This window comes from bacterium (assembly GCA_037200965.1).
Classification (GTDB): Bacteria; Patescibacteriota; Minisyncoccia; order Phycocordibacterales; family Phycocordibacteraceae; genus C7867-001.
On sequence record JBBCGK010000001.1, the window covers coordinates 109,859 to 960,259 of the forward strand.

934 protein-coding genes, 36 tRNA genes, 3 rRNA genes, 2 other RNA genes, 10 pseudogenes, 1 CRISPR repeat array and 1 other annotated feature are annotated in these 850,401 nt (G+C 57.3%); of the genes and pseudogenes, 541 read left to right on the top strand and 444 right to left on the bottom strand.

Annotation, left to right across the window (positions count from 1 at the left end; genetic code table 11):
- Positions 1 to 160: 160 nt before the first annotated feature.
- From WDN10_00665 to WDN10_00680, 4 genes are all read left to right on the top strand, one after another.
- Complete coding sequence (locus WDN10_00665; protein MEJ0053226.1) at positions 161 to 637, top strand: MucR family transcriptional regulator; 477 nt, start codon at positions 161 to 163, stop codon at positions 635 to 637.
- A gap of 352 nt (positions 638 to 989) precedes the next feature.
- Positions 990 to 1,934, top strand: coding sequence for a tryptophan--tRNA ligase (trpS, locus tag WDN10_00670; GenBank protein ID MEJ0053227.1), 945 nt, complete (start codon positions 990 to 992; stop codon positions 1,932 to 1,934).
- Positions 1,935 to 1,942: 8 nt separating this feature from the next.
- Entirely contained in the window at positions 1,943 to 3,295 is a 1,353-nt protein-coding gene (aspS, locus tag WDN10_00675) for an aspartate--tRNA(Asn) ligase (protein ID MEJ0053228.1), read from the top strand.
- Complete coding sequence (locus WDN10_00680) at positions 3,270 to 4,013, top strand: ScpA family protein (GenBank protein MEJ0053229.1); 744 nt, start codon at positions 3,270 to 3,272, stop codon at positions 4,011 to 4,013. Before aspS ends, WDN10_00680 begins: the two co-directional genes overlap by 26 nt.
- Before the next feature lie 58 nt (positions 4,014 to 4,071).
- On the opposite strand, the gene WDN10_00685 is transcribed toward WDN10_00680, so the two are convergent.
- Entirely contained in the window at positions 4,072 to 4,509 is a 438-nt protein-coding gene (locus WDN10_00685; GenBank protein MEJ0053230.1) for a hypothetical protein, read from the bottom strand.
- A gap of 154 nt (positions 4,510 to 4,663) precedes the next feature.
- Here WDN10_00685 and WDN10_00690 point away from each other — a divergent pair, with 154 nt between their 5' ends.
- The 4 genes from WDN10_00690 to WDN10_00705 are packed head-to-tail and all read left to right on the top strand — an operon-like array spanning position 4,664 to position 8,343.
- Positions 4,664 to 5,212 (top strand): SMC-Scp complex subunit ScpB, encoded by a 549-nt coding sequence (locus tag WDN10_00690; protein MEJ0053231.1) that lies wholly within the window; start codon positions 4,664 to 4,666, stop codon positions 5,210 to 5,212.
- Positions 5,209 to 6,165, top strand: a complete 957-nt coding sequence (locus WDN10_00695; protein MEJ0053232.1) for a serine hydrolase — start codon at positions 5,209 to 5,211, stop codon at positions 6,163 to 6,165. The genes WDN10_00690 and WDN10_00695 overlap by 4 nt, the downstream gene beginning before the upstream one ends.
- Positions 6,162 to 7,238 (top strand): hypothetical protein, encoded by a 1,077-nt coding sequence (locus tag WDN10_00700; GenBank protein ID MEJ0053233.1) that lies wholly within the window; start codon positions 6,162 to 6,164, stop codon positions 7,236 to 7,238. The genes WDN10_00695 and WDN10_00700 overlap by 4 nt, the downstream gene beginning before the upstream one ends.
- 1 nt (position 7,239) lies before the next feature.
- Positions 7,240 to 8,343 (top strand): putative peptidoglycan glycosyltransferase FtsW, encoded by a 1,104-nt coding sequence (locus WDN10_00705; protein MEJ0053234.1) that lies wholly within the window; start codon positions 7,240 to 7,242, stop codon positions 8,341 to 8,343.
- Positions 8,344 to 8,402: 59 nt separating this feature from the next.
- On the opposite strand, the gene WDN10_00710 is transcribed toward WDN10_00705, so the two are convergent.
- The gene (locus tag WDN10_00710) at positions 8,403 to 8,609 is read right to left on the bottom strand and encodes a hypothetical protein (protein ID MEJ0053235.1); all 207 of its coding nucleotides are present in this window, start codon (positions 8,607 to 8,609) and stop codon (positions 8,403 to 8,405) included.
- A 192-nt stretch (positions 8,610 to 8,801) separates the two neighbouring features.
- Between WDN10_00710 and WDN10_00715 the strand changes: the two genes are divergently transcribed.
- The 5 genes from WDN10_00715 (at position 8,802) to WDN10_00735 (ending at position 14,131) form a co-directional block, all read left to right on the top strand.
- Positions 8,802 to 9,716 carry an IS30 family transposase gene (locus WDN10_00715; GenBank protein MEJ0053236.1) on the top strand — a complete coding sequence of 305 codons (915 nt, stop codon included), beginning with the start codon at positions 8,802 to 8,804 and terminating at the stop codon, positions 9,714 to 9,716.
- Positions 9,717 to 9,773: 57 nt separating this feature from the next.
- Complete coding sequence (locus WDN10_00720; protein ID MEJ0053237.1) at positions 9,774 to 10,913, top strand: UDP-N-acetylglucosamine--N-acetylmuramyl-(pentapeptide) pyrophosphoryl-undecaprenol N-acetylglucosamine transferase; 1,140 nt, start codon at positions 9,774 to 9,776, stop codon at positions 10,911 to 10,913.
- A gap of 3 nt (positions 10,914 to 10,916) precedes the next feature.
- Positions 10,917 to 12,242, top strand: coding sequence for a glutamate--tRNA ligase family protein (locus WDN10_00725; protein ID MEJ0053238.1), 1,326 nt, complete (start codon positions 10,917 to 10,919; stop codon positions 12,240 to 12,242).
- Positions 12,242 to 13,591, top strand: a complete 1,350-nt coding sequence (locus tag WDN10_00730; GenBank protein MEJ0053239.1) for a peptidoglycan DD-metalloendopeptidase family protein — start codon at positions 12,242 to 12,244, stop codon at positions 13,589 to 13,591. Before WDN10_00725 ends, WDN10_00730 begins: the two co-directional genes overlap by 1 nt.
- A gap of 90 nt (positions 13,592 to 13,681) precedes the next feature.
- A complete protein-coding gene (locus WDN10_00735; protein MEJ0053240.1) occupies positions 13,682 to 14,131 on the top strand; it encodes a hypothetical protein in 450 nt (149 codons plus the stop codon).
- 50 nt (positions 14,132 to 14,181) lie between these two features.
- On the opposite strand, the gene WDN10_00740 is transcribed toward WDN10_00735, so the two are convergent.
- Complete coding sequence (locus WDN10_00740) at positions 14,182 to 14,808, bottom strand: DNA-3-methyladenine glycosylase 2 family protein (GenBank protein MEJ0053241.1); 627 nt, start codon at positions 14,806 to 14,808, stop codon at positions 14,182 to 14,184.
- A 20-nt stretch (positions 14,809 to 14,828) separates the two neighbouring features.
- On the opposite strand from WDN10_00740, the gene WDN10_00745 reads away from it, so the two are divergent.
- From WDN10_00745 to WDN10_00765, 5 genes are read left to right on the top strand one after another with little or no spacing between them, the layout of a single operon-like run.
- Positions 14,829 to 15,017, top strand: a complete 189-nt coding sequence (locus tag WDN10_00745; protein MEJ0053242.1) for a hypothetical protein — start codon at positions 14,829 to 14,831, stop codon at positions 15,015 to 15,017.
- Between the two features lie 11 nt (positions 15,018 to 15,028).
- Complete coding sequence (locus WDN10_00750) at positions 15,029 to 16,513, top strand: hypothetical protein (protein ID MEJ0053243.1); 1,485 nt, start codon at positions 15,029 to 15,031, stop codon at positions 16,511 to 16,513.
- A 1-nt stretch (position 16,514) separates the two neighbouring features.
- Positions 16,515 to 16,937, top strand: coding sequence for a prepilin-type N-terminal cleavage/methylation domain-containing protein (locus WDN10_00755; GenBank protein ID MEJ0053244.1), 423 nt, complete (start codon positions 16,515 to 16,517; stop codon positions 16,935 to 16,937).
- Positions 16,924 to 17,358 carry a hypothetical protein gene (locus WDN10_00760; protein MEJ0053245.1) on the top strand — a complete coding sequence of 145 codons (435 nt, stop codon included), beginning with the start codon at positions 16,924 to 16,926 and terminating at the stop codon, positions 17,356 to 17,358. Before WDN10_00755 ends, WDN10_00760 begins: the two co-directional genes overlap by 14 nt.
- A 12-nt stretch (positions 17,359 to 17,370) precedes the next feature.
- Positions 17,371 to 17,853 (top strand): type II secretion system protein, encoded by a 483-nt coding sequence (locus WDN10_00765; GenBank protein ID MEJ0053246.1) that lies wholly within the window; start codon positions 17,371 to 17,373, stop codon positions 17,851 to 17,853.
- A 60-nt stretch (positions 17,854 to 17,913) separates the two neighbouring features.
- Here the strand turns inward: WDN10_00765 and WDN10_00770 are convergent, their stop codons facing one another.
- Positions 17,914 to 18,510, bottom strand: a complete 597-nt coding sequence (locus WDN10_00770; protein ID MEJ0053247.1) for a hypothetical protein — start codon at positions 18,508 to 18,510, stop codon at positions 17,914 to 17,916.
- Between the two features lie 185 nt (positions 18,511 to 18,695).
- Between WDN10_00770 and WDN10_00775 the strand changes: the two genes are divergently transcribed.
- The gene (locus WDN10_00775) at positions 18,696 to 19,244 is read left to right on the top strand and encodes a hypothetical protein (GenBank protein ID MEJ0053248.1); all 549 of its coding nucleotides are present in this window, start codon (positions 18,696 to 18,698) and stop codon (positions 19,242 to 19,244) included.
- 60 nt (positions 19,245 to 19,304) lie between these two features.
- On the opposite strand, the gene WDN10_00780 is transcribed toward WDN10_00775, so the two are convergent.
- From WDN10_00780 to WDN10_00790, 3 genes are read right to left on the bottom strand one after another with little or no spacing between them, the layout of a single operon-like run.
- Positions 19,305 to 20,177 carry a M15 family metallopeptidase gene (locus tag WDN10_00780; GenBank protein MEJ0053249.1) on the bottom strand — a complete coding sequence of 291 codons (873 nt, stop codon included), beginning with the start codon at positions 20,175 to 20,177 and terminating at the stop codon, positions 19,305 to 19,307.
- A gap of 9 nt (positions 20,178 to 20,186) precedes the next feature.
- Positions 20,187 to 20,549, bottom strand: coding sequence for a response regulator (locus tag WDN10_00785; protein MEJ0053250.1), 363 nt, complete (start codon positions 20,547 to 20,549; stop codon positions 20,187 to 20,189).
- A 25-nt stretch (positions 20,550 to 20,574) separates the two neighbouring features.
- Positions 20,575 to 21,372, bottom strand: coding sequence for a hypothetical protein (locus WDN10_00790; protein ID MEJ0053251.1), 798 nt, complete (start codon positions 21,370 to 21,372; stop codon positions 20,575 to 20,577).
- An 80-nt stretch (positions 21,373 to 21,452) separates the two neighbouring features.
- Here WDN10_00790 and WDN10_00795 point away from each other — a divergent pair, with 80 nt between their 5' ends.
- From WDN10_00795 to WDN10_00825, 7 genes are all read left to right on the top strand, one after another.
- Positions 21,453 to 21,608: a hypothetical protein gene (locus WDN10_00795; protein MEJ0053252.1), complete on the top strand. Its 156-nt coding sequence runs from the start codon at positions 21,453 to 21,455 to the stop codon at positions 21,606 to 21,608.
- A 68-nt stretch (positions 21,609 to 21,676) separates the two neighbouring features.
- Positions 21,677 to 22,621, top strand: a complete 945-nt coding sequence (locus tag WDN10_00800) for a glycosyltransferase family 2 protein (protein ID MEJ0053253.1) — start codon at positions 21,677 to 21,679, stop codon at positions 22,619 to 22,621.
- Between the two features lie 107 nt (positions 22,622 to 22,728).
- Entirely contained in the window at positions 22,729 to 23,916 is a 1,188-nt protein-coding gene (locus tag WDN10_00805; GenBank protein ID MEJ0053254.1) for a Fic family protein, read from the top strand.
- A 197-nt stretch (positions 23,917 to 24,113) separates the two neighbouring features.
- Positions 24,114 to 25,226, top strand: coding sequence for a glycosyltransferase (locus tag WDN10_00810; GenBank protein ID MEJ0053255.1), 1,113 nt, complete (start codon positions 24,114 to 24,116; stop codon positions 25,224 to 25,226).
- Positions 25,223 to 26,305: a glycosyltransferase gene (locus WDN10_00815; protein ID MEJ0053256.1), complete on the top strand. Its 1,083-nt coding sequence runs from the start codon at positions 25,223 to 25,225 to the stop codon at positions 26,303 to 26,305. The genes WDN10_00810 and WDN10_00815 overlap by 4 nt, the downstream gene beginning before the upstream one ends.
- Positions 26,292 to 27,128: a glycosyltransferase gene (locus WDN10_00820; GenBank protein MEJ0053257.1), complete on the top strand. Its 837-nt coding sequence runs from the start codon at positions 26,292 to 26,294 to the stop codon at positions 27,126 to 27,128. Before WDN10_00815 ends, WDN10_00820 begins: the two co-directional genes overlap by 14 nt.
- A complete protein-coding gene (locus WDN10_00825; protein ID MEJ0053258.1) occupies positions 27,119 to 28,396 on the top strand; it encodes an oligosaccharide flippase family protein in 1,278 nt (425 codons plus the stop codon). Before WDN10_00820 ends, WDN10_00825 begins: the two co-directional genes overlap by 10 nt.
- Here WDN10_00825 and WDN10_00830 read toward each other — a convergent pair.
- Both WDN10_00830 and WDN10_00835 read right to left on the bottom strand, forming a co-directional pair.
- Positions 28,353 to 29,906, bottom strand: a complete 1,554-nt coding sequence (locus WDN10_00830) for a glycosyltransferase family 39 protein (protein MEJ0053259.1) — start codon at positions 29,904 to 29,906, stop codon at positions 28,353 to 28,355. The genes WDN10_00825 and WDN10_00830 overlap by 44 nt on opposite strands.
- 664 nt (positions 29,907 to 30,570) lie before the next feature.
- Entirely contained in the window at positions 30,571 to 31,674 is a 1,104-nt protein-coding gene (locus WDN10_00835; protein ID MEJ0053260.1) for a hypothetical protein, read from the bottom strand.
- 199 nt (positions 31,675 to 31,873) lie between these two features.
- Here WDN10_00835 and WDN10_00840 point away from each other — a divergent pair, with 199 nt between their 5' ends.
- The 3 genes from WDN10_00840 (at position 31,874) to WDN10_00850 (ending at position 33,052) form a co-directional block, all read left to right on the top strand.
- Complete coding sequence (locus WDN10_00840; GenBank protein ID MEJ0053261.1) at positions 31,874 to 32,107, top strand: hypothetical protein; 234 nt, start codon at positions 31,874 to 31,876, stop codon at positions 32,105 to 32,107.
- Positions 32,082 to 32,723 (top strand): Fic family protein, encoded by a 642-nt coding sequence (locus WDN10_00845; protein MEJ0053262.1) that lies wholly within the window; start codon positions 32,082 to 32,084, stop codon positions 32,721 to 32,723. Before WDN10_00840 ends, WDN10_00845 begins: the two co-directional genes overlap by 26 nt.
- A gap of 95 nt (positions 32,724 to 32,818) precedes the next feature.
- Positions 32,819 to 33,052, top strand: a complete 234-nt coding sequence (locus WDN10_00850; protein MEJ0053263.1) for a hypothetical protein — start codon at positions 32,819 to 32,821, stop codon at positions 33,050 to 33,052.
- 136 nt (positions 33,053 to 33,188) lie between these two features.
- Here the strand turns inward: WDN10_00850 and WDN10_00855 are convergent, their stop codons facing one another.
- Positions 33,189 to 34,736, bottom strand: a complete 1,548-nt coding sequence (locus tag WDN10_00855; GenBank protein ID MEJ0053264.1) for a glycosyltransferase family 39 protein — start codon at positions 34,734 to 34,736, stop codon at positions 33,189 to 33,191.
- A 70-nt stretch (positions 34,737 to 34,806) separates the two neighbouring features.
- Between WDN10_00855 and WDN10_00860 the strand changes: the two genes are divergently transcribed.
- The 7 genes from WDN10_00860 (at position 34,807) to WDN10_00890 (ending at position 39,144) form a co-directional block, all read left to right on the top strand.
- Positions 34,807 to 35,337 carry a peptidoglycan-binding domain-containing protein gene (locus tag WDN10_00860; GenBank protein ID MEJ0053265.1) on the top strand — a complete coding sequence of 177 codons (531 nt, stop codon included), beginning with the start codon at positions 34,807 to 34,809 and terminating at the stop codon, positions 35,335 to 35,337.
- Positions 35,338 to 35,411: 74 nt separating this feature from the next.
- The gene (locus WDN10_00865) at positions 35,412 to 36,419 is read left to right on the top strand and encodes a CAP domain-containing protein (GenBank protein ID MEJ0053266.1); all 1,008 of its coding nucleotides are present in this window, start codon (positions 35,412 to 35,414) and stop codon (positions 36,417 to 36,419) included.
- Positions 36,416 to 36,550: a hypothetical protein gene (locus WDN10_00870; GenBank protein MEJ0053267.1), complete on the top strand. Its 135-nt coding sequence runs from the start codon at positions 36,416 to 36,418 to the stop codon at positions 36,548 to 36,550. Before WDN10_00865 ends, WDN10_00870 begins: the two co-directional genes overlap by 4 nt.
- 49 nt (positions 36,551 to 36,599) lie before the next feature.
- Positions 36,600 to 36,971: a hypothetical protein gene (locus WDN10_00875; protein ID MEJ0053268.1), complete on the top strand. Its 372-nt coding sequence runs from the start codon at positions 36,600 to 36,602 to the stop codon at positions 36,969 to 36,971.
- A 12-nt stretch (positions 36,972 to 36,983) separates the two neighbouring features.
- A complete protein-coding gene (locus WDN10_00880) occupies positions 36,984 to 37,244 on the top strand; it encodes a hypothetical protein (protein ID MEJ0053269.1) in 261 nt (86 codons plus the stop codon).
- Positions 37,245 to 37,307: 63 nt separating this feature from the next.
- Positions 37,308 to 37,886, top strand: a complete 579-nt coding sequence (locus WDN10_00885) for a LexA family transcriptional regulator (GenBank protein MEJ0053270.1) — start codon at positions 37,308 to 37,310, stop codon at positions 37,884 to 37,886.
- A 4-nt stretch (positions 37,887 to 37,890) separates the two neighbouring features.
- Entirely contained in the window at positions 37,891 to 39,144 is a 1,254-nt protein-coding gene (locus WDN10_00890; GenBank protein MEJ0053271.1) for a DNA polymerase IV, read from the top strand.
- Between the two features lie 354 nt (positions 39,145 to 39,498).
- Here the strand turns inward: WDN10_00890 and WDN10_00895 are convergent, their stop codons facing one another.
- The 8 genes from WDN10_00895 to WDN10_00930 all read right to left on the bottom strand — a co-directional run bounded on the left by WDN10_00895 (position 39,499) and on the right by WDN10_00930 (position 44,664).
- A complete protein-coding gene (locus tag WDN10_00895) occupies positions 39,499 to 39,714 on the bottom strand; it encodes a cold shock domain-containing protein (protein ID MEJ0053272.1) in 216 nt (71 codons plus the stop codon).
- Positions 39,715 to 39,842: 128 nt separating this feature from the next.
- A complete protein-coding gene (locus tag WDN10_00900; GenBank protein ID MEJ0053273.1) occupies positions 39,843 to 40,076 on the bottom strand; it encodes a hypothetical protein in 234 nt (77 codons plus the stop codon).
- 97 nt (positions 40,077 to 40,173) lie between these two features.
- Entirely contained in the window at positions 40,174 to 40,581 is a 408-nt protein-coding gene (locus WDN10_00905) for a winged helix-turn-helix transcriptional regulator (protein ID MEJ0053274.1), read from the bottom strand.
- 335 nt (positions 40,582 to 40,916) lie between these two features.
- Positions 40,917 to 42,632 (bottom strand): recombinase family protein, encoded by a 1,716-nt coding sequence (locus WDN10_00910; GenBank protein MEJ0053275.1) that lies wholly within the window; start codon positions 42,630 to 42,632, stop codon positions 40,917 to 40,919.
- Between the two features lie 218 nt (positions 42,633 to 42,850).
- The gene (locus WDN10_00915) at positions 42,851 to 43,435 is read right to left on the bottom strand and encodes a hypothetical protein (protein ID MEJ0053276.1); all 585 of its coding nucleotides are present in this window, start codon (positions 43,433 to 43,435) and stop codon (positions 42,851 to 42,853) included.
- The gene (locus tag WDN10_00920; GenBank protein ID MEJ0053277.1) at positions 43,404 to 43,613 is read right to left on the bottom strand and encodes a hypothetical protein; all 210 of its coding nucleotides are present in this window, start codon (positions 43,611 to 43,613) and stop codon (positions 43,404 to 43,406) included. Before WDN10_00920 ends, WDN10_00915 begins: the two co-directional genes overlap by 32 nt.
- Before the next feature lie 5 nt (positions 43,614 to 43,618).
- Positions 43,619 to 43,861 carry a DUF5659 domain-containing protein gene (locus WDN10_00925; GenBank protein ID MEJ0053278.1) on the bottom strand — a complete coding sequence of 81 codons (243 nt, stop codon included), beginning with the start codon at positions 43,859 to 43,861 and terminating at the stop codon, positions 43,619 to 43,621.
- A 149-nt stretch (positions 43,862 to 44,010) separates the two neighbouring features.
- Positions 44,011 to 44,664 (bottom strand): hypothetical protein, encoded by a 654-nt coding sequence (locus tag WDN10_00930; GenBank protein ID MEJ0053279.1) that lies wholly within the window; start codon positions 44,662 to 44,664, stop codon positions 44,011 to 44,013.
- A gap of 114 nt (positions 44,665 to 44,778) precedes the next feature.
- Between WDN10_00930 and WDN10_00935 the strand changes: the two genes are divergently transcribed.
- From WDN10_00935 to WDN10_00970, 8 genes are all read left to right on the top strand, one after another.
- Positions 44,779 to 45,396, top strand: a complete 618-nt coding sequence (locus WDN10_00935; protein MEJ0053280.1) for a hypothetical protein — start codon at positions 44,779 to 44,781, stop codon at positions 45,394 to 45,396.
- Positions 45,393 to 46,427, top strand: coding sequence for a nucleotidyl transferase AbiEii/AbiGii toxin family protein (locus tag WDN10_00940; protein ID MEJ0053281.1), 1,035 nt, complete (start codon positions 45,393 to 45,395; stop codon positions 46,425 to 46,427). The genes WDN10_00935 and WDN10_00940 overlap by 4 nt, the downstream gene beginning before the upstream one ends.
- A gap of 4 nt (positions 46,428 to 46,431) precedes the next feature.
- Positions 46,432 to 47,502 (top strand): adenine-specific methyltransferase EcoRI family protein, encoded by a 1,071-nt coding sequence (locus WDN10_00945; protein MEJ0053282.1) that lies wholly within the window; start codon positions 46,432 to 46,434, stop codon positions 47,500 to 47,502.
- 1 nt (position 47,503) lies between these two features.
- Positions 47,504 to 48,607: a DUF262 domain-containing protein gene (locus tag WDN10_00950; protein ID MEJ0053283.1), complete on the top strand. Its 1,104-nt coding sequence runs from the start codon at positions 47,504 to 47,506 to the stop codon at positions 48,605 to 48,607.
- A gap of 98 nt (positions 48,608 to 48,705) precedes the next feature.
- Entirely contained in the window at positions 48,706 to 51,108 is a 2,403-nt protein-coding gene (locus WDN10_00955; GenBank protein MEJ0053284.1) for a DUF2254 family protein, read from the top strand.
- Positions 51,105 to 52,208 carry a hypothetical protein gene (locus WDN10_00960; GenBank protein MEJ0053285.1) on the top strand — a complete coding sequence of 368 codons (1,104 nt, stop codon included), beginning with the start codon at positions 51,105 to 51,107 and terminating at the stop codon, positions 52,206 to 52,208. The genes WDN10_00955 and WDN10_00960 overlap by 4 nt, the downstream gene beginning before the upstream one ends.
- 6 nt (positions 52,209 to 52,214) lie before the next feature.
- A complete protein-coding gene (locus tag WDN10_00965) occupies positions 52,215 to 52,808 on the top strand; it encodes a hypothetical protein (GenBank protein MEJ0053286.1) in 594 nt (197 codons plus the stop codon).
- A complete protein-coding gene (locus WDN10_00970; protein MEJ0053287.1) occupies positions 52,805 to 53,317 on the top strand; it encodes a DUF2726 domain-containing protein in 513 nt (170 codons plus the stop codon). Before WDN10_00965 ends, WDN10_00970 begins: the two co-directional genes overlap by 4 nt.
- Here the strand turns inward: WDN10_00970 and WDN10_00975 are convergent.
- The 3 genes from WDN10_00975 to WDN10_00985 form a co-directional block, all read right to left on the bottom strand.
- Positions 53,301 to 53,612 carry a hypothetical protein gene (locus tag WDN10_00975; protein MEJ0053288.1) on the bottom strand — a complete coding sequence of 104 codons (312 nt, stop codon included), beginning with the start codon at positions 53,610 to 53,612 and terminating at the stop codon, positions 53,301 to 53,303. The genes WDN10_00970 and WDN10_00975 overlap by 17 nt on opposite strands.
- Positions 53,613 to 54,420: 808 nt before the next feature.
- Positions 54,421 to 55,338: a DKNYY domain-containing protein gene (locus WDN10_00980; GenBank protein MEJ0053289.1), complete on the bottom strand. Its 918-nt coding sequence runs from the start codon at positions 55,336 to 55,338 to the stop codon at positions 54,421 to 54,423.
- 4 nt (positions 55,339 to 55,342) lie between these two features.
- Complete coding sequence (locus WDN10_00985) at positions 55,343 to 56,155, bottom strand: hypothetical protein (GenBank protein ID MEJ0053290.1); 813 nt, start codon at positions 56,153 to 56,155, stop codon at positions 55,343 to 55,345.
- A 392-nt stretch (positions 56,156 to 56,547) separates the two neighbouring features.
- On the opposite strand from WDN10_00985, the gene WDN10_00990 reads away from it, so the two are divergent.
- Together WDN10_00990 and WDN10_00995 are read left to right on the top strand one after the other, a co-directional pair.
- A complete protein-coding gene (locus tag WDN10_00990; protein ID MEJ0053291.1) occupies positions 56,548 to 56,913 on the top strand; it encodes a hypothetical protein in 366 nt (121 codons plus the stop codon).
- Positions 56,914 to 56,980: 67 nt separating this feature from the next.
- Positions 56,981 to 57,457, top strand: coding sequence for a nucleoside deaminase (locus tag WDN10_00995; protein MEJ0053292.1), 477 nt, complete (start codon positions 56,981 to 56,983; stop codon positions 57,455 to 57,457).
- Between the two features lie 224 nt (positions 57,458 to 57,681).
- On the opposite strand, the gene WDN10_01000 is transcribed toward WDN10_00995, so the two are convergent.
- Complete coding sequence (locus WDN10_01000) at positions 57,682 to 58,416, bottom strand: PaeR7I family type II restriction endonuclease (protein MEJ0053293.1); 735 nt, start codon at positions 58,414 to 58,416, stop codon at positions 57,682 to 57,684.
- 5 nt (positions 58,417 to 58,421) lie between these two features.
- Entirely contained in the window at positions 58,422 to 60,128 is a 1,707-nt protein-coding gene (locus WDN10_01005; protein ID MEJ0053294.1) for an Eco57I restriction-modification methylase domain-containing protein, read from the bottom strand.
- Positions 60,129 to 60,285: 157 nt separating this feature from the next.
- Between WDN10_01005 and WDN10_01010 the strand changes: the two genes are divergently transcribed.
- The gene (locus WDN10_01010; protein MEJ0053295.1) at positions 60,286 to 60,627 is read left to right on the top strand and encodes a hypothetical protein; all 342 of its coding nucleotides are present in this window, start codon (positions 60,286 to 60,288) and stop codon (positions 60,625 to 60,627) included.
- A gap of 91 nt (positions 60,628 to 60,718) precedes the next feature.
- On the opposite strand, the gene WDN10_01015 is transcribed toward WDN10_01010, so the two are convergent.
- Both WDN10_01015 and WDN10_01020 read right to left on the bottom strand, forming a co-directional pair.
- Complete coding sequence (locus tag WDN10_01015) at positions 60,719 to 61,561, bottom strand: DUF817 family protein (protein MEJ0053296.1); 843 nt, start codon at positions 61,559 to 61,561, stop codon at positions 60,719 to 60,721.
- A 63-nt stretch (positions 61,562 to 61,624) separates the two neighbouring features.
- Positions 61,625 to 62,908, bottom strand: a complete 1,284-nt coding sequence (locus WDN10_01020; protein MEJ0053297.1) for a hypothetical protein — start codon at positions 62,906 to 62,908, stop codon at positions 61,625 to 61,627.
- A 105-nt stretch (positions 62,909 to 63,013) separates the two neighbouring features.
- Here WDN10_01020 and WDN10_01025 point away from each other — a divergent pair, with 105 nt between their 5' ends.
- The 3 genes from WDN10_01025 (at position 63,014) to WDN10_01035 (ending at position 64,527) form a co-directional block, all read left to right on the top strand.
- On the top strand, positions 63,014 to 63,496 hold the full coding sequence (locus WDN10_01025; GenBank protein ID MEJ0053298.1) for a hypothetical protein: 483 nt from the start codon (positions 63,014 to 63,016) through the stop codon (positions 63,494 to 63,496).
- 97 nt (positions 63,497 to 63,593) lie between these two features.
- Complete coding sequence (locus tag WDN10_01030) at positions 63,594 to 63,935, top strand: hypothetical protein (GenBank protein ID MEJ0053299.1); 342 nt, start codon at positions 63,594 to 63,596, stop codon at positions 63,933 to 63,935.
- A 16-nt stretch (positions 63,936 to 63,951) separates the two neighbouring features.
- Positions 63,952 to 64,527, top strand: coding sequence for a hypothetical protein (locus WDN10_01035; protein ID MEJ0053300.1), 576 nt, complete (start codon positions 63,952 to 63,954; stop codon positions 64,525 to 64,527).
- Between the two features lie 10 nt (positions 64,528 to 64,537).
- Here the strand turns inward: WDN10_01035 and WDN10_01040 are convergent.
- Positions 64,538 to 64,717 (bottom strand): annotated as a pseudogene (locus tag WDN10_01040) (DUF3761 domain-containing protein).
- A gap of 279 nt (positions 64,718 to 64,996) precedes the next feature.
- Between WDN10_01040 and WDN10_01045 the strand changes: the two are divergent.
- The 10 genes from WDN10_01045 to WDN10_01090 all read left to right on the top strand — a co-directional run bounded on the left by WDN10_01045 (position 64,997) and on the right by WDN10_01090 (position 73,919).
- Positions 64,997 to 65,932 (top strand): IS30 family transposase, encoded by a 936-nt coding sequence (locus tag WDN10_01045; protein MEJ0053301.1) that lies wholly within the window; start codon positions 64,997 to 64,999, stop codon positions 65,930 to 65,932.
- A gap of 135 nt (positions 65,933 to 66,067) precedes the next feature.
- The gene (locus tag WDN10_01050) at positions 66,068 to 67,423 is read left to right on the top strand and encodes a hypothetical protein (GenBank protein MEJ0053302.1); all 1,356 of its coding nucleotides are present in this window, start codon (positions 66,068 to 66,070) and stop codon (positions 67,421 to 67,423) included.
- Entirely contained in the window at positions 67,423 to 68,076 is a 654-nt protein-coding gene (locus tag WDN10_01055) for a ThiF family adenylyltransferase (GenBank protein MEJ0053303.1), read from the top strand. The genes WDN10_01050 and WDN10_01055 overlap by 1 nt, the downstream gene beginning before the upstream one ends.
- 33 nt (positions 68,077 to 68,109) lie before the next feature.
- Entirely contained in the window at positions 68,110 to 68,340 is a 231-nt protein-coding gene (locus WDN10_01060) for a hypothetical protein (protein ID MEJ0053304.1), read from the top strand.
- A gap of 98 nt (positions 68,341 to 68,438) precedes the next feature.
- Positions 68,439 to 69,602 carry a hypothetical protein gene (locus tag WDN10_01065; GenBank protein MEJ0053305.1) on the top strand — a complete coding sequence of 388 codons (1,164 nt, stop codon included), beginning with the start codon at positions 68,439 to 68,441 and terminating at the stop codon, positions 69,600 to 69,602.
- 30 nt (positions 69,603 to 69,632) lie between these two features.
- Complete coding sequence (locus WDN10_01070; GenBank protein MEJ0053306.1) at positions 69,633 to 70,403, top strand: inositol monophosphatase; 771 nt, start codon at positions 69,633 to 69,635, stop codon at positions 70,401 to 70,403.
- A gap of 18 nt (positions 70,404 to 70,421) precedes the next feature.
- Positions 70,422 to 72,425 (top strand): ATP-binding protein, encoded by a 2,004-nt coding sequence (locus WDN10_01075; GenBank protein MEJ0053307.1) that lies wholly within the window; start codon positions 70,422 to 70,424, stop codon positions 72,423 to 72,425.
- Between the two features lie 82 nt (positions 72,426 to 72,507).
- Positions 72,508 to 73,149: a hypothetical protein gene (locus tag WDN10_01080; protein MEJ0053308.1), complete on the top strand. Its 642-nt coding sequence runs from the start codon at positions 72,508 to 72,510 to the stop codon at positions 73,147 to 73,149.
- Positions 73,150 to 73,247: 98 nt separating this feature from the next.
- Positions 73,248 to 73,673, top strand: a complete 426-nt coding sequence (locus tag WDN10_01085; GenBank protein MEJ0053309.1) for a DoxX family protein — start codon at positions 73,248 to 73,250, stop codon at positions 73,671 to 73,673.
- A gap of 6 nt (positions 73,674 to 73,679) precedes the next feature.
- Entirely contained in the window at positions 73,680 to 73,919 is a 240-nt protein-coding gene (locus WDN10_01090) for a glutathione S-transferase N-terminal domain-containing protein (protein MEJ0053310.1), read from the top strand.
- A gap of 58 nt (positions 73,920 to 73,977) precedes the next feature.
- Here WDN10_01090 and WDN10_01095 read toward each other — a convergent pair whose 3' ends face one another.
- The 6 genes from WDN10_01095 to WDN10_01120 all read right to left on the bottom strand — a co-directional run bounded on the left by WDN10_01095 (position 73,978) and on the right by WDN10_01120 (position 79,846).
- Positions 73,978 to 74,526 carry a peroxiredoxin gene (locus tag WDN10_01095; protein ID MEJ0053311.1) on the bottom strand — a complete coding sequence of 183 codons (549 nt, stop codon included), beginning with the start codon at positions 74,524 to 74,526 and terminating at the stop codon, positions 73,978 to 73,980.
- Positions 74,527 to 74,590: 64 nt separating this feature from the next.
- Complete coding sequence (locus WDN10_01100) at positions 74,591 to 75,445, bottom strand: methionyl-tRNA formyltransferase (GenBank protein ID MEJ0053312.1); 855 nt, start codon at positions 75,443 to 75,445, stop codon at positions 74,591 to 74,593.
- Positions 75,429 to 75,968, bottom strand: coding sequence for a peptide deformylase (locus tag WDN10_01105; GenBank protein MEJ0053313.1), 540 nt, complete (start codon positions 75,966 to 75,968; stop codon positions 75,429 to 75,431). Before WDN10_01105 ends, WDN10_01100 begins: the two co-directional genes overlap by 17 nt.
- Positions 75,969 to 76,106: 138 nt before the next feature.
- Positions 76,107 to 77,933, bottom strand: a complete 1,827-nt coding sequence (locus tag WDN10_01110; GenBank protein ID MEJ0053314.1) for a hypothetical protein — start codon at positions 77,931 to 77,933, stop codon at positions 76,107 to 76,109.
- Between the two features lie 6 nt (positions 77,934 to 77,939).
- Positions 77,940 to 79,259 carry a UDP-N-acetylglucosamine 1-carboxyvinyltransferase gene (locus WDN10_01115; protein ID MEJ0053315.1) on the bottom strand — a complete coding sequence of 440 codons (1,320 nt, stop codon included), beginning with the start codon at positions 79,257 to 79,259 and terminating at the stop codon, positions 77,940 to 77,942.
- An 80-nt stretch (positions 79,260 to 79,339) separates the two neighbouring features.
- On the bottom strand, positions 79,340 to 79,846 hold the full coding sequence (locus WDN10_01120; GenBank protein ID MEJ0053316.1) for a hypothetical protein: 507 nt from the start codon (positions 79,844 to 79,846) through the stop codon (positions 79,340 to 79,342).
- A gap of 183 nt (positions 79,847 to 80,029) precedes the next feature.
- Here WDN10_01120 and WDN10_01125 point away from each other — a divergent pair, with 183 nt between their 5' ends.
- The gene (locus WDN10_01125; protein ID MEJ0053317.1) at positions 80,030 to 81,043 is read left to right on the top strand and encodes a rod shape-determining protein; all 1,014 of its coding nucleotides are present in this window, start codon (positions 80,030 to 80,032) and stop codon (positions 81,041 to 81,043) included.
- A gap of 68 nt (positions 81,044 to 81,111) precedes the next feature.
- Here WDN10_01125 and WDN10_01130 read toward each other — a convergent pair whose 3' ends face one another.
- Positions 81,112 to 81,405 carry a hypothetical protein gene (locus WDN10_01130; protein MEJ0053318.1) on the bottom strand — a complete coding sequence of 98 codons (294 nt, stop codon included), beginning with the start codon at positions 81,403 to 81,405 and terminating at the stop codon, positions 81,112 to 81,114.
- Positions 81,406 to 81,575: 170 nt separating this feature from the next.
- Positions 81,576 to 82,331 carry a hypothetical protein gene (locus WDN10_01135; GenBank protein MEJ0053319.1) on the bottom strand — a complete coding sequence of 252 codons (756 nt, stop codon included), beginning with the start codon at positions 82,329 to 82,331 and terminating at the stop codon, positions 81,576 to 81,578.
- A gap of 368 nt (positions 82,332 to 82,699) precedes the next feature.
- Between WDN10_01135 and WDN10_01140 the strand changes: the two genes are divergently transcribed.
- The 3 genes from WDN10_01140 (at position 82,700) to frr (ending at position 84,987) form a co-directional block, all read left to right on the top strand.
- Positions 82,700 to 83,389: a hypothetical protein gene (locus WDN10_01140; protein MEJ0053320.1), complete on the top strand. Its 690-nt coding sequence runs from the start codon at positions 82,700 to 82,702 to the stop codon at positions 83,387 to 83,389.
- A 110-nt stretch (positions 83,390 to 83,499) separates the two neighbouring features.
- Positions 83,500 to 84,333 carry a hypothetical protein gene (locus tag WDN10_01145; protein MEJ0053321.1) on the top strand — a complete coding sequence of 278 codons (834 nt, stop codon included), beginning with the start codon at positions 83,500 to 83,502 and terminating at the stop codon, positions 84,331 to 84,333.
- A 102-nt stretch (positions 84,334 to 84,435) separates the two neighbouring features.
- A complete protein-coding gene (frr, locus tag WDN10_01150; GenBank protein MEJ0053322.1) occupies positions 84,436 to 84,987 on the top strand; it encodes a ribosome recycling factor in 552 nt (183 codons plus the stop codon).
- 54 nt (positions 84,988 to 85,041) lie between these two features.
- On the opposite strand, the gene WDN10_01155 is transcribed toward frr, so the two are convergent.
- Positions 85,042 to 85,485 carry a hypothetical protein gene (locus WDN10_01155; GenBank protein ID MEJ0053323.1) on the bottom strand — a complete coding sequence of 148 codons (444 nt, stop codon included), beginning with the start codon at positions 85,483 to 85,485 and terminating at the stop codon, positions 85,042 to 85,044.
- On the opposite strand from WDN10_01155, the gene WDN10_01160 reads away from it, so the two are divergent.
- The gene (locus WDN10_01160; protein ID MEJ0053324.1) at positions 85,466 to 86,569 is read left to right on the top strand and encodes a M50 family metallopeptidase; all 1,104 of its coding nucleotides are present in this window, start codon (positions 85,466 to 85,468) and stop codon (positions 86,567 to 86,569) included. The two genes, WDN10_01155 and WDN10_01160, sit on opposite strands and share 20 nt — an antisense overlap.
- A 44-nt stretch (positions 86,570 to 86,613) precedes the next feature.
- Here WDN10_01160 and WDN10_01165 read toward each other — a convergent pair whose 3' ends face one another.
- Positions 86,614 to 87,009, bottom strand: a complete 396-nt coding sequence (locus WDN10_01165) for a hypothetical protein (GenBank protein ID MEJ0053325.1) — start codon at positions 87,007 to 87,009, stop codon at positions 86,614 to 86,616.
- A 116-nt stretch (positions 87,010 to 87,125) separates the two neighbouring features.
- On the opposite strand from WDN10_01165, the gene WDN10_01170 reads away from it, so the two are divergent.
- Genes WDN10_01170 through greA form a run of 6 tightly spaced genes read left to right on the top strand, consistent with a single transcriptional unit; the run spans position 87,126 to position 92,614 of the window.
- Complete coding sequence (locus WDN10_01170) at positions 87,126 to 88,358, top strand: aminoacyl--tRNA ligase-related protein (protein MEJ0053326.1); 1,233 nt, start codon at positions 87,126 to 87,128, stop codon at positions 88,356 to 88,358.
- 2 nt (positions 88,359 to 88,360) lie between these two features.
- On the top strand, positions 88,361 to 89,413 hold the full coding sequence (locus tag WDN10_01175; protein MEJ0053327.1) for a rod shape-determining protein: 1,053 nt from the start codon (positions 88,361 to 88,363) through the stop codon (positions 89,411 to 89,413).
- Positions 89,385 to 90,179, top strand: a complete 795-nt coding sequence (gene mreC / locus WDN10_01180) for a rod shape-determining protein MreC (GenBank protein MEJ0053328.1) — start codon at positions 89,385 to 89,387, stop codon at positions 90,177 to 90,179. The genes WDN10_01175 and mreC overlap by 29 nt, the downstream gene beginning before the upstream one ends.
- Entirely contained in the window at positions 90,176 to 90,430 is a 255-nt protein-coding gene (locus WDN10_01185) for a hypothetical protein (protein ID MEJ0053329.1), read from the top strand. Before mreC ends, WDN10_01185 begins: the two co-directional genes overlap by 4 nt.
- Positions 90,427 to 92,085, top strand: coding sequence for a penicillin-binding transpeptidase domain-containing protein (locus tag WDN10_01190; GenBank protein ID MEJ0053330.1), 1,659 nt, complete (start codon positions 90,427 to 90,429; stop codon positions 92,083 to 92,085). The genes WDN10_01185 and WDN10_01190 overlap by 4 nt, the downstream gene beginning before the upstream one ends.
- Positions 92,086 to 92,143: 58 nt before the next feature.
- A complete protein-coding gene (gene greA, locus WDN10_01195; GenBank protein MEJ0053331.1) occupies positions 92,144 to 92,614 on the top strand; it encodes a transcription elongation factor GreA in 471 nt (156 codons plus the stop codon).
- A gap of 71 nt (positions 92,615 to 92,685) precedes the next feature.
- Here the strand turns inward: greA and WDN10_01200 are convergent, their stop codons facing one another.
- On the bottom strand, positions 92,686 to 92,859 hold the full coding sequence (locus tag WDN10_01200; protein MEJ0053332.1) for a DUF1328 domain-containing protein: 174 nt from the start codon (positions 92,857 to 92,859) through the stop codon (positions 92,686 to 92,688).
- A gap of 108 nt (positions 92,860 to 92,967) precedes the next feature.
- On the opposite strand from WDN10_01200, the gene lysS reads away from it, so the two are divergent.
- A complete protein-coding gene (lysS, locus tag WDN10_01205; GenBank protein MEJ0053333.1) occupies positions 92,968 to 94,461 on the top strand; it encodes a lysine--tRNA ligase in 1,494 nt (497 codons plus the stop codon).
- A gap of 58 nt (positions 94,462 to 94,519) precedes the next feature.
- Positions 94,520 to 94,870 carry a DUF2000 family protein gene (locus WDN10_01210; protein ID MEJ0053334.1) on the top strand — a complete coding sequence of 117 codons (351 nt, stop codon included), beginning with the start codon at positions 94,520 to 94,522 and terminating at the stop codon, positions 94,868 to 94,870.
- Here WDN10_01210 and WDN10_01215 read toward each other — a convergent pair.
- Together WDN10_01215 and WDN10_01220 are read right to left on the bottom strand one after the other, a co-directional pair.
- A complete protein-coding gene (locus WDN10_01215) occupies positions 94,842 to 95,477 on the bottom strand; it encodes a phosphoglycerate mutase family protein (protein MEJ0053335.1) in 636 nt (211 codons plus the stop codon). The two genes, WDN10_01210 and WDN10_01215, sit on opposite strands and share 29 nt — an antisense overlap.
- Before the next feature lie 54 nt (positions 95,478 to 95,531).
- Entirely contained in the window at positions 95,532 to 96,335 is an 804-nt protein-coding gene (locus tag WDN10_01220; protein MEJ0053336.1) for a hypothetical protein, read from the bottom strand.
- A 504-nt stretch (positions 96,336 to 96,839) separates the two neighbouring features.
- On the opposite strand from WDN10_01220, the gene mraZ reads away from it, so the two are divergent.
- The 5 genes from mraZ to murF are packed head-to-tail and all read left to right on the top strand — an operon-like array spanning position 96,840 to position 101,602.
- Positions 96,840 to 97,331, top strand: a complete 492-nt coding sequence (gene mraZ / locus WDN10_01225; protein MEJ0053337.1) for a division/cell wall cluster transcriptional repressor MraZ — start codon at positions 96,840 to 96,842, stop codon at positions 97,329 to 97,331.
- Positions 97,332 to 97,337: 6 nt separating this feature from the next.
- Complete coding sequence (rsmH, locus tag WDN10_01230; protein ID MEJ0053338.1) at positions 97,338 to 98,309, top strand: 16S rRNA (cytosine(1402)-N(4))-methyltransferase RsmH; 972 nt, start codon at positions 97,338 to 97,340, stop codon at positions 98,307 to 98,309.
- Positions 98,302 to 98,601, top strand: a complete 300-nt coding sequence (locus WDN10_01235; protein ID MEJ0053339.1) for a hypothetical protein — start codon at positions 98,302 to 98,304, stop codon at positions 98,599 to 98,601. The genes rsmH and WDN10_01235 overlap by 8 nt, the downstream gene beginning before the upstream one ends.
- Positions 98,602 to 98,610: 9 nt before the next feature.
- Positions 98,611 to 100,338: a penicillin-binding protein 2 gene (locus tag WDN10_01240; GenBank protein ID MEJ0053340.1), complete on the top strand. Its 1,728-nt coding sequence runs from the start codon at positions 98,611 to 98,613 to the stop codon at positions 100,336 to 100,338.
- The gene (murF, locus tag WDN10_01245; GenBank protein MEJ0053341.1) at positions 100,322 to 101,602 is read left to right on the top strand and encodes a UDP-N-acetylmuramoyl-tripeptide--D-alanyl-D-alanine ligase; all 1,281 of its coding nucleotides are present in this window, start codon (positions 100,322 to 100,324) and stop codon (positions 101,600 to 101,602) included. Before WDN10_01240 ends, murF begins: the two co-directional genes overlap by 17 nt.
- A gap of 83 nt (positions 101,603 to 101,685) precedes the next feature.
- Here murF and tnpA (WDN10_01250) read toward each other — a convergent pair whose 3' ends face one another.
- The 3 genes from tnpA (WDN10_01250) to WDN10_01260 form a co-directional block, all read right to left on the bottom strand.
- Positions 101,686 to 102,141, bottom strand: a complete 456-nt coding sequence (gene tnpA, locus WDN10_01250; GenBank protein ID MEJ0053342.1) for an IS200/IS605 family transposase — start codon at positions 102,139 to 102,141, stop codon at positions 101,686 to 101,688.
- 139 nt (positions 102,142 to 102,280) lie between these two features.
- Positions 102,281 to 102,514: a hypothetical protein gene (locus WDN10_01255; GenBank protein ID MEJ0053343.1), complete on the bottom strand. Its 234-nt coding sequence runs from the start codon at positions 102,512 to 102,514 to the stop codon at positions 102,281 to 102,283.
- Between the two features lie 21 nt (positions 102,515 to 102,535).
- Entirely contained in the window at positions 102,536 to 102,805 is a 270-nt protein-coding gene (locus WDN10_01260) for a hypothetical protein (GenBank protein MEJ0053344.1), read from the bottom strand.
- Between the two features lie 147 nt (positions 102,806 to 102,952).
- Here WDN10_01260 and WDN10_01265 point away from each other — a divergent pair.
- Together WDN10_01265 and WDN10_01270 are read left to right on the top strand one after the other, a co-directional pair.
- A tRNA-Glu gene (locus WDN10_01265) sits at positions 102,953 to 103,024 on the top strand.
- Positions 103,025 to 103,130: 106 nt separating this feature from the next.
- Complete coding sequence (locus WDN10_01270) at positions 103,131 to 104,084, top strand: hypothetical protein (GenBank protein MEJ0053345.1); 954 nt, start codon at positions 103,131 to 103,133, stop codon at positions 104,082 to 104,084.
- Positions 104,085 to 104,291: 207 nt separating this feature from the next.
- On the opposite strand, the gene WDN10_01275 is transcribed toward WDN10_01270, so the two are convergent.
- From WDN10_01275 to WDN10_01290, 4 genes are all read right to left on the bottom strand, one after another.
- Complete coding sequence (locus WDN10_01275) at positions 104,292 to 104,540, bottom strand: hypothetical protein (protein ID MEJ0053346.1); 249 nt, start codon at positions 104,538 to 104,540, stop codon at positions 104,292 to 104,294.
- Positions 104,541 to 104,744: 204 nt separating this feature from the next.
- The gene (locus WDN10_01280; GenBank protein ID MEJ0053347.1) at positions 104,745 to 105,236 is read right to left on the bottom strand and encodes a hypothetical protein; all 492 of its coding nucleotides are present in this window, start codon (positions 105,234 to 105,236) and stop codon (positions 104,745 to 104,747) included.
- 34 nt (positions 105,237 to 105,270) lie between these two features.
- On the bottom strand, positions 105,271 to 105,609 hold the full coding sequence (locus WDN10_01285) for a hypothetical protein (protein MEJ0053348.1): 339 nt from the start codon (positions 105,607 to 105,609) through the stop codon (positions 105,271 to 105,273).
- Positions 105,610 to 105,699: 90 nt separating this feature from the next.
- On the bottom strand, positions 105,700 to 106,155 hold the full coding sequence (locus WDN10_01290; GenBank protein MEJ0053349.1) for a GatB/YqeY domain-containing protein: 456 nt from the start codon (positions 106,153 to 106,155) through the stop codon (positions 105,700 to 105,702).
- Between the two features lie 35 nt (positions 106,156 to 106,190).
- Between WDN10_01290 and WDN10_01295 the strand changes: the two genes are divergently transcribed.
- Complete coding sequence (locus WDN10_01295) at positions 106,191 to 107,273, top strand: DNA recombination protein RmuC (protein ID MEJ0053350.1); 1,083 nt, start codon at positions 106,191 to 106,193, stop codon at positions 107,271 to 107,273.
- Here the strand turns inward: WDN10_01295 and WDN10_01300 are convergent.
- A complete protein-coding gene (locus tag WDN10_01300) occupies positions 107,247 to 108,242 on the bottom strand; it encodes an IS30 family transposase (protein MEJ0053351.1) in 996 nt (331 codons plus the stop codon). The two genes, WDN10_01295 and WDN10_01300, sit on opposite strands and share 27 nt — an antisense overlap.
- Before the next feature lie 115 nt (positions 108,243 to 108,357).
- On the opposite strand from WDN10_01300, the gene WDN10_01305 reads away from it, so the two are divergent.
- The 4 genes from WDN10_01305 to rplU all read left to right on the top strand — a co-directional run bounded on the left by WDN10_01305 (position 108,358) and on the right by rplU (position 113,159).
- Positions 108,358 to 110,079 carry a hypothetical protein gene (locus tag WDN10_01305; protein ID MEJ0053352.1) on the top strand — a complete coding sequence of 574 codons (1,722 nt, stop codon included), beginning with the start codon at positions 108,358 to 108,360 and terminating at the stop codon, positions 110,077 to 110,079.
- A gap of 61 nt (positions 110,080 to 110,140) precedes the next feature.
- On the top strand, positions 110,141 to 110,872 hold the full coding sequence (cas1, locus tag WDN10_01310) for a CRISPR-associated endonuclease Cas1 (GenBank protein MEJ0053353.1): 732 nt from the start codon (positions 110,141 to 110,143) through the stop codon (positions 110,870 to 110,872).
- Between the two features lie 6 nt (positions 110,873 to 110,878).
- Positions 110,879 to 111,922 (top strand): integrase core domain-containing protein, encoded by a 1,044-nt coding sequence (locus WDN10_01315; GenBank protein MEJ0053354.1) that lies wholly within the window; start codon positions 110,879 to 110,881, stop codon positions 111,920 to 111,922.
- 303 nt (positions 111,923 to 112,225) lie between these two features.
- Positions 112,226 to 112,692: direct repeats of the CRISPR family, unit length 40 nt; unit sequence GTAACGGTACTCTGGTCCGTCGAGATGAGGGGGATGCTAC.
- 149 nt (positions 112,693 to 112,841) lie between these two features.
- The gene (gene rplU / locus WDN10_01320) at positions 112,842 to 113,159 is read left to right on the top strand and encodes a 50S ribosomal protein L21 (protein ID MEJ0053355.1); all 318 of its coding nucleotides are present in this window, start codon (positions 112,842 to 112,844) and stop codon (positions 113,157 to 113,159) included.
- Between the two features lie 63 nt (positions 113,160 to 113,222).
- On the opposite strand, the gene WDN10_01325 is transcribed toward rplU, so the two are convergent.
- The gene (locus WDN10_01325) at positions 113,223 to 114,158 is read right to left on the bottom strand and encodes an IS30 family transposase (GenBank protein MEJ0053356.1); all 936 of its coding nucleotides are present in this window, start codon (positions 114,156 to 114,158) and stop codon (positions 113,223 to 113,225) included.
- 150 nt (positions 114,159 to 114,308) lie between these two features.
- Here WDN10_01325 and WDN10_01330 point away from each other — a divergent pair, with 150 nt between their 5' ends.
- Positions 114,309 to 114,611 carry a hypothetical protein gene (locus WDN10_01330; GenBank protein ID MEJ0053357.1) on the top strand — a complete coding sequence of 101 codons (303 nt, stop codon included), beginning with the start codon at positions 114,309 to 114,311 and terminating at the stop codon, positions 114,609 to 114,611.
- A 75-nt stretch (positions 114,612 to 114,686) separates the two neighbouring features.
- On the opposite strand, the gene WDN10_01335 is transcribed toward WDN10_01330, so the two are convergent.
- Genes WDN10_01335 through WDN10_01350 form a run of 4 tightly spaced genes read right to left on the bottom strand, consistent with a single transcriptional unit; the run spans position 114,687 to position 120,315 of the window.
- A complete protein-coding gene (locus tag WDN10_01335; GenBank protein ID MEJ0053358.1) occupies positions 114,687 to 115,289 on the bottom strand; it encodes a toprim domain-containing protein in 603 nt (200 codons plus the stop codon).
- 2 nt (positions 115,290 to 115,291) lie between these two features.
- A complete protein-coding gene (locus tag WDN10_01340; protein MEJ0053359.1) occupies positions 115,292 to 117,928 on the bottom strand; it encodes a replicative DNA helicase in 2,637 nt (878 codons plus the stop codon).
- Positions 117,929 to 117,941: 13 nt separating this feature from the next.
- The gene (gene cysS / locus WDN10_01345; GenBank protein ID MEJ0053360.1) at positions 117,942 to 119,396 is read right to left on the bottom strand and encodes a cysteine--tRNA ligase; all 1,455 of its coding nucleotides are present in this window, start codon (positions 119,394 to 119,396) and stop codon (positions 117,942 to 117,944) included.
- A gap of 4 nt (positions 119,397 to 119,400) precedes the next feature.
- Positions 119,401 to 120,315, bottom strand: coding sequence for a CorA family divalent cation transporter (locus tag WDN10_01350; GenBank protein MEJ0053361.1), 915 nt, complete (start codon positions 120,313 to 120,315; stop codon positions 119,401 to 119,403).
- 47 nt (positions 120,316 to 120,362) lie between these two features.
- On the opposite strand from WDN10_01350, the gene WDN10_01355 reads away from it, so the two are divergent.
- Positions 120,363 to 121,640 carry a S41 family peptidase gene (locus tag WDN10_01355; protein ID MEJ0053362.1) on the top strand — a complete coding sequence of 426 codons (1,278 nt, stop codon included), beginning with the start codon at positions 120,363 to 120,365 and terminating at the stop codon, positions 121,638 to 121,640.
- A 52-nt stretch (positions 121,641 to 121,692) separates the two neighbouring features.
- Here the strand turns inward: WDN10_01355 and WDN10_01360 are convergent, their stop codons facing one another.
- On the bottom strand, positions 121,693 to 122,313 hold the full coding sequence (locus WDN10_01360) for a hypothetical protein (protein ID MEJ0053363.1): 621 nt from the start codon (positions 122,311 to 122,313) through the stop codon (positions 121,693 to 121,695).
- A gap of 108 nt (positions 122,314 to 122,421) precedes the next feature.
- On the opposite strand from WDN10_01360, the gene rplI reads away from it, so the two are divergent.
- From rplI to WDN10_01380, 4 genes are all read left to right on the top strand, one after another.
- Positions 122,422 to 122,865, top strand: coding sequence for a 50S ribosomal protein L9 (rplI, locus tag WDN10_01365; GenBank protein MEJ0053364.1), 444 nt, complete (start codon positions 122,422 to 122,424; stop codon positions 122,863 to 122,865).
- A 68-nt stretch (positions 122,866 to 122,933) separates the two neighbouring features.
- Positions 122,934 to 123,179 (top strand): type II toxin-antitoxin system HicB family antitoxin, encoded by a 246-nt coding sequence (locus WDN10_01370; protein MEJ0053365.1) that lies wholly within the window; start codon positions 122,934 to 122,936, stop codon positions 123,177 to 123,179.
- A complete protein-coding gene (locus WDN10_01375) occupies positions 123,160 to 123,369 on the top strand; it encodes a type II toxin-antitoxin system HicA family toxin (protein ID MEJ0053366.1) in 210 nt (69 codons plus the stop codon). The genes WDN10_01370 and WDN10_01375 overlap by 20 nt, the downstream gene beginning before the upstream one ends.
- Positions 123,370 to 123,462: 93 nt before the next feature.
- A complete protein-coding gene (locus WDN10_01380) occupies positions 123,463 to 123,816 on the top strand; it encodes a hypothetical protein (GenBank protein ID MEJ0053367.1) in 354 nt (117 codons plus the stop codon).
- Positions 123,817 to 123,869: 53 nt separating this feature from the next.
- On the opposite strand, the gene WDN10_01385 is transcribed toward WDN10_01380, so the two are convergent.
- Positions 123,870 to 124,142: a 50S ribosomal protein L27 gene (locus tag WDN10_01385; GenBank protein ID MEJ0053368.1), complete on the bottom strand. Its 273-nt coding sequence runs from the start codon at positions 124,140 to 124,142 to the stop codon at positions 123,870 to 123,872.
- A gap of 19 nt (positions 124,143 to 124,161) precedes the next feature.
- Here WDN10_01385 and WDN10_01390 point away from each other — a divergent pair, with 19 nt between their 5' ends.
- The 8 genes and pseudogenes from WDN10_01390 to WDN10_01425 all read left to right on the top strand — a co-directional run bounded on the left by WDN10_01390 (position 124,162) and on the right by WDN10_01425 (position 127,190).
- The gene (locus tag WDN10_01390) at positions 124,162 to 124,581 is read left to right on the top strand and encodes a hypothetical protein (GenBank protein MEJ0053369.1); all 420 of its coding nucleotides are present in this window, start codon (positions 124,162 to 124,164) and stop codon (positions 124,579 to 124,581) included.
- 1 nt (position 124,582) lies between these two features.
- Positions 124,583 to 124,987 (top strand): nucleoside 2-deoxyribosyltransferase, encoded by a 405-nt coding sequence (locus WDN10_01395; protein MEJ0053370.1) that lies wholly within the window; start codon positions 124,583 to 124,585, stop codon positions 124,985 to 124,987.
- Positions 124,984 to 125,583 carry a hypothetical protein gene (locus WDN10_01400; protein ID MEJ0053371.1) on the top strand — a complete coding sequence of 200 codons (600 nt, stop codon included), beginning with the start codon at positions 124,984 to 124,986 and terminating at the stop codon, positions 125,581 to 125,583. Before WDN10_01395 ends, WDN10_01400 begins: the two co-directional genes overlap by 4 nt.
- Positions 125,568 to 126,317 carry a TIGR00730 family Rossman fold protein gene (locus tag WDN10_01405; GenBank protein ID MEJ0053372.1) on the top strand — a complete coding sequence of 250 codons (750 nt, stop codon included), beginning with the start codon at positions 125,568 to 125,570 and terminating at the stop codon, positions 126,315 to 126,317. The genes WDN10_01400 and WDN10_01405 overlap by 16 nt, the downstream gene beginning before the upstream one ends.
- A 1-nt stretch (position 126,318) precedes the next feature.
- Complete coding sequence (locus tag WDN10_01410; GenBank protein ID MEJ0053373.1) at positions 126,319 to 126,471, top strand: hypothetical protein; 153 nt, start codon at positions 126,319 to 126,321, stop codon at positions 126,469 to 126,471.
- Positions 126,472 to 126,524: 53 nt separating this feature from the next.
- Positions 126,525 to 126,659 (top strand): hypothetical protein, encoded by a 135-nt coding sequence (locus WDN10_01415; GenBank protein ID MEJ0053374.1) that lies wholly within the window; start codon positions 126,525 to 126,527, stop codon positions 126,657 to 126,659.
- Between the two features lie 97 nt (positions 126,660 to 126,756).
- Positions 126,757 to 126,828, top strand: a pseudogene (locus WDN10_01420) (Flp family type IVb pilin).
- 122 nt (positions 126,829 to 126,950) lie between these two features.
- Positions 126,951 to 127,190: a hypothetical protein gene (locus WDN10_01425; GenBank protein ID MEJ0053375.1), complete on the top strand. Its 240-nt coding sequence runs from the start codon at positions 126,951 to 126,953 to the stop codon at positions 127,188 to 127,190.
- Positions 127,191 to 127,193: 3 nt separating this feature from the next.
- Here WDN10_01425 and WDN10_01430 read toward each other — a convergent pair whose 3' ends face one another.
- The gene (locus tag WDN10_01430; GenBank protein MEJ0053376.1) at positions 127,194 to 127,391 is read right to left on the bottom strand and encodes a hypothetical protein; all 198 of its coding nucleotides are present in this window, start codon (positions 127,389 to 127,391) and stop codon (positions 127,194 to 127,196) included.
- A gap of 33 nt (positions 127,392 to 127,424) precedes the next feature.
- On the opposite strand from WDN10_01430, the gene WDN10_01435 reads away from it, so the two are divergent.
- Together WDN10_01435 and WDN10_01440 are read left to right on the top strand one after the other, a co-directional pair.
- The gene (locus WDN10_01435) at positions 127,425 to 127,661 is read left to right on the top strand and encodes a hypothetical protein (protein MEJ0053377.1); all 237 of its coding nucleotides are present in this window, start codon (positions 127,425 to 127,427) and stop codon (positions 127,659 to 127,661) included.
- 213 nt (positions 127,662 to 127,874) lie between these two features.
- On the top strand, positions 127,875 to 128,543 hold the full coding sequence (locus WDN10_01440) for a hypothetical protein (GenBank protein ID MEJ0053378.1): 669 nt from the start codon (positions 127,875 to 127,877) through the stop codon (positions 128,541 to 128,543).
- Between the two features lie 16 nt (positions 128,544 to 128,559).
- On the opposite strand, the gene WDN10_01445 is transcribed toward WDN10_01440, so the two are convergent.
- The 7 genes from WDN10_01445 to WDN10_01475 form a co-directional block, all read right to left on the bottom strand.
- Positions 128,560 to 128,934, bottom strand: coding sequence for a hypothetical protein (locus WDN10_01445; GenBank protein MEJ0053379.1), 375 nt, complete (start codon positions 128,932 to 128,934; stop codon positions 128,560 to 128,562).
- 218 nt (positions 128,935 to 129,152) lie between these two features.
- Entirely contained in the window at positions 129,153 to 129,332 is a 180-nt protein-coding gene (locus WDN10_01450) for a hypothetical protein (protein MEJ0053380.1), read from the bottom strand.
- The gene (locus WDN10_01455) at positions 129,329 to 130,033 is read right to left on the bottom strand and encodes a zeta toxin family protein (protein MEJ0053381.1); all 705 of its coding nucleotides are present in this window, start codon (positions 130,031 to 130,033) and stop codon (positions 129,329 to 129,331) included. Before WDN10_01455 ends, WDN10_01450 begins: the two co-directional genes overlap by 4 nt.
- Positions 130,034 to 130,062: 29 nt before the next feature.
- Positions 130,063 to 130,521: a prepilin-type N-terminal cleavage/methylation domain-containing protein gene (locus tag WDN10_01460; protein ID MEJ0053382.1), complete on the bottom strand. Its 459-nt coding sequence runs from the start codon at positions 130,519 to 130,521 to the stop codon at positions 130,063 to 130,065.
- A gap of 2 nt (positions 130,522 to 130,523) precedes the next feature.
- On the bottom strand, positions 130,524 to 131,588 hold the full coding sequence (locus tag WDN10_01465; GenBank protein ID MEJ0053383.1) for a type II secretion system F family protein: 1,065 nt from the start codon (positions 131,586 to 131,588) through the stop codon (positions 130,524 to 130,526).
- The gene (locus tag WDN10_01470) at positions 131,581 to 132,744 is read right to left on the bottom strand and encodes a GspE/PulE family protein (protein ID MEJ0053384.1); all 1,164 of its coding nucleotides are present in this window, start codon (positions 132,742 to 132,744) and stop codon (positions 131,581 to 131,583) included. Before WDN10_01470 ends, WDN10_01465 begins: the two co-directional genes overlap by 8 nt.
- Before the next feature lie 37 nt (positions 132,745 to 132,781).
- Complete coding sequence (locus tag WDN10_01475; GenBank protein ID MEJ0053385.1) at positions 132,782 to 133,738, bottom strand: ParB/RepB/Spo0J family partition protein; 957 nt, start codon at positions 133,736 to 133,738, stop codon at positions 132,782 to 132,784.
- Positions 133,739 to 133,800: 62 nt separating this feature from the next.
- On the opposite strand from WDN10_01475, the gene WDN10_01480 reads away from it, so the two are divergent.
- The 3 genes from WDN10_01480 (at position 133,801) to WDN10_01490 (ending at position 134,902) form a co-directional block, all read left to right on the top strand.
- Positions 133,801 to 133,881 (top strand) — tRNA-Leu (locus tag WDN10_01480).
- A 35-nt stretch (positions 133,882 to 133,916) separates the two neighbouring features.
- Positions 133,917 to 134,231 carry a hypothetical protein gene (locus WDN10_01485; protein ID MEJ0053386.1) on the top strand — a complete coding sequence of 105 codons (315 nt, stop codon included), beginning with the start codon at positions 133,917 to 133,919 and terminating at the stop codon, positions 134,229 to 134,231.
- Positions 134,231 to 134,902 (top strand): hypothetical protein, encoded by a 672-nt coding sequence (locus WDN10_01490; GenBank protein MEJ0053387.1) that lies wholly within the window; start codon positions 134,231 to 134,233, stop codon positions 134,900 to 134,902. Before WDN10_01485 ends, WDN10_01490 begins: the two co-directional genes overlap by 1 nt.
- Here WDN10_01490 and WDN10_01495 read toward each other — a convergent pair.
- Positions 134,899 to 135,486 (bottom strand): redoxin domain-containing protein, encoded by a 588-nt coding sequence (locus tag WDN10_01495; protein ID MEJ0053388.1) that lies wholly within the window; start codon positions 135,484 to 135,486, stop codon positions 134,899 to 134,901. The genes WDN10_01490 and WDN10_01495 overlap by 4 nt on opposite strands.
- Positions 135,487 to 135,603: 117 nt before the next feature.
- Here WDN10_01495 and miaA point away from each other — a divergent pair, with 117 nt between their 5' ends.
- Entirely contained in the window at positions 135,604 to 136,470 is an 867-nt protein-coding gene (gene miaA, locus WDN10_01500; GenBank protein MEJ0053389.1) for a tRNA (adenosine(37)-N6)-dimethylallyltransferase MiaA, read from the top strand.
- Here miaA and WDN10_01505 read toward each other — a convergent pair.
- A complete protein-coding gene (locus WDN10_01505; GenBank protein MEJ0053390.1) occupies positions 136,433 to 136,981 on the bottom strand; it encodes a hypothetical protein in 549 nt (182 codons plus the stop codon). The genes miaA and WDN10_01505 overlap by 38 nt on opposite strands.
- Positions 136,982 to 137,012: 31 nt before the next feature.
- A complete protein-coding gene (locus tag WDN10_01510; protein ID MEJ0053391.1) occupies positions 137,013 to 137,906 on the bottom strand; it encodes a hypothetical protein in 894 nt (297 codons plus the stop codon).
- Positions 137,907 to 138,000: 94 nt separating this feature from the next.
- Between WDN10_01510 and WDN10_01515 the strand changes: the two genes are divergently transcribed.
- From WDN10_01515 to WDN10_01525, 3 genes are all read left to right on the top strand, one after another.
- A complete protein-coding gene (locus WDN10_01515) occupies positions 138,001 to 138,663 on the top strand; it encodes a hypothetical protein (protein ID MEJ0053392.1) in 663 nt (220 codons plus the stop codon).
- Positions 138,664 to 138,670: 7 nt separating this feature from the next.
- Positions 138,671 to 138,742, top strand: a tRNA-Trp gene (locus WDN10_01520).
- A gap of 22 nt (positions 138,743 to 138,764) precedes the next feature.
- A complete protein-coding gene (locus WDN10_01525; protein ID MEJ0053393.1) occupies positions 138,765 to 139,166 on the top strand; it encodes a PPC domain-containing DNA-binding protein in 402 nt (133 codons plus the stop codon).
- Here the strand turns inward: WDN10_01525 and WDN10_01530 are convergent.
- Positions 139,163 to 139,813, bottom strand: a complete 651-nt coding sequence (locus WDN10_01530; GenBank protein ID MEJ0053394.1) for an RNA-directed DNA polymerase — start codon at positions 139,811 to 139,813, stop codon at positions 139,163 to 139,165. The genes WDN10_01525 and WDN10_01530 overlap by 4 nt on opposite strands.
- A 158-nt stretch (positions 139,814 to 139,971) precedes the next feature.
- Between WDN10_01530 and WDN10_01535 the strand changes: the two genes are divergently transcribed.
- A complete protein-coding gene (locus WDN10_01535) occupies positions 139,972 to 140,214 on the top strand; it encodes a hypothetical protein (protein MEJ0053395.1) in 243 nt (80 codons plus the stop codon).
- An 18-nt stretch (positions 140,215 to 140,232) separates the two neighbouring features.
- On the top strand, positions 140,233 to 140,586 hold the full coding sequence (locus tag WDN10_01540; protein MEJ0053396.1) for a four helix bundle protein: 354 nt from the start codon (positions 140,233 to 140,235) through the stop codon (positions 140,584 to 140,586).
- Here WDN10_01540 and WDN10_01545 read toward each other — a convergent pair.
- The 6 genes from WDN10_01545 to WDN10_01570 all read right to left on the bottom strand — a co-directional run bounded on the left by WDN10_01545 (position 140,474) and on the right by WDN10_01570 (position 147,023).
- Positions 140,474 to 141,412 (bottom strand): hypothetical protein, encoded by a 939-nt coding sequence (locus tag WDN10_01545; GenBank protein MEJ0053397.1) that lies wholly within the window; start codon positions 141,410 to 141,412, stop codon positions 140,474 to 140,476. The genes WDN10_01540 and WDN10_01545 overlap by 113 nt on opposite strands.
- Positions 141,413 to 141,715: 303 nt before the next feature.
- Positions 141,716 to 142,012 carry a hypothetical protein gene (locus WDN10_01550; GenBank protein MEJ0053398.1) on the bottom strand — a complete coding sequence of 99 codons (297 nt, stop codon included), beginning with the start codon at positions 142,010 to 142,012 and terminating at the stop codon, positions 141,716 to 141,718.
- Positions 142,013 to 142,144: 132 nt separating this feature from the next.
- Positions 142,145 to 142,300: a 50S ribosomal protein L33 gene (gene rpmG / locus WDN10_01555; protein ID MEJ0053399.1), complete on the bottom strand. Its 156-nt coding sequence runs from the start codon at positions 142,298 to 142,300 to the stop codon at positions 142,145 to 142,147.
- Between the two features lie 27 nt (positions 142,301 to 142,327).
- The gene (locus WDN10_01560) at positions 142,328 to 145,039 is read right to left on the bottom strand and encodes an AAA family ATPase (protein MEJ0053400.1); all 2,712 of its coding nucleotides are present in this window, start codon (positions 145,037 to 145,039) and stop codon (positions 142,328 to 142,330) included.
- A gap of 33 nt (positions 145,040 to 145,072) precedes the next feature.
- Positions 145,073 to 145,843: a hypothetical protein gene (locus WDN10_01565; protein MEJ0053401.1), complete on the bottom strand. Its 771-nt coding sequence runs from the start codon at positions 145,841 to 145,843 to the stop codon at positions 145,073 to 145,075.
- Positions 145,844 to 145,847: 4 nt separating this feature from the next.
- Positions 145,848 to 147,023 (bottom strand): aminotransferase class V-fold PLP-dependent enzyme, encoded by a 1,176-nt coding sequence (locus tag WDN10_01570; GenBank protein ID MEJ0053402.1) that lies wholly within the window; start codon positions 147,021 to 147,023, stop codon positions 145,848 to 145,850.
- Positions 147,024 to 147,090: 67 nt separating this feature from the next.
- Here WDN10_01570 and infB point away from each other — a divergent pair, with 67 nt between their 5' ends.
- The 4 genes from infB to WDN10_01590 all read left to right on the top strand — a co-directional run bounded on the left by infB (position 147,091) and on the right by WDN10_01590 (position 149,100).
- Complete coding sequence (gene infB, locus WDN10_01575) at positions 147,091 to 148,566, top strand: translation initiation factor IF-2 (GenBank protein MEJ0053403.1); 1,476 nt, start codon at positions 147,091 to 147,093, stop codon at positions 148,564 to 148,566.
- A gap of 2 nt (positions 148,567 to 148,568) precedes the next feature.
- Complete coding sequence (locus WDN10_01580; protein ID MEJ0053404.1) at positions 148,569 to 148,892, top strand: ribosome-binding factor A; 324 nt, start codon at positions 148,569 to 148,571, stop codon at positions 148,890 to 148,892.
- A 34-nt stretch (positions 148,893 to 148,926) separates the two neighbouring features.
- Positions 148,927 to 148,998, top strand: a tRNA-Cys gene (locus WDN10_01585).
- A 13-nt stretch (positions 148,999 to 149,011) separates the two neighbouring features.
- Positions 149,012 to 149,100, top strand: a tRNA-Leu gene (locus WDN10_01590).
- 44 nt (positions 149,101 to 149,144) lie between these two features.
- Here WDN10_01590 and WDN10_01595 read toward each other — a convergent pair.
- A tRNA-Lys gene (locus WDN10_01595) sits at positions 149,145 to 149,217 on the bottom strand.
- 66 nt (positions 149,218 to 149,283) lie between these two features.
- On the opposite strand from WDN10_01595, the gene WDN10_01600 reads away from it, so the two are divergent.
- The 3 genes from WDN10_01600 to WDN10_01610 all read left to right on the top strand — a co-directional run bounded on the left by WDN10_01600 (position 149,284) and on the right by WDN10_01610 (position 150,961).
- Positions 149,284 to 149,365, top strand: a tRNA-Leu gene (locus tag WDN10_01600).
- A gap of 106 nt (positions 149,366 to 149,471) precedes the next feature.
- A complete protein-coding gene (locus tag WDN10_01605) occupies positions 149,472 to 150,479 on the top strand; it encodes a hypothetical protein (protein ID MEJ0053405.1) in 1,008 nt (335 codons plus the stop codon).
- Complete coding sequence (locus WDN10_01610; protein MEJ0053406.1) at positions 150,479 to 150,961, top strand: hypothetical protein; 483 nt, start codon at positions 150,479 to 150,481, stop codon at positions 150,959 to 150,961. Before WDN10_01605 ends, WDN10_01610 begins: the two co-directional genes overlap by 1 nt.
- A gap of 82 nt (positions 150,962 to 151,043) precedes the next feature.
- Here WDN10_01610 and WDN10_01615 read toward each other — a convergent pair whose 3' ends face one another.
- From WDN10_01615 to WDN10_01655, 9 genes are all read right to left on the bottom strand, one after another.
- Positions 151,044 to 151,313: a hypothetical protein gene (locus WDN10_01615; GenBank protein MEJ0053407.1), complete on the bottom strand. Its 270-nt coding sequence runs from the start codon at positions 151,311 to 151,313 to the stop codon at positions 151,044 to 151,046.
- Between the two features lie 65 nt (positions 151,314 to 151,378).
- Positions 151,379 to 151,732: a hypothetical protein gene (locus WDN10_01620; protein ID MEJ0053408.1), complete on the bottom strand. Its 354-nt coding sequence runs from the start codon at positions 151,730 to 151,732 to the stop codon at positions 151,379 to 151,381.
- A gap of 109 nt (positions 151,733 to 151,841) precedes the next feature.
- Positions 151,842 to 152,264, bottom strand: a complete 423-nt coding sequence (locus WDN10_01625) for a hypothetical protein (protein MEJ0053409.1) — start codon at positions 152,262 to 152,264, stop codon at positions 151,842 to 151,844.
- Positions 152,265 to 152,270: 6 nt separating this feature from the next.
- Entirely contained in the window at positions 152,271 to 152,588 is a 318-nt protein-coding gene (locus WDN10_01630; GenBank protein MEJ0053410.1) for a hypothetical protein, read from the bottom strand.
- Between the two features lie 11 nt (positions 152,589 to 152,599).
- Complete coding sequence (locus tag WDN10_01635; protein ID MEJ0053411.1) at positions 152,600 to 152,845, bottom strand: hypothetical protein; 246 nt, start codon at positions 152,843 to 152,845, stop codon at positions 152,600 to 152,602.
- Between the two features lies 1 nt (position 152,846).
- Positions 152,847 to 153,380 (bottom strand): hypothetical protein, encoded by a 534-nt coding sequence (locus WDN10_01640; protein MEJ0053412.1) that lies wholly within the window; start codon positions 153,378 to 153,380, stop codon positions 152,847 to 152,849.
- A 5-nt stretch (positions 153,381 to 153,385) separates the two neighbouring features.
- Entirely contained in the window at positions 153,386 to 154,684 is a 1,299-nt protein-coding gene (locus tag WDN10_01645) for an extracellular solute-binding protein (protein ID MEJ0053413.1), read from the bottom strand.
- Position 154,685: 1 nt separating this feature from the next.
- On the bottom strand, positions 154,686 to 155,216 hold the full coding sequence (locus WDN10_01650) for a methyltransferase domain-containing protein (protein ID MEJ0053414.1): 531 nt from the start codon (positions 155,214 to 155,216) through the stop codon (positions 154,686 to 154,688).
- A gap of 120 nt (positions 155,217 to 155,336) precedes the next feature.
- Complete coding sequence (locus WDN10_01655; protein MEJ0053415.1) at positions 155,337 to 155,729, bottom strand: hypothetical protein; 393 nt, start codon at positions 155,727 to 155,729, stop codon at positions 155,337 to 155,339.
- Between the two features lie 89 nt (positions 155,730 to 155,818).
- Here WDN10_01655 and WDN10_01660 point away from each other — a divergent pair, with 89 nt between their 5' ends.
- Entirely contained in the window at positions 155,819 to 156,439 is a 621-nt protein-coding gene (locus tag WDN10_01660) for a hypothetical protein (protein MEJ0053416.1), read from the top strand.
- Between the two features lie 64 nt (positions 156,440 to 156,503).
- Here the strand turns inward: WDN10_01660 and WDN10_01665 are convergent, their stop codons facing one another.
- From WDN10_01665 to WDN10_01680, 4 genes are read right to left on the bottom strand one after another with little or no spacing between them, the layout of a single operon-like run.
- Entirely contained in the window at positions 156,504 to 156,812 is a 309-nt protein-coding gene (locus tag WDN10_01665) for a hypothetical protein (protein MEJ0053417.1), read from the bottom strand.
- A 9-nt stretch (positions 156,813 to 156,821) separates the two neighbouring features.
- The gene (locus tag WDN10_01670; GenBank protein MEJ0053418.1) at positions 156,822 to 160,631 is read right to left on the bottom strand and encodes a DNA gyrase subunit A; all 3,810 of its coding nucleotides are present in this window, start codon (positions 160,629 to 160,631) and stop codon (positions 156,822 to 156,824) included.
- Between the two features lie 15 nt (positions 160,632 to 160,646).
- The gene (locus WDN10_01675; GenBank protein MEJ0053419.1) at positions 160,647 to 161,003 is read right to left on the bottom strand and encodes a hypothetical protein; all 357 of its coding nucleotides are present in this window, start codon (positions 161,001 to 161,003) and stop codon (positions 160,647 to 160,649) included.
- Between the two features lie 14 nt (positions 161,004 to 161,017).
- Complete coding sequence (locus tag WDN10_01680; GenBank protein MEJ0053420.1) at positions 161,018 to 161,659, bottom strand: MBL fold metallo-hydrolase; 642 nt, start codon at positions 161,657 to 161,659, stop codon at positions 161,018 to 161,020.
- Between the two features lie 372 nt (positions 161,660 to 162,031).
- On the opposite strand from WDN10_01680, the gene WDN10_01685 reads away from it, so the two are divergent.
- The 3 genes from WDN10_01685 to WDN10_01695 all read left to right on the top strand — a co-directional run bounded on the left by WDN10_01685 (position 162,032) and on the right by WDN10_01695 (position 164,596).
- A complete protein-coding gene (locus tag WDN10_01685; GenBank protein MEJ0053421.1) occupies positions 162,032 to 162,172 on the top strand; it encodes a hypothetical protein in 141 nt (46 codons plus the stop codon).
- A gap of 259 nt (positions 162,173 to 162,431) precedes the next feature.
- Positions 162,432 to 162,947 (top strand): hypothetical protein, encoded by a 516-nt coding sequence (locus WDN10_01690; GenBank protein ID MEJ0053422.1) that lies wholly within the window; start codon positions 162,432 to 162,434, stop codon positions 162,945 to 162,947.
- A gap of 509 nt (positions 162,948 to 163,456) precedes the next feature.
- Complete coding sequence (locus WDN10_01695) at positions 163,457 to 164,596, top strand: S1 RNA-binding domain-containing protein (GenBank protein ID MEJ0053423.1); 1,140 nt, start codon at positions 163,457 to 163,459, stop codon at positions 164,594 to 164,596.
- 138 nt (positions 164,597 to 164,734) lie between these two features.
- Here WDN10_01695 and pth read toward each other — a convergent pair whose 3' ends face one another.
- Positions 164,735 to 165,331: an aminoacyl-tRNA hydrolase gene (pth, locus tag WDN10_01700; GenBank protein ID MEJ0053424.1), complete on the bottom strand. Its 597-nt coding sequence runs from the start codon at positions 165,329 to 165,331 to the stop codon at positions 164,735 to 164,737.
- A gap of 102 nt (positions 165,332 to 165,433) precedes the next feature.
- Between pth and WDN10_01705 the strand changes: the two genes are divergently transcribed.
- The 11 genes from WDN10_01705 (at position 165,434) to ftsZ (ending at position 173,216) form a co-directional block, all read left to right on the top strand.
- Positions 165,434 to 165,820 carry a hypothetical protein gene (locus WDN10_01705; protein ID MEJ0053425.1) on the top strand — a complete coding sequence of 129 codons (387 nt, stop codon included), beginning with the start codon at positions 165,434 to 165,436 and terminating at the stop codon, positions 165,818 to 165,820.
- Positions 165,821 to 165,926: 106 nt separating this feature from the next.
- The gene (gene lepB / locus WDN10_01710) at positions 165,927 to 166,478 is read left to right on the top strand and encodes a signal peptidase I (GenBank protein ID MEJ0053426.1); all 552 of its coding nucleotides are present in this window, start codon (positions 165,927 to 165,929) and stop codon (positions 166,476 to 166,478) included.
- Positions 166,479 to 166,483: 5 nt separating this feature from the next.
- A complete protein-coding gene (locus tag WDN10_01715; GenBank protein ID MEJ0053427.1) occupies positions 166,484 to 167,641 on the top strand; it encodes a His/Gly/Thr/Pro-type tRNA ligase C-terminal domain-containing protein in 1,158 nt (385 codons plus the stop codon).
- A gap of 85 nt (positions 167,642 to 167,726) precedes the next feature.
- Positions 167,727 to 167,903 (top strand): hypothetical protein, encoded by a 177-nt coding sequence (locus WDN10_01720; GenBank protein MEJ0053428.1) that lies wholly within the window; start codon positions 167,727 to 167,729, stop codon positions 167,901 to 167,903.
- Position 167,904: 1 nt separating this feature from the next.
- Positions 167,905 to 168,315: a retropepsin-like aspartic protease gene (locus WDN10_01725; protein MEJ0053429.1), complete on the top strand. Its 411-nt coding sequence runs from the start codon at positions 167,905 to 167,907 to the stop codon at positions 168,313 to 168,315.
- Between the two features lie 110 nt (positions 168,316 to 168,425).
- Positions 168,426 to 168,896 (top strand): hypothetical protein, encoded by a 471-nt coding sequence (locus WDN10_01730; protein MEJ0053430.1) that lies wholly within the window; start codon positions 168,426 to 168,428, stop codon positions 168,894 to 168,896.
- A gap of 122 nt (positions 168,897 to 169,018) precedes the next feature.
- A complete protein-coding gene (locus WDN10_01735; protein MEJ0053431.1) occupies positions 169,019 to 169,987 on the top strand; it encodes an IS30 family transposase in 969 nt (322 codons plus the stop codon).
- A 56-nt stretch (positions 169,988 to 170,043) separates the two neighbouring features.
- Complete coding sequence (locus tag WDN10_01740) at positions 170,044 to 170,307, top strand: hypothetical protein (protein ID MEJ0053432.1); 264 nt, start codon at positions 170,044 to 170,046, stop codon at positions 170,305 to 170,307.
- 7 nt (positions 170,308 to 170,314) lie between these two features.
- Entirely contained in the window at positions 170,315 to 170,779 is a 465-nt protein-coding gene (ybeY, locus tag WDN10_01745; GenBank protein ID MEJ0053433.1) for an rRNA maturation RNase YbeY, read from the top strand.
- Positions 170,715 to 171,884 (top strand): cell division protein FtsA, encoded by a 1,170-nt coding sequence (gene ftsA, locus WDN10_01750; GenBank protein ID MEJ0053434.1) that lies wholly within the window; start codon positions 170,715 to 170,717, stop codon positions 171,882 to 171,884. Before ybeY ends, ftsA begins: the two co-directional genes overlap by 65 nt.
- 81 nt (positions 171,885 to 171,965) lie before the next feature.
- Positions 171,966 to 173,216, top strand: a complete 1,251-nt coding sequence (ftsZ, locus tag WDN10_01755) for a cell division protein FtsZ (GenBank protein MEJ0053435.1) — start codon at positions 171,966 to 171,968, stop codon at positions 173,214 to 173,216.
- A gap of 57 nt (positions 173,217 to 173,273) precedes the next feature.
- Here the strand turns inward: ftsZ and WDN10_01760 are convergent, their stop codons facing one another.
- Entirely contained in the window at positions 173,274 to 173,612 is a 339-nt protein-coding gene (locus tag WDN10_01760; protein ID MEJ0053436.1) for a DUF2103 domain-containing protein, read from the bottom strand.
- Positions 173,613 to 173,751: 139 nt separating this feature from the next.
- Between WDN10_01760 and WDN10_01765 the strand changes: the two genes are divergently transcribed.
- Positions 173,752 to 174,675: an FAD-dependent oxidoreductase gene (locus WDN10_01765; GenBank protein MEJ0053437.1), complete on the top strand. Its 924-nt coding sequence runs from the start codon at positions 173,752 to 173,754 to the stop codon at positions 174,673 to 174,675.
- Between the two features lie 9 nt (positions 174,676 to 174,684).
- Here WDN10_01765 and WDN10_01770 read toward each other — a convergent pair whose 3' ends face one another.
- A complete protein-coding gene (locus WDN10_01770; protein ID MEJ0053438.1) occupies positions 174,685 to 175,185 on the bottom strand; it encodes a RusA family crossover junction endodeoxyribonuclease in 501 nt (166 codons plus the stop codon).
- Positions 175,186 to 175,187: 2 nt separating this feature from the next.
- Entirely contained in the window at positions 175,188 to 175,358 is a 171-nt protein-coding gene (locus tag WDN10_01775) for a hypothetical protein (protein ID MEJ0053439.1), read from the bottom strand.
- A 121-nt stretch (positions 175,359 to 175,479) separates the two neighbouring features.
- Between WDN10_01775 and WDN10_01780 the strand changes: the two genes are divergently transcribed.
- Complete coding sequence (locus WDN10_01780) at positions 175,480 to 177,084, top strand: efflux RND transporter periplasmic adaptor subunit (protein ID MEJ0053440.1); 1,605 nt, start codon at positions 175,480 to 175,482, stop codon at positions 177,082 to 177,084.
- Between the two features lie 5 nt (positions 177,085 to 177,089).
- Positions 177,090 to 180,188 (top strand): efflux RND transporter permease subunit, encoded by a 3,099-nt coding sequence (locus tag WDN10_01785; GenBank protein MEJ0053441.1) that lies wholly within the window; start codon positions 177,090 to 177,092, stop codon positions 180,186 to 180,188.
- Positions 180,189 to 180,275: 87 nt separating this feature from the next.
- Here WDN10_01785 and WDN10_01790 read toward each other — a convergent pair whose 3' ends face one another.
- From WDN10_01790 to WDN10_01815, 6 genes are all read right to left on the bottom strand, one after another.
- Positions 180,276 to 180,899, bottom strand: coding sequence for an NYN domain-containing protein (locus WDN10_01790; GenBank protein ID MEJ0053442.1), 624 nt, complete (start codon positions 180,897 to 180,899; stop codon positions 180,276 to 180,278).
- 124 nt (positions 180,900 to 181,023) lie between these two features.
- The gene (locus WDN10_01795) at positions 181,024 to 181,161 is read right to left on the bottom strand and encodes a hypothetical protein (protein MEJ0053443.1); all 138 of its coding nucleotides are present in this window, start codon (positions 181,159 to 181,161) and stop codon (positions 181,024 to 181,026) included.
- Between the two features lie 55 nt (positions 181,162 to 181,216).
- Positions 181,217 to 181,561, bottom strand: a complete 345-nt coding sequence (locus WDN10_01800; protein MEJ0053444.1) for a hypothetical protein — start codon at positions 181,559 to 181,561, stop codon at positions 181,217 to 181,219.
- A gap of 29 nt (positions 181,562 to 181,590) precedes the next feature.
- A complete protein-coding gene (locus WDN10_01805; protein MEJ0053445.1) occupies positions 181,591 to 181,920 on the bottom strand; it encodes a phage holin family protein in 330 nt (109 codons plus the stop codon).
- A 227-nt stretch (positions 181,921 to 182,147) separates the two neighbouring features.
- On the bottom strand, positions 182,148 to 182,582 hold the full coding sequence (locus WDN10_01810) for an NUDIX domain-containing protein (protein ID MEJ0053446.1): 435 nt from the start codon (positions 182,580 to 182,582) through the stop codon (positions 182,148 to 182,150).
- A gap of 75 nt (positions 182,583 to 182,657) precedes the next feature.
- Positions 182,658 to 182,729 (bottom strand) — tRNA-Glu (locus WDN10_01815).
- A gap of 58 nt (positions 182,730 to 182,787) precedes the next feature.
- Here WDN10_01815 and WDN10_01820 point away from each other — a divergent pair.
- The 4 genes from WDN10_01820 (at position 182,788) to WDN10_01835 (ending at position 184,310) form a co-directional block, all read left to right on the top strand.
- A tRNA-Ser gene (locus tag WDN10_01820) sits at positions 182,788 to 182,872 on the top strand.
- A 153-nt stretch (positions 182,873 to 183,025) separates the two neighbouring features.
- Positions 183,026 to 183,313 carry a hypothetical protein gene (locus WDN10_01825; GenBank protein ID MEJ0053447.1) on the top strand — a complete coding sequence of 96 codons (288 nt, stop codon included), beginning with the start codon at positions 183,026 to 183,028 and terminating at the stop codon, positions 183,311 to 183,313.
- A 12-nt stretch (positions 183,314 to 183,325) separates the two neighbouring features.
- The gene (locus tag WDN10_01830; GenBank protein MEJ0053448.1) at positions 183,326 to 183,778 is read left to right on the top strand and encodes a hypothetical protein; all 453 of its coding nucleotides are present in this window, start codon (positions 183,326 to 183,328) and stop codon (positions 183,776 to 183,778) included.
- Positions 183,744 to 184,310, top strand: coding sequence for a hypothetical protein (locus WDN10_01835; protein MEJ0053449.1), 567 nt, complete (start codon positions 183,744 to 183,746; stop codon positions 184,308 to 184,310). The genes WDN10_01830 and WDN10_01835 overlap by 35 nt, the downstream gene beginning before the upstream one ends.
- A 467-nt stretch (positions 184,311 to 184,777) precedes the next feature.
- Here WDN10_01835 and WDN10_01840 read toward each other — a convergent pair whose 3' ends face one another.
- Positions 184,778 to 185,332, bottom strand: a complete 555-nt coding sequence (locus WDN10_01840) for a hypothetical protein (GenBank protein ID MEJ0053450.1) — start codon at positions 185,330 to 185,332, stop codon at positions 184,778 to 184,780.
- Positions 185,333 to 185,462: 130 nt separating this feature from the next.
- Here WDN10_01840 and WDN10_01845 point away from each other — a divergent pair, with 130 nt between their 5' ends.
- The 6 genes from WDN10_01845 to WDN10_01870 all read left to right on the top strand — a co-directional run bounded on the left by WDN10_01845 (position 185,463) and on the right by WDN10_01870 (position 189,417).
- Complete coding sequence (locus WDN10_01845) at positions 185,463 to 186,149, top strand: uracil-DNA glycosylase family protein (protein ID MEJ0053451.1); 687 nt, start codon at positions 185,463 to 185,465, stop codon at positions 186,147 to 186,149.
- A 14-nt stretch (positions 186,150 to 186,163) separates the two neighbouring features.
- Entirely contained in the window at positions 186,164 to 186,868 is a 705-nt protein-coding gene (locus tag WDN10_01850) for a prolyl oligopeptidase family serine peptidase (GenBank protein MEJ0053452.1), read from the top strand.
- 41 nt (positions 186,869 to 186,909) lie between these two features.
- Entirely contained in the window at positions 186,910 to 187,605 is a 696-nt protein-coding gene (locus WDN10_01855) for a DUF4386 domain-containing protein (protein MEJ0053453.1), read from the top strand.
- Positions 187,606 to 187,645: 40 nt separating this feature from the next.
- A complete protein-coding gene (locus WDN10_01860) occupies positions 187,646 to 188,119 on the top strand; it encodes a hypothetical protein (protein MEJ0053454.1) in 474 nt (157 codons plus the stop codon).
- Between the two features lie 84 nt (positions 188,120 to 188,203).
- Positions 188,204 to 188,929, top strand: a complete 726-nt coding sequence (locus WDN10_01865; protein ID MEJ0053455.1) for a hypothetical protein — start codon at positions 188,204 to 188,206, stop codon at positions 188,927 to 188,929.
- A gap of 92 nt (positions 188,930 to 189,021) precedes the next feature.
- Positions 189,022 to 189,417 carry a VOC family protein gene (locus WDN10_01870; protein ID MEJ0053456.1) on the top strand — a complete coding sequence of 132 codons (396 nt, stop codon included), beginning with the start codon at positions 189,022 to 189,024 and terminating at the stop codon, positions 189,415 to 189,417.
- Positions 189,418 to 189,468: 51 nt separating this feature from the next.
- Here WDN10_01870 and WDN10_01875 read toward each other — a convergent pair whose 3' ends face one another.
- Positions 189,469 to 192,066, bottom strand: coding sequence for an HAD-IC family P-type ATPase (locus tag WDN10_01875; protein MEJ0053457.1), 2,598 nt, complete (start codon positions 192,064 to 192,066; stop codon positions 189,469 to 189,471).
- A 326-nt stretch (positions 192,067 to 192,392) separates the two neighbouring features.
- On the opposite strand from WDN10_01875, the gene WDN10_01880 reads away from it, so the two are divergent.
- The 4 genes from WDN10_01880 to tsaD all read left to right on the top strand — a co-directional run bounded on the left by WDN10_01880 (position 192,393) and on the right by tsaD (position 195,262).
- Complete coding sequence (locus WDN10_01880) at positions 192,393 to 193,172, top strand: hypothetical protein (GenBank protein ID MEJ0053458.1); 780 nt, start codon at positions 192,393 to 192,395, stop codon at positions 193,170 to 193,172.
- Between the two features lie 2 nt (positions 193,173 to 193,174).
- Positions 193,175 to 193,247: transfer RNA gene (locus tag WDN10_01885), tRNA-Val, on the top strand.
- A gap of 4 nt (positions 193,248 to 193,251) precedes the next feature.
- Positions 193,252 to 194,106 carry a hypothetical protein gene (locus tag WDN10_01890; protein ID MEJ0053459.1) on the top strand — a complete coding sequence of 285 codons (855 nt, stop codon included), beginning with the start codon at positions 193,252 to 193,254 and terminating at the stop codon, positions 194,104 to 194,106.
- On the top strand, positions 194,087 to 195,262 hold the full coding sequence (gene tsaD, locus WDN10_01895) for a tRNA (adenosine(37)-N6)-threonylcarbamoyltransferase complex transferase subunit TsaD (protein ID MEJ0053460.1): 1,176 nt from the start codon (positions 194,087 to 194,089) through the stop codon (positions 195,260 to 195,262). Before WDN10_01890 ends, tsaD begins: the two co-directional genes overlap by 20 nt.
- Before the next feature lie 34 nt (positions 195,263 to 195,296).
- Here the strand turns inward: tsaD and WDN10_01900 are convergent, their stop codons facing one another.
- Positions 195,297 to 195,464 (bottom strand): hypothetical protein, encoded by a 168-nt coding sequence (locus tag WDN10_01900; protein ID MEJ0053461.1) that lies wholly within the window; start codon positions 195,462 to 195,464, stop codon positions 195,297 to 195,299.
- Positions 195,465 to 195,780: 316 nt separating this feature from the next.
- The gene (locus WDN10_01905) at positions 195,781 to 196,314 is read right to left on the bottom strand and encodes a hypothetical protein (GenBank protein ID MEJ0053462.1); all 534 of its coding nucleotides are present in this window, start codon (positions 196,312 to 196,314) and stop codon (positions 195,781 to 195,783) included.
- 144 nt (positions 196,315 to 196,458) lie between these two features.
- Between WDN10_01905 and WDN10_01910 the strand changes: the two genes are divergently transcribed.
- From WDN10_01910 to WDN10_01920, 3 genes are read left to right on the top strand one after another with little or no spacing between them, the layout of a single operon-like run.
- Positions 196,459 to 198,639: a valine--tRNA ligase gene (locus WDN10_01910; GenBank protein ID MEJ0053463.1), complete on the top strand. Its 2,181-nt coding sequence runs from the start codon at positions 196,459 to 196,461 to the stop codon at positions 198,637 to 198,639.
- A gap of 19 nt (positions 198,640 to 198,658) precedes the next feature.
- The gene (locus WDN10_01915; GenBank protein ID MEJ0053464.1) at positions 198,659 to 199,366 is read left to right on the top strand and encodes a PrsW family glutamic-type intramembrane protease; all 708 of its coding nucleotides are present in this window, start codon (positions 198,659 to 198,661) and stop codon (positions 199,364 to 199,366) included.
- A gap of 6 nt (positions 199,367 to 199,372) precedes the next feature.
- Entirely contained in the window at positions 199,373 to 199,873 is a 501-nt protein-coding gene (locus WDN10_01920) for an Hsp20/alpha crystallin family protein (GenBank protein ID MEJ0053465.1), read from the top strand.
- Positions 199,874 to 199,888: 15 nt separating this feature from the next.
- Here the strand turns inward: WDN10_01920 and WDN10_01925 are convergent, their stop codons facing one another.
- From WDN10_01925 to WDN10_01960, 8 genes are all read right to left on the bottom strand, one after another.
- A complete protein-coding gene (locus WDN10_01925) occupies positions 199,889 to 200,968 on the bottom strand; it encodes a DUF2914 domain-containing protein (GenBank protein MEJ0053466.1) in 1,080 nt (359 codons plus the stop codon).
- Position 200,969: 1 nt separating this feature from the next.
- Positions 200,970 to 201,041, bottom strand: a tRNA-Phe gene (locus WDN10_01930).
- Positions 201,042 to 201,062: 21 nt separating this feature from the next.
- Entirely contained in the window at positions 201,063 to 201,758 is a 696-nt protein-coding gene (locus tag WDN10_01935; GenBank protein ID MEJ0053467.1) for a hypothetical protein, read from the bottom strand.
- An 81-nt stretch (positions 201,759 to 201,839) separates the two neighbouring features.
- Positions 201,840 to 202,301: a DoxX family protein gene (locus WDN10_01940; protein ID MEJ0053468.1), complete on the bottom strand. Its 462-nt coding sequence runs from the start codon at positions 202,299 to 202,301 to the stop codon at positions 201,840 to 201,842.
- A 50-nt stretch (positions 202,302 to 202,351) separates the two neighbouring features.
- Positions 202,352 to 202,424, bottom strand: a tRNA-Arg gene (locus WDN10_01945).
- 6 nt (positions 202,425 to 202,430) lie between these two features.
- The gene (locus WDN10_01950; protein MEJ0053469.1) at positions 202,431 to 203,063 is read right to left on the bottom strand and encodes a helix-turn-helix domain-containing protein; all 633 of its coding nucleotides are present in this window, start codon (positions 203,061 to 203,063) and stop codon (positions 202,431 to 202,433) included.
- Between the two features lie 103 nt (positions 203,064 to 203,166).
- Positions 203,167 to 203,427, bottom strand: coding sequence for a glutaredoxin domain-containing protein (locus WDN10_01955; protein ID MEJ0053470.1), 261 nt, complete (start codon positions 203,425 to 203,427; stop codon positions 203,167 to 203,169).
- Between the two features lie 48 nt (positions 203,428 to 203,475).
- On the bottom strand, positions 203,476 to 203,994 hold the full coding sequence (locus WDN10_01960) for a M15 family metallopeptidase (GenBank protein MEJ0053471.1): 519 nt from the start codon (positions 203,992 to 203,994) through the stop codon (positions 203,476 to 203,478).
- A gap of 110 nt (positions 203,995 to 204,104) precedes the next feature.
- On the opposite strand from WDN10_01960, the gene WDN10_01965 reads away from it, so the two are divergent.
- Positions 204,105 to 205,649 carry a hypothetical protein gene (locus tag WDN10_01965; protein ID MEJ0053472.1) on the top strand — a complete coding sequence of 515 codons (1,545 nt, stop codon included), beginning with the start codon at positions 204,105 to 204,107 and terminating at the stop codon, positions 205,647 to 205,649.
- Between the two features lie 112 nt (positions 205,650 to 205,761).
- Here the strand turns inward: WDN10_01965 and WDN10_01970 are convergent, their stop codons facing one another.
- From WDN10_01970 to WDN10_02025, 12 genes are all read right to left on the bottom strand, one after another.
- On the bottom strand, positions 205,762 to 206,289 hold the full coding sequence (locus WDN10_01970; protein MEJ0053473.1) for a GrpB family protein: 528 nt from the start codon (positions 206,287 to 206,289) through the stop codon (positions 205,762 to 205,764).
- An 814-nt stretch (positions 206,290 to 207,103) separates the two neighbouring features.
- A tRNA-Gly gene (locus tag WDN10_01975) sits at positions 207,104 to 207,177 on the bottom strand.
- Between the two features lie 4 nt (positions 207,178 to 207,181).
- Positions 207,182 to 207,538 (bottom strand): hypothetical protein, encoded by a 357-nt coding sequence (locus tag WDN10_01980; protein MEJ0053474.1) that lies wholly within the window; start codon positions 207,536 to 207,538, stop codon positions 207,182 to 207,184.
- 18 nt (positions 207,539 to 207,556) lie between these two features.
- The gene (lepA, locus tag WDN10_01985; protein MEJ0053475.1) at positions 207,557 to 209,359 is read right to left on the bottom strand and encodes a translation elongation factor 4; all 1,803 of its coding nucleotides are present in this window, start codon (positions 209,357 to 209,359) and stop codon (positions 207,557 to 207,559) included.
- Positions 209,343 to 210,173 (bottom strand): LAGLIDADG family homing endonuclease, encoded by an 831-nt coding sequence (locus WDN10_01990; protein MEJ0053476.1) that lies wholly within the window; start codon positions 210,171 to 210,173, stop codon positions 209,343 to 209,345. Before WDN10_01990 ends, lepA begins: the two co-directional genes overlap by 17 nt.
- A gap of 86 nt (positions 210,174 to 210,259) precedes the next feature.
- Positions 210,260 to 211,918 carry a lipid II flippase MurJ gene (locus WDN10_01995; GenBank protein MEJ0053477.1) on the bottom strand — a complete coding sequence of 553 codons (1,659 nt, stop codon included), beginning with the start codon at positions 211,916 to 211,918 and terminating at the stop codon, positions 210,260 to 210,262.
- Positions 211,919 to 211,929: 11 nt separating this feature from the next.
- The gene (locus tag WDN10_02000) at positions 211,930 to 214,338 is read right to left on the bottom strand and encodes a tetratricopeptide repeat protein (protein ID MEJ0053478.1); all 2,409 of its coding nucleotides are present in this window, start codon (positions 214,336 to 214,338) and stop codon (positions 211,930 to 211,932) included.
- Between the two features lie 133 nt (positions 214,339 to 214,471).
- Positions 214,472 to 214,796: RNase P RNA component class A (gene rnpB, locus WDN10_02005), an RNA gene on the bottom strand.
- Positions 214,797 to 214,834: 38 nt separating this feature from the next.
- Positions 214,835 to 217,207 (bottom strand): ATP cone domain-containing protein, encoded by a 2,373-nt coding sequence (locus WDN10_02010; protein MEJ0053479.1) that lies wholly within the window; start codon positions 217,205 to 217,207, stop codon positions 214,835 to 214,837.
- Positions 217,208 to 217,296: 89 nt separating this feature from the next.
- Positions 217,297 to 217,788 carry a DUF192 domain-containing protein gene (locus WDN10_02015; GenBank protein MEJ0053480.1) on the bottom strand — a complete coding sequence of 164 codons (492 nt, stop codon included), beginning with the start codon at positions 217,786 to 217,788 and terminating at the stop codon, positions 217,297 to 217,299.
- Between the two features lie 8 nt (positions 217,789 to 217,796).
- A tRNA-Ser gene (locus WDN10_02020) sits at positions 217,797 to 217,881 on the bottom strand.
- The gene (locus tag WDN10_02025) at positions 217,868 to 218,536 is read right to left on the bottom strand and encodes an LAGLIDADG family homing endonuclease (protein MEJ0053481.1); all 669 of its coding nucleotides are present in this window, start codon (positions 218,534 to 218,536) and stop codon (positions 217,868 to 217,870) included. Before WDN10_02025 ends, WDN10_02020 begins: the two co-directional genes overlap by 14 nt.
- Positions 218,537 to 218,594: 58 nt before the next feature.
- Here WDN10_02025 and WDN10_02030 point away from each other — a divergent pair, with 58 nt between their 5' ends.
- On the top strand, positions 218,595 to 218,819 hold the full coding sequence (locus WDN10_02030; GenBank protein ID MEJ0053482.1) for a hypothetical protein: 225 nt from the start codon (positions 218,595 to 218,597) through the stop codon (positions 218,817 to 218,819).
- 85 nt (positions 218,820 to 218,904) lie between these two features.
- On the opposite strand, the gene WDN10_02035 is transcribed toward WDN10_02030, so the two are convergent.
- The gene (locus WDN10_02035; protein MEJ0053483.1) at positions 218,905 to 219,801 is read right to left on the bottom strand and encodes a M48 family metallopeptidase; all 897 of its coding nucleotides are present in this window, start codon (positions 219,799 to 219,801) and stop codon (positions 218,905 to 218,907) included.
- Positions 219,802 to 219,863: 62 nt separating this feature from the next.
- On the opposite strand from WDN10_02035, the gene WDN10_02040 reads away from it, so the two are divergent.
- Entirely contained in the window at positions 219,864 to 220,124 is a 261-nt protein-coding gene (locus WDN10_02040; GenBank protein MEJ0053484.1) for a hypothetical protein, read from the top strand.
- 54 nt (positions 220,125 to 220,178) lie between these two features.
- On the opposite strand, the gene WDN10_02045 is transcribed toward WDN10_02040, so the two are convergent.
- The gene (locus WDN10_02045) at positions 220,179 to 220,688 is read right to left on the bottom strand and encodes an NUDIX domain-containing protein (GenBank protein ID MEJ0053485.1); all 510 of its coding nucleotides are present in this window, start codon (positions 220,686 to 220,688) and stop codon (positions 220,179 to 220,181) included.
- Between the two features lie 4 nt (positions 220,689 to 220,692).
- Positions 220,693 to 221,256, bottom strand: coding sequence for a LemA family protein (locus WDN10_02050; GenBank protein MEJ0053486.1), 564 nt, complete (start codon positions 221,254 to 221,256; stop codon positions 220,693 to 220,695).
- Between the two features lie 137 nt (positions 221,257 to 221,393).
- On the opposite strand from WDN10_02050, the gene WDN10_02055 reads away from it, so the two are divergent.
- Positions 221,394 to 221,552, top strand: coding sequence for a hypothetical protein (locus WDN10_02055; protein ID MEJ0053487.1), 159 nt, complete (start codon positions 221,394 to 221,396; stop codon positions 221,550 to 221,552).
- A gap of 4 nt (positions 221,553 to 221,556) precedes the next feature.
- On the opposite strand, the gene WDN10_02060 is transcribed toward WDN10_02055, so the two are convergent.
- Positions 221,557 to 222,123, bottom strand: a complete 567-nt coding sequence (locus WDN10_02060) for a hypothetical protein (GenBank protein MEJ0053488.1) — start codon at positions 222,121 to 222,123, stop codon at positions 221,557 to 221,559.
- 309 nt (positions 222,124 to 222,432) lie between these two features.
- Between WDN10_02060 and WDN10_02065 the strand changes: the two genes are divergently transcribed.
- Entirely contained in the window at positions 222,433 to 222,645 is a 213-nt protein-coding gene (locus tag WDN10_02065; protein MEJ0053489.1) for a hypothetical protein, read from the top strand.
- Positions 222,646 to 222,892: 247 nt separating this feature from the next.
- Here WDN10_02065 and groL read toward each other — a convergent pair whose 3' ends face one another.
- Entirely contained in the window at positions 222,893 to 224,524 is a 1,632-nt protein-coding gene (groL, locus tag WDN10_02070) for a chaperonin GroEL (GenBank protein ID MEJ0053490.1), read from the bottom strand.
- Between the two features lie 11 nt (positions 224,525 to 224,535).
- A complete protein-coding gene (locus WDN10_02075; GenBank protein ID MEJ0053491.1) occupies positions 224,536 to 224,850 on the bottom strand; it encodes a co-chaperone GroES in 315 nt (104 codons plus the stop codon).
- Between the two features lie 180 nt (positions 224,851 to 225,030).
- Here WDN10_02075 and WDN10_02080 point away from each other — a divergent pair, with 180 nt between their 5' ends.
- The 4 genes from WDN10_02080 to WDN10_02095 all read left to right on the top strand — a co-directional run bounded on the left by WDN10_02080 (position 225,031) and on the right by WDN10_02095 (position 229,481).
- The gene (locus WDN10_02080; protein ID MEJ0053492.1) at positions 225,031 to 225,399 is read left to right on the top strand and encodes a hypothetical protein; all 369 of its coding nucleotides are present in this window, start codon (positions 225,031 to 225,033) and stop codon (positions 225,397 to 225,399) included.
- A 102-nt stretch (positions 225,400 to 225,501) separates the two neighbouring features.
- Entirely contained in the window at positions 225,502 to 225,732 is a 231-nt protein-coding gene (gene secG / locus WDN10_02085; protein ID MEJ0053493.1) for a preprotein translocase subunit SecG, read from the top strand.
- Positions 225,733 to 225,739: 7 nt separating this feature from the next.
- The gene (locus tag WDN10_02090; GenBank protein MEJ0053494.1) at positions 225,740 to 227,461 is read left to right on the top strand and encodes a peptide ABC transporter substrate-binding protein; all 1,722 of its coding nucleotides are present in this window, start codon (positions 225,740 to 225,742) and stop codon (positions 227,459 to 227,461) included.
- 88 nt (positions 227,462 to 227,549) lie between these two features.
- Positions 227,550 to 229,481, top strand: coding sequence for a ribonuclease J (locus WDN10_02095; GenBank protein MEJ0053495.1), 1,932 nt, complete (start codon positions 227,550 to 227,552; stop codon positions 229,479 to 229,481).
- Positions 229,482 to 229,558: 77 nt separating this feature from the next.
- On the opposite strand, the gene WDN10_02100 is transcribed toward WDN10_02095, so the two are convergent.
- Positions 229,559 to 230,059, bottom strand: a complete 501-nt coding sequence (locus WDN10_02100) for a hypothetical protein (protein ID MEJ0053496.1) — start codon at positions 230,057 to 230,059, stop codon at positions 229,559 to 229,561.
- Positions 230,060 to 230,340: 281 nt separating this feature from the next.
- Here WDN10_02100 and WDN10_02105 point away from each other — a divergent pair, with 281 nt between their 5' ends.
- The gene (locus tag WDN10_02105; GenBank protein ID MEJ0053497.1) at positions 230,341 to 230,559 is read left to right on the top strand and encodes a hypothetical protein; all 219 of its coding nucleotides are present in this window, start codon (positions 230,341 to 230,343) and stop codon (positions 230,557 to 230,559) included.
- A 107-nt stretch (positions 230,560 to 230,666) separates the two neighbouring features.
- Complete coding sequence (locus tag WDN10_02110) at positions 230,667 to 230,828, top strand: hypothetical protein (GenBank protein MEJ0053498.1); 162 nt, start codon at positions 230,667 to 230,669, stop codon at positions 230,826 to 230,828.
- Here WDN10_02110 and WDN10_02115 read toward each other — a convergent pair whose 3' ends face one another.
- From WDN10_02115 to WDN10_02145, 7 genes are read right to left on the bottom strand one after another with little or no spacing between them, the layout of a single operon-like run.
- The gene (locus WDN10_02115; GenBank protein MEJ0053499.1) at positions 230,829 to 231,638 is read right to left on the bottom strand and encodes an A/G-specific adenine glycosylase; all 810 of its coding nucleotides are present in this window, start codon (positions 231,636 to 231,638) and stop codon (positions 230,829 to 230,831) included. It abuts the gene before it with no gap.
- Positions 231,619 to 232,335 carry an HAD-IB family hydrolase gene (locus tag WDN10_02120; protein ID MEJ0053500.1) on the bottom strand — a complete coding sequence of 239 codons (717 nt, stop codon included), beginning with the start codon at positions 232,333 to 232,335 and terminating at the stop codon, positions 231,619 to 231,621. The genes WDN10_02115 and WDN10_02120 overlap by 20 nt, the downstream gene beginning before the upstream one ends.
- Positions 232,336 to 232,351: 16 nt before the next feature.
- A complete protein-coding gene (gene nth / locus WDN10_02125) occupies positions 232,352 to 233,029 on the bottom strand; it encodes an endonuclease III (protein ID MEJ0053501.1) in 678 nt (225 codons plus the stop codon).
- A 17-nt stretch (positions 233,030 to 233,046) separates the two neighbouring features.
- Positions 233,047 to 233,514, bottom strand: a complete 468-nt coding sequence (bcp, locus tag WDN10_02130; protein ID MEJ0053502.1) for a thioredoxin-dependent thiol peroxidase — start codon at positions 233,512 to 233,514, stop codon at positions 233,047 to 233,049.
- Entirely contained in the window at positions 233,511 to 234,743 is a 1,233-nt protein-coding gene (locus WDN10_02135; GenBank protein ID MEJ0053503.1) for an NAD(P)/FAD-dependent oxidoreductase, read from the bottom strand. Before WDN10_02135 ends, bcp begins: the two co-directional genes overlap by 4 nt.
- A 29-nt stretch (positions 234,744 to 234,772) precedes the next feature.
- Entirely contained in the window at positions 234,773 to 235,951 is a 1,179-nt protein-coding gene (locus WDN10_02140; protein MEJ0053504.1) for a hypothetical protein, read from the bottom strand.
- Positions 235,952 to 235,964: 13 nt separating this feature from the next.
- The gene (locus WDN10_02145; protein ID MEJ0053505.1) at positions 235,965 to 236,432 is read right to left on the bottom strand and encodes a vitamin K epoxide reductase family protein; all 468 of its coding nucleotides are present in this window, start codon (positions 236,430 to 236,432) and stop codon (positions 235,965 to 235,967) included.
- A 24-nt stretch (positions 236,433 to 236,456) separates the two neighbouring features.
- Between WDN10_02145 and msrB the strand changes: the two genes are divergently transcribed.
- Positions 236,457 to 236,870, top strand: a complete 414-nt coding sequence (msrB, locus tag WDN10_02150; GenBank protein ID MEJ0053506.1) for a peptide-methionine (R)-S-oxide reductase MsrB — start codon at positions 236,457 to 236,459, stop codon at positions 236,868 to 236,870.
- Here the strand turns inward: msrB and WDN10_02155 are convergent, their stop codons facing one another.
- The gene (locus WDN10_02155; GenBank protein ID MEJ0053507.1) at positions 236,871 to 237,728 is read right to left on the bottom strand and encodes an integrase core domain-containing protein; all 858 of its coding nucleotides are present in this window, start codon (positions 237,726 to 237,728) and stop codon (positions 236,871 to 236,873) included.
- 152 nt (positions 237,729 to 237,880) lie between these two features.
- Here WDN10_02155 and WDN10_02160 point away from each other — a divergent pair, with 152 nt between their 5' ends.
- Positions 237,881 to 238,597: a hypothetical protein gene (locus WDN10_02160; protein ID MEJ0053508.1), complete on the top strand. Its 717-nt coding sequence runs from the start codon at positions 237,881 to 237,883 to the stop codon at positions 238,595 to 238,597.
- A 50-nt stretch (positions 238,598 to 238,647) separates the two neighbouring features.
- Here WDN10_02160 and msrA read toward each other — a convergent pair whose 3' ends face one another.
- The 11 genes from msrA to WDN10_02215 form a co-directional block, all read right to left on the bottom strand.
- Entirely contained in the window at positions 238,648 to 239,118 is a 471-nt protein-coding gene (gene msrA / locus WDN10_02165) for a peptide-methionine (S)-S-oxide reductase MsrA (GenBank protein MEJ0053509.1), read from the bottom strand.
- Positions 239,119 to 239,129: 11 nt separating this feature from the next.
- Positions 239,130 to 239,576, bottom strand: coding sequence for a hypothetical protein (locus WDN10_02170; protein ID MEJ0053510.1), 447 nt, complete (start codon positions 239,574 to 239,576; stop codon positions 239,130 to 239,132).
- A gap of 7 nt (positions 239,577 to 239,583) precedes the next feature.
- Positions 239,584 to 240,168 carry an elongation factor Ts gene (gene tsf / locus WDN10_02175; protein ID MEJ0053511.1) on the bottom strand — a complete coding sequence of 195 codons (585 nt, stop codon included), beginning with the start codon at positions 240,166 to 240,168 and terminating at the stop codon, positions 239,584 to 239,586.
- 72 nt (positions 240,169 to 240,240) lie between these two features.
- A complete protein-coding gene (gene rpsB, locus WDN10_02180) occupies positions 240,241 to 240,942 on the bottom strand; it encodes a 30S ribosomal protein S2 (GenBank protein MEJ0053512.1) in 702 nt (233 codons plus the stop codon).
- Positions 240,943 to 240,973: 31 nt separating this feature from the next.
- Entirely contained in the window at positions 240,974 to 241,924 is a 951-nt protein-coding gene (locus WDN10_02185) for a PCRF domain-containing protein (GenBank protein MEJ0053513.1), read from the bottom strand.
- A 63-nt stretch (positions 241,925 to 241,987) separates the two neighbouring features.
- Positions 241,988 to 242,239: a type B 50S ribosomal protein L31 gene (locus WDN10_02190; protein ID MEJ0053514.1), complete on the bottom strand. Its 252-nt coding sequence runs from the start codon at positions 242,237 to 242,239 to the stop codon at positions 241,988 to 241,990.
- A 49-nt stretch (positions 242,240 to 242,288) separates the two neighbouring features.
- Positions 242,289 to 244,934: a hypothetical protein gene (locus WDN10_02195; protein MEJ0053515.1), complete on the bottom strand. Its 2,646-nt coding sequence runs from the start codon at positions 244,932 to 244,934 to the stop codon at positions 242,289 to 242,291.
- 54 nt (positions 244,935 to 244,988) lie between these two features.
- Complete coding sequence (locus WDN10_02200; protein ID MEJ0053516.1) at positions 244,989 to 245,525, bottom strand: type II secretion system protein; 537 nt, start codon at positions 245,523 to 245,525, stop codon at positions 244,989 to 244,991.
- A gap of 31 nt (positions 245,526 to 245,556) precedes the next feature.
- Positions 245,557 to 246,921, bottom strand: coding sequence for a lytic murein transglycosylase (locus tag WDN10_02205; GenBank protein MEJ0053517.1), 1,365 nt, complete (start codon positions 246,919 to 246,921; stop codon positions 245,557 to 245,559).
- Positions 246,922 to 246,987: 66 nt separating this feature from the next.
- Positions 246,988 to 247,641 (bottom strand): 50S ribosomal protein L25, encoded by a 654-nt coding sequence (locus tag WDN10_02210; GenBank protein ID MEJ0053518.1) that lies wholly within the window; start codon positions 247,639 to 247,641, stop codon positions 246,988 to 246,990.
- Between the two features lie 55 nt (positions 247,642 to 247,696).
- Positions 247,697 to 248,695: a class I fructose-bisphosphate aldolase gene (locus tag WDN10_02215; protein MEJ0053519.1), complete on the bottom strand. Its 999-nt coding sequence runs from the start codon at positions 248,693 to 248,695 to the stop codon at positions 247,697 to 247,699.
- Positions 248,696 to 248,742: 47 nt separating this feature from the next.
- Between WDN10_02215 and WDN10_02220 the strand changes: the two genes are divergently transcribed.
- On the top strand, positions 248,743 to 249,738 hold the full coding sequence (locus tag WDN10_02220; protein ID MEJ0053520.1) for a carbohydrate kinase family protein: 996 nt from the start codon (positions 248,743 to 248,745) through the stop codon (positions 249,736 to 249,738).
- On the opposite strand, the gene WDN10_02225 is transcribed toward WDN10_02220, so the two are convergent.
- The 12 genes from WDN10_02225 to obgE form a co-directional block, all read right to left on the bottom strand.
- A complete protein-coding gene (locus WDN10_02225) occupies positions 249,717 to 249,914 on the bottom strand; it encodes a hypothetical protein (protein MEJ0053521.1) in 198 nt (65 codons plus the stop codon). The genes WDN10_02220 and WDN10_02225 overlap by 22 nt on opposite strands.
- Positions 249,915 to 249,918: 4 nt before the next feature.
- On the bottom strand, positions 249,919 to 250,911 hold the full coding sequence (locus tag WDN10_02230) for a transketolase C-terminal domain-containing protein (GenBank protein ID MEJ0053522.1): 993 nt from the start codon (positions 250,909 to 250,911) through the stop codon (positions 249,919 to 249,921).
- Complete coding sequence (locus tag WDN10_02235; protein MEJ0053523.1) at positions 250,904 to 251,776, bottom strand: transketolase; 873 nt, start codon at positions 251,774 to 251,776, stop codon at positions 250,904 to 250,906. The genes WDN10_02230 and WDN10_02235 overlap by 8 nt, the downstream gene beginning before the upstream one ends.
- 42 nt (positions 251,777 to 251,818) lie before the next feature.
- Positions 251,819 to 252,544, bottom strand: coding sequence for a hypothetical protein (locus WDN10_02240; GenBank protein MEJ0053524.1), 726 nt, complete (start codon positions 252,542 to 252,544; stop codon positions 251,819 to 251,821).
- 34 nt (positions 252,545 to 252,578) lie between these two features.
- Positions 252,579 to 252,734, bottom strand: a complete 156-nt coding sequence (locus WDN10_02245; GenBank protein ID MEJ0053525.1) for a hypothetical protein — start codon at positions 252,732 to 252,734, stop codon at positions 252,579 to 252,581.
- 10 nt (positions 252,735 to 252,744) lie between these two features.
- Positions 252,745 to 253,086: a type II secretion system protein gene (locus tag WDN10_02250; protein ID MEJ0053526.1), complete on the bottom strand. Its 342-nt coding sequence runs from the start codon at positions 253,084 to 253,086 to the stop codon at positions 252,745 to 252,747.
- Between the two features lie 18 nt (positions 253,087 to 253,104).
- Positions 253,105 to 253,590, bottom strand: coding sequence for an RpiB/LacA/LacB family sugar-phosphate isomerase (locus WDN10_02255; GenBank protein MEJ0053527.1), 486 nt, complete (start codon positions 253,588 to 253,590; stop codon positions 253,105 to 253,107).
- A complete protein-coding gene (locus tag WDN10_02260; GenBank protein MEJ0053528.1) occupies positions 253,583 to 254,596 on the bottom strand; it encodes a glyceraldehyde 3-phosphate dehydrogenase NAD-binding domain-containing protein in 1,014 nt (337 codons plus the stop codon). Before WDN10_02260 ends, WDN10_02255 begins: the two co-directional genes overlap by 8 nt.
- Before the next feature lie 31 nt (positions 254,597 to 254,627).
- Positions 254,628 to 268,685: an immunoglobulin-like domain-containing protein gene (locus WDN10_02265; GenBank protein ID MEJ0053529.1), complete on the bottom strand. Its 14,058-nt coding sequence runs from the start codon at positions 268,683 to 268,685 to the stop codon at positions 254,628 to 254,630.
- Between the two features lie 786 nt (positions 268,686 to 269,471).
- A complete protein-coding gene (locus WDN10_02270; protein ID MEJ0053530.1) occupies positions 269,472 to 270,311 on the bottom strand; it encodes a hypothetical protein in 840 nt (279 codons plus the stop codon).
- A gap of 88 nt (positions 270,312 to 270,399) precedes the next feature.
- Positions 270,400 to 271,821: an Asp-tRNA(Asn)/Glu-tRNA(Gln) amidotransferase subunit GatB gene (gatB, locus tag WDN10_02275; GenBank protein MEJ0053531.1), complete on the bottom strand. Its 1,422-nt coding sequence runs from the start codon at positions 271,819 to 271,821 to the stop codon at positions 270,400 to 270,402.
- A gap of 16 nt (positions 271,822 to 271,837) precedes the next feature.
- Entirely contained in the window at positions 271,838 to 272,818 is a 981-nt protein-coding gene (gene obgE / locus WDN10_02280) for a GTPase ObgE (GenBank protein MEJ0053532.1), read from the bottom strand.
- A 58-nt stretch (positions 272,819 to 272,876) separates the two neighbouring features.
- On the opposite strand from obgE, the gene WDN10_02285 reads away from it, so the two are divergent.
- On the top strand, positions 272,877 to 273,164 hold the full coding sequence (locus WDN10_02285) for a nucleotidyltransferase family protein (protein ID MEJ0053533.1): 288 nt from the start codon (positions 272,877 to 272,879) through the stop codon (positions 273,162 to 273,164).
- Between the two features lie 4 nt (positions 273,165 to 273,168).
- Entirely contained in the window at positions 273,169 to 273,519 is a 351-nt protein-coding gene (locus WDN10_02290) for a DUF86 domain-containing protein (protein MEJ0053534.1), read from the top strand.
- A gap of 10 nt (positions 273,520 to 273,529) precedes the next feature.
- Here WDN10_02290 and WDN10_02295 read toward each other — a convergent pair whose 3' ends face one another.
- The 6 genes from WDN10_02295 to WDN10_02320 all read right to left on the bottom strand — a co-directional run bounded on the left by WDN10_02295 (position 273,530) and on the right by WDN10_02320 (position 281,461).
- Complete coding sequence (locus tag WDN10_02295; GenBank protein MEJ0053535.1) at positions 273,530 to 273,655, bottom strand: hypothetical protein; 126 nt, start codon at positions 273,653 to 273,655, stop codon at positions 273,530 to 273,532.
- 20 nt (positions 273,656 to 273,675) lie between these two features.
- Positions 273,676 to 276,213 carry a preprotein translocase subunit SecA gene (secA, locus tag WDN10_02300; protein MEJ0053536.1) on the bottom strand — a complete coding sequence of 846 codons (2,538 nt, stop codon included), beginning with the start codon at positions 276,211 to 276,213 and terminating at the stop codon, positions 273,676 to 273,678.
- Between the two features lie 312 nt (positions 276,214 to 276,525).
- Positions 276,526 to 277,566 (bottom strand): UDP-N-acetylmuramate dehydrogenase, encoded by a 1,041-nt coding sequence (gene murB / locus WDN10_02305; GenBank protein MEJ0053537.1) that lies wholly within the window; start codon positions 277,564 to 277,566, stop codon positions 276,526 to 276,528.
- On the bottom strand, positions 277,563 to 279,749 hold the full coding sequence (locus WDN10_02310; GenBank protein MEJ0053538.1) for an O-antigen ligase family protein: 2,187 nt from the start codon (positions 279,747 to 279,749) through the stop codon (positions 277,563 to 277,565). The genes murB and WDN10_02310 overlap by 4 nt, the downstream gene beginning before the upstream one ends.
- Before the next feature lie 15 nt (positions 279,750 to 279,764).
- Entirely contained in the window at positions 279,765 to 280,820 is a 1,056-nt protein-coding gene (locus WDN10_02315; protein ID MEJ0053539.1) for a glycosyltransferase family 39 protein, read from the bottom strand.
- Positions 280,821 to 280,822: 2 nt separating this feature from the next.
- A complete protein-coding gene (locus WDN10_02320; GenBank protein ID MEJ0053540.1) occupies positions 280,823 to 281,461 on the bottom strand; it encodes a methyltransferase domain-containing protein in 639 nt (212 codons plus the stop codon).
- Between the two features lie 70 nt (positions 281,462 to 281,531).
- Between WDN10_02320 and WDN10_02325 the strand changes: the two genes are divergently transcribed.
- Genes WDN10_02325 through WDN10_02345 form a run of 5 tightly spaced genes read left to right on the top strand, consistent with a single transcriptional unit; the run spans position 281,532 to position 285,606 of the window.
- Positions 281,532 to 281,924, top strand: coding sequence for a GtrA family protein (locus tag WDN10_02325; protein ID MEJ0053541.1), 393 nt, complete (start codon positions 281,532 to 281,534; stop codon positions 281,922 to 281,924).
- The gene (locus tag WDN10_02330; protein MEJ0053542.1) at positions 281,921 to 282,607 is read left to right on the top strand and encodes a glycosyltransferase family 2 protein; all 687 of its coding nucleotides are present in this window, start codon (positions 281,921 to 281,923) and stop codon (positions 282,605 to 282,607) included. Before WDN10_02325 ends, WDN10_02330 begins: the two co-directional genes overlap by 4 nt.
- A 24-nt stretch (positions 282,608 to 282,631) precedes the next feature.
- Positions 282,632 to 283,726 (top strand): hypothetical protein, encoded by a 1,095-nt coding sequence (locus tag WDN10_02335; GenBank protein ID MEJ0053543.1) that lies wholly within the window; start codon positions 282,632 to 282,634, stop codon positions 283,724 to 283,726.
- A complete protein-coding gene (locus WDN10_02340; protein MEJ0053544.1) occupies positions 283,723 to 284,994 on the top strand; it encodes an oligosaccharide flippase family protein in 1,272 nt (423 codons plus the stop codon). The genes WDN10_02335 and WDN10_02340 overlap by 4 nt, the downstream gene beginning before the upstream one ends.
- A 3-nt stretch (positions 284,995 to 284,997) precedes the next feature.
- Positions 284,998 to 285,606, top strand: coding sequence for a class I SAM-dependent methyltransferase (locus WDN10_02345; GenBank protein MEJ0053545.1), 609 nt, complete (start codon positions 284,998 to 285,000; stop codon positions 285,604 to 285,606).
- Positions 285,607 to 285,655: 49 nt separating this feature from the next.
- Here the strand turns inward: WDN10_02345 and WDN10_02350 are convergent, their stop codons facing one another.
- The 4 genes from WDN10_02350 to WDN10_02365 form a co-directional block, all read right to left on the bottom strand.
- The gene (locus WDN10_02350; protein MEJ0053546.1) at positions 285,656 to 286,939 is read right to left on the bottom strand and encodes a LamG domain-containing protein; all 1,284 of its coding nucleotides are present in this window, start codon (positions 286,937 to 286,939) and stop codon (positions 285,656 to 285,658) included.
- 100 nt (positions 286,940 to 287,039) lie between these two features.
- Positions 287,040 to 287,942 (bottom strand): hypothetical protein, encoded by a 903-nt coding sequence (locus WDN10_02355; protein ID MEJ0053547.1) that lies wholly within the window; start codon positions 287,940 to 287,942, stop codon positions 287,040 to 287,042.
- A gap of 535 nt (positions 287,943 to 288,477) precedes the next feature.
- Positions 288,478 to 289,011, bottom strand: coding sequence for a hypothetical protein (locus WDN10_02360; protein ID MEJ0053548.1), 534 nt, complete (start codon positions 289,009 to 289,011; stop codon positions 288,478 to 288,480).
- 677 nt (positions 289,012 to 289,688) lie between these two features.
- Positions 289,689 to 297,593, bottom strand: a complete 7,905-nt coding sequence (locus WDN10_02365) for a SpvB/TcaC N-terminal domain-containing protein (GenBank protein ID MEJ0053549.1) — start codon at positions 297,591 to 297,593, stop codon at positions 289,689 to 289,691.
- A 125-nt stretch (positions 297,594 to 297,718) separates the two neighbouring features.
- Here WDN10_02365 and WDN10_02370 point away from each other — a divergent pair, with 125 nt between their 5' ends.
- Both WDN10_02370 and WDN10_02375 read left to right on the top strand, forming a co-directional pair.
- Positions 297,719 to 297,937 carry a hypothetical protein gene (locus WDN10_02370; GenBank protein ID MEJ0053550.1) on the top strand — a complete coding sequence of 73 codons (219 nt, stop codon included), beginning with the start codon at positions 297,719 to 297,721 and terminating at the stop codon, positions 297,935 to 297,937.
- 6 nt (positions 297,938 to 297,943) lie between these two features.
- Positions 297,944 to 298,204 (top strand): type II toxin-antitoxin system mRNA interferase toxin, RelE/StbE family, encoded by a 261-nt coding sequence (locus WDN10_02375; protein MEJ0053551.1) that lies wholly within the window; start codon positions 297,944 to 297,946, stop codon positions 298,202 to 298,204.
- Positions 298,205 to 298,208: 4 nt separating this feature from the next.
- Here WDN10_02375 and WDN10_02380 read toward each other — a convergent pair whose 3' ends face one another.
- Positions 298,209 to 299,324 carry a glycosyltransferase family 4 protein gene (locus WDN10_02380; GenBank protein ID MEJ0053552.1) on the bottom strand — a complete coding sequence of 372 codons (1,116 nt, stop codon included), beginning with the start codon at positions 299,322 to 299,324 and terminating at the stop codon, positions 298,209 to 298,211.
- Entirely contained in the window at positions 299,321 to 300,379 is a 1,059-nt protein-coding gene (locus tag WDN10_02385) for a polysaccharide biosynthesis protein (GenBank protein MEJ0053553.1), read from the bottom strand. Before WDN10_02385 ends, WDN10_02380 begins: the two co-directional genes overlap by 4 nt.
- A gap of 92 nt (positions 300,380 to 300,471) precedes the next feature.
- On the opposite strand from WDN10_02385, the gene WDN10_02390 reads away from it, so the two are divergent.
- Positions 300,472 to 301,374: an integrase core domain-containing protein gene (locus WDN10_02390; protein MEJ0053554.1), complete on the top strand. Its 903-nt coding sequence runs from the start codon at positions 300,472 to 300,474 to the stop codon at positions 301,372 to 301,374.
- Between the two features lie 40 nt (positions 301,375 to 301,414).
- On the opposite strand, the gene WDN10_02395 is transcribed toward WDN10_02390, so the two are convergent.
- The 16 genes and pseudogenes from WDN10_02395 to WDN10_02470 all read right to left on the bottom strand — a co-directional run bounded on the left by WDN10_02395 (position 301,415) and on the right by WDN10_02470 (position 318,220).
- Entirely contained in the window at positions 301,415 to 302,221 is an 807-nt protein-coding gene (locus WDN10_02395; GenBank protein MEJ0053555.1) for a glycosyltransferase family 2 protein, read from the bottom strand.
- A gap of 1 nt (position 302,222) precedes the next feature.
- Positions 302,223 to 302,984 carry a polysaccharide deacetylase family protein gene (locus WDN10_02400; GenBank protein ID MEJ0053556.1) on the bottom strand — a complete coding sequence of 254 codons (762 nt, stop codon included), beginning with the start codon at positions 302,982 to 302,984 and terminating at the stop codon, positions 302,223 to 302,225.
- A complete protein-coding gene (locus tag WDN10_02405; GenBank protein MEJ0053557.1) occupies positions 302,981 to 303,772 on the bottom strand; it encodes a methyltransferase domain-containing protein in 792 nt (263 codons plus the stop codon). Before WDN10_02405 ends, WDN10_02400 begins: the two co-directional genes overlap by 4 nt.
- A 66-nt stretch (positions 303,773 to 303,838) precedes the next feature.
- Positions 303,839 to 304,957 carry a glycosyltransferase gene (locus WDN10_02410; GenBank protein MEJ0053558.1) on the bottom strand — a complete coding sequence of 373 codons (1,119 nt, stop codon included), beginning with the start codon at positions 304,955 to 304,957 and terminating at the stop codon, positions 303,839 to 303,841.
- 2 nt (positions 304,958 to 304,959) lie between these two features.
- The gene (locus tag WDN10_02415; GenBank protein ID MEJ0053559.1) at positions 304,960 to 305,592 is read right to left on the bottom strand and encodes a methyltransferase domain-containing protein; all 633 of its coding nucleotides are present in this window, start codon (positions 305,590 to 305,592) and stop codon (positions 304,960 to 304,962) included.
- Positions 305,589 to 306,623, bottom strand: coding sequence for a glycosyltransferase family 4 protein (locus WDN10_02420; GenBank protein ID MEJ0053560.1), 1,035 nt, complete (start codon positions 306,621 to 306,623; stop codon positions 305,589 to 305,591). The genes WDN10_02415 and WDN10_02420 overlap by 4 nt, the downstream gene beginning before the upstream one ends.
- Positions 306,620 to 307,756: a glycosyltransferase gene (locus WDN10_02425; protein ID MEJ0053561.1), complete on the bottom strand. Its 1,137-nt coding sequence runs from the start codon at positions 307,754 to 307,756 to the stop codon at positions 306,620 to 306,622. The genes WDN10_02420 and WDN10_02425 overlap by 4 nt, the downstream gene beginning before the upstream one ends.
- A complete protein-coding gene (locus WDN10_02430; GenBank protein MEJ0053562.1) occupies positions 307,753 to 308,850 on the bottom strand; it encodes a glycosyltransferase family 4 protein in 1,098 nt (365 codons plus the stop codon). The genes WDN10_02425 and WDN10_02430 overlap by 4 nt, the downstream gene beginning before the upstream one ends.
- 9 nt (positions 308,851 to 308,859) lie before the next feature.
- Positions 308,860 to 310,071: a glycosyltransferase family 4 protein gene (locus tag WDN10_02435; GenBank protein ID MEJ0053563.1), complete on the bottom strand. Its 1,212-nt coding sequence runs from the start codon at positions 310,069 to 310,071 to the stop codon at positions 308,860 to 308,862.
- Between the two features lie 611 nt (positions 310,072 to 310,682).
- A pseudogene (locus WDN10_02440) lies at positions 310,683 to 311,513 on the bottom strand (NAD-dependent epimerase/dehydratase family protein).
- A gap of 182 nt (positions 311,514 to 311,695) precedes the next feature.
- The gene (locus tag WDN10_02445) at positions 311,696 to 313,660 is read right to left on the bottom strand and encodes a type IV secretion system DNA-binding domain-containing protein (protein MEJ0053564.1); all 1,965 of its coding nucleotides are present in this window, start codon (positions 313,658 to 313,660) and stop codon (positions 311,696 to 311,698) included.
- A gap of 70 nt (positions 313,661 to 313,730) precedes the next feature.
- Positions 313,731 to 313,958: a hypothetical protein gene (locus tag WDN10_02450; GenBank protein ID MEJ0053565.1), complete on the bottom strand. Its 228-nt coding sequence runs from the start codon at positions 313,956 to 313,958 to the stop codon at positions 313,731 to 313,733.
- A gap of 12 nt (positions 313,959 to 313,970) precedes the next feature.
- Positions 313,971 to 314,654 carry a 16S rRNA (cytidine(1402)-2'-O)-methyltransferase gene (gene rsmI, locus WDN10_02455; GenBank protein ID MEJ0053566.1) on the bottom strand — a complete coding sequence of 228 codons (684 nt, stop codon included), beginning with the start codon at positions 314,652 to 314,654 and terminating at the stop codon, positions 313,971 to 313,973.
- A gap of 107 nt (positions 314,655 to 314,761) precedes the next feature.
- Positions 314,762 to 315,556, bottom strand: a complete 795-nt coding sequence (locus WDN10_02460) for an IS1595 family transposase (protein ID MEJ0053567.1) — start codon at positions 315,554 to 315,556, stop codon at positions 314,762 to 314,764.
- A 331-nt stretch (positions 315,557 to 315,887) separates the two neighbouring features.
- Positions 315,888 to 317,171: a Mur ligase domain-containing protein gene (locus tag WDN10_02465; protein MEJ0053568.1), complete on the bottom strand. Its 1,284-nt coding sequence runs from the start codon at positions 317,169 to 317,171 to the stop codon at positions 315,888 to 315,890.
- Entirely contained in the window at positions 317,168 to 318,220 is a 1,053-nt protein-coding gene (locus tag WDN10_02470) for a serine hydrolase domain-containing protein (GenBank protein MEJ0053569.1), read from the bottom strand. Before WDN10_02470 ends, WDN10_02465 begins: the two co-directional genes overlap by 4 nt.
- A gap of 68 nt (positions 318,221 to 318,288) precedes the next feature.
- Between WDN10_02470 and WDN10_02475 the strand changes: the two genes are divergently transcribed.
- On the top strand, positions 318,289 to 319,209 hold the full coding sequence (locus WDN10_02475; GenBank protein ID MEJ0053570.1) for an aminotransferase class IV: 921 nt from the start codon (positions 318,289 to 318,291) through the stop codon (positions 319,207 to 319,209).
- Here WDN10_02475 and WDN10_02480 read toward each other — a convergent pair.
- From WDN10_02480 to WDN10_02505, 6 genes are all read right to left on the bottom strand, one after another.
- The gene (locus WDN10_02480) at positions 319,206 to 320,414 is read right to left on the bottom strand and encodes a Mur ligase family protein (protein MEJ0053571.1); all 1,209 of its coding nucleotides are present in this window, start codon (positions 320,412 to 320,414) and stop codon (positions 319,206 to 319,208) included. The genes WDN10_02475 and WDN10_02480 overlap by 4 nt on opposite strands.
- Entirely contained in the window at positions 320,411 to 321,730 is a 1,320-nt protein-coding gene (locus WDN10_02485) for a hypothetical protein (protein ID MEJ0053572.1), read from the bottom strand. The genes WDN10_02480 and WDN10_02485 overlap by 4 nt, the downstream gene beginning before the upstream one ends.
- Before the next feature lie 45 nt (positions 321,731 to 321,775).
- The gene (locus tag WDN10_02490; protein ID MEJ0053573.1) at positions 321,776 to 322,324 is read right to left on the bottom strand and encodes a protease complex subunit PrcB family protein; all 549 of its coding nucleotides are present in this window, start codon (positions 322,322 to 322,324) and stop codon (positions 321,776 to 321,778) included.
- A gap of 55 nt (positions 322,325 to 322,379) precedes the next feature.
- A tRNA-Ile gene (locus WDN10_02495) sits at positions 322,380 to 322,452 on the bottom strand.
- 628 nt (positions 322,453 to 323,080) lie between these two features.
- Positions 323,081 to 323,647 carry an LAGLIDADG family homing endonuclease gene (locus WDN10_02500; GenBank protein MEJ0053574.1) on the bottom strand — a complete coding sequence of 189 codons (567 nt, stop codon included), beginning with the start codon at positions 323,645 to 323,647 and terminating at the stop codon, positions 323,081 to 323,083.
- Between the two features lie 267 nt (positions 323,648 to 323,914).
- A 16S ribosomal RNA gene (locus WDN10_02505) occupies positions 323,915 to 324,970 on the bottom strand.
- 733 nt (positions 324,971 to 325,703) lie between these two features.
- Positions 325,704 to 326,226, bottom strand: a sequence feature (16S ribosomal RNA rRNA prediction is too short).
- Positions 326,227 to 326,501: 275 nt separating this feature from the next.
- Here WDN10_02505 and WDN10_02510 point away from each other — a divergent pair.
- Together WDN10_02510 and pyrH are read left to right on the top strand one after the other, a co-directional pair.
- Positions 326,502 to 326,966 carry a hypothetical protein gene (locus tag WDN10_02510; GenBank protein MEJ0053575.1) on the top strand — a complete coding sequence of 155 codons (465 nt, stop codon included), beginning with the start codon at positions 326,502 to 326,504 and terminating at the stop codon, positions 326,964 to 326,966.
- A 125-nt stretch (positions 326,967 to 327,091) separates the two neighbouring features.
- Entirely contained in the window at positions 327,092 to 327,784 is a 693-nt protein-coding gene (gene pyrH, locus WDN10_02515) for a UMP kinase (GenBank protein ID MEJ0053576.1), read from the top strand.
- A 41-nt stretch (positions 327,785 to 327,825) separates the two neighbouring features.
- Here the strand turns inward: pyrH and WDN10_02520 are convergent, their stop codons facing one another.
- The 9 genes from WDN10_02520 to WDN10_02560 form a co-directional block, all read right to left on the bottom strand.
- Complete coding sequence (locus WDN10_02520; protein ID MEJ0053577.1) at positions 327,826 to 328,722, bottom strand: hypothetical protein; 897 nt, start codon at positions 328,720 to 328,722, stop codon at positions 327,826 to 327,828.
- An 86-nt stretch (positions 328,723 to 328,808) separates the two neighbouring features.
- Entirely contained in the window at positions 328,809 to 329,360 is a 552-nt protein-coding gene (locus WDN10_02525; protein MEJ0053578.1) for an AAA family ATPase, read from the bottom strand.
- 3 nt (positions 329,361 to 329,363) lie between these two features.
- The gene (secF, locus tag WDN10_02530; GenBank protein ID MEJ0053579.1) at positions 329,364 to 330,272 is read right to left on the bottom strand and encodes a protein translocase subunit SecF; all 909 of its coding nucleotides are present in this window, start codon (positions 330,270 to 330,272) and stop codon (positions 329,364 to 329,366) included.
- Positions 330,273 to 330,275: 3 nt separating this feature from the next.
- On the bottom strand, positions 330,276 to 331,577 hold the full coding sequence (gene secD / locus WDN10_02535; GenBank protein ID MEJ0053580.1) for a protein translocase subunit SecD: 1,302 nt from the start codon (positions 331,575 to 331,577) through the stop codon (positions 330,276 to 330,278).
- Positions 331,578 to 331,637: 60 nt separating this feature from the next.
- Positions 331,638 to 331,907, bottom strand: a complete 270-nt coding sequence (locus WDN10_02540; protein MEJ0053581.1) for a type II toxin-antitoxin system YafQ family toxin — start codon at positions 331,905 to 331,907, stop codon at positions 331,638 to 331,640.
- Positions 331,904 to 332,173 (bottom strand): type II toxin-antitoxin system RelB/DinJ family antitoxin, encoded by a 270-nt coding sequence (locus WDN10_02545; GenBank protein ID MEJ0053582.1) that lies wholly within the window; start codon positions 332,171 to 332,173, stop codon positions 331,904 to 331,906. Before WDN10_02545 ends, WDN10_02540 begins: the two co-directional genes overlap by 4 nt.
- A 38-nt stretch (positions 332,174 to 332,211) precedes the next feature.
- Positions 332,212 to 333,024, bottom strand: coding sequence for a bifunctional 5,10-methylenetetrahydrofolate dehydrogenase/5,10-methenyltetrahydrofolate cyclohydrolase (locus WDN10_02550; protein MEJ0053583.1), 813 nt, complete (start codon positions 333,022 to 333,024; stop codon positions 332,212 to 332,214).
- Positions 333,021 to 334,085 carry an NAD-dependent epimerase/dehydratase family protein gene (locus WDN10_02555; GenBank protein ID MEJ0053584.1) on the bottom strand — a complete coding sequence of 355 codons (1,065 nt, stop codon included), beginning with the start codon at positions 334,083 to 334,085 and terminating at the stop codon, positions 333,021 to 333,023. Before WDN10_02555 ends, WDN10_02550 begins: the two co-directional genes overlap by 4 nt.
- 1 nt (position 334,086) lies before the next feature.
- Positions 334,087 to 335,457 (bottom strand): sugar transferase, encoded by a 1,371-nt coding sequence (locus WDN10_02560; GenBank protein ID MEJ0053585.1) that lies wholly within the window; start codon positions 335,455 to 335,457, stop codon positions 334,087 to 334,089.
- A 35-nt stretch (positions 335,458 to 335,492) separates the two neighbouring features.
- On the opposite strand from WDN10_02560, the gene WDN10_02565 reads away from it, so the two are divergent.
- The gene (locus WDN10_02565; protein MEJ0053586.1) at positions 335,493 to 336,623 is read left to right on the top strand and encodes a glycosyltransferase family 4 protein; all 1,131 of its coding nucleotides are present in this window, start codon (positions 335,493 to 335,495) and stop codon (positions 336,621 to 336,623) included.
- Here the strand turns inward: WDN10_02565 and WDN10_02570 are convergent.
- The 8 genes from WDN10_02570 to rplJ form a co-directional block, all read right to left on the bottom strand.
- Positions 336,620 to 337,756 carry an FtsW/RodA/SpoVE family cell cycle protein gene (locus tag WDN10_02570; protein MEJ0053587.1) on the bottom strand — a complete coding sequence of 379 codons (1,137 nt, stop codon included), beginning with the start codon at positions 337,754 to 337,756 and terminating at the stop codon, positions 336,620 to 336,622. The genes WDN10_02565 and WDN10_02570 overlap by 4 nt on opposite strands.
- Positions 337,753 to 338,517 (bottom strand): hypothetical protein, encoded by a 765-nt coding sequence (locus WDN10_02575; protein ID MEJ0053588.1) that lies wholly within the window; start codon positions 338,515 to 338,517, stop codon positions 337,753 to 337,755. The genes WDN10_02570 and WDN10_02575 overlap by 4 nt, the downstream gene beginning before the upstream one ends.
- Positions 338,518 to 338,894: 377 nt before the next feature.
- Positions 338,895 to 339,002 (bottom strand): 5S ribosomal RNA (rrf, locus tag WDN10_02580).
- Positions 339,003 to 339,097: 95 nt separating this feature from the next.
- Positions 339,098 to 344,368: ribosomal RNA gene (locus WDN10_02585) — 23S ribosomal RNA — on the bottom strand.
- Positions 344,369 to 345,040: 672 nt separating this feature from the next.
- The gene (locus WDN10_02590; GenBank protein ID MEJ0053589.1) at positions 345,041 to 345,721 is read right to left on the bottom strand and encodes a hypothetical protein; all 681 of its coding nucleotides are present in this window, start codon (positions 345,719 to 345,721) and stop codon (positions 345,041 to 345,043) included.
- A gap of 147 nt (positions 345,722 to 345,868) precedes the next feature.
- Positions 345,869 to 346,435 (bottom strand): hypothetical protein, encoded by a 567-nt coding sequence (locus tag WDN10_02595; protein ID MEJ0053590.1) that lies wholly within the window; start codon positions 346,433 to 346,435, stop codon positions 345,869 to 345,871.
- Between the two features lie 107 nt (positions 346,436 to 346,542).
- Positions 346,543 to 346,917: a 50S ribosomal protein L7/L12 gene (gene rplL / locus WDN10_02600; protein MEJ0053591.1), complete on the bottom strand. Its 375-nt coding sequence runs from the start codon at positions 346,915 to 346,917 to the stop codon at positions 346,543 to 346,545.
- A gap of 124 nt (positions 346,918 to 347,041) precedes the next feature.
- Positions 347,042 to 347,536: a 50S ribosomal protein L10 gene (gene rplJ, locus WDN10_02605; GenBank protein ID MEJ0053592.1), complete on the bottom strand. Its 495-nt coding sequence runs from the start codon at positions 347,534 to 347,536 to the stop codon at positions 347,042 to 347,044.
- A gap of 278 nt (positions 347,537 to 347,814) precedes the next feature.
- Here rplJ and WDN10_02610 point away from each other — a divergent pair, with 278 nt between their 5' ends.
- Together WDN10_02610 and WDN10_02615 are read left to right on the top strand one after the other, a co-directional pair.
- Positions 347,815 to 348,492 (top strand): response regulator transcription factor, encoded by a 678-nt coding sequence (locus tag WDN10_02610; protein MEJ0053593.1) that lies wholly within the window; start codon positions 347,815 to 347,817, stop codon positions 348,490 to 348,492.
- A 1-nt stretch (position 348,493) separates the two neighbouring features.
- Positions 348,494 to 348,661 carry a histidine kinase dimerization/phospho-acceptor domain-containing protein gene (locus WDN10_02615; GenBank protein ID MEJ0053594.1) on the top strand — a complete coding sequence of 56 codons (168 nt, stop codon included), beginning with the start codon at positions 348,494 to 348,496 and terminating at the stop codon, positions 348,659 to 348,661.
- 58 nt (positions 348,662 to 348,719) lie between these two features.
- Here WDN10_02615 and WDN10_02620 read toward each other — a convergent pair whose 3' ends face one another.
- The 3 genes from WDN10_02620 to WDN10_02630 all read right to left on the bottom strand — a co-directional run bounded on the left by WDN10_02620 (position 348,720) and on the right by WDN10_02630 (position 353,696).
- Positions 348,720 to 350,276, bottom strand: coding sequence for a peptidoglycan-binding domain-containing protein (locus WDN10_02620; GenBank protein MEJ0053595.1), 1,557 nt, complete (start codon positions 350,274 to 350,276; stop codon positions 348,720 to 348,722).
- A gap of 182 nt (positions 350,277 to 350,458) precedes the next feature.
- Entirely contained in the window at positions 350,459 to 352,435 is a 1,977-nt protein-coding gene (locus WDN10_02625; GenBank protein ID MEJ0053596.1) for a peptidoglycan-binding protein, read from the bottom strand.
- A 538-nt stretch (positions 352,436 to 352,973) separates the two neighbouring features.
- Positions 352,974 to 353,696 (bottom strand): hypothetical protein, encoded by a 723-nt coding sequence (locus WDN10_02630; GenBank protein MEJ0053597.1) that lies wholly within the window; start codon positions 353,694 to 353,696, stop codon positions 352,974 to 352,976.
- Positions 353,697 to 353,864: 168 nt separating this feature from the next.
- Here WDN10_02630 and WDN10_02635 point away from each other — a divergent pair, with 168 nt between their 5' ends.
- Genes WDN10_02635 through WDN10_02650 form a run of 4 tightly spaced genes read left to right on the top strand, consistent with a single transcriptional unit; the run spans position 353,865 to position 358,291 of the window.
- On the top strand, positions 353,865 to 356,102 hold the full coding sequence (locus WDN10_02635; protein MEJ0053598.1) for a DNA translocase FtsK 4TM domain-containing protein: 2,238 nt from the start codon (positions 353,865 to 353,867) through the stop codon (positions 356,100 to 356,102).
- A 15-nt stretch (positions 356,103 to 356,117) separates the two neighbouring features.
- A complete protein-coding gene (locus WDN10_02640) occupies positions 356,118 to 356,444 on the top strand; it encodes a hypothetical protein (protein MEJ0053599.1) in 327 nt (108 codons plus the stop codon).
- 50 nt (positions 356,445 to 356,494) lie between these two features.
- Positions 356,495 to 357,544, top strand: a complete 1,050-nt coding sequence (gene recA, locus WDN10_02645; protein ID MEJ0053600.1) for a recombinase RecA — start codon at positions 356,495 to 356,497, stop codon at positions 357,542 to 357,544.
- A gap of 6 nt (positions 357,545 to 357,550) precedes the next feature.
- Entirely contained in the window at positions 357,551 to 358,291 is a 741-nt protein-coding gene (locus WDN10_02650) for a hypothetical protein (GenBank protein MEJ0053601.1), read from the top strand.
- A gap of 19 nt (positions 358,292 to 358,310) precedes the next feature.
- Here the strand turns inward: WDN10_02650 and WDN10_02655 are convergent, their stop codons facing one another.
- Together WDN10_02655 and WDN10_02660 are read right to left on the bottom strand one after the other, a co-directional pair.
- Positions 358,311 to 358,646: a hypothetical protein gene (locus WDN10_02655; protein ID MEJ0053602.1), complete on the bottom strand. Its 336-nt coding sequence runs from the start codon at positions 358,644 to 358,646 to the stop codon at positions 358,311 to 358,313.
- Positions 358,647 to 358,659: 13 nt separating this feature from the next.
- On the bottom strand, positions 358,660 to 359,229 hold the full coding sequence (locus WDN10_02660; GenBank protein MEJ0053603.1) for a sigma-70 family RNA polymerase sigma factor: 570 nt from the start codon (positions 359,227 to 359,229) through the stop codon (positions 358,660 to 358,662).
- Between the two features lie 90 nt (positions 359,230 to 359,319).
- On the opposite strand from WDN10_02660, the gene WDN10_02665 reads away from it, so the two are divergent.
- On the top strand, positions 359,320 to 359,895 hold the full coding sequence (locus tag WDN10_02665; GenBank protein ID MEJ0053604.1) for a hypothetical protein: 576 nt from the start codon (positions 359,320 to 359,322) through the stop codon (positions 359,893 to 359,895).
- A 55-nt stretch (positions 359,896 to 359,950) separates the two neighbouring features.
- Here the strand turns inward: WDN10_02665 and WDN10_02670 are convergent, their stop codons facing one another.
- The 5 genes from WDN10_02670 to WDN10_02690 form a co-directional block, all read right to left on the bottom strand.
- Complete coding sequence (locus tag WDN10_02670; GenBank protein ID MEJ0053605.1) at positions 359,951 to 360,502, bottom strand: hypothetical protein; 552 nt, start codon at positions 360,500 to 360,502, stop codon at positions 359,951 to 359,953.
- Between the two features lie 132 nt (positions 360,503 to 360,634).
- Entirely contained in the window at positions 360,635 to 360,841 is a 207-nt protein-coding gene (rpsR, locus tag WDN10_02675; protein MEJ0053606.1) for a 30S ribosomal protein S18, read from the bottom strand.
- A 10-nt stretch (positions 360,842 to 360,851) separates the two neighbouring features.
- On the bottom strand, positions 360,852 to 361,301 hold the full coding sequence (gene ssb / locus WDN10_02680) for a single-stranded DNA-binding protein (protein MEJ0053607.1): 450 nt from the start codon (positions 361,299 to 361,301) through the stop codon (positions 360,852 to 360,854).
- Positions 361,302 to 361,313: 12 nt separating this feature from the next.
- The gene (locus tag WDN10_02685) at positions 361,314 to 361,802 is read right to left on the bottom strand and encodes a hypothetical protein (protein ID MEJ0053608.1); all 489 of its coding nucleotides are present in this window, start codon (positions 361,800 to 361,802) and stop codon (positions 361,314 to 361,316) included.
- Positions 361,803 to 361,859: 57 nt separating this feature from the next.
- Positions 361,860 to 362,657: a TatD family hydrolase gene (locus tag WDN10_02690; GenBank protein ID MEJ0053609.1), complete on the bottom strand. Its 798-nt coding sequence runs from the start codon at positions 362,655 to 362,657 to the stop codon at positions 361,860 to 361,862.
- A 79-nt stretch (positions 362,658 to 362,736) separates the two neighbouring features.
- Here WDN10_02690 and WDN10_02695 point away from each other — a divergent pair, with 79 nt between their 5' ends.
- From WDN10_02695 to WDN10_02720, 6 genes are all read left to right on the top strand, one after another.
- The gene (locus WDN10_02695) at positions 362,737 to 363,045 is read left to right on the top strand and encodes a nucleoside triphosphate pyrophosphohydrolase family protein (protein ID MEJ0053610.1); all 309 of its coding nucleotides are present in this window, start codon (positions 362,737 to 362,739) and stop codon (positions 363,043 to 363,045) included.
- Entirely contained in the window at positions 363,042 to 364,073 is a 1,032-nt protein-coding gene (locus WDN10_02700) for an adenylosuccinate synthetase (GenBank protein MEJ0053611.1), read from the top strand. Before WDN10_02695 ends, WDN10_02700 begins: the two co-directional genes overlap by 4 nt.
- Positions 364,074 to 364,081: 8 nt before the next feature.
- Positions 364,082 to 364,834 (top strand): hypothetical protein, encoded by a 753-nt coding sequence (locus WDN10_02705; protein ID MEJ0053612.1) that lies wholly within the window; start codon positions 364,082 to 364,084, stop codon positions 364,832 to 364,834.
- Positions 364,835 to 365,068: 234 nt separating this feature from the next.
- A complete protein-coding gene (locus WDN10_02710) occupies positions 365,069 to 365,560 on the top strand; it encodes a hypothetical protein (GenBank protein ID MEJ0053613.1) in 492 nt (163 codons plus the stop codon).
- A 67-nt stretch (positions 365,561 to 365,627) separates the two neighbouring features.
- On the top strand, positions 365,628 to 366,857 hold the full coding sequence (locus tag WDN10_02715; GenBank protein MEJ0053614.1) for a DUF87 domain-containing protein: 1,230 nt from the start codon (positions 365,628 to 365,630) through the stop codon (positions 366,855 to 366,857).
- 150 nt (positions 366,858 to 367,007) lie between these two features.
- Positions 367,008 to 367,997 carry a cyanophycin synthetase gene (locus WDN10_02720; protein MEJ0053615.1) on the top strand — a complete coding sequence of 330 codons (990 nt, stop codon included), beginning with the start codon at positions 367,008 to 367,010 and terminating at the stop codon, positions 367,995 to 367,997.
- 92 nt (positions 367,998 to 368,089) lie between these two features.
- Here WDN10_02720 and WDN10_02725 read toward each other — a convergent pair whose 3' ends face one another.
- Together WDN10_02725 and WDN10_02730 are read right to left on the bottom strand one after the other, a co-directional pair.
- A complete protein-coding gene (locus tag WDN10_02725; protein MEJ0053616.1) occupies positions 368,090 to 368,380 on the bottom strand; it encodes a hypothetical protein in 291 nt (96 codons plus the stop codon).
- Between the two features lie 110 nt (positions 368,381 to 368,490).
- Positions 368,491 to 369,456: a S1/P1 nuclease gene (locus WDN10_02730; GenBank protein ID MEJ0053617.1), complete on the bottom strand. Its 966-nt coding sequence runs from the start codon at positions 369,454 to 369,456 to the stop codon at positions 368,491 to 368,493.
- A 172-nt stretch (positions 369,457 to 369,628) separates the two neighbouring features.
- Between WDN10_02730 and WDN10_02735 the strand changes: the two genes are divergently transcribed.
- The gene (locus WDN10_02735; protein ID MEJ0053618.1) at positions 369,629 to 370,492 is read left to right on the top strand and encodes a DNA/RNA non-specific endonuclease; all 864 of its coding nucleotides are present in this window, start codon (positions 369,629 to 369,631) and stop codon (positions 370,490 to 370,492) included.
- Positions 370,493 to 370,514: 22 nt separating this feature from the next.
- On the top strand, positions 370,515 to 370,802 hold the full coding sequence (locus WDN10_02740; protein ID MEJ0053619.1) for a hypothetical protein: 288 nt from the start codon (positions 370,515 to 370,517) through the stop codon (positions 370,800 to 370,802).
- A 196-nt stretch (positions 370,803 to 370,998) separates the two neighbouring features.
- On the opposite strand, the gene WDN10_02745 is transcribed toward WDN10_02740, so the two are convergent.
- The gene (locus tag WDN10_02745; protein MEJ0053620.1) at positions 370,999 to 371,406 is read right to left on the bottom strand and encodes a helix-turn-helix transcriptional regulator; all 408 of its coding nucleotides are present in this window, start codon (positions 371,404 to 371,406) and stop codon (positions 370,999 to 371,001) included.
- A 76-nt stretch (positions 371,407 to 371,482) separates the two neighbouring features.
- Complete coding sequence (locus tag WDN10_02750; GenBank protein MEJ0053621.1) at positions 371,483 to 372,466, bottom strand: LysR family transcriptional regulator; 984 nt, start codon at positions 372,464 to 372,466, stop codon at positions 371,483 to 371,485.
- A gap of 101 nt (positions 372,467 to 372,567) precedes the next feature.
- On the opposite strand from WDN10_02750, the gene WDN10_02755 reads away from it, so the two are divergent.
- The 3 genes from WDN10_02755 to WDN10_02765 all read left to right on the top strand — a co-directional run bounded on the left by WDN10_02755 (position 372,568) and on the right by WDN10_02765 (position 376,361).
- Positions 372,568 to 373,734 (top strand): GNAT family N-acetyltransferase, encoded by a 1,167-nt coding sequence (locus WDN10_02755; GenBank protein MEJ0053622.1) that lies wholly within the window; start codon positions 372,568 to 372,570, stop codon positions 373,732 to 373,734.
- Positions 373,735 to 373,745: 11 nt separating this feature from the next.
- Positions 373,746 to 373,973, top strand: coding sequence for a hypothetical protein (locus WDN10_02760; protein ID MEJ0053623.1), 228 nt, complete (start codon positions 373,746 to 373,748; stop codon positions 373,971 to 373,973).
- Between the two features lie 267 nt (positions 373,974 to 374,240).
- Positions 374,241 to 376,361 (top strand): SpvB/TcaC N-terminal domain-containing protein, encoded by a 2,121-nt coding sequence (locus tag WDN10_02765; GenBank protein ID MEJ0053624.1) that lies wholly within the window; start codon positions 374,241 to 374,243, stop codon positions 376,359 to 376,361.
- A 1,232-nt stretch (positions 376,362 to 377,593) separates the two neighbouring features.
- On the opposite strand, the gene WDN10_02770 is transcribed toward WDN10_02765, so the two are convergent.
- A complete protein-coding gene (locus WDN10_02770) occupies positions 377,594 to 378,115 on the bottom strand; it encodes a hypothetical protein (GenBank protein MEJ0053625.1) in 522 nt (173 codons plus the stop codon).
- Positions 378,116 to 378,612: 497 nt separating this feature from the next.
- Here WDN10_02770 and WDN10_02775 point away from each other — a divergent pair, with 497 nt between their 5' ends.
- Positions 378,613 to 378,981: a hypothetical protein gene (locus WDN10_02775; GenBank protein MEJ0053626.1), complete on the top strand. Its 369-nt coding sequence runs from the start codon at positions 378,613 to 378,615 to the stop codon at positions 378,979 to 378,981.
- A gap of 98 nt (positions 378,982 to 379,079) precedes the next feature.
- Here the strand turns inward: WDN10_02775 and WDN10_02780 are convergent.
- From WDN10_02780 to WDN10_02840, 13 genes and pseudogenes are all read right to left on the bottom strand, one after another.
- A pseudogene (locus tag WDN10_02780) lies at positions 379,080 to 379,502 on the bottom strand (patatin-like phospholipase family protein).
- Between the two features lie 136 nt (positions 379,503 to 379,638).
- Positions 379,639 to 381,180 (bottom strand): hypothetical protein, encoded by a 1,542-nt coding sequence (locus WDN10_02785; GenBank protein ID MEJ0053627.1) that lies wholly within the window; start codon positions 381,178 to 381,180, stop codon positions 379,639 to 379,641.
- Between the two features lie 698 nt (positions 381,181 to 381,878).
- On the bottom strand, positions 381,879 to 382,175 hold the full coding sequence (locus WDN10_02790) for a hypothetical protein (protein ID MEJ0053628.1): 297 nt from the start codon (positions 382,173 to 382,175) through the stop codon (positions 381,879 to 381,881).
- Positions 382,172 to 383,227: a CRISPR-associated endonuclease Cas1 gene (gene cas1, locus WDN10_02795; protein ID MEJ0053629.1), complete on the bottom strand. Its 1,056-nt coding sequence runs from the start codon at positions 383,225 to 383,227 to the stop codon at positions 382,172 to 382,174. Before cas1 (WDN10_02795) ends, WDN10_02790 begins: the two co-directional genes overlap by 4 nt.
- A 55-nt stretch (positions 383,228 to 383,282) precedes the next feature.
- On the bottom strand, positions 383,283 to 384,713 hold the full coding sequence (gene metG, locus WDN10_02800) for a methionine--tRNA ligase (GenBank protein MEJ0053630.1): 1,431 nt from the start codon (positions 384,711 to 384,713) through the stop codon (positions 383,283 to 383,285).
- Positions 384,714 to 385,745 carry an AI-2E family transporter gene (locus WDN10_02805; protein ID MEJ0053631.1) on the bottom strand — a complete coding sequence of 344 codons (1,032 nt, stop codon included), beginning with the start codon at positions 385,743 to 385,745 and terminating at the stop codon, positions 384,714 to 384,716.
- A gap of 65 nt (positions 385,746 to 385,810) precedes the next feature.
- Positions 385,811 to 386,326: a hypothetical protein gene (locus tag WDN10_02810; protein MEJ0053632.1), complete on the bottom strand. Its 516-nt coding sequence runs from the start codon at positions 386,324 to 386,326 to the stop codon at positions 385,811 to 385,813.
- Positions 386,327 to 386,418: 92 nt separating this feature from the next.
- Positions 386,419 to 387,816, bottom strand: a complete 1,398-nt coding sequence (locus WDN10_02815; protein ID MEJ0053633.1) for a glycine--tRNA ligase — start codon at positions 387,814 to 387,816, stop codon at positions 386,419 to 386,421.
- Between the two features lie 28 nt (positions 387,817 to 387,844).
- Complete coding sequence (locus tag WDN10_02820; GenBank protein ID MEJ0053634.1) at positions 387,845 to 389,719, bottom strand: hypothetical protein; 1,875 nt, start codon at positions 389,717 to 389,719, stop codon at positions 387,845 to 387,847.
- Between the two features lie 35 nt (positions 389,720 to 389,754).
- Positions 389,755 to 390,309 carry a sulfotransferase gene (locus tag WDN10_02825; protein MEJ0053635.1) on the bottom strand — a complete coding sequence of 185 codons (555 nt, stop codon included), beginning with the start codon at positions 390,307 to 390,309 and terminating at the stop codon, positions 389,755 to 389,757.
- A complete protein-coding gene (locus WDN10_02830; GenBank protein ID MEJ0053636.1) occupies positions 390,306 to 390,866 on the bottom strand; it encodes a recombination protein O N-terminal domain-containing protein in 561 nt (186 codons plus the stop codon). The genes WDN10_02825 and WDN10_02830 overlap by 4 nt, the downstream gene beginning before the upstream one ends.
- Positions 390,856 to 394,227, bottom strand: coding sequence for a class I tRNA ligase family protein (locus WDN10_02835; GenBank protein MEJ0053637.1), 3,372 nt, complete (start codon positions 394,225 to 394,227; stop codon positions 390,856 to 390,858). Before WDN10_02835 ends, WDN10_02830 begins: the two co-directional genes overlap by 11 nt.
- A gap of 34 nt (positions 394,228 to 394,261) precedes the next feature.
- Entirely contained in the window at positions 394,262 to 394,927 is a 666-nt protein-coding gene (locus WDN10_02840) for a class I SAM-dependent methyltransferase (protein MEJ0053638.1), read from the bottom strand.
- 119 nt (positions 394,928 to 395,046) lie between these two features.
- On the opposite strand from WDN10_02840, the gene WDN10_02845 reads away from it, so the two are divergent.
- Both WDN10_02845 and WDN10_02850 read left to right on the top strand, forming a co-directional pair.
- Entirely contained in the window at positions 395,047 to 395,352 is a 306-nt protein-coding gene (locus WDN10_02845; GenBank protein ID MEJ0053639.1) for a dihydroneopterin aldolase, read from the top strand.
- Positions 395,352 to 395,933: a hypothetical protein gene (locus WDN10_02850; protein MEJ0053640.1), complete on the top strand. Its 582-nt coding sequence runs from the start codon at positions 395,352 to 395,354 to the stop codon at positions 395,931 to 395,933. Before WDN10_02845 ends, WDN10_02850 begins: the two co-directional genes overlap by 1 nt.
- Positions 395,934 to 395,936: 3 nt before the next feature.
- Here the strand turns inward: WDN10_02850 and WDN10_02855 are convergent, their stop codons facing one another.
- From WDN10_02855 to glyA, 5 genes are all read right to left on the bottom strand, one after another.
- A complete protein-coding gene (locus WDN10_02855; protein MEJ0053641.1) occupies positions 395,937 to 396,830 on the bottom strand; it encodes a phospholipase D-like domain-containing protein in 894 nt (297 codons plus the stop codon).
- 224 nt (positions 396,831 to 397,054) lie between these two features.
- The gene (locus WDN10_02860; GenBank protein MEJ0053642.1) at positions 397,055 to 397,387 is read right to left on the bottom strand and encodes a hypothetical protein; all 333 of its coding nucleotides are present in this window, start codon (positions 397,385 to 397,387) and stop codon (positions 397,055 to 397,057) included.
- A gap of 262 nt (positions 397,388 to 397,649) precedes the next feature.
- Positions 397,650 to 399,296 carry an arginine--tRNA ligase gene (gene argS, locus WDN10_02865; protein ID MEJ0053643.1) on the bottom strand — a complete coding sequence of 549 codons (1,647 nt, stop codon included), beginning with the start codon at positions 399,294 to 399,296 and terminating at the stop codon, positions 397,650 to 397,652.
- A 70-nt stretch (positions 399,297 to 399,366) separates the two neighbouring features.
- A complete protein-coding gene (locus tag WDN10_02870; GenBank protein ID MEJ0053644.1) occupies positions 399,367 to 399,879 on the bottom strand; it encodes a hypothetical protein in 513 nt (170 codons plus the stop codon).
- Between the two features lie 124 nt (positions 399,880 to 400,003).
- Positions 400,004 to 401,266 carry a serine hydroxymethyltransferase gene (gene glyA / locus WDN10_02875; GenBank protein ID MEJ0053645.1) on the bottom strand — a complete coding sequence of 421 codons (1,263 nt, stop codon included), beginning with the start codon at positions 401,264 to 401,266 and terminating at the stop codon, positions 400,004 to 400,006.
- Between the two features lie 75 nt (positions 401,267 to 401,341).
- On the opposite strand from glyA, the gene WDN10_02880 reads away from it, so the two are divergent.
- From WDN10_02880 to WDN10_02895, 4 genes are read left to right on the top strand one after another with little or no spacing between them, the layout of a single operon-like run.
- Positions 401,342 to 402,241 (top strand): hypothetical protein, encoded by a 900-nt coding sequence (locus tag WDN10_02880; protein ID MEJ0053646.1) that lies wholly within the window; start codon positions 401,342 to 401,344, stop codon positions 402,239 to 402,241.
- Between the two features lie 13 nt (positions 402,242 to 402,254).
- Entirely contained in the window at positions 402,255 to 403,142 is an 888-nt protein-coding gene (locus tag WDN10_02885) for a hypothetical protein (protein ID MEJ0053647.1), read from the top strand.
- Complete coding sequence (locus WDN10_02890; protein ID MEJ0053648.1) at positions 403,124 to 405,538, top strand: hypothetical protein; 2,415 nt, start codon at positions 403,124 to 403,126, stop codon at positions 405,536 to 405,538. Before WDN10_02885 ends, WDN10_02890 begins: the two co-directional genes overlap by 19 nt.
- Complete coding sequence (locus WDN10_02895; GenBank protein ID MEJ0053649.1) at positions 405,522 to 406,199, top strand: HAD family hydrolase; 678 nt, start codon at positions 405,522 to 405,524, stop codon at positions 406,197 to 406,199. Before WDN10_02890 ends, WDN10_02895 begins: the two co-directional genes overlap by 17 nt.
- A gap of 57 nt (positions 406,200 to 406,256) precedes the next feature.
- Here the strand turns inward: WDN10_02895 and WDN10_02900 are convergent, their stop codons facing one another.
- From WDN10_02900 to WDN10_02965, 14 genes are all read right to left on the bottom strand, one after another.
- Positions 406,257 to 407,066 (bottom strand): IS1595 family transposase, encoded by an 810-nt coding sequence (locus WDN10_02900; protein MEJ0053650.1) that lies wholly within the window; start codon positions 407,064 to 407,066, stop codon positions 406,257 to 406,259.
- A gap of 108 nt (positions 407,067 to 407,174) precedes the next feature.
- Complete coding sequence (rplK, locus tag WDN10_02905) at positions 407,175 to 407,594, bottom strand: 50S ribosomal protein L11 (protein MEJ0053651.1); 420 nt, start codon at positions 407,592 to 407,594, stop codon at positions 407,175 to 407,177.
- Between the two features lie 18 nt (positions 407,595 to 407,612).
- Positions 407,613 to 408,185: a transcription termination/antitermination protein NusG gene (gene nusG / locus WDN10_02910; GenBank protein ID MEJ0053652.1), complete on the bottom strand. Its 573-nt coding sequence runs from the start codon at positions 408,183 to 408,185 to the stop codon at positions 407,613 to 407,615.
- Positions 408,186 to 408,196: 11 nt separating this feature from the next.
- Entirely contained in the window at positions 408,197 to 408,382 is a 186-nt protein-coding gene (secE, locus tag WDN10_02915) for a preprotein translocase subunit SecE (protein ID MEJ0053653.1), read from the bottom strand.
- Positions 408,383 to 408,469: 87 nt separating this feature from the next.
- Entirely contained in the window at positions 408,470 to 409,513 is a 1,044-nt protein-coding gene (locus WDN10_02920; protein MEJ0053654.1) for an integrase core domain-containing protein, read from the bottom strand.
- A gap of 120 nt (positions 409,514 to 409,633) precedes the next feature.
- Positions 409,634 to 410,026 carry a hypothetical protein gene (locus WDN10_02925; protein ID MEJ0053655.1) on the bottom strand — a complete coding sequence of 131 codons (393 nt, stop codon included), beginning with the start codon at positions 410,024 to 410,026 and terminating at the stop codon, positions 409,634 to 409,636.
- A 150-nt stretch (positions 410,027 to 410,176) separates the two neighbouring features.
- Complete coding sequence (locus WDN10_02930) at positions 410,177 to 410,977, bottom strand: SIMPL domain-containing protein (protein ID MEJ0053656.1); 801 nt, start codon at positions 410,975 to 410,977, stop codon at positions 410,177 to 410,179.
- Between the two features lie 47 nt (positions 410,978 to 411,024).
- On the bottom strand, positions 411,025 to 411,720 hold the full coding sequence (locus tag WDN10_02935) for a hypothetical protein (GenBank protein MEJ0053657.1): 696 nt from the start codon (positions 411,718 to 411,720) through the stop codon (positions 411,025 to 411,027).
- A gap of 222 nt (positions 411,721 to 411,942) precedes the next feature.
- Positions 411,943 to 412,203 carry a hypothetical protein gene (locus WDN10_02940; GenBank protein ID MEJ0053658.1) on the bottom strand — a complete coding sequence of 87 codons (261 nt, stop codon included), beginning with the start codon at positions 412,201 to 412,203 and terminating at the stop codon, positions 411,943 to 411,945.
- An 11-nt stretch (positions 412,204 to 412,214) separates the two neighbouring features.
- Entirely contained in the window at positions 412,215 to 412,877 is a 663-nt protein-coding gene (locus tag WDN10_02945; protein ID MEJ0053659.1) for a hypothetical protein, read from the bottom strand.
- A gap of 14 nt (positions 412,878 to 412,891) precedes the next feature.
- Positions 412,892 to 413,284 carry a large conductance mechanosensitive channel protein MscL gene (mscL, locus tag WDN10_02950; GenBank protein ID MEJ0053660.1) on the bottom strand — a complete coding sequence of 131 codons (393 nt, stop codon included), beginning with the start codon at positions 413,282 to 413,284 and terminating at the stop codon, positions 412,892 to 412,894.
- A gap of 79 nt (positions 413,285 to 413,363) precedes the next feature.
- Complete coding sequence (locus WDN10_02955) at positions 413,364 to 413,993, bottom strand: Type 1 glutamine amidotransferase-like domain-containing protein (GenBank protein ID MEJ0053661.1); 630 nt, start codon at positions 413,991 to 413,993, stop codon at positions 413,364 to 413,366.
- Between the two features lie 3 nt (positions 413,994 to 413,996).
- Positions 413,997 to 415,097 carry a M20 family metallopeptidase gene (locus WDN10_02960; protein MEJ0053662.1) on the bottom strand — a complete coding sequence of 367 codons (1,101 nt, stop codon included), beginning with the start codon at positions 415,095 to 415,097 and terminating at the stop codon, positions 413,997 to 413,999.
- Between the two features lie 71 nt (positions 415,098 to 415,168).
- The gene (locus WDN10_02965) at positions 415,169 to 415,555 is read right to left on the bottom strand and encodes a hypothetical protein (GenBank protein MEJ0053663.1); all 387 of its coding nucleotides are present in this window, start codon (positions 415,553 to 415,555) and stop codon (positions 415,169 to 415,171) included.
- A 114-nt stretch (positions 415,556 to 415,669) separates the two neighbouring features.
- Between WDN10_02965 and WDN10_02970 the strand changes: the two genes are divergently transcribed.
- Both WDN10_02970 and WDN10_02975 read left to right on the top strand, forming a co-directional pair.
- Positions 415,670 to 416,665, top strand: coding sequence for an IS30 family transposase (locus WDN10_02970; GenBank protein ID MEJ0053664.1), 996 nt, complete (start codon positions 415,670 to 415,672; stop codon positions 416,663 to 416,665).
- A 69-nt stretch (positions 416,666 to 416,734) separates the two neighbouring features.
- A complete protein-coding gene (locus tag WDN10_02975; protein MEJ0053665.1) occupies positions 416,735 to 417,592 on the top strand; it encodes an integrase core domain-containing protein in 858 nt (285 codons plus the stop codon).
- A 10-nt stretch (positions 417,593 to 417,602) separates the two neighbouring features.
- On the opposite strand, the gene WDN10_02980 is transcribed toward WDN10_02975, so the two are convergent.
- The 9 genes from WDN10_02980 to WDN10_03020 form a co-directional block, all read right to left on the bottom strand.
- On the bottom strand, positions 417,603 to 418,610 hold the full coding sequence (locus WDN10_02980) for a YibE/F family protein (GenBank protein MEJ0053666.1): 1,008 nt from the start codon (positions 418,608 to 418,610) through the stop codon (positions 417,603 to 417,605).
- 155 nt (positions 418,611 to 418,765) lie between these two features.
- Complete coding sequence (locus tag WDN10_02985; protein MEJ0053667.1) at positions 418,766 to 419,650, bottom strand: SDR family oxidoreductase; 885 nt, start codon at positions 419,648 to 419,650, stop codon at positions 418,766 to 418,768.
- Positions 419,651 to 419,719: 69 nt separating this feature from the next.
- Positions 419,720 to 420,442: a ZIP family metal transporter gene (locus WDN10_02990; GenBank protein ID MEJ0053668.1), complete on the bottom strand. Its 723-nt coding sequence runs from the start codon at positions 420,440 to 420,442 to the stop codon at positions 419,720 to 419,722.
- A gap of 14 nt (positions 420,443 to 420,456) precedes the next feature.
- Complete coding sequence (locus WDN10_02995; GenBank protein ID MEJ0053669.1) at positions 420,457 to 420,885, bottom strand: transcriptional repressor; 429 nt, start codon at positions 420,883 to 420,885, stop codon at positions 420,457 to 420,459.
- 48 nt (positions 420,886 to 420,933) lie between these two features.
- Positions 420,934 to 421,899, bottom strand: a complete 966-nt coding sequence (locus WDN10_03000; GenBank protein ID MEJ0053670.1) for a queuosine salvage family protein — start codon at positions 421,897 to 421,899, stop codon at positions 420,934 to 420,936.
- Positions 421,900 to 421,909: 10 nt separating this feature from the next.
- Entirely contained in the window at positions 421,910 to 422,536 is a 627-nt protein-coding gene (locus WDN10_03005; GenBank protein ID MEJ0053671.1) for a class I SAM-dependent methyltransferase, read from the bottom strand.
- A gap of 5 nt (positions 422,537 to 422,541) precedes the next feature.
- Positions 422,542 to 422,612, bottom strand: a tRNA-His gene (locus WDN10_03010).
- On the bottom strand, positions 422,598 to 423,092 hold the full coding sequence (locus tag WDN10_03015; protein MEJ0053672.1) for a hypothetical protein: 495 nt from the start codon (positions 423,090 to 423,092) through the stop codon (positions 422,598 to 422,600). The genes WDN10_03010 and WDN10_03015 overlap by 15 nt, the downstream gene beginning before the upstream one ends.
- Positions 423,093 to 423,152: 60 nt before the next feature.
- Positions 423,153 to 423,722 carry a cob(I)yrinic acid a,c-diamide adenosyltransferase gene (locus tag WDN10_03020; GenBank protein ID MEJ0053673.1) on the bottom strand — a complete coding sequence of 190 codons (570 nt, stop codon included), beginning with the start codon at positions 423,720 to 423,722 and terminating at the stop codon, positions 423,153 to 423,155.
- Between the two features lie 26 nt (positions 423,723 to 423,748).
- Here WDN10_03020 and WDN10_03025 point away from each other — a divergent pair, with 26 nt between their 5' ends.
- The gene (locus WDN10_03025; protein ID MEJ0053674.1) at positions 423,749 to 424,342 is read left to right on the top strand and encodes a prepilin-type N-terminal cleavage/methylation domain-containing protein; all 594 of its coding nucleotides are present in this window, start codon (positions 423,749 to 423,751) and stop codon (positions 424,340 to 424,342) included.
- A 125-nt stretch (positions 424,343 to 424,467) separates the two neighbouring features.
- On the opposite strand, the gene WDN10_03030 is transcribed toward WDN10_03025, so the two are convergent.
- The 7 genes from WDN10_03030 to WDN10_03060 form a co-directional block, all read right to left on the bottom strand.
- Positions 424,468 to 425,100: a hypothetical protein gene (locus WDN10_03030; protein ID MEJ0053675.1), complete on the bottom strand. Its 633-nt coding sequence runs from the start codon at positions 425,098 to 425,100 to the stop codon at positions 424,468 to 424,470.
- Between the two features lie 122 nt (positions 425,101 to 425,222).
- A tRNA-Leu gene (locus WDN10_03035) sits at positions 425,223 to 425,309 on the bottom strand.
- Between the two features lie 28 nt (positions 425,310 to 425,337).
- Positions 425,338 to 425,841 carry a 50S ribosomal protein L19 gene (locus WDN10_03040; GenBank protein ID MEJ0053676.1) on the bottom strand — a complete coding sequence of 168 codons (504 nt, stop codon included), beginning with the start codon at positions 425,839 to 425,841 and terminating at the stop codon, positions 425,338 to 425,340.
- Between the two features lie 58 nt (positions 425,842 to 425,899).
- Positions 425,900 to 426,628, bottom strand: a complete 729-nt coding sequence (locus tag WDN10_03045; protein MEJ0053677.1) for an RluA family pseudouridine synthase — start codon at positions 426,626 to 426,628, stop codon at positions 425,900 to 425,902.
- Positions 426,629 to 426,660: 32 nt separating this feature from the next.
- Positions 426,661 to 427,368, bottom strand: coding sequence for a polyprenyl diphosphate synthase (gene uppS, locus WDN10_03050; protein MEJ0053678.1), 708 nt, complete (start codon positions 427,366 to 427,368; stop codon positions 426,661 to 426,663).
- Entirely contained in the window at positions 427,361 to 427,639 is a 279-nt protein-coding gene (locus WDN10_03055) for an acylphosphatase (protein ID MEJ0053679.1), read from the bottom strand. Before WDN10_03055 ends, uppS begins: the two co-directional genes overlap by 8 nt.
- 42 nt (positions 427,640 to 427,681) lie before the next feature.
- Complete coding sequence (locus tag WDN10_03060) at positions 427,682 to 427,957, bottom strand: hypothetical protein (protein MEJ0053680.1); 276 nt, start codon at positions 427,955 to 427,957, stop codon at positions 427,682 to 427,684.
- A 76-nt stretch (positions 427,958 to 428,033) separates the two neighbouring features.
- On the opposite strand from WDN10_03060, the gene WDN10_03065 reads away from it, so the two are divergent.
- Positions 428,034 to 428,106: transfer RNA gene (locus WDN10_03065), tRNA-Val, on the top strand.
- 29 nt (positions 428,107 to 428,135) lie between these two features.
- Here the strand turns inward: WDN10_03065 and WDN10_03070 are convergent.
- The 4 genes from WDN10_03070 to ruvX form a co-directional block, all read right to left on the bottom strand.
- A tRNA-Leu gene (locus WDN10_03070) sits at positions 428,136 to 428,218 on the bottom strand.
- Between the two features lie 3 nt (positions 428,219 to 428,221).
- Positions 428,222 to 428,293, bottom strand: a tRNA-Arg gene (locus tag WDN10_03075).
- 56 nt (positions 428,294 to 428,349) lie between these two features.
- On the bottom strand, positions 428,350 to 428,676 hold the full coding sequence (locus WDN10_03080) for a hypothetical protein (protein ID MEJ0053681.1): 327 nt from the start codon (positions 428,674 to 428,676) through the stop codon (positions 428,350 to 428,352).
- Entirely contained in the window at positions 428,673 to 429,086 is a 414-nt protein-coding gene (ruvX, locus tag WDN10_03085; protein ID MEJ0053682.1) for a Holliday junction resolvase RuvX, read from the bottom strand. The genes WDN10_03080 and ruvX overlap by 4 nt, the downstream gene beginning before the upstream one ends.
- A 43-nt stretch (positions 429,087 to 429,129) precedes the next feature.
- Between ruvX and WDN10_03090 the strand changes: the two genes are divergently transcribed.
- From WDN10_03090 to WDN10_03100, 3 genes are all read left to right on the top strand, one after another.
- On the top strand, positions 429,130 to 429,405 hold the full coding sequence (locus WDN10_03090) for a DUF5652 family protein (protein ID MEJ0053683.1): 276 nt from the start codon (positions 429,130 to 429,132) through the stop codon (positions 429,403 to 429,405).
- 3 nt (positions 429,406 to 429,408) lie between these two features.
- A tRNA-Ser gene (locus WDN10_03095) sits at positions 429,409 to 429,496 on the top strand.
- A gap of 75 nt (positions 429,497 to 429,571) precedes the next feature.
- A complete protein-coding gene (locus tag WDN10_03100; GenBank protein ID MEJ0053684.1) occupies positions 429,572 to 430,138 on the top strand; it encodes a DNA-3-methyladenine glycosylase in 567 nt (188 codons plus the stop codon).
- A 49-nt stretch (positions 430,139 to 430,187) separates the two neighbouring features.
- On the opposite strand, the gene WDN10_03105 is transcribed toward WDN10_03100, so the two are convergent.
- Positions 430,188 to 430,880 carry an AAA family ATPase gene (locus WDN10_03105; GenBank protein MEJ0053685.1) on the bottom strand — a complete coding sequence of 231 codons (693 nt, stop codon included), beginning with the start codon at positions 430,878 to 430,880 and terminating at the stop codon, positions 430,188 to 430,190.
- Positions 430,881 to 431,020: 140 nt separating this feature from the next.
- Here WDN10_03105 and WDN10_03110 point away from each other — a divergent pair, with 140 nt between their 5' ends.
- The 4 genes from WDN10_03110 (at position 431,021) to WDN10_03125 (ending at position 432,427) form a co-directional block, all read left to right on the top strand.
- Positions 431,021 to 431,563, top strand: coding sequence for a hypothetical protein (locus tag WDN10_03110; protein MEJ0053686.1), 543 nt, complete (start codon positions 431,021 to 431,023; stop codon positions 431,561 to 431,563).
- Positions 431,564 to 431,685: 122 nt separating this feature from the next.
- Positions 431,686 to 432,159 (top strand): hypothetical protein, encoded by a 474-nt coding sequence (locus WDN10_03115; GenBank protein MEJ0053687.1) that lies wholly within the window; start codon positions 431,686 to 431,688, stop codon positions 432,157 to 432,159.
- Between the two features lie 31 nt (positions 432,160 to 432,190).
- A tRNA-Arg gene (locus WDN10_03120) sits at positions 432,191 to 432,262 on the top strand.
- A gap of 93 nt (positions 432,263 to 432,355) precedes the next feature.
- Positions 432,356 to 432,427 (top strand) — tRNA-Arg (locus WDN10_03125).
- 103 nt (positions 432,428 to 432,530) lie between these two features.
- On the opposite strand, the gene WDN10_03130 is transcribed toward WDN10_03125, so the two are convergent.
- The 3 genes from WDN10_03130 to rpsT form a co-directional block, all read right to left on the bottom strand.
- A complete protein-coding gene (locus tag WDN10_03130) occupies positions 432,531 to 432,773 on the bottom strand; it encodes a type II toxin-antitoxin system HicA family toxin (GenBank protein ID MEJ0053688.1) in 243 nt (80 codons plus the stop codon).
- On the bottom strand, positions 432,766 to 432,993 hold the full coding sequence (locus WDN10_03135) for a type II toxin-antitoxin system HicB family antitoxin (GenBank protein MEJ0053689.1): 228 nt from the start codon (positions 432,991 to 432,993) through the stop codon (positions 432,766 to 432,768). Before WDN10_03135 ends, WDN10_03130 begins: the two co-directional genes overlap by 8 nt.
- A gap of 187 nt (positions 432,994 to 433,180) precedes the next feature.
- Positions 433,181 to 433,447, bottom strand: coding sequence for a 30S ribosomal protein S20 (gene rpsT, locus WDN10_03140; protein ID MEJ0053690.1), 267 nt, complete (start codon positions 433,445 to 433,447; stop codon positions 433,181 to 433,183).
- 55 nt (positions 433,448 to 433,502) lie between these two features.
- Between rpsT and ruvA the strand changes: the two genes are divergently transcribed.
- The 7 genes from ruvA (at position 433,503) to WDN10_03175 (ending at position 437,474) form a co-directional block, all read left to right on the top strand.
- The gene (ruvA, locus tag WDN10_03145; GenBank protein ID MEJ0053691.1) at positions 433,503 to 434,057 is read left to right on the top strand and encodes a Holliday junction branch migration protein RuvA; all 555 of its coding nucleotides are present in this window, start codon (positions 433,503 to 433,505) and stop codon (positions 434,055 to 434,057) included.
- Positions 434,058 to 434,059: 2 nt separating this feature from the next.
- A complete protein-coding gene (gene murE, locus WDN10_03150; GenBank protein ID MEJ0053692.1) occupies positions 434,060 to 435,319 on the top strand; it encodes a UDP-N-acetylmuramyl-tripeptide synthetase in 1,260 nt (419 codons plus the stop codon).
- A 12-nt stretch (positions 435,320 to 435,331) separates the two neighbouring features.
- Positions 435,332 to 436,315, top strand: a complete 984-nt coding sequence (locus tag WDN10_03155) for a hypothetical protein (protein MEJ0053693.1) — start codon at positions 435,332 to 435,334, stop codon at positions 436,313 to 436,315.
- Positions 436,316 to 436,338: 23 nt separating this feature from the next.
- A tRNA-Lys gene (locus WDN10_03160) sits at positions 436,339 to 436,411 on the top strand.
- Between the two features lie 84 nt (positions 436,412 to 436,495).
- Positions 436,496 to 436,840 carry a hypothetical protein gene (locus tag WDN10_03165; GenBank protein MEJ0053694.1) on the top strand — a complete coding sequence of 115 codons (345 nt, stop codon included), beginning with the start codon at positions 436,496 to 436,498 and terminating at the stop codon, positions 436,838 to 436,840.
- A 165-nt stretch (positions 436,841 to 437,005) separates the two neighbouring features.
- Positions 437,006 to 437,236, top strand: coding sequence for a type II toxin-antitoxin system HicB family antitoxin (locus tag WDN10_03170; protein ID MEJ0053695.1), 231 nt, complete (start codon positions 437,006 to 437,008; stop codon positions 437,234 to 437,236).
- Positions 437,229 to 437,474, top strand: coding sequence for a type II toxin-antitoxin system HicA family toxin (locus tag WDN10_03175; GenBank protein MEJ0053696.1), 246 nt, complete (start codon positions 437,229 to 437,231; stop codon positions 437,472 to 437,474). The genes WDN10_03170 and WDN10_03175 overlap by 8 nt, the downstream gene beginning before the upstream one ends.
- Positions 437,475 to 437,507: 33 nt before the next feature.
- Here WDN10_03175 and WDN10_03180 read toward each other — a convergent pair whose 3' ends face one another.
- The 4 genes from WDN10_03180 to tsaE are packed head-to-tail and all read right to left on the bottom strand — an operon-like array spanning position 437,508 to position 441,691.
- Positions 437,508 to 438,110 carry a hypothetical protein gene (locus WDN10_03180; protein ID MEJ0053697.1) on the bottom strand — a complete coding sequence of 201 codons (603 nt, stop codon included), beginning with the start codon at positions 438,108 to 438,110 and terminating at the stop codon, positions 437,508 to 437,510.
- A 38-nt stretch (positions 438,111 to 438,148) separates the two neighbouring features.
- The gene (locus WDN10_03185; GenBank protein ID MEJ0053698.1) at positions 438,149 to 438,847 is read right to left on the bottom strand and encodes a hypothetical protein; all 699 of its coding nucleotides are present in this window, start codon (positions 438,845 to 438,847) and stop codon (positions 438,149 to 438,151) included.
- Entirely contained in the window at positions 438,844 to 441,264 is a 2,421-nt protein-coding gene (locus tag WDN10_03190; GenBank protein ID MEJ0053699.1) for a DNA polymerase, read from the bottom strand. Before WDN10_03190 ends, WDN10_03185 begins: the two co-directional genes overlap by 4 nt.
- Complete coding sequence (gene tsaE, locus WDN10_03195; protein ID MEJ0053700.1) at positions 441,257 to 441,691, bottom strand: tRNA (adenosine(37)-N6)-threonylcarbamoyltransferase complex ATPase subunit type 1 TsaE; 435 nt, start codon at positions 441,689 to 441,691, stop codon at positions 441,257 to 441,259. The genes WDN10_03190 and tsaE overlap by 8 nt, the downstream gene beginning before the upstream one ends.
- 50 nt (positions 441,692 to 441,741) lie before the next feature.
- Here tsaE and WDN10_03200 point away from each other — a divergent pair, with 50 nt between their 5' ends.
- Positions 441,742 to 443,418 (top strand): GspE/PulE family protein, encoded by a 1,677-nt coding sequence (locus WDN10_03200; protein MEJ0053701.1) that lies wholly within the window; start codon positions 441,742 to 441,744, stop codon positions 443,416 to 443,418.
- On the opposite strand, the gene WDN10_03205 is transcribed toward WDN10_03200, so the two are convergent.
- Positions 443,415 to 443,960, bottom strand: coding sequence for a GrpB family protein (locus WDN10_03205; GenBank protein MEJ0053702.1), 546 nt, complete (start codon positions 443,958 to 443,960; stop codon positions 443,415 to 443,417). The two genes, WDN10_03200 and WDN10_03205, sit on opposite strands and share 4 nt — an antisense overlap.
- 236 nt (positions 443,961 to 444,196) lie before the next feature.
- On the opposite strand from WDN10_03205, the gene ruvB reads away from it, so the two are divergent.
- Positions 444,197 to 445,189: a Holliday junction branch migration DNA helicase RuvB gene (gene ruvB / locus WDN10_03210; protein ID MEJ0053703.1), complete on the top strand. Its 993-nt coding sequence runs from the start codon at positions 444,197 to 444,199 to the stop codon at positions 445,187 to 445,189.
- 95 nt (positions 445,190 to 445,284) lie between these two features.
- On the opposite strand, the gene WDN10_03215 is transcribed toward ruvB, so the two are convergent.
- Positions 445,285 to 446,712: an AAA family ATPase gene (locus WDN10_03215; GenBank protein ID MEJ0053704.1), complete on the bottom strand. Its 1,428-nt coding sequence runs from the start codon at positions 446,710 to 446,712 to the stop codon at positions 445,285 to 445,287.
- A 379-nt stretch (positions 446,713 to 447,091) separates the two neighbouring features.
- Between WDN10_03215 and WDN10_03220 the strand changes: the two genes are divergently transcribed.
- From WDN10_03220 to WDN10_03240, 5 genes are all read left to right on the top strand, one after another.
- On the top strand, positions 447,092 to 447,649 hold the full coding sequence (locus tag WDN10_03220) for a YebC/PmpR family DNA-binding transcriptional regulator (GenBank protein ID MEJ0053705.1): 558 nt from the start codon (positions 447,092 to 447,094) through the stop codon (positions 447,647 to 447,649).
- Positions 447,630 to 448,130: a crossover junction endodeoxyribonuclease RuvC gene (locus tag WDN10_03225; protein ID MEJ0053706.1), complete on the top strand. Its 501-nt coding sequence runs from the start codon at positions 447,630 to 447,632 to the stop codon at positions 448,128 to 448,130. Before WDN10_03220 ends, WDN10_03225 begins: the two co-directional genes overlap by 20 nt.
- Positions 448,131 to 448,232: 102 nt before the next feature.
- Complete coding sequence (locus WDN10_03230) at positions 448,233 to 448,367, top strand: hypothetical protein (GenBank protein MEJ0053707.1); 135 nt, start codon at positions 448,233 to 448,235, stop codon at positions 448,365 to 448,367.
- Between the two features lie 59 nt (positions 448,368 to 448,426).
- The gene (locus tag WDN10_03235) at positions 448,427 to 450,514 is read left to right on the top strand and encodes a PBP1A family penicillin-binding protein (protein ID MEJ0053708.1); all 2,088 of its coding nucleotides are present in this window, start codon (positions 448,427 to 448,429) and stop codon (positions 450,512 to 450,514) included.
- 182 nt (positions 450,515 to 450,696) lie between these two features.
- Positions 450,697 to 450,948 carry a hypothetical protein gene (locus WDN10_03240; protein MEJ0053709.1) on the top strand — a complete coding sequence of 84 codons (252 nt, stop codon included), beginning with the start codon at positions 450,697 to 450,699 and terminating at the stop codon, positions 450,946 to 450,948.
- Positions 450,949 to 451,129: 181 nt separating this feature from the next.
- Here WDN10_03240 and WDN10_03245 read toward each other — a convergent pair whose 3' ends face one another.
- From WDN10_03245 to dnaA (WDN10_03270), 6 genes are all read right to left on the bottom strand, one after another.
- On the bottom strand, positions 451,130 to 452,485 hold the full coding sequence (locus tag WDN10_03245; protein ID MEJ0053710.1) for a serine hydrolase domain-containing protein: 1,356 nt from the start codon (positions 452,483 to 452,485) through the stop codon (positions 451,130 to 451,132).
- 185 nt (positions 452,486 to 452,670) lie between these two features.
- On the bottom strand, positions 452,671 to 453,045 hold the full coding sequence (locus tag WDN10_03250; GenBank protein ID MEJ0053711.1) for a VOC family protein: 375 nt from the start codon (positions 453,043 to 453,045) through the stop codon (positions 452,671 to 452,673).
- Between the two features lie 12 nt (positions 453,046 to 453,057).
- On the bottom strand, positions 453,058 to 453,708 hold the full coding sequence (locus tag WDN10_03255) for a DUF4145 domain-containing protein (protein ID MEJ0053712.1): 651 nt from the start codon (positions 453,706 to 453,708) through the stop codon (positions 453,058 to 453,060).
- A gap of 103 nt (positions 453,709 to 453,811) precedes the next feature.
- Positions 453,812 to 454,063 carry a hypothetical protein gene (locus tag WDN10_03260; protein MEJ0053713.1) on the bottom strand — a complete coding sequence of 84 codons (252 nt, stop codon included), beginning with the start codon at positions 454,061 to 454,063 and terminating at the stop codon, positions 453,812 to 453,814.
- Positions 454,064 to 454,073: 10 nt separating this feature from the next.
- Positions 454,074 to 455,174 carry a DNA polymerase III subunit beta gene (gene dnaN, locus WDN10_03265; GenBank protein ID MEJ0053714.1) on the bottom strand — a complete coding sequence of 367 codons (1,101 nt, stop codon included), beginning with the start codon at positions 455,172 to 455,174 and terminating at the stop codon, positions 454,074 to 454,076.
- A 215-nt stretch (positions 455,175 to 455,389) separates the two neighbouring features.
- Positions 455,390 to 456,739, bottom strand: a complete 1,350-nt coding sequence (gene dnaA / locus WDN10_03270; GenBank protein ID MEJ0053715.1) for a chromosomal replication initiator protein DnaA — start codon at positions 456,737 to 456,739, stop codon at positions 455,390 to 455,392.
- Positions 456,740 to 456,848: 109 nt separating this feature from the next.
- Between dnaA (WDN10_03270) and rpmH the strand changes: the two genes are divergently transcribed.
- From rpmH to WDN10_03295, 5 genes are all read left to right on the top strand, one after another.
- Positions 456,849 to 457,007: a 50S ribosomal protein L34 gene (gene rpmH / locus WDN10_03275; protein ID MEJ0053716.1), complete on the top strand. Its 159-nt coding sequence runs from the start codon at positions 456,849 to 456,851 to the stop codon at positions 457,005 to 457,007.
- Between the two features lie 9 nt (positions 457,008 to 457,016).
- Positions 457,017 to 457,328: a ribonuclease P protein component gene (gene rnpA / locus WDN10_03280; protein ID MEJ0053717.1), complete on the top strand. Its 312-nt coding sequence runs from the start codon at positions 457,017 to 457,019 to the stop codon at positions 457,326 to 457,328.
- 40 nt (positions 457,329 to 457,368) lie between these two features.
- The gene (locus WDN10_03285; GenBank protein MEJ0053718.1) at positions 457,369 to 457,794 is read left to right on the top strand and encodes a VOC family protein; all 426 of its coding nucleotides are present in this window, start codon (positions 457,369 to 457,371) and stop codon (positions 457,792 to 457,794) included.
- A 45-nt stretch (positions 457,795 to 457,839) separates the two neighbouring features.
- The gene (locus WDN10_03290) at positions 457,840 to 458,772 is read left to right on the top strand and encodes an aminoglycoside phosphotransferase family protein (GenBank protein ID MEJ0053719.1); all 933 of its coding nucleotides are present in this window, start codon (positions 457,840 to 457,842) and stop codon (positions 458,770 to 458,772) included.
- Positions 458,773 to 458,915: 143 nt separating this feature from the next.
- Positions 458,916 to 459,656: a YidC/Oxa1 family membrane protein insertase gene (locus WDN10_03295; protein MEJ0053720.1), complete on the top strand. Its 741-nt coding sequence runs from the start codon at positions 458,916 to 458,918 to the stop codon at positions 459,654 to 459,656.
- Here the strand turns inward: WDN10_03295 and WDN10_03300 are convergent.
- From WDN10_03300 to WDN10_03370, 15 genes are all read right to left on the bottom strand, one after another.
- Positions 459,651 to 460,901 (bottom strand): hypothetical protein, encoded by a 1,251-nt coding sequence (locus tag WDN10_03300; protein ID MEJ0053721.1) that lies wholly within the window; start codon positions 460,899 to 460,901, stop codon positions 459,651 to 459,653. The two genes, WDN10_03295 and WDN10_03300, sit on opposite strands and share 6 nt — an antisense overlap.
- Positions 460,902 to 460,903: 2 nt before the next feature.
- On the bottom strand, positions 460,904 to 462,181 hold the full coding sequence (locus WDN10_03305; GenBank protein ID MEJ0053722.1) for a fibronectin type III domain-containing protein: 1,278 nt from the start codon (positions 462,179 to 462,181) through the stop codon (positions 460,904 to 460,906).
- Positions 462,178 to 463,152, bottom strand: coding sequence for a hypothetical protein (locus WDN10_03310; GenBank protein MEJ0053723.1), 975 nt, complete (start codon positions 463,150 to 463,152; stop codon positions 462,178 to 462,180). Before WDN10_03310 ends, WDN10_03305 begins: the two co-directional genes overlap by 4 nt.
- A 29-nt stretch (positions 463,153 to 463,181) precedes the next feature.
- On the bottom strand, positions 463,182 to 463,673 hold the full coding sequence (locus tag WDN10_03315; GenBank protein ID MEJ0053724.1) for a hypothetical protein: 492 nt from the start codon (positions 463,671 to 463,673) through the stop codon (positions 463,182 to 463,184).
- Positions 463,670 to 465,490 carry a DUF87 domain-containing protein gene (locus WDN10_03320; GenBank protein ID MEJ0053725.1) on the bottom strand — a complete coding sequence of 607 codons (1,821 nt, stop codon included), beginning with the start codon at positions 465,488 to 465,490 and terminating at the stop codon, positions 463,670 to 463,672. Before WDN10_03320 ends, WDN10_03315 begins: the two co-directional genes overlap by 4 nt.
- Positions 465,491 to 465,508: 18 nt before the next feature.
- Positions 465,509 to 466,156 (bottom strand): hypothetical protein, encoded by a 648-nt coding sequence (locus tag WDN10_03325; protein ID MEJ0053726.1) that lies wholly within the window; start codon positions 466,154 to 466,156, stop codon positions 465,509 to 465,511.
- 1 nt (position 466,157) lies between these two features.
- The gene (locus tag WDN10_03330) at positions 466,158 to 466,592 is read right to left on the bottom strand and encodes a PrgI family protein (protein MEJ0053727.1); all 435 of its coding nucleotides are present in this window, start codon (positions 466,590 to 466,592) and stop codon (positions 466,158 to 466,160) included.
- 63 nt (positions 466,593 to 466,655) lie between these two features.
- A complete protein-coding gene (locus WDN10_03335; protein MEJ0053728.1) occupies positions 466,656 to 467,234 on the bottom strand; it encodes a hypothetical protein in 579 nt (192 codons plus the stop codon).
- Between the two features lie 11 nt (positions 467,235 to 467,245).
- Complete coding sequence (locus tag WDN10_03340; GenBank protein MEJ0053729.1) at positions 467,246 to 469,249, bottom strand: hypothetical protein; 2,004 nt, start codon at positions 469,247 to 469,249, stop codon at positions 467,246 to 467,248.
- A gap of 3 nt (positions 469,250 to 469,252) precedes the next feature.
- On the bottom strand, positions 469,253 to 470,854 hold the full coding sequence (locus tag WDN10_03345; GenBank protein ID MEJ0053730.1) for a hypothetical protein: 1,602 nt from the start codon (positions 470,852 to 470,854) through the stop codon (positions 469,253 to 469,255).
- A 2-nt stretch (positions 470,855 to 470,856) separates the two neighbouring features.
- On the bottom strand, positions 470,857 to 471,852 hold the full coding sequence (locus WDN10_03350) for a thrombospondin type 3 repeat-containing protein (protein MEJ0053731.1): 996 nt from the start codon (positions 471,850 to 471,852) through the stop codon (positions 470,857 to 470,859).
- Between the two features lie 50 nt (positions 471,853 to 471,902).
- On the bottom strand, positions 471,903 to 472,685 hold the full coding sequence (rsmA, locus tag WDN10_03355) for a 16S rRNA (adenine(1518)-N(6)/adenine(1519)-N(6))-dimethyltransferase RsmA (protein MEJ0053732.1): 783 nt from the start codon (positions 472,683 to 472,685) through the stop codon (positions 471,903 to 471,905).
- Between the two features lie 3 nt (positions 472,686 to 472,688).
- The gene (locus WDN10_03360) at positions 472,689 to 472,982 is read right to left on the bottom strand and encodes a hypothetical protein (protein ID MEJ0053733.1); all 294 of its coding nucleotides are present in this window, start codon (positions 472,980 to 472,982) and stop codon (positions 472,689 to 472,691) included.
- Entirely contained in the window at positions 472,963 to 473,244 is a 282-nt protein-coding gene (locus tag WDN10_03365) for a hypothetical protein (protein MEJ0053734.1), read from the bottom strand. Before WDN10_03365 ends, WDN10_03360 begins: the two co-directional genes overlap by 20 nt.
- Positions 473,245 to 473,287: 43 nt before the next feature.
- Complete coding sequence (locus tag WDN10_03370; GenBank protein MEJ0053735.1) at positions 473,288 to 476,281, bottom strand: UvrD-helicase domain-containing protein; 2,994 nt, start codon at positions 476,279 to 476,281, stop codon at positions 473,288 to 473,290.
- A 361-nt stretch (positions 476,282 to 476,642) separates the two neighbouring features.
- Here WDN10_03370 and WDN10_03375 point away from each other — a divergent pair, with 361 nt between their 5' ends.
- Entirely contained in the window at positions 476,643 to 477,581 is a 939-nt protein-coding gene (locus tag WDN10_03375) for a M23 family metallopeptidase (GenBank protein ID MEJ0053736.1), read from the top strand.
- A 63-nt stretch (positions 477,582 to 477,644) separates the two neighbouring features.
- Here the strand turns inward: WDN10_03375 and WDN10_03380 are convergent, their stop codons facing one another.
- Positions 477,645 to 478,547, bottom strand: coding sequence for an integrase core domain-containing protein (locus WDN10_03380; GenBank protein MEJ0053737.1), 903 nt, complete (start codon positions 478,545 to 478,547; stop codon positions 477,645 to 477,647).
- A 232-nt stretch (positions 478,548 to 478,779) separates the two neighbouring features.
- Here WDN10_03380 and WDN10_03385 point away from each other — a divergent pair, with 232 nt between their 5' ends.
- The 3 genes from WDN10_03385 to WDN10_03395 all read left to right on the top strand — a co-directional run bounded on the left by WDN10_03385 (position 478,780) and on the right by WDN10_03395 (position 481,234).
- Positions 478,780 to 479,040, top strand: coding sequence for a hypothetical protein (locus WDN10_03385; GenBank protein MEJ0053738.1), 261 nt, complete (start codon positions 478,780 to 478,782; stop codon positions 479,038 to 479,040).
- Between the two features lie 86 nt (positions 479,041 to 479,126).
- Positions 479,127 to 479,930, top strand: coding sequence for a hypothetical protein (locus WDN10_03390; protein ID MEJ0053739.1), 804 nt, complete (start codon positions 479,127 to 479,129; stop codon positions 479,928 to 479,930).
- 488 nt (positions 479,931 to 480,418) lie between these two features.
- Positions 480,419 to 481,234, top strand: coding sequence for a hypothetical protein (locus WDN10_03395; protein ID MEJ0053740.1), 816 nt, complete (start codon positions 480,419 to 480,421; stop codon positions 481,232 to 481,234).
- Positions 481,235 to 481,270: 36 nt separating this feature from the next.
- Here the strand turns inward: WDN10_03395 and WDN10_03400 are convergent, their stop codons facing one another.
- The 3 genes from WDN10_03400 to WDN10_03410 all read right to left on the bottom strand — a co-directional run bounded on the left by WDN10_03400 (position 481,271) and on the right by WDN10_03410 (position 484,339).
- Positions 481,271 to 482,011, bottom strand: coding sequence for a helix-turn-helix domain-containing protein (locus WDN10_03400; GenBank protein MEJ0053741.1), 741 nt, complete (start codon positions 482,009 to 482,011; stop codon positions 481,271 to 481,273).
- A gap of 630 nt (positions 482,012 to 482,641) precedes the next feature.
- Positions 482,642 to 482,998 (bottom strand): TraR/DksA C4-type zinc finger protein, encoded by a 357-nt coding sequence (locus tag WDN10_03405; GenBank protein MEJ0053742.1) that lies wholly within the window; start codon positions 482,996 to 482,998, stop codon positions 482,642 to 482,644.
- A 21-nt stretch (positions 482,999 to 483,019) separates the two neighbouring features.
- Positions 483,020 to 484,339, bottom strand: coding sequence for a hypothetical protein (locus WDN10_03410; GenBank protein MEJ0053743.1), 1,320 nt, complete (start codon positions 484,337 to 484,339; stop codon positions 483,020 to 483,022).
- Positions 484,340 to 484,471: 132 nt separating this feature from the next.
- Between WDN10_03410 and WDN10_03415 the strand changes: the two genes are divergently transcribed.
- Positions 484,472 to 484,981: a hypothetical protein gene (locus WDN10_03415; GenBank protein MEJ0053744.1), complete on the top strand. Its 510-nt coding sequence runs from the start codon at positions 484,472 to 484,474 to the stop codon at positions 484,979 to 484,981.
- A 55-nt stretch (positions 484,982 to 485,036) separates the two neighbouring features.
- Here WDN10_03415 and WDN10_03420 read toward each other — a convergent pair whose 3' ends face one another.
- Complete coding sequence (locus WDN10_03420) at positions 485,037 to 485,552, bottom strand: NYN domain-containing protein (GenBank protein MEJ0053745.1); 516 nt, start codon at positions 485,550 to 485,552, stop codon at positions 485,037 to 485,039.
- An 87-nt stretch (positions 485,553 to 485,639) separates the two neighbouring features.
- Positions 485,640 to 485,906, bottom strand: coding sequence for a 30S ribosomal protein S15 (gene rpsO / locus WDN10_03425; GenBank protein ID MEJ0053746.1), 267 nt, complete (start codon positions 485,904 to 485,906; stop codon positions 485,640 to 485,642).
- An 88-nt stretch (positions 485,907 to 485,994) separates the two neighbouring features.
- On the opposite strand from rpsO, the gene WDN10_03430 reads away from it, so the two are divergent.
- Positions 485,995 to 486,303 (top strand): hypothetical protein, encoded by a 309-nt coding sequence (locus WDN10_03430; protein MEJ0053747.1) that lies wholly within the window; start codon positions 485,995 to 485,997, stop codon positions 486,301 to 486,303.
- Between the two features lie 86 nt (positions 486,304 to 486,389).
- Positions 486,390 to 487,310: a site-specific tyrosine recombinase/integron integrase gene (xerA, locus tag WDN10_03435; GenBank protein ID MEJ0053748.1), complete on the top strand. Its 921-nt coding sequence runs from the start codon at positions 486,390 to 486,392 to the stop codon at positions 487,308 to 487,310.
- A gap of 4 nt (positions 487,311 to 487,314) precedes the next feature.
- Here the strand turns inward: xerA and WDN10_03440 are convergent, their stop codons facing one another.
- Complete coding sequence (locus WDN10_03440; GenBank protein ID MEJ0053749.1) at positions 487,315 to 488,007, bottom strand: queuosine precursor transporter; 693 nt, start codon at positions 488,005 to 488,007, stop codon at positions 487,315 to 487,317.
- Positions 488,008 to 488,123: 116 nt separating this feature from the next.
- Here WDN10_03440 and WDN10_03445 point away from each other — a divergent pair, with 116 nt between their 5' ends.
- Positions 488,124 to 488,870: a helix-turn-helix domain-containing protein gene (locus WDN10_03445; protein MEJ0053750.1), complete on the top strand. Its 747-nt coding sequence runs from the start codon at positions 488,124 to 488,126 to the stop codon at positions 488,868 to 488,870.
- A 117-nt stretch (positions 488,871 to 488,987) separates the two neighbouring features.
- Here WDN10_03445 and WDN10_03450 read toward each other — a convergent pair whose 3' ends face one another.
- Positions 488,988 to 489,182, bottom strand: a complete 195-nt coding sequence (locus WDN10_03450) for a hypothetical protein (GenBank protein ID MEJ0053751.1) — start codon at positions 489,180 to 489,182, stop codon at positions 488,988 to 488,990.
- A 228-nt stretch (positions 489,183 to 489,410) separates the two neighbouring features.
- Here WDN10_03450 and WDN10_03455 point away from each other — a divergent pair, with 228 nt between their 5' ends.
- On the top strand, positions 489,411 to 490,202 hold the full coding sequence (locus tag WDN10_03455) for an exodeoxyribonuclease III (protein MEJ0053752.1): 792 nt from the start codon (positions 489,411 to 489,413) through the stop codon (positions 490,200 to 490,202).
- A gap of 364 nt (positions 490,203 to 490,566) precedes the next feature.
- Here the strand turns inward: WDN10_03455 and WDN10_03460 are convergent, their stop codons facing one another.
- On the bottom strand, positions 490,567 to 492,030 hold the full coding sequence (locus WDN10_03460) for a CCA tRNA nucleotidyltransferase (protein MEJ0053753.1): 1,464 nt from the start codon (positions 492,028 to 492,030) through the stop codon (positions 490,567 to 490,569).
- Between the two features lie 67 nt (positions 492,031 to 492,097).
- On the opposite strand from WDN10_03460, the gene WDN10_03465 reads away from it, so the two are divergent.
- Positions 492,098 to 492,169 (top strand) — tRNA-Arg (locus WDN10_03465).
- A gap of 51 nt (positions 492,170 to 492,220) precedes the next feature.
- Here the strand turns inward: WDN10_03465 and WDN10_03470 are convergent.
- On the bottom strand, positions 492,221 to 492,580 hold the full coding sequence (locus tag WDN10_03470) for a hypothetical protein (protein ID MEJ0053754.1): 360 nt from the start codon (positions 492,578 to 492,580) through the stop codon (positions 492,221 to 492,223).
- Between the two features lie 132 nt (positions 492,581 to 492,712).
- On the opposite strand from WDN10_03470, the gene WDN10_03475 reads away from it, so the two are divergent.
- From WDN10_03475 to WDN10_03485, 3 genes are all read left to right on the top strand, one after another.
- Positions 492,713 to 493,516, top strand: coding sequence for a hypothetical protein (locus WDN10_03475; GenBank protein ID MEJ0053755.1), 804 nt, complete (start codon positions 492,713 to 492,715; stop codon positions 493,514 to 493,516).
- A gap of 52 nt (positions 493,517 to 493,568) precedes the next feature.
- A complete protein-coding gene (locus WDN10_03480) occupies positions 493,569 to 494,270 on the top strand; it encodes a hypothetical protein (GenBank protein MEJ0053756.1) in 702 nt (233 codons plus the stop codon).
- A tRNA-Gly gene (locus tag WDN10_03485) sits at positions 494,256 to 494,329 on the top strand. Before WDN10_03480 ends, WDN10_03485 begins: the two co-directional genes overlap by 15 nt.
- A 246-nt stretch (positions 494,330 to 494,575) precedes the next feature.
- Here the strand turns inward: WDN10_03485 and WDN10_03490 are convergent.
- Positions 494,576 to 494,649, bottom strand: a tRNA-Pro gene (locus WDN10_03490).
- 96 nt (positions 494,650 to 494,745) lie between these two features.
- Here WDN10_03490 and WDN10_03495 point away from each other — a divergent pair.
- Positions 494,746 to 494,816 (top strand) — tRNA-Gly (locus WDN10_03495).
- 136 nt (positions 494,817 to 494,952) lie between these two features.
- On the top strand, positions 494,953 to 495,489 hold the full coding sequence (locus tag WDN10_03500) for a hypothetical protein (protein MEJ0053757.1): 537 nt from the start codon (positions 494,953 to 494,955) through the stop codon (positions 495,487 to 495,489).
- A gap of 131 nt (positions 495,490 to 495,620) precedes the next feature.
- Here WDN10_03500 and WDN10_03505 read toward each other — a convergent pair whose 3' ends face one another.
- From WDN10_03505 to WDN10_03525, 5 genes are all read right to left on the bottom strand, one after another.
- Positions 495,621 to 496,946: a recombinase family protein gene (locus WDN10_03505; GenBank protein ID MEJ0053758.1), complete on the bottom strand. Its 1,326-nt coding sequence runs from the start codon at positions 496,944 to 496,946 to the stop codon at positions 495,621 to 495,623.
- Between the two features lie 98 nt (positions 496,947 to 497,044).
- A complete protein-coding gene (locus WDN10_03510; GenBank protein ID MEJ0053759.1) occupies positions 497,045 to 498,076 on the bottom strand; it encodes a hypothetical protein in 1,032 nt (343 codons plus the stop codon).
- Positions 498,077 to 498,161: 85 nt separating this feature from the next.
- Entirely contained in the window at positions 498,162 to 498,446 is a 285-nt protein-coding gene (locus WDN10_03515) for a hypothetical protein (GenBank protein MEJ0053760.1), read from the bottom strand.
- A gap of 154 nt (positions 498,447 to 498,600) precedes the next feature.
- Complete coding sequence (locus WDN10_03520; GenBank protein MEJ0053761.1) at positions 498,601 to 499,065, bottom strand: hypothetical protein; 465 nt, start codon at positions 499,063 to 499,065, stop codon at positions 498,601 to 498,603.
- An 847-nt stretch (positions 499,066 to 499,912) separates the two neighbouring features.
- The gene (locus tag WDN10_03525) at positions 499,913 to 500,653 is read right to left on the bottom strand and encodes a hypothetical protein (GenBank protein MEJ0053762.1); all 741 of its coding nucleotides are present in this window, start codon (positions 500,651 to 500,653) and stop codon (positions 499,913 to 499,915) included.
- A 149-nt stretch (positions 500,654 to 500,802) separates the two neighbouring features.
- On the opposite strand from WDN10_03525, the gene WDN10_03530 reads away from it, so the two are divergent.
- Positions 500,803 to 501,576, top strand: a complete 774-nt coding sequence (locus WDN10_03530; protein ID MEJ0053763.1) for a helix-turn-helix domain-containing protein — start codon at positions 500,803 to 500,805, stop codon at positions 501,574 to 501,576.
- A gap of 250 nt (positions 501,577 to 501,826) precedes the next feature.
- On the top strand, positions 501,827 to 502,258 hold the full coding sequence (tnpA, locus tag WDN10_03535; protein MEJ0053764.1) for an IS200/IS605 family transposase: 432 nt from the start codon (positions 501,827 to 501,829) through the stop codon (positions 502,256 to 502,258).
- 131 nt (positions 502,259 to 502,389) lie between these two features.
- Here the strand turns inward: tnpA (WDN10_03535) and WDN10_03540 are convergent, their stop codons facing one another.
- Entirely contained in the window at positions 502,390 to 502,803 is a 414-nt protein-coding gene (locus WDN10_03540; protein ID MEJ0053765.1) for a hypothetical protein, read from the bottom strand.
- Positions 502,804 to 502,927: 124 nt separating this feature from the next.
- On the opposite strand from WDN10_03540, the gene WDN10_03545 reads away from it, so the two are divergent.
- On the top strand, positions 502,928 to 504,067 hold the full coding sequence (locus WDN10_03545) for a replication-associated recombination protein A (protein ID MEJ0053766.1): 1,140 nt from the start codon (positions 502,928 to 502,930) through the stop codon (positions 504,065 to 504,067).
- Between the two features lie 72 nt (positions 504,068 to 504,139).
- On the top strand, positions 504,140 to 505,204 hold the full coding sequence (locus WDN10_03550) for a Fic family protein (GenBank protein ID MEJ0053767.1): 1,065 nt from the start codon (positions 504,140 to 504,142) through the stop codon (positions 505,202 to 505,204).
- 125 nt (positions 505,205 to 505,329) lie between these two features.
- Here WDN10_03550 and WDN10_03555 read toward each other — a convergent pair whose 3' ends face one another.
- Positions 505,330 to 505,875 carry a hypothetical protein gene (locus WDN10_03555; protein MEJ0053768.1) on the bottom strand — a complete coding sequence of 182 codons (546 nt, stop codon included), beginning with the start codon at positions 505,873 to 505,875 and terminating at the stop codon, positions 505,330 to 505,332.
- Positions 505,876 to 506,002: 127 nt separating this feature from the next.
- A complete protein-coding gene (locus WDN10_03560) occupies positions 506,003 to 506,275 on the bottom strand; it encodes an HU family DNA-binding protein (GenBank protein ID MEJ0053769.1) in 273 nt (90 codons plus the stop codon).
- A gap of 211 nt (positions 506,276 to 506,486) precedes the next feature.
- Here WDN10_03560 and WDN10_03565 point away from each other — a divergent pair, with 211 nt between their 5' ends.
- Both WDN10_03565 and WDN10_03570 read left to right on the top strand, forming a co-directional pair.
- Complete coding sequence (locus WDN10_03565) at positions 506,487 to 507,449, top strand: ATP-binding protein (GenBank protein ID MEJ0053770.1); 963 nt, start codon at positions 506,487 to 506,489, stop codon at positions 507,447 to 507,449.
- A complete protein-coding gene (locus tag WDN10_03570) occupies positions 507,446 to 507,736 on the top strand; it encodes an STAS-like domain-containing protein (GenBank protein MEJ0053771.1) in 291 nt (96 codons plus the stop codon). Before WDN10_03565 ends, WDN10_03570 begins: the two co-directional genes overlap by 4 nt.
- Before the next feature lie 6 nt (positions 507,737 to 507,742).
- Here WDN10_03570 and rny read toward each other — a convergent pair whose 3' ends face one another.
- Positions 507,743 to 509,251 carry a ribonuclease Y gene (gene rny / locus WDN10_03575; protein MEJ0053772.1) on the bottom strand — a complete coding sequence of 503 codons (1,509 nt, stop codon included), beginning with the start codon at positions 509,249 to 509,251 and terminating at the stop codon, positions 507,743 to 507,745.
- 200 nt (positions 509,252 to 509,451) lie between these two features.
- Between rny and WDN10_03580 the strand changes: the two genes are divergently transcribed.
- A complete protein-coding gene (locus tag WDN10_03580) occupies positions 509,452 to 510,201 on the top strand; it encodes a phosphoglycerate mutase family protein (GenBank protein ID MEJ0053773.1) in 750 nt (249 codons plus the stop codon).
- A 10-nt stretch (positions 510,202 to 510,211) separates the two neighbouring features.
- Complete coding sequence (locus WDN10_03585) at positions 510,212 to 511,234, top strand: hypothetical protein (GenBank protein ID MEJ0053774.1); 1,023 nt, start codon at positions 510,212 to 510,214, stop codon at positions 511,232 to 511,234.
- A 65-nt stretch (positions 511,235 to 511,299) separates the two neighbouring features.
- Here WDN10_03585 and clpP read toward each other — a convergent pair whose 3' ends face one another.
- Genes clpP through nusA form a run of 4 tightly spaced genes read right to left on the bottom strand, consistent with a single transcriptional unit; the run spans position 511,300 to position 514,178 of the window.
- Positions 511,300 to 511,908 carry an ATP-dependent Clp endopeptidase proteolytic subunit ClpP gene (clpP, locus tag WDN10_03590; protein ID MEJ0053775.1) on the bottom strand — a complete coding sequence of 203 codons (609 nt, stop codon included), beginning with the start codon at positions 511,906 to 511,908 and terminating at the stop codon, positions 511,300 to 511,302.
- Between the two features lie 13 nt (positions 511,909 to 511,921).
- Entirely contained in the window at positions 511,922 to 512,128 is a 207-nt protein-coding gene (locus WDN10_03595) for a hypothetical protein (protein MEJ0053776.1), read from the bottom strand.
- Between the two features lie 23 nt (positions 512,129 to 512,151).
- Positions 512,152 to 512,739, bottom strand: coding sequence for an inorganic diphosphatase (locus WDN10_03600; protein ID MEJ0053777.1), 588 nt, complete (start codon positions 512,737 to 512,739; stop codon positions 512,152 to 512,154).
- A 23-nt stretch (positions 512,740 to 512,762) separates the two neighbouring features.
- Positions 512,763 to 514,178 carry a transcription termination factor NusA gene (gene nusA / locus WDN10_03605; GenBank protein ID MEJ0053778.1) on the bottom strand — a complete coding sequence of 472 codons (1,416 nt, stop codon included), beginning with the start codon at positions 514,176 to 514,178 and terminating at the stop codon, positions 512,763 to 512,765.
- A gap of 187 nt (positions 514,179 to 514,365) precedes the next feature.
- Here nusA and WDN10_03610 point away from each other — a divergent pair, with 187 nt between their 5' ends.
- Genes WDN10_03610 through tpiA form a run of 6 tightly spaced genes read left to right on the top strand, consistent with a single transcriptional unit; the run spans position 514,366 to position 518,525 of the window.
- The gene (locus WDN10_03610; protein ID MEJ0053779.1) at positions 514,366 to 514,641 is read left to right on the top strand and encodes a type II toxin-antitoxin system Phd/YefM family antitoxin; all 276 of its coding nucleotides are present in this window, start codon (positions 514,366 to 514,368) and stop codon (positions 514,639 to 514,641) included.
- Positions 514,631 to 514,900, top strand: coding sequence for a type II toxin-antitoxin system RelE/ParE family toxin (locus WDN10_03615; GenBank protein MEJ0053780.1), 270 nt, complete (start codon positions 514,631 to 514,633; stop codon positions 514,898 to 514,900). Before WDN10_03610 ends, WDN10_03615 begins: the two co-directional genes overlap by 11 nt.
- A gap of 59 nt (positions 514,901 to 514,959) precedes the next feature.
- A complete protein-coding gene (locus WDN10_03620; protein MEJ0053781.1) occupies positions 514,960 to 516,699 on the top strand; it encodes a GspE/PulE family protein in 1,740 nt (579 codons plus the stop codon).
- Between the two features lie 8 nt (positions 516,700 to 516,707).
- Positions 516,708 to 517,565, top strand: coding sequence for a twin-arginine translocation signal domain-containing protein (locus WDN10_03625; GenBank protein MEJ0053782.1), 858 nt, complete (start codon positions 516,708 to 516,710; stop codon positions 517,563 to 517,565).
- A complete protein-coding gene (locus WDN10_03630) occupies positions 517,529 to 517,750 on the top strand; it encodes a hypothetical protein (protein MEJ0053783.1) in 222 nt (73 codons plus the stop codon). Before WDN10_03625 ends, WDN10_03630 begins: the two co-directional genes overlap by 37 nt.
- Positions 517,751 to 517,781: 31 nt before the next feature.
- The gene (gene tpiA, locus WDN10_03635; GenBank protein ID MEJ0053784.1) at positions 517,782 to 518,525 is read left to right on the top strand and encodes a triose-phosphate isomerase; all 744 of its coding nucleotides are present in this window, start codon (positions 517,782 to 517,784) and stop codon (positions 518,523 to 518,525) included.
- A 56-nt stretch (positions 518,526 to 518,581) separates the two neighbouring features.
- On the opposite strand, the gene WDN10_03640 is transcribed toward tpiA, so the two are convergent.
- Positions 518,582 to 519,844 (bottom strand): hypothetical protein, encoded by a 1,263-nt coding sequence (locus WDN10_03640; GenBank protein MEJ0053785.1) that lies wholly within the window; start codon positions 519,842 to 519,844, stop codon positions 518,582 to 518,584.
- Between the two features lie 184 nt (positions 519,845 to 520,028).
- Between WDN10_03640 and WDN10_03645 the strand changes: the two genes are divergently transcribed.
- Both WDN10_03645 and pgk read left to right on the top strand, forming a co-directional pair.
- A complete protein-coding gene (locus tag WDN10_03645; GenBank protein MEJ0053786.1) occupies positions 520,029 to 520,820 on the top strand; it encodes a helix-turn-helix domain-containing protein in 792 nt (263 codons plus the stop codon).
- A 36-nt stretch (positions 520,821 to 520,856) separates the two neighbouring features.
- Positions 520,857 to 521,996, top strand: coding sequence for a phosphoglycerate kinase (pgk, locus tag WDN10_03650; GenBank protein ID MEJ0053787.1), 1,140 nt, complete (start codon positions 520,857 to 520,859; stop codon positions 521,994 to 521,996).
- Here pgk and WDN10_03655 read toward each other — a convergent pair.
- Positions 521,993 to 522,253: a type II toxin-antitoxin system mRNA interferase toxin, RelE/StbE family gene (locus WDN10_03655; GenBank protein MEJ0053788.1), complete on the bottom strand. Its 261-nt coding sequence runs from the start codon at positions 522,251 to 522,253 to the stop codon at positions 521,993 to 521,995. The genes pgk and WDN10_03655 overlap by 4 nt on opposite strands.
- Before the next feature lie 2 nt (positions 522,254 to 522,255).
- Positions 522,256 to 522,525: a hypothetical protein gene (locus tag WDN10_03660; GenBank protein ID MEJ0053789.1), complete on the bottom strand. Its 270-nt coding sequence runs from the start codon at positions 522,523 to 522,525 to the stop codon at positions 522,256 to 522,258.
- A 147-nt stretch (positions 522,526 to 522,672) separates the two neighbouring features.
- On the opposite strand from WDN10_03660, the gene WDN10_03665 reads away from it, so the two are divergent.
- Both WDN10_03665 and WDN10_03670 read left to right on the top strand, forming a co-directional pair.
- Entirely contained in the window at positions 522,673 to 523,032 is a 360-nt protein-coding gene (locus WDN10_03665) for an HIT domain-containing protein (GenBank protein ID MEJ0053790.1), read from the top strand.
- Positions 523,033 to 523,199: 167 nt separating this feature from the next.
- Positions 523,200 to 523,646 carry a hypothetical protein gene (locus WDN10_03670; GenBank protein ID MEJ0053791.1) on the top strand — a complete coding sequence of 149 codons (447 nt, stop codon included), beginning with the start codon at positions 523,200 to 523,202 and terminating at the stop codon, positions 523,644 to 523,646.
- A gap of 340 nt (positions 523,647 to 523,986) precedes the next feature.
- Here WDN10_03670 and WDN10_03675 read toward each other — a convergent pair whose 3' ends face one another.
- The gene (locus WDN10_03675) at positions 523,987 to 524,730 is read right to left on the bottom strand and encodes a helix-turn-helix domain-containing protein (GenBank protein MEJ0053792.1); all 744 of its coding nucleotides are present in this window, start codon (positions 524,728 to 524,730) and stop codon (positions 523,987 to 523,989) included.
- Positions 524,731 to 524,883: 153 nt separating this feature from the next.
- Here WDN10_03675 and WDN10_03680 point away from each other — a divergent pair, with 153 nt between their 5' ends.
- Positions 524,884 to 525,387 (top strand): GTP cyclohydrolase II, encoded by a 504-nt coding sequence (locus WDN10_03680; protein MEJ0053793.1) that lies wholly within the window; start codon positions 524,884 to 524,886, stop codon positions 525,385 to 525,387.
- A gap of 13 nt (positions 525,388 to 525,400) precedes the next feature.
- The gene (locus WDN10_03685) at positions 525,401 to 526,282 is read left to right on the top strand and encodes a class I SAM-dependent methyltransferase (GenBank protein ID MEJ0053794.1); all 882 of its coding nucleotides are present in this window, start codon (positions 525,401 to 525,403) and stop codon (positions 526,280 to 526,282) included.
- A gap of 36 nt (positions 526,283 to 526,318) precedes the next feature.
- Here WDN10_03685 and WDN10_03690 read toward each other — a convergent pair whose 3' ends face one another.
- On the bottom strand, positions 526,319 to 527,140 hold the full coding sequence (locus WDN10_03690) for a winged helix-turn-helix domain-containing protein (protein MEJ0053795.1): 822 nt from the start codon (positions 527,138 to 527,140) through the stop codon (positions 526,319 to 526,321).
- A gap of 171 nt (positions 527,141 to 527,311) precedes the next feature.
- On the opposite strand from WDN10_03690, the gene WDN10_03695 reads away from it, so the two are divergent.
- Positions 527,312 to 528,460, top strand: a complete 1,149-nt coding sequence (locus WDN10_03695) for a hypothetical protein (protein MEJ0053796.1) — start codon at positions 527,312 to 527,314, stop codon at positions 528,458 to 528,460.
- Positions 528,461 to 528,880: 420 nt separating this feature from the next.
- Here the strand turns inward: WDN10_03695 and WDN10_03700 are convergent, their stop codons facing one another.
- Positions 528,881 to 529,684 (bottom strand): hypothetical protein, encoded by an 804-nt coding sequence (locus WDN10_03700; protein ID MEJ0053797.1) that lies wholly within the window; start codon positions 529,682 to 529,684, stop codon positions 528,881 to 528,883.
- A gap of 143 nt (positions 529,685 to 529,827) precedes the next feature.
- Between WDN10_03700 and WDN10_03705 the strand changes: the two genes are divergently transcribed.
- Entirely contained in the window at positions 529,828 to 530,223 is a 396-nt protein-coding gene (locus WDN10_03705) for a hypothetical protein (GenBank protein ID MEJ0053798.1), read from the top strand.
- A 121-nt stretch (positions 530,224 to 530,344) separates the two neighbouring features.
- Here WDN10_03705 and WDN10_03710 read toward each other — a convergent pair whose 3' ends face one another.
- Positions 530,345 to 530,701, bottom strand: coding sequence for an HIT domain-containing protein (locus tag WDN10_03710; protein ID MEJ0053799.1), 357 nt, complete (start codon positions 530,699 to 530,701; stop codon positions 530,345 to 530,347).
- Between the two features lie 46 nt (positions 530,702 to 530,747).
- On the opposite strand from WDN10_03710, the gene recJ reads away from it, so the two are divergent.
- The 4 genes from recJ to WDN10_03730 all read left to right on the top strand — a co-directional run bounded on the left by recJ (position 530,748) and on the right by WDN10_03730 (position 534,973).
- Positions 530,748 to 532,478, top strand: a complete 1,731-nt coding sequence (gene recJ, locus WDN10_03715) for a single-stranded-DNA-specific exonuclease RecJ (GenBank protein ID MEJ0053800.1) — start codon at positions 530,748 to 530,750, stop codon at positions 532,476 to 532,478.
- Positions 532,479 to 532,521: 43 nt separating this feature from the next.
- Positions 532,522 to 532,905, top strand: a complete 384-nt coding sequence (locus WDN10_03720) for a hypothetical protein (GenBank protein ID MEJ0053801.1) — start codon at positions 532,522 to 532,524, stop codon at positions 532,903 to 532,905.
- A gap of 103 nt (positions 532,906 to 533,008) precedes the next feature.
- A complete protein-coding gene (locus tag WDN10_03725) occupies positions 533,009 to 533,428 on the top strand; it encodes a ribonuclease HI family protein (protein MEJ0053802.1) in 420 nt (139 codons plus the stop codon).
- Positions 533,429 to 533,479: 51 nt separating this feature from the next.
- On the top strand, positions 533,480 to 534,973 hold the full coding sequence (locus WDN10_03730; protein ID MEJ0053803.1) for a ComEC/Rec2 family competence protein: 1,494 nt from the start codon (positions 533,480 to 533,482) through the stop codon (positions 534,971 to 534,973).
- Between the two features lie 5 nt (positions 534,974 to 534,978).
- Here the strand turns inward: WDN10_03730 and WDN10_03735 are convergent, their stop codons facing one another.
- A complete protein-coding gene (locus tag WDN10_03735) occupies positions 534,979 to 535,572 on the bottom strand; it encodes a Fe-Mn family superoxide dismutase (GenBank protein MEJ0053804.1) in 594 nt (197 codons plus the stop codon).
- A 118-nt stretch (positions 535,573 to 535,690) separates the two neighbouring features.
- Between WDN10_03735 and WDN10_03740 the strand changes: the two genes are divergently transcribed.
- Positions 535,691 to 535,876: a hypothetical protein gene (locus WDN10_03740; GenBank protein ID MEJ0053805.1), complete on the top strand. Its 186-nt coding sequence runs from the start codon at positions 535,691 to 535,693 to the stop codon at positions 535,874 to 535,876.
- A 71-nt stretch (positions 535,877 to 535,947) separates the two neighbouring features.
- On the opposite strand, the gene WDN10_03745 is transcribed toward WDN10_03740, so the two are convergent.
- Positions 535,948 to 536,166 (bottom strand): hypothetical protein, encoded by a 219-nt coding sequence (locus tag WDN10_03745; GenBank protein MEJ0053806.1) that lies wholly within the window; start codon positions 536,164 to 536,166, stop codon positions 535,948 to 535,950.
- A 91-nt stretch (positions 536,167 to 536,257) separates the two neighbouring features.
- Here WDN10_03745 and WDN10_03750 point away from each other — a divergent pair, with 91 nt between their 5' ends.
- Positions 536,258 to 537,115, top strand: a complete 858-nt coding sequence (locus WDN10_03750) for a hypothetical protein (protein MEJ0053807.1) — start codon at positions 536,258 to 536,260, stop codon at positions 537,113 to 537,115.
- A gap of 15 nt (positions 537,116 to 537,130) precedes the next feature.
- On the opposite strand, the gene WDN10_03755 is transcribed toward WDN10_03750, so the two are convergent.
- Entirely contained in the window at positions 537,131 to 538,033 is a 903-nt protein-coding gene (locus WDN10_03755; protein MEJ0053808.1) for an integrase core domain-containing protein, read from the bottom strand.
- A 135-nt stretch (positions 538,034 to 538,168) separates the two neighbouring features.
- On the opposite strand from WDN10_03755, the gene WDN10_03760 reads away from it, so the two are divergent.
- Positions 538,169 to 538,588, top strand: coding sequence for a helix-turn-helix transcriptional regulator (locus tag WDN10_03760; protein MEJ0053809.1), 420 nt, complete (start codon positions 538,169 to 538,171; stop codon positions 538,586 to 538,588).
- Between the two features lie 97 nt (positions 538,589 to 538,685).
- Here the strand turns inward: WDN10_03760 and WDN10_03765 are convergent, their stop codons facing one another.
- Complete coding sequence (locus WDN10_03765) at positions 538,686 to 538,928, bottom strand: L28 family ribosomal protein (protein MEJ0053810.1); 243 nt, start codon at positions 538,926 to 538,928, stop codon at positions 538,686 to 538,688.
- Positions 538,929 to 538,959: 31 nt separating this feature from the next.
- Between WDN10_03765 and WDN10_03770 the strand changes: the two genes are divergently transcribed.
- Genes WDN10_03770 through WDN10_03780 form a run of 3 tightly spaced genes read left to right on the top strand, consistent with a single transcriptional unit; the run spans position 538,960 to position 540,600 of the window.
- Positions 538,960 to 539,604, top strand: coding sequence for a site-2 protease family protein (locus WDN10_03770; GenBank protein ID MEJ0053811.1), 645 nt, complete (start codon positions 538,960 to 538,962; stop codon positions 539,602 to 539,604).
- A gap of 6 nt (positions 539,605 to 539,610) precedes the next feature.
- Entirely contained in the window at positions 539,611 to 540,204 is a 594-nt protein-coding gene (locus WDN10_03775; protein MEJ0053812.1) for a hypothetical protein, read from the top strand.
- A gap of 6 nt (positions 540,205 to 540,210) precedes the next feature.
- The gene (locus WDN10_03780) at positions 540,211 to 540,600 is read left to right on the top strand and encodes an SET domain-containing protein (GenBank protein MEJ0053813.1); all 390 of its coding nucleotides are present in this window, start codon (positions 540,211 to 540,213) and stop codon (positions 540,598 to 540,600) included.
- Positions 540,601 to 540,956: 356 nt separating this feature from the next.
- Here WDN10_03780 and WDN10_03785 read toward each other — a convergent pair whose 3' ends face one another.
- The 4 genes from WDN10_03785 to WDN10_03800 form a co-directional block, all read right to left on the bottom strand.
- Positions 540,957 to 541,376: a hypothetical protein gene (locus WDN10_03785; protein ID MEJ0053814.1), complete on the bottom strand. Its 420-nt coding sequence runs from the start codon at positions 541,374 to 541,376 to the stop codon at positions 540,957 to 540,959.
- Positions 541,373 to 542,410, bottom strand: coding sequence for an IS30 family transposase (locus tag WDN10_03790; protein ID MEJ0053815.1), 1,038 nt, complete (start codon positions 542,408 to 542,410; stop codon positions 541,373 to 541,375). The genes WDN10_03785 and WDN10_03790 overlap by 4 nt, the downstream gene beginning before the upstream one ends.
- 363 nt (positions 542,411 to 542,773) lie before the next feature.
- On the bottom strand, positions 542,774 to 544,906 hold the full coding sequence (locus tag WDN10_03795) for a hypothetical protein (GenBank protein MEJ0053816.1): 2,133 nt from the start codon (positions 544,904 to 544,906) through the stop codon (positions 542,774 to 542,776).
- A complete protein-coding gene (locus WDN10_03800; GenBank protein MEJ0053817.1) occupies positions 544,788 to 545,414 on the bottom strand; it encodes a hypothetical protein in 627 nt (208 codons plus the stop codon). Before WDN10_03800 ends, WDN10_03795 begins: the two co-directional genes overlap by 119 nt.
- Positions 545,415 to 545,608: 194 nt before the next feature.
- Between WDN10_03800 and WDN10_03805 the strand changes: the two genes are divergently transcribed.
- The 3 genes from WDN10_03805 (at position 545,609) to rpsG (ending at position 547,171) form a co-directional block, all read left to right on the top strand.
- Positions 545,609 to 546,055, top strand: a complete 447-nt coding sequence (locus WDN10_03805) for a hypothetical protein (GenBank protein MEJ0053818.1) — start codon at positions 545,609 to 545,611, stop codon at positions 546,053 to 546,055.
- Between the two features lie 238 nt (positions 546,056 to 546,293).
- On the top strand, positions 546,294 to 546,701 hold the full coding sequence (gene rpsL, locus WDN10_03810; protein MEJ0053819.1) for a 30S ribosomal protein S12: 408 nt from the start codon (positions 546,294 to 546,296) through the stop codon (positions 546,699 to 546,701).
- 5 nt (positions 546,702 to 546,706) lie between these two features.
- A complete protein-coding gene (rpsG, locus tag WDN10_03815; protein MEJ0053820.1) occupies positions 546,707 to 547,171 on the top strand; it encodes a 30S ribosomal protein S7 in 465 nt (154 codons plus the stop codon).
- A gap of 122 nt (positions 547,172 to 547,293) precedes the next feature.
- On the opposite strand, the gene WDN10_03820 is transcribed toward rpsG, so the two are convergent.
- Positions 547,294 to 547,803, bottom strand: a complete 510-nt coding sequence (locus tag WDN10_03820; GenBank protein ID MEJ0053821.1) for a hypothetical protein — start codon at positions 547,801 to 547,803, stop codon at positions 547,294 to 547,296.
- 220 nt (positions 547,804 to 548,023) lie between these two features.
- On the opposite strand from WDN10_03820, the pseudogene WDN10_03825 reads away from it, so the two are divergent.
- Positions 548,024 to 548,911: pseudogene (locus WDN10_03825) on the top strand (integrase core domain-containing protein).
- Between the two features lie 98 nt (positions 548,912 to 549,009).
- Here WDN10_03825 and WDN10_03830 read toward each other — a convergent pair.
- The gene (locus tag WDN10_03830) at positions 549,010 to 549,945 is read right to left on the bottom strand and encodes an IS30 family transposase (protein ID MEJ0053822.1); all 936 of its coding nucleotides are present in this window, start codon (positions 549,943 to 549,945) and stop codon (positions 549,010 to 549,012) included.
- 159 nt (positions 549,946 to 550,104) lie between these two features.
- On the opposite strand from WDN10_03830, the gene WDN10_03835 reads away from it, so the two are divergent.
- From WDN10_03835 to rplB, 8 genes are all read left to right on the top strand, one after another.
- Positions 550,105 to 550,533: a hypothetical protein gene (locus tag WDN10_03835; protein ID MEJ0053823.1), complete on the top strand. Its 429-nt coding sequence runs from the start codon at positions 550,105 to 550,107 to the stop codon at positions 550,531 to 550,533.
- 158 nt (positions 550,534 to 550,691) lie between these two features.
- Positions 550,692 to 552,839: an elongation factor G gene (gene fusA / locus WDN10_03840; GenBank protein ID MEJ0053824.1), complete on the top strand. Its 2,148-nt coding sequence runs from the start codon at positions 550,692 to 550,694 to the stop codon at positions 552,837 to 552,839.
- Between the two features lie 239 nt (positions 552,840 to 553,078).
- The gene (tuf, locus tag WDN10_03845; GenBank protein ID MEJ0053825.1) at positions 553,079 to 554,281 is read left to right on the top strand and encodes an elongation factor Tu; all 1,203 of its coding nucleotides are present in this window, start codon (positions 553,079 to 553,081) and stop codon (positions 554,279 to 554,281) included.
- Between the two features lie 97 nt (positions 554,282 to 554,378).
- Positions 554,379 to 554,759, top strand: coding sequence for a 30S ribosomal protein S10 (rpsJ, locus tag WDN10_03850; GenBank protein MEJ0053826.1), 381 nt, complete (start codon positions 554,379 to 554,381; stop codon positions 554,757 to 554,759).
- Positions 554,760 to 555,214: 455 nt separating this feature from the next.
- Positions 555,215 to 555,847, top strand: a complete 633-nt coding sequence (rplC, locus tag WDN10_03855) for a 50S ribosomal protein L3 (GenBank protein MEJ0053827.1) — start codon at positions 555,215 to 555,217, stop codon at positions 555,845 to 555,847.
- An 8-nt stretch (positions 555,848 to 555,855) separates the two neighbouring features.
- Positions 555,856 to 556,614 carry a 50S ribosomal protein L4 gene (rplD, locus tag WDN10_03860; protein ID MEJ0053828.1) on the top strand — a complete coding sequence of 253 codons (759 nt, stop codon included), beginning with the start codon at positions 555,856 to 555,858 and terminating at the stop codon, positions 556,612 to 556,614.
- Between the two features lie 2 nt (positions 556,615 to 556,616).
- Complete coding sequence (locus WDN10_03865) at positions 556,617 to 557,021, top strand: 50S ribosomal protein L23 (GenBank protein ID MEJ0053829.1); 405 nt, start codon at positions 556,617 to 556,619, stop codon at positions 557,019 to 557,021.
- Between the two features lie 6 nt (positions 557,022 to 557,027).
- Complete coding sequence (gene rplB / locus WDN10_03870; GenBank protein MEJ0053830.1) at positions 557,028 to 557,876, top strand: 50S ribosomal protein L2; 849 nt, start codon at positions 557,028 to 557,030, stop codon at positions 557,874 to 557,876.
- A 17-nt stretch (positions 557,877 to 557,893) separates the two neighbouring features.
- Here rplB and WDN10_03875 read toward each other — a convergent pair whose 3' ends face one another.
- From WDN10_03875 to WDN10_03885, 3 genes are all read right to left on the bottom strand, one after another.
- Positions 557,894 to 558,703 (bottom strand): IS1595 family transposase, encoded by an 810-nt coding sequence (locus WDN10_03875; GenBank protein ID MEJ0053831.1) that lies wholly within the window; start codon positions 558,701 to 558,703, stop codon positions 557,894 to 557,896.
- A 148-nt stretch (positions 558,704 to 558,851) separates the two neighbouring features.
- On the bottom strand, positions 558,852 to 559,637 hold the full coding sequence (locus WDN10_03880; protein ID MEJ0053832.1) for an RsiV family protein: 786 nt from the start codon (positions 559,635 to 559,637) through the stop codon (positions 558,852 to 558,854).
- A gap of 104 nt (positions 559,638 to 559,741) precedes the next feature.
- Positions 559,742 to 560,191, bottom strand: a complete 450-nt coding sequence (locus WDN10_03885; protein ID MEJ0053833.1) for a hypothetical protein — start codon at positions 560,189 to 560,191, stop codon at positions 559,742 to 559,744.
- 208 nt (positions 560,192 to 560,399) lie between these two features.
- On the opposite strand from WDN10_03885, the gene rpsS reads away from it, so the two are divergent.
- The 10 genes and pseudogenes from rpsS (at position 560,400) to WDN10_03935 (ending at position 564,451) form a co-directional block, all read left to right on the top strand.
- Positions 560,400 to 560,750, top strand: coding sequence for a 30S ribosomal protein S19 (rpsS, locus tag WDN10_03890; GenBank protein MEJ0053834.1), 351 nt, complete (start codon positions 560,400 to 560,402; stop codon positions 560,748 to 560,750).
- A 3-nt stretch (positions 560,751 to 560,753) separates the two neighbouring features.
- Positions 560,754 to 561,074 carry a 50S ribosomal protein L22 gene (gene rplV / locus WDN10_03895; GenBank protein MEJ0053835.1) on the top strand — a complete coding sequence of 107 codons (321 nt, stop codon included), beginning with the start codon at positions 560,754 to 560,756 and terminating at the stop codon, positions 561,072 to 561,074.
- Between the two features lie 11 nt (positions 561,075 to 561,085).
- The gene (rpsC, locus tag WDN10_03900) at positions 561,086 to 561,802 is read left to right on the top strand and encodes a 30S ribosomal protein S3 (protein MEJ0053836.1); all 717 of its coding nucleotides are present in this window, start codon (positions 561,086 to 561,088) and stop codon (positions 561,800 to 561,802) included.
- Positions 561,803 to 561,811: 9 nt separating this feature from the next.
- Positions 561,812 to 562,231 (top strand): 50S ribosomal protein L16, encoded by a 420-nt coding sequence (gene rplP, locus WDN10_03905; protein MEJ0053837.1) that lies wholly within the window; start codon positions 561,812 to 561,814, stop codon positions 562,229 to 562,231.
- 5 nt (positions 562,232 to 562,236) lie between these two features.
- On the top strand, positions 562,237 to 562,443 hold the full coding sequence (rpmC, locus tag WDN10_03910) for a 50S ribosomal protein L29 (protein ID MEJ0053838.1): 207 nt from the start codon (positions 562,237 to 562,239) through the stop codon (positions 562,441 to 562,443).
- Positions 562,444 to 562,445: 2 nt separating this feature from the next.
- A complete protein-coding gene (gene rpsQ, locus WDN10_03915; GenBank protein MEJ0053839.1) occupies positions 562,446 to 562,721 on the top strand; it encodes a 30S ribosomal protein S17 in 276 nt (91 codons plus the stop codon).
- Positions 562,722 to 562,725: 4 nt separating this feature from the next.
- Positions 562,726 to 563,103 (top strand): 50S ribosomal protein L14, encoded by a 378-nt coding sequence (rplN, locus tag WDN10_03920; GenBank protein MEJ0053840.1) that lies wholly within the window; start codon positions 562,726 to 562,728, stop codon positions 563,101 to 563,103.
- Between the two features lie 10 nt (positions 563,104 to 563,113).
- Positions 563,114 to 563,320, top strand: a pseudogene (gene rplX / locus WDN10_03925) (50S ribosomal protein L24).
- A gap of 22 nt (positions 563,321 to 563,342) precedes the next feature.
- The gene (gene rplE, locus WDN10_03930; GenBank protein MEJ0053841.1) at positions 563,343 to 563,903 is read left to right on the top strand and encodes a 50S ribosomal protein L5; all 561 of its coding nucleotides are present in this window, start codon (positions 563,343 to 563,345) and stop codon (positions 563,901 to 563,903) included.
- Positions 563,904 to 564,037: 134 nt separating this feature from the next.
- Positions 564,038 to 564,451, top strand: coding sequence for a hypothetical protein (locus WDN10_03935; protein ID MEJ0053842.1), 414 nt, complete (start codon positions 564,038 to 564,040; stop codon positions 564,449 to 564,451).
- A gap of 247 nt (positions 564,452 to 564,698) precedes the next feature.
- On the opposite strand, the gene WDN10_03940 is transcribed toward WDN10_03935, so the two are convergent.
- Entirely contained in the window at positions 564,699 to 565,490 is a 792-nt protein-coding gene (locus tag WDN10_03940) for a hypothetical protein (GenBank protein MEJ0053843.1), read from the bottom strand.
- Complete coding sequence (locus WDN10_03945) at positions 565,490 to 566,098, bottom strand: hypothetical protein (GenBank protein ID MEJ0053844.1); 609 nt, start codon at positions 566,096 to 566,098, stop codon at positions 565,490 to 565,492. The genes WDN10_03940 and WDN10_03945 overlap by 1 nt, the downstream gene beginning before the upstream one ends.
- Positions 566,099 to 566,414: 316 nt before the next feature.
- Between WDN10_03945 and WDN10_03950 the strand changes: the two genes are divergently transcribed.
- The 9 genes from WDN10_03950 (at position 566,415) to WDN10_03990 (ending at position 572,259) form a co-directional block, all read left to right on the top strand.
- Positions 566,415 to 566,810, top strand: coding sequence for a hypothetical protein (locus tag WDN10_03950; GenBank protein MEJ0053845.1), 396 nt, complete (start codon positions 566,415 to 566,417; stop codon positions 566,808 to 566,810).
- A gap of 1,006 nt (positions 566,811 to 567,816) precedes the next feature.
- A complete protein-coding gene (gene rpsN / locus WDN10_03955) occupies positions 567,817 to 568,086 on the top strand; it encodes a 30S ribosomal protein S14 (GenBank protein ID MEJ0053846.1) in 270 nt (89 codons plus the stop codon).
- A gap of 4 nt (positions 568,087 to 568,090) precedes the next feature.
- Complete coding sequence (gene rpsH / locus WDN10_03960; protein MEJ0053847.1) at positions 568,091 to 568,495, top strand: 30S ribosomal protein S8; 405 nt, start codon at positions 568,091 to 568,093, stop codon at positions 568,493 to 568,495.
- Between the two features lie 15 nt (positions 568,496 to 568,510).
- Positions 568,511 to 569,044, top strand: a complete 534-nt coding sequence (gene rplF, locus WDN10_03965) for a 50S ribosomal protein L6 (protein ID MEJ0053848.1) — start codon at positions 568,511 to 568,513, stop codon at positions 569,042 to 569,044.
- Between the two features lie 9 nt (positions 569,045 to 569,053).
- Positions 569,054 to 569,404 (top strand): 50S ribosomal protein L18, encoded by a 351-nt coding sequence (gene rplR, locus WDN10_03970; GenBank protein ID MEJ0053849.1) that lies wholly within the window; start codon positions 569,054 to 569,056, stop codon positions 569,402 to 569,404.
- Positions 569,405 to 569,410: 6 nt separating this feature from the next.
- On the top strand, positions 569,411 to 570,034 hold the full coding sequence (locus WDN10_03975; protein MEJ0053850.1) for a 30S ribosomal protein S5: 624 nt from the start codon (positions 569,411 to 569,413) through the stop codon (positions 570,032 to 570,034).
- 7 nt (positions 570,035 to 570,041) lie between these two features.
- The gene (locus WDN10_03980) at positions 570,042 to 570,500 is read left to right on the top strand and encodes an uL15 family ribosomal protein (protein ID MEJ0053851.1); all 459 of its coding nucleotides are present in this window, start codon (positions 570,042 to 570,044) and stop codon (positions 570,498 to 570,500) included.
- Positions 570,493 to 571,767 (top strand): preprotein translocase subunit SecY, encoded by a 1,275-nt coding sequence (gene secY, locus WDN10_03985; protein MEJ0053852.1) that lies wholly within the window; start codon positions 570,493 to 570,495, stop codon positions 571,765 to 571,767. The genes WDN10_03980 and secY overlap by 8 nt, the downstream gene beginning before the upstream one ends.
- Positions 571,768 to 571,869: 102 nt before the next feature.
- Positions 571,870 to 572,259 (top strand): hypothetical protein, encoded by a 390-nt coding sequence (locus WDN10_03990; protein MEJ0053853.1) that lies wholly within the window; start codon positions 571,870 to 571,872, stop codon positions 572,257 to 572,259.
- A gap of 68 nt (positions 572,260 to 572,327) precedes the next feature.
- Here the strand turns inward: WDN10_03990 and WDN10_03995 are convergent, their stop codons facing one another.
- Positions 572,328 to 572,894 carry a cytidylate kinase family protein gene (locus WDN10_03995; protein MEJ0053854.1) on the bottom strand — a complete coding sequence of 189 codons (567 nt, stop codon included), beginning with the start codon at positions 572,892 to 572,894 and terminating at the stop codon, positions 572,328 to 572,330.
- A 48-nt stretch (positions 572,895 to 572,942) separates the two neighbouring features.
- On the opposite strand from WDN10_03995, the gene WDN10_04000 reads away from it, so the two are divergent.
- The 5 genes from WDN10_04000 to WDN10_04020 all read left to right on the top strand — a co-directional run bounded on the left by WDN10_04000 (position 572,943) and on the right by WDN10_04020 (position 575,889).
- Entirely contained in the window at positions 572,943 to 573,530 is a 588-nt protein-coding gene (locus WDN10_04000; GenBank protein MEJ0053855.1) for a nucleoside monophosphate kinase, read from the top strand.
- The gene (gene map / locus WDN10_04005; GenBank protein MEJ0053856.1) at positions 573,527 to 574,303 is read left to right on the top strand and encodes a type I methionyl aminopeptidase; all 777 of its coding nucleotides are present in this window, start codon (positions 573,527 to 573,529) and stop codon (positions 574,301 to 574,303) included. Before WDN10_04000 ends, map begins: the two co-directional genes overlap by 4 nt.
- Positions 574,304 to 574,311: 8 nt before the next feature.
- Positions 574,312 to 574,875, top strand: a complete 564-nt coding sequence (locus tag WDN10_04010; protein MEJ0053857.1) for an alpha/beta fold hydrolase — start codon at positions 574,312 to 574,314, stop codon at positions 574,873 to 574,875.
- Between the two features lie 64 nt (positions 574,876 to 574,939).
- On the top strand, positions 574,940 to 575,185 hold the full coding sequence (locus WDN10_04015) for a hypothetical protein (protein ID MEJ0053858.1): 246 nt from the start codon (positions 574,940 to 574,942) through the stop codon (positions 575,183 to 575,185).
- A 95-nt stretch (positions 575,186 to 575,280) separates the two neighbouring features.
- A complete protein-coding gene (locus WDN10_04020) occupies positions 575,281 to 575,889 on the top strand; it encodes a nucleoside-diphosphate kinase (GenBank protein MEJ0053859.1) in 609 nt (202 codons plus the stop codon).
- A 60-nt stretch (positions 575,890 to 575,949) separates the two neighbouring features.
- On the opposite strand, the gene WDN10_04025 is transcribed toward WDN10_04020, so the two are convergent.
- The gene (locus tag WDN10_04025) at positions 575,950 to 576,477 is read right to left on the bottom strand and encodes a hypothetical protein (protein ID MEJ0053860.1); all 528 of its coding nucleotides are present in this window, start codon (positions 576,475 to 576,477) and stop codon (positions 575,950 to 575,952) included.
- A gap of 298 nt (positions 576,478 to 576,775) precedes the next feature.
- Here WDN10_04025 and WDN10_04030 point away from each other — a divergent pair, with 298 nt between their 5' ends.
- Together WDN10_04030 and WDN10_04035 are read left to right on the top strand one after the other, a co-directional pair.
- Positions 576,776 to 578,164, top strand: a complete 1,389-nt coding sequence (locus WDN10_04030; GenBank protein ID MEJ0053861.1) for an MBL fold metallo-hydrolase — start codon at positions 576,776 to 576,778, stop codon at positions 578,162 to 578,164.
- 9 nt (positions 578,165 to 578,173) lie between these two features.
- Positions 578,174 to 579,955, top strand: coding sequence for an ABC transporter ATP-binding protein (locus tag WDN10_04035; GenBank protein ID MEJ0053862.1), 1,782 nt, complete (start codon positions 578,174 to 578,176; stop codon positions 579,953 to 579,955).
- 2 nt (positions 579,956 to 579,957) lie between these two features.
- Here WDN10_04035 and WDN10_04040 read toward each other — a convergent pair whose 3' ends face one another.
- Positions 579,958 to 581,109: an MFS transporter gene (locus tag WDN10_04040; protein ID MEJ0053863.1), complete on the bottom strand. Its 1,152-nt coding sequence runs from the start codon at positions 581,107 to 581,109 to the stop codon at positions 579,958 to 579,960.
- A gap of 36 nt (positions 581,110 to 581,145) precedes the next feature.
- On the opposite strand from WDN10_04040, the gene WDN10_04045 reads away from it, so the two are divergent.
- From WDN10_04045 to WDN10_04065, 5 genes are all read left to right on the top strand, one after another.
- The gene (locus tag WDN10_04045; protein MEJ0053864.1) at positions 581,146 to 581,988 is read left to right on the top strand and encodes an EamA family transporter; all 843 of its coding nucleotides are present in this window, start codon (positions 581,146 to 581,148) and stop codon (positions 581,986 to 581,988) included.
- Positions 581,989 to 582,058: 70 nt separating this feature from the next.
- Complete coding sequence (locus tag WDN10_04050) at positions 582,059 to 582,460, top strand: hypothetical protein (GenBank protein MEJ0053865.1); 402 nt, start codon at positions 582,059 to 582,061, stop codon at positions 582,458 to 582,460.
- A 124-nt stretch (positions 582,461 to 582,584) separates the two neighbouring features.
- Positions 582,585 to 583,298 carry a hypothetical protein gene (locus WDN10_04055; GenBank protein ID MEJ0053866.1) on the top strand — a complete coding sequence of 238 codons (714 nt, stop codon included), beginning with the start codon at positions 582,585 to 582,587 and terminating at the stop codon, positions 583,296 to 583,298.
- 5 nt (positions 583,299 to 583,303) lie between these two features.
- Positions 583,304 to 583,876 (top strand): hypothetical protein, encoded by a 573-nt coding sequence (locus WDN10_04060; GenBank protein ID MEJ0053867.1) that lies wholly within the window; start codon positions 583,304 to 583,306, stop codon positions 583,874 to 583,876.
- Entirely contained in the window at positions 583,857 to 584,384 is a 528-nt protein-coding gene (locus tag WDN10_04065) for a DUF3750 domain-containing protein (protein ID MEJ0053868.1), read from the top strand. The genes WDN10_04060 and WDN10_04065 overlap by 20 nt, the downstream gene beginning before the upstream one ends.
- On the opposite strand, the gene WDN10_04070 is transcribed toward WDN10_04065, so the two are convergent.
- Positions 584,374 to 585,060 (bottom strand): TylF/MycF/NovP-related O-methyltransferase, encoded by a 687-nt coding sequence (locus WDN10_04070; protein MEJ0053869.1) that lies wholly within the window; start codon positions 585,058 to 585,060, stop codon positions 584,374 to 584,376. The genes WDN10_04065 and WDN10_04070 overlap by 11 nt on opposite strands.
- Positions 585,061 to 585,099: 39 nt before the next feature.
- On the opposite strand from WDN10_04070, the gene WDN10_04075 reads away from it, so the two are divergent.
- Positions 585,100 to 586,365 (top strand): MFS transporter, encoded by a 1,266-nt coding sequence (locus WDN10_04075; protein MEJ0053870.1) that lies wholly within the window; start codon positions 585,100 to 585,102, stop codon positions 586,363 to 586,365.
- A gap of 14 nt (positions 586,366 to 586,379) precedes the next feature.
- Here WDN10_04075 and WDN10_04080 read toward each other — a convergent pair whose 3' ends face one another.
- From WDN10_04080 to infC, 5 genes are all read right to left on the bottom strand, one after another.
- A complete protein-coding gene (locus WDN10_04080) occupies positions 586,380 to 587,204 on the bottom strand; it encodes a hypothetical protein (GenBank protein ID MEJ0053871.1) in 825 nt (274 codons plus the stop codon).
- 8 nt (positions 587,205 to 587,212) lie between these two features.
- The gene (locus WDN10_04085) at positions 587,213 to 588,466 is read right to left on the bottom strand and encodes an MFS transporter (GenBank protein ID MEJ0053872.1); all 1,254 of its coding nucleotides are present in this window, start codon (positions 588,464 to 588,466) and stop codon (positions 587,213 to 587,215) included.
- 71 nt (positions 588,467 to 588,537) lie between these two features.
- Positions 588,538 to 588,885 carry a 50S ribosomal protein L20 gene (rplT, locus tag WDN10_04090; GenBank protein MEJ0053873.1) on the bottom strand — a complete coding sequence of 116 codons (348 nt, stop codon included), beginning with the start codon at positions 588,883 to 588,885 and terminating at the stop codon, positions 588,538 to 588,540.
- Positions 588,886 to 588,921: 36 nt separating this feature from the next.
- Positions 588,922 to 589,107 carry a 50S ribosomal protein L35 gene (locus WDN10_04095; protein MEJ0053874.1) on the bottom strand — a complete coding sequence of 62 codons (186 nt, stop codon included), beginning with the start codon at positions 589,105 to 589,107 and terminating at the stop codon, positions 588,922 to 588,924.
- On the bottom strand, positions 589,104 to 589,676 hold the full coding sequence (gene infC, locus WDN10_04100) for a translation initiation factor IF-3 (GenBank protein ID MEJ0053875.1): 573 nt from the start codon (positions 589,674 to 589,676) through the stop codon (positions 589,104 to 589,106). The genes WDN10_04095 and infC overlap by 4 nt, the downstream gene beginning before the upstream one ends.
- Positions 589,677 to 589,775: 99 nt before the next feature.
- Here infC and cfa point away from each other — a divergent pair, with 99 nt between their 5' ends.
- Positions 589,776 to 590,903 (top strand): cyclopropane fatty acyl phospholipid synthase, encoded by a 1,128-nt coding sequence (gene cfa, locus WDN10_04105; protein MEJ0053876.1) that lies wholly within the window; start codon positions 589,776 to 589,778, stop codon positions 590,901 to 590,903.
- Between the two features lie 69 nt (positions 590,904 to 590,972).
- On the opposite strand, the gene WDN10_04110 is transcribed toward cfa, so the two are convergent.
- Positions 590,973 to 591,272: a hypothetical protein gene (locus WDN10_04110; protein MEJ0053877.1), complete on the bottom strand. Its 300-nt coding sequence runs from the start codon at positions 591,270 to 591,272 to the stop codon at positions 590,973 to 590,975.
- A gap of 122 nt (positions 591,273 to 591,394) precedes the next feature.
- Here WDN10_04110 and WDN10_04115 point away from each other — a divergent pair, with 122 nt between their 5' ends.
- Genes WDN10_04115 through WDN10_04125 form a run of 3 tightly spaced genes read left to right on the top strand, consistent with a single transcriptional unit; the run spans position 591,395 to position 593,671 of the window.
- The gene (locus WDN10_04115) at positions 591,395 to 591,796 is read left to right on the top strand and encodes a hypothetical protein (GenBank protein ID MEJ0053878.1); all 402 of its coding nucleotides are present in this window, start codon (positions 591,395 to 591,397) and stop codon (positions 591,794 to 591,796) included.
- Positions 591,797 to 591,852: 56 nt separating this feature from the next.
- Positions 591,853 to 593,106 (top strand): PQQ-dependent sugar dehydrogenase, encoded by a 1,254-nt coding sequence (locus tag WDN10_04120; GenBank protein ID MEJ0053879.1) that lies wholly within the window; start codon positions 591,853 to 591,855, stop codon positions 593,104 to 593,106.
- 10 nt (positions 593,107 to 593,116) lie between these two features.
- Positions 593,117 to 593,671 carry a SprT family zinc-dependent metalloprotease gene (locus WDN10_04125; protein MEJ0053880.1) on the top strand — a complete coding sequence of 185 codons (555 nt, stop codon included), beginning with the start codon at positions 593,117 to 593,119 and terminating at the stop codon, positions 593,669 to 593,671.
- Positions 593,672 to 593,675: 4 nt separating this feature from the next.
- On the opposite strand, the gene WDN10_04130 is transcribed toward WDN10_04125, so the two are convergent.
- Positions 593,676 to 593,969: a helix-turn-helix transcriptional regulator gene (locus tag WDN10_04130; protein MEJ0053881.1), complete on the bottom strand. Its 294-nt coding sequence runs from the start codon at positions 593,967 to 593,969 to the stop codon at positions 593,676 to 593,678.
- Between the two features lie 3 nt (positions 593,970 to 593,972).
- Entirely contained in the window at positions 593,973 to 594,281 is a 309-nt protein-coding gene (locus tag WDN10_04135; protein ID MEJ0053882.1) for a type II toxin-antitoxin system RelE/ParE family toxin, read from the bottom strand.
- 108 nt (positions 594,282 to 594,389) lie between these two features.
- On the opposite strand from WDN10_04135, the gene WDN10_04140 reads away from it, so the two are divergent.
- A complete protein-coding gene (locus WDN10_04140; protein ID MEJ0053883.1) occupies positions 594,390 to 595,538 on the top strand; it encodes an FAD-binding oxidoreductase in 1,149 nt (382 codons plus the stop codon).
- Positions 595,539 to 595,572: 34 nt separating this feature from the next.
- On the top strand, positions 595,573 to 596,790 hold the full coding sequence (locus WDN10_04145) for a class I SAM-dependent methyltransferase (protein ID MEJ0053884.1): 1,218 nt from the start codon (positions 595,573 to 595,575) through the stop codon (positions 596,788 to 596,790).
- Between the two features lie 36 nt (positions 596,791 to 596,826).
- Here WDN10_04145 and WDN10_04150 read toward each other — a convergent pair whose 3' ends face one another.
- Positions 596,827 to 597,333 carry a GNAT family protein gene (locus tag WDN10_04150; protein MEJ0053885.1) on the bottom strand — a complete coding sequence of 169 codons (507 nt, stop codon included), beginning with the start codon at positions 597,331 to 597,333 and terminating at the stop codon, positions 596,827 to 596,829.
- A gap of 173 nt (positions 597,334 to 597,506) precedes the next feature.
- Between WDN10_04150 and WDN10_04155 the strand changes: the two genes are divergently transcribed.
- Entirely contained in the window at positions 597,507 to 597,962 is a 456-nt protein-coding gene (locus tag WDN10_04155) for an SRPBCC domain-containing protein (protein MEJ0053886.1), read from the top strand.
- Positions 597,963 to 598,164: 202 nt separating this feature from the next.
- Here the strand turns inward: WDN10_04155 and WDN10_04160 are convergent, their stop codons facing one another.
- Positions 598,165 to 599,451: a methyltransferase gene (locus WDN10_04160; GenBank protein MEJ0053887.1), complete on the bottom strand. Its 1,287-nt coding sequence runs from the start codon at positions 599,449 to 599,451 to the stop codon at positions 598,165 to 598,167.
- Between the two features lie 88 nt (positions 599,452 to 599,539).
- Here WDN10_04160 and WDN10_04165 point away from each other — a divergent pair, with 88 nt between their 5' ends.
- The 4 genes from WDN10_04165 to WDN10_04180 all read left to right on the top strand — a co-directional run bounded on the left by WDN10_04165 (position 599,540) and on the right by WDN10_04180 (position 602,170).
- Positions 599,540 to 600,301 (top strand): helix-turn-helix domain-containing protein, encoded by a 762-nt coding sequence (locus WDN10_04165; GenBank protein ID MEJ0053888.1) that lies wholly within the window; start codon positions 599,540 to 599,542, stop codon positions 600,299 to 600,301.
- Between the two features lie 5 nt (positions 600,302 to 600,306).
- Positions 600,307 to 600,867, top strand: coding sequence for a hypothetical protein (locus WDN10_04170; protein MEJ0053889.1), 561 nt, complete (start codon positions 600,307 to 600,309; stop codon positions 600,865 to 600,867).
- A gap of 265 nt (positions 600,868 to 601,132) precedes the next feature.
- A complete protein-coding gene (locus tag WDN10_04175; protein MEJ0053890.1) occupies positions 601,133 to 601,639 on the top strand; it encodes a hypothetical protein in 507 nt (168 codons plus the stop codon).
- A gap of 12 nt (positions 601,640 to 601,651) precedes the next feature.
- The gene (locus WDN10_04180) at positions 601,652 to 602,170 is read left to right on the top strand and encodes an AAA family ATPase (protein ID MEJ0053891.1); all 519 of its coding nucleotides are present in this window, start codon (positions 601,652 to 601,654) and stop codon (positions 602,168 to 602,170) included.
- A 123-nt stretch (positions 602,171 to 602,293) separates the two neighbouring features.
- On the opposite strand, the gene ssrA is transcribed toward WDN10_04180, so the two are convergent.
- The 3 genes from ssrA to WDN10_04195 all read right to left on the bottom strand — a co-directional run bounded on the left by ssrA (position 602,294) and on the right by WDN10_04195 (position 604,020).
- Positions 602,294 to 602,708: a transfer-messenger RNA gene (ssrA, locus tag WDN10_04185) on the bottom strand.
- 38 nt (positions 602,709 to 602,746) lie between these two features.
- On the bottom strand, positions 602,747 to 603,190 hold the full coding sequence (gene smpB, locus WDN10_04190; protein MEJ0053892.1) for an SsrA-binding protein SmpB: 444 nt from the start codon (positions 603,188 to 603,190) through the stop codon (positions 602,747 to 602,749).
- Positions 603,187 to 604,020, bottom strand: coding sequence for a patatin-like phospholipase family protein (locus tag WDN10_04195; GenBank protein MEJ0053893.1), 834 nt, complete (start codon positions 604,018 to 604,020; stop codon positions 603,187 to 603,189). Before WDN10_04195 ends, smpB begins: the two co-directional genes overlap by 4 nt.
- A gap of 40 nt (positions 604,021 to 604,060) precedes the next feature.
- Between WDN10_04195 and ftsH the strand changes: the two genes are divergently transcribed.
- Positions 604,061 to 606,010, top strand: a complete 1,950-nt coding sequence (gene ftsH / locus WDN10_04200) for an ATP-dependent zinc metalloprotease FtsH (GenBank protein ID MEJ0053894.1) — start codon at positions 604,061 to 604,063, stop codon at positions 606,008 to 606,010.
- Between the two features lie 515 nt (positions 606,011 to 606,525).
- A tRNA-Ile gene (locus WDN10_04205) sits at positions 606,526 to 606,597 on the top strand.
- On the opposite strand, the gene WDN10_04210 is transcribed toward WDN10_04205, so the two are convergent.
- Positions 606,598 to 607,422, bottom strand: a complete 825-nt coding sequence (locus WDN10_04210; GenBank protein ID MEJ0053895.1) for a hypothetical protein — start codon at positions 607,420 to 607,422, stop codon at positions 606,598 to 606,600. It lies immediately after the preceding tRNA gene.
- Between the two features lie 112 nt (positions 607,423 to 607,534).
- On the opposite strand from WDN10_04210, the gene WDN10_04215 reads away from it, so the two are divergent.
- Positions 607,535 to 607,927, top strand: a complete 393-nt coding sequence (locus WDN10_04215; protein MEJ0053896.1) for a hypothetical protein — start codon at positions 607,535 to 607,537, stop codon at positions 607,925 to 607,927.
- 42 nt (positions 607,928 to 607,969) lie between these two features.
- Here the strand turns inward: WDN10_04215 and WDN10_04220 are convergent, their stop codons facing one another.
- Positions 607,970 to 610,135, bottom strand: coding sequence for an ATP-dependent DNA helicase RecG (locus WDN10_04220; GenBank protein MEJ0053897.1), 2,166 nt, complete (start codon positions 610,133 to 610,135; stop codon positions 607,970 to 607,972).
- Positions 610,136 to 610,187: 52 nt separating this feature from the next.
- Between WDN10_04220 and WDN10_04225 the strand changes: the two genes are divergently transcribed.
- The 3 genes from WDN10_04225 to WDN10_04235 all read left to right on the top strand — a co-directional run bounded on the left by WDN10_04225 (position 610,188) and on the right by WDN10_04235 (position 613,143).
- Positions 610,188 to 611,018, top strand: coding sequence for a hypothetical protein (locus WDN10_04225; GenBank protein MEJ0053898.1), 831 nt, complete (start codon positions 610,188 to 610,190; stop codon positions 611,016 to 611,018).
- Positions 611,019 to 611,103: 85 nt separating this feature from the next.
- Positions 611,104 to 611,937 carry a peptidoglycan-binding domain-containing protein gene (locus tag WDN10_04230; protein MEJ0053899.1) on the top strand — a complete coding sequence of 278 codons (834 nt, stop codon included), beginning with the start codon at positions 611,104 to 611,106 and terminating at the stop codon, positions 611,935 to 611,937.
- 69 nt (positions 611,938 to 612,006) lie between these two features.
- Positions 612,007 to 613,143, top strand: coding sequence for a malic enzyme-like NAD(P)-binding protein (locus WDN10_04235; protein ID MEJ0053900.1), 1,137 nt, complete (start codon positions 612,007 to 612,009; stop codon positions 613,141 to 613,143).
- Here WDN10_04235 and WDN10_04240 read toward each other — a convergent pair.
- From WDN10_04240 to nfi, 5 genes are read right to left on the bottom strand one after another with little or no spacing between them, the layout of a single operon-like run.
- Positions 613,140 to 613,880, bottom strand: a complete 741-nt coding sequence (locus WDN10_04240; GenBank protein MEJ0053901.1) for an endonuclease/exonuclease/phosphatase family protein — start codon at positions 613,878 to 613,880, stop codon at positions 613,140 to 613,142. The genes WDN10_04235 and WDN10_04240 overlap by 4 nt on opposite strands.
- A 47-nt stretch (positions 613,881 to 613,927) precedes the next feature.
- Positions 613,928 to 614,299, bottom strand: a complete 372-nt coding sequence (locus WDN10_04245; protein ID MEJ0053902.1) for a DoxX family membrane protein — start codon at positions 614,297 to 614,299, stop codon at positions 613,928 to 613,930.
- Positions 614,300 to 614,305: 6 nt separating this feature from the next.
- Positions 614,306 to 614,875, bottom strand: a complete 570-nt coding sequence (locus WDN10_04250) for a plastocyanin/azurin family copper-binding protein (GenBank protein MEJ0053903.1) — start codon at positions 614,873 to 614,875, stop codon at positions 614,306 to 614,308.
- A gap of 34 nt (positions 614,876 to 614,909) precedes the next feature.
- The gene (locus tag WDN10_04255; protein ID MEJ0053904.1) at positions 614,910 to 615,347 is read right to left on the bottom strand and encodes a hypothetical protein; all 438 of its coding nucleotides are present in this window, start codon (positions 615,345 to 615,347) and stop codon (positions 614,910 to 614,912) included.
- Between the two features lie 12 nt (positions 615,348 to 615,359).
- The gene (gene nfi, locus WDN10_04260; GenBank protein MEJ0053905.1) at positions 615,360 to 616,067 is read right to left on the bottom strand and encodes a deoxyribonuclease V; all 708 of its coding nucleotides are present in this window, start codon (positions 616,065 to 616,067) and stop codon (positions 615,360 to 615,362) included.
- 86 nt (positions 616,068 to 616,153) lie between these two features.
- Between nfi and WDN10_04265 the strand changes: the two genes are divergently transcribed.
- The 5 genes from WDN10_04265 (at position 616,154) to WDN10_04285 (ending at position 621,008) form a co-directional block, all read left to right on the top strand.
- Positions 616,154 to 616,243, top strand: a tRNA-Ser gene (locus WDN10_04265).
- A gap of 54 nt (positions 616,244 to 616,297) precedes the next feature.
- A complete protein-coding gene (locus WDN10_04270) occupies positions 616,298 to 617,392 on the top strand; it encodes an adenine-specific methyltransferase EcoRI family protein (GenBank protein ID MEJ0053906.1) in 1,095 nt (364 codons plus the stop codon).
- 8 nt (positions 617,393 to 617,400) lie between these two features.
- Positions 617,401 to 618,504: a DUF262 domain-containing protein gene (locus tag WDN10_04275; protein MEJ0053907.1), complete on the top strand. Its 1,104-nt coding sequence runs from the start codon at positions 617,401 to 617,403 to the stop codon at positions 618,502 to 618,504.
- Between the two features lie 2 nt (positions 618,505 to 618,506).
- Positions 618,507 to 619,139, top strand: a complete 633-nt coding sequence (locus tag WDN10_04280; GenBank protein ID MEJ0053908.1) for a hypothetical protein — start codon at positions 618,507 to 618,509, stop codon at positions 619,137 to 619,139.
- Positions 619,140 to 620,075: 936 nt separating this feature from the next.
- Positions 620,076 to 621,008, top strand: a complete 933-nt coding sequence (locus WDN10_04285; protein MEJ0053909.1) for an IS30 family transposase — start codon at positions 620,076 to 620,078, stop codon at positions 621,006 to 621,008.
- 77 nt (positions 621,009 to 621,085) lie between these two features.
- Here WDN10_04285 and WDN10_04290 read toward each other — a convergent pair whose 3' ends face one another.
- Positions 621,086 to 621,739 (bottom strand): hypothetical protein, encoded by a 654-nt coding sequence (locus WDN10_04290; GenBank protein ID MEJ0053910.1) that lies wholly within the window; start codon positions 621,737 to 621,739, stop codon positions 621,086 to 621,088.
- A 494-nt stretch (positions 621,740 to 622,233) separates the two neighbouring features.
- On the opposite strand from WDN10_04290, the gene WDN10_04295 reads away from it, so the two are divergent.
- The 5 genes from WDN10_04295 (at position 622,234) to WDN10_04315 (ending at position 627,597) form a co-directional block, all read left to right on the top strand.
- Positions 622,234 to 623,163: a hypothetical protein gene (locus tag WDN10_04295; protein ID MEJ0053911.1), complete on the top strand. Its 930-nt coding sequence runs from the start codon at positions 622,234 to 622,236 to the stop codon at positions 623,161 to 623,163.
- A 185-nt stretch (positions 623,164 to 623,348) separates the two neighbouring features.
- Positions 623,349 to 625,133, top strand: coding sequence for an ABC transporter ATP-binding protein (locus WDN10_04300; GenBank protein ID MEJ0053912.1), 1,785 nt, complete (start codon positions 623,349 to 623,351; stop codon positions 625,131 to 625,133).
- A 151-nt stretch (positions 625,134 to 625,284) separates the two neighbouring features.
- Positions 625,285 to 626,022, top strand: a complete 738-nt coding sequence (locus WDN10_04305; protein MEJ0053913.1) for a sulfite exporter TauE/SafE family protein — start codon at positions 625,285 to 625,287, stop codon at positions 626,020 to 626,022.
- Between the two features lie 64 nt (positions 626,023 to 626,086).
- On the top strand, positions 626,087 to 627,082 hold the full coding sequence (locus WDN10_04310) for an AI-2E family transporter (protein ID MEJ0053914.1): 996 nt from the start codon (positions 626,087 to 626,089) through the stop codon (positions 627,080 to 627,082).
- On the top strand, positions 627,079 to 627,597 hold the full coding sequence (locus WDN10_04315; protein ID MEJ0053915.1) for a hypothetical protein: 519 nt from the start codon (positions 627,079 to 627,081) through the stop codon (positions 627,595 to 627,597). The genes WDN10_04310 and WDN10_04315 overlap by 4 nt, the downstream gene beginning before the upstream one ends.
- On the opposite strand, the gene WDN10_04320 is transcribed toward WDN10_04315, so the two are convergent.
- The 4 genes from WDN10_04320 to WDN10_04335 form a co-directional block, all read right to left on the bottom strand.
- A complete protein-coding gene (locus tag WDN10_04320; GenBank protein MEJ0053916.1) occupies positions 627,566 to 628,003 on the bottom strand; it encodes an SET domain-containing protein in 438 nt (145 codons plus the stop codon). The genes WDN10_04315 and WDN10_04320 overlap by 32 nt on opposite strands.
- Positions 628,004 to 628,027: 24 nt before the next feature.
- Complete coding sequence (locus tag WDN10_04325) at positions 628,028 to 628,504, bottom strand: TspO/MBR family protein (GenBank protein MEJ0053917.1); 477 nt, start codon at positions 628,502 to 628,504, stop codon at positions 628,028 to 628,030.
- Positions 628,505 to 628,697: 193 nt separating this feature from the next.
- Entirely contained in the window at positions 628,698 to 629,159 is a 462-nt protein-coding gene (locus WDN10_04330) for a hypothetical protein (protein ID MEJ0053918.1), read from the bottom strand.
- Between the two features lie 60 nt (positions 629,160 to 629,219).
- Positions 629,220 to 629,843: a hypothetical protein gene (locus tag WDN10_04335; GenBank protein ID MEJ0053919.1), complete on the bottom strand. Its 624-nt coding sequence runs from the start codon at positions 629,841 to 629,843 to the stop codon at positions 629,220 to 629,222.
- 33 nt (positions 629,844 to 629,876) lie between these two features.
- Here WDN10_04335 and pilM point away from each other — a divergent pair, with 33 nt between their 5' ends.
- From pilM to WDN10_04430, 19 genes are all read left to right on the top strand, one after another.
- Positions 629,877 to 630,965, top strand: a complete 1,089-nt coding sequence (pilM, locus tag WDN10_04340) for a type IV pilus assembly protein PilM (GenBank protein MEJ0053920.1) — start codon at positions 629,877 to 629,879, stop codon at positions 630,963 to 630,965.
- Positions 630,966 to 631,030: 65 nt separating this feature from the next.
- On the top strand, positions 631,031 to 631,702 hold the full coding sequence (locus WDN10_04345; protein ID MEJ0053921.1) for a hypothetical protein: 672 nt from the start codon (positions 631,031 to 631,033) through the stop codon (positions 631,700 to 631,702).
- The gene (pilO, locus tag WDN10_04350; protein ID MEJ0053922.1) at positions 631,699 to 632,238 is read left to right on the top strand and encodes a type 4a pilus biogenesis protein PilO; all 540 of its coding nucleotides are present in this window, start codon (positions 631,699 to 631,701) and stop codon (positions 632,236 to 632,238) included. Before WDN10_04345 ends, pilO begins: the two co-directional genes overlap by 4 nt.
- A 1-nt stretch (position 632,239) precedes the next feature.
- Positions 632,240 to 632,563 carry a hypothetical protein gene (locus WDN10_04355; GenBank protein MEJ0053923.1) on the top strand — a complete coding sequence of 108 codons (324 nt, stop codon included), beginning with the start codon at positions 632,240 to 632,242 and terminating at the stop codon, positions 632,561 to 632,563.
- 4 nt (positions 632,564 to 632,567) lie between these two features.
- Positions 632,568 to 634,331 carry a GspE/PulE family protein gene (locus WDN10_04360; protein ID MEJ0053924.1) on the top strand — a complete coding sequence of 588 codons (1,764 nt, stop codon included), beginning with the start codon at positions 632,568 to 632,570 and terminating at the stop codon, positions 634,329 to 634,331.
- Positions 634,332 to 634,337: 6 nt separating this feature from the next.
- On the top strand, positions 634,338 to 634,721 hold the full coding sequence (locus WDN10_04365) for a response regulator (GenBank protein MEJ0053925.1): 384 nt from the start codon (positions 634,338 to 634,340) through the stop codon (positions 634,719 to 634,721).
- Between the two features lie 7 nt (positions 634,722 to 634,728).
- A complete protein-coding gene (locus tag WDN10_04370) occupies positions 634,729 to 635,787 on the top strand; it encodes a PilT/PilU family type 4a pilus ATPase (protein ID MEJ0053926.1) in 1,059 nt (352 codons plus the stop codon).
- 3 nt (positions 635,788 to 635,790) lie between these two features.
- Positions 635,791 to 636,996 (top strand): type II secretion system F family protein, encoded by a 1,206-nt coding sequence (locus tag WDN10_04375; GenBank protein MEJ0053927.1) that lies wholly within the window; start codon positions 635,791 to 635,793, stop codon positions 636,994 to 636,996.
- 99 nt (positions 636,997 to 637,095) lie between these two features.
- Positions 637,096 to 637,572: a type II secretion system protein gene (locus WDN10_04380; protein MEJ0053928.1), complete on the top strand. Its 477-nt coding sequence runs from the start codon at positions 637,096 to 637,098 to the stop codon at positions 637,570 to 637,572.
- Between the two features lie 66 nt (positions 637,573 to 637,638).
- Positions 637,639 to 638,409, top strand: coding sequence for a prepilin peptidase (locus tag WDN10_04385; protein ID MEJ0053929.1), 771 nt, complete (start codon positions 637,639 to 637,641; stop codon positions 638,407 to 638,409).
- A complete protein-coding gene (locus WDN10_04390; GenBank protein ID MEJ0053930.1) occupies positions 638,367 to 639,092 on the top strand; it encodes a prepilin-type N-terminal cleavage/methylation domain-containing protein in 726 nt (241 codons plus the stop codon). Before WDN10_04385 ends, WDN10_04390 begins: the two co-directional genes overlap by 43 nt.
- Positions 639,092 to 639,613, top strand: a complete 522-nt coding sequence (locus tag WDN10_04395) for a type II secretion system protein (GenBank protein MEJ0053931.1) — start codon at positions 639,092 to 639,094, stop codon at positions 639,611 to 639,613. The genes WDN10_04390 and WDN10_04395 overlap by 1 nt, the downstream gene beginning before the upstream one ends.
- A 2-nt stretch (positions 639,614 to 639,615) precedes the next feature.
- The gene (locus WDN10_04400; protein ID MEJ0053932.1) at positions 639,616 to 640,110 is read left to right on the top strand and encodes a hypothetical protein; all 495 of its coding nucleotides are present in this window, start codon (positions 639,616 to 639,618) and stop codon (positions 640,108 to 640,110) included.
- The gene (locus WDN10_04405) at positions 640,107 to 640,592 is read left to right on the top strand and encodes a hypothetical protein (GenBank protein MEJ0053933.1); all 486 of its coding nucleotides are present in this window, start codon (positions 640,107 to 640,109) and stop codon (positions 640,590 to 640,592) included. The genes WDN10_04400 and WDN10_04405 overlap by 4 nt, the downstream gene beginning before the upstream one ends.
- Before the next feature lie 34 nt (positions 640,593 to 640,626).
- Positions 640,627 to 642,642, top strand: coding sequence for an NAD-dependent DNA ligase LigA (gene ligA / locus WDN10_04410; GenBank protein ID MEJ0053934.1), 2,016 nt, complete (start codon positions 640,627 to 640,629; stop codon positions 642,640 to 642,642).
- A gap of 76 nt (positions 642,643 to 642,718) precedes the next feature.
- A complete protein-coding gene (locus WDN10_04415) occupies positions 642,719 to 643,231 on the top strand; it encodes a hypothetical protein (protein ID MEJ0053935.1) in 513 nt (170 codons plus the stop codon).
- 87 nt (positions 643,232 to 643,318) lie between these two features.
- On the top strand, positions 643,319 to 643,612 hold the full coding sequence (locus WDN10_04420) for an Asp-tRNA(Asn)/Glu-tRNA(Gln) amidotransferase subunit GatC (GenBank protein ID MEJ0053936.1): 294 nt from the start codon (positions 643,319 to 643,321) through the stop codon (positions 643,610 to 643,612).
- Complete coding sequence (gene gatA, locus WDN10_04425) at positions 643,605 to 645,026, top strand: Asp-tRNA(Asn)/Glu-tRNA(Gln) amidotransferase subunit GatA (GenBank protein MEJ0053937.1); 1,422 nt, start codon at positions 643,605 to 643,607, stop codon at positions 645,024 to 645,026. Before WDN10_04420 ends, gatA begins: the two co-directional genes overlap by 8 nt.
- 16 nt (positions 645,027 to 645,042) lie before the next feature.
- Positions 645,043 to 645,624, top strand: coding sequence for a hypothetical protein (locus WDN10_04430; protein MEJ0053938.1), 582 nt, complete (start codon positions 645,043 to 645,045; stop codon positions 645,622 to 645,624).
- Between the two features lie 572 nt (positions 645,625 to 646,196).
- Here the strand turns inward: WDN10_04430 and WDN10_04435 are convergent.
- Positions 646,197 to 646,613, bottom strand: a complete 417-nt coding sequence (locus WDN10_04435; GenBank protein ID MEJ0053939.1) for a hypothetical protein — start codon at positions 646,611 to 646,613, stop codon at positions 646,197 to 646,199.
- Positions 646,614 to 646,825: 212 nt separating this feature from the next.
- On the opposite strand from WDN10_04435, the gene WDN10_04440 reads away from it, so the two are divergent.
- Together WDN10_04440 and WDN10_04445 are read left to right on the top strand one after the other, a co-directional pair.
- Positions 646,826 to 647,620, top strand: a complete 795-nt coding sequence (locus WDN10_04440; GenBank protein MEJ0053940.1) for an IS1595 family transposase — start codon at positions 646,826 to 646,828, stop codon at positions 647,618 to 647,620.
- A 352-nt stretch (positions 647,621 to 647,972) separates the two neighbouring features.
- A complete protein-coding gene (locus WDN10_04445) occupies positions 647,973 to 648,431 on the top strand; it encodes a fasciclin domain-containing protein (protein MEJ0053941.1) in 459 nt (152 codons plus the stop codon).
- Between the two features lie 144 nt (positions 648,432 to 648,575).
- On the opposite strand, the gene WDN10_04450 is transcribed toward WDN10_04445, so the two are convergent.
- The 5 genes from WDN10_04450 to WDN10_04470 form a co-directional block, all read right to left on the bottom strand.
- Complete coding sequence (locus WDN10_04450) at positions 648,576 to 650,543, bottom strand: ATP-binding protein (GenBank protein ID MEJ0053942.1); 1,968 nt, start codon at positions 650,541 to 650,543, stop codon at positions 648,576 to 648,578.
- Positions 650,544 to 650,621: 78 nt separating this feature from the next.
- Positions 650,622 to 651,176 (bottom strand): hypothetical protein, encoded by a 555-nt coding sequence (locus WDN10_04455; GenBank protein MEJ0053943.1) that lies wholly within the window; start codon positions 651,174 to 651,176, stop codon positions 650,622 to 650,624.
- Positions 651,160 to 652,158, bottom strand: coding sequence for a ThiF family adenylyltransferase (locus tag WDN10_04460; GenBank protein MEJ0053944.1), 999 nt, complete (start codon positions 652,156 to 652,158; stop codon positions 651,160 to 651,162). Before WDN10_04460 ends, WDN10_04455 begins: the two co-directional genes overlap by 17 nt.
- Before the next feature lie 184 nt (positions 652,159 to 652,342).
- On the bottom strand, positions 652,343 to 653,038 hold the full coding sequence (locus WDN10_04465; GenBank protein ID MEJ0053945.1) for a class I SAM-dependent methyltransferase: 696 nt from the start codon (positions 653,036 to 653,038) through the stop codon (positions 652,343 to 652,345).
- Between the two features lie 111 nt (positions 653,039 to 653,149).
- Positions 653,150 to 653,821 (bottom strand): response regulator transcription factor, encoded by a 672-nt coding sequence (locus tag WDN10_04470; protein MEJ0053946.1) that lies wholly within the window; start codon positions 653,819 to 653,821, stop codon positions 653,150 to 653,152.
- A gap of 346 nt (positions 653,822 to 654,167) precedes the next feature.
- Here WDN10_04470 and WDN10_04475 point away from each other — a divergent pair, with 346 nt between their 5' ends.
- The gene (locus WDN10_04475) at positions 654,168 to 661,247 is read left to right on the top strand and encodes a tail fiber domain-containing protein (GenBank protein ID MEJ0053947.1); all 7,080 of its coding nucleotides are present in this window, start codon (positions 654,168 to 654,170) and stop codon (positions 661,245 to 661,247) included.
- Here WDN10_04475 and WDN10_04480 read toward each other — a convergent pair.
- On the bottom strand, positions 661,222 to 662,304 hold the full coding sequence (locus WDN10_04480; protein MEJ0053948.1) for a peptidoglycan DD-metalloendopeptidase family protein: 1,083 nt from the start codon (positions 662,302 to 662,304) through the stop codon (positions 661,222 to 661,224). The genes WDN10_04475 and WDN10_04480 overlap by 26 nt on opposite strands.
- A gap of 52 nt (positions 662,305 to 662,356) precedes the next feature.
- Positions 662,357 to 662,887, bottom strand: a complete 531-nt coding sequence (locus tag WDN10_04485) for an AAA family ATPase (GenBank protein ID MEJ0053949.1) — start codon at positions 662,885 to 662,887, stop codon at positions 662,357 to 662,359.
- A 233-nt stretch (positions 662,888 to 663,120) separates the two neighbouring features.
- Here WDN10_04485 and WDN10_04490 point away from each other — a divergent pair, with 233 nt between their 5' ends.
- The 7 genes from WDN10_04490 (at position 663,121) to WDN10_04520 (ending at position 670,666) form a co-directional block, all read left to right on the top strand.
- Positions 663,121 to 663,642 (top strand): hypothetical protein, encoded by a 522-nt coding sequence (locus WDN10_04490; GenBank protein MEJ0053950.1) that lies wholly within the window; start codon positions 663,121 to 663,123, stop codon positions 663,640 to 663,642.
- A 4-nt stretch (positions 663,643 to 663,646) separates the two neighbouring features.
- Positions 663,647 to 664,831 (top strand): hypothetical protein, encoded by a 1,185-nt coding sequence (locus WDN10_04495; GenBank protein ID MEJ0053951.1) that lies wholly within the window; start codon positions 663,647 to 663,649, stop codon positions 664,829 to 664,831.
- Positions 664,828 to 665,835 (top strand): cache domain-containing protein, encoded by a 1,008-nt coding sequence (locus WDN10_04500; GenBank protein MEJ0053952.1) that lies wholly within the window; start codon positions 664,828 to 664,830, stop codon positions 665,833 to 665,835. The genes WDN10_04495 and WDN10_04500 overlap by 4 nt, the downstream gene beginning before the upstream one ends.
- Positions 665,832 to 666,329, top strand: coding sequence for a hypothetical protein (locus WDN10_04505; GenBank protein MEJ0053953.1), 498 nt, complete (start codon positions 665,832 to 665,834; stop codon positions 666,327 to 666,329). The genes WDN10_04500 and WDN10_04505 overlap by 4 nt, the downstream gene beginning before the upstream one ends.
- 104 nt (positions 666,330 to 666,433) lie before the next feature.
- Positions 666,434 to 669,424, top strand: coding sequence for a tail fiber domain-containing protein (locus WDN10_04510; GenBank protein MEJ0053954.1), 2,991 nt, complete (start codon positions 666,434 to 666,436; stop codon positions 669,422 to 669,424).
- A gap of 36 nt (positions 669,425 to 669,460) precedes the next feature.
- Positions 669,461 to 670,264 (top strand): hypothetical protein, encoded by an 804-nt coding sequence (locus WDN10_04515; GenBank protein MEJ0053955.1) that lies wholly within the window; start codon positions 669,461 to 669,463, stop codon positions 670,262 to 670,264.
- 18 nt (positions 670,265 to 670,282) lie between these two features.
- Entirely contained in the window at positions 670,283 to 670,666 is a 384-nt protein-coding gene (locus WDN10_04520; protein MEJ0053956.1) for a response regulator, read from the top strand.
- A gap of 107 nt (positions 670,667 to 670,773) precedes the next feature.
- Here the strand turns inward: WDN10_04520 and WDN10_04525 are convergent, their stop codons facing one another.
- From WDN10_04525 to WDN10_04535, 3 genes are all read right to left on the bottom strand, one after another.
- Positions 670,774 to 671,238: a hypothetical protein gene (locus WDN10_04525; GenBank protein ID MEJ0053957.1), complete on the bottom strand. Its 465-nt coding sequence runs from the start codon at positions 671,236 to 671,238 to the stop codon at positions 670,774 to 670,776.
- A gap of 125 nt (positions 671,239 to 671,363) precedes the next feature.
- On the bottom strand, positions 671,364 to 672,530 hold the full coding sequence (locus WDN10_04530) for an NAD(P)/FAD-dependent oxidoreductase (GenBank protein MEJ0053958.1): 1,167 nt from the start codon (positions 672,528 to 672,530) through the stop codon (positions 671,364 to 671,366).
- A 73-nt stretch (positions 672,531 to 672,603) separates the two neighbouring features.
- Positions 672,604 to 673,656, bottom strand: a complete 1,053-nt coding sequence (locus tag WDN10_04535) for a glycosyl hydrolase family 18 protein (GenBank protein ID MEJ0053959.1) — start codon at positions 673,654 to 673,656, stop codon at positions 672,604 to 672,606.
- A gap of 134 nt (positions 673,657 to 673,790) precedes the next feature.
- Between WDN10_04535 and WDN10_04540 the strand changes: the two genes are divergently transcribed.
- The 8 genes from WDN10_04540 (at position 673,791) to WDN10_04575 (ending at position 679,364) form a co-directional block, all read left to right on the top strand.
- Positions 673,791 to 674,516: a G1 family glutamic endopeptidase gene (locus WDN10_04540; GenBank protein ID MEJ0053960.1), complete on the top strand. Its 726-nt coding sequence runs from the start codon at positions 673,791 to 673,793 to the stop codon at positions 674,514 to 674,516.
- 137 nt (positions 674,517 to 674,653) lie between these two features.
- Positions 674,654 to 675,205 (top strand): hypothetical protein, encoded by a 552-nt coding sequence (locus tag WDN10_04545; protein ID MEJ0053961.1) that lies wholly within the window; start codon positions 674,654 to 674,656, stop codon positions 675,203 to 675,205.
- A gap of 442 nt (positions 675,206 to 675,647) precedes the next feature.
- Positions 675,648 to 676,478, top strand: a complete 831-nt coding sequence (locus tag WDN10_04550; protein ID MEJ0053962.1) for a hypothetical protein — start codon at positions 675,648 to 675,650, stop codon at positions 676,476 to 676,478.
- Positions 676,479 to 676,491: 13 nt separating this feature from the next.
- Complete coding sequence (locus WDN10_04555) at positions 676,492 to 678,120, top strand: ATP-binding protein (GenBank protein MEJ0053963.1); 1,629 nt, start codon at positions 676,492 to 676,494, stop codon at positions 678,118 to 678,120.
- Between the two features lie 82 nt (positions 678,121 to 678,202).
- A complete protein-coding gene (locus WDN10_04560; GenBank protein ID MEJ0053964.1) occupies positions 678,203 to 678,877 on the top strand; it encodes a hypothetical protein in 675 nt (224 codons plus the stop codon).
- A tRNA-Met gene (locus WDN10_04565) sits at positions 678,868 to 678,942 on the top strand. Before WDN10_04560 ends, WDN10_04565 begins: the two co-directional genes overlap by 10 nt.
- A gap of 33 nt (positions 678,943 to 678,975) precedes the next feature.
- Entirely contained in the window at positions 678,976 to 679,230 is a 255-nt protein-coding gene (locus WDN10_04570; GenBank protein ID MEJ0053965.1) for a hypothetical protein, read from the top strand.
- A 62-nt stretch (positions 679,231 to 679,292) separates the two neighbouring features.
- Positions 679,293 to 679,364 (top strand) — tRNA-Asp (locus WDN10_04575).
- Positions 679,365 to 679,423: 59 nt separating this feature from the next.
- On the opposite strand, the gene WDN10_04580 is transcribed toward WDN10_04575, so the two are convergent.
- Positions 679,424 to 679,804, bottom strand: a complete 381-nt coding sequence (locus tag WDN10_04580) for a low affinity iron permease family protein (GenBank protein MEJ0053966.1) — start codon at positions 679,802 to 679,804, stop codon at positions 679,424 to 679,426.
- 16 nt (positions 679,805 to 679,820) lie between these two features.
- The gene (locus tag WDN10_04585; protein MEJ0053967.1) at positions 679,821 to 680,048 is read right to left on the bottom strand and encodes a DUF5668 domain-containing protein; all 228 of its coding nucleotides are present in this window, start codon (positions 680,046 to 680,048) and stop codon (positions 679,821 to 679,823) included.
- Between the two features lie 131 nt (positions 680,049 to 680,179).
- On the opposite strand from WDN10_04585, the gene WDN10_04590 reads away from it, so the two are divergent.
- From WDN10_04590 to WDN10_04620, 7 genes are all read left to right on the top strand, one after another.
- Positions 680,180 to 680,252: transfer RNA gene (locus WDN10_04590), tRNA-Thr, on the top strand.
- Positions 680,253 to 680,322: 70 nt separating this feature from the next.
- Positions 680,323 to 680,395, top strand: a tRNA-Thr gene (locus WDN10_04595).
- 52 nt (positions 680,396 to 680,447) lie between these two features.
- Positions 680,448 to 681,326 (top strand): PCRF domain-containing protein, encoded by an 879-nt coding sequence (locus WDN10_04600; GenBank protein MEJ0053968.1) that lies wholly within the window; start codon positions 680,448 to 680,450, stop codon positions 681,324 to 681,326.
- Positions 681,327 to 681,362: 36 nt separating this feature from the next.
- Positions 681,363 to 681,749, top strand: a complete 387-nt coding sequence (locus WDN10_04605) for a hypothetical protein (protein MEJ0053969.1) — start codon at positions 681,363 to 681,365, stop codon at positions 681,747 to 681,749.
- A gap of 199 nt (positions 681,750 to 681,948) precedes the next feature.
- On the top strand, positions 681,949 to 682,629 hold the full coding sequence (ftsE, locus tag WDN10_04610) for a cell division ATP-binding protein FtsE (protein ID MEJ0053970.1): 681 nt from the start codon (positions 681,949 to 681,951) through the stop codon (positions 682,627 to 682,629).
- A gap of 10 nt (positions 682,630 to 682,639) precedes the next feature.
- Positions 682,640 to 683,566, top strand: coding sequence for a permease-like cell division protein FtsX (locus WDN10_04615; GenBank protein ID MEJ0053971.1), 927 nt, complete (start codon positions 682,640 to 682,642; stop codon positions 683,564 to 683,566).
- A gap of 1 nt (position 683,567) precedes the next feature.
- Positions 683,568 to 685,223, top strand: coding sequence for a CTP synthase (locus WDN10_04620; GenBank protein ID MEJ0053972.1), 1,656 nt, complete (start codon positions 683,568 to 683,570; stop codon positions 685,221 to 685,223).
- Between the two features lie 56 nt (positions 685,224 to 685,279).
- Here WDN10_04620 and WDN10_04625 read toward each other — a convergent pair whose 3' ends face one another.
- Positions 685,280 to 685,717 (bottom strand): nucleoside-diphosphate kinase, encoded by a 438-nt coding sequence (locus WDN10_04625; GenBank protein MEJ0053973.1) that lies wholly within the window; start codon positions 685,715 to 685,717, stop codon positions 685,280 to 685,282.
- Positions 685,718 to 685,805: 88 nt separating this feature from the next.
- Between WDN10_04625 and WDN10_04630 the strand changes: the two genes are divergently transcribed.
- Complete coding sequence (locus WDN10_04630; GenBank protein MEJ0053974.1) at positions 685,806 to 686,390, top strand: CYTH domain-containing protein; 585 nt, start codon at positions 685,806 to 685,808, stop codon at positions 686,388 to 686,390.
- Positions 686,391 to 686,438: 48 nt separating this feature from the next.
- Here WDN10_04630 and WDN10_04635 read toward each other — a convergent pair whose 3' ends face one another.
- The 4 genes from WDN10_04635 to WDN10_04650 all read right to left on the bottom strand — a co-directional run bounded on the left by WDN10_04635 (position 686,439) and on the right by WDN10_04650 (position 689,266).
- Positions 686,439 to 686,882: a hypothetical protein gene (locus WDN10_04635; GenBank protein MEJ0053975.1), complete on the bottom strand. Its 444-nt coding sequence runs from the start codon at positions 686,880 to 686,882 to the stop codon at positions 686,439 to 686,441.
- A gap of 132 nt (positions 686,883 to 687,014) precedes the next feature.
- Positions 687,015 to 687,650: a class I SAM-dependent methyltransferase gene (locus WDN10_04640; GenBank protein MEJ0053976.1), complete on the bottom strand. Its 636-nt coding sequence runs from the start codon at positions 687,648 to 687,650 to the stop codon at positions 687,015 to 687,017.
- 79 nt (positions 687,651 to 687,729) lie between these two features.
- The gene (locus tag WDN10_04645) at positions 687,730 to 688,506 is read right to left on the bottom strand and encodes an ABC transporter permease (GenBank protein ID MEJ0053977.1); all 777 of its coding nucleotides are present in this window, start codon (positions 688,504 to 688,506) and stop codon (positions 687,730 to 687,732) included.
- A 1-nt stretch (position 688,507) separates the two neighbouring features.
- Positions 688,508 to 689,266: an ABC transporter ATP-binding protein gene (locus WDN10_04650; GenBank protein MEJ0053978.1), complete on the bottom strand. Its 759-nt coding sequence runs from the start codon at positions 689,264 to 689,266 to the stop codon at positions 688,508 to 688,510.
- A gap of 230 nt (positions 689,267 to 689,496) precedes the next feature.
- On the opposite strand from WDN10_04650, the pseudogene WDN10_04655 reads away from it, so the two are divergent.
- Positions 689,497 to 689,745, top strand: a pseudogene (locus WDN10_04655) (NYN domain-containing protein).
- A 15-nt stretch (positions 689,746 to 689,760) separates the two neighbouring features.
- Here WDN10_04655 and WDN10_04660 read toward each other — a convergent pair.
- Complete coding sequence (locus WDN10_04660; protein ID MEJ0053979.1) at positions 689,761 to 690,486, bottom strand: ABC transporter ATP-binding protein; 726 nt, start codon at positions 690,484 to 690,486, stop codon at positions 689,761 to 689,763.
- 1 nt (position 690,487) lies between these two features.
- A complete protein-coding gene (locus WDN10_04665) occupies positions 690,488 to 691,237 on the bottom strand; it encodes an ABC transporter permease subunit (GenBank protein MEJ0053980.1) in 750 nt (249 codons plus the stop codon).
- 73 nt (positions 691,238 to 691,310) lie between these two features.
- Here WDN10_04665 and WDN10_04670 point away from each other — a divergent pair.
- From WDN10_04670 to WDN10_04740, 15 genes are all read left to right on the top strand, one after another.
- Positions 691,311 to 691,384, top strand: a tRNA-Gln gene (locus WDN10_04670).
- 168 nt (positions 691,385 to 691,552) lie between these two features.
- On the top strand, positions 691,553 to 693,433 hold the full coding sequence (locus WDN10_04675; protein MEJ0053981.1) for a site-specific DNA-methyltransferase: 1,881 nt from the start codon (positions 691,553 to 691,555) through the stop codon (positions 693,431 to 693,433).
- Between the two features lie 2 nt (positions 693,434 to 693,435).
- Positions 693,436 to 696,066 carry a DEAD/DEAH box helicase family protein gene (locus WDN10_04680; protein MEJ0053982.1) on the top strand — a complete coding sequence of 877 codons (2,631 nt, stop codon included), beginning with the start codon at positions 693,436 to 693,438 and terminating at the stop codon, positions 696,064 to 696,066.
- Positions 696,063 to 696,311 (top strand): S49 family peptidase, encoded by a 249-nt coding sequence (locus tag WDN10_04685; protein ID MEJ0053983.1) that lies wholly within the window; start codon positions 696,063 to 696,065, stop codon positions 696,309 to 696,311. Before WDN10_04680 ends, WDN10_04685 begins: the two co-directional genes overlap by 4 nt.
- 5 nt (positions 696,312 to 696,316) lie before the next feature.
- Positions 696,317 to 696,841, top strand: coding sequence for a DUF2726 domain-containing protein (locus WDN10_04690; protein MEJ0053984.1), 525 nt, complete (start codon positions 696,317 to 696,319; stop codon positions 696,839 to 696,841).
- Positions 696,842 to 697,242: 401 nt separating this feature from the next.
- Positions 697,243 to 697,776, top strand: coding sequence for a histidine phosphatase family protein (locus tag WDN10_04695; GenBank protein MEJ0053985.1), 534 nt, complete (start codon positions 697,243 to 697,245; stop codon positions 697,774 to 697,776).
- Positions 697,773 to 698,750 (top strand): class II fructose-bisphosphate aldolase, encoded by a 978-nt coding sequence (locus WDN10_04700; protein ID MEJ0053986.1) that lies wholly within the window; start codon positions 697,773 to 697,775, stop codon positions 698,748 to 698,750. The genes WDN10_04695 and WDN10_04700 overlap by 4 nt, the downstream gene beginning before the upstream one ends.
- Entirely contained in the window at positions 698,732 to 699,490 is a 759-nt protein-coding gene (locus WDN10_04705; protein MEJ0053987.1) for a class I SAM-dependent methyltransferase, read from the top strand. Before WDN10_04700 ends, WDN10_04705 begins: the two co-directional genes overlap by 19 nt.
- A gap of 178 nt (positions 699,491 to 699,668) precedes the next feature.
- Positions 699,669 to 700,268: an HD domain-containing protein gene (locus tag WDN10_04710; protein ID MEJ0053988.1), complete on the top strand. Its 600-nt coding sequence runs from the start codon at positions 699,669 to 699,671 to the stop codon at positions 700,266 to 700,268.
- Between the two features lie 98 nt (positions 700,269 to 700,366).
- The gene (locus tag WDN10_04715; GenBank protein MEJ0053989.1) at positions 700,367 to 701,410 is read left to right on the top strand and encodes an integrase core domain-containing protein; all 1,044 of its coding nucleotides are present in this window, start codon (positions 700,367 to 700,369) and stop codon (positions 701,408 to 701,410) included.
- Positions 701,411 to 701,750: 340 nt separating this feature from the next.
- On the top strand, positions 701,751 to 702,404 hold the full coding sequence (locus tag WDN10_04720; GenBank protein MEJ0053990.1) for a hypothetical protein: 654 nt from the start codon (positions 701,751 to 701,753) through the stop codon (positions 702,402 to 702,404).
- A 32-nt stretch (positions 702,405 to 702,436) separates the two neighbouring features.
- A complete protein-coding gene (locus tag WDN10_04725; GenBank protein MEJ0053991.1) occupies positions 702,437 to 703,468 on the top strand; it encodes a hypothetical protein in 1,032 nt (343 codons plus the stop codon).
- A 43-nt stretch (positions 703,469 to 703,511) separates the two neighbouring features.
- Complete coding sequence (locus WDN10_04730) at positions 703,512 to 705,068, top strand: phosphate ABC transporter substrate-binding/OmpA family protein (protein MEJ0053992.1); 1,557 nt, start codon at positions 703,512 to 703,514, stop codon at positions 705,066 to 705,068.
- Positions 705,069 to 705,146: 78 nt separating this feature from the next.
- Positions 705,147 to 705,953 (top strand): ABC transporter permease subunit, encoded by an 807-nt coding sequence (locus tag WDN10_04735; GenBank protein ID MEJ0053993.1) that lies wholly within the window; start codon positions 705,147 to 705,149, stop codon positions 705,951 to 705,953.
- 2 nt (positions 705,954 to 705,955) lie between these two features.
- Positions 705,956 to 706,759 (top strand): ABC transporter ATP-binding protein, encoded by an 804-nt coding sequence (locus WDN10_04740; protein MEJ0053994.1) that lies wholly within the window; start codon positions 705,956 to 705,958, stop codon positions 706,757 to 706,759.
- A gap of 265 nt (positions 706,760 to 707,024) precedes the next feature.
- Here the strand turns inward: WDN10_04740 and WDN10_04745 are convergent, their stop codons facing one another.
- A complete protein-coding gene (locus WDN10_04745; GenBank protein MEJ0053995.1) occupies positions 707,025 to 707,354 on the bottom strand; it encodes a hypothetical protein in 330 nt (109 codons plus the stop codon).
- Between the two features lie 322 nt (positions 707,355 to 707,676).
- Between WDN10_04745 and WDN10_04750 the strand changes: the two genes are divergently transcribed.
- Together WDN10_04750 and WDN10_04755 are read left to right on the top strand one after the other, a co-directional pair.
- The gene (locus tag WDN10_04750; protein ID MEJ0053996.1) at positions 707,677 to 707,811 is read left to right on the top strand and encodes a hypothetical protein; all 135 of its coding nucleotides are present in this window, start codon (positions 707,677 to 707,679) and stop codon (positions 707,809 to 707,811) included.
- A gap of 77 nt (positions 707,812 to 707,888) precedes the next feature.
- Positions 707,889 to 708,323 carry a GNAT family N-acetyltransferase gene (locus WDN10_04755; GenBank protein ID MEJ0053997.1) on the top strand — a complete coding sequence of 145 codons (435 nt, stop codon included), beginning with the start codon at positions 707,889 to 707,891 and terminating at the stop codon, positions 708,321 to 708,323.
- Between the two features lie 90 nt (positions 708,324 to 708,413).
- Here WDN10_04755 and WDN10_04760 read toward each other — a convergent pair whose 3' ends face one another.
- Positions 708,414 to 708,878 (bottom strand): hypothetical protein, encoded by a 465-nt coding sequence (locus WDN10_04760; GenBank protein MEJ0053998.1) that lies wholly within the window; start codon positions 708,876 to 708,878, stop codon positions 708,414 to 708,416.
- A gap of 225 nt (positions 708,879 to 709,103) precedes the next feature.
- Between WDN10_04760 and WDN10_04765 the strand changes: the two are divergent.
- Both WDN10_04765 and WDN10_04770 read left to right on the top strand, forming a co-directional pair.
- Positions 709,104 to 709,517 (top strand): annotated as a pseudogene (locus tag WDN10_04765) (PAS domain-containing protein).
- Positions 709,518 to 709,678: 161 nt separating this feature from the next.
- Positions 709,679 to 711,193, top strand: coding sequence for a PAS domain-containing sensor histidine kinase (locus tag WDN10_04770; protein ID MEJ0053999.1), 1,515 nt, complete (start codon positions 709,679 to 709,681; stop codon positions 711,191 to 711,193).
- A gap of 66 nt (positions 711,194 to 711,259) precedes the next feature.
- Here WDN10_04770 and WDN10_04775 read toward each other — a convergent pair whose 3' ends face one another.
- Positions 711,260 to 711,706, bottom strand: a complete 447-nt coding sequence (locus WDN10_04775) for a hypothetical protein (GenBank protein MEJ0054000.1) — start codon at positions 711,704 to 711,706, stop codon at positions 711,260 to 711,262.
- A gap of 113 nt (positions 711,707 to 711,819) precedes the next feature.
- Here WDN10_04775 and WDN10_04780 point away from each other — a divergent pair, with 113 nt between their 5' ends.
- The 26 genes from WDN10_04780 to WDN10_04905 all read left to right on the top strand — a co-directional run bounded on the left by WDN10_04780 (position 711,820) and on the right by WDN10_04905 (position 730,209).
- Positions 711,820 to 712,110, top strand: coding sequence for a hypothetical protein (locus tag WDN10_04780; protein MEJ0054001.1), 291 nt, complete (start codon positions 711,820 to 711,822; stop codon positions 712,108 to 712,110).
- Positions 712,111 to 712,193: 83 nt separating this feature from the next.
- The gene (locus WDN10_04785) at positions 712,194 to 712,571 is read left to right on the top strand and encodes a hypothetical protein (protein ID MEJ0054002.1); all 378 of its coding nucleotides are present in this window, start codon (positions 712,194 to 712,196) and stop codon (positions 712,569 to 712,571) included.
- A gap of 24 nt (positions 712,572 to 712,595) precedes the next feature.
- A complete protein-coding gene (locus tag WDN10_04790) occupies positions 712,596 to 713,015 on the top strand; it encodes a hypothetical protein (protein ID MEJ0054003.1) in 420 nt (139 codons plus the stop codon).
- A 191-nt stretch (positions 713,016 to 713,206) separates the two neighbouring features.
- Positions 713,207 to 713,818 carry a class I SAM-dependent methyltransferase gene (locus tag WDN10_04795; protein ID MEJ0054004.1) on the top strand — a complete coding sequence of 204 codons (612 nt, stop codon included), beginning with the start codon at positions 713,207 to 713,209 and terminating at the stop codon, positions 713,816 to 713,818.
- Between the two features lie 36 nt (positions 713,819 to 713,854).
- On the top strand, positions 713,855 to 714,415 hold the full coding sequence (locus WDN10_04800; protein MEJ0054005.1) for an alpha/beta fold hydrolase: 561 nt from the start codon (positions 713,855 to 713,857) through the stop codon (positions 714,413 to 714,415).
- A gap of 9 nt (positions 714,416 to 714,424) precedes the next feature.
- A complete protein-coding gene (locus WDN10_04805; GenBank protein MEJ0054006.1) occupies positions 714,425 to 715,126 on the top strand; it encodes a nucleoside-triphosphatase in 702 nt (233 codons plus the stop codon).
- Positions 715,127 to 715,128: 2 nt separating this feature from the next.
- Entirely contained in the window at positions 715,129 to 715,584 is a 456-nt protein-coding gene (locus WDN10_04810; GenBank protein MEJ0054007.1) for a pyridoxamine 5'-phosphate oxidase family protein, read from the top strand.
- Positions 715,585 to 715,594: 10 nt separating this feature from the next.
- Positions 715,595 to 716,188, top strand: a complete 594-nt coding sequence (locus tag WDN10_04815; GenBank protein ID MEJ0054008.1) for a class IV adenylate cyclase — start codon at positions 715,595 to 715,597, stop codon at positions 716,186 to 716,188.
- A gap of 16 nt (positions 716,189 to 716,204) precedes the next feature.
- Positions 716,205 to 716,645, top strand: coding sequence for an NUDIX hydrolase (locus tag WDN10_04820; protein ID MEJ0054009.1), 441 nt, complete (start codon positions 716,205 to 716,207; stop codon positions 716,643 to 716,645).
- A gap of 2 nt (positions 716,646 to 716,647) precedes the next feature.
- Positions 716,648 to 717,166, top strand: a complete 519-nt coding sequence (locus WDN10_04825) for a GrpB family protein (protein MEJ0054010.1) — start codon at positions 716,648 to 716,650, stop codon at positions 717,164 to 717,166.
- A gap of 72 nt (positions 717,167 to 717,238) precedes the next feature.
- The gene (locus tag WDN10_04830; protein ID MEJ0054011.1) at positions 717,239 to 717,676 is read left to right on the top strand and encodes a VOC family protein; all 438 of its coding nucleotides are present in this window, start codon (positions 717,239 to 717,241) and stop codon (positions 717,674 to 717,676) included.
- Positions 717,677 to 717,680: 4 nt separating this feature from the next.
- Complete coding sequence (locus WDN10_04835) at positions 717,681 to 718,427, top strand: hypothetical protein (GenBank protein ID MEJ0054012.1); 747 nt, start codon at positions 717,681 to 717,683, stop codon at positions 718,425 to 718,427.
- Positions 718,428 to 718,658: 231 nt separating this feature from the next.
- On the top strand, positions 718,659 to 719,483 hold the full coding sequence (locus tag WDN10_04840) for an ion transporter (protein ID MEJ0054013.1): 825 nt from the start codon (positions 718,659 to 718,661) through the stop codon (positions 719,481 to 719,483).
- Positions 719,484 to 719,572: 89 nt separating this feature from the next.
- A complete protein-coding gene (gstA, locus tag WDN10_04845; protein ID MEJ0054014.1) occupies positions 719,573 to 720,181 on the top strand; it encodes a glutathione transferase GstA in 609 nt (202 codons plus the stop codon).
- A gap of 1 nt (position 720,182) precedes the next feature.
- On the top strand, positions 720,183 to 720,671 hold the full coding sequence (locus tag WDN10_04850; protein ID MEJ0054015.1) for a VOC family protein: 489 nt from the start codon (positions 720,183 to 720,185) through the stop codon (positions 720,669 to 720,671).
- A gap of 43 nt (positions 720,672 to 720,714) precedes the next feature.
- Positions 720,715 to 721,545 (top strand): GIY-YIG nuclease family protein, encoded by an 831-nt coding sequence (locus WDN10_04855; protein ID MEJ0054016.1) that lies wholly within the window; start codon positions 720,715 to 720,717, stop codon positions 721,543 to 721,545.
- Positions 721,546 to 721,639: 94 nt separating this feature from the next.
- Positions 721,640 to 723,610 (top strand): tail fiber domain-containing protein, encoded by a 1,971-nt coding sequence (locus WDN10_04860; GenBank protein ID MEJ0054017.1) that lies wholly within the window; start codon positions 721,640 to 721,642, stop codon positions 723,608 to 723,610.
- Positions 723,607 to 724,377: a hypothetical protein gene (locus tag WDN10_04865; protein MEJ0054018.1), complete on the top strand. Its 771-nt coding sequence runs from the start codon at positions 723,607 to 723,609 to the stop codon at positions 724,375 to 724,377. The genes WDN10_04860 and WDN10_04865 overlap by 4 nt, the downstream gene beginning before the upstream one ends.
- 309 nt (positions 724,378 to 724,686) lie before the next feature.
- A complete protein-coding gene (locus tag WDN10_04870; protein ID MEJ0054019.1) occupies positions 724,687 to 725,661 on the top strand; it encodes a transposase in 975 nt (324 codons plus the stop codon).
- Between the two features lie 24 nt (positions 725,662 to 725,685).
- Positions 725,686 to 726,456 carry an AAA family ATPase gene (locus WDN10_04875; GenBank protein ID MEJ0054020.1) on the top strand — a complete coding sequence of 257 codons (771 nt, stop codon included), beginning with the start codon at positions 725,686 to 725,688 and terminating at the stop codon, positions 726,454 to 726,456.
- A gap of 64 nt (positions 726,457 to 726,520) precedes the next feature.
- Entirely contained in the window at positions 726,521 to 726,943 is a 423-nt protein-coding gene (locus WDN10_04880) for a hypothetical protein (protein MEJ0054021.1), read from the top strand.
- Positions 726,944 to 727,027: 84 nt separating this feature from the next.
- Positions 727,028 to 727,552: an NUDIX hydrolase gene (locus WDN10_04885; GenBank protein ID MEJ0054022.1), complete on the top strand. Its 525-nt coding sequence runs from the start codon at positions 727,028 to 727,030 to the stop codon at positions 727,550 to 727,552.
- A 129-nt stretch (positions 727,553 to 727,681) separates the two neighbouring features.
- Complete coding sequence (locus WDN10_04890; GenBank protein ID MEJ0054023.1) at positions 727,682 to 728,905, top strand: peptidoglycan-binding protein; 1,224 nt, start codon at positions 727,682 to 727,684, stop codon at positions 728,903 to 728,905.
- Between the two features lie 92 nt (positions 728,906 to 728,997).
- Positions 728,998 to 729,360, top strand: coding sequence for an ASCH domain-containing protein (locus tag WDN10_04895; protein ID MEJ0054024.1), 363 nt, complete (start codon positions 728,998 to 729,000; stop codon positions 729,358 to 729,360).
- Between the two features lie 20 nt (positions 729,361 to 729,380).
- A complete protein-coding gene (locus WDN10_04900) occupies positions 729,381 to 729,788 on the top strand; it encodes a hypothetical protein (protein ID MEJ0054025.1) in 408 nt (135 codons plus the stop codon).
- Between the two features lie 7 nt (positions 729,789 to 729,795).
- Complete coding sequence (locus tag WDN10_04905) at positions 729,796 to 730,209, top strand: GNAT family N-acetyltransferase (GenBank protein ID MEJ0054026.1); 414 nt, start codon at positions 729,796 to 729,798, stop codon at positions 730,207 to 730,209.
- A gap of 28 nt (positions 730,210 to 730,237) precedes the next feature.
- On the opposite strand, the gene WDN10_04910 is transcribed toward WDN10_04905, so the two are convergent.
- A complete protein-coding gene (locus WDN10_04910) occupies positions 730,238 to 730,669 on the bottom strand; it encodes an HIT domain-containing protein (GenBank protein MEJ0054027.1) in 432 nt (143 codons plus the stop codon).
- A gap of 84 nt (positions 730,670 to 730,753) precedes the next feature.
- On the opposite strand from WDN10_04910, the gene WDN10_04915 reads away from it, so the two are divergent.
- From WDN10_04915 to WDN10_04990, 16 genes are all read left to right on the top strand, one after another.
- The gene (locus WDN10_04915; protein ID MEJ0054028.1) at positions 730,754 to 731,428 is read left to right on the top strand and encodes an NYN domain-containing protein; all 675 of its coding nucleotides are present in this window, start codon (positions 730,754 to 730,756) and stop codon (positions 731,426 to 731,428) included.
- Positions 731,429 to 731,628: 200 nt separating this feature from the next.
- Entirely contained in the window at positions 731,629 to 732,363 is a 735-nt protein-coding gene (locus WDN10_04920) for a hypothetical protein (protein ID MEJ0054029.1), read from the top strand.
- Positions 732,364 to 732,438: 75 nt separating this feature from the next.
- The gene (locus tag WDN10_04925; protein ID MEJ0054030.1) at positions 732,439 to 732,630 is read left to right on the top strand and encodes a DUF6496 domain-containing protein; all 192 of its coding nucleotides are present in this window, start codon (positions 732,439 to 732,441) and stop codon (positions 732,628 to 732,630) included.
- A gap of 33 nt (positions 732,631 to 732,663) precedes the next feature.
- Entirely contained in the window at positions 732,664 to 733,245 is a 582-nt protein-coding gene (locus WDN10_04930) for a hypothetical protein (GenBank protein MEJ0054031.1), read from the top strand.
- A gap of 1 nt (position 733,246) precedes the next feature.
- Positions 733,247 to 733,480, top strand: a complete 234-nt coding sequence (locus WDN10_04935) for a DUF4342 domain-containing protein (GenBank protein MEJ0054032.1) — start codon at positions 733,247 to 733,249, stop codon at positions 733,478 to 733,480.
- A 12-nt stretch (positions 733,481 to 733,492) separates the two neighbouring features.
- Positions 733,493 to 734,077 (top strand): hypothetical protein, encoded by a 585-nt coding sequence (locus WDN10_04940; GenBank protein MEJ0054033.1) that lies wholly within the window; start codon positions 733,493 to 733,495, stop codon positions 734,075 to 734,077.
- A complete protein-coding gene (locus tag WDN10_04945; GenBank protein MEJ0054034.1) occupies positions 734,074 to 734,439 on the top strand; it encodes an ASCH domain-containing protein in 366 nt (121 codons plus the stop codon). Before WDN10_04940 ends, WDN10_04945 begins: the two co-directional genes overlap by 4 nt.
- A gap of 2 nt (positions 734,440 to 734,441) precedes the next feature.
- Positions 734,442 to 734,798 (top strand): hypothetical protein, encoded by a 357-nt coding sequence (locus WDN10_04950; protein MEJ0054035.1) that lies wholly within the window; start codon positions 734,442 to 734,444, stop codon positions 734,796 to 734,798.
- Positions 734,795 to 735,412, top strand: coding sequence for an HAD family hydrolase (locus tag WDN10_04955; GenBank protein ID MEJ0054036.1), 618 nt, complete (start codon positions 734,795 to 734,797; stop codon positions 735,410 to 735,412). The genes WDN10_04950 and WDN10_04955 overlap by 4 nt, the downstream gene beginning before the upstream one ends.
- Before the next feature lie 33 nt (positions 735,413 to 735,445).
- Entirely contained in the window at positions 735,446 to 736,831 is a 1,386-nt protein-coding gene (gene purF, locus WDN10_04960; protein ID MEJ0054037.1) for an amidophosphoribosyltransferase, read from the top strand.
- A 26-nt stretch (positions 736,832 to 736,857) separates the two neighbouring features.
- A complete protein-coding gene (locus WDN10_04965) occupies positions 736,858 to 737,961 on the top strand; it encodes a hypothetical protein (protein ID MEJ0054038.1) in 1,104 nt (367 codons plus the stop codon).
- A 70-nt stretch (positions 737,962 to 738,031) separates the two neighbouring features.
- Positions 738,032 to 738,496, top strand: coding sequence for a hypothetical protein (locus WDN10_04970; protein MEJ0054039.1), 465 nt, complete (start codon positions 738,032 to 738,034; stop codon positions 738,494 to 738,496).
- Positions 738,493 to 739,218, top strand: a complete 726-nt coding sequence (locus WDN10_04975) for a class I SAM-dependent methyltransferase (GenBank protein ID MEJ0054040.1) — start codon at positions 738,493 to 738,495, stop codon at positions 739,216 to 739,218. Before WDN10_04970 ends, WDN10_04975 begins: the two co-directional genes overlap by 4 nt.
- A 32-nt stretch (positions 739,219 to 739,250) precedes the next feature.
- On the top strand, positions 739,251 to 739,961 hold the full coding sequence (locus WDN10_04980) for a CAP domain-containing protein (GenBank protein MEJ0054041.1): 711 nt from the start codon (positions 739,251 to 739,253) through the stop codon (positions 739,959 to 739,961).
- A 19-nt stretch (positions 739,962 to 739,980) separates the two neighbouring features.
- Positions 739,981 to 740,241, top strand: coding sequence for a hypothetical protein (locus tag WDN10_04985; protein MEJ0054042.1), 261 nt, complete (start codon positions 739,981 to 739,983; stop codon positions 740,239 to 740,241).
- Positions 740,238 to 740,513 carry a GIY-YIG nuclease family protein gene (locus WDN10_04990; GenBank protein ID MEJ0054043.1) on the top strand — a complete coding sequence of 92 codons (276 nt, stop codon included), beginning with the start codon at positions 740,238 to 740,240 and terminating at the stop codon, positions 740,511 to 740,513. Before WDN10_04985 ends, WDN10_04990 begins: the two co-directional genes overlap by 4 nt.
- A 12-nt stretch (positions 740,514 to 740,525) precedes the next feature.
- Here WDN10_04990 and WDN10_04995 read toward each other — a convergent pair.
- Positions 740,526 to 741,361: pseudogene (locus tag WDN10_04995) on the bottom strand (IS30 family transposase).
- 63 nt (positions 741,362 to 741,424) lie between these two features.
- Between WDN10_04995 and WDN10_05000 the strand changes: the two are divergent.
- The 11 genes from WDN10_05000 (at position 741,425) to WDN10_05050 (ending at position 751,135) form a co-directional block, all read left to right on the top strand.
- Positions 741,425 to 742,234, top strand: a complete 810-nt coding sequence (locus tag WDN10_05000) for a hypothetical protein (GenBank protein ID MEJ0054044.1) — start codon at positions 741,425 to 741,427, stop codon at positions 742,232 to 742,234.
- 336 nt (positions 742,235 to 742,570) lie between these two features.
- Complete coding sequence (locus WDN10_05005) at positions 742,571 to 743,287, top strand: hypothetical protein (protein ID MEJ0054045.1); 717 nt, start codon at positions 742,571 to 742,573, stop codon at positions 743,285 to 743,287.
- Positions 743,288 to 743,306: 19 nt separating this feature from the next.
- The gene (locus WDN10_05010) at positions 743,307 to 743,825 is read left to right on the top strand and encodes an NUDIX domain-containing protein (protein ID MEJ0054046.1); all 519 of its coding nucleotides are present in this window, start codon (positions 743,307 to 743,309) and stop codon (positions 743,823 to 743,825) included.
- 4 nt (positions 743,826 to 743,829) lie between these two features.
- On the top strand, positions 743,830 to 744,300 hold the full coding sequence (locus WDN10_05015; GenBank protein MEJ0054047.1) for an NUDIX domain-containing protein: 471 nt from the start codon (positions 743,830 to 743,832) through the stop codon (positions 744,298 to 744,300).
- A 142-nt stretch (positions 744,301 to 744,442) separates the two neighbouring features.
- On the top strand, positions 744,443 to 745,036 hold the full coding sequence (locus WDN10_05020; GenBank protein MEJ0054048.1) for a hypothetical protein: 594 nt from the start codon (positions 744,443 to 744,445) through the stop codon (positions 745,034 to 745,036).
- A gap of 23 nt (positions 745,037 to 745,059) precedes the next feature.
- Positions 745,060 to 745,698, top strand: a complete 639-nt coding sequence (locus WDN10_05025) for an MBL fold metallo-hydrolase (protein ID MEJ0054049.1) — start codon at positions 745,060 to 745,062, stop codon at positions 745,696 to 745,698.
- Positions 745,698 to 746,399 (top strand): pirin family protein, encoded by a 702-nt coding sequence (locus WDN10_05030; protein ID MEJ0054050.1) that lies wholly within the window; start codon positions 745,698 to 745,700, stop codon positions 746,397 to 746,399. Before WDN10_05025 ends, WDN10_05030 begins: the two co-directional genes overlap by 1 nt.
- Positions 746,396 to 747,646: an aminoacetone oxidase family FAD-binding enzyme gene (locus WDN10_05035; protein MEJ0054051.1), complete on the top strand. Its 1,251-nt coding sequence runs from the start codon at positions 746,396 to 746,398 to the stop codon at positions 747,644 to 747,646. The genes WDN10_05030 and WDN10_05035 overlap by 4 nt, the downstream gene beginning before the upstream one ends.
- A gap of 7 nt (positions 747,647 to 747,653) precedes the next feature.
- The gene (locus WDN10_05040; protein MEJ0054052.1) at positions 747,654 to 748,256 is read left to right on the top strand and encodes a hypothetical protein; all 603 of its coding nucleotides are present in this window, start codon (positions 747,654 to 747,656) and stop codon (positions 748,254 to 748,256) included.
- An 18-nt stretch (positions 748,257 to 748,274) separates the two neighbouring features.
- Positions 748,275 to 750,017 carry an L-histidine N(alpha)-methyltransferase gene (locus tag WDN10_05045; GenBank protein MEJ0054053.1) on the top strand — a complete coding sequence of 581 codons (1,743 nt, stop codon included), beginning with the start codon at positions 748,275 to 748,277 and terminating at the stop codon, positions 750,015 to 750,017.
- On the top strand, positions 750,014 to 751,135 hold the full coding sequence (locus WDN10_05050; protein MEJ0054054.1) for an FAD-dependent oxidoreductase: 1,122 nt from the start codon (positions 750,014 to 750,016) through the stop codon (positions 751,133 to 751,135). The genes WDN10_05045 and WDN10_05050 overlap by 4 nt, the downstream gene beginning before the upstream one ends.
- Before the next feature lie 43 nt (positions 751,136 to 751,178).
- On the opposite strand, the gene WDN10_05055 is transcribed toward WDN10_05050, so the two are convergent.
- A complete protein-coding gene (locus WDN10_05055; GenBank protein ID MEJ0054055.1) occupies positions 751,179 to 751,712 on the bottom strand; it encodes a GNAT family N-acetyltransferase in 534 nt (177 codons plus the stop codon).
- A gap of 62 nt (positions 751,713 to 751,774) precedes the next feature.
- Positions 751,775 to 752,479 carry a pseudouridine synthase gene (locus WDN10_05060; GenBank protein ID MEJ0054056.1) on the bottom strand — a complete coding sequence of 235 codons (705 nt, stop codon included), beginning with the start codon at positions 752,477 to 752,479 and terminating at the stop codon, positions 751,775 to 751,777.
- Between the two features lie 102 nt (positions 752,480 to 752,581).
- Between WDN10_05060 and WDN10_05065 the strand changes: the two genes are divergently transcribed.
- Positions 752,582 to 752,845 carry a hypothetical protein gene (locus WDN10_05065; protein MEJ0054057.1) on the top strand — a complete coding sequence of 88 codons (264 nt, stop codon included), beginning with the start codon at positions 752,582 to 752,584 and terminating at the stop codon, positions 752,843 to 752,845.
- Positions 752,846 to 752,943: 98 nt separating this feature from the next.
- Entirely contained in the window at positions 752,944 to 754,395 is a 1,452-nt protein-coding gene (locus tag WDN10_05070; GenBank protein MEJ0054058.1) for an ATP-binding cassette domain-containing protein, read from the top strand.
- 16 nt (positions 754,396 to 754,411) lie between these two features.
- On the opposite strand, the gene WDN10_05075 is transcribed toward WDN10_05070, so the two are convergent.
- Positions 754,412 to 755,401, bottom strand: a complete 990-nt coding sequence (locus WDN10_05075; GenBank protein MEJ0054059.1) for a hypothetical protein — start codon at positions 755,399 to 755,401, stop codon at positions 754,412 to 754,414.
- Positions 755,402 to 755,467: 66 nt separating this feature from the next.
- Here WDN10_05075 and WDN10_05080 point away from each other — a divergent pair, with 66 nt between their 5' ends.
- The 8 genes from WDN10_05080 to WDN10_05115 all read left to right on the top strand — a co-directional run bounded on the left by WDN10_05080 (position 755,468) and on the right by WDN10_05115 (position 760,475).
- On the top strand, positions 755,468 to 755,923 hold the full coding sequence (locus WDN10_05080) for a hemerythrin domain-containing protein (protein ID MEJ0054060.1): 456 nt from the start codon (positions 755,468 to 755,470) through the stop codon (positions 755,921 to 755,923).
- A 60-nt stretch (positions 755,924 to 755,983) separates the two neighbouring features.
- Positions 755,984 to 756,889 carry an MliC family protein gene (locus WDN10_05085; protein ID MEJ0054061.1) on the top strand — a complete coding sequence of 302 codons (906 nt, stop codon included), beginning with the start codon at positions 755,984 to 755,986 and terminating at the stop codon, positions 756,887 to 756,889.
- Position 756,890: 1 nt separating this feature from the next.
- Positions 756,891 to 757,613: a GDSL-type esterase/lipase family protein gene (locus WDN10_05090; protein MEJ0054062.1), complete on the top strand. Its 723-nt coding sequence runs from the start codon at positions 756,891 to 756,893 to the stop codon at positions 757,611 to 757,613.
- A gap of 6 nt (positions 757,614 to 757,619) precedes the next feature.
- A complete protein-coding gene (locus tag WDN10_05095) occupies positions 757,620 to 758,303 on the top strand; it encodes an ElyC/SanA/YdcF family protein (protein ID MEJ0054063.1) in 684 nt (227 codons plus the stop codon).
- An 87-nt stretch (positions 758,304 to 758,390) separates the two neighbouring features.
- Positions 758,391 to 759,206: a hypothetical protein gene (locus WDN10_05100; GenBank protein MEJ0054064.1), complete on the top strand. Its 816-nt coding sequence runs from the start codon at positions 758,391 to 758,393 to the stop codon at positions 759,204 to 759,206.
- A 70-nt stretch (positions 759,207 to 759,276) separates the two neighbouring features.
- Positions 759,277 to 759,780, top strand: a complete 504-nt coding sequence (locus WDN10_05105; protein MEJ0054065.1) for a VIT1/CCC1 transporter family protein — start codon at positions 759,277 to 759,279, stop codon at positions 759,778 to 759,780.
- 65 nt (positions 759,781 to 759,845) lie between these two features.
- Complete coding sequence (locus tag WDN10_05110) at positions 759,846 to 760,013, top strand: hypothetical protein (GenBank protein ID MEJ0054066.1); 168 nt, start codon at positions 759,846 to 759,848, stop codon at positions 760,011 to 760,013.
- Between the two features lie 3 nt (positions 760,014 to 760,016).
- Entirely contained in the window at positions 760,017 to 760,475 is a 459-nt protein-coding gene (locus tag WDN10_05115) for a RusA family crossover junction endodeoxyribonuclease (protein MEJ0054067.1), read from the top strand.
- Between the two features lie 358 nt (positions 760,476 to 760,833).
- On the opposite strand, the gene WDN10_05120 is transcribed toward WDN10_05115, so the two are convergent.
- Positions 760,834 to 761,529: a hypothetical protein gene (locus WDN10_05120; GenBank protein MEJ0054068.1), complete on the bottom strand. Its 696-nt coding sequence runs from the start codon at positions 761,527 to 761,529 to the stop codon at positions 760,834 to 760,836.
- Positions 761,530 to 761,675: 146 nt separating this feature from the next.
- Here WDN10_05120 and WDN10_05125 point away from each other — a divergent pair, with 146 nt between their 5' ends.
- Entirely contained in the window at positions 761,676 to 762,374 is a 699-nt protein-coding gene (locus WDN10_05125) for a thioredoxin domain-containing protein (protein MEJ0054069.1), read from the top strand.
- A 143-nt stretch (positions 762,375 to 762,517) separates the two neighbouring features.
- Here the strand turns inward: WDN10_05125 and WDN10_05130 are convergent, their stop codons facing one another.
- Positions 762,518 to 763,108, bottom strand: coding sequence for a VTT domain-containing protein (locus tag WDN10_05130; GenBank protein MEJ0054070.1), 591 nt, complete (start codon positions 763,106 to 763,108; stop codon positions 762,518 to 762,520).
- 170 nt (positions 763,109 to 763,278) lie between these two features.
- Between WDN10_05130 and WDN10_05135 the strand changes: the two genes are divergently transcribed.
- Together WDN10_05135 and WDN10_05140 are read left to right on the top strand one after the other, a co-directional pair.
- Positions 763,279 to 763,512, top strand: coding sequence for a hypothetical protein (locus tag WDN10_05135; GenBank protein MEJ0054071.1), 234 nt, complete (start codon positions 763,279 to 763,281; stop codon positions 763,510 to 763,512).
- Between the two features lie 5 nt (positions 763,513 to 763,517).
- Entirely contained in the window at positions 763,518 to 766,031 is a 2,514-nt protein-coding gene (locus WDN10_05140) for a hypothetical protein (GenBank protein MEJ0054072.1), read from the top strand.
- Here the strand turns inward: WDN10_05140 and WDN10_05145 are convergent.
- Positions 766,028 to 767,344 (bottom strand): DNA methyltransferase, encoded by a 1,317-nt coding sequence (locus WDN10_05145; protein MEJ0054073.1) that lies wholly within the window; start codon positions 767,342 to 767,344, stop codon positions 766,028 to 766,030. The genes WDN10_05140 and WDN10_05145 overlap by 4 nt on opposite strands.
- Before the next feature lie 150 nt (positions 767,345 to 767,494).
- On the opposite strand from WDN10_05145, the gene WDN10_05150 reads away from it, so the two are divergent.
- The 16 genes from WDN10_05150 (at position 767,495) to WDN10_05225 (ending at position 781,755) form a co-directional block, all read left to right on the top strand.
- Positions 767,495 to 768,496: a virulence protein RhuM/Fic/DOC family protein gene (locus tag WDN10_05150; GenBank protein ID MEJ0054074.1), complete on the top strand. Its 1,002-nt coding sequence runs from the start codon at positions 767,495 to 767,497 to the stop codon at positions 768,494 to 768,496.
- A 7-nt stretch (positions 768,497 to 768,503) separates the two neighbouring features.
- Positions 768,504 to 770,183 (top strand): AAA family ATPase, encoded by a 1,680-nt coding sequence (locus WDN10_05155; GenBank protein MEJ0054075.1) that lies wholly within the window; start codon positions 768,504 to 768,506, stop codon positions 770,181 to 770,183.
- A 30-nt stretch (positions 770,184 to 770,213) separates the two neighbouring features.
- Complete coding sequence (locus WDN10_05160) at positions 770,214 to 771,284, top strand: hypothetical protein (protein MEJ0054076.1); 1,071 nt, start codon at positions 770,214 to 770,216, stop codon at positions 771,282 to 771,284.
- Between the two features lie 97 nt (positions 771,285 to 771,381).
- On the top strand, positions 771,382 to 772,287 hold the full coding sequence (locus WDN10_05165; protein MEJ0054077.1) for an IS30 family transposase: 906 nt from the start codon (positions 771,382 to 771,384) through the stop codon (positions 772,285 to 772,287).
- Between the two features lie 77 nt (positions 772,288 to 772,364).
- Complete coding sequence (typA, locus tag WDN10_05170) at positions 772,365 to 774,164, top strand: translational GTPase TypA (protein ID MEJ0054078.1); 1,800 nt, start codon at positions 772,365 to 772,367, stop codon at positions 774,162 to 774,164.
- 56 nt (positions 774,165 to 774,220) lie between these two features.
- The gene (locus tag WDN10_05175) at positions 774,221 to 774,649 is read left to right on the top strand and encodes a hypothetical protein (protein ID MEJ0054079.1); all 429 of its coding nucleotides are present in this window, start codon (positions 774,221 to 774,223) and stop codon (positions 774,647 to 774,649) included.
- A gap of 80 nt (positions 774,650 to 774,729) precedes the next feature.
- Positions 774,730 to 774,882 (top strand): lmo0937 family membrane protein, encoded by a 153-nt coding sequence (locus WDN10_05180; protein MEJ0054080.1) that lies wholly within the window; start codon positions 774,730 to 774,732, stop codon positions 774,880 to 774,882.
- A gap of 202 nt (positions 774,883 to 775,084) precedes the next feature.
- Positions 775,085 to 776,431 (top strand): DEAD/DEAH box helicase, encoded by a 1,347-nt coding sequence (locus WDN10_05185; GenBank protein ID MEJ0054081.1) that lies wholly within the window; start codon positions 775,085 to 775,087, stop codon positions 776,429 to 776,431.
- A gap of 146 nt (positions 776,432 to 776,577) precedes the next feature.
- Entirely contained in the window at positions 776,578 to 777,468 is an 891-nt protein-coding gene (locus WDN10_05190; GenBank protein ID MEJ0054082.1) for a dihydroorotate dehydrogenase, read from the top strand.
- A gap of 171 nt (positions 777,469 to 777,639) precedes the next feature.
- On the top strand, positions 777,640 to 778,200 hold the full coding sequence (locus WDN10_05195) for a hypothetical protein (protein ID MEJ0054083.1): 561 nt from the start codon (positions 777,640 to 777,642) through the stop codon (positions 778,198 to 778,200).
- A 34-nt stretch (positions 778,201 to 778,234) separates the two neighbouring features.
- Entirely contained in the window at positions 778,235 to 778,507 is a 273-nt protein-coding gene (locus WDN10_05200; GenBank protein MEJ0054084.1) for a hypothetical protein, read from the top strand.
- A 39-nt stretch (positions 778,508 to 778,546) separates the two neighbouring features.
- On the top strand, positions 778,547 to 778,975 hold the full coding sequence (locus WDN10_05205; GenBank protein MEJ0054085.1) for a hypothetical protein: 429 nt from the start codon (positions 778,547 to 778,549) through the stop codon (positions 778,973 to 778,975).
- Positions 778,976 to 779,031: 56 nt separating this feature from the next.
- Complete coding sequence (locus WDN10_05210) at positions 779,032 to 779,607, top strand: sigma-70 family RNA polymerase sigma factor (GenBank protein MEJ0054086.1); 576 nt, start codon at positions 779,032 to 779,034, stop codon at positions 779,605 to 779,607.
- A complete protein-coding gene (locus WDN10_05215; protein ID MEJ0054087.1) occupies positions 779,604 to 780,518 on the top strand; it encodes a hypothetical protein in 915 nt (304 codons plus the stop codon). Before WDN10_05210 ends, WDN10_05215 begins: the two co-directional genes overlap by 4 nt.
- A gap of 145 nt (positions 780,519 to 780,663) precedes the next feature.
- Positions 780,664 to 781,278 (top strand): hypothetical protein, encoded by a 615-nt coding sequence (locus WDN10_05220; GenBank protein ID MEJ0054088.1) that lies wholly within the window; start codon positions 780,664 to 780,666, stop codon positions 781,276 to 781,278.
- A gap of 108 nt (positions 781,279 to 781,386) precedes the next feature.
- Complete coding sequence (locus WDN10_05225) at positions 781,387 to 781,755, top strand: DUF4383 domain-containing protein (GenBank protein MEJ0054089.1); 369 nt, start codon at positions 781,387 to 781,389, stop codon at positions 781,753 to 781,755.
- Between the two features lie 118 nt (positions 781,756 to 781,873).
- Here WDN10_05225 and WDN10_05230 read toward each other — a convergent pair whose 3' ends face one another.
- Positions 781,874 to 782,041 (bottom strand): hypothetical protein, encoded by a 168-nt coding sequence (locus WDN10_05230; GenBank protein MEJ0054090.1) that lies wholly within the window; start codon positions 782,039 to 782,041, stop codon positions 781,874 to 781,876.
- Between the two features lie 225 nt (positions 782,042 to 782,266).
- Between WDN10_05230 and WDN10_05235 the strand changes: the two genes are divergently transcribed.
- Positions 782,267 to 782,560, top strand: coding sequence for a hypothetical protein (locus WDN10_05235; protein MEJ0054091.1), 294 nt, complete (start codon positions 782,267 to 782,269; stop codon positions 782,558 to 782,560).
- A gap of 14 nt (positions 782,561 to 782,574) precedes the next feature.
- Here WDN10_05235 and WDN10_05240 read toward each other — a convergent pair.
- Positions 782,575 to 782,647, bottom strand: a tRNA-Thr gene (locus tag WDN10_05240).
- Positions 782,648 to 782,708: 61 nt separating this feature from the next.
- Here WDN10_05240 and WDN10_05245 point away from each other — a divergent pair.
- The gene (locus WDN10_05245) at positions 782,709 to 782,918 is read left to right on the top strand and encodes a hypothetical protein (GenBank protein ID MEJ0054092.1); all 210 of its coding nucleotides are present in this window, start codon (positions 782,709 to 782,711) and stop codon (positions 782,916 to 782,918) included.
- 45 nt (positions 782,919 to 782,963) lie between these two features.
- Here the strand turns inward: WDN10_05245 and WDN10_05250 are convergent, their stop codons facing one another.
- Positions 782,964 to 783,671, bottom strand: coding sequence for a hypothetical protein (locus tag WDN10_05250; GenBank protein MEJ0054093.1), 708 nt, complete (start codon positions 783,669 to 783,671; stop codon positions 782,964 to 782,966).
- 3 nt (positions 783,672 to 783,674) lie between these two features.
- Entirely contained in the window at positions 783,675 to 784,928 is a 1,254-nt protein-coding gene (locus WDN10_05255; GenBank protein ID MEJ0054094.1) for a glycosyltransferase, read from the bottom strand.
- Positions 784,929 to 784,981: 53 nt separating this feature from the next.
- Here WDN10_05255 and WDN10_05260 point away from each other — a divergent pair, with 53 nt between their 5' ends.
- From WDN10_05260 to WDN10_05270, 3 genes are read left to right on the top strand one after another with little or no spacing between them, the layout of a single operon-like run.
- A complete protein-coding gene (locus WDN10_05260; protein MEJ0054095.1) occupies positions 784,982 to 785,701 on the top strand; it encodes a phenylalanine--tRNA ligase subunit alpha in 720 nt (239 codons plus the stop codon).
- A complete protein-coding gene (locus WDN10_05265; GenBank protein MEJ0054096.1) occupies positions 785,698 to 786,102 on the top strand; it encodes an HIT family protein in 405 nt (134 codons plus the stop codon). Before WDN10_05260 ends, WDN10_05265 begins: the two co-directional genes overlap by 4 nt.
- Entirely contained in the window at positions 786,099 to 787,994 is a 1,896-nt protein-coding gene (locus tag WDN10_05270) for a phenylalanine--tRNA ligase subunit beta (GenBank protein MEJ0054097.1), read from the top strand. Before WDN10_05265 ends, WDN10_05270 begins: the two co-directional genes overlap by 4 nt.
- A 66-nt stretch (positions 787,995 to 788,060) precedes the next feature.
- Here WDN10_05270 and WDN10_05275 read toward each other — a convergent pair whose 3' ends face one another.
- Positions 788,061 to 788,408 carry a hypothetical protein gene (locus WDN10_05275; GenBank protein MEJ0054098.1) on the bottom strand — a complete coding sequence of 116 codons (348 nt, stop codon included), beginning with the start codon at positions 788,406 to 788,408 and terminating at the stop codon, positions 788,061 to 788,063.
- Positions 788,409 to 788,433: 25 nt separating this feature from the next.
- Positions 788,434 to 788,631, bottom strand: coding sequence for a hypothetical protein (locus tag WDN10_05280; GenBank protein ID MEJ0054099.1), 198 nt, complete (start codon positions 788,629 to 788,631; stop codon positions 788,434 to 788,436).
- 139 nt (positions 788,632 to 788,770) lie between these two features.
- Here WDN10_05280 and WDN10_05285 point away from each other — a divergent pair, with 139 nt between their 5' ends.
- Positions 788,771 to 790,825 (top strand): DNA topoisomerase subunit B, encoded by a 2,055-nt coding sequence (locus tag WDN10_05285; GenBank protein MEJ0054100.1) that lies wholly within the window; start codon positions 788,771 to 788,773, stop codon positions 790,823 to 790,825.
- Positions 790,826 to 790,874: 49 nt separating this feature from the next.
- Here the strand turns inward: WDN10_05285 and WDN10_05290 are convergent, their stop codons facing one another.
- Together WDN10_05290 and WDN10_05295 are read right to left on the bottom strand one after the other, a co-directional pair.
- Complete coding sequence (locus WDN10_05290) at positions 790,875 to 791,411, bottom strand: hypothetical protein (GenBank protein MEJ0054101.1); 537 nt, start codon at positions 791,409 to 791,411, stop codon at positions 790,875 to 790,877.
- 136 nt (positions 791,412 to 791,547) lie between these two features.
- Positions 791,548 to 792,342, bottom strand: coding sequence for a CARDB domain-containing protein (locus WDN10_05295; GenBank protein MEJ0054102.1), 795 nt, complete (start codon positions 792,340 to 792,342; stop codon positions 791,548 to 791,550).
- Positions 792,343 to 792,470: 128 nt separating this feature from the next.
- Here WDN10_05295 and WDN10_05300 point away from each other — a divergent pair, with 128 nt between their 5' ends.
- The 3 genes from WDN10_05300 (at position 792,471) to WDN10_05310 (ending at position 796,920) form a co-directional block, all read left to right on the top strand.
- Positions 792,471 to 793,154 carry a sortase gene (locus WDN10_05300; protein MEJ0054103.1) on the top strand — a complete coding sequence of 228 codons (684 nt, stop codon included), beginning with the start codon at positions 792,471 to 792,473 and terminating at the stop codon, positions 793,152 to 793,154.
- Positions 793,155 to 793,283: 129 nt separating this feature from the next.
- Complete coding sequence (locus tag WDN10_05305) at positions 793,284 to 794,375, top strand: hypothetical protein (GenBank protein ID MEJ0054104.1); 1,092 nt, start codon at positions 793,284 to 793,286, stop codon at positions 794,373 to 794,375.
- A gap of 103 nt (positions 794,376 to 794,478) precedes the next feature.
- The gene (locus tag WDN10_05310; GenBank protein ID MEJ0054105.1) at positions 794,479 to 796,920 is read left to right on the top strand and encodes a hypothetical protein; all 2,442 of its coding nucleotides are present in this window, start codon (positions 794,479 to 794,481) and stop codon (positions 796,918 to 796,920) included.
- Positions 796,921 to 796,983: 63 nt separating this feature from the next.
- Here WDN10_05310 and thrS read toward each other — a convergent pair whose 3' ends face one another.
- A complete protein-coding gene (gene thrS, locus WDN10_05315) occupies positions 796,984 to 798,726 on the bottom strand; it encodes a threonine--tRNA ligase (GenBank protein ID MEJ0054106.1) in 1,743 nt (580 codons plus the stop codon).
- Between the two features lie 21 nt (positions 798,727 to 798,747).
- On the bottom strand, positions 798,748 to 801,903 hold the full coding sequence (gene dnaE, locus WDN10_05320) for a DNA polymerase III subunit alpha (protein ID MEJ0054107.1): 3,156 nt from the start codon (positions 801,901 to 801,903) through the stop codon (positions 798,748 to 798,750).
- Between the two features lie 34 nt (positions 801,904 to 801,937).
- Between dnaE and WDN10_05325 the strand changes: the two genes are divergently transcribed.
- From WDN10_05325 to WDN10_05350, 6 genes and pseudogenes are all read left to right on the top strand, one after another.
- On the top strand, positions 801,938 to 802,534 hold the full coding sequence (locus WDN10_05325; protein MEJ0054108.1) for a ribonuclease HII: 597 nt from the start codon (positions 801,938 to 801,940) through the stop codon (positions 802,532 to 802,534).
- 385 nt (positions 802,535 to 802,919) lie between these two features.
- Positions 802,920 to 803,078 (top strand): annotated as a pseudogene (gene rpmF, locus WDN10_05330) (50S ribosomal protein L32).
- Positions 803,079 to 803,332: 254 nt separating this feature from the next.
- Positions 803,333 to 804,262 carry a transcription antitermination factor NusB gene (gene nusB / locus WDN10_05335; protein ID MEJ0054109.1) on the top strand — a complete coding sequence of 310 codons (930 nt, stop codon included), beginning with the start codon at positions 803,333 to 803,335 and terminating at the stop codon, positions 804,260 to 804,262.
- Positions 804,255 to 804,944: a ribonuclease III gene (gene rnc, locus WDN10_05340; GenBank protein MEJ0054110.1), complete on the top strand. Its 690-nt coding sequence runs from the start codon at positions 804,255 to 804,257 to the stop codon at positions 804,942 to 804,944. The genes nusB and rnc overlap by 8 nt, the downstream gene beginning before the upstream one ends.
- Positions 804,945 to 804,980: 36 nt before the next feature.
- Positions 804,981 to 805,268 (top strand): hypothetical protein, encoded by a 288-nt coding sequence (locus tag WDN10_05345; GenBank protein ID MEJ0054111.1) that lies wholly within the window; start codon positions 804,981 to 804,983, stop codon positions 805,266 to 805,268.
- Positions 805,269 to 805,335: 67 nt separating this feature from the next.
- Positions 805,336 to 808,581, top strand: coding sequence for an NYN domain-containing protein (locus tag WDN10_05350; protein ID MEJ0054112.1), 3,246 nt, complete (start codon positions 805,336 to 805,338; stop codon positions 808,579 to 808,581).
- 11 nt (positions 808,582 to 808,592) lie between these two features.
- Here WDN10_05350 and WDN10_05355 read toward each other — a convergent pair whose 3' ends face one another.
- On the bottom strand, positions 808,593 to 809,450 hold the full coding sequence (locus WDN10_05355; GenBank protein MEJ0054113.1) for an integrase core domain-containing protein: 858 nt from the start codon (positions 809,448 to 809,450) through the stop codon (positions 808,593 to 808,595).
- Between the two features lie 131 nt (positions 809,451 to 809,581).
- On the opposite strand from WDN10_05355, the gene WDN10_05360 reads away from it, so the two are divergent.
- Entirely contained in the window at positions 809,582 to 809,953 is a 372-nt protein-coding gene (locus WDN10_05360; GenBank protein MEJ0054114.1) for a hypothetical protein, read from the top strand.
- Between the two features lie 48 nt (positions 809,954 to 810,001).
- Here WDN10_05360 and WDN10_05365 read toward each other — a convergent pair whose 3' ends face one another.
- Complete coding sequence (locus tag WDN10_05365) at positions 810,002 to 810,247, bottom strand: hypothetical protein (GenBank protein MEJ0054115.1); 246 nt, start codon at positions 810,245 to 810,247, stop codon at positions 810,002 to 810,004.
- Between the two features lie 102 nt (positions 810,248 to 810,349).
- On the opposite strand from WDN10_05365, the gene WDN10_05370 reads away from it, so the two are divergent.
- Together WDN10_05370 and WDN10_05375 are read left to right on the top strand one after the other, a co-directional pair.
- Entirely contained in the window at positions 810,350 to 810,565 is a 216-nt protein-coding gene (locus WDN10_05370; GenBank protein MEJ0054116.1) for a type II toxin-antitoxin system HicB family antitoxin, read from the top strand.
- A 9-nt stretch (positions 810,566 to 810,574) separates the two neighbouring features.
- On the top strand, positions 810,575 to 810,769 hold the full coding sequence (locus WDN10_05375; GenBank protein MEJ0054117.1) for a type II toxin-antitoxin system HicA family toxin: 195 nt from the start codon (positions 810,575 to 810,577) through the stop codon (positions 810,767 to 810,769).
- Between the two features lies 1 nt (position 810,770).
- Here the strand turns inward: WDN10_05375 and rnr are convergent, their stop codons facing one another.
- Positions 810,771 to 812,744, bottom strand: a complete 1,974-nt coding sequence (gene rnr / locus WDN10_05380) for a ribonuclease R (protein ID MEJ0054118.1) — start codon at positions 812,742 to 812,744, stop codon at positions 810,771 to 810,773.
- 181 nt (positions 812,745 to 812,925) lie between these two features.
- On the opposite strand from rnr, the gene rpsP reads away from it, so the two are divergent.
- The 9 genes from rpsP (at position 812,926) to WDN10_05425 (ending at position 823,297) form a co-directional block, all read left to right on the top strand.
- Positions 812,926 to 813,348: a 30S ribosomal protein S16 gene (gene rpsP / locus WDN10_05385; GenBank protein ID MEJ0054119.1), complete on the top strand. Its 423-nt coding sequence runs from the start codon at positions 812,926 to 812,928 to the stop codon at positions 813,346 to 813,348.
- Positions 813,349 to 813,397: 49 nt separating this feature from the next.
- Positions 813,398 to 813,703, top strand: a complete 306-nt coding sequence (locus WDN10_05390) for a KH domain-containing protein (GenBank protein MEJ0054120.1) — start codon at positions 813,398 to 813,400, stop codon at positions 813,701 to 813,703.
- Positions 813,704 to 813,705: 2 nt separating this feature from the next.
- On the top strand, positions 813,706 to 814,368 hold the full coding sequence (locus WDN10_05395; GenBank protein ID MEJ0054121.1) for a tRNA (guanosine(37)-N1)-methyltransferase TrmD: 663 nt from the start codon (positions 813,706 to 813,708) through the stop codon (positions 814,366 to 814,368).
- Positions 814,369 to 814,438: 70 nt separating this feature from the next.
- Positions 814,439 to 814,681 (top strand): hypothetical protein, encoded by a 243-nt coding sequence (locus WDN10_05400; GenBank protein ID MEJ0054122.1) that lies wholly within the window; start codon positions 814,439 to 814,441, stop codon positions 814,679 to 814,681.
- Positions 814,682 to 814,903: 222 nt separating this feature from the next.
- Positions 814,904 to 815,590 carry a hypothetical protein gene (locus WDN10_05405; GenBank protein ID MEJ0054123.1) on the top strand — a complete coding sequence of 229 codons (687 nt, stop codon included), beginning with the start codon at positions 814,904 to 814,906 and terminating at the stop codon, positions 815,588 to 815,590.
- 253 nt (positions 815,591 to 815,843) lie between these two features.
- On the top strand, positions 815,844 to 819,029 hold the full coding sequence (locus tag WDN10_05410) for a DNA-directed RNA polymerase subunit beta (protein MEJ0054124.1): 3,186 nt from the start codon (positions 815,844 to 815,846) through the stop codon (positions 819,027 to 819,029).
- Between the two features lie 19 nt (positions 819,030 to 819,048).
- Positions 819,049 to 822,780, top strand: coding sequence for a DNA-directed RNA polymerase subunit beta' (gene rpoC, locus WDN10_05415; protein MEJ0054125.1), 3,732 nt, complete (start codon positions 819,049 to 819,051; stop codon positions 822,778 to 822,780).
- Between the two features lie 42 nt (positions 822,781 to 822,822).
- The gene (locus WDN10_05420) at positions 822,823 to 823,020 is read left to right on the top strand and encodes a hypothetical protein (GenBank protein MEJ0054126.1); all 198 of its coding nucleotides are present in this window, start codon (positions 822,823 to 822,825) and stop codon (positions 823,018 to 823,020) included.
- Position 823,021: 1 nt separating this feature from the next.
- Entirely contained in the window at positions 823,022 to 823,297 is a 276-nt protein-coding gene (locus tag WDN10_05425; protein ID MEJ0054127.1) for a type II toxin-antitoxin system RelE/ParE family toxin, read from the top strand.
- Between the two features lie 56 nt (positions 823,298 to 823,353).
- Here WDN10_05425 and WDN10_05430 read toward each other — a convergent pair whose 3' ends face one another.
- A complete protein-coding gene (locus tag WDN10_05430; GenBank protein ID MEJ0054128.1) occupies positions 823,354 to 823,605 on the bottom strand; it encodes a hypothetical protein in 252 nt (83 codons plus the stop codon).
- A 153-nt stretch (positions 823,606 to 823,758) separates the two neighbouring features.
- On the opposite strand from WDN10_05430, the gene dnaG reads away from it, so the two are divergent.
- The 4 genes from dnaG (at position 823,759) to WDN10_05450 (ending at position 827,382) form a co-directional block, all read left to right on the top strand.
- The gene (gene dnaG, locus WDN10_05435; GenBank protein MEJ0054129.1) at positions 823,759 to 825,435 is read left to right on the top strand and encodes a DNA primase; all 1,677 of its coding nucleotides are present in this window, start codon (positions 823,759 to 823,761) and stop codon (positions 825,433 to 825,435) included.
- A 35-nt stretch (positions 825,436 to 825,470) separates the two neighbouring features.
- A complete protein-coding gene (locus WDN10_05440) occupies positions 825,471 to 826,703 on the top strand; it encodes a sigma-70 family RNA polymerase sigma factor (GenBank protein ID MEJ0054130.1) in 1,233 nt (410 codons plus the stop codon).
- Between the two features lie 61 nt (positions 826,704 to 826,764).
- The gene (locus WDN10_05445; GenBank protein ID MEJ0054131.1) at positions 826,765 to 826,887 is read left to right on the top strand and encodes a hypothetical protein; all 123 of its coding nucleotides are present in this window, start codon (positions 826,765 to 826,767) and stop codon (positions 826,885 to 826,887) included.
- 81 nt (positions 826,888 to 826,968) lie between these two features.
- Positions 826,969 to 827,382, top strand: coding sequence for a carbonic anhydrase (locus WDN10_05450; protein MEJ0054132.1), 414 nt, complete (start codon positions 826,969 to 826,971; stop codon positions 827,380 to 827,382).
- 64 nt (positions 827,383 to 827,446) lie between these two features.
- On the opposite strand, the gene WDN10_05455 is transcribed toward WDN10_05450, so the two are convergent.
- Positions 827,447 to 827,989, bottom strand: a complete 543-nt coding sequence (locus WDN10_05455; GenBank protein MEJ0054133.1) for a hypothetical protein — start codon at positions 827,987 to 827,989, stop codon at positions 827,447 to 827,449.
- Positions 827,990 to 828,072: 83 nt separating this feature from the next.
- Between WDN10_05455 and WDN10_05460 the strand changes: the two genes are divergently transcribed.
- Together WDN10_05460 and WDN10_05465 are read left to right on the top strand one after the other, a co-directional pair.
- Positions 828,073 to 830,880, top strand: coding sequence for an ATP-dependent DNA helicase (locus tag WDN10_05460; protein ID MEJ0054134.1), 2,808 nt, complete (start codon positions 828,073 to 828,075; stop codon positions 830,878 to 830,880).
- A 144-nt stretch (positions 830,881 to 831,024) separates the two neighbouring features.
- Complete coding sequence (locus tag WDN10_05465; protein ID MEJ0054135.1) at positions 831,025 to 831,456, top strand: hypothetical protein; 432 nt, start codon at positions 831,025 to 831,027, stop codon at positions 831,454 to 831,456.
- 45 nt (positions 831,457 to 831,501) lie between these two features.
- Here WDN10_05465 and WDN10_05470 read toward each other — a convergent pair whose 3' ends face one another.
- Complete coding sequence (locus WDN10_05470; GenBank protein MEJ0054136.1) at positions 831,502 to 832,176, bottom strand: thioredoxin domain-containing protein; 675 nt, start codon at positions 832,174 to 832,176, stop codon at positions 831,502 to 831,504.
- A 77-nt stretch (positions 832,177 to 832,253) separates the two neighbouring features.
- Between WDN10_05470 and WDN10_05475 the strand changes: the two genes are divergently transcribed.
- Positions 832,254 to 832,640, top strand: coding sequence for a type II toxin-antitoxin system PemK/MazF family toxin (locus tag WDN10_05475; protein ID MEJ0054137.1), 387 nt, complete (start codon positions 832,254 to 832,256; stop codon positions 832,638 to 832,640).
- 83 nt (positions 832,641 to 832,723) lie between these two features.
- Here WDN10_05475 and WDN10_05480 read toward each other — a convergent pair whose 3' ends face one another.
- From WDN10_05480 to WDN10_05500, 5 genes are read right to left on the bottom strand one after another with little or no spacing between them, the layout of a single operon-like run.
- Positions 832,724 to 833,302 (bottom strand): ribonuclease H-like domain-containing protein, encoded by a 579-nt coding sequence (locus tag WDN10_05480; GenBank protein MEJ0054138.1) that lies wholly within the window; start codon positions 833,300 to 833,302, stop codon positions 832,724 to 832,726.
- A 1-nt stretch (position 833,303) separates the two neighbouring features.
- Complete coding sequence (gene hisS, locus WDN10_05485) at positions 833,304 to 834,572, bottom strand: histidine--tRNA ligase (GenBank protein ID MEJ0054139.1); 1,269 nt, start codon at positions 834,570 to 834,572, stop codon at positions 833,304 to 833,306.
- Between the two features lie 36 nt (positions 834,573 to 834,608).
- Positions 834,609 to 835,172: a PH domain-containing protein gene (locus WDN10_05490; protein ID MEJ0054140.1), complete on the bottom strand. Its 564-nt coding sequence runs from the start codon at positions 835,170 to 835,172 to the stop codon at positions 834,609 to 834,611.
- 3 nt (positions 835,173 to 835,175) lie between these two features.
- Positions 835,176 to 835,421: a hypothetical protein gene (locus tag WDN10_05495; GenBank protein ID MEJ0054141.1), complete on the bottom strand. Its 246-nt coding sequence runs from the start codon at positions 835,419 to 835,421 to the stop codon at positions 835,176 to 835,178.
- A gap of 2 nt (positions 835,422 to 835,423) precedes the next feature.
- A complete protein-coding gene (locus tag WDN10_05500; GenBank protein MEJ0054142.1) occupies positions 835,424 to 836,182 on the bottom strand; it encodes a peptide chain release factor N(5)-glutamine methyltransferase in 759 nt (252 codons plus the stop codon).
- 15 nt (positions 836,183 to 836,197) lie between these two features.
- On the opposite strand from WDN10_05500, the gene WDN10_05505 reads away from it, so the two are divergent.
- The 3 genes from WDN10_05505 to WDN10_05515 all read left to right on the top strand — a co-directional run bounded on the left by WDN10_05505 (position 836,198) and on the right by WDN10_05515 (position 838,536).
- Complete coding sequence (locus WDN10_05505) at positions 836,198 to 836,632, top strand: DUF1360 domain-containing protein (protein MEJ0054143.1); 435 nt, start codon at positions 836,198 to 836,200, stop codon at positions 836,630 to 836,632.
- Between the two features lie 96 nt (positions 836,633 to 836,728).
- The gene (gene dnaA / locus WDN10_05510) at positions 836,729 to 838,174 is read left to right on the top strand and encodes a chromosomal replication initiator protein DnaA (GenBank protein ID MEJ0054144.1); all 1,446 of its coding nucleotides are present in this window, start codon (positions 836,729 to 836,731) and stop codon (positions 838,172 to 838,174) included.
- 137 nt (positions 838,175 to 838,311) lie between these two features.
- Complete coding sequence (locus tag WDN10_05515; GenBank protein ID MEJ0054145.1) at positions 838,312 to 838,536, top strand: GcrA family cell cycle regulator; 225 nt, start codon at positions 838,312 to 838,314, stop codon at positions 838,534 to 838,536.
- A gap of 71 nt (positions 838,537 to 838,607) precedes the next feature.
- On the opposite strand, the gene WDN10_05520 is transcribed toward WDN10_05515, so the two are convergent.
- The 6 genes from WDN10_05520 to WDN10_05545 all read right to left on the bottom strand — a co-directional run bounded on the left by WDN10_05520 (position 838,608) and on the right by WDN10_05545 (position 843,331).
- A complete protein-coding gene (locus WDN10_05520; protein MEJ0054146.1) occupies positions 838,608 to 838,970 on the bottom strand; it encodes an RNA-binding protein in 363 nt (120 codons plus the stop codon).
- A 132-nt stretch (positions 838,971 to 839,102) separates the two neighbouring features.
- Positions 839,103 to 839,267, bottom strand: a complete 165-nt coding sequence (locus tag WDN10_05525) for a hypothetical protein (protein ID MEJ0054147.1) — start codon at positions 839,265 to 839,267, stop codon at positions 839,103 to 839,105.
- Positions 839,264 to 839,665 (bottom strand): DUF5666 domain-containing protein, encoded by a 402-nt coding sequence (locus WDN10_05530; GenBank protein ID MEJ0054148.1) that lies wholly within the window; start codon positions 839,663 to 839,665, stop codon positions 839,264 to 839,266. The genes WDN10_05525 and WDN10_05530 overlap by 4 nt, the downstream gene beginning before the upstream one ends.
- A gap of 48 nt (positions 839,666 to 839,713) precedes the next feature.
- Positions 839,714 to 840,946: an ABC transporter permease gene (locus tag WDN10_05535; protein MEJ0054149.1), complete on the bottom strand. Its 1,233-nt coding sequence runs from the start codon at positions 840,944 to 840,946 to the stop codon at positions 839,714 to 839,716.
- The gene (locus tag WDN10_05540) at positions 840,943 to 841,650 is read right to left on the bottom strand and encodes an ABC transporter ATP-binding protein (GenBank protein ID MEJ0054150.1); all 708 of its coding nucleotides are present in this window, start codon (positions 841,648 to 841,650) and stop codon (positions 840,943 to 840,945) included. Before WDN10_05540 ends, WDN10_05535 begins: the two co-directional genes overlap by 4 nt.
- Before the next feature lies 1 nt (position 841,651).
- The gene (locus tag WDN10_05545; protein MEJ0054151.1) at positions 841,652 to 843,331 is read right to left on the bottom strand and encodes an HlyD family efflux transporter periplasmic adaptor subunit; all 1,680 of its coding nucleotides are present in this window, start codon (positions 843,329 to 843,331) and stop codon (positions 841,652 to 841,654) included.
- Between the two features lie 113 nt (positions 843,332 to 843,444).
- Between WDN10_05545 and WDN10_05550 the strand changes: the two genes are divergently transcribed.
- The gene (locus WDN10_05550; GenBank protein MEJ0054152.1) at positions 843,445 to 844,440 is read left to right on the top strand and encodes an IS30 family transposase; all 996 of its coding nucleotides are present in this window, start codon (positions 843,445 to 843,447) and stop codon (positions 844,438 to 844,440) included.
- A 77-nt stretch (positions 844,441 to 844,517) separates the two neighbouring features.
- On the opposite strand, the gene WDN10_05555 is transcribed toward WDN10_05550, so the two are convergent.
- Together WDN10_05555 and WDN10_05560 are read right to left on the bottom strand one after the other, a co-directional pair.
- Positions 844,518 to 845,147 (bottom strand): hypothetical protein, encoded by a 630-nt coding sequence (locus tag WDN10_05555; protein MEJ0054153.1) that lies wholly within the window; start codon positions 845,145 to 845,147, stop codon positions 844,518 to 844,520.
- A 144-nt stretch (positions 845,148 to 845,291) separates the two neighbouring features.
- Complete coding sequence (locus tag WDN10_05560) at positions 845,292 to 846,941, bottom strand: FAD-binding oxidoreductase (protein ID MEJ0054154.1); 1,650 nt, start codon at positions 846,939 to 846,941, stop codon at positions 845,292 to 845,294.
- Positions 846,942 to 846,990: 49 nt separating this feature from the next.
- Here WDN10_05560 and WDN10_05565 point away from each other — a divergent pair, with 49 nt between their 5' ends.
- Positions 846,991 to 847,317: a hypothetical protein gene (locus WDN10_05565; GenBank protein ID MEJ0054155.1), complete on the top strand. Its 327-nt coding sequence runs from the start codon at positions 846,991 to 846,993 to the stop codon at positions 847,315 to 847,317.
- 8 nt (positions 847,318 to 847,325) lie between these two features.
- Complete coding sequence (locus WDN10_05570) at positions 847,326 to 847,562, top strand: type II toxin-antitoxin system HicA family toxin (protein ID MEJ0054156.1); 237 nt, start codon at positions 847,326 to 847,328, stop codon at positions 847,560 to 847,562.
- Between the two features lie 142 nt (positions 847,563 to 847,704).
- Here WDN10_05570 and WDN10_05575 read toward each other — a convergent pair whose 3' ends face one another.
- Positions 847,705 to 848,163, bottom strand: coding sequence for a hypothetical protein (locus WDN10_05575; protein MEJ0054157.1), 459 nt, complete (start codon positions 848,161 to 848,163; stop codon positions 847,705 to 847,707).
- Between the two features lie 300 nt (positions 848,164 to 848,463).
- On the bottom strand, positions 848,464 to 849,306 hold the full coding sequence (locus WDN10_05580; protein ID MEJ0054158.1) for an undecaprenyl-diphosphate phosphatase: 843 nt from the start codon (positions 849,304 to 849,306) through the stop codon (positions 848,464 to 848,466).
- A gap of 47 nt (positions 849,307 to 849,353) precedes the next feature.
- On the opposite strand from WDN10_05580, the gene cax reads away from it, so the two are divergent.
- Positions 849,354 to 850,400 carry a calcium/proton exchanger gene (gene cax, locus WDN10_05585; protein MEJ0054159.1) on the top strand — a complete coding sequence of 349 codons (1,047 nt, stop codon included), beginning with the start codon at positions 849,354 to 849,356 and terminating at the stop codon, positions 850,398 to 850,400.
- Position 850,401 lies beyond the last annotated feature (1 nt).

The following is an 850,401-nucleotide window of genomic DNA, read 5'->3' on the forward strand; positions in this document are numbered from 1 at the left end:
CCATTTTCAGTATCTTATCGGAACATGTCAGCAAGATTCCCGCTTGTCTCACCCGCAGCAAAAAAGAAGCAAACGATATTGACTTATATACAACTAAATGTTAATATCGCTTTGAGCAACCGCTCAAGGACTGTACCTCACTCAAACAAGGGAGTTTCCCATGGCCGATCCGGCCAATACCAACACACCGAATGCCTTGTCCGCCACGACAGGCACCACGGAGCTTCTGGAGCTCACAGCCCGCATCGTTGCGGCCTATGTGAGCAACAACCCGCTTCCCGTCACGGAGGTGCCTGGAATGATCAAGAGCGTGCATGCGACGCTCGGCGGCCTCGACACGGCCGACAACGCCGTGAAGACGGACCAGAAGCCAGCCGTTGCGGTGAAGAGCTCCGTGACGCCCGGCTACATCGTCTGCCTCGAGGACGGCAAAAAGCTGAAGATGCTCAAACGGTATCTGAAGGCGAACTACAATCTCACGCCCGAAGAATACCGGGCCAAGTGGGGATTGCCCGCGAATTATCCGATGGTGTCGCCCGACTACGCGGCGCAACGCTCGGCATTCGCCAAGAAGATCGGTCTCGGGCGAAATCCGCCGAAGACGGTGGTCCCCATGAGAAGAAAGGTCGCGCGCTGATTTTTCGGCGGCGCGGCTGTGTCCGGCGGCGGTCCTTCGGGGCCGCCGCTTTTTCTATACCTGGATACTTCATCCGCTTCGTGCTATAATGCTTCCCGGTTGGGTTCCGGCTGCAGGGATGCTGCGGCGCTGTGCGGGAGGCGTTGATGTGCGTACTTGACCCTGGCTCTGCTGCGCTCGCAGAAGAGTGGAGGAAGAGACTCGACGACTGGTGGAAGAACCGCCGGAAAATGCCGAGCGAACTGCTCCTGAAACTGCTTTCGATCGGACGCCGCGAAGCGGCGGGTGGGCAATGACAAGGGGCCGCGCAGAATGCGCAGGCCTCGTTCGTTTTTCTGGTATACTCGAGGCCATGGCAGGCAAACAAACGCTTCTTACCGGACTCCAGCCTTCGGGAGACCTCCATATCGGCAACTATTTCGGGGCGCTCAAGCCCTTCATCGACCTCTACGGAAACTACGAGAGTTATCTCATGGTCGTCGATTATCACGCGCTCACCTCGCTTCGCGATCCGGAAGCGCTCCGGAAAAATATCAAGGGGGTCGTGCGCGATTATATCGCGGCGGGCGTCGATCCCGAGAAAGCGACTGTCTTCAAACAGTCGGATGTGCCTGCGCATACCGAGCTTGCGTGGGTATTCGACTGCCTGGTATCCGTACCGTTTCTGATGCAGGGACATGCGTATAAGGATAAGGTCGCGAAGGGGCTCGAGCCGAATGCGGGATTGTTCACCTATCCCATGCTCATGGCCGCGGACATTCTTCTCTATGACACGGACGTGGTGCCGGTGGGCGAAGACCAGCGCCAGCATATCGAATACGCCCGTGAGGCGGCGAACAAGTTCAATAACACGTTTGCGCCACTCTTTAAGGAACCGAAAGAAAGAATCCTCAAGGCCCAAGGCATCGTCCCGGGAACCGACGGGGCAAAAATGAGCAAGAGCTATAAGAATACTATCCCGCTCTTTGGCACGCGCGACGAGATCGTGAAGGCCGTGATGGGGATCGTGACGGACTCCTCCGGCGGACGCCCGGAGAACGTGTACGTCATACACAAGCTTTTCCGCAGCGAAAGCGACCTTGATGCGCTCTATGCAGAGAAGGCAGGTAAATATAAGGACCTCAAGGAAGCCCTTATCGAAGACATCGACGCATTCATCGCCCCCATGCGCGAAAAGCGCGCTTCCATCTCGGACGAAGACGTCGCCCGCGTACTTGCGCGGGGCGGGGAGACAGCCCGGGCGGTTTCCGAAGCCAAGATGAAAGAAGTGCGCAGAGCGGTCGGCGTTAGTGTATAACTAATCCTATGGAACGTACGCTCATCGGGGAGCTTGGACAGCATGTCGGCGGGACAGTCTCCATTTCCGGCTGGGTGGACGTGCGAAGGGACCAGGGGAAGCTCGTGTTCTTCGACTTCAGGGACCGCTCCGGCATCGTGCAGGGCGTCGTCCTGCCGGGAAGCGCCGCGATCGAGACCGCGAAGGGAATCCGGAACGAATTCGTCGTGACGGTAGAAGGGAAGGTCAATAAGCGGCCTGAGAAGAATGTACAGGCTGAGAAAGCGAACGGAGATATCGAGCTTGAGATAACTGCTATCACGGTGCTTGCCGAGGCGCGGCCGCTTCCGTTTGACATGTCAGAGAGCGGCTTTAACCTCGACCTCACAGCTCAGCTCGACCACCGCGCGCTCGTTCTCAGGCACCCGCGGCTCCGGGCGATTTTCAAAGTACAGAACACGATCATCGATGCGTTTCGGGAATTCATGAGGAGCCAGGATTTCTTCGAGTTCCAGGCCCCCGCGATCACTCCCGCCACCGCCGAGGGGGGTGCGGAAGTATTTCAGGTCGATTATTTCGATAAGAAGGCGTACCTGTCGCAGTCGCCGCAGCTCTATAAGCAGATCGTGATGACGGCTTTCGAGCGAGTGTTTTCCGTCAACAAAATCTTCCGGGCCGAACCGAGCGCCACGACCCGTCACTTGACCGAAGTGGTCTCGCTTGACGCCGAGTTCGGATTCATCAGTTCCTGGAAGGATGTGCGCGATATGTCCGAACAAACCGTGCGATTCATTCTTAATGAAGTTGGCGCACGCTGCGCCGCAGAGCTTAAGCTTCTTGAAACGGAATTACCCGTGATGATCGAATCGACGCCGACCCTTTCGCTTACCGAAGCGCAGGAGAAGATATTTGAGAAAAGAGGCCGCGACTCGCGCGGCGAGAAAGACCTCAACCCCGAGGACGAACGTACGCTCTGCGAGATCATCAAGGAGGAGACGGGTTCGGATTTCGTCTACGTATACGGCTATCCGACGCGCCAGAAACCCTTCTATGTCTATCCGAACCCGGAGCATCCGGAATTCAACGAGGGCATGGACCTGTTGTGCCGCGGCGTCGAATGGCTCTCCGGCGGGCGGCGCATCAACGACTATGCCCAGCTCATGGAGCACGTGAAGGAGTGGGGGATGGATCCGGAAAAGATAGCCATGTTCCTCGAGGCCTTCAAATACGGCGTCCCGCCCGAAGGCGGCTTCGCGTTCGGCGCCGAGCGCATGACCATGCAGATCCTCGGGCTCAAGAATATCCGCGAGGCGAGCATGTTCCCGCGCGACATGAACCGTATCGACAGCCTCCTTCATGGACCAGCTTCTTCCGGCGACTAATTTCACGATCCGCACCGCGGTCTACGAGGGCCCCTTGGAGCTCGTGCTCGACCTTATCGAGAAGCGCAAGCTCCTGGTGAACGACCTGTCGCTCTCCGCGGTCACGGACGAGTTCATCGAGCATGTGAGGAGCCAGGCGGAATTTCCGATGGAGCAGGCGACCAATTTCATCGCGGTAGCCGCGACGCTGCTGCTTATAAAATCGAAGTCGCTTCTTCCGGATCTCGAACTTACGGAAGAAGAACAAGGCGACATCCACGATCTCGAGAAGCGCCTGGCCGAATACGAAAAGTTCCGCAATCTCTCGCGGGAACTCGCGAAGTTCTTCGGGCGCCGCGTCCTTATCGCCCGGGGCGAGCAGGCGCCGGATGTGATCTTCGCGCCCGCGAAAGACATGACGCTTGCGCTTATCGAGGAAGCGCTTGAACGGGCGCTACTTGAGCGGGAAAAGCCGGAGGAGCTGCCCGAAGCGAGAGTGAAGCCCCTGGTCACGATCGAGGAGATGATGGATACGCTTTCCGCCCGCGTCCAGACCGCGTTTACGCTTTCGTTCAGGGAATTCTCGGGGATGGGGAAAAAGGAGAAGGTGGAGGTAATCGTGTCGTTCCTCGCGCTTTTGGAACTCGTGAAGCAGGGAGCGGTCGAGGCGGCCCAGCAGTCTGACTTTGCGGACATAAGTATTACGAATGCCGCGGCGGCAGTGCCGAGGTACGGATAAAGCAAAACGGGGTCGTCTTCAGACGACCCCGTTGTGGCTGTGGTGGGAACTGAGCCGGTCAGCCGAACCGGACGGCGCGCCGTGAGAACAGCAAGCTGACGCCGACGATGACGGTGCCTGCGCCATAGAACCCCGTGACCCAGAAGATCGGATCCGGCGTTGCGTACGCAAAGACGCCTGCCTGATCGAGATTCAGAGCTTTCAGGACGCCGTTCGCGCCGAGGCTCATCCAGACGAGGAATCCGCCGACCGGGACGAAGAGCCCTGCAAACAGGAGCCGTTTGACGAGCTCGCTGCTGGGACGGATGTTCGGTACGAAGAGCAGAACACCGCCAGCGACGAGGAGCACTCCGAGCAGAAGCAACCCGAAACCCGGCCAGAACGCGCCTGGGCGAGAGCCGGTGAGCGCGGAAATGATTTCCGCAACTCCGCCGACACCGCTGACCGTGCCGATGATTGCAAACAAAAGACCAACAAGTGCGAGGAAGATACGCATGTGTTTAACCCTCCAAAGGATTGCTGCCTCTCCACAGACTTATCAGAGTGTGACATACTATTATACTATCTGTCAAGTACTCCCGCGGCGCATCCCCTGTCGAAACGAGTAAGCGCATTGCTCCGAGGCTTAAACCCCGCTAAAATAGGCTCTAATGCTCACGCCTCCGGCCGCTATAGAAGCTTTGCTGTTCGCCTCGGGCGAAGCGATGGAGAAGAAGGAAATCGGGAAACTCCTTAAGCTTTCGCCGGAGGAGGTTGCCATGGCCCTTGAGGGGCTTCGGGAGCAGCTTGCCGGGCGCGGCGTGGCGCTCATCGAGACGGCGGAAACCGCGGAATTGCGCACCTCTCCGGAAGCTTCGGAGATCGTTAAGGCGCTTCGCGCCGGAGAACTCGCCCGGGATCTCGGGAAAGCGGGCCTTGAGACGCTCGCCATCGTGCTCTATAAAGGCGGCTCGACGAGAAGCGAGATCGACTGGGTGCGCGGCGTCAATTCCTCGGCGACCGTACGTTCGCTTCTTCTTCGCGGCCTTATCGAGAGAGTCGAGGATCCGGAAGACAAGCGCCGGGCGAAGTACCGGCCGACGACCGAAGCGCTCGCGCACCTGGGACTTACGAGCGCCGGGGAACTCCCGCGCTACCAAGAACTCGCCGCGCTCACCGAAGCCGCAAGCACTCCCGAAGCCCCGGCCGAAACCGCATGAATACGAACGACCTTAGGGAGCTGGCGGCAAATACCCGCGTATCGCGCGAGTCGGCGCTCGCGCTCCTTGCCTGCGTCGCGATACTCGCGCTTTTCATAGTGATTCCTTCAAAGCCTAAATCGGAAGCCGCGCCGGTCGTAACCGCGGCCACGAGCGCTCCTCCCGACGCCTACCAAAACCTGCCGCTTCAGGGGAAGGCGGCGATCGTGTACGACCTCACGACGAATGAGACGCTCTTCGCGAAAAATGCGGACGCGCAGCTCCCGCTCGCATCCCTCACGAAACTCCTCACCGTCTACGCCGCGGTCCATGAGCTCGGGCTCAATACGACCATAACCATGACGCCGGAAGCGCTTTCGGTCGACGGCGTAAACGGGATAAGCGGGCTCTCGGCAGGAGAGCGCTTCACCCTCAAGGATCTCGCTTCGCTCACGCTCACGGCGTCCGTGAACGCAGGCGCGACGCAGCTTGCGCTCTCGACCGCGGAGCGCGGCGGGAAGAGTCCCGAGGATAGCCTTGCCGCCGCCGCATCCGCCGCGGGTCTTTCCGAAACCTATGCGCTTAACGGGAGCGGGCTCGACGTGTCGGAAGCGGTCTCCGGCGGCTATGGCTCGGCACGCGACGTGGCGCTCCTTGCGGGGGCGCTCCTTCGGGAAGCGCCTTCGATCGCCGAAGCGACGACGCGTTCCTCCGTCTCTATTTCCTCGGAAGCAGGGAAAGCGCATACGCTCAAAAACACCAACCAGGGCGTGATCCATACCTCAAGCGTATTGCTTTCGAAGACCGGCTATACCGACCTTGCGGGAGGGAACCTGGTCGTCGTCTTCGATGCGGGAATCGCGCACCCGGTGGCGGTCGCCATTCTCGGTTCGACGCAGGACGCGCGCTTCAGCGACGTGGATACGCTCGTTGCCGCAACGCTCGCGCACTTTTCCGGTACCGCCTCGCTATGAACGGAACCGACATCATTAAAATCTTCGTTCCGGCGACGCTCGCGTTTATCGCGGGCATCGCGCTCGCGCCTTTGCTCACCCACTATCTCTATAAATACAGGGTCTGGAAGAAGACCGAGGGCAAGATAGCGCTCGACGGCACGCGCGCGGTCGAATTCGAGAAGCTGCGCACCACGGTCCACGCCGGGACCGAGACCAAGACCCCGCGCATGGGGGGCGTACTTATCTGGGCGAGCGTCGTCGTCGTGACGCTTGGGATCTGGGTGCTTGCGCGCATAACGCCGTTCGCTTCGCTTGATAAGCTCGATTTCCTGAGCAGAAGCCAGACCTGGATTCCGCTCTTTACACTGCTTGCGGGAGCGCTCATGGGGCTTATGAACGACGCGCTCGATATCCTTCCGGGAGGAGAGCGGGGGATCCGGCTTCGGACCCGCCTCCTCTTCGTCGCGCTGGTCGCGCTTTTCATCGGCTCCTGGTTCTATGCGAAGCTCGGCGTCGTCGCGGTCGCGCTCCCGCTTCACGGCGTGATAACGCTCGGGTGGCTTATCATTCCGTTCTTCGTAATCCTCACGCTCGTCCTCTATGCGGGCGGCGTGATCGACGGCATCGACGGGCTCTCGGGCGGCGTGTTCGCGAGTATTTTCATGGCATACAGCGGCATCGCGCTCTTCCAGGATCGGATAAACCTCGCGGCTTTCTGCGCAACCCTGGCGGGCGCCATCCTCGCGTTCCTCTGGTTCAATATCCCTCCCGCGCGGTTCTGGATGACCGAGACCGGGACCATGGGACTCACTATGACCGTCGCGGCGGTCGCCTTCATGACCGATACGCTCGGGGGCGGATACGGCCTCGCCGCGCTTCCCGTGATCGCGCTTCCTCTCTTCGCCACCGTCTTTTCAAACGTGCTCCAGGTGCTCTCGAAGAAATTCCGCGGGAAGAAGCTCTTCAGGATCGCGCCCCTCCACCATCACTTCGAAGCGGTCGGCTGGCCGTCCTATAAGGTGACGATGCGGTATTGGATACTCTCGATCATCTGCGCGATTATCGGCATGAGCATCGCCCTCATCAAATAGCATGCGCTCCTTCTCCGGAGACCGGACATTCCTCGGGATCGTCACCATCCTCGCCCTTGGCGGCATCGCGATCTTCTCCTCGGCGGCGCTCGGTCTTCTCGCGCGGACCGGCAGCGCCGTCTCCCATGAGATTCTTTCGCAGGCCGTCCTCGGGCTCGGGGGAGGTATCGTCGCGTTCATCATCGCGCGGCGCGTTCCGCTCTCGTTCGTTCGCAAAGCTGCTCCGTATGCCTTCCTCGCGTCGCTTGCGCTCACGCTTCTGGTCTTCGTGCCGGGGCTCGGGACGCACGCGAACGGCGCGACGCGCTGGATCGATGTCGGCTTCACGACCATCCAGCCTGCGGAATTCCTCAAGATCGGCGTGGTGCTCATGATGGCGTGGTACCTCGCGAAGTACGCCCGGCAGCTCCATGATTTCACCAAGGGCCTTCTCCCGTTCATCGTGATCGTCGGCATCCCGGCGCTCGTGCTTCTCATGCAGCCCAACACCTCGACCACCCTCCTCATCGGCTCGACCGCGGCGGTGATGTATTTTGCGGCCGGGGCTCCGTGGAGGGATTTCGGCGTGCTGCTGGTTCTCGCGCTTGTGGCCGGAGGCGCGATCCTCTTCCTTCGCCCCTACGCGCTCGAGCGGGTCATGACGTTCATCAATCCGTCCGAGAACTCGCTCGATTCGAGCTATCAGATACAGCAGTCCCTTATCGCCGTCGGCTCCGGGGGCCTTGCGGGGCGGGGATTCGGCGAGAGCGTGCAGAAATTCAATTATCTTCCCGAGCCTGACGGCGACTCGGTCTTCGCGGTCTTCGCCGAAGAGTGCGGGTTCATAGGCGCGGTGCTGTTGGTGCTTTTGTTCGCGGCTTTGGCCGCGCGCGGGATTGTGATAGCGGGGGAGTCGCGCGACATGTTCGGCGGCCTCATCGCGCTCGGGCTTTCCTGGCTCATTGCATTCCAGGCGTTCGTCAATATGAGTGCCATGCTCGGCATTATTCCGCTTACGGGCCTCCCGCTTCCGTTCGTCTCCCACGGCGGTACGGCGCTCCTGGTGGTATTGGCCTGCGCCGGGCTTATTTTAAATATCGCGGCGCATAGGAAGCAGACGACGTAGCATTAAAAGCGAAACGGCGCGTGTTTCCACGCGCCGTTTAGTATTCATTTGTAACCGAATCAATCTTTCAGCTCCCCGATTGCTTGGGCAATCAGGAAGCTGGCGCTGAGGATGATGAAACCGATTCCGAAAGCACAGAACGCCATCGAGAATTCAAGGCTCGGAATCGGGAGGGACCTGCCATACATCGGAAGAATCATCGGCAAAGCGATTCCATGGGCGATGCAGAGTTGGCCGACGACAAAGGGAAAGAAAGCTTTTTCCATACTGCTAACCTCCTGGGCTGGTTTGAGCGGATCAGCTCCGCAAGATCAATTACTTAAATATCTTAGCATTATGCGTATATATTGTCAATACATGCACTCGAATTCCAGCCTGAAACGCAACAACTGACTTCTTGAAAAGCGCATACCCGCAGGTACGCTAGGAGCGTTGAACCACCTAAGCGCCATACGGGTATGCACACGCATCTTAACCGCGACCGCAGGGTCGCGCTAGCCGCTTTGAAAAAAGCGGGAATGAACCAGTCAAGAATCGCGAAGGAGCTCGGCGTACACCGCTCGACGATCAGCCGGGAGCTCCTGCGAAATGCACAGAAGAACGGTCGATACCATTCGATATGCGCGGATCGCCTCGCGCGCGGCCGAAGGAAAGGGTCGAAGAGAGAATCGCGCCTCCTTGAGAATGATGCGGGTCTGGAGACGCTCGTCGAGGCGCTCCTCGATCCTCTGGTATCTCCCGAACTGATCGCGCACGAACTCGGTATCAGCCACGAGACCATATACGCATGGATCTCGCGCTCAAGGCGCGATTTGCTGCCGCGGCTTCCGCAGCGCGGGAAGAAACGGAGACGATACGGCTTAAAACGCTCGAAGAAACAAGGCTGGACACGGCAGGTGCGCTGCATCGGGGAGCGGCCCGAAGCAGGAGAGAATTGGGAGGGCGATACCGTCAAAGGACGGACGAGAGCGAGACTGCTCGCGCACGTCGAGCGGCGAAGCCTCTATACGGTCGCCGATCTCATGCCGAACGGTACTGCAGATTCGGTGCATGCAGTATTGAAAAAACATCAGAAGATATCCGGTACGGTCACGTATGACCGCGGCAGCGAGTTCGCGCTCTGGCAGATGATCGAGCGCGATACCGGCGCAGCGATCTATTTTGCCGATCCGCACCACCCCTGGCAGCGCGGGAAGAACGAGAACACTAACGGAAGACTGAGAAGAATGTACCCGAAGCGTTTCGACTTCGGTACGATACGGCAACGGGACCTCGACGCCGTGGTGTCGCTCATGAACCACACCAAGCGAAAGTCCCTCTCTTGGCGGACGCCGTGTTCGCTCTTCAGGGGTGAGTGTTGCGATTCAGATTAGAATTTAAGGCGTATGCGTAGTAAAGGCCAATAAGTACGGGATGCTATACTTCTCCCCATGAAAATCGTGTTCACCGGAGGCGGCTCGGGCGGCCATTTCTATCCGATCATCGCCATTGCAGAAGCGATACACAACCAGGTGCGCGAACAGCGCCTCGTCGCTCCCAAGCTGTACTACGTCGGCCCCTCTGCCTTCGATGAGCAGGCACTGTTCGGCGAGAGCATTACTTTTATAAAAAGCGCGGCGGGAAAGCTCCGCCGCTATCCTTCGCTCTGGAATATCACCGATCTCTTCGTAACGGCGTTCGGCATCCTCTGGTGCCTCGTGACGCTCTTCCGGATTTATCCGGACGTCGTCGTCTCGACCGGCGGCTATATGAGCGTGCCGACAATACTCGCGGCGCATTTCCTTGGTATCCCGATCGTTGTCCACGAGTCCGATGCGAAACCCGGAAGGGCGAACTTGCTTGCTTCCAGATATGCGGCCCGCATCGCGATCGCGTTTGACAGCGCCGCCGCCTACTTCCCGAAGAAAGCACAGCCGCACGTCGCCCGCACGGGCATCGCGGTGCGCTCGGCGCTCTGGCGGCTCGAGCCTGAAGGCGCGAATCAGGAACTCGGGCTTGATACGAGCGTGCCGACCGTCTTTATCGTGGGCGGCTCCCTGGGTTCCAAGCGCATCAATGAGACCGTCCTCTCCGCGCTTCCAGGGCTTGTCGAATCAGTGAACGTAATCCATCAGACCGGCGCGGCGCACATCAAGGAGGTCGAGGCCACGGCGAAGGTGATTCTCGAAGGCGACCGGAACGCGACCCGGTACCATCCTGTCGCTTACTTGTCCGTCCGCGCACTCCAGCAGGCGGCAGGTGCGGCAACGGTGGTCGTATCTCGCGCGGGGGCCGGGACTATTACGGAGATATCGCTCTGGAAGAAGCCCGCGATACTCATTCCTATTCCGGAATCCATAAGCCACGACCAGCGCACGAACGCCTATGCCTATGCCCATACGGGAGCCGCGGTCGTGATCGAAGAGGCGAATCTCGCCCCCCACCTCCTTACGTCCGAAGTGAAGCGGATCGCGCTTGATAAGGAGCTTTCCGCCTCGATGGCGGAGAAAGGCGCTGGATTTGCGGATCCCGACGCCGCAAAGCTGATCGCGGGCGAGGTTCTTAAGATCGCGCTTTCGCACGAGGAATAACGTATGGTCGTCACCCGCATTCCGCCCTCGCCGACCGGCAAGCTTCACATCGGGACCGCGCGCACCGCGCTTTTCAATTATCTCTACGCCCGCAACCAAGGCGGCACGATCGTGTTCCGGAGCGAAGACACGGATCGCGAGCGGAGCAAGCGCGAATACGAAGACGAAATCGTCGAAGGCCTTTCGTGGCTCGGACTGTCCTGGGATTCCTTTTCCCGCCAGAGCGAACAGGCCCCGCGGCACCAGGAACTTCTCGAAAAGATAATCGCGGAAGAGAAAGCGTACGTGTCCGAGGAGGAAAGCAAGAACGAGGCGGGGAAGAGGGTCGAAGTGGTCCGGCTCAAAAACCCAGGCCGTTCGATATCCTTCCACGACGAGATCCGCGGGGAGATCACGTTCGATACCGCGGAACTCGGCGACTTCGTCATCGCGCGCGCGATCGACGACCCGCTCTATCACTTCGCCGTCGTCGCCGATGATTTGGATGCGGGCGTGACGCACGTCATCCGCGGCGAGGACCATATTTCAAACACGACGCGCCAGATACTCATCCAGGAGGCGCTCGGCGCACCCCGGCCCGCGTATGCGCACCTGCCCCTTATCCTCGACGCGAAGCGCGCGAAGCTTTCGAAACGAAACGGGGATACGGTGGGACTCGCAGAATACCGCGCGGAAGGTTTTCTCCCCGAAGCGCTCATAAACTATCTCGCGCTCCTCGGGTGGAACCCAGGAACGACGGAAGAGTATTTCTCCCTTGCCGAGCTTGTCGAACGCTTCTCATTCGACGGCGTACAGAAGGGAGGCGCGATTTTCGACCGGACGAAGCTGCTCTCCATAAACCAGCACTGGATGCGCGGATTGTCGGATAACGAGTATATCGCGCGCGGCGAACTCAAGGCACCGGATGAAGCGAAGCTCCGCAAGGCCCTGCCGCTGCTTCGCGACCGCGCGAAAACATTCGGGGAAGCCAGAGAAATGCTTCTCGGCGAGCTTGCCTGTCTTTTCTCCGCTCCGACACCCGAAGCAAGCCAACTCAAAGCCAAGGAACCGGAAGGGGAAGGGGAAGCTGCCAAAAGCCATTTAAGGGCAGCGCGAGCACTTGTGGAAGGGCTTAGCAGCTTCTCTTCCCCCGAGGCTATAAAAGAGGTGCTTATGCCATACGCCGACGGCATCCCGAAGGAAGCGGGCGGCAGGGGCGCGGTCCTCTGGCCCCTTCGATATGCGCTTTCAGGACAAGAACGCTCTCCGGACCCTTTCAGCCTCATCCATATACTCGGGAAAGAAGAATCGCTCGCGCGCATCGATACTGCGCTTGGTATACTGGAGTGATGCGCTCCACGCTGCGGAAGATTCCCGCAATACTCTTTCTGATTTCGCTTGCCATCTTTTCGGCATCCTTCGCGCATCCGCTTCGGGCCGCGACCGCCGACGAGATACAGGCCCAGATCGACGATCACAACAAGCAGATCGAAGCCCTGAACGAAGAGATCTCGAAGTATCAGGCGCAGCTCGACGTACTCGGGAAGCAGAAAACGACGCTCCAGACCACGATCAACTCGCTCACCACGTCCGCGCAGAAGATAACGGCGAATCTCAAGGTCACCCAAAACCAGATCGGCTCGGCGAACCTCAAGATCAACCAGCTCGCGCTCCAGATCGACGACAAGCAGCAGTCGATAACGGCCGATCACGCGGCGGTCGCCGAGTCGCTCCGGCGCATAAACGAAAGCGAAGCGGACACGCTCGTCGAGCAGCTCTTCTCGACCGGCACGCTCGCGGACGCATGGCGGGCGCGCGACGCTTCCGCCCAGTTCACCGCGGCGCTCAAAGGCCACGTATACGATCTTGCGAGCGCGAAGGCGGCGCTCGCGGAGAATCTCGGGCAGGTGAGAGCGACGCAGGCGAAGCTCGTCGAGCTCAAGAACGAGCTCACCACCCAGCAGCATTCGCTTGCGGTCAGCACGGCGGCCCAAAAAACACTCCTCACGCAGACGCAAAGCCAGGAGTCGACCTATCAGCAGCTCATCGCGACCAAGAAGGCTCAGCAGGCCGCGTTCGAGTCCGAACTCATCATGCTCGCCGACCAGCTGAAGCTCGCGGTCGATCCGTCGCACCTTCCGACCGTGGGAGCGGGTGTCCTGTCCTGGCCGTTCTCGGCGACCTTCATGCAGAATTGCGCGGCGCGCACGAAGGTATTCGGGAACGCGGACTGCATCACGCAGTATTTCGGCAATACCGCGTTCTCGACCGCCAATTCGCAGATATACAACGGGCACGGGCATAACGCGATCGACATCGGCGCGCCTATCGGTACGCCGGTGCTCTCGGCGCTCGGGGGAACCGTGAAGGGCACGGGAAATACGGATGCCGTTCCCGGCTGCTATTCGTTCGGAAAGTGGGTGATGATTGATCACCCGAACGGCATCTCGACCTTGTATGCGCATCTCTCAGAGATCGACGTATCGAAAGGGCAGGCCGTCACGCGCGGACAGCAGCTCGGCTATTCCGGCATGACCGGGTACGCGACCGGCCCGCATCTCCACTTCGGCGTTTATGCGACCCAGGGCACGCAGATCATGACCTTGCAGCAATTCCGCGGCGCGGTCACTCCCTGCGCGAACGCTACCATGCCCGTGGCGGCGATCGACGCGTATTTGAATCCGCTTTCGTACTTGTAGACAATATAGAAAAATAAAGTAGAATGATCTTGTGCTGACTTAACGCAGGAGAGTATCTTGACAATCAAACTGTTACCGGTGCGCCGCCTGATGGCACCATCCTTCCCCTCAAAGCCTGTCGAGATGGCGCTCACTCTCGATACCCCGGAAGGAGAACTATTCCTTACGGGCGAATCTCGACGGAACCTCCGTAAGAAGATCGCGAGGCAACTTGCAAGGCTTGCCTACAATTCGGTCGAATTTGGAAAGGATCGGGTTGTGTACATTGTGACTCCCGTGAACACGGAGAACGAAAGTTGCCTCGTCCTCGATTTGCGTGCCACAGAAAGCGCCTTCGATATGTGGGTGCGCGAAGGCACTCAATGCGCGGAGCAGGTTTCGCTGTTCGCCCAGGTGCTCGCAGCGGGAAACAAACCCAATCCAAGATTCCCGATAGCTTGGTGGGCTCCAAAACAACTCGTGTTCTGGTCTTTTCAGCGGAAGGTCGCCGACGCATTCTGTAACGCCGCTTCGGATCTACCGCTGATTCCGTGCATGTAACCGCTTCGTCTCCAGAACCCGCTTCGCGGCTTCGGCAGCGAAGCGGTTTCTTATTTATTCCTAAGATCGTGCGACTTCCACAGCGCAAGGCACGCATAGCTGCGGTGCGGGCTCCATGACTCTGCGATTTTTAGAAGCTTCTCGCGCGGAACGCCCTTCTTGAGTTTATAAATCCGCTCCATCGAGCGTACGAGGCCGAGATCGCCGACGGAGAAGACATCGGAGCGCCCGAGCGCGAAGATGAGGAACATCTCCGCCGTCCATGCGCCGATACCCCAAACCGAGCTTAAGGAGGCGATGGCCTCGGCTTCCGGGAGACGCTTGAGCGCGAGGAGGTCGAGAGACTTGGTTTCGACCGCCTCCGCAAGCGACTTGAGCGTCTTCGCCTTCGCTCCTGAAAGTCCCGCGGCGCGAAGGGACGGGAGGGAAGCGGCGAGGATCGCCGCGGGAGTAACGCTCCCGCCGCAGGCCGCTACGACGCGTTGCCATATCGCGCGGGCCGCGCCTGTCGCAAGCTGCTGGCCCACGACCGAGCGAGAGAGCCGCTCAAAGAGTCCTTGCCTAGTCCGTACCTGCCCGAGCTCCGGCGGAAGCTCCTTTCGGACGGCCCGGGCGGCCGCATGGAGCTTCGGGTCCGCCCGCCTGAAGTGCATAAGCGCCTTGTCCCGTCCGGTCATTACCCCCTATACTACTACCAATGCTGAAGCTCATATTCTGGATCGTCGTCGGCGTCCTGGCGCTCTCTTTCTTCGGTATTTCCCTTCGCGCCATCATCACCTCGCCGATCGGCCAGGACAACCTCGGCTTCCTATGGATGCTCGTCGTCCAGGGCTGGGATGCGATCGTGCAGTTCTTCACCTCGCTCCTTCCGCACCAGTTCGTCTAACGTCCCCGCCGATGCAGAGAGGCTTCTCGACCCTGGAGGCCGTGCTCGCGATGGCAATATTCGTTTCCGCCATCGCCGCGGTTATGCTTACCGAGTCCGGAAACCAGTCGCTTCTTGCGGACGGCGCGCTTGCCGGCAGCGCAAGAGAAGATGCCCGGGCGCTCCTTGCCGAAGAAGCGGCTCGCGCACTCAAAGATTTCAATCTCGTGAATCCCATACGGAACGCTTCTGCGAGCGCATCCGCGCGCGTGTCGCTTCTGCCCGATTATCTGACCAAGCTCGTGACGGCCGCGGCAACGTGGAAGGATGAATTGGGCCGGACGCACACCACCGAGCTTTCGACTCTTCTCACTAATTTCGAACACGCGACCGGCGGCGATACCTGCAGTTCCGCGCTCGAAGGCGACTGGAGCTCGCCGACAGCCAAAAGCTACGCGCTTTCTCCCGGAGATCTCCTTCCTGGCAATGAAATCGGCGCGGCGGTGAGCGGCCTCGATGCATACCACGACACGCTCTATGTCACAGCTGACGAAGGAAGCGGCGCCACGCTCTTCCTCTTCGATACGTCAAGCGAAGGCAAGCCCCGCTTTATCGCAAGCGTCGATAACGCGCGGGGAACCGATGGCGGGCTCGCGGGCGTCCTTGCCGCCGGAGATTATGCGTACCTCGCGGATAGCCACAGCCGCGATGCGGACTGCATGCCGGGTACCGACTGCGCGCAGCTTCAGGTCGCGGACGTGAAAGACCCGAAACGGCCGGAGATTGTCGCAAGCTATCTCATACCGACGACGACGCCCTCGTTCGTGAAAGGGTCGGGAGGACAGGCGGCGGGGAAAGCGCTCGCGTATCAGGACGGGTTTCTGTATCTCGGGCTTTCGAAGACCGCGAACGGGCCGGAATTCAATGTGATTGACGTGCGGGATCCCGGGTCCCCAAAATGGCTTGGCGGATACGGCATCGGCCGGAGCATAAACGCGATCGTTATTGACAGAGGCCATGCATACCTCTCGACCGACGATAACAAGAGCGGCGGGAGGGCGGTCGCGGTACTCGATATTAGCGACCCGAAGCATCCGTATCAGATCGCGAGCTGGAGCGCGCCCGGAGCCGGATTCGCAAACGGCATACGGAAAATCGGCGATACCCTCTATCTGGGCCGCTCGTACGCAAGCGGCGCGCAGGAAGAATTCCATGAACTCGATGCATCCCGTCCGGAAGAAGGTCTTCCGATACTTGCAGGTGCCGACATCGGAACTGCCGCACATCACGCAAGCGTGCGATCGCTTATCATCCGCGACACGCTCGCTTTTCTTCTCACGAACGATGATATCGAACTTTGGGACATCGGCGACGCGGAACATATCGGCCCCGCCGCCGCGCCGATACCGCTTCCGGAAGGAAGCCAGGGAATCGCGCTTGACTGTGAAGGCAACAGGCTTTATGCCGCTTCAAACGCGGGCGATACCGGCTACGTCACGATACTTTCCGCCCGCTAGCATGAAAGGCTTCACGCTCATCGAAATGCTCGTGTATCTGGGCCTTGTCACGCTCATCATGGCGGGCGTCACGGGAGCGGCGCTTAGTATCAGGGAATCGAACGGGCGGGATGCCGTCCGCGCGCTTATAGCCGAGGAAGGGCTGTTTCTCCTCGCAAAGATCGACCAGGCGCTTGAGGAAGGGAAAGAAGAGACCCTGGTATGGGATGCGAAGGAGGAAACGCTCTCGCGTATGAGTGACCCGGGAGAAGCCGTACGGCTCAACGGCGGAAATGTGCGGGTATCCGCGTTTTCCCTTGAAATGATACCGGCCGCCCTGAACGCGCCCGCGCACACGAACGCGGCGCTTACGCTCGCCGCGACTTCCTCAAGCGGCGCGCTTCTTCGCCAACAGTTCACGACAACCTATTATGCAAAACCTTAGGCATCCTCGCGGATTCGCCGCGCTCATCTCCGTTCTTATCATCTGCGCCATTCTCGTCTCGATCACGCTCGCCGTCGGTCTTTCGTCCTTCTTCGCCCGGGCCGATCTGCTCGATGCGGAAGGCAAGGCGATATCCCGGAATCTCGCGCGCGGATGCGTTGACGCCGCCATCCTTCGGCTTGCGAAGGACGGATCATACAGCCCGAAGGGCGAGCGGATCGCGGTCGGTGACAGGGGGTGCCGTATCGAGTCGATAACCTATGCCAGGAACAATGTGCTTGTCACCACAAGCGCGGAGGTGAACGGCACATATACGATTCTTCAAGCCGCGGTACGGGAGAAATCAGAAGCGCAGCGGATGAAGCCTGCTATCCCCATCTTCACCGTCCTCGATGTCGCCGAAATCACGGAAGCGCCGTGATACATTTCCGATATGAAAACGAACGGCTTCACGCTCATCGAAATACTTATCGTCATCGGCATGATCGCCATACTGTCGGGCGTGGTGCTCGTCGCCGTGAATCCCGTCCGGCAGTTCGCGCAGGCCCGCAACACCCAGCGGACCGCGAACGTGAGCGCGATCTTAAACGCGATCGGCGAGCGCATCGTCGACAACAAGGGCGTATTCCAGGGAGATGACGGATCGTGCAGCGCGGCGCTCCCGCAAAGCGCGACTGTCATGAAGTCGGGCGGAGGCTACGATATCCGTTCCTGCCTCGTCCCGACCTACATCAGCGAACTCCCGTTTGACCCGCTTACGGGCTCGAATGCCTGCGACGGCGGCGCTTCCTGCAAAAGCTACGACACCGGGTATACCGTCCGGCAGGATTCCGAAACGCTCCGCATCAGCGTCTGCGCTCCGGAGGGGGCCGAGCCTGCGATCGAGGGAAGTTCGGAAATGTGCCTGACGAGGTAATAAAAATGGAAAACCGCTCCGCCAGGGGAGGCTGGCGAAGCGGCTCCACATGCGAAACGGTTATGCGTCCTCGGCGACGCCCAGCCTGACCGGAATGATGCCGGACTTACCAAGGAACAGGCAGTTCAGGATCTTCTTCTCCGCGGCGTCGAGCAGCAGGAATACTACGATCCCGTCGACCCTCGTCCGCTTCGCCGCATAGGCGTTAAAGGCGTCGAGCGCGGCGTTCCTAGTGGCGTAGGAGCGGTCGTTCATCGGGTTCGAGGCGGTCATCCAGGTTTCAAGCTGGACAAACGAATATGCTTCCTTGTCCAGGTATGTTCCCCTGAGTTCGAATCTGCCGGTGTCGAAGTGAAGCAGCAGGCGCGTCTCGTCGGGCGGTCCCGGGTCCGTAAACGCGCGCGAAGCTCCCTGCCAGTTATTGGCATAGAATTGCACCGTCGAGATCGCCGGAAGCTGCATCGTCTGAAACGCGCCCGGGTACACAATTCGCATCAGCGCGTGGTCGCTCAAGTCGAAGACATCCGTGCCGCGCGCAAGCCAGAACTCGTTTTCGCCCTGATAGGGGACATCAAGCGTGACGGGTATGGTTTCACCCGGAGCATTGGCCTGGCAGGTGCCAAGGCCATAGGGCGTGATCACTCGTTTCGTTGCCATGGCGGCTATCCTTCTGTTGTGCGCTTCCAAGCGCGTTTCATCCGCTATAAAAGTGCCATTTTAGGCCCTATATGTCAAAGCCCGGGTGCTAAGAAGACCACGGCTTTCGGCTATTGACAAATTATGGTGGGTTTGCTATAGTAGCCCTACGAAGCGACCTTGCGTTGTTTCGTACCAAACCTTACATGAATCCACTTATTGCCCTAGTAGGGGCTTTTCTTTTGGCCGGTAACGCCCAGGCGGCCCCTGCGCCCGAGCCTCTTCCTGCCATCGAGACACCTGCCTATGAGGTGAAGCTCACCGCGTATAATGCGGTGGCGGCCCAGACCGACAATGACCCCTTCGTGACCGCTTCCGGCGCCTTCTCTAACCCCGAAGTCGTCGCGGCGCGCTCGAAGGACCTCGCGGACAAGCTCCCGTTCGGTACCATTATCAGCATCGAACGCACGGCGGAAGCGACGCCGACCTGCGGCCTCAACCTGGTCGCGCACCAAGTCGGATACCGCGTCATCGCCGACAGCATGAATTCCCGCAAGGTGAACCAGGTAGACGTGCTCCTTAACCAGAACGATACCGTCTCGCACGAGGGCCGGGCCGTAAACCCAAGTCTCGTGCTCGGTATCTGCGACAGCGTGACGATCCATGTCGTCGGACATGTCGACCTCAAAGACATCCCGAAGACCCAGGAAGATCTCGCCCGCCTCGTCGAAGGCAGCACGCTCGCGGTACGATAAGCGCGCGCGATATACATACGAAAAGCCGCTCCCCGGGGAGCGGCTTTTCGTATGTGCTTGCTAGTCGAAAATGCTTATCAAATACGAATCGATGGTGCGCTGGTCGAGATCGTAGAAGTTCTTGTCCTGGTTGTGGAGGTACCGGGCGAGCTTTACGCCCACAAAGCGCCAGTGCCACGGCTCGAACTGATAGTACGTGTTGCCCTGCGGATAGGAGAGTATGAAGCCGTACTTGTAGCCGTATTTCTCCAGCCAGGCGTACGCTTTCGTGGCCGCGAAGCTGTCGAAGGCGGTTCCGAGCTCGGGGGTCGTGAAGTCAAGAGCGGTCCCGAGCTGGTGCTCGGAATATCCCTGATCCGCGGAAAACTTGTTGGCTCCGGTGCCGTAGGTGACGACGTAATTCGACTTGAGGGCGGCCTGGGTTCCGAACGAGCGGTACGCGGAAATAACCCGCAAGTCGATACCGTCGTCTTCCGCATCATCGATCATGTCCCGCAGGAAGGAATACGCGTGTTCTTCGAACTGCGCGGGCTTCTTGGGGTCGAAAAGGTAGTTCGTATCGATATCCGTAAGGTCGGCGGGAACGTAGTTATCGCTCAGGAAGAAGACTTTCGAATATTTCTGAAGGAGCTCCGGATCGATCTTCGAGAGCTTGGTGAGCGTCCCGACGGTATGCGAAATCTCGCCGATCTGATCCTCGAATTCCTTGTTTTTGCCTTTCTCCGTTTCATACGCCTCGGAGAGGGAATCGCGGTCGGCATTCGCCTGCGCGAGCTCGGTCGAAAGATTCGCCGCCTGCTCCTTCGAAGCCGCGAGGTCGTTTGCGAGGGCCTGATAGCGGTACCAGCCGTAGCTTGCGCCTGCGACGGCAAGCGCTACCAGGGCAAGGAAGCCGAGAATGACGAGAATGAGGTTTGAGCGCGAGCCGTTCATGCTTGCATTCTACCCCGGAATCCCCTCAAGAAGGGGAAGGAGCTCCGAGAGGCCGATAGGCTTCGTGAGATGGTGGTCGAAGCCCGCAGCCTCCGCCTTTTCCTTGTCGCCCTCCTGGCCGTAGCCCGTGAGCGCGATGAGGAGGAAAGGCTTTCCAGCCGCCGACTCCCGAAGCCGCTTCGCCACTTCATATCCTTCGATATCGGGGAGCCCGATATCGAGAATGACGGTCCCGGGTTCTACGGCAGAGAACTTCCCGAGCGCCTCGGTACCGCTATAGGCGAGCGTAACGTCATAGCCTGAAAGCGTCAGGAGCTTTCCGAGGCTCCCTGCCGCGATATCATTATCGTCGACCAGGAGAATCCTTTTCATTGCGCCCAGTATAGCAAACCAGCTTCTACGGCCTGTTTTTGCGCCTCCGCTCGCGGAACATAAGGAGTACGACCCGGAACAGTACATACAGGATCGCGACGAAGGCGATCCAGAAGAGAATGTCCGACTGGAAGACGACGAGCGCGCCGTGGAGGACTCCGGTCCATGCGCTGCCGATCGTTCCAAGGATTCCGCGTGCCGCCTGGCCCTTCTTCCAGCCCGAATCCTGCGGCACGGGAACGGTCTTTTGGGTCGAGGTGCCGAGAATTTCGCCGGATGCGGCCGGACCGCTGCTTCGCGCGATCGCGCGCCCGATCGTATCGATGGCCGACTGGCGGACCGCTCGGACCGTCCCCAGCGTGGTGCCGGCCGCGGCTTTGACCGCCGGGGCATTCGCCGCAATAGTGTCGGCTGCCGCGCTTGCGGCCGCGACAACGGGCGAAGGCGGCGGGGGAGGAGCGACGGTGAGCGTAAGGGTGTTCGTCGTTGACAGGGCACCTTCGGCGCTCGCGTTCTCGATCGAAGCAACGGCCCGGTGTTCGCCTGTTTTCGCGGTCCACGGAAGTGAAAGTACCTGCGTCGTCCCGGGGCCGAGATTGAAATGCTTCGTGCCGAGCGTGCCGCCGTCGAGTCTGAAGACGACGTCGCCCGAAAGGGATGCGGCGCTTGAGTTATAGACGACCGTATAGAAAGCCGCGCTGTCCCCGTCGCCAAGCGTTGTTTTGGAGATCCAGAGCGTGCCCGGCTGGAAGCCCGCGGGAAGGGAAGCGGCAAGAACAGGCGTAGTGAAGAGGAGAAATAGGATGAAGAGAACGAGACGCATATCCAGATAGTATCATCCGCACGCATAATGCGGATTGAAAAACTTCCGGAATCCGCTATGGTTACGAAAGACACCTTAGTATGGAGGTTCTGATGTGGGCAATTCACGCATGGTGCCTGTACATGCTTATCGCGCTTGCGGTCACGATGTACGCCGCCTTTACTATAACCAGCATGCTCCTGCTGTTCTTTGCGGTCGGCATAATCGTTATCTTCTACAAGACGAGGCGTCTCTGAAGTTCAGAGACGCCTGTGCTGTTCTCCGCGTGGACTTAGTTTTATACTTGTGGTAAAATAGCGGCCATATGAGAGAAGAAACAATCTATTCCGCCATCGTTCCCGTCTACAACGAAGCCGGGAATCTTGCGGCGCTCCACGCGGAGCTTGTTTCCGTCTTCCGGAATCTCGGAGAAAGCTTCGAGATCGTGTATGTAAACGACGGCTCGACCGACCCCTCCCTCGCCGAGCTCCGCGCCCTTTCCGGCGCGACCATCCTCGACCTGCGCCGACGCTACGGCCAGGCTACGGCGCTTGATGCCGGATTTAAGGCCGCCGAAGGGGAGACCGTTATCACCCTTGACGGCGACGGCCAGAACGACCCCGCGGATATACCGCGCCTTCTCGCGGTCTTACAGGAAGGGAAATACGACGTGGTCGCGGGGTGGCGGAAGTCGAGGGCCGACAAGCACTCGGTCCGGATCCTGACGCGCGTCGGCCGCGCGCTTCGCCGCCTCCTTATCTCCGACGTCGTGCACGATACGGGCTGCACGCTCCGCGTCTATACGCGCGAGGCGGCGAAGAGCCTCGATATCCAGGGCGAGATGCACCGCTATATCCTCGCCCTTCTCCACTGGAAGGGTTTCCGGATCGGGGAGATCGCCGTGTCGGACCGCAGGCGCATCCACGGCATAAGCAAATACGGGGCGTCGAAGGCGGTCCGCGGCCTTATCGACCTCCTCTACATCTGGTTCATCCACAAGTATTCCCAGCGCCCGCTCCATCTCTTCGGCTATCTCTCCCTCGCGTCCTTCACGCTCGGCTTCCTCTCCCTCGTCTGGACCCTCTACGGCAAGCTCTTCCTCGGGCTCTCGCTTAACAGGAACGGCTGGTTCTTCCTCACGTTCTTCTTCCTTCTGGCCGCCATCCTTTTGTTCAGCTTCGGCGTGATCATCGATCTCCTGATGCGGGTGTATCTCAATACCTCGATGAACGAGAAGCGGTATGACGTGCGGGAGGTTATCAGGACCTAGCCGGTTGAAAATACGCCGGAGCCCTGATGATAAATAATGGATTTAGTCTTGTGGATAAATAGGCTATATTTATTGAACATCTTGGCATTATATGATACATAATAAGTATGCCTCCGGAAAATAACTCCTTCAAAAACATCCCTCTCGAGCTTTATAAACCGGACTGGGATTCTGCGCTCGCGCGGACGATTCTTGAACTTGAGAAGCTTCGCGTTAAAAAACTCGGCGGACCTGTGCCTCCTTATATTTTCTTTCAGTTGAAAAATATTTTTCACATGATGGAGAGCCTTGGTTCCGCGCGCATCGAGGGAAACAACACGACGCTTGCCGAGTTTGTCGAGAAGATCATCGACCGCACATCGGAAGAAGCCGGGGACGATCAGCTGCGCGAAATATTGAATATTGAACGCGCTATCGATTTCATCGAAACCGTCATTACCGATCAGATGCCGCTGACACGGGCGCACTTGTCTCAAATCCACCACAGTATCGTAAACACTCTTCCGCCGCCGCCAGGCGGCGAAGGTTCGCGTACGCCTGGAGTGTTCCGGTCCATGGCGGTAGCGATAAAGAAATCCGGCCTTGTCCCGCCGGAGCCGATACAGGTTCCGGAATATGTGAGGGAACTGCTCGATTTCGTGAACGCACCGGTCGACAGCCAGAATGACCTTCTGGTAACGGCGCTTGCACATCACCGCCTGGCGTGGATTCATCCTTTCGACAACGGGAATGGTCGTACGGTCCGGTTGTTCACGTACGCCTTGCTTATTAAGCAAGGCTTCAGAGTGAAAGTCGGGCGCATTCTGAATCCTACGGCGATTTTCTGTATGGACCGCGAACGCTATTACGATATGCTCGCGCGGGCGGATTCCGGCACGCGAGAAGGCGCACTTGAGTGGTGCTCGTACGTGCTTGAGGGCTTACAGCGGGAAGTAGAGAAGATAGATCGCCTGCTCGACCAGGCCTACCTTACCGAAAACTTGCTGCTGCCCGTGCTTTCGTATGCGCGAGAGCGCGAGCATATCACCGCCCGCGAATACGAAATCCTCTTTGCCGTGGTCAAAAGCGAGGAGATGAGCGTCAAATCAGTCGATCTGGAGGCTATTATCGGCCAGGAAACGCCCCTGCAGCGCTCGCGCATCATCAAGCGCCTTAAAGATAAGGGCATGCTGCGCCCGCTTAAGGAGAACGGGCGTATCTATACGATCGGGTTCGTCAATAATTACCTGCTGCGCGGCATATTCGAAACACTCACGAAGAACGGCTTTGTTCCCGAATCGCTTACCAGAAAATAATGTTGTTGCTATATGGATTGGAGTCCATGCAAAAAGTGCGGAAGTCAGAATATACTGCTAGTTGAGCACGGGCTCAACCACCCCGAATTTTATGACGGCATAAGCGAGATAGAGTGCAAATCCTGCGGGGCCCGCATCGGCCGCTGGTCCGGAAGTGAGTTGGCGCCCGGGGAAGCCGGGCCTCGCTTTGGGAGCATATGAAACGCATCCTCGTCCTTAATTACGAATTCCCGCCGCTTGGAGGAGGCGGAGGAGTGGCGGCTAAAGTGCTTGCGAAGGGATTCATCCAGAACGGCTGCCAGGTCGACTACCTCACAAGCTCGTATACGGGCCTGAAGCGGTCCGAAGTCGTGGACGGTATTAACGTGTATCGCGTATACGTTCCCGGCCGCACCGGCCTTGCCACCGCAACGATGCTTTCGCTCGTTCTCTTTCCGTTCGCGGCATTTTGCCAGGGAGTCCGTCTCTGCCGGAAGAACCGCTACGCATTCATCAATACCCACTTCGCCGTCCCTACGGGCCCTCTCGGCTTCGCGCTCTCGAAGCTCTTCGGCATCAGGAATATCCTTTCGCTCCACGGCGGTGACATTTATGACCCGACGAAGAAAAGCTCGCCGCACCGAAGCGCGCTCATGCGAAGCGCGGTCCGGTTCGTCATGAACCATGCGGACCGGGTCGTTGCCCAGTCGTCAAATACGAAGGAGAACGCGATCAGGTACTATCATCCGAGGAAAGACATCGACATCATCCCGCTCCCGTATGAGCCGTTCGAGTTCAGTCCTGCTACACGGGCCGAACTGGGGCTTTCAGACGATCTGTTCTATACCGTGAGCGTGGGGAGGCTCGTGCCGCGCAAGGGCTTCGACTTCCTTATCAGGAGCATTGCGGAGATCAGGAACCCGAAGATACACGCGCTTATCATCGGCGACGGCCCGGAACGGGAGAACTTGCTTAAGCTTGCGCACGAGCTTGGCATCGGGGATCGTATACACTTAACGGGACAGGTGAGCGAGGAGAGGAAGTTTCAGTATCTCTCGAATGCGAACGTATATGTCCTCTCATCCGTGCATGAGGGCTTCGGTATAGTGCTTCAGGAGGCGATGCAGGTCGGGTTGCCGATTATTTCGACGGATACCGGGGGGCAACGAGACTTGATTCGCACTGAGAGCGATCTGACTATAATTTATAATGATACAAATGCATTGTCCGATCTTTTGAACATACATTTAAGACAATCTCTTTATAATAACACTAAAGTAAATATGCAGGACTTCTCTTTAATGAACATTGGTGCACGATACTTACAATGAAAGTCCTTCATCTCATAGATTCGTTAACATTCGGTGGGGCCGCTAGTTTGGTGAAAGATATTTTTGAATTTCAACCCGGCAATACCAATATTTATTTATACCCACTTCGTTTAAAAGGTAATGTCGTTGATATTGTGCATCCTAACGTAATTCCTACGACTTCTAAATTCAAATACTCACTTTTCCCGTTCTTTGATCTCTATAAAATTATTCGCCAGAACAATATCGATATATTGCACTGTCACCTTTTCAGATCACAGATGTGTGGATATATATTGAAAGTCTTCTGTTTTCAGCATCTAAAACTTATTTTCCATCGTCATGGAGCACCTAATGAATACTGGTTCGCATATGTCCTATTCTTACTCTGTAGTATCTCTCAGGTAGATTACTTTATAGCTATATCTAAAATGGCTCAAGGTTTTTTATTTGAAAGAGCTCATGTTCCTAAACGAAAGATTCAACTTCTGTATAACTTTGTTAATTTAAGTAAATTTGACGTATCCTCGGTCAACGTTTCTCAAGCACGAACCAAGCTCGCTTTAAAGAAAACTGATTTTGTAGTTGGCTTTGCGGCAAGAATAGTAGAAGCGAAAGGATGGAAAGAGTTTATAGGTAGCGCTGTCTTATTAAGGGAGGACAGAGACATTAAGTTTGTTATTGCGGGCGACGGTATTGATAGACCACAATTACTTTCTCAATTGGAGAGACAGCAGCTTGAAAAGCAGGTTATATATCTTGGGTATCAGTCAAATATGACTGACTTTTATGCTGTGTTGAACTGCTTTATAATTCCTTCTCATTTTGAAACAATGGGGCTTACAGAAATCGAAGCAATGGCGATGGAAGTGCCTGTTATAGCGTCGAATGTTCCAGGGCTGAATGAAATTATCGAGGATCGTAAAAATGGTTTGTTGTTCCCAAACAAAGACATAAAGGCACTGACTGATAAAATCCAGCTTTTACGAGACAACGCAACATTGCGGAAAGCTCTTATTGAGCAAGGAAGACGGGATTTACAAAAATACTCCTTGCCTGAGTATTTGAAACGATTAGACAATATCTATGCCCAAATCTAACATCTCTGCATATTTGGTTGTATATAACGAAGGCGAGAAAATAGAGGCTTGTTTGAAAAGTCTGCGTGACGTAGTTAATGAAATAATAGTCGTTCACGACGGTCCTTGTACAGATGATACGTTAATGATTTGTGCAAAGTATGAGTGTAAGATATTTACCCGAGAGCGACTCGGCAACGCAGAACCACATCGGCCTTTCGCAATTGCACAAAGCAACTATGACTGGGTTTTACAAATAGATGCTGATGAGAGATTATCGGAAGGCCTGCGCAGTGCATTAGGAGAATTGACAAACGATCCAGAAGTTGACGCATATACTTTCAGATGGGTTACAGATATAAACGGTACCAAATCTAATTGGCTTGTGAAGCGTATTCTATTCAGAAAGAGTAAAATGTATGCGGTGGGATTCCCTCATATTCAGGCAGAGACAAGAGGAAGCGAAAAAGATCTTAGTCTCGAATTATTGCATGACACAAAAGAATATAACTCCCCAACTCAGCTACTAAAGAAATACCTTCGCAAAGATAAGGAGTGGGGTAGGGTAAGCGCCTCCATATTAAATGGACCACTGAGTGCTATTCCAACATATAACTGCGTATTCCCGAGTAAAGACACGAAAGAGTCAGGCCGATTGCTTCTGATAAAACATCACCCGCTGTTATCAATCCTGAGCATACCCCTCTATGGACTACTCTATGGATACATCATAAAAGGCTCTTTTACACACGGGTATGTTGGATTTGTATTGAGTTGTCACACGCCCTTGCATTCATTTTATACTTGCTTGTTTTTGTTGAAGAGAAAATTTCCATGGCTCTAGCAAAGTTATACCTCGAACATAAGTCGACTATCCACAATCTCGGTTGGAGGATACTTCAAATCACGAGTCAACAGGGAATGGTTCTTTTTCTGTTCATCCTATGCGCCCGTTTTCTTTCTCCGATAGAATTCGGTTTCTATAATTATACACTGGCGATAGTATTATTCTTAGTAATGTTCGGGGATTTCGGTATTTCCTCGGCAACTTCCAAATATGTTGCTGAATATAATGTTACCAATAAAGAAAAATTGCGAGCCATACCTTTCAACGCCGGTATCACTGTTTTTGGGTTCGGATTGCTTACATCCATTATTGTTCTTATATTTGGCTCATTATACCTCGGCAATCATTTTGAGTCGGTCTTATATGTTTTACCTCTTGTTTTTCTTACCCCTCTCGTTTCGCTCTATGATGGTATATATCGCGGATTAAGACGTTTCCGCTCTTTAACTTTGATATCAGCTGTCATTGCCTGCCTTTTTGTACCACTAGCTTATTTTTTGGTAAAAACACAGGGTCTTTTAGGGGCGTTACTGGCGCAAGATGTGTTCTACTTCGTACTATTGGCAGGTCTCGTTATAGGCTATAGGGATTTTGCTTTCAAAATTAATTGGAAGGTAATTAAAATGATACTAAAGTACTCGGTTATTGTTGGAATTGGTAGTGTGGGATTCTTTTTCTTTGGAAAAATTGATACGATTTTCCTTGGTTCGTTTGGTTATATCAAAGATATCGGCTATATTGAGATCCTCAATAGGCTTTTTAGCATAGTTGGAACTCTTCCCCTTATTATAGCGAGCGTCATCGGCCCCACAATTGCGGGAATCCATAGTCGGAAGGAACATAAACTTTTGCTAATAAAGCTAAATAAATATATTGTACTCTCTTTAATTATTGCGCTGATTGGCAGTCTGGCCTTTTTGTTCTTTGGCAAGTACGTTATTCAGTTCGCTTTTCCTCAATATTACGATCAGACAATGATAAATATTATTCCTTTATATTCTTTACTACTGTTTAGTTACTTATGTGCAAGTATAGTGCCCTCGGGCTTTGCTGTATATACGGGCCACGCGAAGATAAGCGCTTATTTTCTTATTGGTTTCGGCATCTTGCATGTAATATTAAATTACGTTTTTCTCTCAGCTTTCGGTTTCTACGGACTTATATTCTCAATTCTACTGACCCGTATACCTTCTGACTTATTATTTATATTTTTTTATAAAACTATTCTTTCTCGAGAACAAACAGCCGAAACGGCTGCATATTAGGCACTTCCCTAAAGCCGACAGCTGACAGCTGATTATAGGTATTCTGTGTAATGTCTGAGGGCCACGGCCTGATAAAAACAACTACGCTAAAAGGCTCATTATTCATCAAATTCTCGAGATCCTGAATATTAATATAACTTGCGTCCAAGATGAAATGTTTGCCCGACTTTGCGTTAAAAACATTACCCAGCACATTTTTTTTTCCATAATTTCCAGCGTTTTCATTATAAAAGAAAATCTCTTCGTCGTACAAAATATATTTAATTGGCAATCCGTAATCGCCAATTTGAACCCCCATGTAATTTGGAATTACGATTGTGTCCTTAGGTAGAGCATTTTTAATAAAATTTGCTGGTTGCGAGAAATCTAAAGTTTTAGACCACATAACGTCTTGAGCGTTCAATATTCCTACCGAAAAAAGAGAGGTGGCAATAATTGTTCCAAAAGCAATTCGCTGCCCTAACGAAAGACCTTTAAAGAATTCAGTAACACTTAGTGCAATTGCCAAAGCCCAGATAGGAGATGTAATAAAAAAGTACCGATACCCAGCAGGTGTACCTGCTAGCATAATAGGAATGTAAGACACCACAAGCCATATTATGAGATAGATCAGTTTATTCTTAAGAAACTTATCTCTTGCATATAACAGCATCGCTATAATACCTGATAATGCAATCGTATTTACTAAAATGGTTGCTATATTACCCCATGAATAAGAATACGGATAAAAAACACTTTCTCTATAACTTGCCCACGGAGGAAGACCGCCGATTAAACCATGATAGTAGAAAGCGATGGCGTCAGCAGGATTGCCCTTATAAGCCAGTAGAGCGCACACAGGTAAGCCTAAAGAAATAAAGAAAAATACCTGATAAAACTCCCGCTTTCTATTTAAAATAACCCACAGAAAAGAAGTGAGGTAAGCCGTAAAAACAAACCAGATATTAGTGAGATTATTATCTAATAAGATAGCAAGCGCTACGGCAGATAGAATATATTTAAGTATCCTTTGCTGAATACAAACGATCAAAAATAAGAATAGATAAAATAATGCTACGCTAAAAATATATCCACGAACCTCGTTTTCCAATGTAAGTAGAAAGTAAGAAGTAGAGTAAATTAATAGTGCTAACAAGGCAGTCCTTGAATTTGTATACTTCTTTGCTAAAGAAAATAAAGGGTATAGTGCGCCAAGGTAAAATAAAAGATTTAAGAATCGACCAGCGTGCAAATAATTATGAGTTAATACATTTGCTATATGTAGAAAAAAGAAATAAATAAATCCGGATGATATAGGATTCTCTGATGGAAAATAAGGAAACGAACTAGTGCCATAAATGCTTGCGGTTTTAATCGATATCCATTCATCTAACCAAAAGGAATGAATAAAAGGCCATTGATAGACAACCATTCCTAAATTTATTACAAATATCGAAACAATAAGAACAATATATATAGGACTGTTATCCACTTTATCAATCACATGAGGATCTATTTTTATTTTATGCAAGAAAGACCTTTGGTATACAAGAATACCTGCACAAATGCCAATAAGAACTGCGTAATATGCTGAGTCTGGATTAGTTGTCTCAACAAAGCTAAATAATTTATTTAAATCTAAGAGAAGCAGAAAAGTTAAGCAGCTCCATAATGAGGTAATAGCTACAATAAAAACATATTTATCTAAGACTTTAGAGGTAAAACTACGATACCAATTAAGAAAAGCTGCGTAACTAGATACTATCCCACATGTTAATAGAAATGTTTTAGGAATAAACCAAGTAAAATCGAGTCCGAAACACGCAATGCAGAACAGTACTATTGAAATAGTAAGAAGAAAAGGCGTGAGAAAGCGAGTCTCAAGTACTTTAAGTAACCTGAATATTTTGCTTCTACTGAACATTTAGGTTAATCTTTGAAAGATTTGTAGATGTGCCACTCGCTATCGGTATACTCGTCTGTGACCCGCTTACCTGAGTTAAGTAACCATTCGTGTTGGTATCTTTCCGTACCGGAGAAAGCGGTATTCCTTTAAATGCGAAAATTCCAGCCCGTACATACGAGCCGGAACAGGTCCGTTGCTCCCGGAGAGGTTCTTGAAAAATACGTTTTTCCCGCCAATTAAACAAGTGTTTGTATATTCGCGTTCAAAACAGGCAAAAGGGCTCGATACCTCAAGCTTTTTTGCGTATTTTGACCAACACGGAATTTAACGTAGCTCCGCTTACCTCATATTTATATTTTGCATACTTATTAATCAAATTTAGTGGGCTGTAACCTATTTTATATAAACATCCACGATAGAAAGTGGCTGTCCCATGTCCAGCCTTACCGAAAGTTAAGTTTTGATGACCATTATAATCCTTCCAAATTGTACTGGTCTCTATATACGTTCTTCCAACTAGATTTTCATCAATATACAGTTCGATATAGGCGCTCGTGTCTGGAAAAGGAGAATACGTAGCGAAAGCGCTGTGCTTGCTATTAAAAAAATCTTCCTTAATTGGATAAGTAATAACATAAAATGGACCTTGTGCGTCGGTCATACGTCCCACTTGAAAAGATACCGTACTTTTATTTTGCAACAGCTCCCAATTATAATGCCCCACAATCTCCTGAAAACCCTGCGTCGGGTCCTCCGGCGTCCACTCGGCATACACCGTAAACGGTCCGTCTTCGAACATATCGGCAGATCCGGGAAGCTCGAGCTTGCTCTTCCCGTCGAAATACTCGCACCCGTCAAAGTGAAAGGAATCGCCGACAAGATCGCCCGGCGTACTCGTCGAGAAATCCCACGAATAATCCCAGTCCACCGAGTCCGGATCGAAATCAAGATGCGGCGGGATAACCTCGATGCCCGGTCCGCCTTCGACGGAAACCGTCACCCGCGCATTCTTAAGCGCAACGCCTGGATCGAACGTGGCCATGACAAGCCCGTTGAGCTCCCGATAGGGAATTCCGTTCTCGTCAACCTTCCGCTCGCTTAGCTGCCGGGAAGGCTCGAGGCGGAAAGGACCCGACGTATCGCCCGGAGAGCCCACTTCTATAGTAAAGTTCTTCGAGTACCCGAAGGGAAGGAAATTGACGTAGAGAACATAGAGAAGGAAAACGAGCGGGATGGCATACGCGGCAAAGGTCAGCCAGAACTCGAGAGTCCGGACGGCCCGCCGGAATCTCGCAGGAGTCTCTCTAATGAAGCGCGTAACTTCCGCAGCGGCCCTGTGAAGGGCCGCTGCCGCGTAGCTAGCTACGCGCTCGTATATGCCGTTTGCGTCCATGCAATGCATTTAGCCACGATTCTCCGATTTCTGCAATGCATCTCGTCCTTAATATCCCATATAATTGAGACCACACCAAAGATACCAGCGCAATATCCGAACTGCCGCTATCCCCACGATCATTGATTTTTCACTTGCGCGCGCTATACTGCAGTCATACATAGCTTCGTCCGCTTTCCACGGAACGGAGAAATAATGCATGAAAACGAACAACCGAAAGAGGGTTCCCGCCTCGGACGCGCTTATTTCAAAGCTGGTGCAGCTTGAGATAGAGATAAGCAAACTGCCCCGCCTTTCCCCGCTTGAGCAGGCGAAACTTAACAACGGACGCGCGATCGAGCATTTGTATTATTCCAGCAAGCTGGAAGGCAGCAGCCTCAGCGAAAAGAAAATAGAACACGCCATCTATGGCCGACGGATTTCGGCCGCCTAAAGACAAGGATGAGCTCGAAGACCGCGAAGTGCGCGGCTTCTGGAAAGCTATCGCGCTTTCAAAGAAAATCGGCGAGAGCAGGGAACGCATCACCCTCGATACTATATTGCGCATCCACCGGACCATGTTCGAGTCCGTAGCCCCGGCAATGGCCGGTCGTTTTCGCACTGCCGGGGAGGATATAAAGAAGTTGGAATGCCTGGAACCTCCTCCGGGGAGGGTTGTACAGGAAAAGATGTATGAATTCTGGAAAATCCTAGACGCGCAGTTGTCAGTACTCCCGTCGCATGCCAAAGGGAATACCGTCACGCAGACAAGAAAATGGAGGACCTCCGTTTTTGACACAGCGACTTGGACCCAGCATCAGGTTGCCGCAATACACCCGTTCTGCGACGGGAACGGCCGCATGTCCCGGCTCCTCACGAATCTTATACTCAGCAGATACGGGCTCCCTCCGAGCCAAGTTAAATATGAAGGTGAGGATAAGAAAATGTATCTGAGAGCGCTTTGCCAGATTGATCTCTATGGGGACTATGAGCCGCTCAAAAAACTCATCGTGCGGAGCGTCTACGAGGAGTACCGAAAAGAACGCATTTTGAGAAGGAGAAACGGTTAGCGGCGAATCTGCGAATTCACTCATCGCTTTTTATAAAAATCTTATACGCGGGATGCTATCACATTCCTCATACAAGGAACGATAACGACATCGACATGCTATCCACGTGCGGAAGATGCGGATCATTTTCATTCGAACGAAAGGGGCTTGAGCGCGAAACCGCGTTCGCGTTCGTTCAATGCGCGCGGTGCGGGGTTCCCGCGGGGCTTGCGCAGGAGCGGATTGACGGCGCGGACTCCGTAAGCGCGCTTGCCGTCAAACTCGACGGAATTACATCCGCTCTCGCCGCGCTTACGGAAGCCGTGCGGCAGCTTGAACAACGAAACTAACTCCGCCACTTGCGTGGCGGAGTTAGTCGGCGCTTGGCTACGGTGTATGTAGTAACCGTGGGAGAACTAGGTCCTCACAAGCGCTGATAACAAAATAAGCTCTCGGTCCAGAAAATACAAATACGCCGGGACCTGCCTAGAACCGATACACCCAGATTTCGGAATAAGAATTCGTCTTGCTGTAAAACACCTCCGTAAAATGCTCCCGGATATAGGCGGTTTCCTCCTCCGGAAGGCGGCCGGGGCTCAGGGCAAGCGTATCAAGGACGAGGTAGCCGCGCGAAGAGGAGGTGAGCGCCTGAAGCGGGGCGAGTCCGTCGAGCACCCTTGCTCCGACATAGGATTCGCGCCCGTCGGGGGAAACCGCCGCAGGATCGTCAAAACCCAGATAGTCATACCGCACCCAATAGCCGGGCTCGCCGAGGAATATCTTGGTGAATTGAGGGAGAGACGAGACGATCGCGTCTCCCGGGACGCGGTGCGACTTGATGTACGCGTACGCTCCCGTCCAGTCCGGCTGCGGCGTATAGGCGTAGTAGGGGCGGGCGGCGAGCGCCGCAGGATCGTCCGACTCGAGGAAGTAGAGGCTCTCGGGCTTCCATACGCCCGTACCCGAGGCAAAGAAGGCCAGAACAACGAGAAGCCCGATACTTATCTTCTGCCACCGCGGGCGCGCCAAGCTTATAAGATCGGAAGTCCCGAGCGCGGCGAGAATGAAGATGACGGGCGTGAGGTGGAAGAGGTAGCGGTAGTGCACGATGCCCGTCAGAAATCCGAGCGGAAGGAGATACGCGAGAAGGGCGAAGAGAAGGAGCCATACGCCGCGCCGGTCCTCCCGCGTTCGCGCAAGCGCGACCAGGGCAAGAAGGAGGAGCGGCCAATAGGAGCGGAGGTAGAAGCTCAGGTAGTAGGGAAGTTCGTAGTGGAAACTTATATGGCTCATAAGTCCTGCCAAGGAAGCGGGCGCGAACGCGCAGCCGACGGCACCCGCGCAGGCCAAGGCAAGCGCTGCGAATCCCGCCTCGCGAAGCCTAAAGAGTTTTCTAAGAATCCAGCGGTCAACCAGAAACCACGCGATAAAGATGCCCGGCAAAAGCCAGCCAAGGCCGTGCGTGAGAATCGCGAGGGCGGACAGAACGAAGGTGGCGGCGCCGTACATAACGCGCGATGCCCGGCTTCCGCCCGCATAGAGAAAGCGGTAGAAACACAGGAGCGCGAGCCAGAAGAACAGCTCGAAAAGCGTATACCAGCGAGCCTGCCGCGACCAGGCGATCTGGAAGTACGAAAGGGCGGTGAAGGCGGCTGCGGCAAGTCCCGCGAAGCGCCCGAACATGCCGGCTCCCGCGAGATACGCGACAAGAATGAAGGCCGTCCCGGCGATCGCGGCGAGGAGACGGTACGAGAACGGGCCGTCTCCGAATTCCTGCGCGATAACGGCGGTCGGGTAGCAGTACGTAGGACAGGAGTACTGCTTGCCCGAATCGAGCACGGTCGAGCCGTGCTCCTTTACGGAAAGCACGGCATTTATCGTGTACCCTTCGTCCATCCAGTAGGATTGCGCGGAGAGGCCGTAGAAACGAAAGAAAGCCCCCGCGAGAATAAGGACCGGAAGGAGCGAGAGGACGAGCCAGGCCGCGCAGCCGTTACCCCCAGCCCGAAACCCCGGATGCCTTGCGTTCTTCATGGGATTGTGCAATACTCGATCACGACAGTATAGGGGGAATATTATCGGATCGCAATTTATTTTATTTCGCATGAAAAGCTTTTCAATCAAGAAATCGGCCGTTCTCGCGACGCTCGTCCTCGTGCTTTCGAGCGTCGGGTTCGGCACGGCCTTCGGCTACGGCAGGAGCGGCCAGAGCGTGCGCGTCCAGCTTCAGCCTACGGTCACGACGACGACCGGCGGCCAGGTGCTCGGCGCATCCGCCTTCAACTTCTCGACCGATCTCACGGTCGGCTCGACCGGGGATGCGGTCACCGCGCTCCAGGAAACCCTTATCGCGGACATCTATCTCAAAATAGACGCCCCGACCGGATACTTCGGGCCGATGACGCTCGCGGCAGTGAAACTCTGGCAGGCGGCGCACGGCGTTCCGGCAACAGGCTATGTAGGGCCGCTGACCCGCGCAGCTCTCAATTCCGGCAGCCTTCCGACTGCCTCTGACGAAACGAAGGCAATGGCTTCGGTTGAAGCAAAGGCACAGCTTGCGAAAGCTCTCGAGCAGCTTGCGAAACTCCAGGCCGCCTATGACGCGGCAGTAAAGGCAGGCACCCTTAAGCCGTAAAGAGCAGGGAAGTTATCCCCTCCCGAAAGCGCCCGCTTGTAAAGCGGGCGCTTTCGTGTCATGCTTATGCCAACATGGCGAGCCCCCGAAAGCCCTGGTGGAAACACCTCAAGCATACGTTCGTCGCTTCGGTCGAGAACGACCGCCATCCGCATCTCCTCAGGCGCGAAGCGGTGCTTGGCGTCCTCATCCTCGCCATTCTTATCGAGGGAGCGGTGTTCGCCCAGGAATTCATCACGTTCAGGCAAAGCGACTATCTCGCAAGCGTCCTTCCGGGGGTCGTGACCGCGCTTACGAACGATGCCCGCAGCGAAAGCCATCTCGCCGTTCTCACGCCCGACCCCGGGCTTGCCCGCGCGGCGCAGGCCAAGGCCGACGACATGTCCGCCAAGGGCTATTTCTCGCATGTGAGCCCCGACGGGACGCTCCCGTGGCACTGGTTTACGGCCGCAGGCTACGACTATACCTATGCCGGGGAAAACCTCGCGGTCAACTTCGGCGACTCCGAGCAGCTCGTCGACGCCTGGCTCGCTTCGCCCGCGCACCGCGCGAACATCCTTGGCACCCACTTTACGTCGATCGGCATCGGGATGGCGACCGGCACCTATGAGGGCAAGTCCACGCTCTTCGTCGTGGAATTCTTCGCAAAGCCCGCAGGCGGCGCGAAACTTGCGGCACAGCCTGCTCCGACGGCTCTCAAAGCCCCGGAGATCGCGAAAGCGACAGCAGTCCCCGCTACGGTTCCGGTCGTGACGGAAAAGGGAGGCGCGACGGAACCGGTCGTTCTTGGCGTGCAGGACGAACGCGTTTCCCCGGTTGCCGCAGTCCTCGCCTCGCCGCTTAAGTTCTCCGCTTACGCGTTCGGCGCGATCATCCTCGCCTTTCTCCTTGCGATCGGGCTCGGGCTCGTATTCCACCTTAAGCTCCCGCGCTTTAGCGCCCTTACCGCGGGTCTCGTCGTGATAGCGGTGATGCTCGGTCTTGGGCTTCTCAACCGGAGCCTGGCATTCCCTCCGCTTGAAATCCCGGCTGATGCGGCAAGCGCGAATGTCCTTACCGGACTCACCCTGCCTTCGCCATGAAGCTCACCTACGGACAGTCCCGAAGCGCGCGTCCCTGGATCAGGGAATTCTTCCATTTCACGGGCGGCTTTACGCTTATCCTCGGGAGCGCCCTGGTGCTGCTGTTTGTGATCCAGTCGGTATTGGAATAATCCGGGCTTTCCCTACAAATTCATCCTTGCATGCGATAAGATGAAAACCATGAACACCAGAGAATCGACCATCAAAGAATACCGGTCCAGGCTGCCGCAAAGGATAAAGGTATCGATCGAATCCTCGGAAGAGGGGCTCTGGGCGCGCATTTCCGCGGACGACGGGTCTTTGGAGCACTGCTACACGCAGGCGGCTAATATAACCGAACTCGTTCCGATGGTGAACGACGCGGTGCAGACGCACTTCGAGGTTCCCGAAGAATTCAGGAGCGAGGTAGGCTACTATTCTCCCTTGTCCGACACCCACATACAACTTGAAGACATGTTCCGAAAGCTCGTATCCATGGAACGGCAGGCAAGCGCTACCGGAAAGAGCGAAGCAATCCTTACCCTCAAGGATAACCAGCTTGAGGTTTGCTAAACCAGGGAGGATATGGCGAGGATCGGCAAACCGAAGCTCGCGGCCTGTACTCCCGAGGATGTGTTCAGGGCCTTGCGAAAGATTGGCGGGTTTGAAATCAGGTACAGCGGCAGCAAGCATACGAAAGCAGTACATCTTGTTTCCGGCAAGTGCGCCACAATTCCAAGGCATGCCATAGTCAACAAATTCCTGTTGCGGGATTTCGTGGGAGATTTTCTGGTGCGCAATATCGGTCTTGCGGAGGAGGATATCTATAAGCACCTGTGGTGCTAGCCGAAACGCGTGCGGAGGAGTTATCCACTTGCCGGTGAACCGTGGTTCACCTATCATGTATGCATGAGCGACTACCGCGCGCAGAAGGAGAAAGTCGTCGCTTTCTACGAGCAGCACTATCGCCTCCCGGGATACGGAGAACTTATGAAGCTCGCGCGGTTCAAGTCGAAGAACGCCGCGTATAAGCTGATCGGCAAGCTCGTCGAGGACGGCATCGTGGAGAAGGACGCGGGCGGCAAGCTCTCGCCCGGAGAGCGGCTCCGGAGTTCCGGCGTACGGCTTCTCGGCCTCATCGAAGCGGGCTTTCCGTCGCCCGCGGAAGAAGAGCTTCTCGATGTGATGGATTTCGACGAATACCTCACGCCCCGAAAAGAGTCGACCTATATCCTCAAGGTAAAGGGCGATTCCATGATCGACGCGGGGATCCGCCCGGGCGATCTGGTCGTCGTCGAGCGCCGGGCGACCTATAAGCCGGGGGAAATCGTCGTCGCCTCGATCGACGGCGAATACACGATGAAATACCTGCGGAAGAAGGGCGACGCGTACTATCTCGACCCCGCGAACGAAAAGTTCAAACCTATTTATCCGAAGGAAGCTTTGAGCATAGAGGCGGTGGTGACCGCGGTGGTGCGTAAATACTGACGGTATGGAGCGCGCTCTTGTCCGCGCCATTTTTCATGTCGACGGGGACGCGTTCTTCGCTTCCTGCGAGATCGCGAAGAATCCGGCGCTCAGGGGGAAGCCGGTTATCACGGGCAAGGAGCGCGGCATCGTCTCTTCCGCAAGCTATGAAGCCAAGCGGCTCGGCGTTACCCGCGGCGTTCCGCTCTCCCAGGTGCGGCGCATCTGCCCACAGGCGATCATTCTGTCTTCGGATTATGAGACGTATCAGATGTACTCGAAGCGCATGTACGCGATCGCGAGACGCTATACGCCCTTGGTCGAGGAATACGGAATCGACGAATGCTTCGGCGATCTCACGGGACTCGCTACACCCCCGGAGGAAGCGGTCCGCAGGATGCGGGAGGATCTGAAGCGGGAACTCAACATGACGTTCTCGGTCGGCCTTGGTCCGACCAAAGTTCTTGCGAAGCTCGGCTCAAAGCACAAGAAGCCCGACGGCTTCACGGTCGTGACGCCGGAGAACGTACCGGAGCTTCTTTCGAAGACGCCCCTTCGGAGGGTCTGGGGTATAGGGCCGAACATCGCGGCGAAGCTCGAAGGGGAAGGGCTTCATACCGCGCTCGATCTCGCGAATATGTCCGGGGCATGGGTTCGCGCCCGCTTCGCGAAGCCCGTACTCGAGCTGTGGCAGGAACTGCGGGGCGAATCCGTCATGCCGCTTTCGTGCGGCGCGGATACGGCCCCGCATTCGATACAGGTGACGCGCACGTTCGCGCCCCGGCAGGGTGCGGAGTATCTGCGGTCCGCGCTTTCGAAGAATATCGAGAATGCGTGCTCGAAGGCGCGGAGGAAAAAGCTTATCGCGGGAGAAGTTTCCTTTTTTCTCAAGACCCAGAGCTTCCGGTATGCGGGGACGCATTTCAAGCTTGGGGAAGCGACCGCGGCACCCCAGGAAGTCATCGCCGCCGTATTCGAACGTTTCCCGGAGTTGTTCCGGGAGGGCTCCCTCTACCGGGCCACCGGCGTGACGCTCTACGGGCTCGAGAAGGCGGAAAAGCCGCAGCTTGCGCTCTTTAGCGAACCGGGGGCCATGAACCGCTTCGGCGGGCTGTATAAGAGCGTGGACGCGCTTGCGAGGCGCTTCGGCCCCGGCACCGTCTATCTCGGTTCAAGCGCGGCGGCGCTTGAAGGCAAGGGGAACCCACAGGAAGGCCTCTTTAGCGGCGCATACGGCGCGAAACGCCTGCCGGTGCCGTATCTGGGAGAAGTGGGGTAAAAGAAAAGTTGACGGGAACGACGGGAGCCGATAGTGTCGTATTAGGCCGCACACCGTGGGAGAATTCAAATGAGCGGAGCAAACAAGCGCCGGAAGGCGAATCGCAAGAAGGGTCCGGGTAGCAGGCCCTCAAGAAAAGACAAAGCCGCGAAACGCGAAAAAGCCAGACTGCGGCGACAGCTGCCTATCGATTGGGGAAGACCGCTGTATCCCTCAGTCTACAACCGATTTTATTGATGGGAGATTTTGAAAGCCGGTTCGCAACGAATGTTGCGAACCGGCTGAATGTATCCGGCGGCAAACACAACGTCCCGGCAAATGCCGGGACGTTGTGTTTGCGTTACTGACGAAGATTTATGCGGTTGCTTCGACTTTGCTCACATTGACCGCGTTCGGTCCCTTCGGGCTTTCGCCGACTTCGAAAGAGACGGTGTCTCCTTCCTCAAGCTCGGGGAAGGTGATTCCCTGAACTTCGTTGGCGTGGAAGAAGAGGTCCTTCTCCATGCCTTCTGCTTTGATAAACCCGAAGCCTTTCTCCTTGACGAGGCGGGCGATGATTCCTGTCTGCATACGATGGTGGTTTAGATGGATAGCGCACAAGCACGCGAATAAGATATCAATTCCAGTAAGCTGAAGATCGACACCCTCTTCCGCACCCTTCACTCAGCGCCAGGTTGACTCCTCAAGTATAGCACGCTTTAGGAAACGGCGCTTTCACGGGGAAGCCAGTCAATGATCTTCTTCCGGTGGAGGTCCAGGGACCAGAGATCGCCGTGCTTAAAAAGGGAGGCGTTCGACTCCTTGAACTTCCGCAGAAGGGCGGTGGTTGCGCGCGGAAAGCTCTCCGGCATGTCCCTATTGTATGACTTCAGGAAGTCGGCAAGAGGCACCAGCATCTCGCTTATCTTCGCCTCCTCGCCGTATTTCCTCATTGGGGCTGATAATACCATATGAGAGGGGAAAAGAAAAGCCGCCTTCCCGCACGAGACGGGAAGACTGAGCTTCTCGTTCGCGCGGATAGGCGGCGGATCACTGGTTGGATTGGAAGGCGCCGACGAGCCGAACAATCCGCCTGGCGGCGAATTCGCCAGAAGACGTCAGGGTGAGGATCGAGAACTTGGGACTGGCGGGGTCTTTCTTCGCCGTCAGCAATTTCTGGCCACGCCCGCCGAGTTCACGCACCATGGTATTCAAGGTCGAATCGTCGGTTCCCGTGAGCTTCGCCAGACGGGCCTGGGAAATACCGGGGTGCGCCAGCAGGCACGTAAGCACGACACACTGTCGCGCTGGCGTTCCCTGCATACCTATGCGGTCCGCAATAGCTTTCTTTGCCTCCCTGAATTTGTGCGTTGCTCGAACGAATTCCATCAAGAGCGACTCTTCTGCGGTTTCCGACGCGGTCCGCGCAAGATGAATCACTATCATTCTCTTGGCCATGGCATCCTCTTCGCTACATGTTGCACCAACTAGACTGCTCGGATTCTAGGCCGAACCCTGCTTGCCGTCAAGCAGCAGCCCGAACCGTGTTATTGCCGAATCTTCCTTTTCCGCTAGAATGCAGAAGTCCCGCATGCGGGGCACAAACATTCCGCGGTAGCTCAATGGTAGAGCAGCTCCCTGTGGCAAACGCAGCTTCCAAAGGAAACTTTGGTCGAAGAACGAGGTGAATTCGGGGAACCCCGAGCGAGAAATCGCGGGCAATCCCGAGCCAAGTCCCGAATGTCGGGAAAGGTGTAGAGACTATCTCGCAAGAGAGTACTTGGAAAGACGGATTAATCTTTGTCTTTCCCGGGAAGCGCCTCGCACCCTTCGGGGTGATGATATAGTCCATCCCTGCCAGTAATGGAAGGAGCGATGTAAGGAGTTGGTTCCAGGTTCGAGTCCTGGCCGCGGAGCCAGATAGGATTAACATCAGCGAAAGCTGGTGTTTTTCCTTTATTGACGGGCTTTTTTGGCGGTTCGAAAGTTCTTTTTTCGTCTGTTTTTTCTCCCATCATCTGCATGACACGGTCGGAGATGATTTTGAAGGCTTTATGGTATGAAATCTCCACTTTCTTGCCGTTTATCGTCGAGTTCGAAAATAACAGCGACATCAAAAGCTTCTTGTCGTCGACCATCTCGAGCGTGCTCCGGTTTACGTAAATCTTCCGCGCCTCCTTGGCCATCTGCAAGAAAGTCGATCCCATGTCGAAGTACTTGAGATTAGCGTTCTTGTGCTTATTGAGGCTATCCATCACTTCTTCCTGCTCGAGCTTGTACTGCGCGTACTTTTTCTGATAGAAGTCCTCGCTTATTTTGCCGTCGATCTTATCGTCATATATTTTGTCGAGCCGTTGCGTCGCCGTCTGATATCGTCGCTCCAGCTCGCCGGTTGCCTTTTCCCTGAATTCTATTTCCTCGCTATGGCTTTCCTTGAGTGCTTCCTGAACCCAGGTGAGCATATGCTCGATGGCCTCGTCATGCTTCGAGCTTAACTGCTCGATATTTTCCATCACTTGCTCGTCGACCTGCTCCTGCCGGACATATTCTTTCTGCGTGCAGTTTTTATAGTGATTGCAGTGGCCATACCAATGGCCTTTCTGTATCTCCCACGTTACGCGGCCCTTGCACTCCTCGCACCGAAACACGTTTTTGAAAAGCGAGTTGTGCTTGTTGTATCTCGGCGTGCCGTTGCTGTGCATGATGTCTTGGCACCGCATGAATAATTCTTTGGTGATAAGCGGCTCATGTCCGCCCTGGGCGACTTTGCCGTTCCAGCGGTTCATGCCGTAGTAGAACGGATCGCCAAGAAGCTGATGCACGCGCGAGTGACTTACCTTGTTGCCTCCGCGCGAGCGCATGCCGAGCTTGTACATCTCATCGGCCAGTTTCTTGGTCGAGTGTATATTCGTGGCATAGAGTTCGAACATTCTTTTGACGATCGGTGCCTTATCCGGATCGAGCACGTGGATTTTGTGTCCCTTCTCGCCGACGGTTTTGTAGCCGAGCGGCGGCTTGCTCGGCAGCCAGCCTTGCGCGAGCTTTTCTTTCTGGCCTTTCTTCACGTTCTCGGAAAGGAGTCGGATGTAGTACTCGGCCGTGGCTACTTTGACGCGCCACATAAACCACTCGTGCGACTTGGAGTCCTTGTGGAGCGTACAGCTCTCTTTGACGAGGTGGATGGTGTGCTTTTCATCGGCCAGTATCCACTCGTCGATGACCGGCACGTCGGCAAAGTTGCGCGTGAGGCGGTCGGTCGTCTCGACGAAGATCGTGTTGATCTTCGTCTTGGTCACGTATTCGAGCATCTCGTGGAATATCTTGCGCTGGATTTTGCCAGCCGCCGATTCCTGGATGGCGAATACCTTGACCATCTCGTAGCCGTTGCGATCGGCATAGTCGTGCAAGAGCTTTTCCTGCGCCGGAAGCGAGTAACCGGTATCCTCCTGATCCTTGGATGACACGCGGGCGTACCCCACGGCTCGCAATGGTTGATTTTCTTGATTCATTGTCATGGTCATAATTGCTAATAATTTGTTGGTTCGAATTCGACGTTCGGTACCAGACACACCATATGCCTATTCGTTTGCGCTGCTAAGCCCGAGTTACCCACATTCCACCAGTCTTTTGCTCGAAACGTTGGGTTTTGTTGGCTTTTGTTGGGTATTTGCAGCATTTTCCGGTGGCTACTGGTGGGTTCCGGTGACTCAAAAACGGTTAAATAAGGTCAGTTGCGGTTAAATGACGACCGGCCTTTCATCGTCATTTTTGCTACCAGCTTGGCTTTCATGTCGTTGATCTTCTTGAGGTTCGCGCCGTTAACTTCTTTATAATTTTCTTTAATTTCTTTTGAACCCTTAGCTTCTCTATCTTCTCCGTGCGATGCGGTATGCGCCGCGTGCCGGCCGGCATTTCGTGCAGATCGGCCGCCATCCTGCGCCAGATGTAGGACGGAAAGCAAGGTGATGCTTCGTGGCTTGAACTTGGCATCCGCGCCACGCACTTTCGTGGTCACGATAAATGCCCACGCTTCGAGCGTGTCGAGACATTTCTTGATCGTGCGCCAGTCTTTGAGGCCACAGTAAAGCAAGAGCGTCCGGTTCGACGCCTCGATGGTTTGGCTCGCTTTGTTCGATGCGATCTCAGTCAGAGCGCAGTAGACATTCCGCAGATTGCGGTACGCATCATCGCTTACGCGCTTGTCGATCCATTCCTGTCGCATGTACCGCAAAGCCGGCTTGTCTTGATAGGCAAACGGAGCTTCGCGGTAGTCTCGGACCTTATGCTTTTGTTCGCTTTGGTTTGGTGTCATACGGTTCGATGAGCGTGCGGCCGCTCGTGATGTCCTCGAGGTAAAACCGCGACAGCGCGTCGTAGTACCTCACCAGATTGAAGGCGATGTCGTGCAGGTCTTGGTCGTTTACGTCCAAGCCAAAGTCATGCTTCAGGATCGCACGGAGCTTCTCCAGCGTTTCCGGTTTGATTTTCACAGGTCTTAGTCCTCGGCATAAATCCGTACTTTGACCTGTTTGAGCTGGTTGAAGAACGCCTGCGGTTCGACCGCAAGCTCGCGATTCCAGTATCGCTTCACCAGAGAATCCAGGTCAGGGCTCTTGCCGAAACAAAAGAGCACCTTGTGCGGATTTCCCCGATCCACGACCTCCAGAGAATCAGGAATGAATAATAAAAGCACCGCGACCAATGCCAGGTCGGCGGTTTTGTAATAATTGTTTTGCATGTGGCATTTTCATTGTCATTAACGTCCTCTCACACGCATTCATTGTGGCAATTTGGCATACGCTTCTGGAATACTGCGAGCGTGTAGTCAGACACGAAAAAAGCAGCCATTTTGCTGCTTGTCGCTCCCACTTATTAACTACATCAGAGCTACACCTCTTTTATTTTGTATTCCGGATTGAGTTTGTATCCGTTTACGGCGCGGCCAACGATAAAGCTGTCGATGCCGAGCGCGTAGCGCACCTTGCGGTTGATCATGAGCTTCGCGTTGTGGAGCGACTTGCGGTTCTTGCTTCCGGTCAATCCTACAAGCTCGTCCGTTGGCACATACCCCTTTCGTTCAAGAAGGACCCGTACGATTTTCTGCCGTTGCTTTTCCGTACCCATCGAGTAGCAATGCTTAGCTTTCGGCTCGCGGTACAGGTCGCCATCTTTTGAAAAGTAAACGGTCTTTTTACTATCTGCCGGCTTGGTTCGCTTGCCGGCAAGGCCGTATGCCGCGCCTTCGGCCGTGAGCTTCGCCACGCTTGTTTCCAAGTCCGCGATTTTGCCAAGCGCAGCCAGATACGCTCGTGTCATTGCTTCTATGCTCCGGCTGTTTTGATTGAGCGCACCCACCAATGCTTGAATGGCCAGATCGTCGGTCTTTACCAGTTCGGCCGGCCGCTCGATGTCCGCAAAGTCCCTGAGCGCGGATCGCAGTTCGCCGGTAATCGCAGAGGTAGAAAAGCGATAAGCATTCGCCATACCGACAGACCGGTTCGTATTGAATTTGTACGTCTTGGCCAATGTGGCCTTTTTCATCTTCATAATCATCTTTAAGCCGTATTGCTTATTCTGGATAAGCTACTTGTGCTTAAGCTTAGTATATCATATAATGCACTGGAAGTTAGCTTTAAACTAACTATAGGTAAGTATATGGATAATAAACCGACAAAAGGTCAATATGTAGAGGTCTTATTGAGATCTCCCAAAACCGTCTTTTCAATCAAAGACGTGGCTTTGTTATGGGGAGAAGAAGCTGAAAATGCTGTTCGCGTCAGATTAAACAGCTACGTAAAAAGCGGTAAGTTGATCCGAGTACATCGCGGCTTTTATGCTAAAGACAAGAATTACAACCGTTCTGAATTAGCGACTGCGATCTACACTCCCTCTTACATCAGCTTTGAGTCTGTTTTAACTCGTGCCGGTATCAACTTTCAATACTACGGCAATATTTTTGTTGCTTCATACGTGACCAGAGAGATCGAAGCTGATGGTCAAAAAATCTCTTTCATCCGCATGAAAGATTATGTCTTAAGTAACACTGCCGGCATCGAGCATACGGAAGGTATTGCCACAGCAACTAAGGAGCGCGCTTTCTTGGACCGGATTTATGTCAGCAAAGACTATCATTTCGATAATTTGGATGCTTTGGATTGGGATAAAGTCTTTGAGATGTTACCTATCTACCACAACAAGCGAATGGAAAAGAAAGTAAAGACCTATCTCGAGCACTATAAAAGCAACCAGCCCGATAAAGCGAAAAACGTATGACTTTAGATTACTCAAAGCACAAAGCAATATTGCTCCAAATTCTCAAGGATATTTATTCCGATACTTCGATCGCTCCTCACTTGGGTTTCAAAGGCGGGACGGCCGCGCTTTTATTCTACGGACTCAATCGTAACTCGGTAGACTTGGACTTCGATCTGTTGGACGAAAGCAAAGAGGCAGAGGTCTTTGAGAAGATTCAGAAAATCACTGCGGCCTATGGAACGATTACCGATTCCTACATTAAAAAGTTCAATCTCCTGAATGTTATCTCTTACGCACCTGGAGCACAGAAGATAAAAGTCGAAATCAATCGCCGGAACTTTGGCTCGCGCTATGAGCTTAAGACCTTGCTTGGTATCTCCATGCTGGTCATGGTGGAAGCTGATACATACGCCCACAAATTGATGGCCATGTACGAGCGCGTCGGTAAGACGAGCCGTGATATTTTCGACGTGTACTATTTCGAAAAGAAAGGCTGGGATATCAATAAAACTATTGTTGAGGATCGTTCCGGACTGTCATTCAAGGACACCCTCGCCAAGTGCATCGATTTGCTGGAAAAGATGGATAACAAGCACATCTTGGATGGCTTGGGTGAATTGCTGACAGATCCGCAAAAAGATTGGGCCCGCGCCAAGCTCAAAGAAGAGACTATTTTCTTGCTCAAAGTAAAAATGGAAGGCTTGGGCAAGATTGATACCCTGCCGCCATATACTTCGGCCGATGTTGAAGCTATACAAACCATACTCAATGATAAGTTCTTTAAGAACACTCCTTTTGCATGCGAGAAATTGACGGTTAAAAAGGATAAAGTGTTTTTCGAAAAGAACAGCTCTGACGAGGATAGCTACGGGTACGACATTGAGTGCGTGCTTTTGCAGGATGGTAAGAAGGTAGAAGTCTCGATCGATCCGATAACAAACAAGGTCGGCGCAGATCAAGTTGCCCATCTCATAGCACATACCGTTTGGGCAAAGCTGGATCAATCGATGACCAGTCAGCTTTGGAAGAATTTTCCAACCAACCTATAAATTTATGCCAAAGGAAATCGCCAAAAAGTCATTGAATAAGAACTTGCACAAGGCAAGCGCCGCGAAGAAAGATGAGTTTTATACTCAGATTGTTGATATTGAAAAAGAGTTGAAACACTACAAAGATCAATTCCGTGGCAAGGTAGTGTATTGCAACTGCGATGATCCATTTGAGAGCAACTTCTTTAAATATTTCGCAGGAAATTTCAATGCACTCGGACTGAAAAGACTTATTGCCACTAGTTACAAGCCGTCTCCTATAGCCAATACGCAATTAGGGCTATTTGGCGACATCAAGGCCATAAACACGCCCAAGGGCCGTCCTAAGGTAACCGCGAACAAATTCATTATCAATGAAGTTGATGATATAGACGGCGATGGCGCATTTGACTTGCGTGATATTGCCGAGCAACTCAAGGCTAACAAAAACAATGAATGGGCTCCATTAGAGGGTGAAGGAGATTTTAGAAGTGAAGAAAGCATAGAACTGCTGAAGCAAGCTGATATTGTAGTAACAAATCCGCCTTTTTCCTTGTTCCGCGAGTATGTCGCACAGCTAGTAGAACACAACAAAAAGTTTTTGATTCTAGGTGACCAAAATGCAGTAACCTATAAAGAAACCTTTGGCTTCATCAAAGAAAATAAACTATGGCATGGCTACGACAATGGTGGCACAAAATGGTTTCAGGTTCCTGACGATTATGACATTGAGACTGAATCAAGAATAAAAGTTGAGAATGGTATAAAGTTTTTCAGCATGGGTAGAATTGTGTGGTATACAAACCTCGAGACCACAAAACGTCACGAGAAAATAGTCTTGTATAAGAAATATACACCAGAGGAATTCCCTAAATATGATAATTCCGATGTTATAAACATCGATAAAGTCTCCGATATTCCGATGGATTATGACGGAGTGATGGGTGTACCAATTACTTTTGTTGATAAATATAGTCCAGCACAGTTTGAAATTTTGGGTATCGCTAATTCCGCAAGATGGATTGGTTACGAATGTTTTACCTTGATTAAAGGTAGGAAAATATATAATCGAATTTTAATTAAGCGTAAAAAATAATATGAAAATTGATCTAAACAAAATTACTGTGCGGGAAGTCGTGAATGGCTACAAAGATGGCTCTGAGGAGGGCGTTGTTGCGTATGGTGGAAAGCTTGATGTGCGCCCGAAGTATCAGCGCGAATTCGTATACAAAGACAAACAGCGCGATGCGGTTATTGATACCGTTAGAAAAGGCTTCCCTCTCAACGTGATGTATTGGGTGAAAACCGATGACGGAAATTTTGAAGTACTTGACGGACAGCAGAGGACAATCAGTCTAGGCCAGTATGTAAATGGCGACTTCTCGGTGGATTTCAATGGTCGCCTCGCTATGTTCCATAACCTTACCAAAGAGGAGCAGGAACAAATTCTGAACTACGAATTGATGATTTATTTCTGCGAGGGAAACGATAAAGAGAAACTTGATTGGTTTAAGACAATCAATATTGCCGGAGAGCGTTTAACCGACCAAGAGCTACGCAACGCTGTATATACCGGCCCGTGGCTTTCTGATGCAAAGCTAAAATTCAGCAAATCAAACTGTGCGGCGTATTTGTTGGCAAACGATGGCGGACAGTTAATTAGCGGCTCGCCGATCCGGCAAGAGTATTTGGAAACCGCACTCTCGTGGATAAATAACGATGAAGTGGCCAATTACATGGCCAAACATCAACACGACGAGAATGCAGAGGAATTGTGGGCTTACTTCCAAAGCGTTATTGCATGGGTACGAAAGACGTTCCCAAATTACCGCAAGGAAATGACGAGTGTGAATTGGGGTGAGCTATACAACGAATTCAAAGACAAGAAATTGAATGAGACTAAGCTCGAAGCCGAAGTTAAGAAGTTGATGCAAGACGAGGACGTGACGAAAAAGTCCGGTATCTACCCTTATGTCTTAACGGGACAGGAGCGAGAGCTTTCTATCCGCGCTTTTACCGACAAGATGAAGCGTGAAGCATACGAGCGGCAAGATGGCATCTGCCCGTTTTGCAAGAAAAAATATGACATCTCAGAAATGGAGGCCGATCATATTGCTCCATGGCATGAAGGTGGAAAGACTACGGCCGAAAATTGTCAGATGCTCTGCAAACAAGACAACCGGACGAAGTCTGGAAAATAAGGTTATGAAAGAGTCCCATGAAAATCATCCGAGCTATACAATTTTTCTTTCGTAGGATTTCATGGAGACAGAGAACCTCTCCCTCCTTTGCTTTTGAAGTGGACAAAAAACCGAACTGGCTCGTCTATGCTTGGGGTGTCTTTGCCGGCTTCTTTTACAGCATCTTTCAGCGACGACGCGAGTCATTAAGGGTACTTTACCGCAATCAGGAACGCCGGAAGACTGAGTACACCATACCGATGCAGATCGTGCGGCAGTCTATGGGTACGATCTTGGTTCTAATACTGGCACTGGTCGGAGTAACCCTCGCTGATTGGGGCGTCGAGAAGCTCGCAAATCTACTCTCTCAGGTGCAGGCCGGCTGGTTTATAGCTTTCGCCGCACACTTTAATTTCTTTACGATTCCCGACAAAGAATTCTTTAAGCTCGTGCTTGAGATATCTATTGGCGCGATCTCCGCCATCCTCGGACTCTTATTTGCTTTATACGCGGTCGGTCTCCAGCTCACGACCGATAAGTACTCGTCTAAGGTGTCCGATTACGTCAATCAGGAAACCGTCGGCAATTTCTTTTTCAAACTCCTCGTCTTTACTGATATCTTTGCGATTGCCGTCTTGCTCCGTATTCAGATTCTCGCGCTTCCGTCACCGATCAGCTTCATTGCCGTTGTCGTTCTAGTAGTTATCTGCTTGCTTGGCATCATTGTTTTCAAGAATCACTACATTCTCACCATCAAGCCGAAGAACCTTTTTGAGAGGTTGCAGTCCGACATAAAGACGAGCATCCGGCTTGCCTCGGATCGGACCCGGTATTCCTATAAAAGCTGGAGCATTGTGCAGACTTCGCGCGTGCGAACGCAGGATCATCTCTCAATACTCAAAACTCTCTTTGAAGATCTCTGGCACGCCGAAAATTGGAACGACGTGATTTACACGCCGATGGTGCTTGCAAACTTGATCACCGACTACGCCAAGCGAAAGAAATATATCGACAGAGAGCGTGGCTGGTGGTTCCCGCAAACGCAGGTGGAGGTCAAGGCAAACAGCATGTCTACGCTCACCCTGAAGCTGAATTTCGAGCTTCAGGGCAAAGGGCCTCTGCGTATAGGTAGCCCAGACTATTTGTGGTTCGAGAACGGTATTTTCGACATTCTCAAAGCGGTAGAGTCTCGTGTTGGAACTGCGCCGCAGGATACTCATCTGCTCAAATACGTCATTGATTTTTATCAGACCGCACTTGCTGGCGACTACGAAAAAGATGAGTACAGCCGCTATCAGAAAGCAGTCGCGGGTCTATATGAGAATCAGGAGACCGACGCTTTCGAGAAATATCTCGATGGCTTCTTTGCTTTGTATGAGAGAGTGCAAACCGACGACGAGCTGGGCGCGTATCTCAACGCTTACTTTGCGATCGGGCTGACTCTTATCGACGGCTTCGATTACGCCAAGTATCAGGAGGTAATAAAATCGCTCATCGGCGCAGACGGCCAGCTCACTCGCACCCGTGAGGAGCTTGCTCGGCTCGATCTGCCCGGAGTGTTTTATAACCAAATCCTCGACTACTGGGATCGCCTCGATCTTGAAGTCCAGTGTGAGGGACGCGTTATAACGCCGCAAGACCGGCTCGAAAAGGAAACGCTCGACGATGCCCATGCAAAGGAAAAGCAGTACTTCGCCAAATTCTTTGAGAAGCTGATTACGCACCACAACACCGTTCTCCAAGACCTCTACCAGAAAGGAAAACATAAGGAGCTTGCGATGTTCATCAAGGCTCGCTTCGAGTGGATCAGTCGCTTGCTTTATATCAACAAGGTTGCTCTGGCCGACGAGTATGGCGCGAAGATCGCCGGTGCTGGCGTTTACCTTCCATTTCTGCCAAAGCAGATACTTCTCGACTCGGAGTTTTGGGAAGAACTTGAAAAGACTCTATTCCCATCAGTCATTGAAAATTGCCCAACGCTTTTTAAGGTGTTGTCCGGATTGCTCACGCTCATGTTGCCAGTCATCAATGCCGACGAGAAAAATGTCGACAACATCATGTATCGCAATCGCCTCGGTCTCATTCTTGGCGGATTCGTATACCTCGTCTGCGAATTCAGGCAGGATTACAGCCTGATGATCGAGTACGTGCAAACGATTGAAGTTGCGTACCAGCCAGGCCAGTTCGTCAAAGCAATGGAGGTACTCTCGAAGCCGAAGGAAGTCGGAGGTCTCGACCTCACGCTCAAGCTCATAAACTGGGAGCTTACTCGCTACCATCACTGGTTCGGCGAAATCCTCGGCCAGATATCGGAGCTTCCTAAGACCTACGATAACGTCCGTGTCTATTCCGGCTTGCAAGAGGTCGCAGACCATCCGAGCAAGTTCATCCGTGAGTTGAGCTACCGGCCGTACCAGCCGGAGGAAGAATGCGCGGAGGCATTTGTCGAGTGGGCAAAGAAGCGAGATGCTATCCGACAATTGGTCGAAGTGCTTAAGAAAGTTCAAGAGAAAAAGATATGAGACGACGCGCTTACAAACAAAGAGTGAAAGGCTATGTGTTCGATGATCCGTTCCTCGGCTACATTCAAGGCCGCGACCGGCTAGAGAAGGCGTCATGGAACGCAATGGAACTAAGCAACGAGACCGACTCTGTACGGTACTCGCTCTTTCCGTTGCGCGATATACCGGTGGCGGATCGTCCCGGCTATGTGACTCACGAACGCAATTACTTCAGCATCGAGTGCGATGATCCAGTCTTGAAAAAAGACCTCGAGATGTATTTCACCGACGAGCATTCGTTCTATCGGGATGGCCTGTACGGTCAGGGCGATGTGCTAGGAGGCTTTTTGGAGAGCATCGCGCACGAGCTGTTTGTGGTCGGCGATTCATTCCGCATGATCGAATGGGAGGAGGTCGATATCAAAGGCCGGAAGTATCAATTTCCAGTCGACTTTGAATATCTCAGGAACGAGACGATGAAAGTGCGCCGCAAGGGAGGGTTGATCGTAGGTTATCGGCAAAAGTACAGCCTCTTTACCTATCTCAAGGAGAAGCGATTCAAGGGATACGAGGATAAAGAGAAGCCGCGATCGTTTGAGTTTGAAAAAGAGGAGGTTGTGTACTGCAAGTATCCGTTTGCTAAAAAGTCGCCGACGGCGCAGAGCATCAAATACCTTAAGCCAATCAAGAAGTTCTGGCAGTTCGGCATTGATCAATCGAAGAGTGGTGTCGAGGTAGAAAATCATTATCTGCCGCTTGAGCGAGCGCGGTACACCACCTATTCGCGAGAGAAACGGAAGTACGATATCGCTCGTGGAAAGATACGCACCATTTTCAATTACTTGATGGAAACGAACGGGCCTAAGCTCACGCAGTATTACGATATATACACCGTGATCCGCTACAAAAAATTCCTCAATGACTTTAGGGATTATTTGGTACGAGAATTCAACGAGCAGGTGCTGGCGATCGTGGCAAAAAGGAATGGCTTTACTTCCGTCCCTAAACTCGTCTATAGTGGCTTTCTCTCTAATGCCGAACTGGATGCCGCACTACAGGGTTACACAGACGGCACGATCACGTTTGATCAGATTGTTCAGCAAATAGTAAAAAAGTCTTAAAAAGATATGGGAGAAAAAGATAAACAAATTCTAAAAGATTCCGCGTTGGTCATTGCCGACCAGATAGCGTCCGCATTGCCGGGATTAAATATTGCATGGGGTTTAAGCAAGGCATTGTATGGTGCTGGTCTAAAACTTCGTGAACAAAGAGCATTGGAATGGATTGAAATGGTTAGAGATAATCCCTCGGCATTTACTGAAACAATTATGCAAGATGCGAAATTCCAAGACGGATTTGTGTACGCGTTGGAGCGTTATATCAGAGAGAAAAACGATAACAAAAGAAAAGCGATGCGCTCCGTATTTCTTGGGTTTGCGCTATCTCCGAATCAGGACACTTTTGAGCTAGAGAGGATGTACCATGTATTAGGTATTCTTAGTGCAGAGGATATGATCGTTTTGAAGGATGTCGATTTTACACGAACCGATTTTCATCAAGTGTATGAGCAGACTACCGACAAAAATGAGAACGTCTACAATTTGGTGAATGCCGGAATCTTGATGTCTGACTATTCATCTCGCATTGGCCCCATAGCCGCGCCATTTATAAAAGTAACTGCGTTTGGGAAAAGTTTTGTCGGATTCTTAAAATCAACATGACAATCTTTTATATAATTATAGGCATCATTATAGTCATCGCAGTAGCACTCGCAATTTCCCGTGGAGGTTTTGCTGACGTGGCGGAGAAAGCTAAGTATCGCTATAACCGCAAGAATTTCTTCCTTACTCGAGCAGAGCACGAATGCTATGACGCTCTCGTTGCGGCAGTCGGCGCGGAGTATCGCATTTTCGCACAGGTGCATTTGCCAACACTGGTCGATCACACGGTTCGGGGGCAGGATTGGCGCGCGGCTCTGGCTCACATCAATCGGAAGTCTGTTGACTTCGTGCTATGCGATAAGGCGTATCTCTCTCCAAAGCTTGCTATTGAGCTTGATGATAAGTCCCATGAGCGACCCGATCGGCAAGAGCGCGATCGCGAAGTCGAGCGGATTCTGCGCGAAGCCGCCGTGCCGCTTTTGAGGCTAGAGAATCATGGCCATTTTGCTCCTGACGAACTAAAAAGATTGATCGAGAACGCTCTGACACCGTCTACTCCAACAACTTAAAACGGCGCAGTTCTTTCTGCGCCGTTTCTATGTCCTCGAGGACTTTGAGATAGATTCGCTTTGTTTTCTTTGATTTCGGATTGCGCTCGGCAAAGAGGACGTCGTCATCCTCGACGAAGCCGGCGAGCGAGATGTACGCGCCCGCGAGATGTCTCATGCGATCTTTGAGCGCCGCCTTCAGTTTGGCTTTCGGCTCCGGAAGCAAAGAGAGCGGATTGAGCATGCCTTTCCGGTATTTGAGTCGTATATCTTTCGCAGCGCGGATAGCTGCGTCGATGTCCTCGGTATCTTCCATCGCAACACGACCCTATGCCTATTCGCGTGAGAAGCCAAGCTCGTTTTGGCGTAGTTACCCACATCTCGTGCCAAGGCTTCAAATTTCGTCAAACCGGTGGTCGAGGGTGCAAACTGGTATCAGTTGTGGATCGCTCCGACAAAGTTCGCTACAGGGGCACACAGGCGGGAAATCGAGGGGTTATAGGTTTTCGTACTTGGCCAGGAGGCCTTTCATTTGGTCGAGCACCACGGTCGGATATTTGTACTCCTCCGCCCAGTCAAAAGTTCGAAAGTCGTTCAGAAGGGCGAGCAGAATAGGACAGAGAGACTCGAAAGAGTCTTTTATTTACCTTGTTATTTTCGAGTTCGAAAGTCTTTCCTAGGTCTATCCTCTCTTGAACACGCTGGGCCAGCTTTTCAACTGGCTTTGTGAGTGTGTAGGCCACTTTTTCGTCCTTAAGTAGTAGGTTCGAAAAAATTTGACCCAAAAAAGTACCCTCCGCTCCTCAGGGGTTCTGCGTAGGTAGATTTCTCGTGCTCGTGTTGCAAGATCAACAATGTTAAGCCAAATCTCGAAGTATTTAGCCTCATCATCTTTAAGTCTCGAAATCTGAGACTGGGGGCTTGTTTGCTCCTCGGTTATTTCCTTCTGCTTAGTTTCCCATTGATAGACGGTAATACGTCCCTCCAAACGATCATCGTAAAGTACGTCCAAACGCCTCTGTAAGGCCTTCCAGCGGGCGTTTAGGGCACTTACGGTCTTCTCCTTGTATTCGATTTCTTCAGCAGGAAGTTTATTTCGAAAGTAAGCAAAGCACCTTAATGTATCATTTCGAAACCTTCTCGACCTTGCCAGTCGCCCGATCAAGTGAATACTGTCCGCAATCTGCGCATGTTTGTTCGCCTGCGCCGTCTCCCTTCAGATATTTGTAGAACAAGACCTGCGAGCCGTCTGTTGAGAGAGACGCGCTATCCGAGAAGCCATATGGGAAGCTCTGTACGGTTGCTGCCTTTTTATCAATAACGCAGATGCGAGAAGCACTCATATATCCAATCACTTGCAGGTCGTCGGAGAATGCGCCGGGAAATATTTGCGGTTCGATAGGATCGGCATCTGCCGGATTGCACGCCGGAGGCAGTGCCTTTGCATACTGCGCGTTGTCGGTGATGAGGCTTGCAGGACCAAATCGCTTGTCGCTTATATAAATCGCATTCTTATCCCTCGAAGCACTCTGAGGCAAAATCTCGAATGTTGTAGGGTTGGCACCGGGCAGCTCGCGCCACGTATCCCAGACGCGGTACTGATCTTTGGCATAGCTGCTTCCCGGAATCACACTGAAAGTCCTGGTATCCGCGCCGGGCACGAGGTAGTAGCCTCCGTAGACGACATGCGTTGCGTCTTTACCGTAGTTGGCATCAACAACGACAAAGGTCGCTGGATCAAAATTCGCCACGACATTTGTGCACATGTAGACATTGTTCTTGTCTTTAGCATATGCACTGTTCGACGATGCTTCAAACGTTGCGACGTCCGCTTCGCCTATGGGATTTCCCTGGCAATAAATCGTATCGCCATTCATCCAAAACCATTTGTTGTCGCTGACAGAGGGTTCATGTTTGGGCAGGGCGCTCGCCGGAATCCATGTGGATTGCTGAGAAGCTGGTGAATACATTTTCCATATCGCAAAACCGCATGCGAGTATCGCTACAATCAGTATCGTGCCAAGAATAGTTTTTCGTTGCATCTTGTTAGAAGGTTAGGTCTACTCCCCGTAGTTTTTTGTTCATCGTCTGCAGCGCATTCGGCTGAGCGTTGGGATTCTGCACGACCTGCGAACCGTCGAACACGGAAATATGTATCGAGTTGTCGGTATGCGTTTCGTCGACTAGGAGGCTGAAGTCGCCCTTGCCGTTGTGGTACGTTTCGCTGCCAGTGAGCTTTGATCCCGGCACGAGGACGAACGTACCCTGATCAAGCGTATAGGTATAGATGTCTTCGTAGCCGATATACAGCACAGTCTGTCTGCCGTTCGATGCAGGTTGTGGACGCTCAAATGGCAGGCGGTGAGCAGCATAACTCGCGGCATTTTGGAGGTAGGAGCTTTCGCCTGTCTGCGAGTCGATCAGCATATCGTAGTAGGTATGCGTAGGAACCGTGATCAATACATAGCGTTTGCCAATCGCTATCGGCCACGATTGCGAATAGTTGTCCCCGTGCCCGTTAGCGGCTGCTTTGGATGCCAAGATGTCGGCCACATCGTTCCTGATCTTTTCCTCCTGCGGAGTGAGAGACTTGCCGTCGTAGCTTCTGCTGTCGACAAAGTACGGCGTAATGCCCTGCAGATCCGTTTGTAGCTTAGTGAGCAATGCAGGATCGACCGCAGTTTTATCAACCACAATTGGTGCGGAAGTGTCAGTAGTTGAGGATGTAGAAGTCGAGGTGGAAGTGTTCGTGGTGGGCGCGTGCTTTTGAAACACGACGAGCATGGTGACGCCGATTGCTGCCACAATGATAATTATCGCCCCGACCGTTTTACTTATTGGAAATCGTGTGTTGTTCATATTTTGACGACGCAATCAAAATTAATAGCCTTATGGTACTCCTTTTCAGGCTTTTTAGCTTGTGTGAGTGTTATGACGTGCAAAGGCCTCGTTTCTTGCTGGAGTATAATGAAAGCCTACAGCGACGCGAATTCCCATCAGCTTCGGCTGATGGGAATTTTCGTATAAAAATCACTTTACAAATTCAAAGGGCGACTCCCGACGTAGCACCTTTACGGCAGCCTCCATCTCGTAGGACTTGTAGCCACTTAAAATAACGGTTCTAAGTTCTCGCACCGCTCGGAGCAAAGCTGGGCGGACCGACACGAAAGTGTCGGTTTCGTCTTTATTTGCCTAATTCTTTATTTATGATATAGTCCACTCGGCAACTTGAACACGGAAGGAATACGGCCATGCCGGTCGGATCTGTCAGACACAAACACGGTCGTGGGCTTGGCGAGCTTGCGGCGAAACTCACCGAGGCGCTGCCTGGCATCGTCGCGCCTGCGCTCAGCATCGAGGGGCGCGAAATCCACGATGGAAAGGTCACGCCTGACGAAATCATCATCCGGTGCGAAGAAGGAACTGGGGCCGACGCGAACGCGAAAGACCTCGAAATCATGATCTTCGCGCACGACTTCCCGGAACGCTCCGCGAACCTCGAAGACCGCAAGAAGATCGTCCTCGAAGGTGTCCTTGCGTTCCTCGCCGACTGGGACCGCAACGTCACGGGCTTCGTGTGGGTCATCCTTGCGCCGACCGCGTTCGGCAGCTTTTAATTCAATGGGCTTGTGCGAACAGAAGGGCCGCCGGAGCGATTCGGCGGCCTTTTGTTATACTTTGAATATGACCGACACCGACTTCATTAAGCTCGCGATTGAGGAGGCCAGGAAATCACAGGCTGCGGCCGGCGCTCCAATCGGGGCTGTCATGGTGAAGGACGGGGAAGTGATCGCGACAGGTTGGAGCTTGGTGTGGCCCAAGAAAGACCCTTCCGCACACGGAGAAACCGCTTGTATTCGTGCTGCCTGTGACAAGCTCCAGTCGCTCGATCTCTCCGGCTGTACACTCTATTCAACCCTTGAATCCTGTTCCATGTGCCTCGGCTGTGCTAGTTGGGCCGGAGTTTCGCGTGTCGTTTTCGGTGCGTACAAAGAAGACATACCGGAGAATCCATACGAACTCACTGACTATCATGCCGAGGAACATGCCAAGCGGCTTACTGCTCCGGCAGGACAGAAGGTCGGGGTCATCGGCGGCGTTTTACGCGAGGAGTGCGCGGCACTCATGGCGAAAGTGAAGAATTGGACTCCAATGGAATAAGCTACAGTTCCTGTATGCAAAACTGCATCATCATCCACGGCTGCCCCTCGAACGTCGAGAAGGCGATGAATCCCGAGACTCGGACGCATGATAAGCATTGGATTCCATGGGTTAAGAACACGCTTACAAAATTCGGAATTCCGACCGAGGCTCCGCTCATGCCCGAACCGTGGGAGCCGTCATACGAGAAATTCAAGGCAGAGTTGCGCCCGCTCCACTACCCTCTAATCGCGAGCCGCCTCTGCGGCAAGATGCCCAGCGAGCGTAGTGATGAAGGTCTTGAGACTGGTGAGCTCGCTCATGTCCGAGTAGTCGCCGGTGTCCTTGGCTGACTGCGGCGAGAGCATGATGCACGCCGACGTGTAAAGCTGTTCCTGCACGAGCTTTTTGCAGAGGATGTTGTAGCGATCGGCATAGGATGCGCCTTTGAATTCCGGAAGCAATGGGAAGTGCGGCGAATTATCCGTCACTGGCGAGCGCGAGCCCGGCGCGTCTTCGAGGAGCATGAGCCAGCCGACGAATGGCTTCGGTTGTTCCCCGAACGCTCCTTCCCGGTACGCGGTCCACAGGTCGTGCGCGGTCCCGATTGCTTCTTCTATGCGATTATTGAAATTATTGCCGAACGAGCCGACCTGCGACTTGAATTCGAGCGCGGCGACGAGACGGCCTTCGCTGAGTATGAGGAAATCCCATTGCTTAGTTGGTCTGAAGAAGCCCGGTAGGGTGACGAGACGCCCGCTATGAATGACCGTCGCATCTGTAAGGCCATTTGCTTCGGCAAGATCTGCCATCAGCGTGGCGAAGCCATCCATGTTCTTACCCGCAGTGACTGCGCCGCGGGTTCCTTGGTCTACAGTTCCGGATTCCTCCTGTTGCCGGACCGCAACACTGCGATTGCCCCAGAACAGTTCGACTGCCTGTTTAGCACGCTTCTCGTATTGCGCGAGGTCTATGGCCATACGTTTTATGCCTTGATGGTAGCACGCTCGGATGGAGAGAGAGAAAACAAGGCGGATACGGCTTCGTCGCGGGCTTCAGAGTCATCACTGCCCGCTGCCGCGCGAAGCGCCTGCTGCAGATCCTTGGAGACATCGCTCCACCGCGGCAACCGGATACGCCGCAGATACTGTGCCTGAAACCGGAGACAGTTCCCGTGCATGCGCGTCGAGTAGGTCTCGATGAATACGCGCGCGATGCCAGAGAGCAAGACGGCACGGAGCGCTTGAAGATCCCATTCGTCGGAGGTGATGTAGTAAAGATTGTGATGAGGATACAGCTTGCCCTCGTCGTAGACGATATGGGCATCGCCCTTGATATCTGGGATCAGGAGTTTCGGCTTCTGCACGAGCTCCGGATAGATACGGTCGATCGTGCGGTACCAAGCGCTCGGGTTCTTCTTGGAGACGTGCCGGTTCCTGATCGCCACTTCGTGCTGTCCGAGGTATGCGCGCAGCCGGGGATACTTCTCAAGCGAGACCGGCTTCCCGTCATTCCCGAATGGATTCACGACGCCCAGTCCGCGCCATGCTACCGTACCCGTCTGAATATCCTTGGTCATTACGAGCGGAAGTTTGCACTCGGCCTCGACATCGAGCGTATCGAAGGGCGCGATGAACACATCGTCTGCCCCCGTCGCAACGCCGATACCCACCTTGCATCCCGTTTCCTCCAGCGTTGGGAAATCACTCTCAAGGCGGCGAATGAGCGCGAGTGTGTCCGACTCCTCAAGCGTCCATGGGTCGCCGCCGGTGATGGTCGTTACTTTTACGGACTCATGGTCGGCCAATGCGCCTCGCACGAGCGCGCGGGCCAGATCCTCTAGCGCAGATGCCTCAATCTCCGGGCGCTTCGCCACATAGGTCGGACCGGCCGACTCGCGGGCGATTACGGTGATTGCCGGATATGCGATCACTTCCGAATGGAAGGCTGGGGTACCGACCATGTCGACGTATGTCCGCATGTGGAATCGCTTCGCGACAAGTTCGCGGAGGGGACCTCCGTAGCGATTCTTCATCCAGCGGTCAGCGCAGATAAAACCGAGCGTGCCGCCCTCATCGAGGAGCTTCAGCGAGTATTCGATAAAAGGGATAAAAATATCTGCTCGATCGTAAATCGTCTCGTACCGGCGACGGTACTCGGCCATCAGCACATTGGGTACCATCTCTTGCCTGATGTACGGCGGATTTCCGACAACATGAGTAAAGGAGTGCCCGAATGGCGTGAGCAGGAAGTCGCCTTGGACGAGCCAAGCCCCAAGGATTTCTTCGCTTTGATCGATAGTTAGTCCGTTCTGGAGGAGAATCGCTCGCACTTCCTTCCTCGTCTTATCAAATGACCCCATGTGGAGCTCCACCCCGCGGATACTGTCTCTCAAGAGATCTGCACTGGGCTTTATGTTCCTAGTCTTGAGCGAGGACATGAGCCGCTTCACCGCTGGTATGAGGAAATCTCCATGTCCGAACGACGGTTCGAGAAGACGTGCCGCGTACAGTTCATTGGAAGGCACATAACCGACGAGGTCGAGTATAAAATCCACCACTTCCGACCGCGTGAAAATGGCCCCGCGGTCGTCGGTTCCTGCTGCTGCAAACTCCTCTATGGCAGACGCGACTGGAGAAAGGCCGGGGAGGAATTCCTGCGCGAGCTGTCCTTTTAGCGTGCCAACTCTCATGTGTTTAATAATACCATTCCCGGGAGTGAGAGAGCGATTTCGAGGTATTGAACCATTACGAAGGACTTGACACAAGTATCTACTTATGATAGAGTCTGTCCTGGTAGTAGATTCCATTCCGGCATCTCCCCAGCCACGAACCTTACAGGAGGCTTCCATGGCACGTTCAATCATCCTCGAGTCCGACCCCGAAGCACGCGTTGGTTTCAACGCGCAGGAAGGAGCGGGACACGAGAAGACCGAATCCCGCGTCGTCATCGACATCAGCGGTTACAAGCTGGTGCATGACACGGAAACGGAAGGAGGCCTGCATGTCGTGCAGCTCTACCTCACCGTTCCTCAAATGGCACAGCTTGTGCGGATGTTTTTCTTGGAGATTGCTAAGGAAAACATCTACGCACAGCTCCTTCGTCGGCTCCTCCGGCAACGGTGGAAGGTCATGACGAATGGTGCCGCCAAGCACATGGGTTGGATGCCGCGATACGATCAAGGCGTCTGACCCTAAATATGAGTAACCGAATTGTCGCCCCGGTGGTTGTGGGCGACTTTTTTATTACCATTACTCGTTCTGGAAGTGTTGGTAAATGAGGCTAAAGCGGATCCCGTGCGCCCTGAAGTCTTTCGGAGTGTCTCGTATTTAGTGTACCCGTCCGCCCCAGCTTATCCCGGTAAATCAAGGAAACAAGCGCGAAGCTTAGTACGAGCAGCAGGAGCCACGATCCGATCTTCTCGGGCGAAACCGGATGCCAGTGTCCCACCTGATTCGGATACACCCAGATGCGCGCGAACGTCCCGATATTCTCGGCCGCCCAGACGAAGAGCGCGGTCAGAACCGCCGTTACGAGAAACGGCATGCTGCGCCTGCGGCGATACACCTCGAAACGCACCCGCGTCTTCCGGAAAACGAGGAGTATGTAGATAAAAAGGATGCCGCGGATGTCATAGAAGAAGTGGTGCGTGAAGAAGTTGAGGTAGATGAGCGCCGCAAGCAGCCAGATATGGCCATAGGCAGGGAAGCGCTCATAGGAAAGTTTGAGGAAGACGAACGCGCGCGAAATATAGCTTCCGACCGCCGAATACAGGAACCCGGTGAACAGCGGCACGGTCCCGAGTGCAAATACCGTTTCCGCAGCACCGGGATACGTCCACGACCCGATCGCAGGACTCGTCTTAAAGAGCTCCATGCCGGTCGCAAGGAGATGGAACACGACGATGACGAGAAACTCCCGCGGATTCTCGAACCGGAAGACAAGCGCACACAGCTGGAATCCGAGCGCGGCGAGGAATATGAAATCGTACCTGCTGATGAGCGGCACGGAGACCGCTTCCGTGAAAAGAAACACCGAAAGCAGGAATATGCCGAAATAGCTCGCCCGCGCGTTAGCAATAAAGAAACGCCATAACTCGATGCCGCGCCCGCGCCATGTTTCCATGAACGGATATAACGGGCCGCCCGAAGAAGAGGTTGCCGCGCCGCGGAGAACCGGCCTGTTTCTTTAAGGCAGGGATAGAGTGACTTGCCGTATCCTCTTGTACATCGTCTGCATCGCGTTTTCGGGCGCTTCCGGATTCCGGACGATCCGGGAGCTGTCGAACACGGTGAGAGTTATCGAATTATCGGTATGCGTTTCTTCCGGATCGAGATAGGCATCAGCGCGCCCGGAATGATATGTTTCGCTTCCGTACAGCTTCGCGCGGAATACGGAGGAAAACGAACCGCGGTCGAGGCTATAGGTGTACACATCCTGGCTTCCGATATAGACCGCCATCTGCGCAGCGTCAGCCGGCCGGGCCTCCTCCAGGGGCGGATAGATCGGCCGGTAGTTCGCGCCGTTCGGGATGGAGGTAGCGTGGCCGGTAGCGGAGTCTATGATCAGGTCATAACTGCTTTCCGCGCTTGGCTGCGAGACAAGCACGTATCTCGTTCCTATCGCCCGCAGCCGGAGCCGGGAATAATACTCCGCATTATCGGGTTCCCTTGAGACGAACAGGGCGACGATATCGCTTTTAATCTTTTCTTCCTGCGGGGTAAGGCGGACATCGGCAAACCCTTTGCCCGCGATAAAATGGGGAACGACTCCCTTCAAGTCGTTTTGCAGCGGAGCGAGCGCCTCGCGGGAAACCGTCGCTCCTGGGACGAACCTGAACGATTCCGCCATCTTCTCCGCAACCGCATTCCCGAGCGGATAATGGATCATCAATTTGGTCCCGATGTCGTTTTCCACGAAGATAAATCTATGGACTGCCCCTTCCGGTTCCAACATGTATCCTTCGCCTACCCCCAGAAAGCTTTTTGTGAGGGTAAAGGAATACGCCTGTCGCCCCGCGAATGTCGTTTCCACGAGATCTCCCACCCGCTTGCCGAAGGCCGCACCATCCCCATCATTCACCTGGTCTTCGCGGATTGTCTCCGCGAACTCGCGCAACGGGAGCGCGACGCGGTCGGCCTGTGTCTTGTTCGCCTCAGGAATCTCGTTGGTAAAGGGAAGTTCGGCGCTTATCCAGAATATGATCGGGTGGCCGACTCCCGGGAAGCTCATAACCGCCTCGTCCGATTCCTCGACGGGGATGGTTTCCACCAGGGCAATATAGGAAACATCCATATCCGCGGGATGCGAGACTTCATAGCCATGGACCGCATTAACGTATGCCTGCCAGTCCGCCGGAATCTTCGCGGACCGGTATTCCCAGGCGGCAAATACTCCGGCCGTGATGATTAGGAAAACCGCCAGACCGATAACCCAGACGTGATGATTCCGTACATATTCGCGCGCGGTCATATATACGCACGATATCATGATGGTCTGGAATAGACGCATGGCCTGACAAACAATGCCGTCCGTGGCACTATGCGGGAGGAAAGCTACGGAATAGAAAGGCAACGCATGAATACGAGAGAAACGCGGTCATGCGGTACCTGTACCGCATGCTGCAAGACGCACAGCGTATCCGGGTTCACGTTCGAGAAACCCGCGGGCAAGTGGTGCCAGCACTGCACGCCCGGAAAAGGCTGCAAAATCTACGAGGACCGGCCTCGGGCCTGCGTTCTTTTCAAATGTTCATGGTTGAAGGGTATCGGCGAGGAAGATGACCGCCCCGACCGACGCAAAGTCGTCCTTGATGCCGTGTATGTCGCAGGCGGACCGCCGGAAGGATATCTCCAGATGTGGGAGGTATCCGAAGGCGCGCTTCGAAAGCCATGGGCGAATGCGATGGCGCGGCTGATGGTCGCGAAAGGGGCGATTGTAACCCATATTTATAGTTCAGGACGCAAGAAGATATTCCTTCCCAAGCAATACTCGAAGGAAGACTTCAGCTTCCGAAAAGCGGATAATTTCGAAATAGGGGATCCTTCGGAACTAAGGTGATGAGGAACACCCAAGCGCTCCTGTGTCTCAGAAAAGCCGCCCCCGGAGGGCGGCTTCTTCTTTTGTTATACTTCGTATTATTCCTTAGACATTTCGTATGAAAAAATTTCTTGCTCTCTATATGGCACCCGTCTCGACGCTTGAAGAGTGGGCAAAGACCGATCCGGGTACAAGAAAAGCGACGGAAGAGAAAATGAAAGCGGAATGGCAGGCGTGGATGGGCGCACACGCCGCGCAAGTCACCGAAACGGCAGGGCTTGGCTCCACCATGCGCACGACAAAAGAAGGTACTCTGGGTACAAAGAACGGCATCATGCTGTATTCGATGGTCGAAGCGGATTCGATCGAAGACGCGACAAAGTACTTTGAACACCATCCTCATTTGGAGATTCCCGGCGCGTCGATAGAGATCATGCCGGTCAATCCTCTGGCGGGATAACCCGAATACATTCCGCATGGAAATCGATCGGGAGATACTCAAGAAGATCAACTCGCTCCCGAATCCGATGCTCATCGCAATCTCGGGCTTTGGGGGATCGGGGAAATCGACCGCCGCGGAAAAGCTTGGCGCGTACCTCGACGCTCCGGTGATAGGAGTCGACTCGTTCGCGCGCCACAGGCTTTCCGGCGGAACCGCGTGGAATTCGGTCGATTTCGGACGCCTTGAACGGGAAGTATTGAAGCCGTTTGAAGCCGGTCAGAATCCCCTCGTATACGGGCACTATGACTGGAGCAGCAACGGCATCGTGACCACCGCTCCCGTCGAACACCGGGGCCGCCTTATCGTAGAAGGCGTCGGCCTCTTCCGTCCGGAGCTGTATCAATACTTTTCATACATGCTGTGGATAGACTGTCCGCTTGAGGAAGCGGCGGCGCGGGGAAAGAAGCGCGACAGGGAAATTCATAACAATCCGCAGGACGAGCGGTGGGACGGGGTTTGGAAAAGGAACGATCTCGAATACCTTGCGGCCTACAAGCCGGACGAAATGGCGAATGCGGTAATCAAAAACGAGAAGATCGATCTGACTTAAATCAATACGTCTATAGCCACCGACTTACGCCGCCATGATGCGAGCAGGTGCCAGAACGATGCTGGCTGAAACTGTAGGTGCCGTCACGGCACTTCGCGGATGCTCCGGCGGGGGCGGAGTCGGAATAAGCAGGAGAGTGAACGCGGTTGCCGTCAACGTTGGTGTAGTAAGTATCGTTCGAGAGACTGGAAACTCCCTGCACGGCAGCGGCAGGTGCGGGAAACGAAGCCTGCGGCGAAGGGGAGGGGGAAGAAAAACCCGCGCTGCCCAGAGCGAGAGCGGCGACAACGCCTACCGGGATGAGGTAGCGCTTTTTCTTATACCAAGGGCGGTCTGATGCCGGTTCCATGGCCGAACCCTACGCTTATAAGGCCGGAATGCAACTGCCCGGCGGTGAATCCCCACCCTAATCGCAACAAAGTTTGCAGGCTAATTGCAACAGCTCTTTTGGGTTCCACACTCTCTGGATATGGCACATACCCAGATTGGGCCAGGAGACTGGCCGGTGATTGCCCGCATGCTGCGGGCAGGACACGCGATCCGAGAGATCGCACGTACGCTTGAGAAGGATGCAGGATCGATCTCTCGTCATGTGAACGAATACGGCGGACGTGAGGGATATGATGTACGCGAAGTACGCAGAAAGAAGAAGCTGAAACGCATTGCTGCAATGGACAGTATTCGCGTGCTCAAGGGTGCGCTCTTGCGCACGGTGGTGCGTATGCTCAAAGACCACCACTCTCCTGAGCAAATTGAAGGGGTGACGGGTGCAGTCTCCGCCAGCACCATATACCGATATATTGAGGAGCGTGCTCCGCACCTGAAGCAGTTCCTCAGATCATCCAAAGGCAAATACCGTCGCAGGCGCGGTACCAAAATACGCGAGAAGGCTCGTGAAGCGGCCAAGAAGCAGCGTATTGATGACCGTCCAACGATTATTGAACGACGAAGCCGGCTCGGCGACTGGGAGGGCGATACGGTGCAAGGCAGCGACAAGCGAGTCCGCATTGTCACCTTTGTGGATCGCAGGAGCGGATACCTGGTTGCATACTTGTTGCCCAAGATGCGCGCCGAGCTCCTCACGTCGCTTGCGCTCGCACGCTTCCGTCATATTCCGCGTGCCAAACGCAAGACCATCACGCTCGACAACGGTCCAGAATTTGCCGACTGGAAGCGACTCGGGAAGAAGAGCGGGGCAACCGTGTACTTCGCATACCCGCACCGTCCTTGGGAGCGTGGTACCAACGAGAATACCAACGGACTCCTGCGTCAGTACTTTCCTCGTTCGCTCAACTTCAACCTGATCACCCCTGAGGAGCTGGCGCATGTGGTGAAGAAGCTCAATGACCGGCCGCGCAAGCGTCTGAAATTCGAATCACCGCGCTCGATATTTCTGAGGAAGTGAGTGTTGCAGTTAGAGTGGGGTTCAGGCGGCAGTCGATTGACATAATCCGATATGTAGTCCAAAGTCTCGCATGGAAGAGCCCGTGTTCGCGATAACGCGGACACGTCTTGAAAACAACCAAGAAGGAAGAAGCTGATGGAAAACACGATACTCTATTTCCTGCCCTCACGGGTCGCGAAGAGCATCCCCGATCTCGGAGATGACGTCACGCTCGGCCCTGAAATGATCTTCAAGGCCGATGACGGATTCTTCGTGCGCGGACACGTGCTCGGTGGTCCCGCAAGCGGCATTCTCAGGCTGCTTCGGGAAGCCGATCTCACGTCCTGCGGCTCAAGCGCCGCAGACGGCGCACCCGTCGTTATCGTCTCGCGCAAAGCGGACGAAAACGATATCCTCATCACGCATCATCAGACCGGCGAAAACACGCCGGAGTCGGAACTCTACCCGGTGCTGCTTAACAGCTCCAGAGACGCGCTCATGCGCTTCGCCGCCTATACGGGGCTCGTTCCCCGGATGCACTTCAGGGCGACGCGCGTTTGCGAACCGTTCGCCGAAGGCGACGATTCCACGATCCACTTCATCGTCGGCGCAAGCCCGCCGGGAGCGATATCCGAGCTCGACCGCCGGGACCTGTGCGGCGTGCGTCTGCATCCAAGCGGCCTGTACCGGACTACGAACGGCCCGACGCACGGGCGGGGCTTCCTCATCAAGGACGAACACGACCAGTTGTGCGCGCAAGTGCTAGACCGGAACGTGTTCCTCTTTACGCCGCGCCTTACTCTCGAGACGTCGGCGCTGTTTTCTTCCGAAGGGGGCGACCTCCTTCTGAAGATACTCCGCCTTGTTTCGAAGGCCTTGGCCGAAGACCGGAAAGCCGAGACTGAGATATCTCTCGATTCGGCCGAGGCATATGGACAACACGCCTTCGCCAGCATGATCGCCAGCAATAAAGACGTTCTCGCGGCTATCAAGAATGCCGAGAGCGAGATCGAACGGTTACGTACCAGGTATCATGAAGCGCTCGCGACACATCGGCACTACATCGCCACCCTTGCGATGGGGAGCGCCATTCTTGAAGGCATGGTGCAGGAAAATGCGGAAAGCGACTGGAAACGGCTTTCGTCCAATCCGCTCGTCGAGGGGCTATCTGTCCTTGACGGGGCGCTTCATGTGCGGACGAAACCGATTATCGGCATACACGAAGGGCGCCGCTATGACTATGGGCCCTTCATGATCCGAATGCACTTCCGAGGAACAATCTCGATCTGGGCGCTCGCGCCCACGCATCCCCGCAAACTCCATCACCCGCATATCTCGGAACGGAGTTCGCCGTGCTTCGGGAACGCGGGACTGTATATCGAGGAAGCCCTCGAATCGTTTCGGGTCGCCGATGCGCTCGAGCTCGTGCTCGAGTGGCTCGTGTCCGGGTATGATCCGGCGCTGGCAAGCGTAAAGATCGAAGAGTGGCCTCTCTATCAGGAGGCCGCGTGATGGGCGCGCTCAATCATTCGCACCAAGTCAGAATCTTCGATCCGGCCAATGCCCGCAAGACCGTCGTCTTCGGCGTCGGTGCGGTAGGCAGCTGGCTTGTCGAATTTCTCGTCCGGATGGGCGTGAAGGATATCGAGGTCTGGGACGATGACTTTGTCGCCTCGGACAACCTGCCGTATTCGCGGTACCTGCCGAAGCACCTCCAGATGTATAAAGTGGATGCGCTCCGGCAGATACTGGCCGAACTCGGCGTGGAGCTTGCCGTACACCGGGAGCGCTACGTCGGGCAGGTGGAATACCGCAACGTCTCGGTCGTCTCGTGCGTTGACGACATGATCCCGCGAAACACTATCTGGGACATGGTGAAGCGGCAGAGGATCTCGATCGATCTCTTCTGCGACACCCGTATGGCAGGGGCGTACGTTGAAGCCTTTGCCATCGCGCCGTGCGATCCGAAGGATGTGCGGCGATACGAAGCAATGCTGTTCCCGAACGAGGAAGCAATTCTTCAAGCGTGCGGGAATCACAACATCGCCTACGCAGCAAGCCGTGCGGCCGGGATTGTGGCGGCAAACCTGACACAGTTCTGGTCTCACGGCACGAAAGAGTGGCTCCGCCGCGAGCGTTGTGATACGCTCAAAGTGGTCCCGTAACCATCAGCCGCCAAACGAGAAGGAGATATTCTCATGGCAAACACCACCGTGACCGTCAAGGTCACTCCCGCCGGGGGAGATGCCTCGGAACAGTCCGTCGAAATCGAAGCGACCGGCGCACCCGTCAGTGCGGTTCTGGAGAAGGCGGGCATCAAGTACGACCCGACCCAGCAGATCATGGTCGACGGCGAGCCGGCCGATCAGCGCACCCACGTTCCGGCAGGCGGCGTGGTATCCATGACCGAAAAGGTGCGCGGTTCCTAAACACTTCGCGCTCAGTGCAAGACAAGGCCGTCCGGTAACCCCGGGCGGCCTTTTGCTTTTTATTGCATATACAGAAAGCACGATATCATCCGGAAGATATGCTCCGCGTTCTCATCGCCGACTATAAAAACGCCGATATCTCGGCAGAGATACCCTACCTGTTCAAGAAGGCGGGCTGCGAGGTCGATGTGTATTGCAGAAAAGGTTCCTGGCTTTTAAAGAACCGCTCATGGGACAGGTGGCACGAGGCAGCGAGCGACCCTGCCGAATATGCAAAGGGCCTTATAGCCCGAGTTGAGAACGCCTCGTACGACTGGATTATCCTTACGGACGACCCGGTGCTGAGGATCATGAACGACAGGATCGGCGACGATTCGGCGGCACTCAAGATATTGCCCGTTGCAAAGCTTGCGAACAGGAATGTGATCGGCTCGAAAGCCGCACTTTCGCTTCTCTGCGAGAAATACCAACTCCGAACTCCTCCGTTCGCGATATATAACGAGGGAGACGATCTGTCCGCCCTCACGGCAACGGTCGGGTATCCGCTCCTTCTTAAGGTCGACCGGAGCGGCGGCGGGAGCGGCGTATTCCGCTGTATCGATGAATCCAAGCTCGCGGAAACACTCCGCCTCCTCGCTCCCGATCAGAGAAAGAATCTCGTATTCCAGAAATACATCGAAGGAGACAACATCGGCGTCGACGCGCTGTACCGAAAAGGAACGCTGCTCGCCTATGCCCGCTCGAAGGTCGTGCGAACGGTGACGGACGAATTCAGCATTTCTTCGGTGCGTTCGTACGCGCCGGATGAAACCATCGAACCCGAACTGCGGCGCATAGGGGAAGAGATCGGGATCGACGGCTTTTGTAATTTCACGTTCATGCAGGAGGGAAGGACGGGAACGTACTACCTCATCGAAGCCGACCTGCGCCCGCACGCCTGGTTCTCCCTCGCGCGCCTCGGCGGCGTCGACTTCTCACTTGCCATACGCAACTACTTGTCCGGTTCAAATACGCTTATAGGGCAGCCTTGCGCGGCGGAAGTCGAGATCCGGCACTTCTTCAGGGATTTCAATTGGTCGGTCGAGCGGGGGGACTGGCGCGGCATTCTCATGTGGATCTTCAATAGAGACGGCCGATGGAAATTCGTTCCGCTTCATGACCGGCGGATCTTTTTTGCGACGCTGGGGCAGCTTGCCAGGAACCGCCTGCGAAGCCTGCACCGCCTCCTACATGTATCCTTCATGAAGCGCCTGCTAGGGTAGGGAAGCAAGGTTTTATAATACTTAATCATCATGCCGGAATTCGAGCAGCTCGCGAAGAACGTCGCGCATGAGGCGGGGGCCGTGATGCTGAGGCATTTCGGCCTCAGTGTCGCGCATACGTTCAAGGCCGACCGCAGCCCCCTTACCCGAGCCGATCGCGAGATAAACGACCTGGTCCTGAAGCGCATCGGCGAGGCGTACCCGGAGCACAGCCTGATCGGAGAAGAAGGAAGCCGAATTACCGGAAGCGAGTTCTCCTGGATATTCGATCCCGTGGACGGCACGCAGAACTTCCTGCGCGGGGTGCCGGTAAACGTGTTTTCGATCGCGCTCGCGAAAGACGGGAAGCCGATCCTCGGCGTCGTCTATGATCCGCACCAGAAGCGGCTCTATCGGGCAACAAAAGGAGGCGGCGCGTACCTTAACGACGAACCGATCAGGACCGCTTCCCACACTGAACTCGCCGGAAGCTTCATAGAAGCGGACGGCTTGCGCGAATTCAAGGACATGAATTTCATCGAAACGCTCACGAAAGAAAAAGCGCGTTTCCTTTCATACGGATCGACCACGTACGCGCAGATGCTCGTCGCGAGCGGGCAGATCGACGCGGCCATCTTCCCGCTTCCGGGACGCCCCTGGGACTCGGCGGCGGCGAAGATAATCGTCGAGGAGGCGGGCGGTATCGTCACCGATCTGCAAGGAAAAGAGCAGCGCTACGACATGAATATCGGCGGTACCGTTTCGGCGGGGAACCGGGAACTCCACGAACGATTGCTTCGCGTTGTTGCGGGTTCGCTCTGATGGGGCTATAAGAGCTGCATGAGAAACGACTTCGCCATACTGTACGGAAAGCGGTGGTGGGCGGCAGCCGCGCTTTTTCTCTCGTATGCGGCGGCGCTCCTGTTTCTGGATCCCACGACCTCCGGCCCCGGCGCGCTTTCTCCGGTATCGGGAATCGCGATCAGCATCCTGTTCTTCGAAGGAGGGGCTTTGTGGCCGATCATCTATATCGCGGCGTTTGCGGCAGGAGTACTGCAGGGCTGGCCCGCCCTGACCCTTCTTTTCCTCCCCGCCGCATTCGCGCTTGAGGCACTCCTTGCCGCGGCGCTTCTCCAGAAAGCGGAGATCGATCCGCTCTTCAGGAGCAAGCGGGACGTCCTCTGGCTTTTCGCCACGATCGCGCTCGTTTCCTGCATCGTCCCCTCGGTCGAAGGGCTCCTCGCGCTGCCCGCCTTTACCCACCACGGGTACTGGATAGTCTCGCCGCTTGCGTCCTGGGCGCTTTCGTACGCCGGTACCGCGTGTTCGCTCGCGCTCATCACGCCCTTCGTGCTCAGGTGGCTCGCGAAGCCCCGCTTCAGCCGGCCGTGGCGGGAAATGATCGAAACTGTCGCTGCGCTCCTGCTCCTCGTCGGCATATCGGCGGCGGCGTTCCTCTTCGGTTTCGATACCGCTGGCGGCGTACCGCTCGCGTATTTCCTTCTCATACCACTCTCGTGGCTCGCGCTTCGCATGCGGCCGCGGTTCGTGAGCCTGGCGCTTCTCTTCGTTGCGGTATTCGCGCTTTCGGGCACGTTCGCTGGCACTTCGGGCACGACCCTCCTTACGACCGAACTCTTCCTCACGGCCCTCTCGGGCGTCTTTCTCGTCATAGCGGCGCTTGAGGAAGAACGCCGCCTCCACTCGAACCTGACGCGCTCGCAGGTCGCGACGCTTGAGAACGTCGTCGCCCGCGTCTCGTCGGAATCGAGGGCGAAGAACGACTTCATCGCCGTGCTCGCGCACGAACTCCGCAATCCGCTCGCTCCGATCCAGAGCGGCATCGATCTCCTCAAGCTCACGAGCAAGGGCAGCGACGAACAGGAAACCCTTTCCATGATGGACGGAAGGATGGCGACCATCCGGCGGCTGCTCGACGACTTGCTCGACGTCTCGCGCATCTCGGAAGGAAAGATGAGCGTGAAGAAGGAGCGGGTCGACCTTGGCGCGATCATCCGCAGGGCGACCCTTTCGACCGCGCATTATTTCGACGAGCGGCACCAGACGCTCACCATAGCCCTTCCGGCGGAACGGCTCAGCATCGAGGGAGATCCGGTCCGCCTCGAGCAGATCTTCTCGAACCTCTTTACGAACGCGTCCAAATACTCAAGGAGCGGAGGCACCATTTCGATAACCCTGTCGCTTCTCAATAACGAGGCGGAAATACGCGTGGTCGACGACGGGATCGGCATCGAGAAGCACGAGCTTGAGGCGATCTTCACGCCCTTCCACCAGGCGAACCAGGGCGTGCGGAGCCGCATGGGCCTTGGCATCGGCCTCGCGCTCGTGCGCAGCCTCGCCGAGATGCATGGCGGCAGCGTGGCCGCACGAAGCGACGGGCGCGGAAAAGGAAGCACGTTCGTCGTGCGCCTTCCCCTTGACCAGGCGCTTGCTTCAGAGGCACCGCAAAAGGACGCGCCGTCCAAGCGGGACATACGCGTGCTCGTCGTTGACGATAACGACGCTGCCGCGTGGGGTATCGGGAAAGTGCTCGAGATGCGCGGCGCGGCCGTCGACTATGCCTATGACGGAAAGCAGGCGCTTGAGAAAGTCGCAAGCCTTCCCCCGCGGGCCATCCTCCTTGATATCGGGCTTCCGGGCGAAGACGGCTATGCGATCGGGAAGAAACTCCGGTCCGGGGGCTTCGTCGGCAAGCTTATCGCCCTTATCGGCTACGGCGAAAGCGAAGACCGCCGCCGGGGCAGGGAGGCCGGATTCAACGAATACCTGGTGAAGCCCGCGGGCCTTGAGGATTTGAAGCGGGTAATCCCTGAATTAGGATAAGACAATCAAGGTTGCAAAAGTAAAAAAGGATAGTATTGTTACGCCCGGGACTGGGGCTTCGCCCTTACGTAAGGAGCCCGTCATGGACATTACGTTTATGGACGTGACGGCGCTACTCCTTGCACGAGGAGTAGACCGGGACACGTTCAATGCCAAAAGCCTCAAAACATACGACGACTTGCAGGGAGAGAACGAGAGGCACGAAGTGAGATTTATCCTTTCTCAGGACGGAAAAATCGTCTGCCTGAGGCGCAGCTCGCTCGTGCTTGCGCAAAGCCGGAAGTACCGGTATATCCAAGTCGCGTGCCTGTATCTCAAGGGCGGCGTATGGGTACCCGATACTACGGTACGGGGCTGCACCTACAGCGAGACCGCGCGCTGGGGGAAACCGGAAGATCCCCGGGACCTGGGAGAAGACCCGGTCGACGCGGCGGTATGGGGAGCGTTTGAAGAATGCGGTGCGCGCGTAAAACGCACTGATTTCCGCCGGGCGCATCTTCGCACCTGGACAAACGACAGCATCCTCCAAAGACCCCGTCCTTCAAGGGTATACCACGCCCTCCACAGCCTCACGATCCCGACGCTCCTCAAGATCAGTCCGGTCAAGCTCGGGCTGCGGCGGGAATGGACCGAGCTGAAGGACGGCCACGCGAAGCGAAGCATCATCCGGCGGATCCCGGTCCTGCACACAAAACAACATACCGGCTGCAACAACCTCGCGTAAGGAAGGGCTCCATGCCCGACTTTGCGCGGGGTTCTTCTTTTTTCCTTTGCATAATCCTGGGGTGGTGTAAACTCAAGGAATAACCACATTCAAACGATATGAACCTTCCACACTGCAGCCGGGCGTATGAGGCATGGGTGCCGGTAGTCGCCCGGGTTATTTTCGGCGGACTCTTTCTTATGGGAGCCGCGTTCAAAATCCCGATGACGAGCGGGTTCGCGGGCGAGGCGGCGATGACGGCCGCCGCGGGCGTACCGTTTGCCACCCCCGCGGTCTTCCTGGCGTTTATCCTCGAGGTCGTGCTCGGTGTCGCGCTCATCATCGGCTGGCACGCGCGCACCGCCGGGTTTCTCCTCGCGATCTTCACCCTTATCCTCGCCCTCGTCTTCTACCGGGACTTTTCGAACCCGATGATCATGGGCCAGTTCGTCTCGCACCTGGGACTCATCGCCGGGCTTCTCTATATCTCGGTGTACGGCGCGCAGCACGTAGCGGTACGAAGGGATGTCCTTCCGCAGGGCTAACGCGCGATGATCCTCTACGTAAAAACCGGGTGCCCGTACTGCGCGAAGGTGCACGCGGCCGCGCAAGAGCTTGGCATTTCGTTTGACGAAAAGAATATCGCGGACGAGGGCGTTACCGAAGAGCTTCTGGCGCTTGGCGGCAAGAAGCAGACGCCGTACCTTGTCGACACCGACCGGGAGGTCTCGATGTATGAGTCGGACGACATTATCGGGTATCTCCGGAAGCACTACCCGGGGGCCGCATAGAACGGATCAAAAGAAAACCCCGCGCCCATGGGCGCGGGGGTTTTCTTCTTTGCCTCCGCTATTTCGCTCCCCTGAGGTACGCGAGCATGGTATCCGCGTCGGAGACCGTAAACGGATCGTCCTTACAGTTATCGACCCTGCCCGGCTCGGCGAAGATCTTCTGTACGATGCCGGCCTCCACGTACATGGAGTACCGCCAGCTCCGCTCGCCAAAGCCCAGGTTTTCCTTCTTCACGAGCATGCCGACGGCGCGCGTGAATTCGGCGTTTCCGTCGGGAAGCATTTTCACTTTCGTAATGCCGAGCTTGTCCGCCCACTGCTTCATGACGAACGCGTCGTTCACCGACAGGCAATACACCTCGTCGATGCCAAGCGCCTTGAACTCGTCGTATTTCGCCTCGAATCCCGGAGCGTGGGTGGAGGAGCAGGTGGGAGTGAAGGCGCCCGGAAGCCCGAAGACGACAACGCGCCTGCCCTTGAAAATGTCGTCGCTTGTCACGTCCTGCCAGCGGAAGGGATTCTCTCCGCCGACGGCTTCGTCGTGCACGCGGGTCTTAAAAACGACGCTTGGAACGGGGGTGCCCTCGAGTATCGGTTCTTCGCGCATAGTGATCGGTATTAATGCCTGATATGCGGGCAGTATAGCAAAACGCGGATGCCGGAGCGACCGGTTACCCCAGACCCTTCAGAAAATCCCCGTACGCCATCTCACGTTTGCCCTCGGGTATGACGCGCTCGACGGCGAACGCGCCGTCCTTGAAGGATGCCTTCGTTATTTTTATGCGCATTCGCATGCCGTCTTTCTTCGTGAAAAAGTACGTGCCCGGAGACTCGGCGAATGCGCGATACTTCCTCCAGTTCGTTTCCATCGGGGCGCCAAGGTCGAGTTCGCCTTCGGTTTTCGGAATCTTTCGCGCCCGGGTCGCCAGAGTATGATCCTGGGGTGTGCCTATGAGTTCGCCCGCAAGGTACCGGGGAAGCGTACCGGCAAGAAGCCTGGCACCGGCCTTTATCAACCGCGGGCGAAGCTCCTTGGTCGTTTCATCAGAGGCGACCGCTACTTCCTCCATCGCAAGGATATCTCCCGCGTCAAGTTCAAGCGCGAGCTTCTGGAGCGCGACGCCGGTTACGGCCTCACCCGCAAGAAGCGCGGATTCGACCGGGGAAGCGCCGCGGTATTTCGGGAGCAGGGAATAGTGCACGTTTATGAGCCCTTTCGGAAAGATATCGATGAGCGCCTGCGGAAGTATCTTGCCGTACGCGACGACGATCCCGTACTCGCAACCGTAGTTCTCGATCGCTTCGATCGCGGCAGGGTCGATCTTTGGGGGAGTGAGCACGGGGATGCCGCGCTCAAGAGCCCAGGTCTTCGTTTCCGGGGGGGTGAGCACAAGGCCCCGGCCGCGCGGTGCGTCCGGTCCCGTAATGACGACGGCAGGAACGAAACCCTGCTCGCACAGGAACGCGAGCGTATCGCGGGCGACATAAGGCGTTCCGAAGTATGCGAATTTAGAGCTGTTTGCCATGGGTTTCCTCCTCCTCGCGCTTCACTTCGATAAGGTCCTCCGCGTGGTCGATAAACAACGTCCCGTCAAGATGCTCGATCTCATGCTCGAAAATCTGCGCGAGCAGTCCGCCCCCGCCCCGCTCAAACGATGTACCACCCGCATCTTGTGCCCGCACGGTCGCCCGCTCGTGCCGGAGCGCGCGGCCGTACATGCCGCGAACCGAAAGGCATCCTTCATCGACGAGCTCCCTGCGGCGGGAGCTTTTGACGAAGCCCGGGTTCGCATAGACGCCGACATCGGCGGGGCGGGGCGGGGCGCCTTCGGGAAGGGGCGGGAGCGTACGGTCGTAGCGGACGATGAAGAGCCTGAGCGAAACGCCGACTTGAGGCGCCGCAAGCGCCACGCCGTCCGGTTCCGCGTCAAGCACCTTCTCCATGTCGGCGATGAGCTTAGACAGCTCCTTCCCGCCGAACATGTCGCCGGGTACGGGCTTGCTCACCTGCCGGAGCACGGGGTCGTCTTTCTGTACGATCTTTCGCATACGGGGACTATAGCAAAAAAATAACGCCGACGTGGTGCCGGACGTTCGGGAGAAAAGGGCGCGCGCCTATATGTGCCGATGGGATCTTCGGCGACGTGGGCGCCCGGGGCAGGGACCCCCCTACCGGACTAAATCATTTCACCAAAGCGATTCGGGGTCAATGCGGATGCGCACAGCAAGAGGCAGCGCGGCGAGGCGTCCGGAGAGAGCCGCATCGGGCCACGCACCCCGCGGAAGCTTGAGGACGCTCGTAGCGGCGTAGCGGCCCTTTGCCGCAAGGCGCGGCGGAAGCTCGGTTGGCAGAAGCGGCGCAAGCACCTCCTTCACAAGGAGAGCACAAGCGGCAACGCGTTCCTTCGAGCCTTCATGGGAGAAGGTAACGAGCGTCACATACGGCGGATAGGAAAGCGTCTTGCGAAGCGCCGTTTCTTCCTCGAAAAAAGCGGCGCTCGAAGGACCGGTTATCGCGCCAAACACGCTGTCGCCTGGAAGGCGGGTGGCAACGGCGAGATGCTTTGCATGCTGGCGGAGCGAGAGGCCGAAATGGAGAAGCCGCTCCCGCGCCCTCCAGAACGGAAGAGCCAAAAGACTGTCAGCGGATGCGATAGCCGCATATTCAAACGGAGGAACTTCGGCCAGCCACGGTACGACCGATTCGGTCGCGGCGAGGATGCTGCCGGGCTCTTTGATCTTTTCCATGGCGCGTCGCGCTTCCGCCGGAGTCTTCACACTCTCCGCATCAAAGCGCACGATAGTTGCCGTGGGGAAATCGCGCTCAAGCTCAAGCGCAACCCGCTCGACCCCTATGCCAAGCGGCAGGAGGTTCCAGCTCCCGCATGCGTCGCAGAGCGCTTTCGCGTCCCGGAGCGTTTCGCCGTCGGCGGAGCGCAGCACGGGTTTCCCGGCGGCGGTACCGACAAGCGAAAGCGCGCGGCCGCGCCCGTCAAGCACCGCCTTGCCGCAGTCGCGGCAGATAACCGCGGGCGCGTATCCTTTCCTGACCGCGAACACCGCGGCACGGCCGCCTGCGGCAAGCACACTCCGCACCTCCGCACGCACTGCTTCCGGTACCGCGGTAAAGGCTGTTTTTTTGCCGGTCGGTTTCTTGCGCACGTCGAGAACCGTCACGGAACCCGGCGGATCTTTCGAAAGCGCTCTCGACGGCGACGGGCGCCGCTCAAGGCGGAGCGGATAGTCGCCAAGGATAAGCGGGACTTCGCGTGCGCGGGAAAGCGCGCGCGCGGCTATCCGGAGATCGAGATACGGGCGCTTCGGGGAACTATAGCCCGGGGCGCTGTCGCGCTCGAGGACGATTCCCGCAAGATTGCGGACCGGCGCATACGCAAAGCCCGGCGTTACAACCACGACGCCTTCCGCCGCGATCGCGGCAGCGAGGGCGGCCGCCCTCTTTTTATCACGCAGCCTTGAGGTCAGCAGTACTGTCGGGATACCGGATTCGCGGAAGTTCCGCGCGAAGCGCTCCGCTTCGACGATGGCGGGGACGATAAGAAGGAGGGCGTTCCCTGCGGCACGGGCTTTGCCCGCGCGGTCAGCATATTCGCGCATACGGTCCTTTTCCGGAGATTCCGCGAAGAACTCTTCGAACCCGGGACCGGCCGCAAGCTTCCCGAACCCTTCTTCGGGGAGTACCCCGGGAAGCAGGGCCGTGAGCGCGGCACCAAGCGGCACCGCATGATACCGGGCCGTTTCTTCCGCCGCGCGCATGAGCGCGGAGGGGAGGGAGCCGACGCGCTTGGCGTCTCCCGCCCGGAGCATATAGGAAGCGCTCCGAAGTTCGGCGCGCGCTTCCTTCACGCTCCGGCTTCGGATAACGATGCCAAATACGCGCTGCTTCCGGAGCGGCACTTCAACAAGCGCCCCCGGGGCAAGTTTCGACGAAGAGCGATAGCTCAGCGTTCCGGCCGGTGCGCTTTTGGAGAAAGTGATGACGTCGATGACGAACATTCGTAATTATGGCCCCGGCGAGAGTGCCGAGACGTCCGCGCCGATCGTCGCGAGGCGCGCGACGATGTCCTCATAGCCGCGGTTGATCGAATACACGCTCCGGAGCACCGAGCGGCCGGGAGCGGCGAGCATGGCGATGAGAAGGATGGTCGCGGGGCGAAGCGCGGGCGGACAGACGAGCTCCGCGGCCTTAAGGCGCGAAGGACCCGTGATCGCGATGCGGTGCGGGTCGTAGAGCATGGTGTCCGCGCCGAGGCGGTCGAGCTCGGTATAGTAGATGGCGCGTTTTTCGTACGACCAGTCGTGGATGAGCGTCTTGCCCCTGGCGACCGTCGCGATGACCGCGAAAAAGGGAAGGTTGTCGATATTGAGCGCGGGATAGGGGCGGGCGTGGATCTTTTCGGGAAACGCCGTGAGTTCCGAAGGCTCGAGGCGGATGTCCGCGAGCTTCGTGATGCCGTTTTCGGAAACTCCGGCGGGAGTAACGGTAAACGTGAGTCCCATCTTTTGAAGCACGAACAGCTCGACTTCAAGAAACTCGATCGGGGCCTTGAGGATCGTGAGCGCGCTTTTGGTCACGGCCGCGGCGGCGATGAAGAACATCGCGTCGGTCGGGTCTTCGGCGATCGTATACTCGGCGTCCGTATTGATATCCGCAATGCCGGTCACGGAAAGCGTACTGGTGCCGACGCCCTCGACGCCGACGCCAAGGAGCCGCAGGTACCCGCAGACTTCCTGCACCTGATAGTTGGCGGAAGCGTATTTGATGACGCTCGTGCCGGGAATCTTCGCCGCCGCGAGGAGCGCGTTTATGGTTGCGGTGTCGCTTGCTTCGTATAGAACTACTTCCGCGGGAGAGAGCCCTTCGTGCGAAACCTGGTAGCGGTCGGTCAGCGTCTCGATTGAGATGCCGAATTTCTCGAGCACCCAAAGATGCTGGCGGACGGAGCGGAGTCCTAGCGTGCAGCCGCCTGACTGCGGGATCGAAAAAGAAGGGAAGAGATGCACGAGGGAACCGATAAACATGAGGATGCTTCTCGTGCGCACGGCAGCTTCGGTGTCGATCGTCTCGAGCGTTAGTTCCCTCGGGGGGGTAATGACGATATCGCGATCCTGCCACTCTACCGAAACGCCGATCGAGCGCAACACCTCTACGAGCCGATGAACTTCTTCGATCTTCGGAACCTTGCGAAGCCGCGTCGTTCCCGCGTTCAAAAGCGAAGCTGCCAAGAGGGCCACGGCCCCGTTTTTCGAGCGGCTTATAACGACGCTTCCCGAGAGCTTCTTCCCGCCCTCTATCACGAAACTCATGCTCTCGGTCGCCATAATGGAGATATTCTAGCATTTCGTACAAAAGCAAACGGGCGCCGATTTTGTCGGCGCCCGAATTAACACTCGGAAGTCTATCAGGACAGAAGGCCGAGCTCGACTTGTTCGAGGAAAATCTTCGCACGTAGCGCATCGAGCTCGCGGAGCTCGTCTTCGCCCGGGAAAGGACCGTATTGGTCTTCGAGTTGAGCTTCCTGATCTTGGAGCTTGCCCAGCTTGCTGCCGGGCCCAGTCAAGAATGTCAAGCCGTTCGCCCGTGCGGACGAATCGATAAATCCTTCGACATTACCGTCTTCCGGACCGCTTCCGTTCACGCGCCATACCGATCCCCTGAAAGTCCATGCACGTCGGTTGGAAGTGCAATCGACGCTGGAAACGGTCAGATCGTACTCTCCCATTTTCGGAAGTTTGATCCGGACTGTACGGCCCTCGCATACCGCAAGAATACGAAACTGATAGTGCGATGCGCCTGGGCCAGCAAAGGGAACGAATCCGCGCTTGGAAATGCGTTCGCGTGCGGCTGTGTAGCCATGATCTGGAGCCAGGTAGGCGCGAGCTCCGGTGGCTGTTGTTTGTTGGGTCATCTCGACCTCCGATGAACATGGTTTCCTTGCTTGGGACGGAAACCTGATCCCCTGATCCCTTTACGGGACGACCTATCATCTCGATAGGAATTGCCTGAAAATATACGTACATACAATAAGTATGTCAAGTATTGCCGCGGCATGGCTTTGCGCCCATGCAGGCAAACGCGGTATCATACGCGCATGAGTTTTTTCTCTCCCAAGCTTGGCATCGATCTCGGAACGACCAACGTCCTGGTCTATGTCCCGGGCCGCGGCATCGTGCTCAACGAACCGTCCGTCGTCGCGGTATCTATGGAGAAGAATAAGGTGCTCGCCATCGGGATCGAGGCCAAGAAGATGGAGGGCCGTACGCCCGACAGCATCAAGGCATACCGCCCGATGAAAGACGGCGTGATCGCCGACTATCGCGTGACCGAAGCCATGCTCCGCTACTTCATGCGGAAAGCCCTGGGGAGATGGAACCCGTTCCGCCCGACCGTGCTCATTTCGGTCCCGGCAGGCGTCACTTCAACCGAGAAGCGCGCCGTTATCGAGGCAGCGGTGAAGGCGGGAGCAAAGGATGCGTATGTCGTAAAAGAGCCCATCCTCGCCGCAATCGGCGCGGGTATTCCGATCCAGGAACCGATGGGACGCATGGTGGCGGATATCGGCGGCGGCACGATCGACGTGGCCGTAATATCGCTCGGGGGCATTGTGGCGTCGACCTCGGTCAAGTGCGCGGGCAACAGCCTCGATCGCGCGATCATCGACTACGTGAAGAAGCAATACAATCTTTCGATAGGCGACAAGACCGCGGAGGAAGTGAAGATCAAGATCGGCTCGGCGGTGCAGGTCGCGGAAGAGACCGCGCTTTCGATAAAAGGACGCGACCTGGTTTCAGGACTCCCGCGCACGATAGAACTCAAGACCAACGAGCTCGTCGGCGCCATGAGCCGGGAACTCCGGGAGATGATGGGCGCGGTGCGCAAGGTCCTCCAGGAGACGCCGCCGGAGCTTGCCTCCGACATCATCGACAACGGCATCATCATGACGGGCGGCACCTCGCAGCTCAAGAACCTGCCCGAGCTCGTCTACCGCCGCACGGGCGTCACGGCAAAGCTCGGCCAGGATCCCTATTTCTGCGTCGCACGCGGTACTGGTATCGCACTCAAGCATCTCGATACATACAAGCAGAGTATTCTTTCAAAGAAATAGAACAGCGAACCGCAAATGAAAAAGGCCCGGCAATTTCTTGCGGGCCTTTTCCGTATGTCCGCGGGCGACTACGGCTTTTTGGTCGGGAGCCTCAGGTCGAGGATGGTGTAGTAGCCGGAGTTTTCGGCTCTGTCCTGCCAGCACGACAGCAGCACGACATTGTATTCCTTCACTTTCGAAGGAATATCAGGAATGCCGCGAACGGTGAGATCGCGCTTGCACGCATCCAGATCCGCGCGTACTTGCTCGAGCGTGACTTCCCCGAACCTGTGTGGACCGGCGGCAAAGACCGGATCCGTGACGGAACCGATTGCGAGACCGGTAATGACGGCGAAGAACGTGGCGGTTGTGGAAAGTCGCATGGCATGTCTCCTATCTGCGAGGGGTCGCGTAACCGTTTGATACCTGAATATACCCTAGCATAGGAGTCAAGGAATGTCAATGGTCAAAATGCGGGATTTAACCGGATACAAAAAGGGCGCCCTGTGGGGGCGCCCTTTGCTGTATAACCTCCTTTCCGGACTGAATGGAGTCAGTTGACCTTCCAGTCGATCTCGATGCTGAACGAGGTGTCCTCGCGCTGGCTCGTGGACGGCTTGTACTTGCCGATGAGCGAAACGTCTTCGCCAAATCGGATGGTACCGGAGGCGCCCGCATACCAGGGGCTGTAGCAGTTGCCGGAGAGGCAGAACACCTTGCCGCCTTCGCCCTGGAGCGTGAGCCAGTCGGTCGCCTGGTAGGTCACCGACGCGGGAATGACCCGGACCACACTCTGGAAGGGAAGCTCGCTTGTGCCGATGACTCCTTCCAGACGAGCATAGGGAGTGACCGACCAGCGGCCGCCGAGATCGAACGTGTGGCCGACGTTGAGATGCGCGTAGAACGCATCGTCGCGCAGGTCACCGATCCGATCTTTGCCGAGGGACAGGAAGTAATAGGCGCCTTTGACTTCGTAGTCGAAGAAGCCGAGCTTCCCGTCGTGCCAGCACGACAGATCGACTTCGCTTGCCGAGCCGCCAGCGCCGACCGAGCCCCACAGGTCGCAGAAGTTGCCGTTGCCGAAGGAGCGGGTCACTCCGCCCTGGACAACGGCGCTGCGGGACGCCATGAATCCGAAGTCCTGGAACATGTAGTTGTTCGAGACCCCGAGATACACCGTCGTCGAAGACGCTGTGTTGCCAGAAGATTCGAGGACGGTTTGCGGGGCCCCAATGATGATCTGCGCTTGCGCTGACATCGCAAACGTTGAGAACGCGATACTGAAAAGGACTGCAATGAATGAGCGCATGGGTTTTACCCCTCCTTTCGCGCTTCGGGTGAATCCGGTTACTGCCCCTAATATAGGACGCGCTTAATCACTTGTCAAGGCCCTTGAACTCGGCATGAAAAGCGAAAGGCCCGGCTTTGTGCCGGGCCCTGAGCGCGGCCTTTGCGGCCGTGATGATAAAGGGTTATGCAGCCTTTATCATCGAGACGATCGTAACGAAAACGATACCGCAGACCACCACGCACGAAACGAGCAGGCTCCGAAAACTCGTGTCAATTTCCATTGCCGTTCCCCCTTTACTCACGGACAGCGCGCTTGCCGTCCCCGTTTGAGACATTAGCACCGGGCCCGTAAGTAGCAAGAGCGGCCGGTGCGGTATGCTGGAGCAGATGGAACATCATGCATATCTTGCCGCGGGACCGGCCGAAGAGGGAAGAGCGGCCGCGATCGCGGCGGCCGCGAAACTCGTCGGGGGAGATTCTCTCCATAATCCCGATATCATCGTACGAGAGTACGGCCTCTTCTCGGTCGACGACGCCCGCGCCCTCTATCAGCTTGCCTGGCAGGCCCCGCTTAAAGGAGAGAAGAAGGCGATCATCATTTCCGCGACTCGCCTTTATCACGAGGCGCAGAACGCGCTCCTGAAGCTCTTCGAGGAGCCGCCCGCGGACACCGCCCTCTATCTGGTTATCCCTCACGCCGGAAGCCTGATTCCGACGCTTCGTTCGCGGCTCCTGCCTCTTCCGGACTTCGTGATACAGGCAGGACAAGGAACCGGGGACGAGGCAAAACAATTTCTTGGCGCAAGCCCGGAGAAGCGGAGCGACATGATAAAAAAGCTCGCGGATGCGAAGGGGGAAGAAAGGAAGCGCGTCGCGCGCGATACGGCGGTATCCATACTCGACGGCGTCGAGCGGGCTGCATATGAGCGATGGCAAGCAAAGAAGGAAGACGAGGCGCTTGCCGTGTTCCTTTCTGACATCAGTCTCCTTCGTGGCTATCTCCATGACCGATCCGCCCCGCTTCGCATGATTCTCGAGCATGTTTCCCTGACTCTGCCGAAGGGCTTGACTTCATAGAAACCGCATGATATAAGCTTAGGTGGGAGGTCTAGGGGCGAAATCCCGAAAACCGCAACAGATCCACCAGTCGGGCCGTAAGGCCCTTCATACAGCGAAGGAGAATTCGCATGCGTACGACATCAACCAGAAAACTCGGCGCGCTTCTTTTGAGCGCGACGGTTCTCGCGGGCTGCGCCAGCACCGGGGTTCCCGCGACATCGACAGCTCCGTCGTCGGAGAATGTCGTTTGCGCCAAGGACCCGCTGGGGCTCGCGCTTTGCGGCAACAGCCGCGAATGGATCACGATGGACTCCACGAACGAATGCGCGACCTTCGGCGACTGCACGAAGGCCGAAGTCGAGAAGGCCAAGGCGCACTGCGAAGTCGCGCGCGACGCGTACGGCATCTCGATCTGGGTGCCATCCGTGAGCGGCGGAGTCGGCGGCGGGCTCTCGGTCGCAGCAGGAAGTGCCGCCGGAAGTCTCGGCGTCGCTTTTCCGCTCAAGGTCATCTCCGACAATACCATCTTCGGCGGTTCTTCCGGCGCCGTCCAGTACGCCTACAACGGCGCGCAGATGGGCGTGCTCGACAGCCTGCAGTTCGAAGAGAAATGCGCCGGCATCAAGGGCGCGGCGTCGGGCTTCGGCGTGATCGATGTCCGCTTCGCCAAGCGCAGCGGCGTCACCCACCTCAACTACGACGGTACGGTGAAGTCGCTCACCGCCGCGTCGGCCATCGCAACGCAGGCACCCTTCCTCGATACCTCGGTGCTGACTCCGGAAGGGAAAGCCATCGTGGAAAGGTGCCGCGGGCAGTGGCGTAACGACGACCCGTATGCGATGAACAAGCTGAGCGCGTGCATCGCCGCTTCGGGCCTCAAGGTCGTGGGCAACCAGGAGCCCCCGGCTCCGGCACTGCAAAAGCCGCCCCAGACGAGCGGCAAGAAGAACGCCTGGGAATAAAACTGGCGCCATCAGACGCCACAAAGGCCGCAAGGGAGCGATTCCGAGGTTCGCCTCGGAATCGCCACCCGGCGGCTTTTTTCTTTTGGTATACTGGCTTCCATGGCATACGATTTTTCAAAGCTCGCGAAAGGAATAGAAGAGACCAAGGAATGGCTCTCGCGGGAACTTGCCGGGGTGCGCACCGGGCGCGCCTCTCCCGCGCTCCTTGATAGCGTACGTCCAGAGGCGTACGGGACGAGGACGCCCATAAGTCAGCTGGGCTCGGTCTCGATAGAAGATGCGCGGACGCTCCGCGTCATCCCGTGGGACAAGACACTCGTGAAAAACATCGAGAAGGGAATTGCGGAAGCGAATCTCGGCATCTCGACCGCGGTCGATGATATGGGACTCCGCGTTATTTTCCCCGAACTTACAAGCGAGCGGCGCACCATGCTTACGAAAATCGCCGGAGAAAAGCTCGAAGCGGCGAAGGTGACGCTGCGCAGTCACCGCACCGACGCGCTCCACGACCTCGAGGCGAAAGAGAAGGAAGGAGGAATGGGCAAGGACGAGCTCGCGCGCCTCAAGGAAGACGTGCAGAAGCAGATCGACAAGGCGCAGGAGGATCTTGCCGCGCTCGCGAAGAAAAAGGAAGAGGAGATTGCTCAATAGCATTTCTTGGGAGAGAAAAGCGGTGCCGCCCGCGACGTGCGGGCGGCCAAGGCTTCACGAAGAACTGCGTGTCTCTGCGGTAACCGTCTTGTATATTTTCCTCGCCCCGGGAAGCGGACTCTCTTTCGTCCGTCTCCCTATGTGCTCGCCTCCGCATATCTCGACTACCCTCCAGTTGTGAGCCCATATCTCGATTCGTATGAGACCCCGCTCGGCGAGTGCGTTCAGAGCGTTAGCATAGAAGGCCGCACCGGGCGGCGCACGCTTTTCGAACGCTTCCCGCAGCGTCGGCGTCCCGTCCCGGGCTTTCCCGGAAGTCGTAGGGCAACGGGCGCCGTCAAGCGCGGCGTCGACCAGAATCTCGAAAATGACCTTCAGACCCTTTCCATAGGGAGAATTGTCGTCCATGACGGTGCTCCACTCATCTACCCGACCCCACCATACCACGCTGGCGGCGGCTGTGTAGTACACTGCGGAGATGGAAGTTATCCTGCTCATCGCCGTCCTGGTCGTGCTCGTCGTCGTGCACGAATTCGGGCATTTCGTCGTCGCGAAACTCTCGGGCATGCGCGTCGACGAGTTCGGCATCGGATATCCGCCGCGCGTTGCGGGATTCAAATATAAAGAAACGGAATATACCCTGAACGCGGTGCCGTTCGGGGGATTCGTGAAGATATACGGGGAGGACCTCGAAACGCCGCGAAGCGGCGCAGATTCTTCCGGAAGTTTCGCATCGAAGCCACGTCCGACGCAGGCCGCGGTCCTCATCGCGGGAATCGCGATGAATCTTCTTTTGGCGTTCGTTCTTCTCACGCTCGTGCTCTTCGTCGGAACTCCCCGCGCGCTCGCGCCGGAAGAGATCGCAGGAGCCAAGGACGCGCGGCTTGCCGTCGCGCAAGCGCTTCCTGGCTCTCCGGCAAGCCTCGCGGGCCTTCGGGCAGGCGACTATATACTCTCCGCAACCTACGGACCGAACGTGTTTACGGGCGCATCGCCCGAAGAATTCACGGCATTCATGTCAAAGGACGGTGAAGCGATTCCGGTATCCATAGCGATAGAGCGCGCAGGGAAGCCGCTTACCCTCACCGCAACGCCGGCCAAAGGCATCGTCGCGGCAGACCCCGAACGCGTAGCGCTCGGGGTCGCGGTCGCGACCGTCGGTACCGTTCCGCTCTCTCCCTGGCGCGCGGTCCTCGAAGGCGCGCACATGACCTGGGAAATCACCAGGGAAACCGCCGCCGGGCTCACGCACCTCTTCGCCGGGCTCTTTACCCTCTCGGCCGACCTCTCGCAGGTTTCGGGGCCCGTAGGGATTGCGGGCGCGGTCGGCACGGCCTCGGCCCAGGGCTTCGGGAACCTCGTCACGCTCGCGGCCATCATTTCCATAAACCTCGCCCTTATAAACCTCCTGCCCGTTCCCGCGCTTGACGGCGGGCGACTCCTGTTCGTCATCATCGAGTCGGTGATCAGAAGGCCTATCAAAAAAGAAGTGGCGACCGCGGTGAATACGGTCGGCTTCGCGCTCCTGGTGCTTCTCATGCTCGTCGTCACGGCGCACGACGTGTATAAGCTGGTCGTATAAACATTCCGGCCGCCCTCTTTCGAAGGCGGCCGTGTTCCTGACCTTTAACTGTTGTTCGGCGACATCGGTACGATGACGAATGCAGCGCCGTCCGAGACATAGACTCCCGCGATGATGGACGTGCCGTTCGGGCCCGACACCGTCGCGCCAAGACCCGTGAACACGAGCGGCAGATGCCCGTCGAACGTGCTGCACATCCCGCTTTTCACGCGTTCATGTCCCGCTCGTTTGGGATCCGCTGCAACGTCGACCGCCGCATTGAACGCCTCGGTACCGTCTTCGCTCGCATTTCCGCACACCATCCGGCCGTGGATATCCAGGCCTTTCTGGTGCAGCAGGGGATAGTCGACGAGCTTCGCCCCGACCATCTGCCCCTGTGCGGACGGCGCCAACAGAAAGAACAACCCCGCCACCACGCCTGCTTGTGCAAGTCTCTTCATGGCACTAACTCCCCTAGGTGGACCCACTCGGTATAGCGCGTCCCGGCCCGCTTGCAAGCAGGGCGGGTGCATAACCGCTTTTTTGCAGGAATCACGCAAAGGCCTATACTGTATCGATGCGGCAATCGAAGCTTTTCACCAAAACCCGGCGCGAGGCGCCGTCTGACGAGCAGGCGAAGAATGCGCAGCTTCTCATTCGTGCCGGATACGTGCACAAGGAAATGGCTGGCTCCTACTCATACCTGCCGCTCGGCCTTCGCGTATTGCGCAATATCGAGTCGATCGTGCGCGAGGAAATGGACGCCATCGGCGGCCAGGAAACCCGCCTGGCGACGCTGCATCCTTCGGAGCCCTGGAAAAAGACCGGCGGCTGGGACAAGGTGGACGTGCTTTTCAAAATCCTGAGCCGGACCGAAAAGGAATACACCATCGGGCAAAGCGAGGAAGAAATCGTGACGCCGATCGCGGGCGAATACGCGCCTTCGTACAAGGACCTGCCGAAGGCCGTCTACCAGATCGGACAAAAATACCGCGATGAGCTGCGCGCGAAATCCGGCATCATGCGCGGAAGGGAATTCGGCATGAAGGACATGTACAGCTTCCATACGAGCCAGGAGGACTTCGAGCGATTTTATGAGATCGTGAAAGCGGCATACCTCCGTATCTACAAGCGCTGCGGACTCGTCGCGAAAGTGACCGAGGCCTCGGGCGGCAGCTTCAGCGAGAAGATTTCGTACGAATTCATGGTGCTCACCGACGCGGGCGAGGATACCATTTTCTACTGCGAAGCATGCGATTATTGCGTGAATCTCGAAGTGGCAAAAGCGGCCGAAGGCGATACGTGCCCGAACTGCGGCAAGGGAACGCTCAGGAAAGGGGTCGCGTCGGAAGTCGGAAACGTGTTCGACCTTGGCGACCGCTATCCGAAAGCGCTCGGCTTCACCTATAAGGCGGAAGACGGCAGCGACCGCTATCCGGTCATGGGCTGCTACGGCCTTGGCACGACGCGCCTCATGGGCGTTATCGTCGAGGCGCTCGCGGACGGGAAGGGAATCGTATGGCCCGAGAGCGTCGCTCCGTTCAGGTTCCATATAGCCCTGCTGATACCGGATAACGCGGAATCCGTGCGTGCCGCCGAAGACTTGTATGAGCATCTCGGAACGCGGGCGCCGGTACTGTATGACGACCGTGATCTGCGCGCGGGAGAGAAATTCGCGGACAGCGATCTCATCGGGATTCCGTGGCGGATCAATGCCGGCAGGGACGCGGCAAGCGGTATCTTCGAACTCGTGAATCGCGGGACGGGCGAGGTAACGAAAAAAACGAAGGAGGAACTCCTCGCGATTTAACCATGTCCCGCTTCTCCCGAAACTCCCTGTTCTCAAGCGACATCGGCATCGATCTCGGCACCGCCAATACGCTCGTGTACGTGCGCGGAAAAGGCGTGGTGCTCAACGAGCCGTCGGTGGTCGCAGTAAACGACAAGACCGGACAGGTGGTCGCGGTCGGGCGCGAAGCGAAAGTGATGCTCGGCAAGACGCCGCCGCATATCCGCGCCGTGCGGCCGCTTTCGCACGGGGTTATATCGGACTTCGAAGTGACGGAGGAACTTCTCGCGTACCTCATCGCCAAGGCACAGAAAGACCGCACGCGCCTCTTCGGGCCGCGCGTCGTGATCGGCGTCCCGACCGGCGTCACGAACGTCGAATCAAGGGCGGTGCGCGATGCCGCACTCACCTCGGGTGCTCGCGAAGTCTATATCCTTGAGGAGCCAGTCGCGGGGGCGATCGGCGCGAAACTTCCCATACACGAGGCGGTCGGCACGATGGTGCTCGACATCGGCGGCGGCACGACCGATATCGCCGTGCTTTCTTTGGGCGGCACGGTCGCCTCAAAGAGCTCGCACGTCGCGGGCGACCGCTTCAACGACAACATCATCGACTTCCTCCGGAGCGAATTTCATACCGCGATCGGCGAACGCACCGCCGAAGACACGAAGATCGCAATCGGCGCGGTGACGCCGCTTAAGGAGCCGCTGACAAAAGCGGTCCGCGGGAGGGATCTTGCGACCGGACTTCCGCGGGAGGTCGAACTTAACGATACCCATATCCGCGAGGCGCTTGCGCCGTCTTTGGATGCCCTTATGGAAGCCATGAAGGAAGTGATCGAGAAGACACCGCCGGAACTTCTCTCGGACGTTCTTGAACGCGGCGTAACGGTTTTCGGGGGCGGGGCGCTGCTTCGCGGGCTTCCCGAGCTCCTTGAGAAGATGCTCGGCGTGCCGGTGCACGTGGCTCCCGATCCTCTGACCGCCGTCGTGCGGGGCACCGGCATCGTGACGGAGGACCCGGAACCGTGGAAAGACGTATTTCTCAATGAAGACGCGATTCTTAAGGAGGCGTAACGCGCTGTTGGCGCCGGGGGCTCTCTCGATAGGGGCGGGCATCCTGGCCGTGGCGCTGCTGTTCGTACTGGTGCGCCTTGTGGCGCCGGGGCTTTCGATCGCGATCGCGACGCCCTTTTGGAACGCCGGCAGTTCCTTAAGCGCGGGAACGTATACGGCGATGACCAGCTTCGGGAACGCCGCGAATCTTGCCAAGGAACGCGACGCGCTTAAGGCGGAGAACGTGCAGTTGCTCGCAGAACGAGGAAAGCTTTCCGCGCAGGTAGCGGACCTTACCAAACTTCTCGGCGCGCGGCCTGCCGCGAAATCCGGCATACCCGCTTCCGTGCTCGCGCGGCCGCCGTTCTCCTCCTATGACATCCTCGTCGTCGACGAGGGAAGCGAGGCGGGCGTCGTCGCAGGAGATCCGGTCACCGCCCTCGCAGGGGTGCCGATAGGCACGGTCGCAAGCGCCGCCGGAAGCTCCGCGCGCATCGTGCTGTATAGCGCGCCGGGAACGGAGACGCCGGGCTGGGCCGGGAATGCGCGGATTCCGGTGACGCTCTTCGGAGAGGGCGGGGGAGCCTTTTCGCTTTCGATACCCAAGGACGCGAAGCTTAGCGTCGGCGACACGATATATCTTCCCGGCGAAGGCGCGATACCGGTCGCGACCATCCTGCGGCTTGACGCAGACCCGTCCTCGGCGTTCATGACCGCGCGCCTGAAGCCGGTCCTCAACCTTTTCTCGCTTACGTGGGTGGAGATTTCGAAAGGAGGCGCGCCATGATGCGCGCCGCAAGCATCGCGTTCGCCTTCATCGCCGCGCTCTGGTTCCCGTGGCCTCTTGCCATTCTTGGGATGTGCCTTGCGGCCGCGTATGAGCCGCTCGCGGCGCTTGCCGTGGGGCTCTTTGCCGACGCGCTCTATTTCACGCACGGCGCGTATCCGTTCCCCCTCATGACGCTTGTCGGGGCAGGAGCGGCGCTCGGAGCCGTACTCGTGCGCAAATTCTTCGAGACGCGTATCATAGCGGGATGAGGCGCCGCACGATACGCGACCACGAACTCGCTCCCGACGAGATATTCCTCGATTCTTCGAACCTGCCCGACTTCGACCGCTCACGGCTCGAAGGCCGTTTGGAAAAGCCCGTATCGGAGCGCTCGTATACCGCCCTTCTCGGGGCGCTCGGCGTCCTCCTCATCGTGCTCCTGGGCCAGGCGTGGAAGCTTCAGGTGTGGCAGGGAGAAGCGTTCGCCGCCCAAAGCGAACGCAACAGCCTGCGGCAGACGGTGCTTTTCGCCGACCGCGGTGCCATCACCGACCGGAACGGCGTGGTGCTTGCGGAAAATGTGCCGAGCGCGAGTTCCACGGAGCGCATTTATAAGACGCCGGGATTCGCGAACGTGCTGGGCTATGTCTCGTACCCGAAGAAGGATTCAAGCGGCAAGTATTACGATACCGAGACCACGGGCCTTGCGGGCGTCGAGGCTGCCTTTAATGCGGAGCTTGCGGGTGAGAACGGCTCGCACCTTATAGAAGAGGACGCGCTCGGAAAGCAGCTTTCCGAAGGAAGCGTTATCCCGCCAAAAAACGGCGCGACGCTCAAGCTTTCGATCGACGCGGGCGCGCAGACCGCGTTGTATGACGCCATACAGGGGCTTGCCGACCGCATCCCGTTTCAGGGAGGCTCCGGGATACTCATGGATGTCGAGACGGGCGAACTCCTGGCGCTCGTTTCGTATCCGCAATACGACCCGAACGTGCTTTCCTCCGGCGGCCCCGGAAGCGTCATCGCCGGATATTCGAGCGACTCAAGACAGGTGTACCTCAACCGTCCGGTACAAGGGCTCTATACGCCGGGCTCGGTCGTGAAGCCGGTCGAGGCGGCCGGAGCGCTCACCGACAAGGTAATCACGCCGGGATACACCATAAACGCGCAAGGGTCGATCTCGGTGCCAAATCCCTATGACCCCGCGCACCCGACGATCTTCAAGGACTGGAAGGTGATCGGGATAGAAGACCTGCGCAGGGCGATCGCCTGGTCTTCCGACGTGTATTTCTATATGGTCGGCGGGGGGTACGGCGATATCAAAGGGCTCGGGATCGAGCGCCTCAAGCACTGGTATTCCGCCTTCGGCCTCACGAGCCCGACGGGGATCGAGCTGCCGGGCGAGAAGGGCGGCTTCGTGCCCGACCCGGCATGGAAACTTAAAACATACGATGATCCGTGGCGCATCGGCGATACCTATCACACCGCCATCGGCCAGTATGCGATGCAGGTGACGCCGCTTGAAATGGCACGGGCGATCGCGGCGATCGCAAACGGCGGGAAGCTCGTGCGCCCGACGATACTCGCGGGCCAGGCACCGTCGGGGGAATCGCTTGCGGTCAATCCCGCGGACCTGCAGGTGGTGCGGGAGGGAATGCGGCAGGGGGTGACCGAAGGAACGTCGGTGGGACTTAACGATCTCGGGTTCGTAAAGCCTGCCGGGAAAACGGGAACCGCGCAGCTTGGCGTCCATAACGAGTGGTACAACTCGTGGGCTGTCGGGTTCTTCCCGTACGACCGCCCCAAATACGTGTACGTCGTCATCATGGAGCGGGGGCCTTCGACCAACGCGATCGGCGGCGTGTATGCCATGCACCAGTTCCTCACGGCGCTCCACCGGGCCGCGCCGGAGTATTTCGAGTAGCTTGCGCCTTCACCCGCCTCGCGTACAATGACTCCGACCTTTAAATAACCGACTATTCATGCCGCAAACAGAAACGCTCGTGAGCCAGGAGAAGTTTGACGAGATGGTAAAGGAGCTCGACGAGCTCAAGACCGTCCGCCGCACCGAGATCGCGAAGAACCTCGAGTTCGCGCGCTCGCTTGGCGACCTTTCGGAAAATGCCGAATACCAGGAGGCGCGGGAGCTTCAGGCCGCGACCGAGGAGCGCATCCGGAAGCTCGACGAGCTCGTGAAAAACGCGAAAATCGTCACCGACGGCAAGAAGAAGGACGTCGTCGGCTTCGGCTCGAAAGTCTCGATCAAGAAGGACGGCGCGAGTGACGTGCACGAATACACCATCGTCGGAAGCGAAGAAGCGGACATGCGGGAACGAAAGCTCTCCCACCTTTCTCCGCTCGGAGCGGCGCTCATGGGAAAGAAAAAGGGCGACACCTTTACGTTCGAAACCCCGGGAGGCAAACAGACGTACGCGGTGGAGAAAGTGGCATAGGCCTCAGGATACAAAAGCGAAAGCGCCCCGGGTACGCAGGGGCGCTTCACGTTGGTCCTGCCTGCCAACGCCTATCGACTGTGTCGAGGCACAAGCAGGCCCGCGATGAGCATGATCGCGAAAAGGACCAGGAAAACGAAGAACAGGATCTGCGCGATCCCCATCGCTACAGACGCGACACCGCCGAAGCCGAAGACCCCGGCGATAATGGCGGCCAACAAGAACATGAGAGCCCATGCGAGCATGGCAAACCTCCAGAACCGCACGCATCCGGTATGAACGCGTCTCTTGCGGCCTGAATTTTATAGCACACGACATCTCTATTGCAACTTGGCCTTGGGAGCCCCTCAAAAATGCTTCGTTCATGCTACGATATCCGCACGATGTCGGCCCTGGACGCCATACGCGCGGAAAGAATGGAGAAGCTCGCCCGCATGCGCGAGGCGGGAATGGACCCGTACCCGACGGACACACGGCGCACGCATACCAATGAACAGTTCCTTGCCGAACACGCGGCGCTTGAGGCAAGCGGCGCGGGCGCTGCCATCGCCGGACGCATCATGTCGCTTAGGGAGCACGGCGGCTCGCTCTTCCTTGACCTCTTCGACGGCAGCGGGGAAGTGCAGGCGTATATAAAAAAGGACGACTTCGGCGCAGAAGCGTTTGACCGGTTCACCGCGTTCGCCGACGCGGGCGATATCATTGAGATTTCCGGCACCGCCTTCACGACCAAGCGCGGCATGCGCTCGATCCTCGCATCCGGCTGGCGCATGCTTGCAAAAGCCCTGCTTCCGCTTCCGAGCGAATGGTATGGCATCAAGGATGAAGATGAACGCTACCGGAAGCGCTATCTCGACATCCTTCTCACCAAGGACCTCGCCGGGCGGGTGAAGCGCCGCTCGGTGTTCTGGAACAGCATGCGCGCGTTCCTGCTCGCCGAGGGGTATGTGGAAGTCGAGACGCCGGTTCTTGAGACCGTCACAGGGGGCGCGGACGCCCGTCCCTTCATCACGCACCACAACGCGCTTGATATAGAAACGTATCTGCGCATTTCCGCGGGGGAGCTCTGGCAGAAAAAACTCCTCGTCGCGGGCCTGCCGAAGGTCTTCGAGATCGGAAGGATCTTCCGGAACGAAGGAATGTCCGCCGAACATCTCCAGGACTACACGCAGATGGAATCCTATGAAGCCTTCATGGATTACGAGCAGGGGATGGAAATGATCCAGAAGCTCTATCGCCACGTCGCCCAGGCCGTCTACGGCACGACGAAATTCACCATCCGCGGCTTCGACGTCGACCTCGCGGAGCCCTGGGAGCGCTATGACTACTCCACCCTCGTCAAGAAGCATTTCAATATCGACCCGCTTGCGACGAACGTCGGGGAGATAGAAGCCGCGCTTAAAAAACATGACATTGCCTATGACGCGCCGACACTCAATATCGAGCGCGGCGTCGATCTGCTTTGGAAGCAGGTTAGAAAGACCCTTGGCGGCCCGGGCTTCCTCATCGGCGTTCCGGTCTATCTCGAGTCTCTTGCGAAGCGAAGTCCCAAGGATCCGCGCGTCGTCGAGCGTTTCCAGGTGATACTCGGGGGCTCGGAGAACGGGAAGGGCTTCAGCGAACTCAACGATCCGGTGGATCAGGCGGAACGGTTCCGGCACCAGCAGGCGCTTCGCGACGGAGGAGACGAGGAAGCGCAGATGAACGATGCGTCGTTCGTCGAGGCGCTCGAATACGGCATGCCGCCTGCGTTCGGGTTCGGCGTCTCCGAGCGTCTCTTCAGTTTCCTTGAAGGAGTGCCGGTGCGGGAGGCGCAGATTTTCCCGCTTATGAGACCGAGAGAATGAAGTCGCGGTTGCGGTAGTTAAGCAAAGCGGTCTCAAGTCATGGCAACTCCTCAATACGATCGGTCACCTTGTCGCGGAACTTGGTATACGCGAGGGAAGGAGACTGTTGTCCCAAGAAACCATCACGACCAAAGATGGCGTCGCGCTTCCGCTTAACCTGCAGCATGCGCTCATGCTTAAAGAGTCCGGTGAAGAGGGTGATCTTAAGAGTCTATTTGAAGCTGCGAAGCAGCGAGGCCTTCAGGTCGAAGTATTTACACGCGAGATGATCGAGATCACCAGCGATCGCAAGGTGATAGACCGGACCGCCGCCAAGAATCTCGACGATATAGAATTCCTCGGTGTGCTTGTGTTCGGTCCGTCTTCGGTGGTCGAGGAGCTCACGCGCGAATTTCCGTTGTATTCGTAAGCGTGAATCCTTGGAGCGGTTGATAGGGTCTTTCGTCGGGTTCGAAAGCCTTTTGAAGGGCTTCAAGCTCGGTAAAAGCATGGGGAGACCCGACATACACTTGCAAAAGCTTCACATAAAATCCGTGAGAAATGCAAAGTGCGTTCTCCCGCTCTCTCAGCATTTCAATCAAGCTTTTCATCCGAGCTTTCACGGAGGCGAGTGATTCCGTCAGTCGGTTATTGAACAGCTGTATGATGAATTGTTCGCGCGCGGTTCGCATGGCCTGATCATGGGAGAGCCGGGCAAATGCGTCTTTAGGAATGAGATTTTGCATGCTGAAGCGGATTCCATTCAGCTCCGGCAGAGAAATAATCGCCGCGCGCGGAGAACGCCCTGTCTCGATGAGCAGTTTGGCCGTGTCCAATGTCTGGCCTTTCTCGGCGATAAAAATCGTTTGAATCTTCTCGACGGGGAAATCAAACTGATAATCGCGCACGATGCTGCTCGCGTTTTCCTGCAGAGAAGCGGTCATTTCTCCGCGTGATACGAGGTCAAACGAATCATAGAGGTCGTGATCTCCGATCTGATAGCGGATCGGGGCGCTGGTTATGATCGGGATGTTCATGATTCGTTTTATAAGAATAAACCCTTCCCGAACGTTCGGGAAGGGTCTTCGGTTTCAATCGCCGGTAACCGGCATCGTTGACTGCGCCAACTGAAGGATGGGAATCGCTTCCTTTCCTTCCCGCGAGAACGGATGATTCACGCGGCTTAGATTCGGCGTGGAGTGGTTTATCATCACCGCTCCCGTGCCGAACACTTCCTCGGCAAGCCGTCCCCAGGCCATGTATTGGGCGAGTTGCCGGATTGCCATCTCTCTGCAGTACGCATGGGTCACGGTCTCGCTGGTCATCGCCTGGTAGAGAGCGATCCGACTTCCCGCGTTGCTGTCGACATTCATGCGTACCGAGCTGTCGGATTCCAGTTCGCGCCGCACCTCCGCAAGCGCAGCGTGATACGTGGTGAACCAGGTAGGGAAGGCCCGCGTAAAGCGCCGGCAGGTTTTGAGCGGTAGCGAACGGCGACTGGCCTCTTCGATAATCCGCTCGCAACTCGATTGGCAGCGTTCGAGGAACGCAAGCGGATCGCCATCGACCATCTTTCGCATGACGAAAGGGAGATCGTACTCGGTATCCGCAAGCGTTACGTGGTATTCGAGATCGATACCCCATTCTTGAAGTCGTGCCAACAAGGCATGAACGATCTCGAGATGCGCCTTGGCGATATGGGGAATGCCGCCCGATACCGCCATGTAGGTGAAGCCCCGTTCGCTGCGGGCATAATCAGGACAAACTGCGGAAACGAGGATGAGCTTCTTTGACCTGAGTCTTCTCGATATCCCCTTTTTAACCTTAAGGGGAACCTCGCATGCAAGCGACCCGATGCCATTTGGGAAAACCGAATCGAATGAGAGCGTTGACATGAGCAGGTTTCCTTTGTTTGCGGTGTAAGGTACTGGGGACAAGCGGCGATGCTTGCATGGGGAGCTCTGAATACAAAACTCCCCGCCCTTGTGCGCGTCGAAAAATGACGTGCAAAGGGGCGGGGAGTCTTACCAGATTCCGCGCGATACCACCCAATGTTCCGGAACGGGGCATGCCCGCTCCGCTTACCGCCTCGGAAGCCTTACGACTCCGGCAACGGTTGTCCCATGGTTACGGAGGAATCCGGATTTCCACTCACGCAGAAATCTCCTTGCCGCACTGGCAACCCGGGCCCAGTCCCCCGCGGCGCGAGGGACCCGGATCAAAGGATTTGTCTCGGAGCACGATAGCACCGGCGCGCACTCAGGTCAATAGCGACGGGCGGCGACGCCGTGAACACAAGAGTACGAAGAGTGAACTATAGTTCACCATAGTTATCCACATTGTGAAGGGCTCGGAAAAGACCTGGTGGGTAGTAGTGGGATATACTCCCTTAATGGTCAGTGAAGTGGGAAGCGGAGTCATGGCCGCTTCCTGCCGATCCGGCCGCTCATCAACCCATGTTCCTCGGCGAATACCTCCACACTTTCGATGCAAAGAACAGGATCTCCCTTCCGTCGAGGTTCAGGAAGGATCTTGGCCGCGCGGTGATTATCACGCGCGGCCTCGATCATTGCCTCTACGTATATGCCCGCAAGGCGTGGGAGAAGGAAGCGGCAAAATACGCCGCGAAGGCGAGCGGGAATGCCGCGGAGCGCGGACTCGCGCGCCTTTTCCTCGCGGGCTCGTCCGACGCCGAGATCGATAGCGCCGGGCGCATCCTGATACCCGAGAACTTCAAGGCGTTCGCCGGGATACAGGGCAAGGCGGTCGTCGCAGGCGTCGCCGACCGGGTCGAAATCTGGGAAGAAGAAGCGTGGAAGGCATACACCAAAGCCATCGAGCGCGATGCTGAAGCATATGCGGAGAAGGTAGGCGGGCAAGGGACTCTTTAAATACGTATGGAACCGCGCACCCTTGAAGCCAGGCACGACAGCGTCCTCCTCCCGGAGGTCCTTGAGGCGCTTCGGATAGAGGCGACTGATGTCGTGGTGGACGCGACGGTAGGCGGGGCAGGGCATTTCAAGAGCTTTTTCGAGGCTCTCGGCCCGGAGGGAACGCTTATAGGAATCGACGCGGATGCGGCGGCGCTCAAGCGGGCCAAGGAGGTGCTTGCGGCCGATCCGCGCGCTCCCGGCGCCCGCCCGCACGTTCATCTGGTCGAGGATAATTTCCGCAACCTCCCGTCGATACTCGATACGCTTGGTATAGAGCGGGTGGATAAGATCCTGTTCGACCTCGGATGGAGCGGCTTCCAGCTTGCGGAGAATCGCGGATTTTCCTTCCAGGCGGACGAGCCGTTATTGATGGCGTATGGAAGCGCGGCGGGGCAGCAGACGGCGGCAGAAATCGTTAACGGCTATTCCGAAGAGGAGCTTGCCGATCTCATTTATTCGCTCGGGGAAGAGCGCTTCGCCCGCGGCATCGCGAAGTCGATCGTCACGGCCCGAAGGGAGAAACATCTTCTTACCACCGCCGACCTCGTGCATGCGGTCGAGCTTGGCACTCCCGCCTGGTACCAGCACCGCCGGACGCACCCGGCAACGAAGACATTTCAGGCGCTGCGGATCGCGGTGAACGACGAACTCGGAGCGCTTCGGGACGGCCTTTCCGCGGCGCTTTCCCGCGCGGCAGCAGGCGGACGCATCGCGGTCATCACCTTCCACAGCATCGAAGACCGGATCGTTAAAAGCTTCTTCAAGGATGCGGCGCATACGGGACAAGGAACGCCTGTTACGAGAAAGCCCGTCGTCCCGAGCTTCGCGGCCGTGCGCGAGAACCGGCGCGCACGAAGCGCGAAGCTCCGGGTATTTGAAGTCGGCGTTTCCGGACTTGCCCGCCAGGAGGAGTCTCTCAACCATGCCTATGCGTAGCGTCGTCCATGCGTTTTCCCTGGTGCAGTGGCTCGGCGGCGTGGTCGCCGTGCTCGTCGTCGCCTATATCGCGCTCATCGCGTTCGTCATGTCCTATGCCGCGGTGCAGACGGAGACGGCACAGTCGGTCCGGGACGGAAGCGCGCAGGTGAGCCTTCTTGAAATCCGCTACCTCGAGAAAACCGCGGCGCTCGGGGCGATGGACCCGGCGAGCCTCGGATACTCCGCTCCGCTCGCGAAGAATTTCGTCGAAGGTCCGGCTCGCGCGGCGATCAATACCGGGCGCCGCTAACAGAAAGGCATGCGCGCGACATTCCGAGCACGGCTGCGCATACTTCTCGGGATCATAGGGCTTATCGCTCTTCTGCTCGTTGCCCGCCTCTATTTCGTGCAAATCGTGAACGGTTCGGAGTATGCGCTCCGGGCCGACCGGCAGTATCTTTCGCAAAGCCAGGCGCTCTTCGATCGCGGATCAATCTATTTCACGCGCCAGGACGGCACGCTCATCTCGGCGGCAAGCCTTGGAAGGGGCTTCCTGCTTTCGCTTAATCCTTCAAAGATTAAAGACGCGGAGGCGGCATACCAGGCTCTTTCCGCCCTGACGCCGCTTGACCACGACGCGTTCATCGCCGCGGCTACGAAACCGCACGACGTATACGAGGAGGTGGCGCACCGGCTTCCGGAAGATGTCGGTACCAGGATCGCGGCGCTTAAGATCCCGGGCGTAAGTCCTCTCCGGGAGCGCTGGAGGGAATATCCGGGGGGGGCGCTCGCCGCGCAATCGATCGGCTTTATCGCCTATAACGGGGGCGACACGCTCGCCGGGCGCTACGGCCTCGAGCGCTACTACGACGACACGCTCGCCCGCGACAACGGCTCGCTCTATCAGAATTTCTTTGCGCAGCTCTTCGCGAACCTCGGGAACGCGCTCGTCGACGCGCGGGCAAGCCGCCAAGGGGACATCGAGACCACCATCGAGCCGCAGGTGCAGGCGCACCTCGAGGACGACCTGAAGGCCGTGCAGGCGAAGTATGCGAGCCGGGAGACCGGAGGCATCATTATGAATCCCGCGACCGGGGAAATCATCGCGCTTGGCGCGACGCCGGGCTTCGACCTTTCCGACTTCCAGAACGGGAACGCGGAGCATTTCGGGAATCCGCTCGTCTCGAGCGTCTACGAATTCGGCTCCATTATGAAGCCCCTTACGATGGCTTCGGGTATCGACGCCGGGGTAGTAACGCCTTCGACGACATACAACGACACGGGATGCATCGAGGTGAACGGATCGAAGATCTGCAACTTCGACCTCAAGGCCCGCGGGGTTGTGCCGATGCAGGAGGTGCTCTCGCAGTCGCTTAACGTGGGCGCGTCGTATATCGCGACCAGGCTCGGGCCAGACCGCTTCCGCACCTATTTTACGTCTCTTCGCTTCGGCGAGGAGACGGGCATCGATCTCCCGAGCGAAATCCACGGGATCACGGGAAACCTCAAAAGTCCCCGCCAGCTCGAGTACGACAACATGTCGTTCGGGCAGGGTATCGCCGAAACCCCGGTCGAGATGATCCGCGCGCTCGGAACGCTCGCGAATCGCGGCAGCATGGTCACGCCGCATCTTGCGCGCGCGATACGCCTCGATTCGGGCATCACGAAGACGCTCGACTGGGGAGAGCCGGTTCCGGTCTTCAAGCCCGAAAGCGCGCAGGCCGTGACGCAGATGCTCACGCAGGTCGTCGACACGGCGCTCGCGCACGGGGCGAAGAAGATCCCCGAGATGTCGGTCGCCGCAAAAACGGGAACGGCGCAGATGGCCGCGCCCGGCGGGGGATACTACGCGAACGAGTATTTCCACTCCTTCTTCGGCTATTTCCCCTCGTATTCCCCGCACTTCATAATCCTCCTCTATACGGTTAAGCCCCAGGGCGTACAATATGCGTCCGAGACGCTCACGGACACCTTCGCGGACCTGGTGCATTTCCTCGTGAGTTACTACGGCGTCCCGCCCGACCGAGCCAATGAAAACAATCCTTAGATCGATAACGGCCGAATTGCTTGCGGTGCTCGCGCGCCTTATCGTGCGCAAGTACAAGCCGGCCATCGTCATGGTCACGGGATCGGTGGGGAAGACGTCGACCAAGGACGCGGTCGCCGCGACGCTCCATACGGCGCTCTTCGTCCGGGCGAGCGCTAAAAGCTATAACAGCGAGTTCGGCGTCCCGCTCACGATCCTCGGCGCGGCGAACCCGTGGTCGAATCCGCTCGGCTGGGCGCGGGTATTCAAGGAAGCACTCGCGCTCCTTATCCTTCCCAACCACTATCCGAAAGTGCTCGTACTTGAGGTTGGCGCCGACCGCCCGGGAGATTTGGCACGGATACTCCGGATCGCGACGCCGAGCCTCGTGATCGTGACAAGGCTCCCGGCCGTGCCCGTGCATGTGGAGGCCTATGCGAGCCCCGAAGCAGTGCGGGAAGAGGAGTTCGCCCCCGCCTATGCGCTCGCCCCCGGTGCCCCGCTCGTCCTTTCGGCGGACGATTCTTTCGCGCTCGCGCTCGCGAAGCGCCTCGACACCAAGACCGTTACGTACGGCATGGCACCGGATGCTGACGTGCGAGTCATAAATCCGGGGCTCCATATCGAAGCAGGAAAGCCGGTCGGCATGCAGGCCACGCTTCGCGCGGCGAAGGAAGAAGCGCGGATTATCATTCGCGGCGCGCTTGGCGAACAGCAGCTTCTTCCGGCGGCCGCTGCGATCGCCGCGGCGCTCGCGCTCGGTTTGTCGTTTGCCGATGCCCTCGAAGGTCTTGCAAGCTACGCCCCGCCTCCAGGGCGCACGCGGCTCCTTGAGGGCGCGAACGGCTCCCTCCTTATCGACGACTCATACAATTCTTCTCCGGCAGCGGTCGAGGAAGGACTCAAAGCGCTCAACCTGCTGCGGGCGAAGCGCCGCATCGCCGTTCTCGCGGATATGCTCGAGCTCGGGCGCTATTCGGTCGCCGAGCACGAGCGCATCGGAGCGCTTGCCGCCGAAAGCGCCGATATCGTCGTCGCGGTCGGTATTCGCGCCCGAGCGCTCGCCGAAAAGGCGCGGGAAGGGAACGAAGAGAACGTGCTTGCCTTCGACAGCGCGCGGGAAGCGGCGGGCACGCTTCGCGGCCTTATACAAGAAGGCGATGTCCTGCTTATCAAAGGCTCCCAATCGATGCGCATGGAGCGCGTAACGGAAGCGCTCCTTGCCGATCCGCTCGATGCCGCGAAGCTGGTGCGCCAGGATCGGGAGTGGAAGCGGAAGCTTTGATTGGGTTCCGTTTTATATAGTAACCAACCGCCGGACTAAGGTCCGGCGGCTTTGCGTCTGCCTGCTTGACGCAGGCTAGGCGATCAGTTTCGCGAAGAGCGAAGGCTGGTCGATCTCCTCGTGATGATGCTGGTGGCGTACGTAGCGGCGGATGATGTACTCGTCGAGTCCGATGGTGGAGACGAAGTACCCGCGCGCGCCCAGAGAGACTGGCGCTCGTAGAGGTCGTGGGTGCGCTTGATCTTCTTCTTGAGCCAGGCAGAGCTCTTGCCCTTGAGGATTTGCATGACATAGGAGACGGAGTCCCGAGGCGTCGCAAGGAGGACGAGGTGGATATGGTCGTCCTGGATGCTGAGCTCGACGATCTCCCAGTGCTTCCAACGGCAGATCGATTCGAATATCCTGCGCACCTCGTGCTTGACCTTGTCGGAAGCGAGCACCTTGCCACGGTACTTGGGCGTCCAGACGAAGTGGTATTTGAGGTCATAGAAACAGTGAGATACTGTGCGTATCGTACGTTTGTTTCGCGAAATACGTATGAGGGTTAGCCGCTAAAGCAGGGGCTGCCGCCCCTGCTTTAGTATGGCGTCGCCTTCAAACGTACTCCCCGGCTTCGCCGGGGGTTTTTGGTGATAAGAAATGGCCGCTCCCGAAGGAGCGGCCGAATTCAGTTCTCTGCTACAAGCTACTCTTGAGAGGGCGGCGTTCAATTTTCTCGACCGTGAAAAAGCAGGTGGTCTCGGGGTCTGGCAGCACGCCTTGTTCGTACTCCTGCGCGATAACGATGGCCAACTTTTTCCGGGCGAACGCTTCCAGGAACTTCTTCGCGCCCCAGCCGGGAATATCGGCGGAACCGTCAGTAATTACTTCGGAGCATTTGATTTGGAGGACAGCGCGCGGTGGCCACCTCATTCCCTTGCAAGAGCGTCTTGATCAGTTCTGGGCTTGGCGCATCCAAAGAGAACAAGACGATACTTGGGCTACTTCACGTTCTTCATCCCAGACGAACACAGTCGGGCTGATCCCGCGCTTCTTCATTTCAAGCAGGACCGGCGAGATACAAATCAGCTCGTCCAGCTTGTATTGGAGCTTGATCGCCGCGACGTGGTGATCCGTTTCCGTTTCAACGCCTACCGTCACGTAGACGGGCACCGCGTGCACGAACAGGCGCGGGTCTGGTCCGTTTAGCATCAGGACTTCCATGGGAAGCCTCCTTCTGGTTCCTTCTCAAGGGACTATAAGTATATATCTATGTGCAGTCAGCGGTTGATGCTCGGCAGCAGAGCGCATAAGCTCCGGGTCGGGCGTTTCGCTTTATATTCGCGGATGTTTCTGGTATAAAAACAACAAGGCCCTATCGTCTATCGGTTAGGACGGAAGCTTCTCAAGCTTCAAAGCCGGGTTCGACTCCCGGTAGGGTCATGCATCAGGACAAAGTCCCTAACGTCCCCTGTATTGAGAATTGCCGTTTCTAATTTCCGTGATATTGTCTTTTCAGGAATGAACACTCACACATGGGAGGCGATCAATGCCATGTCCACACGCAAGCCGTCTCGGACGACTGCCTGGCAGGCAGTACGCGACGATCGCGCGGCAACTTAGCGACGATTTTCTCTCGGGCCGGATAAGTCCGGAGGAGTTTCTAAAGCAAAACTCTCTGGCCGTTCCGAAAAGCGCGGAAGCGCGCTTCAGGATCCGTACGCAAGGTTACGCGCTGGCCAGTTTGGTTATCGAACACTTCTGGATGTATCTGCAAACCCAAGCGAAGCCGATCGAGCAGGTACTTCGGCAATTCGCGGAACTTCATCGGGGACAGTCCCATACCGAACGGGCACAGGGATTCGCCCAGTACTTCAACGTCCTGCTCCAGTTGCTCCACAACCAGTATGTTGAAGAACACCGCGCGAACAGGAGCAGAGGAGGAGCACGTTCGCTCGAGCACGATTGGCTGGTCGTGTATATGACCGTGGGGCGCGTCCAGCACCGGAAGTTCAAAAGACTCCCGATGCCATCCATGGCCGACTTGGTTATGATGCTGGCGCGGATCGCGGAAGTCGCTCCTGTAGTCTTCCTCCGTGATACGGGACGGCCCTTGTTGCAGCAAGAGTTATTCGAGCTGCTCGAGCACCCGTCTCTGCTGCAACTGTTCGTCGACATTATGATGAATGACCGTTCATCTACCCATCCGCTGATCACAAGACTCGAGGGCACCAAAAAGCTCGATCTCAACAATCCGCATCAGTCGTTCTCGCGGGACTGCTTCGAGATCTGTTCCTGTAACGACGCGTTCACTCTCCGGATCAAACCGGAAATCATCGAGCGACACCGTTTGCACTATCTCAAGGCTGCAAAAAAGCGTGACAAACGCCAGAAGCTGCACCCCCAGGTGCTCGGGTGCCCAGTGCTCTATACGGGGAAATTTGCCGATATGCACTACTGGGTAATCGAACGCTTCAGGCAGTGGTATATCGACAGTGCCTAACTAGCACAATACGCGCTCACGGCCACAAGGCTGGGGGCGCGGCCTTTTTAGTTCATGCCGTACAAAAATACATTCGCAGCAAAAGCAAAAGACCCGTATACACGTACGTCATTTGGAATGCGTACCCGAGTACGCGAGGCACCGATGTGCCGAGCGCTTTCAAGATACAGAAACGAATAAAGTAGTAATACGGGTCTTCGCCCGCAATCACGATGTGGCGTGGCGTGGCCAGCGGCCCTGCGCGAACCGATACACGGCCCGTACAGATAACGCGAGCGCGAGAGCCGCGAGAACGAGAGCCGCGTAAGCGATTCCCTTCCAGAGCAGCCGTTCGCCCATAAGCTCGAACAGATCGAGCTTTACGCGGCAGAGGTTCTGAGACTGTAGCCGGAGCAGATCTTGTCCGCCTTCTTCGAGCGTGCGCTCGACGAACGCGGCATAGAAGCTCGTAGCCAAGAGAACCACAAACGTCCAGAACCAGACCCTGCACATTATGATTGAAGGTTGCCGGCGGGAATCCGCCGGAGTTTCAGAACGTTTCAAGATACATCTCCCCTCGTTGAAACCGAGTATGAAGATACCACAGGTGTCTTAAAAAAGCAAGTCTTTTCCTGATAAAGCAAAAGGGCGGCCCGAAGACCGCCCTTTTCCATTAAAGTGTTATCCCTCGGGACGTTCCTCGTTTGAGGAGGAGGTTCTTTCCCAGGGACGGCCAGCGGTGAAAAACGTGTCGTTCTCTACGCCGTCCCTTATGCGCGCCCATTCTCGCTCCGTAAAGACGGCGTTCGCCGGAGGATTCTCTGTCCTCTGCTGCGACCGTGGTCTAGGAGCCAAAGGCATGTCTTCGACCCTGCTCTCCGCTTCTTTTTGACGAAGTCTTTTAGCGAGAGAAAACAGCGCCAGGGTCTGCGGCTCGGCCGAGAGCTTCACGCCCGCCGCCTCAAGCGCCCTGCTCGCGGCGGTACGGGGAATAAGGGCGGTACGCATTAGCGCGAGCTTCTCGACCACTTTCGCGGCCAGTTCGCGATCGACCGTCACGCCTTTTTTTTGTTCCATTACCACCAGTTCCGCTTCCCAGCCCTCGTACTTCGGGGCCGGCGCTCCTTCAGATGTGCGATTTGCACGCATCGGAGACTCCATAGGGTTACGCATTACGCTTATTGTACTACACCCACCACACCCAATGTTACGCTGACTCCGCGACGGGGTCAAAGTCTTTTGGCCAGGAACGCAAGATCCCATCGAGTTCGAGATAGCTCCGAAGTGCCCGCCCGAGGCGCTGCTGCTCGAGAAGCAGCTGCCCGGGCGTGAAAATCGTCACGGTCTGACCGATGAATATCCGTTGCTCCGGACGGCAGAAGATGAAGCGGGCCGAGGTTCCGTAGCTCCGCCAGAACGCCTGGGCATCGCTGATAGCAATGTCTCCCAGGCCTTCGATGACCACCAGAAACACGACCAGCCGACTGGTTCCGCGAGGCTTGAAGTCGCCTGGCGTTTGATCGCAGTAGATTGTACAGGTACGCATTAGGGATCCTCCAACTTTTTACTCGTTGTAAGGCCCCACAAACCCAACCCACAAATACTATAACACCCTGATTATGTATTGTCTATGAATTTAAACCAGAAGCGCATCCACGACCGCCTTTACGTCAGCCCCGTCGGCCTTACCCTTGAGCTCCTTCATGAGCATGCCGGTAAAACGGCCGGCCTCGGCCTTACCAGAAATGCCAAGCTCCGCCATCTTGGCCCTGGCTATCGTTTCGATCTCCTCGCGGCCCATCATGGAAGGCAGGAGCGTCTCGATGATGGCGAGCTCGGCTTTCTCCTTCCCGGCGAGTTCCGCCCGGCCCGCGTTCGTGAACTGCTCGATGGAATCCTTGCGCTGGTTCGCCGAACGCTTAAGGACTGCGAGGGCTTCCTCGTCGGTGAGGAATTCGTCCGGCTTCCGTTTCTTCGCGACGACTTCGTTCGTCATGGCCGTTACGAGAGACCGGAGGGTCTCAAGCCGCACGGCGTCCCGGGCCTTCATGGCTTCCGGAATGCCTGCTTTGATCGTTTCGTGAATGGTCATGGAGGCATAGTATCACGCCGCGGTATACTGGAGCCATGAATGTCCTTGCCATCGGCATCGCGGTCATCGTACTCCTCATACTCCAAGGAATCGGTTTCTGGTTCATCTTCGGGCGGGGGAAGCGGGGGAGCGTTCTCCCCGAAGATACTTCGGCCATGATGCTTCTCCAGAAGCAGGTACAGGAGATGGCGCGCGTGCTCGACACCCGCGTGTCGGAATCCTCCCGCGCCATGCAGGAAAGCGTCGACCGGCAGCATTCGGAATCGACGAGGCTCATCAAGGAAATCACGCAGGAGATCACCTCGGTCAAGGAGATCGGGCGGCAGACCGGGAAATTCGCCGAGCAGCTCCAGAACCTTCAGGATGTGCTCAGCAATCCGAAACAACGGGGAATTCTCGGCGAGTATTATCTCGAGACCGTGCTTAAGAACGTGCTTCCGCCCGGGATGTATACGATGCAGCACCCGTTTTCTAACGGCGAGATAGTGGATGCGGCCGTTTTCATAAGCGACAAGATCGTGCCGATCGATTCCAAGTTCTCGCTCGATAACTACAACCGCTTTATCGGATCACCCCTCAATACCCCCGAGCGCGCAAGCGCGGAGAAAGCATTCGTGAACGATTTGAAGCTTCGGATAAGCGAAACCGCCAAGTATATCCGCCCCGAGGAAGGAACGATGGATTTCGCCTTCATGTTCATCCCCTCCGAGGGCATCTATTACGACCTTCTCGTAAACACGATCGGAAGCGGGGAAGAGGAGAACCTCATCCAGCGCGCCGCCGCCAAATACAAAGTGATCATCGTCTCGCCCACCTCGTTCCTCGCGTACCTCCAGACCGTGATGCAGGGCCTCAAGGCGCTCCAGATCGAGCAGAAGGCGGTCGAAATCCAGAAACGGGTAGGGGAACTCGGAAAGCACATCGGCAGCTACGAGGAATTTTATAAGAAGCTCGGGAACTCCCTCGGGACGGCCGTCTCCCACTACAACAGCGGGTATAAGGAGCTCGGGAAGATAGACAAGGACGTATACCGCATCGCGGAGTCCAGGGCGGGGGTTGAGCCTACGCTCCTTGAGAAACCCTTCTTGAATTCAAACTCTAAATGCCCGCTTCTTTAATAATAGCGCAAATGCTTCTTCAGGTGTTTTGAAGCCGATAGCTTTTCTGGGCCGAGTATTGAGCTGCTTCTGCGCTTGCTTCAAATACTTAGTTGGCACCCGCCGGAAGTCCGTTCCCTTGGGGAAATACTGACGAATAAGGCCATTGGTATTTTCGTTTGTACCACGCTGCCACGGGCTTTGTGGATCAGCGAAATACACCTGCACCCTGGTCTCTTTGGTGAAGAGTTCGTGCTCAGCCATCTCGCTGCCGCGATCATGGGTGATTGATCGGAAGGCTTCGCGGGGCAAGCTCTTCACGGTTTTCGTAAGTGCCATGCGCACCGCAGGAGCGGTCTTTTCTCTGAGCGGCACCAGAATGGTCATGCGCGTGGTGCGTTCCACCAAGGTCGCAATGGCTGATTGATGTCCTTTGCCGATAATGAGGTCGCTCTCCCAGTGTCCAGGTACTGAGCGGTCTTCCGTTTCTTTGGGGCGCTCGTGAATACTCACCATATTGGGTATCTTTCCTCGCCTGTCGTGCACCCGATACCTGCGCCTGCGCCCTTCGGCGCCCTGGCGCAGGTACGACGTAAGCTCCTTGCGGAGGCTCCCGCGCGGGAGCACATAGATATAGGTGTAGATGGATTCGTGGGAGACTTGCATACGAGTATCTGTAGCGTAGTGCTGTTTCAAGTACTGCGCAATCTGCTCCGGGCTCCAGCGAAGCCGGAGCTTTGCATACACGACACGCTGAAGAGGCGCGTAGTTGAGCTTCTTCCCGCGTCTCGGGATTTTCTTTTTCTTTCGTGCATCTTTGTGTGCCCGGCTTGGTCGGTATCCTTCAAACAACGGTTTCGAGCGTCTGAGCTCTCGTCTGATGGTTTTAGGATCGCGATTGAGCTCGCGTGCGATTTCGACTGGCCAGAAGTAGGCTGCACGCATAAGACCAATGCATTCTCGTTCCTCGAACGTTAGGTGGGTATACATACGTGGTATCATATGCGGGCAGTTAGAGGTTGAGAGTAGCCTTCGCAAATATTGACTAAACCAATAACATACCGTATTCTCCCGTCGGAACCGAAGCTTTGAAAAGGAGAATTAGATGCTCGGCGACAAAAACCCGAACGTCCTCGTGCGTGCGATCGCGTTTGACATACGACCGACGCCCGATGACATCGGAACGTTCATGCGCGCCAGCGGCGTCCTTCGGGAGCTTTGGAACGAGATCCACACAAAGCGCGCCGCTATCGACGCGCTGTGGGCGATCCCGAAACAAGAGCTCAAGGAAGCGCACGAGGCGGAAAATGAAGAGCTTGCTGCGGAACTTGAAGCGCATATCGAACGGCTCAACTCCGAGCGCAAGCGCGCCGTCGACGCCCGGAAGGAACTCGATGAACGCATCGAAGCAGTCAAGAAGCGGATCTCGGAGTGCCGTACGGCAGAAGAGAAACAAACGCTCGATAAGGAACTTGAGACGCTCTATGCCGAACGACGGACCTTCTTGCACCTCGAAGGTCCGCGGCCCAGGCCGACGAAGTTCGACTGGATCAATTCCCTGACCGAACGCGACACGCAAGGGCTGAATCGCCAACTCCTCGAGGAAACGATCAAACGCTACTACGGAGCCGCCCAGAGCAAGAAAGGGAACGAGATGGGCGGGCGCAGGGCGCGGTTCGCGCAAAAACTCGCCGAACACGAGTTCTGCGAGATACGCGGGCGGACCGTGCGGATAGGCAAGGAGGGCGATCAAAGCGTGTACCTGCGGCTCGGGGAAGTGAACGGGAAGAAGGTCATGCGATACCCGATCCCCGACTACCAGTGGCGCGAGATCACGGTGGCGGGCGCTGAAGTGAAGTCGTTCACGCTGTTTCGCGCGAACTCCGACCTCAGGGAACAAAGCGGCTTCAGGATCGCCTTATCGTTTGAGATCCCGAAGCCGCCGGAAACGCGGTTCGTTCCGGAAGAAGCTGCCTTTCTCGTCACCGGGTCGGACATCATGGCCGTCGCGCGCAGATGCTGCGTTCCGGCCTTCGACCCGCAGTCATTCTGGGGGCCGAGAATCGAAACGATCGAAGCGGCGAGGGCGAAAGAAAAAGCTCGCGGCGGAAACCTGAAGAAACAGGGCAAGAAAGGCCCGAACGGAAAGGAGTATCCGAAGAAGAACTGGAGGCTCGCCCAGCTTAAGGCGGCCTCTTATCGAATGCGCCGCGAGCTCGCCGAAGATCTGGGCATTGACTGGAGGAACGTCGAACTTGTCCTCCCACTTCCTCGTCCCGACCGGCATTGGAAACCGGTCGCGGACGAAATCGGCGACCCGCGCAAGCAGGTCGGACACGAAAAACGGGGCCGCTTCGACGAAGTCGTCAAGGATTCGGCGGCATACCGCGAACTTTTGGCGGCGCGGCGCGAAGCGTATCGCCACATGCGCGAGCAGCAGAAGCTCTCGCACCGGGAAATGGCCGATTGGCTCCTTGACCGGGTGGGTCCGAATATCGTGGTACTCGATGTGTCGATCAGGGGCGGCAAGCCGGACGCGCTCGCCGATGCGGGGAAACCCGAGCAAGGCGGCGCTCCGGACGGCAGGAACTGGCGCACCCAGAACACCGGGAATATGGCCGATCTGATTCTGCAGCTTACGACCAAAGCTCCGGAACGGGGAGGCCGGGTCATCCGGCACCAGTTCTCGGTGCCGCCGACCCTTCCGAAACGGAGCCGCCGCAACGCGCATGAGATGAAGATCGCGCGCGCCCGCGCGCTGAGGGAAGATTTCCTCAGGACTCGCGCGCATATCGATCAATCTTCGCGAGGCGCGGAAACTGCATAGCCTCTAGAACTCTGAACGCCCGGACTTGTTCCGGGCGTCTTTTTATTTCATAATTCATTTCATGAACGCTCTCTGGCTTACCCGAATGTGCGCATACAAGCATTCGCGGCACGCGCTTGAGTCCGCTAAGCGCCTGATCGAGCTTAAGATCGTTCGTGAATCCATACTCCTTCAGCGATATCGGCTCGCGCCTTTTGTACCGGATTTTTCCGGTGTACGGACGATGCAGGATATCCTCCTCGTCGAGGCGCGGGCCGCGCGGTATTTCTGGAAAGCGTTCCGAGACCTGCTTCCCGGAAGAACCAGTTTCCCCGGCAGGCAGCCGGGATCCGATGATCCCGTAAACCGGCTGCTCGACATCGGATACCATCATCTCACCGGCATCGTGCGGCGATATCTTGAGGAGCGCGGTGTTTCGGCAGTACTTGGCCTTCTGCATTCGGCGCGCAAAAGTGCGAGCGCGCCGCTCGCCTACGATTTGGTGGAGATCTTCCGGGCGGATACGGTCGACGCGGAAATCCTTCGGTTCTTCCGGCTTAAAAAGAAGCCTGTGCTGTCGGCAACCGCGGAAATCGCCCATTTTCTCCACGAGCTTAACGAACGCCTTGACCGGCCGCACTATCTTAAGAATTTCAAGCGATGCCACGCCTATCGGTATTATATGGAGGTGCAGATACTGAAATTCATACGTGCGGTCGATCGCCGGGAACCGTTTTCTCCGCTGTTTCTTCCCGCCCGCCATGACAGCCGCTGCTGCACAAGTTCAGATACATATGGCACTCCTCCTAACTGAGGAGCGATGCGTCAATTCAACATACTGAAGGATACCGAGGGCTGGTTGTATATGCGCGAGCGGAGCATACGCTTCCTGCATATGAGGAACAACGACGAGGTGCGGCATCGGGTCAAGGTGCTGGACTTCTGGAAAACGCACGGGGAGCGTGCGGCCAGGGACGCCTTCAGCGTCTCTCGCCGCACGCTCTTCCGTTGGCAGGCGAAGCTCGACCGCGCGCACGGGAGACTCGACGCGCTCGATCCCAAGTCGACGGCACCGAAGAATCGGAGGAGACGCATCGTCCTCCCCGAGGTCGAGACGTTCATCCTGAAGGAGCGCGCGGAGCATCCGAGGCTCGGCAAGGCGAAGCTCGCAGCCCTGCTGCGGGAGGACGGGTACCGGGTATCCGAATCGTATGTCGGGAGGGTCGTCGCGGACCTCAAGAGGAGAGGGCTGCTGCTCCCGCACAAGCCGCTCTCATACTATGCGCGAAGCGGCACGTATCGGGAGAAGCCCGTATCGAAGCGCACGAAGCTGCGCAGGCGGCACAAGCGGGGCATGGAGCTCGACACCGTCGTCCGCTTCATCGACGGCGTGAAGCGGTACGTCCTGACCGCCATCGATGTCGAGAAGAAGTTCGCCTTCGCCGGCGCGTATACCGTCCACTCCTCCGCGTCCGCCGCCGATTTCCTCGCGCGCGTCATCGCGGTGTGCCCCTTCGACATCACGGAGCTCCAGACCGACAACGGCCCGGAGTTCGCCAAGAACTTCGAGGCGGGGTGCCGCGCCCTCGGCCTCACCCACTTCAATACGTTTCCCCGCAGCCCGAAGATGAACGCGTTCGTCGAGCGGTTCAACCGGACGATCTCGGAGGACTGCATCATGCTCAATCGGCCGCTCCTGCGGGACGACGTCGCGGCATTCAACCTGAAGCTGGTCGACTGGCTGCTCTGGTACAACGCCCGGCGTCCGCACGAGTCCCTGGGACAGGTGCCGCCGCTCCGGTATATACTCTCCTCATTAACGGCCGAGGAGTGCCAGAGGTACTGGACGCGTACAGCTGCTTGACGCGCCCGCGGAACATGCTAAGTTGATTTTGAACCGATCTTTGATATGGCGATGAGAAAAAGAAAGGGTGTTTTCGGACATCCCGGCACTTTTTCTCATCCTTGAGACGTTCCGGGACCGGAGTTATCTCCGAGTCCTAAGGGTCCACCGGCATGCCGGAACGGGACTTCTGCCCTGTAACAGGGCGGCCGCGAGGCCAACAAAACCCCGCTTGTCTTGATCACGCCCCCCTGATCTGAACGCGATATATCTTACTCTCTTCGGCCCTCCGAGAGGAGGTGCTACTACTAGAACTGCGCTTAGGTAACGGTACTCTGGTCCGTCGAGATGAGGGGGATGCTACTATACTCCGGAAAGCCTCAGCGTATCTTCATGTAACGGTACTCTGGTCCGTCGAGATGAGGGGGATGCTACCTATGCTATGCAAAGAGTGTAGAAGACGTTGGTAACGGTACTCTGGTCCGTCGAGATGAGGGGGATGCTACTATACTCCGGAAAGCCTCAGCGTATCTTCATGTAACGGTACTCTGGTCCGTCGAGATGAGGGGGATGCTACAGGGCGAGATATACATGACCCGAAGCGGGCTGTAACGGTACTCTGGTCCGTCGAGATGAGGGGGATGCTACAGTTAGACGACTTCGGATGCGGCGGACGCGATGTAACGGTACTCTGGTCCGTCGAGATGAGGGGGATGCTACCGCGTGCATGAAGAAATTCATGACCGGCCACGTAACGGTACTCTGGTCCGTCGAGATGAGGGGGATGCTACAACACGGGGAAAATGGCCGCCATGCTTCGCGCCGATGCCATCCTGTAACGGTACTCTGGTCCGTCGAGAATCGCGTTAGTTCTGTAAAGACCGCTGGTTAAATTCAGCGGTCTTGTTTTTTATACCTTCAAATGATATGGTTCCATTCTATGGAAACGGCGGTCATAAAGACGGGCGGGAAGCAGTACGTGGTCTCCAAGGGCCTCATGCTCAAGGTGGAGAAGCTTTCCGGTAGCCACAAAGAAGGCGACACGGTCGTCTTCGACGAGGTGCTCATGGTCGACAACGGCTCCGACACGACGATCGGCGACCCGGTCATCAAAGGCGCCAAGGTCTCGGCCACCGTGCTTGAGATAGGGAAGGCGAAGAAGATCGACGTGGTCAAGTACAAGGCCAAGAGCCGCTACCACAAGCGCCGCGGACACCGCCAGCCGTTCGTGAAGGTACAGATCGACTCGATTTCGTAGCCGACATCGCAACCGTTTTTACGCGTCCCGTTCTCCGCCTGAACCCCACTCTAACTGCAACACTCACTTCCTCAGAAATATCGAGCGCGGTGATTCGAATTTCAGACGCTTGCGCGGCCGGTCATTGAGCTTCTTCACCACATGCGCCAGCTCCTCAGGGGTGATCAGGTTGAAGTTGAGCGAACGAGGAAAGTACTGACGCAGGAGTCCGTTGGTATTCTCGTTGGTACCACGCTCCCAAGGACGGTGCGGGTATGCGAAGTACACGGTTGCCCCGCTCTTCTTCCCGAGTCGCTTCCAGTCGGCAAATTCTGGACCGTTGTCGAGCGTGATGGTCTTGCGTTTGGCACGCGGAATATGACGGAAGCGTGCGAGCGCAAGCGACGTGAGGAGCTCGGCGCGCATCTTGGGCAACAAGTATGCAACCAGGTATCCGCTCCTGCGATCCACAAAGGTGACAATGCGGACTCGCTTGTCGCTGCCTTGCACCGTATCGCCCTCCCAGTCGCCGAGCCGGCTTCGTCGTTCAATAATCGTTGGACGGTCATCAATACGCTGCTTCTTGGCCGCTTCACGAGCCTTCTCGCGTATTTTGGTACCGCGCCTGCGACGGTATTTGCCTTTGGATGATCTGAGGAACTGCTTCAGGTGCGGAGCACGCTCCTCAATATATCGGTATATGGTGCTGGCGGAGACTGCACCCGTCACCCCTTCAATTTGCTCAGGAGAGTGGTGGTCTTTGAGCATACGCACCACCGTGCGCAAGAGCGCACCCTTGAGCACGCGAATACTGTCCATTGCAGCAATGCGTTTCAGCTTCTTCTTTCTGCGTACTTCGCGTACATCATATCCCTCACGTCCGCCGTATTCGTTCACATGACGAGAGATCGATCCTGCATCCTTCTCAAGCGTACGTGCGATCTCTCGGATCGCGTGTCCTGCCCGCAGCATGCGGGCAATCACCGGCCAGTCTCCTGGCCCAATCTGGGTATGTGCCATATCCAGAGAGTGTGGAACCCAAAAGAGCTGTTGCAATTAGCCTGCAAACTTTGTTGCGATTAGGGTGGGGATTCACCGCCCTGAGATTGATTTTTCCCCTGGACGGGGTATACCTAGAGACTGAATCGTTCCCAACAGGAAGGACACCCCATGTCTCTGCCTACTGCCGGACAAAAGCAGGCGGCGCTCATCTGCGGCTTCACCGGTCTTGTCGCGGGAACCATGCTCGCCGTGTGGTTTACGCAGGCCGACTGGGCCGCATACCAGTATCCCGCGCTTTCCAAAACGGCTCTGATATCCGGCGCGCTCTTTTCGTTTGCGGTTACGGGAATCTGTACGACGCTCGCTTCCGGAAACGCGAAACTGACGAGCCGTTTCTGCAGCCTCGCATGCATACCGGCGCTCGGGCTCGCCATATCCGCCGGCTGGAATTTCTTTCTGACAGCCCACTGACGGGCGCGCCGACGGCATTTCGCCGCACTCTCCGGAGAGTGCGGCGATTCGTTTCATTTCCCTTGACGCACAGGGTTATGCTTCCTTCCTATTCTGCAGCGCGCCCGACAGGGTAGCGGCGTCGGAATACTCGAGTTCGGAGCCGGTCGCAAGTCCGCGGCCAAGTATCGTGAGGCGAAGGGCATCCCGAAAAGGGGCGAGAAGTTCGCGCACGCGGTCCGCCGTATGCTCTCCTTCGCTCGTCGCCGAAAGGGCGAGCACTATTTCCGAAAGGCCGCCCTTCGCCCGCACCCCGATCGTGCGCACCAGCTCCTTCTCCCGTATGGCTCCTTTGCCCGAAAGCGTAAGCACGCCGCCAAGAACGAAATACCGGCCCTTATAGGAGCCCGATCGCTCGACGGCAGCGAGGTCCTGGTCTTTTTCGACGAGCATTAACACAGAGCCATCGCGGGACGATTCGCTGCAGAAATTGCACAGATTCCCTTGCCCGCTCCAGAAGCGATAGCAGGAAGAACACTGGCGCACGTCGTCCCCGAGCTGCCTGATGAGCTCGGCCATCTTCGCGCGCTCCGCGCCGCCCTGCGCGAGAAGACTGAACACGAAACGCTTGGCTTGTCTCGGACCTATGCCCGGCAGCCGCTCGAACGCCCTGGCCAATTCTTCGACTCGGTCGATCATGCTTAAAACTCGCTCGCAAGTTCGCCGTACCCCGACTTGTCGACCGGCATGTAGCTCGTGCGCTTCTCGTCGAAATAGAGCTCAGCCTTGCCGGTCGGCCCGTTTCGGTGCTTCTCGATAAGGATCTCGGCGATGTTCGGGCGGTCGCTCTCCTTGTTCGCCTTGTCGTCGCGATGGATGAACATCACGACGTCGGCATCCTGCTCGATGCTGTTATGCACGATGACATCATTTGCGACGAAATTATGGGTTCCGGGAACCGTCGCGTCATATACTTCTTCCATACCACGCGGAGCAATGGAAGATACTTCGTCCCAATACACGTCCGATTCGGCAAGATGCATGAGCCTCTGGCTTTTAAGCGCCGCGGCGATTTTCGCGAGGCGGGGACGGGACACGCCCGTGGCCGTGAGCGCGGAGCCGTTATAGGAAACCTGAAGCTCCCCGGCCACGTCGCGCCAGCTCATGCCAGCCGCCTTCTTTTCATCAGTTACGAACAGACCCCATACTTCCTGTGGAATAGTGTCGGTGTTCGGTATGGGAGCTATCCCGGCGAGCGCTTTCCGAAGATCCTTCACGACGGCCCCCCTGGCCCCGTACGAGCCGACCAGATCAAGGAACCGCTCTTGCACCGGGGTGCTTTGCACGCGGACGTGATAGCACGTGCGGTACCCCTTTGTATTCGGCACGTCCGTAACGGTGCTCCAAATACCGAGGCGCAAAAGAAGATGCTGGACGTCTTCCGCGAGTCCCCGGCTTGTCGTTGCGTAGTAGATTGCGGCGGCCTTGCGGCGGCCGGGAAGAATCTTCCACGAGATATTGCCGTCCGTCGCCCAGAGGTGATGGAGGAACAGCTGGATCGACATGCTGCCGGACGCGAAGACTGACTGCGGAATGCGCTTTTCGTACGAGCGGACGGGTTCGAGACCAAGCGAACGATACCAGTTGGTAACAGGGTGATGCCTGCCGTGCGTGAGGCCGTACGGGGAAGGGAGGTACGAATGCCACCAATTCTTCTGCCTGATGCGGCGCGGAACGATACCGAACAGTTCCTTCGCCGCATTCTCGACCGCGTCGAGATTCTTCGGATCGGCGCTGGTGTAGTGGACAGGCTGGCGGGGAAGAACGCAGCCGTCGCCGAGGAGATGCGCCAAAAGGACGATTTCGTGTACGGAAAGGCGGCTCATCGGCTCGGTCGCGGTGAGAAGCCGCGGCGTCGCGAGCCGGTCGCCCTCGGAGAGGGCGTCGAGGCGTTGCCATCCGGCCATGGTGAGGAACTGGTGGTTGCCGGATGCTTTGATCTTTTTGCCGCTCCGGAGCGTCATTTCAAATACCTGCTTTTTTCCGCTCGGGAATATCTTCGCGGCAAGCATCGGGCGCAGATGGTATGCGGCATCCATAGAAACGATCGGCACGTTCGTCCGGCCGACAAGCTCCCTGATCGGCACGCGCTCGCCGGTGTCGGCTCGCTGCACGAGCGTGTCGCCCGTAAGGCAGCCGGAGTCGCGAAGATCGGAAAGGCGGGGCTTGCCGCCGCGCTGCTCGACCGCCCTCGAGAGCTGCGAAAGCGCAAGCACGGGAACGTTTAGCTCGCGGGCAAGTCCCTTAAGCGACCGCGAGATTTCCGTGACCTGCTGCACCATCGAGTCGGAATTCCGGGTATTGGTCGGCGCCATGAGCTGGAGATAGTCGACGATGAGGAGGCCGATGCCGTGCTCGCGCTTTAGCCTTCTTGCGACCGCGCGCATGGCGAGGATATTGTTGCCCGGCATGTCGTCGATATAAATAGGGGCCTTGGAGAGTGTCTCAAGCGCGTCACGGATGCGGTTGAAATCCTCCTCCGCGTGCACCGCGCCGGTACGGAGCTTCCAGGAATTCACGAACGACTCGGCCGAGAGCATGCGGTCGACGATCTGCTCCGCGCTCATCTCGAGCGTGAAGATGCCGACCGGGACGTTGTGGCGCACAGCGGCGTTCCGCGCGATATCGAGAGCAAGCGATGTCTTTCCGACCGACGGGCGGGCGGCGAGGATGATGAGGTCCGAAGGATGGAGGCCCGAGAGCAGGTTGTCGAGATCGGGGAAACCGGTCGGGACGCCGCGGATGCCGCCGCCATCTTTGCTGTGCGCCTCGATGCGCTCCCACGCATTCACGAGCTTGTCTCCGATCGGAATGAACTTGTGTGCGGCCGAGGCGTTGCCGATCGCGTAGATCATCTTCTCCGCCTCGTCGAGCACTTCGGGCGTGTCGCGCGATTCGTCGTATGCGGACTCGGTGATCTGGTACGACGCGTCGATAAGGGAGCGCATGGTGTGCTTCCTTGCGACAAGGTCGGCGTAGTGCGCGAAGTTGCCGGGGGTAGGGGAGCTCCCGGCGAGTTCGGAGAGATAGCTCCTGCCGCCCGCGCGCTCGATGAGTCCCTTGTCCTCAAGGCGCACCCCGAGCGTCAGCTGGTCGATGGGTTCCCCGCGGTGCGACAACTCCTGCATCGCCTCGAAGATGTGCCGGTGCTTCTCCGCATAAAAAGACTCCGCCTTAATAAGATCCGCGACGTCGTGTATCGCGTCGGGCTTGAGAAGCAGGGCGCCAAGAAGCGCGCGCTCGGACTCGAGATTCTGGGGAGGGACGCGGTCGGACATTCCCCCTATCTTATCACTCGGGCCTTTTGGTCAACAGCGTGCCTTCCGGCCCGTCATCCACACGATATCCCCTGTTTTCGAGTTCCGTCCGAAGCTCGTCCGCGCGTTCGAAATCCTTCGCTTTGCGGGCCTCGTCCCGCCCGGAAAGGAGTTCCCGGACTTCCTCCGGAAGCTCCGCGGGCGGGAGATCCGCCGCCTCCGCCGCCCGAAGCCCGAGCAGGGCATCGGCATCCTTGAGGAGTCCCCATTTCTCCTCGGCGGAATAGTCGTCATCCCTGAGCGTCTCCCAGAGAATGCCGAGCGCCTGGGGAGTCGCAAGATCGTCGTACATCGCCGCGACGAAACGGTCGCGGGCTTCCGACTTTTCCGTCTTTCCTTTGGATTCTTCCGCTACCTCGCGCGCGATCCGCCCGAGGCGCCCGAGCGCTTCGGCGGCCCCGGCGAGCGCCTCCCAGGAGAAGGAGAGCTGGGTGCGATAGTGCGCCTGATGGAAAAAATACCGGAGCGCGAGCGGAGGATAGCCGCGTTCGGTTACGTCGGAGAGAAGGTAGGTGTTGCCGAGCGATTTCGAAATCTTTTCGCCCGCGATCATGAGGTGCGCGTTATGAAGCCAGTACCTGACGAACGTGCGGCCGCTCGCTCCTTCCGACTGCGCGATCTCGTTGTTGTGGTGCACGGGGATGTGCTCGATGCCGCCCGAGTGCACGTCGATCTCGATACCGAGGAGCGCCCGCGACATGGCGGAACATTCGATGCTCCACCCCGGATTTCCGCGGCCCCAGGGAGAATCCCATTGTTGCAGATCGCGCGCGGTCGCGCTTCGCCACAGCACGAAATCATGCGGGTTCTTTTTTCCGGCGACCGCCTTCACGCGCGCGCCCTCCCTGAGTTCCACGGCCATGATATTGCCGAGCGCGCCGTAGCGGGAGAATTTCTCCGTATCGAAATAGGCGCCGTCGGCAAGCCTATAGACGAGGCCTTTTTGTTCGAGCGTCTGGATCATCGCGATCTGCTCCTTTATGTATTCGGTCGCCCGCGGAAAGAAAATATGCCCGGTATCGACATTGAGCGCCCGGATATCCCCGAGATACCGCTTGGTATAGCGCTCGGCGACTTCGGCGGGAGAAACCCTGTCTCGCCTGGCGCCCACGCTCATCTTGTCTTCGCCAAGATCGGCGTCGTCGACGAGGTGCCCGACATCCGTGATATTGATGACGCGGCGGACATGATACCCGGCAAAAAGAAGCGTGCGGCCGATGGTGTCGGCGAACACGGCAGCCCGAAGGTTTCCGATATGCTGCGGGCCGTATACGGTAGGACCGCACGAATAGAGGCTTGCGGTGCCGGGCTTAAGCGGAACGAAGCGCTCTTTCTTTCCGGAAAGGGTGTTGGTGAAGAAGATATTCGCTTCCTGAGGAGAGCGCGTGTTCGTGTCTTTCGCGGGCGAGAAGAAGGAAAACCACGCCATTTGTTTAGAGCCAGCGCTTGCGGACGACGAAGAGCGCGAGGAGGCCGGACAGGAGAAGCATGATGCCGATCACGATCCAGAAGTCGTACGGCTCGCCGATGATAGGTGTGTCGCGCATGTTCATCTGGAAGAGCGCCGCTACAAGGGTCAAAGGAAGCGTGATGAACGCCATGATGGTGAGCGTCTTCATGATTTCGTTCTGGGCGGCGGTGAGGAGAGCCATGTTGTTTTCCCGCAGTTCGGTCGCGGTTGCGCGATAGGTCGAGACGAGATGCGAAATACGCGCACGTTCGGCAAGAATACGCTTCTCGCGTACGCAAAAGCCGCTGCCGAAAAAGCCCGGGAGCGCGAGCGTCTCGAGGAATGTTTCGAGCGGCTGCTCTTCGCGGGTGAGAAGGTTCTCGAAGTGGAGGAATTCGCGTCCGACCTCCGCGATCGGGCGGACCATGAGCGCTTCGTCGCCGCGCGCGATCTCACGCTCGATGCGCACCAGCGTTCCCGCCGCGCGCGCGACTTCGCTCCTGACCGATCCGTAGAGGCGGTAGAGGACAAGCTCGAGAAGCGCGTCCGCCTTGGCTTCGCCTCCGACTCCGAGAAGCTCTTCCGTCTCGAAATCCTTGTTTAGTTTATGGAGCGAATCGACCACCTCATAGTGCGCGGTGATAAGGAAATCCCTGCCCACGATGATGTCGATCTCCTGGTCCTTAAGGCCCCCGCGGCTCCTTGGAGCAGGGAAGTGGAGCACCACGAACGCGGCCTTCCCGAAGGCGGCGAACGCCGGATACGGGGTGGGCGAGGTTATCTCATTGCCGATCCGGGGGTCAAGATCGAACTCCCTGCGCACCGCCTCCGATTCTTCCTCGGTCGCGCCCTCAAGGTCGATCCACGTGACCCCGCCGCGCGTGTGCCGTGTCGTCATGGACAAAGTATAGCAGAGGGCCGGGCGGGTACGGTATACTGCAGGGAATGGAACCTGTGGAGGATGGGCTTGAGACGGAACCGCGCGCGCGGGCCGCATACGGCGTGAGCCGCTTCGCGATAGTCGTCGCGCTCGTGGCGTTCGTGTCTTTTGGCGCCGGTATCGCGGTTGCCGGAACGAACGGCACGACGGTCAGCGTTCTCGCGAAACTCCCCTTTACCGGCGACAACCTCGACGCCACGCCCGATCCGGATATCAACCTCACCGATTTCTGGAAGGTCTATAACACGCTCCGCGCGGAGTTCGTGCAGACGCACGCTTCGACCACCCTTCCTACCGAAAAGGAAATCGTGTGGGGCGCGATCAAAGGCCTCACCGATTCCTACGGCGACCCGTACACCACGTTCTTCCCGCCCGAGGAAGCGAAACTCTTTACGGACAGCATATCCGGAAGCTTCGAGGGAGTCGGCATGGAAATCGATGTCAAAGACGATGTGCTTACGGTCATCGCGCCGCTTAAGGATTCTCCCGCGCAAAAGGCAGGGGTGCTCGCAGGCGACCAGGTCGTTGCCATAGACGGAAAATCGACCGAAGGCCTTTCGACCGATGCGGCCGTGAAGCTCATCCGCGGCAAGAAAGGCACTGTCGTGACATTCTCCATCATGCGGGAAGGCAAGCCGCTTGAGATCAAGGTGACACGCGACACGATAGAAGTTCCGGAGAGCGATACTTCGTTCGATCCGAAAACCGGCGTCTACAAGATCGCGCTCTATGAGTTCACGGCCAACTCGGACGATCTCTTTGACCGCGCATTCGCGGACTTCAAGAAGTCCGGCTCGAAGAAACTCATCATCGACCTTCGCGGGAATCCCGGAGGATACCTCGACGCGGCGGTCGATATCGCAAGCCACTTCCTTCCGAAAGGGACGACGGTCGTAACCGAGGACCACGAAGGCAAGGGGGTGAACAATGTGCACGTGAGCATGGGCTTCAACGACCTGCCAAAAGGCACCAAAGTCGTCGTCCTTATCGACCAGGGATCCGCATCCGCATCCGAAATACTCGCGGGCGCGCTTCAGGACAATCACGTCGCGACGCTTATCGGCACGCGCTCGTTCGGCAAGGGCTCGGTGCAGCAGCTTGTGAAGGTCGGCGGAGGGTCCCTTAAGATCACCATCGCACGCTGGCTTACGCCTTCGGGCCGCTCCATTTCCGACGGGGGCCTTACGGGCGATATCAAGGTGGACCGGACACAGGCGGACGCCGCGGCGGGGAAAGACCCGCAGATGGAGAGGGCGGTGGAGTTTTTGAGGACGGGGAAATAGGAAGAAGCCGCCCGTTTTCTGCGGGCGGCTTTTCGGTAAGGGAGGTGGGGTGCTACGAAGAACTGGAAAGAATAGTGCTGACGGCTCGCACGTCCGGATCCTGGGCCCGATACTTCTTATAGAAGTGACTGAGAGCCGCTGTACGCAACCTGTCGAGTCCCCACAGCAATACGCCGAAAAGAACGAGGGCCCCTACCAGCGTCATCAACCCGCCGGTCTCGGCGATAGCCAGCCGGATGAGGCCGTCAATCGCTTCGCGGCTCGGAGCCCAGACGGCCGGAACCACGTACAAGGCGATGAACGCGGAGATTACGATTCCCGCCGCGGGGGCTTGAGCTCGCTTCTGGAGTTCCTTTTCCCGTGCCGCAAGCGCTTCTTCCGCGAAACTCCTGACCGCCAACGCCCATTCGTGTTCTTCGAGCGCGCGGCGACTCCTCCGGTTGAAGATTCCGACAAGCCGCGCGATGGGATCATTGCCATGAGCGATCACAAAAACAAGCGGCCAATCCGTCCCCTTTTGGGCAGACGACCGAACGCTGTCCGTCACGTAGCCCATGGCGTCAGCTTTCCGCATCGCGTCACGGACTTTCGGCGGCGCATTTCGAAGATAGAGTGTCGCATCGAGACCGTAGGCCTCGAAGAGACGAGCTTCTTGATTTGACAACGGGCGCATGAGGGTTCCTTCCTGTTAAGCCGCGTCTGTGCGGGTTATACCATATCTTCCGTCCCGGCACCAAGCCGGGTTGCGCTTTGCGCTTCTGGCGGGTAGGATGGTCGCACAATGAAAGTCATATTGCTTAAGGACGTGCGGAAGATGGGCAGGGCGCACGAGACGATCGAGGTGTCCGACGGGCACGCGATCAATTTCCTCATCCCGCAGAAGCTCGCGGTTGCGGCGACGCCGGACGCGGCTCGCAGAGCCGAAGGATACAAGGCGAAGGGAGCGGTCGCCAAGGAAGTGCAGACGCACCTTCTCGAGCAGAATCTCGCGACCCTGGCCGAGGCCCGCATTGTGCTCAAGATGAAAGCCAACGAGCAAGGACACCTCTATAACGCCGTCGGCGAAGACGAGATTCTCGCCGCCGTCAAAGAGCAAGCGAACGTCGAGCTCCCCGAAGACGTTATCCGCCTTGAGAAACCCATCAAGGAGCTTGGCACCTACGACATCCCGGTCTCTGCCGGAAAGGATTTCGGGCGTTTCAATATTGTGGTTGAGGCGGAGTAAACAAAATCTGACTGTTTCAAAATCCGGCTTCCAGAGCCGGATTTCCGCGCTATGGTATACTGCACCGCATGATAAAAAGCGGTACGAAAAAGAACATTTCTTTTCTTGCGGTGGAGTTCGACCGCGAAGAAGACGGCCGCTGGATCGCGGAAATTCCCAAGCTCCGGGGAGTTATGGCATATGGCGTGACACGACGGGACGCGCTCCAGAAAGTGTATGCGGTCGCGCTACGCACGCTTGCGGACGGCGTGGAGCAAGGAGCTCTCTTCACTCCGGTATCCCGGCTCTTCGGGCATGGAGTGGCGCGCCGTTAAAGCGGGACGGGTACTTCGGGCGCTTGGCGCGGGCGGGTGGCGTATAAAGCGCCAGCGGGGATCGCACAGAATACTCGCGAAACCGGGCCATGCCGACGTTACGTTCGCGTTCCATGACCGCGAAGAAATCGGCCCGAAAATGCTTGCGAAAATCGCCAAATACACCGGCCTTGCGCCTGATGATTTGTAGAGAAAATTTGACGAAGCCGCTTGCGTAGTTTACCTTCAAGCCAGTCGTTCCTGCGCGAAGCGTTTGCGCAGGCCAAGACAAAAGGAGACTACGATGCCGCAGGTAAAGTCCTATGCGGGACGCAACATCCGGCTCACGCCGGAACAGCTCCGGAAACTCGAAGAGGTCTATGCTCACGGCAAGGGGGGTCTCGGAGATTCATTGTCGACTGCCGAAATCGCCGCGCTCTACGAGAGCACGCGCCTGAGTCCTTCACACCACGAATGGCGCATATGCATACAGACAAAGGTCGTCGAGTTTGACGGAAGGGACTATATGGAATTCGCCATGATCGCCCGTGAATATAGCGAGGAGAAGAGTTTATGGCTTCTTATCTATCAGTTCTCGGGCGCGCCCGAAGATCGGGGGTTCATCGACATCGAGAGCGAAGTTCTCGCGGCCGTGTAAGCGAACACCGCAAAACGAAAAGGCCCGGAGCGATCCGGGCCTTTTGTCTTTGTCTAGAGCACCGAAACGACTTTCTTGCGGATGATGCTGCCGTCAAAGCGCTTCTTGCGGCGTTCGGTGAAGGCGACGGTACCGGTCGCCATCGAGAAGAGGGTATGATCCTTGCCGACGCGCACGTTCTGTCCCGCCTCGATCTTGGTGCCGCGCTGGCGGACGATGACCATGCCCGGACGCGCCTTGGAGCCGGCCGTAAGCTTGACGCCGAGGTATTTCGGATTCGAGTCGCGCAGGTTTTTTGTCGAGCCTCCGGCTTTTGTTGATGCCATGGTGGTATAGTTTTACCCGATGAATATAGCAGAATGGGGGCAAAGGGGCAAGGAAATGCTTGATCGGGGGCTCGGGCTCCTCGACCAGGTCCCGCGGGATGTGCTCGTGGTAGCGATCGTCGTTCTTTCGGCTTCCGCGGCTTTCGGCCTTGGCTATCTCACGGGGAAAGACGCGGGGCGGGGAAGCGGTATATCCGTAACCCAGATGCCGCTCACGGATTCGCTTCCGGCCGCAGCAGGGGCGACGAGCGAGGTATCGCCGCCTGCCCTACTGCCTGCGGGAGGGCAGTATGTGGCTTCGAAAACCGGCACCCGGTACTACCTGCCCTGGTGCGGGGGAGCGAGGACGATCAAAGACGAAAATAAGATATGGTTCGACTCGAAAGCGCAGGCCGAAGCAGCCGGCTATGCTCCTGCCGCAAACTGCAAGGGGATTTGATATGAAAGCCTACGCCGGGTTTAAATTCAAGGAGGATTATAGCGATCGGGCATTCATAGAAAGCATCTGCCGCGCTATTGAAAGTGCGGGAATCAAGACGGTCGTGATGGTCAGGGACTACGAGGGATGGGGGCAGACACGTATCGCTCCCGGGGACATGATGCCGATCGCGTTTCGCGCTATCGATGACTGCGACATTGTTATTATCGAGTTTTCGGAAAAAGGTACCGGTCTTGGCATCGAAGCAGGGTACGCCTATGCGAAAGGGAAGCCGGTGCTGGTCATCGCCCGGGAAGGCGCGGAGATATCGGAAACCCTGGAAGGCATCGCATCACGCGTCATGTTCTATCGGAAACCCGAAGACATACAACGATCCTTGGAAGACTCTGGTATCATGGACGCATGATCGCCGTGGACGCCGAAATGAGCGGGCTTGATTTCGAGAAGCATTCGATACTCTCGATCGGCGCGCTCGATCTCGATGAGCCGGAGAACCGTTTTTACGGGGAATGCCGTGCGTGGGACGGCGCGCATATCGAGACGGATGCGCTCGTCGTAAACGGCTTTACGGTTACCGAGGCCACGGATCCCAGAAAGCAGGGGGAGGGCGAACTTGTGCAGAGCTTCATAGCATGGTCGCTCTCGATCGCCGAACGGACGCTTGGCGGACAGAATTGCGCTTTCGACCGCATGTTCATCGAGGCCGCGTGCAGGCGCAGCGGCATCGAGTGTCCGTTCGCGCACCGCGTCATCGATGCCCATAGCCTGACCTGGCTGCATATGCTGAAGCGGGGGCTTACGCCGCCCATCGACGAGAAGCATCGCCATTCGGCTATCAACCTTACGTTCGCTCTTTCGTATTGCGGCGTTCCGGAAGAACCGAAACCACACAACGCGCTTACCGGAGCACTCTGCCATGCGGAAGTGATATCCCGTATCGCGTATACTAGGAAACTGCTGCCGGAATTCGCGCAGTACGACATACCATGGCTCACGAACTGAACCCTCCCGCCTCCGGCGGCCAAGCGCACCCCCTGCTTACGCGCCTCATGACCGAGGGGCATGCGACGATGCCGCACAAGGACGACCGGCCTCCGCTCGTCTGCAAGCCCGCGCGCATCGAGCCGTGGCGTATCTTCCGGATTATGTCCGAGTTCGTCGAAGGATTCGAGATATTGAAGCGCTACGGGCTCGCCGCGAGCATCTTCGGGACCGCGCGCGCGAGCTTCGAGCATCCGGTCTATCAGGAAGCGGAAGAACTTGCGGCGAAGCTCGCGAAGCGCGGTTTCGCCATTATCACGGGCGGGAGCAAGGGCGTGATGGAGGCAGGTAATAAGGGTGCATTCCAGGCGGGAGGCGCTTCCGTAGGGCTCAACATCCACTTGCCGGAAGGCCAAGGCGACAACGCCTATCTTACCGAAAAGTTCGAATTCGAACATTTCTTCGTGCGCAAGGTGATGCTCACGTTCGCGTCCGAGGTCTATATTTATTTCCCCGGAGGTTTCGGCACCTGGAACGAATTTTTCGAGATCGTGACGCTTATACAGACCAAGAAGATCAGGCGCATCCCCGTCGTGCTGGTCGGCAAAGCATATTGGACTCCGCTTACGGAGCTTATCCGCGCGCACCTTTACAAGGAGCACAAGGCGATAGACGAGAAGGACATGGATATTTACAAAGTGGTGGACTCGGTCGACGAGGCGTACGACTATATCGTGAACCACGTCACCTGCTAGTATGTCTCTCGACTACAGCCAGAAGCGCCTGGTCTCCGCCCCGTTTCGCCGGAAAGGGAAGGGGAGCCAGCGCCTTCGCCTCTACGCCTTCCTTACGGGCCTTCTGAGCACTCTGGTTTCGCTTGCGACCGTCATAGTTACGCTTGAAAAATAGCGAACTGTGGACAAACAGACCTTGGGGCTCTGCGCACGCTATTCTTATAAGATATGAGCACCAAACACGGACACCGCAAGCATTTTTCGTTCATGCGGAATCTCGAGGTCTATGCGTTCTGGACGGGCTTCGCGAGTACGCTCATAAGCCTCGTGCAGGTCGTTATTATCGCGAGCAACAAGGGATAGGCCCGTATTGACAAATATCAATAGGTGCTCTAAGGTTCTATCCAGCCCTGTCCCTTGCTTCTTTAATCTCAGGGCCAAAAGAGGAGTATGTGCCGGCACAGCAATTGAATACGGCCTCATCGCAGCGGGGATCGCAGTTGCGATCATCGCCGCGGTTCACCTCATCGGACAAGGGTGCCATGCTTGGGGCTGGTGCTAACGTTCCGGGTTGAAGAACTCGCAAGGCCATCCCGCCCCCGTCGCTTCACAGCCTCGGGGGCACGCCTTTTGATACGTAGTACAATGGGGAACATGGACTTCAACAAAATGCTCAAGTTGTTTTGCGAGAGCGTGAGCATCGGGTTTGCTAAGCATGGTTTCTATTTCGGCTTCGCCTCAGGCGCGAACCAGTCGGCATTTGCCGTACCTCCCGAGGTCGCCAAAGGACTGGTCGAAGGACTTGCGCAGAAGGTCGCTGAATACGAAAAAGCCTTCGGCCCCATCGACACCTCACACAACCAGGTCGGCATCCAGAGCCCGCTCGGGAGATAATTTTTATCTGAAGTTCGCCCACGGACAGTCCTTTGTTTCCGTACCTGGCACTAGTTCCTGCGCGCCAATTACGAGCGCGTGGTCCTTCCAGAATTCGATTGTTTCCGTTGAGTCGCGACCGTCGCCGAAAGGGAACGGGGGAGTTAGACGTCCGATATAGGTCGTGAAGATATCGTATTCGTTATCTCCCGTCTTATCCATGCGAAGTACAATAGTAGTCGCGGGGCTGGGTTCATGGCCGCGCACAAAACGGCTATACCGGTCGCGATTGGGACGCTTCGCATAAAAGATATCGTCTGCTTCCGTCGTTTCTACGCAGTCCTGAATACCGATTGCTCTTCCGAATTCTATTTCAAGGCGCGGCGACGGTCCATGCGCGACAACCTGCGGCAGCGCCTCTTTCACAAGCTCCAGGAGATCCGGAACATCCTTCAATCGACCGCCTTCTGCCGTTTGGCGGCGTTCGCATAGAGGATGATGTTCTGGTGACCAAGGACGGGCACAGAAATCTTACAAGGCTATATATCTAGGGAGGCCGGAATATATATGTTTATCGTAAAGTAAACATTGTGCGCACTATAAGGAAAACAAAGGCTTTTTAAGGAGATCTTGCCCGACTAGACATTCCCGGCTTCTCTTCCCCGCTAGTCGCCCCACAAAATTGCGCCTTCGGAATTTATGGTTGTGACGGATACTTTTCCGACGGCATCGGTTAGCCGCACTTCCCCGGGCAGGGGAACTTTCCCGGTCAGGGGAGCGAAGACGATCTCAGAAAAATATGAAGAAGAGAGAAGTCCCCTGCCCTCCGCGAAACATATGAGCCTGACATTGCTAGTTGGTGTTATATTGGCCTGGATTATGGGAGTCTTTTCGCCTGAGGAGTATTTCGGCGCTATCAGGAACAATATACGCGGGAAACGCTACTTATACGCAACAATCAGGATATTTGCCGGTCTTGGCTCGCTGCTTATCTTTATTGGCGCGATTGTCGGAGCCTTCCATGCTTTTAACATATTTAACATACAAGTACACCAGAATAGAGTCGAGCTAGACTCTTACTATCGCAAAACTACTGAATTAACGAGTACGGATGGCACCTATACGACGACATTTCGAATCTTTGTTCACACTCCTCCATACTGGACTCCTCCAAATCCGAAAAATCTGGAAGCAGGTTTTAACTTTTACTGGCTAGGTAACCCTCAGGCTGAATGCAGTGACCCAGCCTCAAAAGGATTCTCAGAAAAATATGCAGGCTCTTATTCATCCAGTACCAGGGAATACGAGATGACGTGCAGGACCTATAGCCCGGTTCTCGACAACGGGCGGCTGATCATGATCAGGGAAAACTAGCGATAGGCCTCCCGATTTAATACCCTGATACTGATCGCTGGGCCGTTTCGTAGTCGAAATCGCATAGTCGGATATCCCCTTCATACGCAGACAAGAGCGTGGCTGGCGTGCTGTCCGGGCTCTGTGCGCGCTTGAAGGTCGCAAAGGACAGCGCTATGTCCTGGGTCATCGAATTGCAGGAGGTACCGCTGTCATCCTCCACAAGGCACCAGTACTGCATGGCAGATGTGAATTTTGCCGCGGCTTTGACCGTACAGGCACGGTAGTCATTGTCTATATGGGCCCGCTTCTGGGAGTTGGCGGTATTCACATACCAACTGATCACCAAGATGACACAGATCAGTATCGCACCGTTGAGAACAAATATCTTATGAGTATTGAACCAGTTCATAACGCAAGGTTGTTTTAGTACCAATAAACGCCCCAGAGCACCGCCCCGAATGCCAGACAACCTTGCGGGAAGCCAACACCGGGACGGTGCTTTGGGTGCAAGGTTGTCCTGTATGGGGGGTGTTCGTTATGAGCCTACTTCCCTCCCCTGGAGGGGTCAAGGGAGGGAACTGCACGGAACGAAAAAGACCGCCCGTACGGGCGGTCTTTTGCTGCGACTTATTTCCGCTTTCCCTGCTCCATCACTTTACGCTGTTCCGCATTTGCCTCCCGCAATACCTGGCGCACCACTTTAACCTTGTCGGCAGAGGATCGTGAAAAGAACGCGGAGAAGTCGTTGTCCGCATGTCCCTTTTTCGCGCCGGACGAGCCAAAAAAGCCTCTTATGAAGTTGGTCATATAAGTACTGTATCTAGTTCTTCCACAGAGTAGCGTCCCCTGGTAAGGCGGTCAAGTTCCACGGAACTAACGTTCAAGTGAACATCCTCAGTGCCGTCTTCATAGTCTTTTATGAGCACGTTGAGCTCGACCGCCTTGCCAAACTGCTCTTTGACGGCCACGACATTTTCACGCGCACCCTTGAAAGAACGTATGAAGACATCCCTGGACACATGCCGTGACTCTGTCACCTCGCGAACTTTAGTAAACTCCCAGGCCTTCACCGGATCCTGAAATACGAACCATATTTCAACTAAGCGGCTCCGGGACAGCGAACGGCTGATATTCTCCGGGGCATTTCCGTAAGCGAACGTACCATCAAGTATGCAGTTGAGGTTCTTTTCGAGGGCATAGTCGTATAAGATGTTCACCCCTTTATTCGCGGCGCTTTGGAAGAGGTGGGCATTTGCACCTGTATATCCGTCACAGAGCATGCGTATGTCGTCCGCATCTATGCGTATCGGCATATCCTTAAACCGTCTCATAAATCCTTTTGACACCTCAGTTTTGCCCGCCCCCGGCGAACCGGCCATAAACAGCGAAACCGGCTTATTCACGGGGCGACACGCGTCGGGGTGCGCGAACTTCTCTATGATTTCTTTTCTGTGGCTCTTAACAAAAGCAATCGCATCCCGTTCAATACGAGTTTCTTCTTCGGTCATCCCGGATATCCTAACACTCTGTAGGCCTGTCACTTTCCCCATAAAACCGCACCTTCTGAATTGATGGCTGTAATGGATATCTTCCCGGCGGCATCGGTTAACCGCACTTCCCCGGGCAGGGAAACTTTCCCGGTCAGGGGAGAGAAGACGACTTCGGCAAGTCCGGAGCGCAGGGCATCCGACTTCCCTTCCAGGATAATGTCTTCGCCCTCATGCCGTGAGAAGTAGCTGCCGCCCTCGAAAATGACGAAGCCGGAATCTCCGACGTAGACGCCATGCGCGCTGGGGCCGGTACAAACTTTCGCGGCACACACGCCGTTAAGCGCTTGCGAGCGGGCATGCAGAAGCGCGATCCGAATCGTATCCTCGTCGTTTCTCTGAAGTGTCCTTTGATAGCTCTCGAGTCCGACGATAAGCCCGATCGCGGAGATCGTGGCAACAAGCGCTATAACGATTAACAGTTCGACGAGCGTGAAGCCGCGAGGCATGGTTAGGGCGCAAGGTTCTGTGTGATGCCGTAGATCGGCGTGATTATCGCGAGCGCGACGAATCCCACGATAAGGCCCATCACGATCATGAGTACGGGCTCGATAAGGACCGCGATGCTCTTTGAGAGTTCGTCGAGCTCTTCCTCGTAGAAGTCCGCGCAGTACAAGAGGCTTTCCGAAAGCGAGCCGGTCGATTCTCCGACCGAAAGCATCTGCGCGAGCATCGGCGGGAACAGGAGCGGCTCAAGCGCGAACGCCGCCGAAACCTTTTGTCCGGTCGACACGAACTCCGCCATCTCCCCGCATGCTTTCCGGTATGCGCCGCTCCTTGTCCCGAGCGCCGCAAGTTCGACTGCGCGCACGACGCCTACCCCGCTCCCCAAGAGCGTCCCGAGCGTACGGGCCAGGCTCGCGACCGCGTATTCCCGAAAGAGCGTTCCCAGAAGCGGAATCCGCAGGAGCGCGCGTCCGGCCGCAAGCCTTATGGACGGCACGCGAAGCAAGAGAACCGCCGCAGCCACAACCGCCATGAGGGCGAGCAGGATATATAGCCCATAGCGCGCGAATGACTCGCTGAGAGAAATAAGAAGCCTGGTCGAGAGCGGAAGCGCTGCATGAAAGCCCTTGAATACCGGAATGATCTTCGGAAACACGTAGAGCGCAAGCAGGGTCGTGATGCCGAGCGTCGCCGCCACGATGATCGCAGGATACAGAAGCGCTCCTATGACTTTCCTTCGGAGTGCGCGCTCCTTCTTGATCGACTGCGAAAACCGCTCAAGATGCTCCGGAAGCGACCCGCTCGTCTCCCCCACTTCGACCAGATGTACGCCGAGATCGCCGAATACGGAGCGGAACGCGGCGAGACCCGCGGAAAGAGGGCGTCCGGCCGCGACCGTCTCCCGGAGCGTATGCAGGATATGGGATGAGGAATGCGTCCGCGCCTCTTCGCCAAGAAGCGAGAGCGCGGCGACTATCGGCACGCCCGATCGGAGCATGAGCGCGAGGCGTTTCGCGAAGAGCATCTGCTCTTCCTTGCCGAAGAGGAGGAGATACGGCCGCTTATGCATGGCGCATGCGGACTACCTCCTCGATCGTTGTCACGCCCTTCCATGCCTTGCCGAACCCGTCACGGTGCATGGGAAGCATTCCGGCGGCCGCGGAAAGCTCGCGAAGCTCGTCAAGGGATGCCTTGCGGAGCACCGCCTCGCGAAGCTCCGGCGTCATTGCAAGCACTTCGAATATCCCCGTGCGGCCGCGATACCCCGTGCCTGCGCAGCTCTCACAGCCTCTTCCCCGGAAACTCGCAGCCTCGTCCGGCAATCCTTCCGGAGAAAAGACATGCGCGAGGCTTTCCCGCTCCGCGCTTGTGAGCTCGCGACGCTCCCGGCAGTCGGCGCATATCGTGCGCACCAGCCGCTGCGCAATTACGAGACTTACGGTCGAAGCCAGAAGATATGGCTCTACCTTCATATCGAGAAGACGCGGGATCGCCGTCGGCGCATCGTTCGTATGAAGGGTCGAAAGAAGCAGATGGCCCGTGAGTGCGACATTGGTCGCCATTCCCGCAGTCTCGATATCCCGTATCTCCCCCACCATGATGACGTCGGGATCCTGGCGAAGCATGCTCCTGAGCCCGTTTCCGAATGTAAGGCCGGTGCGCGCGTTCGCCTGTATCTGGTTGATGCCCGGGATCGAATATTCGACCGGATCCTCGATCGTAAGGATGTTCACTTCCCTTCTATTAAGAAGAGCAATGAGCGCATAGAGAGTCGAGGTCTTTCCGCTTCCGGTCGGTCCCGTGACGAGAATCATGCCGTGAGGCCGGGCAAGCGCCGTCTTGATGAGATCCGCGTGCGCGGTGGAAAACCCGAGACTTTCAAGCGGGCCCGGTTCCCTCGGAGCAAGGAGGCGCAGGACCGCGTTCTCTCCGTAATAGGTTGGCGCGATCGATACGCGGACATCGATCTGCCCTGACCTGCCGCCAAAGACAAAACGTCCGTCCTGCGCCGCCTGGTGCTCGTCGGTACGGAGTCCCGCAAGTATCTTTACGCGCGCGATAAGCTCGCCATGGAGCGTGCTCGGGACTTCGTGAGCGTCAGCCAGTTCCCCATCCACGCGGAAACGGACGACTAGCTTTTCCTTCTGCGGATCGAGATGTATATCTGAAGATCCGCGCGCGTGCGCGGAAGCGAGCAGCTCCTCGACCAAGGCGATCGCCGACATGGCGATTGAAGCCTAACAATTCGGTTATAAGAAAAATCTAAACCGAGAAATTAGAAACGGAATAGAGGTCGTCTTCCGGAGCAGGAGGAGTCGCTGGCATGGCATCGACGTGCGTGGTATTCGCCGCAAGCGGCGCGGGCGCCTGTGCAGCGGCGTCTTTTGCGGCGAGCGCGGCGACGATGCTCGAAAGATCCTCGGAAGAAAAGAAATCGATCATAAGCCGCCCGCCTTTGTCGTTCGATTCGATCATTACGCGGGTGCCGAGCGCTTCGGTAAGCGCGCGCTCGATGGTCACCATCTCGGGTGTCTTGCGGTGATAGCGCTTCACGCGGTCGGGTGCGATATTGCGCGCGACCTGCTCCGCGGCGCGCACTGACATCTTCTTGAGCACGATCTCCTTGAAGAGCGTCTCCTGCTCGTCAGGCTTCCCTGCGAGCATGAGAATGGTGCGCGCGTGCCCTTCGGTCATTTCCTTGTCCACGATCGCCTGCAGCATATGTTCCGGCAAATTAAGAAGCCGTACCGTGTTCGAGACATACTCCCGGCTCATGCCGATCTTCGCGCCGATCTCCGAATGCGAAAGGCCGAATTCTACGAGCTGCTCGAGCGCCTTCGCGCGGTCGACGGCATTAAGATCCTCGCGCTGCAGGTTCTCAATGATGGCGAGCTCGAGCTTCATGCGGTCGGTCTCCTCCCCTACCCTGATCACGACCGGCACTTCCTTAAGTCCGATGAGCTTCGAGGCCCGAAGACGCCGCTCGCCCGCGATGAGCTCGTAGACGCTTGCGAGACCGCCTTCGGGCTTCTCGATCTCTTTCCTAGTTACCGTAAGCGGCTGGAGGACGCCATACTGGCGTATGGATTCGGCGAGCGCCTTGAGGCGCGCTTCGTCGAATTCCTTCCGCGGCTGATACGGATTCGGACTTATCTTATCGACCTCCACCCAGAAGATGGAATCGTACTTGGTCGGTTCGGCGAATTTCGAGTCGTGCATGATGAAAAAATAATACCATGCGCGTTGCGGCAAAGCCCAAGCGCGGGTAGGATGCATGGAAAGCCGGGGTGGCGAAATGGTATACGCAAGGGATTCAAAACCCCTCGCCGCAAGGCATGAGAGTTCAAGTCTCTCCCCCGGCACAGCGTGGATAGTGGATAATGGTAGGATGGTGGGTATGAAAGAATTAATGGAACGTATCGCGACGGTCTGGGAATGCGACCCTTCCCGGTACCCGGAACTTGCAGGCATGGATACTACCGAAAGGAAGAACTTTCTGATCAAACATTCGGTCCTCCACATAACCAAGACCGCAGGCAAGCTCGCCGCCCTCTGCGAGGACTACGACCATACCAAACAGACCTCTCCGGAAGCGGAGGAAAAACTGAAGGCGGCGTCCGTAAAGATGTTCATCAACGCGCTCAAGCTCGCCGAAGAGGCAGGGTTAAGCGCGGACGAATTGCTTGAGCGCGCGCCCGGATACGTAAAATAATGACGCTTCGCAACATCCAATTAGATAAGAAAACCCTCAAGAAGTTCGTCGCGTCGGGCTTCATCGCGTGGAAAGAGAAACCGGTCACCTTCAAGTCGGGCCTCAGCTCGCATGTCTATGTAGGCGGTCGCGACGATCTCACGCATGACCCGGAACTCTTGCTTGCCATAGGCGGCGCCCTCGCGAAGCGCGTGAAGGCGCTCACTCCAAAAGGCTTCCTCCCTTGCCTCATCGGCATCCCTTCCGCTGGCAGGACGCTCGCGCAGGCGGCGGCGATGCACCCTAAAGGCAAATTCGCGTTTGAAATATTGCGCGATAGGAAGAAAGCGTACGGAGCCCATAAGAAATGGGTCGACGGCAGGCCGCAGCCGAAACGGTTTTTCTATTTCACCATCGACAACACCATAACGGATGGCGCTTCAAAATATGAGGCGTTCGAACGCCTCTGCGAAGACGGATACCCGGCAAAACGCATGAGCCATCTCATTCTCGTTGATCGCGAAGAGGGCGGCGCCGAAAAGCTCCGGGCCAGAGGCTACCGTGTCGAGACCGTCTGGAACCTTACCGACATCGTGCGCGCCTTGGTCGCGCATAAAATATGGACTCAAAAACGCGGCGCCATAGCGCTCGCGGAAATCGCTGAAAACAGGAAAGCGGTCAGCGCGGTCTAAATCTTCCCCACGAGCCCCAACCCCGGCTCGAGCGTATCGTCGCCCGGCTCCCAGGAAGCGGGACATACGTTCCCCGGATGCGTCTCGACATATTGCGCGGCCTGGAGTTTCCTGAGCGTTTCCTTCCCCGAACGGCCGACGCTGTTGTCGTGTATCTCCATAGTGCGGAGCACGCCCGACGGGTCGATGAGGAAGGTACCACGCAGCGACAACCCCTCGTCCGCAAGGAGCGGCGCTTCCCCGCCCTCGATCAACGTGCCGAATGCGTACGCGAGCTTCCCCGAAGGATCCGCCGCCATCGGGAACTTGATCTGCTTTATCGCTTCCGATGTGTCGTGCCAGGCCTTATGCGCGAAGACCGTGTCGGTGGAGACGGAGAGCACTTCCGCATTCAGTTCCCGGAACTTCGGATAGAGAGCCGCCATCTCCTGAAGCTCCGTCGGACAGACGAAGGTAAAGTCAGCCGGATAGAACATGAGGACAAGCCACGATCCCCGGAAGCCGGAGAGCTTCATGGTTTTGATCTCCTCCCCGTGAAAAACCTCGAACTCGAAGTCGGGCACCCGCTCCCCTATCCGCACCAGGGAGGCGTATTCGCCCACCTTGTCGTGGAAATCGCCGCAATGCTCGCAATAGTTGCTTTTCTGCTCTTTCATAGCCATGTTCGATTAGCGCTTCATGCCATGATAGCATGCGCGAACATGAAGGCTAAAACCCGTATCGTCTGCATAATCGGCCCTACCGCCTCGGGAAAATCGGCCAAGGCCGTCGCGCTCGCGAAAGAAAGGAACGGCGAAGTGATATCGGTGGATTCGCGGCAAGTATATCGCGGGCTCGATGTCGGAACGGAAAAGATAAGCGCCGGTGAGATGGACGGAGTCCCGCACCACCTGATCGACATCCGCGAGCCCGAGGAGGTATATACGGCACGCGATTTCGCCCGCGATGCCGAGCGGCTGATCGGGGATATTTCCTCGCGCGGCAAGCTTCCTATACTCGCCGGAGGAACGCATTTCTACTTCGACGCGCTTCTGCGCGCCGTGCCGGAGAAAGTTCCGCGAAACGCCCTTCTTCAAAAAGAACTGGAGGCGCTCCCGACGGAGGAGCTCGCGGAACGAGTCGCGAAGCTCGATCCGCGCCGCGCGTCCGAGCTCGATCCGAAAAACCGGAGACGGCTCGTCCGCGCGCTCGAGCTCATAAGCGCGCACGGCACGGTGCCGGTGCGCGATACCGCATACCGGAGCGATTATGAAATCGAATGGATCGTCCTCGATCCCTCTCCCAAAGAGTACCGGGAACGGCTTGAGGCGCGGGAGAAGGAGAAGTTTCCGCGCGGCCTTATCGAGGAAGTCAGGCGTATCCGCGAGCGCGTGGGCGACGTACGCCTTAATGAGCTCGGACTCGAATACCGGATCATCGGGGAATATCTGCGGGGCGAACGGACCGAGGATTCGATCCTCCCCGCCCTCTCCGCCAAGCTCTGGCAATACGCCCGGCGCCAAAGGGCCTGGGTGCGGAAACTTATGGACATCAGTTCGGAAGCTTCGTCGCGCCCGGGCAGAAGCTGAGACCGAGGCTTTTCCCGGCATACGCGTCATTCACGCCCGGACCCGCCGAAACCACCGTATCGAGCGCGCATAGCTGAGTGTCGCTTAGCTCAAGCGCGGTGCGCAGGGCTTGTTCCGCCGCAAGCCGGACGGACCCGAGCGGCTCGGCAAGAAGCGTGATGAGAAATTGCGGCCGCTGCGTCGTCGGGTCGGGAAGGATATAGGTAATGACAAAATCCGACGTTACGCTCCCGGCAACCTGGTATCCGGCCGCCGGACCGGCCCAATCAGGCTGGTTACTTTTCGTAAAATCAGGAACTTGAACGGTGCTCCCGTCATTGAGAATGACGGGCAAGAGATCCGAACTGGTACCGGACGTCGTCGTAACGGTTCCTGCCGGCGTTCCGAAGGGATTCGTAGCGGGATTCTGTACCGGGAGCTCGGCGCTATGTGGCCGGATCAGATAAAAAGCCAGCACGGCTATAATCGCAACAAGTATCACTGCCGCGGTGATGATCAGTTTCGCTTTCATGGCAAGATATTCATTAGCATACCATTTCGCGCTATCCTCCCGGAGCGCATACGCCCGAGAGCGTCTTCGCGCCCGGAACGCCGCAGCGGCTTGCGGAACATGCCCATGCGCTCATTGTCGGCGTATAGAGGCCGCAGGCGGCCTGCGTGTTGATTTTCGGATCCTGAGCCGCACGAACGCACTGAGTATAGAGATTCTGGTCTTTAACGGAAGAGTCGCACCACCCTACCTTGCCCTGATTCCGTATGTACTGCCCCGAGCACGGGTGCGTGAATGCGGCCGGGCAATTAAGACTGCCGAGCTTCGTCGTCGTGAGATTGATCTGCCAAAGTCCCCAAGAATAGCTCGGTCCCTTTCCCTTATCGAGCTTGTCGGATCCGCTCGGGATCGCGGTTTGTCCGCCCGCGCTTTCGAGATTGCATACTTTCGACGCCACTTCCCCGTTTGCCGCGAAGCATGTTCCTTGGAGGCCTTGCACGCTGCAGGGGTTGTTCGCGTTTGAAGGCACCTTGCACGAACTGTTTCCCGAACTCGGCGTCGCGGAAACATTGGTCGCCGTTACTGGTGCCCGCGGCGTGCTGAGCTCAAGACAGGCAGCCTCGCCCCCGGAAATGATCGCGTTCCACGGCCCGAACGTGCCGTTATAGAGCGCATTCATGACCGTATTGACGATAAGCCATGCACCAAGGACGACCAGAAGACCGATTACCGTCTGCAGCACCACGGTTCGCGCCTGCTTCACGTTATCCGGACTCGCGGCGTTGGTTACGAACAGGAATCCCGCGTACACCAGCAGAAGCACGGCAAAAAAGACCGCCAGATACAGGCCGAATTTGAGAAGGTTCTGAACTACGGCGAAAAAACCGCCCCAGCCGCAGGCGCAATGCTGGCAGATCTCGGGGACGATGCTCCCGGTGAAGTCCATATGAGTATGTATATACTACCGTATCTTTTCGCTGCACGAACGCTCTCCCCAGTAAAATAAGAGCATCAGTCCCGTGCCTGCTACACTGGGTTCAATGAAATTGAAAGAGAAGGAGGCCGCAATACGCCTGCGCTACAAAGGGCATACGCTAAACGAGATAACCGCGATGCTGGGAGTCGCAAAAAGTTCCGTGTCGCTCTGGGTGAGGACGTTGGATATTTCTCCGCAGGCGCGGGAACGGATAGCGTCGCTGCAAACTACAGGACAGAAGACGGCCCGAAACAACAGATTGGCGCTGACTTCTCGCATACTTTCGGAAGCAAAAGAAGATGCGGATGTCCTGACGAAGCGTATCAAACTGGATAAAGATTGGGCACTTGTAGTGTGCAGCCTTCTATATTGGTGCGAGGGAGAAAAGAGCCATAATGACGGCAGGTTCAGATTTTCAAATTCGGATGTCGATATAATACGGGCGTTCGTTGTGCTGTTGCGAACGGCACTTGTTCTTGATGAAAGAAAGTTCAGAATCTGCATGCACCTTCACGAATATCATAATGAGTCAAAACTGCGATTGTTCTGGTCGGAGATAACCGGAATCCCGGAAGAGCAATTTCTTAAAACATTTTGGAAACCGCATACCGGAAAGACCATAAAACAAGGATACCCGGGCTGCATACACATTACGTACCACGATGTACGGGTAGCGCGAAAAATATCCGCTACTGCCCGAGCGTTTCTTAAAAGCATGGTACAATGATGGATACGGGTCCATAGTTTCAATGGTAAAACGCTTCTCTCCAAAAGAAGTATTGCTGGTTCGAGTCCAGCTGGGCCCGCTAAAAGTGATACACTGAGCGCATGGAAACTATTGCCGTACGTCTTACCGATGGGCAAGATTTACTGGTGGAAATCAAGGACGTAACCTTTAAACAGGATATCGAAGCGGGCGTTATTCTTTCCGGAGTCGGAAGTTTGAAGAAAGCGAAAATCCGTGTTCCGGTGATAAACGGTGAAGTAAAGTACATCGAACCACAGAACCTAGAGATCGATGCGCTGCATGGAACAGTGTCAAAAAACGGTTGTCATGTGCATATTACTGTTTCTGATATTTCAGGAAACGCCTATGGAGGGCATATAAAGGAAGGGTGTATCGTCCGGACTACATGCGAACTGGTGATAGGAATAGTGAAGAACACCCGCTTTAAGCGCACACTAGATCCCGCTACCGGATTTGAAGAGCTCGTAATCGAAACCGCTTAAACCCCTCTTGTCCGAAACCAGAAATCATTCTTTATCTCTTCCGTAAGGCGATACGCATCGGCGTGGGAGAGGACGCCAAGATATGAATTAAAAGATGAAAGGACAGTTGTTTCACTTGTATTGCCTGTCCTAAATTCCGCTGCACGCTTCCGAAGCTTCCGGATGATTCTCTGTTTTGTCTTCCGGCGTAGGGCGATATGCCCGGGCAATACGACGTATCCGAGGAAGTCGATCCCTTGTCGATACGTGCGGATAAAGACTTTATCAGGATGAAGGGAGAGGTGAAGTCGTTCTTCAAGAAACGTGCCAATTTCGGGAATCAGACTCTCAAGATACGAACGGTCTCCTGACACGATTACGAAATCATCCGTATATCGCATATAATGTTTGACCCTAAGCCCATGCTTTATAAATTGGTCGAGCTCGTTCATATACACGTTGGCGAAAAGCTGGCTCGTAAGATTGCCGATCGGCACTCCGTTCCTTGGCGTATCGTCCCCCCCCCCCCCCCCCCATTCAATCCGGCCGTATAGCTTTCGATAACTTCTTCGAGAAGCCAGAGAACTTCCGGATCGGCGATTTTCTTTCTGAGAATGCCGAGCAGTACCGCGTGATTGATGGTGTCGAAAAACTTCCGTACGTCGCACTTCAAGGCGAAACAAGGCCGCGTCCCGTTCGCACTTACCGCACGCAGCGAATGCTTCAAATATTCGACGCCTTTGTGCGTGCCCTTTCCTATCCGGCAGGAAAAAGAGGACGCTATAAAGGTCGGCTCGAAAACCGGATTGAGTATCTTAAAAATCGCATGGTGGAGTACGCGGTCGCGTACCGTCGCCTTATGTATGCGCCGTATCTTTGGGTCGCGGATCCAAAAACCCCGGTACGGCCCGTGGCGGTAATACTTGCCGCGCAGCTCCCGAGCAAGTTTGAAAAGTTCATACTCGACGTTTTGCTCGAAAGCCGCCACGTCCGGTTTGCCGCGCTTATCGCGCTTAAAGATATCCCACGCCTCGAACAGGTTTTCTGGCGAGGTTATCGATCCGTATAAGTCCTTATATACCTTCATATGAATAGTGACCTAGACATACCGATTTTCAAGAAGAGTTACGACCTGTATAAGATGTTCTACGGCTACCGCGCCGACGTGTCGAAGCAGGATCGATACACGATCTGGCAGCGTTCGGAGAATTCCATCCTCGACATCGTCGAGGCGATTCTGCTTGCAAGCCAGTCAAGTAAAGCGGAGAAACTTCCGATACTTGAGGGGGCGAGCGTGAAGCTCAACCTGGTACGGATTCTGGTTCGACTCACGAAGGACGTGAAAGCCATCGATAACAAGAAATACCTTGCGCTTGAAGCGAACGTTGACGAGATCGGCAGGATGCTTGGCGGATGGATCCGTTCGGCCAAGGAACGGTAGGAGAAATCCGCCGAGGAGGCGGATCTTCTTCCGGATAGAGAAACGACTGCCAGGCAGCGGCCAGACCGAGGTCGGAGACGCGGTAGCTGTCCCAGTAGGGGCTGACGTTGACGGACTCGGAGTCGACGCCGACATAGACGTGATTGCCGTCCGCGTCGAGACTGGACGTGCGAACGTAGAGACTCTTGAAGAGCCAAACGCCACGGACTTCGAAGAAGACCGTGATGAACCAGCTCGTCTCGGCGGCGTTCGGGACGCGTTCGGTGTTCGAGGGCAGCAGGGTCTGTTCGCCCCAGGTTTTGCTCGTCGAACCCGTGACTTCCGTCTTCTTGTGGGCGAACCACCCGGAGCCGGTGAGATCGCTCTGCGCGAACCTCGCCTGCTCGTACCAGCCGCCGGTCTTGCTGGAGAAGAGCTTGGGCTTCAGGGCACGGATGGCCAGGAGCGCGAGCATCTGCGGCGAGTGCGGCATCAGGGCATAGCCAGCGGCCTTGAGCGCGTTCAGCGTCTCGACCGGCGGAATGCTGTCCGCGAGCGCTTCGATCTGCTGCGCGCTGTAGGCGATGTCCGGACGCTTCGCCATGATCTCTTCGGCGGTGATGAAGTCGCCGCCAAGGATGGAACGCGCGAGCGTGTAATCCGGCTGCTTTGCCGAAAGGCGCGTCACCAGGGCGACGAACCCTTCGTCGAATTCACCGCGGCGCCTGAAGAGGCGCTGGTGAGCTTCGTGATCGAGGGGAACATCGCTGCGAATGCGCGCGGCGGCGGATGCGATCATCTCGTCGAGGTGGTCGTGTTGGCCTGACGTGGCCGGGGATGCCGACATGGTCATATTCCTTTTTCAATGCCCGAGTCGTCGGACTTGCGTCTTGCCTGTGTAAGGCGAGCTATTTACGGCCTAGTTGTAAAATGTTTCGACAGATACTGTCGAAAATAAGCCGTAAATAGCTCGCCTCACGAGTTCTTGGTTATCAAAGAGCCGATTGCGGTCAAGCGTACACGATATACGATATATTGTCAAGTATGCATTTAGTACGGACCGGCAGTGTGTACTTGCCGTGTAGTCCGGAAACAACAGACGCCCGACTCCAATCCTTCGGGCGACTGTCGTCAGGCATCGTATTCGCTCTTATCCCCTGGCTTTCTCCGAATCAAAGAGTTCGATCCGCCCGAGAAGCGATCGGAGCTTGAATTTCACGCGCGCATCTTTCGAGGTTCCCGTCTTCACGAGCAGGAACAGGCAGTCGGCGGCAAACGCGTCGCTCAACCCCAGAAAACTCCTGCCCAGCTCCTTCTTCGCCATTTGTTCGATGCGGCCTCTCAGTTGCTGAAGATGGCGAACCTCGTCGGGTGTCGGGTATTTTCTGCGACCCGTATCCGCCCTGATGCTGTAGTAATACTCGCGCACGGATATGCCTTGCTGCACTGCAACTCTCAGTTTCACTGTCGTAGGGTCCTTTCAGCCCGGGCTAATGCGGACGAAACCGCAAGAACGACCATGGAAAGTATACCATTTTGAAATCAGGTCAGAAAAAGCGCCCCTTCGGGGGCGCTTTTTCTATTTCTTCACCTCCTTAAAGGCGACGTGCTTTCTGATCGTCGGGTCGAACTTCTTGAGCTCAATCTTGCGCTCGACCTTCTTGCGGTTCTTGCGGGTATAGTACACGAAGTCGGACTTCGAGGACTTGATCTTTATGAGGTGATCCTGAGACATGGCCCAACTCTAGCAAAACCGGCCCGTTTAGGCAACCGCTTCGGCCGCTTGCCCTTCCCGTGCGGTACGCATCGCGCGCTGGCCCTTCTTGGAGACCGTAAATACGGGCTCGCCGTTCTTGATCGACACCGAGACCGAGCCGCCTTCCATGATCCCCTGCGAGACCATCATCGAGGCAATCGGCGTGAGGATCTTGTCTTGGATGGCGCGCTTGAGTGGCCGCGCTCCGTACTGCGGGTTATACCCCTTCTCCGCAAGCCACACCCGCACATCCTCCGAAAGCGTGAGGCTGATGCGCTTTTCGGCAAGGCGCGCGACCACCTCCCCCACCTGCTTCTCGACGATCTTTGCGAGCGCCTCCTTCCCGAGCACGTCGAACATGATGATGTCGTCGAGGCGATTGAGGAACTCGGGGCGGAAATGCTCCTTCAAAGCCCCCGTCACCTTCTCCTTCACATCGGCGTATTCCGCTTCGGCGCTTGCGGCGGAAGCCGCGAACCCGATGCGCGCCATGCGGTCGATGTATTCGGCGCCGATGTTCGACGTGAGGATAATGATGGTGTTCTTGAAATTCACCTTGCGGCCCTTGCCGTCGGTGAGGTGGCCGGAGTCGAGCACCTGGAGGAGGATGTTGAAGATCTCCGGATGCGCCTTCTCGATCTCGTCGAAGAGGACGACCGCGTACGGACGGTGCCGGATGCGCTCGGTGAGCGAGCCGGATTCTTCGTATCCCACATACCCCGGCGGCGCGCCGATGAGCTTCGCGACCGAGTGCTTCTCCATGAATTCGCTCATGTCGACGCGCACGAGCGCCTCGGGGTCGTTGAACATAAATTCCGCAAGGCGCCGCGAGAGCTCGGTCTTCCCGACTCCCGTGGGCCCCAAAAAGAGGAACGAGCCGATCGGCCGGTTCGGATCCGCGATGCCGACCCGCGAGCGCTTCACGGCGTCCGAGACGATCTTGACCGCGGCTTCCTGGCCGATGACGGACGTGTGAAGCGCCTCCTCCATTCTGGCGAGCTTCGAGGCTTCCTCCTCAAGCATCCGGAGCACCGGAATGCCCGTCCAGCGCGATACCACCGACGCGATCTCGTGCTCGGTCACTTCCTCATGAAGGACGCGCCGCGATTTCTGGAGCGTCTTGAGGCGTTTGAGTTTCGTCTCAAGCTCCTTCTGAAGCTCGGGCTGCTTGCCGTACCGGATCTCCGCGACTTCTTCGAGTTCTCCCGCGGCTTCGGCATTGTCCGCCGCGACCTTGAGCCGCTCGAGTTCCGTTTTTATGGCGCGGATACTTTCGATGACTTCCTTCTCGTTCTTCCACTTAAGCTCGAGTTCGCTCGTCTTCTCGCGCAGGTTCGCGATCTCCGTATCTATATTCTTAAGCCGCTCCTTCACCTCTTTCATCTCGAGCGACCCCTTATCCTTTCCGGCCTCTTCGTCCTTTTTGAGCGCCTGGCGCTCGATCTCGAGGCGGCGGATCTTCCGGTCCGTCTCCTCAAGGGGCGCGGGCTTGTTCTCGAGCGTAATGCGGAGGCCCGAGGCGGCCTCGTCGATAAGGTCGATGGCTTTGTCCGGAAGGAACCGGTCCGAAATATAGCGGGCGGAGAGATCGACGGCGGCGACGATCGCGCCGTCCGTGATGCGCACCCCGTGGAAGAGTTCGTATTTATCGCGAAGGCCTCGGAGGATCGCGACGGCATCTTCGATCGACGGTTCGTTCACGTAGACGGGCTGGAAGCGGCGCGTGAGCGCGGTGTCCTTCTCGATGTACTTCTGGTATTCCTTGAGCGTCGTCGCGCCGATGACGCGGATCTCGCCGCGGGCGAGTGATGGCTTCAGCATGTTGCTCGCGTCCATCGCGCCCTCGGCCGCGCCCGCTCCCACGAGCGTATGGAGCTCGTCGATAAACAGCACCACCTTTCCTTCCGCGCGCTCGACCTCCTTCATGATGGACTTCATGCGCTCCTCGAACTCGCCGCGGTATTTGGTCCCGGCGATAAGGAGGCCGATATCGAGCGAAAGAAGCTCCTTCCCCTTGAGCATCTCGGGGACATCGTTCGCCGCGATGCGCGCGGCAAGTCCTTCGGCGATCGCGGTCTTTCCGGTACCGGCCTCGCCGATAAGGACCGGATTGTTCTTGGTCCGGCGCGAAAGTATCTGGATCACGCGGCTGATCTCCTGGTCGCGACCGATGACCGGATCAAGCTTGTTCTCAAGCGCGAGCTTCGTGAGATTCCTGGTGTATTTTCCGAGTGCCCGGAAGCGCTTGGGCTCGACGGTCTGGCCGTCCTTGGTGGTCTTCAGTTCCTTAAGGACATTCGCGACCGTGTCGCGGTCGATATGGAAACGGGCGAGAAGATCCGAGGCCGGTCCCGGATGTTCGAGCACCGCGACGAAGAGGTGCTCGGTACCGACGAACGAGTCGTTCATCCTTGCGGCCACTTTCCCCGCCGCCTCAAGCGCCTGGGCGAGGTCGGGGGTGAGGTAGATCTGGTATGAGGGAGAGAGCACCGAGGAAGACTCGGGGGCTTCGAGCGTCTCCATGAGCGAGTCGGAAAGGAGCATGGTATCGACATCCATACGGTCGAGGACGGAGAAAACGAGGCTCTCCTCCTGAAGCACGAGCGCCGCGAGAAGATGGAGCGGGCTCACGTGATTCTGCCCGCGTTCGATCGCGAGCTCGTGCGCTTTGCGGACTGCTTCTTTTGCTTTCGTGGTGAATTTTTCGAAAGGCGGCATAGGTGAATTTCTTATGTATATAGTACGCGCATATTATTCGCTTGTTGCAGAAGTGGAGGTGGCGGTGAGCGCGGCCGTGACTTCCCCGGCGCTCACGTAGAGCCCCGCGCCGTCGGAAGATATGCCGATAAGGTCGCCGTCCAGATTGACCGCGCCCGAACCGACCGGAGTCGCGGGAAGCGTGGTGTATATCTTGTCGCTGTCGACGCGCGAAACGATGCCGGTCACGGCGCTGCCGTCAGCCGTGAGCGCGATGACCGTCTCGCCCTGCTTGACGTCGCTTGCGGCGACCCGGACGGGCGCGGGCGCGTCCGGAAGCGCGGCACTGTCGGCGAACCCGTAGATAGCGACGGTATCGGTCTCGCGGGCAAGCGATACGGCGGCGCTCGACCCGTCGGGGAAAACGATCGTGGCTTGCGCCGGGAGATTCTTCGCGCCCGCCGTCACGACCGCGCGCGTCTTTGGAAGATAGGTCCCGATCGCCGCAGGCGCAACGTCGGGATTGCGCTCGCGCGCGTCGGTGTCGTATACGCGCACCGTACGCGCCGCTTGCGCGGCTATCGCGGCAACGACGAGATCCTGCTGCTTGTCGACCACGGTGGTCTGCTTCGTGATCACGCTTGAGGCGCCGGGCGTGACCGTCTGCACGGTCTGCTCGACGATGCGGTTGACCGTCTGGGTAACGATCGGCGGCGCCTGATCGAGGAGCGACACCGTGAGGATGCCGGTCGCGATCGAGGTTATGAAATTCACGAGAATCGTGAGGAGGAGGAGCTGGGACTTGTTCAGGTCTTCTATATTCATAGAGCTATAGTATAGCGCTTTTGGCGGCGTCGAGAAAGCGCACGGCCTCGCGAAGCGCCCCGGCAAACCGCCTGAGTTCCGGATCGCTGGTTGACGGTCCCCAGGAGACCCGCAGCGTCGACTTCGCACGCTCGGTGTCGCCGGTAAGAACAAAAACCGCCCGGGATCCTTCGGTGCTGTTTGTTTCGCACGCGCTTCTCGTCGAGACCGCGAATCCCGCATGGTCGAGAAGCGCGATGAGATAATCGGTGTCGCGCCCAGGAAGCGACACGTTCAGTATGTTCGGAACGGTTGCCGCCCCAGTGTTCATGACAAGGCCCGGAATCCCCCTGATCTCGGAAATGAGGTCCTGTTTCGCGCGCAGCGCCCGGCCGCCAAACGCTTCCCTTCCCTCTTTTGCCTCCTCAAGCGCGGCGGCAAAACTTGCGGCAAGCGCCGGGCTTTCGGTCCCCGGCCGGAGCCCCCGCTCCTGCCCTCCGCCGCTCATGACCGCCGAGAGCGGAAGCGTCCGGTGCGCGATAAGCGCGCCGATGCCGCGCATGCCGCCGACCTTCGACGCGTCAAGCGTCACGATATCCGCATTGAAGTGCGCACGGGAGAATTTCTGCGTAAGCGGAGCCTGCGTCGCATCGACATGAAGCAGCGTACGGGTACCCTTGCACGCCTCGGCGACTTCCCGCGTATTCCAGACCGTTCCCGTTTCGCCGCATACCGCGTCCATGGAAATAAGCGAGGCTTCTTGGGTAAGCATCGGTGCGAGCGCTTCGATCTCGATCCTGCCGTTCCTGACCGGAAGTTCTTCGACACGAATCCATTCGTCCCGCAATATCTGCATGGTCCCGGCGATCGAGGCGTGGGACGACGGCAGGTACAGAAAACGGATACTTTCCGGCTTCCTTCCGGAACGGATGAGCGAGCACGCATGCCCTACGATCGCAAGCGCGTTCGCCTCGGTCGCTCCGGAAGTGAATACCACGTCGTCCGCCTTCACTTCCATAAGCCGGGCGATCTTCGTGCGAGCGGCTTCGAGTATGTCTTTCGCGGCCCGTCCTTCCGCGTGCGGCGAGGACGGATTGCCGTATGCCTTCCTGGCGCGCATATACGCGCGCGCAGCCGCGTCCGAAACCGGCGCGGCTGCGGCCCAGTCGAGATACGCGCGCTTTTTGGAGAATAAGCCCATGCGTAGGTTGTAGCACGGAGCTTCGCGCGATTGCAATCGGCCTCTTTTCGTGATGTACTCTAACCCTATGGCAAGCGCTCCCCGCCCCCCGATCGTCGCCGTAATGGGACATATCGACCACGGCAAATCTTCCCTTCTGGACTACATCCGGAAATCGAATGTCGTTGCCGGCGAAGCGGGCGGCATTACCCAGCACGTCTCCGCGTACGAAGCGGTGCATGAGCACGAGGGCAAACCCCGCGCGATCACCTTCCTCGATACGCCGGGACACGAGGCGTTCAAGGTGCTCCGCGCGCGCGGCGCGGCCGCGGCGGACGTCGCGATACTCGTCGTCGCCGCGGACGAAGGCGTGAAACCGCAGACGCTCGACGCGCTTGCGGCGATACGCGAGGCGCAGACGCCGTTCGTCGTGGCGTTCACGAAAATAGACAAAAACGGCGCGAACGTGGAGACCGCGAAGCATTCGCTTCTCGAGCACGAGGTATATCTCGAGGGCTTCGGCGGCGAAGTGCCGTTCGCGGCGGTCTCCTCGAAAACCGGCGAGGGCGTGCCCGAACTCCTCGACCTCGTCCTTCTCACGGCCGATCTCGCGGGACTTTCCGCGGACGCTTTCCTTCCCGCAGAAGGTTTCGTACTCGAGTCTTCGCAAGACCCCAAGCGCGGCCTTTCCGCAACGCTCATCGTTAAGGACGGTACGCTCTCGACCGGACAGTTCGTCGTCGCGGGAACCGCCTTCGCTCCCGTCCGCTTCATCGAGAACTTCCTCGGGAAACGGATCGATACCGCGGGTCCCTCCCAGCCGATACGCGTTTCCGGATTCAATTCCCTTCCCCCGGCCGGAACGCCTTTCAAGAGCGTCCAGAGCAAGAAAGAAGCGGAACAGCTTGCCGCGAAAGGCGTCACGCCCGCCAAGGCACAGCTCGCGCGCACCGGCGCGAACTCCGCGGAACTCCCGCTTATCATCAAAGCCGACGTAACAGGCAGTATCGAGGCGATCAGGCACGAGCTTTCGAAAGTAACGCATGAGCGGGCGAATATCGTGCTCCTCTTCGCGGATGTCGGGGCCGTCGGCGAAAGCGACGTGAAGAGCGCGATAGCTTCGAAAGGAACCGTCATCGCGTTCAACGTTCCGGTCGACGCGGGGGCGCGGGAACTCGCCCTTCGCACGGGCATAGCGATAGAGAGTTTTTCCATAATCTACGATCTTGGCATGCGCATCCAGGACCTTCTTACGACCCGCGCGCCGCGCGTGACGAAGGAAGAGGAGCGCGGCACGGCGAAAGTGCTCCGCACGTTCAGCTCTTCCTCGCACAAGCAGGTGCTTGGGGTGAAGCTCGAGAGCGGCGCCTTCGCGGTTGGCGGGCTTGTTAAAATGCTCCGCCGGGATATCGAGCTCGGGCGCGGAAAGATATCGAACCTCCAGCAGGCCAGGGCCGATGTGAAGGAAATCCGCACGGAGGGAGATTTCGGCATCGAGATCGATTCGAAGACGGAAGCGGCGCCGGGCGACACCATCGTCACGTACGAGATGGTCGAATCATAGCCATGAGCTTCAAAGTCGACCGCACTGCTTCCGAACTCACGCACCTCGCGGGCGCCTTCATCGCGGAAAACGCGAACCGCGACACGCTCATCACGCCCACGCGCGCCGAATTGGGCTCCGACCTTAAGAACGCGACGGTGCTCGTGACCGTCTATCCCTACGAAAAGACTCCGCAAGCGCTCGCATTCCTTAACCGCAATCTCCGGGAATTCCGCCAGTTTCTCAAGGACAAGGGACATCTGACCGTTCTGCCGAACGTTTCCTTCGTAGAGGACGAAGGCGAGAAGAACCGCCAGCGCTTGGACGAGCTTTTCCGCGGCACCTAGCTCAAGGCGCGCGGGCGCGCTAGTATGCAGAAACGGCCCGGTGGTGAAGGGGTAACACGACGATCTGCAAAATCGTTATGCGCGGGTTCGAGTCCCGCCCGGGCCTCAAGTCGTATCATGCCGAGGTGGCGGAATGGTAGACGCACTTCGCTTAAAACGAAGAGAGGACCTAAAAACCCTCATGTGAGTTCGAGTCTCACCCTCGGCACAGAAATCAGAAACTCCCGCATGCGCGGGAGTTTCTGATTTCTGTGCGCCTACCTGGGCTCGAACCAGGGACCGTCTCCTTAAGAGGGAGCTGCTCTACCAGCTGAGCTATAGGCGCGTCACCGAATCGTAGCAAACGGCGATCGTTTTTCAAAGCGAAGTACGGTAGCATCAGCTGGTGCGCGCCGGGGTGGTGAAACTGGTAGACACACTAGCCTTAGGAGCTAGCCCTTCACAGGATGGAGGTTCGAGTCCTCTCCCCGGCACAACAGCTCGTCCCGCGGCCGTTTTCACGGCATCTTGACTTTTCCTACGATTCCTGTATATTGGTACGCAGTACCAAATTGAACCTTGTCAGGAAAGGGCAAACTGATGAAACATGACATCAGCTCTAGCGACAGCATTAGAACTGGACTGTGGGTATCACTTCTTGCGGGACTTGTTGCCGCACTGATCGTCTACTGGGCACTTGATGATTTTGGCCCCTATATCGCAGGTGCAGGAGCTTGTGCAGCCCTCGGCATGGTAGCTGGAACGCTCAATAAGTCGGGCTATCTCGGCTATACCCCTCCCGGGGAAGTCGGCGCAGACACGATAAACGGTGAACTGACCGGCAGGATTCGCGGGCCAGGTTATCCGTGGGCAATTCCCGGTCTTGGCGGCCAAATCCCCCTGAACGTTCAGGAGCGTAAGATTTCACCGCGTATCTTTACCGAACTCGTCGGAAAAGTACCGGTAGAAGTTGAGCTTTTGAGTACAGGCCGGATCGTCGATGCACGGAAGCACTTCCAGGCGCAACAATCTGAAGATATCCTGCTGCCCGAGTTCATCGAAACGCAGGCGCGAGCCTTCATGGGCCCGTGGAAAGACGCCGGTGGCGTAATCCTGCAGAAGGATCTGGTTGCCGAATATCTCGGGCTCCCGGCAAAGGCAGATGATCGCGGCGAACATTCGAAGCTCGAGGCAAAACTCCTCGAGTGCACTGTCGTTACCGAAGAGGACGACACGCCCGATTTGCCAAAAAGCGCCGTCAGGACGCTTATGGCGAACGCGGGCAAAGTGCGCGAACAAGCCGCGAAATGGGGCCTCGAAATCGGCGTGATGCAAACCAGGCATTTCGACCTTCCGCAAAGCCTGAAAGACATCGGCGCGCTCGCGCTTATCAACATCAAGCGCGGGGAGATGATCGAGGAACTCAAGAAGCACAAGGGTATCCCCGAGCAAGATATTCTCAACTCCGTCGACATGCTGATGAAGCTGCCGATCACAAAATCGGTCTCGGACATCCAGATCCGCGATCTCGACGCAGTGGCGGCGCACTTCGGCAAAGCAATCGCCGAATTGCTCTTCCGCTACATCAAAAACACAGGAGGCAAATAATGGCTACAGCCACCACAGCAACGACAACATCCGGAACTCAAGCGAGCGATGGACAAAATCGCGGACTCCCACCCAAAGAACTCTGGCCGCGCGTTCTGAAGTGGGGCGGCCTCGGAATCGCAGCGATCATACTGATCGCTGGAGCTAAAAGTCTTTATGCTGATCATAAGACTCAGGAACAATCACGCCAAGCCGAAGCCGCCGTCCTTGTCTGCCCGCCCGCAAACGCAAGTTTGCAGCAATGCAGGATGCTCGTCGGAACGGTGAATAAGATCGACACGAGCGCATGCTCCACGGTCGAATTCCGGCCGATACCGAAGCCGGAATACGCCAAGGCGGAGTATCTTCCCGCCGGTCTCCGTGACGTCCGGCAAAACTATCAGCGCTGGACGGGAACGGAAGATCTCCCGGCTCATATCGACGCCTGGCGGATCGAGCCCACTGCGGGCGAAATCCCCCAAGGCTACCAGTGCCTCAACTAGCAGCACGTACCGCTGTCAACTTATACAACCCCCTCTCCTTTGCAGGAGCCCGGGGGTTGTTTCTTAATCCGCATCCCGCCCGCTAGGATGTAAACTTCGGTACCGACGGAATGCCGAACGTGCCCGTAATGACGCCCAATATGCCAAACACGCCGAAAATGATGACGAGGCCGACCAAGCCCCAGAGAATGGAACTCCTTCCCTCTTCCCGCGCGGTCTCGTCCCCGGCATTCGCAACGAACTTGAAGACGCCCCAGAGGAAGATGAGAAATGCCGCCGCAGCGATAAGCATGAGGAGCGGATTCACGATCTGCACCACGACGGTCTTGAGGAAATTATTCAATACGTCCATAGGCATAAGAATAACACAAAGCCCCGGCCAGCGGCCGGGGCTTTGTGTTAAAACGCCGGGAGAAACTAGAAGTCTGCCTGCGGAAGCGGAGGCGTCGCGTTATTGGTCGAGAAGGTACCTACGAGGATATTCACGAGGCCCCAGATCGAGACCATAACGAAGAAGCCGATAAGGCCGTAGAGCATGAGTTTCTTGCCCTTTTCCTTCGCGTCTTCGTCGTTCGCCCCGATGATGAAGACCTGGAAAGCGCCCCAGATGAAGACGATGAAGGCGACGGCAAAGAGCACCGGCACCAGGACGTTATTGATGATATTGATGACCGTGGTACCCACATCGGATACGCTTGAGATAGTGGCGGCACCGGCAAGGAGCGGCGTCAAAAGTGCGATTGCGGCAAACGGCGCGAGGTATTTCTTCATAATGGTGATATTCGTATAATGGCTCCCCGGCGTTGAGCGGAGTTCCCCTTATTCTAGCTTGCCTTCGCCCCAGGGCAAGCCGCGTCCCTGATTCGTGTGGATAAGAACCTTAAAGGGTCGGGTAGTCGGGCCGCGCGTATCCTCCAAGGCCGAGCGTATTGGAGAGGATATTGACCAGGCCCCACAGCGAGAACATCACCACGAAACCGATCAGCCCCCAGAGGATGAACTGCCTTCCTTCCTTGCGCTTGTCCTCGTCCGCACCGCCCACGATGAAGTAGTTGAAGACGCCCCAGAGGAATACAAGGAAGGCGATGGTAAACAGGATGGGTACGAGAATATTGTTGATGACCACGAGCACAAGATCGCCGTAGTGGCCGAAGGCGCCCGCATTAACAACCGACACCGTCGGCCCCGGGCTTATCTGCGGAGTCCCGTCTCCCGTGACAGGATCGATCGCCGCAGCCGCATAGGAACAAAGCGGCGCCCCAAGAACCAGAAGCGCGATCAGGAAAGGAAGATATCGTTTCATACGGGATTAATAAGAAGTCGGATAAGCCGGATGGCGGTACCCGCCAAGATCGAACGTGTTAACGAGTATGTTGACCAGCCCCCATACCGAAAGCATGACGAAGAATCCGACGAGGCCGTACAGGATATACGTGCGGCCCGTCTCGCGTTTCGTTTCGTCGTCCGCGCCCAGTATGAAGTATTGGAAGACGCCCCAGATGAAGACGATGAAGGCGACGGCGAAAACGAGGGGAACGGCGACATTGTTGATGAGGCCGAGAATAGTACCGGCGATGCCCTGGAGGTTGCCGCAGTTTCCTACGCACAGCGAGAATGAGAATCCCATATGGTTTAGTATTATAGCGCGATTATGCTAAGGCCGATGCGTATCAATCCCCAGACCCCGAACATGACCACAAGCCCGATCAGCCCCCAGAGGATGAACTGCCTTCCTTCCTTGCGCTTGTCCTCGTCCGCGCCGCCCACGATGAAGTAGTTGAAGACGCCCCAGAGGAATGCGAATCCCGCAAGCGCAAAGACGACAGGAATGACAATCCCGCCTATGATGGCTACGATCGAATTGACGAGTTCGGCAAAGGTCATATCAGGTGCCAAGCGCCTGTACCGTCGCCTGGATTCCGAGCGAGATCGCCTTGGCGCCAAGGAGAATGAGCGCTCCGACGACCGTCCACAGGAGCGCCTCGCGCGCCTCCTTTATTTTTTCTTCCGCTCCCTGCGCGGTCACGAATTTGAAACCTACGTAGACGAGCATCAAGACGATGACGATGCCGCCGATCTGTATCACGAGGTCGAGGACGGCATTGAGGAAATCCGGAATCGTCGAAAAGCCGAGAGGATTCGTAAGGCCGCTTCCGCCTCCCCCGCCGCCTGGAACCGTTCCCGCCGGACGGCATACTCCCGCCACGCAGGTATCAGTGCCGGTGCAGGCAGGCTTGCAGGCTGAACCGCCGGGAACGGTACCGGCCGCTTGGCATTTGCCGTTGACGCATGTATCGGTACCGGTGCAAGCAGGAAGGCAGGCGGAGTCGGCGGCCTGCGCAGGAGCAGGTACGAGGATAAACACCATGAGAAACGCGACCGTGGCCGGAACAATAAAATACTTGCCTGTAGCGTTCATGATTTTCATTGTATCGCCTGAGTCAGCGCGCGCTCGGCGGAAACAAGGGCTTCGCTTAGGGATACGCGTCCGGTAATCACGTCCATAATCATAGCGCCGAATATGCGGTCCGTATCCTCGGGCGCTGGGGACAGCCATCCCCGGCTTATAAGCGCTTCGCGATAAAAGACCGAAGCGAAAGGATCGGCGGGCTCGGTTCCAAGAAGCGACAGGCGTGCGGGCGCAAGCCCCGTGGCGCCCGCAAGCGCGGTCATAACCGCGGGATCCGCGAGCGCGACGGCGGCGCTATAGGCACCGGCGGGGTTCGGACTCCCTTTGGGGATAGCGAACGCGTAGAGGTCGCCGAACGTAATCCGGTTCACGGCATTCCCCGTCTGCGGCAAGGCCGCGACATCGAAATCGAGATTGGGATTCGCCGCACGCAGGAACGGCGCATCGGACGCGAAGCCGATATACAGCGCGAGATCGCCGGAGACGAACGCCTGCCTTGAATCCGGGAGCGACCCGTTCCAGGTATAGGAAACTTTCGAAGGATCGGCGAACTGGGTGTAGTAGCGCACCACGGCCTCCCCGGGAGAGACGCCGCCAAAGCTTTGCGTCTCGGCGCCAAGCGATGCCTTGAGGCCGAGTGTCGTGCGGGCCGAGAGCGGTACTCCGCTTTGGAGAAAGAGCGCGGAAAGAATAGCGCCCGCGTGGTCGACGTTGGCATAGGTTCCAAGACCGATGAGCCCGCGCTCGATGTTCCTCCCTCCGTCAAGCTGCGCCGTACGCGGCACGAGTCCGACAAGGGCCTCCCATGCCGACGGAGGAGCTACGATACCGGCGGACGAGAGAGTCGCGCGGTTGTAGTAGAGGACGAGCGGATCGACCGCGAGCGGAATGCCGTAGACCCCGTCGGACGCAAGGAAAAGCTGCCCTTCCTGCACGAACGCGTCGGTAAAGGCGCGCGCCGAAATCGAGCTGTACGGGATCGGTATAAGCTTGTCCTCAAGCGAGACGAGATGCTCCTGGCTTATGAGCACCAGGTCGGGGCCCGTACCCGACGCCAGAGCGTCGACGAGTTCCCGTTCGAAGGTCGCGGGCTGCTTGCCGACATACCGTATGCCCTTAAGCTCGGTATTCTGGCCCGTAATGTTCGCAAGAGCCGGGGCGATCTCGTCCTGAGGGAGCGTGCCCCATATCGTCACCGTCCCGATGGAGCCGGTGCCGGAGGAGCCGGTGAAGGTCGCGAAGACGAAGATGCCGATTAGCGCGAGGAGGACAAACGCGCCGATGATTCCCGCCTGGAAAAATGAGATCTTCATGTTAGGGAGCGGTAAATACGATGCCGTAGTGATGGGGGCCGGCGCTGAACTTCTTAACCACATGGAAACCGGCGGCGGCAAAGACCGCTTCGGCCGCTTGTTCGTTCACCACGTGTGAAGGGTCCGGGCCGAGCCCCCCGTACGCTCCGGCCCAATCGATGACCAGAAGCTTCCCTCCGGGCTTAAGAATACGGCGCAGTTCGGCCGCGACTATCGCCTTCTCTTTTATCTGAAACAGCGTGTTGGAAAGAATCGCACCGTCGACCGCCTGATCCCGAAGCGTGGTTCCGCGCGGCTTCTCGATATCGCCCCATACGGTTTCTATGGTCCGCACCCCCTGCTCCCGCGCCGTTCCCTGAATGCGCTTCAGCACATCCTCCTGAACATCGATCGCATATACCCGCCCGTCCACCCCCACGGCGTGCGCCGCGGCAAGGGAATAGTGTCCGCTCCCCGCCCCGAGGTCCGCCACTTTCACTCCTTCCCTGAGGCCCATCTGCAGTACGTTCGTCTTCGGATCGGCGAAATTCATGCGATCAGTATAGCAAGAGCGCCCGCGCTGCTGGCGCATAGTCAACAGCATATAAAAACAGGCGGTCTTTCGGCCGTCCGCGCCACAAGCATTGCTTCCGGGAGCGAAACGGCCCGGCGATTAATGAACGGTCGCCGCGGTGCCTTCAAGAACCACGCGCCCGGTCTTATAAAGCGACACATCGATGCTTCGTCCGGGAGCGACCGGAACCGCAAATGTTTCGAGCAGTTCCGCGGCGGGCGCATCGGTTTTGTGCCGCTCGTTAAAGCCCGTGATGCCGGCTACGAAATCCGTCGCGGCCATATCCGGGTCCTTGAGCGCTATCACCAGCTTCGCCGCTTCCGGAGAGAAGCGGTAGAGAGTGGTCATGTGCGCTTCCATCTGCCCGCGCTCGAGCATGAGCTGGTCGGCTGATTTTTCGATGGGCGCGAGCGTGCTCGCAACGGAAGCGGGTTCCGCCTTCTTTTCGCTTGGCACAAGCCTCCGAATCAGTCCTTCAAAGGGGTTTGCCATCAGCTAACGGTAGCACGAACCGAAACGATGGCGAAAAGCCGCTTCAGGGTGTATAAGTAGCGCGGTTAGGAAAGAAGGAGAACAGCATCATGTCCGAAGTATTCCATGTACATACCTTCGCAGGACTGAACGGTCCGCCCGTTCTCGTCGCCTGCTTCTGGCACCCTGTGCTCCTGACCGGAGGTATCGGGTTTTGCATGAAGCAAGCCGATGCGGAGAAAATCGCGGCGACAAAGTCCCTGCCTGAAGGAGACCGCACCAGTGTCTTGAGCGCGCTCAAGATGCTTCCGAAAAGCAGCCCGGAGTTGGCGTTCACGTTGAGGGGTCGATATACAGGGTCGTTTATCGGTCTCGTCAACGACTTCAAGCCACTCATCGGTCGCATCGTCGCCCGTCCGCACACGAAACCGGTTTTTTGGGCCATGTGGCCTCCGGACGCCGATGGGACGGCCGAAACGACACTGATGTGGTTCACCCCAAGCAAAGGTTACGAGGTCGGCGTCGTTTTTTCCGTCGAACAATTCGAAGCTCTTGTCCACGAACTCGATTCGGCCAATTTGCTCAACGACCAGCTTCGAGCTGAGTTCAAGGCGAACAAGTGGCGCGTCGAAGCGCGGCGCGGCGAAGTGTGGGAGCCTATTCGCGTCACCGGATCGCCAGCCCGCATCATCTGCATCGGCTCGATGGTTATAGAACGGGCGAAGATGTAAGTGAGTCGCTGCCTCCCTGAAGCCGCCGGGCATTCCTGCCCGGCGGTCTTTCTTTTTCTCCTAGCTATGCGAGTACGTAAATATCTATCACCGGTTCCTCATACGGATGTACGCGTTTGATGGCCGCGATCACCTTCTCAACGAGTTCGTCTTCGCAATTCACTTCTATTCGCTCCTCTTCCACTTCCTCGGGCTTCCCCGCTTCCCCGATGGCCGGACTCGCGCCTTCCTGTGGTACAAACCTGCCGACGCCTTTGGTACTGAAACTGCAGAATGCATAGTTACCGATTTTTCCCGCACCTGCTTCTCCCATCGCTTGCCGGACCGTATCGGCAACTTCACCCGCGGGTGCCGTGACGACGATTTTCTTCATGTATGTATGTTAAAGCGCCACCATCGACGCGATTGAATCGCCCTCGTAGAGCCGCATGATACGCACGCCCTGGGTCGCGCGGGAAAGCGACGGCACTTCCTTGGCGGTGATGCGGATAACCTGTCCCTTTTTAGAAACAACGACGATTTCCTCATCCGACACGTCCTTCCCGAGAAGCACTTTCGCGCCGATGATCTCGCCCGTCTTCGGTGTCACCTCTGCCGTCTTGATGCCGGAACCTCCCCGGCCTTGCACCTTGTATTCGGAAAGCTCGGTCGACTTGCCGTATCCTTTCGACATGATGACGAGGAGGGACGCGTCCTTGGCTGCGGCCGAAATCACTTCCGCGGAAACGACCGTGTCGCCCTTGCGCACGCTCATGCCGCGCACGCCTCCGGCGGTCCGCCCCATCGCGCGCACGTCGCCCTCCTCGAAGCGGATGCTTTGGCCCTTGGCGGTTACGATCGAAACGCTGTCGCTCTCTTCGGCAAGATGCGCGGCAACGAGCTTATCGCCGTCCTTGAGGTTGATCGCGATGATGCCCGAGCGGCGTACATCCGCGAAGGACTTTGCTTCCACTTTTTTCACAATGCCGTTTGCCGTCACGAAGAATACCGACAAGGCGTCGCGCTCGGCGCCCTTGGGGACCGGAAGTACCGAAGTCACCTTCTCGTCACCGGCAAGCGGAAGGAAGTTCATCATGCTCTTTCCCTTGGTCGCGCGCTTCCCTTCGGGGATCTCGTACATCTTGAGCTGGTATGCCTTGCCGTAGTCGGTGAAGAAGAGGAGGTCGGAGTGCGCCGAGGCCGCGAGGAAGTGCGTCACGACGTCCTCCTCCTTGGTCGAGAGGTCGACGACGCCGACGCCGCCGCGCTTCTGCGTCTTGTATTCCGACGGGTTCGTGCGCTTCACGTAGCCTCCGGCGGTGAGGACGAGGACGGACTCCTCGTCCGGCACCAGGTCTTCGACGGAGATGTTCTGAACCCCGCCTTTGACGATCTTCGTGCGGCGGTCGTCGCCGTATTTCTCGCCGATAGCGACGAGTTCCGTCTTCACGACCGCGAGGATGTTCTTTGCGGAAGAGAGTATCTTCTCGAGCTTCGCGATAAGCGCCTGGACCTCCGCCAGTTCGTCCTCGATCTTCTTGCGCTCGAGGCCCGCGAGTTTCGACAGCCGCATCTCGAGGATCGCCGCCGCCTGAAGCTCCGAAAATGCGAATTTCTTCTGGAGCGCGAGGGACGCGGCCGGGACATCGGCGGCTTTCTTGATGATCGCGATGACCTCGTCGATATGGTCGAGCGCTTTCGAAAGTCCGAGGAGGATGTGCTCGCGCGCCTTCGCCTGCCGGAGATCGAATTCGGTACGCCGCTTCACCACTACTCTCCGGTGTTCTATGAAATTCTCGAGAATGCCCTTGAGCGAAAGCGTCTGCGGCACGCCGTCGACGAGCGCAAGCATGTTGTAGTGGAAAGCGCTCTCGAGCTCGGTGTGCTTATAAATCGTATTGAGGACGGCCTGCGGGTGCGCCGTGCCTTTGAGCTCGACGACAATGCGGGTCTCAAATGACGTCGTCGACTCGTCGCGCAGGTCCCGTACGCCCTCGAGCTTCTTGTCGCGCACGAGATCGGCGATGCGGGTGATGAGGTCGGCTTTATTGACGCGGTACGGGATCGAGGTGATGACAATTTTCGAATCCTTCTTGCCGTCGTCGACGATCTCCGCTTCGCCGCGCACCACGACCCCGCCCCGTCCGCTTATGTACGCCTGCCTGATATCGGCCTGGTTAAAGGCAACCCCCCCGAGCGGGAAATCCGGGCCTTTGACGAATTTGAGGAGGTCCTCGGTCGTCGCCTCGGGCTCGTCGATGAGGTGCACGGTCGCGTCGACCACTTCCCGCAGGTTATGGGGCGGTATTGCGGTTGCCATGCCGACCGCGATACCGAGCGTGCCGTTAAGGAGAAGGTTCGGCACGGCGGCGGGAAGCACGGATGGCTCCTTACGGCTCGCGTCATAGTTGGGGTTCCATTCGACCGTGTCCTTGTCGAGGTCGTTCATGATGTCCTCCGCGATGCGCGACATCTTGGCCTCGGTATTGTGGTTTATGAATCCGTTAGCGACAAAGGAGTGGCACTCGCTTCGCACCCGGATCGAATACACAGGAGCTGGTGCCTCGTTCGTTACGGAAGCCACTACATCGAACAAATACCGGTGGCGCGAGAGTTCGCCGAACAGCGCCTCGACCGTCGGACGCACATGCGGCAGCACGGCGGAGGCGACGAGCGGGCCATGTTCGGCAAGCGCGGTGTATCGGTCGAAATTATGCTTGCGTACGAATCTCCCGATACCCTGATAGCTCGGCGGTGCAAGATGCGAACGCACGTATCCTGCGATGAACGGCACGTAGTCGGTAGCCGATGAGTCCTTGGAGAGCCGCGCGATCGCTTTGCCAAGCTTCGTTTTCTTGCGCGCGGAAACAAAACCGATCTCGCGCTCAAAGAGGCGGTAGTCATGGAGACCCCGTATATAGAGCTTTTCGATCGCGCGGTGGCAGTCGTGACGGCGCGTGCTTGCGATGCCAAGGCGCATAAGAACGACCTGCATTTCGTCGAGAAGCGCCGTGCTCTTAGATACGACGCTCAATTCCGTCATTTTCGACGAGAAGCTTATGCCGCCGTCGCCTTCAAAATACGCCTGAAGGAAAGCTGCGACGACTGGCTTCGGAGACCGCAGCACCGAGAACGGGATACGCTTTTCGGGCGATTTTACCGGCGCAAGCCCTATAGCGCGCAGAAACGCAATCACATATTGCGAGTGAATCTCGATGGTGTAGTACGGCTTCTTACCATAGGAAGACGGTTCGCGCCTGAAGTGGTGCAGGCGGCAGCCAGGAAACACGCGGGCGAAGCGCTCGACGAAGGCCTGGATGAGGTCGGGGTCGCTGTTGCAGAACTCCAACTCCTTTTCCTTGATGGTACCTTCCGATACGAGGAGGCCGAGGATGAATGCCAGGTCTTCGGTAAGCTCCGCAGGCAGCTGCTGTACTGTAATCCGTTTGTTCGCGACTTTCGGAACAAAGGGCGTGAGGGAGAGCGGGTGTTCCGGCCACAAAAGGTCGGGGGTCCGATCCATCACCACCACGTCGCCTTCGTCGATATCGGCAAGAAGCTTCCACGCGAAGCGGGGTACGCCAGTTGCCGGATCCTCGTGCCAGATAAGAAGCGGGTGGTTGCGGGAACCACGGATCCGGTATCCCCGATTGGTTTTGAGGGCTATCGTTGGATGAACGCCGCTATCGAACCACGCATCGGCCGAATTGATCCGGCCGTTCATCGAAATCACCCGCGCCTCGATTTCTTCCGTGCCGTCGTCGGATAGTTCCTTGATGGGAACCAGACCCTTATCTGTCGCAACAAGCGTGTCCCCCGTGACGCAATACCGCATGGCGGCTGGCGAGTCGCCGTCGATCGAGCCGAAATTGCCCTGCCCGATCACGAGCGGATAGCGGTGCGAGAAATCCTGCGCAAGCTTCGTCATCGCGTCATAGACGCTCGCGTCGCCGTGCGGATGGTATTTGCCGAGCACGTCGCCGACGACAAGCGCGGACTTGCGGAATTTCGCGCCCGCCGTGAGCCCAAGCTCGCTCATGGCGTAAAGGATGCGGCGGTGTACCGGCTTCAGGCCGTCGCGCACGTCGGGAAGCGCGCGGGAGGTGATCACGCTCATCGCGTAATCGACGTAGGAGGTGCGCATCTCGCCCGTGATGCTCTGCCCTATGATGCGCCCGCCAAGCGGTACGGCCGACTGTTCTTCCTTAGCCATGCAAGCCTATAAAAATCAGAACGGGATGATCGTCTGCGAGCTTGCGGCAGCAGGTTTCTCTTCGATCGTCGAGCTTGTGCCGCCGTCTACGATCTGGAGCGACGGTGCGGGCTTTGGGGTGCCAAATCCAGTCGCGGCACCAGCCGCACCGACAAGCTTCGAAAATGCCGATGAGCTCTCCGGGACGGCGGCGATCGCCGGGCGGCTCCCGCCGTCAAGCGGAACGGGCTTGAGCGCGAGCATGCCGCCGGATATGGTCGCGGCAAGCCAGCCGATCGCAAGGAGCGCGGTAAGTACGCCAGCACTTCCAAGGGCGATGTTTCTGCGTACGTGTTCCGGTTTGCTTCGAAGACGGTCGAGGTGTTCAAGCATAGGTTAAATAGTTATTACGGGGTCACTACTATAATAGCACCGTCGCGCGCAAGCGCATCTTTCTTTTTGATAGTCAACTTGTCCACTTTCTCCGCCGCCCCTCCCTCTTCTTTGAGGAAGGTCTCAAGCGCCTTGCCCTCCCCCATGCCGCTCCAGTGCATCGGCACGATGATGCGGGGCTCAAGCGATACGGCGAGCTTATGCGCGGCGGACGGATCAAGCACTCCGTCTCCGCCGACCGGTACGAACAGTACGTCGATCTCCTCGATAGCCTCCCGCGCATCGGCCGGAAGCTCCGTATCCGAAAGCGCGCCGAGAAACAGGAGGCTCATACCCTCGAGATCGACCAGATATATGGTATTGACCGCTTCCGCCTGGCCTTTGGCGAGGCCGTACTTGCTCTTAGTGAGAAAGCCCTGGATCGTGACGCCCGAGTGCTCGTATTCGCCGGGTCCCGAGATAACGAACGGGACTTTCTCGCCGTAGCTTACTTCCGCCGTGCCGTTCATATCGGGATGGTTTCTCGAGACAAGCGCGATGTCGGCGCCGAAGCGCGCGGCGGGAAGCGTCCCGCCCTTCGAGATCGGGTCGAAGGCGAGCGTAAGATCGCCGAAACTTACCTTGAAGCACTGTCCGCCAAGATGCGTGATGACCATGATGTGCATAAGTATACCCTGAATTTTCCGGGATGGTACTGTTTCGGAAGGCTGTTCCATCACTCTCCCGGAAATCAGCCGGACAAGGAGGAGCTATGGATACAGGGAACCTCTCCCGGGGAACCCATACGAGATGAAGCGACAGCGCGGTGCGGACGATCATACCGTTTACCGGCATCCTGCTGCATACGCAGAAGCCGGGGAGTTGTCTTACCAACAATCCGAACACCGCGAGAGGGGGCCTTTTGGGCCCCCTCGCCTTATTTTAAGTTATGCACATGCTGTTCACCCGAACACTTGCAGGGCAATTCTGGGTGGTATGCTGTCAAGGTTTTGGGGGACATCTCCCGAACATTAGAGGAGTCGTTTGACATGCCAGCGAAAGCGGAAATGCAGTTCGCCATCACGGCCGATGTGGCCACCGACGAAGCGAAAAGCCACCAGCACCTCGACGCCGGTCCGGACAGCCCGGCGAAGCGCGCGAAGAAGGCCGGCCAGGCTCCCACAGCGTAGGCGCAAGGCAAAGTGCGCCGCGGTTCCCGGGATTACGCGAAAGCGTTTTTCCGGGTCCCGCGGCCGCGCTCTCGCCATTTTCTCTCCTGGCATCATTCGACTCCCAATCAAAGGTCCCGTTTACGGGGCCTTTTGTTTTATTACGACATATCCACAGGGGTATTGACAATTCAGCACGGGGTGTGCTAGGGTCCCCTAATCGGACCTGGACTGGCCAGGAAGAACCGATACAGTCATCCTCGAGAAAGGGGAAATTCCAATGAAGCACCATCACTATGGCTTTGCGCTCGCAGTTGCCGCCATGTTCACGCTCTCGGCTCCGGCCTTCGCCAATGATTCCAGCTGGACGTCGCCCGCGCACTTCAAGAACACGACTTCGGTCGCCGCGATCATCGACGGCTCCTCCGACGCCATCATGAAGGACACGATCACGGCCGCCATCGGCCTCGACATGACGCTCGCGCTCATCGAACACGATCCGCAGATCAATGGCTACGACGCGATCGCGCTGAACGGCGGCGCCAAGCAGACCACCGTCATCATCCACTACGTCGATCTCGACACCGTGGACATGCCGCTGGTGATGAACGACTCCGGCAAGACCGTCGCCATGGGCCCCGCCGGCCTCGGCGCCGATTCTGACAGCCTCATCCAGAAGATCTATGATGCGGCCGCCACGCTGACCAATCAGATGCGCGCCGACTCCGCCTACCAGCTCGCTGCCGGCCTCCACACGCCGTCGCAGCTCGGGCAGTACGCCGACAAGCTGGCGTAACTTCCCGAAGCAGACTGGGTGAAAGGTCTGCATAGTAAGTAAAACGGGCGCTCCCTCGGGAGCGCCCATTGTTTTTATGCTTGCCCTTTTTCGTGCTATGCTTGCAATGCCCGGCTCGATGTTTTATGCCGGCGGCTCATCTGAGGAGAAGAACATGACTCATTCCCGCGTCGCGACGAACATCGCCTCCGGCTTCCGCCATCCGACGTACGATGGCCGCCCGAAGGCGACGGGTCTCGACCACGAACTTGATGTCCGAATCCGAACCGGGTGAGATCTCGAATCGCTCCTGACGCGTTCCGGTCGGGAAATATCCAATACGGAAGGGCGCCCGGGAAACCAGGCGCCCTTTTCCCTTATTATCTTTAAAGAAGCCGAACTTGGCTTTTTATACGGATCTTGATAAGGTGTCGGTATCGCGAGCGCGTGATTAGTAAGCGCGAGCGGGCTAACCCTCGAGGCCCCAGGGCCGACAGTACCCGCCGCCGGACCGCGCCGCCACAATTGTCATGCAAGAAGAAAAGGTTGAGGCGAAGGCCCCAAAGCCTATCGCTCCGTTTGTCATAGACCCTAGGCACGCGATGGCCCCGTTTGCGGACGCCATCCCTACCCCGCCCTCGGCCGGGGACCTGGTCGAGGGAACGATCATCGCGCTTGCGCGCGGGCGTCTCTATATCGACCTGCCCCCGTTTGGCACCGGCCTCATCTACGGACGCGAATATCTCAATGCCGCCGATGTACTTCGCAAGGCGAACGCGGGAGATACCATCACCGCGAAAGTCGTCGACCCCGCGGGCCGCGACGGATACATCGAACTCTCCCTTAAGGAGGCGCGCCAGGCCGCGATCTGGGGCGAGGCGGAGCAGGCCATCGCCGCGGGCACTATCTATAACCTCACAGTCGAGGACGCGAACAAGGGCGGCCTCATCCTTACGTGGCAGGGCATCCAGGGCTTCCTTCCCGCTTCCCAGCTCGCGAAGGAACACTATCCGCGCGTCACCGACGGCGACAAGGACAAGATCATCGGGGAACTCAAGAAGCTCGTCGGCGTCGCGCTTCCGGTTCGTGTCATCACCGCCGACGCCCGCGAGAACAAGCTCATCTTCTCCGAACGCACCGGAAGCGAGGACCAGGAGAAGGCGTCGCTCATCGACAAGTACCAGGTCGGCGACACGGTCGAGGGCGAGATCACGGGTACCGTCGACTTCGGCATCTTCGTCAGGATCGAGCAGGGGCTCGAGGGCCTCGTGCACATCAGCGAGCTCGACTGGGGCCTTGTCGAAGACCCGCGCGCGCTCTTTAAGGTCGGCGAGAAGGTGAAGGTGAAGATCATCGAGATCAAGGAAGGCAAGGTTTCCCTCTCGATCAAGGCGCTCAAGGAAAATCCGTGGAAAACCGCGGGCGACCGGTACCAGAAGGGCCAGGAGATCTCGGGCGTCATCATCAAATACAACAAGCACGGCGCGCTTGCCTCGATCGAGGAAGGAATCGCGGGCCTCGTGCACATCAGCGAGTTCGAGAGCCCGCAGGAGCTGCGCGACAATCTCGAGCTTGGCAAGACCTATCCGTTCAAGATCACGCTTTTCGAGCCGAAGGACCAGCGCATGACGCTTGCGTTTGCGGGTACGAAGAAGGCAGTGAAGAAATAGGTTCGGGAAAAGAAAGCGCGAGGCACCCTTCGGGTGCCTCGCGCTTTCTTCGTTTGCTCCAAAGAAGTCGAAGTGAGAAACGTGCAAGGAAATGGGGCGCCGGACTCTCGTCCGGCGCCATTTCTTATGTGGCGACCCCTATCTCGTATTCGCCTCCATCATCGCCTTCTCGATACCTTCCTCGGCGAACAGGTGCGCGACGAGCGCGGCTTTCTTGAGCGTTTTCTTGAGAAGCGCTTCCTCGGCGGGCTTAAATTTCCCTATCACATGCTTTATCACTTTCTCCTCGCCTGATACTTTTTTCGTCTGGTTCCTTTTTCCCTGCGCCGATATGCCGATCTTGAGCTGCGCGAAGCCTTCCGTTTTAAGCGCGCGCATGATGCTCTCGACGCCCTTGTGTCCCCCGCTCCCGCGGTTAAACGTCATCTTGAGAATGCCAAGCGGCAGATCGAGATCGTCCCGCAGGACCAGGAGCGACTCCGCCGCCTTCTTCGATTTCACGAGCGCCGCCGCGGTCTTTCCCGAGAGATTCACGAAGGTTTCCGGAAGCGCGAGAACAACCTTCTCTTTCCCTATCTTCCCTTCCGAGATAAGGGCTTGCGCGCCCTTCTTCAGCTCGAACGCGTCAAACCCTTCCGTTTTCGCGACAAGCTCGACCGCCATCCTCCCGGCGTTATGCCGCGTCTTTGCATACTCCCCTCCCGGATTTCCGAGTCCCATGAGTATCGTCGCCATCAGGTGATTGTATCACTCGCCGAGCGTTGACATCCTAGTGCCCTGCACCTACAGTCAAGGAAGAAATAGTCGGGCGCCGCCCGCATGCGAAGGATTTGAACCATGTCCACCCATTTGTTGTCGGACGCCGACGCGACCGGTGCTCATAGGGCATACGAGAAGCTCCGGAGCATTCGTGACGCGATCTCGCCGCGCGTATCCCGGAGCCCGCACGCAAGCTCTCTTTGTCTGATGCTCGAAGGTTTGCGGGCCGAGAACGGACACCTCCGCGAATTACAGCCGGGCGAAGTGGCCAATGCCTGGAGGCTCAGTCTCCTGCGCAAGCCGGACGGTTTGCCGCAACAGGTCGCGGTCTCCCTCACCGGCCTGTGCGACGGAAGCTGGAAAGCTAAGTGCTCTTCATCGGGTGCTCAGGCGAGGTTCAGCCCTGCCGAGGTCGCCGAGGCCGAGCATGCCTTCAAAGCCGCCGTCAGCGAAGCAATCGCATAAGCCCGTCGCGATCGTACGTCAGCGCCCCGTCAGAAACGACGGGGCGTTTGGCTTTGCGCGGAGCGAAAAACTTGCGCGCGGAAACGGCAAGCGTACAATGCATGCAATGCGAGTTACCGGAGTCGTACGAGAAGTTGTCATCTTCGTCCTCCTGGCCGTCGTCATCGTTCTTCCGATCCGCTTTTTCATCGCGCAGCCTTTCGTCGTACAGGGTGAATCGATGCATCCGACCTTCGAGAACGGCGACTATCTCATTATCGACGAGCTTTCCTATGATTTCAGCGCTCCCAGGCGCGGCGATGTCGTCGTCTTCCGCTATCCCGGGGATACTTCCGTCTTTTATATAAAGCGCATCATAGGCCTCCCCGGAGAGACCGTGCGGATCACCAAAGGCGTCGTGAACATCCAGCGCGCGGACGGAAGCGACCTCGCGCTTGAGAGTGAGCCGTACATTTCCGCCGAGGATGCCACCTATACTCTCTCAACAAGCCTCGGGCAGGGCGAGTATTTCGTCATGGGCGACAACCGGCCGAATAGCTCCGACTCCCGCGTCTGGGGCACGCTTCCCGAGAAGGACATCATGGGCCGCGTATTCCTCCGGCTTCTTCCGGCAAGCGCGGTCGGAGCCTTTCCCGGCGCGGCAAGCGTTCCGCAATAATGTCCATGCCGACTTCTAAGGACTCGACTACCCTTAAGGCGGAAGACGTGCTTCGGAGGGCACACGCCGTCGGCAACTACTACGGCTTCCTTCCGCTCGCCTCGCTCACCGCGATGAAGCGCGGCGGCAATACGAAGCTTCCGTTCCCCGATACGCTCCAGTTAAATTCGCTCGACGCGACCGCGCAGATCGTCGCAACGTTTTTAAAGCAAGTGCGCGACGGCGGACTTATTCCCTCAAGCACGCAACCGCTTTTCGTCTGGCATACGAACGCGGCAGCCGGGCGTCCCGCCCCCAAGCAGCTTCTTATACAGTTCCACGCAATCGGCGCCGACCGGGCGATCGCCGACGCGGTACTTATCCGCGCGGTGCGCGCGCTCGCGGCGGATATCCATAAAGGCGAGCTTTTGCTTCGCATCAACAGCATGGGCGACCGCGAAACCCGGAACCGCTTCAGCCGGGAACTCGGTGTCTTCTTCAGGAAGCGCGGCGCCGCGCTCCCGACGGACTGCGTTGACTGCGCGAAGCGCGACGTGTTCGAGGCGGCGGAGCTTCTGCTTGACAGCGAACACGAAGGCGATCTTCCGACGCCGACCGATCATCTCTCCGAAGCGAGCCGCAAGCGCTTCGAGGACCTCCTCGAATACCTCGAAGCGACCGAAACGCCCTATGACCTCGCGCCGAACCTCCTTTCCCGCGGCGCCGCGTGGTCCGAGACGTGCTTTGAGGTGCGTGCGGGCGGGCATCCGGTCGCCTGGGGTTCGCGCTATACCGACCTCACCAGGCATTTCTTCAAGGGCCAGGTTCCGGCAGTCGGTGCGGTGCTTAAAGTGAACGTGCAGGGCGGCACGACGCTTCCGGCAGCGAAAGTATCCGGCCAGCCCCGTTTCGTTTTCGTACACATCGGCGAGGAAGCCAAGCGCGCGAGCATGCTCATCGCCGACACGCTTCGCCATACGCGCATCCCGCTCATGCAGTCGATCGGCGTCGAGTCCCTCACCGAGCAGATGCGCCTCGCGGAGCTGCTCAATCCCCGCTATCTCCTCATCATGGGCCGCAAGGAAGCGCTCGACCACTCGGTTACGCTTCGGGAGCGTTCGACCCATACTGAAACCTCGATTCCCGTCGCATCCTTAGTCGAGCGGTTGCGGGCGGTGGCGTAAGTGGGGGACAAAACTGGAATACCATGATATAATGGGAGTATTGCCGCCTCATATTCCTCTCATCTGAAAACGTTATACTATTCGCATGAACATCGATTCCATAACGAAAGAGCATGAAAATAAGTGGATCGCGCTGTCCCCCGATCATAGCGAGGTGCTCGAATCCGCCGCCGACCTCATGGACCTGAAAGCCAAAGTCGGGGAGCGGGATGTCGTATACCTGAAAGTGCCCGCTTCCGGGACGTACTTCGCCTTCGCATAATATGACGAAATGGTATCCGTATACTCCCTTCTGGCAGGGAGATTATATGGTAAAGAAGCCGCTCATCGAAGTGGAGCTTTTTCATAACGGCCAGTCAATGAAACAGATGGCTCTGCTCGACTCCGGAGCGGATATCACCACGGTCAATGCTGAAATAGCCGCATACCTCGGCATCGATTTGAAAGACTGTGATGAGAAAGTTATAGCGGGAGTTGTCGGACAGCCGACGCCCGCCTATCTAACCGAAATGGACATGAGCGTTTCCGGCTTCCCCGAAACCGTGCGGCTCCGCCTGCTTTTCGTTCCCGGTCTCAAGATGAATATCCTGCTCGGACAAGAGGGCTTCTTCGACGCGTTCCGCGTTTCGTTTGCGAAATACGAAGATGCGATCGAGCTGTCGCATGGGCACTAAGTCTTCCGCCTGCCAGATCTCCACGGACGGCGGCGCAGCCTTTCGCGCTTTGTAGGGAAATGCTATAACCAGCATGGCCGCGAACCATCGCGGAGAAAGGAAGGTCTTTTATGGACAGGCTCCGTTCATTCTGTTTCTTCACGGGCATTGGCATCGCTGTGACGCTCGTCGATGCCGGAACATTCTATCTGCTCACCGACCGCTTCGGTTGGGAGAAATATCTCGCGGCGCTCGCGATTCTCTCCTTGTCCGGCGCGATCGTCGGCATGATTCGGGGCGTTCTCGACCGTGATGGCGCTTCGGGCTTGGTGGCAGGACTCCTTGCCGTCATCGCCCCGGCCTGGCTGGCCTGGATGCTTCTTGCTCCAAAGACCGACGCGTTACGGGAACCTCCGATTGGAGAACGCGAAGCGATCATCGCATCGTTCGCGTTCTACCGTTTTGCATTCTATGCGCTTGCCGTGCTCAGTAGCACCCCCTGGTCCATCGCGCTCCTGTTCTCCCTCGGCACGCTCGTCGCCTTCGTGCTCATCGCAAGCTTCATATTGAAGGTGGCGGCGCAGGAAACCGCGAAGCGATGAGTGGGATACGTACGATCGAAAACCGGCGCGTTCGGCGGCGGGTTCCCCTCGGAACCCGCCGTTATCTTTTTTTAGTGAGTTCAACAAGTAAAAGCACCACCTTCCATTAATACTGGAGGCATATGGCGCATATGAGCATCGAGGAACGCGAGCTGATACAGAAAGGGCTGTGGGAGAAGAAATCGGTGCGAGAGATCGCCCGGGAGCTCAGACGTCCGCATTCGACCGTGAGCAAGGAGATCCGACGGAATCTCCCGCCCGAGCGGCGGGTATATACGCCCCGTCTCGCCAACGAACGAGCGCTCGAGAAACGGAAGTCCCGGGGACGGCAATCGCGCCTCAAGAGTCCCGAGCTCGGGGAGTACGTGGTCGAACACCTGAAGCTCGGCTGGTCTCCCGAGCAGATATCCAGCACCGCCCCAGAGCGAATATCGCACGAAGCCATATACCAGTATGTATACGCACAGATACATCGCAAGGGATATGGGCATCCAAAGCCCGGGAAGGAAGACCTGCGCCCATACCTGGCGCGGCGTCACAAGCGACGGCAGAAGATGGGGCACCGCAAATCACAAAGAGTCCTGCGCCCAACGGGCCCGAGCATTGATGAACGCCCGCTCGTTGTCGAGAAACGCACACGCCTGGGCGACTGGGAGGGCGACAGTATCGAAGGCAAGAACCATGGGCCCGGCCTCAACTCCCTGGTCGATCGCGGGAGCGGACTCCTCCTCTTGTCGAAGCTCGAGGCCAAAGATGCGGACGCGACCTGCGCAGCGGTCGCCCGCAGGCTCGCGGGGATGTGCGCCCACACCCTCACCCTCGACAACGGGCCCGAGAACCGTCCATGGCAGGAACTTGAGACGGCAACGGGAGCCCGGGTGTACTTCGCCCACCCGTATCACTCCTGGGAGCGCGGCTCAAACGAGAACACTAATGGCTTGGTACGTCGTTTCTTCCCGAAAGGTACCGACTTCAGCCTCGTCTCCGACGAGACTGTGGCGGCAGTGGAGTATGTTCTCAATACGAGGCCTCGGAAACGGCTCGGGTATCGGACACCATTAGAAGTCTGGGGTGGTGCTTTGAGAGGTTGAATTCACCTTTATATGAGTAGACAAAAGAACGCCGGGTATGGTAAGGTAGCCCCCACATGGTCAACGCAACACGAGTCGAAGTGGTGAAGGGAAAGAACGAGAGTACGACCTCCCTCATCCGCCGTTTCTCCCGCCGCGCGCAGGGGCTTAACATCGTGCGCGGACTCCGGAAGCTCCGCTACTACGAGCGCACCAAGTCGAAGAACGTGCAGCACAAGCGCGCGATGGTTTCGAAGGCTCGCCGCGAAAACTATAACGAGCTCGTGAAGCTCGGCAAGATCGACCCGGCCGCGGAGAAGCTCGCGCGCAGGAAGCGCTAGTTCCCGGATGGGAAAGTTCGCAGTCACCAACAAGACCCGGCGTCCCGCGCCGGTTTTGCCTTTCCTGAAGGTCGCGAAAGCAGTGCTGCCCTCTTTCGAGATTTCGCTCGCCTTCGTCGGCGAAAGCGAAGCGAGAAAAATAAATGCCGCGACGCGGGGAAAGTCATACGTTCCGAACGTCCTTTCCTATGCTGCGGGTCCCGCAAGCGGCGAGATCATCATCTGCCTTCCGGAAGCGAAACGGCAAGCGCCGTCGTACGGCATGTTGCTTCCGACATTCATCCTGTTCCTCTTTATCCACGGGCTGCTGCATTTGGAAGGACGGCGTCACGGGACTACAATGGAGCGGTACGAGCAAGAGCTCCTCGCGCGGTTCGCGAAAGGAGTCAGGAGTTCGGCATCCCTTCATGAAACGACGCATCGCGACCGGCATCGACATCGGCACCTACCAGGTAAAGGTGGTGGTCGTTGAGGCTGTCGAAGGCCCGGGCGGCTCCCTCACTCCTCGCATCATCGGCACGGGACTTGCCGAATCAAAAGGACTCCGGCATGGCTATATCGTAAATAAGGAGGACGTGGCGGAAAGCGTGCTTATCGCCAAGGCCCAGGCCGAAGCGACATCGAGAATGCCTATAAAAAGCGGGTTCCTCGCGATCGGCGGGGTTTCGCTTGACGAGACGAGGGCATCCGGGGAAACGATCATCTCGCGCGCGGACCAGGAAGTGACCGAGCTTGATGTCGAGAAGACAATTGCGTCTGCGCGATCGGCGGCGTCCCCGGGCTTTCTCAACCGCCGCGTGCTCCACGAGATACCGCTCGAATACCGCATCGACGGGGCGAAGGTCCTTGGCGAGCCGATCGGAATGAAGGGCACCCGGCTCGAAGCGGATTATCTTTTCATAACCGCGCTCGCCCAGCATGCGGACAGCCTCGTCGCCGCGGTCGAGGATACCGATATCGAGATCATCGACCAGATGGCTTCCCCGCTCGCGGGCTCGTACGTGACTTTGACCAAGGATCAGAAGATGAAAGGCTGCGTTCTCGCGAACATCGGGGCCGAAACCGTTTCCATCGTCATCTACGATGAGGGCGTCCCGGTCTCCCTCAAAGTGTTCCCCGTCGGCTCGACCAATATCACCGACGACATCGCGCTCCATTTCAAAATCGCGCTCGAGGACGCGGAGCGCCTCAAGCTCGGGAAGCTCGGCGGCGCGATGTATCCCCGAAAGAAAGTGGATGATCTTATCAGCGTGCGTTTCGCGCACATGTTCAGCCTCGTCGACAAGCATCTCAAAGCGACGGGGCGAAGAGGTCCCCTTCCCGCGGGCATCGTCCTCACCGGCGGCGGCTCGGGCTCGGGTACCATAAGCGACATCGCGAAGCACTCGCTCAACCTCCCGGTGCGCATAGCCGAGACGCGCATGAGCGCGGACGCGAAAGTGCGCGACGCGACCTGGGCCGTCGCCTACGGCCTCGCCCTCTGGGGCCTTACGGGCGACACGGAAGTCGCGAAGAAGCCCGCGTTCCAAAAACTTTCGGCATCGCTTGGAAAGCTTCTCGGGCAGTTCATGCCATAAGGCAGCACGGGAGCGGATTGTGTCAAATTTGACGCTTTCGGTGCGCTCTGTATCATGAGCCGCAAGCCTTATATTTCTCATATGTCCAAACGCGTCGAACCCGAGATCGAAACCTTCGCCCGCATCCGCGTCATCGGCGTCGGAGGTTCCGGCAACAACGCCGTGAACCACATGATCAACTCCAAGGTGCGCGGCGTGGAATTCATCGCCGTCAACACCGACGCGCAGGATCTGCACCGCTCGCTCGCCAAGCGCAAGATCCACATCGGCAAGAACCTCACGAGAGGCCTCGGTGCCGGCATGAATCCGGATCTCGGCAAGCGCGCGGCTGAAGAGACGCGCCAGGAAATCCAGGAGGCGCTCCAGGGTTCCGACATGGTCTTCATCACCTGCGGCATGGGCGGAGGCACGGGCACCGGAAGCGCGCCGATCGTCGCGAAGATCGCGAAGGAGATCGGCGCGCTCACGGTCGCGGTCGTCACGCGCCCGTTCGGCTTCGAGGGAGCGCAGCGCCGCGACATCGCCGACCACGGCCTCGCGGAACTTAAGAAGGAGGTGGACGCGTACATCGTGATCCCGAACGACAAGCTCCTTTCGATCGTCGAGGCGAACACGTCCGCGAAGAACGCGTTCGCGCTCGCCGACGAAATCCTTCGCCAGGCGGTCGAGGGCGTCTCCGACATCATCACGACTCCGGGCGAGATCAACACCGACTTCAACGACATCAAGGCGATCATGGAGGGTGCGGGTCCCGCGCTCATGGGCATCGGCGTCGCCGACGGCGACAAGCGCGCATCGGAAGCCGCCTCGAAGGCCGTCAATTCCCCGCTTCTCGACATTTCCATAAACGGGGCGAAGGGTATCCTCTTCGTGGTTGCGGGCTCGGACGATCTCGGCATCCTCGAAGTGCAGGAGGCCGCGAAGGTCATCAACGAGTCGGTTGATAAGAATGCCAAGGTGATCTTCGGCATGATGCGGGACGAGAAGCTCAAGAAAGGCCAGATCCGCATCATCGTCATCGCGACTGGCTTCCCGGAAGGCATGCTCGAGACGAGAACGGCAAGCCCCGCCGAGCGCTCGCTCTTCTCCCTTCCGGCGGAGCGCCAGCAGGAGGAACGCGGCAAGATTTATAACGACCTCGCAACCCGGAAGGCCAAGGAGCCGGAAGCTGAGGAGGCGCAACCGGCCCCCGCTCCCGCGCGCAAGGAAAAGGAGGAACCGATCGTCACCGCTACTCCTTCAAAGCGCCAGGAGATTCCCGAGCCCGTACCGGACGAGAACGACGAGGCCTGGGGCGCGATCCCGAGCTTTTTGAGAAGGCATAAGAAATAGAGTGGTGTTTCTTCGGAGTACACCCAAAAGTTGAAAACACTACAGGCTCCCCGCGCATCACGGTGCGGGGAGCCTGGTTCCGAAAGAAATGTGAAATTCGGCGTTTCTCGCCGCTCGGGCAATGGCGAGTTTCGCTTTTTGCATATCGTCGGTAAAGACTCTGATTTCCTGATGAACGGAAGGTCCACGGACAGAAAGAAGTATGTTGCCCTTCTCGTCGATGATTTTTACGGCGTTCCTGCCGGTAGATGTTTTGCCTGCCGTGATGAAACCAGGGGAAATTTTCGTAACCGACTTTTCCTTGATTACGTCCGGCAAGAACCTCCATGCGGCTTCGATGACGGTTGGGTGGTTGCCGCCGAGCTTACCACCCCACCTCCTCTTTGTATGTGACATGGTTTTCCATCCTCAGACAGATAACTTGTCTCTATACTATACTACAAACCATGTGAATCTGTCAAAACAGTCCGGGTAGTGCGTCCGTGGCGACCGCCATCCACAAGACGCGGTTAGTCATCTCTGATATCTTGTACTCATGCACGACCTCATCATCATCGGCGGCGGACCCGCCGGAGTCTCCGCGGGAGTATACGCGGCGAGAAAGCAGCTCAAGACCGTGCTTGTGACCGAAGAGATCGGCGGACAAAGCACCGTGTCGGAAGGCATCGAGAACTGGATCGGTACGGTGAAGATCCCGGGCGTGGAACTCGCGAAATCTTTCAAGACGCATCTTGAAGCGTACAAGCGCGATCTCGTCGGGATAGTCGAGGGAGAACGGGTCGCCGGCCTCAAAAAGATCGAGGGAGGATTCGAATGTTCGACCAAGAACGGCGCATACCAGGCGCGCGCGGTCCTCATCGCCTCCGGCGCCGCGCGGAGAAAGCTTGATATTCCGGGGGCGGACAAGTTCGAGAACAAAGGCGTCACGTACTGCGCGTCCTGCGACGGGCCGCTTTTTGCCGGAGCCGATGTGGCCGTCGTCGGGGGCGGAAACGCGGGCTTCGAGACCGCGGCGCAACTTCTCGCGTACGCGAAGTCCGTTACCCTTCTCCACCGCAGAAACGACTTCAAGGCCGACCCGGTCACGGTCGAGGCCGTCCTCAAACATCCGAACATGAAAGCCCTTACGGGCGTCGAGCCGACGGAAGTCATGGGCGATAAGTTCGTCGCCGGGCTCAGATACCGGGACATCGCAAGCGGCGAAGAGAAAGAGCTCGCAGTCTCCGGCGTATTCGCCGAGATCGGCGTGATGCCGAACACGGATTTCGCGAAGGATGCGGTCACGCTTGATGAGGTCGGGCGCGTGAAGACCGACCCCAGGAATCAGCGCACGTCCGCCGAGGGTATCTGGGCCGCGGGAGACGTGACCGACGAGCTGTACCATCAGAACAACATCGCCGCGGGAGACGGCGTGAAGGCGCTCGAAGACATCTACGTCTGGCTCAAGACCCGCCGGTAAATCCTCTTTCTACAACACCCTTCTCGCCTTAAGTTCCTGGAACAATGTCACCGACCGCTCGAGCCCGGAAATCTTGAGGGCATCCACGTCCTGCGACGCGGTTAATCTCTTTATCGCGATATAGGCAAAATCCTGCGGTACGCGTTTCTCGAGCTTCTTCCCGACAAGCAGCGTCTTGACCTGGCTGTCGTCGCGATAGAACCTTCCCTTCAGGAGGTCGAGTACCGTCTTGCTCATATTGTCTATATCGCGCCGTCCGTATTCTTTCTCTCCCGCGAAATACTGGATGACGAAAATGAACACTTCGCCGTCGGTCGGGAACATCTCGTTTTTCACAAGCCGGGAGTCGAGCTCCGAACCTATGATCGTCTTGAAAACGCTCAGAGACTCTTTTTCCGCTTTTCGCATAGCCGCGTCAAACCCGCTCCGGTATGCTTCCTGCGTTGCGGGAATGATCTTGCCTATGCCAAAATCGAAATCTATGGAAGTGAGCGGAAGATTTTTCGGCATTTTCACTTCTTCTTCGCCTTCGCAAAGAACCGGACACCCTCCTTCGTCTTCACTTTCTGTACGGCAGCAAACGCGACAGGCTTCCCTTGTTTGGTATAGAAATTAACCACGACCGGCTCCTGCCGGGTCTTGGTCGCGATAAAGAAAACCGGGATTTTAGCGGCAACTGCCATATATGCAGGAAAGTATATCACATGCGGCGAACTCGCGAACGCGATTCTTGCGGTACGGTACGAGCCGTCACGTTTCTTGACCGGATGCAAGATATAGCGTACATTGTGCGTATTACGATCTATGGATAGATTCGGCTTCTTCTCGAATATTCGAGCTTTCTTTTTGCGCGTCGCGCGCGGCCTTCGCGCGCTCTGGACGCGCTTCCGCTCCCTCAAGCTCTGGCAGCAGGGGGCGATCGTCCTTGCGATAGTAGTGCTGATATTCGCGGGGCTTAGGCTCACGCACGGGGATGCGCCCGCAAGCGCATCCGACTCAGTCCGCACCGTGACGCTCGCGTCAGTCGCGGAACTTTCGGGCGGCGGAGACTCGAGAAGCATTATCGGCAGCGTGCGCTCGGTCACCGAAGCCGACGTGCTTTCGCAGGCCGGAGGCACGATACGGGCGGTGCACACGTCGGTCGGCGCGTCCGTTCCGGCGGGCTTCGTGATCGCCGAGATCGAAAACGCGAGCGAACGCGCAAGCGTTCTTTCGGCGGAAGGCGCGTATGACGCGGCGGTCGCCGGACGCTCCATCACCGCGCTCCAGGCCGGAAACTCAGCCACCTCGTTTGAGGAAGCGAAGACGAGCGCGCGCGATACCTATCGGAGCGCCTATACCACGGTCGACACCGTCCTTACGACCAAGGTAGACCTGTTCTTCGGCGCCCCAAGCGCCTATGGTCCGCGCCTTTTGATCAACAGCATGGATTTGCAGGCTCTCTCCCGCAGGCGCGCCACCATCGACGACATGGCGGGGCTATGGAAAACGCACCTCGCGGCGGCGGACAATACCGATCCCGAAGCGCTCCTTTCGGAAACGGACCGGGTGACCGGGACGCTGTCGGAATTCCTCGCGGATCTTGCGAGTGCCGCAAACGAGCGCGACTCGGGCGCGACCGCAGATCAGCTCGCGGCGCTCGCTTCCGCGCGCGCGAACGTCGACGGGCTGCGCGCGGCGCTTTCCGCCGCGCGCGACGCATACCGCGCGAAAGCGACGGCGGCCCAGGTCGGCGCCGAACAGTCGGTCTCGACCGGCGCGCAGACCGCGAGTGCCGACGCGGGCGTGAAGCAGGCGCTCGGGGCGCTCCGGCTCGCGCAGGCGAATCTCGAGAAGACGATCATCCGCGCTCCGATAGGCGGAACCGTAAACTTCCTGCCGGTGCGGGTCGGCGACTACGTCACCGCCCTCACCCACGTCGCGACCGTGGCACAAAACGGTGCGCTCGAGATCGTCGCCTATGTCTCGGAAGACGACCGCGCGTCGCTTGCGGTCGGCAACTCCGTGACCGTCGAAGATTCCTATACGGGAACCGTCACTTCGATCTCCCCCGCCCTTGATCCCGTGACCAAGCAGATCGAGGTGCATGTCGGCGTCACGGGCGGCGCGAAGCTCGTGAACGGCCAGTCGGTCCGCATCGGCTTCCCCGCGCTTGCAAAGCCCTCTCTAGAGAGCGCGAAGACCCTGTCGCTTCCGCTTGCGGCCGTGAAGCTGCGCACCGATTCCCGCGTCGTCTTCGGCGTCGGCGAAGACGGGCGGCTCATCGCGCACCAGGTCGAAATAGGCGCGGTTGCGGGAGACCGCATCGAGATAACGACGCCGCTTCCCGCGGATCTCAGGATCGTCACCGACGCGCGCGGGCTCTCCGAAGGCGAGAAGGTGAACGTCGCTGTAACCGGCGCGCCCTAACGCGCATGACGGGATTCTGGAAATTCTTCCTGGATAAGCGGCAGTTCACGCTGCTCCTCATTTTCGTACTCATACTCGGCGGCATCTATGCCGCCGTCCGCATTCCGAAGGAATCGGCGCCGGAGGTCCAGATACCGGTCGGCATCGTGACTACCATTCTTCCCGGGGCCTCCGCCGAGGATACCGAACGGCTCGTGACCAACAAGATCGAGGACAGCGTGCTTGGCATCGAGCGCGTCTCCAAGGTCACTTCGACCTCGGGCGCCGGGCTCTCCTCGGTCACGGTCGAGTTCGACGCCTCCGCCGATATCGACAAGTCCATCCAGCTCCTCAAGGACGCGGTCGACAAGGCGAAGCCCGATCTTCCGGCCGAAGTCGAGGATCCGAGCGTCACGGACGTGAATTTCGCCGACCAGCCGATCCTGATCGCATCCGTCTCGGGCGACCTCGCGCCTGCCGAACTCACGACCCTTGGCGAGACGCTCAAGGACGAGCTTTCCCGCGTCTCCGGAGTTTCCCGCGTCGCGCTTTCGGGTACCAGGGCGCGCGAGGTGCAGGTCGTGGTCGAGCAGGCGAAGCTCCGGCAGTACGGCCTTTCGCTCTCCGATGTCACAAACGCGATCCGGGCGTCCGGCATCGCTTCCCCGATCGGCTCGATCACGGTGCGGGGCGTCGAATACTCGGTGCGTCTTGAGGCCGGCATCACGGACACATCGGCGGTCGAGGGCGTCGCGTTTTCCGGTCCCGGCGGGACGCCGCTTCACGTGCGCGATGTCGCCCGCGTCGTCGATGGGCTCGAGAACCCCTCGACCTTTTCCCGCGTCTCAAGCGCCGGGAGTCCTTCCGCGCCCGCGCTCACCGTTTCCGTCTTCAAGAGCCGCGGCGGCAATATTCTCGCGACCGGAAGCGCGGTGAAGGAGAAGCTCGCGGCGCTTGAGTCCTCGACGCTCTCAGGCACCAAGACCGTGATCACGTACGACGCGGCGCACGACGTGCAGAAGGACCTTACCGAACTCACGCGTACCGGCATCGAGACCGTGATCCTCGTCATGCTCATGCTCTTCGCGACGCTCGGGTGGCGGGAATCCCTGGTTGCCGCCGTCTCGATCCCGCTTTCTTTCCTCATTTCCTTCATCGGCATGGCGGCGGCCGGAAACACGATCAACTTCGTCTCCCTCTTCGCGCTTATCCTCGCGATCGGCATTCTGGTCGACTCCGGCATCGTCGTCGTCGAGGCTATCCATACGCGTCTCATCAAGTCCGGAAGCCGCATGCAGGCGGCGGTCGCGGCGATCCGCGAGTATGCGTGGCCCCTTATCGCAGGCACCATGACCACGGTCGCCGTGTTCATCCCCCTCTTCTTCCTCTCCGGCGTCACGGGCAAGTTCATCGCGTCGATCCCTTTCACGGTTATCTTCGTCCTTCTCGCGAGCATCTTCGTCGCGCTTGGCATCGTGCCCCTTCTCGCGACATTCCTCGTGAAGCCGGAGCTGTCGCCCCTGGAGGCGGCGCAGGAGCGCTATAACGAGGCGGCAAAGCGCTGGTACGAAGGGTTTCTCCGCCGGATTCTCGGGAACCGCAAGTACGAGAACCGCTTCATCGCGGCCATGATCGGCCTCTTTATTGTCGCGCTTCTCCTTCCGATGTTCGGAGCGGTGAAGGTCATCTTCTTCCCCGGAAGCGACTCGGATCTCGTCTATCTCTCGGTCGAGCTGCCGCAGGGAAGCGAGCTCGCCGCGACCGACCTCTCGGTTCGCGAAGTGGAGGAGATCCTCTACAAGGACCCGAACATCGCGTCGTTCGTGACCGAGGTCGGGTCGGGCTCCTATTTCGCGGGCGGCGGGTCGGGCGCGAAGCTCGCGAACATTTCCATAAATCTCAAGACCCCGCGGGATAAGTCGAGCGACGAGATACTCGAGGATCTCCGGAAGGAGCTCGCGCCGGTCACCTCCGCCAAGGTCACCGTCTCAAGCCCCGAAGGCGGGCCGCCGACCGGAACTCCGGTCGTGATCACCTTCTCCGGGAACGACCTTGCCGCGCTTACGACCGCGACCGAAGCGGCGGAGCGCGTGCTCGCGGATATTCCGGGCGCGACCAATGTGACGACGAGCACCAAAGACGACAGCGCCGAGTTCATCCTCTCGCTCGACACGGCGAAGGCCGCCGAGCTTGGCGTCTCTCCCGCGGTCGTTGCCGATACCCTCCGCACCGCCCTCTACGGCGCGAAAGCGACCGAAATCCGTACCGGAAAGGACGATATCGAGGTGCGCACGCTCCTTAACCTCAACCCTTCCTATAAAGACCCGAGTGAGACCACGCACGTCACCATCGACGCGGTGCGGGGGCTTTCCGTACCGGGTGCCAAAGGTCCCGTGCTCCTCTCGACTATCGCTTCGGTCGATTTCGCGGCCGCGCACGCGGCCATACGGCATGAGGACGGCACGCGCGTGACGACGCTCGGGAGCGAGCTTCGCGCAAGTGCGACCGCCGCCGACGTGTCGACCGAATTCGAGAAGCGCATGCAGGGCGTCGACCTTCCAGCGGGCGTCACGATGAAGATCGGCGGCGAGAACGAGGATGTCGACCAGTCGTTCGCCGAGATGTTCATCGCGCTTCTCGCGGGCGTGGCGCTCATGCTCGCCATCCTCGTCCTCGAGTTCAATTCGTTCCGCCACGCGCTCTATCTCCTTTCCGTCATCCCGCTCTCGCTCATCGGCGTACTCGGAGGCCTCGCGCTCACCGGCTCCCCGCTTTCCTTCCCTTCCCTTCTCGGCGTTATCGCGCTTGCGGGCGTGATCATAAACCACGCCATCATTCTCATGGACTCGGTCGCCCGCATCGGACGGGAAAGCCCCGAGCATTCGCTCCAGGAGGTCGTCATCGAAGCCGCGTCCTCGCGCTTCCGCCCCATTATCCTCACGACCGTCGTGACCGTGGTCGGCATGATCCCGCTCTCCTTCGCCTCCGCGCTTTGGGGGCCGCTCGCCTTCGCGATCATGTTCGGACTTTCCTTCTCCATGATCCTCACGCTCGTCCTCATCCCCGTCCTCTATCACCGCTGGCCAGGGAGAGAGGTACGCGAGCGGTACGCCGCCCGGGGTTAGGGACGAACGCTATTGACGGCACACGCAGGGGGTGTATAGTGCATGCACTACACCTGAGCGGCATCCTAAACGGGTGCCGCTCGCTGTTTATCTCATTCGCAAACGCTCCCGCAGATATTCGAAGTCGCGAAAGTTACTTCCGGCAAATTGTTTGAGTTCTTTTGCCGTGCGGGGCCCGCGGGAAAGCACCAGCACTTCTTTCCCTCGCTCCTTAAGATGCTTCAAGACCGGCAGGAAATCACCGTCACCGGAAAGAATTAGCGCGCGATCCAGAGATTCTTCTTCCTTCATGAGACGGAATGTCATGTCCACATCGCAGTTGGCTTTACGGCGCGTGCTGCCGTCTTCCTGTTCGTATGACTTCACTGGCTTGAGGAAGAGCGTATAGCCGAATTCTTCGAGTTTCCGATAGAACCGCACGCGCTTGAGATGTCGATTGATCAGGACAATATTGGCATCATCTAATATATCCGCTCCGTCTTTGAGCAAACCGATGAGATAGTTCTCCAGCGCCGTTATCGGAACGGTCTCGGCAGCCAGATAATCATAAGGAAAGTTATGCAGTTCGACGCCGCCGAAATAGTGCGCTTGAATGACTCCGTACTTCTCTTTCAGATAGGCCAGGAGCTTTTCATAGTCTATTTTCCACCCCAAGCTCTTCTCTCCTCCATAGAAGAGGTTCGAGGCATCAATGAATGCAATGCTTCGCATGCGCCCATTTTATCACTCATGATGTTTCCACACCCCGCATGACGCACGTCGCGGCATAACAAGAATAAACGAAGGGCCATGCGCTGCGCATGGCCCTTCGTTTTGCGAGTGATTACCCTGGCGGCTAGAGATTGTCAGCCGCTTTATCCGCCTCTTTCTGCGCGTCGTCGGCGTGCTCCTGTTTCCCCGCAGCTTCGCGCTCGTCGCCCGCCTGTTCCTCGTGTTCTTGCGCGCGTTCGTTCAAGTTATCTGCATCAGCCATGGTGGTTGATCGGTTATGGGTACCAGTCCTTTATACCGGTCCCCTGCTGAAGCGATTATGAAGGCGTATGGTGCGAGTGCCTGTGCTCCGCGCTTGCCTCGCCTTCCCCGGGCATCTTTCTTCCCTTGGCTTCGTAGTATCCCTCGAAATAGCCCTCGCGGTGCCCTTCGCGTGTCGCGAACGTGTAGAGCGCATAGGCGAATATGAGGATGCCGATGAAGCTCGGGAACGCGGTCTGGAAGCACAGGATAAGCGCGATGCCGAGGATGCTGAGCGTAATAAGGACGGGGTTGCTGAGGATCCGCGGTCCCGCCCGCCACTCTTTGTACTCGCTCTCGAGCCGCTCGAATTCCTCGCCGCCGAGCCTTTTTAGATCGCTCATTGTCTTATTCGTTTTCATGGTGCGTGTTTGGTTAGTGACTTAAAGCGCTAGAACAGGACAAATGCGAGATTGACCGCGCACAAGACGATGCTGAAGAGGAGCGCCGCAAGAATCCCGTCCACCCTGAATCCCGGCACCACCATGGAGACGAGAAGTATGATGACCGCGTTTATGACAAGGGAGAAGAGCCCGAGCGTAAGGATGTTCACCGGAAGCGTAAGGAGGGTGAGGATGGGCTTGAGAAATATGTTCAGAAGCCCGAGCACGACCGCGACGATAAGCGCGGTTCCGAACCCCGCTACCGCGACTCCCGGAAGAAGGAACGCGGCGACGATAATGGCAAGGCCCGAAATGAGCCAGTGGATGAGTAGAAGCATGAATGGGTATTAGAAATAAGGACGCGCGGAGCCGCGTGCGAGCAGCCCGTAGAACAAGAGTACGGAAATCAAAATAACGGCGATCTCAAGGGGAGATGATGGGGCGATAAACCGAAATCGGGAACTTGAACTACAAAACAAAGACCGCCCTGTCAGCAGAGTTTCCGAAAGGACGGACCCTGCGACAAGGCGGTTTATGGGCAGGAACGCCCGCGCAATACTCTCCGTCAGCGCAGGCGCTTCGCCAGGCCGATTGCAGCCTTGCGAACTTCCGGCGTCAAATTGAGATCGAGGAAGTCTCGATACGACACCCATTTTAACGCCGAATGCTCATCGCTGAGCTTTTTTATTCCGCCGACGAGTCGGCACACGCTAAACAACACAACATACGGCAGACCCTTGTACGCGCCGTCGCCGATAACGTAGCTGTCTGCGAAGCATTGAAGCTCGACGGGGGTAACGAAATACCCCGTCTCTTCGATTACCTCGCGTTCCTGCGCATGAGCGATGTCTTGGCCTTGATCGAGTTTGCCACCCGGACATTCCCAGAGGCCAGCGTGATGGCTCTCGTTGGCCGATCGTCGTATGGCGAGCAGTCTTCCGTCATGGCGCTTTACGAAAGCGCGGGTGACGAGGACCACGCGCGGACGTGGTGAGGGCATGGTGCAAGCGTCCTTCGGCGCTGATTAGAACATCCCGCAATACAATGGCATAAGGATTATATAACGCAAGCGCTGTGACCCCGACGGGAATCGGACCCGTGTTTGGTCCTTGAAAGGGACCTGTCCTAACCATTAGACGACGGGGCCGTCTTCTAACCTGCGTATCCTAGCATTTTACCGCCTAAATGCTAGAATCCTTGGCGTTGGAGGCGTCGGATAGTGGTTTATTCCAGCGGTTTCGAAAACCGCCATACCGCAAGGTATCGTGAGTTCGAATCTCACCGCCTCCGCAAATCGAAGCGGGAAAGAAGTTGAAGAAGCCACAGGCGTATATTTCAAAGATAGAACGAGGCGAGCGCGGCGTTGATGCAGTCGAGCTCGCGGAGTTCGCAAAGGTTTACGGAAAACCGATGGATTATTTTATCAGGTAACGTTTCATCATTATGGAAGCAGAAGCACAAAAAGAGGTTTCAGAAAAGAAAAAATTTATAGATTTGAAACCGAACAAGCTTTCAATGGTTCTTCTTGCCGTGAGCGTAGTGGTTATATTTGTCTACGACCACTCTGACGTTATTGGCTTGCTTGGTTTTCTGTTGGGCTGGCTGGTCGCCGTCATTTTTTTGGAAAGATTGGCTCGATTTATTTTCTCAAAGGTTTCTAGGGGGACTGCTCTCAACATCGCGCTGGTTGTGTATCTCATCATTTTCTTTCTCGTGCGCGGCGGCTTCTAAGGAAGTTCGCGCATGGTACTTTTCTTTCGCAGTAAAAATGAGCTGCTGTATTTTTTCTTAGGAATAATCTTCATTGCGCTTCCCGTAGGGATCGCGCTTGAGTACGTGGGAGTTAGTTTAGACGTTTATGAAATGGCCGCGCTCGGTGCTTTTGGTGCGCTGCTTATTGTGCTACTCGACAAATTCCTTGCCCGAAGAAAAATGGAGCGGATCGCCCTTTTTTGGGTAGAGCGACAAGCACACGATTTGGCGGAAGCATCAAAACGCTACCCGATAAAAAATAAGCCGGATAATTCCGCAGCCTTTGATACACACTTGGCGTATTTCAACGAACTTAGCGATATATCAAAAAGGGAGGGCATGAAGAAATTCAAACTCTCTGAAAAAGACTGGCATGACTTCCTCGGCTATATGATAATGAAGTCAAAAAATGACAAGACCAAACCGCAGCCTGCGCGACATTGAGTACGAAATCGTAAACCAGATATACCTCTGCGAAATCTGTTTTGATGTCTGTAAGGCAGTACCGAAACTACCCGGGCGCGGAAGCGATTTTTTGCCTTTCTATTACAACCTCAACTTTTCAAAGGGTGTTATCTCGCTCCACAGTTTATTGCTCTCAAACTCGCCAGGCGAGCTATCGATAAGAAACTTCCTCGCTCAATACAAAGCAGACTATTCACGCGAAGACACCGCAGAAATTGAGGCAAAAGTCGCTTCCATTGCCGATGCGTTCAAAAAGGTTCTTCCTCTCTCATTGCGGCATAAGGTCGCCGCGCACATTGACCAAGAATTCAAGCACGCCAATTTTACAAGTGCGTATATCGTCCCCGATGCGGCAGAAAAGTATGCAGAAATTGTGCGCAAACTGAAAGATGCCATTTTTGCTTTTACAAATTACGCGCAAGACGATTACCCGCACGGCAGGATTTTAGAGCAGTCAAAGACGGCAATTGAGCAAATAATTTCGGAATCTGATGAGACGTATCGTCTTTGAGTTATGGGGAGCCAGTCCTGCCGTTTTATAATGTTTCCTAAAACGACGGGGCTGGCTGTGCGCGGACTGGGTGGGTGGGCCAAGCACATACAAACATGACTGCGCCCTAGCGCAGACCGCAGTGTATTGCGCCTCGGATCGCCTTTTGATTACGGAGCAAGGGGCTTCAATGTGGATACTTTGTTGCCCCTTGTGGAGTTTTCAAAACGCGACGCAAACCAAAAACTTCCTTTCCTCTTTTTCGCCTTTCGGCGGAGGGGTGGGGGGAGGAGCCGGAGAAAGAAATGCAAGGAAACTTTTGGGTTTGACCGCGCGAGTCCGCGAGCGCGGCCGAGGCGCGTTCAGGTCAGGTGGGTTCGCGCAAAGGTGATACACTCACCGCCCAGTACCGATATTCGAACTTGACAAAAGCTCTTTTACTAAAAAGAACAGCCCGATTTAACGGACTGCAGTTGAAAAGATTTATCTCAATTATGAAGCTGAATGTTGATAACCACTTTCTTCGGCACTTTGCCGTAGATGGCTTCAAGATAAAACCGACTGATATCCATCCAGATACCTAGCCAGAGCGTGAACACAAGCTTTTCGCGATTCAGGCCGAGATAGGTCGGCTCGAGCGAGACAGGGTCGTAACCGAGGCAATATTCGTCTGGCCTTTCACCGCCAATGGATCTGGTAGTGATTCCCGACTTCCAGAAGTGATGGAACCTCAATTCTCCTTCTTCCTCTTTCCAAAGTCGGAAGTGCCCGATTCGGTCCTTATTAACTCCGCCTTCCCATTCTTTCTCTTCCTGGCGCTCTGCATCCTTAATGGTGACCTCACCTTGGCCGGGAGAGTACCCCGATACGTCTTCACCAGAAGACCTTGTACGGGAGCGATATTTCATTTGAATACGTTTCGATTCTTTGAGTCCGGAGCCGTATTTAACAACCCTTCGTGCCGCCTCTCGATTCTCGTCGATCCGTGCGATAATTTTCTCAAGAGCGGCATTTACCGCCATTCGCTCTGTATTCGATGTCATCCAGGTTCTCCGAGGTTGAAGTTACTACCTATCCGAATACTTTATATAAGGAGCGACTGGCTCGGTCAAACATCCTCTTCAGGGGCCTGTTTCAAATCAGGAAATGTTAAAGTAAGCGGACTTATAGCCTATGAACCTCCAAATCGAGCACCTAAAAGGCAAAACGGACTTGCTGCAAAAGAAACTCGGCCATCCTGACTATCGCGCTATCTACGGCACGGGCTGTATAACGCAGCCTGATGTGTGTCTGATTTTGATGAACCCAACGGCGAGAAACGTTTCAGTACATAAACAATGGAAAGGACTCAGGGCTTCGTGGCTCGGGACAAAAAACATATGGAAACTCCTGTACCAGCTCGGTTTCCTAGACAAACAGACTTTTACAGCCACTCAAGACAAAAAGCCTCGGGACTGGGATGATGCATTTGCGAGGAGTTTGTATACGAAGCTTGCCGAAAAGAAAGTGTTTCTAACAAACCTGGGCCGGTCCACCCAGCCGGATGCGAGGCCCCTTCCGAATTCCGTATTCGCGGCGTGCGCTCCCCTGATGGAAGAAGAGATCGATTTCATCAGGCCGAACGTAGTGATTACGTTCGGAAATCAGGTGAGCTCTGTTTTGTTGCAACGGCCGATAAAGGTTTCGGAAGTGAGGAGAAAGCCGTTTGAGCTTAAGACGAAAGGCGGCGTTTATACGACGTACGCGACCTATTACCCCGTGGGGATGGGCATTATGAACATGGGTAAGGCGGCGGAGGATATCAAATGGATTCTTTCAAAGCATTCCATCAAAGAACTCCCGGCAAAGCTCCGCGCCTGAGGTATGCTTGAACCATGTCGGAACCCATACGCATAGGAAATACAGCCTTGGAATTTATACTCGATGTCCCTGACAGGCCGACGACTGCGGCCGTCGTCTTTTTGCCCGGTATAAGCGGCGGAGCCTTTTCGGATCGTTTCCAGCCTCTGGTAGAAGCCTGTTTGGAAGCGGGTTTCGCGATAGCCCGGGTGAGCGCATGGAAAGACGCGAAAGACGTCGAGCAAAGGAATTTGAACGGCATTTACCGGGACCTTGGCGAGGTAACTACCTACCTACACGCCCAGGGATATAGTTCCCTGTTCGGCATCGGAAAAAGCTTCGGCGGCGCCGTAATGCTTACATTCCCTTCCACTCATATCCGCAGGAAAGTGCTGTGGGCTCCCGCGATAGGGGTTGCGGAAGACGGCGCCACCATAGACGCGTACATGTCTGCTGCGCTTGGCTCCCTGCGTTCGCTGCTGGATTTAACGGTGGACAGGGCATATTTGGAGAAGAAAGATACGCCTGCGCTTATTATTCACGGCACGGCCGATGCCAATATCCCCTTCTCGAACTCGGAGAGGCTCGTTTCAATGCTCCCGAACGCCAGACTCCTTTCGATTGAAGGAGCCGATCATTCGTATAGCGAAAAGAAGCACGAAGAGGCCGTCATCCTGGCTACAGTGAATTTTCTTACCGAGACCCAAATACTTCCTCCAAGCTTTCAACCACTCCCGTGACGCCACACCGTATAGCGCCGCAGGCGCGCTATACTCTTTCCATGAAAACTGAAAAATTGATCGGGTGGCTCCTGATCGCCGGTGCGGTTTTGATCTTTATTCCGTACATCCTCCTTACGATACTCTTCCAGTACCCCGACATCCTCCGCGAAGCTCCGGGAGTCATCCTCACCCGCTTCCATGATGGCGGCGCGGCGCTCATCCTGTTGTGGTGGGCGTTCGCGCTTGCCGGCCTTCCGCTTCTCGCCGCCTATGTGGCGCTCGGGCAGAAACTCGAAACAAAATCCCCTCTCGTGCGGATCGCCACCACCCTCGGCGTCATTTCCGGAGCCGTGCAGATCGCCGGGCTCCTGCGCTGGACATTCGCGGTCCCGGGCATCGCCGCCACGTTCGTCGAGAGCCAGAGCGAAGCGGCGCGGGAAGCCGCGATCGTTGTCTTTCAGACGCTCCATCAGTATGGCGGCGTTGCGATCGGGGAGTGCCTCGGGCAGCTCCTGACCATCGCATGGATCGCCCTTATGTCGTTCGTCTTCGACCGCCTCCGCCTTATGCCCCGCTGGGTCACCTGGCTCGGCTACGCCGCTGCGGCGATCTATCTCCTCGCGCAAGCGGAGCTCCTGGGAACGGTGATTCCGGGCTTCCCCGTATGGGACCTCGCGGGCTTTATCGGCAGCACGCTCTGGCTTGTCTGGCTCCTGGTGATCGGCGTGCGGTTCCTGAAGCTCAAGATCGATTGAATACGGTATACTTCGCGCATTAACCAAACTCTTTCTTCCCATGAACAACGCACTAACCGGATGGATCGTAGCGCTCGTGGTGGTTGTCGCCGCAGCGGCTTTTTATTTCTGGTCTCCGACGATGCGGCCACCAGCAGGGCCTCAAGAAACAAATACGCCTGCGCAGCATGAAAACACCGGTGATCCCCTTATGTCGGGGCTCTGGCAAAGCACGATCGATGCGAAGTTCACCCGCGAGATACGTCCAGATGGCGTGATGATCGACCGATATGAGGGGGATATGGGCGCGGGTACGGGCGGCGAGTGGTCGGTAATCGATCCTGAGGGCGAGCCGGTGCTCAAAGACCGGGCAGGCGCGCTTTCGGGTATGACCGTCATTAAGGTCGTATGGGACGGCGGCGTCGAAACCACGTATTTCGCGGTCAACAAACTCGACGAGCATTCGCTTACGACGACCGATCTTTCGGGCCAGGGCGCCGTGACGGTGTATACGAAAATTAGCACTCTTCCCTAGGTATACCGAGATAGGTTTGACATCCAGGTCCGCTCGCGTACAGTTTCCCCCAGACGTGGGAAACCCAGACGGAAGGAGATTGACATGCAAGCAGTGCTTTCGGATACCCAAGCCCGCCGCTTGCGGAAGGCCGGGGATGTGCTGACCAGAACGAGTACGAAGAAGCTCCGCGATCAGGTAGCCGCGCAAGAAAAGCTTCTCCGGCAACGACAGGAGCGGGAGCGGCAGGAACGGCTTCGGACCGAGCGCGAACGCCGGGAATATGAAATTCGCTGGCAGGCGCGCCGCGCCAAGGCACGCACCGGGCTCGCAAACCTGCTCGAACTCGCGCAATCGCCGGACATGCAGCGCCTGATCGCGCTCAACAAGGAGCCTGGGGCGTGCGGAAGCTTCACCTTCTACGGGGCTTCGCGGCCAAGCGGAGACGATTGGCCCAATATCCCCGATGACCGCTTCGAACGACGGGATGTCAGGGTCGTTTTCTTTGCTACAGGCATAGACATCGATTTCGGGGCAAGATACAATGGCGATATGTCTTGTATTTCGATCTACTTCAACGAAGTACCAAGCAAAGGCGCCGAGCCTGCGTTTCTGGTCGCCTGGGATGAACGCACTCCCTATCGTACCTATGATTCGTTTTTGGACGCTTTCATCCGAGACACCGGGGACGATGACGCAGTCTTGGCGCTCAAGGTATCGCAACGTAAGCATGCCTGGTTCCCAGACTTGATCGCCGGGCAAGTAGTCGTCGACTGCGCTGACAAGCGCAAGCTCGGCTACTTCCTCAAACGAGCTTTGGCAACTATCTGACCGGGAGCAGGCGACTCATCCCCGGCCGCAACGCGGCCGGGGATGTTCTTTTTTGCTATACTGGCATTCTTATCCCCGCTCATAAAAAACCTATGAACCGAGTCGCGCACTTCGAAATACACGCAACCGATCCCGAGAAAGCCGCCACATTCTATACCGACGTCTTCGGCTGGGACATCAAGAAATGGGAAGGAGGTCAGATGGAATACTGGATGGTGATGACGGGCAAGCAGGAAGAGGCGGGCGGCATCAACGGCGGTATAACGCGCCGCATGGGCGCGGCTCCGGAGAACGGAGCGGCCGTGACGAGCTTCGTCTGCACGGTCGTCGTCGATTCGTACGACGCATACCACGAGAAGATCATAGCCGCCGGAGGGACCGTCGCGCTTCCGAAAATGGCGCTCCTTGGGATGGCCTGGCAGGGATACTATAAGGACATCGACGGGAATATCTTCGGGCTCCATCAGGCCGACGCGAACGCGAAATAATCCAGGAATTGAAAAGGAAATCGGGGTCCTCGGACCCCGATTTCCTTTTTCCTAGCGTGCCATGCGCGAGCGGAATACCCACTTCGCAAGCTCGATGGCGGTGATATTGAGAAGCGCGACGCCAAGGACGCCTATAAGCCACGGAAGCGGAAGCGGCACCGTATCGAGAATCCCCTGGAGGAACGGAACATAGAGCCCGAGGAATACGAGCGCGAGGCCGAAACCGACGCCAGCGAGCATCGCCGGGTTCCCGAAGAACGGATAGGTGAGTACGCTCTTCGTGAGGCTCCGGAGGGCGAACGCGGAGAAAAGCGTGTAGCTCGCGAAGCTGGCGAAAATGAAAGTGCGCACGATATCTCCCGGGTACCCTGCGGCAAGAAGGCCCCAATAGAGGATGAAAAGGAAGGCGCTCGTCGCGATGCCGATAAAGAGGATGAGGAAGCTCATGAGCGGGTCAAAGAGCGCCCCGCGCCCCTGCGCGGGGCGCATGCCAGCATCCTTCTCCTTTTCGAAGGCGAAGGCGATCGCCGGGAAGCTGTCGGAGAAGAAATTCACCCAGAGTATCTGGAGGGCCGTAAGCGGGATGACGAGACCGGCAAGGAGCGCGCCGCCGATAAGGAACAGCTCGTTGGCCGTGTCCGAAAGAAGATATACGAGCGTCTTGCGGAGATTCCCCCTGATCCTTCTTCCCTCCTCGACCGCCGCCGCGATGGTCTCGAAATTATCGTCGAGAAGCACGAGGTCGGCGACATCGCGCGCGACCGCGGTGCCGGAACCCATGGCGATCCCGATATCCGCCTGCCGGATGCCAGGCGCGTCGTTCACGCCGTCGCCGGTCATGGCGACCGATTTCCCGGCCGCCTGGAACGCCTTCACGATCCGCATCTTATCAAGCGGCGATACGCGCGCGACGACCTCAAGGGTCGGGAGACGGAGCGCGAGTTCCGCATCCGAGAGATTCCGCAACTCGACGGCATCAAGAACGCCGTCCCCGGAAATGCGCATGCCGGCGGCGCGCGCGACCGATACGGCAGTCCCCCGGTGGTCGCCCGTCACGAGCACCACGCGGATGCCCGCCTCCTCGACAAGCGCGAGCGCCGCCGGGACATTCGGGCGGATCGGGTCATGAAGCGTCACAAGCCCGAGAAACGACAGCTCCGCAGGCACGATATCCTTAAACGAAACTTCCTCGCCCGCCCCGAGTTCCCGCGACGCAATGCCAAGCACGAGCGCGCCCGCGCCTGCTTCGGTATTGATCCGCTCCAGGAGGCGCGCCCGTTCGGAAGCGTTAAGCGCCGAGCGGGCAAGGAGGATATCCGGCGCTCCGACGAACACGAGCTGGCGACGGTCACCCTCTTTGACGACGGACGCCGAGAATTTATTGACCGCGTTAAACGGCAGCGCCTCCTTTACCTCCCGGGCCGCGATGAGGGCGGACACGTCGACGCCGCGAAGCGCGGCCGAGCGCACGAGCGACGCTTCGATGATGCGCCCGTCGATGCGCCACTCCTCCGGAGGATCCGACGGGTTTTCGACAAGCACGTTCGCATTTTCAAGCGCGAGCCGGAGGAGGCCCGATTCGTCCGTACCGGGCTCGGGTATGAGCGCGCCGATTTCCATGCGCGCGGTGGTGAGGGTGCCGGTCTTGTCGGTGAGTATCACGTCCGCGCTCCCGAGTGCCTCGGCGGCGGCAAGCCTGCGCACGACCCCCTTGCGGCGCGCCATGCGCTGGACGCCGATCGCGAGAATGACCGTCATCGCGATCGGCAGACCCTCGGGTACCGCCGACACGGCGATCGCGACCGCCGTCACGAACATCGCCGCAAGCGGCTCCCCCGCATAAATGCCCGCGAGGAATATAAGAAGGGTGACGACGCCAAGCGCGAGACTCGCGCGCAGGCTGAACGCCCGCACTGCCGCCTGAAGCGGCGTCTCTTCGTTCTCGGTGCCGCCGACAAGTTCGGCGATCTTCCCGAGTTCGGTCATGGCCCCCGTACGGCAGACAAGCGCGGTGCCGACGCCCTGGGTTATAAGGGTCCCGGCGAACGCCATCGAGCGCTGGTCGCCAAGTCCCGCATCCGCCGCTCCCGCCTCCGTAGTCTTTCCGGAGGGAAGCGCTTCGCCCGTGAGTACCGCCTCGTCAGCCTGCAGGTCGTTTACGAACACCAGCCTCGCGTCCGCCGGGACGCGGTCGCCCTGCGCAAGCCGGATAAGATCGCCCGGCACGAGCTCCGTGGCGTCGATCTCCCGCTCCCTGCCGTCCCGTATCACCCGCGCCCTCTGGCGCAGATAGGTCTTAAGCTCGGCAAGCGCCCGTTCGGCCTTGTGTTCCTGATAATAGCCAAGCCCCGCGTTCACGATAACCGCGGCCAGAATGAACAGGGAGCCTTTGTAGTCGCCGATGACGGTCGTGACGGCTGAGGCGGCGAGCAGGAGGAGCACGAACGGGCTTTTGAACTGTCCGATGAGAGTCAAAAGCCACGGCGCCCTGAACTCCTTCTCAAGAATATTCGGCCCGAAGCGCCGGGCGCGCTCGAGCGCCTCCCGGTCGGAAAGGCCTTCTTCAAGGTCGCTTGAAAGAAGGGCGGCGACATCCTCGATGGGAAGCGCCTGATACGGCTCTTTGGGCGTCCCGAGGAGGGAAGTCATATGGGGAACAGTATACGCGAACGACAGGCTCGCGCGCCCAAAAGCGCGGCATAAACAGGGAAGTCGGAGCGGGGAAATTGCGGGAGGGAAGTCGGACAAGGGGATTGCATTGTGTCTCGTTAGAAAGGCTATGTGCTGTCACATAGGGACTGCTGCTGCGTGCATCCAAAAAGGGTCTTGATCACCGCAGCCGAGCGATAGAGAGCCTATCCGGGACTATTTGACAGTATATGAAGATTGTATAGTTATCCACAGGTGCCGTTTACGAGATAAAATCTAGATAAAATCTCGGTTAGGCAAGTTTTGTGTTTTGAGGTCATAAAATTATGACACGACTCCCCTGCTCCGCTGCTTCGTTTCAGCAAAATTATGTATCTCGTATCAAGAACTTATCGAGATCTGTATTCTTGAGTGTTTCAAATATACGGATGCATTCGCGCTTTGAATACCTAAAGAACGAGGCGGTGAAGTTGCGCAAACGTGGAAAATCGTTGAGAGCCATCGAAGGCCTGCTTGACGTTCCTCGTTCGACACTCAGCGGGTGGCTTAAGAACGTTTCCCTGAGTGCGAAACATAAAGCGTCCCTCGAGAGGAAATGGAGGCTGGCGCTCACGATCGCAAGAACCGAAGCGGTCCGTTGGCACAATACCCAGAGAAACAAGAGACTGGAAGAAGCCGCTGAGGCAGCAGAAAAGACTCTTCAAAAGATAGGAGACGACTCAGAAATGCTTGAGCTCGCACTCGCTATGCTCTATCTCGGAGAAGGCGGAAAGACAAAGACGTCTCTTACTCTTGGAAACTCAGATCCGCTCATCGTGCGGTTTTATGTCAACGCGCTTGAGCGTTTATACGGAATCGCCAAAAGCAGGCTGCGGGCCGAGTTGCATTTGCGCGCGGATCAGGACGAAAACAAGTTAAAAAGATTCTGGTCGAAAGCGACCGGAATTCCCTTGAGACGTTTTGTATACAGCGTAAAGGATCAGCGCACTTTGGGCCGCGCGACCTATCCCGGGTATAAGGGCGTTTGTGCGGTATCCGGCGGGGGTGTGGCAATCCAGAGAAAATTAATGTATCTTGCTAAAGCATTTACAAAACGACATTCGTAAATGCGCGGTTAGCTCAATTGGTAGAGCACCTCGTTGACGTCGAGGGGGTAGTAGGTTCGAATCCTACACCGCGCACTTGATGCCTAAGACTATCGTTCTCTATCACGCCAACTGCCCCGACGGTTTCGGTGCCGCCTATTCGGCCTGGAAGAAGTTCGGTAACGAAGCGATATACATTCCCGTGCGGCACGGCAAGCCCGTGCCGGAGCACCTTGCAGGCTCGGAACTCTATCTGCTCGATTTCACGTACGAGCGGCAGGAGATGGACGCGCTCAAGGCACTCGCCTCGCGCATCGTCGTACTCGACCACCATGAAGGGGTGCGCGATGTCGTCGAGAGCATACCCGAACATATCTTCGACTCGAAACGTTCGGGTGCGACGATCGCCTGGAGCTATTTCCACCCTGCCGAGCCCGTACCGGAGTTCCTCGAAATCGTCGCGAAGGCCGATCTCTATCTCCCGCTTGCAGACGACGAGCGCGCGATCATCTCGTACGCGTACGCGCAGCCGTTCACGTTTAAGAACTGGGATTCGTTCGTCTCCCTCGTCGGGAATCCCGAAGAACGGGCGAAGCTTGTCGCCCGTGGTCTCGCCTATACCGAGCATTTCCAGCTCTTAGCGGCACAGATCGCGGAGCGCGCGGAACTCGTCTCGTTTGAAGGACACGAAGTGTATTTCGTCTCCGCTCCCCGGCTCTTCGCGACCGAGGTCGGCCATTTGCTGAATACGACACAGCCGCCGTTCGCTCTCATAGCTCGCGCGGAGCCTGATGGAAGCCTGCGCGTCTCGATGCGCGCGGATACGACCGTCGACGTTTCGGCCATAGCCCGAAAATACGGCGGCAACGGGCATCCGGGCGCGGCCTCATTTTCAATCGACCGAAACGCTCCCCTTCCCTGGACGCCGATCAAGCATGAAGATTCTCGCGATTGAAACAAGCTGCGACGAGACGGCGGTCTCGATACTTGAGTGCGAAGGAGATGAGCGGAGCGCGCGCTTCACGATTCTCGGAAACGCGCTCCTGTCGCAGATAGACCTGCATCAACAGTATGGCGGCGTCTTCCCCGCCCTTGCCAAGCGCGAGCATGCGAAGAATCTGGTACCGCTTCTCGAAGCCGCGCTCGAGGAAGCGGAACTCCTGCGCGAAGACGCTCAGGCAATGCCGCAGGACGTTCACGACCGTATCGCGAAACTTCTCGAACGCGAGCCCGGGCTCTCGGAACTCTTTTTCGAATTCATACGGGAAGCGGAAACGCCCGGTATCGATGCTATCGCGGTCACGGCCGGTCCCGGACTCGAGCCAGCGCTATGGGTGGGAGTGAATTTCGCATCCGCGCTCGCGCTCGCGTGGGGCAAGCCCCTGATACCGGCAAATCACATGGAGGGACACGTGCTCTCCGCCCTGGCGGAAAGTAAAGATGAAAGGCTTCTGATCGAAGACGTATCGCTTCCGCTCCTCGCGCTCCTTATCTCCGGCGGACATACCGAGCTCGTACTCATGAAAAGCTGGCTCGAATACGAGCTCATAGGACAAACGCGCGACGACGCGGTCGGCGAGGCGTTTGATAAGGCGGCGCGTATGCTCGGCCTCCCCTATCCCGGCGGCCCCGAAATTTCAAAGCTCGCCGACATAGCGCGCCGCGACTCTTCTCCGAATCCGTTCTCGCTTCCCCGTCCCATGCTCAAGGATCCGCATTGCGACTTTTCCTTCTCGGGCCTTAAGACTTCCGTGCTGTATCTCCTCAAAGGAATGCAGGAAGTTTCGGAAGTCGAGAAGCAGCAGATCGCACGCGAGTTCGAGGACGCGGTAGGCGAGGTACTGTGGGCAAAGACCGCGCGGGCGCTTGAAGAGACGGGAGCCAAGGTCTTGGTACTTGGCGGCGGAGTCTCGAATAACAAGCACATACGGAAGCTCTTCGCGGAAAAGATAACGGATGAATATCCGAATGTCTCGCTCCACCTCCCTACCGCGAGTCTCACAACCGACAATGCCGTCATGATCGGACTCGCGGGCTTCTATCGCTTCCTTCGCGGCGAGCGGGCGCTCCCCGGCGAACTCCGGGCGAACGGCAACCTCTCGCTTGTATAAAAACCGTACCGCCTGGGTCGAGGCGGTACGGGAATCATCGATTGTTGCGCACGGCGAGGAACCGATTGTCCGAATTCCAGTCGCCATCCCAGTTGTTCAGGTCGAGCTTCCAGTTGCCGTTGTCGTCGTTCCAGAGGATCGGGACGTTGCGATCATCGCCAACCTGGGCCGATATCGTGCGAAATACCGTCAGTACCACCATCCATTGAAAGCCTTAGCTGGTCTCTGGATTGAATCTTGTTTGGGATCTAAAATCCGCCAGTATTTTGCACCAACAGTCCTTTGATTTTGGACAAGCCCCGAGACGCGCTCCGGAAAACCATGGCCGTCCGGATTCCGGCCTAGCGAGGGTTGCGGACAGGTAGCCCGAAGCCGTGGCCGCAGGAAACTGTTCACCCGTCTTCTGCAGTATACAAAACAAAACTCGCGGACGCTTTCCAGGAAAGCAGTCCGCGAGGGTCCAAGGGCACGAGGAGTCAAAGCGCAGGGAATGCGCAAAGGATTCCAGGGCCCAAGGGTTAGTTGCGCACGGCGAGGAACAGATTGCCCGAACCCCAGACGCCATCCCAGTAGCGCAGGCCGAGCCCCCAGCGGCCGCCGACGCCGCGCCAGAGGATCGGGACGTAGCGATCACCGCCAACCTGGGCCGACTGGCCAAGACACACGGTCCAGTACGTGGGCGGACCGAGGTCGAAGTCCCGGCGATTCTTCGCGAGCGCCGCGCCGTAGGCGAGGCACTCTTCGAGATTTGCGGGCCGCAGGCTGTGGGCGCGCATCTCGTCGACCGCAGTCTTCGAGGAGATCGAACGGTTGAACGAGACGATCACCATGGTCTCGACGCGCTTCGTCTTCCCTTGGACCGGGAAGGCCGTTGCGGTAATGGCGTCGTTGACCCAGTCGTAGTGCCCGGCCGCGATCATCTTCTCGTGGCTCTGGGTACTGTCGACGGTGATCTGGCGGTTTTCCGTCTTCCCCGACCCGCCGCCACACGCGCCGAGCGTGAACGCAAGCAACAATGCGGCGATCGCGCCGCTTATCGACCTATTGCGCATGAATATGGCCCTCCTTTCAGTTAGCCATGGATGGTGCGGCACCGTGCCGCGACATCTGTGTAAAATATATACATATTTGGTTAGTTGTCAAGTCTACCGGCCCGGATTCCCAAAACAAGCTTATATTTGCTATAGTTTTCGGTAATGGACGAGAAATTCAGGAAACCATACAGCCCGGCCGATACCGAAACCCGCATCTATAAAAGATGGGAGGAAAGCGGGTATTTCAATCCTGATAACCTGCCCGGCAACCGCACGGAAGACTTCACCATCGTGCTCCCTCCCCCGAATGTCACGGGCGTCCTCCATATCGGCCATGCGTACGAGGATTCCCTTCAGGATGCCGCCATCAGGTATGAGCGGATGCGCGGAAAGAAAGCGCTCTGGCTCCCGGGCACGGACTCGGCCGCGATAGCGACGCAGGCGAGGGTCGAAAAGAACATCCAGAAGGACGAGGGCAAGAGCCGCCACGATATCGGGCGCGAAGAACTCGTACGAAGAGTGAAGGAGTTTGCCAAGGCGAGCGAGGGAACCATCCTCTCGCAGGTACGGCGCATGGGAGCCTCTCTGGACTGGTCGCGCTACGCATACACGCTCGACGATGCCCGCACGAATGCAGTCACGACCGCCTTCGTCCGCATGTACGAGGCGGGCCTCATCTATCGCGGCAACCGCATCGTCAACTGGGATCCGAAGGGCCAGACCACCATTTCCGACGATGAGATCGTCCACGAGGAGCGCAAAGCGAAACTCTATACCTTCCGCTACGGCAAGGACTTCCCTATCCCGGTCGCGACGACCCGACTCGAGACGAAAGTCGGCGATGTCGCGGTCGCCGTGCATCCGGACGACGCGAGATACAAGAAATTCGTCGGGAAGGAATACGATGCGGTCTTCTGCGACGTGCCGGTGCATATCAAGGTGGTTGCGGACACAGCGGTAGAGCCGGAATTCGGGACCGGGGCGCTCGGGGTCACCCCCGCGCACAGCATGATCGACTGGGAAATCGCCGAGCGGCACGGACTTCCGAAGGACAGAATTGTGATAAACGAATACGCAAAGATGGCGGTCGAAGGACGGCTGAAGGGACTCAAGGTTGCCGACGCGCGCGAGACGGTCGCCGAGTGGCTCCGAAACGAAGGGCTCATGGAAAAGGAGGAAGATATCGTGCAGAACGTCGCGACTGCCGAGCGCACCGGCGGCATCATCGAGCCCCTGCCGAAGCTGCAGTGGTTCATGGCGGTCGACAAAGAGTTCGCGATTCCCCATTCGGAAATCCCGGGCATCGCCTCAGGGAGCGCGACGACCCTCAAGAAACTCATGCGCGCGGCGGTCGAGAGCGGCGGGGTCTCCATGCCGCAGGAGAACTTCCGGAAGGTGTACTTCCACTGGATCGACAACCTCCATGACTGGTGCATCAGCCGGCAGATTTGGTTCGGCCACCGCATCCCCATCTGGTACAAGGACGGCGGGACGTATTGCGGCATTTCGGCCCCGGAAGGCGCGGGCTGGGAACAGGACCCGGACGTACTCGATACGTGGTTCTCGTCCGCCCTGTGGACCTTCTCGACGCTTGGCTGGCCGCAAGAAACGAGCGACTTGCGCACGTTCCATCCGACCGCCTTCATGTCGCCGGCCTATGAAATACTCTCGCTCTGGGTTTCGAGAATGATACTCATGAGCGCCTTCCATTTGGGACAGGTACCGTTTCGTACCGTCCTTATACATGGCCTCGTGCGCGACAAGCAGGGCCGCAAGTTCAGCAAGTCGCTTGCGAACGGCATAGACCCCCTCGACCTTATCGAGAAATACGGCGCGGACGCGCTTCGCATGGGACTTCTGGTCGGCACCGCGATTGGGGGCGACATCCGCTTCGACGAAGACAAGGTGAAGGGATACAAGCATTTCGCGAACAAGCTCTGGAACATCGCGCGGTTCATTCTCGAAAACACCGGGAAGCTCGGGGATGTCTCGGCTGCAACTTTCTCGAAGGAAGACGAGGCGCTCCTCGCCGAATGCGGCGAGCTTGCGAAGGACGTGACGAAAGACCTCGACGAATACCGCTTCTATCTCGCCGCCGAGAAGCTCTACCACTACGCCTGGCACCGCCTCGCCGACGAAATACTCGAGCAGTCGAAACCGCTCCTGAATGGAGATGACGAAGCCGCCCGCAAGAGCCGCGCCCGGCTTCTTCTTGCGCTCCTTGACCGGATACTCCGGCTTCTCCATCCGTTCATGCCGTTCGTCACCGAAGAAATCTGGTTCTCGCTCCCGAAAAGCCCGGATAGGGAGGAAATGCTGATGATCGCATCGTGGCCCTCCTGACATGCGTTAGAATGGGTACATGACGGCTGAAGCCTTCGGCTATGCGTTCCTTGGAGGCGTCCTCCCCGCCCTCCTCTGGCTTTATTTCCTCCTCCGGGAAGATTCCCGCTGCCCGGAGCCCAAGCTCATGATTCTGGTCGCTTTCTTCGCGGGCATGATCGCCGTGCCGCTCGTGCTTCCCCTGGAGCGCTTCGCATCCCTTCATCTTGATCCGGGGCTTCCCGTGGTCGTGGCATGGGCTGCGATCGAGGAGGTCATAAAATACCTTGCCGCGGCCGTGGCGGTTTTATGGCGGTGGCGGACCGTGAACGAATCCCCCGATCTCGTGATCTACATGCTGACCGCCGCACTCGGCTTCGCGGCGCTTGAAAACGCGCTCTTCCTCGTCGCCCCGATAGCGTCCGGACACTTCGTCGACAGCCTCATCACCGGGAACTTGCGTTTCGTGGGATCGACGATACTTCACGTCATCGCCTCGTCCTCGATCGGTTTCGCGCTCGCCTTCTCGTACAAGTCGAGCCGGGCGGTGCGCATGCTCGCCTCGACCGCCGGACTTATCCTCGCGATCACGTTGCACACCCTCTTCAATGTACTTATAATCGCCAAAGAGGTTTCCCACGTCCTCGCCGCGTTCTTCACCGTGTGGAGCGCCGCGGTCGTCTTTTTCGCCCTCTTCGAGATACTGAAATACCTGCGGTATCGCAATTTACCAAGAAACTCCTGCTAACCACCTATGATCACCAAGAAACGCTCCTTCTTCGAACGCCTTTCCGGTTCCGTCTCGGCCGGAAGCGACTTCGACTCTTTCGACGATGAGCTCCCGCAGGGAGAAACGGCGCGACCCGCGACCCGCGAGATCGGTGCCGCGCGCGGCGCGATCTATCAGACCGAAGAAGAGCCGGCGGAAGGCCAGCTTCCCGTCGACGTATACCAGACGCCGAGCGAAATCATGCTCCGGGCGTTCGTCGCCGGGGTCCGCGCCGAGGACCTCAACGTTTCCATAAGCCGCGACATGGTCGTGATCGAGGGCGCGCGCTCCGCGCGCGAGCAGATTTCTGACTCGGACTATTTCAATCAGGAGCTCTTCTGGGGATCGTTCGCACGCAAGGTCCTGCTCCCGCAGGAAGTCGACGTGGACGGCTCTTCGGCAAGCGCGAAGGATGGACTTTTGACTATCACCCTTCCCAAGCTCGACAAGGCCCGCCAGACGAAACTCAAGGTTAAGTCTTCCTAGAAAAGCAGCCCGGTATCAAAGCGCCTCCGCCCGAAGCGGAGGCGCTTTGCTTACCGTTTCGACCTTGAAGCGTATCCGCCCGATCACCCGCCCGTCAGCCGTCTCGACTCCCACCCGCCAGCTTCCCGGAGCGAGATCGCTCTTGGCCGAATACCCGCGGTATCCGCCGTCGCGCCCGCCAAGGATCGGAAAGGAAATGCGGCTTTCCGTGATCCACTTCTCTTCCCGCTCATCGTAATGCTCCCAGCGGTGGACGATCGTAGTCGAGAGCTTCACGGGAGCGAAGACGGCGCTAAAGGCATACAGCGTTTCACCGGGAAGCATGTGCTCGACCGGAGCGAAGCCAAGCGATTCCCGCCAGGTCCGCGGCTCCGCTTCGCCCGCGTATCCTGCGGGGCCGCGGGAGACGGAGTGATAGGTTCCCGCGCTCTGGAGCGCGAGCGGGAGCGGCGGCAGGATATTCGTGAAATAAAAGAGGTTGACGACCGCGAGTATCGCGAGCGCGCCTCCCCGGATTCGCCAGCGTTCGGCTAGGAAGCGCGTGCGGCCGATAAGGCGGAGGAGGATAAGAAATAGCGCGAAGAGCACGGCCGCGATGAGCCCCGAAAGCAGGAATGTCGAAGTTCCCATCAAGCCCGTGAATACCGGAACGGCGAGGATGGCGTAGGAATAGAGGCCGAAGAACAGGAGGAGCGTCGTAAAGACGAGACGGTCGTGGTATTTGCCGAACACTTCGTTCCCGAGGAAAATCAACGCCAACAGAAAAAGGAATGGCCAAGATGCGGAAAGATCCGCGCTTCTCGCATAAAAGATAAGGAACCCGCTCCACATGCCGCCGAGCGCGAACTGGGTCAGAAGCGGCAGGACGAAACGGAAGCGCGGGAGCGGCCTTCCACCCCCGGCCCTCGTCTCGAAGAAATGCAGAAGCGCGATCGAGGCGGCGGCGAGCGCGATATAGCCTACGAACAGAGCCTGCGTCTGCGGCAGGTCGATGCGGCTGAAGAACACGTTGTCGGCGACGAAGCCCGCGACCATCGCCGCGGCGGACAGATGCCGCTCGTACTTCTGTATCCAAGCGAAGAGCGGACGGAACATGTGCCTGGGACAGGACTTGAACCTGCAACCCCTTCCGCTTCAAGGAAATGCTCTACCATTGAGCTACCCAGGCAATACGGGGCATAATACCAGATTAATATCCTTCTTTCACGCCCTCAATCATACCCATCAAATAGTGGAACTTTGGAGTATCATTGACCTGAATCTGAAGGGTCCCCCACGGCAAACGGTTGTATGGGCGGATTCCCTTGCTGGCACCGGTAATTAGGTAGCTGCTTTTGAAAAAACGTTCCTTGGGAAGTCTTGTAATGCTGGCCCAATAACGGAGCGCTTCGGCCTCATTGATGTGCGGGTAGAGACGCATAACGAGACGTATCTTCTCAACAGGAATTTCCATAACTTCCCGTAAAAAACGCAGGAATACCCGTATCATCTCCGGATCTGAATTAACGAAACTGATAGTGTGGCACATGCGCGCCTTGCCATCCACCACCTTAAGTCTTTTGTACCCTTCCGCCCAATAAAGAAGAGCGCCAGCAAATAGCAGGTTTGCCTTGGAAAACTTCGGGACAACCGTTCTTCCTTCCCGCGCGGCATTGCGCGCTCGACGTTCCGCGTGAACGGTTTGCATCTTGTTTCTTTTTAAGAACGCGTCCGTCACTCCAAGACGGACTCGGGCCTTAAGGCGTGCGTTCGCTTTGTCTGAAAGTACTAAGTCGCGAAGCCATAGTGACAGCGTCGATTTCGCTACCGGAACTTCCTTCCGAATTTCGTTGTAACTCTTGCCCGCTATCCGCAGTCTGACCGCCCGGTCTCGAAACGGGTTCATCGATCCTATTTTACTCTAGCCGGTTCGATTATCGCACACTATCTTTGTGGATAGAAAACTGATCTTCTATCCACTTAAACCCTACGGCACCGCGACGCAGACGCCCGTTTCGGCGTTGCAGAATACCCCGCCGCAGTTCTGGCACTCCATCTTATACACCGAATATTTCCCGGAACCGATGAGCGCGAGACCGAAGGATGCGGCCGCAAGAAGAAGCTCGAACTCGATGCCCGAGAATCCGTGCGCCGCGCCGACGAGCGCGGCCGCGACTATCATTTCAATCCCGAAGAGGACGCCGAAGGCGCGCGTCGCGATACCGAGAATAAGCGCGAGACCGCCGATCACCTCAAGCCAGCCGATGAAGTACGCGACCCAGGGCCAGAACCCGAGCGTGCCGAAGAAAACGGCAACCTGCGAGATGTTCTCCACTTTGTCCCAGCCATGGACGAGGAAGATGAGGCCGACCACGAGCCGTATGAGGAGAAGGCCGAAAGACCGCTTATAAAAGAACCTGCCCGCGCCATTGAGGGTGTCGATAAGCATGCCGTGAAGCTATGAGGATAATGCCGGAAATTATAGCACTGGTTTTTGAGTGTCCCCACCCGGAATCGAACCAGGATCGGAGGCTTAGGAAGCCCCTGTTCTATCCAATTGAACTATGGGGACGCAAGATTATACTAGCCGTTTACCTGATTCTGCGCCAATAAGACCTATGGCACTTTGCACGAATAAGCGTTCCTGTATCCCCGACGACACCCGAACTCGGCACATTCCGTACGGCAATTTCCCTTTCTTTTTCCCTTTGATTATTTCAATCCTGGTAATCTTTGCGATCGGCAACCCGGTAACTCGAGCCCAGAATATCTTCGCTCTTTGAACAGGGATATCATCATGAAGCCGGAGAGAAAGCGAGAGTCTTGCTGATGCAATGTTAAGCGTACGAAGACAGCGGAGGAAAGTACATATAAGAGATGGATCTGAATTTATCAATGAAAAGTCCTTTTTCGTACCTTCACCCCAATAAATGCCAATAAGGAGAAACAAGAGATCTCTATTTGAAAGCCTCCCCAAAGCTGACGACGAGCGCTCCAGGATACTTTCGCGTCGAGCTTGGGAGCGCTCTCGTGAACCTCCTTGTTTCCCCCTAAGCAGCGCCTGAAATTCGGGAAGGACTGAAACATGCTGAACGTAGCGCAGCACGGTTGTTTTGGAGGTTCCTGTTTCTTTAGAAATTTCCGGAATACTTTTGCCTTTTTTTCGTAAATGTACAACTCGGTTACGCTGTTGCTCGGATATTTTTCTCATATACTTAAATATACCTGACTACCTATTAGTATAGAGATGCTTTATCCACTTTCTGGAAGCAAAGATCCGGCCTTGGAATGGGTGTTTTTGCTCACCGCGCCCTCTAGCCCGCAATTCCCAGGAGCGAAGAAAGTTTCTCCTTGTCGAATCCGACGACCATCTCTTCGCCGATGTAGATAACCGGCACGCCCATCTGTCCGCTCTTGTCGATCATCTCCTGGCGCTTCTGGAGGTCAGTCGCGACGTTGTAATCGGTGAAGGCGATGCCGTGCTCCTTGAAAAAATCCTTGCTCATCTGGCAGAAATGGCAGGTGGGTGTGCTGTAGATGGTAACGGTCTTTTGGGCTGGTGCTGGTGTATCCATGGTTATTTCGTTATAGCCCTAGTATAGCATTTTCGGTTATCAACAGCCTTAGTCCGGTGTTTTCTCGAAGTGCTGCCAGTCCTTCGGGTTCCAGTCGCCACCCCACTTCCAGCCACAGGACTTGAAGATAGCGGCAATATCCTCCGTTATCGTACCCGGTACCGATATGTCATACACGGCGCCGGAAGGAGCAACTGCGCCGTCGATGCCGATATAGGGATTGAGAAGCGGATTCAGGTCGATGGCACGCCCATAGGAGTGATTCGAGAGCCTCTTCGTTTCGCCGTAAATTACCCGGTAACTGAATGCGGAAGTGTTATTCGCCGCCATCGAAGCGTCGTCGTCCCAGTTGTAATGCGTGATCGGGATAATTTGGTGGATAGGAAACCGCCTCTTGAAAAGCTCCTCGAAGATTTCCCGCATCTCCCTTGCGACATCCTTGTGCACTATCAGCTGCCCTTCATGCTTATTTCCGTCGAAAGAAATATGGGGCACAGAAATAATACTGAGCTCCTCTTTAATTTCGTCCGGAATCTCCTTGCCGCGCAAGGCCTCTTCGAGTGTCACGGGTAGTTTAGATGAAATCATACAGGCGCATGTCGGTCACTTGCTTTTTATATATCATCTGGTATGGTGGCCGCGCTAACCGCTTACCAAATATACCCCTTACTACCCCCATGTATAAATTCCTTACCGGCACGGCCATCGCGTTCTTGCTGCTCGCCCCCTCCCTCTCGCCCGCCCAGGCGCAAAGTGCTACATCGACCCCCTTCGGCTACTTCCAGCTTCCGGTAACGCAGAGCCCCGCTATGGCGGGGAACACGACGGAATTGACGCTGCAAGTAACGAAAAAGACGGTATCGGACCTGATCGCCATGCTCGATTCCGCACGCGCGGCGCACATGCATCTGTATATCCATTTCGTGGACAACGGGCCCCGCGCCAATAATCCTGACGGCAGCCTCTCGCTTGCGGGCTATAAACAGGACATGAGCGCATTCTGCCAGCAGACTGCGTCGAGCACGCCTAACTGCCCGAACCTGTCCTCGTACGTTCAGGATGGGACGCTTCTGGGCTTCCACCTCTTTGAGTATTCGCTCGACCCGACTCCGGCGCAGGTGACTGAAGGCTATCCGACGCTCGACTACATGAAACAGGGCGCCGCCCACGTAAAGACGCTCTGGCCAGCGGTACCTATGGTCATCGATAGCTCGAACCCATGCCTTCTTACCAAGCAGACATGGTCGTCAAACGACGTTTCTTCCGTACTCATCACGTTCTTCACGGCGAAACAGGATGATTTCGCAGCAGGAGCGAACAGATTCCAGAAAAATATCGCGTGCATGCAACAGGTACACCTCGGCTACGCATGGATCATCAACCCGTTCGGCGGTACCCAGCAGGCGACGTACGAGAACAATCTGCCTAACTATCGCCACTATCTCGAGACGGTACTGCTCTCGCCCGGCGCGGCGATAGCCAACCTCGTCTGGCGCTACTGGCCCAACACCGGCGCTACCGTCACCAACGGCGCCAAGGTGTTTCCAAACTTCTGGAATGAGGAGGTGAACCCCGGCGTTACCGAGACGATCGAGGAAATCGAGCGTTGCGCGAAGGCTCCCTCGGCGGCTAACTGCCCGTCAGCCACATCCCAGGCGCACGCGCCGACCTGTAAATTGTCCGCATCGCCAAGCACAGTCGCGCCCGGCAAGCAGACGACGCTTAGCTGGACGAGCACGGACGCGACGGGCGGTACCTGGGTACAAAATAGCGCGGCGAACGCACTCGGACTCTCCGGGGACGGCGTTTTGGCAAACGGCTCCATGGCCGTGCGAGTAGACGCGGCGGCAGGCACCACCACGCCGGTACTCACGGTCTATGACGCGTACGGGGACCGCGCGTCCTGCTCGACTTCCGTTACCGTCACCGCTAGCAGCACGCCTCCGAGCGGTCCTGCCGGCTTCATTACGAGCTTTATGGCGTCGCCTTCGCAGGTAGCGCCCGGCGGCTGGACGTATCTTATGTGGAATACGGAAAATGCCGCATCGTGCCAGCTGCAATCGATCGTCGGCGGTACCGTGCGATCGTCGATCCGAGCCGACCTCAATACAGGCGACCCGTTCGACACCTCCCTTACACAGACGACGACCTATCGCCTCGCCTGCACGATGCTTGACGGCGCGACCGCTACCAAAGATGCCGTTGTAACGGTCGTTCCCTAAGTAGAGCCGACCTCACCTTCATGGTCGAAAACGGAGAGCCTGACTATCCCGACCTAAAGACGCAAAGAACACCACCCCCGAGTCAAAAGTGCTCGGGGTTTTGGTTTCTCGCTCAGCTTGTATGAATTCGTGATTTAAGTCTTTCCATATAATCGTCCTTTTCCTCGCGATATCGGTCATAGTCGTTCGCATACCTCTTATAAAGGTTCCGTTTGAGTTCGGAGTAATCCGTCACTTCCTTCGGATGCGCTCGCAGGTAATCGCGGAGTTCAAGCATTTCTTCGACGTGATGGTGGCTACGCTGGAATACATGCACATTGGAGAGCAGCGTATCGTCCTTCATTTTTCTGAAAAGAATCGCACCCGGCATCACGAAAGCACCCGCGTAATCGTAGCCAGCAGTTGCCATTTCGGCGCGATGAATATCCGCTGACCCGACATCGTCAACGAGTATGAGAATATCTATCACCGGCTTGCCGTCCATGCCGGGGATCGAGGTACTTCCGATGTGTTGGATATCCGTGGCATCAGAACCAAAAATCCGCCAGAGAACCGTTGCGGCCGCCTTAAATTCCTGCGGCCAGTCCGGGTCGTAGGGAACGATTTCGTACTGACGCTTTGCGTACGAATATTTATCCATCAGCCTATTTTAACTCGGCAGTGCTGCATCATACCAACAAACCCATCAGTCACTCAAACTAGCGCTTGAGGATTGTGCCCCATCATGGTCGTGAACTAACCATAGTCAAGCTCCACAAGGATTCCTTGGCGACTTCCCCGCCAAGAGACCGAGGCGTCTCGATCTATCGCCATTTTGCGAGCTTATTGACAACATACATATTATATGATATGTACATATTAATCCCGGTTCTGGTGAACTGGTCGTCCTTCGGGATAAGGAGGTTGAGTCCTACCTCAGCAAGGGACTCGTTCAATGGAGGGTCACATGACCTTGTCAGTAAATCAGTCTTTCGTCCTCAGCGGTCCGACCAAGGAACAGCTCAAGGACTCGCTCTTTTCACCAACGTACCAAGGAGGGCGCGGCGCTTATCACGCAAAACTCCTTACCTTCACGTCAGATGGGAGATTTACGGATCACGAAGTCAGTATCAAATCCGTACAAACTCTCAACAAGCTTGGAACCCACTTCTACATTACGGGGTGGGCGCATTCCAAGACCAAGGACGGAAGGGACGATGCGGGGAGCTCCCGAGTCGTTCACCTTCTTTATCGTACTGACTCTCGCAAGGGAGGAATCAGTTTCGATGAGAACGCGCCGTCGTCGCACTGCCTGTCGTTCAGGAAGCCGGAAGAATCCAGATGGAAAGATTGCCGGCCTGATATACAAGCAGCGCTTGAGACATAGCGCACCGCCCTTTACCGCCCCACTGCAATTCGGCAGTGGGGTTTTGATTTTGGCGTTAGCCTCTCGGTCACCTTGCTTAACACTAGTATGGTGCGGGATACGAGAATCGAACTCGTGCCTCAACCTTGGGAAGGTCGCGTCCTGCCACTAAACCAATCCCGCATTCTTAAAACCAATCCAAGATACGCTGCCAGAGGCTCTTCGCCGGAGGAGTCTCTGTCGCGTTTTTGGGCGGCACCACGATGATAACCTCCTCGCCCGGGCGTGCAACCCCGAAGGATTTTCGTATAGCGGCCTCCTGCCCTCTTGGAGTATCGAGCGCGTCGAGGCTTGTTGTAAGTGCGGCTTTGCGCTTCTCGAGCGCCGCGTATTCGGCCCTGGTCTCCCCGGCCGCCTTCCAGGCTATCTCCGCCTTCTGCGCAAGCGACACCACGAGCGTCCCAAGCCATACCGCGACAAGCGCCAGAAACGCGACGAGCAGTCCCTGTTTCCAGTCGATCGTGCGTGAGGAGCGGAGCGCCATAGGACTCCAGTATAGCGCTTATCGGTCGCTTCCCTGCACCATTTTCATGAACACCTCTTCCGGAATATTTACCTTCCCCGTACCGTGCTCCTTGAGCTTCTTCTTTCCCTTCTTCTGCTTCTGAAGAAGCTTGTTCTTGCGCGATACGTCGCCGCCATAGAGCCCTGCCGTCACGTCCTTCCTCATCGCCGAGAGCGAGCGCGAAGCGATGATGCGTCCGAGTGCCCGCGCCTGAATTTTCGCGACGAACTGTTGTTTGGGAAGTATGTCGTGGAGCTTTTCGACCATCTTCTCCCCTTCCTCCTGTACCCGCCTCCTTGAAATCACGCGCGCGAACGCAGGCACCGGCTCCTCCGCGACGAGGATGTCGAGCCGTACGACATCCGCCGGACGCTCGTCGAGGAATTCATACGAGAGCGACGCATACCCCGACGATACGCTCTTTACCCGGTCGAAAAAGCCGCGCATGAGTTCCCGAAGCGGCATCTCGGCCGTCATCTCGATGCGCCCGTCGTCATAGCCGATGGTACCGGTCGTGTTCGCCTCATGCTCGTGAAAAAGCTGCACCAATGCGCTCACCGCATCCGGCGGCATAAGCACTATCACCTTCACCCACGGCTCTTCGATGAGCTCGATATCCCCGAAGTCGGGAAAGCGCGAAGGAGTATACACGACTTCCCTGCCCTTGCGGGTCGTGACCGCGTACGCGATGGTCGGGATGGTGACGATAAGGGCGAGCGAGAACTCGCGCTTCAAACGTTCGGAAATGATCTCGAGGTGGAGCATGCCGAGGAATCCGCACCGGAAACCCCGGCCGAGCACTCCGGACGACTCCTCCTCAAACGAAAGCGAGGAATCGGTGAGCCGGAGGCGCTCGAGCGCCTGGCGAAGCAAGGGAAGGTCATCCTGACTCTCGGGGTATACCGAGGCCCAGACGACCGGCCGGGGCCGCTCGAAGCCTCCCAGGGCCGGGAGAAGGCCTCTTGGAACCCCTATCGTATCTCCCACCGCCACCACCCCCGGCTCCTTGACCCCGGTGATCACATACCCGATCTCGCCGGGGCCGAGCATCTCGGCAGGAGTTTCGTCGGGCGCGAAGATGCCGACTTCAAGCGCGGTGAAGGTATTCCCCGCTGCATGGAATAGAAGCGGCTGTCCTTTCTTCAGGGTTCCGTCGAAGACGCGCAGATAGACGGTGACGCCGCGATGCGTCGAATATGAAAAGTCGAAGATGGTCGCGCGCGGTTCGTCCGCGACCGCGGCGCGCGGCGGAGGCACCCGGTCGACGACCGCCCCGAGAAGCTCGTCAACCCCCTCGCCGCTTTTGCCGGAGACCGCGAGTACCGTGTCCGGAGAAACCGCAAGGAGTTTCGCGAGCTCCTGCTTCACTTCCGGCACGCGCGCGTACGGTGAATCGATCTTCGAGACGACCGGTATGATCGTACAGCCCGCGTTCTTCGCCATCGCGAGCGTTGTCAGAGTTTGCGCCTGGACACCCTGCGTCGAGTCGACGAGGAGGAGAACGCCTTCGACCGCGGAGAGCGCCCGCGACACTTCGTATGAGAAGTCGATATGCCCCGGCGTGTCGATGAGGTTCAAAACATAACTCGTTCCGTTCTTTTCGTACTTCATCCGCACCGGCTGCATCTTGATCGTGATGCCGCGCTCGCGCTCGAGGTCCATGCGGTCGAGCACCTGGTCCCGCATCTTGCGCGTCTCTATGGTGTGGGTGGCCTCAAGAAGCCGGTCGGCAAGCGTCGACTTACCGTGGTCCACGTGTGCCACGATGCTGAAGTTCCTCAGATTATATAATTGTGCCATTGCGCCTTCGCTGTTGAATATTGCTTAATACCTTATTCGCGTCGGAAACCCTCTTTTGGTGCGTCAGAAAAGGCTTAAGCAAAAAGATGAGCACCTCAAGTGAGCTTGATTCGTTGACCGAGACTCTCCATACGTTCTGTTTCCATATCCATCCGTAATCATTGTCGCCCTTTCGCGCGATAATACGGGACTTGCTGCGAATACCAGAGCGAAGAAATAACTTGTGGATATCGGCAAGAATTGCTTGATCGTAGGCGTCAATCTTGAACCTTCCCTTTCCTTGATTCAAGCCAAACGTGCCCTCCGCGTCAATATAGCCAGCCGCGAAAGCCCATAGTAGCGTTTCGTTCGAAGAAAGCCAGCGGCGCATTCCGGGCGGATACTTTCCGAGCAGAAATGTAAAGGATCGATTGAGATAACAGTTCAGGTGGGCGCTTCGGGAATTACGAGAAATAGTAACAGTACCGTACTGGCAAAACAGCTCCTTAAAAAGTCTCTCCTGCGCTAGATGGGTGGTGTGACAACGAACAACAACTGTTTCTGACACACCCGGTGGGACATACGCGTTCAAATCTCCATATTTGAAACCGAGCAGATATGCTTTATCAATGTCTGATCCGCTAAAGTCCTTCCTTGGATACTTAGTTTGCGCAGCGCTCTTACTTTTTAGAGAAATGTCTGCTTCAATAAGGCGATTTCTGATCGTTATTGAGGTGCAACCGTATTTTTGTGCAATTTTCGCCGGACTCCATTTCCTATGAAGATATAGTTTCTCTAAATCGGTCTTTGGTATCAATATTTTTGTACGCCCCATTCTCTAATACTATCATAACGTGATCTCAGCGAGCGATCACTGATAAATAGCGCTGATACAAACGTTAGCGCAAGTCTTCTTGATTATCAGAGCCCCAGCGGCGGAAGGATGTGTTTTTTCGCGGCGCGAATAAGCGCTTCGCGCATAACCGCGAATTCGCGGTTATCGGTGAAGTACAGCACGCCGATGGCTCCCGCGAGCCCCACCATACCCGCCGCGAAGCCTTCGGTAAAGACGGCGACGGTCGTGGTAAGGGGCGCGAGCCCGCCAAGAAGCGCGAGAACGCCGTAGGCAAGGCACCCGCCGACAAGCGCCGCCGCGAGGCCCTCGAAGAGCGGACGTACGAGCGTCCTGGCAAAGCCCGGAGCGGCTTTCGAGAGCGCCGCAACCAGAAGGACAGCGATGAGAAGCTGCCCGACCGTTGCCCCTATCGCTATAAGAAGTACCGAAGTTCCGGCAACCCCGGACACCCTAAAAAGGGCGTCAACGAAAGCCGGGAGACCGGGGAAGTGCGGCGCGAGCCAGAGAAGGCCGCCCGCCGCAAAAAGCGAAAGTATGCCTCCCGCGACCTGGATCGTAAGCGGAGACCAGGACTGCTTCGCCGCGTAGAGCGCGCGGGAAAGAAGCAGCACGAGGCCCTGGGCGGCGAGCGCGACCACGAGGATCGCAAGCACCGCGGCCGTAAGCCTGGTCGCGTCCCAGCCGAACGCGCCGGTGCCGAGTATCGCGCGCACCAAGTGCGCGCGAAGGACTACCACAAGCCCGAACGTGACGATAGACCAGACCATGAGGTGCCGCGCGGCCGACGAGAGCACCGCGGAGAACTGGATTTTGTCGTCCTTCCCGGCAAGCTCGGAGAGCACCGGGAACGCCGCGACCGCGTAGGACGCGCCGATAAGCGAGAGCGGCACCGCCTCTAGATTCCCGCCGAGCGTGAAGACGGAGACGCCGCCGGTACCGGAGCGCGCGGCGAGCGCCGTAAGCGCAAGCGTCGTGGCGGCACCCGCGCCAAGCGCAAGAGAGCGCGGCACGGAATCCTTCATCACGGAGAAGATCGTCCGCCAGTCTGGCATGACGAGCCGCGGAAAGAGTCCCGCTTTTGCGACGACCGGCAGATGTATCGCGAGATGCGCCACGGCGCCGATCACCACGCCGATTCCTATGCCCGGCAATCCATAGAGCGGGTAGAGGAATACGGTCCCGAAGATGATGCCGAGGTTGTAGAGCACCGGCGAGAGCGCGAAGAGCGCGAAGCGCCGGTGCACCTGCGTCACGCTCGTCACCACTCCCGAAAGGCCGAGCAGAATCGGCTGCAGGAGGAGGATGCGCGCAAGCAGGATAAACGAGGCCCGCTCCGGGATGTCGGCGAAGCCCGGGAAGAGAAGGAACAAAAGATGCGGCGCGAAGAGCGCGAGCACGGCGCAGATGATTCCGCCGCCGACAAGCAGGAAGGTGGCCGTTTGCGACATAAGCTCGCGCGCGTCCTTCCCCGACGCTTCGGCGATCCGCGGGATGAGCACATAGGCGGAAACGAGCGACGCTACGAGCGCGAATACGAGGTCGGGGATCTTGAACGCGGCGTAATAGAGGTCGAGCGTCTGCCCCGCCCCGAAGCTGTGGGCGAACGCGCGGTCCCGGAGGATCGCGAGCGCCTGGGACGCGAGCGTAAGCGCGGCAAGCACGTACGCGGCCTCGTGGAGGCCGCGTACCGGTGCCGTGATCCGAGTGAGAAGCCTGCGGACCATTTGTTACGGTCCTACTTGGTCGAAGCGTCCGGGGACGATTCCGGGAGCGTACCGACCGCCCCGGTGCGAAGCGACGGGAACGGATTCGTTCCTTTTCTAAGCGCCGCTATGTATGAAGCGACCGCTTTCTCGTTATCAGGGGAAAGCGCGGCGACCGCCTCGAGTTCGCCAAGCGCGTTCGCGAAGTCCTTGCTTTCGGCATAGGCGACCGCGAGGAAGTACCGCGCGTTCGCGAACTGCGGATTCACGGATGCCGCCTTCGACAGCGCGGCTATCGCGCCCGGAAGATCTCCCGTGCCCGCGCGCAGTATGCCGACCTGGAAGAGCACCGCCGGGTCGTTCGGAGCGAAGTATGCGGCGCTTTCGGCCGCGGCGAGCGCGCCCTGGGCGTTCCCGCTTGCGACCTCAAGCTGCGACAAGAGGAAGATGGCCTGCGTGAAATCCTGCTTCAGCTGGATGGCCTGGACCAGGAACGCTTCGGCGGCCTTGTTGTCCTTGTTGGCGATCTCAAGCTGCGCGAGGATGTACGGCAGCTGCGGGCTTGAAGGATTGAGCTCCTGGGCCTTCGCGTACGCGGCTTTCGCGTTGTCGTAGGCGCCGGGAACTCCGAGCGGAACGACGGTGCCGTACATCGTGCCGAGCGCGACCCAGTTCTGGTAGCGGTTCGGCGCGAGCTTCGTCGCGGTAAGCGCCGCCTGGATTCCGTCGGTAAGCGCCGCCTGGATTCCGGTCCGCGCGGCATCCGCCGACAAGCCCGTGTCTCCCGCGATCTGGTTGAGACGCGCCTGGGCGATCTGGCTTTCGAGGCGATACGCATCATCGCTTTGGCTAAAGACGAGCGCCTGCGCTACCGCGGCCCCCGCGCCGTCGATGTTTCCCGCCGAGAGAGCGGAAACCGCGCGCGTAAGCGCGACCTGCGCGAGATAGCGTTCCACGACCGCGTACGCGGCCACGATCGACGCCAGAAGGAGCAGCGTAAGGGCAAAGACGATCACGAAGCCGATCCGGGGGCTTCTCCCGAAGACGATGCCGTGTTGCGACTGCCCTTTCCCGAAGCGGAGCGTCGAGGCGAACACGCCAAGCGAAATGAAGCCGAACGCGAGCACGACAGGCCCCGGCACGTCCACGACCGCCGTGACAAAGACGTACGCGGCCGCGACGAACGACAGGAGCGATACGAACCGCACGACCGGATCATTTGACGCGCGGAAGAGGAGGAACCGGAACCCGAGGAATACGAAGAGCCCGAGAAGCAGCAGCCACGCGACCGCACCCGCGATGCCCGTTGTCACGAACGAAGTCGGCAGGTAGCCGATACCGGTCGTGAAATCGATGTTCCAGAAAATCGTGCTGTTGAGCGACGCGTCGCGCGACTTAAGCCATTCGGCACCGAATGTCCCGGGGCCGGAGCCGAACAGGGGCGAAGACGCGTAGACATGGCTTCCGGTAGCGACGGTCGACTGCCAGGACGGGCGGACATCGAGCAAGTTAAGGCCGAGCGCGTTTCCAAGCGCCCCGCCGATGGTCGATCCGCCGATGAGGAAGAACAGGGAAACGACGAGCACGGCAAGCGAGGCGCCGAGCATCCGCGAGCCGCTCTCTTCGCCTCCTTCCGCGTCCTGCTCGGCAAGAAGCGTGGTGCCCGGAAAGCTTTCCCCCTCCTCTCCCCGGAACGGAGTCCGGCGCATGACCGCTTCAACGAAGAGGCCGAGTGCGGCAAGTGCGACCAGGGACCAGACGAAGAAGGAGTTCGCGACCGCGAGCAGCACGAGGCCCAGCCCGCAGGCGACATACAGCGCCTTTTTCACGCGCGCTTCAAGCGGGAGGAACCGAAGCGCGAGCATGGCTCCGATGAGGCCAAGCCCAACGAGCATGGAGAGGTCGCTAAAGGAGCCGGGGAGCGCCGTCGCAGGAGAAAGAAAGCCCGGCGCGATTTCGCCGATAATAAGGATGAGCACCTGGAGCGCCACGACCAGCGCAAACAAACCGCCCATAAGCTTGAGGAACGTGCGGTATTGGTCGACGCGCCGTACCGCAAGCGCCGAAAGGGTTCCAAGCGCCGCCATGATGATCACGAATCCGAGCGTATCCGGCTCGAGCTGACTCCCGAAGAGGGCCGCGGAAAGCGTTGTGCCGGAGAAAATACCCGACAGAAGGTACGCAAGCGGCACCGCCCACATCGCAAGCACGAGCGGAAGCGGCGGAAGGACTGCATTACCGCGCGTGAGGCGGGCAAGAATGAAGAGTGCTAAAACGACGATGGCGCCAAGGGCGAGCACCGAGACCTTGGTATAGAGGAACGGAATAGAGGCGGAGGGAACAAGCACAAGGGTTGCGATCGCGGCAGTGAGAGCAATGGCCCACACTGTTGCAGTCTCGAAAGAGACGCTGCGACGCGCAACAACATTTTCAGGATTCATGTTGTTGGATATTTTAGAACGAGTAAATAAGGAACGTCTTCCAGTATACAGGATGCGACACCCGAGGCGCGAGCCGGGTAAGTGTATAAAAGGCGCAATGAAAAAACCCCGCCAAAAGCGGGGTTTTTTCATGTATGCGGACCGGGCTATAAGCCGAATTCTGTCGTGGGACGGCCATTTGTCTTGTTCCGCCGTCGCCGGCGGAATCTTTGCGGCACTTCCCTTGCGGGACACGGCCTTGCACACGGCTAGGAATTTTGCCGTTTCATTCTTCCCTTCCGGGAAGACTCACCCCGAAGGATGCCGTCGGCTCTCGCCTCGGGCGTTTCTGCTCGCATCCCTTGCCTTGCGGCGGACAGGCGTTACCTGCTAGCGTGCTGCAAATCGCTTTGCGTGTGTTCGGACTTTCCTCGCTCCCCGCCCGAAGGCAGGGTCGCGCGACCGTCGCACCCGGTCCGCTGGTATTATCGCACGGAAATCCTATTTATCCAATACCTCAGATCTCGCACGTTCCGCCAGCGCAGGCCAACTCCTTCTTCACTTCCGTCTCGTCCTGCCGCTCGTACTGGTACAGTTTTGAATAGTCGACGTTCGCGTAGCGCGGGAGCATCTTCTCGTATTCTTCCTTGGTGATGGCCTCGTACGGCGCAAGACGGTACACGTGGTTGCTCCTCGGAAGGAATGAGAGGCCGCCGACGATGTCCCAGTTCGCGTACACCCAGTTCGCGACCGTGATCCACTCGTCGTCGCCGATCGAAATGGTGACCGAAGGATTGTGCTCTGTATACTTCGTCTTCACGAGCTTCCAGTGCTCAAGCTGGTCAAGCGCGGTGATATCGTCCTTGCATATCGCTCCTTCGGGTGCCTTGACCGGGAATTCGAGCACATAGGTGTTCGCGTTTTCTTCCGTCTGCCCCACTTCCGGATGCGCGGGCACGCCCTGGTCCCGGAGCATCTTGAAGAGCGAGTCCGTCACCGAAATGCGGATACGCTGGATATAGTACGGGGCGTGGCGCGGATGCATGCCGGAAGCGACGTCGAACGTCTTCGAGACAGTCCCCGACGGCTTTACGCAGGTGATCGCGGTCGACTGGTTCACACCGAACCGCTTTGCATACGTTTTGTTCGTCTTGACGGTCTCATCCTTCATGGCCGCGAGCGCCTCCGCATTCCGGCTCTCCCTTGAATCCCACTGGCCCGTAATGGAGACGCCAAGAAGCCGCTCGCCCTCGCAGTTGTCGACCCACTCCTTCGAAAGGTACGGAAGCTTGGTCAGGGTCGACTGGTACGTGCCGAGGATAGTCGCAAGGCGCGCCTTCCGGACGAGCGACTCCTTCGTATCGTCCGCACGGGCGATCACTTCGGTAAGGTTGCAGAACTGCTTGGACTTGAGAATGATCTCGCCGCAAGGATTCGTGCCCGGAAGCTCCTTGATGCGTCCGTTCTTGATGTAGCCGGTCTCCTCCCAGTTCCTGATGCGGCGCGCGGGAAGCTGGGTCATAAGTCCCCCGCGGTTGAATATGCCGCGCTCGCCCGAGCGGCTCTTCATGAGCGCCACCCACTCGTCCATGAATTCTTCGTTGGTCGGCTTCTCAAGATATACGGCGGAGTTGTTCGCTATGGAGCGGTGCGGATCGGAAAGGAAGAACTGGCCCTTCTTCGCGTCGCGCACCTCGGTGTCGTCGAGGTCCGAAAGCGAGATCATGGCGCTCCGCCGCACTCCCCCGGCAACCACGCACGCGCCGATATTGCAGATAATGTCGTGCGCGTCGATGTTGCGGAGCCTTCTTCCCTGGCGCGCGAAGATGCGCTCGCGGGAGAACGAAAGCAGCTGCCGAAGCGGCTCGGGGCCCGAGGCTTTCCCGCCCATGGTCTTAAGGCGCGCGCCCGCCGGACGCACGAGGGAGAAATCGAAGTCGATATCTTTTCCGGCATACCACGTTTCAAGACCGAGCGTAAGCGCGTTGCACCATCCTTCGGCGGAATCCGGCACGACGAATGTCGCGAGCTTCTCTCCGGTCTGATACGCGATTTGTGGAAGCGCTTGAATATTCTGACTCTCGACCGAATAGCCGACGCCCGTGCCGCGCATCGAGATGTACATGATCTCCGCGAAATCCTGGAGCTTCGACGGCGCGATATAGGAACAGTTGTACGCGCAGACGTTCGACTTCCTGGCCGCTTCGCCCGCGAACTGCATGAGCCGCATCGACGGCATCACTTCCTGCTTGAGGATCGCCATGCGTATCTCCGCATATTCCTTCTCCGAGAGCTTTTCTCCGAGATTCTCTTTCATAAACGCGATATACCGGTCGACGGTTTCGATCCAGGTTTCGCGTCTGCCTTCCTCCGGGATCCATTTGGAATACGTTCGTAAATAAACAAATTCTCCGAGCGCATTATCCTTGAAATATTTCTTGCTCTCTTCCGCAAGCTTCCGGACATGCTCGGGAACTTCGATCTTGTTCGCGCGCATCTGGGAGCGCTTGTCGCGATAGAGGATGTATCCCTTCGCGGCTTTCGCATAGCCGTTCAAAATGAGCTGCGTCTCGACCGCATCGCCGATACCTTCGACAGTCGGGAGGAAATTCTTATATTTCTTCGCAAAACGCGCGAGTTCTCCCGCCACCTGATGAGCCACAAGCGTGGCGTCCGCATCGGTTCCTTCGTTTTCGGCGATCATCGCCTTGTGTATCGCCGAGACGATCTTCTCGAATTCAAACGGTACCAGCCTTCCGTCGCGTTTCTCGATCTGCGGAATATGTTCGCGGTATCGTGCCGTCTCCTTGGAGACTGGTGCCGGTGCAGCATGCGCGGCGCGAGTAACGGGAACGGACTTCGAGCGAGAAAGGGCAACGGCTTTAGGCATAGAAGTACGGAGGTAAGTTGTAATAGGCGCCGGGGACGACGTAGGTATGATTCTACTCTTCTTCGGTTGATGAAGCGCTGTGGATAGCGCTAGCGCGAAACATTCCCGCTTCGTGGCAAGCCGGTGAGTACGGATCCGAGACCTATCCCATGCTCCGCCCCGAACCCTGCGCGGGTTTCAAGGACATAGGACGATGGCGCGGTCGGATAAAAGACAGTCGGATACGTTTCCGGCGAGACGCTTTCCTTCATAGTGACTACCTGTCCTTGAGCATCAAGCCAGAAGATGTCGATGGGTACCTCCATATCCTTCATCCAGAAGCCATAGTTGCCCGCCAAGGCGAATGGAAAGAGCATTCCGTAACCATCGGGTATATCCGTACGGCCTCCCAGCCCTTTTTCTTGCGACGCGACGCTTTCCGCAACCTCGATTCGGAGCGGAACGCCGCCAAATACGCCTTGGGCGACAGGATTTCCGGTTTCCGGCGTTTCTATAGGTGTCTTATATGGCTGGGTAGCTAAAAGACACAGGACGACCCCTCCGAAAACAAGAACGGCTGGCGCGATATATCGGACATTCATAGAAAGTGCGGAAACGGCGAGATTCGAACTCGCGGAACCTTTCGGTTCACACGCTTTCCAAGCGTGCGCTTTAGACCACTCAGCCACGTTTCCATTTGGCGTAGACCGACTTAATACGCGTATTTGAAGAACCGAATACTTTCAAATACCGAGCGACCCCAGCTTCCCGGTATATATAGATATCAGTTCCTCTGCCAGTAATATGCGGTACAATCCCGAATTCTTCAAATATGGCCGCGACCTGAAAAATGAGTTCGGGAGACCTACTTGAGAATGTGAGTCCTATGTTCTTATAGGGCTTCCCTGCAACGATGTGTTTGTGTATGAAGATGCAACCATCCGTGTCTACGAGGCCCCGTACGCATGCACGTTTGTACTCTGAACTCCCTAATATCCATCTCGGTATGCGGAGTCCTTGAGCCAGCTTGTCCCCACGCTTGAGCCCTTTCGACACGAGAAAGTCGACTACGGAAACGCTGCTTACGAGTATCCTTAGGGCATTCCTCGTCTTATACCTGAACTGCGTGGGCGTGACCGCGAATAGGGCTCGTATGAGATGACGGACATGCCGAGCGAACGCGATATCCTTAACGGCATTAAGGGTTATATTTGCCTGCCAGGGATTATTGATACCGCCATCGCCCAGCATTATTCCGAAAAACTCAGCTAGAAATACAGAGGACTCCGGCAAACGAGCCGGTTTGCGATTGCTTTTCTTTGGATAACTCAAGGAAGTTACATTCCCCATCCGGATATTATATCTGGGCAAAGTCGAAGGCGGCCGAGGGCCGCCTTCCGGCGAGGATATGGAATCATTCCTCGTCTTTTTGCTTTTTCTTCTTCACACAGCACCTGCAGTGCCCCGGGCGCCGCATATCGCTGCGCTTACGAACCACTACATACGCCTCGTGTTGGCGCTGTGGCGGCGCGGTTGTCACCCCACCATTATCAAACCAGTTCTTGAACGCGTCCGGCCCGAGATGCCCGTCAGGGAAATCAAGTCGGTCGAGTCTCCGAAAAGTGGTCTGTAACGGTCTACGCATGCATGCCCCCAAATAAAGGAAAGCAGGCCGGAACAAAGGCCTGCCGACTATAGTGGCGCAACGAAGAGTATTGTCAACGAGTTCCCAACAGGGCCTTGATACGGTCCTCAATCGGCGGGTGCGTCGAGAAGAGCTTCGAGAACCAGGACTGCCCCGCCTTGGCACCGAACGGTTCGCCGATAAAAAGATGCGCGGTGGCGAGATTTGCGCTTCGCATCGGTTTTCCATAGCTGCCGATCTTCCGGAGCGCCGAAGCAAGTCCTTCCGGATAACGGGTCAGGAGGGCGCCCGAAGCGTCCGCAAGATATTCCCTGCGGCGCGAGACCGCAAGCTCGATGAGCTTCGCGGCAAGGGGCGCGAGCACAGCCGCGGCAACAGCAAAGACAATAAGGATGAGTCCGGCGTTCCCGTTCTCCCTGTCGCTCCGGCCGCCCCCGAACATAGACACTCTGAGGAACATATCCGCGAGGATTGCGACGAATCCCGCAAGCACCACAGCCACGGTCATGAGCAGAATGTCCCTGTTGCGGATATGCGAGAGCTCGTGCGCGATAACGCCTTCGAGTTCGGGCCTCGTGAGCATAGAGAGGAGGCCCGTGGTCGCGGTCACGACCGCGTGTTTCTCGTCGCGCCCCGTAGCGAAGGCATTTGGCGCCGGGTCGTCTATCACGTAGAGCTTCGGGGCCTGCATCCCGGCCGTTATCGCGAGGTTCTCGGTGACGGTATAGAAATCGAAGAACTCTTCCCTTTTCGCGGGCCGCGCCTTGGTCATGGAAAGCACGAGGGAGTCCGAAAACCAGTAGCTGTAGAAGTTCATGCCGAGCGCAAGCGCCACGGCGATATAGAGGATGCCAGAAGATTGGTAGTACCAGGATGCCCCGAATCCGATAGCAACGACCACGAGGAGGAACCCGAACATGAGGGCCCAGGTACGGCGTATATTCGCGCCCTTTTCTTGGTATAGGTTCATGTATTGACAATTATAGTACACTAAGATATAGTTTCAACTGGCCCTTTGGAGGATCTATATCAATGGCTAGGAATCGCGCAATGGAATACGACGATCTCCGCGACATCTTGACCCACTCGCAGACCATTCTGCTCACGGCCGCCGTTCTCGGGTTCGCTATGGTCGCCCTTCCGCTGTTGTGCGGAGTGGGGGCTATCGACTTCTCGCCGCTCGGCTCCGAGGAGCATGGGATGACCTCGCTCGGTCTCTGGTCGCTCAAGCTCGGAGGCCCGCTCGGGTCCATCTGCTTCATAACCTACTGGTTTCGCCGAGGCCCGAACTGACGGCCTTCGCTTGTCCCCAACGACCCCACCCGAAAGAAGGCGGGGCGTTTTGTTTTATACCCCTTCTCTTTTCAGCCTTTCATCGACCATTCCGATCTCATGATCGATGCCCTGGATAAGCTCGTACTTTCCCGCTTCTTCCGCCGTCACCCACGCATACTCGGTCGCATCCTCGTCGAGCGCCACTTCCCCGCTCGCATAGCGGCAGTAGAAGCTGAGGACAATGCACGGCGTACCGTCGGGGCGGATGAACGCGACATCGAGAAGATACTCGATGCTATCGACCTCCACGCCGACTTCTTCCGTAATTTCCCGGCGCAGCGTCTTTTCAATCGCGTTGTACCATTGCGGGCTTTCGCTATTCTGATACGTCGGTTCCGCACTCATATAATCCTGCACTTCAAGTCCCCCGCCCGGCACCGTCCATTTGTTCGGCCAGGCTTTCTTCGTGGGCGAACGCTTCGTAACGAGGTAACGATATACACCGTCCTCCCCCTTCTTCCAGATAATACCTGTCACCGCGATGCGGTGCAGTTCGTTGCTGTTTGGCGCGGGGCCCGCCATAGGTTTAGAACTGCACCTTTATCGGCTCCTTGGCTGCCGCATCCCCGGCGGAAAGCTCGAAGAAATCGCGGGACGTGAAGTGGAAGGCGGGGCCGATGATATTGCCCGGGAACTGTTCGAGCTTCGTGTTGAGTTCCTGCACGGTCGAGTTATAGAAGCGGCGGGACGCCTGGATCTTGTCCTCGGTGTCGGAGAGTTCCCGCTGAAGTTCGAGGAAGCTGGCGTTCGCCTTGAGCTCCGGATACGCCTCGGCGACCGCGAAGAGGGACTTCAGAGTGCTCGTAAGCTGGTTCTCGGCCGCAAGCTTCTCCGCGGGCGCCGTTGCGCCCATTGCGGCGGCCCGCGCCTTGGTCACGTTCTCAAACGCGCTCGTCTCATGTTTGGCATACCCCTTTACGGTCTCGACGAGGTTCGGGATGAGGTCGTAGCGGCGCTTCAGCTGTACGTCGATGTCGGAGAGCGCTTCCTTCGCGCGGTTGGTAAGGATGACGAAACGGTTGAAGGCGTAGACGATCCAGATGATACCGAGAACTATAATGGCGAGAATGACGGTAAGTACGGTGCTCATGATGTGGCTTAAGAGGAATAAGCTCCCCGGTTAGTACGCTCCTTAGTATAGGAAATTGCGGGAAATGCACAAATCGTATTGGAATTTATCCCGTTCCGATATACTGGCAGCATATCGTACCAGGATATAATAAGGATATGTTACACAACACTGACGATTACATTCCCGAACACAGAGCCGAGTACGAAATCCTAGAGGAAATCTCGGCCCAGCTTCATAATATCCGCATGAATGTATCCGCTATTTCGTGGATACTTCCCATTCTCGGTATTATCGCCCTGGTGCATTTCTGGTAGTCGCTTAGTCAATGCTCATGCAGGAGAGATATATTACCAGGCGCTTGCCCCATGCCAGTGGACGGAAAAACGGATATGCTCGAAATGTTTTATTTCCAGTTTTAACAAAATAATAATAAACCTTTTCTTTCCTAACTGGTACATGGCCAGTGCCATCATGAAAGGGAAAAATCTCTGCTGGGTACTCTGGCTGAAGCAAATGTCCATGTACTATTGGCCTGTCTTCTTTCTCATAGACATCTCCGTCCCATGTTTTATATCCATACGTGCGAACCCCTACCGGAACCATTCCCACATTCCTTACGGAAAGCCTGTTCGTGAGATTCGAATCAATCTCATTGAGATCGAAGAATGACCATTCGATAATGAGCTTTTTCCACCAACCCCAATCAGGAAAAGCCGCCCTTAGTCCTGCCACTAATACTGCTATTGCACTTCCAACTACGAAGCAGACCAGGAGAAAATATAATGCGAGATACAGCCATTCTCCGGCGGCCATAGCCGTTCTTATTTGCTCAAACATATTGGCAGTACCGTCTCTGAAAGCCGTATAGAACGGTAGTTCTCCCATTCATGAAAGTATATCCCAAATACCCTAATTACCCGCGACAAGGGGATTAAGTACCAAATTGTTCCGCAGCTTTGGACCGCCTCCGGTTGCTACGCAGGGTATCAGAGCATCGCCGCCTACGTCGCGTTCGTGCGGGCCATAAAACAACAGCATTCCGACAAAATTTCTGATTTTTAGACCAACAAGCGAAATGGAGCAAGGCCCCGAGCGATCGGGGCCTTGTTTCTTTTCCGGCGAAGGCATAGATTGCTTGCACGCGCCCCAGGAAAGGCGCAAACGAGAGGCTCTGCGGAGCCAAGGAGGTCTTTGATGAAAGTAACCATTTGCACCGACATCGCCAACGGCTACGGCTGGCCCAAGGAACGTCAGATATCGGATCGCACCTATCGGAACTTATCGGTCGCCGCCTTGCGGTCTCGCCGAAAAATCAGGGAAATGAATCTTGAGCTTATCGACGTGATAAGGCTGATCCGGTTCGAAATTCGACACCAGTCCGGCGTACAATACGACCACATCCTGTAGATCAAGGTCGCGTTATCGCTTGAAGAGAAACGGCAGTTCGAAGAAACAACGACTATCCGTTGCAATCCGGAATCCGGTGCATTCGAACGGGACGTAGTCGAAGCGATCGTCACCCTCGTTCGGATAAATGTCAGAAAAATGCGGTCTATGTATCAGCAATTTGTGTTGATGGTTCCCGCAATGTCAGAAGTGTAAACGCAACAAGGCCCGGTCACCCCGGGCCTTGGTTCTTTTCCGGCGAAGATTCCTAATAGTCCATCCCGCCCATGCCCGGAGCATCCTCACCCTTCTTGGGTTCCGGGATATCGGCAACAGCGGCTTCGGTCGTGAGGAGAATCGCGGCGGCGGACACCGCGTTCTCGATCGCCATGCGCGGCATTTTGGCCGGATCGACGATTCCCGCGGCAAGCATGTCTTCCACGATCTCGTCTTTCATCGCATCGTACCCGGCATTCGCTTTTCCGCCTTGCACCTTGGAAACGATCATCGATACGTCGTCCTTCCCGGCATTAAGCGCGATCTGCCGGAGCGGCATCTCAAGCGCGCGCACGACGATCTCGTACCCGGCCTTTTCATCCGCGCTCATTTTCGCCGAGGATGCGCCGAGCTTCTTTGAAAGCTTCGCGAGCGCGGTGCCGCCTCCTGCGACGATTCCCTCTTCGATCGAGGCTTTCGTGGCCTTCACCGCGTCGTCAATCTTGTCCTTGAGGTATTTCATCTCGGTCTCGGTCGCGGCCCCGACGGAAATGACGGCCACGCCGCCGCCAAGCTTCGCGATGCGCTCCTCGAGCTTCTCCGTGTCGAACTTAGACTCGCTCATCTCGGCCTGCGCCTTAAGCTGCGACACTCTTGACTCGATATCGGCTTTCTTACCCTTGCCGCCGACAATAGTCGTCGAGTCCTTGGTAGCGACGACGCGGTTTGCGCGGCCGAGCATGCCCAGGGTCGCGCTCTCGAAGGTGAGGCCGGTATCGGCCGAAATTACCTGGCCGCCGACCACTGTGGCGATATCCGCGAGCATTTCCTTCTTCTTGTCGCCGTATCCCGGCGCTTTGACCGCAAGAACGCTAAACGTCCCGCGAAGTTTATTGACCACGAAGGTCGAGAGCGCGTCGCCCTCCACGTCGTCTGCGATAAGGACGAGCTCTTTTTTGCCGCTTGCCGCGACCTTCTCAAGGAGCGGGAGAATCTCCTGCACGTTTCCTACTTTCTTGTCGGTAATGAGGATAAGCGCGTCCTTCATCTCCGCCTCCATGCGCTCCGGGCTCGTCACCATGTATGCCGACACGTAGCCTTTGTCGAACTGGAGGCCTTCGACGATCGAGTACGAAAGCTCGGTACCCTGCGATTCCTCGACGGTGACGACGCCGTTCTTCCCCACTTTCTCGACCGCTTCCGCGATGATGGAGCCGAGTTCCGCCGACTCCGCGGAAATGCTCGCCACCTGCCGCACTTCGTTTTTTCCGGCAACCGGCTTCGCCATTTTCTTAAGCTCTGCGATCGCGGCGTCGCGCGCCGCCTCCATGCCGCTTCGAACGGCCATCGCGTTCGCGCCTTTCTGCATGTATTTGAGGCCTTCCTCGACGAGCGCCTCAAGAAGCACGACGGAGGTCGTGGTGCCGTCTCCTGCGGTATCGTTGGTCTTAGACGCGACCTCCTTCACGATCTCGGCGCCCATGTTCTCGAACTTATCCTTGAAGGAGATGTCCTTGGCGATCGAGACGCCGTCGTTTGTGATGCGCGGGCCGCCATAGCTCTTTTCAAGCACGACGTTCCTGCCGCGCGGGCCGAGCGTTACTTTGACCGCGCGGGCCGCCTGGTTGATGCCGCGGGCGATCGCCTTGCGCGCGTCTTCTGCGAAGAGAATCTGTTTTGCCATAGTCGGAAATATTATTTGCTAACGACCGCCAGTACCGAGGATTCCGAGAGGATGTAGTATTCCTCGCCGTCCACCTTCACCTCGTCATAGCCGTATTTCGAGAAAAGCACCGTGTCTCCCGTTTTCACCTGCATCGGCTGGAGCTTCCCGTCGTCGTATTTGCCGGGGCCGACCGCGACCACGGTGCCCTTGGCCGGCTTTTCCTTGTCGACCGACTCGGGAATGATGATGCCCGACGCGAGTTTCTTTTCCTCTCCCTTCCCCTCAGGCAGGACGACGATGCGGTCGCCAAGGGGCTTCAATCCTGGTTTTTCGTTTTTTGCCATGGAAAATGGTCGCAATCAAATGCGAACTGTTCAGATTTACAAAGCTGGTAAATGCCCAATGCACGCACTATACAGGAAAAATATAAGAAAGGAGATTTTCGGATGCAAGACTTGACTAGACTGTATATATAATCTAATATAAGCATCAGGTACGAAACACGTTGCACAAAGGGGATAAAAATGGCATCGGCAATCGAAACCACGCTTGACCGCCGTAACAGGCGAACCTGGCGGATCACGGGAAGCCTCTTCGCGGCCCTCGTCTTCATGGGCTATGTGGCCGCCTGGACCGTGAAGGAACAGATCGTCCGCAGGGATGAGGTGGTGAAAACCGAGGCGTGGACATACCGCGCCAACGGATTTCTGCCGTATTTCGAGCACGACGGGCTCAAGGTCTACGGAATGGGCGAGCTTCGCTTCCCTTCCGGAACGAAGCTCTCGGATGGCAACCGCTATTCCTGCAGTCTTGTGCGCCACACCCGTCTCGATTTTCTGTTCCAGACGGTGGAGCACACGGCGTGGGACGAGTGTTTGCCCGTGAAAGTCTGACCCGCCTCATCGGCGGCCGCACAACCGCGGCCGCCGATTTCGCTTTCCCCAAAAAACGGGGATTGCCCGGCTCCATGACCCATGCTATCCTTGCTCCCACAGATGGAGGCACTGACTTGGCTTTTGCCCTACGCAGAGATCGTCCTGTCCCTTCTCCTCATCCTCGGCATCGTGCTCCAGCAGCGCGGTGCGAGCCTTGGCGGAGCGTTCGGGGGCGATAACTTTGCATCGACTTTTTACAAGCGCCGCGGCGCGGAGCGTTTCCTGTTCCGCGCGACTATCGCGGTCGCTGTACTATTCGTCGCCACGGCGATAGCGAACTTCCTCGTCTGAACGAATCATGCAGGAGCGCATAGCCCGCCTCATACCCGCCTTGCGCGCTTCGCGCTCCTTCGGCCTGCTTGACCGGCTCAGGGCGCGCGTCGAGGAGCTCTCCCCGGGAGACGCGGCGATCCTTGGCGCGCTTGGCGTCTTGCTTGCGGTCACGAGCCTCATCGGAGTGTATGCGCTCGTGCGCTCGGTGCAGATAAGCATCCCTGCCGACGGAGGAATCTTGGTCGAGGGCGAGCTCGGCTCCCCGCGCTTCGTGAATCCCTTGCTTGCGGTGTCCGACGCCGACCGCGATCTCGCAAGCCTCACGTATGCGGGGCTCATGGGCCTTGGCGCGGAGGGCAACCTAATCCCGGTCCTCGCCGAAAGCTACAGCGTTTCCGAGGACGGGAAGGAATACACGTTCGTCCTCAGAAACGACCTGGTCTGGAGCGACGGGGCGCCGATCACTGCGGACGACGTCGCGTTCACCGTCGGCAAGGCGCAGGATGCGGCGCTCAAGAGCCCGGAGCTTGCGAACTGGAGCGGCGTGAAAACGGAGGCGCTTGACGCGCGAACCGTACGCTTCACGCTCGGCAAGCCGTATGCGCCGTTCCTTGCGAACGCGACGCTCGGGATACTTCCCGCGCACCTCTGGCGGGGCATCTCGACCGAGGACTTCCCGTTTTCGACCCTCGCTACCGAGCCCGTGGGCGCCGGTCCTTTCATCTTCTCGAAGATAGTGCGCGGCGACAACGGCATCATCAGGGAGTACGACCTGTCCGCAAATCCCGCATACGCGCTCGGACGCCCGCACCTCGACGGGATACGCTTCGTCTTCTACTCGCAAGCGGACGATCTCAAAAGCGCCGTACGGGGTGGAGCGGTGGAAAGCGCGTACGGCGTCCCGGCGCAAGGCGCTCTCATGGCTCCGTACGCGAGCGTCTTCGGCGTCTTCTTCAATCCGAATCAGAACGCGGCGCTCGCGCGCCTTGAAGTGCGCAAGGCGCTCTCGCTTGCGATAGACCGGGAGTATCTGACCAAGCAGGTACTCGGAGGGTATGCAGCGCCCATCATGGGCCCGGTGCCTCCCGGAAGCGGCATCAATGGCACCACGGTTCCGGCGCTTGCCGACCGCATAAGCACCGCGGCTGGCACACTCACAGCGGCAGGCTGGGCGTACGACCCGGAGGCGAGGCTCTGGACGCAGGCGAGCGCGAAGCTCACGCTCACCATGACCCTCAAGACCTCGAACGTGCCGGAGCTTAAGGCGGTCGCGGCGGCGGTGAAGGCGGACTGGGAGAAGCTCGGCGTGCCGACCGATATCGAGCTCTATGAGCCGGGGGACCTCAGCCAGAACGTGATACGCCCGAGAAAATACGATGCGCTTCTCTTCGGCATGGTCGTCGGGCGGGAGCGCGACCTGTTCGCCTTCTGGGATTCCTCGCAGCGAAACGATCCGGGCCTTAACATCGCGCTCTACGCGAACAAGACGGCGGACCAGCTCCTCGAGTCTTCAAGGCAGGAAAGCGACCCGGCAAAGCGGCTTGCGGCGCTCCAGAAAATCGACTCAGCCATCGCCGCCGACTACCCTGCCGCCTTCACGCACGCGCCGGATTTCCTCTACGTCGTACCGCAGAAACTCCAGGGGGTATCGCTTCCGCAGATCTCGACGCCTGCCGACCGTTTCGCGGGCGTCGCCGGCTGGTATGTCGAGAGCCAGTACGTGTGGCCGTTCCTCGTGCGTCAGTAGCGGGCAGTTGTGAGTCCGTACCAGGCTACGGACTGACGACTGAGCACTATTGTTCAGAATCAAATAATTATCATAACCACTTAACTGTATGAACGCAGCACCAGCACCCGCCCCGGCACCCGCTCCCCTAAACGGCGAACCGCACCGGAGTGCACCGAATGGCCCGCGCCGCGAGGGCGGACGCCCTCCTTTTAACGGACCCCGCCGCGAAGGCCCCCGGGGCGATCGCAGAGGCGGCGGCCAGGGACGTCCCGGCCGTGCAAGCCGCGATATCCGGCGCATCCTGCGCCGCCCGAGCCCCGCGAGCATGAAAGCGCGTGAAGCGGACTATTTCCCCGCCGAGCCCGCCGAGAACGTGGTGCGCGTCGTCCCCCTGGGCGGCGTCGAGGAAGTCGGGCGCAACATGGTCGCCGTCGAATGCAACGGCGACATCTTCGTGCTTGATGTCGGCTTCCATTTCAAAGCGGAAGACGACGCGCCGGGCGTCGACTACACGCTTCCGAATACCGCGTACCTCGAGAAAAACAAGGAGCGGGTCCGCGCCGTGATCATCACGCACGGCCACCTCGACCACATCGGCGGCATTCCGTTCCTTTTGCCCCGCTTCGGGAATCCCCCGATCTACACCCGCCGGCTCACGTCGATCATGATCCAGCGGCGCCAGGAAGAGTATCCGGATATGCCGAAGCTCGAGCTCGTTGAGGTCGAGCCCGGGCAAAGCGTCACCATCGCCCATACGAAGGTGAAGTTCTTCCCCGTCACGCACTCCATCCCCGACTCGATGGGCGTCTCGATCGAGAGCCCGTACGGCAACGTCGTCCTCTCCGGAGACCTGAAGCTCGACCACGAGGACGGCGTCCCTTCCGAGCGCGAGGTGAAAACCTGGGGCGACATCGGAAAGGACAAGAACCTCTTCTTCATTGCCGACTCGACGAACGCGGAGCGCGACGGCTTCTCGATTCCCGAGAAGCGCGTGCACCAGACGCTCGACGAGATCGTGAAGACCGTCTCGAGCCGCCTCATTATCGGCACCTTCGCGTCGCAGTTCGAGCGCATGATGCACATCATCGAAAGCGCGGAGAAGTACGGCAAGAAAATCGTGATCGAGGGCCGCTCGATAAAGAACAACATCGAGATCGCCGAGCGCGCGGGACTCTTGAAAATCGACAAAGGCACGATCATTCCCGCCCAGGACATGAGCAACTACCCGCCGGACAAGATTCTCATCCTCTGTACCGGAGCCCAGGGCGAGGAGTTTGCCGCGCTTATGCGCATCGCGACGAAGCAGCACAAGTACATACAATTCAATGAGCGCGACACGGTCGTCCTTTCCTCGTCGGTTATTCCCGGAAACGAGACCTCTGTGCAGACCCTCAAGGACAACCTTTACCGCCAGAAGGTGACGATCATCCACTACCGCTCCTCGGACGTGCACTCGACCGGGCACGGAAACACCGGCGAGCTCATCTGGCTCAACAAGCAGGTGAACGCGAAGTTCTTTATGCCCGGCTACGGCTACTACTCCATGACGTACTCGCATGCGCGCGCGATCGAGCAGGCCGGAAGACCCCGCGAAAGCATCATCGTCGCCGACAACGGAAGCGTGATCGACATCGAGGACGGCGAGACGCTCAACGTGCACAAGCAGAAGGTGCCGTCGGCCCCGCTCGTCGTCGACGGGTTCTCGATCGGTAATCGCCAGGAAGTCGTGATGCGCGACCGCCAGTCGCTCGCCAAGGACGGCATGTTCGTCGTCATTGCGACGGTGAACGTGAAGACCGGCAAACTGAGGAAGAGCCCCGACATCATCTCCCGCGGCTTCGTGTATCTGCGGGATTCCCAGGGCATGCTGAACGAAGCGCGGCTTCTCATCAAAAAGACCGTCGAGGACTCGACCCGTAACATGAATCCGGTCGATCTCGACTACGTCAGAAACCAGCTCGCGGATGTTCTCGCCGGGTTCCTCTTCTCGCGCACCAACAAGGCGCCGATGGTGATTCCGGTGCTGATTGGGGTGTAGCGGCGACGGCTTCCCGCTAGGTTGGTGCGTACGCGACTGAGTATAAAAAGAACCACCTCGACTCTTCTAGAGGTGGTTCAAAACAGAATGTCGTCTTCGTTTATTTCTGGCGAAACCGAGACCTCTATGTTCTCGCTCCGCAGTTGCTCAACCGCTGCTGCAAACCCGGTGCCGAGCATATTGTTCAATTCCGAAACTGATTTGAGCCAACGTTGATTGGATGCTTTGTAATACCGCGGATCATCCGGATCAATGATCAGCGCACCTTCTCCCGCCTCGAGGAGTGGAAGTCCGCGAACATGTGCTTTAAAATCTTCGATCAGGTTGAAGAAGTCTTGGTCACTTATCGCCTCTTGATACGGAATCGTTGTCTCGATCCTACATAAAGGTGTCGTGTGCCAATTTCGATCCATAAAGAGCTCGAAGTGGAGCATTCCCTCGGGAGACTCGATTTCGCCAAAAAAATCTAGAAGCTCAGATACCCCACTTCGTGTATTGAGGAAATCCTCGCTCTTCTCCTTCGGATCTCGTAATCCCAGCATCCCTTGGCATACCCACAGGAGCGTTCCGAAATGCATGTCCGAATACCAGCGAATCTCTCCCAGGTGCGTGTTGGGAGGAGGTTTCTTTACTATTTTCACAGCCTAACTCCCTTTGCTCAGGGTTTCCATTGGCAACTCTACACGAACAGTGTCAAAGGTAAAGCCGAAGGGGGAATGGTACGCTCGAGACGCTTTGTTTAGAAGCCCGAAGACTGATCAAACGGATTGAACGGAACTTTAGTCGAAGCTGGTCCGAACTCACGACGGTTCTTCCGCACTTTTGTATCCCTGAATCGCAGTATGCTATACTACCGCCCATGACCACCGCAACGCTTCTTAAAAAAGCAGCAGCAAAAGATACGGGCGTCGTCGTGCTGACGCTTGCGGAATATAACCGCCTGAAGGCCGAAAGTCTGCCAGTCGAGTATCTTACTGGCAAAGCCGCGCGGGATCTTGACAAGCTCGTCGAAGAAGGACTGCGGGAGCATCGCGCGGGCAAGACGAGGAAACTGAAATCCCTGGCCGATCTTGATTAGTTTCTTCTATGCTTTCGATCGAGACGCGGCCCCTCTTCGATAGGCATTACCGCAAGCTGCCGCGGCGCTTGAAAGAAGCAGCGAAAGAAAAAGAGCGTTTGTTTCGAATGGATCCTTTCCTCCCAAGCCTTGGGACGCACAAGCTCCATGGAAAGGACCGGGGCGCATGGGCGTTTTCCATTGACCGGAAATATCGGATCAAGTTCGTATTCATCGCGGGTGATCGTATCCTGTTCCTCGATGTCGGCACGCACGACATATACGAGTGATCAACGCGCGAGGCGGAAACGGGTGCCGCGCAGCTGTATAAGCCCTTCCTGTGTAAGCGAAGCGACCGCATTTTTGACCTGCTCGCGCCGGGAAGGACCGAGGATCTTGATAAGGAACGTGCGCTCGCACGGACTTTTGGCAAGTTCCTTAAGTAGCGCCCCGCGCGCTTGCCTCATAGAACCCTCAAATACGGATTGTTTGGCGTAGTGTTTGCTCCTGGCGTTGAGCCGTACGCCCGAGCGCTTGAGGTATGCGCCATAGTCCATAAGCGCCGCATACCATTCCCTGCTCTTCCCTTTCGGCAGGGTTTTATGAAGTACCGCAAAGACTTCCGCGTCGTCGGTCTTCTCTTTGCTCGTAAAGAAATGGTGTGTGACCGCCGTGCGGATATTCGTCTCGACGAATACGACATTCTGGTTATACGCGAACGCCGCTACGGCATGCGCGGTATAGGGCCCGACACCCGGAAGCGCCTCGAGTTCTTCGGCTGTTTTCGGGAAGCGGCCGTTATGCTTCTGTGCAAGCACTTTCGCCGCTTCGCGGAGCATCTTCGCCCGGCGGTTGTATCCGAGTCCTTGCCAGATCTTAAGCACTTCGGAAAGCTTCGCGTGCGAAAGCGCGCGAACGTTCGGGAACTTCTTCAAAAACGCTTTGTAATACGGGATCACCCGTTCCACCTGCGTCTGCTGCAGCATCACTTCCGATACCAAGATTTTGTACGGATCGCGCGTCCTGCGCCACGGCAAGCCGTGCCTCCCTTGTTTCTTATACTGCGCCCAGACTATTTTTCTAAAATTCGTATACGACATCTTTCCGTTCGACTACAACCTTCCAGCCGCGGCGCTTCGCATGCTTATACAGCAGCGCATTCGGATTGAAGCAGACCGGGTTCTCGACGAGTTCGAGCATACCGATGTCGCTTTCCGTGTCCCCCACCGCAAACGATCCTTCGAGCGTGAGGTCCTCCTTGCGCACGGCACGGCGCAGGACCGCTCCCTTGTTCGAAATGAGTTCGGCATCCGCGATCATGCCCGTGAACTTGCCGGACGCGCCCGACTCGTAGAAGGTGCCGTATATCTTGTCGAACCCGAGTTCGTATCCGAGCCCGTCAACGATGAACTTGGGCGAGTGCGAAACCGCGAGCATAAAATAACCGCGGCGCTTGAGTTTCGAAACCAGTTCGCGCGTATAGCGGTAGAGACGATCCTTCTTTTCCTCGATCACCTCCCCCGCAACGTACGAGACCTCGTCGTACGGCAGGCCCTTGATCTGCCTGCCGAATATCTCGACCACTTTGCTTATATACGAGGCATAGTCGCCCTTGCGGTCGAGCCAGCGCACCTGTTCCGTCTCGTATGCCGCGCGCGTTTCCGGCGGGAACATGCCCTTCTCTATGAGCCGCTCCACGAGCTCGATAAGTAGCGACGAGCGGAAGAGTGTCCCGTCGATGTCGAATACCGCGACCTGCCGCTTCCCGCTCCCCGTATTGCCTGCCACGGCCTTCATCCCTCCATAGTACCTCTTATTTCGCCTTCGGCCACTTAGCCGCAGCCTTAGGCCAGAGTTTCGTGAGCGGGTGATCAAGGCACTCATGAGGCCGCGCGGGACACACGTAGCGACCATAGAGCACGAGACCGTTATTTACGTACTTCCAGTCCTCTTTCGGAATCAGCCGCTCCAAATCCTTGGATATTTTCGTGAGGTCTTCCTGATCGGTGAGGTCGAAGCGCTTGGCGAACCGCTTCACGTGCGTGTCGGTCGGGATGCCCTCCCAGATGCCATAGAGCTCGCCAAGGATCACGTTCGCCGTCTTGTACGCAATGCCCGGAAGCGTCACCAGCTCTTCCACGGCTTTCGGCACTTTCCCTTTGAACTCATCCCGTATCTTTTTCGCCGTCGCGATGATGGCTTTCGCCTTGTTGCGGTGGAAGGTCACGCGGGAAATGTCCTTGTCGAATTCCGCATAGTCGGCGGCGGCGAAATCATCGATCGTCTTATATTTCCCAAACAGTACCTCATCGGTCACTTTATTCACGAGCTTATCGGTCGTCTGTGCGGAGAGCATTACCGCAGCTACGAGCTGCATCGGCGTTTTGTAGTGGAGTTCGGTCTTCGGTTTCGGGTACGCCTCTTTGAGATACGCAATCAGCTTCTTCGCTCTTGCCCGGCGCTCCTTGAATTCAAGCGTGTCCTTTTGCATATCGCAAAACGCGACGTCTAGCTCGTCAAACGTTTGAGGTCCGCAAGCACCTCGGCTACATGCTCCGCGGGCTTCACACCCTCGTATATCTTGGCAATCTTTCCTTCCGGGTCTATGAGAAACGACGTACGAAGCGTTCCCTCGTATTCGCGTCCCATGAACTTCTTGGCTCCCCAGACGCCATAGCTCTCCACGACTGCCTTCTGTTCGTCCGAAAGGAGCGTAAACGGAAGATCGTACTTCTTCGCGAATTTCTCGTGGCTCGCGACGGGGTCGGTAGAGATGCCAAGCACGACCGCGGAAAGCTTCTCGAAGTGCGGAAATTCATCCCGGACGCTCTTCGCTTCTATCGTGCAGCCGGGCGTATCGTCCTTCGGATAAAAATAAATGAGCATCCATTTGCCGAGATAGTCGGCAAGCGAACGGACCGTTCCGTTCTGATCAGGAAGCGAGAACGCGGGGGCCTTTCCTCCAATAATCATCATGTGCTGAGTATAGCATCGGCAACCTCTTTACCCATTTCGATTGCGCCATGGACAGTAGCTGCATGTCCCTGCGTATGGGCGGCTTCGCCAGCGTAATAGACTGTATTCTCTATCGGTTTGGACAGAAGAGAGCGAGCATTACCCATATGCAAGGCCGGATAACTGTAGGAACCAAGCGCATACGGATCATCTGACCATGTAAAATGTCTGGCAGCTTGGATATGCTTTTTGATATCAGAACCGAGCGCTCCGGCAAGTTCCTCAGCACCAAATGCTACGGCCTGTGTTTCCCCCATCTCGGTAAGATCACGGGCGCGCGTGCCTCCGCTAAACCCGACAGCGACAACTTGCCCGCCGAAACGGCGTACCCACCAGTGGCCAAAATGTCCTGGGGTATCAAGGATTCTGAAAACAGGCAGATTGCAATCGAACCAAAGCGTCAGTTTGGTCGAGTCGCCAAAACCAATTTTAGACACCGCCTCATTAAATGAGGCGGGTAGATCCGGATTGAAGGTGAGTTTACCAGTTTTAAGCACTCCCAAGGGGATGGTTATCACCACTTTCGCGGCGTCGTAGACCGCACCGTTCGTGCACGTTACCCGCGCCAAGCCAGGCTTCCAGGCTATGGCGGAAACTTCATGCTTGAGTTTGATAGGAAGGCCCTCTGCGAGTGCGGCTAGGACACGAGCATATCCGTCGACAAGCCAGAAATTCCGATCTCCACTGGTCGCCAGCTCTTCCTCGCGGGCGAATTCTAACAGACTTAAGTTGGTAGGGTCGGCGCCTTCGTAATCGCCTATATGGCGCCCTGAAAAGAACTTCGCGGCGGGCGAAATAGGTTGCTTCGCAAGATATTCTGACAAACTGATTTCTTCGCCTTGATACTCCGCAATACCAGCGTCCACGGCATCCATTTCTTGTAAAAGGCGTGCGCTGTCTGCGCGCAGCGAACCTGTATCGCCACCGAAGACGCGCCGCGCGCCGTTTAGAGCGGCCCATTCTTCAGTAGATAAATGAATATCTCGTATAAAATCCCATGTCGCGGCATTTTCTCCGTGAATGAATTCCGCGCCTGCTTCCACGACACCCCGGTCGAAGATGGTGTGTACACGCCCTCCGATACGATTCCTCGCTTCTAAAATAAGAACTCGCTTACCTGCTTTCATAAGACGCTGTGCGCAGGTAAGCCCGGCTGCTCCGGCTCCTAGCACGATCACGTCATACTCCATCGTGAAAGACTTTTAGAACGAGCGTCTAGTTAAGTGGATTCGAACAAGCTGGCCGACTCATCCGAACCCATCGCGTGCTCGTATGCATACGAGACGAGAGCCCCGAGCGTCACCGCCCACAGCCCGTACAGAAGTATCGGACCGATAACCGGCACGAGATACACGACCGAGAGGACGAGCATGCCAAGTACGGCGAAGCGCCAGCTGAAGTAGCGGTCGCCGAATATCTGCTTGCGTATGAGGGCGCCTGCAACCGCGCCCGCGTAGCAGTACGCGAGCGAGAGCGCGAGAACATAGGCGCTTCCCGCGATGAGCGCGACGGCAAATCCGACGAACGTGAGCGCGAGAAGGAATACCAGGATCGGCGTCGCGACCGTAAGGGCGAATCCGAGAAGCGCGTAGAGCGCGAGACGGCGGGCAGTGCCCCGAAGCACGCGGGAAGCAAGCGCTTCCGTAAACGCCGGGAAGAGCCCGGCAAGGATGCCGACCGCGATAAGCGCACCGAGAATCTTTACGAAAAGGAAAACGCCGGTCCCGGCAAGGGCGAGCGCCTGGGCTTGCTTGCTGGTCGGAAGAAACGACGCGCCGGTATAAGTCACTCCCCCGTCGACGATCGCCGAAGCGGGAACGTCGGCGGCTTCCGGAGCTTCGTAGCGAAGCGTTCCTTCGATATGCGTACCGGGAGCAAGCGCGAGCTTATCCGAGACGACAGCGCGTACGTCGCCCTTGAAAGTGCCGGAAAGAAGGACATTGCTTCCGTAGACGGTTACGGGACCACCCGCTCCGCTAAGAAGCTTCACCGTCCGTGCGGCCACGAACACGCTTCCCAGGGAACCGCTTGTTTCCGTAAAGCTTGCGGCAAGCGCGGCGACATCGCCGCCAACGGGTGCGGAAATCGCGACGCTCCCGCCAAGGATCCGGACGTCGCCCGCGACCGGTTTCTTGATATCGACGCTCCCTCCCGCAAGAAGCGCGTCGCCCGCTATCGGCGCGGAAACGGAGATGCTGCCGCCAAGGGCCGAGAAATCACCCATGACCGGGGCCGCGAGCGTGAGGGTGCCGCTTGCGAAATAAGAGTTACCTTCACCCGCTTCCGAAACGACCAGGGAACGCTCCGCGCCGAAGGTAGCGGCGGATACAGCCGAAGGAAGCGCGAGGACCAAAAGCGCGGCGAGGAGAAGCGGAAACGTGAGCGTGCGCCTAGACATGGAAATCATTGTATCACGAAGGAGCGTCTGTCAAGTGCTCCCTGCGCCAGAATTTCGATCCGGGCAGGAGGCGGGAGAAAAGCCACGCAAGAAGCGCGACGGCCCAGGAGAACGCGCAATAGATGCAAAGCGCCTGGATCACGAAAAGCTGCAAGAGAAGCGAAACAAGCGACACGGCCACGCCAAACAGCGTGAGCGCAAGGAGCATTTTCCGGAGCCTGGACGACGACCAGGCAAGCTCGAGCGCGGCGAGGATAAAGAGAAGCGCGTAAAACCCGAGGCCGTACACGGCAAGCGGAACGCCAAAGAGCTGCGAGTAGGGGCTCTGCGCGACCAGGTTGCAGCCTGAGAGCCCGTCGATATTGCAAAGAAGCGGGGCGCCGGACAATTCGCTTCTCGCAAGATAGACCGAATCGGCGAGCCCCAAAAACGCGGCGAGGAGGATCGCCCAGGGGGCGATGCGGGTGAAAAAGGCTTTCATGAACCTCCATAGTATACTGATGCTATGGATATCCAAAATACGGGTCCGGACGGCAGGAAGCCCGAACTCACGCCCGAGCAACGGCGGGTAATGCTTGAGCACGGGACCGAGACGGCGTTTACGGGCGAGTACGTCGACAACCATGAGCCCGGCGTCTACCGCTGCAATAACTGCGGAGCAGTCCTCTTCACGTCGGAAAACAAGTTCGATTCGGGCACCGGCTGGCCGTCGTTTACCGATCCCGCGGTCGCCGAAAATATCGGGACGAGCGAAGACGATTCGCTTGGTATGCGCCGTACCGAGGTGCACTGCAAGCACTGCGGGGCGCATCTCGGGCACCTTTTTAACGACGGTCCGGTAACTGCGGGTGGCAAACGATACTGCATCAACTCCGTCTGTCTCGATTTTGAAAAGGAACATCCGGCTGCCGTCTTCTAATCAACACCTTGGCACCACCTCCTTGAGTACTTGTGCCGGAGTCAGGAGATTCAGGCCGAAATGGTGCCGCTCCCGGTTGTACCAGGGGATGTATTTCTTCAGAGCCGCATTGAACGCTTCCGGACTTCTGCGCGCATGGTCGAGGCACTCCTCCTGAAGCGTGCGGTTGAATCGCTCGATATGCGCATTGTCGTTGGGTTTCCCGATGCGGGAATACCGGTGCTTCCTCCGGATGCGCTCGACGAACCACGCCCCGAACTCGGGACCATGGTCGCTCTGGAGCATTTCGAAGCGGAAGGACGCTCTCCGCTGCGCCTCCTCGACGAAGCGCACGGCGGTCGCGGCATCCATGCGCGCATAGGTCTTCGCGTACGCGGTGCGGGAATGCACGTCGATGAGGGTGAAGGTATACATCCGCTTCTTCAAATCGAGCATGGTGTGAATGGTGTCGATCTGGACGAGGGAACCGGGTTTCTCCGGCAGGGGGCGGTCGACCTGTGGGTGGTATCGCTTGTACGGGCTCCTCTTCTTGAGGAGGCCCATGCGGTCAAGCGTTCGCTTGATGGTGGAGAGTGAAATCACCACCCCTTCCTCCTCCAGTATGCGCTGAATGACTTCCGCGCTTCGCTTCGACTTGAGCCGGGTATGGAAGATCTTCCAGCGGAGTTCGTCTGAGAGCTGCCGGGGATGGCGCTTCGGACGCGACGAGCGCGTCGGTATCGGGTGGTATCCGATGCGTTCGGCCCTTCGCACCCATTTCATGACGGCGGTGTGATGGTACCCGAGATGCCGCCCGATCTTGCGCGCGCTCCAGCCTTGGCGGAAGAGATCCGCCGCTTCGCGGCGGATGCGGGGCATACGGGGGTTGGTGGTGTATGGCATGCGACTTGGCTTAGTGGTGCCAAGGTATTGAACCATTACGGGGCGCTTGACTAGGTTCATCAAGTGAAGTAGAAATCCTTGAGGCCAACAAGGGACGGCATGCGCCGCCCCCATGTACGGAGGACGTTATGGATATCAGGAAACGTCTTGTGGATGCGGCGTTCGCGGAGATGCAGCTTCGCTTCCACATAACGGACGAGAATACGCGTCGTCTTGCGCTCATGTCGGGGACGCAGCTCGCCCATCACCTGTTCCTGCCGCTGCTCCAGAAGGTGCAGCACGTGGGAGCGACGGCGTTTGCGGCCCGAGGCATGTATGCACAGATGGTCCAGGGTTCGGATGACGGCACGTTCGCGAGCATGGCACCCGCCCTGCAAGTGCTTCACGAATCCGAGCTCAACGGCGATCCGGCGAAAGCCCGCAACTGGGCCGCGGGGCTCGGGATGGAGGAAATGGACAGGATCCTGTTCCACCACCTCTTCCTCGGCAATCGTTTCGAACGGGGCGTGCCGCTTGCAAGCTTCGCCATCCCGCTCGCGACCATCGCCGCCTCGCAGGAAATGAAATACGAGATCCTGCGCCAGGCGATGTACGAGGATTTCCCCGAACTTGCTACGCCGCTCGCAACCATGTTCGGCCGTCCGCTCACGCGGATGGAAATCAGCCTTGGCTTTCTCGTCAATGCGTTCGACCTCGGGGAAATGAATCTCGAGCGCGCGATGATGTGTCTCCGTCTTCGCCCGGCGGGCCTCCTCTTCCGGGCGGTCGCGGGGATGCTTATGGAGCCCGGGCGAGTGCGTGACGCTGACTTTGATGCGCTCCATGAGCTTCTGGACGACGAATAAGACACTACACGCATCCTGAAAAAGGCCCCCTTCGCCGGGGCCTTTTGTTTTTAGATATGACACACCGCGTCGGGGTGCTTCTCGAAATACCGCTGATGATACTCTTCGGCGGGCCAGAATGCAGTCGCTTTCGTGATCTCGGTGGCGATCGTTTTCGGAAGATAATTCGATGCAAGCTCGGCTTTCATCCTCTCCGCCGCTTCCCGCTGCGCCTCGGAGAGATAGAAGACCGCACCGCGGTACTGGCTGCCGACATCCGGGCCCTGGCGATTAAGCTGCGTCGGATCGTGGAGCTTGAAGAATGCGCGAAGAAGGGTTTCGTATGAGACCCGGGACGGGTCGAAGGATACTTCGACCGCTTCGGCGTGCCCGGTCGTGTCAGAACAAACTTGTTCATAGGTAGGATGTTCGGTGTGCCCGCCGGTATATCCGGAAACGGCATCGATGATGCCCGGCACCGCGCGGAAAGCCGCCTCGACTCCCCAGAAGCAACCTGCAGCGAAAATGGCCTTTTCTTGCATAGGTATGGAAGTTATTCGGATACTGTTTCCCCGTCCGTCTCCGCGGATTCGGCCGCGGCCTTGTTCTCCGCGCGTTCTTTCCTGAGCCGGTGCTTGAACGTGGCGATGGTCGCGACGAAGGGAGAAGCTGGCGCAGCCGCAGCCTCAAGCGGCACCGCGCGGCGAAGACGCAAATGCTTTACGACCCTCGTAAGCAGGCGCTCGAGCGCACGCACCCCAAGCAGGACCAGGCGAACGACCTCATGGGCGAGCGTCTCCACGGTCGAGACGACCAGATGCCTGAGGAATGACGCGAAGTCGACATGTTCGAAGATGAACTCGACGCGGCGGGCGAAGCGATCGAGTTCGGCGCGTTCCCTCTCGAAATAACGGAAACCGCGGCGGCGTTCGAAACCGGTAAGCGCAAGAAAGCCGAGGAACAGGAATACCGTGATAAGGATGGCTATCAGGTATGCCATTGAGGGACTAGGCGCGGGCGGAGAAGCGCGCGAAGCGGGTAATCTCGACGCGCTCGCCGAACTTCTGGCTCGCCTCGGTCACGAGGTCGCGGATCGTCTTCGACTCGTCCTTGATATACGGCTGGTCAAGAAGCACCTGGTCGCTGAAATAGGAGGACAGCTTCCCTGCAAGGATCTTCTCTTTCATCTCCTCCGGCTTCCCCTCCACTTCCTTCGCGAACACGGCCATGGCCGCGGTTTTCGCCTCTTCCGGGATTTCCGCGTCGGTTGCGTATTTCGGGTCGGTCGCGGCGACCTGCATGGCGACTTCGCGCGCAAGCGCGACGAACTCGGGATTGCGGGAGACGAAATCGGTCTCCGAGGAGAGGAGCACCATGGCGCCGATGGAGCCGTCGTGCACGTAGGTCGCGACCGCGCCCGAACCGAGTTCGCGGTCAGCCTTCTTATCCGCCGCCGCGCCCGAACGCTTCTTAAGTATCACCTCCGCCTTGGCGACATCGCCTCCGGCCTCTTCAAGCGCCTTCTTGCACTGCATGACGGAAACACCGGTGCGGTCCCGGAGCGCTTTGACGATGTCGGTCGAAATTTCCATGTGTGAAAAATTATAGCATTAGGGACTAACGGGAACCGTCGTTCCGCGAGCGAAGCGGTGATCTCCGTTCATTTAGGCCGTGCGGCCCTTTTCGAACGCGTCGGTAAGTTCGGCAAGCACGAGCGTAACGGTCGCGCGGGAGGCATCGTTGCCGACGATCGGGAACGCGGCGTCGGAGAGATCGCAGTCGGAATTCATAAGCGCGATGATCGGAATGCCGGCGTCTCTCGCCTCCTTGACCGCGTGCGCCTCGGCCTTGGTGTCGACGACAAGAAGCGCATCCGGCTTTTTGGAAAGCGTCACGATTCCCTCGAGGCGCCCCTCGAGGCGCGCGATCTCGCGGTCGAGCTTCACGCGCTCGAGCTTGGTATAGAGCTTCGCGAGTTCTCCCGAATCGCGCTTTTCGGTGAGGTCGAGCAGGCGGTCGATGCGCTTTTTGATCTCGACGAAATTCGAAATGGTGCCCCCGAGCCAGCGACCGGCGACATAGGGCTGCCCCACGCGCTTCGCCGCATCTTTTACGAGCGCGGATATCTCGGGCTTTCCTCCGACGAAGAGAACGGTCTTGCCGTCGCGCGCGAGTGCCGCAACGGCCTGCTTCGCGCGGGCAAGCTGCTCGTCGGTCTTTGCGAGGTCGATGATTTCGGTGCGCGACTTAAGGCCGAGCACGAACTGCTTCATCGAAGGGTGCCTGCGGCGGCGTACCTGCGCAAAGTGGGCACCCGTCCCCAAAAGACGGTCAACGCCAACCCCTGCCATTTCCACGGCTGTCATACCCCTAAGGTATCATACTCTTTTCCGGCTATCAATCTTCCTCGACTGCGGGGGTCTTGCCCCCGGAAGCGGCGGTTTTAAGCGCCCCGACGATCGGGTCGAGGTAGCCCTCCATGATCTTCGGGAGGTTATGCCAGGACTCCTTCAATCTATGGTCGGTCACGCGGTCCTGGAGGAAATTATAGGTCCGGATCTTCTCCGAGCGGTCGGCCGTGCCGATCTGCGCTTTCCGCTCCGCCGAGTGCTTTTTAGCCTCCTCCTCTTCGGCCAGGTTCTCGAGCTTCGCGTACAAGATCTCCATCGCCTTTTCGCGGTTGGCTTTCTGGCTGCGCTCGCTTGAGGAGCGCACGTCGATGCCGGTCGGCTTGTGGATGAGGCGCACGGCGGTCTCCACCTTGTTCACGTTCTGTCCCCCCGCCCCGCCGCTTCGTGAGAACTCCATCTCGAGATCCGACGGATTCATCTCGAACTTCGTATGGGCCCGAAGCGGAAGCGCCGCGACAGACGCGGTCGAAGTATGGATGCGGCCCGATTTCTCGGTCGCGGGTACCCGCTGCACACGGTGCACACCGGTCTCGAAGCGAAGCGCGTCGTACGCGTCGGCACCCGCTATTTCAAGGGTAAGGTCGTCGATGATGCGCACCCGCCAGCCGTTCATCTCGGCATATTTCTGGTACATGTCCCGAAGCTCCTTGGCAAAGAGCGTCGCCTCGTCGCCTCCCGCCCCCGCGCGAAATTCGAGGATGATCGCGTGCGGCTTCGCCGCCTCTTCCCGGTCCTTGGCATTGATCTGCTCTATTTCGGTGAGTAATTCCCGCTGCCTCGCGGAGAGCCGCGCCGTATCTTCCTCCGCCATCTGTAAAAGCTCCGGGTCTCTCCCGGCCGCCTCAAGCGCGGACGATTTCTCGCGCTCCAGGCGCTCGTATGCCTCCGCAAGATAGGCGGTCTTGTGGTTGGCCTTGAATTCCGGCGAATAGTCCATATCCCGATAGTATCAGAAAAACCGGCATGGGAGCCGGCGGGAGCGAGTCTCACCTATCTGCCCCTACTTCTTCTTTGCGGCACGCGCCTTGAAGCGCTCCACGCGGCCCGCCTTGTCGAGGGTACGGTCTTCGCCCGTATAGAACGGATGCGAACGGCTCGAGATTTCCACCTTCACGAGCGGGTATTCCTTGCCGTCGTCAAACTTCCCCGTTTCGGTAGTGCGGATGGTCGAACCGATAAGAAAACGGATTCCGGAAGCGAGGTCCTCGAAAATAATGGGCCGGTATTCCTCCGGATGGATGTCCTTTTTCATGTCGCCCGACTATAGCAAAGGAAGCGGCCCGGAGCAAGCTTGCTGTCTCTTAAAATTCCTGGAAGCTCGGGAGGACGTTTACAATGACGGAAGTCACGACCGGGGCCGCGGCCGTCTGGCATGTAAGGGTGAACTTGGTCTGGTTATTGATCGTGCGGGAGACCGTAGTCGTCGCGATTGCCCCGCCCGCGTCTGCGAGTCTTGGCCCCGAATTGTACCCGTCGCTTCCGACTACGGTACAGGAGGTAACAGACGAAGCACTCCAGCCAACGACCGAAGCGAGCCCCGAAGCGACGCGAAGCGGAGTGGCGGTGATATACCCGCCCGGCTGGTTTACCTTTACGAGCGCCTGGTTTGAGTAGCCGATGCCACCGGGTCCCGTGCAGCGGAGCTGGTAGGTCTGGGTGCTTGTGAGCACACCCGTTTGTACTCCGCTTCCGGAAGTCGGGCCGTTATCGAACGCCGGAGGAGTCGCCACATCGACGCATGAGGCGGCGTTGGTTGATGTCCAGCTGAACGTCGCCTTCTGCCCGGCATTTATGGTTTGCGAAGCGGGCGTCAGGGAAGCGGTCGGAAGCGCGGGACAAATGCCGGCGGTTGCGGCGCAGCAATGCGCGGGATTGCCGACGGTCGGCTGGGACCCGCCCGGGTACTGACATGAGCCGCCGGGACCCGTGCAGCCCTGGCCATAGCAAGCACCGGCCGAGACCGTGATGGCTATCCATCCACTACAGTTATTGCCCTCTCCGGCGTGATTAGGACCTTCATCAATAACGCCATAGGAAGACGGAGGAAGGTCGGCACAGGCGCGCAGGTAGCGGGTTGTTCCCGCGTCGCCTGAGGAAAAAGTGTAATTGAATAACACGGGACGATTGGATCCAGCGGAAACCCCGGTACCGAAGGCAGTGGTAGCAACCGCATCGACTATGCCGGTCGCCTCGTCCGTCGAAGCATTGTATGCGGTCGCATACTGGAGTTTGTTCGTGAAGCCCGCGCCGGTCGCGGCGGAGCCGGTATTCGAGATGGTCGAGGAAAATGTGGTTGCGGTACCAGCAGTGGCCGCGGTCGGGGTGACGGCGGAGGCGGTGAGGTTGGGGAAATTTCCTGCGGGAGTAACTGTCACGATACACGAATCGCTTGCGGGAGTGGTACCGCCCGCTCCGGTACACGAGAGGTTGTAGGGCGTGTCCGAGGTAAGCGCACCGGTCGAAACACCGTTGGTATTGTTTGTCGCTCCGCCGGTCGAGAAGCCGGTCCCGGTGCAGGAAGTCGCGTTCGTCGAGCTCCAGGTGATGGTCGCGGATCCTCCCGAAGTCACTGACGGCGGCGTACAGGCAAGGTCAGCCGTCGGATTTACGGCGGGCCCCGCTACGGCTATGGCAGTCCACGCTCCGCAGTTGTCGATTTCGCTGGTTTCGTTCGTAATAGCTCCGCTTGGAGAAGGAGGTAAGTCGGCGCAGGCGCGCAGGTAGCGGGTTGTTCCGCCATCACTTGTCGGGAACGTGTAGGAGAACGAAGCAACGCGAGTCGTGCCGTTTGCGAGCGCGGTACTGAAAACGGAAGTCGCGGAAGTATCAACCACCCCGGTCGCCTCGTCCGTCGAAGCATTGTATGCGGTCGCATACTGGAGTTTGTTCGTGAAGCCCGCGCCGGTCGCGGCGGAGCCGGTATTCGAGATGGTCGAGGAAAATGTGGTTGCGGTACCAGCAGTGGCCGCGGTCGGGGTGACGGCGGAGGCGGTGAGGTTGGGAGCAGCGCCCGTCACATTCACCGTCGCGCGGGCAATGGTGGTGCCGTTGCCGTTCGTGCAGCTATAGGTATACATCGTGGTTTGCATTGGGGAAACCGGGGTGGTACCCGAAAAATCCTGCACGGGGAAATCATTGGTCCGGCGGCAGCCGCATGCGCTTTGGCCTTCACACGCCGAATACGCCGTACAGAGGTTCACGCTCTGGCCGGTCGGCGGTATAGGGAAATTGGCGGTACAGGTAACCGCAGGGCCGGGACTGCCGAAATACGGCTCCACGACGCCGCTTTCCCCCGGATACCAGACATCGTCGCGGTCGTTCGCGTGATCCCAAGTCAGCGTAACCGACTGCCCGGGAGAGATCGTATAGGAACTTGCCGTCAGCGTGTTTGAAGGGAGCGCATTCGACATGCACGCGAACGAGTCGAGGCTGGAATCGCAGTCGTCGTTTGAAGGACAGTTGTTGCTTGTCGCGGGACTGTGCTGCCAGGTTCCCCCGTTCAAGAAAATAACGGTGTTGTCACTCGGATGCGCGTATTGTCTTCCGACAATCGACCCCGAACCAAGCGAAGATGTCGGATCGACAAGAGAACACAAACGGCCGACCGCATCTTCGGAGACTTCTTTCCCGGACCGCCCGAATATATCCCAGGCTGAATTCCCATTGCCGTCAAGAGCCGGAAGCGAGAAGCCGCCATGTGCCTGCGTGTCGGCGCTTAAAGCGGCCCAGTAAGAATTTTTCGGGGCTGTCGTGTCGACCGCCCACAACAGGCCGTACTGGCCGGAGGCGGCCGGGAAAACGTACTGGCCGGGCTTTGGGGACGCCGGCTGCTCGACCACGCTCGCCTGGGCATGGACGGAACCGGTGAGTGAGAAAAAACCGGCAAGCAAGAAGGCGGCCATGAAGCCGCTTTTCAGGAGGAAACGGTTGAAATGAGTAAGCATCATCGCTTGTCATTGTACCCCGGAACGCCCGGTCCCGGGGAATGCGTGTGGATAGCTTTACGAGCCCGCGGCCAGCTGGCAAATCGTCCCGTCGCCGCCGACAGTCGAGGCCGTCGCGCCCCGCGCGCACGACTGGCTCGCGCCCGAAAGGATCCAGCTTATCTGGTAGGCGCGGCAGACAGAGCCTGTCACTTGTGTACAATTATAGGCAAATCCCAGCCACACAAGACTGCCGCCAAAGGTGACTTTGGGCCCGGCCGGAAGCCCCGGTATATAGGGCCTCAGCGCATCATCAAGCGCGGCGCTCTGCGTCGTCGGCGCAATATCCGTCCTTCCGCACTGGCCGCTCGGATAGGTCCCGAGGCAATGCGCGACCGTATCGCCCGGATACGGATACGAGCCCTGGTCCGTGAAATAGAGATTGATCGCATTTATATATTGCGTGATTTCCTGATTAGCGGAGGAATTCGTTCCTTTCGTGCGCGCGGAATTGAGCGCGACGAGCACGACTGCCGAGAGGATGCCGATAATGGCGATCACGACAAGGAGCTCGATAAGGGTAAAGCCGCGGGAACGAGAAGAAGGGATGATCATGAAAAAAGTATACCGTGGTGCGGGTAGATATCTATGAATTATCCGCAAGGAAGTCGATGTCCTGCTGGTATTTCGCGGCCTTTGCCACGACCGAGGCGCCATAGGCCGAAATCGCGCCGCCGGAGCACGCGCCGCCGGAATAGTAGCGGCAGGCAGCGTTTTGCTCGGCCGTATAGGTGCCGCCTGCGGCGCCCACGTCCTGGAGATAGAGCGCGGTCGCCATGATGGCGTGCTCGGCATTCCAGGGGTTCGTCGCAGGCACCCCGAGCGCCGCCTCGATGCGCCCCTCGAAGAGTTCCCAGGTCGACGGGATGAACTGCGTCGGACCCATCGCGCCGCCGTACCCGCCCGGTTGCGGACACGAGACCGGTGTCGTCCGCCAGTCTTTCCCGAGGGCCGCCGTGATGCGGGCGAACGGCACGGTGTCGCGGGGCGCCTTCATGACGCCCGAGAACGGCGTCCCGGTGTTCTTCCCTTTCCCGTCCCCGGTCGTAAGGTCAGTCACAAGACAGTTCCCCACATTCGTCCCGAGCGCGGACTCCTGCGAGAGGATGGCGAGGATCATGGCGGCGCGCACCCCTGTCTTCGCCGCCGCCGTCTTCGCATAGACGACCGCGTCGCCAAACGGAATGGCGCCCGTATCCCTAAGCGGGAAAAGCGCGGCGCGTATCGCCGCGGCCTTCGCCTGCTTTGCGGCGAGCACCTCCTGGTACTGCGCTTCCTGATTCGTCGTTATCGCAAGGAGCTGCTGCTGCTCGGCTTCCTTGACCGCGATCTGCTGCTTGGTCGTCTCGACCGCGTACTTCGCGTCCTGCGTCGCGTTCTGCTTCTTTGCGAGCGCCTCGCGCTCGGCCTGCGTCTGCGCCTTCGTCACCTTGATATCGGAAAAGAGCGCCTGCATCTCGCGCTTTATGGAGACGAACGCATCCACGTCCGCGAAGAAGGAAGAGATGTCCTCGTTTGCAAACGCGATCTCGGCAAGCGAGGAGTCGTCAAGCTGGCTCTCCTGCCGGAGCATCCCCGCCAAAGACTCCTTTCCCGCTTCGATGCGGTTCGCGAGCGTGGTGATGGTCTTATTCTTCGAGGCTATCTCGCTCCCGAGCTGCTTGATGGTCACCGTCTTTGCAGCAATCTGCGCCTGGGCCGCCTTGATCTGCGCGTCGAGCTGCGTGACGTTTCCCTTGAGCGTATTTTTCTTCGCCTGCGTCTCCGTGACTATCTTCTGCTGCGCAGCAATCTCCACCTGAAGCTGGTCGTACTGCTTCTGGAGCTCGGCGCGCTCGGCGGGGGTAAGCTCCTGCGCAAGCGTCTGCGGCACCCCTGCGCCGGAAACGGCAAGGAGCACTACCGGCAGCAGAAAAAGGGCGATAACAAAAAACACCGGGCTGCGTTTCATCCTATCCAGTATACCAAAACTCCGGACCGGCAAAGCCAGTCCGGAGTTTTGTCTTCATGAAAATCCCTATTCCTTCGCCTCCCCTTCGGCAGCCGCTCCTTCTTCCTCGGTCTTGCCCTTCTTCTCCACTTCGATTCCGGCCATGTCGACCGCAGCAGGAGCCTCTTCCTTCTCCTCCTCGACTTCCTGCGTAAGCGCGACGACCTCCTCCGGGTCGGTCTTTAAGGTAACGCCCTTCGGCATCTTGAGGTCGCTCGCGTGGATCTTGTCGCCAAGAGCGGCAAGCGCGGCGAGGTCGACTTCGATCTCGTGCGGGAGATCGGCGGGTGCCGCTTCGATCTCGACTTCGTGCATGACCTTCACCAGGTTCGCTCCGGCCTTGACCGCCGCCGATTCGCCGGTAAAGGAAAGCGGAACCGCGACTTCCACTTTCGCGCCCTTCTCGATCGCATAGAAATCGGCGTGGCGGGCCACACCCGTCACCGGGTCGACATCCACTTCATGGATGAGGGCCTGTACCGTGCCGCCAAGCCCCGAGATTTCGATGACCGAAGACTCGCCCGCGACCTTGAATGCGCGCTCGAAATCCTTGCTCAAAAGAGTGACCGGGGTCGATTCATGCTTCGGGCCATAGACTACGGCGGGCATCTGGCCGTCCTTAGAGAGGCGCTTGGTGCGCCTACCGATGAGTTCCCGTTTCGTAACCGCGAGCGTAATCATGAAGCGAGTATACGAAAAGCGGCCCGTATTTGCAACTTCGGGGGCCAGTGCGGACCTATTGACCCCTTGCGGCCGAAGAGACCAGGGTAAGGTGCCCCAGGTAGGCGGCGCGGGCAGCTTCGACATTCTCTTCCTTGCCCTGCCATATCTTAAGCGCGTCTTCCTGAAGGGCCCGAGCGAAACAGAACGTGAGTGGCCAGGGCGCTCCGCGTTTTTTTCCTTCGCGCACGATCGCCTGGAGATTCGCCGTCGCAACCTCAAACGACTGGCCTCCGGAGAGAAAGAGGATTCCCGGCACGTCCTTCGGAACGGTTTCCATAAGCACGTCGAGCGTGTCCAGAGCTACCTGCTCCGGCGTATCGACTCCGGAGCTGTCTGAGCCTGAGACCACCATCGACGTTTTGAGGATAAGCGCGGTGCGATCGGCCACCTGATCTTCAACAGCCTTGAAAAGCACCATAAGCGTATCGCGTATCGCGCCTTTGGCGCGAAGGCGGCTGTGCTTGCCCGCGCGCAGCACTTCCGGTTCGAGAATAGGTACGAGGCCCGCCTCCTGGCAAATACGCGCGAAGCTCGCGAGCCGTTTCGCATTCTCGACGAGCGCGGGAGCGCTTGGCACATGATCGCCGTCGATGCCGATAACGGCGCGCCATTTTGTAAACACCGCGCCCGCCGCGCGGTACGGCGCGAGGCGCTCCGGAAGGCCGATAAGACCCTTGGTGATAAGTTCGTGCGGACTTTCGGGGAACGGTTCGGTTCCCTCGTCGACCTTGATTCCAGGAGCGATTCCGTTTGACGCGAGCAGTTCGGGAAATGGTACGCCACTTTCGGATTTTTGCGTGAGCGTTTCTTCAAAGAGGATGGTGCCGGAGAGATACGATTCCGCACCCGGCGCGGCAAGGAAAAGATCGCGGAACTTCCTGCGCGATTCTTCCCCACCCTCGATCCCGTAGAGCGCAAGACGCTCGTCGGCGCTTTTGACGCTCTCGTCCGCGGCAAGAAGTCCCTTCCCTTCCGCAAAGAGTCCGCGCGCGATTTCGACGAGATCGGTCATACGCAAATGGTAGCACGCGGGAAGTTCGCGCGTGCTACACTTTCCGCATGCAAAAGCTCGATTTCCTCGCTATCGGCGACATTACGACCGATACCTTCATACAGCTCAAGGACGCGAGCGTGCACTGCGATATCGATCGCGATAATTGCACTATTTCGATGCGCTGGGGAGACAAAATACCGTTCGATTCCGCGGTTACCATCCCCGCAGTCGGCAATAGCGCGAACGCCGCTATCGCGGCGGCGCGGTTGGGACTTAGAAGCGGCCTCCTTTCCTGGATCGGCAAGGATGCGGAAGGCCGGGAGGATCTTTCCGTGCTTGAAACGGAACGGGTCGACGCATCGAAGGTCGCAGTCGTTGAGGGAGTCGATACGAATCACCACTACGTGCTCTCGTTCGAGTCCGAGCGTACGATACTCGTGAAGCAGAATGCTTTCCCGTATGCGCTTCCGACGGACCTTGAGGCGCCTTCCCTGCTCTATCTCTCGTCCCTTGGCGAAGCGTCGGGAGCGTTCCATGCCGATATCGCGCGCTTCATCGCCGCGCACCCGGAAACGAGGCTTGTCTTCCAGCCGGGAACCTTCCAGATGAAGATGGGCATCGAAGCGCTTACGGAGATCTACGCGCATACCTACCTTTTCATATGCAATAAGGAAGAGGCTGAGCGCATCCTCGGCCATACCGAGCCGCAAGAGAGGCTGACGCTTCTCGCGGAAGTCGCGGCGCTTGGTCCGAAGATCGTCGCGATTACCGACGGGCGCGCAGGAGCGTATGCGTACGACGGGAAAAACGCATACTCGGTGCCGCTCTATCCTGACGAGCGACCCCCGGTCGAGCGAACCGGTGCCGGTGACGCGTTCGCCTCGACGCTCGCCTGCGCGCTCATCCTCGGGGAACCGCTTGAAAAGGCGCTTTTGTGGGGGCCGATAAATTCAATGTCGGTAGTGCAGCACGTCGGCGCGCGCGCCGGACTCCTTTCACGAGAAAAAGTACTCGGCTATCTTCAGGCACCCCCCGAAACCTACCGGGCACGATCGCTCTGAGGAGTTTCTCCTATATTGAGGTTTCCTATGGTCGAGAGCGGATCGGTGCCGTTGTACCCGTCAAAACTCGTCGTGTCCGCAACGTGCATGATGATAAGCGCGGCGCCGGAGCCCACGACCGTGATCGCGAGTATCGCGAAGTAGCTGTTTATTTTCCTGCTTGCGAGACTGTGCATAGGGCTAATGCAGCGTGCCGGTCGCGCGGCGTACGGCATCCTGTACGGAAGAGACGCCAAGGCCGTAGTGCTCGATAAGCTCGTCCGGCTCCCCTGATTGTCCGAACTGATCTTGCACCCCAAGCCGTTCTATACGAATCGGATGAACTTCGGAAAGATACTCCGCGATCGCGGAGCCGAACCCTCCCATAATCTGGTGCTCTTCGACCGTCACGATCGAAAGCACTTCTTTCGCGACCGCGAGCACCACCTCCTCGTCAAGCGGCTTGACCGTGGGCACATGGAGCACGATGGTGCCGATGCCCTCCGCCTCAAGCGCCCGCGCCGCCATGAGCGCGTTACAGCTCATCGAGCCGGTCGCCATGAGCGCGACTTTCGGTTTATCGCTTCGCCAGAGCCGTAGCGCCTTCCCTATCGCAAACGGCGTATCGGAAGTCGTGAATACCGGAACATTCGAGCGCCCGAAGCGCAGATATACCGGCTTACCGAAAGCAGCCGCGGCAGTGGTCGCCTTCCGCGCTTCCTCGGCGTCGCCGGGAACGATAACGGTCATGTTGGGGAGCATTCGCATCATGCCGATGTCCTCGAGCATCTGGTGCGTCGCGCCATCGGGACCCACGGACACTCCCGCGTGCATGCCGCACACCACCACGTGCCGGTCGTTAAGTGCGATCGTCGTGCGTATCTGCTCATAGTTGCGGCCCGGGGAGAAGGCCGCGTAGCTTGTGATAAACGGTATCTTTCCCGCGAGCGCGAGACCTGCCGCGAGCGTCGCCATACCCTGCTCGGCAATGCCCATCTCGATAAAGCGGCCGGGGAACTCCTTCTCGAAGGATTCCGCGCGCGTCGATTCCTTCAGATCGGCGGAGAGGACAACAATGTTCTTATTTTCCTTGCCCGCGGCGATCACGCCCGCGCCGAATCCGTCGCGCGTCGATTTCTTGTCGACCTTTGGATCGAACGGATTCTGGATCAGTCTCGCTTCAGGATTAAGCATATTCGTTCGGGAGCCTGCCGTTCATAGAGCGGATTTGCTTCAGGAATTCTTTCGCTTGTTCCGGGTTCGGGACTCCTTTGCCTACCGCCCCGCCGTGCCAGTGATAATCGAACTCTATCTCGGGGACCCCTTTGCCGGAAATTGTATGGGCGATGATAAGTGTCGGCTTCTCGTAGACAGCTTTTGCTTCCTCGACGGCGTCGACAAACTCGCGCACGTTATGGCCGTCAACCTCGAGCACGTGCCAGTTGAACGCGCGGTACTTATCCGCGAGCGGCTCGAGCGGCATGATATCTTCCGTCATTCCGTCGATCTGTATGTTGTTCCTGTCTATGACAGCCGTAAGGTTATGGAGCTTGTTCTTGCCGATAAACATCGCGGCCTCCCAGATATTTCCTTCGTTCTGCTCTCCGTCGCCCATAAGGCAATACACGCGATTCTTTTTCCCATCCATCCGGAAAGCGTACGCAATGCCTGCCGCCTGCGAGAGCCCGGAACCCAAAGGCCCCGAAGTCGTCTCGAGCCCGGGAAGCCGGGCTCGTTCCGGATGTCCCTGGAGCCTGGAGCCGAACTTTCGAAGCGTCAGGCATTCGGATACGGGAAAATACCCCGCGTGCGCCATCGCGGCGTAGCGCACGGGAACGATATGCCCGTTTGAGAGTATGAGCCGGTCGCGCTCCTCCCAGTCGGGATTCTTCGGGTCGTGCTTCAGTACATGGAAATACAGGGCGGCGAAAATATCCGCCATGTCGAGCGGCCCGGCCGTGTGTCCGCTTCCCGCGGCGACGAGCATCTCGATGATCGTCTCGCGGATTCCGCGCGCCCGCGCTTCTATCGCCTGCACTTCCTCGTCGGTGAGAGCCATTGGTACAAGTATAACCCGCGGCGGCTCTCCCTCGCCCGGGATTTATTCGTAAATGCCGTACTGGCCCGCGAGCTCCTCGAGCTCTCTGAGTTCACGCGCGAGATCGCCCGCCCCCCACAGGTCGGATCCGACGATGAGCCGCGAGACGCCCGCGGAAAGGAGCGCGGGGGCGGTCGCTTTGGAGACGCCGCCGTCTACCTGGACGGGCATATCGGGATGCCGCCTGCGGAACATCCGGATTTTCTGGAGCACTGCCGGTTCAAACGGCTGTCCCTGCCGGCCGATGGTATCGATGCCCATGAACTGCACGAAATCCGCATGCGGCAGATAAGGTTCTATGAGCGCGAGATCGGTTTTCGGAGTGATGCCGATCCCGAGTTCAAGAAGGCCGGAGCTGAAGTCCTTGTCGTGCCCGTAGACATGCTCGAGGTTACGGAATACGGCGTCGAGGGGGCGAGCGGGATCGGCGTGGACGACGAGCCTTGAGGCGCCCGCCGCAAGCCACGTCCCGGCGGCGCGCGCGGGATCTTCCGTCATGAGATCGATCTCGAGCTTGAATTCCCCGCCGTGCGAAAGGCGCTCGCCGTGGTCCGCGAATTCCGCGAGTTCCGCGGCTCCTCCCCCGGTATAGGGCCAGGAGGCGGGAGACGCGAAATGCCCGTCGACCGAGTCGATCTGCACGGAAGACACAAGGCCCGAGAGGCGCGAGAGCTTTTCTTCAAGATCCTCGCGCGAGATCGGCAGTATGGCAGGGACGACGACGCTCATGCCTTCAGTATACCGCCTTGTCCCCGTCAGATTCTTAGAACATCGACCCGCCCGAAGAATACACGGCGCAGGCGGTCGCCGGACGCGTGGGATCCGCGAGACTCTTGATGATGGTCGCGCCATAGCACGCTTTCGATTTCGGGCAGTTATAGAAAAAGAGCTTATAATCCTTGCCGTCGGAACCGTACATATAGCAGCAGTTATTCCCCGCCGCGTTCAGGGAAGAATCGGTCGGAAGGCCGGGAATCGCCCCCGCTTGCGACAAGCCCCGGTATGACGTTGTTCGCGCTCACGCCACCCCACGCGCTGCACTGGCTTACGTAATTCGACCCGCCGCCGGTCGACGGATAGCCGCCGGCGTTCGTCGCGTAGACCTCGAGCGCCTGCTCGACCGACCGGAGGTTGCTGACCCGCTGCGCGTCGTAGCCTTTTTCCCGGGCGGTGTTCAGGGATGCGACGACGACCGCGGAAAGTATGCCGATTATGGCAATGACGACGAGGAGCTCTATGAGCGTGAAGCCGCGGGGAGCGGTACGGTGCATGGTCCCAGCGTAGCACGCCTAGAACTTCAAAAGGCGCCGCTTGTGCCGTTCATCCCCCGAAAACGAAGTGGTGAGGAACAGGTGCGCCGCCTCGGCCGCTTCCGAGCCGGAAAGGAAGCGCGCGCCAAGCGATAGGATGTTCGCGTCGTTATGCTCGCGTTCAAGGCGCACGATATCAAAGCCGTCGATTCCCGCCGTCTCCCGCGCGTCTGTGGCATGGACAGCGTTTTGCGGCCCGTAAAAAACGGCCGCGCGGATGCCGGGCACCCGGTTTGCGGCCATCGCCTCGCCCTGGCCGCTGCCCCCGATGACGATGCCGAAGGATCCCGGCTCGTCCGCGACTCTCCTCGCGCAGGGCGTCACGTAGTCCGGATAGTCGTCGTCAGGTTCGAGGCTGTGGGCCCCGAGATCCTCGACCTCGTAGCCGATCGTACCTATATAGGAAGCAAGCGCGGCCTTGAGCGCGAAACCGGCATGATCGGCCGCGATATATACCTTATGCATTGCCGGCCTTAAGCACGTGGCGCACCAGGGACTCCGTATACCCCATTTCGTTATCGTACCAGGCGAGGACTTTCACGAGGGTGCCGTCGACGACCCGGGTCATGCCGAGATCGGCGATCGAAGCGAACGGCTCGCCGACGATATCGCTTGAAACGAGTTCTTCGTCGGTGGTCGTGAAAAGGCCGGCAAAGCGCGGATCGTCCGCTCCCTTTTTAAGCGCTGCATTCACTTCCTCGACCGTGGTCGGGCGTTTCGCGATGAAAGTGATGTCCGCGATGGAACCCGCGGATACCGGAACGCGAAGCGATATTCCGTCGAACTTCCCGGCAAGCGGCGCGTATGCCTGGGCGACCGCGAGCGCCGCGCCGGTCGTCGTCGGGACGATATTCTGCGCCGCCGCGCGTCCTTCCTTCCGGTCTTTCCTCGACGGCCCGTCGACAAGCGACTGCGACGCGGTATACGCGTGCGTGGTCGAAAGGATCGCTTTCTCGATGCCGACCGCCTCGTCGAGTATCGCCACCACCGGGCTCGCGGAATTCGTCGTGCAGGACGCATTGCTCGTGATGGGACAGGTCGCGAACTTTTCCTCGTTAAGGCCCATGAGCACCGTGGCGCCGAGGCCCGAAGCGTCGTCCTTGACCGGCGCCGTGATGACGACGCGCTTCGCGCCCGCCGTGAGATGAGCGTTCGCTTTGCCGTAGTCCGTGAAGAAACCGGTCGCTTCGACGACAACATCGATCGCGAGATCCTTCCACGGGAGCATTGCCGGGTCTTTCTCGGAAAGGAAGCGCGCTTCCCTGCCGCCGATCCAGAGGCCGCCGTCTTTCACTTCCACCGTAAACGGCGCGCGCTTATACACCGTATCGAATTTGAGGAGGTATGCGAGATTGTCGAGGCTTCCGAGATCGTTCACCGCGACGATCTCGACTCCCCGTCCCCAGCTGCGGCGCACGAATGCCCTGCCGATCCTGCCGAACCCGTTGATTGCTACGCGAATTGGTTTCATATGAGGAATGGTATCACGGACGGTCTCCGGCTTAGGGCGCCGGTTCCGCTTCCGGACCAGGCGCGGGAGGCTCTTCCGGCGCCGGGCTTACGGGCGGCGCGATGACCGTAACGGCGCGCGAAGCGTGCGCTTCGTTTCCTGCCGCGTCCGCAACACGGTACGTGACCGTATAGCTTCCGGGTGTCGCGGTATCGACTGCGCCGTCTTTCGTGATGTCCGGCGTAAGGTCGCCGTCGCGATCGTCGGACGCGCTTGCGCCCGGATCTTCCCAGACGGCCCCTTGAGCGAGATGCGTCTCGGCATCGCCCGCGAGCGTTATCACGGGCGCCAGCGTGTCGGGAGACGACGCGCCCGCACCGCCATTGTTTCCTGTCGGAGGCGGCGGGATATCGGTTTCCGGGGTCCAATTCGCCGGGGAGGAGTCCCCCGCTTCGTCCTCTTCGCTTATGACGGCAGCCGCGGTCGAGGTCGCGACCTGCCCTTTCGTCCCGACGATGAAGTAATCAAATGACACGTCGCTTTGCTGGGCTTTCTCGAGGCGTATGCGGAACGAGCCGTTCTTCTTGTCCGCGAGATACCATCCGCCGTTTACGGCTCCGGTAAAGGTCACGAATATTTTGTCCGACGGCGCGGCATACACGTTTTCGATTTCGACGGCCGTATTGCCCGCGAGGATCATGCCGGATCCCGCGGAGGAATTCCCCGCCGAATCCGCGGCCGCGACGAACCGGTCGGCAACGAGGGTGCCGAACTGCGCGATTCCCTCCCGGACGAACGCGCCGAAACCTTCGAGCGCCGACGCGAGCGTCGACGAGGCGAAAGTACCCGGAGCCGCATCCATGCCGATCGAGCCGTCCTCGAGCCGTGCGATGCGGTCTTCGAGCGAATCCATGCGTGCGCCGATAGCCAGAAGCTCGGCGGAAATCGACTGCAGGCTTCCGAGGCTGTAGGTGGCGAGCTTGTACAGGTCGATGCCCGACGCGTCTTCCGTAAGCACCACTGACGGCAGGCTGGTGCTCGCGAAACCAAGGTTTGCCGCGACGGACGCGAAGGATCCGGCCGGAAGCGCGAAGCCGTCGGCATATACCGTGCCCGAGATTCCGATATCGCCCGAGACAGAAAGCGCCCGGTTTGTCGCTCCGGTCCTGATGCCGATGTTCCCCGCCGCGTCGACGGCGAGCGCCGGGACGGTCGAGCTTGCGGCAGCGTTTCTGATAAAGCCGGTGCGTGCGTTGAGCGCGTTCACCGCGGAAATAAGCGGCGAGACAAGTCCCGCGTAATTCACGGTGTAGTAGGTGCCGGTCACGCCGTTCAATTGCGTCTCAACGGTCCCGGTGAGCTGCGGGAACGCCTTCGCCACGTCCTGCGCGATGATGCCCACCTGCTGACCCTGGCTGAGCAACGGATCGCGCCAGTTATACGTTACGCCGCTTATGAGCGAGAGCTTCGAGAGCGCCTCTTCGCCCGTGATCGCCTCGATATTCTTCTTGAGGCGGGAGTCCGACGTACACGCCCCCGAACCGTTGATGACGCACGTACCGCCAGGACCGCTGAATGTCGCGTTCCCGGCGTTGTCGACCTTGAAGAGCGTGGTCGTCGCGCTCGCGGTCGAAGAGCCGATGGCGAAGAGATTGTTGCCCGGATAGAGAGCGCCGTTGTTCGCATGCACCGCAAGGAGCGCGCCGGGCGTCGACGAGGCGATGCCGACTTTCCCGGCAAAGTAGTTCGTGTAGGCGTCGGCCTGATAAATGGCGTAATTTCCGGAAGGAGCCGTGGCCGTGCCGAGCAGGAGTTCCGTGTTGTTCGTGCCGTTCGCAAGGCTCTCGACGTTGACGCCGATCGAGTTGGTGAGCGTGCCTGCGCCTATCGACGTATTTCGCTGCCAGAAGCCGCGGAAGTTCGTTATGAGGTTCCCGGTGTCTACCGAAGGGGCTTCGGAATGATAGTTGGAAGCATTGGTGGAAGTGGCGAGCGTGCCACTAACGGCGTTCTGGATCGTAAGACCGCTCATCTGATTCACTCCATAGCCGACGGAGGTATTTGAAACGGTGATCCGGTTTCGGAGACCGCCGCCTTGCGCTCCGCCGGATACGTTATTGGCCAAGCCCGACCATACTACTTGCGTGTTAAGTCCTTGTATAGTTGCTGTCGCAGGTGTACTCGAGGCGTTCACCACCACAAAGAGACCGCGCATATTGATGTTTGCGCTCGTTGTTCCGACGAAGAGTGTGTCATTTGTGCCGGGCGCCGTGCCTTTCACGTTCGAAGTGCCGATGACCGAGTATGTGACAGCGCCACCATTGTCCGCATAGAGATTGCCGTGTACCTCGAGAGAGTTCGCGGGAGACGTGGTGCCGATGCCGACATTGCCGTTCGCGAGTACCGTCATGAACGTACTTGTCGCCGTGCCGGCCGTCGTGGAAGCGATGGTAAACAGCGGGGTATTGGCCGGAGTGGAGACGGAGTTCGAGATGGAGAGGAGCGAATAGGGCGAAGTGGTACCGATGCCGACATTGCCCTGTACCAGGAGTCCGTTCGTCGGCGGCGCGATGCCGTAGCCGATATCGATGCCCGTGCCGCCAAGCATATGCAGGTTCCCGAGCGCGGATACTTGAAGCGCGGTCGTGGACGCAGTGGCCGTGGTGCTGCTTGCGATAACGAACAGCGGGATCGTACCGCCGCTTGCGCCGTTAACCGAAAGCCGCGCGAACGGACTCGTGCTGCCGATGGCGAAGTTGTTCGTCGCCACGTCGGCACGGGCTATCTCAACGTTGCTTTTGCCGTAAAGCTGGATGCTGTTTCCGTTCGAAGCATCAACCAAAAGTCGCAAAACACCACTCGAGGAGGAATTGGAGATGCCGAAGACGCTGTTGCTCGATCCGACCCATCGCGCATATGCCGTGCCGGAAGTGCCGTCGGTGCGTATAAAGTCTATGCCGTTGCTGTTGTTCCCCTGCTTCCCGACCTGGATGCTCCCGGCAACGCTTAAAATCGGCGAGCCCACTTGCGTGGTATAGGGAGCAGTCGTCGTACCGATCATCGTAAAGCCGCCTCCCGTTGCAAGATAGGTATTGCCCGTCGAAGTAAATTGCGTTGAAGATGCGTTAGCGCTGAATTGTTGTAGTCCGGTCCATGTATTGGGGTTCGCGACATTGAGCGAGGCGATGACCGCGCCGGTCGTCGGGGTGATAGTGAGCGTGCCGTCGACGTTCGAAACGGAAGTGACGCCGGTCGAGGAGGTCAGATAGTCGGTGCCGGGCACCGCGTTTACGATATATCCGCCCGTTGACGCCTTCAGAATGCCCGAGTTGCCGGTGATGGCGAGATTGGGTATCGAGATCGGGCCCGCGAAGGTCGAAGTCGCCGACGTCGTGGCGATAAAGAACCCGGCGGTCGCGGAGTTACCAAGAAGCGACGCGCCTTCGATCGAAAGGCGCGCGCCGGGCGTACTCGTCCCCACCCCCACATTCCCGTTCAATATCGTCCTGGCAATGCCCGTGTTTCCGAGCGTGGCGGAGTTCGAGCCGTTGCCGACGGCGTTGTACCCGATGACGATCTCGTTCGCGCCGCCGGCGGCAAGCGGGAACGCGCCGTAGCCGAGGTAGGTGGAGTCGCTTGCGGTCTGGTTGGGGGTCGTCCCGTCGGCGATAAATCGGCCGGCTCCCATGCCGATGGCGGTGTTGTGGAATCCGCTGACGTTGGTCTGGAGCGCCGCGAGCCCGACGGCGGTGTTGTAGTAGCCGGTGGTGGTGAGGGCGAGCGCGCCCGCGCCGATCGCGGTGTTGTCGAGGCCGCTCGTGTTTGAGAACAGCGCGGAGTATCCGACCGCGGTGTTCGAGTCGCCTCCGGAATTGGCGGCAAGGGCGTTGGTGCCGATTCCCACGTTCCTGATCGCGGCAAAGAGGTGCCCCGGCAGGATGTTAGCCGGCGCCGCGGCGAGCGCACCCTGGCCGATGGCGATGTTGTCCGTAATGGTCGAGGTGGCGGACATCCACGCGGCGGCGGAAGACGCGCCAAGCGCGAGCGAGCTGTTCGTCGTGCTCGCGTAGAGGACGGTGTTCCCCGCCTGCTTGTATCCCGAATACTGGTCGGTGTTGACGAAGCCGGCGACGTCGAGCGGATAGGAGGGCGAGGCGTTCCCGATCCCGAGCCGCTTGTTCGTCTCATCCCAGAAGAAGTTCCGGGGGGCGGCGGACTGGGTGAGCTTCGTGCCGTCGGAGAAGACAACGCCGCCGTTGTAGAAGGTGGTGGTGCCGGTGCCGCCGTTTGGCACCGTGAGCATGCTGGCGAGGTTGAGGGTGTTTGCGGTGAGGGTGGTGCCGTCGAAGGTGAGGTTCGCGGAGTCGGTGAGGAGGCCCGCGGTGGTGGTATAGGGGACGCGGTTGGTCGTGAGATAGGTGTTGTACAGGCCGGAGGCGACGGAAAGCTGGGTGGTGGAGGCGTTGGGGAAAACGGAGGCGGTGGTGGTGGTCGAAGTAAAATAGGCGGCGACGGCCTGGCCGGCGACGGAGAGTTTCGCATAGGGGGAGGTGGTGCCGATGCCGACGTTCCCGGCGTTCGTCACGTTAAGGAACATGGTCGAGGTGGTACCGAACCGGTTGGTCGAGGACGCGACCGCGAGGATAAAGGGCGTTATGGATCCGAACGGATTCTGGACCGCGAGATTCGCGAAGGGGGTGGTGGTGCCGATGCCGACATTGCCTTCGGTGTAGTAGATGCTTTTGGTGGAGGTGGCGGAGTGCTGGAAGAAGGTCATCGCGCCGCCCGTGACGACGTTGGTCGCGGCGATGCGGCCCATGATCTGGTTGCCGTTCTGGTTGTAGTGGCCGAGGTCGTCCTCGATGTAGTTGAGGGAGGGATAATCGAGGTCGCTCGCGAAGACGATCCGCGTGTTGAAGTCGTTCGCGGCGACGTCTTCCTGCGCCGCGCGGACCTGCGACTGGCCGAGGTCGGACATGGTGAGGAGCGTGCCCGACCGGAAGATGTAGAACGGCATGTTCGCGCCGAAGCGGGCGCGATAGTTGGCGATCATGGTCTTGAGCGCGGCTTCGTAGCTTGCCTGGGAGACGCCCGGGGTGTTGTCGTTGATCGCCACGCCGTCCGTTCCTCCCTGGCCCCACAAGACGCCCTTGAACACCGGTGTATAGCCGGCCTGCCGGAAGGCGCCAAGCGCCGCGGTGGTGGTGCCGACGGACCCGCTGAAGAACTCTCCGGTCGTGTCCCAGGTGCCTTTGCAGTTGCCGTAGCAGGCTGCGGCGACCTGGGACGTCGAGCCGCGCGCGCCGTTGACGAACGCGACCCGGCGGCCGGTGGCGCGATAGTAGGTGAGGGCGAAGGATGCCCAGGCGCCGTCGTCGTTTGAGGTCCCGGCAAGGGAATCTTCGTTGAGAATCTGTCCGTGCCAGTACTGCATGACCTGGCCCAGGGGCGCGACGGGGGCGGTCTCGGCGTCCCCGGGGCCGAGCATGTTCGACTGCCCCGCGACGAGGAACACATCGACCTGGTTCCCGAGGCCGAGGTTGAACCAGCCGTCCGTGATGGGATTGCCGGCTGCGGTCGTGGTGCCGATGCCGGCTTTCGCATAGAGGTATGTGCCGTCGAAGGCGAAGGTGCCGGGGCTTGCGGGGGTGGTGGTGGGGGTGGAACCAAGAGCAAGGAAACCGCCCACGGACAGCGTTGCGGATGGCGTGGTGCTGCCGATACCGAGCCTGCCATTAGCGTTATCCCAGAAGAGCGCCGACGAGGATGTATTGGGCGCTTGCGTCAATTTCGTACCGTCGCTGAAGACGACACCCCCGTTATAAAAGGTGGTAGTGCCGGTGCCGCCAAAAGCTGCCGAAAGGGTCGAGGTCGCGGACACAAGACCATTGATAGCCTGAAGCGGACCCGTGAGCGAACCAATGGTAAGCGATGGCGTCGTGACGGTGCCGGTCGCGGAGATGGTGGTGGTGCCGGTCGCGCCGACCGCGAGCGTGTTTGCGGAGAAGTTGGTGGTGGATGCGTTTTGGATATTGAACTGGCTTGGAATGGAAAGCGTGATGTCGCCGGTTGAAGCGGAAGCGGTGATTTGATTCGGAGTGCCCGTTAGTGAAAGGACTCCGTTGTTGCTGATCGTCACGGCGCCGGTCGCGCCCGAAAGCCCGATGCCGAGATTCCCTTGCAAAAGCGACGTGACGCCGGTGTTGGTGATGGTAAGCCCGCTTCCGATGACCGACTGCCCTGCCGTGACCGAGATGCCGGTACCGTTTGAGACCGTGCCGGTCGCAACGTTCGCAAAGGTATTCGGTCCCGAGAAGTACGGTATGTTCCCAACCACTGCCGGGGTGGAAGTCGAAAGGCCGTTGAAGCTTATGGTATTGATCAAACGAACGAGCGGCCACGCAAAGGCAAGAGGCACTTCTGGCGTTGCGCCGGAAGAGGCCGCAGTGATGAGACCCTTTCCGTTCACTGTGATGCTGGCGTTTGTAAAGGAGCCGACGTTGGCATTCACCGTCGCGAGCGTCGCGGCTGCGGAGCCCGGGCCGCTTGCAGTGACGTCCCCGGTGAGCGCGGTAATGTAATTCCCTGCCGCCTGCTTTCCGTTGAACGTACTCCAGTCGGTCGATGAGAGGAGCCCGCGATTGCTTGCGGATGCGGTCGGAAGATTGAAGGTGACCGTATTGCCCGAACCCGTGATCGAGAAGTCGGTTCCGCTCGTTGACGAGGCGAGCGTGAGTGCGCCGGTGATCGCGGAACCGAACTGCGGCGTGACCGAGGTGATGCCGCTCGCGGAGGTGAGATAGTCGGTTCCCGCAACCGCAGGGACCACATAGCCTCCTGCGCCGGTCTTGAGAAGATTCCCCGAGGCGATGTTGGTGATGGCGAGGTTGAGAGTCGAGAGCGGGCCTGCGAACGTACTGGTTGCGCTGGTCGTCGCGAGAAAGAACCCGGCACTCGCGAAATTGCCAAGAAGCGATGCCCCCTCGACGGCAAGGCGCGCGCCCGGGGTCGTCGTGCCGATCCCCACATTCCCCGTATTTTTGATTACCAGCCGCTGAACCGGCGTTGCCGATCCGTCCGGGGTCGTGAAGAATGAGAGGCGTCCCGGAGCGTCGCCGCCGGTAGCCGTTGCCGCGTCCGCTTCCGCAAGTATCTGCGCGTAGAGCTGCGACGAACCCGTGCTGTCGACGCCATAGAAGGCAACGGTGCCCAGATCGTCGTTATTGCTTATCTCCGTGCCGGAACCGCGGTATTTCTGGAAGCTTTGGACCGGACCCGAACTGTTTGCCGCCTGATAATAGAGGCTCTGCATGCTGCTATTTGTCGTCGAATACAGGCGCTGCAGGTATCCGCCCGCACCGACCGTGCCGGAACTGCCGACGGTCATATCGCCGACAACCGCGAGCGTCGCGGCGGGAACGACGGTGCCGATGCCGACGCTCCCGCCAAGAGTCGCGAAATACGCGCTTGAAGTTGCCGTCAGCTGCGACGTGGAGGCGTTGCCGAAGAATTGCTGGAGCTGCGACCAGTTATTCGCGGTAGTCGTGCCAAACGCAAGCGACACATTGTTCACCAAACGGACGAGAGGATAGGAGAACGTAAGCGGGTTTTCGAAATCGGTGCCGGGAGCGGCGTTCGTTATGTATCCTCCGGCCGATGCCTTGAGAAGACCTGAGTTCCCGGTAATCGCGAGGTTCGGTATAGAAAGCGGGCCGGCAAAGGTGGAAGTCGCGGAGGTGGTTGCGACGAAGAAGCCGGCAGTGGCCGAATTGCCGAGGAGCGACGCGCCCTCGACGGAAAGCCTCGCCCCCGGACTCGTCGTACCGATGCCGATGTTCCCTCCCGATACCGCAGAGCCGGTGCCGGTCACGCCGGTGCCGTAGATGAGGTTGCCGATGTTGAGCTGTCCCGAGAGCGTCGCGGACGGGAGCGAGATGTTGGTGCCGATGAGGATGTTCTGGCTGCCGGTGGTGAGGTTCGCGACGGCGGTCGAGGAGGTGGCGGCGCCGATGAGGATGTTGCCGGCGCCGGTCGTGACGTTGTACCCGGCCTGGGAGCCGAGGAAGGTGTTGAAGTCGGAGGCGTCGCCCAGGGAGTGGCCCGTGCGATAGCCGATATAGACGCCGTTCCTGTTGTTGAAGGAGCTGCCGGTATCAAGGACGAGGTTGCCGTTGCCGGCTTCGTACCCGATCGCGACGTTGCCGCCTATGGTCGACGAGGCGAATTCGAGGGCGGCCTTGCCGATCGCGACGTTGTTCGGGCTGTAGTAGCTCGAATAGAGGGCGCCGTCGCCGACGGAGACGTTCGAGCTGCCGCTGATGTTGTTCCACATGCTCTTGTACCCGACGGCGGTGTTGTAGAAGCCGTTGGCGGTGAAGCGGAGCGCCTTGTACCCGACGGCGGTGTTCTCCTCGCCGGTGTTTGCGGCGCCCGAGACCGTCGTGGTGCCGCCAAGCGCGTAGTATCCGAAGGCGGCGTTGTACGAGCCGGTGGTGTATTCGCGCATGGCGCCCTCGCCCGCGGCGGTGTTGTACGAGCCGGCGGTGTTGGACAGGAGGGTTTGATAGCCGAGGGCGGTGTTGTAGAAGCCGTTGTTGTTCGCGTTGAGGGCGTACCGGCCGAAGGCGGTGCTGCGGACGTCGCTTGCGGTTGTGGTCGCGTCGCCCCCGGCATTGAGGCCGAAGATGGTGGTTTCATTCGTCGTCGACGCATACCCAAGCAGGCGGTTGGCGATTTTGTATCCCGAGTATTGATCCGTATTGATGAAGCCGGCGACATCAAGGGGATTCGTGGGCGACACCGTATTGATGCCAAGCCTTCCGGCCCCGTTATTCCAGAAGAGGGCGCTTGCGGAGGTGTTGGGTGCCTGCGTGAGCTTCGTGCCGTCGGAGAAGACAACGCCGCCATTGTAGAAGGTGGTGGTCGCGGTGCCGCCGGAGGAAAGAGGCAGGGCGTTCGTAAGAGCAAGCGTGTTTGCGGTAAGCGTGGTGCCATTAAAGGTGAGGTTCGCGGAGTCGGTCAGAAGGCCGTTGGTTGTCGTGTATGGGACGCGGTTCGTGGTGAGATAGGTGTTGTACAGGCCGGAGGCGACGGAGGCGAGCGTGGTCGAGGCGTTCGGGAAAGTGGAGGCAATCGTGGTAGTGGCGGTGAAGAAGCCTGCGATCGCTTGGTTTCCAAGCGACGAGGAACCTTCGACGGAGAGGCGGTAGGCGGGAGTGGTGGAAGCTATACCGACGAAACCGGAGTTCATAATGACGAGTGCGCGCGTGCCGCTGCCGCCGGATGTCGCACCGTTGACATCGAACTCAAAACCAGGAACTACCGCGCTGGTATCTTGGTTCGTGAAATAGAATACTTTGGAACCGAATCCTTGAATCTGATGCGCGCTGCCGTTCGACTGGTTGATGGAGATATACTGGCCCGGGGCTGCATTGCGAGTGACGCGCAAACCTTCGTTTGCCGCAGTTGCGTTGATGTCAAGCGGGGCGCTTGGCGTAAAGGTGCGAATACCTACGTATCCGTTGCCGTTCGCGCTGCCGACATACAGCGACGGAGTCGAGCTTCCGGCGGCGCCGACGACGAATGCGGGAGTCGTGGACCCCATGCCGACCGAGAGCTGAGCGAATGGCGAGGAAGTGCCGATGCCGGCATTGCCTTGTACCAACAACCCGCTCACGGGAGGCGCAATACCGTAGCCGATGTCTATGCCGGCGCCCGCGAGCATATGCAGATTCCCAAGAGAGCTAACAACGAGCGCGGTCGAGGTGGCAAAACCCGCGGTCGAGGTCGAGAGAGCGAAGACGGGAGTTGTGCCGCCTGCGGTACCCGCAAGGGAGAGTTTCGCGTACGGAGAGGTAGTGCCGATGCCGAGTCTGCTGTTCGTCTTATCGAAGTAGAGTCCTCCCTGAGCGGATGCCTGCGAGAGTGTGCCGAGACCGGAGTCGTAGAACGTGACGCCGCCGTTGTAGAAGGTGGTGGTGCCGGTGCCGCCGCGGTCGACGGTGAGCGTGCCGGTGGTGTCGGAAAGTACGATGCCAAGCGAAGACGTGGCGGCAGCCGCGAGCGCGCCGTTGTTCCCGTATATAATCCCCGAAAGCGTTCCGAGGACCGGGTTGTTCGTAAACGTTTGTGTGCCGCCCCAGGTATTGCTTGTCGTGGTGCCAAATGCAAGCGATACGTTGTTCGTCAAGCGGACCAGCGGGTACGAGAATGTAAGAGGATTTTCGAAATCGGTGCCGGGGACTGCATGCTGGAAGTAACCGCCAGCGCCGACCTTCACGAGGCCGCTTGCCAAGTCGGTGACGGCAAGATTGAGCGTCGAGAGGGGCCCCGCGAAGGTCGAAGTCGCGCTCGTGGTCGCGATGAAGAAGCCGGCAGTCGCGTAATTGCCGAGCAGTGAGTGGCCTTCGACGGAGAGGCGCGCGCCGGGCGTCGTCGTCCCGATGCCCACATTGTTATTGAAATATGATTTGCCGTGCACCTCGAAGATGCTCACGAGCGAGGAAGTCGCACTGTCGCCAATGATGACAACATCTGACGTGTCGGTTGGATAGATCGCGAGACTGTCCGACGTGGTCGCCCATGCGCCCGCCCCGCCCCCTCCTCCAGTCGTCTGGTCGACTCCCCACTGCGGCAATCCGCCGCCCGACACCTTAAGCACCTGGCCGGAAACACCGAGGGGCAGTGCCGTGAGATCGCCATTGCCGTCGGCATAAAGCAGGTCGCCCGGGTTGTATGACGCGATGCCTGTGCCGCCGTTTGCCTGGCCGAGCACGTTGGTTACGTCCGGGCTTCCAAGATCGACAGAGCCGGTTGAAAGAACGCCGGCGGTCGCGCGCAGGATACCGGTCAGCGCAGTATTTACAGTACCCAGATTCGCGAGGGTCGTTATGTTCGGGAGCGTCGTGGTCGCGGTAAGCCGGTTATCGAAGAGCGTATTACTCCAATACTTGTTGACGGATCCTTGCGCTAGGGCATCGGTCGTCGTGGCGCTGAAGAAGTTGTAAAAGGGTACGCCGAAATTAGTAAGGTGGGTGGCGTCGAGATAGTAGCTTCCCTCCTGCCCGTCAAACGTGCCGGTCCAGTTGCCGGAGGCATCGGCAACGTAGTCGGTGCCAGGAACGGCATTTGCTACATAGCCGCCGGCTGCTGCCTTGAGAAGGCCGTTGTTCCCGGTAATCGCAAGCTGCGAAACGGAAAGCGGACCGGCGAAGGTAGAGGTCGCGCTCGTAGTGGCGGTGTAGTAATCGGCGACGACTTGGCCGGCGACGGACAGTTTGGCGTACGGCGATGTGGTGCCGATACCGACATTTCCTCCGGTTGTCGCAAGATAGGTATTGCCGGTAGAGGTGAACTGCGTCGAGCTTGCGCCTGCATTGAACTGCTGGAGCGCAGTCCAGGTGTTGGGGTTCGCGAGGTTGATTCCGAGATTCCCGCCGGAAACCTGGAGCGTCGCATCATTATTTAACGAAAGTGCGTATGGCGATGAGCCGAGGACGACCGGATCGGATGAGGAGAACGACAAAGCGCCGGAAGTGGTGATCGTTGTGGTCGCTGCGCTTGAAAGCGCGCCATTGTTTCCATATACAAGGCCTGAAAGCGCGCCGAGGATCGGACTATTCGTAAAGGTTTGTGTGCCGCCCCAGGTATTGCTCGTCGTGGTACCGAAGGCAAGCGACACATTGTTCGCCGAACGCACGAGCGGATAGGAAAACGTGAGCGGGTTTTCGAAGTCGGTGCCCGGTACTGCAACGGAAAGGACGCCCGCCGCGGCTTTCAAAACTCCCGTGAGTGAGGTCGACACGGTACCGAGGTTCGCGAGGGTCGTGATGTTCGGGAGCGTCGTGGTCGCGGTAAGCCGGTTATCGAAGAGCGTATTACTCCAGTATTTGTTAGTGGCACCTTCGGCAAGCGCGTCGGTCGTGGTCGCATGGAAGTAGGTGTAGAAAGAGGCGTCGAAAGAAGAGGCGTCGAATTTGGCGTTAAGCGCATTTTGCAGATCAGTCTGATCCGAGAGAATCCCGGTAATGCTCCCCCACACCGCACTGTTGATGCCAAGCGACGAGGTCGCGACATATTCCCAATTCCCGTTCGCATCGGAAAACAAGAGCTTGTTGGCGGTCGGAACGGTCGAGGTACCGGTGCCCCCGCGGTTGATAGCGAGCGTTCCGGTCGTATCGGAAAGCGCGATGCCAAGCGACGAGGTCGCAAGCGCGGCCGGAACGGCGCTTCCTCCCGTTTGGTTTGCGAGGACCGAGTTTGCCGCGATCGGCGCGAGGCCGATCTGCACGTTCGTGCCGCCGACTTGGTATCCGAGCGCGCCAGACGAGACGGCAAGACCGTTCGTGACGCCAAGCGTCGAAGTTGCCGCCGTCGCGAGCGTGCCGTTATTACCGTAGACGAGACCGGAGAGGGCGCCAAGGATGGGAGCATTGGTGAACGTCTGGACAGGGCCCCAGGTATTCGCGGTCGTTGTGCCAAATGCGAGCGTGATGTTGTTAACGGCCCGCACGAGCGGATATGCGAAGGTGAGAGGATTCTCGAAATCAACGCCCGGTACCGCCGCCGAAAGAGCTCCTGCGGTTGCCTTTAAGATTCCTGTAAGCGACGTCTTGATCGTACCGAGGTTCGCGAGCGTTGTGATGTTCGGGAGTGTCGTGGTCGCGGAGAGGCGATTATCAAACCGCGTATTCGTCCAGTACAAATTGTTCGTCCCCTCATCAAGTCCGTCGGTCGTCGTCGCGTACCAATCGGCGAGCGAGAGTTTCGCATCAAGGGCGCTTTGCAAGTCGGTCTGGTTCGAAAGCGTGCCAATGATGTTCCCCCATGAAGGATTGCCGCCCGCAGCGATCCCGAGCGACGAGGTCGCGACAAGATCGTACCCGCCCGCGCCGTCGCCAAGAAGGACCTGGCCGTATGCGGGCGCACTCGCGATACCCGTACCTCCGTTGTCTATATCGAGTATGCCGCTCAGCGTGAGCGTACCGCTTGAAGTGACCGGACCGCCGGCAAATGAGAATCCGGTCGTTCCACCGGAAGCGTCGACGGAAGTTACCGACCCCGAACCTCCCCCCGATTGCACGACGGTTGTACCGCCCCCGCGCGCCCCGCTTCGCACCGCGGAGTCGATGTTCTGGTACAGCAACGCTCGCAAACCGCCGATCGCGGCGTCCACATAGGCAATTGATGCGCCGCCTTCCGGAGCAATGTATTGATTCGTCACGTACGTGGGACCTGTCTGATGGATGACCAGGGGAACATCTACCGCCCCCGTGCTTGTCGCGCTTGTAACGACATTTCCGGATGACACATAGGCGACTTGAGGCAGAATAACGGTGGGCGGGGTCAGAATATAAGCGATTGTTTCCGCTGTCCGATCAAAGAGGCTGCGGATAGTCTCGTAGGTAAAAAGCGCAATGTATTCTGGCTCCGTAAGCGGCGCGCCAGCATACGCGGCCGCGGGGAGGGCCTGCTCGCTCCCGGAAGCTCCAAAGACCCGGGGAATGAAGGATTCGATACGCATCGAAGCTCCGGTATCAAAAGCGAGTGCGGTATTTTTTGCTCCGATCATCCGCTCGCCAATCGCGACTTCCTTTTTCGCTACATACGCAACTACGCGGGGAGACGCGTCGCTCCAAGCGTAGAGCGATCGCTCATAAGCGCCGAGAAGCGCGGGCAGCGCATTGCCGGTTCGCATGCCCAACATGTCTCCAAGCGCGTACACCGAACGGAAAATCGCGCGCGGTATTTCAAGTGCCGCGGTCAGAGATGCGGGAGTGGAAGTTCGATCCGAAACGGACAGGCGCGGAGAAAAGTTCCCTTTCGTTTCTTCCGCAAACGCTTCCGGCGGCGTCCACTCCAATGCAACGCTTGTCCACGGCGAATCTTGCGCTGGCACAATTTGCATCTGAGTCTCCCGTGCGGCGATCGTCGCGTTCGTAAGCGGAAGTAACGCTCCGTGTGCAAGGTCGTCGGTCGACTGCGCGATCGACTCTTTGAGCGCAACGCGCGTCGCGGACGTGCGGCTCTCCGTTTCAAGCGCATGCCTTGCGATCGAGGCGATGGTGGCGGCGCTCGCTGAGCGTACGACACCCGCGGATTCCGTTACCATCGCGAGAGAATGATCTGCAATCGATCCAAGAACATCGGCACGAGCAAGTGCCGCGCCGCCCGCCACTATCGCAACGGCAACCGCGAGGGAAACGGCATGGCCTGAAAATGCATATGAAAAGTATGGAGCTGGTACTGCCCGTGGCGCTTTTGACGCTGCTTCGGAGCTTGCGGGTACCGCGTCGGGTGTTGTCGGCGAAGCCGGCTTTTTTACAAACTCCGCATACTCCTTTCCGCGCGACTCAGCCAACGCGCGAGCGCGGGCCGCATTGCGGTCGGCTTGGATTTTTATAAAACGTTCAAGCGATGAACGCTCAACGAGCCACGTGCGCCCAACTCGCACTCCATCGATAGACTTTCCTTTGCAGAGTCTCGCAATATAGTCAGGACTATATCCGGATAAATCAGCGGCGACTTTCGTCGATATCAAGTTTTCTTTAAGGAGGTAAGGATCCATGTCGGATAACCGAATTAACTACAGTTTATATGGACTTTCCGGAATAAACTCCAAATTGTATGTGGATAAGGAAAATAAGGTTTTCTGAATTACCGTATCCGCAATCACTAACAAAATGGTCGGGGCAAGTTGACGATAAATTGAGCACGCGAAGCATGGTTGGTATGAAAATTGTACCGACTTCTGCAACGAAAATTGCGTATTTTAGAGGCCGAAAAAAATATAACCTTCGCCTACAGCGTAGTTTTGTAAGTTTTCTGCAATTAAATCACCTTAAACAACCGCATCAAACCAGTAATGCAACCTCGCTTATACGAGATATAATACCCTTTATTTGTTAGTCTTTTCGTACTGCTCTGCTCCGTTTAGAAACTGTATGAGGTTCGCCTGTAAGCCATCGTTAGCTGCTATAAAATCGAGTTTGCCTGTACCGATTATCGCTATCAGTACCGCAATACCGGCTGCGGTTAGCATGAGCGAGCTCAGTACATAATGCCCTTTCTTAACCTCCTTACGCTTTGCTGGAGCAAGCTCGTGTCGTGTTTCCGAAACAATGTATGTGTCCACGGGCTCAAAATCGTTTCCTGAGGAGATTTGCTCTTCGTTCCGAGAGATATGTAAGGTTATCGATGTAGCCTCTTCTATAGGCTCTGGCGCGGCTACAGGCCCTTCTTCAAAGGTTTCCGGTTCTGAAATAGGGACGTTTTGCGATTCCTGCGGCCCGACTCGATTAATAAACCAGTCTTGCCAGGCTGACTGTATGTCCTGAAGCGCGCTTTGAGTCTCTGCTGCGGGAATTTCACGTACTTCTGTCTGCTCTGATTCTTCTGAAGAGAGGAGGTTTACGCCGGGACTTTCGGTTGGAACTTCAAAAATACTCGGTACTTCCTCACTACTATAGCGAGGTGAGCCCCAAGCGGGACTTGCAGCTTTTTCCAAACCGCTTTGTTCCTCCTTAGGTCCTTGTGCACCACTTGAAACCTCTGCCTGCTTCCCAAAACGATGCTCGCGAATGGCGGATTCAAGAACGTACCAGCTGCGTCCAACAAGCGTTGCCGTCACCCTCCCTTCACGGGCAAGTTGACCGACATAATCCTTGGCATATCCCGTAATTTCCGACGCTCGCTTAGACGAGATAAACGTCTGATTTCCTATAAGTAACTCATTCATGCACTTAGTATATAGGTATCTCGTCCCGTATAGAAGAGGTTGTACACAAGCACCGAAAAAGCTGAAAATCCATCCGAATTTAGAGTCTTTACCTCGCAAGTTCCGTCGCGAGAAGGTCGCGCAGCTTCCCCGGATTCCCGGCACCTTTGGTCGCTTTCATGGCAGCACCCACAAGAAACTGGAGTGAGGCCTCCTTCCCTGCACGGTACTGCGCCACCACCTCCGGGTTCGCCCCAATGACTCCGCGGACCGCTTCGGCAAGTACGTTTTCATCATGAACCTGAATAAGGCCTTTTTCCGTCGCTATCGCCATGGGCTCACCGCCCGAGACGTACATCTCCATGAGTACGTCCTTTGCCCCCCGGGAAGAGACATCTCCGGCCTTTATCATCCGCATAAGGGCAAGGAAAGAGGTGGTGGAAAGATTTTCCTGACTCCCGCGCGCATCGGCATCCTTAAGCAACCCGACGATATCAGACGCGATGTAGTTTCCGGCAAGCCGCATGAGGTCGGCGTCACTGCCCGTAAGTTCCGCCACGCCCTCGAACATTGCGCGCAGGAACTTGTTTTCTTCCTGCAAAAACATCTCGACTGTCTCCGGCTTGAGGCCAAGCGATACATAGCGTTCGCGGCGAATCCACGGCAGTTCCGGAAGCGACGCGGCAAGCGCGTCGTATGAGAACTCTGGAACTTCGGACAGAACGAGCTTTGGAAGATCGGGCTCCGGAAAATACCGATAGTCGGCGCTTCCCTCCTTAAAGCGCTGGTGAAAAGTCTCCTGCTTCGTCTCGTCCCAGCCACGCGTCTCCTGTACTACCTTCCCTCCCGAGTCGATAAGTTTGGACTGACGGTCGAGCTCGTACGCGATCGCGCGCTCGACCGAACGGAACGAGTTTAGATTTTTCACTTCAACTTTCGTGCCGAAGGCATCGGAATCCGATACCGAGATATTCGCCTCGATACGCATCTCACCTTGCTCGAGATTCGCATCAGAGGCTCCGAGCGTCCGCAACAGAAGCTGCAGCTCGCGCGCGAATGCCCCGGCTGTTTCGGCATCATGTATCACTGGCTCGGTGACGAGCTCCATGAGCGGAACGCCCGCTCGATTAAAATCGACAAGACTTTTATCGCCGCCGTGCGTCGAGCGCGCAGTATCCTCTTCAAGATGCACGCGTGTGATCGCAACGCCGTTGAGGCTTCCGCCCGAAACGAGCGGATGCTCGTACTGGCTTATCTGATATCCCTTCGGAATGTCCGGATAGAAATAACTCTTGCGGTCGAACTCGCTGAAGTCGGCAAGCGTTGCGCCAAGCGCGGTCCCCACGCGAAGCACGTGCCGTACAGCCTCCTTGTTGATGGTCGGAAGCGTTCCCGGATGCGCGAGACAGATAGGACAGATATTCACGTTCGGCCGTACTTCCCGGGAATCGTTCTTCGAATCACAAAACATCTTGGTCCGAGTTTTGAGCTCGGCATGGACCTCAAGGCCGATGGTCGGGCGGTACTTCATTAACCCCAATCTAGCACTACTCTCTTGAGCGCAGAAGCATGGAAAGGCGGTCGGAGAAAGCTTTAAGAAGCGTGTCGTCGGCTATGGAAAGAGGAAGAACTTCAGCTCCGCTGGCCTCCCTGAGAGCCTTTACGCGCACCTCGATCTCCCCTTTCGAATCAATCAGGTCGGTTTTTGAGAGTACGACGAATTCCCTTTTCCCCTCGAGCTCGCGTCCGAAGCCTTTGAGCTCGTCCCGCACCACCCTATAGGCCGCAACCACGTCATCTTGCTCAGCCGAGACAAGATGTACAAGAAATCCGGTGCGCTCGATATGTTTTAGGAATTTGGTACCGAGACCTCGGCCAGACGAGGCTCCTTCGATAAGGCCCGGGACGTCGGCAAGAATGAAGCCATAGAAGTCACCAAGGTTCGGCTCAAGGGTGGTGAAGGCATAGGCGCCGACTTTGGACTTTGAGCTGGTAAGTGCGTTGAGGAGCGAGGACTTCCCTGCGTTCGGGAAGCCTATGAGACCCGCGTCCGCGATAAGTTTGAGGGTCAGTTCGATATCCCCAGCCTCTCCCGGTTTCCCCGGCGTTGCCCGGTCAGGATTCCTATTCTCGCCGCTTTTAAAGTGAGGGTTGCCAAAGCCTCCGGCACCCCCGCGAAGGATTACGATTCTCTGTCCTTCCTCGAGAATTTCGTACTCTTCCTTTGTCGTGCGATTTTTCGCGACGGTACCCACCGGCACCCTGAGTATCGCCGGCTCCCCGTCCGCACCGTGTTTGTCGTTATTACCGCCCGCCTCCCCGTCACCCGCACGGACTTTTTTCGTGAATCGATAGGTTGCGAGCTGTGCGAGGTCGCGTACGCCTTCAAGTATCACGTCACCCCCCTTCCCGCCGTCTCCTCCGGACGGCCCCCCCTTGTCTTTCCCAAACGCATGGAGCCACCGGACGACTCCGTCGCCTCCCCTCCCCGCTTTCGCCTGCACCCGAACCTCGTCTACGAATGCCATATGGATTCACCCTAACACACTCTTTTCACCCACGCTCGTATCATGGTATAATGTATCTATGCAAACGATTGACTCAATAAAAAAGAAGGCGGCGGCGGTGCTGCCTGATTATGGTGTAACGGAGGCATACTTATTCGGTTCCCTCGCGCGAGGTGACGGACGTGAAGATAGCGACGTCGATATTCTCGTACGATTCGATGGTGTACGCGGACTTTTCGCATTTGTTGCGGCTAAACTCGCGATGGAGGAAGCGCTTGGAGGCTGCTCCGTCGATCTGGTGCAGATAGACGCGCTTCGTCCGGAGTTCCGGGCCGATATAGAGCGCGAGAAGATACGGCTGTTCTAAACCTATGGGAAAGGATGTCCGGGTTTATTTGCACGACATACTCGAATACAGCGACCGTATTATCGCAAGCATCGGGCAGGTAACGTTTGATGAGTTCCGAAACAGCCTCGATCTTCAGGACGCTACGATGCGGCGATTCGAAGTTGTCGGCGAAGCTGTAAAACGCGTACCGGAAGCGGTGCGCGTCCGATATCCAGATATCGAATGGGCACAAGCGACCGGATTCCGTGATGTGCTTGCCCATGACTATACTGAAATCGTCATCGACGATCTATTTTTCACCGCGAAAAACGACCTCCCTGTATTTCGCGAGCAGATTCGGCAGGTACTCGAGGAGCTGAAGGCTAAAGATTAGCGGATTCAATTTACTCAATACGGACGAGCCACGCCGCATCATCAAGACGCGACCATTCGTCCGCAATGACAAGGCCTTCTTTTTTGCCTTTTATATATCCTTCTTTGAGGCGCTTGTACAATTCCGCGCGGGGCATAAAGGTGAATATCGCTCTCACTATTCAGTACTCATTACCCATCCCTCCTTAAGAAGAGATTCTGCTTTCTTATACTTCATCGTCTGCGTCTCATCTCCCTTTCTGATAGTTACCATGTCGTTCCTGCCCGGAGTCGAACCCTTCACGATCGTGGCCGGTGCGCTTGTGCCGTTTCCCGCGGATTCGCTCCCGCCCGCGGCCATAAGCTGCGCGCGAACTCTCTCCTCTTCGGCGCGGATGCGCGCGGCCTCGGCCGGGATGATGCGCGGAAGCGCCTGCCGCACGGCCTCGGCGATGCTCGCCTCCATGTGCCGGAATCGCGCAAGCCCTTCCTTCCTGTATTCGATGAGCGGGTCTCTCTGGCCATAGGCACGAAGGGATACGGAACGGCGGAGGTATTCCATGGTCTCCAGCTGCTCGAGCCAGAAGGCATCGGTGACCTGGAGGACAAGCCTGCGAAGAAGCTGCACGAAATCCTCCTGACCGTACTCGGCGCGCTTCGCTTCGTACGCTGCCTGCGCCGCTTCGTCGCCCATGATGAGTTCGAGTACGAGCGCTTCGATGTCCTCGGCGCTTCCCGTGAGTGCGGCACGGCGGCGGGCATAGACCGCGAGGCGCTGGGTGTTCATCACGTCGTCGTACGCGAGCACCTGCTTGCGGGAATCGAAGTTGAAACCTTCGATGCGCTTCTGCGCGGTCTCAAGCGTCGAGGTGATCATGGAGCTCTCGATCGGCTCGTCCTCGGGAATGCCGAACGTGCCCATGACTCTCTTTATGGTATCCGCCGCAAAGACCCGCATGAGCTTGTCTTCAAGCGATACGAAGAATCTCGTCTCGCCCGCGTCTCCCTGGCGTCCGGCACGACCCCGAAGCTGGTTGTCGATGCGGCGCGCCTCATGCCGCTCGGTGCCGATGACCGCGAGGCCGCCAAGCGCGACGACCTCCTCGCGCTCCTCGGGAAGCGCCGGAACGCCCCCGAGCTTGATGTCGACGCCGCGTCCGGCCATGTTGGTCGCGACGGTCACCTTCCCCTTCCGGCCCGCCTGCGCGATGATCTCTCCTTCGCGTTCGTGGTTCTTCGCATTCAGCATCTCGTGCGGGACTCCCGCGTTCGTAAGATAGGCGCTCACGATCTCGTTATCCTCGATCGAGACGGTGCCGACGAGGACCGGCTGGCCCTTCCCGTGGAGTTCCTTGATGTATTTCGCGACCGCCGCGTACTTCCCCGCCGCGGTCTGGTAGATGAGGTCGTTGTGGTCGGCGCGCTTCGTAGGCCTGTTGGTCGGAATCACGACCACCTCGAGCCCGTACACGGTATAAAACTCCTCTTCGGACGAGAGCGCGGTGCCGGTCATGCCCGCAAGCGCGTCATACATGCGGAAATAGTTCTGGAAGGTCACGCTCGCGTACGTGCGCGTCTCCCGCTGCACCGCGACGCCTTCCTTGGCTTCGACCGCCTGATGAAGCCCTTCGGACCAGCGCCGGCCCGGCTGAAGGCGCCCGGTGAATTCGTCGACGATCACGACCTCCCCGTCCTTGACCACATACTCCTTATCATTATGAAAGAGCGCCTTGGCGCGCACGGCCGTCTCAAGATGGTGCGCGTATTTCATGCCGCCTTCGGTATACAGATTTTCGAGACCGAGCACCTTCTCGGCCTTCCCGATGCCTTCTTCGGTGATCTGGATCGCCCGCTGCTTCTCGTCGATGGTATAGTCCTCACCTTCCTTGAACCCTTCGACGATCTTCGCGAAGCGCACGTAGAGGTCTCCCGATTCCGCGGCCGGACCCGAGATGATGAGCGGGGTACGCGCCTCGTCGATAAGGATAGAGTCGACCTCGTCGACGATGGCGTAGTGGTGCCCGCGCTGGGAAATCTGGGAAGCGTCGTAGGCGGTGTTGTCGCGCAGATAATCGAAGCCCAGCTCGTTATTGGTCGCGTAGGTGACATCCGCCGCGTACGCCTCCTTCTTGGTCGCGGGTCGGAGATAGTCGTAGAACACCCGGAAGGAGCCAAGTTCGTCGCGCGCCTTGTCTTCCTCCTTCTCGACGTGCGATTCGTCGTAGAGATAGCTCCCGCCTGAGGTGACGACGCCCACCGTTATGCCGAGATAGGCGTATACCTGCCCCATCCAAGTCGCGTCGCGCCTGGCGAGGAAATCGTTCACCGTGACGATATGCACGCCCTTGCCTGCAAGCGCCCGAAGCACCGCCGGAAGCGTCGCGACCAGGGTCTTGCCTTCTCCGGTGCGCATTTCGGCGATCTTGCCGCGCGCAAGCGCGAGACCGCCGATAAGCTGCACGTCGAAATGCCGTTCGTTTCGCGTCCTGCGGGCCGCTTCCCGCACGATGGCGAAGACTTCCGCGATAGCCTCGTCCGAGGGCTTTCCGTCCGCAACGCGCGTCCGAAGACCCTCAAGCCGGGCCGCAAGCGCTTCCCGAGGAAGCTCCAGAAGCTCGGATTCGAGCGCATTTGCCCGCGCAACCACGGGCGCGGCTTCCTTCAGGAATCCTGCGGACTGGTTGCGGGAGAAGAGCCGGTTGAGGATATTGGCCATGAATCGACACTATAACGCGAAAAGCCTCCTTGTGGGAGGCTTTTCGCTCTAGATCGGTTCCGCCCGAAGGGCGTTGCCAAACTATTTGCGGCGCTTTGCGGCCTTGCGCTTTGCAGGCTTCTTTGCCTTCGACTTCTTCGAAGTCTTCTTGGCTGCCTTCTTCATTTTCTTTGCCATGGTGTTTCGTAAATTAATTTCTTGCTCATCGACCCATCCACGCGAGAAATAATTCACGCATGAATGTTTCTAATGAACAGTATCGCGCGTAATAACTTTTTGTGTGAGCGAAAAAACAAAAGTGTGGATAACTTTTTATCCGAACGCGCGCACTTCGCGCACGACAACGATGCCGGTAGCGTCAAAAACTTTTTTCGCGATCATATCGGCGAACGCTTCCACATCCGCCGCGGTCGCGCCGTCCTCGGCGACGAGCACGAGCGCTTGCTTCTCGAAAAGGCGCACGCGCTTCTCCCGGAAACCCCGGAGTCCGAGTACGTGATCCAGAAGCCACGCAAGCGGCACCTTAAGATCGCTGGTTTCCGGCATGGAGAACAGCGGCATTTCCGGGTAGCGCGCCTGAAGCGCACGGGCATGTGTTTCGGGAAGGATCGGGTTCTCGAAAAACGACCCCGCAGTACCTTCCTTCGAGAGGTCGGGGAACTTATCGGCACGAATGGACAGGATGGCCGTCCGGATATCGGCGAGCGTCGGGGCCGGATTCTCCCCGAGCACCCGCGCGACATCTTTATAGGAGCGGTTCGGATCCCGGTACGAGAAATTCGGCGCCGGAACGCTCGAAAGCGTGAACGTCGCGCGCATGATGACGTGTTTCCTTCCCTCGTGCTTAAAGAAACTGTCGCGGTATCCGAACCGGCATTCATCGCGGGTGTATATTCGGGACGCAAGGAGCGCAGTATCGAACGCTTCCGCGCGTACAAGCGTCCCGGAGAGCGCGGCCCCGTACGCGCCTATATTTTGTACGACGGCGCCGCCGACGGTACCCGGAATCCCGGAAAGATTCTCAAGACCCCACAGGCAGCGCAGGACGCATATGCGTACGAGTTCGTCCCACAGGATTCCCGCTCCGGCCGTGACTTCGACGCTGCCGCTTCGAAGCTCAGAAAACGTGACGCCCGGAATCCGCGGACGAAGGACGACGCCTGGGTATCCCGCATCGCGCGCAAGCACGTTCGATCCTCCGCCTAGTATGAAAACGGGAAGGCCGAGCTTGCGGGCTTCAAGAACCGCTGTTTCGATATCTTCTCCGGTATCGCAGTCGATGACGAAGCGCGCGTCACCGCCGATCCTGAGGGTGGTGAGATTCCGAAGCGAGACGTTCTCCCGGATCGTCATTGGCCCTGGGCCGCCATCGCGTCGATCTGCAGGAGAAGATCCCGGCCCTGGGCCGCGGCCTCGGGATGCGCCGCGATGCCTTCCTGGACCGCCTTGCGCGCGCTTGAAAGGTCGCGCGCGTTCACGTATCCGGCCGCGAGGCGGAACCAGGCGTTCGCCGCCCCGTTCTGATCGATCACGTTCTGCGCCAGGCTTCGTATAAGGCGCGGCCAGTCCTGAAAACGATAGTACGCGAGAATGAGTTTCTCGTTCGCCACGCTTGTCGTCCCGAATGCGTCCTGGAGAATGGCATCCGCTGCGACGCTGTCGCCGGTGATGACGCTTCCGACCGCCGCATAGACGGCAAGATCGCTGAAGGAAGGATCGAGCGCATAGGCTTTCTCATACGCTTCCTTCGCACCGGCCATATCTCCCGCTTCCCAGAGGGTATTTCCTTCTTCTATATATATGCCCTGCTTCCTCGGCGACAGCGCCTCGGCGGCTTCATCTTGTTTGAGTGCGTTCTGGCTGTCCCCGGCGACCCGATAGGCGAGGGCGTATTCGAGGCGCAGGCGCGGATCAAGCGGCAGACGTTCGACGAGCTCTCCCATCTTGGCGATCGCGAAAGAGGCAATCGCGGCTTTATCCTCCTGACCCGTGCTTTCGCTGCTTATGGCGCTCACTGAAAACGACACGAGCTGTTCGTTTATCTCCTGGGAAGCGAACGCCGGGTGCGTGAGCAAATCCCTGAACGAGGCAAGCTGCCCCGCAGGCCCTTGCGCCGAAGGCGTGATGGCTTCGATAAGCTGGCTCCCCGCCCGGATACCGGGCACGTTCACGAACCAGAGAACGGCGAGGAGCAGCACCGCGGCCACCGGGAGAACCATGGTCGACGCCGACTCGTCGGCGACCTCCGGCAGGCGTTCAAGGTACGGAACGGGGCGGGCGCTCTTCCCGTGGATATACGCGATGACTAGAACGAACAGGAGCGAGGATATGAGATTGTCGAAGACGAACATCGAATGCACCCCGTACGCAACCAGAAGCGACGACAGGCCGACTTTCTCCGCGATCGTGAATTCGGGACGCCGCAGCAGGAGCCAGAATGCGGCGATGAAGAGGCTTATATACAGAAGGAACGCCGGAAGACCGCCCGCGACGAGCCAGTCGACGAAGGAATTATGCGCCCGGTCAAACCACGCCTCCTGGTCATACAGCGACGGGCGATAGAATTCGCTGAAGACGTAGTTGTAGCCTTCCTGACCCCAGCCGAGCACCGGATGCACGAGGAATCCTTCGTACGCCATGTGCCAGAGCGCGAAGCGCGTCGAGCCCTGGTCGATCGAAATGGACGCGATGCGCGCAAGCGCGGAATTGTTCGTAACGAACGACGAATCGCGTACCAAGAAGAATCCGCCGCACAGGACGAGGACTGCGATAACCGCTCCCGCGCCGTACCGCCGAGTTTTCCCGCCCGACAACAGCGCGGCGAGAAGACCGGCAACCGCGGCTCCGATGACGACCCCGAGGACCGCCCCGCGCGTCTCGGTCTTAAAGAGGATATAGGTCTCAAAGAGGATAAGCAGCGGGAGCGCATACCGGAGCCACGAACGGCGTTCGATCTCGCCCCGCAGAAGCCAGGCGGCTATGCATATATGGAACAGGAGATATACCGCAAGATACGTGGCGTTCCCGAGAGATGCGTCCAGACGCCCGCTTCCCTGGTGTATCGCGGCGACGCCCAGAAGCTGCAGGACGCCGTGGAGGCACACGATCACGGAAACCCCGAGCGAGGTAAGCCAGAGCCGGCGCCACAGATCCTTGGCTGACAGTACCGAGCTCGCTACCACAAAAAGGCCGAGAAGATGGACGAGCGTGATCCATCCCTCCATCCGCTCGAAGTTGCTCCAGAGCGCCTTTTCGGGGTTTATCGCGAAGCAGTCGGCGAGGAACATCCAAAGCACGAATACGGCGAAGAGCGCGCCAAGCCAGGAGAAGCGCGGGCGGTATCGCTTGTCGGCAAACGCGAGCACCGCCCATCCGGCGAGCGCGATCTCGACCAGGATACGGAAGGCGAACGCCTTTCCGGTTATGAACGGGAAATACAGGCTGTTCGTGACCAAAAGCGGAACAAAGGGCAGAAGGAAGAGCGCCCCGACCGCCGTCCACCACCCTATCTGAGCTGCCGTCCCTTTCACATGCATATTGCAAAAACTATATCACGCCGAAGCAAGCAGCCAGGCTACGTTCCCGGCAAGCACGGCACAGACCAGGCCGTAGCGCACGGCAGGATGCCGTACCCGCGACAGCGCAAGCACCGCGATGAGCGCGAAAGCGGGCGCGATGATGAAAAACAACCGGGACGAAACATACCCCCAGAAGAACGCCATGCAGGAGGCAGGGATGGCGATAAGCAGGAAGCGCTTCTGCCACACGGCAAGCCCACGGACGCGGGCGAGACCGAACGGCACGAGAAGCCAGCCAAGGCCGAGAAGCGCCGCGAGGCTTTTCGCGATGTTGAAGGCCGTGAATTCGGTCTTGAAACCGGCTTCGCCCGCCTGGTGATACCAGGAGAGATACGTGTAGTGATAACGTGTATAGACAAAGATTTCCCAGGCAAGATTCACGACCGCGAAGACACCGACATATACGAAAAGGTCGCGGAACCTCTCGCGCCACGAAAGAGCCGGGTGCGCGAGAATCGCAAGGCCGAAGGCGAGCGCCGCGACGGCGCTGTACTCCTTCCAAAGGAAGCCGAGGGTGATGACTGCGCTGTTTATAAGGAGCACTCGCCATCCGGGAGCGCGCAGGTACCGGAGCGTGAGCGCGAACGAAAGCACGCAAAAGAAGAGCGCGCCTGTTTCCGTATACAGATCAACGCCGTACCTGAGCACGGGATAGCTCGCGCCAAGCAGGAGCGCAAGGAGCGCGCTCTCCTTCGCAGCGAATCCGAAGGCGCGCCCGAGCGCGTAGCAGGCCGCTATGAGAAGGAAATAAAAGACGACAACCTGCACGAGAAACGCGGTTCCCGGAGGAAGCGCCGTTTCGAGCGCCGCGACCGAAAGCGGAGCGAGCGGCTTCAGGATTCTCCCGGGATTCGCGGCCGCATCCGGCGCGCCCCTGAAAAGTTCCGCGGTTTCAAGATAGCTCGCGTAGTCGCTATTGAGCGTAAGCCCGGCGGCATCGAGCTTAAAGACCGCGAGTCCCGCGCCGATGATTAGAACGCATACAAGCGGCGTGAGGGCCGTATGGGAGATAGCGCGCAGCGGCTCCATAGTCAGGATACGCGCTTCCGGGCCGCGATAAAGACGCCTCCGGACAGCAGATGATCTTCGGGAGCGGAACGGTTGATATCGCCATACGAGCGCACGACGAGCCAGTCCATCCGTGAAAAGAGAAGCGCGAGAAGATAAAGGAGACCCTTCGTAACTTTTCCTCCCCGCACGTCGGACTGGAAGAATATCCGCTGAAGCTGCACGCCAAGGGCGTAGAACGGCCCGCTGTCCCCTGCCGCTTCGACGATTTCGAACCGGTGGAACAGCTTCCGGAGGCCGTACGGCGTGAAGCGCCAGTAATCCCCGGGCGCGTCGTGGACCGGAAACGCGAAGCGCGTCGTAAGGAGGGCGAGGCCGCCGGGCGCAAGCACCCGGTGGATTTCCTCGACTACTTGCCTCGGATCATCCGCATGTTCGAGCATCTCGGCGCATACTACCCGCTCGAAACTTCCGTCCGGAAACGGCAACCGGTGCGCGTCCCCGAGCACGTCCGGCTTTCGCGCGGGATCGATATCGACCGCGATGCTGTCCGGAAAATAGTCCTTGTGCTCGCCGCTCGTCGCCCCGATGTCGAGCGTGTGCGCGCCGGTGGCGTACTTCGCGAGGAATCCGCGTATCTTGCCGTGCGTGAGTTTTATCATGAGCCCTGCCGTAAAGCCGCACTATACCACGCGGCCGGATACGGTGCGGAAATGGTATAGTCTCCATGACATGCCCTCTCCCCATATGCGCAAGCTCGCGCGCTATGTCGTTTCCGGCGGAACCGCAACCGCGGTGAATTTGCTCGTGCTCTATCTTCTCGTCGATCACGCGGGTATGCATTATCTTTCCGCCTCGGTCCTCTCCTTCCTCAGCTCGACCGTCGTGAGCTTTACGCTTCAGAAGTTCTGGACGTTCCGGAACCGGGCGACCGAACGCATGCACTTCCAGTTCGCGCTCTACGCACTCATCACGGTCACGAACATTTGCATCAATACCGCTCTCATGTACGGTTTCGTGGACGTGCTTGGCGTTTGGTACCTCGCCGCGCAGGTGCTCTCGGGCGGACTCATCGCCATTGCAAGTTATTTTACGTACCAGAAGCTCGTCTTCGCGTCCGCATGAAGAAACTTTCCGTCATTATTCCCGCGTATAACGAGGAGCGCACGCTTGCCGAAATCGTGCGGCGCGTACGGGCCATCGACCTGTCGCCGCTTGAAATCGAGGTTATCGTCGTCGACAACAATTCCAAGGATTCGACCTACGCCATCGCTTCCGGCATCCCCGGCATTCGCGTCATCAAGGAAAAAACGCCCGGCAAAGGCGCGGCGGTGCGCGCGGGCTTTGCTGCCGCGGCCGGGGACATGGTGATCATCCAGGACGCCGATCTCGAGTACGAGCCGAAAGACTATGCCTCCGTGATCGCGCCGATCCTCTCCGGGAAGGTGAAGGCGGTCGTCGGCGTGCGCACGATCATTCCCGAAGACGCCCCGCCCCGCGGAGTGGCATACGATATCGGAAATACGCTCATCACGCTTGCGACGAACATTCTCTACGGAGGCAATGCCGAAGAATATACGGGCTGTTATAAGGCGTTTACGAAAGAGCTTATCGATTCCATACAGGTACGGGAGCATGGTTTCGCCTACGAGCACGAGCTCGTATGCAAAGTACTGAAGCGCGGAAATGCGGTCGCGAGCGTCCCGATCCACTATTACCCCCGCAGCTACGACGAAGGCAAAAAGATCAACTGGAAGGACGGGTTCCGCATCCTTTGGGCGATCATCAAATACCGCTTCGTCGATTAGGAAGAAGGCGGGTATACTTCCCTCATGCCACGCGGCAAGACACTCGCGCTTCTTCTGGGTCTTGCTATCGCCATCATTCTTGCCGACGTATTCATCTTCGGCATCGGACACGTCGACACCGGCACCTACCTTTCGCAGATCGACGGCTGGCGGCACTTCACGTTCGCGGTCACGGACAATCCGTGGGACGCGTTCCGGGCGTTCAAGCCGCTCTACGGCGTTCTCGGGCTCGTCGGGTGGTTTCTTTCGCCGGTCGCCGTGCTGCTTGTCGTAAACGCGGGGTTCCTCTTCGGGCTCTCGGTCGCGGCCTACCTTTGTCTCGAACGACTCGGGTTCTCAAAGGAAGAGACGCTTCTCGGCACGTTCTGGGTCATGACCGCCTATCCGGCGCTCGGCCTCGGGTTTGCGGCTGGTACCGATATTTCGGGATGGTTCTTCTGCGCCGCGACCATCGCGATCGCGCTTCAGGCGATCAGGCTCGAAAGCGATCGCCTGCTTATGCTCGCGTCGCTCGTCGGTTTTCTCGGCGCGACGGGGAAAGAGACCGGGGTTCTGGGACTCGTATTTGCCGGTACCTATCTTCTGCTCGTATTCTTCGATCGGGGATTTCGCCGCACCCTCCGCTCGCTCGCGGCGCTCTGCCTTCCCTTCCTGGTCCTAGAAGGACTGCTGCTGTTTGCCATAAGCCAGGCGGGACTTCCCGGATTCTTCGGCTGGGTCACGTTCAATAACGCCCTGTATGCCGATATCCATACGCTTAAATACTTTATAGGAGCGGAACTCGCGACGTTCGGTATCCTGTGGCTGCCGGCCGCTCTTGGCGCATATGCGCTTCTTGCGCGCCGCATTCGGACCGGTGCGCGGGAGTGGAAACTCCTCGCCGCGCTCGGGTTAGCCGCGCTCATACCGATCGCGTGGCCGACATTCACCGACCGCATCCTCTACATCCAATGGATCGCCCTTGTTCCGCTCGCGCTCTATGGCGCGCGGTTCCTTGGTCTCCCCCGCTATCGCTGGATCCTCTACCTTGCACCCGTCGCCGTAAGCGCGGTGTTATTGTCCATCGGAGGGCATGACGGGCTGTACCGCTTCGCGCACTATCTTGCGAATTTCCTATGAAAAGATTCCGAAATACTCCGCTCGTGCGGCTTCTCGAGCGCTATACCAAAACCGATATAACCTACCTCGCGTCAGGCGGTTTCTGGCTGTCGCTTGATCAGGTAGCGACGGGGCTTGCCGCGTTCCTGCTGGCGATCGCGTTCGCGCATTTCGTCCCGAAGGAAACGTACGGAACCTACCGGTATCTTTTGTCCGCGTTCTGGGTACTGACCGCCTTTTCCCTCACCGGCCTCCCTACCGCGCTTTCCCAGGCGGTCGCCCGGGGGCGCGAGGGGGTATACCGTTCGTCATTCGCGACGAGCCTCGCATGGGGCCTGCCGTTTGGCGTTATCGCGCTTGGCATAAGCGCCTACTACTTCGTGAACGCGAACGCGCAATTCGGGTACGGGTTCCTCATCATCGCCGTTCTCGGTCCCCTCATGCAGCCCGCGTATTTGTTCGGGTCGTATCTCATCGGCAAGAAAGAGTTTCGTGTGGTCGCCATCTCGGGCGCGATATTCGCCGTTGCGCCAGCCGCCGCGCTTTTCGCGACCATGTTCGCGACGCAGAGTCCGCTCGTATTTCTCGTTATCTATCTGCTCAGCAGCGTTGTTACGGGCTTCGCGCTCGCGGCATTCACGTATATCAGGTACCGTCCGAACCGCGTGAACGATCCGGAATTCCGGGCGCTCGGCGCGCACTTCAGCGTCATGAATCTCCTCACGACGCTCGCGGGACAGGTTGATAAGCTCGTCGTCTTCCATTATCTCGGCGCGGTCGAGCTGGCCGTCTACGCATTCGCCACCGCTCTTCCCGAACAGCTTAAGAACGTATTCGGCGGCGTCTCGACCCTGGCGCTTCCCAAGTTCGTCGCGCGGCCCTTTGAAGAGGTGCGGGCGAATTTCTGGAACCGCCTGTGGCTTTTGACCGCGGGCCTTGCGCTCGCGGCGCTTGCCTATGCGGCGGCCGCACCGATGCTCTTCCACATTTTCTTTCCGACCTATGCCGAAGCCATCTTCTATTCGCAGGTGTACGCGCTCGCGCTCGTTCCGATCGGGAGCGCCCTTCCCTCGACGCTCCTGCAGGCCCAGGAAGCGAAGCGGGAACTCTATATCCTCAATATTGTGTCCCCTGTTTTCCAGATCCTCGCGCTCGTTCTTCTTACGAGCATGTACGGCCTTATAGGCGCCATCGCAGCGCGCATCGCGGGACGGGTATGGACGTTCGCCGTGAGCGGCGCGCTCCTTGAAGCGTATGCGTGGCGCAGGAAGCGCTTCTCGGGCGCATAGCATATGCTTATGTTCAATTTCCTCAGAATCCGCATATTCGACTTCCTCAAGAAGAGGAATATGGACCGGGTGTATCAACGCGGCGGCATGTGGGGCCGGGAGCAGGGCGTAGCGGATATCAAAGCCGCCATCGGACTTATAAACAGCCGGCGCTATGCCCGCTGCCTTGACCTTGGCACGGGAAGGGGCCAGTATGCGGAAGAAGCCGCGCCCCATTGCGGAGAGGTCCTGGCAATCGATATTTCTCCGGAAGCTGTCGAACGCGCGAAGGAGCGGCTCGGACATATTCCGAATATCCGCTTCTCGGTTGCGAATCTGCGCACATTCGGATCCTCCGAACCTTTCGATCTCGTCATCCTCGGGGACACCCTGTATTATCTCGGCGATCTCCGCTTCCCGCTCGAATTCCGGAAGGCCATAGCGAATATCGTACGACTCGTCGCTCCCGAAGGACGCATCCTCATGGTGAATTATATTTCGCCCGGGCGGAGCGAAAAACAGCTGCGGGAATATGCGGCCCTGTTCCAGGCCGAAGGAATGCGCATTGAGCATAACGATATATTTTCAGACGGCCCGAAGCGGTGGCTTCAGACCGTGCTCGTGCGGAACTGACAAAACGCCCCCTTCGGGGCGTTTTGTCAGTCCTTCAGAATCCGCCCGGTTATTCCGGATACTGATTCCCGGCTCCTCCGTTATAGAGTTCGGCTATTTCGCCTGCGGTGAGAGCCCGGGACCAGACGCCGCACTCGTCCTGCAATTGGTCCCCGGAGATATTGCCTCCGGCCTGGTACCCGAGCCCGAACGCCGTGGAGCTGTCGTTCTTCGTTTCCGCTACGGTTCCGGTGCCGATGCCCGCGCCGTTCACATAGATCGTTCCCGTCGTTCCGCTCGCGGTGGCGGCGATGTAATACCAGGCGCCGTCCGAAAGCGTCTGGGGGATGGTAACTTGCTCGTTGCTTGAGCCGTTGGTGCCGAAAAACAATGCGCCTGTTCCCCCGGCATTTGCATATGCTAGACGGTACGAATTCGCATCAGACGGCCCGCCCCACTTCGCGAGGATCGGATACATGTCCGGCGGCTGCGACCCGAATTTGACCCAGCACGCGAGCGTCATGTCTCCCGTCACGTCGAGCCCGTTCTGGGTTAAGTCGTCGGCGGTGAAATAATGCCCTGCCCTGCCCGCGCCCGTAATCCGGGCGGCATTATGAACGAGGCCTGGCGCGTACACGGTGCCGTTGTTTGCCAACGTATTGCCGCCGACCGAATCGATGGCATCGCCGCCCGTCTCGTCGAGTTTCCAGTAGGAAACGAGCGAGCCGTCCGAATACGCGGCAGGCACCGGAGCGGGCGGAGTATCATCGGGAGGAGTATCAGGCTCGTCGTTGCCGCCCCCATCGCCTTCATCATCGTCGTTCTCGTCATCGTTCCCTCCCGAACTGCCTCCGCCGGAACTATGATGAGAAGAATGGTGGGTAATAATGCGGCCGGAGGTTGACGCAGGTTTCGGAGCTCCGTATCCGAGCGCATAGGAACCTAAGTAACGGGCGCCGTCATACAGAAACGTAAACACATCGGCACTCCCCGCGGCAGCGCTTAAGGTCGGCGCTTCGCCCCCGAGCCACAGGATCGAACCGGGCCATGCGACGGTACGGTTTCCGGACGCATCCTGGTTGAGGATAAGCTTGTATTCGCTTCCCGGCTGCGCGCCTCCGAACGCCAGGCCGATATCGCTCGTGATGAGGTTGAGCAAATGCACGTTCCCCGTATTCCAGTCGATCGTAAGCGACGAGGGAATCACGTCGGTAACTATCTTTTGCTGGGAGGGCGAAGTGGTTCCGGCGGCGAATAAGGAAAGAGCGTACGGCGGCTCCGCCGCGAGCGCTGCCGAGGGCAGAGCGAATAAAAATGCCGCTACCAGGAGCGGAACGAACGACGTATGTCTCATGTGCGAGGTCTTACTTAATAAGTAAGCGCAACACCTCGGAAAAAATTATATTCGTTACCCTGTTTGAAATGAAATATCGGGCGTGTGGATATCCGCCGTTTTAGATAAAATATTGCTGAACGGATGCGCGGATGGAGTCGCGCATCGTAACAAACTCGGGATATTGGTAGAAGAAAAGTATCTTCTGGTCTTTTTTGAGCGTACCGGCAGGCTTCGCCCGAAGCACGAAGTCGGTGAACGATTCGGCGATGTCTTCCTCGGGACCGCTCGCGCCGTACTTGGTGGTGAAATCGTCGAGGTGCCGGTTGTAAAACGCGGGCGTCTTCCCTTTCTCCCGCGCCTCGCGCGCGTCCGCCACGTCGCCGGCGCTCCAGAAAGCTTTCACGAACGCGTCGAGATACGAATCCTTTTTGGTGCACCCGGCAAGAGAGAGATACCGCCCTGTTTTGGCGCAATAGCGCGGACTCTTTTTCTTGAATTCGACCTGATCCTTATCGAGCGTGAGGAGATGCGTGTATTCGTGCGTCAGGATGATGGCGGCGTCGCGCACCCATGTCCGGTTCTCGAAGCTGGACGCGTTCGTGTTCACGGCGAGCATCCACGACGGCTGCTTGTTGCTTATGCGCGTCACGAACGCGAGCACGGGCTCGTGCGGGAGATTGTAGGTAAGGTAGACGCCGATATGCTGGTAGGTGAAGTCGGTCCCCGCGATGCCCTCGAATATGTCCCAGACTTTCTGCTCGTTGGTGTCCGTGTTCCTCGTCCACTTGTAGTTCTTATACAGCCGCTGGTTCGCGACCCTGAACACGTTCACGATGTCCTCTTCGTCATACGGCACTTCCCTGCTCACCTCATTCCCGATGGGAACGTCGAGAGAGGAACGGTCGAACGACCATTCGGTATTGGCTGTCGGGACGGCCTGGACTGGCGGGGCCGCCTGGGCGGGCAGCGCCATAAGGAGCGCGAACGGCAGAAGGAGGGCGCTATAGAAAGCCTTTCTCATGCCGAACACTATATACCGGGCTGTGGGCGAAATGAAGGCGCGTCTTGCGGAAACGTTAAAGCGTAAAGGAATACGATCGACTGCTAGAAGCCACTAGACGCTAAAGGCTGTATACAAGCCGTATTGGATCGGTAAGCTATTTCAGTGAACTTTTACATCTGGAAAGTATTGAGTATTTGGTAGCAGAAAACCGCCTTTCAGCGGTTTTCTGGGAAGGTGTGGCCGTAATGCGCTGTTTGGTCTTGCCTTAACTCAGTCATTCCTCTGACCTCAAGCTCTCATCGTAGGACAGCTTTTTCCAAGTCCCCTATTTCTTCTTACGCTTTGTGTCGCCAAGGGCGGCACCTGCGACTGACTTCTGGACTGTACGCTTTTGCGGCTTCTTCAGCAACTTCGATGCCATACTTGCCACACGTTTGCTCGTGTTTCCCATGATAGTGCTTGCCGAGGAGGATTAGTAGAAGTGACCACCTTCTATCCTCGGTCTCTACATTTTACTCTTGTAAGAATTTACAGCGAGGTGGATAACTGATTCCTACAGGAATGCGATGAAACCCAGTAAACCAAGTCCTACCGCGAGAAGGATGAAGGTTGGAACCACACTGAAATTAATATAGCGTCTCTCAGATTTCCTTAGCTCGTCAACAGACTCAAACTGCTGTAGTTTCGGATTCAGAATATTTTTCCTTGAATATACATACCTGCCCCGATTCCATGATAGACGTCTCCCATGTCTAAATGTAAAGATGATTGCAAAGAGCGATGCAAGAAACATTGCCAGAGTTAAAAGACCGAAAAACAGAGTCCATATACCTTCAAAACCATCTGTATTGATTAGCTTATCCGTCACTTCAAAATAAAGGTAGGTTATGACATATACAATGAGTATGTCAGGCAGCTTCCTTAGTGAGATATATGCTATGTATCCGTACCCAAAGGGAGAGATGGTCCATCCTTTAATATATTTCAGATCATTATCTGAAAGCTGATTCTCATTTCTTACCTGCTTTCTTTCAAACCATGTAAAGCTTGACAGGTATTCGCGAGTCTCCTTAAATCCAAATTTCATAACCTGCTTAAATTCACTTCACTATAATAAATCCTTGTCAGGATTAATTCCGCTAAGATTAATTTCCTCTAGGTCAATCTGAAAAGCTCTTGCTTGCTGTTGCATTAGAGAAATAATCTCATATACAGCCATCTGGTAGCCTCTGTCATAGTCTGTAGTCTCCGTATTGATTTTCTTATTGGAATTTCGCCAAGTTTGTATTCAATAATGTCGCCAGTACCTGGAAGTGCAAATTCCTCAAGTAAGAATCGAGGAATATAGTGATGATTCGATTGTTCGTAATCATTGATATAAACTCCTTTTTGTAGGATTCCATATATATAAAATACTACTTTAGATAAAAGACGACTTCTTATCCTCCTATTTAGCATTACCATGATTAGCTTATTTGCTAATCTAAGTCTCGCGATGTTTATACGCTTTACTAGCACCGATATCATTAAGTAGGGACTGTTAGGTCTTTCTAGACACTAAGTGCTGTATACAAGCCATACAAGCCAATAACTATAAAGAATAGAGCGGATAATCTGATCATTACCAGCATCCACTTTGGTTCTTGATTATTTTTTATAGAATAGACACTGCGTGTAAAATTCCAAATTACACCAGGATTTACAATCGATAGGAGACCGGCGATAAGAAAAATAGAATTTAATATTATTTGAGAAGTCATATAGTTATCTGTTATTTTTAACCTTATTTTTTGTCTCGGTCGTTGTTGGCTTCGTTGTAGCTGGTGTTGTCGGAGCAGGCGCGGTTTGAATCATACTTCCAGGAATGATTGGGACATGGACTGTATAGGTTTGCGATACTGCTGCTCCAACGCCAATTTGCAGGTTATGACTGCTTGAAACATCTTGTTTTGGACCTGTAGCATTAGTTCCATCCTTTACGTTAACAGTTGCTGATTTCGAGTATTTATACCCCACCCCTACTGCGCCGCCCACACTTTGTTCAACCTGCACCTCAGCGTTTTTTGGCATAGAACCTGATGAGAACCCTCCACCTATCTTTGCTTCCGCTCCAAGCGAAGGTCCTCCGCCGGCAACTGCGTTAACTCCTTGGTCACTTGCTTCAAAACCTATCTGCACATTGAAGAATCCATATGTTAGACCTCCATTGATATAAACATACCAATTACCAGACGGATCCTTATTAATTATTGGATTATTTCGGACATAACTATAGCTATTCAAAGTTTGAGGATCCATCAGAATCTGATTCAATTCTTGCTGTGTTAGTTCCTTTACCTTCTTTGCATCTCCCATAGCCAAGAAAGATGGGTCTTGTGATAGAAACTGTCCACGTCCCCCGTCGTAATAACGTGCATTTAGATACGACAAATCAGACTCGTCATCATGGAACTGCCCGATGAAAGTCCGCCCGAGATCGACGGCTCCCGCATCGACCCTCTCGCTCCCGTACGGATAGTAGTCGAGGGTCTTCGCAAGCTGGCCCGCATCGTCCGAGACGACGTTCGTCGAGCCCAGGTGGTCGGGATGCATATAGCTCGTGGTGGTGGCGGAGCCGTTTCCTTCGATCGCGGCGACAAGCCCGTCTCCCGCCCAGATATACGCCGTAGTGGTCGCGCCTTGTAGTTCGAAGTATTTATTCGGGTACAGAGTGGCGATGCCGCCAGAAACCTTCGCGGCCCTGTTGCCGACATGGTCATAGGCATAGGTGGTGGTCGCGGACCCATCACTTGAAGCGGCGAGGCGGTTGCGGTAATCCCAGGCGAACGAATCGGGACCGTGGGCGACGACGTTCCCGTCGTTGTCGTAGGAGAGGGTCGTGGACGCGACGGAGGTCGGCGCATGGGGATTCGCGTAGCCGGTCCCGGCATAGGCATAGGAGCCCTGGCCGGACTTGCCCGTAAGGTTGCCGATGGCGCTGTAGCCGTAGGTCTCGCGATACGGCAGAGATGCGGCGGCGGTCGTCGAGGCGACCGTCAGGCGGTCGAGATCGTCATAGGCGAACACCGCGCTTTTCGCCGCCTGCGTGTCGGAATAGTCATCGATGCCGGTAACATTCCCCACGGCGTCATAGGTGAAATAGATGTCCTGGATCGTCGTACCCGACGGCGGCGTTCCGATCACGTAGCTTGCGGCGGCGCTCCAGTCGCTGTCCACGTCGTGGTCGTCCCATACCCGCATCCGCCAGTAGTACGGGATGCCAGCCGCAAGCGCGTCCCCCGCATAGGTAATGTCCTCCGTGCGCGTGCCGGGGGCGGTGGAGCTCGCAAACGGCGCCTTCGCGCTGTCCCAAACCGGAGCGCTCCAAGCGCCCGTCGAGGTCGCCACCTGTATCTGGAAATACCGCGCGGAATCGCCGGAGTCCGGATCGGCATACACCGCGGAGAACTCGGGGAAATAATCCGTGATCCCGGCCGGGTTCGTAAGCCCTTCGGTCAGGAGCGAGGCGGGCGCGCCCGGCGGAAAGGACACGGGAATCTCGAAGCTCGCCACGGAACTCCACTCGCTTTGCGTATCGGCATCCCAAAGCTTGATCCGCCAATAATACGGCGTGGACGAGGCGAGGGCCGGTCCCGCGTATGAGATGTCCGGTATGCGCATGCCGGACGGCGTCGAGCTTGCAAGGGCCGTCATGCCAGTGTCCCAATAGACGCTTGAGAACGCGCTTGAGGCGGCGAGCTGGATCCGGTATGCGAGGGCCAGATCGCCCGCGTCCGCGTCCGTAAAGAGGGCCGAAAACTCCGGCGTAAGGTCGGTGACGTGCACGGGATCCGTCTGCCCTTCGGTAAGAAGGGCCGTCGGCCCGGCAGGAGCCGTGTCGTAGACAACGACGAGCTTCGGATCGTGGCCCGTACCCGTATCGTCCGCCGAAGCGAAATTCGCGACGAGTTCGGTCGCGTCGGTGGGAGCGATATTGTTGAAGTCGTTATACGTCCGGACGGAAAGCTTCGTGACGCCGGTCCTCGAAATGGAAGCCAGCCCGTTCGCGTTAAGCGCGATCGGTTCGTACGTGTTGCCGGCATACGTTCCGTCGCTTACGCCATAGGACGTGCTGCCGATCATGTCGAAGTCCTGGCTTACGAGGCTCGCAGCGGACGAAGGCGAAGAAGAAGCGACATAGAGCCGTTTCTCGGAGCCGCCCGCCGTGACGCCGGTCATGTAAAGGCTGAGGGTCGCGTCGATGACCGGAACGCTGTCGGGAAGCGAGGACGTGTCGAAAAGAAGGAACCCGCGCCTGATGCCGTAGTCAAGCGCCCCGGAAGCGACCCCGAGCTCGTCGCTCACGATGATCTCAGCAGCGTCGGAATTGGCGTTGATACCGTTCGTCGCGTTATGAACCGAGTTCCAGTTCGAGCTGTGATCCTTATACACGTATCCGTCGACCGACGACGTCTCGGGGTCAGGGTCGGGATAGAACGTACCTGTGTCCGCGCGCGCTCTTTTGGGGAACAGGAAGCCGACGATCGCTTCAAGGATGCCGGGGCTCCCGCCCTGCGCCCGTTTCTGGGCTTCATAGGAGTCCGCGGTGGTGATGCCGTAATCGGCGACCCACCACCCGCCTTTTTCGTCTTCGTAATACTGGGGATCGCCGGAAACGATTTCGGCGACGAACGTGTTCGGCTTGTCGGTCGCGAAAACGCGCGCGTGCTTGGTTCGCTGGCTTTTAATCTCTCCTTTCACCGCCACGCCCGCTGCCTTTGCCCGCGCCCGGGTCTCCTCGCTTGCCGGAAGATCGTCCACGTTCTCGTCCGTCCGGTAGGCATAGCGGACGATGCCGTCCGAAATTTCCCTGGTGCCAAGATGCCGGTCAACCGGCGCGCGCAACCGGAGCTCCGGCGCGTCGAATGGAAGCGCCTTCAGGGAAGCGTACGAGTCCCCGTCCGGTGCCGCTCTCTCATCCGTCGTGGTCGAGGCCGTTTCGCCAACTGCCGCTTCCGGAACGAGCGATTCCCCGAGAGGCTGCGTAGTCGAGGCCGCACGGGACTCCGTTTCCGGAACCTCCTCCGTCGTAGCGGCTCCTTCTTCCGGCGAGATCGCATCATGCCCGTCGAGATCGGAAGGAACGATCGGCTCGACGGACGCTTCTTCGCCAGCCTCTTCCTGGCCCATACCCAAAAACGCGAGCAGATACGGACTGTTCGACGCAAGCGCGAGACGGCCGTTTCGTATGCCAAGCAATTTCCCGAAAGCGCCCGCCTGCTCCGAGTCTTCGCCATCTCCATCCGTGCGGAGAGAATCTCCCGCCTGGGGAAGGACCGTGCGGATGTTCGTGAGCCGATAGAGCTGGTCCGCCGCGTAGGTGTAGGAACTCTCGGTTCCGTTCCCCAGCGCCGCATACTTGACCTTCCCGGTCGGCGCATAATCGAAGTCGCTCACGACATCGGCAAAAGTCCCCGCTTCTCCCTGCCGCTGTGCGATCCTCTCGAGCTGCCCGGCGCTGTTGTATGTGTACCGGGCCTGTATCCCGTTCGGATATCCGAGCGTCGCAAGGTTCCCGAGCCGGTCGTACCCGTACCGCGTTATCGCGGATACGCCGCCGATAGTGTCGGTTTCCGTCTCCATCCGCCCGAGCGGATCGTATGCGAAAGCCGCCGTCGTTTCGGTCGTCGATGCCGTGCAGAGAAGTCCCTTTCCTTCCGTACAGGCGTCATAGGTATAGGCGACCTCGATACTTGGGCTCCCGGCGAAATCTTCGGCGAGGGGCCGGTTGAGATCGTCATAGGTGAATACCGTCGTCTGCCCCTTCGGATCGGTCGAGGATGCCAGATTCCCGGAAGCATCGTAGTTGTATGACCAGATGCCGTAGGTCGCGTCCGCGCCCGCATGGAGGTCTGTCGCGCTCAGGCGGCGGCCGAGGCCGTCATAAGCAAAGTCGCGGATATTCCCCTGCGCGTCCGTTATCTTCGTCAGGTTCTTATTGCCGTCGTACTCATACGCGGTCGTCTGCGAGCTCCCGCCGACATGCTCGACAACTGACGCCAAATTCCCGTAAGCATCCTTGACGAGATCCTTCGCGCGCCCGAGCGCGTCGGTGACGGTCGTTTTCCAGTCGTCATAGGCGTATTCCGTCTCCCCGACGGCGTTCTCGACCGAACTCACGCGCTTCAGCGGATCGTACGCATAGCGCGTGCGAAGCGGGAGGGCGGGCGGCGAGCTGGTGCCGGTGAAACCGGTCCCGGAGGCGAAGTAGGGCTGGGATTCGCTTACGAGAAGCCCGCGTCCGTCGTACGCGAACGTGCGTACCGCGTACCGGTTCGATCCTTCGGCTTCGGCAAGCTCTTCGACTTTCCTGCCGAAACCGTCGAAGTACGTATAGGAATCGGCCGAAACGGCGTCGTCGAGATAGTCGGTCCGCTTGGCGCGGCGCGGCATCCCGGTATCGGTATAGGCATACGCGCTTTTCATAACCAGCGCCGAAGGCTCCTCCGTGTCCGGCTGCCACTCTTCGAGCACCCGGTCGAGCGGATCATACACGGTATGGTACGTCCGGCCGTTCGGATTCGTCGTCTGCCGCGGCTTGCCCGAGGAATAGTCGTAGAGATACGCGGTGCTCTGCCCGAGCGCATTGGTAGTCGTCGCCGGATACAAGCCATAGGGATCGTACTCGTAGATCGTCTGCTTATCGCGCGGATCCTTTTCGGTGAGTACGAGCCCGCGGGCGTCGTAGGTTTTTTCGGTATCGATCGTCGTCGAAGCCGCGATCCATGACTCCTGCTTGGTCAGGTTCCCCCTGTTCAGTGAACCGAAAGAAAGCGCGTCATAGTAGTTTTTCGTCTCCCGCACCGTCGAGCTTGCCTGATCCGTACGCGTCTCTCGCGACAGAAGCGAGAAGGGCGCGGTGGAGCTTGCCGCGTAGGCATACGCGGTCGTGAACTTGTCCGTGCCGGTATCGGCAAACGAGCCGTCCGCGCCCGCATTCACCCTTCCCCATTCGACCTTCTGCGTCAGGTTTCCGGCCCCGTCGTCATACGCGTACGTCTCGGCCTTGTCCGCATGGTCGGAATCCCCGTCGTAGTCGAGCACCGTCATTTGGGTCTTCCTGACGAAGTCCGCCTTCCCGCCCCGGTTATAAGTTTCCCATTTGTCCACTTCAAGCGAATACAGATGCCCCGCGTCGTCGTACGACTCGCTGCGGTACGCCTTCCCGATCTTCGACTGGTCGTCGAGATATTCCCCGGTCGAGGTCGCCGAGGCGTCGCCCTGATGGAAGAAGGTTTTCGTAACGTTCCCGGCGGCATCCGTCTTCGTGGTCGTCCCGAATCCGGCGATGCGCCGGTCGAAGGGGCTGCCAAAATAATACCTGCCGCCCGCATACGCGTAGGAATCGGTCGAAGTCGCCCCGATACCGGCATACCTGCTTATGCCCTCCGCAGTCTCGAGGTTCACCGGAAGCCCGGGATTGAGCATGGCACCGCCCGCGCCCCGATAGCTTGCGGAAGACTTGTACGACGCGGTAATGGCCCCGCCCGCGGGCTCGACGACGCGCGTGAGCAGATCGGCCATGCCTCCGGTGCCGAGATAGACGAAGTTGTAGTTGTGATAATAGCTGCCGCCGATGGTACCCGAGGTGATGAAATCCACGGGGCCGTTCCCGTCCGCTTCCCCGATGCGCGTTCCGGCATCGAGACCGTTCGCAATGAACGGCGCGGGAAGCGTTCGGGCCGGATCGAGCGCCCATCCGGTACCCGTATTGAGGTAGACGGCGTTGCCCGACCATAAGGAATTCGCGCCGTTGAATTCGACCCATGAGTTATAGCCGATATCGACGAGGCCGTCGTTGTTGAAGTCGGCGAGACGGGTGCTCGTGCCGCCGCCGGGCGGGATTGGCACGGCCCACTCGGTGCTCGTGGCCCACCCCGACCCGGTGTTGAGATACACCATATCGGTCGGGCCGTACTGGGAATCGGAACCTCCGATAACGTCGTCGAGCCCGTCGTTGTTCACGTCGGCTATGCGCGCGCCGGTATCCGCCCGGAGCCGCGCGGAGAAAAGCACCGGTATCTGCCACGACGGCGCGTACGTCCAGCCGTGGCCGTTGTTGAGGTACACCTTCTTCGTATACGTTACGCTCCCGCCGTTCGGATTGTTCACATACGAGCGGACGATATCGGCGGGGCCGTCGCCGTTCACGTCACTGAACCGGGTGCCGACGTCCTTATTATTCTCCACAATCGTCTCCGGATTGGTCCATACGGTACTCGTCGCCCAGCCGCTGCCGGTATTGAGAAACACCGACGAATTACACACGAAATCCGGTAGCAGATCTCCGTTCACGTCCACTATGCGGGTCCCTTTGTCGCGTATCGATGAACTTCCGTATTCGGTGATGATGCAGGGAGCGTTCCAGAGCGTGTTTTCAGCCCATCCGGTACCGGTGCCAAGATAGGTATGCTTGGTTATCACGGGGCTGCTGTACTTGGATTCGACAAGGTCGGTGAGCGAATCGCCGTTCACATCGGCGAGCGTCACTCCGCGATCGCCCTGATCGTTCGTGAATTCGACCGGCACCGTCCAGCCGGGACTGGCCCACGCGGGACTCGATGTCGCATAGGAGAATGCGGCCGCGGGAAGCGAGATTACCGCCCCGCCGTCGTCCCGGCCCGATTCGGTAACGCCCGCGAGGAGGAGGCGCGAGCCGTTGTCGCCGTGCGTATAGGCGAAATCGTAGCTCCGAACCCACTCCCCGTTCACCTTCGTCCGTATCTGGTCGATCTTATACCGTGTCCGCACACCAAAGCCGCCGGGAGACGTCGTCGCGGTCGCGGTCGCCCGAAGGCTCTTCGCGAACTCGACCGAAAAGACTCCGGGCGCTCCGCCGCTCCCGGTATAGCGGATGGATTCGGGATAGATCTGCCCCGAATCTTTCGCGTAGCCGTACGTGACGGTATTTCCGTTCGCATCCATGGTTTCCTGGAGCATCCACTTGTACACTCTGCCCGAATCTCCCGGGTCATCCTGCCTGGCGGCGGTCGAGGTGCCGAACCTGTACACGACGCCGTTTTTATCCGTCACCATCCAGATGTTTCCGGCAAGCGCATAGCGCAGATAAGAACCGTCATCGCTGCGGGCGAGAAAGACCGAGGAATCCGACGTGGTCGCAAGCTCTCCCGAAAGCGAGGAATAGAAATGCGGCGAGGTCGTGCTATAGAGATTTTGCATCCCTTCGACGTTATACCGTTCTATGTACGGTATGGAGATATTCCAGCCGTATCCGAAAGCGCTCGCCTCGTCGCGGTCCTGACTCGAATAGGACAGGGAAAGATGCGGCTCCATACCGTTTCTTCCGGGCGGAACGGTGATCGCGTAGTCGTACGTAAAAGCACCTGTTGCGGCCGATTGATCGGCGCGGGTACGTTCCGGGCCGGAATCCCGCAGGTATGGCGGCAACTGATCATCGCCGTCCCCCAAACTGAGAGTCTGCGCTCCCCCGCCCTGAAGAAAGGCATCGCCCTCCGTATCCGGCATAGCCGATGAAACATCCTCGGCCGGATCTTCCGACGCCGCCAAAACGGGAGCGCAGAAGAGCGGCGTGAAAGAAAGAATCAGCGATGCTGCCACGAACTTGTTGAAGGATATTACCCAGGTCGCCCGTTTCGAGGGCTTTGCCATTACGGGTATCGTAGCATCCATTATCGAGGGCTTGTGGATATCGGGAGAATCGGAAACTTTCGTTTTTATTGACGATACGCAGCGCAACATATATGATATTATCATACTATAAGTTAATACCCCTTATGGCCACCGTCTCCGTACCCCTCAACGCCGAGCTTGAAGAGCGTCTGGATTTCCTTGTCGCGAGCGGCGTGGGCGCGAACCGCGCGGATGTCATGCGCCGCGGGCTTGAAAACCTGGCGGAAGAAGAGGCGATCAACGCCGTACTTAAGGCCGAACGTGAAGTGGCGGGCGGCAAGATACTGCGCGGGAACGCACGCAAAGTATTGCTTGGTCCGTAGTCTTCTATGCAGGTCGCGTTCGCACCCCAATTCAGGCGGCAATTCAAGAAGCTGCCGAAACCTCTTCAGGAAGAAGCGCTCGAAAAGATCGAGACCTTCGGGGATGCCGGGAACCACGCGGCGTTGCGCGTTCATAAGCTTGGCGGGAAGCTTCACGGCCGCCTGAGCTTTTCGGTCAATTATCGGTATCGGATACTGTTTTTATGGGAAGTTCCGAATAAATCAGCAATCCTGCTCGCCATCGGCGATCACGCCGTATACGAATAAGCGCTTAGGGATCCTTGTCCTTCAGAGCCGCGATGATCCTTCGCGCGCGCGCAGCCCACGTATGCGAGGCGGCGAGCGAAAGCGCTTTTACGGACTTATCTCGTGCCGCCTGGGAATCGGCAAGCGCGTCCCGTATGCCAGCCGCAAGAGCTTCGGGATCGTCAGGCGGCACGAGATACGCGCTGTCGCCTGCAAGGACTTCCCGGATCGAGGGAAGATCGGACGCGACGATCGGCGTACCGGAAGCGATATACTCGAAGAGCTTCATGGGCGAGGTAAAGCGGGTGGAATCCTCGTCCTTCCCGGAATTCGGCAGGACAAGGATGTCCGCGGCGCGAAGATAGACCGGAACGCCCTCGTGCGGCACGTGTCCGATTATCCTGACGTTCACCCTGCTTCCCCACTTCCCCCCGAATGCCTCGATATCTTCCGGCGTGCCGCCGAGAAATATGAAAAGCGCGTCCGGAACGAGGGCGGCGGCCTCGGCAAGCGCGGCGGCGCCCTTCCTCGGATAGAGATGCCCCGCATACAGCACGATGCGCTTGTCGCGCGGGAATCCGAGCGCGCCGCGCGCCGCCGCGCGATCCGGTACGCCGTCAAACAAGCGCTCATCGACCGCGTCGGGAGCCACGACGATTCGCTCCGGGGCGACGCCCGCAGCCGCATACGCCGTTCGCAGCCCTTCCGATATGACGACAGTGCGAAGCGCCCGGCGGGCAACGATTTTCGAGACGAACGACGGCCGCGCATGCGCTTCAAAAACGAGTCTCTTCCCGAGAAGCAGGTACTGCGCGAGCACGAGCGCATCGCGCGAATAGATGACGTCGGCGCCGCGAAACGCGGGAAGCCAGCGGACTTTCTCGGAAAACCAGAGTGCGGAGACCAAAAACCCGAGCGGACCGGACCGGACGAAGTCCGGCGCTTCCAGGGTCGCAACCTTGAAGGAAGGACGAATGCCGTAGTACGCGAACGGGTCGGCGGCGAGATGATTGATGCGCAAAGGGATGACGAGCTCAAGGTCGACGCCCGCTTCCGCAAGCGCTTCGCACGTCTTCATGATCTGGAGGCCGTAGGCGCGCTCGGTCGGCAGGCGCGCATTCGATATATAGAGAAGTTTCATTGCGCAGTGTATGCGGCCAGTTCCGAACGTATTTCAGGTACTGACAACAGGAGTTCTTTTATCTCGTTTTTGGAGAGTCGTCGCGCATCTAACGAACCATAACCGCTCCCGCCCACATCATCACCGCCCTGACTCTGAACGTCGGAGGAAGATCTGGCGGTTTCTTCGTCGGGCGACTCCGGAACAATTCTGTAATATTCGCCGTGATCGACGGCCCGGCGGAGTTCCTCAGCGGAAATAAGAAATTCGTCACGTCGTTCTCCCAGACGCATGCCGATGTATGCGGCGGGCGTTTTGTACGAAAATAATTCGGCGATCGCCAACGCGAGATCGGCAAGCGCTATCCCAGGTATTTTGCGAACGTATATTTCGCCCGCTGCACCGCTGGTGAGAGCGAAGAGAATGAGGTCAAGCGCTTGGTCGAGGGTCATGAAGAAGCGCGTCATCTGCGGATCGGTAATAGTAATAGGTTGGCCTTGCTTGATTCGTTCGATAAAATACGGTACGACGGAACCACGCGTATAGAGAATATTGCCGAACCGCGCAATACATACGACCGTTTTGGAATTGCGCGCGGATGCTATCGCGACGCGCTCCATTAAGGCTTTGCTCATCCCCATCGCACTTGTCGGAGCAGGTGCCTTGTCGGTTGAAAGCACGACAAGCCGTTTTACTGCGTGACCAATCGCGCTTTGAATGACATTGTTACTTCCGAGCACGTTAGTTTTTACGAACTCAAGCGGAAACGATTCACCGATCGGCACCTGTTTAAGCGCTGCTGCATGGAATACGTAGTCGACGCCTCGCATCGAAACATCCACCGCTTGCCGGTCGCGGATATCGCCGACAATAAAAGCAAGCCGTGGGTCACTCACGCGATTGCGCATATCAAATTGTTTTTGCTCGTCCCTGCTGAAGATAACCACTTGCTTGGGTGCGAGCGTAAGCAGCGCTTCGGCAACTGCGGAGCCGACCGATCCGGTACCGCCGGTTATGAGTATAGTCGCGTCCTTAATTTGCTCCGCATAAGAAGAATGCAGGTTCAGATCAGACATGGATTTGCTCAAAGTAGCAATAAATACTAAAGGTTTCAACCGTGCCTTAAGGTCGCACTGCATATCGAACACTCCCTAATACTAAGGAGGATATGCGCAAAGAACCCAGGGAAATCATCAGGAAATTGAAGAAGTCGGGAGGAAAGGTGCGCGAAACCGCACGGACACTCGGCATATCTCCGGGCACGGTGGTGTTCTGGAAGAAGCGAGCCCGGAGCATCCGGAGCCGGTTTGCGCTCTCGACGCGGCAGCTTGTCCGCAAGTCGACAAGACCGAAGCGTCTTCGCCGCAGGACGCTCTCGGGAGAGCGGGCTGAGGCGCTCTTGCGCCTGCGCGAAGAGAAAGGATACGGGGCGCGCAAGCTCAAAGTGCTGCTCGGCCTCTCCGAGCACCCGGCGACCATCCATCGCTTCCTCAAAGCGAAAGGTCATATACTGGAAGGCGCGTCATACCGACGGCCGAGATATCAGGAGACCACGCATATGTATCTCAAGAACGTGACCGCGCCCGGGAAGCTTCAGATGGATGTGAAGTACGTGACGCCCGAGCTGTCGGGGCTCCCGCATACCCTGTATCTGTATGCCGTCATTGATATTTGGAGCCGATACAAAGCTGGCGTCATCTTCCCCGAGCTCGTGCAGGACTTCTCCATCGAGGCCCTGCGGACGGTTTCGCTGCCGTTCGTACCGGATTTCGTGCAGACCGACAACGGCCTTGAGTTCCAGAGCCGCTTCCGCGCCTTCGTGACTGGGGAACTCGGCTGGAAGCATCATTTCATCCACAAGGCGAACCCGAATGAGAACGCGGTCATCGAGCGGTCATTCCGCACCGACGAGGAGGAGTTCTTCTGGCGCTTCATGAAAAAGCCCGCTTCAATGGAGGACCTCAATGCCCAGTATCAGGCCTTTCTGCGCGAATACAACCACGAACGGCCGCACCTTGGCATCGAGCTCAAGACGCCGTATGCTCGACTGCAAGAGTGTTCGATATGTTAGTGCGATATTAAGGCGTGAAAGCGTCCGTGGCTATAGCTGATTACAGTTTTATTCCGAAATACGCTGCCGTAAGGAACCGCAGAATATTCCATTGGTATGCGACGCGCGTCCATTCGACCGCAAGCGGCATGCTCTTGTCGGAGCCATACCGAAAGCGATTGAAAAGACTTTTGAGGACGACCTTGGCTATGGTCGATATCTTGGACACCGCGAGGCGCAGGAACATGCCTGTTTCCCGCGTCGCATAGAGTTTCGCGTCCATGAGCGCATAGCGCCGGTTCTTCTCAACATCCTGTCCGCTCGCAACGAAATAGTGCCAGTGCCCCGCGAGATATCCGGCCGGATAGCGGGCTTCGTCGTACGTGATGCGCTCGTGGATAGCCTTGCGGAAGCGCGCGCCGCTCCCGCGGTTGAAAAAGCGCTTTTGCCAGCCCGGATAGTTCGAAGAATGCCCGATGAGGCGGCCGTCAAGCACGATGCGGGGCGAGATATTGTAGACGAACGTTTCCGCCGGCTGCCGCGAAGCTATGACGCGGACTTCCGATACCAGTTCCGGCGTCGCTTCCTCGTCCGAATCGATATAGAAAAACCAGTCATGCGTCGCGGCATCGAGGCACTGGTTTCGCACTCCGGCATAGTCGCGGAGCGTATTATCGGGATTCTTGAACTCGGAGTTCTGCGCGATGATATGCGCGCCGCAGGTCCCGGCAATGGCGAGCGTCTCGTCCGTGCTGCTTCCGTCGCAGATAATGATCTCGGCGAAGTCCTTCACGGACTCGAGCGCCCTCGGCAGGTTCTTTGCCGAGTTATAGGTGAGGATAGCGGCCGTGCAGGGAATCTTTTCCATATCAGAATGCTCGCACGATGCTCCGGTACCACTCGATCGCTTTGGTGGCGCGGAGCGCGAACTGCCAGAACGGCATCGGCCCGGTGATGACATTTCGCTTCAGGGCGAACAGATCGTCTCCGGGGGCTATAAGCCCCGGCTTTATCGAAAACGCGGCTGTAAAGCCCGCCTTCGCGACCGCGCGGGCGACTTCCGCCGAGTAATGCCCTCCGGGATAGGCGAAATAGCGGTATCCCTTAGGGTTCGCAATCTCGCGTGAGAGCGTCTCCGCACCGGTCGTCTCGAGCATCGCATGCGTCTTCGAGTGGTGTGCGAGCGTTATGAGGCCGCTTGCGGCGAGCTCCGCAAGCTGCGCTTCGCCGAGCATCTTCGCTCCGGGCTTGAGATAGCTCCCCGCCGCCTCCGGCTCTGCGATGAGGAATACCGCTGCGGACGCCTGGTACTTCCTGAGGATCGGCAGTGCGTGCGTCAGCAGGTCTTCATATCCGTCGTCGAACGTGACCGCGGCGCACTTGCGCAGCAAACTCCCTTCCCTTTTGGCATATGCGCTTATCTCGTCAAGCGCCGCGAAATGATACCCGTGCGCCTTGAGAAACCGCAGCTGGCGCTCGAACATTTCCGGGCTCGTCGAGAGTTCCCAGCCGTCGCTTGAAATCGAGTGATAGCAAAGTACCGATACCTCCCGGAAGTTGAAAAGGAAATCGGCAGCGCTGCGCGCCGCATATAAAAAGGCATAGAGGATGTTTTTGATGAAATCTCTCATGCTGGCTCCGCGGCTTCGATGATAAGCATGACGTGCGGGAGGAAGGCTTGATATGGAATACCGAATGTCCGCAGTATTCCTTTCATAAGCCGTTTGAAAACGTTCGTGCTCTTCCCTTCCTCCGGACGTATACGCCAGGACCGGGCTTCCGTCTCGGAAGCCCGGAGCATTCGCCGTACGGCGAAATAGGTGTAGAAATGGAGGCCGTTGTCCTCAAGCGGATTATGCCCCACCAGGCGCACATAGAGTCGGGCAAGCGGTAGAGGAAGATAGGAGAGACCCCAGAGGCCGGTGTGCGTTTCTTTCGGGTTCAAGCGGTTCGGGAAAGCGAGGTAGAAGACTCCCCCGGGCTTTAGAACCCGCCGGATCTCGGAAAGGTAGCGGACGGGATCGTCGACATGCTCGATGACGCTCACGGACAGCACCGCGTCAAACGACGCGTCCGGAAACGGAAGCGTTCTGCCCTCATAGAATTGGAAATGCGCGGAGGAGCCGGAGGTTTCCGCCTCCGCGCGGGCAATTGCCACGAGCTCGTTTTCTATATCGACGCCTTCGACCGAAGCTCCGCGCTTCGCAAACGCTATGCCGATGCCGCCGTTTCCCGCCCCGGCGTCGAGCACTCGGAGACCTTCCAAAAGACCGACGCGCCGCTCGAAGTCGTCCGCGATGCCTTCCGATTGCTTCTCCTTCGTACGCCAGTCCTCGATGATCTTCTCCCGCTCCCCTTTCGAGGCCCGCGGGAAGCGCTTTTCTACATACTTTCGCGCAATACGGTCGGTATAGGCCATTGGCTTTCAGTATGAACTATCCCCTGCCCTCTGGCGACCTTGTTTTGGCCTTATTTGCTTTTTGTACTACCGATCCGAAAACAGCTTTTCGTATGCCGTAACGGCCCGCTCGATGGAATAGGCCTCGGCAGAACGGATAGCGGCAGCCTTCATCGCGGAACGGTCGCATACGATCATATCCGAAAGACCCCCCGCGGCGGCCTCCGGCGCGTAGCCCTTGATGAACAAGCCGTTCACTCCCTCCTCGATCATCTCGTCGGGACCCGCAGTCTTGGTCGTAAGGACGGGGAGGCCGCAGGCGAGGGCTTCGGCGTGCGCGATGCCGAAGCCCTCGATAAGCGAAGTGGAGACGAAGAAATCCGCGACGGCGAAGAAGCGCGGCACGTCCTTGCGATAGCCCGTAAACCGCACGATGTCGTGAAGGCCGATACTCTCCGCGTATGCGCGTATCTTCTTCTCGTGGCTTCCGCCGCCGACGATGAGCAGGCGGTATTCGGGATTCGAACGGACGAAAAGCTTGAAACCGTCAAGGAGGAGTTTGTGATTCTTCTGCGGGATGACGCGCGAGACGTTCAGTATGATCCTGTCTTCCGGAGCGAACCCTGTTTCTCTTCTGGTCTCTCCCGTATCATATCGGTTCATTTCGGCCCGCAGCTTTTCGATATCGATACCATTATGAATGACGGCAAACTTCTCCCGAGATATGCCTTCCTGCCATGACGTAAAATCGGCTACGGTTTCCGAGACGGCGACGATACGCTTCGTGAGATGCGAGAGCAGGCGGTCGAGGAAGCGTTCTTTCGCCGTCTTTCCGACGTATGTGTTGTGCTCGACGACGAACACGCGGTATCCGAAGAACGGCTTCAGGAGCCGCATGATCGTATTGCTAAAAAAGAGGTTCGCGAGAACCACATCCGGATTTATAGCGCGCAGCAGCCGATACAGTTCCCGCCACGCCCTCCAGTCGCGGATGCCCGTAAAATGAAGTTTGTGGAGTTCGGTTCCTTCGGGAAGCGCGTCATAGAGATATTCGCGCTCGTCCTCGCCGAAGGTGAACAGCGTGAGGAGAACGGGTTCGAAGCGGCTTCGATCGATGCGCGCGAGAAGATCGGCGATGAGCTTCTGCGCTCCGCCGATCAGGAAGTCGTTTATGACGATGAGCGCCTTGATCCGCTTCTCCGGCATGGCTAGGGCGCGCGCATCTTGAAAATGAACCCGAGCGGATAGCGTTCGCGTATCCCGGGGCGAAGCCGGAGGAATAGAGCATCCAGAAGCGCATACGGGAGGTACAGGGGCGGCCGGAGGAAACACGGCACCGAAAGCACGAGTGCGTTGAAATTCGACGTGAACGGGCCGCCGCCGATCGATCGTATCTCGAGCGAGGCGAATTCCGCCTCGCCAAACATCCGCGCGAGCGCTTCCTTGGTATAACGGAAATAATCGTGCGGGTCGGGATGGTACTGGATGAGAAACGGGACGAAGCCTATAAGCGTGCCGCCGGGCTTGAGGATCCGGCGCATCTCTTGTATGAGGAACCGATAGTTATAAACATGCTCGAGCACGTTCGCGCAGAGCACCGTATCGACGCTCGCGTCGGGAAACGGCAAGGCGTCCCGTTCGAAGTCGATGCCGGACATGGAACCGTCGACCGGGGTAACGCCCGTTACGCCGGATATATCAAAATATTCGAAGTAATCGGGCTTGTGCCCGCCGCCGACATCCACAACCGCGCCCGTAAGGGGCCGGCCTTCAAAACCCTGGTTCATGCGGATGCGCAGCAAACTCTGTCCGGCATAAAGCTTTTTGAGCGTGAATATCATGTTCGGTTCAGTTCTACCACGAGACGGTCCATAAGCGTTGCGAGGCCGTGCTCCCGCACGACGACGGCCCGCTCGAGGCTGCCGAGCGCGCGGTATTCCTCGCCCGAGAGCTTAAAAAGCTTCAGAATGGCTTCCGCGAGCGCCTTGGGATCGTTCTCGGACACGATCCACTCGGCGGGCACGATGCCTTCGAACGCCGCGCTCGTAACCACGACCGGCGTCTCGCACGCCATGGATTCGAACGCTGTTTTGTCGAAGTACCCGTTCGCAGCGAGATTCAAGGCAACCCCGTGCGCGCTATAGAGGTTCGGCGTCTCCTCGTTCCGGCGCGGTCCGAGAAACGCGAGAGCGTTCGCTTCGACGAGGTCGGCAAAGTCGGCGCGAAGCTTCTCGCCATATGCGGGATCGAGTTCCGGACCAACGAACGTGAGAACGGCCGCCGTGCCGCTTGAACGGAGAATTCTGAGCGCTTCAAGCGCGATATGCGCGCGCTTGCTCGGCATGATGCGGCCCTGCATATAGAGCGCATAGCGGTTCTTCGAGACCGGACGCGGCGCGAAAAGCTCCGTGTCGATGCCAACCGGCATCCGCCGGGCCTTTCCCAGAAGCGCGGGCGCGGCGTAGGGCGACGTATAGAACACCTTCCGCGCAAGAAACGCGGCGAGCTTGAAGCGCGCGTCGCGCTGCGGATGGTTGTACCAGAGAGCCGCGTGTTTCCTGAATACCCGCCAGAACAGTCCGCCGAGAATCATATATTCGGGATTCATGTGCACGAAGACCGTATCGTAGCGGCCGCGCAGCTTCCATATGAGCATTTTGAAGCGGTATGCATACGCAAGGCGGCTTCGCGCGCCCTGTTCTTTTCCGAGAGAACATACCCGCACGTTGTCCGGAAGCGCGTGCGCTCCTTCACGCAGACAGATCACCTCGATGCTTTCGCATCTTCCCGCGAGTTCTTCAAGCCAATGATGGAAGAAGCCGAGCACCGGATCCTCGCGGTCGACCGTTTGCGTGGCGATAAGGAGTTTCATGAGAGCGTGCGGGCGAGGTCGTTTGCTATGAGTGTCGGCTGGTCCGTGTACGCGGCAAGATGTTCCCTGGCGGCGACTTCGGCGCTCCGCACCATGAGTTGCCTGGCTTGCGCGTCCTCTATCATGCCGACCATGGCTATCGAAAGCGCTGCGGGATCGGCGACCGGCACCGAAAGTACGTCGCGATATCCCCGGAACACTTCCCCGACGATGCCGACATCGGTCGTGATGATCGGCACCCGGGCGAGCGCGGCTTCGATGAGCGTAAGGCCGTAACCTTCATACGCGCTCGCTTGTATAAACGCTTGCGCGCTTTGCAGAAGACCCCGGGCGTCGGCGCGTTCGCCAAGGAAGAGCACGTGCTTTTCAAGGCCCCATTTATGCACGTACCGCTCGAGCTTGCGGCGCTCGCGTCCCCTGCCGACAAGCATGACGCCCGCTTGCGGATACTGCCCGTGCACGCGCGCAAGCGCGTCTATTATGTCTTCTATGCGCTTTTCGGGCTCAAGACGCCCGATCGCCACGAATGTGAACTTAAAGTCGTGCGGCGGAAGTGGTACCGGGGCGGATATCTCAAGCGGCGTCGCGATCGGAATAACGGTAGGCTCCTTGATGCGCGTGCCGTAGCGGAGCGTAAGCGAGTCCTTGATGCGCTTTGAGACCGCACGGATGCCGTCGGCTTTGGGAAGTACCTGGTCGGCAAAGCGGAGGCGGAAACGGTTCAAAAACGGCATGCGAACTTTGAGCGAGTGGAGGTTACCGTTTCTCGTAAACCAGGGGGAAAGGAAGTCGGTATGTATCTGTATATAAAGTTTCGCGTTCGTGCCTTTCACCGCCCAGAGCGCGATAAGGCCGTACTCGAACGGATCCTGCGCGGCAACGACATCGATGTTATAGGCAGTGATAAGCGCCCGGACTTTGGGCGGAAGAAACGCGAGTATAAGAAGTCGGGGCGTCCGGACCGGATGCAGGAAGAGCGTACCTTCCTGCTCTTCGCGCGCGCCCCGGGCGGCCCGGGAAATGATGTGCAGCTCGCCGCCCTTGATCGCGGCTGCATACGCGCGCATGCGCGCCCTCGAAGCGCTTCCGGGATTGAAAATCGATGGATCGTTCGAGACGAAAAGGACGTTCATACGAGGGATTTTAGAAATGTGGCGGTTCTAGGAATCAGAGCCTCGACGGAAAAGCGTTTCGCGGATTCGCGCGCTTCCCGCGAAAGGCGCGCAGCAAGCTCCTTGTCGGAAAGAATGCGCCTGAGGGCTTCGACAAGCGCATCCGCATCGCCCGGCGGCGCGAGAAGCCCGTTCTCTCCGTTGCGTATGAGTTCGCCGTTTCCGCCGACATCGGTCGTGACGACCGGAACGCCGAGCGCGAGCGCTTCGATAAGCAGATGCGAGAGGCCTTCGTATGAGGTATTGAGCACGAACGCGTCCGCGCTTTCCATGACCGTAAGCGTATCGGCGTGCGAGAGCCGTCCTGTAAGCACTGCCCGACTCCCGAGTTTCTTCGCGTGCGTCCCGATGTTCGCGTGTTCGGGCCCGTCGCCGACGATCGCGAGCGATACGCTCGGAACCGACTCCGATACCGCTGCGACCGCGTCTATCGTGCCTAGCATCCCCTTCCACGGTACCAGGCGGCCGACGGATACGACAAGAGGCCGCGAAAGCGCGGCCACCGATTCGTGCACCCTGCCCGGTTTTTCTGACTGCATGGCGTTATAGATAACTTCGATTTTCTCTGCGGGGATGCCCCAAATCGCTGTAACGTCCTTGAGGTATGTGCTCGGGACGATCACGCGGACCGCGTTTTTCGCGACCCTGGTTTGGATCCATCTAAGTGCGCCAACTGGGAATGGAACCGTCTTCGTCCGGACGAACGTATCCAAATCGGCCACGATTCCAAACCGCTGCCTCCCCTGCTCCCAGGCATAGTCGCCGACGATCTTTACGACAAACGGCTTCCCCGCCCGTTTCGCGGCCTTCATCGCCGGAAAGCCGACCGAGACCGGGTCAAGCGCGAGTATCGCGTCCGCTTCCCGCGCTGCCTTAAGAACGCGGCGATAGTAGGCGAAATGCCGGATAAGCTTCGGCAGATGCCGTACATCCGAGAACTTCACCACCTCGACCTCGATTCCCTGTCCAGGAAAGCCCTCGACAAGGAGTTTGGCGTAGGTAGCTGGCCCCCCGGACTCGGGCGGGTATAAAGGAGTCGCTATGACGAGCCGCATGGGGCCATTCTAGCGGCTTTCAAGCATCCCGTCGAAGAGCGCTTTCATGTTCTGCGCGATGAGGTCCCAATCGTACTTCTCAAAGGCGAGGGCTTTTGCCGTCGAGAGGACTTCTTTTACCTTGTCTGGCCGCGAGAGTATATCTTTCACCGCAAGCGCAATCTGCTCCGGGTTGTTCTTATCGACCGCCCACCCGGTCGTCGGCTTATCGGGATTGCGCTTTTCGTCGAACAGGAAGTCCCCGATGCCGCCTTCCTGCGTCGCTATTACCGGAAGCTCCGCCGCCATCGCTTCGACGAACGAGTTGCCCATGCCTTCCGAACGCGACGGCCTGATGAAAATATCGCACGCCTTGAGCGCGAGCGGCATTTCCGCATGGCCAATCTGTCCGAGGAAATGCGTACGTTCCCCGACGCCGGTAGTTTCTGCGAGTTTCTTGAGGACTTCTTCGTCAGGACCGATTCCGTAGATTATAAAATGCAGGTTCTCCGGGAGAAGCGCGAGTGCGCGTATGACGTCGTCTAGGGCGTTCTTGTGCACCAGCCTTGAGGTCGTGACCAGAAATATGTCGCCCGGTTTCTTGCCAAGCTTCTCACGCATTGCCTGTAATTCGCCAGCTGGATATAGATGCGAAAAATGTGCGGCATTCACCGCGTTTGGAATAACCTCCGCGGGGCCTTTAAAGCCCATACGCCTGCCCCATGTCAGCAGGAAGTTTGAGATGGGTTGGAGCACGTCCGCCTTCGTGAAGCCCCACCTAAAAAGCGGCCATACGGGCCTCGCGATCTTCTCGATGTGCTCTGGCGGGTCCCCTTCCTGAAGCGTCAGGAGATATTTCACTTCGGGATGAAATGTCTTGAAGAGTCCGGCGGGAATACCGGTCGCATGTGCCATCATCGCCCAGACGCCGTCAAAGTGGTGCGCTCGATGAAGCTTGAGCGCTGCGAAGAAAGCTCCAAACTGATACCAATGTTTGAGATAGTGGAGTGGATACCGTTTCAAGTCGTTCATCGATGGATTCAGACGCGCAGCACCGATACGGTGCACGACGACGTTCCTTATACGTTCTGTTCTCGGCAAGCCAGAGTCGACACGCAGTGTCAGCACATGAAACTCGAGTTGTTCGGGATCGATACGATCCGTTATTTCCTTGATAGCGACTTCCGCCCCACCTATGAATCGAGGATAGTAATTAAGAGAAAATATGAGGATTTTCCTCATAGCGATGTGTGCGCAGCCCTTTGGAGTATTTGCGAGTATGCGAAGCGCATTGCATTCGCGAACGAGTCGCCCGAGCCAAGTAACCTTTGTGCCCGCATGCGCGAGGCAAGCGAAGCGAGACGCCTGCCCTGCTCCGCATTTGAAGCATAAACCTGATCGGCGGCGCCAATGAACATACGCAGGAAAAGGCGGACATACCAAGATATATCCTGATCGGCGAGCGTGATGAGAAGCGGTACTGGCGACTCCTTACGAACTGAGAGGGCCGCAAGCGCGCCGTAACTTGCCATGAGTGACCATGAAAACAGGTACCGATGTTCTCGCACGAGCCTTTTCCCCGTACGCGCACCCAGAAACGGAAGAAGGTATTTATCGAAGGAGTTTCCAAAACCGATACGATGGATAGTCGCGTTCGGCACCGGACAAACCGCATGGCGCGCATGCGAAACGTAATGCGTTGTAACGATATCGAAATGCAGCTCTGGCATCTGACGCATGAGCTCGCAAAGCGCGTCTTCAGCGGGTCCCGAGACCGGATGAAACGTCGTCGTAAAGACGAGCACGCGTTTTTCAGGTTCCGCGGCAGCATTCGTCCGCACCGTTTCCTTTCGTACGTATTCCTTAAGTGCACGAGAAGGACTCCACCCGAGCGAGCGCGTCTTGCCTGTATCAATGTCCGCCTGCGCGCGGTTGCCAGCGCGTTCCGGAAGCATGATGAGCGTACTGCTATAGAGCTTCGCGAGGTCGAGGATGGATATGCGGTCGTCGCTCCCGATCCCGTATCCGTCGCCATTTCCTTTCTCGCCGACAAGTATGAGGCCGTCGACAATATCTTCGACATGCGTGAAAATACGTTCCTGCGTTCCGGGAGCGACGACCGTGAGCGGCAAACCGCGTATGGCCTGCTGGCGGAATATTTCAACGACGGTGCCGTACGCATCCCCGCGCTCGCCGGGACCGTATACGTTATAGAAATAGGCGATCGCGTAGGAAAGCTCAAACCAAGTTCCGTAGTTGACGATCAGCTCCGTCATACTCGCCTTTGACCAGGCGTAAGGACTTTGGTCACGTCCGAGACCACTATCACCGAACTTGGTGGAACTGCCAGCATAGACCAGTTTTGCGCGGCGGCGGCGTACAAATTCGAGTACGGCAAACGTGCCGAACTGATTCAAGTCCCAAACTTGCTCAATATCTTCAAAGCTTTTCTCGACACGGGAGTATTCCCCAAGATGATAGACAATGTCCGGAGTCTCGGGAATGAGCTTTTCTATATCCTTCGTATGTCCCTCCCTATAGTCGACGCCTGGAACATGATTCTCGCGGGAACCCGTAAAATAATTGTCGAGAGAAATGACCTTGTGCCCGTCCTTTATGAGCCGTTCGCACAGGTGTGAGCCGATAAAGCCCGCACCGCCGGTCACGAGGATAGTCTTTTGCATGCCTTGAGGATAAGGGTTTCGTGAAGGAATACAAGGCGAAAGCCGCCCCCGCCAGAAGCAACCTCGGCTGCTTCTGGCGGGGGCGATTACTCTTTCCTTGGCATAGCGGACTTTGGTTACGATCCAACAATCTTTGTCCGACGTTCCTTAGTACTCTCCGTTCGGGGAAAAAGTTTCAAACACTATGCCTCGCCCTTGAGTATTTTCTTCAGCGTCTCTTCAGGAACTTCGAAAGGCTGCACTCCTGGCGTTTTTTGCTGCGTTTGCGGTTCTTGCCGCGGTGCCGGAGCTTGGGGCACAACATCTGTCGCCGCGGAAGGCGCTACGGCTGGCTGCTTCGCGATAACGCTCGCGAGCGCGTCCTTGAGCGAACTTTGCTTCTCGGTCTCTTTCTGCTGTTTCTCCTTCCCGGCCGATGCGGTCATATTCTTGAGTATTGATTTAAGCTCCTCGGTGGTCTTTGCTTTCGGTACGGGCGGAACGCGTTCCCGGATCGGCGCGTTTATGGGCCGGTTTTGCTCTACGGAAGCGGGCTCGCCCATGGGAAGCTCTTCCCGGTGCGGGCGCGGCGGAAGCGCCTCTTCCTTTGGTCGTGGAGGGAGCGTACGCTCCGGAGAAAGGACAGGAGCGCGCATCAGGGTCCTTGCGGGAGAAGGCATGCGGGCCGGAACCGGGCGCTCGCTTGCCTCGCGCCGTGGCGCGGCAGGCACCGGGCGGGCCCCGGGCCCCGGCACTTCGCTTCCCTGGTTCGCAAGCGCCTTTTGCATGGCGACATTGCTTGGGGCTTTTCTCGGGGCCCCTGGCGGGCCGTACGAGGCCTTGCGCATGCGTGCGTCGACCGGCGCTTCGGAGGCGACGCTCGCCTCAAGCTCGGCGACTATGGCGCTTTCGATTCCTTCGCGCGGCGAGGTGAACTGCGCGCGGGAGGAGGCGATAACCTCGTTCCGGTACGAAACGGGCGGCGCTTCGATCGGCGGTATGGTTACGGCCGAAAACGGCGGCGAGCCGACGCCGTCGATCATGAGGGTCAGGTATATCTGCCGCTTGTCGAGACCGACGATGTCCTCCTTGAGGAAGGCGGGCGAAAAGACCGTTTCGAGTGTCTCGGCGTCGAAGGGACCGACGCGGAACGCGACCGTCGTGCCCACGTTCCCGAATACGGCGTCCCGGACCTCTTCTTCCATCTGTTCGATGTACTGGTGCGCGATGACGAGGTTAAGTTTGTATTTTCGGGCTTCGGAAAGAATCTCGGCAAACGTCTCGTTCGCGAAGTTCTGGAATTCGTCGACATAGAAATAGAAGTGCGGGAGCCGGGCGAGGTCGGCGCCGTGGAGATTCGCGCGGCTCATGGCGCCGAGAAAGATGCGCGTCGTTAGCATGGAGCCCAGGAGCCGCATGTTGGTCTCGCCGACAAGCCCCTTCGAGAGGTTGATGATGAGTATCTTCCGGTTGTCCATCATCTCCCTGATGTCGAACGAGGACTTCGGCTGCCCGATAATGTTTCGAATGAGCGGGTTCCCGGTAAACTGGCCGATCTTGTTCTGGATCGCGGGCGTCGCCTCTTGCGTGTACTTGTCACCGTAGTTTGCGAATTCCTTGACCCAGAAATCCTTCACGACCGGATCTTTCACGTTATCGACGACTTTGGTGCGATAAGCCCTGTCGGTGTACATGCGGTTCACCCCGAGAAGCGTCGCGTCCGGGTATTCAAGGAGCGCGAGGAGCGTGTTCGTGAGGATGTACTCCATGCGGGCGCTCCAGGCGTCCTCCCAAATCTTCTTGAAGGTCGCCATGAGACCCGAGACCACGAGGTGTCGCTTGTCGTACCCGACGTCTTCCATCACGTTGAAAGCGATCGGATTGTCCATGTCAAACGGCGCGAAGTAGACCACGTCCTTGATGCGCTCCTGCGGGACGTACTCCAGGAGCTTGTTGGCAGTCTCGCCGTGCGGGTCGATAAAGGTGAGACCTTCGCCGTTCCGAAGGTCCTGGATCGCCATGTTCTCAAGCAAGGTCGACTTGCCCATACCCGTCTTCCCGATCACGTACATATGGCGGTCGCGGTCCTTCTGCTTGATGCCAAATGGCACTTTCTTCCCTCTCGAGTCGGTCGCCGCGAAATAGGTAACGCGTTCCGGATTATCCATGCGCCTATTATACACTTTCCAACGCAACGGCCGCGCCTAAAGACGCGGTCGTTGCTTATTTTCGTTTTTTCTACCCTACGCTACTGATTTCTTCAGAGCCGCCTGGCGCCGGAGCGGGAGCGGCGGCGGAAGCGCGTATCTCCGCGCGTACCCTTGATTGACGCAGCGAGAGGCCCGCGACCACTATGGCGATGCCAAGGATCGGTAGAAACCATGAGAGCCACGAAACCGGAAGGCCCGAAAAAGGCGAAAGGAAAACGAGGACGCCAAGAAGTATAAGGGTACTTACGCGGGACATGGCCAGATTCTATCAAGGACTCACGATGACGACAAATTCTCCCCGGATCTCGCCCGGAAACGCCGCGAAATGCGCCCGGCACTGGGTAGCGGTGCCGACGACGAGCGACTCGTAGAGTTTCGTGAGCTCGCGGCAAACGGCGACCTTCCGATTGGCGTCGAGGACCTCGACAAGAGAATCGAGCGCTTTCTCGATACGGTGCGGGGATTCATAAAAAACGACAGCGCGCCGGCTTGTTCCGATTTCCTTAAAGAGCGTCTGCCGCCCTTTTTTATGCGGAAGGAATCCGAGGAACGTGAACTCCGCAGCCGGGAGTCCCGCGATCGAGAGTGCGGCAGTAAGGGCCGAGGCGCCAGGGATGGCCTCGATCTTTACCGATTCCCCGAGCCGCTCGCGCGTTTCTCTTACCAGCTCGTTTCCGGGGTCCGAGATGCCCGGCGTCCCCGCATCGGTCACGAGCGCGACGCGCTTTCCTTCCCCAAGAAGCGCGAAGATCTTCGAGGCAGCCTTGGGGCCGCTTCGCGCATGGAAAATAAGAAGCGGCTTCGAGATTTCATAGCGCGCCAAGAGCTTCGCCGTCACGCGCGTGTCCTCGCACGCTATCGCGTCGGCCTGCCTGAGCGTCTCGAGCGCCCGCAGCGTGATGTCACCCAGGTTGCCTATGGGCGTTGCCACAACGGAAAGAGTCCCGAGCATCGTGTCCGTACCTTACCACCATGCGCTTCGTCCGAACAGCGCAGGACGCTGTTCCCGGGATTATTCGTGGATAAATTGCCGGGTCCACGAGTCGTGATCCGGGGGTATTAAGAACAAGTTGGCACAAGCGTGAGTGATTTCGTTAAGTAAATACGGGGCGAATTGAAGATTTCCGGCGAGGAAAATCTGAAGCAGAATTCCCTCACGTATTCCTCCAAGTTCTCGCTCCAGTGATGATGATACATCCTGCGCACGAAGGTGCGGTATACCCCGAACATTCCCTCGATCTCAGAGGTGTGCTCGAACTCGAATTTGGAGTGAATATCTCGCTGGTGCGACACCGGCCAGCGTTGGCTGATGTTCTTGTATATCGACCCGCCATCGGTCCAGAGCTCGCTTCCCGGCGCCACATGCTCGAACAGGAATGAGACGGCATCAGTCTTGGTTGGGTACCTGCCGTGGAATACCTCGAAGGCGAGCTTTCTCGTACCTTTCTGCTTGGCCATGACGAGCGCGGCGTTTTTGAAGTACGCTTCGTCCATTTGGACGATACGTTCGAGCACATGGGTTTCCTGGGGCAAATGGAGCCTGAAGGTGGCATACCAACGCCTGACCGTGCGTTCCGGAAGGCCAGAGAGCGTGACGGCTTGGCGTACCGGCTCTTGTATGGTCCAGCACCAGAGCAGCACCCACCACTGCTCGAGGGGGAGCTTCAGATTCGAGAGCCAGGTGTGCGAGGTGAGGGAGAAGCGGATGCGGCACGTGCGGCACCGATACCGCTCCTGTTGCTTTTCGATCCTTCGTGACCGGCACGAAGGACAGAACACGTTCTTGCCGAAGAGCGTACGGCGCAAGAACTTCCGAATCTGCGCTTCGCTCGGTATCTGTTTGAGAGTGTACATAGCTTCCATGGTATGGGAGCTGTGCCAACTGAGTCTGAATGCCCTGATCCGGGGACTTGACAATACAATATACTAAGGTGTATAATTGATGCCGTACCCTGTACATCAATCATCACGCTAAGAGGAGAGTTACATGGATATGACCACCTTACCCTTCGTTGTCGCTTTGGCGACGTTCGGGCTGTATTTCGCGGGCCTGTTTTTCGAGGCACGCGCGACAGCGATCCCGTACTTCCGCCCGTAGACCGAAAAACGGGCGTCTCATTGGCGCAGGCTCCGTAAGGAACCTGCGCCAACCTGCTTTTCAAGATGAATCAAAATCGGTAACGGTCTAGGTCTTAGGTGCGGCGAGCATGTCCGCAATTTTATAAATATCTCCTGCGCCCATGGTCATAAGGGAGTCGCCGGAGCCATACGTTTCGAGCACCTTCTCGATAGCGTCAAACGAAGGAAGCGCTGCGGCGTCGGTGCCTTCCGCACGGATACGTTCGGCGAGTATGTCACTTGAAATGGTGCCGTCGTCCGTCTCACGCGCCGCATAGATGGGAGCTATAAGGACCTTGTCCGCGTCCTTGAAGGCGGTTGCGAAATCGTCGAGGAGGTCGCGGGTGCGGCTGTAAAGATGCGGGTGGAAGGCGACAACGACCCTGCCGTTCGTCTTTTCCCGAAGCGCCTTCAAGGTCTCGCGCACTTCGGTCGGGTGATGCGCGTAGTCATCGTATACGTCGGCCCCGCTCTTGGTTTTTCCTTTGTATTCGAAACGCCGCCAGGTGCCGTGGAAATGAGAGAGCGAAGTGGCGATGGAACTTTCAGCGATAGACGGAAGAACGGCGCGGGCGGCCCCGGCGGCAGCGCGGGCATTCATTTGATTGAAGCCTCCCGGAAGCCGCAGCTCATAGGCAGGCTCGAGCGTATAGTCGATAACGGGCGCCACGGCGTCGGCGAGCACCGCCGCGATATTCGCGTCGTGGGGGTTCGTGACGATACAGCCGTCCTCGGGCACGTTCCGTATCGCCGTACGAAACGTTTCCTGAAGAGCTGCAAGCGACGGGAAATGATCGGTATGGTCCCATTCGAGGTTGGTGACCACGAGCACCGAGGGGGAGAGCTCGAGCAGGTGATCCTTATATTCGCACGCCTCGACGACGAAAAGATCCGAATTACCGGAAAGATAGTTGGAGCCGAAATCCTTGACGATAGAGCCGACGATGGCGGTCGGAGAAGCCCCGGCGTCGGCGAGAATCTTCGCAAGCATGCCGGTCGTGGTCGTCTTCCCGTGCGTTCCGGCGACCGCGATCGTCTTCTTTCCCCGCGACACTTCCCCGAGCATGGCGAAGTACGAGAGTTCGGGTATGCCAAGCTCCCGGGCGCGCATTCGTTCCGGATTTTCCGGAGGCACCGCGTCGCTATAGATGAGCCTGTTCGTGAGAGCCTCTACGTTCTCCGCCTTTTGACCTATCACGACCCTGATCCCCTTCTTCTCCAATAGCTCCGTCACCGGACCCGCCTCCCTGTCCGATCCGGTTATTTCATTTCCCTGCTCCTTGAGCATTTGCGCGAGCGCGCTCATCCCGATGCCGCCGATGCCGGTGAAATGGAGTTTTTGAGGGTTCATGCGCCTGTGCCAAGCACGATATCAGAAATATCCCGGCGAAGCTCGTTGATGGCATCCGGGCTCGAGCGCTTGGGATACGTCCTGTTGGAGAGAACGGCAAACGCTGTTTCCCGTTCCGGATCGACGACGCAGAGCGTTCCCGTGAACCCTGTTTTCCCGAATGTGCTCGGACGCACGTGATTTCCCATGAACCTCGGCTCGTTGAGTTCCCATCCAAGGCCCATCGATACGCCAGGCAGGCTGAGCTGGTTGGTATGCATCTGCGCGACCGTCGCGGGCTCGAAGTATTTGATGCCGCTCAGCGAGCCTTCGTTCAGAAGCATCTCGAGGAAGATGAGGATGTCCGGTACGTTCGTAAAGAGGCCGGCGCAACCCATGGGATGCTCTTTCTCCAGAACGAAGCTGGTCTCGTCGTGTACGAATCCCTGCACGAGCCCCCGCCATTCGTCTATCTCCGTCGGCGGAATGCTCTTCTGGTCGCGAGGAAAAAAGGTTGAGTTCGTCATGCCAAGCGGCTTGAAGAAGTATCCGTGTCCGACTTTATCGACCGTCGAACCTGTTATGTTTTCTATGACCAGGCTAAGGAGGAGCGCCGGAAGATTCGAATATTTCGCCTGTTCGCCCGGCCGGGCCTTGAGATTCACGTGCGGAAGATTCTTTCCTATTTCTTGCGCAGTCGCCTTCGTGACGTCGAATCCGGGCGTCGGAAAATCTGGGATAATCGCGTATGTGAGCAGGTGCCGGATGAGCGTCTCGTGTGTGTAGTTATTTTTGTAAGTCGGCAGATGAGTGACAAGCTTGTCGTCGAGGGAAAGCTTCCCTTCTTCGATCAGTTTGAGCGCGATGGAGCTCGTCGGGATCGATTTGGTGATGGAGGCGACATCATACGATGTATCCGCCATGACCCGGGGACTTTCCGGTTCGTAGGTGAAGCGGCCTTCCGCGAAAATCTCGCGCTTCCCGTCGCGCCCTACGATGCCGACGACGGCACCCGGGAAGACTCTTTCTTCGATAGCGCGTATAAGCCTGTTTCGGAGTGCTGATTCCATAGACGCTATCAACTCTAGCATTTTCGATGCATGGGTGCCTTTTCTCTGCCTCTGCTACACTGGCCCGTATGGCCCGAATCTATGACAAGGCGTATTTCGGTTCAAAGGTGGTGCCCATTGATGACGCAGCGCTCAACATCACTACCTCAGCTGTACTCTACGGGCTCAGCGTCTATACGGTATTCCCGGTATGCGTGACGCAAGACGGACTCGCAGCGTTTCGCCTGTCCGACCATTTCAAGCGCCTTATCGAGTCGGCGCGCATAGTTGGAATCGACACATTCGAACAGGAATGGACGTATGAGAAGTTCTTGGTGGCCGTGAAGGAGACTACGGCCGCAAACAGCATCCGCCAAGACGCATTCGTGCGCGCGAGTGTACATGTGAGTGAGCGCGTGCCGGGCACGCGCTCGAGAGGACTGGCGACGACCTTGAGCATGTTCGTCTATGAAGCACTCCCGATCATCCCGCAGGACGGGACGCGCCTCAAGACGAGCGTCTGGAGGCGCGTCCCCGACTATGCGATTCCTTCCCGCGCGAAGGTAAACGGGGCGTATGTGAACTCGGTGCTTGGAAAGCAGGACGCGCTCGACAGCGGGTACGACGACTGCATCTTCCTAGACGCCGAAGGCCATGTCTGCGAATTGTCCGCGGCAAACATCTTCATCGTCCGCGACGGCATGCTTGTTACACCGCCGACCTCAGGCGATATTCTTGAGGGAATAAACCGGCGCACCATACTCGAGCTTGCGAAGAACATGGAAATCCCCGCGGTTGAACGCACGATCGACCTTACCGAACTCTATGTGGCGGAGGAGGCATTCGCCTGCGGTACCTCTTCCTTCATCGCTCCTATCGCCGAGATCGACAAGCGTCGTATCGGTTCGGGTGCGATAGGCCCGATTACGACACGGATACGGCAACAACACACGGCCGCGCTTCACGGGAGCGATCCGGCTTACCACAAATGGCTTACGATTTTAAGCTAGTTTTCTGCAAGAGTTGAAATCCATTTCCTGTACTGCGCACTCTTGTCCTTATAGTCCTTGAAGAGGTTGAAGCTCGGTGAGGCATTCGAAAGAAGAACGATCCCGCCAGGGCGCGTATGCGTATACGCGGCACGCACCGCTTCTTCCATAGAAGATACGGGGATGATATTCCGCTCGCTCACTTCGGCCACCATCTTGGCACCCGTATCGGGAAATATGATAAAGGTTTGTATCTTGGTCTTCCCCAATTCTTGAGCAAAAGCATCAAATGAAATGCCGCGATCTTCTCCGCCGAGGATGATGGTATCGACACCGGAAAGAGCGTGTACGGAAGCCATCGAGGCTTCCGGAATGGTGGCGAGAGAGTCGTCGTAAAATGTGATGCCGCGATACGTTCCGAGTCTCTCCAGTCGGTACGGGAGCGGAATAAATGTCTTGATATGTTCGCGGGCTTCGGCTTCCGAGATACCCAACGCCTGCACCGCCGCGACCGCAAGCGCACAATCCTTTTGATTATGCTCGCCGAGGAGTTTTGTCTCGAAGCTTTTGCTCATATCCGGCCGCACTACCTTTCCTGCAAACTGAATAGCAAGATCACTGCCGTTTATGAAAACATCTTCCGAACCTTGGAAACGCGCGATATTGAGCTTCGCCTCCTTGTACTTTTCAAAAGAACCGTGATGGGATAAATGTTCCTGATAGAGATTCGTAAGGACGGCAACGTGTGGGGAGTGCGTCAGGTATTCGCACTGATAACTCGACAGCTCAAGGACATGAAGCTGACCCGGAATATCCGCGCTCAGGATATCTGCGTCGGCAATACCAATATTGCCCGAGAGCCGGACGGTACGGCCCGCTCCTTTGAGTATGTGGTAAATCAGCGAAGAGACGGTACTCTTTCCTTTCGTACCCGTGACCCCGATGGCCCGGTCGCGCACGCGTTCAAGCACCAAGTCGGTAAACGTGGTGACGCGCGTTTTCGAAGAAGCAAGCCGGAGCTTTCTCGTCGGTATGCCGGGAGTCTTGTAGACAATCTCGATAATGTCCGGTATCGAGAGCCCGAGATGCACGGTCGCATCCAATCCCCCAGGGTCTATAGCCGCTTCGTCGAAAATATGGAGTTCGGCCTTTCCTTTGAAATATTCATAAGCGGCATGGCCTTCCAGACCGAAACCGGCAATCCCGATGATAGGCTGTGCGCTCATGGCTGGTGATAGTCGGCGGGAATGCCGTGCTCCCCGGTCGTCTCAGAAAGCATGGGCAAATACGCACCTCCTTCCATAATCGGCAGAGCTGCCAACACCGCCGGGAGCGGCAATCCTGCGTCGCTATACTGCTTCGCGGAAAGATAAAGCGCGAGAAGATTTTCCTTGAACGTACCCACACAATCAAATGGCTTCCCCTCGTGCATACCGATCAATTCCTCAAAGAGCGGAATGAGAGCCGCATCCTCAAAGAGATTCTTCCTGAAGATATTGAAAACGGTGTTTGGCGCAAGAAATGCGGATAACGCTCCGAACATGAAAGCGCATTTCGCGCATTCGCCACACCACGACCCGGTCTTAAGGCCCCGATTGCAAGAAACGAAATACGGAAAATATTGCGGATATTCGATGAATCTGCGGACCACCTGCAGCTCGTAGAGCGGCCGGATAAGGGAAAAGAGGCGGATGCCTGGATTCACATACTTCCGGACATACTCTGCCGCCATCTTCTCGAACTCATAGCTTTTCGAATACTGATGGTTAATATTCTGACCCAGATACTCGACATTACCTTCGCTCGCGCTCCGTTCAAGCGAGGGAATTATATCGGTGAAGCCGTTCGCCTGCGCGGCAAGCACGGCGCTCATCATGTATGTGGCGGTGATAGGCACGTGTCCGTTCGGCGCTCCCCGCTTCACAAGCTCCATGACGGGAGCGAAATTCTTCGCCACATCGCGCCTGACGCTCACACAATCGGTGACTCCGGACACTTCGCGCAGGCGCGGGCCAAAAGGGAGCGGTTCGAGCTCGAACCATGAAAATGCTTTCTCTTGCTTTTTTAGCAGTTCGCCAGTCACCAAGCTGTCCTTCCCTCCTCCGAAAGGCACCAGCGCGCGGCGCGGGCCATTCGGGATACTTTGAACCGGCAAAATATCGGGTGCCTGAGGGTCTCCAACCACGTGTACCAGCCCTCGAAAGTCGATCTTGTTGACATAAAAGAATTCCCCAAGACCCTGAGTATATAAATTCTCCCAAAATGCGATTTGTTCCGGCAAAAGCCGCCCCGCTTTTATAACAATTTCCGGAGCAAGGATTGCTTTCCAAAAGCCCGCAAGTTCCGCGAGACCGAGTGCAAACGCAGCTGGTCTTAATGTTTCGGGGTTTGTGCCGTCTGGGAATGTATACCCAAGTTCGTGGACGAAGCGGTGCCCGGCATCGGTCGTATAGGTATAGGCAACCTTCCCCCGTTCGATATCTATCGCAAACGCATCGAAATAGAATCTGTGCGCGAGCGGCGAAGGTTTCATCGCGTCCATGCCCCTATTCTACCCGCAGAACCGCACTCACGCACGAAACGGAACCTACTCGCACTCCCTGGTCGAAGTCGCGTCCTGGTGCGTCACCGGAAGCGGGCTTCTCGGCATGACGATGATGCTATACGGGGTCGAGAGGGACTGCGTCACCATGCAGCCCTTGCCCGGGACGGTGAGGGTGACATAGACGGTACGCTCGGTCGCGCTGTCCTCGACTTTCGTGACCGCGATGGCGTATCCCCCGGTTGGCTTTTGCCCGGCGAACACCCCAACGACCTCCTGCGAGGAAAGGTCGACCGCGGGCGTCGTCGAACTGGTACCGAACGCGAGTTTCCAGAGTTTCGCAATCCCCTCGGCATCGGTCGCGAGATAGTTCTTGCGGGTCGTAACGCCTCCGGCATGGGTGCCGGTGGTGAGTGTCGTGAAGTCCACGGGGCCTCCTATCTCCATCGCTTCGGTCGAGTTCGGCGTCGTAGTAGCCACCTGCTCGACGGCGGGCACGCCCATCATAAGCTCGTCAGGAGTGTAAAAATAAAGATAGGCACCGATGATGCCGGACGCGATGATCATCCCGACGATGATAAGAAGGTCTTTCATAGGTCTAGTATACCTTCTGTGCGGGCCCCGGGGGCGTTCTCCACAGGGAATTTTGTGCACGCTCTAGGATTCGAACCTAGGACCGCTCGAGTATCAGTCGAGTGCTCTACCAACTGAGCTAAGCGTGCAGTTTCGTGATAGTACCAAAATCCGCCTGTTATTTCCACTTTCCCCACCCCCTCCCTTTCCCCCGAACCTTGCCTGTTATAGTGAGCCTATAGATGGTCCACCGTGGCAACACGCGCGAACCGAAATTCCTCCGGTCGAGGAGGACTTCTACTCCCGAGTCGAAACTGCGCCGGCATCGCAACAAGGAGCGCATCTGGCAAAGATGCGTAAAGCGCCTCAAGGTCGCGGAAGTGCCTGCGGCTGCATAGGCCAAAAAGAAAGACCCGGATCACCCGGGTTCTTTCTTTATTCAGTGCATCGAAAACCTGTAGTCGCGTTCTCTTTTGTTCCGCCTATCCTGCTCCCGCTCAAAGGCTCACGTGTGGCCTTCAAGCGACCGCCGGGTTACGTTATCCGGCTTCCGTAGCGCGTTTGGGGACGACGCTAATCTCCCACTGTCCTTGCAGACAATATCGACATGATATGCCTTTCGGGCGATATCGGTTCCAATTGGATATGTTCCACGAGCAGCTTCCGCTACCCGTGCCTTGTTTCGACTTACTCCCTGTCATTGAGTTTGCCGTAGTCCTGCATACGCAGAATTTCGGGCACCCCCAACTCCCTTGAGTTGACGGGCGAATGTGATACTTAGGCAAGTTCACGTTCCCACGCAGCGAGCGGATTTCCCGCACTGCGCGAGCCCCCGGCGTGCATTTTCGATTTCAACACAGCGATCTTCCTAACCCCTTCTTTCGTGTGATGGGCTTTCGCAATCGCGAGCTCGAGGACTTGGTAAAATAGCTCAAAGTCCTTTACGCGCTTGCTTTCAAGCGGGTGCCTTTTGAAAAAAGGCACCACGACTTGCTTCAAGAGATCGTAGCTGAAGATCTCGAACCGATAATTATCCCGTTGATTCTTCCGATATTCGCGTTGGAAGTATATCTTTCCGCATCCCCAGAATTTCTGTACTTTCTCAAGAAGAGGAAGTTCGTCTTCCCGCATCTTGATGTAGTAACGGCACTGCACCCGGTAACTTACCGAGCCATGCTCTTTCTTAGGTGGAAGCAGATAGACACAGAAACTCCCTTCGCCATCGGTCAAACCGACGATGTAATCAGCGGATAGCACGCCTGGTTTTGTCCTTCTCGCGTTCTTCTTGTGGAAGAGCGCAATACTACGACGCAGCTGACTCCCAGTGTCTTTTGATTCCTGCATACCGACATAGTATCAATGAGTTGACACTACGGGTATTCAAGAACCGTTGCCGTTGTGGACAACTGGGTCTCCCCGGGTTACGCATACTTCTATTCCATACATCCTCTACGGGCCTTTCTTCGGCACCTTCCCTATCCTCACCGCCCACTGATAGGTCGATGCGGCCCTTTTTGTGTACAGGCTGTGTTTTGCTTCCAGATCCTTCAGTCCATACCTTACGGCATTGGACCTATCTTTCGGCTACGCTCCCCACGACGAGTGAGGAGGAGTGGATTTGAACCACTTAGAACTATGCGCTGCCGGGCGCATTTATTTGTGAGTACAAGACTCGAGAACGTATTCACCGTAGTATGGCTGACCTACGATTACTAGTGATTCCGGCTTCATGAGGTCGGTTGCAGACCTCAATCCGTACTGGGGGCGGTTTTCGGGATTAGCTCCACCTTGCGGTCTTGCATCCTTCTGTACCGCCCATTGTAACACGTGTGCAGCCCAGGGTATCAAGGGACATGCTGATCTGGCGTCATCCCCACCTTCCTCTCCCGTGAGGGAGCAGTCTCGCCTGACATATATAACAGGCAACGGGGGTTGCGTTCGTTACCCCACTGAAGGGAACAGTTCAAACCACGAACTGACGACGACCATGCATCACCTGTCCAGCACCCTCGAAGGCTCCGTCCCTTTCGGGTCGGATGCAGCTGGATTTCTAACCCTGGTAAGGTTCTTCGCTTGCCGACGAATTAAGCCACATGTTCCACCACTTGTGCGAGTCCCCGTCTATTCCTTTGAGTTTTAAGCTTGCGCTCGTACTACCCAGGCGGCTCGCTTATCGCGTTAGCTTAGCCCCACAGAGGGTCGATACTCCGTAGAGCGAGCGAGCAACGTTTAGGGCCAGGACTACCGGGGTATCTAATCCCGTTCGATCCCCTGGCTTTCGTGTGTGAGCGTCAGGAACGTACCAGTCTATTGCCTTCGCCTTTGGTGTTCCCCATGATATCAACGGATTTCACCCCTACACCATGAGTTCCATAGACCTCTTACGCCCTCGAGCCGTACCGTTTCCCGTGCGGACCGGAAGTTGAGCTCCCGGATTTTACGCGAGACTAATACGGCCGCCTTGACACCCTTTACGCCCAGTGATTCCGGATAATGCTCGGGGCCTCTGTATTACCGCTCCTGCTGGCCATCGTGTGTGGCATGCCGCACGGGCATGCCGCTCATATCGCTATGAGGATCGGACTATATCATCACCCACCAATACTGATGGGGCTCGGCGTGTAGTCTCTGAGGGGTCAAAGTATATATTCCGATGATCAGAAGGAAGCTTGTACCTGAAACAGGGCAGGATGTAAGGGGCGACGGTTCTTGTAAACGCGTCGCGTCCTTCTTTCCCGATATACAGTTTCGGATACCGCTTCCCGCGGCACAGCGACAAATAGGTTTTTGCCGCGATGCCGAATCTCTCTAATAACAGCGCTTGCAGTCGCTTCACCTCCGATTCCGTGAAAGAATCAGTACTGATGTGGTACGCATAATGGGATTTTGCTCGATAATCGAGCCTCCCATCATCCATGAACCACACCGCGAGCGTGAGCGGCGACCGGAACAATTCGGTGATATTTCCAGGAACGACCTTCTCGCGTCCCGCGTAGAAGATTTTGCGCATGTCTTCGAGGTTCTCGAAGAAACGCGTTCCGAAATACCACTGTTTCGTATCCGGTCTTTGCTTCGGAGGAGTTTTGACGAGATGCGCGAAGTGACTATAAAGCCACACTACATACTCCTTTCGTTCCTCCGATTGCTTTACCTGCAATCGGGTGCCTCGATAGCCGTTAAACTCGAGATTTCCATCTCCGAGCATGAGGCCTACGAGCACATCCCGTTGTTGCTTCGAGAGCGCACAGATCATCTTCACAATTATACTCGACTTCCCTGCTGATTGTCTCTTGGGATCTGATTTTGATTTCAAAGAAATCTAAACCAGACGCAGTCCACAAGAGAGTTCCAGCATATAGCCAAGTTTTCGATCTCGATTTCTCGAGAAAGCTGCACGCGGTAACGAACGGTTCGTGAGAACCGTTCGATTTGCTCCAATGCGCAGAGCCACCTGCGCACGTGTACAGAGTTAGGAGCCCCTTATTCCCCGGGTACCGTCAATTACTTCGTCCCCGGGAAAAGCTGTTTACGTACCTAAGCACTTCGTCCAGCACGCGGCGTCGCTCCGTCAGGCTTGCGCCCATTGCGGAATATTCTCGTCTGCGGCCTCCCGTAGGAGTATGGGCCGTATCTCAGTCCCATCGGTGGGGGTCAGCCTCTCAGCTCCCCTAAACGTCGTAGCCTTGGTGAGCCATTACCTCACCAACTAGCTGATATTACGCAGGTGACTCCCGGAGCAATAAATCTTTACTCTCGCGAGACCATCGGGAATTACCCAACCTTTCGGCTGGCTATGCCCGACTCCGGGGGATCTCCCTGCGCGTTACTACCTCGTTCGCCACTGCCCTTGCGGGCCGTTCGACTTGCATGACTTATCCACGCCGCCAGCATTCATCCTGAGCTAGGATCAAACTCTCATTAAGAATAGGCGGAACAAAACAAAACATAACTTACAGGTTTTCTTGCACCCCCAAGACCGTGCCGGTCCTGGGGACTTTATTCGTATGTCAGAGAGCAAATAAAACCGGCCCCCTGTGGGGCAGGTAAAGCCATACTATAGGAGGGCGGGAGGGGCGTCAAGAGGCGTTTTGATGGGCGTCGTAACGAACCGGAGACCCTTTGGACAGGCCTTAGCGCTTATGGTATATCTGGCCCAGATCCAACGGAGATTACGCACATGGGAACTCGGGTAGCCGACATGGCCAAGGCCATGGGAATGTCCTATATAGACCTGAACCGCCGACTCTTTCCAGTCAACGCTCCCGCCAGGCTGGTGCCGACCATTGAAGAACTCGAGGAGGAACTGGAAGAATCTGAGACGATGGGCGAGGTCGCGTACGTCATAAACGAAACGAAGCCCGGAAGCCCCCTCAGGCACCGGGCAACCCAGAAACACTATGCGCTCTGGATCAAAGCCCGTGACGAAGCGCGCACGATTGCTGAGTGGTACGAAGTGCATCGCTTCGCGCGATTCGACAAGCAACGCGACGCTGCCAGGGCCAAGATCGACAATATCTTCGAGTCGAAATTCAATGCGGCAGACACTCTCCCGAAACTCATGGAACTTTGGGAAGCGTTGCCGCGGAAGAGCAGGACTTTCGGCTATCTGCGGACACGCATGCTCTTCAAGATCGCCGAATACTACCAAGATGAAGGGGGATGAATCTTTGAAAGGGCCTGCGGAAACGCGGGCCCTTCACTGTTTCCCTTATAAAACGATTCTTACCTCCGACAAGTTGCATGCGGCGTTGAAAAGCGTATGCTGGTTGAAGCCGTCAAACCTTACCTATGAGCGCATCACCGCGGGAGCGTGTTGTCGTGTCTGTCGGAGGGTCTCTTATCGTCCCTGAGGGGATCGATGCTTCATTTCTCGCGCGCTTCCGCGAGCTTATTCTCAAAAAGATTTCCGAGGGCTTTTCTTTTTATATCATCACGGGCGGCGGGAAGACCGCGCGCAGCTATCAGGAAGCCGCGCATCTTGTTCGCGGCGATCTCCCGCGCGAAGACCTCGATTGGCTCGGCATCCACTCGACCAGACTCAACGCGCACCTCATGCGCACGCTTTTTCGCGAGCAGGGGCACGCGAAGATCGTAAAGGATCCGACAATGGTCCCTGAGGAAAGCCCGGTTATCATCGGTGCCGGATGGAAGCCCGGCTGGTCGACCGACTATTGCGCCGTGCTTGCGGCAAAGGCGCTCGGCGCGAAGCGCCTCGTGAACCTGTCGAATATCGACTACGTATACGACAAAGACCCGAGGAAATTCGAGGGTGCGAAGAAGCTTGAAAAACTATCCTGGAGCGAGTTCCGAAGCCTTATCCCTGCCGAGTGGGATCCGGGGCTCTCTTCCCCGTTCGATCCGGTAGCGGCCAAGGAAGCGGAGGCGCTTGGTCTTGAAATCGCCATCATGAACGGCGCGCGTCTTGATGAATTTGAAAACTATTTAGAAAATAGGAACTTCGAGGGAACGGTCATTTCATAACGAAACGGGCCGCTTTCGCGGCCCGCAAGTTGGGGAAGACCTTAGTGATATAGGAATGAGGAATCCGACATCACGACCTGTCCGAGCGACAGGTCTTTGACCCATCCCGGCATTTCAGTCCGATGCTCATGCACGAGCGCGGCGAGGCGCAACTGCATGCTCGCCTCGGAACCTGTGATTTTCTTCTCTTCGATCTCACGCAGCACTCGGGCGATCTTGTCGGCAAGATACGGCGCAAGCGCTCCGGTAAACACGTTGAGCTGCATACCGGACCTGTCTCTGGTCTCTTGCGGGCCCAATGCCTGATAGTGCGTCGCAAGAAGTCCCTGGAGCGATGCGTTCGGCTTGAGCCTGAAGTCGACTGAAACGAGAGCATGGATGGTATAGCCCCCGTACCAGGCAACTGTGACCGGTACAATAGCGGAACGGCGCCAGACCGGCACCGGGACGCTACGTACTTCCAGGCGTTCGGCCTGCACGATCTGCCCCGGCAAGAGCATCCGGCCATCGTCGGTTATCCGCACATACCCAGGAGCGGTACCGAGCAGATGTCCGCCTTGGTTTATGTAGAGCGCCGCCGCAGTCGGCATGAGGGCGAGCAGCGTGAAGACGCTCAGCGTGATCGGGATAGCTTCGTCGGTCGCTTCGTAGAACCAGTACAGCGGACCGAAGTATTTGCGCGTCTTTCCTGTCCAATCATCTGTCCACACGAGAATAAGCGCGTAGGCACTGAGACAGATAACGCCGCCCGCCGACACCCAGATCGGCGTCCATTCCCAGAACGCGGCATTGTCTTCCATGGCGCTCACCCCATAGGCGTCCAATAGATACAGGGACGAAAAAAGAAAAGCGGCGACACTCACGGCGAAACCGGCAGCAATAAAGGCGGTCCGGCCCAGCCAGTGTGGGAGCTCGAAGCTCCGCGTTGTTGCAGTCATTGGATTATCCTCCGTAACGAGCTTGGTTGCCTAAGGCATTATAGCAGATAAACGTGGCACTGTAAAACGACGACGTCCACTGATCGTTATCTTGAAACTTCCGAGAGGATCCGGTCTATCTGCTTATGAAGCTCTTCGAGCGTGCCGTCGTTGGTGATTGTAAAGTCAGCCGAATCAATGACGGCACGGATATTGTGCTTTGCCGGATCGTTCGATGCTATTTCCCGCTCGTTGTCCTCGACAAACTTCTCAAAAGAAACCTGATCGGTCTCGGTTCCCCGCTTCCGTATACGTTCGTAGCGCGCTCTGACATCCGCGTCCACGCCCAGGATTATGGCCCCGTGCTCCCGGAGGAAATTCGCCTCTCCGAGCGTATGCAATGACTCGATGATAACATCGGCTCCGTACGATTGCGCGCGCTTCAGAAGCTCTCCCGTGATATATCCGGCTCCATGTTTCGCGCGTAAATCGTTCGCGACGATGCTCAGATTATCGCGAACGCGCGGAAGGCCCCGGCGATCCACTTCTTCCCAGAGAAAGTTACGAACCGAGAAATGTGTAAATCCTTGTTCTTCGACCAAGTACTCGACCACCGTTCCCTTCCCCGCCCCGAGCGTCCCGGCGATACCGAGAATCATGGGCTATTTCTTCGCGAACCGGTGCGCGAGCGGGATAAGGAGCGGGGCGGAGCGGCAGATGGAAGAGAACGTTCCGGCGACGACGCCGACGAGCATCACGAGCGCGAAGTTGACGGTCACGGGCGCGCCGAAGAAAACGAGTGCGAGGAGTGCGAGCGCGACCGTGAGCCCGGTATTGATGGAGCGCGTCATGGTCTCGTCGATCGACTTGCCGATCGTCGTCTCGAACGATTCCTTAAGCCCGGTCTTCTCGTTCTTCGCAAGGTGCTCGCGGACGCGGTCGAAAATGACGATAACGTCGTTCACGCAGTACCCGAGAAGGGCAAGAAGGGCGACCACGAAGAGCGAATCGACTTGAGCGCCCGTGAAATGGCACAGCGCCGCGAAGAAGCCGGTCGGCACGATGATGTCGATCGCGAGCATGGCGACGACGGTAAGACCGTAGGTCCAGCCGGGGACCGGAGGCGGGACTTTCCGGAACGCCCAGGCGATATAGAGCACGATGGCGAGGACGACCGCGAGGATGGCCCAGATCGCTTTCTTGCCAAGCTCGGTGCCGAGAGCAGGCCCGACGCTCGTGAATTTGTCTTCGGTGAACTCCGCCGTGCCGCCAAGGGTAAGCGCGGAAAGGACTGCCTCGTGTTCCGCGGGAGTGAGCGTCCGGGTACGAAGCGTTACGCCCGTCTCTCCCGACTGGCGGAGCGATATTTCCCCGAGCGCGACCCGGTCGGTAACGCTCTTCTTAAGCACGTCGAGCGAAGGCTCGGACGTGGTGTACGTGGCCTCAAGGAGCGACCCGCCCGTGAAATCGATGCCGAGCGGAAGACCGAAGAAGACGATGGCGCCGAGCGCGGCGGCAAGGATGACTCCGGTGATCCAGAAGAACAGCGTGCGATGGTTGACGATATACATACGTTATTTGCGAAGCCCGCTACCAGTAAGAAAACGCCATGCCCCCGTGTTTGCTTCGGGCAGTATCGCAAGCAGGAAGATGCGCGAGACGGTGACGGCGGAGACGAGCGAAGCGATGACGCCGAGCGCGAAAACGAGCGCGAAGCCCTGGATGAGGCTCGTTCCGAGCCAGAAGAGAATCACCGCGGAAATAAGCATCGTAAGGTGGCCGTCCCTGATCGCGGGCCACGCGCGGCTGAAGCCGATGTGCGCGGCTTCGCGGGGCCCCTTCCCTTCGCGAAGCTCTTCCTTGATGCGCTCGAAGATGAGCACGTTCGCGTCGACCGCCATACCGACCGATATGATAAGCCCCGCGATGCCGGAGGCGGTAAACGTGACCGGAATGAATTTCATCACGGAAAGGACGAGCGCGAGATAGCCGACGAGGGCAACGTCCGCGACCAGGCCCGGAAGACGGTACCAAAGAAGCATGAAAACCGCGACCAGGAGGAATCCGACGATGCCGGCAAGCACTCCGGCGGTAATGGCGTTCGCGCCAAGAGTCGGCCCCGCGGTGTTCGAACCGATAAGTTCGATCGGGACCGGAAGCGCGCCGAAGTTAAGGTTCTGCACCAGGCTCTTCGCTTCGGTCGCGTTGAACTTACCGGTAATGGTTGCGGTGCCGCCCGGAATCGCCTCCTGAATGACGGGCGTCGAAATCGGCGAGCCGTCGAGGAAGATGCCGAGTATGTCGCCGACGTGCTCGCTCGTGATTTTCTCGAAAAGCTTCGCGCCTTCGTCGTTGAACTTGAGAAGGACAATAGGGCTTCCAAGCACGTTGCTTGCGCCGCCGTTCCCGAATTCAAGCGACGCATTCGCAAGATACTGGCCGGTGAGTCCGGTCGAGACGAACTCGGTCGTCGTGCCGACCGTCTTCTGGAGCCGGAATTCGAGCACCGGCGTCTTGCCGATCGCGTCGACCGCGGCCTTCACGTTCGTGACGCCCGGGAGATCGACGATAAGGCGGTCTTCCGCCTGGCCGTTGAGGGTGCTCGCCCGCTCGGTCTGGACGAGGGGTTCCGCGACGCCGAAGAGGTTCACGCGGCGCTCGATAACCTGATGAAGCGACGCGAGGGCGCCCGGGCGGCTTGCCTCAGCGATCGAGGCAGTATCCGCCTTATAGGTGAGTTCGGTACCTCCCGCAAGGTCGAGGCCGAGCTTGAAGCGCCACGGGGACTCGGGATTGGCCTGGGTCGACCAGACGAACCATATAAGCGCGGCTCCTATGATAAGGAGCCCGATGGCGGCAAGCCGATGATGCTTCATGATGGGCCTAGTATAAGGAATTAGGGGCCGGATGCAACCGCATCCGAACCAGGTGGAATCTTATTCAAAAAGATCGGCATGGGTGCCGGTGCGGTGGAGGATAATACTGGATTCCGTGACGGCATAGACGAGGAGCCAGTCGGGTTCGATATGGCATTCGTCGGTTCCTTTCCACTCCCCTTGAAGGGGGTGAGGCTTGTAGTCCGGGGGAAGGCTGCCTTGAGCCGCAAGCAAGCGCGTGACGGCCACCATCTTCTCTCGATCTTTCCCCCGTTTTAACTGACGCCGGATATCTTTCTTGAACCGGCTTGTTTGAAGAAGAATCCTCATGCGCGCATAGCGCGCAACTCCTTCTCCCATGCATCGAACGATTTCGGCTTCAGCAGCCCGCGGCCCTTACGGGCATCGCGGATGACTTTTGCGGTTTCGGCGTTGGGGATATTGGTACTGAACGGGAGTCCTTGGTTGAGGGTTACTTGCGTATAGAAGAGCGTAACGGCATCCGTCGGGGAGAGGCCGATTCTCGAAAGCACCGCCTCTCCCCTGCGCTTGAGCGAGGGTTCCATGCGGGCTCGTACCGTTGCGGTTTTTGCCATATGCGCAGTGTAGCCCATTTGGGCTACACTTGCAAATCCTAAGAGTATTCGGCGAGCTCGATAACGTTCTCAAACAGTTTCGCAACGGCGACCGGACCCACTCCTCCCGGGACGGGCGTAAAAAGAGAACATTTTTCGGCACCCGCCGGATCGGCATCTCCCCTTATAACGCCGCCGGACTCGGAGGTGCCCGCATCGATAAGGATGACTCCCTCCTTGATTATCTCAGGCTTCACAAGCCCCGCGGAACCCGCGCCCGCGACGATAATGTCCGCGCCGGAAAGCATGCGCGCGAGCTCTTCCGGAGCCGTTTCGATGGTCGCTATGGAAACGTCCGCACCTTGGCGGTTAAGCCATGTCGCAACCGGAGCGCCGACCAGCCAGCCATTCCCTATGACTACAGCCTTCTTCCCCGCTATCGATACGCCCCTCACTATTTCCGCGACCGCGCCGACGACCGGCGGCAGGAGCGCGCCGTCTTCTCCTCTTTCAAACCGCGCCCGGGCCGCGGACGAAAGCACGTCAGCGTCTTTTTCCACAGGAATCGCGTCGAGTACCGCCTGCGTATCGACCGTGGCCGGAAGCGGAAGCTGTACGATGAGCGCGTCTTCCGTAGCGGCCGTGACCGCGGCGATGAGCTCGGTTGTGGTCGCGGTCTCCGGGAGCGTCTGCACGATCATCCCGATACCGGCCTCCGCGGCGCGCTTTTCTTTGATCTTAAGATACGACGCCGTCGCGGCATTGCCCCCGCAGGCAACCACGCGAAGCGTCGGCATGCGTCCGAGCTGTTCGGAACGCGCTCTGGCGCGCGAGAGTATATCCGCTGCGAGTCTCTTTCCGTCGAGAATCATTTGTGGCGGCGCGCGCTTTCGGGCACGAACGACTCGTACGCGCCGTTGGTGTAATAGAAGGCGTCGAAGCTCGGGTAAGCATATGCATATCCGAGTTCCCTCGTAACTTTCGAGCCGTCGACCGCGATGGGATACGAATAGCTTTTCCAGGCCCCCTTGCCGGTCGGAATCTTCCCGCGCGAAAGATGCCAAAATACGAAAAACGGGAAGCGCACCATCCACGGATATACGGGAAGCAGCCGCTTCCCCACCGCCTTCGCCATATCGGGCCCGAGAACAACCGGACCCGGAGGGCAGATATTGAAGACCTCGTATCCCTTGACCGGTTCGCCAAACGCGAGACGCTCGACGATACCGACGACGTCGTCCTCGTGTATGAACTGCCGGAGCCACTTAGGCGTGACCGGAACAAAGGAAACCATGCCGGAGACGAGACGATAGGCGAAGGAATCCTTGAGCTGCCCCGAAAGCGCGGCCTGAAGCCCGAACCGGATACGCATGAACCGCCCGCGGGGGCCCGTGATGGCCGCGGGGCGCACGACGGCGACGTTCACCCGCTTATCGCTTTTCGCATATTTCTCTTCGAGATGCTCCTCGGCAATCCTCTTCTCTTCCGCATATAGATAGTCCATTTTTCGGAACGGCTCGTCTTCCGCATACCGGTGTCCGGTCGAGTTGTCGGGATACGCGCCATAGGAAGCGACGGTGGAGAAATGGATCAGGCGCTCGACCGAAGGTTCGCCGAGCGCGAAATCGAATACCGCGTCGGATCCGTCGATATTCCACTTCCACGTAAGCGCATGATCGCCGTACACCTCCCGTATCTGCCACGCGGTGTGGATCACGATATCCGGCCTTTCCGCCCGCGCCCGCTCCTGCCAGGTCCCGTCGGAAGTATTGGCCTCTATATAGAGAAGCTTCGGTTCCTTGGCGAGCAGTTCCGGAAGCGGTTCTTTATCGACGCCGATGATGCGTCCGATGTCCTCGCGCTTCGCGAAGCGTTCGACGAGCATGGCGCCTACATACCCTGCCGCCCCGGTGATGAGTATCGTGCGCTTCATATCACCATGAGCTTACGCGAAACAGCATCCTTTTGATAGTCTTGAGCGCGATAACGATGTCGAGCCCGAGCGAGCGGTATTTGAGGTAGTAGAAGTCGTAAGCGAGGCGGGTTTTGGTCTCTTCTATGGATTGCGGGCTGATGCTTCCCTGCTCGTACTGCTGGTTGATCTGCGCCCAGCCCGTGATGCCGGGCTTCACGATATAGCGGGCGTCGTAGTACGGAATAGCTTCGGAGAGACGCTTGCCGAGCCCTTCGATATCGCTTCGGGGGCCGATGAGCGAGATTTCGCCCCGAAGGACGTTGAGCCATTGCGGAAACTCGTCAAGCGACGTCACGCGAAGGAAGCTGCCGACGCGTGTGACCCGGTTCTCCCCTTCCGTCGTCCATTCGCCGGAACTTGCGAGATTCTTGGTCATGCTCCGGAACTTGCGCGCGGCGACCGGCCTTCCGCACTCCCCTATGCGGACCTGTTCGATGAATACGGGACCGGGACCTTCGAGTTTCTGCGCGAAATACACGAAGGGCGTAGCGAGCGCGGTTACGAGGCCCATCACGAGGCCCCCGATGATATCGATTGCGCGCTTGGCGGCCATATACGCAAGCGACGGATTCGCGGAAACGTGCTTGAGGAACCATTCGTGCTTCATAAGCGAGAGCGGGATGCGGTCGAAGACCTCTTCGTATACCTGCGTGAATTCGGCAAACTGGTAGGTGCGCCTGAAGCAGGACAGGTGATAGATGAGCGGCAGGAGGCCCTTGGCAACGGGGTGCTCGGTATCGACGACGAGCATCCCCACGTTCGCTTTCTCGAACTCCGCTTCAAGCGCTGCGGCATCAAGGTCCGCGAACTCCTCCGGGGTGCGGACAAGCGCGAATTCGAGATGATAGCGGGAATTCCCGTTGACTTCCCGCACAAGCTCGTCCGCTTCCGCGCCGCTTGCGATGAGCGCCGCGCGAAAACGAACGCGGCGGCTGGTCAGTTTCGGATAGAGCGCAAGGCGCCAGAGGAAGATAAGCCCGAGCGAGATGACGAGATACAGAACGAGATTGGTTTTCGGGGCGATGCCGACGCCGGGCACGAGAAAGAAGAAGAGTGCGGCGAGCACGATGTTGAATACCTGCGTCTTGAGGAGCGCATCAGCCAGCCGGCTCTTGAAGAGGATTACCCGCTTGCCATAGAGGCCCGAGAGATAGAAAACGAGGATCCATAGCGCGAACAGGAGCGCGAATACCGGGAAGTGAGCGCCGAACGTCTCGCGGCTCGGGAGTTCCCCGTAGCGAAGGAGAAGGGTAAGCCAAAGCGCCGCCACGAAGGCGGCAATATCGCCGAGAAACAGGAGCGCGGCTCCCCTTTTGCCACCGTGAGTCATCGGATACGGTTATACTATAGAACATCTACAGCCGCATGGAAGTTACGCCCCCGCACAAGATTCTCTACGTCATCACCAAGGCAAACTGGGGCGGCGCGCAGAAATACGTCTTCGACCTCGCGCTTGAGGCGAAAAAACGCGGGTACGATGCGGCGGTCGCGTACGGCGAGGAGGGGCTCCTGGCAAAAAAACTCGCGGAGGCGGGCGTGCGGACGATGCGCGTCGCGGCGCTTCGCCGCGACGTATTGGGGCTCGGGGAGTTCAAGGCGGCGGCGGAGCTGTGGCGTTTGTTTCGGGAGGAACGTCCGGACATCGTGCACCTTAACAGCTCGAAAGCGGGGTTTATAGGCACGCTCGCGGCGCGGATGGCCCGCGTGCCGCGCATAGTCTTCACGGCGCACGGATGGGCCTTCAACGAACCGCGCCGGAAGTTCGAGAAGAACCTTTTCGGCATCCTCCACCACCTCACCATTCTCGGGACGCACCGGACGATCTGCAATTCGGAAGCCACGTACCGGGACGTTGCGTGCATGCCGGGCGCCCGGGGAAGGCTTGTCGTGATATATAACGGGGTCGAACCGGTGGAACTGCACGGGCGGGCGGCGGCGCGCGCGAAGCTTGCCCCCGGTCTTAAGGCTACATTCTGGCTCGGTACGCTTGCGGAACTCCATCGCGTGAAGGGCCTTGATGTCGCGCTCAGGGCGTTCTCGAAGATCGCGGAGCGCTTCCCCGACATGGCGCTTGTGCTTATGGGAAGCGGCGAGGAACGCGCGCATCTCACCGCCCTTGCGCACTGGCTTGGCATCGAGAAGCGCGTCTTTTTTTGCGGACATGTGGAAAACGCGGCGGGCTATCTCCCGGCGTTCGATCTGTTTCTCCTTCCGTCGCGCTCCGAAAGCTTCGGGTACGTGGTGGCCGAAGCGGGGCTTGCGAGGGTGCCCGTGATCGCAAGCAGCGTGGGCGGCGTGCCGGAGCTTATCGAACACAAGGTGACAGGGCTGTTGGTACCTCCGGACGATGCCGATGCGCTCGCGCAGGCGATAGCAGACCTGCGGGAAGATCCCGCGCTTGCCGCCGGACTTGCCGGGAAGTTCTTCGAGCGCGTGCACAGGGATTTCTCAAAACAGAAATCGCTTGACGAGACATTCGCGCTTTACGGCCTTTAGCCTATATATTCCTGGCCCGCGAGCGAACGCGAGACGCTCCTGCCGTGCCGGGCAAGCGATGAGACGATGCCAAGCGCCGCGAATTCCATAAGGAGATGCGACCCGCCGGAGCTCATGAACGGTATCGTCGTGCCGGTAACCGGCAGGAGTCCCAGGTTGATCCCCGCGTGTATGAAAAGGTGCGCCATAAGGACGAGGGCGACGCCAAGCGTGAAGAACGCGTCGAAATTGGTCGCCGCGCGCTTCGCGATATCGATGAGGCGGGCGAGCAGGAGGCCGTAGAGAAGCAGGAGAAGGAGAACGCCGACGAAGCCCCACTCTTCGGCGAACGCGGCGAACACGAAGTCCGTCTCGTATTCCGGAAGGAACCGGAGCTTCGACTGCGTGCCGTATCCGATTCCCTTCCCGAGCCACTCCCCGGAGCCCACGGCGACCGTCGCCTGATAGGCGTTATAGCCCGCGCCGCGGATGTCGGCCGCGGGATTGAGGAAGGCGACAATGCGCGTCCGCTGATAGTCGTGAAGGCCAAGGGACCAGAACCCCGCCGCGGCGACGATGCCCGCAAGCGCGACGAGCGCCAGATGCTTTTTCGAGATGCCGGAAACGAGCATCATGCCAAGCCATACGGCGGAAAGTATCACGGCGGTCCCGAGATCGGGCTGCACGAGGACCAGAAGAATCAGGGCGGCCGCATAGAGGCCGGAAATGATGACGTGCTTCAGCTGCGCGATGTCGACGTGCCGGCGAGAGAGGTATTTCGACAAAAGCATTACGAGCGCGAGCTTCGCGAAATCGGCGGGCTGGAACGAAAAGCCGCCAAGAAGAAACCAGCTTTTCGCCCCCATTACCTTATGCGCGACAAGGAGGAGGAGCGCGAGGAGCGCGACCGCAAGCGCGTACGCCGCGAACACGACCTCCTTGCGCCTCAGGAACCGCAAATCAAGCGAGGAAAGGGCGAAATACGCGAATACCGCGAGGACGAGCCACTCAAGCTGGCGCGGCGCGAGGCTTGCGCCCACGCCGAACGTATTCATGGTAAGGACGCCAAGCAGCGTGAGCGTTATGGCCGGAAGGATGAGGAGCCAGTCGAACCGGCGGGGGAAGCCCTCGGCCTTCGAAAACAGTTCCCTCATCGCGGGAGCATAATGACGGGCTTGACCTCAATGCGGGCTACCGGGGCCGGGAAGGCCGCGTTCCAGGTGAAGATCGCAGAAGCGCTACCCTGCGGCTGGATCGCTTCGAGCACGGTCTGCGAGGCGCCGACCGCGTTTCCGGATGCGTCGAATACCGTCGCGACGACTTTCGTATTGTAAAGCGGCTCAACGTCGTCGTTTTGGAGAACGGCAGTGATGCGGGGCGCATCCGGCGTGCCGCCAAGCTCCGCGCTCCTTGCTTTCGGAAGTACGCGCGTCTCCCGATAGCTTTCCCACAGGACGGAATCCTGATCGAACGTAAGAAACACCCGAACGACCTGCTGGTTGCCGGAAAAGAAATTCGGCACGTAGACCGGGACGACCGACTTCGGCGGGAGGTCAACCGTACCGTTCGAGCTCGCGATGATCACATTCCCCGCTCCGTAGAGATCGATGCGATACGGGGCGCTGCGGGCGGCAGCGGATGGATTCTGATTCTCGACGTACGCGATCACATCGGTACGGCCCGCGCGAGGCGAGAGCGCCCTGACGAATTGCACCACCGGAGCTTCGGTCTTGACCGCACAAAGGTACGGACAGGGTCCGCCGCAGTCCACGCCTTCTTCGCCCTGGTTCTGCTTCGTGTCGGTACATGAAGGCGCCCTATACACCGCGGCAAACAGAATGGCCGCCGCGAGCACAGCCGCAAGGGCGATAAGCCCCCCGAGTATCCAGAATCTTCGTCGCGCTGCCCAGGACATATCTCTAGTATAAACGAATGCAGCCAACTCAACGAGTCGGCCGCAAACTCACCTTATGATCTCTTATCGTCTGAAAAGCACGCGGTCGACCGAAGCTTGGAATCGGCGTTTGCAGAAAGCGCATCCGCTTCCCGCGAACATATGTTCGTAGATAGCAGCAAGCGATGCATGCGGGTCCGCCGACGCTCCTAAACAGGTAGCGTAGGTGCCCACAAAAGGAACTTCCCATTCATCAATTGCCGCGATGTGCGGATATTTGTTCGCTAACGCCAAAACTTCTGCCGATTCTTGTCCCGAAGTTCTCATGGGCCTTACTCCTTCTCTCCTTTACCGGGAACTCGTAAATACGGTGCAAGGTTACGAAAACACGCCCGCAGTGCTGGCGACTACCTACTCTCCCCCTTGCGGAGTACCATCGGTTCAAGAGGGCTTGACTGCCGAGTTCGGAATGAGATCGGGTATGACCCCTCCGACAAATCACCAGCACCGCGGGCGCGTTTTATAAAACGGCACGCACGATGCAAACGAGATACGTATAGATGGAAAATGCGAGCGCGCGCAGATTGTGGCACGCAGAGTTCCGCACAGTAGACTCGGCATATTAGTATTCCTCCGCTCCGGCAATTGCTTGCCTTCCACGTAGAACCTATCAACCTGGTAATCTCCCAGGTGCCTGATAACGATTTCTAATCTTGGAGCACGCTTCCCGCTTATATGCTTTCAGCGGTTATCGCAACCCGACATAGCTACCCAGCGGTGCCCTTGGCAGGACAGCTGGCAGACCAGAGGTCAGTTCATCCCGGTCCTCTCGTACTAGGGACGACCCTCCTCAAAAATCAACGCCTGTAGTAGATAGGAGACCAACCTGTCTCACGCATGTTCTCACGCATTACTGCGTGCATCGGACTGTAACTTCATCGGTTCTCGATGTTCAACGTTCAGTCTCTACGGGCGATATACCTCCGTATCCGCTTCTTGGAGTAGTTCAGTTCTCCGAAAGCGTTTACGAGTTCGAGCAATTTCTTGAATGCTGCCTGATTCTGTTCGCGCTTCTTGCAGTCCAGGACCTTCTTCAGGAGAGCGATCTGTTTCTTCTTCAACCGAACGAAAGGTTCGACGAGTCGGATCATCTCTTCTAAGTCGTCAAGACGCTGCACCGTGTACTCGCACACGCCATCCTTGCGTTCCCGAAGGGAACCGAACGGCATAAGCGTACACATCTTCTCGAAAGAATCCTTCGACTTGGCGGACTGGAAGAACACTATCGCTGGTGCAATCTGGTATCCGAACCGATAGGTTGAATTAGGTTTTGCACGAACGTAGATGCTTCCATCCCCATCGAGGAATCCTGCGAGATAAGCCCTGTCAGTGTCAGATAGGCGAATTTGCTTCATATCTTCCCTCGGTATTATCCTACCATATGACAGGTTAGGACTTCACCGATATAAGTTGAATTGTCGTACTGCATTCCTGCAATACGCCGCCGTGATCATGTCTTCTGCCTCGGGGCTCAGACCGTTCAGTGGCCGATGCTTTCATCTAGCCGCTGAACGGTCTGAACCCAACTCACGTAACATTTTAATTGGCGAACAGCCAAACGCTTGGGACCTTCTCCAGCCCCGCGCTATGTTGAGTCGACATCGAGGTGCCGAACTCCGCCGTCGCTATGGACGCTTGGGCGGAACTAGCCTGTTATCCCCAGAGTAACTTTTATCCGTTGAGCTCTGGCCGCATCTAAGGCGTACCATCGGATCACTATGCTCTGCTTTCGCATCTGCTCGGGATGTACCCCTTGCAGTTAAGCTCTCTTATGCCATTACACTATCGGCACGGTTTCCATTCGCGCCTAGAGAACCTTAATAGACTCCTCCGTTACTTTTTAGGCGTGTGGTACTCAATCGCTTGAGCGCGCGATCACGGAATCGCACCTCTATGTCGCCATAGAGATCGGACTATATCTTCATCACCTTGCGGTGAGATCGGCGTGTAGTCTCTGAGGGTTCTCTTACGAGTCTTCCCTGCTGATTGTCCGCACCGGACGGATTTTCACTCTTTCGAGTACCGCCGGATACCCGGATGTTCCAGCATTTGGCCGATTTGCTTGTACCGGTTGCCCGGCACAGTCCCCCTTTTTTATATTTATCGGTTTTCGGATGATGGTCGAACGGGCGCCGCTTTCGAGGATAGCGCCCCACCAAAACTGCCTACCACGCACGGTCCCGAGGAGGATCCCTCCTCGGTTAGGAACTGCACAATTCAAGAGTGGTATTTCACTGACGAGTCCACGGGAGCCGAAACCCCCGCTTCAACCTCTCCCACCTATGCTACGCAGGAATCACGCAGCCCCAATACGAAGCTGCAGTAAAGCTTCTGGGGTCTTTTCGTCTAACTACAGGTAACCGGCATCTTCACCGGTAATGCATTTTCACCGAGCGAGTCCTCGAGACAGTTCCCCAGTCATTACGCCATTCGTGCACGTCGGAATTTACCCGACAAGGAATTGCGCTCTTCTATTCCTCTACGAAGGACCATTTCTTCACCCCCGAAGGGGTGCGCGGCGTATGGCCTCTCTTGTGAGCCGCGGATCTGCTATGCGTTGCCGCATAACGAGGTAGCTTGTCATGACGTAATCTTTCGAACTGTTTACGGTCTCCTACAATCGTCCCAATCCGTTCCGCGCTCGATCGCTCGAACGCGGAACCTTAGGCATATCTCCTTCCTGTCGCCAGGAGGTTGGACTTTATCATCTCGCGTCTCAAGCGAGTCCGACGTAAAGTCTCTGAGGATTCATGTGTTCAATTACTAATCCGGGAGCGTCGCGAGCATCTCTTGTAGAGCGTGCTTGCGGCCCTTTCCTTGTTGATTCATCGAGTATGCGAGTGTTGCTATCCTCACAAACCCTTCCTTCGTCCAGTGCTCCCGCTTCTCCATTGCCGCGACGATCTCCTTGAAGATCACGAATGTCTCGGCTTTGACGAGAAGCGGGTATCGCTCGAAGAACGGTATAACCCGCTCGACGATTGAACGTCTCGAATCGATGCTGAAGTTGAGGACGGGATGAGTTCCGGATTTTCGATATATCGACCCTGTCCCGAAGGTTTCCTTCATGAGTTCAAGCACCTCGCGGTGCTTCTCATGCTGGTATACCTGGAAACAAGGATTGATCATCCATCCGAACTTTTGGGTCGGATGCTTGATGATCGATACCGAGAAGCTTCCCTCTCCGTCCACGAATCCTGCTACATAGTAGTTGCGCTGATGTCGCTTGCCACGGAAGTAGCTCATGACATCAGCCGAGTTATTCAGTCTCATGGCTAAGTTTGTTAGTTGTGAGACGAACACATGTCTTTCCTGCTGATTGACTGCACCGCGCGCATTGTTACCTGCTCGGTAGCGGCGGATACACCAGTTATTCCAGCATTTGGTCGGATTTTATAATCGCCCGACTTTTGACCTACTTGCGCAGGTTTGTAGGGTCCACGATTATAGTTATCGCCGACATTCACCAGGGCATATACAGCCCAGCACTATATCCGAAGACATAGCACCCTCCGTACTTAACCTTCTGGCATCGGTCAGGCGTCACCCCCTATACATCCTCTTACGAGTTCGCAGGGAGCTGTGTTTTTGGTAAACAGTTGCCAGGGAATCTTTCGCTGCGGCCCGCGCACCACTTTAGCCTCAACTCTTTTGGAAGGAGCGGAAACTAAAGTACTCGACGATCAAGACATGTTGTGAATCCGGATATCCGTTCCGATCTTCGTGGAATTATCCACAAAGAAAAGTCGGGGGCGTCTCCGTTCTACAACGTCATCCATCAGCTGGCCCAGGTCTTCCGGGCCGCAGATGTATTTCTGATCATCGTTCACGAACTCTAACGTGCACTCGGAAGCACTCGGATAACGATACTTGAACGACCTCAACTCTCTGGTCGTGAGCATCGTATACAGTACTTCGAGGTCAAGTTTTGTTCTTTGCTGCGTCATTTTGCTCTCCATATGTTGAGGACAAAGTGGTGCGCGGGCAGGCCTTATCGCTAACTTACGGCCGCTTTTTTGCCGAGTTCCTTGAGGACCTCTCACTCGTTCGTCTTGGTCTTCTCGACCTGACCACCTGTGTCGGTTTACGGTACGGTCGTCGCACATTAAGCTTAGAAGTTTTTCTTGGAACCGCGCTCTCTACTCTCCGCTCCCCCGTGGGAGAACGTTGCGGCTACGCTCGGAATAGCGCATGGCGGATTTACCTACCACACTTCCTCGCGCAACCGACCCAAATCCAATTATGGGCGGTAGATACAGCAGTCCGTCGCTCCATCGCATATGCGAACGGTCACGGAATATTAACCGTGTGTCCATCGGGTTCGGCTCTCGCCTACCCCTTAGGCCCGACTAACCCAGAGTTGATCATCATGGCTCTGGAAACCTTGGTCTTTCGACGTGCGGGGTTCTCACCCGCATTGTGGTTACTTGTACCGGCATCCTCACTTCCGTACGCTCCACGACGGGTTACCCCTTACGCTTCAGCGCATACGGAACGCTCTCCTACCGCATACCTTTCCCGAAGGAAAGGTACACCCGCAGTTTCGGCACTACGCTTAACCCCGATCATCTTCGGCGCAGGAACCCTCGATGAGTGAGCTGTTACGCTTTCTTTAAATGGTGGCTGCTTCTAAGCCAACATCCTCATTGTCGAAGGATTCCCACTTCCTTAAGTCGTACTGAGCGTAGATTTTGGGGCCTTAACTTGCGATCTGGGCTCTTCCCCTCTCGACCAGTGGAGCTTCGCCCCCACGGTCTAACTGCCATATTCTTGACCCTTGGTATTCGGAGGTTGATAGGGTCAACGAGATTTCTCCCTGTTTGACCCTTCCAGTGCTCTACCCCCAAGGGGAACATATGACGCCAACCCAAAAGCTGTTTCGGAGAGAACCAGCTATTACTAGATTCGATTAGCTTTTCACTCCTTACCACAAGTCATCCGAAGACGTTGTACGATCTACCGGTTCGGGCCTCCATCCGTCTTTCGACGAACTTCACCCTGCTCATGGCAAGCTCATCTAGCTTCGGGTCGTATGCATACTACAGGCGCGCTATTAACACTCGGTTTCCCTGAAGCTCCATCCGGTAAAGGATTTAGCTACGCAGCATGCATACACTCGCCGGCTCATTCTTCAATAGGCACGCTGTCACGGATACGGCTTGCGCCGTTCCGCTCCAACCCCTTGTAAGTGCACGGTTTCAGTTCTATTTCACTCCCCTCTCGGGGTGCTTTTCACCTTTCCCTCACGGTACTAGTTCACTATCGGTCCTGCGTGATATTTAGCCTTACCGGTTAGTTCCGGCAGATTCATTCGAGCTATTCGTGTCTCGAACTACTCAGGAACGGAAGCACAAGAGAGATCTCTATTTCGCGTACGGGGCCATTACCCTCTGGGGCGCTGCTTCCCAGCAGCTTCCGCTATAGAGACCTTTTGTAACTCCTGCCGTATAAATACGGCGCTTCCGCCCTACAACCCCGAAGATCGAAACCTTCGGTTTGGGCTCTTCCCGTTTCGCTCGCCGCTACTAAGGGAATCGCGAGAGACGTGTTCCACCCCCTCGACGAATCGAGGAGCCGGAACACGGCTCGCTGTTGTTTTCTATTCCTCCGGGTACTGAGATGTTTCACTTCCCCGGGTACGCTTCCATCCTCTGTCGAGGCGGATTCCCGATATACGGGAGGGTTTCCCCATTCGGAAATCTTCGGATCAAAGGCTATAAGCCGCCTCCCCGAAGCATATCGCTGGCTGATCGCGTCCTTCATCGCTCACGCAAGCCTAGGCATCCACCGTGCACCCTTATGTCTCCTGTGCGGAGATCTGTTCACCACAATCTGATAGCACTTGCATTTTGCTGACCGCACGGGCTTAGCCCATACGGTTTTGCTTACCATCTATACGTATTCGTATGTCAAAGGGCGCACTATCCACGCGATTTTTCCGACTAAAAAACCGCTCAGAGGAGCGGTCGCATTTGCATGCAAGGCCTTCCGGCCTTTATCCGCTACTCGTTGTTAGGGTTTTTCGGGTCGGTATCACGTGTAGGGAGAGTATAGGGGAGGGGGCAAAGGCTGTCAACAAGGGCATGAGTGGGTGGTTTATAAGGTCCGCCCGCAGATTTGACAAGAATATAGAACTAGTCCATAGTTATATACGAAACAGTGGAGAGTCGGCCTAAAGGCCGATATGCTCATATGAAGCCAGGAGTTACGCCTCAGATGAAGGAAACAACCAGGACTGCTAAGGAGCGGCGCGAGCGGTCAAGAATTGCCATGTTGATTGTCGGCATTCCTGTTATTTCGATCGTTCTGGCACTGATCGGGTTAGGGGTTCTTCTCTTGCATGGGCCCTTTTGACGGACTGATGTGTTGGGAGTGCGAAGCGAGCAATCGCTTCCCTCCCTGCCCATCGGTTTTTGTTTTTATAGACTAAAAACAAACACGCCGCGCTTCTGCGCGGCGTGTTTGTTTTAAAACCCGAGAAACCTTATCCGACCTGCTCGCGAACCTTGTCGATGTAGCGGGCAGCCGCTGCCTGGCCGCCAAGGCCGAAGGCAAGGCCCACCGCCAGGGAAACCGCGATGACGACGCCCGTGAAGAGGGTCTGCACGAAGGCGGTCGCGACCTGAAGCTGCGCGAGCGCCGCGAGGATCGCGAAGATCCAGATCGCCCATCTTGCGACGGAGCCGAGGAAGTTCGCCGACGGCATGTTCGCCGCGCGCGCTGCGCCCGCGACGAGGTTCTGCACCACGTCCGCGATCACCGCTGCGACGAGAAGGATAAGGACGGCCACGATAACCTGCGGGAGATACCCGAGCACTACTTCGCGAAGGAAGATCGTCACGTCGGAGAGCCCGAGTACGTCGAGGGACGCGATGAGGAACACGACGATGAAGAACCACTTGACCAGGGCGCCAAGGAACGCGCCGGAGTTAAGGGTGAATCCTGCGCGGGTGAGGACGCGCTCTACGCCCGCCGAACGGAGCGCCTGATCGACGCGGATCGAGTTAATGATCTGCGCGACCACGCGGCCGACGCCTGCGCCGATAAGCCAACCGATGACGAAGATGATGATCGCGACGACGAGCGTCGGGATGAACTGCACGAGGCCGTAGAAGAGACCCAAAAACGACTGGCTGAGCACGTCTGACCAAGTAGTGAGAAACATAGTGTGGGTAGTTTTTATAATTGTCCCTCGAGGCTGCCTCTCTTGGAACGGTTATCCGGTAAAGCCGGCCCGGGTCTCCCCGTGTGGCCTGCTGTCTATAAGTGTAGCAGGGATGGGCAAAAACAGCCTTTCGGGTGTGGATAGTTTTTAGGAAGGTTTGAGCCCTATTTTATCGAAAATGGCCCGGTGCGGATAGTCGAGAACGTTCCGTATGAGGCGGTCGTAGACGCCCAGACGGTAGCGGAAGTCTTCCGTGGAGAACGAGGCGTAGCGTATCTCGCGCCCGAGCTCGGCTTCGATGCCGTGAACCGCTGCCTTAAGCGCCCGCTCGACAAGCTTGTCGCCTACGATAAGCAAGTCGATCTCGGATTCGGCGACGCCCGTGAAGAGCCCTGAAGTAACGACAAGGCGAAGAGTTCCTCCTTTTCTAAGTGCGGCCAGAACTTCGGCATTCTCCACGTTCGTCGTCGTGCGCACGAAGTCGGCAAGCGCGTCGTAATACGGGAAACGCTTCTCGGCGGCATACCCGCTTCCCCGCTTCTTGATAACGCCCGCGGCGGCAAGGGTGCTTATCTCCTTGCGCGCCGCGGCTTTTGAAAGCTTCGTCCGGAATGCCGCGTCGGAAACGGAGAACGCGGATGCGGGGTTGAAAATGAAAAGACGAAGGAGCTTGAGGCGGGCGTTCGAGCCGAAGAGTTTCGCGAGCGGATCCATATTCGATTCCGCGCATTCTACCGCGCTTCGAAGTCCCGTGTCCAAGCCTTGACGAAAACAACAAAAAACGCCCTGTGGGGGCGTTTTTTGTTGTTTTCGCTTTCGGATTATTTGAGCGTAACCTTCGCTCCTGCCTCCTCGAGCTTCTTCTTGAGTTCATCGGCTTCCTCCTTCTTCATGTCGGCCTTCACGACCGACGGAGCCGCGTCGACGAGATCCTTCGCCTCCTTGAGACCAAGGCCGAGCGCCTCCTTCACCACCTTGATGACGGCGATCTTCGATGCGCCGGAGTCGGTAAGTTCGACGGTTGCGGTCGACTTCCCTTCCTCGGCGGGACCCGCGGCTGCGGGACCCGCGACCGCGACTGCCGCAGCCGAGACGCCGAACTTCTTCTCGAGCACCTTCACGAGTTCTGAGAGCTCAAGAACAGTCATGTTCTCAACTTCCTCGACAAGCTTCTTGAACTTTGCCGGTACCTCCACCTTCTCCTCTTCTTTCGGGGCTGCCGCAGGAGCCGGAGCCGCCTCCGGCGCAGCTGCCTCGGGGGCCGCCGCTTCCTCTACCTTCTTTTCTTCGTCCATAGTAATGAGTTAAATGGGAATAAAGTTATGCCGCTTTCTTTTCCGCGATCTTGTTGAGCGCGACCACGAATCCCTGGATAGGGCTATTGATCACGTTCACGAACATGCCGCGAAGCACCGGTACCGGCGGGATGGTGGCGATGGCCGTCATCTGGCCCGCATCCGCGAATGCGTTCTCGAACACGCCGCCGACAATCGCGAGCGCTTCCTTGAGCTTCTTCGCGTGCTCGTAGATCGAGCGGGCGGGAAGCGTCGCGTCTCCCTTGCCCCAGGCGATCGCGATTTCTCCGGCAAGCTCCGGAACGTCTCCGGTATAGCCTCGCTCGGCGAGCGCGCGACGGATAAGCGTCTTCTTCGCGACATAGAACCCGACGCCCTCGGCGCGAAGCGCCTTGCGCATTTTGGTCGTGTCCGCGACCGAAAGCTTGTGGAAGCGCACGAATACGACCGAAGCCGCTTCGCCAAGCGCGCCCTTGAGCTTTTCAACGATGTCTACTTTCTTTTGTTTGGTGATTGCCATGTGATTTGTTAGTACGAAACGACACTGGTCCCGGAAGCTTTCGCTTCCGGGACCGAAGGAGGGCTCGACCTCTTTCACCCCGCATGAGGGGATCAAGATGTGCCTCGGCAGGGTTTACGGCCTTTCGGGCCACCTGCTGTCTTCGGTCCGTACCCGGCCACCATACTAAATGGTGGCCGATAAGGCAAGCGCCGCTTCATGAAGGTTCTTCATGAAATCTTCGTAATCCGTAGGTTCTACTGATTGCGTTCCCCTTAGAAACCGTTACCCTCTACACTATGCGCATCCTTATCGTGGAAGACGAGCCGCAGCTCGCCGAAAACCTCAAGAAGGGCCTTGAAATGAAGGGGTTCGCCGTCGACTGGGTCGCCGAGAGCGAGAAGGCGCGGACCCGGATCATGCTCTATAAGAACGAGTACGACCTCATACTCCTTGACCTCATGCTTCCGGGCCTCGGAGGCGACGCCATCTGCCGGGAAGCCAGGGAAGCGGGGGTGAAGACGCCGATCATTATCCTCACCGCCAAGGCCGAAGCCGAAGAGAAGGTGTCGCTCCTCAACTCGGGAGCGGACGACTACGTCGTAAAGCCGTTCTCGTTCGACGAGCTTGTCGCCCGCATAAACGCCGTGCTGCGGCGCCCCGAAAGCGCGCTTCCCGCCGCGCTTACCGTCCGCGATATCATTCTTGACCCGGCAACGAGACAAGTCACCAAAGCCGGCGAGAAAATCGCGCTTACACTCAAGGAATACTCTCTCCTCGAATACTTCATGCGCCGGCCGGGCGAAGCGCTTACCCGGGAAGACGTGCTCGATCATGTCTGGAATTTCGACTTCTCCGGGTTCAGTAACGTGCTTGACGTGCATATGAAGAATCTCCGCAAGAAGCTCGACGATTACGCGGGCGGCACTCCCCTCTTCGAGACGGTGCGGGGCGTAGGGTACCGCCTGAATCCGTAACATGGCCGATATCCCCCACGACATCCGCAGTTCCCTCGCGATCATCAAGAGCGGTACCGAACTCGCGCTCATGAATCCCGGGCTTGATCCTGAGTCGAAAAAGATATTCGATTCCACGCTTCGCGAAATCGACCGCATACACGAACTTCTGAAACAGCTTCCGAAATAAAATCCGGGTAAATCAAAACCGCCCCGTACGGGGCGGTTTTGATTTCTAGCGTGAGAATTTACTTAATCCACGCACGGGTCTTCGGACCGAAGTAGCCAGCAGCAGGCGTGATGCCGACCGATGCCTGGTACTTTGCGAGCGCGGCCTGGGTAAGGGCCCCGAAGAGGTCGGTTTCCATACCAGCCGACCCTGGTCCCGTCGCGGCGACCATGAAGCCATGTGCGTTGAGCCACATCTGGAGAGCCTTCACGTCGGCTCCGCTTGAACCGATGGTGAGGTCGCGGGTGAAGGAAGCCGAAACTCCTCCCATCGCGTTTGCCTGCGCCATAAGTGCTGCGAGCTGCGCGTTGAGGGCTGCAAGCTGCGCTTCTACGCTCGTCGAGGTGGTAGTCGTGGTGGTGGTAGAACCGGAAGTGCTCGAGCTCGAAGAAGACGAGCCGCCGGAGCTGTGGTGATGGCTTCCGCCACCGCCACCGTTTGTGCTTCCCGCGCCCGCTCCCACTTCAACGTCGGTGCTGTAAGTGAAGGCGGTTCCTGCGACAGCGGCCGTACAGGTAACCATGACATCGTCTTCGGTACAGGTGACATCCGTATTCGAAGCAAGCTGCCCGTTCAGTGCTTCAACGACCTGCTGGGCAGTAACATCGGTTCCGGAGCTGTAACTATAATCAGTATCGTTGATCGTTACCGTGTACTTCGCGCGAATGACGCTTCCCGGAGTAAAGGTAACTACCTGTGCGGTCGTGCCGTAGTTAGAATCGCCAAGGACGATTGACCCGTTCGCTCCGTTCGCCCGCGTGAAGGTCAGGTTGGCCGCGCTCGGGTTCGTTACAACGTATGCGCCCGTCGAGCCGTAGCTGGTACCGCCGGTGTACGTAGCAGCAGCGAGAGCCGCAGCAACTTGATTCGCGGTGAGCACGGACGTGCCGAGGTTGATGACGACACCGTCAACCGTCACCGAATGGTCGCCAGCGTTTGCCGGGAGACCAGCGGGAATGACGACGGTCGTCGTTGCCGGGATGGCGTTTGCGCCCCCGGCAAGCGCGGTGAGCGTAAATCCTGCGTTCGTCACGCCTTCGGCCCAATAGCCAGAGTTGACGGCAATATTTCCTGCTGCGCCAGCCGTGTCGTTTGTCAGGACCAGGATTCCCCCGCCGCTGTTAGAGGACGTAATGGTGAGTGCGGAGGTGACTCCATTGATTGCCGTGTTGATAAGTGCGGCAACGCTTGCGGCGTCGGTCGCGGCGCTAACTGCGATCTCGATGCCTCCTGCTACGCCGTTGGCATCTTTACAAGCCTGGGCCGTACCCGCATCGCTTGAAAGCGAGTTATCCACGTCGAAGTAGAAACAGACCGCGGTCGCGGCGACTCCGGTGTGCGAGAGGATGAAGTAATCGTTGTTCGCGAGGTTCGCTTTCGCGACGGCCGTCAGGGTTGACGTTGCCGCGATTGCTACGGTACCGCCGGTAAGGGCGATAGCCGGGATCGAAGCGGTCTCGGTATTGGCCACAGTTTCCTGTGCGGTCAGGGTCGGCGTGACCGCTGCAAGCCCGACCGAAGGAAGGACAAGAAGCGCGAGCGCCAGGACCGGGGTTAATAGGGCAAGCTTTTTCATCGTTAAATTAAAGTTGAGACTAATAAATACTTCTTCAGTATACCTACGCACTCCGCATGAAGATAAGTTATCCCCCATTGGTTCTTCCCTCCCTCAAACGCAAAACCCCCGCTTTCGCGGGGGTTTTGCTGCCTGACAACTCGTCTGGCTAACGTGTTCCGGAACGAATCCCGGAAAGCTCGTTAGTCAGCCGTGATGTACACAGCGTCGGTCTCGTAGTCCGCATTGTCGAGGTCGACATTGAACTTCGAGAGCGGCGTGAGGTCATTCTCTACAGAGTAGTTGACCTCAGCGAGCTGGATCGCGTACTGACCGGTGCCGGTCAAGGTGAGCGGATCAAGAGTGACGGTGAGCGTGAACGTTTCCGTCGCGCCTGCGTCAACCTTGAAGTTTCCGTTCTTCGTGTGCGCCGTCGAAGAAAGCGTTGCCGTCTTCGAGTCGAACGCGACCGAGGTGGTTGCACCGTTCTTGATGATGTCGTAGACCGCACCGGCAGTGTCGTTGCCAAGCGTCGAGCTTGCAGCCGTCTTACCGATGAAGATCGGATCATCCTCGTCAGCCGTCACATCGAACTTGATGATGAAGGTACCGTACGCATCGGAGTTGTCGGTCGAAGCCGTTACCGATTGCGAGGTGCTCTTCGGCGCGACATCGAAGCCGGTCTCCGAGACCATGTGGTCTTCAGAGGTTGCCGAGCCGGAGATGTCGGTCGATTCGACTTCGTCACCGCTTTCGACGCCCTCAGCCTCTACGCTCGAGTGATCGATCGCGAAGGTGATGGTGTTCGGAAGGTCGGAAGCGTATCCGCTGTCCGAAGCGAACTCGACGGAGAGGGTGAAGGTCTTGGTGCTGTCACCGTCAACCTGCGCCTCAATGTCGTCAAAGTCGATGGTTCCGTCATCGTTGATGTCGCCATCGTACTCATCATCGCCGTCGGAGACGGTCGCCTTCCGGATGATATCCGATACATCGGCGGTGTTGAAGAGATCAGAGCTCGTCGCGACCGTGATGGTGAAGTCGGTGATGAGCGTATCCGCGTTGTCCTTGTTGCGGACATCCCATGCGAATACGTCATATGCGTCCGAGGACTGGTCGTTCTCGACCTTAAGGGTCGTGGCATCCGGATTCTCGTCGCTTTCGCGGATCGAGAGGTCACCGTTCTCCTCGGCCTGGAAGTCGAAGCCAACCTTGTCGCTCGTCTTACCCGTGTACTGCTGGATGCCAGCGGCATCGATTGCGCGGATACCCTGGTCGGTCTCTACGGAGAGATCGAAGGATCCGTCATCGACATCGTCGTCGTCCATGTTGTCCGCGATGTCCGCTGCGAAGGTGAGCTCGGCAGTGCTGCCGTCCCTCACCATGTAATCGAAGCCGGAAACCGAGATAGTGTAGACGCCGTCATCCTGGTCATCCCAATCGGCACGGCTGTCGGCATTGACATCGGCAAGCTTCTTGCCGTTGCCCCATACCGAGATCGTGTCGAAGTAGTCCCAAGGGCGCTCGCTTGCGGAACCCGAACCGGTGAATTCCACCGTGAGTTCTGCGCGCTGCACGTTCACGTCACCGCCGTCAACGTCGAACTTCGCCGTTGCAAGCTTGACGTCCTGCTCGCCTTCCGCGCCGTCTCCGTCCTCCGAGCGGAGGTCGAAGTCAGTGAGGTCCGCCTCGCCGCCCTTAAGGGTCGTCGTGGTGGTCGTGGTCGAGCCGCCAGTCGTGGTGGTCGTGGTGGTCGTAGCGGACATCGAAGCGACCTTGGCGCGAGTGATCGGACCGAAGTAGCCTGCTGCCGGGCTTACGCCGTTTGCAGCCTGCCATGCGGCGAGAGCCGCCTTGGTCTGAGCACCGAAGTAGCCGGTTGCGCCAGCTGGGATCGCGAAGCCTTTCGCGATGAGCCAGGTCTGGAGCGCGGTTACGTCTGCGCCGGTCGAACCGATGGTGAGGTCACGAGTGAACGTGGTGCTCGTCGTGGTGGTCGTAGAGCCGTTCACCTGCGCCTGAAGCGCTGCGATGGTCTGCATGAGCGTCGCGATCTGCGCCTGGAGATCCGCCTGGCTCTGTGCGTGTGCCGGAGCAACTGCCGCAACAAAGGAAAGCGAAGCCGCCATAGCGAGACCGGCCGCAACTGCAGCGATCTTGGAGATCGAAGTTGCTTTAGTCATAACTTGGTGTGCTTGTTTAATTTGGAACGCATGCGTCCGCGGCGTAACTGATAAGGTGCCGCGGCGCGCATGCGCGTTTTAAGTAATGTGAGTTCGCACAAGAACTTCGCACTTTCAAACTACCCCGCGAAACGCGGTATCGACCTGCGCTCCCCGGGTTAGTTGGCAAGGTTTGGCGGAATTCGGCGGTTCTTTCGTAGAGGTAAAGCGGTCGTTCGGTACTCCGTTTTAGCAAACGGGCAAACACGCGGATGCTCCCGCGATTTTCTATGTACGCGCTTTCACGCGTTATTTCATTTTCAAAGTCCGGTCACTTCTGCCTGCTGCCCCGTATACAGTGACTGGATCAAAGTATACGGGATAGCCGCGGCGTTCTATACCGCAAGAAGCCTGTATGAATGTGGATAACCGACTCCGCCTGGAAAACACAAAGAGGCCGTTTCCGGCCGCAGTCGTGATTACCGGTAGGTCGTCACCACATATAGAAGATACCTCCTGCGGCGGCCTAAGTCAATCTACCTCTAACTACCCAAAGAAATTATGAAGGCTGCCCGGCAAGGCGATATGAGGTCCACCTGCGTTCCCCCGCTTTAATCACAACTCCTTCATCGACAAGGGCCTGGAGCTCCCGCTGGATAGTCTTCTCGCTTACGTCTCGTATTACCATCGAAACATCCTTTATATAGAGGGGGCCTTTCCCGCGCAGTACGGCAAGTACGGCATCGCGGCGTCCTGATTTGCGCGGTTTGTCCGATATTTGTCCTATATGTCCTATATGCTCCGGGCGGTTCGCCGGTGTCCCCGGACGCGATTGCGGAATGGGTTTTACAAGCGTCTGAATGTTTCTTTGCGTCAGGATCTTGGCGAGTTCGGCAAGGGTCGGCGTGTTCTCAAGCATGACGCGCGGCTCCTCATAGGCAGCAACTTCCTGGAGAAGTTCCCGGGCCTCATGCGCGATTAGGTCGGCATTCATGGAAGAGAGGAGGCCTCCGGTACGGGCGATCGCCAAAACACTTGAGAGCGCAAGAAGCTCGCGGGAAAGAGCCTCGCGCGCTTCTCGCGGTGCGAGTATCGCGCCGTCTATGAGGCCGACGGCGACCGCGTCGATCTTGTCTCTTAGAGAGGGCGCGCGGGAAAATGCCGGACTTACTAAATGCACGGCTTTCGCGAGGCGCTCCGCTTTCTTGTAAATGAATACGCGACGTATGTCCTTATCGAATATGTTGGAGAATATGCTCTTCTCTAGGACAAAGTCAGACAAGTCGGGGTTATAAGGACGCTGTGCGCTTGACTGGATTTCTGGATGTTGTCCTTTTTCCGCCATAAAGTCTTTTATGTAGTTCGTCCTTGAGAAGGAGTATATGTCTTATATACCGCTCGCGCAAATGTGTATAACACCGCCAGAAAACCTAAGTGGTACAATGCTTAAATGAAGAAAGCCAAGAAGAAAAATGTCGAGACGTACGAAACGCTGTTGCGGATCGCTGCGGCCATAGTACTTCTCGCCCTTGGCGCGCTTATGGGACTTGCGGCGTTCGCGGACCTTGGCGGATCTCCTCTTGCGGGTCCAGTCGGCTCTACGATATTCGGGTTTGCGTATCTTCTCGTCGGTATCGGCGCATTTCTTCTGCCGCTCCTTATGATTTGGCTTGGAATCTATGCGGGTTTCAGGCGTCCGCGCATCGCGCCCCTTACCGCAGCCGGTACCGCGCTCATCCTCGCTGCGGTGCTCGCTTTCGCCGGGCTGTTTTCCAAAACCGTCGGAGGCCTTGCAGGTGCTTCCCTTGGAGACGAACTTCAACAGTTCTTCGGATTTTGGGGGGCGCTTGTCCTGGTACTTGCGATAGCAGCTGCGGGGATCGTTATCGTAAGCGATGTGGCGGCCATAGTACGTGTACTGGTAAACGCGCTCGCCGCGCTTGGCCGGGCAATCGGGAACGCGTGGCTTGCGGCGATTGCGCGCAGGCGCGAACGAAGGCTTGAGCGACAGGCGCAGGAGCTTGAAGACAACATTGCTACAGAATCTTCGGAAACGGAGGCCGAAGTGGCACCACAGGAAGTATCGGATGAGCTCGTCGAGCGAGACCCGCTCGTCACGATGTTTAACGAAAGCCCGTCCCAAGCCCGTGCGGCGTCCCCCGGCGGCATCCCGAGCTTTGATGCCGAGTACGACGCCCCTCCCCTCTCACTCCTTGGGGGCGACAAGGGCAAGCCTGACGTAGGCGACATAAAGGCGAACGCCAATATCATCAAGCGCACGTTCCAAAATTTCGGCATTAACGTGGAGATGGACGAAGTATCGGTTGGCCCTACCGTCACGCGCTACGCGATAAAACCGGCGGAAGGAGTGCGACTTTCAAAAATAATATCGCTCCAAAACAACCTTGAGCTTGCACTCGCCGCGCATCCCGTGCGCATCGAGGCGCCGATCCCAGGCAAGTCGCTTGTCGGTATCGAGGTCCCGAACGCCTCAAAAGCGACCGTGGGCCTCGGCGGCGTTATGGGCGCGCCGGAGTGGACCAAGAGCGCGAAGCCGCTTCTCGCGGCGCTTGGCCGTGATATCACCGGCACGCCGCACTACGTGAACATCGCGAAGATGCCGCACGGACTTGTCGCGGGCGCGACCGGTTCCGGAAAGTCGGTTGCCATGCACGCAATCATCACTTCCCTGCTCTATCGGAACGGCCCGAACCAGCTGCGGTTCATCATGGTCGACCCGAAGCGCGTCGAGCTCACCCTCTATAACGGCATCCCCCACCTTCTCACGCCCGTCATCACCGACTCGAAGAAGGCGATCCTTGCGCTTAAGTGGGCGGCGAAGGAAATGGAACGCCGCTACAACATCCTCGAGGCCGAGACCGTGCGCGATATTGATTCCTATCACGCGACCGTCTTTGAGCCCGCAAAGAAACTTAAGGGCGAGGCGCGCCCGGAAGCGATGCCGTTCATTGTCATCGTCATCGACGAGCTCGCCGATATTATGCAGACCTATCCGCGGGAACTCGAAGCGGCTATCGTGCGCCTTGCGCAGATGAGCCGCGCCGTGGGCATCCACCTGGTCCTTTCGACACAGCGCCCTTCGGTGAATGTCATCACCGGCCTCATCAAGGCGAACGTGCCAACGCGTATGGCGCTTCAGGTGGCCTCGCAGATCGATTCGCGCACCATTCTCGACTCGGGCGGCGCCGAAATGCTTCTTGGCGCCGGGGACATGCTCTATCTCTCGGCCGATATGCAAAAGCCGGTACGCATCCAGACCGCCTATATAGGAGAGGGTGAAGTGAAGAAGGTGGTGCAGTATATAAAAAAGAACAATGCGGGCGATCTTTCTTCGCTTGACCTTGGAGGTACAGGCGGCGCATCTGAAGGCCCGAATGACGCGATCCTCATGGCGGGAGAAGATGACGACGTGGACGACGACCTCTACACACAGGCAAAGGCAGCGGTCGAAGAAGCGGGCCGGGCTTCCACGTCGTACCTGCAGCGCAAGCTCCGCATCGGATATTCCCGCGCGGCCCGCCTCATGGATCTCCTTGAGGCCAAGGGGGTCATCGGCACTGCCGATGGCAGTAAGCCCCGAGAGGTGCTCACGGCAGCGGGAGCCGCGGCAGCCGCGTCTTCCGCCGATCTCTCCCCTTCCGAAGATGAAGAACCGTCAGTCTTCTAGGGCGCCGAAGACGCCATGCTAGTCCGTATAGCTATCCCCCTGGTACTTCTCGCCATTCTTGGCTTCGGGGTCGTGAAAGGACTGCCGCTTGTCCTCGGGCCCCGCATCGTCCTTTCTTCCCCCGCAGACGGGGCCGTTATTCCCGACGGATTCCTCGTGGTCTCCGGCACCGCGTACCGGATCGACTCGCTCACCCTCAACGGCGCAAAGATTCTCCCGGAGGCCAGCGGGCACTTCGAGAAGCTCCTGGTACTCCCTTCGGGGCATACTATACTGTCCCTGACCGCCGCCGACCGCTTCGGGAGGTCCACGATCCTTCGCCGCACGGTCGTCGTTCCGTAGTCCTTTGTTTCAGATTTATTTCATAACTTACCCGTTAGCCTTACGAAACCATGGCCGCCAAGAAATCCGCAAAGACCGCAGAAAAAGAAAATCAGGCCGAAGGGGCCGCGCCTCAGTCCGACAAGCAGAAGTCTATCGACCGTGCGATCAAGGAAATCCAGACCAAGTTCGGCGATGAGGCCATCATGACGTATGGCTCCACTTCCCCGGCAAAAATCGCATTCGTTCCGACGGGCTCGATCGGGCTCGACGCGGCGCTCGGGATCGGCGGGCTTCCCCGCGGCCGCATCATCGAAATATACGGGCCAGAATCCTCAGGCAAGACGACGCTTGCGCTCCATGTGATAAGCGAAGCACAGAAGCTTGGCGGCATCTGCGCGTTCGTCGACGCCGAACATGCGCTTGATCCGGAATACGCACGCAGGATCGGCGTACGGCTCCAAGAGCTTTTGATATCGCAGCCGGATACCGGCGAACAGGCGCTCGAGATCGTCGAGAGCCTCGTGCGCGCCGGCTCGGTCGACGTGATCGTGGTCGACTCGGTCGCCGCGCTTACCCCGAAAGACGAGATCGAGGGCGACATGGGACAGGCCCAGATGGGCAAGCAGGCCAGACTCATGTCCCAGGCGCTCAGGAAGCTCACGGCCATCACCGCGAAGTCGAAGACCATCATCATTTTCATCAACCAGATCCGCATGCAGCTCGGCGTGATGTTCGGGAATCCCGAGACGACGACCGGCGGCAAAGCCCTCAAGTTCTATACTTCCGTGCGCCTCGACATCAGGCGCATCGCATCCATCAAGAAGGGCGAAGAAGTTGTCGGCGGGAGGGTGCGGGTGAAGGTGGTGAAGAACAAGGTGGCGGCGCCCTTTAAGACCACCGAGTTCGATCTCCTCTATAACGAAGGCATCAGCCGCGAAGGCGAGCTTATCGCGCTTGGTGAGAAGTATGAGCTCGTGCAGAAATCAGGCAATACGTACAAATTCGGCGAACAGAAGCTTGCCGTCGGGTACGATGCTTCGCGCACCTTCCTCAGGGAGAACAAGGCTATCGCGAACGATCTTCTGAAGCAGATCAGAGCGAAGCTTGCGGAGGGGTAAATTCTTATGAGGGAAGGATACGTCGCTCCGAAGCAATCAGGTGAGACATCGCCTGAAATGCGGATTACCGCTTGTATCGGAGCAAAGGCGGATTTCGACCCGTACACACGAGCAGATATACACGATTTGGACGCCATCCCCGTCGACTATTACGGGAACACAAAAAAATGGAACCGCTTCAATCAACTTAATGGAGGCGAGGGTACCTATGTAATTTCGGCCATCGATGCAAGCAATAAGGAATCGAAAGATTATCTCGACTGTACCGGTCTTGCCGCCGTAGGCACGGATAAGAGATCTGGTGAAACTGTTTCGCTTTTGACTCATCAAGACCCCAAACAGATCGTACAAGAACACCGCGATCGGTACATTGTCGATATGACATCGCGTTTAATGGAATTGCATGACAACTGCTCCCCTCATTCAATCGATGTGATGCTTTTTGGTGGAGCGGCAAGGAATTCCGAAGATATGAAAGGGTACCGAGAATCAATTATGCTTCTAAGGAAACTGTGCGAAAAGACCCTAGGCATCGATCCGCATGTCGTAGTAGGACCGAACAATCCTGATTTTAATCAATGGGATTGGGAGGTTGGAGCGGTACTCGATACCAAGCATCGGCGACTTTATATTACTCGAGCGCCACAAGATACAGTTCGTGATGCCGAAACTAGTTTTGGATTCAAAGCTTCTGAACTCGAAAACGTCGAGAGGCGGTGGCGAAACCCTTCCAACGGAAAAACTTAATGGGTATCGTTTAGAATTTCTAGGCTTGTACTGAAATAGCAGCAGAAAAAACAAACGCCCGCGCGGTCTCGCGCGCAAGATAGACAACCGCCACGAGCACGACGAGCGAAAGCAGCTGTACCGGCAGGCGTGTGTCAAGAAATGCAGAGACCCAGAAGTGCATAAAGGCGTTTATATGCGCGAGCGACGGCGCGTTCGCAAATACCTTCGCCACCCACACTTCCCTGCCGATGCCGTAGAGCGCGAATGCGGCAAGAATAAGTGCCCCGGTCTCGAGGCTCAGGGCCATGCGCGAAGCGCGTATGATGCGCACCCGGCGCATCACGGTTTTCTGGATCGCAGAGGTTGGTTCCATACGGAAAAGATAACTAGCGCTGCTTGTTAAAAGTTTCCCTGAAAAGCTTCTTCGCCCGGTGTACCCGCGTCTTCACGGCCGAGACGCTCGCGCCTTCTATTCGCGCCATTTCCTCTTGGTTTTTTCCTTCAAGGAATTGGAGTCTCAAAAGCCTTGCGGCGGACTCCGGAAGCTTCGCGAGCGCCTGGAGCACCTCGTCCCTAGCGGTAAGGTCAGCAACGAAATCCTCGCGGTCGGCGATGCGCTCGAAGCTTTCGGGCTCTAACTCGGTGCGCACGCCCCGCTCGGCTTTCAGTTTCTGATACTTGGTATAGGCGACCCGGTTGAGGATGGCATACGCCCAGGAAGAGAAGCTCGCGCCCTCCTGGGCCTCATAGCGGTCGGCGTAGAGGTATATGCGGGTGAAGGCGTCCTGCACCGCCTCTTCCGCGTCCTCGTCGCTCCGGAGTATCGCTTTGGCCCGCCGGAGCAGGGGTGCCTCGTAGCGGGCGACGAGGATGGCGAAATGCTCGGGAGAACTTCGGGAAAGGACGAGTATCTCGGCGTCGGGAAGCTCGGGGGCCGCCTCTCTTGAAAAGCTCATAATAGCCTGTATCATACGCTACATCCGCGGGTCGGACATTTTTTATAACCGCCCTTCCCCGCCGTTAGTTTCAAGCACTAATCAATCCCTATGGCAGTACTCAGCTACAACGAGATAGTCCCGAAGGTCGTGATCGAATACGAAGGCGCTCCGTACGAGGTGCTCTCCTCGCACGTGTTCCGCATGCAGATGAGGAAGCCCGTGAACCAGACCAAGCTCCGAAGCATGCTCACGGGCAAGGTCACCGAGATATCCTTTCACCAGAGCGAAACGGTCAAGGAAGCCGATATCTCGACTATGGAAGCGAACTATCTCTATACCAACCGCGGCCAGTCGTGGTTTGCCGAAACCGGCAACGCGAAGAACCGTTTCTTTTTCGAGGAGGACGCCGTATCTGACAAGGTGAAATACCTGGTCCCAAATTCGGAAGTCGAGATATTCCAATACGAGGGCAAGCAGGTCTCCGTGAAGATTCCGGTCAAGATCGATCTTAAAGTCACCGACGCTCCCCCGGCCGTCAAAGGAAACACCGCCCAGGGCGGCAGCAAGCTCGTCACGCTTGAGAGCGGGGCGACCGTAAACGTTCCGCTCTTCATAAACGAGGGGGATATCCTCCGCCTCAACACGGACACGGGCGAATACGTGGAACGGGTCGAGAAAGCGTAAAGCGAAATGGCGGGACCCCGGGGTCCCGCCATTTACTGCAGCTCCGTTTCTTCGATCATCGTGACCTCCGGCCGGTCCGAACGGTCACGGAAGAGTCCGAAGCGACGAACGTCAGTCCGTCAGGCGTAAGCGCGTAGGGAAGGAGGAAATATGATTTTCCCTGCGGTACGCCATATTCGCCTTCCCGTCCGAACCATTGCGAGCGAATACCAAAGACGGTGAAAACCCGCGCGACCGCGATTACGCGGCACGCTCCCGCGCCGGAGATCGCGACAAATCGCGCTCTTGCTACGCGTAGCGATACCGCATGCTCGAGCCTCTGCGTCATGTCGTGCCGAGCTACCGCTTGAACGACTGGTTCCGGCCATTTCAAACATTCAGCCGCTTTCACGCTTGCCGCCCGAATCTCGGCTACAGTCAATCGCCCGCCGACCGCTGACGGGCGATCATACAGGTCGACAGACCAATCAAGCGCCATGATGAACATCATCCCGAGCGTGAATATGATGCTCGACCTCGGGATTGCCGCCTCTACTTCGGCAAGCAGTCTTTGCAACGTTTTGAGCCCAAGCACCGCAGCGCGCCGAGGCCAGGTTTGAATCCGCATCGCTTTCGGGCCTCGTTAAGGTACGGGCGGCACCCCGTGTGCCGCCGCTTCCTGAAGCGGAGAGTGCCACAGCAAAAATGTAAACGCAAGAAGGCGGTAAAAACCGCCTTCTTGTAGTTTGCCTAACGAGAATTACGCCGCGAGGTACGGCATGAGGGCCATGTAGCGGGCGCGCTTTATCGCCTGCGTGATATCGCGCTGCTTTCCGGCCGGAAGTCCGGTGCGCTTTCTGGGGAGCATCTTCGCGTGCGGGCTCGTGAACTGGCGAAGATATTCCACATCCTTGTAATCGATGTGCTTCTTAAGCTCTACCTCTTCCCGTTCGGATTGATATGCCATAGGTGATTATTTAAAACGGAATGTCTTCCGGGTTGATGTCTTCGTCCGGGTACTGGATCTCGTCGGCGGGCGCGCCCTTGTCCTGGCTTCCCTCTCCCGCGCCCTCCTGGCCGCGGGTACCTCCGCCCATTCCGGCACCCGCAGGACCGAACTGGAAGTTCTCGACGACGATCTCGGAGCGGTACTTCTTCTGCCCTTCGCTCTCCCAGGAACGGGTCTGCATGCGGCCTTCGACGAAGATCGCCTTGCCTTTCTTCATGTACTGGCCGATAACTTCCGCCTGGCGGCCGAACGCCACGATGTTATGGAACTCGGTCGACTCCTGCTTCGCCCCCTCCTTGTTCTTGTATGTACGGTTGGTCGCGATCGAAAACGACGCGACTTGCTGGCCCGAAGGGAGCGCGCGGAGTTCCGGATCGCGGGTGAGGTTGCCGTAGACGAAAGCTTTGTTGAGATACATCTGGGTAAGGTATTAGACGGTCGTAGCCGTTTCAAGCGCCGCGTCGAGCTCGACTTCGGAGATGCCCTCCTCCTTTTGCGGAACCTGCATGCGGATAGAGCGCAGATCGGCCGCATGACGAGCGGCCTCACGGTCAGTCTTCACATCGATAAAGCGAATGATGCGCTTCTCTTCCCCCGCTTTCGAGATAACTGCAGCATGTCCTTCGCCTTTCGCTTCATATGCGATCCATGCGAAGAACGCGCTGTTGAAGTCGCGGCGTCCGCCTACATCGCTTCTTGAGATGGTGTACGCGAGCGGGATACTTTCCGGCTCTCCCTCGGCAACGATCTCGCCTGCGGCTTCTGCCGCATCGCGGATGCCCTGATAGACCTTCTTCACTTCCTCGCTTGGAAGCTCGGGGTCGATATGGAAACCAAGCTCGTATACGCGGGCCTCGCCATCATCGATGTCGGCGTCGAATTCCGCGCTCTCCGCTGCCTGATCCTTCTTCTTGGCCATAATAGGGGCATCCTAGCACGCTGCCCTACCCCTCGCAAGGCAGCTTTAAAGCGTAAATCAGGCGAGCTTAAAGATCCGCCTGGCGTTTATAAGAAGCGCTTCGCGGACAGTTTCGACTTCCTCCCCGCGGATGCGGGCGATGGCGGAGACGACATCCATGACGGCCAAAGGATCGTTCCTCTTCCCCCTGCGGGATGAGGGAGCGACGTAGGGAGAATCGGTTTCGGAGAGAAGGTGCGTAAGGGGCGCGGCGCGTACCACCTCGTCATAGTCGTGGGTAAAAGTGAGCACGGCCGTATAGGACGTAGTGAAATCAAGCGCGAAGAGCTTGCGCGCCTCTTCGATGCCGCCTACGAAGAAATGTACATTTCCGGTAAGGCGGTCTCCGTGCTCGCGCTTCGCGCTTTCGAGAATATCGATGAGATCGCTATATGCGTCGACCGTTCCCTTGGAAGGCCGCGCATGAATCATCAGGGGCTTCCCGGTCTCGGCTGCAAGCACGACATGGCTCTCGAATACCGCTCGCTGTTTTTTCTTCGCTTCGTCGCTTGTATCAACGGGGCGGAAATAGTCTAGCCCGCACTCCCCTATCGAAACTACCTTCGGGTGCGCGGCAAGCGAGCGGAAGGCCGTCTCGTCGAATCTTTCTTCGGGCGTGTCGTTCGGATGGAGTCCGACAGAGGCGTAGAAGTCGGGACGGCTCTCCACGAGGACTATCGCCTGCTCGGAAGACTTCCGGTCGACGCCGACAACGATGCCGCCGACCTCATTCTCCGCAAGATTCTCGAAGAGCCTTCCTCGGTCCTCGTCGAACAGGTCGAACTGGACGTGGCAATGCGCATCGAAATACTTCATGCGGTTGAACGATAGCATAAAAAGGTCTGAGTGAGTTGCACAACCTCCTTTTTACGAACGATCCTGCAGGTTAAAAGCCGTGACTGATTTTCATCGAAAGCACGGCTACGACGTGGGGACCGGGAACATGGCGGTCATGTCGCTCAGAATTGGACTACTCATAGAAGAACTGGGTGAACTCCACGCCGTGGTTTCAAAGGGTGTTGGCGACATTTCAGAGGAACACGCAGACCTCTTGTATCTACTTCTTGGAAACTGCGTCACGCTTGGTATTGATATAGAAACTGCTTTCTTTGCAAAACATGCCATTAACATGCGGAGGGAAGCCAAGGTAGTGAGGGGGAACCGCCGTGTATCGGATTGGTCCCATGAAAAATCTCAGGAATGAAAGCTACAGTCATCATCGGTGCGCAGTATGGCAGCGAAGGAAAAGGTAAGATTGCAGCTTATCTTTCAGATGAGTTCGCTCGTGCAGTTCGAACTGGCGGGCCAAACTCGGGGCATACCGTCGAGCGCAATGGCACGTTCTATCAAGTTCGAGCGGTCCCTAGTGCCTTCGTGAACCAACAATGTCGCCTCGCGATTGGTGCCGGGGCCATAATAAACACTGCCGTACTATTAGGAGAATTAACGGCATGTGGTATTGTCGAGGGGCGTTTGATAGTTGACCCTCAGGCTGTCATAATTGATGAAGAATATCAAAATTCGGAACTAGATTTAATCAGTTCGATTTCGTCCACCGGACAAGGCGTTGGTGCAGCAATCGCAGCTAAGGTCTTACGTCGGAAAGTAACTCTCGCAAGAGACGTGCCCGAGTTGCGGCCACTGCTTGCCGATGTTGCTGGCACGATCAATTCCGAACTCCAACAAGGCCTAGCTGTAATGATTGAGGGGTCGCAAGGATTTTTCTTGAGTTTGCATCATGGTTACTATCCGTTTGTAACAGGCAGGGAAACGACCGCAAGTTCATTTTGCGCCGAAGTAGGAATCGGTCCCAAAGATGTGGGTCAAGTGATTGGAGTTCTCCGCACCCACCCGATTAGAGTTGGCGGCCCTTCGGGACCTCTTCAAGACGAAATCGATTGGCAGACCGTCACCGCCGAGTCGGGCTACCCAACACCGCTGTTAGAGATAACTACCGTTACCAAACGAATTCGACGCGTCGGGAGGTTCTCAATGGCCGAAGCTAAACGATCTTTGATGATCAATTCGGCGACCCAAATTGCTTTAAACTTCGTCGACTACTTGGACCATGCAAACTTTGGACTTAGAAGCTACACCGCACTGACTGCTTCAACAAAAAAATTCATCGACGCACTAGAGACACAAACGGGAGTTCCCGTTTCGCTGGTGGGCACGGGGCCCCGTAACAGCGATATGATAGACTTACGACGCGAAAAGAACCTCCCCCATTAGATACCAGCATGAAAAACCAATACTTTGGCGACTTGAGCGACTATAAGAAGTACGGTTTGCTGCGCACACTTTCGATTGAGGGTGAGTGCTCGCTCACTGTGTGTTGGATGCTGACGCGAGATGATCAAAGTACCGACGGGCGGCATACAACTTATTTGGCGGACGTAAGAGAATGGCGCAACCATGAGCCGTTGGTATTTGATCTACTCGCGGACGCAGTCTTCAAAAATTCCCGTAATCTCGAAATAGTTGAAAAGTCCGGACTAATACCGAACTCAAACTACTTTCGTGAGGAAATCGGCGATGCTCCCTCCCAACGGGAAGCTTTTTTTGCCCGATTGGCAGATGAAGCCCGCAATTCTGATATTGTGTTCTTGGACCCCGACAACGGCCTTGAAGTGAAGTCAGTCCCCTATGGCTCCAAGGGAGCACATAAGTACATTTATCGGTCTGAAATCGAAAAGTTATCTCGGAATGGACTTTCAATCTTGCTGTATCAACATTTTGGTCGGAAAGAACGGTCTGAGTTTATCCGAGCTATTGCATTGAAACTCATCGATTGGCTGAATGTGGAGGAAGTATTTTCACTTCGGACGACGCATACCGTATTTTTTCTTGTGCCGAAAGCTGCCCACAGGTCGCGAATAGATCGATCCCTCCAGGCAGTAAATAGACAATGGGGAGATAAGATCTTTATCGAGATACACTCTAAGGAGTCTGTATCAACGGTTACAACGAAAAATCAGTTAGACCTACTCTAAGTAAGTGAGCAACATGGATATTGGAAAGGAGCCTGACTTCGCCTCGGATGCCTACTTTGATAATCCGCAACAAGTTGCACAACCTCCTTTTTACGAACGATCCTGCAGGACGATATCCACAAATCACTGCTGCGCAGCGCGGGCCTCGCGCATCTCTCGGCGGATGAGATTGGGGACTTGAGGGACTTGGCAGCGCATGAGCTACGGAATGAGACCGCGGACCGCGGTGGTCTCATGGCGGGATTGCGACTGCGCCTGCAACAATGCGACACACGGCTATCACGCCTTACAGACGCGCTCCTCGACCACCTCATCGAAAAGCAGGAATACGAAGCCAAGAAGGCCGCGCTCCTGGGCGAGCGGCGCGAACTGCTAGACAAACTGGAAAGCCCGGAGGCTTCGCGTCAACCCGCCGACGGCGTGCTGCAAGCATTGGAACTGCCAGATGTCGTGGAAACACGCTACGAAATGGCTTTGCCGGACCAACGGCGCCGCATTGCGTCTGCAATCGCTTGGAACCTAACTGGTAGCGGAAAAGAGGCCGTACCTGAGCTGAAATCTCCGTACCGGGAGATCGTACAGTGGCGTCTTTCCAATCCGGTGCGCCGTAACGGGGAGCGATCGGAACCTGACATAAAGCTGCTATACGAAGCGCTCAAAGAAGTCTGCCGGCGAGAAGACAAGCCGCCGCAACGTCCCCAACGTCCTGATGTCTCCGGCATATAAGGCGACATACTTTTTCGAGAATTGTCGCGCCTTATGCCGCGTGAATGTCAGGCAGATGCTGTTCTGCATGGATGCGAGCATCAGCTACTTCGCCCGCACCAACTTCCGCAACCGAAACCAGCTCTTCGGTGTGAGGCAAGCCGACCGTCTTTCGCACCTGTACGTCATCGGCAAGACTGGCACGGGCAAGTCCACCCTCCTTGAAACCCTCGCCCGGCAAGACCTTCGGGCCGGGCGCGGCTTCGCCCTCATAGACCCGCACGGCGATCTCGTGGAACGGATCGCGAGGGACGCGCCGGAAGCCGTCTATCTGAACGCCCCCGATCCCTCCCAGCCCTTCGGCTATAATCCGCTCCGGAGGGTCAGGGACGACAAGATACCGCTTGCCGTCTCGGGCTTCCTCGAAACCCTCAAGAAGCTCTGGCCCGACGCGTGGGGCGTGCGCATGGAGCACGTCCTTAGGAATACGCTGTATGCGCTATTCGAGCAGGAGGATGCGCGGCTTCCCGATATCCTCCGCCTCTATGCCGACGAGACATACCGGAAGGCGCTCGCCAAGGGGATTAGGAACGATACCGTCCGCCGCTTCTGGCTCCATGAGTTCGAGCACTTCCACTTTCGCCAGAGGGCGGACGCCGTGGCTCCGATACAAAACAAGATCGGGGCGCTCCTTGCCGACCCCACGCTCTATCGCATCCTCGTCGAGCCAAAGGAGGATATCCGCTTCCGTGCCCTCATGGACGGCGGCGGGGTTCTTCTGGTCAATCTCTCGAAGGGCAAACTTGGCGAGGACAGCTCGCACATCCTCGGCGCGCTCATCGTCTCGACCCTGGGCCTTGCTGCCTTTAGTCGGGCCGACAGTCCCCCAACCTCCCGCCGCCCTTTCTTCGTCTATATCGACGAATTCCAGTCCTTCACGACCCTTATGCTCGCCGACATGATGTCGGAGCTGCGGAAGTACGGCGTGGGCCTTACCTTGGCGCACCAATATATGCACCAGCTTGAACCCGAGATACGGCATGCGGTTCTGGGGAACGCTGGGACGCTCATATCATTCCGTGTTGGCCCCGAGGATGCGTCAATCCTGGCGAAGGAGTTTCAGCCGACGTTTGACACACACGATCTCCTGAACCTGCCTAACCACCATATCTATCTGAAGCTGATGATTGATGGGGTGCCGGGCGGGGCGTTTAGTGCAAATACAGTCGATCATTCGACGCGGGGAGAGACAAAGCTCGCACCGCTACGAAGGACTTCAGACTTGAATGCGGGCGAAAGCGCGTCTGACTATGTGTGAGCGGGATCACGTTTTTTTGCAGATGGCACGCCCGCGTGGGCTGTTTTGGTAATTGCCATAGCGTCTTGGCAACAACTGGGCGTCAGTACCTGGCTTCCCTCACAGGTTGAATATATTACAGTATAGCTCAACCATATGTTGAGTCGCCGCATGCCCGGTATTACCGAATTACTTTTGAAAATCGCGCCCAAGATCGGCGCAAAAGTGCTGATCGAGCCTGAGTGGGGCTACGTCGGGCAAATCGCCTTCCGAAGCGGTCGCAAGCGGTACTTCCGGTTCTCCAGCGTTGACGTGAATACGCTGGGCGCATCGGAAGTCGCGAAGGACAAAGATTTTGCGAACTTCTTCATGAAGCACATGGGTTATCCCATCGTGAAAGGAAAAACGTTCTTCCGGGACGACTGGGCAGAGACAATCCGCTCCAAGCGAAAGATCACGGCCGCCTATCGATACGCGCGACGGCTGGGATTTCCGGTGATTGTGAAGCCTAACAGCGGCAGTCAGGGGAAAGCAGTATGCTTGGCTCGCACGAAGCGTCAATTCTATCGCGGAATGCGGGCGACCTTTGAGGTGGACAAAGTCGCGCTTGTCCAAATACCTGTTTCAGGAAAAGACTACCGCATCGTGGTCTTGGACCGAGAAATCATTTCGGCGTACTACAGGGTTCCGCTAAGCGTCGTCGGCAATGGAAAAGCTTCCGTAGCGGCGTTGCTCAAGTCGAAGCAGAAAGAGTTTCGGCGCGCCGGGCGCGACACGGCGATCAGGGCCGACGATCCGCGCATAGCGGAAAAGCTCGAGCATCAGGGACTGAGCTTCGCTTCCGTTCTCCGAAAGGATCAAAAGGTTTTTCTTTTGGATAACGCCAACCTTTCGACGGGCGGCGAATCGGAAGACGTAACGGAAAGCGTGCACAAGGAGTTCAGGAAAATCGCGGTGTCGCTTACGAGGGATATGGGACTGCGCCTGTGCGGCGTCGATCTCATGATAGACGGGGATATCTCGGAGCCGCCCAAAACGTATTGGGTGCTTGAAGTCAATTCGGCCCCGGGGCTCGATCATTATGCGAAAAGCGGCGCGGCACAAAACAAAATCGTCGAAAAGATGTATACGACGGTGCTTAAGAGCTTGGATCGTGACTAGCTCGTGTATAGTCCATACGACCGATCTTCCTGACACCAATAGGCATCGGCCAAATCGTGATTGCTGACCAACGTTTTGCGCCGAGCGACCGCCTAGTCGGGATCGTAGGGATTATTGGTATCCGTGCCATTGCGCGAGGAACCAGACGGCGAACTATACGGATCGACGCGCTTGTGACCTTGCTCGCCCGTATAGGGGTTCACGTTTGGATACGTCGAGTAATTGTTATAGGGATTGCTGTCAGGCGATGAGCGATGGTGTGGCGGAACATACGTGCCGTCCTTCCGCACATAGCCTCTGACACTGACGTCCTTCGCTGCCGCCTCAGCGCCAGTGGCCAGCAGGGTCGTGAAGACCAAAAGGGCGGCAAAAATCTTGCGCATATTAACTCCGATCAAAAATGCGGCTCGATGCTAGTTTAGTGGCTGGCGCAGGGCCAGAGGAATAATCTTCGCAAGCGTGCGTCAGGCCACGCCCTACGGTAACGCGTCGATCAGTTCGCCTCGTCGAAAATCCCATTCAGGATCGCCCCAAGCCGCACCCCTGCCGCCTGCAAGCGCTCTTCCACGATGGCGGCGCGGTCTTCCTTGTAGTTGCCGTCGGGCGCGAAGACGCGAACGGCGCCACCGGTATACGTCTCGCTGTCTTCGGAATAGCGGCAGGTGGTGCCGGAGAGCGTACAGTATCCGGTGTCGGGCGCGCGGGAGACGGTGAGCGATTCGTTGGCCCATACCATCGGATCGAGCGACGCCTTCCACGTTGCCCGCTGCTCGTCCGTGATTTCCTTTTGAAGAACATTGCCAAACGCCTCGCGCCCAGGGCCTGCTGGCTTCGTCTGCGCGATGTGGAGATCACGCATGACTTGTTCGGGAATGCAGGTGTCCCACACGGTATGGAGCGCGGTTTTGCCGTCATAGGCGCAGCCCGAGACGCCCTTCACGCCGACGCTGTTGCCGCCGCGATCATCGGCATACGAAATGTGGAGCGGCTGGTGTATGTCGCCGAGCCAGTGCCCGAGGAATTTGAGGGCCGTGCGCTTCTTGTCGGTTGAGGCATTCGGGTCTTTGAGGATGGCGATATCGGCGGGGATGGCCGTGAAAAGGCACGTCGCCGCATTCACGCACTTGGCCTCGGGGAAGCTCGTCCAATCGCGCGGCATATTGATGAAGTGCTCCGCCCTCCGGCTGCTTTGCACATCGCCCTTCTCGTCCGGCCAGGTGCAGGCCCCGTGGAAGGTTCTCGGTATCTCCTTGCCGTCAGCGTCCTTAAGCGGGGTTTCTGAGCGGATAAGCTTGTTGACCGCCTTGCGGGCCGTCGGCGTGAGCTCCTTGTATGCGATCTCGCAGACCGCCTCGTGGCCGGTGCCGCCGAAGGCGAGGGCACCGCTCGTTGTGAGACAAAGACTGACGAAGCCACCAGCTCCAAACAGCGCAAGAAGAACCCGCCGACGTCCACCCATGTACCCGCTCCCCCTCACTATTCGTGCCCAGGATGCGAGGACTCGCCCTAGCCGAAGAACGGATGATGCCCGGATGATTTCACCCGTCCAAGAGGAATGTGCGCCTTAGACTTCGTATCGGGCCGGGCCTATGCTGCTTCTATTGGTGGGGTGTTTCTCAGGGGGTATTGGCATGACTAGCGGCACGCGAGTTTTTCCGACGCGTTCGTATCGGGCATCATTTCCCATTCATGCGCTTCTTGCCGTCTTCGCGCTTCTCGTCGCGGGTGCGTATGGCCCGGCCGGTTCGGCCTTGGCCGCGACCAGCGCGGCGTCCTTCTGCCTTGACGCATGCCCCGAGGGCGCGCCGGCAAAGAACAAGACGGTCGTGCACCATGTCTATGCGCTCAGCTCGAACCCCGACACGAAATTCGCCGATTGGGTCGCGTACAAGATCTCCAAAGCGACCATCGGGTCGAACTGTTCGCGCAAGTGGGCGAAGGACCCGGACCTAGCGGCCGGCACCACGCTCAAGCCCGCCGATTACAAGGACATCAGTGCGGCGCTCCAGTCCGACCGGGGCCATCAAGCGCCCTTGGCAAGCCTATGCGGCTCGAAGTTCAATGCCGAGGCGAACTATCTCTCGAACATCACCCCACAAAAGTCCGACCTCAATCAGGGCGCATGGGTGCGGCTCGAAACCGCCGAACGCAAGCTCATTACGGGCGGCACCGCGAAGACCGTGTATACCGTCACCGGGACGCTCTACGAAAAGAAGATGCCGCCGCTTCCCAAGGCGAGCGTCAAGCACAAAGTCCCTTCGGGCTATTGGAAGATCGTCGCCGTCGAGACGGACGACGGGATCGACGCCGTGGCGTTCGTCATGCCGCAGGATACACCCAAAGCCGCCGATTATTGCGAAACGCGCACCACCATCGGCGACGTTGAGACGCGCTCGGGCCTCAAGTTCTTCCTCGATCTCAACGAGACCGACCGCACGCAGCTTGAGGAGAGCGAGGCGAAGACCGGCCTCTATGAGGATTTGGGCTGCGAGTAGCACGAGCGCGGGAAGATACGGCATGCGCAAGGCATTCATACTGACGCTGGTGGCGTTCTCCGCACTTGCGGCAACCCCACTCATCGCGCGGACCACGGATGCGGAAGTCCGGGGACAAATGATCCGCGAGTCCATCGCAAGCTATCCCGGCAACTGCCCGTGTCCGTACAGCACGATGCGAAACGGGCGCTCCTGCGGCGGGCGAAGCGCGTACAGTCGGCCCGGCGGATATGCTCCGCTGTGCTACCCGTCTGACGTTTCGGACGATATGGTGCGCGGCTATCGAAGCACGCATGGGCTCGGGAACTGATCGATCCGATTGATATCTGGCGAAGCGCGCAAACGCTCATCTCGCTCTATGGCGATGAGGCGGAACAGTTCGCGCTTCGCCGCGCCGCTACCCTGCTCGGCGAAGGAGACCGGGAGGGCCATGCGGCAATGGCAAGCGTTGCGGAAGCGGTGAAGAAGCTGCGGCAGGAGCGGCCCGAAAGCGGCGATGCCGTCCACTAGTCGGCGTCCGGCAGCTTATCGGAAGCCTCGGCAAACTCCCGCACCAGCGCGACGATGTGCTTGCGCCGGGCGGGCGACTTGACCTGCGCGAACGCTCTCGCAAGCGCCCGCCCGTCGGCGCTCGAAAGCAGCGGCATTTCTTCCGCGAACAGTGCCGAACGGGCTTTGTCGTATGCCTCGGAAACGAAGTATTCCCAGGGCAGATCAAGCACCACCATCATCCGCAACAGCGCTTCAAGCGGCAGCCGGTTGGTTCCCTTTTCATACTTCTGCATCTGTTGGAAACTAACGCCGAGGCGCTTTCCGAGAGCGAGTTGCGACAGGCCGCGCAGCGTCCGTGCGGCAAATATCTTTTGGCCGATAATCTTATTGATCTCTGACGAACTGTGCTTGCGCGGGGCCATTCTCAATCCCGTTATACTATCGATCTCGCAAATTCTATGGCGCGAAAACCCCATTGTCGCGCGCAATCTCAGCCTGTTACGCCTCCTTCATCCACTCCCGGTGCATGCGCTCCCATTCCGGGCGCGGCGCTTCGAACTCTTCCCGGAACCACGGCATATGCTCTGGCACGAAGACCGTCTCGCGCAGGAACGCGAGCGTCGATTTGACGGCGGGTTTTGCGGCATGCACGCGGTTATATGAGATGTAGAGCTTGCCGGGAAGGCGAAACGCAAGCGGAAGGGCGACGAGGTCCGGGTCGCCAAGCGCGTGGTAGGTAGGTGCGAGCGCGATGCCCGCGCCAAAATGCAGGCACCGCTCGAAGAAGCTCGTCTGGTTGGTGAGGATCGACACGTTCTTGACGACGTTTCCGCCCGACCATGCGGCCCAGGATGCCGTGCGCGTCTGATACTGGGCGAGATCGAGCAACCGGTGCTCGCTAAGCGCTTCGCTCGTCTGCGGCGTCCCGTGTTTTTGCAGATAGGACTTCGACGCGAACAGGGCGTAATGGACGGTCGCGAGCGGCCTCGACACCTGATCCGAATTTCCCGGATCGTAGAAGTGGATGCGGATGTCGAAGCTGTCGCTTCGGGGCGCGGTGATGTCCTGATCGGGCGATACCTTGAGCTCAATGTTCGGATGCCGTTCGAGGAAGCTCGGCATGAACTGCGCCAGCCAGAGGCTCGCAACCCCGTCCGCGACCAGGATGCGGCAGTCGCCTTGAACGCTGCCTCCGCTGTCCTTCGCGTCCCTGCGAAGGAGCGCAATGCATTTGCGCGCCTCAAACGCGTTCGGAAGCAGACGTTCGCCGAGGTCGGTGAGCGCGCAGCCGTCGGTGCCGCGTATGAATACGCGCCCGCCGATCCACTGTTCGAAGCTGCGCAGCCGCTTGCTCACGGTTGCCTGCGTTGATCCGAGCATCGCCGCGGCCCGCTTGATGCTGCCGCCCTCGGCGATTGCGAGAAAATAGCGGAGATCGTTCCACTGCTCGGGCGAGGGGTCATCACTATTGGAAAGTACCATCTTCCGTCCCTTGGCTTCCGGGCGGCGATAATCGAATGGCAATTTAAGCTCCGGCAACAAAAAAATGCATAAGGCGCCAGGCGGCGCCGTGGAGTAATTCCTTGGAAAAGAACGATTTTAGCGCGATACGAAGCGGTACCTACGGGCCCGAACATGCCGCAGCGCATCCCGATGGGGGAAGCGTATGGCTGCGTCCGGCCGGGGTCGGGGATATTCCGTTTGTGCATAGCCTGACCGTCTCGGACATCTCCGCCGAAACGGCACCGGAGGAGGTTATTCGGGCTGTTCACGCCCGCAATCCCGATGCCCTGTGGCTTATCGAGCGCCAAAGAGGCGGGGAGCCACCGGCCCCTATCGGCTATTTCGGCTTCCTGCCGCTCACCGATCCCGGTCTCGACGCGCTCAAGGAAGGCGCGCTCGACCGCAAGAGCCCGCCGCTTGAGCTTGTGGCCGAGGGCGGCACGCGTCCGGCGGCGGTGTACGTGTGGGGCGTCGTGGCGCATCGCCTAGTGCGGGTCACCGCGCCGCTCCTCACCCTCGCGCTTTCGCCTTACATCGACGTTCCCTTCTACACCGTCTCCCAGACCGAAGAGGGGCTGCGCTCGGCCCGTAGGCGCGGCTTCGTGCCGGTCGATGCGCGGATCGGCGACCGGGGCGGGCTCGTGCTGCTGCCGCTTGGCAGCCTTCTTGCGCCGCCGCCAAGCAAAGTCGCGCAGCTCGACGTGATCGTGGCCTCGAACGCCGAGCACCTCATGATGTGCGCCTATGTTCGCGGCGTGGTGTTCGGCGCGGAGCAGCTCGCCCCCTACCGCGAGGAATTCGACGGCAACGACTTCTGCGGCATCCAGCTTCTGGGGTTCGTGAACAACGAGCCTGCGGCAGTGCTTCGCATCCGTCACTTCGCGTCATTCGCGAAATTCGAGCGGTATGCCGTGCTCGAGCGCTTCCGCAAAACGCGGATCAAGTACGAAATCCTGGAGTTCGGAATCGAGCTGTGCCGCCGCAAGGGATACACGAAGCTCTACGCGCACTCGCAGGTGCGCCTCGTCCGCTTCTATGAGCGGTTCGGCTTTCGTCTGTGCGCCGCGCAGCGTCCGCTCGTCTTCGCGGATCACGAATACGTCGAGATCGAAGCCGACCTCGCGCCGCATCCCGAGGCGATCACGACCGCCACCGATCCCTACGTGATCATCCGACCCGAAGGGGCGTGGGACAGGCGCGGCGTTCTTGACCAGTCAGCGGCACGGCCCGCGACTAATCCCGTCTAGGAGTGCTCGACATGGCCGGAACGCTCGATTGCTTTGTCCGCCTTGTTGAACTCGACACCTGCGTGCGTGAGTTGGCACAGCGCAAGCGCGCGAATAATAGGATCAGCATATCCGATCTTGATGACGTTCTCCTGGCGCTTGCTGAAGCTCGGGAAACGATCCAGGACGACGCGTATGACGAGATGGCGAGGCGGCGAGCGATAACAACGGCGGACATAATGCAGTTCGCAAAAGATTAGCGAAAGCGCGCGGCTCTATTCAAAACGCGGCCTACGACAAGTTCGCAACTATTCGTCCGACAACACTCGCCCGATAACGGATCATTCGGCAACCAGAGGATAATGAGTATATCGCGGGAGCGAAGCATAGGAGACGATGCAGTGCATAGTCCGTCATAAATTCAACGGCGGCATCCTGATGGTAGCTGTATAACAGCGTGGTGCCGGAACTTCCCCTTGTAGCCAATACCGGGCTTCGTTACAAAGCTTCAAGGGGAGGCTATATGCATGCTTAATCACACCTTTGGAGTGATCTCGCTGGGTCGTTTCCTCACTGCTATACGTCCTGCGCGTTATGCGGTCCGCTCTGCCAATCGAACACGCTTCGGCCAAGGGCTGGTCTCGGTCCGCACCCTAGTCGTCGCTGCGTGCGTTGCAATGAGTTGGCTAGCCGCATTGCCGCAAGCCGCCATCGCGAGCAGCGTCTTGATGAGCGTGCCAGGCGAAAGCGACGTAAACTCGGCGGGTGCCTTCACATATTCACTTCCTATTGCAGTTCCGCCCGGGACTGCCCGCATCGTACCGCGACTGTCGCTTGATTATTCCAGTCAAAGCGGCAATGGCCTCCAAGGCCTCGGCTGGTCGCTTTCCGGATTGCCGGCAATAGGAAGATGCGCGCGCACGGTGGCGCAAGACGGCGTGCATGGCAGTGTCAATTACGACGGCAGCGACAAATTCTGCTTGGAAGGCCAGCGCCTAGTCGCCCTAAGCGGCGTCTATGGCGCGAACAATACGGAATATCGTACCGAAATAGAGAGTTTCACCAAAATTATTTCATACGGAACGGCGGGTAACGGGCCAGCCTCGTTCAAAGCGTGGACCAAGTCCGGTCAAATCCTGGAATTCGGAAACACGGCGGATTCCCGTATCGAAGCGGTCGGCAAGACAACGGTGCGCGCGTGGGCCGTCAATAAGGTTTCCGATGCCAAAGGAAACTACGTCACGGTCGAATACACCGACGACCAAACTAACGGAGAGGCGTATCCGGTTCGGATTGATTATACCGGCAATCCCAACGCAACGCCGGTGGTTATGCCGTACAATTCCGTGCAGTTCACATACACAACGCGCGCAGATATCACGATTGCCTATCAGGCCGGTTCGCAGCAGAAGATCACAAAACTTCTCACCAATATTAAGACTTATCAAGCCGCGAATTTGGTTTCCGACTATCGCCTTGCCTATCAAGCCGGCTCATCGCTCGCACATTCGCGTCTAACGTCCATCACGTTATGTGATGGGTCGGGTACGCCGGTATGCCTTGCCCCCACGACCTTTGGCTGGCAGGGTGGCAGCGGTAGCCTGCCGACAATGACCGGGACCGCATCCACTATCATTCCGACGCAAAGCGGTGATTTCAACGTTGACGGATTAACAGACCCCTTTGTCAAAGCCCCGTATTTTGGAACTCAGAGCGGAACGTTCGTCGCGAGCGGCATGACTATAAGCTATACCGACCCCATATCGGGATTGCCGTGGTCGGGTCTAACGGCTTTCCCCAACACAATGGTCGGGTTTGTATTGGGTGATACCGACGGAGACGGGTATAGCGACGTCACCGCGATGCGGGGTATCGCACATGGCGCTTATGCCAGGTTGGTGGTTACGCGCAACGACCAGCTCGGAAATCTTGGTCAGATCGGCCTGATCGATCCGCTGCATGCTGGCGCCATATTCAGCGGCGACTTCAATGGAGACGCGCGCACGGACGTTTTCGTGACGGGTGTAGCTTCTTATAACAGTACGACGTATCTGAGCCTGGGGACCGGATCGTTCACCGCCATCAACATGAGTTCGGTATATGAACCCATCACGACCGCCGATTTTGATGGTGACGGATGCACCGATTTCTTGGGATCGACTAGTTGCACAACCTCCTTTTTACGAACGATCCTGCAGGTTTCCGTTAATCTTCTAAGTCTCTTGTTGAGACGCAACACAGCCCCACGCCGCTTTTACCGAGTCATAGATAAAGCCTACCGTCAGAACCTTGGATATAACCGTCGTGGTTGGCAACGCCGTGCCTTCTGCCACGAACGACGCCCCCCAGGTAATCGCCCGGGCCGTACCGTCGTCTTTGATCCTGAAGATGAGCGTCTGGAAGTTCGTGGGTGTACCGGAGAGATTTGTCGTCATCGACGTGATCGCGGTCGCAAGAGCAGTAATCGTCACGGCGTCGCACCCATCGCTATTCACTGTAGGGGTTGCCGAAGAAACAATCGTCGTTATGCGTGGAGTATTTCTCTTATTTGCAAGAGTCTGTGTACCATTGTTAGTCACGACACTGTCAGCGTTTGTGCCTGCAACCGAGATTCTCAAATCTCCTGTTCCAACGGTAAGCACTCCTGAGGTGTGCGTTGCAACCCAGTTACCGTTACTAATGTTCCAGGTAAAACCAGTAGCACTAAAGAGATCGGCCCATCCAAGCGCGGTCGTCCCAAGAGCGGCAATATCATTCGTGACCGGGGAAAGAGCGGAGGAGGTAAGTTGTATCGTTCCTGTTCCGTTGATAGCCAGACCAAGCGTATTGGTTGTAGGAAGGTAGAGGCGATTACCGGTAGCAGTTGAAGAGGTAGGAGCAAAGCCAGCCGCAGTTGCCAGCGATGCCAACGTCAAAGCTCCGGCGTCGGTCAAGGTTGCATTGGTGGATGTTGCTTGTGCGCCGCGCGAAGTACCATCGGACCGAAGTATAGATTCATCTGTGGCAAAAGTGGCGGCAGCGGTGACTACATTACTCGGTATATCGCTTGTAAGAGCGACGGTACCCGTGGACGCCGGAAGGGTAATGGTGTTAGTTCCAGCGATTGCCGTAGGGACGAGGGCGATGGTACCGGAAGTTGAACCCGAGAAGGTTACACCCTGGGTACCGGAAATGATGCCAGTGGTGTCAGCAATAAGCACTGCCGAGTTCTGGATCAGCTTACCAGTGGTAGTGTCGAAGCGGGCCACGGCGTTATCAGTTGCTGAAGCCGGGCCTACAACATAGGTAGCAAGGGAAGCAGTCGTAGGAATAACATAGCCGCTTTGGAGCGCTATAGCGATCGTTCCGGAAGTAGTGATCGGTACGCCGGATACCGTAAGTCCTGTCGGTACCGTAGCGTCAACGGATGTAACCGTACCTCCTCCTCCGGGGAGGTCTATAAGAAGCCTGTGCGTCGTCGGGTCTGCATATAGACGCACAGGCGTCTTGCCGTCAGCGCTTGAAGCTGCTATCAGCGTTGGAACATCGTTCTGGTCTCGGTAAGCATCAGCCATAATCAGGTACTTTGTACGAGTAATTCCCCGGCACTATTGGCGTAGAGCACCACAGGCGTCTTGCCGTCAGCGCTTGAGACAGCCATGAGTGCAGGAACAAAGTTTGCGTCCCGCAGATCGTCTACCGGCCCAAAGTCCGACCCGGTAGTGTCGTCGTCCGCCATAAGCGCATGTGTTGAAGGGTCAGCAACGAGTTGCACAACCTCCTTTTTACGAACGATCCTGCAGGAGTATGAGTACTGATACCGTCCAATCTGCCATTGAATATGCGCGACACTCGCCGTCGTGACGACGTTGAGTTAAGTCAATGGCGATTTATGTTACTGTCACCGGACCGGCACGAACCCTTCGGGAAGAAACTGCGTCGGGTCCTTCCACGGTTCAATAGCAACTGCTTTGGGGTATTTGCTTATCATGTAAGCATCGGTGCAATACACCAAACTTTCGGGATCATCGTCCGAAGGCTCAAGGCCTGAAAATTCAACCATCACAGATTTCTGGTTGGTAATTTTTCCAAAGGTGTCAATGAACCGCTTGATTTTGTCAAACTCACGCACAAAATCGTCGGGCTCAAATAGATAGGAATACACTACTACTGTATTCTCGCCGACGATCCGTTCGGAACCGTCCTCATTTTTCACGCGGAAACGCCCAGCGGCGAGCGGCAATTGGGTTACACCGCCATTGATCCGCACCATAATTTCCATGGCGCTATCGACCCATTTGTCAAAATTTTCAACAGGCTTCTGATCGCGATCTTGGTTAGGCAAATAAACTGCAAACCGTTGTACCGATTCAGATGTATCGGCACCTAGCGCGGTCTTGAGGTCAAAATCTACGAGCGCCATGATCGCTTCCTATTAGCCATCAATGAAAAGGCCCCATAGCCGGGGCCTTAAAGTAGGCAAAATGCCAAATTGCAACGCTGATGCCGCTACCGCGGTCTTGAAGGTCTCCGAATTCCGAGCACCGTTTTAGGGTCCCGCTTGATCTTTAGAAACCGTCCAAATCCCGAACGAGCGTCTTCAGGTTTCTCCGCTTGTTGGGAAGCTGAACGAATCGCTGTCACTATCTCGTTAGCAGCTTCTGATATGGGCGGCAAATTTTGCCGGTTATAGTCGCCTGGCGGGATTCCCGCGTGCTTCTTTTTCATATGATTTTCTCCTGTTTCTTCACAGGGTTGCGACCCATCGGTCTCAGCCCCGTGTTGATCGGGAGAAAGCCCTTCAAGAATCGGGCCGCGTACGTCGGTTTCCCAGGTTAAGGCTTCGACGCGAATATCCTGGCCACGGTCCGTCCTTATGCTTTCGCGATGGGGACCATACCCACATAGTACCACAGCGGCATGCGTAGTCGCGCCCGAAATCTCGTGGACTATATCCGCAGCAGCGCCAATACCAGCGCCCGTTACTATCAAGTCATAGACCATCAAGATGCGATCACCGGAAAGCGGTTTGTCTGCCGTTATTGCTACGCCCTTCGCCCAACGCGTCTCGCGATAGATGCAGGCGGGCAATCCGGTTTCGGCGACGAGGGACGAGAGCATCGAAATCGCGCCGACCGGCCCCATCTCTTTTTCGATAAAGCACAATCGCGTAATGCCGGTTGCACAACCTCCTTTTTACGAACGATCCTGCAGGAAACCATGAGAGAACCCGAGTTGATCTCGGTGGCCACGATCTTCAAAGGCGACAACTCGTTAAATTCCTCATAGTTCAGGTCAGCGAACCGAATTCGATCAGGCACTCCATCGTGATCACGACCATTTGCGGCATATAATTCCCGCATACGTTCTCGAAGAACTGTGTTGATGAATTCACGAATGGGCGTTGTGGTGAAAAAGCCTAAGTGCCGCCATATGCGCAGCATTCCAAACGTAACTAGGGGAGCTGTTAAAAAAGACAATAATACACCCCCCAACGCCGTAGCGGACAATGCCCATCGAAGTCCCTGGCGGAGGCGAACAAATCTACGCCAATCATCAGCCCCCAATAACGTTACGGGGGTCAAGTTATGTAGGCTGAGAATATTTTGATCCCTAATGTCGGGATTCATCAAAGTCGAAGCACTGTATCCCGCCGCGACTAGCGTTGCCACGATCGCGCCAGCTGACGCCCCGGCTACACCTACGAAGGCGAGCCCATTCTTCGCGGCACCCTCCAAAGCACCAATATGCGCTATGCCCTTAGCACCGCCACCTTCGAATATGCCAAAGGCTGGCCTCTTAGCGTCCATCACTGTATGTATCCTTTCGCAAATCAGGTCGGGGCCTGCACAAACGACAGAACATCGGACAGGCTGGTGAAATAATGAGATACCAGCCTTCGCACATTGCTGTTCCGCATACAGATACAGCAGTTGCTAGTTCAAATCAGTTCAGTTGCTCCCGCACCAACGAAAGATCGTTGAACAACGTTCTCGTAAGATTCGGGATTTTTTCCAGTTTGTCTGCTTGTATTAACTTCGCCATAAAACGAATGCTTCCCTCCACTCGCTCGTCATAGAATATTTCGTGCAGAAACTTCCGCCCCTGCCGCAAATCCGTAGCATCAAACAGAAATTCCAGCTTGGCTTCGTTATCGACCATAGCAACTGCACGCCAAAAGAATCGAGGAAAATTCGCTGTCAGGAGGCTCTTGCGGACTATCTTGCTTAGGGAGGAGCGCGAAACAATCTCGCGTTTCAGATCGCTTGGGCCATTCAAAAATATGTCCCACTCGAAACGAGCCATATCACTATTGCTCGATAATTTTTTAAGCATCTCTAAAATATGATCAAATGCCAGGATAGCATCGTACACGTCGTCAAATCGGACGCGAATTTTGCTATAGAGCGGCACGAGACACAAATCCGCGCGAGCACGGGTTATCTTCGTCCCACGCTTTCGAGACCAAGTTGTCGTTATGATGTTAGATGGGCCGCTCAGCTTGATCTCAGAGTATGGGCCGATGCCGTCGTCATGCGCATACAGTTTGGTTATGCGCGTCGCCCGTAGAAGAAAACCCGTGCGAGGTTCGGGTACTATGGGACCAGTTGTGGGCCCAAGGCCGCTGAGTGCGACCGCGTGAAATGCTCGTTTGCTTTTCTTGGAGCGTTCTAAGTTGAAGTCAAAACTCAGAATGATCGGAATATTGCCCCTCAAGAATGCATTTGCTGCGGCTTGGATATTGGCTCGCTCGGGCGTCATAAACAAATCCGCTTCGAGACCGACATTGCGCAAAACGCCAGCCATTTGATCGATATCCAAGCCGTCGTTCGGGAGAGCTAGGCCAGCTGTTGGCAGCGAAGCAAACGCTCGTTTGGTTATTTCAATAGGTGATAAGATTGGATTGTCATACAAATTCGCCGTGCCATGCAGTGTAGTCCACAGAGCGCTGGTAGCGCATGCGCCAACCTCTCGGTCTTGTTCTTGAAAAGGCAGCGCACGTACAGGCAGATCTATGCCGAAAAGATTTGGTACATATCCGCGCTCAGTGAGGAAGCGACTCGATGGATTACTCCCAACCGGCGCCAAACACGTTCGCCCAATGATGGTTTCGGGAAGAGGTTTGACAACTACAAAGCCGTGATATCCCAAGACGTCGAACCTACACTCACCGCGGCCCGAAACGAAAAGCGCTTCGACCATATCTTTATCGAACGGTTGCCGAAAAAAGTGAATTCGTGAACATTCTTTCGGATAGTTCGCGTGGCATCTCGCGTAGTATCCTGTATGATCTTCGGCGAAATGCTTGTCGATGTAGTCGCGCTCAAATACAAGAGTTTCGATTTTCGCGGCTTCACAGTAACGAGCTAGAAAAATGACCTGGGGCTTTTGTGCAATTTGCTCCAGTCTAGGTTTAAATGCTCCGGCAACAAAAAGCGCTACCAAGTTCTCTCGATTGTACTTGAGTACTTGGTAGCGCTCGCCCATGTGATCTAACTGAATATCCGCGTACGTCACACTGTGAACGGGATACGCCGACGGTCAGGAGAAATCTGGTTGGCTTGTTCTCGACTTTCAATTGCCTTGAGCATTGGCGAAAGACGCTTAGCGACTTGCGCAGTAAGATCAGTTCTGGAGGCCGTCGCCTTGGACTTGGGCCGTGCAGAACTCTTCGTCTTTTTGTGACGCATAGCGCAACCTCCAATTTCGGTGAGCAGGATGTTGCCCTCAGTTCCAGCCCGGCGGGTATAAACTCCAACACGGGGATCAAAATCAAGCTCATGGACTTGACTTCCTGGAACGGGGCCGCCTAGGGCTCCCCTGTAACGAATCAGCCCTGTTCTTAACGTACCACGAGCGCCTTCGTATCCCCAATATTTTGTATGTGGATAATCCACCAACACAAGTTCTTTGAATGGTGAGGCTGGCCGTTGCCTTTCCTCAGTGGCGTCGCCGTCCGTTGACCCAATCGCCTGCATAACAATTTAATGCCTTCCTTCTGGCAGCAGACCACTAGGAGCGGCAGACGGCCGTTCATTATCAGCGTGGATCATTGGCTGGACCGAGCCCCAATCGGTGACTGATTCGTACGGCTAAAGACCGCTCGGGTCAACTAAGGTTGCACAACCTCCTTTTTACGAACGATCCTGCAGGAGTCCGTGTATATTGAGCGGTAACGCGAATTACTAGACAATCTCAAAGGACTTGATCTTATAATACTCCCCGATAACGGCATCGGCAGTTGAATTAAGTGCGCATGATTTGCAGGAAGAAAATAGATGCAGCCGATCCCGTTTTCCCGTGAATAGCGATCGCATCTTCATTTCAAATTCCCGGCGCTCCTTAAAGGAAAGGCGTCCGACGTAGAGAGTCTGTTGAAGTGCGGATAAACCATAGTCCTTTGATAACTTTTCCGCGCGGATCTGGCGCTGCCGATTGGCGGTTCTCCAGGCGACTATTGCAAGGAAGCATGGATCATTCATGGTGCCGCATATTCAAACGGCACATATAAGGGCGCTTTTTCAAGAAATACCCGGCTTAAGAGCTCGCTCTGTTCCGTAATGGTATTGCGGAGCGTACGGCGTTTCCCGTGATGGAGGACTTTCGACTCGAGGCGCTTAAGCACCGCCTCAACCACCTTGCTCTTTCCTTGCGCAGAAAGCCGATATTCGATCTTGCTTACCTGCTCGAAATCGCCGCGCTTGCCAAGTTCCTGAGAAATGAAGAGCGGCATGACTGCAGCGTCGACGACGGGGACCCGAAACTCTTCGACCAGATCGAGGACGAGCGCGGGCTTGCCGTAACGCTCGGAATGATAAAGTCCGAGATACGGGTCGAGACCGATATAAAGGCACGCCCGCTCGACTTCGTTATAGAGGATGCCGTATCCGTAATTAAGAGCGCTGTTGAACTTGTCCCTGCCTTGCGGTATCCGGCCCGGGAACTTAAAAAGCGATTTCATGCCTTGCCAATAGCGCTCTGCAATGGATCCTTCAAGGCCAAGCAGTTCCTCGTTCACCCGGTTGCTCGGAAGCAGCTTCGCTATCGACTCAAAAACCGCCTCCGCCTGCATCCGCTCCTTCGCATTCTCCGCACCGTATCGGTCGGCAAGATGGCGCATAAAGCGGATTTGGTTGCGGCACTTACCGACAACGAAGGTACGCGCAAGTTCGAAGGATTTAGCCGGATCGGAGGAAGTCGTAAGCTGTGCGCGGCGCAATGTCGCGAGCCCCTTCGGGTCGCTTGAGAAAATGCGCCCGACGGGTTTCCCAAATGCGCCGAGATAGACGATATCGACTTCGTGCTCGAGCGCGAGTTGCACCGCATGCATGGAAATGGAGGACGGACGGAGTATGACGATCTTAGCAAGCCGCCGGACCGGATACTCCTTCTTAACCCGGAGAAGCTTTACCGCAGTTCCCCGCTTGCGACGCCTGCCACCCCCAAGCGGCTTTCGCGGAACCGGGAGACTGACCGTAATACGCTCGCCCGTCGCGCCGATGAAGCTGCCATAGGTATCTATCAGCAAATCCATGGGGCGTATATACTACCGCCTTGACCTAGTGTCAAGGATCACGCAACGCCCTCGCTTACCCAAGCCTCGGAAACAGATTCTCCGGTTTCTTATTTTCCGTAACCGCCTCTTTTATTTTCTCGCTCGTCGACGGCATGAAAGGACTGAGGAAACGGGCAATCCAATAGAGCTCGGCGGCGAGCCCGGCAATGATCGCTCTTCCCTTTTCCGGATCGTTCTTCACGAGCTTGAACGGCTCTTCGGCCGTGATGCGTTCGTCGGCAGCTTGTATGCGCGCGAATATGTAATCGAGCGCCTGATCGAAACGGAAAGCTGCGAACGCATCAATATATTCTTTCGGAAACGCTTCCGACGGGGCAGGACGCGCGACCGGCTCCGGAAGGTGCGTCTCGGCAAGCTTCATCACACGCGCGACGAGGTTCCCGAGGCCGTTCGTAAGATTCGCGGTATACCACTCATCAAGCCGCTCCCACGTGACATCGGAATCTTCAACCGGATGCACGTGCCGAAGCAGCATGTAGCGGGTGGCGTCCGTACCGTATTTCGCAACAAGCTCGCCCGGGCTTATGACATTCCCGAGACTCTTGCTCATCCGCTGCCCGCCGGAATTTATGAATCCGTGATAGAAGACCTGATCGGTGTTCTTAATGCCGGCCGAAAAGAGCATCGCCTGCCACATAAGCGACTGGAATCGCACCTGATCCTTCCCTGCCGTCTGGAGCGTTTGTCCTTCCTCCCAGAACTTCTTGAAATTGCCGTCCGCGTCTCCGGGCCATCCGAGCGCCGAGATGTAGTTCGTAAGAGCGTCGAACCAGACGTACATAACCTGCGTATCGTCTCCCGGAACCGGAACCCCCCACGAAAGCCGCGCTTTCTCGCGCGAGATACTGAAATCCTCGAGCCCTCCTTTCACGAAGCTGAGCGCCTCCTCCCTCCTCCACTCAGGAATTACGACATCCGGACGGGCGAGGTACTCGATCAGGCGGTCCTGATACTTTGAATATCTAAAGAAATGATTTTCTTCCGAAATCTCCTGGAGCTCGAGATTTGGGTGGAGCACGCAATGCCCGTCGGCCAGCTCCTTTTCCGTCTTGTACGCTTCGCATCCGACGCAATACCAGCCAACATAGGCCTTCTTATATATATCCCCCGCTGCCTCGCACCGCTTCCACATCTCCTCGGCAGCCCTGATATGCTCGGGGCTCGTCGTCCGCATGAACCCGTCGTTAGTGAGTGCGAGCGTCTCCCTAAGCGAGCGTACCCGTCCCGCATAGTCGTCGACGTAGGCCTGCACATCCTGTCCTACTTTTTCGGCTGACTGGAATATCTTTTGCCCGTGCTCGTCGGTTCCAGTCGAGAAAAATACTTCTTCGCCAGAAAGCCGCCAGAAACGCGCAAGCGCGTCGGCCTGCACAAGCTCGAGCGCGAAGCCGATATGCTGATCGGCATTCACGTACGGAATCGTTGTCGTTACGTATCTCGCCATTTATGCCGCAAGGCGCGCGCGCTCCCTGCGCGCCTTGTCAATGTCGCTCACGAACTCCTGGAGAATCGCCGCGAGCGGGACCGAGAGGAAAACCCCGAGGAACCCGGCGAGTTCCCCGCCCGCGATAAGGGCGACGATGACGAGGAGCGGCGGCACGCCGATGATCTTCTTCACCACGAGCGGGTAGATGAGGTTCGCCTCGAACTGGTTCACGACGACGAAGAGCCCGGCGACAATGAACGCAAGGGGCGTCCCGCCGAATGTCCAGGCGACGACGATCGCCGGAACCGCCGCGATGAAGGAGCCGAAGACCGGGATGATTTCGCACATCGCCGTGAAGATGCCAAGAAGCAGAGCATAGGGAACGCCGAGAATGAGGAGGCCGAGATAGACGAGAATGCCTGCGAGAAGCGACATGAGAAGCTGTCCCTGCATCCAGAGGCCGATCTTCTGCTGCGAACGCCGCCAGAGGCCGACGACATACTGCTCCTTCGAGACCGGCGTGATGAGGCGTATGAAATCCTCGACGCCCGACTCCTGCACGGAGAAATAAAACGAGAGGACGATAACGAGGAAGAGCGAGAACGCGCCGCCGAAGAACGCGGCAAGAAGATTGATCGCGCCTTGGGAACCGGCCGCAAGCCCGTCGCGAAGCGCGAGCAGCTCGCCAAGCACGTTGCCTCCCCCGCCCTGGTCGGTGAGCGAAGCGGGAAGATTCACGCTCTCAAGATAGTGCGGGACGCTTGAGAAGAAGCCGCCCGCCTCGTCGAGTATCGGCGGGAAGAAGAAAAACAGCACGATGAACACCGCGCCGAACACGATGAGATACATGGCAAGGACCGCCAACACGCGCGGGAAGCGGTACCGCATAAAGAAATGCACGCCGGGGCGTATCGCCGAGGCGAGGACGACGGCGGTAATGAGGAGAAGCACGAGGCCCTTGAGCGTCCAGAGGGCATAGGCGCCCGCGGCGATAACGAGCGCCATGAGCATCGTTCCCGGGGTGATGGTGATCGAGAACTGCTTATCCATGGCGGAATAGTAACACAAAGGGCGCTCCGAATGGAGCGCCCTGAGTTTCCGTTTCCGGCACTCCTTCAGCGTGCCGCAGCGCCAAGCTGCTCGTCGGGGAGCCTGTCGTCGGGCGACATGAAGAGCGCAACCACCCCAAGGACGACAGACAGAAATCCGAATCCCGGATTAGCTCCGAGGCCTGCGGAGAGGAGCACGAGCGCGGGCATGGTGAGCGAAATCGTCGTCGCCCCCAAGTGGAGGACCGGGTGTTCGATCGCGTTCACGCTGCGCGGATAGCCGAAGTCCGAGACGTAAAGCAGAAGAAGCAGTGTGGCTGCGGTACTCGCGACGCCGATCACCCAAGAACCGCCGAGGAAAAGCATGACGGTGCCCGCGGCCGCAAAGACTGCCGAAGGCGCCGCAATGGTTGCCTGCATTTTATTCATCTTTTGCAGGATGCCCATGCCGACCGCAAGCAAGAATACAATACCCATCACCCTATTCTGCTGGGCGAGCACATTGACATGAAACAGGGAGCTGGTGACGTAAAAGTACAAAGGACCGGTTGCCATGAGGGCAGCCGCGAATATCTTGTTCATGAGCAATCTCCCGATTTGGCACGCAGGATGCGGGCCGAGCCTCTGAGCAGCAGAGTAGCGCTGCTTGTAGAAAGTGCAAGAGGTTCTTCTGCTTATGAAAGCGTTGCCCTTAGTCTCTCGGCAACCTGCCCGACCGTAAGGCGCTCCTGCGCTCCGGTATCCCGGTCGCGAAGCGTCACGGTGTCCTTAAGTTCCGGCATCTCCCCGAGCGTATCGAAGTCGATTGTCACGCACCAGGGCGTTCCGATCTCGTCCTGCCTCCGGTAGCGCTTGCCGATGTTGCCGTTATCGTCCCAGGCGATTGCCGGATGGATCTTCTTAAGGGCCGCGCGCACTTCCCTCGCCTTTTCGACGAGTTCCGGCTTGTTTTTGAGGAGCGGAAAGACCGCCGCTTTCACCGGCGCGACCTTCGGCGAGAGCGCGAGACGTATCCGCTTTTCTCCGCCAAGTTCGTCCTCCTGATACGCATCGAGAAGAATCGCGAAGAACAGGCGCCCGACACCTCCCGAGGATTCTATGATGTGCGGGATGAAGCGGGTGCCGCTTTCTTCGTCGAAGTAATCGAGCGACTTCCCGCTTCCTTTCGAGTGCTGCGTAAGGTCGTAATCGCCGCGCGCGTGAATACCCTCGAGCTCGTCGAACCCCCACGGGAAACGATATTCGATATCCCACGCGTCTTTCGCATAGAACACGAGATTCTCATGCCGTTTCCAGCGAAGATTGTCCGCGTCAAATCCCAGTTCGAGGATCGCATTCCATCGGTACTCCCTGAGTTTCTCGTACTCGGACATCTCCTGCTCCGGACGCGTAAAATACTGCATTTCCATCTGTTCGAACTCGCGCCCGCGAAAGAGAAACTGCCGCGGCGATATTTCGTTCCGGAACGCCTTGCCGATCTGCGCGATGCCAAACGGCAATTTCATGGGGTTCGAGTCGAGCACGTTCTTGTAGTCCACGTAAATGCCCTGGCATGTCTCTCCGCGAAGATATGCCGGGGCGCTGCCCTGTTCGGTGAAGTCGCCGAGATTCGACTTCACGAGCAGATTGAACTTTCGCGCCAGAGAGAAATCGTGGCTCCCGCACTTCTCGCACGCGATTTCCGCCCGGTGCGCGTCGAAGAGCTTGTTTATCTCGTCCTCGCTCATCTTCTCGTCAGCCACGATTCCTATCGATTCGAGCGCCTTATCAACCCGTATGCGCGTATTGCACACCTTGCACTCCGCCATCGGGTCTGAGAAGCCTTTCGTATGGCCGCTCGCTTCCCAGACGCGCGGATTCATGAAGATCGCCGCATCGAGGCCGACGATATCGTCCCGATCGTATACCATCTTTCTCCACCACTGCGCTTTCAGGTTGTTTTCGAGTTCGACGCCGAGAGGGCCGAAATCGTAGACCCCGGCGAAACCGCCGTAGATTTCGGAGCTCGGATACACGAACCCCCGGCGCTTCGCGAGCGACACGATCTTCTCCATCTTGTCCGCAGCCTCCATATCGAATCCGTTATAGCAAAGCCGCGGATTATTGCACGTCCGACGTGTCCGGACGGTACGCCGGATCGCGGTCCATTTGCGTCGTGACGACGCTTCCCTGTCCCGTGACCGTCACCTGCGCGAAACGGTCGACGCCCGTGATCGTCGGCGCGTTTACCAAGACCGGACTTCCCCCGCGCTGGTTGACGCTTGGCGTGAAGCCGATCTGGAACATCGCCTGAGCCGAGGCGCCTGCGGCTATGTCGCCCGCGCTCCAGGTAACGGTGCGGGACGACGGGTTATAGGAAACGGAACCGTCGGCGGGAGAGGTCGCGCCGGTGAAGCGTACATAGGGCGGCAGCGTCGCCGAGACGCTCGCGCCCGCAAGCGCGTTCGCGCTGTTCTTCACGTTCCAGACGATCGTGTAGGTAGTCTCGCTGTTGGCCACGGGCGGAAAGGGTCCCATGTTGAGGAACGGCCCGGCCGTGTAGAGCCCGTAGGAATCGAGCGTGAGCGCGGTCACGAGCCGTATGGTGCTCACCATCGTCGACGACACGCTTTCGGGAACCGAGGATTCCCCGACGCGCGTTCCGGCGACCGAAGTAGTGAGCGTGAGCGTCGGGTTGCGGAGATTTCCTTCCGAAAGCGTCGAGAAGCTGAACGAGCCGATACCGGATTCTCCCGGAGAAAGCGAAGAGAGCGAAGGATCGGTCTGGCCGTTGAAGACGATCGTGTTGTCGGCGGAGCGGAAGAAGCCGCGGTCGACGCGCACGCTCCCGGGATCGAGCGCGGCGCCCGAAAGCGCTATCTCGATGCTCGCGTTCGTGATCGCGGTCGACAGCGCGTTCTTCCAGGACACGCGGCCCTGTATCGGAGCTCCGGCGGACGCGGTGCTCTGGGTCGATGTGCTGCCGTTAAGCGTAAGCGTGGTCGCAAGAAACGGCGCCGCTATCTTCACCGTCGCGTCCTGCGTCATATAGGCGAGCGAGAGCGCCTGCGCGTTCGTCGGGCTTCCGGTACCGACCGTAAAGCGGAAAATGCGGGTATCTCCCTGCCCTCCCGCGAGCATGCCGGTGATCTTGATTTCCTTCGTGTCCCCCGGCTGAAGGGTCCCGAGCGGGAATGTATTGCCTTCCGGAGCGATGCTGGTCGAGGAAACGCTGAAGCCGAACGGATAGGCGGCTTGGAGAAGCACACCCGAAACGGGAGTCGTCGCGTTCGAGCGCACGGTCACATTGAGCGTGATGGGCTTCCCTGATACCGCTTCCGAGAGCGTCGCAACCGAAACCGAGATCGGCGCCGTCGAGATGGCGAGGCTGTACGATGACTGCTTTATGAACGTCGCGTTCGAATTCTGCGCGCCGTACGAAAGCGTGACGGGCAGCGCTACCTGGTCGCCCCCTTTCCCGAAGATGACCGCCTTGACCGAGCGCGTAACGGAAGCGCCCGGGGCGAGCGCGCCCAGGTTCTCGCTGTAGCGCGGGAGCGGCGTAAGCACGTTGTCCGCGGAGCGCGTCCCTTCGGGAAAATCGATCGTGAGGATGGCGTTCGTAACCGCGACCGGGTTCCTGTTCGTGACGGTGACCGAAAGCGGAACCGTGTCTCCCCCGGCGACCGATGTGGGACCCTGGAGCGCTATCGCGATGTTATCGGCCGAGACGCTGCGGCTTCCGGAAAGGAACAGATATGCGGCGGCACCCGCAGCGACGATGAAAAAGACCAGGGCGAAGATGAAGAATTTGGTCGCGAAGCGCATAGGCCGGTGCGTATCTCTTATGACTTCGGGCGCATCTTCCCACGCGTGCGGCAGATCGCGCGCATCCCGGCCGCGAAAGTCCGGGCGCGGCGCCTCGATATCCATCTGGGGCGCATAGAGCTTCTTGCGGGCGCGCTCGAGGCTGCTTTCATCTTCTTCAGGGGGCATACGGTATGAGTATAGCGCATGCGTCCATAAGGTACTTATGTAATATTTTCAAAGCTGGCAGCCCTGTTTTCAACCGGAAATGGAACCGTTGGAATTTCCTTCCCAAGAAAGGGGGCGAGCGTATCCCATCCGTCGCCTCCGGCTATATTCATGATAAGAGAATCGCCGGACCGGTCTTTGAAATACGCATCGAGTTCTGCCTGGTATCTCCAATAGTCTTCGGCCCACGCTTTCCGGTCCACGGTCAGCCAGTCGTGCTTGTAATCCGGATCCCGCTGGTTTCGGATGACGTGTTTCTCCCTGCTATCAAGCCAGCCTTCGAGATCACGGATAGTGAGGATAAACTTGCTTCCCGGATATTGTTCGTCCAGTTCCCTGAAATAATATTTGCCGTTGAAATCAGAAAAGAAATTATAGTCTTCCAAAGACTCGAAGAAACGCCGGTTTCGGCTCTTCTCTTCCTCAATAACATCGCACAGCCTCCTGTCCTCGTACAACCAGTGAAGAGACCGGAAACCCAGCACCTCGCATGCGCGGGTAAGAGAGGTTGTGCCGGATTTATTGAAACCTATATTGAAAACCTTATTCATAACCCCGATGCCGTAAGGCCCCGGTTGATGCGGGACACAACGGAACTGCGATTGGCGCTAATGGCTGCCAGTTCCGCGGAGCCGAATGCGCCGGGTGCTTCGGCTCCCGCATCGAGCCCGAGCGCCCGAAGTATGCGGAGTGCCGCAAGACACTCCGCAGCATCATGCTCGCTTTCGGGACGCGATGCGAGCGCTTCAAGAAAACCCGAGAAGACCGCGTAGAGAGCGGGGTCGGCCGACTCCCCCGCGACGAGACGGAGGATAAGGCCGGAAACGCGGGCCGCCCTAAGGCGCGCGCCGTGCGGCATGGCCTGGAAGCGGTTTTGGGACAGGACCGCGCCCGACAACCGCCAGGCATCCTTTCCGCGAACGAGTATGACTTCGCTTTCCGAAAGAGTTTGGAGCGCGGCGGCAAGCTTCGCACCCGGCTTTCTGAGTCCCTGGGCACGGGCGCGCACGAGGCCGAGGTCGGTCGTAAGGAGGGTAACGAGGGCGCTGTCTTCGGAGAGCGGAGCGCGCGCGAGCACGATAGCGGATGTCCCGTACTTATGCCGCATTTCTGTCCAGGCGGAACCGCACCGTGCCGGTCGACAGCTCCGCCGCATACGGGCCGTCTTCGGCCTTCACCGCCTGCGCGGCGTCCTGCGGGGAAAGCCCGAGGGATTTCCTCGCCTCCGCCACCGCGCGGGTAAACGCGCGCTCGTCCCCTTCGGCAATGAGGCCGGGCGTAAGCGCGGTGTCGAGCGAGATTCCGGCGGCTCCCGTCACCACCTCCTTCACATTCACCTCTTCCGCAAGGATTTTCGCGAGTTCGGACGACAGTTCTCCCGGAACAAAGAGCTTTGCGAGCGGCTGGCGCACTTTCATATCGGCCTTCTGGCGAAGCTGGAGCGCTTCTGACGCGAGCGAGCGCACTCGTGCCATGTCTTCGATAAGTCGGGCGTCGGGCGTGGCGGCTGCGGAAGGCCAGTCAGCGAGGTGCACGCTTTCCGGATCGCTTTCGCTTCGGACGGTTTTAAATACGTCCTCGGCAAGAAACGGCGCAAACGGAGCCAGGAGCAGGGCTCCGGTATGGAGCGTCTCGCGCAGCACCTTAAGCGCGGCGACGTCGCCGTCCTTTACGCGATCGCGTATGCGCCGCACGTACCATTGGGAAAGGTCTTCGAAGAGTCTTGATACCGAACGGGTCGCGTCATACAGCTCGTACGCATCGAGCGCTTCCGTAACCTCACGCGCCGTAGCGGCCGTCCGGGCGTTCATCCAGACATCTGTCGGCTGCAGGGTACCTTCCGCATGCTGAGTCTCGCCTTTGAAGAGAGCGTAGAAACGAGCACTCTGCTCGAACCAGTTGAGAGTGCGCACCGCCTCCTTGACCGTCTTCTCGTCGAAGTTCTTCGAATCCCCCGCCCGGTTCACGCTGTACATCCAGAACCGGAGCGCATCGACGCCCCATTTTTCCATCTCGGCGAACGGCTCGACGACATTGCCCTTGCTCTTGCTCATCTTCTGTCCGTTCGCATCAAGCAGGTGTCCGAGGCAGATGACATTCTTATACGCGGTACCGCGCTCCATGAGCGTCCCGACCGCAAGCAGGGTATAGAACCAGCCGCGCGTCTGGTCGATCGCTTCGGAGATGTAATCGGCGGGATATGCGATACCCGACAGATATTCGGAAAGCGATGCGCCGCCTTTCTCATTCGCGCCTTGGGCGAACGGCATCGCTCCGGAATCGAACCACACATCCATTACTTCCTTCACGCGCCGAAGCTCCGTGCCTTTGTCGGACAGAAGCACGACGTCGTCGATATACGGACGATGCAAATCGAGCTCGTAGTCTTCGTTGTGCGGGAGCGGAACGAAATCAAACTTCTTAGCCTTAGCATGTTCGATAAAATCATTCTCGACTTGATATGCGAGAATTTCCGCGCGCGATTTGCCGGAGGCAACGTCAAAAAGAGCCTGCGCCGCCGCATCATGCGTAACGATAAGAATGTTTTTGCTGCTATAGTCTCGCTCGAGAGCGTACAGCGCCTCACCGACACGTCGCTTTATGGAAACGAATGATTCAAACCCTCCCAAAAGAGTTTCTTGCATCCAGCTTTCCATGGTAGGTACCGCAGCCCAGAATTCAGTGCGCGGTTTGCCTTCGAAGGTACCGGTGTCGAATTCACGAAAGCGTTCATCAACGACAACCGAGGATTCTGGAAGATTAAGCGTGCGCGCAACGATATCGGCGGTCTCGCGCGTTCGCAGGAGCGGAGAAACGACAATCAGATCAATCTTTTGTGTTGTAAGCCTGTCAGCTTCACGCTGTACGTCTGTCCTTCCTTGCTCTGTGAGGTGGCAAGTTCCGGGAAATACGCTGCTGAGAATATTTTTGACGTTATTCTCGGCTTCGCCGTGCCGTATCACGAAATATGTATTCCCGCTTTTCTTCGTCCGCGCCTTAAGCTCCTCGATGGAGCCGATGACAACCTGCTCCTCCCCATTTTCGCTTCGCCACACCGGCAGAGGAGTGCCCCAATACCGTTCCCGCGATATCGCCCAGTCCTTCGCGTTCGCGAGCCACTCCCCCATTCTTCCTTCGCGGATATGCGCCGGTACCCAGCCTATTTTGTTGTTTTCTTCGACGAGCGTTCCGCGCAGGTCCTGCATGCGGATATACCACGAATCGCGCGCGTAATAGATGAGACGGGTCTTGCAGCGCCAGCAGAAGGGATACGAGTGCTCGTACTTGCCCTTTGCGAACAGGAGTCCGCGCGCGGCAAGATCTTTGACGATATCGACTGCGACGTCTTCGTCCGCAGCGAACCGGTTTTCGAGGAATCCGGTACCCGACACGAACCTGCCTTGGGGATTCACGAGATGGACCTTCGGGAGACCGACCTGATTCCCAAGGTCGAAGTCTTCCTGTCCGTACATAACGGCCGTATGCACGATGCCGGTGCCGTCCGTGGTCGTGACGAAATCCGCAGCATAGACTTTGAAAGCCGCACCGAATCGCGGCTTCTCGCTCTCCGGCGCGAGCTCCTTCGCAAACGGATAGAGCGGCTCGTACTGAAGCCCGGTCAATACCGTTCCCGCAAGCTCGGCGGCCGGTTTCCCAAGGCCCAGTTTTTCCGCAAGCGCGGTCGCGGCGACGAGATTCTCGCCGTCCTTCTCGTATATGCCGTACGTGATATCGCCACCCACCGCGAGTCCGACGTTCCCCGGAAGCGTCCACGGCGTCGTGGTCCATGCAAGCAGGTGCGTATTCCCAGGGAGTCCGTTCTTCTGCGGGTCGATCGCCTTGAACTTCGCCGTTATCGTAAGGTCTTTCACGTCTTCATATCCCTGCGCAAGCTCATGGGAAGAAAGAGCCGTCTCGTCGCGCGGGCACCACGGCACCACCTTATAGTCCTTGTAGACGCGCCCGTCCTTCGCGATTTTCGCGAAGATATTCCACAGCACCTCCATATAGGAAGGGTCGAAGGTGAAATACGCCTTACTCTGGTCGACCCAGTATCCGATGCGCGTCGTAAAGCGAGCCCACTCGTCGATATAGCTGAATACGCTCTCCCGGCATTTCTTATTGAACGCCGCTATGCCGTACGTTTCGATATCCTTCTTGCCCGAAAAGCCGAGCTTCTTTTCGACTTCGAGCTCCACCGGAAGCCCATGCGTGTCCCACCCGGCGTGACGGGCCACACGATAGCCTTGCATGGTTTTGTATCGCGGTATCGCGTCCTTGAAAGCACGCGCCTCGATGTGATGAATACCGGGTTTCCCGTTAGCTGTCGGGGGACCTTCATAGAAAGTGAATTCTCCTTTGGGAGCGGGCTTTTCAAGCGTCTTCTCGAATATCCGGGCGTCTTTCCAGAACGCGAGCGTCTCTTCCTCGCGCTTCGCGACCTCCGATTTCTCTTGCGGCTCCGCCATAGTCCCCTATCGTATCATGCGGGGTTTTTTGCTTCTAATCCGTGACTTTCTGGGCCAGACAAATGATCGTCTTAACTTTTATTACCGCACTTTTAAACTCATAAGATGGTGCTAAGTTGCAGAACGGATGATTGATCTCTTCAAACGAGAGAATATCGAAGCCGCCCCTTACTAGGGCTTCTTGCATTTCGCTATCTGCCTTCGCAAGATTATGGACAGTCGTATAAACCGTTTCATCTCCGAGGCGCAAAGGAATCTCGGTGTTATAAAGAACAGGATCGCTTAGTTCGAAAGTATTGAATGTTGCTAAGAAGTATCCTCCGTTCGCAAGAACGCGCGCGACCTCCGCAATCGGGCTCTGTACATTTTTAAAATGATGGAGTACGAAATTCGCGAAAACCACTTGAAAATATCCGTCTTCAAACGGTATCGCCTCCCCGCCCGCTTCAATAAAGTTGATATCTGAGGCGGCCTCACGCGCACGGCTTATCATTTCTGCGCTCGAATCAATACCGATGACTTCCGCCGCGCCCATGTCTCGAAAGAGAATCGCGTACCTCCCATCGCCGCACCCGAAGTCCAAGATGCGCTTACCAGAGACGCCTATTTCGTTGAGAATCTCGAGCGAACGCTTGTCCGTAACATTGAAGGAATTCTTCGCTTTGTAGTAGGAATCCGTGACTGTCTTTGAGTACTCCATATTCCAATATGGAAAGCATAACAACGCATAGAAGCATTGCAAAATGAACCTTTGGTAGTAGAGTAAATTACGTGAAAATTCTCCTGAATGAGCTCGTATTCATGGTTGCCACGGCGTCTATGAAAAAGAAAGAACGTCTCCTCAGCCGTTTGAAATCGACATCGAAATCGAGCTCTGTTCGGACCTGCCCGGCACAAGCGACGATGTACGAGACACTATTTCATTGGTTCGACCTGAAGGAAGAGATTAAAACTATCGTCGAGGAGAAGAGCTTTAATCTCGTAGAGCGGTTGGCAAGCGAAATCATGGATCTTGTGCTTGCGCACAAACAAGCATGCTCGGTTCAAGTTTCCGTCAAGAAGCCCCAGGCATGGAAAGGCAGCGGCTATCCGAGCGTTACGCTCAGGAAGGTAAAAGGAATATAATGAACTACAAAACTCTGGTGGCGCAGATTGCGGGCCTGGATTGGACTCAGGCTGTGCCGCAGGACATCATTATTTTGTCGAAATATACTGCAGTCGAATTCGCAAGCAGCCTGCGAGAAGCGATGAGACTTTATCCAGATGACAGCCGTCTTAAGGAAATGGCAGACGGGGAGCTGAAAACGGACAATATGTCGTTCGATGATTATTCCGGCCCCGGCGATCATTGGGAGTATCTGGCACATTTCATTAATACATTTGGCATCGTTCCATCGAATCCTGGGATAGAAGAATCGGCGCGGCGCTATACGGGATCGGTCGAAGCATTATCCCCTTCCGATAGAGCCATGACGGTCTTCTCTCGGGAGGAAGAGCTTACGCTTATTTTCCGGAAGATAATCGATGCGCATGATTGGAACGCTCTCGGATTTGGATTTTACAGACACTACCTCGAATCGCATATCCTTTTCGATTCCGGAGAAGGCGGGCATCACCACCTGACCGAACACTTCCCGTTGCACGAGAACGTGCTTGAAGCGTTTTACCGAAGTCGATTGGAACTTTATTCTGCTCTCTTTAAATAAAAGTTATTTGCTTACAGTAATCTGCTCCGGACTCTCGATAACGATCTCGGCCTTGCCCTGGTATTCCCTGATCTCGCCCGTGAGGACGAGGGTTTTGCCCTGATATTGTTTAATGTTGGCGAACTCGCGCGCCGCGGAAGCGAATATGACCGCACTGAAGGGGCACGTCTTATAAGAAGAGCAGTAGTCGAAGAAGATCGTGCCGCTTTTTGAGGTATAGACCTTCGCGATGCGGCCGGTGACGGCGGCGTATTCCCCGATATGGTTCTTCGCCTGCGCATAATCGTACGTACCCCGTATTTCTCTCGGATTTGAAGTACTGGCCGCGGAAACGACCGGTATCGCGCCGCCCTTATTAGCCGCGATGATCTTCTTCAAAAGCCCGAGGTACTGATCATGCACGTAGCCGTTCGTGCCGATCTCGAGCAGCTCGTCGTTCGCGTTCGTCGCGCTTGCCGTCCAGTTATAGCTGCCCGACGCATATCCCGCGTCCGTCACGATTGCCTTGATGTGCATGATGCCGTCTTCGTGCGCCTGCGTCGCGATCAATATTCCGGCCGCAACGAGCTTTTTGATAACTCCCTGTTCGAAACTTTCGCCCGCTTGCCCTCGATCGACGATTCCCTCGACGATCAACCCCCGCTTCTTCGCGCGCACGAGCGCGTCGGCGATGTCGTCTTTGGTGAACGTATAGATGGCGAAATAGACATATTCGGTTGCTTGGTCGATAAGCGAGATAATCTCCTTGTCGTTCTTATGCGCGTCGAGGCTATAGACCACGCGGAACTGATGCTCGGTGTACGCTTTCGCGACGAAGGCGCAGATGAGCGCAAGACAAACAGCGCTGATGAGAAGAGTTTTGTGGCGAAGAAGGTATGTGCGAAAGCCGGATGCCATCCGGAGTTTCTAGCAAAAGCTGCTTAAGATATTTTTAAAATGACAGCGTGCGGTCTATAGGTTCTCTTGCGCTGCAAATCTACATTCCTCGCAAAAAGAGACCCGCGCCTTTGGCGCGGGTCTAAAGACTTTCCGATCTCGACGGCTGCCCCGACAACGAGATACGCTTCTAATTGATTGCCTTCCGTACGGACAAGTTCTCGATTCTTTCGGGGCCGGTGACGTTATCGACGGCGCAGCAGCCTAAGAAACCAGACGTTGAACTTAATCGAACAAAGCACTCCGGGAATTAACAACGCCCCCCAGGCAAAATCCGCCAGAGATACGGGGCGCCGCAGAGCCAACCAATCGCCGGATAGAGACCATTCCGGATGCCTTGTATGGGCGATAATTAAGAACCCGAGCGCGAGGACGAACACCGAAACCAAGGAAATAAAGAATGTTGATCGTCCGCGATTCTCGAGCATCGCTTCAAGCAAGGCAGTGAAGCACAGTGCGACAGTCGTTACCGCACCCGTCACGAGTTGCGGCCAGTGCGCATACAGCCAACCAGACATTTGCGAGACTCCTTTTTGAATTTAGGCCTTGCGAACAAGGCTTTGGTTAGAGAGGCTGGGGTGGCAGGCTTTTGTTTGGCGAAAGCCAGAAACCTTAACCGCCGAAGCGGTCGTAGGGATAAACCCTAGCGTGTGTATGCCCCGTTCTTCATCAGTGACACGCAGCCTGATGAGTACTTACCGCTACTATACCTCAGGAGATCGTCGAGTCAATCTCTCAATCGCGCAGCATTCCCTTTTACAAAACTGGCCCTCCAAGCGGCTACATCCGCTCCGGCGCCTTGATGCCAAGAAGCCAGAGTCCCCGTTCCATGGTTTTCTCAAATACCCGCGCGACCTCGAGCTTGTACGCTTCGTGCTCGCCGCCGATGATTTGCTCCTTCGCGTAGAATGCGTTCCATGCAGATGCAAGCTCGGTGAGGTACGTTACAACCTGATTCGGAGCAAGCGCGGAGGCAGCACGGGTGACGATAGACGGGAAGCGCATGAGCAGCCGCTCGATGACGTACGGCTCCGCCGGGGCATCGCCCGTTGCAGCTGTGCCCACCTTCGCGATGATGGATTTCGCGCGCACCAGCGCGTATTGGAGATACGGCCCCGAATCCCCCTCAAGCGACAGCGACTTCTCTTTGTCGAAAATGATGTCGGAGCCCGGCACCTGACGCAATATCATGTATTTGATTGCGCCTACAGCAACCTCGTTCGCGACAAACGGATCCTCATTCTTCTCAAATACTTTCTCGGTAACGTCCCGCAGAAAGGCATCCGCGGTTATGACATTACCCTCGCGCGATGACATCTTTCCCGCCGTAAGGCGGAGGAATCCTGTCGCTACATGCACCATCTTGCGCGCAAGCTCCGGAGCTATTTCGGAAAGCGCCGCGAGCACGGTCTTGAAGCGTCCGGTCTGCTCATTGCCCGTAAGGATGATGACCTTGTCGGAAGGCCACCGCTCTTCCTTGAGGAAAGCGAAGCCGATATCCTTCGCTTCATACGTTGGAGTATCATGCGAGGTGATGAAAACCATCGTGTGAACTCCCTTATTCTCCCCGTTGTAGATTATGGCTCCATCACTCTCTTCGAAGATTCCTTTCTTGAGACCTTCATGTACGATCTTAATGCCAAGCTGCGTTGTATCGCTATCAAAAAACTCAAAATCGAAGCGTGTCCCCAGAAGCTGCCAGATGCGGCGGAATTCTTTCATCGAAACTTCCCTCCCCTTGCGCCAGAGCTCCATGAGTTCGCGGTCGGTACCCGCATAGATTGCTTGATTGAGGGCGTCTATCTCCGCTTGCGCCCGTGGCTCGTCCTCATAAGCGCGCGACCCTTCGATATATGCCTCGCCTATCTCTTTTGCCGTCGTCGGCTCGGTAATACCCCGCTTACGCAGTCCCCAGAGCGCCTTCGCGACATTCGGGCCGACATCGCCGCCGAAGGTATCGCGCGCCACCGTCGCGCCCGCGTTCTCGATAAGGCGCGAGAGCGACTCGCCGACCACCGTGCCGACGAGATGCCCTAAGTGCATCTCTTTAAAAGGATTCGGTACAGAATATTCGATGATGACGCGCTTCCCTATTTCTTCGACTCCCTTCCCCCATCTATCCCCGGCTGCGAGCGCTCTATACACCGCTTCGGTGACCGCGCCACGAGAGAGTGTGACGTTCACGAATCCCGGTCCCGCGACTTCGACGCGGGAAGCATCGGAACCCAGTGCCGCGCGAAGCGCCTCCGCGATCTCTTCCGCGATTTCCTTCGGATTCTTCCCGAACTTCTTGGCCGCCGCCATCGCGGCGTTCACGGCGAAATCGCCGTGCGAAAGATCCGCGGGCCACTCGACCGCGAATGCGGTCTCCACCGTTCCGAGTTCCGCAAGCTTGTCCGCCACCGCCTTCCGTATCCGTTCTTCCATTGAGCCGAGTCTAGCAGAAAACCCCGCCGACGCGAGCGCGCAGGCGGGGTTTCCATAAGCACGCGCGGAATTATCTGTCCTTATCGGCTTTCGCGTGCATGAAGAAGTTCATGACCGGCCACTTGTCGAGGCGATACCACGGCCAGCGCGGCCCGTCCTTCGCTTCGCCGATCGACCAATCGCGCACGGTGTCGGCGTTCACTTCAAACGCACCGTCGAGCATGCCGCTGAAGCTGACATAGTCACCATCCGAGATCGCGCCAAGCGAAGAGCCGGAGCTGTCCGCTTCCACAAAATCAGTGTCGGCGTCGGTATCGATCCGCCAGGTGAGTGAGGTGCCGTTCACGGCCGTAACGGCAGTGATAACATCGTCCGAGATATCGGTGACTTTCGCCCCGCGGACAAGCGTCGAGCCGTTGCCGGAAATCGAGATTGAGACGGTGGTCTTATCGATGGCCGGTATCTTGAGGTTATTGTCGGAGTTATCGTCGTGCGCAAGCGCGAAGGCCGGAAGAACGGCGAAGGCGAGTCCGGCAGCAATCGTCCCTGTCGTTCGTAAAAACGCGAGTTCGGTACGTCTCATGGAGGTTAAGTTTAGGGTGGGTAAGGCTATGGAGATCATAGCCGAACGCCCCGCCTGCGTTACGCAATTCGCGGGGCGCGGCTGCGTAACAGCATACTCAGAGGAGATGAAGGGCGGATGAAATCTACGGGAACGATTCTGGAATCGGGCGCAAAAGCGCGAGCGCCCGGATTTCTCCCCGCACGCGGGCGACGGTCGCCTCGTCGCGCTTGGCAAGGACCTCAAGCATGAGTTCCGCGACGCGTTTCGAGTCTGTTGCATCAAACCCACGCGTCGTGATTGCGGGCGTGCCGAAGCGGATGCCGGACGGGTCCATGGGCTTCCTGGAGTCGTCGGCGATCATATTCTTATTAAGCGTCATGCCCGCAGCATCGAGAAGTTTCTCCGCTTCCCCTCCCGAGAGGCCGAGGGAACCGGACACATCCGCCAGAAGGAGATGGTTATCAGTACCGCCCGCGATGAGGCGCATACCGCCCGACGTGAAAACCTCCGCCATCGCTTTCGCGTTGTCGACCACCTGCTTCGCGTAGGTCTTGAACGAGGGCCGGAGCGCCTCGCCAAACGCGACCGCTTTCGCCGCGATCTGATGCATGTGCGGGCCGCCTTGAAGGCCCGGGAACACGGCCTTGTCGATTTTTTTGGCGAGCACCTCGTCTTCGCGCGTGAGGATGAGCCCGCCGCGCGGTCCCCGCAGCGTCTTGTGCGTCGTGGTCGTCATGAGGTCGAAACCGTAATCAAAGGGATTTTTTGCCGCGCCTCCGGCGATAAGCCCCGCGATATGCGACACGTCGGCGACCGCGACGGCGCCGACCTCCTTCGCCGCATCCGCGATCTTTTGCCAGTCGAGCTCGCGCGGGTACGCGGAGAACCCGGCAAGAATCACTTTCGGACGTTCCTTCTTCGCGGTCTCAAGAAGCGCGCCGTAGTCTATCTCGCCGGTGTCGGCGTTTTTCATGCCGTACCGTACGAAATTGAATATCTTCGAGATATAGGTCACGGGGCTCCCGTGCGTGAGATGTCCGCCGTGCGAGAGATCCATCCCGAGTATCGTGTCGCCCGGCTCCATAAGCGCCATGTACGCGGCGATGTTCGCGTTCGCCCCCCCGAGCGGCTGCACGTTCGCGAAGCCCGCGCCAAAGAGCTTCTTCGCCCGATCGATCGCGAGAAGCTCGATTTTATCCGTGAACTCCTGGCCGCCGTAGTAGCGCCTGCCGGGGTACCCTTCCGAGTATTTGTTGGTAAGTGCGCTTGCCATCGCCTCGCGGACGGCGCGGGAGACGTAATTCTCCGAAGGGATGAGCTCGAGGCTCTCTGTCTGCCGTTCTTCCTCAGCCAGAAGAATTGCCGCGACTGCGGTATCTTCCTTCTCGATGGTATGAAAATGCATCCTGCCATCTTGGCACAAAAGACCACGATATCAAGAAATGGAAACATTTCTTCCTTTGCTATACTTCGTACGCATATGAGCGCTATCACCCTCACGCGCATCCACTCTCCGAAGTCCACCGCGGACATGCTCCGGCAGATCGTTTTCCGCGGGGTGTATGATAGGCGCGGAAGCTCCGTACGGCCTTATGAGGACGCGCGCTTCTCCATCACGACGGTTTACCCACAAAGCTCGCCCGGAGGGTCGCCGGAAATCAAGATCGGGAAAAGACGCGAACCCCTTTTTACCCCGCAGCCGACCATCTACGAGAATCAGACGAAGATTCTGGAGGAGGTGGATTCGTTCCTGCTCGGGCACGACGTGCGTATGAGCGAACTGCGCGGCGCCGTCGAGTATTCGTGGGAAGGCCGGGGGGACTTCCATATCCTTCCGCCCGTCATCGAAAAGCACACCTTTCACCTCCGGGACGGATACCTTGATCTGGGGAAGTTATTGAAACGCTTCAAGGGCCTCCACGTTAAAGACGCCCGCGGAAAACTCCACCGCCTCTCGGACCGCTATCTGCGCTCGTTTTATATAGACGAGGTGAGCAAGATCGAACACCTCGACGTATTCAACTCGAACGTTCCGATCATCAACTACGGACTCGGGCATAACGGCGCTTTCAGCTTCTATATCGTCTGCGACGGCGCGCACCGGCTTGACCTTATCCTCGAAAAAATAAAGAAGCCCATGAACGTGCTCCTGGTCGAGCACCTGGAAAAGGACGCGCATCTCTACCCCTATTACGCCTTTCCCGTCCCGTTCCGGCCGTCGCTCCGGCTCTCAAGCAAGCTCTCCGAAAAGATGTACCACCGCCTGGAGCGCGACAAGATTCACATGTTCAACGATTTCATCAAGAAAACCCTCCACTACGACTGGGAAGCGGGCGGACTTAAGGTAAGTAAGCTCAGGAGCAACGCGGAAATCTTCTGACTACCCTATGCGTATGAACCCCTCCGATATCACCTCTCTCACACGCGCGCTTGAACTTTCGATATCGACGGCTCCTCCCCAAAAGCAGCATGCGGTTACGGCATCGGTCGCCTATTCCCGAAGCGGAGCTTCGTATCCGGCCGGAACCGTATCGTCGCAGACGCACATCCTCGACCTCCCTTCCGAACTCGCCGCGCTCGTCCGCGCTACGCATCACGGGGACTATCCGATCACCGAGGTGCACACGATGGCAGTCGATCCTGCGACGCCCGTCTCGCCGCTTGCGCTCAAAGCCCTCGCCGACCACACCGCGCGCACGGGTACCGCCATACGCTACGCGGTATTCGATATGGACGGAAACATTCTCTTCTCGGTCGACGACGCGCGCAATGCTCTCCCCTTTTACCGGATGCCCGAGCACTTGCTCTCAGCCGCAACAGATCCTACGCGGATCGTTGCGCTTCCCCAGGCGCGCGAAGTCGCAGGAGAGAGCATCGAGTCCCAGCTCCGCCGCTTGTCGCTTGCCGGAACCACGCTCAATTTCCCGACGCGAGACGGCGCGTCGGGCTATGGTGCCGCCGTGCGCACCAAGGACGGCACCTTCTACTACGGCGGCCAGTACTCGAGCTTCGATAAACGCCTTGGCATACATGCGGAAGTCGCCGTGCTCGTAAACGCGCTTATGAGCGGCGCAAGCGACATCACGCACCTGGGCATCATCTCTTCGAAAGCAACCGATACGCCCTGTAACCCTTGCGGTTGCTGCCGCCAGTTCATCAGCGAATTAGCGCGGGCCCGCACGTTCGAGCCGCAAATATGGTGTTTCGCCTCCGCCACCGAACAGGCCAACTCTTATGCCATCGACGAGTTGCTTCCCTCCGTATGGACAAATCGCCGATGACAAGCGCAAGACCGCAATTCCCCATCGTCGACGCGCTGCTTTTCGCGCCGCCCGAGTCGGCGAACGGCCGGATCGGCATCTGCACGAATACGAGCGCGCCGGGCCAGATCTATAACGACGTCGAGGAGAACAACCGCTTGGCGGTATCGATACTCGGGCCCCTGATCGTAAGCCGCGACGGGACGGAGCGCATGATCCTCAACTCGCTCGCGCACCCCACCCTTTCCTATCTCATACTTTTTTCCGAGGAGTCGCTTACGTTTTCGCCAAGCACCAACTTGCTGCTTGCGCTCATGCACGGCCTCGACGAGAGCCGCAGCGGCAACTACATCAGGGACGGACAGGCCGTATCCGCGCACTATCCCAATCTCTCAAAAGACATCCTCCGTCTCTTCGGGGAAACCATCGTCGTGCTCCCGCTCTATATGTCGCAGAACAAGGAGAGCGCCGCGGTCGTTGCCGAGTATCTTGCCTGGCTTGGTCCGCGCATTCCGGAAGATGTCTCGTCGTTCCTTAGGGAAGCGAACGCGAAGGAGAAAAAGTATTTCGACGCGCTTAACAAGCTTATCGGGCTCCTGAGAAAGATTCCGGAAAAGGAAAAGCCTCCGGTCATGCTCGACCCGAAGGACTTCCAGCATCTTCAGCCTCCCACGGTCACGATCCCGAACGAGCGGATACGCGCTACGGTGCCGTTTCGCGTAACGCTCGAAGGCGGGCTGCTCCGGCTTGACCTACGGCTTGGCGAACGGACGTACTTCATCCGCGACGAAAACGATTTCCGCATCGAGTATTCGCTGATGAAGTACCTCGGCGAGAGAAAGTCGGAGTTTACGCCGCTTGAGCAGTTACTTATCGGCGCCGAACTGAACCGGGCGAACGTGGAACGCACGAGCGGCCTCGCCGCGGAACCGTTCACGGAACCGAACGACATACGGGGAACCGAGGAAATCCTGCTCGAACCGAACGTGGCGCTCATCCCCGACCAGGAGTACTACTACAAAATCGGCCTTAAGGGCGAGCAGGTTTCGGTGATGTGCATGGCGTTCGATATCTGCGAGGAAGTGTTCGAGCTCCGCTCGAAAGAAGCGGGCGGCATATTCAAGTGGCTGAGCGAAAAAGACCGGTTCCAGAAATACGAAATGGACATGCTCCATCGAATGGATGTCGGCGGCCAGATCGGACGTGCCGCGATCGCGGCGCGCTTCGGTTATTCGTTCATCCAGGACTTCTCGAGCATTTTCAAGCTCAATACCGAAACGCTTCCGCTTATCCTCGCCGAAGGCGACTCGTTCCTCGATGTACACCGGTCGCTTCTTCTCAAGACCTATACCGAAGGCATTACGGAGCCGCACGGCGACGAACGGAAAGGGCTCTCCCGCACCGCCGTCGTACTTGCCGTCTACCGGGACGGCGCGACCGCGCTCGCGCAGATGCCGGGTATTTATAAGCAAGGCGACCAGTCGACGGAAGAGATGCGCGACGCGTACGCGAAGCAGCTGCTCCGGCTTGATCACGACGGCGACTATAGCTACGGGGAGCGCACGCGCGTACATTTCGGTTTCGACCAGCTGGAAACCGCGAAAAAAGCGCTCGCGGACAACCCGGGACGCGCGACCATCGTGCAGCGCTTTGATCCGACCGAGGATATGGGCAGGTCGCGTAACCCGGATACGGGCCGGACCGAATACACGCACGATCCCTGCCTTACGCACGACATCTTTTTCGTCCAAAACGGAAAGCTGCATTCGTTCCACGTCGCCCGGGCCCATAACCTTCCGAACGCGTACCCGGAGAACATTTTCGGTCTTCATGATGCGTATGTCCGCCCCGTCCGCGACAGCCTTGCCCTCGCCTCCGGAGACCTGTACATGCTGTCGAGTCGGGGAAACATCCTCCTCCTTACCGAGGAGCAGCGCGTGCGGAAGATCATCGCGGAACCGTCGAAACCGATGGGCGCGGTCGATAGCGTAAGCGGCCCGTTTCTTATCGGACCGAACGTGCGTTCCCCGGCCGTTCCCCAAGGAGGAATTTCTTATACGACTATCAAGCTCGAAGAAAACACTTCCTGCTCCCATCCTTTCCTCGATCGCTTCGCTTCGTTTGAAGGCATCGATACCATCGAACGGGCTATTTCCTATCTCGAAACTAAGGGCGGGGCGCACAACAACCCCATCCTCACCACATACCAGGCCGGAAAGTCGGACCCGCAGGAGGACCATCTTGTCTTCTTCCAGGCGAACGTGTTCGGAAAGCGCCTGCAGGCGACCGCCGTATTCGCGAACCACGCGCCGGAACCCGTGGACCGTGCGCTTATTTTCGCGCTTGCCACGCGCTTCGCAGGCCGGCTCAAGGTCGGGCTCGGAAATGCCGCCATTTTCTATGTCAACGCAGGCTGACCGATTCAAAGACGTGCGCGTCGTCGGATTCGATCTCGACCAGACGCTGTATCCGAAATCGCCGGATATCGATACGATGATCCAAAAGTACCTGTATGAAAAGATAGCCGAGCACCGCGGCATCGCCCTTATCGACGCAGAGCTGCTGTTTAAAGAGCTGTACCGGGACGGTTCGGGACTGTCGGGGCGGCAGACCCTCGAATCGCTCGGGCTTTCCGAGGCGTCGAACCTGGTGCAAGAGGCCCTCGAGCGCGCCGACATCGCCGCGGTGCTGCGTCCGGATCAGACAGTGAACCGATTCCTTGCCGAGCTGCGCGTTTCCTGTGATGGAATGGATCTGATTACCGGCTCGAACCTGTCTCAAACACAAAAGAAGCTCGCGGCTCTCGGGCTTTCTCCCGAAAGCTTCACCCACTGCCTTACCGAAGACCAGGCGAGCAAATCGGACGGTGCGGCATACCGGCTGTGGCTTTCCCTCTATCCGCACCTTCCGCCGCGGCACTTTCTCTATATCGGGGACCGGGTGCAAAGCGACCACGTGGTCCCGGCGGCGCTTGGCATACGCACCGCACTCGTTAATGTGCGAGCTGTCGACGCGCAAATCAGCGTCCCCCAGCTTCCGAGTTTGCTTGATCTGCGGGGCCTGCTCCCGGCACGATAGCTATAATAAAAACAGGCGCCGTTTAGGGCGCCTGTTTTTATATTCAAAGGGTAATCCCTAATTCCTGCCACCAAACCCAGTGCCCTGAACGAGCGTGAGCAGACGCTCCTCCTGCTCGGCAAGCGTCTTCGTGCGGCGGTTGAACTTCCAGGCGATCTCTCCGACGAAGAGGTACAGATGCGTACGGCGCATGCCGCCGATGCATCCGAGACGACGCTTCAAGAGCCCCCAGAAGCCCTCGATGTTGTTCGTATGCACGTCGCCGCGTACGAGCTCTCCGCCGTCATGATCCACGTACTCGTGACGGTACCCCCGCTTCTTGAGGCCGCGGTATGTTTTGAAGCCGTCGGTATACACGTACGCTCCCTCCGGCACCAGCCGCTCGATCGTGCTGAAGATGGTCCTCCAATCAAGCTTCTTGGGGAGTATGGCGACATATACCTGTCCGGAGGTCCGCGAAAAGAGCCCGAAGATGGGAAGCTTGTCGGTCCCGTGACCGCGCTTCGTTTCCAGACGCCGGATGTGGAGACGTTTGTTCTTGCGCTGGCCGCCGATGTACGTTTCGTCCATCTCGATTGGACCGGGAAGCACGGCTGGCTGGTCAGCCGTCATGACCGTACGGAGATGGAGTGCCATGCGCTCCACGCGCGAATGCGGTATTCCCGTCTCCTCAACGATACGTTTGATCGTCCGCTCCCTGAGGAAGACACGTATGCACTTCCGCCACTCGGCTTCCGTGCTGCGGATGCCCTCAACTGGAGCTGCGTGCCCGCTCCACTCGCGTCTGCACCGCCTGCACTTCAGTTTGTTCCTGCGGAGTTTCCAGGCACGGCGGAAGGCGCAATACGGACATACAGGAGCGGGCATATATGGTGGCACTATTAGGTATTGCACCACTGTGCCCGTCAGAGAGCCTCACGCAAGGATATTTCAAAGATATGTGGTGGCAGAGTTAGGGATTACCCATTCAAAAACTTATTTGACCTCCACGCCCATCGAACGGGCAGTTCCCTCAACAAGGCGGTCGGCAGCTTCAAGCGAACCGGCGTTGAGGTCCGGCATCTTCTCCTCGGAGATAGCGCGCACCTGGGCCTTCGAGAGCGTGCCTGCTTTCTCAAGCGGAGTCTTCCCGGAACCCTTCTCGATACCGAGCGCCTTGAGGATAAGGCGGGACGCGGGCGGGGTCTTTAGGATAAAGGTGAAGCTGCGGTCGTCGAAGACCGAGAGTTCGACCGGGATGATAATACCCATCTTCTCGCGGGTAGCTTCGTTGAACTTCGAGACGAAGTCGCCGATGTTGACGCCCGCCGGGCCAAGCGCGGTACCGACCGGAGGAGCGGGCGTCGCCTTCCCGCCCGGGATCTGGAGCTTTATCTTCTTTACGAGCTTTGCCATACGTATGGAGACTCTACGCTAGAGCTTCCTGATCTGCAAGAAATCGAGCTCGACCGGCGTCTCGCGGCCGAACATGGCGACCAGAACCTTGACCTTGCCGCGGTCCTCGTCGATCTCCCCCACCTTGCCCTCGAGGTCCTTGAACGGCCCGTCGTTTATGACGACCGGATCGTCTTTCACGAGGTCGATCTTGTGCTTCGCGACCTCAGCATTCATGCGCTTCATGAGGACGGCGACTTCCGCCTCGTCCATCGGGACAGGGGTTACGCCCGAGCCCACGAACCCGGTCACGCGAGGGGTGTTGCGCACCACGAACCACGAGTCATCGTCGACGAGCATCCGCACGAGAATATACCCCGGATAAATCTTTTCCTCTTCGGTCACGCGCTTCCCAGCTTTCACGCGGATCTTCTTCTCGGTCGGGACGACGACGTCGAATATCTTCTCCTCCATGCCGAGGGACTCAATGCGCTGCTTGAGGTTGCGCTCCACGGCGTTCTCGTATCCGGCGTACGTGTGGATCGCGTACCAGCGGGCGTCTTCCTTGCCGAGCCTGGTCTGGTCGGTGATATGGGTGCTGTTGGGTTCCATGGCCGGGGAAGTTATGCGCCGACGTAGTAGCTCACGACGGTCGTGAAGACGTAGTCGAGGGCGCCGATAAGAAGCGCGGTTATAAGCGAAATGAAGAGTACGAGGAGCGTGTGCTCAATCGCTTCCTTTCGTGAAGGCCAGGTAACGTGCGAGAGTTCTGCGCGCACGTGCGTGAGATACGAGAAAAGTGAAGTCATAGGGTGGTGGGTAAAAGCGGATTCGCCAATTAAAAAACCCCTGCGGGGTCGGTACGTTTCCCATGATAGTACGGGCCGGAAATCGAGTCAAGCAGCTGTACGCGTCCAGTACCTCTGGCACTCCTCGGCCGTTAATGAGGAGAGTATATACCGGAGCGGCGGCACCTGTCCCAGGGACTCGTGCGGACGCCGGGCGTTGTACCAGAGCAGCCAGTCGACCAGCTTCAGGTTGAATGCCGCGACGTCGTCCCGCAGGAGCGGCCGATTGAGCATGATGCAGTCCTCCGAGATCGTCCGGTTGAACCGCTCGACGAACGCGTTCATCTTCGGGCTGCGGGGAAACGTATTGAAGTGGGTGAGGCCGAGGGCGCGGCACCCCGCCTCGAAGTTCTTGGCGAACTCCGGGCCGTTGTCGGTCTGGAGCTCCGTGATGTCGAAGGGGCACACCGCGATGACGCGCGCGAGGAAATCGGCGGCGGACGCGGAGGAGTGGACGGTATACGCGCCGGCGAAGGCGAACTTCTTCTCGACATCGATGGCGGTCAGGACGTACCGCTTCACGCCGTCGATGAAGCGGACGACGGTGTCGAGCTCCATGCCCCGCTTGTGCCGCCTGCGCAGCTTCGTGCGCTTCGATACGGGCTTCTCCCGATACGTGCCGCTTCGCGCATAGTATGAGAGCGGCTTGTGCGGGAGCAGCAGCCCTCTCCTCTTGAGGTCCGCGACGACCCTCCCGACATACGATTCGGATACCCGGTACCCGTCCTCCCGCAGCAGGGCTGCGAGCTTCGCCTTGCCGAGCCTCGGATGCTCCGCGCGCTCCTTCAGGATGAACGTCTCGACCTCGGGGAGGACGATGCGTCTCCTCCGATTCTTCGGTGCCGTCGACTTGGGATCGAGCGCGTCGAGTCTCCCGTGCGCGCGGTCGAGCTTCGCCTGCCAACGGAAGAGCGTGCGGCGAGAGACGCTGAAGGCGTCCCTGGCCGCACGCTCCCCGTGCGTTTTCCAGAAGTCCAGCACCTTGACCCGATGCCGCACCTCGTCGTTGTTCCTCATATGCAGGAAGCGTATGCTCCGCTCGCGCATATACAACCAGCCCTCGGTATCCTTCAGTATGTTGAATTGACGCATCGCTCCTCAGTTAGGAGGAGTGCCATATGTATCTGAACTTGTGCAGCGGTGTGCAAGTATAAAAAAGACCTCCGCAACCTTAACGGTGCGGAGGTTTGAAGTGTCGAGGAGTCGTGGCGATCAGGCCGCGATGCGATCGCAAGTTCGCGCTTGGCGGAGTACTGCCGCCCGGCGCGCGATTTCTGCGTCGCTGAGTGAGCTGGGATGGCGTGCCACAGCGAGCTCGGCCCTGAAGCCCTCCAGCTCGTCGATGCCGGAAGCCTGCGCGTTCCTGAGCGCTTCGGCGACCGTATACGCACCGTCCCGAACCAGGGTCTTGAGGCGCGCTTTGATGCCATCCTTCACGGTGGCGAGATCGCGCTCGAGGTCGCGGACCAGGCCCACGAAACCGGCGGCGCGCGCCTGGCTGATGCCCTGTTCGAGGGTGATTTCGCGGCCGCGCACGCGACGGCGGATGTCTCCTTCCGTTACGAGCTTCGCGCGCTGACGGAGGACTTTGGCGGTGATATCCATGGCATACCCCTTTTTGCATAGGAACGGCCCAATGCCGGTTCCTGACTAGAATGTAGCATAGTAGTATACGTCTGTCAAGCGAGGTTTCTTAAAATACGAGAAAACGCCGTATATACGGCGTTTCTGTCCCTTACACCGGGATCAGTATGGCTATCTGATTTCGTAGGTGATGGAAACGGTCGAGGTAGTCTCATTCTCCCCTGTCGGAAGCGAAGGCGCTGCGGCCATATCCATGGCCTTGCCGCCAAACGCGCTTTGCGAGTACATAGGATACGGCTGGCCGCCGGTTTCTTCGTAGAAGTTCACGACGCGGCCGAGGCGGACCCCGAGTTCCTTGGCGAGCGCCTGCGCTTTTTCCTTCGCGTCCGCGATCGCTTCCGCGCGTGCCGCGGCCTTCACGCTGCCGTCCTCGTCGACGGTGAAATTGGGGCCGCTGATGTTCTGAACGCCAAGGGTTCCGAGCTCCTGGAGCACGTCACCAGCCTTCGCGGTGTCGCGCACCGTCACTTGGATAGTCTGCGATACGTCATAGCCCGTGATCGTTGCCGTGTTGTTCGGACAGAAGACCCCCGGAGGACAGGTCGGATACGTGTATTGCGGGGATACGCTGTACGCAAGCGTCTTCACGTCCTTGTCCTCGATGCCGGAATCCTTAAGCGCAGCAAGCGCGTCGTTGCTCTTTTTGGTCGCGGCAGTCTGCGCGTCACCGACCGACTTCGCGGTCTCGGTCACGGTGTACGTGATCTTGGCCACGTCCGGCACCGCGTTCGCGGTTCCCTGTCCGCTTACGGTAATAGTGTCGGTTGCGGGCGCGCTCGGGTGGTTAAGGTCGCGGATCACCGAAAGCGATTCCACGAGAAGGAAGAGTGCGAGCATGGCGAGCGCAAACGCTCCCACCTGCACGATGCGGTGCGGCGGTTCGATGCGCAGGGTCTTTTCGTTTTCGTTCATATAGTAAATCGGTTAACGGGTAAGTGCGGACAGTATAGCAGAATCTCTCAGGCAAAGCGCCGCTTGCGTCCTTCCCCTTTTTGAAGGTTTACATACTTTCGGTATTCGCAGCCGATGCCTTCCCAATTTTCTGCCGAGAGGTGTACCGGCTTTCCGTTGAAACTAAGAAGCGGCATAGCCTCATGACCTTCCTGCGCAAGCGCCGCGGCCGTCTCCTCCGGCGGCCTATCCGGAGCGAGGCGAAGCATCGTGGGCCTTGACCCGGGACCTATGGGAAACGGCTTATACAGGTCGACGAGTTCGGGATGCTGGTATGCGATGTCGATCAGCACTTCGGTCCACAGGAACGAGTGATTGAATCCCCATGCGGAAAGTATCTCCGGCAGAAGCTCCGCTACGCCGCGGTGTTCGCTCCTCCTCAGGATTTCTGCGCAGTCCCGGATACGGTTCGGCAGATAGGCACAGAGAAGCTTCTCGCGCGTCGGATACCTGCTGTTAAGAATAGTACTTATCGGAAACACGTACGGAACGCCGTACTTCGGGCGCGGATGCGCGAGCAATCGTTCATGCACTTCCTCGTTCTCTTTGACATCGAACGAAAGAAGCCCGGTCGAGCGAAGCGTCTCGGGCCGCGCGACAAGGCGCGCGAAGAACAGATTCATAAGCAAAAGAGAGAAATCCCCGGCAAGCGGGGCGAGCATACGATGATACTCGACGGTCTGCCGGTCGAGTTCGCGGTACACGTTACAAAAGCGTTACGCCGCAAGAACCGGATCGTCGAGCTACGTTAAATTCCGTGTTGGTCAAAATACGCAAAAAAGCTTGAGGTATCGAGCCCTTTTGCCTGTTTTGAACGCGAATATACAAACACTTGTTTAATTGGCGGGAAAAACGTATTTTTCAAGAACCTCTCCGGGAGCAACGGACCTGTTCCGGCTCGTATGTACGGGCTGGAATTTTCGCATTTAAAGGAATACCGCTTTCTCCGGTACGGAAAGATACCAACACGAATGGTTACTTAACTCCGGATCGTCCGTGTACGGCGCGGCAAGACCGCGCGATTTCTTGTCCCAAATACGCATGCGCTCTCCCGCAAATGCGATGACGGGATCAAGAAGCGCCCGCGAAATGGAATCGTGCGAAACGGCTGGTTCAGGCCGCTTCGCATGATTCTCCCAATGCTTATACAAACCCTTGAGTTCTTCTGGAATTTCGTAGAGCTCCATGAGCTCCTGCCCTATGGCTTCGATACCTGGAGCGTCGAGAGCATCTTGAGGAGCGCGGCATGCGCCGGAAGCTCCGAGACTACAAGCTTCGGGTCGGACCAGTCAAGCACCTCCTTATCAAGAGCCTCGAACCGGAGCACGTCGGTTGCGCGCGGGAGATAGTAGAGGGTGTGCACGTACGCTTCGAAACGCTCGACCGTAACCGAATAAAACGTTTTCCCGCCTACGACGACCGGCTTGAATTCCTTCATCGACTCCGCCATGTTCCCGGAAGATTCGTATTGCGTGTTCGCGATCATCACATCCTCCGCGCTTTTCCCTTCCGGAACCGGATATTCCCGGATCACGATCGTCTCCGTGCTTGAGGCGACGAACGCGGCGCGAAGCGTCGGCTCCGCCCCGATCGCGTTCTCGTCCGCCGCAAAGCCCGCGGGAAGCGCGTACGCGATTCCCTCCTCGCCCATCTCAATATTCGGAAACGCGCAGGGGGCGAAGACGCACCCGGGACCCGAGCGCCCCACCGCCGTGCCATCGGGACATATCTTCGCCTCAAGCGTACAGGCGGTCGCGCCGGGCGCCATAGGCTCTCCGCGATGCTCGACCGCGTTCCTGTAAAGGAATCCGGCGACGCCGATAAGGACGAGGAGCGCGACGCACGCGAGAAGCTGTTTCATATCCTTCCAGTCTATCATTTCGGCCGTTTGAGCTCGTCCCGTATCTCCCGCAGCAGGATTACCTGCTCGCTCTCAACCGGCTTCGCAGCCTGTTCCTCCTGCTTCTTCTTATACGTCAGGCGGTTCAGGAGCTTCACGACCAGGAAGAGCGCGAACGCGATCAGTATGAAATTGAGCACGGCTTGCAGGAAGAGCCCGTACTGTATCTCGGCACTTCCGCCAAGCGGAAAAGAAAGCTTCGAGAAGTCGAAACCGCCGAGCAAGAGGCCGACGGGAGGCGTAAGGATGTTCGTCGCAAGCGTGGTCGTGATCTGGTTGAACGCCGCACCGATCACGACGCCAACCGCGAGATCAAGGGCGTTCCCCCGCACGGCAAAGGTTTCAAATTCCTTGAAGAAGGATTTCATGCGGGTAGTATATTCTTTCGTGAGGCCAAACAAAAGCGGGGCCGCGGCGGCGTGTTATTCCAAAGTGAGCCAGCGTTTACTAGCTAAGCATTTTTTCCTGCCCATTGTCTATAATCAGAACTTCCCCGTCTCTCATAACCATCGATTCATAAGGGAGATGTTTCATCCTTTCTAGAGCCTCTTTCTGTAAAGGAAGGTACTTCTCCATATCCCAGTGCGGCCATATAAAATAGGGTATAAGACCGAGGCCTTCCCACACTATCTCCGGTGCTTTGCCCGGATCATCCATAAGCTCAATAAGACGCAGCGAAGGCCCGGCCACGACTGCTCCGGCACTCCAACCTCCATAGGCAATACCTTCTGCAAGAAGGGTCCTGATGATTTCGTCGAAGCCACTTGTCTTCATGGCATATCGTAATGAGAAAGAGTTTCCTCCGGCGCACCAGATAAGATTACATGTTCTTAGTTTCGTAATCAGCTCTGCAGTTTTGCCTGTATACTCGCGTAAGTCGATGTTCACCGGCTCGAAATCCAATGAACTAAAAGTATCGTTCAGGGCACCAATCCGTTCCATTGCGAGGTCTTCAGGGTATGGATCCTGTGCATTATTAATAAGAGCAACCTTCGCCACTTCGCCAGGAGATACCGCAAGAAGTTCTCGGAGCTGGTCAGATCTTGGAACTCCTTCGGAGGACAGAAATAGTTTCATATCTTAACCGCATTCCTCCACAAACTTCTCAAGTACTTGTTGGAAAAGCGCGAGACTTTTTAGATCAACCCATTCGTCCGGCCCATGCGCTCCGTTACCTTCTGGTCTTGTCACGACGACTGGAATGCCCGTGTGTGCGAAAAATCGCGCATCACAGGTTGACGGATATACGCTCGTTTTTACTGATCGCCCCGTCTTCTCTTCGATTATCTTTAAAAGTTTCTGCGGTAGCGGGTGCGCAAGATTTGCCTGGTACGGCTCAATACTTCTTTTGATAATCACCTCGGACACGCCTTCAAGGCCCTCGGCGGTCTTCTTGAGCTCGTCAAAATCGAAATGCTCGGTGAAACGAAGATTAAAGCTTGCAAACGCATGGTCTGGGATGACGTTCGAACTGGTGTTCTTTGTGCTGATCGATATCGGGACGAGCGTAGTCTCGTGCGTTTCTTTCTCCTGCATTCCAGGGTACTTCTTTTCCAGAGCGACGAGCAGCTTCGCCATAAGTTGTATGGCATTCTTGCCTTCCCATGGCCGCGATACGTGCCCGGCTTTAGTGTTTATCGTTACATCGAGCCATCCCACCCCCTTGCCGCCTTCCGCGACTTCAAACGCGTTGCCGCCATCGGGAACGATGGCGATCTCGGGCTTCAGAGGATGCTCGACCAGGATACGGCCTACGCCGTCTTTCCCGCCAACTTCCTCATCACTTGTTATGAGCACGCCGACGCTCGGCACAGAACCATCTGTACGCGCGGTTTTCATAGCTTTTTGGAAAACAAGGAGAGAAGCGATGAGCGGACCTTTCATGTCGAAGGAGCCGCGACCGTACAAACGGCCGTTCGCTATTCGCGGCGCGAACTGTGGCTCCTCAGCCGGAACCACATCTATGTGGCCGACAAAAAGAATTCTCGGATTTGGTATTCCGCTTGGAGTTAAGAGGAGACTGGGCGCAGATGGATGTGGAAAACGCGTTACAGAAACGCTACTACCGAATTCCTTCTCGATCGAACCGATACACGCCTCGATTTCCTTTGCTTCCGTCTTTATGGTCTTGAACTTTAGCAAGCTGAGAGCGAGCTTTTCGAGTGCTGCAATCTCTTCCATGTGCGCTCAGTATAGCCTGCTGCATAGGTAAAAAGAAAAGCCGCCTCCAACGGCTCCCCGTTGTGGCGGTCTTAAACCGCGATTGTTGGTGTACCCCAGATCTTGTCGAGCACCCATTCGGGCAGATATGCGGAGCGATTGAACGTCTTCGCCACCCAAGCGATGGCTTCGTAGCAACTGCCATCGACCTCGTCATGGCCATATCGGTACGCCACCTCAAATTGAGACGACTTGCAGTTCCGCCATTCGCAACGATATCTGTCGCTGATATTGTGGTCTGAGAAACGAACTCGCATCACTTGGCTGCCGGGCTGCTCTTCATCCCAAATCTCCACGTATTCTGACTCGGAAATCCGGGAAACATCCCATGCGGCAACGAGTCCGATGGTCTCACAAACGCTGAGCACTATCTTGGCGCGTTTGCATAGGTGCTCGGGACGTAGTCTCTCGAAGTACATTCGCGCCTCCTTTCAAGTCTGCGCAGCACGAACTACCCTACCATACGTATACACTGATGTCAATCAATGCGTAAGCTACTCTCAACCTCTAACTGCCCGCATATGATACCACGTATGTATACCCACCTAACGTTCGAGGAACGAGAATGCATTGGTCTTATGCGTGCAGCCTACTTCTGGCCAGTCGAAATCGCACGCGAGCTCAATCGCGATCCTAAAACCATCAGACGAGAGCTCAGACGCTCGAAACCGTTGTTTGAAGGATACCGACCAAGCCGGGCACACAAAGATGCACGAAAGAAAAAGAAAATCCCGAGACGCGGGAAGAAGCTCAACTACGCGCCTCTTCAGCGTGTCGTGTATGCAAAGCTCCGGCTTCGCTGGAGCCCGGAGCAGATTGCGCAGTACTTGAAACAGCACTACGCTACAGATACTCGTATGCAAGTCTCCCACGAATCCATCTACACCTATATCTATGTGCTCCCGCGCGGGAGCCTCCGCAAGGAGCTTACGTCGTACCTGCGCCAGGGCGCCGAAGGGCGCAGGCGCAGGTATCGGGTGCACGACAGGCGAGGAAAGATACCCAATATGGTGAGTATTCACGAGCGCCCCAAAGAAACGGAAGACCGCTCAGTACCTGGACACTGGGAGAGCGACCTCATTATCGGCAAAGGACATCAATCAGCCATTGCGACCTTGGTGGAACGCACCACGCGCATGACCATTCTGGTGCCGCTCAGAGAAAAGACCGCTCCTGCGGTGCGCATGGCACTTACGAAAACCGTGAAGAGCTTGCCCCGCGAAGCCTTCCGATCAATCACCCATGATCGCGGCAGCGAGATGGCTGAGCACGAACTCTTCACCAAAGAGACCAGGGTGCAGGTGTATTTCGCTGATCCACAAAGCCCGTGGCAGCGTGGTACAAACGAAAATACCAATGGCCTTATTCGTCAGTATTTCCCCAAGGGAACGGACTTCCGGCGGGTGCCAACTAAGTATTTGAAGCAAGCGCAGAAGCAGCTCAATACTCGGCCCAGAAAAGCTATCGGCTTCAAAACACCTGAAGAAGCATTTGCGCTATTATTAAAGAAGCGGGCATTTAGAGTTTGAATTCAAGTAATGGTTCAATACCTTGGCACCACTAAGCCAAGTCGCATGCCATACACCACCAACCCCCGTATGCCCCGCATCCGCCGCGAAGCGGCGGATCTCTTCCGCCAAGGCTGGAGCGCGCGCAAGATCGGGCGGCATCTCGGGTACCATCACACCGCCGTCATGAAATGGGTGCGAAGGGCCGAACGCATCGGATACCACCCGATACCGACGCGCTCGTCGCGTCCGAAGCGCCATCCCCGGCAGCTCTCAGACGAACTCCGCTGGAAGATCTTCCATACCCGGCTCAAGTCGAAGCGAAGCGCGGAAGTCATTCAGCGCATACTGGAGGAGGAAGGGGTGGTGATTTCACTCTCCACCATCAAGCGAACGCTTGACCGCATGGGCCTCCTCAAGAAGAGGAGCCCGTACAAGCGATACCACCCACAGGTCGACCGCCCCCTGCCGGAGAAACCCGGTTCCCTCGTCCAGATCGACACCATTCACACCATGCTCGATTTGAAGAAGCGGATGTATACCTTCACCCTCATCGACGTGCATTCCCGCACCGCGTACGCGAAGACCTATGCGCGCATGGATGCCGCGACCGCCGTGCGCTTCGTCGAGGAGGCGCAGCGGAGAGCGTCCTTCCGCTTCGAAATGCTCCAGAGCGACCATGGTCCCGAGTTCGGGGCGTGGTTCGTCGAGCGCATCCGGAGGAAGCACCGGTATTCCCGCATCGGGAAACCCAACGACAATGCGCATATCGAGCGATTCAACCGCACGCTTCAGGAGGAGTGCCTCGACCATGCGCGCAGAAGTCCGGAAGCGTTCAATGCGGCTCTGAAGAAATACATCCCCTGGTACAACCGGGAGCGGCACCATTTCGGCCTGAATCTCCTGACCCCGGCACAAGTACTCAAGGAGGTGGTGCCAAGGTGTTGATTAGAAGACGTCAATGCGGATGGAGGGAGGTTTGTGCAGGCCTTTCTTTCGGAGCGATGAGATACACCGCTATCAGCGTCGTGATCGGCACCGCAAGCACGAGGCCGATCGAGCCGATGAGGATGCGCACGATCTCGCTCGCAAATACTTCCCCGTTGAGGATATAACCTACCGACGCCTCCGCGTTCCGGAACAAGAGGAGGAGCGGGAGCGCCGCTCCCACGTACGCGATCGCGAGCGTATTCACCAGGGCCCCGATATGCTCGCGCCCGATGCGGATCGCCTTGCGGTATAGTTCGCGCTTCGTGAGATGGCGGCCCGCGCTCATGAGTTCCTCGACCGAAACCGCCTGCCCTATCGCAATATCGTAGAGGACGCCGAGAAGCCCGACCAGGATGCCGCCAAGAAGCACTCCCACGAGATCGATGGTGCCGTTGAACTGGAAATGGAGATAGGTGCTGTCTTCGCTGTTGTATCCCGAAAGCTGCGCCGCGTGTACGACATACGAGGCCGCGAGGCCCGTAATGATAACGGTCGCCACCATCCCGAGGACCGCCGCGGTCGTGGTACGGTTCCATCCGTGCGTTATGTACGAACCGACGATGATGATAAGGGAAGCGACGCCTATGGCGACAAGGACGGGAGAATACCCCGCGATGATGCCGGGCAGGAGAAGATAGAAAATGAGCGCGAGGCTTCCCGCAAGGCTCAGGAGCCCCCGCACGCCCTGTATCCCGCCGAAGGCGAACACGAGAAGGAGAAATATCGCGGCGAGCGCGAGAAGAATATCGAGCCGGTACGGATCGGCTACCGAATAAAAGTCGCTGCCTTCCGAGGTATGCGTATGCCGGAGATAGAAGACGTCGCCAACGGAAAGCTGCGCGAAGTCGTTGTCGAACGTATATACCGCGCCCTCATCGGGACCGCCGAGCACTGTCGCCGAGAGCGTTTGCACGTGCGACGGTGCGCTCGTGCCGGGCGGGGTGATAACGCGGGGATTCGAGATTTCGAGCACCACCGCTTTTTCGAGGACTTCGGTATCCGGCTGCGGGGTTTGTGCTCGCGTAAGAATCGGTATTGTGACTACACTAAACAGCAATAGTGCCCCACAGAACCAATATATGTTTCGCATAACCTGACTTTCGCGTGATTCCATTTTTTTATTAAAAGCAGCTAGGAACCCTCGTGCGGCCACTGCCCTCGCGCAACCATATTAACTGAGGTGATATGGGATTGTGAGCATAAAATGCCAACGATTGCCTCCGCAACGGCAATAGGCGGCATGGCCGGAAGACCGGACTGAGAATAATCATAACCGTAACTTTTACCCATCATCGAAACAGTGTCTTGTACGACTTTCGAGTCGTACATTCCGGTATCGACGATTCCCGGACGGATATCGGTGATAAAGACTTTCTCCTTATCGAGTTCAATCATCGCCGCATTGGCGAAGCGGCTGATAGCTCCCTTGGCAGCCATATGCATACTCCCCGAAATGACCGAGCGGACGGCACTCATAGAAGAAACGATGCAGACGCGGGTTTCTTCCTGCTTTCTGAAACGCGGCAGAAGAAGGCGCATGAGAGTTACCGTTGCTTTCAATACCGAAAGCTCCGCCTCTACCAGTTCATCCGAGAGGTTACCGATAGCAAGATAGGGGTTGTCGTCCTTCAACTTGACTGTACCGGCTCCGAGTCCAACCGATTGCACCCAATACAGCGGCAAATCGTTAGGGATAGAATCGGCCAGAGTTTGAAGCGATCGCAGGTCGTTTAGATCAACCGAAGAATATTCCACTGACGCTCCGGGAACTTCTTGCTCAATCCATTCTTTAACTATTTTAAGATTGTTCTCCGTGCGGGCGATCATATGCACAACCGCTCCGGCTCTGACGCACTCAAGTGCGGCAGCCGCGCCGATATTCCCTTTATACTCTTGGCCGTCTGCCCAGATCGGCGTATGAGTCGGTTTGCCGGTAACGATATCTGTAAACACGGTCGCGAGCGGCTTAATACCTACGCCAGTTATCAGAACACGCTTCCCTCCTAAGCGATTCATAAGAAAAGTATAGCCCGATTCTTGCCAGACGGCAGGCTGAGGCGGCTACCCTGCCGCCTCACGGAAGGCCTACACGCCCGCGAAGTGAATCGCCGCGAACATCACGAGCATCCCGAGCACCGTCATGAAACTCGTGAAGAGGCGCGGATGGCGGTGATGGCTTTCGGGAAGAAGCTCGCTCGCGCCGATATAGAGGAAGAAGCCCGAGAAAAGAGCGAGGATAAGCGCCAGGTACTGCTCCGGGACGCTAAAGAAGAGCGTCGAGCCGATACCCAGAAGAGGCGCGAGCGCGTCGGCGGTAAGCCAGCGACGGGCGATGTGATGCTTCCCCGTTCCCACCATGCTCAGGTTCACCGTATTAACGCCGTCGGAGAAGTCGTGGACGAGAACTGCAACCGCGACGATGGCGCCAAGTGCCGCGGATACCTGAAACGCAAGCCCGATCGCAACGCCGTCGAGGAAGCTATGCACTGTGAGACTCCCTGCGCCAAGGTGCCCCCGATGCCCGTGTCCGCCGTGCCCCTCCTCTTCCTTCACGCCGATCATAAAGATCCGGTCGAGGATCATAAAGGCCGCAAAGCCGAATACCGCAACCGCAGTGATGGCACCGGTTTCGTAATACTGCCCGCCGAGCTCGAGGGCCTCAGGCAGAAGGTCGATGAGCGCGACCGCGATCACTGCCCCGGCGCTGAAACCGAGGATGAGATGTATTTTGTTTTGGAACCTGAGCGCGAGTGAGCCGCCGATGTAGGTAGCGAGCCCTGCTGCGATGCCGATGATGAGTAGGGTCATAAAAAGAGGTAAGGTTAAGCGCACGCGTTACAGGTCCCGAAAAGCTCGAACGCGTGGTCAGAGAGGCGCGCGAAGCCTTTGGCGCTCCTTGGCACCTTTCCTTCCACACCCGGCACGGGGCACGGGATCGCCTCAAGCACTCCGCATCCTTCGCAGACGAGATGGTGGTGATGCTCTCCGCTTCGGGCGAGCTCGTAGTCCTGATGCCCGTGCCGCAGATCCGCAAGCCGGATAAGACCGGCGGTGCGAAGCGCTTCGAGCGCGCGGTATATCGTCACCGTGTCCATTTGTTCCTTCGCCCCGAGCTTTTTTCGAAGCGCCGGAATACCGAGCGGCTCCTTCGCCGCACCGAGCGCTTTCAAAAGCGCCAATCTTCCTGGTGTTGCTTTAAGGTTCGCACTTCGGAGCATTTCCGCGTATTCGTTCTCTTGTTTCTTTTGCACAAAACCAGCGTATAGCAAACGCAAGTATATTGCAAGTACAAACTCAGATTAATAGAAAATCGTCAGGGTTTTATGGTGCGGTTTGGTGAACACGGTTGCCTGAGCTTTAACCCAGAAAATCCAGTCAAATTCCCGCGTGGTTATGGCGCGACCCATGCTCCGCATCGCCGCGACGATTTGCTCGCATGCCACGATCGTGTTCGCGCGTATCTCGATTTCCTTGAGCGATCCGGCGGGAATAAGACGTTCCTCAATTATGTCACTTGCGAGCTCTTCGTCGTAGACGATTACCCCGAGCGCCTCCAGAAGCTGCGGAAGCTTATAGTCGGCAAAGATTGTAAGATTCTCAAGGTTCTTGAATTTGAACAAAGGATGTTCTACGCCCGAGAAATAGAGATCGGAAGGAAAAATCTGCGCGCGTTTAAGGAAAAGTACGGGTTTCCCATGACGTTCGGCAACGTCCCGGAACGTCGGAAAATGTTCAAGGAGCAAAGTAACGAGCTTGTCGACATCCTGTCCGGCTTGTTCGAGAAGATTGAGGACGCTGCCGTCGAAACGATCCCTGAGTATACCGAAGTTTTCACGGATTATCTTATGTCGTTCATCCATGAGAAGGAACTTGTTGCGTCCCGGGAACAGGGCTGCAAAGTCCTCTTTTGAGATATCGGCAAGAGAGGAGGCATCAAGGAGCCGCGGATTTTTCTTAAATGCGTCTTTCACCGCCCGGGAGAAGGCGTAATAACCGCCGCGCCATTCCCCGTCGATCAGGTACTCCCACCGCGTCTGCCCTTTCGGGCCCCAGAAGCATCCTTGAGCGCTGTCGAGGAAGAAATAATAGTAAGCAGTCTCTTCCGGGGTGCCAGAGAGCTGCAAATCGTTATTCCAGGGCGGCACCGGCTCATTGAGAAGCGCTTTCGCCGTATTTTCGACTTCGGAGGGAATGACGGATACGTGTTTGCTCGACTCGATGACGGGCCGTATGGATTCGAGGATCTTCGCGCGCGTCGTCTGCATATCCCCTATCCTACCGCAGGATGAAAAGCCAGGAAATCATGTTTCCATATTCTTTTATCTTCGCCCCGGTCTGTCGTTGCTCGTCTCGCTCAACGCGGAAACCCGCACTTAGGATGAGGCGCTTCATTTCCTCAAGAGAAACGAGATTTATTTGTTCGTGCCAATCGTTTAAGAACACAATGTCACACGCCTCCTGGTCTTCGGGAGAAGCGATGGAAGTATCGAAAAGACAGATGTTGGTAAAGAGATAGAAAACGCCGCCGTCTTCAAGAAGTTGTTTGGCCGAAGAGAGTGCTGCCGGAAGCAGGCTCTTTGGCATGTGCGGGAACGCGTAGAAAGAGAAAATGGTGTCAAACTTCTGATCCGGCGCGTAGTCCGTGATGCTTGCACACTTGAAAACGATATCGCTTGGTTGCGCGGCGGCAAGCGCAATCTGATCGGCGGAATTGTCGATAGCTGTAATCGCGGCTTCTGGAAATTCTGCCGCGACACGTTTGGTGAGCTTCCCGTCCCCGCAACCGATATCGAGCATTCGGGACGGCTGAGCTTTGTACAGAAGAGTAACAAGAAGTGTCTCGTCCGCGTCGTTAAAATCTCCTTTTAAGTCTTTATAGGTGTTGGCGTCAAATTCCTTCATAACTGGGCGGCTAGAGAGAATCGAACTCTCGACGCGGGTACCACAAACCCGAGTTTTACCACTAAACTATAGCCGCCATGAATTGCTCTCGCGGCTCTTCGTAATGATGTACGAGGAAGTGGCAGTTATGGCACAGCCACGCGAGATTACTCAACTTATTGTTTTTCCGGTTCTTGTCAATGTGGTGCACAGCAAGCACCCGGATATCTGTAGTTTTGCACAAACGGCATAATTTAGGAACCTTGTGACGACTGAGTACTGAACGGTAGGAATGCAGCCCTGTTGTAAAGTTTGAATGCTTGTTGCCGACATAAAGTTGATTGCGCCAGCGTGTTTGGCAACTTTTGCCACAGAAAAATAGTTTGCTCTTAGACCCTTTGAGTTGCTTTGGTTTCTTGTAGGAATCTTTCCCGCAGATAAAACATGGCATTTCCTTTCCTTTGCGCATTCCTGCGTACTGACAGGTCGGAGAGCAGTACTTGCCATAACCTTTTTTTATCCAATAAGGTTTTGCGTTGAAGTTTTTACCGCAGAATGTGCAAGTGACGAGTGCCATTCTCATATTTTATCGACCAAAACTGAAAGGTAAACAGGAGGAATTGTGGATATTATAAATTTAACGATAGCTCGGCGACTCTTCGGCTATGCCGGACTTGAAATTCGCAAGGCGCGCGAGCGCGAAGAGGAGCGAGGAGAGACGGTTGAGATACGCGCGGGTGTTCGGGGAAAGCGCGCGGAGGCCCAGCTCGTGCACTCCGACCGCGCGGCGCTCCGCACGCCTTGCAAGGGTGCGCGCGACGTCAAGGAGCGCGGAAAGCTCGGTGCCGCCCGCAATCGAGAAACGCGTGATCGGAGGGATTTCTTTCTCGATCGTGTTGATGATGTTCTCGAGGCTCGTCACTTTCCCCTTCCCTGTTTTCTTCGGTGCCCCCGCCATTTCCGCCTGGATGATGAAGAGGGTCCCCTGTACGTCGCGGAGGATCGCGGAGATGGTGAGTTTCTTCTTCCCTATCGTTACGCCCGAATCCTGCACGCTCTTCGCGCGCACCTTGCAGAGCCCAAGGTATGAGTTGAGCTCGTCTAAAGTACCAAGCGCCTCCGGAAGCTCCGAAGACTTCGAAATACGCTGCTGGTCGCAGCCGAACGTCTTGGTGGTCCCACCATCCCCTTTGCCGGTATAGAGCATAGAGTAAGTTATGGCATTATATCAGTATGCGGACACGGGGATTCACCCTCATCGAGCTCCTGGTTGTCATTGCCATCATCGGCATCCTTTCTTCGGTCGTGGTCGTCTCTCTTAATGCCGCGCGAGCGAAGGCCCGCGATGCCAAGCGCATCTCTGACATCCATCAGATCCAGAAAGCGGTTGAGATATATAACGCGACCGTCGGCTTGCCTCCTGCCCCGGCGGCATACGGACGAGGCAATTCCTCACCGGGGAATTTCGACACCTGGTGGGACCTCTCGACGAACGATCCGTCCAACTTCATGAGCTTCCTCAAAAGCTCCGGCGTGATGCCGCAGGTCTCGGTCGACCCGGTGAACGATCCGGCGAGTTTCAACGGAGTCGCCGGAGCCGCAGGACACCGCTACTTCTATTTCTTCGTGCCCGCGAATTACCTATACCAGGGCGGGGCGTGCCGCAATAATGCCGCGACCTATATGCTCGGCATTACCGACCTTGAGACGGACGCTTCGCGCCCGTCGACGAAGTTCAGCGGAGGCGGGTGCTCCTGTCTCTGGAACAACGCGCAGAACTTCTTCGACGCGAGCTTTGATTACGTCGTGTGCGGGAGCGTGAGCTAGGGATACGAACAAAATGAAAAACCGCCTTCGGGCGGTTTTTCATTTTAGTGCCCAGGTTGACCTCTTTTCCGAACTGCCTCAAATCTACAAGGCAGTACAGGAAAGCATGGTCGGAATAGAGCGTCTTAGGTTCTTGAAGTCCCTTTATCGAATAGCGACTGATACATCTTTAGGCGCTCCTGATAGAACTTCTCAAGTATCTCCGGATGGAGCGGGAAATGCTGAGTAAGGTGATGATGCCCGCCGTCGCCTGAATCAAAGAAAATGTGCTGTTTGAGGTAATAGAGATAGAAGCCGTAGCCGAGCTTCTCCCAGTCATGCGCAGCGACCACCTTCTCGAATATGGAGGTAAGTTCTTCCTCGCGAGAGAAGACTGTCATCGCTCGGTCTGCTGGAGACAATGTTTCGACTGCATGAACGTACTCTTGTGATGCTGCCTCAACTTCAGGCTTTGATGAGGCAATACTGTACTTCTTTACGAAGTGGTCGAGGAACTGCCAGTGGTCTCCCTTTGAGACGTAATCATCAAAAGTCATGTTGTCGGTCTCTAGTTCTCCACTGACCATCTCCATCATCCGACTGTCTTCAGGATAAAGTTCGACACCGGCACGAAGGCTGCTGGCAAACTCTTTTGCAGTCGCAAGCGAGAGGAGAATGATGTCGCGCGGGTCAGCGTCCTGCCACGGAAGTCCGGCAATCTGCTTAACGAGTTCCTTGTGACGATAGACACCTTCAGGAGCTGGCATGGTTTCTGACATGAACACCACTATATCTTGAAGTCAACGAGTTCGGAACGGGTCAAAACGGTTTCGTTTTTTACGAACCTAAAAATCAGAAACGACTGGGTGTTTGCTCAGTCGTTTCTGTTATCTGTCCTATCTGGTGCCCAGGAGAGGACTCGAACCTCCAAGCCCTTGCGGGCGCTACCACCTCAAGGTAGTACGTCTACCAATTTCGCCACCTGGGCAGATGAGCACCTGAGGACTATATCGCAATTACGACGCGGCTTCCACCTTCTCTTCGGCAACTGCCTCCGCCGGTGCTTCAACAGGCGTCTCCGCTACTTCCGCAACAGGGCTCTCTTCAGGCTCGCTCGAGGTGGAAACGTTCATCATGCGGGCGTTTCTCAGCTGCCGCTTCACTTCGCGCGCGACCTTCTCGCGGATGAAGTAGAGCTTCGCGCGGCGCACCTTGGAGCGGCGCTTGATCTCGATCTTCTCGATATTCGGCGAGTAGAGCGGAAAGATCTTCTCGACGCCGATGCCCGAGAGCACGGCGCGGACCGTGAAACTCGCTCCGGCTTCGGTGCCGTGCTTCACCGCAAGCACGAGGCCCTCGAACGCCTGCTGGCGCGTGCTCTTGGTGGTCTTTTCTTTCTTGTCGGCGCCCTTGGCCTTCTTGATCTCGATGATGTTCTGCATGACGCGCACGGTGTCGCCCGGGCGTATCCCGAGACCCGCGCGGTCCTTTACGTTGACCGGAGAAATTACCTGCTGCATATGGGCGACACTGTACCACTCGGCCTATAAAAAAGCAAAACCGCGGCCTTGTATCTGCTTAAAACGGCCCGGCCGAGGGAAACGCAGCAAAGGCCGGCTTTAAGTCCTTAGGAATCGGCGCGACGACCTCCTTACGGCTGCCGGAAGGGAGCGGAAAGTCGAGGCTATAGGCATGGAGGGCAAGGCGCGAGGTGCCAAGATCGCAGGGGTGATTTGGCGCGTAGAGGGGGTCGCAGACGACGGGATGGTGGATGGCCTTCAAATGCACGCGTATCTGGTGAGTACGTCCGGTCTCGGGGTTCACCTTAAGAAGCGAGTGCCCTTCGGCTTCCGCAAGCACTTCGTAGCGGGTGAGCGCTTCGCGCATGATGCCTTTCGCTTTCGGCTGCGCGGAGCGGAGCCGAAAGTCCTTCCTTGAGCGGCCGATGGCAAAATCGATGATCCCCTTCTTTTCTTTAGGCACGCCATAGACGAAGGCGAGATAGGTCTTTTTGATCTCCCGGTCCTGGAATGCCTTCTTAAGAAACGCGTGCGCCTCTTGCGTTTTTGCGAGAAGCAGCACTCCGGAGGTATCGGTATCGAGCCGGTGCACGATGCCGGGGCGCGCGAGCTCCGTACCGTCCGGCAGCCGCTGCGTCTCCCCCACCCCGGCCGATTCCGGATACCGCTTCGCGAACCAGTCCGCGACTGTTTCCTCGGCGGTTCTTCCGTCGCCATGCGTCATTATGCCCGCGGGCTTTGTTATCGCGACGAGGTCGCTGTCTTCGTAGAGGACCGGGAATTCCATATATGCACCCTAGCCCGGATGCGCTACGCGCGCTAGCGCCCGTGCCTGCGCTCGCGGGAAGCAAAGTCCGCAAAAATCCGCTCGAGCTCCTTGCGCGAGAAGTCGGGCCAGAGCGTGTCGGTGAAGGCGAGCTCGGCATACGCCGACTCCCAAAGGAGGAAATTGGAAAGCCGCTTCTCTCCCCCGGTCCGGATGATAAGGTCGGGCTCGGGAATGCCCCGCGTCCAGAGCGCATCTGTAAGGGCGACTTCGGTGATCTCCTTGGCGCCTCCCGCCATAAGGCCATTCGCCGCCTGGAGGATGTCGGGGCGGCCTCCGTAGGAAACCGCAAGCGCGATCGTACCCTCCGCACCTCCCGCCGTCTTGGCTTCAAGCTCGTTCATCATTTCCTGGAGCTTTCCGGAGAACCGGCCGCGTTCGCCAAGAAAGCGCATTCGTACCCCGTCTGAAAGGAGCTGCGGAAGGCGCTCTTCGATCTTCGAGAATGCATGCTCGAAAAGTCCGAGTAGGTCCGCGACTTCGGCCTCCGCGCGGTTCCGGTTCTCGGTCGAGAACGTATAGAAAATGTAGTGCGCAGCGCCCCACGCGTCGCGAAGCGGGCGGTAGTCGTCAAGAAGGCGAAGGAGCACCTCTTCGCCGGCTTGGTGGCCGCGGGCGCTCGACAACCCTTTCGCTTTCGCCCACCGGCGATTGCCATCCATGATGATGCCGATCGACTTCGGTCCCGCCTGCTCAATCATACGCAATCTCGAAGGAATCATACTGCCCCGACGGCGCGGTCTTCGAAACCTGTATGTCGCGCACGTCGGAAAGGAACGACCCGCGCCGCACGCGCGCGAGAAGCCCCGCAAGAGCGTCCGGCGGGCCCTCCGCGATAACGCGCACCGTACCGTCCGTGAGGTTCTTAACCTCTCCCGTAACGCCGATGCGGCGGGCGAAGCGCGCGACGAAGTCGCGATACATCACCATCTGCACGCGGCCGGAGACGATTGCTTCGAAACGTTCGTTCATAAGGATGCTAACTATAGAAAGAAGCGTCGGGTTTCAAAGGAGTCAATCAAACTTCTTCTCCAGCCGCTTATAAAGCGAGCCGCAGACGAGCAGGATGCCGATCCCTATAAAGAGCGGAATCAGCGGATGCTCCCGCAACAAGGGCACCTCGTCGAGGATCTGCTCGAAGCCATAGAGCGTCGTGACGACGCCGAAGGTCCCGAGGAGCGAGAACGCAAGCGGATAGCGGCCAAATACGGTCCGGTTGTGCCGCCGCATATACTCGTCGAGCTTGCGCGTCGTCCGCTCGATTTCTTCAAGAGGGTCGGTAACGGCCATGCAGCAGGAAGTGTAGCACCCGGGGGCCCGCCTGAGTGGTTTGAAAACTCCCCGGTCTCGCGTATGCTCTTTGCAAGGGCGATTAGCTCAGTTGGTAGAGCAACTCATTTACACTGAGAAGGTCACAGGTTCGAGTCCTGTATCGCCCACAATACGCATGCTGACGCGTTCTTAAAAGTGGGCACGGAGAGATTTGAACTCTCAAGGGGTCGCCCCCATACGGTTCTGAGCCGTACGCGTATACCGTTCCGCCACGTGCCCGTGTGCCCCCGCCTGGAATCGAACCAAGATCAAGAGCTTAGAAGTCTCCTGCACGATCCATTGTGCTACGGGGGCGATGCTTAACACCTCTACCCTATCCCGCTCACTTGCGCGGGTCAACGAACTCCGTCTTATTTCGCGCCCGTGCCAGGGGGCACGACGCGATCCGGCACCATGAACGCAAACGTTTCTTCCGTTCCGACGGCAAAGAGCATGCCGTTCGATTCAAGCCCCTTGATGGTCCGGGGTTCGAGGTTCGTGACGAAGGCGAGCTGGCGGCCGACCAGAGCTTCCGGTTCCGGCACGTACGCCGAGATCCCGGAGACGATCTGCCGCGGCACCGCTTCGCCAAGGTCGACCATGAGCCGCAGGAGCTTGTCGGTCTCGGGAACGCGTTCGGCGCTTCTGACCGTGCCTATCTTCACCTCTATGTTCTTGAACTCGTCGATGGAAATCATGCGTGCTTCTCTTTAGAAAGGTAACTGGTAAGGATGAGGGCGGCGGCGGAAGAATCGATGTCGGGATGCGCCGAAGGCGCGCGGGACTTTTGCATTTTCTCCGGGGCCCGGCGCGCCTCGGCGCTCGTAAGCCCTTCCCACTCATAGAATACCGGGAGGCCCGCGCGTTCGGAAAGCACTTCGCCAAGCGCGCGGGCGCCGACCGCCACGGCGTTATCCCTGCCGTGGTAATCCTTGGAGTCGCCGATCACGATCGCGCCGACGCCTTCTTTTGCGGCAAGCGCGAGCAGGTCGCCGACAAGCCTTGGCGTGTTCGGGAGTATGGAATGCGGGAATCCCATCGAGCCGTTCTCGTCAGAGAGAGCGAGTCCGATTTTCTTCGTACCGTAATCGATGCCGAGATAGCGCATACCGCCATCCTACACCACGGCAAAACATGCTATAGTGCCGCGCATGTATCCCGCATACCACACCTTCGGCGCCATGCCCTTCTTCCACAGCCTCGCATTCCTCTTCCTGCTTCCGGTATTCGCCGTACTTGCGGCCTGGGTCGTCATTATAAAAGGCTTCGCGCTCTGGCATGCCGCCCGAAACAGTCAGAAGCTGTGGTTCGTGGAGCTTCTCGTCGTTAACACCCTCGGTATTCTCGAGGTGCTGTATCTCGTTTTCTGGCGAAAGGATAAGAACGCTTCCGCTGCTGTACCCTCATCAGCGGAGAAAGCAGAATAACAGGGATGGGTGGCCGAGAGGTCTAAGGCATCGGTCTTGAAAACCGACACACCGCAAGGTGTCGTGAGTTCGAATCTCACCCCATCCGCCAAACATGAAACCGCTCACTGGAGCGGTTTTAGTGTGTACCCAATATGCGGGTTCGGACCTTTGCTATACTTTGCCTGTGAAATGGCAAGATGCGATTCTGCATCAAAAATTTCATGACCGTAACCCCGCTGAAGTTGCCAAAGAGCTCATCGGTAAGCTTTTGGTGAGAAGAATCGATGGAGAATATCTCGTCGGAATGATTTCTGAAACCGAAGCCTATCTCCCATCAGGTGATGCCGCCGCTCATAATTTCAAAGGCCAGACAAAGCGCAATGCAAGTCTATACAAGGAAGGTGGGCACGCCTACGTCCACAGCATGAGACAGTATTGCCTTCTCGATGCGGTGACGCAGGGTCGAGACGTGCCCGGTTCCGTACTTATCCGCGCCATAGAACCGATTGAGGGCGTTCAAGGGCTTGTGAATGGTCCTGGAAAGGTATGTCGCGAATTCAAGATAGCGAAAACTCTGGATGGAGTCGATATGACGAATCCAGAAAGCGAATTATTCATAGCTGAAGACGAAAAGGACGTTCTTCATAAAATCAATATCTCTTCGAGAGTCGGCATCTCGAAAGCAAAAGATATGCCGTTGAGGTTTTATGTCTCCGCGGTCTCTGCTAAGAGTTTGGGTACGAAGAAGTAATTGGGAGAAACCGCCCAATAAGTTCTAATCTCGTCCACTATCCTCCGCACTATCTTTTAAGCAGTTGCTTCGCGTGTTTGACTACAGCTTCTTTCCACGCGCGCTCATCGGTGGTATCGATTTCAGCAAAGACCGGAAATGACAGCTTCCTTCGGGTCCAAGTCCCGCCTCCCTCGTTTTTCCACGCGTAGTGGAGCGGCGTACGCCGCCACATCTCGCGTATTTTCACTATCGCTCCTTTCGGCCGGTCGCTTCCCTTCCAGGAAGAGGAAGCGCCTCCGAAAAAGTCGTTCGGACTGCCGCTATGCTGCGCAAGAATCATGCGGCCAAGCATCGTATCGATGTCTGCATACGTACGAACAAATACAAGGCGCGCGTCAACATCTTTTGCGTTCTTAATAAAGTTCGCGCGCTTCTCCATATCCAAAAAGTCGGAGTCGAGTATCGCATTCCCTCCCCGGCCCACGACTTCGAGCGCCGCGTTTTCGCCGATTACGCGCACGCGCCGGTACGATTCCTTTTGCTTGCGGAGCGCCACGCGTATCGCGTCGGCTTCGACGACGGTGCCGCCGATATGCCGCGCGAATTCGCGGGCGACCGAACTCTTGCCCGAGCCGACAAGGCCGACAAGCGCCACCATGACTGGCTTTTTCGTTTTACGTTTGGAAATCCGAAGCGACGAGATAAACGTGTCCTGCACCCCGCGTTCCTTTTTACCCAGGATTTCTTTTTGTTGTTTCATAAAGATAAGTATAGGGGATGGTGGGGCGTGGATTAACCGTTGACTTCCCCGCAGTGGCTGATACAGTGCCTCCCCATGGCCCCAAACGTACGGGCCTGTGTACATGCTTCATCACCAACCACCAACCTTTGGGGAATTGAATGGTTCAAATCACCACCGTCCTTAGCAGGAACACCGCCGATCCGCGGATTGTCTGCTGGACTCGCGCATCCACGATCGAACATTTCGCCGCGCTCTTGGTCAATGACCGGAGCGTTCGGGTCGAACCGATGACTACTGTCAAGAAGGAGATGCTCGAGCTTCCTCTCTTGATCGACTCGGGCAAGGCTGTCAGGACCTTCGAGACAGGTCCGGGAGACATGCGTTCGTTCGTGCATCTCATCGAAATCCTCGCGCCGTATCGGCCCGAGCTTGTGCGCGACGGCCGCTGGCGCGCAGCCGCGACAAGGGCGGGCGTTCCCCCGCTCGAACTCGCCGACGCCGCGAAAGCGGCGCTCGAAAGCGTCGCGGACGATCATCTGAAGCTCGTCGCGGTCGCTCTCGGAATCGTCGAGACGGGCGAGCTGCATGACGCGAAGCTCCGGACCTACACGCTTCACGAATTCTTCGGCGCTCTGTGGAAGGCCGTCGCTGGCGACGGATCAATTGACCAGCACCTGCCGGCAGTGGCCGCGTCAGGATAATCGGGTATTGGTGGTTATGGGCTCGGGGGCGCGGCTTCGGTCGCGCCTTTGGCTTTTTATGCAGTTCACATCCGGGCCCGAGCGGCCGTATGCGGGGCCGGACCGGTGCTATAGTTACGCATATGGCGCAGAATTTTGCCTTCGAGTGGCAAGGCAAGGAGTACGAATACGACGAGAAGACCGCCGACTGGTACTGGGCTCTTGGCATCCTCGCGACCGCGGCGGTGCTCGCCTGCATATTGCTTGGCGATTTTCTCCTTGCCGTCCTCATTATCGCGGCCGCGATCGCGATCGCGCTCCAGTCCGCAAAGCGCTCCGTGATACACCGCTTCAGGCTCGACGCGGAGGGCCTCTCCATCAACGGCGACCTCTATACGTTCCACAATATGCAGTCCTTTTCTATTCTTGAATATATCGACGAGACGCTTCCTCCTTCCCTTTCGATCAAGACTTCGAGCCTCCTCACGCCCCACCTCATCATCCCGCTCGTCGGCGTCGATCCCGTGAGCGTCTACGAATACCTCAATATCCATGTCGAGCACGTGTACCACCCCGAGACCCTCATGGAACGCGTGGTGGAATTTTTGCGTCTCTAGTGTACAGTCAAGCAGTTAGCGGTGCGGCATTGCTCCCGTCGTTCAATGGATAGGACGCAACCTTGCGGAGGTTGTGATGTAGGTTCGATTCCTACCGGGAGCACACATTCACGTTAACTCCAGCGGGCAAGCGCTTCTTTGATAAGCTTTTGCGTTGTATGGAAGGGGCGCGTATCATCGGTTTGTTCCGTCTTCCGCTCTCGTCGTTCAATGGATAGGACAGCTCCCTCCGAAGGAGCAGATATAGGTTCGATTCCTATCGAGAGCACAGCGGTTAGAGACCAAAACAATGTCCGTGAGGCGCCGCAAACGGTGCGATATCGCGCGGGATGTTTGCACGCAAAAAACGGAACGAGATTCCGGCTTTTGCGCTATCCGGCATAGAAGTGAGTCCGCAAGTCGTCCTCTGAAATGTAGTGCGATGCCTGTCGGAAGATTCCGACCACCGCTCCCGTCTTGAGCTCCTTGTGATCCGGGATGAGGAGCGCTTGCCGGTGCCCGTTTCGTTCGCGTACAAGCGTTATGTGGCTCCCGCGTTGACGCTCTATCTCGAACCCAAACTGCGCGAGTATCTTGACTACTTCCTGTCCCGAGAGACGCCTCGGCTTAGGCATGCGCGAGCGCCGGAAGCTCGAAATTCACGAGCACCGAAGGAGTAGCGGCAAAGCCGAGCTCGGAAAGGTCCTCACCCTCCAAGAACAGGCCGACTGCTTCGCGGATATTGGCCATAAGCTCGTCAAGGGTGTCACCTTGAGTAACAATAGGCACGGACACGCCTTCGGCGACGTAGCCCCCATCGCTCTCGGACACCTGAAATTGCAGGATGTTTTTCATAGGAGTATTATACCACCCGCCTGATTTTCGAGTGAGATTTGCCCATCTGTCATAACAAGCCTGTTACGCCAGTGCTCCGGCGGCGAAACTCGCCAAAAGACTTCTGTCACGACAACATTCACGGCCGAGTTGGAGCACAAAAAACACAAAGCCTGCATGCGCGGGCCTTTTGTTGTTTGTGAAAAACTTACTTCCCTATCCTCCGGATCGCCTTCACGAGACGGCTCTTCTTGCGGGATGCGGCATTGGCCTTGATGACGCCGCTCTTGGCCGCCTTGTCGATCGCCTCCTGCGCCTTTGCGAGGAGTTTTTCCGCGTCGACTGCCTTGCCCGCGGCGATGAGCTTCTTCACTTCCTTGGTCGCGTCGCCAAGCGCGCGCTTGCGGCGCACGTTGAACAGATGCCGCTTTTTGGAAACGCGCTGCGCTTTCTTCGCCGATTTGGTGATTGCCATTGCCCGATACTATGCCACCCGCCTTGTTTTAGCAAGCAAATGGTACGATACGGGCATGATTCGCCAGATACGCGGCACGGTGCTCTCGATCGAGCAGGAAGGGGTGGTGGTCGAGGTGGGAGGGGGGTTCGGCGTGTTCGTCCGCACCGCTTCGCCCGAAGTTTTCTCGACTGGCGCCGAAGCGGCGCTTTCAACCCACCTTGCCGTGAAGCAGGACGGGCTCGAACTCTACGGATTCCCCGATCCGGCCGACCTCGCGTTCTTCGAGCTTCTCCTGCAGGTCTCGGGAGTCGGCCCGAAAACCGCGCTTTCGATCCTGAAGCGCGCGCCGAGAGAAGCGCTTGAAAACGCGATCGCCAAGCGCGATATTCCGTATCTCACGAGAGTCGTCGGTCTCGGGAAAAAGGCGGCGGAAAAGCTTGCCGTGGAGCTATCAGAGAAAATGAAAAGGGGGGCGGGCGAAGCGGGGGCGGACGCCGAAGTGTTCGACATGCTGGTGGCACTCGGCTACACCGAGCGAGAAGCCCGCAAAGCGCTTACGGGAGTCCCCGCGGAAGTGCTCGGTACCGACGCCCGCTTCAAAGCGGCGCTCGCCTCTAATACCCGCTAGCGATGAAGAATTTTCTCTCCTCGCTTCTCCCCCGCTCCGCGTACCGGGAACTCGTAAAGCCCTACCACTACGCCTTCGCGCTCGGAAGCGCACTCTGGTACGGATTCCCCGCGAGAAAACTCGTCGTTATCGGAGTCACCGGCACCAAGGGAAAATCCTCGGTCACGGAAATGCTCGCGGCCATCCTCACCGAGGCCGGGTATAAGACGGCGCTCGCCGGGACCATCCGTTTCGCGTGGGGAGACGAGTCGCGGCCGAACCTTCATAAGATGACAATGCTCGGCCGCGGCTTTCTCCAGAAGTTCCTTTCGAAGGCCGTTGAGAAAGGCTGTACGCATGCGGTGCTTGAGATGACGTCCGAAGGCACGATCTTGTACCGCCATCTTTTCCTCGAACTCGACGCGCTCGTATTCACGAACCTCCAGAAGGAGCACATCGAGTCGCACGGCTCGTTCGCGAATTATTTCCGCGCGAAGCTCCGGATCGCGGAAGCGCTTGCCGCCTCGAAAAAGCGGCCGCGCGCGATCGTGGCGAACGCCGACTCGACCGGAGCGGACGCGTTCCTTGCGACTCCGGTCGAGGACCGGATTCCCTTTTCCCTCAAGGACGCGAAGGATATCGAACTTGGCGACGGGAGTGTCGCGTTCACCTATCGGAATATCCGGTTCTCGCTTCCGCATCCCGGACACTTCAGCGTACTGAACGCGCTTGCCGCTACGAAGGCCGCGGGGTTCCTTGGCGTACCGGTCGAAATTTCCGCAAAGGCGCTTGCCGCGCTCGCGCGCATACCGGGCCGGGCCGAGCGGATAGAAAAAGGGCAGGATTTTACGGTCGTCGTCGACTACGCGCATACGCCGGATTCGCTTAAGGCCCTCTATGCGGCATACCCGGGACGCAAGATTTGCGTTCTCGGAAACACCGGCGGCGGGCGCGACGGCTGGAAGCGCCCCGAGATGGGCAGGATCGCGGACGAGTCGTGCGATGCGGTATTCCTCACCGACGAGGACCCGTACGACGAGGACCCGGAGACAATCGTGCGCGCGATGGCGGAAGGCATGAAACGCGAGCCTTCGATCATCATGGATCGCCGGAAAGCCATACGGGCAGCGCTTGCGGCCGCGCGCCCTGGAGACGCCGTTCTTATAACCGGAAAAGGCACCGATCCTTTCATCATGGGCCGAAACGGTATGAAGACTCCCTGGAGCGATTCGCGGGTCGCGGGCGAAGAGCTTGAGAAACTCCTTGCCGAAGCCGGAGCCTGATATCATAGGAGCATGCAGCACGATGCGCTCTTCTTCATCGGCATCTTCATATTCATTTTCCTCGTATGGGTGGCGACCGGCGGACCTTCACGCCCGATCTCGTTCGCGGGTCCTTTTCTTTCTTCGCCGACAACCGCCGGGAACGTCACGACCTATTATCTTCCCCAGGCTTCGTTCGGCATCGGGGACAGCAATGAACAACTGTCACTCTACGGCGGCGGCACGACGAGAACGTCCCTTTCAAACATCCAAAGCGAAGCGGACCGGCTCGCCGAACAAGTGAAGGACGCGGCGGCGTTTGGCACTCCGTCGCCATACCGGGGACTCGTGAGCATAAGCAAGAGCACGGCGGGACCCGCGAACGCCGATTACGAACAGGAATATGTCGAGATCGATATGTCGCGCCAGGCGAAAGAAGGCGTCGACATCACCGGATGGAAGCTTATAAGCACCGCGAGCGATCGCGTCGGAGTCATACGCGAGGGCGCTACCGTACCGCGGACGGGAAGCGTTAACCCGACCGAGCATATCGTGCTTCAGCCGGGCGATCGCGCCATCGTCTCGACCGAGCGCTCCCCTATCGGCGTCTCCTTCCGCGAGAACATGTGCACCGGATACCTGGGCCAGTATCAGAATTTCTCCCCGCACCTTTCCCTGAGCTGCCCCGATCCGCTCTCGGAATTCGACCGCTACTACGCAGGCAATCCTCTTAAGGACGACGCCTGCTATGATCTGATGCGCGACACGCGGCGGTGCGAGATTCCTTCGGATAAGAGCCGGAGGCTCTCGAGCTCCTGTTTCGACATGATCGACAACCGCCTCAATTATAACGGCTGCGTCGAAACACACCGGAACGACCCGGATTTCGCGAGAAACACGACCTGGCGCATCTATCTCAACCGCGACGAGGATGACGGCGAAATTTGGAAAGCCGACCGCGAAGGCATCAAGCTCGTCGATGCCGAGGGAAAGACCGTGGACCTATTCACGTATTAGCGGTATAAAAAGCTGGTTCGCACGCGCCCGTAGCTCAGTCGGTAGAGCAGCTCCCTTTTAAGGAGACGGTCCCTGGTTCGAGCCCAGGCGGGCGCACAAAATGAAAAGCCTCCTTATTGGAGGCTTTTCATTTTATACGGGCAGTGTTACAAGTAGCGGGAAGTTCTAGAGGATAATGCCATGATTTATATCTTTGGCCTGGTGCTCATGGCCAATTTGTACCTGAAGCAAAAAGCTCCGGTTTTATGGCCCGTAAGCGCAGGCGCGCCGGAGCCGGAATTCACCGAGTACTCGCGGGCATTTCACGCCATGATCGCCTTCGAGAAACGGCTGTTTCCGTTGGCAAACAGGATCGCGCTTGTGGGACTTCTCGGAATCGCAACAGTTGCGCGGTTCGATTACGCTGCCGCAACAGATGTTCTGTTCGCCCTTGTCTGCTTGAGCTATATCGGGCTCAATTATCTCCCGCAGTACTGCCCTTACGCCCTGCGCGACTCGAAACTTCTCGAACGCATCGTGGGCTAGTGCCGCCTCACCAGAGACCCCTCATCGGCTCTCGGTGAGGCGGTTTCTGTTTAGAATTCACAAATTGCAGTGCCAGTATTCTCTTTTTTCAAAGCCGTACGATGGTACACGGCCGAAATAGATTCGAAATTTCTGCGAAACGCTAAATATGCTATACTGGCAGCAATGAAACACATTATCCAGTACCGGATTTTCAAAGGCGACACGCACTACGTCGCCGAGGGTTTGGACTTGCCGGTGGTGACCCAGGGCGAGACGCTCGACGAACTCGCAAAAAATATCCAAGAAGCCACGGAACTCTGCCTCGAAGGAGAAGACCCCGCGGACTTCGGCCTTTCTCCGGCTTCTCCCGTGCTGGTAAACTTCGAGCTTCCGCGCGCTCTGGCGCATGCCTAAGACAAAAACCTTAAGCGGGCAGGAAGTCGTGCGAATCTTCGGGGGCTTCGGGTTTTCCACAGCGGACCAGCGAGGAAGTCATATCAAGCTGCGTCGTATTGCCAAGGACGGCACCCGCGAGACCCTCACCGTTCCCAACCACAGGGAGCTTGATCGCGGCACGGTCGTATCGCTTTTCAAGCAAGGAACACGGTATATTTCGGAGTCCGAACTCAAGCCGCATTTCTATACGCCTTAATATGCGGAGTTTGATTCTTGTCTCCTGCGCGCGTCAAGCGTGCTCGAGCGCCTTATACCCGTATCCGCTCCCGCTGTCGGTCTTGATGATCCTGTAAAACCAGTACTCCATCTCTCCGTCGGAGCGCTTCGCTCCAATGCCGAAGACATACGGTTTGTGGGACGCGACATCCCCCGACTCATACATGCGGATAACTGATTGCAAGTCGGTAAGGGACGGTTTTGGGATTCCGGACGCGGGATGCGTATGGACATCACCAATTAAATGGAAATCCCTGTACTCGGCGTGCCTTTCTTGTATTTCCTCGATGCGCCTCCTCATCAATCCGAGATCGACCGAAACCGTCTCGACGCCCTCTTTATACGAGCCGTATTTTGTCAGCTCTTCCTCCGTCTCCTGATAGACGCCTTTAATCTGGAGATTGACTTGGCCCGCACTGTCAATCGCATATGACCCGAGCAGAGCACCGTACCGCTCGGTTCCGGTCGCAGCATCCGCACCGGAAACTTTCGGCAAATGATCGACCACATCGGGCGCAAGTTCGAAAGAAACTTTTAGATTCTCATCTAGAAAATCGATACTGGGGATCTGTTCTTGATGAGGCTTTCTTTCAGGAATGTGAGGACCTTCACTCATACTTTAATCATATCATTCCTTAATAATTGCGACGTAAATCAAAGCGACAGCGCGAAACGCTCGAGCGCAAGCGTAAGATCGCTTCCGGTACGGCGGGAATCCTGGAGCAAGGAAATGAGTTTGAGCGAGAGTTCGCGCGCAGCACGCGGCGGATACGCCCTCCCGCCTCCTTTCGCGAGAATGTCGCGCGCCTTCCAGTGGAGGAGGCCGTGGAGCATCTCGGGAGCGTCGCCCTGGCGAAGCGCCCGCTCGATCTCAAGCCACAATTTCTCGCCGTCGCGGGCGGCAAGCGCGTTCGTAAGGTTGATGTTGAACCCGCGGGCGGGAGGGGCCTTCGGAAGGTCGAACGCATAATCTTTCGCGGCCCTGGCGATGATCTTCTTCGCCTTCGCCGCAAGAAGTTTCGGCGCCACTATCACGATCGCATTATCAGACGCGGCGAGCATGTCGAGCGCGGATGCGAACACATCCTTATCCTCCTCCTCTTCCTCGTCTTCCTCTTCGTCTTCCACCGCTTTCCTTTTTGTTTTCGCGAACGGATCGTCAAACAGCACGAGAAGTCGTTTTATAAAGAGCCCCCCGGACTGCGCGGCATCCTCAAGCACGCTTTCCGTGATGTCCTCCTTGGCGATGCGCGCATACGCGAGCCCCGGTTCCTTCGCGCGCGCGGCCGCGACCCAGGCGAACGCCTTCTCGCGCACCTTGTCCGTATCTGAGCCGTGGAAAAGATAGATCATGATGGTTCCATCTCGCCCCAGTTTTTGCCGAACTTGGTGTCGACCGAAAGCGGCACGCCGTTCGTCTCCTTGCTCGTGAGGACGGACTCCATGATGCGGCAGATCTTCGCGCCGACCTCCCTGGCGTGCTCCTCCCGTATCTCATACACGAGTTCGTCGTGTACCTGAAGCAGGAGATATGCCTGCTCCGCCATCCCTTCCGCCCGTATCATCTCGTCTGCTTCGACCATCGCCCGCTTGATGATGTCCGCGGACGTTCCCTGTATCGGCGCGTTTATGGCCATGCGTTCCGCCTGCGCGCGTACGTACGGAAGCGTCGACTTCATGCCCGAAAACTGCCGGCGGCGGCCGAAATACGTCTCGGTGTATCCGTGCTTTCTCGCAAACCCTCTTGTGCGCTCGAGATACTCGGCAAGGCCCGTGAACTGGGCGAAATAGTCGTCATAGAAGCGGTGCGCCTCGGCACTTGAAGTACCGAGCTGGGTCTTAAGCGCGTTCACGCCCATACCGTAGAGGATGCCGAAGTTGATGATCTTCGCGCGGCGGCGCATCTCGCGATCGACCGCGCCGGCTTCGACGCCGAAAACACGTGCGGCCACTTCCGTGTGCACGTCTCGCCCGTTCCTGAAGATCCCGCAGAGTTTCTCGTCGCCCGACAGAAACGCCGCGATGCGAAGCTCGATCTGCGAATAGTCGAGCGCGACGAGCGAGAAGCCTGGCGTCGCGAGAAAAGCTTTCCGCACGTTCCTGCCCCTTTCGGTGCGTATCGGAATGTTCTGCAGGTTCGGGTTCTGGGACGCCATGCGCCCGGTCGTCGTTCCGGTCTGGAGGAAGTCCGCATGGAGGCGGTCTTCCGTATCAAGCAAAGGCGGGAGCGCTTCGATGTACGTCGACAGAAGCTTCCCCACTTCCCGATACTCGAGGATATCCGCGATGATCGGGTGTTCCCCGGCGAGCTTCTCGAGCTCGCTCTCGCGCGTCGAGCGCTGACCGCCTGCCGTGAGTTTCTGGCGCTTGCCGCCGCCTTGGGTGAGCTTGAGCTCGTCGAAGAGCACGTCGCCGAGCTGCTTGGGCGAGCTGATATTGAATTCGTGTCCCGCATGCTGGTATATCTTCGCTTTAATGGCATCAAGTTCGCTTTGATAGCGGCTTCGGAGGTCCTCAAGCACTTCGCGCGAGATAAGGACGCCGCGCGTTTCCATATTCCGTATGACGGCGGTCAGCGGCCTTTCTATCTTCTCGTACACTTCCTTTAGTTTTTCTTCTTCCGCAAGGCGGCTCTCAAGCGCCGCGTATGCCTCGTCGAACGTATCCTTCTTTGTATACGCATACATGTCCTCGAGCGTCGGGTTCGTCGAGTCGGAGGCGAGAAGCCAGAGCATGACCTGCGCGCGTTCGAAACTGGCCGGATCTACCTCTTCCGCGGGCTTCTCGCGTTCTTCCGGCGGAGCTTCGCCAGCTTCTTCCTTCGAAACCGCCTGCCCGGCAAACAGCGCCTTCACCCGCTCGCGAAGCGTCCGGAAGCCGAGCTCGTCGAAAAGCTTGGTGAGGTCTTCGATCTTCGCTTCCCCGGGCCAGGCACAGTCGGAGAGAGAAAATTCGCACGGCGCATCGAGCCGTATGGTCGCGAGCATCTTCGAAAAAATCGCGTCTTCCTCATGTTCCCTGAGAAGCTCGACCGTCCGCGCTTTCACGCCCTTCTCGAGAAACGGCGCTCCCCCGCTTTTCTTAAGCAGCTTGTACATGTTCTCGATCGTGCCGAAGTTGATGATGAGTTCGGTCGCGGTCTTCTCGCCCACCCCCGGGATGCCGATGATGTTGTCCGAGGGATCGCCCCGGAGCCCCTTGAAATCGGGAATGAGCGCGGGCGGAAAGCCGAAGCGCTCCCCGACCGCCTTCTCGTCATAGAGAATGGTGTCGTTTAATCCTTTCTTGAGCGTATAGACCTGGACCCGCTTCCCTTCGACAAGCTGCAGCGTATCCATGTCGCCCGAGGCGATAACAACGTCGACGTCGTTATTCTTTTTGAGGAGATGGCTGATGGTGCCGAGAAGGTCGTCGGCTTCGAATCCTTCTTTCTCATATATGGGAATATCGAATGCCTTGAACAGGTCGCGCGAGCGCTGCAGCTGAAGTATCAGGTTCTGGTCTATCTCCGCGCGCTTTCCTTTGTACTGCTCATACGCCTCGTGGCGGTGGGTGGGCTTCGGGAGGTCGTAGCAGGCGGCGATATAGTCGGGCTTCAAGTCCGCGACGATCTTGAGGAGCATGGTGACGACGCCATAGAGCGCGCCGGTCGGCTCGCCCGAGGGGCCTGTGAACTCGGGAAGCGCATGGTACGCGCGGTGAATAATCGCATGCGCATCAAGGAGAACGAGGCGCTTCTTGCCGCTTCCCGGTTGTTTCGCGTTAGCCATACGTCAGTTTGCGTGCGCCGCTCTGAAGCGCTTCGAGCCGTATCGAGACCGTCGCGGGAGGCAGCGCGTCCGCGACCTTTTCCGGCCACTCAAGCACGACAAGGTTACCGGAGTCCCGCATAACCGCGTCGAACCCGAGAGGACCGAGCTCTGCGCCGCCTTCAAGACGGTACGCATCGATATGCACCAGGCGCTTGAACACCTGGTTCCCGGGTTCGTATATTTTTTCAAGCACGAACGTGGGGCTCGTAACCGATTCCTCGACTCCGAGCGCTTTGGCGAGCGCTTTCGTGAAGGCGGTCTTCCCCGCCCCGAGCTCTCCCGAGAGCGTGACGAGGGTCGCCCTATCCGCAAGCGGCCGGAGTTTCGCCCCGAGTTCCCAGGCTTCCCGTTCAAGGTCTTCGAGGGTCGCGAGAAGCTTCTCCATGGACTGATTGTACCAAGAGCGGCCTAAACGCGTTATCATGTGCCTACTCTATGGCCGGACACTTCGATACCGGGGCGGAAGACGCGAAGCTCGCGGAGATACGCGAGCGCGAGGAGGAAGACCTTGCCCAGATACTCTCGGGGAAATACGGTCTCCGGTATGCCGACCTCTCGGCGCTCCCGATAGACAACGACGCGCTGCGGCTCATCCCGGAAGCCGACGCACGGGGCGCCGAAACGGCAGCCTTCCAGAAAGCCGGAAGGAAACTTTCGGTCGCGGTCAGGAACCCCCAGAATCCGGCGCTTGCGGGAGTGCTCGAGGAACTCGGAAAGCGCGGGTTTATCGTGGAAAGGTTTCTGGTCTCTACGAAAAGCCTCGAAAAGGCGCTTTCGCGCTATGCCGAACTCTCGCTTGCGGTCGCGAGCTCCGCAGGCATTTTTGATATCGGAGGCGACGCGCTCAAAACGCTTTCGGCCGAACTTACGACACTCGGGGCCCTGAAATTCTTCCTCGCGACCGCACTCCTTGAAAAGCGCTCGAGCAGGGTTTCGAAACTTCTTGAAGGAATGCTTGCCGGGGCATTCGCACTTAAGGCTTCGGATATCCACGTCGAGCCCGAAGACGGAAAGACCAGGCTCAGGCTCCGGCTCGATGGCGTCCTCACCGATACGCTCGAATTCGATCCCGAGACGTACCGCTCGCTCGCGTCGCGCGTCAAGCTTCTTGCGGGTCTTAAGTTGAACGTCGACAACCGCGCGCAGGACGGGCGCTTTAGCGTCACGATGCAGGGTTCCGAGATCGAGATCCGCGTTTCGCTCATTCCCGGCAACTACGGCGAGTCAATCGTGATGCGCATTCTCGATCCGGCCTCGATCCAGGCGTCGTCGTTCGACACGCTCGGCATCCATCCGAAGCTTCTCGCGCGCCTTGAGACGGAGATCACGCGCCCGAACGGCATGCTCCTTACGACCGGACCGACAGGCTCCGGAAAGACGACGACGCTCTATTCGTGCCTCCGGAAGCTCCATACGCCGGACGTGAAGATCGTCACGATCGAGGACCCGATCGAATACCATCTCGAGGGCATCGTGCAGACCCAGACCGAAGGAGATAAGTACACGTTCGCTTCGGGGCTCCGCTCCATTCTCCGCCAGGACCCGGACATCATCATGGTCGGCGAAATCCGCGACGCGGAAGTCGCGGAAGTCGCCATCCAGGCCGCGCTCACGGGCCACTTCGTCTTCTCCACGCTCCACACCAACAATGCCGCGGGCACGTTCCCGCGTCTCGTGGATCTTGGCATTGATCCGAAGACGTTCGCCTCGGCTATCACCGTCGCGATGGCGCAGCGCCTCGTGCGGAAACTCGACCCGCAGCAGAGAAAACAGGCGCCGATCGAAGGCGAACAAAAGAGACTCGTCGAGAAGATACTCTCGACCGTTGAGGACAAGTCGCTCCTTCCCGCTTCGACAGACACCGCGTGGGTGCCCGATCCCAAGGGACCGGACGAGACCGGCTATCACGGGCGCCTCGGCCTCTACGAAGCGATATTCATGGACACGAAGATGGGCGAATTCGTGCGCACCAACCCGAGCGAAAGTGAAATCACCAGGGAGGCCGCGCACCAGGGATATCTCACCATGGCGCAGGACGGGATATTGAAAGCCATCGCCGGAGAGACATCGCTTGAAGAGGTGTTCCGCGTCGTTGATCTGCCGAGGGATTAGGTTAAGGAATCTTGCTTTGCCTGCGTAGGCGCGGCTCCATAAATTTTGTTGAAAAACTCGTACTTCTTCCGCATATACTCTCTCCGCTTCATTCCCTCAGCCCCGAGCTTCAGTTGCTCGTATTCTTTAGCGAGTGCCGGTGATTGGAGAAGAACTTCGTGCGTCTTTATTTGTTCGGCTAAAAGCGGGCTGAGGGTGCCGTTTAAATAAAGCTCGACGGGAAAGCCGTTCCGCTTGAATTTCCACTCTGCCCAGTTTCTCTGCGGTTTGAAGCTGGTTGGCTCGCCGTATAATCTTTTCAGTGATTCCAGTTCGTCGTCAAACGATCCCGAGCTCACGATACTAATATCAATGTCGTTCTCTCCCGCGATACCAAGCCGACTTGAGCCTATATAATGAAGAGACGACCGGGATAATATTTTCCCGACTTCTTCGCAAATCTTGAAACCCTCCTCCCGTGCGCGCGGGTCAAAGAGCTTAATACGGACGATCTCCTCGTCGGATAAGGTCCCGAGATATTTTTCTTGGGCGGGAGTAATCATTCTGCTGAGTATAGAATACAAAAATCCCGCGCATAATCCTCCAGGCACGCATTCTATAAATAGAATGTGGACGAGACACCTGAGGATGCAACCAGCGCACCGCGAGCAAGCGCGGTACCAGTCAGTCCTTGGGGAAACGCCCTAAGCCGTCAAGCCTTGCCTAGAGGATTATATGCGGGATTAAAAGAAACGGGCCCTCGGGCCTGTGTGATACAATGCTAGCATAGTGCAATTTTATGTCAAGTACCCCCGATCTTAAGGCCGCTTCTCTTCCGCCGCTTGATCAGGCGCTTGACGCGGCGCTCCGGCCTTCCGCCTGGGACGACTACGTGGGTCAGGGGCACGTAAAAGCGAACGTGAAAGTGGTTTTGGAAGCCGCGAAGAAGCGCGGCGACATGCCCGAGCACATTCTTTTCTACGGACCGCCGGGAGTCGGCAAGACGACGCTCGCGCACCTCGTCGCAAACACGCTCGGAGCGCCCCTGAAGTCGACGAGCGGCGTCGCGATCGAGCGCGCGGCCGATCTCGCAGCCATTCTCACGAATCTTGAGCCCGGCACGGTGCTCTTTATCGACGAGATACATCAGTTGGGAAACAAAATAGAAGAACTCCTCTATCCCGCGCTCGAATCCGGGACTCTCGATATCGTGCTCGGGAAAGGACCTTCGGCGCGCACGGTCGAGCTCGCGCTTCCCCGCTTTACGCTTGTGGGCGCGACGACGCGCGTCGCGCAGATCTCCTCGCCGCTGCGCTCCCGCTTTGGCGGCGGCGTATACCAGCTCGATTTTTATAACGACGACGACCTGCGCGCGATCATCAAGCGTTCCGCGAAGGTGCTCGGGCTCGACGCCCCCGCGGAAGTCGTCGAGCGGGTCGCGGCGAGAAGCCGCGCAACCCCGAGAATCGCGAACGCGCTTCTGAAACGCGTCCGGGACTTCTCCGAAGTCGAGGAAAAGAAACTCTCGGCCGAGCTCTGCGACGAAGCCTGCGAGCTGTTCGGCATCGATACCCTCGGACTTACCAAAGACGACCGCCGCTATCTTGAGACACTTGAAAAGGGCTTCAAAGGAGGGCCCGCGGGCATTCGCGCCCTGGCTTCCGCGCTTCATGAGGATCCTGATACGGTCGAGAACGTGTATGAACCTTATCTTCTTCGCCTTGGTATGATCGAGCGGTCGCCGCGCGGGCGAATGCTTACACAAAAAGGCCGAACATATCTGAAAGGTTAGTACTGCGCGTGCTGAATTAGCCCCGGGCTCATTACCAAACGACAAGGACAGGGCCGGGGACATCGGTAGTTCGAAACAGTTCAGGCTTGGCCGATTTACATAAGCAGGAAGTAGTCGAGTGGAAGCTTCACTACATTCTCTTCCCTTGAGAGCAACAGGCTTGTAGTGCAGACAACGACTCCGAAATCGGTCTTGAAGTTTACCATCGTCGCTTTCACTTGTTCGTAGTTCTTTCGTCCGAGACCGACCTCAAAGGCAAGCTGCTTCTTGTCGGCGATCTGTACCAGGAAGTCGGCGCTACTCTTGGACGGGTCGTGCGTTAATCCTCCCGTCCTGGTTGCCACGAACTCCCGATAGAAGTGGAGGCCTGCTATGTCTTCAAGATACTTGCCTTTTCTCGCAAGATACGTGCCTTCAATGCCGCTGACACTGAGAAGCGCCGAGCGAATTGCCGGACTCATGAACAGATACTTGGCTGGCTTACGCGCTTGCGCCGTTTTAGAGCCTTGGGCGGGTACTTTGATTATAAGTTCGGCTCGTTCAAGCACGTCCAGTACGGCCATGACCGTGTTATAGCTTAGCTGGACAACATTTTTTACATTGTTGACGCTTACAATGTCGCTATCGGCCATGATAAAGAGGAGGCGCTTGATCGCGCTGAGCGTCGGCGCATCAAACTGCCCGAGGTCCTTTATATCTTTATCAATGATTCGATCCAGGAGAATGTTGATGTTGTCGTAAGCATTCGGGGTTATCGCGCGGAGAGTAAAGGGCAGGGTGCCGTTCAAAAGGTATTCGTCGATTTCGGCTCGGTCAAAACGGGCCCACTGCGCCGCGACGTTTTGTTCAAGTTTCTTAAGCCGGTCGAAAGCGTCTCCGGCATTAGAAGCCCCATATAGCGCATCCTTAATCTTCTCCTTGAGTCCCGCCTGAGGGAAGATATTATGCTTGATCATCTGGTACTCACCGAAACTAAGGGGATAAAGCTTCTCGAACTGCGCCCGACGAGCGACGTCCGGGTTTGACTGGAGCGACACCGCTGATGAACCGGTGCAGAACAGGAATACATTTCTCGCTCGGTCATGGAGAGACTTCAGGACCGCTGCCCAGTTTTTATCCTGCTGCACTTCATCAATGAAGAGCAGCACCGGAGTATCGAGGCTCTCGAACGGTTTCCCGAGAATGGATTCATAAGCGTCTAAAGCATCGTTCAGGGTCATGCCCCGGGTGACGAGATCGTCGACCGACATATAAAGGAAGCTGGTCGGGGCTTTGGAGACACGCCTCGTAGAGAGAAAGACCTGAGCCATTGCAGTAGTCTTTCCAACACCGCGCAGCCCAGGGACAATTATCCAGCGTACCGTTCGGGCACCTTCAAGGAAATCATTCACATACTTTTTTATACGGATAACGATATGTCTTTCCGGAAAGGTGAACGTGGCCGTTTGAAACACGTACGGGCGGAGGCGGTCCTCGCTACGGTTTAGCTGATTTTGAATATACTCAAGGGCTTCGGTATTCATAGGACTTATTCACTAGGATAATGAAGTGTTGTCGACTACTTATTCAGTCTATTGGATAAGTAACTTTTGTCAACAGGGAAATCATAGAATATGGGCTCTTTTGTCGAATTTACTTTTTATCCACATAATCCACGGATTGGGGATAAATATAACTGAGAAAAGGTTCTTTGCTAAGTTGTGCTTTTTGGAACAACTTTTTAAGGACATCTGTCGAGGGGTCTTCAACTCTTTCGACGAACGGCGATACGACAAAAGAAAGGGGGGCGTCCACTCCTGGGACACCCCTTTCGTCGATCATTATACATGCGGCGGATGAGGCTTCAAAGAAACCTCATCAGTCACATGTATATATCTCTTTTTTTATACTAGTATTCATACCGTGGCCGGACACTCCAAATGGGCGCAGATAAAGCGGGCGAAGGCGGTGACGGACAGCGCGCGGGCGCGGGTCTTCGCACGATTCGCCAAGCAGATCACACTCGAATCGAAGCGTGCGGGAGGAAGCCTTTCGGACCCGGGACTCGTGGCGGTGATAACGCGCGCGAAGGCGGCGAATATGCCTAAGGACAATATCGAGCGTGCGGTCGCGAAAGGCCTCTCAAAGGATTCCGGAGCCCTGGAGCGCGTCGTATACGAATTCTATGGGCCAAGCGGTGCCGCGATCATCGTCGACGCTCTCACGGACAGCCGGAACCGGACGACCCAGGAGATAAAGCACCTGCTCTCGAAGAACGGCTTCGAGCTCGGAGCCCCGGGCTCTGCGGCCTGGGCATTCACGAAATCCCGCGAAGGCGGATTTTCTCCGAATGAGCCTTTGACGGAACTTTCGGAAACCGACGGCGAATCGCTCTCCTCCCTCCTCACGCTCCTCGACGACTACGAAGACACCCAGGCGGTCTATACGAACGCCAGAGGCTATGAAAGCACGGAAGAATAACGTGCGCCGCGTTCTTGCGATCGATCCCGGCTTCGACCGCATGGGGCTTGCGGTACTTGAAGGCGACCCGAGTCGCCCTACGCTCGTCTGGAGCGATTGCGTGCTTCCCGCGAAAGGACGCAAGGAGGAGCGGCTTGCGGAAGTCTTCAGGGCGGTCGTGGCGGCGATAAAAAAACACCGGCCGGACACCTTCGCGCTTGAGACCCTGTTCTTCAGCGTCAACAAGAAGACGGCGCTCGGGGTCGCGGAGGCCCGTGGCGCCGTGCTTGCCGCGGCAGGCGCTGCCCTGCTCCCCGTCCGGGAATACTCCCCGCAACAGGTGAAGCTCGCCGTTACGGGGCACGGAGGGGCAGATAAAAAGGCGGTGGCGCTCATGATTCCCCGGCTCCTTTCGCTCTCCAAAAAGCCACGGCTTGACGACGAGCTCGATGCGATAGCGGTCGGTATCGCGGCGCTTTCCGACCGCTATCCACAGGCCTGATCCGGACGGCTTGCAAAGGAAACGTCTTTACGGCACTCTGGTGGCGACGCGCGGGCACTTGCAAAAGGAAGCAAGCGCAAATTGATGAATTAACTGCTCTACATGTCGGACGAACAAGAGGACGTGCTCGGTGAGGAAACGGAAGCACCGAAAGAACTCGACGGCGACGAAGGCGAGGATCTCGGACTCGACGAAGTCGAGACGGTCGGCGAAGAGGACGAGGAGGAATCTTTCTAAAGAAAGCAAAGCGGGCGCGGACCCCTAAGTCCGCGCCCGCTTTGCTATACTGACGGGCAATGACCAAGCGAGCGCGCGTCCGCCCGAAGCGGCACCACTTCATCCTTACGCTCGCGCTTTTCGCGGCGGGCCTCGTGCTTATCCTCGTCGGCGTCGGCGCGGTATGGATAGCCCTCGCGCCCACCCCCGACATCGATTCCTTCGCAACCCGGGAGATAAGCCAGTCGACGAAGATATACGACCGTACCGGCACCATCCTCCTCTATGACCTCAATACCGATACCCGGCGCGATATCGTAAGCCTCGCGAGCACGTCGCCCTATGTCCAGAAGGCGACGGTCGCGATCGAGGACGCGGATTTCTATCAGCACTCGGGCATCCGCATCACCTCGATCTTCCGCGCCATCCTCGCCGACCTCACGCCGGGCGGCCTCACCCAGGGCGGCTCGACCATCACGCAGCAGGTGGTGAAGAAATCCATCCTCACGGACGAGAAGAGCATCACCCGCAAGGTGCACGAATGGATACTCGCCATAAAGCTCGAACAGAAATACTCCAAGGATCAGATTCTCGAAACGTATCTCAACGAAGTCCCGTACGGCGGCAGCCTCTACGGCATCGAATCGGCAAGCGAGGCGTATTTCGGCACGAATGCGGGAGGGCTCTCGCTCGCCGAGTCCGCGTATCTCGCCGCAATCCCCCAGGCTCCCACGTACTATTCCCCGTACGGAAGCCACCGCGCCTCGCTTGATGCCCGCCAGGCCCTGGTGCTCGAGCGCATGAAGGAACTCGGGTTCATAACCGACGAGGAATACGCGGCGGCGAAGGCGGAGGTGGTGACGTTCAACCCGCAGCAGCCTTCCTCGATCATCGCCCCGCACTTCGTCTTCTATATACGGGAATACCTCGAGAACAAGTACGGCCCGCAGGAACTCGCTTCAGGAGGGCTTAAAGTAGTGACGACGCTCGACGCGGATCTTGAGCACGACGCGGAGTCTCTCGTAAACAAGTATGCGCTTGAGAACGTGAAGAAATTCAACGCGAGCAACGCTTCCCTCGTCGCGATCGACCCCAAGACCGGGCAGATACTCGCGATGGTGGGCTCGAGGGACTATTTCGACAAGGACATCCAGGGGAACTTCAACGCCGCGACCTCACACCGCCAGCCAGGCTCGACCTTCAAGCCCTTCGTCTATGCGGCGGCGCTCAGGAAAGGCTTTACGCCCGACACCGCGATATTTGACGTGCCGACCCAGTTCTCCACTTCCTGCAGCCCCTCGGATATTTATAACGACACCCCTCCCTGCTACGCTCCGAGCGACTATGACGACAAGTTCCGCGGCCCCATGACCTTCACGACGGCGCTCGCGCAGTCGATCAACGTGCCGGCGGTGAAGACGCTCTATCTCGCGGGAATACAGAACGTGCTCGATGTCGCAAGCGCGATGGGCATCACCTCGCTTGGCGACCGCAAGCAATACGGACTCTCGCTTGCGCTTGGCGCGGGCGAAGTTTCGCTCCTTGAGCTCACGAGTGCGTACAGCGCCTTCGCCGCCGACGGGGTACGGAATCCTCCGGTCGGGATACTCTCGGTCACCGACAGCGCCGGAAACACGCTTGAGGAATACACGCCCGCCCCCGAGCAGGCGCTCGATCCGAACGTGGCCCGGGAGATGTCCGCCATGCTCTCGAACAACCCGGCCCGGTTCCCCGAATACCCGCCCCAGAATCCGCTCAATATCCCCGGATATGATGTGGCGGTCAAAACGGGAACGACGAACGACTATAAGGACGCATGGACGGTCGGCTATACGCCGTCGATCGCGATCGGCGTGTGGGCCGGGAACAACGACAACAGCCAGATGGTGAAGGAGATCGCGGGCTATATCGTCGCCCCGATGTGGAACGCGGTGATGGTCAAGGCGCTCGCCAAGTATCCGAAGGAATACTTTGGAGAGCCGATACCACCGCCCGAGATTTCGCCGATACTTCAGGGCATCTGGAATCCCGAAGGGCAGGTACACAGCGAGCTCTACTGGCTTGATAAAGATAATCCGCAGGGAGGGGCGCCGGGGAATCCGGGGAACGATCCGCAGTATCGGTACTGGGAGTATGCGGTGCAGTCGTGGTTTGGGAGGTCTATTTGAGAAGGAATAACCTTGCGCGAGTTGGTCGTCTAAGACGATTTTGGAACATGCCCTGGCACAGCGAGGTTCGAACCCCGACAACGGAGCACGACATTGACAGTAGTAACATAGTTTAGTACAAGGATTATAGGGTCTAGATTCTTCCGGCAGTTCCAATCTTCTGTCGCGCTCAGGAGGGCATCATGTATTACTCTGAATCTTTGAGCCGCCTCGGCTTCAAGAAAGTTACCGGGCCTGTGCCCTGTCTGCACCGGACGCATCGCGGCGTTTATACCACCGGAGAATATTTTGGCACGGTGTGGACCTGCGCCAGCGACGAAGACTATGCTCTGTGGATCAAGAAAGGAAATGGTGAGATTGGTCAGTATGGCTTTACGAAGGTCTCCAACCTTTCCGTGGATATAACAGGGCTTGAACCGGTTCCCTTGGAGTAAGGGAGCCGGTTTTTTGAACGTCTTCCACCAACCTGATTTGAATATTCTTCGTGAAAATGTCAGCTAGCCGTCCGGCACGAAGTTGGAGCCTTAGCTCAAGAAAAAACGTATATTTATTTTAACCCATAGCGACTCATGAAAGTTATGGGCCGACCGTCTCGAGCGCGCAAGGGAAACTGTCTTACTCAACCCTTATTAGCGGCGTTGCCCCGAAAGTAACCTTCTGTGGTATTCCGTCCTTTATATCGCTAAATGTAGCTATTTCCCCTCTCGAACTAAATCCGCTCCCTCCTTTTAATAGGAACTTACTTTCATCTATCGACTGAAGAATCGTTTTATTGCTACCAAATAGTGGAGAGCTTGTATTCATATCAAAAGAAACTAGCGTATCTTTTATCTTAACTACTACCTTGTCTTCTCCAGAATTCCGATAAATACCTTCGTATTTTATACCATCAACTTTATTTTCCGACGTGTAATCAGAATTATTTTCAGTAAGACTGTATATTGCTTGAAAAATGCTCTGGGCATATGCCCATACCGGAGCTTTTGAGGTATTTGCGAGCACAACAACACCAAGTTCATTCCCGTAATCAATGGCAACCTTTGATACAAAACCTTTGAAGCCTCCGCCATGGCCATATACTTTTTTAGAACTAACGTCATACATTTCAATCCCTAAACAGTATTTATCCGTACTCCTGGTATAGAAATCAGGCTCTGTAACCATACTTTGTTTAGATTCATTCTTTAAAAGAATCTCTGGTGCCTTAAACGGGAAGGTGGCTATATATCTTGCAAGATCAATAGCATTTGAAATAAAGCCAGTCGCTGGCGCATAGGCATTAGCAGAGTAATGCCCGTACTTTTCCCTTTCCTGACCTGGTATTTCTCGTCCAAGGCCATTAGCAAGACCTCCTATATCTTTTTTATAATCAGTGAAGGTTGAGACCATGTCTAGCCTATCTAAGATATTTGCTTGAATATATTCCTCATAAGACAGGCCGCTTACAGCAGCAATAAGTTCGCCTAAAACCGCGAAGCCGTAATTGGAGTATTTGAACTGAGAAGATGGTTTAAAAACCAAAGCTTCGTCTAAAAGAAGCTGAAGCGTCGTGGGGAATTCACCTGTAAACCAATGGGGTGTAGTACCTTCGCTCCAAATACCAGACGTGTGAGACAGTAATTCGTTAATTGTAATATCTTCTAATTTGCCGTTTTCATTCTCTCCTTTGAACCATGGGAGATACTTTGAGACTGAATCTGTGAGTTTGATCTTTTCTTCTTCTACGAGTTGAAAAACTGCAACCGATGTAAACATCTTTGAAACAGAACCAATGTGATATAGGGTGTTTTCACTAACTTCAATCTTTTTTTCTAGGTCAGCATATCCAAAACCCTTCTTATACAAAACTTCTCCTTTATAAATAATTGCAATTGAAACACCAAGCACTTTATCGTATTGCAGTCTTAAAGGAAGCCATACCTCCAATAGATGCGCGACTTCTTTGATTGCTGATTTAATGTCGATCTCCACAACTATAATTGTAGTACAAAAAATGAAGTACCACGAGCAGTACGATTGTTCTGCGCCTCTCAAGCGCGAAACCCTGGCACGAGTTGGCTGGCCGCCTCGAGTTCGAACCGTATAGAGACAAGTCCGGGTTAGTACGTTTGATGAGTTTCGAGAATATAAAACGATGCGTCTCGTGCGGCGAGGACTTAGTTACCAAATACTACTTCTACATTATTTCCATCTGGATCTAGTACAAATGCTCCGTAGTAGTTTTCGTGATATTCAGACCTAATACCTGGTGTTCCGTTATCTCTTCCTCCCGCATCAAGAGCTAATTTATGGAACTCATCCACCTCCTGTCTTGATTGAGCTTTCCAAGCGATGTGTGCTGGACCACTTATGGGTGCTTCACCGGCAAAGAACGTATTTGTCTTACCATCCTTTCCGAAGCCAATAACACGAACATGATCTTCATATGTTTGATCAAAGTTCAGTGAATATCCAAGGGGAGAAAGCGCAGCAGAATAGAATCGAGCTGTAGCTGCAATGTCACTTACTTTAAAAGTTATATGGTCGAGCATATATGAATTATATCAGCGCGGTTCTTCTTCGGTTGCTGTAGGCTCATCTTGTACAGACGCCTGTTTAGCTGCAGGAAGTGCTCGGGCTCGACGGAATTTATAAAATCCCTCCAGTGCTGAAATGACTGCATCGATTACTTCGTTTGCATCCTCTTTGGTTACTGGCGCCGCTAAATCATCTGGGTGCATAACGTCATTACGGCCGAGTCGAGCAACTGTGCTATCTGCAAATTGATCTGCATCGATCGCATCTCCATTCTTTAGCAACTCCAATCTCTTTTTTAGGCTCTTTCCCGCATCTGAAGGTGACTTTAAGAATGCATTTACAAGTGCATCAAGCATAATTCCCGCTAAGGCAACTGAACTTCTGTAATTGCCATTATTGAACTCGACATACATTTCACCGCAGATCTCGCGGTAATTCTCTGGGAGCCAAGATGGTACTTGATGAGTTGAAATTACTGGATAAACGAATTTTACTCTGTTTTTAAATCCTGGCTCATGTTCGACGACAAAAGCATGCCCTCCCGGACATTCAACTACGCAGACGGTTTGTCCTTCACGGAACTGGTGTTGCCAAACTTCTGCAAAATAGGAGTGCAGCCCACACCTAGGACAATTGCCACTCCATCTATTTCCGTCTGTCCATGTCATTTGAATCATATTTTCATTATATCGCTTCTTGCGATTTTGCTAAGCGACGCCTCCCAAGCGCGAAACCCTAGCACGAGTTGGGTGGCCGTCTCAGACTCGAATACTAAGCTTGTTATCGAATCCCCTTCACCGCCACCCCCGCCCCCCGGAGCGCATCCGTTATGGCCGCCTCTCGCAGATGCATTTCGGACTTAATCACAGGGGATACTTTAAGCGACACGGTCTCGTCCTCATAAGACACCTGGCTCGCCTTTATCGTAAGGCCAAGGACGCTGCTTATGGTCTCCGCGCACACCCTCCGCCTCTCGGACTGCCGGAGGCCCGGTACCGGGTGCTTGAGCAATATGTCCGAGAGGGATTTCATGGAGAGTCAGCTACTGATTCATCGGCATCACAAGATACAGGAACGACGCATCGCCGACACCCTTTATAACGAGCGGCCTTCCGACTCCCCCGGCAGAAAGCGTGACACTCTCCGCGCCTGAAAGCGCCACCGCAGCCTGAAGATAACGATGGTTGAAGGAAAGCTCGATATTCTCTCCTGTAAGACTCCCAGAAATGGTCTCGGAAGATTCTCCGACATCCGCATTCCTGGCCTGGAGCGAAATCTGCTTCTTCTCCTTATCAAACGCCATACGCACCTTCTGGAACGAGTCGGAGAAGATCGTGGTGCGCTTGAGCGCGGCATCAAGATCCCTCCGGAGCACGGTCGCTTCCGCCGAAAACGTCTTCGGGATGATCTGGCGATAGTCGGGATAGTTTCCGCTCACAAGCCTCGTGGTCACGAGACTCCCGCCCCACCCGATGGCGCACTGGTGCTCGTCGATCGAGAGCGTCACCGCCTCGTCCGGAAGCGTCTGTACGATATCCAGAGCATTCTTTGCGGGGATAAGGAGCGAGAATGAGGGGACGGAGCCTGGAAGCGAGGTGTGCTTCTCGGCAAGACGGAAGGAGTCCGTAGCGGCGGTAACGAGCGACCCTCCCTCGCTTGCGACAAGCACGCTCGCGAGCTCCGGGCGTATGGTCGAAGTGGAGGCGCAGGAAACGACCGAGTTGAGCGCTGTGCGAAGGAGGGTGCCCGGAATCTGGAACGTGCTCTTTGGGGACTCGGGAAACGGTATCGTCGGGAAATCCTCGTACGGCACGGTCTTAAGGACGCCGCGGGACGTGCCGGAAGAAAGCACGACGGTATCCCCGGTCCGCTCGAGCGTCACGGACCCGTTCCCCTGAAGCGCACTCGCGACTTGCTGGAGGAGGTTCGCGGGGAGCGCGACCACGCCCGGAGTCTTTATCTCCCCGTCCGCCTTGAGATCGACGCCGACTTCGAGATTTGTGGCACGGAATTTGATGCCGTCATCCCCCGCAACAATCAGGATCGAAGAGAGCGCGGGAAGCGTCGCGGAGCCCCGCTGTGCGAATCGCGCCGCCGTATGCACTACTTCCGCGAGTCCTTTCTTTTCTAAAATAATAAGCATAAATACTAATACTATTAGCTCTGTGGATATCGGGAAAACTCCCGCAAGCCCCGCATGTACGGGGCCGTTTCGGAAACCCCCGGCTGCATAACTCCGCTTTTATCTCCAGAAACCGGCGCGGAAGAAAACCGACCGGGAGCGGAGAACGGTTCCATCCGGAGTTTTCCCGCCGATGTCCCTGTTTTTGTACGGAGGTTATACATACGTAATCCCCATTATACCAACATGGTACGGATGTCCTGGATCTCCTTCGCGAGGTCGCTGTTGTCGATGATTTCACGCTTCACCTTCTCGCAGGAGTGGATGACGGTGGTATGGTCGCGCCCCCCGAGCTTCGAGCCGATGGTCGGATACGAGATGCTGAAGTCCTCGCGAAGGAGGTACATGATCACCTGCCGCGGCCGCACCACTTCCCTCCTGCGGGTCTTCTCATAGATGCTTTCCTCGCCGATGCCGTAGAATTCGGCGACCTTCGAGACGATATGCTTCACCGAGACCGTCTTTGACGGTCTCGCGAAGGACCGGAGCGACTGCCGTATCTCGGCGATGTCCGGCGGCACCCCTTTCACCTGCGTGTGGCAGACGACGCTGTTCACGACTCCTTCGAGCTCCCTGATAGACCCCGGGACCGAGAGCGCGATATACTCCGCGACCTCGTCCGCGAGCGTAACCCCGTGGGACGCGGCCTTGCGCCGGATGATCGCAACCCTCGACTCGGTGTCGGGTTCCCCGATATCGACCGCCATGCCGCTTGAGAAGCGGCTCCTGAGCCGCTCCGCGATGTCGGGGATAGCCGCGGGAGCGCGGTCCGAGGAGAAGATGATCTGCTTGTTGTTGTCGTGGAGGGTATTGAAGAGGTGGAAGAGTTCCTCCTGATATTTTTCCTTCTTCGCAAGGAACTGTACGTCGTCCATGATGAGGAGATCGTACTGGCGGTACTTGTCCTTGAAACGGTTCGGATTGCCCGCCTGGAGCGAGTCGCTGTATTCGACGCAGAACTTCTCCGAAGTGAGATAGAAGACCTTGCGGGTCGGATAGAGCTTCTTGAATTGGTTGCCGATCGACTGGATGAGGTGGGTCTTCCCCCGCCCGGTGTCGCCATAGATGAAGAGCGGGTTGTACATGATCCCCGGGCGCTGTATCACCGCCTGCGCGGCGCTATAGGCAAGCTCGTTGAAGGAGCCGATGACGAACGAATCGAAGGTGTAGCGGGGGTTCAGGTTGTCGCTTTTGTTGATATAGAAGTCGTCAAGCGGCATCGAGACGGTCTGGCGGTCGGTTTTCTGCTCCCTGGCGGGCTTCCGGCGCTCGTCTTTCACGATCGCGTACTCGATATTGCGGAACTCGTAGGAGACGCCCCGGATGATCTTGAGGAGAAGGGCGTTGAAATGCTTCAGATACCAGTCGCGGAAGAAGGGGCTCGGGACGCCTACCTGCACGATCCCGTCCTCTATCTTCACGATATGGCTCGCGCCGAACCAGGTCTTGAAATTAGCCGGGGAAACGGAGAGCTCTACCTGCGTCAGCACGTGTTCCCAGAGCTCTCTCGGATCGGTACGGTTCATCGTCGCGTCATTATACGCGTCCGGTCCGGAATGGGTAGCGGGCGGTTTCGTTGCTTCTCCGGGGAGAAGCTGTTAATATCCTGTGTATAGTCGAATTCATACCTGACGCATGTCCACCAAGCGAACCTATCAGCCGAAAAAGCGAAAGCGCGCCCGCGCGCACGGATACCGCGCCCGCGCGAAGACCCCGGGCGGCCGCCGCGTCCTCAAGCGCCGCATGCAGAAGGGCCGCAAGAAGCTCACGGTCTCGAAGCCGCGCCTCGTCTAGCCAAAAGCCATGTTTCCGCGCGAAAAGCGCGTTTCCCGCGAGGATTTCCCGAAGCTTCTTGCTTCGCGCACGAGGCTTTTCTCCCCCCACTTCTCCGCTACCCTCTCCGAAACCTCCGCAGGGGTCGCGGCCGTGGTGTCGAAGAAGGTTGAGAAGACGTCGGTCGGAAGACACAGGCTAAAACGCCGGATTCTGGGCGTTTTAGCGTCGTATAACACGCTTCCGGCGCTCGGGATCATCGTATTTGCGAAAGCCGGAGCCGCAGCCCTTAGCTCAAAAGAGCTTCGGGAAGAGCTCCGGGAGCTTTTCAGAAAAGTGTAGCCCAAATAAAGCCGCAGACCTTATCTGCTACCATTACCCTATGGCAACAATAAATCCCTGGATTAACTTCAACGGCAATGCCGAAGAAGCCTTTATGTTTTACAAATCAGTATTTGGCGGTGAGTTTACAAAGATTATCCGTTTGAAAGATCTTGCGAGTTCCGAGTTTCCCGTAGCGGACGCGGATGCGGAGAAAATCATGCTCATCGCCCTGCCGATTGGCAAGAACAGCGTATTGATGGCAAATGACGTACCCTCATTTATGGGTAGGGTGAGTGAAAATGAAAACCGAAGTAAAATCTCGGTCAGTACAGAGAGCAAGGAGGAAGCGGAGGCTATATTTGAAGGCCTCTCGGCAGGAGGGCAAGTCGAAGCGCCGCTCGGTGAGAGTGCGTGGGGAACCTATTTTGGCATGTTCAGGGACAAATATGGCATCGAGTGGATAGTGGAGTTTCGATTTGAATAAGTTTTTAATCAAAAGGCGCACAATCTTAACCCCGCTTAGACTCTCATGCTTCCCAAGCTTACAGACGACCAAATTAAAAGTGTTTTTACTAACGTTGGCCTCGGCACTCCGAACACCATCAAAAAACTCAGTGTCGGCTTCTCAAACGATGTGTATTCCGTAGACGATAAATACATTTTTAAGGCCATTAGGAACGAAGAAGACACGTCGTATCTAAAGAAGGAAATCCACCTTTGCAATTTGTTTAAGGAGAGGCTGCCCGCACCAGTAGTCGTGCATTCCGATACCGCTAAAGCCGCCCTTGATAGGGCGTATGTCATATACGAGAAGATTCAAGGAGATAACCTTTATATGCGGTGGCACGAATATTCCACCGAGGAGCGAAAGGCGATAGTCGAACAGATTTGCTCCTATCTTAAAGTCATTAACACTGAGCCTTTTAAAGATTTTACTGACGCTTTCAATATTGATACCAAAACTTCATGGCACGAACGGATAGCTACGAAAATACAAGAACATAAACTGAAAGCCCTTTCTGTTAATGCTATTTCGTCTGAACAGGCGGAGCGAGTAGATGAGTATGTGAGGACTAGTTTAGTAGCACTCGATGAGTCCGTTATGGCACTGACTTACTTTGATGTTCACTTCGATAATTTTATCGTTCGAGACAAAAAGATAGTCGGAATGCTCGATTTTGAGAGGACGGATTTTTACTCGATAGATTTCGTATTGGATATCGTGCGACGCATGGTCAACGAGCCGACTAAATACGCTTCCGAAGAAGCCGAACCGCTCATCAAGGCAGAGGATTATGCGAGTTTGATGGAACAGTACAAAGAGTATTATCCTCAACTCTTTGACTTTGAAAATCTTGAAGCGCGCCTCAAGCTATACTCAATAGACCACGACCTAGACCAACTCCATACGTGGCCTGAATCAGCGAGCCTTAAAGAGAGCTTGGCGAGGAATACTCAGTAGGCAAAATGTTCCGTTTCATCAGCCGCATCAAACACCCGTTGGCCCATCTGATTCATATACTCTCGGTTGAATAGCAGGGGTGTATTTAGGTGACGCTCTGAGGGAGAACGGAATCGATAAATGAGGTATTATACGAAGCACGCATGATCTCAAGCCTTTTCCACACGTTCTTCTACGACCCGATCTACAACCTCCTGGTATTTCTCGTATCCGTCGTCCCGCACGGGGACGTCGGTCTCGCGGTCATCGGCGTTACCATACTCGTCCGACTCGTACTCCTTCCCTTCTCGCTTTCCGCCTCGAGAACCCAGCGCGCGATGAAGGTGCTTGAGCCGAAACTCAAGGAAATCAAGGAACAATACAAGGACGACAAGCAGGAGCAGGCCGCGAAGACGATGGAACTTTATAAGACCGAGCGGGTAAACCCGTTCGCGAGCATCGTGACACTCCTTATACAAATGCCGGTCCTCTTCGCGCTCTATTTCGTTTTCCTCCACGAGCCGTTTCCGCAGCTAAATGCGCACCTTCTCTATACGGCGACTCCCGTTCCGGAAACGATCTCGCTTCTTTTTCTTGGGATCGTAAGCGTCCTGGGGCATAGCATCGTGCTCGCGGTTATCGCCGCCGCCGCCCAGTACTATCAGGTCATCCTTGCGGTGCCGAAGCCCACTCCCAAGATAAAGGGTGAAGTTCTCAGTACCCAGGAGGAATTCACCCGGATGATGGGCCTCTATATGCGCGTCATCATTCCCGTGCTCATCGGCGTCGTGGCATACACGACCTCAGGCGCAGTCGCCCTCTATTTCATCACCGGCGCGGTCGTAAGTATTCTCCAGGAGCTGTATATAAAGCGCCAGTTCGACGCGAAGCCGGTCGCCCTATAAATCGTACGCCCAGAGCGAGCCGTCGCGTTTGTTGAGGAACACGAGCACGTCCTTCCGGGGATCGACCGTAAGCGCGGTCGCGTCAAGCGGCCCGTCCGTCGCTCCCGAGAAATCGAGCGCCAGCTCGGCAAAGCGCCCGCCGACATCTATCTTCCAAATCCGGTCCGTGAACGAAACGGCCCCCTGATACCAGTCGTCAGGATAGGTCGCGGTCGCAAGAGATCCCGGAACCGGCACGCCGCAATAGACGGCGCTTTCGTCAGACGTCCACGCGCATTTGTCCGCGATCGTCGCGACCGGAAGCGCTATCAGCTCCCGGGTCCTGATGTTCAGAAGCGAAGTCTTCAGATTGCCCTGCTCGGTATAGCTTAAGAGCGCCCAGGTTCCCAAAGGACTCGGAAGCGCCACGAGTCCCGGCACGGGGCCGAACAGCCGGTTCATGGCGCCCGCGGTGTCGATGAGAAAGGCGTAGCCGCCCGAAAGTCCGGTCGCTTTCGTATACGCGACGAACTGGCCGCTTCCCGCAGGGCGTGCCGAAAGGCTTCCGAGGGGGGAAGAAAATGCGGTGCGCGAAGCGCTGCCGTCGGCCTTGGAGACGGTGCCGATGGAGCCGTTGCCGCCGCTTGAAAGCGAAAATACCGAAGATGAGCCGACGGTCGCGATACCCGCGATGTTTACGGGAAGGAAAAAGCCCTCCGTACCGTCAGCCGGGAGCGCGTAGGTGTCGATCTCCGGGTTTTCCGCGGTGCCGCCGGCGTAGCGAAGATATGCGAGCGACCCGTCGGGGAGCCACGTCGCTTCCTGAGTTCCCGGGATCGTTTTGTTGACCAGGCGCTTCGCCGCGCGCGCATGGAAGAGATAGGAGAAAAGATTTCCGCTCTCGCGAAGCGCGTAGCGGACTTCGGTATCGGGGACCGGGAGGCTCACGGTGCTTGTGCCGCTCGCTTCGCCCGCGGGAAGCGGCGCCGTACTGCTTGAAATAAACGCGACGGCGCCCGGCACCACCGGGCCTTTCGTTATCTCAATGAGCCGTTGCGTAACTACGGTTCCGGCGGCCGCGCCGCCCGTGTCCGGGTCTACGGTATCGCTTTCGCCTCCCGCAGCGTCCCCTGCGGGGTTTCCGAACGGGTTCGTGCCGGTATCGACGACGAGGGTCGGCGTTCCGGCGAAGATAAAGAAATATGCGGCGGCGCCGAGGCCTCCAAGGACGATGAGTATCGCGAGGATGATAAGTACGCGCCGCATAATCAGGAATCGCACACCTTGCCTGGTGCCGCGGACGCAGGGACGATCTCATCGACATCCGCGCTCGTGAAATCGCATTTGAGGTCGTACACGTTCGCCTTGTATCCAGGATAAGCGGAAACATTCTTAGCCGCGGACTGCTGCGCCTCCTGAAGACGTTTCGCGCAAAAGGATTTTGTGTCAACCGGGGTACGAGGAGATTCCTCGGTGGTGTCGGGTGTTTTTATCCAGTTGGCGCTCGCACCGAGGTGGGTTCCGCCGCCGTACACCCAGCAGCTCATTAAGGCCCTCGACTTATCGTTTGAAACGATTGCCTCATCGTCATACCAGTGCCACCAGGTGAAAACGTAGTATCCTGCCGCGCCGATTTTGACCGATACGGCGTTCGACGCCGACGAACTTACGCCGGAAGCATCTCGCGCTTTGACGGTAAAGGAATGGTCCGAACCGGCCGCGAGTTTGGAGACGGTGGCGGTCGTGCCTGCCACGGATTGCGCGAGGGTGCCATTGTCATACACGTCGTATGCAGCAGGAGCCGTGCCGCTCGGGGGGGCTTTCCAGGTAAGGGTCACGCTGGTAAGAGTCTGTGCCGTGACGGTGAGACTTTGCGGTGCCGTATCTCCCACCGTTCCGGTCCCGTCGCCGTCCCCTCCCGTATTGCCTCCTCCAACCTGGGTACCGTCCGGACTTCCCGTGCCTCCTCCTGTGTTTGAAGAATTGGTCGGCTGCAACTCATACGTATTTATTTTAAGGCTCAGAATATCCGGATTTATAATGCTAAATACGAGAAACGGAGCAAGGACGAGCACGAGCCCGATGATCGCTCCGCCGATCTGATCCCGGCCTTCCGAGTGCGCCGTAATACTGTCGCCGCTCATCACCTTAAAACCGCCAAGCGTGATCATGAGGATGGCGAGAACCGCTGCGGCGCCGATGCAGAACTTGTAGAGGCCGTTGAAGAATTCGGCAAGGTTATTCGGGTTTACGTCCGTAAGCCCCGGAACCGCCGCAAGCGGTACGAAAGAGCTTCCTTTTGCTGAAGATGGGGGTGTAGGTGTTGGGGAGGGAGCCGGAGTCTGTGTCGTTACCGGAACAGTACATTGATACGAATCAGCCGTTTTCCCGGGAAGACCCTTGATGAGAGCGCAGTTCTCCTCCTTGCCGCCGCATGCGCTGACGCAGGACTTGAGATCCGGATAGGTCGCATAGCTTTCCGCAGCGGCTACGTTCGGGGAAAAGAATGCTATGACAATAAAAGCGAGGATAGGAAGATATTTCATAGTCCAAATATACCAGTACCCCCGCTCGTCTCCCCGAAGCTTATGCGCAGCGCACGCGTCGCCGTTTCAAACAATTGAGGGAGGGTCGCCGTGACGGAAACCGCCGCACTCCCCTTCCCGCCCGTGGAGCGCAGCGTGATAGCGGGGTTGCTGCCGCTTGCGCCGCTGTTGACGGTCCAGACGATCGCGGGCGTTCGTGCGAATCCATACGGCACCGCGACGAACGTCGCTTCGGCGCCCGGCATGGCGAACTCGTCGCCAAGCGCGCGGTCGTAGCGGATTCCAAGGAGCGGATCGCTCTCATACACCCGTACGGAAGGGTCTGATGGAGAGATTCGAAGAACGCTATCAGCCACCAATGATTGGTCGGGACTCAAGACTGTTACCTCGATCGTTGCGTCGCGGTAGCGGACGGGTGCCGTCATAGAAACAACTGAGCGGCCGATGCCCGAAAGATCCGCGAGTTCCTGCCCGTTCAGTTTCCATTTATACACGAGCGTACCATCGGTGAATCTTTTCCCGCCGGTTGCTCGCAAGTCGGGAAGGGCGACGAGGCGTACTTGCCCTTGCGACGGAATACCGAAGCCTCCCGGGTAGAACGGATGGCTTGTTGCCGCAGGCTCTGCAATAAGCGCGACTTCGGCAGGACGCACGGTCTGGCTTGCGCTGTATGCTTGGCCGCCGATGGTTGCGATCGCTTTCACCACTGTCGCGCTTCCGGCCGCGCCAAGCGTGACCCGCGCCCGCCCGTTCGTCATTGGAATTTCTTTCCCGTCGGCAAGAATCGTTATGATTGCGGCCGCCAAGTCAATGGAGTTGCTCGACAGGCTTGCCGTTATCGTGTCATAGGGCCGTGGGTAGTCTGGTGAAATGGCGAGCGTAAGCGCCGGCCCCCCCGTTCCAAAGACGCCCTGCGCGAATACTGTCGCGGGCAACAGAATACCAAGGAGTGCATAAGCGAAGAAACGCATGTCTTCAGTATACAAGCTTTTCGGTATCTTCAGGCAGCCTCCTGTGCACTTTCCGTGGTCTCCTCGTTATCGTTTGCCGCCGCCGCTCGCATCTCGGCAGCTCCTCGAGCGTATGCATCCGCGCGCCGCCGCTCGGCTTCCTTCGCCTTTATCTCCGCCGCATGGGCCGCATTATATGCGGCGTCCTCAGTTCGGCTGATGATGATAGTGCTTATAACCCCATAGGTAACGCCGGGCAAGGAATTAAGCAAAGGAGTCGCTTCAAGCACGGCGCTTCCGAGCAGGTTGAGCAGCTTCGCCGACTTGCCTTTCGTCATCTTTATGCCAAGCAGCGGAAACCACACCAGATAGAAAACGATACCGGCAAAGATCGCCACAAACCAGCTTCCGATAAACGCGACGGCATTCCCCACGACCGGAATTGAGTTAAGAAAAAACAGAAAGAATTGAATCAGATCGAAAAGCGCCGCAAGCCCGCACATAAGCGCCGCCACGAACACTCCGACACGTTTTTGCTTCATGACGCCCTCCCTCCCTCAAGCCGGTCCTTCTCGCGCTTGATCGAAAGGAGCTGCGAGGGGTCGGACGTGATGATCTGATCTTCGGTATACGACGCGACGACCTTTATCGCGACGTGCTTGAGGCCCGCGAAGAAAAGCCCCTCCCCCACTCCCGACTCGAGAAGCAGGTATTTCTCCTCGTCCGTGAGGTTGAAGGTTTCCTTGAGAACGTCGATCGAAGTCGGCGATTGCTTGAGGAGCAGCTGGATCGAGGAGTTGTTGAGGATAGGGCGGCCGTAGGGGGAACGGAGGAAGTCTTCCACGTCCTGCGTGATGGTCGCGACGCCGAGATAGTATTTGCGTCCGCGCTTGGCGAGGGAGTAGAGGAAGGAGGCCGTATCCTCGGACTTCATCATCCACCACGCCTCGTCGATCACGAGGAGGCGCTTCCGGAGTTCGTGCCGGATCGCGTTCCAGATGAAGTGCGTGATGATATACATCGCGATCGGCTTGAGTTCGTCCTCCATGTCGCGGACCGAGAACACGATGAATTGCTTCTTGATGTCGACGTTCGTCGGCTGGTTGAGAAACCCCGCCCACGTGCCGTGCGTGTACTTCGAAAGCCGCTGCACGAGGGATTCGCTGCCCTCAAGGCCCGACAGTACCTGCTCGAAGTCGGTGAGAAGCGGCGGCTCCTGGCCGGTGAAGTCGCTGTCGCCCGTGATGTCTTTGAGGGCGTACGTCTCCCCGATCGCCCGGTCGATAAGCGCGTCTTCCTCGGGCGTGAGGCCGCCGAGCATGATGCGGAAGAGACCGACGAGCGTAATCGTGTTCGAACGCAGGATATCCCGCGGGTTTTCGTCCTCCTTTACCGGCGGCAGGTCGAACGGATTGATGTGATGCTCGCTCGAGAGCGAGATGTTGAACGACCTGCCGTCCGTCGCTTCCGCGAGCTGCTCGTATTCCCGCTCCGGGTCGATCACGATCACGTCGGTGTCGAACATGAGGGAACGAAGTATCTCGAGCTTGGTGGCATAGGATTTCCCCGAGCCCGACTTCGCGAAGACGACCGAGTTGTAATTCTCAAGCGAGAAACGGTCGAAAAGGATGAGCGAGGAATTGTGGCGGTTGATGCCGAAGAGTATGCCCCGGTCGCTCGTAAGGTCGAAGGAGACGAACGGGAAAAAACTCGAAAGCGGCGGCGTATCGAGCTTGGTATTGACGAGCAGCTCGTCGGTGCCAAGGGGAAGCGCGCTGCGGAACCCCTGCTCCTGCTGGAAGAGCGCGGGCTTGGTGTAGACCAATACCGAATTGAGCCGTCCGGTCACCTCGTTTTCGGTCTTATCAAGCTCGTCCTTCGAGTCGGCGTAGAGCGTCATGTAGAGGCCGACTTCGAACAGCTTCTCCTCCGCCCGCTGCAGGCTGTCGCGGAGAGTCTCAAGGTTCTGGTATGACGTATCGAGGAGCGGATCGCGCACCAGTCCCTTGTCTTCGCGCTCCGATATCTGGCTTTGTATTTCCGCCACCTTTTTCTGGAACTGCCTGAGCGCCGCTTCGGTCTCGACCGGGTGTATGTAGAGCGCGATGTCGAAAGGTTTGTCGAGGTTCACGATCGGCGAAAGCCAGGAATCCGAAAGCGTGCTCGGATAGCTTATGGTATAGAACGATCGCGCGAATTTCTCGCCAAGCTCGAGTTCCCGCGCGCTGATCTTAAGCGCCGCGGGCGCGATGGTGTCGACGAGATCGAGCGCGCCCTTCCGGTAAATGTCTTTCGGCAGCACCGGGATCACCTCCGGGGTCTGCTGCTGTTTTTTGTTTAAGAAGTCGAGAAGTGCCATGCGTAGTCGTACTATAGCCTATGCTTCGAGCCTGATCGGGTTTTCGATCTCGCCGGGATTGAAGGAACGGTACAGGAGTTCGATCACCTCCTCGGTCCCGAGCGGTATCGCCCGGAGCCCGGTCGCCGAAAGTCCGCTTGAAACGAGCGCCATGCGCTGCTCGAGCTGCGCGCGGTCTTCTTCGAACGCTCCCGGCGCCTTCGTTGCGGCGGACGAGGCTTTTGTTCCGCCGAAGATGCCGCCGATCGCGCTTGCGACCTGTACCCCGGCCCCGGAAGCGTACGGCACGACGATATAGAAGGTTTTCGTCATTATGTTCGCGCGCTCCGTGAAATCGCGTACGAACTCTACGTACTCGCGAAGCTGTAGCCGCATGAGGTCGGTTTTCTGGGAAGACTCTTTTGTCTCAAGAAGAGCGAGGTACGGGCGGATGTCCATCTTGCGCGAATGGACGACGATCTCGACCGAGAAATCGAGCGTGTTGAGAAAATTCTGGAAACCCTCGAGAATGGCGCGCTGCTCGTCGTTTGACTTGAGCGCGAAGTTAAGTGACGAGCACATAAGGACTCCCCGGTACCCTCCGTCTTTGAGGGTTATGATGCCGTTCCGGATTTCCTTGACCGGAACGAACTGCTGCGTCGCCTGGCTTTTCTGGGGAGCTGCCATATCAGGATTCATCCTTCCTGTCCTGGACGTCAAGCGACCAGGCAAGGTCCCGGAGCTTGCTTTGCGAGAGTTTCGGAAGCGCCGACGGCCGTACTTCCTCGGCCTTGGCGCGGGCGGCCGCGGCGGCAGTCGTCGCGGCCGCCTCGCTCTGGGTCGGGTCGGAATGCCGCCACAGGAAGAGCTTTCCTCCTCCGTAGAAGCCGATCGCCGCCTCGATAAGCTCGACGAATGACTTGCCGTTCACTTTATAGAATGCGAGCGCTCCCGCGAGCGCAACTACGGGAATGCAGAGGATGATGGCGAGGACGAGCGGCAGGGAGAGGATAATGATGGCGCAGAGGCCGCCGCCGCCCGCGATATAAATGAACTGCTTGAGCGTGAGCGGGCCCACGATCTTGTCCTCCACTTCGATGAATTGGGGTACCGGATACTCCATTTGCTTCCAGTATATACCAAAAGAGCCGCGCGAAGCGGGCGCTATCCTCTTCTTCTCCTGTATCTAGTGTTGATCGATCGGCTCGTGATACGGGTCCTCGGCATACTCCTTCACGATCGGGCGCGGCAGCGGCGGGGTCTCAAAGGGAGGGCGTGTTTCCGGAGTAGCTGGTGGTGTCTGATATTGCGAGACTTCCTTTTGCTGCCGTACGACAGCGTTTTCGGCCCCGGGCAGGTTCGAAGGGGGAGGTATTTGTTTTGCGATATGCGTCGGAACTTGCGGCACCTGCCGCATTGATGTGTCCTGCGGCGCTGCTGCGGTTGCCGCGCGCATTTTTGCCTGAAGCGGCTGGAATACATCCTTATTGATATCCTCGAGGATTGCCTTCAGTATTTCCGGCGCGAGCCCAAGCTCCTCCTGCAGTGATTGTGCGAGTTCTGCCGGTGCTTCTGTCCCCGTTAATACCAGCATAAGCTCGCGCCGCACCACTGCTCCTTGGTCGACATGGAGCTTGTATTTGGAAGTAATGGCGCGCGCGGTATTTGCAAGGCCGTCTTGTGCCAGATATTCGCGTATGGGCGGCGGCAATATTTCCATCATCCGTCCTATACTTTCTTCCAGCGTCGGTTCGGTTTCGTTCATATGTTCTTTGATTATTTCGCACCCCCCGCGTTTTCAGCCGCCTTTTTGAGAAGCCCCTCGATAGTATCGTATTCTTTTTCGGTTTTCTTCTTTTTTGCCTCGGTTCGGATTTTTCGTGCGGCGGCGTTGTCGGCAGCGCGCCCAGGACCGCTGAGCCAGTATGGCTTTTCAAGCGGTATACCAAAGAGGCTAAAGTCTTCTTCAAGAGCCTGCGCGTACCCTTTCTTTCCTTTCCTGATGATATTTCCGTCCTTATCTTTGATTTCTTCAATACCGATTTGAGGAGCCTTGCTGTACGTGTCGATGATTTCATTCTGAGTCTTCTCAACAATCTTATGAGCGGCCTTGGCACGCTCAAGTTCCGCTTTTGCGGCATCGATATCGGCCTGCACGCCGGTCGCTTTTGCCTTGTCAAGCTTCTCCTCAAGCTCGTCGACGTGTTTCTGCGAGGCGTTTCTTTTAGCGTCCGCCTCGTCAATGATTTTTTGTTCTTCCGGAGTGTTCTTCATGCGCTTAGACCGTTCCAGACGTCCCTTTTCAGCGTCCGCTTCCATCTGCCGGTAATTACTCTTCGAGGCAGTACCCAAATCAAGGCCACCTGCCTTAGCAATTCCCCCAAGGGCTCCGCGCCCGTCGAAAGTCGCTTTCGCGCCTGCATCCGCAACGCGGAAGGCGATGCTATTAACCAGCGGACGCTTGCGCAGCCACTCGCTCTTTTCGAACCGCTTGCCAAGGCGGTTGAATCCTCTGCCGATCGTGCGTCGGCCCACGGCTGCGCTGATGCCGAAGAACGCACCGCTGGTGGCTTTGCTTGCCGTACTCACCGCAAAACCAGCCCCCATCGCGCCGAGTTCCTTGGCCGACATGAGCGCGGCGATCATAAAGCCGATGATGATCGCGAAGGTGATGAAAACGCTTACGGAACCGCCCCCCCCGGCCGCAAGCGCGGTCGCGAAACCACCGCCTCCCGCCGCCGCCGAGACCCCCTGGCCGATTTTGAGCCCGATAAGTGTGAGGAGGAGATAAACCGGAACGAAGAACGACTGGTGGAGTATCGTCGTCCACCATTGCTTCGCATACCCATGGAACATCGGCAGCGCCATGCCAGCAAAACCGATCGGGGAAAGGACCATCAAAAAAGCGAGCACGACGATACGGACTACGAGCATGATCGCGGCGGCGAACAGAACGACGGCCGCGATCAGCACGAAGATGGTCGATAAAATTAAGACAATGACACCGTTGAAATTCCCGCTGAATTTGGTATAGGACTGAAGCCCGTCTTCTCCGAAAATAGTGCCGATGCCAAGCGTGCTGAGGACCGCTCCCGCAAGGCCGGAATCTGTAAAACAGCTTGCACTATTGCTGCTTTGTATGCTGCAGGTGCTCGAACTTTGGGAACTGATGTTCGAATAAATAGCGGTCGACAGAAGGTTTGAGCTGTCGATAATCACTTGCGAGATAAAGAGCGAGAAGTTGAGAAGAATCGCGAACAGGAGCAGCTGGGGCAGTGATTTTTTGAGGCCGTAGTTTTGAAGGCCGAGGATGATGGCGATGCCGATAAAGACAAAGCTGAATATGAGTACGATATTCCCGACGTCGCGCAGCACCCCCCAGCCGATTCCGATGCCGGATGCGGTACCGCCGAGCGTCTGGCCGAAGTTGAGGACGCTGTAATAAATAGCCGTATTGAGCAGAATGCCCGAAAGCCACAGAAGGCCCGATGCGAGCGTAAGAAAAAGATAAGCAATGCTGCCCATCGCGCACGGTACCCACGTGCTTACGCTCCAGATGCTGCATTCGGTTGGTCCTTTGGTGCCGGACTCAGGGGGTCCCGGTGTCGTTTGCGCGGGCGCTGCCGGAGTATTTGTCGGCGGAGTGGTCGCTGGCGGAGTGGGTGTCCCGAATCCGGGCGTCCCGTTTCCGAGTGCGAGCAACGAAAGATTTGTCGCAGACGCTACGCTGGGAAGTGCGAGAATCGCGAGCAACAGAAGCGAAAGAAGGAATTTTTTCATGGCTCAGTGGATGACTGGCGAGAGACAAGCATTCGCCTCCTTCACGATATTATTCATCGTGGTTATAAGCGTACCTCCCTCTCCCCCGGAATCGGTGCTTTGCGTTTCGGCGTCCGCTATTTCGCTCGCGGAAGGCGTGGTTGAAGCAGAAAGGAATTGCTGATAGTTGAGTCCCGCCCGCGCAAGCGCGCCCGCGGCGGGAACGGAACCGTCCGCAGGCGTTACTTGCTCGGAAAGAATGCCCAGTGTCTGAAGCGAAGCGACGGCCTTCGCATCTGCGGCGGAAGCCTGGTCTATCACAGGATTCACGACCGTTTCTATCACGGCGCCCGCGTTCGCTCCTTCTTCAAAAGTGCAGGCACCGAAGACAGTATGGCTGTTGGCAGCCTCCGTGGCCGCCGTCTTTGCCGCATCTGCGGCGGCACCGATCTTCTTCCAGTCGTTCTGATATTTCGTAATTTGCGTTTTTCCTTGCTGGAGCGCTTCCGAGAGATTGGATACGACATTCGAGACGTTCCCCGCATCGGCTGCCGCGAGGTCCGGTCGGCTGAAATAATCACTGCCGCCGCCTTGCGGTTTGGAAAGACCCAGGAAGCCGCTGCCGCCGAGCACGTTCTTGATAAGTCCCTGGAGAACGGCACCGATAATTTCGTCTATCTCGTCGGCCGAGATGACGGAGTCGATCGGGGTGCCGATCGCCTTGCTCGCGGCGTCCGCGATGACCGAGCCCGGGGTCTCGATATCGTATTCAAGACAGTTTGCACCATTGTCCTTCACGACCGGGTCGGAGAACTGGAAGTCCATCGTGCCGTCCGGGTTTGTCGTTACGACCGGGTCGGCCACTTCAACGGTCTGCGGCGCTTGACCTTGCAGTTTGCAGTCGCCGCGCCAGGAGAGGAAGCCCTTATTCTGAGTTATTTCATCTTTGCTTTGTGTGACTGCCGCAGTCGCCCGGGCGATGAGCTCGTCACGCGCCCGCATCGCGAAGCCCACGGGGTTATTCTGGGAATCCATCGTGAACCTGAACCATCCCGAGAGCCCGCCTTTATTGAAATCGAATCCGGAAGATGAAACCGCAACGGTCGCGCTTCCGAGCGTGCACTGGTTGAGAAGGAAGAATGAGTTGCTCGACGTCGACTTGTAGTAGTCCGCCTGGAGAAGCGCCGCCGTATTTACTTTGAAAGGCAGGTCGAGTGAGAAGTTACCGATCTGCGAGAAGAATTTCGACGCAACCTGATCGACGATGTTTCCGAGATGCACGTTCAGGTTCACCACGAACGACGGTGATCCGTTGAAACCGTTGCTCGCCCAACTGACGATGCTTTGCACCATGGCGGCCTTCACTTGCTGCACGACCGCATAAGCGAGCGGATCGAGCACATATTCTTTTATTTGGAGTGCAAGGGCGTTTTCGGACGTTACGGCATCGGCAGCAGCAGAGATCGTTTGCTTTGCGATTTCGATGAAGGTGGTGGGTGCTGAGTCGCTTGCTATGTGCACAGTCTGTGCCTGCACGCGCGAAGAAGCGAAGAGTGTCGGGGCCGCGAGCGAAAGCCCGATGATAAAAACTGCGGCCCGGACGCGACTTGAGGGGGGTTGCGGCATAGTTAATAGCCGTTAACGGGCGAAATGCTGAGAAACTGTGATCCGGGCTCTCCTGCGGGGACGACCACTCCCGCATCCTTGAATGTCTGTGCCATCGCGACGAACGCGTTGCGCATCGCGATGACGTCGTCAGGATACTTGGCAAGCCCGAGCGAAGTCAGGAGCGGATCGCGATCAAGCGCAGCGAGCTGTTGTGTCACTGTGCCCATGTTCGCGAGCGCGTTCGCGAGCGCGAGATGTTTCGTCGCGAGTTCCTCGGGTACCGGCACGCTGCTGAGGGCATGTGCTCCCCCGGTATAGGTCTCGGCGATCTTCCCTATCATGTCGAGCGCCTTTGTGTCGCTTCCACTTATCGCGTCTCCGAGATAGAGGAGCTCGCTCTTTTTTGAAGGGGCTGTATATCCGGCAAGCGTATTTTCAGCAGCGGCCGCGTAAGTCCGCATTGCTTCCGGGCCGCTTCCCGATACGTTCATTTGCCCGAGCGTAAATGCATCCTGTTGCGGCACCGCGCGCTCCAATTCCGAAAGCGCGCTCGCGACGAACGTTGCCATATCGTCCGCGGAAAGAGGCGCTCCCTGATGCGCCGCGACGTATTGCGCGAAGAATGCCTGGGCGAACTGCTCGGTGAGGGAGCCGGGAGCTGGCGCTTTCCCCGGAATGTTTTTTGCTATGGTCGAGGAAGCAACCGAGGATGCCGGTATCGGCGCCTTCGGCACGATAAGTCCCTGCGCGACTGCTTGCGCGTCCGTCATGCCCCGCCCGCCGGTGTCGGTCTTATCCGGATCCGTACCGTAGAGCGACTCTTCCCAGTCCGGGAGGCCGTCGCCGTCGGAGTCTTTTACGGCTATGGCCTTGAGGAGATCGTCGGTCGTCCCGGCCTCCGCGTTCGACGCTTTGAAAAGATGCGGCCACTGCGGGATGAGGTACGCCGCAAACACCATTACCAGGGCAATGGCGAGCGCAACTGGCGTGCTCCATTGTTTCGTTTTGTTAGTCACACGCGTACCGTAAAGGATAGCACGCAAGCCCGTTTTACCTCACTATACCTTCATGGTGTGTGCATAGCGCTGGCGAGGAGAAGCCATGTGGAAAGACCCAAATCTTCCGCGCGCGCCTTCTCCGGAACTTCCGCCGCAAGAAACGCATGTTGGATCGCTTCCGGTGCGGCGATTGCCTCCAAATTTCGCGCCAAAAGCTTCCTTTTATGGGCGAATCCGGCACGGATAGCCGAGAAAAAGGACTCTTCCTGGGCCGTATTCTTGAAATTAGCACGGCCGATGTTTTCTATGGTGAGCACGGCCGAGTCTACGGCCGGAGCGGGCACGAACGCGCCTTTGGGGACCGTAAAGCGGTATTTCGGCTCGCCGTACGCCTTCACCGAAAGCGAAAGCAGGCTCTCCTTCTTGCTTCTGGCGATACGAACGGCCACCTCCTTCTGCACCAGAAGCGTCATCGAGGCGGGCTGGTGCGCGTCGGTAAGGAACCGGCGCAGGATCTCGCCGCTTATGTAGTACGGAATATTCGCCACGAGGAGATAGCGCTTCGGGAACGCTGCCGTGTCGAACGCGCGGATGTCCTCATGGATAAGCTCGAGCTTTCCTAAGCCAATCTCCGCGGCGAAGGTTTCCCGGAGTATGGGAATAAGCTCCTTATCGGTCTCGACGGCGACCACATGCCCGGCGCGCGAGAGGAGTTCCCGCGTGAGAAGCCCGGTTCCGGGACCGATTTCAAGTACGGTGTCTTTGGGGCCGATGCCCGCGGCATCCGCGATGCGTGCGGCAATCGAGGCGTGCATGAGAAAGTGCTGGCCGAGCGATTTCTTCGCGCGCATAGATTAGAAACTCCGGCGCTTTAACGCGCGAAGCAGGTCCGGCCCGTATCCCTGGCTTCGATGCCGCAGAACCAGGACGATCAGTTCGTCTTTTTTGCACCGGCGGATGGCCCGCCAGTCTCCGACCCGGAGGGAGCGATAGTCCGAAAGCGGGTACCCGAGAGGCTTCCCGGGAAGCGCCATGCGCGCATACTGCTGTTCGATAGACGTATGTACGCACTTCCATACCGAAGCGTCGAGACTCCGCGCGTCTTTGGCAATAACCTCGCTATGATAGCTAACGCGCCACGCGCTCATCGTGCAATTTGCGCCAGAGCGCGTCTGCCTCGCCCGCGCTGAGGTATTTCGTGCCCGGGGCGGTACGTTCCTTGAGCATCTTCGCAAGCGCCCGCTGCTCTTTCGGCGTTATATATTCGAATTCTTCTTCCGCAATAGCCGCGTCAAGCATTCTGGCGGCGATGGTGGCGCGCGGAGTCCGTTCCCGCTTGGCGCGAAGGGAGAGCGCCCGCGCGGTCGACGGCGCGAGTGTCACCAGCATGCGCTCCTTGGTTGTCGCCATATATCAAAAGTGTATCACCTGCTCCGCGCGTGCGCAACCGGAATCACGCCTCGATGATACGTTCCTGTCCGGAATGTCTCATGAGCGCGGGATCGATGTCGTGCAAGAAGTTCGACGGCTCGGTGATAAAGTCGGCGCCGTAGATGCGGCGGATGCGTGCGAGCGTAAGCACGAGGCGTTTTTTCGCGCGCGTCATCGCGACATAGAAGAGGCGCCGCTCCTCTTCGTCGTCGTCTTCCTCGTTGCGCTCGTGCGGGAACAACCCTTCTTCAAGTCCGCTTACGAACACCAGATCGAACTCGAGTCCTTTCGCCGCGTGCACCGTCATGAGCGTAACGCCCGTCTTCCCTTCAACGCGGTCGAGCTCGTCCTGGTCTCCCGCAAGAGCCGCGTCCGCAAGGAACGCCGCGATGCCTCCCCGCCCCGGAGTATCGTCGTAGCGCGTCGCCAGAGTAGCGAGCTCCTGGATGTTCTCGAAGCGTTCCTTCTCTTCTTCGTTTCCGTGCTCGAGTTCGGCCTTAAGCCCGCTCTTCTCGACGACGAGCCGCACGAACTCCGAAGGTGCCGCGCTTTCGGCGCTTCGCGAAAGTTCCCCGACTATCGCTTCGAACGCCGCGACTTTCGCCTTCTCGCCCGCCCGGAGCTCGTCGCGCTTTCCTGCCGAAAGTTTCCCGAGCGTCGTCTTGCCGATGCCGCGCGTTGGCGCCTGCACCGCGCGCATCCGGTCCGCTTCGCGCGAGGGTTCAAGCGAAAGACGCACCCACGCGAGTACGTCTTTCACCTCCTTGCGGTCGTAGAACCTCGTACCTAAGAGCTTGTACGAAATCCCTTCGGCAAGGAACGCCTCCTCGAGCGCGCGGGACTGGAAGTTAGTGCGAAACAGAACCGCGATTTCTTCCGGTGCCGTGCCGTTTCGTATCACGCGTCCCGTCTCGTGCGCGATCCAACGCGCTTCGTCTTCCGCGTTGTCCGCGACGTGGAGCGTGATCGGATCGCCAGGTGCGTTTTCCGTAACCGAGCGCTTTTCTTTCCGGCGCCGGTTTTTTTCGATCACGGCGTTCGCCGCGGAAACGATCGTCGCCGTCGATCGGTAGTTATGCTCGAGCATGATGGTTTTCGCGCTCGGGTAGGTTTCGTCAAACGCGAGCAGGTTGTCTATCGTCGCGCCGCGCCAGCTATAGATGCAATTGTGCGTCGCGATGCCATTCGCGACGAAATTGTGTGTGCCTTCAATGTCGATGTCGTATACCCGCACTTTCCTTGCGGGGACGCGTTCAACCTTATCTACAAGGTCGTATCCTCCCTCGGAATCAAAGACCGCCATGCCCGGCCGTACGCTTGCGGCGGGAAGGAGCGGAAGCGAATTCCCGTCCCTGAGCCTCGCCTTTTTCCCGCCAAGCCGTGCCGCACGCACGATGCTCGCGCTTGGAAACGCGACGCGAAGGCGTTCGACGCTTTCAAGCAGTGCCCCGTAACTCTTATGGGCGGATTCGAATCGCCAGCTGGCAGATCCTTTCTTTGCCGGACGCACGGAGAATCCGGCCTTTCGTAAAAGGATGCTGCCTTCCTCGTCGCTACCCACCACCGATATCCTGTGCATTGTTGTTTCCCCGCGCCGGTCGCCGCACAACGTTATGTTGATGTTTCGCCGGTCGCTCCGGGTCGCCTGCGCGCGGTGGTGCGGATGCGCAGGAGAAAGGAAGAGGTCGTCCATAAGTTTCTTCGCACCGGACTCAGTATCGAAAGAAGCGAAGACGGAATCGATCGTTCCTTGATCATGAACGTATCCTCCGGTGCCGCTCCCCTTGCGCGCGACAAACGGGAGCGTCGGGATACCATATGAAAGGGACAGCTTGTATTCCATCACCCGTGCTGCCCGGGAAGTATCGTGTGTCCCGAGAACCCACACCGCGTCTCCGTGCTCCTGGTTGCAGCGCTGCTGGAATCCGGCCATAGCCAGGCGCTGTCCGTTCGTATAGGCGCGCGAAACGCCGAGCCGCCAGCCGACACCGTTTTTTGCCATGAGATACGTAAAATAAAGTTGCGGCATGAGTCCGAGCCGATATCCGGCGAAATGCACGTGTTCTGGCGTGCTCGTGAGGATCCGTCCCGCGGCCGTGGTTATGCGCACCAATGTGCCAGAGTGCGTCCGCTGCTTAGCGCGAATAACGCGCGCGGCGCGCGTATCGCCGCTTCCGTAGTTCGACCGAACCTCGTCGCCTATTCGTATCTTCTCGATGTTCCTTTCGGAACCGTCGGCCATTGCCACTTTCGTCCCGGCGACAAGGCATTGATCGATATCTCCGACCACAAATACGTTCCCGTGCCGCCTGGAAAGCATGCCGACGAGCGTTCCTTGAAGCGCGTTCGTATCCTGAAACTCGTCAATGTGGAGATAGTCCCAGCGCTCCTGCGCGAGCGCACGTACGTCCTCATGCTCGCGCAGGAGCCGTACCGGAAGCGAGATGAGATCGTCGAAGTCGAGCGCTTTCTCTTCCCTCAGCGTTTTCTCATAGCGCAGCCACGCTTCGGCGACGATACGCCCCCCGAAGCTTTTGCGGCCATGCTCGGCATAGAAGCTCTCCGCGGTTTCTCCCGCTCCCTTGGCCTTCGATATGCGCGACAACACCGCTCTTGGCGAAAGTTCCTTCGTGTCGACATCAAGTTCCTTGAGAGCCTTGCCGATCGCTTTCTGGGAGTCGTCCCGGTCGAAGATGGTGAAGTGCCTCGGCACGCCGATCTTTGCGCCGTACGACTCGAGAAGCTCGCGGCCGAGCCCGTGGAATGTGGCGATGAAAGGCGGCCGGCCGCCGTGAAGAAGCCTTGAAAGCCGCTCGCGCATCTCGCGCGCGGCTTTGTTGGTAAAGGTGACGGCGAGGATCTTCTCGGCGGGCACCCCCTCCTTTATAAGGTGGTAAATCCGGGTGGTAAGCACCTTCGTTTTCCCCGATCCTGCCCCGGCAAGCACCGATACCGGGCCGGCGGTCGCGAGAACCGCCGCTTTTTGGGCGTCATTAAGGTCTTCGAGGTGGTTCACCGGTCAAATATACCCCACATTCCCCTATCCCCAGCTTCACCAAGCCTTCATTGACAGGGGTTTTTGCCCGGGTAAGATAGCTGAATCGACTGACCCGGAAGAACTCAAGAAATGGCCCATATAAGCCGTTTTTGTACTTGGGAGCACGCCTGAACAACCTTTAAACCGTATCTTCTCGAACAAGAATCTTCCTGATTCCAAAGGGCGCAAAGGTGCACCTCAGGACGCATATCGGCTGATCCACCCCGCAACCGCGGCGTGCCTCGCCCTCTGTCTTCTTTTTCTCCTGGCCCCGGGCCTTGCGAAGGCTTTTTCGCTTTCCGGGCTCTTCGGAAGCCCTGCCCAGGGTGCTTCGGGGGTAATGACCGTCGTTCCCGACCCGGGCCTCGCCCTTCTTGCTTCCCCGACCAATTCCGACCCGAATGCCGGAAGCGCTCCGGACGCCCCCGACACCACCGGGGGCGCTGCGCTTGTCGCCCATACCGGGCCTGCGGGCACCATCGCCGATATCGTCGAAATGCCCGCAAACGACCAAATTTCTACATATGTCGTTCGTTCGGGCGACTCGATTTCCGATATTGCCCAGATGTTCGATGTTTCCGTAAATACCATCATTTGGGCCAATAACCTGAAGAGCGCCAAGGATATTCATGTGGGACAGACGCTCGTCATTCTTCCGGTCTCGGGCCTCAAGTACACGGTCGTTAAGGGCGATACGCTTGCGGGGGTCGCGAAGAAATACGGAGCGGACGCGGAAGAAATAGCGCAGTTCAGCGGTCTTGAGGGTGCCGCGCCGCTTGTTGCCGGGCAAGTACTCATTATTCCGGGAGGCGAGCTTGCGGCTGCGGCTCCTGCGAAGAAAACCAGTACGTCGAAAACTCCTGCGAACCCGCTTCGCGGCGCGAGCGGTCCTTCCATCCCCGGCTACTACGGAAACCCTCTTCCGGGCGCCATTCTTACGCAGGGCCTTCACGGCAACAACGGCGTCGACCTCGGAAAGCCTTCGGGAGCACCTATCCTTGCGGCGGCGGCGGGTACCGTCATCGTCTCGAAAGCCGACGGCGCGTGGAACGGCGGATATGGAAGCTACGTGGTTATAAGCCACGGCAACGGCACCCAGACGCTTTACGCGCACATGAGCCGCGACATCGCGACGGTCGGCGAGACGGTCGCGAAGGGCGACGTCATCGGCTACGTCGGCCGCACGGGCGAAGCCACCGGCCCGCACCTCCACTTCGAAGTCCGCGGCGCGAAGAATCCCATTCCCGCTTCCTGCGCCGTCGGGAGGGCGTGCTGGTAACAATATTTCAATAACAAAAGCAATTACTGGTACAAACATAAGCTGCATCAGCTTAATATCGCACTAACATATCGAACACTCTTGCAGTCGAGCATACGGCGTCTTGAGCTCGATGCCAAGGTGCGGCCGTTCGTGGTTGTATTCGCGCAGAAAGGCCTGATACTGGGCATTGAGGTCCTCCATTGAAGCGGGCTTTTTCATGAAGCGCCAGAAGAACTCCTCCTCGTCGGTGCGGAATGACCGCTCGATGACCGCGTTCTCATTCGGGTTCGCCTTGTGGATGAAATGATGCTTCCAGCCGAGTTCCCCAGTCACGAAGGCGCGGAAGCGGCTCTGGAACTCAAGGCCGTTGTCGGTCTGCACGAAATCCGGTACGAACGGCAGCGAAACCGTCCGCAGGGCCTCGATGGAGAAGTCCTGCACGAGCTCGGGGAAGATGACGCCAGCTTTGTATCGGCTCCAAATATCAATGACGGCATACAGATACAGGGTATGCGGGAGCCCCGACAGCTCGGGCGTCACGTACTTCACATCCATCTGAAGCTTCCCGGGCGCGGTCACGTTCTTGAGATACATATGCGTGGTCTCCTGATATCTCGGCCGTCGGTATGACGCGCCTTCCAGTATATGACCTTTCGCTTTGAGGAAGCGATGGATGGTCGCCGGGTGCTCGGAGAGGCCGAGCAGCACTTTGAGCTTGCGCGCCCCGTATCCTTTCTCTTCGCGCAGGCGCAAGAGCGCCTCAGCCCGCTCTCCCGAGAGCGTCCTGCGGCGAAGACGCTTCGGTCTTGTCGACTTGCGGACAAGCTGCCGCGTCGAGAGCGCAAACCGGCTCCGGATGCTCCGGGCTCGCTTCTTCCAGAACACCACCGTGCCCGGAGATATGCCGAGTGTCCGTGCGGTTTCGCGCACCTTTCCTCCCGACTTCTTCAATTTCCTGATGATTTCCCTGGGTTCTTTGCGCATATCCTCCTTAGTATTAGGGAGTGTTCGATATGCAGTGCGACCTTAAGCATCAGTTGCGTTCGCGACGGTTTTTGATAGCATTCGCGGAATCGCCGTAGGTTTTGGATGCGGCGCAACGAGTAAGAGGGAGAATAAGATGGGCGACAAATCGCCAGAGTACCTTCCGTACGAAGAATTCCACGCGTGTCTCAAAAGACGCCTGCCCAGGCTAAATCCCGGGAACAGGGACGACATGCAATTTCTGAGTGCCGCCGCCGTCTTGCGCAACTGCATCGCAGAAGAACATCGGCTTGCCGTGCTTGAGGACATCAGCGCGGGTCTTGCTGTGCTTCACGGCAACGAACATCCGGACGCCGAGCGAATGCGGAAGCTCCTGGAAACGCTGCGCCGGGGCGTCTACTTCACCGGGTATCCGTCGGAGGAATCTGCAAGCAAGACTCCTCCGCTTCCGCGGGGCGGAGTTATCAATGGCGACTGCACGCAATCCATGTGACGGATTCGGCACACTTGCAGGCGGCGGGGGATCGTTTCCTCCCCCGCCTGTTTTCTTTTGTACAGATTGGTTAAACTGAAAGTTGTATGCGGAAGCCAGCGACTCCTCTCACCGAACGCATCATCGATGCGCTATCAAACGGTCCGCGCGGGAAAGTGGAACTGCGCAACCGGGTCGTCGGCAAGGATTTTACCTACCAAGGCTTCTATAAAGCACTCGCCTCGCTCCGCGCCGCGGAAATAGTTACCCTCCATCGTGACACGGTAAGCCTTTCCGTCGTCTGGCTCGAGCGGGAGCGGGAGCGTATCGCGAAGAGTGCGGACGCATATCATCTCTCCGGATATCAGAGTTATTTCGGCGGGTTGAAGAATGGCAAGAAACTCTCTTTTAAATTCAAGACGCTCCGTGAACTCGACCTCTTCTGGACGCAGGCGGTGCTTATCGCGATGCAGGGCGCCGGTCGCGGCGTTCCCATCATTTCCTTCATCCCCCACGACTGGTTTTACCTTCTTCGGCCCTCGACCGCCGACGTATGGTTCAAACTGCTTGGCAAGGAGAATCCGCATGTGAACATCCTCACGCACGCGACTCGGGAAGAAAAGAAACTGAGCGAGCATCCTCGCGTTGCCCGCATCGAAAATATGTTCGGCGAGAACCCGCTCCGGCAGAAGGAATCCGCGTATATGAATGTTATCGGCGATCTGGTGATCGAAGCTGCCCTTGATGAGGCAGTCGTACCCGGGATTCGACGGGCGGTCCGCGGTGAGGCGGTCGACATCGACAAACTCACGGCTCAAAAAGGTGTTTTCAAGCTTTCTATCCGGCGCGATTCTGCCAAGGCTTCTGTCTTTACGAAGAAAGCCCAAAAGTACTTCAGCATATCTCTGTAAACAACCGGAAGTTGAAAGTATCGACAAATCCGGGAAGTTATTTGCCGATCCTGTTCCGAGGGCTATCTTTCGTGAAGTTACGTGCGATAGAGGAGATGCGCATGATGTGTTCTGTATGGCCCTACATAATTACTGTCGCGTTCCTTGGAGCAGGGGCTTTTTTGTTCTTGAGTCCGGAATTGAATAGGTACACGGCTCACCGAAGGACGGAACTTGGTCTTCCTCCCCTGCCCGCTACTTTCGGTCAAGTCTTCGTACATGGTCTGTGGGCCGCCTTCATGATGTCCCTTATGAGCGGTTTCGTGGCGTATTTGGTCTATATCACCGTTCACGCTTCCGCGGCCTGCCGCTAGGCCAGCCAACCCGCCCGGTTTCCGACGAGGAAACCGGGCGAACTATTATCAGCACATGCAACTTTTAGTTGTTTATATCCATACATACCTTCATTTCCTTCGCTTTTATACTTTATTAATCCTAGGCTAGCGGGCATGCGCAAAAGCGATCCGAATCCCTCTTTCGACTGGTGGGATGAACGCGTCACGAACGAAATATATCTTTCCACGAACCGTCCGGATTGGTGGCGGTTCTGCAAGGCTGTCGCTGGGCTGCTTGCTGACGGAGAGAATGTGCTTGATGTCGGAACGGGCGACGGCCATACCTTCTGGCAAATCATCTCGGTCGCCTCCGCGCTTCCTTCGTACCGGATAAATAGCCTGTTCCTGCTCGAACCGAACGAAAGCGGCCTTCGAAGGGCCATGCGCCGCTGCTCGCAATTGCCCGTGGAGCGCATAGTGCCGTACCGGAGTTCGTTTGCCGATTTCGCGGCCGCATGGGAGCGGAATCCTGAGAGGCTTGATGCGCCGAAGCAGTTCGATAAATTGTTCGCGGGACATGTCAATTACTACCTCGCGGGCACCCCGAATAACGAAAGTTCGTACCGCGCCGCGCTCGACGCCATGGCCGCTATGGCGGAGACGCTCGTCATCGTTACCGCCCCGCGGGACGGCGACTACTACAAAATGGTCCCGAACCCGTTTGGAGAGTATGTGTACAGCGATGTCGTAGCCGAGCACTACCGATCCAGGGGTCTGCGGGTCGAGGTAACGGAGATGCCCATGCGTTTTTATATTGATCATGTAAATCAGAGCAGGCATGAAGCCGCCGTGCTGTGGCAGTTCTTCAGCAATACCGAGCGGAAGCCGAGTGAAGCTGAACTTGAAGAGTTTGTAGCGAATGCAAATAAGACCAAGGATAGGAACGGGGATATAAATTTTAAGGACCAAATTCTAGTTATAAATACGTAAGCAGGAGACGAGAAGTTTGGTGAACAAATCGCAAAGTTAAAGACCGTCCCACAAAACGTCAAAAGCGTCTTTCAGATACTTCACGATCGCCTGATTCTCGATCATCACTCCCACGTTGTCCTTGTACGAGAAGAAATACGCGCGGTTGCCCACAAAATAGATTCCCGCTTCCTGCTCGTCGATGTCGAGCCGTTTAACGTTTCGCCCGAGCGCGGTCTGCTCATCCCTGATGCCGAAGTTGTCCGGCGCGTCCGCGATGAGGAGGTTGGTCGTGACTCCGTACGAGTGCCGACGCTCGATAAATCCGCGGATGTATTCTTCGAGTCCGCCATCGAAGCGATTGATGCCGAACCCGCGGAAGCTTTTGGCTTTGGTGCCTTTGTGCTGCGTAAGAATATTCTCGAACAGTCTCTTCAGTCCCTCTTGCCCTTCGTAGTACTGCACGACCGGGAATGCGCCTCCGCGCTTGTTCTCCGCAAGAAGCTTCGGCAGCTCCCGCTCGAGCGTCTTTTTCTGCTTTTCAAGTTCGTCTTTCCTTTCGGCGACCAGCCGCAAGAGCTCGTTCGGGTCGGCATAGAATTGCCGGACGCCCCGCTTGTCGCTCTGGTCGATAAATCGCTTCTTGACCAGATCGGCGAGGAGCGAATAGACCGTCTGCCGCGGCAGTCCTGTTTCTTTCGCAACTTTAGCGGCGCCCGCAAGCCCGATTCGTAGTAGAGCGAGGTACACACACGTTTCTTTTTCGGACAGGCCGAGTTTTTGTAGGATTTGTTCCACACCCATACCTATAGCTTATTGCTGACGAGAACTTTCGTCAATTCTTTTAAAAGAAGGCGGACAGTAAGCAATTCTGTACACGACTTGTCATACAAGTCTTGATTATTACTAAAACATCAGCAAAGTAGGGCGCAGGAACCTGTACGGTGTAAGAAGGAGCAACTGAAGATGAACTACGATGTTTATGGAGACCTGAAAGACAGATTGCGGTTTAGGAGTGGAGTTCGCTTCGCCCTTAGGATGGTCGGCGGCAGAATTCCTTCAAATTTCACTCTTACCAAACACGGCGCTTCCTGGGAATACATCACGCAGCCCTTAGAGGTCATCGTGCTTTACGAGGACAAGCCGGAGCCGCGCGTGACTGTCGATTATTCCAGAAACAATCCATTCTTTTCCGCCGTTTTCTGTTGGCCGGAAGAAGGGCGAGAATCGGACAATGACAGGATGCCATCCAGCGCCCGTCGCCTATGCCGGGTTTTGCTCCGCCGGGCGCGGAGAATGTACTCCCGGCGTATGTTCTGGGCGAAAGTCCGCCGGGCTCTTTGGCTCGGCAAACCCTTGACGGATTGAGAAGACAGGAAAAGCAGCGCGGTGTTTACACCGCGCTGTTCCTTTTCCGTCCCCCGGTTCTTATCCGTTCAAATGTGCCTTACAGGTCGCCGCAGCAGGGTCGGCGTTAAGGCGGTCTTCTTCAATCGGTTCGCCGGAAACGGTGCAGATGCCGTAGGTTCTCTTCTCAATGCGGTCGAGCGCGGCAAGCACTTCGTTATAGCGTATTTCAAGGTCGCTCAGAATCCCCGCGTTTTCCTCATATGCCTCCTTCTGGTCCGCAGCGTCTACGGGATCCGGTTCGGAGCCGGTCTCGGGAGGAACGGTTTCCCAGTCGCCCGAATTCCCGGGATTCCTGCGCCCAAGGCTTGCAAGCTCGCTTTCAAGCTTTGCCTTCTCTTCCGCAAGCCTCGCTTTGTATGTATTGGTGTCGGTCATATCGGCCGATTCTAGCACGGCTTATTGCTTGCGAGTAGTCGCAAGGCGGTTCATGAGTTCGGTGAAGGCTGCCGCGTCGCGGGCGATGACGAGCGTCGACTGGTTCCAATAGCCGTACATGATAAGGCTTCGTCCGCTTGCGTCCCGAAGCGTCCGCACGTCATGGTTTGCCACCACTTCGTCCTTAAATGAAGGCGCGGGAAGAAATTGCGCGGAAGACACCGAAGAAGAGGGTGTCGTGGTTGATGCGATCGGCTCGGAAACGACGGCGGCGGGATATGCCGGGTACAGAAGCGCCAAATCTCCGGGAAGGGTCGGCTCCCACGCGAGCATGCCGCCGAAGCTGCGTTCGAACGAGTCGACTTTGAGTATGAAAAACGGGCGCGTCTCTTCCCCGTTTCGTACGACGCCGAGCATGCTTTCGGGCAAGATGCTGCGGAGCAGGATGTCCGGCGCGGGGAGCTGCATGGCCGCCACAAGGGAGCCGCCGGAAACGGGGGAACTTGAGGTTATTCCGTCCGCGGTCGTCGTGCTCACCGTCGCATACACGAGGCGGACGGCCCCCGCGGCAAGCGGCTTCTGGGCGGCTTCTGCAAAGGCGGCAAGAAGATCGCGCCCAGTGCCCGTGATCTCTTGCTGCTCGTCGACGAAAATAAGGGAAGGGGCGCTCACTACGGTCGGGATGATATTGGCCGCCTGCATGAAGTAGTACGCGGCGTAGAGTGCGCCTCCTCCAAGAAGCACGATCGCGATTCCCGACAACATGAGCGCAACGCCTCCCTTTTTCACGGGCGCGGCGGTAACTTTTCGTGCGGGCGCGTCCGATTCGGTTGCGAGAACGCTTATAGCCGAAGCCCCTTTGTCTTCGATGTGTTCCGCGAAATCATTCTTATACGTATGCAGTCCGGCAGAAATATCAGGCGCTTTGACCGGAGCGGCCGGAGCCGGAACTGGTGCGGGCGGCGGAACAAACGCTTCCGGTACCTCAAGCGGGCTCGCTTCTATGAGGCGCTCCGAGGCGGTGGGAGCATATCTGTCCCGTACGCTCGCGGAAGCGTTCCGGTCCGCGTCGAACGCCGATTCCGGAGGCGCTTGCGCGGTCTCAGGCTGCCGCACGGCGCCCGCTTTCGCGCGGAGGCGCGCGAGTATGGCGTCACGGTCTTCTTGCGCGGCCGCTTGCGGCGCGGGAACCGGCGGGGGCACTGCCGCGCCCTGCGCGGTCACGCCTGTAATCGAGGCGACATCGCCCGCATAGGTGCGTATCACGCGCTCCGGCACGTCGCGGCCTCCGGCGAGTGCCGGGGCCTCTTCGGTCGCATCGATGTAATTGTCGTCCTGCATCGCTTAGGAAAGTATAACCGAAAAGATATGCGCGAAATCCCGGCGGGTGCCTTACTTTTTTGAGGGGGGTGAATATTTTTGGGATGTATGCGATAGTGCCGGACAGCGGAATTGTTCCAAGGAGTACCTGAAATGCGAATACTAAGGCTCGAAGGGGACGGGCGGATCCTGGAACAGATCGGTGAACTGAAAATCCATGACCCTCCCCCGTTCTCAGTTTCGGTGCACGGACTTCACCTGCGGGGTTGTGAAGTCACGCGTACAAGGAATTTCAATCGGCGCTTCAACGCAATCCGCAGACCAGCGCTCGGCGACGCAGCCATCTGCATATGGAAACTCAGTCTCTCCGGCGTTTCGGACAAAGCAACGGCCGAGGACATATTCGGACCGTTTCCGGTACCCGTAGAGATAGGCCATGCCAGAATAGTCCTCGCCCGGCATCTGAAAAAGGGCGGCCTCCTAAGCGAAGGAACGGAGGCCAACATCTTTCCCGCCCTCGCCTCGGGAGACGAAATACACACTGTTCGCTTGGCGCGTGTTGCGCGCGGGAAGTGGATATACGGAAGTCCTATAGCGCCGAGACCGCTTCAGGACGAATATCGAAGCGGCACATACGTGCTTTCCTATCCGCCGGGAGCGTAAACACACAGGCCCCGGGACACATGCGTGTCCCGGGGCCAAATTTCAGTCTATATGCCTATCCCCGGTGCCCGATAATGAATTTCTTCGGGTCGTCGCACATGTCGGTGAAGGCATGTACCGCTTCCTTGAGCTTCGCCGAGGAAGACTTGCCGAACGAGATCGCTTCCACCTGACATCCCTCGTTCATGTCGAGGTATTCGACGAGCGGAACGTAATCGCCATCGCCGGACGCGATGATAACCGTGTCGAGCTTCGGCGCCATTTTGACCGCGTCGATCGCGAGCCCTACGTCCCAGTCGGCCTTTTTCGCGCCGTCGGAGAAGACCTGGAGGCCTTTTACCTTGGTCTCGATGCCGATTTTCGTAAGGGCGTCGAAGAACGCGCTCTCTTCCCCGCTTTCGGTCGAGATGACGTAGGCGATGGCGCGCACGAGCACGCGACCGCCGACCGCTTCCTTGAGAACGTTCGCGAAGTTCACGCGCGCCTTATAAAGATGCTTCGCGCTGTGATAGAGATTCTGCGTATCGATAAATACGCCGACCCGCTGCGCGGGATGTTTGATGACTGCCATAGAAAGTAATGCTTATGAGAAACGTTTATTAAAACAGGACGGAAGTCCTGAGCTACATACTACCATCCCGCAAGCGGCGGGAAGAAGCTACTTCTTAAGCCCGAGCTTCTTGACGACCGCGTTGTAGCGGCGCTTGTCGTTGTTCTCGAGATAGTGGAGGTGGCTCCGGCGGTCGGCGACCATCTGGAGAAGTCCGCGGCGGGAATGGAAATCCTTCGCGTTCTTCTTGAGGTGCTTGGCAAGGTCGTCGATCTTCTTGCTAAGAAGCGCGATCTGCACGTTGGCAGAGCCGGTGTCGGTCGGGTGGATACCCGAGTCCTTCATGATTGCCGCCTTTTTCTTCGTAGTTAGCATGTGCCGATACCCTACCACATCTTGATTATTTATGCAAGGGTTGTATTGTAAGTGCTGGTTCGGCAGCACTGTTTTAACGGAGGAACTCATGCATAAGATAGTCGCTTCTTTTTGCGCCGACGGGCGGGAAATCCTGACCCCCGAGGTCAGAAAGGAAGCTCGCACAATCGGGCGGGCGCTGAAGAAGAGAGCGCCCCTTACGGGCTACATGGTTGTGGCAACCGGGAAAGGGATTCGGACATTTTCAGTTCTCCATGTTCCGAACATTAACCGGCTCAGTCTCGAAGGGGGCGGGCGCGTGTCGGTTTGGTGGCGCTCCAGTCGCAACGATGCGGATACCATGTTCAAGCAATTGCTCGGTCTGCCCGAGGTCAGCTGCTGGGTGCTGACACTCTGAGTGTTCGAACGCCAGACAATGACGACCCGCGGCTGGTGCCGCGGGTCGCTAATTATTGTGCGCACATCGGTGCTACACTTCCCCATATGAATGCCGAGCAGCTCAAGCGGCAATTTCTCGAATACATCGAAATCGAGCGAGGCCGGAGCGTGAAAACGGTCGAGAACTACGACCGCTACCTTTCGCGCTTTATCAAACAGGCGGATATAAAAGACCCTTCCGATATTACCGAACCGAAAATCCGCGAATTCCGCATGTGGCTCAACCGCCAGTCGGGCACCGGACGGGACTCGATGAAGCGCCGCACCCAGAACTATTACCTCATCGCGCTCCGCGCATTCCTCAAATACCTCCGGAGGCTCGAGATCCAGACCATAGCCCCCGAGCGCATCGAACTCGCGAAGGTGCCGGAGCGGCAGATCGACCTTATAACCTCGGCGGAGCTCAGTCGCCTTATAGACTCCCCTGCCGAGGCGCTCAAAACGGAAAAAGACCCGCACGTGCGCCGTACCCTCCTTCGCGACCGCGCAATCATGGAACTTCTCTTCTCCACGGGCCTGCGTATCGCCGAGTTGTGTTCCCTCAATAACGATCTCGATCTTGGAAGGGACGAATTTTCCATACGAGGCAAAGGCGACAAAGTCCGCGTGGTATTCCTCTCCCCTGCCGCCAAGGAGGCGGTACGCGAATACCTCAAGGCTCGCGCTGATATGGAGGAGGCGCTCTTCGTCGACGGCCGCCCGAAGAAGCTCCACCGCATCACTCCCCGCGACGTGCAGCGGCACCTCAAGGCGTATGCCGCCCGGGCCGGTATCACGAGCAAAGTGTCTCCCCATACCCTTCGGCACGTCTTCGCGACTGATCTTCTAAGCAACGGCGCGGATATCAGAAGCGTCCAGCAGCTCCTCGGCCACGCCTCCATCATCACGACGCAGATCTACACGCACGTTACCGACTCGCACTTGCGGGATGTGCATAAGAAGTTTCATAGCAAAAACCGCGAGTAGTTGTTTAGGAAGAAGGAAGGCCTCTCGGGACTGCATCGAAGTGTTCTATGCCCTCATATTCTTTTATATACCTGGCAAGCCGCTTCGTAAGCGGGAGAACAACCATTTCACAGAGTATCACCGCCATCCAGCTGACAGTCGCTGCGGAAGCCATAAGCGCAAGCGGCAGGATACCCGCGAATGCGATCCCATAGAAGAAGAGCACGTTCACTATCTGTGCTACCGCTACCGACGTAAGAGCCCTACCGTAGAAGTACCGAGCCGTGAAATGTACCTTCAAGCGCGACATGACGTATGAGTTGGTGAGTTCTGTGACAAAGTACGCAATAATTCCCGCAGTGGTTATGCGCGGAACTTGGGAGAAGAGAGTGACGAACGCCGAGTTATTCGCGTAACCTGCCGCAGGCGGGAGGAATACGGCGAGTTCTATGAAAATGGTATAGACGATAAGACCTCCGAGCCCGACCCACAGAAGTCGTCTCACTCGCCGATAGCCGTATACCTCGGCAAGAATGTCAGCAACGATAAGCGACAAGACATAGCTGATTTGCGAACCGACTATCGAGATCCCGAAAAAGTTGACGAACTTGAGATTAAGAACTTCGGTAACAAGCATGAGCGCCATCATAGGCATGGCGAGGTACACCAGCGCTTTTGGCTGCCAGGTGTCGCCGACCGCAACCTTTAATTCCTTCATAACTTCACCTTATTTTCGACAGGGAAAGGCGTCAAAAAAGTCGACAAAGTGTCTAGAATCAAGAAAATACCCATGGTTTACATATGGTATTGTTTGTCTGACTAGCCGTCAGAATCATGCAAAACCGGGAATCGCTCAGAAAAATGCTCATACGCTCGGGCCTTAACGATCACGAAGCCGTAGTGTATCTTTCGATGCTTGAACTCGGCCCCTCGACCGTGCTCAAAATCTCCCGACAGTCGGGGGTAAAACGAACAACCATTTACGCCGTTATAGAGTCCCTGCGCGCCAAAGGACTGGTAGGGATTGAGGAGCCGGGTCTCAAGCGCATATACGTAGCGGAGAATCCGACGCGTCTTGAACGCATACTCGATGAACAGAAGCATGCCCTTCAGTCGTTTTTTCCCGAACTTCAGGCACTCTATTCGCTGCGCGGCAATAACTCAATAATCCGTTATTACGTCGGTACCGAGGCGATGAGGAGCGTCTACGACGAACTTCTCGCGGAACTCAAAAGCGGTGACGACTATTATGTCTTTGGGGACCCCGAGCGGTGGGATGCGTTCGATAAAGACTATTTCAAGTCTTTCATTGCTCGCAGGCTGCGGATCAATCTCAAGGCGAAGATCGCGCTCATACCCTCAGAAGTTGCGAAAAGTTATAAGCTAAATGAGAAGAATTTTCGGGAAGAGGTTCGCTTGCTTCCGAAAGGCACGCGGCTTGATGCAAATATGCTGATAACGCCTCGGAAAATCGTAATTCACCCGCTCACCTATCCCATTACGACCATTGTTATTGAAACAGACGCCTTGGTTCGTATGCAGCAGGAGCTGTTTATGGTGACGTGGGAAGGACTCATATAAAAATCTGGAAGACCAGCACCTTAAGAAACCTGTATATTTGATTGATCAAGTTATAAAACAGAGAACCACCTTGCAGAAGCCGGCCTTAAACAAGGCGATTCTCTGCATGGTGGTCGATTATGCGGCATCGTCACCTCCTGTTGTCGTTGCCGGGACAGTCGTTGTCGTGCGAGCAATTTTGCACAGCCAGTCGAGCATGGCCCGGCGAGCCTTACCATTTGTCTGGGTCCGAAAATACACATACACGTGGCCTGCGTGAGAGGTACCGTGGATACCGAAATAGTCGTCCGCGATGCCTAACCGCTTCGCCATTTCTTTTGCAGACCTCTGGGAAAAGGACTCAAACTCTTCCTCGGATGTGCGGGGGCGAAGAAGAAAACGGGCAACTGTTACCGCGGACCCAAGGCTTATTCTTGCCGTGAATGTCCAGGTCACTCCTGATGCTCTACGCATTGTTGGCACCCTCCTTAACGATGCCGCTGATAAATGTATACCTGAAATACGTAAAAGCAACCGGCCGGGAACGTGTAAGATAAAGAAATGAAGATCGTCTCGTGGAACGTGAACGGTATACGTGCGGTGCACCGGAAAGGCGTCTTTCTCCCTTTCATTGAGGAAATAAAACCCGACATCCTCTGCCTCCAGGAAACGAAAGCTCAGGAACACCAGTCGGAGATAGATCTGCCGGGCTATACGGAATACTGGAACTCCGCGAAGAAGGCCGGGTACAGCGGTACGGCCATCTTCTCGAAAGAAGAAGCGCTCGACATACGGCTTGGTCTTCCCGAGGATCTCGTGGCGAAATACGGTCTTGCGGACGACTCCTACGGTGACCCTAATACCGAAGGAAGGGTTATTACGGCCGAATACCAAAAATTCTTCGTAATCTCCGCGTATACGCCGAACTCAAAGCCCGACTTAAGCAGGCTCGGCCTCAGGCATACGCAATGGGACCCAGCGTTTCTTGAGTACTGCAAGTGGCTTGAGGAGGAGAAGCCGGTTATATTCTGCGGCGATCTCAATGTGGCCCATACGCCGGACGACCTCGCCCATCCCACGGAGCATGAAGGCGGGCACGGCTACACTAAGGAGGAACGCGAAGGGATCGACCAGATCATAGCGGCTGGCTTTATTGACACTTTCCGTTTATTTACCAAGGGCAACGGACACTACTCCTGGTGGAACCATTGGAACTTCGCCCGGGAGCGCAACATAGGTTGGCGAATCGATTATATATTCGTATCAAAATCTCTTGCGCCGCTTATTAAAGAGGCGGCGATACATCCGGAAATCCTGGGCTCCGACCACTGCCCTGTTTCAATAACGATCTAAAGGACATAAAGGACACTTATCCCCTGCTTGCCTCTTTACTTCGTCCTTTACAAGAGTATCCTTACCTTCGGGCAGTTGTACCGTTGATCGCTCTTTAGCTCTTTGTGCGAGCAAACATCAATCAGTGAGCGCCAAAGCACGAGACAGCCAGCCTCCGCCAGGGACGAATCCCTTACGTACTCAGGGCTTGGCCAGTTGCACGTGAAAAGACGCCCAGTTCAAGGCAATCTCTCGAAAGCCGCCAGAAACCCAGTCTCTTATAGTGAAGGACCATCAGTTCTCCCCCGTTCCCCCATTTGTGGTCCCCACTCCTTCGGGTTACAGGCGGCTTTCTCTTTTCCGTACTGTTTCCCGTGTAACTGATTTAACAAACGTGGTGTCTCTCGAGGATCTTCTGTAGTTCCGCCTCTTCCTCCGCTTCCCTCCTCTTCATGCCTGCGTCTCCGAGCTCTTTAAGTGCTTTGTCGCTAAGAGTGCTGAACTCTGCTATCTTCCCGTCCAAATACTCCAAGGAGTTCTTTTTTGGGTCCTCAAGCACCTCTTCAAGAAGTGCGTGAAGCATCCAACCTATCCTTGGCCCCGGTTGCACGTGTAACACTTCCATGATCCTCCTGCCGTCAGTTTTTAGCATAGCTACGGATATAGGGTCCCTGAGGGCTTCGTCCACCATCGCTTTGTATTTACGGAAACGGAACGGCTGCTCCTTGGGCCTTCCGGTGCCTATACGGTCGCATATGCGCAGATTGAGCAAGTCCATGATGTTTTCCTGCCCCACGTTCCGAATCATTCTCCGTACGGCCGAGAGGGTTATCTGATCAGGGTCGGAGAAGAACATGTGCCAACGGACCAGTTTGGTGACCTTTTCGATGGTTTCACGTGGAAACTTAAGATCTTCAAGGGCCTTTTGTGTTACACGTGAACCAACCACCTCGTGTCCATGGAAGGTCCAGTCCTGCTTTTCCTCTGACCATCGACGGGTTTCCGGCTTAGATACGTCGTGGAACAGGGCAGCAAGGCGTATATCGAATTCCCAGCCCTTGTCTGCAGCGTGCTGCATGCTCCTCATCAGGTGGCCAAACACGTCATAGCTGTGTGCCTGGTTCTGGTCGATCCCTATACCGCGGGTTAAGTCGTGGGCGATATAACTAAGTATTCCAAGCTGCTGTGCCAGCACAAGGGCCATCATGGGCTGGTCGGACTCAAGAATGCGGGTGAGCTCATCGCGTATGCGCTCCTTTGAAATATGCTGCAGGTTTGGGGCCTTTGCCTGGATAGCTGCAGCGGCATCGCCATCAAGTGCGAAACCTAGCTCCGCCACGAGCCGCACCGCACGCATAAGGCGCAAGGCGTCCTCTTCGAAGCGTAGAGCCGCCTCCCCCACCGTTCTGAGCACTTTGTCCTTTATGTCCTTTTGACCGCCGTACGGGTCAATTAGATGTCCTTTAGACTCATCAAGGGCTATGGCGTTGATCGTGAAATCGCGGCGCGCGAGGTCTTCGGTAAGGCTTTGGCCGAATTCGACCTTATCCGGCCGTCGTTTGTCGGTATAGGAGGATTCGGTGCGGTAGGGTGTAACCTCGATCACTTTAAGGCTCTCCTCGTCCGTTTCACGTAGAACACCAACGGTTCCAAAGTCGTTGGTGTAGTAGGAATCGGGGAATATACGCTGTATATCCTCAGGTTTTGCGTTGGTAGTGACATCCCAATCTTTCGGCTTACGGCCTATAAGAAGATCGCGTACGCATCCGCCGACAAGATATGCTTCGAACCCTTCCTTGCGGAGTATTTCGGAAACCGAGGAAACTTCTTTTGAAATAGAGAAGTGCATAATCAATAAAATAGTAGCCCGCGATTAGGCTTTCTCCTAGCCGTGTCTTAGTATCAAAGAGTTCAATGCCCCTGTGGTGAAATGGATATCATTACAGACTTCGAATCTGTCGTTCCAAGTTCGAATCTTGGCGGGGGCACAAAAAGAAGCAGGCGGCTCTGGGCCGCCTGCGGGGAAGTTGGTGTAGGGCTTATTGTGGTCTCCGGACCAGCTCGCCCTTCTTGTTGATGTGAAGCTCCGCGATCAGAACTTCGGCGCGGTCGAGAGCCGCATTGATTGCCGACCGGGGATTCGGATGCTTCCCGCTTGCGAGCTCCTCGTCGGCGTAGCTGTACACGCCTTTGGCGAATTCGAGCGTACCCCGAACCACGCCGTCCGGGGTTTCCGGAGCCGCGGTAACGAGCTTCAGGGCCGCGAGCTCACCGCGGATTCCGGCGGGAAGGTCCGGCCACTTTCCGTCGATGACCTCTTGATCGAGATCCTCGATGCATCCTTCAAAGAGCTCGTGGGCGCCGTTCCTGGCGCGCTGGGCAAAACCTGATGGGGGCATGGTCTTCTCCTGTTTCCGTTAGACCTTCTCGGTCCGAGGTTGAGATTACTAAGTATGATTTTATAATGCGATTATACTGGCGCTTTTTATATACTTTTGTACTTTTAGTTCAAATAGAGTATCCTCTCGATAGTGATATTCAGCCGCACGGAAGACCTCGAAGACCGTATCATCGAACTCCTCCTTGAGGGTCGTTTGAGTATCAAATCGATGCACGCCCGGCTGGTCTTTCCTGAGAAATCGCTCTCGCTTCGCGCTATTTATAAAGCGACGGACAAACTCATCGCGGCGGGCGTGCTCATTAAAACCGGGAAGCGGCTGATGGTGGACGAAGAATGGGCGCGAAGGGTAGGGGAGCGACTTCGTCCTGTCCCGGTCGCGGCGCCCTCAGTCGGGGAGAAATTTTCCCATACCTTTACATCGATCGAACACCTCGATGCCTTCTGGAAGACAGTGGTCCTCCCTATTGAGGAATCGGTTCCGAACCCCGAAGTCTTCTTCTACAACCCGCACGATTTCTGGGCATATATGCCCGAGCGCAAGGAAAGCGAGGAGGCGTATTATCGGCATTTCGCTAAGGTGGGGCGCCACGGCTTTTTTATCGTAGGAGGGGAGTCTGAGGCGGACAAGGAATTTAAGCGGGAATACCAAGGCGAATACCTTCAAATAGATACAAGAAATATCCTATCCCTTCGCCGAAGTGACCATGTGACCGTTATAGGCTCTCTTATCGTCACGGTACGGCTCCCTAAGGTATCAGCGACGCGGATCGATAAGCTCTATGAATCGAACAGGCCGATAAAGGACACACTTCCCGAGCTTCTCCCCATCTGTCGGGCGTTGGGGAAGATTCGCTTCACCCTTGAAAACGACCCCTTGAAGGCAAAGAAGCTCAGAAAGCTTCTTGCGAGGAACTTCTATTTTCCGAAAACGTAGCGGCTGTTAACAATCTTGCGTCATAACCGTACTCTCGTCGTAGAGTATATATATGCGAAAGGATAAAGACAAAGCTTTTGAATTACGCAGGAATGGAAAGAGCTACAGAGAAATCAGGGGCGCCCTTAAGGTACCAATAAGCACCCTTTCTGGCTGGTTCAGTGAAATTGGATGGTCTAAGAAGATGGCCAGAGATTTAGCAGCAAAGGCCCAGATACAGCACACGGCCAGGATAATCGAACTCGACAGGATTCGGGGCGTTCATCTGGCTCGGATATACGAGGAAGCGAAGGAAGAAGCCCGGACAGACCTTGAGATTCTCAAATACAACCCCCTCTTTATAGCCGGGCTCATGCTCTATTGGGGCGAAGGAGACAAGACGACGAAAAGTCAGGTGCGGCTCGCGAATACCGACCCGGAATTAATCAGACTCTTTGTCGTCTTCTTGAAGAACGTATGCAATATACCCGAGGAGAAAGTGTGGGTCTCCATCCTCACTTATCCGGATATAGACGATGAGGCGAATCGGCGTTATTGGTCCCAAGCATCCGGGGTCCCGCTCGATAAGTTCCTCAAAAGCATCCTTATACAGGGCCGCCATAAGACGAAGCGTCTCGGACACGGCGTCTGCAGCATCTTCGTCTCAAGTACGTACCTGAAGGTGAAGATGATCGAGTGGCTGCGGTTGTTACCGCAGGAATTGATGAACTTGCAATATTATGAGAATATAAAGCCCGAGGCGGACATGGTTTAGTGGTAAAACAGGATCTTGCCAAGATTCAGTCGGGGGTTCGATTCCCCCTGTCCGCACCAGCTTCTTGAAGCGCAAAAACGGCCTTGAATGGCCGTTTTTGCGCTTCGGACAAAAGTGGATAAAGGTGTTAATACTGGGGATAAAGGACAATATTTGACGCTCTGTCCACCGCGATGGTCTGTAGAATTGCAAGCAAATAGGCCCTCATTCTTAAAGCCGTGAGGTCCTCTCGGAAAATGAAGAAAGGACATAAAGGTTTTAGGCGACCAAAATGTAAAACACCCCTGACGGGGTGTTTTACATTTTGGTCGGGGCGCCGGGAATCGAACCCGGTCATCTTGCTCCCAAAGCAAGCGTACTACCGGTATACGACGCCCCGAGTGCAAGCAGAGTAACACGGGCCCTTAACCCTTGCGACTTTTACATTCTCCGATCAGTGCGGAAAAGCCCCGTAAGTGGTATTCTCGGGAACGAAGCGGGATTAGTTTAATGGTAGAACATCAGTTTTCCAAACTGATGGCGGGAGTTCGATTCTCCCATCCCGCACAGCGGTCAGAGACCCGTTTTTCGTCTGCGAGGCCTCGAAAATAGTTCGCAACCGCGAGGCCTGCCCGGTCGAGCTTTAGTGTTCCGCATCCGTTCCGTCTAAATTAAACCGACCCGGCAAGCTATACTTACCTCTATGTCCCACGAGGTCCCGAAACTCAATCAGAGCGAATCTAAGGAAAAGCCGCCTGTTCTGTACCATGGAACAGCGAACGGTGATATCAAGGAGTTTGAACCACGTTCCGCGGCAGAAAGACCCGATGAAGAACCGGCGGTGTATGCATCTCCTGATCGTGAGATCGCCATTCAATCAATGGCGAATAAATTCGTGACAAACGGCGGTATCGTAAATGGGCGTAAATTCGTATGTATTCCCATGACCCGTGAAGAATTTATAGAACAGGATCACGGTGGCACGGTGTATAGCTTCCCCAGCGATTCCTTCGAAATAAATAAAGGAATCGGACTTGGCGATAAGGAATGGGTTTCTAGAACTACTGTTAAACCCCGTGGGTTAGAGCGGTTCCCTTCGCTATTAGCAGCAATGCTCAAACAAGGAACCGAGGTTTATTTTATTAAACCCGAAATGGTCTCGGTAATTAGTAAAGCTCAAGATAGTGACCCTGAAGAATTAGAGAGGCTTCTTGGGGGTCTTGAACGGGCAGAGTCTTGAATCGCGTCCGACCCCATCATTTTGACCTTTCCCAAATTCGCCGTGGAGCCTCGCGGTGCCACACATGCTGTGGTTTTCATCCGTCCACGCCCGTTCACGCACAAAAGCCCGACATTCGTCGGGCTTTTGTGCTAGTCGGCCAGCGTGATGATTCGGTCGTTGAGAATAAGCCGATCTCTGAGGTGCTCCAGCAGCTCCCGCTTTTCCTCTCTCGTGCCGTTCTTCAGCAGATACTTGGCATACTTGCGTATGTCCATCTCCTTGGCCTCGATGGTTTCTTTGGTGCCCTCCACCTCCGCCCGCAGCTTGTTGTATCGGGACACCTCCCGCTCAATGAGGTGTCGCGCCCCGATCTCGTCAAGGGAGATGCGGTCTATCATGGTGGCGAGCTGGTCGAGTACTTTCTCCTCCCGCAGATACGGGTTCTTGCACTGGGTATCCTTGGCCCGGGAGCAGGAATAATACACATAGGAGACGGGCTCGCCGGTACTCAATATCTTCTGCTTCTCCTGTGCCGTTATGCCGCTCCCGCAGTACCCGCACAGCAGGAGCTTGGTGAAGTTCCATTCTTTGAAGCGGTGCTTGGGGCGGTTCTCCTCGGCGATCTTTTCCTGCACGGCTTGGAAGAGTTCCTGGGTGATAAGCGGCGTATGTTTGCCGGTATACCAGTTTCCCGAGCCTCTCGGATACTCGAACACGCCGCAATAGAAGGGGTTCTTGAGCATTTTGTATAGCGTCGAGAGATTCATGCTCTTGCCGATGCGCGAGGCGAACTGCACATCCCTCTTCAGCCACCCGTGTACCTTGCGGCCGCTCCAGCGCTCGATCCCGACTTTCTCGAAGACCTGTTTAATGATTGGCGCTCTAATAGGGTCCACCAATATCTCGCAGCGGTGATCCTTCCGAGAATCGTTGAGGTATCCCGTGGGCGCGATGCCGGGCCACAGGCCCATCTCGGCCCTTGCACGTAGCCCGCGCTTCACATTGATGCGCTTGTTATCGTTCTCAAGCTTCGCTTGGCTCCCAAGAATCATCAGCAAGAACTTCTCGTTCGGGTTGTTGCCGAACCGCTGCCCATATGTGCGTATGTCCACCAAGTGCCTGCTATCCATTAAGTCCACGATGCGGCCGAGGTCGCCTGCGTTGCGACTGATGCGGTCCGGTGCCCAGGTTAAGATGCCGTTGAACTTTCCAGCCCTCAATTCGTCTACGATTTCATTGAATACCGGTCGCGCTCCGGCCTCCTTGGCCGAGTGCGACTCTCGCTTCACCTCGACAATCTCCAATTTCTCTTTCTCTGCGAGCGCCAACATCTCCTTGACCTGGCTCTCGATGCTCAAAACTTGCTGCTCCTCGCTCTCTGTACTTTTCCTCGCATACAAGCAGTACCGCACCGCCTGTACCTCCACCAAGGGAGGAGCCGCCCCAAATCCGCCCTGAATCATTGCTGTTTCCATACATTTGCCGTTATTGCTAACGGGTCAATGGATGACGCAACCCCTCGTGGGTGTCCAGCGAGGGGTTGTTGGTATCTAATGCGGAATTTAGTACCTTGTTATTTTCTCTTCCCTGGTTTTCTCACAGGCTCGGCGTGAGGGAACTTCTCAAAGTGATCGATGACGGCTTCCTCTTTTGCAACTTGTTCTGACGCAGTACGTTTGCGCTCTTCATCCTCCTTCTCGCGGCGAGTCACCGCTTCGCGCTCCTCATCTTCCCGAATACGTTCACGCTCCTTCGCCTCGATTTCCCCAAGAACCTCGGTTGCGATTTTAAGCTCGTGTTCGTCGCCAAATTTTCGTATGTGCTCAAGCGCATCCTGGGCATACTGCTCATCCAGTAAACTTAGATATAGACGGAATTTCGCGGGATATTCTCGCAGGGAGGACTCAACTTCTTCGGCAGAGTAGAATTGGTCACCCAAGCGGTATTCACTCGGATGTTCGCGAATAAACGCCGCGACCTCTTCGATTCTTGCCTTCGGAATAAGAACACCCGAAGCGACCAGCCCGATTTCGTGGTATGTGCTGCCGTCCTGGAAATTCGCAGTCGGGAGATCTAATGCTTTTGCGAGCGCCTCCTCTCGATCTTGGCGAATAGGGCCGTCCCTGCGAGGCAGAGCGGGGCGACGGCTCCATCCATCGCCGATGCTCTTATCAAGAAAATCAAAAACAAGAAGCGCGTTTTCACCCAAGATCCCGCCGTCCTCATGTTCGGATGGAAAGAATCTATCGCGATTTTGCATGAGCCTTCCGTCAGGCAGGTCCTCACTGGATATGATCGTGAATTCTGGGAGGCCAAGCTCTTCGAGACTTCCTTCCTGCCGTAACAGGTCTATGAGAACATCGTGGTCACTTTTGCCTAAGTCCTTGCCGAGCGCATTTAACTCAAGATGTGTATTGTGCCGCTCAGAGTCTATGAGTTCCGCTTCCGTTTTCACTTCTGGGTCGGTGAGAGCGTGCGCGTTCTGCTTGCGAAATCGCTTAAGCTCCTTGAACTTGTCTTGATACGAACGAACAAGACGGCCATACTTTTTCTGAGCGGTTTCCTGTGATTCGGGCCGTGGGCCAGCACCTTCAAATCCGGACATATAGACATCATACTATGACAAATGAAAAGCCGTCCTCAAACGACTTTTCGTTAGAGAACGGCTTTGGCCTGTTAGAGCTTTTGCCCTACTGGGAGGCCGACGCGCGGCCTGCCATGAAGAGTTTCAGGAGGAGCTCTTCGGCGCCATTTTTTCTATGCAGGTTGGCATCAATCGCCAACCAGAGCACGCCCGAAATGGCGGCAATTGCCAGGTCGTCCTCGTCGAGATCGACGTATCCAACGACCTCTTCGGTGCCACCACTTTCCGTAATCATCCGACGCGCTTCTTCGATGTCGTCGACGTTGCAGATGGCCGCTCCGAATCCTTCATCGGCTTTCGCGCCGACCTGACGAGTGAATACGATACCCATAGATCTTCTCCCTAGCTGGATGCCCGTAAATGGGCGACAAATTGACTGTTTTCTATAGTAGCATGTAGCACATATACTGTCAAGGGTCATGCGCCTGGATTCTATATCAAAAGCCCCACACCGGATTGTGTGGGGCTGTAGCGGACGGATTGTGCTAGGCGTGGTGTCTCCGTTGGTTGAGCAGCACGAGGCCGCCGAAGAAGAAACCGATTCCGAGCGGAAGGTCCGCGAGGAAGTTGAGGAACCAGTTGCGCCAGGGAGCGGTGCTCCCGCCCGTATGCACCGCAGATATCGCGGCGAAGACCAGAGTGGCCATGGGCCACAGAAACATCCAATCGCGATCCGGCCCCCGGAAACTCGTGGGATGATACACACCCTCCCTCAAGAAGAGGAGGCCAGTAATCGCGCAGAGTGCACTCAGCCCGCACATCAGGGCTTCGAGTTTGCGATCGTCGTCCCCAATCCTTCCGCCCGCCGCCATCGTGCAGAGGACGGTGACGGTCAGGGCGACGCCGATACCGACGCCGATGCGCTGGGTAAACAGGGCGATTGCCCCGCCGACCAGAAGCTGGGCGAGCAGGATGCCCGCGTTCCAGTACCAATTTCTCAATGTCGTCATGTTTGTGGCCCTCCTTAGGCCATTTGTGCTACCGTACGCAGTATTACATATCTACTTAGGAAGTCAAGGATTGCATGGCGACCCCGAATTCTAGGCATTTGTAGGCATTTCGCGGCCTGCCGTATGAGTGTCTAATGTGTCTAATCGGCACCTACCGAAAGTGACAGTGCGCTGTCACTCTTTACGCCTAATTTCCTCTAAGATACCCAGCATCTGCGGTCTGGTTCTCTGAAAATGTTACGCGCCCGTACATGCCGTATTCGTGTAACATTTGTAACATTTTGCCCTCCGGCATTGGACACGCCTGCGGGGGTATCTAACGTCCTTGCAACCCCAAAATGCAACATGCCACAAACGCCGTTTTGACGTTGCATTCTATATCATTTTGACCCCCGACCCCCTGTCAGATTTGTAAGGTAACAGTCCACTTTCCGAACACTCGGGATAGCCCTTTTCGTGTTCGGTTTGTTCGCTTTTCCAGTCCGCAACCGCGAGGCCCACGCTCGCCACTCGTGAGACACACCCAAAACGCTAGAATACCTTGCAACTGCTTGCTGGAATCGCTAAAACGAGACAGTGTCCGATATACCCTACCTGTGTCTCATTTGTCTCATTTTGTACCCGACCCCGAGGCCTCGATCGGGGTTAGCGGCTACTCGCCAAAGGGCGTTGCGTTTGCCTCGCCTGGCCCAGTTCAGTACAGTGAGGGGGCACACTCTAGTGCTAGTTCAAGTGACCGAGGTGCATAAAGAAAAACCGCCTCTTGCGAAGCGGTTTAAGGTTGCGCCCTATCTTTATCCTGCCCAGCGCGGCAGTTCGATTTTTGGTTCTGTTGCCAAGCGGGTTTTCATCCCGCTCCGTTAATCTCCAAGAGCTCGCTCTCTAGTTCCCTAGCTATATGTGGCCAAGCCTCTTCCACGACTCCCGTTAATAGTCCGACGCGTTCTAAGTCGCGCACCATCGTTTCAACAGGGATACTGAAGAAAAGACGACCTGATTTAGCGTAGTAACAAGGATGCGCTTCTGGGTCATGGCGATCTAGGATGTTCCATCCCTTAGTGGGACGATAACAATCTAAGATTTCCACCGTGCATTGTGGGAAGAGTTCCCCTAGCCATGCACGAAGACTCTCGCATCCCAATTCGGGATTACCGCGGAAGGGCTCATGATCTCCAAAGTGGGAAGTCCAGAGAGAAACGACCTTAGGCTCGCCGATCTTGTCGGCAACCATGCGAGCCACCTTTTGAAAGATAGCTTTCGTTTCTTCCAACCCGATATCATGGGTCGACTTTTCTCCAAAGAGAGAGGCCGAAATCCCCCGAGCGATCAGCTGATCCAACCCACCGAAACGGAACTGTTTGGCGGATAGAAACAGATCGCTCTTGCAGGTAAGGTCGGGGAGCCAATAGGAAGCCTCCTTTGCCTCCGTTTCCATATTGTCGCGGTCACGGAAGATACCTTGAAATCCACGAGGATAGGATTTCTCCCTCACCTCGTACCCAGCTATCTTCAATGTCTCCAGGATGCGTGGGACATACGCCTCGAATACATCGTTCGAGCGGTAAGTAACAAGTACGGTCTTAGTCATATGGTTGCCCTCCTGAGGCATGCGCCGAAGCGCGATAAAGCGAACTTGATTTCTGAGATTAGTGTAGCGCAGTATTGTATAAAGTCAAGTAGTCTTGACGACCAAATATATGACCTATATGCTATGTAAATAAAGGCTATTTAATACCTATGTCAATAATTCTTGACCAAACGGATAGCAAGGAGTTGATTGAAGGGCTTGAGACGCTGGGCCTGAACGCTAAGGAGGCACAGGTCTATCTGGCCCTTTTGCCCCGTCGGGACGTCGGTTCCTCGAAGATTGTCCTTGCGACAGGCCTTCATAAGCAGTTCGTATACAATGCAATCGAAAAACTGGAGCAATTAGGCCTCATAAAGCATGTCATACAGAACGGCCGGAAGAAGTTCAGTGCCAATCCGCCGAGTCGTCTCCTCTCTATCGTGGAAGAGAAGCGCCTTGCCGCTCAAAACATGGCGAAGCGCCTCCAGGAACGCTTTATCGGCGCGCATGAGCAGGATTTCGAAGTGTTCCAAGGAGATTCGGCCGTACTTGCCCACCATTACGATATGTTCGAACGCATCGAACAGGACCAGGAAGCGCTCGTGATATCGGGACCCACCGAGACATTCCTTAAGATTATCGGCCCGGACGAGAAGGATGTATTCGAGGAAACGCGCGTAGCGAAAGGCCTTCGCATCCGCTATCTGGGTATGGAATCGATGCGCGAACGGCTCATCGAGACGAAAAAATGGCGCAAGCTCTTCGATTACCGCATCCTGCCGGGCGGACAATCGACCGGCCAGCTCGATATCGATATCTGGCCGAACAACGTCACGTACAACCTTTTCGGTGATCCTCTGCTCTCCATCACGATTACGAACAAAGCGATGACCGATGGATACCGGGAGTTCTTCGAGTCGCTGTGGAAGCTCTCGAAACCATAAAAGAAGTGCTAGACCGAGATGCCTCAGCTTTGGTCTGAGGAATTCGCCAAGGAACCTTTGAAATGCCTCACTCGGTGCAGTTCACGACTGGGGTGGGGCACAGTTAGAGATTTCGAGTCCGCAGATCTCGAAGAAGTCCTGAAAATCCAAGCCAGGATAGAGATTTAATACCCCAATTCCCCGCGGCTCTGCCGCGGGGTACCGCTAAGGAGGGTTCGGGAACCGTTGGTTCCCGAGATACAATACGCGCATGGCCGTCGTCCGTTCGAACCACTGCGCCTTCGACACCCACTACCACATCGTCTTTCCGGTCAAATACCGCAAAGCACTCCTGACACCTGTCGTCACCAAGGCAATTCGGGATATCGCTGGCGATATAGCCGAACGGTACGACATCGTCTTCGAGCAGCTCGGTACCGACCAGAACCATATCCATATACTGTGCTCCTTCCATCCCAAATACAGCGGGGGAGATGTCGTACGGATGTTCAAGTCCATCACCGCAAAACAGCTGTTTGAGCGATTTCCCGAATTGAAGAAGGACCTCTGGGGCGGAGAGTTCTGGGCAGACGGCTACTATATCGCCACCGTCTCCACACACGGCGACTGGACCACGGTCGAACGCTATGTCGCTAACCAAGGAAAGACGAGCGGACAACCAACCCAACTCACGATTCTCTGACGGCCATGCACGACTCAATACCCCGGGGCTCTGCCCCGGGGTTGTTTATTAGCGATTTCCGCATAGGTTAGCAGCTTTTCAAACGCAAAACAGCCAGCGTACGCTGGCTGTTTTGCTCGTCTCGCTCCAGATTAGAGTGGAACGTCGGCCGAAGGCGAGATTGCCGTACCGGTCGCGGCAATGTTCACCACGCCGCTGTGGAGAGCGAGCCCGGTGGCGGCTACCAGCGCTTCCGAGGCGTTCGCCGCGACGACCGTCTTCACGTCGCCGTTCACGTTTATGTATTGATACGTGCCTGACGGGTAGTTGGCATCCGTCGTCGTTCCGCCGGGGAGCGACGCGCTATCGCCTGCGTTCAAGAAGCCCATATCAAGCACCACACCACTATGCGGAGCGATATTGATCGCCTGCGCGAGCGCCTGCTCGGCGTTTGCCGCGTTGGTGTCCTGTATTTCCCCGCTCGTGTTCACGTAGTGGTATGTGGCTGCAAGCGAAGCGGTGGGGAGCGCAAGCAGCATTACGGCAAGAAGGAGTATTTTCGTCATAGATTCATTCTTTCATCATGCCTTATTTGGTAATATCCCGGCGTCAGTATCCCATTTTCCTCATGAAGGGGGCGTGAGGGTCTTTGCTCACTTTATATATAAGTAAGAAGCGTACAATAGAGATATGGAACCCCTCGCCGCCCGCATACGCCCGAAAAACCTTGATGATGTGAGAGGGCAAGAGCACTTGGTAGGTCCTGGAAAGCCGCTCCGGGTCGCCATTGAGAAAAAGCATCTCTTCTCTTTCATCCTCTGGGGCCCGCCCGGGACAGGAAAGACCACTATCGCCCGCATTTACGCCCGCGCGCTCGACGCCGAGCTCTTTGAGCTCTCGGCAGTCTCGGCGGGAAAGGAGGATATACGGAAGATAGTGGGGAATGGGAAGAAAACGCTCGGTTTTGATAAACCGAAAGTTCTCTTTCTCGACGAGATACACCGTTTCAACAAGTCGCAGCAGGATTTCCTCCTCCCGTATGTCGAAAGCGGTGAGCTCACCTTGATCGGCGCGACGACGGAGAACCCGAGCTTTGAAGTGATCCCGGCACTCCTCTCAAGGGCCCGCGTGTTCGTTCTCGAACCACTTTCGGAGGGGTCTCTCAAAGCAATTGTGAAAAGCACCAAGATTAAGGTGCCAAAGGATGCGTTTGATTGGCTTTTAGGCTACGCAAACGGCGACGCGCGCCGGGTGCTCGGGATGCTTGAGGGAGCCGAAAAGCTGTACGGTAATATCACGGTCGAGAATCTCAATAAAGCGCTCGAGTCTCCGCACCTGCGCTACGACAAGAAGGGCGAAGAGCACTACGACACCATCTCCGCGTTCATAAAATCCATGCGCGCTTCGCAGCCTGATGCTGCACTCTACTATCTCGCGCGCATGGTCGAAGCCGGGGAAGACCCGCTCTTTATCGCAAGGAGGATGGTAGTCTTCGCGTCGGAAGACGTAGGGCTTGCCGTGCCGACCGCACTCGTGGTCGCGAATGCGGTATTCCGCGCATGCGAAACGATCGGGTATCCCGAATGCGCCATAAACCTCGCGCACGGCGTCGCGTATCTCGCCGAGTGCAAGAAAAGCCGGAAGAGCTACGATGCATACTTTGAAGCGGTAGCGGATGTGCAGAAGCTCGGCAATCTTCCGGTGCCGATGAAGATCCGAAACGCGCCCACCAAGCTCATGAAGAACCTGGGATACCACAAGGGCTACAAGCTCTACGACGAGGAGTCGTATCTGCCGGAAAAGCTTAAGAAGAGGAAGTATTTGAACTGACGGTCGGCCTACCCACAAGCTATAGTATCAAAGGTTTGCAATAACCGTATCACTGTGATACGGTTATCCTATATGATTGATACGATAAAAAGTTCCGTTCAAGCGAATCTCTTTGAATTCTTATTCCGGAGTGGCAGCGGCAAGTCCTCCGAGCTGCATTCTTTCATTGCTCGAAAAGGAGCGGACGACGTGTCGCTCGTTACGATAAAACGGCTTTTGGGAAGGCTGCAAAAAGAAGGATCCCTTGCGGTCGCGGGGAAAGGTCCAGCCACCCGCTACGCCCTTACTCCTTTGGGAAGACTTACGGCAAAAGTCGATGCGCACGCATACTGCGCCGAGGAACCCGACCGCCGGTTCGGTCTGGCCGGGTATCAGTTCGATCTTTTCCCGGCGCTCGCCTTCGATCCGTTCTCTCCGAAAGAACTCGAAGCGCTCGAAACGGCAACCGCTGGGTATCGGGGAAAATCGAACGGGCTATCGGAAGCGCTCCGTCGGAAAGAGCTCGAGCGTTTCGTGATAGAGCTCTCGTGGAAATCGTCGAAGATAGAAGGCAACACCTACACGCTCCTTGATACCGAGCGTCTCCTTAAAGACGGCAGCGAAGCGGCGGGGCACGGCAAGGACGAGGCGACGATGATCCTCAATCACAAAGCCGCGTTTTCTTATATTACCGAGCATCGCGAACGGTTTTCGGCATTGACGCGCGCGGGCGCGGAGGAGGTGCATGATCTTCTTACCCGCGGGCTGTCGGTCGCACGCGGCTTCCGCTCCGGCCTCGTGGGGGTGACCGGCTCCCGCTATCGGCCGCTCGACAACCGCTACCAGATCGAGGAGGCTTTCGAAGAGCTCGCGCACGCGGTCGGCCGCATGCCGCACGGCTACGCGAAAGCGCTCGTCGCGCTCGTCGGCCTAAGCTACATCCAGCCGTTTGAGGACGGCAACAAGCGGTCGGCGCGCCTCATGGGGAATGCGCTCCTTCTTTCCCACGGCCTTTCGCCGCTCTCCTATCGGAGCGTGAGCGAAGAGGCATACCGCGAGGCGATGCTCGCATTCTACGAGCTCAACACTCTCGAGCCGTTCAAGGCGCTTTTTCTCGAGCAGTATCGGTTCTCCGCCGAAACGTACGCGCTTTCGTGACGGAATAGATGCGGAGGCCGCGAGCCTTACGATGAGGAGTTGTACTTGCCGGAGAAAGAAGAGGAAGTATATGAAATAGGAAAATGGCCGCGACTAGCGCGGCCATCTCAAGTTTTTGTTGGAAACTAAAGCCCGATGAGTTTCTGGGCATCTTCCGGTCCTCCGACATAGAAGACAAGCTTCAGCATAGTCGTGCCCTCGTCCGCAATGCTCAGATGCGGCGTCCCGGCGGGGTTATAAACGATGCTTCCTGCGGCGACTGGTTCTTCGGCCCTGCGCATGTCGTGCGGCAGCGTCCATTCGTTCTCGTGCGCCCAGAGTTCGATGCCGTGCTTGCAGAGGCCGTGAAGTCCGCCGTGTTTCCTTTTGGGAACATTCAGCATGAGCTTCTCGCCCTCGGGAATCCGCTCGAAAAGCAGCGATACCGGCAAGCCGATGTAGTGATTCTTTCGCTTGTGTACGACGCAAATGATGACTCGGTCGGCGAGTTTGAGCCGACCGCGGGACATTTGCACGCGGTTCGCGCTGTTCGCGGCGTAGAAAAGGCATCGTTCGCCGTCGATGAGGCGCATATTGAGCCACATCTCGCCCTCTCCGTGCCTGGTCGGAACTTTCTTGACGCGGTGGCCTCGGGCCCGCGCATGGCTGCAGCCCTTTTCGATGTATCCCATGGATAACACTCCTGCGTAACTGTTGCGGTCTGACCGGATACTAGCGTCGAAGGGGATAAAACGCAATTCGTATAGGGAAAACCCGCGGAGGTAAAATCTCCGCGGGTCTTCCTGCGAGAAAAAGAAACTATTTAACCGCGTCCTTAAGCGCCTTGGCCGCGCGGAACTTCGGAGTGCGGGTCGCGGCGATCTTGATTGACTCGCCGGTGCGGGGGTTCCTGCCGGTGCGTGCCGGGCGGGCCTTCGCTACGAAGATGCCGAGGCCTGCGATCGAAACCTCGTCGCCTTTCTTGAGGCCGTCCGTGATGCACTCGATCATCGTCTCGACCGCGCGCTCCGCGTCCGCCTTGGTCGAACCAAGAACGCCGTGCACTTTGTCTACGATAGCTGCTTTATTCATATTCTGGTCGGGGTTTTACCTATAATCCCTACCTAAAGCAGGGCTTGGCCTAAAGTATAGGAAATAGGCGGTTTTGTGCAACTGGCCTTGATATAAGCAGGGGACAGAACTAGGACCGTATTCACAGAATACTACCTTTCGGCGGGCCATCCGCAGGACTCCTTCCCGGGAATTGCGAAAAACCATAATTCCCGGTAATATAGGCCGTATTATGAAGATTTATCTGCCAAACAGCGCTTTCCTTGGAAACATAGACTCCTTCTTCCGGGGATTTGACCCAAGCGATCCCCAGACACTTCAGGTAACTGCGAACAAGAATTGGATATCGGTTCACCCACTCGTGCTCACTATGCTTGCCGCACTTGGTAACACGATTACCCCGGAGAATCTCCATTTCGAGGTGCTTGAGGCGCGTTCGAAGCATTACTTCGAACGTATGGGTCTTTTCAAGCACCTGGGCTTGTATTCCGGCATGTCCATTACCGAACATGACCCAAGCGGCAGATTCATACCGCTTACGCAGGTTATCGACGCGACTGACCTTACGCGGTTCGTCACCGACATGATCCCCTTACTCCATCTTTCTCCGACTCATGCGGAACCAATCCGGTATATCGTGAGCGAACTGGTGCGGAACGTGATCGAACACGCGGAAACCAGGGAAGGCGCGTTCGTTGCCGCTCAATATTATCCAAAGAGCAACACAATCCGGATCGGTATCTGCGACGCCGGGATCGGTATTACGAAAAGTATCCGCCGTTCTCATCAGGCTAGTGGCGACCTGCAAGCCATCCGCCTTGCCCTGACTCCGGGAATTACCGGTACGACGCCGCGCGAGGGTGGCAATGAGCAGAATGCGGGAGCCGGATTGTTCTTCGTGAAATCAATCGCGGCCGTCAATGGAGACTTCTTCGGTATCTATAGCGGGAACGCATTCTACAAGCTTCTGCGGCAAGACAAAGAATCTCGCGATCTCCTTCATCCCGACCCGTTTGAGGATCGACATTCGGCGGGGCAGGACTATCCGTACTGGCAGGGAACGGCAATTGGTATCGATATATGTCTTGACGCCCACGAGCGCTTTACCACCCTTCTCGGTCATATACGGGGTGCATACGCCAGAGCCGTCCGCGAACGCAAGCGTGACCGCTATAGAAAACCCGTATTCATATGAAAACCATACCTTTACGGCCCCTTACGGGCCCGTTTGCCGAAAACAAGGATATCGCGAGGATGATCCGGCTTGAGATGATTACTCCCGCGCTCTCCGAAGATGGAGAAGTCATTCTCGACTTCTCAGGAATCGAGGGAGCAACCCAGTCTTTCGTTCACGCGCTTATCAGCGAACTGTTTCGTCAGCACGGAAGCCAGATTCTCGACCGCATCAGGTTCAGGGACTGCAACAGTACGTTGCAGGAGGTCATCACGATAGTGACCGAGTATATGCAGGAAGCGGAATAAGCTCCCTTACCGTGCAAACTCCACCACCCTGTTCTCCCGTATGATATTTATCTTTATTTCCCCCGGGTACTTGAGCTCTTCCTGGATACGCTTGGAGATATCCTTGGCGAGCCGGTGCATGGCGAGATCGGTAATCTTGCCCGGGTTCACGAACACGCGTATTTCGCGTCCGGCTTGTATGGCATAGACTTTCTCGACGCCTTCGAAGCCCCCCGCGATGCGCTCGAGTTCTCCGAGGCGCTCGAGATAGCGCTCTACCGTGTCCCTTCTCGCGCCGGGGCGTCCGCCGGATACTGCATCCGCCACCTGGACGATGATCGATTCCGGCGTTTCATACGGATATTCCTCATGGTGCGACTGCATGGCTTGTATCACGCGCTTGTCGACGCCGAATTTCTCGAGAAGGCGGCGACCGATCTCCACGTGCGTGCCCTGCACTTCGTGGTCGACGGCCTTGCCGATGTCGTGGAGAAGGGCACCCGTTCGCGCGACGGCCGCGTCGGCCCCGAGCTCGGTCGCAAGCATCGAGGCGAGATGCGCCATTTCGACCGAGTGCGTGAGAACGTTCTGTCCGTAGCTTGTACGGAAATGGAGGCGGCCGAGAAGCGCGATGAGCTTAGGGTCAAGTCCGACGACCCCCGCTTCATACGCGGCCTTCTCGCCCTCCTGCTTCACTATCTCGGCGACTTCCGCCCGGGTCTTCTCGACAGCCTCTTCTATCTTCGCGGGTTGGATGCGCCCGTCAGCGATAAGCTTCTCAAGCGCGATCTTCGCTATGTGGCGGCGCAGCGGATCGAAAGAGGAGAGGGTGATCTTATCCGGCGCATCGTCGATAAGGACATCGACGCCCGTCGCCCGCTCGAAGGCTTTTATATTGCGGCCTTCCTTGCCGATGATCTTGCCTTTCATCTCTTCTGAGGGGATGGTGACGGCAAGGCTCATCACCTCCGCGTTTACGGCATTCCCGAGGCGGTGTATTGCGGCAATCAGGATGCTGCGTGCCTTTTCCTCGAGCCGCTCGCGGCCGTGCGCTTCGAGCTTCTGGATGCGCGTAAGAATGGCCTCCTCCTGCCCGCTCTCTACCTCTTTTATCAAAGCCTCGCGCGCGTCCTTTTCCGTGAGGTGGCCAGCGCGTTCGAGTTCTTTGGTGCGTTTCTTTGAAAGTTCGTCGGCGACTTCCATCGCATTCTCGGCCTCGCGCTCGCGCTCGCGAACGTCTTCCGTCGCGGTATCGAGGTCGCGCTGGCGCTCGTCGAGGAATTCTTCTTTCTTCGCAAGCCGTTCCTCGCGTTCCCGGAGGGGATCGAGCATTTCGGTCTCAAGGGCCTCGGCCCTGGCCTGCGCCTCTTCGAGCACCTTCGCGGCCGCTTCCTTGGCGGCGAGGATCCGCTGCTTGATTTCCAATTCCAAAGAGCCCCGCTGTGAGAGCGAGACGAGGACGCGGAGCACGTAGCCGAACGCGATTCCCGCGACGCCCGAGAGCGCGAGCAGGGTGAGGATGATCTTGAGAGACATATGCGGGTTATTAAACCCGCCGCCCCGAGGTCAAAGTGTTCTGTCGGAACGGTTTCAAAAATCCGGAATACACGGCGTACTTTGGTCGGGAGGGCAGGGGAGCGATCGGATAAGGTCGTTCAGGCGGGTCGGTACGGTCGCACTGTACTATAAAAGGTGGGAAGGGGCAAAAACCATGAAAAAGAGCTATACTCATTTTCATGAAATCTCCGGGCATGGAAAGCCGGGAAGTCCCTCCGAAAATCCTTTTCAAGGTTACTCTCATGCGGCATGAGAAGCCGTATTACAAGGACGAAGGCCATGATCTGACGCCAGAAGGGGTCGAGCGCGCGGTGGAGACAGGAAAGCAGATGCGGGAACAGGGAACGGTAAGCGACGAGGATGAGATATATCTCGTGCATTCGCCCCAGCCGCGCGCGAAAGGTACGCTCGAATTCGTCGCGCAAGGAGCGGGTTTGGAAGGAAAGCCTATGGTGAGCAGCAACCAGCTCCGCAAGAGCGACTTTCTGGATATGGACGCGTTTTTGGCGCGGGTAGCGGAACTCGGCCATGACCAGGAAAAGATAGCGCAAGACCACTACACGCACCCGATGCATGCGGAAGGTTCCGTGATCGTCGAGCCGCATGCGCACAAGAAGGAAAGGCTGTATCGCGCATTCGAATATCTTCTCAAGTGGTTCGAGAGCCATCCGGCAGAAGGGAAGACCGCGCACGTCATCGCGGTATCCCATTTCGAGATCATTACCCACCTAATCGATGACGTCTTCGGTATGGAAAACATCGGAAGATATAATGCGCCGAGTTTCGGCGAGGCAGTCCAGATCGAAGCCCGGCCGACTGCGGAAAGCAACCGGGTGCTCCTGAAGGTTACTTTTGACGGGAAAACCAAGGATGTTTATTTCGACCGGGCCGCCCGTTCCATCGTTATCGACGGCCAGGCCGCCTCCTAAGCTTACCGCTATGAGCTATTCGCAAAGACCGCTTATCGAAGCCTTCAAGCGGGGCGAAGTTCCTGGTGAAAGCACGGTCCCGAAGCATATAGAAACGGTCATCTCGAATGTCTTCCTGTTTCCCGAGCGCGTGTATAAGGTCTATAAGGATGACAACGAGTTCTTCAACAAGAATTTCAGGGACATCTCGGCCAAAGAGGCACGCTTTTCGTTTACCAGAAAGGACTTCGTCTGGAATTCCACGTTAAGCCCTTCAATCTACCTTGAGCTCAAAGGAGCCGCGGTAGCAGGGGCTTCCATGCAGCTTGCCGAGCCTGGCGACAGCGCCGAAGAGCTTGTGTTCCTGATGAACCGAATCGACTCGAAAGATATCTTATTCGAGAAGCTCTCTCGCGGGGAAGTATCGGTCGCAGATGCTTATGCGATCGGCGGTCAGCTTGCGGGGAACTTGGCCAAAGTTCGCACCAGGGCGATAACCGGCCTCAACTATTTCGAGATATTCGAACGGGAGATACGCGATGTGCGCGAATGGATACAGGGAGTGTCCGAGTACATTCCCGAAGAAGAGTGGAAGAAATACTGTGATTTCATGGAAGAATTCAGGCAGACAAACCGCGCGTGGCATGAAGGTGAGCTTAGCGAACAGCTTGCCTATTCGGGCGACGCCCATAGCCATAATGCCGTTTTCTCAAACGGGGCGCTGTACCTGATGGACACGTATGCTCCGAAAGAGGAATGGATGGTGGCGCACAATCTCATTCCTTTCTACCGGATCGGCGCAGACTTATGGGCGCTCGGCAGCAAGGAGCTGTTCGACTCGTATGCCCGTGGCTATGAAGCGGCTCTTGAAACCACCCTCGACCCCCGCCTGCAGGCTCCCTTCATTATCTATGCGGCATCCATCATGGTCTCCTATCTATACATGCTCCAAAAGACGGATACTGACAAGAAAGAGGCTGCAAAGAAATATCATGAATTCATACAGAGGTATTACAAAGAGATTACCAATCCAGACGCACAGATTACGGTTTAGAGGCGCCGAAGGGAAAGGGAAACGCCCCGGCAAAACCGGGGCGTTTCCCTTTCCCTCGATAAAACCTATTTCCCCTTATACACCTGGTCAACGATCCCGTATTTCTTCGCCTCGTCGGCGGTCATGAAGAAGTCGCGCTCGACGTCCTTCTCGATCTTTTCAAGCGGCTGCCCGGTGTTCGCGGCGAGCATCTTGTTGAGGCTCGAACGAAGCTTGAGTATCTGCTTCGCGGTGATCTCGATGTCGGTCGCCTGGCCTTCGGCGCCTCCCGAGGGCTGATGGATCATCACTTCCGCGTTCGGAAGCGCGAAGCGCTTGCCCTTCTTCCCGGCCGAGAGAAGTATCGCGCCGCCGGATGCCGCCATGCCGACGCATACGGTCGAGACGTCAGGCTTGATGTGATTCATGGTATCGACCATGGCAAGCGTTGCCGTGACCGAGCCGCCGGGGGAGTTTATATAGAGCTGGATATCCTTCTTCGGGTCTTCCGACTCGAGAAAGAGCATCTGCGCGATAACGAGGTTCGCAGTATCGTTGTCGATGCCGCCGCCAAGGAAAATGATGCGCTCGCGAAGGAGACGCGAGAAGATATCGTATGCGCGCTCGCCGAACTGCGATTTCTCGATGACCATCGGAACGAGCATGGATGCGCTCGGAGTGCTGTGTTTTTGCATGATAGTTTCTTGGTTACTCGGATACGGTCGTGGTGCCGACCGGGAGCGGCGCCTGGCGCTCGGCTATCTTCTTTCCCCAGGCATAGAAGGCTCCCACGACGACGATCGCCACGATGACGACGATGGCGATAAGTGCGCCATAGGACGTCTGCTTTTCGGTGCGGACGGGTTCAACAGTTGCCGGCGTCTCCCGGCTTGGCACGGGTTCGTTGGGTTCCATGCGAAGAGTATAGCAAACCGCCGCTATGCTTCGAGTTTCGGTTTATATTCCTTGTCGTAGCGCTCGATGCTTTCGTGTACGACCGTTTGAGCGTTCGCGACGTCGAGGAACTCTCCGACCGCGCCGGTTCCGGGCTTTTTGAGCGCCTTATAATTCTCCCAATAGTATTTCGTTTCCGTCTTGAAGTACTCCCCGAGATCCTCGACCGTCTTTATGTGGTCGGCGCGCCGGTCGCTTGCGAGGACGGCGATGATCTTGTCATCCACCTCGCCGCCGTCGACGAACTTCATCGCCCCGATGATGCGGGCCTCGACGAGCGATCCCGGCACCAAAGGCTCCGTAACGTTCACGATCTCCACGTCGAGAGGATCGTTATCAAGATCCCAGGTCTGCGGGATCGCCCCGTACGTGAAGGGATAGGCAAGGGAGGAATAACCGACGCGGTCGAGCTTGAGCTGTCCCGATTCCGTGATGAGTTCGTACTTGTTGATCGAGCCGGACGAGACTTCCACGATTACGTTGACGATGCCTTTCTCCTCATCCGCAAACGCAGGAAGCGCGTGCAGGAGGTTCAGCATGTACCTTGAGGGTTTTTGATCGATGTTTGCCATACGTTTCAGTATACGCTGTGCGGCTATTCATCCGACGCTTTCACGTCGCGCGCTTCCTCGGCGTCGGCCTTGGAGCCGTTGTCGGTGATCGCGGTCTCGTCCGCGACCGTAAGGCTCGAAGCCTCCGGATCGTCCTCATTGATGACCGACTCGCTTTCTGAAGGCTTGAGCCCTATCTCGGCGGACGGGTCCTCGGTCGGCACATGTGCCCGCTCGAGGCTTTCCTTAAGCGCGGCCCGGTCCGCCTTCTCGTCCCGTACGTTCGCAATGGAGATGCTCTCGCCGTCGGAGCCCGCGACGCTCGCGCCCCCGGTCGAGATGATGTCGATGTTCCAGCCCGTGAGCTTGGCGGCGAGGCGTACGTTCTGTCCGCCGCGGCCGATCGCAAGCGACTGCTGGTCCTCGCTCACCGTCACGATCGCGCGGTGGTCGGCCTCGTTAAGCTTCACCTCGATAGCTTCGGCGGGGGAGAGGGACTCCTTTATATAGGAGGCCTGGTCCTCGCTCCACTCGATGATGTCGATGCGCTCGCCTCCGAGTTCCGACATCACGGTAGAGACGCGGACGCCTCGTTGTCCGACAAGGGAGCCGACCGGATCGACGTGCGCCTCGGTCGAGGCGACGGCGATCTTCGTGCGGCTGCCCGCTTCACGCGCGAGTCCCTTCACTTCGATCGCGCCCGAAGCAAGTTCCGGAGCTTCCATCTCGAAGAGCTTCAAGAGGAATTTCGGATGCGAGCGGGAAAGACGCAGGTATACGCCGCGGAATCCCTCGTCGACGGCGTAGAGATACGCGCGGATACGCTCTCCCGGGCGGAAGCGCTCGCCGGGAATTTGCTCCTCGTACGGGATGATGCCGGTCGCGCGACCGAGGTCGACGAAGACCGCGCCGCGCTCGACGCGCTGCGCAATGCCGGAAACGATCTCTCCTTTCTTGTGCCCGAACTCCTCCATGATGGAGATCTTTTCCGCTTCGCGGATCTTCTGTATCACCACCTGCTTCGCGGTCTGTGCCGCGATGCGGCCGAAGTCGTCCTGCGGCTCGAGCGGGAAGACGATCTCCTCGCCAAGCGCCGCGTCGCGCTTGATGCGCTTCGCGTCCTCAAGAAGCATGTGCTTCTCCGCATCAAAGCGGGGAAGTTCGCCTTCGGCCACCTGTTCCTCTTCATGAAAATGTCCGTGATCGGATTCCGGCGCGGCTTCTTCGCCGTCTTCGGGAAAACGCACCATCGAAGCGTCGACGATGGTCTTTACCTGCTCGAAGGACACGGTGCCAGTGTCAAGCGAAAGCTTGGCGCGCACGACCTGGCCACGCTTGCCGTATTCCTTCTTGTACGCGGTTGCCATGGCGACTTCGATCGCGTCGATCATGGTCGCTTTGGAGATGCCGCGCTCTTCGAATTCCGTGAAAACCGAATTGATCGTCTTGAGATCCAACATATATAGGGGGTGTTATAGGGTGTGTAGTAGCGTTTTCCAAAACGGAAGCCCGCTTCCGCGGGCTTCCGTAACGGTCGTGCTGTACGGAAAAGATAGCACGGACGGGGAGCGCGCGTCAAACTATATACCGCCGCCAGTGCATGCTTCGCCTGTTGACGAAAGAGCTACTATGGCTATAATGGCTCGTATGACCAAAACGCTCATCAATGAAAATATGATCGACGCGCGGGAGGCGAAGAATAACTTCGGCGCGCTTATCGACGCCGCGCAGCGCCGCCCTATCATCATCCGCAAGCACGGGCGCAAGGTCGCCGTCATGCTCTCGCCGGAGGAATTCGCGCTTTTCGAGCGCATGGAGGACATCGTGTGGGGAAAGAAGGCGATGGCGGCACTCAAAAAGAACGATTTTCTCGGTCCGGCCGCGTCCAAACGCGTTCTCGACAAGTACCGCAATGCGGCTTGAGCTTTCCAAAGCATTAGACCGTTTCCTCGCCCGCATTCCGAAGAAACACGCGGGCCAAATTACCCGTAAGATCGACGAGTTGCTGATCAATCCCTATCCCATAGACAGCAAGCTCCTGTCCGGCATCCCTCTGTATCGCGTCGATGTAGGCGAATACCGGATAGCGTACCGCGCGTATACGACTATGCTCGTCGTGGTTCTTGTTGGTAAGCGAAACGACGGCGATGTTTACCGCCGCCTGGCGAGGATGTTCCGTTAGCTTTTCATTTTTAGCGCATGAAACCGGAAGTTTCCGCGTTATACTTCCTATACACAGACATGCACGTACCGGAACAACAGCTTACGCAATTCATCATCGATTCGGGGCTGGTATCCCGGAAGGATGTTGATAATGCGCACGCGGAAGCGAGGGAGCGCGGCCGATCCGTCGGCGATGTTCTCGTCCTTCGCGGGCATCTTTCCGAAGACGACCTGCGGCGTACCGCGTCCTATGTCCTTGGTATCCCGTTCGTTCAGTTCGCCGGGAAACAGATCCCTCCCGATATTCTTCTGCTTATTCCCGAGCCCGTCGCCCGGGCGCATAACGTCATAGCGCTTGATGCGGACGAGAGCGGTATCGAAGTCGCCCTTCTCGACATCGACGACCTTGCGTCGCTTGACGCGCTCCGGGAGAAGACCGGGCGCGCCATCCGCCCCCGCCTTACGGACACCGGATCGATCCGCTCCGCGCTTATGCAATACCAGAAGGCTCTTCAGAAAGAGTTCGGCGCGATCATCTCCACCGAATCGAATCTGCTCGACGCTGCCGGTCTTGTCGAAGGCGCCTCTAGGGAAGAAATAACGCGTTTGGCGGAAGACCCCTCGATCGCGCGCATCGTCGATGCGCTTTTGCGCCACGCGATCGTGCAAAACGCGTCTGACGTGCATGTCGAACCGGCGGAAGGAGGAACGCTCGTCCGCTACCGCATCGACGGCGCTCTCCATGACGCCATGTCCCTTCCGGGAAACATCGCTCCGCGCATCATCGCCCGCATCAAGCTGCTTGCCGCGCTCGATCTTCACGAACGGCGCCTGCCGCAGGACGGACGGTTCAGGATGGAGACGGAAAAAGATACGACATCGTTTCGCGTATCGACGCTCCAGACGGACCGCGGCGAGAAGCTCGTGCTGCGCCTCCTTCGCGAAACCGCCGAAGGATTTACGCTCGAGACGCTCGGTTTCCACGGAGAGGGGCTTGAGCATCTACACAAGGCGCTCCGGGAACGAAGCGGGCTTATTCTCGTCGCGGGGCCTTCCGGTTCGGGCAGGACGACCACGCTCTATACGCTTCTCGACATACTGAACGCGCCGGAACGGAGCATCGCGACCATAGAAGAGCGCGTCGAATACCGGATGAAGCGCGTGAGCCAGACGCAAGTGGACGTGTCGGCAGGATTCGGCTTCGCAAACGGCCTGCGCGCGATCCTTCGCCAGGATCCCGATGTCGTCATGGTAGGCGACATAGGGGATGCCGAGACCGCCGCGCTTGCGATAAGCGCGGCGCTATCCGGACGCCTCGTGCTCGGGGCGATATCGGCCGGGAGCGCCGCAGCGGCCATCTCCCGCCTCATAGCTGTGGGGGCGGATCCGTCCTCGCTTGCCGCTTCCCTTAAGGCAGTGATCGCCCAGCGGCTTGCGCGCCGGTTGTGTGATGAGAAAGAAACGTACGTTTTGAATACAAAAGAGCGGGCGCCGGTTGCTCCGGAAGAGAGCTTCCGCGCCGCACTCGGAGCACTTCAGGAAGAGAGGGTCGCGAAGAGCGGTGTTTTTCTCGACACCGTCCCGTTTCCCCGCGCGAAGCCGTCTGCCGAGTGTATGGACGGGTTTAAGGGGTACGTCGGCCTTCAGGAAATCCTTCCCGTATCTTCCGCAATCCGTGATCTCATTGTTCGCGAAGGAACGAACGAGGAGATAGAAGGACAAGCCGTAAGAGAAGGCATGCTCATGCTTTTTGAAGACGGTCTGTATAAGGTGATGCGGGGGATGACGAGCCTCGAGGAAGTGGCGGGTACGATATAGTTATAGGCATGAAGGAGGGAATGCCTGGTACCGGTAAGAACACCCAGTCGCAATCGGAGCCGGAAAGGATCGATCGGCGGGTATTTCTTCGCGGCGTTCTTGCTGGCGGCGCTGCGGTGGCCGCAGGCCCGCTTGCTCCTCAGGAAGCGCAAGCGTCGACAGCGCAAGAGATCCACGAAGGGATGAAAAACGTCGCGGAACTCGAGACGGAAAACGCGAAATACAAGATCGTCTATTCGCTGCATAACATCCCCACCAATCCCGGCGTGCTGGAAAGAAGCGACGCCTTGGTGCTTGAAATGACCGACATCAACGATGGGGAGATAGCAAAATCTGAGGTTACTACGCATATGAACGGACATTCGGGGGCTAGCGGCAAATTGCAGTATCAGGACGTACTACCCACCGCTCTTGATCGAGGGATGCCGGTATATTTTGCAGATGCGATGGGTTTTTCCGAAGAAGCGGTCTTCAGCGAAATGATTAAACGAGAGGTTATCACTCAAGCTGAAGGAACGGTGGGTATAGGAGCGTTGGTTGGTGGGGCCATCTCCCTTAAGAAGAATCAAAGCAGACCGGATAGAAGGAAGTTGCTGGGCGGCATCGCCGGGTTGACGAGCGGAATTTGGCTCAATATGCCAAGAGCGGAAAATCTCGTGCAACGAGCGCTGTATGCGGACAACACGCGGGAACCGGAAGAGGGCTCGCTCTACCGGACGATCGATAAGAAATTGACTGATGCGAATTACCATCTCCATCCCGAAACCCGTACCAAGGTCCGCGATGTTCGTAATACGCTCATAGCCCAAAAAGCGGAGAAACTCGGCAAATGGCTGACGGCAAAGCTCGACAAGAAACCGACCTAACACTTCTCATCGGGGGTGCGCATACGAGGATCGAGCGGGAGCTTGCGCGAACCGAAGAAGAAAGAGTGGAGGAATTGAAGAACATCCTCGGTCCATCGTTTAAGGCACAAGGCGCGGTCGTGAAGGTCTGGAAAGAGAACGGCCGCCTACAAAGCAAAGTCTTTACCGACGAAGCGTTCGAATAGGCCGTTTCTCGTGCCTGCTATACTTGAGTATATGCTCATCGTCGCGAACTGGAAGGCGTATGTGGCGAGCGAAGAGAAGGCGAGGAAGCTCTTCACGCTCGCGAAACGGCTCGCGAAACAGCCGAAGATAAAGATCGCGCTCGCCCCGCCCGCTCCGTACCTGGGGCTTTTCGCAAGTTTCAAAAAGTCGAAAATTTGGCTTGCCGCGCAGGATGTCTCGGAGGCGACTGGCGGGGCCGAAACCGGGGAGGTTCCCGCCCAGTTTCTTTCGGGCCTGGGCGTTTCATACGTGATAATCGGGCACTCGGAACGGAGGGCGAGGGGCGAAACGCTCGAAGCGGTCGCCGTAAAGATGCAGCGGGCAAGCGCACAGGGATTAAAGCCGATTCTTTGCATCGGAGAAAAGGAGCGGGATCATAACGCGGCGTATCTCGCGCTTCTTCGCCAGCAGATCACCAGCGCGCTCGAGCCGCTTACCCAAAAAGAGCGCATGAGCGTTACGATCGCGTACGAGCCCGTATGGGCCATAGGAAAATCCGCGGCTGACGCCATCACGCCGCCCGATCTGCATGAAATGGTGCTCTATATACGGAAAGTCTTGGCCGATCTCGTCCCCGGACGCGCCAACGCGCGCATTCCTATTCTCTACGGCGGTTCGGCGGAAGCGGGGAATATCCGGCTTCTTGCGGCCGGCAGCGGTATCGACGGATTCCTGGTCGGCCATGCTTCAGCCGATCCGGAGATGTTTTCGGAGTTGGTAAGAGCATTAGCATAGTAAGTTCATATAAAAAGTAACGGTGCACCGGCCAGAAGCCAGCACACCGTTAGAAGTCAGGCCGCAACCGAAAGCCTTTCGGCGACGCGCCTAGGCACGTCGCTGTAGAAGCGCTTCGGCAGGGATATGCCATCTTTCACGCACCCGTTGTTGAACTTGTTGATCTGGTAGTTCACGCTGCCTTGCCAGATATCAACCAGCGATGCATCCCGCACATTCGGATGGACGACGAAGTCGGGTGTGTCGTTTCCGGGGCATCTCCAGACGGCACCATCGTAGTGCAGATAGAGTCCGTGCGTGAGCTGATTGCACGGAGCGATGCCGATGTAGGATGCGGCGCCTTCATGGTACAGCTGTTCAAGGGTCATGACGCCGCGGGTGATGGCCCAAGTGTAGACGTCGACGGCGAGGTCGAGATAGTCGTTCTCGAACTTCTCATCCGCAGCCGACCTCACCAGCTTATGGCCCTTGCCGCTCACCATGGTGGGCGGCATCACAACGGGGATATTTCGTTCGGTTCCCCACTGATAGAGCTCGAACGCGCCATGTACGTTTTCGCCCGTAACCGGAGCGCAGGCGATCTCGAGGCGCTGATGCAGGAGGTCGCCGTTCATCCCGAGTCCGCAGAGGCGCTCGATGGCGAGGTTCCGCGCCGCGTGATAGTCGAACCTGATATCGCGGAACTCGCGCAAGTTCTGCGGAATGAAGCGATTTTCAAGCTCGGGATCGAACGACCGTGCGCCGACGAGGAACGTGGTGTTTGGATATGCCGCAAGACGCCGGGTCAGGTCCTCCGATCCGATCCCGTGATAGTGCCGCGACAGATGGTCATTGCCCATGATTGCCGCCTTGGTGAAGATACCGGCGATGATGTTCCTTTTCGCCAGCTCATCGAGGATGAAGAAGAGCTTTGAATTCGCCAGCAGTTCTCCGGGACCGAGAAACTTCATCGACTCGAGCCCGAGCAGTTTCGCCTGGTCGACAACCCGCATGACTTCAGGAAGAGTCATGATCGGATTGACCAATTCGGCGTTGTTGAAGCAGCCGGGACAGGCGTGCGGACACGGATAGTTCTTCACGAACGTGTCCTTCGCCTCTTTGGAACCGGGCGCATGCGCGTTGACCTTGGCCGCAAAACCGGCCTCGGGGATATTGAGATCGAGGGTAAGCATTTTCTTTACGCGCTTGCCTTCAATCTCAACGCTTTCCCCGATACGGCTTTCAGGGAAGCTCCATTTATACACCATCAATGCGTAGCCGTTCGGGATCTGGCCCTTGGGCGGCAGAATGGGCACAACGGCAGGGAATATGTTTTTCATGACGGTAGCCTTTCGGGTTGGGTTGCCTTTCTTTCAAGAAGCTTCGCACTTCTTCCGCAAGTATATTTCTACAAGTCAAGGATGTCAATAGGTCGTATGCTAAAATAGGGCTTACTTAAAGCATGTGCACAGTAGTGTGGAACGCGTTTGACACGAATATACCCTATAGAGTATGATTAAACTCATGAAAAAAAGACAAGAGGACGCGTCAGAAACGCTTCTGTCTTTAGGGCTTTCAAGAAGGGAAGTAGGAGTGTATATCGCGCTTTTAGAGCTTGGACACGGGACGGTCACCCAGATATCAAGAAAGGCGGGTATAAATAGGACGACTGGTTACGATATCCTTGATGCGTTAGCGCACAAGAACCTCGCGCGGCTCTCCGGTAAGGAGCCAAAGGAAGAATACGTGGCTGAATCTCCGGAAAAGCTCGTTACGCTGCTTGATGAGAAGCTGGCAGAGACACAAAAGCAGCTGATCCTTGCGAAGGAATTTCTCCCGCAACTCAAAGCGATGCATACGGTTCAGGATCGTCCGCAAGTACGGTTCTATGAGGGTGTCGAAGGACTCAAAGAAGTATATGAAGACACTTTGACTTCCCCGGAACCGATTCGTGCGTACGCCTGTATCGACGACATGCACAAGGCGCTCCCCAACTACTTTCCCGAGTACTATAAACGTCGCGCGCGCAAAGGCATCTCGATACGCGGCATAGTCCCCGAGACAAAAACGGCGATGGCGCAGGCTGCGTTTAATGCGGAGGAAAAACGCGATATAGCGTTCGTGCCTGCCGATAAGTATTACTTCTCTCCGGAAATAAATATTTACGCTAATAAAGTTATGGTGGCATCGTGGCGCGAGAAGCTCGGCATCATCATAGAAAGCGCCGAGATCGCTGATGCCATGAAAAAGATATATGAGCTGGCGTGGGCAGAAGCCAAGCGGCTTGATGCGGCGAACTCACCGGTGTCGACATAGGCAACGTCGAAGGAAGGAGCAGGTTACTATGTATCCATGAAAAGCGTTCGCGATATTCCGGTGCTTGAAAACGTACCGGTATTCGTGCGCTCGTCGCTCAATGTTCCGTTGGTAGATGGAAAGGTAGCGAACGCGTACCGCATCAAGCACGCGCTTCCCACCATCGAATTCCTCCGGAAAGAGAACGCGCGCATTGTTATCGGAAGCCATATCGGGGAAGCGGGAACCGAGACGCTCGAGCCCGTATACCTCGCGCTCAAGCAGATGCTCCCCGGCGTCTCGTTCTGCCCGGTCTCTACGGGTCCCCGGGCGCGCGAAGCGGTGCGGGCGCTTCTGCCGGGCGAAGTTCTCGTGCTTGAGAACCTGCGCAGGAATCGGGGGGAAGTGATGAACGACATGGCGTTTGCCGAAGCGCTTGCCGAACTCACGGATGTCTTTGTCGAAGATGCGTTCGATACCTGCCATCGCGAGCACGCATCGATAGTAAGCCTTCCGACGCTCCTGCCTTCGTATGCGGGGCTTCAGCTCATCGAGGAGATCGCCGAACTCTCGAAGGCGCTCAAACCGAAGGCCCCGTCGCTCGCGGTCATCGGCGGCGCGAAGTTCGGCACCAAGGAGCCCGTGATCCGCAAGCTTCTCTCCCTCTACACGCACGTGTTTGTGGGCGGCGCGCTTGCGAACGATTTTCTCGCAGCTAAGGGCTATCCCGTGGGAAAGTCGCTCGTTTCGGGCGGAGATGCCGCCGCTACTAAAGAACTCTTGGTGGATAAGAAACTGGTGCTTCCGCTCGATTCGCTCGTCTGCAAATCCGGCGGCGCGAAAACGCCCGGACAGGCACGTATCGCGGGACTTGATGACGTTCAGGAAGACGAAACCATCCTCGATCACGGCCCGAAGACGAATGAAATGCTCGCGAGATTGGCAGCCGGCGCGAAGACGATTCTCTGGAACGGGCCGCTCGGCCAGTATGAGGCGGGCTTCACGGAAGCGACGGATGCGCTTGCGGTCGCCATCGCCGACTCAGGCGCGGAGTCATACATCGGGGGAGGAGACACGGAAGCTGCCATCGACTCGCTCGGCCTCAACCGCCGATTCACGTTCATATCGACCGGCGGCGGCGCGATGCTTTCGTATCTTGCGAAGGGGACGCTTCCGGGGATTGAGGCGCTGGGCTAGGTTCCGTACAGGTTATGGTGCGTGTCGATGTCCGTGAGGACGATGGCGTCACCTACCATCTCGTAGATGAGTCGCCAATCGCCGGTCACGTTGATGCTTCGAAAGCCCGTCCATTCTCCCCGCAAGGGATGGTTGTTAAGTAGCGGGTTTTGAGGATCGGCCATAAACAGCCTAAGGCGCTCGACGAGCGCGCGGCGGATACCAGCCGGTAGGCGCGATACTCGTTTCTCAAACTGTCGTTTGCGGAGAACCTGCATGACTATGCGCGTATGGCGCGCGCGAATTCTTCAAGGGACGAAGCGATGAAATGCTCCGGATGTTCGCGGTATTCGCGGCTAAGCGCTTCCCATTCGCGCAGCTTCTCCGGACGCGGTACAAGCGATACCTCGAACCGCCCGTCGGAAACGAACTGCGCGAGCTGCGCGTTCATAACGGTAGTAAGGGGAATGCCGAGCTTCTGCGCGGTGCGCTTCGCGGCATCCCGGAGCTTTTTGTCAGTCTTGATGGTGATAGTTGTTTTCGTATTCATACCTATATACTACTTTGGGTATGAGCGTGCTGTCAATCCAATGCAGTTCAAATCTCGTCCGCGAGCCCGCGCACTTCACAAAACCGCCTATCTGGGCGGCTTTGTGTTTAAGAGAACGGAATGTTTAAACCAGGTATACTTTTAGTTATGGAAGACTGCATTTTCTGCAAAATAGTGAACCGAGAATCACCTGCCTCGGTAGTGTTTGAAGACGATACCTCTATGGTAATTGAACCCATTGATCCTATTTCAAAAGGACATGTACTCGTGCTGCCCAAGAAACATTTTGTGAATATGCTCGATACCGACGACGAGACGTTATCTCATCTTGCTGTCGTTTCCAAGAATGTCGGGCACACAGTGCTTGGAAAAAACAACGCTCACTCAATGAACCTTCTCCATGCCGCTGGGATGGAGGCGCAGCAATCCGTATTCCATCTCCACTTCCATATCGTGCCACGGTATGAGAATGATGGGCTGGATCTCTGGTTTAGGAACAGTCTCTAGGATTAGAGAGGATACTGGAATCGAACCATTCTCTCAGAAAGCACAGTAAGCTGAGCTAACACAATTTCGGTATAAGAATATAGCCCCTACACTCTCTTATCTTGGTTCCAACAGCGTCTACGAGCTCGCGCACTCTGGACGATAGTGGAACTGCTATAGTTCCTGATATGGAAATTCCACAGATTAAGATGATTTACGCTTATCCGTTAGACGAGGACAGGCGACGGTTTTTCTCTCAACAAAACTTAGGCCGGTATCCCTCCGTTGAAGAGGTCAGGGATACGACTTCTCACTGGAGAAATGTATGGAATGAAACCAATAGAGACAACAGGATCGTCTTAACGTTACAAGAGTTAACGAAGAGAGTGCCAACGCGGAGCTTAGAGTGTTTCATTATCGGAGGAGGCATTAAAGCCATGTCTACCCCCTTCATTATTTCAGTCAGAAAAAGAAATGGGGAAGAGCGCTCAGATCAAGACTTCATCGAGACGCTAATTCACGAAGCAGCGCATATTTTCGTATCAGACGTTCCGGCCTACTTCGACTCTCTTCGCGAGAAATATTCCGGGAGCCGCTATCTGCCCGGAATCATATACTCATTTACGCGCTATTAGAGAAACTATACTTAGACCTATTTAATTCTCGCCCAAGTGACTTTGCTAACAGTGACCTGCCGGACAGTTATATCCGAGCGATAGAAATCGTTAAGCAAGAGGGTTACGAAAAGCTGATTGAAGAATACCAGTCCTTCGTGTAGTAGTTCCGAGGTTGTCCGTAAGGTCGCGACCCTCCCATCTGTTTCACAAATATGCCCGAATCTTCCCCGCATTCCCCTCGAAATCCATTTTGTCCCCTTCCGCTTGGCCTGGGAATATCCAGATATTCAATCGGTGGCAACGCGGTAGTAGCGTATCTTGCATGGGAAACGCTTCCGGGGACTGAGGCGCTGGAATCCTAGAGAGCCTTCCACATAAAGGCATGCATATTTTTAAACAGATTAGCGATATCCTTGTTTTCGATAACAACCGCAGATAAGTCCCGGAGACTTATAAGCGCGACCTTTTCGTTGAAAACAAGAACGTCGACATTGGACGTAAACCATTCGGGGAGCCGTTTGTCTGATTTATTTTCATATCCGTTCTTCTCGCGCAGAGCTCGCAGTTTTTTGTAGGTTTTAGCGCTTGCGATAAACAAATCCTTCGCCTTAAACGCGTGATCGCTATTTGTCTTGTCGAAATCGCCGTATTCTGCTTCGGTGAAGTTTTCGAAGAAAATATCGGCGGGGAAGATGGAATACGTATCGCCGAGCGTTTTAAACAGTTCCTCGTAAATATTCTTGATCGCACGCTTTCCTTCGAAGAAGCCGACCTTGGGCTTGTTCGTCGCGCGTTCATATATCTTGCTCATGACGGCGGCAGTCGAGTCGAATGCTAGAAGCTCCTTCCTAAGATTTGCGGCGACGGTCTTCGGATCGACTGCCGCGTACAGCGTGCGCTTGCCGATAGGTATCCGAGTAATGAAACCCTTTTTGAGCAGAAGATCCAGATATTCGTAGCAGGTAGCGCGCCGCACGTCCGCTTGGCGGACTATATCCGCGACTCCCATGCGGCTTTTCCCGAGAAGCGACACGTAAATCACCGCAGCCTTATCCGGCAAACCGATTCGTTCCAACTCCTTTATGAACGGGATATGTTCCATAAGTTCATATAAGCTGACTTGGAACAAATGTCAACGAAAGCGACATATTTTACCAGTACCCTCTAAACCACCCTTCACTTTATAAGTCTATTAATAAATATAAGCGTTATTCCAGACACAAGTACCCATTTATTGAATACTGGGCGGGCTGGTATGGCGCTAAAATCAAAGACAACTCTGCAAACCAAACGCGGCATTTTCGAAGTCGGATATTACGTTGTAGACGGGAATCCTTATGTTTCTTTCCGCTACGGGGATGTTTCCCAGGGCAGACCAATAGTGCGATTACAGTCGGCTTGCCTTTTCGGGGAGGCTTTCGGTTCGCTTGAGTGCGAGTGTGGCGCGCAACTTGCCAAGGCTCTGGACGCCATTGTTAGCCGCGGGGCGGGTCTTGTGCTCTATGCCTATGCGGAAGGTCGTGGCGCAGGGCTTGAGAAAAAGATAGAAGCTATGGAGATTCAAAGGACGACCGGATGCAATACAGTCGAAGCTTTTGACTCGCTTGGTCTTGAGAAGTCCGACTACCGGGATTATCAGGCTGAGGTGAACATCCTCACCGAGTTAGGCACAAGCCTCCATATCTGCTTGTTTTCGAAAAATCCAGCTCGATATCAAGCGCTCAAAGACGCAGGCTTCGATGTAGATCCATATGAGTAGCTCGTCTGAGCTTATGTATCGTTGGCTTCGCGTATCTCCTACCGGAGACGGATATATCGAGCCCGATTATTACGATCAGCTTCTCAGAAAGTATATCTTTGATGGTAAAGAGGATACCGAGTACTTCCGAGAACATCTTGCAAAAGCACCTTCTCATTCAGCATTTCTTGAGCTTGGCCCCGGGACCGGACGAGCGACAAATATACTATTCGCATCGGTTCCGGACATACATTCGCTTACGCTCGTTGATTTAAGCAGCCGTATGCTTAGTAGCTGCAAACAAGTTTTCACCCGCAAAGAATGCATTTCTTATGTCGTTTCCGATTCCATAGATTTCCTGTTGTCAGTGCAGTCGTCGTACGACTATATCTATAGCCTGTGGAGTCTTTCTCACTCCATACACAAGAATCTTGAAGACTTGGGAAAAGAAGACGGAAAAGCAAAAGTACGAGAGGCGCTCTTAAAAATGGTACGGGAGAATCTCAACCGGAACGGCTCTTTATTCCTGATACATTTCGATTCTTCCTCTCCCGAGCAGGAAATATCTATTCGGCAAAGGCGGCGCGATTCCCGTGACCGGAAATTGTTTGCAGATGTCTCCAAACAAAGTCCCTCTAAGGAAATACTCGACGAGTGCCTTGAAGAATTAAGGCGCTCGGGTGAGATCTGTTTTGAATGTGAGAGGCATGTAGGTACAGCGCTCGAATTCAGTTCGCTCGACGAAGCGCTCGAGTATTATCTTAATTTCCATATGGCTTCGTATTTCAATACCTCAAGTTCGATCGACGACATCTTGAAGGAGCTTTCTCAGGATTTACTGGAACACCAAGGGAGTGATGGAAAGATACGGATCGTTCCCGGTTGCTTCATCTACAAAGCAAGTAAGCCTGGTTAAATGTTGGTTGCCAGAAAGCTCCCTATATAAAAATCACTAAGATACTTGGCTATTCATCAGATCGCGCAAAAGCTCGTTCGCATCTATAAGCTGCGAATGCTCCTGCATAAATTCAAAGGCGGAAAGAATCATTTTTTGTATCTCCGAGTTCTTGACTTCGACAATCAATCCTTCGCTTAAGGAGAAGAGATATAAGGAATCCTTAAATATCCAGCACTGGCCGCCATGCCTGAAGTACTTTGGATCAATAACATTGACTCTCGCGGTGCGTCCTTCGAAATCTTTCACCCATTGTATTCCTAGAGAACGCGCTTGTTCCTCAAGCCACCCGATTGGCAAGACAGCTTCGGTAATCGTACGGCCCTTCTTTATATCGCGGTTTATTCGGTTTGTTTCGGAAACGGTGAACAGGGTATTCCAACTCTTGGTCGCGCGGTCACCTTGGAAGCCCCAGAAGAACCGTTGGTTCTTGTTCGCTTCAAAGAGCTCAAGCATGACCTTCCTAATTGCTTCTTTTCCCCGATAGATACATACCGTTGAGTCAGCGCGACCGTGAACCTGTTGGTTTCCTTCGGGTATTTGCAGCAAGAAACGCTTGAAATCGTATAGTGCCTGATCAATAGTATCTCCGCTATGCAATTGCCACCGCTTGCGTCCTTTGGCGATGCGCGAAACGGCCAGCCCTCGTTTATGCAGATTCGCCAAAATCGCATAAATGGCAGAGCGGGAGATTCCCGTCTGGCGAGTCAGCTTTAAGGGCGTATCCGCACCGTCGCGAAGCGCCAAGAGAATCTTCCTTTCCTTGATTGAGAGGCCGAGTATTCGCAGATCATCGTGAAGTGCCATACGGCAAAACATAGCAAAAGGTATATAACCTGTCCACTTTCTTAGACAGATATATAAAGCATAAAAACCCTTATATACAGCTTATTTCCAGTATTACTCAACTTAGAGAATACCTTACTATACTGTCAATGTCTTTAGGATCATTCTTATAGAGGGAACTAGAACTTTATATGGGAGACCGCTATGGCTTGCGAAACGAACGAAGTGCCGCAGGAAGTGACCGCGATCGATCGTTGGATTGACCACGTATTGCACGGAGAAAAGGATACTGCGATTCCAACGTTACTTGGTCGGGAAGTTCCACCTCTTTTGTCGTGGATAGTGCGGGGCGGATGCGCGATACAGTGCCGCCACTGCATCTTTCCTCACGAAGGCCCGAAAACCTTCGGCGTGCAAACGGGCGAGGAAGCGCTTCTCGGCATTCTCCGCCAGTTGTCCGGTTCGCGCCACCTCATTCACGAAGGAAGGCAGCTACTTCCGTGGCAGGTACCGATCTTGGCGGCTGCAGGCCGCGCAGGACACGGAGTATCGCTTATCAATAACGGACAATATGCAGCGCCGAATATGCTGGCGCTATGCGAGCGAGAGGGGCTCGCAATCGACGCGCTTGACGTGTCGGTCGACGGTACGAAAGATATCCACAATGGACAGCGCGCGAGCAATAATGCCTGGGACATCGCAATGAAAGGGATTGTGCATGCCAAGCACATACTCAAGACCGATGGCAAACTTACTTCTCTCTTCACGCTCACCACGCTCAATCACGCGCACTTAGCCGAAACGGGAGAGATGCTCACGCAGGTGGTCGATGAATGGCACGTGACGACGATGTCGTTACGGCCGGGGATCGAGCACCTGCGGGCAGGCGATCGCGAACTCGCCTTAGCGCTTGAACAATTGCTCGGCGGCAACTTCGCGAAACCAGTGTTCCTGCGTACCTATTCTCTCGACGATTTTGTCGCTCTGCTTGGAATTCTCGGAAAAGAAACGGCAAATAGGGTTCTCAGGAACGCGCTGGTGACTTATAACGCCATCGTACTCGATATCGGAATACCCCTGTACTTCTATCCTAAGTCCCTGCAGGTGAATGAAACGTTAGTGATCGACGCGGATGGGTGGTGGCGTCTGCCGTTTTGCATCCATCACTCGCTTGCGGAACTGCGGGCGGGAGAGGATGAGATGGGCAAGGATATTTCGCATTTCAATGTCGTCCCGGTACTGCCGTGCGTGGATGTCCCAACTCTCCATGCCAAGGCCGCATCGAGATGGTGGGTCAGTATAGGCCGGGATTGTTTATCGCTTGAGCGCCAGGCGCTCGAAGCGTTTCTCTAACAACCGGAAAGGAGGTGAAAACTATGTCCGGAGCCAATACCGGTTCCGCTGGCGTGGATGCGAAAGCACGTCCGCCAGTGCAATCGTCAGGGGCGAATACCGGTTCGACGGGCGTAACGACGCCGCGTTTGCCGCGTAAGTAGCCTCGGTGACTACAGAGAGCCCGTTCACGCTTTTGATTCGCGTGGGCGGGCTCTTCTCTTTTATACACTAAATGTGATTCTCGATGTTTCTTTAGAATCGATCGGTCGCCGTTCGCGTAGCCGAGACGGGTCTAACAATCGAACGATAGCGGCGCAATGCTCAAGTCTCTTGCGGCTGAATGTTTTCAGCGATTGAAGCATTGAGAGACTAAACAGATTACTCTATTCATAAAGACGCATATACCACCTCGTAAAGTCACCCAATACCGCTTTGGTATCAACGACGAATATGAAAATCCTTGGATATACGGCGTTTCCACGCGGCGGCTTTCCCAGGGTCTTTAGCAATTTTTACCTTTGATGTAACTTCGTGATCTAACTTCTTCAACTTATCCTTGGCGCGCTCAAGGTCGGTTTCCGTTTTAAAGAGAAGTTCGACTGCCTTTCGAGCTTTGGGATTAAAACGCACTTCAATCACCCATTCGTGGATTACGGCAATAAACACTTCTTGACGAACTTTCGGCGAGTACGATACCTCAACGTTAGAGAATGCGAGCTCCCGGGTTGCGAGCTTGTCGAGCGCCGAAGAGGAGCCGATGAGAAGATAGGCTCTTCTTCCTTTTGCTCCAAGGAGCATATCGTGGCTTTTGTCGCTATCGCCACGCAGTACACTCGACCAATTATGCGGATTAAAGAGGTAAAGGTGCTGGCGGTGAGGAACACCCTTTTCAATTACTGAAAACAGATGGGACCATATCCGATCCATAGCAGTAAGACCATGAATGGTAAGCGTGATCTCTTCTCCGCGTTCAAGCTGACTGAAGTCGCCGAGGATGGAACTGTTTTTATATTCGACAAGCTGGCGAAGCTGCTTTAACCAATGTTCGCTTACCGATACGGCAGAACGGTAGACGATAACCTTCTCTTGCGCTCTCAGCTTTCTAAGCGCCCTATAAAAACCCTGCTTCGTGCAGGCGTGCTTCCTCCTCAGGCCTTTAAGGAGCTCAGTAGTCGTAACCGCTCCTTTTTGAAGTACAAAAGTAAGGACTGAATCTTCAAGGCGGCTGCCTAACAGTTGCATAGCAGTAAACAACCCGTTTACTATACACCCATTTTGGCCCAGATGCTTGAGCTTGGCAAAAGGCGGGTTCTAAATGTACGCGGACGGAAGAACCGTTCTCTTTGGAGGAACGAACTATGTGTTTTTGTGGCTATGATCCGAAAATGGGCGAGAGCGTCCGGGTGTTTGCTGAGGGGTTGAATCGATCCCTCAGCGCCAAGGCCGAGCGTCTCGGTCTTACCATGTCCGCGCAGATGCAATCGGAAGCGCTCGAGCTGAACGCGCTGATCGAACTCCTGAACCAGAAGCTCGCGAACTCGGAAGACTCTCGACGACATGAGCTGGAAGGACTGCTCGGCATCGTGTACCTCATTCGTGCTCTTATGCAGCCGGAACGAAACGAGATATCCGTTCGCAGCGACTTCGAACTCTCAGTTCGCACGCGGGCAGTTCGACTGGACGAGAGCATGATTCGCTTCGAACAAATCTTCGAATCCGACCAGGGTGATTTTCTCAGCGAGCGGCTTCGTCGTGCGGTTGCTGCCGCAATTGAGGCTTAATTTCAGCCTGTCCCTTCTTGAGAACCCACGTTCTTCTGCTGCTATGCGGTGGAGAACGGAGGGTTCTTCTTTTCGTTTTGGGTTCCGACAGCGCCTGCAGGCTCGCTGAGCTTTACTGGTTCTACAAACGCGCCCGAATCCTCTCCGCATTCCCCTCGAAATCCATTTTGTCCCCTTCCGCTTGGCCCGGGAATATCCAGACATGGGCATGCGCCACTTCCTCGCCGACGCTCTTCGAGATAATCCAATCGGTATTGAAAGCCTTTTGCTGCGCTCTCGCGACTTTCCGGACAACTTCGAAATAGCGGCCGATGTCGGGAACGTCCCATATCCAGCGGTAGTGCTGTTTCGGTATGACCTGCACGTGGCCTGGCGTTTCCGGATGGATATCGATAAACGCGAGGAAGAAATCGTCCTCATATACCTTGTATGAAGGAATCTCGCCCCGGACGAGCTTGCAGAACACGCAGTCTTCCATGAAGGAAATATAGCGCACGGAGGAATTCTGGTACAATCCACCAACGATGTTTCCGCTCCATGGTCCTTTGGACGAACGAATACGGGAAATACTCTCCGAGTATGACGACCTGACCGCCGCGCTGCTCTCGCGCAGGGGCATTACGACCAAGAAAGAGGCCGAAACCTTCCTCAACCCGAGCTATGAGGAGCATCTCCACGATCCGCTCCTTATAAAGAACATGCCGGGGGCGGCGAAGATGCTTGCGGAAGCGATTGCCTCGGGCGAGCGCATCTGCGTATGGAGCGATTATGACTGCGACGGCATTCCGGGCGGCGTCCTTCTCCATGATTTCCTCAAGAAAGCGGGCGCGAACTTCGAGAACTATATCCCGCACCGGCATGACGAAGGATACGGGCTCAATATTCCGGGGCTCGAGAAGCTTGCGGGGAGCGGCGTGAAGCTCGTCGTGACGGTCGATTCCGGCATCACGGATGTCGAACAGGTCGCGCGCGCGAAAGAGCTCGGCATGAAAGTCATCGTGACCGACCACCACCTGCCGGGCCCCGCGCTTCCTCCGGCTGATTTCGTTATCGACCAGAAGCAGGAAGGAGAAACGTCGCCGTACCAGGAACTGTGCGGCGCGGGAGTCGCGTGGAAACTCGCCTGCGCGACGCTTGCGGTCGCTCCCGGGCTTCGGGAGAAGATTCCTGTCGGCTGGGAGAAGTGGCTTCTCGATATGGCGGGGCTCGCGACGATCGCCGACATGGTTCCGCTTACGGGCGAGAACCGGGTTATCGCGAAATACGGACTCCTGGTCATGCGAAAATCGCCGCGCATTGGCCTGCAAAGACTTTGCCGCGTCGCCCGCGTCGAGCAGCGCTCGATCACCGAAGGCGATGTGGCGTTCATGCTCGCGCCGAGGATAAACGCGGCGTCGAGAATGCTCGATCCGCGCGACGCGTTCGACCTTCTCACGACAAGCGATGAGATAGAGGCGGACGAGCTCGCGAAGAAGCTCGAGAAAGCGAACCGGGCACGTCGCGCGTCCGCCGGAGCGATAACGCGGGAGGTGCACGACCGGATTGACGAGCGCCTTTCGGTGCCGGACGCCGAACTCCCTGCCGTGATCGCGATCGGGAATCCTTCGTGGCGCCCGGCCCTTCTGGGGCTCGTCGCAAGCGGCGTCGTCGAGGAGTACGCGCGCCCGGTATTTCTTTGGGGGAGGGAAGCGGACGGCCGCCTCAAGGGTTCGTGCCGCACGGACGGGACGGTGAACGTGGTCGAGCTCATGGAAGCCGCGAAGGATACCTTCGTCGAATTCGGCGGCCATGCCGCGTCCGGCGGATTCACCGTCCGCGACGACGCGGTTTTTTATCTTGAGGAACGCCTTTCGGAAGCGAAATCGAAACTGAAGTCCGCGGAAAGTGCCGACGCGTTCTCGCACGCGGACGCCGAGATCGCTCCGCATGAAGTCACGGCAGCCCTTCTGTCGAAATTAGAGAAGCTCGCGCCCTTCGGAGAGGGAAACCCAAAACCGCTCTTCCATTTCCGCGACGTGCTCCTTGACGAAGCGTCGCGCTTCGGGAAAGGAGAGGAGCACCTGCGCCTCCTTATCATGAGCGACGGCTTCAAGCCGCTCGAAGCGATCTGTTTCTTCGCGAAGCGCGAACTTGGGGCGAAGTGCTTCGAGTTTTCGGAAGGGGACCGCGTGCATGTGCTCGCGCATCTCGAGCGAAATCAGTTTTCGAAATACGGTTCCGTGCGGCTGCGGTTGGTTGACGTAAAGAGGGTTTAATGATTATATATAAATATCCCCTACAGTAACGGAGGAATGAGGGATGAGTGCAGGAACCAATGAACATTTGCTGATCATCAGACAGTACCCGGGGCTTGCGAGCCTGATCAATGACATCAAGAATCCCGCGAAAGGACGTGCGCCGCTTCAGTTCGAAGGCATTAAACCCGGAGAGAAGCGTATCCAGACTTATCCGCCCCATGTGCTGCGGCTGCTCCAACTTGCGGCCGCGACAAAACAGGCGGCGGATCGCGATCCGCCGCAAACAATGGCGGCCCGGCTGCACATTGAAAGTGACATCCACTTTTATCTGGCGTGGGCCGAAAAAGAAATGTTGTGGTACGTCGGCGATGAAGTCTTAAATCGCTGGTGTTCTCCCAGATTCCACGACAACGGCCTGGTTGGAGTACCAGTGGCCAAATCATAAACAAAATAGCTCCTCCGGATGCGGGTGTTTTCAAGGGAAGTTTCTATGGGTCGGGAGCCAAACGGTTTCCGGCTCTTACCTTTTATATTGCTATACTCGTCTCATGCGGTTCACTATCCACGCCGACGGCGGCTCGAGAGGAAATCCGGGTCCGGCCGGTGCCGGAGCGGTCATCCGCGATGAAGGCGGGTCTACCGTCGCGGTCGTTTCGAAGTTCCTGGGGGTGCAGACCAACAACTTCGCCGAGTACGAAGCGGTCATAGCGGCGCTCGACGTACTGCTTTCACGCGTCCCGGAAGAAGAACGCAGGGGCGTGCGGGTACTGATAAAAATGGACAGCCAGCTCGTGGTGAAACAAATGCGGGGCGAATACAAAGTGAAGCATCCCAATATCAAGCCGCAGTATGCCCGCCTTTCGGAGCGGGCGGCCAAATTCGGGTCCGTGACGTTCACGCACGTATATCGGGAAGAGAATGGCGACGCGGACGCGCTCGCGAACGAGGCGATGGATAGGGGTGCTTGATCGGTATATCAAAATATAAATATTTGATATGCGTCCGGCTACGATCCGGATGTGATCATTCTTCTTGTCGTATCGGGCGGACTTGCAGGCGGCATATTTCTCCGGTCGTTCGCTGTGTTTGGCTGGCCCCCGTATGTCTTCGCGCTCCTGCTTGCGCTTATCGGAGCGGCCGCTTGGCGGGTAGCGGGCCGGAAGGAGTATCTTCTGTTCGTTCTGTTTCTTGCGTGCGCCGTACTGGGAGCGTGGCGGTTCTCGATCGCCGAAAAGCCGCTGCCTCCTTCGTTCCTCGCTCAGGTCGGACAGCGCGTACAGTTTGAAGGCATTGTTGCGTCCGATCCGGACGTGCGCGAAGCGAACCAGCGCGTGATAATCGACGTAGAGCAGGGCGGGGAGAAGACGCGGGTGCTCGCGGTCGCGAGCCGCTACAGCAAAGTCGGCGTCGGAGACAAGGTGGAAGTATCCGGAACGCTCGCGCTTCCCGAACCGTTCAGTACCGATACTGACGGCGGCCGCATGTTCCGGTACGACAAGTTTCTCGAGAAAGACGGGATCAGGTTCCTTTCGGATTTCGCCTCGGTTGCTGTCATAGACCCGGCACCGTGGTACCACCCGTCCGCGCTTCTCGCGAACACCAAGCACGCCTTCATTGATGGACTTGGCCGGGCGATACCCGAACCGTATGCGACGCTCGCGGCCGGTCTTATCGTCGGCGGAAAACAGGGCCTTGGGAAAGAGCTGCTCGAAGCCTTCATTCTTTCCGGTCTCGTGCCGATCGTCGTGCTTTCCGGATACAACGTGATGATCGTGGCCGAAGGAATCATGCGCGCCTTGAAAACGATGCGAGTGCCGTCCCGCGCGTCCGCAATTGCGGGAGCTGTCGCGGTTTTATTGTTCGTACTTATGGCCGGCGCCGGTTCCGCGAGCATCCGCGCGGGACTCATGGCGCTCATCGCGCTCTATGCCCGGGCTACGGGCCGGTCATACGCGGCGGGGCGCGCACTAATCGTTGTCGCGATCCTTATGGTTCTATGGAATCCGTATCTTCTCGCGTTCGACCCTGGCTTCGGGCTTTCGATCGCCGCGACCGCAGGGCTTATCTGGCTCTCGCCGCTGATCGAGCTTCGGCTTATATGGATTGCGAGTGATTTCTGTCGAAGCATGCTCGCGACGACGCTCGCCGCGCAGGCCGCGGTCTTGCCACTCCTCCTCTATGAAACGGGAATGCTCTCGCTTGTCGCGATTCCGGCGAATCTTGTCGTGCTGCCGATGATTCCCCTAGCGATGGCCGCCTCCGCGGTCGCAGCCGTTTCCGGCATGTTTCTTGGCGTCTTGGCACCGGTCTTCGCGTTTCCCGCGTATCTTCTGAATGCTTATATCGTCGAGGTCGCACGGTTCTCTTCCGGGCTTCCTTTGGCCGCGCTCCATATTCCACCGTTTCCTCTCTGGCTTATGGTACTTGCGTATGCCGTTCTGATTTTGTTCGCCCGGTACATATGCAAAGCCCCCGTGGGCGTGTACGCCCGCGGAGCCTTATCCGCTCCTTGATTTTGTCACCGCGCCGCGTCCGTAAAGCGCTTCTCGATAACCGCCCAGTTGAGATTTTCGAAAAAGGCGTCGATGTAGCTTTTCTTTTCCGCCGGAACATAGTCCACCATATACGCGTGTTCCCAGAGGTCGAGCGCGACGATGACCGGAAGCCCCGACAACTGACCGAGCTCGTGGTCGCCGACGAAGGTCGTATGGAGCTTCTTTGCGGCGGGATCGAAATACACGACGACCCAGCCGATGCCGCGCGTGGCGGCGACCGCTTTCATGGTTCCGGCGATTCCGGCTTCCCCGTACTGCTCGAGCGCGAGTTTCGAGAGCGCGCTCCCTTCGTCCGGGGCGCATGGCTTTTCTTCGAACTGGCTGAAATAGTATTCGTGCATGCGCATGCCGTCGAACTCGAACGCGAAGCGGCGGCGCATCTCCGCTACGGCGTACTTGCCGCCTTCATCGTCCGTCTTCTGGTATGCGGCGATCATGTCCGTGATCAGATTCGCATGCTTTACATACCCCTCGTACAAGGCGAGGTGTACCTTGACCTGCTTTTCCGATATTCCCTTAAGCGCCGGAAGATCGAATTGTTTTGCGGTGTATGGCATATGGGGAGAGTCTAGCACGGAGGGCTGCTAAATATTTGGTGAAAGAAGGACCTTGCGCAGGATACCGATTGTGGGAGAATGAGGCACAAGCTAAAGATACCTATAACCTATGGAAACTATGCCAAATCAGGGGTCTCGAGATGAGAAGTTGACCGCCGAAGACGAAGCTGTCGCCAAGAAACTCCTCGCAGAAAGCGAGGCCGATATCCATCAGCGCGCGCTTGAAGCCGTGGAGTCAAATGCAAAGCTCGCCTATGACCGGGAAACGGGCACGATAATTAATCCCGAGGCTAAGCTCGGATAATTTGCACTTGCGGTAAATTGTAAAGGGCACCACAGCGGGTGCCCTTTGCCTTTTCTGAGGAGGCGTTGTGTTCAATGCAACGTCGGCGTTTCGCTGTGCGACAGGGCTTCGAGATGATTTTCACGAGCGCCGTCCCTCATGGCGCGAAGCATGGTGGCCATTTTCCCCGTGTTAAGGCCGCAGTACGCAGAAAGCTTTGCAAACGTCTGCGGCCCGGGGTAATAATCTCGGAGAATTTCCTCGAGTTGCCGATCCTGGGCGGCAAGCTTTTCGTTTTGTGCCGTATCCATGAGCTACCCTTCCCATTCATTAACCCGAGTTACCATACCACAGTATGATTAGAAGCGCAGGTTTTCCGCTTTATAACCCTATACTGAGCGTATGTCGGATGGTACCAAGTATTTTGTATGGCTGCTGGCCTCCCTTGCGGCTGCTAACGCGTTTCTCGCGTATTCGGCCCTTCGGACGCTTCCGTCCGTTCTCACAATTTCATTCCTCAGTGTCGGCGCGGGAGAAGCGATCCTTGTACAAAGTCCCGCGGGAGCCGACATTCTCATCGATGCCGGGCCGGACGCGTCAATACTTCGCGCGCTCGGAACCGAGCTCGGCCCTTTTGATCGGACGATCGACGCGATACTCGTGACGCACGGAAGCGCCAGCGCGATAGGCGGTCTTTCCGATGTCTTCAATGACTATCAAGTCCGCTCGTTCTTCTCTTCGGGGGTGAATTATCATTCTTTCGCCGAGGAGGTGTTACGGGATGCACTGAAACATGAGCAAGGATTGCAAACCGTCACGCTTGCGCGCGGCGAGCGTATCGATATCGGAGGAGGCGCCTATATCGACGTGCTCTATCCCGACCGGGACGTATCGGGAGTCGATAGCGACACCGCCTCGCTTGTACTGCGTATCGTATACGGTGAAACGTCGTTTCTTATCACCGGTGCCGCCCCGTCGGGCGTCGAAGAATATCTGGTACGGCTCGATGGTGCGCGCCTTAAAAGCGGTGTGCTTCTTGCGGGGGACAGCGGCAAGAAAACCTCGACTTCGGCTACTTTTCTTTCGGCGGTGCATCCCGATACGGTCGTGATCTCGGTGGATACAGGCAACCGGTTCGGATATCCTCATCAGGAAACGCTCGACCGCATTGTTACGGAGGGCGCAGCCATAGCGCGGACGGGAGACGGCTCCGTGCGGTTCGTAAGCGACGGGAATACCGTACGGCTTGAAAGCCGATAGGTACTTAATATCGCACTAACATATCGAACACTCTTGCAGTCGAGCATACGGCGTCTTGAGCTCGATGCCAAGGTGCGGCCGTTCGTGGTTGTATTCGCGCAGAAAGGCCTGATACTGGGCATTGAGGTCCTCCATTGAAGCGGGCTTTTTCATGAAGCGCCAGAAGAACTCCTCCTCGTCGGTGCGGAATGACCGCTCGATGACCGCGTTCTCATTCGGGTTCGCCTTGTGGATGAAATGATGCTTCCAGCCGAGTTCCCCAGTCACGAAGGCGCGGAAGCGGCTCTGGAACTCAAGGCCGTTGTCGGTCTGCACGAAATCCGGTACGAACGGCAGCGAAACCGTCCGCAGGGCCTCGATGGAGAAGTCCTGCACGAGCTCGGGGAAGATGACGCCAGCTTTGTATCGGCTCCAAATATCAATGACGGCATACAGATACAGGGTATGCGGGAGCCCCGACAGCTCGGGCGTCACGTACTTCACATCCATCTGAAGCTTCCCGGGCGCGGTCACGTTCTTGAGATACATATGCGTGGTCTCCTGATATCTCGGCCGTCGGTATGACGCGCCTTCCAGTATATGACCTTTCGCTTTGAGGAAGCGATGGATGGTCGCCGGGTGCTCGGAGAGGCCGAGCAGCACTTTGAGCTTGCGCGCCCCGTATCCTTTCTCTTCGCGCAGGCGCAAGAGCGCCTCAGCCCGCTCTCCCGAGAGCGTCCTGCGGCGAAGACGCTTCGGTCTTGTCGACTTGCGGACAAGCTGCCGCGTCGAGAGCGCAAACCGGCTCCGGATGCTCCGGGCTCGCTTCTTCCAGAACACCACCGTGCCCGGAGATATGCCGAGTGTCCGTGCGGTTTCGCGCACCTTTCCTCCCGACTTCTTCAATTTCCTGATGATTTCCCTGGGTTCTTTGCGCATATCCTCCTTAGTATTAGGGAGTGTTCGATATGCAGTGCGACCTTAAGTAGGTATTGCTTTCTTGCTACTATATGCTATAGTGATCCCGGTTCCCGAAAGGGATTTGGCTGTGTTTTTACAGAAGGAGTACTTTTAATGGCTAGAAGAAGAGCAGGGGAAATCGATGCTTTTATCGGCTCGTGCATTCGAAGCCTGCGCAAACGTGCCGGGGTTGGTCAGGCAGCGCTTGCCAGACACCTTCATCTGCGCGCCCAACAGCTCCAAAAGTATGAAGCTGGTGCGGACCGTGTAACCGTACAAGTGCTGCTTGAGATCGCCGCCGCCATCGGCGTCGCTCCCGGGCTTCTCATCCAGGAGATACAAACCGCGACACCGCTCAGTGTTTCCAAGCTCGAAAGCGAATCCGCGATCCTGGACTTCGTCATGACGGTCGAGGGACGCGATCTCGTAGCCGCGTTTATGCGCATCGGGAACCCGCAGATGCGTAGGCAATTGATTGGCCTCATCGGGACGATAGCTGGCGAGGCTGAAATCGCCAAACCGAAATCGTCTTAAGGTTACGGCTCCCGACTCTCCGGATGTTGGGGAGTCGGGAGCTGCCCTACAGTCAAATCCGCCTCAAGGGCGGATTACTTATTTCCAGGAATTTGAGTTAAATCAGGCCCGCTTTCTTAAGCGTCGCGTGCGCGCCGTTCTTCTTGATATGCCGGAGTCCGTTGATGGAAATGTCTACTTTCACGGTCTTGCCGAGCTCGGGAACGAAGATAGCGCGGCGCTGGAGATTGGCCTTGCGACGAACCTTGCCGGTCGAGTTGAACTGCGTCGCGCGGGTACGGTTCGAATACCGCCCGCCTACTTGCGTGCTCTTGCCGGTGATTTCGCAGCTCCGTGCCATAGTGAACGCATGGTAGCATAGGTATTCATCTATGCAACCGAGCTTCTTCGAGCCTGTCTTTACGGTCGTCGTGCTTATCCTCTCAGTCGTCATCCACGAGGTATCGCACGGCTATGCGGCCTATTCGCTCGGCGATCCGACCGCGAAGCTCCAGGGCCGTCTCACGCTGAATCCCCTCAAGCACATCGATCCGGTCGGCTCGGTGCTCATTCCGATGTTCCTCGTCCTTACGGGCGCGGGCGTTCTCTTCGGTTGGGCGAAGCCGGTTCCGTATAATCCGTACAACCTGAGAAACCAGCGGTGGGGCGAGGCGATCGTCGCCGTCGCGGGCTCGGCGTCCAATATCGCGCTCGCGATAATTTTCGGACTCATCGCGCGTTTTGCGTTCCTCGACCCGTCGCTCGCATCGTTTGCGATGTTCGCGGGTACGGTGGCGTTCGTGAATCTTTTCCTCGGTCTTTTCAATCTGCTCCCGATTCCCCCCATGGATGGGTACACAGTATTGCGTGGCATCGTCCCCTACCGTCTCTCGTACGGCCTGCGCCAGTTCGAGGACCGCATCCATTCCCTCGGCTCGACCGGCATCTTCGGCATCCTTCTCATTTTCGTTCTCTTCCTCTCCGGTCCGTTTTATCTGTTCGTGTCGTTGGTGTTCGGGCTGTTGGTGGGGCAGTAAAACGGCATGGAGCTCAGTCTTCTGACTTTCCAGCATATTTCAGGAGCGATAGCCGTCATTCTTGGCGCTGCGGGGTACGTCTTTTACGCGCAGGGCATTTATCAGGGCTCGGTCAAACCGCATTTTTTCTCCTGGTTTGTCTGGGGCATTTTGACCGCGACGGCATTCGCGGCCCAGGTGGTAAGCGGAGGAGGGGCTGGAACCTGGGTAACAGGCTTTACGGCGCTTGCATGCCTGTGCTTCGCTTTGGTCGGGTTGGGCGCATCGTCTCGCAGCCTGATTACGAAAAGCGACTGGATATTTTTTATCGCCGCGCTTCTCGCTATCCCCGTATGGTATGTTACGGGCGATCCCCTCTGGTCGGTCATATTAATTACCGTCACTGATGCAGTCGCGTTCGTTCCGACGTTTCGCAAAGGATATATGCATCCAGAGACCGAAAGCGCGGCGACCTATGCTTTATCGGGCATCAAGTTTATTTTCGGTATTCTCGCCCTGCAGGCCTTTTCGGTTACGACCGTTTTGTATCCCGCATCTCTGATAGTCGCCAACGGAGTTTTCGTCCTAGTGCTTTTCTGGAGAAAGTTCCCTCACAAATGAGTTTCTATGATGCACATCAAATACAAGCTCGATACGTCGAAGCTCCACGGCATCGGATTATTTGCCGCCGAGAACGTACAGAAAGGACAACTCGTTTATACCGCAAGTCCGGTACTTGACCTCAACATAACGCAGGAGCAATTCGATGCGCTAAACGAATCGGAACAGCAGGAAATACGGTGGTGGGGATTCGAGGTCGAACCGGGAATCTGGCATGTCGACTTCGACGTCTCAAAATTCATTAATCATTCCTACGATTCCACCGTGACCCAGGATCAACATACTAAAGAGGCGCATCTGATAGCGGTGCGGGATATCGAAGCGGGGGAGGAGCTCACGCAGAATTATTTGGAATTCGAGTCCGCGGAGGATTTGCAGCGGAGAGGGATTGAGTAGCGGTTCAGTGGAGTCACGAAAACTATCGTGTCGGGTATTCTACCGACACACGGTCAATCAGTATGGTAGATGCATGTCGGTGAGCGTTCCAACAAGGATTAAGTTCATTCTATGTTAGAACGGTATATACTAGATTCATGAAGGAATTCGTACCTACATCACGCGCGAAAAATCCGGAGCCCGATACTTCAGATATCGCCGAATGGCTTGAAGGCGAATCAAGGGAGGTGCGCGCGCTCTTTAATCAGCTGCCGCGTCCGCTTTGGAGACGGCATTATCAGGCCATAGAGGATCGTATCGCGGCGAGTCCAGACCTCAACCCTGAAGCGCTAGCGCAAGAGAAGCTTGGGTATCTCTTAGGAGTAGTGGAAGCCAGGAGAGTAAGTCTGGAAGAGTTCAAGTCGACCGATCCGCATTTTCGGGAGTTGATAGCCGAACCTAAATTCGGTGAGAGACTGCAGGGATTGCTTGAGTCTCCGGAAGAGACGCTCGGCGCCGGACAAACTGCGCGCGTAAAGCGACTTAGCCTTGCCGGCGAACGTAACGCTGCGGTGAAGTACCTCCTCACCCCCACACAAAAAACTCTCTCGGCAGAAGGAGAGCATGACATGCTGTGGGAAGTTGATACGGTGACGCATATCGAAGAGGAAGAACACAAAATAGGCGCGGGCTCCAGAATCCGCGTACCGCACCCATACTTTTACTACAAGAACGAAAAGCTCCAATGTTATGGCATGGAAGAAATTAAAGGTCAAACCATCGAGCGGTACATTCAAGAATATATCGCAACACCCGTATCCCTCCAGAATACTTCCTCGGGCGTCAGCCCGCCATGGCGCTTGCGTGGTCGGGTATTGATGAGGCGTTCCGCTCGAGCAAGCTCCTCGTCAGAGACCAAACTCCAGTCGGTCTTCTTTGGGAAAAATCGACGGGCTAGACCATTCGCGTTCTCGTTTGAGCCGCGCTCGCACGAGCTGTATGGATGGGCGAAGAATATATCCATGTCGAGTGCTTCTTTGACTTCTTCCCACCGCACGTTCTCCGTACCGCGGTCTCGCGTGAGCGTCTTGCGCACGCGCTTTGGAAGAGCGGAGAGCCGTTTGATGAGTGCCTCGTCGCAGACAACGGCCGTACCATCCTTGGCCTTCTCAAAGAAGGTCACACCGCTCCTGCGCTCGGTCATACTTTTGACACGGTCGGTTGATTGCCTCGACACCATGGTGTCGTCTTCCCAGTCACCGATGCGGGAGCGTTCGTTCACCACCTCGGGACGCGCTTCGATTGAGGGCAACGCCTCATTCCGTGCCATTCTGCGGGCTTTCCTGAAGCCCTGCTTCGCACGCGCCTTGTGGCGACGTGCCAAATGCGGCCGCAGATCGGTCTCTCCGGGCTTCACCGATCCTCGGCCCTTGCGATGTATCCTGCGGTATACCTCCTGGTATACCGCTTCGGTTGAGATGCGCATGGAAGGGTCGTCGGGGTATTCAAGTGGCAGTCGTATATGCACTTGCTCGGGAGACCATTTCTTTTCCCGCATCTTCTCCTCGACGTACGCTTTGAGTGTTGGGGTACGCTTCATTTTTGGCGTGTTGCCTCGCTTGCCAATGCGTTCTTGCGCTTTTGCGTGTGCCGCTTCAGCTCGATACCGCCCCATCCCTTTGCGCGGTTTCCCCGCAAGCTCGCGGGAGACCGAGCTCTTGTTGCGGCCGAGTTCCGTGGCCATGTCCGTGACGCTCTTTGCGTCCTTGCGCCATCTGACTTCGATGATGCTTCGTTCGCGGAGCGTGAACGGTCCCTTGTTTTGTGCCATATCCAATTAGCCTAGTCTGCTAATTGGGTGTTGCAATTAATTCTGGAACTTAGGAGCAGCTTCTAAGTACCGGTACACCGAATACGCTTGCCGAGACTGAACAACGCGAAGCGGTCTGGAAAGCCTTGCGACGCAGATACTCGGATCCGCAAGAGCAGGCATCTCTGCATACAGAACTCGACAAGTTTGTATTCGCGGTACACACCGTATGTCTTCATGGGGATATCAAGCTCGCGAATATGATGGTAGACGGAGAAGGCACCATCTACCTTATCGACTTTGGACAGTCGATAGACATGAACGCCATGAACGACAAAGCCCGCGAGCAGTTCGAGAATTTACAGGTTCTCGAACGCGACCAGGTTAAATTCTGCATTCGCTCACTCCTTGACGGCATAACGCGCCCAAAGCCCACTGTTTAATCTTGAAGGTACGGGAACCGTACCTAGTGGACCTCATCTCCAAGCTAAGATACGATCCCGAGAATACGCGCAGCAAACGTAAAAGCTTCTGCCAAATCGCTTTTAGCCAAAATACGAATTGACGGAAGGCGGTATCGTCAAACGCCCCATAAACGGACGCGGTTTGCGTTTGACGAACCACGTTCGCAGTTCCTGCACGTTCCTGTCTTTGAATCGGCGTATTTTCGATTGGCATTGATTTTATTTCTTGGGCAACGAGCGCAACTTCTTTGCGCGCTGGATTGACCACCGGACTTCCGGGAATAAGCGAAATCGCTGTTGTCGCCGTCGCGTGGGAAGCGGCACTTTCGGAAGAACGCCTGCCAACATCCGATACGGAAGACGTCGTAGTCGGCTGAAGCGAATTAGCGGAATATGGTACTGCCTCACCAAGCCGCGGAGTGATCTCGATATCGACCATGCCGTCGCCGTCTTCGTCAACTATAAGCGCGCTGGCGTGTCTCAGGTCACCCGCAACTTTCATTGATGCTCTCGTGCGCTCGCGTACAGGCACCCCGTATATCGTGCTTGATGCGATAACACGGTCTCCTTCCTGTTCCTCAAGATCGACCGAGAATGTTCCGGAACCGGTACCGCGAAGTTCGATTTCATAGTTCCGGCCCGCGGGGACGATACTATACTTGACCTCTCCGAATTCCCCGTACGTCGAACCCGGAATATCCTCCCGTATCCTGCCGTCGTCGGTAAGGCCGGTGCGGCGTCCGCGCCCATCGGATACTTCGAGCGCGAGCGGGGAATGCAGAAAGAAGAGGAGTTTCTTCGCGGTCGGGAGTACGGGTTCGGTCGTGACGATCGAAGCCGGTGTTTCTTCGGTATTTGTAAGGATGCTCTCGATGAAAGCGCGCACGTCCGGATGCTCGAAGATGGTTCCGTGGTCGCTGTCGCTTCCTGCGAGATCTATCCAGTATTTCCTTGCTCCCGTATCCATCATGAGCGCGCTTATGCTCGGCACGACGCCGTCGCCTCTGGGGGTGAAGAGCGGACGATATTCGCGAAGCGCGGGAGTTTCGGCACCGATAGGCCCGGCGAACGTGCGGGGGAGCGTATAGAAGTCGATACCGGAGACCGTTGAATCGACGCCGAAGCCCGCGAGCTCGTAGACGGCCGTGCCCGCGGGCGGCTGCCATGCGTCGATCGAGTCGTGCGTGGCGGAAGCATAGGCAAGAAGCGATTCGTTCGCATTATTCGCGGAGAGAAATTCCGCGAGTTCGTCTTCGCGGTTGAGAATTTCTCCATACGCATCTTCTTCCGCCGCATACGCCTCTCCTTCGAACTGTCCTACGGGGAGATCGGAGTCGCTAAAGTACGCCTCCGAAGGCAGGAGGTGGTATGCCATCGGCGCGTTCTGCGCGAATTCGCGCGCCGCGTCGGCGGAGACCACCGGAACGATGCCGTTAAGCGCCGCGATGCCCTGGTTGAGCCCGTAGAGGAGCGCGCCGACCGCTCCCGGCGCGCCGCTTTGCGGTACCCCGACAAGAATGACCTTGTCGATAAGCCGGGCGGTTTCCTCGCCTCCGAGCTTTTCCATGAGCGCTTTCGCGACCAGGCCGCCGTTGCTGTGCGCGATGACCGTCACCCGTCCGCTCTTTGATGTCGCCGCAAGCGAATGAAGCGTCTGTTCTATATACGGGGTGCTCGTCGCTTCTTCATAGAAGATCATTCCGTCGCGCAGGGTGCCGTGTTCGATAATGTCCGGAAGCGACAGGCGCCAGTCGTAGGCGGCAGCTTTCCAGTCGCGTATCGTTCCCGCGCTTTTGAGCGCATCCATTTCATCCATGAAAGAGGCGTAGAAACGGTTGCCGTCGGCTTCGTCGATAACATCGCTTTCTTTGGCGTACAGATCGCTCCGCGCACTCTTTCCCGCGCCGTTAAGCGACAAGCTTTTCATCCGCTCGTTACCGATCCCGCCGAGAATATCGGCGATCGAATCGTTTTCCCCGATCGACCGGTTCCCAAAGCTTTCCTTCGGGTCCGTAGAGACGGCTGCCCTCGATGCCGGGAAGGAACAAGACATTCGATACTCCCGGCAGGGGAGGAGGCTCGGGGGTATCCGGCTGCTTCACGGCTATCGCGGTGCTTGTCGCGGTTGCCATATACCCGGCCTCGTCCTCGACTGTCACCACCGCAACGACTGCCGCCGCATCCGGGCCAAGCGCGGGAATATTCATGGGTATGTTCTCAAGCGCTACGACGCCCTCTTCCGCAAACGCGCCCGTCATGGAATGAACCTGGCTCGCGATCGGTCCGTGATACGCGCCGCTCCGGTCTATCGCGTACTGATAAATGATTGCGGACTTGAACGGAGAGAAAGTATCGTGCGCGAATCCTGCCAACATCGCACCCCACACGATGCCGGGCTCTATCTCGCGGCCGTTCGTCGTATGGAAGTCGGTCAAAGTGACGGATATATCCGGCGTGGAAGTTGCGGCTGCCTCGACAGAGATTGCTTCAAGGGACAGGCTATCGGGCGAAGTGGCTTCCTCGGCATGCGCGGTAGCCGCAAAACCGCAAAGGAACAGCATGACTGACGCATATAACAGACCGCGCAAGAACATTCGCATAGGCGAACGCTAGCAGGGAGCGAATAAGATTTTCTTAAAAGCCCGTGCGGACGAGCGGCCAAGACCGACACCGCATTATCTGTTCTTGAACTCAATGGCGTACGATAAGCACACACGTAATCAATCGTATGGGTGTTTTATCTCGATACAAGAAAATGTTGGCTGACGCAGGTGTTTTCTATAAAAAGATAGGCAAGATCGTGTGCCCATATTTCGGGCATGAAATACCTTTCAATTCTGACGGTTTCCATCACCTCCAGTTTTCTGCCGACCGGGAACGAGATAAGAAAGAACAGATGCTGAAGTTCAGTTTGCTCCCCGCAGCACCACGCATCTTGAAAAACTCGGGTACCGTACAGGAACATCGAAAGACAATGGAAATCGAGAACATCGGTCGTTATTCAAAGAATGGCAAGCGAATGGTCGAGGTTGAGTATTGGGGTTTCGTTGCGATTGTCGGTGCCAGGGATCCGTTGCGCATAAAAGTGATAGTACGGCGTGTCGGCACGGGACAGGTTCATTTCTGGAGTATTATGCCCGCGCAGCGCATGGGCGAAGACGCGTATCTCAAGGTCGGCAGCAAGGACATGCAAGACGGCTAAAGGCACATCAAAAAGCCCCGCATATGCGGGGCTTTTTGATGTGCCTGCCTTCAGCTTACGTATTTTAGCTGAACGGGCCTTGCGGCCACAGGCACGGGGCGATTATACCCCAGCAGCATGAAGTTCCCAAGTAAGGTGTGAATTGCTCATAGTACGTAGGTTGCCTGCGGTGGTATTGCGTTTATGCGCCCTCTCTTATATAGTCTCCTTGACCCGCTTGCGGGTCGTATTTTCGTAAATGTCTACCATAAACCAGCTCGCGAAGAAGCGCCGCAAGGATAAGACGAGGAAGACCACGGTCCTCGCTCTTGGCCGCGGCTTTAACGCGCTCGAGAACCGCCCGACCTACTATTCCTCGCCCTTCAAGCGCGGCGTTTGCACCAAGGTGACCACGAAAACTCCAAGGAAGCCGAACTCGGCCGTCCGCAAGATCGCGCGCGTGAGGCTCACGAACGGCATGGAGGTCACCGCGTATATCCCCGGAGAAGGGCACAACCTCCAGGAGCACTCGGTGGTGCTGCTTCGCGGCGGCCGCGTGAAGGACATCGGCGTCCAGTACACGATCGTGCGCGGCAAGCTCGACACCGCGGGCCTCGAGAAGCGCCGCCGCTCGCGCTCCCGCTACGGCGCGAAGAAGCCTAAATAATTTCCATGCGACGTCCTCTTAAAAAGAAGCGAACCTGGCGCCCCGACCTCAAGTACGGATCGGAAGGCCTTGAGCGTTTCGTAAACGCGGTCATGTGGGACGGAAAGAAAGATACCGCCCGCGCGGTCGTCTACGGCGCGCTTGAGAAGGTAAAGGAGAGCGGCGCAGACCCGCTTGAGACGTTCGAAGCGGCTATCAGGAACGTCTCTCCTCTTATGGAAGTCCGCTCCCGCCGCGTCGGCGGCGCGAACTATCAGGTGCCGCGCGAGGTTCCCCAGCAGCGCCGTCTCGCGCTTTCCTATCGCTGGATTATCGGCGCTGCCCGCTCGAAGAAGGGCAAGCCGATGGCCGAGAAGCTCGCCGAGCAGCTCGTCCTCGCCGCAAAGAACGAAGGCGACGCCATCAAGAAGAAGGATGACATGCACCGCATGGCGGAGTCGAACAAGGCATTCGCGCACTTCGCGTGGTAGTCATTTCATAGTATCCGAAACACAAAAGACGGCCGCGCTACGGCCGTCTTTTGTGTTTGCGGCGGTGAATACAAAGCAAAGGGTACGGTCCTGAGACCGCACCCTTTCACTCACCCCTTCTCTTATCCGGACCGAACGAGCTGCTGTAGCACCCGCACCTGGTCTCCTTCGTACCGGGCTGCTGCCCGAAGAGTTTCGGCCGTTTTCATCCATTCCCCGATTGCGGTGTGTATGCCGGATCCGATAACCGCTCTCAGAGTACCTGGAAGGTCGTTCTTGGCCATATCGCCGCCCGGGAGGGAATCGAAGAAAGCGTCCCAAGAGAGCCTTGCGAGACAACCGTATCCGTCTATTTTTGGGGGCGGCTTCGGGCCAACCAAATACACGCGGACGAACCCGCCTTTGACGGTGACTGGTTTCCCGTCCTTGCGTTCAAGCGAGCCGGGAACGGGAGCGTCGAGCGCCGTAAGAATTTCATAACCCGGCGGCATATCGAATGTGACGGCCGCGATTGCTTCGAGGAATGCGCGTTCGTTTCCGTCCGGGTGACGGGCGATAGCTTCGACCGGAATGCAATGACCGGACAATTCCTCCAAGTGCGAGAAAGCGGCGATAGAGCTGATGATGCGCATGATTTCCTCCTTGCGCTAGAACGGATTTACGGAATCGAATCCGGAAGCACCATAGCATGGCCGTCCGGTTTTTACCCTAAGCAGCCGGATTGCCGCAACTTGCACAAGTTCAGATACATATGGCACTCCTCCTAACTGAGGAGCGATGCGTCAATTCAACATACTGAAGGATACCGAGGGCTGGTTGTATATGCGCGAGCGGAGCATACGCTTCCTGCATATGAGGAACAACGACGAGGTGCGGCATCGGGTCAAGGTGCTGGACTTCTGGAAAACGCACGGGGAGCGTGCGGCCAGGGACGCCTTCAGCGTCTCTCGCCGCACGCTCTTCCGTTGGCAGGCGAAGCTCGACCGCGCGCACGGGAGACTCGACGCGCTCGATCCCAAGTCGACGGCACCGAAGAATCGGAGGAGACGCATCGTCCTCCCCGAGGTCGAGACGTTCATCCTGAAGGAGCGCGCGGAGCATCCGAGGCTCGGCAAGGCGAAGCTCGCAGCCCTGCTGCGGGAGGACGGGTACCGGGTATCCGAATCGTATGTCGGGAGGGTCGTCGCGGACCTCAAGAGGAGAGGGCTGCTGCTCCCGCACAAGCCGCTCTCATACTATGCGCGAAGCGGCACGTATCGGGAGAAGCCCGTATCGAAGCGCACGAAGCTGCGCAGGCGGCACAAGCGGGGCATGGAGCTCGACACCGTCGTCCGCTTCATCGACGGCGTGAAGCGGTACGTCCTGACCGCCATCGATGTCGAGAAGAAGTTCGCCTTCGCCGGCGCGTATACCGTCCACTCCTCCGCGTCCGCCGCCGATTTCCTCGCGCGCGTCATCGCGGTGTGCCCCTTCGACATCACGGAGCTCCAGACCGACAACGGCCCGGAGTTCGCCAAGAACTTCGAGGCGGGGTGCCGCGCCCTCGGCCTCACCCACTTCAATACGTTTCCCCGCAGCCCGAAGATGAACGCGTTCGTCGAGCGGTTCAACCGGACGATCTCGGAGGACTGCATCATGCTCAATCGGCCGCTCCTGCGGGACGACGTCGCGGCATTCAACCTGAAGCTGGTCGACTGGCTGCTCTGGTACAACGCCCGGCGTCCGCACGAGTCCCTGGGACAGGTGCCGCCGCTCCGGTATATACTCTCCTCATTAACGGCCGAGGAGTGCCAGAGGTACTGGACGCGTACGCCTGAACCCCACTCTAACTGCAACACTCACTTCCTCAGAAATATCGAGCGCGGTGATTCGAATTTCAGACGCTTGCGCGGCCGGTCATTGAGCTTCTTCACCACATGCGCCAGCTCCTCAGGGGTGATCAGGTTGAAGTTGAGCGAACGAGGAAAGTACTGACGCAGGAGTCCGTTGGTATTCTCGTTGGTACCACGCTCCCAAGGACGGTGCGGGTATGCGAAGTACACGGTTGCCCCGCTCTTCTTCCCGAGTCGCTTCCAGTCGGCAAATTCTGGACCGTTGTCGAGCGTGATGGTCTTGCGTTTGGCACGCGGAATATGACGGAAGCGTGCGAGCGCAAGCGACGTGAGGAGCTCGGCGCGCATCTTGGGCAACAAGTATGCAACCAGGTATCCGCTCCTGCGATCCACAAAGGTGACAATGCGGACTCGCTTGTCGCTGCCTTGCACCGTATCGCCCTCCCAGTCGCCGAGCCGGCTTCGTCGTTCAATAATCGTTGGACGGTCATCAATACGCTGCTTCTTGGCCGCTTCACGAGCCTTCTCGCGTATTTTGGTACCGCGCCTGCGACGGTATTTGCCTTTGGATGATCTGAGGAACTGCTTCAGGTGCGGAGCACGCTCCTCAATATATCGGTATATGGTGCTGGCGGAGACTGCACCCGTCACCCCTTCAATTTGCTCAGGAGAGTGGTGGTCTTTGAGCATACGCACCACCGTGCGCAAGAGCGCACCCTTGAGCACGCGAATACTGTCCATTGCAGCAATGCGTTTCAGCTTCTTCTTTCTGCGTACTTCGCGTACATCATATCCCTCACGTCCGCCGTATTCGTTCACATGACGAGAGATCGATCCTGCATCCTTCTCAAGCGTACGTGCGATCTCTCGGATCGCGTGTCCTGCCCGCAGCATGCGGGCAATCACCGGCCAGTCTCCTGGCCCAATCTGGGTATGTGCCATATCCAGAGAGTGTGGAACCCAAAAGAGCTGTTGCAATTAGCCTGCAAACTTTGTTGCGATTAGGGTGGGGATTCACCTACACAACTTTGACAGACCTTTGTCTATAGGTTATTATATCCATGGATTCCCGAGTGGCGGGACAGACAAAGGGAGACGTGCATGAACAATCCTGAATTCCGCGAACTCGCGCAGGAAATCGATCTGTTTTTGTATTCGGCTGACGGCGAGCGCATCACCGACTATCTGAAGTTCCATGAGAAGCGTATCGTCCTGTTCCGCTCCACGGACTTGGGCGTATACCGCTGCTACGGCCTCATGTATGCGGGCTTCGCCTGCTGGGCGGATGCCGACGTCGAGCCCGACGCTGACCCGGCGCTTCGTTCGCTTGACGCTGAGTCATTCGTCGCGCGCTGGTTCAAGGAAACGGGCGACAACTCCGCCGCGTCGCTCGTCGAAGCGATCAGGCAGGGTTATAGGCGGTTGTGCGAAGAGGATGAAAACCCCCCGCTCACTGGCCTTGTCCTCGGAATTATCGTTTTCCTCGCCGTTTTCATCTTCCTTGGACTCAAGATCACGGGTCATCTCTGACGGCCCGTTCGCAAGAACCGGTACAACACTTGGGCGCGGGCCCGGACCACAAATCCGGGCCTTTGCTTTTCCTAGAAAACCCGCTACTCTATGGATAACGCCTCGGCGCTTTTATTTTTACCGCTTCCAGACACAACACATCCCTTACGTACTAGTATATGAACCGCGACTACCCGCTTGAGAAAGTCAGGAACTTCGGAATCATCGCCCATATCGACGCCGGAAAGACCACCACGTCCGAGCGCATTTTGTATTACACCGGTTCCCAGCACAAAATCGGCGAGGTGCACGACGGAGAGACCACGACCGACTGGATGGAGCAGGAGCGGGAGCGCGGCATCACCATCACGGCCGCCGCCATCACCTCCTTCTGGACCCGCACCAGCGAGCCGGACAAGAAGGACGTTTCGAAAAAGTTCCGCTTCAACATCATCGACACGCCGGGACACATCGACTTCACGGTCGAGGTGAAGCGGTCCATGCGCGTCCTTGACGGCGCGGTCGTCGTTTTCGACGGCGTCGCGGGCGTCGAGCCGCAGTCGGAGACCAACTGGCGCTATGCGGACGAGGCCAATGTGCCGCGCCTCTGTTTCATCAACAAGCTCGATCGCACGGGCGCATCGTTCGAGTTCTCCTATAAGAGCATTCTCGACCGCCTCTCGAAGAAGGCCGTGCGCATGCAGATCCCGGTGGGAGAGGAAGACCAGCACGAAGGCGTCATCGACCTCCTTTCCATGAAGGCTTTCACCTTCACGGGCAACATGGGCGACATCGTGACCGAGGGAGAGATCCCGGCGAACCTCCTTGAGGACGCGAAGAAATACCGCGCAGAGCTCATCGAGCGGATCGTCGAGCACGACGAGGCGGCGATGAGCGCGTATCTTGAGGGCAGGGAGCCCGAAGTGGCGGAGCTTAAGACGATTCTCCGCAAGGCCGTGATCGCGAACGCGATCTTCCCGGTCTTCACCGGTTCCGCGCTCAAGAACAAGGGCGTGCAGCTCGTGCTTGACGCCGTCGTCGACTATCTCCCGTCGCCTCTCGACATGCCGCCCGTCAAAGGCATCAACCCGAAGACCGGCGAGGAGGTCGTCCGCAGGGCTTCCGACGACGAGCCGTTCACCGCGCTTGCCTTCAAGCTCCAGACCGATCCGTTCGTCGGTGCCCTTACGTTCTTCCGCGTCTATGCGGGAACTTTGACCGCAGGCTCGTACGTATACAACTCGACGACCGGCAGCAAGGAGCGCGTCGGCCGCATCGTGCGGCTTCAGGCTGATAAGCGCGAGGAAGTGGAGAAGGTGTTCGCGGGAGAGATCGCGGCGGCCGTAGGTCTCAAGGACACGAAGACTGCGCACACGCTCTGCGACGAGGCGAATCCGATCATCCTCGAGACTATCAAGTTCCCGGAGCCGGTGGTATCGCTTCGCATCGAGCCGAAAACCAAGGCCGACCAGGAGAAAATGGGCATGGCGCTCAAGAAGCTCTCCGACGAGGACCCGACCTTCCGCGTCACCTCGGACGCCGAAACCATGGAGACCATCATCTCGGGGATGGGCGAGCTGCATCTCGAGATTCTGGTCGACCGCATGCAGCGGGAGTTCAACGTGGGCGCGAATGTCGGGAAGCCGCAGGTGGCATACCGCGAGACGGTGCTCGGCGCGTCCGATGCCGAAGGCAAGTACATCAAGCAGACCGGCGGCAAGGGCCAGTACGGGCATGTGAAGATCAAGATGAAGCACCTCGAGCCTTTGGACCCTGAAGCGAAGATTCCGAAGAACGTCACGCGCGAAGCCAATTTCGAATTCATCAACAACATCAAAGGCGGCGTGGTGCCGGCTGAGTTCATCGCTCCCGTCGAGAAGGGTATCCGCGAGTCGATGGCGCGCGGCATTCTCGCGGGCTTCCCGGTCGTCGACATCTCCGTCGACCTCTACGACGGTTCGTACCACGACGTGGACTCCTCGGAAATCGCCTTCAAGATCGCGGCATCGATGGCCTTCAAGGAAGCCGCGACCCGCGCGAAGCCGGTGATTCTCGAGCCGATCATGAAAGTGGAGGTGGTGGTGCCGGAGAAGTTCATGGGCGACATCACGGGGAACCTCTCCGGGAAGCGCGCTTCGATCGAAGGCATGGAAGAGCGCGGCATGAACAAGGCGGTGCACGCCAAGGTGCCGCTCTCCGAGATGTTCGGGTATACGACGACGCTGCGCTCCATGACCGAGGGCCGCGGCTCCATGACCATGGAATTCGACCACTACGAAGTCGTGCCCCAAAACGTCGCGCAGGACATCATCGCGAGCAGGAAGTAGCTTCCTGAGTATCAGGCAAAACCCCGGCGTGCTGTGCACGCCGGGGTTTTGCTCATCTTTCCGCTTCTTGCAATCTTCAGGGCGTTCGGTTACATTCAACATAACGCAGGCCTGCGGCTTTTTGCTGTTTCAGCGGGAAGTCGCGCCGCGGCAATTATCCGATTCGCGTCTTGCGCCTTGGTCGCCTGCCCTTCGCAGGCAGGCGCGCGCGGTAACAGTTCCGATAACTTTACAATCATATGGCAGACGCATTCGATCGCAGCAAGCCGCACATGAACGTGGGCACCATCGGCCACGTCGACCACGGCAAGACGACACTCACCGCAGGTATCCTCAATGTGCTCAACCTCAACTCGGCCGCAGGCTACAAGGCCCGCGTCGAGAATGTCGACAACATCGACAACGCTCCGGAAGAGAAGGCGCGCGGAATAACCATCGCGCTCCACCACTCGGAGTACGAAAGCCCGAAGCGCCACTACGCGCATATCGACGCTCCGGGACACGCCGACTACATCAAGAACATGATCACCGGTGCCGCCCAGATGGACGGCGCGATCCTCGTGGTCGCCTCGACCGACGGCGTGATGCCGCAGACCAGGGAGCACATCCTCCTTGCCAAGCAGGTGGGCCTCAAGAAGCTCATCGTATTCCTCAACAAGGTGGACATGGTCGCGGAGCCCGAGCTCATCGACCTCGTCGAGGAAGAGATCCGCGAGCTCCTCACGAAGCAGGGCTACGACGGCGCGAACACGCCGATCATCCGCGGTTCGGGCCTCAAGGCGCTCGAAGCGAAGGATGCGAACGACGAATGGGCGCTTAAGGTGAAGACGCTCGTCGACACCATGGACGAGTACTTCCCGCAGCCCGAGCGCGAGACGAACCTTCCGTTCCTCATGCCGATCGAGGACATCTTCTCGATCGAAGGCCGCGGAACCGTTGTGACGGGCCGCATCGAGCGCGGTACGGTGAAGGTGGGAGAGGAAGTCGAGATCGTGGGCCTTCAGCCGACGACCAAGACGACCATCACCGGCATCGAAATGTTCAATAAGCAGCTCCAGGAAGGAATGGCGGGCGATAATGCCGGTATTCTCCTTCGCGGCACGAAGAAGGAAGACGTGCACCGCGGCCAGGTGCTTGCGAAGAGCGGCTCGGTGACGCCGCACACCGACTTCGAGGCGGAGGTCTACATCCTCTCCAAGGAGGAGGGCGGCCGCCACACGCCGTTCTTCACCGGCTATAAGCCGCAGTTCTACGTCCGCACCACGGACGTGACCGGCGAAGTCACCCTTCCGGAAGGAAAGGAGATGGTGATGCCGGGCGACACGATCACCTTCAAGGTGAAGCTTGTCGCTCCGGTCGCGCTTGAAGAGAAGACCCGCTTCGCGATCCGCGAAGGCGGCAAGACGGTCGGCGCGGGCGTGGTGACCAAGATCACGGCCTAAGGTTCCAATCGGTTCGAAAAAGAAAAGCCCCGGCCTTGGCCGGGGCTTTTCTACTTGCGCTTTTAGCGGCCATGGTGCATACTCGCGGATACGTTCTATGACAGCAGCGACGATCACTCCGAAGCCCAAGCGCGCCTCGAAAAAGGCGGCTGATGTCGCTGTACCTCCTGCCGAAGCGAAGCTCCGCATCCGCATCAAGGCCTACGAGCACAAGATCCTCGACCTTTCCGTAAAGCAGATCATGGATACCGCGGCACGTTTCGACGCGAAGGTCGTGGGCCCGGTGCCGCTCCCGACCGAGATCAAGCGCTGGACGGTAAACCGTTCGACATTCGTCCATAAGGACGCGCGCGAGCAGTTCGAGATGCGCATCCATAAGCGTCTTATCGACATTCTCTCCCCGAATCCGAAAGTGATCGAAGCGCTGACGAATCTCAATCTTCCGTCGGGCGTCACGATCGACGTGAAGATGGTGTAGCCGTATTTTAAAAGGAATGAAGAAAACCGCCGGTAGGCGGTTTCCTTTTTTGTGCTGAAGGCAGGGCCTGTGCTAGGCTTTGACGGGACAACTGTGAAGGTAGATCTATGGGTCAAATGAAACGTTTGTGGGGAAAGTTGCAGACTGAAGGCAGGCAACCTCCCAAGGCCGGAAAGACGTCTGATCAACTCGGTCTTCACCTTGATGAAGAGGCTCCGGTTGCTCACGACGGGAAGCCGGGCCGGCTCTTCTATCTGGATAAGCCAGAAAATGGAGAGTGAGCTTCCGGCGCTACACACCTAACAAAGGCCGCGGGCGAAAGCCCGCGGCCTTGGAGTTTGCATCTTTCGGAGCCTTCGTGTAGAGTGCCCCTATCGCTACGAACGGTGCCCTTGGCCGGTCCAATGGCAATTCGCGCTGCTGCGATTGCTGCTAGCGCGTTTTGCTTTAGCCACATGAAATTCCTACTCGCAAAGAAACAGGGCATGACCCAGATCTTCACCGACAAAGGCGAGGCTTTTGCCGGTACCGTCCTCGTCGCGGGCCCCGTTACCGTCACTCAGGTGAAGGGCAAGGAGAAGGAAGGATATTCGGCCGTGCAGGTAGGCTTTGGCGCCCGCAAAGCGAAGAACCTCTCGAAGCCCGTTGCAGGACATCTGAAGGGGAAGAGCTTCGCGGCGCTCCGCGAGTTCCGCACGGACGATGCGTCCGCGCACGAACTCGGCTCCGAAATTTCCGTCGACACGTTCGCTCCGGGAGACATCGTCCGCGTCTCGGGCGTCACCAAGGGCAAGGGTTTCCAGGGCACCGTGAAGCGCCATGGTTTCCACGGCGGGCGCCGCACGCACGGCCAGAAGCACTCGGAGCGCGAGCCGGGGTCGATCGGCGGATCGGGCGGCCGCGCCGGAGGCCGGGTCGCGAAGGGCATCCGCATGAGCGGGCGCATGGGCGGCGACCGTGTTACGGTCGAGAACCTGAAGGTGCTGTCGGTCGACACGAAGGCGGGCACGATCATCATTTCGGGAGCGGTTCCGGGCGCACGCGGCGCGCTTCTTGAGATAACGTCGATGCACGGCAAGAGCGCATAAATTTCCGTATGGCAACCAACAACACGAAAAACAAGAATAAGCTGAATGCCAAAAAGGTTGCGCCTAAGAAGGCGGTCGTTCCCGCTGCTCCGGCGAAGGTGCTTGAGGCCACGGTGTACGACATGAAGGGCAAGAGCGCCGGGACCATTACGCTTCCGGCAGAAATCTTCGGCAAGCCGTGGCGCCCGGCCATGGTGCACCAGGTCGCGCTCGCGATGGAAGCGAACGCCCGCCCGGTCGTGGCGAACACGAAGGGCCGCGGCGAAGTGCGCGGCGGAGGCAGGAAGCCCTGGAAGCAGAAGGGCACCGGCCGCGCTCGCCACGGCTCCTCGCGCTCTCCTATCTGGAGGGGCGGCGGCATCACCTTCGGCCCGACTTCCGAGCGCTCCTACAAGGAGAAGATCAACCGCAAGCTCCGCGTCGCCGCGCTCTTCTCCGTGCTTTCGAAGAAAGCGAAGGACGGCGAAGTGCTCTTCGTCGACAAATTCACCATGGGCGCTCCGAAGACCGCCGTGGCCAAGGCCGCGCTCGTCGCGATCGGCTCCGCCGCGGGTGCCGACCGCCTTACGACCAAGGCCAGGAATTCCGCGGTTATCGCGCTTGGAAGCAAGAACCTCATGATCGAGAAGAGCTTCCGTAATATCGGCAACCTCGTCGTCGAAGAAGTCAGGAACCTCAACCCGGTGACGCTTCTCAAGTACCGCTATCTCATAATCGAGCAGCCTGCCGAGGCGTTCAAGACGCTCACGGCGCGCTCCGCAAAATAACCATGGCTATTTTTTCCAAATCAACCCCCAAGAAGGCCAAGATGCCGAAGAAAGTAACGGTATCCCCGAACGCCGGAGCGCGCGTGCTCAAGTCTTCCCGCGGCCGCGGCGTTTCCGCCTCGACCGGCCGCACCTCCGACGTGCTTCGCGCACCGTGGCTTTCGGAAAAGGCGCTTATCGCGACCGAGCGCGGCGTGTACGTGTTCGCCATTCCCGAGAAGGCGACGAAGTACGACGTGGCCGCGGCGGTTACCGCCATCTACAAAGTCACCCCGAAGAAAGTGAACATCGTGAACCTTCCGGCGAAACTTAAGATGATGCGCACGCGCCGCGGGCTCGGCAAGCAAAGCGTCCGCCGGAAGGCATACGTATTCCTTCAGGCCGGAGACACCATTCAATTCGCATAAACCCTTATGAAATCCTATCGCCCGACCAGCAAGAGCCGCCGTGCCATGACGACGCTCCCGTACAAGGAGCTCCTTTCCGGCGCGAAGCCGCATAAGCCGCTCATGGGCTCGAAGAAGCGCCAAGGGGGCCGCAACAACGCGGGCCGCGTGAGCGTCCGGCACCAGGGCGGCGGGCACAAGCGCCTCTATCGCGACGTCGATTTCAAGTACGACAAGAAAGGAATCCCGGCGAAGATCGAGACCGTCGAATATGATCCGTATCGCTCGGGCTTCATCGCGCTCGCGCTCTATGCCGACGGCGCCCGCCGCTACGTGCTCGCGCCCAAGGGTCTTTCGGTCGGCGATTCCTTCATCGTCGCCGAGGATGCGCCGCTTAAGAGCGGCAACCGACTCCCGATCGGGAAGATTCCCGTCGGCACCTTCATCTATAACGTCGAACTTCGCCCGGGCGCAGGCGCGCTTCTCGCCCGTTCTGCGGGAAACTACGCGGAAGTGGTCGCGCACGACCAGGGCTATGCTCAGGTTAAATTGCCGTCGACCGAAATCCGCAGGGTGTCCGATCTTTGCTGGGCTTCGGTGGGTTCGGTGGGGAACGAGGAATACAATCTCGTGAACCTCGGTAAGGCGGGCCGCTCGCGCTGGCTTGGCATCCGCCCGACGGTTCGCGGTACGGCCATGAACCCGGTCGACCATCCGCATGGCGGCGGCGAAGGAAGGCAGGGCCGCGGACTCAGGAGGGCGAAGAGCGCCTGGGGCAAGCCGACCGGCAAAGGCCAGAAGAGCCGCACGCCGAAGAAGTACTCGAACGTCTTCATCGTCTCGAGGAGGAAAGTCGGGAAGAAGAGGAAAGGATAATTTTACAAGGGTAATCCCTAATTCCTGCCACCAAACCCAGTGCCCTGAACGAGCGTGAGCAGACGCTCCTCCTGCTCGGCAAGCGTCTTCGTGCGGCGGTTGAACTTCCAGGCGATCTCTCCGACGAAGAGGTACAGATGCGTACGGCGCATGCCGCCGATGCATCCGAGACGACGCTTCAAGAGCCCCCAGAAGCCCTCGATGTTGTTCGTATGCACGTCGCCGCGTACGAGCTCTCCGCCGTCATGATCCACGTACTCGTGACGGTACCCCCGCTTCTTGAGGCCGCGGTATGTTTTGAAGCCGTCGGTATACACGTACGCTCCCTCCGGCACCAGCCGCTCGATCGTGCTGAAGATGGTCCTCCAATCAAGCTTCTTGGGGAGTATGGCGACATATACCTGTCCGGAGGTCCGCGAAAAGAGCCCGAAGATGGGAAGCTTGTCGGTCCCGTGACCGCGCTTCGTTTCCAGACGCCGGATGTGGAGACGTTTGTTCTTGCGCTGGCCGCCGATGTACGTTTCGTCCATCTCGATTGGACCGGGAAGCACGGCTGGCTGGTCAGCCGTCATGACCGTACGGAGATGGAGTGCCATGCGCTCCACGCGCGAATGCGGTATTCCCGTCTCCTCAACGATACGTTTGATCGTCCGCTCCCTGAGGAAGACACGTATGCACTTCCGCCACTCGGCTTCCGTGCTGCGGATGCCCTCAACTGGAGCTGCGTGCCCGCTCCACTCGCGTCTGCACCGCCTGCACTTCAGTTTGTTCCTGCGGAGTTTCCAGGCACGGCGGAAGGCGCAATACGGACATACAGGAGCGGGCATATATGGTGGCACTATTAGGTATTGCACCACTGTGCCCGTCAGAGAGCCTCACGCAAGGATATTTCAAAGATATGTGGTGGCAGAGTTAGGGATTACCCTTTACAAAAGAAAAAGCCCCGCCAGACCGGCGGGGCTTTTTCTTTCCGGCTTATTGGTATTCGGGCTTCAAGATGTCCGCGAAATCGGAACGCGGCAGGCGCACGGTCTGCGGACCTATGGCATACGGGCCGACGGCGTAAGGAGGGAAGAAAATAAGGAGATCGGTACCGTCAAGCGCAAAGAACTGGAAATTTCCCGCGTCGTCCGGCGACGTTCCGGTGTCGACGAAATCCGGAAGCGCGTACTCCCCGAGCGCTGCGTACAGGAATGCCCGCGATGCTCTGGAGAGCGCGTCGAGATACGGCGCGCTACGCATGAACAGATCGCCAAGTTGGAGTGCCTTGCCGGTCGTGGAATCGAATGTGAACGTGCGGTAGTAGCTGTTGGGGTGCGCACCGAGCGTATCCTCGTAAATACTGAAGACATAGGAGAGCGTACGGGGTGACGCATATGCCGCATACTCGATATCCTGCGCGTATTTCTTATCAGGCCCGAGTTCCTGAAGTTTTATATCTTCTTCCGTAAGGTTTCCGAGGCGGTTCTGGTTCTTGAATTCCGCTTCCGCGGCCAGTACCCATGTCTCCATGACCTTTGCCGCATGTGCGTCCGCCTCCGCCCCGGCGGTTACAAGAAGCGGGGTTGATGCGGGATAGATGGCGTCGATGAGGTAGTAGTCGGCGTGGTCCGCAACCGTCTTGGAGGTCGTAGTTGCATTTTCCCCGGAAGGGACAGGGGCCACTCCGGGTGCCGGATTCTCGGCCATGTACCAGAGAAGGCAGGCAAGTATGGCAACCAGCACCGCACCGAGCGCGATCCGTTCGCAAGTGGTGTTCATGCGAGAAAGTGTAGCACCCGCATATCAGGGAAAAATGAAGGGCTCCGGAATAGCCAAATGAAAGGGCCCGGGCGGTAATGCCACCCGGGCCCCCCAACGAAGGCTTAAGATTTGCAGGGACCTGTCCCGCAGGTTTTGCAACTTTTGCACGTTCCGTGTCTTATCCCTTTTCTCTTTCGGGAATTTCGCGCCTCTTCTCCGGGCATGGCTTCGCCGAAGCGCGCGAAATAGAGCTTCGAGGTTCTCGCGTACCCTCTGCGGGAGCTTGCGTTCGGCTCAAGTTCAGGCTGATGGTGGAGGAAACCGCCGAAGACCGTCTGACAGTCCGAAGCGTACTTCTTCGTCATCAGGATATGTTCATGCCAGGCCCAGTCGATCATGTGAGACGGTGCCAGAGATTTGCGCGGATTTTCGCGGCAAAGCGTGTAGAACCGGCGCAAACCGAGAACGCACATCTTTGCGACCGGTTCGGTAAGACGCAAGGCAAGTTTGTGCTCCACTGCCCCGAGGTCGAGTCTCCGGATAGCGCTTGGAAGGTTCTTTTTGACGGCCATCTCGGCCTCCTGCTGTGATTGCCGTTCCAGAGTAGCAAGGCGCGCAGCACCAGGTCAACCATAGAATCATACAAGTATAATGTGTTTTGTCTACGTTTTAAAACGGCCTTGCAAGTACGAGCTCTTTTGAAACGGTACGATTTGACTCTTTATCCCGGCTCCTGTATCTTGCACCTATCTCGCGCTATGCGCGGGCTTTACCTTACTCATGTCCCGATCGCTCAAGAAAGGTCCCTACGTGGACGCGAAGCTCATAAAGAAGCTTCGCGACAAGAAACCGGCTACCGCCGGGGTGATTAAGACGTGGGCGAGAGGTTCCCAGATCGCCCCGGAGATGGTCGGCTTCACGTTCGGCGTCTATAACGGACAGAAGCACCTCGAGGTGCTCGTCTCCGAGGAGATGGTAGGGCACCGCCTCGGCGAATTCTCCCCGACCAAGAAGTTCGTCCGGCACGGAGGCAAGATGCAGAAGGAGCTCGAGCAGAAGCGCCAGGAGTCCGAGATCGCGTCCGCGAAGGCCGCCTCAGCCGCTCCTGCCAAGGCCCCGGCAAAGAAATAATCCATGAAAGCCGAACTCACCGGATACAACCAGGCCCCGCGCAAAGTCCGCCTCGTCACCGACATGGTGAAGGGGAAGACCGTCGAGGCGGCTCTCGCCGCGCTCACCTTCTTCCCGAAGCGCGCTGCCGAGCCCATCGCGAAGCTCATCAAGTCCGCCGCCGCAAACGCGAAGCAGCAGGGCGTCGAGGAGCCGATGAAGCTGGTCGTCAAGAACATCGAGGTCAACAGCTCGGGGATGCTGACTCGTTTCCGCGCCCGCGCGATGGGCCGCTCGGCGACGATCCGGCACCGGAAGAGTCGCGTCGCGGTCACCCTCGCATAGATTTACATACCATGACTCACACCGTACATCCTTACGCGCACCGCCTCGGCATCATCCGCGACTGGAAGAGCCGCTGGTTCGCGGGCGACAAGAAGAGCTATCGCGAGAACATCCGCGTCGACGAGGCGCTGCGCGCGTTTCTCGTGAAGAAACTGCGCGGCACCTATACGAGCGGCATCGAGATCGAGCGCACCGCGAACGAACTCAAGATCGTCGTCCACAGCGCCCGCCCGGGCCTCATCATCGGCCGTTCGGGCGAGAACGCGGCGAAGCTCCGCAAGGAACTCACGGACCTCGTCGCCAAGACCGCGAAAGGACATGGCCGCAAGGTCTCGTTCGATATCGTCGAGATCCGCCAGCCGGAGACCGATGCCGCGGTCGTCGCCTATATGGTCGCCGAAGGCCTCGAGAAGCGCATGCCGTTCCGCCGCGTGCTCAAGTCGACGGTCGAGAAGGTGATGGCGGTGCGCGACGTGGTCGGGGTGCGCATCACCATCTCGGGACGCCTTGGCGGCGCGGACATGTCGCGCAAGGAAGAGATCAAGAAGGGACGCATTCCGCTTCAGACCTTCCGCGCGGACATCGATTTCGCGAACGAGAAGGCGCATCTTCCGTACGGCGTGATCGGCATCAAGGTCTGGATATACCGCGGCGAGGTGCTCGGAAGCGAAGGGCGCGGCTCGCGCCCGGAAGCCCGCACGGCGCGTCCCGCCCAGTCGCCCGTCTAATCCTTTGCCATGCTGTTTCCCAAAAAAGTAAAGCACCGCAAGTGGCAGACGCAGCGCAAGAGCCCTGCGCGCCTCCTTCGCCCCGAGACCCGCGGTATCACGCTCGCCTTCGGTGCCTATGGCCTTAAGGCGACGACCTCCTCGCGCGTCACGAGCAACCAGATCGAGGCGGCCCGCAAGGTGCTCTCGCGCGTAACGGGCAAGGGGGGTAAGATGTGGATCCGCATCTTCCCCGACCGCCCGGTCACCAAGAAGCCCGCGGAAGTGGGCATGGGTTCCGGAAAGGGCGACCCCCAGCACTTCGTCTTCGAGGTACGCCCGGGCCGCGTCCTCTTCGAGCTTGACGGCGTGGCTGACGCCCCGGCGCGCGACGCGCTCCGGAGGGCCGGCGCGAAGCTTCCCCTGAAGACCACCGTCGTGGCCCGATAAATTTTATGGCAAAGAAAACCAAACCGACATTCAAGGACACCCCGACGGCGGAGCTCACGAAGCTTCGCGGCGAGAAGCGCGAGGAACTGCGCGTGCTCCGCTTTGCCTCCGCGGGATCGCGCCCGAAGGATACCAACGAGCCGAAGGCCGCGCGGAAGGTGATCGCGCGGATCGAGACCGAGCTCTCCAAGCGCCGCATCGCAGCAAAATAATTATGGATACTCCAAACAAAAAGCCCCAGACGTTTAGCGGTACGGTCGTGAAGACCGCCATGAAGGACACCGCGACGGTGGCGGTCAACCGCTACGTCAAGCACCCGAAATACAAGAAGTTCCAGGTGAAGACGACCAAATTCCTCGTCGACGACAAGGGGAACACGGCGAAGGTCGGCGACAAGGTCACGATCGTCGCGACGCGCCCGATCTCGAAGCTGAAGTCGTTCAGGATCGCAAGCATCGACCTCGCGGCCGCTTCGGGCGATACCGAATAATCCTATGCTTCAGCCGCAGACCATCGTTACCGTCGCAGACAACTCCGGAGCCAAGGTGGCTCGCATCTTCAAGGTGCTCGGGGGCTCGAAGCGCCGCTATGCCTATATCGGCGACACGGTCGTGGTCGCGATCCAGTCGGCGGAACCCCGCAAGGCGGTCAAGAAGAAGGACGTCTTCAAGGCGATCGTCGTGCGCACCAAGAAGCCGCTGCGCCGCCTCGACGGCTCGTACGTCTCCTTTGACGACAACGCGGTCGTGCTCATCGAGAAGCAGGGCAAGGAGATGGGTCCCAAGGGGAACCGCATCTTCGGCCCCGTGCCGCGCGAGCTCATAGAAAAGGGCTGGGCGTCGATCGCGTCCGCCGCATCCGAAGTCGTCTAACTAGTTACATATGAAAATGAAGATAAAAAAGAACGACAAGGTGCAGGTGATCACGGGAAAGGACAAGGGCAAGACCGGCTCGGTCGTGCGCGTCATCCCCAGGGAAAACCGCGTCGTCGTCGAAGGCGTCGCGGTCGCCAAGCGCCACCGCAAGGGGCAGGGCGGCCAGTCCGGCCGCATCACCGAGGCTCCGCGCCCGATACACGCGTCGAACGTAAAGAAGGTCTAATCCCGCTCCTATGATGCTTTCCAAACAAAAACAGCAGACCTCCTTCGAAGCTCTCTCGGCTGATTTCGGCTATACGAGCCGCATGCAGGCGCCGCGCATCGAGAAGGTCGTCGTCTCCTCGGGAGTCGGCAAGAAGCGCGACAAGAAGCAGCTCGAACTCATTTCCGAGCGCCTCGCCCGCATCACGGGCCAGAAGGCGGCACCGCGCGCGGCAAAGCAGTCGATCGCGCAGTTCAAGATGCGCGCGGGCGATACGGTCGGATACCAGACGACGCTCCGCGGGGCGCGCATGTTCGATTTCCTCGACAAGCTCATTCACATTGCCTTGCCGAGAACCAGGGACTTCCGCGGCCTTCCCGCGACCGCGATCGACGACATGGGCAACCTCACGATCGGCATCCGCGAGAACACCATCTTCCCGGAGACTTCCGACGAGGACCTCAAGGACGTGTTCGGGCTTGCCGTGACCATCGTCACGACCGCGAAGTCGAAGAAGGAGGCCGATGCGTTCTTCCGCCACCTTGGCGTGCCGCTTCGCCCGGCTGAGGAGCAGAAGAAGGGGAAGAAATAAAAAAGTTTTAAAATGCAGGGAGCCTTGACGGGAGTCAGGGCTCTTTGTATCATATATTCGGATACTTCACATTCTCGGATAGTGACGTTAACGGTATCCACGTCGAGCGTCCGATGGCATCAAGGAGATGTGTCATGCGGTTTGTCTGTGATCTTGAGGATTTGTTCTGGATGAGTAATAGATACGAGCATACTGCCAGCAATGAGATCAGGCAGGCGCTTCTTGCCGGAAAGGATACGGACGGAACTCCGCGCTGGACGATTCCGGGGGCTGGAATGTTCAATCTTGCCCAAGTCCTCTGGTCGGGCCAAAACTCGGTTGGCCATGAAGAGGACTGCGCACGAGACCGTATGTTCACCAGTCTCGAGCTCATGCGTCGACTGGGCCACGCCCGTGCACGCTCGCAGGCTGTGTTTTTTCTCGTCATTCTCCGGAGGATGGAGCGCGAGAACAGCGACTCCATCGAAATCAATATCCCGTGGACCCGTGCGAAGACGAGGTGCATGTATGTCAAACGGAAACCAAATATCGAATTCGGTCTGGTATAACCGGACAGGGCGCGGCGGAACTTTCCGCCGCGCCCATCGTGTGTATGGGTCACCATTCTATATCAGGTACATACGAGTGAATTTGACGTACTAAGTTATACATACCTTTTTTACGAATTAGTCCTGCAAGTGCTAATTTCTGGCAGCAGAATTGTTCCAATATCCTAAAGGAAACCCCGCAAAGCTTGGTTGCTTTGCGGGGCTCGACCGGAGGTCGATTTTTCAAACAAGGCTTAGTATGTCCGGTTCAGGTTTTGGGGTCGATGCTCATCGCGCGCGGTATCGATTTCCGTTGCCAGTTGTCGATTTTTCGCCTATCAGAACTCCTGCCGATTATGTATAAGACGAGTGAGATGATGCATACGGCCACGCCCGGGCCGAAGGAACCGATGTCCAAAGCCTCCCCGGCCCACACACACAGGGCAAGGTATATGAAGCCCGTAGCACCGAGCACGTAGCTGACAGCCGTTAAACCGTTGCTCTCGCTCTCTTTGCGCCGATACGAGGTTAACAGGGATTCGGCGATCGGGAGTTCGCTTCCCGGTCCTTCATCCCACGCGGCAAGAGGATATACCCGGCCATCGTGAGCTCGGCCCACGAGCAGGCTCGGCCCGCTCGTGCCGAATGCGCCGGACTCATACTTGGGATACTCGGGAAGAGACTGACTGATCCAGACCTCGATGTCGGCGAAGCAGTCCAGCCAATTTACCCATTCCAGACCTTCGAGTACTTTGCGGGGGAATTTTTGCCCGTACCATGCTCGATAGGTCGTGCTGTAGGCATAACCATGGTACGTGTTCACAGTGCGCACTTTGCGGACACACTGCCACCCTTTCTGAGCCGAGAATTTCCCGGGAAGAGAGCATCTCCACTGGCTCAGGGAATTGGGGTCGAAGGGTTCGAGAAGCGGAACATGCCTACGAATTTCTTCGATCCGGTTAAGCCGAGGCAGCGCCATGAGTGCGTTCCTCGCATCCGCGTTCAGCGTCCGTCCGTAGGCGGCGACTGCTTCGATTCTTCGGGATTGGTATTCAGCCATCACACGTCCTCCTTGCTCGGAGCCGCGACGAACGCGACCCAGTTGTGCCACGAGATTTCGGTCGGGACGGAGCCCTGCGAATTCTTGAGGCTGCAGAGGGAGGAATAGAAGTAGTTGATGAGGCCGGCCGGATTGCCGTTGAGCGGTTCCGTGACGAACGCCACGAAGCTGCCGTCGGGTATGCGCGGGTCGTGCCCGAGATCGTCCGCGAGCCGCGGGCGCTCTGCGAACAATGCGTCTCGATACTCGACCGGTGCGGGAACGAGGCTGGCCTTCTGGCCGTATTCCTCGATCTGCCCGGGCCTGAGCCGACCGTTTTTGCCCGAATCGCCGAAGCGGACGAGCATGAGGGTTTTGTCCTCACCGCCGATCGCGATCCTCACCGCGCAGGCCTTGCCGCCTTTCGGCGGGTCGATCCGCGCCGTGGTCGCGATCTCGCTATAGAGCCCGGAGAGCTCTGCGAGAACACGCTCAAGCCTGCTGCTATGCGCGGGCTTGACCACCGCGGCGAGCAGCTCATTCAGGTCTGCGCCGGTTTGCCCGCGAACGAGCTCGCCGATCTGACCGAGCGCCCCGAAGAGCACCGTGGCCGTGACAGGTTTTGGCATGACACTTCCTTTCTATGAACCCCTCACTCCTTAGCGAAGCCCCAGGTTCAACAGCCTTACCTCCACCCGATTGTGGCGGTTTCAGCGCGCAACAGCCCACTTTAGTGAGCCCCTGAGCGCTGAAACCGCCCCTAGCCTTGTTTTCAAGGGACGTATCTATCTAAGAGTGTATACTATATATCATATCTTGTCAAGTTTTCCGTAATGGTTCAATACCTTGGATGATTCCAGGGTATTGACAGATAATACTGTATGTGCTAACGTTACTTAAGCGTTCGGGCCGCTCTTTTCAGCTCGGAACCAATGGAGGAACATCATGAACAAGATTTATCTGGCTATCATGGCCGTCATTTCCCTCTCCGGCATCGCCCTGGCCTTCAGCCCCGAGGCGGTGTTCGAGAGCGCTTCCCGGGTTGACCCGGGCGGCACCCTGTCGTTCGCGAACTTCTCCTTCTGGACGTGCGTCTGCATCGGGGGCGTCGTTTTCTTCTTCTCCCGTCGCGGATCACAAGGAAAAGAAATCGCGAGGATCGGCTTGCTTCTCGGAGCCGCGGCCGCGTGCCTTGCGCTCATGTCGCTCACTCACTACTTCGCGTACTGGCATCAGGGCCTCGCGACGATGCTGGGCATCATCTTCTTCGTCTCCCCGCTGCTCGGCATCGCGATCGCGCTGTCCGACCGACAGCAGACATCGGTTCCGAACGGAGGCTGAAGCCTCCGGTCAAGGACTCGGTTCGCACGCAGGTACGGCCCCACGCAATTCGGCGTGGGGTCTTTTGGATATATTCGACGCCGCCGGATATATATATAGTGTCCTTCCCGTTCGAGATATCGGCTGGTACGATCAAGGATCCGGCACGTCCTCGGCTTGTGCAATGTCATCAAGCCGTAGTTGCGCTTGAACCAGTCCTCAATCGCAACACCTTCCAAACCCTCGGCGCGGTGTCTTCCGGCGAAGACACTTGCGAGGCTGGTGATTGAGAAGGCAGGTCACGCGGTCAGCCTGTCGCTGGGACAGCGCTCCGAGTTCCATGTCCTCGGGAAAGAACCGGCGCAGCTGTTCTCGCATGCACCCCGCTCCCAGGGATGATGGGGACGGGCGAAGTATACCCGGGCATTGGTATCGCGCTCAATGAACTGCCAGAGCGTGAACCCGGTACCACGATCGTACGTGATGGTATGTGCAGGAAGATCAGGAAGCGCTCCTCGCGCTTCCTGGTGCACCGTGTTCGTTTCGTCGTCAGACACGAGCCGCGCCCGCAAGGAACCCGCCTCTTTCGGTCAACACGGGCCAGAAACCTTGCACGGTCGCGTCCGACCGCGGTATGGTCTCGTCGGATATGATGCGTCCCTCTTCGGTGATCTGTTCGGGCGGTCAGCGCGCAGAAGCGCGGACAGAAACACCCGCTCGTCGCGTGTCAAGTGATGATGCGTTGAAGGCCCGAATGATGGATACCATTCGGGCTTGAAGACAGAAGCATTGCGTTTCAAGCTCGGATTTAAGCTATGATTTAGCGTTGACGCGGGTTGAACCCCGGGCAAAGCAGGCGCGGACCTCGTTCTCATCCATTTTCGCGAAGTTCGTGATTTCGGTAAAGTTGTTTAGGCCGTCTGACGAAAGATTATCCCGCTTGGCCGCTCGACCAAGCAGGGCTCCTGTTTGACGCCCCGTAACCTATTTGATACAGTGTCCTGAAGCTCCGCGGAGCTATTTTTGTATGGCTAAAACCTCCCAGCTTGCCCGGTACGCCAAGAAGGCGAAACTGGTCAAAAAGTACGCCGCCAAGCGCGCGGCTCTTAAGGCTGCCGGTGACTCTGAGGGCCTCCAGAAGCTCCCGCGGAACTCCTCCCCGGTTCGTTTGAAGAGCCGCTGCGCCGTTTCCGGCCGCTCCCGCGGGTATCTCCGGGCGTTCGGCCTCTCCCGCATCCAGTTCCGCGAGATGGCGAGGGAAGGGAAGATTCCGGGCGTAAAGAAGGCGTCGTGGTAAGCGTATGATCACGGACCGCGTCGGAGATTTCATCGTGCGACTCAACAATGCCGGAGCGGTCCGGAAGCCGTCCGTCTCGCTTCCGTATTCGGCGCATCTCGAAGCGATCGCGAAGAAGCTCAAGGCGCTCGGGTACGTCGAAAGCGTGGACGTTATCGCAAACGAGAAGACCCCGGCGAAGCGCACGCTCGACGTCGTACTCGCTTATGACGCGCAGGGCGTCTCGAAGATCCACGGCGTGAAGCGCGTATCGAAGCCCGGCCGCCGCCTCTATGCCGCAGGGAAGGACGCGCACAGCGTCAAAAACGGAGTCGGCGTCCGCGTGCTCTCGACCCCGAAGGGAATCCTTTCGGACCGCGAGGCGAGGAAGCAGCAGGCCGGAGGAGAAACCCTTTTCGATATCTGGTAATTCTTTTATTTTCGTATGTCACGCCTCGCAAAAAAGCCCGTCGTTCTCGCTTCCTCCACCCAGGTTTCGGTGGCTGACGGCGTGCTGTCGGTCAAAGGCCCCAAGGGAACGCTCACGCGCCCGGTCCATTCCTTCGTTTCGATCGAAGTGACTCCCGAAGGCGTGCAGGTTTCGCCAAGAAACAACAGCAAGCTCTCCAAGGCGCTCACGGGCACCTTCGTCGCGCATGTGCGCAACATGGCTGCGGGCGTCGTGACGCCGTTCAGGAAGAGCCTTATCCTTGAAGGCGTGGGCTATAAGGTCGAGCTTGCGGGGAAGGAGCTCGTGCTCTCGGTCGGCTTCTCGCATAAGGTGAAGCTTCCGGTTCCCGAAGGCATCACGGCGACCATCGAGAAGAACACGATTCATTTCGACAGTCCCGACAAGGACGCGCTCGGCCAGTTCGCGGCAGTCGTCCGTGCCGTGAAGCCGCCGGAACCGTATCTTGGCAAGGGCTTCCGCTATTCGGACGAGAAGATCCTCCGGAAGCAGGGGAAGAAGGCAGTCTAATATTTTCGTATGACCAAGATAGCGACAACCAAGAGGACCCAGCGCATGAGCCGCCACAAGCGGGTACGCTCGCGCGTCAAAGGCACCAAGGAGCGCCCGCGCCTCGCGGTCTTCCGCTCGAACAAGTTCGTCTCCGTGCAGCTCATCGACGACGCGGCGGGAAAGACGATCGCGCAGGCGCACGGCAGGGAATTCCCGGGCGCGCAGTCGCTCCAGGCCGCGGCTATCGGCAAGGCGATCGCGGAGCGGGCGAAGAAACTCGGCGTTTCGGCCATCGTCTTCGACCGCGGAGGATACGCGTATGCCGCGCAGGTGAAGAGCCTCGCGGACGCCGCGCGTGCAGGCGGCCTCTCCTTCTGATACGGTATGGCTGACGACACCATCATGACTCCCGAGACCGAAGTACAGGACGCGCCGGTTGAAGCGGCGCCCGAAGCCGCCGTTGAGGCGGAAGCTGCGGCTACGCCCGAGAAGACCGCGGTTCGCGGCCGCGCTCCGCGCGGGCGCGGAGGCCCCGGGGGCCAGCGCCGCTCGAACCGCCTTCCCCGCGAGCGCGGGGAGTTCGACTCGGTCAATATCGACGTGCGCCGCGTGGCGCGCGTCATGGCCGGAGGCCGCCGCTTCAACTTCAGCGTCGCGGTCGTAATCGGTGATAAGAAGGGGAGGGTCGGCGTCGGACTCGGGAAGGCCGCGGACACCGCGCTCGCGATTGACAAGGCGACGCGCGACGCGAAGAAGCATATGTTCACCGTGCCGCGCACCGACTCGGGCTCCATCCGCCACGAGGTCCAGGCGAAGTACGCGTCCTCGACGGTGGCGGTCATCCCGTCGAAGGGCCGCGGTCTCGTCGCCGGAAGCGCGATGCGCACCGTGCTCGAGCTCGCGGGCGTCTCCGATGTCGTCACCAAGATCCTCTCGCGCACCAAGAACAAGCTCACTATCGCCCGCGCGACGGTAGCGGCTTTGAAGAAGCTCCGCACCCGCTCATAACATTTCCATGCAGTTCAACAACCTCAAATCGAATCACTCCCGCCCGAAAAGCACCGTCGTCGGACGCGGCGGCAAGCGCGGCAAGACTTCCGGACGCGGTGGCAAGGGCCAGACCGCGCGTGCGGGCCACAAGATACGGCCGGAGATGCGCGACATCATCAAGAAGCTCCCGAAGCGCCGCGGATACGGCAGGAACCGCAGCCGCACCGTCCGTCGCGACCGCGGCGGATACGCGCCGGTCAATCTCGCCGCGCTTGAGGCGACGTTCGCCGCGGGCGACGCCGTCACCCCTTCGATCCTCGTGAAGAAGGGTCTCGTCCGGGCCCTCTCCGGCCGCGCCCCGCTCGTGAAGATCCTCGGCACCGGGGAGCTCACCAAGGCGCTCTCCATCTCGGGATGCGAAGCGTCCGCGAGCGCCAGGAAGGCGATAGAGGCTGCGGGCGGCTCGCTCGTATCCCATGCTTAACGCCTTTTATCACAAGCTCAAGCTCACCTTCAGCGACGAGGCGTTGCGCACCCGCATCTTTTTCCTCGTGGCCGCGCTCGCCGCGTTCCGCTTCCTTGCCGCGATTCCGATTCCGGGTGTCAACCACGATGCGCTCACGCAGTTTTTCGCGAACAACCAGTTCTTCGGCCTTTTGAACGTCTTCTCGGGCGGCGGGCTCTCGCATCTCTCGATCGTGATGCTCGGGGTGGGCCCCTACATCACCGCGAGCATCATCATGCAGCTCGGGACCGCGGTCTCCCCGCGCCTCAAGGCCCTCTATTTCGAAGAGGGCGAGGCGGGCCGCGCGAAATTCATCGAGTGGAGCCGCATCATTACCATCCCGCTCGCGCTCATCCAGGGCGTCGCGTTCCTCTTCCTCCTTCAGAGCCAGGGCATCATCGAGCCGCTCTCTGCCGTGGGGCTTGTCGCGAACGTGCTTCTGGTCGCCGCGGGCTCCCTCCTTCTTATGTGGCTCGGAGAGCTCGTGACGGAATTCGGTATCGGCAACGGCGTCTCGCTCATCATCTTCGCGGGCATCGTCTCGCGCTTCCCGTCCGAGCTTTCCCAGCTCCTCTTCACCGCGACCGCGGCGAACATCCCGGCGTATCTCGGTTTCGGGGCGCTCGCGCTCGCGGTCGTCTATGCCGTGGTCGTAGTGTCGGAGGCGGAGCGCTCGATCCCGATCGCGTACGCACGGGCGGTCCGCGGCGCGGCGCTCACGAGCGGCGCGGCGACCTATCTCCCGCTCCGTCTTCTTCAGGCGGGCGTGATCCCGATCATCTTCGCGCTCTCGCTCCTGCTTCTCCCGCAGATGGCGCTTTCGATACTCGCCGCGGCGAAGATTTCCTTCTTCGTCGGCGCGAACGCCTGGTTCGCCGCCTTCATCGCGAACCCCTGGGCTTATGGCGCCGCGTACTTCGCGCTCGTCGTCCTCTTCACGTATTTCTATACCTCGATCACCTTCGAGCCTAAACGCGTCGCGGAGAACCTTCAGAAGTCGGGAGCCTTCGTCCCCGGAGTCCGTCCCGGCCGCGAGACCGAAAACTACATCAGCGCCGTCGTCTCCCGCATCACGCTTCCGGGCGCCGTGTTCCTCGGCCTCGTCGCGGTCGTGCCGTTCATCATCCAGGGGCTCACGGGCGTCACGGCCTTCCTCGTCGGCGGTACGGCCCTCCTCATCGCGGTGCAGGTCATTCTCGATCTCGTACGGAAGATCGACGCGCAGGCATCGCTTCGGGAGTATTAAAAACTCTACCTATCGTCAAACAGCCGGAGCGTGCTCCGGCTGTTTGACATTGAGAGCGAATCGTTATATTTTTGCCGCAGATACCAAGTTTGCGAGGTTCCCATGCTCTCCCTGCTCCAACTGTTCGGGTTCGGCGCAAGACCGAAAAAGCCCGTACCGTCTCCTTTGCCCCAACATAGCCGGGATGCGGTCTCACTTCCTCGGGTGCTCGAAGAAGCGCGTCGGTCGTGCCTGAACGATGACGGCACGATCAGTGTGAAGAAGCTCCGTTCGATATTTCCCGTGCTCTCGCCTTTTTATATCGTCTTCAACGAAAAAGGAAAGGCACAGGCACAAAGAGAGGGGGTAGTCTACAACCGACCGAACCTGTCGAGTGTGTTCGCAAGCCCGGATTCGGGCATGCCGGTGGTGTGCGGTTACCTGTGCGTTGTCATTGAACGCACGCCGGATTACATGCTGGTCGACCGCGAATTCAATCTCAGGCTGAGATAAGCGTTATCGGTTCTCAGGTATCGTTCGAAAGTCCGCGGGCCAGCCATTCGGCTGGCCCTTGTTTGTTTTTACGCACTAGCGCTTTGCCAGCCGCGAAAGGCGCCAAGCACCATAGCGACCACAGTCTCCAGATTATTGTGCGTCGTGTTGATAACCGCGTCGAACTGGGTTGTATCGTACACGTTCACTCCGTAGAGTGCGGAATAGCGCCGCGTCTCGCTTGCCGTTCTGACTTCCGTATTTTCCCTGATCTCGGCAGCTGAGGATCCTTCCTGGCTCACCCTCCCTTGATCGCGAATATGGGCATAAATTCTTTCGGCCGCGCTTTGCGGATCGACATAGAGGAACACTTTGAATGATTCGGGAATCCAGTGAAAGGCAAGCCGGGAGTCTATGACGAGCTTCTCCTTCCCGTTCATGTTTTTCAGGAGTTCGTCCACTCCGTGATCGACATCGTTGCGCTCTTCAAGCGAAAGATTCATCGCCTCGATGGAAAGGCCGCGCTCCGCGGCTATCTGGCGGAACAGGTCGCCCGAGGAGAAATGTTCGTACCCGAGTGCGGCGGCGACCGCTTTGGCCGTGGAAGATTTACCGCTACCGATAGAACCCGCGATCGTGATGATTTGAGGCTTCACGTTTCCGTGATTATAGCCGCACCAAGCCTTTTTTGCTACACTCCCCGTATGACAGACTCAGGCGCCCTGGGCGCGGTGCTATTCGTCGGCAGGCCTGGATCCGGCAAGGGTACGCAGGCGCACATGCTTGCCGCACGCCTTGGCTGGCCGCTTTTTTCCTCGGGCAACCACTTCAAAGACCTTATTTTGAAGGCTACGCCGCTTGGCGAGCGCATACGCGACGACTATAACCGCGGCAAGCTTTCTCCGGACTGGATCGCCGATTATTTCTTCGAGGAAGCGATTCTTTCGCTTCTCCCCGGGCAGGGGCTCGTTTCCGAGGGCTTCCCCCGGTCGCTTCCGCAGGCGGAACTCGCGGACGAAGTGCTTGCGTGGCTCGGGCGTCCCTACAAAGTCATACACCTCGCCGTATCCGAAGACTCCGCCCTTACGAGGCAGCTCGGGCGCGCGAAGACGGAACATCGTCCCGACAGCGATGCTGATGAGAAGATACGGGGCCGGTTCGACGTTTACCGCACCCATACCGAGCCGGTTCTGGATTTCTTCAGGACGCGAGGCGCGCTCATAGATATCGACGGAGAGAAGGCTCCCGAACAGATCGCATCGGATATCGCGCGCGCCCTGGAACTTTCATGATCGTACGTACGCCGAAACAGCGGGAAGACCTGGTGGAAGGAGGCAGGCGCATAGGCGAAGTGCTTGCCAAGGTCGCGCGTGCGGTCGTGCCGGGAATAACGACCGAAGAGCTCGATGACCTGGCCGAGAAGCTCATACGCGACCTCGGTGACGAGCCGTCATTTCTCGGCTATCAGCCGGAAGGCGCCCGGCGCCCGTTTCCGGCAACGCTGTGCGTTTCGATAAACGACGAAGTGGTGCATGGCATTCCAAGTCCTTCGAGGAAACTCAAGACGGGCGATATCGTAAGCCTCGACCTCGGGCTTACTCACCACGGCCTCATCCTCGACTCCGCGGTTACGGTACCCGTGGGGAAGGTGAAACCCGAGCTTCTCGAGCTTATCGCCGCGACGGACGCGGCCCTTGAAGCGGGTATCGCCGCCGCAAGGCCCGGCAACCGCACGGGCGATATCTCCCGTGCGATCGGCGAAGCATACAAAGGTACGGGCTTCGCGATCGTGCGCGTCCTTGGAGGACACGGGGTAGGCGAGCATGTGCATGAGGAGCCTTTCATCGCGAACTACGGCAAAGGAGGCGACGGCGTCGATATCGTGCCGGGCATGGTGCTCGCGCTCGAGCCCATCGCGACTCTGGGGAAGGCGTCCGTCGTCCTTTCTCAGGACGGCTACACCTACCGCACCAAGGACGGCTCCGCCGCCGCGCACTCCGAGCACACTATTTTGATAGAAGAGAAGGAAACTGTTGTACTTACGAGAAGGCCGGGGGAGGTATAATATTTCGTATGAAACGAGCCGTACTTGTACATGGGTGGGATGGAGGACCCGACCAGGATTGGTTCCCTTGGCTTGCAGACGAACTCAAGAGCCGGGGCTACGAAATAGTCGCCCCACAACTCCCGGTGCCAGAAGAGCCCCGCAAAGAACGTTGGGTACCGGCGCTCGCGGAAGCCGTCGGTACATCTAATACAGAGACATTTTTTGTCGGGCACTCAATGGGATGCCAGACGATACTTAGATATCTCGAGACGCTCTCGGAGCGCGGTACCGTTGGCGGCGCACTGTTCGTTGCTGGTTTCCTCCACACGATAAGAAATCTAGAAAATGCTCGCGACGAGGAGATTGGGCGTTCGTGGACCGATGCCCCGCTCAATCTCACGCATGTGCGATCGCTCTTGCCGAAAAGCATCGCGCTCTTCTCCGATAACGACCAGTGGGTGACGCTTGATAACACGGCTGCTTTCGAAGAAGGACTTGGTTCGGAGATTGTCGTCGAGCATCAGCGCGGACACTTTACGGAAGAAATCGAGCCCTCGGTACTCGCCGCCGCCCTGCGTCTCCTCGCATAAGCACCTTCATCAATCCTTCAAGCCCATGCTGTAAAGTAGCGAGGTTACTCTCTAACTTTTGCACATGGCAACTATCGTGAACAATCCGGGACCCGAGCGTATCGTCGAAGTGGAGCGTCCTTCAGACTCAAGCGGCTGGGCGGTCGCCGTCATCGTGCTCGTCATTATCCTCGCGGTCGGCGCCTTCTACTTCCTGCGGTATCGTCCCGCTCCGGCGCCGCAGCCCCAGGGCGCGAACATCAACGTCACCCTTCCGATACCGGAGGAGAACGGCGGGAATACTCCCGCGCCGGCACCCGCAAATCCGTAAAGATCGCGCGCGTATCAAAGAGAAGCGCCCGCGCTAGCGCGGGCGCTTCTCTTTCGCTATACTGCCCGCATACCTTTAATTCATTCGACAGCATCATGGCAACGCATCCGCAATACGAGAGAACCCTTGTAATCGTGAAGCCCGACGGGGTGCAGCGCTCCCTTGTCGGAGAGATCATCAGCCGCTATGAGCGCATGGGCCTTAAGCTGGTCGGCATCAAGATGCTCGTGCCTTCGGCGGAGCTCGCGGAGAAGCACTATCTCGCCGATCCGAACTGGCGCATGACGGTCGGTACCAAGACCATCGCAAGCTATGAGAAGAAAGGCGAAACCCCGCCCTCGACCGATCCGCTCGTCATCGGCGGCATTATCCTCGAGTCGGTGAAGAAATACCTCACTGCGGGCCCCGTCATCCCGATGGTGTGGGAGGGCGCGCATGCGGTCGAGGTCGTGAAGAAGATCACGGGCGGTACGGAGCCACGAACGAGCGACGTGGGCACCATCCGCGGCGACTTCATGCTCGACTCGTACCCGATGGCCGATCTCGACAAGCGCGCGATCAGGAACCTCGCGCACATCTCCGGGAATCTCGACGACGCGAAAGTGGAGATCCCGCTCTGGTTTACGCCTGAGGAACTCGTCGAGTACAAGCACATCCAGGAGCATATCCTCTATAACGAGGATATGGGCGGGGCATTGAAATAAAAAGCAAAGGATAGCGGAAAGCCGCGCTTCTATCTAAGAGCCGCGGCTTTTTATCCATGGTTATGTCTTGTCGGGGTCGTGCTTATCAATATCGTCTGTTCTCATTCCAAAGTTGTCCAGGCACAGATTACGAAAATAAATCGCACCTACACGCCTCAAGATACCCATACTGGTGCCCTTTTCGAACGCGAACTTCTTTAATTGGTTGTCAAATTCGGGCGCGAGTACAAGAAGGTCAAAAGCTTTGAAAATATGCTTTTGAACTTCATAAGGATTTGTATTTCTTTTTTCTTCACACAGCTTCATCAATTCGTCTTTATGGGCAGCAATATATTCTTTCCACCCACTCTCGATGAGCCATTCTTCTCCAAGGGGTTTGAGATTGACAGGCGATCCCTGCCCGAATGCCGGGGCAGGAGCGCTTGCGTTATCAGTGGATACTTGCAAATCGTGCAAGGCATCTTTCACCCATTGCATGGATGTTTCAAGCGCGGTAAACCGGCCGTTTGAATACCAGGCGATACCCAGGAGCGCTGCCATGAGGCCAAGAAAGTATTCCCAACCTATGTGAATGGTAACGCCGTCCATATAACCGGCAGTATACACTGTCCCTATATAACGTAGGAATAAAGCCTGAATCATAGAAAAGTGGACGTAAGGTTGTCCACAACCTATTTCCTTGGTCGGGCGTATACTGAATCCGGGCCGCCTTAAAACGCAACTGTTTACACATTCGGGAGCCTGACATTCTCCCCGGCTGGCGAATCCTTTCCGGAATCCGACGCCGCGGGCAGCAAGGGCACCCACCTGGCACTACAGTTGCCTACTGGCGGTCCGCGAGAAAATCCCGCAGAAGTGCGGGATTTTCTCGTGCTAGAGTTTCTACATGCCGTTTCGCATCACTCCCTATGGCGGAGCCGATTCCGTCACCGGTTCGAACTTTCTGATAGAAGGAAGCGGCGGCGGGAAGATTCTCGTCGACTGCGGCATCGAGCAGGGGAGGGATGTTTCGGAGGCGGATACGTACGCCCCTTTTCCGTACGATGCGTCCCAGATAGACGCGCTCGTGATAACGCACGCGCATCTCGATCACGTGGGCCGCTGCCCGAAGCTCGCAAAGGAGGGATTCAGGGGCAGGGTATATATGACGCCGCCGACGCGCGATCTGGCGGAACTTATCCTTCGCGACAGCGCCGGCATCCTCGCGCAGGAAGCGCAGATGCGGCATCTGCCCCTTCTTTATACCGACGAGGACGTGACGCGGTTCTTCTCGCTCGTCGAAACGCTCGAATACCACACGGAGAAAGAAATCGCTCCCGGCCTTTCGGTCTGTCTCCGGAACACCGGCCATATCCTCGGCTCCGCAAGCGTCCGGATACGGGATGCGTCGGGCTCCTCCCTCGCCCTTACGGGCGACATCGGCAACTCGCCCTCTCCCTTTCTTCCCGACGCCGAACCGATTCCGGACGCCGGCGCCCTGCTTATGGAAAGCGTGTACGGCGACCGGCTGCATCCGCACCTTGCCGATCGTGTCGCGGAGCTTCGCGATACCCTGAAGCGGGCGATAGCGCGGGGAGGAACCATTCTCATCCCTTCGTTCTCGATGGAGCGCACGCAGCTCATGCTCTACGAATTCTCGAACCTCATGGCCGCGGGAGAGATCCCGAAGATTCCCGTATTCCTCGATTCCCCGCTCGCGATCGGCGTCACCGCCGTATACGAGAAATGGGGAAGTACGTATTTCAAGCAGGAGGCGAAAGAGGAGCTCGAGCGGGAAGGCAGCATTTTCAATTTCCCGTTTCTCAAGATGACATCCTCGCGCGAGCAGTCGGAGGGAATTGCGGCCGCGCCTGACCCGAAGATCATCATCGCGGGGGCGGGCATGAGCCACGGAGGGCGCATAGGGGCGCACGAGGCCCGCTATCTGCCGTTTCCGACGACGACCCTCATCATGGTCGGATACCAGGCGCCGGGGACTCCCGGGCGGCTCATGCAGGAAGGCGCTCCTTCCGTGCGGCTCGGGGGCCGGGAGGTGCGCATACGGGCCAAGATAGAGACCCTGTCAGGCTGGTCGGCGCACGCGGACCGCGACGGGCTCATGAAGTTTGTCGAAGCCTGTCTTCCGGGGACGAAGACGTTTTTCGTCGCGATCGGGGAGCCTTCCGCCGAGCGTTTCCTCGCCCAGCGCATTCATGACACCTTCAGTGTTCGCACTATCGTACCGGAGACGGGGGAGGGGTGGGAGATAGGGAAAGATTCGATTCATAGGGTATAGTCTTGCTATATGCCCGATTCTCGCGGCGCGTCCACGCAGCTTTCTCCCGAACGCCACGCTACTCCCTTCGCGTTTTTCCTCGCGACGAATCGTCAGGAAGTGAAATGGCTTGGCTTGAGCGCGCTTTCTTATAGTTTTGCGGCGGCGGCCATGCTCGCCGCTACCTATGCGCTTGGCCAGGCGGTGGATTTGCTCCCCCCCCCCCCCCCCTCGCACGGACCAATCCGCCTACTCCTTATCGGCGCGATCCTCGGTTTTGTTTGCTATGAACTTGGGTTCCGTGTCGGGCACATAATTGAAGTCCTTGCTTCCTCGCGTATACGTGCCAGAACGAAACAGGCGCTCTTTGACCACGTGACGGGACTTTCGTACGGCTATTTCGTGGACCGGTTTTCCGGGCAGATCGCGCATAAGATCTCGGCGACGACCGACGCGCTCGAACGGATGACATTGCGCGTCACGAATGATTTTATAGAGGAGGGCGCGTTGGTATTGATAAGCGCCGCTACACTTTCTCTCATCAGCCCCTACTTCGGGCTGTTCGTGCTTGTCTGGGGGGTGCTGTTGTGCCTTGGCACGCTTCCGTATGCGAAGCGGATGAACGCGCGGGCGAACGAATACGCGGACGTGGAATCAAAAACCACCGGCGTCTTCGTCGACTTCTTCGGCAATATAGCGGCAGTGAAAGTGTACGGAGGTACGCGAAGCCGCACGTCCGTCCATGATCAGATCGAGGAAGAGAAGCGCTCCTTTCGGGCGCTCGGCTTTTGGGCGGTGCTGTCATACAACTATATGGGTTTGTCGGTCGTCGTTCTCGGCGCGGGGCTCATCGCCATCACTTCGTACTTGTATGCCCACACGCTTATCACCCTGGGGAGTATCCTGTTCGTGATGGCGACGGGGCTTCGCCTCTCGAACGTCTCGTGGGAACTCGGGAAAAGCGTCATAGATTTCATCCGCGAGCGCGGGGAATGCCAGCAGAATCTCGAAGACCTCATCGTTGCGCCCGTCGTGACCGATCGGGCGGTCTCTCCTCAACATGCGCATACGCAGGCACGCGTCGAATATCGGGACGTAACGTTTTCATACAATACCGGCCGGCCGGTACTCGCCGATTTCTCGCTCTGCGTGTCCGCGGGAGAGAAAGTCGGTATCGTCGGGCGTTCGGGCGCGGGAAAAACCACGCTTGCGAATCTGCTCCTCCGGTTCTTTGACGCGAACAAAGGGGCGGTGCTGTTAAACGATGTCGATGTCCGCGACTTGTCGCAGCAGTATCTCCGCTCCCACCTTTCCTATATTTCACAGGATACGTCCTTGTTTCATGCAAGCGTACGGGACAATATCGCGTACGGGGTGCCTGACGCGCCGCAGGAAGACGTAGAAAGCGCCGCGCGGCTTGCGTATGCTGACGAATTCATACACGCGCTCCCGCAAGGGTACGACAGCGTCGTCGGCGAGCGCGGCGTAAAGCTCTCGGGCGGCCAGCGCCAGCGCATCGCTATCGCCCGCGCCATCCTTGCGGACCGTCCCCTCTTCCTTCTTGACGAGGCGACGAGCGCGCTCGACAGCGACAGCGAGTCGAAAATCCAGGTCGGTCTCGCGGCCCTTATGGAAGGGAAGACCGTCATCGCCATCGCGCACCGTCTCTCGACCCTTTCGCGCATGGACCGCATCATTTATCTGGAAGAGGGAAGGATTATCGAAGACGGAGCGCACGAAGAACTGCTGGCGCTGAACGGAAGATACGCCGAACTTTGGCGCATGCAGGCGGGCGGGTTCCTTCCCTCATAAGTTTAGAGCGCTTTCACGGGTAGCGTCCGTAGTGCAAAGAAGCTCACGCAGAGCAGCGCGAGCGCCGCAACCGCATTCACGGCAAACACCCCTTCGAGTCCGATGAACCGATAGGTAAGCGCGATGAAAAGGGGAGAGGCGAAGTACGCGATATCCCGCACGGTCTCGAGTATGCCGAAGAATTCGCCGCGTTCCTGCGGGGCGTGGAGGCGCGAGGTGAGGACATCCATGACGAGCCATATGCCAAGCACGCCGATGGCCGCGACGAATATCGAAATGACTTTCATCGGGAGCGCGGTACTTAGATAAAACGCGAGAAACGATGCGACGGAGAGCAGGGACGATAGCGTAAAGACCCTCCTTTCTCCGAAGCGGTCGATGAATTTGCCAAGGACATCGGAAAAGAGGATGGAAGGAACGGAAAATGCCGCGATAATGAGCGCGGAATCCATGAAGGAGTTTTCATAGAAGCCGACGAGCGGCTGCGTGAACCAGACCGATTCCCAGAAGAACGCCACGAAGAAGGCGGTCGCGACAAGAAAGAGATTGAGCGGCAGGGATCTGCGGAACAGCCGGAGGGTGTCGCGGTAGGAGAATGGCCTTGCGTGCTCCTCCGCGCGCGTAGCGGGCTTCCTTGCCGCGCCGTAAATAAGGAAGAGGCAGAGTATCGCGACGCCCGCGACCGCAAGAAACGGCGCGTCGAGGCTCAGGTAGGCGATGAGGAATGCGACGCCGATCGGCGCAAGTCCCTCCCCGATGGCGACGATGCGGAAGAACCTTCCGAAGGCGGTGCCATGCCCGTCCTTCTCCGCATCGTCGCCTATGAGCGCGAGGAGCGGCGACCAGTTGAGCCCGTAGCTTGCCCCGAAGAGCACGGCGGCGGCGAAGAACACGAAGACATTGTTCGAGAAATAGAGCGCCACCGCCGCAAGCGCGGCAAGCACCATGGAATAGGCGATGAGCCGCTCCCGGCCTATGCGGTCCGAGAGCTTTCCGGAGGGGATGTCGAGGAGTCCCGAACAAAGCGATACCAGGGAGAAGAGGACGGCCGTGAGCCCGACGCTCACTCCCGCTTCCGAGAACTTGACCGGGAGCAGGAACTCCATCGCCCCGAATATGACGTTGAAAAGAAAAAGGGGCGCGAGCCGGCGCATCCGTACAGTATAATCCAATCATTCCCCGGCTCCTGCATGTACCTCTTCCCTTTTTTGACGGCGGGCGCTCACGGCCTTGCGATAGCGTTCGACCGGCTCAATCTTACCCGTACCAAGTTCAAACCGCGCGCGCTTCTCCTGCTCACGTTCCTCGTGATGACCGTAACGGCCGCCGCGTATGTCCTCATCGCGCGTCCGCCGTTTCCCGCGCTCGGGCCCGTCGTCCTCGGGATCGTTACCGCCATGGTCCTCCTTTCGTTCGCGCAGAACATATTCGAACTGAAAGGAATCCAGGCGATGCAGCTCCACACCCGCGAACCCGTCACCACCCTGCAGCCTCTCCTTACGGGCCTTCTCGCGTATCTTCTCTTTCCATCCGAAGGCAATATCCTTTATCTGGCCGCCATCGTCGTCGGCGTGCCGATCGTCCTCTGGTCAAACGCGAAACGGTATTCGTGGCGCAAGCTCCTCACCCCGGGGAGCGGATACGTGTTCGCCGACATATCCCTTTCGGCGGCTGTCGACAACCTCGCCAAGCTCGCGCTCCAATTCCTTTCTCCCGCGTATCTCGGGCTGTTCCGGATCGGCGGGGTATTCTTCCTTTGCTGCGCCTTCTTTCGCGGCTCGTGGAAGGAAGTTCCGCCCGGAGGCCTCTGGCTCGGACTTGTGCCGGGCATGTTTTTCGGCGTTTCCGCGCTCGCGCGGCTCTTCGCGTTCGAATACGTCGGTCTTAATTTCACGCTGCTCATCCTGCTTCTTGAGCCCGGGCTCGTCTATCTGCTGAGCCGCGTGCTGCTCAAGGAAAAGCTCGAGTGGCGGCCGATCATCGGCAGCGGGCTCATTCTGTGCCTCATCATCGCGGTCCGGTGCCTGTCATAACTACCCTGCGTTTTCATCGGCAACCTGCTATCTTCCTAAGAGGGTACACAGTTCTGTCACGGAGGGAAGCATGGAAGAAAAGACTCTCGCGAAAAGATATCCGAATGGTCCATACAAGGGGATACTCTATGAGCAGAGAACCCTCACGGGCCCCCGCACGTACATTACCCGCGTCTTTCTCCTCACCGAAGGAGAATATCTGGGGGAGGGCATATACCGATTCGTCCTGCCGCTCACTTATGAGCCTTCGGCTGTCGTCGAAGGAGCGCTGACTCCCAAGGAAGCCGAGTGGCGCGTAGCGCGTCCGCTGCGGGCACTTCTCTTCGGCTATTCGATAGGGTGCTATATGCGTAACGTCGAGTATAGGCCTCATGAGGCGATACTCGACGTGTGGATCAAGACCTATAATGCTGAGGTGATAGCTATCACTGTCGAAGGAAGGATAGTCGATAAGAGCAAGCTCACCCTATAGTGATCGAAGAGCCCCCAATACTGCGTCGAGCCGGGATCGCTAGACGATCCCGGCTTTTTTGCAAAATCTGTTGGGACTAGCGGGCTGTATTCCGTCTGATAGAAGGCAGTATACTTTACGTACCATGCCGGACATCCGCGACCTCTACGCCAGGGCCGGGCACTGGCACGGGACGGGGCGGTATAAATACGGCGATACCGACGGAGTCGTCGATATTCTGGAAGGGATCATACAAAACAAAGGACTTACCCCGCACCACGATGACTGGGACAGGAAGCGGGGAGGCATACGATCGATCTCGCTTGGTCGCGCGCGCATGTACGCGCGGCTGTATGCGGGTATGTATATGCCGCAGGGACAGCGGATCGGGAACGAATACGGATCGAGGCTTGTATGGGGCCATTGGTTTTTCGACACCGCGTTTCTCGTCGCGCTCGCGGAATACCCGTTCGGGAAGCATATCCTCGATTACCAGCGGAAGCTAGTGAACTGGACGGGGAAGGTTTCGAAGAAAAAGCACTCCCTAAAAAGCGTTTTTCTCGAAGGCACGGACATCGCGTACAACTACCCGATACTCATCGGCATACGGCAGGGAGCGATATCGCCGTCGCCCGGTTCGCGGTTCTTCAACCTCCATGAGGACCGGAGCGAATTTCCCATTTCCATCGAAGACTTTACGCATGTGGAGGTTCCGGAGACGCGGGTACGTGAAGTTGCCGAAACGTTCCGGGACGCCGGGTTCGAAATCCCCGTGATTCCGATCGAGGACGGGGAGACATACTGTCGGAGTTTTTCTTTTGCGAAGCTCGTTGGCGGAAAACCGCTTATACGGCCATAGCTCCTATGAACCCCCTCGTCATTTGGCTTCTCGCATACGCGCTTCCGGCCTTCTTGGCCGGCTGCTATATCAAATTATGTTCGCATCAAGAAGGCGGCTCTCCGAAGAATCTGACTTTCATTCATGTCGTGCTGCTGGTATCCGCGCTTGCAAGTCAATGCGCGATATACGCTCAGGGAATATCGTTCCCGACGCCGGGGATATGGTTCCTGGTGGTTTTTGCAGCGAGCGTGGCGATCGCGGGCTTTTTCATCGGCAGGCTTGGCCTTCTCTATGGTGTTTCCGCGCTCCTGCAGCAGGCATGCATGCTCTCCATCGCTTTTCTCCTTTTGCCCGCGTTTCCGGTCTGGATTGTTGTACTTCTTATCGTGCCGCTTTTCGTGTTCTGCCACCAACTGACCGGCGTGCCGTATTGGCGCACTCGAATCATACTTATCACGCTCTGGGGCAGCGTTTCCGTCCTCATCTTCGCTTTTATCCCGGATATCCTTCTTGTTTCTTCGCTCCACACGCTCTTCGGGACGATTCTCATCGCGAACGGTATATTGCATATACAATATGAGCGATCCCGATTTTGAGCGCCTTTTAGAGAAAGACAAATACCAGGTCTTCTTGTTCGCGTGTCCCGCGGGGATGCCGGCCAGCTTCGCGACGCATCCGTGGTTCGTCGTGAACCGGACAGGAACCATCTCCCGCTACGGCATCAGCTGGCGAACGGCCGCCCAGGGCGACCGCCCGCCGTTCGCGCGCCACACCTGCGGAAAATGCGTCGGACACTTGCATAAGGACGCGCTTCCGTCGGCGGTAGGGATAGAGATGTTCTTTTTCATACGGGGATGGATGTGGGAGAGCCGGCTCCTCGGAAGCGTCACCGGCGGGGAAGGGTCGCTCGCGGCGCGCATGGCCGACGTTATCGAGCGATCTTTGGAAACATATCCATATATCGAACGCTATTCCCTGATCGGTCCGAACAGCAACACGTATCCGCAATGGGTAGTGAATCAGTTTCCCGAATCCGGCCTCCGGTTGCCCTGGAACGCGTTCGGGAAAAGATATGTGATGAGCAGAACATCCGTCAATTCTTGACTACCAGACATTGCGAGAAAGGAAGTTCGATAAATGTATCGGGCCTGGTCTCAAGAAATTCGTCGAATGCTTTGCGTACACCCTGGCACTGTGAATAGTCATGGGAAAGGATGATTCCGCCCGGAAGCATCCTAGGATAGAAGAAACTAAGGCAGGCTTTCGTGCTTTCATATGTGTCGACATCAAGGTGCACGAATGAAAACCTATTTTCCGCGACAGGCGCTGCAGTATCGGGGAAGAACCCCGGATAGATGAAGACTTGTGGATATGCAGCGAGACGAGCACGCACCGCAGCTTCGCTTGCCGCAAACATCCCTTTCTTAAAACGGGTGTCTAGGGCGCCGACGCTCGGAAGTCCTGCGAACGTGTCAAACAGGTGTAATGGGGTGCCCTCTTTTGCTTCGCAGATAGCTTTCGACGAGGCTCCCTGGAACACATCAACTTCCGCATATTCGCCTCCGTGCTTTCGCTGTGTTCGCGCGAGTGAATAGATCATGAAAAGTTCTTCGGGGTCAAGTAAGACTGGGCCCCGTTCCTCGCGATAAATTTCCCGAACGAGCCGCACGAGGCCCGCGTCGGCCGCCTTGTAGTAGGAGAACACTTTAAGATCGAACCAGTTCACGAGGCGCTTGGTGACCTTGCCAAAGTATATGTTTGCTATCTTGTCGGTGTTCATATACGTTCAGTATAGCAATGGTCTGTTACACTGTAACCGATGTTGCGCGCGGGCTCCCGGCTCTTTAGCAGGCTCTTCTGGACGTTCTCCCCGTTCTGGCTTTTCCTCGTCCTCTTCAAGTTCGCCGGCGGACTCCACTATTCCCTCCTTTCGCCCCTTGGCGAGCGGCTCCTGCCGCTCTGGATCGTCGGATTCATCATGGGAGGAGCCTCGCTCATCCAGCTTCTTCTTGACGTGCCCGCCGGTCAGCTGCTTGACCGTTTCGGATACCGCAGACTGCTCAAAGTGACGGCGGCGACATTCCTTGTCGCCGCGCTGTGCCTTGCCTTCGAGCTCACGCTCGCGACGTACCTCATCAGCATATTCCTTTCCATCTTCGGGTGGCTGTTCTTCAGTCCCGGCATAAACGCGTATATCCTTTCTTCCGCCCCCAGGGAATTCGCGGGGAAATTCATGTCGCTCCGGGATGTGTTCGGGTCGGTCGGCATCGTGATATCGAGCGCCGCGCTCCCGTTCACCCTGCTCCTCGCCCCGTCGTATATCGGGACGGTGCTTGCGGCGGGATTCGCACTTGCGTTCCTGGCGCTTATCTTCGCGCCCAAGGACCATGCGTCGGTGCACGCGGAGCAGAAAATAGACACGCATCACTACTACATCCGCCGCCAGTTCCTCGCCTCCCTCCGGACCATACGGAAGCTCAATCCGGCAAGCTCGATGCTTCTCCTCCTCAGCCTCTCAAGCGGCATCTTCTACGGCATCATCTGGTTCGTCGTGCCGCTCATTCTCGCGCACGAACTCCACGGTGCGATCCTCGGCGGCATCGGGCTCGGCATCTTCGATTTCTCGGTCGTCGTGCTCGGTTTCGTGCTCGGCACGCTCGCCGACCGCGCGGACCGGCGCACGCTCGTATTCTTCGGTCTCCTCGTCTTCGCGCTGTTTGGCATGCTCCTTGGACTTGGGTTCGGCATCCTGTTCATACTTTTCGGTTTCCTCGCGACCGCGGGCGAGGAGATGGCCGGAATATCGCTCTGGTCCTGGCTCCATGCGCTTGACCGGGAACACGCCAAGGACGGTGCGGTAGCGGGGGTCATAACCCTCTTTGACGATGTCGGGTGGATGATCGGGCCGGCGTGTGCCGGCGTACTCTACGGGCTCGTTGGCCCCTCGTGGGCGGTCATTATCGGCGCGCTGCCGATACTCGTTACCTGGGCCGTCTACTGGATCGGCTTCCAGAAGCATGTCCTGCCGAATATCAGCTTCCCGTTCGTCCCGGCGAAGCCGCACCACAGGCGGCATAAGGCATAGCCGGCGCGGCCTTGTTAGGTTCCGGCAACGGCGCGTATCGAGCGGGAGAGATTCTCGAGAAACCTTCCGCGAGTCGTATCTGACAGCCTGGTTACGGAAAGAAAGACACCGCCCTGATCGGTGACTTCCGTAAGGAGGAGGTCGCCCGTCTCCGTGCGGCACGCGTCGACGCGTATGATGCCCCGCTTTTGCCTGTCCCAGTCGATAAAGACTTTAGCGAACGCGATATCGCGTTCGCTTGGATCGAATTCTTCCAGTTCCCATCGCTTCCGCGTATCGGGCGCATACAATACGTACTGCAGCTTCCCGTCGAGATAATAGAAGGATATCTCGTACGTGAAGTCTATGAAGGGCTGGATGAGATAGTGCCTGGGAGCGAGCGCGAGCAGTTCGTCCCGCGAAAGCCTCCGCGCGTTTATGCCGCTGAAGCCGTTCTTCGGTTTTATGAAATAATCGCCGCCGTTTGGCAGCTGGCCGATATCCCCGACGCGGTCGACGGTCGGAATCACCGGAAACCCGTTCCTGGAAAGCCAAAGCAGGTATCCCTTCCACCCGTCGGAGTCGTCCTGCTCATATTCGCGGACGTACAGGTCGTCATGTATCGGAAGCCATGGCTTCGCGCGCCACCGCCCGTACCACGGCTCCGGCTTCCCATAGTCTTTCGTGTTCCATGTATTGCGGATGATGATCGCGTCCGCCGCGTCCTCAAACGGTTCGCAGTCGCGCGGGTGCATGAGCGCTACGTCAAAGTCCCGCCGCAGGAAATCTCTTATGAGCATGTCTTCTTCTTCCGCGCCGTTCGTAAGGTCGGTGAGGAAGAGGAGCAGGGGCTTAGCCATGCGGTGAACTATACCGCGCGCTCCGGCGGCGGGGGAGGGGCAAGCCGGAGATGGCGCAGGCTCGAACGGGCGCCCCGCCGCGTATGGAAGAAGAACACGATCGCGAGGAAGCAGGCGATGGTCGCGAGAAGAGAGGCAAGAAGCGGGAAGCCCATGAAATCAAGCGCAACGCCAAGCATCACGGGCGCGGCCAGGTCGCTTATGCCGCCGATAACGGAGAATACCGATTCGAGCCGCCCATAGTGGTCGGGAGGCGTGAGCGCGGTCGCGAGGCTCTTTTGGAGAATGGAAAGGAATTCGACCAGCGTGCCGATAAGGAGGCCGCCCGCGACCGTAACCGCGTACGGCAGGGGAAGAGCGAGCGCGGCGAGAACGAGCGCCATGAGGCCGCACAATATTGCCGCAAGCCGCGCCTTCTCGCCGCGGTCGGCAATCTTGCCGAGAAGGTAGCCGAAGAGGGACGGGATGCCCATCACGACCGTAAAGAGAATCACGAGCGAGAGGTTTCCGGTCGTGAAATAGATATCGATCGGAATGAAGAACTCGACGAGCACCACGACCACCTCGGTAAACAGAAGGAGCATGGCAAGGAGCCGGAGATCGCTGTTCCAGGTCTTCCATTCATCGATGGCCGAGCGGTATGCGTGCCGGAGCGGAAGCTTCTTCGCCGCGTTTGCGAGCGCCGGATGGTCCTTCCTGATCCGCAGCACGAACGGAAGCGCGAGGAGCGCGGTCGGGGCGACGAGGAACAAAAGCGCCTGGATCGAGAAGTATTTTATGAGGAGGATCCCGGCGAGCGCCGCGGCGAGCCACCCGAAATTCGAAAGAGTGTCGAGGAGCCCGAACGAGGAGGCGATAGTGCTCCCCGGAGCCATGCGGCGGATATAGGTATCGATGCCGGTCGAATCGAGGCCCCAGGCGATGCCGTTGAGCCCCCGCGCGACGACGACGAACGCCACGAGCCCGGTCATGCCCGCGATGAAATAAAAAAGACCGACGAAAGGATAAATGCACAGTCCGATGATCACGAGCCATTTCGCGCTCATGCGCTCCGCGAGGAGCCCGAGCACCGGTATCGCGAGGAGAAGCGTCACTTCGTAGCTTGAGCGCACGAGCCCGGCTTCGCCGAAGCTTCCCGTGAGCTGCATGATGAGGATGGGAATGAGCGATTCGCCGAATCCCCAGCCGACATAGCGTATCGTCCGCGCGTACGCGAGCGAACGCACCCCGGCGAGGGAATAAGAAAGACGGCGGCGGAACATGGGAGAAGTATAGCGTGGACAACACAAAAGCCGTCTCACAGGAGACGGCTTTTGTTGATTCCAGAACCGTATTATGCGATCTTCTTCGCGATGCGCGCGAATATCTCCGGATGGTCCTTGGCGAAGGTCGAGAGGACCTTGCGGTCGAGCGCGACGCCCTGCTTCTTCAGCTTCCCGATGAACGTGCTGTACGACTTGTGGCCGTTCTCGCGGAGCGCGGCATTGAGGCGCACGATCCAGAGCTGACGGTAGTCGGTCTTCTTGTCGCGGCGGTGGTTGAACGCGTACTTGCCCGCGTGCTGGAGCGCCTCGTGCGCGAAACGCTCCTTCTTGCTCCGTGCGTGGCGGTAGCCCTTGGCGCGCTTGAGCACGTTCCGGCGCCGCTTCGCAGAGATGATTCCTCCTTTTACTCGTGGCATACGTAAATGATTACAATTCTAAGGTTGATAGGGGGGCTAGGAGCCCGGGAGAAAGCGGCGGCGGATCTTGTTGGAGACGGCAAGATTCACCACGCGGCGTTTCCCCATGGTCTTAGAGCCCGATTCCTTCGCGTTGAAATGGTTCTGGCCGGGCTTGCGGGCAAGGACCTTGCCGGTACGCGTGACGCGCAGGCGCTTCTGGTATGACTTGTTGGTTTTCATGGTTGTGGGTTTTCCGGTTTCTCTTTCGCGCTTTTCTCCTGCTTTCCCTGCGCTTCCTTGTCGCGCTCGATGACGCCCGCGAATCCCTTGGGACTTCTCGCGACGGGCTCCGCTATCTTGTACGCGTACGGGATGAGGAGCAGGAATTTCTCGAGGCGGGCCTTAAGAAAGGCCTCTTCCATTCCTTTATAGCGTCCCTTGAGGAAGAGCTCGGCCCGGACCCGGTGTCCTTCGGCAAGCCATTCGGCCGCCTTCTTGGCCTTGAGGCGCATGTCGTTGTCCCCGGTCCCGACCTTGATCTGGACCTCCTTGGTTTCCGACACCTTGGCCTTGGCCCGCGCTTGGCTCTCTTTCTTGCTGCGCTCGTACTCGAATTTACCATAATCCATCACTTTCGCAACGGGCGGGGTCGCGAGGGGCGATATCTCGATGAGGTCGAGCCCCGCGGCTTCGGCGGCCCGAAGCGCCTCGTCAAGCGTGATGACGCCGAGGTTCTCGCCCTGTGCGCCAATGACGCGCAGCTCGGGTGCGCGTATCTCACGGTTGATGCGGGCTCGTTCGGTGCTCAAAGCGGTGTTCCACCGACTCTAGCACGAACGAGGCCGTACCTGCAAGGAAATTCAGGCGGCATACCTTGTTCTTTCCGGATTATGGGTTAAGGTAATCGCGTGTCCGATTCCTCCGAACGCGCTGCCAGGAAACTTCTCGCCAAAGCCGATATAGAGATCGGCGGCTCGCGACCGTGGGATATCCAGGTCCATGACCCGCGCCTCTATGCGCGCGTCTTCCGGTTCGGGAGCCTTGGCCTTGGCGAAGCCTATATGGACGGCTGGTGGGACGCTCCGGCACCCGACCAGCTCATCGATAAGCTCATATCCGCGCGCCTGCAGGAGACGGTACGGTTTTCCTTCGCGGAACTCCTCGATATCGCGAAAGGGTATCTGTTCAACCTTCAGTCGCCCTCCCGGGCGCCGGAAGTGGCCGAGAAGCACTACGACCTGGGCAACGACCTGTATAAGGCGATGCTCGACCCGCGCCTCGTATACACCTCCGGATACTGGAGCGGCACTCCGGCCGCGGGGAACCTGGCCGAAGCGCAGGAAGCCAAGCTCGATCTTATCTGCCGCAAGATCGGGCTTACAGCGGGCGACCGGGTGCTCGACATCGGGTGCGGCTTCGCGGGATTCGCGAAATACGCCGCCGAGAAGTACGGCGCGCACGTCGTCGGCATCACGGTTTCCAGGGAACAGCTCGCGCTCGGCAAGGAAATCTGCGAAGGCCTTCCGGTCGAGCTCCGGTTCGAGGACTATCGGGACGTGAACGAGCCGTTCGATCATATCGTCTCGATCGAAATGATCGAGGCGGTCGGCGCGAAGAATTTCCGCACGTATATGAAAGTCGTCGAGCGGTGCCTCAAGCCGGGCGGTTTCTTTCTTCTCCAGGCGATCGGCAATAACGAGTCCGTTATCGCGGGCGACCCGTGGATCACGAAATACATCTTCCCGAACGGCATGCTCCCGTCCGCGGCCCAGCTCACGCAAGCGTTCGAGGGGCTTCTCATGATCGAAGACTGGCATAACTTCGGCCCCGACTACGACAAGACGCTCATGGCCTGGTTTACGAACTTCGACAAGGCCTGGCCGGCGCTTCGCGGGAAGTACGGCGACCGCTTCTATCGTATGTGGAAGTATTATCTCCTTATGTGCGCGGGCCTCTTCCGCGCGCGGCAGACGCACGTCTGGCAGATCGTACTGTCGAAGGGAGGAGTCCCGGGCGGATACAAGTCGGTACGATAGGGATACAAGTGTGGGTATACAAAGAATGCGCGGCCATACGCCGCGCATTCTTTAGTATCCGAGCTATTTCTATTGCGCTGCCTGCCCGTTCGTTACGGTCGTGGTAGCGGCCGTTTCCACGTTCACGCTGAAGTCGTGAAGGATGGCGGCGAGATCGGCGAGGTCCTGACTGCAAGCCTCCTTCTTTGCAGGCGTTCCGTCGCAGTCTTCCCTGATCTGGTCGCGCTGGGCGGCGATGTTGTGCTTGCCGCTTTCAAGCACGGTGGCGAGGTCGTTTCTGGTGCTGATCCAGAAATAAAGCGCCACTACGAGAAGCACGGCGAGAACTCCGGCGACTATCCAGGCGGTTGTTGCGTCTTGTCGGTCCATATGAAGGATAAGGTAAGGGTTACTTGGGTCCGGTAATACTCACCAGCCTAGCATGCCGCCCGGCCGGTGAAGGGTTCATGAAGCGCTGTACAGGCGATCCGGCCGCGTGCTTAACTGGATGCATGCATCTTCGTACGGGCGCGTTTCCCCTCCTTCTCCTTCGCTACACCTATGTCGCGTTCTTGTCGGTCATGAGCATCGATAAGCTGCTTCACTTCAATGTCGTCGATGCGTGGGAGCGGTTCGCCGGGCCGGTGGTGCATGCGATTCTTCCGGTAAGCACGGTCGCGATCGTCTCCATCGAGGGAGTCGTCGAGATCGCCATCATCGCCCTCCTCCTTACCAGGTGGTACCGCATCGGCGCGCTCGTTCTCTTCCTCGCCATCATCCCGGTCTGGATCGATCTCATGATTCTCGGTTTCTACGATCTCGCGCTTCACGATCTCGTCGTTTCCGCGGGCGCCATCGCGCTCGTCCTCCTTCCTCCTCCGGAGGAGAAGCCTCCGCTTGTTCAGGCGGCATAAGGTTCACCGTGCGTTCACGGCCGAAGACGCACCATGGGTGGCCTATACTTAGAGCTATGCGAAGAAACTATAGTATCGCGATCGTCATCCTTGCCGTCGTCGTTATCGGCGGTTATTTCACGTACCAATACCTCAAGCAAAAGCCTCCGGCGTTCCTCATAGAACTCCTCACGAAGACCAGGCCTCCTCCGCCCCTGCCCGCGGGCGACGCCGCGCCCCTGTCGGTATCCGAAGGATTTTCCGCGACCATCTTCTCGCGCGCGGTGCCGGGCGCCCGCGTCATGATCCGCGACCCGAAGGGAACAATGCTCGTTTCCGAGACTTCGCAGGGAAGAGTGGTCGCGCTTCCCGATCCCGATGCCGACGGAAAGGCCGATAAGGTTGTGACCATGCTTGAGCAGCTCGATCAGCCGCACGGCCTCGCGGTTGTCTGTCCGGACACGGGGAACGCGAGCGCCGACCAGGGCGCGTGCAGGCTGTATGTCGCCGAGACCGGCAGCCTGAAATCCTATGCGTACGACGCCGATACCTATACGGCAAGTGATCCGGTTTCGGTCGCGGCTTTTCCGACCGGCAGCGGCCACTTCACGCGCACCATCCTTCCGGGTGCCGACGGGAAGAGCCTCTTTGTCTCGGTCGGCTCGTCCTGCAACGTCTGCATCGAGACGAATCCGCTCCGGGCGACCATCCAGAAGCTCGATCTCGCGACGGGGAAGATGGCGGTATTCGCGAAAGGGCTCCGGAATTCCGTCTTCATGGCCCTTAATCCGGTCTCGGGCGAGCTGTGGGCGACCGACAACGGCCGCGACGTGATCGGCGACGACATCCCGCCGGACGACGTGAACATCGTGCGCGAAGGCGGCGACTACGGATGGCCCCTCTGCTACGGACAGAATGTCCATGACACCGACTTCGATACCAAGCAATATCTTGTCGATCCGTGCGCGGGCAAAATCCCGTCGCATATAGAGCTTCCCGCGCATTCTGCAGCGCTTGGTCTCGCGTTCGTGCCGGAAGAAGGATGGCCTGATGGCTGGGGCAACGATCTACTTGTCGCATTCCACGGCTCCTGGAACCGCTCGATCCCCACGGGCTACAAGGTTGTCCGCATCGATCTTGATGACAAGGGTAACGAAATCGGTTCTCTGCAGGATTTCGTCACCGGCTTCCTCCCCGCGAGTTCCCACGATACCGATGATGCTATCGGAAGGCCCGTCGGACTTCTCGCCGAGCCCGGCGGCGTGGTCTATGTCTCAGACGACCGTGCGGGCGCGGTTTATCGCGTGGCGCGTACGGAAGAGGCGAGATAGGATTTCCTTAGTGATCGAATATACGCTTCGGGAAAGCAATCAGGCCCGCGCCGTCCGTATTACCGTCCGCGCGGACGGCAGCGTATCCGTCACCAAGCCGGTACGGGTTTCGCTCAGATTGGCAGAAAAGTTCGTGGAAGAAAAACAGGAATGGATAGAGAAAACACGGGAACGCTTCGCGAAGAGGAGGGCAAACGGGAAGGACCGTGTGGTACTCCCGAAGCTGCGGCGGGGCACGAGCACGCGCCGCGAAGCCGTACGAACCATCCGCACGCTTATCGGAGAGCGCCTCGCGCACTTCAACCGGGAATACGGATACAAGGTCGGCACGATATCGATACGGGATCAAAAGACGCGCTGGGGAAGCTGCTCGCTAAAAGGGAACTTAAGTTTCAACTATCGCCTCCTGTACCTTCCGCCGACCCACCGCGACTACGTCATCGTGCACGAGCTCTGCCACATTAAAGAACACAACCACTCTAAAGCGTTTTGGCTCCTCGTCGGGCGGACGATTCCGGATGCCCGGGCAATTCGCAGGGAGTTGCGGTCGGGGTATTCGCTCTAGGTACTTAGACGAGCTGAACCTTTTTCCCGAACGCTTCGGCGATCCGCCCGAGCGTATCGACCGTGATGCCGGTCTCGCCGCTTTCGATACGGGCGATGACCGACTGGGGCATGCCTGCTTTCTCGGCGACCGCCTTCTGGGTGAGGCGCTGGCTGCCGCGCAGGGCCGCAATCTGTTTTGCGATGCTCAGCCGCACCGCCTCCTCGTTATAGCCGCGGCGGAAGGCCGCTTTCTTCGAGGACTTTCTAAACACGTCGTCGAACGAATAGAGTTTTATCGTTTTCGGGTTCCTTTTCATATGCTACGGTTTCTTTAGTTGTTTCCAGATTTTTTCCGCATACTCGATTTCCGCTTTCGGGGTCTTGTCGGTCTTCTTCCTGAATCCCCGTATGAAATAGATGCTGTTCGCGATGAGTACGTACGTAATGCGGTGATGGCCGGAGATAAGTTCGCGTACGGCCCGCCGCAACTGCTTCGTGTTCGGAATTTGTAGTTCTCCCGCGCGCATCGCGTCGATGTCCGCCGCGATAGCTCCCTGTTCTCCGGCGGCAAGCCCTTCGACATACGTTCTTGCGGCTTCGAGAAAGTACACGTCGTACCGGTCGCTCATACGGAACGATTATCTTATAACGGCCTTCGGCAGCCAAGACAAATATAGCAGACTTGCTATAGTCCCGTCAACCTTGGGGATAGCGGAAAAGAGGCTACCATATTCCGTATGGAAGGCGTTTCATACTGGCTCGACCGGCCCTATAGCCCGCGACCCGCGCTGTCTTCGGATACCCAGGCCGATGTCGTCGTTATCGGCGGCGGCATCACGGGCGTCTCCGCCGCGTATCACGCGGTTGAGAACGGCTTCAAGACGATTCTCGTCGAGAAGGATGCAATCGCGTCGGGTTCCGCGGGGAAGAACGGCGGGATGGTGGTCGGAGAGCTGCACCTCGATCTCTGCGAGCTGGCGGATGCCTTTGGTGAGCCGGAAGCCGTCGAGCTGTGGAAAGCCGCCCGCGGCACCCGCGACTATGTCTTCTCGCTCGTGCGGAAGCACCGTATCGACTGCGACCTGGAACAACCCGGGACCCTGTATCTCGGGATAGCTGCCGATAGCCGGAAGAAGTTAGAGCGCGAGCATGCGTACAGGACGCGAAACGGCTTCGACTGTGCGCTTGAAGAACCCGGTACGCAGTTCAAAGAAAGCGCGATCGGCGAGGTCCTGTATATCCCGGAAGAGGGGACGCTCCATCCGGTGAAGTTCGTTCGGGGACTTGCGGATATCGCGGAAGCGCGGGGGCTTCGTATCTTTGAAGGCACGCCCGCGCTCCGTTATGACGCGCATTCCGTCGCGACGCCCCGCGGCACGATCAGCGCGGGCAAAGTGATTCTCGCCACCGAAAGCGCGCTTCCCGATCTCCGGAAGGAAGAGGGACGGATTATCCGTGAGATAGCGCTCGTGACGGAGCCGCTCTCCGAAGAGGCGACAGTCCGGATGGACGTGAAGCGCAGGGCGATGTTCTGGGGAACGGACGACGAGATAAACGGCAGGTGGATCGGAGACAGATTGTTCCTCAACGGGGATACGGCGCTCGAGCCTTCGGCGGATGATTTCGAGCGCGATAAGCGGAAGATACTCGATACGTTTCTCGGATATTTCCCGCAACTCGACAGGAGCGAGCTTCGCTTCTCGCACGAATGGAGCGGCCTGCTGCTCTATCCGGCCCACTATCACCCGCTCATCCTCGAGCATAATGGCTATTACAAAGTCTTCGGACAGAACGGCAATGGCCTCACAAACGGCATCATGACCGGAAAAATGATCGCGGACTCGTTCCTCGGGAAGGAGATTCCGGAGGTATACCGGACGCTATAAACGGGAGACTTATTGCCAGGGTATACTTTCAGCCATGGCTAGCCGGAAAACCAAAGTATTCATTTCCATGCCCTTCACTGGCAAGACGTTTGAGAATTTAAGCAGGGAGCGCGAGGATTTGCATGCGCTTGCGGCAACCTATGATTTGGAACTTCCGGAGCAGTTCATCGGGTATCAATTCGCAGAAGACTTTAAGACCAAGGACTACGATCCGTCATTTGTTCTCGCCAAAGATAAAAAGTACATAAAAGAATCCGATATTGTTGTAGCCGATTTCTCGTCTCCTTCTATCGGCACCGATTGCGAAACTACTATCGCAAAGGAACTCTATGACAAAAAGATTATCGGCATCGTTCCGGACGTGAATAAGCGGAAGCACGCATGGCTACGCTTTTATTGCGACGACTTCGTATCTTCGGTCGAGGAGGCGTTCGAGCTCATACGGGCGAAATACGCGAACCATAATCATCCGGAGCATGTCGACAAGCGCCAGTACGACTCTATTGCCGTCGAGTACCAGCTTGTCGAAGCCACGCCTATCCAGAAGTACGTGTACGACCCGAACGCGCGGGAGCTTCTCGGGGAATACGGCACCGGCAAGAAAGTCGCCGTGTTCCATTGCGCGAGCGGGCATCGGGCGCGTATAGCCAAAGAAGCGGGCGCGAAGGAGGTTATCGGGATCGATACTTCCTTTAGGCAGATAAGTCTCGCTCGTGAGATAGAGCTTTCTAAGCCGCAGGGCATTGAATATCGGGTCCTGAATGCTTATTCGAAGGATTTCCCCGATGAATTTCCAAAGGAATATAATGGAAGTCTTGACGTCGTACTCGGGTTTTTCCTCATAGATCACGCGCAGACGGAAACAGAGCTCCAAAAGCTTGCGGAAAACGTTTACTCGAGCCTTGCGCCCGGAGGAGTGTTTATAGCCATGCTCGACGACTCGGAGGCGCGTACCCCGACTGACCCGAAGTACGGTGTCGCGATAGAGCCTTTAGAAGGGAAGGGGGATGCGAGCCAGCGCCGCATAGTCATCTATCAGAACATGAAGGACGGCGAGGATCGGGCCGTACTCCATTTCTTCAATTTCGAATGGACACGAGCCACGGTACAGAGGGTATTTTCCGAAGCCGGGTTCGCTGCCGAATTCAAGGACCCGTTCGTGGCACCGGAAGGGAAAGAGCGTCTGGGGGAGGACTTCTGGAGGAAATACGAGGAAGATCCGGACAACGTGCTGTTTATCTGCAGGAAATAATTTCTTCGAGCAGGATTTGAAGTTCTTAAGACAGATTTACTTCAAAATAAATTCCTCCCGCAACAGCGCATAGCCGACAGCATCGACGTATTCTCCCGTCTCGCGGTTTTCCCATTCCTTCTTGTGTCGCGCTTCCTGTCGGAAGCCGAGGGACTCGAATACTTTTCGCATAGCGGCGTTATCCTCCCTGGTCGTCGCGTATATCCTGCGGATTTTATCGTAGCGGCCGAAGATGTAGGCAATGCCTTCTTTAAGCAGCTTCGTTCCGACTCCTTTCCCGCGCGCGTCTTTGTCTACGCAGAGAGTAAACGAAGGCGCGTCGCTGCCGGAGTTCTTTATGTTATCGAAATGGATGAATCCGAGCAGCTTGCTTTCGTCGTAGCATACGAGCGTCTGAGCCGTCTCGCTTGAGAAATAATTCTCATCCCGGATTGCAAGGCCCCGTTCGTCGATTATCGGATCCAGAAAATACTCCCAGCGATTCGAAGTCAGGAGATGATGAATGGCAGGAAGATCTCCGGGTCTGAAAAGATGTATTTCCATGGAATAAATAGTACCACTTCCCGCTTCTAGAAAGCGCTACGCTTTTCTCCCTCGACGATCATTACACTTCTTGTCCATCGTGGACTCTTGGTGGGGAAGGCGTGAATAAAAACCAATCCCCCTCCTTAAGTGAGAGAGCTTTTCCTAATCTAAAGGCGAGATATACTAGACGCATGACAACGCAACAGTATTCAATCCGCATCAACGCGCCGAAGGAAAAGGTTTGGAACACAATGCTCGGTCAGGACACGTATCGGGAATGGACGAGCGCCTTTAACGAAGGCGGACGTTTTGAGGGCAGCTGGGACCAGGGTTCCAAGATTCTTTTCCTTGGACCGGATCCTCTGACCGGAAAGGAGGGGGGTATGGTTTCCCGCATCAGGGAGAACAGACCGTATGAGTTCATCTCTATCGAGCACCTCGGTATTATGAAAGACGGTGTCGAAGATACGACGAGCGAAGAGGCAAAAAAGTGGGCTCCTGCATACGAAAACTATACTTTCACCGAAAAGGACGGTGTCACCGAAGTGTCCGTAGATATCGACATCGCTGAGGAGTTTGCCGATATGTTTAAAGAGGCGTGGCCGAAGGGTCTTGCAAAGCTTAAAGAAATCTCCGAAAAGCCCTAGGTATGTATCTCTAAAAGAAAACAGCCCGCTTAGGTGGGCTGTTTTCTATCTAGCGGGATTGGTTATCCCAGGGTTAGAACCTCGCTGATGCAAAGAAACTTCTATATTTCCTAAGTGGTAGGCATAATGAGTACACAAAAGCCAATACGTGCCTACAGGGTACCCAGAATTAGGTCGAGAGGTTAAAACCTCCTCCTACAGATTAGGATGCAATTACCTTGTAGATTCGGTTATCAGCCACTGTGTCCGTGTTCTCTAGGTCAACCATTTCAAATACATAGCCATACTCCTTGAGTGAGTCTTCGAGCAGTGCCAGCGCGTCTTTGTCCTTATTTGAGAAACCGATATAGACCACGCCGTTTGGCGCAAGATATTCCTTTGTATTCTTAAGAAACTTAACCAGTACGCTATCTTCGTTACTCTGCGTCTTGAATGCATGGGCAAGGCTTGTATCCGTCTTCTTAACCTTCTCATTATGGAAGGGCGGATTGAAGAAGATGATATCGAAGTGATTTTTATAGATTGAAGGTATTTTTTCGAATAGATTGCTCTCGAAAGCCACCCCCTTATCTTTTTGAGGAGAATTCTCAAGGTTGTATTTAGCGTTCTGAACGGCAGTTGAATTGATATCGCTCATCACCACTTCTTTTGCGCCTACATCAAGCGCCACGAGGCCCATCGCTCCATGACCACATGCAATATCGAGAACTTTCTTATCCTTCGATACTCCACGAACAAGCTTCGCGAACAGTTTTGAGGAACGGAATCGATTAGAAGGATAGACGCCAGGGAAGACGGTCATTACGAGCTTCTCGAACAGGATTTTATAGTTGCTCGTGTTTTTGAGTACATGCTTATAGATCTCATTCGAGGTGAGAGCCGGATAGTATATCGGCGGGTAATAGTTTTTCTTTACAAGAGCGTCGAGGTACTTCAGCACGATGGAAGCCGCTTCCTCGCCATCCTTTGCATAGAAGAGGGGAGTGGAATCAGGATGCATCAAGCCTTCTGCGGCGAATGAGTCTATAAGCGCCTTGTATCGAGTGAAGTAATCACCCACAAGAACAATAGGCTTATTGATTTCTCCAAGAATATTCAATATATGGATCTCTAGAATTTCGTGGAATGTACCTACTGCTCCCGGTAGCGCGATGAATGCATCCCCAAGCTCGATAAGTCTGCGCTGGCGCTCGTAGTGATCCGCATATCCTTCATAATCGGAGAAATAGGGACTTGGCTTAGAATCGCGATTTCCAAGGGCAACGCCAAACAGGTTGCCGCCTGCTTCCACCGTAGCCTTTGCTACCACGTCCATGAGGCCAGAAGGGCGTCCGCCGTTATTAATGCCGTATCCAGCCTCGCTTATAAGCCGAGCCACGGCCTTGGCGTCATGAAGATAAGACTCGTTCGTAGTTTCCATGCCGCTGGAGAATATGGTCACGCGAGGCGTATATCCCGCCTCGGTTTTCTTGCTCGGCATATTTGTCATATGCGAGAAGTATTGTATAAATGCTATTCACTGTCAAGTGATGTCAGACAGTACTTGACAACAAGTCAGGCAGGAATATACTGACCATATGGAACTCAACAAATCCCTTGAAGCTTTGGGCTTCTCATCAAAGGAGATTCAGGTTTATTTGGCGGTGATAAAGCTCGGTAAGACTACTCCAGCCGAAGTGGCGAAGATTACGAAAATCGGCCGCCCCACGGTCTATAATCTTGTTAAGAGTCTTATATCGAAGGGTGTGATAGCGGAGGATAAGGCCGATGCTGTGCTGCACATCGTCGCACTGCCTCCCGAAGGCCTCCGAGCTACTATCGAACGGTCCAAGGTCGAGCTTTCAAAGAAAGAAGAACTTGTTGATGCGGCTATCGAAGAGCTTGGACTCATCCACTCAGGCGAGACCTATCCGGTGCCGCGCCTCCGTTTCGTGGAGGAGAACGAGCTACACGATTACCTTTTTCAGAATGCGGTTAAGTGGAATGAAAGCGTCCTCTCTAAGGACGGAATCTGGTACGGCTTCCAAGACCATAGTTTCGTAGAGAATTATGGAGATTGGATTGATTGGACGGTAAAGAAACTCAAGGGAACGAAGTACAAGGTTCAACTATTCAGCAACGCTTCGAAAATTGAGGAACAGTTAGAAGGGAAGATCCCAGAGCGCTCAATCAAGTTCCTAAAGAGCTCTCGCTTTACGGCAACTACCTGGGTGGTAGGGGATTACCTCGTGATGATCTCAACCTCGAAGGCCCCGTTCTATTTGGTGGAGATTCACGATGCTCTTATGGCAGAGAATATGCGCGAAGTGTTTAAGAATATGTGGGAGATAAATAAATAAGAATTATGGATCGATACCTTGATCAGTGGGCGCGAATTAACCGCTGGCATAGAAAAGTCAATACTTTTTATGAAGGAGAGAGAAGTGTTCTTGAGGATAATGAAAGATTGGATATGGTCCGAACTTTTTTCATAGAATGCTTTCATTTAAAGGATTGGATCAAAGCTGACTTTCCGAATCTTTCAGTAGCTACCGAAAGAATATTTGATCGAGTAGAAGGCGAGGAATGTTTCAAAATTTGTGCAGACCTAGCGAATGCATCGAAACACGTGGATCTTAATAAGGCAGTCAGAAAAGATAAAGAAACTAAAATCGGTACTCAAGGAATTACAATCATGGTTGATCCTATTAAATGGGATTCAGACCCGAAGGATTATTTGCCGCCCGTGTGTAAATACCGATGGGACATCATAGCGTCAAGGAAGAAGTTTGATGTAAAAGAGCTAGCCGATGAGTGTATTGAGAGTTGGAAGAAGTTTATGCGCAAGAATGGACTATCTATAGAGATTGTTGCTCGATTGTCCATTCCAATAGATGGAACATCTTTTGATGCCAAAGCGTCTTAGTACCGAAAGTAACAGTGATACTCCAGTCGTTTAAGAGATTACGGGAGAGGTGGAGGAAAGTTCCTAGCGGGTGCTTTTATGAAACTAGGTGGAATTGGATATCCGAGATAAGAACCTCGCTGATACTAAACAGCTCCTCATATTTCCTTCGTGTAGTGGATGACTGGGTATCAAAATGAGCATACAAAAGCCAATACGTGCTTATAGGGTGCCCAAAACTAGGCGGAGGGGTTAGAACCTCCCATATTTTGGTAGTATTATCTACATGAAGATCGAATGGCTCGGAAAACGAATAGCAGTGGTTGGAGTAAGCGCATCAGGAAAATCAACTTTTGCGCGCAGACTTGCTACTAAGACTGGTCTGCCCCTGACGCACATTGATGCCGTGATGTGGAAGCCGGGATGGGATTATATTGGCGATGAAGAAACAGTCCGCCAGCTCAAAGAAATCAGCAAGCAGGATGAATGGATCATCGAAGGATTCATCGATAAGAATGCTCTCGAAGCAGTTCTGACTCGTGCCGAATCAATAATCTATCTCGACTATCCGCGATACATACCTGCGTGGAGATACATAAAACGATGGTTTAAGCATCGAAAGAATCCGCGCCCAGAATTGGAGGGCAGTCCAGAGAAATTCAGCTTTGAATTTCTGAAGCGGGTATGGGATAAGAAGGAAGTCTATCGGCTAAACGAATTTATTAAGAAAATGCCTGATACAAGCAAGATTCTGAGGCTCAAGTTGCCGAAGGAAGCAAATACTTTTCTATGAGAGTAGTTACATATGGCTAGACTTATTATTCTCAATGGACCTCCTGGTGTAGGCAAATCTACGATTGCTGCACGTCTGCATAAGGATATTTCAAATTCGATACTTCTGGATATAGATGAGATTCGTCGCTCCATTCCAAATTATAAAGAGCAACGTAAGGAAAGTCTGATTCTGGCGTATCAGGAGGCAATGCGGACCATAGAAGACTGTTTAGCTAAAGATCAGACCGTTATTATAGATAAGGTTGTTTCGGACTCAGATACACTCGATTCTTTTGTTGAGGCAGGGAATAAACAGGGTGTCGTAATAAATGAGATTCTCCTATTTGCAGACAAGGAATCAGTACAGAAGCGAGCAGACGAGCGTGGTTACAAACCAGGAAGTTTACTTACCCGTGAGCGAGTAGGAGACATGTGGGATCAAGTGAGTGTACTCAGAAGAAGTAGGAATAACGCTGTTGTTATGGATACGACTCATTTAAATCTTGAAGAAGTGTACAAAAATGTAAGAGGAATAATCGGGCAAGTATAACCCGCCGGTAGGGGTGGAAGAGAAGTCCGGAATTTCTGAGAAGTTTCTGCAGAAAGTTAGAACCCCCAATCTGTTAAGACGCGCCAACACGAATGGTTACTTAACTCGGCCTTTCGTGAAATGATGTGGAGGTGGGGAGGTTGAACTCCCGTCCGACCTGCGCTTGAGAGCGAGTCTACGGCGCGTAGTTCCGATTAGGGTTTAAGAGAGGATGCGAGGAAACGGAACGAAACCATTCCCCTCCGATCCCGTTATCTAAGCCGCGGGCCGGGAGAGCCGCGAACCGATCGCACAGAAGATTCCGCCCGCTGGCCCGGCTGTGCGCACCCGGGACCAGGGACGTCGCTTAGGCGAGGTGAGCCGAAGCTCGAACCTTATGCGTAAGCGAACGCGAAGTTCCCTGCGGTAAAGTAAGGAGACTTCACGCCTACAACAGTTTTGTTTGCAGGTAGAGTTTCCCGCCAGATTAAAGTGATGGGCGGGAGTGCACTGCGCCGCACGTCTCTCAAGGTACAGGCCGTCAAAGCCGGTCACCCCCGGGGAAGGAGAGACTCGAGTGTCTCGCGCTCTCCGGGATTACCGATTCTTCAGTATACGTTCGGCGTCGCGTTTCGCGTCCTTTTTCTTGAGATCCTCCCGTTTGTCCTTCTTCCCCTTGCCGCGGACGATCGCAACGCGCGCCTTGATATACCGCTTACTACTATACACCGAAAGTGGCACTACTGTCAATCCCTTCTTCGATTCGGCATCGGCCAGTTGCGCTAGTTCGGGCTTCGTCATAAGAAGACGGCGGTTGCGTTCCGGATCGTAGCTCTCCGGAGTGTTCTTGGCCTGATAGGGAGGGATGGTTGCGCCGACCAGATAGGCTTCTCCGCCGCGGACGAGCACCCGCGCTCCTTCGAGGCTCCCGAGCTTCCCGCGAAGCGCCTTCGCCTCGCCGCCCGAGAGCTCGAGGCCCGCATCGAATGTCTCAATGATCTCGTATTTGAGGCCCGCTTTTTTGTTTTCGATAAGATTCATGTCGTGAGAAGGTCGAGAATCTCTTCGCGCCTTGCCATGACGTCATCGTAGCCCATGTAGAACGCTTCGGCGACCTTATGCGGATCGCGCGTCGTAAGGCCGACGGGAAGCGGCCGCGAGGGCGAGAGGTGAAGTCCCCGCACGCTGTTCGGGAGAACGGGGGTGTCGATGCGGTCCGTGTAATCGAGAAGCACGCCTTCAAGCGGCTCGCGCTGCCAGTACGCGTAGAGCCGGAAGAGCAGCTTCGCCCACCGTTTCTTCGGCGTGAGATTGGTGATGAGCAGAATGCGCGTCGCGCCTTCCGCAACAGCCTTCTCAATGAGGGCCTGGGTGCCAAGCCCGATGCCGCCGTCCATATATAGATGGCTCCCGAGAGCTATGTGCCGGTGATAAAACAGCGGAATCGCCATCGCGGCGCGGAGCACCTCGTGGGGATCGAGCCAAGTATCGTTTCCGATAAAGCGCGTCGCCCCGCTTGCCTCGTCGGTCACGGGGACGAAATAACGCGACGGCGAGCGCGCGAGGCGGTCCGTATCGAGCGGAATGTACTGCTTGATAACCGTGTCGACCAGATAGTCGACATTGAACCTCGGGAAAGGGAAGTAGCGGATAAAGTTAGGGGAAGGAATGAATTTTATCCATGCCCGCTCGCCCTCATCGTACTGGCCGGAGAGATAGTACATGAGGGATCCCGTGCTTCCCGAGGAAGCGAGCGCTATGTCTGGCGCGCCAAGTCCGAGTTCTTTCCCGAGTGCGGTCAGTGCGCCCGCGGCATACGCGCACTTCATGCCTCCGCCGGAGGCGATAACCGCGGTTTTCTCCTCGCGCATCCTTTCGAGATTAGCAGATTTTCGGTATACTGACAGTCTTATGCCGCTTCCGTTTCAAACGCCGGGCAGGAATAAGAAAAACAGGAAACAGAAAACGCCCGTGAAGCGCTCGTATTTCGGCCTGCCTCCCACCTCCTTCACCGGCAATCTCGTCACGACCGTTCTCATCTTCCTGCTTCTCACGAGTGCGTACTCGCTCTTCGTGGGCCTGAGTTCGAGTCCCGAGAGCGTATCGCTCTCGCAGGTCGCGAAAGACGTCGAAGCGGGTTCTATAACCGCGATCAAGGTCGCAGGCGACAGCCTGAAGCTCACGTATACCGACGAAAGCGAGAAAGTCTCGACCAAGGACCCCGCCGCGGGCCTTCCGGAGACGCTCGCGACCTACGGCGTAACGCCCGAGCAGCTGCGGAGCGTTGCTATTACCGTCACGGGACAAAGCGGCTGGCGCTTCTGGCTCCTCACGCTCCTGCCGCTTCTCCTCCCGGTCATCTTCCTCGGGTTCCTGTTCTGGTTCCTTTCACGGCAGGTGAAAGGCGCGGGCATGCAGGCCTTCACGTTCGGGCAGAGCAAGGCGCGCATGACGGACCCGGCCGACATGAGCCAGCGCGTCACGTTCGCGGATGTCGCCGGGGCGAAGGAAGCGAAGGAGGAGCTTATGGAAATCGTGGACTTCCTTAAGAATCCGAAGAAGTTCCTCGACATCGGCGCGAGAATTCCTAAGGGCATTCTTCTCATGGGCGCGCCGGGTACCGGGAAGACTCTCCTCGCCCGTGCCGTCGCGGGCGAGGCGGGCGTACCGTTCTTCTCGATTTCCGGCTCCGAGTTCGTCGAGATGTTCGTCGGCGTGGGCGCGTCCCGCGTGCGCGACCTTTTCCAGATGGCGAAGCGCGCGGCGCCCGCGATCATTTTCGTCGACGAGATCGACGCGGTCGGGCGCGTCCGCGGCACCGGAGTCGGAGGCGGAAATGACGAGCGTGAGCAGACCCTGAACCAGATTCTCGTCGAGATGGACGGTTTTGAGCCGACGGAAAAGGTGATCGTTATGGCGGCAAGCAACCGCCCCGACGTGCTTGATCCCGCGCTTCTTCGCCCGGGCCGTTTCGACCGACGCGTCACCATCGATCTTCCGGACCGCAAGGATCGCGAAGAGATACTTAAGATCCACGCACGCAAGAAGCCGTTCGGTCCTGACGTAACCCTTCCGGTCATCGCCGAGCGCACGCCGGGCTTCTCCGGCGCCGAGCTCTACAGCCTCATGAACGAGGCGGCCATCCTCGCGGCCCGCGAGAACCGTACCGAAATCACCCAGTACGACCTCATCCGCTCGATCGAGAAGGTGATGCTCGGTCCCGAGCGCAAGTCCCATATTTTGAGTAACAAAGAAAAGAAGCTTACGGCATACCATGAGGCCGGGCACGCGCTTGTCTCATCGGTCCTCGAGCACGCCGACCCGGTGCACAAGATTTCCATCATCAGCCGCGGGCGGGCGGCGGGCTATACGCTCAAGCTTCCGTTCGAGGACAAGAAGATGTACTCGAAGAAGGCGTTCCTCGACGATATCGCCGCGACCCTTGGCGGCTACGTGGCGGAAGAGATGATCTATGACGACGTGACCACGGGACCCTCGAACGATCTCCAGGTTATCACCGCGCTTGCGCGCGACATGGTGTCCCGCTACGGCATGTCCGATTCCATCGGGCCCGTCGCATTCGCGTCCGACCGCGACATGCAGGGAGACCGGTATTCGCAGGAAATCGCCGCGAAGATAGACGGCGAAGTGTCGCGCATCATCGAGGAAGGGAAAGAGCGCGCGAAGAAAGTACTCACCGAACACCGGAAGGCGCTCGACGCCATAACGGATCGCCTGGTCGAAGTCGAGACTATCGAGCGCGAGGAGTTCGAGAAAATACTTATCGCGAGCGGCATCACGCCGAAGAAGAAGGACGAGGAAGGGGTCGTCATCGCTCCAGTCGCGCCGCGCGTGGACTAGTGTTTTCATAGGAAAAGGAGAAGTTCCGGGCGCGCATGCGCGCTGGGCGCAAGTGCGCGTGCGTGCGGCGAAGGATATCGGCACGCTGAGCGCTCGGGACATGTTCATCGCGGGGCTGTTCCTGTATTGGGGAGAAGGCACGAAGACCTCGCCCACCGAGACATCCGTCTCGAACAATGACCCTGCCATGATTCGTTTCTTCATGGAGTGGCTTATCTTAGAAGGAGTGCCAAAGAACCGTCTGCGCGTCCATCTGCACTTCTATTCGGACATGGACATCAGAAAGGAATTACGCTACTGGTCAAAGCAGCTCGATCTGCCGTTGAGTGCGTTTCGCAACGCCTTACATCAAGGAAGCGAAACGCAGCGCTCTCTCATACCCGCAACGCTTCACACACGGCACCTGCAACCTCCTCTATCACAATCGCGACGTATCCGAATACGTCCACCAATCGCTCGATCACCTCCGGTTGAGGTTTGCCGATACCAAAGAGGTATGATTGCATAGTCATATACCACCCATAGCTCAATGGTAGAGCGATCGACTTATATTCGATTGGCTCCAGGTTCGAGTCCTGGTGGGTGGACTACCGAGGGAATATATCAACGAGTTCGCCCGAACTATAAAAGTCCGCGGCAAGACCGCCGAAGCTATACGAAACACCGAGAATATCGATGGCCGCGCCGCCTACCTGCGGATTCGCGTTCGGGGTCGAATGCGCGAAGCCGATGTTGTAAAGCGTCGAGACGACCGCGGGGTTTCCTTCGATAGGGAAGCCCGCCTTCCTCCACTGCGCTTCCACCTCCTTTATATAGAGTCCCGCATAGAGATAGCTCCAATAGTGGTCGTGCTGGTCGGTCATGCGCGCGAAGCGTTCGCTTTCTACGTCGGTCGTCCGGAAGTCGAGCGCGTGCCCGAACTCAGGCCCCGGATAGTACGGCGAGGCCGGATCCTTCAGATTATTCTCCACTTGGATCGCCGTGTCTTCTTTCATCCCCATCACGCCCCAGGAAAACTGTGTCTGAGAACCCAGGATCTTGAGCGGATAGAAGAATTGCTTATAAAACTCCCGTTCCGTGAAGAAAAGCCGCAGCTGTTCGGCGACCAAATTCGCGGCGATGAGCCGCGCGGGAACGCCCGAGTCGGCAGCCGCCCGGTCGAGCGCCGCGGTATCTTTCCGAAGCGCCGCCTCGAGCACCTGCCATTCTTCGGTCTTCTGCCAGGGCGTGCCACGCGGATCGCTAGGCGCGAAGTCGGTCGATGTCGCGGAACCGATGAACGCTTCGCGCTGGAGGTCGACGATGCCGCTCGTGTTGGTGAGTCCGAACCGGACCGCGAAGTATCCGACGACGAGGAAGAAGCCGATCGCGGCGAATATATAAATGACGATCGAGACGACTTTCTTAAGCATGTACGTGCAGCCTACCGTCCCCGTTCCGTTGTGTAAATGAAGGGGCGCTTGACAGGAGAGACGGGATGGTATGAGATACGGGCAGATGATTGTTTAAAGGAGGGAATTCGCCATGAACGAACACTCGAATCTCTGTGTGTTCTTGGATTGCGTCGAAACGGTCCTCAGGGTTCCGTGTTCGCTTGGACGCCGTTTCACTATCGGCGAAACGGAAACGGGATTGAGCGCCAGGCAGGATGTCGAACAGACGACGGGATACCGCGAAGGATGCAGCGTAGCTCTCGTCGGCATCCGGGAGAGGCTGAGCTTTCGCCGGTGGCCATACCTCACGTGCTTCGTGACGTTCGCCTTGTGGAGCGAAGGCACGTGCTACGCGCTGATCAGCCTCGCTCCGGACGAGGTTTCAAGCAAGGACGGACATTCGTATACGCACGCGATCGGCGTATTCCCGCCAGAACGCGGAAACGCCGAACTGTATCTCCTGGTTTCCACGCCCACGTCGTAAAAGTCCCCGCTCGCGAACAGGCGCGACGCGGGGCTTGGTATTTCATTCCCGATGCACGTCTTCGCCTGCCTGCCTCGCAAGCGCCGCGAGAAGGGGATAGCGCCTGAGTTCGGGATCTTTTTGTACCAGGAGCGCCGCTTCCTTTTTCGCGGCTTCGACCAATTTTATATTCTTAAGCGCTTCCATGGCGATGTCGGAGACGCCCCACTGTCTCCCGCCGATAAGTTCCCCGGCGCCGCGAAGCGCAAGATCGTACTCGGCGAGCTCGAAGCCGTTTTTTGCCGTCACGAGCGCCTTGAGGCGGTCGCGGGTCGCGGGGCCATAGCGCTCGGGAAGCGCGAAGCAATAGGCCTGATGCGTCGAACGGATCACGCGGCCGCGAAGCTGATGGAGCTGGGCAAGCCCGAAGCGCTCCGCGCCCTCGATGAGTATCACGGTCGCGTTCGGTACGTTCACGCCCACTTCGACCACGCTCGTCGCGACGAGGATGCCGGTCTCACCCCGCTCGAAGCTCCCCATCACCGTCTCTTTTTCCTTCGGCGTCATCTTGCTGTGGAGGACGCCGATACTCGCCTCGGGAAACACTTCCTTCTTGAGCCGCTCGGCTTCCGCCTTGACCGACTTGGCCTGGAGCGCCATTTCTTTTGCCGGATCGGGCTCGTGTATGCGCGGGCATATTACGTACGCTTGGCGGCCTGCCGCGAGTTCCTTTCGTACGCGCTCGTATGCCTGCTCGCGCTTCTCGGGCCCGAGCACTTCGGTCGCGACGGGCTTTCTTCCAAGCGGCATCTGGTCAAGAAGCGAAAGGTCGAGGTCGCCGTATATGGTGAGGGCCAAAGTGCGAGGGATCGGGGTCGCGGTCATCGAAAGGAGATGTGGGGAGAGCCCGTCCTTGCGGGCCAGTCTTTGCCGGTGCACTTTCCCGAAGCGGTGCTGCTCGTCGATGATCGCGTACGCGAGCGTACTGAACTCAAGGGACTTCTGTATGATCGCGTGCGTGCCGATTACGATCGGTATCTCGCCGTTCGCGACCCATTTGCGGAACTGCGCGCGCGAAATCGGCGTCGATTCTTCCTTGCGGATCTTCGAGGGAAACTTGCGGCACTCGCTTCCCGTCAGAAGCCCGATCGCGATCGGATGGTCTTTAAAGTATGAGATGAACGTGGAGAAATGCTGCTTCGCGAGGATTTCCGTGGGGCACATGTACGCGATCTGGAGCGTGCCCGCTTTTCTTCCCGGCGGGCGCGACGTCGCGACAAGATACGCGGTCGCCGCGGCGACCGCAGTCTTGCCGCTTCCGACGTCCCCTTCAAGAAGACGCATCATCGGATGCGGCTTCTCAAAGTCCGAAACGATGGTCTCGATGGCGGCAAGCTGCGCTTTGGTCGGGGGGAAGGGGAAGGAAGATACGAAGCCCGCGAGTTTTCCGCGGTCGACCGTGACCGGAAGCGCTTTCTCCCTTGAAGCCTCCGCCCTTCGCTTATACATCGCGAGCTGAAGCGCGAAGACTTCCTCGAAGGCGAAGCGCTTCCGCGCCGCTTCCGCGTTCGCGCGCGTCTTTGGCGCGTGCATCCATACGAGCGCCGTCCCGAGCGTCGGCAGGTTGTATCGCCTGAGCATCTCCCGCGGCAAGGGGTCTTCGATCGTCTCGTGTATGCCGGTTTCGAATACGCGCTTGAGGGAATGGAAGAACCAGAGCGAAGACACTCCCTTGCTCTCGGGATAGACGGGATAGAGCTGTTCGCCTTCGGGAAGTGCGCCGTTTGAGAACAGCGTGTCGTGTATTTCATCCGGACTTACGGGCGACCGGTCGATGTCCGGATTCGCCACGTACGGCTTCTCATTGGTGCCCGCCGTGCGGCCCGTGACTTTCACGACCATGCCGTCGTGAAGCGTTTTCGCGATATAGGGCTGGGAAAACCACATGAGCTTGATGCGCCCCGACGCGTCCTCAAGCCACGCCTCCGCGATCGGCCTGCGGCTTTTCCATGTTTTCCGCACGTCGGGCTTCCGGATCGTGCCATAGAGCGTAACGTCGGTCCCCGGAGCGACCGCGGTTACGGTGCCGGTCGGGCCCGCGGCTTCATAGCGCTGGGGGAAATGATAGAGCAGGTCGCGCACCGTGCGGATGCCGAGCTTCCCGAGCGCCTTCTTCTGGTCGGGCTTGAGGCGCGTGAAGTGCTTTTCTAGGGGGTCCTCCGGTGTCATGCGTTTCCCAAGTATAGGTTATACTGCGCGCATTACACACTCATCCATTCCCATGCCTTATTTTCTACGCCCCGTCCTTCTCGCGCTTGCGCTGGGGTTCATGCTGGCCCCATCGCTTACGCTTGCGGCGGCAAAACCCGCGGTATCGCTCACCGCGCCCCTCAAAGGCGCAAGCTATAGCCGTACCGAGAAGATGCCTGTTAGCTGGAGCGTTTCGAACGTTTCGCACGATGTCGTCGTCGTGGGTGAGGTGAAGCTCGTAAAGCAGGACAGGTCGGCGCCGTCGGCCGGGCTTGTCGGCGGCGGCACGTTCATGCATGTCGTCCATCCTTCGGATACCGGAGGAACGCACGTCTGGGATTGGGGAGCGAACGACAGCATTCCCGGGAAGTATTCGGTGACGCTCCGCCTCTACGAATGCGCGGCGAAAGGATGCGACTATTTCCCGACGGGGAAAGCGGTATCGAAAAAGACGAAGACCGTTTCCTTCACGGTACTGAATACAGGCACGGGCGCGCCAGCCGCGTCCGCGACGCATGTCACGATCCTCTCGCCAAACGGCAACGAGCGGTATCAGGCAGGCTCGGGCAAAAAACTCACCATCCGCTGGACCGCGGACGGTGTTTTGAAAGGGAGCACTGTTTGTACCGAGCTCATCCAGCAGAGCACCCAGCGGTATTTCTCGTTTCCCGGCGATGATTCCTGCAAGCGCGTAAAGGACGGGAAAGGCTCGGTCGGCGGTCCGCTCATCCGCACTTCCGGCTACGATCTTTCCCCGGGAAAGTACTGGGCAAGCGTCAGGATCCTCGCCCCGAAGACGAGCGACGGCAAGGATTCGGCGACGCTCGCTTCGGATACGAGCGACGATACGTTTTCGCTCTAGCGGGCCGTTCCCCACACCCTCTCTTGATTTAGGCCCCAAGCGTCGTATTATCAAGGCGTATTACCCGCTTATCCCATTCCATTCCATGCCATCCCTCAAGAAACTCGCGCTCGGAGGCCTCGTGGCCGCGGTGCTCATCGTGCCTGTCAGCGTTTCCGCGCAATCCGCAAGCGATCTGCAGGCGCAGATAGCGTCGCTCCTTTCGCAGGTGCAGACGCTTCAGGCGCAGCTCTCCGCCATGCGTGGCGCGGCATCGAGCACGCCCGCATTCCCCGGCAGGCCGTTTCCTCCGTACTGCATTATGCTCAAGAACAGTCTTCGGCTCGGTGATACCGACGGGACGGCGGGAGGCGAAGTCTCGAAACTTCAACAGGCGCTCGCGGCTTCGGGCTTCTTTTCCGGAACGGTGACAGGGAGGTTTGATACTCTGACTGAGGGCGCGGTGCAGAGATTCCAAGCACAAAACGGCGTCGTCTCTTCAGGATCCGCCATGACGACCGGATACGGCGCGGTCGGTCCCGCGACCCGCGCACGGCTCGCCGATTGGTGCAACCGTGTCGAACCGAAGCCGGAGCCGACGGCGACGAGCACTCCTCGCGCGACCAGTACGCCGCGCGTCCCCGCCATGCCCCAGCGTCCCGCATCGACAACCGAACCGAGTCGTCCGAGACCGGGTTCGAATCCCGTCGTATGCACCCAGGAGGTGAAGCTCTGCCCTGACGGAAGATATGTCTCGCGCACCGGCCCGAACTGCGAGTTTCGGGAATGCGAGGGATCGGCCGCCTCTTCGACAAGACCGAAGCTTAATCCCCGAAACGATACGTCCTCGGCAAATACCCTCAGCGCCGCCGCCATCGCTGCGGTACAAGCCGAAGTCGATGCGCTTGCCGCACAGGTCAAAGCATTCCTTGGCCGATAACAGAGAGAGAGCGCGAACGCGCGGCCCGGGAGGGCGGCGCGGTTTGCCGTGCGGTATACTGGCCGTCTGATGAAATCGAAAAGCGAAAAGATATTGAAGGCGTACGCGAAGCAGGGTGCCCGGATAGAAACGAGGGGGAAAGTGCGCATGAGCGCGAAACAGGATTTCTCACTCTGGTATACGCCGGGAGTCGGCGCGGCTTCAATGCATCTTGCCCGAAAGCCTTCCGACGCCCGGAAAATGAGCGTGAAGAAGAACTCGGTCGCGGTCATCTCGGACGGCTCGGCCGTGCTCGGGCTCGGCAACATCGGCCCCTATGGCGCGCTTCCGGTGATGGAAGGGAAGGCGCTCATATTCAGGGAGCTCGGCGGCGTCGACGCCTGGCCGATCGTCCTTGATACGCAGGATCCGGACGAGATCGTGCGCACCGTGCTTAGGGTCGCGCCGGGCTTCGGCGGCATCAATCTCGAGGATATCGCGGCGCCCCAGTGCTTCGATATCGAGAAGCGGCTGGTCGAAGCGCTCGATATCCCGGTCATGCACGACGACCAGCACGGGACCGCGATCGTCGTGCTTGCGGGCCTCATAAACGCGGCGAAGGTCGTAAAGAAGGATTTTAAGAAGTTACAGGTTGTTATAAGCGGGGCAGGGGCAGCCGGGACCGGGGTAGCGAGACTGCTTCTTCTGGCGGGGATTCGCGATGTCATCGTACTCGACCGCGCGGGAACGATCTACGCCGGACGCGGGGGCCTTACGCCGCACAAGGCGGAGCTCGCCGCGCTTACGAATCCGCGAAAGATCTCGGGCGATCTTGCCGCCGCGCTTTCCGGCGCGGATGCCTTCATCGGCGTATCGGGGAAGGGGGCGCTTCGTGCGGAGCATGTCCGGAGCATGGCGCCCAAAGCGATCGTCTTCGCGCTTGCGAATCCCGACCCCGAGATCATGCCGGAGGAGGCCAGGGCGGCCGGAGCCGCGGTCGTCGCGACGGGCCGCTCCGATTTCGAGAACCAGATAAACAACGCGCTTGTTTTCCCCGGGATTTTCCGGGGCGCGCTTGATAAAGGCGTGCGCAGGATCACCGACGCGACGAAGCTTCGTGCCGCGAAAGCGCTTGCGGCGCTCGTGCCGCGCCCGACCGCTTCCCGCATCATTCCCGATATTCTTGATAAGCGGGTGATGAAGGCAGTCGCCGGGGCGGTTCGTTAGCCGGTTTTTTCTATAAGGGCGGTAAACGCGCAGTGGTCGCTCAGGCCGCATATCCTTTCCACGTCAGAAACACGGTATGCGTCGGTACTGAAGATACAGTCAACCATCAGCTCGAGGGGCCCTGCGCGGTGCAGGGTGCCGTCTATGCTCGTTGTGTATTGTTGCGGGATGTTGTCGGTGAAATGGGCGGCGATTCCCGCGAATATTTCCCCGCCGCGCGGCGCATTCAGATCGCCGCAGAGCACCATGTCCCCGGCGCGCTGAAGGGAGCTCAGAAGCACCGGAAGGTCCCGGCGCTGGAATTCGTCCGGTCGCCCGTCCGGGCTCCAGGTAAAGTGGGTCGTGCCGATGCGAAACGAAATGTCGTTCTTCTCGATGTCGCAGTAGGAAAGCGCGTAGCTTTGGGTCTCGTATTTCCTTTGCGCATTTGCGATATCGAACACGCTTTTCGGTACCTCTTTGCATCCTCCGTAGTGCACGACCGTCCGGTTTCGCACGGGATATTTCGAGAAAATGCCGTTGCCTTCGATATCCGGCCTGCCATCCGTTACTCGGCGCGTTGTCGGAACGAAAAAACACGGTCCCTCGCAGATCTCTTCCAAGAACGGAACGTTCGATTCGAGAAGTTCCTGAATACAGAGCACGTCGAACGGGTGGCTTGCGAGAAACGGTTTAACGAGATCGAGATGCTTGTCGAGCTCGATGTTAAGTTGCAGCAGCGCCAACGCTTGTCTCATGGCTTGTTGCTACGATAGTACTTCGCCAGGCTGCGGACACGCAACCGTCAGTTTCCATCGACCCTATTCTCTGTGCTCGGCCACAGCGCGATCGCGAGCGCCGCGGCGGCAATGGAGAGATCGCGGAAGAGCACTTCGAACTGGTTGAGGTTGAATGCAACGATCGCAAGCAGCATGAGCGCCGCGAGAATCGCGGGGTACCGCACTTTCCAGCCGGAGATAAGCCAGAGGGCGATAACGACTTCGGCCGCGCCGAAGGCGTGAAGCAGCAGGGTCGTGTCGACCGGAAGGGCCTGGACGAACTGCGGAAAATAGCCGATCCATGAGAACGGATCGCCTATGGCCGCGAACGGCGGATACAGGAAGGAGAACGCGACGCCGAGGCGCAGTATGAGGTGTGCTGCCCGCTCGCGATCCATGCCGTTCTATTGCGCCTGCACTTGTACCTGGACTGTGGTCGCGGATACCGCCGGGACGACGGTGACCGAGCCGGTATCGTTCGCGCCCGTGTGGTTGTGGTATCCCCAGGTGCCGGTCTTGCCGAAGGTGAAGCTCCAGCTTCCTCCCTTGCCGATCGCGGTGCATTCGTCGAATACCGAGCTTGAGGACGGCGCGTTGTTCACACAATGGCTCGTGCGGCTCGTATTGTCATAGTCGGTATGCGACGGGTGCTCGTCGGAGCCGATCCACATCGTGTGGGAGCTGTTGTTGACCCAGGTGACTTTCGTCCCGGCGCCCACCGTCACGGTCTTCGGGGAGAAGCCGCTGTCGGTATAGGTGACGGTGACCGGCGTGGTCGGGGCGGTGACGTTCGTCGTGGTCGTCGAGGTGGTGGTCGTGACGGTCGTCGGCTGTCCTTGTTCCCCGCTCGTGTCCTGTACCGTTTCCTGAGCTGGCGCGGGAGCCTGTGTGCTCTTCGGAGCGAAGAGGTACCATGCGCCGCCGATGATAATAATCGCCGCGATAACGAGTCCTAGGGTCTGGTTGGTGGTCATGAGATAGCTGGATAACTGCTTATAAATCCTCCCCTCAGTCTACTACACCCTGTCCCCGAAGCACCCGCACGATCGACATACGCATGCCGAGAAACCGGCCGAAGAGCGCGCCCGCAAGAAGGGCGAGGGTGAACGCTCCGAGCGCGGGCCCGTGAATGAAATGGCCGAAGATCCAGTTGCGAGAGAGCTCGGCCGCGATATAGAGCGCGATGCCGATGCCGCCCACGACATCGAGTTCCGATACGACGCGCTCCCTGGTCTCGTGCCAGCGGATCGTGAGAAGGCGGCCGAGGAGAACGCCGATGCCGGTTCCAAGCAGAAGGCCGAGCCCCGCAAGGGGAAGGCCGATATCGCCCTGCCATACGTCCTTGCCGATGAACGCGAGGATGATAAGGGAGATGAGAAGGAACAATCCGAGACGGATCCTGAGCCCCCGATCCACGAGCGCTCCGCTTAGCTTATGTTCCGCCATCGCACCAGCATACTACGCTGTCTTCCTGAAGGTTTGGTGAGGCCCTCCGTCCTCCACGCGGTATTCGTTCACCGCCTCGTGCGCAAGCCGCGTCGGTTCCGGGAGGCGGTGCTTTCGGACGCAGTTCCGTACGAGGTCGAGCGATTCCTCGAGCGTGATGAGGTGGCCGGGGGAGATGAACATCGGCTTCACCGCCCGCTTGGTGCGAAGCGCCGCGCCGATGATCTCGGCCGGGTCAGTCCGGTCGTGAAGGTATGAGACCGAGCCTGCTTCGGTGCCGGGCTCCTCATATACGCCCGTGAGGACGCTTTTGGCGCAGCCGACCGTGGGGAGGTTGAGCGCAAGGCCGAGGTGTGTCGCGATGCCGAGCCTTCTTGGGTGCGCGATGCCGACGCCGTCAACGAGTATCACGTCGGGCTTCGTATCCAGTTTCTCCCATGCCTTAAGGAGCATCGGAATCTCACGGAAGGAAAGAAGGCCCGGAATATAGGGGAAGGGAATCGTGTCCTTCACTACGCTGTGCGCGACCAGCCTTAGGCTCGGGTATTCGAGCACCACAAACCCGGCAAAGCCTTCCTTGGCGAAGCGGTTCATCGATACGTCGCAGCCGCCGATGAGCTTCACTTCTTTCGTTAAGGGTATAAGCCGCACTTCCTCGCGGAGCTTCTTCTGGAGCGTTATCGCGTCCTTGGGAGAGAGATTCCAGTCGTGGGCGATCATGAGGACACTATAGGCCGGGCAGATGGTATTTCAATGAGGGCGCTGTCTTCTGCCTTATAGGGGAATATGCTAAGGTTCTCCTCAAAGGAGACGTGGCTGAGTGGTCGAAAGTACCTCACTGCTAACGAGGCAGGGATTAACGTCCCTCGAGGGTTCGAATCCCTCCGTCTCCGCCAGATGTCCAAATTCGAACCCAAGCAGAATAAGGGTATTTGGACTAAGATAATGACATGGCAACCAAAACGGCAAATTCAGGTCTTCATCAGGCCAAAACTGCCAAAAAGGACGAGTTTTATACCCAACTCGTTGATATTGAAAAAGAGCTGAAACACTACAAGGACCAATTTCGTGGCAAGGTGATTTTTCTGAATTGTGACGATCCGTACGAAAGCAACTTCTTCAAGTATTTCGCTGGTAATTTCAATGCTCTCGGATTAAAGCAGCTTATTGCCACGAGCTACAAGCGATCGCCTATTGCCAACACCCAATTAGGACTCTTTACCGATGGTGAGGTAGTGTCCGCAACTAAAGGCCGCCCAAAAGTGACTGCCAACAAATTCGTTATTAACGAAGTTGATGACATAAATGGTGACGGTTCTTTTGACTTGCGTGATATTGCGGAGCAGCTTAAAGCTAATAAAAATAACGAATGGACTCCATTAGACGGCGAAGGAGATTTTCGGAGTCCGGAGAGCGTAGAACTGCTCAAGCAAGCTGATATTGTGGTGACAAACCCGCCCTTCTCGCTTTTCGGCGAGTATATTGATCAACTTGTTCAATACCAGAAAAAGTTTCTGATATTAGGAAATCAGAACGCTATTAAATATAAAAATGTCTTCAAGCTTATAAAGGAGAATAGGATGTGGCTAGGCTATGACAATGGAGGAACGAAATGGTTCCAGGTGCCGGATGACTATGATATACAAACCGAATCAAGAATCAAAATAGAAAACGGTGTGAAATATTTTAGTATGGGCAGCATTGTGTGGTTTACAAATCTTGACACAACGAAGCGTCACATAGATTTCACAATGTACAAAAAATACAAACCCGAAGCATATTCAAAGTACGATAATTACGACGCGATCGAGGTTTCTAGGGTGGTAGAAATACCAATGGACTATGGCGGCGAAATGGGAGTTCCGATTACCTTTTTAGATAAATATAATCCTGACCAATTTGAGATTATTGATCTGCTAAACCGATACACCTTGTTTGACTCTCAGCAAACGAACGAAGATGTCAGACGAAGGCACTCCCACACTTGTAATATCAATGGCAAGGCCGTATTTTCTCGAATTTTAATAAAGAACAAGCAAATTTGAAAATAATTATGAAAATCGAGCTAAATAAGGTTTCGGTCCGTGAAGTGGTGGCAGAATATAAAGACAGCGCTGAGGAGGGTGTTGTGGCCTATGACGGTAAGCTCGATGTGCGCCCAAAGTATCAGCGAGAATTCGTATATAAAGACAAACAACGCGATGCCGTTATTGATACTGTCAGAAAAGGGTTTCCACTTAACGTGATGTATTGGGTAAAGACCGACGAAGGAAATTTTGAAGTATTGGACGGGCAGCAGAGAACAATCAGTCTCGGTCAGTATGTAAACGGTGACTTCTCTGTTGATTTCAACGGTCGTCTGGCTATGTTCCACAACCTTACCAAAGAAGAGCAGGAGCAGATTCTGAACTATGAACTGATGATTTATTTCTGCGAAGGAAACGATAAGGAAAAGCTCGATTGGTTCAAGATCATCAATATTGGCGGTGAGCGTCTAACCGATCAGGAGTTACGCAATGCTGTCTATACCGGTCCGTGGCTTTCTGATGCCAAGCTCAAATTCAGTAAATCAAACTGTGCGGCATACCTCCTCGCAAACGATGGCGGTGCGCTGCTCAAGGGCTCTCCAATTCGGCAAGAATACTTGGAAACTGCGATCTCATGGATAAATAACGGGGATGTGGCGGGCTACATGGCAAAACACCAGCACGATGAGAATGCGGAAGAATTATGGAAGTACTTCCAAAGTGTTATTGAGTGGGTACGCAGGACCTTCCCAAACTACCGCAAAGAAATGGCGAGCGTAAATTGGGGGGAACTATATAACGAATACAAAGACAAAAAACTCGACGACACAAAACTAGAAGAGGAAATCGCACGATTGATGCAAGACGAAGATGTAACGAAGAAATCCGGTATTTACCCTTATGTCCTTACGGGCGAGGAACATCACCTTTCAATCCGTGCGTTTAACGACAATATGAAGCGGGAGGCGTATGAGCGCCAGAAAGGTATCTGTGTGAAATGCGGGAAGAAGTTTGAGATCGAGGAAATGGAAGCCGACCACATTACACCGTGGCACCAGGGAGGAAAAACAAAAGCCGAAAATTGCCAGATGCTATGTAAAGACGATAACCGGAGAAAATCTGGAAAATGATAATGAAACAAGGAGATCTCCATATCTGGGTAAGAAAATTACTCCAACAGCTTCGTACCCAAACCGATTCAAAAGAAGATTTATATACAAATATTCTTCTCTGGGCACACGATAAGCAAGAGTCTGGATTCTCATGGGAGGAAATGAGATCAAAGTTCTCACTGAATGCAGAACAAGAACATTGGGTTAGGAATATTTTCCTAACTACTTCAGATGGAGATAGGAAATTCTTTGAACATTTACGGAACGATGATTCCGTATCACCGAATATTTATTACTACGCTTTAAATGAAAAAGGGATCACAGCGGCAATAAACTACAAGGGCTTGCGACATGCTGAAAAGAGCAGCACCCAAGCGTTATGGGTCGCAAGTATATCTATTTTTCTGGCAGCTATCGGTTTGTTTTTTACAGTTAAACAAACGAATTTGGCCGAGACCCAAAGTATCTCGGAAAGGATAAATCAAGCAAGGAGTATACAATCAGCGCTTGAATTCTGTCAGCAGAATCCTGATTCTCAAGATTCTGGTCTCTATGAGATCTCGACTGGTAAATCTGCTTCATGTCCTCAAGTAGTGCGTAACTATTCCTCTACCTCCTCACTGTTGGATAGAATCAAAAGTCTGTTTAAGTAACTGGAGAATTCGGATTTATTCTATTGAATAATCGATCGCACTCTTTCTTTTAGACGATTTAGGCTGTGGCACCTCAAACCACTCCGGATGAGCTTTATATATAGCCCTCAATTCCTGTATACTTTTATCAAGTTTCCCGAAGGTAAGCCGTGTTTTTGGTTCGAATTTCGGGACACCGCCTCCGCATCTAACAGCTAGCACCAGGAACCTCGGGTCTAGCTGGTGTCTAAAAACATCCGGTACTTTCTCTTACTTGTTCAATATAAAAAGGACGGGCCGGAACTGTAGAAGTTCCGGCCCATGTACTGTGTTCCCGTATTGAGTTTTGTATATTGCTTGATCAGGTGGTCCTACCTGTTGCAGGCGTGAGGAGAGACTTACTCTCCTCACGTTTATAACCTGCAGGACTTATAGGTCGTCCATACACCATGCGCACATCGACACATGGCTCAACGCTTCAGTCAGGCGTCCGACGGAAGGGGCATGAAACTCATAGGGAGTCATATGCACGTCCTTCCATTGAAGTTTCGACGCTATTCCAAAACATTGGTAGCCGTCGCTTTCGCGGTCTGGGTCTTCGAGGTTCTGAACTTCAGAATCCCAACTCTGGAAGCCGAGAGCTCCCGCGTCTTTATCTCTAAGATTGTCATCGACAACCTTAAAAATGCCCGCGGATAATTCTTCCACGAGTAGCCACGACCTTTGTGACAACCGTACGCCCGCAAGGGCGTTTATACGGCCTCCGAGAGAGGACGCATGGTCGGCATGGACGTATATCCGGTGCCGACGGACAAATAGCAATCTGAACAACTGCTCAACTCCTCTGTTAGATTTTCAGGGAACACAGCGCCTAAAGTGTAACAGTGTACATAACATATGTCAATACCCGGGCTTGAATCCGCTCCTGAAACGCAACACCTGACGTAGGCTCGGTGGATGAGCCATCACCACCTTTCGCGCGGCGAGCGGGTCGCGCTTGCTGCGTTTCTCCGGACAGGAAAGAGCCGGGCCGAATGCGCCCGTCTTCTTGGCGTCCACCGCTCGACCATCTCGCGGGAACTGCGGCGCGGCGGTACCGAATACAAGGCGGTCGCCGCAGACAAGGAAGCCGCACGGCTGCGGAGAGAATCAAAACAACGAGCGCGGAAGATCGAGAACGACCATTCACTCGAACGAGAAATCGTTCGACTCCTGAAGAAGGGACACTCTCCCGAACAGGTATCAGAAGAGGTGCGGTTCGTCTCGGACGACGCCATATACGATTGGATTGAACGTTCCCGAAAAGATCTCGCGGTACTCCTGCCCCAGCGCGGCAAGGTGCGCCGCCGGTACGGGAAGAATACGGGCGCGGTCCAAGGATGGACGAAATCCGTACGCAGTATCGCAGAGCGACCGAAGGCGGCGAACGACCGCTCCCGCATCGGCGACTGGGAAGGAGATACGGTCGCCGGACGGGATCGCGCCCGTCTGCTCGTGCATGTCGACCGGAAGAGCCGGTTCATCCTGGCCACGATCACGGCAAACGGGACTGCCGATACGATCCATGCCGCTGCGGGAGCCTCGTTCAAGGGACTTCCCGTTCGAACCATCACGTATGACCGCGGCAGCGAGTTCGCTCTCTGGCGCATGATTGAGCGCGATACCGGCGCAACCGTGTACTTCGCGAACGCGCATCATCCGTGGGAACGGGGCACGAGCGAGAACTCGAACGGCCTCCTGCGGCGGTTCTTTCCGAAAGGAACGCCGATCGGCGAGAAGCTCCAGCGGGACGTTGACCGGGCCGTGCGGCTCATCAATCATCGGCCGAGGAAATGTCTCGGCTGGAAGACGCCCTGCCGCGTGTTTGGCCGCTGTTGCGTTTCAGGCTAGGATTCAAGCCACCCTGTCGTGCGTTTGAGCTTCCAGTCCCATCTCTCCTAGAGAGACCGGGACGAGGAAGCCTCGCTTCAACGAACAGGTACGGAGTTTGGAACCGTAATGGAAGGAAGCCCGTGCGCGGCGAGCCGGGCATTTTCGAGTTCGAGGAGTTTCGCTCCAAAAGCTGTCGATCGCGCTGAAAGGATAACGTGATAACGGCGACCGCCGTTACGGAGGTCGGCTTTGGCGCCTTGCCCGGTTCCTATGTACGCATCGAATATTTTATGGGCAATTTTCTCCTGCTCGGGGACAGGAAGCGCGGCTATACGCGCAAGGGATTCGGACGGCAATACGCCGTTATGCTTTGGTGACTCAAACTCGAGAACGATGGCATGTTCGACTACCGCAAGCTCACCGAGCTTTGCGAGTTCCTGAGAGAAAAGGGTATGTTCAACGGCTTTTTGGAAAGCCGCGCCATTGGCACGACTGAAGAAACCTCCCGAGACCGGATAGAATTTATGCGCAAGCAGGAACTGCGCGTCTGTGTCCAAATCGGCAATTCGATCCGCAAGCTTTTGTATCTCGGACTCAGATACGATTGCGTGACTATGCAGCATCTCAAGCAATCCTGGCACGACATCTAATCCCTCACCAAAGGAGGGGCGATGGGGAGTCTTTTCAGAAGCCGTAACCGCGCCATGACGACCTGCTCCGGCAGGGAAAATTTCTTCAGGATGTCTCATGAAGTCATGATATCACCATCTTGAATGAAGACCAATGCCAGGCCGGAGGAGTTGCGTAATCCTCCTTGAACTATTAATTCGGGGAGGATGCATTATGCAACACAGGGCAAGAGCACGCAACTACGAATCTTGAATTAGACCCCGAAGTGCACCACTGACCCCAAATGACCTCCTCCCCGGGCTCCGCTTCGCTGCGCCCGGGGTTTCCTTTTGCGGCGCTTGCGCGTGACCGCTCCGCATTCATCCCCGCGCTTGCGGGGATGAGGGATATGCGCGGGGTTTCCTGCGAACACAAAAAAGCACATACCCGGCCGGGTATGTGCTTTTCAAGAAGTCAGTTGTTGCGTTTCAGGCTCGAATTTAAGGGGAATAGTCGTCTGTCCGCCATCGTTTCGCCCAATCCCGAATTCGAGAGTAAATAATCGGTACTTAAGGAGGTTTTCACCGTCCAACTCAAAGTCCCACCCCCTCCTCAAACACGCTAGAATGCTCCCATGCTCAATAACGCCTTCATTCTCATCGTCGCCCTCTATCTGCTCGGGAAGGGCTCGACCATGGCGACCGCGTACGCCGGAAGGCTTGCGGAGAGCTTCCGTCTCTCGAGGTACACCGTCGGCTTCCTCGTTGTCGCCGTCATCTCGATACTTCCGGAGACGTTCGTTTCCATAAACGCGGCCATAAGCGGGATACCGTCGTTCGGCCTCGGCGTCCTGTTCGGCTCGAATATCGCCGACCTCACGCTCATCTTCGCGATCCTCATCTTTTGCGCGGGGAGAAGCCTTAAGGTCGAGAGCAAGATCCTGAAAAACCAGGCCGCATATCCGTTTCTCCTGCTGTTTCCGCTCATCCTCGGCCTTGACGGATATTTCTCGCGGCTCGAGGGAGCCGCCCTCATCGTCGCCGGTGCGGCGTTCTATTACCTCGTCTTGCGGGAAGGAATGGACAAGGCCGCGCCGGCGGCTAGCGATACCGGCCGCTACGCGAGTCTCGGGATGCTGCTTCTTGGCATGGCGGTGCTGCTTATCGGCGCGCACTTCGCCGTCACGTCGGCCGCGGCCCTTGCCGGCGGCCTGGGAATAAGCCCGATACTTGTCGGCATGCTTATCGTGGGCCTCGGGACGACCATGCCCGAACTGTTCTTCTCGTTGCGCGCGGTCAGGAAGAAGGACGACCCGCTCGCGATCGGCGATCTGCTCGGGACGGTGCTCGCCGACGCCACGATCGTGGTCGGCATTCTCGCGCTTGCAAGCCCGTTCGCGTTCCCGCAGAAGATCATCTATATAACCGGCGCGTTCATGGTGGCCGCGGCATTCACGCTGTTCTATTTCATGCGCTCGGGGCGCTCTCTTACCCGGCGGGAAGCGTGCGTCCTTGTGGCTTTTTGGGTAACGTTCGTCGCGGTCGAGTTCTTCGCGAATACGTAGGCCTGCTGGCACCAGGCGCGAAAATCGTTCCGGCGGCGCGTCATCTACTCCTTGGCTCGTACCTGTCCTAGCGGGGTACGTGGCGTAAGCCGCGCGCGTAAAAACCAGGGGTATTTCCACGCTTTTTAAGCGTGGTACTCTGGTCACAATCCGGGCCGCACCGCATGAGCGTGGCCACTTAATTTATGAGCAACGCTCCACGTCAAAAGAAAGAAGAATCACCGTCGACCGTCACGGTGTTCCGCTTCGTGGCCGGCTATTGGAAGCGGCAGCCGAAGAAGCTGGCGCTCATCCTGTTCCTCTTCGTTACCGCGACCTTTCTCGAAGCGAAGCTCCCCGACGCGCTTTCGTCGTTCCTCGAATCGATCCGCGTCTACGACCACGACCCCGCTCCGATACTGTGGTACTTGGGACTGTTCCTCGGCACCTATTTTTCGTACGTCATCCTCCGGAACGTGGCGTCCTTCGTCTATAACTCGTTTGAGACGCGCATCTTCACCGAACTCGTCAACGACATATTCGTGCACGTGCAGTACTTATCGGAGCGCTTCTTCGTGAACACGTTCGCCGGAAGCATTATCACGAAGGTCAAGCGCGGGAGGGATCGGATCGAGACGTTCGAGGATCAACTCATACTCCGCCTCCTTCCGACCGCGGTCATCCTCACGAGCAGCGCCGTCCTTTTGTATTTCCGGTTTCCGACCCTTGCCATCGCGCTCGCCGCGTATCTGGTTATCGTGATCGTCGTAAGCGTGGTGATGGTCTTGCGGTTCGCGGGGCCAGCCCAGGGGCTCTATGCGAGCACGGAAGACGTATTCGGCGCTCATCTGGCGGACAGTATTGCCAGCATCGCGACGACGAAGGCGTACGCCCAGGAACGGAAGGAGATCGGCAGGTTTTTTTCCGTCACGGAACTGTTGCGCGCGAGAAACCTGAGCGCCTACTACCGCGGGAACGCCACCGGCTTCCTTCAGCAGGCCATGCTCGGAGGAATGCTCGCGCTCCTTCTTGGGGGAGGCACGTGGTATTTCCTCCATGGCCAGGCAAGTATCGAAGACATGGCCTATCTTGCGTTCGCCTATAACATCATGCAGTCATACGTGCGGGAGGTCGGCGAGAATATCAAAAACCTCCTCACGTCGTCGTACGACCTGCACGCGGTCGTCGAACTCATGCAGGAAGTCCCGCATGTGCGGGATGCCCCGAACGCTCCCGCGCTTAACGTAGCCGGCGGCGCGATAGCGTGGAACGACGTCAGCTTTACCTATCCCGGGAAAAAGACTCCTATCTTCGAGCATTTTTCCCTTTCGATACGGGCTGGCGAGCGCGTCGCGCTTGTGGGGCACTCCGGAAGCGGCAAGACGACCTTCGTGCGGCTCCTCCAGCGCCTCTATGACGTGCAGGGCGGCGATATTCACATAGACGGACAGAATCTCAAGGAGATCGCGCAAAGCTCGCTTCGTAACGCGATCGCGCTTGTTCCCCAGGATCCCGTCCTCTTCCACCGGAGCCTCAAGGATAATATCGCGTACGCGACCCCGAACGCGACGCTCGACGACGTCAGGAGTGCCGCTACAAAAGCCCATATCGACGAGTTCATCATGCAGCTCCCCGAGCAGTACGAGACCCTGGTCGGCGAACGGGGCATCAAGTTATCGGGCGGAGAGCGTCAGCGCGTCGCTATCGCGCGCGCCATTCTCTCTGACCGGCCCATACTCATACTCGACGAGGCTACGAGCTCCCTGGACTCCGCGAGCGAACGGGCCATACAGGACGCGCTGCAGGCGCTCACCCACGGGCGCACGTCCATCATGGTGGCCCACCGCCTCTCGACCATCCAAGACGCCGATCGGATACTCGTCTTTGACGGCGGGCGCATAATCGAGGAGGGAACCCATGCCGAGCTCGTCAAAAGGGAAAACGGAGCATACGCGCAGTTCTTCAAGCTCCAGTCGGGAGGATATGTTTGAGTGCGCGTAATAGCGCCTGTCTCAATCAGTAGAGCTTTAACGCTCGGTATATCGTCGATTTAATCTGCGCTGCTTCAAAACAGGTCTCAATAAGCTCCGACGCAGTCAAGCAGCGGAACCGCCCGAGAGCGTGCCGTGCTAGAGTTTCCGGATGTTTTCGACCGAACACCTTCTCGTTTACGGAGTGCTGGGCGTTACTACGTTCGTCAATATCGTGGTGCCCATATCGGGCTCCGCGGTCGTAACTCCTCTTCTCGCGCTTTTCACCGACCCGCATCAGGCTATCGGGATTGCTTCGGCATTTTTCGTCATAAACGGCGTCGTCCGCGCGTTTATCTTCCGCGCCAGTATTCAATGGTCGGAGGTTCGCGTCCTGCTTCTTCCGTCGGTCATCGCCGCTGCCATCGGTGCGCTTGCGCTCGTCGCCGTTCCCGAAGCGTGGTTGTTGGTTATCATTTTCTTTTTCTCGCTATACTTTCTCCTTAAGAAGCTGCGGATCAGTCCCAAGCGCGGAAAGCCGTCCCCGATCCTAAATCATTCCGTTGGAGCGTTTTCGGGTTTCCTGCAAGGAACAGGGCTGGCGGGCAGCGACCTGCGCAATCAATACTTGTATGCGCAGAATCTGAACATCGCCGAAGTCCATGGCACGACATCGCTTGTCGGCGCAGCGAATTTCTTTGTAGCAACCGCTATCCGGTTGTATACGGGCCAGCTCACGTTGCCGACAATCGAGCCGCTCGTATATCTGCTTCCCATCGTTATTCTGGCGATATGGCTTGGAAAGCGCGCGCTCTACCACATCCCCCCAAAAGTCTCAGATCGTATTGTGCTTGGCATCATGGTCATCGTCGTACTTTCCCTCGGGTATGAAATCCTGACAAGATTCTAGCGATCAATATATTTATACAATTCGTGTTCCCCTAAGCGTCCCAGTCCCGTGGTACCGTAAGCATATGAAAGCCCGCGAACAGGGAGAACACTTCTTCTATACATTGCTCGGGCTCGTGGCGCTCCTGTGCCTCGCGATCTTCTGGCCGTACGCGGGCGTGATCACGGTCTCCGCGGCGCTTGCGGTCGCGCTCTCGCCGGTATTCCGCTGGTTCGACAGGCGCGTGACCCGCGGCATCCGCTGGCTCTCCTCGCTCCTTACCGTCCTCGCGTTTGCCCTGATCCTCGGCGTCCCGCTCGTGTTTCTCGGCACGATGATATTTGCGCAGGCCGAAGGCCTTTTCACCGCCCTCGTCCACGGCGGTTCCCCGGCCTGGCTCGATTCGCTCATCCCGGCGCTCAAGGGCCTTAACATCGGGGATTATGTCGGCGAGATCGCGTCATTTCTTCTGGGACACGCGGTGAGCATATCGGCATCGACCCTGGGCCTCCTATTCTCGCTCCTCCTTGCGCTCCTTTCGCTTTTCTTCTTCCTCAAGGACGGCAGGGCCTTTATCGAATATCTCTCCGTGCTCTCCCCGCTTACGGAAGTCCAAAGCCGCAAGATATTCGACCAGCTTGCCGCATCGATCGACGGCGTAATGCGGGGCTATATCATCATCGGCCTCGTGCAGGGAATCCTCGCGGGCGTCGGGCTGTGGCTGTTCGGGGTGCCAAACGCGCTGTTGTGGGGATTCGTGGCGGCCTTCGCTTCGATGATACCGACGATCGGCACGGCGACGATATCCGTACCGGCCATTCTCTATCTCTTCGCGGTGGGGGAGACGGTGTCGGCCATCGGCCTTGCGGCCTGGGCGGTCGTGGTCGTCGGGACGGTGGATAATTTCCTCAATCCCCTCATCGTCGGGAACCGGCTCGCCCTTCCGCCGCTTGCCGTGCTCTTCGCGGTACTTGGCGGCATCGCGCTCCTCGGTCCCGTCGGGATACTCGAGGGGCCGATCGTCGTGAGCCTCCTCCATACCCTCGTCGTGATTTATAAGGAGGACTTCAAGCCCGCATGAAGAAGATACGCCTCAAGATAGCGTCGCTTGACGCCGTATTCGACCCGCTTGATCCGGAAGCGATACCGAACCGAAGGCTCTCCGCCGACTGGCTCGAATATGTGTTCGAGATGATGGAAGAGCGCGACCGCGAGTTCGGCGGCCTCTCGCTCGTCATCCCGCCGGACGTGCTCGGTCCGCGCGCTCCGCAGGAGATCGTCGACGACATGAAGCGCCAGCTCATCGCGCACGACGAGTCGCTCCGGGTGAAGCTCAAGAAGAATTTCCGCACCGGAAGGGTGACGCTCCTCCTTGCGCTCGTCGTGCTCGCGGTATTCGAAAGCCTCTCGGTCCTTTCGGGCGACTTCAATCTGGGACCGTTCCAGCAGACCTTCTCCGAAGGGTTTCTCATCATCGGCTGGGTCGCGCTCTGGCGGCCCGTCGAAATACTCCTCTACGATTGGTGGCCGATCGTCGACGAGCGCCGGAAAGTCCGCAAGCTTCTTAACGGGAAGATCGAGGTCGTAAGCCCGTAGGGTCGCACTTTTCGCACCGGCAGCCGTGCGGCTTGATGTGCTCGTCCCAGTATTCTTTTCCATAGTCGTACGTGAGTTCCTCGCCTTCGCGTATCGCGCGTATCGATTCGATGAACACATGCCCGCGGACCGTATGCGGCTCGCAGTTCGGGCGGCAGGAGTGGTTTATGTATCCGGCCGTATTGACGCGCGGCTTTCCGTCTATCGTCTTGCGTTTGTTCACCTCGAAGAGATATTTGCTCCGGCTCGTATAGGTTTCCGCTTCCGAAAGGGTGCGGCCGACGTATTCGATGATGCGCTCTCCTTTTTTGAACGGGCGAAGGGCGAAGAGCCCGAGGCCCGCGCTTGAGCGCCGGACTGCGAGACCGTCCGAAGGGTGTTTCTTATCCCGCTTCCTGGATTTCATCCCGTTCTTTATACCGCACGCCGCTCAGTTGAGCATCCAGATCGCGTAGTTGAGGTATGCGGCGAAACTTACCCACAGCACATACGGGAGGAGAAGATACGCGGCACCCTTCGAAACTTTGCAGAACGCGGCGACGGTCGCGAGGATCGCGAGCCAGAGGAGGACGATCTCGATAAGCGCCCCGGCGGGATTATGGAAGCCGAAGAATATGACGGACCACAGCGTATTGAGGACAAGCTGGACTGCGAAAATAGAAAGCGTGGTGCGTACGCGTCTTCGGGCGAGCCCTTCGTTCCATATGAGAAACGCGGCGACGCCCATGAGCGCGAACAGGATGGTCCAGACCGGAGCGAAGATCCAAGAAGGCGGCGCGAACGCGGGCAGGACAAGCGTTGCATACCAGGTCGGGATCGCGGGGATGGTGAACAGGGAACCGATAACGCCCGCGAGTTCGGAGACGGCAATTGCGATGACGAGCTTAAGCCAAGATGAGATGTTCATGCGGATAGTGTAGCGCATCGTTATCAGCTAGTTTCACTGCACGCCGCGTGCGGAGAGTCTTCTTGCAAAATTCATACGCCTGCGGTTATAGTCTATTGGTGCCTGTGGGCGCAAGCCCCGTTCGGCGATGGTACACCCAAGCTGAAGAGCAGGCACAACAAAGGAGCCGCCTCGCGCGGCTTTTTTGTTGTGCCTATTCGGGATCGGCTTTTGCCAAATAGTCCGGGGCCCTGAACGGCATCACGCTGTAGAAATTAAGGGCGCCGTTTCCGATTTTCCGTACGACGACTTTAAGCTCGATGTTGACTCCCGGACGAGAAGCAATGAGTGCGACGAAACACCAGTCCTCGATTACCTTGGCTATCCTGAAGCCGTCACCTTTGGGTCTTCCGATCGGCCCAAAATATCTCCGATGCTGTTGTACGGTTCCGGCTTTCTTGAGCACGTACGGAGCAAGCGGAAATGTCCTGTATCTTCTGATCTGGGCTTTTTTCGAACGTTCCGAACCCGCGGTGTTGTATTGGAAGTGATGGAAACCGTCCGAATTGAAACCGACATCCTGGTTAAAGTACGGACAAAATACTTTCTTGGTGCTTTCATACAGGGCCCTGGTCTGCGCTTTAAGCTGAGCACAGCATTCGTTTTCCGTAGCCATAGCGACATGGTACGTATGAAGTATAAGAAGTTTATAAAATTACGTATCGGTAGTTAGCGGTCAATGCGCGAGCGCGACGGGAAGAACGCGCTTCGCGCCCGCATCAAGAAGTGCGTCCGCGGCGGAGCCAAGCGTTGCTCCCGTCGTCACGACATCGTCAAGGAGGATATAGGTATAGGAAGGATCGATAGGATTTGTTGCCGCGAAAGCCCCGCGAAGATTCTCCCTGCGTCCGGCTCCCGTAAGGGTGGTCTGCGGCGCAGTATCGCGGGTACGCGCGAGGATATCGGCGCGAACCTCAATTCCGGCATGTTTCGCGGCCCGAAGCGCGATTGCTTCGGCCTGATTGTAGCCGCGGGAGCGAAGGCGCTCGCGCGAAAGGGGGATAGGAACGAGAACGGCCTTGCCAAAGCTCTCCTCGCTTCCCAGGTCAAGAAGATACTCGCCAAGCACTTCGCCAAGAAGCCCGAAGGCCCTCCGTCTCCCGTGATATTTCGCTTCGTGCACGAGTGCCCGGACGCGCTCGTTACCAAACGGAAGGAGTCCCGTCACAACGGGCTTGGTGCCGGGAACAAGCACTGGCTTTACAAGCCCTGCCAACAGCTCCTCGGAAACCCCGCGCACCACCCGTTCGTCGACGCGGGGAGGGAAAAGAAGATCAAGGAGCGAAGCGAACACCGGCATGTTCCACAGGATAGCGCATGCTAAAATGAGCCCATGAGTTTCTGGAGTTCGCTTTTCGGCGGAAAGAAAGGCACGAGCGTGCTTGGCGTCGACATCGGCTCGTCTTCGCTCAAGGTCGTGCAGCTGCGCTCCGATAACGGCGTCGCCGTGCTTGAGACCTATGGCGAACTCGCGCTTGGCCCGTACGGCGGGTTCGAAGTCGGTCAGGCGACCAACCTCCCGGCGGATAAGATCGCGGAGACGCTCCGGGATCTCCTTCGCGAAGCGAACGTAACGACGAAAGACTGCGGCGTCTCGATCCCGTTCTCCCGCTCGCTTCTCACGCTCGTCACGCTCCCCAAGCGCGAGGATCAGGCCGAGCAAAAGACGGTCATCGAGCTCGAAGCCCGCAAATACATTCCCGTGCCGGTTTCCGAAGTGCAGCTTGACTGGTTCATCGTTCCCGAAAACGACCCGGCGGGTTCCGCGAACAAGACGCAGGTGGACGTGCTTCTGGTCGCCGTGCATAACGATGAGCTCAAACTGCTTGAAGCGGTCGTTAAGGGCGCGGAACTTGCCGCGTCGTTTTATGAGATAGAGATATTCAGCACGATACGTTCCGTCGTCGACGAGCCCGTAAAGCCGATTCTCGTGCTCGACATCGGCGCGTCCGCTACCAAAGCATATGTGGTCGAGCACGGCATCGTCGCGTTCTCGCACAACATCACGAACGGCGGACAGGATGTCACCCAGGCCATCGCGAGCGCGCACGATCTTCCGATAGCGAAAGCGGAGGAGCTTAAGAAAGCGCACGGTTTCACCCCGAGCACGGATGCCAAATACGGGCGCGAGTCGATCGAGCTCGTCTTCTCCCGTATTTTCTCCGAAGCGCGCCGCGTCCTGGTGCAGTATGAAACCGCGCACGAGAAATCCGTTTCCGCGATCGTCCTTACCGGCGGCGGGGGAGTCACCAAAGAGCTCGGCGCGTACGCGGGCACCTTCTTCTCGATGCCGGTGCGCGTGGCCGACCCGTTCGCGAAAACGGAAGCGCCGCAATTCATGCGGCCTATCCTCGAGGCCATAGGGCCGGAGTTCGCGGTCGCGGTCGGCGTGGCGATGAGGAAACTCGAGGAACTGCGCTGATGCGCCGTCCGTTATACACACGAACGCAAGGGATGGCGAGCGCGTAGGCTATACTCAAGACAGCGATGCCTCCAACGATTCCAACCTCATTCGTTCCCAAGCAGCCGGTACGCTCCGGCAGCAGCCGACCGACCGGATTCAACCTCCAGGGGCTTTTTCTCCTCGTCTCGCTCGTGCTTCTTGGCCTGTCGCTTGCGGCGTCCGCGGGCGTCTTCGCCTACGGGCGCTATCTTGAGGGTCAGGCGAGCGCCAAGTCCGAAGAGCTCGCCCGTGCCCGGGCAAGCACGAGCGAGAGTACGGTCGAGGAATTCCTTCGGCTCCGGAACCGCCTCTCCGCAAGCGAAGGCCTTCTTGACCGGCACGTGACCCTCTCCTCTTTCTTTTCGCTCTTCGAGAGCCTTACCATAGAACGGGTCCGCTTCACGGCTCTCAACCTCGCCGTGAAGGACGACCAGACGGCGATGCTCCAGGCGAACGGCCAGGCGGCGAACTTCAACGCGCTCGCCGCCGAGTCGCATGAATTCTCGGGAAGCCCGCACGTGAAGAACGCCATTTTCGGCAACTTTACCAATGAGAAGAACGGCGCCGTTAATTTCGCGCTCACGGCGACGATACTTCCGGGAGCGATCGCCGCGTTTTCGGCGGCGTCTTTCGCTGCTCCGGTTCAGGAAACCCCCGTTGCGGCCACTTCGACGGCAAGCACGACGCCAAGGGCGGCCACAACCACTTCGCTATGACCAGAAGCCCGCTCGTACCCATAGCGCTCATCCTCATCGCGACGGGGATATTTTTCCTGTATGTCCGCCCGACCTATAACGGTTCGGTTGCCGCGATGCAGGCTCAGATCGCCGGGTACGACGACGCGCTTACCGCCGCCGCGGCATACTCGGCCAAAGCGAACGAGCTTGCCGCCGCGAGAAACTCCATTCCTCCCGAAAACCTCAAGCGGCTCGAGACATTCCTTCCCGACGGCGCGGATAATGTCCAGATCATCCTCGATCTCGACGCGCTCGCGGCGCGCTCGGGCCTTTCGCTCGCGGACTTCACGACGAGCGCGCCCCGGGCCGAAGACGCGAACGCGCCCACGGGGAACCAGATCGAACCCGTGGACCTTACGGTAACCGCGACCGGAACGTACGGGGCGCTGCGCACCTTCATGGCCGGGGTCGAGAAGAGCCTCCGGCTTATCGACATCATGAACCTGACCGTAAAGCAGGCCGATTCCGGCGTGTACACGTACCAGCTGGGACTGCGCTTCTATTCCCTCCACTGATATGAACCTCAAACTTCCAAACAACGGAGCCGCGATCATAGGATTCATCGTCGTACTCGTGCTTGGCGGCGGGTATCTGTTCTTTTTCAGTACTCCCGCGGATGCGCCGCTCTCCGAGACGAACGTCGCTGGAAACGAAGCAGAGCAGCGCTTCGCTTCGCTTGTCACGCAACTCACCTCCATCAGTTTCGATACGCGTATTTTCTCCGACCCGCGTTTCGGCGCGCTCACCGACATGACGACGCCGGTAACCCCGGAAGCGGCCGGGCGGGCCGACCCGTTCGCCCCGTTCCCGGGAGCTTCCCGCACGACGACGGGACCGTAGCCGCATGAATCTCGTACCGCTTCTCGTCGAGAAGGGACTTCTGAAGCCGGGCGACAGCGCGGCGGTACTCGAAGAATCCAAGGACGGCACTCCCATCGAGCGCGTGCTTGAAAAGCACGGCGTTCAGACCTCGGACGTCCTTAAGGCGCTCGGCGAGCACTACGAGCTCCCGGTGCGCACCTTTTCGGAAGCGCCGCTTGACCAGTCGGCGCTCGCCTATATTCCCGAAGAATCGGCCAGGCACTACGGATTCGCGCCGCTTGGCGTTGCCGACGGAGCGCTCGAAGTCGGCGTCGTCGACCCCGACAATATCGAGGCCCTCGACGCGCTTCATTTCATTTCGACCAAGATCGGGATGCCGTACAAGCTGTTCGTCATCTCCCAAAACGATTTCGACCAGGTGATGCAGGAATACCGTAACCTCACCGGAGAAGTCGGGCAGGCGCTCTCCGAACTCGACGACGCGCCCGTCGGAAGGAAGCGCGGCGTGCCCGAAACCCCGCTCTCGGCGCCCGAGGAAGCGGTGCCGACCGAAGAGAACGGAGCGATCAAGGCTGACGCGCCGGTGACGAAGATCGTCGCGACGATACTCCGGTATGCGGTCGAGGGCGGCGCTTCCGATATCCATATCGAGCCGACACGGGAGAAAACGCGGGTGCGCTTCCGCATGGACGGCGATCTCCACACGTCGCTCGAGCTTCCGCTCAAAGTGCACCCGTCGGTCGTCGCGCGCATCAAAATACTTTCGTCCTTGCGGCTTGACGAGAAGAGGAAGCCCCAGGACGGGCGCTTCTCGGCGAAAGTCGAAAAGCGGCAGATCGACTTCCGCGTGTCGACCTTCCCGACGGAATACGGCGAAAAGGTCGTGATGCGTATTCTCGACCGCTCGAAATCGACCGCGACCCTCGACACCGTGGGCCTTTCTCCCGACCATCTCGCGTCGATCCGCGAAATGCTCAAGACCCCATACGGCATCATCCTCCTCTCGGGCCCGACGGGCTCCGGAAAATCGACGACTCTCTTCGCCATGCTCTCGGAAGTCGACCGCGAGACGCAGAACGTCGTGTCGCTTGAAGATCCGGTCGAGTACGAGATCGCGGGCGTCGCGCAGTCGCAGGTGAAGGAGGATATCGGCTACACCTTCGCTTCGGGGCTCCGCTCGATACTCCGCCAGGACCCGGACGTGATCATGGTGGGAGAGATCCGCGACAAGGAGACCGCGCAGCTCGCGATCCAGGCCGCGCTCACGGGACACCTGGTGCTCTCGACGATCCACACCAATACCGCTTCGGGCGTCGTCCCGCGCCTCATCGACATGGGCGTCGATCCGTATCTCATCGCGCCGACGCTTATCGCCGCCGTGGGGCAGCGCCTGGTGAGGAAGCTCTGCCCCGGGGCAGGAGAGCCGATGCCTATTTCCGAAAGCATCCAGGGCCTTCTCACCCGGGAATTCGCGGACCTTCCGGAGCAGTTCCGGTCGAAGATACCGGAATTCAGGCAGTTCTATAAGGCGGTGCCGACGCCGGACTGTCCGAACGGAACGCGGGGCCGCACCGCCGTGTTCGAGATCCTCAAGATGGACAAGGACCTTGAGCACGTCGTCCTCACCGAGCCCGTCGAGGAGAAAGTGTATGCCGCCGCGCGCGCGAAAGGGCTCATCACCATGCGCGAGGATGGTATACTCAAAGCGCTTGCCGGAGAGATCCCGTTCGAGGAGGTGAACACGCTCGGGGGAGAACTCTTTTTCGATAGCGAAGCCGAAACCTAACACACTATGGCGAAAACGTACCGAATCTATCTCACCGACGACGACCGCTTCCTGCTTGATATGTATGCGGTCAAGTTCAAAGGCGCGGGACACGATGTAAGCGCGTTTCAGGGCGGCGAGCCGCTGCTCGGGCAGCTGCGCTCCGCTCCTCCTCCCGACGCGATCCTCCTCGACATCGTCATGCCCGGCATGGACGGCTTTCAGGTGCTTGAGGCCATCAAGAAGGAGAATCTCGCGCCGGGGGCGAAAGTGATCATCCTTTCGAACCAGGGGCAGGACAGCGATATCGAGCGCGCGAAGGCGCTCGGGGCCGCGGGCTATATCGTGAAAGCTTCGGCTATCCCGTCCGAAGTTCTCGCGGAGACGATCGCGATACTCGAGAAACAATAACGCCGCCATGCCTACCACTCACATGAAGGAATTGCTCGACACCGTCATCGACGAAGGCGGTTCCGACCTGCACATCTCGGCGGGGAACCATCCGGTGCTCCGGATCGCGGGCGCGCTCGTTCCCCTGATGCAGCGGCCGGTCCTTACGGCCGCGGACACCGACGCCCTGCTTGCGGAAATACTTCCTCCCGAGCGCCTCGCGGCTTTCAAGGAGCATCAGAGCATCGACTTTTCATACGCGCACGGGACCAAGGGACGCTTCCGCGTGAACGGCTACGTCGTCGCGGGGACGACCGCTATCGCACTCCGGCTTATTCCGCACACGATCCGCACCTTCACGGAACTTAACCTGCCGCCCATCCTCGAGGTGTTCGCGCAGCGCCAGCAGGGCTTCTTCCTCGTCGTCGGACCCGTGGGGCAGGGGAAGTCGACCACGCTCGCGGCCATGATCGAGCGCATCAACGAGACGCGCGCCGAGCACATCGTCACGATCGAGGATCCGGTCGAGTACATTTTCGAACCGAAGAAATCGCTTATCCACCAAAGAGAGGTGCGCGTCGACACGCCGAATTTTCCGACCGCGCTCACGGCCGCCTTCCGCGAGGACGTGAACGTGCTCATGGTGGGGGAGATGCGCGGGCACGAGACCATTTCCGCCGCCGTCACCGCCGCCGAGACCGGGCACCTCGTCTTCTCGACGCTCCATACGAACGACGCGGCCCAGACGGTCGACCGCATCATCGACATGTTCCCGGCGAACCAGCAGGGGCAGGTGCGCGTGCAGCTTGCGGGATCCCTCGCGGGCATCTTTTCCCAGCGCCTCGTGCCGCGGATCTCCGGGGGCCTCGTCCCAGCCTTCGAGCTTCTCATAAACAACAGCGCGGTTTCGAACCTGATCCGCGACGGGCGTACCCACGAGATCAGCACCGTGATCCAGACTTCTTCCCAGGAGGGAATGATCGACATGGACCGCTCGCTCGCCGAACTCGTCCGCAAGGGCGAAGTCACCGTCGAGCATGCGTACGAGCGCGCGCTCGATCCGAAGACGTTCGAACGGTATCTCTAAACCATGCTTTTTAACTACCACGCACTCGACAAGGACGGGCACGAACGGGAGGGGACCATCGAAGCCCTCTCGATGGATGTCGCGGTTTCCGCGCTCCAGCGCCGGAGCCTTATCGTCTCCTCGATAGCCCCCATAGAGAACAAAGGGATCCTCGGTGTCGAGATATCTTTTTTCAAGGGCGTCTCGAACAAGGATGTCGTGATTCTCTCGCGGCAGATCGCGACCTTGTTTGAGGCGCAGGTATCGGCGCTCCGCGTTTTCCGGCTCATCGCTTCCGAGGTCGATAACAAATATCTCGGCGAGGTGCTGACCCAGGTCGCGGACGATCTGCAGGGCGGAAGCCCGATCTCCCGGGCGCTCGCGCGCCATCCGAAGGTCTTCAGTCTTTTCTACGTGAACATGGTGCGCGCGGGCGAGGAGTCCGGGAAGCTCTCCGACACGTTCGTGTATCTCGCCGACTACCTCGACCGCAACTACGCCGTCGTCTCGAAGGCGAAGAACGCCCTTATCTATCCGGCGTTCGTCATCGCGACCTTCATCGCGGTGATGTCGCTCATGCTCACGCTCGTGATCCCGAAAATCAGCGCCATTCTCGTCGATTCGGGGCAGCCGATCCCTATCTATACGAAGATCGTGATCGGGCTCTCGGACGCGATCACGCACTACGGCATCATCCTGCTTCTTATAATCGCGGCCGCCGTATTTTTCGCATACCGCTCGATCCAGACGCCGGAAGGGCGGTTGTTCTTCAACCAGCTGCTCCTCTCGGTTCCGTATCTCGGCGGGCTCTATAAGAAGCTCTATCTCTCGCGCATCGCGGACAACCTCTCGACCATGCTTCTCTCGGGCGTTCCCATCATCGAGGTGGTCGAGATCACGGGCTCGGTCGTCGGAAGCGCCGTGTACGAGGATATCCTCAAGCAAGTTGCGACCGACGTGAAGGGCGGAGCCTCGCTTTCTGAAGCGCTCGGAAAGCACCCGGAGATCCCGGGCATCATGATCGCCATGATCCGGGTCGGCGAGGAGACGGGCGAGCTCGGCAATATCCTCACGACTCTCGCCAAATTCTACGAGCGCGAGGTGACGACCGCGGTCGATACGCTCGTCGATCTCATCGAACCGATCATGATCGTGATGCTCGGCCTTGGCGTCGGAACGCTTTTGGCCGCCGTGCTCATCCCGATCTATAATCTCGCGGGCAGCTACTAGGCTTTTTATCCACAGGGTGCTTACTTATTTGCGCCGCGCTCTGTACAATGATGGGAACGGCCATTCTTATTACTAAGCCGCATATCCATTTTTATCACCATGACCAATTCCCGTACACTCGCGCTCCGGGGCTTCACCCTCATCGAGCTTCTCGTCGTGATCGCCATCATCGGCATTCTCTCTGCGGTGGTGCTCGCTTCCCTTAACACCGCGAGAAGCAAGGGGAACGATGCGGCGGTGAAATCGAACCTGGTGACCGTCCAAACCCAGGCCGAGCTCTTCTACGACAGCAACGGCAGCAAATACAATACGGACGGCTCGACCGGCGTTGCGGTTGCGACCTGTCCGACAACCGGCGCGACGATGTTCGCCGCGGACCCGACTATAAAGGCGGCAATCGCGGCCGCGACAAGCGCAGGCGGCACGGCGGTCTGCTATATGAAAACGGACGGCCAGGCGTATGCGATCCAGGTTCCACTTAAGGCAGTCGCGAACACGTATTGGTGCGTCGACAGCACGGGCCAGGGCAAGCAGGAGGGCGCGGCGATGGCAACCGGTGCGACCGCCTGTCTCTAGCATTTCTTAAAGAAAAGAGCAGCAAACGGCCTCAAGAGAGGCCGTTTGCGCGTTATACTTGACTCCGTGGAAGTTCTTCTCCCCATCTTTTTCTTCTGTCTCGGCGCGATCATCGCGAGCTTTATGGGCGTTGTCGTCGAGCGGATCAATACCGGGGGATCGTGGGTCGGCGGCCGTTCCCGCTGCGATGCGTGCGGGAAAACGCTTCGTGCGTTCGATATCGTTCCGGTTCTTTCGTACGCTGCGGCGCGCGGGCGCTGCCGGATGTGCGGCACGCGCGTTTCCTGGTACGGAAGCGCATCCGAAATAGTTCTCGGAACGCTGTTCGTTCTCGCATATCTCAAGCTCGGCCTCTCAAACGGACTTCCGGTCTTCCTGTTCCTTCTTTCGTCCCTGCTCGCGACCGTGCTCTATGACCTCCGTCATATGTTCGTCCCGCGGCCGTTTTTCCTCGCGGTAGCGGGAAGCGCGCTCGTATTCGCCGTACTGGTTGCGCCTTCAGCCATGATGCTTGGCGCATGGCTTCTTGGCGCGACCGCCATCGGTCTCGCGTTCTTCCTCCTGTTCTTCCTTTCCGGCGGGCGCGCCATGGGGCTCGGGGACGCACCGATAGCGCTTTCGCTCTCGCTTGCGGCCGGTTCCGCAGCGCTTTCCGGCCTCATCTTTTCCTTCTGGATCGGCGCGGTTGTCGGCATAGGGCTCTTGGTGCTTGTGCCGCGTACGCGTAGAATGGGGGTCGAGGTGCCTTTCGTCCCGTTTCTCGCCGCCGGCTTCCTCCTCGCCTACTTCACCACATGGGAACCCTTTTCGATCATCGCGTCGTTGCTCGGTACGTAACCGGCATAGCCCGTGCCCGCGGCTTCACGCTGATCGAGATGCTCGCGGTGCTCGCGATCATCGTCATCATCACCGCGATCGCGTTTACCGGCCAGAGCATCTTCAACCGGACGCTTACGCTCGCGAACACCGCTTATAACGTCGCGCTTTCGATACGCCAGGCGGAAAACTACGGCATCGCGAGCCGCACGTTCGGGTCGGTGCGAAACGCGGGGTACGGCGTGCGCTTTGAGGCGGCGGTCAAAAACGCGTACTATTTCTATGCCGACGTGAATCCGGTCCCGGGCATCTCCGGCAACTGCCACTGCGCGGACACGAATTGCGCCGCGCTCCCGGACGCGAAGCCCGGGAACTGCGTCTATGACGCGTCGTACGGGACGCCCGTAAGAAGCGAACTCGTGAGCCAGTATACCTTCGGTTCCGGCATCAGCGTCAAGGACTTCTGCGGCACGGCCGCAAGCGGCGGCGCAACACACTGCGCGGCGGCGGCTCCAAACGACCTCCGGGCGCTCGATATCGTCTTCGTGCGGCCGAACACGCAGGTGACGCTTACCGCGACCCAGAATAACGGCACCCGCCTGCCGCTCTCGCAGGCAACCGTTTACCTTGGCGCCGGTACCGGGCAGCGCTGCGTGACCGTGAGCGCGATCGGCCAGGTGTCGGTGCCTCTTGCCTGCCCATGATGACTTCCCGCACCCGGGGCTACACGCTCCTTGAAATGATCGTCGCCGTCGCGATTTTCGCGGTGGTGATGCTTCTTGCAAGCGGCGCGTACTACACCCTTATCGCGCTCGCGCGCGACGCGCGCGCGACCACGAACGCCGTCAACACGCTCTATTTCGCGGTCGAGGACATGACCCGCTCGATACGCACGGGCACCCAGTACTGCACGACGGGCTGCTTTCCCTCCTCCTTTTCTTTCGTCGACGACGAGAACCGGACCGTCACGTACAGCAAGAACGGGACGACCTTGTACCGGAGCGTCGCGGGAGCGGGCGGGACGGCGCTCACCGGCGTACTTACCGATCCCAACGTGACGATTACCAAACTCGATTTCAGCCTTGCGAACCTGGGCGCGTTCCCGCAGCCGAGAGTCCGCATCATCATCCAGGGATCGGTCGAGACGGGTCCGGGAAAGACGCAGTCCTTTTCGCTTGAGACAAGCGCGACCCAGCGCACGCTTGAGGCCGGCAGCGGACTATAGCCATGAAAGCCTTCACGCTCGTCGAAACCCTGGTCGCCGTCACCATTCTCACGATCGCCATCGTGGGCCCGTACTCGTCCGCCCAGCATTCGCTCATCGCCGCGCTTGCCGCGCGGGATCAACTGACGGGCTCGACGCTCGCGGAAGAGGGGGTCGAATACGTGCGCAGCGTCCGCGACAGCAACTATTTCCTCGGCGAGCCGTGGCTTGAAAACCTCGACGCCTGCACGCCGGGGCCCTGCGTGATCGATCCCACCGACAACACGGAAAGCGGGGTCATAAAGCCTTTGACACTTGACGCGAACGGCGTCTACAGCCAGCGTGCGGTCTCGGCGGCGAACAAGGCGACGATCTTCACGCGGACCGTGAGCCTTACGCCGATACCCGACGACGCCGAGAATCCGACGGAGGTGCTCGTCACGGTTACGGTAAGCTGGAAGGAGCACGGCACGCCCTTTAGTGCGAAGATATTCGCGCACCTCACGAACTGGCAATGAACACTTTCACCTTCCGTTCCCGCGCCTTCACGCTCCTCATCTCCGTCGTTTTCACGTCGGTCGTGCTCGCGGTCGGGCTTTCGCTCGCCGTCCTCGCCTACAAGGACGTCGTGCTTTCTTCCTCGGCCAAGGCGTCGGCCTACGCGTTTTATGCGGCCGATTCCGCGCTCGAGTGCGCGCTCTATGCCGACCAGAAGGAAGGCGCGTTCGATTATGACGTTCCCGCGCCGAGCATCACGTGCGGAGGCGTCGGCTATCCGATAACGCCCGTCGCGAAGAATTCGTCGACGAGCACCATGACGGTGCCGGATACCGCAAGCGGCGCATTCATACGGCTTGACGGCGGTACTACCTGCGCCGCGATAACCGTTTTCAAGGGCGCACCGCCTGCAGGACACACCCAGATTTTCGCGACAGGCTACAGCAGCTGCAACATGAGCGATCCGCGGCTTCTCGAGCGCGGTCTCCGGTCGTTCTACTAAACGAAAACAAGCGGGCCTGATACACTTGAGGCATATGGGAGCCTCATTAAAAGCACGGAAACGGGCGCAAAAGCTCCAGGAAACCATCGCGCAGTACCGGGAAGCCCAGCACCTCAAGGACGAGTCGCCCATTTCCCCGGAAGCGCTCGACTCCTTAAAGCACGAGCTTGCGGAGCTCGAAACCCGCTATCCGGAGCTTATAACCAGGGACTCGCCGACGCAGACGATAGCGGGAGGTATTTTGCCCGAGCTTAAGAAAGTACGGCATACGATACCGCAATGGTCCTTAAACGACGTATTCGACGAGGAAGAGTTCATAGCTTTCGATGAGCGAGTACGCAAAGGCGGCGAGAAATTCCTCAAGAATGCCGGAGCTCCGGCATACTGCCTCGAGCTTAAGATCGACGGGCTGCATATCGTGCTCACCTATCAAAAAGGCGCTCTCGTCCTTGCGGCGACCCGGGGCGACGGGGTCGTGGGCGAAGACGTGACGCATGCCGTCCGCACCATCGCCTCCGTGCCGAAGGTCCTTGCGCGGCCCGTCGATTGTATCGTCGAGGGAGAAATATATATGACCCGAAGCGGGCTCAAAAAGCTCAACAAAGAAAGGGAAAGGGAAGGCGAGCCGCTCTTCGCGAATCCCCGGAATGCCGCCGCGGGGTCGCTTCGGCAGCTCGATTCCTCCATTGCCGCTTCGCGTCCCCTGGCCGCGTTCATCTACGACCTTGCCGAGTCGAACGATACGCTTCCTGACACGCAGTACGGCGAGCTCGCATATTTGAAGGAGCTCGGGTTTCCGGTGAACCCGCATACCGAGCGTGCCAGGAGCGTTGACGAGGTACTGGCATACTGGAAGAAATGGCAGGGGAAGGCGCGGGAGAAGGAAGATTACCAGATCGACGGCATCGCGGTGAAAGTCGATTCGAGGGCGCTTCAGGAAGCGCTCGGATACACGGGCAAGGGACCGCGCTTCGTGGTCGCGTTCAAGTTCCCGGCGGAGCAGGTAACGACCGTCGTCGAGGACATAAGCCTCCAGGTCGGGCGCACCGGCGTGCTTACGCCCGTCGCGCATCTCCGGCCCGTTTCGGTCGCGGGCTCGACCGTCGCGCGAGCGACGCTCCATAACGAGGATTTCATACAGGAAAAAGACTTGCGGATCGGCGACACGGTGATACTCCAGAAAGCGGGCGACGTGATTCCGGAAGTCGTGCAGGTTCTTATGGAACTTCGCACCGGCAAGGAAAAGCCGTGGAAGTTCCCGACGCACTCAAGCCTCTGCGCGGGAGACGGCAGGATCGAACGCATGCCGGGGGTTGCGGCGTACCGGTGCGTAACGCCGGGATCGTTCTCCCAGCAATCGCGGAAACTTGTCCACTTCGCCGGGAAGTCGGCGCTCGATATCGACGGGCTCGGGAAGAAGACCGTGCTTCTGCTTATGGAGCACCAGCTCGTTTCGGAGGCGGACGAATTCTTCGAGCTCACCAAAGACGAGCTGCTCGCGCTTCCGGGATTCGAAGAGACGAAAGCGGAGAATCTCCTGCGGGCGCTTCGCGCCGCTTCCCGCGTCTCACTCCCGCGATTCCTTGTCGGTCTTTCCATTCCGCACGTGGGGGAAGAGACAGCGCTCCTGATTTCCCGCGCGTTCCCGTCGCTTTCAAAGTTGCGGGCCGCTTCTCCCGAAGCGCTTGCGGATATTCCGGGCGTCGGGCCGATTCTCGCGAAGTCCGTATCCGACTGGCTTTCCGACAGGAAGAATCTCGATCTTCTCGCACGTCTTGAAAAGCATCTGGCGATCGAACCGCCTCCCGCCGCCGCCAAAGGCCCTCTTTCCGGCCTCTCCGTCGTCCTTACCGGAAGCCTACCCTCTCTTTCAAGAGGCGAGGCGGAAACGCTCATCCGCAAGGCGGGCGGCACGCCGACCGGCTCGGTATCGAAATCGACCGCGTTCGTGGTCGCGGGGGAGGAGGCGGGTTCGAAGCTTGCGAAGGCTCATAAGCTTGGGGTTCCGGTGCTTTCGGAGGCGGAATTTATGAAACGCATCGGGTCTTAATACTGTTTTGACGAACCTTTCCCGAAAGGGCATACTGCCTGCGGGTTGAATATCGGCGCAACAGAGGGAGTTACCGATGAATATCGCTACCATCATCCGCGTTAGCGGGGTCGTGCTTCCGGATGTCGTCGACCTGATCGGTCGCGGCACGGATTTCTGGAAAGGACCGCTCGATGGCGACGGCCGCGACGGGGACTACGTCCGCGACCTGATCGCGTGCGACCTCGCCGAGATCGATACGCTTAAGCTTACCCATGACACGTTCTTGGTCGCCCGCGAAACGGCGATGACGGGTCTCGAGCGCTTGCAGCGTCTCGAAGCGCTCCGGCACAAGGGCTGGTTCATTCCCGGCGCGGCGCTCGCTCTCGCGTTCAAAGAGCGCCCATCGCTGTATCCGTCGCTCTGGAAAGAACCCGTGCACGGATCCGCGCTGGTCATTTCCTTCGACGGGCAGGTGTTCCGGAGCGTCACGGGCAAGCCTTGCACGATCCATTCGCACTGGGACGGAAGGCGCGTCAATCTCCATTATTCCTCCCTTCTCGCGGAACGCGGCAGGCGCAATCCTTCCGCGCTTCTCAAGGCCTCGTGATCCCGAAACATCGTTATGGGCCTCGTACCGGCAGCGGTGCGGGGCTCATAATCTTTACCCGCACCGGACACGTGATAGAGTGGCGCTATGGCGACGAAGGAAGACGTGCAAAAGCTCGCAAGCCTTGCCCGCATCAGGGTGGTCGAGGAGGAACTTCAGAAATTCACCGAAGAATTCGACTCCATTCTCGCGTACGTGGGGAAGCTCGAGGAGCTTGCGATCGATACGAAAGGGGCGCAGGGGCTTCCGGCGCTCCGGAACGTATTTCGCGAAGACGGCGAACCGCACGAGTCCGGGGCGTACACCGGAAAGCTTGTCGAGGCATTTCCCGGGAAGGAGGGCAATCTGCTTTCCGTAAAGCAGATCATCACGCATGACTAAGCCGAACGAACTTTCGATAACGGAAGCCGCGCGCGCTTTGCGCGCCGGGGAATTCTCCGTGCGCGAACTCTGGGATGCGTGCGCCTTAGCCGCGCGCGAAAGGAACCCGGAGCTCAATGCCTATCTCGAATTGTTTGAAGCGGACGAGGAAGCGATAGCGTCCGCGCAAAAGCGCATCGACGAAGAAGGGGATGGGGCGCCCATGCTCTGCGGCATTCCGCTTGCGATCAAAGACAACATCATGATCGAGGGCAGGGTCGCGAGCGCCGCCTCGAAGATGCTTGAGAATCACCGGGCGGCGTATGACGCGACTGTTATCAAAAAGCTTAAGGAGGCGGGCGCGCTCTTCGTCGGCCGCACGAACCTCGATGAATTCGCGATGGGAAGCTCGACCGAGAGTTCCGCATTCGGCCCTTCAAGAAATCCCTATGACACCTCGAGAGTTCCCGGCGGTTCTTCCGGCGGCTCGGCGAGCGCAGTCGCCGCGCATATGGCGCTCGGCGCGCTTGGGACCGACACTGGCGGATCCATCCGGCAACCCGCGGCGCACACGGGCCTTGTCGGCCTCAAGCCGACTTACGGTGCCGTTTCCCGTTCCGGCCTCATCGCGCTCGGCAGCAGCCTCGACCAGGCCGGGCCTCTTGCGAAAACCGTTGCCGACGCGAAAGCGATCTTTGACGCGATTCGCGGCGCGGATCCGCTTGATGCGACCAGTGTCCCGAACGGACTGTATGCGCCGCGAGCGCTTAGCCAAACGCTTCGCATCGGCGTGCCGCGCCATCTGCTTGAATCGGGCATCGACGAAGACGTAAAGGCTTCTTTTGAGGCCGCCCTTGCCGTTCTCCAGAAAGCCGGGCATCAAATCGTCGACGTGTCGCTTCCGACGAGCTCCTATGCGCTTCCCGTGTATTACGTCATCATGCCAGCTGAGGCGTCGACCAATCTCGCCCGCTACGACGGCATACGGTACGGTCTTGCGAAACGCGGCGAGACGCTGCTTTCGGACTATATCGAAAGCCGGTCAAAAGGGTTCGGTCCCGAAACGCGCCGCCGCATTCTTCTTGGCACCTTCGTACTTTCTTCCGGTTATATCGACGCGTATTACCGCAAGGCGCATGCGGCACGCACGCTTCTGACTTCCGAATACGGCGCGGCGTTCGAGGCGTGCGATGTGATCGCGTTTCCGACGACGCCATCCCCGGCATTCAAATTCGGCGAGAAGAGCGATCCGGTTTCCATGTACCTTGAAGATATCTTTACGGTCACGGCGAACCTTACAGGCATGCCGGCAATTTCCGTCCCTATGGGGACCGTGGAGCGGGATGGAAAGGCCCTTCCGGTCGGCATCCAGTTCACCGCACCCAAGGGCGGGGAAGACTCCTTGTTTACAATCGGCGCGGCTGTGACCACATAGCGGTTATACTTAGGGAATGCAAACCACGGGCGACGTCAACTTTCTCAACCTCGAGTGGTGGTTCCGCCTCATCTACGAACTTGCGTTCGGCTCCCATTCCTTCTCGTCCGCCGGTTTCGGCGCCTTCCTTTCGCGGGTGTGGCTGTGGGTGACGGTCGTCGGCTCGATCGTCGCGGTTCTCTCGCTCGTCGTAATCGCGTATTGCATCATGCGGCTCTTCGAACTCCGGAAGAAGGAATCCGAAGCGCTCGGGCCCGTTATCCATCTCGCAAAAGATAACGGTGCGAATCCTCGCTGGGTCCATATACAGTCGCTCATGGACGGCGCGAATCCGAGCCAGTGGAGAGAAGCGATACTCGAAGCCGACATCCTGCTTGAGGATATGCTTAAGGAGCAGCGCTATACGGGCGCCGGAGTGGGGGAGATGCTTAAACAGGTTGAGCGCTCGGATTTCAATACGCTCGACGCGGCGTGGGAGGCACACCGGGTCAGAAACGACATCGCGCACCGCGGCTCTACGATCGAGCTCACCGAACAGCTCGCCCGGCGTACCATCGCCAAGTATGAATCCGTATTCAGGGAGTTCGACATGATTTAGGGCGGCGGGTTGCAAAGCCCATTTTAGAGGTGTAGTCTTGGTGTATAGCGGAACAGATGAGTAGCTATTCCGTGGGGAAGAAATCAGCGTGTGCCTACTCAAAAAGACAGCGGGGTAGAGGAGTGGTACCTCGGGAGGCTTGAATTATTCGGGCGTGCGCGCGAGCAATTGCGCGTAAGATCATCTGCCAAATTCGGTGAAACCCTCCTGCGCGAAAGCACAGACGGCAACGCCGAGCCAAGCCCTAAGAGCAATCGAAGGGAAGGTGTAGAGACTAGACGGTAGACATCCCGCAGGGGATGAAGGCATAGTCCAGACCACAAATCATTCGTGCGAGAGCGGCGAAAGCCGTAGTGGTAGGCATAACCTCCAGACTCGGGTTCGAATCCCGACCCCGCAACAAGCTTGTGATAGTGGAACCCAGACCGGTGCGCCTGCAAAAGCAGTTCAGTATCGGTCCGGATCAAAAACAGAAAAGACGCCCACGGGCGTCTTTTCTGTTGGAATATAAATAAAAGGAGCATATAAACGACAAGGCCCCGATATACATCGGAGCCTCTAGGCGTCGCACTTTATGCAGACTTTCGTCTACGATACGCTGGAATATTCAATCCGCCATACATCTTGCGGTACTCGGCTGTATCCACTTCGGGATCGCGGTCAAGTCGCTCGTAAATAACGGACGAGAGAAAATACGCCACTACTTTGCGGAGACACTCCACAGGCGAACTCCAAGTCTTCGCAAACTCAATCATTTCCTGTGGAAGAACCATAAACGCTTCGTCTTGTTCGAGCGCTCCCATGATTTTGCCCAGGGTTTCCGGGCTCATCTTGGCAACGTCACCTGCGAGCAGGCCAGGAAAAATCTGGTGGAGAAACAAATGGCGCTTGCCAAGCTGATAATCCTCCGGGTAAGGCTGATCGTAGACTTGGTCGAAGCGATTGCGACGAATCAGGTCGTTGGTGAGGTCTTCAATGTACTTCCTCATTTTTATCTCCTTTCAGAGATTTCCCGCGCCCGAAAATTCGGTTCGCACTAGCCGGAAATCCGGCACAGCGAAGGGAAGCAGAGGGGCTTCCTGGGCGGTCCGACGGGTCATGCCTGTCGATATTTACTATATACCATGCCATGACACTATAGTCAATAGCCGATGGTGGGGCATTCAGACTCAGTTGGCACAGCTCCCATACCATGGAAGCTATGTACACTCTCAAACAGATACCGAGCGAAGCGCAGATTCGGAAGTTCTTGCGCCGTACGCTCTTCGGCAAGAACGTGTTCTGTCCTTCGTGCCGGTCACGAAGGATCGAAAAGCAACAGGAGCGGTATCGGTGCCGCACGTGCCGCATCCGCTTCTCCCTCACCTCGCACACCTGGCTCTCGAATCTGAAGCTCCCCCTCGAGCAGTGGTGGGTGCTGCTCTGGTGCTGGACCATACAAGAGCCGGTACGCCAAGCCGTCACGCTCTCTGGCCTTCCGGAACGCACGGTCAGGCGTTGGTATGCCACCTTCAGGCTCCATTTGCCCCAGGAAACCCATGTGCTCGAACGTATCGTCCAAATGGACGAAGCGTACTTCAAAAACGCCGCGCTCGTCATGGCCAAGCAGAAAGGTACGAGAAAGCTCGCCTTCGAGGTATTCCACGGCAGGTACCCAACCAAGACTGATGCCGTCTCATTCCTGTTCGAGCATGTGGCGCCGGGAAGCGAGCTCTGGACCGATGGCGGGTCGATATACAAGAACATCAGCCAACGCTGGCCGGTGTCGCACCAGCGAGATATTCACTCCAAATTCGAGTTCGAGCACACCTCTGAGATCGAGGGAATGTTCGGGGTATACCGCACCTTCGTGCGCAGGATGTATCATCATCACTGGAGCGAGAACTTGGAGGAATACGTGAGGGAATTCTGCTTCAGATTTTCCTCGCCGGAAATCTTCAATTCGCCCCGTATTTACTTAACGAAATCACTCACGCTTGTGCCAACTTGTTCTTAATACCCCGATGGTGGTTCCATACCGGCCCGTCTCGGTCGTCTGCAAAGAGATCGAAGGTCTTCTGGAAGGCAGGTAGCTTCATATGTTGAACAGTGGGCGGAAGAGCGGCACACAGAGTGCCGCTCTTTTCCTTTGCATGTCGTCACTAAGCCAGGGGACATGACATCAAGGGGAGCCCCTCTCTCGTTTTTCGAGCATCCTGTGCGTTGGCACAGAACAGAGCATCAAGACAGGGCATTCCTGAAAAGGGTATCTGTGGCGTATACTGTGGCTACTTAATGCGGGTGCGTTAAGGGCCGGGTTGCGACGGCGTGGAAGCCGTTATTCACGTTAGCAACTTACCTTCTGCACTATGAACGATTCCATGGGGATGATGGTCGGCGGCGCCATGATGCTGCCCTCCAAGAATATCGTCGAGAATGCGATGATGGCGAACAACGTCACGACGCTCGTCGCCGCCGTCAAAGCGGCGGGGCTCGCCGAGACGCTTTCCGGTGCCGGGCCCTTTACCGTCTTTGCTCCCACAAACGATGCGTTCGCGAAACTGCCCGCGGGTACCGTCGAAACGCTGCTCATGCCGGAAAACAAGGAACGGCTGGTTGGCATTCTAACGTACCATGTCGTGCCGGGCTCCTGGATGGCGGGCTCCCTTGCCGAAGGGGAACAGAAAGTCAAAACGGTGAACGGCAAGGAGCTCACGATCACCAAAAAGGGCGGGACAGTGTGGGTAAACGAAGCGATGGTAGAGATGGCGGACATCGTTTCTTCAAACGGCGTTACCCACCTTATCGACACGGTTCTGATGCCGTAACTTTCCGGCTCGTCCTCCGGATACCGCGAAACCGCCGTCAGGCGGTTTCGTCGCGTTACGAAAGAGCCGCTATCGCTTTCACTGCAATCCCGTACGGATATGCCCCGTACCAGGCATCTGTCTGATAGATGGTCATACGCATATTTACTTTCGATCAGGGAACCGTATCCGCATTCTCGTGCCTTCGCCGAGCTCGCTTTCGACGGCGATCGATCCGCCCTGCTGTTCGATGATGCGCTTCGCGAACGCGAGACCGAGGCCGGTGCCTCGCGCGTCATAGGGTGTGTTCTTGCCGCGGTAAAAGCGCTCGAAAACGCGTTCCCGGTCCTCCGGCAGGATGCCGATGCCCGTATCGGATATGGAGAGCTCGGTTCCGCCGTCTGCCCGCGCGAGCGCGATCCGTATTTCTTTACGGCCTTCGGCGCGCATGTACTTGACCGCGTTGCTCGCGATGTTCATGACCGCCTCGCGCAGCCGTTTTGCGTTTCCGCGGACGACGATGCCGGGCTCGATGGCGCTCGTGACCTCTATGCCGCGCGGCGCGGCGATGATAACGAGTTCCTCCGCGATCTCCGCGCACAACTGCGTAAGCGGGACGTCTTCCGTCCCCTCGCTTGCGGCCTGGTCGAGGTTCGCGAGCGACAGGAGGTCGTAGATGAAGTTCGAGAGCGCCGAGAGCGACTGCTCGAAGCCCGCAACCTCGCCGTCGTTCACGAGAATGCGCTTCAGCCGTTCGATCTTGGTCTGGAAAATGGCGAGCGGGGTCTGGAGATTATGGGAAATATCGTTAAGCATCTGCCGCTGGCTTTCCTGCGCCCGGCGCAGTTCCTCGGTACGCTCCGCGACTTTTTGCTCGAGCTCTTCGGCATGCCGCTTGACCTGCTCGTACAGGCGGGCGCGCGAAAGCGCGGTCGCGGCCTGGTACGCGAACGTGGCGAGCAGTTTGGCGTCCTCGCTCGTGTACGCGTCTCCCGATCGTTTCTCGCCGATGCGTATGGCGCCGACGGTCGCGCCTTCGAACGCTATCGGCACGTACATCGTTCTTCCGCTCGGGTCTTCTTCATCCGCGTCCGAATCGGGAACGGAGATGCGGACGGACGATGCGCGGAAGATGGTAATAAGCGCGGCCTCGGCCCTGGCGGTGAGTTCGCCGAAGTCGACGCTCGTGTAGAGCACCTCGCTCAGGTTCCGGAGCGCCTCGGCATAGTCGTAGGTGTCCTTGAAGAAAATCCTGTCGGTCATCCTGCGGAAGCAGCGCTCAATGAGGGGAGCGCTGAAGATGCCGACCGCGGCCGTGACGGTGCCGCCAAGGAATGCGGCGGTACCCGACTGCGCCCCGAGCGAGCCGAATGCGGTGATGGCCACGAGATAGAACCCGGTGATAAGACCGAGAAGCGCGCTGTAGATAAGACCGCGCTGGATGACGACGCGGATATCCATGAGCTGATGCCGGACGATGGCGTAGGCCGTAAGGGCGACGAACGCGATCGAGGAGGCCGGTCCAAGCAGGTTGAGCTGGTACATGCCGAGATACGGGAAAATGAGATCGAACACGATGAAGCTTCCGGCAAAAATGAATATGCCGACCGCGAGGTAGAGGATCTGCATCCGCTGCTTCCCGCGCGCAACGGAGAGATTCCGGCTCAAAAACCACAGCGTCGCGGACACGTGTCCGATATTGGCGAGCGCGTAGACGGGAAAGAGGGGCCCGAGAATCGCGTGGATGATACCGTTTTCGTCGACGACGATGCCGAGTATGTAGAGGCCGAACGGCAGAAGGAGCGCCGTACACGCAAGCGGAAGGAAGAACCAGGCGAATCGGAATGATACGGGTTCCCGGGAAGCGAAGGTCCGCGCGAAGAGCGTCATGCCAAAGAGCATCACGATCCCGCCGCCAAGCGCCATCTTGTCGAACGCGAAGTTGTGCGTGACATAGAGAAGCGAAATACCGGACATCCAGAGCGCCGTGCCAAGCACGAACGCGAAGAAGGACATGTTCACGACGTTTTTCGGGTTCTTGGAGAGCACGAGCGCGCCGATAGAGAGATTGACCGCGGCGATGGCGAACAGGATCGCCTGTTCAAGACCGAGCGTAATCACGGGCAGATGCATATGGTTCTTATATATTCGCACGCTTTGAGGCAAAAAAATGCGCCCCGGGAATCTCCGTGGGCGCAAGTACGCATGTGGTTATTCCCCGAACGCCTGCCGGAGTTCCATGAGATAGAGCGTCGGCACGGGAGGCTCGGTGAAGTAGAGCATCCCCGCTTCGCCGACCATGGCAAGCACTTCGTCCGCGCGGAGCCGGGCATTCCCGATTTCCCGGCAGACGATGCCAAGTTCGCCAAGACGCTTGACGCTGTACGGCTTCGCTTCGATGAGCATGTGCCGCTTGCCAAGCTCGTACGCGACGCGCATGGCCGTACGGACCAGGAGATTCGATACTCCCGGCGCCGTCGCGATCCATCTCGTCCCCTGCACGATGTACGGACGGTCGAAGGGATACGGCGCGTCCTTCGGATCGAATGCGTAACGGCCTTCGATAGGGAAGGGAGAAGCGTCGGCCATTCCTTCAAGCACGATACTTCCGACGATCGCGCCCTTGGCGCGGGCAATGAAGATAAGCCCGCGCGTCGGGGGAGGCTCGCATTTAAAGCGCTCGCGCATCACCGGCTCGATATAGCCGATCGCTTCGAGGCGCTCCGTTTCGGAAAGGGCGAGGGAGACTTCAGCGCCGGACTGCACGGGGCACCCACCCTTCCGAGACGACCTTCGCCTGCATGGTTGCGGCGTCGAACTGCATATATCCGGCCATCGGAGGTACGTGCGCGATGTTGCGCCTGACGCCCGAATTCCGGAGCAAATGCAGGAGGACGCGGTTCGCGAGAAAACCCGCCGCCATTATCGGATTCGTAGCGATGATCGGCGCTTTCCCTTCCTCGAAGATCCGGCGGTAGAAGGCCGCGGCGTTCGCTTCCGCTGTCTCCGGGCTGTATTCCGGAAGATCCGGAACCACCGCTCCGAGAATCGCTTCCGCGATCATGCGCCCCGCCTCCGTATCGCCCGCGCCAGCGCTCGCGCGCAGCCGCTTCGCTTCTTCGTAGCCGAATCCGACCGCTTCTTCCATCGTCATGCTCTGCGGCGTGTAGAGGAAGAGGTTAGTGCAGAATCCGACCGTGTTGCAGTTGAAGAGCGGTACACCCTCCGCCCTTCCCCGCTCATGGAGCAGGATGCGCGCGTCAAGCGTGAGGAGCTCGATCTCGTCGAGCACCACGTCGCAGCCCGCAAGGAAGTGATCGACGGTCGTCTCGTCGATTCCCTGCGGATAGACGACGACCGTCGTGTCGTCGGTGACTTCGCGCGCATCGCGCGCGGTCGTGAGCGCCTTCGACATGCCGACCGTCCGGCGCTTCGCGCCGAACTGCCGGTTGATATTCGAGACATCGAACGTCTCGCAATCGGCCGTACGCACTTCGCCGACGCCCGCCCGCAGGAAGGCTGGCAGAAGCAGCCCTCCCATCCCCCCGCAGCCGGCGATGCCGACGACGGCGTCCTGGAGCATGGCCTGCTCGTTTCTCGTGATCCAACCCCAGTTCCGGTCGGTGCGGTTGCGGTAGTACTCTTCGTCTGCGTCTTTCGGAAGCAGCCGAAGCACGCTTGCTTGCGGCAGATCTTCCGGGATGTCCATCCCCTCGATAACCGTAAGCGAATTGTGTTGCCCAGACATCAGATAGCTCCTTAGGTTTGCGATACGGCCCTGACAGAACAAGACCGCTCCCGATCATAGGAAGCGCGCGCTTCACGCCCGTTCAAGCGCCGCTCACGTTCCGCTTCGCTTGAAGTGAACGGTGGATGATTCGTGCATAAAAATGCGTCCCGCCGAAGCGGGACGCAAAGAAGGGCGTATGCGGTCATTTCGTTCCGGTAACGATAAGCGCATACGGCTGGACGCTTGCCATCCGCAGAATCGCGACTTCGTCCTCGTCGCGTGCGGTTTCGAGCAGGCTGGTGAGCGCGCTTCGCGGCGCGGTTACGGGAAGAGCGCGTGCGTTTAAGAAGCCGCATGCGCCGAAGAGTTTTTCAAGACTCTCTTTCGGACGCGGGTAAAGCCGAAACGCTTCCCCGAGCGTCGAGAACGTTAGCCCGCCCGGCACTTCGTTCAAAGCGAAGAAGCATGCGGCAAGGACCGTACCTCCGGGGCGTAGCACGCGCCACTGCTCCGCAACCGCGGCTCCTTGTTCCTCGTACGGCAGGTAGTTGAGCGAATGGAAAGAAACCGCCGCATCGAAGGACTGGTCGGCATAGGGAAGCGCGAGCATCGAACCTTCCATAAGCGGGAGCCCGCGCGCCGTTCCGCGCGCGATGAAGCTTGGCGAGAGGTCGATGCCGCGGCAGATGGCCCCCGTTTTTTCGAGCGCCTCGACGAGACCGCCCGAACCGCAGCCGACATCGAGCAACGTTTTTCCGGCAAGCGAACCGAGCCGTTCCGTAAGCATGGCCGCGATATCCGGATACGCGATCCTGTCCTTGAACGCCGCGGTCTGCCGGTCGTAGCGTTCTCCCGCGCGCTCGTAGGCATCAAGCGCGTCTTGTTCATATGCACGCATCGCACATCACTCCTCAGGTTTGGATGGTGAACAATCTGCTCCAAGCCTATGCAGTGCGGCATGAAGAAAACGTGCGCTTCGAATGAGGCGTGCGTAAAGTTCCGTTCAATATCAGCGCGCTTCGATCTTGTAGCCTCTGCCGGGCACGGTGCGGATGAGCCGGTCCTTTCCGGTGTCGCCGATTTTCTTCCGGAGGCTCAGGATGTGCGATTCGATGGTGTTCGAGAAGATGTCGATATTCATGTCCCAGACATGCTCGAGGATCATGCCGCGGGAGAGCACGATGCCTTCGTTTTTCATGAGGTATTCGAGCAGCATAAACTCCTTGCGCGTGAGGGTGATCGATTTCTTCCCGCGCGTCACCGTGCAGCCCTTGGTGTCGAGCGTCAGGTCTTCCACCCTGAGGACTTCCTTTTCGATGGCCGCCGGACGCCGCAGAAGCGCGCGGATACGGGCTAGAAGTTCCTCGAGCGCGAAAGGCTTTGCGAGATAATCGTCCGCCCCGGCATTCAGAAGGGCGATTTTCCGGGTCGTGTCGGTTTTGACCGAGACCACGAGTATCGGCATGGTCTTGCCGCTCGCGCGTATCTCGGTGCATACCTGGAGCCCTTCCTTCTTCGGCAGCATGTTGTCGAGCACGACGAGATCGTAGTCGTTTATCCGGCCGAGATACGAACCTTTCTCGCCGTCTTCGGCGATGTCGACCGCGAAATACTCGGACTCGAGCGAGTCCTTGAGAAAGCGGGCTATTTTCGGTTCATCTTCGACAACGAGTATTCTCATGCCAGGAGGTAGTTAGGTCCCGTCTTCCTCTTTATCTCGCCATCATCAGACATTGGATAGTATTTTATCACGGCGACGGTACGCTTCATATCGCCCGCTGCGTTTACGCCTCGTTTATGCGCTGATACCGGGCTCGCTCGCGCAACACCTGCCTCGAAAGAGGACGGATAGAAGCGAGCCCGATATCACCGCGCAAGCGACGCATACTCGTACCATATAGTCCGCGTTCTCCTATGGCAACTCTTAATGGTGTGGACTCGCGTATTCGCGCTCGCCGTCCTGCTATACTGAAAACCGTTCTGGTGTTGCGTACCAGCTCTATTCCGGAGAACGGCATCCGTCGTTCATGCTCTTCCTCCTTGTACGCACACTCATAAGACCGCATACGTCCCTTCGCGCCTTTCCTTCCTTGGCAGGGAAGGGCTTCCTGTTCTTGTTCGTGCTTTGGTCCTGTTCGATAAGCGCGCTGCCTGCATACGCGGCATGGGACGGACAGCCCTATGCGCCGGGCGCAACGCTTGACCCGGAGTGCGGGCCGAGCGACTCTAATTGCAAGACGCTTGCGAGCGCGGACGCGACGACGCTTGAAGGCAGGTCCGGAAGCTATTACCTTGCCAACTCCTTCTCGACGACCTCGGCCGCGTATTTCCTTTCTGACAATCCGGGGCTCTCGTTCGCGACCACCAGTTCTGACTATTGGCTCGCGCATCGGTCCACGTCCGACCTTCCGGAAGGCTCGCGCCTCTACTACACCGATGCCCGCGCGGACGCGCGCATTCTTGCGACAACTACTCTTGCGAATATCATCTCGCTTCCGGGCTTGTCTTTGTCCGCGTCGCAGCTTACTGGCTTCGGTATTCCTTTCTACAATTTCTTTCACGCGACGACGACCGATGCGCTCGCGGAAGGTTCCCTGCATCGCTACTACAGCGACGTGCTCGCCCGCGGAGCGCTTGGCGTATCTGCCGGGGCTCTCGCGTATGACAGCGGCACGGGAATCCTTTCGGTTGCGGGCGGATATACGATTCCTTTATCAGCGTCCACGACGGAGTGGGGCGAGGCATATGACAACCGCATCACGTCGGCCTCGGCGCCTCTCACGATCGCGAACCGCGAGATAAGCCTCGGCATTGTTGATGCGGGGCACGGCGGCACCGGCCTCGCCTCGTACAATCCGGGCGCACTTCTGTATGCCGATGCCGACGGAAACCTCACGACGCTTTCGCCCGGTTCTTCCGGTACCGTGCTTAAGATCGCGGGCGGCGTCCCGACCTGGGGCACGGATCTTTCAAGCGGCGGCGGGGGAGGAGCCGTAGCCTGGGCGACGACATCCGACAGCCTCGCGATCTATCCGATGGACAGCACGAACGTCGTCATCGTGGGCGCAAGCGCGACATCGTCGGCGACGAGCGTCTTTGAAGTGCACGGGAGGTCGTATTTCACGACCAATGTCGGCATCGGCACGACTTCTCCGCTCTCGGCGCTTTCCGTCGCGGGGAGCGGCTTCTTCACCGGCAACCTGACTTCGGCCAATATCACCGCCACCGGAACGCTTTCAGTCTCGGGTGCTGGCACGTCGACGTTTGCCGGGCCGTTCTTAGCAGGGAATCTTGCGGTCGCCGGACTTCCCGCGGGCCTTATAAAGGCCGGGGCGGGCGGGTATCTCCGGGGCGCCGTCGCGGGAACGGATTATTTCGATCCTGCCGCGTTCGGTTCAACTTTCTATTCTTTTTTTCACGCGACGACGACCGATGCGCTTGCCGAAGGTTCGGTGCATAAGTATTGGAGCGATACGCTCTTCGACAACCGCCTCTCCGCGACCACGTCGCTTCCGGGCCTCTCTTCCATCGGTTCGTATACCGGGCTCATCGGCGCGAACAACGGTTCCATGTACCAAATCGCCACTTCGACCAACTTCGTGACATCGATCGCGGCCGCATACCCGCTCTCCGTTTCCGGACCAGCCGGGGCGGTGACAATCTCGACCGCGCTCGCTACCACCACATTCCAGCACTCATACGGTTCCGCGCAGATCGGACAAATCATCCTTGCCACTTCAAGCGCGGCAACGAGTAACGGCATCACGGTGGGGCAGACCATCACGAACTCCGGCGGCGTCTTCACGTTCGCTCCGGCGGTATCCGTATCGAACATCCCCAATGCCGCCCTGCAGAATTCCGCCGTCACCGTCAACGGCACCCTGATCCCGCTTGGCGGCTCGGGTACTGTCGCCGCCGCTTCTTCCACGCTCCTTGGAGATAACAATACTTTCTCGGGCGGCAATACGTTTTTGAGCACCATCACCGGCTCCGTTTCTGGCAATGCCGGCACCGTTACGAACGGCGTATACACGACTACTTTCGGCGGCCTTTTCGACAACCGCCTCTCCGCGACCACGTCGCTTCCGGGCCTTACGGCGGTTTCGTCCGGCCTCACGGGCGTCCTTAAGGCGGCGGCGGGCTCTCTCTCGGCGGCGGCACCGGGGATCGATTTCGAAAATCCGCTTTCGTTCCTCTATCCGCTCGCGCGCACCGCAAACAGCGTAAGCCTTGCCTTCGGGACGACAACTTCAAACACTTGGGGAGGAACCCAGACTTTCACCAACAACCCGATACTCGGCACTCTCACCGGTCTCTTCTACGGAAACAACGGATCGCTTGCGGCGACGGCGACATCCTCCGTCACCAGCGGCACCGGCATCGGCTTTTCAGGCACGCCGGGAGCGCTTGTCGGCGGTACTCCGCTTACGATTACGAATACCGGCGTGACGTCGAATATTGCCGGGACCGGCATCAGCGTCTCGGGCGCGACCGGCGCCGTTACGATAAGCGCGGCGAACGTGCCGAACAGCGCGCTTGAGAACTCGACGATCGGGCTTGCTTCGGGCGACTCCTCCCTTACGGTTTCCGGCTCGCCCGCCTCTCTTGGAGGCTCGCTTTCCGCCTCCCTTAACACCGCGCATCCGAATACGTTCACCGCGCTTCAGCAATTCAGCGCAAATGCGTCGACGACGGGAATCTCTTCTTCGTATGCGTCCTCGACCAAAGCCTTCCTTGGAAGCCTGTCGATAGGGAATCTGACCGGCATCCTGCGCGCGGCCGGGGGTGCCGTATCGGCCTCGCTCGTGTCCCTCGCTTCCGACGTGACCGGAGTGCTCGGCGTTATAAACGGCGGGACGGGATGGGATTCGATACAGTCCGGCAGCATCCCGTACGGAAACGGCGCCGGGGCGCTCGCCACCACGAGCCCGGGAACCAACGGGCAGACGCTCGCGCTTGTCGCCGGAGTTCCGGCCTGGATCGCGACGACAACCGCGGGCACCGGCCTTACGTATTCCGGCGGCAGCTTCAATGTGAATACGGCGCAGAATGTCGCGAAGCTTTCGAACCTCACGGGGAACGGATTCGTCAAAACTATAAACGGCGACGGCACGCTTTCGGTCGATACCAATACCTACCTCGCCTCCATTGGTCCCGCAGGACAAAGCCAGAGCGGTCCTGCGGTCGCCATTGCCTCCTCGACCGATTCTGCGACCGGCCTTATCTCGGGCGTCGTGATAACCGGAAGCGCGAATACGCTTACCTGGAAGGCCGTGCTCTCCGGCGTCTTGAGTGCCGCAAACGGCGGCACCGGATCGACGACGCTTTCGGGAATCCTCAAAGGAAACGGCACGGGAGTGCTTATGACCGCGGTTCCGGGAACCGACTATCAGGCGGCGGGGAACTATCTCACCGCGCTTACCGGTGACATCTCCGCGTCGGGTCCGGGTTCCGCCGCCGCGACGCTCGCGACCGTGAACGCGGATACGGGGTCGTTCGGGGGTTCGACCGCCATCCCGACTTTTGTCGTAAACGGGAAAGGGCTCGTCACATCCGCGGGCACCGCGGCGGTTATCGCGCCCGCGGGAACGCTCACCGGAACCGTACTTGCTTCGAACATCCTCGCTTCTTCGCTTACATCCGTCGGAACGCTCGGCACGCTCTCCGTTTCCGGCCAGGCTTCGCTTGCGGGCGCGAGCTCGACCGCCTTTTCCTCGTCCTATGCGTCTTCGACCAGTGCGTTCTTCGGAAACCTGTCCGTCGGAAGTCTTTCGGGAATACTGCGCGCGACCGCCGGAGCGGTCTCCGCGGGCGCGGTGAATCTTGCCTCGGAAATATCCGGGATGCTCGGCGTCGCAAACGGCGGCACGGGCGCGGGCTCGTTTGCGGCAGGCTCCCTCATCTACGGAAACGGTACGGGCCCGCTTCAGAGCGCCGCGACCTCGTCCGTTTCAAACGGCGCTGGCATCTCGGTCTCGGGCGCCGCCGCCGTGGTCGGGAGCGGGGGACTCACCATCACCAACACGGGCATCACGTCCGTCACGCCGCAATTCGGTGCGGCCATCAGTAACGGCGGGCTAACCGTCGCGTCCTCGACGGCGGGCACCGACTTTTCGATAACCGGATCGGGAAGCACGATCACGTTCAATCTTCCGACCGCGTCTGCCGCAAACCGCGGCTTGCTTTCCTCCGCCGACTGGAGCGCCTTCAGCGCCAAGCAGGGCGCGCTTACGTTCGCGTATCCGCTCCAGAATAGCGCGAATACCGTATCGCTCGCCTTCGGGACGACGACCGCGAATACCTGGGGACCGGTGCAAACTTTCACGAACGTTCCCGTGCTCGGCACTCTTTCGGGAATCATTTATGGGAATAACGGATCGCTTGCCGCGACCGCCACTTCGACGCTTGGCGTCGCGCTTGCGGACACTACGGGCTCGCTCCCGGTCGACCGGGGAGGCACCGGATCGACGACGCTCGGCGGCATTTTGAAGGGAAACGGAACTTCCGGCATCGCGACCGCCGTCCCCGGCATCGATTATCAGCCCGCCGGGAGCTATCTCACCGGCAACCAGACGGTTACGCTTTCGGGCGACGTCTCGGGAAGCGGCGCCACTTCGATCACGACCGCGATCGGGGCGGGGAAGGTGACGAATGCGATGCTCCTGGGCGCTATTGCCGCCGCGAAGCTCATCGGAACCGATATCACGACCGTCGGGACGATCGTAAGCGGCGTGTGGCAGGGCTCCGTGATCGGATCAGCCTACGGCGGGGCGGGAGCCGTAAGCGGAATACTCAAAGCGAACGGTTCCGGCAACGTCTCCGCCGCCTCCGCCGGAACCGACTACGTCGCTCCGAACTCCTCGCCCACATTTGCGGGCCTCACGCTCCTAAGCGCGCTTCCCGTCGCAAGCGGCGGGACGGGCTGGAGCGCGATACAGTCCGGCAGCATCCCGTACGGAAACGGTTCCGGTGCCCTCGCGACTACCTCGAGCGGGGCGGCGGGGAGCGTGCTCGCGCTTGTCGCCGGAGTTCCGGCCTGGGTCGCGACGACCACGTTCTCCACGGGCCTTACGTATACGGCCGGAAGCGTGACCGTGAACACCGCACAGAGCATCGCGAAGCTTTCGAACCTGACAAGCAATGGATTCGTCAAAACTATAAACGGCGACGGCACGCTCTCGGTCGATACGAACACCTACCTCGCCTCCATTGGTCCCGCAGGACAAAGCCAGAGCGGCCCCGCAATTACGATCGCAACTTCGACCGCGGGAACCGACATATCGGTGACGGCTTCCGGCAATACGATCACGTTCAACCTCCCGACCGCATCTGCCGCAAACCGCGGCTTGCTTTCCTCGTCCGATTGGACGACATTCAACGGCAAAGTGTCGACCGGCGCGTTCACATCCTCCGGCCTCACCCTTTCGACCGGTAAGCTTCTCGGAAGAAGTTTGGACGGTACGGGAGCGGCCGAAGAGATAACGGTCGGGAGCGGCCTCTCTCTTTCTGGCGGGACTCTCTCCGCGTCTGGGAGCGGCATCAGCGCACTTGGTCCTTCGGGACAAACCCAAAGCGGTGCGACGGTCACCATTGCCACCTCGACAAGCCTTGCAAACGGCGTCACGTCCGCGCTTGTGGTCGTGGGTTCTTCGAACACGCTTATGTTCACTCCTTCCGTTTCCGGCGTGCTCACGGTTCCTGGGGGAGGCACCGGTGCCGGTACGCTCACGGGACTCGTTTCGGGAAACGGCACGAACGCTTTCACCGCGACCGCGAACGGCGCAAACGGCCAGGTGCTTGCTATGTCCGCCGGAGCGCCGACCTGGGTCGCAACGACCACGTTCTCGACCGGACTTACGTACACGGCGGGCACGGTGACGGTCAACACGGTGCAAAGCGTCACGAAGCTTTCGAATCTCGCCACGAACGGATTCGTGAAAACGATCAACGCCGACGGCACGCTCTCGATCGACACCAACACCTATCTCACCTCTGCCCTCACCTCAATAGGTCCCGCCGGTCAGGTACAGAACGGCCCGGCTATCGTTATCGCCACCTCGACGACCGCATTTAACGGCATTACGGTGGGCGACACGATAACCGGTTCGGGGAACACGCTTACGTGGAAGCCCAGCTGGAGCGGTTCGCTCAGCGTCCCTGGCGGCGGCACGGGGGCGACTTCGTTCGGGCAGGGCTGGATATTCTCAAGCGGCGGCACGGGTGCCCTTGCTGCCTCGACAAGCCCGACCGTGAACTATCTTATCGCCACCTCGACGACCGCCGCTTCGATCTTCAATTACCGCGTCGGCATCGGTACGAACGCCCCCGCAACCGCGCTTGACGTGAACGGCGATATCACGATCGAGACCTTGACCTGCAACACATCGCTCGTCGGACTGGGCACCGACGCGAACGGCAAGATCTATTGCAAGAGCGTCGTAGGTTCCGATGAGCGGCTTAAGTCGAATATCGAAAGTCTCGGCGACGAAAATGGCCTTGCTCTCATAGACTCGCTGCGCCCTGTCTCCTATGACTGGAAGGACCCGAACGTGTATGGCGGCATGTCCGGCCTCCAGTACGGGTTCATCGCGCAGCAGGCGCTTTCTGCCGCGCCGACTCTCGTCGGCACGACGTCGCCGACAGAACTGACGCCCGACGTCACGTACACGTTCAACTATTTCGGCCTCATCGCGCCCCTCGTGAAAGCGACACAGCAGCTTGACGCGCGGTTCGGCGCGATTGCTTCAACGAGCGCGGATGCGTCTCCGACGTCTTTTGCTCAGGCATTCTTTGGCCGTCTTCGGGAATGGTTCGCCGACGCGGCAAACGGAATCGAGGACTTCTATGCGAATCGTGTCCATACTTCGCAACTATGCTTAGCAGTCTCCGGCGGGGAAGAGGAATGCTTTACGGGCGACGAGCTGAAAGCCCTTAAGGAGAAAGCCGGACAGCATGACAAGGTTCCGCCGCCCGGCATCGGGCCTGTCATCATCGAGGATGTTCCGCCGCCGGACACCACTGCCTCATCGTCCGAGCCGGAATCAGAAGCCGCTGCGGCTATGCCAGTGCCTCCCGATCCCGCTACTGACTTACCCGCGCCCGAGTAAGGGGGCCGAAGTATCCTGCGGCCGGAGCTATACCGTTTGCGACCTGATATTCCGCAAGCGCGGCCTGCGTGACCGGGCCGAAGTATCCCGTCGCTCCGGCTGCCGCGAGCGCGCGGGCTCCCGGCCCGCTGTTTTTCCCTATGAGAAATGCCTGAAGCGCGGTCACGTCGCTTCCGCGCGCGCCGACGATCAGGTCGCGATAGAAAGTTGAGGTGGTCACCGCCGTGTTTCCCGCTGCTTCAAGCGCGTCATCGATCGCGGAGGGAAGGTTCATGCCAAGCGCGAGCGCTCCGAGGAAGGTTCCGCGATAGTTTCGCACGAGCATTTCGGCATCCTCGTCTTCGTCTTCGTCATCGGCATCCTTAAGCGCGTCTTCGACCGCATCGATGCGCTCGTCGAGCGTGAATTCGCGGGCTAGGCGAGGGAACGGATCGGTCGCCGTCCTTCCGTGGCGTATCTCGAAATGGAGATGGGTTACTCCGCCTTTCGCGTCCCCGGTGTCTCCCACATACCCGATGAGGTCGCCTTTCTTGAGCACCGAGCCTCTCTTAAGCCCTTCGGCGAATTTGTCGAGATGCATGTACGCGAATGTCTCGTCCCCGGGATTCGCCGTATAGACATAGTTTCCGGCGCTCGAGCCCGTGCCCATGCTCGTCACCACCGCGTCGGTGGGGGAGACGATGTAGTCGTCCTTGGGCGCAAGGATGTCCTCGCCCTCGTGCTTGCGCGCCCCGCCGTCGCGCGGGTCGCCGAAGTTCGGCGTGATGTCCACGAGCGAAACGCCAAGCAGCACGGGTATCGGAAGGTTCTTGACGGGATCGTCGTCAAGCGCGTCGATGGCCTTCTGCGCCGCGGAAGATATGCCGCGGCGGGACGTCGCGCGTTCGATCGTCTCCTGGCTCGCGCTCCCTTCCGAGGAATTGCGCCAATAGTCGTATGTTCTCGAATACTGCGGCCGTGTCGCCGCCTGTGCGGCCGGCGGGCAAGCGGCCGCGAAGACGAACGCGCTGATAAAGGAAACGGCAAGCACCGCCCGTGCCCGGTAAGCGTATGTCATGCGCGAAGTATAGCCCGGATCTCCGTGAGATATGCGTGAAGAAAAGGGGAGCTTACCGCAATTTTTTAAATTCCCGGATTATCGGAGTATGCTCGCCTCGCGTTTCAGCACGTTTCAACTGTTGTAATTCGCCTATATCGAAGACGCTGTCGAATCCGTCTTCAACCACAGGAGGAGTACGGATAAGCATATTGTGCATGCGCCTGATCGCGTGTTCGGGAACCATAGGTTCACGTAAACGATTACGTTCGAGGGCGACCTCCATGGGAACGGCGGCCACCATGCCTTGCACCTTGCTTGCGCCATGTTCGCGGGCGAAGCGAATAAACTCCTTGCGTTCGAAGTCTTTGGCGAATGTCGCATCGAATACGACCGTCTCCCCGCGCCGCAACGCATCGGCGGTTCTTCGATGTGCTTCTTCCCACACTTCCTTGTTTTTTGACTGCTCAGTCGCATCGCCAAGCATTTCGAATCGTATATCATCGGGGGAGATGTAGGTATAGGAATTTTCTTCCGCAAAAGGTTTCAGAATTGTCGTTTTCCCGGAACCGGGAACGCCGATGCCCATAATAAGCTTTGCCATGTTCTTAAGTATACCTGTGGTCAAAGTCTTATCCCCACGCGAATCATAGGAGGCCGCGCGCCTGCGGCTATACTTCAAGTACCACGGTGTTGCGCACCGAGTCTCTCCGGACCCGAAAGGGAGTGGTCCGCGTCATGCGCACCCAAACGCTCAAGCGATTCAGTCTTTATAAACATATCTCCGCGAAGCGGGGCTAACTTCATATATACCGGCGTATGCGCCGCACTCGTCCTATGGCAGCTAAGAATGAAAAGATGGATATAGATGTCTCCGAGCCAGTGCCCGAAGCGCCGTGGCCTCCGGCCGCGCCGGGACCAAGGAACGGGCGCAGGATGCGGCGCGGATGGTCCAAGATTCTCGCCGCGCTCATCCTGGTCCTCGTCCTCGCCGCGCTTGCGTACTATTTTGTGCAATACCAGCGCCTCAGCCGCGACCCGGCGGTGGTCGCGCGGGCCGAAGACGCGAAAGTCATACAGGAACTTTCGAAGGTGATGGTGGTCCCGAACGATCCGAGCCCCGTCATTGCGACCGTGTCCGACAAAAGCAAGCTTGCCGACCAGCCTTTCTTCGCGCAGGCGCAAAACGGCGACCAGGTCATCATCTTCCCGGTTTCGATGAAAGCCGTGCTCTATCGTCCGTCGGCCCGAAAAATAATCGACATCGCGCCGCTTGCAACCGGTGCCTCGGCGTCTGCCGCCGCCCCGTCTCCCGTACCCGCAAAGGCGAAGGCGGCCGCGACGAGCACGACTCCTTAAACGCATGAATATCCGACTCGGCACCATTTCGCTCGTCGCACTCATTTTCTTTTCCTTCGCGCTTCCCGCGTTCGCGTCGGAAACATCCGGAACGGTGCTCGATTCGCAGAAGTTCGGATGGGGCGACAAGATCGGGTGGATCAATTTCGCACCGACCGACGGCTCCGAGTACGTCGGCCTCGTGATCACCGACAGCGCGGTGACGGGCTTCGCGTGGAGCAGGGATTTCGGATGGATACGGTTCGATCCGCCGAATTCCGGACAGGGGGTTACGAACACGCCGGAAGGCGTTCTTGGCGGTTCCGCATGGGTCGCGTCGCTCGGATGGATATCGATGGAGGGCGTAACGATAAATCAAAACGGCGAGTTCACGGGCATCGCCGGAGTCGCTGGCACCGATACCGCGCGTATTTCCTTCGATTGCTCGCGGTGCGGCGTGCAGACTGACTGGCGCCCGGCATCCGTGCGAGGCGGCGGCGGAAACAACGGGGGAGGCAGCGGCAACAACGGGCGTTCCGGCAGTTCCGTTCCGGACGCATCCTCGCCAGAACCCTCCTCAAGCGGTGGCGGGATCGGTATCGTGCCGTTCTTTCAGAACTTATTTACGGGCATCTTCGGCGCAGCTCCCGGGACGAACGCCGGTACCGCTGGCGCGGCGGGCGCTGCCGTTCCGAACAGCCTGTTCGACATTTCGCTCGCGCTTGAAAAGAGCGTCGTGCCCGCAGGCGAGCCGCTCGTCGCGCTCGTCTCGTTCGCGAACTTCGGAAAGGTTACTACCGCGGCCGACCTCGCCTTCTCCATCGTCAACGGCGAGGGAACCGTATTCGCGACATCGACCGCGCGCACGAGCGTCGAAACCGAGAACCTCGTGCGGCAGACGTTTGCTACGACGGCATTCTCTCCCGGAACGTACTGGATAAAGCTCAGGGTCACGTACGGTTCGCCCGTCATCACCGAAGACTTCAACCAGCAGTTCACAATCACGGCCGCGCAGACGTTCGCCGGGCGGTGCGGGTTCCCGTGGCCGCTGTCGTATGCCGTGGATCACATCGCGTTCCTCGCCTGGTTCGGCTGTGTATTCCCGTGGATCATCATTATCGTCACGATACTGATGATCGTCGCTCTCTTCTATTATCTTGTTCATCCGCGTGGAAAGGACCGGCATGCGGCCCGCGCTTTCTCCCGATGAAGTACCTGCGCATCACGATAACGGCAGGACTTCTGTTTCGCGGTCTTGCGCTCCTGCTCGTCATTCTCGCGGTCTCGCTTACGATCCACGAGTGGGCGCTCATGGCCGAGCGGGACCACCTGTACCAAGCGGCCGCGAACGAAGCCCTCGATGAGCGGCTCGAGTCTGTCGGCGACGGGCTCACGGAGGTTTTCGCGAGCGCTCGTGAAGGGCTCCGGTCGCTTTCGTCCGTACTCGCGGTCTATTCGGGAGTATCTGACGGCCGCGCGGGCGCCGAACAGGCGCTCCGCATCGCGCGGGACGCCCACCCCGAGTATTATTTCGTTCGTTATATAGGCGCGGACGGGTCCGCGTTCGTCACGCTTTCGCCGCCCGGCATGTCGGTGGGGGACGAGACGGTATTCGATGCCGGATTCGACGGCCTCCTGCAGGACGCGCAAAATTCAATCACCGGGGACATTCTCGTGTCGGGGCTCTCGTGGTATCCCGTCATCGGCGGCACGAAGATTCCGCTCGTGTATGCAATTACGCCGGTTGTGGCGGCAGGGAAAACGTACGGATATCTCGAAGTGGCGCTTGATATACGCAACTCGTTCACGGCGGTGACGCAGGCGCAGCGCGCCGAAGACGTCCTGTTCCTTCTGGATAGCGAAGGGAAATACCTTGTCGCGCCGCACGGTACGCCAGTTCCGGAAGATACGGTCACGAGCCGGTATCCAAAAGAGGTGGTTGACCACCTGTACGGGCCGGACACAGTCGGTGCCTTCACGTACGGCGATCGGGTCTTCGCGTATGAGCACTTGCGGACGACCGGCGTCGGCATGCGGTCGGGTGATCCCGAATTTTGGGTGCTCGTCAGCGTGTCCGATACCCGCTCCGTCTTCAGCGCGGCGCGGCGCGCGAGAAACGAATCGGTCTTTTCCCTGGCCGTGTTCCTTCTGCTTGCGGGTCTCGCCGGCCTCTTGGTGTACCGCCTGCGCATGATGCTGCACACTCATCTATGAAGCGGATCCTGAAGCTGTCGGCGGGCCTGGGTGCGGTCCTGCTGTGCGCGGGTATCGTTCCAGCATCCGTACATGCGGCGAGCGTGGCGCTTTCCATCCCCGACCGGTACGCGCAAGTGGATCCCGACGACCGTTTTTACTACCAGCTTAACGTCCTGTATCCGGAAAACGTCCAGCGGAGGGACCTCACCGTCACTTACCGCGTCGAGGAGGGGCAGGCGACGATCGTCAGCGGCCAGTACCTGCGGGCAGTCGAGACGCAGGCATCCTTCTCCGATTACATCGTCATTCCGACCGACGCCCGGGAAGGCCTCCATACGATAGAGATCGCGGTCACCGACGGCGACAAGCCGCTCGCGCAGGTGAGCGGAAGCTTCCAGGTCAATCCGCAGGAAGACTGGGTCATGATCTACTTCTCGATACTTCTTGCCGCCGTGCTGCTGGTCGGCGTCGGCCTGTTCGTCGAGATCCTTATCGTGTCCCGCCGCGCATGACTTGTCCACACCGCGAATGCTTGAACGGGACAGGTGCTGCTAGACTCAAGAGTGTTCCGGTGTTGCGCACCGCATCTGTCCCGGGGACGATTAATTCTCGTCTCATGCGCACCATCTTCACCTCTCCTTTGCTAGCGTTCGCGGGACGCTTCACCGCGGTTTTCTTTTTCGTATTTGCAGCAAACGGTATCGTCGGTTTTCCCGCCGCGCATGCGGCATGGGACGGTAATCCGTACGAGCCCGAGGAAACACTCGATCCGGAATGCTCGCCGAATCAGGGGCAGTGCCGTATCACGCAGCCCGTCAGCGCCGGAGAGAGCGTACCGGCAGGCTCGCTTCTCTATACCGACGGTACGGATTCATGGACGACGCTTCCCATCGGCAGCGACGGCAAGGTGCTCAAGATAAGCGGCGGTTCGGTCGTCTGGGGAGACGATAACGGCGGCATCTCGTACAGCGCATCCGAACAGGGGCTGCACCTTGATGCGGGCACGCACGTGCTCTCTATCACGCTTGACGGCTCGACGCTCTCCGCGTCCGGAAGCGGACTCCGGCTTGCGGCCGCCTATCCCGGTCAGGCATCCATTACGACGCTCGGTACCATTACGACCGGCACGTGGCATGGTTCCGCAGTAGCTCCGGCCTATGGCGGTACGGGCGCGTCGTCAGCTCCCGCAAACGGCCAGCTTCTCATCGGCAACGGATCGACGTATACGGTCGCGAACGCGAGCGGCTCGGGCGGCATACAAATCACGAACGGTTCGGGATCGCTTGGCATCGGCCTTTCCATAAGCGGATTGTCGGCAGTCTCAAGCGCCGCGAACGGCGATTATCTCGCGCTCTACGATGACAGCGCGGGGGCGAACAGGAAGATCAGCATCAGCGACCTGTTCGCGAACGTTATCGGCTCTCTTAATTTCCAAGGCACGTGGGATGCGGATGCGAACAGCCCGTCCCTTTCCGACGGCATGTGCACGGCAAGCGAAAACGGATACTTCTATATCGTCGGCACGTCCGGAGCGACGACTCTGGGCGGCGTGTCCTCATGGGACGTGGGCGACTGGCTTATCTGCGACGGCACGGGCTGGGGCAAGGTCGCGGATACGAGCGCCATCGCGAGTGTGTTCGGGCGCACCGGCGCGGTCACTGCTCAGAGCGGGGACTATACCGGCGACCAGATCATCAATGTCGCGGCGGGCACGATCGCCTCGACGAACGTGCAGGGCGCCATTAACGAGCTCGCAAGCGAGAAAGAAGCGGCGATAGCGTCGGGCCTTACGACCCAGTACTGGCGCGGCGACAAGACGTGGCAGACCTTGAATACGCTCGCGGTGGCCGAGAATCCCGCCCACCTCTATTACACCGACGCCCGCGCGAGAAACGCGTTTTCTTCGGGCAGTGCATCGCTTTCGTACGATTCCTCGACCGGCGTCATCGCCGTTACGGGCGGATACAGCATTCCGGAATCGGGGACCATCGAAGGGGATACGCTCGTCTGGGACGGATCGAACTGGGTTCCGACCGAGGGCGCGATGTCGTTCTCTTTGTCCACCGGCCTTCTCTCGATCGATGGCACCGCCTCGTCTACCGACCTTTATATCGCGGATGATGCCATCATAGCCTCCGCCGATATCGGATCGCTTTCCGCCGATTCGCTCTCGCTTTCCGCCGCCCTTGGCGCAGGGTCAGGCGGTACCGGCATCACGAGTCCTGTCTCGGCCGGAATTCTTATCGGTACGCAGGGAGGCGGAGCGTGGCAGCAGGTCGCGACCTCGACGCTCCGCATCGCGCTTGCCGATACGACCGGAACCCTTTCGGTCGTCAAGGGCGGTCTTGGTCTCACTGCCGCGCCTTCGTTCGGGAATCTCCTCATGGGTAACGGTTCGGGCGGCTATACTTCGGTCGCGACTTCTTCGCTCGGCCTTACGTTCTCTTCGATCGCGGGGACGCTCGGGGTTTCCGCGGGAGGAACCGGCGTAGTTTCCGCGCCTTCATTCGGGGAGCTCCTGCTTGGAAACGGCTCAGGAGGATATGCGCTCGCCGCCACCTCGACTCTCGGTCTCAATCTCTCCTCGCTTACCGGAACCCTTGGCGTCGCCGCAGGCGGTACCGGAGCGGCGAGTCTTGGCCAAGGATGGCTCTATTCGACCGGCGGCGGCATCGCGCTCTCCGCGTCCACGTCGCCGACCGTGAACTACCTTCTCGCCACCTCGACGACGCAAGCATCCGCGATTGCCTACCGTCTCGGCGTCGGGAGTACGACGCCGCTTGCGACCCTTGCGGTTAAGGGTGCGGGAACCGGCGCGGGCGTCACGCTTCAGACGACCGACAGCGCCGACATCGCGGGCCTTACGGTTCTCGACAAGGGATTCGTCGGCATAGGCACGACATCTCCGGTGGCTGCGCTTGCGGTGAGCGCGGCGGCCGGCGTCGCGCCGTTCGCGGTGGGTTCGTCGACGGGGGGAATCAAGCTCACCGTCGCCGCGAACGGCTTCGTCGGCGTCGGCACCTCAAGCCCTACGTATCCGCTCGACGTGCGGGGAGATGTCGGCGGAACGGTCGCGCGTTTCCAGACTACGACAAATTCGCTCTTCTGCCTCCTCTCCTCGATTACCGGGCTTTTGAGTTGCGCATCGGACGAGCGGCTCAAGAAGGACATTACGCCGCTTGACGCGTCGACGCTCGACCAGGTCCTCGCGCTCAAGCCGGTTTCGTACCACTGGAAGACCGATGATTCTTCCGCCGGACTCAAGTATGGATTCATCGCGCAGGATGTCGAGAAGATATTTCCCGAACTCGTTTCCGCCGATCCCACCACCGGCTACAAGTCCCTTTCCACCGGCGGCATGATGCCATACGTCGTGAAAGCTCTTCAAGAGCAGCAAGTCGAAATCGAGGATCTCAAGGCGCAGATAGCGGTGCTTGCCGCTCATCTTCCGCATGTGTCCGGAGATGACGAAACTCCCGCACCGGTTCCTCCTTCCGGGCCCGAAGAGGAGGAAGGAAGCGTGACCCCTCCTGTTCCTGAGGAGGAAGTTCCGGCTCCCGTACCGCCGACCGTGAATACTGACGATGCTCCGGTCGCAACTCCGTAGCAGGTCTTGGTTTGGGAGCAGCGCGCCACGCTATTCATGAGATTGTCGTTCCCCATTCGTTTTTTGTTTGTTCTGCTCGCAGCGGCAGTCCTGTCGGGGCTGTCGGTTCCTATGGAGCGGGCTTTTGGCGCGAACCAGGAAGACGGTATCCGGGCGACAGCCGCGAGCCTCGTATCCCGCGTGGCGCCCGGCGGGACGCTCTCGTTCTCGCTCACGCTTCTTAACTTCGGCACGGCGCGCCGGGCCGATGTCGTCATCACATACCGGATACTCGATGCGGCGGGCGCCGAAGCCTATTCGCAGCAGGAGACCGTCGCGGTCGACACGACCGCGAGCGTTGTGCGGCACGTGGAAGTGCCGGGGACCCTCGCGCCCGGACGCTATACGCTCGAAAGCGAAGCGCGCTATCCCTTTCAGGAAGCGCCCGCCGTCTCCCGCTTCTCGTTCACCGTCGAGCGCGCGTATCTGGGCGTCTATATCACGGACTGGCTCCGATACGGCGGCCTCGCCCTTCTTCTGGCGCTCGCGTCGTTTATCGGCGGCCGGCTCCTCATCCGGGCCAGGGCCCGCCGCGCCGTGCTCCATGACTACGCGGACAAGCCCAAAGACGAACGCATCTATTACGAAATCATAAGCGACACCGTAAGCCAGATGCGCCAGCGGGCGGGCGACCGGGCGCTTGAGATCGCGGCGAAAACGAAGGGTCTTTCCATCGATTCCGATACCGGCAAAGTTCTCAAAATCACGGAGAACCCCGCGCAAGTCGTCGCGGCGCTCGTGTCCGGGTACGAAGCGGCGCTCGGGAAGAAGGTGAGCTTCGCGCTCAGAAAGAACGGCTGATCACGTAATCCATATTCTATGAACCAAAAAACCATACTCATCGTCGAAGACGAAAAAGATATCAGGGAAGCGCTTCGGGACATGCTCGCCGACAAGGGATACCGCGTCCTTGAGGCCGGAAACGGGCGGGAAGGCGCGGCAAGCGCTCTTGCCGAGCACCCCGACCTCATCCTTCTCGATCTCCTCATGCCCGAAGTGGATGGCATGACAGCGCTCGGACAGATCCGGGAGGATTCGTGGGGGAAGGGCGCATCCGTCATGATCCTCACGAACGTGAACGCGAGCAGCGAACAGGTCGTCAAGGATATCGTGACGCACAAGCCGCTTGAATACCTCATCAAGTCGGACTGGAAGATCGCCGATGTCCTGAGGAAAGTCGAGCGGGTGCTCGCGGGGAAGTAGCTTCCGCCATGGCGCCGTTTCTTGCTCGTTTCGGCCGCACCTATACGACAACGGACTCCGTGCGGAGTCCGTTGTCGTATAGAGTCCTCTTAGAGAAAACGATCTGACTATTGATAGTCCGACGCCGTGCGTTGAGGATTCGAGAGCGCCGCGACGCCAAGCGCTACGATCGCGAGGAGCACGATGAGGGAGAGCCAGAGGAGCGGGGAAGAGAAGTCCCAGAAAGATACCGGAACATTCGCCGCGTTCGTGGTTTCCGGTATCGTCGCGTCGTTCGTGTATTCGATGACGGCCGGGGCCGCTGCCGCAGGGGCGGTCGTGTCTATCGCTCCTGGAGCCGGATAATCCTCTGCCGCAGTGTCGGCCGCTACGACGTTTCCGGTCGCGCCGTAATCGGCCGTGAGAGCCCCTCCCGCGCCGGTCGCGAGCCCCTGCGTGTATGCGTATCCCGTCTCATATCCGGTCGTGTCCGCAGCCGCGGGGCTCGCGAAGAGCAGCCCGCTTACCGCGAGAAGGCCAAGCGCGCTTATCGCCGCGCCGCTTCCGACTGCTATGCGTTTGACTGCTTGCATATGGGTGTTAGGCGTTAGGCTTCTAAACCGCTGCCGTGTGGCCCTTATGTGGCCCTGGCTAATCGGTGCGCCTAGTATGCGAAACACGCCATGAACGGTGTGTGAAAGATGGTTTGTATACTAATCTATACAAACTTCGGGCTGACTGCCCGCCTAAAAAATACAGTGAAAAGCCTGTTCGAGAGGATGCCAAGCGTATTGAACATGCGTTTGGCGAAGGGCCCGTATTCCTTCCTGACGGCATTTGCTCGCGGGAGCGAGTTTTTGATTACCACGTCCTGGAGCGCATAAAGCTGCTCCACTCTTTTATTGCGTGCCCGGGAAAACTCCTCAAGCAGAATTTCTATGCGCCCGCTCCACGAGTCGCCATCAAGCTGATTCAGGGATCTGGCCAAATAAAAAGCATCTTCCGTAGCGAGCGTCGTGCCGACGCCAAGCACCGGCAATCTCCCGTGCGCGGCATCTCCGAGCAGGATCATCCTATTGGCATGAGAGTTCGGGACATGCACGTCTTTTAATTCGAATACTCTCGTGGTTCCCCGGTATACCGGCCTGCACTGCGGCCCGTAGATGCGGACAAGCATCTTCTCCAAGCCTTCTCGCATCACGTCTCTTTGGGCCGCATACTCCGGTTCTTTCGCGAAAAAGAAATGCGCGATCATGGCGCTCGTCGGCGAGGTCATTAGGACCCCCGTCATGTTATTGATGCCGAAGACGACGTTTTCTCCCTCGAGCATCGGGATTCGTTCGATTTCCGCATATTCGACCGCGTAATCCGAAGGTGAGATCCCGACGCCCTCGAAACAGCCGCTCCGAGTTAGCGAGCTGATGCCTTCGGCCACAACGACCAGGTCGTACGCATCGTTTTGACCGGTGCTGAGTGTCACTATATGCTTTCCGTCCCTGACCACCGTGGAAGGGATAGCCGTGTCGAGAATCATGCGTCCTTCCATATTCCGCGCTTCGGCGAGGAGCATATCGTGAAACGCTTCCCGATCAACGATGTATCCGAGATCCTTCAAGGAATACAAGCTTTCGGGGAAAGTCGACTCGTTGAGCATGAGGGTTCTCTTGAGCTTGATGAAGCGATTCTCATATGCGCCGCGCCGCATCAGCGTTCTCTTTAGGAGATCATAGCCACAGCTCCAAATCGTGATCGCATATCCAACCGAGCGGAATTGCTCGCCTTTTTCGATCAGTGTCATCTCGTATTTACTCCGGTCCAGGTAGATGTAGGTAAGTAATCCGGCTATCCCGGCTCCCGAGATCAGAACTTTCTTCTTAGAAGTCATGCGAACGAAGGATAGCACGATCACTCAACTCCAAAGCGGACCCTTGAAAACTTCGCGTATGGATGAGTGTTCACTACTTAAGCGAGCCGTATACACTCGGAATTTCAAGGCCAAGCGTCCAGAGCGAAACGCCGCGGAGCCCGTGGCTCTTCGCGAGCGCGACCTTCACTGCGACGCTCCGCGCGTTTTCATACCAAATCGTGTACCCGGTGGGGCCGTTGAAATAATGAAGGTACGGAGCCTGTGCCGTTTCGTCATAGATCATGAACGCGTCGTTCGGGTGATTCTTAAATACGTTCTGTATGCCCTCGTTCCCCCCGATGCCGACCAGCTTTCCGGTCATGTCGTTCCATTGCCAGTAGTAGAGAGGGATGCCAAGCGAGAGTTTTTCGGGTGGGATATGCGCGAGCGCGTAGTCAAGGACGCGCGTAAGCCAGGGATAGGGAGCGATAGCGCCTTTCGAGTCCGGCGCGTCATAGGACATGAGGCTTATGAAATCCGCGGAGCGCGCAAGGGCGTCGTAGTCATAAACGCCGATGAGCTTGTTCCAGAGGTCGTTCTTATAGTCGCTTGGCGTATCGGACACTTTTGAAATGACGGCGACCGAAAGCATAAGGCCGTGCGCATGGAGCGCTTTCGCCGTTTTGGCGACGAAGGCGGAAAATCCATCCTTGTCGGCAAGTTCCATCTGCTCGAAATCTATCTGCCAGCCGATATAGCCCCGATCTTTCGCTTCGGTTATGAGCGCGCTTATGGCGGTGTCCTGCTTTTTTATATCGGTGAGGAGCGCTTTGTACGCGGCGGGGCTGAAGCTTCCGTTCGTTACGAGCGGCATCACTTGGATATTATTCTTCTTCGCGAAATCGAGTATGTCCTGATCGAGGGTTCCCGAAAGCGTGCCGTCTTCGTTTATCGCGTACACTTGCGGCGCGAAAATGTCGATCGAGTCCGCGTGCGCGAAGAAAGACTGTTTCGCGAGCTCGCCGTCGCGATAATAGAAGAGGCGTTCGTAGTGGGGTGCGGCCGGGGTTGCTGCTAGGGCAGGTAAAGGAAGGTATACCGCTCCAAAAAACGATACAAGCACAAGGAGAACGGCCGTACGCTGCATGAGAGAGAGGGTAATCATATTTGTAGTATACGCCCTGCATATCTGTTTGTATTGCTTTCGAAATGAATTCCGGATGAGGACGTAGTATTAGTCATACGATTCACCCGTTCTTCATGAAGAATTTTGCTCGCTCTCGGAAAAGATTTCATACCATGGCCGCATGTTCGGTCCTCGCCTTCGGGGCTTTTCTTTTTATCCAAAGCTTCGTTCCTGCGGCATTTGCCGCTCCGCTGGCTGCCCTTAACAGCGCCGCCGGTCCCGGTGTTTCTCATAACTGGGCCGGATACGCGGCGACCGACGGAACCTATACTGCCGTGCGTGGGAGCTGGATCGTCCCCGAATCTCGGGCTACGGAGGCCGTTTCCGGCGATTCAACCTGGGTTGGTATCGGCGGGGCCGAATCGACGGATCTCATACAAGCCGGGACAGAGGCCATCACCGACTCCAAAGGGAGGATGCGGTATTTCGCGTGGTACGAGCTTTTGCCGGAGACCGCAAAGCGCATTTCCTCGCTTTCCGTGCGTCCGGGCGACGAGATCAGCGTATCGGTCGGGAAGCAGTCCGGAAACGACTGGCTCATCCGCATCGAAAACCGTACGACGGGCGATACGTTCGAGAAAAACGTCTCCTATGAATCCTCGCTATCTTCGGTGGAGTGGATACAGGAACGCCCGACGGGAAAAGATAGGCTTGTGGCACTCAATGATTTCGGCGATGTGACTTTCAGCGCCGCAGGAGCCGTAGCGGACGGGGAAGAGGCGACAATAGAGGAAGCGGGCGCCAAACCCCTGTCGCTTATCGGAGAGCGTAAAGAGTCCCTGGCCATGCCTTCCGCTCTCAGCGCTTCAAAATCGGGGTTTACCGTTTCCCGCCGATAATAAGCGAGGACTAAAGGAACTGCTTGCGTTACAGACATATATATGTTATAGTCAGGCCTGGTAGGCACGCGGAGGAATTCGTTTGCCGTGAACCGTATAAATAGGCCCCTCGCGGCCTTACGAAAGGAAAGCGCCTCATGACGCACTGGTATAGCCGGTTCTCCGGCTGGCTGGTCCGCCATCGGGTGCGGATCAAGACAATAGGTACGGGGTTGTTTCTCTATGAATCCTACAACGTCCTATACGACTATGGGTTCTATGCGTTCGCGATCCTTCAGTGGGGGCTCGTGATCGGCAGCATCATCGCCACGCTCGGGTCGCTCATTCAGAACGGACTTATGTTCTGGCTCTATGACCGGCAGGGGATCGACTGGCTCGGGGCTCATATACTCCGCGAACTCGAAGCAAAGGAGAATAAAAATCGCTTTGAGCGCCTTGCCGTCTGGCTCGGCAAAGCGGAAAAGACGCGAGCGGAGGTGGTTCTCGCTGCTGTCGCGTTCGTCGGCCTCCTCTGGCGCGTCGATCCACTTATCGTTGCGGTTCATTTCCGCCGGGAGCATTTCCGAGGGCTCACGGCCAAAGACTGGGGCATTCTTCTGGCAGCAGTCGCCGTGGGGAATGCCTGGTCAATTCTTGAAATGGGAATCATCGTCGAGACCTTTCGTTTCGGCTGGGAGGCGGTCTTCTGATCGGCGGCAACGCATACGTTGCCGCCGAATTTTTATCTTTACTCAAATAAATATGGTATAACTTTTATATGGAGAATCCCCCGAAGCAGCCTGTTCCTTGGCTTGCGTGGCTGCTTCTTCTTTCAGTGCTCGTGGGCTTCGGCGTCAGCATCTATAGATACGACATCGCGAAGAATTATTCTCTTTTTGTGGAAGCCCCTTGCGATCCTCTCACTAACGAATGCTATGTCCGGGATTGTGATAACGACGGTTGTCCGCCAAACGATCTCGCGGTATATCGAACATTTACTTTGCCAGCTCAGGAATTCGCGCATTGCACCGATAATTCGTGTCTCAGTATTTGTCCGTCGGAAGCGCACTCTTGCACGGAAATTATGTGTTCTGATCAAGACGACGTTTCATGCGAAGGCCCTGGCGCGGTATCTGGTGCCGAATAATTGAAATGAAAACGAACAAGCAAACGATCGACGACGTGAAGTATTCTATAAACGGGGTCATTCGCTTCGATGCGTTTGATTATTTCCATACCGAACCGCGCATGGCCTTATGGGAGCTCGCTCAGCGTAGGAAAGAATCAGGACTTAAAGAAAAAGTGCGGCAAACACTTGGCTCTACTGCCGAGACCATATTGAAGAAGTTTATTCAGCCCCGGGCGGTACTCTTCCGCCAGGTAGCAACGCCGACGCATGAGATCATCCGTTTTTTGCGGCTAGCGAAGCATATGAAGCTCAAGCCGCTCATACTTGAGTACCATGGCGATAAGTTTGTGAGCTCAGACAACCGCTATAAGCGTTCCTTGGGCAAAATGCCCATCTATGAACATACCGGTTCCGACGGCCGCGACATGGTTCGATACGAAACAGTATGCGACTTCAATACGTCGACCGGCAAGCCGTTTACCGACATACAGTGCCTTCATGGGGAATCCCTTATCGCATTCCATCACCGCCTCTTTCGCGCCATAACGGGTCTTAATCCAAAAACGCATTGTGTCGATGCGACGCATTGGTTCGATGCGAACGGAAGGAAGGCGGTCGATTACTACGAACATCTCCTTACCTTATTCGTGCGCGACGGCATTTTGTTCGAAAACTACTTCACTACCAAGAGCGAAGGGCCGTTCGTGACCGAATCGGTCCTCCCCGCGTTCAAGCGTATTCAGCAAACATACGGATATTCGCCGCTCATTGTCCGGCTGTTGCCAAGCAACGAGGAACTTAGGCTCTTTTGGGATGCGTATCCGAAGAAGGTACGGCGCGCCCTCGCGCGATAGTATACTTATCCGCATGGACATCAATACCTGCTTCGCTACGACAAGCGCATTTCGTGAACTGGCCCTCTATTCCCACCTCGTTCCAGGGGTTGCGAGCCTTATTCTCGGAGCAGTTGCCTATTTCAATGCGCCGAATAGGTACAAAGCCGTTTTCTTCTTCGGTTTTACCATTGCGTTCGCTCTCTGGCTCGGCGGAGACTTAATCAATTGGGTGGCGAATGACTATCATCTCGTCGCGGCCACCTGGGCGCCGCTCGACTATATCAATATCGTATTTTTCGCGCTCCTCTTCGGTTTTGTCTATACTGACCTGTCTTCGCGCCCGATGCCGGTGTGGCTCTCGGGACTTCTGATTCTCTCCGCCGTTGTGCCTTTTTTCCTTACGGTAACCGGTCAGGCCGTCTTTCAGCTGAACCAGCCGCAATGCGAAATGGTCGATAACGAATTTCTTGCGAACTACAAGGCGATATTTGAAGCCCTGATTTTGGGAGCGACGCTCCTGTTCGGTATATATCGAATGATACAGTCATGGAAAAATCGCCGTGAACGGATTCGCGTACTGCTTGTCGTTGGCTCCATCGTTTTGTTCATGGGCATTTTTGCCGGAGCAGAATACGTGTCGACAGCGACTTCCATATTCGAAATAACCTTGTATTCACTCTTCGCTCTTCCGTTTTTCATCCTTTTCCTGACTATTGCGATTACCAATTACGAAACATTCAAGATCGGCGATAAGGGAGTCCAGGTACTTTTCTACATATTCATTCTGATCGGCGGCGCTGAGTTCTTCTTCGTTCAAAATCCTACCGATCTTCTCCTGACCATTTTAGGATTTGCCGTAACCCTCGGATTCGGTGCACTCCTTTTTCAGTCGGCCAAGCGAGAGATACGCAACAGGCACGAGATCGAAGAACTGGCTGGGAATTTGGAGGCCGCGAACGCGCGGCTCAAGGAGCTCGACCAGCTCAAGAGCGAATTCCTTTCGATCGCGTCGCACCAGCTGCGCGCCCCGCTTACCGCTATTCGCGGCTACGCCTCTCTCGTTGTCCAGGGCGACTACGGGACTGTTCCGGAGGCCCTCAAAGAGCCGCTGGATCGCATTGCCGAGTCTTCGCGCGTCATGGCGTCCTCTATTGAGGATTATCTGAATATCTCCCGCATCGAGCAGGGAAGGCTCAAGTACGAAATGGCGCCCGTCGCGCTTGGCGACCTCGCGCGCAAAGTCACCGACGAGCTGCGACCCGTCGCGACGGAACACGGACTTGCGCTCACTTATCTCGCTCCTCCTCAGGAAGTCACGGTGACGGCGGATGTTGGGAAGGTAAAACAGGTTATCACCAACCTCGTCGACAACGCGATCAAGTACACGCCCGCCGGAAGCGTATCGGTCGCCGTTGAAAGGGCTGGTGTCGGCGCCCGCGTCACCGTTTCCGATACGGGCATCGGCATCGGGAAAGATGAGATCGGCGGGCTCTTCGAGAAATTCAAGCGCGCCCGCGACGCGAACAAGGTGAACACGACCGGAACCGGGCTCGGGCTCTATGTCGCCAAGCAGCTGGTCGAGGGTCATAAGGGGAAGATATGGATCGAGTCCGAAGGCACAGGCAAGGGCACGAAGTTTATCGTTGAGCTTCCGGCGTAGTGTAATAATCCCCCCCATCTCTTTTTCTCCAGCTGTGGAGAAAAGTACTTTAGTTATATAGAATCGAGGTTACTATATACCTATGGCTAAGAGCGATAGAAAACAAGAAGCAAGGCGACTTCGCGCCCGCGGACTTATGTTTGCTGAGATTGCAAAGCGGTTGAATATTTCAAAGTCCACGGCGGGGCTTTGGTGTAAAGATTTGAAGCTCACTTCGATCGCTTTAGCAAAGCTTGCAAAAAAAGCTGGAGACGGACGCCAAAGAGGAAGGCTACTCGGTTCTCAAGCGATCAAGCGGGCAAGACTCGAAAGAGTGAATCAGGCAGAAACAGAGGCCAGGAAACTCATTGGAATGATCAATGCCCGCGATTTACTGGTAGCAGGTGCTGCGTTGTATTGGGGTGAAGGAAGTAAAGATAGAAAGCTAACTTTTACCAACACCAATCCTCACATGTTGCGATTTGTTCTTAAGTGGTTTTTCGATTCCTTGAACGTTGCTCATGAGGACATTCGTGTCTGGATATACATTAATTCTACTCACGCGGATAGAAGCACCCAGATTTTCCGTTTTTGGAGACGCGAACTGGGATTGCCAGCTGCTCAATTTGCCAATCCGGTTTTACTTAAAGCAAGACAAGGAAAGGTTTACGAAAAACGCGAAACGTATTATGGTGTAGTATCGCTTCGGATAAAGAAAAGTACCGAATTGCAGTACAAGATTCTTGGTCTTATAAAAGCGATGCAATTGCCGGCGTAGTTCAAGGGTTAGAACGAGACACTCATAAAGTCTAGACGGTGGCTCGACTCCACCCGCCGGCACCAAGATTCGGGCAGGACACGGTATACTGGGGGTGAATGGACATACCTCTCCTCATCATCGGCACGATCGGCGCAGCAGTCCTTCTTGCGGCGTTCGCGCTTGAGCAAACGGGCGTGATTACTGACAAATCCTATGCCTACGACTGTGCCAATGTCATCGGTTCGGGGCTTTTGGGCTGGTATGCGTTCGTGGGCCACGTCTACCCATTCGTCGTGCTTGAGGTGGTATGGGCTACGGTTGCCCTATACTACATCCTCGGCCGTCTTGCCGGGAAGGGCAAAGGCGGGTAAAGTATCGAAGCTGCGAGAACGCGATGCCCGCGTCGTCTCGCGGCATAAGCTGGTTTTCAATTGCGGCTGTAGCTCAACGGTAGAGCGCCGCCCTGTCACGGCGGAGGCCGTGGGGTCAGCACCCATCAGCCGCGCAAAATGAATGAGCCCCGTACGGGGCTCATTCATTTTGCGCGGCGCTTAGCAGCAAACGCTACGCCCCTCTCCTGTGCCGCTGTGCGTCGAGTTCCCGGAGTTCCTTGAATTCCTCCTGGAGCACGTCGAGCGCCTTATCCTCAAGATCCTCCGCATCGATAAATGAGTTGCGCGCGGGCTTGATAGCGCGGATGACCTCGTCAAGCTTCAGGTGTATCGCATGCGCGTCGCGGTTCTGCGTATTTTGGATGAGAAAGACCATGAGGAAGGTGAGGATGGTCGTTCCCGTGTTAATGACGAGCTGCCAGGTGTCCGAGAAGCCGAAGACAGGTCCTGTTGCTCCCCAGACGACGATCGCAAGCACGGCGACGACAAAAGCTCCCGGCGAGCCGGTAGCCTTGCTGGTCCAGTGCGCGATGCGCCTGAAGAGGCTGCTCATGAATATCGCTGGCAGCCTACGACCACTTCGCCCCCTGGTGGTTTTCCTTGCAGCACTTGCAGCCTCCGAGCTTTACGGCGCCGATGACGATGAGAAGGACCGGCCAGATAACGGCAACGGCTCCCATGGTGAGGATATCCCAAGTCTGAAGTAGGAATGCGAGACCGATGAGAATGATGGCGACCGGCACGACCTTGTGGTGCGGGCACTTGCAGACTTTCATTTCCATATGATTGTTTTCCATGCGGTACGGTTACGGTTTATAAGCAACGCTTTAAGGATAGCACGTGGGCTTTAGGCGCCAGCGGGCCGGGTGCGTTACTTTGGCTTCACTGCGTTACGTGCTAGCATCGGCTAGTTCCTTTCGGGGAACATGCCGATGTAGCTCAGCTGGTAGAGCAACTCCATGGTAAGGAGTAGGTCCCCGGTTCAAATCCGGGCATCGGCTCAGAGGTAAAAAGCACTCGTAGTCCAGCTCACTGTTGTGAGAGTGCGTTCTGTGGTAAAAATCTAGGTACGCCGGAGTAGCTCAGTTGGTAGAGCACGTCATTCGTAATGACGGGGTCGTCGGTTCAATCCCGACCTCCGGCTCAAGCACAAAAGGCGCAGCTCTTTTAGCTGCGCCTTTTGTTATACTCGGCAGATGACGGACGGCGAGAAACGGCTTGCGGAACTCGAAGCGCTCATGGCCTCGGGCGATTTCTGGCTTGATAAGGAGAAGGCGCAGGCTTTGGTGCGCGAATACCAGATTCTTAAGGAAAGCGGCGGAGAAGAGGGGCATGACGGAGGGGGTGCGACCCTTGCGGTTCTTGCGGGCGCCGGGGGCGACGATGCGGAGGATTTCGCGCGCATGCTTTTGCATATGTATCGCGGATACGCGGCCGCGAAGGACTGGGGCGTAAAGCTTCTCGATGATACTGAAAACGACAATGGCGGATACCGCAGCGCGCTTCTTGAGATAAGCGGCAAGGGCGCATACGGACGCCTCAAGCATGAAGCGGGCGTGCACCGGCTCGTACGGCAGTCCCCGTTCAATTCCCAGGCAAAGCGGCAGACCAGCTTCGCGCTCGTTGAAGTGCTTCCCAAGCTCGCACCTTCGGAAGGAATAGTCTTTTCTCCGGACGACATCGAAATACAGTTCGCCAAATCAGGCGGAGCGGGCGGACAAAATGTGAACAAGCGCGAGACCGCGGTGCGCATCCTCCACAAAGCATCAGGTATTTCAGTACATGTTTCAAGCGAACGCAGCCAGCAGGCAAACCGCGAGAAGGCACTCGAACTCCTGCGCGCCAAACTCTTCACGGCCCAGGAAGAGCAGGCCAAGGCCGAGAAGGAAGGCCGCTCCATCGCGAAGACGACCGCGAACGAGTGGGGAAGCCAGATACGCTCCTACGTGCTCCATCCGTACAAGCTCGTGAAGGATCACAGGACGAATCATGAGTCGCATGATCCCGAGCGGGTACTTGAGGGGGATTTGGACGGATTCATAGACGCGGTTGCGAATCTACAGCCCGGGGAGTAACCTGCGCTGCAGGCGAATGATCACAGGAGATGACCCGTGGCAACACAAAGCACTGTTTTTACCGTTACCCAGTACGCAAAAAGACCGCGCTTCCGTCAGGGCGAGCTGAATCCCATCCATGTCGATTGCCTCCTCCCGTTCGTGCTTGGTGCCGGCGCGCGCGTTCGGATCATCCGGAATCATTTGATGTTCGATACCGGCTCGGTTCGGTGGGAAGGCGGAATCGGCGGTCGGCGCAACTTTTGCGGGCTGGGCAAGCTCTTCGACGCGCTCCCGGATTCGTGCGCCGTGATCAAAACGACGCGGCTTGCCCCGATGCTCGCGGCGGAATGGTTCGAGCCGGATGACGTCGTCAAGCTCGAGATCTCGCCCGCTGCTTTCAGAGCACACTATCACGCGGAGCCCGGGCGTTGGCGGATGTAGGAGCGCAAACTATTTAACCGGCAGGCGGCCTAGTGCCGCCTGCTTTCTTTTGTCGGGTATCCGCGCGACTTTACGTATACGAAGCGCTCAGCGAAGCCGACAGTCGGGCAACGCTTTCTTTATCCCCACCTCGGCCCGTGCGTTTCCTTCATGTTTCTAGACGAGCGGTTTTCGAATAGGGTACAATGGTACGAACGGCATGATTTACTTCGACAAGGTCACCAAGATCTATAACGGCAGCGAACCCGCGCTTGAGGACATAACTCTCTCCATCGCCCCCAAGGAATTCGTTTCCATCGTCGGGCACTCGGGCGCGGGGAAGACAACGCTCCTCAAGATGCTCCTTGCGGAAGAGAAGCCCACCGACGGCTCGATATTCTTCGAATCGATCGACGTGCATGCTCTTCCTTCCGCGGCGCTTCACCACTACCGCCGCAAGATCGGCGTCGTATTCCAGGATTTCCGGCTCATCCCGACGAAGACCGCGTACGAGAACATCGCCTTCGCGATGGAGGCCGCGGGACGCCCCGACGACGAGATCGCCTCCGATGTACCGTATATCCTCGAGCTCGTCGATCTCGCGAATAAAGCGAACCATTTCCCTTCGCAGCTCTCGGGCGGCGAGAAGCAGCGCGTGGCGATCGGAAGGGCGATCGTAAACCAGCCAGAGCTTATCGTTGCCGACGAGCCGACGGGGAATCTCGATCCGATCAACACCTATGAGATCGTCGAGATACTCAAGAAGATCAACGAGCTTGGCACCACGGTCGTGATCACGACGCACAACAAGGGTGTCGTCGACGCCGTCGGAAAGCGGGTCGTGACTATGGACCGCGGGAAAGTGGTGCGCGATGATCCGCAAGGCGCCTACGTCTTATAACGATATTTCTATGAACTGGACCAACATCCGCCGCATACTTTCCCAGGGAGCAACTACGTTCGTACGTAGCGGCTCGGTGTCCTTTGCGACCGTGCTCATCATGACGGTGACGCTCGGCATCATCGCGTTCCTCATTTTCCTCTCGGCGGTACTCAACTTCACGCTCGACTCGATCAAGGACAAGGTGGACGTGAACGTGTATTTCGTCACGACCGCGGCCACAAGTGATATCAACGCGCTTAAGGATAAGCTCGAGAAGCTTCCCGAGGTGCGGGAAGTGACCTATACCTCCCGCGAGCAGGCGCTCGCCGATTTCACCGCGCGCCACGCAAGCGATCAGCTCACGCTCCAGGCGCTTGATGAGCTTGGCGAGAATCCGCTCGGTGCGAACCTTGCCGTGAAGGCCAAAGATCCTTCGCAGTACGAGGGGATCGTCAGCTTCCTTGGCGGCCAGCCGGCGCTTTCCTCCGACGGCGCGTCGATCATCGACCGCATCAACTACCAGCAGAATAAGACCGTGATCGACCGCCTCACGGGCGCCATCGACGCGACGAGGAAGGTCGGCGTCGTGATCGTCCTTCTCTTCGCTCTTGCTTCGATCACGATCGCCTTCGCTACCATCCGCCTCGCCATCTACACCGCGCGAGACGAGATCGGCGTGATGCGGCTCGTCGGGGCTTCGAACTCCTATATCCGCTATCCGTTTGTCGTCGCGGGCATGATCGCGGGGCTTCTTGCCGCGCTTATCGTGCTCTTCATCCTCTATCCGGCTACCTGGTACGCCGCGAGCGCAACGACGACATGGCTTGGGGGCTTCAGCCTCTTCTCGTACTACGCGGGCAACTTCGCCGCGATCTTCTTCGCGCTTGTCGGTTCGGGAGTGATCCTCGGAGGCCTCGCGAGCTTCCTCGCGGTGCGCCGGTATCTCAAGATCTAGTATGGCAAAGCAGCCGCACAAATACATCTTCGTCGTCGGCGGGGTGATGAGCGGCGTGGGGAAAGGCGTCGCGACCGCGTCGATCGGGAAGATACTTTCCTCGCGCGGCTTCAAGGTGAACCTCGTCAAGATCGATCCGTACCTCAATGTCGATGCGGGCACGATGAATCCGACCGAGCACGGCGAAGTGTTCGTGCTCGACTCGGGGCTCGAGACCGACCAGGACATGGGCAACTACGAGCGCTTCCTCGGCCGCGGGCTCGGGCCCGAGGACTATATGACTTCCGGGATGGTATACAAGGCGGTCATCGAGCGCGAGCGGGCGCTCGGGTACAAAGGCAAGTTCGTCGAAGCCATCCCGCACGTGCGCGACGAGATCATCGAGCGGCTCGAGCGGGCAAGCGAGGCTGCAGGTTCCGATGTATCGGTCATCGAGATCGGCGGCACCGTGGGGGACTTCCAGAACGCCCTTTTCATCGAGGCCGGACGCGTCATGCACATGCGGGATCCCCGGGACGTGCTTTTTATCATGGTCTCCTATCTTCCGGTTCCGGGCACCATCGGGGAAATGAAGACCAAACCGACCCAAAGCGCGATACGGGATTTGAACCGCTATGGCGTGCAGCCCGAGATCATCATCGCCCGCTCGACGCACGCGCTTGACGCGAAGCGCAAGGAAAAGCTCGCCGTCTGGTGCAACGTCCTTCCCGAGCGCGTGATCTCCGCGCCGGACGTCAAAAGCGTGTATGACGTGCCGACGAATTTCGAGCGCGACCGGCTCTCCGATATCCTCCTTAAGATACTCGACCTCAAGACCCGGAAGAGCGCGGACCTCAGGGAATGGGAGCAGTTCGCGAAGCGCGCGCATAACGGCAAGTCAGCGGTCAAGATCGCGATTGTCGGAAAGTATTTCGATACGGGCGACTTCGTCCTCTCCGACGCCTATCTGTCCGTCATCGAGGCCATCAAGTATTCGGCGTACGCGCTTGGCGTCCGGCCCGAGCTCCATTGGCTTTCCTCGCACGAGTTCGAGAAGGACCCGAAGGCGGTCGCGAAACTGAAGTCGTACGACGGCATCATCGTTCCCGGGGGCTTCGGCGAAAGCGGGATAGAGGGGAAGATACACGTGATCCGCTACGCGCGGGAGAAGAAGATCCCGTATTTCGGCCTCTGCTACGGCATGCAGCTCATGACCGTCGAGTTCGCGCGAAACGTCGCGGGCCTCAAGGGCGCGAACACGACCGAGATCAACAAGGATACGCCGCATCCGGTGATCGATATCCTTCCGGAGCAGAAGGAAAAGCTTGAAAAGAAAGACTATGGCGGCTCCATGCGCCTTGGCGCCTATCCCTGCTACCTGAAGCCCGCAACCATCGCCCGCGCGGCATACGGGAAGGAAATGGTCGCCGAGCGGCACCGCCACCGCTACGAGGTCAATCCCGACTACGTCTATCGATTGCAGAAGGCGGGCCTCGTCTTTTCCGGCGTCTCTTCCTTCGCGCACGGGGGCGACCTCATGGAAATCGCGGAGCTTCCGAAATCGAAGCACCCGTTCATGCTCGGCACGCAGTTCCATCCCGAATTCAAGGCGCGTCCGCTCTCGCCGCACCCGCTCTTCACCGCGTTCATCAAGGCCGCAAAGGGAAAAAAGAAATAGGCTTGCGTGTGTAAAGCGAAGGGGCGGCACCGGGATGAAACCCGGCGCCGCCCGTTTCAGAAGAATATCCTGATGTCGCGTATTGCCTCGTTTGCGTCACGCGGCCGATGCAGCGCGTTTCGCCAGTATTTCCGCCTGCCGCCGATGATATCGGCGTTCGGAATGCCGAACTGCCGGCGCAGCGTCGATTCATGGCATTTGCCCGGATTGGTTTCTTTTCCCGCGAGCGCGAAGAAACGACGTATCGCGTCTTTGCCCTCGAGGAGGAGGACCGGAGTCGCATGGCCGAGATAGTGGTCGACAGTCGCTTCCACGATCTCCTCGGGGCATCGCGGGTACATGCTCTGGATGGTGTTTAGCGCGTTGGCTCGGAAATCCCAGCGATATTCCCGCTGACCCACCACCATAAGTCCGATATTGGCGATACGGCGCCGTATTTCGGGCGCATACCGCACCGCCTCAGGTTTCAGCAGTGCAACAGTGTGTTCACGCATGGTGTTCTCCCGGAACTGTCTCGGATTGCATCGTAACTCGTATGTAAGTTCGTGTCAAGCTCTGCTTCGTGCTGTATACTCGTGCGTAATGGAGGAGATAGAAGCTAAGTTTCTTGGGATAGATACCGAGACCATCGAAAAGAGACTTCAGGAGTTAGGGGCGATATTCGAAAAGGAACGCCTCATGTACGCGATATCGTTCGATTTTCCGGGATTTCCGCTCGACGCGAACTCCGCGTGGGTCCGGCTCCGCAACGAAGGGGATGTAATCAAAATCGCGTTCAAACAACGGCTTGGGGTAAAGGCCGACGGCGGGAACGACGACGGCATGAGAGAAATAGAAACCGAAGCAGGGCACTTTGAGGACATGCGTCAGATATTGCTTGCGATCGGAATGGTGGAGAAGTTCGTTATGGAAAAGAAGCGCCGTTCCTGGGTTAAGGATGGTATCCGTTACGATATCGATTTCTGGCCGCGGCTCGATCCGTATCTTGAGATCGAGACTGACAGCTGGGACAGGCTCGAGGAAGCCGCCCGCGAACTGGGCCTCAAGCCCGAAGAGAAGAAGATTTTCTCCGCAAGCCAGATTTATAAAATGGCGGGAATCAACGACACCGACTATGTTCAGATGACTTTTGCAGAGTGGGTGCCGAGAGATCCGTCCGCTTCGTAAAGCGAAAGGGCGGCACCGGGATGAACCCAGTGCCGCCCCGTAACATCTCTACGCCCAACATTCGAAGAGCGACGCATCCCAGCGGGCTTCGTCCTGATTTGCCGGACGAAGAACGCCGTTCTTCCAGTATCGCAGGCCATCGCCGAGGTCGTCAGGGTGATGCACGCCGTACAGATAGCGGAGGGTACGTGTTCCGCATTCGCCAGGGCTCATCTGCGCGCCCGCAAGTTCGCGGAATCTTTCGATCGCATCGCGCCCGGTGATCAAGAGCATGGAGACGCGATAACCAAGAAAGCTTTGAACCGTCGCCTCGATGACATCGCCCGGGACGCGATACAGCAGATGACCCACGTATTCTTCGGTCTTCGCGCGGTTGTCGCAGTAAAAACTGGTTTCCCGCGAGATGGTCAGGCCGCTTACCGCGATGTTGCCGCGGATGGCAGGGAGGCGGCCGATAGCTTCCGGGCGGATAATGGCCACGGTGGATTGCATGGGATACTCCTTACGCAGAGGAACTGTTGCGGTCCGTACCATACACCCCGCAGGAGTGGATTGTCGAGCGGACGAAACCGATATCGTTTATGAAAAAAAGGACGGGCCCGAAAGCCCGCCCTCCATCTGCCTTTAGACCCTAGCAATCCGCGCCCAGAACGTTTCACCGTCCTCCTCCGATCCCAGCTGCAAAGCAAACCCGCAAGCCGCAAGATGCGGAGTGAGGGTCTCCAGCGTCCAGTCGGTAACGAGCATCCTATGCTCCGAAGGAATAAGGGGATTGTCGGCGCTCGTCAGTATCCGGTCACCCGTTCCTGACGAACCGATGATAATACCGGATGCCTCTGGCTTGAGGATCCGGCGGATGCTCGTAAGCGCGGCTTCTATGTTATGGCGCCGGATATGAGCCAACGAGAATGCCGCGACGAATCCGTCGCACCGTTCCGTGACGACCGATGCCAGATTAAGCACGTTTCCGATCCGGAAGTCGTTTTTCGGATAGCGGAAACGGGCGATAGCGACGAGTTCGGGGCAGGGATCCACCCCTATCGGGTGCCGTATTCCGAGTTCGCCGAATGCTTCCATGGCGCCTCCGAACCCGCATCCGATATCCGCAACGACCGGATGCTCGGGTAGGGCATACCGCCAGTGCCATAAAAACGAAGTGGCGGTCATGCGGTCGTCGAAGCTTGCGTAGGCAGCGGCCGTGGCGCCGTATGCGGCGAGTGTCGCCCGTTCCATTTCGTCCTGCGGTATGTGCGCGTTCAAGGGAACCTCCCCAATGTTTTTCCTGCCTCAATATAACTGTATATCTCTGTATGTCAAATAGCGACTCTTTGTCTGATTTCTATTGCCTCAGCCCAAGTCCTTTCTTTATGAAATACCAGTTGACGGCAAGGAGGATGCCCGCAAGCGCGACCAGAACTCCGGTCGAAGCGAAGATGGAGACGTCGGCAAAGCCGAGGAAGCCGTACCGGAATCCGTTCACGATATAGAAGATCGGATTGAAAAGCGTCGCTGTCTGCCACCAGTCCGGGAGCGTCCCGATCGAATAGAAGACGCCGCCGAGATAGACGAGCGGGGTGAGGACGAAGGTCGGTACGATGGTGATGCCGTCGAAGTTCGTCGCATAGATGCCGTTTATGAGTCCGCCAAGGGCGAATACGAGGCTTGCGAGCACGAGGAAGAGAAGAACGATGAGCGGATGCGCGATCGAGGGGAGCGCGAAGAAAAGCGAAACCAGAAGCACGAGAATGCCGACGAGGACGCCGCGGACGATGCCGCTCGCCACGTACCCGGCGATAAGCGTCACGGGAGAAGTGGGTGAGACAAGCACTTCGTCGATGTTGCGCGAGAAGAACTTGGACGTGAAGAAGGTGGTCGCCACGTCGGTATACGCGTTCGTGATCACGGCGAGCATCACGAGTCCCGGGACGACGAAGAGGATATACGGCACGCCCTCGATGGTGCCGATCCGTGAGCCGAGGATCGCCCCGAAGACCGCGAAATAAAGCACGGACGTGACGAGCGAGGGAAGAAGCGTCTGCGACCAAATGCGGATGATGCGCATCACGCCTTTGCGGAGGATCGTATAGAAGGAAACGAGCTGCTGGTCGAAGGGCATATCAGTTCTGGGTGAGCTTCACGAAAATATCCTCGAGCTTGCCGCCGCCGTAGCCGCTCGCGGGCGCGCTGTCGTCGTGAAGCGCGAGGATTTCCTGCATCGTGCCCTTGGCGACGATCTCGCCCTTGTTGATGATCGCCACGTGCTTCGCGAGCCGCTCCGCTTCCTCGAGATAATGGGTCGTGAGGAGGATGGTGATGCCTGCTTTGGTAAGGGTCGTGAGATAGTCCCACATGCTTCTTCGAAGTTCCACGTCGACGCCTGCCGTCGGCTCGTCGAGGATGAGGAATTTCGGCTCATGGATGAGCGCGCGGGCGATCATGAGCCTTCGCTTCATGCCGCCCGAGAGCTTGAAGCCGATCTGGCCGAGCTTATCGGAGAGTCCCATGTCGGCGAGGAGCTTCTCGGCGCGCGGTATCGCGATCTTTCTCGGGATACCGTAGTACCCCGCCTGGTTTACGAGAATATCCAAAGGCTTCTCGAAGGGATTGAAGTTGATCTCCTGCCCGCAGACTCCGATCATGGTACGTGCCTTTCCTGAATCCGTATCGATATCGTGCCCGAAGACCTTCACGCCGCCGCCTGTCTTGTTCACGAGTCCCGTGACGATGCCGATGATGGTCGTCTTCCCGGCACCGTTGGGGCCAAGGAGCGCAAAGAAGTCGCCTGCGGGGACGGTGAGGGAGACGCCCTTGAGGGCTTCGGTGCCGGTATCGTATTTCTTCTTGAGGTCGGTAAGGACGAGCGCGGGTTCCTGCATGAGGTTAGGAGTATAGCATATGCGACTTTTCCGGATTTTCTATGAATCTACGAAACGACCCTTGTTTCATAGGATGTGGAGAACTTTGCTTTCCGGGACCGGAAGAGTATAATAGAGGTCTAACAGCACCACCTCTGTCCTCACGGGCAGGGGTGGTTCTTTGTCTGGCTGGCTTATAATTATCAAATGGCGAAAGAACGAGTTGCGGTGTACATCGACGGAGGCAACACCTAGATGTAAAGATCGCCGTGGATGTGGTCATCGGAGCCGCCGACGACCTGTACGATACGGCGATTATCGTCAGTTCCGATACGGACCTCATACCGGCAGTTAAATATGTGCGCAACGGGAAGAAGAAGGCGGTCGAATACGTTGGCTTTGCAGGCTCGCCCTCGCTCGGCATGATCAAGGAGTGTAATCAGCAACGCCTTCCGGCGAAGGAAGACTTGTTGCCCTTTCAATATACAAAAGAGTCGTAAACGACCGAAGGCGTTTTAGAGCGTGCGAAGTTCCTCGGTAAGCCGGTCTACGTAGGAAAAGAATTCCGGAGAGCGCGGATTGCGCGGCCGGGGAAGATCGATCGCGATGGTCTTCCGTACCATCCCCGGATGTGCGCCCATGATGAGTATCTCGTCGGAGAGCTCTATCGCGTCCGGAATCAGGTGGTTCACCATCAGTATCGTCATGCCGTACTGCTTCCAGAGCTTAAGGAGGTCGGCTTTGAGTTCCTCGGCGGTGATGGTATCGAGGTTCGAGAACGGCTCGTCCATAAGGAGAAGATCGGGCGAGACGGCGAGCGCCCGGGCAAGCCCGACCCTCTGGCGCTGGCCGCCCGAGAGCGCGCCTGGATAGTGGCGCTCGAGGTGCGGAAGACCTACCTCCATGAGTTTCTCCCGCGCTATCTTCTCGCGCTCCTTTCGGCCCATGCCTTCCATTTTGAGCCCGTATGCGACGTTTTCGAGGGCCGTGAGCCAGGGGAAGAGCGCGTAGTTCTGGAATACCATCGCCGGCTTCTTGAAGTCGCGCGCGATCTCGCCTTCGCGTACCGGAATGAGGCCGAGGATGGCGCGAAGCAGGGTCGATTTGCCCGCGCCCGAAGGCCCCGAGATCGAAACAAAGGAGCCCTTCTTCAAGAAGAATGAGATATTCCTGAGGACATCACCGTGCGCGAGGTCGTCGTGGAAGCCGATGCTGACGTCTTTGAGCGCGAGGGTGTTCATATCATTCGCTGTAGTGTTTGGAGCTTTCGGCGAGAAGCGGAGCCCAGATAAGGCGGTTCAGCATGAAGACGAGGACGAGTATCGCGAGCGTTCCGGCGACCGTCGTCTGGCTTATGCCTTCCGTCCCGGCGGTCTTTATGAACGCGCCGAACCCGGTCGTGTCCGCGATGATCTCGGCACCGATGACCGCCTCCCAGCCGATCGCGATGCCGACGATGGAGCCCGTGAGGATGGCGGGGAAAGAGAGCGGGGCGAGATAGTAGCAGATGCGGCGCCAGCCGTTCGCGCCGAAGATGGTCGCGGCGTCGTTTAAGTCGGCGTGTACGGTGCGTATCGCGGTCAGGGTCGAGAAGAGGATCGGCCACACGATCGAACTCACGGCGAACAGTATGATCATCTCGTCCGTGAAGCCGAAGAAGTAGATGAAGATGGGGATGAGCGCGAAGGACGGCACATTCTGGAGGACGTCGAAGAGGGGAAAGAGGAAGTCACTGAAGCGGCTCCAGCCTACAAGGAGCCCAAGCGCCGCCCCGAGCGCGAGCGCTATGACGTACGCGAGCGCGAGGCGGTACGTGGATCGTACGAGCGCTATGGCAAGCGTTGCCCAGTCTACGTTTGCGAAGTATCCGAAGACGCCGAATCCGATCGCGACGACCGCTATCGCGCCCACGATCGCCCATGCATGCCGGGCGTGCTTCGTGTGCGCCCGGTGTATGGCTTTCGTTGCCGGGTGCGCGAGGCTTCGTATCATACCTCCAGTTTACCGCGCTTAAGGTTGAATTACCGCCCGTTTTCCAGTATCGTCACCGAGTGCGGTATCATATTGCCAGATCGTCTAAAGGTAGGACTCGAGACTCTGAATCTCGCTATCTAGGTTCGAATCCTAGTCTGGCAGCCAATTTGAACTCTAAGCCTCCAGCCTTCAATATGAATGACGGAAAGCTTCAAACGGTTTTAAAAGGCGGTGCATCAAGGCAGGACTGAAAAGTCTCTAAAAGAAAACTTTAACGTGCACAACCTCCTCGAAAGAGGACGGAAAAGTAAGGGCAAGGCAATGAAAATGGATATGAACAAACAAAGCTCAAACAATAAAAAAGTACACCTCACCTCCGCCAATCTCTCCGAGGAGAAGCTGTTTGAGCTACGCCGCATCCTTCCCGAAGCGTTCAGCGAAAACAAGATTGACTGGGAGAAGCTCCGCACCGTTCTTGGTGACGCAGTAGACGCCCATATCGAGAAGTTCGGCTTTACCTGGGCAGGAAAAAGCAACGCTATCAAGAATGTTTTGATACCAAGCAAAGCCACACTCAACCCCGCTCCCGACGAGAGCGTGAAGTTCGATGAAAGCGAGAATCTCTTTATCGAAGGCGACAACCTCGAAGTCTTGAAGCTCTTGCAAAAAGCGTACTTCGAGAAGGTGAAGATGATTTATATAGACCCGCCATACAACACGGGCGGCGACTTCGTGTATAAGGACAACTTTGCCGCACCGCTCGACAACTATCTCAAGCAGACCGGCCAGAAGAACGGCAACGGCGAGCATCTCACAACCAACAAGGAGACCAACGGCCGCTTCCACAGCGACTGGCTTTCAATGATGTACCCACGCCTCAAGCTCGCGTGGAATCTTTTGCGTGATGATGGAGTGATATTTGTTTCGATTGACGATAACGAAGTGCATCATTTGCGAATACTAATGAATGAGATTTTTGGTGAGGAAAACTTCATCACTAATTTTGTTTGGCACTCTAGTACAGGTGGTGGTATCAGAAGCAAGTTTGCAAACCAGTCTCATCAATACGTTCTATGCTATGCAAAGAGTGTAGAAGACGTTGAGATGTTCTATGCGCCTCTTTCTGAAGATGCGAAGAAGCAATATAAGAAAGAGGATGAAAAAGGAGTCTATCGGGAGAAGGATTTTGCTTGGAAAAACTCATCGTGGGGAGCAAATCAAAAATACTTCATCGAGTGTCCTGATGGTGAAAAAGCGAGACCAAAGGACGGGTATCTTTACCGCTTCATCGAACCAACTTTCAAGGAGAGTCTGGCAAATAATATGGTTGTCTTCAAAGAAGCAAGAAATAGTCCACTGGTAAATGAAAAAGGCGAGCAATCAAAATGGAACATCTATATCAAAAAGTATTTAGGTGATGGGACAGGTGCTCCTTCATCAGTCATTCCGCGAGATTTAGTAGGAATCAATAATGAAGGCACTACAGAACTCAATGAACTGTTTGGTTCGAGTTTGTTTGAAAGCCCGAAGAATGTCCGGCTTTTGACATACCTACTCTCGTTAGCAGATAGCGATGATGGCGACATAATCCTCGATTTCTTTGCTGGCTCTGGTAGCACCTCTCACGCAGTGATGGCTCTGAACCAAAAGGATGGAATCAATAGAAAGTGGATTGTGGTTCAACTTCCAGAAAAGACTGACACGGATAGTGCCGCGTACAAAGCTGGATACAAAACCATTGCTGAACTTTCTGTAGAACGCATACGTCGCGCCGCGAAAAAGCTGGATGTCCAAGACGGCTTCAAGGTATTTAGACTGGCAGCATCAAACTACCCAGAGAATACTTTTGAGTTCGACCCAGACAAGGCCGAGGAAGAGAACAAGGCGGCCTTCGAGGATTATTTGAAGCAAGCAAAGCGCGCCAAGCTTATTGACGACCTAGACGAGACGAGCGTCATCTACGAAAACATCGTCAAGGAAGGATTCTCGCTCAACTCCAAGATTCAGGAAGGCGTGCCAGGAAACAACAAGGTCTACACCATCACCGACGGCGACCGGCAGTTTTCTATCTGCCTCGACCGTTCGATTGATGACACGACCGTAAAGAACATCACGGAGTGGGCTAAAGGAGCGACCTTTATCTGCTTCGATAATGCGCTCTCTGACAGCCAGAAAGCAAACCTCGGCCTCCACGTGGAGCTGAAAACGATATAACTATGAAGTTCAAGTTTGACGCAAACCAAGATTTTCAAATAAACGCAGTCAACGCCATCGTTGGCGTCTTTGAAGGTCAGCCGAAGCGTCAAAGTGTGGTAGTAAATGTGCCCGCACTTTCCGTTTCCGGCTCATTGCCGCTCCAAACTACATACGGCATCTATCCGAACGAGCTGACGCTTTCCGACGAGGAGGTGTTTGCCAACGTCTGGAAGATTCAAGAGCAAAACAAAATCGGCAATGGCGGCACGGTTGAGGAGTACGACTTTTCTATCGAGATGGAGACGGGTACGGGTAAGACGTATGTGTACCTTCGTACCGTCTTTGAACTCAACAAGCAATACGGATGGAAGAAGTTTATCGTTCTCGTGCCGTCCGTCGCCATCCGCGAGGGCGTCATCAAGACGCTCCAAATCACCAAAGACCACTTCGCCGAGCTGTACGACAACGTGCCGTACCGCTTCTACGAGTACCAGTCCAAGAACATCTCGCAGGTGAAGCGCTTTGCGGAATCCAGCAACCTGGAGATTATGGTGATGACGGTAGGTGCGTTCAACAAGGACGCGAACGTGCTCTATGCCGCCCGCGACCAGATGCAGGGCGAGCAGCCTATCAGCTACATCCAGCGCAGCAACCCCGTCCTCATCCTCGACGAGCCGCAGAATATGGAAGGTGAAGCGACGAAGGAGGCGCTCAAGAACTTCAACGCGCTTGCACGCCTGCGATACTCCGCGACGCATCGCAATCCGTACAACCTCATGTACCAGCTCACGCCGTTCGATGCGTATCAGCTCGGCCTCGTAAAGAAGATTGAGGTGTATTCCGTTACGGATGACGACACCGGCATCTCGCGCCCGTCGCTCAACCTCATCTCCGTTGAATCCGGCAAGGCGCTCAAGGCAAAGTTAGAGGCCATCGTGAAAGATGCCGACGGCGCATTGAAGCGCAAGAAGCTCACCGTCAAACAGAACGACGACCTCGCGCAGAAGACCGGCAACGACGTATACGCCGGCTATATCGTGGACGAGCTTGACGCCGATGCGCCAGACCTCGGGCAGATTGGTAGGATTCGCTTTCGCAACAACGTGGAGATTCGCCAGGGTGAAGGCGTAGCAAACAACAACGAGCAAGTGATGCGCGAGCAGATTGAGCAGACCATCCGCCGCCACTTCGAGAAACGCAACCAGCTCCGCGATATGGGCATCAAGGTGCTCTCCCTCTTTTTCATAGACAAGGTAGACAACTACGTTCAATCAGACGGGTTTATCCGCTCTGCGTTCATAGCCGAGTTCAATCGCCTCAAGAAAGACTATGGCGCTGACGGCATGGACGTGGATACCGTCCACAAGGGATATTTCGCCAAGCGCGGCGAGGAGTATTTGGAGCGAGAGTCCAGCATCGCCGAGAACCAGGAAGCATACGAGCTGATTATGAAGGACAAGGAGCGCCTGCTTTCCTTCGATGAGCCGACGGAGTTCATCTTCTCGCACTCCGCACTCAAGGAAGGATGGGACAACCCAAACATTTTCAATATCTGCACCCTGCGCGAGACCGTTTCAGTCATCCGCAAGCGCCAGGAGATTGGCCGAGGTATGCGCCTCTGCGTCAATCAGGACGGAGAGCGTATTTTCTTGCGCAGCGTCAACCTGCTCTCCGTGATTGCAAACGAGAGCTATACGGAATACGTCTCATCGCTCCAGGGCGAATACGAGGAGGACGGTATCTACAAGTCTGCGCCGTTGCCGAACAATGCCAAGCGAAAGACCACGGTGAAGCTCAAGAAAGATTTTGATAAGGACACGGACTTTGCTGGTATCTGGGAACGCATCTCGAAGAAGACCCGCTATGTCGTGCAGGTTGATAGCGAGCGCGTCATCGAAGCGTCCGCAAAGCAGATTGCGAAGCTCCATCTCGCAAAGCCCAAGATGCGCGTCGAGCGCGCGGGCGTGAACATCGCGGCCGAAGGCATCACCGCAAACATCGTAGGCACCCGTGCCGAGGATTTGAGCCAGACCAAACGCACCATTGACCCTATCGAACTCATCAAAAACGAGACCAAGCTGACGCGCCACACGGTCGCGGAGATTTTGGCGAAAGCGGACAATACCGACTCCTTCCTCAAGAATCCCGAACGCTTCTGCTTCGAGGCAACGCGCATCATCAAGGCCGAGCTGGTGAAGGATTACGTTTCCCAGATTCGCTATGAGGTACTGCCGGAGCAGTATGACCTCAAGCAGTTCGAGGACATCCCGAGCTACAAGGACGCGACGCACAAGGTGAACAACTCCATCTACGACGCCATCGTGTATGACTCCGACGTGGAGAAGAACTTTGCCGTCGCCCTCGATGCCGACGAGCGCGTGAAGCTCTTTATCAAGATGCCCAACTGGTTCAAGGTGAACACGCCTATCGGCGGCTACAACCCCGACTGGGCAATCGTTACGGCCAAGCGAGACCTCCAGGGCAATGAGGAGAAGGAGCGCGTGTATTTCGTGATTGAGACGAAGGGCGACATCTCCAACATGCGCGAGAGCGAAGGACAAAAGATTGCTTCCGCCAAAAAGCACTTTGAAGTCATCGAGGTGAACTACAAGGAGGTCGAGAATTATGGACAGTTTGCTGAACAACTATGAACTTCTATGGAGTCTTTATCGGGATAGACAGATACGCCTCTCCAAGTATCAACATGTTCGTGGACGAAGTGGCGGCAAACCGGAAGCTCGACACCGACAAGGTTGCGGCGCTCGCTGATGGCCGCACCTACGTTGGCACGGATGCCGTGAGCAACGGGCTGATTGACGGCATCGGCAGCATCCCCGAAGCGTCCGACTATCTCACTCAACAGATTGGTGAGCAGGCGTCTGTGTGTTGGTACTAAAAATTATGAACCTCTACGTCATCGCAGCAATCATCATCGCCCTCGTCATCGTACTCGCTATACTCAAGGCGGTTGTTGAAGGCAGTGGTGGAGACAAGGAAAAGTCGAAGTACCGCTACACTCGCAAACAGTTTTTCCTTACCCGCGCCGAGCACGAGTGCTATGACGCCCTCGTTGCAGCGGTTGGCGATAAGTATTACGTCTTCGCGCAGGTACACCTTCCGACCATTCTCGATAACAAGGTGAAGGGGCAAGATTGGCGTGCCGCGCTTGCGCACGTCAGCCGCAAGTCCGTTGACTTCGTGCTCTGCGACAAGGCATACATTTCGCCGAAGCTCGCCATTGAGCTGGACGACAAGAGCCACGAGCGACCCGACCGGCAAGAACGGGACCGAGAAGTTGAGCGTATCTTGAGTGATGCAGGACTACCGCTTCTTCGACTGGAGAATCGCGGGGCGTTCAATACTGCGGAGCTGCTACAGAGGATTGATGATGCAGTGAAAGGTTTTGGTGAAAAAACCTCCTCCTAGAGAGGGCATCCCCCGCCGAAAGGTCGGAAGCAAAAAGGAAACTACCACCACCCAGATTCCATATTTTCGTAGAAAACATTGAAGATGCACGGGGTATACCCCTCTGATGTACCTCTGCGTGTCTTCTGCTACAGAATAAGCACTAGAAAGCACACAGTGCCGGATAAAGGGAACACTGGTAAAGCAAGGCCAGGCGCGCGACAGTGCTCCTGGCCTTGTGCGGCAGTGGGGTGGCTATGCGGCTACTACCGAGAGTAATTGCTGCATCTGCTGGAGAGAAACGGTAGGATATGGGAACATCCAGCCAGTTGATAGTTCGTAGTTCCTCCCTCCAAGCCAGCCAACTTGAGGCAGGTTCGGTAGTCCGAGGTGCATCAAAATCGTCTGTTACAATTTTCGTAATGAAAACCATCCTTGTCATTCGACATTCTCATTGGGATGGGCAAACAGATACTCTCAGCCTGGAAGGTATAGCTGATTGCGAAGCAAAGAAGACCACTCTTGGATCTTTTACTACAGTTATTGCCTCTCCCTTCAATCGCACGGTAGAAGCGGCTCGGCTCCTAAGTGGTAATGATCCAGTTGTCGATGACCGAGCATCTATGCTCGCCTTAACACCGGAAGAGGCTGCCTGGCTGAAGGAGGCTCGCAAGAACTCTCCGCTCGGAGTGGCGGGGGTTATTTTCGGTCGACCAGATTTTCTAGAACCAGTAAAAGTCGCTGGAGAAAAGTGTCTTTCGCTTATAGAAGAGACGCTCGAAAAGTTACCTCTTGATGGGAGAGCACTTATTGTCTCGCATGACGGGACTATGGTTGCAGTCGAGAAGTTACTCAAAAATGAACCGTTTTCTGGTCCGTTAGACCATACCTACGGAAACCTTGAAGGATTTGAGGTTGATGCTAACCTTAAATTCACTAAGCTCGCCTTCACATGATCGTCCCTGCAAAAGAACTCCTAGATTTTGCCTACAAGAAATTCTCTGTGGGTGCCTATAACATCCACAACCTCGAGCAGTTGATGGGACTCCTCTATGGAAGCCAAAAATCAAACGCGCCCTTTATCGTTCAGGCGTACCCGAGCACCCTCAACTACACGGACGCTAGCATGCTCGAAGCCCTTTTCCATGAGGCAGACAAGCTTTTTCCTGACCTGATTTTTGCCGTCAGTATTGATCATGGCGATGAAGCTACATGTATGAGAGCTATTGATTCGGGAGCGTACTCACACGTGATGATAGACGCTTCAATGGAAACCTTTGAGAAGAATATCGAGATTACGAAACGTGTCGTCGATCATGCGCATTCTCGCGGCGTATCCGTGGAAGGTATGGTAGGAAAACTCGGTGGTCTGGAAAAGCACATGAAAGTTCTCGACGTATCCGAAGTGCAATTGACCACCGTTGAACAGGCACGAGAGTTTGCGGAGAGAACTGGCTGCGACAGTCTTGCTGTGTCTATCGGTACACTACATGGTGCTAACAAGGCTCCAGACGGCATACCTCGAAAGGTAGACCTCGATCGTCTCAAGGAAATAGGTGAAGCGCTCGAAGGTACTCCACTTGTTATGCACGGTTCGTCCTGCCTGCCACAGGAGGAAGTAAGACGGGTAGACGCCGCAGGAGGAAAGCTTGAACGCGTCGGAGGAATGGATGAAACACAGCAAAGTGAGGTACATAAACTTGGAGTTGCTCAGATAAATGTAAACAGCGATGGCCTTCTTATCTGGACGCGCTCGATCAGAGAATATCTGAGGGACTATCCAGGCGTGATTGATTTACGTGAGTCGGGCAAGGCTTTTATGCAGGAGTATGCGAGTTTCATAGCTCACAAGAATGATGTGTTCGGCTCATCCGGCAAACTTGATGCGTTGACAGAACACTACGAAACCCCATGGACATTAATGAACTAGAAAAAATCGATACGACCGTTATCAGCGACCTAATCGTCTCGCGTCTTCCATTGCCACTGCAAACATCACAAAAAGAGAATTTACTCTCGCCCAAGCCTCAAGCGTTACAAGACGTCATTGCTGATATCGAAAAGATAGAACATGAATGGAAGCTTGATACTGCTGACGAAGGTCACACTTACGGACGTAAGCATGCTGGTGAGACTATTCAACTTTGGTCTGTGCCGCCTAAGAGTGCGCAAGTACTGGAGAATCTCGTTGTACTTACGGGCGCTAAGACCATTCTTGAAATAGGAACCTCAGCAGGATACGCTGCGCTTTTCTTAGCTCATGGTGCCAAAGCAAATGGCGGACATGTTTATACGATCGAGCTTCTTAAGGAGAAAGCTGACCTTGCTCGGGGTAATTTTGATAAGTCTGGCCTTGATAACATCACGCTTATAGAAGATGAGGCGTCAAAAGTCTTGAGCGCTTGGGATAATGGGAAAATAGACTTTGTTTTTCTCGATGCCGATAAGGAAAACTACGGAAAATATTTTGACCAACTTGTACCACTTATGAATATTAGTGGTCTTATCGTAGCTGATAACGTGAATGACTACGGTCACATGATGGAAGATTATTTGCAGAAGGTAAGTGGTACGCATCTTCCAAAGACGAGAACTGATCACAGGGTTAAGAGCTATTACCTAGCAATGCTTGAAAATGGGTTGATGGTTACTCAGAAGATATCTGAATAGTTTTATTATTGAGAATTATTTTACTTTTCAAGCATCCTGAGAAATTAGGTCCAGAAGTACATATTTGGACTTCTCAAAAGGTAGTTTGGGCTCATATCTGCGACAGCCGACCTCAGCGAGAGCAGGACTAGCGTTCCAACACCGTCCCAGACTCCCGCTCGATAAGCTTACTTTCTTCATGGAGAAAATAGAGCAGCTGCGGGATGAGGTGCACAATCTATATGCCCAAAAACTTCCTGGCCGTGCTGACTGGGCTGACTGGATCTATGATAAGCATGTCGTTCTTGTTGGCAATGAAGCAAGGAAGATAGCCGAAATGTACGGAGGAAGTCCGGAGCTTGCAGAGGCTGCTGGACTTTTGCACGATGTGGCCGACGCAGTAATGAAGCGGCAGGATCCGAATCATGAAAAGGAAAGCCTGCGTATTGCACGGGAGATGCTGCAGAAGACCGGATTTGGCGACAAGGAGATAGCCATAGTGGTAGACGATGCGATCGCGAAGCATAGTTGCCATGGAGAGACTCGGCCCGTCTCTGCAGAGGGGAAGGCAATGGCAGCGGGAGACGGTGTCGTTCATCTCACAAGTGATTTTTATAAGATTGCCGAGGCGGGGAAACTTGGTCATAAATCACCACGAGAGGTTGCAGAGTGGGCCCTGCCAAAACTAGAACGCGATTTCACCAATAAGATTGCCTATGATGATTTAAGGGAGGAGATACGGCCAGATTACGAACAACTTAGGAAACACTTTCAGGATCTAGCCTCGGCCGGGGTGTAGAGGTCCAACTTCGTACCGGACAGCCAGCCGACAGTTTCGCCCGCTTGCCATCCTGCACAAGTTCAGATACATATGGCACTCCTCCTAACTGAGGAGCGATGCGTCAATTCAACATACTGAAGGATACCGAGGGCTGGTTGTATATGCGCGAGCGGAGCATACGCTTCCTGCATATGAGGAACAACGACGAGGTGCGGCATCGGGTCAAGGTGCTGGACTTCTGGAAAACGCACGGGGAGCGTGCGGCCAGGGACGCCTTCAGCGTCTCTCGCCGCACGCTCTTCCGTTGGCAGGCGAAGCTCGACCGCGCGCACGGGAGACTCGACGCGCTCGATCCCAAGTCGACGGCACCGAAGAATCGGAGGAGACGCATCGTCCTCCCCGAGGTCGAGACGTTCATCCTGAAGGAGCGCGCGGAGCATCCGAGGCTCGGCAAGGCGAAGCTCGCAGCCCTGCTGCGGGAGGACGGGTACCGGGTATCCGAATCGTATGTCGGGAGGGTCGTCGCGGACCTCAAGAGGAGAGGGCTGCTGCTCCCGCACAAGCCGCTCTCATACTATGCGCGAAGCGGCACGTATCGGGAGAAGCCCGTATCGAAGCGCACGAAGCTGCGCAGGCGGCACAAGCGGGGCATGGAGCTCGACACCGTCGTCCGCTTCATCGACGGCGTGAAGCGGTACGTCCTGACCGCCATCGATGTCGAGAAGAAGTTCGCCTTCGCCGGCGCGTATACCGTCCACTCCTCCGCGTCCGCCGCCGATTTCCTCGCGCGCGTCATCGCGGTGTGCCCCTTCGACATCACGGAGCTCCAGACCGACAACGGCCCGGAGTTCGCCAAGAACTTCGAGGCGGGGTGCCGCGCCCTCGGCCTCACCCACTTCAATACGTTTCCCCGCAGCCCGAAGATGAACGCGTTCGTCGAGCGGTTCAACCGGACGATCTCGGAGGACTGCATCATGCTCAATCGGCCGCTCCTGCGGGACGACGTCGCGGCATTCAACCTGAAGCTGGTCGACTGGCTGCTCTGGTACAACGCCCGGCGTCCGCACGAGTCCCTGGGACAGGTGCCGCCGCTCCGGTATATACTCTCCTCATTAACGGCCGAGGAGTGCCAGAGGTACTGGACGCGTACACATCCTTGACAGAATTTAGACCAGGCTGCATTGTGGCGTCGGCAAGCCCTCTTGAGGCCTGTCCCTTGACAGTCGAAAAGAAAGGAGAAATCGAATGTGAAGGACCCCCCTTGTTACAGGGGTATTGTCAGGAACATTCTTCCTGGCAACGACCCGTACGCCGTCGTTGAATGCGACGGCGTGCCTGACCTCGTTACCGTTTCTCTGGGCGCACAAAGAGGCGTTTGGGAAGACTCAAGCCTGCCAGTGGTAGGCTCTGCAGTGATCCTCAGCGACGTTCAGTGCGTTCATGGGAAGTGGCGGGCCTACAACGCCCGGTTGTTCAAACCATCAGATGGAAGAGGAGTCCATGGCTAACAAAGGAGTCATGGGGATTCTTGAAAGTATCGGGGCAGTCGAAGTCGTGAATGACGGAGACCCACCCCCACCACCTTCAAGTTTCCCACCCACCGCAGCGCCAACACCGGTCCTGCAGCCAAGTGTGGCTGTACCGGCTGCCGGCACGGCCGACCAGGGTATGGTCGGTAAAATCCGTGGGGCTGTCACCAGCCGCACGCATTCGCCTGGATTTGCGATTTTTCTGGCAAATTTCGAGAAGGCAAAACAAGCCTTCCCGAACGACCCTCGAAATGCCGCAGCCGCAGCGCTTGTCTTTTCTTCGCAGACCTCGCAAGAGATCGGCGCAGAACTGAGTCGCTCTGTGGCGGCATCTCTGGCCGAAGCCGGATCGCAGATCAATGTCGACATCGCGCAACAGCGCGAGAGGTTGGCAGGCCAGCTCGATGGCGAAGAAAGCAGTCTCGACGGTGAGATTCACCGATTCGAGGCGGATCTCGCCGCCATCCAGAAAAAGCTCGACGATGCGAAAGGCGCGAAAGCGCAGATCGCGAGTCGTCGTGCTGATGGCAGGGCAGCCATCGACTCTCGTCTCGCAACGGCACTCGCCAGTCTGGCAGTCGTTCGTGACGAGATCGCAACCATCAAATCAATATTGCCGTCGTAACCCGGCGGCTAGGAGAAAAGGATCAAAGGAAAATGGCTCAACAGTCGAACATGAATGACTTCTTCGACCAGCTCCCGACTCCCCCACGGGAGAAGGCGATACGCTGGGGGTTCTATGCCGGTGTGAGCTTGCTCGCGCTTGGCGTGGGACTCAAGATCATGCCTCCTGTCAACAATCTGCTCGACATGATGCTTCATGGCGCGTGGACTCTCGGCGAGATCGGTCTGGTCGGCGCCAGCATCGCAGTCGGCACAGTGGCTTTTACCAGCCTCTGGCCGTCGTACCGTCGCTTCATGGAAAGTGTCGCGCGGCGCACAACCGTCGCGATCTATGGCGACGATCCGATCACGCCGCTCCACATGTGGCTCGCGGAAGTGAGCTCGGATTGCGAACAGATCGAAGCAGCGCAAAGTGAAGTCAGCGGCATCATCGAGGAGAACAAGAAGGCCGCCTCTGACAATCTGACGCTGCTTGCGCAATCCGATGCCAGGTTTGCTTTCGCGGTACGGAAGCACGGCGAAGAGAGTGACCAAGCCAGAAACGCCTCCGCGGAATCTGGTGGCTACAAAGATCGGGCCGAAAATGCAGACCGCATCAACGTCCCGCTCATTGAGCTTTATGAACTGCTTGATGAGATCGCGAAAGCGAATCGTCATGTCGAGCATGAAGCCAAAATCGCCATCGAGACAGCGGAGCAGGAATGGCGTGCCGCCCTCAAGGCAGAGATTGCCATGGGCGCGGCGACTCGCACTCTCAACAAGCGCAGTGAGCGGTATGTCAACGCCACCCTGGCGTTCGGCATCATCCGCCAGAAGTACGCCGGCAACTTCGGCAAGCTTCGTTCGCTGCGTCGCCTATCGGAGCAGGCCATCAATTCGGCGGCTCTGGAAGGAGGTGTCAAACTGCAGGAATCGCTTGCCCGCCTCCGTGCGGAAAGCAAGTCGCTTCTCGGTCACGCCCCCGCGCTTGCCGTCCCGGATTTCTCCGGAAAGGGCAGGCAGAAGGTTCCGGTTCCAGCTGGTTCCGGGCCCGCGTCCCTTCGTCTGTTCGACGAAGAGAAGTGAAATAACGCGTAACTCAGGAAAACAGTAACCAAGGAGAAAAGAAGTGGAACACCAGATTACCCTCAAAGGAAGAATCTACCTCGGACTCGGAATCGCTGCGCTAGCGGTAATTCTGATCTGGGTCCTTCAGAACTTCATCCCGACCTCGTGGAAGGATGCAGTCACCGAGACAGTCGCGCCGGGCGGAAGCCCGACGACGCTTTCCAGTGACGGTTCGGACGTGATCAACGTCTGTGTCGTCACCTGGGGTGGCTACGTGGGTGGCGAGTACTTCAACGGCGGCTTCAAGCCGTCGGAGCAGTCCCGCTACTACAAGCAATACGGCCTGAAGGTCAAGTTCCAGATCATGGACGAGTTCGTTCCCTCGCGGGATGCGTGGAAGTCCGACAAGTGTCATCTTCTCTGGGCGACCGTCGACGCCTTCACCACGGAGGCGGCGAACCTCCAGAGAGCGGGGTACGACCCCCGGTTTGTCTTCCAGGCGGACTGGTCGCGCGGCGGCGATGCTATCGTCGTCGGCCCCGGCATCAATTCGATGCGGGACCTGCGTGGCAGGACGATTGCGGTGGCCTACGGGACACCGTCACACACGTTCTTGCTGCGCATGCTCGAATCGGCAAACATGCAGAAAGGAGACGTCACCCTTATCGATACCGGAAGCGCTATCGATGCGGCCAAGGCGTTCCAGACGCGCAGCGCAGATGCGGCTGTGGTCTGGTCTCCGGATGACGTGGCCAGTGTCAGGGCGATTCCTGGCGCCAAGGTCCTCGTCAGTTCCAAGCAGGCATCGCACATCATCGCCGATGGCTTCTTCGCGAAGGAGGAATACATCGCGGCACACCGTGAACAACTCCAGCACCTCATCGAAGGCTGGATGATCGGTGCCGCCGAGATCAACTCCGATCCCGCGGCGAAGCAGAAGGCTGCAACCATCCTGGCCGACGGTCTCAATCTGTCGGTCGACGATGCTCTGGCAGCCATCAACAACGTCCGGCTCACCACGTTCGGTGACAACCTGGCGTTCTTCGGCCTCGACAGCAGCTATACCGGCATGACTGGTGAACGGCTCTTCCGCGACAGCGGCGCGCTGTACCAGAAGAACGGGTACGCAAATCTGGTGCCGAGCGTGCCGGACTGGCGTACGGTCATCGACCTGAGCCTGCTGCGTAACATCAGCCTGACGGGCCCGGAACATGCGGCCGAAAGCACGGTTCGTTTTGCCGTGCCGACGACCGCAGATGTCAAGGCCAATGCCTTCTCGTCGAAGGCGCTGTCGGTCCAGTTCTCAATCGGGTCCGCAGTGCTGACTGACGAGGCGAAGGCGAACATCGCGACCAACTTCGTGCCGACGGCACAGTCGTTCGCGAATGCGCGCATTCGTATCGAAGGCAACACCGACAGCACGGGCAGCCGTGCGATCAATGTCGATCTGTCCCGCCGGCGTGCCCAGGCAGTCGCAGACTACCTGGGCAGCTTCGGTTTCGATCCCAACCGCTTCATCGTGGCGGGGAACGGGCCGGACAAGCCAGCATGTGGTACGAGCGATGCCGGGTGCCTGGCACAGAATCGTCGTACCGACTTCGAGCTGCTGAACAACTAGACGCAGCTTGAATAGCTTGAGCCTTGGGGGAGGTGGTCGAGAGATCACCTCCCCTTTCTGTTAGAGGAGACAAAGGGTATGCAAGAGAGGCTGACGAATTTGTTCGAGTTGCGCGGTAACGCGTCGGCTCGGCAAAATACGTTGCTTGGCATCGTGGGAGTGTCCCTCTGGTTGTTCTCATGGTGGCTCTTCGCCACCCTCGGGATTCTGCCGCGGCAGATTGCTCCCGGACCGTTTGAGGTCCTCGGGGTGGTACCGGACATGCACTTCCATGACATGCTTGTGCGCAATGTCTGGTTTAGCTTCGAGATGAATCTCCTGGCGACCTTCATTGCGATCGTGATCAGTGTACCCATGGGGCTGGCGCTGGGCCTGCTGCCGTTCTTCCGCGGCATGTCCACGCCATTCTTCGTCGGGCTGCGCTTTCTGCCGCTGCCAGTGGCCACGATCCTGTTCATGGCGTGGCTGGGTATCGGCTACACCATGAAAACGGCCTTCCTCACGGTGGCCATTGCCGTCTATCTGGTGCCAACCGTGATCCAGCGGGTCGACGAAGTGCGTCAAGTCTATGTCGACACGGTGCGGACACTCGGCGCGAATGAATGGCAGCTGGTCCGCTACGTCTATCTTCCCGATGTGTTCTCGCGCGTCTGGGACGATATCGTGATCCTGGTCGGTCTCTCGTGGACCTACATCAGTTTCATCGAGCTCATCAACAAAGGCGAGGGCGGCATCGGCGCGCTGATCTATTCGGCTCAACGCACCCATAGCATGGAGAAGTACTATGCACTCCTGCTGATCATTATGTTCGTGGCGTTCATCCAGACAGCCATCTTCAAACTGATCGGCCGGGTGCTCTTCCCCTATAAGCGCATCGGAGGCTAGCCATGACTGGTGTGGAATTCGTCAACACCGACCTCCCCGATATCATCGAATTGCGGGGGGTTACCCAGCGCTATGGGCAGAGGACGGTTCTGGACGGACTCAACCTGCTCATTGAAGACAAACCCGATCAGGGCCAGTTCGTAGTCCTGCTCGGCATCTCCGGCTCCGGCAAGTCAACGATCTTCCGCTATCTCAATGGTCTGCAGACGCCGACCAGCGGGGCGGTGCTGATCAAGGGCAAGCCGGTGTCAGAGTATGGTGCGGTCAGTACGGTATTCCAGGACTATTCGTCCTTGCCGTGGCGGACCGTGCTTCAAAACGTCGAACTTCCGCTCGTCTTCAAAAGCGTGAAGAAGAGGGAACGGCGTGAGCGGGCGCTCGAGATAATCGCCCGTGTGGGACTTAAGGGTCACGAGCATAAATACGCTCGTACCCCGACGCTCTCCGGCGGCCAGCTGCAGCGGGTCGCTATCGCGAGAAGCTTGATTGCAAATCCGGAGATCATCCTGATGGATGAACCTTTCGGCGCGCTTGACGGCATCACCCGCTTCGAAATGCAGCAGCTGCTCGCTGATCTGTGGAAGACTTCGCAGTCGACCATCGTCTTCGTCACGCATGACCAGCAAGAAGCGGTCTTCCTGGGCGACGACATCTATGTGCTGGATCCGCGGATCGGCAAGATCGGTTCGCGTATCCGTGTGGATCTTCCGCTCGTGCGGGACCTTTCCACCAAACGTGACCCGCGCTTCATGCAGCTGGTCACCGAGGTAGATATGGCTCTGATGGAGACCAGTCTGCCGCGCTAAGAATTGTTATTTCTACTGCACCTTCAGAAGGCGGAGCCGCAAGCTCCGCTTTTCTTTTTATATTGTTCCCTAACTTTCCTGCACACAGCCGAGAGGACCTCGTTCCTTGGAGGCGGGTATTGGGGTTTGGGTCCCTGTCGGGCAGCCAAATCATGCGAGGTTGCTGCGCTCGAGACGCGCTGTTTTTAGCTAATTCGATTTGCCAAATAAAGTAAGAAAAGGTCTGGGAGCTTTTAGTTCTAACAAGAAATGGTAATCCAAACTCTTATACGGACAGGAATTTTGCTATATTAAATTTCTCATTCTGATTAAGCGCTGAGTCCAGGAAAGTAAAGGCTTCGTTATGCTTTATAATCGCCGCTGCAATTACCTTCTGTAATTCATTAAGAATTTCTGCTGGCAAGTGTCCAATCTTACGATATTTTTCTAGAAGCTGCTTTTCGCTTACATATGCTCGTGTAGGATTATAAAACCAGCCACGATTATCTGTATATTCTATATAATAACAACCACCAGTACTATCCTTTGTCGTGATTATACGGGACTCGCCAAACTCACTTCGAACCACATCTCCTACCAAAAGTTCTTTCTTCATATGATTATCTTGATTAGAATTCTATTCCTTTAAATTCTCTTTGCAATGGCTCTGGATAGTGCACGAGACGCGTCGTTTGGATAGTGTAAATGGAGTCAATCCGACTAAACGGGGCTTAACCATCCACGGTTCTAACACGAGACGGCCAGTCCGTAACTTCTAAGGCCCGTTCACAGTTAGATGTACTATAACCGCAACTATGCCTTTCAAATCAAAATGGGGCTCATACCTTGCCTTGGGCGTAACCGCTCTCCTGCTGTCTCGCGGAATGTTTGCCGCTTTCAACGATCCTGAGGGCCCGAATCTGCTTATTGTCGTAGGGATGGCAGCGATCATATATTCCTTATCGCTCACGGTATACGCGTTCGGCTCTCCTGCTGCTGATCTCAAGAAACTCCTGTCAGCGGTTCTTATTCAAATGCTTCTGGTTATAAGTCTCTATGTTCTGTTGGGCTAGAGTCCTGACATTGTTCCAAACAGCCGCCTAAGCCATTTCTCCCGCTTACCATGCAACTTACTTTCGAAAGGTTCGACATGGCAACCGAGGAAAACGAATACCTGGAGCTTATCGACGACAACCTACGCGTCATCCGGGGAACGTTCGTACACTTCTTTTTGAGGAACGGCGAGAAAAAGCGGCTCCGGAAGTTCCTGCGAGGCTCCGCGCTGCTCACTATCAAGGTGAATGGGGAATTGGCTGGATTCATCGCGTACACCCTTATCAACAACGGGTCAACGGCATACATCGAACGGTTCAACCTGAAAGCGCGGTTTAGAGGACAGGGTTTCGGAACCCGAACGCTTGAATTCGTGGAAACTAAAGCGAGAGAGTCCGGATGCTCAAGACTGGAGCTCGCCGTGCAAGCCAGCAATCCGGCGCTTCGGTTATATAAGAGATTCGGCTTTAAGGAAACCGGATTTTTCCGCGGGGTGTGCTGGTGGATATACAATATGAGAAAGGAGCTTTGATCAGGCGATCTCACGCTATCAGCACCGGAAAACAAAAACAGTGCAGGTCCGGGCTGGACCTGCACTGCTCTGCACTTGCGCGGAGGATGTTTACGGTTTGATCATTTCGTACAGTTCCATGACTTGCCGATGGCGTTGCGGCGTGCCGTCGTCAAGCAGCAAGCGCGGACCTCTCCATGGGTCTCCGCCACCGTTGTCGAGTTGGATAGCGTTCATCAGGCCGACTGGCTCAAAGAGCGGCAACACCAAGATCATGCTGCTGCCTCCGAACGGGCTTCCGACCGTGGCTACCGCCATAGGCTGCCACTCCCTGAGAGGAAAGGGGAACCACCCGATGGCGGTGATATCCAGAAAATGCCGGGTTTTCCAGCCGTTGACGACCGCCTTCACGTCCAGGTATTTCCCGAGCGGAAGCGCGTTTTCGACAAGCTCCCGATCCGCCGCGGAAGGGTTGGCATGCATTCGTTTGGTGGCTGCGGCAACGGCCTCGCTATGAGCAGCCATCAATTCGTAGGCCCGCGGGCCGAACGGGTCGGCCGGATATGAAGTTTTCATGGGAACAGTTCCTTCTAGGGTGCCGAACCGCAGGATACCTTATTTTATTGCGTAATCAAATTCTACCGAGCCCGCTTATGCACCCGCTAAAGACGCATGACGTACTAAAAGGCTATTTGCCGGATTCGATATCCCGAACGGCACCACTTTAACTTTCCTTTAAGTCGCCCCTGCTATAAGGGAAGGGCCTCTTAAAGACGCCGTTATCCCTAATCCTCCTGGCACATGGAATCAAAAACGACTCCGGATTTCCGCAGCATATTCGAATCCCTCCCCGAAAACTATCTCATCCTGCTGCCCGACACGCCCCATTTCACCATCGTCGCGGTAAGCGACGCGTACGCGAAAGCCACAAAGACGGTGCGCGAGCAGATTCTGGGGAAGGGCCTGTTTGAGGTTTTTCCGGATAATCCGAACGACCCGAAAGCGACCGGCGTCGCGAACCTCACGGCCTCCCTCAACCGCGTGCTCGTCAACAGGACGATCGATTTCATGGCGATACAGAAATACGACATTCCGCGCCCGGAACGGGGGCCGGGAGTCTTCGAGGAGCGCTATTGGAGTCCTGATAATTCCCCCATATGCGGCGAGGACGGCTCCGTCACGTATATCATCCATCACGTCACTGACGTCACGGAGCAGGAAATGCTCCTTCGCATGTACGGAGGGAGCCAGACCGACGGGAAAGAGGCGGGCGCGGGACATATCACGCAGGTGAAGAGGATGGAAAAGATCATGATCGAGCGCGAGGTGAAAATGTCGGAACTCAAGAAAGAGATCGAGGCGCTCAAAGGAAAGCAATGACGGGGAACGAGCCGCGGATCGACTACCGCTCCCTCTTCGATCATATGATCGAGGGATGCCAGATCATCGACCCCGGTTTCCGGTATCTCTACGTGAACGAGGCGGTCGCGCGGCAGGGCAGGCACACGAAGGAAGAGCTCGTGGGGCGCACCATGATGGAAATGTACCCGGGCATCGAACGGACGGAGATGTTCTCGCATTTGCGAACCTGCATGGAGAGGCATACGCCGCAGCGCCTGGAGAACGAGTTCGTGTTTCCCGACGGAAACAAAGGATGGTTCGCGCTTCTCATAGAGCCGATACCGGAAGGCGCGTTCATCTTTTCCCTGGACATCACTGAACGCAAGCTCATCGAGCACGACCTTGAGGACGCGAAAATAGCGGCCCGGAACATCATTGACGATCTCGCGCAGGAAAAAGAGCGGGCGCAAGGAATCGCGGAAGAACTCGAGAAGTTCAAGCTGGCGGTCGACGGGGTATCGGAACATATCGTCATCACCGACCCCGAAGGGATCATCCTGTTTGCGAACCCCGCAGCGGAACGCATCACCGGATTTACCCGAGCGGAAATCCTCGGAAAGAAATCGGGGAGCCGAGAGCTCTGGGGAGGGCTCATGGACACCGACTTCTATCGCACCCTCTGGCAGACGATAAAGGTCGAGAAGAAGACCTTCTCGGGCGAAATCAAAAACCACCGCAAAAGCGGGGAAGAATACGACGCCCACACGGTCATTTCACCTATTCTCGATGACGAAGGCGGGGTGGAGTTCTTCGTGGCCATCGAGCGGGACATCACGAAGGAGAAGGAGGTCGACAAAGCGAAGAGCGAATTCGTCTCGCTCGCCTCGCATCAGCTCCGGACCCCGCTCACGAGCATCAACTGGTACAGCGAGATGCTCCTTGGGGACGAAGTCGCCAAGACCGCCAGGCGGCAGGATGAGTATCTGGCAAAGATCCATGCGGGAAGCCAGAGGATGGTCGTGCTCGTCGATGCGCTTCTCGACGTATCCCGCATCGAACTCGGGACGCTCCAGACCGAGCTCAAGCCGGTTTCGGTGACCGGGCTTCTCGGGGACGTGATCGGCGAGCAGAAGCCCCAGATAGACGCCAAGCGCATCACGGTCGCCACCGATTTCCCCAAGCAGGTGCCCGTCCTTGAGACCGATCCGAGCCGCGTCCGCATGATATTCCAAAACCTCCTTTCGAACGGGATAAAATACACTCCCTCCGGCGGACGGATCAGTATTTCGGTGTCTTTGGAGGATAGCCGCAATGTGCGGGTCGTCTTCTCCGATACCGGATACGGCATACCAAAAAAAGACCAGGACAAGATATTCACGAAAATGTTCCGCGCGGACAATATAAAAACGAAGGGCGAGGACGGAACGGGCCTCGGACTCTATATCGTCAAATCGGTGCTTACGGCCCTTGGCGGTTCGGTCAGGTTCGAGTCCGAAGAAAACAAGGGAACGACCTTTTATGTCACGCTCCCGCTTGCGGTGCGGCAATGAGCCTGGAAGGCATGCCACCAAGAGCCTAAGAAGGCTGCAGCAAGACCGAATAAAAAGAAAAGGAGGTCATACAAGACCTCCAGTTCGCGTTAACAGCCGATTGATCGCTTCGCCCGCGCGCTCTTCGGCATCCGGATCCTCTTCTTCCATCCGTTCGTGCTCGAGCAATGCGAGAAAGCCCCTGAACCCGCCTTCCGGGTCACCGGACGTTATGGCTTCTTTAAGCAGGTCGCCGATGTCCCCAACCGATTCTTGTCGTCGTTTTTCGCTTTGTACCGCGAACTCGACAATATCGTCCGGGACCTCTGTTTCGCCGACGAGCTGATAGTTCTGCTCCAGATGCTGGATGGTTGGAATGAAACCTCCATTCACCTGGTAATACCCGTCAGTGCGAAATGCCGCCACAACCCACTTCTCGGCCCCGTTTTTCATGACGAAGACTTGAATATGAACTGCCGGAACATAGAGACACCGACGTCCGGTCGCCGTCTCAATCAAGATTTGCGCACGCATGATGACGCTCCCACAGTTGCCGCCGATCGGACTGTATCATATCTAACCCGCTTTAGGCTACCCTGATCCTATTCAAAGTATTTACCGCTCGAGAATCGTGTTACACTTTTAATATGAAAACAGCTTTGATCGCGCTTATAGCGCTCGTTATTATCGGAGGCGGCTATTATTGGTATTCTCACGCAACTACCGCCGAAACATCGTACCCTTCGGATGAAAACGGTGCGCCAGCGCAGGGCAAGCTCAATATCAATGTCGTGTGCGAAGGAGCGCTCGCATACATGACATTCCCCGACGGGGAAAGCGCACAGAAGTTCGTTGCGGAATGCAAGGCGGGAGAGCATCCGGAAGTCATCGAGCGCTACAAAGCCGAGATGCATCTCGGGGAAGGGGCGGCGATATAACCCGGTGCTATACATACGCGGCTTCTTGGGGCTGGCCGGCTAGGGTGCGATAAGCGTCCTGTCCCGGTGTTATGCTTATGACCATGAGCACCGACATGCGGATAAACGTGCTCCTGCTCACGTCGTTCGTCCTCGCCCTCCTGCTTTTGTTGTGGGGCGGTTTCAAGGAGACCGAGACGATGCAGATCGTGAGTCTCGTGACGACCCTTTCCGTCACGATGGCCGGTTTCGGCATAGTGGCGTTCCAAATCGGGAAGTCATCGAACGAGCTGCGAAGCGATTTCATCGAGACCAGCACCCTGCTTCTTCTGAGCACGCTTTCCGGCTTCTTCTATCTCGTCTATCCGGACAAGACGGTCTTTTCCTTCAATTTCGGGGAGGCCAGCATATTCATATTCTTTTGGGCGTTCATCCTGTTTCTCATCATTTTAGTGGACCGGAGATTCAACCTATTAACCTAATTAGCCCCAGGCGTGCCGCCGTATATGAAAATAAAGCCGCTGATACCTGCTCTTCTCATATCGGTTATTGCGATCGGTGCCGGGGTATACGGATACCGCTCGTCTTTGCCGCGCGTGTGGGAAACGCCCACGCCGGTGACTCCTGGAGCGACGGTATCGATTTGGGGCGAAGGGTTTAGTCCGGACGATAATACGGTCACGATAGGGCGGACCGCCATTCAAGAGTTGCCGTCTCGTCCCGCGGTATTTGGCGGCAAGGAAAGTCCGGAGTATGCGAAAGGGTCTGTTATCAGCTTTACGGTACCGTCGTTGCCGGATGGCACCTATGCTCTTTTTGTGACAACCAGCAAAGGCAAAAGCAATACCGAATGGATAGTTATCGCGGGCGTCCCGCCGCCATCCGTGCTGCCCGGGCAATCGTCTCCGGAAATCCGCGCGGATTGACGGGGTCATAGCCGATAGCGCCGCGCTCGCGCTGGTTATGCCCGTGGTTTTGACGATATAAAACACGGAAGTTGAAAAGACGAGATGAATCGGCCCCTTCCGGTTGTCTTGTCCCGGACATTCTCCTCCTTGGCGCGCGAGCATCGCGCTGGCGGTTTGAGGGGATATGTGTATCGCGTATACTATCCTGCATGGACGCTGTCAGCAGGGTAAACCGCGCATACTACGATGCGCATGCCAAGAAATGGTCGGAGTCCCATAACAATTCTTTTTGGCACGAGGAAGCGTTTCGATCGTTCATGCGCTACCTGCCAGCCGGGGCGTCGGTGCTCGATATCGGCGCGGCGTCCGGCATTCATGTGCCGCTGTTTCTCGGCATGGGCCGGATGCTCAAATATTTCGGTATCGATATCAGCAGGAATTTCCTCAAAATCGCCAAGCGGCGCTATCCGCAGATGCGGTTCGCATACGGGGACATTTTAGACGCAGAGACGCTTCCAAAAAAGAAATTCGATGCGTTTTGGGCGGCTGCGGTGCTTCAGCATATTCCGCTTGCGCAGTGGCCGGAAGCGCTCTCCAATATCGAGCGCCATATGACACGCGGCGCTATCGGCTATCTTACGGTTCCGGAAGAGCGACCGAGCCCGGCCTCGGAAAAAGATCGGCGCTATTTCGAGCTGTTCGATGATAAGAAATTCCGCGCGGTACTTGTACCGAGGAAATGGCGGATACTCAAGGCAGGGGCAAGGAAAGGAAAGACCGGAGGGGTGGTATGGCGGTGGTATATCGTGAAGCTGCCGTAGCCACACGACTGGTCGGATCCGTACTACAATCGTAACGTGATAAAAGTCTTTATCGTTCATGGATTTCAAGGAGCGCCCAATAGCGGGTGGAAGCCGTGGCTTATGGAAGAGTGCGCCAAACAAGGTATCTACGCCTGCGCGCTTTCGATGCCAAGCCCCGGCAGCCCGGTTCCTTCTGAGTGGGTCGAAGAAATCTCCCGACACGTCGATGCAAACAAAAAGGACCCGATATACCTTATCGGACACAGCCTCGGCGCCACCGCTATCCTGCGATATCTTGAAACAACAAAAGCAAAGAATATACAGGGTGCAGTCTTTGTTTCCGCGCCTGTCTTCAAAAGCACAAAGCGAAAGGTGCAAGCTTTCCTTAAAAAACCTTTCGACTACGAAGCTATCAGAGCAAGGGTGCCGAAGATGGTCGTTATCCATGGCGATAACGACAAGAGCGTGTCCGCGGACCAGGGAAAGACTTTGGCCAGGGAATTGGGAGCGAAACTGGTGCTTATCAAGAACGGCGGGCACCTGAACGGCTCCGCAGGCTGGCACAAGCTCCCGCAGTGCCGGGATGCTTTGCTGGGAATGATAAATGGCGGTTAGAGGGCTTTTATGCAAAAGAACATTCTCATCACCGGCAGGCCAGGGAGCGGGAAGTCGACGCTCCTGCGGAAACTAATCGGTCGTATTCCGGCAAAGGAAGGGTTTGTCACGAACGAAATCCTTGGCGAACACGGGCGGCTAGGTTTTGAGGTAGAAACCCGTTCCGGAAGCAAGGCGGTCTTGGCGCACATCAATTTCAACACCCCGCGCAAGGTTTCCAAGTATTTCGTCGATATCGGCAGCCTCGAGTCGATGCTTCCCGCAGTTTCCGACTTCAAGGACGGCGGTATCCTTTATCTAGACGAGATCGGGCAGATGCAGCTTTTTTCGGAACGCTTCAAAGATCTGGTCTTGCGGTACCTGGACGCCCGGAATACCTGTATCGCTACCCTTTCCTCTGTATTCGAGGATGGCTTTACAGATGCCATCAGGAAGCGGGACGACATAGTCCTGGTCGAGATTTCGGCAGCAAACAGGGAAGAGCAGGAGGTGTTTATAACTCAGCTTCTGAAGAAGATCGAAAAAGCGAGAAAGTACAGTTCCGAACCCGAGCGGTTCACCCGCACGGAATCGGGAATAGAACTGCACTCGGAGCATGGCACGAGAACGCTGGTTCATACGGAAGGAAAGTGGCACTGCGATTGCGAATTCTTCAAACGATACGGGATCTGCAGCCATGCTATAGCTGCCGGGGAATTTGCTAGGATGTAGTCATGGACGCGCTCAAAAAGTTCTTGAAATCACAACGCCTTTTAGCTCTCGCCGTGCACGGTGAAAATGGACCATGGATAGCTAACGTCTATTTTGGCAGCGACGATGTGAACCGCCTCTACTTCATAAGTTCCGACACCAACATCCACAGTCTGATGATCCTGAAGGATCCGCGTGTGGCGTTCTCGACGGCATGGTTCGATCCCACAAACCACGGGGATCGAAAAGGGGTACAAGGGAAGGGTGTCTGCCGTCCGGCGAAAAACGACGAAGAAATCGCTGTGGGCGTCCGGTTGCATAACGAGAATTTCCCTGAGTTTAAGAAGAAAGTTACGACAGACTGGATCCGCACGAACGCAGGGGGCTCCACGGTCTGGGTGGTCGAGCCGAGCTATATGAAATACTGGGATGATGCGGTGTATGGAGACGACGAAAGCGAGGAATTCGCTATCGGCTAGTACATAACGGATGGAAACCGAAATAGAAGCCAAGTTCGCGGACATACATACTGAAACGCTTCGCGCCAGGCTCAAGGAGATCGGCGCGGTTCTTGAATACCCCGAAACGCTGATGCGGCGCAGGAATTTCGACTATCCCGACGGCCGTCTTAATACGATCGGCGGGTGGATCCGCATCCGGGATGAGGGGAACAAAGTCACCTTAAGCTATAAGCAGCTTAACGACCGGACGCTCCACGGAACGAAGGAGGTGTCGGTGGACGTAAGCGATTTTGACAAGGCCGCGGATTTCCTGACTTCGATCGGGCTCGAGGCGAAATCCTATCAAGAGACGAAACGGGAGAAATGGATGTATCAAGACATGGAAATCACCATCGATACCTGGCCCTGGATTCCGCCGTTCATGGAGCTTGAAGGATCGAGCGAAGAAGCGCTTAAAGATGCCGCAGCCGCACTTGGTCTCGACTGGTCCCGCGCCATGCACGGAAGCGTTGAGACGGTATATCAGATGCACTACGATTTCCCCGAATCGGAAATCGATGCGTGGGGAAGCATCACGTTCGTCCCGGAGCCGGACTGGCTCCTTACACGGAAGAAGGCATAGCGAGCTGATCCCCGTCATGATCTATCTTGAGCGGCCGGAAGATTTCAATCCGAAATTCGAGATCGGGAGCTGTTTTCTTAAGCGGGACGGAAAGTTCCTCCTGCTGTTGCGGCAGGATCATAAGCCGGAAGGGAATACCTGGGGCGTCCCGGCAGGGAAGATAGATGCGGGAGAGACTCCTGCGCAGGCCACAGCGAGAGAAATGGCGGAAGAAACGGGATACTCGGCAGCCCCGAAAGACCTGCGGTTTTTCAGGACAGGATATTCCCGCTTTCCCGAGTACGACTTTATCTATCACATGTTCTTCTTGAATCTGGCACGTGATCACGAAGTAGTGATTGACCCAGCTTCGCACAAGGATTTCAGATGGGTAACCCCTGCGGAAGCGTTTGCGATGCCGCTTATCGGGGATCTCGAGGACTATATCAAGCTGTTTTACGAAGCTGATACACTTTAAGGATGCTCGGAGTAAAGCGAGGGACGGTAGTATTGGTTCCGCATAATCCGGAGTGGCCCCCGCTGTTCGATAAAGAGAAAAAACTACTTCTTGAAGCATTCGGAGACAGAATAAAAGCCATAGAGCATATCGGAAGCACCGCGATTCCCGGTATGCCCGCAAAGCCGATCATAGATATCAATGTGGCCGTCAAATCGCTTGATGATATCGGTGATTTCATCCAGATACTTCCCGGGCTTGGATATGAATATATTCCGGAGAGACGTTTTGCTGACCGTCAGTTCTTTCCCAAGGGTCCGCCGGAATATAGAACCCATCATTTGAATCTCGTGGAAATAACCAGCAAGACCGGATGGATGAATGCTCTTGCATTCCGGAACTATCTGCGGAAGAATTCTTTAGCTAGGGAAGAATATCGGAAACTGAAGGAATCGTTGGCAGACCAGTATGCTGATAATCGTGAGGAGTATACCGAGCGCAAGAGCGCCTTCGTACATGAAATACTGAAGAAAGCCCAGTGACCGCTATCGGCAACAAAGTCCGAGTCGATAGAGTTTGTTATACTTCAACCATTAGCGGCTAAAACGATCCTTATGGCGCGGACGAGCACCTATCTCAATTTCACGAACAAGAGCGAAGAGGCGTTTACTTTCTATAAATCAGTCTTCGGCGGCGAATTCACGGGAGGCATACACCGGATGGGCGATGTCCCGCCGCAGGAAGGCGTCCCGGCGCTTGCGGAGGCCGATAGGAATCTCGTAATGCATATCGAGCTCTCGATACTCGGCGGGCACGTTCTCATGGGAACCGATGCACCGGAATCGATGGGCTTCAAGCTCGTCGAGGGCAATAACGTGCACGTCAATCTCGAGCCGGATACGAAAGAAGAAGCCGAGCGACTTTTCACGGCCCTTTCGGAAGGAGGGAAAGTATCGATGCCGCTCCAAATGATGTTCTGGGGCGCGTACTTCGGGTCGTTCTCCGACAAGTACGGAATCAACTGGATGGTGAACTATAGCTCAAAGGATTAGCCCCATGGCCAAGCCGACAACGAATGAGTTTTTCGATCTCAATAAATTTCCGAAGGAGCCTGGCATCGTGTATTTCGCGCTCTCGATGCCGCTTCTGAATAACACTCAGAGCCCGCAGAACTGCTACGGCGCGGACGAGCACCTCATATCCAAGATTCAGGTCTCGAATGTCGGGGCGCAGGTCGTCTATACCGACAGCTTGTATCTCTACAGCGGCGAGCCCGCGATGGAACTGAAGCTCAAGCATCAGAAGCTTATCGAAGAGCACAAGCAGGGATGGCTCAACCTCATCAAGAAGAATATTTATATCGTCCCGAGCGGCTTTACTTTCATGACCTGGAGCCAGCTTCTCCTCGACTGCCCGAAGTTCTCCTCGTACCTTGTCGAATTCCGCCGCATCTTTGAAAATGATGCGCAGCTCCGCGGGTATGTCACGCTCGATATCCAAGGAACCGGAAGGGAAGTGAATGAATACAGTATCGGCTACATGCTCGAAGAAATACTGACGGATTACCTGGTCGCCAAGGGCCACATGCGTCTCCAGAACGATTACACCAAGGACAAGGAGCAGTGGATACTCAACTGCTACCACGGAAAACCCCATCGCTCCCATATCTATCTGCACCAGCGGAATTTCTTTAAGCTCGACAATGCGAAGAACGTATACCAGAACGCGTGGTATGACCTGGTGGCCAAAAAGCTCTACGAATTCGACCGGCTCGATATTGATACGTTCGACTTCGGGAAGTGAGATACTCACCTCATTGCCTCTTCATTGGCATTTGATATACTAGCCTCGTGCCTGTGGGGCGTCAGCCCTATTTCGGCTAATACATAAGCCGAAGGCAGGCATAGCAAAAATACCGACATCAAGTCGGTATTTTTGCTATTTAGTCCGCCTCCGGATCGACTTTCATCGTGCTGAAGAGTTTCATGTCGCGGTATTTGTTCGTCTCCCTTGGATGGCGCATACTACGAGGGAATGAAAACGAAACCCGACGGGCGCGAACTCAAGGGGTGGCGGCTTACGCTGCACCGCGTCATCTTCGAGTCGGATACGCCCGCCGGACGTTTCTTCGACACGGCGCTCCTGTGGATCATCGTGCTTTCGGTGCTCGTCGTAGTGCTCGACAGCGTCGAATCGTTCCACGCCCCGTTCGGTGCGTTCTTCCGTTATGCGGAATGGACGTTCACCATCCTCTTTACTATCGAGTACGTGCTTCGCCTTGTCTCGGTGCGCCGCCCCGCGCTCTATGCTACGAGCTTCTTCGGCATCATCGACCTCCTGGCGATCGTTCCGGCCTATGCCGCGGTACTTATCCCGGGCTTCCAGGCGGCCATGATTCTCCGCGTATTCCGGCTTTTGAGGGTCTTCCGGATACTGAAGCTCGCGCGGTTCGTCGTCGAGGGCGATACCCTGATGCAGGCGCTTCGCGCGAGCAAGGAGAAGATCGCCATTTTCATTCTCTTCGTCGCCTTTTCCGTTATATCGATGGGAAGCCTTATGTATCTCGTCGAAGGCCCCGAGCACGGGTTCACGAATATTCCCACGGGCATCTATTGGGCCATTGTGACGCTTTCGACCGTGGGCTTCGGCGATATAACGCCCGAGACCCCGCTTGGCCAGGCGATCGCGAGCTTCGTGATGCTTCTTGGCTACGGATTTATCGCGGTGCCGACCGGGATCGTAACGTCGGAAATGGCGCGGGCAAAACACGGGGTCAACCGGCACGCGTGCGACGACTGCGGGAACACCGCTAATGATCCCGATGCGAGGTTCTGCAAGGTCTGCGGCGGAGCCTTATAGCTATCCAAGCGCCCAGGGAGCTTATCCCCACCTGAAAGGAAAAACCGCGCTCGCTATACTAAAGGGCATAGCCATAACGACGCATCACTATGAGACTGTACTACTCCCCGGGCGCCTGCTCTCTTTCCCCGCATATCGTCGCCCGCGAAGCGGGGCTTCCGGTCGAACTTGATAAAGTCGATTTTAACGACGGACGGAAAACCGAGGACGGCTCGACGCTCGGGGAGGTGAACCCGAAGGGATATATCCCCGCACTGCGGCTCGATGACGGTCCGGTCCTTACCGAAGGAGTGGCGATCGTCCAGTACCTCGCCGATCAGGCGCCCGAAAAGAAGCTCATGCCGGAGCGGGGAACCACGGACTACTATCGCGCGCTCGAATGGCTTACGTTTATAAGCTCGGAGCTCCACAAGGGCTTCAGCCCCCTCTATAACCCCGCGATCGCGGAAGATGCGAAGAAAGCGGCAATTGAGAAAATCGGGAAGCGCGTAAGCTACGTGGAAGGAATGCTCGCGGGGAAGCAGTACCTTCTCGGAGACTCCTTCATGATTCCCGATGCCTATCTCTATACGATTCTGCGCTGGGCAAAGCGCTTCGAGATCGACCTGTCGGTATATCCGAACGTTACGGCGTTCATGGAACGGATGAGGGCGCGCCCGGGAGTTTCCGCGGCGCTTGCGGAAGAGGGCCTCGAATAACATGCAGAAAATCACCCCCTTTCTCTGGTTTAACGATACGGCGGAAGAGGCCGCGAACTTCTACGTATCCGTATTCAAGAACTCGAAGCTCGGCCGTATTGCCCGCTATCAGGGGAAGGAAGCGGAGCAAGTCTCGGGACGGCCGGAAGGTTCGGTGATGACGGTCGGGTTCGAACTTGACGGTCAGGCGTTCACGGCGCTCAACGGCGGCCCCTTTTTCAAGTTTACGGAAGCGATCTCGTTCGTCGTGAACTGCGAAGGGCAGGAGGAGGTGGACGAGTTCTGGGACAAGCTCTCGGAAGGCGGGGAGAAGGGCCGGTGCGGATGGCTTAAGGATAAGTTCGGCGTATCCTGGCAGATCGTTCCTGTGGCGCTTGCGAGGCTCATGAGCGATCCTGATCCGGAGAAGTCAAAGCACGTAACGGCGGCGATGCTCCGGATGACCAAGCTCGACGTAGCGACGCTTGAAGCGGCGTACGAAGAGGGATAACGCTCCGATTTCCCAAAACCGGTTTTTATGCGATTATCCGCCCATGGCTGAAAAGCGCCTGGAATCCGTCCATGTCGTCCCGGGATATACCTTCTTCTATTGGGGGTTTACGCTTCCCAAGAAGGACTACGGTTCGTTTACGAAGCACTTCCGCCTCAAAGCCGGAAGCCTTACCACCCGCATCAGGCTCCTGATCGCGGGCAAGACATATCCCGCCAGGATCCGGCTTACCCGCATCACGACGAAGAACTCGCCGAACCGGGAAGTGGTGCAGATCTACTATGAGCGCGATTACGACACGCTGAAAGCGCTTCGGAAGTTCTTCATCTACAGCTACGCCTCCACGATCCGCAAGAGCAAGCCCAAGCTCAAGGAACTCATGGAGCTTGAACACATGGGCGGCGATTTGTTTAAGGTAGTCGCGCTCTCGAAGCAGGAAACGGACTTCGACGCGATGTTCCGTTTTATGGAGGAGAAGAACCTGTTCGAATTCTGGAGGGACGCGAAGAAGGGCAAGCGCGAATCTTTCTTTCTCGATTTCGCGCGGCACTGGATACCGGCGAAAGATCTCAGCAAGTATCGCGAGCGCGTGAACGTGATCTACGTCCTCTACAGTGAAAAGGATAAGCACCTGTATGTCGGCAAGGCGAACCGTTTCGGCGCGCGCCTTAAGGAAGGGCAGGGGCGTATCGGCCTTAAGAGCTGGGACAAGTTCATGTATTTCGAAATCGATCCTAAGTACGCGCACGCGCTCGAGGAAATCGAGGCGTATACGATCAGGGTGCTCGCGTCGCTTTTCGACAACGACGTCAGGATGGCACCGCTCGGGCGGAAGGTGGAGCGGCTGGTGAACCGGCAGCTGAGGAGAAAATAGGGATTCCGTTGTCCACACGTTTTATCGCTTCTTTATCTGCATTTTAAGAGCGGTTCAATGGCGTATGCATATGGTTCCAAGGAACCATATTGCCGTGGCCATAACTACTTCGCTAAAGACCGGTTTCCTCCTCCTCGTCCTTGCAGGGTTGCTGGTTGCGGGCACGGCGGCGCACGCGGCTCCGCGCGTCTCTCCGTACGGACCGGGCGAAACGCTCGCGCCCGACTGCCTTCCGGGCGAGGCGAACTGCAGCGTGCACGTGTCGACGAGCGATATCGCCGAAGGGGCGAATGCTTATTACAGCGACGCGCGCGTGCTCTCGTATCTCGATTCTCTCGACGCCAGCCGGTTCTTTTCGACGACCTCGGCCGAGTACCTCCTTTCGCAGGGCGGCAGCGCCTCGTTCTCAAATGCGAGCATCACGAATGCCACGACGACGAACCTGTTTGCTTCGAACCTGACGCTTGGCACGCTCACGGGGTTTCTGAGGGCGACTGCGGGGGTGGTTGCGACGGCGCTCGTGAACCTGGCGTCGGACGTAACGGGCATATTGCCGATCGCAAACGGCGGCACGGGCAATCCGGCGGGCGGAACAACGAACGGCGTGGAATATTATGACGGCCTCAAACTTACGAACGGATCGGGCTTCGTCTTCGACGGAAGCCATGTCGGCATCGGAACGACGACGCCGGCGTTTCCGTTCGTGCTTTCTGGAGCAAATTCCTCGACGACGTACCTTGATCCGAGCATCGGGGTTCCTGTCGTCCCGCAGGCGCTCCTTTCGACTTCGTATTCCGCCCCGGGCACCACCAATTTCGCAAATCTCTTTGTCGACACGACCGAGCGATACACCACCGCACAGGCGGGCGGCACCAACTACGGCATTTACGACAGCGTTACGATTCCCGCATCCGCGACGGTCGCCCAGCCTTCCATCGCGGCTCTTGGCGTATTTGCGAACCACCGGGGATCGGCGCCGATGTCGACCCTCTACGGCGCGAATCTGATTGCACGGTCAAGCGGGAGTGCGACGATAGCGAGCATGAACGGCTTTTTAGGATCGGTGCAGATAGCCGGCGGCACGGGCGCAACGTCGACGAACGCGTCGGGCGTGACCGGAATCGTCGCGGTCACGTCTCCTTATAGCCGCATCACGAACGCCCAGGCCCTCTCCGCATCGCTTACGCTCGGCAACGCGAACGCGTCGTTTACGAACGGCTACGGGCTCAAGATCAACGACCTCATCAATACCGGAAGCATTACGAGCACCTACGGCGTCTATGTCGGGGATATAACCGCAGGCACGCAGACTAACCGGCCGTACTCCTTCTATGCGTTCGACGCGTCCGCGTACAATTATTTTGCCGGCAATACCGGCATCGGTACCTCAAGCCCGGCAACGGCGCTTGAAGTCGGCGGCGACGTCACCATCGACGCCATACTGAACTGCAACGGCCTTACCCAGGCGGTCGTCACCGACGCGAACGGGAAGCTGCAGTGCGGCGCGCTTACCCCTTCTGATAAGCGTCTCAAGACCAACATCGAACCGCTTGACGCGGCTTCCGGCCTTTCGCTTATCGAGAAACTCAGGCCGGTTTCGTACGACTGGAAAGATCCGCGGGTATACGGCAATTCGCCGCAGCTCCAGTACGGCTTCATCGCGCAGGAGGAGCGGGAGGTTGCGCCGAACCTGGTCGCCACCACGGCGCCGACCGCGCTTACGCCCGGCGAGACTTACGTATTCAATTATTTCGGCCTCATCGCGCCGATCGTAAAGGCTATTCAGGAACTTGACGCGCGCATCGTTGCGTTCGGAGAATCGTTTTCCTCGGCCGTGGCAACGTTTGGAGCGGTTACGACGCGCGACATAACGGTCGAGCAGGCGCTCTGCATCGGAAGCACCTGCGTTACGGAAGACGATCTCAAAGCGATTCTGTCGAATAACCGGATGCAGGCGCCGGCGCCTCCCCCGCCGCCCGCAGAGGAATCGGCCCCGGATACCGCTTCGCCGGAAGAAGAAAGCGCGGATACGCCAAAGGACAGCGCGGATATCCCCGTTCCATGAGCTGCGCAAACGCCATGCGGGCGGTTGCCGGGATAGCCATTGTCCTCGTTTTATCTCTCGGCGGCACACCCTTCGCGTTTGCCGCCGCCATCGATACGAGCTATCCGTATGCCTGGAGCGAGAATGTGGGATGGATAAACTTCGCGCCTCCTTCCGGGGACGTCGAGGTAACCGATACCGGGCTTACCGGCTATGCCTGGAGCGGGAATGACGGCTGGATAAGCCTGCATCCGTCGGACGAAACCTACGTGCATAACGACGGCGGGGGCAATCTCTCGGGCTACGCGTGGGGAGAAAACCTCGGCTATATCGACTTCGCCGGCGTTTCGATAGATGCGGACGGTTTCTTCCACGGATACGCGAGCTCGACCGCCGCCGGACGCATCAGTTTTAACTGCGGGAATACCGGTTCCTGCGCCGCCGCTGACTTTAAGGTGCGTACGTTCTGGAGCACGGATATGGAGGCTGTCCCGCATTCATCCGGACGCGGGGGTTCCCCGTTTTTTCCGAACGCACCCGTTCTTTCTCCGGAGCGTTCTTCCGGCGCCGCGCTTACGGCGTATGGCCCGGTGTCCGGTTCGTTAGCCAGTGCGACGCCCCGTTTTGCCGAAGGAGGGACACGGCTCGCGCCGCAAACGCTCTTCGATATCGGCGTTCTTCCGCTCGTTTCTTCCCCGTCGTTCATCATTCCGGCATTCGCGCTCGGCGGCATCGCGCTCGCGTTTTTCTTTTTTGCTTTGCGGCGTTCCCGAAAGCGGGAGTCGTAGCGCGGGATTTTTCTGCCTCGATTTAAATCGGCGGTATTTCATATCATGGAGCTACGTTAAATTCCGTGTTGGTCAAAATACGCAAAAAAGCTTGAGGTATCGAGCCCTTTTGCCTGTTTTGAACGCGAATATACAAACACTTGTTTAATTGGCGGGAAAAACGTATTTTTCAAGAACCTCTCCGGGAGCAACGGACCTGTTCCGGCTCGTATGTACGGGCTGGAATTTTCGCATTTAAAGGAATACCGCTTTCTCCGGTACGGAAAGATACCAACACGAATGGTTACTTAACTCAATCTTCTTATCCTTATGAAGCATTGCCCGTATTGCCAGCATTCCGTTCAGCGCTGGGGTCATACCGAGAGCGGCGCGAGCCGTTTCTTCTGCCCGTCCTGCCGGAGGACGATAACCCGGAGGAAGCGCAAGGACGTGCGCGAGCGGCATTTACGCCATGAGCTCGACTTGTGGCTCGGGGGCAAGGACAACCTCAGGGAGATCAGTGAGAAGCGGCACGAGACGCGGCAGACGTTTTGGAAGCACATGCGCCCGCTCCTCAGTTTTCCGTTCGAGCCCGCGATACCCCGCGATCCGGTCCATACGCTCATCCTCGACGCGACGTACATCCACGGGAACGAGCTCTGCGCTTTGGTGGCGATCGACGAGAACGACCGCATTTTCTGGCGTTTCGCGCCGCATGAGTCGTATACGGAGTGGTATGAATTCCTGAAGCTCTTTCCGCGGCCCAAAATCCTCGTCATGGACGGGCAAAAGGGACTCTTTCTCGCCGCAAGAAGCCTGTGGCCGCTGGTTCCGATACAGCGCTGCCAGTTCCACGTCATCGCCTTCTGCACACAATACACCGGCCGCCGTCCCAAGGACGACGCGTCCCGGTCCGTCCTCGACCTCCTCTATGAGCTCAAATACGCGAAGACTCCCGAGAGCCGCGACCAATGGATACGGCAGTACAAGAAATGGGAGAGCAAATACGACCTCTTCCTCTATGCCCGCGGAAACTCCGGCGGGTACCGGTATCCGAAGCTCAGGAGTATCCGCTACGTCATCCGCAAGGCGCTGCCGAACCTCTTCACCTTCATCGATCACCCCGGGACCCCGAACACCACGAACCTCGTCGAGGGATGGGTGAACGCGGCGGTTGCTGAGGCGATACGGCGGCACCGGGGAATCAAGGACTATGAGAAGAAGGTGCTCGTGTCGATCATCCTCACGCATCTCGTGCGCGGGGGCGACGGGAAGGTGAAGAAGTCTTTTTACGATTCGCTGTAACCGTTTTTTGGTATACTTTGGCGGATGCTCAAAGGACCGCCGCTCGACAAGATATGTCTCGACTTGAAGGGGGTGGATCGGTCCGGCTATCCTTTTTCGCTCCCTATTTTGGAGAATACGGAAGAAATATTCTTTCCCTCGCAAGTCACGTTCTTTGTGGGCGAGAACGGTACCGGCAAGTCCACAATTCTCGAGGCGATAGCTGTCATAGCTGGATTCGGGCCGGAAGGGGGAAGCAGGAATATTCATTTCAGCTCCTCCGAGGAACGTTTCCACGATGATGCAAGGAAACTCGCCGCGCGCATGCGGCCTTCCTGGAGGAAAAAGCCCGCAGACGGAAACGGGTACTTCTTTCGGGCGGAGAGTTTCTTCAGCTTGGCCAATCATATCGACACGATCGCCCGTGAAGGCGGACAGGGGCCGGGGGCAGCATATGCGCCGTACGGAGGAAAGTCGCTCCATGAGCAGTCGCACGGCGAGAGCTTCCTCTCGTTCTTCATTAACCGGATACGTTCAGGCGGGTTTTTCGTCTTTGACGAACCGGAAGCCGCGTTATCTCCGCAGCGCCAGCTTTCGCTCCTGACAATCATTCACGATCTCTGCGAGGATCCCGATTCGCAATTCGTCATCGCGACTCACTCACCGATCTTGCTTGCGTATCCAGGCGCCACGATTTATTCGTGCGACAGCGGATCGCTCAGGCAAGTCGGTTATAAGGAAACGAGCCACTACGAGATCACCAGGGAATTTCTGGATAATCCCGAGCGGTATTTCGCGCAATTGTTTAAGAAATAACGAATTCGACTTTTCGGATACCGCATGGCATCCTGCGCTCGGGAAACAGTCCGGGGAGGACGCCATGAAGCTTGCAAAAAGCGTTGTGGCGGCCTACCACAATGCATTCAATATCAAGTTTGCGCTGCCGTCAGCCGTTTGTAACGGCGCGATCGTGCTTGCGATCAACTGGCCGCATGGATCGAGCGAAGCCGCGTACGCGGGCCTGTGGCAGGCCTTCGCGTCGTTCTTCTCGACGGGTTTTACGGCGCGCGTCGTCCAGCACTTCTCGCCGATACAATCGCCGCTACCCGCGTACGCCTTGGGAAGCCTGATTCCCGCGGCGCTTACGTTCGGGATGAGCTTTGCCGCCCATTCCTATAACGGCACTAACGATCCGGTACTAAGCTCTTTGCCGGCAACGGCGATCAGCCTGGTCACGAGCGTCGGAACGAACTGGCTCACGCGCCGCGGATATCTGCTTCCGGGCAACTATCCGGAATCTTGAAGGTCGATCACCCCGCCGGGCCAAAATCCGGCGGGGCATCAGTATATTTTATGCAGGACAGGTTGTATACGTTAAACTGCCTAAATGGAAACCCCGGAAGCCATTCGCGAATTCGGTATCAAGCGGGAGAACGAAGAACGCCGGGACGGCGGGTGCGGCGTTGTCTTTGACCCCGCGACCCAGCGATACGCTATCGGCAAGCGGGATATGGACGGGCTGTTTCTTCTGTTTTCCGGCGGCGTTGCGGACGATGAGGATATGGAACAGGGCGTCCTGCGAGAAGTGAGGGAAGAGAGCGGCCTTCATGATTTTCTGTACGTGGAGAAGATCGCCGAAGCTTTTACGCACTATCACAACAAAGCCAAGAACGTGAACCGGGTTGCCAAGGCCACCTGCTTTCTCGTTATTCTGAGGAGTTCCGATCTCATACCGACGCAGCTTGAAGCGCATGAGCAGTTCTCGCTCGCGTGGGTTACGACCGAAGATATCCTTTCGAACTGGCGGGAGCGCAACCAAGACCAGGGTCTCGATCACTGGGTATGGTTCCTCGAAAAGTCAGTCGCACGCGCGATCGAGCTTGGGTACGACACCTCCCGTTCCGTTGCGTGAAGAAAGCCGGTAGTTGCGCGTTATTTCGTTCACCGCCGGTTCACGGCGCGTTTCATACCATACGGGCCGGTGCGGTGTCTCAGTACCGAGACGCACCGCATGCGATTAGCAGTCTAATTGCACGAACCTATGCACACCATTGCAGCAAAACTCGGAGCGATGGCGATTGCGCCGTTCATGCTGTTCTCCGCACACGCGCAGACGCAGCATGCGCCGCCCAAGACGCCCGCGCCCGAACATCCTAAGCCCGAGCTCTCCTGCACGACGCTCGAGCACAATCTTTCCTTCGGCTCCAGGGACTCGAACACCGACGGGGAAGTGAGCGAACTGCAGGCGTTCCTTCGGGCCGACGGCTATCTGAAGGCCGCCGTCTCGGGGACGTATGGCGCGGCGACCGCGCGCGCCGTGGCGAGCTTCCAGCGCGACGAGCATATCGCCGCGACCGGCTCCGCGGGTCCTAAGACGCGCGCCGCGATCGAGTCGGCAAGCTGCGGCGAAGCGTCCGCGGACCTCTCGATCTCCGGGATCGACGCGCCGACCGCCCTTGCGATAGGCGCGGAAGGTACGTGGATCGTGAACGTCGATCAGAAGGGCGACGGCAATCTCCGCTACTCGGTCAAATGGGGCGACGAGGGCAAGGCGAGGATGATGGCGCTTTCCGCTTCGGAAGAGACCTCTTCTTCCGCGACATTCACCCACGCCTATGACAGCGCGGGTACGTACGCGCCCGAGTTCACCGTGACCGACGAGAGCGGCCATACGGCCACCAAAGTCGCGGCTACGGTGACGGTCGGAAGCGAAGCGGCGGCAGCGCACATCGCGTCGATCGCTCCGAAGTACGGGTATGCGGGAGCAACCGCGACCCTTACGGGCACCGGCTTCCTCGCGGATAGCAAGGTGAGCTTCGGCGGCACCGATGCGGAGAACGTCACGGTCATAAGCGACACGTCCGTGACCTTTACCGTCCCGGCGGTCGACCCCGGCACCTACGACGTCGCCCTTACGAACGGGAACGGCACGAGCAACGCGGTTTCCTTCAAAGTAATCGCGAAGCCCGCGGCCAAGCTCTCGATCTCGGGAATCGACGCTCCGGTGAAGCTCTCGGTTGATCAGGAGGGGACGTGGACGGTCCATGCGGATACGAACACGTCCGGCAGCCTCCACTACAGCGTGACATGGGGCGACGAAGGGGCCATGCGCTCGATGCTTGCGTCGAAGGGTACGGTTCAGACTTCCTCGACCTTCACCCACAGCTACGCGAAGGCGGGGACGTATGCCCCGAAGTTCACGGTTTCTGACGACAGCGGCAAGAGCGCGTCCGTAAGCGCGACGGTCGTCGTCCGAGCGAAGTAAGTTCTTAGTGTTCTTTAAAGCGGAAACCCCGCGCGGCCCCTGGCCGCGCGGGGTTTCCGCTGCGCATAAAGGCCATAGAGTAGAATGGCGGGATGGACAGCTTTGCATTTGGCGACAGCCCGGCAATGGCCGATGAACTCCTCGGTCTCGTACTAAGCGGCAAGAAGACCGCTACGGCCTGGGCTGCAAGCCAGGGAATCAAAGGGACGGAAGTAGGAAAGCGCGAAGTTATTAAGGATGGCGCGGGAAGAGAGCGCGTGATTATTGAAACCACGGAGATCGTACCCCGTCCATTCTCTGAGGTCGACGCGAGCTTCGCGCGCGATGAAGGCGAAGGTGACCTGTCCCTCGCGTATTGGCGGCAGGCGCACAAGAGATACTTCACCCGCGAAGGCACGTATGCGGATGATATGGAGGTGTATTGCCAGCGTTTCCGCATCGTGGAGGTTTTGTAGGGGAAGGTTATACTTATCCCATGGCCGAGGCATTCAACCATCAGGCGCTTGGTTTGAGCAAAGACCGCCCGCTGGTCTATACGGCGATGTCCAAGCATCTTTTCTATTACCGCATGTTCATTTCGAAATATGTTCTCGAGAACGGTGCCGTCCCGCTCAATCCTTTCATGGTGTTCGATTATTTTTTGCTTGATGCCGTCGACCGCGACCTTGTCCGGGAGGGGAATAACAATCTCGTAAAAAGATGCGACGAGTTTTGGGTCTTTGGGGCCGTGAGCAACGGCGTTCTCGCGGAAATCAAGATCGCCCGCGCGAAAGGGAAACCCGTCAAGTATTTCAAGATAGAAAAGCCGCACAAAATCGTGCCGGTCGAGAAAGAACAGGTAGAACTCGAAGCGGATATAGAAGCATTCAGGTCAGAATTGTAGCCGCGCCATGGGTACCATTACTTTCACGGTCTCCCTCAAAGAGGTACGACCATCGGATCTCTCCGGATTTTTCGTCGGCTGGCAGACTCCGCCTTCACCGGAAAAGTTCCTGCGGTTGCTGACCAACAGCGAATACCGGGTACTGGCGCTCGACGGCGAGAAAGTCGTCGGTTTCATCACCGCCATAACGGACAAGACACTTGCCGCATACATCCCGTTTCTCGAAGTACTGCCTGAATATCAAGGCAGAGGAATAGGGCAGAAACTCGTAAAACAAATGCTCGATCTTCTAAGCGAGTATTACATGGTTGATCTGCTCTGTGATGCGGAACTCCAGCCTTTTTACGAGAAGCTCGGCATGAAAAAGACGGCAGGGATGATGGTACGGAATTATGCAAAACAGAGCGGCTTGGATATATAAAACCCGAGAAGATCCGTCTTCCTGTCCTTTATAGGGCCGCTTTAATTGTGCCAGCAATCTCAACCAACTCTTCGTCAGGACTTTTAGCGCGGCTTCCGGGACGATACAGGAAGACCCGCGGATCGTACCGATGAATACCCGCATCACCTTCTGTGCGGGGAACGACGTGAAGATGGAAATGAGGAACCGCCTGGCCGCCCATTTCTCCGTGATTCCATGCAAAGTTAAACCCCTTCGCGTCAAAGACTTTTTCCAGTGCCGTCTGCAGCTTATTCCTAAGATCCTCGATTGCCAGCTGTTCGTATGAAGTCAGCTCCCCATAATATTCAACGTGGCGTTTGGGAGAAACGAGGAGATGGCCGGGAGTAATCGGCAGGTTCGTCGGAAAAGCAAATGCGAGTTCGTTTTCAACCACGATCTGTTTCTGGATTTCGGGATTTTCACAAAATACGCAGCTCATGCAGGGAGTATACAGTAAACGATCCCGACGCTCTGCTCCGGATTATGTATCTGCAGCGGCTGTCTTGGTATAAAATGTCCTTCTATGCAGTTGTCGGAATTGCAGGGAAATCTATATCGAGATACGTATCTTTTCGATCCGGTATCGTACGGAAGGATATTCGCATTCGTGGATTTCGCGAATGTCCGGCACTGGGCAAAGAGTTTTTGGCCTATAGAGAACAGGCTCTTCCTCCAAAAGGAGATTGATATCAGCAAGGTGGGGAAAGTCATAGACACTGTTAAGCCAAGCAGAAAGTTCTTCTACTATGGATACCACCGGGAACATCCCGAGCTCTCTGCACAGCATGAATTAAATAAGAAGCATCGGAAATCGTGGTACCGTATAGCTAAAGCACAGGACTGCGGGTTCTCCACACGCCAGAAAGAGATAAAGGAGATCAACGATTTCGACGAGGACGGAAAATTCGTCGGCGTGCGTAGGAAGTGCAATTTCGATATCGAGATGGCTATGGACATGCTGCGACATGTCGAGCAATACGATACGGTATTCCTACGGTCCGGCGACAGCGACTTCCATAAGCTTCTTCTCTATCTGAAGGAAAAGAAAAAGAAGCAGGTCATTACGGTTTGCGCACGGGACTTCGTAAGCAAGGAGGTGGATGAGTGTTCTGATCTTTTCATTCCCGCAGATCCATTCAAGGATATTCTCGAGTATGTAAAAGACACCTCCCCCGGCTTGCGCCAGGGGAGGGCATAAATACGATCCTAATTACCTCTAGGTAAGGATAGCTTGCGCTATAGGCAACAGTATACACTGATAGCAGTGTATAGGCAACTTTTCCACATGCCGCACCACGGCAAAGAACAAGGCTAAAAACAGGAACTGCAGACCGTTCACCGTTTCTTTAATGTCGCTTTACGACGTCAGAGTAAAGCAGGTCGTAGTAAGATAATTCTATGTCCGAGCAGACATATTTCGATATCAACAAATTCCCCAAGGATTGGGGGATCATCGTGTTTCCGATCTCGATGAGCCGGATCGGAAACGCGCAGTCGCCGCAGGCCTGCATCGACGCGATGCGTTTTTTCCTGGATAAGATGACGGCGAACAGGGTAGGGGCGAATTTTATCTATTCCGAAGGCCTCTATATGAACTTCGAGCGCGACGCGTTCGAGACCAAGAACCGGTTCGCGAATACCGCGGTATCGCATATGGGCGGCGTGAGGAATCTCTTTCTCAAGAGCAGCAGGGAGCTGCAGATCGATTCCGCGCTGTCCTTCGAATCCTGGTTCCAGATGTATCTCTCGTACAAGGATTTTTTCAGCGCGTTCAAGAGCGTGCGAAAACTCTATGAGGACGACGCGGACTTCCGGAACTACGTCGCTTCGGACGCGAAGGCGGCAGGCAAGGAACTCACGGAAGAGCAGCTGAGTTTCTATCTCGAGGAACATACGTTTGCCTACCTTCTTATGAACCGCCAGCTCCGGCTGCGCAATGATTTCGTGAACGACCGGGAACAATGGGTTCTTCTGGCATATCCCGGCATGCCGCTCCTCGGGCAGGTTTATCTGGTACAAAAAGATCCGCTCGGCATTAACGATGATTCGAACCCGTATAAGGGACAGTACAATCTCGAGAAGAAAGTGTTCATTCCATACCTCAAGGTCGATCTGGAGAATCCGAATCTATAGCATCTCCCCTCTTAATCCTTTCTACACCCACCCCGTGGAAATGTATAAGCATTATCAGCCTAACCATCCGGAGAAATGGCACGGTACGGAAAGAAAGCGCAGAGCAAGAAGCGCGCGATGCACGAGATGAAGCGCGGGAAACTGAAGTCGGGAAAAAGCGGCAAGAAAGTCACGAGCCGTAAGCAGGCGATAGCCATAGGACTTTCCGAAGCCCGGAAAGCGGGCGGCAAGGTGCCGCGCAAACGGGCCCGGAAATCAGGGAAGTAGAAGGGCGGCCCAGCCCGGGGTATACTGCTTGGCATGAAACCAACAATCGTCGTGCCAATCGCAGTCCTAGGAGTCCTTATCGTCATCGGAGCCGCCGCCCTTATCTTCATCCCTGCGGCCCACGCTCCGGTGCCCGAAGCCGCAACGACAACGTCCGCTGCGGGAACAGCTACTTCGACTCCTCTTCCTGCCGCGCAGGCTCCCGCTCCGATGGTGCCGCTTAAGGCTACGAATGTAAGCAACGAGACGGTCTGGCGCGAGTTTACGGGACTAGGCTGGACGCTTCCGTTCTCTTTCCAGCCCTCATGGGCGGTCGCGGCCGACAAAAACCAGAACAGCATGGTGACGCAGGTAAGGCTCGCCGCAAGCGATACCAGCATTCTCATCAGCAAGAACCAACGCATCGGCATGCCTTCGAAGGTCGCGTTCTCGACCTCGACGCGCTCCATTGCCGGACAGAACGTAACGGTGACGCGCTTCGACAACCCGAATCCGAAGTACGCGTACTACCTGTACTTCGACGTTCCGGTCGGCACCGACACGTATTATTTCTCCCTCGACAGCGCGACGACTTCGATGAAGGTCGCGAACGACTTCATCAGTCTTATCAAATAAGATGGCTACGGAAGAATTCAAGGTAAGCGGGGAGGAACTCATCAGGAAAGTGAAGGAGCTTATCAAAGCCGGGAACGCCAGGCGCATTATCATCAAGAACGAGAAGGGAAAGACGGTGATCGAGATTCCCCTTACGGTCGGCGCCGTCGGCGCGCTCATAGCTCCCGCGCTCGCGGCCGTGGGTGCTATCGCAGCCCTTGTCACCAAATGCACGATCGTCGTTGAACGGCGGTAAACAAAGCGGTTGATGAAGAGAATCGCGTACATCATTCCGGGGTACGGCGAATCTCACACAAGGCAACGCGGGTATGATGCTCTCGCCGAGATGTTCAAGGCGAAGGGAATTGTGCCCGTACATATAGAAATCGATTGGCACGGGAAGAAGCCATCCCGGTTCGGCGAATACGCCAAACAATTTCTGCAGCAGTACGAAAAGCCGCGGCAGACCGAAACATACATACTTGGCTTCTCGTTCGGGGCGATTATCGCGCTTATAAGCGCGAAGCAGGCGAAACCGACGAATCTTATCTTATGCTCGCCTTCTCCCTTTTTCACGGAAGATATGAAAACCTTCAAGCCCGCTTTGCGTAAATGGTGGAAAGAAAACTTCGTCGAAAGCGACTATTCATTCGACGCAATTGCCCCGATGATACGACAGAAGACCTATGTGATAGTGGGTGATAAGGAGGACGTCGAATGCGGGAAGCGGGCGAGAGCTGCCAAGCGAAACATCAGGAACAGCCAGCTCGTAACTGCCAAAGGGGCGAAACACAATATAAGCCAGAAAGAGTACCTGGCAGCGGTTTGGAAGGTCGTCTCAAAACTGCGATGAAAACCTACAAAGCCATCTCGCTCAAGCAGCCGTTCGCGAACTGGGTCGCGGAAGGGAAGAAAACGATCGAGACGAGGAAGTGGAATACGAAATACCGGGGCGACCTGGTAATTTGTTCTTCAAAAAAGCCCGCTATCGATCCGGCGGGCTATGCGCTTTGCCTCGTCGAGCTCTACGACACGTGGCCGATGCGCAAGGAAGACGAGACGGGCGCCTGCTGCAAGCTCTACGACGGCGCATACGCCTGGCTCATCCGGAATGTCCGGCCCATACATCCGCCGGTGCCCGTAAAAGGGCAGCTGAGTATCTTCGACTTCGAGCTTCCCCTGGGGTATGATGGAGTAAATAAAAACCCGGTTTAGCTATGCCGTCTCTCAGAACTCCCGAAGTAGTCGCCAAATATCTTGCGCATCGGGAAAGCCGCAAAGGCAGTGATTCGTGCGAGCTATGCGAGAAGCTCGCGACCAAAGAGTTTACCTATTGGAAAGTTGTTGAAAACGACTTCCCTTACGGACAGATCGCCAAGACGCACCATATGCTCGTGCCGCTCAGGCATACGACAGAAGACGGTCTCACCGACAGCGAGCTGGCGGAACAGAAGCTTATCAAACGCGGATTCGTGAACGAGGGATACGACTGGATCATCGAAGCGACGCACAAGAACAGGTCGATCCCGTCGCATTTCCATCTGCACCTTATCGTCCAGAAAGAATCCGCATGACCAAGCCGAAAGCCGTAATCTATGACAACGACGGCATGCTTATGCACGGAGGCCGTTTCAGCGAACAGTATTCAAGAGAGTTCGGCGTTGATCTCGCCGTGATGTCCCGATTTTTCGAGACCTCCTTCAAGCTATGTCTCATAGGGAAAGCGGATTTAAGGGAAGAACTAGCAAAGGTACTTGAGGACTGGGAATGGAAAGGAACGGCCGATGAACTTATGCGTTACTGGTTTTCTATCGGCGATACGCTATACGAAGATACGCATGCGTCTGTCGGCAAACTCAAGGAACAAGGCGTGGTCGTATGTCTTGCGACGAACCAGGAGAAGTATCGACTTCAATATCTAACGAAGAAGTTTTCATACGATTCGCTATTTGACGAAATATTCTCCTCATCCGAACTCGGAGCGCTTAAGCATAGCGAGGAAGGACTGGAGAAGATATCCCGGAAACTAAAGGAGGCGCATTCCATCGCCGACAGGGGCGAGGTTATGTACTGGGATGACCGGGAAAGCCAAATCAAGAACCTTGGTGAGGGAGGGTTCAATGCGCAGCTTTATACAGACTATCCCGCTTTCAGAAAGACGCTGGAAGAATACGGGCTTCGATTGTAGTCCACCGTTTTCATTTCTTGCTACAATACCCGTATGGAAGACATCAAGGAGAAGTGCGGCGTCTTCGGGGTCTATGGCAGAGGACTCGAGGCCGCACGCCTTACCTTCTTCGGCCTCTTCGCGCTTCAGCACCGCGGACAGGAAAGTTCGGGAATAACGGTTTCCGGCGGCGAGCGCCTCTTCTCGCACAAGGGCATGGGGCTCGTGATGCAGGTATTCGCGGAGAAGGATATCGAGAATCTTGCGGGGCATGCGGCCATAGGCCATAACCGGTATTCGACGACGGGCGGGTCGCTTCCGGAGCATATCCAGCCGTTCGTGGTGCGCTCGGGTACGCTCGCACTCGCGCATAACGGCAACCTTCCGTCGACGAAGGCGCTTGAGGAGTTCCTCGCGAGCCGCGGAAAGAATGCCGCGGGCTTTTCCGATTCGAAGCTCATCATCGAGGCGATATCGGTATATATGGACGACGGGCTTTCCGTCGAGGATGCGATAGCGAAGACGTATCCCTTGATGACGGGCGCTTTTTCGATTGTTATCCTTACGCCCGACAAGTTGATCGCGCTTCGGGACAGCTACGGCATCCGCCCGCTCTCGCTTGCCCGCCTCAACGGCGGGTTTCTCGTCGCGTCGGAAACGTGCGCTTTTAATCCGATGGGCGCGGTCTTCGAGCGCGACGTGCGCCCGGGGGAAATGCTGGTGATAAGCGAAGCGGGGCTTATGAGCCGCCAGCTTGCGGAAGGGAAGGAACAGCTCGACGCGTTCGAATTCGTCTACTTCTCCCGCACCGACAGCGTGCTTATGGGCCGGTCGGTATACGAAGCGCGGCGGCGCTTCGGTGAAATACTCGCGCGAGAGGCGGACATCGAGGTCGATATCGTCGTGCCCATCCCCGAAACGGGAATTCCGGTCGCCGCGGGTTATGCCGCCGCGGCAGGCATCACGTATGAGCCCGCGCTCGCTAAAAGCCGCTATATCCAGCGCACGTTCATCGCGCCCGACCAGCATCTGCGCGAGCAGGGCGTGAAGATGAAGCTGTCGGCGGTCGCTGATGCGATCAGGGGGAAGCGTGTCGCGATCGCCGACGACTCCATCGTGCGCGGCACGACCTCGAAGCAAATCGTCGCGATGCTTTTTGAGGCCGGGGCGAAGGAGGTGCACTTCCTCGTCTCGTCGCCCCCGGTCCGTTTCCCTGATTTCTATGGCATCGATACCCCCAGGCAGGACAAGCTTCTCGCGGCGAACCATTCGATAGAGGAGATGCGGGAGTATCTTGGCGCGACGTCGCTCCATTTCCTCTCGGTCGGAGGGCTTATCGAAGGCATCGGTCTCCCGCGGGAAAGTCTCTGCCTCTCCTGCTTTACGGGCGAGTATCCCATAGACCTCGGGGAGAGAGCGGGCGAAGTGTCGTATCGGTAAAGCCTGAAAGGTTGTATCCTGTACGCATGGCTGGCGCGAAGAAATCTCAAGGCGTAACCAAGACGCGGGCAATCTCTATTTTGGGAGGCGTGCTGTGCCTCGTGCTGATCTATATCCTCGGCTTCAGCAATTTCCACGGGGTCGAATACAACAAGGCGGACGCGGAAGGGAGGCATGCGACGACGACCGCGGCAACGCCCAAGGCGCCCGCATTGCCGCCTCTCGATAAGGCCGCATATGATAAGAAACTCCTTTCGCTCGCCAACCGTCCCGTACTTGCAACCACGACCGCGAGCACCACGACCAACTATCTTTGGCCCGTGACGGCCGCGTACCCGAATCCGGGAGCGATTCTGCCGTTTAAGCGCATCGTCGCCTATTACGGCAACTTCTATTCGAAAGGCATGGGCGTGCTTGGCGAGTATCCGCTTGACCAGGTCGCGGCGAAGCTCCGGGCCGCGGTCGCCGAGTGGCAGGTGGCTGATCCGGCGACTCCCGTCGTGCCCGCGATCGACTATATCGCCATTACGGCACAGGCAAGTCCCGGCGCGGACGGCAAATACCGCTTCCGGATGCCCGACAGCCAGATACAGATCGCGCTCGACCTCGCAAGCCAGGTGAACGGCATCGTATTCCTCGATCTTCAGGTGGGCCTGAGTTCGCTTCCGGTCGAGCTGCCGCTCATCGAGAAATACCTCAAGATGCCGCAAGTGCATCTCGCGCTCGATCCGGAGTTCGCGATGCATAACGGCGCGAAGCCCGGCACGGTCGTCGGCACCATGAGCGCGAGCGATATCAACTATGCCGCGGACTATCTCGCGAAGCTCGTGCGCGAGAACAATCTTCCGCCCAAGGTCCTCGTTATCCATCGCTTCACGCACGACATGGTGACCGGATACAAGTCCATCAAGCCTTTGCCTGAGGTGCAGATGGTGATGGATATGGACGGATGGGGCTCCCCGGCAAAGAAGATCGGCACGTATACGCGCGTCATCGCTCCGGAGCCCGTCCAGTTCACCGGATTCAAAATTTTCTATAAGAACGACCTGAAACCGCCCTCGACCCGCATCATGACGCCTGCGGAACTCCTGAAGCTTTCTCCGCAGCCGTCGTACATCCAATACCAGTAAGTTTCTGGATACGAGGAAAGAACCCTCCACAACTTGCCCAATAAGAAAGCTCCGTCCATACTAAATATGCATGGAAAGTCGGCAATCGGTTACCGTCCTTAGCTTCGCACTGAACGGGATTCGCGAGCGGATTAAGGCGTGGAAGAACAACGGCGGAGAACCGGACTCGCTTGAATGGAAAATCGTTAATGCAAGCCTTGCCACGACAGATCTCGGTTCGGTTATCGGTTCGGTACTTCCTTGTATTTCCATCGCTCTTATCCGGGTCACTGGAAATATCGCACCGCATAAACACCTGCTTTCCAACTCCGCGGGAGTGTTGCTCGGCGAGGCCGAAGGTTTCAGTTTTCCGCCCGATCCTATTGAAACCTTGCTTGATGACGGCTGGCACTCAGTGCATGTGGGGGATCTGTTGGTTCTTACGGCGGGCAGCCCTCATGGGTTCCGAGGCGTCTTGTCTGCGCCTCTGTTCGCGCTTTTTCTCGATAGTCCGCCGATCGACGATGCTACCGATCATATTTTAGTGGAGATATGAGCAATGATACATTCCCACTTGCGTATCAATCAGAGGAAGCAAACCGCTATTTTGAATTCGAAAAGCAACAGCATCCGGCGGATACGTTTATAGCGGATGCGCTGCGCGGTATTGGTATTCACGGTCACAAGATACTCGATTACGGATGCGGTTCCGGTCTTATGGTACCGCCGCTACTTAAACTCGGAGCTTCGCAAGTGATCGGGTGCGACCCGAGTGCAGCCATGATACGCGAGGCAAACCGCCGATTTGCCGGTGCTTCTGCCATGTCCGCTATGACTCGTTTCGATCTTCTCACGGGATTGCCACTACCATACCCGAGTTCAAGTTTCGACGGCGTGCTGCTCCGTTTCGTACTTCATTACATACCCGATACCCAATCCGCTTTCAGGGAGTTTGCCCGGATATTGAAGCCGAACGGATGGGTGGTGGCCGTTTCGAGCGATGTGTCCCTAAAGCCTGGGAGGGAGTACCTCGCAAATACAATGATGCCGCTTATCTTTCAGGATATGTTGACGGTACGGACGCTGATAAAGCAGGGAAAAGAAATCACCGAGAGCGCCGGGAATGCGGGGCTCGAAATCGAACGGTACGAGCGTATTTCCGACGCGACTCTCGCCTCGGTCGATACGACGTACGAACATGCGCGCGAAATTGAGCAATTCAGCACCGGCTTGCTGGTCGCACGAAAACCATTGGATAAGCGCAAACCTACGGTCTAGCCAGAGAGTCGCTATCTGCTATGCTTCGGGCCATGGCTGCCCGCAAACGTCCCGGTACCATAAGCTTTCTCCTCGCGGTTCTTGCGGCGGGCGTTACGCTCACCGGCGTCTATTTCGCCCTCGCTCCGGCTATCGTCCCGAACCCGGATCTTCGCGCGACCGTGATACCGACGGGCGTGCTCGCAAGAACCAACAGCGACCGCGCCGCAAACGGCCTTCCGGCGCTCCGGGGAAACTATCTGCTTGATAAAGCGGCGCAGATGAAGGCCGACGACATGGCGGAGCGCGGCTATTTCGCGCACATAAGCCCCGACGGGCAGAGCCCGCTCTACTGGCTCGACAAGGTCGGATACCAATACCTGAACGTGGGCGAGAACCTGGGGCGTAACTATCCGGACGCGCGGGCGCTTGAAACCGGCTGGATGAATTCTCCGGAGCACCGGGAGAACGTGCTCCGGCCCGAATTCACCGAAGCGGGCGTCGGGACCGCAAGCGGCATGTACAAAGGGGAAATGACGACATTCGCCGTCGAGATATTCGCGACGCCGCTTCCTTCCGCCAAGGGAAACTCTTCGGGTAGCGGTACTGAAGTTGTTCCCATTCCCGACCTTATTTCGTCCAAGCCGCTCGCCTCGACAAGCGACGAAGACGCGCTCTACCGTGCGACGCTCGGCGCGCTCATCCTCGATCTCAAGCGCCAGATAGCGGAATTGGTCGCGCGCCTTGCGCTTAAGCCGGGCTAGGCCTGCTATTATTGCCGGTATGAATCCCGACGTAGCCGAGGAAGGTATCGAGCACTTGGAGCGGATCGAAACGGAACTCGAGGAAATAAGGAAGCGCACGGGCGGCACGACCCGCGCGTTCGTAAACGGATTGTTTCAGGGCGGCGGGGCGATCATCGGCGGCGTTCTCGCGATACTCCTCATCGGCGCTATCCTCGCGTTTCTCGGGCTCATTCCGGGTCTGGGGGATGTCGCCGCATACATCCATTCCGCGGTCGAAGAGCTGCGTTACGCGCGATGACGGCAGGGAAGCGAATCGTTCGCGCTTCGCGCCATCACGTCTATATCCTCGAGTGCGCCGACGGGACGCTCTACACAGGAAGCACGAGCGACCTTGTCCGAAGGCTTCGGGAGCATAATCACGCCAAATCAGGGGCGCATTATACGAAGATCAGGAGGCCTGTCGTGCTCCGTTATGCCGAATCCGCAAAGACGCTCGGGGAGGCAAGAAGCCGGGAAGCCGCTCTTAAGCGCCTTACGAGGCAGGAGAAGCTCGCGCTTATCGGGAAATAAGTCCGGGTACATTCAAGAAGTAATTGCACCACCTCCGAAGAGTGCTAATGGTGTCTTGTACCCGAACCGCTTTCTCGGCCGCTCGTTCAGAGCCAGCTCAATCTCCCGTATCCGTGCCTCCGATACTGTTGCGAAGTCCGTGCCTTTGGGCAGGTACCATCGTATCAAGCCATTGACGTTCTCATTCGCCCCACGCTCCGATGATGTGTATGGGTGAGCGAAATACACCTGTACGCTTCTGCCGTCTTGCGGGGTATCTTCTCAATCGCCACGTACCCGCTCTTGCGCTCAAGCAGGGTGACCAAGGCAACCGATGATGCACGCGAGACGATGAGGTCGCCCTCCCAGTCGCCAAGACGACTTCGGCGATCCACTGCCTTCGGACGTGCCTCGATCGAGCGTTTGTGTGGGTTCGGGAGACGCTGATGCTTCCTGAAGCCCTTCCGGTGCCTCGTTTTGTGGCGGCGTTTGAGAAGCGAGCGCAGGTCCTCGCCACCATTCTTCCATTCATCGTATACAAACTGGTATATCGTCTCGTGCGACACGCCGCCCACGGTGCCAGCGACTTGTTCGGGCGACCACCCACGCCTCAAGCCAGCGGCAATCTTTTCTCGAAGACCGGCAGTTCGTATGCGCCCCTGTGTCTCGTGTCGTTTCGACTGTGCTCTCGCCTCCGCAAGCCGGGGCGTATATCGCCGCACTAACGCGGGCATGTTCTTGTTCACCTCGCGCGACACTGAGGACGGAGACCGTCCAAGGCTCTGGGCGATGGCCCGAATTGACCGCTTCTCCCAGAGTCCTTGCTGTATTTGCTCACGCTCTTCAATACCGAAATGCCTGTGTGCCATGCCGCTAGATTAGCGGAAGTGTTGCGTTTACTTGTTGAACTCAGGCGGTGCTAAAATTGCGCAATGCGCAATTTCTGCTTTACCGACTCCAGCGGGATATTGAGAAGCGATCGTTTCTTCGGAACCGGTCTTTTGGTGGTAAAGAACGTAGGGGACTTGGGCGACAAGCTCTATAAGAACAGCCAGCCGGCGAAGGCTCTCGCCAAGGAAGGAAAAAACCGACAGATCGAGCAGCTGCTTGCCGCCGGGAACAAAGACGAGGTCATACGGATGCTGCGGGGCAATTATCGTTTCGAGATGAAATTCGACAATGTCGGGAACCCTGCCCTGGCCCCGTATTACGACGGCATGGTTGACATCTTCTTTTCCGATTCCGACAACCGCTTCTCCGCGATGGTCGTTGACCGCCAGAACCCCCGTTTTGACCACGGCGGCATGGAAGACTCGTGGGAAACCTATACGAAATACATCGCCATGCTGGTGGTGCGGGAAATGAGTCACATGCCGGACGACGAAATCTGCCTCGTTGTCGACGAGATAACCAAGCCCCGCACGAAGGCCTTGTCTTTGGAGGATGCTATTTTGAGCAAAATTAGGGAAGAGACCGCGACCGTCGAGGGCCTCGATTTCGACAAGGTATTCGGTGCGCTTACCATCGAGTCGCATTCGAATCTCCCCATGCAGCTGTGCGATGTTCTTATGGGAGCCGTCATGTACGAGTACAAGAAGAAAAACGGTTTGAACAGTGTTCGGACAGAGGCGAGGAAAGAGCCGCTCGTGCGAAAAATACGCGCCGCGCTCGGCGAGCCGACCTTGGCGAAGGAATTCACCGCCAACTCAACGGCATACTTCAACGTTTTCGAGTGCGTATAGGAAAAAAGGAAAACGGCCCGCACGAGGCGGACCGCTTCCCTTCATGGGTCATCGACAAGAAACCGACACCCACTACTTTTGCCAGTCTATACCAGGCCGCGTGACGGGTCAATGAATATGAAGATTATACGGCCTACCTAAGCCATGCACTTTTCCCCTGCATGCATCGGTTTCCGAACGAAAAAGCAAAAAATACGGGTTGCTTGACATGACTGCCACATGGGAGTACGCTTGCCGTAATTACGGCAAGCGTACTCCCATGTGGCTTATATGTGTTATAATACATCTCTGCCGCCCGAGTTCCGAGATGCCTTGCCGAGTTGGTATACTGACAGCATGCAAGACCAACCACATTTCGGCATCGTTATCGCGATCTGCGCGGGCATCGCCGCGCTCGCCGTCCTCTTTTACGTCTGGAATGCGGGACAACCGGAAAACCCTCTCATTCCGCCACTTTCCCCTGAAGCTACGTCGACGGACGGCGTAGCTAGTACCACTTCCGAAGTCCCCGTGTATGCGCCGGAACCCGCCGCCGACCCGGTGCATGCATACGGAAGCGTGACGATCTCGCTCGGGCAGGTCGCCCGTTTCGCCGACCTCTACATCAGTCCGCTTTCGATCGAAGAGGACAGCCGCTGTCCCAAAGGGGTACAGTGCATTCAGGCGGGAACGGTACGGGTACAGCTTGAGATCGGAAGCGGACTTGGCAAGAGCACTCAAGTCACAAAGCTTGGGGATTCCGTTACTACCGAAGCCGAAACTATCACGTTCGTTGCGGCGAATCCCGAGCCTGTCGCGGGCATTACGGTCGCCCCTGCCGACTACCGCTTTACGTTCACGGTCACGAAGCGCCCGCCTGCCGCCGCGGGCGGCCCGTGCTTTGTCGGCGGTTGCTCGTCGCAGATCTGCAGCGACGAACCGGGCGCGATCTCCACGTGCGAATACCGCGACGCGTACGCCTGCTATAAGACGGCACGCTGCGAGCGGCAGCCGGGAGGCCAGTGCGGATGGACGCAGACGCCGGAACTCGCCGCGTGCCTTGCGTCGTCATAGCCCGAGCCAAGGTATTCCAATGAGCACTAACATTGTATGGGTTGACGAAAATGATGCCGTTCTTGGGGAAACCACAAGGGAAAAGGCCCATGCCGAAGGCCTCCTGCACCGTATCGCGGTCACCTATCTTGTAAATGCTGAAGGGGAGATCCTGGTGAATGAACGGGCTGACGATGGGCGTTTCGACCATTCATCAGCGGGTCATGTCGATGCGGGCGAAAGCTATGTTGAGACGGCCCGCAGAGAGCTGAAAGAGGAACTCGGAATTGACGGTATTGATATAAAGGAGATCGGCGGTTCCATATCTCAAGATTTGATAAACGATCCGGGTCAGCCGTTCATGAACGCCCGGCATATATTCAAAGTATTTCTCGGAGTCCTGCTCCGGCCGGATTTGATCCGGATTGATCCTGATGAAGTAAAAAGCGTATTTTGGGCTGATCCGAATAAAGTTATGGAAGATATGCGTAGTAATCCTTCAAGATATGCCGGAGGCTTTAAGAGCTCCCTGCCCGTATACCTGGATTCTCAAGGATAAACACATGAAAGAAAAGAAATTCATTCCGAGAAAGGGCCAAACGGACTTTACGAACATCCGCTATACGCCGGTTATCAATTGCGCCGTCCGCTATAAAGGCAGGATACTGCTCGTGAAGCGGGGTGCCGGAATGCGGTTGTATCCCGGGTATTGGAACGGGGTATCGGGGTTTCTCGATGACAAGAAGGAGCTTAAGGATAAGGTGCGCGAAGAACTCCGGGAGGAGCTTGGCCTTACGAAGAAGCAGATTGTTTCCATGAAGCTCGGCACGCTCCTGTATCAGGATGCTCCGAAGTATAAGAAGACGTGGCTCGTGCTCCCGGTATTGGTGGCTATAAATACTGACAAGGTGCGGCTTGACTGGGAGGGGGAAGAATACGGCTGGTTCAAGCCTTCCGGGATCAAGAAGCTCAGGCTTCTGCCGGGATTTAAGGAAACGCTTGAGAGCGCCCGTAAAGCCAGATACATCGTATAAATGAAGGACGATATCCTGGAAAAGTGCAGGAGATTACGCGCGGCCTATGTAGAAGGCGGTCTTGGCCAGACCATAAATGCCGGAGGATACACATCCGCAATTTGATGTCCCCGAGATAAGGCTTGCGTACTTTACGCTTCCCATGGCGCTCAACTATCAGCGTGATAGTTATAAGTTATGGGAAGCTGCGCTAAAGACGCATGAAGATGCGCAGACCAGTTTCGTTTTTAATCTTTCGGAGGTATCCAAACGATCGGAAGAAGAGCTCAGAAAAGCTCTTGTAGCCCACAAGCTTGCCTTGCAGCCGAATAAGCATATCCGGACTTGGAGGACGATCACAGATACTGTTAATCGCGAATGGGGTTCGTTTGAAGCCCTCATGCAAGCCTCAGGCGGTGATTTTCTTACGCTTAGGCACCTGGTTCAAGTCGCTCATAAACAGGGGTTTCCGTACCTCTCCGGTCCCAAAATCTTTAACTACTGGTCCTTTATTTTGAGTACTTACGGCGGCATACGTCTTAAAAATCGGCAACATATCAGTATCGCCCCAGACACGCATATCACTCAATGCTCAATTCGATTGGGAGTTATTTCTCCTGAAGAAGCGGAGACACTATCAAAAGAAGTGATTTCTGAAAGATGGCATGATTTGCTTTCTGGAAGTGATATCGACGCTATCGACATGCATCCCCCTCTTTGGTTTTGGAGTAGAAACGGCTTCATATACCGTTTATAGCCCTGATGCTATAGTTTTTATATATGAACATCACGAAACTCGGGCACGCGTGCCTGGTAGTCGAAGAGAGCGGGGTGCGGGTCCTCGTCGATCCCGGAAGCTTCACGACGGAACAAAACGAACTTTCCGGACTCGATGCGGTCGTGATAACGCACGAGCATCAGGATCATCTTAATATCGCGTCGCTCAAGAAAGTCATAGACAATAATCCCGATATAGTCATCATCGCGAACGCTTCGATCGGTGCTGTGCTCGAGAAAGAAGGAATTGCCTATGCCAGGGTAGGCGACGGAGAAAAGATCGAAGTGAAAGGGCTGGCTATCACCGGTTCCGGCAAGGATCATGCGACCATCTGCGACGGCTTCGGCCTTGTCGAGAATACCGGCTATTTCATCGGCAGCCGCTTCTTCTATCCGGGCGATGCGTTTCATAATCCGGGCATACCGGTCGGGGTGCTCGCGCTTCCGGTCGCGGGCCCGTGGATGAAAATCAGCGAAGCGGTCGACTATGTGAAAGCGGTACGCCCCGAAGTCTGCTTTCCGGTACATGACGGCATGTATAAGTCCGGCTTTAACATCGCCGATCGTATCGGCGAAGCACTCGTTACGCCTCTTGGCATCGATTATGTGCCGATGAAGGACGGCGAGAACAGGGAATTCTGATGAAAGCAGCCGTACACCGGGCTGACAGCAGGGGTGGCGCGGATCACGGCTGGCTCAAGACCCGTCACAGCTTCAGTTTCGCGAACTGGCACGATCCGGAGCGCGACGGTTTCGGCGCGCTCCGGGTGTTGAACGACGATGTCATCGCGCCCCACCAGGGCTTCGGTGCCCATCCGCACCGGGATTTCGAGATCGTTACGATTGTCACGCGCGGCGCGGTTACGCACGAGGACGGCCTCGGCACGCGCGCGAAAGTCGCCGCGGGAGAGGTGCAGGTGATGAGCGCGGGAACCGGCGTCGTGCACTCCGAAAAGAACGAGGAAGACGAACCGCTCGAGCTTTTCCAGCTTTGGATCGTTCCTAAGGAGCGGGGAGTCGCCCCGCGCTATGACCGGAAGAGGTTTGACGAAGCCAGCCGGAAGAACGCGCTCCAGCTTCTGGTCTCCGACACCGGGGAAGACGGCTCGCTCATGATCCGTCAGGATGCGCGGATATATCTGGCCGACCTTGCCGCGGGAGCGGAAATTCCGTATCAGCTGCCACCCGGGCGCGGGGCGTATGTATTCGTAGTCGAAGGCGAAGTGAAAATCGGAGAAGTCCTGCTCAAGCGCCGCGACGCCCTTGCCGTTTCGGATAGTTCCTCCTTCTCCATAACGCCTGTCACGGCCGCAAACATCCTTGTCATCGACGTGCCGGTATGAACGGCGCGCATGACGTGATCGTCGTCGGGGGCGGAGCGTCGGGGATGATGGCCGCCGCGGTCGCGGCAAGGCGCGGCAAGCGCGTGCTTCTTCTCGAGAAGAACGCGCGGCTCGGGGAGAAGCTTTCGATATCGGGCGGCGGCCGCTGCAATATCACGAACGCGGAGTTCGATACGCGCGCGTTTCTTGCCCGCTACGGCGCCGCCGCGGATTTTCTCCATTCCGCCTTCGCGCAGTTTGGCGTGCAGGACACTTTTGATTTTTTCGAGGACCTCGGTCTTCCGCTCAAAGTCGAGGCCGGGAAGCGCGCGTTTCCGGCAAGCGAGCGCGCCACGGACGTCGTGCGCGCGCTCATCGAAGCGCTTCGCGCGGGCAGGGCCGAGGTTCGCACGGGCACGGCCGTCGGGCAGATCATCGCGAAGGACGGACGTATCGAAACGATTATTGCGGGAGGGACAGAGTATCGCGCGGCTTCCTATGTTTTCTCGACCGGCGGCGTCTCGCATCCGGAGACCGGTTCGACGGGCGACGGTTTCGGATGGCTCCGGGAACTCGGGCATGCCGTAGCGGAGCCGACGCCGACCATCGTCCCTTTGGCCACCAAAGAAACGTGGGGGCGGGAGCTTTCCGGCGTCTCGATCGACGGCGTGAAAATCGCGTTCGAGCGCGAGGCGTTCCCGGGAGAAAAGCCCAAGCGCTTCTCAAGGGAAGGAAGGGTGCTTTTCACGCATTTCGGCATCTCGGGTCCGACCGTGCTTAACGCGGCGGGGAAAGTGGCGGATCTTCTCCATGAGGGCGCGGTATCCGCGAGGATCGATCTCTATCCGGCGCTCGATGCCGGGCATCTCGACCGGGAGATCACGGGCAGATTCGACGCGAACAAGAACAAATCGGCGCGAAACGCGCTCAAGGAATTCCTTCCGCCGGGCACCCCGCAGGTATTTTTGAAGCTTGCGGGCCTTGACCCGGAAAAGAAGGCGCACAGCGTGACGCGGGACGAGCGCCGGGCGCTCGCAAATCTCCTTAAATCCCTTCCGCTTACCATCGCCGGGCTCATGGGATTCGAACGCGCCGTGGTCGCCGACGGCGGCGTTCCGCTTGTCGAAATCGATATGCGTACCATGCGTTCGAAGAAGACCGGGAACCTTTTCGTCACCGGCGATCTTTTGAATATTGAGAGGCCTTCAGGCGGCTATTCGCTCCAGCTGTGCTGGACCACCGGGTACGTGGCGGGGAGCGCGGTATAATCGGTCTATGAAAAGGACCTGTATCGTGCTGTTTCTTCCTGCTCTGTTTGTTGTCGCAGCCGTCTCAAGCCCGCTTGCCGCCTCGGCCCACGTATTCAAGGAGGACGGGGCGATCGGAGCGCTCATGTATACCGACCTCGGCCATACGCCCCCCGCGGGCGTGCCGGTGAAATTCTTCCTCCAGTTCCGGGATTCGCAGGTACCGCTCCAGCTGCAGCACGATTACGAATTCACCATATCCTTTACGGATTCGGATAACGCTTCGAGCACGGTGCCGTCCGACGATTTCCGCTACGTCGCCGCAACCGAACTCGACTTCTATCATACGTTCCCCGGAAAAGGAGAATACACGCTGACCGTCTCGGGCGCGCCGCTTGCCGAAGGGCTTGCCCCTTTCACGCTTCGCTACGATCTTCCCGTTGCGGAGGCGGGGGAAGCCGTAGCGGATGATTCCCACGAAGGCATGGATAGCATGCACCACGACCACAGCCTGTTTGGCGAGCATGCCGTACACTTCATCCTCTTCGGGGGCGTTATCGTCCTCGTCGTATTCCTCATCGCCCGCGATCTGTGGCGCAGGCGGCGGGAGCCCGGAAAGCATACGGACTAGAATGTTAGAGTGAAACCCATGCAGCTGTTTGCCAAAAAAGAAAAGCCTGTACATACGAGTTTCGGCCCGCCATATGCCGTGCTCAATCTCTCCAAAGTCGGTCTGCGGTATTTCCGTTTCATGATCAAGTCGTCTCACGCTTCGAGGGATCGGCTCGTGCAGAAGTTCATAGACCATCCGAACGTCGGCTGGATATTCTCTGCGGAGGGCTGGTTCAATCTCGCCGTGGGCGTTTGGGCAAAGGACAATGCGGAAATCAACGATATCAGTTCCTCGATTCGCGCAACGTTGAATCCGGGCGACGAGATTGTGTACCAATCCGAGCTCACGAGCCTCTACGGCTTCGGGAACCGGCCAGTCGCGGGAGAGGTCCGCGCGATGGCCATAGTCGATGCCGTTTATACTCCGGTCGATCTCGACCATCTTACATTTGATTATCTTAAACTTGTCGCGCTCGACAGTTCGCTCCCGGAACGTGATGCCGCAGAAATCCTTGGAATAACGGAGGAAGCACTAACGCGGTTGCGAAGTGAGCTCGAGGCCGCGGGTGTCATAGTCGGGTACCAGGACCGGCTCAACTACACGGGTACGTATTACAAAGTATTCATCGATACGCTCCGTGCCAAGACGCCCGATGCGGTCCAGAAGCTTACCGATCGGCTCTGGGGAGATATGCGGTGCATTTACATAGAACGCGCCAACGGAAAATACGATTTCGAATTCGAACTTGTGCTTGAGCACAAGGCGGCTATATGGGAATATGTCAGGGATTTTCCGGAGCACAAAATAGCGGTCCTGACGAAGAACTTGTATACCAATCTCTACCCGCTCAATAAAATCGCGAACTTGCGGGAGATTAAGGATTCGATTCTCGCGCAAAGTGGAAGCGTTATCGATCTGCGCAACTCGAAACTCTGGTATCTGAATCCGAGAGGCGCGAACGCATATCTGAACATATATGAAAACAGGAACTATTTCGAGGCGATGGAAAAGAGCGAACTCGATCTGTTCAGCGATATAACCGCTCATATCCGGGAGAAAAGCGGTGCGGAAAGCTACAGCCTCATAGACATCGGCAGCGGGGACGGGCTCAAGGCAAGAATTTTCATAGAAAAGCTCGGAGAAGAAAAGATAAAAGCCTATTATCCGGTCGATATACAACCGATCGAACTTGCGGCCGCCCTTAAGTCGCATGCGGCCGGCGCATACGCGAAACATCCGGTGCTTCTGGATATCGAAAATCTATCGGCACGGTTTCCCTTAAAGCTTCACCCCGGCGAAGGACAGATAACCATTTTCCTTGGCGGCACATATGGAAACTTCAAGAACGAACGGATCAACGCGTATCTGAAACCGCTATTGCGCGATCCGTCTGCCGTGGTGCTCGTTTCGATGCCGATTGTGTCCGGGAAAACCGATGCCGATATGATCGAACTCTATTCGGGGAAACAGATGGAAGATATGGCCTTTGGTCCTCTGCTCCAGATAGGCTTCGCGCTTGGCGACTTCGAGGCGAATCCGGCGCATCCCGATCTGCGCATACAGCCGGTCGTCGAGGATTCCAGGCTTGTTACCACATTTACCCTTAAAAACGATAAGATAATTCTTGGAAAGCGTTTTGATAAAGGGACTGTTTTCAAGATGACCACTTCGTGGAAGCCGACGCTTGAGGAAGTTCGTGCCGCGCTCGAACGTGATTTTGTTATCGAGAAGATGTTCCACAACAGCGAGATGTCCATTTCCATTATTAGGGCAAAATGAGCAATTCAGCAGTACACGACCACATCATCATCGGCGCCGGAATAGCCGGACTCTCGGCCGCGTACCACTTCGCCAAAGACGGCCATTCCGTCGTCGTGCTCGAGGCGACTGACGGCAAGAGCGGCGCGAGCTTCGCCTCGACCGCGGAAATGAATCATGATCCGGACGCGAAGTGGGAGAAGGTCGTGGAGCGGTTCGGCATTGAAGGCGCGCGGGAAGTCTGGGAACTGTCCGACTTCGCCATGGAGAAGCTCGCGGATTTCGCGCACCGCCCCGGAGAAGAGCATTTCGGCACCGAGCGGCTTCCCGCGCACCTGTTCTCGTACAAAGACGGAGACGCGGGCATGCTTCGCGGCAAGTACGAGTTTTATAAGAGCATCGGCGCGAACGCAGAATTTACGGAAAACGGAAGCGCCCTCCATGAAAGCTTCAAAGCCGTCCTTACGATCAGGGACGAAGGCGCAACTAACAATCAGATGATACTCAAGGAACTCGCGCACGGCATGCGGGAATTGGGAGGAGAAATCCACCATCACCGCCGCGCAGTCCGTATCGAAGAAAGCGCAGACGCCGTGCGTGTTGAGACCGAAAGCGGCGAACTTGTTTCCGGAAGAAGCGTACTTATCGCCACGGGCGACGGCCGCGGGCTCGTACCCAAGGATCTTCTCATAGGGCGCATCCGCACGTTCGTCATCGCCTATGAAAAGCATGGTATGCGGGATATTTTCCGCGACTCGCTCATGTGGGATACCGACGAGCCGTTCCACTATGTCCGTCCCTTCGACCACACGCGGTTATGGGTGGGCGGGGAAGATGCGGATGAAAGCGCATACGACCCGAAAGACGAAAAAGAAAAGTATGCCGCGCTCGAGGACTATTCCAAAAACGTTCTGCATGTCGACGATGCATACAAACGGGACGGGCAGTGGAGCGGCGTCTTCTTCCCGAGCGATCGCGGCCTTCCGTATATCGGCGAGGTGCCGGGCAGCCGGATACGGCTGAGCCTCGGCTTCGGGGGCTCCGGCATCCTCACGAGCTTCATCTCCGGCTATCTGCATGCCGCATGGCTTCGGGGCGAACTCCCCGAATACCGGCGGCTGTTTGCGGTGGGGTGGTAATACGGGAAAACTTCCCGGGCACGGCGTGCCCGGGAAGTCAGCGCTATACGTCGCGCACCTTGCGGACGATAGGTATGCGGACGCGAAGCATGCTTTCGCCTCGATTGCCGTATTTCACCCGAAACCCCTGCACGCCGTCGGTAAAGGTCTTGGCGTAGATGCCCATCGCGTTGAAGTTGAGCGTATACGCCCATACGACCAGGGTGACGTGGCTCTCGATGCGCGTGTTCGTTTCTTGCGTCCACGCGATCACTTCGCGCAGACTTGCTTCGGTAAGCTTCGGGCCGAGCTTTTGGCCTTGGAACCGAGGGTCGATGCCGATCTGCTCGAGCTCGACGGCGGGTTCGGCCCGATGAAAACCGCCATGCGTTTGCCATCCCGCGTATCCGGCAACTTCGCCGTCGATTTCGATGACGAAATACTGATACAGCGGGAAGGACTTGAACCAACACGTCGCCCATTGGAGAGCGCCATCCGGCAAGTCCCGGTCGCCAAGGAATACGCCCGCATTGATCGCCGCTATACGTGGCAAGTCTTTTTCTTCGGCCCTGCGGACCGTTGCCTGTTGTTCACTCACGCTCTCTGCTCCTATAAGGTTCGCCCCATCACTGAGAACTTGTTTCCCGTATGCGAAGTTGCTTATCCAATCCCTAATGCTTTCAAAAATCCCTTGAGCGGCGGACCCTCGATCGGTCGGAACGCCCCGGACGGGAGGCTCCCGAGTGCGATGTTCATCACCTTGGTGCGTTTGAGTTCGACCGTGTCGTTATGGAGCATCGAGACCATCCGGCGTATCTGGTGCTTCTTGCCTTCGGTGAGGGTGACGGCGAAGGCCTTTTCGCCAAGCAGCTTCACCTTTGCGGGCTTGGTCACATAGCCGTCTTCGAGTTCGACGCCTTTCTCCATGTGCTCCTTAAAGCTGGGCCGCAGCTTGTCGCGCGTCTTCACGACATATTCTTTCTCGTGGTCGTGATCGGGATTCAGCAGCCGATCGGTCACGCGCCCGTCGTTCGTGAGGATGATGAGGCCGTGCGAAGCCTTATCAAGACGGCCCACGGGGAAGACATCCGCAAGCTCGGGGAAGCTGCTCAAGGCGCCTTTTATGTCTTCTTCGTCTTCTTCCTGCGGCGAGTGGGTAATGACGCCCTTGGGCTTATGGTACGCGAAATATTTGTATTCCTTGGGCTTGTGGCCCGAGCGGAGTTCTACTTTGTCGCCCTCCTCCACCTTGTCGCCAAGCACGGCGATGCGGTCGTTGAGGAGCACCTTCTTGGCTTCGATAAGCTCGTCGGCACCGCGCCTTGTCGCGTGGCCCTGGCGGGCGAGGTATTTATTGATGCGCATCGGGTATTCGGACGCGCTTTCTTTTTTCGGTGGCGGTTTTATCCCTTGACTATACCATGACTCTAATGGTATATCTAGCGCGGGTTGTTTCAGGAGTCAGATATGTCTAAGACGCTGAATGAGCATATGGATGAAGTCTTTCCACATGCTGGTGGCTTTGACCACCTCCAAAACTACATCACACGATGGGCGCAGACGCTTCCGGAAAATGGACGAGGCGGTGAAGGGAAGTTCCCGCCCGCCGCGGCCGAAAAAATCGACCAAGTCTTCGCTCTTCTTGAGGGCGACGAACTTGCTCGGGCTCTGCTCGCCCACTACCTCAAATTCGCCCAACTGAATGCCCCTGCTTATCTTTTTCTGTGCTAACGCGCCAGAGAACAAGGCCGACCCTGATTAATACTCAGGGTCGTTTTGTTTTGCCCATACTCGCGAAATGCTCGTCCGACTGATAAGGTAACCGAATCATGGCGCGCGAAGAAACCGTCGTCCGGTTCGAAGACGTTTCGTTTGAATACGGGCACAACAAGCCGATCCTCGAGGAGGTGAATTTCGGCGTGCGCACGGGTATGAAGGTCGCGGTAATGGGCCAGAACGGCGCGGGGAAGACGACGCTCTTCGAACTTATCGCGGGCACCAAGTCGCCCGAGAGCGGACGCGTGCTCCTTTCTTCCGGCGCCACCATCGCCACCGCGAAGCAGGTGATACCGCGCGGGGACCTTGATCTTAGCGTCCGCGCCTTTTTCGAGAAGTGCTTCCCGAAGAAGGTATACGACATCGACCCCAAGATTGAGACCGTACTTGATGCCGTAGGCCTCAAGGCGCCGCTTGACCGCACTCTTCGCACGTTTTCCGGCGGCCAGCAGGCGAGACTCCTCCTTGCTTACGCGCTTATCCAAAGCCCCGACATCCTCCTTCTTGACGAGCCCACGAACAATCTCGACGCGGGCGGAATCAGGCACCTGACGGAGTTCCTCACCGGATACCCGAAGACCGTGGTCGTGATCTCGCACGACGCGGAGTTCCTCAACGCCTTCACCGAAGGCGTCCTCTATCTCGACGCGTACACGCGGAAGGTCGAGCAGTATTTCGGAAACTATAACGACGTACAGCGGGACATCGAGGCCCGCATCGAGCGCGAGAACCGCAAGAACGCGCTGCTCGCCAAGGAAATACAGGCGAACAAGGACAAGGCGAACTTCTTCGCGCAGAAAGGAGGCAAGATGCGGCTTGTCGCGAAGAAGATGCGGAACCTCGTCGAGGAGATGGAGGAAGAGAAAGTCGATGTGCGAAAGGAAGACAAGACTATCCGGCCCTTCACCATTCCCGCCCAGCAGGGTCTTACCGGGGAGATTCTCAACATCAGTTCCTTCATGCGCACGAAGAATCATAAGGCGGTGAAGCACAAGGCGCGGGTGATTCTCTCCCGCGGCCAGCATCTTCTCGTTAAAGCCCCGAACGGGTACGGGAAGACGACGCTTCTTGAAGCGATCGCGTCGGGGAAGGCGGAAGGAGCGAATGTGCAGGAAGGAGTGAAGATCGGCTATTATCGGCAGGATTTCTCGACGCTCAATTTCGAACACACCGCATACGAGTCGCTTATGAAAGGAATGGGCCAGCCGGATGAGCAGAAGCTCCGGGCCGTCGCCGCAGGCTTTCTCATTACGGGCGAGGCGCTCAAAAACAAGATCGGCAGCCTCTCGGAAGGGCAGAAGGGCCTGGTCGCGTTTGCGGGGCTGGTGCTTTCCTCGCCCGGCCTCCTCATCCTCGACGAGCCGACGAACCATATCAATTTCCGGCACTTGCCGGTGATTGCAAAAGCCTTAAGCGAGTATGCGGGCGCGATGGTGCTTGTCAGCCACGCGGAAGAGTTCATGGCGCAGATACGGATAGACGAGATTCTTGATATGGAGAAATAACCCCGTCGGATTCTGTCTATAAAATGCCCCTGAATAAATGAACCGTATGGCCAACCGGAATCCCTTGATGGTAGAGCTCCGCGGCTTCTCCCGCGGAGACCTTGAAAGGAGTGAGTAGTTTCTTCACTTCCTCGCCGCTTACCTGAAAGGATGGATTCTCGATACCTGCCTGATGCAGCGCTTCTTTGCTTTCCGTATACCGATAGAAATCGAAGCTGGTACCATATGCCTCCTCAAGACGGTGATAACCCTCGAAATCTATGAGCGCTTCCGTTTGTTCCTTGAACCCCACCACCACTTCCTCCATACGGTATCCGCATGCGGCGAAGAGCTTCCGTACTTCTTCGAGCGGCATCCTGCCGCCGAGTTCCGTGATGATTGAACCCCCTTCAACAAGTATATTCTTCGCGCTTTGGAGAAAAGCATATTGCGCGCCAAGGGCCCATCCCAGGAATTCTTCCGGGGGATGATAGCCCTCGTACGTACCGACCATAAGGAACGTCCCCTTTTCCGCGCCCTTTGTCAGATCTTCTTCGCCGGTAGCGGGGAGATTCGGGATATTACCATGAACGAACTCGACTTTCTTTCCGGTCTTTTCAATAGGTTCGCAAAACGACCCGACGACAGGAGTGATCGTAAGATCTTTGTTCGTAATCGTATGGTGTAAGTTGTAGATCGTACCCTCGAGTATCCCTTCATCTATATCGGTGACGATGAGTTCTTTTACGTCTTGGTCGAAGATCCTGGCGATAGCGATTGCTTCTACCCCGCTGCAGATACCGACGATGCTAATGCGCTCCGGCTGACGTCCTTCTTGTTCGAGCATTGTCCTGAAATGCTTCATGCCTACTGCGGTGTAATAGGCCCAGTTGTCTTCGATATCGGTCTTGTAGGGATACATGCCGTCCGTCTCAACAATAGTTGTCGGAGTATCTCCGATGCCAGCCATATAAAGAAGCGGGGCTATATCCACTGACCGACCTTCAAGCGCATCAAGATTTTTCATATCCAAATATTATCCTGCCTGGTTGAGTTAATCCAGCCTTCACCTCCCGCGCGGTACAAAGGACGTATGCCAAACGCCATAAGCATCATCAAGCGGGACCATCGGGCGGTCGAGAAGGATTATAAAACCTATAAGCGGGCGAAGGACAAGGACCAGAAACGCAGGATCGCAGAGCGCATCTTCGACGCGCTCGACGCGCACGCGAAAATGGAAGAAGAGGTGTTTTATCCGGCGGTGACGGAAGCGGGAGGGCCGGAACTGCAGAAGATGATTGTCGAGGCGCTTGAGGAGCACGGCGAAATGAAGCATCTCGTCGCGCGTTTCCGCGCCCCGAACGCCGAGGAGCGGGCGGGAATGGGCATGCGCATCGACGAGCTTCTCGCGGGCGTGATGCATCACGTGAAGGAAGAGGAGAAATCGCTTCTTCCAAAATCCGCACGGGCGCTCGGAAAAGCCCGTATCACGGCGCTTGGAGAGCGGATGGAGCCAATGTCGCCGAGCGCGAAGCTTCCGAAACCCTAGCCACGCCGCCGCATACGGCGCGGTATACTGGGCATAGCCTTATCCATTATCGCCCGCCGTATGGAAAAACCCGCCTCAACGCTTTGGACCGGAGTCGTCGTGCTTGCCGTCGCGATCCTCGCCGCTTTTCTCTATGCGTACTCGATGCATCAGCCGCCGGCGTTCGTGATGCCCGGCGGAGAGAGCGTTTCGTATTCCTGCGGCGGACAGAAAGGGATCGCCGCGGCATACGCGAGTTCGACCGTTGCGCTCGCGCTTTCCGACGGGCGGAGCATAAACCTGCCGCAAGTCCCGTCGGGCTCCGGCATACGGTACGAGGGCACGGCGGAGGATGGGAGCGATATCACGTTCGTCTCAAAAGGCGACAACGCGTTTCTTGAAGAGAACGGATCGGTGACGTACTCGGACTGCCTTGCGGGTACGAGCGCCGCTTCCGCTTCGGGGACGCTTTTCACCGACGCGGGCAAGACCTTCAGCTTCGAATACGCTCCGCCGATTACGGTTTCCGGCGGGGGAGTCGGCTATTCGACGGACTGGATGGTGAACGCGACGGCTTCGGGCCTCGTGCTCGCGGTCGCGACGCTCCCGGATTCCTTCGAGCCTTCGACCAATTTCCGGGGAGCGAAACTCACCGTCGGCACGAGCGCGGATCCTTCGGCCGTCGCGACCTGCCTTACTTATGAACCGACCGGGGGACCGGCGGCAACGACCACTACCTCGCTCATCAACGGCACGTCCTACCGGGTCCTCCATACAAGCGACGCGGGCGCCGGGAATTTCTACGAGACGACGAGCTACCGCACCGTACGTGATAACCAGTGCTATGCGATCGAATACACCATCCACACTACCAACATCGGCAATTATTCGCCTGACCAGGGAATCACCGCCTATGATCAGGCGAAAGTGACGCATCTCCTCGGCGACGTGGTGCAGAGCTTCAGGTTCCTCGCGCCCGGCTCATAAGATGAGGCTCACGCTCGCGATCGTGCTCCTTGAGCTCGCCGTCGCGGCGCTTCTTTTGTGGGGTGCCGGAAGTTTCCTGTATCGCGCAAGCATTTCGCTCGGGCTTGTGCGCGCCGCAAAACCCTTCGAACTTGGCGGAACTAATTATGCCAAGACGCTTCTCGTACTTGGCGACAGCACGGGCGTCGGGGTCGGTGCCGCAAGGCCCGAAGAGACGGTCGCAGGGCTTCTTGGGAAAGGCATCGGAGCGACATACGTCGAGAATCATGCCGTATCGGGCGCGGTCTCGAAGGATCTCAAAAAGCAGATGGCACAGACGAAGCTCGGCCGCTACGACGCGATACTTCTCCAGATCGGCGCGAATGATATCATCGCCTGGCGAAGCGCCCCGGATACGGCAGCTACGCTCGCGCCCCTGCTTGAGGAGCTTTCGAAACGAGGCGGCCGCGTCTACTGGATGTCCGCGGGGAATGTGGGCGGGGCGACCATCTTTCCGTTTTTCCTTCGCCCCTTCTATACCGCACTTAACCTGAAATATCACTCGGCCTTTGCCGCGCTTGCGCAGGAAAAGGGAATTACGTACGTGAATTTATATACGCCGCCTGCCAAGGATCCGTTCGCAAAGCATCCGGAAATATATCTTGCCAAGGACGGCCTCCATCCTTCTTCCGCGGGCTATGCGCTCTTCTACCAACGCCTTAAGGAAAGCGCAGGTATACAATAGCGGCATATGGAAGCGGCGGAATACGGCGGAGGGGCGCTCTCATGGCTTCGAACATGCGCATGGTATAGCGGAGGATTGGTAGCGGTTCTGGCGCTTCTCATTCTCCTCGTTCCGATCGGAATGCGGGAGAGCACCGCGCCGTATATTTATACGTCGATCGAAGGCGCGCCGGAGGTCGAGACCGCGCTCGTGCTTGGCGCCTCGGTCATTCGCGGCGAGCCGTCGCCGATTCTTGAAGCCAGGACCGACAGCGCGATCGAGCTTTATAAGGCGGGGAAGGCGGGGAAAATCCTGGTCACGGGCGACAACGGCGCGCTCAATCACGACGAGGTGACGCCCGTCAGGAAATACCTCATCGACGCGGGGGTCGCCGCCGAAGACATCTTCCTCGACCATGCGGGATTCGACACCTACAGCAGCATGTACCGCGCGCGAAGCGTGTTTGGCGTGACTTCCGTGATCGTGGTGACGCAGGATTTCCATCTTCCGCGCGCGGTATTCATCGCGCGCGCCCTTGGCCTTCCCGCCTACGGCTTCCCCGCACGCGAGGAGCGCGGTACCTTCTATAACTATCTGAGGGAAGTTCCGGCGTCCGTAAAGGCGGCGCGGGACCTGCTTATGCGCCGCGTTCCCGAATATCTGGGCCCGGCAATTCCCATTTCGGGAGACGGTTCGACGACGTGGTATTAACTCTTCATGAACCCTTCAGGCAGGCAAGGTATACTGGAGCGCGAGTGCGTATAGATTACCGGACCTAACTCTTACTTCTACACCAACATGACCAAATACCTCAGTTCTCCGGCGCTGGCCCTCGCGCTCGCGCTTCTCGCTGTAACTCCGGCAGCAGCGGCAACCATTGACGTTGACGCTTCCGGAAGCACGGCCGCAGGAAGCGCCGTAAGCGTTTCTTCCGATTCATCGGCAGGAGCAAGCACCGATATCGTCACACCCGTTAAGGCGGACGTGCAGGTAACGACTTCGCAGGCTGTCGTGCAGCCGGGAGCCCGCGGCACGACGACCGGGAGCGGTACTATCGACACAGGCAGCGGAATGCAGGGCTCGGTTTCCGCAGACGGCGGCGTACAAGCCGGTCTCGGCATCCTGAACGTCACCCGCGCGAACGCCGACAGCATGCTGTCGGCAGGCGCGGAGGTTGGTAGCTCAGGGATGGTCAGCGACCGCCAGAGCCTCTCAACCTACGCGGCGGCTACGCTTAAGGGCGACACCGATCTCGAAGGCGTGGAGTTTTCGGGCGATCACGTGGCCGTAAGCTATAAGGAACGGGCTCATCTCTTCGGCTTCATCCCGCTGTGGGTTACGGCCCGCGCGCAGGCGAACGCCGACGGGAGCGTGAAAGTCTCGTACCCGTGGTACGGCTTCCTTATGTCGACCGCGTCCGATGACATAGAAGCGCAAGTCAAGGCTGATGCGACCGCGACGCTTTCCGGAAGCGGAGCGTCGGCAATGCTCTCTGCGACGACACAGGCCAAACTCTTCGACCAGCTCCGCCGCGCGATGAAAGCGGCGCATGACACGGAGGTAAGTGCGGATGTTGACGCAAGCGCGAGCGGCAGTGCGGCAAGCGGCTACTAAATCCCCGAAGTTCATAAAACAACACGGCGCCTTTGGCGCCGTGTTGTTTTCATAGTGGTACACTGCCTCTATGACTTCCTCCAAAGCGGCCCGGGCCCTTTTCCTTCGAAACGTGATATTCGGCGTCGAAGACAGCCTGGTCTCGACCGTGGGGCTCCTCTCCGGCATTACGCTTGGCGCGACGCCGCGTTCCATCGTCCTTCTCACGGGCCTCGTCTATGTGTTCGTCGAAGGGTTCTCGATGGCGGTGGGGAGTTTCCTGTCGGAAGAAGGCGCGCAGGAGTATGCGGGTAATAAGAAGTCGGCGCTCGGAAGCTCCATCTTCGGCGCGTTCGTGATGCTCGTCTCGTTTGTGATTGCCGGGTTCATTCCGCTTATCCCGTACATCCTCCTTGCCGACCAGAGCGCCATCTGGGTATCGGTCGCCGCTTCGATCCTCGCGCTCTTTCTTCTTGGAGTTGCGGGAGGGAAGCTCGCGGGTACGGGGATGATAAGCCGGGGGCTTCGCATGGCGCTTCTTGGAGGCTTCGCGATCGCTATCGGCGTTCTCGTATCTCATTTCTTCAGGGTATAAGGCCCCGGCCTCATTAATGGTGCTTGCGTTGAAATTAATTTTCGTTCGCAGTATAGTAAGTGCATATGGCAGTTAATGAAAAAAGACAAAGGGTCAATTTCACCGCTACAAAGATTATTTCAAAGCCTGCGGTAATTCGTTTCCAAACAAAAAATGGGCAATTGGTGACCTTCAAGGGACATAAGGACATACCCGCGCCCGTTCGTGTGAGTTTTATGAGAAAGGGAAGATAGGATATGCGCCTACGGGCATTGAAACCCGAGATTGTTCATATCGAAGGAAATGCCTTGGTTCCGGCCAAGGCCGTTTCTTATGTGCTCGATGCGAACGGGAAGATCGTCGAAACGGTTAAACCGAGAACCCATGCATTTGAGAACGAACTAAAGGCGAAAATGAGAAGTGAACTCAAAGGAATCTCTCTATTCCCTACGAAGAATAAAGTATTTGTATCGATTATATGCGGACTTAATTCCAGCCATGAATATGAGAATCTTGACTTGGACAACAGAGTGAAAACCATTCTGGATGCATTGAAAGAGGTAGTATATGAGGATGATAAGCAGGTTAAGGTCTTACTGGCCGACAAGATATTTTTAAAGCACAAGCCGGAGAGCTACTTTCAGTTCAGTATCAAAGTGTTGGACGAGAAGACCGAGCGATTGTTATACAGGCATCTGTCGAAGATAGGCAGGTAAGACACAATATTCCGATTCGAGATACTTCTTGAGAAAAAGAACCTGAGTCGGAGACGACCATGCTCCAATGTCGTCTTCCCAACTGCCACCTTCGCTTTCGCTGTTATGCAGGGTCAGCGAACGGATGCGTGCTAACTCGGGCCGTTTCTACCTGCGTGGGCAGTCCGCGCGTTCCGATGTCTTTCGCCAAGCATAGGAGTCTGCCATGGCGACTGGTTTCGCTTCCCACAGACGACCGCCCGGCGACATTTCCACCTGCTCTTAATTCCAAGGAGATTCGAAATGTCGCTATTTGTTTATAAGACGGGCGTCCATCGGATAGATGGACGCCCTGATCAGTTTCGATACTCGTCGTAGATCATGCGGTCAGATGCGCGATTTCTTCCTCAAGTTGGCGACGGCGCTCCTCGATTACTCCCTGTCGCTGTTCGAGTGGAAGGACGCCGCCTGCCATCGCCTCCCTCGTTCTCCCAACCAATTCCACAGCGTCCTCAAAACCGATGATGCGTTCGATGAGAGCCCGTTCTGGCGACGGGTTGGGGAGGAACACTTTCCACGAACCGCTCATGCGCAGCCCGTCGAGGCCGGTAATCCATTCCGGTGTGCTGTCGGCACGGAAGAGGCGGAAGTACGCTGTGGGACGCGGCTGTACTACTCTGTCTGCCGCAAAAAGCGCGTCTTTCCACGGCACGCCATCGGCGTCGACCGGCCCCATTTGGAAGGGAAGTGCAGCCAGTGCTTCATTTAGCTGCTTCTGCATCTCGTCAAGAACCTGGCCGTTGCGCACGTGCTGAAAAGGAACTTGCTCCGGGAAAGTCCACGGAAACTCGGAAAGGTCGATGATCGGATAGCTTTCCTTATTCCCCTTCATCTCGCCATGATAGGTGCTGCCCGTCCACAGGCTTTCGCCGTCGCGCACCAAATCGGTCCGCACCGACGAGCTGCTGACAGACTCTAGCTTTGCGGACAAGTGGATCGGGGCGAACGCAGGATCGCGAGTGCCGCGATTGATGAAGTGAAGGATCATTTCCTTCGAACTCGCTATGGTTGTCATGGATTGTTCTCCCTAATGGGCTGCCACCGTGGCAGGGTCACCCGACGGAACTAAAACACAATCCATCCTCTTTTGCAATCCGCAGGAGAGATGAGCGCACGGTCGGCGAGAATGCTATCCTAAGGGCATAGAAGTAACCGATACGTATGCATACCGAAGACAATGACTTCCTTAAATACCTAACGCCGATCGCCGTCGTCCTCGCAGGCGGGCTGATCGCGCTTGCGGTCTTTTACAATGGAACCGGAGCGGGCACCACTACCAATGGCCAGCCGCAGGCGGCAGCCGTAAACATCAAAGACGTGAATATTGAAAACGAGCCGTTCATCGGCGACGCGAACGCGCCCGTCACCATCGCCGAGTGGTCCGACTACCAGTGCCCGTACTGCAAGCAGTTCGAGGAGCAGACACTGCTCCAGATCATCAAGGACTATGTCGACGCGGGGAAGGTCAAGGTCGTCTTCAAGGCGTATCCGTTCCTCGGTGCCGACTCCGATACCGCCGACATGTATGCCCGCTCGGTCTGGCACCTTTATCCGGCCCAGTACTTCGCCTGGAGGAACGCCATGTTCGCCGCGCAGGACGCGGAGGACGACCAGGGATTTGGCGACGCGGCATCGATCGACAAGATGAATGCGACCGTCGCGGGCCTTGATGCCGCAAAGATCGCCGCGGACGTGAAGGCTAACGCCCCGGCCTACCAGGCCGAGATCGACGCCAACAAGGCGGAGGCGGCGAAGCTCGGCATCTCGGGCACGCCTGCCTTTATCATCGGCAAGACCCTCCTTCCGGGCGCGTATCCGTACGCGAACTTCAGGCCGCTCATCGACGCGGAGCTGAAATAACGGAAAAGGGATCGACTTCCAACCTTTCACAAGTCGCCGCTTGCGAATTGCTGACACGAGTCAGGGTGTATCCCTCAAAACCCATGAAATTATTCGGAGAATAACCAGCAAAAAGAGCAGCAGCCTCGGCTGCCGCTCTTTTGCTATACCGTTTCTTCCGGAACCGCCTTAAGTTTCTTGAATCTCGCGTGGCCTATGAAGAAGGCGATTCCCGCGACGAGAAGCACGATAGGCCAGCGGAAAACTCCGAGCCAGCCGAAGGTGAAGAAGCCGAAGAGGTAGGCGATCGTGAACAGCACCACCGACCACAGCACGTCCGAAATGAAGACGATCGGCGCGAACCGCTTCCACGGCACCCCGAAGAATCCGCAGGCGAGGAATATCGGAAGCCGGAAACCCGGAAGGAAGCGGGCCGTAAGCACGGTCGTCAGGAGTTCGTCGTGGATCCAGTTCTTGAAAGGGGCAGCGCGCTCGTGCTCGACGAAGCTCTGGAGCCAGGGATGGGTCCTGGCATAGCTTCCGATGCCGTAGAAGAGGAAGTCCGTGACCGCGACACCAAAGATTACGGCGGGCACCGCGACGAGCGGGGAGATATAGCGGTCCGCGGCCATCACCCCCGCAAAGACGACCGATACGTCCTCGAGGAGCATGCTGCCGAGGGCGATAAAGAGGGGCAGGTACCCGCTGTGCGCCCCCGCCTCGAGCATGTGGTGGATAAGGAACGAGAGATGCATTGTTTTTATATTACCTTGATATCACTGGTATATCATTCTAACGTTCTTTACAAACACCTCATTCATACCTGTTTGAAATTTTCTAGTTTTAGTAGATTCTCTTTCCGTTGAACAGAACTAGTCCCTTATAAGCGTTTGCATTCCTTATAAGGAGATAGTACACTTTAAATATGAACAAGGAAAAGATTAAAGGAGAGTCATCTAGGGATAGATTTAAGCGTTTAGCAACGCTTCGTACCAACGGAGTACTCAGTCGGCTTAAAATACTTGGAAATTGTTCCAATCGTCATGTCTATGAATACGACGAGGAAGATATAGATAAAATCTTTTTTGAAATTGAACGCAAACTTAAGGAAGTAAAGGCTAAGTTTCATTTTCCAAAGCAGCGTGATTTTAAATTATAGAAACTATGTCGCGGCCTCTAAAAAATAGAGAAGTCTTTTCGAAACTACTCAGCGCAGTTTCTTCAGAAGAGATAGCGTCTTTAATCGAAAACGAAGTCTTTTTTAAACCAGAAAATTGCAGATGGATTCCTTATGGAAGACGTGAGCTGAATGCCCCACAGATCGAGGGACAAATGAAAAGCTCAAGTAATGCGTTGGTAGAAAAAATCACCAATTCAACAGATGCTCTCCTAATGAGGCGATGCTATGAAGTCGAAGGGGTGGCACCTAATAGCGAAGACAAACGATTACCCAAGACTCTTTCTGAAGCAATTACAAAATATTTTGGAAGCGAAGAAGAAATAAATAAAAATCGAAGCGCATGGGCAAGACAGCATCTCATGGTTTTGGCTGAGGGTGATAAAAAGAGGCCAACAATTACTGTTATTGATCGAGGCGAAGGACAAACTCCCAATAGAATTCAGGATACAATCGTTGGCTTGAGCGAGAGCATAAAGGAGAAAATAAATTTTGTTTTTGGTAAATACCATCAAGGAGGGTCAGCCGCTATACGTTTTGCAGGTAGCAAAGCTAAGTGCTACCAGCTTGTCCTGTCCCGGCGCGCGGAGAGTATTGCCGATAAAGGTAAAGAAAATCCGTGGGGATTTACGTTGGTAAGGAAAAGTTTTAAAAACAGAGTTCCTTATTACGAATACTGCACAGACAAGGATGAAAACACCTTTTCTTTCCCGTACGATAAACCAATAAAAATTGATGGTCTGGAACTGGACTTTATCGATGGGTCACTTATCCGTATGTACGATTACTACTTGGATAATCCATCAAATATCACTTTCGGGTTTCATTCACTGGCCTTCGATTTTGATCAAAAGTTACAGAAACCGCCACTCCCTATCTTTCTGCAAGATAAGAGAGGATGGAAAGGAGACACTAAATATACAATTGCAGGCTTACTAAGGCGAATTGAGGATAATAAAAATATTATCAGCGATGATATTACCCTTCCTGCAGGTTTAGGAGAGATCGGAACTCGCAATATCCGCTGCATTCGCTTGAAGCATATAAGCGATGCGGAAGGAGTAAAATCCTATAAAGAATTAAATCAGAAAATATTCTACCTGGAAAACGGTTTGGCTTTGGGATATGAGACCGAATCTTTTGTGCGAACAGATTGTCAGCTTCCCGCTCTGGCCCCCTATCTCCTCTGTTATATCGATATGTCTGATATTCCAGTTGAGTTGGTAAATATCTTTCACTCTGGAAGAGAAGAATTGGCTCGAACCGAGGATTATCACATCTTAAAAGATCGCCTAAAAAAGTTCTTTGAGAATGAAGTCTTTGAGAAGTGGGATAGAGAATACCAAGAAAAAAGCTTGATCAATTCCAATGAGGATAATAAGGAACTCGATAAGCTCATTGAGAAGGCCATCGTCGATGATCCGGAACTCAAGGAGTTACTGGGTATTGGTGAAGAAATCAAGATCCCGAAGGGGAAAGAGGAGAATAAGGAGAAGTACATTGGCGAGGAACATCCAAAAATGTTTGAGCTTGTAGGGAGTCAACCAAAAGAGGTTGATAAATCTTCTTACGCCCTTATATCTTTTAAGACCGAGGCAGAAGATAAACTCTTTACTAGAAAAAAGAGCCGCTATTATATTGATTGGTCCAAAGATTCAACCATCCTTGATGTGGTGGTTCGTAGTATGAATAAAGGTATTGTGTCTTTGCGCGTGGATTGCAGGGAACATGCCAGCGTTGGCGATCAGGATAAGATTACTTTCACTCTGCTGGATTCTGAAAAAGTAAAAAAGTTTGAACAAATCGTTACATTTAACGTAATTGAAACACCGCCTTATGAAGGTTCATATTTCCCAACGTACTTTAAGCCATTGAAGAAAACGCTGAAGATTCCATCGAAAACAAACAAAAAGTTTAGTTTTGCTACAGACGTTGCAAATGATTATTTCTCCAGAGAGGATGATCCTGGATTGTTTGAATTTGAAGATCGTGATGATCTGCGTTTAAAAAAGTCCCGTTTAAATGATGGCGTTCTCGAAATTACCTTTTATGCCGCTACTGAAAAGTTGGGGAAACTACCGGATGCTAAAGTAGTAATTAGCGATACTTCAAATCATACGTTTGATATCTCTATACCCATCGAGATCGTCTCTCCCGAGGAGAGTTCCAGGCTTAACGAACCAAAGAGAAATCCTGTATATGAAAGAGACTGGCCCACTCACGGCTGGGATGAACATAGTATTGCCAGTGTTGATTCGTCCAGGACACAAGGCTTAATAGTAAATTTGAACGTAGATTCTAAGCCCTTGAAGGATTTAAAGAAAATGGTTGGCCTTGATAAAGTCGGAAGCGCAGAGAATAAATATATTGCCGATATTTACATTTATTCCCTCTATCTTTATTTTGAACTAAAAAATGATCCTGACAAGGATCGGGTTCTAGGTTCTGCAATGAAGGCTATTGGGAAGGCCCTTCCCGGAATGATAAGAAAAATCATTTAATTCTTCTCCATTACGACTATATATTCAAATTCATACGCACGAGTTTTTGAAGGATTGTCCATTCCAGTAAACTTTCCGCTTTCAGTATCACGCCACGGAGTTATCATTTTATTTGGTATTTCCCGCTTAATAAAGTCTACGTTCGTAAAACCAGCGGCCTGCATCTGTTCTGCCGCCACCTGTGCGTTCTGAATTTCTACACCCCGAAGACTTGTGTTTCCAATAATTACGCAAGCCTTCCCGCCCTTCTTAAGAATTCGATGAGCCTCGGCGAAGACTTTTTTCATATCTAGGAAGTAATTAGCAACGTCGATAGCAAGCGGGCGTTCAACTAGCATGAGATCGTCGACAATTTTCGCCCCTATGATGCTATTAAAATTGCCGGCCTTTTTGGTCTTTGAACTCGTACCAATAAAAGTTCTGCGAAAATCTATGAAACTATTACTGAAGTGATGCCATTTCTTGAAGTGTTTAGCATCGTCCCCGAACCACAGCAACGTAAGCTGATGAAGATCAGCATACTCATAGGAAGTCACATAAGGCGGAGAAGTCACTATCAAGTCGATAGATTCGGATTTAATTGGGAATGTTTTGGTCGAATCTCGACGATACATTTTTGTCGGGATGCTGATGCGTTTTGCTTCAGCTAGGTTGTTGTAAAATAAATCATTCTTTCTAATCATTGAATCCAGATGTCGAAGAAAGGACTGTTTAGGGACCGGTATGATCTTGTCTTTGTCAACTGTCGGCTTGATACTTTTCATTAACCATCGAGAGCAGTTTTTCAGGTTATGTGAGAAAGCGCACAAGAAAAATCTACGAACGTGCGGACTCTTAATTTTCTTTATTGCAAAGTAAATTCTATCGAGCTCAATAACGGTTTCCGCATCGAACCAATAAGTAATTCGAGCATGATGTGGGCGAGAGACGCTCGGAGCTGCATCATAGTATTCCAAGAATCTCTCTTTATGATTTGCAAGTGTACGCGGCTTAATCGCGGTGGTCTTTGTTTGAGTGATTAACTTCGCAACTGGATTTATATCAAAGCCGATACTCGGATGTCCTAGTAACTTTGCTTCCACCAAAGTCGTGCCACACCCACCGAATGGATCACAAACGACTTGTGTAGTATGCGGCGCGTAATCTTCAATCAATTTACGAACAATTTGCGGAATAAACTTTGCCGGGTAACGATGATAGTCGTGGGAAAAGGCAGTAGTTTGTGAGCGACCAATATCTCGAAAAGACCACTCTTCACGCGGTTGCAGGCTTAAAAAAGTATTTCGGATGTTTTCGATATCAACAGTGGCCATACTAAGAGGTAGTATAAGGGCAGGCCGGAGACGATTCAAGCACATGTCGTGTGTTCTTTGGCCCGGAGGAGCCACAGCAGATTCCGAAGTACATACAAGCGGTATCTTCGGTTTATTCGATAATTATCACCACGCGCGTATAATGGCTGCATGGCTAAACGGAAAAAGGACTCAGAGATACATATGCCCGTCGATGTCGTCGTGTACCAGGCCAAAAGCGGAGCTATCGAGCTGCGCGGCGATTTCAGCAGGGAAACGGTCTGGGCGACGCAGGCACAGATTGCAGAGGTTTTCGGCGTTGAGCGATCCGTCGTGACCAAGCACATCCGGAATATTCTCAAGGACAAGGAACTTGAGGAACGTTCAGTACGTGCAAAACTTGCACATACTGCCGGGGACGGCAAGACGTACCAAGTCGAGCATTATAACCTCGATGCCATCATTTCCGTTGGATATCGCGTGAACTCAAAGACAGCCACGGCGTTCCGCCAGTGGGCGACGAAGACCCTGCGCTCGCATATCGTCGAGGGCTATACGATCAACCGCGCCCGCGTCGCGAAGAACTACGACGCGTTCATACGCGCGGTCGGTGAGATCAAGGCGCTTTTGCCCTCCCGTGCCGCGATCGGGGACGCAGGCGTCCTTGAGCTTGTCGCATTTTTCGCAGACACCTGGCTGTCGCTCGATGCGTACGATCGCGAGCGCTTCGTCCCGGTCCGCACGACCCGCAAGAAGGTCGCGCTTACCGCCGACATCCTCATGCGGAGCGTCTCGGTCCTTAAGTCGGAACTCATCGCGCGCGGCGAAGCGTCGGAACTCTTCGCCGCCGAGCGGGAGGTGAAGGCCCTTGAAGGGATCGTCGGCAACGTCTTGCAGTCGTTTGGCGGAAAAGAGCTCTATCCGAGCGTCGAGGAGAAGGCGGCGCACCTTCTTTATTTCATCGTGAAAAACCATCCGTTCGCAGGCGGCAATAAACGCACGGGCGCATACGCGTTCGTCTGGTTCCTTGACCGTGCGAAGGTACTGGACCGGGAACGCATTACCCCGAGCGCACTCACCGCGCTCACGCTGCTCGTCGCGGAGAGCGATCCGAAGGAGAAAGAACGCATTACCGGCCTCGTGACGATGCTTCTCGGGCTCTCAAAGAAATGACGGGTATATGACGCAAGGCGAAGCGCTCAATATCCTCAAGACAGGCGCGAACGTCTTTCTCACGGGCGAGCCTGGGAGCGGCAAGACCCACACCGTAAACGAATATGTCGCATGGCTCCGTTCCCATGACATCGAGCCCGCGATCACGGCTTCGACCGGGATAGCCGCCACCCATATCCAGGGAATGACGATCCACTCATGGAGCGGCATCGGGATAGCGGAATCGCTGTCGGAAGCCGATCTCGACCGGATCGCAAGCAAGGAGCACGTCGCGCGGAGAATCGCGAAGACGCATGTTCTCATTATCGACGAGGTGTCGATGCTATCGGGCGAAGTGCTCCGGATGGCGGACCGGGTATGCCGGGAAGTGCGCAGAAGGCCGGAGCCGTTCGGCGGGCTGCAGGTGGTTCTCGTGGGCGATTTCTTCCAGCTGCCGCCCGTGACCCGGGGGGGAAAGGAAGTAAGCTTCGCCTTCGATTCGCCTTCGTGGCGGGAGCTCAACCCGATCATCTGCTATCTCACCGAACAGCACCGGCAGGACGACGCGAAGTTCACCGCCGTGCTCTCGGCGATACGCGCGGGAGACTGGGACCAGTCGCATGTTTCGGCGATCACATCCCGCGAGACCGACGGCGACGAGCTCGGGGACGAGACGCCCCGGCTCTTCACGCACAATGCGGACGTGGACCGTATCAACGGCGACAAGCTCGCGGGCATTAAAGGAAACGCGAAGACGTACGAAATGGAGTCGAGCGGATCCCCGGTCCTCATCGAGGCGCTTAAGCGCGGCTGCCTTTCGCCCGAAACTCTTACGCTTAAAGAAGGCGCGATCGTGATGTGCACTAAGAATAACCAGGCCGCGGGATACGTGAACGGGACCCTGGGAACCGTGATCGGCTTCTCGACAGGCTGGGGCGCCTCCGCGAGCCCCATAATCGAGACGAAAGACGGCCGCGAACTCACCATAGAGCCCGCGGACTGGGCGGTCGAAGAAAACGGCAAGGTACGGGCGAAAGTAACTCAGGTGCCGCTCCGCCTTGCCTGGGCGATCACGGTCCACAAAAGCCAGGGGATGAGTATGGACAGTGCGGCTATGGACCTCTCGAGGGCATTTGAATACGGGCAAGGATATGTGGCGCTCTCGCGTGTACGGTCGCTCGACGGACTCCACCTCCTTGGCTGGAGCGAGGAAGCGCTCAGGGTACATCCGGCCGTGGCCGCGAGGGATGCGGAATTCCGCGAGGCTTCGCTTGAAGCGGGCGCGGCATTTTCAGCGCTCGAAGAAGACGGGAGCCGTGAGACTATGGAGCGCAATTTCATCAAGGCCTCGGGCGGCACGCTTGAGGCGCGGGAAGCGGGGAAGCCCAAACCACCAAAGAGAAGCACGTACGAAGAAACCCTCGCGCTTATCGAAGCGGGGAAGACGATCGAGGGAGTGGCAGCCGCCCGCGCGCTCACGTTCGGCACCATCACGGACCACGTGGAGAAGCTCGTGAAGGGCGGGAAGCTCGATACGGAAGACGTGCGGCGCATTATCCCGGTCAGACTCCACGATGCGCTCCCGGATATTTTCGAGGTATTCCGGGCCGTGGGCGCAGAGAAGCTCGCGCCCGCATTCGCGCGGCTTGGGAGCGAGCACGGCTACGACGACCTGCGTCTCGCGCGGCTTCTCTATGAACGAAAGTAGCAAATCGGATTTGTTACGATATACGCATACATGTATCGCACGCTAACAAACATCGGCGTCATAGTAGTCGCCTTCGTTCTCCCGCGCATCGTCTCCGCGCACGAGATGTACGTGCTTTCCGCCGAGGAAGTACGGACGGCGCTCGCGTCTCCTTCCTTTGACATGCTCGCGGTGCTGCAAGCCGACCTCATGCATTTTATCTATTGGGCCTGCATAGGGATGGCCACGGTTATCGCCGTCTTTTTCGTTTCCGTCTCAAGGAGCCTCGAGCGCCGGTGCGATCCGTTCTTCCTGCGGGTGCGGCGCTATGCAGCGCCCGTCGCCCGCATCACCATAGGCCTGTCTTTCCTCGCCGCCGCCTATTACCAGGCGACCTACGGCCCCGAGCTTCCGCTTTCGGCCGCGTACGGCGCATACGCGTCCTTTGCGACCGCTCTTCTCGTCCTTATCGGCGTCCTCACCATTCTTGGTTTCTATGTGCGGTTTGCCGCCCTTGTTGCGCTCCTTTTCTTCGCATACGCGGCATACCGCAACGGCATCTATATGCTCACGTACGCGAACTACCTCGGCGAGATACTCGTGCTTCTCATCCTCGGAAGCCATCACGGGGCAAGCCCGAAGGTCTGGCTCAAGGGCGAGTTCGGGAAGCTCGAGCATATGTATGTGCGGTTCGCAAAAAAACTCGCGCCATATTCTTTTGCGGTGCTCCGCATCTGCTTCGGCATCTCGCTCCTCTATTCCTCGCTCTATGCGAAGATCCTCCACAACAACCTCGCGCTTACGGTCGCGAACCTGCCGCTCCCCGGCCGGGTCATAAGCGTCGCGGGAGCGCTTGGCTTCGAGCCTCATTTCCTCGTCCTTGGCGCGGCCATCATCGAGATAGTGCTCGCGCTCTTCTTCATCTTCGGCATCGAGCTCCTTTTCACCTCGTTTTTCCTTCTGTTCTGGCTTATGCTTTCGCTCCTTTATTTCGGCGAGGCGGTCTGGCCGCACATCATCCTCATCGGGCTTCCGATAGCATTCATCCTCTCCGGATACGACAAGTACAGTCTTGAGGGGAAGTTCTTCAAGAAGAAGGGCGGCTGGGAACCGGTGTTGTAGGGGGGTTGAATTCTAGCTTGAAACGCAACAACCCGTATTGAAAAGCGCATACCCGCAGGTACGCTAGGAGTGTTGAATCACCTAAGCACCAACGGGTATGCATACACACAATACGCGCGACATGCGCGTTTCGCTAGGCGCGCTCCTGCGCGCTGGTGTGAAGAAAGCTGGGATCGCGCGGCAACTGGGCGTCCACCGCTCGACCATCTCAAGGGAGTTGAAACGGAACGCGAAGAAGAACGGGCGGTATCACGCCACGCACGCGGACGTGCGTGCGAAGGCACGCCGCATGAAGAGCAAGGAGGCGGGACGCCTCCTTGCAAACAATCAGCAGTTGGCTGACCTTGTCGAGGCACTCCTTGACCCACTCGTCTCTCCAGAGGTGATCGCACACCTTCTCGACATATCGCACGAGACGATATACGCGTGGCTATATCGCACCCGTCCTGATCTGTTGGCTCGTCTGCCGCAGCGAGGAAGGAAGCGCCGCCGATATGGCTCAAAGCGTACGCAGAAACAAGGATGGACCAAGAACGTGCGTTCCATTGAGGAGCGCACAGAACCTGGCTGGGAGGGCGATACCGTCAAAGGCGCAGGTCGTGAACGCATCCTCACCCACGTGCACCAGAGCTTGTATCTCGTTGCCGACCTAATCCCGAACGGCACGGCAGATGTCGTGCATGCGGTACTGAAGTCGCATCAGAAAGTCACCGGGACCATCACGTACGACCGCGGGAGCGAGTTCGCACTCTGGCAGTTCATTGAACGTGATACCGATGCCACCGTGTACTTCGCACACGCACACCATCCGTGGGAGCGCGGGAAGAACGAGAATACCAATGGCCGCCTGCGGCGACCATTCCCCAAACGGCTGAACCTGGGTACCATATCCAAAGACGACCTTGCGGACGTGGTGGACCTCATGAACCACACGCCGCGGAAGTCTCTCTCCTGGCAGACCTCGTGCGTGCGCTTTGGGAAGGCGTGTTGCGTTTCAGATTAGAATTCAAGGGGTCCTGTTGCGAGGATAGGCTATCTGTCGTATATTCAAGAGAACGGCCCGCGGGCCATTTTATTTTCATGGAAATCCGAAACATCGCCATCATCGCGCACGTGGACCACGGCAAGACCACGCTCACTGACGCCCTCATGCGCCAGACGGGGGCCGTGTCCGACGCGACGGTGTCGATGGACAACAACGCGCTCGAGCGCGAGCGAGGGATCACCATCTACGCGAAGAACACTTCGATCGAATACAAGGGAACGAAGATCAATATCGTCGACACCCCGGGACACGCGGACTTCGGCTCGGAAGTGGAGCGCGTGCTCCGCTCGATCGACTCGGTGCTTCTCGTCGTCGACGCCCAGGAAGGGCCGATGCCCCAGACGCGCTTCGTGCTCAAGAAATCGCTTGAACTCGGCCTCAAGCCGATCGTCGTGCTTAATAAGATCGACAAACCGGCGGCTGATGCGGCGCGGGCCGAAGAGCAGGTTTTGGAACTCTTTCTTGAGCTCGGAGCCTCAGATGAACAGGCCAATTTCCCGGTCGTATACGCGATCGGCCGCGAAGGCGTCGCGATGCGCAAACTTACCGACGAGAAGAAGGACCTCAGCCCGCTTCTCGACGTCGTCCTTGAGCACGTGCCTGCGACCTCTTCAACGGAGCTTTCCACGAAACCTTTGATACTCCAGCCGTTCAACCTCGGCTATGACAACTTCCTCGGCCGCATGGCCGTGGGCCGCATATACGAAGGAACGGTGCATCCGGGCGATGCCGTATTTGTCAAGAAGCCCGACGGCGCGACCAGGAGCGGCAAGCTCACCAAGGTTTTCACCTTCGTCGGTACCGAAAAGAAGGACGTTCCCGAGGCGGTTGCGGGCGACATCGTCATGATCGCCGGACTGCCGGATATTTTCATCGGAGAAACCGTTACGACGAACGCGGATCAGGCTCCGCGTGCGGCAATCTCCATCGACGAGCCCACCATCACCCTTAACTTCCTCGTCAATAACTCGCCGTTCGCCGGGAAGGAAGGGAAGTACGTGACGAGCCGCCAGCTTCGCGAATACCTCGAGCGCGAGCTTGAGGTGAACGTCGGGCTCAAGGTCGACTTCATCTCCCCCGACAATTTCAAGGTCTCGGGCCGCGGCGAGCTCCATATCGCCATCCTCCTTGAGAACATGCGCCGCGCCGGGTATGAAATGCAGGTCTCGCAGCCGCAGGTCATCATCCGCGAAGAGAACGGCGTGAAGCTCGAGCCGTTTGAGGAAGTGATCATCGATACCCCGAGCGAATATCAGGGAGCGATCATCGAGCGCCTCGGTACCCGCGCCTTCGTCCTCCAGAACCTCGTGCAGCACGACCAGAGCGTGCGCCTCACGCTCCTTGGCCCGACGCGCGGGCTTCTCGGATACCGGAACCAGTTCGTGATCGATACGCGCGGGGAAGGCATTCTCTCTTCGAGAGTCGTCGGATTCCAGCCGTACGCGGGCGAGATCAAGAAGCGGCAGGTGGGTTCGATGATCTCCATGGCCGGGGGAAAGACGCTCGGTTACTCGCTCGCGACGCTCCAGGAGCGCGGTGTGCTGTATGTCACTCCGGCAACGGAAGTGTATGAGGGCCAGGTGATCGGCAACACCTCGAAGGGCGAGGAGATGATGGTGAACCCGACCAAGGGCAAGAACCAGTCGAACGTCCGCTCTTCGGGCACCGATGAGGCGATCAGCCTCGTGCCGCCATTCCTTATTACGATCGAGCGCGGACTCGAGATCATGGCCGAGGACGAATATCTCGAGATCACTCCCGAGAGCGTGCGCCTCCGGAAGCAATTTCTTACCGAGAACGACAGGGCCAAGGCGAAGCGGACGGATATCAAATAGATCGCTCATTTCCGGGTTTTAGAGAATCTTTATCTCCCGGTGGTATACTGTCCGACATGATTTCTGACGAAGATATCGTCAAGCTCAAGAGAGAATTCGCTCCGGTCTTCGCCGGTCGGGAAGAATTTCTTGAGGTGAAGGCCGATGTCGGAGTGCTTAAGGTCGACGTTTCCGTGCTCAAGACCGATGTTGCCGTACTTAAGACGGATGTTGCCGAGCTTAAGACTGATACCGCGACCCTCAAGACCGACGTCGCAGAACTTAAGGTCGATGTCTCTATTCTCAAAACCGACGTGGCGGACCTCAAGGTCGAAGTCGGAGAGATTGCCGATAAAATGGATACACTCCTTACGATGACGGACAAGATCGTGGGCGGACTCGAACATGAACGGATGGAGAACGCCGCGGGCAATGAAATACTGTTCCGTCATACTCGCCAGATACAGGAACTTGCGCAGAAAACAGGCACCGCTCTTTCGGAATAGTTCTTCATCATTTCTTCCTGAAGGGAGGGTACACTAGAAGGGTGTGCCACAAGACTTACCCGCATTAAATTCCTTATCCTATGCTCGTCACTATCGCAGTCGTGCTTCTCGTTCTCTGGCTTCTCGGCCTCGTTACTTCCTACACCATCGGTGGCTTCATCCATATCCTCCTCGTGGTCGCCGTCATCATGATCCTCATCCGGCTTATCCGGGGCGAAAATCCGATCGCCTAGTTGCCAAAAGGGGCCTGTCCTGCTATACTCAGGGCACAACTTGCTTCAACGGTTTTCACCCCGGAATTCCCGGGAACCAGCTAGATAGCGCTCCACACTAGGGCGCAGAGCCCGAAAACTCACGAGACGGTTGTTTATTCTCGCGTTTTCGGGCTTTTGCGTTTTCATACGCTGCCCATTGGCGCATTCACCACACACAATCATGTATCAACAGAATCCGAGCTACGGGAACTCCAGTCCCCGCCGCTCTTCGGGAGGACGCCCCCAGGGAGGCAGCCGCTTCGGCGGAAACCGCGGAGGCGCGCCAAGCCACGGCAACAGAGGCTACGGAAGCAACCGCAGCGGCGCAAGCTACGGCGGAAGGCCTTCGTTTGGCGGCCGCCCGGGCGGCTCCCGCGGCGGCAAGGGCTTCCAGGAAATGCGCGTCGACCTCTCGAAGCTCATCAACAAGGCGGTCATCACCGAGGAGGTCGAGCACTTCGTGCCCGAACACAAGTTCGCGGATTTCGACGTGGACCAGCGCCTCAAGGACAATATCGCGAAGAAGGGATACGAGCTCCCGACGCCGATCCAGGACCGCTCCATCCCGCACGTGCTTCGCGGCGAGGATATCGTCGGCATCGCAAACACCGGCACCGGAAAGACGGCGGCCTTTCTCATCCCGCTCATCGACAAGGTACTCAAATCCCGCGCGCACGGCAGAAGAAGCTCGCGCGTCCTTATCATGGTGCCGACCCGCGAGCTCGCGCTCCAGATCGACGCCGAATTCCTCGGCTTCACGAAGGGCCTCGGCCTCTATTCGGTCTGCTGCGTGGGCGGGGCGAACATCATGCCCCAGATCCGCGTGCTTAGGCGCGACCCGTCGTTTGTGATCGGCACTCCCGGACGCCTCAAAGACCTCATGGAGCGCAAGGAACTCGAGCTCCAACACTTCGGCACCGTCGTCCTCGACGAGGCGGACCGCATGCTCGACATGGGTTTCATCCAGGACATGCGCTTCATCATGGCGAAGATGGAGAAGGAGCGGCACACGCTCTTCTTCTCCGCGACGCTCTCTTCGGAGATCGAGCGACTCATCGGCGAATTCCTCAAGTCGCCCGCGCGCGTCTCCGTCAAGACCCGCGACACGTCGAAGAATATCGACCAGGATGTCGTGCGCGTCTCCGAGGGCCAGTCGAAGATCGACGTGCTCCACGAGCTCGTCGCGCAGCCGGAATTCGAGAAGGTGCTTGTCTTCGGACGCACCAAGCACGGCGTCGAGAAGCTCATGGACGAGCTTAACCGACGCGGATTCCGCGCGGTCTCGATCCACGGCAACAAGACGCACGGCAACCGCCAGCGGGCCCTTGGCGACTTCAAGAGCGGCAAGGCGCAGATTATGGTGGCGACGGATGTCGCGGCCCGCGGCCTCGATATCCCGGATGTCTCGCACGTGATCAACTTCGACCTCCCCGGCACCTACGAGGACTACGTCCACCGCATCGGCCGCACCGGACGCGCAAGCAAGAAAGGGAAGGCGCTGACCTTCATCGGGGGCGGGAAGTATTAAACTTCACTGATGTTATCAGGCGTCATAGGGTCATAATCAGACCCTTTTCGTATTTGAAAAGAATCTGATTCACATATCTTGCCTAATTGTGCTAAAGTCTTTCCGGAAGTCTCTTGCACTGGGTAGGGGGCAACAGGAGAATCGATATGATTCCGATGACAAATGCTGCGGGACAAGTGAAGCTTCCGCATGAAGTGGAACCGCTCCTTGCGCTTCCGTCCGACATTCTCCGCGCAGTCACGCTTGGTTCGTACACTCTCGAACCGCGCGCTGGCAATTCCGGCAACGTGTTTTGGGACGACGGCCTGAACGACCCGACGTCGCTCAGTGCTCTTGGCTTGCCGAATCCAGGCATCGGGGAGGCGCTACGATTCCTGCCCGACCTCATCGACAAGATTCGGGCAAGCGGTAAGCGCGTACGTGTGAACATCGCGGGTTTCGATGTCGACGAATACCATGAACTTATCAAGGCGTGCGTCGGGATCCGGGTGGACGAGATTGAAATCAATCTCGGCTGTCCGAACGTGCGAAACGAAGGCGTTCAGAAGCCCATTTTCGCCTTCGATCCGGAACGTATCGCCGAGATCCTCACCATGGCGCACCGGGTATCCGGGACGCTTGGAGAACCGGATATTGCCGTTAAGCTCTCGCCGTACAGCGATCCGTTCTTTCTCGCGAAAGTCGCCGCAGTGCTGAGAACGCATCTGCACGCATACATGAAACTCGTGACGTGCAATACGTTTCCGAATGCGTATGGTTTCATCCGGCCGATGACGCCAGCGATTGACGCGAACGACGGGTATGCAGGGCTTGCCGGTCATGCCATGAAGCACGTTGCGCTCGGGCAGGTTCGGCAATTCTCGAGGCTCTTGCCGTCATTCGATATTGTCGGTGTCGGCGGGATAAGCGGCGGACGCGATCTTCGCGAGATGGAACTCGCGGGTGCGAAAGAGGCGCAGGTGGGTACGGCGTTTTTCACGCACGGCCCAAAGGCATTCCAGCGCGTCGCGATGGAATACGCCGATCTGGTCGATTAGACCTTATGCGGCCATGTGGTGCGGCAGATCCCTCGGGATTGCCGCACCCTCTCTTTTTGTCTTTGCTTGTGATAAGGTGCATGCGGTCATAAGACCTTTTCGCAATCCAACCACAGGAGGCTCAGGTGGCTTTGCAACCGATCACTATCAGGCGTCCCGCGGACATGCACGTTGCATTTCCGCGAAGGCCGTGTCCTCACATCGGTCGTGCCGGAGACGGCGCGGCACTTCGACATTGCAGTCGCGATGCCGAACCTCGTTCCTCCGATCACCGATCCGGCAGCGGCGCGGGCATATTGCGACGGGATCCGGGCCGCGGCGCGGGATCTCAATGAGAATTTCCGTCCGCTCGGCATCGCATACCTTACGGACAATCTCCCGGCTGAGGTTCTTCGGGATGGTTTCCGCATTCATAACAACGAGGGCGATCGCAGCTGGTATGCCGCCAAGCTCTATCCCGCGAACGCGACGACCAACTCGGCACTCGGCGTCTCGGGTATCGAGAATATCTATCCGTTGCTTGAAACCATGGAAGAGATCGTCCCGTTCTACCACAGAGATCTCGGATTCGCGCCGAAGTTCCCGCGCGTGGTCGGTTACGTTCGCAATTCTGGGTTAAGGAACAAAGCGTGCGAGTGGAGCCGCCCGGCAGTCCCGGACGGCTTCTCGCTTTTAGGTTTAAAAGATTCTTTCATCCACTATACTCCGGAAAGCCTCAGCGTATCTTCATGAACATGGGGTATACTTTCCTGACAGCCCCGGGACCATGGACCAATTCCTCAAGATGGACATCTTCTTCTTCGTGACGACCGTCGTGGTCCTCGCGGCTGGCGTGCTCCTGTGCTTCGCGCTCTACTACCTCGTCCGCATTCTCCGGAACGTCGAGAAGGTCTCGGAAGAGATCGAGGAGGAAACGAGAGCGGTGCGCGAAGATATTCGCGATGCGCGGGCAAACATCAGAAACGAGGGCTTCAAGCTGAAGCACCTCACTGCGCTTGCGCGCAAGGCGGGCGAACGGCTCTTCAAAGCGAAAAAATAGGAGTGCGCTTATTTTTACTTATCTAGAACTTCCATCACCATGGCTACGAAAAAGAAGACCTCGAAGGGAATGCTTGCCGCCGAAATAGGGGCGGCGACGCTCGCGGCCGCTGCCGCTGCGGGAGCCGGCTACTATTTCTACGCAAGCAAGGACGCGAAGAAACACCGCAAGGCCGCCGTGAAGTGGGCGGAGGACCTTCGCCGCGATGTCATGAAAGAGGCGAAGAAGCTGAAGACGCTCGACGCGAAGACCATGGCGCTTATCGTCGACGAGGCGTCGCAGGCATACCAGGCTGCGCGCGGCATCGACCGTAAGGACCTCAAGCGCGCCGCGGACGAGCTCAAGGCAAACTGGCAGCGCGTCGTGCTTGCGAAGCTTCCCGCGAAAGCGAAGAAGGCTGTCCGCAAGGCGAAAAAGGCGGTCAAGAAAACAGTGAAGCGCGCAAAGAAGGCAGTGAAACGCCGATAGCCGTTTTCTTTGAAACGCGGGCGCATGCGCCCGCGTAGTACTTCCTGCGGCCCTCCATGGACGCACACCCGCTTACCGATGAAGAAGCCGCCCGCCGGTCGCTTGAGGATAAGGAGCAGTTCGCGCTCCTTATCAGGCGCTACGAGGCCCCCTTGGGACGCTACCTGGAGCGCCTTGGCGTTCGCGTACGCGAAGACCGGGAAGACCTCCTGCAGAACGCGTTTCTCAAGGCATACCGGAATCTCAACAGTTTCGACCCGACGCTCGCATTCTCTTCCTGGATGTACCGCATCGCGCATAACGAGGCTATGAGCTTCTTTAGGGCCAAGAAAGCGCGTCCGCAGGTGGTGCTGGGGGAGGAAGGGCAGCTTCTGTTGACCGAGCTCCGGGATGAACGCGCCGATACGGGGGCGCTCGCGGAAGAGCGCCTCACCGCAGGCGAGCTCGCGCAGGCGCTTGAGAAGATAGACCCGAAATACCGCGACGTACTCACGCTCCGCTTCTTCGAGGAGCGTTCGTATGCGGATATTTCCGACATCCTGGAGCTTCCGGTCGGCACGGTCGCGACCCTGATCCACCGGGCGAAGAAAGCGCTTCGCGCAGCCGTTTCCGACCGCCTTATAGCGCCATGAACCACGACTCTATGCGAGAGCAATCCGAAGACCGCGATCCCGTATCGCGCCGCGTGCTTGAGCACATCGAACGCGAACAGGTCCGGCCGCTCCCGCGCTCCCGCTTCGTGCTGCAGAACGTCGCCCTCTGGGTATTCGGCATCCTTTCCATACTTTTCGGCGCCATCGCAGCCGCCGCCGCGCTCTTCGCGCTTGCGAACGCCGGCTGGCGCTATTACGTCGCGACGCACGACACGTTCCTGACGTTTCTCATAGAAACCGCGCCGCTCCTTTGGATCGTGACGCTCGCGTTCTTCGTGCTTATCGGCTATCAGATATTCCGCCGCACCCGCCGCGGGTACCGCTATCCGTTTATCGCCGTCGCCGCGACATCGGTCGCGGCGAGCCTTTTGCTTGGCGCCGCGCTTTACGGCGCGGGATTCGGGGAAGTCATCGAGGAAGGACTCGGCGCGCACGTGCCGTTCTATCGGCCTGCGCTTCAGGCGGAGCAGGTGATCTGGGCGCATCCGGAGCGGGGCCTTCTCGCCGGAAGGGTAACGGGCCTCGCGCCCGACTTTTCGAGCTTCACGCTCCTTGGTTTCGACGGGAAGCTTTGGAATGTCGAGGGGAGCGATCTGCGGCGCTTTGACGAGGCGACGCTTGCGCATGGCGGCCTCGTACGGATTGTCGGCGTGCCGCTCGCAAGCACGACGGAAGATGCTGCATTCCACGCATGTTTTGTTTTCCCGTGGGAGATATATGGCTCCTTTGCGGAGCGCCGCGCGCCGATGCCGTTCCCGTATGCCGGAGGTGAAAGAAAGATTGCCGCGGAACGTAGTGAAGAGTGTAAGGGCGTACGACCTTACGCGCCTCTGCGGGCGCTCGAAGAACAAGGGCACGCGAGCAGCACCGAGTTCACGAACGGCTCATAGCGCCGGTCCCGGTAAGCGGGCGCTAGCGCGGTCGGTACGCGCCCGCAGGGTTTGGGAACTATTCGAAAGAGCCATGCGCGGCGTACGCCGCGCATGGCATTTATCGTTCACCCTGCCTTCACCGCGTATGCGCTAGGGTGTGCCCATGTTTCTCCGCATCCTCGCTCTCCCGTTTTTTGCCGTTGCCGTGGTCGCGGCTTCCTACACCGGCTGGCAGCACCCCGGCACCGTTTCAAACGTGCGGGCGAACGAAGGGGTCGTTCCCCCGGCCTCTATCGCTCCGGCTCCTTCGGGCGCAGCCTACTTCACGTACACAAACCGCCCGTTCGGTTTCTCCCTCACATATCCGCGCACTTTTATCCGCGATACGAGCGCGGGGCTTGGCTGGAGCTACGGCGCTGAGCGCGGAAGCGGCGCGACCGTGCTCACACTCTATCTTCCGCCGCAGACGGCGCTCGTGCGCGCGGGAGGGGAAGGAGTCCTTCGCGTGGGCGTCGCAAATGACGCGGCAAGCATGGAAACGTGCCTCTCGCCCGAGCGGCCGGGTACATACCAGGGAACCGTGACGCTCGGGAGCGAAACATTCACGCGCTACGACTATCCGGAAACCGGCATCGAAAGCTATCGCACGTTCCATGCCGGAGCCTGCTACGCCGTTGAAATAGGGGTGCGCCTTGAAGAAGGGGCGGGAACAGGCCCTACAGCGGAAGAGGCACGAACGATGCTTCGGGATGCGGCTTCGACATTCAGCTTTTCTTGAATCAGGCGGGTTGTGCACAGTTCGTCCGCAAAGATGCCCCGAAGGGTTTCAAAAAGGGTATCCTGTACCTAAGCGGCAACCGCCGCTTTTAGCAGATAACACGCGGCAATGGCTAAAACGCTCGCAATCGTGTTCGGTATCGTGTTCGTGCTCGTAGGGCTTCTCGGGTTCGTATCGAACCCGCTCGTTGGTATGGGCGCGTTCTTCGAGACTAATGCGCTCCATAACGTCGTGCACCTCCTGATCGGCCTTATTCTTCTCGCGGTCGCATTCTGGAGCCCGATGCAGTCATCGATGTGGCTCAAGATCATGGGCGTCGTGTACCTCGTGATCGCCGTTCTCGGTTTCCTTCTCGTTTCGGGCACGGGGGAACTGTTCGGCCTTGTGACGCTGAATCCCGCAGATCACTGGCTCCATGTCGTGCTCGGCGTCGTGCTTCTCGCTGCCGGCTTCATGTACGGCGACGAGCCGATGTAGCGCACGGATTTGTAAGGGCTGGTTGCCCCCTTGTGAAAAACCGCCGCGTTTTGCGCGGCGGTTTTTCATGTATGAAACAATACCGACCGCCAAAGTATTGTGCGGTCGGCGCGGAGAATTAGTGCGGTATCGAGCCTGCTACTGACGCGATTTGACCTGCGGCGGTAAAGGCAAGCTGCGCACTGTGGAGGAAGACGATTACGGTCTTCGAAAGTTCTGAAAAGATCCCGGGGACAAGGACCTCAAGGACGATGATCGTCATCCCCAATCCGATGGCTTGCAACATGGCGAGCAGCATGTCGGGGAAGACGGTTAGGTGAGATGCGTGCGACCACACATCTGACGATAATCTCGTCCTGTCCTCCCCCGAGCGCGCGCCAAGCCTTGGCCCGTCCTCGGGAGGGGTGTCCTGTCCTTCTGCCCTCTATAACCTGATCCTCTCGGAGGAGGTTTCAATACGGCAAGCATTTTGGTGATACAATTCCCCCATATTAAATAACACCAGCACCATATGGCAACCGCGACCGTTCAAGCCGTAGAGAATCTGAAGCGTGAGATCGACAAGGAAAACAGGGCGCTTCTGGTCGCTGCGCGCGAGCGCATAGCTGTGCTCGCCGAAGTGGCAAGGAAAAAGCAAGTCATTCAAAAACTGGAAGCAGAGCTGGCCAAAGCGGAAAAAGAACTCGGAAAGGCTGAAGAGGAGGCAAAAGCCGCAGAACGGGAAGTCGATACGCTTCAAAGGGGCCGGGGAGACCACGAAAGAGAACTTATCAAAATGGCGGCTGAGCTTAAAAGGGCCGCATAGAAAGGACTTGTCGGAGCCGCCTCTCGGATTCGAACCGAGGACCCACACTTTACAAAAGTGTTGCTCTACCAACTGAGCTAAGGCGGCGTGTGCGCACTATACCAGAATGTGCTAGGCTTTTCCCGAAACGAACCTTACGGGGGCTTGCATGTTTGGAATGATTCTCGCAGCGCTTTTCTTCGTGCTCAATGCGGCGGCGTTCGTCCTAGTCTTTGCCGCGGTGCTCGTGGCTCTGTTTTTGGCATGGTTTGCGCTGCGGCTCCGTTTCAGCGAGCCGCGGGACGAAGTCCGGCGGATCGGAAGGAGGCGTCTCGAAGACGCATTCTTCAAGGGATGGTGGAGCTTTTCCGAAGGATAAGCGACACGACGAAGCGATGCGGCGGCCATAATCGGCCGCCGCTTCCTATTGCTTCCGTGTCGTCGAAGCCGTGGCAGCCGTGGGGCTCGCCTCCTCGTCAAGAAGACGCTTCGGAAGATAGCTCTTCAGCGTGGCAAGGGAGTCGAAGCCATAGTGCGTCTCGCCGTCGATCACGAACACGGGCGGCGCGGGCTTTATCTTGAGAAGCGAAATAAGGGTTTCGAGCGCGCCGAGCGGGAGGTTATAGTCGAAGGAATAGACGCGAAGCGACGGAAACTCCTGGCGGAGCGCGTCGAGCGCGTAGCCCGCATCGGTGCAGTCGCTGCAGTCGCCCTGGTTCGAATAAAAATAGAGGACCGAAACCGGGGCTTTCCCCTCGCCGCAGCGTTCCTTCACGCGCTCGGTGATGAGATAATCCTTGATCTCAAGGAGCGAATACTGCTCCTTGAGCTGTATCACGCGCTCGTTGTCGGCCCCGAGCGACTGCTCGGCGCTTCCGAGGCGGCTCGCGAGCGTGTTGATTTCGCTCGGGAGCACGGCATGGCTTTCAAGCGCCGAGCACGCGACATCGCTTATAAGGTCGAACTGGGTCTCAAGCGAGATGATGTCGATCGATATCTTGTCCGCCGTGTTCTGGATGCTCTCGACCCGCGCGCGGTCGAACAACGTGCTTACATAAAATGCGGTCGCGAAAATGGCCGCGGTAATGATGAACGCGAACGCATATTTCATCCAGTCGGGTCGCTCTCTCATACGCTATTCGGGGCCTTTGCGGCGCTCGTCGATTTCCTGCCGCCAGCTCTTCTGCCTCGCGGACGCGACGTTATACACCGCCCGCCCGAGCCACCACGGCGCGAACACGCCGTAGAGGGCGAGGTAGAGGAAAAGGTTGATGCCGAGATTTTTCTCCGCCACGAGGCGCGAACCCATAATGATGATGGCGATGGTGCAAAGGAACAGGAGCCAGCTGAGGAAGAGAAACGGGTGCGTATCGAAATAGAAAAGGTCGAATGACGGCATATGGAACGACGAGAAACCGACGACGCGGAGGCGGTCCGCGGCCTTAAGCGCGTCAGATCCCGCATAGGCTATGGAAACGGCGGTGAAGTAAATAGCGGGGAAGATGGTGAAAAGGCCCATAGGGAGGAGAAACATGCCGAGCGTGCCGTATTTGCGGTTGAAGAACATGAAGCGATAGTCTTTGGCGTTTCGCATGAACCCGTACGACCAGCGCACCCGCTGCTTGAAAAGCGCCTTATAGGAGCGCGGCGTCTTGGTGTACACGTGGGCGGTCGGGGCGTTCTCGATCTTCATGTTATGCGACTGCATGCGAAGCGCGATCTCCATATCTTCCGTCATGTACGCCTCCTTATACGGCCCGAGCTGGAGGAATACCTCCCGGCGGAATATGGAGAATGGGCCGGGCGTGATGAAGAGCGCGTCAAGCCAGGCGAACGTGCGGCGGATAAATGCAGACAGCGCATACTCCGCCTGCTGCACCCTTTGCACGATGCTCGCGGGCTTTGAAACCTTGATGCCGGGCGTGACCGCCATAACGCTTTTGTCCGCGAAATACCGCGCGATCTCCCGGAGCGCATCGGGGGCGACGGTCGAGTCGGCGTCGAGGCAGCCGACGAGCTCGCTCGTCGCGTGCGAAAGGCCGAGATTGAGGGCGGAGAATTTTCCGCCGCCGTTCTCTTTCGTGAAGACGCGCACGCGCGGCTCGCCCGCGTAGCGCGCGAGCGCGTCGGCCGTCCCGTCGGTCGAACCGTCGTTTATGGCGAAGATGTTGAGCTTGTCATGCGGATAGTCGAGCGCGAGAAGCGAGTCGAGCGTCCTCGCGACCGTCTTCTCCTCGTTATAGCAGGGGATGAATATGGTAGACGTCGGAAGGTCCTCATCCGCCACCGCCCCGGGCTCCTTTTTCGTGCGCTTGCCTTCGAGGAAGGACAAAAGGAGAAACACCTCGAAGAAGAGGGAAACGAAAAGCACCGGATATATGAATACCATCCCGCTCACAGCTCCAGTATAGCAAATATGAAGGAGAACCGTATACTGGCCCTATGGAAGGGAGGTTGCATCCGATAAGCGTCGCGTCGCGGGAGATCGCCGATATTTTCGGCCGCATGGGGTTTGGCATCGCGTATGGCCCCGAACTTGAGACTGAACACTACAATTTCGATGCGCTTAATATGCCCGCGACGCATCCGGCACGCGACATGCAGGATACGTTTTGGACGAAAGAGAATCCTCCCCGCGTTCCCCGCACCCAAACGTCGCCGGTGCAGGTCAGGTATATGGAAGAGCAGATGAAACGGGGAATGCTCCCCCCATACCGCATCATCGCCCCGGGAAAGGTGTACAGGAACGAGGCTACGGACGCCACGCACGAAGCGCAGTTCTATCAGAACGAGGGGCTGGCGATAGGCGAGGATATCACGCTCGCGCATCTCAAGGGAACGCTCGAACGGTTTTTCAAGGAGTATCTTGATGAGAACGCGAAAGTGCGGTTTCGTCCCTCGTTTTTCCCATTCGTCGAGCCAGCGGTCGAAGTCGACGTGTGGTTCGATGTAAAAGGGCAGTGGCTTGAGGTTATGGGCGCAGGCATGGTGCACCCGAAGGTTCTCGAGAACTCCGGAGTGGACCCGAAAAAATATCAAGGGTTCGCATTCGGCGGCGGGCTCGAGCGCCTTATCATGGTGAAATACGGCGTGCCGGATGTGCGCCTCTTCCATTCGGGCGATACGCGTTTCGTGCACGGCTTCGCGGAAATCGAGCCATGAACTGTGTCTTTTGTTCCGTCGTCGAGAAGAACGAACCGCACCATGAGATTGTGTGGTCGGATAAGCGCCATATCGCATTCCTCAATATAAAACCGGCACAACCCGGCCATGTGCTCGTGATACCCCGGAAGCATGTTGACGACGGATTCGATCTTTCATCCGAAGAGTTCGGCGCGCTTATGGAGGCGAGCCGGCGTCTTGCGGTGCCGCTTAAAGCAGTCCTCAACCCTTCCCGCGTCGCACTGGCCCTTGAAGGTTTTCATGTGCCGCATGCGCATGTTCACCTGATTCCAGTGAATAAAAGCGGCGATATGATGAACGAAACCAAAGAACCGGTGCCAAGCGAAGAACTTGTGCCAATAGCTGAAGCGTTGCGGGCCGCTATCGCATCAACATTATGAAAATCTCCCGCTCCTGGCTTCAGAAGTATTTCGAAGCGCCGCTCCCGAGCACGGCGGAGATCGCCGAAGCCTTCACCTTCCACGCGTTCGAGATAGAAGAGGCGAACGGCGATCTCCTCGACGTGAAGGTGCTTCCGAACCGTGCGGCCGACTGCCTCTCGCACCGCGGGCTTGCGAAGGAACTTTCCGCGATACTCAATCTGTCGCTTAAGAGCGACCCGCTTCGGGAACCGCTTCCTCTTTGGCCCGGAACGGATACGCTCAAAATTACTATCGATGATCCGAAGAAAAGCGCCCGGCAGATGGGCGCATTGGTACGCGGTGTGAAAGTCGGGCCTTCGCCCGTCTGGCTCCGTGAAGCTCTTGAAGCGGTGGGGCAGCGGTCCATCAATAACATAGTTGATGCGACCAACTACGTGACCCTCGACATGGGCCAGCCGCTCCATGCGTTCGACGCGAAAAAGATCGAGTGGCACGACGGCACCCTCTCGATCCGCATCCGGGGAACAGCAGCCGGAGAGAACATCACCGTCCTTACGGGCGAAGATTACGTACTTCCCGAGAACACCACCGTCATCGCGGAAGGGACGGCAGGCACGGTGCTCGACATCGCGGGAATCAAAGGCGGCATGGCATCGGCCATTTCCGAAGACACGACCGATCTCTACGTATCCGTCGCGCACTTCGACCCTGTATCGGTGCGCAAGACCGCCCAGGCCCTGAAGCTTTTTACCGACGCGTCGGCGAGGTTCCAAAATAATCCGTCTCCGGAACTCGCGGCGTACGGGATGCGCGCCGTGCTCGATCTTATAGAACAGGTTGCGGGCGGCGAGCTCGTCGGCGTCGTCGATATCTATCCGAATCCGCAGACGCAACTCCCCGTGCAAGTTTCTCTTGCGCGGATCAACGGCCGTCTCGGTTCTTCCTTTACGCTCGCGGAAGTGAAGAATGCTTTTGACCGACTCGGCCTTGCTTGTATCGAAGCCGGAGAAATGCTCACTGTCACGCCGCCCTTTGAGCGCCGCGATCTCCTGCTCCCCGAAGACCTCGCGGAGGAGGCGGGGCAGGTCCTCGGATACGACCGGGTGCCCGCGGTCGAGCTTCCGGCACTTCCGGGAGCGCCCGATCAGGCGAGGTTCCGCGGCATTTCGAGGATCAAGGATATTCTTGCCGAGCATGGCTATACGGAGATAAGCACGCAGAGCTTTACGCCCACGGGCGATGTGTATCTTGCGAATCCTTTGGACACTACGAAGCCCGTGCTTCGCCCTGGTCTCATCGAAAATATGCAGGACGCGCTCAAGCGCGCCGCGGTTGCGGCTCCGAGGGTGCTGGGGCCTGCCGACAAGCTGAAACTTTTCGAGATCGGCGCGGTATTTACGAAAGATACCGAGCATCTGTCGCTCGCGCTTGGGTATGCGCAGCTTTCGGGAAAGAAGTCCGATGCCGTGCTTCCCGGCGCGCTTGATGCGCTCGGTGAACTCCTTGGCGCCATCCCGGAAAGCGCGGTCAAAAGGGAGGACGGTGCTATCGAAGTCGATCTCTCGGGCTTCGACCTTGCCGCGCTTGGCAAGGACTATGCACCCCGGCCCGTGGGGCTCGGAACATACCGCCCGTTTTCAATCTATCCGTTCGCGCTTCGCGATATCGCCGTATGGACGCCGCTTGGAACCGAGCAGGACGAAGTCGAGCAGGCGATATTCAAGGAGGCGGGAAGCGAGCTCGCGCGCCTCGACCTTTTCGACCGGTTCGAAAAAGACGGGAAGCTCTCCTATGCCTTCCGTCTTGTCTTCGAGGCGTTCGACCGCACGCTCACCGACGTCGAGCTCGTCGAGGCGATGGATCGCGTATCAAAAGCGCTTAACGCAAAGGAGGGGTTTTCGGTGCGCTAATCAGGAAAGACAAAAGCCGCCCGTGAGAGCGAGACGAGCAACCTTTGCCCGTCGCCTCTCCGGCGGCTACGTTTCTTCGGGATAGTAATGAAGCCAGACGAGCACGAGCGCGACGGTGACTTCTTCGACCTCGAACCCGCGGAGCGTGTTCCTCGGAATCTCGATCAGATCGTTCGGTCCATAAGGCGTTCTGGTTGTTCCGGAAAGCACCCATCCCCGTCCCTCGAGAATTCGATATTCCGAGCATGGGTTCATAGAACCACATTTCCGGTAGATTCCTGTCCCAAACTTGGCCATCTCCATGATCGAACCGTTGGCATATGGACCGCCGATCTCGCATGCCCAGAAGACCGCGCCATCCTTAGCGACGAGTGATTGCCACGGCAGCCCGACGAAAATATCTTTCACGTCCACGGATAGAACTCCTCGCCTTTTTGGATTATTGCCGGATTTCGGAAGCGCGGCTCCGGCGAAGTTCCGCCTTGAGGCGTTTGATCCGTCTCCGGTCGGTTTCATCGAGCCGCCGTATTGCCACGACCCGAGGGACATCCGCGGGGATATCGCCCCGCTCGTATGCTGCCGTGACGAGTTGTTCGATGTCGTCATTAAGCCGCGAGCGCGGCGTACCCTTTTTCATTGATATTCTCCTGTTGGGTTCAAAGCCTATCTTAGACATTACCTGTTTATATACATAAGTCAAGTGTTACGGAAGCGGCGGAACAAACATTTTACCTACAAACAAGTCTTCACTTCGTGATACAATAAGCCTAAGAATCATGGCGAAGGCAGAGGCAAAAACACCCGCAAAAGCGAAGGCGTACGATGCGTCGGCCATTACCGTGCTCGAGGGCCTCGAGCCGGTCCGGAAGCGCCCGGGAATGTACATCGGGACCACGGGTCCCGACGGCCTCCACCACCTCATCTGGGAGATTTTCGACAACTCCCGCGACGAGGCCATGGGCGGGCACGCGAACGACATCGAAGTCGCTCTTCTTCCGGACGGCTATGTGCGCGTAGCGGACAACGGACGCGGCATCCCGGTAGGGATACACCCAAAGACGAAGGTCTCGGCGCTTGAAACCATCATGACGACGCTCCATGCCGGAGGAAAGTTCGGCGGGGACGACAGCGGGTACAAGGTCTCGGGCGGGCTTCACGGCGTGGGCGCCTCCGTCGTAAACGCGCTTTCGGTGCATACGATGGCAACCGTGCACCAGGACGGCGGTATCCACATGCAGGAGTACGCGATCGGAAAGCCCAAGGGGAAGGTAAAGCAAATCGGGAAGACCAAGGAGCGCGGCACGATCATCAAATTCAAGGCCGACGATACGATATTCAAGGACGGCATCAACTGGAACTGGGACAAGATCGTCGCGCACCTGCGCCAGCAGGCATATCTCGTGAAGGCGGTGCGCATCTCGATCATCGACGCGCGCGGGGCGGGGAAGATCGACGACGAAAGCGTCTTCTATCTCCGGGATCTCAAGCTCGAAGTTCCGTCGATGTCCTTCTATTTCGAGGGAGGCCTTAAGTCGCTCGTCGCTTTCTATAACAAGCACCAGAAGCCGGTGCATCCTCATATTTTCTACGCAGAGCACGAAGCGGACGGGGTCGCGGTCGAAGTCGCGCTCCAGTACGTCGACGACATCACCCCGCGGCTTACCGCATTCGCGAACAATACGTACAACGCCGAAGGCGGTACGCACGTGACGGGCTTTAAGACCGCGCTTACGCGTACCCTCAACTCATACGGCCGCACCGCGGGCATTCTCAAGGAAAGCGAGGAGAACTTCACGGGCGACGATGCGCTTGAAGGAATCACGGCAGTGATTTCGGTGAAGCTGCCGGAAATCCAGTTCGAGGGTCAGACGAAGGGCAAGCTCGGCTCGGTCGAGGCGCAGGGCGCGGTCGCAAGCGTATTCGGCTCCGCTTTTTCAACCTATCTTGAAGAGAATCCCGACGACGGGCGGGCGATCGTAAACAAGGTGCTGCTGGCACTCAAGGCCCGCAAGGCCGCGAAAGCCGCCAAAGACTCGGTGCTCCGCAAAGGCGCGCTTGAAGGCATGACGCTTCCGGGGAAGCTCTCGGACTGCCAGGTGAAGGACCCGGCGGAAGCCGAGCTCTTCATCGTCGAGGGAGATTCGGCAGGCGGCTCGGCGAAGATGGGCAGGGACCGCAGGACCCAGGCGATCCTCCCGCTTCGCGGCAAGATCCTCAACGTCGAGCGCCGCATCGACCGCATGCTCGAGTCGGACTCCATCCGCTCCATCGTCATCGCGCTTGGTGCCGCGATCGGCGACGTGTTCGACCTTTCGAAGCTCCGCTACCACAAGATCATCGTCGCGACCGATGCGGACGTCGACGGCGCCCATATCCGCACGCTCCTCCTCACTCTCTTTTATCGCCATTTCCGTCCGGTGATCGACGGCGGCTTCATCTACATCGCCCAGCCCCCGCTTTATAAGATCAAGAGGGGAAAGGAAGTATTTTATGCGTATTCGGACGAGGAAAAGAATAAGATTCTCGGGAAGGATGCCGCGCTCGCGGAAGAAATACAGGACGTAAGCGGAGAGGAGGACAGCGCGGGAGAGGAGGCAAGTGCTAAGAGGACCCCGAAGATTTCCATACAGCGCTATAAGGGCCTTGGCGAAATGAATCCCGAGGAGCTCAAAGAAACGACGATGGATGCCGGGAAGCGGGTCCTCAAGCAGGTCATGGTCGAGGACGCGCAGGAAGCGGACCGCATCTTCGATATTCTTATGGGCAAGGACGTTGCGAGCCGTAAGTCCTTCATACAGTCGAACGCGAAGCTCGCGAATCTGGATATATAAAGACAAATGCCGGGCGTTGCCACCCGGCATTTAACTCCCCGCTTTGAACCTAGAGACTGAGGAAGATCTCCTTGCTCAGGCGAATGAGTTCCGCGTCCGGTTGCCGAAGCGTGTTTCTGTAAAATGCGGTAAGTTCTTCCCGGGTGAGATTTCGTCCCGGAGAACGACGTGTCAGCGCATTCGCGCACTGCCAACCGTCTTTTGGGTGCACGCCATTTCCCTCGTGACAGAAAAGGATCACGCTTTCAAGTGCCCATTTCGAGAGCTCGAAATACGTTCCAATTCCCGCGATTCGCGCAGCGGCGCACCTTGCTCCCGGACGAAAGTGTTGCTGAGCATATCCAGACCATTCGGTGAGGTTCCTGCCAATGACGGAGTCGATGTCGGGGGGATCGAATTTGTTTATGTTCCCGAATACAAGCATTGCCCGAATGCATTCCTCCATGACGTGTGCCCATATGTCCGTTCCGGGCTCTTCTGGACCGACGCTGGTGAGGAAATCTTCAAGAGCAGTTTTCTGTTCCGGCCATGTATGTTCGGCGCGGAAATACTCCAGCAAAGCGGACGCATTTTTGCAGTCAGACATTTTCTCTCTCCGTGCGTTGGGTTGTCAGGATATTGATGGAACCAGATAACTATTTGCATCGTACATTCGGCAACCGGGAAAAACAAGAGAACCGCCCGCAATCCTTGCTTGCGGGCGGCGCCTTTCTTGTGAAATCTTAATCTCTGATCTCAATCGAAGCCGAAGCGTAGTTATTGCTTTCGTCGGACTCGCTCACGTCCTTGTCGGGGTCGAGCGTGACCGAGAAGCTCTGGTCGCCGGTCTTCGCTTCGCCATCGTCGAGATGGAGCATGAAGTCGATATGGTCGCCGGGATTGAGGGAAACCTGGGTAGGGGAGCTGAAGGTATAGCTCTGCTTGGTCGGGAGCTTGGCTTCGAAGTCCCAGGTGCCGGAGACATTCGTGCCGCGGTTAACGACCGAGAACTTGACCGCGAAGCGGCGGTTATCCGGAACGCTCGAACTCAGGACGAACGCCGCGTCGCTGCTGTCGTTACTGGGAAGGTAGCCGACGACGAGATTCGTGACCGTGAGGTCAGGGAGGCCTGTGAACGAGCCGCTGCGGACCGCGGTGCCCGTGCCCGGTATTACGTATGCGTTATTCGCAGGCGCGCCCGCGGACGGGGTCGGCGCGACGGTCGCCGTAACCGAAGAGGTCGTCGTGGTCGTTGCGGGGATCACGACCGTGGTATTTACGGTCGTGGTGCTTGCAGCAGGGGTTCCAAACGGAACGACGGTGCCGGAGTTCACGACCTCAAGCGTGCTTTCCTTGGCGGGAACGAATACGGAAGAGAGCGAAACGGCCGCCTGGCCGATGCCGGAAATCGCGGCAGGGATATAGCGCGCCGTATAGACGGCGAGCGTCATGCCGATAAAGAGAAGCGCGATGAAGCCGACGACGGCGAGGGCCCGAATGGCCGCCTGGCGGTTGTGGATCTGGGTTTCAGTATTCATAGGGATATGGATATATCTAACATGGCCCATTTTATTTGTCAATAGCCTCTTGTCAAGTTTTGTTCTTTGGGGCCTTATGCGACCTCTTGACAGGATCATTCTTATAGTGTAAATATGAGCAAGACTATATGAACGCAGTCGATAACGCAGTGCGGCTCGCGAGGGCCGCCAAAAGGGCGTACGCACGAAAGTGGGCCTTCGGAGGCCTGACTTTTATTGCATTCCTTCTTTCCGTTACGACGCTTGCGCATCTTGACCTCTTGCCTGAAGCGGCCGCGCCGCAGACGGCATCCGCCGGATCGGCGCCCGCAGTCGCCATGGATGTTTCGGGCGTTGTTTCCGCTCCGACTATACCGCAGTCCGCTGAGCTTCCCGTGAAGATCGAGGTGCCGTCGATCAGGCTGTCCGCGAAGATCGCGAATCCGTCTTCGACCGATATCGAAACGCTCGACCATGCGCTTCTTGGCGGAGCGGTCAGGTACCCGACGTCGGCGAAGCTTGGCGAAGCCGGGAACGTGATACTCTTCGGCCACTCAAGCTATCTGCCGGTCGTGAGCAACCAGGCGTTCAAGACGTTCGACGGCATACAGAACCTTGAGAAAGGAGACCGCATCATCGTATCTTCAGGCACGAGGGCGTACGCCTATGCGGTAGCAGGCGTGTCGAAGCAGAGCGCGGCATCCGACGCCGGAATCGCCCTGACCTCGACCGGCCATACGCTTACGCTCGCCACGTGCGACTCGTTCGGAGAAAAGACCGACCGGTTCGTCGTGACCGCAGAACTTGTCGAGAGCTATCCGCTCGTCCCCTAGGGGGCGGCCGGATAGCTCTCTGCAAACTTTCCGCAAGGGAAGCGCAGAGGCGAAGAAATTCGTTCTTTGTAACCGTGAGTCAGTAATAACCCTAGAGCCGCGTGAGCGCGGCAGATCGGAGAACAGGCGATGCGTAGAATTCTCATCGCCGGTGTCGTGCTCGCCCTCTTGGCGATTATCGGCATCGGTCTCTACAACTTCTTCTCGGCGAGTTCGGCCTCTCCGGCGAAGTCGCCGGTGTGCGCTGTGACGCTTAGCGAGCGTCACAGCATGGGATGGAAATATCCTGGCGCTGACCCGTTGGTCGAGCGCAAGGGAACCCATTCCGAGCGGCTTGCGAAGGCTCGCACCTTTGACCGTTGTTCGATGGAGCGCGCCGGAATCCCTGCGAAGGTGATCGACGCGTTCCTGAAGGCAATGGCGAAGCCTGGCGTGCATAAGTCCATCAAGGACGGCGTGCGCTACGATTTCGTCTCAAGCCGCGGCCCTACAGTCACGAAGAATGTCACGACGCGGTTCGGCCGCGGCGTTCCTCTCAAAAGTGAGAAGCGCTCCGCTACCGAATATGTCGTGGTCGTCGACGGGGTAACCTGGATCGCCGACCGTTTTGACTGGTGCATGAATCTCGGCGTGCGCCATGTGCGCAAGCCGAAGAAGCATCATCCGCCGAAGCGTCACCAGCCCCCTCCGCCCGTAAAGGTCACGGAAGAGCGCTGCTACCGCATGCCGTACGACTATCGGACGACGACGGGCGAAAACGGGAAACCTCTTCCCGCGATCGACGTCTCGGACGGCTTCGTGCATCATCAGATCTACGTCAAGGATCTGACGAGCGAGGTTATGGCCGAGCTCATCAGCGATCCGTGCACGTACATGCACGACGAAACCGGCGACTACCGGCTCGAGCTCGGCTGCGACTGCGCCCGCGGCGGCTATCCGTCGCCCGAAGTGGCCGAGAGGAACGATCTCCCGGCGCAAAGGCCCGAAGCGGTGGCGCACGTGAAAGGGAGGGGCTTGGTCGGCTACTACTCGTATCCGATCGACTTCAACCGCTCCACGCTCTACTGCGTGCGGACCAACGGGTACCATCTCGAGACCCGGGGGTTCGAAGCGTTCATGGCGTTCTCGCGTTTTGAGATCGTGTCCAGGACCGCGGTGGCTGAAACCCGGCAGGCGGGCCAGCTCAGCTGGGCCGTCACCGGTTCCGGAAAGACCCTCTGACCCAAAGCCGTACGCTTGACAACAAGGCGACGGCAGTGTAATCTTTTGAGAGCGGGGAATCGTGCCACGGCACATCCCCGCCCTCTTTGTACGGGAATCAATCATGACCACCGAAACCACAACCATTTCACAAAACAAAAAGAACATGAGCCCGCTCGTCACCGGGCTCTTGAGCGTGGTCGCGGTGCTCTCGATCGGCTTCAGTCTCGGCATCGTGACCGGGGTCGTGAACGTCCCTTTCACCGAAGCCTGCTGCGTTCTACCGCCTCCACCGATCGTCATCCCTCCACCGATCGTCATCCCTCCACCGATCATCCTTATCCCGAGCTGTTCGCTCGAAGTGGAACCGTCTTCCATACATCCCGGCGAAACCGCGACGCTTTCGTGGACTACCGTGAACGTAACGGGCGCGGAAATCGATCATGACATCGGCGAGGTCGATCTCGACGGCACGTACGACGTATCTCCCTCGGAGACGACCGAATACACCATGACGGGCATGGGTCCCGGAGGCGAGACGATATGTACCGCAACCGTCGAGGTCATACCGCCTCCTCCCCCCGCTCCTACTTGTACGCTCACCGCATCCCCGGCCTCCTTTACGGGCAGTGGCGTATCGACGCTCACATGGACCACCTCGAATGCTACCTCGTTCACCATTAACCACGGCGTCGGTTCGGTAACTCCGGTTGCCAGCGGATCGAAAGTCGCTCCCGCCATAAGCGCGAATACTACGTATACCGGTACGGTAGAGGGGCCGGACGGGCAGCAGGATACCTGCACCGCAAGCGTCACCGTGACGCCCGTATCGCCTGGCACCCCGGCCTGTACGCTCACGGCCTCTCCGGCAAGTTTTACCGGCACGAGCGTGCAGCCAACCCTTACCTGGACCACCTCGAACGCAACCTCGTTCACTATTGACCATACGATCGGTTCCGTAACGCCGGTGGGAAGCGGCTCGGTCTTGGCTCCCGCCATTACGACCACCACTACCTACACCGGTATCGCTACAGGTCTCGGCGGCACTTCGCAGCCGTGTACGGCGACCGTCACGATAACCCTGCCGGGTGCGCCTGCATGTACGCTCACCGCATCCCCGGCCTCCTTTACGGGCAGTGGCGTATCGACGCTCACATGGACCACCTCGAATGCTACCTCGTTCACTATTGATCATGCGATCGGCTCGCTTACTCCGGTCGCGGGCGGTTCCACGACGACGCCCAACCTTACGGCTACCATCACCTACACCGGTATCGCTACCGGTCCTGCAGGCACGTCGCTGCCCTGCACTGTAACTATTACCGTCACGCCATCCACGCCGGGGCTCGCGTGTACCCTCACCGCAGATCCGACCTCTCTCCCGGAGGGCGGCGGCACTTCGACCCTCACCTGGACTACGACCGGCGCTACGTCTTTCTCTATCGACAATACTATCGGTGCGGTATCTCCTCTGTCCGGCGGTTCCACGACGACGCCGAAGATCACGGACGACACGACGTTCACCGGCACGGTAACCGGTCCTGCCGGAACCAATAGTTGTACCGCGCAAATCACGGTCGCCGCCAAACCGAGCTGTACGAGCGGTTGCGGAGGGGGCGGAGGAGGAGGGGGCGGCGGCGGTCGCCGTGTCAGCCGTCCGCACGTGACGCTTGATGTCCTCAAGCAGCCGGATGTCGAACCGCTCGCCTTCGTCTATCTTTCGCAAATTCCCTATACCGGCCTCGATCTCGGGCCTGTCGGCACCGTCGCATACTGGGTCGCGCTCGTCGCATGGAGCCTCGCGGTCGCGTATCTTGCGCTCTTCATCCTCCTGCCGTATCTCAGGCGCCGCATGCAGCGGTTTGCGGAGGCCGTAACCGAGACGCTGAACGCCGAGCAGCTTGCACCCGAAACCGCCCCGGCATATCGTCCGGAGCCCGCCAAAGCCCCGGTCATGCGCGCGTCCGCAGCGCAGAACGCCGCTCGCGGGTACTCCACGTACGACGGATTCCGTTCGTTCGCGAAGTCCGGCAGCCTCTCGATCGACGATATCGTGAAGGGTCTTGCGCGCGAGTCCGCGCCCGACGACGCGGTCGTACATTCCGAGCGCATCGTGGCCCGCGCCCAGAAGACGGAGCCGATCTATGAGAGCGTCGAGCCTATCTATGGAAATGTCGAACCGGTGCATTCGAGCGCGGCACCCGCTCGCCAGGCACCGCAGGCAAACGCGGCCCCGGTGCATCCTGAGGTGCCGGGCTTCATCGAAGCCCTTCTTAAGGGCGAGCGGGAAGTGGTATTCGGCGCCGTCCGCGCTACGGTCCGCGCCGGGGGAGACGCCGAAGCGTTCCTCACCCAGGTCGTCTGCGCGCTTGATGACGCGTACCGCGCGCGTACGGAAGGCACGCCGGTGCATCCGGAGGTGGCGCGCATCACGAACGATTGCGCGACCTCCTTCCTCGAACGCCTCGTGACCTCGCTTTCGACTGCAGTCGACTCAAGCTACTCGCAGGGCATCACGGGCGCGAAGCTCGCGCTCACCAGGGCGCTTGCCGTTACGGGAGCGTAATCGGATTTAATAAAAAGAAGAACACCGGCGGACGAAATCCGCCGGTGTTCTTCTTTTGCGCGTTTAAGAACGCGTTTTGATTTCCCTGAGCGCTTTCGCGGCAAAATCTGCCTGCTGCATCGCGTCGAGCTTGCCGTGGTCCCGGCTTTCAACAGAAACCGTACCAGATTCTTGTTCTTTGTCGCCGACGACAAGTACGTACGGAACCTTCTCGAGTTTTGCCGCGCGCACTTTCTTGCCGAGGGACTCGTTCGACGAATCTGCCTCCGCGCGGATATCGGCTGCCTTGAGCGTTGCCAGAACCTCTCTGGCATATCCGTCATGCTTCTCCGAAACCGGAAGCACCTTCACCTGCACGGGCGAGAGCCAGAGCGGAAAAGCTCCGCCGAAATGCTCGATCAGGAAACCGAAGACACGCTCCAAGCTGCCGATCGTAGAACGATGGATCATGACCGGTCGTTTCTTTTGTCCGTCCGCGTCTATGTATTCGATATCGAATTTTTGGGGAAGCAGGAAATCCATCTGGGCAGTAAAAAGAGTATCCTCTTTGCCGTTCACGTTTTTTGCCTGCACGTCGAGCTTCGGGCCGTAAAAAGCGGCCTCGTCTTCCGCCTCGACATACGGAAGCCCGAGTTCATCGAGCGCTTCTTTCATAAGTCCCTCTGCAAGATTCCAGAGATCGTCGTCGGGATAATATTTTTCCTTGTTATCAGCATCCCGCTTCGAGAAGCGATATGAGACGACATCGATAAGACCAAGGCCTTTCATTCCCTCGACGATCATCGTGCATACGCTCTTGAATTCCTCCTTGAGCCCTTCCCGGGTTACGAAAATATGTCCGTCGGTAAGCTGGAACTTGCGGACACGGATCATGCCCATGAGCTCTCCCGATTTCTCATATCGGTTATAGTCGGCTATTTCCGCGTAACGCACGGGCAGATCCTTATAGCTCCACTGTTTTCTCTGGAACATCCGAATATGATGGGGGCACGCCATCGGGCGCAGGTAGAACTTGTCCCCGTCCATGTCGATAGGCGCATACATATTGTGCGCGTAATGGTCGAGGTGTCCTGAAATACGATACAGCTCCTCGCCTCCGAGATATGGCGTCGACACATGCTCATAGCCATATTTGCGTTCGAGTTCCCGTGCGAAGTTCTCCATTTCGAATTTCACCGCAGTGCCCTTCGGCGTCCACAAAGGAAGGCCTTTGCCGACTTTTTCATCGATCAAAAAGAGGTCCAGCTCGCGGCCAAGCCTCTTATGATCGCGCTTCTCCGCCTCCTCTCTTCGCATACGATAGGCCTCCAAGTCCTCTTTAGTCTCAAACGCGAGCCCGTAGATGCGGGTCAGCTGCGCGTTCTTCTCGCTACCGCGCCAGTACGCGCCTGCAATACGGTCGAGGGCGAACGACTCGGGGGCGATCTCCTGTGCCGGGTTATCTGCCTGACCGCCACGGCAAAGATCCGAATACGCGCCGGAAGTATAAAATGAAACCTTCTGTCCGTCGGCGGTAAATTCGTCGATCAGTTCCTGTTTATAGGGATTCCCCGGGTACTGCGCCTTCGCTTCCTCGGCCGAAAGTTCCGAACGCGTGAATGAGGTCCAGGTCGGAAGCAGTCTGCGCATGACTTTCTCGATCTCGGGAAAATCCTTCTCCGATATCGGTTTCGAAAATTCGAAATCGAAATAGAAGCCGGTATCGATCGCAGGGCCGATAGTCCGCTTGGTGTCCGGCCACAGTTCCATGACCGCGGCGGCCAGGAGATGCGCAAGCGTATGCCGTTTTTCTTCAAGCGTTGCCATAGGATATAGAGAATAGCACACCTAGAGCGCCTTCAGGTTCTCGATCGCGAGCGTGGTCTCGCCGTTTCTGAGGGACACCTTTGCTTTTATAAGAACGCATTTGCCGGGAACGATGAGCCCCTGGTGTTCCTTGAAAAGCTTCGGGAAGACGACCGATTCGATCGAGGCGGTCTTGTCGGCAAGCTTCACGAACGACATCTTGTCGCCGTTTTTCGTGAGCATCGTCTTTATCTCTTCGATAAGGGCCGGAAGGATGACCGGAAGGCCTTGCTGTGGGTTTTCCTTGAGCGATCCGATCGTGAACTTGGCCTGGCCGAGCTTCTCGTCGTGCGCGTCAAGCGGATGGCCCGAGACGTAGATACCGAGCAGTTCTTTTTCCCATTCGAGCTTTTGTGCGACCGAGACATCCTCGGCTGGCTTAAGGACGAGCGCGGCGGAGTTTGCAAGCGAAGCGCCGAAGAGCGAATCCTGCGGCGCTGCGGCAGTCGCATCGCGGTGAAAGAGCAGCAGGTGCTCTATATTCGCGAGAAGCTCTCCGCGGCTGCCGAATCGGTCGAGCGCGCCGCAGCGTATAAGCGACTCGAGAGACTTGCGGTTAAGGTTTCTCGAGCCGACGCGGGAGAGAAAGCCGGTGAGGTCCTTGAACGGTCCGTGCGCGTTCCGCTCGTCAAGAATCGCTCCGGCTATGCCGTCACCGAAATTTTTGATTGATGAGAGGCCGAAGCGGATGCTGTCTTTCGCGCCGCCCACGACCGTAAAGGTGGTGCCGCTTTCGTTTATGTCCGGCGGAAGGACGGGTATCTTCATGCGCTCGCATTCGGCGGCGAGTATCGCGATCTGCTCGGTGTCGCCCGCGTCGGCGGTCAAAAGCGCCGCCATGTATTCGACGGGGTAGTTCGCTTTCATGTACGAGGTCTGGTACGCGACCTTGCCGTAGCTTGCCGCATGCGCCTTGCCGAAGCCGTAGGCGGCGAACGGCTCGATGAGCTTCCAGAGCTTTTCCGCCTTCGCTTCCGTGAGCTTGCCGAACTCCTGGAACCCCTTGGTGAGCTTCTCCTTCTCCTTCTCCATGATTTCCGGAATCTTCTTGCCCATCGCCTTGCGGAGCGCGTCGGCCGTAAGCCAGGAGTAGCCGCCGAGCTTTATCGCCGTCAGAAGCACGTCGTCCTGGTACACCAGGAGCCCGTACGACGCATCCAGGTATTCCTTCATGCGCTCGTCAAGGTACGTGATCATTTTCGGATTGCTCTTGCGCTCGATATAGGAGGGGATGGATTCCATCGGTCCCGGGCGGTAGAGCGCGACCATGGCGTTGATGTCGTGGATGGTAGTCGGCTTGAGCTCCTTCAAATAGCGCGTCATACCCGAGCCGTTCAATTGGAACGTGCCTTCGGTCTCGCCGCGGGCGAGCATGGCGAAGGTCTTCGGGTCGTCAAGCGGCACCGCCTCGATGTCGATATAGATGCCTTTGCTTTCCCGCACGCGCTCGACGGAGTCCGCGAGGATGGCGAGGTTCTTGATGCCGAGGAAGTCGAACTTCAAAAGCCCCGCGTCCTCGATGGAATGCATGTCGTACTGCGTGATCAGCTTGCCGCCCTTGGGGTCGAACTGGAGCGCGGTCCATTCGGTAAGCGGAGTGGGTGCGATCACGACGCCCGCCGCGTGCACGCCGGTATGCCGCACGCAGCCTTCGATCCGGCGGGCGAGATCGAGTATTTCGTGCGAGTCCTCGTCTTCCTCGTAGAGGCTCTTGAGGTCGGGCTCGAGCTCGAACGCCCGGTCGATCGTCATGGGGAATCCTTGCGAGCCGATCGGGATGAGTTTCGCGATGCGGTCACCGGTGCCGTATGCATGTCCGAGCGCGCGCGCGACATCGCGGACCGCGGCGCGGGCCATCATGGTGCCGAAGGTGCCGATCTGCGCGACGCGGTCGTCGCCATATTTTGATTTCGCATACGCGATCATCTCGTCGCGTCGATTGTCGGCGAAGTCCATGTCGATGTCCGGCGCGGACGGGCGCTCGGGATTGAGAAAGCGCTCGAAGGGGATTTTGTAGGCGAGCGCGTCCACGTTCGTGATCCCGGCAAGGTACGTCACCATCGATCCCGCGACCGATCCGCGGATCGTCGTCAGGATGCTGTTCTTATGGGCGAAATCCAGGAGGTCGGATACGACGAGGAAGTACGGCGCGTATCCCTTGTCGCCGATGATCTTGAGCTCGTATTCGACGCGTTCAAGGAGCTCCGGCGTGGCCGTAAGCCCTCTTCTTGGTATTCCGGCGAACGTCTTCGCGCGCAGCTCCTCATCGTGCGTTTTGAACCCCTCGCCGACCGCAAGGTCGGGGAACACCCATTTGCCGAGCTCGAAAACGACATTGCAGCGGTCCGCGATTTCCTTCGACCGGTCGACCGCCTCGGGCATGTCCTTGAAGTACGCGAGCGCCTGCTTTTCGCTTATGAAAGAGAAGTCCTCGACTTCATTGCTCCGGTTGCCGCCCCCGCCGTGCTGGATCCTCCGCATCACCTCGCACGCTTCCCGGTCGTCGGGGGAGAGATAATACACGTCGTGCTGCGCGACGACCGGCACGCCGGAGGATTTCGAGAGTTCGACGATCCGCTTCATCTTTTCCTGGTGTCCGGCGGCCTTGGGGTGGTACGTGACTTCGAGGAAGACGTTGTCCTTGCCGAACATGCTCACGTATTCGGCAAGCGTCGCGGCCGCCGCCTCCGTCTGTCCCGCGCCAAGGAGCTTCGCGACGTCTCCGGCAAATGAGGGAATGATGGCGATAAGCCCGCCCGGGTGCTTTTTAAGAAGCTCCTTGTCCATGCGGGGCCGTTCGTTGAAGCCTTCGGTGAAGGACTTGGTGACGAGCTTGAGGAGATTCTTATAGCCGTCGTTATTTTCCGCGAGGAGCACGAGCCGGGAGCGGTGTTCGTTTTGCCCCTTATCAAAGCGCGAACCGTGCGCAAGGTATGCGTCGACGCCGATAATGGGTTTCAGCTCCGCTTTTTTCGCCTCCTTATAGAATTCGATCGCGCCGTGGAGATTTCCCGAGTCGGTGAGCGCGAGCGCTTCCATGCCTTCCTTTTTCGCGGCACCCACAAGCTCGTCGATCTTCGGGAGTGCCTGGAGGAAGGAGTAGTGGCTGTGGGCGTGGAGATGGATAAAGCGACTCATGACGTACAGCATACCAAGCTGCTATGCTTCGTGCATGCAAACGATTCTCGGCGTCGACGAGGCGGGACGCGGCCCGCTCGCGGGCCCGGTGGCAGTCGGCGTGGTGGCGATAGCGGAAGGATTCGACCTTGTGGCGGCGTTCCCGGGATTGAACGATTCCAAAAAGCTAAGCGAGAAGAACCGCGAGCGGATTTTCGCATTGCTCGAGAAGACCGCGGAAGTGCGCTATGCGGTCGAGTTTGCGGATGCGCGCGTGATAGATGCGGAAGGCATAAGCAAGGCGATACGGGATGCCCTCTCGCGCGGAGTACGGGCTCTCGTTCCTGATCCGTCCGATGTCTCTGTCTTTCTCGACGGTTCTCTCAAAGCGCCAGCGGAATATGCGCAAGAAACCGTTATCGGAGGAGACGGAACGATACCCGCCATTATGCTCGCTTCGGTCGCAGCGAAGGTGGCGCGCGACCGGCTGATGCGCGAGCTTGCGAAGAAGTATCCGTCGTACGGTTTCGAGAAGCATAAGGGGTACGGGACGGCCGCCCACTATGCGGCGCTTCGTACACACGGCCCCTGCGAAATCCACCGCCATACTTTTCTGCACCTTGATCGGGCGAGCGGTACCAGGTATGGTTAACAATTGTCCGGGCATCTGCGTCCGGACTCGACAATTTGCACCTTCAGGGAGTTGAACCATGGGCGCACAGCCATGGAGTGGAGAGACGAGTGTTCAACAAGAAAACGGCTCATTGACGTTCCGTTTGGAGTTGGCGAGTTTTCATGTGTGCAGCGTCTGTACCTGCGCGCGCGAGTTATTCGCATCGGACGGAATCAATGAACCTGCCGTCGACTGCGCCAAAAGGAAACAGAGGGTTCCGCGAAGCATCGCGAATCTGTGTCCGGGGCCTCTCGAGGCCGTAGCGGTATAAGCCGCCTTCGCAAAGCGAACTGATGCCGCCGAAAGCCCCCAGGGGTTCTCGGCGGTGTTTGCTTTTTATACCGATTCTGGTAGCTTGAAGCGCATGTCGATACGAATGCGCCACACCAGTTCGCACACCAAAAACCGCCGGAGCCACCATGCGCTCAAGACCCTTACCGTCCTTAAGGACAAGGAGACGGGCGCGCTTCGCCTTCCGCACCGCGTCGACGAAGCGACGGGCATGTACCGCGGCAAGCAGATTTTCGCCGCGAAAGTGAAGGCGGTTAAGACGGACAAGACCGCAAAGAAAACCGACCATCCGAAGGACCACGTGCACGACAGCGAGGCGGCGAAGCAGACCAAGACTTCGGTACTCGAAAAGTTTTCGGTTTCCCGACCGCGCTCGAGAAGCGGAATGGGCGGAGGAGCGTAAGCTCCGCATTGTGCACAGGAGAAACCGCCGCGCCCTTGCGCGGCGGTTTGCGCTTGCTACGATACCTGTGTTGTTCATTCGATATGGCTAACCGACATCTTGCGCGCTCTGTCGTCCTCCAAACGCTCTTTGAGTGGGATACTACAGCTGCCTCAAGTGAAAGCGCGCACGAGACGCTCAAGAGAAATGTCGAAGAATTCGGCGGAGACGATGCCGATGCGCCGTTCATGTCGAAACTCCTCGACGGGGTGCTCGCCAAGCGGGACGACCTCGACCTCATCATCGCCAAGGCCGCTCCCGAATGGCCCCTCGAAAAGATCGCTCCCGTGGACCGTAACATTTTACGCCTCGGGCTTTTCGAGCTTCTCTTCGCCGACCGCACCCAGGTCCCGGCCAAGGTGGCCATAAACGAGGCGATAGAGCTCGCGAAGACGTTTGGAGGAGATTCCTCCGGGCGGTTCGTGAACGGGGTGCTCGGCGCCGTATACAAGGAGATAGGAGAGCCGGGCAAGGACGAAGTCAGCAAGAAAAAGCAGGTAAAATACGAAGATATTCCGCTCCAGCGGCTGGGCGGCGCGGTCGTCTATGCAAAGCACGAGGGCGAGTACTATCTCGCCCTCGTGCATGACGTGTTCGGGCATTGGACCCTTTCGAAGGGCAAGATCGGCGATACGCCGGAAACCGCGAATGAAACGACCGAAGAAGGCACGGCGCGGAAAGTACGGGCGGAGATCGGCCTCGACGTAACGATCGAGGAGCAGGTCGGCGAGAACGAATACGTCGCGACGCATCCGGAGAATGGCAAGCTCCGAAAGCGCGTCACCTATTTCCTCGCGCGCGCGCAGTTCGAACCCCTCCAGCTTGAAGCGAACAAAGGGGGACTCGACGACGTCAAATGGTTCCGCCTCTCGGACATTCTTGACCTCAATTTCTACGATGATATGCTCCCCATCGTCACGAACGCCGTCCAGAAACTCCTCGACCGCGCCCGCGCCACTACTGTAAATGCCTGATTTCGCCTCCTTCGCCGCAAAACTCGGACTCAAATTCGAAAACCAGGCGCTTCTCATCGAAGCGCTGACGCACCGCTCGTACCTCAATGAAAATCGGGGAACGGTCTCGAAGCATAACGAACGGCTCGAATTCCTCGGCGACGCGGTCCTCGAGCTCGCCGTCACGCATTTCCTCTATTTTCAATACCCGAACAAGCAGGAAGGCGAGCTCACGGCCTATCGCGCGGCGCTCGTGAACACGGTGTCGCTTGCAAGCCTCGCCGAGAAGCTTGGCGTGAACGACTACCTGCTGCTCTCGAAAGGCGAAGCCAAAGATACCGGCCGCGCTCGCGCAATCATTCTTGCAAACGCGTTCGAAGCGCTCCTTGGCGCGGTGTATCTCGACCAGGGATACGAAGCGGCGGAGAAGTTCCTCGCGCTTAACCTCTATCCGCGCCTTGCGGGAGTGCTCGAGCAGGGAACCTGGCAGGACGCGAAGAGCCGCTTCCAGGAGGCTTCCCAGGAGCATAGGGGCGTCACGCCGACGTACCGGACCATTTCCGAAACGGGTCCCGACCACGCCCGCTCCTTCACGGTCGGCGTCTTTTTGCATGCTGAAGAGATAGGGCGCGGGGAAGGGAAATCAAAACAGGAGGCCGAGCAGGCCGCGGCGCAAAACGGCATTGACAAGATGGGGTGGTAGAAGTATTATCCAGACAGGCCAAAGGAGATTGAGCAGATGGCAGGAACAGGCGTTTCTTCCGAGAATCCGGGATTTATCCCGGATCAGAACTACACATTCGAACCGCCGGTGAAGACGAGATGCATCTCGACCGCTGGCGGCAGCGGCTGGACCGAAAAGGTTTTCGCCGAAGGGTGGTGCCTGAAGTTCGATCCGAGCACGAAGATAGGCACCTTCCAGGGAATGCCTGTCGGAGAAGATGTCGAACACTTCTTCACCATCGAATTCGGCCCTGGGAGCGTGGCGAAAGAAGTCTCGCCGCCCCATCTCACGGTCGTGAAATAGGACGGGCTCCTGTATATCCGTCCTCACACAGCACTCGCGCCATGCGCGGGTGCTGTATACTTTTTATATGCTCAAGCGGCTCGAAATCGCCGGGTTCAAATCGTTCGCACGGAAGACCGTGCTCGATTTCTCGTCCTCGGTGACGTCGATCGTGGGGCCGAATGGATCTGGGAAGTGCGTGACGGGCGATACGCTCCTTGCGCGCCGGACGGCTTCGGGGGAAGCGGAAGACGTCGCGATCAAAGACATCCGTCGCGGCGACGAGGTACTCGCGCTTGACGAGGCGACGGGCGCTTTCGTGAGCGCCCGCGTGAACGCGCTCCTCGATTCGGGCACCAAAGACGTGTGTGAGCTTGTCACGGAAAGCGGCAAGCGCATTCGTACGACCGCGGAGCACCCTTATCTCGCCGCTCCGGAGGCCCGGCCAGTTCCCGAGCGTCCGCGCATCGGCGTGTTTATTGATAACTCGAATCTCTATCATGGGGCGCGAAAGGCCGGGTGGCAGATCGATTTTGGCAAGCTCCGCGCGCTGCTTGAAGCAAGCGCCGACCTTCGCATCATGCGCTATCACGTCGCGGTTCCGGAAGCCGGGGATCCCGCGCATGAAGCCGCGCGCAAGCATCTGCGGGCGGTCGCCCCGTACGTGACGGTGCTCGAAAAGCCGCTCAAGTATATTGCCGGAAGCAACGGATCGGTCGTAAAGAAGGGAGATATCGACATCGACCTCGCCCTGGATGTCGTGCGGCATCTGCCGCTTCTCGACGTCGCGATAATCGTGAGCGGGGACAGCGACTATCTGGGGCTTGAGCAGTACGTGCAGCGGCAAGGGAAAGCGGCCCTATTCCTCTCATTCAAGCGGTCGATGGCGTGGGAGTTGCGCTTGAAGCCGCATATCTTTGCGGAGCGCATCCGCCCGTGGATCGAGCGCAGAGGAACGCAAAACCCCGAGCTTTCGCTCGGGGCAGTGTTGGTAGCGCCAATTATACAGGCATCGCTCAAGCGCGCAAGCCCCGGGCGCGAGACCCGTGTGGATACTATCGGTTCATGGACTCGCGTCATGCATCTTGCTATCGGTTCGCGCATCGCGACGCTCTCTGCCTCCGGAGCGCTCACGTTTGAAGCAGTTGCGTCGATATCCGTTCTTCCCGCTGAACGGGTATATGACATTGAGGTGGAAGGAGTTCATAACTTCGTGGGAAACGGTATCGTCGCGCACAACAGCAACGTTGCCGAAGCTTTCCGCTTCGCGCTCGGGGAACAGTCGATGAAGTCGATGCGCGGGAAACGAAGCGAAGACCTCATCTTTTCGGGCTCGCACACCGCACAGCGCTCAAACCGTGCCGCGGTCGCGGTCGTTTTCGATAATTCCCGCAAGCAATTCAAGCTCGACTTTAACGAGGTGGTGATCGAGCGCGCGGTATTTCGCGACGGGACGAGCGAATACTCGATCAACGGGTCGAAAGCGCGCCTTCGCGACATCCAGGAGCTTCTTGCAGGCGCCAATATCGGCGAGACCGGGCACCACATCATCTCCCAGGGCGAGGCCGATCGGATACTCGCGGCTTCAAGCGCCGACCGGCGCGAAATGCTTGAGGAAGCGCTCGGGCTCAAGATTTTCGAATTCAAGAAGCAGGAGAGCGAGAAGAAACTCCAGAAGACCGAGGAGAATATCGGACAGGTGGAGGCGCTCCGGAGGGAACTCGCGCCGCACTTGAAGTTCCTCGGGAAGCAGGTCGAGAAGCTCGAACGCGCGGAGGAAATGCGGCGCGAGCTCGGAGCCGCGGCGAGGACGTACCTCGCGATCGAGGATGCCTATCTTCGGGAAGAAAAGAAGCGTGCCGAAAGCGCGAAAGTCTCCGCGGCGGAGCGCCTTGCGAAAGCGTCCGCGGAACTTGCCGCGGTCACCGACCTCACGGCAAGCGACAGCGAAGCCCTGAAGCGCTTCGAAGCCGTACGGCAGTCGGAAGCTCTTGCCGAGCGGATTACCTCCTCGCGGGCCGAACTTGCGCGCGAGCTCGGGAAGACGGAAGGTGCGCTTGAGGGAGCAAAAAGGCGAAGCGCCGCAGTCGCCCGCGACCCGTACGCGAAGATACCGCGGGAAGACCTGACGGCTCTTCGGGACGAGGTTGAGCGGCAGGCCGAAGGCGCGGGAGAAGGTGTCGAGTCGCTGCGCGCCGCACTCGCCGCGATACGCTCGGCAACGCGCGCTTTCTTCGAGCGCTTCGCGGTTTCGGGTGCCGCGTACCTTGCGGAGGAGGAGCGCGAGACGTTCGCGCTTGAGGAAGAGCAGAAAAGGCTCGTCGCGAAAGACGCGGAGCTCGCTGCCGAGCTTGAAAAAGCGCGGGCGGCGCTTGCCCGAGCCCGCGAAGAAGCCCGCGCCCGCGAAGAGGCGGGGCGCGAAAGCCAGCACCGCACGCTGCAGGTCGCGGAGGCAAAGGCTTCCGCGGAGGCGGAGACGGAACGGTTCGGCGCGCGCCTTCGCGAGCTTGCCTTCCTTGCCGAAGAGCTCCAGAGGGACACGGCCGAAGTACTCGCGCTTGCGGGTGCCGAGGCCGTCTCGTACGCGCCCCTGTCGGAGCTTCCGCGGGAAGAGCGCCGGGCGCAGGAAGACCGCAAGCGCGCGCTTGAGCGCCTCAAGATACGGCTTGAGGAAGCGGGCGGCGGCGGGGAACAAATACGCAGCGAATACAAGGAGGTCTCGGAGCGAGAGAGTTTCCTTGCGCGGGAGCTTGAGGATCTTGCGAAGTCGGCCGCAGGGCTTCGGGAACTCATAACCGAGCTCGATACGGAACTCGGCAAGAGTTTCGCGGAGGGGCTTCAGAAGGTTAACGCGTCGTTCGGGGAATTCTTCGCGCTCATGTTCGGGGGCGGAAGCGCCCGGCTTGTGCTTGAAGAGCCCGAAGACGATGAAGAGGAAGACGAGGAACGCGAAACAAGCACGCCACGCAGGGAAATGCGTCCGGGGATCGAGATATCGGTTGCCCTCCCGAAAAAGCGCGTGCAGTCGCTCATGCAGCTTTCAGGCGGCGAGCGGGCGCTCACGTCGATCGCGCTCATCTTTGCCATGAGCCAGGTGAATCCGCCGCCGTTTTTGATACTTGACGAGACGGACGCGGCCTTGGACGAGGCCAACAGCCGCCGCTACGGCGACATGATCGAGAACCTCTCGAAGAAATCCCAGCTTATCGTCATCACGCATAACCGCGAGACCATGAGCAGGGCGGGCATCCTCTACGGCGTGACAATGTCGGGCGACGGCGTCTCGAAGCTCCTTTCGGTCAAATTCGACGAGGCGGTTGCGGTGGCGAAGTAATCGTCTTCTAATCAACACCTTGGCACCACCTCCTTGAGTACTTGTGCCGGGGTCAGGAGATTCAGGCCGAAATGGTGCCGCTCCCGGTTGTACCAGGGGATGTATTTCTTCAGAGCCGCATTGAACGCTTCCGGACTTCTGCGCGCATGGTCGAGGCACTCCTCCTGAAGCGTGCGGTTGAATCGCTCGATATGCGCATTGTCGTTGGGTTTCCCGATGCGGGAATACCGGTGCTTCCTCCGGATGCGCTCGACGAACCACGCCCCGAACTCGGGACCATGGTCGCTCTGGAGCATTTCGAAGCGGAAGGACGCTCTCCGCTGCGCCTCCTCGACGAAGCGCACGGCGGTCGCGGCATCCATGCGCGCATAGGTCTTCGCGTACGCGGTGCGGGAATGCACGTCGATGAGGGTGAAGGTATACATCCGCTTCTTCAAATCGAGCATGGTGTGAATGGTGTCGATCTGGACGAGGGAACCGGGTTTCTCCGGCAGGGGGCGGTCGACCTGTGGGTGGTATCGCTTGTACGGGCTCCTCTTCTTGAGGAGGCCCATGCGGTCAAGCGTTCGCTTGATGGTGGAGAGTGAAATCACCACCCCTTCCTCCTCCAGTATGCGCTGAATGACTTCCGCGCTTCGCTTCGACTTGAGCCGGGTATGGAAGATCTTCCAGCGGAGTTCGTCTGAGAGCTGCCGGGGATGGCGCTTCGGACGCGACGAGCGCGTCGGTATCGGGTGGTATCCGATGCGTTCGGCCCTTCGCACCCATTTCATGACGGCGGTGTGATGGTACCCGAGATGCCGCCCGATCTTGCGCGCGCTCCAGCCTTGGCGGAAGAGATCCGCCGCTTCGCGGCGGATGCGGGGCATACGGGGGTTGGTGGTGTATGGCATGCGACTTGGCTTAGTGGTGCCAAGGTATTGAACCATTACGAGTAATTTGACACGTTTCCTCTTATAGAGTATTGTGCGCATAACGCATAGACGAAAAGGAGATTCGAATGCGTAGCACATTCAAAGCGATAGTGGCAGCCGCGCTCATGCTTGCGCCTGTTGCTGCCGGGGCGGAGCCGGATTTCGCATATAACGAGAGAAGCCCGAGCGAGAAATGGCGAGACGAACACATCACCTTCGCCTACTTCGGGCGGGAAATCAAAGGCACCGACTGGCTCGTCATCGGCCTCCATCCCGGAGACCGGAAGGTAACCGTCTCGCACCGGCATAAGATCTATCGCGACTGGGGCTATGCGGAAGTGTTTTCGCTATCAGTAGGCGACTCAATCTTCCTCGAGCCGTCTACTGCATATCCATTTGGTCAAAAGGCGAAGCTCGTAGAGTTCGATGGCTACACCAGCATGTTCTGGATCCATTGAGTTTCACCCCGTGAAGGGAGGTGCCCGGCACAGAAGGCCGGGCACTTTTCATTTTGCGAGGCGGTCTCTTTCCTCGCGCTGCAGGCGGAAACGCTCCTTGCAGCTTTCGCAGCCTTCCGGTCCCTGCATCCCGAATATATGTCCGTACGCTTCTTCGAGCGCTGTTTCAAGAATGTCGCGTGGAAACTCGTCGCAGCACATAACGGTAGCGATCAGTATGCCCATATCGGGCTTAAGTTCCGGATGGGATTCGGCAAACGCTACGCGTCCAAGACGCCTGTCTTCCGGTGTCATATTGTATTTCTCCTTCAGTTCCTTACTCTATAACGCCGACAAAGAGACCTAAGATGTCATGTCGTTCATCGTTCCAACAGGAGCGCATGTTATACTTCCTCCATGCTTACGGCCGTATACAAGAAAGTCAGGAGCGGATACGTTGCCTGGATCGAGGAGGTGCCTGGCGTGCTGACGCAGGGAAAGTCGCGCGTCGAGGCGCGCGCGAATCTTGCTGATGCGCTTCGTGAATTCATCGCGGCGCGGCGTGACGCTACACGACGAAGCTCCGTACGTGGAAGCGCTCCCCTCAAGCGCGAGCGCATGGCGCTCGCATAGCTTTCCCCGATGAAGCGCCGGGACCTGGAGCGGCATCTTTATGCGCAAGGTTGCCGTCTTGTACGGGAGGGCGCGAAGCATTCCGTATTTGAGAATCCTCCGCTTGGCGCGATGGCGACGGTACCGCGGCACGCCGAAGTCGACCCGTATCTCGCGCGAAAAATCTGCAAGGAGCTCGGCATTAAGGCACCACAAGGGCGTTAATTTATTTCTTCTCCGAGAGCGTGAAATCGAGCTCGCGCTCCGGAATACGCGCGGCAAGGAGCTTCACGCGCACCGGGTCGCCGAGCGTATAGCTTTTCTTGAGCCGATTGCCGATAAGGCGGTAGCGGGCCTGGTCGAAGGTGTAATAGTCGTCGCCGATCGAGGAGAGTCGGATCATGCCTTCCGCGTGCGTTTCCGTAAGTTCGACGTACATCCCGCGCTCGGTGACGCCCGAGATGACGGCGTCGAATTCCTGTCCGATCTTGTCCGCCATGAACTCGACGAGCTTCATCTTGATCGAGTCGCGCTCGGCTTCCGTCGCCGATATTTCGCGCTCGTTGCAGTGGATCGCCATCTCCTCGAGATGATCCATATCCTCGCGGTCGAGCTCATCCCCGTTCTCATAGTGCTTGAGGATACGATGCGTGATCAGGTCGGGATAACGGCGGATGGGGGAGGTGAAATGGGTATAGGAATCGAACGCGAGCCCGAAGTGTCCGATGTTTTTGGTCGCGTACGCGGCCCTCGCCATGGAGCGCAAGCTCGCGGTCTTTATGAGGTATTCCTCCGGCGTTCCCGTGACCTGCGAGAGAAGCGCGTTGATATCGGTTCCTTTGACTTTCCCCGCCTGGTTCTTGAGCTCGTACCCGAGCGCATGGAGGAACTGCGCGAGATTCTCGATGCGGTCCATATCCGGCGCGTCGTGCACGCGATATATCTGCGAGAGCCTGTCGCCCTTTTTCTTCGATGTCTCGGCAAGATGCTCGGCCACGGCCACGTTCGCAAGGAGCATGAAGTCCTCGATGAGCATGTTGGTATCGCGCCGCTCTTTGAGATGCACGGCGACCGGCTTCCCGCTCCCGTCGAGCTCGATCTTCACTTCCGCGGTATCGAAGGCGATGGCGCCGTTGTCGGTCCGGCGCTTCCTGAGCTTGTCGGCAAGGCGCTTTAGGGTATTGAGTTCCGCAAGCATGGGACCGTTCTGGGTATCAAGCACCTCCTGGGCGCCTTCGTAGGCGAAGCGCTTGTCGGAGTGGATGACGGTTTCGCCGAACCATCGTTCAAGGACGTTCGCGTCGCTGTCGAGCACGAAGACCGCGGAAACGGCGAGGCGGTCTATGTGTTCATTCAGGGAGCACAGGTTGTTTGAAAGCACGTGCGGAAGCATAGGAATAGTGCGGTCAACAAGATAGACCGAAGTCGCGCGGTGCCTTGCCTCGCGGTCGAAGTCGGTGCCTGGCCGTACGAAATACGAAACGTCGGCGATATGAATGCCGACCTCGGTCTTTCCGTCCCCGAGGTCCCTGACCGAAAGCGCGTCGTCGAAGTCCTTGGCGTCCGCGGGGTCTATGGTAAAAGTCGGGGTGCCGCGGAAGTCCCGGCGCTTGGTTTCTCCCCGTGCGGCCTTTGCCGCTTCTTCGTCGATCATCGCCTGTCCGGTCGCCTCGAGCTTCTCCGCTTCTTTGATCACCCCCGGAGGGAATTCGCTGTGGAAGCCCTGGGAGAGCGCCAAGGCGCGCATCTCGGTCTCGTGGACGCCTGCGGGCCCGATGATCTCCTCAAGGCGGGCGGAAGGGAACTGCTGGCCCTTGTCCCAGCCCGTGAGGCGGACGAGCACTTTGTTTCCGAGCGGAAGATTGTCGCCCGTGACGATAAAGGGCGTGTACATGCGCTTCCAGTCGGGCGCAAGGAGCGTCTCCCCGCGCTCGCCTTTGATGAGCGTCCCGACGAAATGCTCCCGGTTTCGCTTCACTATCTCAAGTACCTTTGCGGCTTTCCGGTTATCGACGATGCCCGCGGGCGCGATCTTGACCGTATCGCCGTGGAAAGCGCCCATGATCCACTCGCGGGGAATCATGAGATCCTCCTGTTTATCTTTCGAACTTTTAGAGACGCCTGGGTCCAGGCTGAAGAAACCGATTCCCCTGCCGGTGACGGAAATGATTCCCTCGTATGATTTTTCCTCGGGCTTCAAGTTATAAACACTGTATCAATACAGGGCGATTTATGCTATTGTCTGAACACACGGCATGCGTCCTTCAGGAGCATCGCGGTGGCCCTTCCCGGGCGTTTCCTCCCTGAACTTGCGGCACCCCTGGTGCCGCCCTTTTTTGCAAATTGACTCGCAAGCCTTCTTTTGGTACCCTGCTTCATACATGTTGATGATCCGTTTCCAGCGCATCGGCCGGACCAATGATCCGGCATTTCGCATTGTCGTCCTCGAAAAGGCGCGGAGCCCCAAGGCTGGAAGTCCTTTGGAGCTTGTCGGCACTTATAACCCGAAGACCAAGGCGGTTACCCTTAAGGAAGACCGCATTACGTATTGGATAAGCAAGGGCGCCCAGGTCTCGCCGTCGCTCCATAACCTCCTTCTTAATAAAGGCGTAGTTACGGGCAAAAAGATAAACGTGCTTCCGAAGAAAACCTATACGAAGCCGGAAGAGCCGGTAGCCGAAGCCGTCGCAGCTCCGGCAGAGTCTGCGCCGGAAGCGCCGACTGAAGCGGAAGTCGCCGCAGAAGCGGAGCCTGCTGCGGAGGAAACCCCGGCAGCCGAAGAGGCAGCCGCTCCCGCGGCCTAGCACTCCGGAGCCTCAGGCTCCTTATCCCTACTATCCCGCACCGATACCTATGGAAAACGACCAGCTGTTTCTTGAGACCGTCGTCAAAGCTCTTGTCGACAACCCGGACGCCGTCGTCACGACGCGCGGCGTCGACGAGATGGGCGTCCTCCTCACCCTCACGGTGCATCCTGACGACATGGGCAAGATCATCGGCAAGGACGGGAATACCGCGAAGGCGCTTCGCACCCTCCTTCGCGTCGTCGGCATGAAGCACAATGCGCGCGCGAACCTGAAGATCAATGAACCGGTCGGCGGCAAGCGCGAGCAGGAGATGAAGACCGTCGACCAGGTGGTAGAGGAGATTTCGCTATAGTGTTGCGCTTCCACCTCGTCACTCTTTTCAAAGAAGCTTGCGAGCCGTACCTTTCGGCGTCGATACTCGGGCGCGCGCGCAAAAACAAGCGTATCGGCGTTTCATATCAAAACCCGCGGGATTTCGTTGATAACCGATGGGGGAAAGTGGACGAGCGGCCGTACGGCGGCGGGCCCGGGATGGTTATGACCGCGCTCCCGGTCGCGAAAGCGGTCGCGAAAGCTCTGGGCGCCAAGAAGAGTGCTGCCAAAACAGCGGAGATAATCTGGTTTTCTCCCTCGGGCAAACCATTTACGAACAAGGACGCGGACAAACTCGCGAAAGCGGGCGACGTGGTCTTGGTGTGCGGCCGGTACGAAGGTATCGACGAGCGCGCCTTTAAGATTTTGAAAACGATGGGGAGGGTGAAAGTATTTTCCGTCGGCTCCGCAACGCTTACGGGAGGCGAGGTGCCAGCGCTCGCGATCATCGACGCCGTCACGAGGCGCATCCCGGGAGTCCTGGGGAAGGATGAGTCGGTCGAGGAACGCCGGGTTGCCTCAAGCGAGGTATACACGCGGCCAGAATCCTTGCAGTGGAAAGGAAAGAAATACCGCGTTCCGAAAGTGCTCCAGAGCGGGCATCAGGCGAAAATTGATGAGTGGAGGGTAAAGAGGGGAAAGTGAGTTGAAAAAAGAACCGTTCCTGATACTATCGCTTCCAGCGTTAACAGCGCCGTACCAAGGGGAGGAAATCATGAGCGACGCATCAACGCCGCGCCCGAACGAAGCTTTGCCTGCCGTGAGGAACCTGCCGCTACTCGCGCTTGCGGTTATTCTCTTCATGCTTACCGACGCTGTTTTGATCTTCATGCCGATGAAACCCGAGCCGTTCTGGCAAATGGTTTCTCTCGCCCTGCTTCTCGCGGTATTTGCGGGAGGCCTCGGATTCAGCGTCATCCGGAACCTGCTTTATCGCGCGAGGCGTTCTGGCCAGTAAAGCGCGTTACGGTATCGGATTAGAACGGGCGGCCCCACCAGGGCCGTCCGTTTGCTTTATGTCATTTAGTATTGTATAAACCTCCAATCTCCTGTCCGCCTTAGACAGGAGTGAGCGATGAAAGCTGCTTTGTCGGACTATGAGACGACGCAGCGGGGTACTGACACCCCCTTTGCTTGGTCAGGGATGGCCGCAACGATAAGGCGGAAGGTCTTTCACACCATGTCGTATTCAGTTAACGAACTGCTTGTCGCAGACAAGGTTTCCACGTATCTGACCGATAAGTGGGAGGAGCAGACAGGGATCAACCCGAACATCATTGCAGCAAAAGTGCTTCACAACGAACAAGTCGTGAAGCTCGTAAGCTCGTGGATGCGTCCGATCGGAATGGGCTCCCTCGCCTTCGCCATTCTGTTTTTATGTGCCACCTTTGCGTTCGCACTCACAGATCTTCTTGGGAGCTCCACTGTCGGTTATGTAGCGGCTGCCGTCGGCGTCGTCTGTGGCACGATCGACATGACTGTCTCGTTCGTGTACAAGACTCGGGAATACGAGTTATTTCCCACTGATGCATGCGGTTTCAGCTCGAGGTATCGCCAGCTGGCCGAGTGGAGCGGCTCGGTGTCCGGGGAGCTTCCTTTAGCTCCAGGGTCACTCAGGCTGATGGCCGAGAAAATCCTTTCTGGGTCCGCTGCCAACGCCATCCGTGCGCAAGTTTGGGCACAGGCGATGAAGTTGAGCGACGATGACGAGTTAAGGCTTCGTGAAGCGGAACTGGCTTGGCGCAAGGAAACCAGGAAGCGCTACACAAAACTCCTCGAATGGGATCTTGTTCCGGCGCTCGGTGTCTCCGGTTATTTCAAGGGAGCGGGAAAATATGTAGCACAAAATCCGCTCTGGGATTACTAAAGCAGCAATGGCGCGGGCGGCCCCAAAGGCCGCCCTTTCGCTATCCCCAGGTTCGCTTGACGGCTTTTAGGCGGGGGAGTACATTGAGGACACCAGAACTGATTGAGTGGCGGGGGCCTCTGGGGGCGGGGGAGACAAGATTTCAAATATTTTAACAGCGTCTCGGAAAACGAGGGCGCCGCTCGCACGTATGTGCGAGCTCTTACGCGTCTTCGCCTTCCGAAACATCGTTTGATGGCTAATTCAACACGACATGGCGCATACTAAGGCGATAGTGCAGAAGACGTTCGGCGCGTTCCGGGCTCCGCGCGTGGAATTTCCGGACCTGGTCGCGCACCAGCGGGCATCGTTTGACTGGCTCATGAAGAACGGGCTCGGGGAACTCTTCAAGGAGTTTTCCCCTATTTCAGACTACTCGGGCAAGAAGTTCGAGATGCGCTTCGAGGGCTTCGAAGTCGGCGAGCCGAAGGAGGACGAGGAGTCCGCGCGCGAGAACATGCGCACGTACGAAGCGCCGGTGAAGATATCGGTGCGCCTCATCAACAAGACCTTCGGTTCTGAGAAAACGCAGGACATTTTCCTCGCGGATATCCCGATGATGACCCCGCACGGGAGTTTTATCGTTTCCGGCGTCGAGCGCGCGATCATCCCCCAGCTCGCCCGCTCCTTCGGCGCGTTCTTCGTCTCCGAGCAGATCCGCGGCAAGAACTATTTCGGCGCGAAGATCCTTCCGGCGCGCGGCGTCTGGATCGAGATCGATTCCGAAGCCGACGGCGCGATCATGGTGAAGATCGACCGCAAGAGGAAGTTCCCCGTGAGCCACCTGCTTGCTGTCTTTGGCGGGGGGCAGAAGGAAGAGCTTCTCAGGCATTTCAAAGGCAATGATGTCGCGCTTGCTGCCATGCAGGCCACGCTCGCGCACGACCAGGCCGCAACGCTCGAAGACGCGTTCGTCGAAATACACCGCCGCATGCGCGACGGCGACCTCGCGACCGCGCAGAACGCCAAGGACTATGTCCAGGCGCTCTTCAAGGCCGACCGCTACGACCTCCACCGCGTGGGCCGCTACCGTCTCAACCAGCGCTTCGGCCTTCCGGTCGACGACAAGCATCTTGCGGACCATTCGCTTTCCCTTGCCGACCTTATCCGCATCGTCGCCGAGATCGCGCGTCTCAACGTCACTCCTGACGCGGTGCCTGACGACATCGACCACTTGGGCTTCCGCCGCGTGCGTTTCGTCGGCGAGCTTCTCCAGGCGCGCATGCGCGTCGGCATGAGCCGCATGAAGCGCAATATCCAGGACCGCATGTCGACGATCGAAACCGAGACGTCGCTCCCGATGCAGTTCGTGAACCCGCGGCCGTTCCAGGCTTCGGTCCGCGAGTTCTTCACGGCCAACCAGCTTTCGCAGTTCCTCGAGCAGCAGAACGTGCTTGCGGAGCTCGAGCACATGCGGACGCTCTCGGCGCTCGGCCCCGGCGGCCTCACGCGAGAGAGAGCGGGCTTCGAGGTCCGCGACGTGCACGCCTCCCACTACGGACGCCTCTGCCCGATACAGACGCCGGAAGGCCAGAACATCGGCCTTATCCTTCGCATGGCGACCCACGCCCGCACGAACGAGTACGGCATCCTCGAGACGCCGTACGCGAAAGTGAAGGGAGGGAAGGTGACCGAAGACATTTCGTATCTCAACGCGCTTGACGAAGAACAGCACGTGATCGCGCACGGCGCGACGCCGGTCGACGAGAAGGGGCGCATTGTCCCGGAGACGTTTGAAGCCCGCAAGAACGGGCACCCGGCCGTGGTGTCGCGCGACGAGGTCGACTATATCGACGTTTCCATGTACCAAATGTTTTCCATCGCGACCGCAATGATTCCGTTCGTCCATAACGACGACGCGAACCGGGCGCTCATGGGTTCGAACATGCAGAAGCAGGCGACGCCATGCCTCATTCCCGAGGCTCCGCTCGTCGCGACCGGCATCGAAGAGCACGCCGCCCGCAACACCGGCCGCCTTGTCGTCGCCGAGTCCGCAGGCACTGTCTCCTATGCCGACGCGCGCAGGATCGTTATCGAGCCGTCGGGAGCCGGAAAGCCCAAGGAGTACCGCCTCCAGGGCCTCACGCAGACCAACCAGAATTCCGCGTTCTCGCAGCGGCCGAGCGTGTCGACGGGAGACAAGGTAAAGAAAGGAGACGTTCTTGCGGATGCTTCCTCGACCGTACAAGGCCAAATGGCGCTCGGACAGAACGTCCGCGTGGCGTTCATGAGCTGGTCGGGAGCTAACTATGAAGACGCCATCATCATCTCGGAGCGCCTCGTCGAGGACGCAAAGTTCACGACCGTCCACATCGAGGACTTCGAATGCGCGGTGCGCGACACCAAGCTCGGCCCCGAAGTCACGACGCACGACATTCCGAACGTGGGCGAGATGCGCCTCAAGAACCTCGACGAGGAAGGAGTCGTGCGCATCGGCGCCGAAGTGCGCCCCGGCGACATTCTCGTCGGCAAGGTGACGCCCAAGGGCGAGACCCAGCTCACGCCCGAGGAGCGCCTCCTTCGTTCTATCTTCGGCGATAAGGCCAAGGACGTGAAGGACACGTCGCTTCGCATGGACGGCGGCAAGCGCGGCCGCATCATCGGCGTCCGGGTATTTTCCAGGGAAAAGGGCGACCAGCTTGAAACCGGCATCATAAAGAAAATCGTCGTCACGGTAGCCCAGGTGCGAAACGTATCGGTGGGCGACAAGCTCGCCGGTCGCCACGGAAACAAGGGCGTTATTTCCCGCGTGCTTCCGGTAGAAGACATGCCGTACGACAAGGACGGCAATCCGGTGGATCTCATTCTCACCCCTCTTGGTATTCCGTCCCGTATGAACCTCGGCCAGGTGCTCGAAATGCATCTCGGGCTTGCGGCGAACACGCTCGGATACCAGGCCGTCGTGCCTCCGTTCGCGGGCGCCACGTCCGACGAGATCAAGGACGAGCTCGAGAAGGCAGGCTTCGCAAGAAGCGGCAAAGTGAAGCTCTACGACGGACGCACCGGAGAGAGCTTCGCCCAGGACATCGCCGTCGGATACATGTACGTGCTGAAGCTCCATCACATGGTGGAGGACAAGATCCACATGCGCTCCATCGGCCCGTACAGCCTCATCACGCAGCAGCCGCTCGGAGGGAAGGCCCAGAACGGCGGGCAGCGCTTCGGGGAAATGGAAGTGTGGGCGCTTCTCGGTTACGGCGCCGCGTACACGCTCCGCGAGATGCTCACCATCAAGTCAGACGACATCCAGGGCCGCTCCGCCGCCTTCGACGCGATCGTCAAGGGCGAGGCGATCAGCCATTCGGGCACCCCGGCATCGTTCGCCGTCCTTACCAACCAGATCCGTGGCCTTGGGCTCGATGTTGATCTCATCGAGGGCGAGTCCCCGCGTGATATTTAATCCCCTACATATCACCACTATGGCTACTTTCAACCCAACGTCCCGCAAGATCGCTCCCCGGATCAACTGGAGCGCGATACGCCTCTCGCTCGCGTCCCCCGAGCGCATTCTCTCGTGGTCCAAGGGAGAGATCACCAAGCCGGAGACCATCAACTACCGCACCCAGCGCTCGGAAAAGCACGGTCTCTTCGACGAGAAGATCTTCGGTCCCGAGAAGGACTACGAATGCTACTGCGGCAAGTACAAGGGCATCCGCTACAAGGGCATCACGTGCGACAAGTGCGGCGTCGAGATCACGCGTTCGATCGTGCGCCGCGAACGCATGGGCCACATCGAGCTCTGCACCCCGGTCGCGCACATCTGGTTCCTCCGCTCCGTGCCGTCGCGCATGGCGCTTCTTCTTGGCATCCCGTCAGCAGACCTCGAGAAGGTCGTCTATTTCGCGGGATACATCGTGACCAAGGTCGCGGAAGACACCAAGAAGCGGCTCGTCGGCGAGCTCGAGTCGGAATACAAGACCAAGTTCAAGGCGGCGGATACCGATGCCGCGCGCGACGCGCTTAAGGAGAAGATGACGCTTACGAAAACCGAGATCGACGGTATCGCCGTCGGCCGCGTCCTTGACGAAATGGAGTACCACCGCTACTCGGTGAAATACGGAACGCTTTTCGAGGCCAAGATCGGCGCGGAAGCCATCTACGCGCTTCTTAAAGCGATCGACCTTGAGGCGCTTAAGGCGAAGCTTGAGGAGCGCTATAAGTCCGCAGGGGCCGCCGAGCGCGAGAAGCTCGCGAAGCGCATTTCGCTCATCGCGGGCATGATCGCGTCGGGAGTCCGCCCGGAATGGATGTTCCTTACGAAAATCCCGGTCATCCCTCCGGCGCTCCGCCCGATGGTCGCGCTTGAGGGCGGCCGCCACGCGACCTCCGATGTGAACGACCTCTACCGCCGCGTTATCAACCGCAACAACCGCTTGAAGAAGCTCCTCGACATCCATGCGCCGGAAGTGATCCTCCGAAACGAAAAGCGCATCCTCCAGGAAGCGGTCGACGCGCTTCTCGACAACTCCATCCGCAAGGGCGGAGCGTCCGCAGGCGCGCTCACGCCCGCCCAGCGCCGCCCGCTCAAGTCTCTTGCCGATTATTTGAAGGGCAAGCAGGGCTATTTCCGCCAGAATCTTCTCGGCAAGCGCGTTGACTATTCGGGCCGTTCCGTGATCGTCGTTGGCCCTGACCTCGAGCTTGACGAGTGCGGACTCCCGAAGCACATGGCCCTCGAGCTTTTCCGCCCGTTCGTGATCGCCGGGCTTCTTGAGCGCGAACTCGCCTTCAACATCCGCGGCGCGGGACGCCTCATCGAGGACGGCGTGCCGGAAGTCTGGGAAATTCTCGAAGAGAAGATCCGCGGCAAGTACGTGCTTCTCAACCGTGCGCCGACGCTCCACCGCCAGGGTATCCAGGCGTTCCGCCCGAGACTCATCGAAGGCGACGCCATCCAGCTCCATCCGCTCGTCTGCCACGCGTTCAACGCGGACTTCGACGGCGACCAGATGGCGGTCCACGTGCCGCTCTCGGAAGAGGCGCAGTGGGAGGCGAGGGAAGTGATGAGCGCGAACAAGAACATCCTGAAGCCGGGCAACGGCGAGATGACCGTACTTGTCGGAAAACCTCAGGACATTATTCTCGGCGTCTATTGGCTCACGAAAAACGTGGCGAAGGCGAAAGGCGAAGGCACGTACTTCCAGTCCCCGAACGCCGCGATCCTCGCGTACGAGTACGGCGCGATTGATCTTCGCGCGAGCGTGCACATCCTTCCGGTCGCCGGAAAGGAGAAATACGCGGGCTTCGAAGGAAAACTGTTTGAGACGACCGTCGGACGCCTCCTCTTCAACACTGTGCTTCCGTCGGACTATCCCTATATCAACGACGTCATCACGAAGAAGGGCCTCGGCGCGATCATCGACGACTGCGCGAAACGCTACGGCTTCGACCGCATCCCGGGCATCGTCGACAAGGTGAAGAAATTCGGCTTCCAGTACGCGACCGAAGCGGGTATCACCTGGGGCATCGAGGACGTTTCCGTCTCGACCGGGAAGGAAGCGGTTATCACGGCCGCGCGCGAGAAGGTGCAGAAGATCGAGAGCGACTACAAGGACGGCCTTCTCTCGGGCGACGAGAAGCACCGGATGGTGATCGAGATCTGGCACGGCGCGAAGCAGGAAGTTGAGAACCTCGTCGAGAAGGACCTTGATCCGACGGGTTCCGTAAACGACATGATCAAGTCGGGAGCCCGCGGTACGCTCGGCAACCTCACCCAGATGGTCGGTATGAAGGGCCTCATCCAGTCGACCGACGGCGAGACGATCGAAGTGCCGATCATCTCGTCCATGGCCGAGGGCCTCAATCCGGTCGAGTACTTCATGAGCACACACGGCTCGAGAAAGGGTCTCGCCGACACGGCGCTCGGTACCGCGCGCGCGGGCTATCTCACGCGCCGCCTCTTTGACGTGGCGCAGGACTCGATCATCACCGAGATCGATTGCGGCACCAAGCGCGGCATCGCGATCAACCGCACGTCGGCATCCGGCATCAAGATCGACTACGCGTACGCGGTCCGGGGCCGCACGCTCTCGGCGGACGCGGTTTCCAAAGACGGCACCGTGCTCTTCAAGAAGAACCACTACCTCACCGCCGAAGACGCGAAGACGATCAACTCGGCGGATATCGAGACCGTCTCGGTGCGCTCGGCGATGAGCTGCGAGACGCGCTTTGGCATCTGCCAGAAGTGCTACGGCATGGATCTCACGACCCAGGAACCGGTCGACCTTGGCGAGGCGGTCGGCACCGTCGCCGCGCAGGCTATCGGCGAGCCGGGAACCCAGCTCACGATGCGTACCTTCCACCAGGGCGGGACGGCTTCCGTTGGCGGTGACATCACGTCGGGCCTTCCGCGCGTCGAGGAAGTCTTCGAGAAGCGCTCGCCGAAGAACTCGGCCATCGTCTCGAAGATCGACGGGCTCGTGACCGACATCAAGGAGGCGGGCCGCGAGCGCATCATCGTGGTCGCGCCGGAAGCGGGACAAGGGAAGAAGGACGGCTCGGCTTCGGAGTACCTCGCGGTCTATCCGCGCCAGGTGCTCGTCAAGATCGGCGACCAGGTGAAGAAGGGCCAGATCCTCACCGACGGCTCGGCGGACCTCGACGAACTCTTCGAGCACGCCGGACGCGCCCTCGTCCAGGAGTACATCATCGCGGAAGCGTCGAAAATCTACGAGCTCCAGGGCGCGAGCGTGTCGCGCAAGCACCTCGAGGTTATCGTGAAGCAGATGTTCTCGCGCGTGAAGGTCACGGATGCGGGCGACGGCGACTACTCCGTCGGCGACGTGCTCGAGGACTGGGAATTCGCGGAGGCCGTGAAGGAAGCGGAGGACGCGGGCAAGATGCCGCCCAAGGCAAAGGAGATCGTGCTTGGCATCAAGGAGTCGGCGCTTTCCCGCCGTTCCTTCCTCTCGGCGGCGTCGTTTGAGCAGACGACCAAAGTGCTCATTAACGCCGCGCTCAAGGGCAGCGTCGACAACCTGAAGGGCCTTAAGGAAAACGTGATTCTCGGGCGGCTCATTCCTTCGGGAACGGGCTTCCCGGGAAGCCAGAAGGCTGAGCACATCAAGAAGCTTCAGGCGTCGCAATCCGCTCCCGCTCCGCGCGAGATTCCGGGAGCAAGCATCCGCGTACCGTCGAGGACGGGTTCCTAGCCCTTCATCGGCGCTCGGTGCGCGTGATACACTGTTCCTTACATGAATTCGATAACGGCGAAATCAAGGAAATCGGACGTGCGCCTCAGGGCGTACGTGGCCGAGATGGTGCGCGAGGTGCTTGACGATCCCGACTTCGGACTCGAGCTTTCAGGTTATGCCCGCCGACGGCTTGCAAAGGCGAAAAAAACCCGTGCCAAGGGTATTCCGCTCTCCGCGATCCTGAAGAAGTATTCCTGACATGGAGTGGAGCGTCGATTTCACTCCGGACGCGGAGCGGGATTTGAAATCGCTTCCGAAAGCCGTCCGGGCCCGGGTATTGGCACGGGTCGTATGGCTTGCGGCCAACTTCGACCTGATCGCGCCGCTTCCGCTTCGCGCAGAGTGGCGCGGGTACTACAAGCTGCGGGCGGGCGATTACCGCGCGGTATACGCGGCCGATTATGGCGCCCGTGTTATCCGCATCGAGTATATCGACCACCGGAGCAGGGTCTACAAGCGCCGGAAGCCGAAATAGCAAAAAGCGGCGAAGGTGATGTTCCTCCGCCGCCTCGCGCAATGCTTGCCGTCGCGTCAACAACAACTGTTCAGGTATGTGGCGATCTGCAGCAAGAACTGGAATCGCTCAGAACGATTTAGCCCGAACCACTGCAGTTCCAGGTCGACGCGTTCTTCGTTGAGCCTCGACAGCTGCGCACTGCTCAGCATCGCGTCGTCGTTCACGAGTCCTCCCAGATCTTCGTAGAACCGGGTTCGGTTAATCGGACTCAGCCCCAAGGGTTTTTCGAGATTGCTCTTGAGCCATTCGGCAACGTTTGTCTTCATGGCATTCTCCTTAAGTACGGCCATGTACGGCCGGATTAGGGTGGAAACAGGTCGCGGGAGCAACTGTACCTGACAATAAGCATTGTTGGTAATATTGTCAAGTATTCAAACGGGCCAGCGGTAAGTATGTACAAGCGTTAGAATGGCACTATTATGGCGACCGATACCGTACAACGCGTCAAAGCGAAGCTCTCGATCATCGACGTCGTCACGCCGTACGTGAAGCTTACGAGAGCAGGGCGGCACTATCGGGGCCTCTCTCCCTTCAACAAGGAGAAGACGCCGTCGTTCTTCGTCTCTCCCGACCGCGGCACGTACTACTGCTTCTCGAGTAACCAGGGCGGCGACATCTTTACCTTCATCGAAAAGATGGAAGGCGTCGATTTCAAGGGCGCTCTCAAGATCCTCGCGGAGAAAGCGGGCGTCGAGATCGTCTACGAAGGGAATTCGGGCGCCGATCGCTCGCGTTCGGAGCGGCTTCGCGAAGCGATGGCAAAGGCATCGGAGTTCTATATGCGCGGGCTTTCCGAAGGAACACCCGCGTACGACTACGCGCTTTCGCGGGGGCTCTCCAAAGAAACGATTACGGGCTGGCAGCTCGGGTTCGCGCCTCCGGAATGGCGGATGCTCCTCGAAACGCTTTCGGGACAGGGCTTCACGCTCGACGAGCTCAAAGGCGCGGGGCTCGTCAAGGAGGCGGACGGAAAGCCCGGCACGTACTACGACCGCTTCCGCAACCGCCTCATGTTCCCGATACGCGACAGCGCGGGACGCACCGCCGCCTTCACGGGCCGATCGCTTGACCTAAACGACCAGGCGAAATACCTCAACAGTCCGGAGACCGAGCTGTACAGGAAATCGGAGATCCTCTTTGGCATGGACCGGGCGAAGGATGCGATACGCACGAGAGGGTTCGCGATACTCGTCGAGGGGCAGATGGATCTTCTCCATGCGCACCAGGCCGGATTCACCAATTCCGTCGCGCTCTCGGGCACCGCGCTCAGCCCCGAGCACCTCGCGCTCATCAGGCGCTATGCGGACAATCTGATGCTCGCCTTGGACGGCGACCGCGCGGGCCTCGCGGCAAGCGCCAAGAGCGCGGTCGCGGCGCTCTCGGCAGGCCTTCGGGTGAAGGCGGTACGGCTTCCGAAGGGAGAAGACCCGGCGGATCTCATCAGCCGCGATCCGAAGGAGTTCAAGCAGCGGGTCGCGGACGCCGCGAGCATCATCGAGTTCTTCCTCTCGGTGCTTGCGGAAGCGGAGAAAGACAAGCACCGGCTGGTGATGGCGGCTGAGAAGATCGTGCTTCCGCTTCTGGCGGCGGTCAGGAGTCCTCTCGAGCGCGAGCACTTCGTCGGCATCGTCGCGCGAACGCTTGAGACGACGCCGGAGGCGGTGCGCGCCGCGCTCCCGCGACAGAGCGTTTCGGTCGCCGCGCGAAAGTCGATGACCTATGCCGTCGGCTCTCCTCGGCAAGTACTTAAGGATTCCCAGGCGCTCCAGCTTCGCGCAGCCGCTGCGTGCTACGCCGAAAGCCTGCTCGCGAAGCGCGTGAAAGCGGAGTACGAGCGCATCGCGGGCATACCGCTCCCGGGCGAGGCGCCGGACGAGCGCGCGATCTTCGAGATAGGGCAGGCGCTTGGCGAATCTCCCGAAGAAGGCGCCGCCGACGATCTTATCAGGGCGTTCGAACTGAGCATCGTGCGCGAAGCGCTCGCCGAAGCGACCGCGGCGCTTCGCAAGGCGGAAGCCGCGGGCGATAAGGACGCCGCGGACGCCGCGATGAAGCGGTCGCAGGAATTAAGTGTGCGTTTGGCCTCGCTTTCCTGAATTTTTAACCTACTATTACCAGTACTACTCTCTATATGGCTACCGCACGCAAAAAGGCGAAGATGAAGAAAACGGGAAGCAAGAAGCCCGCGAAACGTATCGCGAAGAAAAAGCTGGCGCCTAAGCGCAAAACGGTTTCTTCCCGCGCCAAGGCGGTCGTCCGTAAGGCGGTGATCGGCGTGAAGGCGAAGGCGCAAAACGAGAAAGCGGCGAAAGCCGAGGCGCTTATCGTCAAAGGCCGCGAGCGCGGGTACATCACCTACAGCGAAATTTTAAAGGCCTTCCCGACGATCGAGGAAGACGTCTCGTTCCTCGACTCCCTTTATGAGCGTTTCGCGACGATCGGCATCGATATCCTCGAAGGCGGCATGCTCGAAGACCATGCGGACGAATACCTCGCGACGAGGAACATCAAGCAGCGGGGGGATTCGACCGGCTACGACTCGATCCAGATATACCTTCGCGAGATCGGCCAGTATCCGCTTCTGACCGCGGCCGAAGAGCGCGAACTCGCCCAGAGGATCGAGAAAGGGGACGACGAGGCGCGGAACATCCTCGCCCGTTCGAACCTGCGGCTTGTGGTATCGATCGCGAAGAAGTACGTGGGCCGTTCGCCCGACCTCACCCTTCTTGACCTCATCCAGGAAGGGAACCTGGGGCTTTTCAAAGCAGTTGATAAGTTCGACTGGAAGAAGGGATATAAGTTTTCCACCTACGCCACATGGTGGATCCGCCAGGCGATCACGCGTGCCCTTGCCGACCAGTCGCGCACTATCCGCATTCCGGTCCATATGGTCGAGACCATCGCCAAGTACAAACAGGTATCGCGCCGCCTCTCGCAGGCCCTCGGACGCGATCCGCAGCCGGAGGAAATAGCGGTCGAGATGGGCGTCGAGCCGGAGAAGATATACCAGATCGAGAAGATCAATCAGGACACGCTCTCGCTTGAGAATCCCGTCGGGGACGGGGATGATGGCGGAAGCTCGACCCTGGGCGATTTCATTGCCGACGACAAGGTCCCGAGTCCCGTGCAGGAATCTTCCGAGCGTATCCTCGGAGAGCAGGTCCGCGACATCCTCGGCGACCTCTCCCCGAAAGAGCGCAAAATCCTTGAGATGCGCCACGGGCTTCTCGACGGCATCTATCATACGCTTGAAGAGGTGGGGAAGGAATTTGGCGTGACGCGCGAGCGCATCCGGCAGATCGAGGCAAAGGCGCTCGAGAAGATCAGGACGCATGACAAGTCGAGGAGACTGAAGAGCTACTAAAAACCGGTCTAACTCGGCCTTCTGCTAAGTCTATGGTATAAGTGTCCATAGGAGGTGCCCCATGCGGACTATTACCATGCTCTTCTCGCCCGACGGCCGCTATGCCCAAGGCGAGATGAATTTCTCAAGCGCGGTCACTGCCGCCTTGCTGTTTCTCGGCGCCGTCGCCTACCGGCTGTGCTGACTCCCGCGTTCCCGATCGGCCCCCGCAAAGGGGCCGATTGTCTTGTACCGGAAGTACCGTGCGTGCTATCGTATGCGGACTATGTCGGCACAAGGAACATTCGCGACCGCGCTCAACTGCATGGATGGACGCTGCCAGGAGAAGGCATACATGTTCGCACAGCAGGCATCCGGCGCGGACTTTATAGATATGATCACCGAGCCCGGCATCGACGGGCTTCTCTCCGGGACGCATTCAGTGGTTTCTGCGGAGGATATTCCCGGAAAGATCTCTTGGATACGGGCCAAGGCCGAAATCTCGGCGAAAGGGCACGGGTCAAAGCAGTGCGTCATTTTCGGACACTGCGGTTGCGCGGGCAACCAAGTTACGTTTGAAGAACACAGGGCGCACCTTCTCGCGGCTCTTGAGAAAGTTCGCGGATGGGGGCTTTTTGATGAAGTAAGAGCAGCGGCATTCACCGAAGACTGGACCCTTGAAGAGGTTCGCAGCGCCTAAGGGAACGTAAAAGCAAAAGGGCGCCTCGTGCGAGGCGCCCCTTCTGGTGCGGGGATCTTTCGGATCACCGCGCAAGCGTGGCGTAGCGGCCGAAATCGAGAACGTAGCTTCCGCGGTTGCGCCACGGGAACGGATGCCAGCGGCCCCAGTCGATGTGCACGAGATGGTATAGCTTCTCGAGCCCGGGCACGCCGTCGCGGATGATCGCTTTCGTGCTTATGAGCGCGGCGACCATGCCATTGAAGTCGAATCCTGAGCTGAGCGCCTGTCCGCACGGCCAGTGTCCGTATGCGGCGATCGTGGTGATGTTCTTCATGCCGATCGCGTTGGCGGCATCCTTGAGAAGGACCTTGTCCGCGCCGCCCGAGAGTTCAGGGGCGATGCGCAGCGCGCCGCCGTTCAGCATCAGAGGGTGATGGCGGCCGCGGGAATTTCGAAATCCACGGTCATGTCGCCTTCTGAGGTCGGGCTCCTGATCGCAGTCCCCGCACGCCATCAGGATGGTTCCCTTGGGCGCCGAAAGGACCGCCCTTTCGAGGGGCACGAGCACTCCTTTGCGCGCGAGGCTCATTGCGGCCACCCGGTCTTGTCCGGTGATCTGTAGCATATGTGATATTCCCCCTGTTAGGTCCAGACTGTGCGTACTATACCACGGGTGCTGATCTGATGCAACTTCGCTATACTTAGACTATGCGGCCGGATGCATCATTTGAAAAGTCATATAAGCAACTCAATGCGGAGCAGAAACTCGCGGTCGACACCGTCGAGGGGCCGGTGATGGTGATCGCGGGACCCGGGACCGGGAAGACCCATATCCTCACGCTCCGCATCGCGAACATCCTCAAGGAAACCCAGGCGAACCCCGGAAACATTCTCGCCCTCACGTTCACCGATTCCGCGGCGCGCACGATGAAGAGGCGTCTCGCGGAAATTATCGGAGAAGAATCTGCGCGCGGCGTCGCCATCGATACGTTCCACGGATTTGCGGGCAGGGTGCTGGAGCGCTTTCCGGACCATTTCGGCGGCTACGGAACAAGACGGCTCATGGGAGACGTCGAACAAGTCCTTCTCATGCGCGAGGCGATAGAGACGGCGGACATAGAGGAGATCCGGCCTCCGAAAGCGCCCTATACCTATCTCGACGAACTCCGAACTCTCTATGACACGCTTACCCGCGAAGCGGTCCCGCTCGACACGTACCTTGCCTGGGGAACGGAGGAGCGGGCGCGCATACAAAGCGACCCCTCGCTCGCGTACAAGCGCGGCACGAATACGGGCGAACTCACAAAAGCGGGCCAGGAGCGCCTTGCGCGGATCGGCAAGGTCGACGAGGCGGTGCGCGCGCTTATACGGTATGAGGAGCTAAAAACGGAAAAGGGAAAGTACGACTTTTCGGATGTTTTGAGGGTGGTCATAGGGCGCATCGGGGAAGACGCGACGCTTCGCGCGGAACTCCAGGAACAATATCAGTATGTCCTTGCGGATGAGCACCAGGATGCCAATGCGCTCCAGCACAAGCTGCTTTCGCTGTTCGCGATTGACGATTTCCCGAACATCTTCATCGTCGGGGACGAGAAGCAGGCTATCTATCGCTTCCAGGGGGCGGAAGCGGGAGGCTTCGGCGATTTCCTCGCGCAATTCCCGCGAACCAAAGTCATTACCCTTGTCTCATCCTTCCGCTCATACCAGGACGTGCTCGACCGGGCGCATGCGGTCATAGAGCCGACAGGCCCTCATACGCGTCTCATCGCCACCCGCGGCGAGGCAGGCGAGCGCGTATCGCTCATCGTCGGCGCGGATCCTCTTGAGGAGCGTTCCAAAGTCTGCCGAAAGATAGCGGAACTCATAGAAAGCGGCGTCCCGCCGCACCATATAGCGGTCATAAGCCGGAAAAACGAGATCGCTAATCTTGTCGCGGCGGAGCTTGCCGGTATCGGCGTCCCGGTCCTTCGGGCGGGAGATATATCGCTTTCCTCGCGCCCGCTCATCCGTGCCTTTCTCGCGCTCATGACATACGCTGCCGATCCGCTCCGCACTGACGCGCTTCGCGAGGCGCTTCTTGCGCCATGGTGGGAGCCCCCCTTCATCGAGCGCCTGCAGCTTCTGCGCACGACTTCCGATTCGGAACTTCCCCGCACTCTCGCGAAGCGGTATCCGGAGGTTGGCGCGATATTTGAAGAGGGGATCCGCCGGGGCGCGTCCCATACGCCGCTCGAATGCTTTTCGGCGCTCATGACTCTTTCCGGTGCCCGCGACTACTTCCTCGCGCATGCTGACGCGCTCGAGGACCTGCCGCTCATGCGCCATCTTTCAATGCATCTTGAAGAGGCGGCGAGCCTCGAGCCGGAGGCGAGCTTCGCCGAGGTAATGGCACGGCTTATACGAGCCAGGGAGCATGATCTGAGTCCGCTTAAGGCCGCGGAGACCGAGCGGGAAGGTTCGGTCACGGTCATCACGGCTCATAAGGCCAAGGGCATGGAATTCGCGCAGGTGTTCATTCCCGACGCGACCGAGCAGGGATGGGAGCGCGGCGGGAAAAGCGCCATGATCCCGAGTCCGTTCGAGAATAAGCAGGACGAGGGCGATTCGCGAAGGCTCCTCTATGTCGCGCTCACGAGAGCGAAAGACCGTGCGTATCTTTCCTATGCGAGAGAAACCAAAGACGGCAAAGAGCGTTCCCTCTCCGCGCTTCTGCCGCCCGGCCTCTCGGAAGAGAAAGTCGAAGCTTCGCCGCTCCCGACGCTTCATAGGACAATTGCCGTATCGGACCTCGTGCGGCAGCTCGCGCGCGATTATCTCGTGAATGATGGCCTTGCGCCGACGGCGCTCAACCAGTATCTGCATTCACCCGCGGAATTCTTCGCTTCCCGTGTTCTTCGCATCAAGGAGCCGCCAAACGGCCCGACGATCCTTGGGAGCGCGGTGCATACGGCCGTTGCCGCTTTCCTTGAAGGGAAAGGTGAAGCGGCTGCGTATGCCGCGCTCGCACGCGCATTCGCGACTTCGCTCCTGCCGCGCGATGCGGTCTTCAGCGTGCTTGAGCGCGAGGCCCGCGAGATATTCGCCGCATACCTTTTGAGGCCGCTTCCTACTGGCACTCCACGACTCATCGAGGAGTCGTTCGACACGATTCGCGAAGTCGCGGGCGTCTTGGTCCGCATGAAGGGAAATATCGACGCGGTATTCGATACGCCGGAAGGGGCGTGCATCGTCGACTTCAAGACCGGAAGCAGCGTCTCCGCGAAGAACCAGGAATATGTGCGTCAGCTTATGTATTATGTGCATCTCCTTGAAAAAAACGGCGAAGTTCCTACGCGCGCTTCCCTTGTGGCGCTTACGGCAAGCGCCGTCAAGGAACTTCCCGTTCCGGTCACGGAAGAATCAAAGCGCGAGATGCTTGCCGAGTTTGATGCTGTAGCTACCGAGCTTCTGTCCGGGAAATGGCGAGCGGGGGAGCCGTCGCAGTACGATGCGCTCCTTCGGCTTTTTAATGCCTGATGGCCGGGATCGTGTCTACGTGCCTGTAAAACGGCTTATACTAGGGAGGATTTTAGTGCGATTCCTTGACAGATCTGTAGAGTCATGTATACTACGCTCAGTACCGAGGGCATGAGCCTGGTCCAATTGAAGGAGGTCATTCATATGCGTATAACTATGATTCTGGCCGTTATCGGCCTGGCATTCACTCTCACGGCGTGCGATGACGCCGTCGGTGAGAGCGCCTGCCAGAAGCGCTACACGTCCGCGGAGTGCGTCATGCACACCGACGCGGTTGCGATCTCGAAGGCGCTCGGTGCAGGCGTCTGGACCCGCGTGAATGACGTCTATATCGCGAACGCCTCCGAGCGCTACCGCGTTCTCGCGGCCCGCGCGGACGGCAAGATCACGGTCACGGTCCAGGTCAGGGACGACCTGCCGCTCTGGCGCGCCTACGACCTCGATGCCCGCGGCAATCTGATCGCGGTGCGCGGCCAGATCGCGCACTATCCCGAAGGCGCCGATCCGAAGGACTGGGCCGAGGTCCATCGCGCCGCCACCGAGTTCTTCTTAAACCATAAAGCCCAGGAGGGCTAGCGCATCCCGAGAACCCATCCTCGCACGGAAACGTGCGGGGATGTTCTATTTCACCGCCGCAAGCGCGGCTTCGACCTTCTGCTTCATCGTATCGTACGGGAATGCGCCGTTTATGAGAACGGGTTCCGATCCCCGGACGAGGATGACGCTATAGGGCGTACCGTTCGCGCCTGCCGCCTTTGCATTATCGGAGTCGGCCGCGACGCGGTCCTTGGCGGTGCCAGCCGAAAGGCAGGCGGTGACGGCGTCTCCGGAGACCCCTGCTTGCGTTGCAAGGCTCGGATACGTCGACGGGTCGGCGGGCTGGTTCGCGAACAGGAGATCGCTGAATTTCCAGTATGCTTCGTTCCCGCCGAGATTCGCGACGCATTCGGAAGCTTCCGCGGCACTTTGTGCGTTCGGATGCAGCTCGGTCAGGGGGAAATTGCGGAATATCCAGGCAACCTGCCCGTTTGCTCCATACTCGTTCACGATCCGGTGGAGGGTGTCGTTGAAAGATTTGCAGAACGGACAGTCGAAGTCGGAATATTCGACAATGATGACCGGCGCGGCGGGATTCCCGAGGATATGGTCGTCCGAGCCTGGCGGCCGCACCAAGGAAAGGTCACTTGTCGCTCCCGCAGTATCGGTGACGTTTTTCGAACTTACGTAATACACGGCGCTTGCGACAATGAGGCCGGAAACGATGAGTACGGCCGGGATGAGGATGTTTTGGGACATGGAAGAAGTATAAAGGGGAGAGAGGGAAGCGCAAGGCATTTTATCCCGTCCTTATTTTCCTTCGGTACAGTATCAGCATGAAGAAGGATTTTGACGGATGGAACGACCAGAAGAAGTCGATTGACGAGCGTGCCCACGCGCCGCTCTATCATGAAGGTGAAGTTCGGTGGTGCCGCCTAGGCACGAACATCGGATTCGAGCAGGATGGTACCGGAAACGGCCGAGCGCGTCCGGTGCTTATCCTCAAAGGATTCAGCAGGCAAGTGTGCCTAGTCGTTCCGCTTACCAGTTCGCAAAAGAAGAATCCATACCATGTTTCTGCTGGAAGGATAGGAGGGCGTGATGCCTTCGCGATTATTTCCCAAGTGCGGCTTATCGATACGAAACGATTGGATCAGCCTCTCGTCTATCTCGAGCACGCAGTATTTGAACGTATCAGAAAAGCCGTCAGAAACTTGTTCTGACGGCTTTCCCCGTTCTCCCCTTGCGGGGCAGGCCTAAGGCATTTGTCCAGAAAGTGTATTCCTTTCTGCCGCACTGTCAATACTTAAAAAGGCAGCGTGTGGGTAAGGGAAGGGGCTTCGGGAAGTTCTCCCCATTTCGACGTGTCGAGCTTGATATCGCGGATTTCGCGCAAATCCTTATACTTCAGCGTCTTGTTTTTGAGGGCATAGTCGTAGAGCTCGCGGGTAAGCCGCACGTCCTCGATGCAGTAGGCGCGAACCTTGTCATAGAGTCCCTCCCGCCACCACTCCATCGCCTTGAGTCCCTCTCCGGTTTTCCCGCGCCCAAGCGTCGCCTGCGCGAGATTGTCGAGGCGGATACGCCGCCCGAGCGCTCCGTACACCTCGGAAAGAAGATCGAGGCTCTTGATCTTCCCGAGGTCGCCCGGATAGTAGCGGTTGAGGAGCGGTATGTCGAACGAATCGGAGTTGAATCCGACGAGCATGTCCGTTCGCTCAAGGACGGACCACAGCGCCGGAAGTTCTTCCACGGTATATGACGTATACGCACCGGTGTCCGAATCGTGGATGCCGACGACGGTCAGCTGCTGCTCGGTCACATCAACCCGGCCGAGAACGGCCGAGTCCGAAATGCTTTCGATGTCGAACGTGACGACGCGCATGCTAGCGGTTTTTCGCTATCCAGAGGGCGACCGCCGCCGCGTCGACAAGCGTCGTGGTCTCGAATTGCGGCAGGTCCTTAAGCGCGGGCGCTTTGCCGCCCGCCTCGTCTTTGCCGTACGCGAGGAAGTAGCGGATGCCGCGCTTTTCGGCCTCCTTCGCCTGGTCGCCAAGCGCCTTGTCCCGAAGATTCGTGAACGCACGGACTCCTTTCATGCGCAATTCGTCGGCGAACGTCTCCGCGGCGCGCACGCCGTCTTTTTCCGTCCCGATATAGATCTCGGGAGACGAGGAGCGCCTCGGCAGGTATCCGTGCGTCTCAAGAAAGTCCGCAAAGCTCACGTCGCCGACCGCAAAGCCGACTGCGGGAAGCGGGTCGCCGCCAAATAGCGCTACCAGTTCGTCGTAGCGTCCGCCGCCAAATAGCGCGCGGGGGTTCGCAGGATCGGTATCGAAGACTTCGAATACGAGATCGGTGTAGTAATCGAAGCCGCGGACAAGCGCGGGATCGAACAGAGCGTTCCCGATACCCTCCTCGTGGAGCGCTTCGACGAACGCCAGAATGCGGTCTTTCTCCCGCCGTACCCCCTCGTTCGTCGCGGACTCGATCTCGTCGAGCGGATCTTTCTGTGAAAGCGCCCGCGCGGCAGCTTCCCACTCGGCAGGCGGCATCTTTTCCTTCTTGTCCAAAAGGCGCGTGTACGCGCGCATCGCTTCGGGATCAAGTCCTGCGGCCAGGGCCGCGCAGGACAGGAGCTTCCTCGAATTGATGCGGATTACGTACTCTTCGCGTTTCGCGCCGAACGCTTTCATGATCCGGCTCGCGACGGTAACGATTTCCCGGTCCGCTTCTCCCGCGGGGAGTCCCACCAGATCGACGTCGATCTGATAGAACTCGCGAAGACGGCCTTTCTGCGGCCGTTCATATCGGAAGCGGCTGCCGATCGAAAACCACCGAAGCGGGAACGCGAGCTCCCGGCGCTTCCCGGCGATCATGCGCGCGAGCGTCGGCGTCATCTCGGGGCGCAGCGTGACGCTTCTGCCCCCGCGGTCAGTGAATGTGTAGGTTTGCTCGTTGATAATCTCCTCGTTGCCCTTGCTGAGGTACAGCTCCGAGCGCTCCATCGGAGAGGCGTTGTATTCTTCGTATCCCCAGAGCTCAAGCACGTTCCGCGCCGTACTGAAAATGCCCGTGAGCTGCGCCCAGTCTTCGGGATAGAAATCGCGCACTCCTTTGTAAGGCTCGGTATCGAGCTTTCCGCGCTCCGTCATGCGCTGTAGTGTAGCAGATGCAGGGATGCCAGGGAACTAGGATTCTAGTTTCTGCCCTTCCCGCAAATGCAAATCGGCTATTTCGTGCATGATGAGATCCCGAAGTCCTTGCGGGTCCCGTATGCCGTGCATCAGAAACAGCTCGTCATGCCCCGCGGTCTCGACATGAATGGTGCCGAATCCGAAGAGGGTCGGGAGGATACCGTTCACGTTGGTCGTGACGTCCTGTATGTGCGCGAGCAGGAAGCTCGACACTTCGCGCCGGAAGAAGCCGAACTGATGGATGTCGACGACGCGCTCTGTCGTGATTACCCACACGTCGAGGAAATAGCGGGTGAAGACATTAAATGCGCCGATCCAGAGGAAAAACCACCACACGCCAAGGCCGAACCTCGCCCACGGCCCTTCAAAGCCCGCTGTCTGCGTGAGAAAGTGAGCTCCGGCAGGCTGTACCGACGCGATAAGGTTGATGGCCTCCGGGATAAGGAGCGGCGCGAGCGCGAGGAGCGCGTAGGGGATAAGCTCGATCGCGAATACGATCCAGTGCTTTCGTACCGAAAGAGTGATTCGTTCGCCCGGTTCGAGTTCGAATTCTTCCATATTTTAATGAAAGCCGCTGAGGGCGTATGCCGCTATCGACGCGGAGACGAATACGTGCGCCGCAAGGGCCGGAATGGCGACGGCTGAACTGTGGCCGTACCGGAGCCAGTGATATGCCGCCACGAGCGTATAGACGGCCCAGAGTCCGAAGAGAACGGCGACGATGACCGGCAGAAAATGTTCCAGGTCGACAGTGCCAAGATAGGAGGCGAGCGGGAACTGGACCGGGGGAAGCGTCTCTCCTTGCATCGCTAATAGTATGCCATGACAAGCCGGGGGCGGCCATAGTGGTCGTTGCGCAACCCGGCGCGCATAGCGCCGTTCTTCGTGAAAAGAGCGAGCGCTTCCGGGCCGCGCCCGCTATCGACTTCGCACCAAAGCTCGCCGCCAGGATTCATATGCGCCGGCGCGGTTTTAGCGATTTCGCGGATAAGAGACAGTCCGTCGCTTCCGGCAAACAGCGCCAGCCGCGGTTCCCACGCGGCTACGTCCGCGTCGAGCGCCCGGCCTTCGGGAATATAGGGCGGATTGGCTGCGATCACGTCAAAGGTCTCATCGCCAAACGGTTTGAAGAGATCCCCCGTCCTCACCCGGCAGCGCCGCTCGTCAAGCCCGTTCGAGCGCATGTTGTTCCCGATCTGCGCGGCGTGTTCCGGAACAAGTTCCCCGAAGGATACTTCCGCATCCGGTATGTGCTTAAGCACGGCAAGACCGATCGCGCCCGATCCCGCACACATATCGAGAAAGCGAAAGTTCCGCGTTCCGAATCGCGACCTCAGATGCGCGATCATGTTTTCCGTCCACCATTCCGTTTCGGGGCGGGGGATAAGCGGCCGGGAGCCGAGTCCTATCCTAAGTCCGAGAAAGGGTATCCAGCCGATCACGTATGCGAGCGGTTCGCCGCTTGCAAGGCGCGCCCGGTCGCGTTCGAACTCTTCGCATGCTCTGCCGGCGTATTTTTCATCGAGAAGCTGCCGCTCTTCTTTGGTAAGCACGGTCATCGGCCGCATGCTACCATTAAAACCATGCGCATACATTTCTGGAATACGGTTTTCGGGCTTCTTTTTATCCTCCTCGTTATTTCCGGAACCCACTGGCTTGCCGCGCAGGGGAAGCTTCCATCTTCCGTTTCCCTCGGCGCATTCATGCTCATGGCTCTCGCTATTTTCCGGCTCGTGCGCCTCTTTACGTACGACAACATCACCGCCTTCGTGCGCGGCTGGTTCGAGGGCTGTCGTCCGGGCTCGTGCGCCGGTACGCTCGGCACTCTTATCAACTGCCCGTGGTGCACGGGGCTCTGGTTCGCCTTCTTCGTACCCTTCTTTTACTACGCGACCCCGTATGCCTGGTTCCCCATCCTCATTCTCGCCCTGGCCGCGGTCGGTTCCTTTTTCCAGATCGTCTCGAATCTTGCGGGCTGGTATGCCGAAGGAAAGAAGCTGGAAGTACGGGGCCGTTAGCTATCCACATTGCGTTTATGTACCCGAAGCATATACTCGCCCATTAGATAGAGGGGCTAATCAAGGTCTTTCTATAGAACCCGAAGGGGGTCAACAATGAGCAATCAGGATACTACCACCGGTGGCCCTCCAAAGGATACTGGATGGGATGCCGCATGGTCTGGCGCGCGCGAGCGCCTCCGGAAAGAACTCGGCGATGCCACGTTCAACGCATGGATCGGCCCACTCAGGCTCGTCAGCGCCGATAGGGACAATATCCAGATCGGCGCGGCAAAGCCGTTCGCACGCAATTGGGTGGCCAACCATTACGTTACCCGCATCGACCGCGCGCTTCGGGCGGAAGGCAAAGCTCCCGACTCGCTCTCGATCGTGCTTTGCACCTCGGTACCGCCGCCGAACACCGGGGCGGTTACCAGCGGCACTCCGGTCGAGCTTCCTCCGTCAGCCTATCCGGCGTCAGCGCTCATGCGTAACGGCGAAAAGCCTGCGGCAGAGCCGAGAAACCTCTGGAACAGGCCGCTTCATCCGAGCCAGACCTTCGGCAGTTTCGTCGCGGGCTCGGAGAACGAGTTCGGATACCGCGCGGCGGAAAGCTTCGCGGATGGCAGCACCGAAAGCGGGCTGCTCTATATCCACGGCGGCTTCGGCTACGGCAAGACGCATCTTCTGAACGCGACCGCGCTCGAAGCGCGCAAACGCGGGAAGAGGGCGCTGTTTCTCGGCGCGGAGGATTTCATGCGCCAGTTCCTCGGTGCGCTGCACCGGCGGGACACGCTTTCCTTCAAGGACGAGCTTCGGGCTGCCGACATGCTGCTGATCGACGATCTACAGCACATCTGCCGCTCGCACACGACCGTGTCGGAATTCCTCCATACCGTGAATGCCTTCGCCGATTCGCGCCGGAAACTCATCGTCGCTGCCGATCGCGCGCCGGCGGCCCTCGAAACGCTGAGCGCTGATGTCAGGTCGCGCCTTACGGGCGGCCTTACGATCGGGCTCGATAAGCCGGGCCGGGACACGCGTTTGGCGATTCTCAAGTCGCGCGCGAACGAGTTCACCCGCGCAAGGCCGCACGCGGTGCTTCCCGAAGAAGTGCTCGAGCGCATCGCCGATATGCCGGACGCGAGTCCGCGCGATCTCCTCGGCGTGTTCACGAAGCTTGCCACCTACGCCGACCTCACCAAGAAGCCGGTCACGCTTGATGTCGCCGAAGAGGCCGTCGGCCAGCGCTCCGCGCCCGGCCGCAAGATCTCGATCGAGGACATCCAGCGCAAGACCGCCGAGTTCTACAAGCTCGACATCCGCGACTTCCAGTCGCCGCAGCGCACCCGCAGGGTGGCCCGGCCAAGGCAAGTGGCGATGTTCCTCGCGCGCGAGCTCACGATGCGTTCGCTTCCCGAAATCGGGCGGCGGTTCGGCGGGCGGGACCATACCACGGTCCTGCATGCCTGCCGTCGCATCGCGGAACTTTGCGAAGAAGACAGGGACTTCAAGGACGAAGTCGGGTTCCTTCGGGACATGCTTACGCGTCGCGGCCTTTAGGCGCGACGCGGAGTTTCAAGGGCGGCGCGCTACGGCGGCCGCCCTTTTTTCTAATCAACACGACTTTATTTCCCGTTAATATTTCTATGCTTTACTTATCCCGGACGAGTAGTTCGGATGTTCAAGGAGCAAGGACAATGGCCTGGACACATGCAAGGAAGATGCAGCTCAAATCTCTCTGGACGGAAGGGCTTCCCGCGAGCAAGATCGCGAAGGAGCTTGGCATCACGCGCAATGCCGTGATCGGCAAGGCGCACTATCTTGATCTCCCAAGGCGCGATGACCCTTCGCTGCCGCGCACCAAAAAACCGCCGCGCGCGACGGTGAAAATCGACCGCAGCAAGTCGACCTATCCAGTATAGAAAGGACACGTCTTCTGCCGTTGCAAAATAAAACGGCCCGCAACACGCGGGCCGTTTTATTTTTGGAAATGTTAGTAGTTTCCGCCGGACGAGTAGCCTCCGCGGCCACCGCCGTATCCGCCACCGTTTCCTCCGCGGTTACCACCGCCGAAACCTCCGCGGTCGCCTCCTGCCGGGCGCTCGCCCTGCGGGCGCGCGAACGATACGGAGAGCGTGCGGCCGCCGAAGTCCTTGCCGTCCCAGCGGTCGATTGCCGCCTGGGCCTGCGCTTCATCCGCCATCTCGACGAAGCCGAAGCCGCGCGAGCGACCCGTCATGCGGTCGGAGATAATGCTGACCGACGTGACCGTGCCTGCTTCCTCGAAAGCGGCGCGGATTTCGTCTTCAGTTGATCGGTAGGGGAGACCTCCGATGTAGAGCTTATTTGTAGCCATGCTATGCGTTAACTGTATAAGCTCGCCGATACCGAACACTTTCTGGCTCACGCCGCGAAGCTCTGGAAAACTGCGAGTTGCACCCAGTATGCTACACCCTTGCCCAAAGCGCAAGGGAGGTGTGTATAACGCCTATTGTACCGGATTCGCCGGAATCGTCCGGACATTCGTGATGATTCCGGGATCCCGAGTTGTCGCGTCGGACGCGATCGTCCTCATAAGGACGGTCGGGACAAGGAACGTGAGCATGCTGAGCCCGAGAAGGGCGACGAGGATTATGACGAATGTTTTCTTCATCGGCCGGATTGTAGCACGGGCCGGAGCTCGAGGGAATCCGCCGTAAGGCTGCCGTCGCTGTTTGCGGTTCCCGACACCGACACGTTCTCCCCGGCTGCCACATCAGCAAGGCTTCCCGGGGCGCTTTTGGCGACCGTGGTCGAAGCGCTCGTAAGGACGATCCGGGTGCTTCCGTTCATCATCCGGATCGTGATGCTGCCCGCGTCCTTCGAAAGGACGGTACCGGAAACAAGGCCGCTTCGTCCGGCAAATCCGCCGCGCATGCCGCCCGCGAAATTCCCGGGAGCCATTCCTCCGCGCGCGGGCCCGTGCCCTCCCGCGTATGCGATACCCGAATAAAAGCCGATGCCAAGCGCGATAACCGCGATGCCGATACCGTAGAGTACGTTCTTCCGCATATGGTTTATAAAGCTGGTATGGGTACTACTACGCATTCTTTCGGGTACTCATTCATACCGGAGCGCGTCTATCGGATTGAGCGCTCCGGCGCGCCGGGCAGGGTAATACCCGAAGACGATGCCGATCCCCGCGGAAACGCAAAACGCGAGGAGTACGGATGAAACCGATACGCTCGTCGAGACGAGCCCCGAATAATTGACGCCAATCGAGACGAGCCACCCGAGCGCCACGCTGATGACGCCCCCGATGAAGGTGAGCGCGACGGCCTCGGCAAGGAACTGGATGTTAATGTCGCGGCGTTTCGCGCCAATGGCTTTGCGAAGCCCGATCTCCCGCGTGCGCTCGGTCACGGTCGTGAGCATCATGTTCATGATCCCGATGCCGCCCACAAGAAGCGAGATGCCAGCCACCGCGCCAAGGAGGATGGTGAATGTGCCGGTTATCGATGAGGCGGTCGAGAGGATATCCGCCTGGTTAAGCACGCTGAAATCGGCCATAGCCGGATCGCTTATCTTGTGCCGTTCGAGAAGGAGAGCAGTGATGTCCTGCTGCACCTGCGCCATCGTGTCCGCATCGGTCGCTTGCACGTCGATCGTCGTCAGATAATCGCTTCCGGAGAGATAGCGCGCGGCGCTCCCGGTCGGCACATAAACGATGTCATCGGCATTCGTGAACCCGCTCCCGCCTTTCGCAAGCGTGACCCCGATTATCTTGAACTGGATATTCTTGATGCGCACGGTCTGCCCGACAGCGTCCTCGGGGAGAGCATCCTCGCCGAAGAGGTCGGTAAGCGCAGTCGGTCCGAGAACGGCGACCTTATCGCCCGAGTCGTTCTGGCTTTCGGAAATGAAGGAGCCTTGGCCGATTTCCACGTTCCTGATATCCGCATAGCTCGGACTCACGCCGTTGACCGTCGTGTTGGTATTCGTCCCTTTGGCCGTGACCTGATAGCGGCCGGAGATTTCCGTCGCTACGGACCGCACCGAATCCGCCTGCGCCGCTATCGCCGCCGCATCGTCTTTCGTGAGCGTTCGCGCCCCGCCGCGCCCTGCGCTCACCTGGAACCCCGGGCCCCGCTGCGCCCCCGGCGTTATGACAAGCAGGTTCGAACCGAGCGATTCGATGCTCGCCGTGACCGAGTTCTTCGCTCCGGTGCCGATCGAGACGAGCGCGATGACGGACGCGATGCCGATGATGATGCCGAGCATCGTAAGGCCGCTTCGCGCTTTGTTGGCCGAAAGCGCGGTATAGGTCTCCTCGAAAAGATCGCGCGTGGTCATGGGTGCAGTATCAGTTTCTGCGCACGATTCTTCTCGTCGGAAACGATGCGTCCGTCGCGTATCGTGATGATGCGCCCGGCATGCTGCGCGACTTCCGGTTCGTGCGTGATGAGGACGATGGTTCGTCCGTGCTCGCGGTTGAGCTTCTGGAACGTGCCAAGGACCAGGAGGCCGGTCGCGGTGTCGAGATTTCCCGTCGGCTCGTCCGCGAGGATGAGCGCCGGGTCGTTCACGAGAGCCCTCGCTATCGCGACGCGCTGTATCTGCCCGCCCGAGAGCTGATTCGAGAGGTGGCCGAAATGCGACTCGGGGAGTCCCGCCGCAAGAAGCGCTTCTTTCGCACGCTTCCGCCGCTCGTCTTCGTTGACTCCCGCATAGACGAGCGGCAGCATCACGTTCCGCAGCACGCTCGTCCGCGCGAGCAGATTGAACGACTGGAAGACGAAGCCAATGCGATCCTTGCGCACGTCCGCAAGCTCGTCGTCGTTCATTTTCGACACATCGCGCCCGTCGAGCACGTACGTGCCGCTCGTCGGCGTATCGAGGCAGCCGAGGATATGCATCAGGGTCGATTTGCCGGAACCCGACGGACCCATGACTGCGACGAACTCTCCGGCGTCAATACCGAAACTCACGCCCCTAAGCGCCTCGAACAGGTTGTCGCCCTCGCCATAGGCTTTGGTGATGTTCGCGACCTCGATCATGCTAGAAGCCGCCGAAGCCCGCGCGCCGCGTCGCCCCCGAGGTTGCCGTGGTTTTCGCCGTCCCGTTGTTCGCGCGCACCACGACCTGGTCGCCTTCGCCAAGGCCCGAAAGAATCTGCGTGCTGGTATCGTCCGAGATGCCCGTTTCGACGGGAACGTTCTTCGGCGCCGCCGGCGAGGGAGTGCCCGCGCTTCCGGTATTCGCTTCAGCGAGCGGGGGATCGAATACCTGCACGTAGCTTGCGCCGTTCATAGTCTTTATGGCGCCCGAAGGCACCGAAAGCGCGTTTGGCGCGGTCGCGGTGATGATTGAGGCCGAGACGGTCATGCCCGGCTTCACGCGCTCGTCCCCCGCGTCGAGGCTTATGGTCACGCTATACGTCACGACGCCCTGGGAGACCGTGCCGACCGCGTCGATGCCGCTCACGGTACCCGTGAGCATGAGACCGTCTATCGCATCGAACGTGAGTGTCGCTTTTTGTCCGAGTTTAATCTTCGCTGCGTCGACCTCGTCAAGCGAAAGTACGGCGCTCTTTTCCTCGCCGATCATCGTGACGGCCGGGCTCCCTGCGGCGGTGCCCACCGTCGCGTCGAGCGCCGATACCGTCCCGGCGAAGGGCGCATAGAGGTAATAGTCCGCGAGGTTGTCCTTCGCGTCCTGCAGGGCGTTTTTCGCTTTCGTAAGCGAGAGTTCCGCCGACCGCACGGCAAGCGGTGTGCCGCTTCCGGAGAGCGTCGCGGTCGCGTTCTGAAGCGTCGTCAGCGCGGAAAGGGAGCTCGCGCTGTCGCCCTGGGCCTTGCCCGCATACGCGGCGGCCGAGGTGATCTGAGCGGCAAGACCCGCGGGAGGCGTAAGCAGGTTATGAGCGTCGACGGTCGACTGCACCAGGTTGAGAAACGCGAGCGTATCCTTGGCCGCCTGGTTCGCCGCTGAAGTGGCCTCGTTCGTGTGCTCCAGGAGCGCAAGAATGTCTTCGGCCGAAGAGTCGCGGTTCGCGGTCTGATACAGGCTGAAATACTTGTCATAAAGGTTTTTCGCTGCCCGGTATGAAGCCTCGGCCTTGTCGGCAGCCGCGCGCGCGGCAGGTTCGTTCTCTTCGATGAGATCTTCGTATGCGTTCGCATTCGTCCTGCCCCCGTATGTTGCCGTCCGTTCGTGGAGAATAGTATCGAGTCCGGAAAGGATGCCCGGCAGGTCGCTCCACGCCGTTGCGGCGCTATCGAAGCCGCTCCCGCGCGCGCTCGTGATGCTGTTCCCCGACGAGCTTATGGCCTGCTGGTATGAAATCTCGGCGCTCGCAAGGTTTGCCCCGGCGTCCCGTACCGACTTCTCCGCGGAGGTCGTATCGAGTTTCAGAAGGAGGGTTCCGGCCCCGACCTTCTGGCCCGCTTTAACTCCGACGTATGTAACGGTGCCCGAGCCCTCGGGCTTGAGCGCCGCTTCGGTCGTCGCGGATACTTGGCCGCTTCCGGTGACGGAAGAAACGATCGTCGACACCTTCGCATTCGCGGTCACATATGTCGTCGGAGCAGCGTTCGTCGCGAGCGCCGAATAGGCCCAATAGCCTGCGGCAAGAACCGCGATGATAATGATTCCTGTGATGGCGGTATGAGCCTTGGTATACGCAAGGGCGCGGGAGGGAAGCGAACGGGCGGAACCTGCGAGCGTGTCTATGGGCATGGCCGGGATATATGAGGATATTCCCTTAGTACGCGCCACACCGTCATTTCATGCATTGTCTAATGTCTATATGGCTACTCTCAACCTCTAACTGCCCGCATATGATACCACGTATGTATACCCACCTAACGTTCGAGGAACGAGAATGCATTGGTCTTATGCGTGCAGCCTACTTCTGGCCAGTCGAAATCGCACGCGAGCTCAATCGCGATCCTAAAACCATCAGACGAGAGCTCAGACGCTCGAAACCGTTGTTTGAAGGATACCGACCAAGCCGGGCACACAAAGATGCACGAAAGAAAAAGAAAATCCCGAGACGCGGGAAGAAGCTCAACTACGCGCCTCTTCAGCGTGTCGTGTATGCAAAGCTCCGGCTTCGCTGGAGCCCGGAGCAGATTGCGCAGTACTTGAAACAGCACTACGCTACAGATACTCGTATGCAAGTCTCCCACGAATCCATCTACACCTATATCTATGTGCTCCCGCGCGGGAGCCTCCGCAAGGAGCTTACGTCGTACCTGCGCCAGGGCGCCGAAGGGCGCAGGCGCAGGTATCGGGTGCACGACAGGCGAGGAAAGATACCCAATATGGTGAGTATTCACGAGCGCCCCAAAGAAACGGAAGACCGCTCAGTACCTGGACACTGGGAGAGCGACCTCATTATCGGCAAAGGACATCAATCAGCCATTGCGACCTTGGTGGAACGCACCACGCGCATGACCATTCTGGTGCCGCTCAGAGAAAAGACCGCTCCTGCGGTGCGCATGGCACTTACGAAAACCGTGAAGAGCTTGCCCCGCGAAGCCTTCCGATCAATCACCCATGATCGCGGCAGCGAGATGGCTGAGCACGAACTCTTCACCAAAGAGACCAGGGTGCAGGTGTATTTCGCTGATCCACAAAGCCCGTGGCAGCGTGGTACAAACGAAAATACCAATGGCCTTATTCGTCAGTATTTCCCCAAGGGAACGGACTTCCGGCGGGTGCCAACTAAGTATTTGAAGCAAGCGCAGAAGCAGCTCAATACTCGGCCCAGAAAAGCTATCGGCTTCAAAACACCTGAAGAAGCATTTGCGCTATTATTAAAGAAGCGGGCATTTAGAGTTTGAATTCAAGATGTCTCTCGATGGATTCCCAAGAGGCTTTAATTAAGAAAACAGGCCGCTCAGGTATTCAAGCGGCCTGTTCAAGGTTTGCATTTAAGCGCTTCCGTATGGGAGATGATGTACTCCCGATAACCATTCGTTCCGTTGAGAGGACGCAGGCACATGACGTAGCGGATCGCTCCTTCCGCTTTGTCCTTGTGCGCTTCTACGATCGAGGCGATCTCTGCCAAGCTCTTTCTCAAAGCACGGCGACATCTTCCGCCGTTGGTGCCTTGGTGCCGGGTAACCGTGCCTGCCTCGTGCGCCAGTATGGTCCTGCACGCATCCTGGATTTCGATCGTAGCTTGAAAGTACGGCAAGCCCGCGCTCGGTTTTTTTGTGTGCGGCTCGTTCGCGTACTTAGCAGTCCTCTTAAAGATGAATGTCAGGTACGCAGCCTTGGCTTTCCGCACTTGCCCGTGCGTCGGCGGGCGTATCCCGTCGGGAAGATGGTAGTCCTTTTCCCAAATCGAGATGAGGTGGGTCTGCTCCTTCGTTACGATCGCGATCTTCGCTTGCCTATCGAATGGCGAATAGAACAGGAGATATTCGTATTCTCCTTGAGAACCAAGCTTCACCGCGGCGTCCGACTCGATGAGAGTAAGGACGTCTTGGGGCAACATGGCAGTGCGGCCTTCGATGCACTCTCGCGCATGCCTGGTCAGTTTCATGTATGCCTCCGTTGGAAAAGTTCATATCCTGGCTAATCTATTTCCACCTATATCATGCTTGTGGTAGCCGGGCAATATCTCTTTTTGTACGAGGCTAAGTAACCGAACCAGAGAGTAAGCCGCCGTCTTTTTCAGTTCCTAGATTTAGGCACCGATCATGTCCCGCTCGATGTCTTCGAACGTACCACCGGTCTTCTTCCCCGGATTGAATATGCCGAGCGGGTCGAAAATCTTCTTCGTCTCCTTAAACAGCGAGATCATCTTCTCACCGAAGAGCATCGGGAGATAGGGAGTGCGGATAATTCCGTCATTGTGTTCGCCGGTCGTCGTTCCGCCGTATTTGATGACGAGCGCGTACACTTTCGGCGCAAGCTCAAGCACGGTTTTCCTGCTCTCGGGCTTAGCAAGGTCCATGAGCGGGATGATATGGAAATTGCCGTTTCCGATATGCCCGGCGATGGTATAGATGAAATTGTCCTTGTATTCCTCAAGGAGTGCATTGAGTTCCGGAAGGAACTGCGGGTATGAGTCCGGCGGTACGACGAAATCATCGATGAACGGAGAGGCGTAGAGGCCGTGGAGATTCTTCCGGAGAAGCGAAAAGCTTTCGCGCCTGACGATCCAGTACTTCTCCGATTCCTGCTCGTTCTTCTCGACTTTGGTTTGTACGGAAAGGCCCGAAAGGGCGTCCCGCGCGGCCTCGGCCTTCCGGTCGGCCTCCTCGATCGTATCCTCGGCGAATTCGGCCATGAGGATGAGCTTGGGGACGCCGCCCGTAAGGACCATTTCGGCTTCCGGAAGAAAAGAGATGCCGAGCCGGGCCGCCTTCGCGAAACCCATCTGCGAAAGCATTTCCGGCAGGAACTTCACGGCAAGCTTGAACGTCTGGTCATCATAGGATTCGAACGATTCGGGATCGAGCGGCAGTATCCTGTGGACGATGTTCGGAAGGATAGCGAGATCGGAAAGGAAGATGACGAGCATGGCGCGGTGCGCCTTGGGGACGACGAGGCGGAGCTTCGCGCGCGTCATGAGCGCGAGGGTTCCCTGCGCGCCGCAGATGAGCTTCGCGAGATTGAAGGCGCCGTCCGCGCTGCGGACGCTCCACAGGGCATAGCCCGCCGAATTCTTCGATACCTTAGGCCTGTGCGCCTCAATCTCCGCGGCGTTCTCCCTCAGGAGGCTGTCCATGTTGCGGTATATTTCCCCTTCGAGATTCCGAAGAGCTTTCTTTTGTTCGAGTTCGCCGGGGGAGAGGGTCTTGAAGGTTGCAGGAGAGCCATCCGAGAGGATGACGTCGATCTCCTCGATATAGTCCTCGGTCTTCCCGTATTTGAGTGTGCGTTCCCCGCCCGCGTTGTTATTTACGATCCCGCCCATGGCCGCGATTTCGCGGGACGCGGGATATGCGGGCATGACCTGGTCGCCCCCGGCGAGGGTTTCCTTCTCGAAGTCTCGATAATAGGCGCCGGGCTCCGTGACGGCATAGCCGTCGCCGACCTCAAGCACATGGTTCATATATTTCGTGAATACCGCGACGATCGAGGTTGTGAGCGGGCCGCCGGACATGTCGGTTCCGGCGGAGCGCGCGGTTATGGAAACATCCTGTCCGTCCTTTTTCGCTTCCGCGACTGCCTTCACGAGATTCGAAACGTCTTCCGCGTCCTTCGGATACACCACGAGCGAAGGGGTGCGCGAAAAGATGCTCGTGTCGCGGCTGTACTTTTCTCGCTCGTCCGCCGACTCCGTTACATCTCCCTTCAAGACCCTTTTTAATTCGTTTTGCAATTCCATAGGACCAGTATACGGCCTCGAAGGGTCGGTATGATATAGTGTACGGCCTATGGCATTCAAGAACACGTTGCGGAGGGGGAGCATACGAAACGTCATTTTCCGGGAAGGCAAATCGTGGTATGGCGCGGCGCTCGAACTCAATATCGTCGAATCCGGCGAAACCCCCCAGGAGGCGCTGTTCCTTCTCGATGATGCGGTCAAGGGATATATCGAGGCTGCCCGGAAAGCAAAGCTCTCGATCGGCGTGCTCAACCAGGAGATAAATCCGGAGTATGAAAGGCTTTGGAATATCGGCAACTCGAAATCCGACCGTCCGAAGGCGGGGAAGCGCGAAATCTACAGCGTTGCGTCCCAGCAGATAGCGGCGCTCGCATAACCTCTCTCATGCCGCGCGGCCTCAATAACTGGACTGCGGGCGCGGTTATCCGCTTCCTTAAAACGCGCGGGTTCGCGCAAAGCCATGCGCGCGGCAGCCACTTTTATTACAAGAGCAAGCAGGGAGGCAGGGACCGTCTCGTGTGCGTACCGGTTCATGGCAAAAACGGTTTGATCGCCATCGGTACGATGAAAGGCATCGTCAAGCAGTCCGGTATTTCCGAAACCGAGTGGCGCCAAGAGTAAATCGCTGTATGAGTAAACACAAAGGCCCGGAGTATCTCTCCGGGCCTTTGTGTATGGCGTTGAGCAGGCCCTAAATCTTTCTAGGGAAAATGAGAAGATGCCAAGACTAATGCCGAGCAAGAACATAGCTCTTGCTCGGCATTCAGGTGATGAGTTGCCCCCGTGCGGTGAGGATGGCATTGTCGGCGACCTCCGCCATGGTCTCGTAGAACGGAAATGATCTGCCGACCGCCTTGCTCAACTCGAACAGGATGACATCGAGCCCGTAGAAACGACGGTCGCCGCCGACTACGATGCGAGTATCCATTACCTCGGCAAAAGCGGTGAACTTACCGATCTCGCGGCGAGTGTCCATCGCGTATGGTTCCGGCCCTGGATGCGGAGCGTCAGCACTTTCAAGACCAAGCCAGAATAGTACACAGCCTGGCACGTTCGGCTCGAGTCCTGCCTGCTTGAGATAATGACGTTCCCAGACCAGCTGCCGATTATCGGCTTGCGAGAACGGCTGGTGGAAATGGTGCGCGAGCCGATGCGTGTTGTCCCATCGTGATGGACAGGCGACAAGTGCAGACGGTTCGCGGTCGAGGATATGTTCTGCCATATACGACTGCCAGTCACCGCCACCGCGAATCGGTCCCGCCAGGAAAAGAAGGGGCGATTCGAATGTTGGCGTGAGGGGTATGATTTGTTTGGGTACATAGATAGGCATTTGGCCCTCCCTGCTGGTGTTTTGTCTGGCTTGAGAATACAACCTTAGTCCTTCTATGTACAGGTTTTACTATTTTCTTGCATAATTTTCCCAGACGGCCGCACGAGCCACCCGGAGAAATCGAAATAGTCCACATCGGATACTCAGCTATTGACTAGCGGGTTCCATCTCTTTTAGTAAAAGAAATTCGAATCAAAAGACGATAAGAAGAAGGGAAAGGAGCCCCGCCGCAAAGCAATAGACGGCGAACGGCGTAAGCGTCTTCGTCTTGAAGTAATGGGTGAGGTAGCGAACAGAAAGATACGCGGCGACCGCCGCGGCGACCGCTCCGAGAAGCGTCGCGCCGAGCACCTGCGTACTTGCATGAAACAATACCGGAAGCTTGAGAATCGCCGCCCCGAAAATGACGGGAGTGGCGAGAAGGAACGAATAGCGCGCGGCCTCCTCATGCGGAAGTCCGGCAAGAAGACCGCCGCCGATCGTCGCTCCGGTGCGCGAGAGGCCGGGAATGAGCGCTCCTGCCTGCGCGAGTCCGATCCATCCGGCCCGGTCAAACGTGAGTTTGGCGATCCGCTCGTCGCCCCGCTCGGACGCATCGCGGCGCTTTCGGACAAGCTCGGTCCCGAAGAGCAGGACGCCGTTCAGCATGAGGAATATGGCGGCTACGATCGGGGTCGCGAAAAGTATCTCGATTTTCTCCTCGAACAGAATGCCGAGTATTCCGGCGGGGATGGTGGACACGAAGATGAGCCAGGCGAGCTTCGCATGCGTATCCCCCTTGATCGTATGAGTACCAAGCGAACGGAAGAATCCCCGGACGATGCCGATCCAGTCTTTCATATAGAAGCCAAGAAGGACGAGCGCGGTCGCAAGATGCGTCGCGACGATGAAGGGGAGGAAAAATTCGCTTCCCTGGTCGATATTCCATCCGAGCACGGAAGGGAGTATCACCGTGTGCCCGAGGCTCGAGATCGGGAAGAGTTCGGTGACTCCCTGGAGAAGCCCGAGCACGACCGCCTGGAAATAGGTGAGCATAGGAACGTAGTATACGAGAGGCGGGGCGTATCTGCTATGCTACTCCCATGGACCGCCTCTTTCTCGTCCTCCTCGGGTTCGTGCCCGCGACCGCCGTCGCCTATTTCCTTCATGCGTCGCCCGTCCTCGTCTTTATCCTCTCCGCGATCGCCATCATCCCTTTGGCCAAGTACATCGGAACGGCGACCGAGGAGCTTGCTTCGCAGAGCGGCTCGGCGGTCGGGGGACTCCTTAACGCGACCTTCGGAAACGCGACCGAACTCCTGATCGGCATATTCGCGCTTCGCGCCGGACTTCTCGAAGTCGTGAAAGCTTCGATTACGGGCTCGATTCTCGGCAACCTCCTTTTGGTGCTCGGACTCGCGATGTTCGCCGGAGGCCTCGGCCGCGCGAAGCAGACGTTCAATATCACCGCAGCGAAAGCGAGCGCCTCGACGCTCCTTCTCGCCGCCATCGCCCTTGTCGTGCCGGCTCTCTTCGTTCTCACCGCCCCTGCCGCAGGGTTCCCGATCGTCGAGGAACTCTCGCTCACCATCGCGCTTCTTATGATTATTTCATACGGGGCGAGCCTCTGGTTTTCGCTCCGGACCCACAAGCATCTCTATACGGAAGACGAGGCGCTCCATACGCCCAAATGGAGCAGGAAGAAAAGCATCCTCATACTCCTCGGCGCGACCGTTCTCGTCGCGTGGATGAGCGAGATCCTCGTGGGTTCGATCGAGCCGCTCATACGCGTGTTCGGGTGGACCGAACTCTTCATCGGCGTCATCATCATCGCGATCGTGGGAAATGCCGCCGAGCATGCTTCCGCCGTCACGGTCGCCATGAAGAACCGCATGGACCTCGCGCTGCAAATCTCCATCGGTTCCGCGACCCAGATCGTGATGCTCGTCGCTCCGCTCCTCATATTCGCGAGCATCTTCCTCGGACACCCGATGAGCCTCGTGTTCAATTTCTTTGAGGTCGCGGCGCTCATCTTCTCGGTGTTCATCGTCAACTCGATCATCGACGACGGCGAGAGCAACTGGTTCGAGGGACTCCAGCTTCTCGTCGCGTACCTCATCCTCGCGGTCGCGTTCTTCTTCTATCCCTAGC

What these genes read in the sequence shown, in the direction of transcription:
- WDN10_02425 (MEJ0053561.1), bottom strand. Translation starts at nt 307,756, where the DNA reads ATGAACGTCCTTTTCGTCTCGAACGATCCATCGATTTTCAATCCCGGA.
- WDN10_01405 (MEJ0053372.1), top strand. Translation starts at nt 125,568, where the DNA reads ATGGCTCACGAACTGAACCCTCCCGCCTCCGGCGGCCAAGCGCACCCC.
- WDN10_01730 (MEJ0053430.1), top strand. Translation starts at nt 168,426, where the DNA reads ATGGACAGGCTCCGTTCATTCTGTTTCTTCACGGGCATTGGCATCGCT.
- WDN10_01955 (MEJ0053470.1), bottom strand. Translation starts at nt 203,427, where the DNA reads ATGGATACACCAGCACCAGCCCAAAAGACCGTTACCATCTACAGCACA.
- WDN10_01085 (MEJ0053309.1), top strand. Translation starts at nt 73,248, where the DNA reads ATGAACCTTCCACACTGCAGCCGGGCGTATGAGGCATGGGTGCCGGTA.
- WDN10_04375 (MEJ0053927.1), top strand. Translation starts at nt 635,791, where the DNA reads ATGCTTTTTAACTACCACGCACTCGACAAGGACGGGCACGAACGGGAG.
- WDN10_01025 (MEJ0053298.1), top strand. Translation starts at nt 63,014, where the DNA reads ATGAATACGAGAGAAACGCGGTCATGCGGTACCTGTACCGCATGCTGC.
- WDN10_02145 (MEJ0053505.1), bottom strand. Translation starts at nt 236,432, where the DNA reads ATGAAAGCCTTTTTCACCCGCATCGCCCCCTGGGCGATCCTCCTCGCC.
- rpoC (MEJ0054125.1), top strand. Translation starts at nt 819,049, where the DNA reads ATGGCTACTTTCAACCCAACGTCCCGCAAGATCGCTCCCCGGATCAAC.
- WDN10_05555 (MEJ0054153.1), bottom strand. Translation starts at nt 845,147, where the DNA reads ATGAAACTGACCAGGCATGCGCGAGAGTGCATCGAAGGCCGCACTGCC.
- WDN10_05360 (MEJ0054114.1), top strand. Translation starts at nt 809,582, where the DNA reads ATGCGTAGCACATTCAAAGCGATAGTGGCAGCCGCGCTCATGCTTGCG.
- WDN10_05210 (MEJ0054086.1), top strand. Translation starts at nt 779,032, where the DNA reads ATGGACGCACACCCGCTTACCGATGAAGAAGCCGCCCGCCGGTCGCTT.
- WDN10_00725 (MEJ0053238.1), top strand. Translation starts at nt 10,917, where the DNA reads ATGGTCGTCACCCGCATTCCGCCCTCGCCGACCGGCAAGCTTCACATC.
- WDN10_02655 (MEJ0053602.1), bottom strand. Translation starts at nt 358,646, where the DNA reads ATGGAACCAACCTCTGCGATCCAGAAAACCGTGATGCGCCGGGTGCGC.
- WDN10_02050 (MEJ0053486.1), bottom strand. Translation starts at nt 221,256, where the DNA reads ATGAGCACCGTACTTACCGTCATTCTCGCCATTATAGTTCTCGGTATC.
- WDN10_02715 (MEJ0053614.1), top strand. Translation starts at nt 365,628, where the DNA reads ATGGATGCGAGCATCAGCTACTTCGCCCGCACCAACTTCCGCAACCGA.
- WDN10_03020 (MEJ0053673.1), bottom strand. Translation starts at nt 423,722, where the DNA reads ATGCTCTATACCGGCAAAGGGGATGGTGGGACCACCAAGACGTTCGGC.
- WDN10_04535 (MEJ0053959.1), bottom strand. Translation starts at nt 673,656, where the DNA reads ATGATTACCCTCTCTCTCATGCAGCGTACGGCCGTTCTCCTTGTGCTT.
- WDN10_03880 (MEJ0053832.1), bottom strand. Translation starts at nt 559,637, where the DNA reads ATGAACACCACTTGCGAACGGATCGCGCTCGGTGCGGTGCTGGTTGCC.
- WDN10_04520 (MEJ0053956.1), top strand. Translation starts at nt 670,283, where the DNA reads ATGAACCAAAAAACCATACTCATCGTCGAAGACGAAAAAGATATCAGG.
- WDN10_04880 (MEJ0054021.1), top strand. Translation starts at nt 726,521, where the DNA reads ATGAAGCTTGCAAAAAGCGTTGTGGCGGCCTACCACAATGCATTCAAT.
- WDN10_03980 (MEJ0053851.1), top strand. Translation starts at nt 570,042, where the DNA reads ATGCAGTTCAACAACCTCAAATCGAATCACTCCCGCCCGAAAAGCACC.
- WDN10_02690 (MEJ0053609.1), bottom strand. Translation starts at nt 362,657, where the DNA reads ATGAAGTATTTCGATGCGCATTGCCACGTCCAGTTCGACCTGTTCGAC.
- WDN10_04695 (MEJ0053985.1), top strand. Translation starts at nt 697,243, where the DNA reads ATGAAAACCATCCTTGTCATTCGACATTCTCATTGGGATGGGCAAACA.
- WDN10_03250 (MEJ0053711.1), bottom strand. Translation starts at nt 453,045, where the DNA reads ATGCTCGACCATATAACTTTTAAAGTAAGTGACATTGCAGCTACAGCT.
- WDN10_04135 (MEJ0053882.1), bottom strand. Translation starts at nt 594,281, where the DNA reads ATGAGCGACCGGTACGACGTGTACTTTCTCGAAGCCGCAAGAACGTAT.
- WDN10_01660 (MEJ0053416.1), top strand. Translation starts at nt 155,819, where the DNA reads ATGTCCGAAGTATTCCATGTACATACCTTCGCAGGACTGAACGGTCCG.
- recJ (MEJ0053800.1), top strand. Translation starts at nt 530,748, where the DNA reads ATGTTTCCGCTCCATGGTCCTTTGGACGAACGAATACGGGAAATACTC.
- WDN10_04705 (MEJ0053987.1), top strand. Translation starts at nt 698,732, where the DNA reads ATGGACATTAATGAACTAGAAAAAATCGATACGACCGTTATCAGCGAC.
- WDN10_02570 (MEJ0053587.1), bottom strand. Translation starts at nt 337,756, where the DNA reads ATGAGGGAACTGTTTTCGAAGGCCGAGGGCTTCCCCCGCCGGTTCGAC.
- WDN10_05255 (MEJ0054094.1), bottom strand. Translation starts at nt 784,928, where the DNA reads ATGGTATTCATATATCCGGTGCTTTTCGTTTCCCTCTTCTTCGAGGTG.
- WDN10_04650 (MEJ0053978.1), bottom strand. Translation starts at nt 689,266, where the DNA reads ATGCAGGAACCCGCGCTCGTCCTTACCGACCTCAAGAAGAAATACGAT.
- WDN10_04935 (MEJ0054032.1), top strand. Translation starts at nt 733,247, where the DNA reads ATGGCTACGGAAGAATTCAAGGTAAGCGGGGAGGAACTCATCAGGAAA.
- WDN10_03255 (MEJ0053712.1), bottom strand. Translation starts at nt 453,708, where the DNA reads ATGATTCAAATGACATGGACAGACGGAAATAGATGGAGTGGCAATTGT.
- clpP (MEJ0053775.1), bottom strand. Translation starts at nt 511,908, where the DNA reads ATGCAAAAACACAGCACTCCGAGCGCATCCATGCTCGTTCCGATGGTC.
- WDN10_05515 (MEJ0054145.1), top strand. Translation starts at nt 838,312, where the DNA reads ATGGCCTGGACACATGCAAGGAAGATGCAGCTCAAATCTCTCTGGACG.
- WDN10_02625 (MEJ0053596.1), bottom strand. Translation starts at nt 352,435, where the DNA reads ATGACTAAAGCAACTTCGATCTCCAAGATCGCTGCAGTTGCGGCCGGT.
- WDN10_02965 (MEJ0053663.1), bottom strand. Translation starts at nt 415,555, where the DNA reads ATGTACTTCGAGAGACTACGTCCCGAGCACCTATGCAAACGCGCCAAG.
- rplI (MEJ0053364.1), top strand. Translation starts at nt 122,422, where the DNA reads ATGAAAGTCATATTGCTTAAGGACGTGCGGAAGATGGGCAGGGCGCAC.
- rnpA (MEJ0053717.1), top strand. Translation starts at nt 457,017, where the DNA reads ATGTTTCCGCGCGAAAAGCGCGTTTCCCGCGAGGATTTCCCGAAGCTT.
- WDN10_00915 (MEJ0053276.1), bottom strand. Translation starts at nt 43,435, where the DNA reads ATGACACCAAACCAAAGCGAACAAAAGCATAAGGTCCGAGACTACCGC.
- WDN10_04160 (MEJ0053887.1), bottom strand. Translation starts at nt 599,451, where the DNA reads ATGACAAATATGCCGAGCAAGAAAACCGAGGCGGGATATACGCCTCGC.
- WDN10_04955 (MEJ0054036.1), top strand. Translation starts at nt 734,795, where the DNA reads ATGACCAAGCCGAAAGCCGTAATCTATGACAACGACGGCATGCTTATG.
- WDN10_05250 (MEJ0054093.1), bottom strand. Translation starts at nt 783,671, where the DNA reads ATGAGAGAGCGACCCGACTGGATGAAATATGCGTTCGCGTTCATCATT.
- WDN10_04560 (MEJ0053964.1), top strand. Translation starts at nt 678,203, where the DNA reads ATGGCTAAGAGCGATAGAAAACAAGAAGCAAGGCGACTTCGCGCCCGC.
- WDN10_03335 (MEJ0053728.1), bottom strand. Translation starts at nt 467,234, where the DNA reads ATGAACGAAACCGAACCGACGCTGGAAGAAAGTATAGGACGGATGATG.
- WDN10_03215 (MEJ0053704.1), bottom strand. Translation starts at nt 446,712, where the DNA reads ATGAATACCGAAGCCCTTGAGTATATTCAAAATCAGCTAAACCGTAGC.
- WDN10_01915 (MEJ0053464.1), top strand. Translation starts at nt 198,659, where the DNA reads ATGACGGCTGAAGCCTTCGGCTATGCGTTCCTTGGAGGCGTCCTCCCC.
- WDN10_05070 (MEJ0054058.1), top strand. Translation starts at nt 752,944, where the DNA reads ATGGCGCGCGAAGAAACCGTCGTCCGGTTCGAAGACGTTTCGTTTGAA.
- WDN10_04330 (MEJ0053918.1), bottom strand. Translation starts at nt 629,159, where the DNA reads ATGGCTACGGAAAACGAATGCTGTGCTCAGCTTAAAGCGCAGACCAGG.
- WDN10_03380 (MEJ0053737.1), bottom strand. Translation starts at nt 478,547, where the DNA reads ATGCGCAAAGAACCCAGGGAAATCATCAGGAAATTGAAGAAGTCGGGA.
- WDN10_05525 (MEJ0054147.1), bottom strand. Translation starts at nt 839,267, where the DNA reads ATGAAGAAAACATTCGTCATAATCCTCGTCGCCCTTCTCGGGCTCAGC.
- WDN10_00680 (MEJ0053229.1), top strand. Translation starts at nt 3,270, where the DNA reads ATGGACCAGCTTCTTCCGGCGACTAATTTCACGATCCGCACCGCGGTC.
- WDN10_02250 (MEJ0053526.1), bottom strand. Translation starts at nt 253,086, where the DNA reads ATGCACCGTACCGCTCCCCGCGGCTTCACGCTCATAGAGCTCCTCGTC.
- WDN10_03670 (MEJ0053791.1), top strand. Translation starts at nt 523,200, where the DNA reads ATGGAAATTCCACAGATTAAGATGATTTACGCTTATCCGTTAGACGAG.
- WDN10_01445 (MEJ0053379.1), bottom strand. Translation starts at nt 128,934, where the DNA reads ATGAACTGGTTCAATACTCATAAGATATTTGTTCTCAACGGTGCGATA.
- WDN10_05065 (MEJ0054057.1), top strand. Translation starts at nt 752,582, where the DNA reads ATGTCTAAGACGCTGAATGAGCATATGGATGAAGTCTTTCCACATGCT.
- WDN10_01950 (MEJ0053469.1), bottom strand. Translation starts at nt 203,063, where the DNA reads ATGAGAAAAATATCCGAGCAACAGCGTAACCGAGTTGTACATTTACGA.
- WDN10_02760 (MEJ0053623.1), top strand. Translation starts at nt 373,746, where the DNA reads ATGGCCGGAACGCTCGATTGCTTTGTCCGCCTTGTTGAACTCGACACC.
- WDN10_00705 (MEJ0053234.1), top strand. Translation starts at nt 7,240, where the DNA reads ATGCGCTCCTTCTCCGGAGACCGGACATTCCTCGGGATCGTCACCATC.
- WDN10_02115 (MEJ0053499.1), bottom strand. Translation starts at nt 231,638, where the DNA reads ATGTCGTATACGAATTTTAGAAAAATAGTCTGGGCGCAGTATAAGAAA.
- WDN10_03510 (MEJ0053759.1), bottom strand. Translation starts at nt 498,076, where the DNA reads ATGTCCGGATTTGAAGGTGCTGGCCCACGGCCCGAATCACAGGAAACC.
- WDN10_01725 (MEJ0053429.1), top strand. Translation starts at nt 167,905, where the DNA reads ATGACGAAATGGTATCCGTATACTCCCTTCTGGCAGGGAGATTATATG.
- WDN10_03805 (MEJ0053818.1), top strand. Translation starts at nt 545,609, where the DNA reads ATGTTGGCTGACGCAGGTGTTTTCTATAAAAAGATAGGCAAGATCGTG.
- WDN10_02490 (MEJ0053573.1), bottom strand. Translation starts at nt 322,324, where the DNA reads ATGAAAGACCTTCTTATCATCGTCGGGATGATCATCGCGTCCGGCATC.
- WDN10_03945 (MEJ0053844.1), bottom strand. Translation starts at nt 566,098, where the DNA reads ATGCCAAAACCTGTCACGGCCACGGTGCTCTTCGGGGCGCTCGGTCAG.
- WDN10_05480 (MEJ0054138.1), bottom strand. Translation starts at nt 833,302, where the DNA reads ATGCGCGTCGTCACGTTCGACATCGAAAGCATTTCGGACTCGGCCGTT.
- WDN10_02595 (MEJ0053590.1), bottom strand. Translation starts at nt 346,435, where the DNA reads ATGGATCCGCTCGCGAAACTCTTCGGCTCGAACGCCCGCCTCAAGCTC.
- WDN10_04345 (MEJ0053921.1), top strand. Translation starts at nt 631,031, where the DNA reads ATGCCTCCAACGATTCCAACCTCATTCGTTCCCAAGCAGCCGGTACGC.
- WDN10_04140 (MEJ0053883.1), top strand. Translation starts at nt 594,390, where the DNA reads ATGGAAGGCGTTTCATACTGGCTCGACCGGCCCTATAGCCCGCGACCC.
- WDN10_05155 (MEJ0054075.1), top strand. Translation starts at nt 768,504, where the DNA reads ATGACGCAAGGCGAAGCGCTCAATATCCTCAAGACAGGCGCGAACGTC.
- WDN10_03735 (MEJ0053804.1), bottom strand. Translation starts at nt 535,572, where the DNA reads ATGCCATACACCGCAAAACAATTCGATCTTCCGGCGCTTAAGGGAATA.
- WDN10_04580 (MEJ0053966.1), bottom strand. Translation starts at nt 679,804, where the DNA reads ATGAGCAGCCTCTTCAGGCGCATCGCGCACTGGACCAGCAAGGCTACC.
- WDN10_00875 (MEJ0053268.1), top strand. Translation starts at nt 36,600, where the DNA reads ATGAACACCAGAGAATCGACCATCAAAGAATACCGGTCCAGGCTGCCG.
- WDN10_02410 (MEJ0053558.1), bottom strand. Translation starts at nt 304,957, where the DNA reads ATGCCGGAGAAGCGGATCAAGGCGCTCATCGTCATAAACGACTTCCTG.
- WDN10_05505 (MEJ0054143.1), top strand. Translation starts at nt 836,198, where the DNA reads ATGCGCATACATTTCTGGAATACGGTTTTCGGGCTTCTTTTTATCCTC.
- WDN10_04755 (MEJ0053997.1), top strand. Translation starts at nt 707,889, where the DNA reads ATGGCAACCGAGGAAAACGAATACCTGGAGCTTATCGACGACAACCTA.
- WDN10_01080 (MEJ0053308.1), top strand. Translation starts at nt 72,508, where the DNA reads ATGGACATTACGTTTATGGACGTGACGGCGCTACTCCTTGCACGAGGA.
- frr (MEJ0053322.1), top strand. Translation starts at nt 84,436, where the DNA reads ATGGCATACGATTTTTCAAAGCTCGCGAAAGGAATAGAAGAGACCAAG.
- WDN10_03315 (MEJ0053724.1), bottom strand. Translation starts at nt 463,673, where the DNA reads ATGAAGCAAAAACGTGTCGGAGTGTTCGTGGCGGCGCTTATGTGCGGG.
- WDN10_02970 (MEJ0053664.1), top strand. Translation starts at nt 415,670, where the DNA reads ATGTATACCCACCTAACGTTCGAGGAACGAGAATGCATTGGTCTTATG.
- WDN10_02265 (MEJ0053529.1), bottom strand. Translation starts at nt 268,685, where the DNA reads ATGGTAACGGAATCCGCGGGTGTCGTACGCTCAGCGAGCGCCGCCACC.
- WDN10_02845 (MEJ0053639.1), top strand. Translation starts at nt 395,047, where the DNA reads ATGAAAAAGAAAGAACGTCTCCTCAGCCGTTTGAAATCGACATCGAAA.
- WDN10_04255 (MEJ0053904.1), bottom strand. Translation starts at nt 615,347, where the DNA reads ATGGCGGAACATAAGCTAAGCGGAGCGCTCGTGGATCGGGGGCTCAGG.
- ssb (MEJ0053607.1), bottom strand. Translation starts at nt 361,301, where the DNA reads ATGTATCTCAACAAAGCTTTCGTCTACGGCAACCTCACCCGCGATCCG.
- WDN10_05520 (MEJ0054146.1), bottom strand. Translation starts at nt 838,970, where the DNA reads ATGGCTACAAATAAGCTCTACATCGGAGGTCTCCCCTACCGATCAACT.
- WDN10_01395 (MEJ0053370.1), top strand. Translation starts at nt 124,583, where the DNA reads ATGAAAGCCTACGCCGGGTTTAAATTCAAGGAGGATTATAGCGATCGG.
- WDN10_03080 (MEJ0053681.1), bottom strand. Translation starts at nt 428,676, where the DNA reads ATGATTTCCATCGACGAGTTCAAGAACATAGAGGTGAAGATAGGCACG.
- ligA (MEJ0053934.1), top strand. Translation starts at nt 640,627, where the DNA reads ATGGGAGCCTCATTAAAAGCACGGAAACGGGCGCAAAAGCTCCAGGAA.
- WDN10_02835 (MEJ0053637.1), bottom strand. Translation starts at nt 394,227, where the DNA reads ATGGCGGAGCCGCAAGAGAAATCGGAGGTCGCGAAGCGCGAGGAAGAG.
- WDN10_05355 (MEJ0054113.1), bottom strand. Translation starts at nt 809,450, where the DNA reads ATGCCCCGCATCCGCCGCGAAGCGGCGGATCTCTTCCGCCAAGGCTGG.
- WDN10_02395 (MEJ0053555.1), bottom strand. Translation starts at nt 302,221, where the DNA reads ATGGAAAAGATTCCCTGCACGGCCGCTATCCTCACCTATAACTCGGCA.
- WDN10_05375 (MEJ0054117.1), top strand. Translation starts at nt 810,575, where the DNA reads ATGAAGCGCCGGGACCTGGAGCGGCATCTTTATGCGCAAGGTTGCCGT.
- WDN10_03595 (MEJ0053776.1), bottom strand. Translation starts at nt 512,128, where the DNA reads ATGGAACCCAACGAACCCGTGCCAAGCCGGGAGACGCCGGCAACTGTT.
- WDN10_04045 (MEJ0053864.1), top strand. Translation starts at nt 581,146, where the DNA reads ATGTACCTCTTCCCTTTTTTGACGGCGGGCGCTCACGGCCTTGCGATA.
- WDN10_01785 (MEJ0053441.1), top strand. Translation starts at nt 177,090, where the DNA reads ATGACGGGATTCTGGAAATTCTTCCTGGATAAGCGGCAGTTCACGCTG.
- typA (MEJ0054078.1), top strand. Translation starts at nt 772,365, where the DNA reads ATGGAAATCCGAAACATCGCCATCATCGCGCACGTGGACCACGGCAAG.
- WDN10_01290 (MEJ0053349.1), bottom strand. Translation starts at nt 106,155, where the DNA reads ATGACCATTCACGAAACGATCAAAGCAGGCATTCCGGAAGCCATGAAG.
- WDN10_05570 (MEJ0054156.1), top strand. Translation starts at nt 847,326, where the DNA reads ATGCCGCGCGGCCTCAATAACTGGACTGCGGGCGCGGTTATCCGCTTC.
- WDN10_02400 (MEJ0053556.1), bottom strand. Translation starts at nt 302,984, where the DNA reads ATGAGAGATTTCATCAAAAACATCCTCTATGCCTTTTTATATGCGGCG.
- WDN10_01200 (MEJ0053332.1), bottom strand. Translation starts at nt 92,859, where the DNA reads ATGCTCGCATGGGCTCTCATGTTCTTGTTGGCCGCCATTATCGCCGGG.
- WDN10_05410 (MEJ0054124.1), top strand. Translation starts at nt 815,844, where the DNA reads ATGGCGCATACTAAGGCGATAGTGCAGAAGACGTTCGGCGCGTTCCGG.
- WDN10_01390 (MEJ0053369.1), top strand. Translation starts at nt 124,162, where the DNA reads ATGAATATAGCAGAATGGGGGCAAAGGGGCAAGGAAATGCTTGATCGG.
- rplD (MEJ0053828.1), top strand. Translation starts at nt 555,856, where the DNA reads ATGGCAACCAACAACACGAAAAACAAGAATAAGCTGAATGCCAAAAAG.
- WDN10_04120 (MEJ0053879.1), top strand. Translation starts at nt 591,853, where the DNA reads ATGCGAAGAAACTATAGTATCGCGATCGTCATCCTTGCCGTCGTCGTT.
- rpsB (MEJ0053512.1), bottom strand. Translation starts at nt 240,942, where the DNA reads ATGACAGCCGTGGAAATGGCAGGGGTTGGCGTTGACCGTCTTTTGGGG.
- WDN10_05150 (MEJ0054074.1), top strand. Translation starts at nt 767,495, where the DNA reads ATGGCTAAACGGAAAAAGGACTCAGAGATACATATGCCCGTCGATGTC.
- WDN10_03205 (MEJ0053702.1), bottom strand. Translation starts at nt 443,960, where the DNA reads ATGATTACTCCCGCCCAAGAAAAATATCTCGGGACCTTATCCGACGAG.
- WDN10_01300 (MEJ0053351.1), bottom strand. Translation starts at nt 108,242, where the DNA reads ATGTATACCCACCTAACGTTCGAGGAACGAGAATGCATTGGTCTTATG.
- WDN10_04975 (MEJ0054040.1), top strand. Translation starts at nt 738,493, where the DNA reads ATGAGCAATGATACATTCCCACTTGCGTATCAATCAGAGGAAGCAAAC.
- WDN10_01475 (MEJ0053385.1), bottom strand. Translation starts at nt 133,738, where the DNA reads ATGCACGACTCGAAATTCGCCGAACCGACCAAGTACGATTCCATCTTC.
- WDN10_05020 (MEJ0054048.1), top strand. Translation starts at nt 744,443, where the DNA reads ATGGCGCTCAACTATCAGCGTGATAGTTATAAGTTATGGGAAGCTGCG.
- tnpA (MEJ0053764.1), top strand. Translation starts at nt 501,827, where the DNA reads ATGGCCGTCGTCCGTTCGAACCACTGCGCCTTCGACACCCACTACCAC.
- WDN10_03580 (MEJ0053773.1), top strand. Translation starts at nt 509,452, where the DNA reads ATGAAATCTCCGGGCATGGAAAGCCGGGAAGTCCCTCCGAAAATCCTT.
- WDN10_01780 (MEJ0053440.1), top strand. Translation starts at nt 175,480, where the DNA reads ATGGATAGATTCGGCTTCTTCTCGAATATTCGAGCTTTCTTTTTGCGC.
- smpB (MEJ0053892.1), bottom strand. Translation starts at nt 603,190, where the DNA reads ATGAATCTTATCGAAAACAAAAAAGCGGGCCTCAAATACGAGATCATT.
- WDN10_03340 (MEJ0053729.1), bottom strand. Translation starts at nt 469,249, where the DNA reads ATGAAAAAATTCCTTCTTTCGCTTCTGTTGCTCGCGATTCTCGCACTT.
- WDN10_01295 (MEJ0053350.1), top strand. Translation starts at nt 106,191, where the DNA reads ATGAATGTCCTTGCCATCGGCATCGCGGTCATCGTACTCCTCATACTC.
- WDN10_04015 (MEJ0053858.1), top strand. Translation starts at nt 574,940, where the DNA reads ATGGCAACTATCGTGAACAATCCGGGACCCGAGCGTATCGTCGAAGTG.
- WDN10_05350 (MEJ0054112.1), top strand. Translation starts at nt 805,336, where the DNA reads ATGCTCAAGCGGCTCGAAATCGCCGGGTTCAAATCGTTCGCACGGAAG.
- WDN10_02750 (MEJ0053621.1), bottom strand. Translation starts at nt 372,466, where the DNA reads ATGGTACTTTCCAATAGTGATGACCCCTCGCCCGAGCAGTGGAACGAT.
- WDN10_00700 (MEJ0053233.1), top strand. Translation starts at nt 6,162, where the DNA reads ATGAACGGAACCGACATCATTAAAATCTTCGTTCCGGCGACGCTCGCG.
- WDN10_03000 (MEJ0053670.1), bottom strand. Translation starts at nt 421,899, where the DNA reads ATGCAGACGACGCGCGCGAAGATCCTCGAATCCATACGGCCCGTCATC.
- WDN10_02960 (MEJ0053662.1), bottom strand. Translation starts at nt 415,097, where the DNA reads ATGGAAGAGATTGCAGCACTCGAAAAGCTCGCTCTCAGCTTGCTAAAG.
- WDN10_01805 (MEJ0053445.1), bottom strand. Translation starts at nt 181,920, where the DNA reads ATGCTTCTACTCATCCACTGGCTCATTTCGGGCCTTGCCATTATCGTC.
- WDN10_04150 (MEJ0053885.1), bottom strand. Translation starts at nt 597,333, where the DNA reads ATGGAAATACATCTTTTCAGACCCGGAGATCTTCCTGCCATTCATCAT.
- WDN10_02665 (MEJ0053604.1), top strand. Translation starts at nt 359,320, where the DNA reads ATGGCAGTACTCAGCTACAACGAGATAGTCCCGAAGGTCGTGATCGAA.
- WDN10_03935 (MEJ0053842.1), top strand. Translation starts at nt 564,038, where the DNA reads ATGCGGTTTGTCTGTGATCTTGAGGATTTGTTCTGGATGAGTAATAGA.
- WDN10_01175 (MEJ0053327.1), top strand. Translation starts at nt 88,361, where the DNA reads ATGTCCCGCTTCTCCCGAAACTCCCTGTTCTCAAGCGACATCGGCATC.
- cax (MEJ0054159.1), top strand. Translation starts at nt 849,354, where the DNA reads ATGGACCGCCTCTTTCTCGTCCTCCTCGGGTTCGTGCCCGCGACCGCC.
- WDN10_01490 (MEJ0053387.1), top strand. Translation starts at nt 134,231, where the DNA reads ATGACGCTTCGCAACATCCAATTAGATAAGAAAACCCTCAAGAAGTTC.
- WDN10_02730 (MEJ0053617.1), bottom strand. Translation starts at nt 369,456, where the DNA reads ATGGGTGGACGTCGGCGGGTTCTTCTTGCGCTGTTTGGAGCTGGTGGC.
- trpS (MEJ0053227.1), top strand. Translation starts at nt 990, where the DNA reads ATGGCAGGCAAACAAACGCTTCTTACCGGACTCCAGCCTTCGGGAGAC.
- WDN10_02215 (MEJ0053519.1), bottom strand. Translation starts at nt 248,695, where the DNA reads ATGACCGATCTCGTCGAAATCGCGCGCGGACTCTTTGCGGAAGGGAAG.
- WDN10_03320 (MEJ0053725.1), bottom strand. Translation starts at nt 465,490, where the DNA reads ATGGCACTTCTCGACTTCTTAAACAAAAAACAGCAGCAGACCCCGGAG.
- secA (MEJ0053536.1), bottom strand. Translation starts at nt 276,213, where the DNA reads ATGGCCAATATCCTCAACCGGCTCTTCTCCCGCAACCAGTCCGCAGGA.
- WDN10_05420 (MEJ0054126.1), top strand. Translation starts at nt 822,823, where the DNA reads ATGAATTCGATAACGGCGAAATCAAGGAAATCGGACGTGCGCCTCAGG.
- rplR (MEJ0053849.1), top strand. Translation starts at nt 569,054, where the DNA reads ATGACCAAGATAGCGACAACCAAGAGGACCCAGCGCATGAGCCGCCAC.
- WDN10_04470 (MEJ0053946.1), bottom strand. Translation starts at nt 653,821, where the DNA reads ATGAGAATACTCGTTGTCGAAGATGAACCGAAAATAGCCCGCTTTCTC.
- WDN10_02445 (MEJ0053564.1), bottom strand. Translation starts at nt 313,660, where the DNA reads ATGGATAATCCGGAACGCGTTACCTATTTCGCGGCGACCGACTCGAGA.
- WDN10_04645 (MEJ0053977.1), bottom strand. Translation starts at nt 688,506, where the DNA reads ATGCCCTTCGACCAGCAGCTCGTTTCCTTCTATACGATCCTCCGCAAA.
- WDN10_02090 (MEJ0053494.1), top strand. Translation starts at nt 225,740, where the DNA reads ATGCAGGAGCGCATAGCCCGCCTCATACCCGCCTTGCGCGCTTCGCGC.
- msrA (MEJ0053509.1), bottom strand. Translation starts at nt 239,118, where the DNA reads ATGCAAGAAAAGGCCATTTTCGCTGCAGGTTGCTTCTGGGGAGTCGAG.
- WDN10_03165 (MEJ0053694.1), top strand. Translation starts at nt 436,496, where the DNA reads ATGATTTATATCTTTGGCCTGGTGCTCATGGCCAATTTGTACCTGAAG.
- WDN10_01685 (MEJ0053421.1), top strand. Translation starts at nt 162,032, where the DNA reads ATGCCAGCGAAAGCGGAAATGCAGTTCGCCATCACGGCCGATGTGGCC.
- WDN10_02895 (MEJ0053649.1), top strand. Translation starts at nt 405,522, where the DNA reads ATGTCAACGCAGGCTGACCGATTCAAAGACGTGCGCGTCGTCGGATTC.
- WDN10_03660 (MEJ0053789.1), bottom strand. Translation starts at nt 522,525, where the DNA reads ATGAATACGAAAACAACTATCACCATCAAGACTGACAAAAAGCTCCGG.
- WDN10_04585 (MEJ0053967.1), bottom strand. Translation starts at nt 680,048, where the DNA reads ATGGAAAACAATCATATGGAAATGAAAGTCTGCAAGTGCCCGCACCAC.
- WDN10_03385 (MEJ0053738.1), top strand. Translation starts at nt 478,780, where the DNA reads ATGCAATTTCTGAGTGCCGCCGCCGTCTTGCGCAACTGCATCGCAGAA.
- WDN10_02350 (MEJ0053546.1), bottom strand. Translation starts at nt 286,939, where the DNA reads ATGAGACATACGTCGTTCGTTCCGCTCCTGGTAGCGGCATTTTTATTC.
- WDN10_02040 (MEJ0053484.1), top strand. Translation starts at nt 219,864, where the DNA reads ATGGCTAGGAATCGCGCAATGGAATACGACGATCTCCGCGACATCTTG.
- WDN10_04690 (MEJ0053984.1), top strand. Translation starts at nt 696,317, where the DNA reads ATGAACCTCTACGTCATCGCAGCAATCATCATCGCCCTCGTCATCGTA.
- WDN10_01375 (MEJ0053366.1), top strand. Translation starts at nt 123,160, where the DNA reads ATGGAGTGGCGCGCCGTTAAAGCGGGACGGGTACTTCGGGCGCTTGGC.
- WDN10_00690 (MEJ0053231.1), top strand. Translation starts at nt 4,664, where the DNA reads ATGCTCACGCCTCCGGCCGCTATAGAAGCTTTGCTGTTCGCCTCGGGC.
- WDN10_03135 (MEJ0053689.1), bottom strand. Translation starts at nt 432,993, where the DNA reads ATGAAAAACATCCTGCAATTTCAGGTGTCCGAGAGCGATGGGGGCTAC.
- WDN10_03240 (MEJ0053709.1), top strand. Translation starts at nt 450,697, where the DNA reads ATGTATTACTCTGAATCTTTGAGCCGCCTCGGCTTCAAGAAAGTTACC.
- WDN10_00990 (MEJ0053291.1), top strand. Translation starts at nt 56,548, where the DNA reads ATGCCGGTCGGATCTGTCAGACACAAACACGGTCGTGGGCTTGGCGAG.
- WDN10_04700 (MEJ0053986.1), top strand. Translation starts at nt 697,773, where the DNA reads ATGATCGTCCCTGCAAAAGAACTCCTAGATTTTGCCTACAAGAAATTC.
- lysS (MEJ0053333.1), top strand. Translation starts at nt 92,968, where the DNA reads ATGCTTCGTTCATGCTACGATATCCGCACGATGTCGGCCCTGGACGCC.
- tuf (MEJ0053825.1), top strand. Translation starts at nt 553,079, where the DNA reads ATGGCAGACGCATTCGATCGCAGCAAGCCGCACATGAACGTGGGCACC.
- WDN10_03740 (MEJ0053805.1), top strand. Translation starts at nt 535,691, where the DNA reads ATGCCAAATCAGGGGTCTCGAGATGAGAAGTTGACCGCCGAAGACGAA.
- WDN10_04675 (MEJ0053981.1), top strand. Translation starts at nt 691,553, where the DNA reads ATGAACAAACAAAGCTCAAACAATAAAAAAGTACACCTCACCTCCGCC.
- WDN10_00825 (MEJ0053258.1), top strand. Translation starts at nt 27,119, where the DNA reads ATGGCTCTAGCAAAGTTATACCTCGAACATAAGTCGACTATCCACAAT.
- WDN10_04625 (MEJ0053973.1), bottom strand. Translation starts at nt 685,717, where the DNA reads ATGCGTGAACACACTGTTGCACTGCTGAAACCTGAGGCGGTGCGGTAT.
- WDN10_02195 (MEJ0053515.1), bottom strand. Translation starts at nt 244,934, where the DNA reads ATGATGCTTACTCATTTCAACCGTTTCCTCCTGAAAAGCGGCTTCATG.
- WDN10_01875 (MEJ0053457.1), bottom strand. Translation starts at nt 192,066, where the DNA reads ATGACTTCCCTCCTCGGGACGCCCAAAGAGCCGTATCAGGCGCTTCCC.
- WDN10_00800 (MEJ0053253.1), top strand. Translation starts at nt 21,677, where the DNA reads ATGAGAGAAGAAACAATCTATTCCGCCATCGTTCCCGTCTACAACGAA.
- WDN10_02565 (MEJ0053586.1), top strand. Translation starts at nt 335,493, where the DNA reads ATGGAAGTTACGCCCCCGCACAAGATTCTCTACGTCATCACCAAGGCA.
- WDN10_03515 (MEJ0053760.1), bottom strand. Translation starts at nt 498,446, where the DNA reads ATGGGTATCGTATTCACTCGTCAGGTCGGCGCGAAAGCCGATGAAGGA.
- WDN10_00820 (MEJ0053257.1), top strand. Translation starts at nt 26,292, where the DNA reads ATGCCCAAATCTAACATCTCTGCATATTTGGTTGTATATAACGAAGGC.
- WDN10_03130 (MEJ0053688.1), bottom strand. Translation starts at nt 432,773, where the DNA reads ATGCCTAAGCCGAGGCGTCTCTCGGGACAGGAAGTAGTCAAGATACTC.
- rpmC (MEJ0053838.1), top strand. Translation starts at nt 562,237, where the DNA reads ATGGCAAAGAAAACCAAACCGACATTCAAGGACACCCCGACGGCGGAG.
- WDN10_03795 (MEJ0053816.1), bottom strand. Translation starts at nt 544,906, where the DNA reads ATGTCTTGTTCCTTCCCGGCATCGAGGGCAGCCGTCTCTACGGACCCG.
- groL (MEJ0053490.1), bottom strand. Translation starts at nt 224,524, where the DNA reads ATGGCAAAACAGATTCTCTTCGCAGAAGACGCGCGCAAGGCGATCGCC.
- WDN10_03555 (MEJ0053768.1), bottom strand. Translation starts at nt 505,875, where the DNA reads ATGGGATACATCGAAAAGGGCTGCAGCCATGCGCGGGCCCGAGGCCAC.
- WDN10_05295 (MEJ0054102.1), bottom strand. Translation starts at nt 792,342, where the DNA reads ATGAATACTGAAACCCAGATCCACAACCGCCAGGCGGCCATTCGGGCC.
- WDN10_04110 (MEJ0053877.1), bottom strand. Translation starts at nt 591,272, where the DNA reads ATGGACCGACAAGACGCAACAACCGCCTGGATAGTCGCCGGAGTTCTC.
- rpsP (MEJ0054119.1), top strand. Translation starts at nt 812,926, where the DNA reads ATGTTGATGATCCGTTTCCAGCGCATCGGCCGGACCAATGATCCGGCA.
- WDN10_02745 (MEJ0053620.1), bottom strand. Translation starts at nt 371,406, where the DNA reads ATGGCCCCGCGCAAGCACAGTTCGTCAGAGATCAATAAGATTATCGGC.
- tpiA (MEJ0053784.1), top strand. Translation starts at nt 517,782, where the DNA reads ATGCTCATCGTCGCGAACTGGAAGGCGTATGTGGCGAGCGAAGAGAAG.
- WDN10_03480 (MEJ0053756.1), top strand. Translation starts at nt 493,569, where the DNA reads ATGCGAAAGGATAAAGACAAAGCTTTTGAATTACGCAGGAATGGAAAG.
- WDN10_04510 (MEJ0053954.1), top strand. Translation starts at nt 666,434, where the DNA reads ATGCGCACCATCTTCACCTCTCCTTTGCTAGCGTTCGCGGGACGCTTC.
- WDN10_01825 (MEJ0053447.1), top strand. Translation starts at nt 183,026, where the DNA reads ATGGAAGCAGAAGCACAAAAAGAGGTTTCAGAAAAGAAAAAATTTATA.
- WDN10_02225 (MEJ0053521.1), bottom strand. Translation starts at nt 249,914, where the DNA reads ATGCACAGTCTCGCAAGCAGGAAAATAAACAGCTACTTCGCGATACTC.
- WDN10_03755 (MEJ0053808.1), bottom strand. Translation starts at nt 538,033, where the DNA reads ATGCGCAAAGAACCCAGGGAAATCATCAGGAAATTGAAGAAGTCGGGA.
- WDN10_04065 (MEJ0053868.1), top strand. Translation starts at nt 583,857, where the DNA reads ATGAGCGATCCCGATTTTGAGCGCCTTTTAGAGAAAGACAAATACCAG.
- WDN10_03830 (MEJ0053822.1), bottom strand. Translation starts at nt 549,945, where the DNA reads ATGGCACATACCCAGATTGGGCCAGGAGACTGGCCGGTGATTGCCCGC.
- mreC (MEJ0053328.1), top strand. Translation starts at nt 89,385, where the DNA reads ATGAAGACGCGATTCTTAAGGAGGCGTAACGCGCTGTTGGCGCCGGGG.
- WDN10_03175 (MEJ0053696.1), top strand. Translation starts at nt 437,229, where the DNA reads ATGCCTAAGACAAAAACCTTAAGCGGGCAGGAAGTCGTGCGAATCTTC.
- WDN10_02945 (MEJ0053659.1), bottom strand. Translation starts at nt 412,877, where the DNA reads ATGAAACAGCTTCTCGCGTGCGTCGCGCTCCTCGTCCTTATCGGCGTC.
- WDN10_02220 (MEJ0053520.1), top strand. Translation starts at nt 248,743, where the DNA reads ATGCAAAAGCTCGATTTCCTCGCTATCGGCGACATTACGACCGATACC.
- WDN10_04465 (MEJ0053945.1), bottom strand. Translation starts at nt 653,038, where the DNA reads ATGCGTGCATATGAACAAGACGCGCTTGATGCCTACGAGCGCGCGGGA.
- WDN10_02815 (MEJ0053633.1), bottom strand. Translation starts at nt 387,816, where the DNA reads ATGGAGGCTGCGGACAAGATGGAGAAGATCGTGTCGCTCGCGAAGCGC.
- rpsG (MEJ0053820.1), top strand. Translation starts at nt 546,707, where the DNA reads ATGCGACGTCCTCTTAAAAAGAAGCGAACCTGGCGCCCCGACCTCAAG.
- WDN10_01715 (MEJ0053427.1), top strand. Translation starts at nt 166,484, where the DNA reads ATGCCGACTTCTAAGGACTCGACTACCCTTAAGGCGGAAGACGTGCTT.
- cysS (MEJ0053360.1), bottom strand. Translation starts at nt 119,396, where the DNA reads ATGGCGTGGTTTTCCTTCTTCTCGCCCGCGAAAGACACGAACACGCGC.
- WDN10_01535 (MEJ0053395.1), top strand. Translation starts at nt 139,972, where the DNA reads ATGGTGGAGTACGCGGTCGCGTACCGTCGCCTTATGTATGCGCCGTAT.
- rpsO (MEJ0053746.1), bottom strand. Translation starts at nt 485,906, where the DNA reads ATGCTAACTACGAAGAAAAAGGCGGCAATCATGAAGGACTCGGGTATC.
- WDN10_04745 (MEJ0053995.1), bottom strand. Translation starts at nt 707,354, where the DNA reads ATGAAGAAAGAACTTTTGGTAGGAGATGTGGTTCGAAGTGAGTTTGGC.
- WDN10_05400 (MEJ0054122.1), top strand. Translation starts at nt 814,439, where the DNA reads ATGAGCGACGCATCAACGCCGCGCCCGAACGAAGCTTTGCCTGCCGTG.
- WDN10_05220 (MEJ0054088.1), top strand. Translation starts at nt 780,664, where the DNA reads ATGTTTCTCCGCATCCTCGCTCTCCCGTTTTTTGCCGTTGCCGTGGTC.
- WDN10_02315 (MEJ0053539.1), bottom strand. Translation starts at nt 280,820, where the DNA reads ATGGAGCCGCTGCGCGCTATCTCCCATACGGCCCTCACGCCGCTTGTA.
- rplK (MEJ0053651.1), bottom strand. Translation starts at nt 407,594, where the DNA reads ATGGCAAAGCTCGTAAAGAAGATAAAGCTCCAGATCCCGGGCGGGAAG.
- WDN10_02000 (MEJ0053478.1), bottom strand. Translation starts at nt 214,338, where the DNA reads ATGAATCCTGAAAATGTTGTTGCGCGTCGCAGCGTCTCTTTCGAGACT.
- rpsC (MEJ0053836.1), top strand. Translation starts at nt 561,086, where the DNA reads ATGACTCACACCGTACATCCTTACGCGCACCGCCTCGGCATCATCCGC.
- gstA (MEJ0054014.1), top strand. Translation starts at nt 719,573, where the DNA reads ATGAGACTGTACTACTCCCCGGGCGCCTGCTCTCTTTCCCCGCATATC.
- pgk (MEJ0053787.1), top strand. Translation starts at nt 520,857, where the DNA reads ATGAAAAGCGTTCGCGATATTCCGGTGCTTGAAAACGTACCGGTATTC.
- WDN10_03680 (MEJ0053793.1), top strand. Translation starts at nt 524,884, where the DNA reads ATGGCGCTAAAATCAAAGACAACTCTGCAAACCAAACGCGGCATTTTC.
- WDN10_05205 (MEJ0054085.1), top strand. Translation starts at nt 778,547, where the DNA reads ATGGCTACGAAAAAGAAGACCTCGAAGGGAATGCTTGCCGCCGAAATA.
- WDN10_05095 (MEJ0054063.1), top strand. Translation starts at nt 757,620, where the DNA reads ATGGAAGCGGCGGAATACGGCGGAGGGGCGCTCTCATGGCTTCGAACA.
- rplU (MEJ0053355.1), top strand. Translation starts at nt 112,842, where the DNA reads ATGGAAACGGCGGTCATAAAGACGGGCGGGAAGCAGTACGTGGTCTCC.
- WDN10_02075 (MEJ0053491.1), bottom strand. Translation starts at nt 224,850, where the DNA reads ATGGCAAAAAACGAAAAACCAGGATTGAAGCCCCTTGGCGACCGCATC.
- WDN10_01665 (MEJ0053417.1), bottom strand. Translation starts at nt 156,812, where the DNA reads ATGAAGAAAATCGTCGTCACGGCACCCGCGGGTGAAGTTGCCGATACG.
- WDN10_04225 (MEJ0053898.1), top strand. Translation starts at nt 610,188, where the DNA reads ATGCCTTATTTTCTACGCCCCGTCCTTCTCGCGCTTGCGCTGGGGTTC.
- WDN10_02120 (MEJ0053500.1), bottom strand. Translation starts at nt 232,335, where the DNA reads ATGAAGGCCGTGGCAGGCAATACGGGGAGCGGGAAGCGGCAGGTCGCG.
- rpmG (MEJ0053399.1), bottom strand. Translation starts at nt 142,300, where the DNA reads ATGTCTCAGGATCACCTCATAAAGATCAAGTCCTCGAAGTCCGACTTC.
- WDN10_00740 (MEJ0053241.1), bottom strand. Translation starts at nt 14,808, where the DNA reads ATGACCGGACGGGACAAGGCGCTTATGCACTTCAGGCGGGCGGACCCG.
- WDN10_03570 (MEJ0053771.1), top strand. Translation starts at nt 507,446, where the DNA reads ATGAAAACCATACCTTTACGGCCCCTTACGGGCCCGTTTGCCGAAAAC.
- WDN10_02840 (MEJ0053638.1), bottom strand. Translation starts at nt 394,927, where the DNA reads ATGGAGTACTCAAAGACAGTCACGGATTCCTACTACAAAGCGAAGAAT.
- WDN10_01565 (MEJ0053401.1), bottom strand. Translation starts at nt 145,843, where the DNA reads ATGAATATAGAAGACCTGAACAAGTCCCAGCTCCTCCTCCTCACGATT.
- rpsL (MEJ0053819.1), top strand. Translation starts at nt 546,294, where the DNA reads ATGTCTACCATAAACCAGCTCGCGAAGAAGCGCCGCAAGGATAAGACG.
- WDN10_03690 (MEJ0053795.1), bottom strand. Translation starts at nt 527,140, where the DNA reads ATGTTTTGCCGTATGGCACTTCACGATGATCTGCGAATACTCGGCCTC.
- WDN10_01115 (MEJ0053315.1), bottom strand. Translation starts at nt 79,259, where the DNA reads ATGGCGACCGAGAGCATGAGTTTCGTGATAGAGGGCGGGAAGAAGCTC.
- WDN10_01640 (MEJ0053412.1), bottom strand. Translation starts at nt 153,380, where the DNA reads ATGAACGCTACAGGCAAGTATTTTATTGTTCCGGCCACGGTCGCGTTT.
- WDN10_01335 (MEJ0053358.1), bottom strand. Translation starts at nt 115,289, where the DNA reads ATGATCGACCGAGTCGAAGAATTGGCCAGGGCGTTCGAGCGGCTGCCG.
- WDN10_01155 (MEJ0053323.1), bottom strand. Translation starts at nt 85,485, where the DNA reads ATGAGCAGGATAACTTCCATCTCCGCAGTGTACTACACAGCCGCCGCC.
- WDN10_03325 (MEJ0053726.1), bottom strand. Translation starts at nt 466,156, where the DNA reads ATGGCAGCTCCCCAGAAAAGCCAGGCGACGCAGCAGTTCGTTCCGGTC.
- WDN10_01220 (MEJ0053336.1), bottom strand. Translation starts at nt 96,335, where the DNA reads ATGTCAACGCTCTCATTCGATTCGGTTTTCCCAAATGGCATCGGGTCG.
- WDN10_01280 (MEJ0053347.1), bottom strand. Translation starts at nt 105,236, where the DNA reads ATGCGTAACCCTATGGAGTCTCCGATGCGTGCAAATCGCACATCTGAA.
- WDN10_04050 (MEJ0053865.1), top strand. Translation starts at nt 582,059, where the DNA reads ATGGAAGAAAAGACTCTCGCGAAAAGATATCCGAATGGTCCATACAAG.
- cas1 (MEJ0053629.1), bottom strand. Translation starts at nt 383,227, where the DNA reads ATGGATTTGCTGATAGATACCTATGGCAGCTTCATCGGCGCGACGGGC.
- WDN10_01360 (MEJ0053363.1), bottom strand. Translation starts at nt 122,313, where the DNA reads ATGCGCCCGTTGTCAAATCAAGAAGCTCGTCTCTTCGAGGCCTACGGT.
- WDN10_03170 (MEJ0053695.1), top strand. Translation starts at nt 437,006, where the DNA reads ATGAAACACATTATCCAGTACCGGATTTTCAAAGGCGACACGCACTAC.
- WDN10_01020 (MEJ0053297.1), bottom strand. Translation starts at nt 62,908, where the DNA reads ATGACCGCGCGCGAATATGTACGGAATCATCACGTCTGGGTTATCGGT.
- WDN10_04855 (MEJ0054016.1), top strand. Translation starts at nt 720,715, where the DNA reads ATGGCTGAAAAGCGCCTGGAATCCGTCCATGTCGTCCCGGGATATACC.
- WDN10_04710 (MEJ0053988.1), top strand. Translation starts at nt 699,669, where the DNA reads ATGGAGAAAATAGAGCAGCTGCGGGATGAGGTGCACAATCTATATGCC.
- WDN10_00795 (MEJ0053252.1), top strand. Translation starts at nt 21,453, where the DNA reads ATGGAGGTTCTGATGTGGGCAATTCACGCATGGTGCCTGTACATGCTT.
- WDN10_03300 (MEJ0053721.1), bottom strand. Translation starts at nt 460,901, where the DNA reads ATGCGGCGCGTACTTATCATCCTCGCGATACTCATCGTCCTTGGAGGC.
- WDN10_02420 (MEJ0053560.1), bottom strand. Translation starts at nt 306,623, where the DNA reads ATGAAACTCCTTATCGCCACGCAAACGGTCGACCGCGAGGATCCGGTG.
- WDN10_01510 (MEJ0053391.1), bottom strand. Translation starts at nt 137,906, where the DNA reads ATGGACTTCACCGGGAGCATCGTCCCCGAGATCTGCCAGCATTGCGCC.
- WDN10_01135 (MEJ0053319.1), bottom strand. Translation starts at nt 82,331, where the DNA reads ATGCGCTCATTCATTGCAGTCCTTTTCAGTATCGCGTTCTCAACGTTT.
- WDN10_02870 (MEJ0053644.1), bottom strand. Translation starts at nt 399,879, where the DNA reads ATGAGACGTACCGAACTCGCGTTTTTACGAACGACAGGGACGATTGCT.
- WDN10_03420 (MEJ0053745.1), bottom strand. Translation starts at nt 485,552, where the DNA reads ATGGCAGTCATCAAACATCCCGCGCAGCGGGTCGGCGTATTTATCGAT.
- WDN10_03585 (MEJ0053774.1), top strand. Translation starts at nt 510,212, where the DNA reads ATGAGCTATTCGCAAAGACCGCTTATCGAAGCCTTCAAGCGGGGCGAA.
- WDN10_04940 (MEJ0054033.1), top strand. Translation starts at nt 733,493, where the DNA reads ATGAAGAGAATCGCGTACATCATTCCGGGGTACGGCGAATCTCACACA.
- WDN10_02360 (MEJ0053548.1), bottom strand. Translation starts at nt 289,011, where the DNA reads ATGAAATTTGGATTTAAGGAGACTCGCGAATACCTGTCAAGCTTTACA.
- WDN10_04545 (MEJ0053961.1), top strand. Translation starts at nt 674,654, where the DNA reads ATGACGCACTGGTATAGCCGGTTCTCCGGCTGGCTGGTCCGCCATCGG.
- WDN10_04985 (MEJ0054042.1), top strand. Translation starts at nt 739,981, where the DNA reads ATGAATCCCGACGTAGCCGAGGAAGGTATCGAGCACTTGGAGCGGATC.
- WDN10_04680 (MEJ0053982.1), top strand. Translation starts at nt 693,436, where the DNA reads ATGAAGTTCAAGTTTGACGCAAACCAAGATTTTCAAATAAACGCAGTC.
- WDN10_02285 (MEJ0053533.1), top strand. Translation starts at nt 272,877, where the DNA reads ATGCAAACGATTGACTCAATAAAAAAGAAGGCGGCGGCGGTGCTGCCT.
- WDN10_03005 (MEJ0053671.1), bottom strand. Translation starts at nt 422,536, where the DNA reads ATGAAGGAATTTGACGCCAACACCTATAAAGACTTAAAAGGAGATTTT.
- WDN10_02880 (MEJ0053646.1), top strand. Translation starts at nt 401,342, where the DNA reads ATGAGCGCTATCACCCTCACGCGCATCCACTCTCCGAAGTCCACCGCG.
- WDN10_01075 (MEJ0053307.1), top strand. Translation starts at nt 70,422, where the DNA reads ATGAGAAACGACTTCGCCATACTGTACGGAAAGCGGTGGTGGGCGGCA.
- ruvX (MEJ0053682.1), bottom strand. Translation starts at nt 429,086, where the DNA reads ATGCGCTATCTCGGCATCGATTACGGTACGAAGAAAATCGGACTCGCT.
- WDN10_00810 (MEJ0053255.1), top strand. Translation starts at nt 24,114, where the DNA reads ATGAAACGCATCCTCGTCCTTAATTACGAATTCCCGCCGCTTGGAGGA.
- WDN10_03295 (MEJ0053720.1), top strand. Translation starts at nt 458,916, where the DNA reads ATGATCTCAAGCCTTTTCCACACGTTCTTCTACGACCCGATCTACAAC.
- WDN10_00765 (MEJ0053246.1), top strand. Translation starts at nt 17,371, where the DNA reads ATGAAAACGAACGGCTTCACGCTCATCGAAATACTTATCGTCATCGGC.
- rplT (MEJ0053873.1), bottom strand. Translation starts at nt 588,885, where the DNA reads ATGCCACGAGTAAAAGGAGGAATCATCTCTGCGAAGCGGCGCCGGAAC.
- WDN10_03040 (MEJ0053676.1), bottom strand. Translation starts at nt 425,841, where the DNA reads ATGCAGCAGGTAATTTCTCCGGTCAACGTAAAGGACCGCGCGGGTCTC.
- WDN10_03655 (MEJ0053788.1), bottom strand. Translation starts at nt 522,253, where the DNA reads ATGCAGGTTCTCCGCAAACGACAGTTTGAGAAACGAGTATCGCGCCTA.
- WDN10_01140 (MEJ0053320.1), top strand. Translation starts at nt 82,700, where the DNA reads ATGGAACATCATGCATATCTTGCCGCGGGACCGGCCGAAGAGGGAAGA.
- WDN10_04210 (MEJ0053895.1), bottom strand. Translation starts at nt 607,422, where the DNA reads ATGCTTAAGAAAGTCGTCTCGATCGTCATTTATATATTCGCCGCGATC.
- WDN10_04990 (MEJ0054043.1), top strand. Translation starts at nt 740,238, where the DNA reads ATGACGGCAGGGAAGCGAATCGTTCGCGCTTCGCGCCATCACGTCTAT.
- WDN10_00835 (MEJ0053260.1), bottom strand. Translation starts at nt 31,674, where the DNA reads ATGGACGCAAACGGCATATACGAGCGCGTAGCTAGCTACGCGGCAGCG.
- WDN10_05030 (MEJ0054050.1), top strand. Translation starts at nt 745,698, where the DNA reads ATGAAAGCAGCCGTACACCGGGCTGACAGCAGGGGTGGCGCGGATCAC.
- map (MEJ0053856.1), top strand. Translation starts at nt 573,527, where the DNA reads ATGATCGTACGTACGCCGAAACAGCGGGAAGACCTGGTGGAAGGAGGC.
- WDN10_02615 (MEJ0053594.1), top strand. Translation starts at nt 348,494, where the DNA reads ATGGCCGATATCCCCCACGACATCCGCAGTTCCCTCGCGATCATCAAG.
- WDN10_04930 (MEJ0054031.1), top strand. Translation starts at nt 732,664, where the DNA reads ATGAAACCAACAATCGTCGTGCCAATCGCAGTCCTAGGAGTCCTTATC.
- WDN10_04315 (MEJ0053915.1), top strand. Translation starts at nt 627,079, where the DNA reads ATGAAGAAGATACGCCTCAAGATAGCGTCGCTTGACGCCGTATTCGAC.
- WDN10_00760 (MEJ0053245.1), top strand. Translation starts at nt 16,924, where the DNA reads ATGCAAAACCTTAGGCATCCTCGCGGATTCGCCGCGCTCATCTCCGTT.
- WDN10_04360 (MEJ0053924.1), top strand. Translation starts at nt 632,568, where the DNA reads ATGAATCTCGTACCGCTTCTCGTCGAGAAGGGACTTCTGAAGCCGGGC.
- WDN10_04505 (MEJ0053953.1), top strand. Translation starts at nt 665,832, where the DNA reads ATGAAGCGGATCCTGAAGCTGTCGGCGGGCCTGGGTGCGGTCCTGCTG.
- secF (MEJ0053579.1), bottom strand. Translation starts at nt 330,272, where the DNA reads ATGTATATCGTCAACCATCGCACGCTGTTCTTCTGGATCACCGGAGTC.
- WDN10_05010 (MEJ0054046.1), top strand. Translation starts at nt 743,307, where the DNA reads ATGAGCACTAACATTGTATGGGTTGACGAAAATGATGCCGTTCTTGGG.
- WDN10_04475 (MEJ0053947.1), top strand. Translation starts at nt 654,168, where the DNA reads ATGCTCTTCCTCCTTGTACGCACACTCATAAGACCGCATACGTCCCTT.
- lepB (MEJ0053426.1), top strand. Translation starts at nt 165,927, where the DNA reads ATGCGAGTTACCGGAGTCGTACGAGAAGTTGTCATCTTCGTCCTCCTG.
- WDN10_03115 (MEJ0053687.1), top strand. Translation starts at nt 431,686, where the DNA reads ATGGCGCAGAATTTTGCCTTCGAGTGGCAAGGCAAGGAGTACGAATAC.
- WDN10_01790 (MEJ0053442.1), bottom strand. Translation starts at nt 180,899, where the DNA reads ATGCGAAGCATTGCATTCATTGATGCCTCGAACCTCTTCTATGGAGGA.
- WDN10_01680 (MEJ0053420.1), bottom strand. Translation starts at nt 161,659, where the DNA reads ATGGTCATCACGCATCTTGGCGGACAGTGCTTCAAGGTAAGTTTCGGC.
- ftsH (MEJ0053894.1), top strand. Translation starts at nt 604,061, where the DNA reads ATGCCGCTTCCGTTTCAAACGCCGGGCAGGAATAAGAAAAACAGGAAA.
- WDN10_01525 (MEJ0053393.1), top strand. Translation starts at nt 138,765, where the DNA reads ATGGAAACTATTGCCGTACGTCTTACCGATGGGCAAGATTTACTGGTG.
- WDN10_04070 (MEJ0053869.1), bottom strand. Translation starts at nt 585,060, where the DNA reads ATGAACACCGACAAGATAGCAAACATATACTTTGGCAAGGTCACCAAG.
- WDN10_03685 (MEJ0053794.1), top strand. Translation starts at nt 525,401, where the DNA reads ATGTATCGTTGGCTTCGCGTATCTCCTACCGGAGACGGATATATCGAG.
- WDN10_02775 (MEJ0053626.1), top strand. Translation starts at nt 378,613, where the DNA reads ATGCGTAGTCGCGCCCGAAATCTCGTGGACTATATCCGCAGCAGCGCC.
- WDN10_04805 (MEJ0054006.1), top strand. Translation starts at nt 714,425, where the DNA reads ATGCAAAAGAACATTCTCATCACCGGCAGGCCAGGGAGCGGGAAGTCG.
- WDN10_04115 (MEJ0053878.1), top strand. Translation starts at nt 591,395, where the DNA reads ATGCATCTTCGTACGGGCGCGTTTCCCCTCCTTCTCCTTCGCTACACC.
- WDN10_02545 (MEJ0053582.1), bottom strand. Translation starts at nt 332,173, where the DNA reads ATGGCAAAAACCGCAACGGTACGAGCCCGCATGGAACCCTCGCTCAAG.
- WDN10_02805 (MEJ0053631.1), bottom strand. Translation starts at nt 385,745, where the DNA reads ATGGATAAGCAGTTCTCGATCACCATCACCCCGGGAACGATGCTCATG.
- argS (MEJ0053643.1), bottom strand. Translation starts at nt 399,296, where the DNA reads ATGGAAGAACGGATACGGAAGGCGGTGGCGGACAAGCTTGCGGAACTC.
- WDN10_01900 (MEJ0053461.1), bottom strand. Translation starts at nt 195,464, where the DNA reads ATGGTGGTACTGACGGTATTTCGCACGATATCGGCCCAGGTTGGCGAT.
- WDN10_03990 (MEJ0053853.1), top strand. Translation starts at nt 571,870, where the DNA reads ATGCTCTCCCTGCTCCAACTGTTCGGGTTCGGCGCAAGACCGAAAAAG.
- WDN10_04285 (MEJ0053909.1), top strand. Translation starts at nt 620,076, where the DNA reads ATGAGCCATCACCACCTTTCGCGCGGCGAGCGGGTCGCGCTTGCTGCG.
- WDN10_04240 (MEJ0053901.1), bottom strand. Translation starts at nt 613,880, where the DNA reads ATGAGACAAGCGTTGGCGCTGCTGCAACTTAACATCGAGCTCGACAAG.
- WDN10_04060 (MEJ0053867.1), top strand. Translation starts at nt 583,304, where the DNA reads ATGAACCCCCTCGTCATTTGGCTTCTCGCATACGCGCTTCCGGCCTTC.
- WDN10_05225 (MEJ0054089.1), top strand. Translation starts at nt 781,387, where the DNA reads ATGGCTAAAACGCTCGCAATCGTGTTCGGTATCGTGTTCGTGCTCGTA.
- WDN10_00775 (MEJ0053248.1), top strand. Translation starts at nt 18,696, where the DNA reads ATGAATCCACTTATTGCCCTAGTAGGGGCTTTTCTTTTGGCCGGTAAC.
- WDN10_02135 (MEJ0053503.1), bottom strand. Translation starts at nt 234,743, where the DNA reads ATGGAGTATGACGTGATCGTGCTAGGAGCCGGAGCAGCCGGGCTTACC.
- WDN10_04785 (MEJ0054002.1), top strand. Translation starts at nt 712,194, where the DNA reads ATGAGCACCGACATGCGGATAAACGTGCTCCTGCTCACGTCGTTCGTC.
- WDN10_05530 (MEJ0054148.1), bottom strand. Translation starts at nt 839,665, where the DNA reads ATGCGGAAGAACGTACTCTACGGTATCGGCATCGCGGTTATCGCGCTT.
- WDN10_04415 (MEJ0053935.1), top strand. Translation starts at nt 642,719, where the DNA reads ATGAATATCGCTACCATCATCCGCGTTAGCGGGGTCGTGCTTCCGGAT.
- WDN10_05085 (MEJ0054061.1), top strand. Translation starts at nt 755,984, where the DNA reads ATGGAAAAACCCGCCTCAACGCTTTGGACCGGAGTCGTCGTGCTTGCC.
- tsaD (MEJ0053460.1), top strand. Translation starts at nt 194,087, where the DNA reads ATGAAGATTCTCGCGATTGAAACAAGCTGCGACGAGACGGCGGTCTCG.
- pilO (MEJ0053922.1), top strand. Translation starts at nt 631,699, where the DNA reads ATGACCAGAAGCCCGCTCGTACCCATAGCGCTCATCCTCATCGCGACG.
- WDN10_04300 (MEJ0053912.1), top strand. Translation starts at nt 623,349, where the DNA reads ATGAGCAACGCTCCACGTCAAAAGAAAGAAGAATCACCGTCGACCGTC.
- WDN10_04395 (MEJ0053931.1), top strand. Translation starts at nt 639,092, where the DNA reads ATGACTTCCCGCACCCGGGGCTACACGCTCCTTGAAATGATCGTCGCC.
- WDN10_05445 (MEJ0054131.1), top strand. Translation starts at nt 826,765, where the DNA reads ATGCGGACTATTACCATGCTCTTCTCGCCCGACGGCCGCTATGCCCAA.
- WDN10_01800 (MEJ0053444.1), bottom strand. Translation starts at nt 181,561, where the DNA reads ATGAAAACGAATAAGACAATGAGCGATCTAAAAAGGCTCGGCGGCGAG.
- WDN10_02370 (MEJ0053550.1), top strand. Translation starts at nt 297,719, where the DNA reads ATGGCCACCGTCTCCGTACCCCTCAACGCCGAGCTTGAAGAGCGTCTG.
- WDN10_01870 (MEJ0053456.1), top strand. Translation starts at nt 189,022, where the DNA reads ATGAACCGAGTCGCGCACTTCGAAATACACGCAACCGATCCCGAGAAA.
- WDN10_03200 (MEJ0053701.1), top strand. Translation starts at nt 441,742, where the DNA reads ATGGCCGGACACTTCGATACCGGGGCGGAAGACGCGAAGCTCGCGGAG.
- WDN10_02990 (MEJ0053668.1), bottom strand. Translation starts at nt 420,442, where the DNA reads ATGACCCTACTCATCATCGGCATCGCAGCAGGGCTCGCTACCTACATC.
- WDN10_05045 (MEJ0054053.1), top strand. Translation starts at nt 748,275, where the DNA reads ATGCAGCTGTTTGCCAAAAAAGAAAAGCCTGTACATACGAGTTTCGGC.
- WDN10_01615 (MEJ0053407.1), bottom strand. Translation starts at nt 151,313, where the DNA reads ATGGACGTATTGAATAATTTCCTCAAGACCGTCGTGGTGCAGATCGTG.
- WDN10_03865 (MEJ0053829.1), top strand. Translation starts at nt 556,617, where the DNA reads ATGGCTATTTTTTCCAAATCAACCCCCAAGAAGGCCAAGATGCCGAAG.
- WDN10_03765 (MEJ0053810.1), bottom strand. Translation starts at nt 538,928, where the DNA reads ATGGCACGGAGCTGCGAAATCACCGGCAAGAGCACGCAAGTAGGCGGG.
- WDN10_02740 (MEJ0053619.1), top strand. Translation starts at nt 370,515, where the DNA reads ATGCGCAAGGCATTCATACTGACGCTGGTGGCGTTCTCCGCACTTGCG.
- WDN10_01255 (MEJ0053343.1), bottom strand. Translation starts at nt 102,514, where the DNA reads ATGAGGTGGCCACCGCGCGCTGTCCTCCAAATCAAATGCTCCGAAGTA.
- WDN10_02355 (MEJ0053547.1), bottom strand. Translation starts at nt 287,942, where the DNA reads ATGAGAAAGGCTTTCTATAGCGCCCTCCTTCTGCCGTTCGCGCTCCTT.
- WDN10_00965 (MEJ0053286.1), top strand. Translation starts at nt 52,215, where the DNA reads ATGGGAGAAAAAGATAAACAAATTCTAAAAGATTCCGCGTTGGTCATT.
- WDN10_02155 (MEJ0053507.1), bottom strand. Translation starts at nt 237,728, where the DNA reads ATGCCCCGCATCCGCCGCGAAGCGGCGGATCTCTTCCGCCAAGGCTGG.
- WDN10_05390 (MEJ0054120.1), top strand. Translation starts at nt 813,398, where the DNA reads ATGGAAAACGACCAGCTGTTTCTTGAGACCGTCGTCAAAGCTCTTGTC.
- rsmH (MEJ0053338.1), top strand. Translation starts at nt 97,338, where the DNA reads ATGGAACCGCGCACCCTTGAAGCCAGGCACGACAGCGTCCTCCTCCCG.
- WDN10_00995 (MEJ0053292.1), top strand. Translation starts at nt 56,981, where the DNA reads ATGACCGACACCGACTTCATTAAGCTCGCGATTGAGGAGGCCAGGAAA.
- obgE (MEJ0053532.1), bottom strand. Translation starts at nt 272,818, where the DNA reads ATGGCATTCGTAGACGAGGTTCGGGTGCAGGCGAAAGCGGGGAGGGGA.
- WDN10_03365 (MEJ0053734.1), bottom strand. Translation starts at nt 473,244, where the DNA reads ATGGCGACAACCAAGGAGCGCATGCTGGTGACACTCGCGCCGTCGACC.
- uppS (MEJ0053678.1), bottom strand. Translation starts at nt 427,368, where the DNA reads ATGATTGAGCAGGCGGGACCGAAGTCGATCGGCATCATCATGGATGGC.
- WDN10_05545 (MEJ0054151.1), bottom strand. Translation starts at nt 843,331, where the DNA reads ATGCCCATAGACACGCTCGCAGGTTCCGCCCGTTCGCTTCCCTCCCGC.
- WDN10_01760 (MEJ0053436.1), bottom strand. Translation starts at nt 173,612, where the DNA reads ATGTCACATACAAAGAGGAGGTGGGGTGGTAAGCTCGGCGGCAACCAC.
- fusA (MEJ0053824.1), top strand. Translation starts at nt 550,692, where the DNA reads ATGAACCGCGACTACCCGCTTGAGAAAGTCAGGAACTTCGGAATCATC.
- WDN10_00925 (MEJ0053278.1), bottom strand. Translation starts at nt 43,861, where the DNA reads ATGCAAAACAATTATTACAAAACCGCCGACCTGGCATTGGTCGCGGTG.
- secG (MEJ0053493.1), top strand. Translation starts at nt 225,502, where the DNA reads ATGGAGGCACTGACTTGGCTTTTGCCCTACGCAGAGATCGTCCTGTCC.
- WDN10_01005 (MEJ0053294.1), bottom strand. Translation starts at nt 60,128, where the DNA reads ATGAGAGTTGGCACGCTAAAAGGACAGCTCGCGCAGGAATTCCTCCCC.
- WDN10_00905 (MEJ0053274.1), bottom strand. Translation starts at nt 40,581, where the DNA reads ATGGCCAAGAGAATGATAGTGATTCATCTTGCGCGGACCGCGTCGGAA.
- WDN10_04600 (MEJ0053968.1), top strand. Translation starts at nt 680,448, where the DNA reads ATGACGGACGGCGAGAAACGGCTTGCGGAACTCGAAGCGCTCATGGCC.
- WDN10_01070 (MEJ0053306.1), top strand. Translation starts at nt 69,633, where the DNA reads ATGCCGGAATTCGAGCAGCTCGCGAAGAACGTCGCGCATGAGGCGGGG.
- ftsZ (MEJ0053435.1), top strand. Translation starts at nt 171,966, where the DNA reads ATGTCCAAACGCGTCGAACCCGAGATCGAAACCTTCGCCCGCATCCGC.
- WDN10_04355 (MEJ0053923.1), top strand. Translation starts at nt 632,240, where the DNA reads ATGAACCTCAAACTTCCAAACAACGGAGCCGCGATCATAGGATTCATC.
- WDN10_04725 (MEJ0053991.1), top strand. Translation starts at nt 702,437, where the DNA reads ATGGCTCAACAGTCGAACATGAATGACTTCTTCGACCAGCTCCCGACT.
- WDN10_01125 (MEJ0053317.1), top strand. Translation starts at nt 80,030, where the DNA reads ATGAGTTTTTTCTCTCCCAAGCTTGGCATCGATCTCGGAACGACCAAC.
- WDN10_01380 (MEJ0053367.1), top strand. Translation starts at nt 123,463, where the DNA reads ATGCCGCAGGTAAAGTCCTATGCGGGACGCAACATCCGGCTCACGCCG.
- ftsE (MEJ0053970.1), top strand. Translation starts at nt 681,949, where the DNA reads ATGATTTACTTCGACAAGGTCACCAAGATCTATAACGGCAGCGAACCC.
- WDN10_02640 (MEJ0053599.1), top strand. Translation starts at nt 356,118, where the DNA reads ATGCTAGTCCGTATAGCTATCCCCCTGGTACTTCTCGCCATTCTTGGC.
- WDN10_01890 (MEJ0053459.1), top strand. Translation starts at nt 193,252, where the DNA reads ATGCCTAAGACTATCGTTCTCTATCACGCCAACTGCCCCGACGGTTTC.
- murF (MEJ0053341.1), top strand. Translation starts at nt 100,322, where the DNA reads ATGAAAACAATCCTTAGATCGATAACGGCCGAATTGCTTGCGGTGCTC.
- WDN10_05000 (MEJ0054044.1), top strand. Translation starts at nt 741,425, where the DNA reads ATGCGCAATTTCTGCTTTACCGACTCCAGCGGGATATTGAGAAGCGAT.
- WDN10_03310 (MEJ0053723.1), bottom strand. Translation starts at nt 463,152, where the DNA reads ATGCGTTTCTTCGCTTATGCACTCCTTGGTATTCTGTTGCCCGCGACA.
- WDN10_00855 (MEJ0053264.1), bottom strand. Translation starts at nt 34,736, where the DNA reads ATGAAGAACGCAAGGCATCCGGGGTTTCGGGCTGGGGGTAACGGCTGC.
- WDN10_04250 (MEJ0053903.1), bottom strand. Translation starts at nt 614,875, where the DNA reads ATGACCACCAACCAGACCCTAGGACTCGTTATCGCGGCGATTATTATC.
- WDN10_04245 (MEJ0053902.1), bottom strand. Translation starts at nt 614,299, where the DNA reads ATGGATCGCGAGCGGGCAGCACACCTCATACTGCGCCTCGGCGTCGCG.
- WDN10_02100 (MEJ0053496.1), bottom strand. Translation starts at nt 230,059, where the DNA reads ATGCATTTCGGAACGCTCCTGTGGGTATGCCAAGGGATGCTGGGATTA.
- WDN10_01340 (MEJ0053359.1), bottom strand. Translation starts at nt 117,928, where the DNA reads ATGTCCGACCGCGTCCCTCCCCAGAATCTCGAGTCCGAGCGCGCGCTT.
- WDN10_05135 (MEJ0054071.1), top strand. Translation starts at nt 763,279, where the DNA reads ATGAACAAGGAAAAGATTAAAGGAGAGTCATCTAGGGATAGATTTAAG.
- rpsQ (MEJ0053839.1), top strand. Translation starts at nt 562,446, where the DNA reads ATGGATACTCCAAACAAAAAGCCCCAGACGTTTAGCGGTACGGTCGTG.
- WDN10_01965 (MEJ0053472.1), top strand. Translation starts at nt 204,105, where the DNA reads ATGTATAAATTCCTTACCGGCACGGCCATCGCGTTCTTGCTGCTCGCC.
- metG (MEJ0053630.1), bottom strand. Translation starts at nt 384,713, where the DNA reads ATGGCGAGATACGTAACGACAACGATTCCGTACGTGAATGCCGATCAG.
- WDN10_01045 (MEJ0053301.1), top strand. Translation starts at nt 64,997, where the DNA reads ATGGCACATACCCAGATTGGGCCAGGAGACTGGCCGGTGATTGCCCGC.
- WDN10_00945 (MEJ0053282.1), top strand. Translation starts at nt 46,432, where the DNA reads ATGCCAAAGGAAATCGCCAAAAAGTCATTGAATAAGAACTTGCACAAG.
- WDN10_02620 (MEJ0053595.1), bottom strand. Translation starts at nt 350,276, where the DNA reads ATGAAAAAGCTTGCCCTATTAACCCCGGTCCTGGCGCTCGCGCTTCTT.
- WDN10_05310 (MEJ0054105.1), top strand. Translation starts at nt 794,479, where the DNA reads ATGACCACCGAAACCACAACCATTTCACAAAACAAAAAGAACATGAGC.
- WDN10_02330 (MEJ0053542.1), top strand. Translation starts at nt 281,921, where the DNA reads ATGAAGAAACTTTCCGTCATTATTCCCGCGTATAACGAGGAGCGCACG.
- WDN10_05215 (MEJ0054087.1), top strand. Translation starts at nt 779,604, where the DNA reads ATGAACCACGACTCTATGCGAGAGCAATCCGAAGACCGCGATCCCGTA.
- WDN10_04870 (MEJ0054019.1), top strand. Translation starts at nt 724,687, where the DNA reads ATGAAGCATTGCCCGTATTGCCAGCATTCCGTTCAGCGCTGGGGTCAT.
- rny (MEJ0053772.1), bottom strand. Translation starts at nt 509,251, where the DNA reads ATGTCTCTCAAGATCATCCTCACCCTGCTCGCGCTCTCGGGCGTCGCG.
- WDN10_05405 (MEJ0054123.1), top strand. Translation starts at nt 814,904, where the DNA reads ATGTCGTATTCAGTTAACGAACTGCTTGTCGCAGACAAGGTTTCCACG.
- WDN10_01860 (MEJ0053454.1), top strand. Translation starts at nt 187,646, where the DNA reads ATGAACAACGCACTAACCGGATGGATCGTAGCGCTCGTGGTGGTTGTC.
- recA (MEJ0053600.1), top strand. Translation starts at nt 356,495, where the DNA reads ATGGCCGCCAAGAAATCCGCAAAGACCGCAGAAAAAGAAAATCAGGCC.
- WDN10_01925 (MEJ0053466.1), bottom strand. Translation starts at nt 200,968, where the DNA reads ATGTTCCGTCCGCTCTTCGCTTGGATACAGAAGTACGAGCGGCATCTG.
- WDN10_05370 (MEJ0054116.1), top strand. Translation starts at nt 810,350, where the DNA reads ATGCTTACGGCCGTATACAAGAAAGTCAGGAGCGGATACGTTGCCTGG.
- WDN10_04390 (MEJ0053930.1), top strand. Translation starts at nt 638,367, where the DNA reads ATGGGAACCCTTTTCGATCATCGCGTCGTTGCTCGGTACGTAACCGGC.
- dnaA (MEJ0053715.1), bottom strand. Translation starts at nt 456,739, where the DNA reads ATGAACCGTACCGATCCGAGAGAGCTCTGGGAACACGTGCTGACGCAG.
- WDN10_03260 (MEJ0053713.1), bottom strand. Translation starts at nt 454,063, where the DNA reads ATGAAATCCCTCTCGGACATATTGCTCAAGCACCCGGTACCGGGCCTC.
- WDN10_02470 (MEJ0053569.1), bottom strand. Translation starts at nt 318,220, where the DNA reads ATGGAATCAGCACTCCGAAACAGGCTTATACGCGCTATCGAAGAAAGA.
- WDN10_05475 (MEJ0054137.1), top strand. Translation starts at nt 832,254, where the DNA reads ATGAAGAAGGATTTTGACGGATGGAACGACCAGAAGAAGTCGATTGAC.
- WDN10_05460 (MEJ0054134.1), top strand. Translation starts at nt 828,073, where the DNA reads ATGCGGCCGGATGCATCATTTGAAAAGTCATATAAGCAACTCAATGCG.
- WDN10_02035 (MEJ0053483.1), bottom strand. Translation starts at nt 219,801, where the DNA reads ATGAACCTATACCAAGAAAAGGGCGCGAATATACGCCGTACCTGGGCC.
- WDN10_02790 (MEJ0053628.1), bottom strand. Translation starts at nt 382,175, where the DNA reads ATGAATGATCCATGCTTCCTTGCAATAGTCGCCTGGAGAACCGCCAAT.
- WDN10_05140 (MEJ0054072.1), top strand. Translation starts at nt 763,518, where the DNA reads ATGTCGCGGCCTCTAAAAAATAGAGAAGTCTTTTCGAAACTACTCAGC.
- WDN10_05040 (MEJ0054052.1), top strand. Translation starts at nt 747,654, where the DNA reads ATGAAAAGGACCTGTATCGTGCTGTTTCTTCCTGCTCTGTTTGTTGTC.
- WDN10_02210 (MEJ0053518.1), bottom strand. Translation starts at nt 247,641, where the DNA reads ATGATTACGCTCGCGGTTACGAAACGGGAACTCATCGGTAGGCGCACC.
- WDN10_03770 (MEJ0053811.1), top strand. Translation starts at nt 538,960, where the DNA reads ATGCAACCGAGCTTCTTCGAGCCTGTCTTTACGGTCGTCGTGCTTATC.
- WDN10_01315 (MEJ0053354.1), top strand. Translation starts at nt 110,879, where the DNA reads ATGCGTCAATTCAACATACTGAAGGATACCGAGGGCTGGTTGTATATG.
- WDN10_04660 (MEJ0053979.1), bottom strand. Translation starts at nt 690,486, where the DNA reads ATGAACACCCTCGCGCTCAAAGACGTCAGCATCGGCTTCCACGACGAC.
- WDN10_02725 (MEJ0053616.1), bottom strand. Translation starts at nt 368,380, where the DNA reads ATGCGCAAGATTTTTGCCGCCCTTTTGGTCTTCACGACCCTGCTGGCC.
- WDN10_04085 (MEJ0053872.1), bottom strand. Translation starts at nt 588,466, where the DNA reads ATGTTCCGCCGCCGTCTTTCTTATTCCCTCGCCGGGGTGCGTTCGCTC.
- WDN10_05265 (MEJ0054096.1), top strand. Translation starts at nt 785,698, where the DNA reads ATGAACTGTGTCTTTTGTTCCGTCGTCGAGAAGAACGAACCGCACCAT.
- pyrH (MEJ0053576.1), top strand. Translation starts at nt 327,092, where the DNA reads ATGAGCGCATCACCGCGGGAGCGTGTTGTCGTGTCTGTCGGAGGGTCT.
- WDN10_00910 (MEJ0053275.1), bottom strand. Translation starts at nt 42,632, where the DNA reads ATGAATCAAGAAAATCAACCATTGCGAGCCGTGGGGTACGCCCGCGTG.
- WDN10_02475 (MEJ0053570.1), top strand. Translation starts at nt 318,289, where the DNA reads ATGGCCCGAATCTATGACAAGGCGTATTTCGGTTCAAAGGTGGTGCCC.
- WDN10_03675 (MEJ0053792.1), bottom strand. Translation starts at nt 524,730, where the DNA reads ATGGAACATATCCCGTTCATAAAGGAGTTGGAACGAATCGGTTTGCCG.
- WDN10_02030 (MEJ0053482.1), top strand. Translation starts at nt 218,595, where the DNA reads ATGGAATCATTCCTCGTCTTTTTGCTTTTTCTTCTTCACACAGCACCT.
- WDN10_02025 (MEJ0053481.1), bottom strand. Translation starts at nt 218,536, where the DNA reads ATGGGGAATGTAACTTCCTTGAGTTATCCAAAGAAAAGCAATCGCAAA.
- WDN10_03045 (MEJ0053677.1), bottom strand. Translation starts at nt 426,628, where the DNA reads ATGGAATTCCCGGTCCTCTACGAAGACAGCGACCTCGTCGCGATAACA.
- WDN10_04875 (MEJ0054020.1), top strand. Translation starts at nt 725,686, where the DNA reads ATGCTCAAAGGACCGCCGCTCGACAAGATATGTCTCGACTTGAAGGGG.
- WDN10_04840 (MEJ0054013.1), top strand. Translation starts at nt 718,659, where the DNA reads ATGAAAACGAAACCCGACGGGCGCGAACTCAAGGGGTGGCGGCTTACG.
- WDN10_01935 (MEJ0053467.1), bottom strand. Translation starts at nt 201,758, where the DNA reads ATGAACCCGTTTCGAGACCGGGCGGTCAGACTGCGGATAGCGGGCAAG.
- WDN10_04885 (MEJ0054022.1), top strand. Translation starts at nt 727,028, where the DNA reads ATGGAAACCCCGGAAGCCATTCGCGAATTCGGTATCAAGCGGGAGAAC.
- WDN10_00785 (MEJ0053250.1), bottom strand. Translation starts at nt 20,549, where the DNA reads ATGAAAAGGATTCTCCTGGTCGACGATAATGATATCGCGGCAGGGAGC.
- WDN10_01090 (MEJ0053310.1), top strand. Translation starts at nt 73,680, where the DNA reads ATGATCCTCTACGTAAAAACCGGGTGCCCGTACTGCGCGAAGGTGCAC.
- WDN10_05160 (MEJ0054076.1), top strand. Translation starts at nt 770,214, where the DNA reads ATGTATCGCACGCTAACAAACATCGGCGTCATAGTAGTCGCCTTCGTT.
- WDN10_02575 (MEJ0053588.1), bottom strand. Translation starts at nt 338,517, where the DNA reads ATGTCCTGGGCAGCGCGACGAAGATTCTGGATACTCGGGGGGCTTATC.
- WDN10_01015 (MEJ0053296.1), bottom strand. Translation starts at nt 61,561, where the DNA reads ATGGAAACATGGCGCGGGCGCGGCATCGAGTTATGGCGTTTCTTTATT.
- rplP (MEJ0053837.1), top strand. Translation starts at nt 561,812, where the DNA reads ATGCTGTTTCCCAAAAAAGTAAAGCACCGCAAGTGGCAGACGCAGCGC.
- WDN10_01185 (MEJ0053329.1), top strand. Translation starts at nt 90,176, where the DNA reads ATGATGCGCGCCGCAAGCATCGCGTTCGCCTTCATCGCCGCGCTCTGG.
- WDN10_04555 (MEJ0053963.1), top strand. Translation starts at nt 676,492, where the DNA reads ATGGACATCAATACCTGCTTCGCTACGACAAGCGCATTTCGTGAACTG.
- WDN10_02650 (MEJ0053601.1), top strand. Translation starts at nt 357,551, where the DNA reads ATGAGGGAAGGATACGTCGCTCCGAAGCAATCAGGTGAGACATCGCCT.
- WDN10_03620 (MEJ0053781.1), top strand. Translation starts at nt 514,960, where the DNA reads ATGCACGTACCGGAACAACAGCTTACGCAATTCATCATCGATTCGGGG.
- rpsS (MEJ0053834.1), top strand. Translation starts at nt 560,400, where the DNA reads ATGTCCCGATCGCTCAAGAAAGGTCCCTACGTGGACGCGAAGCTCATA.
- WDN10_04295 (MEJ0053911.1), top strand. Translation starts at nt 622,234, where the DNA reads ATGCTCAATAACGCCTTCATTCTCATCGTCGCCCTCTATCTGCTCGGG.
- WDN10_00940 (MEJ0053281.1), top strand. Translation starts at nt 45,393, where the DNA reads ATGACTTTAGATTACTCAAAGCACAAAGCAATATTGCTCCAAATTCTC.
- WDN10_05090 (MEJ0054062.1), top strand. Translation starts at nt 756,891, where the DNA reads ATGAGGCTCACGCTCGCGATCGTGCTCCTTGAGCTCGCCGTCGCGGCG.
- WDN10_04400 (MEJ0053932.1), top strand. Translation starts at nt 639,616, where the DNA reads ATGAAAGCCTTCACGCTCGTCGAAACCCTGGTCGCCGTCACCATTCTC.
- WDN10_01625 (MEJ0053409.1), bottom strand. Translation starts at nt 152,264, where the DNA reads ATGAAACGATATCTTCCTTTCCTGATCGCGCTTCTGGTTCTTGGGGCG.
- WDN10_05575 (MEJ0054157.1), bottom strand. Translation starts at nt 848,163, where the DNA reads ATGGCAGAACATATCCTCGACCGCGAACCGTCTGCACTTGTCGCCTGT.
- WDN10_04040 (MEJ0053863.1), bottom strand. Translation starts at nt 581,109, where the DNA reads ATGCGCCGGCTCGCGCCCCTTTTTCTTTTCAACGTCATATTCGGGGCG.
- lepA (MEJ0053475.1), bottom strand. Translation starts at nt 209,359, where the DNA reads ATGGCACAATTATATAATCTGAGGAACTTCAGCATCGTGGCACACGTG.
- rsmA (MEJ0053732.1), bottom strand. Translation starts at nt 472,685, where the DNA reads ATGCGCGCGAAGAAATCGCTCGGCCAGCACTTTCTCATGCACGCCTCG.
- WDN10_00730 (MEJ0053239.1), top strand. Translation starts at nt 12,242, where the DNA reads ATGCGCTCCACGCTGCGGAAGATTCCCGCAATACTCTTTCTGATTTCG.
- WDN10_02785 (MEJ0053627.1), bottom strand. Translation starts at nt 381,180, where the DNA reads ATGGGCGAGCGCTACCAAGTACTCAAGTACAATCGAGAGAACTTGGTA.
- WDN10_02170 (MEJ0053510.1), bottom strand. Translation starts at nt 239,576, where the DNA reads ATGGCATACCTGATAGCCATCCTTATCACGGTATTCCTGTTCCTCGGC.
- aspS (MEJ0053228.1), top strand. Translation starts at nt 1,943, where the DNA reads ATGGAACGTACGCTCATCGGGGAGCTTGGACAGCATGTCGGCGGGACA.
- pilM (MEJ0053920.1), top strand. Translation starts at nt 629,877, where the DNA reads ATGAGTTTCTGGAGTTCGCTTTTCGGCGGAAAGAAAGGCACGAGCGTG.
- WDN10_02060 (MEJ0053488.1), bottom strand. Translation starts at nt 222,123, where the DNA reads ATGGGAGAACTACCGTTCTATACGGCTTTCAGAGACGGTACTGCCAAT.
- WDN10_03505 (MEJ0053758.1), bottom strand. Translation starts at nt 496,946, where the DNA reads ATGGAAACAGCAATGATTCAGGGCGGATTTGGGGCGGCTCCTCCCTTG.
- WDN10_04665 (MEJ0053980.1), bottom strand. Translation starts at nt 691,237, where the DNA reads ATGATACGAAGCCTCGCGCACCCGGCAACGAAAGCCATACACCGGGCG.
- rplE (MEJ0053841.1), top strand. Translation starts at nt 563,343, where the DNA reads ATGATGCTTTCCAAACAAAAACAGCAGACCTCCTTCGAAGCTCTCTCG.
- rplB (MEJ0053830.1), top strand. Translation starts at nt 557,028, where the DNA reads ATGAAATCCTATCGCCCGACCAGCAAGAGCCGCCGTGCCATGACGACG.
- WDN10_04485 (MEJ0053949.1), bottom strand. Translation starts at nt 662,887, where the DNA reads ATGGCAAAGCTTATTATGGGCATCGGCGTTCCCGGTTCCGGGAAAACG.
- WDN10_03185 (MEJ0053698.1), bottom strand. Translation starts at nt 438,847, where the DNA reads ATGATCTATCTTTTCCACGGCTCAGATACGGACAAGGTGCGCGAGAAG.
- WDN10_04895 (MEJ0054024.1), top strand. Translation starts at nt 728,998, where the DNA reads ATGGACAGCTTTGCATTTGGCGACAGCCCGGCAATGGCCGATGAACTC.
- WDN10_01260 (MEJ0053344.1), bottom strand. Translation starts at nt 102,805, where the DNA reads ATGGAAGTCCTGATGCTAAACGGACCAGACCCGCGCCTGTTCGTGCAC.
- WDN10_05100 (MEJ0054064.1), top strand. Translation starts at nt 758,391, where the DNA reads ATGACCAAATACCTCAGTTCTCCGGCGCTGGCCCTCGCGCTCGCGCTT.
- WDN10_03700 (MEJ0053797.1), bottom strand. Translation starts at nt 529,684, where the DNA reads ATGCAACTGTTAGGCAGCCGCCTTGAAGATTCAGTCCTTACTTTTGTA.
- secE (MEJ0053653.1), bottom strand. Translation starts at nt 408,382, where the DNA reads ATGACTTCACTTTTCTCGTATCTCACGCACGTGCGCGCAGAACTCTCG.
- WDN10_05075 (MEJ0054059.1), bottom strand. Translation starts at nt 755,401, where the DNA reads ATGAAAAATCTTGATGCGCTTGAAGGTCGGTCAGTGGATATAGCCCCG.
- WDN10_04420 (MEJ0053936.1), top strand. Translation starts at nt 643,319, where the DNA reads ATGGCGACGAAGGAAGACGTGCAAAAGCTCGCAAGCCTTGCCCGCATC.
- rpsR (MEJ0053606.1), bottom strand. Translation starts at nt 360,841, where the DNA reads ATGGCATATCAATCCGAACGGGAAGAGGTAGAGCTTAAGAAGCACATC.
- mscL (MEJ0053660.1), bottom strand. Translation starts at nt 413,284, where the DNA reads ATGAAATCCTTCTTCAAGGAATTTGAAACCTTTGCCGTGCGGGGGAAC.
- rpmH (MEJ0053716.1), top strand. Translation starts at nt 456,849, where the DNA reads ATGTCCACCAAGCGAACCTATCAGCCGAAAAAGCGAAAGCGCGCCCGC.
- WDN10_02205 (MEJ0053517.1), bottom strand. Translation starts at nt 246,921, where the DNA reads ATGAAACGCAGCCCGGTGTTTTTTGTTATCGCCCTTTTTCTGCTGCCG.
- nusG (MEJ0053652.1), bottom strand. Translation starts at nt 408,185, where the DNA reads ATGGAACCCAACAGCACCCATATCACCGACCAGACCAGGCTCGGCAAG.
- WDN10_00885 (MEJ0053270.1), top strand. Translation starts at nt 37,308, where the DNA reads ATGAGCGACTACCGCGCGCAGAAGGAGAAAGTCGTCGCTTTCTACGAG.
- WDN10_02345 (MEJ0053545.1), top strand. Translation starts at nt 284,998, where the DNA reads ATGCTTATGTTCAATTTCCTCAGAATCCGCATATTCGACTTCCTCAAG.
- WDN10_03835 (MEJ0053823.1), top strand. Translation starts at nt 550,105, where the DNA reads ATGAACAATCCTGAATTCCGCGAACTCGCGCAGGAAATCGATCTGTTT.
- WDN10_03290 (MEJ0053719.1), top strand. Translation starts at nt 457,840, where the DNA reads ATGCTTCCCAAGCTTACAGACGACCAAATTAAAAGTGTTTTTACTAAC.
- WDN10_05110 (MEJ0054066.1), top strand. Translation starts at nt 759,846, where the DNA reads ATGGCAGTTAATGAAAAAAGACAAAGGGTCAATTTCACCGCTACAAAG.
- WDN10_01050 (MEJ0053302.1), top strand. Translation starts at nt 66,068, where the DNA reads ATGGAAAACACGATACTCTATTTCCTGCCCTCACGGGTCGCGAAGAGC.
- WDN10_03025 (MEJ0053674.1), top strand. Translation starts at nt 423,749, where the DNA reads ATGCGGACACGGGGATTCACCCTCATCGAGCTCCTGGTTGTCATTGCC.
- WDN10_05025 (MEJ0054049.1), top strand. Translation starts at nt 745,060, where the DNA reads ATGAACATCACGAAACTCGGGCACGCGTGCCTGGTAGTCGAAGAGAGC.
- secD (MEJ0053580.1), bottom strand. Translation starts at nt 331,577, where the DNA reads ATGAAGCATCATCGGCTTGCCGCCATCGGGCTCCTTATCATAGGAGCC.
- WDN10_04280 (MEJ0053908.1), top strand. Translation starts at nt 618,507, where the DNA reads ATGAAACAAGGAGATCTCCATATCTGGGTAAGAAAATTACTCCAACAG.
- WDN10_01170 (MEJ0053326.1), top strand. Translation starts at nt 87,126, where the DNA reads ATGCGGCAATCGAAGCTTTTCACCAAAACCCGGCGCGAGGCGCCGTCT.
- WDN10_02555 (MEJ0053584.1), bottom strand. Translation starts at nt 334,085, where the DNA reads ATGAAGCGCACGATACTCATCACCGGGGCGGCAGGGTATGTAGGCGCC.
- WDN10_05180 (MEJ0054080.1), top strand. Translation starts at nt 774,730, where the DNA reads ATGCTCGTCACTATCGCAGTCGTGCTTCTCGTTCTCTGGCTTCTCGGC.
- WDN10_04925 (MEJ0054030.1), top strand. Translation starts at nt 732,439, where the DNA reads ATGGCACGGTACGGAAAGAAAGCGCAGAGCAAGAAGCGCGCGATGCAC.
- WDN10_00750 (MEJ0053243.1), top strand. Translation starts at nt 15,029, where the DNA reads ATGCAGAGAGGCTTCTCGACCCTGGAGGCCGTGCTCGCGATGGCAATA.
- WDN10_04370 (MEJ0053926.1), top strand. Translation starts at nt 634,729, where the DNA reads ATGCCTACCACTCACATGAAGGAATTGCTCGACACCGTCATCGACGAA.
- WDN10_00985 (MEJ0053290.1), bottom strand. Translation starts at nt 56,155, where the DNA reads ATGAACAACACACGATTTCCAATAAGTAAAACGGTCGGGGCGATAATT.
- WDN10_04570 (MEJ0053965.1), top strand. Translation starts at nt 678,976, where the DNA reads ATGGACATACCTCTCCTCATCATCGGCACGATCGGCGCAGCAGTCCTT.
- WDN10_05035 (MEJ0054051.1), top strand. Translation starts at nt 746,396, where the DNA reads ATGAACGGCGCGCATGACGTGATCGTCGTCGGGGGCGGAGCGTCGGGG.
- WDN10_00970 (MEJ0053287.1), top strand. Translation starts at nt 52,805, where the DNA reads ATGACAATCTTTTATATAATTATAGGCATCATTATAGTCATCGCAGTA.
- WDN10_04025 (MEJ0053860.1), bottom strand. Translation starts at nt 576,477, where the DNA reads ATGGACGGCGTTACCATTCACATAGGTTGGGAATACTTTCTTGGCCTC.
- WDN10_04075 (MEJ0053870.1), top strand. Translation starts at nt 585,100, where the DNA reads ATGTTGCGCGCGGGCTCCCGGCTCTTTAGCAGGCTCTTCTGGACGTTC.
- WDN10_02430 (MEJ0053562.1), bottom strand. Translation starts at nt 308,850, where the DNA reads ATGCGGCTCGTCATAGCGACTCCTTTATACCCGCCCGAGTCCGGGGGG.
- WDN10_05105 (MEJ0054065.1), top strand. Translation starts at nt 759,277, where the DNA reads ATGACTTCCTCCAAAGCGGCCCGGGCCCTTTTCCTTCGAAACGTGATA.
- WDN10_04325 (MEJ0053917.1), bottom strand. Translation starts at nt 628,504, where the DNA reads ATGAACATCTCATCTTGGCTTAAGCTCGTCATCGCAATTGCCGTCTCC.
- WDN10_03550 (MEJ0053767.1), top strand. Translation starts at nt 504,140, where the DNA reads ATGATTGATACGATAAAAAGTTCCGTTCAAGCGAATCTCTTTGAATTC.
- WDN10_02525 (MEJ0053578.1), bottom strand. Translation starts at nt 329,360, where the DNA reads ATGATTCTCGGTATCGCCGGGACGCTCGGGGCGGGGAAGGGAACGGTG.
- WDN10_04305 (MEJ0053913.1), top strand. Translation starts at nt 625,285, where the DNA reads ATGTTTTCGACCGAACACCTTCTCGTTTACGGAGTGCTGGGCGTTACT.
- WDN10_01120 (MEJ0053316.1), bottom strand. Translation starts at nt 79,846, where the DNA reads ATGACCCAACAAACAACAGCCACCGGAGCTCGCGCCTACCTGGCTCCA.
- WDN10_03885 (MEJ0053833.1), bottom strand. Translation starts at nt 560,191, where the DNA reads ATGGCCGTCAAAAAGAACCTTCCAAGCGCTATCCGGAGACTCGACCTC.
- WDN10_00755 (MEJ0053244.1), top strand. Translation starts at nt 16,515, where the DNA reads ATGAAAGGCTTCACGCTCATCGAAATGCTCGTGTATCTGGGCCTTGTC.
- WDN10_04155 (MEJ0053886.1), top strand. Translation starts at nt 597,507, where the DNA reads ATGACAACGCAACAGTATTCAATCCGCATCAACGCGCCGAAGGAAAAG.
- WDN10_01215 (MEJ0053335.1), bottom strand. Translation starts at nt 95,477, where the DNA reads ATGAACATCCCGATCATAACCAGCGCCCCGATCCGCTATCAGATCGGA.
- WDN10_05425 (MEJ0054127.1), top strand. Translation starts at nt 823,022, where the DNA reads ATGGAGTGGAGCGTCGATTTCACTCCGGACGCGGAGCGGGATTTGAAA.
- WDN10_02015 (MEJ0053480.1), bottom strand. Translation starts at nt 217,788, where the DNA reads ATGAATGTCCGATATATCGCGCCAGCCGTTCTTGTTTTCGGAGGGGTC.
- WDN10_03445 (MEJ0053750.1), top strand. Translation starts at nt 488,124, where the DNA reads ATGCAAAACCGGGAATCGCTCAGAAAAATGCTCATACGCTCGGGCCTT.
- WDN10_03630 (MEJ0053783.1), top strand. Translation starts at nt 517,529, where the DNA reads ATGGCTGACGGCAAAGCTCGACAAGAAACCGACCTAACACTTCTCATC.
- WDN10_01970 (MEJ0053473.1), bottom strand. Translation starts at nt 206,289, where the DNA reads ATGGATAAATATTCGTACGCAAAGCGTCAGTACGAAATCGTTCCCTAC.
- WDN10_05260 (MEJ0054095.1), top strand. Translation starts at nt 784,982, where the DNA reads ATGGAAGGGAGGTTGCATCCGATAAGCGTCGCGTCGCGGGAGATCGCC.
- WDN10_04080 (MEJ0053871.1), bottom strand. Translation starts at nt 587,204, where the DNA reads ATGGCTAAGCCCCTGCTCCTCTTCCTCACCGACCTTACGAACGGCGCG.
- WDN10_02405 (MEJ0053557.1), bottom strand. Translation starts at nt 303,772, where the DNA reads ATGGCCTATACCGACCGTATTGCGCGAAAGTATGTAGAAAAGCGCTTC.
- WDN10_00745 (MEJ0053242.1), top strand. Translation starts at nt 14,829, where the DNA reads ATGCTGAAGCTCATATTCTGGATCGTCGTCGGCGTCCTGGCGCTCTCT.
- WDN10_02095 (MEJ0053495.1), top strand. Translation starts at nt 227,550, where the DNA reads ATGAACGCAGCACCAGCACCCGCCCCGGCACCCGCTCCCCTAAACGGC.
- WDN10_02900 (MEJ0053650.1), bottom strand. Translation starts at nt 407,066, where the DNA reads ATGCCCGCTCCTGTATGTCCGTATTGCGCCTTCCGCCGTGCCTGGAAA.
- rsmI (MEJ0053566.1), bottom strand. Translation starts at nt 314,654, where the DNA reads ATGCTCGGGACTCTTTCCGTTGTGGCAACGCCCATAGGCAACCTGGGT.
- WDN10_04130 (MEJ0053881.1), bottom strand. Translation starts at nt 593,969, where the DNA reads ATGAAAAGGAACCCGAAAACGATAAAACTCTATTCGTTCGACGACGTG.
- WDN10_04035 (MEJ0053862.1), top strand. Translation starts at nt 578,174, where the DNA reads ATGCCCGATTCTCGCGGCGCGTCCACGCAGCTTTCTCCCGAACGCCAC.
- WDN10_04850 (MEJ0054015.1), top strand. Translation starts at nt 720,183, where the DNA reads ATGCAGAAAATCACCCCCTTTCTCTGGTTTAACGATACGGCGGAAGAG.
- WDN10_03610 (MEJ0053779.1), top strand. Translation starts at nt 514,366, where the DNA reads ATGACCAAAACGCTCATCAATGAAAATATGATCGACGCGCGGGAGGCG.
- WDN10_00895 (MEJ0053272.1), bottom strand. Translation starts at nt 39,714, where the DNA reads ATGCAGACAGGAATCATCGCCCGCCTCGTCAAGGAGAAAGGCTTCGGG.
- WDN10_01270 (MEJ0053345.1), top strand. Translation starts at nt 103,131, where the DNA reads ATGCCATGTCCACACGCAAGCCGTCTCGGACGACTGCCTGGCAGGCAG.
- WDN10_00860 (MEJ0053265.1), top strand. Translation starts at nt 34,807, where the DNA reads ATGAAAAGCTTTTCAATCAAGAAATCGGCCGTTCTCGCGACGCTCGTC.
- WDN10_01235 (MEJ0053339.1), top strand. Translation starts at nt 98,302, where the DNA reads ATGCGTAGCGTCGTCCATGCGTTTTCCCTGGTGCAGTGGCTCGGCGGC.
- murB (MEJ0053537.1), bottom strand. Translation starts at nt 277,566, where the DNA reads ATGACGATCCGGGAGAACGTCTCGCTTCGGAATCTCACCACCCTCAGG.
- WDN10_02885 (MEJ0053647.1), top strand. Translation starts at nt 402,255, where the DNA reads ATGAACCCCTCCGATATCACCTCTCTCACACGCGCGCTTGAACTTTCG.
- WDN10_04435 (MEJ0053939.1), bottom strand. Translation starts at nt 646,613, where the DNA reads ATGAGGAAGTACATTGAAGACCTCACCAACGACCTGATTCGTCGCAAT.
- WDN10_00840 (MEJ0053261.1), top strand. Translation starts at nt 31,874, where the DNA reads ATGAAAACGAACAACCGAAAGAGGGTTCCCGCCTCGGACGCGCTTATT.
- WDN10_03640 (MEJ0053785.1), bottom strand. Translation starts at nt 519,844, where the DNA reads ATGAAAAACATATTCCCTGCCGTTGTGCCCATTCTGCCGCCCAAGGGC.
- WDN10_02860 (MEJ0053642.1), bottom strand. Translation starts at nt 397,387, where the DNA reads ATGTCTGGTTGGCTGTATGCGCACTGGCCGCAACTCGTGACGGGTGCG.
- WDN10_02080 (MEJ0053492.1), top strand. Translation starts at nt 225,031, where the DNA reads ATGGCATCGGCAATCGAAACCACGCTTGACCGCCGTAACAGGCGAACC.
- WDN10_02230 (MEJ0053522.1), bottom strand. Translation starts at nt 250,911, where the DNA reads ATGCTTAATCCTGAAGCGAGACTGATCCAGAATCCGTTCGATCCAAAG.
- WDN10_04450 (MEJ0053942.1), bottom strand. Translation starts at nt 650,543, where the DNA reads ATGCATCTGCCCGTGATTACGCTCGGTCTTGAACAGGCGATCCTGTTC.
- WDN10_01400 (MEJ0053371.1), top strand. Translation starts at nt 124,984, where the DNA reads ATGATCGCCGTGGACGCCGAAATGAGCGGGCTTGATTTCGAGAAGCAT.
- WDN10_05470 (MEJ0054136.1), bottom strand. Translation starts at nt 832,176, where the DNA reads ATGTCCCAAAACATCCTCATCCCGGCCGTACTCATCGTTTCCGGCCTC.
- WDN10_04835 (MEJ0054012.1), top strand. Translation starts at nt 717,681, where the DNA reads ATGGCCAAGCCGACAACGAATGAGTTTTTCGATCTCAATAAATTTCCG.
- WDN10_04490 (MEJ0053950.1), top strand. Translation starts at nt 663,121, where the DNA reads ATGGCAGCTAAGAATGAAAAGATGGATATAGATGTCTCCGAGCCAGTG.
- WDN10_04525 (MEJ0053957.1), bottom strand. Translation starts at nt 671,238, where the DNA reads ATGCAAGCAGTCAAACGCATAGCAGTCGGAAGCGGCGCGGCGATAAGC.
- WDN10_05115 (MEJ0054067.1), top strand. Translation starts at nt 760,017, where the DNA reads ATGCGCCTACGGGCATTGAAACCCGAGATTGTTCATATCGAAGGAAAT.
- WDN10_05535 (MEJ0054149.1), bottom strand. Translation starts at nt 840,946, where the DNA reads ATGACCACGCGCGATCTTTTCGAGGAGACCTATACCGCGCTTTCGGCC.
- WDN10_04220 (MEJ0053897.1), bottom strand. Translation starts at nt 610,135, where the DNA reads ATGACACCGGAGGACCCCCTAGAAAAGCACTTCACGCGCCTCAAGCCC.
- WDN10_03645 (MEJ0053786.1), top strand. Translation starts at nt 520,029, where the DNA reads ATGAAAAAAAGACAAGAGGACGCGTCAGAAACGCTTCTGTCTTTAGGG.
- WDN10_02235 (MEJ0053523.1), bottom strand. Translation starts at nt 251,776, where the DNA reads ATGGCTCTCACCGACGAGGAAGTGCAGGCGATAGAAGCGCGGGCGCGC.
- WDN10_03780 (MEJ0053813.1), top strand. Translation starts at nt 540,211, where the DNA reads ATGATGCACATCAAATACAAGCTCGATACGTCGAAGCTCCACGGCATC.
- WDN10_03415 (MEJ0053744.1), top strand. Translation starts at nt 484,472, where the DNA reads ATGCGAATACTAAGGCTCGAAGGGGACGGGCGGATCCTGGAACAGATC.
- WDN10_03430 (MEJ0053747.1), top strand. Translation starts at nt 485,995, where the DNA reads ATGCATAAGATAGTCGCTTCTTTTTGCGCCGACGGGCGGGAAATCCTG.
- WDN10_03305 (MEJ0053722.1), bottom strand. Translation starts at nt 462,181, where the DNA reads ATGAAATATCTTCCTATCCTCGCTTTTATTGTCATAGCATTCTTTTCC.
- WDN10_00935 (MEJ0053280.1), top strand. Translation starts at nt 44,779, where the DNA reads ATGGATAATAAACCGACAAAAGGTCAATATGTAGAGGTCTTATTGAGA.
- WDN10_00815 (MEJ0053256.1), top strand. Translation starts at nt 25,223, where the DNA reads ATGAAAGTCCTTCATCTCATAGATTCGTTAACATTCGGTGGGGCCGCT.
- WDN10_05455 (MEJ0054133.1), bottom strand. Translation starts at nt 827,989, where the DNA reads ATGCTACAGATCACCGGACAAGACCGGGTGGCCGCAATGAGCCTCGCG.
- WDN10_05580 (MEJ0054158.1), bottom strand. Translation starts at nt 849,306, where the DNA reads ATGCTCACCTATTTCCAGGCGGTCGTGCTCGGGCTTCTCCAGGGAGTC.
- pth (MEJ0053424.1), bottom strand. Translation starts at nt 165,331, where the DNA reads ATGGCGACGATACTCATGGGACTCGGAAATCCGGGAGGGGAGTATGCA.
- WDN10_00930 (MEJ0053279.1), bottom strand. Translation starts at nt 44,664, where the DNA reads ATGAAAAAGGCCACATTGGCCAAGACGTACAAATTCAATACGAACCGG.
- WDN10_02500 (MEJ0053574.1), bottom strand. Translation starts at nt 323,647, where the DNA reads ATGCAGGAATCAAAAGACACTGGGAGTCAGCTGCGTCGTAGTATTGCG.
- WDN10_04760 (MEJ0053998.1), bottom strand. Translation starts at nt 708,878, where the DNA reads ATGAAAACTTCATATCCGGCCGACCCGTTCGGCCCGCGGGCCTACGAA.
- WDN10_03105 (MEJ0053685.1), bottom strand. Translation starts at nt 430,880, where the DNA reads ATGAAACAACAAAAAGAAATCCTGGGTAAAAAGGAACGCGGGGTGCAG.
- WDN10_04320 (MEJ0053916.1), bottom strand. Translation starts at nt 628,003, where the DNA reads ATGAAATCCAGGAAGCGGGATAAGAAACACCCTTCGGACGGTCTCGCA.
- WDN10_05005 (MEJ0054045.1), top strand. Translation starts at nt 742,571, where the DNA reads ATGCAAGACCAACCACATTTCGGCATCGTTATCGCGATCTGCGCGGGC.
- WDN10_02940 (MEJ0053658.1), bottom strand. Translation starts at nt 412,203, where the DNA reads ATGGAGCTCTACGAAATTCCAGAAGAACTCAAGGGTTTGTATAAGCAT.
- WDN10_05235 (MEJ0054091.1), top strand. Translation starts at nt 782,267, where the DNA reads ATGGCAACCGCGACCGTTCAAGCCGTAGAGAATCTGAAGCGTGAGATC.
- WDN10_04540 (MEJ0053960.1), top strand. Translation starts at nt 673,791, where the DNA reads ATGGCCGCATGTTCGGTCCTCGCCTTCGGGGCTTTTCTTTTTATCCAA.
- WDN10_00880 (MEJ0053269.1), top strand. Translation starts at nt 36,984, where the DNA reads ATGGCGAGGATCGGCAAACCGAAGCTCGCGGCCTGTACTCCCGAGGAT.
- WDN10_00780 (MEJ0053249.1), bottom strand. Translation starts at nt 20,177, where the DNA reads ATGAACGGCTCGCGCTCAAACCTCATTCTCGTCATTCTCGGCTTCCTT.
- WDN10_02720 (MEJ0053615.1), top strand. Translation starts at nt 367,008, where the DNA reads ATGCCCGGTATTACCGAATTACTTTTGAAAATCGCGCCCAAGATCGGC.
- WDN10_02295 (MEJ0053535.1), bottom strand. Translation starts at nt 273,655, where the DNA reads ATGCCCCGCGCGGAATTGTACAAGCGCCTCAAAGAAGGATATATAAAA.
- WDN10_05050 (MEJ0054054.1), top strand. Translation starts at nt 750,014, where the DNA reads ATGAGCAATTCAGCAGTACACGACCACATCATCATCGGCGCCGGAATA.
- WDN10_01350 (MEJ0053361.1), bottom strand. Translation starts at nt 120,315, where the DNA reads ATGACGACACGGCACACGCGCGGCGGGGTCACGTGGATCGACCTTGAG.
- WDN10_02270 (MEJ0053530.1), bottom strand. Translation starts at nt 270,311, where the DNA reads ATGAATGAGTTACTTATAGGAAATCAGACGTTTATCTCGTCTAAGCGA.
- WDN10_02855 (MEJ0053641.1), bottom strand. Translation starts at nt 396,830, where the DNA reads ATGGCATCCGGCTTTCGCACATACCTTCTTCGCCACAAAACTCTTCTC.
- WDN10_05165 (MEJ0054077.1), top strand. Translation starts at nt 771,382, where the DNA reads ATGCATACACACAATACGCGCGACATGCGCGTTTCGCTAGGCGCGCTC.
- WDN10_01705 (MEJ0053425.1), top strand. Translation starts at nt 165,434, where the DNA reads ATGTCCACCCATTTGTTGTCGGACGCCGACGCGACCGGTGCTCATAGG.
- WDN10_05130 (MEJ0054070.1), bottom strand. Translation starts at nt 763,108, where the DNA reads ATGCATCTCTCGTTCCTTATCCACCACATGCTCGAGGCGGGGGCGCAC.
- WDN10_02510 (MEJ0053575.1), top strand. Translation starts at nt 326,502, where the DNA reads ATGGCCAAGGCCATGGGAATGTCCTATATAGACCTGAACCGCCGACTC.
- WDN10_03940 (MEJ0053843.1), bottom strand. Translation starts at nt 565,490, where the DNA reads ATGGCTGAATACCAATCCCGAAGAATCGAAGCAGTCGCCGCCTACGGA.
- WDN10_02590 (MEJ0053589.1), bottom strand. Translation starts at nt 345,721, where the DNA reads ATGTTTCTCACTACTTGGTCAGACGTGCTCAGCCAGTCGTTTTTGGGT.
- hisS (MEJ0054139.1), bottom strand. Translation starts at nt 834,572, where the DNA reads ATGACGGAGCGCGGAAAGCTCGATACCGAGCCTTACAAAGGAGTGCGC.
- WDN10_01130 (MEJ0053318.1), bottom strand. Translation starts at nt 81,405, where the DNA reads ATGCGACTTTCCACAACCGCCACGTTCTTCGCCGTCATTACCGGTCTC.
- WDN10_04865 (MEJ0054018.1), top strand. Translation starts at nt 723,607, where the DNA reads ATGAGCTGCGCAAACGCCATGCGGGCGGTTGCCGGGATAGCCATTGTC.
- WDN10_01655 (MEJ0053415.1), bottom strand. Translation starts at nt 155,729, where the DNA reads ATGGCAAACCCCTTTGAAGGACTGATTCGGAGGCTTGTGCCAAGCGAA.
- rnc (MEJ0054110.1), top strand. Translation starts at nt 804,255, where the DNA reads ATGCCTGATTTCGCCTCCTTCGCCGCAAAACTCGGACTCAAATTCGAA.
- WDN10_02055 (MEJ0053487.1), top strand. Translation starts at nt 221,394, where the DNA reads ATGTTACACAACACTGACGATTACATTCCCGAACACAGAGCCGAGTAC.
- WDN10_03775 (MEJ0053812.1), top strand. Translation starts at nt 539,611, where the DNA reads ATGGAGCTCAGTCTTCTGACTTTCCAGCATATTTCAGGAGCGATAGCC.
- WDN10_03625 (MEJ0053782.1), top strand. Translation starts at nt 516,708, where the DNA reads ATGAAGGAGGGAATGCCTGGTACCGGTAAGAACACCCAGTCGCAATCG.
- WDN10_05540 (MEJ0054150.1), bottom strand. Translation starts at nt 841,650, where the DNA reads ATGATCGAGGTCGCGAACATCACCAAAGCCTATGGCGAGGGCGACAAC.
- WDN10_04030 (MEJ0053861.1), top strand. Translation starts at nt 576,776, where the DNA reads ATGCCGTTTCGCATCACTCCCTATGGCGGAGCCGATTCCGTCACCGGT.
- WDN10_03720 (MEJ0053801.1), top strand. Translation starts at nt 532,522, where the DNA reads ATGAGTGCAGGAACCAATGAACATTTGCTGATCATCAGACAGTACCCG.
- WDN10_02140 (MEJ0053504.1), bottom strand. Translation starts at nt 235,951, where the DNA reads ATGTCTAGGCGCACGCTCACGTTTCCGCTTCTCCTCGCCGCGCTTTTG.
- WDN10_01670 (MEJ0053418.1), bottom strand. Translation starts at nt 160,631, where the DNA reads ATGGCTAAGGAAGAACAGTCGGCCGTACCGCTTGGCGGGCGCATCATA.
- WDN10_04720 (MEJ0053990.1), top strand. Translation starts at nt 701,751, where the DNA reads ATGGCTAACAAAGGAGTCATGGGGATTCTTGAAAGTATCGGGGCAGTC.
- WDN10_05325 (MEJ0054108.1), top strand. Translation starts at nt 801,938, where the DNA reads ATGCAAACGATTCTCGGCGTCGACGAGGCGGGACGCGGCCCGCTCGCG.
- WDN10_02660 (MEJ0053603.1), bottom strand. Translation starts at nt 359,229, where the DNA reads ATGAGCTTTTCAAGAGAGGCGGCCCCCGAGCTTCCCGACGCCGAGATA.
- WDN10_02010 (MEJ0053479.1), bottom strand. Translation starts at nt 217,207, where the DNA reads ATGCCTAAAGCCGTTGCCCTTTCTCGCTCGAAGTCCGTTCCCGTTACT.
- WDN10_02465 (MEJ0053568.1), bottom strand. Translation starts at nt 317,171, where the DNA reads ATGAACCCTCAAAAACTCCATTTCACCGGCATCGGCGGCATCGGGATG.
- WDN10_01630 (MEJ0053410.1), bottom strand. Translation starts at nt 152,588, where the DNA reads ATGGGATTCTCATTCTCGCTGTGCGTAGGAAACTGCGGCAACCTCCAG.
- rplJ (MEJ0053592.1), bottom strand. Translation starts at nt 347,536, where the DNA reads ATGGCAATCACCAAACAAAAGAAAGTAGACATCGTTGAAAAGCTCAAG.
- WDN10_04980 (MEJ0054041.1), top strand. Translation starts at nt 739,251, where the DNA reads ATGGCTGCCCGCAAACGTCCCGGTACCATAAGCTTTCTCCTCGCGGTT.
- miaA (MEJ0053389.1), top strand. Translation starts at nt 135,604, where the DNA reads ATGAAGGCTAAAACCCGTATCGTCTGCATAATCGGCCCTACCGCCTCG.
- bcp (MEJ0053502.1), bottom strand. Translation starts at nt 233,514, where the DNA reads ATGATGATTATTGGAGGAAAGGCCCCCGCGTTCTCGCTTCCTGATCAG.
- WDN10_05230 (MEJ0054090.1), bottom strand. Translation starts at nt 782,041, where the DNA reads ATGTTGCAAGCCATCGGATTGGGGATGACGATCATCGTCCTTGAGGTC.
- WDN10_03820 (MEJ0053821.1), bottom strand. Translation starts at nt 547,803, where the DNA reads ATGCGCATCATCAGCTCTATCGCCGCTTTCTCGCACTTGGAGGAATTG.
- WDN10_04550 (MEJ0053962.1), top strand. Translation starts at nt 675,648, where the DNA reads ATGAAAACGAACAAGCAAACGATCGACGACGTGAAGTATTCTATAAAC.
- WDN10_05495 (MEJ0054141.1), bottom strand. Translation starts at nt 835,421, where the DNA reads ATGCAAGGAGAGACGCTTCCCCCGGTCCAGTTCCCGCTCGCCTCCTAT.
- WDN10_03600 (MEJ0053777.1), bottom strand. Translation starts at nt 512,739, where the DNA reads ATGGCAAACATCGATCAAAAACCCTCAAGGTACATGCTGAACCTCCTG.
- WDN10_04170 (MEJ0053889.1), top strand. Translation starts at nt 600,307, where the DNA reads ATGGATCGATACCTTGATCAGTGGGCGCGAATTAACCGCTGGCATAGA.
- WDN10_00890 (MEJ0053271.1), top strand. Translation starts at nt 37,891, where the DNA reads ATGGAGCGCGCTCTTGTCCGCGCCATTTTTCATGTCGACGGGGACGCG.
- WDN10_01635 (MEJ0053411.1), bottom strand. Translation starts at nt 152,845, where the DNA reads ATGACCTTTGCCGAACTCGTCAATTCGATCGTAGCCATCATAGGCGGG.
- WDN10_05450 (MEJ0054132.1), top strand. Translation starts at nt 826,969, where the DNA reads ATGTCGGCACAAGGAACATTCGCGACCGCGCTCAACTGCATGGATGGA.
- gatB (MEJ0053531.1), bottom strand. Translation starts at nt 271,821, where the DNA reads ATGAAGTACCGCCCGACCATCGGCCTTGAGGTCCATGCCGAGCTCAAA.
- WDN10_04095 (MEJ0053874.1), bottom strand. Translation starts at nt 589,107, where the DNA reads ATGAAAACCAACAAGTCATACCAGAAGCGCCTGCGCGTCACGCGTACC.
- nfi (MEJ0053905.1), bottom strand. Translation starts at nt 616,067, where the DNA reads ATGATCGCCCACGACTGGAATCTCTCTCCCAAGGACGCGATAACGCTC.
- WDN10_04530 (MEJ0053958.1), bottom strand. Translation starts at nt 672,530, where the DNA reads ATGACTTCTAAGAAGAAAGTTCTGATCTCGGGAGCCGGGATAGCCGGA.
- WDN10_01540 (MEJ0053396.1), top strand. Translation starts at nt 140,233, where the DNA reads ATGAATAGTGACCTAGACATACCGATTTTCAAGAAGAGTTACGACCTG.
- WDN10_05440 (MEJ0054130.1), top strand. Translation starts at nt 825,471, where the DNA reads ATGGCTACCGCACGCAAAAAGGCGAAGATGAAGAAAACGGGAAGCAAG.
- WDN10_02460 (MEJ0053567.1), bottom strand. Translation starts at nt 315,556, where the DNA reads ATGTACACTCTCAAACAGATACCGAGCGAAGCGCAGATTCGGAAGTTC.
- WDN10_03055 (MEJ0053679.1), bottom strand. Translation starts at nt 427,639, where the DNA reads ATGAACGAACGTTTCGAAGCAATCGTCTCCGGCCGCGTGCAGATGGTG.
- WDN10_02245 (MEJ0053525.1), bottom strand. Translation starts at nt 252,734, where the DNA reads ATGTACGGTTCCGACGGCAAGGATTATAAGCTCTTTTTCTATAACTGC.
- secY (MEJ0053852.1), top strand. Translation starts at nt 570,493, where the DNA reads ATGCTTAACGCCTTTTATCACAAGCTCAAGCTCACCTTCAGCGACGAG.
- rpsN (MEJ0053846.1), top strand. Translation starts at nt 567,817, where the DNA reads ATGGCTAAAACCTCCCAGCTTGCCCGGTACGCCAAGAAGGCGAAACTG.
- WDN10_05185 (MEJ0054081.1), top strand. Translation starts at nt 775,085, where the DNA reads ATGTATCAACAGAATCCGAGCTACGGGAACTCCAGTCCCCGCCGCTCT.
- nth (MEJ0053501.1), bottom strand. Translation starts at nt 233,029, where the DNA reads ATGCAAAAGGACACGCTTGAATTCAAGGAGCGCCGGGCAAGAGCGAAG.
- WDN10_04905 (MEJ0054026.1), top strand. Translation starts at nt 729,796, where the DNA reads ATGGGTACCATTACTTTCACGGTCTCCCTCAAAGAGGTACGACCATCG.
- WDN10_01610 (MEJ0053406.1), top strand. Translation starts at nt 150,479, where the DNA reads ATGGCTACAGCCACCACAGCAACGACAACATCCGGAACTCAAGCGAGC.
- WDN10_02670 (MEJ0053605.1), bottom strand. Translation starts at nt 360,502, where the DNA reads ATGCGGATTCAAACCTGGCCTCGGCGCGCTGCGGTGCTTGGGCTCAAA.
- WDN10_04715 (MEJ0053989.1), top strand. Translation starts at nt 700,367, where the DNA reads ATGCGTCAATTCAACATACTGAAGGATACCGAGGGCTGGTTGTATATG.
- WDN10_02160 (MEJ0053508.1), top strand. Translation starts at nt 237,881, where the DNA reads ATGGATATCAGGAAACGTCTTGTGGATGCGGCGTTCGCGGAGATGCAG.
- ybeY (MEJ0053433.1), top strand. Translation starts at nt 170,315, where the DNA reads ATGGGAAAGTTCGCAGTCACCAACAAGACCCGGCGTCCCGCGCCGGTT.
- WDN10_05345 (MEJ0054111.1), top strand. Translation starts at nt 804,981, where the DNA reads ATGGCAGGAACAGGCGTTTCTTCCGAGAATCCGGGATTTATCCCGGAT.
- WDN10_00710 (MEJ0053235.1), bottom strand. Translation starts at nt 8,609, where the DNA reads ATGGAAAAAGCTTTCTTTCCCTTTGTCGTCGGCCAACTCTGCATCGCC.
- WDN10_01160 (MEJ0053324.1), top strand. Translation starts at nt 85,466, where the DNA reads ATGGAAGTTATCCTGCTCATCGCCGTCCTGGTCGTGCTCGTCGTCGTG.
- WDN10_04620 (MEJ0053972.1), top strand. Translation starts at nt 683,568, where the DNA reads ATGGCAAAGCAGCCGCACAAATACATCTTCGTCGTCGGCGGGGTGATG.
- WDN10_04180 (MEJ0053891.1), top strand. Translation starts at nt 601,652, where the DNA reads ATGGCTAGACTTATTATTCTCAATGGACCTCCTGGTGTAGGCAAATCT.
- WDN10_05500 (MEJ0054142.1), bottom strand. Translation starts at nt 836,182, where the DNA reads ATGCGGCCGATGACCGTGCTTACCAAAGAAGAGCGGCAGCTTCTCGAT.
- WDN10_04735 (MEJ0053993.1), top strand. Translation starts at nt 705,147, where the DNA reads ATGCAAGAGAGGCTGACGAATTTGTTCGAGTTGCGCGGTAACGCGTCG.
- WDN10_02105 (MEJ0053497.1), top strand. Translation starts at nt 230,341, where the DNA reads ATGACCACCGCAACGCTTCTTAAAAAAGCAGCAGCAAAAGATACGGGC.
- WDN10_01370 (MEJ0053365.1), top strand. Translation starts at nt 122,934, where the DNA reads ATGATAAAAAGCGGTACGAAAAAGAACATTTCTTTTCTTGCGGTGGAG.
- WDN10_05280 (MEJ0054099.1), bottom strand. Translation starts at nt 788,631, where the DNA reads ATGAAAAAGGGTACGCCGCGCTCGCGGCTTAATGACGACATCGAACAA.
- WDN10_01920 (MEJ0053465.1), top strand. Translation starts at nt 199,373, where the DNA reads ATGATCACCAAGAAACGCTCCTTCTTCGAACGCCTTTCCGGTTCCGTC.
- WDN10_01740 (MEJ0053432.1), top strand. Translation starts at nt 170,044, where the DNA reads ATGGTCAACGCAACACGAGTCGAAGTGGTGAAGGGAAAGAACGAGAGT.
- WDN10_01720 (MEJ0053428.1), top strand. Translation starts at nt 167,727, where the DNA reads ATGAACATCGATTCCATAACGAAAGAGCATGAAAATAAGTGGATCGCG.
- WDN10_02710 (MEJ0053613.1), top strand. Translation starts at nt 365,069, where the DNA reads ATGGCGGGATTGCGACTGCGCCTGCAACAATGCGACACACGGCTATCA.
- WDN10_02735 (MEJ0053618.1), top strand. Translation starts at nt 369,629, where the DNA reads ATGACTAGCGGCACGCGAGTTTTTCCGACGCGTTCGTATCGGGCATCA.
- WDN10_05285 (MEJ0054100.1), top strand. Translation starts at nt 788,771, where the DNA reads ATGGCGAAGGCAGAGGCAAAAACACCCGCAAAAGCGAAGGCGTACGAT.
- WDN10_03225 (MEJ0053706.1), top strand. Translation starts at nt 447,630, where the DNA reads ATGAAAGCACGGAAGAATAACGTGCGCCGCGTTCTTGCGATCGATCCC.
- WDN10_05145 (MEJ0054073.1), bottom strand. Translation starts at nt 767,344, where the DNA reads ATGGCCACTGTTGATATCGAAAACATCCGAAATACTTTTTTAAGCCTG.
- WDN10_01505 (MEJ0053390.1), bottom strand. Translation starts at nt 136,981, where the DNA reads ATGAAAGCGAAACTGATCATCACCGCGGCAGTGATACTTGTTGCGATT.
- WDN10_03395 (MEJ0053740.1), top strand. Translation starts at nt 480,419, where the DNA reads ATGCGCAAAAGCGATCCGAATCCCTCTTTCGACTGGTGGGATGAACGC.
- WDN10_05080 (MEJ0054060.1), top strand. Translation starts at nt 755,468, where the DNA reads ATGCCAAACGCCATAAGCATCATCAAGCGGGACCATCGGGCGGTCGAG.
- WDN10_02450 (MEJ0053565.1), bottom strand. Translation starts at nt 313,958, where the DNA reads ATGTCCCGCGTAAGTACCCTTATACTTCTTGGCGTCCTCGTTTTCCTT.
- WDN10_01980 (MEJ0053474.1), bottom strand. Translation starts at nt 207,538, where the DNA reads ATGGCGCTCCGCTCCTCACGCACGATCGACTGGAAACAGGGACTGCTC.
- WDN10_01430 (MEJ0053376.1), bottom strand. Translation starts at nt 127,391, where the DNA reads ATGGATAAGACGGGAGATAACGAATACGATATCTTCACGACCTATATC.
- WDN10_05290 (MEJ0054101.1), bottom strand. Translation starts at nt 791,411, where the DNA reads ATGTCTGACTGCAAAAATGCGTCCGCTTTGCTGGAGTATTTCCGCGCC.
- WDN10_04515 (MEJ0053955.1), top strand. Translation starts at nt 669,461, where the DNA reads ATGAGATTGTCGTTCCCCATTCGTTTTTTGTTTGTTCTGCTCGCAGCG.
- WDN10_00980 (MEJ0053289.1), bottom strand. Translation starts at nt 55,338, where the DNA reads ATGCAACGAAAAACTATTCTTGGCACGATACTGATTGTAGCGATACTC.
- WDN10_04230 (MEJ0053899.1), top strand. Translation starts at nt 611,104, where the DNA reads ATGCCATCCCTCAAGAAACTCGCGCTCGGAGGCCTCGTGGCCGCGGTG.
- WDN10_01455 (MEJ0053381.1), bottom strand. Translation starts at nt 130,033, where the DNA reads ATGACCGAAGAAGAAACTCGTATTGAACGGGATGCGATTGCTTTTGTT.
- WDN10_04495 (MEJ0053951.1), top strand. Translation starts at nt 663,647, where the DNA reads ATGAATATCCGACTCGGCACCATTTCGCTCGTCGCACTCATTTTCTTT.
- WDN10_02185 (MEJ0053513.1), bottom strand. Translation starts at nt 241,924, where the DNA reads ATGGACTATTCGCCGGAATTCAAGGCCAACCACAAGACCGCCTATCTT.
- WDN10_02190 (MEJ0053514.1), bottom strand. Translation starts at nt 242,239, where the DNA reads ATGAAAAAGGACATCCATCCGGAGGAATACCGGCCCATTATTTTCGAG.
- WDN10_02255 (MEJ0053527.1), bottom strand. Translation starts at nt 253,590, where the DNA reads ATGCATAAGGTATATATCGCGGCCGATCATGCCGGTTTCGCGCTCAAG.
- WDN10_02610 (MEJ0053593.1), top strand. Translation starts at nt 347,815, where the DNA reads ATGCGCATCCTTATCGTGGAAGACGAGCCGCAGCTCGCCGAAAACCTC.
- WDN10_03410 (MEJ0053743.1), bottom strand. Translation starts at nt 484,339, where the DNA reads ATGCAGGACGACAATTACATCGATGCGACCGAAGAGGCCCCGGCACTC.
- WDN10_04440 (MEJ0053940.1), top strand. Translation starts at nt 646,826, where the DNA reads ATGTACACTCTCAAACAGATACCGAGCGAAGCGCAGATTCGGAAGTTC.
- WDN10_03665 (MEJ0053790.1), top strand. Translation starts at nt 522,673, where the DNA reads ATGGAAGACTGCATTTTCTGCAAAATAGTGAACCGAGAATCACCTGCC.
- WDN10_02920 (MEJ0053654.1), bottom strand. Translation starts at nt 409,513, where the DNA reads ATGCGTCAATTCAACATACTGAAGGATACCGAGGGCTGGTTGTATATG.
- WDN10_01560 (MEJ0053400.1), bottom strand. Translation starts at nt 145,039, where the DNA reads ATGCCGCCTTTCGAAAAATTCACCACGAAAGCAAAAGAAGCAGTCCGC.
- rplV (MEJ0053835.1), top strand. Translation starts at nt 560,754, where the DNA reads ATGAAAGCCGAACTCACCGGATACAACCAGGCCCCGCGCAAAGTCCGC.
- WDN10_01580 (MEJ0053404.1), top strand. Translation starts at nt 148,569, where the DNA reads ATGAGCTTCAAAGTCGACCGCACTGCTTCCGAACTCACGCACCTCGCG.
- WDN10_04500 (MEJ0053952.1), top strand. Translation starts at nt 664,828, where the DNA reads ATGAAGTACCTGCGCATCACGATAACGGCAGGACTTCTGTTTCGCGGT.
- WDN10_03530 (MEJ0053763.1), top strand. Translation starts at nt 500,803, where the DNA reads ATGTCAATAATTCTTGACCAAACGGATAGCAAGGAGTTGATTGAAGGG.
- WDN10_02390 (MEJ0053554.1), top strand. Translation starts at nt 300,472, where the DNA reads ATGCGCAAAGAACCCAGGGAAATCATCAGGAAATTGAAGAAGTCGGGA.
- WDN10_01425 (MEJ0053375.1), top strand. Translation starts at nt 126,951, where the DNA reads ATGGACTTCAACAAAATGCTCAAGTTGTTTTGCGAGAGCGTGAGCATC.
- WDN10_03060 (MEJ0053680.1), bottom strand. Translation starts at nt 427,957, where the DNA reads ATGGCCGTTACCGACCCTCTTGAAGAAATCGAGCGGACGACGCGCAAG.
- WDN10_04920 (MEJ0054029.1), top strand. Translation starts at nt 731,629, where the DNA reads ATGTCCGAGCAGACATATTTCGATATCAACAAATTCCCCAAGGATTGG.
- dnaG (MEJ0054129.1), top strand. Translation starts at nt 823,759, where the DNA reads ATGGCGACCGATACCGTACAACGCGTCAAAGCGAAGCTCTCGATCATC.
- rpsJ (MEJ0053826.1), top strand. Translation starts at nt 554,379, where the DNA reads ATGACAGCAGCGACGATCACTCCGAAGCCCAAGCGCGCCTCGAAAAAG.
- WDN10_03285 (MEJ0053718.1), top strand. Translation starts at nt 457,369, where the DNA reads ATGGCAACAATAAATCCCTGGATTAACTTCAACGGCAATGCCGAAGAA.
- WDN10_01325 (MEJ0053356.1), bottom strand. Translation starts at nt 114,158, where the DNA reads ATGGCACATACCCAGATTGGGCCAGGAGACTGGCCGGTGATTGCCCGC.
- WDN10_02290 (MEJ0053534.1), top strand. Translation starts at nt 273,169, where the DNA reads ATGGGAAAGGATGTCCGGGTTTATTTGCACGACATACTCGAATACAGC.
- WDN10_02520 (MEJ0053577.1), bottom strand. Translation starts at nt 328,722, where the DNA reads ATGACTGCAACAACGCGGAGCTTCGAGCTCCCACACTGGCTGGGCCGG.
- WDN10_01570 (MEJ0053402.1), bottom strand. Translation starts at nt 147,023, where the DNA reads ATGGGCTTATTCTCCAAAAAGCGCGCGTATCTCGACTGGGCCGCAGCC.
- WDN10_01905 (MEJ0053462.1), bottom strand. Translation starts at nt 196,314, where the DNA reads ATGCGCAATAGGTCGATAAGCGGCGCGATCGCCGCATTGTTGCTTGCG.
- WDN10_02540 (MEJ0053581.1), bottom strand. Translation starts at nt 331,907, where the DNA reads ATGAGGATTCTTCTTCAAACAAGCCGGTTCAAGAAAGATATCCGGCGT.
- nusB (MEJ0054109.1), top strand. Translation starts at nt 803,333, where the DNA reads ATGGCTAACCGACATCTTGCGCGCTCTGTCGTCCTCCAAACGCTCTTT.
- WDN10_01145 (MEJ0053321.1), top strand. Translation starts at nt 83,500, where the DNA reads ATGCGTACGACATCAACCAGAAAACTCGGCGCGCTTCTTTTGAGCGCG.
- WDN10_01865 (MEJ0053455.1), top strand. Translation starts at nt 188,204, where the DNA reads ATGCAAGCAGTGCTTTCGGATACCCAAGCCCGCCGCTTGCGGAAGGCC.
- WDN10_01845 (MEJ0053451.1), top strand. Translation starts at nt 185,463, where the DNA reads ATGAACCTCCAAATCGAGCACCTAAAAGGCAAAACGGACTTGCTGCAA.
- thrS (MEJ0054106.1), bottom strand. Translation starts at nt 798,726, where the DNA reads ATGGCAACGCTTGAAGAAAAACGGCATACGCTTGCGCATCTCCTGGCC.
- WDN10_02930 (MEJ0053656.1), bottom strand. Translation starts at nt 410,977, where the DNA reads ATGAACGAAAACGAAAAGACCCTGCGCATCGAACCGCCGCACCGCATC.
- WDN10_02340 (MEJ0053544.1), top strand. Translation starts at nt 283,723, where the DNA reads ATGAAAAGATTCCGAAATACTCCGCTCGTGCGGCTTCTCGAGCGCTAT.
- WDN10_04445 (MEJ0053941.1), top strand. Translation starts at nt 647,973, where the DNA reads ATGAACGATTCCATGGGGATGATGGTCGGCGGCGCCATGATGCTGCCC.
- WDN10_00850 (MEJ0053263.1), top strand. Translation starts at nt 32,819, where the DNA reads ATGCTATCCACGTGCGGAAGATGCGGATCATTTTCATTCGAACGAAAG.
- WDN10_02110 (MEJ0053498.1), top strand. Translation starts at nt 230,667, where the DNA reads ATGGATCCTTTCCTCCCAAGCCTTGGGACGCACAAGCTCCATGGAAAG.
- WDN10_00695 (MEJ0053232.1), top strand. Translation starts at nt 5,209, where the DNA reads ATGAATACGAACGACCTTAGGGAGCTGGCGGCAAATACCCGCGTATCG.
- WDN10_01605 (MEJ0053405.1), top strand. Translation starts at nt 149,472, where the DNA reads ATGAAACATGACATCAGCTCTAGCGACAGCATTAGAACTGGACTGTGG.
- WDN10_01995 (MEJ0053477.1), bottom strand. Translation starts at nt 211,918, where the DNA reads ATGGTCCGCAGGCTTCTCACTCGGATCACGGCACCGGTACGCGGCCTC.
- WDN10_03470 (MEJ0053754.1), bottom strand. Translation starts at nt 492,580, where the DNA reads ATGCCCCCATCAGGTTTTGCCCAGCGCGCCAGGAACGGCGCCCACGAG.
- WDN10_02380 (MEJ0053552.1), bottom strand. Translation starts at nt 299,324, where the DNA reads ATGAAACTTCTCTATATATCGAATGCGCGCCTGCCGACCGAGCGCGCC.
- WDN10_01035 (MEJ0053300.1), top strand. Translation starts at nt 63,952, where the DNA reads ATGGAAATCGATCGGGAGATACTCAAGAAGATCAACTCGCTCCCGAAT.
- WDN10_01285 (MEJ0053348.1), bottom strand. Translation starts at nt 105,609, where the DNA reads ATGCGTACCTGTACAATCTACTGCGATCAAACGCCAGGCGACTTCAAG.
- WDN10_04915 (MEJ0054028.1), top strand. Translation starts at nt 730,754, where the DNA reads ATGCAGTTGTCGGAATTGCAGGGAAATCTATATCGAGATACGTATCTT.
- WDN10_01830 (MEJ0053448.1), top strand. Translation starts at nt 183,326, where the DNA reads ATGGTACTTTTCTTTCGCAGTAAAAATGAGCTGCTGTATTTTTTCTTA.
- WDN10_00665 (MEJ0053226.1), top strand. Translation starts at nt 161, where the DNA reads ATGGCCGATCCGGCCAATACCAACACACCGAATGCCTTGTCCGCCACG.
- greA (MEJ0053331.1), top strand. Translation starts at nt 92,144, where the DNA reads ATGCCGCAAACAGAAACGCTCGTGAGCCAGGAGAAGTTTGACGAGATG.
- dnaN (MEJ0053714.1), bottom strand. Translation starts at nt 455,174, where the DNA reads ATGCTTATTATTTTAGAAAAGAAAGGACTCGCGGAAGTAGTGCATACG.
- WDN10_04900 (MEJ0054025.1), top strand. Translation starts at nt 729,381, where the DNA reads ATGGCCGAGGCATTCAACCATCAGGCGCTTGGTTTGAGCAAAGACCGC.
- WDN10_03500 (MEJ0053757.1), top strand. Translation starts at nt 494,953, where the DNA reads ATGTCCCACGAGGTCCCGAAACTCAATCAGAGCGAATCTAAGGAAAAG.
- WDN10_00805 (MEJ0053254.1), top strand. Translation starts at nt 22,729, where the DNA reads ATGCCTCCGGAAAATAACTCCTTCAAAAACATCCCTCTCGAGCTTTAT.
- WDN10_02820 (MEJ0053634.1), bottom strand. Translation starts at nt 389,719, where the DNA reads ATGCCCCCTGAAGAAGATGAAAGCAGCCTCGAGCGCGCCCGCAAGAAG.
- WDN10_02480 (MEJ0053571.1), bottom strand. Translation starts at nt 320,414, where the DNA reads ATGAGCGCACAGCCTATCATCGGGATTGCCGGTTTCGGTCTGGAAGGC.
- purF (MEJ0054037.1), top strand. Translation starts at nt 735,446, where the DNA reads ATGGAAGACATCAAGGAGAAGTGCGGCGTCTTCGGGGTCTATGGCAGA.
- WDN10_01645 (MEJ0053413.1), bottom strand. Translation starts at nt 154,684, where the DNA reads ATGAAGATCTCATTTTTCCAGGCGGGAATCATCGGCGCGTTTGTCCTC.
- WDN10_04950 (MEJ0054035.1), top strand. Translation starts at nt 734,442, where the DNA reads ATGCCGTCTCTCAGAACTCCCGAAGTAGTCGCCAAATATCTTGCGCAT.
- WDN10_05245 (MEJ0054092.1), top strand. Translation starts at nt 782,709, where the DNA reads ATGTTTGGAATGATTCTCGCAGCGCTTTTCTTCGTGCTCAATGCGGCG.
- WDN10_04615 (MEJ0053971.1), top strand. Translation starts at nt 682,640, where the DNA reads ATGAACTGGACCAACATCCGCCGCATACTTTCCCAGGGAGCAACTACG.
- WDN10_04770 (MEJ0053999.1), top strand. Translation starts at nt 709,679, where the DNA reads ATGACGGGGAACGAGCCGCGGATCGACTACCGCTCCCTCTTCGATCAT.
- WDN10_04165 (MEJ0053888.1), top strand. Translation starts at nt 599,540, where the DNA reads ATGGAACTCAACAAATCCCTTGAAGCTTTGGGCTTCTCATCAAAGGAG.
- WDN10_04235 (MEJ0053900.1), top strand. Translation starts at nt 612,007, where the DNA reads ATGAAATCGAAAAGCGAAAAGATATTGAAGGCGTACGCGAAGCAGGGT.
- WDN10_04430 (MEJ0053938.1), top strand. Translation starts at nt 645,043, where the DNA reads ATGCAAACCACGGGCGACGTCAACTTTCTCAACCTCGAGTGGTGGTTC.
- WDN10_02485 (MEJ0053572.1), bottom strand. Translation starts at nt 321,730, where the DNA reads ATGGACGCGATGAAACCTTCGCCGCTCGCGCACAGATTCTATTTCGAT.
- WDN10_03790 (MEJ0053815.1), bottom strand. Translation starts at nt 542,410, where the DNA reads ATGGCACAAAACAAGGGACCGTTCACGCTCCGCGAACGAAGCATCATC.
- WDN10_04945 (MEJ0054034.1), top strand. Translation starts at nt 734,074, where the DNA reads ATGAAAACCTACAAAGCCATCTCGCTCAAGCAGCCGTTCGCGAACTGG.
- WDN10_02435 (MEJ0053563.1), bottom strand. Translation starts at nt 310,071, where the DNA reads ATGAGGAAAATCCTCATATTTTCTCTTAATTACTATCCTCGATTCATA.
- WDN10_02045 (MEJ0053485.1), bottom strand. Translation starts at nt 220,688, where the DNA reads ATGGCGGGCCCCGCGCCAAACAGCAACGAACTGCACCGCATCGCGGTG.
- WDN10_02385 (MEJ0053553.1), bottom strand. Translation starts at nt 300,379, where the DNA reads ATGTCTGATCTGAACCTGCATTCTTCTTATGCGGAGCAAATTAAGGAC.
- WDN10_04780 (MEJ0054001.1), top strand. Translation starts at nt 711,820, where the DNA reads ATGAAAACAGCTTTGATCGCGCTTATAGCGCTCGTTATTATCGGAGGC.
- WDN10_01650 (MEJ0053414.1), bottom strand. Translation starts at nt 155,216, where the DNA reads ATGAATTTCGCCGATCCGAAGACGAACGTACTGCAGATGGGCCTCAGG.
- WDN10_03875 (MEJ0053831.1), bottom strand. Translation starts at nt 558,703, where the DNA reads ATGCCCGCTCCTGTATGTCCGTATTGCGCCTTCCGCCGTGCCTGGAAA.
- WDN10_02065 (MEJ0053489.1), top strand. Translation starts at nt 222,433, where the DNA reads ATGAAAGTAACCATTTGCACCGACATCGCCAACGGCTACGGCTGGCCC.
- WDN10_05490 (MEJ0054140.1), bottom strand. Translation starts at nt 835,172, where the DNA reads ATGGAAGAATTCGAACTCGAACCGGGCGAACGAATCACTCTTTCGGTA.
- rplF (MEJ0053848.1), top strand. Translation starts at nt 568,511, where the DNA reads ATGTCACGCCTCGCAAAAAAGCCCGTCGTTCTCGCTTCCTCCACCCAG.
- WDN10_03460 (MEJ0053753.1), bottom strand. Translation starts at nt 492,030, where the DNA reads ATGCACTTCTCTATTTCAAAAGAAGTTTCCTCGGTTTCCGAAATACTC.
- WDN10_00770 (MEJ0053247.1), bottom strand. Translation starts at nt 18,510, where the DNA reads ATGGCAACGAAACGAGTGATCACGCCCTATGGCCTTGGCACCTGCCAG.
- cas1 (MEJ0053353.1), top strand. Translation starts at nt 110,141, where the DNA reads ATGAACGCTCTCTGGCTTACCCGAATGTGCGCATACAAGCATTCGCGG.
- rplN (MEJ0053840.1), top strand. Translation starts at nt 562,726, where the DNA reads ATGCTTCAGCCGCAGACCATCGTTACCGTCGCAGACAACTCCGGAGCC.
- WDN10_05365 (MEJ0054115.1), bottom strand. Translation starts at nt 810,247, where the DNA reads ATGACACCGGAAGACAGGCGTCTTGGACGCGTAGCGTTTGCCGAATCC.
- WDN10_03545 (MEJ0053766.1), top strand. Translation starts at nt 502,928, where the DNA reads ATGGAACCCCTCGCCGCCCGCATACGCCCGAAAAACCTTGATGATGTG.
- WDN10_04145 (MEJ0053884.1), top strand. Translation starts at nt 595,573, where the DNA reads ATGGCTAGCCGGAAAACCAAAGTATTCATTTCCATGCCCTTCACTGGC.
- WDN10_04830 (MEJ0054011.1), top strand. Translation starts at nt 717,239, where the DNA reads ATGGCGCGGACGAGCACCTATCTCAATTTCACGAACAAGAGCGAAGAG.
- infB (MEJ0053403.1), top strand. Translation starts at nt 147,091, where the DNA reads ATGGCAAGCGCTCCCCGCCCCCCGATCGTCGCCGTAATGGGACATATC.
- WDN10_05060 (MEJ0054056.1), bottom strand. Translation starts at nt 752,479, where the DNA reads ATGCGCATCAATAAATACCTCGCCCGCCAGGGCCACGCGACAAGGCGC.
- WDN10_05430 (MEJ0054128.1), bottom strand. Translation starts at nt 823,605, where the DNA reads ATGAAGACAAACGTTGCCGAATGGCTCAAGAGCAATCTCGAAAAACCC.
- WDN10_02705 (MEJ0053612.1), top strand. Translation starts at nt 364,082, where the DNA reads ATGAAAAACCAATACTTTGGCGACTTGAGCGACTATAAGAAGTACGGT.
- WDN10_01055 (MEJ0053303.1), top strand. Translation starts at nt 67,423, where the DNA reads ATGGGCGCGCTCAATCATTCGCACCAAGTCAGAATCTTCGATCCGGCC.
- WDN10_03450 (MEJ0053751.1), bottom strand. Translation starts at nt 489,182, where the DNA reads ATGGCGAAGCGGTTAGGCATCGCGGACGACTATTTCGGTATCCACGGT.
- WDN10_04820 (MEJ0054009.1), top strand. Translation starts at nt 716,205, where the DNA reads ATGATCTATCTTGAGCGGCCGGAAGATTTCAATCCGAAATTCGAGATC.
- WDN10_03345 (MEJ0053730.1), bottom strand. Translation starts at nt 470,854, where the DNA reads ATGCCGCAACCCCCCTCAAGTCGCGTCCGGGCCGCAGTTTTTATCATC.
- msrB (MEJ0053506.1), top strand. Translation starts at nt 236,457, where the DNA reads ATGGATATCCAAAATACGGGTCCGGACGGCAGGAAGCCCGAACTCACG.
- WDN10_04175 (MEJ0053890.1), top strand. Translation starts at nt 601,133, where the DNA reads ATGAAGATCGAATGGCTCGGAAAACGAATAGCAGTGGTTGGAGTAAGC.
- WDN10_01770 (MEJ0053438.1), bottom strand. Translation starts at nt 175,185, where the DNA reads ATGCCGAAAAATCTTCCGCTCACTTCCATAGATTTCGATTTTGGCATA.
- WDN10_03560 (MEJ0053769.1), bottom strand. Translation starts at nt 506,275, where the DNA reads ATGAATAAAGCAGCTATCGTAGACAAAGTGCACGGCGTTCTTGGTTCG.
- WDN10_05465 (MEJ0054135.1), top strand. Translation starts at nt 831,025, where the DNA reads ATGCGTATAACTATGATTCTGGCCGTTATCGGCCTGGCATTCACTCTC.
- WDN10_01450 (MEJ0053380.1), bottom strand. Translation starts at nt 129,332, where the DNA reads ATGACCAACTTCATAAGAGGCTTTTTTGGCTCGTCCGGCGCGAAAAAG.
- WDN10_03710 (MEJ0053799.1), bottom strand. Translation starts at nt 530,701, where the DNA reads ATGGAAGACTGCGTGTTCTGCAAGCTCGTCCGGGGCGAGATTCCTTCA.
- rpsH (MEJ0053847.1), top strand. Translation starts at nt 568,091, where the DNA reads ATGATCACGGACCGCGTCGGAGATTTCATCGTGCGACTCAACAATGCC.
- WDN10_04970 (MEJ0054039.1), top strand. Translation starts at nt 738,032, where the DNA reads ATGGAAAGTCGGCAATCGGTTACCGTCCTTAGCTTCGCACTGAACGGG.
- WDN10_00715 (MEJ0053236.1), top strand. Translation starts at nt 8,802, where the DNA reads ATGCACACGCATCTTAACCGCGACCGCAGGGTCGCGCTAGCCGCTTTG.
- WDN10_00870 (MEJ0053267.1), top strand. Translation starts at nt 36,416, where the DNA reads ATGAAGCTCACCTACGGACAGTCCCGAAGCGCGCGTCCCTGGATCAGG.
- WDN10_02375 (MEJ0053551.1), top strand. Translation starts at nt 297,944, where the DNA reads ATGCAGGTCGCGTTCGCACCCCAATTCAGGCGGCAATTCAAGAAGCTG.
- xerA (MEJ0053748.1), top strand. Translation starts at nt 486,390, where the DNA reads ATGAATGCCGAGCAGCTCAAGCGGCAATTTCTCGAATACATCGAAATC.
- WDN10_04740 (MEJ0053994.1), top strand. Translation starts at nt 705,956, where the DNA reads ATGACTGGTGTGGAATTCGTCAACACCGACCTCCCCGATATCATCGAA.
- WDN10_03950 (MEJ0053845.1), top strand. Translation starts at nt 566,415, where the DNA reads ATGAACAAGATTTATCTGGCTATCATGGCCGTCATTTCCCTCTCCGGC.
- WDN10_01415 (MEJ0053374.1), top strand. Translation starts at nt 126,525, where the DNA reads ATGAGCACCAAACACGGACACCGCAAGCATTTTTCGTTCATGCGGAAT.
- WDN10_01620 (MEJ0053408.1), bottom strand. Translation starts at nt 151,732, where the DNA reads ATGAAGAAATACCTCGCGCCGTTTGCCGCAATCGCACTTTTGACGCCG.
- WDN10_01690 (MEJ0053422.1), top strand. Translation starts at nt 162,432, where the DNA reads ATGAAGCACCATCACTATGGCTTTGCGCTCGCAGTTGCCGCCATGTTC.
- WDN10_01810 (MEJ0053446.1), bottom strand. Translation starts at nt 182,582, where the DNA reads ATGCCCTCACCACGTCCGCGCGTGGTCCTCGTCACCCGCGCTTTCGTA.
- WDN10_01485 (MEJ0053386.1), top strand. Translation starts at nt 133,917, where the DNA reads ATGAAAGAATTAATGGAACGTATCGCGACGGTCTGGGAATGCGACCCT.
- WDN10_03725 (MEJ0053802.1), top strand. Translation starts at nt 533,009, where the DNA reads ATGCGGTTCACTATCCACGCCGACGGCGGCTCGAGAGGAAATCCGGGT.
- WDN10_04460 (MEJ0053944.1), bottom strand. Translation starts at nt 652,158, where the DNA reads ATGTCTGGGCAACACAATTCGCTTACGGTTATCGAGGGGATGGACATC.
- WDN10_04020 (MEJ0053859.1), top strand. Translation starts at nt 575,281, where the DNA reads ATGGCAACGCATCCGCAATACGAGAGAACCCTTGTAATCGTGAAGCCC.
- tsaE (MEJ0053700.1), bottom strand. Translation starts at nt 441,691, where the DNA reads ATGGAGAAGCTTCTCGCGACCCTCGAAGACCTTGAACGGGAAGCCTGG.
- WDN10_04630 (MEJ0053974.1), top strand. Translation starts at nt 685,806, where the DNA reads ATGGAGGAGATAGAAGCTAAGTTTCTTGGGATAGATACCGAGACCATC.
- WDN10_01330 (MEJ0053357.1), top strand. Translation starts at nt 114,309, where the DNA reads ATGTCTCTGCCTACTGCCGGACAAAAGCAGGCGGCGCTCATCTGCGGC.
- WDN10_01850 (MEJ0053452.1), top strand. Translation starts at nt 186,164, where the DNA reads ATGTCGGAACCCATACGCATAGGAAATACAGCCTTGGAATTTATACTC.
- WDN10_05200 (MEJ0054084.1), top strand. Translation starts at nt 778,235, where the DNA reads ATGGACCAATTCCTCAAGATGGACATCTTCTTCTTCGTGACGACCGTC.
- WDN10_04750 (MEJ0053996.1), top strand. Translation starts at nt 707,677, where the DNA reads ATGGCAGCGATCATATATTCCTTATCGCTCACGGTATACGCGTTCGGC.
- WDN10_04790 (MEJ0054003.1), top strand. Translation starts at nt 712,596, where the DNA reads ATGAAAATAAAGCCGCTGATACCTGCTCTTCTCATATCGGTTATTGCG.
- WDN10_03745 (MEJ0053806.1), bottom strand. Translation starts at nt 536,166, where the DNA reads ATGGATACGGCACAAAACGAAAAGCTTGCCGCCCAGGATCGGCAACTC.
- WDN10_02955 (MEJ0053661.1), bottom strand. Translation starts at nt 413,993, where the DNA reads ATGAAACTATTTCTGTCCTCCGAAGGAGTTCCAAGATCTGACCAGCTC.
- dnaE (MEJ0054107.1), bottom strand. Translation starts at nt 801,903, where the DNA reads ATGAGTCGCTTTATCCATCTCCACGCCCACAGCCACTACTCCTTCCTC.
- WDN10_01010 (MEJ0053295.1), top strand. Translation starts at nt 60,286, where the DNA reads ATGGCACGTTCAATCATCCTCGAGTCCGACCCCGAAGCACGCGTTGGT.
- WDN10_01060 (MEJ0053304.1), top strand. Translation starts at nt 68,110, where the DNA reads ATGGCAAACACCACCGTGACCGTCAAGGTCACTCCCGCCGGGGGAGAT.
- WDN10_01515 (MEJ0053392.1), top strand. Translation starts at nt 138,001, where the DNA reads ATGAAATTGAAAGAGAAGGAGGCCGCAATACGCCTGCGCTACAAAGGG.
- WDN10_04405 (MEJ0053933.1), top strand. Translation starts at nt 640,107, where the DNA reads ATGAACACTTTCACCTTCCGTTCCCGCGCCTTCACGCTCCTCATCTCC.
- WDN10_02770 (MEJ0053625.1), bottom strand. Translation starts at nt 378,115, where the DNA reads ATGGCGCTCGTAGATTTTGACCTCAAGACCGCGCTAGGTGCCGATACA.
- WDN10_02830 (MEJ0053636.1), bottom strand. Translation starts at nt 390,866, where the DNA reads ATGCGGCATAAGTACGGGACATCCGCTATCGTGCTCGCGCGCGCTCCG.
- WDN10_05550 (MEJ0054152.1), top strand. Translation starts at nt 843,445, where the DNA reads ATGTATACCCACCTAACGTTCGAGGAACGAGAATGCATTGGTCTTATG.
- WDN10_02415 (MEJ0053559.1), bottom strand. Translation starts at nt 305,592, where the DNA reads ATGATATTCACGCTCAAAAAGCTTTATGCCGGACAGAGTTTGCTGCGC.
- WDN10_03750 (MEJ0053807.1), top strand. Translation starts at nt 536,258, where the DNA reads ATGTCGGATGGTACCAAGTATTTTGTATGGCTGCTGGCCTCCCTTGCG.
- WDN10_05190 (MEJ0054082.1), top strand. Translation starts at nt 776,578, where the DNA reads ATGATTCCGATGACAAATGCTGCGGGACAAGTGAAGCTTCCGCATGAA.
- nusA (MEJ0053778.1), bottom strand. Translation starts at nt 514,178, where the DNA reads ATGTTGGATCTCAAGACGATCAATTCGGTTTTCACGGAATTCGAAGAG.
- WDN10_04055 (MEJ0053866.1), top strand. Translation starts at nt 582,585, where the DNA reads ATGCCGGACATCCGCGACCTCTACGCCAGGGCCGGGCACTGGCACGGG.
- WDN10_04685 (MEJ0053983.1), top strand. Translation starts at nt 696,063, where the DNA reads ATGAACTTCTATGGAGTCTTTATCGGGATAGACAGATACGCCTCTCCA.
- WDN10_01385 (MEJ0053368.1), bottom strand. Translation starts at nt 124,142, where the DNA reads ATGGCATCAACAAAAGCCGGAGGCTCGACAAAAAACCTGCGCGACTCG.
- WDN10_03180 (MEJ0053697.1), bottom strand. Translation starts at nt 438,110, where the DNA reads ATGAGTGAAGGTCCTCACATTCCTGAAAGAAAGCCTCATCAAGAACAG.
- WDN10_01735 (MEJ0053431.1), top strand. Translation starts at nt 169,019, where the DNA reads ATGGCGCATATGAGCATCGAGGAACGCGAGCTGATACAGAAAGGGCTG.
- WDN10_01095 (MEJ0053311.1), bottom strand. Translation starts at nt 74,526, where the DNA reads ATGCGCGAAGAACCGATACTCGAGGGCACCCCCGTTCCAAGCGTCGTT.
- WDN10_01460 (MEJ0053382.1), bottom strand. Translation starts at nt 130,521, where the DNA reads ATGCCTCGCGGCTTCACGCTCGTCGAACTGTTAATCGTTATAGCGCTT.
- WDN10_03230 (MEJ0053707.1), top strand. Translation starts at nt 448,233, where the DNA reads ATGTCGGACGAACAAGAGGACGTGCTCGGTGAGGAAACGGAAGCACCG.
- WDN10_04365 (MEJ0053925.1), top strand. Translation starts at nt 634,338, where the DNA reads ATGGCGAAAACGTACCGAATCTATCTCACCGACGACGACCGCTTCCTG.
- WDN10_04775 (MEJ0054000.1), bottom strand. Translation starts at nt 711,706, where the DNA reads ATGCGTGCGCAAATCTTGATTGAGACGGCGACCGGACGTCGGTGTCTC.
- WDN10_05270 (MEJ0054097.1), top strand. Translation starts at nt 786,099, where the DNA reads ATGAAAATCTCCCGCTCCTGGCTTCAGAAGTATTTCGAAGCGCCGCTC.
- WDN10_02365 (MEJ0053549.1), bottom strand. Translation starts at nt 297,593, where the DNA reads ATGGCAAAGCCCTCGAAACGGGCGACCTGGGTAATATCCTTCAACAAG.
- WDN10_03705 (MEJ0053798.1), top strand. Translation starts at nt 529,828, where the DNA reads ATGGGCGAGAGCGTCCGGGTGTTTGCTGAGGGGTTGAATCGATCCCTC.
- WDN10_05305 (MEJ0054104.1), top strand. Translation starts at nt 793,284, where the DNA reads ATGCGTAGAATTCTCATCGCCGGTGTCGTGCTCGCCCTCTTGGCGATT.
- WDN10_03975 (MEJ0053850.1), top strand. Translation starts at nt 569,411, where the DNA reads ATGGCTGACGACACCATCATGACTCCCGAGACCGAAGTACAGGACGCG.
- WDN10_03390 (MEJ0053739.1), top strand. Translation starts at nt 479,127, where the DNA reads ATGCGGAAGCCAGCGACTCCTCTCACCGAACGCATCATCGATGCGCTA.
- WDN10_04635 (MEJ0053975.1), bottom strand. Translation starts at nt 686,882, where the DNA reads ATGCAATCCACCGTGGCCATTATCCGCCCGGAAGCTATCGGCCGCCTC.
- WDN10_02200 (MEJ0053516.1), bottom strand. Translation starts at nt 245,525, where the DNA reads ATGATCATCCCTTCTTCTCGTTCCCGCGGCTTTACCCTTATCGAGCTC.
- dnaA (MEJ0054144.1), top strand. Translation starts at nt 836,729, where the DNA reads ATGAGCAATCAGGATACTACCACCGGTGGCCCTCCAAAGGATACTGGA.
- WDN10_04825 (MEJ0054010.1), top strand. Translation starts at nt 716,648, where the DNA reads ATGCTCGGAGTAAAGCGAGGGACGGTAGTATTGGTTCCGCATAATCCG.
- WDN10_01105 (MEJ0053313.1), bottom strand. Translation starts at nt 75,968, where the DNA reads ATGCGAAAGATCGTACAGAAAGACGACCCCGTGCTCCGGCAGGTGAGC.
- WDN10_05560 (MEJ0054154.1), bottom strand. Translation starts at nt 846,941, where the DNA reads ATGGAATTGCAAAACGAATTAAAAAGGGTCTTGAAGGGAGATGTAACG.
- WDN10_01855 (MEJ0053453.1), top strand. Translation starts at nt 186,910, where the DNA reads ATGAAAACTGAAAAATTGATCGGGTGGCTCCTGATCGCCGGTGCGGTT.
- WDN10_03030 (MEJ0053675.1), bottom strand. Translation starts at nt 425,100, where the DNA reads ATGTCAGAAACCATGCCAGCTCCTGAAGGTGTCTATCGTCACAAGGAA.
- WDN10_04480 (MEJ0053948.1), bottom strand. Translation starts at nt 662,304, where the DNA reads ATGACATACGCTTACCGGGCACGGGCGGTGCTTGCCGTTTCCTTTATC.
- WDN10_03405 (MEJ0053742.1), bottom strand. Translation starts at nt 482,998, where the DNA reads ATGACCGACACCAATACATACAAAGCGAGGCTTGCGGAAGAGAAGGCA.
- WDN10_02850 (MEJ0053640.1), top strand. Translation starts at nt 395,352, where the DNA reads ATGAACTACAAAACTCTGGTGGCGCAGATTGCGGGCCTGGATTGGACT.
- WDN10_04910 (MEJ0054027.1), bottom strand. Translation starts at nt 730,669, where the DNA reads ATGAGCTGCGTATTTTGTGAAAATCCCGAAATCCAGAAACAGATCGTG.
- WDN10_04270 (MEJ0053906.1), top strand. Translation starts at nt 616,298, where the DNA reads ATGGCAACCAAAACGGCAAATTCAGGTCTTCATCAGGCCAAAACTGCC.
- WDN10_01675 (MEJ0053419.1), bottom strand. Translation starts at nt 161,003, where the DNA reads ATGCTTGAACACCTCGACCGTCTTCGAAGCAAACCGGAACACGTACGC.
- murE (MEJ0053692.1), top strand. Translation starts at nt 434,060, where the DNA reads ATGAAGAATTTTCTCTCCTCGCTTCTCCCCCGCTCCGCGTACCGGGAA.
- WDN10_02335 (MEJ0053543.1), top strand. Translation starts at nt 282,632, where the DNA reads ATGCCACGCGGCAAGACACTCGCGCTTCTTCTGGGTCTTGCTATCGCC.
- WDN10_04965 (MEJ0054038.1), top strand. Translation starts at nt 736,858, where the DNA reads ATGGCTGGCGCGAAGAAATCTCAAGGCGTAACCAAGACGCGGGCAATC.
- WDN10_02240 (MEJ0053524.1), bottom strand. Translation starts at nt 252,544, where the DNA reads ATGAGCGTCGTCGTCCCTGCCATACTGCCGATCTCGCGCGAGGATCTT.
- WDN10_05175 (MEJ0054079.1), top strand. Translation starts at nt 774,221, where the DNA reads ATGATTTCTGACGAAGATATCGTCAAGCTCAAGAGAGAATTCGCTCCG.
- WDN10_03615 (MEJ0053780.1), top strand. Translation starts at nt 514,631, where the DNA reads ATGCGGCTTGAGCTTTCCAAAGCATTAGACCGTTTCCTCGCCCGCATT.
- ruvA (MEJ0053691.1), top strand. Translation starts at nt 433,503, where the DNA reads ATGATTCGCCAGATACGCGGCACGGTGCTCTCGATCGAGCAGGAAGGG.
- WDN10_02985 (MEJ0053667.1), bottom strand. Translation starts at nt 419,650, where the DNA reads ATGAATCGCTTAGGAGGGAAGCGTGTTCTGATAACTGGCGTAGGTATT.
- WDN10_02325 (MEJ0053541.1), top strand. Translation starts at nt 281,532, where the DNA reads ATGCCCTCTCCCCATATGCGCAAGCTCGCGCGCTATGTCGTTTCCGGC.
- WDN10_04215 (MEJ0053896.1), top strand. Translation starts at nt 607,535, where the DNA reads ATGAACGAACACTCGAATCTCTGTGTGTTCTTGGATTGCGTCGAAACG.
- WDN10_01990 (MEJ0053476.1), bottom strand. Translation starts at nt 210,173, where the DNA reads ATGGGGCGTACAAAAATATTGATACCAAAGACCGATTTAGAGAAACTA.
- WDN10_01240 (MEJ0053340.1), top strand. Translation starts at nt 98,611, where the DNA reads ATGCGCGCGACATTCCGAGCACGGCTGCGCATACTTCTCGGGATCATA.
- WDN10_02975 (MEJ0053665.1), top strand. Translation starts at nt 416,735, where the DNA reads ATGCCCCGCATCCGCCGCGAAGCGGCGGATCTCTTCCGCCAAGGCTGG.
- WDN10_01545 (MEJ0053397.1), bottom strand. Translation starts at nt 141,412, where the DNA reads ATGTCGGCATCCCCGGCCACGTCAGGCCAACACGACCACCTCGACGAG.
- WDN10_00865 (MEJ0053266.1), top strand. Translation starts at nt 35,412, where the DNA reads ATGGCGAGCCCCCGAAAGCCCTGGTGGAAACACCTCAAGCATACGTTC.
- WDN10_03360 (MEJ0053733.1), bottom strand. Translation starts at nt 472,982, where the DNA reads ATGAGCGCGTGGCGCGTTAGCTATCATAGCGAGGTTATTGCCAAAGAC.
- WDN10_01840 (MEJ0053450.1), bottom strand. Translation starts at nt 185,332, where the DNA reads ATGACATCGAATACAGAGCGAATGGCGGTAAATGCCGCTCTTGAGAAA.
- rplC (MEJ0053827.1), top strand. Translation starts at nt 555,215, where the DNA reads ATGAAATTCCTACTCGCAAAGAAACAGGGCATGACCCAGATCTTCACC.
- WDN10_02685 (MEJ0053608.1), bottom strand. Translation starts at nt 361,802, where the DNA reads ATGGCCAAGAAGAAGGATCAGGCAGCGGAGAGCGCGGAATTCGACGCC.
- WDN10_05125 (MEJ0054069.1), top strand. Translation starts at nt 761,676, where the DNA reads ATGCATACCGAAGACAATGACTTCCTTAAATACCTAACGCCGATCGCC.
- WDN10_00735 (MEJ0053240.1), top strand. Translation starts at nt 13,682, where the DNA reads ATGGCACCATCCTTCCCCTCAAAGCCTGTCGAGATGGCGCTCACTCTC.
- WDN10_05565 (MEJ0054155.1), top strand. Translation starts at nt 846,991, where the DNA reads ATGGCATTCAAGAACACGTTGCGGAGGGGGAGCATACGAAACGTCATT.
- WDN10_01305 (MEJ0053352.1), top strand. Translation starts at nt 108,358, where the DNA reads ATGCTCGGCGACAAAAACCCGAACGTCCTCGTGCGTGCGATCGCGTTT.
- WDN10_04890 (MEJ0054023.1), top strand. Translation starts at nt 727,682, where the DNA reads ATGCACACCATTGCAGCAAAACTCGGAGCGATGGCGATTGCGCCGTTC.
- WDN10_05300 (MEJ0054103.1), top strand. Translation starts at nt 792,471, where the DNA reads ATGAACGCAGTCGATAACGCAGTGCGGCTCGCGAGGGCCGCCAAAAGG.
- WDN10_03330 (MEJ0053727.1), bottom strand. Translation starts at nt 466,592, where the DNA reads ATGGAGTATCCGGTACCCCAATTCATCGAAGTGGAGGACAAGATCGTG.
- WDN10_03760 (MEJ0053809.1), top strand. Translation starts at nt 538,169, where the DNA reads ATGGCTAGAAGAAGAGCAGGGGAAATCGATGCTTTTATCGGCTCGTGC.
- WDN10_03565 (MEJ0053770.1), top strand. Translation starts at nt 506,487, where the DNA reads ATGAAGATTTATCTGCCAAACAGCGCTTTCCTTGGAAACATAGACTCC.
- WDN10_01880 (MEJ0053458.1), top strand. Translation starts at nt 192,393, where the DNA reads ATGACACGACTCCCCTGCTCCGCTGCTTCGTTTCAGCAAAATTATGTA.
- WDN10_02320 (MEJ0053540.1), bottom strand. Translation starts at nt 281,461, where the DNA reads ATGATAAAACTCACGCACGGCAAGATACGCGGATTCCTCGCGAAGTAC.
- WDN10_00685 (MEJ0053230.1), bottom strand. Translation starts at nt 4,509, where the DNA reads ATGCGTATCTTCCTCGCACTTGTTGGTCTTTTGTTTGCAATCATCGGC.
- ruvB (MEJ0053703.1), top strand. Translation starts at nt 444,197, where the DNA reads ATGTCAAGTACCCCCGATCTTAAGGCCGCTTCTCTTCCGCCGCTTGAT.
- WDN10_01000 (MEJ0053293.1), bottom strand. Translation starts at nt 58,416, where the DNA reads ATGGCCATAGACCTCGCGCAATACGAGAAGCGTGCTAAACAGGCAGTC.
- WDN10_01100 (MEJ0053312.1), bottom strand. Translation starts at nt 75,445, where the DNA reads ATGGCAAACAGCTCTAAATTCGCATACTTCGGAACGCCTTATGTCGCC.
- WDN10_02550 (MEJ0053583.1), bottom strand. Translation starts at nt 333,024, where the DNA reads ATGATTCTCGACGGAAAGAGACTCGCAGCGGATATACTCTCGCGCGCC.
- WDN10_02260 (MEJ0053528.1), bottom strand. Translation starts at nt 254,596, where the DNA reads ATGAAACCAATTCGCGTAGCAATCAACGGGTTCGGCAGGATCGGCAGG.
- WDN10_03695 (MEJ0053796.1), top strand. Translation starts at nt 527,312, where the DNA reads ATGGCTTGCGAAACGAACGAAGTGCCGCAGGAAGTGACCGCGATCGAT.
- WDN10_01695 (MEJ0053423.1), top strand. Translation starts at nt 163,457, where the DNA reads ATGCAAGAAGAAAAGGTTGAGGCGAAGGCCCCAAAGCCTATCGCTCCG.
- WDN10_00790 (MEJ0053251.1), bottom strand. Translation starts at nt 21,372, where the DNA reads ATGCGTCTCGTTCTCTTCATCCTATTTCTCCTCTTCACTACGCCTGTT.
- WDN10_03090 (MEJ0053683.1), top strand. Translation starts at nt 429,130, where the DNA reads ATGTATCCCGCATACCACACCTTCGGCGCCATGCCCTTCTTCCACAGC.
- WDN10_03155 (MEJ0053693.1), top strand. Translation starts at nt 435,332, where the DNA reads ATGCAGCACGATGCGCTCTTCTTCATCGGCATCTTCATATTCATTTTC.
- WDN10_03455 (MEJ0053752.1), top strand. Translation starts at nt 489,411, where the DNA reads ATGAAGATCGTCTCGTGGAACGTGAACGGTATACGTGCGGTGCACCGG.
- WDN10_04380 (MEJ0053928.1), top strand. Translation starts at nt 637,096, where the DNA reads ATGACCAATTCCCGTACACTCGCGCTCCGGGGCTTCACCCTCATCGAG.
- glyA (MEJ0053645.1), bottom strand. Translation starts at nt 401,266, where the DNA reads ATGCATTTTCATACCATCGAGAAGGAAGATACCGCAGTCGCGGCAATT.
- WDN10_02810 (MEJ0053632.1), bottom strand. Translation starts at nt 386,326, where the DNA reads ATGAACAAGATATTCGCGGCTGCCCTCATGGCAACCGGTCCTTTGTAC.
- WDN10_03520 (MEJ0053761.1), bottom strand. Translation starts at nt 499,065, where the DNA reads ATGACGACATTGAGAAATTGGTACTGGAACGCGGGCATCCTGCTCGCC.
- WDN10_03235 (MEJ0053708.1), top strand. Translation starts at nt 448,427, where the DNA reads ATGACCAAGCGAGCGCGCGTCCGCCCGAAGCGGCACCACTTCATCCTT.
- WDN10_00975 (MEJ0053288.1), bottom strand. Translation starts at nt 53,612, where the DNA reads ATGGAAGATACCGAGGACATCGACGCAGCTATCCGCGCTGCGAAAGAT.
- WDN10_02765 (MEJ0053624.1), top strand. Translation starts at nt 374,241, where the DNA reads ATGCTTAATCACACCTTTGGAGTGATCTCGCTGGGTCGTTTCCTCACT.
- WDN10_04195 (MEJ0053893.1), bottom strand. Translation starts at nt 604,020, where the DNA reads ATGCGCGAGGAGAAAACCGCGGTTATCGCCTCCGGCGGAGGCATGAAG.
- WDN10_01190 (MEJ0053330.1), top strand. Translation starts at nt 90,427, where the DNA reads ATGAGGCGCCGCACGATACGCGACCACGAACTCGCTCCCGACGAGATA.
- WDN10_00950 (MEJ0053283.1), top strand. Translation starts at nt 47,504, where the DNA reads ATGAAAATTGATCTAAACAAAATTACTGTGCGGGAAGTCGTGAATGGC.
- WDN10_02825 (MEJ0053635.1), bottom strand. Translation starts at nt 390,309, where the DNA reads ATGAATAAGGTTTTCAATATAGGTTTCAATAAATCCGGCACAACCTCT.
- WDN10_02560 (MEJ0053585.1), bottom strand. Translation starts at nt 335,457, where the DNA reads ATGACTCACGGTGGCAAAAGGGGAGCCGCGCTCCTGTTTCTCGGCGAT.
- WDN10_01110 (MEJ0053314.1), bottom strand. Translation starts at nt 77,933, where the DNA reads ATGTTCGTCATCGACGTCATCACTTTCTCCAAAAGCGCACCGGCCGGA.
- WDN10_03375 (MEJ0053736.1), top strand. Translation starts at nt 476,643, where the DNA reads ATGACCGTCGTTCCCGACCCGGGCCTCGCCCTTCTTGCTTCCCCGACC.
- WDN10_04310 (MEJ0053914.1), top strand. Translation starts at nt 626,087, where the DNA reads ATGAAAGCCCGCGAACAGGGAGAACACTTCTTCTATACATTGCTCGGG.
- WDN10_02925 (MEJ0053655.1), bottom strand. Translation starts at nt 410,026, where the DNA reads ATGGATATCACCGCCAAAGTCCTCCGTCAGCGCGCGAAGCTCGTAACG.
- WDN10_01910 (MEJ0053463.1), top strand. Translation starts at nt 196,459, where the DNA reads ATGGACGAGAAATTCAGGAAACCATACAGCCCGGCCGATACCGAAACC.
- WDN10_02635 (MEJ0053598.1), top strand. Translation starts at nt 353,865, where the DNA reads ATGAAGAAAGCCAAGAAGAAAAATGTCGAGACGTACGAAACGCTGTTG.
- WDN10_03440 (MEJ0053749.1), bottom strand. Translation starts at nt 488,007, where the DNA reads ATGAAGGAATTAAAGGTTGCGGTCGGCGACACCTGGCAGCCAAAAGCG.
- WDN10_03110 (MEJ0053686.1), top strand. Translation starts at nt 431,021, where the DNA reads ATGGTTCAAATCACCACCGTCCTTAGCAGGAACACCGCCGATCCGCGG.
- WDN10_02310 (MEJ0053538.1), bottom strand. Translation starts at nt 279,749, where the DNA reads ATGCATGTGAAAGGGACGGCAGCTCAGATAGGGTGGTGGACGGCGGTC.
- WDN10_00845 (MEJ0053262.1), top strand. Translation starts at nt 32,082, where the DNA reads ATGGCCGACGGATTTCGGCCGCCTAAAGACAAGGATGAGCTCGAAGAC.
- WDN10_02890 (MEJ0053648.1), top strand. Translation starts at nt 403,124, where the DNA reads ATGGACAAATCGCCGATGACAAGCGCAAGACCGCAATTCCCCATCGTC.
- WDN10_04000 (MEJ0053855.1), top strand. Translation starts at nt 572,943, where the DNA reads ATGACAGACTCAGGCGCCCTGGGCGCGGTGCTATTCGTCGGCAGGCCT.
- WDN10_01435 (MEJ0053377.1), top strand. Translation starts at nt 127,425, where the DNA reads ATGGCCGCGCACAAAACGGCTATACCGGTCGCGATTGGGACGCTTCGC.
- WDN10_02700 (MEJ0053611.1), top strand. Translation starts at nt 363,042, where the DNA reads ATGAAAGCTACAGTCATCATCGGTGCGCAGTATGGCAGCGAAGGAAAA.
- WDN10_05120 (MEJ0054068.1), bottom strand. Translation starts at nt 761,529, where the DNA reads ATGACAACCATAGCGAGTTCGAAGGAAATGATCCTTCACTTCATCAAT.
- WDN10_01765 (MEJ0053437.1), top strand. Translation starts at nt 173,752, where the DNA reads ATGCACGACCTCATCATCATCGGCGGCGGACCCGCCGGAGTCTCCGCG.
- WDN10_03800 (MEJ0053817.1), bottom strand. Translation starts at nt 545,414, where the DNA reads ATGCTGTTCCTTTGCGGTTTTGCGGCTACCGCGCATGCCGAGGAAGCC.
- WDN10_01465 (MEJ0053383.1), bottom strand. Translation starts at nt 131,588, where the DNA reads ATGCATAAGCGGCCGTATCTCCTCCTCTTCGGCAAGGAAGAGCAGATG.
- WDN10_03525 (MEJ0053762.1), bottom strand. Translation starts at nt 500,653, where the DNA reads ATGACTAAGACCGTACTTGTTACTTACCGCTCGAACGATGTATTCGAG.
- WDN10_01030 (MEJ0053299.1), top strand. Translation starts at nt 63,594, where the DNA reads ATGAAAAAATTTCTTGCTCTCTATATGGCACCCGTCTCGACGCTTGAA.
- WDN10_01775 (MEJ0053439.1), bottom strand. Translation starts at nt 175,358, where the DNA reads ATGGCAGTTGCCGCTAAAATCCCGGTTTTCTTTATCGCGACCAAGACC.
- WDN10_04795 (MEJ0054004.1), top strand. Translation starts at nt 713,207, where the DNA reads ATGGACGCTGTCAGCAGGGTAAACCGCGCATACTACGATGCGCATGCC.
- WDN10_01940 (MEJ0053468.1), bottom strand. Translation starts at nt 202,301, where the DNA reads ATGCTTATCGACACCCTCAATGGCGCGGGCAGGTTCTTTTATAAGCGG.
- WDN10_04335 (MEJ0053919.1), bottom strand. Translation starts at nt 629,843, where the DNA reads ATGCCGGTGTTCGCTTCGCTCCTTGATCTTCTTTTCCCTCCCCGCGTC.
- WDN10_00720 (MEJ0053237.1), top strand. Translation starts at nt 9,774, where the DNA reads ATGAAAATCGTGTTCACCGGAGGCGGCTCGGGCGGCCATTTCTATCCG.
- tsf (MEJ0053511.1), bottom strand. Translation starts at nt 240,168, where the DNA reads ATGGAAATTTCGACCGACATCGTCAAAGCGCTCCGGGACCGCACCGGT.
- ftsA (MEJ0053434.1), top strand. Translation starts at nt 170,715, where the DNA reads ATGAAACGACGCATCGCGACCGGCATCGACATCGGCACCTACCAGGTA.
- WDN10_01410 (MEJ0053373.1), top strand. Translation starts at nt 126,319, where the DNA reads ATGTCTCTCGACTACAGCCAGAAGCGCCTGGTCTCCGCCCCGTTTCGC.
- WDN10_00900 (MEJ0053273.1), bottom strand. Translation starts at nt 40,076, where the DNA reads ATGAGGAAATACGGCGAGGAGGCGAAGATAAGCGAGATGCTGGTGCCT.
- rpsT (MEJ0053690.1), bottom strand. Translation starts at nt 433,447, where the DNA reads ATGGCAATCACCAAATCGGCGAAGAAAGCGCAGCGCGTTTCCAAAAAG.
- WDN10_04810 (MEJ0054007.1), top strand. Translation starts at nt 715,129, where the DNA reads ATGGACGCGCTCAAAAAGTTCTTGAAATCACAACGCCTTTTAGCTCTC.
- WDN10_03540 (MEJ0053765.1), bottom strand. Translation starts at nt 502,803, where the DNA reads ATGACGAAAATACTCCTTCTTGCCGTAATGCTGCTTGCGCTCCCCACC.
- WDN10_00960 (MEJ0053285.1), top strand. Translation starts at nt 51,105, where the DNA reads ATGAGACGACGCGCTTACAAACAAAGAGTGAAAGGCTATGTGTTCGAT.
- WDN10_01065 (MEJ0053305.1), top strand. Translation starts at nt 68,439, where the DNA reads ATGCTCCGCGTTCTCATCGCCGACTATAAAAACGCCGATATCTCGGCA.
- WDN10_04275 (MEJ0053907.1), top strand. Translation starts at nt 617,401, where the DNA reads ATGAAAATCGAGCTAAATAAGGTTTCGGTCCGTGAAGTGGTGGCAGAA.
- WDN10_01835 (MEJ0053449.1), top strand. Translation starts at nt 183,744, where the DNA reads ATGACAAGACCAAACCGCAGCCTGCGCGACATTGAGTACGAAATCGTA.
- WDN10_01355 (MEJ0053362.1), top strand. Translation starts at nt 120,363, where the DNA reads ATGGAACCTGTGGAGGATGGGCTTGAGACGGAACCGCGCGCGCGGGCC.
- WDN10_03190 (MEJ0053699.1), bottom strand. Translation starts at nt 441,264, where the DNA reads ATGGCTAACGCGAAACAACCGGGAAGCGGCAAGAAGCGCCTCGTTCTC.
- WDN10_05015 (MEJ0054047.1), top strand. Translation starts at nt 743,830, where the DNA reads ATGAAAGAAAAGAAATTCATTCCGAGAAAGGGCCAAACGGACTTTACG.
- WDN10_01795 (MEJ0053443.1), bottom strand. Translation starts at nt 181,161, where the DNA reads ATGGCTGATGCAGATAACTTGAACGAACGCGCGCAAGAACACGAGGAA.
- WDN10_03015 (MEJ0053672.1), bottom strand. Translation starts at nt 423,092, where the DNA reads ATGGCACTCGTCACTTGCACATTCTGCGGTAAAAACTTCAACGCAAAA.
- WDN10_04010 (MEJ0053857.1), top strand. Translation starts at nt 574,312, where the DNA reads ATGAAACGAGCCGTACTTGTACATGGGTGGGATGGAGGACCCGACCAG.
- WDN10_04290 (MEJ0053910.1), bottom strand. Translation starts at nt 621,739, where the DNA reads ATGAGACATCCTGAAGAAATTTTCCCTGCCGGAGCAGGTCGTCATGGC.
- WDN10_01165 (MEJ0053325.1), bottom strand. Translation starts at nt 87,009, where the DNA reads ATGAAGAGACTTGCACAAGCAGGCGTGGTGGCGGGGTTGTTCTTTCTG.
- gatA (MEJ0053937.1), top strand. Translation starts at nt 643,605, where the DNA reads ATGACTAAGCCGAACGAACTTTCGATAACGGAAGCCGCGCGCGCTTTG.
- WDN10_01470 (MEJ0053384.1), bottom strand. Translation starts at nt 132,744, where the DNA reads ATGTCGGCGATCGCCTTGGTCGAGGAGCTGCTCGCTTCCGCGCACGCG.
- WDN10_04815 (MEJ0054008.1), top strand. Translation starts at nt 715,595, where the DNA reads ATGGAAACCGAAATAGAAGCCAAGTTCGCGGACATACATACTGAAACG.